Annotated in this window: 775 protein-coding genes, 6 tRNA genes, 2 pseudogenes and 2 riboswitches (1 of these 785 running past the window's edge); of the genes and pseudogenes, 442 read left to right on the top strand and 341 right to left on the bottom strand. The window is 66.5% G+C overall.

The window, feature by feature from the left end; translation table 11 throughout:
• Window positions 1-84: 84 nt before the first annotated feature.
• The 5 genes from ASC94_RS33510 to tssK all read right to left on the bottom strand — a co-directional run bounded on the left by ASC94_RS33510 (window position 85) and on the right by tssK (window position 5,084).
• Window positions 85-318 carry a DUF2345 domain-containing protein gene (locus tag ASC94_RS33510; RefSeq protein WP_267875087.1) on the bottom strand — a complete coding sequence of 78 codons (234 nt, stop codon included), beginning with the start codon at window positions 316-318 and terminating at the stop codon, window positions 85-87.
• 50 nt (window positions 319-368) lie between these two features.
• The coding region (locus ASC94_RS33505; protein WP_267875086.1) for a DUF2345 domain-containing protein at window positions 369-628 on the bottom strand (260 nt) is incomplete at its 3' end.
• 55 nt (window positions 629-683) lie between these two features.
• Window positions 684-2,945: type VI secretion system Vgr family protein (locus ASC94_RS05725; RefSeq protein WP_229417169.1), on the bottom strand; the 2,262-nt coding region annotated here is incomplete at its 3' end.
• The gene (gene icmH / locus ASC94_RS05720; protein ID WP_056391923.1) at window positions 2,945-3,718 is read right to left on the bottom strand and encodes a type IVB secretion system protein IcmH/DotU; all 774 of its coding nucleotides are present in this window, start codon (window positions 3,716-3,718) and stop codon (window positions 2,945-2,947) included. The genes ASC94_RS05725 and icmH, both read right to left, overlap by 1 nt.
• Before the next feature lie 16 nt (window positions 3,719-3,734).
• Window positions 3,735-5,084, bottom strand: coding sequence for a type VI secretion system baseplate subunit TssK (gene tssK, locus ASC94_RS05715; protein ID WP_056391921.1), 1,350 nt, complete (start codon window positions 5,082-5,084; stop codon window positions 3,735-3,737).
• Between the two features lie 218 nt (window positions 5,085-5,302).
• Between tssK and ASC94_RS05710 the strand changes: the two genes are divergently transcribed.
• From ASC94_RS05710 to tssH, 8 genes are read left to right on the top strand one after another with little or no spacing between them, the layout of a single operon-like run.
• Window positions 5,303-5,896, top strand: coding sequence for a M48 family metallopeptidase (locus ASC94_RS05710; RefSeq protein WP_056391919.1), 594 nt, complete (start codon window positions 5,303-5,305; stop codon window positions 5,894-5,896).
• Between the two features lie 30 nt (window positions 5,897-5,926).
• Window positions 5,927-6,436 (top strand): type VI secretion system contractile sheath small subunit, encoded by a 510-nt coding sequence (tssB, locus tag ASC94_RS05705; RefSeq protein WP_056391917.1) that lies wholly within the window; start codon window positions 5,927-5,929, stop codon window positions 6,434-6,436.
• A gap of 3 nt (window positions 6,437-6,439) precedes the next feature.
• Window positions 6,440-7,930, top strand: a complete 1,491-nt coding sequence (tssC, locus tag ASC94_RS05700) for a type VI secretion system contractile sheath large subunit (protein ID WP_056391916.1) — start codon at window positions 6,440-6,442, stop codon at window positions 7,928-7,930.
• A 35-nt stretch (window positions 7,931-7,965) separates the two neighbouring features.
• Window positions 7,966-8,457 (top strand): type VI secretion system tube protein Hcp, encoded by a 492-nt coding sequence (locus tag ASC94_RS05695; protein ID WP_056391891.1) that lies wholly within the window; start codon window positions 7,966-7,968, stop codon window positions 8,455-8,457.
• 40 nt (window positions 8,458-8,497) lie between these two features.
• On the top strand, window positions 8,498-9,001 hold the full coding sequence (gene tssE, locus ASC94_RS05690; RefSeq protein ID WP_056391888.1) for a type VI secretion system baseplate subunit TssE: 504 nt from the start codon (window positions 8,498-8,500) through the stop codon (window positions 8,999-9,001).
• Window position 9,002: 1 nt separating this feature from the next.
• Complete coding sequence (gene tssF, locus ASC94_RS05685) at window positions 9,003-10,847, top strand: type VI secretion system baseplate subunit TssF (protein WP_056391886.1); 1,845 nt, start codon at window positions 9,003-9,005, stop codon at window positions 10,845-10,847.
• Complete coding sequence (tssG, locus tag ASC94_RS05680; RefSeq protein ID WP_056391883.1) at window positions 10,811-11,893, top strand: type VI secretion system baseplate subunit TssG; 1,083 nt, start codon at window positions 10,811-10,813, stop codon at window positions 11,891-11,893. Before tssF ends, tssG begins: the two co-directional genes overlap by 37 nt.
• Before the next feature lie 16 nt (window positions 11,894-11,909).
• Window positions 11,910-14,576 carry a type VI secretion system ATPase TssH gene (gene tssH, locus ASC94_RS05675; RefSeq protein WP_056391881.1) on the top strand — a complete coding sequence of 889 codons (2,667 nt, stop codon included), beginning with the start codon at window positions 11,910-11,912 and terminating at the stop codon, window positions 14,574-14,576.
• Here tssH and ASC94_RS05670 read toward each other — a convergent pair.
• From ASC94_RS05670 to ASC94_RS05630, 9 genes are all read right to left on the bottom strand, one after another.
• On the bottom strand, window positions 14,573-14,995 hold the full coding sequence (locus ASC94_RS05670; RefSeq protein WP_056391879.1) for a hypothetical protein: 423 nt from the start codon (window positions 14,993-14,995) through the stop codon (window positions 14,573-14,575). The two genes, tssH and ASC94_RS05670, sit on opposite strands and share 4 nt — an antisense overlap.
• A gap of 10 nt (window positions 14,996-15,005) precedes the next feature.
• The gene (locus ASC94_RS05665; RefSeq protein ID WP_162251394.1) at window positions 15,006-15,338 is read right to left on the bottom strand and encodes a GFA family protein; all 333 of its coding nucleotides are present in this window, start codon (window positions 15,336-15,338) and stop codon (window positions 15,006-15,008) included.
• Between the two features lie 118 nt (window positions 15,339-15,456).
• On the bottom strand, window positions 15,457-16,542 hold the full coding sequence (gene tssA / locus ASC94_RS05660; protein WP_056391875.1) for a type VI secretion system protein TssA: 1,086 nt from the start codon (window positions 16,540-16,542) through the stop codon (window positions 15,457-15,459).
• 10 nt (window positions 16,543-16,552) lie between these two features.
• Window positions 16,553-17,332, bottom strand: a complete 780-nt coding sequence (locus ASC94_RS05655; protein ID WP_056391873.1) for an OmpA family protein — start codon at window positions 17,330-17,332, stop codon at window positions 16,553-16,555.
• Between the two features lie 2 nt (window positions 17,333-17,334).
• Window positions 17,335-18,321 carry a type VI secretion system-associated protein TagF gene (gene tagF / locus ASC94_RS05650; RefSeq protein WP_056391870.1) on the bottom strand — a complete coding sequence of 329 codons (987 nt, stop codon included), beginning with the start codon at window positions 18,319-18,321 and terminating at the stop codon, window positions 17,335-17,337.
• Complete coding sequence (gene tssM, locus ASC94_RS05645; RefSeq protein ID WP_082616192.1) at window positions 18,318-22,403, bottom strand: type VI secretion system membrane subunit TssM; 4,086 nt, start codon at window positions 22,401-22,403, stop codon at window positions 18,318-18,320. The genes tagF and tssM overlap by 4 nt, the downstream gene beginning before the upstream one ends.
• Window positions 22,404-22,420: 17 nt before the next feature.
• The gene (locus ASC94_RS05640; protein ID WP_056391867.1) at window positions 22,421-23,884 is read right to left on the bottom strand and encodes a hypothetical protein; all 1,464 of its coding nucleotides are present in this window, start codon (window positions 23,882-23,884) and stop codon (window positions 22,421-22,423) included.
• Window positions 23,885-23,889: 5 nt separating this feature from the next.
• Window positions 23,890-24,153 (bottom strand): PAAR domain-containing protein, encoded by a 264-nt coding sequence (locus ASC94_RS05635; protein ID WP_056391866.1) that lies wholly within the window; start codon window positions 24,151-24,153, stop codon window positions 23,890-23,892.
• A 13-nt stretch (window positions 24,154-24,166) separates the two neighbouring features.
• Window positions 24,167-25,006, bottom strand: a complete 840-nt coding sequence (locus ASC94_RS05630) for a M15 family metallopeptidase (RefSeq protein ID WP_056391864.1) — start codon at window positions 25,004-25,006, stop codon at window positions 24,167-24,169.
• A gap of 234 nt (window positions 25,007-25,240) precedes the next feature.
• Here ASC94_RS05630 and ASC94_RS05625 point away from each other — a divergent pair, with 234 nt between their 5' ends.
• Complete coding sequence (locus ASC94_RS05625) at window positions 25,241-26,170, top strand: hypothetical protein (protein ID WP_056391862.1); 930 nt, start codon at window positions 25,241-25,243, stop codon at window positions 26,168-26,170.
• Complete coding sequence (locus tag ASC94_RS05620) at window positions 26,167-29,154, top strand: type VI secretion system Vgr family protein (protein ID WP_082616191.1); 2,988 nt, start codon at window positions 26,167-26,169, stop codon at window positions 29,152-29,154. The genes ASC94_RS05625 and ASC94_RS05620 overlap by 4 nt, the downstream gene beginning before the upstream one ends.
• A 5-nt stretch (window positions 29,155-29,159) precedes the next feature.
• Here ASC94_RS05620 and ASC94_RS05615 read toward each other — a convergent pair whose 3' ends face one another.
• A complete protein-coding gene (locus ASC94_RS05615; RefSeq protein ID WP_056391856.1) occupies window positions 29,160-29,669 on the bottom strand; it encodes a hypothetical protein in 510 nt (169 codons plus the stop codon).
• A gap of 15 nt (window positions 29,670-29,684) precedes the next feature.
• Window positions 29,685-30,512 carry a hypothetical protein gene (locus ASC94_RS05610; protein WP_056391853.1) on the bottom strand — a complete coding sequence of 276 codons (828 nt, stop codon included), beginning with the start codon at window positions 30,510-30,512 and terminating at the stop codon, window positions 29,685-29,687.
• A gap of 284 nt (window positions 30,513-30,796) precedes the next feature.
• On the opposite strand from ASC94_RS05610, the gene ASC94_RS05605 reads away from it, so the two are divergent.
• From ASC94_RS05605 to nagZ, 11 genes are all read left to right on the top strand, one after another.
• Window positions 30,797-31,249: a hypothetical protein gene (locus ASC94_RS05605; RefSeq protein WP_056391850.1), complete on the top strand. Its 453-nt coding sequence runs from the start codon at window positions 30,797-30,799 to the stop codon at window positions 31,247-31,249.
• Window positions 31,249-33,903, top strand: coding sequence for an EAL domain-containing protein (locus tag ASC94_RS05600; RefSeq protein ID WP_056391848.1), 2,655 nt, complete (start codon window positions 31,249-31,251; stop codon window positions 33,901-33,903). The genes ASC94_RS05605 and ASC94_RS05600 overlap by 1 nt, the downstream gene beginning before the upstream one ends.
• A gap of 69 nt (window positions 33,904-33,972) precedes the next feature.
• Window positions 33,973-34,620: an FABP family protein gene (locus ASC94_RS05595; RefSeq protein WP_056391842.1), complete on the top strand. Its 648-nt coding sequence runs from the start codon at window positions 33,973-33,975 to the stop codon at window positions 34,618-34,620.
• A gap of 158 nt (window positions 34,621-34,778) precedes the next feature.
• Window positions 34,779-35,051: an acylphosphatase gene (locus tag ASC94_RS05590; protein WP_056391835.1), complete on the top strand. Its 273-nt coding sequence runs from the start codon at window positions 34,779-34,781 to the stop codon at window positions 35,049-35,051.
• A 20-nt stretch (window positions 35,052-35,071) separates the two neighbouring features.
• On the top strand, window positions 35,072-35,629 hold the full coding sequence (locus tag ASC94_RS05585; RefSeq protein ID WP_056391833.1) for a dihydrofolate reductase family protein: 558 nt from the start codon (window positions 35,072-35,074) through the stop codon (window positions 35,627-35,629).
• Between the two features lie 65 nt (window positions 35,630-35,694).
• Complete coding sequence (locus tag ASC94_RS05580) at window positions 35,695-35,931, top strand: hypothetical protein (protein WP_056391831.1); 237 nt, start codon at window positions 35,695-35,697, stop codon at window positions 35,929-35,931.
• Between the two features lie 116 nt (window positions 35,932-36,047).
• Window positions 36,048-37,304 (top strand): MFS transporter, encoded by a 1,257-nt coding sequence (locus ASC94_RS05575; RefSeq protein ID WP_056391827.1) that lies wholly within the window; start codon window positions 36,048-36,050, stop codon window positions 37,302-37,304.
• A gap of 40 nt (window positions 37,305-37,344) precedes the next feature.
• Window positions 37,345-38,808 (top strand): glycosyltransferase, encoded by a 1,464-nt coding sequence (locus tag ASC94_RS05570; RefSeq protein ID WP_056391826.1) that lies wholly within the window; start codon window positions 37,345-37,347, stop codon window positions 38,806-38,808.
• A complete protein-coding gene (locus ASC94_RS32305; RefSeq protein WP_157201287.1) occupies window positions 38,805-39,551 on the top strand; it encodes an N-acetyltransferase in 747 nt (248 codons plus the stop codon). Before ASC94_RS05570 ends, ASC94_RS32305 begins: the two co-directional genes overlap by 4 nt.
• A 1-nt stretch (window position 39,552) precedes the next feature.
• Window positions 39,553-40,515 carry a phytanoyl-CoA dioxygenase family protein gene (locus tag ASC94_RS05560; RefSeq protein ID WP_056391813.1) on the top strand — a complete coding sequence of 321 codons (963 nt, stop codon included), beginning with the start codon at window positions 39,553-39,555 and terminating at the stop codon, window positions 40,513-40,515.
• A gap of 24 nt (window positions 40,516-40,539) precedes the next feature.
• A complete protein-coding gene (gene nagZ / locus ASC94_RS05555; protein WP_056391810.1) occupies window positions 40,540-42,108 on the top strand; it encodes a beta-N-acetylhexosaminidase in 1,569 nt (522 codons plus the stop codon).
• A 40-nt stretch (window positions 42,109-42,148) separates the two neighbouring features.
• On the opposite strand, the gene ASC94_RS05550 is transcribed toward nagZ, so the two are convergent.
• Both ASC94_RS05550 and ASC94_RS05545 read right to left on the bottom strand, forming a co-directional pair.
• Window positions 42,149-43,174 carry a transporter gene (locus ASC94_RS05550; RefSeq protein ID WP_200955554.1) on the bottom strand — a complete coding sequence of 342 codons (1,026 nt, stop codon included), beginning with the start codon at window positions 43,172-43,174 and terminating at the stop codon, window positions 42,149-42,151.
• A 43-nt stretch (window positions 43,175-43,217) separates the two neighbouring features.
• Complete coding sequence (locus tag ASC94_RS05545; protein ID WP_056391807.1) at window positions 43,218-44,204, bottom strand: aldo/keto reductase; 987 nt, start codon at window positions 44,202-44,204, stop codon at window positions 43,218-43,220.
• 105 nt (window positions 44,205-44,309) lie between these two features.
• Between ASC94_RS05545 and ASC94_RS05540 the strand changes: the two genes are divergently transcribed.
• A complete protein-coding gene (locus ASC94_RS05540; RefSeq protein ID WP_056391804.1) occupies window positions 44,310-45,227 on the top strand; it encodes a LysR family transcriptional regulator in 918 nt (305 codons plus the stop codon).
• A gap of 3 nt (window positions 45,228-45,230) precedes the next feature.
• Here the strand turns inward: ASC94_RS05540 and ASC94_RS05535 are convergent, their stop codons facing one another.
• The 3 genes from ASC94_RS05535 to ASC94_RS05525 are packed head-to-tail and all read right to left on the bottom strand — an operon-like array spanning window position 45,231 to window position 46,990.
• A complete protein-coding gene (locus ASC94_RS05535) occupies window positions 45,231-45,608 on the bottom strand; it encodes a group III truncated hemoglobin (protein WP_056391802.1) in 378 nt (125 codons plus the stop codon).
• 3 nt (window positions 45,609-45,611) lie between these two features.
• Window positions 45,612-46,286: a hypothetical protein gene (locus ASC94_RS05530; protein ID WP_056391799.1), complete on the bottom strand. Its 675-nt coding sequence runs from the start codon at window positions 46,284-46,286 to the stop codon at window positions 45,612-45,614.
• Window positions 46,283-46,990, bottom strand: coding sequence for an SCO family protein (locus ASC94_RS05525; RefSeq protein ID WP_082616189.1), 708 nt, complete (start codon window positions 46,988-46,990; stop codon window positions 46,283-46,285). The genes ASC94_RS05530 and ASC94_RS05525 overlap by 4 nt, the downstream gene beginning before the upstream one ends.
• A gap of 144 nt (window positions 46,991-47,134) precedes the next feature.
• Here ASC94_RS05525 and ASC94_RS05520 point away from each other — a divergent pair, with 144 nt between their 5' ends.
• Window positions 47,135-47,593, top strand: coding sequence for an Rrf2 family transcriptional regulator (locus ASC94_RS05520; RefSeq protein ID WP_056391796.1), 459 nt, complete (start codon window positions 47,135-47,137; stop codon window positions 47,591-47,593).
• A gap of 22 nt (window positions 47,594-47,615) precedes the next feature.
• Here ASC94_RS05520 and ASC94_RS05515 read toward each other — a convergent pair whose 3' ends face one another.
• Window positions 47,616-48,455, bottom strand: a complete 840-nt coding sequence (locus ASC94_RS05515) for an HDOD domain-containing protein (protein WP_056391792.1) — start codon at window positions 48,453-48,455, stop codon at window positions 47,616-47,618.
• A gap of 165 nt (window positions 48,456-48,620) precedes the next feature.
• Complete coding sequence (locus ASC94_RS05510) at window positions 48,621-49,904, bottom strand: D-amino acid dehydrogenase (RefSeq protein WP_056391789.1); 1,284 nt, start codon at window positions 49,902-49,904, stop codon at window positions 48,621-48,623.
• A 106-nt stretch (window positions 49,905-50,010) separates the two neighbouring features.
• Between ASC94_RS05510 and ASC94_RS05505 the strand changes: the two genes are divergently transcribed.
• The 6 genes from ASC94_RS05505 (at window position 50,011) to ASC94_RS05480 (ending at window position 55,466) form a co-directional block, all read left to right on the top strand.
• Complete coding sequence (locus tag ASC94_RS05505; protein ID WP_056391786.1) at window positions 50,011-50,502, top strand: Lrp/AsnC ligand binding domain-containing protein; 492 nt, start codon at window positions 50,011-50,013, stop codon at window positions 50,500-50,502.
• 72 nt (window positions 50,503-50,574) lie between these two features.
• On the top strand, window positions 50,575-50,925 hold the full coding sequence (locus ASC94_RS05500) for a hypothetical protein (protein WP_056391783.1): 351 nt from the start codon (window positions 50,575-50,577) through the stop codon (window positions 50,923-50,925).
• A gap of 7 nt (window positions 50,926-50,932) precedes the next feature.
• Window positions 50,933-52,474 carry a hypothetical protein gene (locus ASC94_RS05495; protein ID WP_056391780.1) on the top strand — a complete coding sequence of 514 codons (1,542 nt, stop codon included), beginning with the start codon at window positions 50,933-50,935 and terminating at the stop codon, window positions 52,472-52,474.
• Window positions 52,475-52,509: 35 nt separating this feature from the next.
• Window positions 52,510-53,457: a transporter gene (locus tag ASC94_RS05490; RefSeq protein WP_229417168.1), complete on the top strand. Its 948-nt coding sequence runs from the start codon at window positions 52,510-52,512 to the stop codon at window positions 53,455-53,457.
• An 84-nt stretch (window positions 53,458-53,541) separates the two neighbouring features.
• Window positions 53,542-54,012, top strand: a complete 471-nt coding sequence (locus ASC94_RS05485; RefSeq protein WP_056391777.1) for a hypothetical protein — start codon at window positions 53,542-53,544, stop codon at window positions 54,010-54,012.
• 23 nt (window positions 54,013-54,035) lie between these two features.
• A complete protein-coding gene (locus tag ASC94_RS05480) occupies window positions 54,036-55,466 on the top strand; it encodes an NAD(P)/FAD-dependent oxidoreductase (RefSeq protein WP_056391774.1) in 1,431 nt (476 codons plus the stop codon).
• Window positions 55,467-55,469: 3 nt separating this feature from the next.
• On the opposite strand, the gene ASC94_RS05475 is transcribed toward ASC94_RS05480, so the two are convergent.
• Both ASC94_RS05475 and ASC94_RS05470 read right to left on the bottom strand, forming a co-directional pair.
• A complete protein-coding gene (locus tag ASC94_RS05475; protein WP_056391772.1) occupies window positions 55,470-56,174 on the bottom strand; it encodes a sensor histidine kinase in 705 nt (234 codons plus the stop codon).
• 95 nt (window positions 56,175-56,269) lie between these two features.
• Window positions 56,270-57,907 carry a response regulator gene (locus ASC94_RS05470; protein ID WP_056392193.1) on the bottom strand — a complete coding sequence of 546 codons (1,638 nt, stop codon included), beginning with the start codon at window positions 57,905-57,907 and terminating at the stop codon, window positions 56,270-56,272.
• 243 nt (window positions 57,908-58,150) lie between these two features.
• On the opposite strand from ASC94_RS05470, the gene ASC94_RS05465 reads away from it, so the two are divergent.
• A complete protein-coding gene (locus ASC94_RS05465; protein ID WP_056391769.1) occupies window positions 58,151-58,573 on the top strand; it encodes a hypothetical protein in 423 nt (140 codons plus the stop codon).
• Between the two features lie 80 nt (window positions 58,574-58,653).
• Here ASC94_RS05465 and ASC94_RS05460 read toward each other — a convergent pair whose 3' ends face one another.
• From ASC94_RS05460 to ASC94_RS05450, 3 genes are all read right to left on the bottom strand, one after another.
• Window positions 58,654-59,646 (bottom strand): diguanylate cyclase domain-containing protein, encoded by a 993-nt coding sequence (locus tag ASC94_RS05460; protein WP_082616188.1) that lies wholly within the window; start codon window positions 59,644-59,646, stop codon window positions 58,654-58,656.
• A 151-nt stretch (window positions 59,647-59,797) separates the two neighbouring features.
• Window positions 59,798-62,791: an ATP-binding protein gene (locus ASC94_RS05455; protein WP_056391762.1), complete on the bottom strand. Its 2,994-nt coding sequence runs from the start codon at window positions 62,789-62,791 to the stop codon at window positions 59,798-59,800.
• Between the two features lie 123 nt (window positions 62,792-62,914).
• Window positions 62,915-63,775 carry a response regulator gene (locus tag ASC94_RS05450; RefSeq protein WP_056391759.1) on the bottom strand — a complete coding sequence of 287 codons (861 nt, stop codon included), beginning with the start codon at window positions 63,773-63,775 and terminating at the stop codon, window positions 62,915-62,917.
• Window positions 63,776-64,087: 312 nt separating this feature from the next.
• On the opposite strand from ASC94_RS05450, the gene ASC94_RS05445 reads away from it, so the two are divergent.
• The 7 genes from ASC94_RS05445 to ASC94_RS05415 all read left to right on the top strand — a co-directional run bounded on the left by ASC94_RS05445 (window position 64,088) and on the right by ASC94_RS05415 (window position 66,794).
• A tRNA-Arg gene (locus ASC94_RS05445) sits at window positions 64,088-64,164 on the top strand.
• 65 nt (window positions 64,165-64,229) lie between these two features.
• Window positions 64,230-64,306, top strand: a tRNA-Arg gene (locus ASC94_RS05440).
• 56 nt (window positions 64,307-64,362) lie between these two features.
• A tRNA-Arg gene (locus ASC94_RS05435) sits at window positions 64,363-64,439 on the top strand.
• A gap of 42 nt (window positions 64,440-64,481) precedes the next feature.
• Window positions 64,482-64,558 (top strand) — tRNA-Arg (locus ASC94_RS05430).
• 87 nt (window positions 64,559-64,645) lie between these two features.
• Window positions 64,646-65,800, top strand: coding sequence for an alpha-hydroxy acid oxidase (locus tag ASC94_RS05425; RefSeq protein WP_056391758.1), 1,155 nt, complete (start codon window positions 64,646-64,648; stop codon window positions 65,798-65,800).
• A gap of 10 nt (window positions 65,801-65,810) precedes the next feature.
• Window positions 65,811-66,287, top strand: coding sequence for a cupin domain-containing protein (locus ASC94_RS05420; protein ID WP_056391757.1), 477 nt, complete (start codon window positions 65,811-65,813; stop codon window positions 66,285-66,287).
• 18 nt (window positions 66,288-66,305) lie between these two features.
• Window positions 66,306-66,794, top strand: a complete 489-nt coding sequence (locus tag ASC94_RS05415) for a VOC family protein (RefSeq protein WP_082616184.1) — start codon at window positions 66,306-66,308, stop codon at window positions 66,792-66,794.
• 1 nt (window position 66,795) lies between these two features.
• Here the strand turns inward: ASC94_RS05415 and ASC94_RS05410 are convergent, their stop codons facing one another.
• Window positions 66,796-67,782, bottom strand: a complete 987-nt coding sequence (locus tag ASC94_RS05410) for a hypothetical protein (protein ID WP_157201286.1) — start codon at window positions 67,780-67,782, stop codon at window positions 66,796-66,798.
• A 127-nt stretch (window positions 67,783-67,909) separates the two neighbouring features.
• Here ASC94_RS05410 and ASC94_RS05405 point away from each other — a divergent pair, with 127 nt between their 5' ends.
• The 3 genes from ASC94_RS05405 to ASC94_RS05395 are packed head-to-tail and all read left to right on the top strand — an operon-like array spanning window position 67,910 to window position 69,245.
• A complete protein-coding gene (locus tag ASC94_RS05405; protein WP_056391751.1) occupies window positions 67,910-68,353 on the top strand; it encodes a YciI family protein in 444 nt (147 codons plus the stop codon).
• Window positions 68,350-68,847, top strand: coding sequence for a hypothetical protein (locus ASC94_RS05400; RefSeq protein ID WP_056391749.1), 498 nt, complete (start codon window positions 68,350-68,352; stop codon window positions 68,845-68,847). Before ASC94_RS05405 ends, ASC94_RS05400 begins: the two co-directional genes overlap by 4 nt.
• Before the next feature lie 8 nt (window positions 68,848-68,855).
• Entirely contained in the window at window positions 68,856-69,245 is a 390-nt protein-coding gene (locus ASC94_RS05395; RefSeq protein WP_157201285.1) for a hypothetical protein, read from the top strand.
• Here the strand turns inward: ASC94_RS05395 and ASC94_RS05390 are convergent.
• Both ASC94_RS05390 and ASC94_RS05385 read right to left on the bottom strand, forming a co-directional pair.
• Window positions 69,242-70,195 carry a D-2-hydroxyacid dehydrogenase gene (locus tag ASC94_RS05390; RefSeq protein WP_056391742.1) on the bottom strand — a complete coding sequence of 318 codons (954 nt, stop codon included), beginning with the start codon at window positions 70,193-70,195 and terminating at the stop codon, window positions 69,242-69,244. The genes ASC94_RS05395 and ASC94_RS05390 overlap by 4 nt on opposite strands.
• Complete coding sequence (locus tag ASC94_RS05385; protein ID WP_056391740.1) at window positions 70,195-71,142, bottom strand: LysR family transcriptional regulator; 948 nt, start codon at window positions 71,140-71,142, stop codon at window positions 70,195-70,197. The genes ASC94_RS05390 and ASC94_RS05385 overlap by 1 nt, the downstream gene beginning before the upstream one ends.
• A gap of 123 nt (window positions 71,143-71,265) precedes the next feature.
• Here ASC94_RS05385 and ASC94_RS31540 point away from each other — a divergent pair, with 123 nt between their 5' ends.
• The 7 genes from ASC94_RS31540 to ASC94_RS05355 all read left to right on the top strand — a co-directional run bounded on the left by ASC94_RS31540 (window position 71,266) and on the right by ASC94_RS05355 (window position 83,018).
• A complete protein-coding gene (locus ASC94_RS31540) occupies window positions 71,266-71,475 on the top strand; it encodes a hypothetical protein (protein WP_082616182.1) in 210 nt (69 codons plus the stop codon).
• Complete coding sequence (locus tag ASC94_RS05380; RefSeq protein ID WP_373888095.1) at window positions 71,472-72,326, top strand: alpha/beta hydrolase; 855 nt, start codon at window positions 71,472-71,474, stop codon at window positions 72,324-72,326. Before ASC94_RS31540 ends, ASC94_RS05380 begins: the two co-directional genes overlap by 4 nt.
• A gap of 181 nt (window positions 72,327-72,507) precedes the next feature.
• The gene (locus tag ASC94_RS05375; protein WP_056391734.1) at window positions 72,508-73,752 is read left to right on the top strand and encodes an efflux RND transporter periplasmic adaptor subunit; all 1,245 of its coding nucleotides are present in this window, start codon (window positions 72,508-72,510) and stop codon (window positions 73,750-73,752) included.
• A 27-nt stretch (window positions 73,753-73,779) separates the two neighbouring features.
• Window positions 73,780-76,962 (top strand): efflux RND transporter permease subunit, encoded by a 3,183-nt coding sequence (locus ASC94_RS05370; RefSeq protein ID WP_056391731.1) that lies wholly within the window; start codon window positions 73,780-73,782, stop codon window positions 76,960-76,962.
• Window positions 76,962-78,443, top strand: a complete 1,482-nt coding sequence (locus ASC94_RS05365) for an efflux transporter outer membrane subunit (protein ID WP_056391728.1) — start codon at window positions 76,962-76,964, stop codon at window positions 78,441-78,443. The genes ASC94_RS05370 and ASC94_RS05365 overlap by 1 nt, the downstream gene beginning before the upstream one ends.
• A 163-nt stretch (window positions 78,444-78,606) precedes the next feature.
• Window positions 78,607-79,821, top strand: coding sequence for an efflux RND transporter periplasmic adaptor subunit (locus tag ASC94_RS05360; protein ID WP_056391726.1), 1,215 nt, complete (start codon window positions 78,607-78,609; stop codon window positions 79,819-79,821).
• Window positions 79,818-83,018, top strand: coding sequence for an efflux RND transporter permease subunit (locus tag ASC94_RS05355; RefSeq protein WP_056391725.1), 3,201 nt, complete (start codon window positions 79,818-79,820; stop codon window positions 83,016-83,018). Before ASC94_RS05360 ends, ASC94_RS05355 begins: the two co-directional genes overlap by 4 nt.
• 3 nt (window positions 83,019-83,021) lie before the next feature.
• On the opposite strand, the gene ASC94_RS05350 is transcribed toward ASC94_RS05355, so the two are convergent.
• Window positions 83,022-83,834 carry an ABC transporter substrate-binding protein gene (locus tag ASC94_RS05350; RefSeq protein WP_082616180.1) on the bottom strand — a complete coding sequence of 271 codons (813 nt, stop codon included), beginning with the start codon at window positions 83,832-83,834 and terminating at the stop codon, window positions 83,022-83,024.
• Between the two features lie 128 nt (window positions 83,835-83,962).
• Between ASC94_RS05350 and ASC94_RS05345 the strand changes: the two genes are divergently transcribed.
• The 4 genes from ASC94_RS05345 (at window position 83,963) to ASC94_RS05330 (ending at window position 88,314) form a co-directional block, all read left to right on the top strand.
• Window positions 83,963-84,628: a polyphenol oxidase family protein gene (locus ASC94_RS05345; protein ID WP_157201284.1), complete on the top strand. Its 666-nt coding sequence runs from the start codon at window positions 83,963-83,965 to the stop codon at window positions 84,626-84,628.
• 78 nt (window positions 84,629-84,706) lie between these two features.
• A complete protein-coding gene (locus ASC94_RS05340; RefSeq protein ID WP_056391715.1) occupies window positions 84,707-85,183 on the top strand; it encodes a cache domain-containing protein in 477 nt (158 codons plus the stop codon).
• Window positions 85,184-85,241: 58 nt separating this feature from the next.
• Window positions 85,242-87,914, top strand: a complete 2,673-nt coding sequence (ligD, locus tag ASC94_RS05335; protein ID WP_056391713.1) for a DNA ligase D — start codon at window positions 85,242-85,244, stop codon at window positions 87,912-87,914.
• Between the two features lie 43 nt (window positions 87,915-87,957).
• Complete coding sequence (locus ASC94_RS05330; protein ID WP_056391710.1) at window positions 87,958-88,314, top strand: ribonuclease E inhibitor RraB; 357 nt, start codon at window positions 87,958-87,960, stop codon at window positions 88,312-88,314.
• Window positions 88,315-88,327: 13 nt separating this feature from the next.
• On the opposite strand, the gene ASC94_RS05325 is transcribed toward ASC94_RS05330, so the two are convergent.
• Window positions 88,328-89,377: a Ku protein gene (locus ASC94_RS05325; protein WP_056391707.1), complete on the bottom strand. Its 1,050-nt coding sequence runs from the start codon at window positions 89,375-89,377 to the stop codon at window positions 88,328-88,330.
• 14 nt (window positions 89,378-89,391) lie between these two features.
• The gene (locus ASC94_RS05320; protein ID WP_056391703.1) at window positions 89,392-90,378 is read right to left on the bottom strand and encodes an SDR family oxidoreductase; all 987 of its coding nucleotides are present in this window, start codon (window positions 90,376-90,378) and stop codon (window positions 89,392-89,394) included.
• A gap of 171 nt (window positions 90,379-90,549) precedes the next feature.
• Between ASC94_RS05320 and ASC94_RS05315 the strand changes: the two genes are divergently transcribed.
• Window positions 90,550-92,034, top strand: a complete 1,485-nt coding sequence (locus ASC94_RS05315) for a GGDEF domain-containing protein (protein WP_056391700.1) — start codon at window positions 90,550-90,552, stop codon at window positions 92,032-92,034.
• A 239-nt stretch (window positions 92,035-92,273) separates the two neighbouring features.
• Here the strand turns inward: ASC94_RS05315 and ASC94_RS05310 are convergent, their stop codons facing one another.
• Window positions 92,274-93,407: a thiolase family protein gene (locus ASC94_RS05310; RefSeq protein ID WP_056391696.1), complete on the bottom strand. Its 1,134-nt coding sequence runs from the start codon at window positions 93,405-93,407 to the stop codon at window positions 92,274-92,276.
• A gap of 148 nt (window positions 93,408-93,555) precedes the next feature.
• On the opposite strand from ASC94_RS05310, the gene ASC94_RS05305 reads away from it, so the two are divergent.
• Window positions 93,556-94,128, top strand: a complete 573-nt coding sequence (locus ASC94_RS05305; protein WP_056391693.1) for a TetR/AcrR family transcriptional regulator — start codon at window positions 93,556-93,558, stop codon at window positions 94,126-94,128.
• A 17-nt stretch (window positions 94,129-94,145) separates the two neighbouring features.
• Here ASC94_RS05305 and ASC94_RS05300 read toward each other — a convergent pair whose 3' ends face one another.
• Window positions 94,146-94,664 carry a DUF6622 family protein gene (locus ASC94_RS05300; RefSeq protein ID WP_056391689.1) on the bottom strand — a complete coding sequence of 173 codons (519 nt, stop codon included), beginning with the start codon at window positions 94,662-94,664 and terminating at the stop codon, window positions 94,146-94,148.
• A 214-nt stretch (window positions 94,665-94,878) separates the two neighbouring features.
• On the opposite strand from ASC94_RS05300, the gene ASC94_RS05295 reads away from it, so the two are divergent.
• From ASC94_RS05295 to ASC94_RS05280, 4 genes are all read left to right on the top strand, one after another.
• Complete coding sequence (locus ASC94_RS05295; protein ID WP_056391685.1) at window positions 94,879-96,540, top strand: SulP family inorganic anion transporter; 1,662 nt, start codon at window positions 94,879-94,881, stop codon at window positions 96,538-96,540.
• 16 nt (window positions 96,541-96,556) lie between these two features.
• Window positions 96,557-97,090, top strand: a complete 534-nt coding sequence (locus tag ASC94_RS05290; RefSeq protein WP_056391681.1) for a sugar O-acetyltransferase — start codon at window positions 96,557-96,559, stop codon at window positions 97,088-97,090.
• 95 nt (window positions 97,091-97,185) lie between these two features.
• On the top strand, window positions 97,186-97,614 hold the full coding sequence (locus ASC94_RS05285; protein ID WP_056391678.1) for a DUF2061 domain-containing protein: 429 nt from the start codon (window positions 97,186-97,188) through the stop codon (window positions 97,612-97,614).
• 102 nt (window positions 97,615-97,716) lie between these two features.
• Window positions 97,717-98,529: a ferritin-like domain-containing protein gene (locus ASC94_RS05280; RefSeq protein WP_056391675.1), complete on the top strand. Its 813-nt coding sequence runs from the start codon at window positions 97,717-97,719 to the stop codon at window positions 98,527-98,529.
• Here ASC94_RS05280 and ASC94_RS05275 read toward each other — a convergent pair.
• The gene (locus tag ASC94_RS05275) at window positions 98,526-98,951 is read right to left on the bottom strand and encodes an Rrf2 family transcriptional regulator (protein ID WP_056391672.1); all 426 of its coding nucleotides are present in this window, start codon (window positions 98,949-98,951) and stop codon (window positions 98,526-98,528) included. The two genes, ASC94_RS05280 and ASC94_RS05275, sit on opposite strands and share 4 nt — an antisense overlap.
• A gap of 117 nt (window positions 98,952-99,068) precedes the next feature.
• Between ASC94_RS05275 and ASC94_RS05270 the strand changes: the two genes are divergently transcribed.
• From ASC94_RS05270 to ASC94_RS05235, 8 genes are all read left to right on the top strand, one after another.
• Window positions 99,069-100,034, top strand: a complete 966-nt coding sequence (locus ASC94_RS05270) for an NAD(P)/FAD-dependent oxidoreductase (protein ID WP_056391669.1) — start codon at window positions 99,069-99,071, stop codon at window positions 100,032-100,034.
• 95 nt (window positions 100,035-100,129) lie between these two features.
• Window positions 100,130-101,455 (top strand): sensor histidine kinase, encoded by a 1,326-nt coding sequence (locus ASC94_RS05265; protein ID WP_082616178.1) that lies wholly within the window; start codon window positions 100,130-100,132, stop codon window positions 101,453-101,455.
• Window positions 101,452-102,057, top strand: coding sequence for a response regulator transcription factor (locus ASC94_RS05260; protein WP_056391665.1), 606 nt, complete (start codon window positions 101,452-101,454; stop codon window positions 102,055-102,057). Before ASC94_RS05265 ends, ASC94_RS05260 begins: the two co-directional genes overlap by 4 nt.
• Window positions 102,058-102,193: 136 nt before the next feature.
• Window positions 102,194-102,568: a response regulator transcription factor gene (locus ASC94_RS05255; protein ID WP_056391662.1), complete on the top strand. Its 375-nt coding sequence runs from the start codon at window positions 102,194-102,196 to the stop codon at window positions 102,566-102,568.
• Window positions 102,569-102,602: 34 nt separating this feature from the next.
• Window positions 102,603-104,384, top strand: coding sequence for a methyl-accepting chemotaxis protein (locus ASC94_RS34140; RefSeq protein WP_056391660.1), 1,782 nt, complete (start codon window positions 102,603-102,605; stop codon window positions 104,382-104,384).
• Between the two features lie 112 nt (window positions 104,385-104,496).
• Window positions 104,497-106,806, top strand: a complete 2,310-nt coding sequence (locus ASC94_RS33490) for a GGDEF domain-containing response regulator (RefSeq protein WP_056391657.1) — start codon at window positions 104,497-104,499, stop codon at window positions 106,804-106,806.
• A gap of 8 nt (window positions 106,807-106,814) precedes the next feature.
• Entirely contained in the window at window positions 106,815-108,587 is a 1,773-nt protein-coding gene (locus tag ASC94_RS05240; RefSeq protein ID WP_056391654.1) for a DUF885 family protein, read from the top strand.
• 80 nt (window positions 108,588-108,667) lie between these two features.
• A complete protein-coding gene (locus ASC94_RS05235) occupies window positions 108,668-108,895 on the top strand; it encodes a hypothetical protein (RefSeq protein WP_056391649.1) in 228 nt (75 codons plus the stop codon).
• Here ASC94_RS05235 and ASC94_RS05230 read toward each other — a convergent pair.
• From ASC94_RS05230 to ASC94_RS33485, 3 genes are all read right to left on the bottom strand, one after another.
• Window positions 108,892-109,980, bottom strand: coding sequence for a hypothetical protein (locus ASC94_RS05230; protein ID WP_056391646.1), 1,089 nt, complete (start codon window positions 109,978-109,980; stop codon window positions 108,892-108,894). The genes ASC94_RS05235 and ASC94_RS05230 overlap by 4 nt on opposite strands.
• Before the next feature lie 102 nt (window positions 109,981-110,082).
• Entirely contained in the window at window positions 110,083-111,714 is a 1,632-nt protein-coding gene (locus ASC94_RS05225) for a hypothetical protein (protein ID WP_056391643.1), read from the bottom strand.
• A gap of 65 nt (window positions 111,715-111,779) precedes the next feature.
• Window positions 111,780-113,237 (bottom strand): sodium:proton antiporter, encoded by a 1,458-nt coding sequence (locus ASC94_RS33485; RefSeq protein ID WP_056391639.1) that lies wholly within the window; start codon window positions 113,235-113,237, stop codon window positions 111,780-111,782.
• Window positions 113,238-113,501: 264 nt separating this feature from the next.
• On the opposite strand from ASC94_RS33485, the gene ASC94_RS05215 reads away from it, so the two are divergent.
• The 8 genes from ASC94_RS05215 (at window position 113,502) to ASC94_RS05180 (ending at window position 119,437) form a co-directional block, all read left to right on the top strand.
• Window positions 113,502-114,362 carry an urease accessory protein UreD gene (locus ASC94_RS05215; RefSeq protein ID WP_056392183.1) on the top strand — a complete coding sequence of 287 codons (861 nt, stop codon included), beginning with the start codon at window positions 113,502-113,504 and terminating at the stop codon, window positions 114,360-114,362.
• A gap of 8 nt (window positions 114,363-114,370) precedes the next feature.
• Entirely contained in the window at window positions 114,371-114,673 is a 303-nt protein-coding gene (locus ASC94_RS05210; protein ID WP_056391637.1) for an urease subunit gamma, read from the top strand.
• An 18-nt stretch (window positions 114,674-114,691) separates the two neighbouring features.
• Window positions 114,692-115,018, top strand: a complete 327-nt coding sequence (locus ASC94_RS05205; RefSeq protein WP_056391633.1) for an urease subunit beta — start codon at window positions 114,692-114,694, stop codon at window positions 115,016-115,018.
• Window positions 115,019-115,020: 2 nt separating this feature from the next.
• The gene (ureC, locus tag ASC94_RS05200) at window positions 115,021-116,721 is read left to right on the top strand and encodes an urease subunit alpha (RefSeq protein WP_056391630.1); all 1,701 of its coding nucleotides are present in this window, start codon (window positions 115,021-115,023) and stop codon (window positions 116,719-116,721) included.
• A 10-nt stretch (window positions 116,722-116,731) separates the two neighbouring features.
• On the top strand, window positions 116,732-117,265 hold the full coding sequence (gene ureE, locus ASC94_RS05195; RefSeq protein WP_056391628.1) for an urease accessory protein UreE: 534 nt from the start codon (window positions 116,732-116,734) through the stop codon (window positions 117,263-117,265).
• Between the two features lie 157 nt (window positions 117,266-117,422).
• A complete protein-coding gene (locus ASC94_RS05190; RefSeq protein ID WP_056392180.1) occupies window positions 117,423-118,103 on the top strand; it encodes an urease accessory protein UreF in 681 nt (226 codons plus the stop codon).
• An 18-nt stretch (window positions 118,104-118,121) separates the two neighbouring features.
• The gene (gene ureG / locus ASC94_RS05185) at window positions 118,122-118,754 is read left to right on the top strand and encodes an urease accessory protein UreG (RefSeq protein WP_056391625.1); all 633 of its coding nucleotides are present in this window, start codon (window positions 118,122-118,124) and stop codon (window positions 118,752-118,754) included.
• Window positions 118,751-119,437 (top strand): HupE/UreJ family protein, encoded by a 687-nt coding sequence (locus ASC94_RS05180; RefSeq protein WP_229417167.1) that lies wholly within the window; start codon window positions 118,751-118,753, stop codon window positions 119,435-119,437. The genes ureG and ASC94_RS05180 overlap by 4 nt, the downstream gene beginning before the upstream one ends.
• On the opposite strand, the gene ASC94_RS05175 is transcribed toward ASC94_RS05180, so the two are convergent.
• On the bottom strand, window positions 119,434-120,045 hold the full coding sequence (locus ASC94_RS05175; protein ID WP_056391622.1) for a 1-acyl-sn-glycerol-3-phosphate acyltransferase: 612 nt from the start codon (window positions 120,043-120,045) through the stop codon (window positions 119,434-119,436). The genes ASC94_RS05180 and ASC94_RS05175 overlap by 4 nt on opposite strands.
• A 185-nt stretch (window positions 120,046-120,230) precedes the next feature.
• Between ASC94_RS05175 and ASC94_RS05170 the strand changes: the two genes are divergently transcribed.
• The 7 genes from ASC94_RS05170 (at window position 120,231) to ASC94_RS05140 (ending at window position 127,710) form a co-directional block, all read left to right on the top strand.
• Window positions 120,231-121,616, top strand: coding sequence for a sigma-54 dependent transcriptional regulator (locus tag ASC94_RS05170; RefSeq protein ID WP_056391619.1), 1,386 nt, complete (start codon window positions 120,231-120,233; stop codon window positions 121,614-121,616).
• Between the two features lie 295 nt (window positions 121,617-121,911).
• On the top strand, window positions 121,912-123,594 hold the full coding sequence (locus ASC94_RS32290; RefSeq protein WP_200955552.1) for a hypothetical protein: 1,683 nt from the start codon (window positions 121,912-121,914) through the stop codon (window positions 123,592-123,594).
• 2 nt (window positions 123,595-123,596) lie between these two features.
• Window positions 123,597-124,139 carry a hypothetical protein gene (locus ASC94_RS05160; RefSeq protein WP_157201283.1) on the top strand — a complete coding sequence of 181 codons (543 nt, stop codon included), beginning with the start codon at window positions 123,597-123,599 and terminating at the stop codon, window positions 124,137-124,139.
• A complete protein-coding gene (locus tag ASC94_RS05155) occupies window positions 124,136-124,828 on the top strand; it encodes a C39 family peptidase (protein WP_056391613.1) in 693 nt (230 codons plus the stop codon). Before ASC94_RS05160 ends, ASC94_RS05155 begins: the two co-directional genes overlap by 4 nt.
• Before the next feature lie 9 nt (window positions 124,829-124,837).
• Window positions 124,838-125,308 carry a hypothetical protein gene (locus ASC94_RS05150; protein WP_056391609.1) on the top strand — a complete coding sequence of 157 codons (471 nt, stop codon included), beginning with the start codon at window positions 124,838-124,840 and terminating at the stop codon, window positions 125,306-125,308.
• 10 nt (window positions 125,309-125,318) lie between these two features.
• Window positions 125,319-126,668 carry an acetate kinase gene (locus ASC94_RS05145; RefSeq protein WP_056391606.1) on the top strand — a complete coding sequence of 450 codons (1,350 nt, stop codon included), beginning with the start codon at window positions 125,319-125,321 and terminating at the stop codon, window positions 126,666-126,668.
• A gap of 82 nt (window positions 126,669-126,750) precedes the next feature.
• Window positions 126,751-127,710, top strand: coding sequence for an MBL fold metallo-hydrolase (locus tag ASC94_RS05140; protein ID WP_056391604.1), 960 nt, complete (start codon window positions 126,751-126,753; stop codon window positions 127,708-127,710).
• A 44-nt stretch (window positions 127,711-127,754) separates the two neighbouring features.
• Here the strand turns inward: ASC94_RS05140 and ASC94_RS05135 are convergent, their stop codons facing one another.
• A complete protein-coding gene (locus tag ASC94_RS05135) occupies window positions 127,755-128,339 on the bottom strand; it encodes a chromate transporter (protein ID WP_056391601.1) in 585 nt (194 codons plus the stop codon).
• On the bottom strand, window positions 128,336-128,929 hold the full coding sequence (locus tag ASC94_RS05130; RefSeq protein WP_056391600.1) for a chromate transporter: 594 nt from the start codon (window positions 128,927-128,929) through the stop codon (window positions 128,336-128,338). Before ASC94_RS05130 ends, ASC94_RS05135 begins: the two co-directional genes overlap by 4 nt.
• Window positions 128,930-129,017: 88 nt before the next feature.
• Between ASC94_RS05130 and ASC94_RS05125 the strand changes: the two genes are divergently transcribed.
• A complete protein-coding gene (locus tag ASC94_RS05125) occupies window positions 129,018-129,236 on the top strand; it encodes a hypothetical protein (protein WP_056391597.1) in 219 nt (72 codons plus the stop codon).
• 376 nt (window positions 129,237-129,612) lie between these two features.
• Here ASC94_RS05125 and ASC94_RS05120 read toward each other — a convergent pair whose 3' ends face one another.
• The 3 genes from ASC94_RS05120 to ASC94_RS05115 all read right to left on the bottom strand — a co-directional run bounded on the left by ASC94_RS05120 (window position 129,613) and on the right by ASC94_RS05115 (window position 131,318).
• A complete protein-coding gene (locus tag ASC94_RS05120; RefSeq protein ID WP_082616176.1) occupies window positions 129,613-130,284 on the bottom strand; it encodes a PAS domain-containing protein in 672 nt (223 codons plus the stop codon).
• Between the two features lie 52 nt (window positions 130,285-130,336).
• Window positions 130,337-130,561, bottom strand: coding sequence for a hypothetical protein (locus ASC94_RS32285; RefSeq protein ID WP_157201282.1), 225 nt, complete (start codon window positions 130,559-130,561; stop codon window positions 130,337-130,339).
• A 109-nt stretch (window positions 130,562-130,670) separates the two neighbouring features.
• Window positions 130,671-131,318, bottom strand: coding sequence for a hypothetical protein (locus ASC94_RS05115; protein WP_056391594.1), 648 nt, complete (start codon window positions 131,316-131,318; stop codon window positions 130,671-130,673).
• 110 nt (window positions 131,319-131,428) lie between these two features.
• Between ASC94_RS05115 and ASC94_RS05110 the strand changes: the two genes are divergently transcribed.
• The gene (locus tag ASC94_RS05110) at window positions 131,429-134,539 is read left to right on the top strand and encodes an NAD(P)-binding protein (protein ID WP_056391588.1); all 3,111 of its coding nucleotides are present in this window, start codon (window positions 131,429-131,431) and stop codon (window positions 134,537-134,539) included.
• Between the two features lie 138 nt (window positions 134,540-134,677).
• Here ASC94_RS05110 and ASC94_RS05105 read toward each other — a convergent pair whose 3' ends face one another.
• Both ASC94_RS05105 and ASC94_RS05100 read right to left on the bottom strand, forming a co-directional pair.
• Window positions 134,678-135,763: a DNA topoisomerase IB gene (locus tag ASC94_RS05105; RefSeq protein ID WP_056391585.1), complete on the bottom strand. Its 1,086-nt coding sequence runs from the start codon at window positions 135,761-135,763 to the stop codon at window positions 134,678-134,680.
• Window positions 135,764-135,815: 52 nt separating this feature from the next.
• Entirely contained in the window at window positions 135,816-138,881 is a 3,066-nt protein-coding gene (locus tag ASC94_RS05100) for a hybrid sensor histidine kinase/response regulator (RefSeq protein ID WP_056392176.1), read from the bottom strand.
• Between the two features lie 85 nt (window positions 138,882-138,966).
• Between ASC94_RS05100 and ASC94_RS05095 the strand changes: the two genes are divergently transcribed.
• The gene (locus ASC94_RS05095) at window positions 138,967-139,596 is read left to right on the top strand and encodes a LysE family translocator (protein WP_056391582.1); all 630 of its coding nucleotides are present in this window, start codon (window positions 138,967-138,969) and stop codon (window positions 139,594-139,596) included.
• Here ASC94_RS05095 and ASC94_RS05090 read toward each other — a convergent pair.
• On the bottom strand, window positions 139,580-140,380 hold the full coding sequence (locus ASC94_RS05090) for a YceI family protein (protein ID WP_082616172.1): 801 nt from the start codon (window positions 140,378-140,380) through the stop codon (window positions 139,580-139,582). The two genes, ASC94_RS05095 and ASC94_RS05090, sit on opposite strands and share 17 nt — an antisense overlap.
• 19 nt (window positions 140,381-140,399) lie before the next feature.
• Between ASC94_RS05090 and ASC94_RS05085 the strand changes: the two genes are divergently transcribed.
• Entirely contained in the window at window positions 140,400-141,608 is a 1,209-nt protein-coding gene (locus tag ASC94_RS05085) for a hypothetical protein (protein WP_157201281.1), read from the top strand.
• Between the two features lie 8 nt (window positions 141,609-141,616).
• Window positions 141,617-143,017: a trypsin-like serine protease gene (locus ASC94_RS05080; protein WP_157201280.1), complete on the top strand. Its 1,401-nt coding sequence runs from the start codon at window positions 141,617-141,619 to the stop codon at window positions 143,015-143,017.
• A 194-nt stretch (window positions 143,018-143,211) separates the two neighbouring features.
• On the opposite strand, the gene ASC94_RS05075 is transcribed toward ASC94_RS05080, so the two are convergent.
• The gene (locus ASC94_RS05075) at window positions 143,212-145,179 is read right to left on the bottom strand and encodes a methyl-accepting chemotaxis protein (RefSeq protein ID WP_056391573.1); all 1,968 of its coding nucleotides are present in this window, start codon (window positions 145,177-145,179) and stop codon (window positions 143,212-143,214) included.
• A gap of 300 nt (window positions 145,180-145,479) precedes the next feature.
• Here ASC94_RS05075 and ASC94_RS05070 point away from each other — a divergent pair, with 300 nt between their 5' ends.
• Window positions 145,480-146,187, top strand: a complete 708-nt coding sequence (locus tag ASC94_RS05070; protein WP_056391570.1) for a glutathione S-transferase family protein — start codon at window positions 145,480-145,482, stop codon at window positions 146,185-146,187.
• Window positions 146,188-146,190: 3 nt separating this feature from the next.
• A complete protein-coding gene (locus ASC94_RS05065) occupies window positions 146,191-146,811 on the top strand; it encodes a glutathione S-transferase family protein (RefSeq protein WP_056391567.1) in 621 nt (206 codons plus the stop codon).
• 20 nt (window positions 146,812-146,831) lie between these two features.
• Here the strand turns inward: ASC94_RS05065 and ASC94_RS05060 are convergent, their stop codons facing one another.
• A complete protein-coding gene (locus ASC94_RS05060) occupies window positions 146,832-149,552 on the bottom strand; it encodes a M1 family metallopeptidase (RefSeq protein WP_056391565.1) in 2,721 nt (906 codons plus the stop codon).
• 73 nt (window positions 149,553-149,625) lie between these two features.
• Entirely contained in the window at window positions 149,626-150,435 is an 810-nt protein-coding gene (locus tag ASC94_RS05055) for a helix-turn-helix transcriptional regulator (protein WP_229417166.1), read from the bottom strand.
• A 90-nt stretch (window positions 150,436-150,525) separates the two neighbouring features.
• Here ASC94_RS05055 and ASC94_RS05050 point away from each other — a divergent pair, with 90 nt between their 5' ends.
• Window positions 150,526-151,299: a class I SAM-dependent methyltransferase gene (locus ASC94_RS05050; RefSeq protein ID WP_056391559.1), complete on the top strand. Its 774-nt coding sequence runs from the start codon at window positions 150,526-150,528 to the stop codon at window positions 151,297-151,299.
• A gap of 19 nt (window positions 151,300-151,318) precedes the next feature.
• On the opposite strand, the gene ASC94_RS05045 is transcribed toward ASC94_RS05050, so the two are convergent.
• From ASC94_RS05045 to ASC94_RS05030, 4 genes are all read right to left on the bottom strand, one after another.
• Window positions 151,319-152,170 (bottom strand): CheR family methyltransferase, encoded by an 852-nt coding sequence (locus ASC94_RS05045; protein ID WP_056391556.1) that lies wholly within the window; start codon window positions 152,168-152,170, stop codon window positions 151,319-151,321.
• Between the two features lie 11 nt (window positions 152,171-152,181).
• Window positions 152,182-157,062 carry a HAMP domain-containing protein gene (locus ASC94_RS05040; RefSeq protein ID WP_056391553.1) on the bottom strand — a complete coding sequence of 1,627 codons (4,881 nt, stop codon included), beginning with the start codon at window positions 157,060-157,062 and terminating at the stop codon, window positions 152,182-152,184.
• A gap of 396 nt (window positions 157,063-157,458) precedes the next feature.
• Entirely contained in the window at window positions 157,459-159,501 is a 2,043-nt protein-coding gene (locus ASC94_RS05035; protein ID WP_056391548.1) for a prolyl oligopeptidase family protein, read from the bottom strand.
• Between the two features lie 69 nt (window positions 159,502-159,570).
• Window positions 159,571-161,298, bottom strand: a complete 1,728-nt coding sequence (locus ASC94_RS05030) for a CehA/McbA family metallohydrolase (RefSeq protein ID WP_229417165.1) — start codon at window positions 161,296-161,298, stop codon at window positions 159,571-159,573.
• A 206-nt stretch (window positions 161,299-161,504) separates the two neighbouring features.
• Between ASC94_RS05030 and ASC94_RS05025 the strand changes: the two genes are divergently transcribed.
• Window positions 161,505-164,642, top strand: a complete 3,138-nt coding sequence (locus tag ASC94_RS05025; RefSeq protein WP_056391546.1) for a CHASE domain-containing protein — start codon at window positions 161,505-161,507, stop codon at window positions 164,640-164,642.
• A 20-nt stretch (window positions 164,643-164,662) separates the two neighbouring features.
• On the opposite strand, the gene ASC94_RS05020 is transcribed toward ASC94_RS05025, so the two are convergent.
• The 3 genes from ASC94_RS05020 to ASC94_RS05010 form a co-directional block, all read right to left on the bottom strand.
• Entirely contained in the window at window positions 164,663-167,737 is a 3,075-nt protein-coding gene (locus tag ASC94_RS05020; RefSeq protein ID WP_056391541.1) for an efflux RND transporter permease subunit, read from the bottom strand.
• The gene (locus ASC94_RS05015) at window positions 167,734-168,924 is read right to left on the bottom strand and encodes an efflux RND transporter periplasmic adaptor subunit (RefSeq protein ID WP_082616170.1); all 1,191 of its coding nucleotides are present in this window, start codon (window positions 168,922-168,924) and stop codon (window positions 167,734-167,736) included. The genes ASC94_RS05020 and ASC94_RS05015 overlap by 4 nt, the downstream gene beginning before the upstream one ends.
• A 98-nt stretch (window positions 168,925-169,022) precedes the next feature.
• Window positions 169,023-169,640: a TetR/AcrR family transcriptional regulator gene (locus ASC94_RS05010; RefSeq protein WP_056391538.1), complete on the bottom strand. Its 618-nt coding sequence runs from the start codon at window positions 169,638-169,640 to the stop codon at window positions 169,023-169,025.
• Between the two features lie 94 nt (window positions 169,641-169,734).
• Between ASC94_RS05010 and ASC94_RS05005 the strand changes: the two genes are divergently transcribed.
• Window positions 169,735-171,240 carry an efflux transporter outer membrane subunit gene (locus ASC94_RS05005; protein ID WP_056392169.1) on the top strand — a complete coding sequence of 502 codons (1,506 nt, stop codon included), beginning with the start codon at window positions 169,735-169,737 and terminating at the stop codon, window positions 171,238-171,240.
• 87 nt (window positions 171,241-171,327) lie between these two features.
• On the opposite strand, the gene adhP is transcribed toward ASC94_RS05005, so the two are convergent.
• Window positions 171,328-172,356, bottom strand: a complete 1,029-nt coding sequence (adhP, locus tag ASC94_RS05000; protein ID WP_056391536.1) for an alcohol dehydrogenase AdhP — start codon at window positions 172,354-172,356, stop codon at window positions 171,328-171,330.
• A 181-nt stretch (window positions 172,357-172,537) separates the two neighbouring features.
• On the opposite strand from adhP, the gene paoA reads away from it, so the two are divergent.
• The 7 genes from paoA to ASC94_RS04965 are packed head-to-tail and all read left to right on the top strand — an operon-like array spanning window position 172,538 to window position 186,264.
• Window positions 172,538-173,197 carry an aldehyde dehydrogenase iron-sulfur subunit PaoA gene (gene paoA / locus ASC94_RS04995; protein WP_056391533.1) on the top strand — a complete coding sequence of 220 codons (660 nt, stop codon included), beginning with the start codon at window positions 172,538-172,540 and terminating at the stop codon, window positions 173,195-173,197.
• Complete coding sequence (locus ASC94_RS04990) at window positions 173,194-174,147, top strand: xanthine dehydrogenase family protein subunit M (protein ID WP_056391530.1); 954 nt, start codon at window positions 173,194-173,196, stop codon at window positions 174,145-174,147. Before paoA ends, ASC94_RS04990 begins: the two co-directional genes overlap by 4 nt.
• A 3-nt stretch (window positions 174,148-174,150) precedes the next feature.
• Window positions 174,151-176,358, top strand: coding sequence for an aldehyde oxidoreductase molybdenum-binding subunit PaoC (gene paoC, locus ASC94_RS04985; RefSeq protein WP_056391527.1), 2,208 nt, complete (start codon window positions 174,151-174,153; stop codon window positions 176,356-176,358).
• 52 nt (window positions 176,359-176,410) lie between these two features.
• Complete coding sequence (gene recC, locus ASC94_RS04980; RefSeq protein ID WP_056391524.1) at window positions 176,411-179,875, top strand: exodeoxyribonuclease V subunit gamma; 3,465 nt, start codon at window positions 176,411-176,413, stop codon at window positions 179,873-179,875.
• A complete protein-coding gene (gene recB / locus ASC94_RS04975) occupies window positions 179,875-183,723 on the top strand; it encodes an exodeoxyribonuclease V subunit beta (RefSeq protein WP_056391522.1) in 3,849 nt (1,282 codons plus the stop codon). Before recC ends, recB begins: the two co-directional genes overlap by 1 nt.
• Window positions 183,713-185,803, top strand: coding sequence for an exodeoxyribonuclease V subunit alpha (recD, locus tag ASC94_RS04970; RefSeq protein ID WP_056391519.1), 2,091 nt, complete (start codon window positions 183,713-183,715; stop codon window positions 185,801-185,803). The genes recB and recD overlap by 11 nt, the downstream gene beginning before the upstream one ends.
• Complete coding sequence (locus tag ASC94_RS04965) at window positions 185,800-186,264, top strand: group II truncated hemoglobin (RefSeq protein WP_056391515.1); 465 nt, start codon at window positions 185,800-185,802, stop codon at window positions 186,262-186,264. The genes recD and ASC94_RS04965 overlap by 4 nt, the downstream gene beginning before the upstream one ends.
• Before the next feature lie 39 nt (window positions 186,265-186,303).
• Here the strand turns inward: ASC94_RS04965 and ASC94_RS04960 are convergent, their stop codons facing one another.
• Both ASC94_RS04960 and ASC94_RS04955 read right to left on the bottom strand, forming a co-directional pair.
• Window positions 186,304-187,179, bottom strand: coding sequence for a serine hydrolase (locus ASC94_RS04960; RefSeq protein ID WP_056391512.1), 876 nt, complete (start codon window positions 187,177-187,179; stop codon window positions 186,304-186,306).
• Between the two features lie 195 nt (window positions 187,180-187,374).
• Window positions 187,375-188,412 carry a sulfate ABC transporter substrate-binding protein gene (locus ASC94_RS04955; RefSeq protein WP_056391509.1) on the bottom strand — a complete coding sequence of 346 codons (1,038 nt, stop codon included), beginning with the start codon at window positions 188,410-188,412 and terminating at the stop codon, window positions 187,375-187,377.
• A 186-nt stretch (window positions 188,413-188,598) separates the two neighbouring features.
• Here ASC94_RS04955 and ASC94_RS04950 point away from each other — a divergent pair, with 186 nt between their 5' ends.
• Window positions 188,599-189,126 (top strand): GNAT family N-acetyltransferase, encoded by a 528-nt coding sequence (locus tag ASC94_RS04950; protein ID WP_056391506.1) that lies wholly within the window; start codon window positions 188,599-188,601, stop codon window positions 189,124-189,126.
• A 33-nt stretch (window positions 189,127-189,159) separates the two neighbouring features.
• Here the strand turns inward: ASC94_RS04950 and ASC94_RS04945 are convergent, their stop codons facing one another.
• Complete coding sequence (locus ASC94_RS04945; RefSeq protein ID WP_082616168.1) at window positions 189,160-190,014, bottom strand: class II glutamine amidotransferase; 855 nt, start codon at window positions 190,012-190,014, stop codon at window positions 189,160-189,162.
• Between the two features lie 210 nt (window positions 190,015-190,224).
• Between ASC94_RS04945 and ASC94_RS04940 the strand changes: the two genes are divergently transcribed.
• From ASC94_RS04940 to ASC94_RS04920, 5 genes are all read left to right on the top strand, one after another.
• On the top strand, window positions 190,225-191,064 hold the full coding sequence (locus tag ASC94_RS04940; RefSeq protein ID WP_056391503.1) for an EAL domain-containing protein: 840 nt from the start codon (window positions 190,225-190,227) through the stop codon (window positions 191,062-191,064).
• 187 nt (window positions 191,065-191,251) lie between these two features.
• Complete coding sequence (locus ASC94_RS04935; protein ID WP_082616166.1) at window positions 191,252-191,974, top strand: DUF882 domain-containing protein; 723 nt, start codon at window positions 191,252-191,254, stop codon at window positions 191,972-191,974.
• A 59-nt stretch (window positions 191,975-192,033) separates the two neighbouring features.
• A complete protein-coding gene (locus ASC94_RS04930) occupies window positions 192,034-192,462 on the top strand; it encodes a hypothetical protein (protein ID WP_056391500.1) in 429 nt (142 codons plus the stop codon).
• 20 nt (window positions 192,463-192,482) lie between these two features.
• Window positions 192,483-193,271 (top strand): transporter substrate-binding domain-containing protein, encoded by a 789-nt coding sequence (locus ASC94_RS04925; protein WP_056391497.1) that lies wholly within the window; start codon window positions 192,483-192,485, stop codon window positions 193,269-193,271.
• Window positions 193,272-193,274: 3 nt separating this feature from the next.
• Entirely contained in the window at window positions 193,275-193,943 is a 669-nt protein-coding gene (locus ASC94_RS04920) for an amino acid ABC transporter permease (protein ID WP_056391494.1), read from the top strand.
• Between the two features lie 18 nt (window positions 193,944-193,961).
• Here the strand turns inward: ASC94_RS04920 and ASC94_RS04915 are convergent, their stop codons facing one another.
• Window positions 193,962-197,327 (bottom strand): EAL domain-containing protein, encoded by a 3,366-nt coding sequence (locus ASC94_RS04915; protein WP_157201279.1) that lies wholly within the window; start codon window positions 197,325-197,327, stop codon window positions 193,962-193,964.
• A 2-nt stretch (window positions 197,328-197,329) separates the two neighbouring features.
• Window positions 197,330-198,199 (bottom strand): phosphate ABC transporter substrate-binding protein, encoded by an 870-nt coding sequence (locus ASC94_RS04910; protein WP_056391488.1) that lies wholly within the window; start codon window positions 198,197-198,199, stop codon window positions 197,330-197,332.
• Between the two features lie 264 nt (window positions 198,200-198,463).
• Between ASC94_RS04910 and ASC94_RS04905 the strand changes: the two genes are divergently transcribed.
• Window positions 198,464-200,692, top strand: a complete 2,229-nt coding sequence (locus ASC94_RS04905; protein ID WP_082616247.1) for a bifunctional diguanylate cyclase/phosphodiesterase — start codon at window positions 198,464-198,466, stop codon at window positions 200,690-200,692.
• A gap of 32 nt (window positions 200,693-200,724) precedes the next feature.
• Here the strand turns inward: ASC94_RS04905 and ASC94_RS04900 are convergent, their stop codons facing one another.
• From ASC94_RS04900 to flgB, 12 genes are all read right to left on the bottom strand, one after another.
• Complete coding sequence (locus ASC94_RS04900) at window positions 200,725-201,756, bottom strand: hypothetical protein (RefSeq protein ID WP_056391485.1); 1,032 nt, start codon at window positions 201,754-201,756, stop codon at window positions 200,725-200,727.
• Window positions 201,757-201,761: 5 nt separating this feature from the next.
• A complete protein-coding gene (gene flgL, locus ASC94_RS04895; protein WP_056391482.1) occupies window positions 201,762-202,676 on the bottom strand; it encodes a flagellar hook-associated protein FlgL in 915 nt (304 codons plus the stop codon).
• Window positions 202,677-202,685: 9 nt separating this feature from the next.
• Window positions 202,686-204,056 carry a flagellar hook-associated protein FlgK gene (gene flgK / locus ASC94_RS04890; RefSeq protein ID WP_056391479.1) on the bottom strand — a complete coding sequence of 457 codons (1,371 nt, stop codon included), beginning with the start codon at window positions 204,054-204,056 and terminating at the stop codon, window positions 202,686-202,688.
• 97 nt (window positions 204,057-204,153) lie between these two features.
• Window positions 204,154-204,582, bottom strand: a complete 429-nt coding sequence (locus ASC94_RS04885) for a hypothetical protein (RefSeq protein ID WP_056391476.1) — start codon at window positions 204,580-204,582, stop codon at window positions 204,154-204,156.
• 14 nt (window positions 204,583-204,596) lie between these two features.
• On the bottom strand, window positions 204,597-205,718 hold the full coding sequence (locus ASC94_RS04880; RefSeq protein WP_056391472.1) for a flagellar basal body P-ring protein FlgI: 1,122 nt from the start codon (window positions 205,716-205,718) through the stop codon (window positions 204,597-204,599).
• A gap of 9 nt (window positions 205,719-205,727) precedes the next feature.
• Entirely contained in the window at window positions 205,728-206,390 is a 663-nt protein-coding gene (flgH, locus tag ASC94_RS04875; protein ID WP_056391469.1) for a flagellar basal body L-ring protein FlgH, read from the bottom strand.
• On the bottom strand, window positions 206,390-207,181 hold the full coding sequence (gene flgG / locus ASC94_RS04870; protein ID WP_200955550.1) for a flagellar basal-body rod protein FlgG: 792 nt from the start codon (window positions 207,179-207,181) through the stop codon (window positions 206,390-206,392). Before flgG ends, flgH begins: the two co-directional genes overlap by 1 nt.
• A 23-nt stretch (window positions 207,182-207,204) precedes the next feature.
• Window positions 207,205-207,930, bottom strand: a complete 726-nt coding sequence (flgF, locus tag ASC94_RS04865; protein ID WP_056391464.1) for a flagellar basal-body rod protein FlgF — start codon at window positions 207,928-207,930, stop codon at window positions 207,205-207,207.
• Window positions 207,931-207,946: 16 nt separating this feature from the next.
• Window positions 207,947-209,206 (bottom strand): flagellar hook protein FlgE, encoded by a 1,260-nt coding sequence (locus ASC94_RS04860; RefSeq protein ID WP_056391462.1) that lies wholly within the window; start codon window positions 209,204-209,206, stop codon window positions 207,947-207,949.
• 90 nt (window positions 209,207-209,296) lie between these two features.
• Entirely contained in the window at window positions 209,297-209,965 is a 669-nt protein-coding gene (locus tag ASC94_RS04855; protein ID WP_056391458.1) for a flagellar hook capping FlgD N-terminal domain-containing protein, read from the bottom strand.
• Window positions 209,966-209,968: 3 nt separating this feature from the next.
• On the bottom strand, window positions 209,969-210,385 hold the full coding sequence (flgC, locus tag ASC94_RS04850; protein WP_056391455.1) for a flagellar basal body rod protein FlgC: 417 nt from the start codon (window positions 210,383-210,385) through the stop codon (window positions 209,969-209,971).
• A gap of 11 nt (window positions 210,386-210,396) precedes the next feature.
• A complete protein-coding gene (gene flgB, locus ASC94_RS04845; protein WP_056391451.1) occupies window positions 210,397-210,759 on the bottom strand; it encodes a flagellar basal body rod protein FlgB in 363 nt (120 codons plus the stop codon).
• 140 nt (window positions 210,760-210,899) lie between these two features.
• On the opposite strand from flgB, the gene flgA reads away from it, so the two are divergent.
• Window positions 210,900-211,589 carry a flagellar basal body P-ring formation chaperone FlgA gene (flgA, locus tag ASC94_RS04840; RefSeq protein WP_229417163.1) on the top strand — a complete coding sequence of 230 codons (690 nt, stop codon included), beginning with the start codon at window positions 210,900-210,902 and terminating at the stop codon, window positions 211,587-211,589.
• On the opposite strand, the gene ASC94_RS04835 is transcribed toward flgA, so the two are convergent.
• From ASC94_RS04835 to ASC94_RS04755, 17 genes are all read right to left on the bottom strand, one after another.
• The gene (locus ASC94_RS04835; protein ID WP_056391449.1) at window positions 211,574-212,371 is read right to left on the bottom strand and encodes a glycoside hydrolase family 73 protein; all 798 of its coding nucleotides are present in this window, start codon (window positions 212,369-212,371) and stop codon (window positions 211,574-211,576) included. The genes flgA and ASC94_RS04835 overlap by 16 nt on opposite strands.
• Window positions 212,358-212,837 carry a flagellar export chaperone FlgN gene (gene flgN, locus ASC94_RS04830; RefSeq protein ID WP_229417162.1) on the bottom strand — a complete coding sequence of 160 codons (480 nt, stop codon included), beginning with the start codon at window positions 212,835-212,837 and terminating at the stop codon, window positions 212,358-212,360. The genes ASC94_RS04835 and flgN overlap by 14 nt, the downstream gene beginning before the upstream one ends.
• Complete coding sequence (locus ASC94_RS04825) at window positions 212,834-213,109, bottom strand: flagellar biosynthesis anti-sigma factor FlgM (protein ID WP_056391446.1); 276 nt, start codon at window positions 213,107-213,109, stop codon at window positions 212,834-212,836. Before ASC94_RS04825 ends, flgN begins: the two co-directional genes overlap by 4 nt.
• Window positions 213,110-213,175: 66 nt before the next feature.
• Window positions 213,176-214,168 (bottom strand): flagellar motor protein MotB, encoded by a 993-nt coding sequence (locus ASC94_RS04820; protein WP_056392154.1) that lies wholly within the window; start codon window positions 214,166-214,168, stop codon window positions 213,176-213,178.
• The gene (motA, locus tag ASC94_RS04815; RefSeq protein WP_056391444.1) at window positions 214,152-215,069 is read right to left on the bottom strand and encodes a flagellar motor stator protein MotA; all 918 of its coding nucleotides are present in this window, start codon (window positions 215,067-215,069) and stop codon (window positions 214,152-214,154) included. Before motA ends, ASC94_RS04820 begins: the two co-directional genes overlap by 17 nt.
• 30 nt (window positions 215,070-215,099) lie before the next feature.
• Window positions 215,100-215,843: a FliA/WhiG family RNA polymerase sigma factor gene (locus ASC94_RS04810; protein ID WP_056391442.1), complete on the bottom strand. Its 744-nt coding sequence runs from the start codon at window positions 215,841-215,843 to the stop codon at window positions 215,100-215,102.
• Window positions 215,844-215,867: 24 nt separating this feature from the next.
• Window positions 215,868-216,338, bottom strand: coding sequence for a flagellar basal body-associated FliL family protein (locus ASC94_RS04805; protein WP_056391440.1), 471 nt, complete (start codon window positions 216,336-216,338; stop codon window positions 215,868-215,870).
• A gap of 7 nt (window positions 216,339-216,345) precedes the next feature.
• Window positions 216,346-217,806, bottom strand: a complete 1,461-nt coding sequence (locus ASC94_RS04800) for a flagellar hook-length control protein FliK (RefSeq protein WP_157201278.1) — start codon at window positions 217,804-217,806, stop codon at window positions 216,346-216,348.
• Window positions 217,803-218,195 (bottom strand): hypothetical protein, encoded by a 393-nt coding sequence (locus ASC94_RS04795; RefSeq protein WP_200955548.1) that lies wholly within the window; start codon window positions 218,193-218,195, stop codon window positions 217,803-217,805. The genes ASC94_RS04800 and ASC94_RS04795 overlap by 4 nt, the downstream gene beginning before the upstream one ends.
• Window positions 218,188-218,577 carry a flagellar export chaperone FliS gene (gene fliS / locus ASC94_RS04790; RefSeq protein WP_056391434.1) on the bottom strand — a complete coding sequence of 130 codons (390 nt, stop codon included), beginning with the start codon at window positions 218,575-218,577 and terminating at the stop codon, window positions 218,188-218,190. The genes ASC94_RS04795 and fliS overlap by 8 nt, the downstream gene beginning before the upstream one ends.
• Window positions 218,578-218,602: 25 nt before the next feature.
• The gene (fliD, locus tag ASC94_RS04785) at window positions 218,603-220,021 is read right to left on the bottom strand and encodes a flagellar filament capping protein FliD (protein WP_056391431.1); all 1,419 of its coding nucleotides are present in this window, start codon (window positions 220,019-220,021) and stop codon (window positions 218,603-218,605) included.
• An 84-nt stretch (window positions 220,022-220,105) separates the two neighbouring features.
• Entirely contained in the window at window positions 220,106-220,558 is a 453-nt protein-coding gene (fliJ, locus tag ASC94_RS04780) for a flagellar export protein FliJ (protein ID WP_307718829.1), read from the bottom strand.
• Window positions 220,555-221,865, bottom strand: a complete 1,311-nt coding sequence (fliI, locus tag ASC94_RS04775; RefSeq protein WP_056391427.1) for a flagellar protein export ATPase FliI — start codon at window positions 221,863-221,865, stop codon at window positions 220,555-220,557. The genes fliJ and fliI overlap by 4 nt, the downstream gene beginning before the upstream one ends.
• Entirely contained in the window at window positions 221,862-222,560 is a 699-nt protein-coding gene (fliH, locus tag ASC94_RS04770; RefSeq protein WP_056391423.1) for a flagellar assembly protein FliH, read from the bottom strand. Before fliH ends, fliI begins: the two co-directional genes overlap by 4 nt.
• Window positions 222,560-223,582: a flagellar motor switch protein FliG gene (locus ASC94_RS04765; protein WP_056391420.1), complete on the bottom strand. Its 1,023-nt coding sequence runs from the start codon at window positions 223,580-223,582 to the stop codon at window positions 222,560-222,562. Before ASC94_RS04765 ends, fliH begins: the two co-directional genes overlap by 1 nt.
• Window positions 223,566-225,329: a flagellar basal-body MS-ring/collar protein FliF gene (fliF, locus tag ASC94_RS04760; protein WP_056391417.1), complete on the bottom strand. Its 1,764-nt coding sequence runs from the start codon at window positions 225,327-225,329 to the stop codon at window positions 223,566-223,568. The genes ASC94_RS04765 and fliF overlap by 17 nt, the downstream gene beginning before the upstream one ends.
• 136 nt (window positions 225,330-225,465) lie before the next feature.
• Complete coding sequence (locus ASC94_RS04755; RefSeq protein ID WP_056391413.1) at window positions 225,466-225,819, bottom strand: flagellar hook-basal body complex protein FliE; 354 nt, start codon at window positions 225,817-225,819, stop codon at window positions 225,466-225,468.
• Between the two features lie 528 nt (window positions 225,820-226,347).
• Here ASC94_RS04755 and ASC94_RS04750 point away from each other — a divergent pair.
• From ASC94_RS04750 to ASC94_RS04720, 7 genes are read left to right on the top strand one after another with little or no spacing between them, the layout of a single operon-like run.
• Window positions 226,348-227,223 (top strand): FliM/FliN family flagellar motor switch protein, encoded by an 876-nt coding sequence (locus ASC94_RS04750; protein ID WP_229417161.1) that lies wholly within the window; start codon window positions 226,348-226,350, stop codon window positions 227,221-227,223.
• 3 nt (window positions 227,224-227,226) lie between these two features.
• Window positions 227,227-227,607, top strand: a complete 381-nt coding sequence (locus ASC94_RS04745) for a FliM/FliN family flagellar motor switch protein (protein ID WP_056391410.1) — start codon at window positions 227,227-227,229, stop codon at window positions 227,605-227,607.
• Window positions 227,604-228,362, top strand: a complete 759-nt coding sequence (fliP, locus tag ASC94_RS04740; RefSeq protein WP_056391407.1) for a flagellar type III secretion system pore protein FliP — start codon at window positions 227,604-227,606, stop codon at window positions 228,360-228,362. Before ASC94_RS04745 ends, fliP begins: the two co-directional genes overlap by 4 nt.
• Window positions 228,363-228,389: 27 nt before the next feature.
• Window positions 228,390-228,662 (top strand): flagellar biosynthetic protein FliQ, encoded by a 273-nt coding sequence (locus tag ASC94_RS04735; protein WP_056391404.1) that lies wholly within the window; start codon window positions 228,390-228,392, stop codon window positions 228,660-228,662.
• 10 nt (window positions 228,663-228,672) lie between these two features.
• Window positions 228,673-229,452, top strand: coding sequence for a flagellar biosynthetic protein FliR (locus ASC94_RS04730; RefSeq protein ID WP_056391401.1), 780 nt, complete (start codon window positions 228,673-228,675; stop codon window positions 229,450-229,452).
• Complete coding sequence (locus tag ASC94_RS04725; RefSeq protein ID WP_056391398.1) at window positions 229,445-230,581, top strand: flagellar biosynthesis protein FlhB; 1,137 nt, start codon at window positions 229,445-229,447, stop codon at window positions 230,579-230,581. Before ASC94_RS04730 ends, ASC94_RS04725 begins: the two co-directional genes overlap by 8 nt.
• Window positions 230,581-232,668, top strand: a complete 2,088-nt coding sequence (locus ASC94_RS04720) for a flagellar biosynthesis protein FlhA (protein WP_056391395.1) — start codon at window positions 230,581-230,583, stop codon at window positions 232,666-232,668. Before ASC94_RS04725 ends, ASC94_RS04720 begins: the two co-directional genes overlap by 1 nt.
• Window positions 232,669-232,713: 45 nt before the next feature.
• Here ASC94_RS04720 and ASC94_RS04715 read toward each other — a convergent pair whose 3' ends face one another.
• From ASC94_RS04715 to ASC94_RS04705, 3 genes are all read right to left on the bottom strand, one after another.
• The gene (locus ASC94_RS04715; protein WP_056391391.1) at window positions 232,714-233,661 is read right to left on the bottom strand and encodes a flagellar hook-length control protein FliK; all 948 of its coding nucleotides are present in this window, start codon (window positions 233,659-233,661) and stop codon (window positions 232,714-232,716) included.
• Window positions 233,662-233,757: 96 nt separating this feature from the next.
• Window positions 233,758-234,651, bottom strand: coding sequence for a flagellin (locus tag ASC94_RS04710; RefSeq protein WP_056391388.1), 894 nt, complete (start codon window positions 234,649-234,651; stop codon window positions 233,758-233,760).
• 229 nt (window positions 234,652-234,880) lie between these two features.
• Entirely contained in the window at window positions 234,881-236,557 is a 1,677-nt protein-coding gene (locus tag ASC94_RS04705; protein ID WP_200955546.1) for an electron transfer flavoprotein-ubiquinone oxidoreductase, read from the bottom strand.
• Window positions 236,558-236,730: 173 nt separating this feature from the next.
• Between ASC94_RS04705 and ASC94_RS04700 the strand changes: the two genes are divergently transcribed.
• Window positions 236,731-237,507, top strand: a complete 777-nt coding sequence (locus ASC94_RS04700) for an SDR family oxidoreductase (RefSeq protein ID WP_056391382.1) — start codon at window positions 236,731-236,733, stop codon at window positions 237,505-237,507.
• Window positions 237,508-237,558: 51 nt separating this feature from the next.
• Window positions 237,559-240,060 carry a tetratricopeptide repeat protein gene (locus tag ASC94_RS04695; protein ID WP_056391378.1) on the top strand — a complete coding sequence of 834 codons (2,502 nt, stop codon included), beginning with the start codon at window positions 237,559-237,561 and terminating at the stop codon, window positions 240,058-240,060.
• A 20-nt stretch (window positions 240,061-240,080) separates the two neighbouring features.
• Here the strand turns inward: ASC94_RS04695 and ASC94_RS04690 are convergent, their stop codons facing one another.
• On the bottom strand, window positions 240,081-240,641 hold the full coding sequence (locus ASC94_RS04690; RefSeq protein ID WP_056391375.1) for a LuxR C-terminal-related transcriptional regulator: 561 nt from the start codon (window positions 240,639-240,641) through the stop codon (window positions 240,081-240,083).
• 106 nt (window positions 240,642-240,747) lie between these two features.
• Between ASC94_RS04690 and ASC94_RS04685 the strand changes: the two genes are divergently transcribed.
• A complete protein-coding gene (locus ASC94_RS04685) occupies window positions 240,748-241,446 on the top strand; it encodes a CoA transferase subunit A (protein WP_056391373.1) in 699 nt (232 codons plus the stop codon).
• A 9-nt stretch (window positions 241,447-241,455) separates the two neighbouring features.
• Window positions 241,456-242,106 carry a CoA transferase subunit B gene (locus tag ASC94_RS04680; protein WP_082616162.1) on the top strand — a complete coding sequence of 217 codons (651 nt, stop codon included), beginning with the start codon at window positions 241,456-241,458 and terminating at the stop codon, window positions 242,104-242,106.
• Window positions 242,107-242,147: 41 nt separating this feature from the next.
• Here the strand turns inward: ASC94_RS04680 and ASC94_RS04675 are convergent, their stop codons facing one another.
• Entirely contained in the window at window positions 242,148-242,615 is a 468-nt protein-coding gene (locus tag ASC94_RS04675) for a GNAT family N-acetyltransferase (protein WP_056392147.1), read from the bottom strand.
• 188 nt (window positions 242,616-242,803) lie between these two features.
• Between ASC94_RS04675 and ASC94_RS04670 the strand changes: the two genes are divergently transcribed.
• A complete protein-coding gene (locus ASC94_RS04670; RefSeq protein WP_082616161.1) occupies window positions 242,804-244,537 on the top strand; it encodes a rhamnogalacturonan lyase B N-terminal domain-containing protein in 1,734 nt (577 codons plus the stop codon).
• Window positions 244,538-244,548: 11 nt separating this feature from the next.
• Window positions 244,549-245,217 carry a VPLPA-CTERM sorting domain-containing protein gene (locus ASC94_RS04665; protein ID WP_056391368.1) on the top strand — a complete coding sequence of 223 codons (669 nt, stop codon included), beginning with the start codon at window positions 244,549-244,551 and terminating at the stop codon, window positions 245,215-245,217.
• 7 nt (window positions 245,218-245,224) lie between these two features.
• Here the strand turns inward: ASC94_RS04665 and ASC94_RS04660 are convergent, their stop codons facing one another.
• Together ASC94_RS04660 and ASC94_RS04655 are read right to left on the bottom strand one after the other, a co-directional pair.
• The gene (locus ASC94_RS04660; RefSeq protein ID WP_056391365.1) at window positions 245,225-246,547 is read right to left on the bottom strand and encodes a dicarboxylate/amino acid:cation symporter; all 1,323 of its coding nucleotides are present in this window, start codon (window positions 246,545-246,547) and stop codon (window positions 245,225-245,227) included.
• Window positions 246,548-246,709: 162 nt separating this feature from the next.
• Entirely contained in the window at window positions 246,710-247,504 is a 795-nt protein-coding gene (locus ASC94_RS04655; protein ID WP_056391362.1) for a 3-hydroxybutyrate dehydrogenase, read from the bottom strand.
• Window positions 247,505-247,617: 113 nt separating this feature from the next.
• On the opposite strand from ASC94_RS04655, the gene ASC94_RS04650 reads away from it, so the two are divergent.
• The 3 genes from ASC94_RS04650 (at window position 247,618) to ASC94_RS04640 (ending at window position 251,191) form a co-directional block, all read left to right on the top strand.
• Window positions 247,618-248,499: an alpha/beta fold hydrolase gene (locus ASC94_RS04650; protein ID WP_056391359.1), complete on the top strand. Its 882-nt coding sequence runs from the start codon at window positions 247,618-247,620 to the stop codon at window positions 248,497-248,499.
• 24 nt (window positions 248,500-248,523) lie between these two features.
• On the top strand, window positions 248,524-248,874 hold the full coding sequence (locus tag ASC94_RS04645; RefSeq protein WP_056391356.1) for a RidA family protein: 351 nt from the start codon (window positions 248,524-248,526) through the stop codon (window positions 248,872-248,874).
• A 67-nt stretch (window positions 248,875-248,941) separates the two neighbouring features.
• The gene (locus ASC94_RS04640; protein ID WP_056391353.1) at window positions 248,942-251,191 is read left to right on the top strand and encodes a bifunctional (p)ppGpp synthetase/guanosine-3',5'-bis(diphosphate) 3'-pyrophosphohydrolase; all 2,250 of its coding nucleotides are present in this window, start codon (window positions 248,942-248,944) and stop codon (window positions 251,189-251,191) included.
• 111 nt (window positions 251,192-251,302) lie between these two features.
• Here ASC94_RS04640 and ASC94_RS04635 read toward each other — a convergent pair whose 3' ends face one another.
• Window positions 251,303-252,211: a cation diffusion facilitator family transporter gene (locus ASC94_RS04635; protein WP_056391350.1), complete on the bottom strand. Its 909-nt coding sequence runs from the start codon at window positions 252,209-252,211 to the stop codon at window positions 251,303-251,305.
• Between the two features lie 6 nt (window positions 252,212-252,217).
• Complete coding sequence (locus tag ASC94_RS04630) at window positions 252,218-252,664, bottom strand: cache domain-containing protein (protein ID WP_162251393.1); 447 nt, start codon at window positions 252,662-252,664, stop codon at window positions 252,218-252,220.
• Between the two features lie 108 nt (window positions 252,665-252,772).
• Between ASC94_RS04630 and ASC94_RS04625 the strand changes: the two genes are divergently transcribed.
• The 12 genes from ASC94_RS04625 (at window position 252,773) to ASC94_RS04570 (ending at window position 263,443) form a co-directional block, all read left to right on the top strand.
• Window positions 252,773-252,849: transfer RNA gene (locus ASC94_RS04625), tRNA-Val, on the top strand.
• Between the two features lie 61 nt (window positions 252,850-252,910).
• Window positions 252,911-252,987 (top strand) — tRNA-Val (locus ASC94_RS04620).
• A 202-nt stretch (window positions 252,988-253,189) separates the two neighbouring features.
• Window positions 253,190-255,097: a threonine--tRNA ligase gene (gene thrS / locus ASC94_RS04615; protein WP_056391344.1), complete on the top strand. Its 1,908-nt coding sequence runs from the start codon at window positions 253,190-253,192 to the stop codon at window positions 255,095-255,097.
• 29 nt (window positions 255,098-255,126) lie between these two features.
• Window positions 255,127-255,672 (top strand): translation initiation factor IF-3, encoded by a 546-nt coding sequence (gene infC / locus ASC94_RS04610; protein ID WP_082616157.1) that lies wholly within the window; start codon window positions 255,127-255,129, stop codon window positions 255,670-255,672.
• 177 nt (window positions 255,673-255,849) lie between these two features.
• Window positions 255,850-256,047, top strand: a complete 198-nt coding sequence (gene rpmI / locus ASC94_RS04605) for a 50S ribosomal protein L35 (RefSeq protein WP_008449407.1) — start codon at window positions 255,850-255,852, stop codon at window positions 256,045-256,047.
• Between the two features lie 25 nt (window positions 256,048-256,072).
• Window positions 256,073-256,432: a 50S ribosomal protein L20 gene (gene rplT, locus ASC94_RS04600; protein WP_028833836.1), complete on the top strand. Its 360-nt coding sequence runs from the start codon at window positions 256,073-256,075 to the stop codon at window positions 256,430-256,432.
• A gap of 99 nt (window positions 256,433-256,531) precedes the next feature.
• Window positions 256,532-257,548, top strand: a complete 1,017-nt coding sequence (pheS, locus tag ASC94_RS04595; protein ID WP_056391338.1) for a phenylalanine--tRNA ligase subunit alpha — start codon at window positions 256,532-256,534, stop codon at window positions 257,546-257,548.
• A 133-nt stretch (window positions 257,549-257,681) separates the two neighbouring features.
• Window positions 257,682-260,108 carry a phenylalanine--tRNA ligase subunit beta gene (pheT, locus tag ASC94_RS04590; RefSeq protein ID WP_056391335.1) on the top strand — a complete coding sequence of 809 codons (2,427 nt, stop codon included), beginning with the start codon at window positions 257,682-257,684 and terminating at the stop codon, window positions 260,106-260,108.
• Window positions 260,109-260,261: 153 nt separating this feature from the next.
• Window positions 260,262-260,609 carry an integration host factor subunit alpha gene (locus ASC94_RS04585; protein ID WP_056391332.1) on the top strand — a complete coding sequence of 116 codons (348 nt, stop codon included), beginning with the start codon at window positions 260,262-260,264 and terminating at the stop codon, window positions 260,607-260,609.
• 13 nt (window positions 260,610-260,622) lie between these two features.
• Window positions 260,623-261,030 (top strand): MerR family transcriptional regulator, encoded by a 408-nt coding sequence (locus ASC94_RS04580; protein WP_056391329.1) that lies wholly within the window; start codon window positions 260,623-260,625, stop codon window positions 261,028-261,030.
• Between the two features lie 151 nt (window positions 261,031-261,181).
• The gene (locus ASC94_RS04575; RefSeq protein WP_056391326.1) at window positions 261,182-261,814 is read left to right on the top strand and encodes a response regulator transcription factor; all 633 of its coding nucleotides are present in this window, start codon (window positions 261,182-261,184) and stop codon (window positions 261,812-261,814) included.
• Between the two features lie 117 nt (window positions 261,815-261,931).
• A complete protein-coding gene (locus ASC94_RS04570; protein ID WP_056391323.1) occupies window positions 261,932-263,443 on the top strand; it encodes a CHASE3 domain-containing protein in 1,512 nt (503 codons plus the stop codon).
• On the opposite strand, the gene ASC94_RS04565 is transcribed toward ASC94_RS04570, so the two are convergent.
• Window positions 263,346-264,158, bottom strand: a complete 813-nt coding sequence (locus ASC94_RS04565) for a Crp/Fnr family transcriptional regulator (protein WP_056391320.1) — start codon at window positions 264,156-264,158, stop codon at window positions 263,346-263,348. The two genes, ASC94_RS04570 and ASC94_RS04565, sit on opposite strands and share 98 nt — an antisense overlap.
• A 288-nt stretch (window positions 264,159-264,446) precedes the next feature.
• Here ASC94_RS04565 and ASC94_RS04560 point away from each other — a divergent pair, with 288 nt between their 5' ends.
• Window positions 264,447-264,773 (top strand): hypothetical protein, encoded by a 327-nt coding sequence (locus ASC94_RS04560; protein ID WP_200955542.1) that lies wholly within the window; start codon window positions 264,447-264,449, stop codon window positions 264,771-264,773.
• Here ASC94_RS04560 and ASC94_RS04555 read toward each other — a convergent pair.
• Complete coding sequence (locus ASC94_RS04555) at window positions 264,770-266,827, bottom strand: methyl-accepting chemotaxis protein (RefSeq protein ID WP_056391313.1); 2,058 nt, start codon at window positions 266,825-266,827, stop codon at window positions 264,770-264,772. The two genes, ASC94_RS04560 and ASC94_RS04555, sit on opposite strands and share 4 nt — an antisense overlap.
• 187 nt (window positions 266,828-267,014) lie before the next feature.
• On the opposite strand from ASC94_RS04555, the gene ASC94_RS04550 reads away from it, so the two are divergent.
• The 10 genes from ASC94_RS04550 to ASC94_RS04505 all read left to right on the top strand — a co-directional run bounded on the left by ASC94_RS04550 (window position 267,015) and on the right by ASC94_RS04505 (window position 279,376).
• Window positions 267,015-267,374 (top strand): hypothetical protein, encoded by a 360-nt coding sequence (locus ASC94_RS04550; protein ID WP_056391310.1) that lies wholly within the window; start codon window positions 267,015-267,017, stop codon window positions 267,372-267,374.
• A 96-nt stretch (window positions 267,375-267,470) separates the two neighbouring features.
• Entirely contained in the window at window positions 267,471-268,178 is a 708-nt protein-coding gene (locus ASC94_RS04545) for a response regulator transcription factor (RefSeq protein WP_056391307.1), read from the top strand.
• A complete protein-coding gene (locus tag ASC94_RS04540; RefSeq protein WP_082616156.1) occupies window positions 268,171-269,541 on the top strand; it encodes a sensor histidine kinase in 1,371 nt (456 codons plus the stop codon). Before ASC94_RS04545 ends, ASC94_RS04540 begins: the two co-directional genes overlap by 8 nt.
• A 112-nt stretch (window positions 269,542-269,653) precedes the next feature.
• Window positions 269,654-270,079, top strand: a complete 426-nt coding sequence (locus ASC94_RS04535; RefSeq protein ID WP_056391301.1) for a type IV pilin protein — start codon at window positions 269,654-269,656, stop codon at window positions 270,077-270,079.
• On the top strand, window positions 270,067-270,714 hold the full coding sequence (locus ASC94_RS04530) for a Tfp pilus assembly protein FimT/FimU (protein WP_056391298.1): 648 nt from the start codon (window positions 270,067-270,069) through the stop codon (window positions 270,712-270,714). The genes ASC94_RS04535 and ASC94_RS04530 overlap by 13 nt, the downstream gene beginning before the upstream one ends.
• A 7-nt stretch (window positions 270,715-270,721) precedes the next feature.
• Entirely contained in the window at window positions 270,722-271,165 is a 444-nt protein-coding gene (locus ASC94_RS04525) for a hypothetical protein (protein ID WP_056391296.1), read from the top strand.
• Window positions 271,165-272,355: a PilW family protein gene (locus ASC94_RS04520; RefSeq protein WP_056391293.1), complete on the top strand. Its 1,191-nt coding sequence runs from the start codon at window positions 271,165-271,167 to the stop codon at window positions 272,353-272,355. The genes ASC94_RS04525 and ASC94_RS04520 overlap by 1 nt, the downstream gene beginning before the upstream one ends.
• Window positions 272,343-272,954, top strand: coding sequence for a hypothetical protein (locus ASC94_RS04515; protein ID WP_056391291.1), 612 nt, complete (start codon window positions 272,343-272,345; stop codon window positions 272,952-272,954). Before ASC94_RS04520 ends, ASC94_RS04515 begins: the two co-directional genes overlap by 13 nt.
• Before the next feature lie 24 nt (window positions 272,955-272,978).
• Window positions 272,979-277,631: a pilus assembly protein gene (locus tag ASC94_RS04510; protein ID WP_056391288.1), complete on the top strand. Its 4,653-nt coding sequence runs from the start codon at window positions 272,979-272,981 to the stop codon at window positions 277,629-277,631.
• Window positions 277,632-277,708: 77 nt separating this feature from the next.
• Window positions 277,709-279,376 carry a peptide chain release factor 3 gene (locus ASC94_RS04505; protein ID WP_056392144.1) on the top strand — a complete coding sequence of 556 codons (1,668 nt, stop codon included), beginning with the start codon at window positions 277,709-277,711 and terminating at the stop codon, window positions 279,374-279,376.
• Window positions 279,377-279,408: 32 nt separating this feature from the next.
• On the opposite strand, the gene ASC94_RS04500 is transcribed toward ASC94_RS04505, so the two are convergent.
• Together ASC94_RS04500 and ASC94_RS04495 are read right to left on the bottom strand one after the other, a co-directional pair.
• Window positions 279,409-279,798: a cupin domain-containing protein gene (locus ASC94_RS04500; RefSeq protein ID WP_056391285.1), complete on the bottom strand. Its 390-nt coding sequence runs from the start codon at window positions 279,796-279,798 to the stop codon at window positions 279,409-279,411.
• Window positions 279,795-280,163, bottom strand: a complete 369-nt coding sequence (locus tag ASC94_RS04495; protein ID WP_056391282.1) for a hypothetical protein — start codon at window positions 280,161-280,163, stop codon at window positions 279,795-279,797. The genes ASC94_RS04500 and ASC94_RS04495 overlap by 4 nt, the downstream gene beginning before the upstream one ends.
• A 242-nt stretch (window positions 280,164-280,405) precedes the next feature.
• Between ASC94_RS04495 and ASC94_RS32280 the strand changes: the two genes are divergently transcribed.
• Window positions 280,406-280,861, top strand: coding sequence for a CCXG family PEP-CTERM protein (locus ASC94_RS32280; RefSeq protein ID WP_157201276.1), 456 nt, complete (start codon window positions 280,406-280,408; stop codon window positions 280,859-280,861).
• Window positions 280,862-280,863: 2 nt separating this feature from the next.
• Here ASC94_RS32280 and ASC94_RS04485 read toward each other — a convergent pair whose 3' ends face one another.
• The 4 genes from ASC94_RS04485 to ASC94_RS04475 form a co-directional block, all read right to left on the bottom strand.
• Window positions 280,864-282,984, bottom strand: a complete 2,121-nt coding sequence (locus tag ASC94_RS04485) for a peptidase domain-containing ABC transporter (RefSeq protein WP_056391275.1) — start codon at window positions 282,982-282,984, stop codon at window positions 280,864-280,866.
• 14 nt (window positions 282,985-282,998) lie between these two features.
• Window positions 282,999-284,285, bottom strand: coding sequence for an HlyD family secretion protein (locus ASC94_RS04480; protein WP_056391272.1), 1,287 nt, complete (start codon window positions 284,283-284,285; stop codon window positions 282,999-283,001).
• 89 nt (window positions 284,286-284,374) lie between these two features.
• Window positions 284,375-284,542, bottom strand: coding sequence for a hypothetical protein (locus ASC94_RS32275; protein ID WP_157201275.1), 168 nt, complete (start codon window positions 284,540-284,542; stop codon window positions 284,375-284,377).
• Between the two features lie 131 nt (window positions 284,543-284,673).
• Window positions 284,674-287,961: a winged helix-turn-helix domain-containing protein gene (locus ASC94_RS04475; protein ID WP_082616154.1), complete on the bottom strand. Its 3,288-nt coding sequence runs from the start codon at window positions 287,959-287,961 to the stop codon at window positions 284,674-284,676.
• A 149-nt stretch (window positions 287,962-288,110) separates the two neighbouring features.
• Here ASC94_RS04475 and ASC94_RS04470 point away from each other — a divergent pair, with 149 nt between their 5' ends.
• Window positions 288,111-289,811, top strand: a complete 1,701-nt coding sequence (locus tag ASC94_RS04470; RefSeq protein WP_157201274.1) for a hypothetical protein — start codon at window positions 288,111-288,113, stop codon at window positions 289,809-289,811.
• A 103-nt stretch (window positions 289,812-289,914) separates the two neighbouring features.
• Here ASC94_RS04470 and gcvP read toward each other — a convergent pair whose 3' ends face one another.
• From gcvP to gcvT, 3 genes are all read right to left on the bottom strand, one after another.
• The gene (gcvP, locus tag ASC94_RS04465) at window positions 289,915-292,815 is read right to left on the bottom strand and encodes an aminomethyl-transferring glycine dehydrogenase (RefSeq protein WP_056391265.1); all 2,901 of its coding nucleotides are present in this window, start codon (window positions 292,813-292,815) and stop codon (window positions 289,915-289,917) included.
• Window positions 292,816-292,917: 102 nt separating this feature from the next.
• Complete coding sequence (gene gcvH / locus ASC94_RS04460; RefSeq protein ID WP_056391263.1) at window positions 292,918-293,301, bottom strand: glycine cleavage system protein GcvH; 384 nt, start codon at window positions 293,299-293,301, stop codon at window positions 292,918-292,920.
• Between the two features lie 44 nt (window positions 293,302-293,345).
• Window positions 293,346-294,467 (bottom strand): glycine cleavage system aminomethyltransferase GcvT, encoded by a 1,122-nt coding sequence (gcvT, locus tag ASC94_RS04455; RefSeq protein WP_056391260.1) that lies wholly within the window; start codon window positions 294,465-294,467, stop codon window positions 293,346-293,348.
• 54 nt (window positions 294,468-294,521) lie between these two features.
• Window positions 294,522-294,627: riboswitch (glycine riboswitch) on the bottom strand.
• A gap of 19 nt (window positions 294,628-294,646) precedes the next feature.
• Window positions 294,647-294,733: riboswitch (glycine riboswitch) on the bottom strand.
• Between the two features lie 188 nt (window positions 294,734-294,921).
• Here gcvT and ASC94_RS04450 point away from each other — a divergent pair.
• Entirely contained in the window at window positions 294,922-295,722 is an 801-nt protein-coding gene (locus tag ASC94_RS04450) for an ABC transporter substrate-binding protein (protein ID WP_162251392.1), read from the top strand.
• Between the two features lie 8 nt (window positions 295,723-295,730).
• Here the strand turns inward: ASC94_RS04450 and ASC94_RS04445 are convergent, their stop codons facing one another.
• Window positions 295,731-296,495: a hypothetical protein gene (locus ASC94_RS04445; protein ID WP_056391254.1), complete on the bottom strand. Its 765-nt coding sequence runs from the start codon at window positions 296,493-296,495 to the stop codon at window positions 295,731-295,733.
• A gap of 147 nt (window positions 296,496-296,642) precedes the next feature.
• Here ASC94_RS04445 and ASC94_RS04440 point away from each other — a divergent pair, with 147 nt between their 5' ends.
• Entirely contained in the window at window positions 296,643-297,200 is a 558-nt protein-coding gene (locus tag ASC94_RS04440) for an ATP-dependent Clp protease proteolytic subunit (protein ID WP_056391251.1), read from the top strand.
• A gap of 84 nt (window positions 297,201-297,284) precedes the next feature.
• Here ASC94_RS04440 and ASC94_RS04435 read toward each other — a convergent pair whose 3' ends face one another.
• Window positions 297,285-297,500, bottom strand: a complete 216-nt coding sequence (locus ASC94_RS04435; RefSeq protein ID WP_056391246.1) for a hypothetical protein — start codon at window positions 297,498-297,500, stop codon at window positions 297,285-297,287.
• A gap of 160 nt (window positions 297,501-297,660) precedes the next feature.
• Between ASC94_RS04435 and ASC94_RS04430 the strand changes: the two genes are divergently transcribed.
• The gene (locus tag ASC94_RS04430) at window positions 297,661-300,396 is read left to right on the top strand and encodes a DUF1631 family protein (RefSeq protein WP_056391244.1); all 2,736 of its coding nucleotides are present in this window, start codon (window positions 297,661-297,663) and stop codon (window positions 300,394-300,396) included.
• 8 nt (window positions 300,397-300,404) lie between these two features.
• On the opposite strand, the gene ASC94_RS04425 is transcribed toward ASC94_RS04430, so the two are convergent.
• A complete protein-coding gene (locus ASC94_RS04425; protein WP_056391240.1) occupies window positions 300,405-300,899 on the bottom strand; it encodes a low molecular weight protein-tyrosine-phosphatase in 495 nt (164 codons plus the stop codon).
• Window positions 300,886-301,227 carry a FlxA-like family protein gene (locus ASC94_RS04420; protein WP_267875084.1) on the bottom strand — a complete coding sequence of 114 codons (342 nt, stop codon included), beginning with the start codon at window positions 301,225-301,227 and terminating at the stop codon, window positions 300,886-300,888. Before ASC94_RS04420 ends, ASC94_RS04425 begins: the two co-directional genes overlap by 14 nt.
• A 179-nt stretch (window positions 301,228-301,406) precedes the next feature.
• Here ASC94_RS04420 and smc point away from each other — a divergent pair, with 179 nt between their 5' ends.
• Genes smc through def form a run of 5 tightly spaced genes read left to right on the top strand, consistent with a single transcriptional unit; the run spans window position 301,407 to window position 309,887 of the window.
• The gene (smc, locus tag ASC94_RS04415) at window positions 301,407-304,934 is read left to right on the top strand and encodes a chromosome segregation protein SMC (RefSeq protein WP_082616150.1); all 3,528 of its coding nucleotides are present in this window, start codon (window positions 301,407-301,409) and stop codon (window positions 304,932-304,934) included.
• Window positions 304,931-306,106: a cell division protein ZipA C-terminal FtsZ-binding domain-containing protein gene (locus ASC94_RS04410; RefSeq protein WP_056391234.1), complete on the top strand. Its 1,176-nt coding sequence runs from the start codon at window positions 304,931-304,933 to the stop codon at window positions 306,104-306,106. Before smc ends, ASC94_RS04410 begins: the two co-directional genes overlap by 4 nt.
• Before the next feature lie 9 nt (window positions 306,107-306,115).
• Complete coding sequence (gene ligA, locus ASC94_RS04405) at window positions 306,116-308,464, top strand: NAD-dependent DNA ligase LigA (RefSeq protein ID WP_056391231.1); 2,349 nt, start codon at window positions 306,116-306,118, stop codon at window positions 308,462-308,464.
• Window positions 308,461-309,354 carry a UTP--glucose-1-phosphate uridylyltransferase GalU gene (gene galU / locus ASC94_RS04400; protein WP_056391228.1) on the top strand — a complete coding sequence of 298 codons (894 nt, stop codon included), beginning with the start codon at window positions 308,461-308,463 and terminating at the stop codon, window positions 309,352-309,354. The genes ligA and galU overlap by 4 nt, the downstream gene beginning before the upstream one ends.
• A complete protein-coding gene (gene def / locus ASC94_RS04395) occupies window positions 309,351-309,887 on the top strand; it encodes a peptide deformylase (protein WP_056391225.1) in 537 nt (178 codons plus the stop codon). The genes galU and def overlap by 4 nt, the downstream gene beginning before the upstream one ends.
• A 147-nt stretch (window positions 309,888-310,034) precedes the next feature.
• On the opposite strand, the gene ASC94_RS04390 is transcribed toward def, so the two are convergent.
• The 5 genes from ASC94_RS04390 to ASC94_RS04370 form a co-directional block, all read right to left on the bottom strand.
• Entirely contained in the window at window positions 310,035-311,456 is a 1,422-nt protein-coding gene (locus ASC94_RS04390; RefSeq protein ID WP_082616148.1) for a serine hydrolase, read from the bottom strand.
• A gap of 63 nt (window positions 311,457-311,519) precedes the next feature.
• Window positions 311,520-312,266, bottom strand: coding sequence for a LytTR family DNA-binding domain-containing protein (locus ASC94_RS04385; RefSeq protein ID WP_056391219.1), 747 nt, complete (start codon window positions 312,264-312,266; stop codon window positions 311,520-311,522).
• Window positions 312,263-313,297, bottom strand: coding sequence for a sensor histidine kinase (locus ASC94_RS04380; RefSeq protein ID WP_229417160.1), 1,035 nt, complete (start codon window positions 313,295-313,297; stop codon window positions 312,263-312,265). Before ASC94_RS04380 ends, ASC94_RS04385 begins: the two co-directional genes overlap by 4 nt.
• A 107-nt stretch (window positions 313,298-313,404) precedes the next feature.
• Window positions 313,405-315,099: a single-stranded-DNA-specific exonuclease RecJ gene (recJ, locus tag ASC94_RS04375; RefSeq protein WP_056391216.1), complete on the bottom strand. Its 1,695-nt coding sequence runs from the start codon at window positions 315,097-315,099 to the stop codon at window positions 313,405-313,407.
• On the bottom strand, window positions 315,096-316,193 hold the full coding sequence (locus ASC94_RS04370) for a hypothetical protein (protein ID WP_056391213.1): 1,098 nt from the start codon (window positions 316,191-316,193) through the stop codon (window positions 315,096-315,098). Before ASC94_RS04370 ends, recJ begins: the two co-directional genes overlap by 4 nt.
• A 133-nt stretch (window positions 316,194-316,326) precedes the next feature.
• Here ASC94_RS04370 and ASC94_RS04365 point away from each other — a divergent pair, with 133 nt between their 5' ends.
• Genes ASC94_RS04365 through ASC94_RS04350 form a run of 4 tightly spaced genes read left to right on the top strand, consistent with a single transcriptional unit; the run spans window position 316,327 to window position 320,363 of the window.
• Window positions 316,327-317,601 carry a lipoprotein-releasing ABC transporter permease subunit gene (locus ASC94_RS04365; RefSeq protein ID WP_056391210.1) on the top strand — a complete coding sequence of 425 codons (1,275 nt, stop codon included), beginning with the start codon at window positions 316,327-316,329 and terminating at the stop codon, window positions 317,599-317,601.
• A gap of 8 nt (window positions 317,602-317,609) precedes the next feature.
• A complete protein-coding gene (locus ASC94_RS04360; RefSeq protein ID WP_056391207.1) occupies window positions 317,610-318,875 on the top strand; it encodes a lipoprotein-releasing ABC transporter permease subunit in 1,266 nt (421 codons plus the stop codon).
• On the top strand, window positions 318,868-319,557 hold the full coding sequence (gene lolD, locus ASC94_RS04355; RefSeq protein WP_056391204.1) for a lipoprotein-releasing ABC transporter ATP-binding protein LolD: 690 nt from the start codon (window positions 318,868-318,870) through the stop codon (window positions 319,555-319,557). Before ASC94_RS04360 ends, lolD begins: the two co-directional genes overlap by 8 nt.
• A gap of 2 nt (window positions 319,558-319,559) precedes the next feature.
• Window positions 319,560-320,363, top strand: coding sequence for a TatD family hydrolase (locus ASC94_RS04350; RefSeq protein ID WP_056391201.1), 804 nt, complete (start codon window positions 319,560-319,562; stop codon window positions 320,361-320,363).
• Window positions 320,364-320,383: 20 nt separating this feature from the next.
• On the opposite strand, the gene ASC94_RS04345 is transcribed toward ASC94_RS04350, so the two are convergent.
• Entirely contained in the window at window positions 320,384-320,698 is a 315-nt protein-coding gene (locus tag ASC94_RS04345) for a hypothetical protein (protein ID WP_056391198.1), read from the bottom strand.
• 150 nt (window positions 320,699-320,848) lie between these two features.
• On the opposite strand from ASC94_RS04345, the gene ASC94_RS04340 reads away from it, so the two are divergent.
• On the top strand, window positions 320,849-323,434 hold the full coding sequence (locus ASC94_RS04340; protein WP_056391195.1) for a DNA internalization-related competence protein ComEC/Rec2: 2,586 nt from the start codon (window positions 320,849-320,851) through the stop codon (window positions 323,432-323,434).
• Between the two features lie 24 nt (window positions 323,435-323,458).
• On the opposite strand, the gene ASC94_RS04335 is transcribed toward ASC94_RS04340, so the two are convergent.
• Window positions 323,459-323,809: a hypothetical protein gene (locus ASC94_RS04335; RefSeq protein WP_157201273.1), complete on the bottom strand. Its 351-nt coding sequence runs from the start codon at window positions 323,807-323,809 to the stop codon at window positions 323,459-323,461.
• Between the two features lie 939 nt (window positions 323,810-324,748).
• Between ASC94_RS04335 and ASC94_RS32270 the strand changes: the two genes are divergently transcribed.
• Window positions 324,749-324,970 (top strand): hypothetical protein, encoded by a 222-nt coding sequence (locus ASC94_RS32270; RefSeq protein WP_157201272.1) that lies wholly within the window; start codon window positions 324,749-324,751, stop codon window positions 324,968-324,970.
• Between the two features lie 158 nt (window positions 324,971-325,128).
• A complete protein-coding gene (locus tag ASC94_RS04330; protein ID WP_056391188.1) occupies window positions 325,129-325,455 on the top strand; it encodes an NIPSNAP family protein in 327 nt (108 codons plus the stop codon).
• A 95-nt stretch (window positions 325,456-325,550) separates the two neighbouring features.
• Here the strand turns inward: ASC94_RS04330 and ASC94_RS04325 are convergent, their stop codons facing one another.
• Window positions 325,551-326,045 carry an OsmC family protein gene (locus ASC94_RS04325; RefSeq protein ID WP_056391186.1) on the bottom strand — a complete coding sequence of 165 codons (495 nt, stop codon included), beginning with the start codon at window positions 326,043-326,045 and terminating at the stop codon, window positions 325,551-325,553.
• An 8-nt stretch (window positions 326,046-326,053) separates the two neighbouring features.
• Window positions 326,054-326,716, bottom strand: coding sequence for a GntR family transcriptional regulator (locus ASC94_RS04320; RefSeq protein ID WP_056391183.1), 663 nt, complete (start codon window positions 326,714-326,716; stop codon window positions 326,054-326,056).
• A 189-nt stretch (window positions 326,717-326,905) separates the two neighbouring features.
• Between ASC94_RS04320 and ASC94_RS04315 the strand changes: the two genes are divergently transcribed.
• From ASC94_RS04315 to ASC94_RS04305, 3 genes are all read left to right on the top strand, one after another.
• Window positions 326,906-327,742 (top strand): alpha/beta fold hydrolase, encoded by an 837-nt coding sequence (locus tag ASC94_RS04315; RefSeq protein WP_056391179.1) that lies wholly within the window; start codon window positions 326,906-326,908, stop codon window positions 327,740-327,742.
• Window positions 327,743-327,847: 105 nt separating this feature from the next.
• The gene (gene dcd, locus ASC94_RS04310) at window positions 327,848-328,414 is read left to right on the top strand and encodes a dCTP deaminase (RefSeq protein WP_056391177.1); all 567 of its coding nucleotides are present in this window, start codon (window positions 327,848-327,850) and stop codon (window positions 328,412-328,414) included.
• A gap of 96 nt (window positions 328,415-328,510) precedes the next feature.
• Complete coding sequence (locus ASC94_RS04305) at window positions 328,511-329,092, top strand: YSC84-related protein (RefSeq protein ID WP_056391174.1); 582 nt, start codon at window positions 328,511-328,513, stop codon at window positions 329,090-329,092.
• A gap of 9 nt (window positions 329,093-329,101) precedes the next feature.
• On the opposite strand, the gene ASC94_RS04300 is transcribed toward ASC94_RS04305, so the two are convergent.
• Complete coding sequence (locus ASC94_RS04300; RefSeq protein ID WP_056391170.1) at window positions 329,102-330,844, bottom strand: ATP-binding protein; 1,743 nt, start codon at window positions 330,842-330,844, stop codon at window positions 329,102-329,104.
• A gap of 2 nt (window positions 330,845-330,846) precedes the next feature.
• Window positions 330,847-331,536: a response regulator transcription factor gene (locus ASC94_RS04295; RefSeq protein WP_056391167.1), complete on the bottom strand. Its 690-nt coding sequence runs from the start codon at window positions 331,534-331,536 to the stop codon at window positions 330,847-330,849.
• A gap of 175 nt (window positions 331,537-331,711) precedes the next feature.
• On the opposite strand from ASC94_RS04295, the gene ASC94_RS04290 reads away from it, so the two are divergent.
• The 11 genes from ASC94_RS04290 to ASC94_RS04240 all read left to right on the top strand — a co-directional run bounded on the left by ASC94_RS04290 (window position 331,712) and on the right by ASC94_RS04240 (window position 342,426).
• Window positions 331,712-332,224 carry a Spy/CpxP family protein refolding chaperone gene (locus ASC94_RS04290; RefSeq protein WP_056391164.1) on the top strand — a complete coding sequence of 171 codons (513 nt, stop codon included), beginning with the start codon at window positions 331,712-331,714 and terminating at the stop codon, window positions 332,222-332,224.
• 13 nt (window positions 332,225-332,237) lie between these two features.
• A complete protein-coding gene (locus tag ASC94_RS04285; protein ID WP_082616146.1) occupies window positions 332,238-332,918 on the top strand; it encodes a hypothetical protein in 681 nt (226 codons plus the stop codon).
• Between the two features lie 12 nt (window positions 332,919-332,930).
• Window positions 332,931-333,824 carry an intradiol ring-cleavage dioxygenase gene (locus ASC94_RS04280; protein ID WP_056391158.1) on the top strand — a complete coding sequence of 298 codons (894 nt, stop codon included), beginning with the start codon at window positions 332,931-332,933 and terminating at the stop codon, window positions 333,822-333,824.
• Window positions 333,825-334,008: 184 nt separating this feature from the next.
• Window positions 334,009-334,608 carry a hypothetical protein gene (locus ASC94_RS04275; RefSeq protein WP_056391155.1) on the top strand — a complete coding sequence of 200 codons (600 nt, stop codon included), beginning with the start codon at window positions 334,009-334,011 and terminating at the stop codon, window positions 334,606-334,608.
• 19 nt (window positions 334,609-334,627) lie between these two features.
• Window positions 334,628-335,416 carry a hypothetical protein gene (locus ASC94_RS04270; RefSeq protein ID WP_157201271.1) on the top strand — a complete coding sequence of 263 codons (789 nt, stop codon included), beginning with the start codon at window positions 334,628-334,630 and terminating at the stop codon, window positions 335,414-335,416.
• Window positions 335,417-335,422: 6 nt separating this feature from the next.
• The gene (locus ASC94_RS04265) at window positions 335,423-336,754 is read left to right on the top strand and encodes a hypothetical protein (protein WP_056391152.1); all 1,332 of its coding nucleotides are present in this window, start codon (window positions 335,423-335,425) and stop codon (window positions 336,752-336,754) included.
• 10 nt (window positions 336,755-336,764) lie between these two features.
• A complete protein-coding gene (locus ASC94_RS04260; RefSeq protein WP_056391147.1) occupies window positions 336,765-338,999 on the top strand; it encodes a hypothetical protein in 2,235 nt (744 codons plus the stop codon).
• A gap of 9 nt (window positions 339,000-339,008) precedes the next feature.
• Window positions 339,009-340,166: a pyridoxal phosphate-dependent aminotransferase family protein gene (locus tag ASC94_RS04255; protein WP_157201270.1), complete on the top strand. Its 1,158-nt coding sequence runs from the start codon at window positions 339,009-339,011 to the stop codon at window positions 340,164-340,166.
• Entirely contained in the window at window positions 340,163-340,984 is an 822-nt protein-coding gene (locus ASC94_RS04250; protein WP_157201269.1) for a hypothetical protein, read from the top strand. The genes ASC94_RS04255 and ASC94_RS04250 overlap by 4 nt, the downstream gene beginning before the upstream one ends.
• A 28-nt stretch (window positions 340,985-341,012) precedes the next feature.
• On the top strand, window positions 341,013-341,666 hold the full coding sequence (locus ASC94_RS04245; protein ID WP_157201268.1) for a hypothetical protein: 654 nt from the start codon (window positions 341,013-341,015) through the stop codon (window positions 341,664-341,666).
• On the top strand, window positions 341,641-342,426 hold the full coding sequence (locus ASC94_RS04240; RefSeq protein WP_229417159.1) for an amidohydrolase family protein: 786 nt from the start codon (window positions 341,641-341,643) through the stop codon (window positions 342,424-342,426). Before ASC94_RS04245 ends, ASC94_RS04240 begins: the two co-directional genes overlap by 26 nt.
• Here ASC94_RS04240 and ASC94_RS04235 read toward each other — a convergent pair.
• The 4 genes from ASC94_RS04235 to ASC94_RS04220 all read right to left on the bottom strand — a co-directional run bounded on the left by ASC94_RS04235 (window position 342,416) and on the right by ASC94_RS04220 (window position 347,680).
• Window positions 342,416-343,930 carry a sigma 54-interacting transcriptional regulator gene (locus tag ASC94_RS04235; RefSeq protein WP_056392136.1) on the bottom strand — a complete coding sequence of 505 codons (1,515 nt, stop codon included), beginning with the start codon at window positions 343,928-343,930 and terminating at the stop codon, window positions 342,416-342,418. The two genes, ASC94_RS04240 and ASC94_RS04235, sit on opposite strands and share 11 nt — an antisense overlap.
• Window positions 343,931-344,111: 181 nt before the next feature.
• Window positions 344,112-346,367 carry an arginine/lysine/ornithine decarboxylase gene (locus ASC94_RS04230; RefSeq protein WP_056391131.1) on the bottom strand — a complete coding sequence of 752 codons (2,256 nt, stop codon included), beginning with the start codon at window positions 346,365-346,367 and terminating at the stop codon, window positions 344,112-344,114.
• A gap of 157 nt (window positions 346,368-346,524) precedes the next feature.
• Window positions 346,525-347,142: a DUF4337 domain-containing protein gene (locus ASC94_RS04225; RefSeq protein WP_056391130.1), complete on the bottom strand. Its 618-nt coding sequence runs from the start codon at window positions 347,140-347,142 to the stop codon at window positions 346,525-346,527.
• A gap of 46 nt (window positions 347,143-347,188) precedes the next feature.
• Window positions 347,189-347,680 (bottom strand): dihydrofolate reductase, encoded by a 492-nt coding sequence (locus ASC94_RS04220; protein WP_056391128.1) that lies wholly within the window; start codon window positions 347,678-347,680, stop codon window positions 347,189-347,191.
• A gap of 166 nt (window positions 347,681-347,846) precedes the next feature.
• Between ASC94_RS04220 and ASC94_RS04215 the strand changes: the two genes are divergently transcribed.
• The 4 genes from ASC94_RS04215 (at window position 347,847) to ASC94_RS34135 (ending at window position 355,687) form a co-directional block, all read left to right on the top strand.
• Window positions 347,847-348,587, top strand: a complete 741-nt coding sequence (locus ASC94_RS04215) for a PEP-CTERM sorting domain-containing protein (protein ID WP_162251391.1) — start codon at window positions 347,847-347,849, stop codon at window positions 348,585-348,587.
• A gap of 293 nt (window positions 348,588-348,880) precedes the next feature.
• Window positions 348,881-350,050: a glutamine-hydrolyzing carbamoyl-phosphate synthase small subunit gene (gene carA, locus ASC94_RS04210; RefSeq protein ID WP_056391122.1), complete on the top strand. Its 1,170-nt coding sequence runs from the start codon at window positions 348,881-348,883 to the stop codon at window positions 350,048-350,050.
• A complete protein-coding gene (gene carB, locus ASC94_RS04205; protein ID WP_056391121.1) occupies window positions 350,043-353,912 on the top strand; it encodes a carbamoyl-phosphate synthase large subunit in 3,870 nt (1,289 codons plus the stop codon). Before carA ends, carB begins: the two co-directional genes overlap by 8 nt.
• A gap of 14 nt (window positions 353,913-353,926) precedes the next feature.
• On the top strand, window positions 353,927-355,687 hold the full coding sequence (locus tag ASC94_RS34135; RefSeq protein ID WP_056391117.1) for a methyl-accepting chemotaxis protein: 1,761 nt from the start codon (window positions 353,927-353,929) through the stop codon (window positions 355,685-355,687).
• 8 nt (window positions 355,688-355,695) lie between these two features.
• On the opposite strand, the gene ASC94_RS04195 is transcribed toward ASC94_RS34135, so the two are convergent.
• Window positions 355,696-356,775 carry a porin gene (locus tag ASC94_RS04195; protein WP_082616144.1) on the bottom strand — a complete coding sequence of 360 codons (1,080 nt, stop codon included), beginning with the start codon at window positions 356,773-356,775 and terminating at the stop codon, window positions 355,696-355,698.
• Window positions 356,776-356,923: 148 nt separating this feature from the next.
• On the opposite strand from ASC94_RS04195, the gene ASC94_RS04190 reads away from it, so the two are divergent.
• Complete coding sequence (locus tag ASC94_RS04190) at window positions 356,924-357,415, top strand: VOC family protein (protein ID WP_056391112.1); 492 nt, start codon at window positions 356,924-356,926, stop codon at window positions 357,413-357,415.
• Here the strand turns inward: ASC94_RS04190 and ASC94_RS04185 are convergent.
• The gene (locus tag ASC94_RS04185; RefSeq protein WP_229417158.1) at window positions 357,408-358,364 is read right to left on the bottom strand and encodes a 2-hydroxyacid dehydrogenase; all 957 of its coding nucleotides are present in this window, start codon (window positions 358,362-358,364) and stop codon (window positions 357,408-357,410) included. The two genes, ASC94_RS04190 and ASC94_RS04185, sit on opposite strands and share 8 nt — an antisense overlap.
• Window positions 358,365-358,468: 104 nt before the next feature.
• Between ASC94_RS04185 and ASC94_RS04180 the strand changes: the two genes are divergently transcribed.
• The 29 genes from ASC94_RS04180 to ASC94_RS04040 all read left to right on the top strand — a co-directional run bounded on the left by ASC94_RS04180 (window position 358,469) and on the right by ASC94_RS04040 (window position 386,906).
• Window positions 358,469-359,434 (top strand): fumarylacetoacetate hydrolase family protein, encoded by a 966-nt coding sequence (locus tag ASC94_RS04180; RefSeq protein ID WP_056391109.1) that lies wholly within the window; start codon window positions 358,469-358,471, stop codon window positions 359,432-359,434.
• A complete protein-coding gene (locus ASC94_RS04175) occupies window positions 359,431-360,438 on the top strand; it encodes an ABC transporter substrate-binding protein (RefSeq protein ID WP_056391107.1) in 1,008 nt (335 codons plus the stop codon). Before ASC94_RS04180 ends, ASC94_RS04175 begins: the two co-directional genes overlap by 4 nt.
• 1 nt (window position 360,439) lies before the next feature.
• Window positions 360,440-360,982, top strand: a complete 543-nt coding sequence (locus ASC94_RS04170; protein WP_056391105.1) for a VOC family protein — start codon at window positions 360,440-360,442, stop codon at window positions 360,980-360,982.
• A 9-nt stretch (window positions 360,983-360,991) separates the two neighbouring features.
• Entirely contained in the window at window positions 360,992-361,735 is a 744-nt protein-coding gene (locus ASC94_RS04165; protein ID WP_056391102.1) for an ABC transporter permease, read from the top strand.
• A gap of 11 nt (window positions 361,736-361,746) precedes the next feature.
• Window positions 361,747-362,553, top strand: coding sequence for an ABC transporter ATP-binding protein (locus ASC94_RS04160; RefSeq protein WP_082616237.1), 807 nt, complete (start codon window positions 361,747-361,749; stop codon window positions 362,551-362,553).
• A complete protein-coding gene (locus ASC94_RS04155) occupies window positions 362,553-363,497 on the top strand; it encodes an alpha/beta hydrolase (RefSeq protein WP_056391099.1) in 945 nt (314 codons plus the stop codon). Before ASC94_RS04160 ends, ASC94_RS04155 begins: the two co-directional genes overlap by 1 nt.
• Before the next feature lie 15 nt (window positions 363,498-363,512).
• Window positions 363,513-364,430, top strand: coding sequence for a dihydrodipicolinate synthase family protein (locus ASC94_RS04150; protein WP_056391095.1), 918 nt, complete (start codon window positions 363,513-363,515; stop codon window positions 364,428-364,430).
• Complete coding sequence (locus ASC94_RS04145; RefSeq protein WP_056391091.1) at window positions 364,427-364,843, top strand: RidA family protein; 417 nt, start codon at window positions 364,427-364,429, stop codon at window positions 364,841-364,843. The genes ASC94_RS04150 and ASC94_RS04145 overlap by 4 nt, the downstream gene beginning before the upstream one ends.
• The gene (locus ASC94_RS04140) at window positions 364,840-365,442 is read left to right on the top strand and encodes a malonic semialdehyde reductase (RefSeq protein WP_056391088.1); all 603 of its coding nucleotides are present in this window, start codon (window positions 364,840-364,842) and stop codon (window positions 365,440-365,442) included. Before ASC94_RS04145 ends, ASC94_RS04140 begins: the two co-directional genes overlap by 4 nt.
• 5 nt (window positions 365,443-365,447) lie before the next feature.
• Window positions 365,448-366,239 (top strand): sulfite exporter TauE/SafE family protein, encoded by a 792-nt coding sequence (locus ASC94_RS04135; RefSeq protein ID WP_056391085.1) that lies wholly within the window; start codon window positions 365,448-365,450, stop codon window positions 366,237-366,239.
• 10 nt (window positions 366,240-366,249) lie between these two features.
• The gene (locus ASC94_RS04130; protein WP_056392128.1) at window positions 366,250-366,672 is read left to right on the top strand and encodes a VOC family protein; all 423 of its coding nucleotides are present in this window, start codon (window positions 366,250-366,252) and stop codon (window positions 366,670-366,672) included.
• Between the two features lie 44 nt (window positions 366,673-366,716).
• Window positions 366,717-367,373 carry a GntR family transcriptional regulator gene (locus ASC94_RS04125; protein WP_056391081.1) on the top strand — a complete coding sequence of 219 codons (657 nt, stop codon included), beginning with the start codon at window positions 366,717-366,719 and terminating at the stop codon, window positions 367,371-367,373.
• Entirely contained in the window at window positions 367,363-368,355 is a 993-nt protein-coding gene (locus ASC94_RS04120) for a LysR substrate-binding domain-containing protein (protein WP_056391078.1), read from the top strand. Before ASC94_RS04125 ends, ASC94_RS04120 begins: the two co-directional genes overlap by 11 nt.
• Before the next feature lie 168 nt (window positions 368,356-368,523).
• Window positions 368,524-369,993: a 2-hydroxymuconic semialdehyde dehydrogenase gene (locus ASC94_RS04115; RefSeq protein ID WP_056391075.1), complete on the top strand. Its 1,470-nt coding sequence runs from the start codon at window positions 368,524-368,526 to the stop codon at window positions 369,991-369,993.
• Window positions 369,994-370,001: 8 nt separating this feature from the next.
• Window positions 370,002-370,400: a RidA family protein gene (locus ASC94_RS04110; RefSeq protein ID WP_056391072.1), complete on the top strand. Its 399-nt coding sequence runs from the start codon at window positions 370,002-370,004 to the stop codon at window positions 370,398-370,400.
• Window positions 370,397-371,194 carry a 2-keto-4-pentenoate hydratase gene (locus ASC94_RS04105; RefSeq protein WP_056391070.1) on the top strand — a complete coding sequence of 266 codons (798 nt, stop codon included), beginning with the start codon at window positions 370,397-370,399 and terminating at the stop codon, window positions 371,192-371,194. Before ASC94_RS04110 ends, ASC94_RS04105 begins: the two co-directional genes overlap by 4 nt.
• A 98-nt stretch (window positions 371,195-371,292) precedes the next feature.
• Window positions 371,293-372,246, top strand: a complete 954-nt coding sequence (locus ASC94_RS04100) for an acetaldehyde dehydrogenase (acetylating) (protein WP_056391067.1) — start codon at window positions 371,293-371,295, stop codon at window positions 372,244-372,246.
• A gap of 10 nt (window positions 372,247-372,256) precedes the next feature.
• Window positions 372,257-373,303 (top strand): 4-hydroxy-2-oxovalerate aldolase, encoded by a 1,047-nt coding sequence (gene dmpG, locus ASC94_RS04095; RefSeq protein WP_056391062.1) that lies wholly within the window; start codon window positions 372,257-372,259, stop codon window positions 373,301-373,303.
• Window positions 373,304-373,317: 14 nt separating this feature from the next.
• A complete protein-coding gene (locus ASC94_RS04090) occupies window positions 373,318-374,124 on the top strand; it encodes a 2-keto-4-pentenoate hydratase (protein WP_056392126.1) in 807 nt (268 codons plus the stop codon).
• Window positions 374,121-374,561 carry a RidA family protein gene (locus ASC94_RS04085; RefSeq protein WP_056391059.1) on the top strand — a complete coding sequence of 147 codons (441 nt, stop codon included), beginning with the start codon at window positions 374,121-374,123 and terminating at the stop codon, window positions 374,559-374,561. Before ASC94_RS04090 ends, ASC94_RS04085 begins: the two co-directional genes overlap by 4 nt.
• Window positions 374,562-374,572: 11 nt before the next feature.
• Complete coding sequence (locus ASC94_RS04080) at window positions 374,573-375,103, top strand: 3-hydroxyanthranilate 3,4-dioxygenase (protein WP_056392124.1); 531 nt, start codon at window positions 374,573-374,575, stop codon at window positions 375,101-375,103.
• Window positions 375,100-376,104 carry an amidohydrolase family protein gene (locus ASC94_RS04075; RefSeq protein ID WP_056391057.1) on the top strand — a complete coding sequence of 335 codons (1,005 nt, stop codon included), beginning with the start codon at window positions 375,100-375,102 and terminating at the stop codon, window positions 376,102-376,104. Before ASC94_RS04080 ends, ASC94_RS04075 begins: the two co-directional genes overlap by 4 nt.
• A gap of 59 nt (window positions 376,105-376,163) precedes the next feature.
• On the top strand, window positions 376,164-377,543 hold the full coding sequence (locus tag ASC94_RS04070; RefSeq protein ID WP_056391054.1) for an amino acid permease: 1,380 nt from the start codon (window positions 376,164-376,166) through the stop codon (window positions 377,541-377,543).
• 210 nt (window positions 377,544-377,753) lie between these two features.
• The gene (kynU, locus tag ASC94_RS04065) at window positions 377,754-378,986 is read left to right on the top strand and encodes a kynureninase (protein WP_056391051.1); all 1,233 of its coding nucleotides are present in this window, start codon (window positions 377,754-377,756) and stop codon (window positions 378,984-378,986) included.
• A gap of 47 nt (window positions 378,987-379,033) precedes the next feature.
• Window positions 379,034-380,074: a porin gene (locus tag ASC94_RS04060; RefSeq protein ID WP_056391048.1), complete on the top strand. Its 1,041-nt coding sequence runs from the start codon at window positions 379,034-379,036 to the stop codon at window positions 380,072-380,074.
• Window positions 380,075-380,106: 32 nt separating this feature from the next.
• A complete protein-coding gene (locus ASC94_RS04055; protein WP_157201266.1) occupies window positions 380,107-381,813 on the top strand; it encodes an LVIVD repeat-containing protein in 1,707 nt (568 codons plus the stop codon).
• A 74-nt stretch (window positions 381,814-381,887) separates the two neighbouring features.
• Window positions 381,888-383,717: a methyl-accepting chemotaxis protein gene (locus ASC94_RS04050; RefSeq protein ID WP_056391041.1), complete on the top strand. Its 1,830-nt coding sequence runs from the start codon at window positions 381,888-381,890 to the stop codon at window positions 383,715-383,717.
• A gap of 78 nt (window positions 383,718-383,795) precedes the next feature.
• Complete coding sequence (locus tag ASC94_RS04045; protein WP_056391038.1) at window positions 383,796-385,241, top strand: PEP-CTERM sorting domain-containing protein; 1,446 nt, start codon at window positions 383,796-383,798, stop codon at window positions 385,239-385,241.
• Between the two features lie 192 nt (window positions 385,242-385,433).
• Entirely contained in the window at window positions 385,434-386,906 is a 1,473-nt protein-coding gene (locus ASC94_RS04040) for a PEP-CTERM sorting domain-containing protein (protein ID WP_200955538.1), read from the top strand.
• Here ASC94_RS04040 and ASC94_RS04035 read toward each other — a convergent pair.
• Both ASC94_RS04035 and ASC94_RS04030 read right to left on the bottom strand, forming a co-directional pair.
• Window positions 386,896-387,969, bottom strand: a complete 1,074-nt coding sequence (locus tag ASC94_RS04035; RefSeq protein WP_229417156.1) for an ABC transporter substrate-binding protein — start codon at window positions 387,967-387,969, stop codon at window positions 386,896-386,898. The genes ASC94_RS04040 and ASC94_RS04035 overlap by 11 nt on opposite strands.
• A 136-nt stretch (window positions 387,970-388,105) precedes the next feature.
• Window positions 388,106-388,996, bottom strand: a complete 891-nt coding sequence (locus ASC94_RS04030; protein WP_056391026.1) for a LysR family transcriptional regulator — start codon at window positions 388,994-388,996, stop codon at window positions 388,106-388,108.
• Between the two features lie 95 nt (window positions 388,997-389,091).
• On the opposite strand from ASC94_RS04030, the gene ASC94_RS04025 reads away from it, so the two are divergent.
• The 14 genes from ASC94_RS04025 to ASC94_RS03960 all read left to right on the top strand — a co-directional run bounded on the left by ASC94_RS04025 (window position 389,092) and on the right by ASC94_RS03960 (window position 404,739).
• Window positions 389,092-389,574 (top strand): (2Fe-2S)-binding protein, encoded by a 483-nt coding sequence (locus tag ASC94_RS04025; RefSeq protein WP_056391023.1) that lies wholly within the window; start codon window positions 389,092-389,094, stop codon window positions 389,572-389,574.
• Window positions 389,571-391,799, top strand: coding sequence for a xanthine dehydrogenase family protein molybdopterin-binding subunit (locus ASC94_RS04020; RefSeq protein ID WP_056391020.1), 2,229 nt, complete (start codon window positions 389,571-389,573; stop codon window positions 391,797-391,799). The genes ASC94_RS04025 and ASC94_RS04020 overlap by 4 nt, the downstream gene beginning before the upstream one ends.
• An 11-nt stretch (window positions 391,800-391,810) precedes the next feature.
• Window positions 391,811-392,386 carry a UbiX family flavin prenyltransferase gene (locus tag ASC94_RS04015; protein ID WP_056391017.1) on the top strand — a complete coding sequence of 192 codons (576 nt, stop codon included), beginning with the start codon at window positions 391,811-391,813 and terminating at the stop codon, window positions 392,384-392,386.
• Window positions 392,387-392,401: 15 nt separating this feature from the next.
• Window positions 392,402-393,550, top strand: coding sequence for a GTP-binding protein (locus ASC94_RS04010; RefSeq protein WP_056391014.1), 1,149 nt, complete (start codon window positions 392,402-392,404; stop codon window positions 393,548-393,550).
• Window position 393,551: 1 nt separating this feature from the next.
• Complete coding sequence (locus tag ASC94_RS04005) at window positions 393,552-395,357, top strand: ABC transporter ATP-binding protein (protein WP_229417155.1); 1,806 nt, start codon at window positions 393,552-393,554, stop codon at window positions 395,355-395,357.
• Window positions 395,350-396,438 carry an ABC transporter permease gene (locus ASC94_RS04000; RefSeq protein WP_056392123.1) on the top strand — a complete coding sequence of 363 codons (1,089 nt, stop codon included), beginning with the start codon at window positions 395,350-395,352 and terminating at the stop codon, window positions 396,436-396,438. The genes ASC94_RS04005 and ASC94_RS04000 overlap by 8 nt, the downstream gene beginning before the upstream one ends.
• On the top strand, window positions 396,423-397,355 hold the full coding sequence (locus tag ASC94_RS03995) for an ABC transporter permease (protein WP_056391011.1): 933 nt from the start codon (window positions 396,423-396,425) through the stop codon (window positions 397,353-397,355). Before ASC94_RS04000 ends, ASC94_RS03995 begins: the two co-directional genes overlap by 16 nt.
• Before the next feature lie 22 nt (window positions 397,356-397,377).
• The gene (locus ASC94_RS03990; RefSeq protein WP_056391008.1) at window positions 397,378-398,457 is read left to right on the top strand and encodes a BMP family ABC transporter substrate-binding protein; all 1,080 of its coding nucleotides are present in this window, start codon (window positions 397,378-397,380) and stop codon (window positions 398,455-398,457) included.
• A gap of 10 nt (window positions 398,458-398,467) precedes the next feature.
• Window positions 398,468-399,886 (top strand): amidohydrolase family protein, encoded by a 1,419-nt coding sequence (locus ASC94_RS03985; RefSeq protein ID WP_056391006.1) that lies wholly within the window; start codon window positions 398,468-398,470, stop codon window positions 399,884-399,886.
• 252 nt (window positions 399,887-400,138) lie between these two features.
• Window positions 400,139-401,059 (top strand): amidohydrolase family protein, encoded by a 921-nt coding sequence (locus ASC94_RS03980; RefSeq protein WP_056391003.1) that lies wholly within the window; start codon window positions 400,139-400,141, stop codon window positions 401,057-401,059.
• Between the two features lie 12 nt (window positions 401,060-401,071).
• Complete coding sequence (locus tag ASC94_RS03975; protein WP_056391000.1) at window positions 401,072-401,986, top strand: amidohydrolase family protein; 915 nt, start codon at window positions 401,072-401,074, stop codon at window positions 401,984-401,986.
• A gap of 75 nt (window positions 401,987-402,061) precedes the next feature.
• Window positions 402,062-403,441, top strand: coding sequence for a UbiD family decarboxylase (locus ASC94_RS03970; protein WP_056390997.1), 1,380 nt, complete (start codon window positions 402,062-402,064; stop codon window positions 403,439-403,441).
• Window positions 403,442-403,498: 57 nt separating this feature from the next.
• A complete protein-coding gene (locus ASC94_RS03965) occupies window positions 403,499-404,041 on the top strand; it encodes a hypothetical protein (RefSeq protein ID WP_056390994.1) in 543 nt (180 codons plus the stop codon).
• 77 nt (window positions 404,042-404,118) lie between these two features.
• Complete coding sequence (locus tag ASC94_RS03960) at window positions 404,119-404,739, top strand: type 1 glutamine amidotransferase family protein (protein ID WP_056390991.1); 621 nt, start codon at window positions 404,119-404,121, stop codon at window positions 404,737-404,739.
• 24 nt (window positions 404,740-404,763) lie between these two features.
• Here the strand turns inward: ASC94_RS03960 and ASC94_RS03955 are convergent, their stop codons facing one another.
• From ASC94_RS03955 to mrtJ, 8 genes are read right to left on the bottom strand one after another with little or no spacing between them, the layout of a single operon-like run.
• Window positions 404,764-405,549, bottom strand: coding sequence for an enoyl-CoA hydratase (locus ASC94_RS03955; protein ID WP_056390988.1), 786 nt, complete (start codon window positions 405,547-405,549; stop codon window positions 404,764-404,766).
• A gap of 50 nt (window positions 405,550-405,599) precedes the next feature.
• Complete coding sequence (gene trxB / locus ASC94_RS03950; protein WP_056390985.1) at window positions 405,600-406,553, bottom strand: thioredoxin-disulfide reductase; 954 nt, start codon at window positions 406,551-406,553, stop codon at window positions 405,600-405,602.
• A 25-nt stretch (window positions 406,554-406,578) separates the two neighbouring features.
• Complete coding sequence (dsbD, locus tag ASC94_RS03945) at window positions 406,579-408,498, bottom strand: protein-disulfide reductase DsbD (protein ID WP_082616140.1); 1,920 nt, start codon at window positions 408,496-408,498, stop codon at window positions 406,579-406,581.
• Window positions 408,499-408,516: 18 nt separating this feature from the next.
• Complete coding sequence (locus tag ASC94_RS03940) at window positions 408,517-409,659, bottom strand: DUF3570 domain-containing protein (protein WP_056390982.1); 1,143 nt, start codon at window positions 409,657-409,659, stop codon at window positions 408,517-408,519.
• Window positions 409,660-409,688: 29 nt separating this feature from the next.
• Window positions 409,689-409,961 carry a DUF4266 domain-containing protein gene (locus ASC94_RS03935; RefSeq protein WP_082616138.1) on the bottom strand — a complete coding sequence of 91 codons (273 nt, stop codon included), beginning with the start codon at window positions 409,959-409,961 and terminating at the stop codon, window positions 409,689-409,691.
• Window positions 409,958-410,593: a TlpA disulfide reductase family protein gene (locus ASC94_RS03930; RefSeq protein ID WP_307718828.1), complete on the bottom strand. Its 636-nt coding sequence runs from the start codon at window positions 410,591-410,593 to the stop codon at window positions 409,958-409,960. The genes ASC94_RS03935 and ASC94_RS03930 overlap by 4 nt, the downstream gene beginning before the upstream one ends.
• The gene (locus ASC94_RS03925) at window positions 410,590-412,791 is read right to left on the bottom strand and encodes a choice-of-anchor D domain-containing protein (RefSeq protein ID WP_082616136.1); all 2,202 of its coding nucleotides are present in this window, start codon (window positions 412,789-412,791) and stop codon (window positions 410,590-410,592) included. Before ASC94_RS03925 ends, ASC94_RS03930 begins: the two co-directional genes overlap by 4 nt.
• A 36-nt stretch (window positions 412,792-412,827) precedes the next feature.
• Window positions 412,828-413,223 (bottom strand): JDVT-CTERM system glutamic-type intramembrane protease, encoded by a 396-nt coding sequence (gene mrtJ / locus ASC94_RS03920; protein ID WP_082616134.1) that lies wholly within the window; start codon window positions 413,221-413,223, stop codon window positions 412,828-412,830.
• Between the two features lie 155 nt (window positions 413,224-413,378).
• Here mrtJ and ASC94_RS03915 point away from each other — a divergent pair, with 155 nt between their 5' ends.
• The 3 genes from ASC94_RS03915 to ASC94_RS03905 are packed head-to-tail and all read left to right on the top strand — an operon-like array spanning window position 413,379 to window position 415,992.
• Window positions 413,379-413,954 carry an RNA polymerase sigma factor gene (locus tag ASC94_RS03915; RefSeq protein ID WP_056390979.1) on the top strand — a complete coding sequence of 192 codons (576 nt, stop codon included), beginning with the start codon at window positions 413,379-413,381 and terminating at the stop codon, window positions 413,952-413,954.
• Window positions 413,951-414,664, top strand: coding sequence for a zf-HC2 domain-containing protein (locus tag ASC94_RS03910; RefSeq protein WP_056390976.1), 714 nt, complete (start codon window positions 413,951-413,953; stop codon window positions 414,662-414,664). The genes ASC94_RS03915 and ASC94_RS03910 overlap by 4 nt, the downstream gene beginning before the upstream one ends.
• A complete protein-coding gene (locus tag ASC94_RS03905; protein WP_056390973.1) occupies window positions 414,661-415,992 on the top strand; it encodes a S8 family serine peptidase in 1,332 nt (443 codons plus the stop codon). Before ASC94_RS03910 ends, ASC94_RS03905 begins: the two co-directional genes overlap by 4 nt.
• Window positions 415,993-416,009: 17 nt before the next feature.
• Here ASC94_RS03905 and ASC94_RS34130 read toward each other — a convergent pair whose 3' ends face one another.
• On the bottom strand, window positions 416,010-417,635 hold the full coding sequence (locus ASC94_RS34130) for a methyl-accepting chemotaxis protein (protein ID WP_056390971.1): 1,626 nt from the start codon (window positions 417,633-417,635) through the stop codon (window positions 416,010-416,012).
• Between the two features lie 320 nt (window positions 417,636-417,955).
• Here ASC94_RS34130 and ASC94_RS03895 point away from each other — a divergent pair, with 320 nt between their 5' ends.
• A complete protein-coding gene (locus tag ASC94_RS03895) occupies window positions 417,956-418,699 on the top strand; it encodes a TorF family putative porin (RefSeq protein ID WP_056390968.1) in 744 nt (247 codons plus the stop codon).
• A 2-nt stretch (window positions 418,700-418,701) separates the two neighbouring features.
• On the opposite strand, the gene ASC94_RS03890 is transcribed toward ASC94_RS03895, so the two are convergent.
• From ASC94_RS03890 to ASC94_RS03880, 3 genes are read right to left on the bottom strand one after another with little or no spacing between them, the layout of a single operon-like run.
• Complete coding sequence (locus tag ASC94_RS03890) at window positions 418,702-419,676, bottom strand: thymidylate synthase (RefSeq protein ID WP_056390965.1); 975 nt, start codon at window positions 419,674-419,676, stop codon at window positions 418,702-418,704.
• Between the two features lie 53 nt (window positions 419,677-419,729).
• A complete protein-coding gene (locus tag ASC94_RS03885) occupies window positions 419,730-421,292 on the bottom strand; it encodes a DEAD/DEAH box helicase (protein WP_056390962.1) in 1,563 nt (520 codons plus the stop codon).
• A 14-nt stretch (window positions 421,293-421,306) separates the two neighbouring features.
• Complete coding sequence (locus ASC94_RS03880; protein WP_082616132.1) at window positions 421,307-422,401, bottom strand: low specificity L-threonine aldolase; 1,095 nt, start codon at window positions 422,399-422,401, stop codon at window positions 421,307-421,309.
• Window positions 422,402-422,562: 161 nt separating this feature from the next.
• Between ASC94_RS03880 and ASC94_RS03875 the strand changes: the two genes are divergently transcribed.
• Window positions 422,563-423,231: a discoidin domain-containing protein gene (locus ASC94_RS03875; protein ID WP_200955536.1), complete on the top strand. Its 669-nt coding sequence runs from the start codon at window positions 422,563-422,565 to the stop codon at window positions 423,229-423,231.
• Window positions 423,232-423,300: 69 nt separating this feature from the next.
• Here ASC94_RS03875 and ASC94_RS03870 read toward each other — a convergent pair whose 3' ends face one another.
• From ASC94_RS03870 to wrbA, 7 genes are read right to left on the bottom strand one after another with little or no spacing between them, the layout of a single operon-like run.
• Window positions 423,301-425,148 (bottom strand): ABC transporter transmembrane domain-containing protein, encoded by a 1,848-nt coding sequence (locus tag ASC94_RS03870; protein ID WP_056390956.1) that lies wholly within the window; start codon window positions 425,146-425,148, stop codon window positions 423,301-423,303.
• A 23-nt stretch (window positions 425,149-425,171) separates the two neighbouring features.
• Window positions 425,172-426,290 carry a lipocalin-like domain-containing protein gene (locus tag ASC94_RS03865; RefSeq protein WP_082616130.1) on the bottom strand — a complete coding sequence of 373 codons (1,119 nt, stop codon included), beginning with the start codon at window positions 426,288-426,290 and terminating at the stop codon, window positions 425,172-425,174.
• The gene (locus tag ASC94_RS03860; RefSeq protein WP_229417154.1) at window positions 426,290-428,893 is read right to left on the bottom strand and encodes an FtsX-like permease family protein; all 2,604 of its coding nucleotides are present in this window, start codon (window positions 428,891-428,893) and stop codon (window positions 426,290-426,292) included. Before ASC94_RS03860 ends, ASC94_RS03865 begins: the two co-directional genes overlap by 1 nt.
• Complete coding sequence (locus ASC94_RS03855) at window positions 428,890-429,330, bottom strand: DUF4124 domain-containing protein (protein WP_082616128.1); 441 nt, start codon at window positions 429,328-429,330, stop codon at window positions 428,890-428,892. Before ASC94_RS03855 ends, ASC94_RS03860 begins: the two co-directional genes overlap by 4 nt.
• Window positions 429,327-430,757, bottom strand: coding sequence for an FAD-binding oxidoreductase (locus tag ASC94_RS03850; RefSeq protein ID WP_229417153.1), 1,431 nt, complete (start codon window positions 430,755-430,757; stop codon window positions 429,327-429,329). The genes ASC94_RS03855 and ASC94_RS03850 overlap by 4 nt, the downstream gene beginning before the upstream one ends.
• A gap of 38 nt (window positions 430,758-430,795) precedes the next feature.
• Window positions 430,796-431,206, bottom strand: coding sequence for a DUF2069 domain-containing protein (locus ASC94_RS03845; protein ID WP_056392101.1), 411 nt, complete (start codon window positions 431,204-431,206; stop codon window positions 430,796-430,798).
• Window positions 431,206-431,814, bottom strand: coding sequence for an NAD(P)H:quinone oxidoreductase (gene wrbA / locus ASC94_RS03840; protein WP_056390950.1), 609 nt, complete (start codon window positions 431,812-431,814; stop codon window positions 431,206-431,208). The genes ASC94_RS03845 and wrbA overlap by 1 nt, the downstream gene beginning before the upstream one ends.
• Before the next feature lie 78 nt (window positions 431,815-431,892).
• Here wrbA and ASC94_RS03835 point away from each other — a divergent pair, with 78 nt between their 5' ends.
• On the top strand, window positions 431,893-433,236 hold the full coding sequence (locus ASC94_RS03835; protein ID WP_056390948.1) for a YihY family inner membrane protein: 1,344 nt from the start codon (window positions 431,893-431,895) through the stop codon (window positions 433,234-433,236).
• 27 nt (window positions 433,237-433,263) lie between these two features.
• Here ASC94_RS03835 and ASC94_RS03830 read toward each other — a convergent pair whose 3' ends face one another.
• Genes ASC94_RS03830 through ASC94_RS03820 form a run of 3 tightly spaced genes read right to left on the bottom strand, consistent with a single transcriptional unit; the run spans window position 433,264 to window position 434,716 of the window.
• On the bottom strand, window positions 433,264-433,584 hold the full coding sequence (locus tag ASC94_RS03830; RefSeq protein WP_056390944.1) for a DUF2288 domain-containing protein: 321 nt from the start codon (window positions 433,582-433,584) through the stop codon (window positions 433,264-433,266).
• A gap of 8 nt (window positions 433,585-433,592) precedes the next feature.
• Window positions 433,593-434,279 (bottom strand): RES family NAD+ phosphorylase, encoded by a 687-nt coding sequence (locus tag ASC94_RS03825; protein ID WP_056390941.1) that lies wholly within the window; start codon window positions 434,277-434,279, stop codon window positions 433,593-433,595.
• Window positions 434,279-434,716, bottom strand: a complete 438-nt coding sequence (locus ASC94_RS03820; RefSeq protein WP_056390938.1) for an antitoxin Xre/MbcA/ParS toxin-binding domain-containing protein — start codon at window positions 434,714-434,716, stop codon at window positions 434,279-434,281. Before ASC94_RS03820 ends, ASC94_RS03825 begins: the two co-directional genes overlap by 1 nt.
• Before the next feature lie 197 nt (window positions 434,717-434,913).
• Between ASC94_RS03820 and ASC94_RS03815 the strand changes: the two genes are divergently transcribed.
• The 3 genes from ASC94_RS03815 (at window position 434,914) to ASC94_RS03805 (ending at window position 436,561) form a co-directional block, all read left to right on the top strand.
• Window positions 434,914-435,567, top strand: a complete 654-nt coding sequence (locus ASC94_RS03815) for a hydrolase (RefSeq protein ID WP_056390935.1) — start codon at window positions 434,914-434,916, stop codon at window positions 435,565-435,567.
• 51 nt (window positions 435,568-435,618) lie between these two features.
• A complete protein-coding gene (locus ASC94_RS03810; protein ID WP_056390932.1) occupies window positions 435,619-436,068 on the top strand; it encodes a DUF4440 domain-containing protein in 450 nt (149 codons plus the stop codon).
• A gap of 109 nt (window positions 436,069-436,177) precedes the next feature.
• Window positions 436,178-436,561, top strand: a complete 384-nt coding sequence (locus tag ASC94_RS03805) for a hypothetical protein (RefSeq protein ID WP_056390930.1) — start codon at window positions 436,178-436,180, stop codon at window positions 436,559-436,561.
• A gap of 65 nt (window positions 436,562-436,626) precedes the next feature.
• Here the strand turns inward: ASC94_RS03805 and ASC94_RS03800 are convergent, their stop codons facing one another.
• Window positions 436,627-437,406: a MipA/OmpV family protein gene (locus tag ASC94_RS03800; protein ID WP_056390928.1), complete on the bottom strand. Its 780-nt coding sequence runs from the start codon at window positions 437,404-437,406 to the stop codon at window positions 436,627-436,629.
• Between the two features lie 141 nt (window positions 437,407-437,547).
• On the opposite strand from ASC94_RS03800, the gene ASC94_RS03795 reads away from it, so the two are divergent.
• Complete coding sequence (locus ASC94_RS03795) at window positions 437,548-438,231, top strand: response regulator (protein WP_056390925.1); 684 nt, start codon at window positions 437,548-437,550, stop codon at window positions 438,229-438,231.
• Complete coding sequence (locus tag ASC94_RS03790; protein ID WP_056390922.1) at window positions 438,228-439,679, top strand: ATP-binding protein; 1,452 nt, start codon at window positions 438,228-438,230, stop codon at window positions 439,677-439,679. Before ASC94_RS03795 ends, ASC94_RS03790 begins: the two co-directional genes overlap by 4 nt.
• Window positions 439,680-439,701: 22 nt before the next feature.
• On the opposite strand, the gene ASC94_RS03785 is transcribed toward ASC94_RS03790, so the two are convergent.
• From ASC94_RS03785 to ASC94_RS03765, 5 genes are all read right to left on the bottom strand, one after another.
• Window positions 439,702-440,466 carry a flagellar brake protein gene (locus ASC94_RS03785; RefSeq protein WP_307718827.1) on the bottom strand — a complete coding sequence of 255 codons (765 nt, stop codon included), beginning with the start codon at window positions 440,464-440,466 and terminating at the stop codon, window positions 439,702-439,704.
• Window positions 440,467-440,582: 116 nt separating this feature from the next.
• The gene (locus ASC94_RS03780; RefSeq protein WP_200955534.1) at window positions 440,583-441,332 is read right to left on the bottom strand and encodes a pseudouridine synthase; all 750 of its coding nucleotides are present in this window, start codon (window positions 441,330-441,332) and stop codon (window positions 440,583-440,585) included.
• Window positions 441,333-441,443: 111 nt separating this feature from the next.
• Window positions 441,444-444,026, bottom strand: a complete 2,583-nt coding sequence (locus ASC94_RS03775; RefSeq protein WP_056390916.1) for a [protein-PII] uridylyltransferase — start codon at window positions 444,024-444,026, stop codon at window positions 441,444-441,446.
• Window positions 444,027-444,033: 7 nt separating this feature from the next.
• Window positions 444,034-444,873, bottom strand: coding sequence for a type I methionyl aminopeptidase (gene map / locus ASC94_RS03770; RefSeq protein WP_056390914.1), 840 nt, complete (start codon window positions 444,871-444,873; stop codon window positions 444,034-444,036).
• A 294-nt stretch (window positions 444,874-445,167) separates the two neighbouring features.
• The gene (locus ASC94_RS03765) at window positions 445,168-445,587 is read right to left on the bottom strand and encodes a DUF4019 domain-containing protein (RefSeq protein WP_056390911.1); all 420 of its coding nucleotides are present in this window, start codon (window positions 445,585-445,587) and stop codon (window positions 445,168-445,170) included.
• A 128-nt stretch (window positions 445,588-445,715) separates the two neighbouring features.
• Here ASC94_RS03765 and ASC94_RS03760 point away from each other — a divergent pair, with 128 nt between their 5' ends.
• The 14 genes from ASC94_RS03760 (at window position 445,716) to ASC94_RS03695 (ending at window position 456,710) form a co-directional block, all read left to right on the top strand.
• Window positions 445,716-446,702 (top strand): MBL fold metallo-hydrolase, encoded by a 987-nt coding sequence (locus tag ASC94_RS03760; RefSeq protein ID WP_229417152.1) that lies wholly within the window; start codon window positions 445,716-445,718, stop codon window positions 446,700-446,702.
• A gap of 26 nt (window positions 446,703-446,728) precedes the next feature.
• A complete protein-coding gene (locus tag ASC94_RS03755; RefSeq protein ID WP_373888099.1) occupies window positions 446,729-447,142 on the top strand; it encodes a DsrE family protein in 414 nt (137 codons plus the stop codon).
• A 53-nt stretch (window positions 447,143-447,195) separates the two neighbouring features.
• Window positions 447,196-447,564, top strand: a complete 369-nt coding sequence (locus tag ASC94_RS03750; protein WP_229417151.1) for a helix-turn-helix transcriptional regulator — start codon at window positions 447,196-447,198, stop codon at window positions 447,562-447,564.
• Window positions 447,565-447,664: 100 nt separating this feature from the next.
• Window positions 447,665-449,017, top strand: a complete 1,353-nt coding sequence (soxC, locus tag ASC94_RS03745; RefSeq protein WP_056390901.1) for a sulfite dehydrogenase — start codon at window positions 447,665-447,667, stop codon at window positions 449,015-449,017.
• Entirely contained in the window at window positions 449,001-450,113 is a 1,113-nt protein-coding gene (locus ASC94_RS03740; RefSeq protein ID WP_056390898.1) for a c-type cytochrome, read from the top strand. The genes soxC and ASC94_RS03740 overlap by 17 nt, the downstream gene beginning before the upstream one ends.
• A gap of 39 nt (window positions 450,114-450,152) precedes the next feature.
• Window positions 450,153-450,614, top strand: coding sequence for a thiosulfate oxidation carrier protein SoxY (gene soxY, locus ASC94_RS03735; RefSeq protein WP_056390895.1), 462 nt, complete (start codon window positions 450,153-450,155; stop codon window positions 450,612-450,614).
• A 22-nt stretch (window positions 450,615-450,636) separates the two neighbouring features.
• A complete protein-coding gene (gene soxZ, locus ASC94_RS03730; RefSeq protein ID WP_056390892.1) occupies window positions 450,637-450,948 on the top strand; it encodes a thiosulfate oxidation carrier complex protein SoxZ in 312 nt (103 codons plus the stop codon).
• 94 nt (window positions 450,949-451,042) lie between these two features.
• Entirely contained in the window at window positions 451,043-451,825 is a 783-nt protein-coding gene (gene soxA / locus ASC94_RS03725) for a sulfur oxidation c-type cytochrome SoxA (RefSeq protein ID WP_229417180.1), read from the top strand.
• A 10-nt stretch (window positions 451,826-451,835) separates the two neighbouring features.
• Window positions 451,836-452,459, top strand: coding sequence for a sulfur oxidation c-type cytochrome SoxX (soxX, locus tag ASC94_RS03720; protein WP_157201265.1), 624 nt, complete (start codon window positions 451,836-451,838; stop codon window positions 452,457-452,459).
• 5 nt (window positions 452,460-452,464) lie between these two features.
• Complete coding sequence (soxB, locus tag ASC94_RS03715) at window positions 452,465-454,183, top strand: thiosulfohydrolase SoxB (RefSeq protein ID WP_056390887.1); 1,719 nt, start codon at window positions 452,465-452,467, stop codon at window positions 454,181-454,183.
• Window positions 454,180-454,815, top strand: a complete 636-nt coding sequence (locus ASC94_RS03710) for a TlpA disulfide reductase family protein (RefSeq protein WP_056390884.1) — start codon at window positions 454,180-454,182, stop codon at window positions 454,813-454,815. The genes soxB and ASC94_RS03710 overlap by 4 nt, the downstream gene beginning before the upstream one ends.
• Before the next feature lie 98 nt (window positions 454,816-454,913).
• Window positions 454,914-455,561, top strand: coding sequence for a thioredoxin fold domain-containing protein (locus ASC94_RS03705; protein ID WP_056390881.1), 648 nt, complete (start codon window positions 454,914-454,916; stop codon window positions 455,559-455,561).
• Complete coding sequence (locus tag ASC94_RS03700; RefSeq protein WP_056390879.1) at window positions 455,558-456,058, top strand: heme-binding protein; 501 nt, start codon at window positions 455,558-455,560, stop codon at window positions 456,056-456,058. The genes ASC94_RS03705 and ASC94_RS03700 overlap by 4 nt, the downstream gene beginning before the upstream one ends.
• A gap of 76 nt (window positions 456,059-456,134) precedes the next feature.
• Entirely contained in the window at window positions 456,135-456,710 is a 576-nt protein-coding gene (locus ASC94_RS03695; protein ID WP_056390875.1) for a DUF302 domain-containing protein, read from the top strand.
• On the opposite strand, the gene ASC94_RS03690 is transcribed toward ASC94_RS03695, so the two are convergent.
• Window positions 456,711-457,076: a hypothetical protein gene (locus ASC94_RS03690; protein ID WP_056390871.1), complete on the bottom strand. Its 366-nt coding sequence runs from the start codon at window positions 457,074-457,076 to the stop codon at window positions 456,711-456,713. It abuts the gene before it with no gap.
• 304 nt (window positions 457,077-457,380) lie between these two features.
• Between ASC94_RS03690 and rpsB the strand changes: the two genes are divergently transcribed.
• From rpsB to ASC94_RS03605, 17 genes are all read left to right on the top strand, one after another.
• Window positions 457,381-458,133, top strand: a complete 753-nt coding sequence (gene rpsB, locus ASC94_RS03685) for a 30S ribosomal protein S2 (RefSeq protein ID WP_056390868.1) — start codon at window positions 457,381-457,383, stop codon at window positions 458,131-458,133.
• A 150-nt stretch (window positions 458,134-458,283) separates the two neighbouring features.
• Window positions 458,284-459,198: a translation elongation factor Ts gene (gene tsf, locus ASC94_RS03680; protein ID WP_056390866.1), complete on the top strand. Its 915-nt coding sequence runs from the start codon at window positions 458,284-458,286 to the stop codon at window positions 459,196-459,198.
• Between the two features lie 151 nt (window positions 459,199-459,349).
• Window positions 459,350-460,066 (top strand): UMP kinase, encoded by a 717-nt coding sequence (gene pyrH / locus ASC94_RS03675; protein WP_056390864.1) that lies wholly within the window; start codon window positions 459,350-459,352, stop codon window positions 460,064-460,066.
• Between the two features lie 41 nt (window positions 460,067-460,107).
• Window positions 460,108-460,668 (top strand): ribosome recycling factor, encoded by a 561-nt coding sequence (frr, locus tag ASC94_RS03670; protein ID WP_056390860.1) that lies wholly within the window; start codon window positions 460,108-460,110, stop codon window positions 460,666-460,668.
• An 86-nt stretch (window positions 460,669-460,754) separates the two neighbouring features.
• Window positions 460,755-461,507 carry a polyprenyl diphosphate synthase gene (uppS, locus tag ASC94_RS03665; protein WP_056390858.1) on the top strand — a complete coding sequence of 251 codons (753 nt, stop codon included), beginning with the start codon at window positions 460,755-460,757 and terminating at the stop codon, window positions 461,505-461,507.
• Complete coding sequence (locus tag ASC94_RS03660) at window positions 461,507-462,340, top strand: phosphatidate cytidylyltransferase (RefSeq protein WP_056390856.1); 834 nt, start codon at window positions 461,507-461,509, stop codon at window positions 462,338-462,340. Before uppS ends, ASC94_RS03660 begins: the two co-directional genes overlap by 1 nt.
• Window positions 462,341-462,460: 120 nt before the next feature.
• On the top strand, window positions 462,461-463,657 hold the full coding sequence (gene ispC / locus ASC94_RS03655; RefSeq protein WP_056390853.1) for a 1-deoxy-D-xylulose-5-phosphate reductoisomerase: 1,197 nt from the start codon (window positions 462,461-462,463) through the stop codon (window positions 463,655-463,657).
• Complete coding sequence (gene rseP, locus ASC94_RS03650; RefSeq protein ID WP_056390850.1) at window positions 463,654-465,012, top strand: RIP metalloprotease RseP; 1,359 nt, start codon at window positions 463,654-463,656, stop codon at window positions 465,010-465,012. Before ispC ends, rseP begins: the two co-directional genes overlap by 4 nt.
• 56 nt (window positions 465,013-465,068) lie before the next feature.
• On the top strand, window positions 465,069-467,399 hold the full coding sequence (gene bamA / locus ASC94_RS03645) for an outer membrane protein assembly factor BamA (RefSeq protein WP_056390839.1): 2,331 nt from the start codon (window positions 465,069-465,071) through the stop codon (window positions 467,397-467,399).
• 29 nt (window positions 467,400-467,428) lie between these two features.
• On the top strand, window positions 467,429-467,959 hold the full coding sequence (locus tag ASC94_RS03640; RefSeq protein ID WP_082616125.1) for an OmpH family outer membrane protein: 531 nt from the start codon (window positions 467,429-467,431) through the stop codon (window positions 467,957-467,959).
• Window positions 467,960-467,996: 37 nt separating this feature from the next.
• Window positions 467,997-469,043: a UDP-3-O-(3-hydroxymyristoyl)glucosamine N-acyltransferase gene (gene lpxD, locus ASC94_RS03635; RefSeq protein ID WP_056390838.1), complete on the top strand. Its 1,047-nt coding sequence runs from the start codon at window positions 467,997-467,999 to the stop codon at window positions 469,041-469,043.
• Window positions 469,040-469,546, top strand: a complete 507-nt coding sequence (gene fabZ / locus ASC94_RS03630) for a 3-hydroxyacyl-ACP dehydratase FabZ (RefSeq protein ID WP_056390837.1) — start codon at window positions 469,040-469,042, stop codon at window positions 469,544-469,546. The genes lpxD and fabZ overlap by 4 nt, the downstream gene beginning before the upstream one ends.
• Window positions 469,547-469,557: 11 nt before the next feature.
• Entirely contained in the window at window positions 469,558-470,349 is a 792-nt protein-coding gene (gene lpxA / locus ASC94_RS03625; protein ID WP_157201304.1) for an acyl-ACP--UDP-N-acetylglucosamine O-acyltransferase, read from the top strand.
• Window positions 470,333-471,487 carry a lipid-A-disaccharide synthase gene (lpxB, locus tag ASC94_RS03620; protein WP_056390835.1) on the top strand — a complete coding sequence of 385 codons (1,155 nt, stop codon included), beginning with the start codon at window positions 470,333-470,335 and terminating at the stop codon, window positions 471,485-471,487. The genes lpxA and lpxB overlap by 17 nt, the downstream gene beginning before the upstream one ends.
• Window positions 471,484-472,110 (top strand): ribonuclease HII, encoded by a 627-nt coding sequence (gene rnhB / locus ASC94_RS03615; protein WP_056390834.1) that lies wholly within the window; start codon window positions 471,484-471,486, stop codon window positions 472,108-472,110. Before lpxB ends, rnhB begins: the two co-directional genes overlap by 4 nt.
• Window positions 472,107-472,892, top strand: a complete 786-nt coding sequence (locus tag ASC94_RS03610; protein WP_056390833.1) for an RNA methyltransferase — start codon at window positions 472,107-472,109, stop codon at window positions 472,890-472,892. Before rnhB ends, ASC94_RS03610 begins: the two co-directional genes overlap by 4 nt.
• A gap of 21 nt (window positions 472,893-472,913) precedes the next feature.
• Entirely contained in the window at window positions 472,914-474,110 is a 1,197-nt protein-coding gene (locus tag ASC94_RS03605) for an EAL domain-containing protein (protein WP_056390832.1), read from the top strand.
• Window positions 474,111-474,356: 246 nt separating this feature from the next.
• Here the strand turns inward: ASC94_RS03605 and ASC94_RS03600 are convergent, their stop codons facing one another.
• Complete coding sequence (locus tag ASC94_RS03600) at window positions 474,357-475,205, bottom strand: pyruvate, water dikinase regulatory protein (RefSeq protein WP_056390823.1); 849 nt, start codon at window positions 475,203-475,205, stop codon at window positions 474,357-474,359.
• A 157-nt stretch (window positions 475,206-475,362) separates the two neighbouring features.
• On the opposite strand from ASC94_RS03600, the gene ppsA reads away from it, so the two are divergent.
• From ppsA to ASC94_RS03585, 3 genes are all read left to right on the top strand, one after another.
• A complete protein-coding gene (ppsA, locus tag ASC94_RS03595) occupies window positions 475,363-477,792 on the top strand; it encodes a phosphoenolpyruvate synthase (protein ID WP_056390819.1) in 2,430 nt (809 codons plus the stop codon).
• Window positions 477,793-477,940: 148 nt separating this feature from the next.
• Window positions 477,941-478,360, top strand: coding sequence for an NfeD family protein (locus ASC94_RS03590; protein ID WP_056390816.1), 420 nt, complete (start codon window positions 477,941-477,943; stop codon window positions 478,358-478,360).
• A 34-nt stretch (window positions 478,361-478,394) separates the two neighbouring features.
• Window positions 478,395-479,318 (top strand): SPFH domain-containing protein, encoded by a 924-nt coding sequence (locus ASC94_RS03585; protein ID WP_056390813.1) that lies wholly within the window; start codon window positions 478,395-478,397, stop codon window positions 479,316-479,318.
• 45 nt (window positions 479,319-479,363) lie between these two features.
• Here the strand turns inward: ASC94_RS03585 and ASC94_RS03580 are convergent, their stop codons facing one another.
• From ASC94_RS03580 to ASC94_RS33080, 3 genes are all read right to left on the bottom strand, one after another.
• Window positions 479,364-479,789, bottom strand: coding sequence for an STY0301 family protein (locus ASC94_RS03580; protein ID WP_157201263.1), 426 nt, complete (start codon window positions 479,787-479,789; stop codon window positions 479,364-479,366).
• A complete protein-coding gene (locus ASC94_RS31515) occupies window positions 479,786-480,172 on the bottom strand; it encodes a BPSL0067 family protein (RefSeq protein ID WP_082616124.1) in 387 nt (128 codons plus the stop codon). The genes ASC94_RS03580 and ASC94_RS31515 overlap by 4 nt, the downstream gene beginning before the upstream one ends.
• Window positions 480,173-480,293: 121 nt before the next feature.
• Entirely contained in the window at window positions 480,294-480,539 is a 246-nt protein-coding gene (locus ASC94_RS33080; RefSeq protein ID WP_056390807.1) for a hypothetical protein, read from the bottom strand.
• 28 nt (window positions 480,540-480,567) lie between these two features.
• Between ASC94_RS33080 and ASC94_RS03570 the strand changes: the two genes are divergently transcribed.
• Window positions 480,568-481,311, top strand: a complete 744-nt coding sequence (locus tag ASC94_RS03570) for a M48 family metallopeptidase (RefSeq protein WP_200955532.1) — start codon at window positions 480,568-480,570, stop codon at window positions 481,309-481,311.
• A gap of 25 nt (window positions 481,312-481,336) precedes the next feature.
• On the opposite strand, the gene ASC94_RS03565 is transcribed toward ASC94_RS03570, so the two are convergent.
• The 3 genes from ASC94_RS03565 to ASC94_RS03555 all read right to left on the bottom strand — a co-directional run bounded on the left by ASC94_RS03565 (window position 481,337) and on the right by ASC94_RS03555 (window position 483,681).
• Entirely contained in the window at window positions 481,337-481,639 is a 303-nt protein-coding gene (locus tag ASC94_RS03565; protein ID WP_056390804.1) for a DUF1330 domain-containing protein, read from the bottom strand.
• A gap of 13 nt (window positions 481,640-481,652) precedes the next feature.
• Complete coding sequence (locus ASC94_RS03560; protein ID WP_056390801.1) at window positions 481,653-482,381, bottom strand: SDR family NAD(P)-dependent oxidoreductase; 729 nt, start codon at window positions 482,379-482,381, stop codon at window positions 481,653-481,655.
• 82 nt (window positions 482,382-482,463) lie between these two features.
• On the bottom strand, window positions 482,464-483,681 hold the full coding sequence (locus tag ASC94_RS03555; RefSeq protein WP_056390796.1) for an MFS transporter: 1,218 nt from the start codon (window positions 483,679-483,681) through the stop codon (window positions 482,464-482,466).
• A 126-nt stretch (window positions 483,682-483,807) separates the two neighbouring features.
• On the opposite strand from ASC94_RS03555, the gene ASC94_RS03550 reads away from it, so the two are divergent.
• From ASC94_RS03550 to ASC94_RS03535, 4 genes are all read left to right on the top strand, one after another.
• Window positions 483,808-484,722: a LysR family transcriptional regulator gene (locus ASC94_RS03550; RefSeq protein ID WP_056390793.1), complete on the top strand. Its 915-nt coding sequence runs from the start codon at window positions 483,808-483,810 to the stop codon at window positions 484,720-484,722.
• 46 nt (window positions 484,723-484,768) lie between these two features.
• Window positions 484,769-485,203 (top strand): DUF4259 domain-containing protein, encoded by a 435-nt coding sequence (locus ASC94_RS03545; RefSeq protein WP_056390791.1) that lies wholly within the window; start codon window positions 484,769-484,771, stop codon window positions 485,201-485,203.
• 103 nt (window positions 485,204-485,306) lie between these two features.
• Window positions 485,307-485,840 (top strand): DUF1993 family protein, encoded by a 534-nt coding sequence (locus tag ASC94_RS03540; protein ID WP_157201262.1) that lies wholly within the window; start codon window positions 485,307-485,309, stop codon window positions 485,838-485,840.
• 24 nt (window positions 485,841-485,864) lie between these two features.
• Entirely contained in the window at window positions 485,865-486,710 is an 846-nt protein-coding gene (locus ASC94_RS03535; protein ID WP_056390785.1) for an NAD-dependent protein deacetylase, read from the top strand.
• 24 nt (window positions 486,711-486,734) lie between these two features.
• Here the strand turns inward: ASC94_RS03535 and ASC94_RS03530 are convergent, their stop codons facing one another.
• From ASC94_RS03530 to smpB, 3 genes are all read right to left on the bottom strand, one after another.
• Complete coding sequence (locus ASC94_RS03530) at window positions 486,735-487,295, bottom strand: FlgO family outer membrane protein (RefSeq protein ID WP_056390782.1); 561 nt, start codon at window positions 487,293-487,295, stop codon at window positions 486,735-486,737.
• Window positions 487,295-488,002 (bottom strand): hypothetical protein, encoded by a 708-nt coding sequence (locus ASC94_RS03525; protein ID WP_056390779.1) that lies wholly within the window; start codon window positions 488,000-488,002, stop codon window positions 487,295-487,297. Before ASC94_RS03525 ends, ASC94_RS03530 begins: the two co-directional genes overlap by 1 nt.
• A gap of 111 nt (window positions 488,003-488,113) precedes the next feature.
• Window positions 488,114-488,563, bottom strand: coding sequence for an SsrA-binding protein SmpB (gene smpB / locus ASC94_RS03520; protein WP_056390776.1), 450 nt, complete (start codon window positions 488,561-488,563; stop codon window positions 488,114-488,116).
• A gap of 92 nt (window positions 488,564-488,655) precedes the next feature.
• On the opposite strand from smpB, the gene ASC94_RS03515 reads away from it, so the two are divergent.
• The gene (locus tag ASC94_RS03515) at window positions 488,656-489,090 is read left to right on the top strand and encodes a type II toxin-antitoxin system RatA family toxin (protein ID WP_056390772.1); all 435 of its coding nucleotides are present in this window, start codon (window positions 488,656-488,658) and stop codon (window positions 489,088-489,090) included.
• The gene (locus tag ASC94_RS03510) at window positions 489,080-489,367 is read left to right on the top strand and encodes an RnfH family protein (protein WP_056390769.1); all 288 of its coding nucleotides are present in this window, start codon (window positions 489,080-489,082) and stop codon (window positions 489,365-489,367) included. The genes ASC94_RS03515 and ASC94_RS03510 overlap by 11 nt, the downstream gene beginning before the upstream one ends.
• A 19-nt stretch (window positions 489,368-489,386) precedes the next feature.
• Here ASC94_RS03510 and ASC94_RS03505 read toward each other — a convergent pair whose 3' ends face one another.
• Window positions 489,387-490,511, bottom strand: a complete 1,125-nt coding sequence (locus tag ASC94_RS03505) for a sensor histidine kinase KdpD (protein WP_056390766.1) — start codon at window positions 490,509-490,511, stop codon at window positions 489,387-489,389.
• 140 nt (window positions 490,512-490,651) lie between these two features.
• Between ASC94_RS03505 and ASC94_RS03500 the strand changes: the two genes are divergently transcribed.
• On the top strand, window positions 490,652-491,347 hold the full coding sequence (locus tag ASC94_RS03500; protein WP_056390761.1) for a DUF899 family protein: 696 nt from the start codon (window positions 490,652-490,654) through the stop codon (window positions 491,345-491,347).
• A gap of 42 nt (window positions 491,348-491,389) precedes the next feature.
• Here ASC94_RS03500 and ASC94_RS03495 read toward each other — a convergent pair whose 3' ends face one another.
• The 7 genes from ASC94_RS03495 to ASC94_RS03465 all read right to left on the bottom strand — a co-directional run bounded on the left by ASC94_RS03495 (window position 491,390) and on the right by ASC94_RS03465 (window position 502,352).
• On the bottom strand, window positions 491,390-493,588 hold the full coding sequence (locus tag ASC94_RS03495; protein ID WP_056390759.1) for a glycoside hydrolase family 3 protein: 2,199 nt from the start codon (window positions 493,586-493,588) through the stop codon (window positions 491,390-491,392).
• Window positions 493,585-495,939 (bottom strand): GH36-type glycosyl hydrolase domain-containing protein, encoded by a 2,355-nt coding sequence (locus ASC94_RS03490; protein ID WP_056390758.1) that lies wholly within the window; start codon window positions 495,937-495,939, stop codon window positions 493,585-493,587. Before ASC94_RS03490 ends, ASC94_RS03495 begins: the two co-directional genes overlap by 4 nt.
• A 24-nt stretch (window positions 495,940-495,963) precedes the next feature.
• Window positions 495,964-497,319 carry an MFS transporter gene (locus tag ASC94_RS03485; RefSeq protein ID WP_056390757.1) on the bottom strand — a complete coding sequence of 452 codons (1,356 nt, stop codon included), beginning with the start codon at window positions 497,317-497,319 and terminating at the stop codon, window positions 495,964-495,966.
• A gap of 224 nt (window positions 497,320-497,543) precedes the next feature.
• Window positions 497,544-499,979 carry a TonB-dependent receptor gene (locus ASC94_RS03480; protein WP_056390756.1) on the bottom strand — a complete coding sequence of 812 codons (2,436 nt, stop codon included), beginning with the start codon at window positions 499,977-499,979 and terminating at the stop codon, window positions 497,544-497,546.
• A 22-nt stretch (window positions 499,980-500,001) separates the two neighbouring features.
• Complete coding sequence (locus ASC94_RS03475) at window positions 500,002-500,481, bottom strand: gluconokinase (protein WP_082616122.1); 480 nt, start codon at window positions 500,479-500,481, stop codon at window positions 500,002-500,004.
• 242 nt (window positions 500,482-500,723) lie between these two features.
• Window positions 500,724-501,752 carry a LacI family DNA-binding transcriptional regulator gene (locus tag ASC94_RS03470; protein ID WP_056390750.1) on the bottom strand — a complete coding sequence of 343 codons (1,029 nt, stop codon included), beginning with the start codon at window positions 501,750-501,752 and terminating at the stop codon, window positions 500,724-500,726.
• Window positions 501,753-501,809: 57 nt separating this feature from the next.
• Window positions 501,810-502,352 (bottom strand): DUF4124 domain-containing protein, encoded by a 543-nt coding sequence (locus ASC94_RS03465; protein WP_056390747.1) that lies wholly within the window; start codon window positions 502,350-502,352, stop codon window positions 501,810-501,812.
• 143 nt (window positions 502,353-502,495) lie between these two features.
• On the opposite strand from ASC94_RS03465, the gene guaB reads away from it, so the two are divergent.
• The 5 genes from guaB (at window position 502,496) to ASC94_RS03440 (ending at window position 509,859) form a co-directional block, all read left to right on the top strand.
• Window positions 502,496-503,959: an IMP dehydrogenase gene (guaB, locus tag ASC94_RS03460; protein WP_056390746.1), complete on the top strand. Its 1,464-nt coding sequence runs from the start codon at window positions 502,496-502,498 to the stop codon at window positions 503,957-503,959.
• 71 nt (window positions 503,960-504,030) lie between these two features.
• Window positions 504,031-505,641 carry a glutamine-hydrolyzing GMP synthase gene (guaA, locus tag ASC94_RS03455; protein ID WP_056390742.1) on the top strand — a complete coding sequence of 537 codons (1,611 nt, stop codon included), beginning with the start codon at window positions 504,031-504,033 and terminating at the stop codon, window positions 505,639-505,641.
• A gap of 529 nt (window positions 505,642-506,170) precedes the next feature.
• The gene (locus ASC94_RS03450; protein ID WP_056390740.1) at window positions 506,171-506,536 is read left to right on the top strand and encodes a DoxX family protein; all 366 of its coding nucleotides are present in this window, start codon (window positions 506,171-506,173) and stop codon (window positions 506,534-506,536) included.
• Window positions 506,533-507,153, top strand: a complete 621-nt coding sequence (locus ASC94_RS03445) for a TetR/AcrR family transcriptional regulator (RefSeq protein WP_082616121.1) — start codon at window positions 506,533-506,535, stop codon at window positions 507,151-507,153. The genes ASC94_RS03450 and ASC94_RS03445 overlap by 4 nt, the downstream gene beginning before the upstream one ends.
• 372 nt (window positions 507,154-507,525) lie before the next feature.
• Entirely contained in the window at window positions 507,526-509,859 is a 2,334-nt protein-coding gene (locus ASC94_RS03440; RefSeq protein WP_056390733.1) for a glycoside hydrolase family 127 protein, read from the top strand.
• A 40-nt stretch (window positions 509,860-509,899) separates the two neighbouring features.
• On the opposite strand, the gene trpC is transcribed toward ASC94_RS03440, so the two are convergent.
• From trpC to ASC94_RS03415, 5 genes are all read right to left on the bottom strand, one after another.
• Window positions 509,900-510,700 carry an indole-3-glycerol phosphate synthase TrpC gene (trpC, locus tag ASC94_RS03435; protein ID WP_056390730.1) on the bottom strand — a complete coding sequence of 267 codons (801 nt, stop codon included), beginning with the start codon at window positions 510,698-510,700 and terminating at the stop codon, window positions 509,900-509,902.
• Between the two features lie 67 nt (window positions 510,701-510,767).
• Window positions 510,768-511,922 (bottom strand): ABC transporter substrate-binding protein, encoded by a 1,155-nt coding sequence (locus ASC94_RS03430; protein WP_056390727.1) that lies wholly within the window; start codon window positions 511,920-511,922, stop codon window positions 510,768-510,770.
• A gap of 71 nt (window positions 511,923-511,993) precedes the next feature.
• Window positions 511,994-512,545 carry a 4-hydroxyphenylacetate 3-monooxygenase, reductase component gene (gene hpaC / locus ASC94_RS03425; RefSeq protein ID WP_082616119.1) on the bottom strand — a complete coding sequence of 184 codons (552 nt, stop codon included), beginning with the start codon at window positions 512,543-512,545 and terminating at the stop codon, window positions 511,994-511,996.
• A gap of 7 nt (window positions 512,546-512,552) precedes the next feature.
• The gene (locus ASC94_RS03420) at window positions 512,553-513,737 is read right to left on the bottom strand and encodes an acyl-CoA dehydrogenase family protein (protein WP_082616117.1); all 1,185 of its coding nucleotides are present in this window, start codon (window positions 513,735-513,737) and stop codon (window positions 512,553-512,555) included.
• Between the two features lie 58 nt (window positions 513,738-513,795).
• Window positions 513,796-514,308, bottom strand: coding sequence for a V4R domain-containing protein (locus tag ASC94_RS03415; RefSeq protein ID WP_056390722.1), 513 nt, complete (start codon window positions 514,306-514,308; stop codon window positions 513,796-513,798).
• A gap of 151 nt (window positions 514,309-514,459) precedes the next feature.
• Between ASC94_RS03415 and ASC94_RS03410 the strand changes: the two genes are divergently transcribed.
• Window positions 514,460-515,383 (top strand): LysR family transcriptional regulator, encoded by a 924-nt coding sequence (locus ASC94_RS03410; protein WP_056392089.1) that lies wholly within the window; start codon window positions 514,460-514,462, stop codon window positions 515,381-515,383.
• A gap of 81 nt (window positions 515,384-515,464) precedes the next feature.
• On the opposite strand, the gene ASC94_RS03405 is transcribed toward ASC94_RS03410, so the two are convergent.
• The 10 genes from ASC94_RS03405 to ASC94_RS03360 form a co-directional block, all read right to left on the bottom strand.
• Window positions 515,465-517,045 carry a carboxylesterase/lipase family protein gene (locus ASC94_RS03405; RefSeq protein ID WP_056390719.1) on the bottom strand — a complete coding sequence of 527 codons (1,581 nt, stop codon included), beginning with the start codon at window positions 517,043-517,045 and terminating at the stop codon, window positions 515,465-515,467.
• 172 nt (window positions 517,046-517,217) lie between these two features.
• Window positions 517,218-517,721: an aromatic-ring-hydroxylating dioxygenase subunit beta gene (locus tag ASC94_RS03400; RefSeq protein ID WP_056390714.1), complete on the bottom strand. Its 504-nt coding sequence runs from the start codon at window positions 517,719-517,721 to the stop codon at window positions 517,218-517,220.
• A complete protein-coding gene (locus ASC94_RS03395) occupies window positions 517,714-519,003 on the bottom strand; it encodes a Rieske 2Fe-2S domain-containing protein (protein ID WP_056390712.1) in 1,290 nt (429 codons plus the stop codon). Before ASC94_RS03395 ends, ASC94_RS03400 begins: the two co-directional genes overlap by 8 nt.
• 22 nt (window positions 519,004-519,025) lie before the next feature.
• A complete protein-coding gene (locus tag ASC94_RS03390) occupies window positions 519,026-520,183 on the bottom strand; it encodes an amidase (protein WP_056390709.1) in 1,158 nt (385 codons plus the stop codon).
• Entirely contained in the window at window positions 520,180-520,701 is a 522-nt protein-coding gene (locus ASC94_RS03385) for a nuclear transport factor 2 family protein (protein ID WP_056390706.1), read from the bottom strand. The genes ASC94_RS03390 and ASC94_RS03385 overlap by 4 nt, the downstream gene beginning before the upstream one ends.
• Before the next feature lie 99 nt (window positions 520,702-520,800).
• A complete protein-coding gene (gene pcaD / locus ASC94_RS03380) occupies window positions 520,801-521,625 on the bottom strand; it encodes a 3-oxoadipate enol-lactonase (protein WP_373888094.1) in 825 nt (274 codons plus the stop codon).
• Window positions 521,615-522,526: a catechol 1,2-dioxygenase gene (catA, locus tag ASC94_RS03375; RefSeq protein ID WP_056390704.1), complete on the bottom strand. Its 912-nt coding sequence runs from the start codon at window positions 522,524-522,526 to the stop codon at window positions 521,615-521,617. Before catA ends, pcaD (ASC94_RS03380) begins: the two co-directional genes overlap by 11 nt.
• 43 nt (window positions 522,527-522,569) lie before the next feature.
• Window positions 522,570-522,860, bottom strand: a complete 291-nt coding sequence (gene catC / locus ASC94_RS03370) for a muconolactone Delta-isomerase (RefSeq protein ID WP_056390701.1) — start codon at window positions 522,858-522,860, stop codon at window positions 522,570-522,572.
• 27 nt (window positions 522,861-522,887) lie between these two features.
• Window positions 522,888-524,030, bottom strand: coding sequence for a muconate/chloromuconate family cycloisomerase (locus tag ASC94_RS03365; protein ID WP_056390699.1), 1,143 nt, complete (start codon window positions 524,028-524,030; stop codon window positions 522,888-522,890).
• Window positions 524,031-524,061: 31 nt separating this feature from the next.
• The gene (locus tag ASC94_RS03360) at window positions 524,062-525,021 is read right to left on the bottom strand and encodes a PDR/VanB family oxidoreductase (RefSeq protein WP_056390697.1); all 960 of its coding nucleotides are present in this window, start codon (window positions 525,019-525,021) and stop codon (window positions 524,062-524,064) included.
• Between the two features lie 126 nt (window positions 525,022-525,147).
• Between ASC94_RS03360 and ASC94_RS03355 the strand changes: the two genes are divergently transcribed.
• Window positions 525,148-526,071, top strand: coding sequence for a LysR family transcriptional regulator (locus ASC94_RS03355; RefSeq protein WP_056390694.1), 924 nt, complete (start codon window positions 525,148-525,150; stop codon window positions 526,069-526,071).
• Window positions 526,072-526,092: 21 nt separating this feature from the next.
• Here ASC94_RS03355 and ASC94_RS03350 read toward each other — a convergent pair whose 3' ends face one another.
• Complete coding sequence (locus ASC94_RS03350; RefSeq protein ID WP_056390691.1) at window positions 526,093-527,148, bottom strand: porin; 1,056 nt, start codon at window positions 527,146-527,148, stop codon at window positions 526,093-526,095.
• 345 nt (window positions 527,149-527,493) lie between these two features.
• On the opposite strand from ASC94_RS03350, the gene ASC94_RS03345 reads away from it, so the two are divergent.
• The 8 genes from ASC94_RS03345 (at window position 527,494) to ASC94_RS03310 (ending at window position 540,109) form a co-directional block, all read left to right on the top strand.
• Window positions 527,494-527,904: a tautomerase family protein gene (locus ASC94_RS03345; RefSeq protein WP_056390689.1), complete on the top strand. Its 411-nt coding sequence runs from the start codon at window positions 527,494-527,496 to the stop codon at window positions 527,902-527,904.
• An 86-nt stretch (window positions 527,905-527,990) separates the two neighbouring features.
• The gene (locus ASC94_RS03340; protein WP_229417150.1) at window positions 527,991-529,049 is read left to right on the top strand and encodes a branched-chain amino acid ABC transporter permease; all 1,059 of its coding nucleotides are present in this window, start codon (window positions 527,991-527,993) and stop codon (window positions 529,047-529,049) included.
• Window positions 529,046-530,890: an ATP-binding cassette domain-containing protein gene (locus ASC94_RS03335; protein WP_056390683.1), complete on the top strand. Its 1,845-nt coding sequence runs from the start codon at window positions 529,046-529,048 to the stop codon at window positions 530,888-530,890. The genes ASC94_RS03340 and ASC94_RS03335 overlap by 4 nt, the downstream gene beginning before the upstream one ends.
• Complete coding sequence (locus tag ASC94_RS03330) at window positions 530,887-531,612, top strand: ABC transporter ATP-binding protein (RefSeq protein WP_157201260.1); 726 nt, start codon at window positions 530,887-530,889, stop codon at window positions 531,610-531,612. Before ASC94_RS03335 ends, ASC94_RS03330 begins: the two co-directional genes overlap by 4 nt.
• A gap of 401 nt (window positions 531,613-532,013) precedes the next feature.
• A complete protein-coding gene (locus tag ASC94_RS03325; protein WP_200955531.1) occupies window positions 532,014-533,432 on the top strand; it encodes a DUF1593 domain-containing protein in 1,419 nt (472 codons plus the stop codon).
• Between the two features lie 108 nt (window positions 533,433-533,540).
• Window positions 533,541-534,800 (top strand): AraC family transcriptional regulator, encoded by a 1,260-nt coding sequence (locus tag ASC94_RS03320; RefSeq protein ID WP_162251390.1) that lies wholly within the window; start codon window positions 533,541-533,543, stop codon window positions 534,798-534,800.
• A gap of 787 nt (window positions 534,801-535,587) precedes the next feature.
• Window positions 535,588-536,865: a hypothetical protein gene (locus ASC94_RS03315; protein ID WP_157201259.1), complete on the top strand. Its 1,278-nt coding sequence runs from the start codon at window positions 535,588-535,590 to the stop codon at window positions 536,863-536,865.
• 115 nt (window positions 536,866-536,980) lie between these two features.
• Complete coding sequence (locus tag ASC94_RS03310) at window positions 536,981-540,109, top strand: TonB-dependent receptor (RefSeq protein WP_162251389.1); 3,129 nt, start codon at window positions 536,981-536,983, stop codon at window positions 540,107-540,109.
• 181 nt (window positions 540,110-540,290) lie between these two features.
• Here ASC94_RS03310 and ASC94_RS03305 read toward each other — a convergent pair whose 3' ends face one another.
• From ASC94_RS03305 to ASC94_RS03275, 7 genes are all read right to left on the bottom strand, one after another.
• Window positions 540,291-541,775, bottom strand: a complete 1,485-nt coding sequence (locus tag ASC94_RS03305) for a tryptophan halogenase family protein (protein WP_056390667.1) — start codon at window positions 541,773-541,775, stop codon at window positions 540,291-540,293.
• Between the two features lie 45 nt (window positions 541,776-541,820).
• Window positions 541,821-542,663 (bottom strand): PA14 domain-containing protein, encoded by an 843-nt coding sequence (locus ASC94_RS03300; RefSeq protein ID WP_056390663.1) that lies wholly within the window; start codon window positions 542,661-542,663, stop codon window positions 541,821-541,823.
• 240 nt (window positions 542,664-542,903) lie between these two features.
• On the bottom strand, window positions 542,904-544,772 hold the full coding sequence (locus ASC94_RS32945; protein ID WP_162251388.1) for a cellulase family glycosylhydrolase: 1,869 nt from the start codon (window positions 544,770-544,772) through the stop codon (window positions 542,904-542,906).
• A 97-nt stretch (window positions 544,773-544,869) separates the two neighbouring features.
• Entirely contained in the window at window positions 544,870-547,875 is a 3,006-nt protein-coding gene (locus tag ASC94_RS33075; RefSeq protein ID WP_082616109.1) for a family 43 glycosylhydrolase, read from the bottom strand.
• A 4-nt stretch (window positions 547,876-547,879) separates the two neighbouring features.
• A complete protein-coding gene (locus ASC94_RS03285) occupies window positions 547,880-549,403 on the bottom strand; it encodes an alpha-N-arabinofuranosidase (RefSeq protein WP_056390660.1) in 1,524 nt (507 codons plus the stop codon).
• A 57-nt stretch (window positions 549,404-549,460) separates the two neighbouring features.
• On the bottom strand, window positions 549,461-550,534 hold the full coding sequence (locus ASC94_RS03280) for a non-reducing end alpha-L-arabinofuranosidase family hydrolase (RefSeq protein ID WP_200955530.1): 1,074 nt from the start codon (window positions 550,532-550,534) through the stop codon (window positions 549,461-549,463).
• A gap of 588 nt (window positions 550,535-551,122) precedes the next feature.
• On the bottom strand, window positions 551,123-553,798 hold the full coding sequence (locus ASC94_RS03275; protein ID WP_162251387.1) for a TonB-dependent receptor: 2,676 nt from the start codon (window positions 553,796-553,798) through the stop codon (window positions 551,123-551,125).
• Window positions 553,799-554,206: 408 nt separating this feature from the next.
• Here ASC94_RS03275 and ASC94_RS03270 point away from each other — a divergent pair, with 408 nt between their 5' ends.
• From ASC94_RS03270 to ASC94_RS03255, 4 genes are read left to right on the top strand one after another with little or no spacing between them, the layout of a single operon-like run.
• Window positions 554,207-555,490, top strand: coding sequence for a cyanophycinase (locus tag ASC94_RS03270; RefSeq protein WP_162251386.1), 1,284 nt, complete (start codon window positions 554,207-554,209; stop codon window positions 555,488-555,490).
• Window positions 555,487-556,797: a M20 family metallopeptidase gene (locus ASC94_RS03265; RefSeq protein ID WP_056390648.1), complete on the top strand. Its 1,311-nt coding sequence runs from the start codon at window positions 555,487-555,489 to the stop codon at window positions 556,795-556,797. The genes ASC94_RS03270 and ASC94_RS03265 overlap by 4 nt, the downstream gene beginning before the upstream one ends.
• 34 nt (window positions 556,798-556,831) lie before the next feature.
• Window positions 556,832-557,812, top strand: coding sequence for a GlxA family transcriptional regulator (locus tag ASC94_RS03260; RefSeq protein ID WP_162251385.1), 981 nt, complete (start codon window positions 556,832-556,834; stop codon window positions 557,810-557,812).
• A complete protein-coding gene (locus ASC94_RS03255) occupies window positions 557,809-558,834 on the top strand; it encodes an arginine N-succinyltransferase (protein ID WP_056390643.1) in 1,026 nt (341 codons plus the stop codon). Before ASC94_RS03260 ends, ASC94_RS03255 begins: the two co-directional genes overlap by 4 nt.
• Here the strand turns inward: ASC94_RS03255 and ASC94_RS03250 are convergent.
• On the bottom strand, window positions 558,831-559,367 hold the full coding sequence (locus tag ASC94_RS03250) for a TetR/AcrR family transcriptional regulator (protein ID WP_056390639.1): 537 nt from the start codon (window positions 559,365-559,367) through the stop codon (window positions 558,831-558,833). The two genes, ASC94_RS03255 and ASC94_RS03250, sit on opposite strands and share 4 nt — an antisense overlap.
• Before the next feature lie 127 nt (window positions 559,368-559,494).
• Between ASC94_RS03250 and ASC94_RS03245 the strand changes: the two genes are divergently transcribed.
• Window positions 559,495-560,226: a hypothetical protein gene (locus ASC94_RS03245; RefSeq protein WP_056390636.1), complete on the top strand. Its 732-nt coding sequence runs from the start codon at window positions 559,495-559,497 to the stop codon at window positions 560,224-560,226.
• Window positions 560,227-560,276: 50 nt separating this feature from the next.
• Here the strand turns inward: ASC94_RS03245 and ASC94_RS03240 are convergent, their stop codons facing one another.
• Complete coding sequence (locus ASC94_RS03240) at window positions 560,277-560,543, bottom strand: hypothetical protein (protein ID WP_056390634.1); 267 nt, start codon at window positions 560,541-560,543, stop codon at window positions 560,277-560,279.
• Between the two features lie 221 nt (window positions 560,544-560,764).
• Window positions 560,765-560,938, bottom strand: coding sequence for a hypothetical protein (locus tag ASC94_RS32255; RefSeq protein ID WP_157201258.1), 174 nt, complete (start codon window positions 560,936-560,938; stop codon window positions 560,765-560,767).
• 344 nt (window positions 560,939-561,282) lie between these two features.
• Here ASC94_RS32255 and ASC94_RS03235 point away from each other — a divergent pair, with 344 nt between their 5' ends.
• Window positions 561,283-561,597, top strand: coding sequence for a hypothetical protein (locus ASC94_RS03235; protein WP_056392082.1), 315 nt, complete (start codon window positions 561,283-561,285; stop codon window positions 561,595-561,597).
• A gap of 394 nt (window positions 561,598-561,991) precedes the next feature.
• Here the strand turns inward: ASC94_RS03235 and ASC94_RS03225 are convergent, their stop codons facing one another.
• The gene (locus ASC94_RS03225; protein WP_056390627.1) at window positions 561,992-564,907 is read right to left on the bottom strand and encodes a TIM-barrel domain-containing protein; all 2,916 of its coding nucleotides are present in this window, start codon (window positions 564,905-564,907) and stop codon (window positions 561,992-561,994) included.
• 276 nt (window positions 564,908-565,183) lie between these two features.
• Here ASC94_RS03225 and ASC94_RS03220 point away from each other — a divergent pair, with 276 nt between their 5' ends.
• From ASC94_RS03220 to ASC94_RS03185, 9 genes are all read left to right on the top strand, one after another.
• The gene (locus tag ASC94_RS03220) at window positions 565,184-566,563 is read left to right on the top strand and encodes a glycoside hydrolase family 27 protein (RefSeq protein ID WP_056390625.1); all 1,380 of its coding nucleotides are present in this window, start codon (window positions 565,184-565,186) and stop codon (window positions 566,561-566,563) included.
• Window positions 566,564-566,695: 132 nt separating this feature from the next.
• A complete protein-coding gene (locus tag ASC94_RS03215; protein ID WP_200955529.1) occupies window positions 566,696-568,474 on the top strand; it encodes an alpha-L-fucosidase in 1,779 nt (592 codons plus the stop codon).
• 108 nt (window positions 568,475-568,582) lie between these two features.
• Window positions 568,583-570,559, top strand: a complete 1,977-nt coding sequence (locus tag ASC94_RS03210) for a sialate O-acetylesterase (RefSeq protein ID WP_056390618.1) — start codon at window positions 568,583-568,585, stop codon at window positions 570,557-570,559.
• 171 nt (window positions 570,560-570,730) lie between these two features.
• Window positions 570,731-571,531, top strand: a complete 801-nt coding sequence (locus ASC94_RS03205; RefSeq protein WP_056390612.1) for an SDR family oxidoreductase — start codon at window positions 570,731-570,733, stop codon at window positions 571,529-571,531.
• 33 nt (window positions 571,532-571,564) lie between these two features.
• Window positions 571,565-572,635: an alkene reductase gene (locus ASC94_RS03200; protein WP_056392080.1), complete on the top strand. Its 1,071-nt coding sequence runs from the start codon at window positions 571,565-571,567 to the stop codon at window positions 572,633-572,635.
• A complete protein-coding gene (locus ASC94_RS03195) occupies window positions 572,632-573,639 on the top strand; it encodes an NADP-dependent oxidoreductase (RefSeq protein WP_056390610.1) in 1,008 nt (335 codons plus the stop codon). The genes ASC94_RS03200 and ASC94_RS03195 overlap by 4 nt, the downstream gene beginning before the upstream one ends.
• Before the next feature lie 177 nt (window positions 573,640-573,816).
• Window positions 573,817-574,734, top strand: coding sequence for an MBL fold metallo-hydrolase (locus ASC94_RS03190; RefSeq protein WP_056390608.1), 918 nt, complete (start codon window positions 573,817-573,819; stop codon window positions 574,732-574,734).
• 139 nt (window positions 574,735-574,873) lie between these two features.
• Window positions 574,874-575,050, top strand: a complete 177-nt coding sequence (locus ASC94_RS31505; RefSeq protein ID WP_082616101.1) for a DUF3606 domain-containing protein — start codon at window positions 574,874-574,876, stop codon at window positions 575,048-575,050.
• A gap of 54 nt (window positions 575,051-575,104) precedes the next feature.
• Window positions 575,105-575,359 (top strand): hypothetical protein, encoded by a 255-nt coding sequence (locus ASC94_RS03185; RefSeq protein ID WP_056390605.1) that lies wholly within the window; start codon window positions 575,105-575,107, stop codon window positions 575,357-575,359.
• 17 nt (window positions 575,360-575,376) lie between these two features.
• Here the strand turns inward: ASC94_RS03185 and ASC94_RS03180 are convergent, their stop codons facing one another.
• The gene (locus tag ASC94_RS03180) at window positions 575,377-575,739 is read right to left on the bottom strand and encodes a cupin domain-containing protein (RefSeq protein WP_056390600.1); all 363 of its coding nucleotides are present in this window, start codon (window positions 575,737-575,739) and stop codon (window positions 575,377-575,379) included.
• A 120-nt stretch (window positions 575,740-575,859) separates the two neighbouring features.
• On the opposite strand from ASC94_RS03180, the gene ASC94_RS03175 reads away from it, so the two are divergent.
• The 3 genes from ASC94_RS03175 (at window position 575,860) to ASC94_RS03165 (ending at window position 579,429) form a co-directional block, all read left to right on the top strand.
• Window positions 575,860-578,589: an AAA domain-containing protein gene (locus ASC94_RS03175; protein ID WP_056390597.1), complete on the top strand. Its 2,730-nt coding sequence runs from the start codon at window positions 575,860-575,862 to the stop codon at window positions 578,587-578,589.
• A gap of 109 nt (window positions 578,590-578,698) precedes the next feature.
• A complete protein-coding gene (locus tag ASC94_RS03170; RefSeq protein ID WP_056390594.1) occupies window positions 578,699-578,965 on the top strand; it encodes a hypothetical protein in 267 nt (88 codons plus the stop codon).
• A gap of 35 nt (window positions 578,966-579,000) precedes the next feature.
• A complete protein-coding gene (locus ASC94_RS03165; protein ID WP_056390590.1) occupies window positions 579,001-579,429 on the top strand; it encodes a hypothetical protein in 429 nt (142 codons plus the stop codon).
• An 86-nt stretch (window positions 579,430-579,515) separates the two neighbouring features.
• Here the strand turns inward: ASC94_RS03165 and ASC94_RS03160 are convergent, their stop codons facing one another.
• Genes ASC94_RS03160 through pelA form a run of 4 tightly spaced genes read right to left on the bottom strand, consistent with a single transcriptional unit; the run spans window position 579,516 to window position 588,113 of the window.
• Entirely contained in the window at window positions 579,516-582,527 is a 3,012-nt protein-coding gene (locus ASC94_RS03160) for a TonB-dependent receptor (RefSeq protein ID WP_056390587.1), read from the bottom strand.
• A gap of 36 nt (window positions 582,528-582,563) precedes the next feature.
• Window positions 582,564-583,952, bottom strand: a complete 1,389-nt coding sequence (locus tag ASC94_RS03155; RefSeq protein WP_082616099.1) for an oligogalacturonate lyase family protein — start codon at window positions 583,950-583,952, stop codon at window positions 582,564-582,566.
• Complete coding sequence (locus ASC94_RS03150; RefSeq protein WP_082616097.1) at window positions 583,949-585,376, bottom strand: glycoside hydrolase family 105 protein; 1,428 nt, start codon at window positions 585,374-585,376, stop codon at window positions 583,949-583,951. The genes ASC94_RS03155 and ASC94_RS03150 overlap by 4 nt, the downstream gene beginning before the upstream one ends.
• A 34-nt stretch (window positions 585,377-585,410) precedes the next feature.
• A complete protein-coding gene (gene pelA, locus ASC94_RS33070) occupies window positions 585,411-588,113 on the bottom strand; it encodes a pectate lyase (protein ID WP_082616095.1) in 2,703 nt (900 codons plus the stop codon).
• A 199-nt stretch (window positions 588,114-588,312) separates the two neighbouring features.
• Here pelA and ASC94_RS03135 point away from each other — a divergent pair, with 199 nt between their 5' ends.
• Window positions 588,313-590,694, top strand: coding sequence for a hypothetical protein (locus ASC94_RS03135; protein ID WP_200955528.1), 2,382 nt, complete (start codon window positions 588,313-588,315; stop codon window positions 590,692-590,694).
• Here the strand turns inward: ASC94_RS03135 and ASC94_RS03130 are convergent.
• The 4 genes from ASC94_RS03130 to ASC94_RS03115 form a co-directional block, all read right to left on the bottom strand.
• Window positions 590,686-592,485, bottom strand: coding sequence for a glycoside hydrolase family 28 protein (locus ASC94_RS03130; RefSeq protein WP_056390584.1), 1,800 nt, complete (start codon window positions 592,483-592,485; stop codon window positions 590,686-590,688). The genes ASC94_RS03135 and ASC94_RS03130 overlap by 9 nt on opposite strands.
• A gap of 11 nt (window positions 592,486-592,496) precedes the next feature.
• A complete protein-coding gene (locus ASC94_RS03125) occupies window positions 592,497-596,066 on the bottom strand; it encodes a TonB-dependent receptor (protein WP_082616229.1) in 3,570 nt (1,189 codons plus the stop codon).
• Window positions 596,067-596,565: 499 nt separating this feature from the next.
• Window positions 596,566-597,528, bottom strand: coding sequence for a FecR domain-containing protein (locus ASC94_RS03120; protein WP_056390579.1), 963 nt, complete (start codon window positions 597,526-597,528; stop codon window positions 596,566-596,568).
• Window positions 597,515-598,111 carry an RNA polymerase sigma factor gene (locus ASC94_RS03115; protein WP_082616093.1) on the bottom strand — a complete coding sequence of 199 codons (597 nt, stop codon included), beginning with the start codon at window positions 598,109-598,111 and terminating at the stop codon, window positions 597,515-597,517. The genes ASC94_RS03120 and ASC94_RS03115 overlap by 14 nt, the downstream gene beginning before the upstream one ends.
• Window positions 598,112-598,301: 190 nt before the next feature.
• On the opposite strand from ASC94_RS03115, the gene ASC94_RS03110 reads away from it, so the two are divergent.
• Window positions 598,302-598,877 carry a TetR/AcrR family transcriptional regulator gene (locus tag ASC94_RS03110; protein ID WP_056390576.1) on the top strand — a complete coding sequence of 192 codons (576 nt, stop codon included), beginning with the start codon at window positions 598,302-598,304 and terminating at the stop codon, window positions 598,875-598,877.
• Window positions 598,865-599,164 (top strand): YciI family protein, encoded by a 300-nt coding sequence (locus tag ASC94_RS03105; protein WP_056390573.1) that lies wholly within the window; start codon window positions 598,865-598,867, stop codon window positions 599,162-599,164. The genes ASC94_RS03110 and ASC94_RS03105 overlap by 13 nt, the downstream gene beginning before the upstream one ends.
• 56 nt (window positions 599,165-599,220) lie before the next feature.
• On the opposite strand, the gene ASC94_RS03100 is transcribed toward ASC94_RS03105, so the two are convergent.
• On the bottom strand, window positions 599,221-600,810 hold the full coding sequence (locus ASC94_RS03100) for an FAD-dependent oxidoreductase (protein ID WP_082616091.1): 1,590 nt from the start codon (window positions 600,808-600,810) through the stop codon (window positions 599,221-599,223).
• A gap of 154 nt (window positions 600,811-600,964) precedes the next feature.
• Between ASC94_RS03100 and ASC94_RS03095 the strand changes: the two genes are divergently transcribed.
• From ASC94_RS03095 to lnt, 7 genes are all read left to right on the top strand, one after another.
• Entirely contained in the window at window positions 600,965-601,420 is a 456-nt protein-coding gene (locus tag ASC94_RS03095) for a cache domain-containing protein (RefSeq protein ID WP_056390570.1), read from the top strand.
• 89 nt (window positions 601,421-601,509) lie between these two features.
• Window positions 601,510-601,956, top strand: a complete 447-nt coding sequence (locus ASC94_RS03090) for a hypothetical protein (RefSeq protein ID WP_056390569.1) — start codon at window positions 601,510-601,512, stop codon at window positions 601,954-601,956.
• A gap of 75 nt (window positions 601,957-602,031) precedes the next feature.
• Window positions 602,032-602,796, top strand: a complete 765-nt coding sequence (locus ASC94_RS03085) for a ThuA domain-containing protein (protein ID WP_056390566.1) — start codon at window positions 602,032-602,034, stop codon at window positions 602,794-602,796.
• A gap of 154 nt (window positions 602,797-602,950) precedes the next feature.
• Complete coding sequence (locus ASC94_RS03080; RefSeq protein WP_056390562.1) at window positions 602,951-605,158, top strand: bifunctional diguanylate cyclase/phosphodiesterase; 2,208 nt, start codon at window positions 602,951-602,953, stop codon at window positions 605,156-605,158.
• A gap of 211 nt (window positions 605,159-605,369) precedes the next feature.
• Window positions 605,370-606,446 carry a hypothetical protein gene (locus tag ASC94_RS03075; RefSeq protein WP_056390560.1) on the top strand — a complete coding sequence of 359 codons (1,077 nt, stop codon included), beginning with the start codon at window positions 605,370-605,372 and terminating at the stop codon, window positions 606,444-606,446.
• Window positions 606,447-606,455: 9 nt separating this feature from the next.
• Window positions 606,456-607,079 carry a hypothetical protein gene (locus ASC94_RS03070; protein ID WP_056390556.1) on the top strand — a complete coding sequence of 208 codons (624 nt, stop codon included), beginning with the start codon at window positions 606,456-606,458 and terminating at the stop codon, window positions 607,077-607,079.
• Window positions 607,080-607,084: 5 nt separating this feature from the next.
• Window positions 607,085-609,688 (top strand): apolipoprotein N-acyltransferase, encoded by a 2,604-nt coding sequence (lnt, locus tag ASC94_RS03065; protein ID WP_082616089.1) that lies wholly within the window; start codon window positions 607,085-607,087, stop codon window positions 609,686-609,688.
• On the opposite strand, the gene ASC94_RS03060 is transcribed toward lnt, so the two are convergent.
• Both ASC94_RS03060 and ASC94_RS03055 read right to left on the bottom strand, forming a co-directional pair.
• Window positions 609,676-610,290, bottom strand: coding sequence for an NF038129 family PEP-CTERM protein (locus tag ASC94_RS03060; protein ID WP_056390554.1), 615 nt, complete (start codon window positions 610,288-610,290; stop codon window positions 609,676-609,678). The two genes, lnt and ASC94_RS03060, sit on opposite strands and share 13 nt — an antisense overlap.
• A 10-nt stretch (window positions 610,291-610,300) precedes the next feature.
• On the bottom strand, window positions 610,301-613,318 hold the full coding sequence (locus ASC94_RS03055) for a putative Ig domain-containing protein (RefSeq protein WP_056390551.1): 3,018 nt from the start codon (window positions 613,316-613,318) through the stop codon (window positions 610,301-610,303).
• A gap of 315 nt (window positions 613,319-613,633) precedes the next feature.
• Here ASC94_RS03055 and ASC94_RS03050 point away from each other — a divergent pair, with 315 nt between their 5' ends.
• Window positions 613,634-616,516: a diguanylate cyclase gene (locus tag ASC94_RS03050; protein ID WP_056390548.1), complete on the top strand. Its 2,883-nt coding sequence runs from the start codon at window positions 613,634-613,636 to the stop codon at window positions 616,514-616,516.
• 33 nt (window positions 616,517-616,549) lie between these two features.
• On the opposite strand, the gene ASC94_RS03045 is transcribed toward ASC94_RS03050, so the two are convergent.
• From ASC94_RS03045 to ASC94_RS03035, 3 genes are read right to left on the bottom strand one after another with little or no spacing between them, the layout of a single operon-like run.
• The gene (locus ASC94_RS03045) at window positions 616,550-617,023 is read right to left on the bottom strand and encodes a response regulator (protein ID WP_056390545.1); all 474 of its coding nucleotides are present in this window, start codon (window positions 617,021-617,023) and stop codon (window positions 616,550-616,552) included.
• On the bottom strand, window positions 617,020-618,882 hold the full coding sequence (locus ASC94_RS03040) for an ATP-binding protein (RefSeq protein WP_056390542.1): 1,863 nt from the start codon (window positions 618,880-618,882) through the stop codon (window positions 617,020-617,022). Before ASC94_RS03040 ends, ASC94_RS03045 begins: the two co-directional genes overlap by 4 nt.
• Window positions 618,879-619,664, bottom strand: a complete 786-nt coding sequence (locus ASC94_RS03035) for a LuxR C-terminal-related transcriptional regulator (RefSeq protein ID WP_056390540.1) — start codon at window positions 619,662-619,664, stop codon at window positions 618,879-618,881. The genes ASC94_RS03040 and ASC94_RS03035 overlap by 4 nt, the downstream gene beginning before the upstream one ends.
• 180 nt (window positions 619,665-619,844) lie before the next feature.
• On the opposite strand from ASC94_RS03035, the gene ASC94_RS03030 reads away from it, so the two are divergent.
• A complete protein-coding gene (locus ASC94_RS03030) occupies window positions 619,845-620,297 on the top strand; it encodes a hypothetical protein (RefSeq protein ID WP_056390538.1) in 453 nt (150 codons plus the stop codon).
• On the opposite strand, the gene ASC94_RS03025 is transcribed toward ASC94_RS03030, so the two are convergent.
• Window positions 620,294-621,106 carry an aspartate/glutamate racemase family protein gene (locus tag ASC94_RS03025; protein ID WP_082616085.1) on the bottom strand — a complete coding sequence of 271 codons (813 nt, stop codon included), beginning with the start codon at window positions 621,104-621,106 and terminating at the stop codon, window positions 620,294-620,296. The two genes, ASC94_RS03030 and ASC94_RS03025, sit on opposite strands and share 4 nt — an antisense overlap.
• A gap of 108 nt (window positions 621,107-621,214) precedes the next feature.
• Between ASC94_RS03025 and ASC94_RS03020 the strand changes: the two genes are divergently transcribed.
• Together ASC94_RS03020 and ASC94_RS03015 are read left to right on the top strand one after the other, a co-directional pair.
• A complete protein-coding gene (locus ASC94_RS03020) occupies window positions 621,215-622,111 on the top strand; it encodes a LysR substrate-binding domain-containing protein (RefSeq protein ID WP_056390526.1) in 897 nt (298 codons plus the stop codon).
• An 87-nt stretch (window positions 622,112-622,198) separates the two neighbouring features.
• Window positions 622,199-623,944 (top strand): cation:proton antiporter, encoded by a 1,746-nt coding sequence (locus ASC94_RS03015; RefSeq protein WP_056390524.1) that lies wholly within the window; start codon window positions 622,199-622,201, stop codon window positions 623,942-623,944.
• Window positions 623,945-623,977: 33 nt separating this feature from the next.
• Here ASC94_RS03015 and ASC94_RS03010 read toward each other — a convergent pair whose 3' ends face one another.
• Window positions 623,978-624,409 (bottom strand): universal stress protein, encoded by a 432-nt coding sequence (locus tag ASC94_RS03010; protein WP_056390521.1) that lies wholly within the window; start codon window positions 624,407-624,409, stop codon window positions 623,978-623,980.
• Window positions 624,410-624,660: 251 nt separating this feature from the next.
• On the opposite strand from ASC94_RS03010, the gene ASC94_RS31495 reads away from it, so the two are divergent.
• Window positions 624,661-625,767, top strand: coding sequence for a CBS domain-containing protein (locus tag ASC94_RS31495; protein WP_162251384.1), 1,107 nt, complete (start codon window positions 624,661-624,663; stop codon window positions 625,765-625,767).
• A gap of 69 nt (window positions 625,768-625,836) precedes the next feature.
• Here ASC94_RS31495 and ASC94_RS03000 read toward each other — a convergent pair whose 3' ends face one another.
• The 3 genes from ASC94_RS03000 to ASC94_RS02990 form a co-directional block, all read right to left on the bottom strand.
• Window positions 625,837-627,714, bottom strand: coding sequence for a feruloyl-CoA synthase (locus ASC94_RS03000; RefSeq protein WP_056392065.1), 1,878 nt, complete (start codon window positions 627,712-627,714; stop codon window positions 625,837-625,839).
• A gap of 14 nt (window positions 627,715-627,728) precedes the next feature.
• Window positions 627,729-629,183, bottom strand: a complete 1,455-nt coding sequence (locus ASC94_RS02995) for an aldehyde dehydrogenase (RefSeq protein WP_056390518.1) — start codon at window positions 629,181-629,183, stop codon at window positions 627,729-627,731.
• 83 nt (window positions 629,184-629,266) lie between these two features.
• Window positions 629,267-630,100 carry a p-hydroxycinnamoyl CoA hydratase/lyase gene (locus ASC94_RS02990; protein ID WP_056390515.1) on the bottom strand — a complete coding sequence of 278 codons (834 nt, stop codon included), beginning with the start codon at window positions 630,098-630,100 and terminating at the stop codon, window positions 629,267-629,269.
• A gap of 116 nt (window positions 630,101-630,216) precedes the next feature.
• Between ASC94_RS02990 and ASC94_RS02985 the strand changes: the two genes are divergently transcribed.
• Entirely contained in the window at window positions 630,217-630,672 is a 456-nt protein-coding gene (locus tag ASC94_RS02985; protein ID WP_056390512.1) for a MarR family winged helix-turn-helix transcriptional regulator, read from the top strand.
• Here ASC94_RS02985 and ASC94_RS02980 read toward each other — a convergent pair.
• From ASC94_RS02980 to ASC94_RS02945, 8 genes are all read right to left on the bottom strand, one after another.
• Window positions 630,649-631,932 (bottom strand): thiolase family protein, encoded by a 1,284-nt coding sequence (locus tag ASC94_RS02980; protein ID WP_056390509.1) that lies wholly within the window; start codon window positions 631,930-631,932, stop codon window positions 630,649-630,651. The two genes, ASC94_RS02985 and ASC94_RS02980, sit on opposite strands and share 24 nt — an antisense overlap.
• On the bottom strand, window positions 631,929-633,731 hold the full coding sequence (locus ASC94_RS02975) for a carboxylesterase/lipase family protein (protein ID WP_162251383.1): 1,803 nt from the start codon (window positions 633,729-633,731) through the stop codon (window positions 631,929-631,931). Before ASC94_RS02975 ends, ASC94_RS02980 begins: the two co-directional genes overlap by 4 nt.
• Window positions 633,724-636,171 carry an RND family transporter gene (locus tag ASC94_RS02970; RefSeq protein WP_056390503.1) on the bottom strand — a complete coding sequence of 816 codons (2,448 nt, stop codon included), beginning with the start codon at window positions 636,169-636,171 and terminating at the stop codon, window positions 633,724-633,726. Before ASC94_RS02970 ends, ASC94_RS02975 begins: the two co-directional genes overlap by 8 nt.
• Window positions 636,172-636,202: 31 nt before the next feature.
• Window positions 636,203-637,525, bottom strand: coding sequence for a YCF48-related protein (locus tag ASC94_RS02965; RefSeq protein WP_082616079.1), 1,323 nt, complete (start codon window positions 637,523-637,525; stop codon window positions 636,203-636,205).
• Between the two features lie 15 nt (window positions 637,526-637,540).
• Window positions 637,541-638,899 (bottom strand): DUF1329 domain-containing protein, encoded by a 1,359-nt coding sequence (locus ASC94_RS02960; protein ID WP_056390500.1) that lies wholly within the window; start codon window positions 638,897-638,899, stop codon window positions 637,541-637,543.
• 10 nt (window positions 638,900-638,909) lie between these two features.
• Window positions 638,910-640,613 (bottom strand): DUF1302 domain-containing protein, encoded by a 1,704-nt coding sequence (locus tag ASC94_RS02955; RefSeq protein ID WP_056390497.1) that lies wholly within the window; start codon window positions 640,611-640,613, stop codon window positions 638,910-638,912.
• 68 nt (window positions 640,614-640,681) lie between these two features.
• Window positions 640,682-641,449, bottom strand: coding sequence for a coniferyl-alcohol dehydrogenase (locus ASC94_RS02950; protein WP_056390494.1), 768 nt, complete (start codon window positions 641,447-641,449; stop codon window positions 640,682-640,684).
• A gap of 28 nt (window positions 641,450-641,477) precedes the next feature.
• Entirely contained in the window at window positions 641,478-642,947 is a 1,470-nt protein-coding gene (locus ASC94_RS02945) for a benzaldehyde dehydrogenase (RefSeq protein WP_056390491.1), read from the bottom strand.
• A gap of 268 nt (window positions 642,948-643,215) precedes the next feature.
• Between ASC94_RS02945 and ASC94_RS02940 the strand changes: the two genes are divergently transcribed.
• Window positions 643,216-645,072, top strand: coding sequence for a sigma-54-dependent Fis family transcriptional regulator (locus ASC94_RS02940; protein WP_056390486.1), 1,857 nt, complete (start codon window positions 643,216-643,218; stop codon window positions 645,070-645,072).
• A gap of 7 nt (window positions 645,073-645,079) precedes the next feature.
• Here ASC94_RS02940 and ASC94_RS02935 read toward each other — a convergent pair whose 3' ends face one another.
• Window positions 645,080-645,568 carry a MarR family winged helix-turn-helix transcriptional regulator gene (locus ASC94_RS02935; RefSeq protein ID WP_056390483.1) on the bottom strand — a complete coding sequence of 163 codons (489 nt, stop codon included), beginning with the start codon at window positions 645,566-645,568 and terminating at the stop codon, window positions 645,080-645,082.
• Window positions 645,569-645,699: 131 nt separating this feature from the next.
• Here ASC94_RS02935 and ASC94_RS02930 point away from each other — a divergent pair, with 131 nt between their 5' ends.
• Together ASC94_RS02930 and ASC94_RS02925 are read left to right on the top strand one after the other, a co-directional pair.
• Entirely contained in the window at window positions 645,700-646,860 is a 1,161-nt protein-coding gene (locus ASC94_RS02930; RefSeq protein ID WP_056390480.1) for an ABC transporter substrate-binding protein, read from the top strand.
• An 11-nt stretch (window positions 646,861-646,871) separates the two neighbouring features.
• Complete coding sequence (locus ASC94_RS02925) at window positions 646,872-648,614, top strand: tannase/feruloyl esterase family alpha/beta hydrolase (protein WP_157201257.1); 1,743 nt, start codon at window positions 646,872-646,874, stop codon at window positions 648,612-648,614.
• A 19-nt stretch (window positions 648,615-648,633) separates the two neighbouring features.
• On the opposite strand, the gene ASC94_RS02920 is transcribed toward ASC94_RS02925, so the two are convergent.
• Complete coding sequence (locus ASC94_RS02920; protein WP_056390478.1) at window positions 648,634-649,818, bottom strand: ABC transporter substrate-binding protein; 1,185 nt, start codon at window positions 649,816-649,818, stop codon at window positions 648,634-648,636.
• 137 nt (window positions 649,819-649,955) lie between these two features.
• Here ASC94_RS02920 and ASC94_RS02915 point away from each other — a divergent pair, with 137 nt between their 5' ends.
• A complete protein-coding gene (locus tag ASC94_RS02915) occupies window positions 649,956-651,047 on the top strand; it encodes a porin (protein WP_056390476.1) in 1,092 nt (363 codons plus the stop codon).
• A 5-nt stretch (window positions 651,048-651,052) separates the two neighbouring features.
• On the opposite strand, the gene ASC94_RS02910 is transcribed toward ASC94_RS02915, so the two are convergent.
• Window positions 651,053-651,904 carry an IclR family transcriptional regulator C-terminal domain-containing protein gene (locus tag ASC94_RS02910; protein WP_056390473.1) on the bottom strand — a complete coding sequence of 284 codons (852 nt, stop codon included), beginning with the start codon at window positions 651,902-651,904 and terminating at the stop codon, window positions 651,053-651,055.
• 173 nt (window positions 651,905-652,077) lie between these two features.
• Here ASC94_RS02910 and ASC94_RS02905 point away from each other — a divergent pair, with 173 nt between their 5' ends.
• From ASC94_RS02905 to ASC94_RS02890, 4 genes are read left to right on the top strand one after another with little or no spacing between them, the layout of a single operon-like run.
• On the top strand, window positions 652,078-652,944 hold the full coding sequence (locus ASC94_RS02905) for a branched-chain amino acid ABC transporter permease (RefSeq protein WP_056390469.1): 867 nt from the start codon (window positions 652,078-652,080) through the stop codon (window positions 652,942-652,944).
• A complete protein-coding gene (locus tag ASC94_RS02900; RefSeq protein WP_157201256.1) occupies window positions 652,941-653,990 on the top strand; it encodes a branched-chain amino acid ABC transporter permease in 1,050 nt (349 codons plus the stop codon). The genes ASC94_RS02905 and ASC94_RS02900 overlap by 4 nt, the downstream gene beginning before the upstream one ends.
• Before the next feature lie 2 nt (window positions 653,991-653,992).
• Complete coding sequence (locus tag ASC94_RS02895; protein WP_373888093.1) at window positions 653,993-654,757, top strand: ABC transporter ATP-binding protein; 765 nt, start codon at window positions 653,993-653,995, stop codon at window positions 654,755-654,757.
• Window positions 654,750-655,451 (top strand): ABC transporter ATP-binding protein, encoded by a 702-nt coding sequence (locus ASC94_RS02890; protein WP_056390462.1) that lies wholly within the window; start codon window positions 654,750-654,752, stop codon window positions 655,449-655,451. The genes ASC94_RS02895 and ASC94_RS02890 overlap by 8 nt, the downstream gene beginning before the upstream one ends.
• Window positions 655,452-655,476: 25 nt before the next feature.
• Here the strand turns inward: ASC94_RS02890 and ASC94_RS02885 are convergent, their stop codons facing one another.
• The gene (locus tag ASC94_RS02885; RefSeq protein ID WP_056390460.1) at window positions 655,477-655,941 is read right to left on the bottom strand and encodes a cache domain-containing protein; all 465 of its coding nucleotides are present in this window, start codon (window positions 655,939-655,941) and stop codon (window positions 655,477-655,479) included.
• A gap of 70 nt (window positions 655,942-656,011) precedes the next feature.
• Complete coding sequence (locus tag ASC94_RS02880) at window positions 656,012-656,488, bottom strand: MarR family winged helix-turn-helix transcriptional regulator (protein WP_056390457.1); 477 nt, start codon at window positions 656,486-656,488, stop codon at window positions 656,012-656,014.
• Window positions 656,489-656,595: 107 nt separating this feature from the next.
• On the opposite strand from ASC94_RS02880, the gene ASC94_RS02875 reads away from it, so the two are divergent.
• Genes ASC94_RS02875 through ASC94_RS02865 form a run of 3 tightly spaced genes read left to right on the top strand, consistent with a single transcriptional unit; the run spans window position 656,596 to window position 659,852 of the window.
• Window positions 656,596-657,648, top strand: a complete 1,053-nt coding sequence (locus ASC94_RS02875) for an aromatic ring-hydroxylating dioxygenase subunit alpha (protein WP_056390454.1) — start codon at window positions 656,596-656,598, stop codon at window positions 657,646-657,648.
• Window positions 657,645-658,622 carry a PDR/VanB family oxidoreductase gene (locus ASC94_RS02870; protein WP_056390451.1) on the top strand — a complete coding sequence of 326 codons (978 nt, stop codon included), beginning with the start codon at window positions 657,645-657,647 and terminating at the stop codon, window positions 658,620-658,622. Before ASC94_RS02875 ends, ASC94_RS02870 begins: the two co-directional genes overlap by 4 nt.
• 36 nt (window positions 658,623-658,658) lie before the next feature.
• Window positions 658,659-659,852, top strand: coding sequence for an ABC transporter substrate-binding protein (locus tag ASC94_RS02865; RefSeq protein ID WP_056390446.1), 1,194 nt, complete (start codon window positions 658,659-658,661; stop codon window positions 659,850-659,852).
• Between the two features lie 10 nt (window positions 659,853-659,862).
• Here the strand turns inward: ASC94_RS02865 and pcaD (ASC94_RS02860) are convergent, their stop codons facing one another.
• From pcaD (ASC94_RS02860) to pcaH, 4 genes are read right to left on the bottom strand one after another with little or no spacing between them, the layout of a single operon-like run.
• A complete protein-coding gene (pcaD, locus tag ASC94_RS02860; protein ID WP_056390443.1) occupies window positions 659,863-661,125 on the bottom strand; it encodes a 3-oxoadipate enol-lactonase in 1,263 nt (420 codons plus the stop codon).
• Window positions 661,122-662,525 carry a 3-carboxy-cis,cis-muconate cycloisomerase gene (gene pcaB / locus ASC94_RS02855; RefSeq protein WP_056390440.1) on the bottom strand — a complete coding sequence of 468 codons (1,404 nt, stop codon included), beginning with the start codon at window positions 662,523-662,525 and terminating at the stop codon, window positions 661,122-661,124. Before pcaB ends, pcaD (ASC94_RS02860) begins: the two co-directional genes overlap by 4 nt.
• An 18-nt stretch (window positions 662,526-662,543) precedes the next feature.
• Window positions 662,544-663,065, bottom strand: a complete 522-nt coding sequence (locus ASC94_RS02850) for a protocatechuate 3,4-dioxygenase (protein WP_056390437.1) — start codon at window positions 663,063-663,065, stop codon at window positions 662,544-662,546.
• A 10-nt stretch (window positions 663,066-663,075) separates the two neighbouring features.
• Complete coding sequence (gene pcaH / locus ASC94_RS02845) at window positions 663,076-663,768, bottom strand: protocatechuate 3,4-dioxygenase subunit beta (protein WP_056390434.1); 693 nt, start codon at window positions 663,766-663,768, stop codon at window positions 663,076-663,078.
• A 134-nt stretch (window positions 663,769-663,902) separates the two neighbouring features.
• On the opposite strand from pcaH, the gene ASC94_RS02840 reads away from it, so the two are divergent.
• Window positions 663,903-664,676 (top strand): IclR family transcriptional regulator C-terminal domain-containing protein, encoded by a 774-nt coding sequence (locus tag ASC94_RS02840; protein ID WP_056390431.1) that lies wholly within the window; start codon window positions 663,903-663,905, stop codon window positions 664,674-664,676.
• A gap of 6 nt (window positions 664,677-664,682) precedes the next feature.
• Here ASC94_RS02840 and ASC94_RS02835 read toward each other — a convergent pair whose 3' ends face one another.
• Window positions 664,683-665,570 (bottom strand): helix-turn-helix domain-containing protein, encoded by an 888-nt coding sequence (locus ASC94_RS02835; protein ID WP_056390429.1) that lies wholly within the window; start codon window positions 665,568-665,570, stop codon window positions 664,683-664,685.
• 124 nt (window positions 665,571-665,694) lie between these two features.
• Here ASC94_RS02835 and ASC94_RS02830 point away from each other — a divergent pair, with 124 nt between their 5' ends.
• Window positions 665,695-666,861, top strand: coding sequence for a 4-hydroxybenzoate 3-monooxygenase (locus ASC94_RS02830; RefSeq protein ID WP_056390426.1), 1,167 nt, complete (start codon window positions 665,695-665,697; stop codon window positions 666,859-666,861).
• Window positions 666,862-666,873: 12 nt separating this feature from the next.
• Here ASC94_RS02830 and ASC94_RS02825 read toward each other — a convergent pair whose 3' ends face one another.
• Genes ASC94_RS02825 through ASC94_RS02790 form a run of 8 tightly spaced genes read right to left on the bottom strand, consistent with a single transcriptional unit; the run spans window position 666,874 to window position 677,654 of the window.
• Window positions 666,874-667,596, bottom strand: a complete 723-nt coding sequence (locus tag ASC94_RS02825) for a ribonuclease activity regulator RraA (RefSeq protein WP_056390424.1) — start codon at window positions 667,594-667,596, stop codon at window positions 666,874-666,876.
• 5 nt (window positions 667,597-667,601) lie between these two features.
• Window positions 667,602-669,104 carry a GDSL-type esterase/lipase family protein gene (locus ASC94_RS02820; RefSeq protein WP_082616077.1) on the bottom strand — a complete coding sequence of 501 codons (1,503 nt, stop codon included), beginning with the start codon at window positions 669,102-669,104 and terminating at the stop codon, window positions 667,602-667,604.
• The gene (locus ASC94_RS02815) at window positions 669,101-670,378 is read right to left on the bottom strand and encodes an MFS transporter (protein WP_056390418.1); all 1,278 of its coding nucleotides are present in this window, start codon (window positions 670,376-670,378) and stop codon (window positions 669,101-669,103) included. Before ASC94_RS02815 ends, ASC94_RS02820 begins: the two co-directional genes overlap by 4 nt.
• 28 nt (window positions 670,379-670,406) lie before the next feature.
• Window positions 670,407-671,351, bottom strand: coding sequence for a sugar kinase (locus ASC94_RS02810; RefSeq protein ID WP_056390415.1), 945 nt, complete (start codon window positions 671,349-671,351; stop codon window positions 670,407-670,409).
• A gap of 11 nt (window positions 671,352-671,362) precedes the next feature.
• Window positions 671,363-673,366 (bottom strand): DUF4962 domain-containing protein, encoded by a 2,004-nt coding sequence (locus tag ASC94_RS02805; protein WP_056390412.1) that lies wholly within the window; start codon window positions 673,364-673,366, stop codon window positions 671,363-671,365.
• A 17-nt stretch (window positions 673,367-673,383) separates the two neighbouring features.
• Window positions 673,384-674,157 carry an SDR family NAD(P)-dependent oxidoreductase gene (locus tag ASC94_RS02800; RefSeq protein ID WP_157201255.1) on the bottom strand — a complete coding sequence of 258 codons (774 nt, stop codon included), beginning with the start codon at window positions 674,155-674,157 and terminating at the stop codon, window positions 673,384-673,386.
• A gap of 22 nt (window positions 674,158-674,179) precedes the next feature.
• Window positions 674,180-675,214, bottom strand: a complete 1,035-nt coding sequence (locus tag ASC94_RS02795) for a LacI family DNA-binding transcriptional regulator (protein ID WP_056390410.1) — start codon at window positions 675,212-675,214, stop codon at window positions 674,180-674,182.
• 16 nt (window positions 675,215-675,230) lie between these two features.
• Window positions 675,231-677,654: a TonB-dependent receptor gene (locus ASC94_RS02790; protein WP_056390407.1), complete on the bottom strand. Its 2,424-nt coding sequence runs from the start codon at window positions 677,652-677,654 to the stop codon at window positions 675,231-675,233.
• A 281-nt stretch (window positions 677,655-677,935) separates the two neighbouring features.
• Here ASC94_RS02790 and ASC94_RS02785 point away from each other — a divergent pair, with 281 nt between their 5' ends.
• Complete coding sequence (locus tag ASC94_RS02785; RefSeq protein ID WP_082616075.1) at window positions 677,936-679,750, top strand: DUF885 family protein; 1,815 nt, start codon at window positions 677,936-677,938, stop codon at window positions 679,748-679,750.
• Here ASC94_RS02785 and ASC94_RS02780 read toward each other — a convergent pair.
• Together ASC94_RS02780 and ASC94_RS02775 are read right to left on the bottom strand one after the other, a co-directional pair.
• Entirely contained in the window at window positions 679,734-679,916 is a 183-nt protein-coding gene (locus tag ASC94_RS02780) for a DUF3606 domain-containing protein (RefSeq protein ID WP_056390400.1), read from the bottom strand. The two genes, ASC94_RS02785 and ASC94_RS02780, sit on opposite strands and share 17 nt — an antisense overlap.
• Window positions 679,917-680,013: 97 nt before the next feature.
• Window positions 680,014-681,006, bottom strand: a complete 993-nt coding sequence (locus ASC94_RS02775) for an SDR family oxidoreductase (RefSeq protein ID WP_056390396.1) — start codon at window positions 681,004-681,006, stop codon at window positions 680,014-680,016.
• Between the two features lie 220 nt (window positions 681,007-681,226).
• Here ASC94_RS02775 and ASC94_RS02770 point away from each other — a divergent pair, with 220 nt between their 5' ends.
• Both ASC94_RS02770 and ASC94_RS02765 read left to right on the top strand, forming a co-directional pair.
• Entirely contained in the window at window positions 681,227-681,550 is a 324-nt protein-coding gene (locus ASC94_RS02770; protein WP_056390394.1) for a hypothetical protein, read from the top strand.
• A gap of 78 nt (window positions 681,551-681,628) precedes the next feature.
• Window positions 681,629-683,614: a TonB-dependent receptor gene (locus tag ASC94_RS02765; protein WP_056390392.1), complete on the top strand. Its 1,986-nt coding sequence runs from the start codon at window positions 681,629-681,631 to the stop codon at window positions 683,612-683,614.
• An 82-nt stretch (window positions 683,615-683,696) separates the two neighbouring features.
• Here the strand turns inward: ASC94_RS02765 and ASC94_RS02760 are convergent, their stop codons facing one another.
• Window positions 683,697-685,361 (bottom strand): glycoside hydrolase family 43 protein, encoded by a 1,665-nt coding sequence (locus ASC94_RS02760; protein ID WP_056390389.1) that lies wholly within the window; start codon window positions 685,359-685,361, stop codon window positions 683,697-683,699.
• An 88-nt stretch (window positions 685,362-685,449) separates the two neighbouring features.
• Between ASC94_RS02760 and ASC94_RS02755 the strand changes: the two genes are divergently transcribed.
• Complete coding sequence (locus ASC94_RS02755; RefSeq protein WP_200955527.1) at window positions 685,450-687,024, top strand: glycoside hydrolase 43 family protein; 1,575 nt, start codon at window positions 685,450-685,452, stop codon at window positions 687,022-687,024.
• 2 nt (window positions 687,025-687,026) lie between these two features.
• On the opposite strand, the gene ASC94_RS02750 is transcribed toward ASC94_RS02755, so the two are convergent.
• Window positions 687,027-688,151: an endo-1,4-beta-xylanase gene (locus tag ASC94_RS02750; RefSeq protein ID WP_056390384.1), complete on the bottom strand. Its 1,125-nt coding sequence runs from the start codon at window positions 688,149-688,151 to the stop codon at window positions 687,027-687,029.
• A gap of 148 nt (window positions 688,152-688,299) precedes the next feature.
• Between ASC94_RS02750 and ASC94_RS02745 the strand changes: the two genes are divergently transcribed.
• The 3 genes from ASC94_RS02745 (at window position 688,300) to ASC94_RS02735 (ending at window position 695,655) form a co-directional block, all read left to right on the top strand.
• Window positions 688,300-689,328, top strand: coding sequence for a LacI family DNA-binding transcriptional regulator (locus ASC94_RS02745; protein WP_229417148.1), 1,029 nt, complete (start codon window positions 688,300-688,302; stop codon window positions 689,326-689,328).
• A 168-nt stretch (window positions 689,329-689,496) separates the two neighbouring features.
• Window positions 689,497-692,193 carry a beta-galactosidase GalB gene (galB, locus tag ASC94_RS02740; RefSeq protein ID WP_200955526.1) on the top strand — a complete coding sequence of 899 codons (2,697 nt, stop codon included), beginning with the start codon at window positions 689,497-689,499 and terminating at the stop codon, window positions 692,191-692,193.
• A 315-nt stretch (window positions 692,194-692,508) separates the two neighbouring features.
• Complete coding sequence (locus tag ASC94_RS02735; RefSeq protein WP_056390374.1) at window positions 692,509-695,655, top strand: TonB-dependent receptor; 3,147 nt, start codon at window positions 692,509-692,511, stop codon at window positions 695,653-695,655.
• A gap of 182 nt (window positions 695,656-695,837) precedes the next feature.
• Here the strand turns inward: ASC94_RS02735 and ASC94_RS02730 are convergent, their stop codons facing one another.
• The 3 genes from ASC94_RS02730 to ASC94_RS32240 form a co-directional block, all read right to left on the bottom strand.
• Window positions 695,838-696,860, bottom strand: coding sequence for a glycoside hydrolase family 43 protein (locus tag ASC94_RS02730; RefSeq protein ID WP_056390371.1), 1,023 nt, complete (start codon window positions 696,858-696,860; stop codon window positions 695,838-695,840).
• A 25-nt stretch (window positions 696,861-696,885) separates the two neighbouring features.
• A complete protein-coding gene (locus ASC94_RS02725; protein WP_056390363.1) occupies window positions 696,886-698,373 on the bottom strand; it encodes an MFS transporter in 1,488 nt (495 codons plus the stop codon).
• Window positions 698,374-698,645: 272 nt separating this feature from the next.
• Window positions 698,646-698,801, bottom strand: a complete 156-nt coding sequence (locus tag ASC94_RS32240) for a hypothetical protein (protein ID WP_157201254.1) — start codon at window positions 698,799-698,801, stop codon at window positions 698,646-698,648.
• Between the two features lie 210 nt (window positions 698,802-699,011).
• Between ASC94_RS32240 and ASC94_RS02720 the strand changes: the two genes are divergently transcribed.
• From ASC94_RS02720 to ASC94_RS02705, 4 genes are all read left to right on the top strand, one after another.
• Window positions 699,012-700,670 carry a hypothetical protein gene (locus ASC94_RS02720; RefSeq protein WP_157201253.1) on the top strand — a complete coding sequence of 553 codons (1,659 nt, stop codon included), beginning with the start codon at window positions 699,012-699,014 and terminating at the stop codon, window positions 700,668-700,670.
• Window positions 700,671-700,773: 103 nt separating this feature from the next.
• Complete coding sequence (locus ASC94_RS02715; RefSeq protein ID WP_056390358.1) at window positions 700,774-700,953, top strand: hypothetical protein; 180 nt, start codon at window positions 700,774-700,776, stop codon at window positions 700,951-700,953.
• Between the two features lie 84 nt (window positions 700,954-701,037).
• Window positions 701,038-701,631, top strand: coding sequence for a LysE family translocator (locus ASC94_RS02710; RefSeq protein ID WP_056392056.1), 594 nt, complete (start codon window positions 701,038-701,040; stop codon window positions 701,629-701,631).
• An 87-nt stretch (window positions 701,632-701,718) separates the two neighbouring features.
• Window positions 701,719-702,129 carry a hypothetical protein gene (locus tag ASC94_RS02705; protein WP_056390355.1) on the top strand — a complete coding sequence of 137 codons (411 nt, stop codon included), beginning with the start codon at window positions 701,719-701,721 and terminating at the stop codon, window positions 702,127-702,129.
• 58 nt (window positions 702,130-702,187) lie between these two features.
• Here the strand turns inward: ASC94_RS02705 and ASC94_RS02700 are convergent, their stop codons facing one another.
• The 3 genes from ASC94_RS02700 to ASC94_RS02690 form a co-directional block, all read right to left on the bottom strand.
• Window positions 702,188-702,595, bottom strand: coding sequence for a hypothetical protein (locus ASC94_RS02700; RefSeq protein ID WP_056390352.1), 408 nt, complete (start codon window positions 702,593-702,595; stop codon window positions 702,188-702,190).
• 67 nt (window positions 702,596-702,662) lie between these two features.
• The gene (locus ASC94_RS02695; protein ID WP_056390348.1) at window positions 702,663-704,081 is read right to left on the bottom strand and encodes an amino acid permease; all 1,419 of its coding nucleotides are present in this window, start codon (window positions 704,079-704,081) and stop codon (window positions 702,663-702,665) included.
• A 149-nt stretch (window positions 704,082-704,230) separates the two neighbouring features.
• Window positions 704,231-704,446, bottom strand: a complete 216-nt coding sequence (locus ASC94_RS02690) for a hypothetical protein (RefSeq protein ID WP_056390345.1) — start codon at window positions 704,444-704,446, stop codon at window positions 704,231-704,233.
• 218 nt (window positions 704,447-704,664) lie between these two features.
• Here ASC94_RS02690 and ASC94_RS02685 point away from each other — a divergent pair, with 218 nt between their 5' ends.
• On the top strand, window positions 704,665-705,423 hold the full coding sequence (locus ASC94_RS02685) for a Crp/Fnr family transcriptional regulator (protein ID WP_056390342.1): 759 nt from the start codon (window positions 704,665-704,667) through the stop codon (window positions 705,421-705,423).
• 13 nt (window positions 705,424-705,436) lie between these two features.
• Window positions 705,437-707,653 (top strand): ATP-binding protein, encoded by a 2,217-nt coding sequence (locus ASC94_RS02680; protein ID WP_056390338.1) that lies wholly within the window; start codon window positions 705,437-705,439, stop codon window positions 707,651-707,653.
• Between the two features lie 77 nt (window positions 707,654-707,730).
• On the opposite strand, the gene ASC94_RS02675 is transcribed toward ASC94_RS02680, so the two are convergent.
• The 3 genes from ASC94_RS02675 to ASC94_RS02665 form a co-directional block, all read right to left on the bottom strand.
• Complete coding sequence (locus ASC94_RS02675; protein ID WP_056390335.1) at window positions 707,731-708,504, bottom strand: ferredoxin--NADP reductase; 774 nt, start codon at window positions 708,502-708,504, stop codon at window positions 707,731-707,733.
• A gap of 220 nt (window positions 708,505-708,724) precedes the next feature.
• Window positions 708,725-710,089 (bottom strand): amino acid permease, encoded by a 1,365-nt coding sequence (locus ASC94_RS02670; RefSeq protein WP_056390332.1) that lies wholly within the window; start codon window positions 710,087-710,089, stop codon window positions 708,725-708,727.
• Window positions 710,090-710,233: 144 nt separating this feature from the next.
• The gene (locus ASC94_RS02665; RefSeq protein WP_056390329.1) at window positions 710,234-711,160 is read right to left on the bottom strand and encodes a LysR family transcriptional regulator; all 927 of its coding nucleotides are present in this window, start codon (window positions 711,158-711,160) and stop codon (window positions 710,234-710,236) included.
• Window positions 711,161-711,262: 102 nt separating this feature from the next.
• On the opposite strand from ASC94_RS02665, the gene ASC94_RS02660 reads away from it, so the two are divergent.
• Together ASC94_RS02660 and ASC94_RS02655 are read left to right on the top strand one after the other, a co-directional pair.
• Window positions 711,263-712,120, top strand: a complete 858-nt coding sequence (locus ASC94_RS02660; RefSeq protein WP_056390327.1) for a type 1 glutamine amidotransferase domain-containing protein — start codon at window positions 711,263-711,265, stop codon at window positions 712,118-712,120.
• Window positions 712,121-712,273: 153 nt separating this feature from the next.
• Complete coding sequence (locus ASC94_RS02655) at window positions 712,274-712,456, top strand: hypothetical protein (protein WP_056390325.1); 183 nt, start codon at window positions 712,274-712,276, stop codon at window positions 712,454-712,456.
• Here the strand turns inward: ASC94_RS02655 and ASC94_RS02650 are convergent.
• Together ASC94_RS02650 and ASC94_RS02645 are read right to left on the bottom strand one after the other, a co-directional pair.
• The gene (locus tag ASC94_RS02650; protein WP_229417147.1) at window positions 712,453-713,052 is read right to left on the bottom strand and encodes a YdcF family protein; all 600 of its coding nucleotides are present in this window, start codon (window positions 713,050-713,052) and stop codon (window positions 712,453-712,455) included. The genes ASC94_RS02655 and ASC94_RS02650 overlap by 4 nt on opposite strands.
• Before the next feature lie 81 nt (window positions 713,053-713,133).
• Entirely contained in the window at window positions 713,134-714,483 is a 1,350-nt protein-coding gene (locus ASC94_RS02645; protein WP_056390320.1) for an MFS transporter, read from the bottom strand.
• Between the two features lie 127 nt (window positions 714,484-714,610).
• Here ASC94_RS02645 and cyoA point away from each other — a divergent pair, with 127 nt between their 5' ends.
• The 10 genes from cyoA to ASC94_RS02595 all read left to right on the top strand — a co-directional run bounded on the left by cyoA (window position 714,611) and on the right by ASC94_RS02595 (window position 724,152).
• Window positions 714,611-715,612, top strand: a complete 1,002-nt coding sequence (gene cyoA, locus ASC94_RS02640) for a ubiquinol oxidase subunit II (protein ID WP_082616069.1) — start codon at window positions 714,611-714,613, stop codon at window positions 715,610-715,612.
• The gene (gene cyoB / locus ASC94_RS02635) at window positions 715,596-717,590 is read left to right on the top strand and encodes a cytochrome o ubiquinol oxidase subunit I (RefSeq protein ID WP_056390317.1); all 1,995 of its coding nucleotides are present in this window, start codon (window positions 715,596-715,598) and stop codon (window positions 717,588-717,590) included. Before cyoA ends, cyoB begins: the two co-directional genes overlap by 17 nt.
• Complete coding sequence (gene cyoC / locus ASC94_RS02630; RefSeq protein WP_056390314.1) at window positions 717,583-718,194, top strand: cytochrome o ubiquinol oxidase subunit III; 612 nt, start codon at window positions 717,583-717,585, stop codon at window positions 718,192-718,194. Before cyoB ends, cyoC begins: the two co-directional genes overlap by 8 nt.
• The gene (gene cyoD, locus ASC94_RS02625) at window positions 718,191-718,595 is read left to right on the top strand and encodes a cytochrome o ubiquinol oxidase subunit IV (RefSeq protein ID WP_056390311.1); all 405 of its coding nucleotides are present in this window, start codon (window positions 718,191-718,193) and stop codon (window positions 718,593-718,595) included. Before cyoC ends, cyoD begins: the two co-directional genes overlap by 4 nt.
• Complete coding sequence (locus tag ASC94_RS02620) at window positions 718,592-719,443, top strand: SURF1 family protein (RefSeq protein ID WP_157201251.1); 852 nt, start codon at window positions 718,592-718,594, stop codon at window positions 719,441-719,443. Before cyoD ends, ASC94_RS02620 begins: the two co-directional genes overlap by 4 nt.
• A 99-nt stretch (window positions 719,444-719,542) precedes the next feature.
• Window positions 719,543-720,778 carry an ATP-binding protein gene (locus ASC94_RS02615; protein WP_229417175.1) on the top strand — a complete coding sequence of 412 codons (1,236 nt, stop codon included), beginning with the start codon at window positions 719,543-719,545 and terminating at the stop codon, window positions 720,776-720,778.
• Window positions 720,779-720,816: 38 nt separating this feature from the next.
• Entirely contained in the window at window positions 720,817-721,353 is a 537-nt protein-coding gene (locus tag ASC94_RS02610; RefSeq protein WP_056392050.1) for a response regulator transcription factor, read from the top strand.
• 132 nt (window positions 721,354-721,485) lie between these two features.
• Complete coding sequence (locus ASC94_RS02605; RefSeq protein ID WP_056390308.1) at window positions 721,486-722,787, top strand: TonB family protein; 1,302 nt, start codon at window positions 721,486-721,488, stop codon at window positions 722,785-722,787.
• Window positions 722,788-722,898: 111 nt separating this feature from the next.
• A complete protein-coding gene (locus tag ASC94_RS02600; protein ID WP_056390305.1) occupies window positions 722,899-723,264 on the top strand; it encodes a glutaredoxin family protein in 366 nt (121 codons plus the stop codon).
• Window positions 723,265-723,312: 48 nt separating this feature from the next.
• The gene (locus tag ASC94_RS02595; RefSeq protein ID WP_082616061.1) at window positions 723,313-724,152 is read left to right on the top strand and encodes an arylamine N-acetyltransferase; all 840 of its coding nucleotides are present in this window, start codon (window positions 723,313-723,315) and stop codon (window positions 724,150-724,152) included.
• Between the two features lie 44 nt (window positions 724,153-724,196).
• On the opposite strand, the gene ASC94_RS02590 is transcribed toward ASC94_RS02595, so the two are convergent.
• The 21 genes from ASC94_RS02590 to ASC94_RS02490 form a co-directional block, all read right to left on the bottom strand.
• Complete coding sequence (locus tag ASC94_RS02590; protein WP_056390299.1) at window positions 724,197-724,964, bottom strand: serine protease; 768 nt, start codon at window positions 724,962-724,964, stop codon at window positions 724,197-724,199.
• A 25-nt stretch (window positions 724,965-724,989) separates the two neighbouring features.
• On the bottom strand, window positions 724,990-725,340 hold the full coding sequence (locus ASC94_RS02585) for a hypothetical protein (RefSeq protein WP_157201249.1): 351 nt from the start codon (window positions 725,338-725,340) through the stop codon (window positions 724,990-724,992).
• Between the two features lie 107 nt (window positions 725,341-725,447).
• Entirely contained in the window at window positions 725,448-726,977 is a 1,530-nt protein-coding gene (locus ASC94_RS02580) for a response regulator (RefSeq protein WP_056390292.1), read from the bottom strand.
• Window positions 726,974-728,812: an ATP-binding protein gene (locus ASC94_RS02575; protein WP_056390290.1), complete on the bottom strand. Its 1,839-nt coding sequence runs from the start codon at window positions 728,810-728,812 to the stop codon at window positions 726,974-726,976. Before ASC94_RS02575 ends, ASC94_RS02580 begins: the two co-directional genes overlap by 4 nt.
• Window positions 728,809-729,942 carry an ATP-binding SpoIIE family protein phosphatase gene (locus tag ASC94_RS02570; RefSeq protein ID WP_056390287.1) on the bottom strand — a complete coding sequence of 378 codons (1,134 nt, stop codon included), beginning with the start codon at window positions 729,940-729,942 and terminating at the stop codon, window positions 728,809-728,811. The genes ASC94_RS02575 and ASC94_RS02570 overlap by 4 nt, the downstream gene beginning before the upstream one ends.
• The gene (locus ASC94_RS02565; protein ID WP_056390284.1) at window positions 729,927-730,343 is read right to left on the bottom strand and encodes an ATP-binding protein; all 417 of its coding nucleotides are present in this window, start codon (window positions 730,341-730,343) and stop codon (window positions 729,927-729,929) included. The genes ASC94_RS02570 and ASC94_RS02565 overlap by 16 nt, the downstream gene beginning before the upstream one ends.
• On the bottom strand, window positions 730,340-730,696 hold the full coding sequence (locus ASC94_RS02560; RefSeq protein WP_056390281.1) for an STAS domain-containing protein: 357 nt from the start codon (window positions 730,694-730,696) through the stop codon (window positions 730,340-730,342). The genes ASC94_RS02565 and ASC94_RS02560 overlap by 4 nt, the downstream gene beginning before the upstream one ends.
• Window positions 730,697-730,703: 7 nt before the next feature.
• Window positions 730,704-731,567 carry an STAS domain-containing protein gene (locus ASC94_RS02555; RefSeq protein ID WP_056390278.1) on the bottom strand — a complete coding sequence of 288 codons (864 nt, stop codon included), beginning with the start codon at window positions 731,565-731,567 and terminating at the stop codon, window positions 730,704-730,706.
• A 138-nt stretch (window positions 731,568-731,705) separates the two neighbouring features.
• On the bottom strand, window positions 731,706-733,832 hold the full coding sequence (locus ASC94_RS02550; protein ID WP_056390275.1) for a TonB-dependent siderophore receptor: 2,127 nt from the start codon (window positions 733,830-733,832) through the stop codon (window positions 731,706-731,708).
• A gap of 106 nt (window positions 733,833-733,938) precedes the next feature.
• Window positions 733,939-734,796: a hypothetical protein gene (locus ASC94_RS02545; RefSeq protein WP_056390272.1), complete on the bottom strand. Its 858-nt coding sequence runs from the start codon at window positions 734,794-734,796 to the stop codon at window positions 733,939-733,941.
• The gene (locus tag ASC94_RS02540) at window positions 734,793-735,638 is read right to left on the bottom strand and encodes a hypothetical protein (protein WP_056390269.1); all 846 of its coding nucleotides are present in this window, start codon (window positions 735,636-735,638) and stop codon (window positions 734,793-734,795) included. The genes ASC94_RS02545 and ASC94_RS02540 overlap by 4 nt, the downstream gene beginning before the upstream one ends.
• 9 nt (window positions 735,639-735,647) lie before the next feature.
• Window positions 735,648-737,513 (bottom strand): thiamine pyrophosphate-binding protein, encoded by a 1,866-nt coding sequence (locus ASC94_RS02535; RefSeq protein ID WP_229417146.1) that lies wholly within the window; start codon window positions 737,511-737,513, stop codon window positions 735,648-735,650.
• A gap of 198 nt (window positions 737,514-737,711) precedes the next feature.
• On the bottom strand, window positions 737,712-739,841 hold the full coding sequence (locus tag ASC94_RS02530) for a TonB-dependent siderophore receptor (protein ID WP_056390262.1): 2,130 nt from the start codon (window positions 739,839-739,841) through the stop codon (window positions 737,712-737,714).
• A gap of 26 nt (window positions 739,842-739,867) precedes the next feature.
• Window positions 739,868-744,376, bottom strand: a complete 4,509-nt coding sequence (locus ASC94_RS02525; RefSeq protein ID WP_056390258.1) for an EAL domain-containing protein — start codon at window positions 744,374-744,376, stop codon at window positions 739,868-739,870.
• Between the two features lie 33 nt (window positions 744,377-744,409).
• Window positions 744,410-745,612, bottom strand: a complete 1,203-nt coding sequence (locus tag ASC94_RS02520; RefSeq protein WP_056390255.1) for an ABC transporter substrate-binding protein — start codon at window positions 745,610-745,612, stop codon at window positions 744,410-744,412.
• A gap of 182 nt (window positions 745,613-745,794) precedes the next feature.
• Window positions 745,795-746,760: an ABC transporter substrate-binding protein gene (locus tag ASC94_RS02515; RefSeq protein ID WP_056390252.1), complete on the bottom strand. Its 966-nt coding sequence runs from the start codon at window positions 746,758-746,760 to the stop codon at window positions 745,795-745,797.
• Between the two features lie 105 nt (window positions 746,761-746,865).
• Window positions 746,866-747,540, bottom strand: a complete 675-nt coding sequence (locus tag ASC94_RS32235; protein WP_157201248.1) for a hypothetical protein — start codon at window positions 747,538-747,540, stop codon at window positions 746,866-746,868.
• A 40-nt stretch (window positions 747,541-747,580) separates the two neighbouring features.
• Entirely contained in the window at window positions 747,581-748,441 is an 861-nt protein-coding gene (locus tag ASC94_RS02505) for a DMT family transporter (RefSeq protein ID WP_056390247.1), read from the bottom strand.
• A 58-nt stretch (window positions 748,442-748,499) separates the two neighbouring features.
• Window positions 748,500-749,972 carry a PA domain-containing protein gene (locus tag ASC94_RS02500; protein ID WP_082616059.1) on the bottom strand — a complete coding sequence of 491 codons (1,473 nt, stop codon included), beginning with the start codon at window positions 749,970-749,972 and terminating at the stop codon, window positions 748,500-748,502.
• Window positions 749,959-751,065, bottom strand: a complete 1,107-nt coding sequence (locus tag ASC94_RS02495; RefSeq protein WP_056390243.1) for a choice-of-anchor J family PEP-CTERM protein — start codon at window positions 751,063-751,065, stop codon at window positions 749,959-749,961. Before ASC94_RS02495 ends, ASC94_RS02500 begins: the two co-directional genes overlap by 14 nt.
• A 122-nt stretch (window positions 751,066-751,187) precedes the next feature.
• Window positions 751,188-752,000: a crotonase/enoyl-CoA hydratase family protein gene (locus tag ASC94_RS02490; protein ID WP_056390240.1), complete on the bottom strand. Its 813-nt coding sequence runs from the start codon at window positions 751,998-752,000 to the stop codon at window positions 751,188-751,190.
• Between the two features lie 87 nt (window positions 752,001-752,087).
• Here ASC94_RS02490 and msbA point away from each other — a divergent pair, with 87 nt between their 5' ends.
• Complete coding sequence (msbA, locus tag ASC94_RS02485; RefSeq protein ID WP_056390237.1) at window positions 752,088-753,932, top strand: lipid A export permease/ATP-binding protein MsbA; 1,845 nt, start codon at window positions 752,088-752,090, stop codon at window positions 753,930-753,932.
• Here msbA and ASC94_RS02480 read toward each other — a convergent pair.
• Together ASC94_RS02480 and ASC94_RS02475 are read right to left on the bottom strand one after the other, a co-directional pair.
• The gene (locus ASC94_RS02480) at window positions 753,929-755,017 is read right to left on the bottom strand and encodes an AI-2E family transporter (protein ID WP_162251382.1); all 1,089 of its coding nucleotides are present in this window, start codon (window positions 755,015-755,017) and stop codon (window positions 753,929-753,931) included. The genes msbA and ASC94_RS02480 overlap by 4 nt on opposite strands.
• 67 nt (window positions 755,018-755,084) lie before the next feature.
• Window positions 755,085-755,945 (bottom strand): c-type cytochrome, encoded by an 861-nt coding sequence (locus ASC94_RS02475; RefSeq protein WP_229417144.1) that lies wholly within the window; start codon window positions 755,943-755,945, stop codon window positions 755,085-755,087.
• 130 nt (window positions 755,946-756,075) lie between these two features.
• On the opposite strand from ASC94_RS02475, the gene ASC94_RS02470 reads away from it, so the two are divergent.
• The 3 genes from ASC94_RS02470 to ASC94_RS02460 are packed head-to-tail and all read left to right on the top strand — an operon-like array spanning window position 756,076 to window position 760,131.
• The gene (locus ASC94_RS02470) at window positions 756,076-756,423 is read left to right on the top strand and encodes a cytochrome c family protein (protein ID WP_229417143.1); all 348 of its coding nucleotides are present in this window, start codon (window positions 756,076-756,078) and stop codon (window positions 756,421-756,423) included.
• A 1-nt stretch (window position 756,424) separates the two neighbouring features.
• Window positions 756,425-757,606 carry a c-type cytochrome gene (locus ASC94_RS02465; RefSeq protein WP_056390227.1) on the top strand — a complete coding sequence of 394 codons (1,182 nt, stop codon included), beginning with the start codon at window positions 756,425-756,427 and terminating at the stop codon, window positions 757,604-757,606.
• Window positions 757,603-760,131 (top strand): cbb3-type cytochrome c oxidase subunit I, encoded by a 2,529-nt coding sequence (locus ASC94_RS02460; RefSeq protein WP_056390224.1) that lies wholly within the window; start codon window positions 757,603-757,605, stop codon window positions 760,129-760,131. The genes ASC94_RS02465 and ASC94_RS02460 overlap by 4 nt, the downstream gene beginning before the upstream one ends.
• On the opposite strand, the gene ASC94_RS02455 is transcribed toward ASC94_RS02460, so the two are convergent.
• The gene (locus ASC94_RS02455) at window positions 760,128-760,871 is read right to left on the bottom strand and encodes a YdiY family protein (protein WP_056392047.1); all 744 of its coding nucleotides are present in this window, start codon (window positions 760,869-760,871) and stop codon (window positions 760,128-760,130) included. The two genes, ASC94_RS02460 and ASC94_RS02455, sit on opposite strands and share 4 nt — an antisense overlap.
• A 134-nt stretch (window positions 760,872-761,005) precedes the next feature.
• Entirely contained in the window at window positions 761,006-761,770 is a 765-nt protein-coding gene (locus tag ASC94_RS02450) for an SDR family oxidoreductase (protein WP_056390222.1), read from the bottom strand.
• A 108-nt stretch (window positions 761,771-761,878) separates the two neighbouring features.
• Between ASC94_RS02450 and ASC94_RS02445 the strand changes: the two genes are divergently transcribed.
• On the top strand, window positions 761,879-762,811 hold the full coding sequence (locus ASC94_RS02445; protein WP_056390219.1) for a LysR family transcriptional regulator: 933 nt from the start codon (window positions 761,879-761,881) through the stop codon (window positions 762,809-762,811).
• On the opposite strand, the gene ASC94_RS02440 is transcribed toward ASC94_RS02445, so the two are convergent.
• The 5 genes from ASC94_RS02440 to ASC94_RS02420 form a co-directional block, all read right to left on the bottom strand.
• The gene (locus ASC94_RS02440; protein WP_056390217.1) at window positions 762,808-763,278 is read right to left on the bottom strand and encodes an Lrp/AsnC family transcriptional regulator; all 471 of its coding nucleotides are present in this window, start codon (window positions 763,276-763,278) and stop codon (window positions 762,808-762,810) included. The genes ASC94_RS02445 and ASC94_RS02440 overlap by 4 nt on opposite strands.
• 363 nt (window positions 763,279-763,641) lie before the next feature.
• Window positions 763,642-764,940, bottom strand: coding sequence for an NCS2 family permease (locus ASC94_RS02435; protein ID WP_082616057.1), 1,299 nt, complete (start codon window positions 764,938-764,940; stop codon window positions 763,642-763,644).
• 33 nt (window positions 764,941-764,973) lie between these two features.
• Complete coding sequence (locus ASC94_RS02430; RefSeq protein WP_373888098.1) at window positions 764,974-766,719, bottom strand: ABC-F family ATP-binding cassette domain-containing protein; 1,746 nt, start codon at window positions 766,717-766,719, stop codon at window positions 764,974-764,976.
• A 176-nt stretch (window positions 766,720-766,895) separates the two neighbouring features.
• The gene (locus ASC94_RS02425; RefSeq protein ID WP_082616053.1) at window positions 766,896-768,845 is read right to left on the bottom strand and encodes a phytase; all 1,950 of its coding nucleotides are present in this window, start codon (window positions 768,843-768,845) and stop codon (window positions 766,896-766,898) included.
• Window position 768,846: 1 nt separating this feature from the next.
• Window positions 768,847-771,384 carry a TonB-dependent receptor gene (locus ASC94_RS02420; protein ID WP_056390210.1) on the bottom strand — a complete coding sequence of 846 codons (2,538 nt, stop codon included), beginning with the start codon at window positions 771,382-771,384 and terminating at the stop codon, window positions 768,847-768,849.
• Window positions 771,385-771,548: 164 nt separating this feature from the next.
• Between ASC94_RS02420 and ASC94_RS02415 the strand changes: the two genes are divergently transcribed.
• Genes ASC94_RS02415 through ASC94_RS02405 form a run of 3 tightly spaced genes read left to right on the top strand, consistent with a single transcriptional unit; the run spans window position 771,549 to window position 775,503 of the window.
• Entirely contained in the window at window positions 771,549-772,490 is a 942-nt protein-coding gene (locus ASC94_RS02415; protein ID WP_056390207.1) for a GGDEF domain-containing protein, read from the top strand.
• Window positions 772,487-773,593 (top strand): AraC family transcriptional regulator ligand-binding domain-containing protein, encoded by a 1,107-nt coding sequence (locus ASC94_RS02410; RefSeq protein ID WP_056390205.1) that lies wholly within the window; start codon window positions 772,487-772,489, stop codon window positions 773,591-773,593. Before ASC94_RS02415 ends, ASC94_RS02410 begins: the two co-directional genes overlap by 4 nt.
• A gap of 50 nt (window positions 773,594-773,643) precedes the next feature.
• A complete protein-coding gene (locus tag ASC94_RS02405; protein ID WP_082616051.1) occupies window positions 773,644-775,503 on the top strand; it encodes a sensor histidine kinase in 1,860 nt (619 codons plus the stop codon).
• Here ASC94_RS02405 and ASC94_RS02400 read toward each other — a convergent pair.
• Window positions 775,493-776,845, bottom strand: a complete 1,353-nt coding sequence (locus ASC94_RS02400; protein ID WP_056390197.1) for an iron-containing redox enzyme family protein — start codon at window positions 776,843-776,845, stop codon at window positions 775,493-775,495. The two genes, ASC94_RS02405 and ASC94_RS02400, sit on opposite strands and share 11 nt — an antisense overlap.
• A 200-nt stretch (window positions 776,846-777,045) precedes the next feature.
• Here ASC94_RS02400 and ASC94_RS02395 point away from each other — a divergent pair, with 200 nt between their 5' ends.
• Window positions 777,046-778,713, top strand: a complete 1,668-nt coding sequence (locus ASC94_RS02395; protein ID WP_056390195.1) for an alkaline phosphatase family protein — start codon at window positions 777,046-777,048, stop codon at window positions 778,711-778,713.
• A 34-nt stretch (window positions 778,714-778,747) separates the two neighbouring features.
• Here the strand turns inward: ASC94_RS02395 and ASC94_RS02390 are convergent, their stop codons facing one another.
• Both ASC94_RS02390 and ASC94_RS02385 read right to left on the bottom strand, forming a co-directional pair.
• The gene (locus tag ASC94_RS02390) at window positions 778,748-780,232 is read right to left on the bottom strand and encodes a methyl-accepting chemotaxis protein (protein WP_056390192.1); all 1,485 of its coding nucleotides are present in this window, start codon (window positions 780,230-780,232) and stop codon (window positions 778,748-778,750) included.
• A 95-nt stretch (window positions 780,233-780,327) separates the two neighbouring features.
• On the bottom strand, window positions 780,328-783,045 hold the full coding sequence (locus tag ASC94_RS02385; RefSeq protein ID WP_056390188.1) for a diguanylate cyclase domain-containing protein: 2,718 nt from the start codon (window positions 783,043-783,045) through the stop codon (window positions 780,328-780,330).
• A 174-nt stretch (window positions 783,046-783,219) separates the two neighbouring features.
• Here ASC94_RS02385 and ASC94_RS02380 point away from each other — a divergent pair, with 174 nt between their 5' ends.
• Genes ASC94_RS02380 through ASC94_RS02370 form a run of 3 tightly spaced genes read left to right on the top strand, consistent with a single transcriptional unit; the run spans window position 783,220 to window position 787,820 of the window.
• Window positions 783,220-785,916 (top strand): polysaccharide deacetylase family protein, encoded by a 2,697-nt coding sequence (locus ASC94_RS02380; RefSeq protein ID WP_056390185.1) that lies wholly within the window; start codon window positions 783,220-783,222, stop codon window positions 785,914-785,916.
• Window positions 785,913-786,578, top strand: coding sequence for an HAD family phosphatase (locus ASC94_RS02375; RefSeq protein ID WP_082616047.1), 666 nt, complete (start codon window positions 785,913-785,915; stop codon window positions 786,576-786,578). The genes ASC94_RS02380 and ASC94_RS02375 overlap by 4 nt, the downstream gene beginning before the upstream one ends.
• Before the next feature lie 3 nt (window positions 786,579-786,581).
• Complete coding sequence (locus tag ASC94_RS02370) at window positions 786,582-787,820, top strand: nucleotide disphospho-sugar-binding domain-containing protein (RefSeq protein ID WP_056390182.1); 1,239 nt, start codon at window positions 786,582-786,584, stop codon at window positions 787,818-787,820.
• On the opposite strand, the gene ASC94_RS02365 is transcribed toward ASC94_RS02370, so the two are convergent.
• The 3 genes from ASC94_RS02365 to ASC94_RS34125 all read right to left on the bottom strand — a co-directional run bounded on the left by ASC94_RS02365 (window position 787,817) and on the right by ASC94_RS34125 (window position 791,854).
• The gene (locus ASC94_RS02365; RefSeq protein WP_157201244.1) at window positions 787,817-788,905 is read right to left on the bottom strand and encodes a hypothetical protein; all 1,089 of its coding nucleotides are present in this window, start codon (window positions 788,903-788,905) and stop codon (window positions 787,817-787,819) included. The two genes, ASC94_RS02370 and ASC94_RS02365, sit on opposite strands and share 4 nt — an antisense overlap.
• Window positions 788,906-788,982: 77 nt before the next feature.
• Window positions 788,983-790,053, bottom strand: coding sequence for a flavodoxin family protein (locus tag ASC94_RS02360; RefSeq protein ID WP_056390177.1), 1,071 nt, complete (start codon window positions 790,051-790,053; stop codon window positions 788,983-788,985).
• Window positions 790,054-790,120: 67 nt separating this feature from the next.
• On the bottom strand, window positions 790,121-791,854 hold the full coding sequence (locus ASC94_RS34125; RefSeq protein WP_056390175.1) for a methyl-accepting chemotaxis protein: 1,734 nt from the start codon (window positions 791,852-791,854) through the stop codon (window positions 790,121-790,123).
• A gap of 228 nt (window positions 791,855-792,082) precedes the next feature.
• Here ASC94_RS34125 and ASC94_RS02350 point away from each other — a divergent pair, with 228 nt between their 5' ends.
• From ASC94_RS02350 to ASC94_RS02325, 6 genes are all read left to right on the top strand, one after another.
• Complete coding sequence (locus ASC94_RS02350) at window positions 792,083-793,486, top strand: class I SAM-dependent methyltransferase (RefSeq protein WP_056392041.1); 1,404 nt, start codon at window positions 792,083-792,085, stop codon at window positions 793,484-793,486.
• 18 nt (window positions 793,487-793,504) lie between these two features.
• The gene (locus tag ASC94_RS02345) at window positions 793,505-794,851 is read left to right on the top strand and encodes a sensor histidine kinase (RefSeq protein ID WP_056390172.1); all 1,347 of its coding nucleotides are present in this window, start codon (window positions 793,505-793,507) and stop codon (window positions 794,849-794,851) included.
• A gap of 34 nt (window positions 794,852-794,885) precedes the next feature.
• On the top strand, window positions 794,886-795,884 hold the full coding sequence (locus tag ASC94_RS02340) for a response regulator (RefSeq protein WP_056390170.1): 999 nt from the start codon (window positions 794,886-794,888) through the stop codon (window positions 795,882-795,884).
• A 93-nt stretch (window positions 795,885-795,977) separates the two neighbouring features.
• Complete coding sequence (locus ASC94_RS02335; RefSeq protein ID WP_229417142.1) at window positions 795,978-797,366, top strand: GAF domain-containing sensor histidine kinase; 1,389 nt, start codon at window positions 795,978-795,980, stop codon at window positions 797,364-797,366.
• A gap of 34 nt (window positions 797,367-797,400) precedes the next feature.
• Window positions 797,401-797,742 carry a hypothetical protein gene (locus ASC94_RS02330; RefSeq protein WP_056390167.1) on the top strand — a complete coding sequence of 114 codons (342 nt, stop codon included), beginning with the start codon at window positions 797,401-797,403 and terminating at the stop codon, window positions 797,740-797,742.
• 38 nt (window positions 797,743-797,780) lie between these two features.
• The gene (locus ASC94_RS02325) at window positions 797,781-798,128 is read left to right on the top strand and encodes a GFA family protein (protein ID WP_056390164.1); all 348 of its coding nucleotides are present in this window, start codon (window positions 797,781-797,783) and stop codon (window positions 798,126-798,128) included.
• A 16-nt stretch (window positions 798,129-798,144) separates the two neighbouring features.
• Here ASC94_RS02325 and ASC94_RS02320 read toward each other — a convergent pair whose 3' ends face one another.
• Window positions 798,145-798,837, bottom strand: coding sequence for a LysE family translocator (locus ASC94_RS02320; protein ID WP_056390161.1), 693 nt, complete (start codon window positions 798,835-798,837; stop codon window positions 798,145-798,147).
• A 101-nt stretch (window positions 798,838-798,938) separates the two neighbouring features.
• Here ASC94_RS02320 and ASC94_RS02315 point away from each other — a divergent pair, with 101 nt between their 5' ends.
• The 10 genes and pseudogenes from ASC94_RS02315 (at window position 798,939) to ASC94_RS34120 (ending at window position 805,295) form a co-directional block, all read left to right on the top strand.
• Complete coding sequence (locus ASC94_RS02315) at window positions 798,939-799,892, top strand: YafY family protein (RefSeq protein ID WP_056390158.1); 954 nt, start codon at window positions 798,939-798,941, stop codon at window positions 799,890-799,892.
• A gap of 41 nt (window positions 799,893-799,933) precedes the next feature.
• Window positions 799,934-800,695 (top strand): DNA/RNA non-specific endonuclease, encoded by a 762-nt coding sequence (locus ASC94_RS02310; RefSeq protein ID WP_056390156.1) that lies wholly within the window; start codon window positions 799,934-799,936, stop codon window positions 800,693-800,695.
• Between the two features lie 18 nt (window positions 800,696-800,713).
• Window positions 800,714-800,965 (top strand): hypothetical protein, encoded by a 252-nt coding sequence (locus ASC94_RS02305; protein ID WP_056390154.1) that lies wholly within the window; start codon window positions 800,714-800,716, stop codon window positions 800,963-800,965.
• A gap of 55 nt (window positions 800,966-801,020) precedes the next feature.
• Window positions 801,021-801,491, top strand: coding sequence for an Lrp/AsnC family transcriptional regulator (locus ASC94_RS02300; RefSeq protein WP_056390151.1), 471 nt, complete (start codon window positions 801,021-801,023; stop codon window positions 801,489-801,491).
• Window positions 801,488-802,198, top strand: coding sequence for a LysE family translocator (locus ASC94_RS02295; protein ID WP_056390149.1), 711 nt, complete (start codon window positions 801,488-801,490; stop codon window positions 802,196-802,198). The genes ASC94_RS02300 and ASC94_RS02295 overlap by 4 nt, the downstream gene beginning before the upstream one ends.
• A complete protein-coding gene (locus ASC94_RS02290) occupies window positions 802,195-802,641 on the top strand; it encodes a hypothetical protein (RefSeq protein WP_056390146.1) in 447 nt (148 codons plus the stop codon). The genes ASC94_RS02295 and ASC94_RS02290 overlap by 4 nt, the downstream gene beginning before the upstream one ends.
• 35 nt (window positions 802,642-802,676) lie before the next feature.
• A pseudogene (locus ASC94_RS02285) lies at window positions 802,677-803,414 on the top strand (YoaK family protein); the annotation flags it as partial.
• A 59-nt stretch (window positions 803,415-803,473) separates the two neighbouring features.
• Window positions 803,474-804,064 carry a helix-turn-helix domain-containing protein gene (locus tag ASC94_RS02280; RefSeq protein ID WP_229417141.1) on the top strand — a complete coding sequence of 197 codons (591 nt, stop codon included), beginning with the start codon at window positions 803,474-803,476 and terminating at the stop codon, window positions 804,062-804,064.
• A 1-nt stretch (window position 804,065) separates the two neighbouring features.
• Window positions 804,066-804,578 (top strand): annotated as a pseudogene (locus ASC94_RS33450) (N-acetyltransferase family protein); the annotation flags it as partial.
• 75 nt (window positions 804,579-804,653) lie between these two features.
• Window positions 804,654-805,295, top strand: a complete 642-nt coding sequence (locus tag ASC94_RS34120; protein ID WP_307718830.1) for a GNAT family N-acetyltransferase — start codon at window positions 804,654-804,656, stop codon at window positions 805,293-805,295.
• On the opposite strand, the gene ASC94_RS02270 is transcribed toward ASC94_RS34120, so the two are convergent.
• On the bottom strand, window positions 805,296-808,130 hold the full coding sequence (locus ASC94_RS02270; protein ID WP_056390137.1) for a pitrilysin family protein: 2,835 nt from the start codon (window positions 808,128-808,130) through the stop codon (window positions 805,296-805,298).
• Between the two features lie 143 nt (window positions 808,131-808,273).
• Here ASC94_RS02270 and ASC94_RS02265 point away from each other — a divergent pair, with 143 nt between their 5' ends.
• Window positions 808,274-809,980 carry a DUF4214 domain-containing protein gene (locus tag ASC94_RS02265; RefSeq protein WP_056390134.1) on the top strand — a complete coding sequence of 569 codons (1,707 nt, stop codon included), beginning with the start codon at window positions 808,274-808,276 and terminating at the stop codon, window positions 809,978-809,980.
• Here ASC94_RS02265 and ASC94_RS02260 read toward each other — a convergent pair.
• The gene (locus ASC94_RS02260) at window positions 809,977-810,963 is read right to left on the bottom strand and encodes a diguanylate cyclase (protein ID WP_056390131.1); all 987 of its coding nucleotides are present in this window, start codon (window positions 810,961-810,963) and stop codon (window positions 809,977-809,979) included. The two genes, ASC94_RS02265 and ASC94_RS02260, sit on opposite strands and share 4 nt — an antisense overlap.
• A 72-nt stretch (window positions 810,964-811,035) precedes the next feature.
• Complete coding sequence (locus ASC94_RS02255) at window positions 811,036-811,812, bottom strand: sensor histidine kinase (RefSeq protein WP_056390128.1); 777 nt, start codon at window positions 811,810-811,812, stop codon at window positions 811,036-811,038.
• A 170-nt stretch (window positions 811,813-811,982) separates the two neighbouring features.
• Between ASC94_RS02255 and queE the strand changes: the two genes are divergently transcribed.
• The 12 genes from queE (at window position 811,983) to ASC94_RS02195 (ending at window position 826,850) form a co-directional block, all read left to right on the top strand.
• Window positions 811,983-812,618 (top strand): 7-carboxy-7-deazaguanine synthase, encoded by a 636-nt coding sequence (gene queE / locus ASC94_RS02250; RefSeq protein WP_056390123.1) that lies wholly within the window; start codon window positions 811,983-811,985, stop codon window positions 812,616-812,618.
• Between the two features lie 15 nt (window positions 812,619-812,633).
• Window positions 812,634-813,080: a 6-carboxytetrahydropterin synthase QueD gene (gene queD / locus ASC94_RS02245; protein WP_056390122.1), complete on the top strand. Its 447-nt coding sequence runs from the start codon at window positions 812,634-812,636 to the stop codon at window positions 813,078-813,080.
• The gene (gene tadA / locus ASC94_RS02240; protein WP_056390119.1) at window positions 813,073-813,588 is read left to right on the top strand and encodes a tRNA adenosine(34) deaminase TadA; all 516 of its coding nucleotides are present in this window, start codon (window positions 813,073-813,075) and stop codon (window positions 813,586-813,588) included. Before queD ends, tadA begins: the two co-directional genes overlap by 8 nt.
• Window positions 813,589-813,704: 116 nt before the next feature.
• The gene (locus ASC94_RS02235) at window positions 813,705-814,517 is read left to right on the top strand and encodes a triacylglycerol lipase (protein WP_056390117.1); all 813 of its coding nucleotides are present in this window, start codon (window positions 813,705-813,707) and stop codon (window positions 814,515-814,517) included.
• 2 nt (window positions 814,518-814,519) lie between these two features.
• Window positions 814,520-815,431: an alpha/beta fold hydrolase gene (locus tag ASC94_RS02230; RefSeq protein WP_056392036.1), complete on the top strand. Its 912-nt coding sequence runs from the start codon at window positions 814,520-814,522 to the stop codon at window positions 815,429-815,431.
• A gap of 32 nt (window positions 815,432-815,463) precedes the next feature.
• Window positions 815,464-816,390, top strand: coding sequence for a muramoyltetrapeptide carboxypeptidase (gene ldcA / locus ASC94_RS02225; RefSeq protein ID WP_056390107.1), 927 nt, complete (start codon window positions 815,464-815,466; stop codon window positions 816,388-816,390).
• An 82-nt stretch (window positions 816,391-816,472) separates the two neighbouring features.
• Window positions 816,473-816,763, top strand: a complete 291-nt coding sequence (locus ASC94_RS02220; protein ID WP_056390103.1) for a hypothetical protein — start codon at window positions 816,473-816,475, stop codon at window positions 816,761-816,763.
• A 74-nt stretch (window positions 816,764-816,837) separates the two neighbouring features.
• Complete coding sequence (locus ASC94_RS02215) at window positions 816,838-818,439, top strand: ABC-F family ATPase (RefSeq protein WP_082616041.1); 1,602 nt, start codon at window positions 816,838-816,840, stop codon at window positions 818,437-818,439.
• 12 nt (window positions 818,440-818,451) lie between these two features.
• Window positions 818,452-819,588, top strand: coding sequence for a quinolinate synthase NadA (gene nadA, locus ASC94_RS02210; protein ID WP_056390090.1), 1,137 nt, complete (start codon window positions 818,452-818,454; stop codon window positions 819,586-819,588).
• Window positions 819,585-820,463: a carboxylating nicotinate-nucleotide diphosphorylase gene (nadC, locus tag ASC94_RS02205; RefSeq protein ID WP_056390087.1), complete on the top strand. Its 879-nt coding sequence runs from the start codon at window positions 819,585-819,587 to the stop codon at window positions 820,461-820,463. The genes nadA and nadC overlap by 4 nt, the downstream gene beginning before the upstream one ends.
• 150 nt (window positions 820,464-820,613) lie before the next feature.
• Entirely contained in the window at window positions 820,614-823,640 is a 3,027-nt protein-coding gene (locus ASC94_RS02200) for an EAL domain-containing protein (protein WP_056390085.1), read from the top strand.
• A gap of 114 nt (window positions 823,641-823,754) precedes the next feature.
• Window positions 823,755-826,850 carry an EAL domain-containing protein gene (locus tag ASC94_RS02195; protein ID WP_056390082.1) on the top strand — a complete coding sequence of 1,032 codons (3,096 nt, stop codon included), beginning with the start codon at window positions 823,755-823,757 and terminating at the stop codon, window positions 826,848-826,850.
• A gap of 1 nt (window position 826,851) precedes the next feature.
• Here ASC94_RS02195 and ASC94_RS02190 read toward each other — a convergent pair whose 3' ends face one another.
• Both ASC94_RS02190 and ASC94_RS02185 read right to left on the bottom strand, forming a co-directional pair.
• Window positions 826,852-827,502: a TetR/AcrR family transcriptional regulator gene (locus tag ASC94_RS02190; RefSeq protein WP_229417140.1), complete on the bottom strand. Its 651-nt coding sequence runs from the start codon at window positions 827,500-827,502 to the stop codon at window positions 826,852-826,854.
• A gap of 17 nt (window positions 827,503-827,519) precedes the next feature.
• Window positions 827,520-829,220 (bottom strand): MFS transporter, encoded by a 1,701-nt coding sequence (locus ASC94_RS02185; RefSeq protein WP_056390074.1) that lies wholly within the window; start codon window positions 829,218-829,220, stop codon window positions 827,520-827,522.
• 235 nt (window positions 829,221-829,455) lie between these two features.
• On the opposite strand from ASC94_RS02185, the gene ASC94_RS02180 reads away from it, so the two are divergent.
• The 6 genes from ASC94_RS02180 (at window position 829,456) to ASC94_RS02155 (ending at window position 835,629) form a co-directional block, all read left to right on the top strand.
• A complete protein-coding gene (locus ASC94_RS02180; RefSeq protein WP_056390072.1) occupies window positions 829,456-830,634 on the top strand; it encodes an acetyl-CoA C-acyltransferase in 1,179 nt (392 codons plus the stop codon).
• Between the two features lie 61 nt (window positions 830,635-830,695).
• The gene (locus tag ASC94_RS02175) at window positions 830,696-832,585 is read left to right on the top strand and encodes an acyl-CoA dehydrogenase (RefSeq protein ID WP_056390070.1); all 1,890 of its coding nucleotides are present in this window, start codon (window positions 830,696-830,698) and stop codon (window positions 832,583-832,585) included.
• Between the two features lie 13 nt (window positions 832,586-832,598).
• On the top strand, window positions 832,599-832,901 hold the full coding sequence (locus ASC94_RS02170) for a Dabb family protein (RefSeq protein WP_056390068.1): 303 nt from the start codon (window positions 832,599-832,601) through the stop codon (window positions 832,899-832,901).
• Between the two features lie 23 nt (window positions 832,902-832,924).
• Window positions 832,925-833,707 carry an SDR family oxidoreductase gene (locus ASC94_RS02165; protein ID WP_056390065.1) on the top strand — a complete coding sequence of 261 codons (783 nt, stop codon included), beginning with the start codon at window positions 832,925-832,927 and terminating at the stop codon, window positions 833,705-833,707.
• A gap of 10 nt (window positions 833,708-833,717) precedes the next feature.
• Window positions 833,718-834,713, top strand: a complete 996-nt coding sequence (locus ASC94_RS02160) for an NADP-dependent oxidoreductase (protein WP_056390063.1) — start codon at window positions 833,718-833,720, stop codon at window positions 834,711-834,713.
• 4 nt (window positions 834,714-834,717) lie between these two features.
• Window positions 834,718-835,629, top strand: coding sequence for an SDR family oxidoreductase (locus tag ASC94_RS02155; RefSeq protein WP_056390061.1), 912 nt, complete (start codon window positions 834,718-834,720; stop codon window positions 835,627-835,629).
• Between the two features lies 1 nt (window position 835,630).
• Here ASC94_RS02155 and ASC94_RS02150 read toward each other — a convergent pair whose 3' ends face one another.
• Complete coding sequence (locus ASC94_RS02150) at window positions 835,631-837,010, bottom strand: hypothetical protein (RefSeq protein ID WP_157201243.1); 1,380 nt, start codon at window positions 837,008-837,010, stop codon at window positions 835,631-835,633.
• 150 nt (window positions 837,011-837,160) lie between these two features.
• Here ASC94_RS02150 and ASC94_RS02145 point away from each other — a divergent pair, with 150 nt between their 5' ends.
• Window positions 837,161-837,589, top strand: coding sequence for a GNAT family N-acetyltransferase (locus tag ASC94_RS02145; RefSeq protein WP_056390045.1), 429 nt, complete (start codon window positions 837,161-837,163; stop codon window positions 837,587-837,589).
• Window positions 837,590-837,607: 18 nt separating this feature from the next.
• Here the strand turns inward: ASC94_RS02145 and ASC94_RS02140 are convergent, their stop codons facing one another.
• Both ASC94_RS02140 and ASC94_RS02135 read right to left on the bottom strand, forming a co-directional pair.
• Window positions 837,608-838,876 (bottom strand): alginate export family protein, encoded by a 1,269-nt coding sequence (locus ASC94_RS02140; protein WP_157201242.1) that lies wholly within the window; start codon window positions 838,874-838,876, stop codon window positions 837,608-837,610.
• Window positions 838,866-840,323 carry an MFS transporter gene (locus ASC94_RS02135; RefSeq protein ID WP_056390038.1) on the bottom strand — a complete coding sequence of 486 codons (1,458 nt, stop codon included), beginning with the start codon at window positions 840,321-840,323 and terminating at the stop codon, window positions 838,866-838,868. The genes ASC94_RS02140 and ASC94_RS02135 overlap by 11 nt, the downstream gene beginning before the upstream one ends.
• Window positions 840,324-840,451: 128 nt before the next feature.
• Here ASC94_RS02135 and ASC94_RS02130 point away from each other — a divergent pair, with 128 nt between their 5' ends.
• Window positions 840,452-841,342: a LysR family transcriptional regulator gene (locus ASC94_RS02130; RefSeq protein WP_056390036.1), complete on the top strand. Its 891-nt coding sequence runs from the start codon at window positions 840,452-840,454 to the stop codon at window positions 841,340-841,342.
• 6 nt (window positions 841,343-841,348) lie between these two features.
• Here ASC94_RS02130 and ASC94_RS02125 read toward each other — a convergent pair whose 3' ends face one another.
• Genes ASC94_RS02125 through ASC94_RS02115 form a run of 3 tightly spaced genes read right to left on the bottom strand, consistent with a single transcriptional unit; the run spans window position 841,349 to window position 843,412 of the window.
• Entirely contained in the window at window positions 841,349-842,098 is a 750-nt protein-coding gene (locus ASC94_RS02125; RefSeq protein WP_056390034.1) for an NRDE family protein, read from the bottom strand.
• A complete protein-coding gene (locus ASC94_RS02120; RefSeq protein WP_056390031.1) occupies window positions 842,089-842,379 on the bottom strand; it encodes a DUF4936 family protein in 291 nt (96 codons plus the stop codon). Before ASC94_RS02120 ends, ASC94_RS02125 begins: the two co-directional genes overlap by 10 nt.
• Window position 842,380: 1 nt before the next feature.
• Window positions 842,381-843,412: a folate-binding protein YgfZ gene (locus ASC94_RS02115; protein ID WP_056390029.1), complete on the bottom strand. Its 1,032-nt coding sequence runs from the start codon at window positions 843,410-843,412 to the stop codon at window positions 842,381-842,383.
• 152 nt (window positions 843,413-843,564) lie between these two features.
• On the opposite strand from ASC94_RS02115, the gene mltG reads away from it, so the two are divergent.
• From mltG to ASC94_RS02065, 10 genes are all read left to right on the top strand, one after another.
• A complete protein-coding gene (gene mltG / locus ASC94_RS02110) occupies window positions 843,565-844,551 on the top strand; it encodes an endolytic transglycosylase MltG (RefSeq protein ID WP_056390027.1) in 987 nt (328 codons plus the stop codon).
• A 14-nt stretch (window positions 844,552-844,565) separates the two neighbouring features.
• Complete coding sequence (tmk, locus tag ASC94_RS02105) at window positions 844,566-845,186, top strand: dTMP kinase (protein ID WP_056390025.1); 621 nt, start codon at window positions 844,566-844,568, stop codon at window positions 845,184-845,186.
• Window positions 845,183-846,208 (top strand): DNA polymerase III subunit delta', encoded by a 1,026-nt coding sequence (locus tag ASC94_RS02100; protein ID WP_056390022.1) that lies wholly within the window; start codon window positions 845,183-845,185, stop codon window positions 846,206-846,208. The genes tmk and ASC94_RS02100 overlap by 4 nt, the downstream gene beginning before the upstream one ends.
• Before the next feature lie 11 nt (window positions 846,209-846,219).
• Window positions 846,220-846,597, top strand: coding sequence for a PilZ domain-containing protein (locus ASC94_RS02095; RefSeq protein ID WP_056390019.1), 378 nt, complete (start codon window positions 846,220-846,222; stop codon window positions 846,595-846,597).
• Between the two features lie 18 nt (window positions 846,598-846,615).
• Window positions 846,616-847,140 carry a GNAT family N-acetyltransferase gene (locus tag ASC94_RS02090; protein WP_056390016.1) on the top strand — a complete coding sequence of 175 codons (525 nt, stop codon included), beginning with the start codon at window positions 846,616-846,618 and terminating at the stop codon, window positions 847,138-847,140.
• A gap of 13 nt (window positions 847,141-847,153) precedes the next feature.
• Window positions 847,154-848,347 carry a tetratricopeptide repeat protein gene (locus tag ASC94_RS02085; RefSeq protein WP_056390014.1) on the top strand — a complete coding sequence of 398 codons (1,194 nt, stop codon included), beginning with the start codon at window positions 847,154-847,156 and terminating at the stop codon, window positions 848,345-848,347.
• 68 nt (window positions 848,348-848,415) lie between these two features.
• A complete protein-coding gene (locus ASC94_RS02080) occupies window positions 848,416-849,195 on the top strand; it encodes a TatD family hydrolase (RefSeq protein WP_056390010.1) in 780 nt (259 codons plus the stop codon).
• Window positions 849,196-849,211: 16 nt separating this feature from the next.
• Window positions 849,212-849,874, top strand: coding sequence for an ankyrin repeat domain-containing protein (locus tag ASC94_RS02075; protein WP_056390006.1), 663 nt, complete (start codon window positions 849,212-849,214; stop codon window positions 849,872-849,874).
• An 83-nt stretch (window positions 849,875-849,957) separates the two neighbouring features.
• The gene (locus ASC94_RS02070; RefSeq protein WP_056390003.1) at window positions 849,958-850,881 is read left to right on the top strand and encodes a methyltransferase domain-containing protein; all 924 of its coding nucleotides are present in this window, start codon (window positions 849,958-849,960) and stop codon (window positions 850,879-850,881) included.
• A gap of 47 nt (window positions 850,882-850,928) precedes the next feature.
• A complete protein-coding gene (locus tag ASC94_RS02065; RefSeq protein ID WP_056389999.1) occupies window positions 850,929-851,174 on the top strand; it encodes a hypothetical protein in 246 nt (81 codons plus the stop codon).
• 7 nt (window positions 851,175-851,181) lie between these two features.
• On the opposite strand, the gene ASC94_RS02060 is transcribed toward ASC94_RS02065, so the two are convergent.
• Window positions 851,182-852,165, bottom strand: coding sequence for a nitronate monooxygenase family protein (locus ASC94_RS02060; protein ID WP_056389997.1), 984 nt, complete (start codon window positions 852,163-852,165; stop codon window positions 851,182-851,184).
• Between the two features lie 88 nt (window positions 852,166-852,253).
• Between ASC94_RS02060 and ASC94_RS02055 the strand changes: the two genes are divergently transcribed.
• Together ASC94_RS02055 and ASC94_RS02050 are read left to right on the top strand one after the other, a co-directional pair.
• On the top strand, window positions 852,254-852,889 hold the full coding sequence (locus ASC94_RS02055) for a TetR/AcrR family transcriptional regulator (RefSeq protein WP_082616039.1): 636 nt from the start codon (window positions 852,254-852,256) through the stop codon (window positions 852,887-852,889).
• Window positions 852,890-853,062: 173 nt separating this feature from the next.
• A complete protein-coding gene (locus ASC94_RS02050) occupies window positions 853,063-853,263 on the top strand; it encodes a hypothetical protein (RefSeq protein ID WP_056389993.1) in 201 nt (66 codons plus the stop codon).
• Here ASC94_RS02050 and ASC94_RS02045 read toward each other — a convergent pair.
• Window positions 853,260-854,393, bottom strand: a complete 1,134-nt coding sequence (locus ASC94_RS02045; protein ID WP_082616037.1) for a phospholipase A — start codon at window positions 854,391-854,393, stop codon at window positions 853,260-853,262. The genes ASC94_RS02050 and ASC94_RS02045 overlap by 4 nt on opposite strands.
• A 206-nt stretch (window positions 854,394-854,599) precedes the next feature.
• Between ASC94_RS02045 and fusA the strand changes: the two genes are divergently transcribed.
• Window positions 854,600-856,714 carry an elongation factor G gene (gene fusA / locus ASC94_RS02040; protein ID WP_056389988.1) on the top strand — a complete coding sequence of 705 codons (2,115 nt, stop codon included), beginning with the start codon at window positions 854,600-854,602 and terminating at the stop codon, window positions 856,712-856,714.
• Window positions 856,715-856,841: 127 nt separating this feature from the next.
• Here fusA and ASC94_RS02035 read toward each other — a convergent pair whose 3' ends face one another.
• The gene (locus ASC94_RS02035) at window positions 856,842-858,758 is read right to left on the bottom strand and encodes a bifunctional diguanylate cyclase/phosphodiesterase (protein ID WP_056389984.1); all 1,917 of its coding nucleotides are present in this window, start codon (window positions 858,756-858,758) and stop codon (window positions 856,842-856,844) included.
• Window position 858,759: 1 nt separating this feature from the next.
• Window positions 858,760-859,209 carry a hypothetical protein gene (locus ASC94_RS02030; protein ID WP_082616035.1) on the bottom strand — a complete coding sequence of 150 codons (450 nt, stop codon included), beginning with the start codon at window positions 859,207-859,209 and terminating at the stop codon, window positions 858,760-858,762.
• A 229-nt stretch (window positions 859,210-859,438) separates the two neighbouring features.
• Here ASC94_RS02030 and ASC94_RS02025 point away from each other — a divergent pair, with 229 nt between their 5' ends.
• The 3 genes from ASC94_RS02025 (at window position 859,439) to ASC94_RS02015 (ending at window position 863,938) form a co-directional block, all read left to right on the top strand.
• A complete protein-coding gene (locus tag ASC94_RS02025; protein ID WP_056389979.1) occupies window positions 859,439-861,187 on the top strand; it encodes a methyl-accepting chemotaxis protein in 1,749 nt (582 codons plus the stop codon).
• A gap of 194 nt (window positions 861,188-861,381) precedes the next feature.
• Window positions 861,382-863,343: a family 43 glycosylhydrolase gene (locus ASC94_RS33975; RefSeq protein WP_082616033.1), complete on the top strand. Its 1,962-nt coding sequence runs from the start codon at window positions 861,382-861,384 to the stop codon at window positions 863,341-863,343.
• 115 nt (window positions 863,344-863,458) lie between these two features.
• On the top strand, window positions 863,459-863,938 hold the full coding sequence (locus ASC94_RS02015; protein ID WP_056389977.1) for a VOC family protein: 480 nt from the start codon (window positions 863,459-863,461) through the stop codon (window positions 863,936-863,938).
• A gap of 34 nt (window positions 863,939-863,972) precedes the next feature.
• Here ASC94_RS02015 and ASC94_RS02010 read toward each other — a convergent pair whose 3' ends face one another.
• The 7 genes from ASC94_RS02010 to ASC94_RS01980 form a co-directional block, all read right to left on the bottom strand.
• Window positions 863,973-865,028 carry an NAD(P)-dependent alcohol dehydrogenase gene (locus ASC94_RS02010; protein ID WP_056389974.1) on the bottom strand — a complete coding sequence of 352 codons (1,056 nt, stop codon included), beginning with the start codon at window positions 865,026-865,028 and terminating at the stop codon, window positions 863,973-863,975.
• 106 nt (window positions 865,029-865,134) lie between these two features.
• Complete coding sequence (locus tag ASC94_RS02005; protein ID WP_056389972.1) at window positions 865,135-866,598, bottom strand: FGGY-family carbohydrate kinase; 1,464 nt, start codon at window positions 866,596-866,598, stop codon at window positions 865,135-865,137.
• A complete protein-coding gene (locus ASC94_RS02000; protein ID WP_056389969.1) occupies window positions 866,595-867,635 on the bottom strand; it encodes an ABC transporter permease in 1,041 nt (346 codons plus the stop codon). Before ASC94_RS02000 ends, ASC94_RS02005 begins: the two co-directional genes overlap by 4 nt.
• Window positions 867,636-867,664: 29 nt before the next feature.
• Window positions 867,665-868,678, bottom strand: a complete 1,014-nt coding sequence (locus ASC94_RS01995; RefSeq protein WP_056389966.1) for an ABC transporter permease — start codon at window positions 868,676-868,678, stop codon at window positions 867,665-867,667.
• Entirely contained in the window at window positions 868,675-870,285 is a 1,611-nt protein-coding gene (locus ASC94_RS01990) for a sugar ABC transporter ATP-binding protein (RefSeq protein ID WP_082616032.1), read from the bottom strand. The genes ASC94_RS01995 and ASC94_RS01990 overlap by 4 nt, the downstream gene beginning before the upstream one ends.
• A 12-nt stretch (window positions 870,286-870,297) precedes the next feature.
• Complete coding sequence (gene rhaS / locus ASC94_RS01985) at window positions 870,298-871,302, bottom strand: rhamnose ABC transporter substrate-binding protein (protein WP_229417139.1); 1,005 nt, start codon at window positions 871,300-871,302, stop codon at window positions 870,298-870,300.
• Window positions 871,299-872,102: a DeoR/GlpR family DNA-binding transcription regulator gene (locus ASC94_RS01980; RefSeq protein ID WP_229417138.1), complete on the bottom strand. Its 804-nt coding sequence runs from the start codon at window positions 872,100-872,102 to the stop codon at window positions 871,299-871,301. Before ASC94_RS01980 ends, rhaS begins: the two co-directional genes overlap by 4 nt.
• A gap of 379 nt (window positions 872,103-872,481) precedes the next feature.
• Between ASC94_RS01980 and ASC94_RS01975 the strand changes: the two genes are divergently transcribed.
• Genes ASC94_RS01975 through ASC94_RS01950 form a run of 6 tightly spaced genes read left to right on the top strand, consistent with a single transcriptional unit; the run spans window position 872,482 to window position 881,843 of the window.
• Window positions 872,482-874,581 carry a bifunctional rhamnulose-1-phosphate aldolase/short-chain dehydrogenase gene (locus ASC94_RS01975; protein ID WP_056389957.1) on the top strand — a complete coding sequence of 700 codons (2,100 nt, stop codon included), beginning with the start codon at window positions 872,482-872,484 and terminating at the stop codon, window positions 874,579-874,581.
• 57 nt (window positions 874,582-874,638) lie between these two features.
• Window positions 874,639-875,934: an L-rhamnose catabolism isomerase gene (rhaI, locus tag ASC94_RS01970; RefSeq protein ID WP_056389954.1), complete on the top strand. Its 1,296-nt coding sequence runs from the start codon at window positions 874,639-874,641 to the stop codon at window positions 875,932-875,934.
• 20 nt (window positions 875,935-875,954) lie between these two features.
• A complete protein-coding gene (locus ASC94_RS01965; RefSeq protein WP_229417137.1) occupies window positions 875,955-878,888 on the top strand; it encodes a glycosyl hydrolase in 2,934 nt (977 codons plus the stop codon).
• An 8-nt stretch (window positions 878,889-878,896) separates the two neighbouring features.
• On the top strand, window positions 878,897-880,333 hold the full coding sequence (locus tag ASC94_RS01960) for a glycoside hydrolase family 28 protein (RefSeq protein WP_056392028.1): 1,437 nt from the start codon (window positions 878,897-878,899) through the stop codon (window positions 880,331-880,333).
• A complete protein-coding gene (locus ASC94_RS01955; RefSeq protein ID WP_056389951.1) occupies window positions 880,333-881,532 on the top strand; it encodes a glycoside hydrolase family 105 protein in 1,200 nt (399 codons plus the stop codon). Before ASC94_RS01960 ends, ASC94_RS01955 begins: the two co-directional genes overlap by 1 nt.
• Before the next feature lie 17 nt (window positions 881,533-881,549).
• Window positions 881,550-881,843 (top strand): L-rhamnose mutarotase, encoded by a 294-nt coding sequence (locus ASC94_RS01950; RefSeq protein ID WP_373888090.1) that lies wholly within the window; start codon window positions 881,550-881,552, stop codon window positions 881,841-881,843.
• Window positions 881,844-881,882: 39 nt separating this feature from the next.
• Here the strand turns inward: ASC94_RS01950 and ASC94_RS01945 are convergent, their stop codons facing one another.
• Entirely contained in the window at window positions 881,883-882,785 is a 903-nt protein-coding gene (locus ASC94_RS01945; protein ID WP_056389944.1) for an alpha/beta hydrolase, read from the bottom strand.
• Window positions 882,786-882,804: 19 nt separating this feature from the next.
• Between ASC94_RS01945 and ASC94_RS01940 the strand changes: the two genes are divergently transcribed.
• Window positions 882,805-883,470, top strand: a complete 666-nt coding sequence (locus ASC94_RS01940; protein ID WP_162251381.1) for a DUF1080 domain-containing protein — start codon at window positions 882,805-882,807, stop codon at window positions 883,468-883,470.
• A gap of 17 nt (window positions 883,471-883,487) precedes the next feature.
• Here ASC94_RS01940 and ASC94_RS01935 read toward each other — a convergent pair whose 3' ends face one another.
• A complete protein-coding gene (locus tag ASC94_RS01935) occupies window positions 883,488-884,837 on the bottom strand; it encodes a hypothetical protein (RefSeq protein WP_229417136.1) in 1,350 nt (449 codons plus the stop codon).
• Between the two features lie 124 nt (window positions 884,838-884,961).
• Between ASC94_RS01935 and ASC94_RS01930 the strand changes: the two genes are divergently transcribed.
• Genes ASC94_RS01930 through ASC94_RS01920 form a run of 3 tightly spaced genes read left to right on the top strand, consistent with a single transcriptional unit; the run spans window position 884,962 to window position 887,856 of the window.
• Entirely contained in the window at window positions 884,962-886,677 is a 1,716-nt protein-coding gene (locus ASC94_RS01930; protein WP_056389933.1) for a rhamnogalacturonan acetylesterase, read from the top strand.
• Window positions 886,674-887,384, top strand: a complete 711-nt coding sequence (locus ASC94_RS01925; protein WP_056389930.1) for a DUF6250 domain-containing protein — start codon at window positions 886,674-886,676, stop codon at window positions 887,382-887,384. Before ASC94_RS01930 ends, ASC94_RS01925 begins: the two co-directional genes overlap by 4 nt.
• Before the next feature lie 4 nt (window positions 887,385-887,388).
• Window positions 887,389-887,856, top strand: a complete 468-nt coding sequence (locus tag ASC94_RS01920; RefSeq protein WP_056389928.1) for a nuclear transport factor 2 family protein — start codon at window positions 887,389-887,391, stop codon at window positions 887,854-887,856.
• 20 nt (window positions 887,857-887,876) lie between these two features.
• On the opposite strand, the gene ASC94_RS01915 is transcribed toward ASC94_RS01920, so the two are convergent.
• The 6 genes from ASC94_RS01915 to ASC94_RS01885 form a co-directional block, all read right to left on the bottom strand.
• On the bottom strand, window positions 887,877-890,210 hold the full coding sequence (locus ASC94_RS01915; RefSeq protein ID WP_082616030.1) for an outer membrane beta-barrel family protein: 2,334 nt from the start codon (window positions 890,208-890,210) through the stop codon (window positions 887,877-887,879).
• Between the two features lies 1 nt (window position 890,211).
• Window positions 890,212-890,913: a GDSL-type esterase/lipase family protein gene (locus ASC94_RS01910; protein WP_056389926.1), complete on the bottom strand. Its 702-nt coding sequence runs from the start codon at window positions 890,911-890,913 to the stop codon at window positions 890,212-890,214.
• 28 nt (window positions 890,914-890,941) lie between these two features.
• Complete coding sequence (locus ASC94_RS33430) at window positions 890,942-893,158, bottom strand: GDSL-type esterase/lipase family protein (RefSeq protein ID WP_229417135.1); 2,217 nt, start codon at window positions 893,156-893,158, stop codon at window positions 890,942-890,944.
• 13 nt (window positions 893,159-893,171) lie between these two features.
• The gene (locus ASC94_RS01895; RefSeq protein ID WP_082616028.1) at window positions 893,172-895,916 is read right to left on the bottom strand and encodes a Tat pathway signal sequence domain protein; all 2,745 of its coding nucleotides are present in this window, start codon (window positions 895,914-895,916) and stop codon (window positions 893,172-893,174) included.
• Between the two features lie 10 nt (window positions 895,917-895,926).
• Complete coding sequence (locus ASC94_RS01890; RefSeq protein ID WP_157201240.1) at window positions 895,927-897,135, bottom strand: hypothetical protein; 1,209 nt, start codon at window positions 897,133-897,135, stop codon at window positions 895,927-895,929.
• Between the two features lie 293 nt (window positions 897,136-897,428).
• Window positions 897,429-897,920, bottom strand: coding sequence for a pyridoxamine 5'-phosphate oxidase family protein (locus ASC94_RS01885; protein ID WP_056389920.1), 492 nt, complete (start codon window positions 897,918-897,920; stop codon window positions 897,429-897,431).
• Between the two features lie 206 nt (window positions 897,921-898,126).
• Here ASC94_RS01885 and fnr point away from each other — a divergent pair, with 206 nt between their 5' ends.
• Window positions 898,127-898,888, top strand: a complete 762-nt coding sequence (gene fnr, locus ASC94_RS01880) for a fumarate/nitrate reduction transcriptional regulator Fnr (RefSeq protein ID WP_056389917.1) — start codon at window positions 898,127-898,129, stop codon at window positions 898,886-898,888.
• A 34-nt stretch (window positions 898,889-898,922) separates the two neighbouring features.
• Here fnr and ASC94_RS01875 read toward each other — a convergent pair whose 3' ends face one another.
• Both ASC94_RS01875 and ASC94_RS01870 read right to left on the bottom strand, forming a co-directional pair.
• The gene (locus tag ASC94_RS01875) at window positions 898,923-899,759 is read right to left on the bottom strand and encodes a universal stress protein (protein ID WP_056389915.1); all 837 of its coding nucleotides are present in this window, start codon (window positions 899,757-899,759) and stop codon (window positions 898,923-898,925) included.
• Window positions 899,760-899,809: 50 nt separating this feature from the next.
• Window positions 899,810-900,115, bottom strand: a complete 306-nt coding sequence (locus ASC94_RS01870; protein ID WP_082616026.1) for a TraR/DksA C4-type zinc finger protein — start codon at window positions 900,113-900,115, stop codon at window positions 899,810-899,812.
• A 182-nt stretch (window positions 900,116-900,297) separates the two neighbouring features.
• On the opposite strand from ASC94_RS01870, the gene ASC94_RS01865 reads away from it, so the two are divergent.
• The 3 genes in view from ASC94_RS01865 to ASC94_RS01855 are tightly spaced (at most 3 nt apart) and all read left to right on the top strand, a layout consistent with a single transcriptional unit that may run on beyond the window.
• Window positions 900,298-901,782 carry a PAS domain S-box protein gene (locus ASC94_RS01865; protein WP_229417134.1) on the top strand — a complete coding sequence of 495 codons (1,485 nt, stop codon included), beginning with the start codon at window positions 900,298-900,300 and terminating at the stop codon, window positions 901,780-901,782.
• Entirely contained in the window at window positions 901,779-902,192 is a 414-nt protein-coding gene (locus tag ASC94_RS01860; RefSeq protein ID WP_056389910.1) for a response regulator, read from the top strand. The genes ASC94_RS01865 and ASC94_RS01860 overlap by 4 nt, the downstream gene beginning before the upstream one ends.
• A 3-nt stretch (window positions 902,193-902,195) precedes the next feature.
• On the top strand, window positions 902,196-902,773 hold the start of the coding sequence (locus ASC94_RS01855; RefSeq protein WP_056389907.1) for a response regulator. 949 nt of this gene lie beyond the right edge of the window; the window shows 578 of its 1,527 coding nt (coding positions 1-578); it begins with the start codon at window positions 902,196-902,198; its stop codon lies off the right edge, out of view.

Raw genomic sequence — 902,773 nt, 5'->3', positions numbered from 1 at the left:
CAGTTCGCGCCATGCGTGGTCGTGCTGGGAGCAGTCGAGCAGGGCGTAGGTGTGGGTTGGGTTGTCCATGTTTTTTCTTGTCGCTTAGCGGACCAGGAAACTGCTGGCCTTGGCCGCCGCGTTTTTAAGGCATTCGATGCAGATGGCGCTGCCGGTGGGCAGGGCGGGCAAGGCCGCCGCGCCGCTACCGCCGCCGTCGAAGATGTGCTGGCCGCCCTTGACGGTGAAGTTGCCGGGGCAGGCGAAGGTGATGTCGCCGCCGTCGAGCGTGATGCTGGATTGGCCGGCCTGCAGCACGATCTTTTTGCTGGCCTTGATTTCGATGCTGTCGTTGACGGAGATGACGGTGATCTCTTTGTCGGCCAGGNGTGATGCTGGATTGGCCGGCCTGCAGCACGATCTTTTTGCTGGCCTTGATTTCGATGCTGTCGTTGACGGAGATGACGGTGATCTCTTTGTCGGCCAGGATCTCCAGCTCGCCGGTGTGCGCCTGTAGCGACACGGGGCCGTTGCCGGCGAAGGCCTGGATGCCGCCAGCATGGCTGAAGAAGCTGGCCGCGTTGCCTGCCACCGAGGACACGGTATGTGCCGCCGCCAGGTGCAAATCGCCCTGCGAAGTCCATTGCAGCTGCTTGCCCGCGAAGAGGACGGTGGAGGCGGGCGTGGCCCAATTGATGCTGGCNATGTGCCGCCGCCAGGTGCAAATCGCCCTGCGAAGTCCATTGCAGCTGCTTGCCCGCGAAGAGGACGGTGGAGGCGGGCGTGGCCCAATTGATGCTGGCCGGGGCGTCCATCAGCACCAGCGGGGCGCCGAATTTTTCCACCGGCTTGGCGCTGTCGGCTTCGCGCGAACCGGCTTGCGCCTTGACGGCCTGCTGGCCGTTGACCGCGCCGGCGTGCTTGCCGCTTTGCTGCGGATCGACCTGGGTGATGAAGTCCTTGTGCGCGGCGGCGGCGTCCTTGCTGGTGAGGGCGTGCTGCGCGGTCGCGGCGTCGCCCAGTTGCTTGGCCAGTTCTTGGGCGGCTTTCAGCTGCGCCAGCGCTTCGGCGGTGTCGAGCTGCGTGGACGTGATGCCGCTGCCTTGCGCGTTGCGCGCGCTGGTGGTGAGCAGCACGCCTTCGGCGCCGCGCACCACGGCCCAGGCGTCGGTGCGCAGTTCGAAGCCCGCGCCGCGGTAGCTGCCGCGTTGCGCGGAACCGGGCGCTTGCTGAATCAGGTAACCCAGGTTGAGCTGCGTGGCGGCGCTGCTGCTGGCCAGGCGTGTGCGCACTTGTCCGGGGGTGTCGTCCAGCTGCCATTGGCCGTAGCCGCTGCGGTCGAAGTTGTGGCTGTGGATGCCGCTGATGGTGCCGGCGTGGTTGACGCCCGCGTCCACGCCCGCCGCGAAGGGCGGGACGTCGCTGCCGGTGTAGAGCTGGGCCACGACAACCGGACGGTCCATGTCGCCTTCGATGAAGTCGACCAGCACTTCGGTGCCGATGCGCGGCGTGAACTGGGTGCCCCAGTTGGGGCCGGCCAACGCTTCGGCCACGCGCACCCAGGTGCCGCTGCGCTCGTCGCCGGGGGCGCTGCCTTTGGCGTCGGTGTTGTGGGCCATGCCGCCGGCATTGGCGCCTTCGCCGCGCTGCCAGGCGAATTGCACGCGCACCTGGTGGTCGCGCGTGGTGGTGGAGATGGCGTCCGCCAGGCCGACCACAATGGCGGTTTGCGGGCCGAGCGCGGTGCTGGCGTGCGGCGCGGCCGTGGCTGCGGGGACGATGGCGACGGCTTCGCGCACGCAGCCAAAGCTGTTGCGGTAGGTGCCGGCTTCCACGCCGAACGCAGGGCCGCCCTTGATCGATGCGTCGAAGTTGTTGCGCGCTTCGTGTTCCACCCACAGCACCTTGAAGCCGTTGGCGCCGTCGGCATAGCGTTCGTGCTGGATGAGCTGGAAGCTGTGGCCGTGGGCCAGGCGGCGCACCGCGCCGCTGCCTTCAAAGACCTTGTTGTTCAGTTCCAGGGCCTGCAGCATCAGCAGGCTGTGCGGATCGGCGGCGCCGTGGCCGGTCTCTTTGCCGCTGGCGATGCGTTCGCCGCTGCCGTCGTAGATGGCCAGCGCCGGCAGCTCGCCGGCTTCCAGGCTCGATTGCTGCTCGGCCGATGGGGCCAGCAGCTGCGCGGGGTCCCAGCTGGCGATGCTCACCGCGTTGGGCTGCACCTGGCGGCGCGCGGCGAAGCGGTCGATGGCGTCATCGGTGTCGGTGGCGCGCACGCCGTGGAAGCGCAGTTCGGCGCCGCCGGGCATGGCGGGCGCTTGCGCCTTGCTGTCGAAGATCACCAGCTTGTGCTTGGACTGGCCATCGCCCTTGCCGCTGTCCGCACCGGGCGGGTCGTGCTCGAAGCGCCAGCTCAGGCCTTCGGAGGCGAGCAGGCGCTCGAAGAATTCGAAGTCGCTTTCGCGGTATTGCGTGCAGATGGGGCGCGGCGCCAGTTCCTGCGTCACGTCGAAAGAGAAGCGCACCTGCGGGTAGTCTTCCAGCAGCTCGGTGATGATGTCCTGCGCGTTCTTGTCCTGGTAGATGTAGCTGTCGCGGCGCAGGCGCAGCAGCGCGAGCGCCGGTTCCAGCAGCAGGCGGTAGCGCGCCACGCCGCCATCCGCGCCCAGCCAGGCCGCTTCGGTGCACAGGCCGTGCCAGGCGCGCTGGCTGCCGTCCGGCTGCAGCAGGGTGAGGGTGAGCTCTTCTCCGATGAACTGGTCGAGTTCCAGGTCGGTGGAGGTGCTGAGCGCGTGCACTTCAAAGGCGTACAGTTCGTTCACGCCTTCGCGGGCCGTGAAGTGCTCGGCCATCAGCGATTCGGGCAGGGCGCGGTCCTGCGCGCTGGCCAGCGTGAGCAGGCGGGCGTGCTGGCTCAGGCCCGTGCCGAATACGCCGAGCGGGGAGGTGAGCGAGGATGCCGAAACCATCAGGGCAGGGTGATGGTGAGGTTGGCCACGCGCGGCGCCATTTTCACGACGTCGTTATAGGCATGCAGGCGTTCGTCGGTGTGGCGGCCGAGCGAGGTGCGCAAGCCGATGTAGCCCAGCACGCAGATCAGCCCGAACACGGAGCACAGCACCCACAGAGGCAGGTCGCTGCGCAATTTGTGCGCCACCTGGTCGGGACGCTCGGCGTGCGGCGCGAAGCCGCCGCGCTTGCCCTTCATCTGGGCGATCTCGTCGCCCAGGCGGCTGGTCAGGTAGGCCAGCTTTTCCGAGCCTTCCAGGATGTAGCGGCCCTGGAAACCGAGCAGCAAACACATATGGAACACTTCCAGCGCCTGCACGTGGGCCGCGCCGCGCGCGCGCAGCGCTTCCAGGCGGATGTAGAAATTCTCGCCCGCCAGCTGGTCGCCGAACAGCTGCAGCTGCAGCGGGCGCCGTTCCCACGCGTCGCGGATGGGGTAGGGCGAGCGCAGGATGATCTCGTCGACAGCGGCGCAGAAGGCGTATTTGGCGGCGTCGATGTCGTCCGGCGAGGCGTTCTGCTTGCGCGCGTTGCGGCCGAATTCGTCCAGGAATTGCGTCATCTTCGCCGCGAAATCGGCGTTGTCCTGCGGGCCGCTGCCGTTCTTCAGCATGAACAGGGCGTAGAAGCCGTCATACATCAGGTCTTGCAGCGTTTGCGGTTTGTTCGACGCCGGCGCCGGGGCGGATCCGGCGCCGGGGGAAAACAGGGAAGGTGCGGCCATGGTGTTCATTGTGTTCTGTCTCCGCTCAGGAAGTAACGGCCAGCAGGTCCAGCTTCAGGTCGCGTAAGCCGGATGGCACATAGATGGAAATCGATTGGGCTTGCAGCATGCGTTCGTACATCTGGCCCTTGCCTTCGATGGCGAAGTAGCAGGCGTCCGGCCGCACAGGGATGGCGGCGGGCACCTGCGGCGCGTGCTGGATGCGCACGCCCGGCATGGCCGACAGCACGAATTTTTCCACGTCGTCCGGCGCGCCGATCTTGAAGCGCAGCGGCACCACGTCCACCAGCTCCACCGCCGGCAGGTCGGCCGAGACGGCCAGGTAGAAGGTGGTTTTCTCGTCGATCTTGCCGCTGTCGAGCATGCCGTGGTGGTAGGACGGCTTGTTCTCGTTGAGCGCAATGGCGAAGTATTTGGACGAGATCACCGTGTCCAGCAGTTCGCGGATGATCTGGTGCAGGCGCGCGAACGCGGGGCCGGGATCGGCGTGCTGGTAGGGCGGCAGGTCGGACAGGGTCCAGCTCTTGGAAAAGGTCATCAGCGCACCGGCCAGCGACAGCAGCTGCTCGTACAGGCGTTCCGGGTGCAGCGCCGGGTGGTGGAAGTAATGCGTGAGGCCGGCGAAGGCGGTGCTGGCCGTGTGCAGCAGCCAGAACGAGGACATGTCGCCGGAACGGAATTCGATCACGTGGCGGCTCGGTTCGCGGTGGTGGCCCTGCAGCGCGCTGACCTTGGCCTGCAGCGCGTCGATCAGGCGGCGCAGCTGCAAAAACAGCAGCGGCGCGCTGCGGATGGACAGCGAGGGCGGCACGAAGGACGGGTCCAGCTCGAAACCGCCGCTGGCGGCGCGGCGCAGGCGCAGCAGCGGGAAGTGGGTGTAGGAATCGCGCGGCTCGTGGTCGGGCACCAGGCGCACGGCTTTTTTCAGGTAGCTCAGCTGGGCTTGCGCGGCCTGCGTGTACAGGTCGGGCGTGTCGGCATTCGATTGCACGAAGCGCACGCCGTTGCTGCCCGGGCCGGTCTGGCCGGCCATGCCGAAGTTGCCGCCGAAGGGCTTGAAGGCGGGCAGGGCGGCGTAGAAGGTCACGCTTTGCTGGCTGTGCGGGATCTGGCTCAGGTCCACGGTGTCCGGCAGTTCGTCCGCGCCGGGGGCGTCGTACAGCTCGCCGTCCTGGAAGCGCAGCGACAGTTCCAGCAGGCGCAGCGCGTTGTTGGCCAGCGCTTCGCGGTCGATCTCGATCTGGTTCACGCCCCAGGCGTAGGGGTGCAGCACCTTCACGCTCTCGTGCAGCCGGTGCTCGTGATAGCGGTCCTGCTGCTGAAAATGCTGCGGCCGCAGGAACAATCCCTCACCCCAAAGTACCTTGTTTGTCATGTTATCAAAACGGAAATTTAATAAGTAGCAGAACACTAACATTTCTTTAGGAAACATGTCGCAAGCGAGCGCGGCAATCGTGCGCAGCCTAAAAAATCGGCAGGTTTCCAGGTGAAATTCAATTGAACGCGCCCAACAATAAATTTCTGATAATGTGTCGCCGAAGTAACAAGTTAGCAATTGAATATCTCTTTTTTGCAAGTCAGTCCGAGGAAAGCATGAAACCTGTACATACCCTGCGCCGCCTGGCCGGCGCTACCAGCTGCGCGGTCATCCTGAGCGCGTGCAACACGGTGCCGCAAGTGCCGGAGATTCCGAAGCCGACCGTCAGCGCCCTGATGGAAAAGGCCAGCCAGGCAGCCTCGTCCGGCCAAAAGGAGCAGGCCGTGACGTTGTGGAAGCAGACCGCCGCCGCTTTCCCGGCTGAAAAAGCCCCCTGGGTCAGCATCGCCCAGACCCGCTACGACGCCGGCCAGTACGGCGAAGCCATCGTGAGCGCGCAGGAAATCCTGGTGCGCGATCCGAACGACCAGCTGGCCAACAGCATCATCGCCATCAGCGGCCTGCGCCTGTCCACGCGCGCGCTGGCCGACCTGAGCCGCCAGAACAATCTGAGCGGCCCGCTGCGCACCGAGTCGCAAGACCTGGCCAAGCTGCTGCGCGAAAGCCTGGGCGAAACCGTGCTGGTACCGCCGCAGCCGGTGCAGGCGTCCGCCGTGAAACCGCCGCCGGCGCGCGGCGGCACGCCCGCCAAGAAGGGCGCCAAGGCGCGCCAGGAATCCAGCGCCGATCCGTTCAGCGGCCTGAAATAACCCGTAACCAGTCGATAACAGGGGAAAACCATGTCTAAAAGTGAAAGTGTCCAGAAGCGCCTGACCAAGGTGCGTCCGCCGCGCGTGCAGATGAGCTACGACGTTGAAATCGGCGACGCCATCGAAAGCAAGGAACTGCCCTTCGTGATGGGCGTCGTCGGCGATTTCGGCGGCAACTCCGAGGTGGAGCAGAAGCGCCTGAAGGAACGCAAATTCGTCGGCATCGACCGCGACAACTTCGACGAAGTGATGAAGGGCGTGGAGCCGCGCGCCGCTTACCGCGTGGCCAATGAGCTGGGCGAAGACGGCGGCCAGTTCGCGGTGGACCTGAAGTTCAAGTCCATGGACGATTTCCGCCCCGAGTCCGTGGTGCAGCAGGTGGAGCCGCTGCGCAAGCTGCTGGAGGCGCGCACCAAGCTGGCCGACCTGCGCAACAAGCTGGCCGGCAACGACAAGCTGGAAGACATCCTGAACGATGTGTTGAGCAGCACCGAAAAACTGGCGCAGCTGAGCGGCGCCAAGCCTGAAGCAAAGGAATAAGCCATGTCCGCCCAATTGAGCCCTGAAGCCGCCGCAGCGCCGGCGCACAGCAGCGAATCGGCCCTGCTGGACCAGATCGTCGAGCAGAGCAAGGTGGCCAAGTCCAGCGTGGAGCACGCGCGCGCCAAGGACCTGATCTCGGAGCTGGTGAACCAGGTGATGGAGGGCACGGTCGTCGTGTCCGATAACCTGGCCGCCACCATCGACGCCCGCGTGGCCGAGCTGGACCGGGTGATCTCGGCGCAGCTGTCGGCCGTGATGCACGCCCCGGAGTTCCAGAAGCTGGAAAGCAGCTGGACCGGCCTGCACTACCTGGTGAAGAACAGCGCCACCGGCACCAACATGAAGATCAAGCTGCTCAACGCGACCAAGAAGGAACTGGTGAAGGACTTCCAGAGCGCCCTCGAATTCGACCAGAGCACCATGTTCAAGAAGGTCTACGAGGAGGAATTCGGCACCTTCGGCGGCGCCCCCTTCGGCGCACTGCTGGGCGACTTCGAGATCACCCGCCAGCCGGAAGACATGTACTTCATCGAGCAGATGTCGCACGTGGCGGCCGCCGCGCACGCGCCCTTCATCAGCGCTGCCTCGCCGGAGCTGTTCGGCCTGGACAGCTACAGCGACCTGGGCAAGCCGCGTGACCTGTCGAAAGTGTTCGACACCGTGGAGTACACCAAGTGGAAGTCCTTCCGCGAATCGGAAGACTCGCGCTATGTCGGCCTGACCCTGCCGCGCTTCCTGGGCCGGCTGCCGTTCAACCCGGCCGACGGCGCCACCACGGAAGGCTTCAACTTCGTGGAAGACGTGGACGGCACCGACCACCAGAAATACCTGTGGTGCAACGCGGCCTACGCCTTCGGCACCAAGCTCACCGCGGCCTTCGAGGACTTCGGCTGGTGCGCGGCGATCCGCGGCGTGGAAGGCGGCGGCCTGGTGGAAGACCTGCCGACCCACACCTTCAAGACCGATGAAGGCGAAGTGGCGCTCAAGTGCCCGACCGAGATCGCCATCACCGACCGCCGCGAGAAGGAGCTGAGCGACCTCGGTTTCATCTCGCTGGTGCACTGCAAGAACACGGACTACGCGGCCTTTTTCGGCGCGCAGTCGGCCCAAAAGGCCAAGAAATACAACACCGACTCGGCTAACGCCAACGCGGTGCTGTCGGCGCAGCTGCAGTACATCTTCGCCGTGTCGCGCATTGCGCACTACATGAAAGCCATGATGCGGGACAAGATCGGCAGCTTTGCTGCCGCCTCCAACGTGGAGGACTTCCTGAACCGCTGGCTGACGCAGTACGTGCTGCTCGACGATAACGCAACGCAGGAACAGAAGGCCCAGTTCCCGCTGCGGGAAGCGTCGGTGCAGGTGGCGGAGGTGCCGGGACGGCCAGGCGTTTACCGCGCCGTGTCGTTCCTGCGCCCCCACTTCCAGCTCGACGAGCTTTCTGTTTCGCTCCGATTGGTCGCGGAGCTGCCTGCTTCGACCAAATCCTGATTTTTTAAAGTCCATCACCAACTGAAAGGAATACCATGGCAATCGACGTCTACCTGCAAATCGACGGTATCAAAGGCGAGTCCACCGACAACGCCCACAAAGACTGGATCGAAGTCAAGTCCGTCCAGTTCGAGGTGCTGCAGCCTAAGTCGGCCACCGCGTCGACCGGCGGCGGCCACACCGCCGAGCGCACCGAACACAAGGACATCGTCGTGCACAAGCTGGCCGACCTGGCCACGCCTATCCTGCTGCAGACCTGCTCTTCCGGCAAAACCATTCCAAAGGCGAAGCTGGAGTTCCTGCGCGCCGACGGCCAGGGCGAGCGCATCAAGTACTTCGAAATCGAACTGGAAAATGTGCTGATCGGCTCCGTGGCGCCAGCCATCGCCGAAGGCAACATCTTGAGCGAAGACGTGTCGATCAAGTACTCGAAAGTGAAGTGGAAGTACACCCAGCAAAAAGTGGGCGGCGGCTCCGGTGGCAACACCTCGGGCGGCTGGGATCTGTCGGCCAATAAGACGGCCTAAGCATGTGCAGTATGGTCGGACAACTTAGCCAGGAACCGTCATGCCAGTAAAGGGTTACACGCCAGGGTTGTTCGACCGGCTCCTTGACGAGCCGACGCACGGTGCCGGAGGCAGCTCGGGCACCGTTGCGCGCCTGTCCATCGAGGAGATGAAGGATGCCGTGGCACGCGACCTGGAAGCGCTGCTCAACACCCGCGCCGTGGTGCGCGAAGACCTGCTGAAACGCTTCCCCGAATGCGGCCGCTCCATCGCCAGTTACGGCCTGAGCGACTTCGCCGGCCTGTCGCTGTCGAGTACGGACGACCGGGCCTACATCTGCCGCGCGCTGGAACGCGCCATCCTGCGCCACGAGCCGCGCCTGCGCAACGTGCAGGCCTCGCTGGAAGTGCGGGAGGGCGCCATCAACCGCCTCGGCTTCAACATCACCGCGCTGCTGGTTGCCAGCGCCACCCAGGAACCCGTCAATTTCGACGCAGTGCTGCAACCATCGAGCCTGCATTACACCATCAGCAAGGCACGCCGCACGGCGCAGCCAGGAGCCTGACTTGGAACAGCTGTTACCTTATTACGAACGGGAGCTCGGCTTCCTGCGCCGCTATTCGCGCGAATTCGCCGAGCGCTACCCGAAAATCGCCGGCCGGCTCCTGGTCGGCGGCGAGGTCTGCGAAGACCCGCACATCGAACGCATGATCGAATCGTTCGCGCTGCTCAACTCGCGCGTGGCCAAGCGCCTGGACGACGACTACCCTGAATTCACCGAAGCGATGTTCGAGGTGATGTACCCGCACTACCTGCGGCCATTTCCTTCCTGTTCCATCGCCCGCATGGACTACAGCGGCGCCGCCGCGCAGCTCACCGCCGCCAGCGACATCCCGCGCGGCACGCAGCTCACCTCGCGCCCGGTGCGCGGCGCGGCCTGCACCTTCCGCACCGCCTACCCGGTGACGGTGGCGCCGCTGGCGCTCACGCAGGCCTCGTTCGACGCCATTATTTCGCTGCCGGAAGCGCTGCGCGCGCCGGCCGGCGCCACCTCCAGCATCAGCATCACGCTGGCGGCCACGTCCGAGCAGGCCGGCCCGCTGCAGCTGGGACTGGGCAAGCTGCGCTTCTTCATCGACGGCGAGCCGTCCTTCTGCGCGGCCCTGCGCGACGCGCTGTTCATGCGCACCGTGGCGGCCTATGCTGAAGCGGACGGCAATGGCCGCTGGGTGCAGCTGCAGGCGTCGCCGCTCACCCCCGCCGGCTTCGAGGAAGATGAATCGCTGATCGACTTCTCGGCCCGCTCGCACGCGGCCTACCGCCTGCTGACCGAATACTTCTGCTTCCCGGAGAAGTTCAACTTCTTCGACATCGATATGGCCAGGCTGGCGGCGGCACTGCCGTCCGGCGCGCGCAGCGTCACGCTGCACCTGGCGCTGTCCGGCCTGCGCACCGATTCGAACGTGGCGCGCATGCTCGGCACGCTGAACCCGAACAACGTGCTGCTGGGCTGCACGCCGGTGGTGAACTTGTTCCGCCAGCGCGGCGAACCGATCCGCCTGACCCACACCACCGCCAGCTATCCGGTGCTGGCCGACGCGCGCCGCGCCTTCGCCTACGAGGTGCAGGCCATCGACTCGGTGCGCCTGGTGCGGCAGACGCCGCAGGGCGAATCCATCACCACCTTCCGCCCGTTCTATTCGCTCAAGCACGGCCAGGCGCCGGAGAAGAGCGGCCATTACTGGGTCGCGCGCCGCAACGAGACCGTCGCCGAGAAGAGTCCGGGCTTCGAAACCGAGATCACCATCGTCGACATCGACTTCGATCCGGCCGAGGTGGAAACGGACACCCTCAGCCTGGAGCTGAGCTGCACCAACCGCGACCTGCCGTCCATGCTGTCCTACGGCATGCGCGGGGGCGACCTGTTCATGGAAGGCGGCTCCAGCGTGCGCTCCATTAGCCTGCTGCGCAAGCCGACCGCCTCGCAGCGCTTCGAGCGGGGGCGCGGCGCGCACTGGCGCCTGATCTCGCACCTGTCGCTGAACCACCTGTCGCTGGACGAGGACGGGCTGGATGCTTTCCGCGAAATGCTCACCTTGTACGACTTGCCGCGTTCCCCGGCCACGCAGCGCCAGATCGGCGGCGTGCTCGGTATCGCCCACAAGGCGGCCAACACATGGCTGCCGGGGAACCCCTTTGCCTGCCTGGTGCGCGGGGTGGAAGTGCGGCTGACCATCGACGAGGAAGCCTTCGTCGGCAGCGGCATCCACGCCTTCGCCCACGTGATAGAGCGCTTCCTCGGCCTCTATGTGCACGCCAACAGCTTCACGCAGCTGGTCGTGCTGTCCCATAAAACCGGAGAGGAACTGCTGCGATGCTTGCCACGAAGCGGCGATTTGAGCCTGCTGTAATCGAGCGCCTGTTCGCCGAGCCTTACCGTTTCGAGTACTTCCAGGCGGTGCGCATGCTGGAGCTGTGGCTCAAGAAGCGCGGCGTGCCGCAGGAGGGCGCGGTGGCGAACTTCCTGCGCTTCCAGAATTCCACCTCGCTGTCCTTCCCGGCCAGCGAGCTGGAATCGCTGCACCCCGAGCCGCGCGAGATGCCGCGCGACGCGCGCGGGCTGGGCGAGGCGCTGCAGGCGTCCGAGCTGAAATACGTGCGCATGACGCCCACCTTCATGGGCTTCCTCGGCAGCAGCGGCACGCTGCCGGCGCACTATACGGAACGCATCGCCGCGCACGCGCTGTACCAGCGCGACGATGGCCCGCGCGCCTTCCTGGACACCTTCTCCAGCCGGGCGCTGGCCCTGTTCTACGAGGCCTGGCGCAAATACCGGCTGGAGCTGAAGTACCAGGGCAGCGGCAAGGACGGCTTCCTGCCTTTGCTGCTGTCGCTGGCGGGACTGGGCAACGCTTCCTTGCGGCGCCGCATGTCGGACCACGGCGACGGGGTGCTGGACGAGTCGCTGGGTTATTTCGCCAGCGCGATACGGCAAAAGCCGGCGTCGGCTTCGCAGGTGGCGCGCGTGCTGTCGGAATACTTCAACCAGCAAGTGCGCATCACCCAGTTCATCGGCTGCTGGTACGACGTGCCGCCCACCCAGCAAAGCACGCTGGGCGGCAGCAACGCGGTACTGGGCGGCGGCGCCATGGCCGGGGCGCGCGTGTGGCAGCGCGACCTGCGCATGCGCCTGGTGATCGGGCCGCTGGACCGCGCCAGTTTCGAATCCTTCCTGCCGGGCGGGAAGGCGGCCAGGGCGCTGGCCAGCATGCTGGCCATGTTTACCGGCCTGACCCTGGAGTACGAAGTGCAGCTGGTGCTGCGCGCGGCGGACGTGCAGGGCACCAGCCTGAGTGACGAGCGCAGCGGCGGGCGCCTGGGCTGGGACAGCTTCGTGCTGACCGGCGGCCAGGCGCAGGACCGCAGCGACGTGCGGTATGAAATACACACATTATAAAAAGGAGTAGGGCACCATGAGCATCAACCTGAAAACGCTGATCGGCAAATTGAACGATACCTGCCGCGTGGCCGCCACGCGCGCCGCCGGTATCTGCGTGTCGTTGGGCCAGTTCGAAGTGGACGTCGAGCATTTGTTCCTGGCCCTGCTGGAACAGCCGAAGAGCGACCTGGTGGTGATCGCGCGCCGCAGCGGCATCAGCGTGAGCATGCTGGAAGCGGATTTGCAGGCGGAGCTAAGCCGCTTCAAGAACGGCAACACGCGCACGCCGGTGTTCTCGGCGCGCCTGCCCAAGCTGATGGAAAACGCGTGGCTGATCGCCTCGCTGGACATCCAGTCCGGCCGCGCGGTGCAGATCCGCAGCGCCCACCTGCTGCAGGCGCTGCTGACCGACTCCGAACTGTCGCAGCTGGCGCAGCGCAGTTCCAAGCTGTTCGCCAAGTTCGAACTGGAACAGATCCGCCATAAGCTGGACGAGATCACGGACGGTTCGCAGGAAGCCGTGCCGGCCTCGCAGGGCGGCGGCGTGGAAGAGGGCGGCGATCCGGTGGGCGACATCGCCGCCAGTGCGCCGGGCAAGACGCCCGCGCTGGACCAGTACACCACCAACCTCACGCAGCGCGCCGCAGACGGCAAGGTCGATCCCGTGATCGGGCGCGACGACGAGATCCGCCAGGCCATCGACATCCTGATGCGCCGCCGCCAGAACAATCCCATCCTCACCGGCGAGGCCGGCGTGGGCAAGACCGCCGTGGTGGAAGGCCTGGCGCTGCGCATTGCCGAAGGCGACGTGCCGGACGTGCTGAAGGGCGTGCAGATCCACACGCTGGACATGGGCCTGCTGCAAGCCGGCGCCAGCGTGAAGGGCGAGTTCGAGAACCGCCTGAAGAACGTGATCGACGAAGTGCGCAAGAGCCCGCACGCCATCATCCTGTTCATCGACGAAGCCCACACCATGATAGGCGCCGGCGGCCAGGCTGGCCAGAACGATGCGGCCAACCTGCTCAAGCCGGCGCTGGCGCGCGGCGAACTGCGCACCATCGCCGCCACCACCTGGGGCGAGTACAAGAAGTACTTCGAGAAGGACGCCGCACTGGCGCGCCGCTTCCAGGTGGTGAAAGTGGAGGAGCCGAGCGAGGAGCTGGCCTGCGCCATGCTGCGCGGGATGGCGCCGCTGATGGAGAAGCATTTCAACGTGCGCGTGTATGACGAGGCGATTACCGAGGCGGTGCGCCTGTCGCACCGCTACATCATGGGCCGCCAGCTGCCGGACAAGGCCATCAGCGTGCTCGATACCGCCTGCGCCAAGGTGGCGCTGGGCCAGAACGCCACGCCGGCCTTGCTGGAGAACCTGGCGCGCAAGCAGGAGCGCATGAACGCGGAAATCGCGTCGCTGGAGCGCGAGCAGGCTGCGGGCGGCGGCGTGGTGCACGGCGAGCGCCTGAAGCAGCTGCGCGAGGACAATGCGGCGGCCGCGCAGCAGCATGCCGAACTGGCGGCGCGCTGGGAGCAGGAAAAGCACTTGACGGAGCAGATCAAGGCGGCGCGCGTGGTGCTGGAAGCGGGTGGCGAAGGCGGCCAGGCCGATGCCAGCCAGGGCAAGGACGTGCAGGCGCTGCTGGCCGAGCTGAAGGCGCTGCAGGGCGAAACGCCGATGGTGCCGGTGCAGGTGGACGGCAACGTGGTGGCCGGCATCGTGGCCGGCTGGACCGGCATCCCGCTCGGCAAAATGGTGAAGGACGAGATCAAGACCGTGCTCAAGCTGAAGGACATGCTGGAAGAGCGCGTGCTGGGTCAGCCGCATGCGCTGGAGGCGGTGGCGCAGCGGGTGCGCACCTCGCGCGCCAACCTGGACGATCCGAACAAGCCGAAGGGCGTGTTCCTGTTTGTCGGCCCCTCCGGCGTGGGCAAGACCGAGACCGCGCTGGCGCTGGCGGACGTGCTGTACGGCGGCGAGCGCAAGCTGGTCACCATCAACATGAGCGAGTACCAGGAAGCGCACAGCGTGTCGGGCCTGAAAGGCTCGCCGCCGGGCTACGTGGGCTATGGCGAAGGCGGCGTGCTGACCGAGGCGGTGCGCCGCAACCCCTACAGCGTGGTGCTGCTGGATGAAGTGGAGAAGGCGCACCCGGACGTGCTGGAGCTGTTCTTCCAGGTGTTCGACAAGGGCGTGATGGACGACGCCGAAGGCCGCGAGATCGACTTCCGCAACACCATCATCATCCTGACGTCGAACGTGGCCTCGTCCACCTTGATGCAGGCTTGCCTGAACAAGACGGCGGAGGAACTGCCGACAGCCGATGCGCTGGAGGAGATGATACGTCCGCAGCTGAGCAAGCAGTTCAAGCCGGCCTTCCTGGGCCGCTTGAAAGTGATCCCGTTCTATCCGATTCCGGACGACGTGCTGGCCGAGATCATCGAGCTGAAGCTGGGCCGCATCGGCCAGCGCATCGGCGCCAACCACAAGGCGGAGTTCAGCTGGGACGAGGCGCTGGTGGATGCCGTGCTGGCGCGCTGCACCGAAGTGGACTCCGGCGCGCGCAACGTCGATCACATCTTGAACGGCACCTTGCTGCCAGAAATCGCCGAATCCGTGCTGGCCAAGATGGCGGAAGGGGCGGCGATAGCCAAGATCAAGGTCGGCGCCAACAAGGACGGCAAGTTCAAGTACACCATCCGCTAAACGGCTTTTCCCTTGAGCGTGGCAAGCTTCCAGCCCAGCCACGCCATCGGAATATAGGCGCCCGCCAGGTCCAGCACGTTGAACCACATGGGCGCGGGCAGCATCGTCACGGCGCCAATGCCGCCGGCCAGGAACACCACGCCTGTCAGCATCGCCAGATGGAACTTGCGGCTGGCCGCCAGCAGGGCTGCCGCTGCGGCGCCGGCGAACGTGCCGAGGGCGTGCGCCAGGAAGGGGAACAGGAAGTGCCTGGCCTCGAACAGGGGCATGGCCGCCTTCAGGCCTTCCATGGTTTTCACATCGGTGCCGGCGGGCGGCGGAATGACGCCGCCGCCGATGCTGATGAGGGTGCCGTTGACGGCGCTGCCGATCAGCACACCGGCGACCGCCGCAAGGATGTTACGCAGTGTCGGGTTCATGGGGGGCTTCTCAGGCGGGCAGCCAGCGCGGCTTGGTTTCGGTGTGCCACTCGCGTTCCACCGGGCCGTCGAATTCGGGCTCCAGCGTGCCGAGGGTGACGGCGATGCGGTCGGGCGCCTGCGTGCTGCGCCAGTACAGGTTGGAGCCGCATACGCTGCAGAAGCCGCGCCGGCCATGGTCGGACGATGCGTATTCCGTCACCAGATCGGCGCCGCGTTCGAAGGCGAAACCGGCGCTGGCCACGTTGGCATACGACCCCGCCGCCGCGCCATGCTGTTTCTGGCACATGGTGCAATAGCAATGGCTGGCATGCTTGACCGGCCCCTCGGCCCGGTAAGCCACGCCGCCGCATAAGCAACTGCCGTGTAGCATGGGCATTCCACACCTCCATTGAAGGATTCAGTGTGCTGCAACTTGCACGGTTTTGCAACCGGAACCGCACATGGACGGCGGGCTGAAATCAGTCCTGCGGACGGCCCTTCACGCCCAGGAGCTCTTCGATGTGGTCCATCGAGGCCTGGTCCTTGACGACGGAGCGCAGCCAGCTGTGGAGGTCCTGCTCTGCTGCGTCGGCGGCCTTGTCGGCGAAGTAGGAGACGGGGCTGTGCGGCTCGGTGCGGCGGAAGAACTGGGCCACGGTGCGCAGCTGGGCCACGGCCTGGCTGCGGCTGTGGATGGCGCCGGGCGCGCCGGACGGGGCCAGCTGCATTGGCGCGCCGGGTGCTGCCTGGCCGTTCTGCGCGTGGCCGTTGGCGAGCCCGTCGTCGTAACCCGCCTGGCCTGCATCGTTCATGGTGTCTCCTTCGCTGGCTTGGGCTGCTGCGATGGCGGCGCTGGGCGGCAGCACGTGGATCAGGGCTTGCAGCGCTTCGCGCGCGGCGGAAAAACCGGGGCTGTCGTCGCCCAGGCGGGCGTCGGCGGCCTGCTCGAAGGCGCGCAGCGCTTCCTGGCAGGCGGCGGCATCGGCCGCCAGCGCTTCGCGGAATTGCGGGGAACTGTTGCGGCGCGCCGCCTCCAGGTCCGCCAGTTTCAGGCCGCCCGGCGGCGGGCCGCCGTTGCTGGCCTGCTTGCGCGCGGTCTCGAAATCGACCATGGAGTAGGCGCTGCCGCGTCCCTCTGTGAGCGGGATGGCGCGCAGCAGCGCGGGCGTGCGCGCCAGTATCCAGCTCAGGTTGCCGATGCGCTGTTCGTTGTCGCCGTCCGCTTCCGGAAACAGGCCGTTGTACCAGTATTGTTCGCACAGGCCGGCCAGCACGCGGAAGCCTTCCGCCAGTCCGCGCAGGCCGTGCTTCTTGGCGCCGGCTTCGGCGAGCCACACGGCCAGGCGCAAGTCCTTGCTGCGCGTTTCGAGCAGCACGGCGCAACGCTGCACCACAAAGCCCCAGTCGGCCTCTTTCAGGTCGGTGACCCATTCGCCCTGGTCAAGCGAGGGATCGTCGAAGGTGCGCGCTTCGCTGATCGCGTCCAGTTCGGGCGAAAAGGCCAGGTCGTAGCCGCCGGGCTGGGCGTCGCTCACCGGCTTGAGGATCTGTTCTGCTGAAAACATGAGAGCTTCCTTATTGCTGCGCCATGCGGAATTCGATGCGGCGGTTGCGTGCGCGGCCTTCGGCGGTGTCGTTGGTGGCGACCGGACGGTCCGGACCCTGGCCCGAGGCGGTCAGCAGGTCGCCGTTGATGCCGTGGCTGGCCAGGTAGGCTTTCACCGCCTCGGCGCGCGCCTGGCTCAGGCCCTGGTTGGTGGCGCGCAGGCCCACGCTGTCGGTATGGCCGATGATGTCGACCTTGCGGCCCTTGAGCTTCTGCAGCGCGGCCACCATTTCGTCCAGCACCTTGCGGCCGGACGGCGTGAGGCTGGCCTGGCCGCTCTCGAATTCGACGATGCGGTTGTTCAGCGCGCTGTCCAGGATGCCCTGGTCGCTGGCCGACACGCGCAGGCCGTTGTTCACGGTGTAGGTAGGGTTCAGGCTGAGCGCGGCCGCGCTGGCCAGCGCCTGGCGCTGCGCTTCATTGGCCACCTCGCCGCGCAGGGTGACGGTGCTGCCGTCGATTTTCAGCTGTCCCCGGCTGATCTGCTTCAGGTCCGGTGTAATGAGCTTTTGCACATAGGCGTTCCAGTTGGCCGGGGTGACCACCTGGCCGACCGAGATCTGGTCCACCACCTTGTCGGCGCCGTAGACTTCGCGCAGCTTGGCCAGCACGCTGGCCTTGCTGGCCTCGTCGGCCACGGTGCCGCTGGCCAGTACCTGGCCGGGTTGCGGGGCGGCGGGCGCTTGGGCCTGGGCAGGTGCTTGGAGCGCGCCGGCCAGTGCGAGTAATAGGAGAGCGGTGTAGCGCATGGTCAGGTTCCGATAAATGCCGCGTGCAGCGAGTCCAGCGCGGATTTGAGTGACAGATTGGGTTGCGACAGATAGGTGGAGGCCTTCTTGCTGGCGTAGTCGGAGTCCACGTGGTCCTCCACCCAGTCCAGCTGGTCGAAGGCGATGTGGTGTTCCAGGCCTACCTGCGGGTCCATGATGGCTTGCAGCGTTTGCGCCGAGGCGCCGCTGAAGCCCAGCACCAGCGCGGGACGCTGCGCCACGCGGGTGAGGAAGATGGCCAGCTCGAAGTCGGCGCGCGCCAGGAAGGGCGTGATCAGGTGCATCCAGTAGGCGGCCACCAGGTTGCGGTACATGGGGTCGTTCGGCAGCGGCAGCAGCAGGCTCTTTTCGAGGCGGCTGGAACTGCTGGCCAGCACCGGCTGCAGCAGCATGCCCAGCGCGAGCAGCATCTGGCGCACCGAGCCCTGGAAACCGGCCTGCGACAGCATGGCGTCCAGGCCGCCGATGGTCTGCATCTCCATGAAGTCGTTGAAGGCGGCGTCGTAGGCGGCGGGGCGCAGGTCCAGCTCCACCACGTGGGCGGCAGCGGCCTGCAGCGCGGACGTGGGCTCGGACGCCTGCAGCACGCCGGCGGTGAGGCTTTCCAGGCGGGTCCACAGTCGGCTCAGCACCAGGGGCGCGTTCGGCACGAAGCCGGCCGGTTCCGGCGCTTCCATGCTGCTCATCATGAGGAAGGGGAAGCGGCGGCTGGACTGGTCGCTGCTGGCGACGATGTGGCCGCCGATGGCGTGCCGGCGGCGCGGGCCGACAAAGGCGAAGTGCAGCGGCGCCAGCGCGTCGTAGGTGAGCTTCCAGCGCGCGTCAGCGCTGAGCAGGTCCATGGCCTGGGCCAGCCAGTCGTCCAGCACTTTGATCAGGGCGGGGTTGTCGCTGCCCTTGACGAAGTCGCCACGGCTGGGGATCTTGCCGAAATAGCCCACTGCTGCGGGAGTGACGTTGCGGCTCATTGCTGCACCTCCGCGACGCGCGCGCCGGTGGCGGCCATGGTGGTCTGGGGCGGTGCCTGCGGCGCCGTCATGCGTGGGCGGATGGCCGGCGCAGGCTGGGCCGGCGTGGCAGGGACCGTGCCCGGAGCGTTGGCTGGAGCGTTGGCTGGAGCGTTGCCGGGCGTGTTGCCGGGCGCGTTGGCAGGGGAGGGCGCGGGGGCTGCGGCCGGGCCGGCACGCAGGGGGCCTCCCTGGGCCGCGCCAGCCGGCGCCTGGCCTGCGGCGGCTGCGCTGGCCGGGGCCGCAGGCGCAGGGGCTTCGGCCACGGCCGGGATCACCACGGCATCCGGCAGGCGCAGGCGGCGGAAGCCGGAGGCTTGCTGGGGCACAGGCGCCGGCGGCGGGGCCGGCGTGGCGTTGATTTTCAGGTTGGCGGTAACGGTGACGCCGGCATTCATCCAGGTCAGCTCGAACACGCCGCCGTCTTTTTTCTTGCGGGTGGAGGCGTCGATCATTTTCTTCAGGCCGAAGTGGCCGGTTTCGTTCAGGAGGACCACCGAGCGGCCCTCCGGGGTAATGGCGGTGATGCGCGCGCCGGGCACGCCTTGCGGGTTGGGCCAGACCATGTGCACCCATGGCTGCGGCTGGCCGCGCCAGCGCAGCGCCTGGCCGTCGATCTCGATGGTGAATTCGGTGGCGCCCACGGTGCTCAGCGCCTGCAGGTCGAAGCGGGTCTGCGCGTCGCCTTCACTGGAGGCTGCGGCGTTGGCCACGCCGCCCGCGTTCAGCGGCGCCACCCAGGCCGGGAAGCTGGCCGCCACGGTGGGCGCCAGGTTGATGCCCATGTTGGCCCAGGTGCGGCTGCTCAGGGTGTCGCCACGGCGCACCACCAGCGGGCCGACGGTGGTGTTGAAGAACTTGGCGATGGCGCCGTCCGGTCCGAAAATCTCGCCGATTTCAGCGTTGCTGGCCTCGGCCTTCGACTCGGTGGCGAAAGGGTATTTCAGCGCCAGGTTCTGGCGGAACGGGGTCAGCACCTGCGCCGCCCACACCTTGTTGATCTCCTGCTCGGCGGGGCGCACGATGACGGCGAAGGTCTGCATCAGCGGCCGCACGAGGATGGGGCGCAGCGACTGCTTCTGCGCATCCGTCATCCCGGTCAGCATCTGCTCGTCCACGTAGCGCAGCGCGTCGGCCAGCTCGGAGCCGCTGCCGTCCAGGGTCTGCTGCATCAGCTGCTTGGCGCCGGGACCGGGGTCGCCCTGGTTCTTGATGTTGTTGAAGCGGCCGCGCAGCTTGGCCAGCTGCTCCATGTAGCCGCGCATCAGGGAGGCGTCATTGTCCTTGGCCACCACCAGGCGCGCCACGCCGGCGAACTCGCGGCCCACGGGGCCCAGCGGCAGGGCGGCGTTCTGCGCCGACGCGGCGGGCAGGTTCACGTTGATCTGCGAGGGCTTCTGGCGCAGGATGGTTTCGCGGAACCAGCCCGACACGCCGCGCTGCGCGCGCTGCATGCCGGCGTCCAGCAGCGAGGGATTGTCCCACGAGGTCTGCTGGTAGACGGTGGAAATCAGCTTGTTCAGCGGCGACAGCTGCGGATCGCCCAGGCGGTTCATGGCCGAGGCGGCGGTGTCGAAGCCGTCCAGGTCGCGGATGGTCACGCCCTGCACGAATTTCTGCCATTCCTTGGCGTAGTCGTTCTTGTACAGGTCCACCAGCGATTTCTGGATCTGCTCCGGGCTGCCTTCCAGGGTCAGGTCGTCCTTGGAGGCGGTCTTCAGCACCCAGTCGGCGCTTTGCAGTTCGCGGTTGGCCGCTTCGCGGAAGGCGTCCTGCACATAGCCTTCCCAGGCTTCGCGGGTGAAGCTGCCGGGGATGGCGTAGCTGCCCAACATCAGTTCCTTGTCCTGTTCGCCGACGATGCGCGCCACCGTCATGGACGGGTAGCGGGTGGCGGCGCGCGCCTTCACGTCGGCGTACACGCGTTCGCGCGCCGGCATGCCGCGCACCACGCGGCGCAGCTTGTCGCGGTTCTGGTCCACCAGGGCCAGCTTGTTGTCCAGCGTGGGCCAGGAGGTGTCGTTGATCTGCGCCAGATGGAAGGAGATCATGCGCTCGGCGCTGCGTATCATCTGCTCGCGCGGCATGGCGCCACGGTTGGCGTCCAGCCATACGCGCCAGAAGCGGGTCAACTGGTCGCTCAGGTGGCCGGCTTCGGCGCGCGATTTATCGCCCAGCATGAGGTAGGTTTTCAGCGCGTTGTAGGCGTCTTCCGCGTTGTTCGGCGAGGCGTCCTTGAATTGCTGGGAGCCGTTCGCCACGGCGGCGGCTGTACTTGCGGCTGTAGTGGCGCCTGCCCCGGCGGCGGTGGCGGTGGCGCCGTCGCCGGCCGCCGCAGCGCGCACCGAGGGCTGCATCGGTTCGGTGCTGTTGTTTACTTCCGCCAGGAAGGCTTCCAGCGACTGGCCCACGGGGGTGAGCATCACTTCGCGCACGCCGTGGAAGTATTCTTCCTTGAGCTTGCGTTCCAGCGTCTGGCCCTGGTACAGGCCCAGGCTGAGCGAGAGCGGGCGGCTTTTCTTGTAGTTGTCCAGCTGCTCGATGCGGTCCTGCAGCACTTCCAGCGCCTGGAAGCGCGATTGCAGGTCGAAGCGCTTGTCCTGCAGGCGCACGGCTTGCTGCAGGTCCGCTTCCACGTTGGCCACCAGCTGGCGGTTGTTCATGTAGGACCAGCTCCAGCCGCCCAGCGCCAGGCCGACAAAGGCGGTGGCGGCGAAGAAGGCGGCGTAGCGCATGCGGGTCTGCGCCGGGCTGGCGTATTGCGCCACCAGGTTCTTATCCGCGAAGATCACGGTGCGGAACAGGTTGAGCAGGAAGTAGCCCTTTTGCTGGTAGGCGCCGTCCGCGTGGTGCGGCTGCAGCTTGAGGTCGAATCGCTGCGCCACGCGCTGCGACGAGGCCGACACGGCTTCGCCTTCCTGCAGCGCGCTGGTAAAGTAAAAGCCGCGGAACACGGGCTTGAACTGGAACGGGTTTTCCTCGAACAGCGTGGCGATGAAGGTGCGCAGCGGGCCCTTGATGGAGGCGAATTCCAGCGGGAAGGTGAACACGCCCGGCGGCATGCGTTCGCGCCATTGCAGCGCCATGCTGGCGCGGCTCATGTCCTTCAGGCCGTCGTGCAGCTCGTCGAAGCGGGCGTCGAACTGGTCCAGCACCTGGGTGCTGGTGGTGTGCTGGCTGTAGGGCAGGGTGGCGCCCCATACGCGGTCGCGCTCACCGAGCTCGCTGTCCTGGAAGAATTCGTTGAAGCCATTGATCAGGTCGGCCTTGGTGAACACCACGTACACGGGCGCGTGCACCGCCAGGCGTTCCGTCACCTCCTGCACGCGCTGGCGCAGGTTCTTGGCCAGGTTGATGGCGAATTCGGGCCGGTTGCCGGCCAGTTCTGCCACGCTCACGGCGATGATGACGCCGTTGATGGGCGCTTTCTTGCGGTATTTTTTCAGCAGGTCGAGGAAGCCGAACCATTCCGCGCGGTCCTCGTCGGCCACCGAGTAGCGGCCGGCGGTGTCGAGCAGGATGCCGTCGGTGGTGAAGAACCAGTCGCAGTTGCGGGTGCCGCCCACGCCCTGCACGATCTTGCTGTCGGCGAAGGGGAACTGCAGGCCGGAGCTGGCGATGGCGGTGCTCTTGCCGGCCGCCGGGTTGCCGATCACCATATACCACGGCAGCTCGTACAGCGCCGCGTTGCCGGAGAACTGGCCCAGCTTGGACTGCTTGATGGTGGCGATGGCGTCCAGCATGCGCTTGCGCAGTGCATCGGTTTCCTGGCGCTGCAGGGCGTCGGCCTTGGGCGACGCCTGGTTGACTTGCTGCTCCAGCATGTCGCCCAGCTGGCGCGACTTGCGCTGGTGGCGCTGGCGCCTGAGCAGCCAGCCCACGGCGCCGATGGCCAGCGCCACCGCGAAGATGGTCCAGGCCAGCGAGGCGGGCTGCTGCAGCAGGGCGGCGCCGATCAGCAGGAAGGCGGCCAGCGCGATCCAGCCGACCAGCAGCAGGAAGGCGCGCGAGGTGAAGAATTGCCGGAGTGTTTGGGTAGTCATATTGGTCTTGGTTGAGGTCAAGCGGGTGTTGCATTCGGTGTTGCTGGCGGCTGGATCAGGGCCGCGCAGCGCAGGACGGGGTCTTCGTTGGCCATGCACAGCACGGGCGCGCCGCGCTCCTGCGCTTCGTGCCAGCCCAATGCCAGCGCGGCCAGGAAGCCGGCGCTGCCGGCCTGGCCGGTGGCATTGCCCAGCGCGAGAATGTCCTGCACCGGGTCGAGCTTGGGCTGGGCGGCATGGGCGGCCGCCATCAATTCCATCACGCGGGTGCTGCGGTGGCCGGTGTCGGCCACCACCAGCGGGACTTCCGCGCCTGCCGGCAGCGGCTTCAGGACCTGCTGCGCCAGATCCTTCAGCACGGTGCAATCGCCGTTGCGCGCCTGCGCCACGTCTTTCGACCGCTGGCCAGCGGCGACTGCGGCCAGCAGCGGATACGGCCCGCCGTCCAGCAGCGCGGCTTGCTCGGCGTCCGCCAGCAGCAGGCCGGCGGCGGCCTCGCCCGGCATGGCGCCTTGCGGACGGGCGGCGGTAAACAGCAGGCCGTTCGCGGCCCAGGCGTCCACCGTGGCGTCGCCGATGTGGGAGGTGCAGGCCAGCAGCACGGTCAGGCACGGCTCGCCACCGTGCTGGAGCGCCGCCAGCACCGGGCCGGGCGATTGGCCGGGCCGGGTGTTGACGGCAATGCGCTGCTGCGGCCAGCCGGCCTGCGCCACCTGGTGGCTCAGCCAGCGGCCGGCTACGTCGCGCCATTGGCTGTTCCAGTCCGGCGGCAGCAGGGCGATCAGCTGCAGCATGGGCACGGCGTTCAGGGCGCGCGCGGCCTGCGCCGCGGTGCCGCGGCCGTTTTCGGCGTTGTCGCCGGCTTCGGCTGCCTCGGCCACGCGCGGATGCGCGGCAGCGGCGGCGGCCAGGTGTTCGATGGCGGGCCTGGCCAGCGCCATGGCGCGCCAGAACTCGTCGTGCGCATACAGCGCGGGCAGGCCTTGCGCGGCCAGCCACTCGGTGATTTGCTGCTGCGCGCCTTGCTGGTCGATGCCGCCGGCCCGTGCGCACATGACGGGGTAGCCGTCGTCGTCGTACAGTTCCTTGTCCAGGTCGGGGCGGGCCTTGTGGTCCGCCATGGCGCCGGCCAGGGCGGCAGCGCAGTCGCCGTGCGGCGCGTGCAGCGTGGCGGCGGCGATGGCCAGCACGGCCGGCGGGGGCGGGGCGCTGCCGGCTGCGCCGGCGGCGGCTGTGCCGTCCGGGCCGGCGCCGCCCGCCGCCGGGGCGGACGGCTGCCCGGCGCGCGCGCTCCAGGCGGCTGCGCCTTTGCGCACCAGCCAGTAGCCCAGCAGCAGCGACAGCGGCAGCGCCACCAGGTAAACCGCCAGGTCGGCGGTGTCGGGCAGGCGGTTGGTGCTGCGCCAGTACCAGACCGCGCCGGACCAGCTGCCGCCGAAGGCCAGCGCCGACAGCAGTATCCCTTTGAGCCAGACGTTCATGCGCGCTATACCTTGTCGGTGGTGGCTTGCTGGCTGGCGATCAGCGTGGCGCCGCAGCTGGTCAGGTCGCCCTGGCGCGCGGCCGGCTTGCCGTCCACCAGCATGGTGGCGTCGCCGGTGGCAATGACCATGGAGCCGTGCAGCGGGCACACCACCTTGTCGCCCAGGCGCGCGATGCCGATGCCGCCGCTGTCGCTGTGCGGCGAGGCTTCCACCACGGCGCCGCCGTGCGTGTGCTTGTCTCCCAACCTGATGAATGGCCCGGCCATATCGTTCTCCTGTCTATCGTTTCATCACGCCGGCCACGCGCAGTTCCGTGTGGCCGAAGTCGCGCATCTTCCAGCGGCCGCCCCAGGTCATGCCCAGCGATTCGGCCACTTCTCCATATAGTTCATACCCGCGCATGGCCCACGGGTCCTGCTCGCTGATCACCAGCTTGCCGTCGCGGACAAAGGCGCAGTCGGCCGCCAGGCCATACTGGTGCCAGCTCTGGAAGGCGGCGGCGTTGGTCACGCCCGGCCCCAGGGCGGCCAGGGTGTTCTGGCGCTCGGGGCTGCGGTAGCCTTCCAGCAGCGCCATCTCGTAGCCGTGGCGCTCCTTCATGATGCGGAAGGCCATCAGCAGGCGCTGCGCGTACGCCTTGTCCAGCATGGCCCAGTCGCGGCTGGCGCTGGCAATCATCGGCCGCGCCAGCTGCACTTCGGCGGTGGTGAAGGCCAGCGGCGGCAACGCTGGCGGCGGCACCAGCTGCTCGCCTTCCAGCAGGCCCGCCACCTGCGGGTTGATTTCCCGCGTGGACGCTTCGAAGCCGCGCAAGCTGGGCTTGGACCCCACCAGCAGCGCCACCAGCGGCGGCAGGCACACCAGGGCCAGCCCGGCGCCGCACAGCAGATAGTGGCGGCGCAGGAAGGCGCCCCATTCGGCCAGCTGCGCGCGGCCACTGCGCTGCAGCTCCAGCGCGCCGTTTTCCTGGCGCTGCGCCATCGCCGCGAAGCGCCGGCGCCAGCGCAATCCGGCCCGTTCCAGCGTGCTCATAAGTAATTCCCGGCCGGCTGGAAACAGCACCAGCCAGCTCAGCAGGCATGCCAGTAGGAAATACACCGCCACCGCCAAAAGAAACACGCTGAACCTCGCCGTCCGGTCAAAAATTATCTTAAAAGCATTGCCGTGAGTATATATTTAGTTTCTGACAATCCCGCGCACGATTGAAATTACATAGTGTGGACGCGTGTGTTCCGTTGCCGTTCTGCTATGCGCCACGATTTTCTTGTTTCAGGTAAAGTCGCGAAAATTACTAAGGAGGCAACTTTGCAACACGACGAGCCGCGTCGGCCGGGAGCAGCCCGGCCCAGCCTTTTGTCTGCCGAACCAGCGCAGGCCGAAGCAGCCAGGACCAATATCCTGGGCAATCTGGAGGGCGGGAAGAAGCCCGTGCCTGTTGCCGCGTCCACATCGCAGGCAAAGCCGGCCGGCAAGGGCATGCTGTGGGGCGGCGCCGCGTTGATGGTGGCGCTGCTGGGCGGTGGCGCCGCCTGGCTGGCCTCCGAACCGGGCAGCGGCACCGACCAGGCCTTGGCCGAGGCCGTGCCACCGGCTACCGCACTACCGCCGGCGCCCGCTGCGCCGCCGGCATCCGCTGCGCCGCAAGCGCCGGCCGCGCCAGGCTCCGCCGAGCCACCGGCTGCCGTTGGGAGTGCGCTGGCCGCGGCAGGTGTGGCCGTAGCCGGCAGCGCAGCTGTGGCAACGACCGCCGCCGCGCCGGGCAACAGCGCCGACCTGGTAGCCGCACTGGCGGCGCCCTCCAAGCCGAGCACCGCCGCTACCATTCAGGACGACGGGGCCGCGCAACAGCAATCGCTGCGCGACATGCTGAACGCTCCGCCGCCGGCCAAGGCCACGCCCTCGGCGCCCAAGCTGGCGAAGCATGACGGCAAGGCGCATTCCAGGCCGGACAAGGCGGAGAAGCCCGCGCGGACGGCCGACAAGTCCTCCTCCAGAAGCGCCGCCAGGACCGCAGCCCGCAGCGGCAAGGCCGCTCCGCCCGCCAAGGCCCAGCCGGCGCCCGCGCCCGACAGCGACGTGGCGCTGCTGGCCGCGCTGGTCGCCCACACGCATGCGACGCGGCCGGCGAAACAGCCCGAGCCGCTGTCGGCCAAGCTGAAGCAGTGCCGCCAGCTGAACGCCAAGGGCGCCGAGCAGTGCCGCGTGCGCACCTGCGCCAGCGCCAAGGATGATCCGCTGTGCAAACCTGTGGTGACGGCGGCCGTGGACGGAGCCTTCCCATGACATTGGCCGCCGTGGCGCAAGTCGCTGCGGGGCTGGCGCAGTTTTCCAGCGCCACGCGGCTGTACGCACTGCGCCTGCCGGAAGGCGCGGTGCCGCCGGAGGCCGGGGAGCTGATGGTGGAAGCCTTTGTGGCCGATGAGCGCATGCAGGACACCGGGGCGCGCGACATCATTGTGCTCTCCACCAGCGCCTTCGTGGACTTGCGCAAGCTGCTGGGCCGGCAGGCCGCGCTGGAGGTCACGCTGGCCGACGGCAGCCGCACCGCGTTTGGCGGCGAGATCACGCAGGCGGCCATGCTGGGCAGCGAAGGCGGCATGGCGCGCTACCGCCTGCGCCTGACACCCTGGGTGTGGCGCCTGAGCCAGGCGCGCAACAGCCGTGTATGGCAGGACAAGCCGGTGCTCGACGTCATCGGCAGCGTGTTTGAAAGCTATGGCGGCGCGCGCTGGCGCGTGAGCAGCGACGTGGCGTCTTTCATGGAAGGTGTGCCGCCGCGCAGCTACTGCTGCCAGTACCGTGAAACAGACCTGGACTTCGTGCAACGCCTGCTGGCCGAGGAAGGGCTGGGCTGGCGTTTCGAAGATGGCGAGGAAGGCCAGTGCCTGGTCATCCACGCCGATACGCTGCAGCGCAGCGCCATCCCGGAAGACGCCAGCAGCGCCGCCGGTGAAGGCGTGCGCTTCCACGGCGTGCGGCCCGGCGAGCAGCAGGATACGGTGCAGGCGCTGCAAAAGCAGCGCAAGGTGGCGTCCTCGCTGGCCACCTTGCTGAGCTACGACTACAAGGGCAAGCGCGCCGTGGGCGCCGCCGCGCCGTCCACGCTGCCGGCCGGCGCCAGCCTGCCGCCGCTGGAGGACTACGATTTTCCGGGCCAGTACGCCTGGGCCAATGCCGGCCTGGCGCAGCGCTACGCGGAGATCCAGATGCAGGGCCGCGAAGCGCGCAGCCAGCTGTGGCAAGGCCGGTCCACGGTGCGCACGCTGCGTGCCGGCACCATGCTGCGCGTGGCGCAGTCCCCCCTGGCCGGCGCGCCGGACGGCTACACGGTGCTGCGCGTGCTCAGCGTGGGCGTGAACAACCTGCCCGCGCCGGTGCAGCAGGGCCTGGCTGAACTGTTCGGCCCCATCCCCGAGCTGCTGCAGGAGCTTGCGGCCGGGGACTGGCCGGACGGCTTTGCGCTCACGGTGGCGCAGGCGCGCCAGGGCGGCTACGCCAATCACTTCGAGGCGGTGGCGGCACAGGTGCCGTGGCGCCCGCAATTGCCGGGCAGCGGCGGGCGCAGCCACCCCAAGCCCACCGCCATGGGAGCGCAAAGCGCCATCGTGGTCGGCGCGGACGGCGGCGACACGGTGCAGGGCGCGGACGAAGTCTATTGCGACCGCCTGGGCCGCGTGCGCATCCGCTTCCACTGGCAGGCCGGCGGCGGGGCCACCTGCTGGGTGCGGGTGGCGCAGCGCGCAGCCGGCGGCGGCATGGGCAGCCAGTTCCTGCCGCGCATCGGCCAGGAAGTGCTGGTGCAGTTCCTGGACAACGATATCGACCGCCCCATCATCGTCGGGGCGCTGTACAACGGGCAGGGCGAGGGCGGGCAAGCACCCACCCCTGGCGGCAGGGCCGCTGCCGGCGCGGATGGCCTGTTCGGCCGCGCGCACGACCACGCGCCGTCCGCGCAGGGCAACCTGGCCAACGGCCACGCGCCCTTGTGGCACGGCGCGGCCTCCGGCAGCGCGGACCACCGCAGCGCCGCTGCCCAGTGGGGCGTGCGCAGCAAGGAGTTCGGCGGCGCCGGCTACTCCCAGCTGCTGTTCGACGATACCGACGCCCAGGGCCGCGTGCAGCTGCGCTGCAGCCATGCCGCCAGCGAATTGAACCTGGGCCACCTGGTGCATGGCGCCGACAACTTCCGCGGCAGCCTGCGCGGCCTGGGCGCCGAACTGCGCACCGAGGCTTATGGCGCGGTGCGCGGCGGCGCAGGGCTGCTGGTGACCAGTTACGCCATCGCGCACGCGGCCGGTGCCCGTGAAGCGGCGGGCGACAACGCGGCCGGCATCGCGTTGATGAAACAGGCGGCGCAGCTGGGCGAGTCCTTCAGCAAGGCGGCCGGCACGCACCAGACGGTGGCGTACGCCAGCCACGCCGGCGCGGCGCGTGCCGGCGCCAGCCGCCTGGACGCGGCGGCGGCGCCGCTGAAGGCCGTGCAGGCCGCCTTGTCCGGCATGGTGGGCGACGCCAGCCTGGAAGCGGCGCAGGCCGATGCGGAAGCGCGCAGCACGGCGGCGGGCGAGGGCAAGCTGCCGCACAGCAGCGCGGCGCTGCTGGCCATCAGCGCCAGGGCGGGCCTGGGCGTGACGGCCGGCCAGGGTGTGCAGCTGGCCAGCGGCGAAACGGCCACGGTCATGAGCGGGGGCGATACGCAATTCGCCAGCGGCGGCCAGTTGCGCGTGCACAGCGGCCAGGCGTTGGGCGTACTGGGCGGCGCAGTGAAGGCCGGAGAGGGCGGCATAGGGCTGCAGCTGGTGGCGGCGGCGGCCGCGATCGACGTGCAAGCCCAGGCCGACACGCTGGCGCTGCAGGCCAGCGGCGACGTGCAGGTGGTGAGCGCCAATGCGCACCTGGACTGGTCGGCCGCGAAGAGCATCAAGCTGGCCACGGCGGGCGGTGCCAGCATTGTCATCGATGGCGGCAACATCACGGTGGCCTGCCCCGGCAAGCTGACGGTCCACGCCGGCAAGAAGAGCTTCTCCGGCCCGGCCAGCATGGGCGCGGAGATGCCGCAGCTGCCGCGCGGCGCCATGCGCTTCGACGAGAAGTTCCAGCTGCTCGATCCGGCCGGCGAGCCGGTCAAGAATATGCGCTACGCCATCACCAAGGCGAACGGCGCCCGCATCGAGGGCGTGACCGATGCCTCGGGCATGATCCCTTTGCAGCAGGGCTTTAGCCCGGAAGACCTGAAGATCCAGATCCTGGGAAAATTGAAGGACTGAACGCGCTAGCCGGGCAGGCGGTCCGCCAGGTCTTCAATGGCGTCCTTCAGACCCTCGAAGAAGTCCCAGTCCGCCAGGATGCGGTCGTTGTAGCTGAAGTCGGCGCCGTACAGCAGCGCGTAGGGCAGCGCGTGGTAGGTCAGCTGGTGGATGGCGTGGCCGTCCGCGCCGCTGATGCGCAGGGTGTTGTAGCCGCTGCGCCCCGGCGTGGCGGCCAGTTCCACCCGCAAGCCCTGGCGCAGGTCCTGCAGTTCCTCGTCTGCGCCGCGCCGGAACAGCGCGTGCCGGCGCTGGTCCGGCATGTGCAGCACCAGCACATTTTCCGGCGTCCAGTACATGCAGTACATGCGCTGGTCTTCCACCGTGTACGTGCCGGGAATCGGATCGCCGCGCCGGTAAGCGACCGACAGCGCAGAGACCGACGGATGCCGGTCTTCTTCAACGTAGCGCCAATGGCCACTGGCCTGCGCGAAGTCGATCACGTCGCCCGAGGTGTGATGCCGGTACAGCAGCACTGGGCCGCGATCCGTTCAGGCCTGGCTGGCGGCGTGCAGCGGCTGCGCGGCGGGGGCCTGGTCCAGGTGCAGGGCGTCGGCGGCGGTGGCGGCCATGGGCACGGCCACCGGCAGCGGCTTGATGGCTTGCTGGGCCAGCGTGCGCAGCAGGGCGCAGCCCGGGGCCGGGGTGTGCGGCGCCGGATCGGCGCGGCCTTCGGCCACCGATTGCAGCAGCGGATAAGGGCCCGGGCCCAGCAGGGCGGCTTGTTCGCTGTCGGCCAGCAGCAGGGCGGCGGCGCCTTCGTCGGCTTGCGCGCCGCAGGCCAGCAGCACGGCCAGGCAGGGCTCGGTGCTGTGCTTGAGCGCCGTCAGCACCTGGGTCGGATGCTGGTTGCGGCGCGCGTTGCGCTCAATGCGTTCCAAGGGCCAGCCCGCGCTCACCAGCTGGTGCTGCAGCCAGCGGCCGGCGGCGTCGCGCCAGGGACCTTTCCATTCCGCCGGCAGCAGCGCAATCAATTGCAGCTTGGGCAGCGCGGCTTCGGACGGCTGTGCCAGGCCGCCGTGGGCGCCGACGCTGGCCGCCAGTTCGCGGGTGGCGGACGTGGCCTGCGCCAGCGTGCGCCAGAATTCGGGGCTGGCGTCCAGCTTGCCCTGGCCGCTGGCTTTCATCCAGGCCGACATCTCCGCCTTGACCGCCGCCTCCTGCGCATGCTCGCCCATGGCGGCGCCGATCAGGCGCAGCGGAATGGCCGGCGGCTTGGCTGCGGCAGCGGGCTGGGCGGGTTTGCCGGCCGCCGCGCCTTTGCGGCGTGGCCAGAATTTCAGCACCGATAAGAATATGTCTTTCAGTGAGGCTTGCATAGTGTCGTCCCTGTAGGCGTTTCCCTTAGTATAACTTAGGATTCTGATAAGAGGCAGCCTAAACAAGCCATGGTATTTTGCAGCAATCTATTATTTGCATAATGCACATAAGTAGTTCTACGGAGAAAGTGATCGACAGTTACTAGCAACTACGCTAAAGTGCCGCTATTACGCTCTATTCCCCCCGGCAGGCCTGTTGTGCCTGTTCTCATCCGGTTACCTTTGGTTAGCCGCCGCTCTGGCGGCTGGCATGTTGCTCTGTCGCAGAAATACAAAAATACGCAATGCTGAACGTCCCGTCCGCCCGCCGCCTGGCTACCAGGTCGCTATGCAGCCTGCTGTGCGCATGCGCATGGACGGCGCCGGGATGGGCGCGCGAGCTGGTGGTGATCGTGTCCGCCAGGAGCCCGGTGACCGTGCTGCAGCCGCAGCAAGTGGCCGGCATCTTCCTGGCGGAGGCGGCGCGCCAGGCGGACTGCGCCGGCATGGCGGCAGTGGACCAGAAGCTGGGATCGCCCACGCGCAATGAGTTCTACCGCAAGGTGGCGGGGCGCACGCCCGAGCTGATGAAGGCGCACTGGACCAAGATGATGTTCACCGGACGCGGCCAGCCGCCGCGCGAAGCGGCCGGCAACGCCGCCGTGCGCCGCCTGGTGGCCGCAGACCCGGCGCTGATCGGCTATATCGAGCGCACGGCGCTGGATGCCAGCGTGCGTGCGGTGCTGGTGGTGCAGTGATGCTGAAGCTGCACGACAGGAGCGGCGCCGCCAAGCCCGCCCGCTGGCTGCGCCTCGGGCTGGAAACCTATGTCACGCTGCCGCTGTTTACCGTGCTGCTGCTGGGCGCCATCTGGGCGTTTACTTTCCACTTTATCGGCATCGAGCGTGAGCTGGCCGCCAAGGGCGCCGCCGATTCCGTGCGCGAACTGGTGGATACCTACGAAGCGCAGGTGGCGCGCAACCTGGGCGGCATCGACCAGAGCCTGAAGGTGATCGCCTACGCGGCCGAGCGCAAGGGCGCGGCCGACGCGCTGGCGGAGCTGAACGAGCATGGCTTGCTCCCTTCCGCGCTGGTGTTCGCCATCAGCATCGCCGATGCGCAAGGTCGCGTGGTGGCGCGCAGCCCGGTGGCGCGGCCGGTGTCGGTGGCGGGCCAGCCCTATTTCAAGCAGCACCAGGACACGCCGGGACAATCCATCCTGGTTGGCGCAACCATGCGCGACGCGGCCAGCGGAGACGCCCGCCTGCATTTCTCACGCCGCCTGGAAGACGGCGCCGGCCAGTTCGCCGGCGTGGCCGTGATCGAAGTGGACCCGGCTTATTTCACCAGCGGCTATGAGCGCCGGCGCCAGGGCGAGCAGGGCGTGCTGGCGCTGGTGGGCAACGACGGCGTGGTGCGCGCGCTGCGCGTGGGCGACAAGGTGAGCTGGGGCCAGCAGCTGGACCTGCGCGCCGAGGTGGGCGCCAGCCTGGCCAATTCCTGGGACGGCGTGGCGCGCTACACCATGGCGCGGCCGCTGCACGGGTTCGCGCTCACGGCGCTGGCCGGCTTGTCCGAGCGCGAGCAGCTGGCCGTGTTCGAGCGGCGCCGCGTGGCCAGCCTGTGGGAGGCCGCCGTGGCCAGCACCGTGCTGCTGCTGCTGGCCGGGCTGCTGTGGGTGTGGATCTGGCAGGGCGCCATGGCGCGCCGCCGCATCCGCAACGCGCAGGAAACCTACGCCGCCGCCTCCGAGGCCAGCATGGACGCCTTCTTCGTGCTGCGCGCGGTGCGCGACCGGCGCGGCATGGTGACCGATTTCGACATCGCCGACGCCAACGGCCGCGCCGAGGCGCTGTCCGGCCTGACGCGCGAACAGCTCAAGGCCATGACCTTGTGCGGCTGGCTGCCGCAGGTGCGCGTGAGCGGAAAATTCGAAACGCTGGCCCACATTGCCCAGGTGGGCGGCGTGTATCAGGAAGAGCAGCGCAACGGCATGCCGCAGCTGCACGCCAACTGGCTGCACTGGCAGGTGGTGGGCGTGGACGGCGGCGTGGTGGCCATCGTGCGCGACATCAGCGAGCGCAAGCTGGCCGAAGAGCGCATCGTCCACATGGCGCACCACGACAGCCTGACCGGCCTGCCCAACCGCAGCCTGATCGCCGACCGCCTGCAGCAGGCCATCCTGCACGGCGAGCGCAATGGCCTGGAGGTGGCGGTGGCCTTCATCGACCTGGACAGCTTCAAGGTGGTGAACGATGGCCTCGGCCACACTGCCGGCGACCAGTTGCTGACCGAAGTGGCGGGGCGCATGGTGGGCTGCGTGCGCCGCCACGACACGGTCGGCCGCTTCGGCGGCGACGAGTTCGTGCTGGTGCTGCCCGAGCAGCGCGACAGCGCCGGCGCACTGATGCTGCTGCTGGAGAAAATCCGCGAGGCGGTGATACGCCCGGTGGTGCTGGGCGGCCAGCCGGTGCAGGTGAGCTGCAGTATCGGCGTGGCCATCTATCCGCGCGACGGCCGCGACGCCGACACGCTGCTGATGAACGCGGATGCCGCCATGTACCGCGCCAAGGACACCGGCAAGAACAATGTGCAGTTCTACACGCAGGAAATGAACGCCACGCTGGAGGACAAGCTGGACCTGATGGACGGCCTGCGCACCGCGCTGGCCCAGGAGCAGTTCCGGCTGCAGTACCAGCCCAAGGTGAACCTGGACACGGGCCTGGTATTCGGCGTGGAAGCGCTGCTGCGCTGGCAGCATCCGGTGCGGGGCATGATCGCGCCGGACCAGTTCATCCCGCTGGCCGAGGAGAGCGGCGCCATCGTCTCCATCGGCGAGTGGGTGCTGCTGACGGCATGCCGCCAGGCGCGCGCCTGGCAGCTGGCCGGGCTGACGCCGGTGACGGTGTCGGTCAACGTGTCGGCCCGCCAGTTCGACGACGCGCGCCTGGTGATGCGCGTGCAGCGCGCGCTGGAGCGGAGCGGCCTGGCGGCGCGCTGGCTGGAGCTGGAAGTGACGGAAAGCCTCATCATGCGCGACATGCAGCAGGCCATCGACAAGATGCGCGAGCTGAAAGCGATGGGCATTTCGCTGTCCATCGACGATTTCGGCACAGGCTATTCCAGCCTGGCCGCGCTCAAGACCTTCCCGATCAGCAGCCTGAAGATCGACAAGTCCTTCGTGCGCGACCTGGACGTGAACAGCGACGACCAGGCCATCGCGCGCGCCATCATCTCGCTGTCGCACCAGTTGCAGCTGCGCGTGATCGCCGAAGGCGTGGAGACCGTGCAGCAGCGCAGCTTCCTGCAGCAGAGCGGCTGCGACGACATGCAGGGCTACCTGTTCAGCCGCCCGGTGGCGCCGGAGCTGATCCGGGCCATGCTGGAAGCCCAGGCCGAGGCGGCAGGCTGACTTCGCCGCAGCAGCGCCTTAGGCCCATGCGCTACAATTGCTGAATTGCATCTTCAAACATCAGCAGCCATGAGCCAAGAATTCTCCAACGATATCTACACCGAACCGTCCAACGTGGACGTCAACACGCTGGCCAACCTGGGGCCGCTGGCCGCGATGGCCGGCATCTTCGAAGGCGAACGCGGGCTGGACATCAAGCCCAAGGCGGACGGCCCGCGCAAGCAGGCCTACGTGGAGCGCATCGAGCTGCAGCCGATCGACCCGGTGACCAATGGCCCGCAGCTGTTCTACGGCCTGCGCTACGTCATCCTGATCACCAAGCCGGACCAGGTGAAGACCTACCACGAGCAGGTGGGCTACTGGCTGTGGGAACCGGCCACCAATACCGTGATCCAGACCCTGGCCATCCCGCGCGGCCAGATCGCCATGGCGTCGGGCAGCGCCGCGCCGGATGCGAAGACCTTCGAGCTGGTGGCCTACCGCGAGTCCGATACCTACGGCATTCGCTCCAATCCCTTCCTCGAATTCGGCTTCAAGACGGTGGAGTACCGCATCAAGGTCACCATCAACGAGGACGGCACCTGGGGTTACGAGGAAGACACCGTGATGCTCATCCGCGGCAAGGAAGATGAACCTTTCCACCACATCGACCGCAACCTGCTGCGCAAGGTGGCCGAGCCGACCCCCAACCCGCTCGCGCGCCAGAACGCGCGCTAATCCCGGCTAGCCGGCATACCGGCCAGGCCTCATTCCCCAAGGCGCAGGCAGTTGAGTACGAAGCCGTAGCTGTACTGGCCATTGCCGGCCGGGTGAACGGAGCCGCGATTCGCACGATATTGTTAAGATAACCGTTTTGGCGAGACGAGGAGAGACGGATGGCGAACCGGCTGATCATCGAAGGACGCGTGCAGGGCGTGGGCTACCGTGCGACGCTGGCCCGCGAGGCGGGGGCGCTGGGATTGCGGGGCTGGGTGCGCAACCGCAGGGATGGTTCAGTGGAAGCGCTGGTGGACGGCGATGCGCACGCGGTGGAAGCGATCATCCGCTGGGCCAGGCGCGGCCCGCCTGCCGCCGTGGTATCGAACGTCATTATCGAAGATGCGGAACCCCCGCCGGATGCGGCCTTCCACATCGCGCCGGCACAATGACACGCAGGAGCCAACCGTATATGAAAACGCAATTCTTCTCCGCCACCAGCCTCGATGGCTTCATCGCCACCGAGGACGACTCGCTCGACTGGCTGTTCCCGCTTGGCGACGTGAACGATTCCAGCTATCCGGCATTCATTGCCGAAGTGGGCGCGCTGGCCATGGGGTCCGCCACGTATGAATGGATGCTGCATAACGCCGACAAAGTAGCCGCCGAAGTGGGCTCTGCCTGGCCCTACACGCAGCCGGCATGGGTATTCACCAGCCGCAAGCTGCCGTTGATCGAAGGCGCGGATGTGCGTTTCGTCAGCGGTGACGTGGCGAGCGTGCACGCCGGCATGCGGGCCGCAGCCGGCGGGAAAAACATCTGGATTGTCGGCGGGGGAGGACTGGCCGGCCAATTTTATGACGCCGGCCTGCTGGATGAATTGATCCTGCAGGTCGGTTCGGTCACCCTCGGCCAAGGCAAGCCGCTATTCCCGCGCCGCGTGCTCAGCCCCGTGCTGCGCCTGATCTCCGTGCGCCAGATCGGCACCACCATGGCCGAACTGCGCTACGAAGTACACAAGGCCGCCTGAATTCGCGGCGCAGGCCCGGCCCAAGCTGCGCGCCGTCCCGGCGCGCGGCGCGCTACATTGGTTCCATGCAGCGCTATCGTGATCTCAGCGGCCATTCCGGCGTCATCGCCTATGCCATCAAGCCCGACGCCATCGACGTGCAATTCGCCGGCGGCGCGGTCTACACCTACACCGTCGCCAGCGCGGGGCGCGTCCATATCCAGCAAATGAAGCGCCTGGCGCGCAGCGGCAGCGGCCTTGCCACCTACATTTCCCAGCACGTCCGTGACGCTTACGCTGCCCGCAGCGAGCCCAACGATTGATACAAAAGAAATACCAATGCATTACCAATTGCGTTAGTATACAGTCCAGTTAGATACCAGATTGCAAAGTTGTAGTGACTTGGTGTTGTCCGATGCTGACTTGTGGAGGGAACGCAATGGTGCAAACGAAGAAGCGCTTGCTATATTTCTGCCTGTTTTTCCTGCTGTACGAAATGGCGGTCTACCTGTCGAACGACATGATCATGCCCGCCATGCCGCAAGTGGTGCGCGAGTTTCATTCATCCAGCCACGCGATCGGGCTGTCGCTCAGCCTCTACATCCTGGGGGGCAGCACGCTGCAGATTTTCCTGGGGCCGGTGGCGGACCGCATCGGCAAGCGCAAGGTCATGTTGGCCGGGAACGCGCTGTTCCTCGCCGCCACGCTGCTGGTGCCGTTCGCGCAGACCATTACGCAATTCCTGGCCATTCGCTTCTCCCAGGGCATGGGCTCGTGCTTTATTTTTATCGGCTACGCAGCCGTGCACGAACTGCTGGACGACGAGCGGGCCGTCAAGATGACTTCCCTGATGGGCAATACCACCGTGTTCGCACCGCTGATCGGCCCGGTGATCGGCAGCGCAGTCATCACCGTCATGGACTGGCGCGCCGTTTTCGGCATCGCGTTCGCGCTCGGCGCGGTGGCGTGGGTGGGCCTGTTCCGGACCATGCCGGGGCCCGCCGCCGCGCCGTCCGCCGGAGCGCCGTCCGCCGTGCAGGTGTCTCCGGCCGCGCGGCCCGGCCTGGCCGCCAGCTATCGCGCCATTTTCACCAACCGCACCTTCATGTTCGGCATTTTCACCGCCGCCTGCGCCATCGCGCCGCTGACCGCCTGGATAGGACTGTCGCCAGCGATTGTCCTGCAGCGCATGGGCGCCTCGTACGGCACTTACATCGCCTGGCAGTGCGCCATCTTCTGCGGCTTTGTGTGCAGTACCCTGGCCATCCAGCGCCTGGGCGAAGGCTTCTCGCTGGTGCGCCTGCTGCGGCAGGGCGGGGCGCTGGCGCTGGCGGGCATGGCCGGCGCGGCGCTGCTGCACCGCCAGGGCCACCTGTTCGTGCTTTGCATGTTCGTGTACTCGGCGGGCTTCGGCCTGTTCAACGGCGCCCTGATCCGCATCGCACTCACGTCCACCGGTATCTCCATGAGCCTCACATCGAGCGCCATGAGCTTGTTGTACTGCCTTTACCTGGCGGGCGGCCTGGAGCTGTACAACGCGGTTTGCGCGCGCTTCGATTATGCGCTCGGCGCTTATGCGCTGATGAATGCGCCGCTGGGCGTCTTCCTGTTCCTGGCGCTGCGCCGCATCGCCGGCCGGGCCGCGTCTTCGGCACCTTCCGCACCCTCCGCGCTACCGGTGGCGGACACCGCGTAACGCCGCCTTCTTTTGTCACCGACTGCCTGGAGAGAATCTGATGAGTTTCGATCTTGAGTATGAAGTTCTGATCAAAGATTTAAAGTCCGCCTTCGTCACGTGCAAGCAATGGGAGGCATTCTGCCGCCAGGACCCCAGCGCCCAGTGCGAGCACAGCGCCCGCCTGCACCTGCTGGAGGAGGGCTACCGGCGGCAGCTGGAACAGCTGCGCCAGCTGGTGCGCGAGCAGTTCGCGCGGTTCGATGCCCGCCGCGTGTCGTCGCTGATCGGCATTCCGACCCAGACGCTGGCGCCGGAGGAACTGCTGATGCACCGCATCTGGATGGGCGGTCCCTTGCCGGATGCCGCGCGGCAGGCGGTCTGCCAGTGGGAGTCGGCCATCGCCGAGGTGCAGGCGCCGGACGATCCCGAGTACGAGCTGGTGCTGTGGGTGTGGGACGCGGCGCAGTTGCGCGGCGATCCGGCCTTCCGTGCCGGGCGCGACGTCGGCGGCTGGGCCATCGGTTCCTATGTGGTGGGCCGCGAGGTGCTCGCCGTGCACGCGCTGCGCAAGCTGGCCCTGGCACGCGCCCCGCAGCGCCTGGCGCTGTTCGACGCGCTGCACGCCGCGCGCTGCTACGTGAACCTGGCGGACTATTTCCGCCTGCTCATCCTGTACGAGGCCGGCGGCATCTACCTGGACGCGGACACCATGCCCTACCGCGCCGCCACCGCCTTCCTGGCCAAGCCGGAAGTGCCGGACTACGTGAACTTTGCCTTCGATCCGCACACGCAGCAGATCAACGCCACCTTTGTCTCCTGGCTCAATCTGGTCAAGGACGAAAACGGCATGCTGGTGGCGCGGCGCGGCAACGGCGCGCTGCGCCAGATACTCACCGCCATGGACCGCAACCTGGGCGGCATGCCCCACCCGCCTCAAGGCCGGGATGCCGGCGCGGCGCAGGACTATGCGGCGCTGCTGCACCAGGCCACTTACGGCGAATGGCACCGCCACATCGGCCACACCTTCCTGGCCTACAGCGACATGACGCGGCGCCACGCCGTGCTGTACGACGGCCAGCCCGAAGCGGTGGTGGGGGGATTGCGTGGCATGCGCTTGCGGGTGGACGCGATCACCGGCGCCGACATGCCGCTCAGCGAGGACGAGGAGCGCAGCTATGCGGACTGCGTGGCGGCCCTGGAACGGCGAGGCTGGCGGCTGGAGCGCGCGCAGGAGCTGGAGCAGGTGGCCGAACTGGCCTGGTTCCGGGAGGTGCCGCGCATGGCCTACGCGCCACAGCTGCGCGCCCAGCCGGAGAGCTGCAACTACTACTCCTTCCTGTCGCAGGACCATCTGCTGGACCGCGTGAACACGCTGTTTGCGGCCTATCTGCTGGCGCGCAACGCGGACCGCATTCTGGACGGAGATTATTGGTGCCCCACGCGCGGCAGCGGCCAGCGCGAACAGGTGGTGCTGCGCCTGGCGCGCCACGGCGCGGCGGACGCACGGCGGGGCGCGCAATGAGCGCAATGAATACCGTGAGCACGGTTGCCACGACGGGCAAGATGAGCGGCACCGGCGGCACCGGCGGCACCAGCGGCACCAGCGGCACCAGCGCAGCCCGCCCTGGCAGCGCGGCCGGCGCCCTGCTGCGGCCCAGGCCGTCGCCGCCGGCCGAGGCGCCAGTCCACTTCCTGCCGGGCGCCGTGCTGGACGACGCGGCGCGCGACCGCATGGCGGCGCTGCTGTTCTCCACCAGCTACCTGGAATACTGCTCCGCCGGGAACAAGCTGCGACTGCCGTTGCGCGCACTGCAGCGCCTGCAGAACATCGATCCCTATATCGCCCACGTGTACGCCATGGTGGAGTGCGGCGGCGGCATGGCCGGCTTCTTCACGGCGGCCACCGTGGGCGAGTTCAACGCCGTGCAAGCCGTGTCCCACTACCGTGAAGAAGTGCGGGCCATGGACGCGGCCTATGACGCCTTCATCGCCCGCAACACGCGGGAAGACGACTTCCTGGTCGGCAGCCTGGCCATAGAAGGCCGCTGCCAGGGGCGCGGCTGGTTCGCGCACATGCTGGCGGAGATTGAACGGCTGGCGCGTGCGCGCGGCTGCCCCCGCATCGTGCTCACCGTGTGGGAAAGCAGCGCCGCCATGCCGCTCTACCTGCGCCGCGGCTTCAGGCGGTGCGACAGCTTCGGCTACGCCTACGAATTGTTTTTCGACCGGCTGCACTTCCTTGACTACCCGTTGCGCGGAGACTGACATGCAAAGCATCGAATCCATCGGAAAAACCAGTATCGCGCGCCGCAACCTGTCCACGGTGGGCACCGGCGCGGCGCGCCTGAACGAGCGCAAGGACGGCGCCCCTCTGCGGGTGCTGTCCGAGCAGGACTGGGCCTGCTGGACCCACAACGGCTACGTGGTGATCGAACAGGCGGTCGACGCCGCCAAGATTGCGGACATCGAGCGTCTCATCTGGGACTTCGAAGAGATGGACCCGCAGGATCCGGCAACCTGGTATCCGCCCGGGAAATCCCTGCTGCGCAGGACCGAGCTCAGTTTCAACGCCGGCATGGTGGAACTCTACAATCACCAGCACCTGTGGGACGCGCGGCAGGCGCCGCGCGTGTACGACGCCTTCGTGGACCTGTGGGGCCGGGAAGACCTGTGGGTGTCGATAGACCGCGTGAACCTGAACCTGCCGCCCGAGCCGGGCTTCGAGTTCAAGGGCTTCATGCACTGGGACTACGACCCCGACACGGACCCGCAAAACGTGCAGGGCGTGCTGTCCATCAGCGACCAGGTGGATGAGGAGGTGGGCGGCTTCGTCTGCATCCCCGAACTGTTCCGAAACTATGCTTCCTGGCGCGCCGACCAGCCGGATGACTGGGACTGGTATCGGCCCAGGGTGGCGGACTGGCCGCACGTGCGCGTGCTGCTGAAGAAGGGCGACCTGCTGATCTTCAACAGCAAGCTGTGTCACGGCATCCGCCAGAACCGCTCCGCGCGCAAGGTGCGCATGGCACAGTACATCTCGATGATGCCGGCCCAGGAGGACAACGCCGACCTGCGCGCATGGCGCATCCGCTCCTGGCGCGAGTGCCTGGCACCGGAGGGGTACAGCCTGCACGGCGACCCGCGCCGCAAGGAGCAAACCTGTTACGCCACCGCGCAACTGAGCGAACTGGGCGAGCGCCTGCTCGGCCTGCGCACCTGGCAAGAATAACTTTAACAAGAGAGAGGAATAAAAATGGCAGACGAACTTGCGCAAAAAATCGGACAACTGTTCATGGTCGGCTTCGATGGGTTGGAGCCGGACGCCGCCATCGCGCGGCTGATACGCGAGCAGCGTGTGGGCGGCGTGATCCTGTTCCGGCGCAATGTGCACACGCCGCAGCAGGTGTCGGCCTTGTGCCGCAGCCTGCAGGAGATCAATGCGGAAGTGAGCGCGGAGCCGCTGCTGATCGCGCTGGACCAGGAAGGCGGCATGGTGATGCGTATCGAGCAGGGCGTGACGCCGATCCCGCCGGCGATGGCTTTCCAGGCCGCCGGCTCGGTGCCGGACTGCGAGCAGATGAACTTCGTCAATGGCGACGAGATGCGCCAGATCGGCGTCAACATGCTGCTCGCGCCGGTGCTGGACGTGAACAACAATCCGCTCAACCCGGTGATCGGCGTGCGCGCCTACGGCGAGGACGCGGACACGGTGATCCGCTACGGCATCGCCGCCATGCGCGGCCAGCAGCGCGCCGGTGCCATCGTCACCGCCAAGCACTTCCCCGGCCACGGCGACACGGCAGTCGATTCGCACTACGCCATGGCTTCCGTGCTGCATGGCCAGGAGCGCCTGCGCGCGGTGGAGCTGGCGCCGTTCCTCGCCGCCATCGAAGCGGGCGTGGACGCCATCATGACGGCGCACGTGGCCTTCCCGGCCTTCGAGCCGGACGCCAGCCTGCCTGCAACGCTGTCGCACAAGGTGCTCACAGGCCTGCTGCGCGAGGAGATGGGCTATGACGGCGCGGTGATTTCCGACTGCCTGGAGATGGGCGCGATCTCGGAAGGCGTGGGCGTGGCGGCGGGCGCCGTGGCCACGCTGCTGGCCGGGACCGACATCGTGCTGGTGTCGCACCGCGAGGACCGCCAGCAGGACGCCATTGCGGCGGTGCTGCGCGCGGTGGAGCAGGGCGTGATTCCCCAGCAGCGCATCGAGGAAGCGCTGCGCCGCGTGCGCAAGCTGAAACGGGCGCGCGCGGTGGCAGGCTGGCGCGAGCGGCCTGCCACGCCGCCGGCGCTGATGACGGCGCAGGCGGTGGCGCTGTCGCGCAAGGTGCAATATGCGGCCCTGACGCAGGCGGGCGGGTTCCGGCCGCTGGACCTGTCGCTGCCGGTGGTGCTGCTGACCTTCGAGGTGCGCGACCGTACCGAAATCGACGAGGTGGCAACGGGGCGCAACAAGGAAGCGCGCAGCTCCCTGCTGCCGGCGCTGCGCCGGGCCGGCGCGGCGGTGCAGGAATATGCCATGGCGGCGGATGCGCCGGACGATGAAGTGGCGCAGGCGCTGGCCTTTGCCGAGAGCGCGCAGCAGATCGTGGTGCAGACCTATAACGCCATGCTGGTGTCCGGCCAGCGCCGCCTGCTGGATGCGCTGCCGGCGGAGCGCCTGTGGGTGGTGGCGGGACGCATGCCTTATGACCTGGACCTGGTGCCCGGCGCGCAGGGCCGGCTGGCGTCTTACGGCTGCCGCCCCGCAGCGCTTGAGCCGGTGGCCGACCGCCTGCTGGGCGCCAGCCTGGCCATGGCGCCCGGCGCCGCCGCCTAGCAGGGCGGTCCGCAAGCCCGCTGGGCCGCAGGCCGGCGGGCTACTCCTGGTCCTGCTGCTTGCGGTAGACCAGCCAGCCGGCTACCGCGGTGAACACGGCGACGATGGTGGCGACGATCCAGAATCCTTCCGGGTCCTGCGCCATCGGCACGCCGCCCACGTTCATGCCCAGCAGGCCGGCGATGATGTTGATGGGCAGGGCCAGTACGGTGACGATGGTCAGCACGTACAGGCTCTGGTTGTTGCTCTCGTTGACCTGCGCGGCGATTTCCTCCTGCAGCAGCTTGATGCGCTCCTGCAGCGAGGCCATGTCGTTCAGCACCACCGCGAATTCCTCGGTGGCCGCGCGCAGTTCTTCGCTGTCCACGTCGGCCACCCAGGAGGGCGGTTTTTGCAGCAGGCGGAACAGCGCCGCCGGTTCCGGCGCGAGCAGGCGGCGCAGGCGCACCAGCACGCGGCGCAGCGCGCCCAGGTCGGTGCGCTTGCGCTTCAGCTTCCCTTGCAGCAGATTGTCCTCGATGCTGTCCACGCGGCTGATGGCGTCGCGCACGATTTTCACCAGCGCGTCCGCCTGGTCCCGCAGCAGGTGGGTGAGCAGTTCCACCGGCGAGCGTATCGGCTCGCCGCCGCGCACCGCCTGGCGCAGGCCCTCGATGGCTTTCAGCGGCTGGCGCCGCGCGCTGATCACCACCTGCCGGTCCACGCTGAGCCACAGCGTGGCGATGTCGGACGGGTCGAACGAGAAATCGTGCACCACGTCGTTGACGACGGCGATCAGGGCGTTGTCGGCCAGCTCGATGCGGGTCGAGCGCTGCCCTTCGTGCAGGCTTTCGTAAAACTCCTCGGCCAGCACCACGTGCTCTTTCATCCACTTCTCACTGGCGGTGTTGGCCAGGTTGAAGTGCAGCCAGATGAATTCCCCCTCGTGGTGCCCTGGCTGGTCCAGCCACTCCTGGGCGGCGCCCGCCTCGATCGGCATGGGCTGATGGTCGCGGCCGAACAGATAGCCGCAGACCAGGCCGGACAGGTCCGATCCATAGGCAGGCGCGTTGATCAGCATGGGCATCTCCGAAGTTGAGTGCCGCAAGCATAGCAAACTGCCGTTGACGTTACCAGAGCTGGTGCACGTGGGGCGCGATGCGCTCGGCATACAGGCGGCGCAGTGCCGACATGGTGTCGCCGCTCAGGGCCGGCAGCGTGCCGGCGCGGGCGTTGGCCTGGGCCTGGGCGGCGTTCCTCGCGCCCGGGATCACGGTGCTGACCGCGTCTTCCATCAGTATCCAGCGCAGCGCGAATTGGGCCATGGCGGTGTCGCCCGGCACCAGGCGGCGGATCTCCTCCACGGCGGTCAGCGCCACTTCGTAGGGCACGCCGGAAAAGGTTTCGCCCTTGTCGAAGGCTTCGCCGTTGCGGTTGAAGGCGCGGTGGTCGTCGGCGGCGAACGCGCTGGCGGCGTGCATCTTCCCGGTCAGCAGGCCGGACGCGAGCGGCACGCGCGCGATCACCCCAACCTGGCGCCTCTTCGCTTCGGCGAAAAACAGACCGGCCGGGCGCTGGCGGAAGATGTTGTAGATGATCTGGACCGACTGCACGTTCGGGTATTCGATCGCTTTCAGTCCCTCTTCCACCTTTTCCACGGACACGCCGTAGTGCCGGATCTTGCCGTCTGCCGCCAGCTGGTCCAGGTAGCCGAACACCTCGGGCTGGTAATAGACCGCCGGCGGAGGGCAGTGCAGCTGCACCAGGTCCAGGCAGTCCGTCTGCAGATTGCGCAGCGAGCGCTCGACGTAGGCGGTGAGGTTCTCCTTGCTGTAGGCCTCCGCCACGTGGGGCGAGGCGCGCCGGCCCAGTTTCGTGGCCACGAAGGGCCTGGCGCCGCCGCGTTCCTTCAGCACCTCGGCGATGAGCTGTTCCGAGCGGCCGTCGCCATACACGTCCGCAGTGTCGATGAAGGTCATGCCTTCATCCAGCGCCGCGTGCAGCGCCGCCTTCGCGTCCTGCGGGGAGACGTCGCCCCAGGCGCCGCCGATGGCCCATGCGCCGAATCCGATTTCCGACACGCTGCGGCCCGTGCGTCCAAATACTCTCTGTTTCATCCAGTGCTCCTTTGTGCGAGGCAGTAGTTATAGCGCGGTTTGCCGCCGCCATGATAGGATTTCCAGCTGAAGCCGATTCATCCTGAGAGTGAAACCATTTCATCCATGTCCGTATTCGACCGCATAGAGCTGCCCGACCTGCGGGTATTCCTGACCATTACGCGCACCGGCAGCTTCAAGGGCGCGGCGATCCAGCTGGGCTTGACGCCGTCGGCGGTGAGCCACGCCATGCGCAGGCTGGAGGAGCGGCTGGGGGCCAAGCTGCTCAACCGTTCCAGCCGAGCGCTTGCGCCGACCGATACCGGCCGCGCGCTGGCGCTGCGCCTGGAGGAAGGCTTCGACAAGATCGGGCTGGCGCTGGCCGAACTCGATGCGCCCGGCGCGGGGCGCTACGGCGAATTGCGCATCAATGTGTTCGCCGATGCGGCGCACCTGCTCATCAACCCGGCGATCCCGGAATTTGCCACGCTGTGCCCGGAGGTCCGGCTGACGGTGGTGGTCGAGGACAGGCCGATCGATATCGTGGCGGAAGGATACGACGCGGGCATCCGCTACGGCCACTACGTGCCGGAGGACATGATATCGGTGCCGCTCAGCGGTCCGCAGCGGTGGGTGGTTGCGGCGGCCCCGTCCTATCTGGCGCAGCGCGGTGCGCCGCTGCATCCGGACGACCTGGCCGGGCATACCTGCCTGCAGCTGCTATTGGGGGACAATTCAAGCTATAAATGGGAGCTGGGCCGGGGACGGTCCAGGTGCCGCGTCCGCGTGCCGGGCGCCATCACGATCAACGACACCGCCACCTCCATCGCCGCAGCGAAGGCCGGCGTGGGGCTGGGATATTTCCTGGAGCGGCGCATCGGCGGCGAACTGGAAGAGGGCAGCCTGCGGCTGGTGCTGGATGACCACGCAGCGAAGGGCGAGCCGTTCCACATGTATTACAGCAGCCGGCGCCACAACCACCCGGCGCTGCGCACGCTGGTGAACATCATCCGCGTGCAGCAGGGCCTGGCGAAGCTGCGCTGAGGCCTACTGTTCCACCACTTTGCCGAAAAAGCCGTACTGCAGGCTGGCGGCGATACGCCGCGCGACGACAAGGAATTCGGCGGCCAGCGCGGGAGTGAACAGGCGCGCGGCGGTTGTTTCGAACAGCGCCAGCCAGCGGCGGAAGTGCTGCGGCTCGATGCCGCTCAGCTGCATGTGGGTGCCGAACACATTGCCCTGGAACTCCTTGGTGCCCAGCATGACGGTGCTCCAGAAGTCCACCATGCGCGCCAGGTGCGGGTCCCAGTTGTCGCCGATGGCGGCGTCGAAGACGGGGCCCAGTTCCGGCTCGGCGCGCACGGCGTCATAGAATTCGTGGACCAGGGCGGTGATGCTGGCGGTGTTCAGTTCTTGGTACGGCATGGCTTACTCCCGGACGGGGGCGGAGGGTGTGGGCGTGTTCAGCGCCGGGAAGCGGTAGATGCACCAGCCGACGGCGGCGGCCACGGCGAGGATGATGAGGAAGGCCCCGGTGAGCGCCTGGTCGTCTTTCAGGTAGGCGTTGCAGAGCTGTTCGGGCACTTCCTGGTACAGCATGCCGCCGAGCGTGGCCATGGCGCAGAAACTGCCGAGGCAGAGCAGCTGGATGGCCATGTTGGCGCGCGCGATGGACGAGGGCAGCACGGCGCCCAGCAGTGCCCAGCTGGCGAACTTGGCCAGTTCGTGCAGCGGCTGGGTGAGCGCGGCTTCGAGGACGCGCGGAATCATCCAGTAGCTGCTGAGGATGAGCAGGGCGGTGAGGCCGGTCAGGCCGTGGCGGTCGAAGCTGGCCAGCGTGGCGCTGCGGCGGGCGGTGCGGCTGCCGAGCAGCAGGCCGCCGAAGAAGATCATGGGCAGCTGCGCCACCATGTGGCCCAGCATGGTCGCTTCCAGCGGTCCACGCAGCAGCCAGGCGCCCGCCAGCAGCAGTCCGCCGCAGATGCGGGCGAACAGGCGCAGGCGGGGACGGTCGGGCGCGGGCGCGGCACTGGACGGAGCGCGACGGAAGGCGCCGGCCGGAATGCTCGGCGCGCCGGCGCTGCCGGGTGTGCTGCGGTTCATGGCGCGCCTCCTGCTGCGGGGCCGCGCGGCGCGGCAGAGGCGGCCGTTGGGACGGGCGCGCTGCCTGCCATGGCGAGGGCGGCGTTGAGGGCGCCCGGGCCGTCGGTGAAGTCCATCACGCGCGCCAGGCGGCCCTGCTTGTCCACCAGGTGGAAAGCGGCGTTGTGTTCGAACTCGCCCAGCGGTGCCGGCAGCACGACAACGCCGAAGGTGTCCAGTACCTGCTGGCGCTGCCTGGCGTCCGGCACGGCAAGAAATTGCCAGCTGGCCGGCAGCGCCTTCTGCTTGCCGGCGTAGCTGGCGAGCAGCTGCGGCGTGTCGCGCGGATCGAAACTGATGCTGATCAGGCGTACCTTGTCCTGCAGGCCGCGCTGGCGCAGGGCGTCCTGCATCTGCTGCAGTTCGGAGCCCAGGATGGAGCACATGGCGTTACACTGGGTGTAGATGAAGGTGACGATGGCCACGCGGGGATCGCCGCGCAAGGCCTGTTCCAGCGTGGCCGGCTGCGGCTGGCCGGCCGCGGCCACCACGTGCGCCACGGGCAGCGCGCGCGGGTTTTCCGCGATGTCCAGCCGCCTCCCGGCTTCGGTCGAGATGACGCGGAAGCCGGACGTCCCTGAGTACAAGGCCGCCGCGCCGAGCGTGGCCAGCAGCACCAGGGCGGCTGCGGTGCGGTACTTGCCTGAATGTGTCCAGCTCTTCATCACTCTCCTTCGGTCCAGGCGCCATTATATGCCGCCTCCGCCATCCCTTCCTGAAAGCTATATAATGAATACCTCATTAAGCATGGTACAGTAGAGCTTGCTGTTAAGCAATATGCAAGATGTATGTTAAACCGGACCGCCACTATGAGACTGACTTCGTTCACCGACTACACGCTGCGCTCGCTGATCTTCCTGGGCATGAACCGCGACAATCTGGTCACGATTCAGGACATCGCGGACCTGCACAGCATTTCCAAGAACCACCTGACCAAGGTGATACACCAGCTGGGCGTGAACGGCCTGGTGGAGACGGTGCGCGGCCGCAACGGCGGCCTGCGCCTCAAGCGCGAGCCGGCCGACATCAATATCGGCGCCGTGGTGCGCGGCAGCGAGAGCGATTTTTACATGGCGGAGTGCTTCGATGGCGAGCACAACACGTGCGCCTTCAACGGCGCCTGCTTCCTGAAGACCAAGCTGGAAGAGGCGACCGACGCCTACCTGAAGGTGCTGGACGGGGTGACGCTGGCGGACCTGCTGCCCAAGCGCGGCGGCTCCATGGCGCAGCAGCTGCACCCGGTGCAGCTGCATCTGGCGAAGGCCTGAGCGGAACGCCAGGCCGGCAGCCTTACACCAGCAAGGCCGCGTTCATGGCCTCGGCGTCCTTGCCGGCCTGGGCCAGCAATTCCGCCATCATTTCCTCGTCGATGAACAGGTCGATCACGGATTCCGAGTGCGGCGGCAGCTCGCGCGGCGCGGCCTGCAAAGGCGACGCCACCGGCGACAGGTGATTGGCCAGCAGCAGCGTGTCGAGCAGCGACTCCGGCGGAATCTGCAGGAAGCTGTCGCGCATGCCCTGGATGGCGGTGCTCACCGGTTCCGGGATATTGAGCTTGTTCAGCACTTCGCGCGTGATGATTTCTTCGCTGGCGGGCTGCCAGTTTTCGGGGTCGTCTTCCAGCAGGCCGGGGAATTCGTCTGCCCGCGAGAGCAAGTAGAAATTGCCGACTTCATGCACGATGGCGGCGAACAGCGCCGTGTCCGGATTGGTGTACGTGACGTCGCGCGCGATAATGCGCGCCAGGCAGGCCACGTGCACCGTGTGCTGCCACAGCTGCTCGGCCTTGGCGCGCAGGGCCGGGTCGGCGATCTTGCTGCCGAACTGGCGCACCACCATGGCGGCGGCCAGCGCAAACAGGTTGTGGTAGCCGATGCGCATGATGGCGGCGCGCACATTGGTCACTTCCGGGCCGCCGGTGCGGTTGAACATGGCCGAGTTGGCCAGCGCGACCGTGCGCGCAGCGAGCTGGGGCTCGGCCAGCACCAGGCGGATCGCTTCATCGATGGGGCATTCGGGGTCGTCCAGCGCGAGTTGCACGCGCAGCGCCGCGTTGACGCTGGTGGGGAAAACCAGGTCGCCGCGTATCGCCAGAGCGGCGATGTGGCCATAAGCTTCAAGTTTATTCATGCAAAAATTATACGCAGTGCGCGCATGGCGCACAACGGCCAATCGCATGGCATGGCGGCCGGTGGTGCGGGCACAACGCCGGGCGGGGCCGTAGGGCGGCTCAGCGCGGCACGCCTGCAACCCGCGACACCAGCGATGCCCGCGATCCCCGCCGCAGCGCGTGGATCAGGCGTTCACCAGCTGCGGCGCGCGCTGGCCGGGCTGCTTGCTGTAGCGGCTGACGGACAGGTCGTCGGCCAGGATGGCGGGGCGCTTGGCGGAGATGATGTCGGCCAGCAGTTGGGCCGAGCCGCAGGACATGGTCCAGCCCAGGGTGCCATGGCCGGTGTTGATGAACAGGTTGCGCACGGCAGTGCGGCCCACCACGGGCGTGCCGTCCGGCGTCATGGGACGCAGGCCGGTCCAGAAGCTGGCGCTGGCGGTATCGCCGGCGCCCGGGAACAGGTCGTTGACCACCATTTCCAGCGTTTCGCGGCGGCGCGGGTTCAGCTGCGTGTTGAAGCCGGCAATCTCGGCCATGCCGCCGACGCGGATACGGTCGTCGAAGCGGGTGACGGCGATCTTGTAGGTTTCGTCCAGGATGGTCGAGGTGGGGGCGCGCGCCGCGTCCACGATGGGCACGGTGATCGAATAGCCCTTCAGCGGGTAGACCGGGATCTTGACGATGTCCTGCAGCAGCTGGGTGGAGTAGGAGCCCATGGCCACCACATAGCTGTCCGCGTGCACCAGGCCGCTGGCGGTGACGACGCCTTTGATCTCGCCGCCGTCCATCACCAGGCTGCGCACCTCGGTGTTGTAGCGGAACTTCACGCCCAGCTCTTCAGCCATGGCGGTCAGGCGGGTGGTAAACAGCTGGCAGTCGCCGGTTTCATCGTTGGGCAGCCGGAGGCCGCCCACCAGCTTGTCCTTGTCCAGGCCGGGTTCGGCGCTCACCAGCTGATCGCGCGTCAGCAGTTCATAGGGCACGCCGGTATCCTTCAGCACTTCGATGTCCTTGGCGGCACCGTCCAGCTGCTGCTGGGTACGGAACAGCTGGGTGGTGCCTTGCTGGCGGCCCTGGTATTCAATGCCGGTGGCGGCGCGCAGCGCCTTGAAGCAGTCGCGGCTGTATTCGGCCAGGCGCACCATGCGCTCCTTGTTCACCGCGTAGCGCTCGGCATTGCAGTTCTGCAGCATCTGCCACATCCATTGCAGCTGGAACAGGGTGCCGTCGGGCGTGATGGACAGCGGCGCGTGGCGCTGCAGCATCCATTTCATGGCTTTCAGGGGAATGCCGGGCGCGGCCCACGGGGACGCGTAGCCGGGGGAGATCTGGCCGGCGTTGGCGAAGCTGGTTTCCTGGGCGGACGCGGGCTGGCGGTCCAGCACCGTGACGTCGTGGCCGGCCTGGGCCAGGTAGTACGCGGTGGTGACGCCGATGACGCCGCTGCCAAGAATCACGATACGCATAACGCTCCCTTATAGGTTTTAATGGCTTGCGCCAGATATAACGCTATGATAAGTTGCTTCAGCCAGCATTAGTTACTATATAAAAGCGGATATTCAGTAAAAAATCATGCGAACACAGAAGGATTCGGTCCGTACCCTGGACAAGCTCGACCGCAAGATCCTGCGCATCCTGCAGGAGGATGGGCGGATTTCCATGAAGGATTTGAGCGAGCAGGTGGGGCTGTCGATTACCCCGGCCATTGAGCGCGTCAAGCGCATGGAGCGCGACGGCGTGATCACCGGCTACCATGCGCGCATCGACCCGCCGGCGCTGGGCGCCAAGCTGCTGGTGTTCGTGGAAATTACGCTCAACACCAAGTCGGCCTCGATGTTCGAGCAGTTCCGGCGCGAAGTGCTGCGCATTCCGGAGGTGCAGGAGTGCCACCTGGTGTCGGGCGATTTCGATTACCTGATCAAGGCGCGCATCCATGAAATGGCCGAGTACCGCAAGTTGCTCGGCGAGATGCTGCTCCAGTTGCCGGGCGCAGCGCAAAGCAAGAGCTACGTGGTGATGGAAGAGATCAAGGAAACGCTGTTCCTGTCTACCGAAGCCATCTAGCACACGGTTGAGCGTTATCAAGGTTGCCACATCCTGTAAGATCACTATAATGATTTCGGCTAGGGAGACGTCATGTCAGCCTACGAATTCAATCTGAGCCGGTACGCCGAACGCCTGGAAGCAGCCGGCGTGCCGAGGGAGCAAGCCTTGGTGCATGCGGAACTGACCGCTGATACGCTGCAGCAGCTGGTCACGAAAGAACATCTGCACAGCGAACTGCTTGCGCTGGAAGCGCGCATGGAGACGCGCACGGGCAGCCGCTTCGAGGTATTCGAGGCACGCCTGGAGGCCCGCTTTGCTGCTTTCGAAGCGCGTATCGAGACGCGGCTGGCGAAAATGCAAGCCGATCTGTTCCGCTGGCTCTTTATCGCAGTCTTCGTTCAGGGCGGCTTCATACTCGCCTGCCTGAAACTATTAGCTTGAGTACTGGATGGATGCCGACAAACCGATAGAAATCCGCACGCTGGACGAGCACCTGTCCTCCGATCAAAGCTTCGCCTCCGCGCTGGCGCGCACCGTGGGTGCGCTGGCGGCCGCCGACGGCACCGTCACCCTGGGCCAGTTCGCCGCCGTCACCGACCTGGCCGGCGAAGGCAAGGCGTCCGCCGTGTTCACCGCCCTGGTATTGAACGCCATCGAGTCCGGCGTGAGCGTGGACTGGGCGCTCAATGCCCTGGCGCGCTGCTCGCCCGCCGTGGACCAGCCGACCCGCGACAGCGCTTTCGCCATGCTGCGCCCCCTGGTGGCGCTGCAGGGGCAGAAATCGCGCGCGCTGGCGCAGCGCGTGGCCAAGGCGCTTGGCGTGCGCCTGCTGACCGACGAACTGGCCATGCTGCCGCCCGAGGATGAGCGCGGCTTGCTCAGCAACATCGGCCAACAGGCGCGCAAGCTGGTCAAGGGCCGTAGCCTGGCCGACGTGGTGGCCGACTTCGGCCGCAGCACCGGCCACACCGAGCTGCTGGAGGGCGCGCGCCGCTTCCAGGGCGGCAAACTGGACCAGGAGGAGCTGCGCGGCATGGTGCGCCAGGCCGCCGCCAGCATCGCGCAGGGCATCGGCGCCTACCAGGAGGTGGCCGCCAGCATGGCCGCCTCGGCTTCCAACGCGGAACGCATGATGGCGGCGGCGCTGGAGCTGCGCGACCAGGTGCAGCAGCGCCTGGCGCTGGTGGATGCGCGCGTGGCCTACGAGCGCAGCACGCTGTTCCAGGACATCGACGACGCCGTGCACGACGCAGGCAATGCCATCGAACTGGCCATCGCAGACCGCCTTGCCACCGACAAGTGGAAGGACGAGGACGTGTGGGCCAGCATCGGCCGCAACCAGTTCGGGCAGGAGATGGAGCGCCGCCTGGACCGGGTGGTGCGGCGCAAGGAGGAGGCGCTGAACCTGATGCAGCATGATTTGCGGCTGTTCCAGTCCGGCATGCGCCTGGGGCAGACCAATGTGTTCCAGCGCGAGCACCACGCCACGCTGGCGCGGCTGATGCCCAGCCTGCGCATCGGCACGCGCCTGGTGAACACGGTCGACACCGCCGCCAGCCTCACGCTGATGGGCGGCGCGGTGGCGGCGGCCGGCACCGGCACGGTGGCCTACCTGTTCGGCGTGGCGGTGGTGATGCCGGTGCTGGCGCCGGCCGCGCCCTTTGTCGGCGGCGCGGTGCTGCTGGCGGGCGCCTTCAAGTGGTTCACCGATGGCGGCAAGCGCAAGCGTTCGGAGATCCGCGACAAGCGCCGCGCTTTTGAAGAGGAATTGCGCACACGGCTCAAGGAAGCGGAACACACTTATCTGGCCCGGCTGGACGAGGTGGCGCGCGGCTTCCACGAGTCGGCGCGGCAGATGCTGACCCCGCTGCTGCTGGAAGCCGAGGCTGCCGGGAGGGTGCAGGGCATGCGTGAACGCATCGCCGGCAAGGTGATCGCCCAGTCGCAGGCCGCGCTTGAGCAGCTTGAACACCAGCTGCGGCAGGACTGAACAGTATTCAATGCAATGCCCGACCTGGAGGGTACATGGGGCTGAGATTGCCGATGGTGCTGCCGAGCGGGCTGTGGGCGGCGACGCGTCGCCTGGACAGGCTGGCGGCGGGCGCCTTACTGGGGGCAGCGATGGCGATGGCGGCGCCGGCGGCGGCGCAAAGCGGGGCGCGCGGCGCTCCGGCGGAGTCAACCGCTTCGGCCAACTCGGCCAGCCAGGCCGACCCGGCCAGCCCGGCTGATTCGGCTGATTCCGCCGATTCGGCTGATTCCGCCGATTCGGCGGCCGGCCCGCCGGTGCTGCCTTACCGGCCTTCTGTCTCCAGCCCGGCGCAGCTGCCGGCGCCTGGCCAGCTGGAGCTGGAGCTGGGCGGACTGGCCAGCTGCGGCGGCGGCGAGCGCCGCGCCAGCCTGCCTTACACCCTCAAGCTGGCTTTCAACGAAGAATGGGGCGTGCTGCTGGGCGGCGAGGCCTGGGTGTCGGACCGCGAACCGGGCGCACCCCGGCTGCGCGGTGCGGGCGACACCTTGCTGGTGCTAAAACGCGCATGGAACATGGGCGAGGGCAGCGCGCTGGGGCTGGAACTGGGCGCCAAGGTTCCCACCGCCAGGGACGGCATCGGCAGCGGCCGCGCCGACTACAGCGCGAACGGCATTGTCAGCCGCGATTTCGGCAGCGTGCACATGGACGCCAACCTGAACCTGACGCGCCTGGGCGGCACCGAACCGGGCATGGGCCGCATGCAGACCGGCGCCTCGGCCTCGTTTTCGCTGCCCCTGGACGGCAAATGGGGCGTGACCGCCGAACTGGCCGGTACGCGCCGCAGCGGGGCGGGGCGCAGCGCGCAACTGCTGCTGGCGGCGGCCTACAGCCCGGACCCGCGCATGACGATAGACTTCGGCCTGGCGCGAGGCCTCACCGGCGCTGCGCCGGATTGGCAGTTTTTCAGCGGCATAGTGTTGCCTTTAGCCAAAATTTGGTAGCGTATGTGCGCAAGCGTACATACACTTGGTCAACTATCCGCTTAGAATCAAGGTGTAGTAAACCCATAACCATAAGATGACACCATGAAAAAACTCCTCATCGCCGCCAGCCTGCTGGCAATTTCCCTGTCCGCCGCTGCGCAGAACGTTTCCATCAGCGTGGGACAGCCCGGCTTTTACGGCCGTATCGATCTGGGTAACATGGCGCCGCCGCCGGTCATCTATGCGGAACCCATCATCGTGCACCGCCCGGTGCGCGTGATCGAAGAACCGCTGTACCTGCGTGTGCCGCCTGGCCATGCCAAGAAGTGGTCGAAGCACTGCGGCGCCTACAATGCCTGCGGCCGCCGCGTCTATTTCGTGCGTGACGAGTGGTACACCAATGACTATGCGCCGCGCTACCGCTCGGAACATGGCCGTGGCGGCCATCATGAGGACCGCCGTGACGACCGGCGCGATGATTACCGCGACGACCACCGCGACAAGCATGACAAGCATGATAAGCATGACAAGGGTCACGGTAACGGCCACGGCAAGGGGCACGGCAAAGACTGACTTTTACCCACCACAGGAGCGCCATGCATAGCAAAATCGTGATTGTTGGAGGAGGGGCAGGCGGCTTGGAACTGGCCTGCAAACTGGGCCGCAAGCTGGGGCCGCAGCAAGTGATGCTGGTCGATAGCCGGCTGTATCACGTGTGGAAACCCTCGCTGCACGAGGTGGCGGCGGGCACCCTGGATATCCACCAGGAAGGCCTGTCCTACCAGATGCTGGCCCACGACAATGGTTTTACCTATGTCTATGGCGCCCTGCAGGCGCTCGACGCGCCGGGCAATGCGCTCACGGTGGCGGCCATCGCCACCGCCGAGCACGAGGAAGTGCTGCCCGAGCGCCGCATCGGCTACGATACGCTGGTGCTGGCCATCGGCAGCACCTCCAATTACTTCGGCGTCCCCGGCGCCGCCGAACACACCATTTCCCTGAACGCCACCGAAGACGCCGAACGTTTCCGGCTGACCCTGCTCAAGCTGCTGGCCAAGGCCGCGCTGAAGAAGGGGGCGCCCGGCACCACCGAGGTGCTGGAACCGGCTGCGGCAAGCGCGGCCGGGACCGGGGTGGACATCGTCATCATTGGCGGCGGCGCCACCGGCGTGGAGCTGGCGGCCGAGCTGCGCGAGGCCAGCGGCGTGTATGCCGCCTACGGCTTTGGCCACCTGGACCCCAGGCGCGACGTGCGCATCACCCTGCTGGAAGGGGCGCCGCGCATCCTGGCGCCGCTGCCGGAGCGGGTGTCGGCCGCCGCGCTCAAGCTGCTGGAGGAGCGCGCCATCAAGGTGGTGACCGCCACCCGCGTGACCGCCATCGACGCCGATCGGGTGACCACCGGCGAGGCCGGGCAGGCGCAGCAACCACAGCAACCGCAGCAACCGCAGCAACCGCAGCAACCGCAGCAACCGCAGCAACCGCAGCAACCGCAGCAACCGCAGCAACACTACCCGGCCGACATCGTGGTGTGGGCGGCGGGCATCAAGGCGCCGGCGCTGCTGGCCACGCTGGGCCTGCCCACCGCCAAGGGCGGCCAGCTGGAAGTGGAGGGCACCCTGGCAGTCAAGGGCCACGCCAATATCTACGCGCTGGGCGACTGCGCGCTGTGCATGGGGGCCGACGGCAAACCGGTGCCGCCGCGCGCGCAGGCTGCGCACCAGCAGGCCGATTACCTGGCCAGCGCCTTCCTGCGCCAGGCGCAGGGCAAGCCGCCGCACGCCTCGCCGTATGTCTACAAGGACTATGGCTCGCTGGTATCGTTTGGCCAGACTTCCTCGGTCGGCAGCCTGATGGGCTCGCTAAAAGGGCTGAGCTGGTTTGTGGATGGCTTCGTGGCGCGCCTGATGTACACCAGCTTGCACCTGATGCACCACCAGGCCGTGCTGGGCACGGTGCGCACCGCCGTGCTGGCGCTGGCGCGCTTCCTGATCAAGCGCAGCACGCCGCTGGTGAAACTGCATTGAGCGCTACGGCGCGGGCTTGGGCAGGGTGACGGTCAGGATGGCGCCGCCGCCGCTGCCGGGCACCAGGGTCAGCGTGCCGCCCAGGTAGGCGGCCCGTTCGCGCAGCACGCGCAGGCCGTGCTTGGCGCTGTCGGCGCCGATCACGTCGGCCTGGACCGCCAGGCCCAGCCCGTTGTCCTTCACCGTCAGCATGATTTCGTCGTCGTTGTCGTCCACGGTCACTTCCACGGCGCTGGCCTGGGCGTGGCTGATGATGTTGCGCAAGCCTTCCTCCAGCGCGCGCAGCAGCACCACGTTATGGCTGCGCGGGCTGCGTGGCTCCTCTTCGGGCAGGCTGCAGCTGGCCACCAGGCCGTGCTGTTCACCGAACTGCGTCACCAGCTCGCCCAGGGCCACGCGCACGCCCAGGAATTCCAGCTTGTCGTTCCACAGCCGGTGCTGCATCTGGCGGTTGGTTTCGATGATGTTGTGCAGCAGATTTTTCATCTGCGTGGCGCGCTCAAGCAGCGCCGGGTCGGGCGGCATTTTCTGCGTGAGCAGGCCGAGGTGCATGGTCAGCGCGGTCAGCGAGGAGCCCATGCTGTCGTGCAGCTGGCGCGACAGCGAGCGGCGCTCGTTGTCCCAGCAGGCGTTGACGTGGCCGAGCAGTTCGCTCAGCTCGGCGGCGCGCTGGCTGTCGTAGGGGGCGGGTTGTGCCTGTGCGGACATAATTAGGGTCTCAGAGTAAGATGATCTGTTTTTATGCGGCGATCATACCTGAGGTTATCGTTCAATGTCGCACTGCCGCATCGGGTGCGCCGGCGTCACGGCCGCGCGGCTGCGGAGTCGGCAGTGGTGCCGGCCGTGCAGCTGCCGATGGCTTTCATCAGGTTGTCGATGTCGACCGGCTTGACCAGGTGCAGGTCGAAGCCGGCTTCCAGTACGCGGCGCTGGTCTTCCGCCAGGCCGTAGCCGGTCAGCGCGATCAGCTTCATGCCGCGCGTTTCTTCGCTGGCGCGCAGGCGGCGCGCCACTTCGTAGCCGTCGATCCCGGGCAGGCCGATATCGACCAGCGCCAGGTCGGGGTGGAAGGCCGCCGCCAGTTCCAGGCCCTGCAGGCCGTCGGCCGCGTGCCGCACTTCATAGCCGTAGCAGCTCAGCATCATCGACATCATTTCACGGCCGTCGTCATTGTCTTCGATCAGCAGCACGGTGGGCTTGGCGGAATCTGTGGTGTCCATAATCTCTTGCCTCGGTTCAGATGGCCGCTCGCTGCGCGGCAGCCGGATAGTAAAGATGCTGCCTTCGCCGCTGCCGCCGCTGTAGGCGGCCGCGCTGCCCCCGTGCAGCTCGGTTAGGCGCCGCACCAGCGCCAGGCCGATGCCTAGCCCGCCCTGCGCGCGGTCCAGGGTGCTGGAGCCTTGCACGAAAACATCGAACACATGGGGCAGCAGGCTGGCGGGAATGCCGACGCCGCTGTCTTCCACCGACAGCTGCACGTCGTCGCCGTCGGTGTCGCAGCAGACGGTGATGCTACCGCCCGGCGGCGTGTATTTCAGCGCATTGTCCATCAAATTGCAGAATAGCTGTTCCAGCCGCGTGGCGTCGCCATGCACCCAGCCCGGGCCGGCTTCCAGCGTGACGGCATAGCCGGCGGTGCGGCCCGTGGTGCGGTAGGTGTCCAGGCAGGCGCTCAGCAGCGCGGACAGCTCCAGCGGCGCGCGGTTGAGCAGGATCTTGCCCGACATCGCGCGGCCCAGGTCCAGCAGGTCGTCCACGATGCGGCCCAGGTGGCGGCTCTGGCGCTGGATGATGTGCTTGGCGCGCGCCACGGCGTCGGCCCCCACGCCGGGCAGGGCGATGAGGGAGGCGGCGCTGCTGATGGCGCTCAGCGGATTGCGCAGTTCATGGCCCAGCATGGCCAGGAACTCGTCCTTGGCATGGTTTTGCTGCTCGGCCGCCTTGCGCTCTTCGATCTCGCGCGTGAGCCGCTTGTTGGTGGCGGTCAATTCCGTGGTGCGCAGGCTGAGCTGGCGCGCCTGCCGCTTGAGTTCCTCGTTTTTCACGGCCAGCGCCACGAACACGGAAATCTTGGCGTGCAGGATTTGCGGAATGATGGGGGTAAACAGGAAGTCCACCGCGCCGCGCTGGTAGGCCTTCAGCCGGTCCAGTTCATCGGCCACGAAGGCGGTGACGAAAATGATGGGGATGTCGGCCGAGCGGGCGCGCTGGTGGATGGCTTCGGCGGTTTCAAAGCCGTCCATGCCGGGCATGTTGACGTCCAGCAGGATCACGGCGAAATCGTGCATCAGCACCTGGCGCAAGCCTTCCTCGCCGGAGCGTGCTGCCAGGACGTCATAGCCGTCCTGGTCCGACCATTGGGCCAGCAAACTGGTCAGGGCGAACAGGCTGTTGGCGTCGTCGTTGACCACCAGGACTTTGGGTTTGTCTACTTTAGGCACGTTGATGTTGGGGCTACGGAAGGAAAAAATTTCGCCAGACAAACTATTGGTCGATCATAACAACGTGATAAGTGAAAGTCAAAAGCGTGCGCGGCTATCGCGCGCTGCGGCAGTGCTGCTAGCGCCGCTGCCGCGCCTGCCGCCCCTGCCGCTCCGGGCTTCCAGTGTTCGGCTGCGCACATACAGTAGCGGCCGCGCATGCCATAGTCGGTCCGTGCCGACCAACCCTGGAAAGGATGCATCATGAATATCGATACCGTTGTGGACAAGGAATACGTGGGTAAGTGCTTCCGCGAGCTGGCGGATGCGCCGGTGAGCGCACTGAAGGGCGTGAGCGCCAACGATGCCAAGGCGCTGGCCAAGGCGTTCAATATCAGCACGGTGCGCCAGCTGGCGCAGCTGGATTTCGTCAAGTGGGCGCAGGCCATCACCATCCTGGCCGACCACGAGCAGGAGACGCCGGCCCAGATTGCCAAGGAAACCTTGCTCGACGACGCCGTGGAAATGACGTTCCCGGCCAGCGACCCGATTTCCGTCGACGCCGGCATCACCCGCATCGAAGTGGCGCCGGAGAAGGTGGACGCGCATAGCGACCACCAGCACGCGGCCAAGGTGGAACAGTCGACCGAGGAAGGCGCCGCCAAGGAGTCCGCCGCCGCGCACTAAACGCGCGCGGCAGGGCCGCGCAGTACGGGACCTTGCAGCACGGGACCGCGCTGCCAGCCCGGGCAGGCTGCGCGCGGCGCTCACGCTGCCGTCGCGCTGTGGATGGCGGGGCGGCTGGGAACGAACGTGTCGGTGGCGGCAGATTCCGGCTGTGCCGCGCAATGGCGGTTCTTGCCGCCGCGCTTGGCGTCGTACAGGGCCTGGTCGGCCTTCTCTATCRGCGCCTGCACATTGTCGGCGTGTTCGGGGTAGAGCGCGATGCCGATGCTGGTGGACAGCTGGAGCGTCAGCGGGCCCACCTGGTACGGTTCCGACACCACTTCAATCAGCTTGGAAGCCGGCTCCTGGGCGTCGGCCAGGCTGCCCACTTCGCCCAGCACGATGACGAACTCGTCGCCGCCGACGCGGGCCACGGTATCTTCCTTGCGCGAGGAACCGACCAGGCGGCCGGCCACCAGCTTCAGGATCTCGTCGCCGCAGGCGTGGCCATGGGTGTCGTTGATGGCCTTGAAGCCGTCCAGGTCCAGATACATCACGGCGGCCTTGTGCTGGTGGCGCGCGGCATGCTGCAGGGTGGTGGCGATGCGGTCTTCCAGCAGGCGGCGGTTGGGCAGCCCGGTCAGCGGGTCGTGCAGCGCCAGTTCCTGCTGCTGCTTGCTGTATTGGGCCAGTTCCTTGTACAGCAGGCGCACTTCCAGCATGTTGTGGATACGCTTGTGCACTTCCAGCAGGTCGAAGGGCTTGCTGATGAAGTCGCGGGCGCCCGCTTCCAATGCGGCAATCTTGAAGCTGGGCTGGGCGGTCAGCGCCAGCACCGGCAGATAGCCGTCCTGTTCAATTTCCTTCAGGCCTTTCATGACCTGGAAGCCGTTCAATTCCGGCATCTGCAGGTCGAGCAGGATCAGGTCGTAGCAGTGCTGGCGGTGCAGCCCGCAGACCTGTTCCGGCAGCATGGTGGACGAGACATTGCTATAGCCGGCATCGCGAAGGATTTCGAGCATCAGGTCGATATTGTCGGCGCAGTCGTCCACCACCAGTATCTTGGCGTTCAAAATCTCGTCCGGGCTAGGCATAGTAATGTCTCTTGAAAACAGTTGGGGCGGTCATGATCTTATGCTCTGAGTTTAACAAAGGATAGCAGCGTTGCTTGTAGGACAGCGCCGCGTCGTCAGGTAGGAGCGCAAGTTATTCCCTATGGAAAATATAGTTTCTCCTTAGAAAAAATTACCGCTTTTGTGCCGCCAACGCAACAGCGCGCACCAGTTCCGCCGGTTCCACCGGCTTGGACACGTGGTCGCGGAAGCCGCATTCCAGCGCCCGCAGCCGGTCTTCCGAGCGGGCGAAGGCGGTCAGCGCGATGGCCGGCACCGCGCCGCCGCGCGCCGCGCCCAGTGCCCGCACCTGGGCCAGCAGCTCGAAGCCGTCCACGTCCGGCATGCCGATGTCGCTTACCAGCAGGCCGGGCCGTTCCCGTTCGACCAGCCGCAGCGCTTCGGCCGCATTCGCGGCCGTCATGACGGTCGCGTTGCAGTCACTTAGTATGCGCTTGATCAGGTCTCTTGCGTCAATTTCGTCGTCCACCACCAGCACGCGCATGCCGCCCAGGTCGCGCAAGCCGCCTTCGGCCGGCGCCGGCGGCAGCGTGGGCAGCTGGGCCGCCTGGGCGCGGCTCTGGCGCGCGCCGCCGCTGGGCGCGGTGGCCAGCGGCAGGCTGACCGTGAAGCTGGCGCCGTGCCCTTCGCCCTTGCTGCTGACCGAGACCGTGCCGCCATGCTGCTCCACCAGGTGCTTGACAATGGACAGGCCCAGCCCCAGGCCGCCGTGGCGGCGCGTGGTGGTCGAGTCGGCTTGACGGAAGCGCTCGAACACGTGGGCCAGGAATTCCGGCCGGATGCCGATGCCGGTGTCGGCCACCGTGATGGCCACGTGGCCCTCGGCCTCGCTGACGGCCACCCGCAGCGCGCCGCCTTTTGGGGTGAACTTGATGGCATTGGTCAGCAGGTTCCAGATCACCTGCTGCAGCCGGCTCGGGTCGGCCGCCACCTGCCCGGTGCTGTGGAAGTCGCGCTCGATCTGGATGCTCTTGGCGTCAGCCGCCGGGCGCACCGTCTCGATGGCGGCGTCGACCACCGTCAGCGGCGACAGGGTTTGCATATCCAGCAACACCTTGCCGGAGGTGATGCGGCTCATGTCCAGCAAGTCCTCGATCAGCTGGGCCTGGGCGCGCGCGTTGCGCTCGATGGTCTGCAGGCCGCGGTGCAAGTCGGCTTCGTCGCGGCTGCCGCGCCGCAGCACTTGCGCCCAGCCCAGGATGGCGGTGAGCGGGGTGCGCAGCTCGTGCGACAGGGTGGCCAGGAATTCGTCCTTCATCTGGCTGGTGCGCTCGGCCTCGGCGCGCGCGCTGCGCTCGCTGTCCAGCAGGATCTTGCGCTCCTCGGCCGCCTGCTGGGCAGCCTCGTACAGGCGCGCGTTGTCGATCGCCACGGCAGCCTGGGCCGCGATGCCGCCCACGATGCGCTCGGTGCGCTCGTTGAACATGCGCGGCTCGGGGTGGCCGAAGAACAGCGAGCCGATCACTTCGCCCGAGCGCGACACCACCGGCACCGCCAGGTAGCTGCGCACGGCCGGGTGGCCGTTCGGTACGCCCCGGTGCGGCGCGTTCTGGCCGTAGCGCGGGTCGCGCAGCAGGTCGTCGCTGCGCAAGGTGCCTTCGCCGCGCATGCTGGGGCCGAACAGCGCGGTGGCGCGCGGGTGCGGAAAGTGGGCGAACGCTTCCGGCGGCAGGCCGGACAGGCTGTACAGGGTGAGCACGCCGCCGTCGGCGCTGGTGCTGTTGTAGAAAAAGGCGCCGAAGCGCGCGCCGCTGATGCGGGTGGCGGCGTCCGTCACTTCCTGCAGCAGCGAGCGCAGGTTGCGCTGGGATGCCAGGGCGTTGCCAGTGGCGTTCAGCAGTTCCAGGATGGCGCTCTCGTCGCGCAGCGCTTCCTGCACCCGCTTGACCTGGTCTACGTCGGTACTGGTGCCGAACCAGCGCACCAGCCGGCCGGTGCTGTCACGCACCGGATTGGCGCGCGACAGGAACCAGCGGTAGTGGCCGTCCGCGCCGCGGATCGGAAATTCCATCTCGAACGGGCTGCCGGTGCGCAGCGCTTCCTGCCAGTGCTGGCGGATCAGCGGCAGGGTGTCGGGGTCGTAGACTTCGTCCCAGCCGCTGGCCGGCGCCTGGTCGCGCGGCAGCCCGGTGTATTCGTACCAGCGCTCGTTGTACCACGCCACGGTGCCGTCGAAACGGGCGATCCAGGCCAGCTGCGGGATGGAGTTGGCCATGGCCTGCAATTCTTCCTGGCTCTGGCGCAGGGTGTTTTCAGCGGCCTTGCGGTCCGAAATGTCCTGCACCATGCCGGTCATGCCCAGCACGGCGCCATCCTCGCCGTAGTTGCCGTGGCCGACCACGGACAGCCAGCGCCGTTCGCCGCCGGCGCGCTCGATGCGGCATTCGACGCTGAAGTCGGTGCGCTGTTCGAAGGCCTCCAGGAAGGCGGCGCGGGCCGGGGCGCGGTCTTCTTCAAAGATGTGCTCGCTCAACGCCTCCCAGGTCAGGCAGGTCTCGTCCGGCAGGCCGAGCAGTTCGGCGGCGCGCCGGCCCAGGGTCACCCGGTTGCTGCCGGCGTCCCACAGCCAGTCGCCCAGCTTGCCGGCCGCCAGCGCCACCTGCAGGCGGTTGGCGCTTTCGCGCAGGGCGCGCTCGTCGAGCTTGCGCTTGGTGATGTTCTGGATGGAGCTGGTCAGCCCCTCGGCGGACGGATAGGCGCGCACGTCCAGCCACATCTTGCGCGGCAGGTAGTACAGTTCGAAACTGGCGGTCTGCTGGGTTTCCATGGCGCGCCGGAACTGCGCTTCCATCACCGTGCCGCACAGTTCGGGATAGGCCTCCCACAGGTTGTTGCCCAGCGCGTGCTGGCCGCCGCTTTCCTGCGGGTGGATGATGTTGGCGGCCTGCGGGTTGATGTAGGTGACGGTCCAGTCATGGTCGAGCACGATGAAGCCGTCGGTAATGCTTTCCAGGACGGTTTTCAGGCGCTCGTTCGAGCGGCGCAACTGTTCGCGCGCCTCCTGCATCTCGTGCTCGGCGCGCTGGCGTGCCAGCAGTACGCTGTTGGCGCTGCGCATGGCGCCCGAGTGCATGCGCGCTTCCTCTTCTTTGTCGAGCTTGGCCACTCAGGCTCTCCCGGAAGTCGGCGCCTGTGCCGCGCAATGGTGGGATTCACAGTAAATCATCGGTATCTGCATCAAGGGACGGCCGAACCGGGCCGTGTCCTCATTGTAGCCGTCTTGTGCGCTTTACAACCGCACCGTTGGGAGGCGCGCAGCAGCGCTGGCCAGCACCTGGCGCAGCTGATCGATCTCGTAGGGCTTTTGCATGGACACGGCGGGGAAGTCGAGCTGGCTGGTAAAGCTGCTGCCGTAGCCTGAGGCGAACACAACCTGCAGCTGCGGCTGGCTGCGCAGCGCGCTGCGCGCCAGCTCCACGCCGGACATGCCGGGCAGGCTGACGTCGCTGAACAGGATGCCGTAGCGGCTTTCCCGCAGCATGGCCAGGGCCCGCTCGCCGTCGCCGGCAGCGTCCACCTCATAGCCCAGCGCGCGCAGCATTTCGCACACCAGGTAGCGCGCGTCGCCATTGTCTTCCACCACCAGGATGCGGGCCGGGGCGGACTGGGGCGCCTGCTCTTGCCGGCTGTCCAGCGTCTCCGCCGGGGCCGCTGCCAGCTGCATGGCGCACAGCACCCCGCGCACCGCGCCGGCTTCGTCGCGCAGCGGGGTGTAGTGCAGGTCCAGCAGCAGTTCGGTGGCCGCGCCGTCGCGCCACACGGGCAGCTTCTGGCCTGGATAGGCCAGCGCCGCACCGCCCCAGGCCGCTTCCATTGCGGCATGGTTCCAGCCGAACACGGGCGGCTGCATGGTGGGCACGGCGCCGCCCGGCACCGATTCGGCGCGCACGCCCATCAGCGCGGCGTAGGCCTTGTTATATAAGAGGATTTTCTCCGGCCCCCACGCGATGGCCATGGCCAGTGGGCAGTTAAGCAGAATGTCCACCGAAAGCCGGAGGCAGGCCGGCCAGGCTGCAGGCAGGCCCAGCGCGGTACGGGACCAGTCCAGGGGCGGCAGGGTATGCAGGCTAATGCTGTCTTGTTGTGTCATCCGGGGCGCCCGTCGTTGCGAATTTGACTATTGAGCTGATGCTACACTAGCGCAGGGCGAAAAAAAAGCCCGCTGCGGGAGCGGGCTGAATCTATTTCCGGTGAGGAGAATAGAGGAGACAGGTGCAACTATGCAACATGCCGTACGGGAAATCCAATTGCCGTTCATGATGAACACTATCAGCTTCATGAATGAAAGTCCGGCAGCGATTTCCCTCTGGACAAGCAGAATGGATATGCCTATAATCTTGCTTCTTTCGACGGGGAACCAGAGAAAGAAAGCGAAAACTGCAAGTTATCAGCGGTTTGCGATGCGGCTGTAGCTCAGCTGGATAGAGTACTTGGCTACGAACCAAGGGGTCGTGGGTTCGATTCCTGCCAGCCGCACCAGTTTGTTGTAGTAAAATGCGCTGATCGTAAAGCGCGTTGCAGTAAGCAGTATCTGTAATGACAATGCGGCTGTAGCTCAGCTGGATAGAGTACTTGGCTACGAACCAAGGGGTCGTGGGTTCGATTCCTGCCAGCCGCACCAGTCTTGCCGATGTGTTTATTGATGTGTTGTATCGTTGTATTGATGTGATGTAGTTTGCGGCTGTAGCTCAGCTGGATAGAGTACTTGGCTACGAACCAAGGGGTCGTGGGTTCGATTCCTGCCAGCCGCACCAGTTTGTCAGTTGTACCGTTGTGAGATGTACCAGCAGTAAGACGCGGCTGTAGCTCAGCTGGATAGAGTACTTGGCTACGAACCAAGGGGTCGTGGGTTCGATTCCTGCCAGCCGCACCAGAATACGAGGGCCAGATCGGAAGATCTGGCCCTTTTCGTTTTGCGCTCCTGTTATGATTTGCTGAAATGGCAATCCCGGGAGCCTGCATGACCATCATCACCTGCATCGAAGACTTGCGCGTACTGGCGCGCAAGCGCGTGCCGCGCATGTTTTACGACTACGCGGACGCCGGTTCGTGGACCGAGTCGACCTACCGCGCCAACAGCAGCGACTTCCAGGCCATCAAATTCCGCCAGCGGGTTGCCGTCAACCTGGAAAACCGCAGCCTGGCCAGCAGCATGGCGGGGCAGGCCGTGTCCATGCCGGTGGCGCTGGCGCCGACCGGGCTGACCGGCATGCAGCATGCCGACGGCGAAATCCTCGCCGCGCGCGCCGCCGAAGCCTTCGGCGTGCCGTTCACGCTGTCCACCATGAGCATCTGCTCGATCGAGGACGTGGCCGCGCACACCAGCAAGCCGTTCTGGTTCCAGCTGTACGTGATGAAGGACCGTGAATTCATCAACCGCCTGATCGACCGGGCCAAGGCCGCGCGCTGCTCGGCGCTGGTGCTGACGCTGGATCTGCAGGTGCTGGGGCAGCGGCACAAGGATCTGCGCAACGGCCTGTCGGCGCCGCCCAAGCCCACGCTGGCCAATCTGATCAACCTGGCCGGCAAGCCGCGCTGGTGCCTGGGCATGCTGGGCACCAAGCGGCGCGGCTTCGGCAACATCGTCGGCCACGCCACGTCGGTGTCGGACCTGTCCTCGCTGTCGGCCTGGACCAGCCAGCAGTTCGACCTCAGCCTGTCCTGGAAAGACGTGGAGTGGATCAAGCAGCGCTGGGGCGGCAAGCTCATCATCAAAGGCATCATGGATGCGGAGGACGCGCGCCACTGCGTGGAGGCGGGCGCCGATGCGCTGATCGTGTCCAACCATGGCGGGCGCCAGCTGGACGGCGCGCAGTCCTCGATCGGGGCGCTGCCCGCCATTGCCGAGGCGGTCGGCAAGCAGATCGAAGTGCACATGGATGGCGGCATCCGCTCGGGGCAGGACGTGATCAAGGCGCTGGCGCTGGGTGCCAAGGGCGTCTACATCGGGCGGCCTTTCCTGTACGGGCTGGGCGCGATGGGCGAGCAAGGCGTGACGCGCTGCCTGGACATCATCCGCAATGAACTGGACCTGACGATGGCATTCTGCGGCCTGCGCGACGTGGCGCGGGTGGACCAGAACATCCTGCTGCCAGGCAGCTATCCCACGCCGTGAAAGGTGAGCCATGACCCCTCCCGCTGAACTTCTCACCGCCGCGGCGATCGCGGCCATGCCGGGCAATGCCAAGGCGCATTTGCTGAACCCGGAGGCGACCAGGGTGTCCAAGTCCCTGGGCGCCGCCACCGGCTTGAGCGCGCTGGGCTTTCATCTGATGACGGTGCCGCCCGGACGCGCGTACTCGGAATACCACCGCCACCTGTACGAGGAGCAGTGTTTCTACATCCTGTCCGGCAGCGGCGCCGCGGTAATCGACGAGCGGCGCTGCGCCATCGGGCCGGGGGATTTCCTCGGTTTTCCCCGCAACGGCGCCGCGCATACCATCGAAAACACCGGCAGCGAGCCGCTGGTGATGCTGTCGGCGCGCACCAACCTGGAGCAGGACGTGTGCGATTACCCGCGCCTGCGGAAACGCCTGTATATGAACGGCACCGACGAAGCCGTGGTCGACTACGCCGACATCCTGTCCATTTCCCCCAACTGAGCCACCACTGAGGAACGCATGCTAGACCACGCCCCCGGCCATATTTTTCCATCCGAAGACGCGCTGCCGCTGGCGCCCAGCCAGCGCCTGCACCTGATCCTGCTGGGCGTAGACAGCGTGGCGCGCTCGGCGGCGTTTTATGAGGCGCTGGGCTGGCGCAGATCGCCCACCGGCAATGACGGTTTCGTGAAATTCGACCTGGGCGGCTACGCGCTGTGCCTGATCAGCCGCACCGACCTGGCCAGGGATGCGCTGGAGCCGGCGCCGCAGCAGTCCGGCTTTTCGGGCATGGCGCTGATCCACCTGGCGCCCAGCGCCGAAGACGTGCCGCGTATCCTGGCGCAGGCGGCTGCGGCCGGCGGCAGCATCGTCAAGCCGGCCACGCGCACGCACTGGGGCATCGCCGGCTACTTCAAGGACCCGGACGGGCATTTGTTCGAGGTGGACTATGAGACGGTGTGGGCGTTCGACGAGCAGCACCGGCTGATCGTCGACAAGGTGAACTGATCTAGCGCAGCGCGCCGCCTCCGCCTTTGCAGGCCAGCCCGTATTGGGTGGCGGTGCAGCCGAGCTGGACACATTTGGCGGCGTGATAGCCGGCGGCGCGGCACTGCCGCAGCGTTTCCTTGAGCGGGTCGTTGCGGTCGGCCTTTTCGCTGGCGTACCGGGCCTGGGCAGCGGCGGCGGCTGCCTTAGCCTGCGCGGGCGCTGTGGCTACCCTGGCCGCCCTGGCTGCCCTGGCTGCCCTGTCTGCCTTGGTTGCTTTGGCTGCCGCCGTGCGCTGGCGCTCGCGCAGCGTGCCGCCGGCCGGCTTGTCTGCCGCATCCGCTGTCTCGGCCACCGGATTTTCCGCCGGAAGCGGCGCCGGCGCAGGGGAGGGACCGGCGGCTGACGATGGGGCCGGAACTGCAGTCATGGCCGGAGCCGAAGCCAGGGTGGGGGCAGCGGCTGCGGCGGGAGCGGCAGGTATCGCGGGGGCCGGGACCGGAGCGGCGGCGACAGGCGCGGCCTGCGCCGGGGCTGCTTGCGCTGCCGGCAGCGGGGCGGGCCTGGCCTGCCGGGCCGGGATGGGCGCCTTGGCCAGCACGGACAACGTCTTGTCGTCCTTGTTCTCGTTGTACAGCCACAAGCCGGCGCCCGCAATGGCGAGCATGGCAAGGATCGCGGTTGTGCCGGTGGCTGCGCGGCGGCCCCAGCGTTCGAACCAGTCCGGCTCGTCCTCCTGCGCCGCATAGGCAGGTTCGCTCGGGATCTTCCATTCCGGCAGCGGGACGGAAGACCATGGATCGGGCGGCGGGGGCGCGGCCTGCGCCGTCCACGCGTCGGCCGCCGGCTCGGCGCGCCCGTGGGGCTGCTGCGTCGGCTGCGGCGGCAGTTCCTGCTGCGCGAACTCGGGCGGCGGCGGGGGAGTGGCACGCGCGGGCTGCGGCGGCCGGGGCGGCAGCGGGGGGCGCGGGTGGCTATCGCCTATGTCTTCCAACAGCTGAGCTTTCATCAATCAGGCCTGCAAATCTCTTGTCAATCAAAGATACTAGCGGATCTGAATCGGCAGCGGTGCGCGCTTGCGCGGCGAACTGCTGTGTTAGTCTGCTGAAATATTCTTATAAGAATGGACCTAAACCATGTGGAAACAAACCTCGGCCATACTGGCGGGCTGCCTGGTGCTGTGCGCGCTGCCGGCTGCCGCGCAAAGCGACCCCGAACTCGCCAAATCGCTGGGCGGCAACGAGATGGGAATGAAAAAGTACGTGCTGGTCATCCTGAAGACCGGCCCCAGGAAAATGCCCGCCGGCGCCGAGCGTGACGCCATGTTCAAAGGCCACTTCGCCAATATGCAGCGGCTGTCGGACGACAAAAAACTGGCGGTGGCCGGTCCCTTGGATGGCGTCGACGGCTGGCGCGGCGTGTTCGTGATGGCGACGGCCGACATCGAGGAAGCAAAGCAGCTCGTGGCCACCGACCCGGTTATCATCAACGGCGAGATGGTCGCCGAGTATCACGTCTTTTTCTCATCGGCAGCCTTGATGGCCGTGGGCGACATCCATAAGAAGATTTCCAGGCAATGAGCGTCGCCAGTGTGCTGGGCGGCGCGCTGATGTGTGCCGCGGGCGCGGCGCAAGGCGCGCTGCCTGATCTGAAAAACATGCATGACGCCGAGGTGATGCAGAACGCCTGCAAGCCCGCCGAGCAGCGCCGCCTGCAGCGAGAAGCTGCAGCGCTGGCGGGCAGCGAGGCGCCCGCCCAGGCGGCGCGGCTGGTGCGGGAAGTGCTTTGCGGCACAACGCCGCAGTCGCGCGCCTATGTGATGGCGCACACGGCGGCAAAGGTGGCCAGCACGGACGAGGCCACCGGCGACACCGAACCGGCGCGTCCGCGCATGCTCCCCGCGCGCTCGGTGCAGCCGGCGCAGATGCGGGCCTGGAGCGCAACGGTCGAGCAGGGCGACGTCGGTATCCGCGTGGTGTTTTATCCTGACGAAGGCGCTTGCATTCAGAGCTTCTCCATGGCCTGCCGCCGCAGCGAGTGGAAGATTACTGCCATCAGCCAGGCCTGCGACTGAGCTACGGCTTGACGCTGATCAAACTTGCAGGCGGCTTCCAGGCGCATAGTGGCTGGAGCTTGCTTGACAGGGAGACGCGCATGTCCGATGCTGAAACGCCCGATGATCGCGCACGCGATTTGGAGAGACGCATGCACTCCGCCGAAACCGAGCTTGCCCTGATCCGCGCCACCATGGCGACCAAGCAGGATATTGCCGAGCTGCGCGGCGCGATGAATGCACGTTTCGCCAGCATCGAGGCACAGCTCCCGCACTTCGCCACCAAAGCCGAGCTCAAGGATGAAATCGACAAGCTGCGGACCTGGATGATAGGCGTTGCCATTGGCCTGTTTTTCTCGCAGGCCGGCATGAGCATCACCTTGTTCTTCCTCTTGAAGGAAGCAATCCGGGGGCACTAACCCACGACGTTTGCCGGCTTGCCCGCCGCGAAGGCCTCGATGTTGTCGATCAGCTGGTCGGCCAGGATCTGCATGGCTTGCGTGCTGGCCCAGGCGATGTGCGGGGTCAGGATGAAGTTGGGCAGGTGCAGGTTGAGCAGGATGTTGTCGTCCGGCGGCGGCTCTTTCACCAGCACGTCGAAGCCCGCGCCGGCAATCACGCCGGTGGTCAGCGCCTTGGCCAGGGCAGCCTCGTCCACCAGCCCGCCGCGTGCGGTGTTGATCAGCAGCGCGGAACGCTTCATGCGTTCCAGCTCGGCGGCGCCGATGAGGTTGCGGGTCTGCTCGTTCAGCGGCGCATGCAGGCTGAGCACGTCCGAGGTTTCCAGCAGCTCGTCCCAGGACACGTTGCGCACGCCGTCCTCCTGCACCGGCGTGCGCTTGTGCACCAGGATCTCCATCCCGAACGCGCGCCCCAGCCGCGCGACCGCCTGTCCCAGCGCGCCATAGCCCAGCAGGCCCAGCTTGCTGCCGGCCAGGTCGGTAATGGGATAGTCGAACAGGCAGAACTTGTCGGACTTTTGCCATTTGCCGGCCTGCACGTCGGCGCGGTAGGCCAGCAGGTTGCGGCGCAGCGCCAGGATCATGGCGAAGGTGTGCTCGGGCAAGGTGGCGTAGGCGTAATTGCGGATGTTCGAGACCACGATGCCGCGCCCGCGGCAGGCGGCAAGGTCGATGATGTCGGTGCCGGTGGCAGCCACCGCGATCATCTTCAGTTCCGGCAGCTGCGCCAGTGTGTCGGCGCGCAGCGGCACCTTGTTGGTGATGGCAATGCTGGCCCCGGCCAGGCGGCTGGCCGCGTCCGCCGCGGTGGTGGCCGCGTATTCGGTCCAGCTGTGGCTGAAGCCGGGGCGGCGCACATTGGCGATCAGGCTTTCGCGGTCGAGGAAGACGATGTTGTGATTGTTCATCAGGCGGCCTGCTGGGTGAGGGAAGTGGGGGGCGTGGTGCGGATGCGCATGCCGGGATGGGCGGCGAAGTGCTCGGCCACCCACTCGACAAATACGCGCACCTTGGCCGACAGGTGGCGGTTCTGCGGATACACCACGTGGATCGGTATCGGGTCGGTGAGCCACTCGGCCAGCACCTGCACCAGGCGGCCGTCGTGCAGGTATTCTTCCAGCGCGAAGTCGGTCATCTGCACGATGCCCAACCCGGCCAGGCCGGCCGCCACATAGGCATTGCTGTCGTTGAGCGCGATCACGCCGGGCAGCGGCATCTGGATGCGCTCGCCGTTCAGGGTGAAGTCCCAGTCGAAGATCTTGCCGGTCTTGGCGGAAAAGTAATTCACGCAGCGGTGGCGCAGCAGCTCGCGCGGGTGGCGCGGCACGCCGTAGCGCGCCAGATAGGAAGGCGCGGCGCAGGTGACGAAGCTGAGCACGCCGATCCGGCGCGCGATGAGGGCTGAGTCGCTCAGGATGCCGCCGCGCACGGCGCAGTCCACGCCTTCCTCGATCAGGTCCACCGGGCGGTCGCTGCAGCCCAGCTCCAGCGTGATGTCCGGGTAGCGCTCGAAAAAGTCGGGCAGGGCCGGCACCAGCACTTCGCTGGCCAGGCCGGTGGGCGCGTCCACCCGCAAGCGTCCGCTCGGGCTGAGCTTGGTGCGCGAAAGCGACTCCTCGGCCTCGCGCACGTCCGACAGGATGCGCAGGCAGCGCTCGTAATAAGCAGCGCCGTCGGCCGTCACGCTGATCTGGCGCGTGGTGCGGTGCAGCAGCTTGACCGCGAGCGCGCTTTCCAGCGCTTGCACCAGCGTCGAGACGGTGGCTTTGGGCAGCTGCATGTTCTCCGCCGCGCGCGTGAAGCCTCCGGCATCGACCACCTGCACGAACACTTCCATTGCTAGCAGTTTGTTCATCTATTTCCTTATTGTTCCAGATCCTGAACAATCAATTCGACTTCGACCCATTTATCGGATTGTAGATCAAGACTATAGTTCATGCATGCAGAAATGTAACGCAGTGCCACTAGGAGTCAGATCATGAAACATCGGGATGGAATCTTTGCAACGATCGCGTTAGCGCTGAGCTCGTTCGCCTTGGCCGGAATGATGTATACCGACGTCTACCTGGCGGCGGCCGGCACGGAAGCCCGTGGCGTGAACGCGCTGACCCACGAGGTCATCGGCGGCGGCATGGTGGCCAGCGCGGACGCCTTGGCCAAGACTAATTCTGCGGCGGTGCAGCAATGATGGATCCGGTGCCAGCACAGTTGAAGATGCGCGATATCGAAGTGGTCGGGGCCCATGGCCCGCTGGCCGCCCGGCTGTACAGCGGCGCCTTTTCGGGGGCGCCCACGGGCAAGCGCGACACGCTGATCGTCTTCTTCCCTGGCGGCGGCTTTGTCAGCGGCGACCTGGAAGAGGCCGACGAGTTCCTGCGCGGCCTGGTCAGCTGCAACTCCGGCTACCTCGTGCTGGCCAGTAATTACACCCTCGCCACCACCAGCCCCTTCCCGGCGGCGGTGGAGGATGCCCACGCCGTGCTGCTGTGGGCGAAGAAGAATAAAACCAAGCTGGGCTGGAGTGGCAAGCGCCTGCTGGTGGCCGGCATTGAAGCCGGCGCCAACCTGGCCGCCGTCAGTTCGCTGATGTCGCGCGACCGCGGCGGCCCTGCGCTGTCCGGCCAGATCCTCATCATGCCCATGCTGGACCCGGGCCTGTCGAGCAGCTCCATGCGGGAGCTGCCGACATGCACCGACAAGGCCAAGGCGGCCGACGTATGCGCCGCCGGCTACCGCGGCTACCTGCCCAATGTGGCGGACCGCACCCATCCTTACGCCTCGCCGCTGCAGTCGAGCCGGCTGAAGAACCTGCCGCCGGCGCTGATCCTGTCGGGCGAGGACGACCCATTACGCGACGAAGCTGAACAATACGGCACCAAGCTGATTTCCTGCGGGATCAAGACCACGGTGCGGCGCTTGCCCGCCGCGCCCGTCTCGGACGTCGAGGCGCGCAACGAATGCGCGTGCAAAGTGTTTGCCTTGAGTGAAATCGCCTGCTTCATTGCCGGCCTGGATGGGACGGAGCCGCCGGTGTCATGAATAACTAAACTAAAACGTTTACATATTATCTGGCTGCCAGTATATTTGTAGACGGGAGACTTTTCAACTAGTAACAAATTTCCGTGCCTTGTGCGCGGTAGGGCCGTCTTGTCCCAAGGTATTGCAGCGACAAGCGGTATCGCCGTATCTATTAAAAATTTTCATACAAAAAGGGATTAATATGAAAAACGAGAAAAATTTCAGCACCTTGCTGCGCCCTCTGGCCGCCGCAATGGTTGTAGCAGGGTTGGCAGCCATCAGCCTTGCAGGATGCGATACCGCTAACGGCAAGACCGCCGAGGCGCCTGCCGCCGGCGGCCCGCCAATCTCCGCCGCCGCCGTGGTGGAAAAAAACATCACCGAAACCCAGGAGTTCTCGGGCCGCCTGGAAGCCATCGAGCGCGTGGAAATCCGTTCCCGCGTGAGCGGCTTCATCACCGCGGTGAACTTCAAGCCGGGCAGCGAAGTCAAGAAAGGCGACGTGCTGTTCCAGATCGACGCCCGTCCTTACCAGGCTGAACTGAGCCGCGCCGAAGCGGCCGCCAACTCGGCGCGCGCCAAGGCCGACCTGGCCAAGCTGGAACTGGCCCGCGCCGAGAAGTTGCTGGCCGACAAGGCCATCGCGCAGCGCGAATACGACGAGAAAGCCTCCGGCCTGAAAGAGCTGGACGCCAACGCCCGCGCCGCCGCCGCGCAAGCCGACGCGGCGCGCCTGAACGTGGCCTACACCCAGGTGGTGTCGCCCATCAACGGCCGCGTGTCGAAAGCCGAAATCACGCTGGGCAACCTGGTGGACGCTTCCGCCGTGCTGACCTCGGTGGTCTCGCTGGAGAAAATCTACGCCAGCTTCGACGGCGACGAGGACACCTATCTGCGCGTGGGCACCGCCGCCACCAAGGGCCAGCCGGTCACCGTCAAAGTGGGCCTGGCCAACGAAACCGGCTTCCCGCACGAGGGCAAGCTCGAATTCGTGGACAACCAGCTCGACCCGCGCAGCGGCTCGGTGCGCATGCGCGCCACCTTCGCCAACGCCGACAACGCCCTGGTTCCCGGCCTGTTCGCCCGCGTGCAGCTGGAAGGCGCCGGCGCCGGCAAGCCTGCGCTGCTGATCAACGACCGCGCCGTGGGCACGGACCAGAACCGCAAGTTCGTGTTCGTGGTCGGTGCCGACAGCAAGGCCGAATACCGTCCTGTCACCCTGGGCCCGCAGATCGACGGCCTGCGCGTGGTGCGCGACGGCCTGAAGCCGGGCGAGAAGATCGTGGTCAACGGCCTGCAGCGCGTGCGTCCCGGCTCCCCGGTGACGGCGGAAATCGTGAAGATGGACTTCGATCCGCTGGCCCCGGCCCCGGCCAAGCCTGAAGCTAAAAAAGAAGAAAAAGTCGCTGCCGCCGCCGCCAAGGCCGGCAGCACTTCGAAGCAGTAACTTCGAAAGAATAAGAAGGAATAATCTATGAACTTTTCACGCTTCTTTGTCGATAAACCGATCTTCGCGGCGGTGCTATCGATCATCATTTTCGTCGGTGGATTGATCTCCATCTTCAAGCTGCCCATATCCGAGTATCCGGACGTGGTGCCGCCCTCCGTGGTGGTGCGTGCCCAGTATCCGGGCGCCAATCCGAAGATCATTGCCGAAACCGTGGCCGCGCCGCTGGAAGAGCAGATCAACGGCGTTGAAAACATGCTCTACATGTCGTCCCAGAACACCTCGGACGGCGCCCTGGCGCTGACCGTGACGTTCAAGATCGGCACCAATGTGGAACAGGCCGAAACCCAGGTGCAGAACCGCGTCCAGCGCGCGCTGCCGCGCCTGCCGGAAGAGGTGCGCCAGATCGGCGTGACGACCGTCAAGTCCTCGCCCAACCTGACCATGGTGGTGCACTTGCAGTCGCCCGACGGCCGCTATGACGACTTGTACCTGCGCAACTACGCGGTGCTGAACGTGAAGGACCAGCTGGCCCGCATCAATGGCATGGGCGAAGTCCAGCTGTTCGGTTCCGGCGACTACGCCATGCGCGTCTGGCTCGATCCGCAGAAAGTCGCGGCGCGCAACCTGACCGCCGGCGACGTGGTGGCGTCCATCCGCGAGCAGAACGTGCAGGTGGCAGCCGGCGTGATCGGCCAGGGCCCGTCCAAGGACGCGGACTTCCAGCTGACCGTGAACACGCAAGGCCGCCTGCAGACCGTCGAGGAATTCGGCAACATCATCGTCAAGACCAACGCCGACGGCGCTGTCACCTTGCTAAAGGATGTGGCGCGCCTGGAAATGGGCTCGAACTCCTACGCGCTGCGCTCCCTGCTGAACAACAAGTCCGCCGTGGCCATCCCGATTTTCGAAGCACCGAACGCCAACGCGCTGCAGCTGTCCTCGGACGTGCGCGCCAAGATGGCGGAGCTGTCGAAAGATTTCCCGGAAGGCGTCGAATACAGCATTGTGTACGACCCGACCCAATTCGTGCGCGAGTCGATCGACTCCGTGATCCACACCCTGATCGAAGCGATCGTGCTGGTGGCGCTGGTGGTGATCATCTTCCTGCAGACCTGGCGCGCATCGGTGATTCCGCTGCTGGCCGTGCCGGTGTCGGTGGTGGGCACCTTCGCCGTGATGATAGGCTTCGGCTTCTCGATCAACACGCTGTCGCTGTTCGGCCTGGTGCTGGCCATCGGTATCGTGGTGGACGATGCCATCGTGGTGGTGGAGAACGTCGAGCGTAACATCGCCAACGGCCTGAGCCCGCGCGACGCGACTATCCAGGCCATGAAAGAGGTGAGCGGCCCGATTATCGCCATCGCCCTGGTGCTGTGCGCCGTGTTCGTGCCGATCGCCTTCGTGGCGGGCCTGACCGGCCAGTTCTACCGCCAGTTCGCGCTCACCATCGCCATCTCGACCGTGATCTCGGCATTCAGCTCGCTGACCCTGGCCCCGGCCCTGTCGGCAGCCCTGCTGAAACCGCACGACGCGCCGAAAGACGCGCTGACCCGCGGCATGGACAAGATCTTCGGCCGCTTCTTCGCCTGGTTCAACCGCTTCTTCGGCCGCGCGTCGGACAAGTATGAAGTGGGCGTGAAGGGCGTGCTGCGCCGCAAATCGGCTGCCGTGGGCGTGTACGCGCTGCTGGCCATCGCCGCCGTGTTCATGTTCAAGGCCGTGCCGTCGGGCTTCGTTCCCGCGCAGGACAAGCAGTACCTGGTGGGCTTCGCCCAGCTGCCGGACGCCGCCTCGCTGGACCGCACCGACGCCGTGATCAAGAAGATGTCCGCCATCGCCAAGGAAATCCCCGGCGTGGAAGCCAGCGTGGCGTTCCCCGGCCTGTCGATCAACGGCTTCACCAATGCGCCCAACTCGGGTATCGTGTTCACCACGCTCAAGCCCTTCCACGAGCGCAAGGACAAGAGCCAGTCGGCCGAAGCCATCGCCGCTGAAATCAACAAGCGCATGGGCGCCGTGCAGGACGCGTTCGTGATGGTGTTCCCGCCGCCGCCGGTCAATGGCCTGGGCACCATCGGCGGCTTCAAGATGATGCTGGAAGACCGCGGCAACGTGGGCTACGACGAGCTGTATAAAGCCAGCCAGGCGATGCAGATGAAAGCATGGGGCAATCCGCAGCTGCAAGGCGTGTTCTCCAGCTTCCAGATCAACGTGCCGCAGCTGTTCGCGGACGTGGACCGCACCAAGGCCAAGCAGCTGGGCGTGCCGCTGGCGACCATCTACCAGACCTTGCAGATCAACCTGGGTTCGCTGTACGTGAACGACTTCAACCAGTTCGGCCGCACCTACCAGGTGCGCGTACAGGCTGACGCCCCGTTCCGTTCGCAGGCCGAGCAGATCGCCCAGCTGAAAGTGCGCAACGACAAAGGCGAGATGATCCCGCTGTCGTCGCTGATGCGCGTGAAGGACAGCTATGGCCCGGACCGCGTGCAGCGCTACAACGCCTACGTGTCGGCCGACATGAACGGCGGCCCGGCGCCCGGTGTATCGTCCGGCACGGCGCAAGCCATCTTCGAGCAGATCGCCAAGGAAACTCTGCCAAAAGGGATAGCCTACGAGTGGACCGATTTGACTTACCAGGAGATCCTGTCCGGTAATACCATGATCTACGTGTTCCCGCTGTGCGTGCTGCTGGTGTTCCTGGTGCTGGCCGCGCAATACGAGAGCTGGACCCTGCCGCTGGCGGTGATCCTGATCGTGCCGATGTCCATCCTGTGCGCCCTGATCGGCGTGAAGGTCACCGGCGGCGACAACAACATCTTCACCCAGATCGCGCTGTTCGTGCTGGTGGGCCTGGCGTCCAAGAATGCCATTCTGATCGTGGAATTCGCCCGTGAACTGGAAGACCATGGCCGTACCGTGCTGCAGGCCGCCCTGGAAGCCTGCCGCCTGCGTCTGCGTCCGATCCTGATGACGTCGATCGCCTTCATCATGGGTGTCGTGCCCCTGGTGTTTTCGAGCGGCGCCGGTTCGGAAATGCGCCACGCCATGGGTGTGGCGGTGTTTGCCGGCATGCTGGGCGTGACTTTCTTCGGCCTGTTCCTCACGCCGGTGTTCTACGTCCTGCTGCGTACCCTGGCCCAGCGCCTGGAGAAAAAATCCACCGTCGCTGAAACCGCGACCGTGAAACTGGAAGGGACTCACTAATGAATATGATCGCAAAGGGTGTGGCTCCGCTGGTTGCAGCTCTGCTGCTGACAGCCTGCGCCGCGCCGCAATTCAAACAGCCCGACATCGCCGTGCCGACGGCGTTCAAGGAAGGCCAGGCCTCGGCCAACGCGGTGCAGACCGCCCCCGACGGCACCCGCTGGAAGCAGGCGCAGCCCGCTGAACAGCAGCCGCGCGGCGAGTGGTGGCTGGCGTTCAACGATCCGGCCCTGAACCAGCTGATCGCCGAAGCCACCAAGGCCAACGCCAACCTGGCCGTGGCGGCCGCCCGCGTGAAGCAGGCGCGCGCCATCGCCGGCATCGCCGAAGCGGACCGCATTCCGCAAATCGGCGTGGGCGTGGGCGCCCAGCGCGCCCGCTCCTCGGCGCAGTCGCTCGGCCTGCCGCAAGGCACGCCGGTGGCGCCGCAGACCAGTTACACGGCCAGCCTCACGGCCAGCTATGAAGTGGACCTGTTCGGCCGCGTTTCCTCCGGCGTGGACGCCGCCCGCAGCGACGCCGCTTCCGTGGAAGCGACCTACCGCTCGGTGCTGCTGTCGGTGCAGGCCGACGTGGCGCAGACTTACTTCCGCCTGCGTGCCACGGACGCCGAACTGGCCACCCTGGCGCAAACCGTGCGCCTGCGCGAAGAAAACGTGAAGGTCAACCAGCGCCGCTTCGACCTGGGCGACATTGGCGAATTCGACCTGTCGCGCGCCAAGACCGAACTGGCCACCTCGCGCGCCGAAGCCATCGGCCTGCAGCGCACCCGTGTCACCACCGAGCACGCGCTGGCCGTACTGCTGGGCAAACCGGCGGCCGACTTCACGGCCGGCGTGAGCCCGCTGCTGGATTCGTCGCTGCTGCCCGCCATCCCGGCCGGCCTGCCGTCGGCGCTGCTGGAACGCCGCCCGGACATCGCCGCCGCGCAGCGCGCCATGGAAGCGTCCAACGCCCGCATCGGCGTGGCCCGCGCGGCCATGTTCCCGGCGCTGAACATCAACGCCAGCGGCGGCGGCGCCGCCGGCACGTTCTCGGAAGTGTTCAAGTGGAGCAGCCGCTCGTGGCTACTGGGCGCGCTGATGTCCATGCCGCTGATCGACGGCGGCCGCAACAAGAACAACGTGGTGCGCAGCGAAGCGGCGCTGGAAGAATCGGTTGCCGGCTACCGCCAGAGCGTGCTGACCGCGTTCGCCGAGGTGGAAGACAACCTGGCCGGCCTGCGCATCCTGTCCGGCCAGACCCAGGAAATCGACGACGCGCTGGTCTCGGCGCGCCGCTCGGCCGACCTGGCGCAGAAGCTCTACACGGCCGGCCGCTCCAGCTACCTGGACCTGCTGGACGCGCAGCGCAACCTGGCCAGCGTGGAACGCAGCGCGGTGCAGCTGCGCGGCAACCGCGCCGTCACCACCGTGGCGCTGATCCGCGCCCTGGGCGGCGGCTGGGATGCCGCTGCACCGCTGGCGGTTGCCTCCAAGTAATTTGAGTTAGTCCTATACCGGTAGTTCTCGTTTTGCCCTTGACGGCGCCAGTGATGGCGCCGTTTTTTTTATGCGAATTTTTAACATTGATTTACTCGCCATGCGCGGCCAGGCCCGGTAGACTCCCGGTAGGATCCAGATCCACTTTCAGCGAGGGATAGCCATGCGCCAGCTTGCTCTGCCGTTCGTGATGTCAGTCGTGTTGCCAGCCGTCTTGTCAACCGTCCTCCTTGCCGCCTGCGGCGAAAAGCCGAAGGAAGCACTGCCGCAGGGCGGGGCGCCGGTGTCCGCCGCCGTGGTGGTGGAAAAGGAAATCACCGAGACCCAGGAATTCTCCGGCCGCCTGGAAGCCATCGAGCGGGTGCAAGTGCGCCCCCGCGTAGGCGGCTACATCACCGCCGTCAACTTCACGCCGGGCAGCATCGTGCGCAAGGGCGACGTGCTGTTCGTGATCGATCCGCGCCCCTACCAGGCCGCGCTGAACGGGGCCGAAGCGGCGGTGGCCGCCAACCGCGCCAAGGCCGAACTGGCCAAGCTGGAACTGTCCCGCGCCGAGCGCCTGTACGCGGACCGCGCCATCGCCCAGCGTGAACTGGACGAGCGCGCCGCCGGCCTGAAAGAGCTGGACGCCGACCTGCGCGGCGCCCAGGCAGCGCTGGAAACGGCGCGCCTGAACATGGGCTACACGCGGGTGCAGTCGCCGATTGCCGGCCGCGTGAGCAAGGCTGAAATCACCGTCGGCAACCTGGTCGACACCACGGCGGTGCTGACGTCGGTGGTGTCCGTCGACCGCATCTACGCCAGCTTCGACGGCGACGAGGAGACTTATCTGCGCGTGGGGCCGCTGGCTCACAAAGGCACTGCAGTGCCGGTGCGGGTGGGCCTGGCCAACGAACAGGGCTTCCCGCATGAAGGCAAGCTGGAATTCGTCGACAACCGCCTCGATCCGCAATCCGGCAGCGTGCGCATGCGCGCCACCTTCGCCAATGCGGACGATACCCTGGTGCCCGGCCTGTTCGCGCGGGTGCAGGTGAGCGGCGGCAAGGATGGCAAGGCCACCCAGGCGCTGCTGATCAACGAGCGCGCCGTGGGCACGGACCAGAACCGCAAATTCGTTTTCGTGGTGGGCAAGGACAGCAAGGCCGAGTACCGGCCGGTATCGCTGGGCCCCACGGTCGACGGCTTGCGCGTGGTGCGTTCCGGGCTGGCGAAAGGCGAGAAGATCGTGGTCGGCGGCCTGCAGCGCGTGCGGCCCGGCGCGCCGATCTCGCCGCAGACCGTCGGCATGGATTACGACCCGGCCGCGCCGCCCAGGCCGGCCAAGGAAACCAAGGTGGCCGGGGTGGCCAAGGCGGCTGGCGGGGAGGGCGCGAAATGAATTTCTCCCGCTTCTTCGTCGACAAGCCCATCTTCGCCGCCGTCCTGTCCATCATTATCTTCGTGGCGGGGCTGATCGCCATCATCGAGCTGCCCATCTCCGAGTACCCGGACGTGGTGCCGCCCTCGGTGGTGGTGCGCGCGCAGTACCCCGGCGCCAATCCCAAGATCATTGCCGAAACCGTGGCCGCGCCGCTGGAGGAGCAGATCAACGGCGTCGAGAACATGCTCTACATGGATTCGAAGAACACCTCGGACGGTTCGCTGGCGCTGACGGTGACGTTCAAGATCGGCACCAATGTGGAGCAGGCCGAAACCCAGGTGCAGAACCGCGTGCAGCGCGCCTTGCCGCGCCTGCCCGAGGAAGTGCGCCAGATCGGCGTGACCACGGTGAAGTCCTCGCCCAACCTGACCATGGTGGCCCACCTGGTGTCCCCGAATGGCCGCTATGACGACGTCTACCTGCGCAATTACGCGGTGCTGAACGTGAAGGACCAGCTGGCGCGCATCCCCGGCATGGGCGAGGTGCAGCTGTTCGGCGCCGGCGACTACGCCATGCGCGTGTGGCTGGACCCGCAGAAGGTGGCTGCGCGCAACCTCACCGCCGCCGACGTGGTGCAGGCTGTCCGCGAGCAGAACGTGCAGGTTGCCGCCGGCGTGATCGGTGCGGCGCCCTCGCGCGGCTCCGAGTTCCAGCTCACGGTGAACACGCAGGGCCGATTGAAAACGCTGGAGGACTTCGGCGCCATCGTGGTCAAGACCAGCGGCGACGGCGCCACCACCTTGCTGCGCGACGTGGCGCGGGTGGAGCTGGGCGCCAATTCCTATTCGCTGCGCTCGCTGCTGAACAACAAGTCCGCTGCCGCCATCGGTATTTTCGAAGCGCCCGGCGCCAACGCGCTGCAGCTGTCCACCGACGTGCGCAAGACGCTGGCGGAGCTGAAGAAGGACTTTCCCGAGGGCGTGGACTTCGACGTGGTCTACGATCCCACCCAGTTCGTGCGCGAATCCATCAAGGCGGTGATCCACACGCTGCTCGAAGCGGTGGCGCTGGTGGTGCTGGTGGTGATCGTGTTCCTGCAAACCTGGCGCGCCTCAATCATCCCGCTGCTGGCGGTGCCGGTGTCCATCGTCGGCACCTTCGCGGTGATGCTGATGTTCGGCTTTTCCATCAACACGCTGTCGCTGTTCGGGCTGGTGCTGGCCATCGGCATCGTGGTGGACGACGCCATCGTGGTGGTGGAGAACGTGGAGCGCAACATCGCCAACGGCCTCACGCCGCACGACGCCACCATCCAGGCCATGAAGGAGGTGAGCGGGCCTATCATCGCCATCGCGCTGGTGCTGTGCGCCGTGTTCGTGCCGATCGCCTTCGTGTCCGGCCTGTCCGGCCAGTTCTACCGCCAGTTCGCGCTCACCATCGCGATCTCGACCGTGATCTCGGCATTCAGCTCGCTCACGCTGGCGCCCGCCCTGGCGGCGTCCCTGCTGCAGCCGCACGACGCGCCCAGGGACCAGTTGACGCGGCTGATGGACAAGGTCTTCGGGCGCTTCTTCCACTGGTTTAACAGGGTGTTCGGCCGCGCCTCGGCGCGCTACGAGGACGGCGTGGGCGGGGTGCTGAAACGCAAAGCCGGCGCGGTGGGCGTCTACCTGCTGCTGGTGGTGGCCGCCGGCTTCATGTTCCGCGCCGTGCCGGAAGGCTTCGTGCCGGGGCAGGACAAGCAGTACCTGGTCGGCTTCGCGCAGCTGCCCGACGCCGCCTCGCTGGACCGCACCGACGCCGTGATCCGCCGCATGTCCGACGTGGCCACCGGCGTGCCCGGGGTGCAGGATTCGATTGCCTTCCCCGGCCTGTCGATCAACGGCTTCACCAACGCGCCGAACGCAGGCATCGTCTTCATCGGCCTGAAACCCTTCCACGAGCGGCACGGCCAGGCTGAATCGGGCCTGGGCATCGCGGCCGAAGTGAACAAGCGCATGGGCGCGATCCAGGACGCCTTCATCATGGTGTTTCCGCCGCCGCCGGTGAACGGCCTGGGCACCATAGGCGGCTTCAAGATGATGATAGAGGACCGGGGCAACCTGGGCTACGACGAGTTGTACAAGGCGGTGCAGGCGCTGCAGATGAAGGCCTGGCAGGAACCCAGGCTGGCGGGCGTGTTCTCCAGCTACCAGATCAACGTGCCGCAGCTGTTCGCCGACATCGACCGCACGCGCGCCAAGCAGCTCGGCGTGGCGCTGCCCACCATTTACCAGACCTTGCAGATCAACCTCGGTTCGCTGTACGTGAACGACTTCAACCAGTTCGGCCGCACCTACCAGGTGCGGGTGCAGGCGGACGCGCAGTTCCGTTCGCGGGTGGAGCAGATCGCCCAGCTCAAGGTGCGCAGCGAGCAGGGCGAGATGATCCCGCTGTCTTCGCTGATGCGGATCACCGACACCTACGGGCCGGACATGGTGCAGCGCTATAACGCCTACGTGGCGGCGGACCTGAACGGCGGCCCTGCGCCGGGCGTGTCGTCCGGCCAGGCGCAGGAGGCGCTGGAAAAGCTGGCGCGCGAAGTGCTGCCCAAGGGGATCACCTATGAATGGACCGAGCTGACCTACCAGGACATCCTGTCCGGGAATACCATGATCTATGTGTTCCCGCTGTGCGTGCTGCTGGTGTTCCTGGTGCTGGCGGCGCAGTATGAAAGCTGGACCCTGCCGCTGGCGGTGATCCTGATCGTGCCCATGTCCATCCTGTGCGCACTGGCCGGCGTGAAGCTCACGGGCGGCGACAACAACGTGTTCACGCAGATCGCGCTGTTCGTGCTGGTGGGGCTGGCGTCCAAGAACGCCATCCTGATCGTGGAGTTCGCGCGCGAGCTGGAGGAACATGGCCGCACCATCGTGCAGGCGGCGCTGGAAGCGTGCCGCCTGCGGCTGCGGCCCATCCTGATGACGTCCATCGCCTTCATCATGGGTGTGCTGCCGCTGGTGTTCTCCAGCGGCGCCGGTTCGGAGATGCGGCATGCCATGGGCGTGGCGGTGTTCGCCGGCATGCTGGGCGTGACTTTCTTCGGGCTGTTCCTCACGCCGGTGTTTTACGTCATCCTGCGCACCTTCGCGCGCCGGTTCGAGCGCAAACCGCATGCCGGGGCGCCCGCGCCGGTGCCTGCCCCTGTCCCTCCGACGCACGGCGGAGAGGGCTGAGCGTCATTGCGGCGGCGCGGGCTTCAGCCCGTGCCGATGGGCGATGGCGGCCACGGTGCCGTCGCGCTGCAGCTGGCGCAAGGTGGCGTGGAACAGGTCGGCCTGCTGCTCGGGCATCTTCTTGCGCGACAGGCCGATGTAATACTCCACCTTCTGCACCTCGCCCACCTGTTTCAGGCCCGCGTCGCCTTCCTGCTTCATCAGGTGCTGCGCCAGGTCCTGGTTGATGAACACCGCACCCTTGGGACCGTAGCGTCCCAGGCGCAGCTTGCGCAGCGCGGTCGGGTTATCCATTTCCACCTCCAGCCGCGCGCCGGGGGCCTGCCGCAGCAAGTCGCCGGCCGCGTAGGACGTGCCGGAAGGCCCGTAGGCGCCTATCGTATAGCCCGCCAGGTCGGCCGGCGCGGTGTAGCGCACCGGATCGTGCTGCTGGGCGTAGAGCACGTAGGCCGACTGGATAACCGGTGAACCCAGATGGAAAATCTCCTCGCGCTCCGGGGTCTTGAGCAGCAGCAGGATGCCGTCCACCTTGCCGCCCTGTGCCAGCGCGTAAGCGCGCCGCCAAGGATAGACGTCCAGCTTGCATTCCGTCTGCATGGCCGCACAGACCGCGCGCAGGATGTCGGGAAACACGCCCACCGGCTGGCCATCCTTCACGTCGTTAAAGGGCGGGAAGACCTGCATCACGAAGGTCAGGGGCGGGGCAAGGGGCGTGGCTGGCGCGGCGGCCGGCAGAAGAGCGGATAACAAGGCGGCCAGCAAGGCCAGCGGGGCCAGCGGGGCCAGCGTTGGTGGCCGCAAGCGTGTCCTGGTCATGGCTCATCCTTTTGAAGGGGGATGGCTTCAGACTATAGGCGCATTTGGCATGGCAATCAACCCGCTCCGGACGGGATGGCCGCGGTTCGTTTATCATGCCGGCTGGCTGATTTGATAATGAGGGTAGCTTGATAACGAGTGCGTTGCTGGCGGCGGTGCCGGGGATACAACATGGTTTTGGTACGGCGTCCATGCTGGTGCCGCAGGCGCTGCAGCCGGCATGGGAACAACGGCCGGAAAAGCGCCAGGTGCACGGCACGCGCGCGGTGCATATTGCGGAAGCGTTGCAGCCCGCAGGCGATGCCGATGCGTTCTACACCTCGGCCAGCGGCATACCCGTCAGCGTCATCACCGCCGATTGCGTGCCGCTGCTGATGGCGCGGCGCGACGGCGCCATGGTGGCAGCCTTGCACGCAGGCTGGCGCGGCCTGTATGCGGGCATCATCGGGCGTTTCTGGGAGGCGCTGCGCGAACAAGGCGAGCGGCCATCGGAGTGGGTGGCCGCCATCGGCCCCACCATATGCGCGCCGTGCTACGAAGTGAGCGAGGAACTGGCGCAGGATTTCATGCGCCACTACGCGGCGCTGCCGGCGCACGCGGTCGTACCCAGCCATCGCCACCTGGACTTGCGCGCCGTGGCGCAATACGAGCTGGAACGGGCCGGCCTGGCCGCGTTCGAGCACGTGGGCGGCTGCACCTGCTGCGCTCGCAACGCTGACGGCACGCACACTTTCCGCAGCTACCGGCGGGGCGACCGCAATTCCCAGCAGCACGCCGGTCTGTTGCGCTTGTGAAACGCGGCTGAGAATCCGCTTGATGCCGCTTCGGGGCGGGCATAGGATGGTTCCAAACAACCACACCTGGAGACGGCAATGATGAAATTTCTGCAATCCATCGCGATGGCGCTGCTGCTGGCAGCCACTTCCGTGGCAGGCGCCGCGGACGACGCCGAGCGCGGCACGGCCGACGAAGCGGTGGCGCTAGTGAAGAAGGCCATTGCCTACTATAAGGCGAACGGGCGCGAGAAGCTGGCGGCGGAAATCAATAACCGCACGCCGCAGTTCCGCGAGAAGGATCTGTACCTGTTCATGTCGCCCTATGGCGGCGGGGCCGTTATCGCGCATGGGGCGAACGCCAAGCTGGTGGGCAAGTCGCTGGGCGACCTGCGCGATGTGGACGGCGTGAACTTCGTGCAGAAGTTCCGCGAACTGGCGGCCAGCAAGGAGGGCAAGGGCTGGGTGGACTATAAATGGCCCAACTCCAAGACGGGCGCGCTGGAATCGAAGAGCACCTACGTGGAGCGGGTGGACGACCTGTATATCGCCTGCGGCATCTACAAGGGCAAATAGCCGCGCTTTGTTAGCTGGCTAACCGTGCCGCCGGGCCGCCGGGCGTAGAGTCTGCGCTATGAGCGACTCACTGAAAACCTACAAGGCCAAGCGCAATTTCGACGTGACGCCCGAACCGGCCGAAGGCGGCGAGGAGGGCGGCGAGAACCTGTCGTTCGTCATCCAGAAGCACTGGGCTTCGCGCCTGCACTATGACTTCCGGCTGGAGCTGGACGGCACCATGAAAAGCTGGGCGGTGCCGAAAGGCCCCAGCTACGACACGCATGACAAGCGCATGGCCGTGCACGTGGAAGACCATCCGATTTCCTACAACGCATTCGAGGGCACCATACCGGAAAAACAGTACGGTGCGGGCAAGGTCATCATCTGGGACAAGGGCACCTGGCACCCGCTGGACGATGCGCGCAAGGGCTACCAGGCCGGCAATCTCAAGTTCGAGCTGCGCGGCCACAAGATGCATGGGCGCTGGGCGCTGGTGCGCATGAAGGGGCGCGGCGAAAAGCAGGAGCCTTGGCTGCTGATCAAGGAGAAGGACGAGTACGCGCGTCCGGCCGCCGAATTCAGCGTGGTCGACGAGCTGCCCGACAGTGTGAAAAAGCTGGGCATGCCGAAGGCCGAGAAGAAGGGGCGCGGCGCGGCCGCCACGCCAGCGGCGCCCGCCGCAGCCGCGCCGTCCGCAGTGGCGCCGGCGGAAAAGACCGCGCTGCCCGCCACGCTGGCTCCCGAGCTGGCCACGCTGGTGGATAAGCCGCCGGCCAATCCGGAGGACTGGCTGTTCGAAATCAAGTTCGACGGCTACCGCATCCTGGCCCGGGTGGACGGCAAGGACATCAAGCTGTTCACCCGCAACGGCAACGACTGGACCCACAAGCTCAAGCCGCTGCACGCCGCGCTGGCCAAGATGAAGCTGCCGCGCGGCTGGTATGACGGCGAAATCGTGGTGCACGACGAAAATGGACGGCCGGACTTCGGCCTGCTGCAGCAATCGTTCGACAACGAGCGGACCAACGATATCGTCTACTTCGTTTTTGACGCCCCCTACCTGGATGGCTACGATTTGCGCAGCGTGCCGCTGGTGCAGCGGCGCGAGCTGCTGGCCGCCGTCATGGCCAGCCACGAAGCCGGCACGGTGCGCCTGAGCGCACAGCTGGAGGCCCTGCCGGAGGAGATGGTGGCTGCTGCGTGCAAGATGGGGCTGGAGGGCATCATCGGCAAACGGCGCGATTCGGGCTACACCTCGCGCCGTTCGGGCGACTGGATCAAGCTCAAATGCGGGCAACGGCAGGAGTTCGTCATCGGCGGCTACACCGATCCGCAAGGCGCCCGCACCGGCATCGGCTCGCTATTGCTGGGCACTTACGACAAAGGCAGCAAGGACGGCAAGCTGCACTACGCGGGCAATGTAGGCAGCGGCTTCAACGAGGCCAGCCTGAGCGCGCTGAAGGCCAAGCTGGACAAGCTGGCCGCCGACGAGAGTCCCTTCGCGCCCACGCGGGCGATCGCCAAGAAGGCGCACTGGGTCAAGCCCACGCTGGTGGCGGAAGTCAGCTTCGGCGAATGGACGCGCAGCGGTTCGGTGCGGCACGCCGTGTTCCAGGGCCTGCGCAAGGACAAGCCACCCAGGATGATCACGCGCGAACAGCCCGCGCACGTGGAAGACCTAGCCTACGCGGAACCGGAAAAGCCCGCGCGCAAGCGCGCCAAGGCGAGCGCGGATGGTAGAGCGAATAGCAGCGCGGATGGTAGCGCGATTAGTAGCGCCAAGGGGAGCGGCGGGGGCAGCGCCAAGGGTGGCACGCCAGGCGGCGGCCCCGGCGGCGCCCCGGCGGCGCTGCACGGCACGCTGCCGGACACCCTGAAGGTCACCAACCCCGACCGCGTGATCGACGCGGAAAGCGGCACCACCAAGATCGCCCTGGTGCGCTACTACGCCCTGGTGGGCGAACTGATGATGGCGCATCTCAAGGCGCGCCCGGTGTCGCTGGTGCGCGCGCCGGCCGGCGTAGGCGGGGAGCTGTTCTTCCAGAAGCACGCCGACGTGAGCAAGATGCCCGGCCTGATGCACCTCGGCCAGGACCTGGACCCCGAGCATCCGCCCATGCTGGCGGTGAAAAGCGTGGAAGGCCTGCTATCGGCCGCGCAATGGAACGTGGTCGAGATCCACACCCAGAACGCGGTGGCGCGCAGCTACGAAAAACCCAACCGCATGATCTTCGACCTCGACCCAGGCAAGGGCGTGGATTGGCCGGCCATCCAGGAAGCGGCGGAACTGATGCGCGCTTTCCTGGACCAGCTCGGCCTGCCCGCCTTCCTCAAGACCAGCGGCGGCAAGGGATTGCACGTGGTGGTGCCGATCAAGCCGGCCTACGACTGGGACACGGTAAAGTCCTTCTCCAAGGCCGTGGTGGAGCACATGGCCGCCACGCTGCCGGACCGGTTCGCGCTCAAGAGCGGGCCGAAAAACCGTGTCGGCAAGATCTTCATCGACTACCTGCGCAACGGGCGCGGCGCCACCACGGTTTGCGCCTGGTCTGCGCGCACCCGTCCCGGCCTCGGCATTTCGGTGCCGGTGCGCTGGGACGAGCTGTCCCATCTGAAAGGCGGCGACCACTGGACCGTGGCCACGGTCCACTCCCGCCTGGATGAAGGCAACGCGCCGTGGGATGGGTATGACGGCGCCGCCAAGAGCATCGGCGCGGCCATGAAAGAACTGGGTTTTGTGGCAGACTAGCAGCTGGCTGGTATTCAGTTTGTCTTACCCTGCGGAGGAAAAAATGTTACGCGACTATTCCCAATTTCCGGACGATGAAAACGGCGGCGTGCTCTGGGGCATGGACCAGGACGGAGACGACCTTGAAATTCCCAGGGAAATGGATTTCTCGGTCATTTTTCCATCCGAAGAGGGCGCCCTGAAATTCGCCACCCAGCTCCTGCGCGACGGGCAGAAAGTCTCCTTTGCGCCCTACGAGGGCAACGCGGAACTGCCGTGGCAGGTGCAAGCGCATCCCTTCATGGTGCCCACCCACGAAAACATCACGGGCTACGAGGAAGAGCTGGCCAAGGCCGCCAAGCTGTTCGGCGGCCGCAACGACGGCTGGGGCTGCGTGTCGCAGTGCGCCTTGCCGGAATAGGCCGTTACGCGTTTCAGGCGGCCTTGCGGCGCGCAGGCGTGGCGGTGCTGCGCGGTTTCGCTTTCTCTGCGGTCTTGGCGGCAGTCTTGGAGGCGGTTTTGGCCGCCGGTTTGGCTGCGGCCCTGGCGGGCCGGGCCTTGCTGGCGCCGGCCTTGCTTGCTGCCGGTTTGCGCGCGCGTGGAGCGGCTTCTTCTTCGTCCTCGGATTCCTCCGCCTCCTGCGGCTCCTGCGCCTCCTCCGGCTCGGCTGCCTTGCCTTTTCCCTTGCCCGCCCCGCCCAGGCTTTGCTTGAGCAGCGCCACCAGGTCCACCACATTGCTGCTGGCCGCTTCCTTCTTCTCGGGCGCCGCCACCGTGATCGACTTGGTCTGCCTGGCCTTGACCTTCTTCTCCACCAGGGCCAGCACATCGTTCTTGTAAGTGTCGTGGTACTGCTCCGGATGCCATTCCTCGGTCATGCCCTCCACCAGCGACAAGGCCATCTGCAGCTCCTTGTCCGAGATGCCGGCCGACTTCATCGACTTGGGCGGCAGCTTCAGGTCTTCCGTGCTGCGGATCTCCTCCGCGAAGCGCAGGGTGTTGAGGATGATGCTGTCGTCCACGCACACCAGCGCGCACAAGTGCTGGCGCACGCGTATCACCACGGTGGCAATGGCGATGCGTCCGGCCTTGCGCAGGGTCTCGCGCAGCAGCGCATACACCTTGTCGCCGCCGCGCCCGGGCGCGAGATAGTAGGGCGTTTCGTAGTAGGTCAGCGGCACGTCGGCGGCGTCCACGAAGGCCAGGATATCGATGGTCTGGGTGGCCTCCACGTTGGCCTGGCGCAGGTCCTCGTCCGACAGCACCACGTACTCGCCGTCCTTGTACTCGTAGCCCTTGATGATGTTGTCCCAGGTGACGTCCTTGCCGGTGCTCTTGTTGTAGCGCTTGAAACCGATGGGGGAAAAGTCGCGCTTGTCGAGCATGGTCAGGTCCAGGTCGTGCGACTGCACGGCCGTGTGCATTTCAACCGGGATATGCACCAGGCCGAAGCTGATGGCGCCTTTCCACAATGAGCGTGCCATGGCGCCATCCTCCCTTATCCGCCGACGCTGCCGGTCACCGGCAGCACGATGCCCGTGATGTAGCTGGAGCAGCTGGGCGCGGCCAGGAACACGTAGGCCGGCGACAGCTCTTCAGGCTGCGCGGGCCGCTTCATGTCGGTGGAGGCGCCGAATTGCGCGATCTTCTCGGGCGGCTGATCGGCCGGGTTGAGCGGCGTCCACACCGGCCCCGGCGCCACCGCGTTCACGCGGATGCCCTTGTCCAGCAGATTGGACGCCAGCGACATCGTGAAGGCGTGGATGGCGCCCTTGGTGGTGGAATAGTCCAGCAGGTGGGCCGAGCCTTGCAGGCCGGTCACCGAGCCGGTATTGATGATGGACCCGCCGCGCTGCAGGTGCGGCTCCACCGCCTTGGCCATGTGGAAGTAGCCGTAGATATTGGTCTTCATGGTGAGGTCGAAGCGCTCTTCGGACAGCTCGCTGAGCGAACCGGCGTGCTCCTGGAAGGCCGCGTTGTTGACCAGGATGTCAATGTGGCCGAACTGCTGGATGGTCTGTTCCACGGCGCGGCGGCAGAACTCTGGATCGCGCACGTCGCCCGGCAGCAGCAGGCAGCTCTGGCCTTCGGCTTCCACGTAGCGCTTGGTTTCTGCGGCGTCCTCGTGTTCGTCGAGATAGACGATGGCCACGTCCGCGCCCTCGCGCGCATACAGCACCGCCACCGAGCGGCCGATGCCGGAGTCGCCGCCGGTGATGATGGCCGCCATACCGCTCAGCTTGCCGCTGCCGCAATAGTCCGGCGCCAGGAAGCGCGGCTTCAGTTCCATGTCCGCTTCGCTGCCGGGTTTTTCCAGATGCTGTTTCGGCAGGGGCGGGCTGGGCTGGTCATGGCGCCCGGTCTGCACCGCGTCCTTGCTTTCCTTTTGTTGGCCTTGAGCCTGGTCGCGCTGATCCTGTTCCTGCTGCACCTCGCGCTGCATGCTGGCGGCGGATTCCGCCGATTGGTTTCCTGAATTTGGCATAACGCTCTCCTTCAATCACAAGCCGCCAGTATTCAAGCCGCGTGCGCTGATGACAGTGCGGTTTCACACATAAATCCGGATTTTTAAGCCCTGGGGCCAGCTATTACGTTGCTAATTGTGAACTTTATGGCAAACTGTATGAGGACCTATAAGAATAATCGGGGATATCTCATGACCGCAGACATCGACAGCCACGCCCGGCGGGTAGGGCTATTTCTCAACCTGGCCGGTGAAAGGCGGGGCGAGTTCCAGGCCAGCTGCGGCGAGCTGTTCAACCGGCTGCTGCTGACGGACACCTTCGACGGCGCCACCGCCATGCTGGCACGCCACCCGGTCGACCTACTGGTGCTGGACCTGGACGGCTTCGACGACCACGGCGACTTGGCTGCGGCCAGTGCCATGATCCGCGCCCGCCAGGGGGCGCCGGTGCTGGTGTTATGCCCCTACGGCAACACGTCCTGGCTGCCCGAGCTGATGGGCGCGGGGCCGCTGGCGTATCGCATCAGCCCGCTGTTAAGCGTAGACCTGCAGCAATCCGTCAGCCAATCGCTGACCGCGCCGCTGGACGCGGCGGCTGCGGCGCAGCAGACCCTGCTGGACAAAGAGAAAGAGCTGCGCGACCTGCTGGCCATCCAGCGCGCCGTGCAGCGGGCCCTGATCAGCATGGACGAGTTGGGCCAGATGGCGGCGCGCGTCTGCAGCGCGCTGTGCAGCTTCCCCGGCGTGCGGCACGCGGCGTTGTTCCACATGCAGGAGCGCGGCAACCTGGTGCTCACGGCGCAGGAATCGCGCAACGGGCTGGACATGGCCAGGCTGCTGCAGCGTAGCGAGCGGCTGCTGCAGTCGCCGCTGTTCGACAGCTTCCCGCCGCTGATGGCGGTAGGCAGTGGCGACATGGTGCTGCTGGACGCCCCCGAGAAAGCCGGCGACCCCGAACTGGCGATGGGCTTGCACGACAAGGGCGTGCGCATGGTGCTGGCGCTGCCGCTGCGCAGCGAAGCGGGCGGGCCGGTGCAGGGCGCGGTCAGCCTGATGTTCGACCGCCACGTCTGTTTCTCGCGCGAGCAGTTTGCGGGCCTGGGCAGCCTGGCGCAATTCATCAGCTTCGGCATCGCGATGAGCGAGCTCAAGCACCAGAACGATGCCCTGGCCGGCAAGCTGACCCAGATCACCACGGTCGACGCGCTGACCGGCGCCTTCAACCGGCGCCACGGCGAGGCCGAGCTGGACAACGAAATGCGCCGCGCGCGGCGCTACGGCATGCCGCTGGGCGTGATCGCTTTCGACATCGACAACTTCCGTTCCGTCAACGACATCTACGGCTACCCCTGCGGCGACCAGGCCCTGCGGACGGTCGCGCAGACCGTGCAAGCGCGGCTGCGCACATCCGACATTCTGGTGCGCATGCGGGGCGAAGAATTCCTCATCATCGCCACCCATACGGCCGCCATCGATGCGCTAAAGCTGGCCGAAAAGCTGCGCGAGACCATTGCCGGCACCGAACTGCCGGGCTGCGACACGGTAACCATCAGTTTAGGCGTAGCGCAAGCCGGTCCGGAAGAAGGCGCCGCCACGCTGCTCGAACGCCTGGACGCCGCGCTGCACCGCGCCAAGCGCGCCGGCCGCAACTGCGTCGAACTCGCCATGGCCTCCTAAGCTTAAGCAGCCTCTGCCGCATTTCCCCCACTTCGGGGTCAGACCCCGAAGTGGGGGAAATGCGGCTCAGCTCGCATGCCGCCCCTGGGAGAGGGGCGACCGGTTGGGAAAGCGCCTACCGGTCCGGCAGCCATGTCTGACCCCGCCTCCGGTATTCCTATAAGCAGCCTGAGCCGCATTTAGCCCTACTTCGGGGTCTGACCCCGAAGTAGGGCTAAATGCGGCTCAGGCTGGCTTGCTTAGAGCGCTTCGAGGACGGTGGCGACGCCTTGGCCGCCGCCGACGCATTGGGTGGCCAGCGCGTAGCGGCCTCGCTGGCGCGCCAGCAGCGCCGCGGCCTTGCCGGTGATGCGCGCGCCGGTGGCGCCCAGCGGGTGGCCGATGGCCATGCCGCCGCCGTCGATATTGACGATCGCCGGATCGATCCCGAGTTCGCGCACGCTGGCCAGGGCCTGCGAGGCGAACGCTTCGTTAATTTCCGCCACGTCCAGCTGCCCGGCCGTGATGCCGGCCTGCGCCAGGGCCTTGCGCGTGGCCGGTACGGGCCCGATGCCCATCACCGCCGGGTCCACGCCCGCCGACGCCATGCCGATAATGCGTGCGCTCGGCTTGAGCCCGTGCTTGCGCGCGAACGCTTCGCTGGTCACCAGCACGGCCGAGGCACCGTCCGTCAGCGGCGAGGAGGTGCCCGCCGTCACCACGCCGTCCTCGCGGAACACCGGCTTCAGCCCGGCCAGCGCCTCCAGCGAGGTGCCGGGCCGGATGCAGCCGTCTTCGCTGACCAGCTCGCCGCCGGCCGTGCGCGCCGGCACGATCTCGTCGGCCAGCAGGCCGGATTCGCGTGCCGTGGCTGCCTTGCGGTGCGATTCGTAGGCCATGCGTTCCTGGTCCGCGCGCGTCACACCGTAGCGGCTGGCCACATTCTCTGCAGTGTTGCCCATGCTGATGTAGGTGTCGCTGTGCGCCAGCAACTGTGGGTTGGGCGAGAAGTTGAAGCCGCCCTGCGGCACCATGGTCATCGATTCCACCCCCACGCACAGGTAGGCTTCGCCCAGCCCCGCTTCGATTTGCGCGGCGGCGATGTGAATGGCGGACATGGATGAGCCGCAGAAGCGGTTCACCGTCATGCCCGGCACCTCGAACGGGAAGCCCGCCAGCAGGGACACCACGCGCGCCAGGTTGTTGCCTTGCGACGATTCGGGGTAGGCGCAGCCGAGTATCACATCGTCCAGCAGCGCGGGATCGAGCCCGGTGCGCTGCATCAGGCCCCGGACCACTTGGGCGGCGAGATCGTCGGGCCGGGTGTCGGCCAGTTTGCCTTTCCTGGCGAAATGGAAGGGGGAGCGCGCATACGCGCTGATGACGGCTTTCATGTGATTCCTTTCACGCGGTGGGGATGTGGCGCACAGCAGCCCGGCCGGCGCAGCGCCTCGGTAACTTAAATGACAGTCGTCATCAATGTCGAATATATTACGTCCATAATGTATAATGTCAAGCAGAACTTTGCGGAAGGAGAGCGGCATGAAGGTGAGCAGGGAACAGGCGGCATTGAACCGCGAACGGATAGTCGAGACGGCAGCCAAGCTGTTCCGTGAGAAGGGCTTCGACGGTATCGGCGTGGCGGATTTGATGAAGGGGGCGGGGCTGACCCATGGCGGCTTTTACGGGCATTTCGCGTCCAAGGAGCTGCTGCTGGCCGAGGCGACTGGCAAGGCGCTGGAAAAGTCGGTGATGAAGTGGCGCAAGCTGGCTGACAGTGCGCCGGCACGGCCGGTGGCGGCCATTGCCGAGTCCTACCTGTCGGCGGCGCACCGCGACGGTCCGGGCAGGGGCTGCGCGGTCAGCACCCTGGGTACGGACGTGGCGCGCGCCGGGCCGGAAGTGCGCAAGGCAATGTCGGACGGCGTGCAGGCCCAGCTGAAGCTGCTGGCCGAACTGGAGCCGGGTGCCGACGCTGCCGCCAAACGCCAGCAGGCAATCGCCGATTACGCCAGCATGGTGGGCGGACTGCTGTTGTCCCGGGTGATGGCGGACCCGGCGCAGTCCGAGGAGGTGCTGGCGGCGGTGGTCGCCGCGCTGGAACGGGGCCGCTAGAGGCTGGCCGCCTGGTGTCAGGCAGCGCTCGCCGCCACCGGGCGCAGCGCCTGCCATGCCGCTGCGGTGCGCAGCAGGCGGCCCAGGAAGATGCCATTGAACAGGCCGAACGCGACACAGGCCGGCACGGCAAAGCGCATGTCGCCGCTCAGCGCAGGCTGCACCGCCAGTGCTGCGCCAACGACATATTTGCAGCAGAACACGGCCATCATCAGCGCCAGCGGCAACCAGCTGCCGCGCTGCGTGACGGTGCCGGCGGCGTGGTCAACGGCGCGCGTGCCGTTGCCGCCCGCCCAGGTCCAGGCCAGCGCGACGCCCGCCAATGCGCCGGCCAGCCAGGCGGCCCCGGCCGGCGTGGCGAGACCAAAACCGTTCGCCACGCTGTTCAGTCCCAGCGCCAGCATCACCGCCGGGATAATGAACACGCTGCGGTAAGTGACCACCCGGTCCTTGCTGGCCGCTACGCCGCGATAGGCCAGGAAGGCGAGGATGGCCCAGACGTAGGTCGGTGTATGTGACAGTACTTGTTGCAGCATGATGTGCTCCCGTTGTTTGCTTGAATGAAGCCATCGTGCCGCCCCGCCGCACTCGGGGCCAGCCGTTTGCGACGAAACCGCGATCGAGTGGAGTGAAATCGGGGCAAGCCCGACCGGGGCAGGCCCCAGCGTACAGCTGTCATATCTGTTTTCCTTATATCCATATACGCTAGCCGTATGGTAGGCTGCGCATATTTTCAAGACGGACAGAGCAATGCTGCATTGGCTAAGGCAATACCGGCGCGCCATGCTGCCGGGCGACATCAGCGCCGGCATCGTGGTGGCGATGATGATGATCCCGCAGGGCATGGCCTACGCGCTGGTGGCCGGGTTGCCGCCGGTGGCCGGGATCTACGCCAGCATCCTGCCGCCCCTGGTCTACGCCCTGTTCGGCAGCAGCATGACGCAGTCCGTCGGCCCCATGGCTATCGTGTCGCTGATGACGGCAGCGGTGATCGCGCCGCTGGCGCCCGCTGGCTCCGCGCTGTACGGCGTGCTGGCGGCGCAGCTGGCGCTGGTGGCCGGCGTGGTGCTGCTGGTGTGCGGCGCGCTGCGCATGGGCTTCCTGGCCAACTTCTTCTCGCGCCCCGTGATGAGCGGCTTCACCGTCGGTTCGGCCATCGTCATCGCCGGCGGCCAGGTCAAGCCGCTGCTGGGCGCCGCTTTCCCCGCATTCCATGCGCCCAGCGCTGCGCTGGGCGGCGTGTCGCTGTTGCTGCTGATACTGGGCAAGCGCTACCTGGCGGTGCTGCTGCGGCGCTGCGGCCTGTCCGCTGCGCACGCCGACCTGGGCGGCCGCCTGGCGCCCATGCTGGTGGTGCTGGCCGCCACCGCCGCAGTGCCGCTGCTGGGCCTGGAGGCGCTGGGCATCCGCACCACCGGCGCCGTGCCGGCCGGCTTGCCTGGCCTGAATTTGGCGACCTCCAGCAGCCATTGGCGCGCGCTGGTTCAGCCGGGCCTGCTGATCGGCTTCATCGTTTTCCTGATGAGCATGTCCGCCGCGCAAACGCTGGCGCTCAAGCGTAACGAGAAGCTGGTCAGCAACCAGGAGCTGTTCGGGCTGGGGGCGGCGAATGTGGCCAGTATGGTGTCCGGCGGCTTCCCGGTGACGGGCAGCATCTCGCGTTCTGCGGTCAATTTCTCGGCCGGGGCGAACACGCCGCTGGCCAGCGTGATCACCGCCTGCCTGCTGGCAGCGGCGCTGGTGGCCCCAACCGGCTGGCTGGCACTGCTGCCGCTGCCCACCCTGGCCGCCACCATCATCGTGGCGGTCCTGGGCATGCTGGAATTCGATACACTGCGCCTGGCCTGGCGTTATGACCGGGGCGACGCCGCCGCCTGGGCCGCCACCGCCGCCGGCGTGCTGGCGCTGGGCGTGGAGGCGGGCGTGGTGCTGGGCGTGCTGCTCTCGATGGGGACGCTGATCTGGCGCGCCAGCCGGCCGCACATCGCGGTACTGGGCCGTATCGCCGGCAGCGAGCATTTCCGCAATATCGAACGCTATCCGGCCGAGACCCAGGCCGACGTGCTGGTGCTGCGCATCGACGCCAACCTGTTCTTCGGCAACGTGGAGGCGGTGGGCGAGCGCATCGAGGAAGAGCTGCGCTCGCATCCGTCCGCGCGCCACCTGGTGCTGGTGATGACGGCGGTCAGCTCGATCGACACCACGGCGCTGTTCGCGCTGTCGGAATGGAATGCCAGCATGCGCCTTCGCGGCGTGACGATGCATTTGGCCGAGGTGAAGGGGCCGGTGATGGACCGCTTGCGCGAGAGCGATCTGCTGCGGCAGTTGAGCGGCCCCATCTTCCTCAGCACGGCCATGGCGTGCAACAAATTGCAGGAAGGCCGCGAGGGCGGCGTAGCCGAATACATTTAGCACTTGAGGAGAAAGCATGCAGGACAAACCTTACCGCCCCGGGGAATCGCCTGGCAGCGTGGAGCGCCGGGCAGCAAAGCTGCTGTGCGCAGCCTTCAACCGCGAGGACGACGTGGCCAAACGCGCCGAAATCCTTGAGCAATTGCTGCGCAAGCCGAACAACGCGCACTTCGAAGCGCCGTTCTTCTGCGACTACGGCTACAACATCACGGTGGGCGACCATTGTTTCGCCAACCACAACCTGGTGATCCTGGACTGCGCGCCCGTGACCCTGGGCAGCCATGTGCTGATCGGCCCGAATACCGTGATCTCGGCGGCCAGCCACCCGGTGGACCCGGTGGCGCGCGCGGCCGGCGTGTTCGAAGCGCTGCCCATCACCATCGGCAACCATGTGTGGATCGGCGCCAACGTGACCATCCTGCACGGCGTTACCATCGGCGATAACTGCACCATCGGCGCGGGCAGCGTGGTGAGCAAGTCGATTCCGGCCAACAGCCTGGCGGTCGGCAACCCGTGCCGCGTGGTGCGCGAGATTCCGCCAGCGTCTTAGGCAAAATCTATCGCAACGGTAAAAACAATTGTCTTTCCGAGTTAAATGAGAATCGTTATTATTTGCTGACCAGATCAGCACATAACGAGGTTCCCATGTTCACCGCAGCGAAAAAAGTCAGCCAGGTAGCCGCCCATACGGGCATCGCGTTCAGCCTGATGTATGTGATGACCGGTTCGGTCGTCTTCGGCGGACTGGCTGCGGTGCTGGAGCCGGTGGTGAACGTGCTGCTGCTGCCGTTCCACGAGCGGGCGTGGCACCAGTTGCGCGCGCGTGCCGTCGAGGCCCGCGCCCGGTACGCGGCGCTGGCCGGCGAGAAGATCAGCCAGACCCTGATGCATGCGGCCGTGGCATTCCTGATGCTGTGGTGGGCCACCGGTTCGATGGCGCTGGGCGGCCTGGCGGCGGTGCTGGAACCCATCCTGAACGTGATCGCCTTGCCTTACCACGACCGCCTGTGGGACAGATTCGAAGCCCGGGTGGCGCTGCGCCCGGCCCCGGCCGGCGCCGCTTTCTCCTCCTGATGCCGCCTGATGCCGCCTGATGCCCCAGCAAGCGGCGGCAAGGCCCGCCGGGCACGGCAGTTTGGTACACTGCGTCCTTTTCTTCGCCCTAGGTTAAGTCCCATGCCGCACCCACCGGAGCTGCGCGCGTATGCGCTGCGATGCTTGCTTGAAATCGATCCCGCCGCCAAAGCGCAGGCCGTGGCCGCCATGGCGCAGGCTTGGGCGGACGGCGCCCTGGCGCTGGACGCGGCCGCCGCGCCGCGGCCCGACCGAGCCATCCCCGGCCGGCCGCAGAAACCGGAGCTGGTGCCGCCGCGCCTGGTGGGACGGCGCTCCATGGCCACGCTGGAGGGCAGGGCGATGCTGGTGCATGCGCTGTCACATATCGAATTCAACGCGGTCAACCTGGCGCTGGACGCGCTGTGGCGCTTCCCCGGCATGCCGGCCGCGTATTACACGGACTGGCTGCGGGTGGCCAGGGAAGAGGCTTACCACTTCTCCATGCTGTCGGCGCATCTGCAGGGCCTGGGCTACCGCTACGGCGATTTCACCGCGCATGACAGCCTGTGGGAGATGGTGGAGCGCACCCGCGAGGACATCACGGCGCGCATGGCGCTGGTGCCGCGTACCCTGGAGGCGCGCGGGCTGGATGCGATCCCGCCGCTGCGCGCCAAGATCGCGCAGGCCGGCGACCTGGAGGCGGCTGCCATCCTGGATATCATCCTGCGCGACGAGATCGGCCACGTGGAGATCGGCAACCGCTGGTATCGCCACATGTGCGAGCTGCGCGGCCTGGAACCGCGCGCCACATACGACGAGCTGGCCGCGCGCTACCGTGCCCCGGTGCTGAAAGGCCCGTTCAACTTTGAAGCGCGCCGGCAGGCGGGCTTTACCGAGGCCGAACTGGGCCAGCTGGCCGGTCCATCGGCCTAGGAACAGAAACGGCGGTCCACGTCGGTGGCCAGGTCGGCCAGGGTGACGCTGCCAAGCCGGTCCAGCAAAATCTGCTCCGCCTGCCGCATGGCGTCCGCCAGCGCGGCGTTCACCGCTTGCTCCACCAGGCAGACCGGGTTTTCCTGCTCCACACCCATGGCGAACACGGATGGGTTGCCGAGGGCGCGGTGCACGTCCAGCAGGGTGATGTCCTTGAGCGGACGGGCCAGCGCCCAGCCGCCGCCATGGCCTTTGCCTGACGTGACGTAGCCTTCGTTGCGCAGCCCCGCCATGGTGCGGCGCACGACCACGGGATTGGTGCCCAGCATCCGGGCAATGTCTTCGGAAGTGGCGGGTTCGCCACGGCGCTCCATGTGGATCAGCACGTGGAGCATGCGGGACAGGCGGCTGTCTTGTCTCATGATGTTTGTCTCATGCTGCCTATCTTATCGCTTTCCAATTCGCGTAACAAGAAAAGTTACGTTAGCGGCGTTTGCTGCTATCATGTAACTTTGAATGATACGTAAACGGAGGCCGGTATGAAGCATTACGACGTCATTGTGGTGGGTGGGAGCTTCGCGGGGCTGTCTGCGGCCATGCAGCTGGTGCGGGCGCGGCGCAAGGTGCTCTTGATCGATGCCGGGCAGCCGCGCAACCGGTGGTCGCCGGCGGTGCACGGTTTCCTGGCGCTGGACGGCATGGCGCCGGCGGAGATCAACGCGCAGGCATTGCGGCAGTTGCAGGCGTATCCGAGCTTCGAGCTTGTGCGCGGCGTCGCGCACAGCGCGCGCAAGGAGGGGGACGGTTTCGCCGTCGAGTGGACGGCGGGCGCGTCAGGGGCCCTCGCGCAGGCGGGCGCGGCAACAGCGGCGGCACCGGCAACGGCGGCGCTATCGGCATCGGCGGCCCGGCTGGTCCTGGCCACCGGCGTGAAAGACACGCTGCCGGCCATTCCCGGCCTTGCCGAACGCTGGGGAAGAACGGTGTTGCATTGCCCCTATTGCCACGGCTTCGAGGTGAGCGGCGGGGCGCTGGGAGTGCTGGCGGCCGCGCCGCAGTCGGTGCACCAGGGCTTGCTGCTGCCTGACTGGGGCGACACCACGTATTTCACGCAGGGCTTGCACGAGCCGTCCGCCGAAGAGGCGGCGCAGTTGCAGGCGCGCGGCGCGCGGGTGGAGCGCGTGCCGGTGGTGGAGCTGCTGGGCAGCGCGCCGCAACTGGACGCGGTGCGGCTGGCGGACGGCCGCGTGCTGCCCCTGCACGCGGTGTTCACCGCCCCGGTGACCAGCATGGCTTCGCCGCTGGCCGGGCAGCTGGGCTGCGCCTTCGACGCCGGCGCCACCGGTCCGCACATCCAGGTCGATGCCGGCCAGCAGACCAGTGTGCCCGGCGTGTTCGCGGCAGGCGACGCGGCCAGCGCGCGCCACAACGGCACGCTGGCGTCGGCGGCCGGCGTGCTGGCGGGAGTGTCGGCGCACGCGTCCATGATCATGGGCCCAATGTAGCGCTGCGGCCACAACCGCTTGCAATATACTGGCGTGGCCGATATCGTCTGGGCACCGCGCAGTGCGGACAACGGGTGGCGGACACGGGAGCGTGAATGGAAGCAGCAGGGCGGCAGGAAGCAGCCACGGTCGGCGAACAGCAAGGACCAGCGCACACGGCGGCCGGGCGTATACCGGCGCAGCCGGCGGGTTTGCCTGAAACGTTGCCTGAGTCGCAGCGCAATCCGCTGCCGCCCGGACCGGCCGAGATTCGCGGCGATATCCTGGTGGTGGAGGACACGCCCGCTTCGCTGCAGCTGCTGTCCAAGCTGCTCACCGACGCCGGTTACCGCGTGCGCGAGGCGCCCAACGGCGAGCTGGCGCTGTGGAGCGCCCAGGCCCAGGCGCCCGAACTGGTGCTGCTCGACATCCGCATGCCGGGCATTGACGGCTACGAAGTGTGCAGCCGCCTGAAGCAGATGCCCGGCCTGGACGAGGTGCCGGTGATTTTCCTGTCCGCCCACAGCGACACCGACGACAAGCTGCGCGGCTTCCGGGTGGGCGGCGTCGATTTCATTTCCAAGCCCTTCCAGTTCGAGGAAGTAAACGCGCGCGTGATGGCGCACCTGAAGATCCGCCGCCTGCAGCAGCAGCTGGCCGCCCACAACGACCAGCTGCAGCGCGAGTCGCGCCAGCGCCTGGCCGAGATCGCCCATATGAACCGCAACGCCAGCGCCACGGTGTACTGCGCGGCGCTGGTGCATGAGCTGAACCAGCCGCTGGCGGCCATCATGAGCAACGCCGAGGCCGCCGAGCTGTTCCTGAAAATGACACCGCCGGCGCTGGGCGACGTGGAGGAGATCCTGGGCGACATCCGGCGCGACGACCGCCGCGCCAGCGAACTGATACAGCGTATGCGCGAGCTGCTGAAGAAATCCGATCCGGTGGCCCAGCGCCTGGACCTGAACGACGCCATGGCCCAGGTGACGGCCCTGCTGGGCAGCGAGGCCCGCATGCGGCGCGTGCAGCTGTGCACCGAGCCGGCGCCGGGACCGCTGATGGTGTCGGCCGACCCGGTGCAGCTGCAGCAGATCCTGATCAACCTGCTGTTGAACGGCATGGACGCCATGGGGCCGGCGCCCGAGGCCATCGGCGCCGCAGGCACTGCCGCGCCGCGCCGCATCACCCTGTGCGCCCGCCGCCGTGACGGCGCCATGGCCGAAGTGCAGGTGAGCGACCATGGCTGCGGCTTCGGCGCCAACCAGGAGCGCCTGTTCGAGTCCTTCTTCACCACCAAGGCGCACGGCATGGGGCTGGGCCTGTCGATTGCGGCGGCCATCGTGCAGGCGCACGGCGGCCGCATCTGGGCCGCCAACAATCCCGGCGGAGGCGCCACGGTGGGCTTTGCCTTGCCGCTGGCAGCGGCCGGGGAGGCAGCATGAAAATCCACATCATCGACGACGACGAGCCGCTGCGCACCGCGCTCTCGCGCCTGCTGGGCGCCTGCGGCTACCGCGTCAGCGCCTACGAATCCGGCGACGCCTTCGTGCGCGCCGAAACCGGCGACGAAGCCGGCTGCATCCTGCTGGACGTGGACATGCCGGGCCTGACCGGCTTGCAGCTGCAGGAACATCTGCGTGCGCGCAACAGCATCCTGCCCATCGTCTTCCTGACCGGGAACGGCGACATCGCCATGAGCGTGCGCGCCATCAAGGCCGGGGCCGAGGATTTCCTGTCCAAACCCATCGCCAAGGAACCGCTGCTGGACGCCATTGGCCGCGCCATGCAGCGCTACGAGGCGGCCGCGCTGCACAACAGCCAGCTCAGCGCGCTGCGCCAGCGCGCCGCCACGCTCACCGCGCGCGAGCGGGAGGTGTTTGTGCTGGTGGTGCAGGGCATGCTGAACAAGCAGATCGCCTTCGAACTGGGCAACACCGAGCGCACCGTCAAGGCGCACCGCCACAGCCTGATGGAAAAGATGGGCGCCGGCTCGCTGGCCGAACTGGTGCAGATGGCCAACCGCCTCGGCCTGAGCGGCGGCTGAGCGACGGCTGGGCGACGGCTCGCCAACCCCGCACGCCTGCCGGCACGCCGGCTACCTGTACCAAAGGACACGTTACAGCGGCGCAAAATCTCCCTACAGTCATCCCTATCGGTGCTTGCACCTCAGGGATGGCGTCATGGACACAGGAAAACTCGTCGTTGCGGTGGTCGAAAACGACCCCGGCATGCTCAAGGCGCTGGGCAGGCTGCTGCGCGCGGCCGGCTACCTGGCCCAGCTCTACGCCTCGGCCGAGCTGTACCTGCAGCGCGAGGAGCGCGGCGACGTCAGCTGCCTGATCCTCGACATTGACCTGGGCGGCCTGTCCGGCATCGAATTGCAGCAGATGCTGGTGGGCGCCGGCAATGCCCCACCCATCGTGTTCGTCACCAGCCAGATCGACGGCGGCTTCGAGGCGGCGGCCCAGCGGCTGGGCTGCCTGGCCTACTTGCGCAAGCCCTTCGCCTCTGAAGACCTGCTGGCCGCCTTGCAGCGCGCCGCGCAGCAGCAATAACCCAACAACAAGACTAAGCAAAGGGGCGTACACCATGAAAAACCTCACCATCAAGACTCGCCTGATTGCCGCCATGGCCTTCCTCACGGTGCTGCTGACCGGTATCGGCGCGGCAGGACTGAACAGCTTGAGCCGCACCAACGCCTCGCTGCAGACGGTGTATGACGACCGCCTGGTGGCCATGGGCATGCTGAACCAGATCGGCACCGGCCTGCTGTACCAGCAGGTCGTGCTGGGCAACGCGGTGGACGCCGAGGGCGGCGCGCATACCGCGCTGCTGGCCGATGCGCAGCGGCGCAGCGGCGAGATCGACAAAGTGTGGGCCGCATACATGGCCACCTATCTCACCCCGGATGAGTCGGTGCTGGCCAAGGCCTTCGCCGCAACGCATGCTGCCTTGCGCGAGCAGGCCATGCAGCCGCTGGCGGCGGCGCTGGCTGCGGGCGAGCGCGAACAGGCCGCGGCCCTGCAGCACAAGAAGCTGGACCCGGCAATGGAGGCGGCCGACAAGGCGCTCGACGCGCTGGTGGCGCTGCAGCTGGAGGTGGGCAAGCAGGAATACGTGGCCTCGCAGGCGCGCTACGAGATCTTCCGCGCGATCTCCATCGCTTCCATCGTAGTTGGCGTGGTGGTGGGCGCGGGCATGGCCTACTGGCTGCTGCGCGCCATCCTCACGCCCCTGCGCGGCGCCATCGCGGTGGCCGAGGCGGTCGCGGCGGGCGATCTGACGCAGCGCATCGAAGTGACTTCGAATGATGAAATGGGCCAGCTCACGGCTGCCCTCAAGCGCATGAACGGCAGCCTGGTGGCCATCGTGGCGCAGGTGCGGCAGGGCACGGAGACCATTACCGTCGCTTCCGGCGAAATCGCCACCGGCAATGCGGACCTGTCGGCGCGTACCGAGACCCAGGCCTCCAGCCTGGAGGAAACCGCCAGTTCGATGGAGGAACTGACCTCCACCGTGCAGCACAATACCGAGAGCGCGCGTGCGGCCGACACGCTGGCGCACGAGGCGGCGGCCGTGGCCCAGCGCGGCGGCGCGGTGGTGGCGCAGGTGGTGGCCACCATGGGCGCCATCAACCAGTCCTCCGGCAAGATCGCCGACATTATCGGCACCATAGACGGCATCGCCTTCCAGACCAATATCCTGGCGCTGAACGCGGCAGTGGAGGCGGCGCGGGCCGGCGAACAGGGACGCGGCTTTGCCGTGGTGGCGTCCGAGGTGCGCAACCTGGCGCAGCGCTCGGCGGCGGCGGCCAAGGAAATCAAGGAGCTGATCGGCGATTCGGTGGCCCACGTGGGCGAGGGCAGCAAGCTGGTCGACCAGGCCGGCGCCACCATGCAGGAAGTGGTGGTCAGCGTGGAGCGCGTGACGGGCATGATGTCGGCCATCCTCACGGCCAGCGTGGAGCAGAGCGCGGGCATTGAGCAGATCAACCAGGCCGTGGCTGAGATGGACACCGTCACCCAGCAGAACGCGGCACTGGTGGAGCAGGCTGCGGCCGCCGCCGAATCGTTGCAGGACCAGGCGCGCGCGCTGGAGCAGGCGGTCAGTGTGTTCCGCCTGGATGCCGGTGCTGCCGGACACGCCGCTGTTACGAAGCCGCAGCCGGCGCGTGGTGCGCCGGCCCGTGCCGGCCAGGGCGCCGCCCGCGAGCTTGCCCGCCCGGCTGCCAGTCCGGCTGCCAGCCCGGCTTCCCGGCCGGCGGCCAGGCAGGCAGCGGTGCCTGCCCCGGCGCCTGCCCCGGCGCGGCCGGCGGCCCGGCACCTGAGGGCAGTGCCGGCATCGTCCGAGGGGGACTGGGAAGAATTCTGAAGCAAGGCGGAACCACCCTGCGCCAGCCTATCCTGGCCTACCGGCCCCTTGGGCGGACGGCCATTCTATGGTAGGGTGGCGAGGCAACCGAACCAGGAGAGGACGCAAGGCGATGCATCGGGATTTGTCGGAACAAGGCAGCAAGGGAGAAGTGCTGATCGTGGAGGACACGCCGGCATCCCTCAAGCTGCTCAGCGACCTGCTGACGGAGGCCGGCTACTACGTGCGCCAGGCGCCCAACGGCGAGCTGGCGCTGTGGACGGTGCAGTCGCGCCCGCCCGAGCTGATCCTGCTTGACGTGCGCATGCCCGGCATCGACGGCTTTGAAGTGTGCCGCCGCCTGAAAGCCTCGCCCGCCACGGCCCATGTGCCGGTCATCTTCCTGTCGGCCCAGCATGACACCGATGACAAGGTGCGCGGCTTCGCGCTGGGCGGCGCCGACTTCATCGCCAAGCCTTTCCAGGCCGAGGAAATCCTGGCCCGCACCGACGCCCAGGTGCGCCTGGGACGCGCCCAGCTGGCGCTGGCCGCCGAGCGTGCCAACCTGGAGCAGCGCGTGTGCGAGCGCACCGCCGAACTGGCCGAACTGGCGGCTTCGCTGGAACGCGAAGTGGAGCGCCGCCGCGCCAACGAGGACACCCTGCGCCTGGCCGCGCGCGTGTTCGCGGCCACCCAGGACGCCATCGTCATCGCCGACGCCGGCGGCACCATCGTCGCCACCAATCCCGCGTTCACCGCCATCTCCGGTTTCGAAAGCGAGGAAATGGTGGGGCGCCACGTCAGCACGCTGCAGACCGTGCAGCATAATTCCAGCGCCTACCACGCCATGATGGCGGCGCTGGCCGGGCATGGCCACTGGTCCGGCGAAATGCTGGCGCGGCGCAAGAACGGCGCCACCTTCCCAGGTTTGCTCAGCGTGTCCACCGTGGCCGGCGCCGAGGGCGAGGTGGAAAACTACATCGTGGTGTTCATGGACATCACGGAGCGCAAGGCCGAGCAGCACATGATCGACTTCCTGTCGTATCACGACGCGCTCACCGGCCTGCCCAACCGCCTGCTGGCGCGCCAGTGCTTCGAGGAGGCGCAGGCGGCCGCGCAGCGCAACGGCCAGTGCGTGGCGGTGATGTGCCTGGACCTGGACCGCTTCAAGAGCGTGAACGACTCCTACGGTGCGCCGGTGGGCGACCAGGCCTTGCAGGCGGTGGCGCGCTTCCTGCGCCGCTGCGTGCCGGACGGCGCCACCGTGTCGCGCCAGGGCGGCGACGAATTCCAGATCATCGTGCCCGATGACGCGCAACTGGGCGCGACCGTGGCGGCCGCCCAGGCCATCCTGTCCGGGCTGCGCGACGGCCTGCCGGTGGCGGCGCCGCCGGCACCGCCGGCGCTGCACGGGCAAAACGTCCAGCCAGGGCAGCCGGGGCTGGATGCGCAGGGCGCGCAGCTGCTGCCTGTGCCGGAATCGACCGCGCAACTGGCGCTGACCACCAGTATCGGCATTGCCGTCTGTCCTGCCGACGGCAGCACGCTAGACGAGCTGCTGCGCAACGCCGACACCGCGCTGTACCGTGCCAAGGAAGTGGGGCGCGACAATTACGCCTTCTTCACCGAGCGCATGGACGCCGACATCCGCGCCAAGCTGGCCATCCAGGCGCAGCTGCGCGGCGCGATTGCGCGCGGCGAGTTCGAAGTGCACTACCAGCCGCAGATGTGCTTGCGCACCGGCGCCATGCTGGGGGCCGAGGCGCTGCTGCGCTGGCATAACCCGGTGCTGGGCCATGTGCCGCCGAACCGCTTCATTCCACTGGCCGAGGAATACGGCCTGATCGCCGCCATCGGCGTGTGGGTGATGGATAGCGTCTGCGCGCAGATCGCCGCCTGGCAGGCGCAGGGCCTGGGCACCCTCAAGGTGGCGGTGAACCTGGCCGGCAGCCAGTTCGCGCACGACGGCACCGTGGCCAGCGTGGAGCAGGCGTTGCGCCGCCACGGCGTGGCGCCGGCTTCGCTGGGACTGGAGATCACGGAAGGCACGGTGATGGGCGACCCCGAAAAGGCGGTGGCCGCGCTGAGCCGCCTGAAGGATATCGGCGTGGCCATTTCGCTGGACGATTTCGGCACCGGCTACTCCTCGCTGGCCTATCTGAAGCGCTTCCCGATCGACGTGCTGAAGATCGACAAGTCCTTCGTCGACGACGTCAGCACCAAGGCCAGCGACGCGGCCATTGCGCTGTCGGTGATCTCGCTGGCGCACAACCTGAACATGCGCGTGATCGCGGAAGGCGTGGAAACGCGCGAACAGGCCGAGTTCCTGGCCGCGCACGGCTGCGACGAAATGCAGGGCTATTACTTCAGCCGGCCGTTGGCCGCCACCGCCTTCACCACGCTGCTGCGCGACAAGCGTCTGCTCAATCTGTCATCCGAATAAGGAGCTTCATGAACAAAACCGCTGCCTCCCTGGCCGCCGGCCTGCTGTTTGCACTGGCCGGCTGCGTGCTGCCCGCCCACGCCGACACCGTGGCGGATGCCGCCAGCGGCGCGGCCTTCAAGGCGCTGTACACCGAGGAATGGCAGTGGCGCATGGGCCAGCGCCTGGAGGACGAGGAGGACGACGTCAACGGCATCCGGCCCGACCTGCCGCGCATCGACGCCGCCACCCAGCAGGCGCGCCTGGTGTACTGGCAGCGCGTGCTGGCGCGGCTGGACGCCATCCCTGCTGCGGAGCTGGCGCCGGCCCAGCGCATCGATTACGCCGTCTACCGTGCCCAGATCGCCGCGCTGATCGAGAACCAGCGCTTCCGCGAATACGAAAAGCCGCTCAATTCCGATTCCGCCTTCTGGTCCAATATCGCCGGCGAGGCCGACAAGACCTTCCGAACCGAGGCCGAGTACGCGGCTTATGTGCAGCAGCTGAACGACATGCCGCGCTACTTCGCCGAGGCTACCGCGAATATGCGCGCGGGCCTGCAGCGCGGCTTCACGCCGCCGCGCGTGACATTGCAGGGGCGCGACAAGTCGGTGGCCGCCGTGGCCGGGGAAACCCAGCTGGAGAAGCTGGCCTTCTACCGTCCGTTCAAGGAGATGCCGTCCGCCATTCCGGCGGCACGCCAGGCCGAGCTGCGCGCTGCCGCGCTGAAGGCGCTGCGCGAGTCCGTGGTGCCGGCGCACCAGCGCCTGCTGGCCTTCCTGCGCAACGAGTACCTGCCCGGCGCCGCGCAGGCGCTGGCGGCCGAGCGCCTGCCGGACGGCAAGGCGTATTACCAGTCCAAGATCACCGAGTACACCACCACCGCGCTGAGTGCCGAGCAGATCCACCAGACCGGCCTGGCCGAGATGGCCAAGATCCGCGCCGAGATGCTGGAAGTGATCAAGCAGGTGGGCTTCCAGGGCGGCCTGCCGGAATTCCTGCGGTTCCTGCGCACCGACCCGCGCTTCTACGCGCGCACGCCGGAGGAACTGTTGATGCGCGCGGCCTACATCGCCAAGCGCTTCGACGGCAAGGTGGCCAACTACTTCGGCTACCTGCCGCGCAGCCGCTTCGCCATCACGCCGGTGGCGCCGGACATCGCGCCGTACTACACCTCCGGCCGGGGCGGCCCCGGCGTCTACATGGTCAACACCTATAACCTGCCGGCCCGTCCGCTGTATAGCCTGCCCGCGCTGACCTTGCACGAGTCGGCCCCCGGCCATGCTTTCCAGATGCCGATCGCGCTGGAGCAGAAGGGCCGTCCGGCTTTCCGCAACGCCTATATTTCCGCCTACGGCGAAGGCTGGGCGCTGTACACGGAACGCCTGGGCGTGGAGATGGGCATCTACGAAACGCCGTACGAGATTTTCGGCATGCTGAGCTACCAGGCCTGGCGCGCTTCGCGCCTGGTGGTGGACACCGGCGTGCACGCCAAGGGCTGGAGCCGCGAGCAGGCGCAGGCTTACCTGCGCGAGAACACGGCGCTGTCCGAACACGAGATCGCCACCGAGGTGGACCGCTACATTTCGTGGCCGGGCCAGGCGCTGTCCTACTACCTGGGGCAGATGGCCATCCTGGAGGCGCGCAGGAAGGCTGAAGCGGCGCTGGGGCCGCAGTTCGACATCCGCGCCTTCCACGACACCGTGCTCAATCTCGGTTCGGTGCCGCTGCCGGTGCTGCACGCGCGCATCGACGCTTTCATCGCGGAAGGCGGCAAAAGCCCGTATCCAAAGGACGACTGAGCACGCCACGTTCTTTTTGCGGCCGGGCGCGGTGCGGGCTACACTGTAGGGACGATTGACAGGCTCTCCTGAGGCATCCCATGGCGAACAAGATCACACACCGCGGCGTGGCTATCGTGACGCTGGAGGACGGCGAGGCCGTACTGGAACATTGCAAGCCGAATTGCATTGCCATTCGGCATGATGATGCGGGCTGGTGGACCTGCTTTGTCGGCCCGAACGGCGAAGTGGACGATTACGACCAGCCTTTCCCCAGCCGCGACCAGGCGGTGTGGGCCGCCAAGGCCGCCGCCGAATACGGCATTTAGGGCGCCTGGCGGGCCGGCTCCGCTTCCAGCGCCTTGCCGATCAGAATCGCGAAGCCGACAAACATCAGGCTCAGGTTGCGCAGCTCGCCCGCCGCGGCGAACAGCGCGAACAGGGGCAGGTTGATGGCGGCCGCCAGCAGGATATGCTGGCGCACCTCTTGCGGGCTGGCACGCCAGCCGCGCACAAACACCGTGGCAATCAGCACCAGCGTCAGCGCGAAGGCCTGGCGCGGCCCCATGATGCCGTAGGTCAGTTCCATCTGCCCGTAGGTCTGCGCCGACAGGTAGCCGGCCAGGTTGTCGGCCAGGTGAACCTCCACCGGGCTGCCGCCGGCATGGGCGAACTGCAGCTTGACGGCCACATTCACCAGCCCGGACACCAGCACCGCCGCCGCCGCGATGCCGACGGCTTTCCTGCGCGGATAGCCGGCCAGCAGCAGCGGCAGCAGCGTAACGATGAAGAACAGGAAGGACTCCTTGTTCAGCGTGGCCGGCACCAGGATGGCGAAGAACCAGGCGATGTGCTTGCGCGACACCAGCCAGTAGGCCAGGCAGAAGAACATCAGCTCGGCGGTATCGTAAAAATAGCCGCCCAGGGTTTGCATGTAGGGAAAAGCCAGCGACAGCACGGTGGGAGCGATGATGGCGGCCAGGCGGCCCATGCCGGCATCCAGCGCGATCCGGTGCAGCAGCAGCAGGCTGGCCAGCAGCGACAGAAAGGACAGGTAGTACACCACCACGTAGCGGAAGCTGACCGCCGGCTTGGCGGCGCCGTAGGTCTTGACGTAGACCTTGCTGGGATTGAGCTTGGCGGCAACTTGGAATTTCAGGCGCCCGGGCAGCGCGCGGTCGGCGGCGTTGGCGATCAGCGGCAGCAGCTGGCGGTAGACGAAGGGCCGGTCGGCGGTGGCGTCCAGCATGGCTTCGAGGTTGAAGCGGGCGGTGTTGTCACGCAGGCCCCATTTGCCGATGTAGCCGGAAAAGCTGGCGGCCGCCACCATCCAGAAGAAGGTGCAGTGCAAGAGTAGTGACAGCCCGCTGGACCAGGCGGCCTTGTGCCAGGCTTGATTCAGGGAGGAAATCATGGCGGACTCCCGGAAGTAAGGGAGTCACCAATATTCCACGCCACCCGCCGGCGGGACTACGAATGCATCAAAAGTTGGGCGGATAGCCTGCGGCGGGCAGCCTCAGCGCGCGCGCAGCGCCGCCAGCACCTTGCCGATGTCGGCCTGGTAGAACTGCTGGCGCATGCGGTAAGGCTGGGCGCACGGCACGGCCAGCGTGCCGCCGTCCTTCAGGCCCAGCAGCACCTCGCGGCGGGCAGTGCAGGCCGCCGCCATGGCTTCGCCGGTGGCGGCATGGCCGAACACGGGCAAGCCTTCGATGGCGGTGACGTAGGCGTCCCGCAGGAAGGTTTTGCAGGCTTTCATGCCGTCCGTGAGGATGCCGTCCGGCGCTTCCGTGGTGCCGCTGCGGCCGCCGCAATCGTCCGCCATCAGCTTGATCACGGCGCGCAGCACCATGGCGTCGCGCATGGCTTGCGTGGGCGCTTGCGGCGCGGCGAGGCCGCTGCCGTCCAGGAATTGCTGCCATTGGCTTTCCATGGGGCCGGCGGCGTTGAGCAGCTGCGGCAGCCAGCGCGGCTGGCAGCCGGCCGCCGCGCCGCACTCCATGGCCTGCGCGAAATCGGGCTGGCCGCCTTGCCGCAAGGCGCGGTAGAAGTCGTTGACGCGCGCCATGGCGCTGGCGCTGCCCTGGCGCGCCGCCAGCCCGTACACGTAGGCGGGCAGGCCGCACTGGTATTCCAGGCGGTTGCCGCCGATCTGGGGCGGCGTGAGCTCGCGCCAGCTTTTCGGCTCGCTGTACAGGATGCAGCCGGCCAGCGCCTCGTCCAGCTGGCGTGCCGCCTGCGCCGGCGTGAGCCAGCCGTTGTGGATGGACGCCATCCAGCGCAGGAACTCGCCGCCGCCTTCGTGGATCAGGCGCGCGTCGGGGTAGTTGTCGACGGCGTCGCGCAGCTGGAAGCGGTGGCTGAATTCATGCGACACCAGCAGCGTGGCCTTGGCCTGCTCGGCGGCGCCGGGCGCTTGCGGCCAGTTGTACAGGACCAGGCGCAGCACGTCGCTGGCGTCGCCGCCGATGTAGGGGCCGCCCGGCGCTGCGGCGCGCACGGCGGCCACGATGGGGCGCCTGAAGCTGGCGTCCGGCAGCGCCTCCCGCAGAAAGGCCACGGTGCCGTCCGCCACCGTCTTGATGTGCTCGATGGTGGCCGGGGACAGGCGGGGGTCGAAGAAGTCCGGCGCTGCGCTGCCGTGCTGTTGCAGCGGCGCGTTCAGGAGCAGGGCGGCGCTGTCGCCGTGCAGCGGCACGGCGGGCGGGCCGGCCTTGCCGGCATAGGCCTGGCCGTTCACAACGATGCCGGGCGCGGCCAGGCTGTAGCGCACCGCGCCGCAGCTGTCGGCCACGGCGTAGTTCGACAAGTGCGTGTACACGCCCTGGCCGAGCGGGAAGGCGGCAGGGTAGCCGGCCTGGCGCGTGGCGGCGGGAACGCGGAAGCGCAGGCTGGGGCAGGCCTGGGCGCTGCGTCCCAGCTGGTCGGCGCCGGCGCTGCCGCAATCGTCCAGCGGCTGCCAGGCGGCGCGCGTGCTGCGCCCGGCTTCGCCGTTCTTGCTGAATGCCAGGGTGCGGCAGGCTGGCGGCAGGGTGTAGCTGACTTCGACGCTGTCGTCCGTCAGCAGTGTCACATGCACGCCGACTTCGGCGGCTTGGGCGGCGGGCGCCAGGACCAGAAGCAGTAGCACGGCACGCAGATACGTCATGGTTTTCGTCCGGTTGATCGGGCTGCAAATAGTATCATATTTGCAACTGCCATTACCCGGCCGGCCTAGTCTTTCCAGAAGCGGTCGAACAGTGGCTTGACGCTGATGCCGTGCACGGCGATGGAGAGCATGATGACCACCAGGGTGATGTCGATCAGGTCGCGCGCCAGCGGCTGCGGCAGGCCGTGGTTGATGGCGTACATCAGGTAGTACACGGAGCCGATGCCGCGCACGCCGAACCAGGCGCTGATGCCGCGCACCCGGCCGCGCACGGTGGAGCGCGCCAATCCCAGGTAGACGCTGAGTGGCCGCGCCACCGCGAACAGGAACAGCGCCGTGCTCCAGGCCCGCCAGTCCCAGGCCTGCGCCGTCACCGCGCCGCCCAGCAGCAGCACCAGCGTCAGCTCGGACAGGCGCTCCAGATGCTCCTTGAAGATCAGCGATTCGCCGCTGACGGTCAGCGGCGCATCGGCCGGCGCCGTCGCCGGCGCCGCTGGCTCGTCCGCCGCCGCCGGCTGGCCTGCCGCTGTTGTGCAGGCACTGTGCATTGGCGGCACTGGCGGCTTGGCCGCTGCCTGGGCCCCGGCGCCCGCCGCGCCGTGGCCTGCGCCGTGGCCTGCGGCATCGCCCGCGGCGTGGCCTGCGCCGTGGCTTGTTCCATTCGCGGCGCCGGGCGCCTTCAGCAAACCGTGCCTGTCCTTGGGCGCACCCGCCAGCACCAGTTCGCGCTGGCGCAGCGCCACGCCGGCGAAGAACACCGCCAGGAAGCCCCAGGCGTGCAGCCACACGCTGACGCCGTACACCACCGCAATCAGCCCCAGCCCCACCAGGTCGTCCAGCACCTCATGCTTGGGATCGGTGCCCCGCAAGGCCCAGCCCAGCTGGGCCAGCGCGGCGCCGCCCGCAATGCCGATCAGCACCGCGCCGGCCGTCCCCCAGAGCACGTCCATCGCCAGCCAACGCCAGCCGAAATCGCCCAGTTCGTGCAGGCCCAGCAAGCCCAGGCCCAGCATCACGAAGGGAAAGGCGCTGCCGTCGTTCATGCCGGCCTCGCACGTCAGGGCGAAGCGCAGCTTGTCACGGTCGCCCGCATGGCGCACCTGCACGTCGGTGGCCAGCACCGGGTCGGTGGGCGCGAGAATGGCTCCCAGCAGCACCGCCGCGCCCAGCGGCAGGCCCAGCACCAGCGTGCCGAAGGCCGCCATCAGTCCCACGGAGATGCTCATGGACAGCCAGGCCAGCCGCAGCGACGGCGCCCAGCGCGCCAGCGAAAACGGCACCGGCATTTTTACCCCTGCGGAGAACAGCGAGATCAGCACCGCCAGTTCCGTCATCACCTCCAGCGTACCGGCCTCGGCAAAGGGATCGACTGCGAACACGCCGAAGAACGCCGGCCCCAGCGCCAGGCCAACGCCCAGGTAGACGATGGCCGACGTCACGGGCAGCCGCGCCAGCGTGGTGGCGGCCAGCCCGCGCGCCAGCATCAGGCAGCCGATCAGGATGAACCAAAGGGTGGTACTCATGCTTGTGCACTATACGCCGTGCCTTAATGCAATGGCGCGGCGTTGCCGCAGCGGTTCCGCCAGCAGTGTGCTGCGCCAATTTGGTGCGCGCAGCCCGATTTGGTGCGCCGTGGGGCCGCCCCGGGGCGGGATTCTCACCCTGCCGCTGGCACGCTACTTGCGTAGTGCATGTCCAGTACATAACGAGATGCCAACCGCCACATGCCCGACACCGCCGCCAGCGCAAGCGCGCTGTATAGCGCTACCAGTCCCCCTCCGGCCGCCATGCCGGAGGAAGCGGTCGCGCGCGCGCCCGCGCATCCGGTCTGGCGCGCCAGCCTGTCGCTCGGCTTCGCCAACGACGGCGGCACCACGCGCCTGGTCGAGCGCCGCCACAGCGGCCCGCTGCGCGTGCAGAAGCCGCTGTACCCGGAAGGCGGCGCCGTGTGCCACGCCATCATCGTGCACCCGCCGGGCGGCGTGGTCGGCGGCGACCAGCTGGAACTGAGCGCCACCGTGGGCGAGGGCGCGCGCGCCTTCCTCACCACGCCGGGCGCGGCCAAGTGGTACAAGGCCAACGGCAAGGTGTCGCGCCAGAGCGTGCGCCTGCACGCCGCCGCCGGCGCTGCCATCGAATGGCTGCCGCAGGAAACCATCTTCTTCGACCACGCGCACGTGGAACTGGAACAGGACATCACCCTGGCCCCCGGTGCCAGCTATATCGGCTGCGACATCCTGTGCATGGGCCGCAGCGCATCGGGAGAGCGTTTCCGCAGCGGCCGCGTAGTGCAGCGCACCCGCATCCGCCAGGGCGAGCGCCTGCTGTGGTGGGAGCAGGGGGCGCTCACGCCGGACGGCATGGCCAGCCCGCTGGGCATGGACGGGCACACCGTGTGCGCCACCCTGCTGGCCGTGGGCGCACCGCTGCCCGCCGCCGTGCTGGCGCAGCTGCGCAGCGACGCCGCCGCAGCCGGCGCGCACGTCGGTGCGCATGTCGGCGCAACCCAAATGAAAGGCCTGCTGGTGGTGCGCCATCTTGGCGGCGACAGCGAGGCCGCCCGCGAAATCATGCTGGCAGCCTGGCGCACCGTGCGCCCGCACCTGCTGGGCCGCGCACCCTTCGACCCGCGCAGCTGGCGCACCTAGGAAAAAACATGGACCTGACCCCACGCGAAAAAGACAAGCTGCTCATCTTCACTGCCGCCCTGCTGGCCGAGCGACGCCGCGCGCGCGGCCTGAAACTGAATTATCCGGAAGCGGTGGCCCTGATCAGCGCGGCCATCATGGAAGGCGCGCGCGATGGACGCAGCGTGGCCGAACTCATGTCCGACGGCGCCAGTATCCTTACGCGCGCCGACGTGATGGAGGGCGTGCCCGAGATGATTCCGGACATCCAGGTCGAAGCGACGTTCCCCGACGGCTCCAAGCTCGTCACCGTACATCACCCCATCCCTTAATCCCTCAAGGAGCACATCATGATCCCTGGTGAAATCATGCTCGAAGAAGGCGAAATCGGCCTCAACCAAGGCCGCGAAACCGTCACCGTCGTCGTTGCCAACCGGGGCGACCGGCCGATCCAGGTCGGCTCGCATTTCCACTTTTTTGAAGTCAATCCCGCGCTGTCGTTCGAGCGCTGGAAAGCCTACGGCATGCGGTTGAACATCGCCGCCGGCACCGCCGTGCGCTTCGAGCCCGGGCAGACCCGCACCGTGGAACTGGTGAAGCTGGCCGGCGAGCGCGTGGTGCACGGCTTTAACGGCGCCGTCAACGGCAAGCTGTCCGACACCCCGCCGAAAGCGTAAGCATGGCCACGATACCGCGCGCCGCCTATGCCGAAATGTACGGCCCCACCACCGGGGACCGCATCCGCCTGGCCGACACCGAACTGTTCATCGAGATCGAGCACGACTACGCCATCTACGGCGAGGAAGTGAAATTCGGCGGCGGCAAAGTGATCCGCGACGGCATGGGCCAGTCGCAGCGGCCGCACGCCGAGGTGATGGATACGGTTATCACCAATGCCGTCATCCTCGACCACTGGGGCATTGTCAAGGCCGACATCGGCCTGAAGAACGGCTTGATCGCCGCCATCGGCAAGGCCGGCAATCCCGACATCCAGCCCGGCGTCACCATGGCCATCGGCGCGGCCACCGAGATCATCGCCGGCGAAGGGCTGATCGTCACGGCCGGCGGCATCGACTCGCACATCCACTTCATCTGCCCGCAGCAGATCGAGGAAGCGCTGATGAGCGGCGTGACCACCATGCTGGGCGGCGGCACCGGCCCAGCGGTGGGCACCGCAGCCACCACCTGCACCCCCGGCCCCTGGCATCTGCACGCCATGCTGAGCGCGGCCGACGCCTTCCCCATGAACCTGGGCTTCCTCGGCAAGGGCAATGCCAGCCAGCCGGTGCCGCTGGAAGAGCAGATCCGCGCCGGCGCCATCGGCCTGAAGCTGCACGAGGACTGGGGCACCACGCCGGCCGCCATCGACAACTGCCTGTCCGTGGCCGACCGCCTGGACGTGCAGGTGGCCATCCACAGCGACACGCTCAACGAGGGCGGCTTCCTGGAGCACACGCTGGCCGCGTTCAAGGACCGCACCATCCACACCTTCCACACCGAAGGCGCGGGCGGCGGCCACGCGCCCGACATCATCGCGGCGGTGGGGCAGGGCAATGTGCTGCCCTCGTCGACCAACCCGACCCGGCCCTACACCGTCAACACGCTGGACGAGCACCTGGACATGCTGATGGTGTGCCACCACCTGGACCCGGCCATCGCCGAGGACGTGGCTTTCGCCGAGTCGCGCATCCGGCGCGAGACCATCGCCGCCGAGGACATCCTGCACGACATCGGCGCGATCTCCATGATGTCGTCCGACTCGCAGGCCATGGGCCGGGTGGGCGAGGTCATCATGCGCACCTGGCAGACCGCGCACAAGATGAAGGTGCAGCGCGGTTCCCTGGCCGAGGACGGCGCGCGGCACGACAACTTCCGCGCCAGGCGCTACATCGCCAAGTACACCATCAACCCGGCCATCACGCACGGCATCTCGCACGTGGTGGGTTCGCTGGAGGTGGGCAAGATCGCCGACATCGTGCTGTGGAAGCCGGCCTTCTTCGGCGTCAAGCCGTCCATGATACTGAAGGGCGGCATGATCGCCGCCGCGCAGATGGGCGACCCCAACGCCTCCATCCCCACGCCGCAGCCGGTGCACTACCGCATGATGTTCGGTGCCTACGGCGGCGGGTTGCGCAAGTCCTTCACCTTTGTCTCGCAGGCCGCGTTCGACGCCGATATCGGCGGCCAGCTGCGGCTGCAGAAGCAGACCATCGCGGTGAAGAACATGCGCACCTTGCGCAAGCGCGACATGATCCACAACGGCGCCACGCCGCACATGGAAGTCGATCCCGAAACCTATGAAGTGCGCGCCGACGGCCAGCTGCTGGTCTGCGAAGCGGCCGCCGTGCTGCCGATGGCGCAGCGCTATTTCCTGTTCTGACGAGGCCCGCATGCTTACCCTACACACCAAACTGCCCGCCAGCGCCGGTCCCGGCGCGGTGCAGCCGTCGGCGCGCCTGGTGCTGCCCTACGAACTGCGCGAAAAATGCCGCCTGCGCGCGGTGCTCAGCAGCGGCGAAGAAGTGGGCGTATTCACCGTGCGCGGCACCGTGCTGCGCGACGGTGACCTGCTGGTGGGCGAAGACCGCAGCAAGGTGGTGCAGGTGGTGGCCGCGCGCGAGCCCACCTACAAGGTCACCTGCGCGGACGCGCACACGCTGCTGCGCTGCGCTTTCCACCTCGGCAACCGGCATACCCAGGCGCAGGTCGGCGACGGCTTCCTGCGCATACGCGCCGACGCCGTGCTGAAGGAGATGCTGGCCGGCCTGGGCGCCATCGTGGTGGCCGAGGACGCGGCGTTCGAGCCCGAATCGGGCGCCTACGGCGGCGGCCATGGCCACAGCCACGACAGCCACGGCGGGCATCCCCTGGCGCCGATCCCGCTGCGCCAGAAGATCCACCGCCCCGGAGACAGCGCGCCATGATCCGCGGTTGCGACCTTGCGGCACGGCGGGTTACGCCGTTCCGGCTAACCCGCCCTACGAACGGCAACCGCCCGCGCGATACGCCGAACCGCAAGTGTCCACCCGTAGGGCGGGTTAGCGCGCAGCGCGTAACCCGCCAGGCCGGAGCCACCGGATGATGCAAGCCACCGCATTGCTGCACCTGCTGCAATTTGCCAGCCCCGCGTTGCCGATCGGCGCCTACAGCTACTCGCAAGGCCTGGAGGCGGCGCTGGAGTCCGGCGCCGTGCACAACCCGGACACGGCGCGCGCCTGGATCGCGCGCCAGCTGCACGAGGTGATGGCGCGGTGGGAAGCGCCGGTCTGCTGGCGCCTGATGCGCGCTTTCAGCCGGCGCGACGCGCAAGCCGTGGCGCAGTGGAGCGAGCGTTTCCTGGCCTCGCGCGACACCGCCGAATTCCGCGCCGAGACCCTGCAGATGGGCTACTCGCTGGCGCGCCTGACGGCCGAACTGGGCATCGCCGATGCCGGCATTACCGCCATGCTGCCGCCGGAAACCGAGCTGGCCCTGCCGGTGGCCTACGCCTGCGCCGTGGCCGCGCTCGACATTCCCCACGAGGAAGCCCTGCTGGCCATGCTGTTCGCCTGGGCCGAGAACCAGGTGCTGGTGTGCGTCAAGTCCGTACCGCTGGGCCAGGTGGCGGGGCAGCGCATGCTGCTGTCGCTGCGTCCCGAACTGGAACAGGCCGCGCTGCGCGCGCGGGAACTGGCCGACGAAGACCTGAGCAACTGGGCGCCCTGCCTGTCACTGCTGTCGATGCGGCACGAAGTGCAGTACAGCCGTTTATACCGATCTTAAGTAAGAAAGGAAGCATCCATGAACCCATCCAACCCGCTGCGCGTCGGCATCGGCGGCCCGGTCGGCTCCGGCAAGACCGCGCTGTGCGAAATGCTGTGCAAGGGCATGCGCGACCATTACGACATGGCCGTCATCACCAACGACATCTACACCAAGGAGGACATGGAGATCCTGCTGCGCGCGGACGCCTTGCCGGCCGAGCGCCTGATGGGGGTGGAGACCGGCGGCTGCCCGCATACCGCCATCCGCGAGGACGCCTCCATCAACCTGGAAGCCATCGCCCGCATGCAGGCCGACTTCCCGGACCTCGACCTGATCCTGGTGGAGTCGGGCGGCGACAACCTGGCCGCCACCTTCAGCCCCGAGCTGTCCGACCTCACCATCTACGTGATCGACGTGGCCGGCGGCGAGAAGATCCCGCGCAAGGGCGGTCCCGGCATCACCCGCTCGGACCTTCTCATCATCAACAAGACCGACCTGGCGCCCCACGTGGGCGCCGACCTGGCCGTGATGGCGCGCGACGCCAAACAGCAGCGCGGCACCCGGCCCTTCCTGTTTACCAATTTGCGCAGCGGCGAAGGGGTGGCCGCCGTGATCGACTTTATCCGCGAACAAGGCCTGCTGGAACAGGCGCACAAGGAGCAAGCATGAAAGCCAGGATGACACCGCAAACCCGCCGCACGGCGCCGATACTGCTCTCGCTGCTCGCCGCCAGCCTGTGCCTGCCGGCGCTGGCCCACCCCGAGGCGGCCCATGCCGCCGCCATGGCGGCATCCTCGCTCGGTGCGGGCGCCGGGGCGGCCCATGTCGCTTCCGTTGCTGGCGCCGCCGGGGTTGCCGCCCCCGCAGCCGCCCCCGCCGGCTGGCTGGCCATGTTCCAAACCGGCTTCGCCCATCCCTTCAGCGGTTTCGACCACTTGCTGGCCATGCTCTCGGTGGGCATCTGGAGTGCGCGCCAGCAGCAGGGCGGCACGTTGCCGCTGGTGTTCCTGGGCGCGATGCTGCTGGGCGCCTTGAGCGGCGTGGCGGGCGCCACCATCCCCGGCCTGGAAGCCGGGATGGCCGCCACCGTGGTGCTGGCGGGAGCGCTGGTTGCCGTGGCGGCGCGGCTGCCGCTGGCGGCCGGCGCCGCGCTGATCGCCGTCTTTGCTGTCCTGCACGGCAATGCGCACGGGCACGAACTGCCTGCGGCGGGCAGCGCCTTCGGTTTCCTGGCGGCGAGCGGCTTGCTGATGCTGGCGGGGCGCTGGTTCGGCCGGGCGGCAGAGGGCGGGCTGGTGCGCATCACCGGCGCCGGCATTGCCGCCACCGGCGTGCTGATGCTGGCCGCCTAGTCCGGCTTGCGCTCGGACAGCACGATAGGCGCGGCGTTTTCCGGATGCAGGCCCTGGTGGCCTGCGTACGCCGCGCGGATGGCGGCCATGTCGGCCTCCTGGTCGCCGCTCAGGAACAGGTGGTCCTTCACGCCCAGGGTCTTGTTCGGATAATCGATGTACACCAGGCACAGCGGCACCCTGGCCGCCAGCGCCAGGTGGTAAAAGCCGCTTTTCCAGCTGTCGCGGTAGCCGCGCGTGGCTTCCGGCGTAATGCCCAGCCAGTACCAGTCGGCCGCATTCATGCGCTCGGCCTGGCGCTGTATCATGCCGGTCTTGGCGCTGCGGTCCACCGGTTCGCCGCCCATGGCGCGGAACCAGTTGCCCAGCAGCGGAATCTTGAACAGCGAATCCTTGGCCAGCCAGCGGAACGGCAGGTCCAGCGCCCATTTGGCGAAGATGCCGACCATGAAATCCCAGTTCGAGGTGTGCGGATACACCACGCAAATGCCGCGCGGCCCCGGCAGGGGGCGGTACAGCACGCGCCAGCCGAACAGCGTCAACACGCGCAGCGCGACGCGCTGTCCCAGCTTGGGCAGGTCTGCCGCATTCAGTTGATCTTTGTTCATGTTGGTGTGCTTGCCTGTCAGAAAAAGTGCGCCGACATTCTATCCGGGCGGCAAGGCCCCGGCAAGCACGGCGGCCCGCCGCAGTGCGGCCGAACCGGAAAACAACGCTCAGCAGTTTCAGCTCTGATACAGTCTTGATTGCAGTTTTGTCATCATTGCAAAATAGACTAGCCGGAGACTGCCTGATGCCAACAAAAAACCTCTTATGCCTCACCCTGGGCGCCGCCGGCGCTTCCCGCACTGCGACGCAGCTGGACGCCTTGCTGCCCGGCTGGGAACTGTGCAAGGCCGCCAGCCTGCGCGACGCCAGCCGCGTGCTGCGCAGCCGTGCTCTCAGTGTAGGCTTGCTGCTGCTGGAATGCGAGGAGGCGGCCGGTGCGGCGGCCGCGCTGGCCGGCCTGGACGCGTTCCTGCGCCAGCATCACCAGTTGCACTGGATCGCCGTGTGCCACCGCGCGCTGCTGCAGAGCGAAGCCTGGCGCGTACTGGTGCGCGAACATTGCAGCGATTTCCACACCTGGCCACTGGACGGCGGGCGCCTGCTGCACACTGTGGGCCACGCGCTTGGCCTGGCCGCCTTGCGCGCCGCGCCTGTGCCCGCGCCGGCTCCCGCGCTGCCGCAGCAAAGCCCCCTGATCGGCCAGACGCCCGCCCTGCGCCGCCTGCACGGCCAGATCGCGCGCGTGGCGCCGGCCGACGCGGCCGTGCTGATCTGGGGCGAGAGCGGCACCGGCAAGGAATTGGTGGCGCAGGCCATCCACGCCCGCTCGGGCGCCGCCGGCGGGCCCTTCGTGGCCGTCAACTGTGCCGCCATCGCACCCAGCCTGGCCCAGTCGGAACTGTTCGGCTATGTGCGCGGCGCCTTCACCGGCGCCGCCCAGGACCGGCGCGGCCTGCTCGAATCGGCCGACGGCGGCACCATCTTCCTCGATGAAATCGGCGACCTGCCGCTGGAACTGCAGGCCAACCTGCTGCGTTTCCTGCAGGAGAAGTGCGTGCTGCGCGTGGGCGGCACCCGCAGCGTGCCGGTGAACGCGCGCGTGATCGCGGCCTCCCATGTGGACCTGGAGGCGGCGGTGGCGCGCGGCGCCTTCCGCCAGGACTTGTATTACCGGCTGAACGTGCTGTCGCTGCAGGTGCCGGCGCTGCGCGAGCGCAAGGACGACCTGCCGCTGCTGGCCGACCACTTCTTCGTGCAGTTCGCCGCCGAACGCGCGCCGCGCATCCGCGGCTACAGCGGCGCGGCGCTGGCGGCCATGCGCCGCTATCACTGGCCCGGCAATGTGCGCGAGCTGATCAACCGCGTCCGGCGCGCCCTCATCATGGCCGAGGGCCGCCTGATCCAGCCGGCCGACCTGGGCCTGGACGGCGAAGCGGCGCCGGACGGCTGCGAACCGCTGGGCGGGGTGCGCGTGCGCGCCGAGCGGCAAGCCATCGAGGTCGGCCTGGGGCTGGGCAAAAGCATGACCCAGGTGGCCGAGGACCTGGGCGTGTCGCGCATGACGCTGTACCGCCTGATGGCCAAGCACGGCATCAGCCATCCGGCCCGCGCACGCGGCGCGGGATCTTAACGCCGCGTTCGCCACAGCGGCGTTACACGCGCGGTCCGCAAATTGTCCAGCCAAATCAGGCATGGGCGTGCGTGCGCAGCGGCTGAGCACGTCACGAAAGCGTGACCAAGAGCACGGCCGGGCCCTGGGCGGTTCACCGTCCGGAAAAAATCTTCAGTCATATCAATGGCTTGCCGCGTTCCGGCGGGCTGGCACCAAGCTTGCGATCCTGCTTCAGACCGGGCACGCCCGGCCACCCATTACACCCTTTAACTCCGAACATTTAACCTGGTGAGGCATGGAAATGAAGAAAACAATGCTGGCAACAACCATTGCGATGCTGTGCTGCGCAAGCGCATACGCCCAAAGCGATCCTGAAACGAACGCCGACGCCATGGCGCGCGCCCTGTCCGACGCCAAGGCGGCGGCGGACCGCGGCGCGACCGCGACCTCGAATTTAAGCAATGCCTTCAACCGTTCTTCCGCCACCGCGATCAGCCGCCTGAACGGCTCGGTCAGCGGCAATGCGGTGCATCACATCGGCAACACCGCCGGCAACTGGGGCGGCAGCAACGGCGGCACCGGGCAGGGCGGCTACGGCGGCACCGCCTACGCCGGCTCGAATAGCGGCGCCAACGGCGGCAGCGGGGCCGACGCCTATGGCGGCAACGGCGGCCGCGGCGCCAGCGCCTACGGCGGCAACGGCGGCGACGGCGCTTCCGGCGGCTATGCCCGCAACGGCAGCGCCCGCACCGGCGCCGCACAGGGCGGCGACGCCTACGGGGCCAACGGTGGCAGCGGCGGCAGCGCCATGAATGCAGCCAGCGGCCGCGCCGGCGAGGGCGGCGTGGGCGGCAACGGCGGCAATGGCGGCATGGCCGGCGGGAGTTACGGCGGCAGCGGCGGCAACGGCGGCGACAGTGGCATGGCCTGGGGCGGCAATGGCGGCATCACCGGCAATGCGCGCGGCGGTGCCGGCGGCGGTTCGGGCAATGCGTCGGGCGCCGGCGGCGGCGACGGCGGGAGCACGGGCGCGGCCCATGGCGGGGCCGGCGGCGGCAGCGGGGCCGGCGGCTACGGCGGCGCGGGCGGCATCAGCGGCAGCGCCTACAGCGGCAATGCATCGGCCCAGCAGTACGCCAACGGCGGCAACGCGCAGAACGGCGGCGCCAGCAGCAGCGCATCGGCCAGCGGCGGCACGCCTGACGGCAGCGGTGCCGGCGGCGGCCAGACTGCCACCGCCACCTCTGGCACGGCCACCGGCGGTGCGGCCACGGCGGGTACCAACAGCGCCACGTCCGGCGCGCCCAGCTCGGGTGCGGGCGGGGCGGGAGCGGCGGGCGGCGCGTCCGGTAACGGCGGCGCGGGCGCGGCAGCCAGCAACACCGGCGGCGCCGGCGCGGCGGGCGGCAGCAACACCAGCGGCGCGGGCGGCGCAGGTGCGGCGGCCAGCAATACCGCCGGCGCCGGCGCGGCAGCCACCAGCGGCGGCGGCGGGGCGGGCGCGGCCGGCGGCAACGGCTCCAGCACCGGCGGCGCCGGTGCGGCAGGGGCGTCGGGCGGCGCGGGCGGCACCAGCGGCATGGCTTCGAACACCGGCGGCGCCGGGGCGGCCGGCGGCAGCGCCACCGGCGGCAGCGGCACCAGCGGCGCGGCCAGCAATGGCAGCGCCTCGGCAGGTGACGGCGGCAGCGGCGGGGCCGGCGGCGGCGGCAACAGCGGCGGCGCGGGCGCGGCGGGCGGCGCGGCCACGGCGGGCGCGGGCGGCGCGGGCGGCACGCAGACGGCCGGCAACGCGGCTGGCGGCGCTGGCTCGGGCGGCACCGGCGGTGCGGGCGGCAGCAACACGGTCAACGCCGGCACCTTTGACATGTCCAACACCATGTCCAGCGTGGGGCAGTCCGCTGCGGGCATCATGACGGTGAGCCAGAACAATGGCTTCTCGTCGCTGATCCAGCAGAGCGTCAACGTGCAGGCCAATCTGGCCGTGGGCAGGTAGCGATGCGCAGCGCTGCCAAGCTGGCGATGGCACCGGCCCTCGCGCTGGCGCTGGCGGCGCCTGTCCTGCCCGTGGCGGGGCAGGACGGCGCGCCCGGCCGCGCTGCGGGGCCGGCGTCGGCGGCCGTTGCCGCTGCAAGCGCGACCGCGGCCAGCGCGATACCCGCAGCGGCTGCCGCAGCCGCTGCCGACTCCGCAGCCGCAGCCGCAGCCGAGAGCGCTGCCGCAAGCGGCTCGACAGCCGGCGACGCAGCCGCTCCCGCACCTGCTGGACCGGCAGTACTGCCTGCGCCGGCGGTGCTGTTCGGCGCGCCGCTGGATGAGCGGCGGCTGGCCGGACTGCGCGGCGGCAGCGACACGCCCTGGAGCGACATGAAGCTGCAGGGCGCGGTCAGCGGCAACAGCGCAGCAGCGGTCGCCACTGGCGCCAACCTGATCACCCAAGGCGCGTTCAGCAACGCGGCCGGCCTGCCGATGGTGATACAGAACTCCGGCGCCAACGTGCTGATCCAGAACGCCACCATCGTGAATGTTCAGTTCAGATGAAGCCGCTGCGCCTCGCTAACGTGTGCGCCGCGCTGCTGGCGCCGTGCGTCGCGGGAACGGCGGCCTGCGCTGCCGACTTGCCTGCTGCGGACGGCGCCAGCTTCGCGCTGCGCATCACCAGCCTGAAGGAGCTCCGTTTCCGCTCGACCGTGCGCCAGCAGTTCGACTACAGCTGCGGTTCGGCGGCCGTGGCCACCTTGCTGACCTACCATTTCGGCCATGCAGTGAGCGAGCAGGCCGCCTTCCAGCAGATGTATCTGCACGGCGACCAGCAGCGCATCCAGCGCGACGGTTTCTCGCTGCTGGACATCAAGCGCTACCTGGCCAGCCTGGGCTACGCGGCGGACGGTTTCGAGCTGCCGCTGGACAAGCTGGCCGAGGCCGGCTTCCCGGCCATCGTGCTGGTGGCGGAGCGGGGCTATCACCATTTCGTTGTCGTCAAGGGGCTGGCCGGTGGGCGGGTGCTGCTGGGCGACCCGGCCGGCGGCACCCGGGCCATGCCGCGCGCGCAGTTCGAGGCCATCTGGCAGAACGGCCTGCTGTTTGTCGTGCATGGCGGCCCCGGCAAGCCGCGCTTCAATGCCGCCGCCGACTGGCGCGCCGCGCCCCAGGCGGCGCTGGCGGGCGGCATCGAGCGCGACAGCCTGCTGCGCCAAACCCTGCCCAAGCTGGGCGACGGCAATTTCTGAGGAGAACCCATGTCACATCTGCGCTGCATCGCCGCCGTGTTGGGCGGCCTGGTCTTTTCGGCCGCCGCCGACGGCTTGCCGCCTGGCTGGACGCCGGTGCCGGAGCCGGCGCTGGCGGAGCAGCGGGGCGGTTTCGACAGCGGCGGCCTGCAGGTGTCGCTGGGCGTGGAGCGCCTGGTGGCCATCAATGGCGGCGTGGTCGCCAGCAGCCGTTTCCAGATTGCCGACCTGTCGCGCGTGACGCCGGACGAGGCGCTGCTGGCCCAGGCCGCCATCCAGCCCCTGCTGGTGCAGAACGGCCTGGGCAACGCGGCGCCGCCGGGCGTGCCGGCGTTGCTAATTCAAAACACCGTGAACGACCAACTGATACAGAGCCAGACAACCATCAATGCGGCCGTTTCCAGCTTATCTATGCTCACCAGTACCCATTTTGAAAGCAGCATGCGGGCCGCGCTTTCCAGTGCGCTCGCGCCCAGATAAGGAGGAGTGCATGCGATTTGCGAACGTCCTGCGCGCCGGCTCGGCCGGCGTTTCCCTGGCGGTCTGCACCGCCCTGGCTCACGGCCAGGCCGTCCCGGCCGCCACGCCAGGCACTGCCGAGCTGGCGCTGGAAATCGAGGCGCTGAAGCGGCAGCTGGCCGAACAGCGTGCGTTGCTGCAGCAGTTGCGACAGCAGATGGCTGACCAGCACGGCCAGCAGCCGGGGCCGCAGCAGGGCGCTCCCCAGCAGGCTCAGCAGGCCCAGCAGGCCTCAACCCAGCGCGCTGCAGCGCAGCCGCCGCTGGCGCAGCAGCCCGCGCCGCAGCCCGGCCCGCAGCGGGACCAGCCCCCGCGCGCAGCTGCCGCGCCGGTGGTGGGCCAGGCACCGCAGCGCGACGGCCGCCCGCCCGAGGTGGCGCCGCTGTTCGAGTCGCCGGGCGTGCTCACCCCCAAGGGCCGCTACGTGCTGGAGCCTTCCTACCAGTTCGGCTACTCGTCCAGCAACCGCGTGGTTCTGGTGGGCTACACCATCATCCCCGCCTTGCTGATCGGCCTGGTGGACGTGCGCGAGGTCAAGCGCAACACCATGACTGCCGCCCTGACCGGACGCTACGGCCTCACCCCGCGCACCGAACTGGAACTGCGCATCCCCTACGTCTACCGCTCCGACTCCACCGTCAGCCGGGAAATCTTCACCGGCACGGCGGTGGAAAACGTGTTCGCCACCAGCGGGCGCGGCGCGGGCGACGCCGAATTGTCGGTGCGTCATCAACTGACGGCGGGCGGCCCCGACAGTGCCTACTACGTGGCTGGGCTGCGCCTGAAAACACGCACCGGGCGCGACCCCTTCGACGTGGTCACCGACTGCATGCAGCGCTGCGTCGGCCCCAACGCCACCGGCACTGGCCTGCCGCTCGACCTGCCCACCGGTTCTGGCTTCTATGGCCTGCAGCCCAGCGTCACCTGGCTGTACCCGTCCGACCCGGCAGTCTTGTTCGGCAGCGTGAGCTACCTGCACAACTTCCAGCGCAGCGGCGTGCGCCGCATGATACGCAACGGCGAATTCGAGCAGCTCGGCACGCTCAAGCCGGGCGGCGTCATCGGTTTCAACTTCGGCATGGGCCTGGCGCTGAACGAAAAAGCAACATTAAGCCTCGGCTACAGCCACGACTCGATCGGCCGGACCAAGCAGAACGGCACGCCGGTGCCCGGCTCGGTACGCACCCAGCTTGGCACCTTGCTGATGGGCTTCTCCTACCGCCTGGACCAGCGGCGTTCGCTCAACGTTTCTGTGGGGGCCGGACTGACGCGCGACACGCCCGATGTGACGCTCTCGGTGCGCTTGCCAGTCAGTTTTTGATGCCCGCTGGACGCGCATCGTATTTTTACGATATATTCTCTGTCTGGCTATATTTTCCGACAACCACTTAACAAAGGGAAACATGATCTCTCGTCGCATCCCGGCCGCAGGACTGGCCGTCGCCATCGCCGCTATCCTGGGCCAGGCCCCCGCATTTGCTGCCGCCCCGCTGGCCAAGACCCAGGCCCCCGGCTACTTCCGCATGATGCTGGGCGATTTCGAAGTGACCGCGCTGAACGACGGCACGGTGGACCTGCCGGTCGACAAGCTGTTGCACGAAAAGCCGGCCAAGACCAACCAGGCCCTGAGCAAGTCCTTCCTGAAAGCACCGCTGGAAACCTCGGTCAACGGCTACCTGGTCAATACCGGCAGCAAGCTGGTGCTGATCGACACCGGCGCCGCCGGCCTGTTCGGCCCGACCCTGGGCAAACTGGTGGCCAACCTGAAGGCGTCCGGCTACCAGCCGGAACAGGTGGATGAAGTCTACATCACCCATTTGCACCCGGACCACGTGGGCGGGGCGGCCGCTGCCGGCAAAGCCGCGTTCCCGAACGCCGTGCTGCGTGCCGACAAGCACGACACCGATTTCTGGCTGAGCAAGGTGAACCTGGAGCAGGCCCCGGCCGACAAGAAGGGCTTCTTCCAGGGAGCGATGGCGGCGGTGTCGCCGTACAGCGATGCGGGCAAGCTGAGCCCGTTTGAAGGCAACACCGAGCTGGTGCCCGGCATCAAGGCCGAAACCCGCTACGGCCACACGCCCGGCCACACCACTTATGTGGTGGAAAGCAAGGGCCAGAAACTGGTGCTGCTGGGCGACCTGCTGCACGTGCAGGCGGTGCAGTTCGACGACCCGTCCGTGACCATTGACTTCGACAGCGACAGCAAGGCCGCGCTGGCCCAGCGCAAGGCGGTGTTCGCCGACGCGGCCAAGCAAGGCTACCTGGTTGGCGCAGCCCACCTGCAATTCCCGGGCCTGGGCCACATCCGCAGCCAGGGCAAGGGCTACCAGTTCGTGCCGGTGAACTACACCATCCCGCGCTAAGCCGGGCAGCCGGGCAACCGGAAACCGGCTAGCGTCCCAGCAGCTCACACCAGCCGGAACCACCCCAGCGCCGCACCTGCAGCCAGCAGCCACAGCAAATGGATGCGGGTGCGCCAGATCACCAGCCCGGCGGCAGCCGACAGGGCCCACAGCGGCCAGTCGCTGGCGCTCTGGGCGTTGGCGGTGGCCAGGATGATGCCGGTCGACACCAACAATCCCACCACCACCGGCGCCATACCCTGCTTGAAGGCGCGCACACCGCGCCGTTCCCGGTTGCGGTGCAGCCATTGCGAGGCGAGATAGGTCAGCGTGGTGCTTGGCAGCATGATGCCGGTCATTGTCACCAGTACGCCCATCACGGCGGCCAGCCAGCTGCCCGCGTTCAAGCCCACGTTCCAGCCCATCAGCGCCACGAACAGCACGTTCGGTCCCGGCGCGGCCTGGGCAATGGCGACGGCGTCGTTGAACTGCGCCGGCGTGAGCCACTGGTGCTGCTCCACCAGGTAGCGGTGCATTTCCGCCGTGGTGGAAATGGCGCCGCCGATGGACATCAGCGACAGCAGCAGGTAGTGGCCGAACAGGCTGAGCCAGTCGGCCGCGCTCAGCACAATGTGGAGAGGGGGATTCATGGCTTGATCCTGCGATAGGTGAGGGCGCAGCACAGGCCACCCAGGCCCAGCAGCACATAGGCCAGCGGCACGCGCAGGACGGCCACCAGGGCGACCCCCAGCAAAGCGGCCGGCAGGCTCCAGAACAGCGGCAGCGGGTGCTTGCGCAAGGCGGCGGCCAGCTTGAAGCCGGTTGCGCCTATCATGCCGGCCGACACCGCCGCCATGCCGCGCAGTGCGCCCTGTACGCCCGGGTGGTCCGCGTAGTGCGCGTGCAGCACGGCCAGCAGCAGCACCACCAGCAGCGGCACCGCCAGCATGCCGGCCAGCGCCGCCATGGCGCCGCGCAGGCCGAAATAGCGGGCCCCGATCACCAGCGAGAGGTTGACCACATTCGGGCCGGGCATGATTTGCGCCACCGCCCATTCCTCCATGAACTCTTCCTGTGTCAGCCATCGCTTGCGCTCGACCAGCTCGCGCTGGACCACGGCCAGCACGCCGCCAAAGCCTTGCAGGGCAAGCAGGGTGAAGGAAAAAAACAGGTCGCCGAGCGAGGTGGGCCGTGGACGCTGCGCATCCGCTTCGTGGGGGAAATTATTGCTGGATATCATGCTGCCATTATCCTTGACTTTGGGATTTATTGTTCGATACTCCTCTTCACCGGGCTTTACCGGCCCGCCGACCTGTGAAGGATGATTGATGGATGCAATGACACTTCCTGCCCAGTCCGCAAGGCTGGCGCCACCTCAACAGCGCTCGGATGAGCGCTGTAGCGCGATCGTAAACAAGGGCATCGCGGTGCAGAACTGCTTCAGCACCTTGTGCGCGATAGAGTATCTCAAGTCCAACAATGTTCGGCCGGACGTCATCGAACGCGTGCTGCTCCACCCGGATCTGCGCCGTAAGTTCCCGCATTAAGCCCCGTTTCCCGTCAATTTCGCCCGGTGCCGCAAGCTTGCCGCACCGGGTACACTTATGCACAAAAATTGGTAATAAGAAAATGCGCAAAAATATTTTAACGGCGCTTTGCATGTAGCGCCAAGTGCTTGATTTATAAGGGGATAAAATCTGCCTTTTGAATGGGCAGTTTGTAGAAAAGCCCATAGATACGGGCCGTATGCACTGTCAAGTGGCCCTTATCCACAAAGATATCCACATTCGCTGTGGATATCGGAAAAAGCGCTTGAGAATCCGCTACTTAGCGTGCGCAACCGGTGAGATGCGGGCGTTTAGGCGGCAAGTTGGCAGGAGTTCCGGGGGAGATAACTACTGTGCGGCCATACAGTAGTCTAGGCTATTCCGGGGCGGTGCCCAGCACCAGCTTGCGTCCCAGCAGCTCCTCTTCGGGCGCACCCAGCAGGGCGGCGGCTTTGCCGTTCAGTTCCAGGATGGTGCGCTGTTCGTCCAGCACGAAGCGCACGCTGTCGTCGAGCTTGGCCTGCACGGCGGCCAGGTGGCGATCCGCTTCCACCAGGTTGGCATAACTGCGCAGCGACGCGATGACGGTGGTAAACAGTTTGCGCGTCGTCAAGTCGCTCTTACACCAGAAATCGTTGATGTCGTAATCCAGGATGATGCTGTGCTCCAGCGCCTGGCCGGGCTGGCCCGTGCGCAGCACGATGCGGACCAGCTTGTTGTGCAGCTCGTCGCGTATCTGGCGCGCCACCTTCAGGCCCGCCTCGCTGGTTTCCATGATCACGTCGAGCAGCACCAGCGCCACGTCCGGCGTGGTGCGCAGGATGTGCAGCGCCTCGTCGCCGCTATAGGCGTGCAGGAAGCTGAGGCGGCGGCCCTGGAAACAGGCATTGCTGAGGGAGAATTTGGTGACCACGTGAACGTCCACGTCGTCGTCGACAATCAGGACGCGCCAGGGCGCAAGGACGGGCGCGGCGCCGGACTGGTCCGCATTGGCAGGCATATCTTCTTCTATCATCCAGTCAGCGCTGGTATCTTCTTTCACGTCCATGCACAATCCCGTGGGCTATTCAGACTTGTGAGTGCATCTGCTTCCGTCAACACTATTCCTCGCCTGCATTTTTGTCAAAGGATTCTATCGGGCGCGATAAAACGCCCCGTGAAGGCTTGACTATGCGGTCGGAAAATATTTTTTCAACTGGCAAAAAGCCAGCGTTTGGCGGGTTCAGATGCCTTTCCAAGTCCTTGATTTTATTGGTTAAAAAAACTGCCTGCCAAATTGGCATTTTATTGAAACCCGCGCCGTTGCTGGCTTTGCGGGCTGTCAAGTGGCACTTTTCCACATCGTTATCCACAGTTGGTGTGGATAAGCTGAAAAAGCGCTTTAAAAACGGCTCCTTACGGCGGCTTCCTCAGGAATCGGCGAGCTTGTGGTTTTTAGAGCCTGGCCTTCAAGCTCTCCAGCTCCGCCATGAAGCGCTCGCACGCCAGCGCCGGTGGCCAGGGCTCCCACGGCGCGCCGCCGTAGGCAGCGTGCAGCGGGTCCGTGTCCAGCACGTCCGCGCGTATCTTCAGGGTGCGCCTTACCTCGTCGCGCGACCAGCCCACCACGTGCACAGCCTCGCTGGCGGCAGCCAGGCGGTCGGCCTTCTTGTGGCGGCGGTGCTCGGCGGGCGTCCAGGCCGGCACCCCGTAGCGCAGGAAGACCGCGCTCTCCAGGCGCTGGCTCAGCGCACGGAAACTGTCACCCAGGAAGGGCTTCAGCACCGAGATGCAATCGAAGCCCAGCAAGCCTTCCTCGGCGTCGTGCAGCAGTTCGCGCAATTCCAGCACCGGCGCCAGCGGCTTGCCGCCCGCAGCCCATGCCCGACGCAGCTGCATCACAGTGAGCGAATGCTGCGCCACCGACAGCGGCAGCGGCCACGCGGAGTGCCCGCCCCAGCGGTAAGTGCGCGCCAGGCCCAGGGCCAGGTCGCCATCGTCCCAGTCGAAGGGCGTGGGGTCGAGTAAATCCAGTCTTTTTCCCGAGGGCATGCGCACCCAGGCGCGGGTGTCGTGACGGGCGTGTTGCGTAGCGCGGCTCATCCCGCATTGTAATCCCGCCACGCCTATTATGGAAATTCGTATGCTTTAGAGCAATACTGTGCATTTTTGCAATACACTGGCGGCTTCCCATAAAAACTCCCGGAGACACCATGGCGGCACGTCCTTCCTACCTCTATCCCGGCGGCTCGGTGATGATGCATGCGCCGCTGCAGCTCAAGCAGTCCGAGATGTACGGCTTCTTCGTCAAGGGCGACCTGGCCAAGCTGCAGCGCACGCTGGACACCAGCCTGAACGCGGTGGCTAACGGCCGCATGCGATTCAAGGCGCTGTCGCCCTATGTCATGCTGACCTTTACCCGGGTCAACCATGCGGACTCGGCGGTGAGCGTGGACCAGGCCAAGGGCTGGATCACGGAAATCGACATCGTCACCTGGATCATGACGGGCGCGATGGACGCGCAAGGCAAGCTCGACCATATCTACTGGTATCCGTGCCACATCTTCGTGGACGACGCCATGGCGCTGATCAACGGCCGCGAACTGTTCGGCTACCCCAAATACCTGTGCGAATACGACATCCCCGAAGCCGGCACGCCGCCGCTGCGCTGCTCGGTGTCGGCCAAGGGTTTCCACCCGTTCTCGCCCGAGACGCGCATCGCCATGCACCCCCTGCTGGAAGTCAATGCCACCGAAAAGACCGGGCTGGACAAGCCGATCGGCAGCATGGCCGACCTGCTGGAAGAAGCCATCACCCTGTTTCTCTCAATGCCGGACTTCTTCAATATGGACCAGGACGGCTGGGACGACGTGCTCTCGTTGCTGCGCAATCCCCGCATCGACCAGATCTTCCTCAAGCAATTTCCCGACAGCGCGGGTGTGAAGGCGGTCTACCAGGCCATCGTGGCGGCCCCGGCCGAGATTGAAACCCTGCACAGCGCCCGCTTGCTGGGCTACGAATACCAATGCGTGCTGCATGCTTTCGACAGCTTCCCGCTGCACGACACCCTGGGCCTGCAGCTGGGGCCGCAGCAAGCCATCCTGCCCTTCAACGTCAACTTCGACTTCACCGCCATGCCGGGCGAAGAACTGGTGGACAACTCCGCCATCGCGCCGGAAAAGATCGCCATCCTGGGCGGCGGCGTGGGCTCGATGACAGCCGCCTATTACCTGACCGACCAGCCAGGCTGGCAGAACAACTATGAGATCACCGTCTACCAGCAAGGCTGGCGCCTGGGCGGCAAGGGCGCCAGCGGACGCAACCCGGCGCTGGGCGAACGCATCGAAGAGCACGGCCTGCACATCTGGTTTGGCTTCTACGCCAACGCCTTCCAGATGATCAAGGCCGCCTACGCCGACCCCGGCCGCACGCCCGGCCAGGCGCTCGCCACCTGGCAGGACGCCTTCAAGCAGCACGACTACGTGGCCCTGTCCGAACAGGTGGGCGAGGAATGGCGCAACTGGTCCATCGTGTTCCCCACCTTGCCGGGCGAGCCGGGCGAGGGCGGCGAAGACGTCACGCTGTGGCAGATGGCGGTGGCCATGGTGGGCTGGATCGACCAGTGGCTGCGCCAGGTGCGCAGCGTGACCGCGGAGATCGAGCACGAGCGCGCGCTGCCGCGCGCAGACGGTCTGCCGGACTGGCTCTACCACATGGCCGACGCCGCGCGCACCGAAGCGCTGGAACTGGCCGACGACGTGGTGGCCTCGGCCGGCGCGCTGCTGGCGCTGGTGAGCAACCTGTCGCCGGACGCCACGCAGCACGAGCGCCACCAGCACAAGCTGCTGTCCAATTCGCTGGGCGGCATCCGCGCCTGGCTGCATGCGCGCTACCGCAAGCTGATCGACGGCAACGACGACCTGCGCCGCATTTTCATCTGCCTGGACCTCGGCATCACCGTCATGAAAGGCATGTTCGAGGACGACGTGTTCTCCGAAGGATTCGACGTCATCAACGACATCGACTTCCGCGAGTGGCTGCGCAAGCACGGCGGCGACGAAGAATACAGCGTCAACTCGGCCCCGGTGCGCGGCTTCTACGACCTGGTGTTCGCCTACGAACAGGGCGAGTTCGGCAAGCCCAACGTGGAAGCCGGCACGATCTTGCGCTCGATGGCCCGCATCGGCCTGGCCTACAAGGGCGGCATCATGTTCAAGATGCAGGCCGGCATGGGCGACACCATCTTCACGCCGCTGTACGAAGTGCTCAAGTCGCGCGGCGTGAAGTTTGAATTCTTCCACAAGGTCGAAGAGCTGGTGCCGGACGGCGACACCGTGGGCAGCATCCGCATGACGCAGCAGGTCAAGCTGGCAGGGCCGGCGTACGACCCGCTGGTGACGGTGAAAAACCTCGGCTGCTGGCCGTCCGTGCCCAACTACAGGCAGCTCGACCCCGAGCAGGCCGAACTGCTGCAAACCCGGGACATCAACCTCGAGTCGCACTGGACCGATTGGCCGGCGGTGTACCAGGAAGCATTCGGCCGGCCGCTGCCGCAGCGCGTGCTGCGGCGCGGCGTCGACTTCGACAAAGTCGTGTTCGGCATCTCGGTCGGCTCCTTGCCGCTGCTGTGCCCGCAGTTGCTGGAACGCAGCCCCAAGCTGCGCCTGGCCGCCGAGAAGGTGCAAACCGTCGCCACCCAGGCCTATCAGGTCTGGCTCGACAAAGACCTGGCGCAGATGGGCTGGACCCACCAGCCCGGCGGCCAGCAGCCCGTGCTGAGCGGCTTCACCGAACCGTACGACACCTGGGCGCCGATGGACCAGCTGCTGTGCCGCGAGCAATGGCCGGCCGGCAGCGAGCCAAAGAATGTCTCCTACTTCTGCAGCGCCTTGCCGGTGGCGGACTACCCGCCTGCCAGCGAGCATGGCTTCCCCGCGCTCATGGCGGCGCGGGCCAAGGAAGGCGCGCTGAACCAGGTCGGCAAGGAAATCTGCGCGCTGTGGTCGGCGGCCGGCCCCGCCGGCGCCTTCCCGTGGCACTGGCTGATCGACCCGGCGGGCGGCACCGGCCCGGCGCGTTTTGACAGCCAATACTGGCGCGCCAACATCGACCCCTCCGAGCGCTACGTCATGTCGGTTGTCGGCAGCACCAAATACCGCCTGGCCACCGACGAATCCGGCTTCAGCAACCTCTACCTGACTGGGGACTGGATCAAGACCGGCCTCAACGCCGGCTGCGTCGAAGCCGCCGTCATGGCCGGCATGCAAACCTCGCGCGCCATGACCGGCCACCCCGCCACCATCCACGGCGAAACCGACTTCTAACCCACCGAAAATGGGGGGCGAAAATGGGGTCAGGGTTAATTTTTCGGGAAATATTTCCTGATTAATTAACCCTGACCCCATTTTCAAGGTTAGATATTCTTGGAAATATTTCCAAATTAATTAACCCTGACCCCATTTTCAGGGGGGGAGGCGGCGTTGGAGGAGGGCGAGGACGGCGGCTTCTTCGGGGCTGAGCTCGTGCAGGTCGGCGCTGAATTCGCGCTCGGTGCTGGCGCGCAGGGCGTCGAGCTGGCTGCCGTCCAGGTAGGCTTCGATCACGGCGGGGTGGATGTAGCATTTGCGGCAGATGGTGGGCGTGTTGCCGAGCTTTTGCGCGACCGCTTCGATGGCGCGCACGATGTTTTTCCTGGCCTGGGTTTCGCTGTCGAAGCGCTCGAACTCTTGCAGCGCGAGCGCGGCCAGCACGGTGCCGTACCAGGTGCGGAAATCCTTGGCCGTGTAGTCTTCTCCGCTGATGCTGCGCAGGTAGTCGTTCACGTCGGCCGAGCCGATGCTGTGCGTGGCGCCGTCGTCGTCCACGTATTGAAACAGGTCTTGCCCGGGCAGCTCGCGCGTGCGCCGGATGATGCGCGCCAGCCGCCGGTCGTTGACGGTGACGCGGTGCTGCACGCCGCTCTTTCCCCGGAAGTGGAATTCGACTTCGCTGCCGTCTATCCGCACGTGGCGGTTGCGCAAGGTGGTGAGGCCGAACGATTTGTTTTCGCGCGCGTATTCTTCGTTCCCCACCCGCATCATGGTGACCTGCAGCAGGTGCACCACCGTGGCCAGCACTTTTTCGCGCGGCAGGCCGGGCAGGTCTAGCGCGGCATCCACCGCCGCGCGGATGCCGGGCAGGGCACGGCCGAAGGCCAGCATGCGTTCGTATTTCACTTCGTCGCGCACGCTGCGCCAGCGCGCATGGTAGCGGTATTGCTTGCGCCCGCGCGCGTCGCGCCCGGTCGCTTGCAGGTGGCCGTTGGCGTGCGCGCAGATCCAGACCTGTTCCCACGCCGGCGGGATGGCCAGGCTGCGGATGCGGGCCAAGGTGTCCTGGTCGCGCACCGGCCGCCCGTCGGCGTCGACGTAGCGGAAGCCTTTGCTGGTGCGCTTGCGGGCGATGCCGGGCTGATGGTCGCCCACATAGCGCAGGCCGGCGGCCTTGGCGGCTGCGGGGGCGTCGGCCGGCGGCAGGGGGCTGGTGGCGGAGGGCGTGTCGCGTTTCATGCAGGCATGGTAGGCCTTTCCCGGCCGCCATTCCGTTCCCTGCCGCACATAGTCACTCGGCGGTGACGCCCGCCTCGGCCGCGCTGCGGGTGGAGGCGCGCAGGTCGGCACAGGCCTGGTCCAGGGCGGCGGCCACTTCCGGCAGGGAGTCGACCACCAGCTGCAGCTCGCCGGCGGCGGACAGTTTTTCCAGGTCGTGGCACAGGCTGTGCAGGCCGGTGTCGCTCAGGTAGCCTGCGCTGCCCTTGAGCGCGTGGAAGGCGGCCGACGCGGCGTGGCTCTTGCCGCCGAGGGCGGCGTTGCGCGCCACTTCCAGGCGGCGCGGCGCTTCTTCCAGGAAGGCCTGGGTGATGCGCTGCATGTGCTTGGGCGACAGGCCGGCCAGCGGCATGATGCTGATCCTGCCGGGCGCGGGGCCGCCGTTCTCGCCGCCGGCGGTGGCTGCACCGGCCTCGCCGCCGCCACTGTTGATGCTGCCGCACGGCGGTTCGACGCCGAACTGCGCCGCCAGTTCGGCTTCGGACGGCGCACCAGCGGGCTGGGCGCCGCTGCGGGCCGGGCCGGGCGCGGCCAGGGTGTAGCCGGAGTTCCATTGGCTGCCGCCGTCCGGTGCGGCGTCCGCGGCGGGCGCGGGCCCGAGCGGCGGCAGGTTGCGGCCCCGGCTGAGCAGCTGGGCGATGGTTTTTTCAATCTGGTCGTACAGCAGCCGTTCGTCCACCGGCTTGCTGAGGAAGCCGTCCATGCCCACCGCCAGGTAGCGCGCGCGGTCGTGGTCGCTGGCGTTGGCGGTCAGCGCGATGATGGGCACGCTGGTGTCGCGCACGCGGTAGTCCTCGCTGCCGCCGCGCCGCACCAGGCGCGCTGCCTGTTCGCCGTCCATGGCCGGCATGCGGCCGTCCATCAGCACCAGGTCGAAGTCGCCGGCGCTGAGCGCTTCCAGCGCTTCGATGCCGTTTTCCACCAGCACCACCTCGTGCCCCATGGTTTCCAGCAGGGTGCTGATGATGATCTGGTTGGTGCGCACGTCTTCCGCGCACAGGATGCGCAGGCGGTAGGCGTGGCGCTGTTCGCGCGGCGCGGCCAGCACGTCCGTTTCCGGCGGCACGCCCAGGGTCAGCGGCAGCGTGAAGAAGAAGGTGGAGCCGACCCCGGGCTGGCTGGCCACGCCGATGTCGCCGCCCATCAGTTCCACCAGCTCCTTGCAGATGGCCAGGCCCAGCCCGGTGCCGCCGTAGCGTCGCGTGGTGGACATGTCGGCCTGCTCGAACTTCTGGAACAGGCGCTCCATGGTGGTTTCGCTGATGCCGGGGCCGGTGTCGCTGATGCTGAAGTGCAGCATGGTGGCGCCGCGCTGGTCCTTGCCGGCAGCCGCTTCCAGGCGCACTTCGCCGCGGTCGGTAAACTTGATGGCGTTGCCCAGCAGGTTGAGCAGGATCTGGCGGATGCGGGTGGGGTCGCCCAGCACGTAGCGCGGCAGGTCCAGCGCCAGTTCACGCCGCAGCAGCAGGCTCTTGGCATCGGCCTGGGCTTGCAGGATGCCGATCGCTTCGTCGATCAGCGTGCGCAGGTCCACGTTGATGGTTTCGATCGAAAGCTTGCCGGCGTCGATCTTGGAGAAGTCCAGGATGTCGTTGAGGATGGCCAGCAGCGCCTCGCTGTTCTGCAGGCCGATGCGCAGGTATTCCTCGGTGCGCCCCTGCACGGTGTGGTCGCGCAGCGCGAACTTGAGCATGCCGATCACGCCCGCCAGCGGGGTGCGGATGTCGTGGCTCATGGCGGACAGGAAGTCGATGCGGTGGCGGCTGACGATCTCGGCGTGCTCCTTGGCCTCGGTCAGCTCGGCAGTGCGCTCGTTCACGCGCTGCTCCAGGTGGTTGCGCAGCAGGCGGATCTGGTCGGCCAGCGCGAAGGCCAGCAGGATGCCGTCCAGCGTGCCGCCCAGCAGGGTGAATAGCTGGGCGTTTTCCACCGCGGCCGGGATCAGGCCGACATTGGCGGGCAGGATCAGCAGGCCCGGCAGCATCAGGGCGATAAAGCCCAGCACGAAAAAGCGCGCCGGCTGGTAGCCGTTGCGCCACACGATGATGCCGCTGGCCAGGGCCATGGTCATCCAGATCATGATGGCGACGGTGGCCAGCGTGTGGGCCCAGTTGAGCGCGATGAAGCAGCTCGGCAGCAGCGCCAGCGGCAGCACGATGTTGATGGTGCTCAGCTTGTACAGCGTGGGCGAGGTGTCGCGCAGCTGCAGGAAGGTGCGGTAGAACAGCGTGCTCAGCACAGGCAGCAGGAAGAAGGGAATGTAGTGCACGTGCAGGTTGTGCCAGTCGAACAGGTCGGCCGGCAGGTGGAAGGTCAGGCCCCAGCCGGCCGCGTAGCACAGCACGTACAGCGAGTAGTACAGCGGCGAGCGCTCGCGCGTGTAGCTGTAGATGAAGAAGTTGAACACGGCCAGCGCGAGCAGGGCGCCGATGGAGCCGATGATGAGGAAGTTTTCGCGCGCCACCAGCTGGCGGTAGGCGCTGCGCTCGGTCACCGCGAACACCGGCGTGCGCGCGTAGAAGGGGCTGCTGAAGCGTATCAGCACTTCGTAGCTTTCTCCAGGCTGCAGTTCGATGTCCTTGCCGTAGTGCAGCAGGTATTCGTGGGGGGCGCGGTAGCCGGACACCCGCTGCTGCACCGCGCCGTCCGGACCGTAGATGCGGGTTTCGACCGCGTCGATCAGGGTGTCGTTGGGATCGATCACCCAGGCAGTCTGGCGCGTGTCGTTGCGCAGGCGCGCGTGCAGCCAGTAGCCGCCGCCCAGCAGGTCGACCTGCTTGGCGGGCTGGAGCGCTGCCAGGAAGGCCGGCAGGCCGGCGGCGTCGGCGGGGAAGGGGGAAGCCGGGGCAACCGCCTTGCCGGCATGGTACAGGCGGGCGCTGCGCATCAGGTCGAGCGAGCCGGTGCCTGTCAGCACGGCCTGGCCAAGGCGGGTGTCGGCCGCGCCGGCGTCCGGCGCTGCCTGTGCGCGCGCCTCCGAGGGCGCGGCCAGGCTGGTCAGCACGGCCAGCGTGACTATCATCAGCATGCAGGCGAACAGTGCCGCTAAGCGGATGGAGATCTTGCTGGCTGTACTCATGTTGTTGGCCAAGGGCATCGCGCTGGGATAGTAAAATGGCGTAAATCTTGCCTTATTCTAATCGACTATTCGGGGGAAACCTATTTTGCTGATCACGCCGGAACAAATCGTTGCCTTTCTTGCAGCAGCAGTGGTGATCACTGTATCGCCGGGCCCGGACAACCTCATGGTGCTGGGCGTGGGCATGTCGCGCGGGCGCACCAAGGGCATCGTTTTCGGCCTGGGCTGCGCGCTCGGCTGCCTGAGCCATACCGTGCTGGCCACGCTCGGCGTGAGCGCGCTGATCGCGGCCTCGCCGCTGGCCTTTACTGCCCTCAAGGTGCTGGGCGGGATGTACCTGATCTGGCTGGGCTGGGGTGCGCTGCGCAGCCCTGGCGGCGCGCGCGTGGAGGGCGGCGGGGTGCCGGACGAATCGCTGCTGCGCCTGTTCGGCAAGGGGCTGTTTGCCAACAGTATCAACCCGAAAGTCGTGCTGTTCTTCCTGTCCTTCCTGCCCCAGTTCGTGGTGGCGGGCAACGGGCCGGTGAGCTGGCAGACCGCCCAGCTCGGCTTGCTGTTCACCTTGCAGGCCTGCGTGCTGTTCGGCCTGCTGGGCTATTTCTCCGGCGCCATCGGCAAGTGGCTCAACCGCAGCCCGCGCGCCGGCTTGTGGATGGACCGCGTGGCCGGCACCATTTTCGTGGGCCTGGGCATCCGGCTCATCGTTTCGCGCTGATCGCGAAGCGCAGCTCCAGCTCGTCCTGCACCGCGAGCGCGCCGCCCATGACGGCGAACGGCTTGATGCCGAAGTCGCTCTGCTTGAGCATGAGCGTGCCGCTGGCGCTGATGCCGTCCGGACGCGCCGTCAGCACCGCCGGGATCGCGTAGCGGCGCGTGACCCCGTGCAGCGTGATGTCGGCCTGCAAGGGGCCTTGCGGCGTGGTCACTGCCGCCACCTCGACGTAGGGATATTTGTCCGCGTCGAGTACCTTGGTCAGCATATTGTTGCGGGTGCCGGCGATGGCGTCCGCCGCCGGCGTGCTCTCCATGCCTGCCTCGGCCCGCAGCGCGCTTTCATCGACTGTCATCTGATCCAGGCGGAAGCGGAAGCGCGTGCTGCCGGGCTTGCCTTGCGCGGGCGCGCTGGCCTGGCCCTCGATGTGGCGGCTGGCCACCACGTGGTCGTGGCCCAGCCTGGCAAACAGGCCGCCGCGCCGCACCACGGCCACGATGCGGGAAGCACCGCTATCGATCTTCAGCGGCGCCCCTTCCGCCTGGGAGCCGGGGGCGGACGCAGGTGCAGGCGTTGCTGCAGGCTGCGCCTGGCTGGGGCGGCTGGCCGGGGGCTTGGCGACAGCCGGGGCCGCCGCACGCGCGGCTGGCTGCGCCTGCGGCGGCGCGCTGGCGATGGGCGCGCAGGCGGCCAGCGCAAACGCCGCAGCGGGCCATGCCGGCCGCGCGAAATATAGATGATATTTTGATAATTCCCGTGTAGTATGTTTGTTCTTTTGAGTAGTCATTGGCGACATGGGAGGATGTATGGGACTTGTGAAGGGAGGGGTGCTGGCGCTTGCCGTCCTGGCCGCTCCGGTGGCTTGGGCGCAGCAGAGTTTGCAGCTGTCCGATTGTAGTCCAGCTGCGCTGGACGTGCTGCACCAGCGCATCTACGAGACGGAGGGCAAGCTGCGCCCGCTGGTCATGTCGCGCGACGTGCTGCACGTGACCATGTGCGACGATCCCGGTCCCCGCATCCAGCTGCGCGCCCTGGCCAGGGCGCTGAAGAATGACAGCATCATCGAAGGCAGGGAAATCTTCAACAAGCCCGCGCCCGACCCGATACTGGACGGCGCGCTGAACGACGCGTGCGGCGGCAAGCGTCCCTGCACGGCGCAGGTGTACCGCCGCAAGGATTACGATCCCGGCACCCAGGTTCCCTATGCCAAGAGCGGCGGCCTGCCGCTGGCGCGCTTCCTGGGCCACATGGGCGTGGACGGGCACTTCGAGATCACCGGCCGCGCGGCGGCGCAGGTGGGCGGCTGGTCCACGGATGCGCTGGACATCCTGCAGGCGGCGTCCCAGGACGCCGACCTGTACGAGTGGGGCAACCCCGCCGCCCACGCCCAGACCGTCAACGATGCCGGCAGCGGCCGCATCGTCCGCGACCAGGAAGCCGCCGCCTCGGCCACCTTCGAACGCTGGAGCAGCGCCTATTTCACCAAGGCCGCGCAGCTGTGCGCGCAGCAGCGCCCGCGCGAGGCGCTGTACCTGATCGGTTACGGCCTGCATGGCGTACAGGACCTGGCCTTCCATGAAGGCATCACGAATGCCGAGCACGCCTACCGCGATTTCCGCCTGAATGAACAGATCGACGCGGACGACCACGGCCAGTACCAGGAAAAGCTGGGCGCCGCCGTGCTGGGCACCAGGCTGGTGCTGTCGGGCTTGAAGCAAAAGCTGCAGGCTGCCGTGCCGGGGTGCTGGGCGTCGCTGACAGGCTACACCGGCAAGACCGCGCTGTCCGGCGCGGAACGGGAAGCGCTGCTCATACGGCCGGGCCAGCCGTCCGGCAAGGACTTCGGCATAACGGCTTACTGGGAATACCATCGCCTGAGCGGCACCGTGTACCGCCAGCTGATGGCGGGCGCCGGCGAGGCTGATTTCTACATTGCGCAGCGCTGGCTGCGCGGCCGCAATCCAGTGCTGCTGCGCGGGTATGCGGACCGCATAGTCGGCGCCGTCCAGTTCTAGGAGCAGGCATGCGCCATCTACCGATGCTGTGCCTATGGGCCGCGCTGGCCTTGCCGGGCGCGCCCGCGCGGGCGCAAGCCATGGCCGCGCCGGCCGACCTCACGGCGCTGGACGCGCAAGGGCTGGAGCAGCTGCGTGCGCTGACCCGCGAATTGCAGGCGCGCGGCCTCGCCTTCCAGCCGGTGTCCGCGCTGACCTGGTCGCAGCTCGACGCCAGGTCGCGTGACGAGCTGCTGGCCTTGTACCAAAAGGCGCGCGACGGCAAGCTGGGCCAGCCGGCCGGCACGCTGGATGCGCGCACCGATGCGGCCGACGCCCAGGCGCTGAAGGCGCTGGCGGACAAGAAGATCGTCGACAAGGGCTTGATAGGGCGCCTGACCCAGCTGGCCGGCAATAAGAAGCGCGCGCTGGCGGACTGGTACCGCAGCCTGCTGCCGCGCCTGGACCTGGGCAACCTGGCGGACCCGGCGCAGCTGACACGCGCCTGCCAGCTGCTGGGACGGGCGGCGCCCGACGTGTGCGGCCAGCTGGTGCCGCCGCCCAGCCCGGTGATCGCGCCGGGCCGGCCGCTGGCGCTGATGCCGGGCGGAACCGCCGCGCAGGACGTCGCCGGGCAGACGCCGCCGCTGGGACGCAGCGACCGGCCTTTCAACCCGCTCGGTTTCATGGAGGTGGTCAAGATCGATTTCATGGATACCGGCGCGCGCTGCAGCGGCACGCTGATCGCCGCCGGCGTCGTGCTCACCGCCGCGCATTGCGTGGACGGCCGCGCGCCCGGTGACGTGAGCGTATGGCTGCCGGCCTTCTCGGCGCCCAGGCTGGCCCAATGCGCCAAGGCGTGGCAGGAGCGCCAGGTCTACGAGCAGTGCGTCGAATTCAGGGAGGCGCGCGTGCGCAGCGTGCAAGTCCACCCTGGCTACGACGCGGAGGGCAAGACCAACGACGTGGCGCTGCTGATGCTGGAAGAGGCGGGCGGCGCTGCGCGGGCGGAACTGGCCTTCCACGCCGAAGCGCCGGAGGGCGTGACGCTGGCTGGCTACGGCGAAAACGGCATCGCCGGCACGGCTACGCTGGCCACGCAGAATGCCGTGGAAGTGGGCTGGTACAACGGCAAGCTGGCCTACGAGAACGGCCGCATCGGCTGGCTGCACCAGGGGCCGGCCAGCGGCAGCGCCACCTGCAGCGGCGATTCCGGCGGTCCGATCTACGCGCAGCGCTACGACGGCCTGGCCGAGAAGGCGCCGCACCGCGTCCATGCCGTCACCTCCACCGGCTCCAGCAGTACCTGCCAGAACTTCTCGGTGCAGCAGACCAGCCTGGCAGCGCCGCCGGTGAAAGCCTGGCTGTGCGCTTTCCCGGAAGTGGCAGGCCGGACGCCGGGCTGTGCCGAAACCATTGTTGCGAATTAGCCCGTTGTGACTATTCGAGAGTTTTGCGGGTGTTTCTTTGTACTAATCTATGACTGTGAGTTTGAACACCGGCGCCGTGTCATGGCCCTGTCATACCGGTGTGCGATGATGGTTCCGCTCTCAAATCTCTCCCGATTTGGATCCCTTGGCCCGCAATGCAATCCATTGCGGGTTTTTTTTTGCCCGTCCGCGCGCTAACGCAGCTGGAACACCCGCACCACCTGCGCCAGCGCCGCCGCTTCCTGCTGCAGCGAGGCGGCAGCCGCGGCGGCCTGTTCCACCAGGGCTGCGTTCTGCTGCGTCACCTCGTCCATGCGGGTGATGGCGGTGCTCACCTGCGCAATGCCCGCGTTCTGTTCCTGGCTGGCGGCCGAGATCTCGGTCATGATGCCGGTCACGTGGGCCACGCTGGAGACCACCTCGTCCATGGTGGAGCCGGCCTGCTGCACCAGCCTGCTGCCGGCCTCGACCTGCTCGACCGACGCGTTGATGAGCTCCTTGATTTCCCTCGCGGCCGCCGCGCTGCGCTGCGCCAGGTTGCGCACCTCGGAAGCCACCACGGCAAAGCCGCGCCCCTGTTCGCCGGCCCGCGCCGCTTCCACGGCCGCGTTCAGCGCCAGGATATTGGTCTGGAAGGCGATGCCGTCAATCACGCTGATGATGTCGACGATCTTGCGCGAGGACTGGTTGATCGAGCCCATGGTGTCCACCACCTGCGACACCACCTGGCCGCCGCGCGCGGCCGTGTCGGACGCGGCCAGCGCCAGGCGGTTGGCTTGCTGCGCGTTGTCGGCGTTCTGGCGCACGGTGGAGGTCAGCTGCTCCATGGCGGCGGCGGTTTCCTCCAGGTTGGAGGCTTGCTGCTCGGTGCGCTGACACAGGTCCTGGTTGCCGCTGGCGATCTCGGTGCTGGCGGTGGCAATGTGCTCGGCGCCTTCGCGCACCTGGCCCACCACGCGCGACAGGTTGCCGCTGATGCCGTTCATGGCGCCGCACAGCTTGCCGATCTCATCCTTGCTGCCGGTCTGGAGGTTCACCGTCAGGTCGCCCTCGGCGATGCGGCCGGCCGCGCGCTCGGCCTCGGCCAGCGGCCGCGTCACATGCGTGCGCACCACCAGCATCAGCGCGGCGGCGAAGGCGCCCAGCGCGATAAAGCCGAACAGCACGTAGCGGTTGCGCAGGCGCACCGCGTCCATGGTGATTTCTTCCGTATAGGCGCCGCCGGCGATGACCCAGTTCCAGTCGGGGAAGGCGGTGTAGGCCACCACCTTCTCGCGCGCGGCCGATTCGCCGGGATTCAGCCAGGGGTAGCGGATCACGCCTTCCTTCTTGCTCAGGATTTCCTTGATGAACTCGCGGCCGCCGGCGTCCTTGCTCTCCAGGATGTTGGCGCCTTCCTTGGCGGGGTGCACCACCAGGCTGCCATAGTTCTTGCCGGGGCTGGAATCGAGCACGTAGAAGTAGCCGGTCTGGCCCACCTTGATGGCCTTGACCTTGTCCTTGAGCGCCTGCAGCCCCGCGCCCACGTCGACGCCGACAAACAGGATGCCGATCACCTTGCCGCCGGCGTCGCGGATCGGGTCGTAGCGCGTCATATAGGTCTTGCCGAACAGCTTGGCCAGGCCGGTGTAGTTCTCGCCGGCGCGCAGCCTGGCGTAGCCGGGGTGGGCACGGTCCAGCACGGTGCCGATGGCGCGCTCGCCGTTTTCCTTCTTCAGCGAGGTCGACACGCGGATGAAGTCCTCGCCGCTGGCGGCGAAGATGGTGGCCACGCTGCCGCTGTGGCGCTGGAATTTGTCGGGAATGGTGAAGTCCATATTGATCACCTGTTCGCCGTTCTTCAGCGTCGGCGCGGGCTTGCCGGCCACCGGGCTGCTGGTGGCTTCGTCCAGCGTGAACTTGCCGTCGAAGGAGGCGGCCAGCATGCCGGCATAGCCGGCGGTCTGCGTCTTCAGGGTGGCGTTGAAGATGTCCACCATGTCCACCACGCCCTTGAGCTCCTGGCGCACGCTGTGGGTGCTGTTTTCTTCCAGCAGGTTGGTGGTCGCATTGCTGATCATGAGTATCAGCATGGCGATGATGGCGCTCACCAGGCCGAAGGTAAAGACGGTGATCTTGGCGCCTACACCCCATTGCCGGGGATCGAACGTGATGTTTTTCATGATGGGGTCCCTGGTGAATTGTTGTTTTTATAAATGTATTGATTTAATGAAGTTCTAAGCCTTGGCCAGCCGATTGCTGGCAAAGTGACACCTGTAGCGCGCGGCCTCCTCCGCGCGCCAGGTTGCCGTATCCCTTAGATGCGGCACGATATCCCCGCGCTCTAAAAAGCGTTTTGACCGGCTCCCTCCAAAGATCGCCGGTCTTTTTTTGCCTGCCGCTTCGGCTGCGTGGGCGTTGCGTACAGGAACCGTCAGTTTCGCCTACACTGGGTACACACTGCAACCCTGAAAGGCGTTTCGATGATAGACCTGTACACCGCAGCAACACCCAACGGCCACAAAGTATCCATCGCCCTGGAAGAACTGGCGCTTCCTTATGAAATGCACATACTGGACCTGGCGGCAAATGTGCAAAAAGAACCATGGTTCCTGGCCATCAATCCGAACGGGCGCATCCCCGCCATCGTCGACCGCGCGGCCGGCGATTTCGCCGTGTTCGAGTCCGGCGCCATCCTGATCTATCTGGCTGAAAAGACCGGCATGCTGATGCCGTCCGACCCCAAGGGCCGCTCGCAGGTGCTGCAGTGGCTGATGTTCCAGATGGGCGGGGTGGGGCCGATGATGGGGCAGGCCAATGTGTTCTACCGCTATTTCCCGGAAAAGATCCAGCCCGCCATCGACCGCTACCAGGGCGAGAGCAAGCGCCTGTTCCGCGTGCTGGACGGCCACCTGGCGCGGCACGAATACCTGGCCGGGGACTACTCCATTGCCGACATCGCCAACTGGGCCTGGGTGCGCACGCACAGCTGGTCCGGGGTGGAGGTGGACGGCCTGCCGCACCTGCAGCGCTGGCTGGCGCTGGTGGGCGAGCGGCCCGCCGTGCGGCGCGGCATCCAGCTGCCGCCCTCCAGGCTGGACCGCAGCGCCAGCGCTGAAAAAGCTGAGCAGTTCGCGGCCGAAGCGCGCAAAATGCTGGAGACCGGTCAATCACGCGAGAAAGGCGTCTGAAGCATGAAACTGTACACGAGTGCGCGCGCACCCAATCCCCGCCGGGTGGCGATGTTCATGGCCGAGAAGGGCATCAGCCTGGAAACGGAACTGCTGGACCTGAACAAGCTGGAGAACCGCAGTCCGGCCTTCCTGGCCAAGAATCCTTTCGGCCGGGTGCCTGTGCTGGAGCTGGACGACGGCCGCGTGCTGTGCGAAACGCGCGCCATCTGCTCTTACCTGGAGGGCGCTTACCCCCAGCCCAACCTGATGGGCGAGGGCTTCGAGGAGCACGCCTTCATCGAGATGGCGGACCGCCGTGTGGAGCTGCACGTGTTTGCCGGCATCGCCAACTGCGTGCGCCACACGCATCCCGGCCTGGCGCTGCTGGAGCAGCCGCAGTTCCCGGAATTCGGCGCGGCGCAGGGCGAGAAAATGCGCGAGTGGGCGCGCTGGCTGGACCGGACCCTGGCCAGCCAGCCTTACGTGGCAGGCCAGCGCTTCACCATTGCCGACATCACAGCCTTCTGCGCCATGGAGTTCGCGCGCGGCCTGATGAAGTTCCGGCCCGGCGCGGAAGACATGCCGCACCTGCAGGCCTGGCGCGACCGCATCGCCGAGCGTCCCAGCGCGGCGGCGGGCTGACCCGGCCGCGGCAGCGGGCCTTACAGCGCCTGGCGGTCCAGCCAGGCGTCGATTTCCGGCATGCGGTCGCGGATCACGGTGGCGCGGTACTGCATGCGCGAGACCGCCGTGTTGGTCTGGCTGCGCGCGCTGGCGGGCAGGTTGGCGTCGGCGTAGGCCTTCAGCTTGTCCACCATGGCCGCGCTGGCCGAGCCGCCGGCCAGGCCGGGGAAATAGGCTGCGCGCGAGCTGCTTTCCACCAGGCCGTTCACCTTGGGCAGGTTGGCCAGCGCGAAATCGAAGGCCCGTTCGGCATGCTCCTGCGCCACCGACGAAATGATGCCTGCGCCGATGGTGGCATCCGGTTCGCCGCTCACCGCCAGCTCCAGCGCGCGCTGCGCCAGCGCCGGGTCCAGGGTCTGGCCCAACAGGCTGTACAGCTCGGACTTGACGATGGCGGACTGCTCGGCCTTGGCGGCCGCATGCAGCTGTTCCCACACGCGGGCGTCCGCGTTGCGGGCCACCACGCCCAGCACCACGCGGCGCAGCGCCGGCGGCAGGGCCGCCTTGTCGCCGGCCAGCGCAGCGTCGTAGCGGCGGCGCGCTTCCACCATCACGTCGTCGTCGCCCAGCGTGCCGAGCGTGTAGATCAGCTGTTCGCGCAGGATGGCGGTGGGCGCCGTTTCGTCGCTGCGCGCGTCCCAGCCCACGCGCGCCAGCACCGGCGCCAGGCGCGCAACGGCGAAGGACGACAGCCTGGCGCGGGTGGCTTCGTTGTCGCGCGCGTAGATGCGGATTTCGTCGAACATGCGGGCGATGCGGCCCCACACCTGCGGCGCGGCGTCCACCGGGGTGGCGCGCGCCAGGCTCAGGGCGTCGGACGGGGACTGCCGGCCGGCCATGCCCAGCGCCCAGCTCTCCGTCATCAGGCCGAGCTGGTCCACCGTGTCCAGCTTGCCGAAGCTGGCCGCCAGGGCGGCGTAGGCCTTGGGCGTGTACACCGTGCGGTAGTAGCCGGCCTGGCCCGCGTTCACCAGCACCGGGCCGCAGCCCGGCAGGGACACGCTGGCCTTGCCGCCGCTGACCAGGATGCGGCTGGCCTGCTCCGCGCCTACCGTCTTGGCCAGCACCGGCACGCGCCACGACAGCGGCTTCTTGTTCGGCTGGTCCTTGCTGTACTCGCCCTGGGTCAGGGTGACGCTGGTCTTGCCGGCGCGGCAGCTGTAGTCGGACACGCGTATCAGCGGCACGCCAGGCTGCAGGGTGAAGTCGTGCGCGATGGCGGTCACCGGCTTGCCGGCGGCGCGCTCGATGTGCTGCCACAACTGGTCCGACACGGCGTTGCCGTAGGCGTGGGCCTTGACGTAGCTGCGCACGCCGTCGCGCCAGGCCGCCTCGCCCACGTAGTTTTCCAGCATGTTGATGATGGCGCCGCCCTTGGCGTAGGTGATTTCGTCGAAGGCCGCATGCGCTTCCTCCACGGTGGCCACGCGCTGCACCACCGGGTGCGTGGTGGCCAGCGCGTCGCGCTCGATGGCGCCGTTGCGGCCGGCCACGCGGTTCAGCGCGGTCTGCCATTCCGGATGCTGCAGCGCGGTGGTGCGGCCGGCCATCCAGGTGGCGAAGCCTTCGTTCAGCCACAGGTCGTCCCACCAGCGCATGGTGACCAGGTTGCCGAACCACTGGTGCGCGGTTTCGTGCGCGGCGATGCTGTAGGCGGACTGCTTGTCGGCCTGGGTGGACATGGCCGGGTCGAGCAGCATGGCGGCTTCGAAGCTCATGATGGCGCCCCAGTTTTCCATGGCGCCGAAGAACTGGCTGCGGCCGGGCGCGGCCACGTTGTCCAGCTTGGGCAGCGGGTAGGGGAAGGCGAAGTAGTCGTTGTACTCGCGCAGCACGGCTTTGGACGAATCGAGCACGAACTGCGCCTGCGGCAGGCGGCCCTTGACGGTGACCACGCCCAGTTCGGTGCCGCCCTCGGTGGCGGTGGCGCGCTCGAAGTCGCCCAGGCCGAAGAACAGCAGATAGGTGGACATTTTCGGCGTGGTGGCGAAGCGCACCAGCTTGCGGCCGCCGTCCACGTCGCTGGTGCTGGCCACCGGCATGTTGGATACCGCCATCTGGCCGGCCGGCACGGTGGCTTCCAGTGCGAAGGTGGCGCGGAAGGCCGGCTCGTCCCAGGATGGCACCATGCGGCGCGCGTCGGCCGCTTCGAACTGGGTGTACAGCGCGCGCTTCTTGCCGGCCGGGGTGTCGTAGTCGAGCGAGAACAGGCCGGCGGCCTGGTTGCCGATCTTGCCGCTGTAGTCGATGGCCAGCTGGTAGCTGCCTTTGGGCAGCGGGCGCGCAAAGGTGAGCGTGGCGGTCTGCTTGTCCGCGTTCAGCGCGATATTGCTGGCCTGCTGCACCGGCTGGCCCGGGCCGGCGGCAATGCTGGCCGCGGCAAGGACCAGGTCCAGTGCGTGCAGCGTGACGGTGGCGGTGGGCTCCAGCACGTCGATGGCGATCACCGCGCGTGCGCTGAAGGTGGACGCCTGGGCGTCCGGCGTGAGGGAAATGCTGTAATGGCTGGGGCGGACATTGCGCGGCAGCTGGGTAGTGGCCAGGCGCCCGGCGGCGGCCGTGGCGCCCTGACTGGCCTTGCCGGCCTTGGCAGGTTTGGCCTTGCCTGCGGCTTGCGCGGCTTGCGTGGCTTGTGCGGCCGGGACGGCGGCGAGGGCGGTCAGGGACAGGATGGCTGCGGAAATCAGGCTGCGCTGCATGCAATGCTCCAGGGAATTTTTGTTAAGGGAGCAATGTAGCCCCATTGGCCAGCGCGGTCAATGCGCGCCTGCTTCAGCCATGCAGCGGCAGCAGCATGATCAGCTTCAGGTCGTGGCGGCGGGCCAGGTGCAGCGTGGCCTGCCGGAACGCCAGCGCTCCGCGCGCCGGATGGCGGAAGCGGCGCACGCCGCCTTCGCGCTCCAGCACGTCCTGCAGCGTCCACAGTTCGCCGAACTCGGCGCTCGCGGCGCTGAGTTCCGCGATCAGCGCCGCCAGCGGCTCCTGGCCGGCCAGCTTGCCCGCGTCGGCGCGGAATTCCGCCACCAGCCGGCGCGCCCGGTGAGGCCAGTCCACGATCAGGCTGCGCGCAGCGGGCTGCAGGAACATGAACCGCAGCAGATTGGGCGCGCGGCCGGCGACGTCGGCGTCCCCGTCCAGCCAGCCGGCGAACAGGGCGGCCGCGTCCGGATTCCAGGCGACGGCGTCCCACTGCAGATCCAGCACGTAGGCCGGCGCCTGCACTGCCGCCACCAAGGCGTGCAATTCGCTGGCTGTGCCGCTGTCGTCGTCATGCGCGCCATGGGGGGCGCGCTGCGGATCCAGCCGTTCGGCCAGGCTGAACAGGTAGGCGCGTTCGGCCGCGCTCAGCTGCAGAACATCGGCCAGCCTGGCCAGCATGGCGGCGGACGCGGCCACCGGCCGGCCCTGTTCCAGCCAGGTCAGCCAGGTGGGGCTGACTTCGCACAGCTGGGCCAGCTCCTCGCGCCGCAAGCCCGGTGTGCGGCGGCGCCCGCCGCCGGGCAAGCCCACGCTTTGCGGGCTGACGCGTTCGCGGTGGAGGCGGATGAATTCACCGAGCTTGCCATTCATGGTCGCTTGCATGGGATTCTTTATACCAGGATAAGTTGTGGTCTTGTTACAGGATAACAGCCCGCTTATTCTGCAACATCCCGAACCGTCCAGGAGAACTAAATGAAACAGCAGACTTACGTGGCCCAGCAATTCGGCGAAACCGCCAGCAGTTACCTGAGCAGCAGCGTGCACGCCCAGGGGGCGGACCTGGCGGCGCTGCACGCGATCGCGCAGAGCATGCAAGGGCCGCGCGTGCTGGACCTCGGCTGCGGCGCCGGCCACGCCAGTTTTGCCGTGGCGAGCGCCGCGCAGTCGGTGGTGGCCTACGACTTATCCGCGCAGATGCTGGAGGTGGTGGCCGGCGCCAGCGGTGAACGCGGGCTGCACAATATCAGCACGCGCCAGGGCGACGCGGGGCGGCTGCCTTTCGCCAACGCCAGCTTCGACCTGGTGCTGACGCGCTTTTCGGCCCACCACTGGCCCGACGTCCAGGGGGCGCTGCATGAAGTGCGGCGCGTGCTGCGCGCGGGCGGGCGCTTTGTCGCGATCGACATTACCGCACCGCAAGCCGCGCTGTGCGACACCACGCTGCAGGCGGTGGAGCTGCTGCGCGACGGCTCCCATGTGCGCGACTACCGGCTGTGCGAATGGGAGGCGAAATTGAAAAACGCGGGCTTTGCGCACCACGTGTCCAGCCAGTGGAAACTGACAATGCGCTTCGACGAGTGGGTGGCACGCATGCGCACGCCGGCGCTGCGTGTGCAGGCGATCCGCAGCCTGTTCGACACGGCGCCGGACGAGGCGCGCGCCTATTTTAATCTCCAGGACGACTACTCCTTCGACATCGACGCGGCCATGTTCGAGGCCGTTTGCACCGGGCAGGAAATCTCCTGACGGCGCCCGGCGCGCCGAGTCAGGCAATGCGCTTGTACCAGGGCTGCATGGGCTGCAAGGGCCGGTAGCAGGCGGCCAGCGGTTCGCCTTCGTCGAACTGCCGGTCCAGGGCCAGCACGCCGAACGGCGCCAGGCTGGCGTGGAACAGGTGCAGCACGCGCTGGCGTAGCAGCGGACCGAAGTCGGGCAGGGCGCGGCGGCAGACGATCAGGTTGAATTCGTTGAAGGAGGCGTCCGTCACCAGGTTGTACTGCGCCCAGGTGATACGGCTGCGCAGCGCAGGCAGTAGCACGGCGCGGTTGCCGGCGATGTGGAAGTAGTCCGCAAGCCTGCCGGGGCCGGGGCCGGCGCGGGTGTAACTGGCCTCGTACTCCGCCAGGCGTTCCAGCGGAATGGCGGCGTCCTGCGCGTCGGCCAGCAGCTCGTCGCTGGCCACGGTGCAGTGCAGTTCCGTGTGCGCCAGCAGGCCCTGCTCGGCCAGCAGCACGGCCAGCGTCCAGGCCTGCCCGGCGCCCGCGCAGTCGGCCAGCCACACCTTGGGCAGCGCCACGCCGCGCAGGCAGGCCGCGCCGGCCTGGCGCAGCAGGCGCGCTTCCTCAGGGTCCTCGAACATGGCGGCGGGCTGCACGTGCAGCGCGCGCAGCACGGCGCTGGCCGCGCCCTGGTCGTGCAGCACCTGGCCCTGCAGCGCGGACAGCGTGCGCAGGCTGCGCTGCTGCATCACGCCGCGCAGCTTGCGCCGCAGCACGGCGCGCTCGTGGCCGCGGAAGTCGTAGCCGTAGCGCTGGAACAGGGCTTCGACCAGCAAGTCCAGTTCCAGCTCCTCCACTTCAGGCGGCGCGTCGCGCCGCATCGGGGATACGTTGTTCATCAATGCAGCGATCAGTGCAGCCAGACGCGCATCAGCGACAGCAGCTGCGCCACGTCCACCGGCTTGGTGATGTAGTCGGAAGCGCCGGCGGCAATGCACTTGTCGCGGTCGCCCTTCATGGCTTTCGCGGTCAGCGTGATGATGGGCAGCGACTTGAATTTCGGTATGCGCCGGATGGCGCGCATGGTGTCGTAGCCGTCCATCTCCGGCATCATGATGTCCATCAGGACGATCTCGATACCGGGATCGCGCTCCAGCACCTCGATGCCGTCGCGCCCGTTCTCGGCAAAGGATACCTGCATCTGCTGGCGCTCCAGCAGCGAGGACAGGGCGAAGATGTTGCGCAAGTCATCGTCGACGATCAGTACCTTGCGCCCGGCCAAACCGCTGTCGGCCGCGTGGATCTCTTCCAGCATGCGGCGCTGCAGCTCCGGCAGGCTGGCCTGCGAACGGTGCAGGAACAGCGCCGTCTCGTCCAGCAGGCGCTCCGGCGAACGCGCATCCTTGATGACAATGGTCTTGGCGTAGCGCTTCAGCTTGGCCACTTCCTTGCGGTCCAGCTCCTTGGCCGTGTTGATAACGATGGGCAGGTCCCGCAGCGAGGAATCCTTGCCGATGATGTCGAGCAGGTCGAAGCCGCTGATGTCGGGCAGGGTCAGGTCCAGCACCATGCAGTCGAAGTGGTTGTCGCGCAGCGCCTGCAGCGCCTTCTCGCCGGTGTCCACCGCCACGATGCGCAGGTCCGAATCACCGATCAGGTTGACGATGGCCTCGCGCTGGTGCTGCTCGTCGTCCACCACCAGCAGGCTGCGTTTGCCGCCCAGCAGGAACTTCTGGATGCGCGTGAATTCCTCGTGCAGCGCGTCCTTGCTGACCGGCTTGTTCAGGTAGGAGATGGCGCCCTGGCGCAGTGCGCGCTCGCGCTCGCGCAGGCTGGACATCACGTGCACCGGGATGTGGCGCGTACTCGGATCGCGTTTCAGGCGGTCCAGCACCGTGAAGCCGTCGATGTCCGGCAGGTCGATATCGAGCAGGATGGCGGACGGCAGGTAGTCGCGCGCCAGCGACAGCGCCGAGTCGCCCTGGTGGGTGACGATGCCCTTGAAATTCTTCTCGCGCGCATAGTCCAGCACCACCTTGGCGAAGCGCTCGTCGTCCTCGATGATGAGCACAGACGGGTCGCCCGGGGCCACCAGGCCGCGGTCGTCGATGGTGGAGTAGTACACCGTGACGTCGCTTTCCTGCTCGGCCAGCGCTTCGGCTTCCTGCGCCGGCGGCACGTACACCACCTTGGGCGGCTGCACCGGGGCGCGGGTGGGCGGCTGGCGGGACAGGTCGTAGTTGACGAAGCCGGCCCGGTTGTAAGGCAGGAACAGGGTAAAGGTGGAGCCGCTGCCGACCACCGATTCCACCCGGATCTCGCCACCCAGCAGGCGCGCCAGCTCGCGCGAGATCGACAGGCCCAGGCCGGTGCCGCCGTATTTGCGGGCGGTGGAGCCGTCGGCCTGCTGGAACGCTTCGAAGATCAGCTGCAGCTTGTCGGAGGCGATGCCGACACCGGTGTCGGTGACGGCGAAGGCCAGCACCGCGTCCGCGTGCAGCAGGTTGGGGTGGTCGCTGCTGAAGCCGCTGGTCACCAGGCCGATGGCCAGCGATACCTGGCCGTGGTTGGTGAACTTGAAGGCGTTCGACAGCAGGTTTTTCAGCACCTGCTGCAGGCGCGTGGTGTCGGTCATCACGGCGGTCGGCAGGTTGTCCGCCAGCTCCACCGTGAAGCCGAGGTGCTTGGCTTCTGCCATGTGGCGGAAGGTGCGGTCCACGTAGTTGCGCAGATTGGCGAAGCGGTATTCGGACACGTCCAGCGTAACCGTGCCGGACTCGATTTTCGAGAGGTCCAGGATGTCGTTAATCAGCGTCAGCAAGTCCGAGCCGGAGCCGTGGATGGTTTTCGCAAACTCCACCTGCTTGCCCGACAGGTTGCCCTCCGGGTTGTCGCCCAGCTGCTGCGCCAGGATCAGCAGCGAATTCAATGGCGTGCGCAGCTCGTGCGACATATTGGCCAGGAACTCGGACTTGTACTTGGACGACAGCGCCAGCTGGGTGGCTTTCTCTTCCAGCGCCAGCTTGGCCTGCTCCACCTCGCGGTTCTTGCGTTCCACCTCGATGTTCTGCTCGGAAAGCAGGCGCGCCTTCTCGGCCAGTTCCTGGTTGGTCTGCTGCAGTTCCTGCGCCAGCGACTGCGACTGCGTCAGCAGCGATTCGGTACGGCTGTTGGCCTCGATGGTGTTCAGCACCACGCCGATCGATTCCATCAGCTGGTCCAGGAAGGACAAGTGGGTTTCGGTGAAGCGGTCCAGCGAGGCGATCTCGATCACCGCCTTCACCTGCTGTTCGAACAGGATAGGCAGCACCACGATATTGGTGGGCGGCGCGGCGCCCAGGCCGGAGCTGACCACGATGTAATCGCGCGGCACGTCGGTCAGCCAGATCCTGACTTTCTCCAGTGCGCACTGGCCCACCAGGCCTTCGCCCGGCAGGAAGGAGGTGGGCAGCTTGCGGCTGGAACGGTAGCCGTAGCTGGCGATCATGCGCAGGCGCGCGTCGGACTCCTGCGAGTCCATCATGTAGAACACGCCGTGGTGCGCCGACACCAGCGGCGCCAGCTCGGACAGAATCAGCTTGGTCACCGCCTGCAAGTCGCGCTGGCCTTGCAGCAAGCGGGTGAAGCGCGCCAGGTTGGTCTTCAGCCAGTCCTGCTGCGCGTTCTTCTGCGTGGTTTCCTTCAGGTTGCGGATCATCTCGTTGATGTTGTCCTTCAGGTAGGACACCTCGCCGCGCGCTTCCACCTGGATGGAACGGGACAAGTCGCCGCGCGTCACGGCGGTCGCCACCTCGGCAATCGCGCGCACCTGATTGGTCAGGTTGGCGGCCAGCTGGTTCACGTTCTCGGTCAAGTCCTTCCAGGTGCCGGCCACGCCGGACACATTGGCCTGGCCGCCCAGCTTACCCTCGGTGCCCACCTCGCGCGCCACCCGCGTCACTTCGGAGGCGAAGGAGGACAATTGGTCCACCATCACGTTGATGGTGTCCTTCAGTTCCAGGATCTCGCCCTTCACGTCCACCGTGATCTTCTTGGACAAGTCGCCGCGCGCCACGGCGGTGGTCACCGCCGCGATGTTACGCACCTGGCCCGTGAGGTTGGACGCCATGAAATTCACGTTGTCGGTCAAGTCTTTCCAGGTGCCGCCCACGCCGGGCACGTAAGCCTGGCCGCCCAGCTTGCCCTCGGTGCCCACTTCGCGCGCCACGCGTGTTACCTCGGAGGCGAAGGAGGACAATTGGTCCACCATCACGTTAATGGTGTTCTTCAGTTCCAGGATCTCGCCCTTCACGTCCACCGTGATCTTTTTCGACAGATCGCCGTTGGCCACGGCGGTGGTCACCTCCGCGATGTTACGCACCTGGCCGGTCAGGTTACCCGCCATGGAGTTCACGCCGTCGGTCAAGTCCTTCCACGTGCCGGCCACGCCGGGCACGTTGGCCTGGCCGCCCAGCTTGCCCTCCGTGCCCACCTCGCGCGCCACCCGTGTCACCTCGGAGGCGAAGGAGTTCAATTGGTCCACCATCACGTTAATGGTGTTTTTCAGTTCCAGGATCTCGCCCTTCACGTCCACCGTGATCTTTTTCGACAAGTCGCCGTTCGCCACGGCCGTGGTCACGTCCGCGATATTGCGCACCTGGCCGGTCAGGTTACCCGCCATGGAGTTCACCGAGTCGGTCAAGTCTTTCCAGGTGCCGGCCACGCCCTTCACCTGCGCCTGGCCGCCCAGCTTGCCCTCGGTGCCCACCTCGCGCGCCACGCGGGTCACCTCGGAGGCGAATGAAGATAATTGGTCCACCATCACGTTGATGGTGTTCTTCAGTTCCAGGATCTCGCCCTTCACGTCCACCGTGATCTTCTTGGACAAGTCGCCGTTCGCCACGGCGGTGGTCACCGCCGCGATGTTACGCACCTGGCCGGTCAGGTTGGACGCCATGAAGTTCACGTTGTCGGTCAAGTCCTTCCAGGTGCCGCCCACGCCGGGCACATAAGCCTGGCCGCCCAGCTTGCCCTCGGTGCCCACCTCGCGCGCCACCCGCGTCACTTCCGAGGCGAAGGAGCGCAGCTGGTCCACCATCACGTTGATGGTGTCCTTCAGCTGCAGGATCTCGCCGCGCACGTCCACCGTGATTTTCTTGGACAAGTCGCCGTTGGCCACGGCCGTGGTCACCTCGGCGATGTTGCGCACCTGCGACGTCAGGTTACCCGCCATGGAGTTCACCGAGTCGGTCAAGTCCTTCCATGTGCCGGCCACGCCTTTCACCTGCGCCTGGCCGCCCAGCTTGCCCTCGGTGCCCACTTCGCGCGCCACGCGCGTCACTTCCGACGAGAAGGAGGACAGCTGCTCCACCATGGTGTTGGCGGTGGTGGCCGCGCGCAGGTACTGGCCTTTCAGCGGGTGGCCATCCACTTCCAGCGCCATGGTCTGCGACAGGTCGCCCTTTGCCACGGCGCCGATCACGCGCGCCATTTCGGTGGTGGGACGCACCAGGTCGTCGATCAGGGTGTTGACCGAGCTGATGATGGTTTGCCAGCCGCCGGCCACGTTGGGCACGGACGCGCGCTGCGTCAAACGGCCTTCGCGGCCCACCACGCGGCTCACTTCGGTCACCACCTTGACCATTTTTTCCTTGGTCTCGATGATTTCATTCATGGTATCGGCGATCTTGCCCGGCATGCCGGTCCAGTCGGACGGCATGCGTACCGAGAAATCGCCTTTTTTCAGCGCCATCAAGGTCTGCAGCAGCAGCTTGATGTCCATTTGCTCGGCAAGGTCGGTCATATTGTTCATCGGCGGAATTCCTCGGCAGGTGGCGGACTATGGACGTAAAAGATACTCCGCTCAATAGCGGAGTCAAGCAGATGTTGCCAGAAGCAACACGCTATAAAAATGACTAGTTTAGCAATAACGCAATGTCAAAGGAAACTATTTTCCAAGATAAAACTTTTTGAGTTTCCAGCGCGCACGATAGGCCTTTGGCTCCGTCTGCATGGCGCGGACCGGTGGCTGGCTGAAGTGCTGCAGCGCAGCCTACAGCTTGCGCTAGGGGGATTCAGTTGGATGTGGTCGGCTAGACGGCTGCCCGGGCCGATAGAATTTTCCCCGGACAGCGGTTAGACATTGTGATACGTGTCAGCGTTACAATGCACTTCCCGGCGGCCAGCAGGGTTGAGGCTGGTCATACTCCTATCCCAGTTGCTTGAGCAGGAAAGCGTAGGTCAGCGCCCACATCCTGGCTTGCTGGTCGTTGTTGGCGGCGCCGGCGTGGCCGCCTTCGGTGTTTTCCCAGTACAGCACGTCGTGCCCCTGTTCCTGCATCAGGGCCGCCATCTTGCGCGCGTGGCCGGGGTGGACGCGGTCATCGCGGGTGGAGGTGGTGAACAGCACGCGCGGGTAGCGCTTGCCGGCGTGGACGTTCTGGTAGGGCGAGTAGCGCGCCAGGTAGGCCCATTGGACCGGGTCGTCCGGGTCGCCGTATTCGCCCATCCACGAGGCGCCCGCCAGCAGCTGGTGGTAGCGCTTCATGTCCAGCAGCGGCACCTGGCACACCACGGCGCTGAACAGCTCCGGACGCTGGGTCATGACGGCGCCCACCAGCAGCCCGCCGTTGCTGCCGCCCATGATGCCGAGCCGTCGCGGGCTGCTCAGGCCGCGCGCGATCAGGTCTTCGGCCACGGCGATGAAGTCGTCGAAGGCGCGCTGGCGGTGCTCCTTCAATGCCGCCTGGTGCCAGCGGGGACCGAACTCGCCGCCGCCCCGGATGTTGGCCAGCACGTACATGCCGCCTTGCTCCAGCCAGGCCGAGCCGGTCACCGCGCTGTAGAAAGGCTTGAGCGACACTTCAAAGCCGCCGTAGCCGTACAGCAGGGCCGGCCGTTCGGCGCCGGGCGGCAGATCCTTGCCGCTGACCACGAAGTAGGGCACGGCCGTGCCGTCGCGCGAGGTGGCCTGGAATTGCTGCACGCGGCAGGGCGCGGCGTCGAAAAAGGCGGGCAGGGATTTCAGCTGCACCCGTTCGTCGCTGCCGGCCTGCGCCAGGTACAGCGTGGTGGGCGTGAGGAAGTCGGTGACGGAGAGGAAGTACTGGTCGCTGTCGATGCTGTCGAGGGCGCTGGCGTCCAGCGTGCCGAAGGCCGGCGCGTCCACGACGCGGCGCTGCCAGGCGCCGTCCACGTGGCGCAGTTCCACGATGCGGTTCTTCACGTTGTCCAGCTCGTTGAGCAGCAGCGCCGAGCGCGTGGCGCTCACGCCGTCGAGCGAGCTGGTGGGCGTGGGCACGAACAGCACGGCAAGCTCCCGTTCGCCCTGCATGTAGCGGCGGAAGTCGGCGGCCAGCAGCGCGCCTTGCGGATAGACCGCCCCGTTCACCGTCCATTCCGAGCGCAATTCGATGATGAGCTGGTCGCGCACGGTGTAGGCGGTGGCGTCGTCCGGCTTGTCTACCTTGGACAGGCTGGCGCCGTCGCGCAGGTAGAGTTCGTTGGTATAGAAGCTCATGGAGCGCCAGATCAGCTCGAACTCGTAGCCGGGCGTGAAATCCTTGCCCGCGCCCACGGCCAGGTCGTCCGGCGCCCCTTCGAACACCGTGACCGCCTGCGCCAGCGGCGTGCCGCGCCGCCATTCCTTCACAATGCGCGGGTAGCCCGAGCTGGTCATGGAGCCGGGGCCGAAATCGGTGGCGATGAACAGCGTGTCGCGGTTGATCCACGCCGAGCGGGTCTTGGCTTCGGGCAGGGTGAAGCCGCCGTCCACGAACGTCCGCGTGGCCACGTCGAACTCGCGCAGCACGCAGGCGTCGCCGCCGCCGCGCGACAGTTCCAGCAGGCAGCGCGTGTCGCGGTGCAGGAAGTCGGCGCCGGCCCAGACCCAGTTTTCGTCTTCCTCGGCGGCCAGCTGGTCGAGGTCGAGCACGGTGTCCCACGCCGGTTCGGCCAGCAGGAACTGGTCGGGCGTGGTGCGGCGCCAGATGCCGCGCACGTGGACAGCGTCGCGCCAGAAGTTGTAATAGTAGCCTTCGTGCAGGCTGACGTAAGGGATGCGGTCCTGCGAATTAAGGATGGTCTTGAGGCGCGCGTGCAGCGCCGCGAACGGCGGCGTAGCTTCCAGTTCGGCGGTGGCCACGTCGTTCTGCCGGCGCACCCAGGCCAGCGGCGCTTCGCCCGCCACGTCCTCCAGCCACAGGTGGGGATCGGCGGCGCCGGGCGCGGCGGGGTTCAGGTCAGCAGGCATGCAAGTCTCCGTCAGCGGTTGTTGGGCCGGATAGTTGGCTCATCCGCTTATTGTGACATGCCTGGCGGGCTAGGGTGGCGCGGGCTGCTGGCTGACCCAGACCGGGGCGGACCAGAGCAGGGTGCCGTCGTCCTGGGTGATGCGCGCGTAGTAGTAGTGCTCGCCGGGCGAGGGCGTGATGGTGGTGCTGCTGGCGGCACCCGGCAGCGGGGCGGTGGAATTGCGCCGGCCCGGCTGGCCTTCGATGATGGCAAGCGCGGCCACCTGCTTGCCTGTGGCGCTGGCGTGCCGCACCTCCAGGGTCAGCGGGCCGCTGTTGCTGAAGCGTTCGCCCATCAGGCGGCCGTTCGCAGTGAGCACGACCTGGGCCTGCTTGTCCATGGTGGCGAACACGCGCCGCGCACGGATGGCGTCCAGGAAGTTGCTGGACGAGAGCGCGCTGTCCTGCGGAATCAGCACCGCCGTGCGGTTGGGGTAGGACATGCCCCAGTTGGCGCAATGGTTGTCCTGGTTGCTGGCAAAGGCCACGTGGTAGCCCGCTTCCAGGATGCGCCGGCAGGGCTCTTCATAGTTGCTGCGGCGGCTTTCCGTCTCCGTGGTGTTGACGGAAAATGCATTGGTGTTCATGACTTCGCACAGGGCCATGACGGCGTCGCCGTCTTCCGTGTAGCCCAGGCTCCTGCCGCCGGCGTTGAACTGCTTGTCCTTCGGGTGGTTGAACTGGCCCAGCCAGCCGCGCTCGCGCATCAGCGTGTACAGCGCGCCGTAATCGCCCTTGGCCGTGGCGGTGTCGGCCAGCAGGGCGCCGCCCGCGTTGCGCTCCCAGCCCAGCAGCTCCGGGCTGTTCAGGATGTTCAGGTGGCCGCCGCCGCTGATCACGCCCCATTCCATGCCGTAAATGGCCAGGAAGCCCGGATGCGCTGCGGTGTAGGCCGCCGCCGCCGAAATGCCGCTGCGGTACAAGCCGGTGGCCCGGGCCGGGTCGGCCGAGGTGTTGGTGCCGTCGGACCCGTCGTACATGTGGTTGTGCTCGGACGTCATGAGGAAATCCAGGCCGTGCCGGCGTGCGTAGTCGTAAGCGTCCTCCGGACCGAAGGGGGCGCTTTGCGGCTCTTGCGCGCCCTCGCAGTGGTCGAGCGCGCCGCCGCCGTCGCTGTGGCTGGTCTGGCTGTGCAGGTTGCCGTAATAGACGGTGTAGGGCAGGTCGCCGGCTGCCGCAGCCCCGCCCGTGCTGCTGCGCCGGAGCGCGCGCGCAGTGGAAAGCGGGCTGAAAGGGGCCATGGCCAGCGGCGCCGGGCTGCCCAGCGGGATGTCCCAGCGTTGTTCGATCACTTCGCGCCGGGCGCCGCTGCCGGCTTCGGCGCGCAGGCGCAGCTGGTAGACCCCGTCGGCCAGCCTGGCGGCCGTGGCCGCCCCTTGCCGTGGCGGCGCGCAGCAGTGCACTGCCACTGTCACGCCGCTGGCAGGCGCGCGCAGCGTGGCGGCCGCGCCACGCCATTGCCGCACGGTCTTGCCGGCAGGATCCACCAGCGCCAGGCGCCAGACCACCTTGCGCCCGAGCGCCGGCGGCAAGGTGAAATGCATGCGCAGCGGCACGGTTGCCTGTACGGTTGTGGCCGCGTTCGCCGGCCTGCCCAGCGGCGTTGCCCCCGCCGCCGGGCCCGCGCCAGGCAGCCTGGCTGGCGCCTCCAGCACGGCGTCGAATTCATTGTGCTCGCGCTCTGCGGCCAGGCCGTGGCCATGCCATGCGAGCGCGGCGGCGGCTACCATGGCGGACGTGCGTGACATAGCGGACATAATCCCCTCCTGCTCAGCAGTTGGAGCGCAAAATGGCAAATTGGTTCCCCAGCTTGCCATAGTGCTAATTCACGTGTCGCTAGCCTGTCGCTAGCCTGTCGTCAGCCTGTTGCTGGAGGCAATTTCGGTCAGTTAACGCTGGGTGAGAAGGGTGTTTAATAGTATGCTGCTCTAATGCAAAACAACTTGGCACGAAGTGACTGTGAATGCGAAAACTGGGTACGCTGCTTAAAGGCCTGATCAATATAAGGACTGTGCTCTGGGGCATAGGGCTGTCGCTGGCTTTGTCTATCGGCATGGTGCTGTATTCGAACGCGGCGCGGGCCGTGGAGGACGACGACCGCCAGCGTTTCGACAACCTGGCGCGCAGCACGCAATACAGCATCTCGGCGCGCGTCAAATCGTATTCGGACGTGGTGCGCGCCCTGGTGGCGCTGTTCCAGACCAGCGACGCGCTCACCCGCGAGCAGTTCCACCAGTACGTGTCCAGCCTGAACCTGCCGCAGCATTTCCCCGCCATCGAAGCGCTGAACTACGCCGTGCCGGTAACCGACGCCCAGCGCGACGCCTTCGTGGCCAGCGTGCGCAACGACCGCAGCCTGACGCCGGGCGGCTACCCGAATTTCGACATCAAGCCGCCCGGCCGGCGCGACCAGTACACCGTGCTGCTCTACCTGGAGCCGATGGACAAGGTGATGGAGCGCTTCGGCGTGGACATCGGCGTCAACCCGGCCATCGCGCGCGCCATGGACCTGTCGCGCGACACCGGCCAGATCAGCGCCTCAGGCCAGCCGGTGCTGGTGAAAAAGCCGGTGCCGCACATCGGCCTGGGCATGCGGCTGCCGGTGTACAAGCGCGGTATGCCGATCCACGACGTGGCCAGCCGCCGCGCCGCCTACGTGGGCTCGGTCGGCATCGGCTTTTCAGTGGCCAAGCTGGTGCAGGGCGCCATCGACGAGATGGCGATCCGCCAGGTGCACATGCTGCTCTACGCGGACAGCTCCACCGACGTGGAGAAGCGCCGCCTGGCCATCGAAAAGACCGACCGCCTGCTGTACAACGACAACGGCTCCATCGAAGCGGTGCCGATCGCCCCCGCCAATCCGGACGAATACATGGAAACGGTGCTGCCGATCGATTTCAACGGCACGCTGTGGAAGGCGCTGTTCCGCGTCAAGCGCGCCGACATGCACACCGGCCTGGACGCCTATTTCCCCTGGATCGCGCTGGCCACCGGTTTCACGCTCACCATGCTGATCTACAGCTACCTGCTGACGATGTACTTCTCGCGCCGCAGCGCCGTGGAGCAGCGCCTGCTGCTCGATAGCGTGCTCAACAACGTTGACGCGCGCGTGTTCATGAAGGACCAGCAGCGCCGCTACATCTACGCCAACGCCAAGACCGCCGAGGCGATGGGCCTGCCGGTGGAAGACATCATCGGCAAGAGCGACCGCGAACTGATGCCGGCCGCCCAGGCCGACGCCGCCTGGGCCGAGGAGCGCGAAGTGTTCCTGGACGGCGTCAAGCGCGCCGGCGAGGAGCGCTACGTGGGCCGCGATGGCGCCGTGCAGCACCTGTGGACGGTGAAGGCGCCGGTGCGCATCGACGGCGACGTGGCGGCCGTGATCGGCCTGGCCACCGACATCACCGAGCTGCACAACCTGAAGGAGCAGGCGCAGGCCGCCAACCAGGCCAAGAGCGACTTCCTGTCCAATATGAGCCACGAGATCCGCACGCCGATGAACAGCATCATCGGCATGGCGCACCTGGCGCTGAAATCGGTCACCCATCCCAAGCAGCGCGACTACCTGCAAAAGATCTACCACTCCGGCCAGCACCTGCTGGGCATCATCAACGACATCCTGGACTTTTCCAAGATCGAAGCGGGCAAGCTGGAGCTGGAAGTGCTGGACTTCGCGCTGGAGACCTTGCTGGGCAATGTGTCCAGCCAGCTGGGCGAGAGCGCCGCGCGCAAGGACCTGGAACTGATCTTCGAAATCTGGCCCGGCCTGTCGCACCAGCTGCGCGGCGACCCGCTGCGGCTGGAGCAGGTGCTGCTCAATTTCACCAGCAACGCCATCAAGTTCTCGGAAAACGGCAAGATCTACATCCGCGCCCGCCCGGTGGAAGACCGCGATACCCACACCGTGGTGCGCTTCGAGGTGCAGGACCAGGGCATCGGCATGAGCAAGGAGCAGATGGACAAGCTGTTCCAGTCCTTCCACCAGGCCGACACGTCCACCACGCGCAAATACGGCGGCACCGGGCTGGGGCTGGTGATCAGCAAGCAGCTCGCCGAGCTGATGGGCGGCACGGTCGGCGTGGACAGCCTGCGCGGCCACGGCAGCACTTTCTGGTTTACCGCACGCCTGGCCAAGGGCACCAATTTCCTGGAGCAGAGCCACCGCGACGCGTTGCAGAGCGACGTTATGGCCACCATCCAGGGCGCCAAGATCCTGCTGGTGGAAGACAATATCTTCAGCCAGCAGGTAGGCCAGGAATTGCTGGAGGACGCAGGCGCCACGGTGTGCATTGCCAACAATGGCAAGGAAGCCATCGACCTGCTGCTCAAGGAGCATTTCGACTGCGTGCTGATGGATGTGCAGATGCCGGTGATGGACGGCTATGAAGCCACGCGCCTGATCCGCTCGCATCCCAAGCTTACCGGCACGCTGGTAATTGCCATGACCGCCAACGCCGGGCGCGACGACCAGGCGCGCTGCATCGCGGCCGGCATGGACGAATTCATCACCAAGCCGATCGCGCCCAACTTGCTGTTTACGGTGCTGTCGCGCTGGATGATGCAGCGGGCGGGCGAGCGGCCGCCGCGCCTGGACAGCCGTCCGGCCGTGTCGGCTGCGGCCGGCGTCGAGACCCCGCCGCCGGACAGTCCGGCGGCGCTGGATGCCGCTGCCGCACCGGCCGCCGCGCCCTTGTCCGGCCTGTCGTCCGGGACGGAGGCGGGTGCCTCCGCAGCCGCGCCGGCGGCGGACGCCGACCTGTTCGACATCGCCGCGCTGGCGCAAACGTTCGGCAACAAGCACGACAAGATGCGCAAGTACGCGCTGATGTTCCTGGACGCCGCGCGCGACGGCATGGCCGAAGTGAACCAGGCCATGTCGGAAGGCGACATGAGGCGCCTGGCAGAACTGGGCCACCGCATCAAGTCCTCGGCCCGCGCCGTGGGCGCCATGCGTTTCGCCGAGCTGTGCCTGGCCCTGGAGCACCTGCCGCCCGACGCCGCCCCCGCGCAGGCCCAGCACATCGTCGGCCAGATGCAGCCCCTGCTCGACCTGCTGAAAGACCACATCGCCCAGGAACTGATGGCGCACGCAGCGGGCTAGCTGCGACGCGGCGCCGTGCCTCAATGCCCGGTTGCGGCGGGCGCCGGCTGGATCCGGAACCAGATCGCATACATCGCAGGCAGGAACACCAGGGTCAGCACGGTGCCGGCGAAGGTGCCGCCGATCAGTGTGTAGGCCAGCGTGCCCCAGAATACCGAATGGGTGAGCGGAATGAAGGCGAAGATCGCCGCCAGCGCGGTCAGCACCACCGGCCGGGCGCGCTGCACGGTGGCTTCCAGCACCGCCTGGAAGGGCGCCATGCCGGCTTCTTCGTTGTGGCGGATCTGCCCGATCAGGATCAGGGTGTTGCGCATCAGGATGCCCGACAGCGCAATCAGGCCCACCAGCGCGTTGATGCCGAAGGGCTGCTGGAACAGGATCAGGGTGGGCACCACGCCGATCAGGCCCAGCGGGCTGGTGAGGAAGACCATCACCATGGCCGAGATCGACCGCACCTGGAAGATGATGATGAGCAGCGTCACCGCCAGCATGATGGGGAACAGCGGCAGCATGGCGGTGGTGGCCTTGCCCGATTCTTCGATGGAGCCGGCCTGGTCAATGCGGTAGCCCTCCGGCAGCTTGTCCATGATGGGCTGCAGCTGCGCGGTGATGGCGGCGGACACGTCCGGCGGCTGCAGGCCGTCGGCGGTATCGGCGCGCACGGTGATGGTGGGCACGCGGTCGCGCCGGCGCATCACCGGCTCCTCCGCGCGCACCTCGACCTGGCCCAGCTGGGACAGCGGGATGCGCTGGCCGCCCGCGCCGGCCAGCGTGAAGTCCGCGATGCGGGCCGGGTCGAGCCGGATGGCGCCGGCCGCGCGCGCCACCACCTGCACCGTGCGGATGTCTTCGCGCAGCGTGGTCAGCGGCACGCCGCTCAGCAGGAATTGCAGCTGCTGCGCCACCGCGCTGGACGTCAGCCCCACGGCCTGCAAGCGGTCCTGCTGCAGGGTGAAGTGCAGGGTGGGGGCGCGCACGCCCCAATCGCTGTTCACGGTGCGCAGCATGGGGCTGGCGTCCATCGAGCGCTGCACTTCGGCCGCGATGGCGCGCAGCTTGTCCGGCTCCGGCCCGCTGACGCGGTAGGCCACCGGGTAGGGCGAATACGGACCGAACACCAGCTGGGTCACGCGCACCCGGGCCTCCGGCGCCAGGCCTGCCGCGATGGCTTGCCGCAGCCGCGCCTTCAGGGCGTCGCGCTGCTCCTGGCTGTCGGTGCGGACCACGATCTTGGCAAAGGAAGGGTCCGGCAGCTCCGGCCCCATCGCCAGGTAGAAGCGCGGCGCGCCCTGGCCCACGTAGGCGGTCACGATCTGCGCTTCCTTCTGTCGGGCCAGCCAGGCCTCGACTTTCGCCGCGGCGGCGCTGGTCTGCGCGATGGCGGTGCCGTACGGCATCTGCACCTCGACCAGTACCTCGGGCCGGTCGGAGATGGGGAAAAATTGCTTCTTCACCACCGCCATGCCCAGCACGGCTGCCGCGAACAGCCCGGCCACGGCGCCGGCCACCAGCCACTTGCGCGCGATCACGCGCCCCAGCACGCGGCGGAACCGGTTGTAGCGCGGCGTATCGTACAGCGCTTCATGGCCGCCCTCGACCTGCTTCAGCTCGGGCAGCAGCTTCACGCCAAGGTAGGGCGTAAATACCACCGCCACCACCCAGGAGGCGATCAGCGCGATGCCGACGATCCAGAACATATTGCTGGTGTATTCGCCCGCCGTGGAGCGCGCGAAGCCGTTCGGCATGAAGCCGACCGCCGTCACCAGCGTGCCCGAGAGCATGGGCGCGGCGGTGTGGCTCCACGCGTAGGCGGACGCGGCGATGCGGCTATAGCCTTCCTCCATCTTCACCACCATCATTTCGATGGCGATGATGGCGTCGTCCACCAGCAGTCCCAGCCCCAGGATCAGGGAGCCGAGCGTGATGCGGTCGAAGTTCTTGCCGGTGGCCGCCATCACGATGAACACGGCCGCCAGCGTCAGCGGCACGGCAGCGGCCACCACCACGCCCACGCGCCAGCCCATGCTCAGGAAGCACACCACCATCACCACCAGCAGCGCGGCGAAGAACTTGACCATGAACTCGTCCACCGACGAGCTGATGTTCACCGCCTGGTCCGTCACTTTGCTCAGGGCCATGCCCAGCGGCAGGCCGGCGTTGATGGCGCCCACTTCCCGGTCCAGCGCCTGGCCCAGGTCCAGTCCATTCCAGCCGTCGCGCATCACGATGCCGAGCAGCAGGGCTGGTTCGCTGCCGTTGCGTATCATGAAGGTGGCCGGGTCTTCATAGCCGCGCCGGACCGTGGCGATATCCGACAGCTTCACGCTGCGGCCCTGCGCCTGCACCGGCGTGTCGCGGATCTTCTGCAATTCGTCGAAGGCGCCGTCCAGGCGGATGAAGACTTGCTGGCCCCTGGTTTCCACGGCGCCGGCCGGGGTCAGCGCGTTCTGGCTGTTGAGCGCGGCAAACACGTCCTGCGGCGCGATGCCCAGCGTTGCCAGGCGCTCATGCGCGAACTCCACGTAGATGCGCTCGGACTGCTCGCCGATGATGTTGACCTTCTTCACGCCCGGCACGTGCAGCAGGCGCTGGCGCAGGGATTCCGCGTCGCGCGCCAGCACGCGCTGCGGCTCGCCCCTGGCCTTGAGCGCGAACAGCGCGAACGTGACGTCGGCGTATTCGTCGTTGACCATGGGCCCGATCACGCCGGACGGCAGATTGGCCGCCTCGTCGCCGACCTTTTTGCGGGCCTGGTAGAACTGCTCCTGCACCTCGGCAGGCGGCGTGCTGTCGAGCAGGGTGAGGGTGGTGAAGGCCAGGCCGGGCCGCGTGTAGGTTTCGCTGCGGTCGTACCAGCGCAGTTCCTGCAGCCGCTTTTCCAGCTTTTCTGCCACCTGGTCCTGCATTTCCTGGGCGGTGGCGCCGGGCCAGGCGGTAATCACCGTCATCACCTTGACGGTAAAGGCGGGGTCTTCCGCCCGCCCCAGCTTGAAGAAGGCAATCACGCCGGCCAGCGAAATCAGGCAGATCAGGAACAGGGTGACGGAGCGCTCGCGCACGGCAAGCGCCGACAGGTTGAAACGGCTTGCGCTCATGGCTGCGCTCCGGCGGCAGTGAGGGCTGGGGCGGGGGCCGGGACCGGGGTGGGGGCAGGCGCGGGCGCGAGGCCGGCGGCTGCAGCGGGTTCGGCCGCCGTGCCTGCCAGGCGCACGCGCTCGCCTTCGCGCAGCAGGTGCGTGCCCAGCGCGACGATGCGGTCGCCCTGCTTGATCTGCCCGGCAGTCCGGCCAGTAATCTGCGCGTTGTCCTCACCCAGCCGCTGCACCGTCACCGGCCGCCACGACACCTTGGCCGGCTCGCCCTGGATGAGCCAGACGCCCGGCCCCTTGCCCGCGTCGTACAGGGCGCCGATCGGCACCGACATGCCGCCTTGCGCGGCGCTCCCCGAGCCGGGAATGCGGATCGTGACCGTGGCGCCCAGCGGCGCCCTGGCCAGTTCGCCCTCCAGCACGTAGCGTGCTTCAAACGTGCGGGTCTGCTTGTCCGCCGTGTCCGATAGCTGCCTGAGCCTGGCCGGCGTGGCCAGCTCTTCCTTGCCGTAGAGGGTGGCCAGCGCTGGCGAGGCGACGGCCGGGCGCAAGGTTTCCGGCAGCTGGATGACGGCTTCACGCTGCCCGGCGCGGGCCAGGCGCGCTACCGGCTGGCCGGCGCTGACCACCTGGCCGGGCTCGGCCAGTATGTCCATCACCACGCCGTCCGCGTCCGCCACCAGCGCCGTGTAGCGGCTGGCGTTGCGGGCCACCTCGGCCTGCGCTTCCGCCGCGCTGAGCTGGGCGCGGGCGGCGTCGGCGGCAGCCTTGGCCTGGTCGTAGGCGGAGGCGGAGATGGCGCCGGTGCCGCGCAGGCTGCCGTAGCGGGCTTCGTCCTCCGCCGTCTGTACGGCCCGTGCGCGCGCGGCGGCAGCGGCTTCCTGCAGGGCGCGTGCGGCGAGTTTCAGGTCGGCCGGGTCGAGGCGCATCAACACCTGGCCGCGCTTCACGGCCTGGCCGGTGTCGGCCAGCCGTTCCAGCACCTTGCCGGAAACACGGAAGCCGAGGTCGCTTTGCACGCGCGCGGCGACCGTTCCCGTAAAAGTGCGCGCGGCAGCTTCGGCGCCCTGGACGGTGGCGTCGCGCACCAGCGGCGCCTCGGTACGGGGATCGGGAGGCGTGTTACTGCCGCAGGCGGCCAGTGCGAGCGGCAAGGCGGGGAGGACGGTGGCGAGAACGAGGCGGCGCAGCATGGCTATCCCATAAGAAACTGTACAGGACGCCATTTTGAGACTAGTGACTAATTAAGTCAATAGTCACTTTCCGTTTTTAGCGGCGAAGCGGGCGCGCTTTACGGCGACAGGCTGCGCAAAACCAGGCTGGACAGCTGCGCCGGCGCCTCCTCGGCGTAGTCCAGGCTGCATTGCAGCAGCAGCGGATTCAGGTAGGGGCGCATCACCAGGTAGATGGCGTTCGCGGTTTCATCGACCGGCGTCTTGCGCTCGAATTCCTCGCGCTCGCGGCCCTGCCGCAGGATATCCAGCAGCACGGCTTTGATGTTTTCCTCAAAGGCACGCACCGCCTGCCAGTTGCCGGTTGCGGCGGACGCTGCGATGTCATGTAGTTTGCGGTCTTCGAAAAACAGCCGGAGGCTGGCGTCGACCACCGCCTTGAACATGCGCCGCAGCTTTTCGGGCGCGCGTTCGGCACCGGCGACGGCCGTCCGGACGTCGGTCTCGATCTGGTGCAGGCAGTTGGCACAGATCAGTTCGCCGATCGCCTGCTTGGAATCGAAGAACTTATAGATATAGGCCTTGGAAAAGCCGATGGCCTTGGCCAGGTCGGACACGGTGGTTTTTTCATAGCCGTACAGGCGGAAATGTTCCGTCGCTGCGGTGACGATTTGTGCCCGTACCTCGTGGTCGGCAGGGCCGCGGGTGGAACCCGGAGTGGTGGTTGTTGTGTTCATGGCTGGCAGCTTACCGCGTGTCAGCCATTCGCACAACGAGTGACCAAATCATGATATAGTCACTCTATCACCACTCTTCGCGCGGAACATGTCCATGCCTATCAAACACACTTCCTTGCTGCTGGCCGTCGCCGGCCTGCTGTCCGCTTGTGCAGCCGGGCCGGATTACGTCCGGCCAGCGGCGGAGCTGCCGCAGCGCTATATGGGACAGGCCGCTGTCGAACAGCGCCAGGCCCAGTCCAGCGCGGACAGCGCCGTGTGGTGGGAAGCCTTCGGCGATCCTCAGCTCAGCCGCTATGTGACCCTGGCCCTGGCGCAGAACCTGGATCTGGCGCAGGCGGCCGCCCGTGTCGCCCAGGCGCGCGCGGGACTGGGCGCGGCCAACGCGGCGCTGCTGCCGTCGGCCAGCGTGGGCGCGCAGGCCGCGCGGGCTTACCAGTCGGTGGAAACGCCCTTGGGGCAGGTGCTGAACGCGCAGCCCGGCTTCGAGCGCTACGGCAACGCCTACGAGGCCAGCCTGAGCGCGGGATGGGAGCTGGACTTGTTCGGCGGGCTGCGGCGGAGCCGGGAAGCGGCGCTGGCGGACTATCAGGCCGCCCAAGCCGGCGCGGCGGCTGTGCGGCTGGCGGTGGCGGCGCAGACGGCCGATATTTACCTCGGCCTGCGCGGCCTGCAGAGCCGGCTCGACATCGCCCGCAAGCAAGTGCACACCCGGCAGGCGCTGCTGGACCGTATCAATCTGCTGTACGGCAAGGGCCTGGCGGCAGAGCTGCAAGTGCAGCAGGCCGAGGGGGCGCTGGCCCAGGCGCAGGCTTCGGTGCCGGCGCTGGAAACCGGCCTGGAGGCATCCATGAACGCGCTGGACGTGATGCTCGGCAAGCCGCCCGGCACGCACCGGCCCGAGCTGCTGGCCGCCCGCGCGCTGCCGTCCGCGCCGGGGATTGCGTCCAGCGGCACGCCGGGCGATTTGCTGCGGCGCCGGCCCGACCTGGTGGTGGCCGAACGCCGCCTGGCAGCCTCGCACGCCCGCATCGGCGCGGCGATGGCCGAGTATTACCCGAAGCTGACGCTGGGCGGCATGCTGGGCAGCGCGACGTCGCTTGCCGGCGGCCATCTCTTCAGCGGCGCCGCCAGCCAGGCCGCCGGCGTGCTGGGTTTGCGCTGGCGCTTGTTCGATTTCGGCCGCATCGACGCGCAGATCGGCGCGGCCAAAGGGCAGGAGGCCGAGGCCCTGGCGGCGTACCGTCAGGCCGTGCTGCGCGCCGCCGAGGATGTGGAAAACGCGTTCTCGGCCCTGGTCAAGCGCGAGCAGCAGGCCGGCGTGCTGGGCCGGGGCGAGGAAGCGCTTGGGCGCGCGCGGGCGGCGGCGTTCGCGGCGTATGAAAAGGGAGCGGTCAGCCTGATCGAAGTGCTGCAGGCCGACGAGAGCCTGCTGCGCGCCGCCGACATGCGGGCGCAGGCGCAGACCGAAGCCGCGCGCGCGGCGGTAGGGGCGTTCAAGGCCCTGGGCGGCGGCTGGCTGGATGGGGAAGCCGTCGCGCGGCACGCTGCGGTGACCACAGCGCTCACTACGGCGGTGGCCGGGACCGTGGCACGGTAAGCGCCGTACCGGCTGCGCCACCCGCGCCACCTGCGCCACACGTGCCACCCGCGCCGCCCTTGCCACCCGCGCCACCCCAGCGGCGGCCTACGCGCCCAGGTCCAGCACGACGCGGCCTTCAATGTCGCCCTGGCGCATGCGGTTGAAGACCTGGTTGATGTTGTCCAGCCGGTCGGTCGAGACGGTCGCCTTGACCTTGCCCTCCTCGGCGAACGCCAGCGATTCCTGCAGGTCCAGCCGGGTGCCGACGATGGAGCCGCGCACCGTGATGCCATTCAGCACCATGTCGAAGATCGGCAGCGGAAAGTCGCCCGGCGGCAGGCCGTTCAGCGACACCGTGCCGCCCCGGTGCACCATGCCCAAGGCCTGCGAAAAGGCCTTGGGCGAGACCGCCGTCACCAGCACGCCGTGGGCGCCGCCGATCTCCTTCCTGATCACGGCTGCAGGGTCCGCGCTGGCGGCGTTGACGGTGAGGGCGGCCCCCAGGCGCCGCGCCAGCGCCAGCTTGCGCTCGTCGATATCGACCGCCGCCACGTTCAAGCCCATGGCCCTGGCATATTGCACCGCCATGTGGCCCAGCCCGCCGATGCCGGAAATGACCACCCAGTCGCCCGGCTTGGTGCCGGTCATCTTCAAGCCCTTGTACACGGTCACGCCGGCGCACAGGATGGGGGCGATGTCGACAAAGGAAACGCCTTTGGGCAGGTGGCCAACGTAATCGGCGTCGGCCAGCGCGTATTCGGCAAAGCCGCCGTTGACGGAGTAGCCGGTGTTCTGCTGCGACTCGCACAGCGTTTCCCAGCCGCCCAGGCAGTGCGGGCAATGTCCGCAGGCCGAATACAGCCACGGGATGCCGACCCGGTCGCCGGCCTTGACGTGCTTCACGCCCGCGCCCACCTCGGCCACGTAGCCCACGCCCTCGTGCCCGGGAATGAAGGGCGGATCGGGCTTCACCGGCCAGTCGCCGCAGGCGGCGTGCAGGTCCGTGTGGCACACGCCGCAGGCCGCGATTTTCACCAGCACCTGGCCGGGCCCCGGCGTGGGCACCGCTACGTCCTCGATCTGCAGCGGCTGGTTAAACGCGCGCACCACGGCGGCTTTCATCATCTTGCTCATCATTTTCTCCTGTCCAATTTGGATGAGTGTGACGGCGCAAACGTCAAAAACCTTTGATGTGGATCAAAAACGCCAGTGACGAGGCGTACCGTGCACAGTGAGTCCCATGGGCAACAGTGCAGGTCGTGTCCGCTACTTGCCCTAGAATGGTTCGCGTCACCAGCCCCGGAGGAAGCGAACCATGGACGAATTGCCTGGCACTAAAATCTCCCGCCGCGACCTGCTGATTGCGGGAGCGCTGTCGGCCACGGCGGCGGCCATGCCGCCGGTGGCGCTGGCCAAGGCGCAGGACGGCGCCGCGCCGCCGGCCAGCCTGCCGCCCGTGAAGTGCGCGTTCACCGTGAACGGCGCGCGGCATGAACTGGAGCTGGACGTGCGCACCTCGCTGCTGGATGCGCTGCGCGAGCACCTGCACCTGACCGGCACCAAGAAGGGCTGCGACCACGGCCAGTGCGGCGCCTGCACGGTGCTGCTGGACGGGCGCCGCATCAACTCCTGCCTCACCCTGGCGGTGATGCACCAGGGCGCGCAGGTCACCACCATCGAAGGCCTCGGCACCCCGGACAAGCTGCATCCCATGCAGGCCGCGTTCGTGCGGCACGACGGCTACCAATGCGGTTACTGTACCCCCGGGCAGATCTGTTCGGCGGTGGCGGTGCTGGAGGAGATCAGCCAGGGCAAGCCCAGCCACGTGACGGCGGACCTGACCGCCAGTCCCATGCTCAGCGTGGAAGAGATCCGCGAGCGCATGAGCGGCAACATCTGCCGCTGCGGCGCCTACTCCAACATCGTGGACGCGATCACCGACGTCGGCGGCGGCGCAGCGGGGAGGGCGGCATGAGGGCCTTCACCTATCAGCGCGCGCAATCGCCGGCCGAGGCGGCTGCGGCCGCGCAGCGCGCCCCGGGCAGCCGCTTCATCGCCGGCGGCACCAATCTGCTGGACCTGATGAAGCTGGAAATCGAAACCCCGGCTCACCTGATCGATGTGAACGGCCTGGCGCTGGACCGGATCGAGGCCCTGCCGGACGGCGGCCTGCGGGTGGGTGCCCTGGTGCGCAACACCGACCTGGCTTCCGACGAGCGCGTGCGGCGCGACTACGGCGTGCTGGCGCGGGCCCTGCTGGCCGGCGCGTCGATGCAGCTGCGCAACCGCGCCACCACGGCCGGCAACCTGCTGCAGCGCACCCGCTGCCCCTATTTCTACGATACCAACCTGCCCTGCAACAAGCGCCAGCCGGGCAGCGGCTGCTCGGCCATCGGCGGCTACACGCGCCACCACGCCGTGCTCGGCAGCAGCGACGCCTGCATCGCCACCCATCCCAGCGACATGGCCGTGGCCATGCGCCTGCTGGATGCGGAAGTGGAGACCGTGAAGCCGGACGGCGCCGCGCGCACCATCCCCATCGTGTCGCTGCACCGCCTGCCAGGCAATACGCCGCACATCGAAACGGTGCTGGAACCTGGCGAGCTGATCACCGCCGTGAAGCTGCCCAAGCCGGTAGGCGGCAAGCATCTGTACCGCAAGGTGCGCGACCGTTCCTCGTACGCCTTCGCGCTGGTGTCGGTGGCCGCCATCGTCCAGCCGGACGGCAGCGGCAGGGTGGCGCTGGGCGGCGTGGCGCACAAGCCCTGGCGCATCGAGGCCGCCGAGCAGAACCTGGCGCGCGGCGCGGGCCCCGTGGCCGAGCAGCTGCTGGCCGGCGCCCGCACCACGCCGGACAACGCCTTCAAACTCCAGCTGGTGCAGCGCACCCTGGCCTCCGTGCTGGCCGACGCGAAGAAAGGTTAAGCGATGAAATTCACCACTCCAGCAGGCACCAATCCCATCGACCAGCTCAAGGTGGTGGGCCGCGCCACCGACCGCATCGACGGCCCGCTCAAGACCAGCGGCACCGCGCCCTACGCCTACGAGCAGCACGGCGCCGCGCCCGACGCGGCCTACGGCTACGTGCTCGGCTCGGCCATTGCCAAAGGCCGCATTGCCGCCATGGACACCAGCGCCGCGCAGCGCGCGCCCGGCGTGCTGGCAGTGGTTACCGCAGCCAACGCGGGCAAGCTGGGCAAGGGCAAGTTCAATACCGCCACCTTGCTGGGCGGGCCGGAAATCCAGCATTACCACCAGGCCATTGCGCTGGTGGTGGCCGAGACGTTCGAGCAGGCGCGCGCGGCGGCGCAACTGGTGAAGGTGAAGTACCAGCGCGAGCAGGGCGCCTACGACCTGGCGAAAGCCAAGGACAAGGCGAAAAAGCCCAAGCCCGACCAGCCCGACTCGCCGCCCGATACCAAGGCCGGCAACTTCGAGGCCGGCTTCGCGGCGGCGCCGGTGAAGCTGGACCTGCATTACAGCACGCCCGACCAGTCGCATGCCATGATGGAGCCGCACGCCTCGGTGGCGGCGTGGCAGGGCGACCGGGTGACGGTCTGGACCGCGAACCAGATGATCGCCTGGACCAAGGGCGACCTCGCCAAGACGCTGGGCATCCCGAAAGAACAGGTGCGGCTGGTGTCGCCCTACATCGGCGGCGGTTTCGGTGGCAAGCTGTTCCTGCGCTGCGAGGCCCTGCTGGCGGCGCTGGGCGCGCGCGCGGCCGGGCGGCCGGTGAAGGTGGCGCTGCAGCGCCCGCTGATGATGAACAACACCACCCACCGCCCCGCCACCATACAGCGCATCCGCATCGGCGCCACGCGCGACGGCAAGATCACCGCCATCGGCCATGAATCCTGGTCCGGCGACCTGCCGGACGGCCAGCCGGAAATGGCGGTGCAGCAGACCCGCCTGCTGTACGCGGGCGCCAACCGCATGACGAAAACCCGCCTGGCCGTGCTCGATCTGCCGGAAGGCAACGCCATGCGCGCGCCCGGCGAGGCGCCCGGCCTGATGGCGCTGGAAATCGCCATCGACGAGATGGCGGAAAAGCTGCAAATGGACCCGGTGCGCTTCCGCATCCTGAACGACACCAAGGTCGATCCCGAAAAGCCCAGCCGCCCGTTCTCGCAGCGGCGCCTGATCGACTGCCTGCGCGGCGGCGCCGAGCGCTTCGGCTGGAACGCGCGCAACCCGGTGCCGGCCAGCGTGCGCGACGGCCGCTGGCTGGTGGGCATGGGGGTGGCGGCGGCGTTCCGCAACAACCTGGTGATGAAGTCCGCCGCGCGCGTGCGGCTGGAGCGCGACGGCAGCGTGAGCGTGGAAACCGACATGACCGACATCGGCACCGGCACCTACACCATCATCGCGCAGACCGCCGCCGAAATGCTGGGCGTGCCGCTGGCCAGCGTGGCGGTGCGCCTGGGCGACTCGGACTTCCCGGTCTCGGCCGGCTCCGGCGGGCAGTGGGGCGGCAACAGCTCGGCTTCCGGCGTGTACGCCGCCTGCGTCAAGCTGCGCGAGGAAGTGGCGCGCCGCCTGGATTTTCCGGCCGACGCCGTGTTCGCGGACGGCCAGGTGAGCGCGGGCGGGCGCTCCACGCCGCTGGCCAAGGTGGCCGAGAACGGTCCCATCACCGCCGAGGACGCCATCGAGTTTGGCAAGCTGGACAAGGAATTCCAGCAATCGACCTTCGGCGCGCATTTCGTGGAAGTGGGCGTGGACGCGGCCACCGGCGAGACCCGGGTGCGGCGCATGCTGGCCGTGTGCGCGGCCGGGCGCATTCTCAACCCCAAGTCGGCGCGCAGCCAGGTGATCGGCGCCATGACCATGGGCGTGGGCGCGGCGCTGATGGAGCACCTGGTGGTGGACAAGCGCCACGGCTTCTTCGTCAACCACGACCTGGCCGGCTACGAAGTGCCGGTGCACGCCGACATTCCGCACCAGGACGTGATCTTCCTGGACGAAACCGACCCGGTTTCCTCGCCGCTGAAAGCCAAGGGCGTGGGCGAACTGGGCATCTGCGGGGTGGGCGCGGCGGTGGCCAATGCCATCTACAACGCCACCGGGGTGCGGGTGCGGGATTACCCGATCACATTGGACAAGCTGCTGGCGCGGATGCCGGCCTACACTTAATGCCGCTCTGGGGTGATAATGGCGGTTCCGGCGCCGCCTTTACACTTCATCTATGGAATCTAGCATCACCCCAGGCCTGTTGATCCTGCATGGCAACCAGATGGAATTGCTGCGCGCGGCCGTGTTCCAGTGGCTGCGTAACCATCCGCTGGCGCCGCTGGAATCGGACATTTTCCTGGTGCAGTCGAACGGCGTGGCGGAATGGCTGAAGATCGCGCTGGCCGAGGAGATGGGCGTGTGCGCCGCCAGCCGCGTGGCGCTGCCGGCGCGCTTCCTGTGGGAGACCTACCGCGGCATGCTGGGGCGCGACCGCGTGCCGCGCATTTCCGCCTTCGACAAGGGACCGCTCACCTGGCGCCTGATGCGATTGCTGCCCACGCTGCTGGCCGGCGAGGTGTTCGCGCCGCTGCGCCACTTCCTGGGCGACGGCGACCCGGAGCGCCGCCTGCAGCTGGCCGAGCGCCTGGCCGACCTGTTCGACCAGTACCAGGTCTACCGCGCCGACTGGCTCACCGACTGGGCCGAAGGGCGCGACGCGTTGCGCACCGCGCGCGGCGAGAGCATCGCGCTGGCGCCGGACCAGAAATGGCAGGGTGCCCTGTGGCGCGCAGTGATCGCCAGCGTGCCGGAAGAGGAGCGCGGGCTGGGGCGCGCCACGGTGCACACCGAATTCGTGCAGGCCGCCGAACGCGGCGAACAGCCGCAGGGCAGGCTGCCGCGCCGCATCGTGCTGTTCGGCGTGTCGGCGCTGCCCTACCAGACCTTGCAGGCGCTGGCCTCGCTGGCGCGCTACACCCAGGTGGTGCTGGCCGTGCCCAATCCCTGCCAGTTCTACTGGGGCGACATCATCGAAGGGCGCGACCTGCTGCGCTCCGCGCACCGCCGCCAGCAGCTGCGCAACGGCGTCGACCTGGGCCTGATCCCGCTGGAGGAACTGCATGCGCACAGCCACCCGCTGCTGGCAAGCTGGGGCCGCCAGGGCCGCGACTTCGTGCGCATGCTGGACGAATTCGATTCGGCAGCCAACGAGGCCGCGCAGCTGGCGCAGCAACGGGGAGAAGACGGGGCGGTGGCGCCGCTGCGCGTGGACCTGTTCAGCGACGGCGACGGCGACACCATGCTGGCGCAGTTGCAGGCCGCCGTGCGCGACCTGCTGCCGCTGTCCGAGCACCACTATCCCCAGCCGCCCGACGAGGACCGTTCCATCGAGCTGCATGTGGCGCACAGCGTGCAGCGCGAGGTGGAAGTGCTGCACGACCAGCTGCTGGCCATGTTCGCCGCCGCGCAGCACACGGGCCGGCCGCTGCGCCCGCGCGACGTGGTGGTGATGGTGCCGGACATCGACGTCTTCAGCGCCGCCATCCACGCGGTCTTCGCGCAGCACAAGCGCAGCGACCCGCGCTACATCCCCTTTGAGATCGGCGACGTGAACGACCGCAGCGTCAATCCGCTGCTGGTGGCGCTGGAATGGCTGCTGCGCCTGCCGCAGCAGCGCTGCCGCCAGAGCGAGGTGCGCGACCTGCTGGACGTGCCGGCGCTGGCCGCGCGTTTCGGCCTGGCGGAGGACGACCTGCCCACGCTGGGCCTGTGGATCGAGGGCGCCGGCGTGCGCTGGGGCCTGGACCAGCAGCACCGCTCCGGCCTTGGGCTGGCCCCGGCCGGCGAGCAGAACGCGTGGATCTTCGGCGTGCGCCGCATGCTGCTGGGCTATGCCAGCGGGCGGGACACGGCGTTCAGCGGCATCGAGTCCTATGGCGAAGTGGGCGGGCTGGATGCGGCCCTGGCCGGCTCGCTGGCGCAGCTGGTGGAAGCGCTGCTGCACTGGCGCGCCTTGCTGGCGCAGCCGCGCTCGCCGGCCGAGTGGGGCGTGCAGGCGCGCGCGCTGCTGGCCGCCTTCTTCAACGCGCGCGAGGAGGGCGACCGCCTCACCTTGGCGCTGCTGGACGACACCCTGAACCGCTGGCTGGAGACCTGCGAGGGCGCGGGCTTCGAGGAGGCCGTGCCGCTGGCGGTGCTGCGCGAGTCCTGGCTGGGGGCGCTGGACGAGCCCACGCTGGACCACCAGTTCGTGTCCGGCGGCGTGACCTTCTGCACCCTGATGCCGATGCGCGCGGTGCCGTTCCGCGTGGTCTGCCTGCTGGGCATGAATGACGGCGACTTCCCGCGCCGCGCCCGCAAGGCCGATTTCGACCTGCTGGCCCTGCCCGGCATGGCCCGCCCCGGCGACCGCTCGCGCCGCGACGACGACCGCTACCTGATGCTGGAAGCGGTGCTGGCCGCGCGCGACAAGCTTTACATCAGCTGGGTGGGCCGCCACGTGCGCGACAACAGCGAACAGCCGCCGTCGGTGCTGGTGGCGCAGCTGTGCGACTACCTGAAGGCCGGCTGGAACGTCGACCTGGCCGCGCGCACCACCGAGCACGCGCTGCAGCCTTTCAGCCGCCGCTACTTCGAAGCCGGCGGCCTGCTGACCTACGCCGGCGAATGGCGCACCGCGCACGGCGCCGCCGGGGACGGGCCGGCGGACGAGGACGCGCCCGCCGAGATTCCGCCCTACGAGCTGGACCCCGCCTTCCGCCTGCGCCTGAACAACCTGGCCAGCTTCATGCGCCAGCCGGTGCGCTACTTCTTCCGCCAGCGCCTGGGCGTGATGTTCGCCGAAGCGGCCGTGGTGGGCGAGGACGAGGAACCCTTTGCGCTGAACGCGCTGCAGCGCTACCAGCTCGAAGACATGATGCTCGATGACAGCGGCGAACCGGAACCCATGGCCGACGTGCGCGCCAACCTGACCGAGCGCGCCGAACAGCTGGGCCGCGAAGGCCGGCTGCCGATCGGCCTGATCGGCAAGCAGGAGCAGGCGAAACTGGTCGACGCCCTGGTCCCGGTGCGCACCGCCTGGCTGCAGCTGTGCGCCCGCTACCCGCTACCCGCGCCCAAGCTGCCCGTCAGCCTGGCGTTCGGCGCTGCAGGGGACAGCATCGTCCTGGAGGACTGGGTCGACCAGCTGCGCAGCAACGGCACCGACAAGGTCTGGCTGGCCCAGATCTCGTCCAAGGCCGCCACCAAAGTCAAGGACGAATACAAGGGCCGTGGCGACAAGCTGATCCTCATGTGGCTGCGCCAGCTGGCCGCCGCCGCGCAGGGCGAATCGGTCACCGGCTACCTGGCCGCGCGCGACGTGATCGTCAGGATGGAACCGCTGGCACCGGAGCCTGCGCGCGAAGCGCTGGCGCGCCTGGTGGCCATCTGGCGCGACGGCATGAACCGCCCGCTGCCTACCGCCTGCAAGACCGGCCTGGCGCTGGTGCAGGGCGGCGATCCGCGCGCCACCTACGACGGCGGCTTCGAGGTCAACGGCGAAAACGAAGACCTGTGCCTGGCCCGCCTGTGGCCGGACTTCGCCGCGCTGGCGGCCGAAGCCGAATGGGCCGACGTAGCGCAGGAGCTGTACGGCCCGCTGGCCGAATGGATGGCGCAGCAGATCACCATCACCCCCATTGCCGGCGAGGACGAATAATGAGCTTGCTCGCCCCATTGACTTTCCCGCTGCACGGCTCGCGCCTGATCGAGGCCAGCGCCGGCACCGGCAAAACCTGGACCATCGCCGCGCTCTACGTGCGCCTGGTGCTGGGCCACGGCGGCGAGCAGGCCTACCGCCGCCCGCTGCTGCCGGCCGACATCCTGGTGATGACGTTTACCCGCGCCGCCACGCGCGAGCTGTCCAACCGCGTGCGCGAGCGGCTGATCGAGGCGGCGGCCTACTTCCGCGGCCAGGCCGGCACCGAGGACGGCTACCTGGACGCGCTGCTGGAATCGTACCCCTCGCACGAGGAACGCCAGCAGGCGGCGCACCGGCTGATGCTGGCCGCCGAAACCATGGACGAAGCGGCCATCTTCACCATCGACGCCTGGTGCCAGCGCATGCTGCGCGAGCACGCCTTCGACAGCGGCAGCCTGTTCGACGAAGAGCTGGTGAGCGACGAGGGCGCGCTGTTCGAGGACGCCGCGCACGACTACTGGCGCCAGCACGTGTACCCGCTCAAGGAGGCCGCGCTGGAGCAGCTGCTGGGATGCTGGGCGGACGTGGAGGCGCTCAAGCGCAGCGTGCGCGAGCTGTCGCGGCGCAGTGAATTCATCGCCGAAGCGGACGGCGGCGCCGGTGCTGCGCCCGAGCCGCTCGATGCGCTGATTACCCGCGTGCTGCGCTTCCAGCGTTCGCAGCTGCTGGAGTTGAAGGAAGGCTGGAGCGAACGCGCCAACCGCATGGAGCAGTGGATCGCGCAGCAGCGCGAAGCCGCGCCCAAATGCTTCAACGGCACCAAGATGAAGCCTGAGAACGTGGCCAAATGGTTCGAGGGCCTGCGCGCCTGGGCCCAGGATGACTACAAGGTATTCCCGGACATCGCGGACACCGCCTGGCGGCGCCTCACGCCGGACGGCATCGCGGACGCCTGCTCGAAAGGCTACAGCCCCGCGATTCCGGATGACTTCGACGCCACCGCGCTGCTGGCCGCAGGCCTGAAAACCATCGAGCCGCTGGAACACCCGCTGTACCGCCACGCCGCGGCTGCCATCGCGCGCCGCATGGCGGAGCTGAAACGCCGCACGCGCCAGTTCGGCTTTGCCGACATGCTGGAGCGCCTGCGCGCCGCGCTGCTGGGCGAGAACGGTGCCGCGCTGCGCAAGCGCATCACCGAGCAGTACCCGGTGGCCATGGTGGACGAATTCCAGGATACCGCGCCGATCCAGTACCAGATCTTCGACCTGCTGTACCGCGTGGCGGCGAACGATCCCGGCACGGGCCTGTTCCTGATCGGCGATCCCAAGCAGTCCATCTACGGCTTCCGGGGCGCGGATATCCACAGCTACCTGTCGGCGCGGCTGGCCACCGCAGGGCGGCACTACCAGCTGGGCACCAATTTCCGCTCCACGCAGGCGCTGGTGGCGGCCGTCAACCAGGTGTTCCTGCACGCGGAAGGCGCAGCCCCGGGCGAAGGCCTGGCGCGCGGCGCCTTCCGTTTCCGCAAGGCGGACGGCAGCAATCCGCTGCCGTTCGACGCGGTGGGCGCCAACGGGCGCAAGGAGCGCCTGGTCGGCGCCGTGGGACAGCTGGAAGCGCTGACGGTGTCCTGCAGCGTGGCCGACGACATGAAGGCGGACGCCTACCGCGAGTTCTTCGCCTGGCATTGCGCCGAGCACATTACCGCCATGCTGAACGACCCGCGCGCCGGCTTCGAGGGGCCGGACGGCTTCAAGCGCCTGCAGCCGGCCGACATTGCGGTGCTGGTGCGGGACGGCAAGGAGGCGGCCGCCATCCGGCGTGCGCTGCAGCGGCGCAAGGTGATCAGCGTCTACCTGTCCGACAAGGACTCGGTGCTGGAGAGCGAGGAGGCGGGCGACGTGCTGCGCTGGCTGTCGGCCCTGGCCAATCCGCTGGACGGCGGACTGGCGCGCGCCGCCTTCGCCACCCGCACGGCCGGCTTGCCGCTGGCCGAACTGGCGCGCCTGTCGGCCGACGAGCTGGCGTGGGAAGGGCGCGTGGAGCAGCTCAAGGCGCTGCACGTGGTATGGCAGCGGCAGGGCGTGCTGGCCATGCTGCGCCGCTTCATCCATGAACTGAACCTGCCCGCCACCTTGCTGGCGCAGGCCGGCGGCGAGCGCAGGCTCACCAACCTGCTGCACCTGGCCGAGCTGCTGCAGTCCGCCAGCCGCCAGCTGGACGGCGAGCAGGCGCTGATACGCTGGCTGGCCGAGCAGGTCGAGGGCGGCGGCGAGGGCGGGGACGAGCGCGTGCTGCGCCTGGAGAGCGATGCGGAACTGGTGCAGGTGGTCACCGTGCACAAGTCCAAGGGCCTGGAGTATCCGCTGGTGTACCTGCCTTTCGCCACCACGGCGCGCAAGGTGGACCGGCGCAACCGCAGCTTCTTCGAATACACCGGGGTGGACGGCAAGCGCAGGATAGACATGTCGCTGTCGGACGAGGCGCTGGCGGCGGCCGAGGCGGCGCGACTGGAGGAGGACTTGCGTCTGCTATACGTGGCGCTCACTCGGCCGCGCCATTTCCTCTGGCTGGGCGTGGCAGCGCGCGGCGCCAGCGCCCTGCACGATTCGGCACTCGGTTATCTGCTCACCGGCGGCGAGCCCTTGCCGGGCGCCGAACTGCTGGCGCGCTGGGAGCAGGTGAAGGGCGGCTGCGAGGCGATCTCGGTGCGTGCGCTGGAGCAGGCTGGCGCACTGACTGTGCTCAACCGCGTGGAGCAGCGCCCGGAGCTGGTCGATGCCCAGCGTTTCGAGGGCGACTTCGAGCGCGACTGGTCGGTCGGCAGCTTCACGTCGCTGGCCCGGCGCGGCAACGCTCCCGGCGCGGCCTACAGTGGCGGGCCGGCTTCCGACCATGGCGCGCCCCCTTCAGCGGCCGCGCGCCATGGCGCCGCCGATGCGGCAATTGCAACCGCCGCAGCCGCCGCAACCGCAGCGGCGGGAGCGCTGCCGGATGTGCCGGATGCGCTGGAGGCGGCGGGCGCCGCCGGCCTGCCGGGCAGCCGCCACGTGCCGCGCAGCTCGGGCGAGGAAAAGCTGCTGGAGGGCCTGGACGCACCGCCCGTGCTGCGTCCCGAGGACGCGCCCTGGCACCGCTTCCCGCGCGGTTCCGTGCCCGGCAACTTCCTGCACGAGCAGCTGGAGTGGATGGGCCAGGAGGGGTTCGCCGAAGTGCACGACCCGCATTTCGACCAGCGCCTGTTGCGCCGCATCGAGCGCGCCGGCTGGTCCAACCGCCAGGACGACACGCTGGCCTGGCTGCGCGCCATCGCCACCACCGCGCTGCCGCAGCTGGGCGCGTCGCTGTCCGAGCTCGATGGCGTGCTGCCCGAGATGGAATTCTGGTTCCCCAGCGAGCGCCTGAGCACCGGCGCGCTGGACCGCCTGTGCCGCCGCCACCTGATGCGCGGCGTGCCGCGTCCCGCGCTGCCGGAACGCCAGCTGCACGGCATGCTGAAAGGCTTCACCGACCTGGTGTTCGAACACCAGGGCCGCTATTGGGTGCTGGACTACAAGTCCAACGCGCTGGGCGCGGGCGACGCCGCCTACCAGACGCCGTCGCTGGCGGCGGGCATGGCCGAGCACCGCTACGATATCCAGGGCGCCATCTACATGCAGGCGCTGCACCGCCTGCTGCGCAACCGCATGGGCGGGGCTTACGATCCGGCGCAGCATCTCGGAGGCGCCATCTTCTTCTTCCTGCGCGGCGTGGGCAGCGCGCACACGCGCGGCTGCTACCTGCTGGAGCCGGAACCCGGGCTGCTGGACGGCCTGGACGTACTACTGAACGAGGCGGCACCGCTTGAATACCCTTATGAAAACTGATGAGCATACTGACGGCAGGCAGGCCGCCTTGCTGGCCCAGATCGACGCGCTGACCGAGGCGGGCCAGCTGCGCCGCCTGAGCGGCGCCTTCGCGCGCTTCGTCGGCTCGCTGGGCCACAGCTCGCCGGCGCTGACGCTGGCCTGCGTGCTGCTGTCCGAGCTGGAAGGGCGCGGCCACAGCTGCCTGCTGCTGTCCGAACTGGCGGGCGATCCGCGCGCCCTGCTGGGCTGGAACGAGGAGGACTGGAGCGCCCTGCGCAGCGCCGCCGGGCCGCTGCCCAAGTCCGCCGCCGCCTGGCGCGCCATGCTGTACCAGTGCGAGCAGGTATGGCCGGTGCACGACCTGGACTTCCAGCAGCCGCTGGTGCTGGACGGCGAACGCCTCTACCTGCGCCGCTACTGGCGCGACGAAACCAGCGTGGCGCGCGCCGTGCGCGAACGCGCCGCCACGCCGCGCCTGGTGGACGTGGGCCGCGTGCGCCACTGGCTGGACATCCTGTTCGACCACGCGCCGCGCGAGGGCGGGCCGGACTGGCAGAAGATCGCCTGCGCGGCCGCCTTGCGCAGCAACCTGGGCATCATCACGGGCGGCCCCGGCACCGGCAAGACGTACACCGTGGCGCGCCTGCTGGCACTGCTGTTCGCCACGGCGGGCGGCAGCGGGGCGCATGCCGCGCGCGGCGCCGACGCTGGCGCGGACGCCGGCGCCTCGGCGGCGGGCCTGCGCATTGCGCTGGCCGCGCCCACCGGCAAGGCCGCCGCGCGCCTGAAGCAGTCCATCGACAATGCGCTGGAAGACCTGGCCAAGCGGGTGCCCGAGCTGCACTTGCCGGAGCTGGCGGCGCGCATGGGCGCCGCGCGCACCCTGCATAGCCTGCTGGGCGCACGCCCCGATACGCGCAGCTTCGTCCACCACCGCGGCAACCCGCTGGACGTGGACGTGCTGATCGTCGACGAAGCCTCCATGGTGCACCTGGAGATGATGGCGGTGCTGCTGGACGCGCTGCCGCCCGACGCCCGCCTGATCCTGCTGGGCGACAAGGACCAGCTGGCCTCGGTGGAAGCGGGCGCCGTGCTGGGCGACTTGTGCCACGATGCGCAGGCCGGCGGCTACGGCCCCGCCACCGTGGACTACATCCGCGCCGCCACCGGCCAGGAAATCCCGCCCGGCTTCCAGGGCAGCGCCGGCCCGCTGGCGCAGCAGACAGTGATGCTGCGCGAGAGCCGCCGCTTCGGCGGCCCTATCGGGCAGCTGGCGCTGGCCGTCAATGCCGGCGACGCGGCGGCCGCGCGCGCCGTGCTGGGCGCCGGCAGCGGCGGCAAGCTGGCCTGGATCGACCCGGCGCAGCAGCAGGACGTGCTGCAGCTGGCCCTGTCCGGCCGGCCCGGCGTGGGCGGCGGCTACCAGCACTATCTTCGCATGATCAAGTCGGGCGAGGCGGACGTGGTCAATACGGCCGGCCCGGCGCACGACGCCTGGGTGCTGGACGTGCTGCGCAGCTTCGAAGCGTTCCGCATCCTGTGCGCGGTGCGGGAGGGGGAATGGGGCGTGACGGGACTGAACGAGGCCATCGAGCAGCGGCTGGAAGCGGCCGGGCTGCTGCGCAAGCGCGGCGAATGGTATGTGGGGCGGCCGGTCATGGTCACCCGCAACGACTACGGCACCGGCGTATTCAATGGCGACATCGGGCTGACCCTGCCCGACCCGGCGCGTCCCGGCTCGCTGCGCGTCTACTTCAGCGAGGGCGCCAGCATCCGCAGCGTGCTGGCCACGCGGCTGCGCCAGGTGGAGACGGCGTTCGCGATGACGGTGCATAAATCGCAGGGGTCGGAGTTCGCCCACACGGTGGTGGTGCTGCCGCGCGAGGGTGCTGCCGGCGCGGTATTGGCGCGCGAGCTGGTCTACACCGGCATCACGCGCGCCAAGGAATACTTCACACTCTGCACGCCGTCGGCGGCGGTGCTGGACACCGCGATAGCGCAGCGCACCCAGCGCGCCAGCGGCCTGAGGGCCTTGGTTGGGGACACGCGAGTTGGGGACACACGAGTTGGGGACACACGACTAGGAGCAACGCCATGACAGCATTGCCAACATTGTACGAGTGGGTGGGCGGTATCGGGGCGCTGGAGCGCCTCACGGAACGCTTCTATCAGCGCGTGGCGGACGACGCTGTCCTGGCGCCAGTGTTCCAGCACATGGGCAGCGGCCATCCGGCGCACGTGGCGGCCTTCCTGGCCGAAGTGCTGGGCGGACCGGCCGAGTATTCGGCGCGCCACGGCGGGCACGCGCACATGATACGCCAGCACCTGAACCGCCATTTGAACCAGGAGCAGCGCCGCGCCTGGGTGGCGCTGCTGCTCGACACGGCGGACCAGCTGGACATGCCGGACGACCCGGAATTCCGTTCCGCGCTGGTGGGCTACCTGGAGTGGGGTTCCAGGCTGGCCGTCATCAATTCGCAGCCCGGCGCCACGGTGGAGGAGGCGGCCCCGATGCCGCGCTGGGGCTGGGGCGAGACCAAGGGGCCGTACATCCCCTGAGCTTCACCCGCACCCCGGCCTTGGACCAGGGACCGCGTATCAGGAAGCGCGGCGGCGGCGCGGGTTCTTGGCGGCGGGCGCCTTCTTGCGGCTGGAGGCGCGCATCACGCGCGGCTTGCTTTCTTCTTCCGCGCCCGAGATGAAGCGGCGGATGTTGAAGGCGTCCATCAGGCGCGCCGAGTTGGCCTTGGCGTTGAGCAGCACCACGGTGGCGTTCTTGCCGGCCGATTTGATGCGCATGATCAGACAGCGGCCCGCTTCCTCGGTGTAGCCGGTCTTGGACATGCCGATGTCCCAGCCCTTGGCGCCCACCAGGCGGTTGGTGTTGTGGTACTCCACCTGGCGGCCCTTGATGGTGATGATGTCCTTCTTGTCCGTGGTGATGCGGCGGATGTCTTCGTACTTGGCGGCGGCGGCGGCCATCTTCACCAGGTCGGCGGCGGTGGACTTGTTGTTCGGCGACAGGCCGGTCGGCTCTTCGATCACGGTCTGGGTCAGGCCCAGGGCGCGGATCTTAGCGTTGACGGCGGCCTTGAAGGCGGCCGTGCCGCCCGGGTAGGTGCGGCCCAGCGAGGCGGCGGCGCGGTTGTCCGAGGACATCAGCGCCAGCTGCAGCACGTCGCCGCGCGAAATGGAGGCGCCCACCGGCACGCGCGAGGTGCTGTGCTTGAGCGTATCGACGTCCACCTGGTCGATCTCGATTTCCTCGTTCATGTCCTGTTTCGCGTCCAGCACCACCATGGCGGTCATCAGCTTGGTCAGCGAGGCGATGGGCACCACGGCGTTGGCGTTCTTTTCAACCAGGATTTTGCCGGTGTCGTCTTCGACCACCAGCACGGACTGCGAGCCGAGCGGCAACGCCATAGCGGCGGCGCTCAAGGACATCAGCAGGGCGGCTACTGTTTTCTTGATCATTTTTTGTCTTCGGAATGAGGTGTCTGGGGCGGGAACGGCGGGATAGAATTTTACTATCTATGCGGCAACGTTTCCCCAGAATCGACAATACAGGAATTCCGGTAACTCGTCTATTGAATGTGAGGCGCACGCCCCTGCAGGACGAAAAAAAAGCCCCGCAGCGCAACTGCGGGGCCTTCTTTGGGGACGATGCGCTTATTTGGTGGCGTAGATCTTGTCGAATTCGCCGCCGTCGTCGAAGTGCTTCTTCTGCGCGGCGCGCCAGCCGCCAAACACCGTGTCCACGCTCAGCAGCGTGATGGGCTTGAAGGTCGCGGCGTATTTCTTGGCCACCGCTTCCGAGGTCGGGCGCAGGTAGTGCTTGGCCAGGATTTCCTGGCCGGCGTCCGAGTACAGGAAGTTCAGGTAGGCGGTGGCTTCCTTGCGCAGGCCGCGCTTGTCGACCACCTTGTCCACCACCGCCACCGGCGACTCGGCCAGGATGGAGACGGCGGGGTAGACCACTTCGAAGTTGTCGCCGAACTCGCTGCGCACCAGCTGCACTTCGTTCTCGAAGGTCACCAGTACGTCGCCGATCTGGCGCTGGGTGAAGGTGGTGGTGGCGGCGCGGCCGCCGGTGTCCATCACGGGCACGTTCTTGAAGATCTTGCCCACCAGCTCGCGCGCCTGGGCTTCGCTGCCGCCCTTTTTCAGCACCGAGCCCCATGCGGCCAGGTAGGTGTAGCGGCCGTTGCCGGAGGTTTTCGGATTCGGGATCACCACCTTCACGTCCGGCTTGGCCAGGTCGGCCCAGTCCTTGATCTGCTTCGGGTTACCCTTGCGCACCAGGTAGACCACGGTGGAGTAGAACGGCGCGGCATTGTGCGGGAACTTGGCTTTCCAGTCCGCCGCCACCAGGCCGCGGTCGGCCAGCAGGTCCACGTCGTTGGCCTGGTTCATGGTCACCACGGACGCTTCCAGGCCGTCGGCCACCGAGCGCGCCTGCTTGGACGAGCCGCCGTGCGACTGGTTCACCGTGAGGGATACGCCGGTCTTGGCCTTGTAGTCGGCGATAAAGGCCGGGTTGATGTCCTTGAACACTTCGCGCATCACGTCGTAGGACACGTTGAGCAGCACTGGATCGGCGGCCCAGGCGCTGCCGGCCAGCGGCAGCGTGCCGGCTGCCACCACGGCGGCGAGGAACAGGCGGCGCGGCAGCTTGCCTGCGCCTAATACGGAAATTTTCTTAGACATTCTTGCCTCTCGTAAAAAACATATATGCATGGTCTATAATTTGCGCCCGAAAAGATACGAATTTTTCGTTATATGCTTAGACCGGGGTAGCCCTCATAGGGGCGGTCCTGCGGCCCGACGAGTTTCTTTCCGCTGGTGTATAGTCGGCCTGTGACGCCGTGCGGCGGGTAATATTTTTGAACACACATGAGTCTTGAAATTCGTATTGCTGCACCGGATGACGCTACTGCGGCGTGCAATGTGCTGCGCCGCTCCATCACCGAGTGCTGCGTGCGCGACCATCAGAACGATCCGGCCATCCTGGGCGCATGGCTGGGCAACAAGACGCCGCAAACCGTGGCGAGCTGGTTCGAATCCCCGACAAATTATTCCGTGGTGGCGCTGAAGGACGGCGAAGTGATCGGCGTGGCGCTGCTCACCGGCGCCGGCAAACTGGCGCTGTGCTACCTGCTGCCCGAGGCGCGCGGCCAGGGCGCCGGCAAGGCCATGCTGGCCAAGGTGGAGGAAACCGCCTGCAACTGGGGCGTGAAGGCGCTGCAGCTGCACAGCACGGCCAGCGGCGAGGAATTCTTCGCCAGCCAGGGCTATATCCGTTCCGGCCACGTGCGCTCGCCGTACGGCGTGGACACCATCTTCTTCTGGAAACAGCTTGACCGCAGCGCCGGCCCGGACGGCAGCCAGCGCAAGCGCTTCTGCAACTGCAATTCCGCCTGAGCCGCAGCCGTCCTCGCCGCGCCTGCGGCCGCGCTAGCACATTGCGCAGAGCTGGCCATGGACAGCGGCCTGGCCGGCGCTGCGCTCCCGGCCCAGGCTGGCGTGCGCAGTGAGCGCCGCTCCGTCCTGCACCTTCCCATCGACGAACATCTTCAGCTCGCCCGGCACGAAAGCCACCCAGCGCTCATTGGACGTGAGCGGCTCGGTGGCGATCACCGCCATGCGGTCGTCGATGCCGTTGTGGTTGCTGAAGTCGATGCTGCGCTCGCAGTCCACCAGGCTGGCCACCGAGAACGGCCAGGTGCGCGCCACGTAATGCAGCTGGGTGGAGCAATGGGCGAACAGGGTTTCGCCGTTGGAGAGCAAGAAGTTGAAGGTGCCGTGCACGGCGATCTCCGCGCTCAGCTCGGACACCGCCACGTACAGCGCGCGCCGGCTGGGCGCCGTCCGGAAGCGGTCGGCCAGGCCGGACAGCAGGTGACAGAAGGCGCGCTCGCTGTCGGTGTCGCCGGCCGGCGCAAAGGCGCCGGCGCCGGCGTCCGGGAAGAAGCCCTTCAGGTCGCCGTTGTGCGCGAAGGACCAGGTCCTGCCCCACAGTTCGCGGGTGAAGGGATGGCTGTTCTCCAGCGCCACGCGGCCCTGCGTGGCCTTGCGGATGTGGGCCACCACATTGCTGGCCTTGATGCGGCGGCGCTTGATCTGCTCGGCCAGCGGCGACTCGATGCTGGCGCGCTGTTCGGCGAACAGGCGGCAGCCGCGCGCCGTATGGAAGGCAATGCCCCAGCCGTCGCGGTGCTCGCCGGTGCGGCCGCCGCGCTCGGCAAAGCCGGCGAAGGAGAAGCGCAGGTCGGCGGGTTTGCTGCTGTTCATTCCGAGTAGCTGGCACATGGCGGCGGCGCCTGGAGGGCGGTGGTTGCGGATGAGCTTACGATACGGGGCCGGCGCCGGGACGGGAACGAATGTTTCGGCATATGCATATACGCAGCTTGTGCGCAACGCATCATGCAAAATCCGAATAAGGAATGGCGAAACGATTCGTTCGGGCCGCGTGCCCGTTCGGCTAGTCTGCGGCCTATACCAAGCAGCCTGGAGCATCGAATGACTTACCCCGTACTCAAGCAATACCTGGCCCGCCTGTCCGGCCAGGACAGCACCACCACCAGCATCTGGCTGGACCCGGAGGGCCGCGCCCAGGGCCGTTTCTTCAACTGCACCATGACCAGCGCCTTCCAGCCGGTGCGCGAACTGGGGCAGGGCGGGGTGGTGGCCTACGAGGGCCTGGCGCGCAGCGTGTCGGCCGCCGACCAGGGCCTGTCACTGTGGAAGCTGCTGGACCACGCCGCCAGCGACGACGAGTCGATCGAACTGGACCGCCTGTGCCGCATGCTGCACGCGATTAACTTCTTCCGCCAGGAGGATAACGGCAGTGCCGACCTGTACCTGAACGTGCACGACCGCCTGCTGAGCGCGGTCAGCAGCAACCACGGCTACGCCTTCCAGCGCATCCTGGACGCGCTGGATTTGCCAATCGGGCGCATCGTGCTGCTGCTGCCGCCGGTGACGGCGCAGCAGGGCTGGCTGCTCAATTATGTGGCGGATAATTACCGCCGTAATGGCTTCCGTTTTGCCGTCAGCGCCGCCAGCCCGCGCGAGGGCTTGCATCTGCTGGAGCGGGTGCGGCCGGATGTGATCCGGCTGGATGCTAGCAGCCGGGTTGACGAGGGCGCGGTGCTGGGCTTGCTGGAACAGGCCCGCCTGGCCGGCGCGCGCGTGGTGTTCAAGCGGGTGGAGACGCAGGAGGCCTTGCTGGCGCTGCAGCGCATCGGTGCGGCGTCGGGGCAGGTGCTGCTGGCGCAGGGGTATTTGCTGGATGCGCCGCGGACGGCGCTGGCGGGTTACGCTGCGCTAACCCGCCCTACGGAGTCTGCGAAGGCGTAATCCAACCGGGGTGTTTGCGAAGGCGTGACCCATCCGCGGGGCGTCTTGCGTAGGGCGGGTTAGCGCAGCGTAACCCGCCGCAGCGGCGGCTTAATTTTTTCTTAAAGATGCGTCACACTCTTAAAGAGGTTTCTCAACTCCCCCTGCTATACGCTATAGTAATCAATATCGTTACACTGGAATTGCTATGGCTACCCGCAGGGATTTTTTACAGACAGGATTCGGCCTGACGGCCGCAAGTTTCATCGGCGTGCCGCTGCTTGGCTGCGCTTCGGCGCCGGCCAAGGCGGTGGCCAAGGCCAGGCCGCACAGTGTGCCGGCCCAGCCGACGCAGCTGTCCCAGCCCGCCGTGCAGCTGGCCTCGGCCGCGCCGCAGGCGGATCTGGATCCGCCGCCGGACATTTTCGATGCCCAGCTGCTGGACATGGAATTCTGGCTCAAGCCGCGCACCATCAGCGTCACCCGCCCGGCCAGCGGCGAGAAGGCGCGCCTGCTGTACTGGAAGGATGGCGAGATGATCGATGCGGCTTACCAGGAGCTGTGCCACCTGCTGCGCGACGTGAACGGCAAGGAAACCGCGCCCATCGATCCCAAACTGCTGGAAACGCTGTGGGGCACGCAGGCGTTCGTGGCGCGCTACGGCATCGAGAGCCCGGTCGAGATCCTGTCCGGCTACCGCACGCCGAATTCGAACAAGAAACTGATCGAGCAGGGCGTGCCCGCTGCGCGCCAGTCGCTGCACATCCTGGGCCGCGCGGCCGACATCCGCATCGCCAACCTGAACGCCGAGGTGCTGGGCGGCCTGGTGCGCAGCTTCCGCCAGGGCGGGGTCGGCTATTACTACCGCAACACCCCGCAGGGCGGCTGGATCCACGCCGACACCGGCTTGAAGCGGACCTGGAAAGGCTGACGTTTCAGCGCCATCGGGTTACACTGCCGGATTCGATTAGTTTTACCGACAGGAAATCCATGCAGGACGCAGCAGACCAGCTTCAAGACCCAGGCGGCGCCAAGCCGCGCTTCCGCCCGGTGCCCTGGACCGCGCTCGACAGCCCCAGCGACGTCGAGCTGTGGATCGAGGAGCACAACCTGGCGCTGAAGGAACACATCGGTGCCCATGAAACCGGCTATGGGGTGTGCTTCACGCTAGCCGCGGGCGGGAGCATCCACATGCAGACCAGCGCCGACGGCGCCATCATCCTCGACGTGGACGCCGAGGCCGAATGGGTGTCGCCGCTGATCGTGGCCATTGCCCAGGCCGAGCCGCCGCAAGGATCGATGTGGGTGCTGCCGGACGACAAGCTGATCCAGCTGATCATGGGCTTGAGCAGCCTGATCGCCACCTCCACCCTGGTGGTGGGCCACAATTTCGGACGCGGCCAGCGCCGCCGCTACTAAACCACACAACAAGGAACACCATGCGAGCTTCCCGATTCTCTTTGACCCTGGCTGCCGCAGCGCTGCTGCTGGCCGGCGCCGCCGCGCAGGCGGCCGACCTGCTGGAAACCGTCAAGGCGCGCGGCGCCATCAAAGTGGCGCTGGAAGGCACGTATCCCCCGTTTAACTACAAGGACCAGAAGAGCGGCGAGCTGGCCGGCTTCGACGTGGACGTGGCCAAGTTGCTGGCGGCCAAGCTGGGCGTGAAGACCGAATTCGTCACCTCCGAGTGGGCCAGCATCCTGGCCGGGCTGCAGGCCGGCAAGTACGACGTGATCGTGTCCCAAGTGACGGTGAACCCCAAGCGCGAACAGGCGTTCGACTTCTCCGTGCCGTATGGTTACTCGATGCCGCAGCTGGTGGTGCGCAAGGACGAGAAGGCGCAGTACGCCAGCCTGGCCGACCTGAAGGGCAAGCGCCTGGGCGTGGGGCAGGGCAGCGTGTACGAGCAGCAGGCCAAGGCCGTGCCCGGCATCGAGGTGCGCAGCTACCCTGCCGCGCCGGAAAACCTGCGCGACCTGGCCGTGGGCCGCGTGGACGCCGCCCTGAACGACAGCCTGATGACGGCCTACCTGCTGAAGACTTCCGACCTGCCGATCAAGGCCGGCGCCAAGGTCGGCAAGGTGGAGAAGGTGGCGGCCGCCTTCAAGAAAGGCAATCCGCAGCTCAAGGCGGCGCTCGACAAGGCGCTGGCCGAGGCGGCTGCGGACGGCAGCCTGAAGGCCATCTCCGTGAAATGGTTCGGCGTGGACGTGAGCAAGGCGCCGTAAGCGATGGGGCTGCTGGAATTGCAGGAGCTCTTCAAGGAAGCCGCGCCGGTGATGCTGACCGGCGCCGGCTACACCCTGGTGTACGCGGTGGCCTCCATGCTGGGCGGCCTGCTGCTGGGCTTTCCCACCGCCGTGGCGCGCATCCTGCCGTGGCGGCTGCTGGCCTGGCCTGCCGGGCTGTACGTGAGCGTGATGCGCGGCACGCCGCTGCTGGTGCAGATGTTCGTCATCTATTACGGCCTGCCCAGCATCGGTATCGAATTCACGCCGGTGACGGCCGGTATCCTGGCGCTGAGCCTGAACGCGGGCGCCTACCTGTCGGAAAGCCTGCGCGGGGCCATCCAGAGCGTGGCGCGCGGGCAGTGGTGGGCCAGCTACAGCCTGGGCCTGGGCTACTGGCAGACCCTGTACCACGTGGTGCTGCCGCAGGCGCTGCGGGTGGCGGTGCCGTCCATGAGCAATACCTTGATCAGCCTGATCAAGGACACTTCGCTGGTGTCCGTCATCACCATGACGGAATTGATGCTCACCACCAAGGAGCTGATCGCCACCACCTTCCAGCCGCTGCCGCTGTACCTGGGCGCGGCCGCCATCTACTGGGTGCTGAGCCTGGCGTTTGAAACCCTGCAGCGGCGCGCCGAGCGCCACCTGAACCGGGCCCACGCGCGCTAGGCCGTGCGCCGGCCGGCGCTACGCGCTGCGGCGTGCCGCCGTTTCGTGGCGCTGGAAGGCGGCCCGCACGTCGGCGCGCAAATCGTCGTCTTCCCACGGCTTGGTGAGGAATTTATAGATCGCGCCGCGGTTCACCGACTCGGTCACGCAGCGCAGGTCGGTATAGCCGGACAGCATGATGCGCACCGTGTCCGGGTACAGCTCGCCCGCCCGCCCGAGGAATTCCGAGCCGCTCATGCCCGGCATGCGCTGGTCCGACAGGATCACCTGCACCCGGTGCAGCGACAGCAGTTCCAGGCCCTCGGCGCCGCTGCCGGCCGTGAGGATGCGGTAGCCGTCGCGGCGCAGCAGGCGCTGCAGCGAGGACAGGATGTTGGGCTCGTCGTCCACCAGCAGCACCGTGCGGCCATGCGCATCGCCCTGCGGCGCGGGCAGCGTCCGCTTGCGCTGCAGCAGCGCGGCGAACTCGGCGGCCGGCAGCGGCCGCGCATAGTAATAGCCCTGCATCTCGTCGCAGCGCGCCTTGCGCAGGTAGTTGGCCTGGCCCTCGGTTTCCACCCCTTCCGCAATCACCGTCATGTGCAGGTTGTGCGCCAGGTCGATGATGGCGTGGCACACTGCCGCGTCGCCGGGCTCGGTGGTCAGGTTGCGCACGAAGGACTGGTCGATCTTCAGGTGGTCGATGGGCAGGTGGCGCAGCCGGCTCAGCGAGGAGTGGCCGGTGCCGAAGTCGTCCAGTGAGATGCGGATGCCGGTGTCCTTCAGCGCGCGCAGCATGGCTTGCGCCTGCCCGATGTCCTCCAGCAGGGCCGATTCGGTGATTTCCATTTCCAGGTAGCGCGCCGGCAGGCCGTGCTCGGCCAGCGCCTGTTCGATGAACTGCACCAGGCCGGCGTGGCGCAACTGGCGCGCCGACAGGTTGACCGCCACCGGCGCGGCCGGCAGGCCGGCGTCCAGCCAGGCGCGCTGCTGGCGGCAGACTTCGCGTATCACCCAGGCGCCCAGCGGCACGATCAGGCCGGTGCTCTCGGCCACCGCGATGAAGTCGTTGGGCGGCACCAGGCCGCGCTGCGGATGCTGCCAGCGCACCAGCGCCTCGGCCGCGCACAGCTCGCCGCTGGCCAGGTGCACGCGCGGCTGGTAGTGCAGGCGCAGCTCGTCCTGCTCCAGCGCGCGGCGCAGTTCGGCCTCCAGGGCGAACAGGCGGGCGGCGCGCGCGTTCATTTCGGGCGCGAAGAAGTGCGACTGGTTGCCGCCCATGGCCTGCGCGCTGGACATGGCGGCGCTGGCGCCGCGCAGCAGGGTGCCGGCGTCGCTGCCGTCGCGCGGATGCAGGCAGATGCCCACGCTGATGGTGGTGTACAGCTCGCCGTGCGCGGTCGGCAGCGGCTGCTGCACGGCGCGCAGCAGTGCATGCGCGATGGCGGCCAGCTCGTCGGCGCTGCGCGCCTCGCCGATGGCCACCGCCAGCTCTTCGCCGGACAGGCGCGCCAGCGTGTCGCCCTCGCGCAGTTCGTGCGACAGCACCGCCGCCACGTGCTGCAGCATGAGGTTGGCCGCGTCCAGTCCCAGGCCGTCCTTGACGGCGCGGTAGCGGTCCAGGCCCAGCACCAGCACCGCCACTTCGCCGCCGGTGCGCGCCGCGTGCAGCAGGGCTTGCTGCACCCGGTCGCAAAACAGGTTGCCGTTCGCCAGGCCGGTCACCGGGTCGTGGTTGGCCTGGTAGTCCAGCGCCTGCTCGGCGGCGGCGCGCTTGAGGCCGTCGCGCAGGCTGACCAGGCCGAAGGCAAGTTCATCGGCCAGCTCCTGCAGCATGCGCATCTCGTCGAAGTCGAAGGGCTGGGCCGCGGCCGAGTGCACCCCCAGCACGCCCAGCAGCGTGCCGCGCGCCAGCAGCGGCACCGCCATGGTCCAGGGCGCGCCGGGCAGCCGGGGCACGTCCGCCAGTCCCGGGCGCAGCTGGTGCGCGGCAATCGCGCGGCGCGCATTGATGGCGCCCGCGCACAAGTCTTCCAGGCCGCAGCCGGCCTGCCATTCGCGCGCCAGCTGCGCCACGCTGCCGGCGTCGCGCCCGGCGCTGGCGGCCGGCGCGGTGATGGCCGCCTCGCCGCCGTGCGCCAGGCCCACCCAGGCCAGCGCGTAGCCGCCGGTGTCGACGACGGATTGGCAGACGGTGTCCAGCAGCTGGTCTTCGTTCTCGGCGCTGACCAGGGCGTCCTTGCACTGCGAGAGCATGCGCAGGGTGCGGTTCAAGCGCTCCAGTTCGGCCGCGTGCAGCTGGGCGCGCTGGTGGCCTTGCTGCATGGCGTCTGCCATGCTGTTGAGTGCGCCGGACAGCATGGCGAATTCGTTGCGCCCTGCCGGCGGCGGCAGGCGCGCGCTCCAGTCGCCGCCGGCCAGGCTGCGCGCGAAGTCCATGCAGGCGCCGACCGAGCGGTTGGCCTTGTGCACGATGTAGCGCGCCAGCCCCAGGCCCAGCAGCATGGCCAGCAGGCTGAAGCCGGCAATGCTCCAGGTCAGGCGCTGGTTTTGGCGGTGGATGGTGCGGCGCGTGGCGGCCATGGCCTGGTCGGCCTGGTCACGCAATTCCATCATGCGCGGTTCGATCTGGTGCACCGCGCCCAGATAGTCCTGCATGCTGGCTTCGGCGTCGGCTGCGACGGCCGTGTATTGCCGGAACCGGCCCTGGTATTGTTCCAGCAGGCCGGCCAGGCTGGCGCCGCGCGCAGGCGGCAGGCCGGCCTGCGCCAGCGCGCTGCGCAGGCGCGCGGCTTCGGTATGGAAAGCCGCCGCATCGCGCGGGCCGGCGTGCAGCAGGAAATTCTTTTCGTGCCGGCGCAGGCGCAGCAGGCTGCTGCGCAACTGCTCCGGCGCGTCCGCTGCCAGCAGCGCTTCGATGGCGCGCGCGCTCGCTTGCAGTTCGCCCTCCAGGCCGGTGCCGGCGCTGCCCAGCCGGCCGTACAGCGCCACCACGCGCAGGAAGCCGGCCTCGTACTGCTGCGTGGCCAGTTCGATGGATTGCACCGCCGCCGCCTCGGCGGGCGCGCTGCTCAGGCGGCGGATGGCGGCCAGGTTGGCGCGCACGTCGGCCAGGTGGCCGGTCACCAGCGTGGCGTAGCGTGAACGCGCTTCCTGGAAGCTGTAGACTTTGACCTTGAGCAGGAATTCCTTTTCGTAGCGCCGCGCGCGCGACATGCTGGCCTGGCTGGACAGGCTCAGCGTGCTGATCTGGTTGTCGCGGTCGAGGAAACTGTCGATCGCCTGGATGCTGCTGTGGTGGCTGAACAGGGCCACGGCGCCCACGCAGAGCAGCAGCGTCAGCACGGTGCTGAAGCCGAAGGCCAGCTTGAGGCGCAGGCTGAGCTGTTCGAAGCGGGCCAGCACGCTCAATCCAGGTAGGGCACGAAGCCGTGCGCCAGCACCAGGTCCGAGATCTGGGAGGTGGCGCAGTACTGCGTGAAGATGCGCGCGGCGCCGGCCGGCGTGCCGCGGCTGACCAGGGTGAGCGGGCGCGACATGGGGTAGCGGGCGTTGCGGATATTGGCACTGGTGGCCGGCACGCCATCCAGCGCCAACAGCTTGATGGGCGCGCCGGCGCGGGCCTGCCGCTCCGCTTCGCCCAGCGACAAATAGGCGATGGCCAGCGGGTCGGCTGCCACGGCCCGCACGCGGTCAGCGAGGCTGGCATGGCTGTCATGGCTGGCCGCGTGCGGCCCGGCCAGGGCGGCTGCCGGCAGGCCCAGGTAGTGCGCCAGCAGCTCGGCCTCGCCGCTGCCGGGAACGCCGGACAGCAGGTGCAGCGCGGCGTCGGCGCCGCCGAGCTGGCGCCAGTTAACGGTTTTGCCGCTGTAGATGGCGGCCAATTGTGCGGCGTCCAGGCCGGCCAGCGGGTTGTCGCGGTGCACGACGATGGCCACGCCGTCGCGCGCGATGGGAATACCGTACAGCTTGCTTTCCGTCCCCGACAGCGCGCGCGACACCATGCCGATCGCTGCGCGCTCCTGGCGCACCGCCTCCAGGCCGCTGGCGGAGCCGCCGGTGTCGATCTCGATGCGGATGCCGGGGTGGTAGCGCTGGAAGCGCCGCGCCACGTCGGCCATCAGCGGCGCCATGGTGTAGGAGCCGGCCACGCGCAGGCGCTGCGGCGGCGCGGCGGCCGCAGGTGCAGCGGCATGGTACTGCGCCGCCGCCGCCAGCAGCAGCGCGGCGGCTGCCGCCAGTGTACAACGCAACAGGGTGGCGTATCGTTTGGTCATGCCGCGCTCCGGGTCGAAGGGCACGGGGCAGGGGTGCGGTGGGAAATCGGGAAGGGCGTGCCGCGGGGCTGGGGAGGCACGCCGCTATTGTAGAATACTTTGCCGTGCGGCAACGCCAGTTCATGGCGGAACGGCCGCTGCTGTGGCGTTTCTCCCACGCCGCAGCGGGCGAGGGCGCGCTCGACATTGTCATACAGACATGTTAGGCTAAGATGGCGTTCAGCCACCGCCCAGCCACAGACCAAGGGTCACATGGATAAGGAAATGCAAGCTTCCGTCGCCGCCGCGCCGGTGAACGGCCCCCTCCCGGGCGGCCTGCAAGGATTGCACGCGCTGGCGGCCCTGCCGGCCGTGGCCTTGCCTGCCGACGGGGCTGGCGGCGGGACTGCGGACGGCGCGCTGGACGAGCTGGCGCTGACGCCGGAACGCCTGCGCTACGAGCAGGAGCAGGGCTATTTCAACGACATCTACCTGCTGGCCCCGGTAGGCTATTTCGTGCTGGCCTTCGACACCACGGTACTGCAGATGAACCTGGTCGGCGCCGACTTGCTGGGCCTGGCGCGCGGCAATCCCGGGCACGCCAAGTTCCGCGACTTCGTGGCGCCGCGCTTCCTGGCCGATTTCGACGCCTTCGTGCAGGCCGCGCTCAACACCAGCAAGGCCCAGCGCTGCGACCTGCAGATGACGCGCGGCCGCCCCGGCGAGCAGGGCTACCCGGTCACCCTGCGCGCCAGCGCCGACGGCAGCGGGCAGGCCTTGCGCGTGGTGCTGGAGCTGGCCGAGGGCAAGCTGGCCGCGCTGGAGCGCAGCGAGGAGCGCTTCCGGCGCATCGTGCACAGCGCCGACGAGGGCATCTGGGAAATCGACGCCCAGTCGCGCACCTCCTTCGTCAATCCGCGCATGGCCGCCATGCTGGGCTACGCCATCGAGGAGATGGTCGACCAGCCGCTGCTGGCCTTCATGGACGACGAGGGCCGCATTCTGCTGGAGCGCAATATCGCGCGGCGCCAGCAGGGCGCGCGCGAGCGCCACGAGTTCAAGTTCATCCGCAAGGACGGCACGCCGCTGTGGGCCACGCTGGCCACCAATCCCATCTTCGACGCCGAGGGCGCCTACCTGGGCGCGCTGGCGCTGGTCAACGATATTTCAGAGCGCAAGGCCTCGTCCGACCTGATCTGGCAGCAGGCCAACTTCGACGCGCTCACGGCCCTGCCCAACCGCCACATGTTCTCCGACCGCCTGGGGCAGGACATGAAAAAAGCCAAGCGCGAAGGCACGCTGCTGGCGCTGCTGTTCATCGACCTGGACGAGTTCAAGGCCGTCAACGACCGCCTCGGCCACGAGCAGGGCGATGCGCTGCTGGTGCAGGCGGCCGCCCGCATCGCCGGTTGCGTGCGGGCCTCGGACACCCTGGCGCGCCTGGGCGGCGACGAATTCACCGTCATCCTGGCCGGCCTGGAGCAGGCCGGCCATGCCGAGCGCGTGGCGCAGGACATCGTGGCGGCGCTGGCGCAGCCCTTCGAACTGGACGGCGACAGCGGCGCGGTGTCGGCCAGCATCGGCATTGCCTTCTACCCGGCCGACGCGCAGCTGCCCGACGAGCTGCTGCGGCATGCCGACCAGGCCATGTACGCGGCCAAGCAGGGCGGCCGCAACGGCTACCACTATTTCACCCAGGACTTGCAGCAGGCGGCGCAGCTGCGCCAGCGCCTGGCGGCCGACCTGCGCGGCGCGCTGGCCTCGGAGCAGTTCGAGCTGGTCTACCAGCCCATCGTCAACCTTGCCAGCGGCGCCATCGAGCGCGCCGAGGCGCTGCTGCGCTGGCGCCATCCGCAGCGCGGCCTGCTGCAGCCGGACGCCTTCATCGCGCAAGCCGAACAGAGCGGCCTGATGGGCGAAATCGGCGACTGGGTGTTCCGCCGCGCGGCCGACCAGGCGCGCCAGTGGCAGGACCAGCTGGGGCGGCCGTTCCAGATCAGCGTGAACCAGTCGCCGGGGCAGCTGCGCGGCGACCCCGGCTGGTCCGAGGGCTGGCCGGCCTACGTGGCCGGGCTGCAGCTGGCGCCGCGCAGCATCGTCATCGACGTCACCGAGGGCATCCTGCTGGACGGCGCGGCCGACGTGCTGCAGCGCCTGCGCAGCTACCGCGCCATGGGCCTGCAGGTGGCGCTGGACGACTTTGGCACCGGCTACGCCTCGCTCAGCCACCTGAAAAAGTTCGACATCGATTTCCTCAAGCTGGACCGGGTCTTTCTGAAGGACATGGCGGGCGACTCGGGCGACCTGGCGCTGTGCGAAGCCATCATCGTGATGGCGCACAAGCTGGGGCTGCAGGTGGTGGCCGAAGGGGTGGAGACGGCGGCCCAGCACGCGCTGCTGGTGCAGGCCGGCTGCGACTATGCGCAAGGCTACGCGTTCGCCGAGGCGGTGCCGCCGGCGCAGTTCGCGCTGCTGGCGCAGCGGGGCGTGCCGCTGCCGGCACCGGCGCCGTAACGAGCGAAGAGGGAAGAGGGAAGAAGCGGCGCTTAGCGCAGGCCCAGCAGGGCCATCACGCGTTCGCGGTTGATGCCGGTCAGTGCCGAGGTCAGGCTCAGCAGGGAGGCATAGCTGGGCTCGTTGGCAGCCACCACGAAGTTCTGGGCCGCCTGGTCCATGCCGGCCGCGCTCACCTGCGGCATGGCGGACGTGGCGCGCGCGCTGGCGTCGCTCAGGGCCAGGTTCACCTTGGCCAGCGCCGCTTCCACGTGGTTCAGCGCCTGGATCACTTGCGACAGGGTCTGGCGGATGGCCTCGGCGTCGCTGGTGCTCCAGGTTTCCGGGGCGATGGCGGGCGCTTCCGGCTCGGTGCGCACGCGGTGCAGCTGGCCGGTGGGGAAGCGGATGCCGCCGCCCTGGATGGCCATGGTGTCGCGCACGCTGGCCCAGGCCGATTCCGGCACGGCAAATTCCAGGTCACCGTGCTCGCCCAGGCCGACCGAGATATTGGCCGGCACCAGCGCCTGGCTGAAGCGCTGCACGATTTCATCGTCCGACAGGCCCGGTTCCAGCGCCACCGAACGCAGCCCGGCCGCGCCGCCGCCGACCGCGATGGCCAGGGTTTCGCGCGCGCCGTTGCGCAGGTTGGCCAGGTTCATGCCGCGCACCTTGAAGCGCTGCAGGGACTGGTTGGTGTTGTAGTCGAGCTGGCTGTCCAGGGTGCCGCCCGAGGCGTCCTGGCGGTTGCGCCAGGTATCGCTGAACTGGCGCACGCGCGCCTCCACCTGGCCGTCGCGGCCGGCGCGGCTGGCCAGCCGTGCGCTCAGTTCGGACTTCAGCATGCGCAGCTGGGCCGCGCTCTGTTCCAGGAAATCGACCGCCTGCTGGGCGCCCGAGATGTCGCTTTGCAGCGGCTGGTCCCAGTTGCTCACGCCGCGCCGCGGCGCCGGGGCGGCAGTGCCGTTGGCGACGGGTTCGGGCGTGCCTACCGGCGCCGCCAGCTTGGTCTCGTCGACTTTGCTGGTGGAGCTGGTATTGCCGGCGGCAAGGCCGCTGGAACTGGGGCGCGGAGCGATTTGCATGCGAATTAGAGGACGTTAAACAGGGACAGGTTGCTTACCTTGGCGTAGGCCTTGTAAGTGGATTGTAACGCAACAGTGTAGCCATTGAGCTCGGTTGCCGCGAGACCATAGTCCAGCTTGCCGATATCGAGCAGCGCCTGCTGGTTCGACAGGCTGACATTGGTGTGGTTGTCCTGCAGCGTGGCCAGGATGTTCTGGGCGCCGCCGAAGGCCGCGATCTTGCTCGATACCAGGGTCATGGTGTCGTCCGAGCCGCCCAGCGCATCGGTCAGCAGGGCACGGAAGGTGGGATCGTTGGGCGACACGCCCGGCACGGTCAGGCCGTCCAGCACCAGGTCGATCTGGTTCAGATAGCTTTCCAGCCCTTGCGCGTCCACGTTGGCGGTCTGCGCGATGCCGTTGCCCACCACCACCTCCTGCTTGCCGTTGTTGCCGGTGTAGCTGTAGCGCGCACCGGCGGCCGCGCCGGCGTCGAAGGTGATGGCCTGGGTGCTGGTCAGCGTGCCGGAAAAGATGTACTTGCCTTCCTGGTCCTTCACGTTGGCGCTGTAGAGCATGCTCTCGCGCAGCGACTGCAGCGACGTCACCATGGACTGCAGGTCGTCCGGCGTGGTGCTGCCGCCGTCCAGCGCCCACACGAACAGGTCGCGCGCCTCGTTGATGTCGCGCACCACGCTGCTCAGGTAGGTTTCATTCTTTTGCAGGCGGATCTGCACCGCGTCGATATTCTCGCGGTACTGGCCGACAATGGCTTCCTCGCGGTTCAGGCGCGAAATGCGCACGTTCGAGACCGGGTCGTCGGACGGCACCTGGATGCGGGAGCCGGAAGCCATCTGCTCGGACAGACGGGTCAGGGCATCCTGATTCATCGTCAGCGAGCGGTTCATCGTGGCCTGGGATTGGGAAGTAGCGATGCGCATGGCGGCCTCTTAGTTGAACATTGCCAGGGTGGCGTCGAACAGGCTGTTGGCCACGGCGATCACCTTCATGTTGGCCTGGTACATATTCTGGAATTCCATCAGGTTGATGGCTTCCTCGTCCTGGTTGACGCCGCTGGTCGATTTCCAGTCATCCTCGGACTGCTGGCGGATGGTGGTGGCGGTCTTCAGCAGCGCCTGGTTCTGCTGGCTGTCGATGCCCAGCTTGCCCACCAGCTGGGTGTCGGCGTCGCCCAGCAGTACGGAGCCGATCGAGGTCAGCGTGACGGGCTGGTTCTTGATGTCGATCAGCAGCTGCAGGTTGGCGCTGTCGCCGGGCGTGCCGTCGGCCGAGAAGGCCAGGTCGGAAGCCAGGAAGGCCGGGTCGATCTGCAGCATGCCGGTGGTGCTGGTGGCGTTGAAGGCGAACAGCGGCTTGCCGGGGTTGCCGGCGGTGTCGAAGCCGGCGGCCAGCTGCGTGTTGAGCTTGTCGGCCATCTGCTCGGCCATGTCGCGGATCGAGGTCTGCAGTGGCAGCAGCACATTCTTGTCGTAGTCCGACAGGCCGCCCATCTGGCCGCCCACCTTGGTGTCGTCCAGCGCGAACTTGCTCTGGCCGAAGGTCAGCGACAGCACCGGCGCACCGCTGGTGCCGTCGATGCCGATATTGCCGTACAGGTTGCCCACCACCAGCGGCTGGCCGCTGCGCAGCGATACGCTGCGCGAGCCGTCCGGCTGGTCGATCACCTCGATCGCCACCATGGAGGCCAGCGTGTCGATGGCCATGTCGCGCTCGTCGACCAGGGCCGAGGTGTTGGTGCCGACCGCCGAGGCGCCGGCGATGCGCTCGTTCAGGCTGGCGATATTGGCCATGTTCTGGTTCATCGCCGGCAGCAGGGCGTCGCGCTGCTGGCGCACGGACAGGCGCTGGTTGGCCGTCACGTTGTAGATGCTGTTGAAGTGCTGCGACATGGAGTTGGCCGCCGTCACCACCTGCTGGCGCAGCGGGGTCGAGGTGGGGTCCACGCCGGCTGCGTTGAGCGCCTTGAAGAACTGGTCCACGCCGTTGCTCAGGCTGGACTTGTCGTCGCCCATCACGCGTTCCATCTGCGACAGGTAGGGCTGGGTCTGGCTATGGGAGCCGAGGTCGGACGCCGCACGCCACATCTGCTGGTTCTTGTAAGCGTCGGAAAAACGCAGCAGGCCGCCGATTTCCACGCCCATGCCGGCGGTTTTCATGCCGATGCCGGGCGCCACCGCGTTGAGCAGCACGCCCTGGCGGGTATAGCCTTTCGTTTGCAGATTGGCAATATTCTGGCTGGTGGTGTTCAGGGCCGCCTGGGCGGCATTCGAACCGGACAGCGCGTTGCTCAGTATGCTCATTGGTGCTGGTCTTTCCTGGTGAAGGCATGGACCAGTTGCCAAAAAGCATCTATCACTGGTCCGTTAACTGATAAAGGCGACCACTTTCCGCGCCCGATTAAATGTTTGTTCCGCTTTTTGTGGCGGGGGCCAGCGGCATGGGGCTGCCGGGCAGGTGCGGCGCCACCGGCGCGGCCGGCGGCAGCAGCTGGCGCAGGATGGCATCGGCCACGCCGAAGGCGCGCTGGCCGGCCATCTGGTCGGCCACCAGGTTGTCGGCCATGTCCAGCATGTCGCGGTTGATGCTGTCCTTGCGGTCGTCGTCCTTGAGTGCCTCGGTCGAGGTGCGCATGCGGTGCAGCATGTCGCCGATGAAGAAGGATTCGAACTTGACGGCTGCCTCGGTGGCCTTGGCGCGGTATTGCGCCGCGGCCGGATCGGACGGCTCGGCAGCGGCGCTGGCCGGGTTGGCCAGCGGCGCCAGCGCCGGCTGGGCCGTGGGGCCGATGTCGAGCTGGCGCGGCAAAATGGGGGCGAATCGGTCCATGGCGGTGCTTTCCTTCAGATGACGACCAGTTCGCCTTCGATGGCGCCGGCCTGGTCGAGGGCTTGCAGGATGGCCATGATGTCGTCGGGCGAGGCGCCCAGCGAATTGACGGTGTCGATAATGGTTTGCAGCTTGGCGCCGGCCGGCCACTTGAACATCTGGCCCGAGCCCTGGTCCACGCTCACGGCCGACTGCGGCGTGACCTGGGTGCTGCCCTGGGCGAAGGCGTTCGGCTGGCTGACCTTGCTGCTTTCGGAAATCACCACTTTCAGCGAGCCGTGGGTGACGGCGGCGGCGCGCACGCGCAGGCCGTCTGCAATCACCACGGTGCCGGTGCGCGAATTGAACACCACTTTCGGGTTGTCGGCGCCCACTTCGATCGGCAAGCTTTCCAGCTTGGCCATGAAGGCCACGCGCTGGGTCGGATTCTCGGGCGCCACCACGTCCACGCTGGTGGCGTCGGTGGTGCTGGCGACGTCGCCGAATTTCTTGTTGATGGACTCCACGATATTGGTGGCGGTCTGGAAGTGCGGGTGGCGCAGCGACAGGCGGATGCTGGGCTTGGTGGCGAAGTCGGTGGCGATCTCGCGCTCGATGGTGGCGCCGTTCGGGATGCGGCCCGAGGTCGGCGTGTTGACCGTCACCGAGGAGCCGCTCTTGCCGGCCGCCGACAGGCCGCCCACCACCACATTGCCCTGGGCCAGGGCGTAGACTTCATTGTCGGCCGCGCGCAGCGGCGTGAGCAGCAGGGCGCCGCCGCGCAGGCTCTTGGCGTCGCCCAGCGAGGACACCGTGATGTCGATGGCCTGGCCGCGCCGGTAGCCGGGCGGGAACACCGCGCTGACCATGACGGTGGCCACGTTCTTGCTCTTGGCGTCGGTGCCGTCGGGCACTTTGACGCCGAACTGCTTGAGCATATTGATCACCGACTGGCTGGAAAACTTGACCTGGGTCGAGTCGCCGCTGCCGTTCAGGCCCACCACCAGGCCGTAGCCCACCAGCGGGTTGTCGCGCACGCCTTCGATGCTGACCAGGTTGCGCAGGGTTTGCGCGGCCTGGGCAGCTTGCATGGGAAGCGCGCTCAGCAGCGCGGTGCAGACCAGCGCGGCGGCGGAAAAGAAAGAATTGGGGCGCATGTTGCCACCTTAGAAGGGCATGTAGGGGCTGGTGAAGAAGCGGGTCAGCCAGCCGGGGGAATTGGCGTCGGCCAGGCTGCCCTGGCCCGAATAGGCGATGCGGGCGTTGGCGATGCGCAGCGAGGAGACGCGGTTGTCGGCGTCGATGTCGGCCGCGCGCACGTAGCCGCGCAGGCGCACGAATTCCTCGCCCTGGTTCAGGGTCAGCATTTTTTCGCCGGCCAGGCGCAGCAGGCCGTTCGGCATGACTTCCTGCACGATCACGGTAATGGCGCCGGACAGCGCGTTCTGCTGGGTGCTGGTGGCGTCGCCCTCGAAAGTGCGGCCGGCGCTCAGGTCAATGCCTGCTTTCGGGTAGGTCTTGCCCAGCAGGCTGGGAGCGGCCACGTTGATCCCGGAATCCTTCTTGAAGGAGGTGCCGGCGCTCTTCGAGGCCTGGGTGGTTTCCTGCAGCAGCACGGTGACCACGTCGCCGACGCGGAAGGCGCGGCTGTCCGAGGTCAGCGACAGGCCGGCGTCGGCGGCGTAGACGCCGCCCGAGGTGCCGCGCGGCGCGGTCGAGCGCGCCATGGTGGGCGCCTCGTCGAAGGGGCCCGGCCTGACCACGGGCGGCTGGATGGCGGCGCAGCCGCCAAGCAGCAGCGCCAGGACGGCGGGCAGGGCGGTTTTCATCAGCGTGCCGCCTGCGACAGGTATTGCAGCATGTTGTCGGCCGCGGTCAGCACCTTGGTGTTCATCTCGTAGGTGCGCTGGGCAGCGATCATGTCCACCATTTCTTCCACCACCTGCACGTTGGAGCCTTCCAGCGCGCCCTGCTTGAGCTTGCCGAACTGGTCGGTGCCGGGATTGCCCTCGGTGGGGGCGCCGCTGGCGGCCGTTTCCGCGAACAGGTTCTCGCCCAGCGCCTGCAGGCCGGTCGGGTTGATGAAGGAGGTCAGCGTCAGCTGGCCCAGCACGGCAGGCGTGGCGCTGCCGGCCACCACGGCCGAGACCACGCCGTTTTCCGCGATGGTGACAGCGGTGGCGTTGGCCGGCACGGTGATCTGGGGCACCAGCGGCAGGCCGCTGCTGTTGACCAGGATGCCGTTCTGGTCCAGCTGCAGCTGGCCGGCGCGGGTGTAGGCCGCTTCGCCGTCCGGGCGGCGCACCTGGAAGAAGCCGTTGCCGTTGATGGCCACGTCCAGCGCGTTGGTGGTGTTCTGGATATTACCGTTGGTGAAAATCTTTTGCGTGCCCACCAGCTGCACGCCGTTGCCAAGCTGCACGCCGGACGGCGCCAGCGTGTTGTTGTCGGCGCGCTGCGCGCCCGGCTGCTGCTCGATCGAATAGAACAGGTCCTGGAAGGCCACGCGGTCGCGCTTGAAGCCCACCGTGTTGGCGTTGGCCAGGTTGTTGGCGATGGTTTGCAGTTTCGCGTCCTGCGCCTGCACGCCGGTCTTGCTGATCCACATTGCTGGATTCATGGTTACTCCTTGTAGGTTGGGGCTCAGCCGCCGATCAGGCGGTTGCCGGCTTCGGCCATGCTGTCGCTGGCCTTGAACAGCTTCATCTGCATCTCGAAGGTGCGGTTCAAGCTCATGGTGGCGACCATTTCCTCGACCGCCGACACATTGCTGCCTTCCAGGTGGCCGGCGCTGACCTTGACGGTGGCGTCGGTGGCCAGCAGCTGGCCGTCGCGCGCCACCAGCAGGCCCGCTTCGTTCTTGGTCAGTTCGGACGCCTCGGCGTTGACCAGCTTGAGCTTGTCGACCACCTGCATCTGGGTGGTGCCGGGCGACTGGATCGAGACCGTGCCGTCCTGGCCGATCTGCACCTTGGTGTGGATCGGCAGGGTGATCGGGCCGCCTTCGCCCAGGATGGGCATGCCGCCCACCGTCATGGCGCCGTCGGCGTCCAGCGTGATGGCGCCGGCACGGGTGTAACCCTCGCCGGTGGGGCCCTGCACGGCAAAGAAGCCGTTGCCGGCGATGGCCACGTCCAGCTCGCGCCCGGTGGACTTGAGCGTGCCGCTGCGGGTGTTCACCGCGTTGGCCTGCATGTCGGCCATGTGGCGGTCGTCGTAGCCGTAGCCGCTCAGCGGACGGGCGGTCGACAGTTCCAGGTTGGCCCGGAAGCCGGTGGTGTCCATGTTTGCCAGGTTGTTGGCGTGGACCTGTTGCCCGCGCAGCGCCCGTTCGGCGCCGCTCATGGCGGTATAGATCAGTGCGTCCATATGTCAGGCGGTCCGGTTACAGCGCTTGCATCAGCGCTTGCATCATGGCGTTCTCGGTCTGCAGGACCTTGGAGTTAGCCTGGTAGTTGCGCTGCGAGGTCATCAGGCCCACCAGCTCCGAGGTGATGTCCACGTTCGAGCCTTCCAGCGCGGCCACGCTCAGCGCGCCGGCCATGCCGGTGCCCGGCGTGCCGTACAGCGGCGTGCCCGATTCGTTCGAGGCCAGCCAGCTGGTGTCGCTGATCGGGGTCAGCGAGCCCTCGTCGGGGAAGGTGGCCACGGCCAGCTTGCCCACTGCCTGGCGCTGGTCGTTGCTGTACTTGGCCACCACCGAGCCATCCTTGGCCAGTTCCACGCCGATGAAGCTGCCGGCCTTGTAGCCGTTGGCCTTGTTGGTCGAGTTGGTGGCTTCGCCGAACGCGTGGGTGGTGCCGGTGTAGTCGATCTCCATCACGATGTCGGAGGCGCCGTTGGGCACGATAGTTTGAGTGGCGTCGTCCAGCATCATCGGCGACAGGGTCAGCGCGTGGGTTTCCGGCGCCGGCGCCGCGGTCAGCACCAGCTGGCCATTGGCGTCGAAGGTCAGCGCCTTTTCCTGGGCCACGTCGGTGCCATCCAGCGCGAACTTGACGGTCACGGTATTGACGTCGGCCTTGATGAAGTACTGGGTCAGCGTGTGCTGGTTGCCGCGCGAGTCGAACACCACGGAGACGCGCGACATGTTGTAGGACTGCGGGTCGGGCGTCACCGGTGCTGCCGGGTCGGCGCTGGGCGCGTCGAAGGTGGTGGTCGGCACCTTCCAGTCGGCCGACAGGTTGCTCACGTAGTCCAGCTCGGTGGTGGGCACCGGTGCGATCTGGCCGGTCGGCACCTTCACGTCGCCCATCGGGCCCAGGGTGGTGGCAGGCGGGGTGATCGAGAAGCCCTGCACGCGGCGGCCGGCCGAGTCGACCAGGTAGCCGTCGGTGTTGGCGTCGAAAATGCCGACGCGGCTGTAGTTGTTCTGGCCCTGCATGTCCTTGGTGACGAAGAAGCCGCGGCCGTTGATGGCCGCGTCCATGCCGCGCCCGGTGGCCACGACACCGCCGTTCAGGCCGATGCTCTGGGTCACGGAACCGATCTGTACACCGGCCGCCTGGGTGCCCGCGTATTGCGAGGCGAAGTTGGCGCGGCTCGACTTGAAGCCGTAGGTGCCCGCGTTGGCGATGTTGTTGGAGATGGTGCCCAGTTGCTCGTTGATGGCCTGGATGCCGGACAGTGCGATATCGAAACTCATGGCGGATACCTTTCGTGGTGTACTGCGTTAATTTGGTGTGTCGGGGAAGCGCTGCGGCGGCAGCGCGGTTTGTGTCGCTGGCTGCTGCGCTCAGTTGCTGGCGAGCTTGGCTGTTGCGCCGCCGTTGAAGGCGGTGATCTTGGCCGGCGACGTCTCGCCGACATTGGCCACATTCAAGACCACGGCGCCGCCCGAACCCAGGCGCACGCTGTTCAGGCGGCCCACCAGGTCGACCGGCGGGTCTTCCTTGGTGCTGGTTTCCACCCGCATCTTGTAGGTGCCTGCGGGCAGGCCCAGGGCCTGCGGGTCCAGCGCGAAAGGCACCGCGCCGCTCGACTGCGAACCCAGTTCCACCTTGTGCTCGCGGCCGTCCTGGCCGATCAGCACCAGCGTGGTCTTGCTGCTGCTGGCCGCCAGGGTGATTTCGCCCTTGACCTTGGTGCTGTCGAGCTGGACTTCGGTAGCGGTAACTTGCACTTCCGAACCGACCTGCGCGCCCAGGGCCAGCACTTGCATGCTCGACAGGATGCTGGCGTTGGCGCTGGTCAGGTTGCCCACGTTTTGCAGCGCCTCGGTCTGCGACAGCTGGGTCAGCTGGTTGATGAACTGGCTGGGGTCGGTCGGCGACAGCGGATCCTGGTTCTGGATCTGGGCCACCAGCAGCTTGGTGAACATCTGCGTGGTTTCACTGCCGTTGGCCAGCGGATTGCTGCCGGCCGTGCTGGCTACAGGCGTGTTCGAGAAGAAATTGGTTTGCATGGCTTAACCTTCACCGAGTTTGAGCAGCGACTGCTGCATGGAGCGGATGCGACCCAGCACTTCCACGTTGGTTTCAAAGGCGCGCGAGGCCGACATCATGTCGGTCATCTCGGCCACCTGGTTGACGTTGGGGTAGTACACCATGCCCTCGGCATTGGCCAGCGGGTTGCCCGGCTCGTACACCTTGCGCAGCGGCTCGCTGCTCTCGACCACGTCCAGCACCTGCACGCGGCCGCCGCTGTCGGCGTTGGGGCCTTCGTTCATCACGGCCGCGAACACCGGCTTGCGGGCGCGGTAGGTCTCGTTCTCGTTGCCGGCCACGGAATCGGCGTTGGCCAGGTTGCTGGCCACGGTGTTCAGGCGCACGGTCTGCGCCGCCATCGCCGAGCCGGCGATCTGGGAAATATCCTTGAAGCTCATGAGAGGCGCCTTTATTGGCCGTTGATGGCTTTGGCCAGCCCCTTGAGCTTCATATTGATGAAGGTCAAGCTGGTCTGGAAATCGCTGGCATTCTGCGAGAAGGCGGCCTGTTCGACGCCGATCTCGACGGTGTTGCCGTCGCGGGTAGGGTGGAAGGGCACGCGGTACAGCGCGTTGCCGTCCGAGTCGAGCTCGGGTTCGCCCGTTTGCAGTGCCTGGGACTGCGCCAGGGTGGCCGCGAAGTCCATGTCCTGCGCCTGGTAGCCGGGCGTGTTTTCGTTGGCGATGTTGGACGCCAGGATGCGCGTGCGCTCGGCCCGCAAATGGAGCGCGTCGCCGTGCAAGCCGAGTGCGTCTTTGAAGTTGATGCCCATTTGTTTCCCCCTGTCGTAAGTACGTTGCCCATGTAAAATGGCGACCGGACGCACCGCGCGCCGCAGCCTACATAGTAAAGGTATTGCCCATGTTCAACAATCCCATTCTACATCCGTTTTTTGCCGCGTTGGCGATCGTCGTGCCAATTGTTGGCGAAGCGGCCACGACTGCGGAGCAGACTGTGGCGCTGGTGGAACAAACCGCGCGCGAGGCCCTGTTGCGCCAGGCCGAGGGCAATGGCCTGGCCGAGCCGCAGTTCGAGCTGGCGGCGGTGCGCACCAGCCGCGTGCTGCCCGCTTGCGCGGCGGCGGCGCCGGTGGCGGTGGGCGTGCTGGACGCGCGGCAGGTGACGCGCATGCGCCTGGTGGCCAGCTGCCCGGGCGAGGGCGGCTGGAAATACGAGTTCGTGGTGCGCGCCAAGGTGACCGCGCGGGTGGCCGTGATGGCGGCCGACGTGGCCAGCGGCCGGACGGTGGAAGCGGCCGACGTGGCGCTGGAGCGGCGCGACGTGAGCCTGGTGGCGGACGTGGTGTCCGACCTGGCGCTGCTGGAGGGCATGGCGGCGCGGCGCGCGCTGCGCAGCGGCGAACTGCTGCGCCAGAACATGCTCACGGCCCAGGTGCTGGTCAAGCGCGGCGAGGCGGTGCGCATCGTGGCGCGCAACGAACAGATCGAGGTGAGCATGGCGGGCGAGGCGCTGGACCCGGGCGCGCGCGGCGCGCTGGTACGGGTGCGCAACAGCAATGGCAATGTCATCAAGGCTAGGGTGACAGGGGCTGGAACGGTGGAACCTGCCGATCTGCCGGTGTCCATTCAGTCGCCCAAATGATTTTTCATCTGTTGGACTTTGCCGGCTAGCTTGCTGAGCTTGTCGGCATAGGCCGGGTCGGTGGCGTAGCCGCCGCGCGCCAGCCCGCTGGCGAAGGCGCGCGCGTCGTTGCCGGTGTTGAGCGCCTGCTGGTAGCGGGGATTGTCGATCAGCAAATTGGCATAATCGTGGAACGCCGCCGCCTGGTCGGGATAGCTGCGGAAGCGCTCGACTTTCTTCAGCGCCACGCCTTGTTCATACTCGGTGGTGGTGGCGGCCGCGACTGCGCCCTGCCACTGGCCGCCGGCCTTGATGCCGAACAGGTTGTTGCTGTTGCCCACTGGGCGCTGGCCCCAGCCCGATTCCAGTGCCGCGTGCGCGGACACCAGCGCCGGCGCCACGCCCAGGCGCTTGGCGGCGTCGGCCGCCCAGGGTTCGATGGTGGCCAGGAATTCCTGCTGTTCGGCGGTGGTGGTGCCGTCGCTATTGGCCGGGCCGTCGATCACGCCGGCGGCGCGCGCGCGCAGTGCCGCAGCGGCCGTGCCCAGCGCCTGCGAGGGCAGGGCGTCGCCGCTGCCGGCGCCATCGCCCCAGCCGCTGTTGATCAGGGCCGTCACGTCGCCCTGCACCTGGCGGAAGGCGGCGCCGAAGCCGCCCGCCGCGCCCGCGCCTGTGCTGGAAGCGAAGCCGGCCGTGGCCAGGCCTGCGGCGGGCCGCATATTGCTAGTGGTGGCGGTCGTGGCGGCGGTGGCCGCGGTAGCCATGGTGGCTTGCGTGGGGCGCAGCAGGTCAGGCCGGCTCATAAATCTGGTCCTCGCCGTGCAGCACGCGCTGCATGATGGTGTATTGTTCAACCAGCAAGTCGCTATTGCGCTTGCTCAGGCGTTTGCATTCCAGCACGCGCAGCTCCAGCGCCTGCCATTGCTGCTGCAGGCGTTCGCGCGGTTCCGGTTTGAGCAGGGCAAACACTTGCGCCATGGCGGGCGCTGGGCCCAGCAGGTGTACGGCGCAGGCGACACGCTGCGCGCGCCGCGTTTCCATGGCGTCCACCAGCACCGACACGGCCTCGGCGACCTGCTCCAGGCGGGCGCGCTGATGGCGCAGCGCCGCATCGAATTGCTGTTCCAGCAAGTCCTGCAGCTCGGCGTAGGCTGCCATGTCGGCGCTGATGCCTTCCAACAACAACTGCATGGCGTGCTGGCGCGAGCCGGGCTGCGGCTGCGCCTGGGCTGGCGCAGCCGCAGGCGGCGCCGATACGGCCGATGTCACTTGTCGCTCCCGTGGAAACGCTGGATCAGGCCGGCCAGTTTGTCCGGGTCGAACGGCAGCTCGCCCTTGGCCAGCGCGTCGCGCAGCATGGCCACGCGCTCGTAGTCCACCTCCGGCATGTCCTTGAGCGCGGCCAGGGCCGGCTGCAGCACGGCCGATTGCAATTCTGGGGTGGCCGGCGCCGCGGCGGGCGCGTGCGCGCCGTCCGCCGGCGCACTGTCGGCGACCCGCTGGACGGCCAGGCCGTCCACGCTGCCAGTCGAAATTCTCATACGTTGACCTCTGGTCTTGGAAGTGTGCATAGTAACCCGCCTTACGCCCGCGCGCGAAGTAAAAGTTCAGTTGCCATTGCGCCCGGTCCCGTACTTGCCTTCCGGCCCCAGCTTGTTGCGCAGCTTCTGCAGCGACTCGGCGTCCGGCAGCGCGGTGTCGATTTCCCCGCCCAGTGCGTTCTTGCTGCCGGGCATGCCGAACATGCCGGACACCGCCTTGGCCTGGGCTGTGGTCAGTATCAGCAGCTCGATGCGGCGGTTCACGCCGGCGTCCACCTTGCCGGTATCGATCGGGGCGCGGTCCGCCATGCCTACCACCTGCAGCACGCTGTCCTTGCGCATGCCGCCCGAGAGCAGCATGGAGCGCGCCGCCATGGCGCGGTTGGACGACAGGGTCCAGTTCGAGTAAGCAAAATAGCCGGTGTCGGAGTACTGGGTGGCGTCGGTATGGCCGACCACCAGCATCTGGTTTTCCATGCGCTCGAACAGCGGACCCATGCTGCGCAGCAGGGCGCGGAAGCGGTCGGTCGGCACGGCCGAGCCGCGCACGAACATGCCTTGTTTGTCGGTATCGTGCAACATCACGCGCAAGCCGTAGGGCGTGATCACCGATTCCAGGTTGGCCGCCAGGCCGGTTTCCGCGCTCAGCTTGGCCAGCGCCTTGGCCAGCTTGTGCAGCTCGCCCGGTGTTTCATAGCTGACCTTGTCCTGCACTTCGGACGCGCTCTCGCCGCTGGCCAGGGCCTGGCCGGGCGAATCATTCTTGCCGCTGCGCGGCATGGGGAAGCGCTCGATCAGGCTGCCGCGCGGGCCGCCCACCTGCTCGGGCATGACGCCCTTGCCCTGGTCGGTCTTGTTGCCATCCTGCTCAGTAAGGATGTGCTGCAGGCTTTCGGTGTTGCGCGCCGCCATCAGCCACAGCACCAGGAACAAGCACATCAGCGCCAGGCAGAAGTCCGCGAAGGCGACCTTCCAGGCGCCGCCGTGGTCGTCGTGCGCGTGCTTGCCGCCGCCGCGCTTGACGATGGTTTCCTCATGTTTCTCATGCGGCTTTAGCACGGCCACCTCCACGGCGCGATCCGGATTCAGGCTCGCTGTCGCGGCCTTCCAGCTCGTTGATCCAGCGTTCCAGCTGGGCGAAGCTCGGCTTGACGTTCAGCGCCACCAGGCGGCGCCCGGCGTCGATCGCCAGCAGCGGCGGCTTGCCGGCCACGTGGGTCACCAGCACCACCTTCACGCATTCCTTGTTCGAGCCTTCCTGGTTGACCAGCTGCTTCATCACGTTGGCGATCGGGTCGAGCAGGCCGTAGCACAGGAAAATGCCGATGAAGGTACCCACCATGGCCGCGCCCACGTGCTCGGCGATTTCGCCCGAGGTGGCGCCTTCGGACACGGTGTTCATGGTGATCACGATGCCCAGCACGGCGGCCAGGATACCGAAGCCCGGCATGGCTTCGCCGATCTTGCCGATCGACTTGGCCGGCTGGTTCAGTTCCTCGTGGATGGCTTCCAGTTCCTGCTCCAGCACGCCTTCCAGCTCGTGCGCGTTGATCTTGCCCATGGCCATCAGGCGGAAGTTGTCGACAATGAAAGCGAGCAGCTTGGGCTCTTCCAGCACCAGCGGGTAGCGCTGGAACAGCGGGCTGTCCTTGGGCGCCTCGACGTGGGCGTCAAGCGCCTTCAGGCCGCCGGCGGCCAGCTGCAGCAGTTCATACATGAGCAGCAGCAACTGGCGCTGGAATTCCGAGTCGTATTTCTTGCGCGTGATGATTTTCTTGAGCTGGGTGCCCATTTCCTTCAGCACGTGGGTCGGGTTGCCGATCACCAGCGCGCCCAGGCCGGCGCCGGCAATGACGAACAATTCGATCGGCTGCCAGATCTGGTGGAACACGCCCCCCATCATGAAGAAGCCGCCGAACACACTGCCCAGGACGATCAAGATACCGATTATTTGCTGCATGATGGTGCGCCTTTCTGCGTCATTGTCTTATCAGGCGCTTTGCAGCACCGCTTTCATTTTGTTCAGGGCTGCCTTGTTGAGCTGGCAGACGCGGGCGTCGGTCAGGTCCAGCACGGCGGCGATTTCCTTGTAGCTCAGCTCGAACTCGTAGTACATCTGCACCACGCGCTGCTCGCGCTCGTCCAGGCCGCCCAGCGCCTGCGCCAGCGAGCGGCGCACCATGAGCTGGTCTTCCGGGCTGGGCGCCACGTCGCTGCCGGAGCTGACGGTGTCTTGCAGCACTTCATCGAAGCTGGCCATCAGTTCGGCGCTTTCGTCGAGCTGGTAAGCCTGGTAGGCCTCGGCAGTGATGCCCAGGCCGCTGATGATTTCGCGCTCGTCCGGCTCGCGCCCCAGCTTGCGGGTCAGCTCGCGCACCGCGTCGCGCAGCTTGTGGCTGTGCTGGCGCACTGCGCGCGGGCGCCAGTCCTGGCGGCGCAGTTCGTCCAGGATGGCGCCGCGGATGCGCAGGCTGGCGTAGCTGCCGAAGGCGGCGTCGGGCACGCCGTAGCGGCGCAGCGCCTCAAGCAGGCCCATCAGGCCGATCTGCTCCATGTCGTCGCGGTCGATGGCGCCGGCAATCTGCGAATTGAGCTGGCGCACGATACGCTTGACCAGCGGCGCGTACGACAGCAGGTGTTTCTGCTCGTCGGCCACGCTGTGCGCGCCCGGCGCGCTGCCGGCCGCGCCGTAATTGTCGGCGTAGCTGTCCGCGTAGTGCTCTGTATATGCCATGCCCGCCCCACTCATGTCCACGATTTACTCCAGGATCAGTTTTCCGATCATGACTTCCGAGAAGGGGCGTTCCCGCTTGTCCTTCGCATAAGTCTCGTCGAAAGCCTTGTTCAGTTCGTCGGCGAACTGGTCGATCGACATGGTGGCCGCCTTCGACATCGGCAGCCCCGACAGTGCCTTCACGGCCACGCTGCGCAGCAGCGGCAAGTGTTCCTTGCATTCCTTTTCCTGCTTGGCCGTGGTGGCCACCACCAGGTCGGCCGACAAGTAATGGGTAACGGCTTCGCCTTCGCCGCGCTTGAGCATGACGATCACTTTTTCCACGGTGATGTACTTGGGCGGCTCGGTTTCCGCCTTCGGTTCCTCGTGCTTGACGGCCTTGCCTTCGGCGCCGGTGGCGGCCGCTTGCTTGCCCATGTACCATACCGCGCCGCCGGCCACGCCGCCGCCCAGCAACAGTACGCCCACCATGGCGATCACCAATTTCTTATTCATCTAGTACTTACTCCCGTTCGGTCGTCATGGCAAAGGTGGCGGCGGCCTGCTCGTCGTCGCCCAGGGCGCGGCCCGGGGCGCGCTGCTGCTGTTCCTGGCCCTGCTGGCGGCCGGAGCCGCCGTCGGCCAGCGAGGGGTTGCCGCCGCGCGGCGAGGCCGACACGGTGACCGCCACGTCGCCCAGGCTGCGCTGCGACAGGTCCTGGCGCACGCTGTCGCCGATATTGTTGAGCTGGCGCAGCACTTCGCTGTTGCTGGCCGACAGGTTCACCTGCAGCGCGCCGGCGCTGTGGCGGATGGAAATCTCGACCGTGCCCATATTGGGCGGTTCCAGGCGGATCATGGCGTGGTCGTTATTGCGCTGCAGGCTGAGCTGGAGGCGGTCGCCCAGGGCGTCGCGCAGCGGCTGCTGCCATTGTTCGGGCGTGCCGGCCAGGCGCACGGCGTCGCCGCCCGCTGCCGGGGCAGGCTGGGCGGCCGGGGCCGCTGCGGCGTTCAGGTTCAGCTGGTTGACCGCGCTGTAGCTGGCGCTGTCGCCGCCGTTCGCGGCCGAGGCGGCGAGGGCGGCAGCCGGTGCGGCGCCGGCCGCCAGGGCCGCGCCGCTGATGGTGCCCAGTTCGGCGCGCTGGCCGCCGGCGTGGCGCTGGCCTTGCAGCAACTGGTCGGCTGCCTGCTGCAGGGCGCTCGGCACGGCAGGCTGCGGCGCGCTGCCGGCTACGGGGGCGGGCGCACTGGTGGGGGCGGCCGCTGCAGCGTAGGCTGCGCGTTCTTCGCGCGCGGCTTGCTGGGCTGCCATCTGCACGGCGGCGGCAGGGGCTGCGGTCGGCGCGGCAGTGGCTGCGGCGCCGTAGGCAGCCTGGCCGGCTGTAACTTGACGGGCGGACGCGGCGGCGGCTTCTGCGGCATAGGTAGCGGCGGTGGCCGGGCTACCCGGGGCTGCGGGGGCGGCGCTCGGCGCGGCGGTGCTCGCCTGCGGTGCGCCGTTTTGCAAGCTGGCCGGCAGCCCGGCGTGCAGGCCGGCCTGCACGCCGTTGGGCGCGGCGGCAGTGCCGGCGGTGCCGTATGCACCATACGCACCATTCGCACCATAGGCGCCATAGGCCGGGGCCATGGCGGCGCCACCCAGCGCGGCCACGCCGGTGCTGCCGGCAGGGGCGGCGCCGGCAGCGGCGGGTGCTGAGGCGGGCGCGGCAGCCGGCGCGGCGGTTGGCAGCAGCAGGGCCAGCAGCGGATTGGCGGCGCTGGCGGCGCCGGCGTCGAGGGCAGCGTCCGGGCCGGCTTCGCCGTCCCTGGTCAGGTCATCGGCGCCGGCGTCCATGGCCGTGGCCGGCTCGGCCTGGCCGAACAGCTGGGCGAACAGCGGCAGCGCGGCAGCCGGGGCGCCGGGCGTGGCGGCAGCCGATGGGGCACCGTCAAGCAAGGGGCCGGGCGTGGACGCGGCGGGCGCGGAAGAGGAAATCATCGTCATGCAGTAGTTCCGGTGTCGGCAGCTTCGCTGCGGTTGCGTATCGGGTCGGGGGCGGCGACGGGGCCGGCGGAAACGGCCTGTGCCCCGGTATCGTTGTCGGCGCTGGTCATGGCATAGGCCATCCAGCCTTCTTTGCGGGATTGCAGTTCGCTCAGCTTGGCGGCCAGGTCGTCGCTGGCCAGCTTGGCGCAATGCTCGGCCTGGCGGTGCAGCTGGCGCAGCGCGGCCAGCGCCGCGCGCTCGGCCGGGCTCCACGGGCCTTGCGCCGCCAGGGTGGGCAGCGCGGCAGCCATCAGGGTGTTGATCGCCGACAGCGCCGTCCAGTCCGAAGCGGCGGTGGCAGCGCTCATTTTCTGCGCCATCTGCAGCAGGTGCTGTTGCCTATCCATTCTTGGCCTGCACGCCGAGCCAGCCTTGCTTGATGGTGGTCAGCAAGCCGACCACCTCGTCCAGGATGGCGGGGTCCATGTCCACGCCGGCGCGGTACAGGCGCGCCACGCAATAGTCATACAGGCGGCCCAGGTTGGCCACGACTTCCCCGCCCTGGTCGTAGTCGAGCGAGCTCGACAAGCCGTTGATGATCTCGGTGCACTTGTTCAGGCTGGCGGCCTTGAGCTCGTAGCGCTTGCCCACCACGTGGCCGCGCGCGCGCGCCAGCTCCTCCAGCAAGCCGTCGGTCAGCACCAGCACCAGCTCGATCGGCGAGGCGCGCGCCGTCTGCGCGTCCAGATTGACGGAGTGATAACTGCTATAGGCTTCCTGGTTCATCATGATCTCGGAGTGGGTTACGTGCGGGTTACGCGTCTTTGCTGTTGCTGAACAGGGCGTCGAACATGCTGGTGTTCTGCGCCATCTGGTCGCGCAGCTGCTGCAGGGTGGTGAACTGCTGCAGGTAGCGCTTGTAGGAATTGTTGAACAGGTTGTCCAGCGCGCTCTGGCGGTCGACCAGCGAGGTTTGCAGGCGCTCGTTGGCTTCGCGGCGCACGCCGATGAAACCGTCCACGCTGTTGGTCCAGGTCTTGAGCAGCTTGTCCAGCCCGCCCAGCAGCGCGGACGTGTCGTTCAGGCTGGCGGTGCCGAAAATCTTGTCCAGCGTATCCGGACTGGTGGCGATGCCCTTGGCCAGGCGGTCGGCGTTGACCGCCAGGGTGCCGTCGCGCTGGGCGGTAATGCCGAACACCGGCAGGCTGACGCCGGCCGTTTCCTTGCGCAGCAGGTCCTGCATGCGGCTGCGCAGCGCTTTCAGGCCGGCATCGTTGGCAAACGGGCCGGGCGCCTTGTTGTTGGGCGTGTCGCCCACAAAGGTTAGTTCGTCGAGCACCTTGGTCAGCTGGTTGTAGGCATCGACGAAGGCTTGCACATTGGCTTTGGTGCCGGCGTTGTCGGCCTTGACCGTCAGGGTCACCGGCGCGTCGCCCACGCCCTGGGCCTTGGTGAAGGTCATCTTGACGTCGTTGACCACGGCGAAGGTGTTGGAGGCCTGCTGCATGCGGTTGGGGCTGGCGGGGTTGCCGTCCGGCGCGCCCAGCCACACCACGGCGTCCTGCGCCGTCACCAGCTGGGTTTGCGTGCCGGCGTTTTGCAGCTGGGCCTTGAGCGAGGCGCTGGTCACGCCGCTGGCGTCGATGGTGGCGGCATTGTCCACGCCGGTGCCGTTCGAGGTCAGCACCAGGGTGGTGGAGCCGTTGACCGTCATGGTGGAGGCGGTGACGGTGGAATTGTTGTCCGCCGCCAGGTTAATGGCGGTGGCCACTTCCTGCGCCGTCAGATTGCCGTCCAGGTTCTTGTCGGCGTTGACCAGGTTGACGTTGAAATTGGTGCCGTCGGCCAGCACCACGTTCAGGCTGCCGCTGCCGGCCGCTGCCGTGTCGGTGATGCCGCCGTAGGCGATCTGGCCGGCCGTGGCCAGCTGTTCGACGTAGAAGTTGTAGGTACCGGCAACGGCGGCCGGGCCGGCCGTGGCGGTGCCGAGGTCGCTGCTGAAGGTGGCCGCATTGGCCAGCACGCTTTTCTTGGTGGTCATGGCCAGCATGGCGCTGCTGAAGGTGCTCATCGCCGAGCTCAGCTTGCTGATGCCGCTGGCGCCGCTGCTGGCAGCCTTGGTCTTGTCGTCCAGCAGGGCTTGCGAGGCTTCCGTGTAACGGGTCGCCAGCTGCGTTGCCATATACGCCGGGTAGTCGGGGCTGCTGCTGCCGGGGACTGAGGTGGTGGCCATGATGTGTGCTCCAGGGAAATTATAGAGGGAAGTGTACAGTGCTAACAGGCGACCGAAAATGTTTCCCTATGAAATTTTTGTGGATTAACCCGGTTTTTGACTGCGCAACCACAGTTGCGTTGCCAGTTCGTCATGCTGCTTGCGTTCCTTGGCCTGTTCCTGGTGCACTTCAGCCAACTGTTTCTTCTGCAGCACCTGGTCCAGCACTTCGCGCTTGACGTAGGCGGCGGTGAGGGCGCGCTGCGACACGGCCATGTCGGCCTCGTGCATGGACAGGTCGAGCCGGTGGCTGTCGGCCATCTGCATCACGGCCTGCTTGTAGTCGCCGCAGTTGGAAGCCAGCGCCATCGGCAGCTTGCCGCTGGCGCCGCTGTTCTGGTACAAGCCGGTCAGGCGCTCCAGGTTTTTCTGGTAGCGCTCGCGCACGCTTTCCTTGGCGGCCATCTCGGTCTGCAGCCGCGTCACTTCGTTGCTGCGCAGGTCCACCAGCGTGGACAGGTTGCGCACCATGTGGGACGGATTTTTCGTTTTCATCATGCCATCAGCCTTTCAAGGGTTGCCACGCACGCGGGGTAGGGCGCCGCTTCCTTGGTGCCCTGGCACAGGAATTCTTCGACATGGGGATGCAGGTTCACCGCCTTGTCGGTGACCGGGTCGGCACCGGGCACGTAAGCGCCCAGCGGGATCAGGTCGCGCACCCGGTCGTGGCGCGCCATGGAGGCCTTGAGCGCGCGCGCGGCCAGCACGTGTTCCTTGCTGATGACCTGGTTCATGCAGCGGCTGATCGAGGCGCCGATGTTGATGGCCGGATAATGGCCGCGCTCGGCCAGCTCGCGCGTGAGCACGATGTGGCCGTCCAGGATGGCGCGCGCGGTGTCGACCACCGGATCCTGCTGGTCGTCGCCCTCGGCCAGCACGGTGTAGATGGCGCTCATGCTGCCGATCGGATTCTCGCCGTTGCCGGCCGATTCCACCAGCTGCGGCAGGTTGGAGAACACCGACGGCGGATAGCCCTTGGTGGCCGGCGGTTCGCCCAGCGCCAGGGCCTGCTCGCGCAGCGCCATGGCGTAGCGGGTCAGCGAATCGACCAGCAGCAGCACGTTCTTGCCCTGGTCGCGGTAGTGCGCCGCGATTGAATGGCACAGTTCGGTGGCCATGATGCGCATCAGCGGCGACTCGTCGGCCGGTGCAATCACCAGCACGGCCTTGCGCAAGCCCTCCGGGCCCAGCGACATGTCGACAAATTCGCGCACCTCGCGCGAGCGCTCGCCGATCAGTCCCACCACCACCACGTCGGCCACGGTCTGGCGCGTGAGCATGCCCAGCAGCACGGACTTGCCGACGCCGGAGCCGGCCATCAGGCCGACGCGCTGGCCCTTGCCCAGGGTGAGCATGGAATTGATGGCGCGCACGCCCACGTCCAGCGGTTCGGTGACGGGCTTCTTGCGCAGCGGATGCACGCGCGGCGGCGTGTAGTCGAGCGGGAAATCGCCGCCCAGCTTGCCCAGTCCGTCGATCGGCTCGCCCAGCCCGTTGACCATGCGGCCCAGCCAGCCGGGGCCGATGGTCAGGCTGACTTTTTCCGGCGAGGGCATCACGCGCGCGCCGGTGGTCAGGCCGATGGCCTTCTTGAACGGCATCAGGTACGACAGCTTGTCGCGGAAACCGACCACCTGGGCGTCCAGCCATTCGCCGCTGACCGTTTCGATCTGGCAACGCTGGCCCGTGTGCAAGGGGCAGCCCATGGCTTCGAGCAGCAGGCCGGACGCGCCCACCAGGCGCCCGGTCGGGGTGGCCATGGGGACTGCGTCCAGCTCCAGCTTGCGCAAGGCATCAGCTATCATTCTTCGCTCTCGGACTCGTCGCCGCTATCAGCGGCCTGCAGTTGATTATCGACCTGTTCCATGACGGCAGCAAGACGTTGATGGCAGCCGGCATCGACTTCGTTGTCGCCGGCGCGGATGCGGCACTCGCCGATGTCCAGGCGCGGGTCGGGGATCAGGTTCCAGCGCTTGGTGCGCTTCGGATCGAGGTCGGCGATGCGCTTGAGTTCTTCCGGGTTCAGGTAGACGTCGATGTCTTCGCGGGTCGGCGGCATCGAGGCCAGGGTCTCGTCGACCAGGGCCATGATCTGCACCGGCTGCAGCGCCAGCTCGGCGCGGATCACCGAGCGCGCCACCTTGGCCACCAGGTCCACCACTTCCTTGCGCTGCGCCGCGCGGTAGTCGGCGCGCAGTTTTTTCAGGCCCTTGAGCATGGCTTCCACCGGGCGCGCCATGGTGTCGAAGCCGACCAGGGTTTCATTGCGGCCTTCCTCGCGGCCCTGCTCGAAGCCGGCGTTGCGGCCGGCCTCGAAGCCGTCCTCCTGGCCGCGCTGCAGGCCGATCTCGTAGCCGTCGCGCTGGCCCTGTTCAAAGCCCTCGCTGACCGAGGCTTGCCACTGGGCGCTGTCGGTGGCCATGCCGGTGCCGCCGTTGCGGGTGGGCGGCGGCGCGAACTGCGACAGGGGCGGGAAGCGGTAGGGACGGAACTGCTTCATTATTCCACCACCGTTTCGGCAAACAGCTGCACTTCGACTTCGCCGGCATCGGCCAGCGCCTTGACGGTGGCCATGATTTCCTGGCGGGTCTGCTCGATGCGCGACATCGGCACCGGACCGGCGCGGCGCATCATGTCCTCGAAGGCTTGCGCCTGGCGTTTCGGCATGGTCTTCAGGATGGCATCGCGGATGGCCAGCTCGGCGCCCTTGAGCGCAATGGCCCACTGCTCCAGCGGCACTTCCTCGATCAGGCGCGACAGGGTCGCTTCGGTCTGGGTCGACAGGATCAGGAAGTCGTACATCGACAGTTCGATCTGGTTCACCACTTCCGGGTCGTGCGCGCGCAGCAGTTCGACGATCTGGGCCCGGTTGCCGGGCAGGCGGTTGAGGATCTCGGCGGTCTGGCGGATCCCTTCCACGCTGGTGCTTTGCGAGTCGAAGTTGCCCAGGCAGCGGTCCACCAGCTCGTCCAGCTCCTGCAGCAGGTCGCGGTCGATCTCGTCCAGGCGCGCCAGGTTCAGCAGCACCAGGTCGCGCCCTTCCAGCGGCAGCGCGTCGATGATCTGGCCGGCCAGCGCGGGCGGCAGGAAGGCCAGGAACACGGCCTGCATCTGCACGTGCTCGTTGGCGATGTACTCGGCCAGCCACTTCGGCGAGGCCCACTGCAGGCGCGCCATTTTCGGGCGCAGCTCGTCGCCGTAGATATTGTTGAGCACGGTGTTCGCGATATCGTTGCCCAGCGCCAGGTCCAGCGAGCGCTTCAGGTAGGCGCGCGAGGCGCCGTGCACGCCGGACTGTTCGCGGTAATCGTCGAAGAAGGACTGCATGGCGGTCTTCACGGCTTCCACCTTGATGCCGCTCATGCGCGACATCACTTGCGTCACTTCCAGCAGCTCCTCGCGCGACAGGCAGCGCAGCACGGCGGCAGCCGGCTCCTCGCCTATGCTCAGCAGCACGATGGCGGCCTGTTCGACCGGGGTCAGGCCCGCAGTATCGGGCAGTTCGTTATTGAGTTCGGCCATTTTTCTGCATCCATTGTTTGACGACTTCGGCTACGCGTTCCGGCTCTTTTTCCGCCAGGATCTTCAGGTGGTCCACCATCACGTCGACCGAGGAACCGGTCGGCGGCAGGTCGTAGTTCTCCAGCAGCGGCACGACCGGCATGCCAGGCTTGGCAGCCTGTTCCGCCTGCTGGTCGGCCTTGCCTTCGTGGCCCGCCTCCGGCGAGCCCAGGGCAGGGGCGCCCGGCGCCGGCTGGGCGCCGGCCTGGCCGCCCACCACGGTGGCTTCGGCGCTGCCGGCGGCGCGCGCTGCGGCGCCGCGGCCCTGCAGGGCCACTGCCTGCGGCTGGGCCGGCGCGAAGCGCGCCGTGACCAGGCGCAGCATGGGGCGCAGCAGCAGGAAGTAGGCCAGGATGGCGCCTACCGCGTAGCTCAGCCAGGAACCGAAGTCGACCACGGTGTCGCGCTCCTGCCACCATGGCGTGACGGCGGCCTTGGCCGGGAAATTCATGGCGGTGACGATCAGGGTGTCGCCGCGCTCGGCGTTGATGCCCAGGCCGTTGCGCAGCACCTTGTCGATATTGGCCAGTTCGGCGGCGGTCCAGCCGGTTTTCGGGAACGGTGCGGCAGCCTGCGCCAGCACCACGGCCACGCTCTGCTTTTCCAGCGTGCCGCGCGCATGCTTGGTTTGCACGATGCTGCGGTCGTAGGCGTACTGGCGGGTGGTGGCGTTCTTCTTGGCGGTGCCGTCCGGCTGCTGGTTGGGGTCGGCCGGATTGGTCTTGGGCGCGTCGGCCGCGGGCGGGCGGTTCGACAGGGTGCCGGGCACGCCCATCACCAGGCGGTTGCGGTCCTGCTCTTCGCGCATGGCTTCGCTGGTCACTTTCGGGGTTTCGCCGTATTTCTCGACCGTTTCCTCGACCTTGTCGTTGTTCACGGCTGCCGTCACGCTGAGGCGGAAGTTGTCTTCGCCGACGATGGGACCCAGCAGGCCGCGGATGTTGTTGCGGATCTCATCCTGCAGGCGCTTGCCGTTTTCATTGGTGGCGGCCGAGGAGTCGAAGCCGTCGGCCAGGTCCACGTGGGACGACAGCAGGTTGCCGGCCTGGTCCACCAGGCTCACGCGCGCCGGGCTCAGGCTGGCCACGCTGCCGGCCACCATGTTGACCACGGCAGCGATGGTTTCCGGCGACAGCTTCTGGCCCGGCTTGGTGGCGATCACCACCGAGGCCGACGACTTGTCGCCGTCGCTGCTGACAAAGGAGGTCGACTTGGCGATCGACAGGTGCACGCGCGCCGAGGCGATCGCGTCCAGCGTCATGATCGATTGCGCCAGTTCGCCTTCCAGGCCGCGCCGGAAGCGCACGTCCTGCACGAACTGCGACACGCCCAGCGGGTCGTTCTTGTCCATCAGTTCCAGGCCGGCCGGCAGCTGGGCCGTCACGCCCTTCGAGGCCAGCAGCATGCGCACCTTGCCCAGCATGGATTCGGGCACCAGCACCTGGCCGCTGTCCGGGTGCACGCGGTAGGGGATGTGTTCGCCGTCCAGCACCGTCATCATGTCGGCCGCCACCACTTTTTCGCGCGCGCCGAAGACCGGCTTGTAGGCCGCTTGGTCCTTCCACAGCACCATCAGCACCAGGGCCGTGACGCCGACCGCGAGTAGCAAGATGGGAGTGAGATTTTTGAGCAAGGCAGGCGGTAGGGCGGGAGTTGCGCCGTCGCCTGAGCGCCAGCGCCCGAAGGCGGACTTGATGGTGTTGATCACTGTGGTCTTTCGCGTGGAAAGGTTAAAGCCGGAACGGGAAACGACGGCCGGCGCGGGCCGGCGTGGGTACGCTGCAGGTCAGCGTGCAGTACTGCGGTAGTCAGGGCCGGCAACCTGGCCGGCAATGCTGCTGCGATCAAAGCGGCAGTTTGATCAGTTCGTCGACGGCGCCCATGACCTTGTTGCGCACTTGCATCAGCATCGAGAAGGACAGGCTGGCTTCCTGGCTGGACAGCATGGCGCCCACCAGGTCGTCGCTGCGGCCGGCGTCCACGTCGGCCATTTTCTGGGCCGCCATGGCGTCGTCATTGTTGACGCGGGTCACCGCGTCGCGCATGGACTGGGAAAACGAGAACGAGGGATTGCCCCCGTGGCCGGCCACGGCGCCGAACTGGGCCGCCGGGGCGATGGCGTTGACCGACAGGTCGGCCGCCGCATTCGTCAGGGATGCCAGATCCGCCTGGATCAGGCTGGCAAATTCATTAGCCATGAAACCTCCACTTAATTGCAACGTTGCTTACACATGGCTACATAGCCCCATGTTGGCCATATCCGGACTGTGCCCGGGGATCACCGCCGGCTGCGACGCGTCTCAAAGCGGACTCAGGGGAATGATACATGCTGGAAATTAGTTCGGCGTATCGGCGTGCATCGAAACAACAAAAAAGCCGTTCCCAAGCCGCCGAGTGGCGCAGGAAAACGACAGAATTTCCTTTTTAATCATGCACTAAGCATCACTTTCGCGGTTTTTTGTTGCGTTGCGGCTGCATCGCCGTCATGCTACGAATAAGCTTACCCGCTGGCAACTTCCCTGTAAAGCCCCTAGAGGGAGAAAACGTTTTATTCGCCCTCTATTGATCCATAGCAATAATAGGGGAATTGTTGTAAGCTTCGGCTCCGCTGCGCGGACAGAACACCCTAGCTTCGCAGGCGCTTTTTAAGCTAGGATATGGCATGCGGTTGTGCAACAATCGGCGTATCGCCAGCGCGCTCACAGCGTACCGACCAGATCACTGAAATGACCATCATAAAACAGACTGAGCAACACCAAGTTCTGGACCCCTGCCTGCTGGGCAGGCCGGTGCACAGGCTGCCGGCCTTTGCCGCCCAGCTCAAGGAAGACCTGGCCCAGGCCATGCGGCTGAATGTGAACCGCCGCTACTGGGGCAGTTTCCAGGTCGACAGTGTGGCGTTTTCGCGCCTGGACGGCGAAGAAACCGCGCTGCGCTGGACCAATTTCTCGGCCCCTGCCGGGCAGATCGCGTTCTCGCTGGAGCGCAAGGTGCTGCTGGCGGTGCTGAACTACCGCTACGGCCGCGCCAAGAGCAATGCGGCTGCCGACGATACCGCCGTGAAAGTAACCGCCACCGAAGAGCGCCTGGCCGTGGTGCTGGGCCAGCAGCTGGCCGGGACCCTGGCCGGCCGCATCGAATCGAACTTGCCGGCGCCCGCGTTGGCTGCCAAGCCGGGCGAGGACGCGGGCTTCAAGCCGGCCGGCGGCGCGCTGCCGGCCAGGGGCGGCTGGGTGATCGGTGTCACGGTGAGCGACCCCGACAGTGAAGGCGGACAGCCGCTCAGCGGCCGTTTCCTGTTTGCCCTCGACAAGAATCTGATGGCCAGCGTGCTGCGCGGCCTGCAGCCCGAGCGCGACACCGCGCGCCGCGCCGGGCGCAACCAGGCGCCGCTGGGCGCGCGCCTGCAGGTGGGCCTGCAGGGCCGCCTGGTCAGCAAGGAAATGGAACTGGGCAACCTGTTCGACTTGCGCATCGGCGACGTGATCCCGATCAGCATGCACCGGGCAGAAGTCCTGCTCGACGATTCGCGCCTGTTTACGGCCGCCGTGAGCGAGCACAAGGGCAAGCTCTGTTTAACCTCTTTTGAAGATGTCGAATAATCCATGATGAACATTAACGCAAACAGCACCAGCGATGCGCTGCTGGAGGACCTGTCGGAAGAAATGATCATCGACCAGGTCAGCAACGACCTGGCCGACGTGGCGCCGGCCCGCAGCGGCGGCCGCCGCGACCTGCCGCAGATGATGCGCAAGATTCCCGTCACGCTGACCCTGGAAGTGGGCTCGGCGCGCATTTCGCTGCAAGACCTGATGGCCATCGGCCCGGACAGCGTGGTGGAGCTGGACGTGCTGGCCGGCGAACCGCTGATCATCAAGGTCAACGGCACCGCCATCGGCCGCGCCGAAGTGGTGGTGGCGGGCGAAAACTATGGTTTGAAGGTGATCGACCTGGACGGCTTGAACCTCGACATGATGACGCCATGACCCTGGCTGCCCGCAGGACGCTCGCTGCCGCCGGCGCGGCGGCCCTGTTCCTGTGCCTGCTGGCGAGCGCGCCGGCGCACGCGGTCGACCTGCTGGCCGACGTGGTGCCGGGCGCCAAGACGGAACTGACGGTCAAGACCCAGATCCTGATCATCATGACCTTGCTGGGCTTGCTGCCCATCATGGTCATGATGATGACCAGCTTTACCCGCTTCGTGATCGTGCTGTCGCTGCTGCGCCAGGCCCTGGGCCTGCAGCAGGGCTTGCCCAACCGGGTGGTCACCGGCGTGGCCCTGATCCTGACCCTGCTGGTGATGCGGCCGATCGGCGACCAGGTGTGGAAGGATGCCTTCGTGCCCTACGACCAGGACAAGATCGGCCTGCAGGAAGCGCTGCAGATCGCCGAACGCCCGGTGTCGCGCTTCATGCTGGCCCAGACCAGCAAGGCCGCGCTCAAGCAGATCGCCCACCTGGCCGGCGAGGACAACGTGGCCAAGCCGTCCGACCATGCTTTCACCGTGAAGCTGGCCGCCTTCGTGCTGTCCGAATTGAAAACCGCGTTCCAGATCGGCTGCCTGCTGTTCATTCCCTTCCTGATCATCGACCTGGTGGTGTCCTCGGTGCTGATGGCGATGGGCATGATGATGCTCTCGCCGCTGGTCATCTCGCTGCCGTTCAAGCTGCTGCTGTTCGTGCTGGTGGACGGCTGGACCCTGACGGTGAACACGCTCGTGACGAGCATCCAGGCGTATTAGCGCCGCCCACTACGCTGCAAACACGCTATGCTGACTCCCGATATCGCGGTCGACCTGATAGTCGAATCGCTGCACATGGTGATGCTGCTGGTCCTGGTGCTGGTGGTGCCGGGCCTGATCACGGGCCTGCTGGTGGCCCTGGTGCAGGCGGCCACCCAGATCAACGAACAAACCCTGAGCTTCCTGCCGCGCCTGCTGGTCACCCTGCTGGCGCTGATCGTGGCGGGGCGCTGGATGGCCGGCTACCTGATGGACTATTGCGTGTCCATCTTTACCCGCGCCGCGACACTGGTAGGGTAGGCGCGCGGCCATGGAATCGGTACTGGCCCAGTTGCTGCCGCTGCTTAACGCCTGGTGGTGGCCCTTCGTGCGCGTGCTGGCCATGCTGAGCGCGGCGCCGGTGCTGGGCGAGGCCATGGTGCCGGTGACGGTGCGCATCCTGACCGCGCTGGTGCTGTCCATCCTGATGCTGCCGCTGACCAGCAACGCGCTGGCCATCGACCCGATTTCCCTGCACGGCGCGGTGGCCACGCTGGAGCAGGCGGTGATCGGCGGGGTGCTGGGCCTGGCCTTCCATTTCAGCGTCTCGGTGATGATGGTGCTGGGCTACGTGGTGTCGAGCCAGATCGGCTTTTCCATGGCGGTGATGAACGACCCGGTCAACGGCCAGTCCTCGGACGTGGTGTCGGCGCTGCTGTCGATGCTGGTGATCATCGTGTTCTTCGCCATCGACGGCCACCTGGTGATTGCCGGCGTGATCGGCGGCAGCTTCCAGGCCTGGCCGCTGGGCGGCGGCTACCATCCGCTGCTGCTGCAGACCATCGCCTGGAACGTGGCCTGGATCTTCGCCGCCGCCATGCTGCTGGCCATCCCCATCGTGTTCGCCACCATGGTGGTGCAGATCGGCTTCGGCTTCCTGAACCGGGTCGCGCCCACCCTGAACCTGTTCGCGCTGGGCTTTTCCGTGATCACCATTTTCGGCCTGCTGATGCTGGGCCAGGTGGTGCGCTTCATCCCCGAGCACTATATCCGCATGACCGGCCGCGTGCTGGAAATGATACGCCAGCAGATGCAGGTGGCCCATGGCTGAGAGCAGCACAGGCGACAAGTCAGAAAAGGCTTCACAGCAGAAGCTGAAGAAGGCACGCGAGGAGGGCCAGGTGGTGCGCTCGCGCGACCTGGCCACCGCGCTCGGCATCCTGGTCACGCTCAAGCTGTTCATCTGGCTGCTGCCGTCCTACCTGATGGACTTCCGCGAGCTGTTCCACCAGAGCTTTGCCCAGTACGACAGCCAGGGCGCGCTGGAGAACACCCTGTCCGCCATCTTCATGACCTCCATGATGCTGCTGATCAAGATGCTGCTGCCGCTGTTCGTGGTGCCGATGGCCATCGTGCTGGGCAGCATGATCCCGGGCGGCTGGGTGTTTTCCGGCAAGCACTGGGAACCCAAGCTTGAGCGCTTCAGCCCGGTGGCCAACCTGGGACGGCTGTTTTCCGGCAAGCACGCTTTCGAGTTCGGCCTGTCGCTGGCCAAGTCCAGCGTGCTGATCTGGGTGCTGGTGCACGTGGGCACGTCCAGCGTGCGCGACTATACGCGGCTGCAGGGCATGCCGCTCAACGAGGCGCTGCTGAACGGCTCGGCGCTGATGCTGGACGGGCTGATGGCGCTGATATCGGTGTTCGTGCTGTTCGCCATCGTCGACGTGCCGGCGCAGGCCTTTTTCTACGCCAAGAACCAGCGCATGAGCAAGCAGGATTTGAAAGAGGAATACAAGAGCAGCGAAGGGCGGCCCGAAGTGCGCCAGCGCGTGCGCCAGCTGCAGCGCGCGCTGGCCCAGCGCGCCGCGCGCAAGACCGTGCCCAACGCCGACGTGGTGATCGTCAACCCCGAGCACTACGCGGTGGCGCTCAAGTACGACGAGCAGCGCGCCGAAGCCCCCTTTGTGCTGGCCAAGGGCGTGGACGAGATGGCGCTGTTCATCCGCCAGATCGCCCAGGAACACCGGATCGAAATCCTGCCCCTGCCGCCGCTGGCGCGGGCCATTTACAATACCAGCCAGGTCAACCAGCAGATCCCGGTACAGCTGTACCAGGCCGTGTCGCAGGTGCTCAACTACGTGCTGCAGATCAAGGCGTTCCGCGCCGGACGCCGCAGCGCCGAGCCCGGACTGCCGGTGGACGTCGACGTGCCATCTTCCATGAGTGAGGTAAGACCCTGATGAATTTCCTGAACCGACTCGTCGCCGAAATGCGCCGCCATAAGTTCGCCACGCCGCTGTTCGTGATGGCCATCCTCGGGATGATCATCCTGCCGCTGCCGCCTATCCTGCTGGACGTGCTGTTCACCTTCAACATCGTGCTGGCGCTGATCGTGATCCTGGTCAGCGTGTCGGCCAAGCGGCCGCTGGACTTCTCGGTGTTCCCGACGGTGATCCTGGCCACCACCCTGATGCGGCTGACCCTGAACGTGGCCTCGACCCGGGTGGTGCTGCTCAAGGGCCATGAGGGCACGGGGGCGGCCGGCCGGGTGATCGAGGCCTTCGGCAATGTCGTCATCGGCGGCAATTTCGTGGTCGGCCTGGTGGTGTTCGTGATCCTGATGATCATCAACTTCATCGTGGTCACCAAGGGTGCCGAGCGGATTTCCGAGGTGTCGGCGCGCTTCACCCTGGATGCGCTGCCGGGCAAGCAAATGGCGATCGACGCCGACCTGAACGCCGGCCTGATCAACCAGGAGCAGGCGCAGGTGCGCCGCCGCGACGTGGCCATGGAGGCCGATTTCTACGGCGCCATGGACGGCGCCTCCAAGTTCGTGCGCGGCGACGCGGTCGCCTCCATCCTGATCCTGATCATCAACATGGTGGGCGGCGTGGCGATCGGCGCGCTGATGCAGAACATGTCGTTCGGCGACGCCTTCCGCCAGTACGCGCTGCTGACCATCGGCGACGGCCTGGTGGCGCAGATCCCGGCGCTGCTGCTGTCGGCCGCCTCGGCCATCCTGGTGACCCGCATCAGCGATGCGGGCGATTTCGAGGACACCGTCAAGAACCAGCTGCTGACCTCGCCAAGCGTGATCGGCGGCGCGGCCGGCCTGATGGCCATCCTGGCCGTGGTGCCGGGCATGCCGTGGCTGATGTTCCTGACCTTTGCCGGCGTGCTGGGCTATGTGGCCTGGCGCCTGGGCACCAAGGTCAAGGCGCCGGACACCAGCGCGATCCAGGCCATCGAGGCCGCGCTGCGCGAAGAGAAGGCGCCCGAGCTGGAATGGCAGAGCCTGCCGGCCGTGCAGCCGCTGCAGCTGACCCTGGGCTACAAGCTGGTGAGCCTGATCGACAAGGCGCACGGCGAGCCGCTGACCAAGCGCATCCGCGGCGTGCGCCAGAGCCTGTCCGAGTCCATGGGCATGGTGCTGCCGCCGGTGGCGGTGCGCGACGACCTCGGCCTGAAGCCCTCGCAATACGCGGTGGTGCTCAGCGGCAGCGTGGTGGCGCAGGCCGAAGTGTTTGCCGACCGCCTGATGGCCATCCCGTCGCCCACCGTGTACGGCAAGCTGGACGGCATCCCCGGCGTGGAGCCGGCCTACGGCATGCCGGTGATCTGGATAGAATCGTCGGAAAAAGCCCACGCCCTCGGCCTGGGCTACCAGGTGGTGGAGGCGCCCAGCGCGATCGCCACCCACGTCTCCAAGCTGATCCGCGAATACCTGCCGGAGCTGTTCCGCCACGAGGACGTGCCGGCCATCCTGGAGCGGCTGGGCGCGCTGTCGCCCAAGCTGGCCGCCTCGCTGGACAAGGCGCTCACGCACACCCAGCTGCTGCGGGTGTTCCGCGTGCTGCTGGCCGAGAACGTGTCGCTCAAGGACATCGTGCCGATCGCCACCACCTTGCTTGACAGCTCGGAAACCACCAAGGACCCCATCTTGCTGGCGGCCGAGGTGCGCTGCGCGCTGCGGCGCCAGATCGTCACCGGCCTGTTTGGCCAGAAGTCGGAGATGCTGGCCTTCAACCTGGGCGGCGAGCTGGAAAACATGCTGCTTGGTTCGCTGAACCAGGCGCGCCAGAGCGGCAAGGTGGTGCTGGACAATTATCCTATCGATCCGCACCTGCTGGCCCAGTTGCAGGTCAACATGCCGGTGGCGCGCGAGCAGATGAAGCAGCAGGCCACGCCGCCGCTGCTGCTGGTGCTGCCGCAGATCCGCCCGCTGCTGGCGCGCTACGCGCGCCTGTTCGCGCCGGGCCTGCATGTGCTGTCCTACAATGAAGTGCCGGAAAACCGTGAAGTGAGCATTATTGGTACGGTGGGCTAGCGCCCAGGCCGCAGTCGCGGCGGCGGGGGGCGGTCCGGTCCAGGCCTAGGCCGAGGCCGAGAACAGGTCCTTGGGCTGCTGCGGCATCGACAGCAGCACGGCGGTCTCCGCCATGGCCTTGAAGATGGCCTGGGTCAGCATGGCGGTTTGCACCCGGGTGGGGTTGTTGTATTCCTCGCGCACCGGCGCCAGCTCGCGCATCAGGTGGCAGCGCACCAGCGACAGGCCGTTGCGGCTGACGATGGCGGCCAGTTCCGGCAGCATGTCGCGCATGAACTGCATGGTGGCGTTCTGGTTGGCGCCGATCTCCAGCACCACGCCGTCGCCGGCCGGCTCCATCTGCACCAGCACCTTGCCCATGCCTTCGATGTGCAGCTCCAGGCGGATCGCCACGCGCGCGCGGCGGCGGCGCGGCTCGTCCTGCTGGCCGGGGTCGCGCGAGACCACGCGCAGCACCAGCTTTTCCGCGCCCCAGGCATAGACGGCGAAGCGCCACGATTCCATTTCACTGAGCATCTGCGGCGTCACGCGGCCTTCGCGCATGGCGGACTGGCCGTGCTCGGTCATGAACAGGCCGGAGGGCAGGTGGCGGCCGTGGGCCTGTTCCATCAGCGCGGCGCGCTGTTCGCCGTAGGTGCGCACCATCACCGCCCACGACATGGCCATGGTGTTGGCGTCCGGCTGCTGCCATACCAGCTGGCGCGACATCTGCAATTGATCGGGGCGCAGCGCGGCCGGGTCGGCCAGGTGGGCTACCTGCGCCTGCACCCCATTGGCGAGCGACTTCAGGCCTTGCTGGGACAGCAAGGCCTCCTGCGCGTCGGCCACGCCGTTCAGCGCCTGCGACAGGCCGGGCGGCAGCGAGAAGCTGGCCTCCTCGCCGGGGACCTGGACCACGGGCGGGATGGGCTGGGGCTGGCCGGGCTGTTCGCGCACCACCCGGTCGGGGATGTTGAGCGAGGAGCTGATCGGTGAGAGTCGGTCTATTGCCATAGAAGAAGCATACTGCTCTTAAACAAAAAAAGCCAACCGGAAGTCCGGTTGGCTCTTGTGCTCCCGGGCGCGCGGGCGCCCGGAACACCCTGGCTATTATTGCAGCAGGGACAGAACCAGCGAGGACTGGCTGTTGCTTTGCTTCAGCATCGCGGTGCCGGCTTGCAGCAGCATCTGGCTCGAGGTCATCGAAGCCGATTCGGAAGCGAAGTCCACGTCCATGATACGGCCGGTTGCGTTTTTGGTGTTGGTCGAGACGTTCGACAGGTTGTTGTACACGTGGTCCAGGCGGTTCGAAGCAGCACCCAGGGCCGAACGGGTCTTGGCAACCGAGTCGATCGCGGTTTTCAGCGTGTCGATGTTGGTGTTGGCGGCGGTCGAGGTAGCGATCTCGGAGCCAGCGGTGGCGGTGGCGGTGCCGTCCGACTTGTAGTTGGTTGCTGCAGCAACGATGTCGGCGTGCATGTCGGTCAGCGAGCTGTCGCCGGTGGCGGTCAGGTCGACGTCCATGGTTTCGCCTTTCGACGAACCGATCTGGAAGGTCACTTTGGCGTTGAACTTGGAGTCGGCCTTGGTGCTCAGCAGGGTGGTGCCGCCGAACGAGGTGTTCGACAGAATGTTGCTCAGTTCCATGGTCAGCGCGTCGTATTCCGACTGCATCGCGGTGCGGTCGTCGTCGGTCGAGGAACCGTCGGCGGACTGGGTAGCCAGGTCTTTCATGCGGACCAGGATGTTGGTGGTCTCGTCCAGAGCGCCTTCAGCGGTCTGCATCATGGAGATGGAATTCTGGGTGTTGCGCATTGCAACTGCCATGCCGCTGGTCTGGGCTTTCAGGCGGGTTGCGATCTGCAGGCCGGCGGCGTCGTCCATTGCCGAGTTGATGCGGTAGCCGGTGCTCAGGCGAGTCATCGACGTGGACAGGCTGTTCTGCGTGCGGGAGATCGAATTTTGTGCGGAAAGGGCCGCAGCGTTGGTGTGAAGACTCAGCATGAATAACTCCTGGTAGGTGGGTTCGATTCAGAGCAGCGGTACTTTTCTGCGCTCTCCCAAGTACAAGACGACCGTTTGGAAGCGGGCATTAAGTGCTTTGAAGAAATTTCGTAAAAAAAATTGCTTACCTTAAAAATCGACTGGCGGCGGCCTCCGGGTATGGTTCCAAAAGCACAACAGCGCAGGGCCCGGGGGCGCTGCGCTGTTGTTTTATTGCCAGTTGGCGGGCTTACATGTTGGGATAGTTGGGACCGCCGCCGCCTTCCGGCGTCACCCAGACGATGTTCTGGGTTGGGTCCTTGATATCGCAGGTCTTGCAGTGCACGCAGTTCTGGGCGTTGATCTGCAGGCGGTCCTGGCCTTCGTCGGTCTTGACGAATTCATACACCCCTGCAGGGCAGTAGCGCGCCTCCGGGCCGGCGTACTTGGCCAGGTTCACGTCCACCGGCACGCTGGCGTTCTTCAAGGTCAGGTGGATAGGCTGGTCCTCGGCATGGTTGGTGTTCGAGATGAACACCGACGACAGGCGGTCAAAGGTCAGCTTGCCGTCCGGCTTGGGATAGGCGATGGGCTGGAAGTTGGCGGCCGGCTTCAGGCATTCGTGGTCGCCGTGGCTGTGGTGCAGGGTCCAGGGCGCCTTGCCGCGCAGGATCAGCTGGTCGATGCCGGTCATCACCGCGCCCAGGTACAGGCCCTTGCTCAGCCATGGCTTGACGTTGCGCGCCACGTGCAGCTCCTCGTGCAGCCAGGACTGTTCGAACGCCTGCGGGTAGGCAGCCAGTTCGTCGTGCTGGCGGCCGGCGGCCAGGGCGTCGAAGGCCGCCTGCGCCGCCTGCATGCCGGTCTTGATGGCAGCGTGCGAGCCCTTGATGCGGCTCATGTTCAGGAAGCCGGCATCGCAGCCGATCAGCGCGCCGCCCGGGAACACCAGCTTGGGCAGCGATTGCAGGCCGCCGGCGGTGATGGCGCGGGCGCCGTAGGAAATGCGCTTGCCGCCTTCGAAGAAGGTGCGGATGGCCGGATGGGTCTTGTAGCGCTGGAATTCCTCGTACGGCGACAGGTAAGGATTCTCATAGTTCAGGCCCACCACGTAGCCCACCATGACCTGGTTGTTTTCCAGGTGGTACAGGAAGGAACCGCCGTAGGTCTTGGCGTCCAGCGGCCAGCCGGCGGTGTGGATCACCAGGCCGGGCTTGTGCTTGGCCGGGTCGATTTCCCACAGTTCCTTGATGCCGATGCCATAGGATTGCGGATCCTTGCCCTTGTTCAGGTCGAATTTGGCCATCAGCTGCTTGCCCAGGTGGCCGCGCGCACCTTCGGCGAACAGGGTGTACTTGCCGTGCAGTTCCATGCCCAGCTGGAAGTCGGGACCGGCCTCGCCGTCGCGCTTGACGCCCATATTGCCGGTGGCGATGCCCTTGACCGAGCCGTCGTCGTTGTACAGCACCTCGGCGGCGGCAAAACCGGGGAAGATTTCCACGCCCAGCGCTTCGGCCTGCTGGCCCAGCCAGCGCACCACGTTGCCCAGCGAGATGACATAGTTGCCATGGTTCTGGAAGCAGGCCGGCAGCAGCATGTTGGGAGCCTGGTAAGCCTTGCTTTCGGTCATGAACAGGAAGCGGTCTTCGGTCACTTCCGTGTTCAGCGGCGCGCCCAGTTCCTTCCAGTTGGGAATCAGCTCGGTCAGCGCCTTCGGATCCATCACGGCGCCGGACAGGATGTGGGCGCCCAGTTCGCCGCCTTTTTCCAGCACGACGACCGACACCTCCTGGCATTTTTCCGCAGCCAGCTGCTTGATCTTGATGGCCGCAGCCAGGCCGGCGGGGCCGCCGCCGACGATCACGACGTCATATTCCATTGCGTCGCGCGGGCCGTATTGTTCCAGCAGGGAGTTTGCTTGTGTCATGGTCTGTAACTTTTTATAAGAATGAGGCAAGAAATTAGCACGAGTGTGCTTCTTTTCCGCCAGTTTAGCAAGATGGGCGCCATTTTGCGGGACAATCTTAGACGCCGCAATCTAATACTGGCATTTTGTGTAATGATTACGTACATGCCAATAACCGATACAGGAGCCGCGCCGTGGGTATAGAAGTGAACTTTGAAGGCAAGATTGCGCTGGTGACCGGCGCTTCCAGCGGACTCGGCGCCCGCTTCGCCAAGGTGCTGGCGCAGGCCGGCGCCCAGGTGGTGCTGGCGTCGCGCCGCATCGAGCGCCTGAAGGAACTGCGCGCCGAGATCGAAGCGGACGGCGGGGCGGCCCACGTGGTGGCGCTGGACGTGACCGACTACGCCAGCATCAAGTCCGCCATTGCGCATGCCGAGACCGAAGCGGGCCAGATCGACATCCTGGTCAATAATTCGGGTGTCTCCACCACGCAACGGCTGGTGGACGTCACGCCCGAGGATTATGCCTTTGTGATGGATACCAACCTGCGCGGCGCCTTCTTCGTGGCGCAGGAAACCGCCAAGCGCATGATCGCGCGCGCCAAGGGCGACCCGAAAAAGCAGCACCGCATCATCAACATCGCCTCCGTGGCGGGCTTGCGCGTGCTGCCGCAGATCGGCGTGTACTGCATGAGCAAGGCGGGCGTGGTGCAGATGACCAAGGCCATGGCGGTGGAGTGGGGCAAATACGGCATCAACACCAACGCCATCTGCCCCGGCTATATATCCACCGAGATCAACGAAGACTATTTTGCCAGCGAGCAGGGCCGCAAACTGATCGACATGCTGCCGCGCCGCCGGCCCGGCAAGCCGGAAGACCTGGACGGCCTGCTGCTCTTGCTGGCCGGCGACGACTCGCACTTCATCAACGGCGCCGTGATTTCCGCCGACGATGGCATGACCGCCATGTAACGGCGCGGCCCGGGCGTGGGTAACCGCAGTTTTCTCTACACCTGCAGCGGCATGCCGGACGTCGCTGGCGAGCCGGCGCTGCTGGACGCCGTGGCCGAAGCCAACAACTGGATCCCGCCCTTGTGGCGGGTGCTGCTGAGCGCCGGCGCCACCGGTCCGGCGCAGGACGCGCAGCAAGTATTCCTGCCCTCGGTGAGCGCGGGCCTGTACGCCGTGCGTACCGAAGCCGAGCGCCGCATCGGCCTGCTGCTGGACTTCGCCGCCGGCCACCCGCTGCTGGCGCAGCCGGCGCGCTACGCCGACGCGGCAGGCGCGGCCCGGCAGTTCCTGGGCGGCTGCGATGGCGCCGCCTATACGGCCGACCTGAACGAATACTTCATGCTGGACGGCGCCGATGCGGAGTCCTTCCTGGACCAGTGCACCCAGCTGTGGCAAGCGCTGCAGGCGGCCATGGCGGACGGCGACCATGCCGCCCTGGGCGGGCTGCTGCAGTTCGATCCCGCGAACGCCGCCTTGTCACTGGGCCTGGACACGCTGCACCTGCCGGCCGCCGGCGCGGACGAAGTGCAAATCTTCCAGCGCAAGGGCAAGTTCGGGCTGAAACGCCCGGACGGCACGGTGCTGCTGGCGCCCTGCGCGGACGAGCTGTTCGACTTCGACGGCACCGGCCTGGCCGTGGCGCGCGTCGGCGATCGCTTCGGCTACCTGCGCCAGGACGGCAGCTGGGCCGTCGCGCCGCGTTTCAGCGATGCCTACGGCCACGAGCACGGCATGGCCGTCGCGGCGCTGGACGGCTTGTACGGCTACCTCGATGAAGACTGTGCCATGGCGATCGCGCCGCGCTACCTGGAAGCGGGCGAGTTCGCAGCCTGCGGCGTGGCTTGGGTGCGCACCAGCGAGGGGCAGGGGCTGATCGACCGGCGCGGCCACTTCGTGCTGGCGCCCGCGTTCTCCGAACTGGAATACCGCGACACGCTGCAAGCCTGGATCGGCCAGCGCGCGGCAGGCGACCCGTTCGAGCTGTTCTTCGAAGATGGCCGCCCCTGGTTCACATCCGATTGCGACGAACTCGAAGAACTCCGGTTCGGCGGCGACGCACTGCTGCGCCGGGACGGCCTGGTCGGCACCTGGCAGCGCAGCGGCGGGCCCGGTTTGCCGGTGGCGTTCGAAAAGCTGAGTGTGCTGGCCGAACCGGACGCGTCCTCGCCCGGCTTTAGCCGCACGGTCTACCTGGCCGTGCCCAGCAAGAAGGCAAGGCTGGCCGGCGCCTTCCTGGCGGACGGCAGCGTGCTGATACCGGCCCAGTACACGAAGATCGAAGCCTGGCGGGTGGACGCCGGCAGCGGCCAGCCCACCGTGGAAGGCCAGTACGACGGCGTGCCGCAGTTCTTCAAGGTGCGGCGCGGCGCCAGGCTGTTCGGCGTCTGGTCGGGCGGGGCGGGGCGCGAAATCCTGCCGTGCGAATTCGAGAAGGCGTGGCTGCTGTACGACGGCAAGCGCGTGCACATGCTGCTGCGCCGCCCCGGCGAAGGCTACCACCTGTACGACGAGCAGGGCCGGCAGCTTTCCGCCACCGCCTATGAGGGCCTCGGCCCCGATCCGGCGTTGGAAGACGACCAGTACAGCGCCATCATGCTGGCGGTGCAGGCGGCCAAGGATTGGGCCGAGGAGCGCGGCGCGCTCATGTGGCGCGGTGGCGAGGGCTGGCGCCTGCATGCCGATGGCCGCGAAGAAGCCGACTTCGACTATCAGATGCGGCTCGCCCTGGCAGGTGACGCCAAGGCTTGCGTGATGATGGCGGCGCTCTTCGAAGGCGGACGCGGCGTGCCGGCCGACCCCGTCCAGGTGTTCTACTGGATCAGCCGCGCAGCCGCCGCCGGCGATGAGGATGCGCGCTTGATGCACGCCGAATTCCTGGAAGACGGCACCGGCTGCAGGCAAGACCTGGCTGCCGCCCGCGCGCTGTACGAATCGCTGGCGCCGGAGAAGTGGCGCGCCGCGCACAGCTTTGCCTGCATGCTGCTCAACGGCCAGGGCGGTCCCCAGGACCAGCCGCGCGCCCGCGCCATGCTGATCGAGCTGGCCGACCGGGGCGAATACTGCGACGCGCTGCCGCAGCGCAACGCCGGCCTGTGCTGGCTCAACGGCTGGGGCGGCCCGGCCGACCGCCAGGCAGCGCTGGACTATTTCGAGAAGTCGGCGCGCAGCAACAGCTACCGGGAAGCGGATGGCGTGGGCTGCCTGCTGGCGGGCGATTTGCACGGCGAACTGGCGCTGGAAGCGTCGCAGGCGGGCGAGCGCGGCGCGCACGCGGCCGCCATCAGGCGCAGCAGCAAGTACTATGCGCTGGCCGTCGAAAACGGCTGCGCCGACGGCCACCTGGGCCTGGCGCGCCTGCACCTGGGCGAATACGGCGGCGCGCGCGACGACGCGGCAGCCCTGGCGTGCCTGCGCGCCGCGCTTGCCGAGCAGAATGATGAGGGGGATGGGGACGCGGAAGCGGTGCGCGAAGGCGCGCGGGCACTGCTGCGGGAATATGGGCTGCGGGCCTGAACTGGCCTGCGGGGGCCGCGCTACAGCTGCACGCCCACCAGCTTGTGCACCAGCTCGGACGAGGTGGCCGCCTCGAACTTGCGCATCAGGCGCGCGCGGTGCATTTCCACCGTGCGCGGGCTGAGGTCGATCTGGCGCGCGATCACCTTGCTGGTCTTGCCCTCCACCAGCAGCGCGGCGATCTCGCGTTCGCGCGGGGTCAGCTCGGCCGTCACGGGGCGTTTTTCGCTCACGTCCTCGAAGGTCCAGATACCGGGCCCGAGCGGCTCGCGCGCCCTGAGCGCGTGGCCGGTCACGTGGCACCAGAACAGCTCGCCGTTCGCGCGGCGCATGATGCGCTCGTCCGAATAGCGGCCCTTGGCGTTCATGATGGGGATGATGCGGTCGCCGGTGCGGATGAACTCGTCCGGCGAGGGGTAGAGCAGGCAGAACGATTTGCCCACCAGCGCTTCGCGCGGATAGCCGAACATGGCGGCCAGCGCCTCGTTGCAGGACTGGATGGTGCGGTTCTCCGAGATGCACATTCCTACCGGCGCATGCAGGAAGATGGTTTCGTAGTCGATTGCGAGCGGTGCGTTCATCGTTGCGGGCCGGTAGTTCTACGGTATTGTGGTTTCACTAGGCGTATTCTATGCTGATACCCCATGTGAACAACAGTGCAAGCTTATCAAAACATAAGGGAGATGTATGAATAAAGTGTATCCCGATGCCGCCGCCGCCCTGGCCGGTATTGTGCAGGATGGGCAAACCATTGCCGTCGGCGGCTTCGGCCTGTGCGGCATTCCCGAGGCGCTGATCGGCGCCCTGCGCGACAGCGGCGTCAAGCAACTGACCGCCATTTCGAACAACGCCGGGGTGGACGGCTTCGGCCTGGGCCAGCTGCTGGAAACGCGCCAGATCCGCAAGATGATCGCCTCCTACGTGGGCGAAAACAAGGAATTCGCGCGCCAGTACCTGGCCGGCGAGCTGGAACTGGAGTTCACGCCGCAAGGCACCCTGGCCGAGAAGCTGCGCGCCGGCGGCGCCGGCATCCCGGCCTTCTTCACCAAGACCGGCGTGGGCACCATCGTTGCCGACGGCAAGGAAATCCGCGAATTCGACGGCGAGCAGTACGTGATGGAGCGCTCGCTGGTGGCCGACGTGTCGCTGGTGAAAGCGTGGAAGGCCGACAAGGCCGGTAACCTGGTGTTCCGCAAGACGGCCCGCAACTTCAACCCGAACGTGGCCGCCGCGGGCAAGATCACCATCGTGGAAGTCGAGCAGCTGGTGGAAGTGGGCGAGATCGATCCGGACGCCGTGCATACCCCGGGCATTTTCGTGCATCGCATCGTAGTGAACGCGACGCCGGAAAAACGTATCGAACAGCGCACCGTGCGCGCCAACTAGGAGACAGACATGGCATGGACTCGTGATGAAATGGCCGCGCGCGCGGCAAAGGAACTGCAGGACGGCTTTTACGTGAACCTCGGCATCGGCCTGCCCACGCTGGTGGCCAACTATGTGCCGGACGACATCGAAGTGTATCTGCAGTCGGAAAACGGCCTGCTCGGCATCGGCCCCTTCCCGACCGAAGAGGAAATCGACGCCGACCTGATCAACGCCGGCAAGCAGACCGTGACGGCGCTGCCCGGTTCGGCCTACTTCAGCTCGGCCGATTCCTTTGGCATGATCCGCGGCGGCAAGATCAACCTGGCCATCCTGGGCGCGATGCAGGTGTCCGAGCAGGGCGACCTGGCCAACTGGATGATCCCCGGCAAAATGGTGAAGGGCATGGGCGGCGCCATGGACCTGGTGGCCGGCGTGAAAAAAGTGGTGGTGCTGATGGAGCACGTGGCCACCGCCAAGGACGGCAGCACTTCGCACAAGCTGCTCAAGAAATGCGACCTGCCGCTGACCGGCGTGGGCGTGGTGGACCTGGTGATTACCGACCTGGGCGTAATGGAAGTGACCCCGGCCGGCCTGAAGGTGACAGAACTGGCGCCGGGCGTGAGCAAAGAGCAGATCGCCGCCGCCACCGGCGCCGGGCTGGACTTCTCCGCGCTGTAAGCCGGCGCGGCCCCTGGAAAGCACGCTGCGGCGTGCTTTTTTTACGCCTGCGCCAGCGCCTTGCGCATGAAGATGGTGGCTTGCGGGTTGTCGTTGTAGCGGGCGCAGGGCTGGTAGCCGCGGCGCTGGTACTGGCGCAGCGCTTCGGCCAGGTCGTCCTTGCTGTCGAGGTAGATCCAGGCGGCGCCGCTGGCGACGGCGTGCGTTTCCATCGCCTCCAGCAGCGCAGCGGCAATGCCGCGGCCCCGGAACGCGGGCTTTACATACAGGCGCTTGCACTCGGTGGCGCGCGCCGTGTCCGGCAGCGGCAGGGCGCGCAGGGCGACGCAGCCGGCCGCCTGGCCGTCTTCGTAAGCCAGCCAAAGCGCCGAGTGCGGTTCGGACAGGAAGGCGATGATGTCTTCAGGCGCGTCGCGCACCACCACGCCGATGGCGTCGAAGTACTCGTAGAGCAGGGCTTGGGTATCTTGCAGGTCGGCGAGGGTGGCGCGGGTAATGGTGGTTGTCATGGCCATACTCTACCGCATCCCGCCCTGGCCCGCAAAATGTGGCTTTTCAGCCGCTTTCGCGCCGCCAAAGCGGTCCGGCCAATCAACACGGTGATTCTTTGGCGCCACGCCGGCATGCGCTGTTGACCTCCTGAAGAAGAGAAATTGATACTTGGTTCTCCTACAAAAAATTAACAATTGGAGACACCATGCAAATCCTGAAGACCCCGGCGGCCGGCCTCGCCGTGCTGATGCTGGCAGCCGGCTGCGGCGGCAGCGACCCCGTCGAGTCCAGCCAGGCCAAGGCCCCGCTGCGCCTCGCGCTGAGCGGCAGCTCGGCGCTGGCCGAGGCTGCCAGCTTCGGCCTGAGCTCGGACGCCAACTTCTACACCGTCGATACCGGCGCCGGCCTGGTGTTCAAGATCCGCCGCACCGACAACGGGGTGAGCACCCAGTCGGCCGGCGACATCGCCTCCATGGTCTACAACGGCGTGCAGTACCAGGACCAGTCGCGCGGCAGCCAGGTCAATTCGGGTTTCGACTACCTGTACACCGGCATATCCGCCGTCAGCGTGAATGCTGAAACGGTGGGCACGGACACCATCAAGGTGACGGTCGTGGCGGGCAACCTGACTCACTATTACATTGTCAGGAAGGGCATCAACAACATCTACATGGGTACCTACTTCACCAGCGAGCCCAACACGCTGAACCTGGCGCGCTTCATCCTGCGTGTGCCGATCGGCGCACTGCCCAACGGCCCGGTGCCGTCCGACCTGCGCGGCACCACCAGCACGGTGGAGTCGGGCGATGTGTTTGGCCTGCCGAACGGCGAAACCCGCTCCAAGCACTATTCCAATATGCGCCTGAAGGACTGGCAGTACATCGGCGCCACCAGCGCCACGGCCGGCATGTGGGTGGTGCGCGATAACAACGAGGGCAATTCCGGCGGACCGTTCTACCGCAGCCTGCTGAACCAGGCCACCGCCACCAACCAGGAGCTGACCTACATCGTCAACTACGGCGAGGCGCAGACCGAGGCCTTGCGCACCAATATCCTCAACAGCTACACCCTGGTGTTCAACGACGGCAGCGCCCCCGGCGCGGTGGATACCTCCTTCTTCAGCGGCCTGGGCTTGACGGGCTACGTGGGCCCGGCGGGGCGCGGCCGCGTGGCGGGCGTGGGGATCACGGGGCGCGATCCCGGCTACGAGTACACGGTGGGCTTCGCCAACGCCACCGCGCAATACTGGGCCAAGGCCGACGCGGCCACCGGCCACTTCGACAGCGCCGGCATGCTGCCTGGCACGTACACCATGAAAGTCTACAAGAACGAGTATGCGGTCGATACCCGCAGCGTGACCGTGACAGCGGGCGGCACGGTGGCGCTGAACACCATCGCCATCACGGGCGACCCCAGCGCGGCGGCGCCGCTGTGGCGCATCGGCGACTGGGACGGTACGCCGGCCGAGTTCATCAATGGCGGCAAGCTCACCACCATGCACCCGTCGGACGTGCGCATGGCGTCCTGGGCGCCGGGCGAGTACCAGGTTGGCAGCGCGAATGCCGCCACCGGCTTTCCGGCCTACCAGTGGAAGGACGTGAACGGCACCCTGACCATCAAGTTCAACCTCACGCAGAGCCAGATCGCCGACTACCAGCTGCGCCTGGGCATTACCGCCGCTTTCGCGGGCGGCCGGCCCAAGCCCCAGATCAACGGCTGGATACCGGCCAATCCTGCGCCGTCCACGCAGCCGTCCACCCGCACGCTCACGGTGGGCACCTATCGCGGCAACAACACTATGTACACCTTTAGCGTGCCAGCCTCGGAACTGCAGGTGGGACAAAACGTGCTGACATTGACCGCCATCAGCGGCTCCAGCGGCGTCACCTATTTGAGCCCGGGCTATGCCTGGGATGCCGTGGACATGGTGCGGCAATGAGGCGCGCGACGATGAAGAAGCGTACCCTGTGCTGCGTGCTGGCAGCCGCCTGCGCCCCCATGCTGCTGCCGGGCGGCGCGGCCGCTGCCGTGCTGGCCACCCTGGGCAGCGGCTCGGCGGTGAAGACCGTCACCAACGCCGCCCACTTCGAGCTCAACACCGGCATGGCCAGCGGCTATGTGGAGGACGGCCTGCTGTTTGCCTACAACGGTTCGGCCAACAACAACGGCTGCGGCTACGCGGGCGTGAACTGCTACCACGCGCCCGCCGACCTGAGCCCGGCCTTCAGCGGCAACTACATGGCCTCGTCCGGCAACAACGTCTACATCAGCATCCGCCTGGCGAGCGGGCTGGACTTCTACAAGGTGGAGTTTGCGGCGGACAGCAGCTACCTGAACCTGAACGGCTACTGGAAGACGTTCAACGATAGCGTGCAGACCGGGGCGGGCAATTTCAGCCAGCCGCACGGCGCGGTGCTGGGCCTGGCCGACGCGGGCGGTTTCGACGAAGTGCGCTATTACGCCTTTTCCACCGCCAACCGGCAAAGCGGTTTCAGCGGCAGCGCGATCGATGAGGTGAGGGTGGGGGTGCCGGAACCGGCGTCGGCGCTGCTGCTGGCTGGAGGGCTGCTGGGACTGGCGGCGGTGCGCAGGAAGCGCACCGCCGCAGGGGGAGGCTAGCGGGGAATTACGCCGCCTTGGCCGGTGCCGGTGCCGGGACGGCCGCCGGCTCGGCGGCGTAGCTGTCGCCCATGGCCGAAGGGTTGGCCAGTTCGCGCTGCATGGTGTCCATGTCCAGCTCGTTTTCCCACTTCGACACCACCACGGCGGCCACGCCGTTGCCGATGAAGTTGGTCAGCGCGCGGGCCTCGCTCATGAAGCGGTCGATACCCAGGATCAGCGCCATGCCCGCCACCGGGATGGTCGGCACCACGGCCAGGGTGGCGGCCAGGGTGATGAAGCCGGCGCCGGTGATGCCGGACGCCCCCTTGGAGGTCAGCATCGCCACCGCCAGGATGGTCAGTTCCTGGCCCAGGGTCAGGTCGGTGTTGGTGGCCTGGGCCACGAACAGGGCCGCCATGGTCATGTAGATGTTGGTGCCGTCCAGGTTGAAGGAGTAGCCGGTCGGGACCACCAGGCCCACCACGGGCTTGGCGCAGCCCAGTTTTTCCAGCTTGCGCATCAGCGAAGGCAGGGCGCTTTCCGACGAGCTGGTGCCCAGCACGATCAGCAGTTCTTCCTTGATGTAGTTGATGAAGCGGGTGATCGAGAAGCCGGTGAACTTGGCGATCGAGCCGAGCACGATGAAGATGAACAGCAAGCAGGTCAGGTAGAACGAACCCATCAGCTTGGCCAGCGGCAGCAGCGAATCGATGCCGTATTTGCCGATGGTGAAGGCCATGGCGCCGAACGCGCCGATCGGTGCCACTTTCATGACGATGTTGACGATGCCGAAGATGGCGTGCGCCAGGTCGTCGATCAGCTTGGCCAGCGGACGGCCTTTTTCACCCAGCAGCGACAGCGCGAAGCCGAACAGCACGGAAATCAGCAGCACTTGCAGGATGTCGCCCTTGGCGAAGGCGTCCACCACGGTGTTCGGGATGATGTTCATCACGAAGTCTGTGGTGGTCTGGTGCTTGGCCTTCTCGGTGTACTGGGCGATGGCCTTGGTGTCCAGGGTGGCTGGATCGACGTTGAAGCCGTCGCCCGGGCGCAGCAGGTTGGCCACGAACAGGCCGATCACCAGCGCGAAGGTGGACACCACTTCAAAGTACAGCAGGGCCTTGCCGCCGACGCGGCCGATTTTCTTGACGTCCTGCATGCCGGCAATGCCGGAAACCACGGTGCAGAAGATCACCGGGGCGATGATCATCTTGATCAGCTTGATGAAGCCGTCGCCGAGCGGCTTCATGGCCACGGCGTCGGTGGGCAGGTAAATGCCCATCAGCACGCCGCACGCAATCGCGAACAAGACCTGTACGTACAGGACTTTGTAGAATGGTTTTTTCATGCTCGTCTCCCCATTGATAAATCGAATGAGGCCGATCATGAGGGAAAATAACTGTGTGGACTATTGTGGCAATCACTATTGCGGTTAACCACATTGCGGACATCCACAATGGCCACCATGGCGCGGGCAGCGCCCGCGCCTGGCCATGCCGAGTGCCCCGCCTTACTGCGCCACCCAGCCGCCGTCCATATTCCAGGCCACGCCGCGCACCTGCTTGGCCGCGTCGCTGCACAGGAACACGGCCAGCGCGCCCAGTTCCTCGGGCGTGACGAATTCGCCCGAGGGCTGCTTGTCGGCCAGCAGCGCCTGCTTGGCTTCCTCGTTGCTCAGGCCGTCCTTCAGGGCGCGCGCATCCACCTGCTTCTGCACCAGCGGGGTCAGCACGAAGCCGGGGCAGATGGCGTTGGCGGTTACCCCGGTCTGCGCCGTTTCCAGCGCGGTGACCTTGGTCAGGCCCACCAGGCCGTGCTTGGCGGCCACGTATGCCGATTTGCCGGCCGAACCCACCAGGCCGTGGGCCGAGGCCAGGTTGATGATGCGGCCCCAGTTCTGCGCGCGCATGTGCGGCAGCGCCAGGCGCGAGGTGTGGAAGGCCGACGTCAGGTTGATGGCGATGATGGAGTCCCATTTCTCGACCGGGAAGTCTTCCACGTTGGCCACGTGCTGGATGCCGGCATTGTTGACCAGCACGTCGATGCCGCCGAACTTGTCGGCCGCGAAGGCGAACAGGGAGGCGATGTCGGCGGCTTTCGACATGTCGGCGTTGTGATAGGCCGCCTGCACGCCGAACTCGCGCGCCGTGTCGCTCTGCAATTGGGCGATTTCGGCGGCGTCGCCGAAGCCGTTGAAGACGATGTTGGCGCCTTCGGCCGCCAGCGCGCGCGCCATGCCCAGGCCGATGCCGGAGGTGGAGCCGGTGACAAGTGCGGTCTTGCCGCGGAGGAGGGTGCTGGCCATGGTGGTCCTTTATGCAGGGTTGTTTGTCGATGGGAAATGCGTGCGCTACACTTCTTCAAGATTTTAAGCGCAACGCCGGGTAAAATGTCGTACGTTGAAAAAAAGGAATCAGCATGATCGAGGCAAAAATAAAGTCTGTACAGTGCATTTCGCCCAGCGGCTTGCACCAGATGGCCTACAAGGAATGGGGCGACGAAGACAACCCCAACGTGCTGGTGTGCGTGCACGGCGTGACCCGCGTGTCCGACGATTTCGACAACATGGCGCGCGCCCTGGCGGACCACTACCGCGTGGTGGCGCCCGACGTGGTGGGCCGCGGCCGCTCCGGCCGCCTGCGCAACCCCGAGCTGTACCGCCTGCCGCAGTACGTGGCCGACATGGTGACCCTGGTGGCGCGCGTGACCGCGCGCGGTCCGCGCCAGAGCGTGGACTGGTTCGGCACCTCGATGGGCGGCCTGATCGGCATGGGCCTGGCCTCGCTGCCGGACAGCCCGGTCAGCAAGCTGGTGCTCAACGACATCGGCCCGGTGCTGGACCCGGACGCGCTGCAGCGCATCGGCGACTACATCGGCCAGGACCTGCGCTTCCCGAGCTTCGAGCTGGGCGCCAAATTCGTGCGCGACGTGTCGGTGCCCTTCGGCCGGCACAGCGACGCGGAGTGGCACAAGCTGGCCGCCGATGTATTGCGCCAGGACAAAGACGGCCAGTGGGTGCGCCATTACGATATGGGGCTGGCCCAGCCGTTCCGCTCGGCCACGCCGGAATCGGCGCGCGCCGACGAGGCCATGCTGTGGGCCGCCTATGACGCGATCCGCTGTCCGACCCTGCTGGTGCGCGGCGCGCAATCCGATCTGCTGTCGCCCGCGACCGCTTTGAGCATGACGCAGCGTGGGCCAAAAGCCACGCTGGTGGAGATACCGGACGTCGGTCACGCTCCCACCTTCCTGCATGACGACCAGATCGCCATCGCCAGGAAGTTTTTACTTGACCTGTAATCTTATCTATAAAGAAAGAAAAGTATGGAAATTACCCGCCTGCACGTTGGCAAACGCCTGTCCGAAGTCGCCATCCACAACGGCACCGTCTACCTGGCCGGCCAGATTGCCGAAGACCCCAGCAAGGACATCACCGGCCAGACCCAGGAAGTGCTGGCTGCCGTCGACCGCCTGCTGGCCGAAGCCGGCAGCGACAAGACCTGCATCCTGAGCACCGCCATCTACATCAAGGACATGGCGCTGTTCCCGGCCATGAACGAAGTGTGGGACAGCTGGGTGGCCCAGGGCCACACCCCGCCGCGCGCCACCGTGGAAGCCAAGCTGGCCAACCCGGCCTGCCTGGTGGAAGTGGTGGTGGTCGCAGCACAGCGTTAATGGCAATGGCCGCTCCCCCGGGAGCGGCACCGGTTTTAACTGAAGTAAGCGGTAACTGAGAGGTAACATGGTTTCTATCGCAGCGCTCAACAGCGCAACGTCGGACCAGCTGGTCCAGGGCCTGTCGGCCGAAGACGGCGCGCGGGTGCTGGCCGCGCTAGACTTGGCCAGCGCAGCGTATGGCGACAAGATGTGCAGCAGCGGCCAGAGCGCGTTCGACTTCGCCGTCGGCGTGGCGAGCACGCTGGCCTTCCTGCGCATCGATGCGGAAACCCGCATTGCCGGCCTGATGTTCGAAGCCACCCTGCTCGATCCATCCCAGGCCCCGCAGATCGAACCCCGGTTCGGGCCCGCCGTGGCCGAGCTGGTCAGCGGCGTGCGCCAGCTGATCCGCCTGCGCGAGCTGACCCAGACCCACCCGGCCAGCGCGCCGGGACGCGGCAAGAACGCCGCCCAGCAGGCGGTGGCGCAGGTGGAAACGCTGCGCAAGATGCTGCTGGCCATGGCCAGCGACATGCGCGTGGTGCTGGTGCGCCTGGCCTCCTGCGTGACCACCTTGCGCTACTTCGCCGACATCAAGCGCTTCGACGAGGTGACGCACGCCTACGGCCGCGAAACGCTGGACCTGTACGCGCCGCTGGCCAACCGCCTCGGCATCTGGCAGCTCAAGTGGGAGCTGGAGGACTTGTCGTTCCGCTTCATCGAGCCCGAGACGTACAAGCGCATCGCCAAGATGCTGGAAGAAAAGCGCATGATGCGCGAGGGCTTCGTGTCGTCCTCCATCACGCGCCTGCAAAATGAACTCAACGGCGCCGGCATCAAGGCCGAAGTGTTCGGCCGGCCCAAGCACATCTACTCGATCTGGAGCAAGATGCGCGGCAAGGAGCTCGATTTCACGGAACTGTACGACGTACGCGCCTTCCGCGTCATCGTCGACGACGTGAAAACCTGCTACACCGTGCTGGGCGTGGTGCACAACATCTGGACCCCGATCCCGAAAGAATTCGACGACTATATTTCGCGTCCCAAGCCGAACGGCTACCGCTCGCTGCACACGGTGGTGACGGCCGACGACGGCCGCCCCCTGGAGGTGCAGATCCGGACCCAGGAAATGCACAACTTCGCCGAGTACGGCGTGGCGGCGCACTGGCGCTACAAGGAAGAGGGCGGCTCCAACTTCCAGGGCCAGAAATACGATGAGAAAATCGCCTGGCTGCGCCAGCTGCTGGCCTGGAAATCCGACGTGGCCGACACCGTGGTGGGCCAGGAAGACGTGCAGCGCGAATGGGTGGAAAAGCTCAAGTCGGCCTCGCTGGACGACCGCATCTTCGTGCTCACGCCGCAGGCGCGGGTGCTGGAGCTGCCGGTGGGCGCCACGCCGATCGACTTCGCCTACCACCTGCACAGCGACGTGGGCCACCGCTGCCGCGGCGCGCGCGTGGACGGCATCATGGTGCCGCTCAATACGCCGCTGAAGAACGGCCAGACCTGCGAAATCATCACCGCCAAGGGCGCGCCCGGCACGGCCGGACCGTCGCGCGACTGGCTCAATCCGGAATACACGGTAGCGACCCGCACGCGTTCCAAGATCCGGGCCTGGTTCCACGCCATCGACCAGCAGGAAACGCTGTCGCACGGCCGCGCCATGGTGGAAAAATCGCTGCAGCGCGAAGGCAAGACCGCCGTCAACCTGGAGGCGCTGGCCAACAAGCTGGGCTTCGCCAAGGTGGATGATTTGTTCATCTCGGTGGGCAAGGAAGAATTCAGCCTGCGCCACGTGGAGCAGGCACTGCACGACACGGGCGAGCCGGCCGAAGTGGAAGACGCGGTAGTGCTGGGCAAGAGCCGCGCCTCCAGCGTGGAGCAGGGCGCCAAGTCCGGCGTGCTGGTGGTGGGCACGGACGGCTTGATGACGCAGCTGGCCAAGTGCTGCAAGCCGGCGCCGCCGGACAGCATCGTCGGCTTCGTCACGCGCGGCAAGGGCGTGTCCATCCACCGCGCCACGTGCAAGAACTTCGCCGAAATGCGCGCCAAGGCGCCGGAGCGGGTGATCGTCACCGAGTGGGGGCGCGGGGTCAATGAAACGGTGTACCCGGTCGGCATCTTTGTGCTGGCGGGCGACCGCCAGGGCCTGCTGCGCGACATTTCCGAGATCTTCTCGCGCGAAAAGCTCAATGTGATCGGCGTGAACACGCAGAGCGCGAAAGGGCAGGCGCGCATGACCTTCACGGCCGAAATCGGCTCCACCGCGCAGCTGCAGAAGGCCTTGTCGGCGATCGCCGAAGTCAGCGGCGTGCTGGAGGCGCGCCGGTCCTGACGCAATGGCGGATTACGGCGCCCGGCGCCTGATCCGCCCTGCGGGCGGCGGTCCTGCCCCGAGGGCGGCGATTCGTAGGGCGGATTAGGCGCGCAGCGCCGTAATCCGCCGCTACTGCGCCAGCTCCGCCTGCAGCGTCACATGGTCGATGCCATGCCGCGCCAGCAGCATGGCCTTGATGGCGGCCAGGATGGCCGGCCAGTCTTGCAGGTCGCGCACTTCGATATGCCCGATCAGCGCCGGCTGGCCGGGCGACATCGACCACACGTGCAGGTCATGCACCGATTCCACGCCGGCCACCTGTTCCAGGTCCGCGCCCACCTGCAGGTAGTCGATCTGCCCCGGTACGCCTTCCATCAGGTGGTGGTAGGACTCGCGCAGGATTTCCACCGTCGATTTCAGTATCAGCAGCGACACCAGGATGGACAGCAGCGGATCGATCTGCATCCAGCCGGTGTACCAGATCACCGCGCCGGCCACCAGCGCTGCGACCGATCCCAGCAAGTCGCCCATCACATGCACCAGCGCGGCGCGCGTGTTCATGCTTTTCTTGTCGTGCGACAGCACCCACGCCACCGCCAGGTTCACGCACAGGCCGATGCCGGCCACCACGAACACCATGCCGCCCTGCACCCGCTGCGGCGCGCCGAAGCGCTGCACGGCTTCGACCACGATCCAGCCCACCACGCCCAGCATCAGCAAGCCGTTGACGAAGGCGGCCAGCGCCTCGGCGCGGCCGTAGCCGAAGGAGTAGCGCGCCGACGGCGGCCGCTTGGCGATCAGCTGCGCCAGCAGGGCCAGGCCCAGCGCGGCGGCGTCCGTCACCATGTGGCCGGCGTCCGAGATCAGCGCCAGCGAATTGGCCAGGAAGCCGGACACCGCTTCCACGCCCGCGAAGCCCAGCGTCAGCGCCACCGCCCAGCCCAGCACTTTCAGGCTGCGGTCTCCGGTGTAGTGTTTGTGTTTGGCGTCGCCGGCGCGGTGCGCGTGCAGGTGGGCGGTGTCGGTGTCGATGTGCATGGTCTGTTATTTATACGTGCCGCAGGTGATGACGTACTGGCCCACCTGGCGGAACCAGGCCGATTTGGCCTGCATCTGCCGCGTCAGCGGGTGGACCCATTTGTAGTCGACCGGACCTTGCTGGCCTTTGCTGGCTTTGTCCAGGATCTCGCGCACGAAGTACTTGTCGTCCTCGTCGCGGTAGTCGTACACATTGAGGCCCACCAGGCGCGGTATGGCCCCATGCGCCATCACCTTACCATGCCTGTCGTAAATAACGATGTAGAGGTCGCGGTAGATGAAGCGGCCTTTCGGATTGCTGGCTTCGAAGAAGGTTTTTTCCGCGCCCTGGTCCACCATGTGGGCGGCAGTCTTGTTGATGAGGGTGAGGGCGTCGGCCGGGGTGCCGTGGCCGCTGGCGGCGGCGCCCAGGCTGAACAGCGCGGCGGCCAGGAAGATTAACAACTGTTTCATGTTCTCGGTGTTCTGCTTAACAACTAAATATAGCATAGTGGGCTGGAGCAATGTTTTCACGTTTGCCCCTTGCGGAGACCATTTTCACTCTCTATAATGCTGGTCTTCGGGCGGTTAGTTCAGCTGGTTAGAATACTTGGTCGACATCCAAGGGGTCGGGGATTCGAATTCCTCACCGCCCACCAGAACATGTAGTAAGATGGTTTTCAGTAGTAAGTAGTGCCAGGCAGTACGAGGTAGTACAAAGGGCGGTTAGTTCAGCTGGTTAGAATACTTGGTCGACATCCAAGGGGTCGGGGATTCGAATTCCTCACCGCCCACCACCAACATTATGTAAGAGCGAGAAAGGCAATCCGGTTATGACACCGCGAACTACTACCAAGGTTAGTAAGTAACGCTAGTCTCCGGCTTTCTCACGCTATCACATGGAAGAAAACGCGGCTAGCCCGCGTTTTTTTTCGTCCGCAGTTTCCCAAAAAATCCGTTTCACCCACTATCCGGCATTTGTGCCGACTGGAGAGCATGATGGTTGCAGTCCGACTTCCCGATGGTTCCGTGCGTCAGTTCGACGCGCCAGTAACGGTGGCCCAGGTGGCCTCCAATATCAGCACCAGCCTGGGCAAAGCCGCGCTGGCTGGCAAGGTTGACGGCAAGGTGGTCGATACTTCCTTCCTGATCGAGCAGGATGCCGACGTCGCCATCGTCACCGACCGCGACCCCGAAGGCCTGGACGTGATCCGCCACTCCACCGCCCACTTGCTGGCCTACGCCGTCAAGGAGCTGTTCCCGGACGCGCAGGTGACCATCGGCCCGGTGATTGAAAACGGCTTCTACTACGACTTCTCGTACAAGCGCCCGTTCACGCCGGAAGACCTGGTGGCGATTGAAAAGAAAATGGCCGAGCTGGCCAAGAAGGACGAGCCGGTCACCCGCAAGGTGCTGCCGCGCGACGAGGCCGTGGCCTACTTCAAGTCGATCAACGAGCACTACAAGGCCGAGATCATCTCGTCCATTCCGGCCGACCAGGATGTGTCGCTTTACTCGGAAGGCAAGTTCACCGACTTGTGCCGCGGTCCGCACGTGCCGTCCACCGGCAAGCTGAAAGTGTTCAAGCTGATGAAGCTGGCCGGCGCCTACTGGCGCGGCGACTCGAAAAACGAGATGCTGCAGCGCGTCTACGGCACCGCCTGGACCAAGAAGGAAGACCAGGAACAGTACCTGTTCCAGCTGGAAGAGGCGGAAAAGCGCGACCACAGGAAGCTCGGCAAGCAATTGGACTTCTTCCACTTCCAGGACGAAGCGCCGGGCCTGGTGTTCTGGCATCCGAAAGGCTGGACCATCTGGCAACAGGTTGAGCAGTACATGCGCAACAAATACCAGGTGAACGGCTACCAGGAAGTGAAGGCGCCGCAGATCCTGGACGCCAGCCTCTGGGGCAAGACCGGCCACTGGGACAACTACCGCGAAAACATGTTCGTGACGGAATCGGAAAACCGTTCCTACGCACTGAAGCCGATGAACTGCCCGGGCCACGTGCAGATCTTCAACAGCAATATGCGCTCTTACCGCGACCTGCCGCTGCGCTACGGCGAGTTCGGCCAGTGCCACCGCAACGAGCCGTCCGGCGCGCTGCACGGCATCATGCGCGTGCGCGGCTTCACCCAGGACGACGGCCACATCTTCTGCATGCACGAGCAGATCGAGCCGGAAGTGGTGGCCTTCCACACCCAGGCCATGGAAGTGTATGCCGACTTCGACTTCACCAATATCGACGTCAAGCTGGCCCTGCGTCCGGACAACCGCATCGGCACCGACGAGGTGTGGGATGAGGCGGAAGAGGCGCTGCGCTCCGGCCTGCGCGCCTGCGGCGTGGAATGGACCGAGCTGCCGGGCGAGGGCGCCTTCTACGGCCCGAAGATCGAATACCACCTGAAGGATTCGCTGGGCCGCCCTTGGCAGGTCGGCACCATGCAGGTCGACTTCTTCATGCCGCAGCGCCTGGGCGCTGAATACGTGGCGGCCGACAACTCGCGCCAGGTGCCTGTGATGCTGCACCGCGCGATCGTCGGTTCGCTGGAGCGCTTCATCGGCATCCTGATTGAAAACTACGCCGGCGCGCTGCCGATGTGGCTGGCGCCGGTGCAAGTGTCGGTGCTGAACATCTCCGATGCGCAGGCCGATTACGTGAACGATGTGGCTGCAAAGCTGCGCAAACAGGGCTTCCGCGTACAGACCGATTTGCGCAACGAGAAGATAACGTATAAAATACGCGAACATTCCGTCCAAAAACTGCCGTACATCCTTGTTGTCGGCGACAAAGAGCGGGATGCCAATACTGTGGCCGTGCGGGCACGTGGGAATGTCGATCTGGGCGTAATGTCCCTCGACGCCCTGGTTGAGCGACTCCAGCAGGACGTTGCCAACAAAGCCTGACCCCGAGGAAACTCGCATACCGGCCATTCATCGAATTTTTAAAGGAAACTACAATAGCTACTGACAAGTCGCATCGCATCAATGGCGAAATCACCGCTCCCGAAATGCGTCTGAGCGGGGTTGAAAACGAACCGCTCGGTATCGTGAGCCTGGCCGAAGCCTTCCGCCTGGCGGAAGAAGCGAACGTCGACCTGGTGGAAATCGCCCCAACGGCGAATCCACCAGTCTGCCGTCTGATGGACTACGGCAAGTTCAAGTATTCGGAGCAGAAGAAAGCCCACGAAGCGAAGCTCAAGCAGAAAGTCATCTCGGTCAAGGAAGTCAAATTCCGTCCCGGCACCGATGACGGCGATTACAATATCAAGCTGCGCAACCTCATCAAGTTCCTTGATGAAGGTGACAAGACCAAGATCACGCTGCGCTTCCGCGGCCGTGAGATGGCGCACCAGGATATCGGTTTCCGCATGCTGGAGCGTCTGAAAGCTGACCTGGAGCCGTATGGCCAGGTTGAGCAGTTCCCGAAGATGGAAGGCCGCCAGATGATCATGGTCCTGGCGCCGAAAAAGAAGAAGTAAACAAGAATTTGCGGAATGGCGAACACCTTAGGGTATAATCGCGTTCCGCAAAATGTAGTGGCCAACAGCAGGACGGACCGCTGCATCAACAAGTGAAAGCAGGCCTCTAAGCGCAGCGTAGTGCTGCCACCTGCAATCCTGTTAATTTGGAGCTGCCCGTAAGAGGGCAGATGTGTTATGCCAAAAATGAAGACCAAAAGCTCCGCGAAAAAGCGTTTTCGCGTGCGTCCAGGTGGTACTGTTAAATCGGGTATGGCTTTCAAGCGCCACATCCTGACCAAGAAGACCACCAAAAACAAGCGTCAGCTGCGTGGTACCCGTAACATCAACGCATCGGATGTCACGTCCGTCATGCGCATGATGCCTACCGCTTAATCTCACACTCATTTAAGGAGCTAATATGCCTCGAGTAAAACGTGGGGTTACTGCGCGTGCCCGTCATAAAAAAGTATTAAACCTGGCCAAGGGTTACCGTGGTCGTCGTAGCAAGGTATACCGTATTGCCAAGCAAGCAGTCATGCGCGCTGGCCAGTACGCTTACCGCGACCGCCGTAACAAGAAGCGCGTCTTCCGCCGCCTGTGGATCGCCCGTATCAACGCCGCTTCCCGTGAGCATGGCGTGACGTACAGCGTATTCATGAACGGTCTGAAGAAGGCGAACATCGAGCTGGACCGTAAGGTTCTGGCCGATATGGCAGTGATGGACAAGCCGGCCTTCGCCGCGATTGTCAACACCGTCAAAGCACAAATCGCTGCCTAATATCAGCGTTTGATGCGTAGCGCTGCTTCCGGCAGCGCATGAGAGCGGGGCAAGGTGTGAACCTGTGCCCCGTTTTTAATTTCCACGACAGGATATTGCATGAACTCCCTGGAAGAACTGGTCGTCTCGGCACGTGCTGACTTTATCGCCGCCGCGGACGCCGCCGCACTTGAAAACGCCAAAGCCAAGTATCTGGGCAAGACCGGCCAGATCACCGACATGATGAAGGGCCTGGGCAAGCTCGACCCGGACGCGAAAAAAGCGCAGGGCGCGCTGATCAATGCCGCCAAAGTGCAGATCGAAGCCGCGCTGACCGCGCGCCGCGACGCCATGGCCGAAGCCCAGCTGCAAGCCCGCCTGAACGGGGAAGAGATCGACGTCACTTTGCCAGGCCGCGGCCGCGCCGGCGGTGGCATCCATCCCGTAATGCGCACCTGGGAGCGCGTGGAGGAAATCTTCCGCTCGATCGGCTTCGACGTGGCCGGCGGCCCCGAGATCGAAACCGACTGGACCAATTTCACCGCACTGAACAGCCCGGAAAACCACCCGGCCCGTTCGATGCAGGACACCTTCTACGTGGACGGCAACGACAGCACCGGCAAGCCGCTGCTGCTGCGCACCCATACCAGCCCGATGCAGGTGCGCTACGCGCGCAGCCATACGCCGCCGATCAAGGTGATCGCGCCGGGCCGCACCTACCGCGTCGACAGCGATGCTACCCATTCGCCGATGTTCCACCAGGTCGAAGGCCTGTGGATCGCCGAGGACATCAGCTTCGCCGACCTGAAGGGCGTGTACCTGAACTTCGTCAAGGCCTTCTTCGAGACCGACGACCTGCAGGTGCGCTTCCGTCCCTCGTATTTCCCGTTTACGGAACCGTCGGCCGAGATCGACATTGCGTTCGGCAGCGGTCCATTGAAGGGCCGCTGGCTGGAAGTGTCCGGCTCGGGCCAGGTGCACCCGACGGTGGTGCGCAACTTCGGGCTCGATCCCGAGCGCTACATCGGTTTCGCGTTCGGCTCCGGCCTGGAGCGCCTGACCATGCTGCGTTACGGCATCAACGACCTGCGCCTGTTCTACGAAGGCGACCTGCGTTTCCTGAAACAGTTCAACTGAGCTGGCGGGTGACGGCCTTCGGCCCAACCCGCCCTACGGATGTGACCGCGCTACTGCAGGGCGGGTTGGGCTGCAAGCCGTAACCCGCCGGGCGCGCCGAAACGCCGAACAAACGAATAAACGAAAGTCGACTATGCAATTCTCTGAAAATTGGCTGCGTACCCTGGTTGATCCGAAGATGACTTCGGACGAGTTGGCCCACATGCTCACCATGTCCGGCCTGGAAGTGGAAGAAGTCGAACCGGTGGCACCGCCGTTCTCCAATGTGGTCGTGGGCCACGTGCGCGAAATGGCCAAGCACCCGGACGCCGACCGCCTCAACGTGTGCCAGGTGGACGTGGGCACCGGCACCTTGCTCAACATCGTGTGCGGCGCGCCCAATGTGCGCCCGGGCCTGAAGGTGGTGTGCGCCATGGCCGGCGCGGTGCTGCCGCCCGGCGCTGACGGCAAGCCGTTTGAAATCAAGGTGGGCAAGCTGCGCGGCGTGGAGTCGCAAGGCATGCTGTGCTCTGCCAAGGAACTGAAGCTGTCGGAAGAGGGCTCGGGCCTGCTGGAACTGCCGGACGACGCGCCGGTGGGCCAGAACTTCCGCGACTACTACGCGCTGAACGACCTGAAATTCACCATCAAGCTGACCCCGAACAAGGCGGACTGCCTGTCGGTGCTGGGCGTGGCGCGCGAAGTGTCCGCGCTGACCGGCGTGCCGCTGACCATGCCGGCTTTCCGCAGCGTGCCGGTGAACTCGCAGGAAGTGCTGCCGGTGAAGATCTCGGCGCCGGACCTGTGCGGCCGCTTCTCCGGCCGCGTGATCCGCAATCTGAACGCCAAAGCCGCCACCCCGGAGTGGATGAAGCAGCGCCTGGAGCGCAGCGGCCAGCGCTCGGTGTCGGCCCTGGTGGACATCTCCAACTATGTGATGCTGGAGCTGGGCCGTCCGTCGCACGTGTTCGACCTGGCCAAGATCCATGGCGGGCTGGACGTGCGCTGGGGTAAAGCCGGCGAAACGCTCAAGCTCCTGAACGGCAACACCGTCCCGGTGGACGAGTGGGTGGGCGTGATCGCCGACGACAAGGAACTCGAATCGCTGGCCGGCATCATGGGCGGCGACGCCACCGCCGTCTCGCTGGACACCGAATCGGTGTACCTGGAAGCGGCGTTCTGGTGGCCGAACGCCATCCAGGGCCGGGCCCGCAAGTACAATTTCTCGACCGACGCGGCGCACCGCTTCGAGCGCGGCGTGGACTACGCCACCACGGTCGAGCACATCGAGCGCATCACCTCGCTGCTGGTGGAAATCTGCGGCACGCCGGCCACCCAGGTGGGGCCGGTGGACGACCAGATCGTCAACGTGCCGCAGCCCAAGGCGGTGCAGATGCGCACGGCGCGCGCGCAGAAGGTGATCGGCGTGCCGCTGACCGACGCGCTGGTGGCCGACATCTTCACCCGCCTGGGCCTGCGCTTCACGCTGGATAACGGCATCTTCTCCGTGACCGCGCCGTCCTACCGTTTCGACATCGAAATCGAGGAAGACCTGATCGAGGAAGTGGCGCGCGTGTACGGCTTCGAGAACATCCCGGCGGTGGCGCCTGTGGCCCCGAACACCATGCGCATCGCCCCCGAGAACACCCGTTCGCTGTTCGCCGTGCGCCACCAGCTGGCCGATCTCGGCTATCAGGAAGTGGTGAACATGAGCTTTGTGGAAGCCCAGTGGGAACTGGACTTCAGCGGCAATGACAACCCGATCAAGCTGCAGAATCCGATCGCCAGCCAGCTGAGCGTGATGCGCTCCTCGCTGATCGGCAGCCTGGTGGCCAATGTGCGCTACAACCTGAACCGCAAAGCCAGCCGCGTGCGCGTGTTCGAGCTGGGCGCCATCTACCAGCGCGACGCCTCGGTGCAGGACGGCCCGCTGAGCGTGGCCGGCTACAGCCAGCCGCAGCGCGTGGCCGCGCTGGCCTACGGTCCGGTGGCCGACGAGCAGTGGGGCCAGGACAGCCGTCTGGTCGACTACTTCGACGTGAAGGCCGACCTGGAACAGCTGTTCGCGCCGCAGACGCTGCGCTTCAGCAAGGCTGTGCACCCGGCGCTGCACCCCGGCCGCTCGGCGAATATCGAGCTGGACGGCAAAGTGATCGGCTTCATCGGCGAGCTGCATCCGCGCTGGCTGCAGAAATACGATCTGCCGCAGGCGCCGGTGTTGTTCGAAGTGGATGCAGTTGCTCTGCAGCAACGCAATGTGCCAAAATACAGCGAGATCTCCAAGTTCCCTGGCGCCACGCGCGATCTGGCGCTGGTGGTCAAGCAAGCCGTGCCGGCGCAGGATCTGCTGGACGCATTTGCCGCTGCGCAGGCCGGCCACGCGCACGGCAAGCTGGTGCAAGCCATTGTTTTGTTTGATGAATATCGCGGCAAAGGGCTGGACGCGGACGAGAAATCGCTTGCTTTCCGCTTTAGCTTGCAAGATACTCAAAATACCCTGCAGGACGATGTGGTGGACGCTGTGATGAGTGCGCTGGCCGAGTCGGCGGTGCAAAAACACGGCGCCAAACTGCGTTCTTAAGCGGGCCGTAAGCCACAGCGGGCAATATGCCACCCCGGAATCCGGCGCTCGCCGGATTCCTGTTCTTTTTATAGGCAGGGCAGCAAAATTAATAACAACGACGTTGATACCGCCGTACTCGAATCCGCCCTGGACGCCGAGCTGCACAGCGCGATGCTGGTGGCCAAGGTGCGCCAGGAAGCGGAAAAGGACATGCCGACGCTGACCAAGGCGGAGCTGGCAGAGTTGCTGTTCGAGCAGGTTGGACTGAACAAGCGTGAAGCCAAAGACATGGTGGAAACCTTCTTTGACGAAATCCGCAATGCGCTCGAGCGCGGCGAGGCCGTCAAGTTGTCCGGCTTCGGCAATTTCCAGCTGCGCGACAAGCCGCAGCGTCCGGGCCGCAATCCGAAGACGGGCGAAGAAATCCCCATCACGGCGCGCCGCGTGGTCACCTTCCATGCCAGCCAGAAGCTGAAAAGCATGGTCGAGGAAAGCAGTCCCATGGCGCGTGCCGCCTGAGTGAGGCAGCAGCATGAACGATAGGCCAGGCAAGTCCGAACTGGTGGTGTTGCCGCCGATTCCAGCCAAGCGCTATTTCACGATAGGCGAGGTGAGTGAGCTGTGCGGCGTGAAGCCGCATGTGCTGCGCTACTGGGAACAGGAGTTCACCCAGCTCAAGCCGGTCAAGCGCCGCGGCAACCGGCGCTATTACCAGCACCATGAAGTGCTGCTGATACGCCGTATACGGGAATTGTTATACGAACAGGGCTTCACCATCAGCGGTGCGCGCAACAAACTCGATAGCCGCAGCGCCGATCCTGCGCAGGCAGGGTATGATGGTGGCTATGAGCGCGAGGCGCCGGCTGTCACGGCGCCGCCGCCGCTGGACCGGGACATGATACGCAGCGAACTGCTTGCCATCCTCGGCCTGCTTGGCTGACCAGCCGGGCGGCTCGGTGGCGGGCGGCAGCAGAGGCGCGCCGCAAGCGCCTTTTTTTTCGCGTAGAATAGCAGTGCTACAATAATAAGATTATTATTTTGTTAGCGGAAGCGCGGGGACTTTCCCATGCAAGGAAGACACGAGGGAACACATGATACGCGTTGCCATATGTGACGATCATCAAATAGTTAGAGCCGGCTTCAAGCAGATTTTTTCGTCTGCGGACGATTTCAGTGTAGTAGCGGAAGGCAGCACCGGGCGCGAAGCCCTGGACATTGCCCGCCGCGAGATTTGCGACGTGCTGTTGCTGGACATCGCCATGCCGGACCAGTCCGGCATTGACACGTTGCGCACCATACGCCAGGGTCAGCCGGACCTGCCGGTGCTGATCCTGTCGGGCTATCCGGCCCAGCAGTACGCCCTGAACCTGTTCAAGATGGGCGCCAACGGCTATCTGAACAAGGAATGCGAGGCGGACGAGCTGATCACGGCCGTGCGCACCGTGCACCAGGGCCGCCGCTACGTGAGCTCGCAAGTGGGCGAGCTGCTGGCGCAAAGCTTCGACCGCGACCCCAACACGGCGCTGCACACGGAGCTGTCGGACCGCGAGTTCCAGGTGTTCCTGCGCCTGGCGCGCGGCGCCACCGTCAGCGACATCGGCGTGGCGCTCTCGCTCAGCATCAAGACCGTGAGTACCTACCGTACCCGCATCATGGAAAAAATGGGGCTGCAATCGAACAGCGATCTGACCTATTACGCCATGAAAAACAACCTGCTGGACTGAAGCTAGGCGCCGTTCCGGCGCGCACGTTAGGAAACTGATGCGGCGCAGCAAAAAACGGCAGGGTCTATAATGGCCCTGCCATAACGGCTGCTCATCTAGCGAAGGATGCCTATCAGGATGTATTTCACCGTCGACGCGGCGCCCCACCACAGACTGCCCCTGTACAAGACCGTATTGTGCGTGACCTGCGCGCTGATACTGATCGTGAACGGATTCAGCCTGTTTCACAACCTGCAGTCGCTAAAGGGCGCCAACTTCCTGTTAAGCCAGTCTTCCCGTGTGGCTGAGCGGCTGCAGTACCTGAACGTGCTGGTGCTCGACGCCGAGAGCAGCATGCGCGGCTACTTTGTGTCCGGCAAGGAATCCTATCTGGGCCCGACCCGCACCGTCACGGTGGAAACAGAAACCGAATTCAAGGAACTGGAGCTGCTGCTGGCCGACAGCCCCTCGCAGCTGAAAAACCTGGCCCAGCTGCACAACGTGGTGCGGCGCAAGCTGGCCCTGATGAGCGAGTCGATCGAAGTCTACCGCCACGGCGGCCTGGAAGAGATCGTCAACATCGCCAAGGTCAGCGACGACCGGGCTTCGATGGACGAGCTGCGCCTGCTGGTCGTCATCATGGTGCAGGAGCAGAACGAAACGCTGGCCGCGCGCAGCGCCAGCTTCTACCAGCAATACCAGAAAGCCGTGCTGCTGGGCACCGGCATCAATGCGGTCGCCATTTTTGTACTGATCATGTTCTACCAGCTGGTGCGGCGCAGTTTCCGCAACCAGGCGGCGGTGGAGCACGCGCTGCAACAGTCCAACGACAACCTCGAATCCATGGTGGCGCAGCGTACCGAGCAGCTGTCGGTGCTGTCGCGCCACCTGATCAGCATCAGCGAAGAGGAAAAAGTGCGCCTGTCGCGCGAGCTGCATGATGAAATGGGCGCCCACCTGACCTCCATCAGCATGGACCTGGGCGCTGTCATGCACCAGCTGCAAAAGACCAATCCGGAGCTGGCTTCCCAGCTCAAGCGCGCCCGCGCCACCTTGCTGGAAGCGGTGGAGATGAAGCGCCGCATCATTGAAAACCTGCGCCCCAGCCTGCTGGACAACCTGGGCTTGTGCGCCGCCATCGAAAGCTATTGCGAGGAATTCAGCCGCATGTCTTCGTTGCCGTGCGAGACCGATATCGCCAGCCATATCGACAGCGTGGCCAAGGGCCGCGATTCCAGCCTGGCCATTGCCCTGTTCCGCATCGTGCAGGAATCGCTGACCAACATCCGCAAATATGCGCGCGCCACCAAGGTGATCGTGACGCTGCAGTGCAGTGAGGAGCTGCTGGTGCTGCGCGTGATCGACGACGGGGTGGGCATCGAATCGAACACGCTGGTGAAGCCGATGTCGCATGGCTTGCTTGGCATGCGCGAGCGGGCACTGCTTCTGGGCGGAACCCTGACGATACGGCGCGGCCGCAGCGACAAGGGGACCTGTATCGAAGTGCATATTCCGCTGCGCGCCGAGGTCGATGTGACGGTGCGCCGCGGGCCTAGCAGCCCGCCACGTCCACCAGCAGGCGATCGTACTCCGTCTTCGCCACCTTATAGCACTCGCCCGCATAACGTTCCAAGCCTGAACGATCAATAACGGTGATGTTGCCGCGGCGGTAGGTGATCAGGCCGTCTTCCTGCAGCTTGCCGGCGGCGGCGGTGATGCTTTCGCGGCGCACGCCCAGCATGATGGAAATCATTTCCTGGGTCACCTTCAGTTCATTGCTCAGCGAACGGTCCAGGCGGTCCAGCAGCCAGCGGCACAGCTTTTGTTCGATCGAGCTGTGGCGGCCGCCGACGGCGTTTTGCGCCATCTGGGCAAACAGCGCGTGGTTGTAGCGCATCAGCAACTGGGGCAGGGCGCCGCCCTGGTTGAAGGCTTCGCGCAGGTGCTGCGCTTTCAGGCGGTAGCCGTAGCCGGCGCTTTGCACCACCGCGCTGCACATGGCGCGTTCGCCGGGGAACATCGAGACGCCCACCACGCCTTCATGGCCCACCACGGCAATCTCGGTGGTGGCGCCATCCTCCATCACGTACAGGAGGGAAACAATGGCGGTGGTCGGGAAATACACGTTTTCCAGCTTGCTGCCAAACTCGAACAGCTCCTTGCCGAACGGCAAGGTCACCAGTTCCAGGTGTTCAAACAGGGATTCCAGGACTTCACGAGGCAAGGCGGCCAGCAGTTCATTCTGCTGTGTACCGCTATAGCTGACAACCGGCCGGGACGCAACTTTGTATTCCCGCGAGCCGACTGGCATCGTCTGGGAGAGCGACTGTTTTGCGGTATCGCTGCTAAGTTGAGTGTTGTTCATTTTATTCCTCACAGGCTAAGTACGGGGCAGCGGTGGATGCCGGTTTGCCATTTCCAGGTGGGCTTCTGTTCTCGCTCCACTTTATCCATCGCGTTGTTAGCACTTTAGGTCCGTATGTGCTTTACGAACATAAGACGGGGCACCGCCCCTGTGTAGGCTCGATGCATGGCGCCTTGTCAGCCTAGTCCTACGGAAATAAATAGCGGGCCTGCAGGGACTTCACAGGAAACGCACGCCGGCTTCACATGGCGGCGCTAGGATGGCCGGATTCAACCAGGGGAGGGCAAGATGGGATCACTGAACGAACGAGGCAGGCGTGGCGGCGGGGCACCGCTGGGGCGGCAAATGCTGGCGGTGGCGCTGGGTACGGGGCTGTTGTTGCTGGTGCCGCTGGTGGCAATGCGCTTCACTGCGGAAGTGGACTGGAGCGGGGGCGATTTCGCCGTCGCCGGGCTGCTGCTGGCAGGCACCGGGATGGCTTATGTGCTGGCGGCGCGGATGGTGCGCAGCGCGCCGCGCCGGCTGGCCGTCGGCCTGGCGCTGGCGCTGCTGCTGGCCGTGGTGTGGGCGGAACTGGCGGTCGGCGTGTTCGGCACGCCGTTCGCGGGAAGCTAGCCCAGCAGGCGCTCGCGCTTGCGCGAGACGATGCTGGGCTTGTTGGCGCTGCGTGCGTGCGGCGGGGCGACGGTGTCCAGCAGCGCGCCGCGCGGCGCCGCCGTGGCGCCCTGGCCGTCGAGCCGGAAGCGGCTGACCGCCTGGCCAAGCTGGGCCGCTTCCTGGTGCAGGCAGTCCGCGCCGACCGACGCTTGCCGCACCAGAGCGCCGTTCTGGCGCGTCATGTCGTCGATGCGGGCCAGCGCGTGGTCGACCTGCTCGATCTGGCCGCGCTGCGCCGCTTCGGCGGCACTGATCTGCTCGATGATGGCGGCGGTCTGCTGCACCGATTGCACCACCTGGCGCATGGTGGCGCCGGCCGAGTCTACCAGCGCGCTGCCGGCTTCCACTTCCTTGACCGAATCGACTATCAGCTTTTTGATTTCCAGCGCGGCGGCAGCCGAGCGCTGCGCCAGGCTGCGCACTTCGCCGGCCACCACGGCAAAGCCGCGCCCCTGCTCGCCGGCGCGTGCCGCTTCCACCGCCGCGTTCAGCGCCAGGATGTTGGTCTGGAAGGCGATGCCGTCGATCACGCCGATGATGTCGCTGATCTTGTCGGAGCTGGCGCGGATGCCGGCCATGGTGTCGACCACGGCCGCCACGCTGCGCCCGCCTTGCTGGGCGATGTCGGAGGCGCTCTGCACCAGCAGGCGGCCGCGTTCGGCGTGCGCGGCGTTGCGCTGCACGGTGGCGGTCAGCGCGCGCATCGAGGCCACCGTGGCCGACAGGTCGCCCGCCTGCGCTTCGGTGTGGCCGGACAGGGCGGTGTTGCCGCCGGCCAGCTGATCGGCGCCGTCGGCAATCCGGCCGGCGCCGCTGCGGATGTCTTCCACCAGCAATGCCAGCGATTGCGTCATGGTGCCGAAGGCGTTGACCAGGCTGCCGATCTCGTCGCGGGCAGGCGAGCTGATGTCCAGCGTCAGGTCGCCGGCCGCCGCTGCCCGCACGGCGCGGTTCAGGCTGCCCACGTCGCGCGCAAAGGACAGGTAGAAGCCGGCAAACAGCACGGCCGCCACGGCCAGCGTGGCCCCCAGCGCCGCCAGCATCAGGTTGCGGCGCAGCAGGTCGCGCGCCCTGCGCTCGGCCAGCAGCTGGTCCAGCGCCCTGGCCGAGGCGGCCGCGAAGCCGTACAGCTGGCCGATCGCCTGGTTGCCGGCGGCGCTGAATTCCTTGCCGCTGGTCTGGTTGTAGGAGTTGCTGACTTCATTCTTGTTGCGTTCCAAAAAGGCCAGCGCGGCGGGCACGGCCGCCAGGTGCGGCTGCAGCGCCGGCTTCAGCTGCGGGTTGTGCTGCAGGATGGCGTCGGCCTGCGCCGGCAGGCGTTCCAGCTGGTGGCGCGCCAGCATGGCCGTGGCGTTCACCAGCTGGTCCTCATTGCCTTCGAACAGGCCGCTGTCGATGTAGGCGGCGCCGCGCGCGGTCAGCACGGACAGGTCTTCCGCCACGTCCGGCAGCGCTTTCTGGAACGCGCCTATCAGGTAATGGGTCTGTACTTCGGGGTCCAGGCTCAGGCTGGAACGGTCGGCTACCGACGCGTTCAGCCTGGTCACGCGCGCCAGCAGCGCCCCGTGCAGCGCCATGCTGTCCCTGGCGTCCAGCGTGGCCTGGCGCTCGGCCAGCGCCTTCCAGGCCTGGCGCACCGCCGTCCATTCCGGCAGGCCGGCCATGCCGGCCGCAGCCAGCCCGCCGTCTTGCTGCCAGCTGTCCAGCCGCTTCAGGCGGGCCTCGATGGCGGCCCGCAGCGCGGCACCGTCCAGCGGCTGGCGCGCGGCCAGGCGCAGGCGCTCCAGGGTGCGGTGCTGCTGGGCCAGCTCGCTGAGCTGCTGCAACTGGCCGATGTAGGCTACGCCCAGCTGTTCGCGCTCGGTCACTTCCAGGGACTTGTGCAGCTCGCGCATCAGCAGGGTGGCCACCAGCAGCAGCGGCAACAGGAAGACCAGGGTCACCAGCATGAACTTGGGAAACAGGCGCAGGCGCTGCATCAGCGCGATGGCGGGGCGGAGTAGGGTATTCATCAATGTTTCGCTGTCTATAAATTGCCGTGACGCAATGGTGCGCGCCAAATGTGACAGCGTCGTGAATTAAATCCACGCTGGCGTGACGATTTGTAAGATTTTCTGACGCGAAATCTGTCATTCTTGGTAGAATTTTCCACGTGGGAAGTTTTGTTGCTTTTGATGTGAATATGTTATTGGAGAGAGCGTGGAGAACGCGGTCGTCGACGTCAAACTGTATTTTTACCTGGGCAGCGTGCTGCTGCTGCTGATCCATTGCATCAGCGCGGCGTACTTCGTCGCCTCGGGAAAACGCAAATCGAAGCTGGTGAAAGCCGCCTGCTTCCTGTCGCTGGCCGCCTGTACTTGCGTGATGGTCGCCTTGCTGTTCTTCGAAGTGTGTTTTGCCGCCAGCCTGGAGCGCATCGACGCGGCCATGCTGATGGTGCCGCTGCTGGCGTGCGTGGCGGGCGACGTGCTGATGTACCGCCTGTCCATCACCAAGCCCTACACCATGGCCGACGGCAGCGGCGCCCGCGTGCGCACCCGCCGCCGGCCGCTCGGCTGAGCGGGCCTTGCTCCCCCGGCACGGCTGTACATCGGCCGTGCTTGCCCTTATAGTGCCTGCAGGCGCAGTTGACTGCGCGAAATCATGAGGCAGGCTATGCACGTATTACTGGTGGAAGACGACGCAGTGCTGGCCGACGGCCTGCAGCGCGTGCTGAGCGGCCACGGCATGGCGGTGGACGTGCTGCATAGCGGCGCCGAGGCCGACGCGCGGCTGCAGCGCGCCGGATCGGCCCACGCCGCCCATGCTGCCGGTCCGGCCGAGCCGGCCGTGGTGGTGCTCGATATCGGCCTGCCCGGCATCGACGGCTTCGAAGTCGTGCGCCGCCTGCGCGCGCGCGGCAGCGCCATCCCGGTGCTGCTGCTGACCGCGCGCGACGCCATCGAAGACCGGGTGCGCGGCCTGGAACTGGGCGCGGACGACTACCTCGTGAAGCCTTTCGCCACCCCGGAACTGGTGGCGCGCCTGCGCGCGCTGGCGCGCCGCAATGCGCCCAAGGCCGCCGCGCTGGCCATGGGCGACCTGGCGCTGGACAGCGACACCAAGCGCGCCCGCGTCAAGGACCGCTTCATCGAGCTGTCCGCACGCGAATGGGCGGTGCTGGAATACCTGCTGCAGCACGGTGCGCGGGTGGTGTCCAAACAGCAGATCATCGACGCCATCCTGCCCTGGGGCGAGGACATGACCCAGAACGCGGTGGAAGTCTACATTTCCCGCCTGCGCCTGAAGATCGCCGACGCCGGCGTCAGCATCCGCACCATACGCGGCTTTGGCTACATGCTGGAGCTGGCGCCGCATGCCTAGCATCCGGCTGCGCCTGCTCAAATGGCTGATCGCGCCCATCCTGCTGATCAACCTGGCCGGCGGCGCGCTGACCTATATGCTGGCCTGGCTGCCGGCGCAGACCGCTTTCGACCAGAGCCTGTCGGACGCCGCCGGCGCCTTGGGCGCGCGCCTGTCGGTGGTGGGCGGCGCCTGGCGCATCGACCTGCCGCCGCAGGCCGAGCGCGTGCTGCGCAACGGCGAGGCCGACCCGGTCTATTTCGTGGTGCGCGACAGCGCCGGCCGCCTGGTGGCCGGCGACAGCGATTTTCCGGCCTTGTCCGCCGCGCCGGCTTATGACAGCGCCATGCGCGGCGAGCCGGTGCGTATAGCCACGCTGCGGGTCGCCGCGCCGCCGGCTGCCGGCATGCCCGGCGCCGTCCATGTCGGCGTGGCGCGCACGCTGCGCCAGCGCAGCCAGGTGAGGCAGGCGATCTTCCGCGCGCTGGTGCTGCTGGACGGCTTGTTCACCGTGGCGTGCGTCGGCCTGATCTGGTTCTCGGTCACCAATGCCCTGCGCCCGCTGGACCGCATGCGCGCCGGCCTGAACGCGCGCGCCGGCGACCAGCTGGCCCCGATCCAGCAGGCGGACGTGCCCTACGAACTGGCGCCGGTGGTGACCGCCTTCAATGGCCTGCTGGCGCGCGTCAGCGAGGGCGCGCAGGCGCAGCAGGACTTCCTGGCCAATGTGGCGCACCAGCTGCGCACGCCGCTGGCCGGCTTGCAGACCCAGCTCGAATGGCTGGGCAACCGCCACGCCGAGCCGGATACCGCGCACTCCATCGGCCTGATGCTGCTCTCCACCGAGCGCATGATACGGCAGACCAACCAGCTGCTGGCGCTGGCGCGCGCCGAACCCAGCCACTTCGAGAAGACCCGGCTGGAGCCGCTGGCGCTGAACGCCCTGGTGGAGGAGACGGTGCAGCATTTCGTCGAGCAGGCGGCGCGCAAATCCATCGACCTGGGCTTCGAACTGCAGCCGGCCGCAGTCCTGGGCGACCGCTTCCTGCTGCGCGACCTGATCGACAACCTGATCGACAACGCCATCCGCTACACCCCCGCGTACGGGACGGTCACGGTGCGCTGCCTGGCGGGCGAGCAGGGCGGCGGCGCGCGCACCGGCGGCACCGTGCTGGAGGTGGAGGATTCCGGCCCCGGCATTGCGCCGGCGCTGCGCGACGCGGTGTTCCGGCGTTACGTACGGCTGGACGACAAGGTGGCCGGCAGCGGCCTGGGCCTGGCCATCGTGCGCGACATCGCGGCCGCCCACGGTGCCCGCATCGCCATCGACACGGCGGCGGGCGGGCAGGGGGCGCTGTTTTCGGTCAGATTTCCGCCGCGCTGAGCGCGACTGTGCGCTTGTCAGGAATTTGTCAGTATTTCTTCAGGGAAATGCAAGCTAGGGGCGCTACCATGCGGTCATGACTCATGACAACATAACCCGGGAGCACACCACCATGAAACGCACGCAGAAAGGCTTTACGCTGATCGAGGTCATGATTGCGGTGGCCGTGGTGGGCATCCTGGCGGCGGTGGCGCTGCCGGCCTACACCAAGTACGTGGTGCGCGCGCGGCTGACCGAGGCCTTCACCGCGCTGGGCGGCGCGCAGCCGGCGGCCGAGCAGTACTGGGCCAACACCCGCAGCTATGCGGGCTTCCAGAACGCCAGCAACTTCCCGGCCTCCAGCGCCAACTTCGACTATTCGCTGTCCGACAATGCCAGCGCCTCGGCCTACGTGATCACGGCCACCGGCAAGGGCAAGGCGGCCGGCTTTTCCTACACGGTGGACCAGAACGGCGGCCGCGCCACCACCGCCACGCCGGAGTGGGGCACCAGCAGCAACTGCTGGATCGACCGCGCGGGTGGCTTATGCAGCAACTGAGACAGCACGCCGGCGCCCCGGCCGGCCAGCGCGGCACTACCCTGATCGAGCTGATGGTGGGGCTGGTGATCCTGGCGGTGCTGGCGGCGATCGGCATCCCCAGCATGGCCACCTGGATCAGCGGCAACAAGGTGGTGTCAGCGGGAGAATTCTATGCCGACGGCTTCGCCATGGCGCGGCGCCAGGCGGTGCTGCACAACGCGGCCAGCCGCATCGTGCTGACCCCCAACGTAAACAACGGCCAGATGGACTGGCAGGTCGACCTGTGCTTCCCTTCGCCCGGCGTGCCGTGCAACGACAGCAGCGGCACCTGGTCCACCACCACCGAGGTGGCGGCTTTCGATCCGCAGGGCGCGAACGGCTACAAGTCGGTGCTGCGCCCGGCCGACGCCTTGCCGCAGACCGACCAGCTGGCGCCCCGGCTGGAGCCGGAAGGCAGCTCGGCCGTGTACTTCACCTCGCTGGGCTGGGTCGATACCGGCTATGCCGACCGGCTGAGCCGGATCCGGCTCGATCCGGCCGGGCAGCACGCCGGCGAAATCCCCCCGGTGGCGGTGGCCGTGTCGCTGGCGGGCATGGCCATCAAGTGCAACCCCGTCCTGCTGGCGCCCGACTCGCGCGCCTGCCCACCCTGAGGATGCCATGACTCCCTCCCGACAGCGCGCCCGGCGCGCACGCGGCCAGCAGCGCGGCATCGCCATGCTGGAAGCCATTATCGCCATTCTCATCCTGGCCATTGGCCTGCTGGGCACCGTGGGCTTGCAGGCGCGCTCGTATTCGGCGCTGTCGGATGCCAGCATGCGCGCCGAGGCCACCATCGCCGGCGAGCGCCTGTTCGGCATCATGAGCAACGACCTGCCCAACCTGGCCAGCTACGCGCTGGCGGAAAACGGCACCGCCGGTCCGGCGGTCGCGCCCTGGCTTGCCGACACCCGGGCCCAGATCCCCGGCGCCATCGTGTCGGTGCGGCTAGTGCCGCAGAACGCCACCACCACCATGGTGGAGATCAGCATCCGCTGGACGCGCAAGACGGGCGGCGCCGAGAACCGCCACGTGCTCACTTCCTATATTGCGAGGGCGAGCTGATGAAGCGGAAATTCCATCGCACGCCGCATCGTCCCGCCGCGCTGGCGGCGCGCGGCTTTTCCATCGTCGAGCTGATGGTGGCCGTCACGGTCGGCATGCTGGCCATCATGTTCGCCACGCGCCTGATCGTGGGCTCCGAGCAGAACAAATCCGTGTCCCTGGGCGGCTCGGACCAGATGCAGAACGGCATGCTGGCGCTGTTTTCCATCACCGAGGACGCCGCCCAGGCCGGCTGGGGCATGAATGATGACCTGATTGCCGGCTGCAACACCGTCTTTTCCGACACGGCCGGCTACGCGCTGCCTGCGGCGGACCGGGGCGGGGTGGCCATCTCGCCGATGGCCGCAGTCGTGATCCGCAACAACGCCAACGGTTCTGACGAGCTGAGCCTCAATGCCGGCAGCTCGCCTTCCGGCATCGGTTCGGTCAAGGTCAGTGACGTCTACGGCGGCGCCGATACGCTCAGCATTTCCACCGCCGCGCCGTTCGGCTTCCTGAGCGGCGACGCGGTCATCGTGGTGCCCGAGCCGCGCGGCGGCGACTGCGCGCTGGCCCAGCTGACCGCCACGCCGCTCGGCACCGTGCTCACCTTCACGGCCTCGCCCGAGGCGCGCTACAACCGCAACGGCCTGGGCGCGGCATTTGCCGCCAACCTGGCGCGCGTCTACAACCTGGGGCCGGCGCGCAACCTGGCGCTGCACACCTGGTCGGTGCAGAACAGCGTGCTGATGCTGCGCGCCTCCAACCTGGCCGGCGCGGCGGCGGCGCGTTCGACGGTGGTGGAGGGCATCGTCGCGCTCAAGGCCCAGTATGGCTTTGCGACCGGCCCCCTGAATGCGGCCACCGGCCTGCAGGTGGCGCAATGGTCGAACACCATGATCAACGCCGACGGCGACGCCGTCACCGGCAGTCCCGGCGACTACCAGCGCGTGGCCGCCGTGCGGGTGGCGGTGGTGGCACGCAGCAAGGTGCCGGAGAAGCCGTCCGCCGCCACCGGCCAGTGCAGCGCCACCACCGAGAAGCCGGTGGTGTTCGCCAGCGCCAGTCCGGCCAGCGTGACGGCCGTGCCGGTGACGGTGGAGGTGGCGCAGGCCAACGACAGCATCAGCTGGAAGTGCTACCGCTACCGCGCGTTCGAAACCATCATCCCTATCCGCAACGCGGGCTGGAGGCCATCATGGGACAACTGAGCAATGCGGGGCGTCTGCACCCGGTACGCTTGGCGCGGCAGCGCGGCATCGCGCTGCCGGTGATGCTGATCATGCTGGCCGTGATGATGCTGAGCAGCATATACCTGCTGCGCTCGACCAATTCCACCACCATGACCACCAGCAACCTGGCGTACGACTCGGCGCTGGCCAAGGCGGCCGACCTGGGCCTGCACACGGCATTCCAGTTCCTCGCTTCGCAGCCCAAGACGGCGCTGGTGGCGGACATTCCGGCGGCCGGCTACGTGGCCAGCATGGCGCCCAACCGGGGCGTGAACCATCCCGACTTCTGGGCCGGCTCGGCCACCGTGCAGGACGGCGCCAACAACACCGTGCAGTATGTGATCCACCGCATGTGCATGCTGCCGGGCGCCTACAATTCCACCGCCCCGGCCAACAACTGCACGCTGTCGGCCGCCAAGCAAAAGGTGGCCAGCCCGGCCGGCCTGGGCGCCAGCCTGTCGACCGACCGCTCGGAATACGCCACCATGCCCGAGCTGCACTACGTGATCACGGCGCGCATCTACGGCGCGCGCGGCGGCAACGTGGTCACGCAATCCGTGGTGATGATGGGGCCGTAAGGCCCGTAGAGACAGGACCCAATCATGAACAAGCTCACTTTCCCCCTGGCCTGCCGGCTGGCCCTCCTGGCCCTCCTGGCGCCGTCCGCCTGGGCCGGTACCACGCAGATCGCCCAGGTGCCGCTGCTGAACATCGCCGGCACCGGCACCGTCAAGCCCAACCTAATGCTGCTGTTCGATAATTCCGGCTCGATGGAGCAGCACTACACGCCCGATTATGTGAACGACAACCTGTGCCGTTCGGGCGCCAAGCTGTCGAACGGCACCATGTCCTGCAACGTCGGCCATCCACCCTTCATGGCCGCCGATTTCAACCGCCAGTACTACAACCCCAAGATCCGCTACCAGCCGCCGATCAGGGCCGACGGCACCTATTACAACGAGCAGACCTCGGCCAACACCAGCGGCTGGACCCGGGTGGTCAGTGACGGCTTCGGCGTCTACAACCGCAACCTGTACGCCGGCACCGATACCGAGATCAACCTGCTGACCGAGTTTCCCGACCTGAAGTGGTGCGACCCGGACAACACCAGCGACTGCCGCGTCAACACGGCCACCTACACCTACCCGAACGCCACCTACCGCAGCGCCGTGGCGATTTCGACCAGTCCATACTATTTCAACATCGGCGTGGCGGAGTTCTGCACCGACGATACCGGGACCAATTGCAAGTCCACCGCGGCGGGCGCCACGGCCCCGGCCGGCTATCCGGTGCCGGTCAAGGTGCGCTGGTGCAGGGAGACCACGCTGATCAACTGCCAGACCAAGCGCGTGGGCAACTACATCTACCCGCGCTACTCCACCGCCAGCGGTGGCACGGCCGCATTCGGCACCATCGCCGTCGGCGCCTCGTCCAGCAGCGCGTCCATGACCATCAGCAGCGTGACGATACCGGACCCGAGCACGGCGCGCACCATCACCAGCGGCACGGTGACCGCGCCGAACGGCACCAACACCATGCTCAAGCAGCAAACCATGGCCAGCGCGCTGGCGGCCAGCATCATCGCGCGCACCGGCCTGACCAACCAGTACTACGCCTGCGTGAAAACGCCGATCGGCCAGAGCACCGTGCCGGCCTGTTCCAGCTACGGCATCACCCTCACGGCCGAGAACGTGGTGGCGGTGATTGCCGTGGTGTGCAGCGGCACCAAGTCGCAAGCGACCTGCCTGCCCATTTCCGACAACAGCCGCGCCGGCTGGGGCATTACCGTGAACGCGCCCAGCGTGACGGTGACCCCGGCCGTGGTGCGCGTGTCGCCCACCGCCGTGGTCACCGTGTCCGGCAGCACCGCCAATTCCGGCTCGCCCAGCCTGTCCAGCCTGAGCTGGGGCGGCAACACCCTGGTGAGCAGCCTGTCGCTGGGCCGTAACCGCACTGCGGCCCAGGTGGCCGCCTCCATCATCGCCGACATCGGCACCAGCGGTACCATCCGCGCCTACGCGGCCGGCAACGGTGTCACCCCGACTTGCGCGGCGCAAAGCGGCACCAACCGGATCTGCCTGGTCGACACTGCGGTCAACGGCAATTCCAACACGCCGTCGGCAGGCTCGGTCAGCGGCATCACCTTTGCCTTCGCCGCCGGCACCGGCTACGTGGCCGGCGCCAGCGCCGTCAGCGAGGCCGTGCCCACCACCACCGCCGCCATCTCGTCCGGCACCGAACCGCCCAGCACCTTCGTGCGCGTGAACCTGACCAGCGGCGCCAGCTATCCCAAGAGCGCCGACCGGGTGGACTGTGCCGGCGCCAGCAGCTGTACCTACGAAGAGGAAATGACCAACTTCGCCAACTGGTACAGCTACTACAAGAGCCGGCTGCAGATGATGAAGACCTCGGTCGGCATCGCTTTTGCCGCCCTCAACAGCAACTACCGCGCGGGCTTCGTGCGCCTGTCGGGGGCCGCCGTGGGCAGCGCCATCGACATGAAACCGGCCGATTTCGCCGGCACTGCGCGCACCACCTGGTATGCCACCTTGTACAACACCACCACCAGCGGCTCCACGCCGATCCGCGCGGCAATGGACAACGTGGGACGCATGTACGCCAACCTCAGCCCCTACGAGTACCCGGCCGGCCAGGAAGTAGTGCAGTTCCCCTGCCAGCCCAATTTCCTGATACTGACCACCGACGGCTACTGGAACGGCAGCACCACCGCCAACGTGGTCAACAACGACAACGTGGAAAGCCCGTCGCGCTTCTGCACCCAGGCGCGCGGCTGCGTGGACCGCCGCGACCAGGCCCAGCCGTCGATCTCGGACGTGGCGCTGCACTGGTACAACGGCGGCTCCAGCACCGGCACCGTGTCGCTGCGGCCCGCGCTGGAGCCGGACATGAGCAAGCCCGGCCAGGTGCCGGCGGCCGGCGGCGAGAACACCCACCTGCACATGAACACCTACACGCTGGGCCTGGGCATGGACGGCGTGATGACGTACGAGCCGAACTACGACACCGCGCCCAAGCCGGGCGGCGACTTCTACAACCTGATCACCGCCGCCGCCTCGGGCTGCCCGTGGAACAACAACGGCGCCTACGTGTGGCCGGACCCGCAGACCAGCAGCACCGCCAGCACCGTGCAGGAGCGGGTGGACGACCTGTGGCACGCGGCCATTGCCGGCCACGGCAAGTACTTCAGCGCCAATGAGCCCAAGGAAGTCGTGGAAGGCCTGGCCTCGGCGCTGGCCAATATGCAGGTGTCGGTGGGCGCTGCGGCTGCAGCGGCCACGTCGACCCCCAATATTTCGCTGCAGGACAACGACATCTTCTCCGATACGTTCACCACCGTGAAATGGTATGGCGAGCTGTCGGACAAGAAGATCGACCCGTCGACCGGCATCGTCGGCACCACGCCGGTCTGGATCAGCTCGGACACCGTGGGCCCGCAGGCGATTGCCGGCACCGGCGGCACCCCGGCCGCCTCGGGCGGGCGCAGCATCTACATGCTGGACCCGGCCGGGACCACCACGCTGACCGAGTTCCGCTATGCCAATATGGGCGCCTCGGCGCTGATGCAGGGCTGGTTCAGCAACAAGTGCATCGCGCTGGCGCAGTGCACCTTGCTGTCCACGGCCGAGCGCGCCACGGTCAACGACGGCGCCAACCTGGTCAACTGGCTGCGCGGCGAGCAGACCTATGCCAACGACGAGATTTTCCGCGCCTACAGCCTCACCGGCCACACCCCGGCCGGCCAGGCCGGCCCGGTGCCCATTGTGCTGGGCGACATTGCCTCGTCCAAGCCTGCCTACCTGCGCGAGCCGCGCAAAGGCTACCCCTCGGCCACCTACCAGGCCTACCGCACCAAGTGGACCGCCGAGCGCGTGCCCACCGTGTTTACCGCCGCCAACGACGGCATGCTGCACGCCTTCCGCGCCTCGGACGGGCACGAGCTGTGGGCCTACGTGCCGCGCATCACCATGAAGAAACTGCACGCGCTGGCCAGCACGACCTACGGCACCAACCACCAGTTCACCACCGACGGCTCGCCCGAAGTGGCGGACGTGGAAATCGGCGGCGCCTGGAAAACCGTGCTGGTGGCCGGCCTGAACGGCGGCGGACGCGGCTACTACGCGCTGGACGTGACCGATCCCACCGCGCCGCGCGCGCTGTGGGAAACCTGCGCCGACAGCACGGTCTGCGCGCACGCCGACCCCGACCTCGGCCTGACCTTCGGCAATCCGCAGTTCGGCACCTGGCGCGGCCAGTGGGTGGTGTTCGTCACCTCCGGCTACAACAACGTGCCCGGCATCGACGGCGTGGCCGGCGGCACCGGCAGGGGTTTCCTGTTCATCATCGACGTGGCCACCGGCGCCATCCTGCAAAAGATCGATACCGGCGCGGGCAGCACCACCACCCCGTCCGGCCTGGCCAAGATCACCGCCATCACCAACAATCCGGCCACCGACCCGGCCGTGACCTATGTGTACGGCGGCGACAACCAGGGCCAGCTGTGGCGCTTCGACGTGGCCGCGCTGACCGTGCGCATGATGTCCGACGCCGGGCCGCTGCAGCCCATCACCACCCGGCCCGAGGTCACGCTGTGCGCGGCCACCCGGACCGACCCGGACACCGGCCTCAGCAGCGATTTCGCGCAGCGTGTGGTGCTGTTCGGCACCGGCCGCCTGCTGGACGTGCCCGACACCGTCAACATCGACCTGCAAAGCCTGTACCTGGTGAAGGACGCCGACACCTGCAGCAGCACGCCCTGCATCGCAGCGCGCGGCACCGGCATGGTCCAGCAGACCTTGTCGCTGCAGGGGGCGAGCAGCAACACCAATACCTACAGCATCACCAGCAACCCGGTGAACCTGGTGACGCAGAACGGCTGGTATTTCGACTGGTCGCTGAACCAGGGCGAGCGCATGAACCTGGACCCGAAAGTGGTGAGCGGCGTGGCCAATGTGGTCACCAATCTGCCCACCTCGTCCTCGTCGTGCTCGGTGGGCGGCACCAGCAACGCCTACGCGGTGAATGTCTGCAACGGCAACGCGGCGCTGGGCACCATAGCCGGCAGCACGCTGTCGAACACCTCGGCGGCGGTGGGCTTCATCATCGTGCGCCTGCCGAAGGGCGAGCTGAAGATGATTACCACCACCGCCAAGGGCGAAACCCTGACCCGGCCGCTGGTGGAGCTGGAATCGACTGCCGCGCACCGCGCCGGCTGGCGCAGGATCAAGATCGATTGAGCAAGATCGATTGAGCCGATGCCCGGCCCCGTGTAAAATAGCGGGTTTTACGCGGGGCCATTGTGATGGTCGCGAACATGGCCAACGACATCGACAACAGCATTCCTGACACTAAAGACGACGCCCCGGCAGCCGCCAGCGGCAAGACGCCGGCGCTGATCGCGCGCGAAACCCAGCGCCGCCGCACCTTCGGCATCATTTCCCACCCGGATGCGGGTAAAACCACGCTGACCGAGAAGCTGCTGCTGTTCTCGGGCGCGATCCAGATGGCGGGCACGGTCAAGGCGCGCAAATCGGGCCGCCACGCCACCTCGGACTGGATGGAAATCGAGAAGCAGCGCGGCATTTCCGTGGCCTCCTCGGTGATGCAGTTCGAATTCCGCGACCACATCATCAACCTGCTCGACACCCCCGGCCACCAGGACTTCTCGGAAGATACCTACCGCGTGCTGACTGCGGTGGACTCGGCGCTGATGGTGATTGACGCGGCCAAGGGCGTGGAAGCGCAGACCATCAAGCTGCTGGACGTGTGCCGCATGCGCAATACGCCCATCGTCACCTTCATGAACAAGCTGGACCGCGAATGCCGCGACCCGCTGGAGCTGCTTGACGAGCTGGAATCGGTGCTGAAGATCCAGTGCGCGCCGGTGACCTGGCCTATCGGCATGGGCAAGAACTTCCGCGGCGTGTACCATCTGCTGAACGACGAGATCCTGCTGTTCCGCGCCGGTTCGGAAAGCGCCGACCAGACGGTGGAGATCATCAAGGGCATCGACAACCCGCGCCTGCAGGAAATGTTCCCCCTGGAAATGGATCAGCTGCGCATGGAAGTCGAACTGGTCAACGGCGCCTCGCACCCCTTCGACCTGGAACAGTTCCTGGCCGGCGTGCAGACCCCGGTATTCTTCGGTTCGGCCATCAACAACTTCGGCGTGCGCGAGATCCTGTCGGCGCTGGTCGACTGGGCCCCGGCGCCGCGCGGCCGCGACGCCACCGTGCGCGTGGTCGAGCCGACCGAACAGCCGTTTACCGGCTTCGTGTTCAAGATCCAGGCAAATATGGACCCGGCGCACCGCGACCGCATCGCCTTCTTGCGCGTATGCTCGGGCCGCTTCGAGCGCGGCATGAAGGTCAAGCACCTGCGCCTGGGACGGGAAGTGAAAGTATCGTCGGTGGTGACCTTCATGGCCTCATCCCGCGAACAGGTGGAAGAGGCGTACGCGGGCGACATCATCGGCCTGCCCAACCACGGCAATATGCAGATCGGCGACTCCTTCTCGGAAGGCGAACTGCTGACGTTCACCGGCATTCCCTACTTTGCGCCGGATTTCTTCCGCCAGGTGCGCATCCGCAACCCGCTGAAGATCAAGCAGTTGCACAAGGGCTTGCAGCAGCTGGGCGAGGAGGGCGCGGTGCAGGTGTTCAAGCCGGTGCAGGGCGGCGAGCTGGTATTGGGCGCGGTCGGCGTGCTGCAGTTCGAGGTGGTGGCCAGCCGCCTGATGAACGAATACGGCGTGGATGCCGTGTTCGAAGGCACCAGCATCAGCAGCGCGCGCTGGGTGTCGTCGGACGACAAGAAGGCGCTGGCTGACTTCGAAGCGGCGCTGGGCCACAACGTGGCGTACGACGCGGCCGGCAATATGGCTTATCTGGCAACGTCCAGCGTCAACCTGCGCCTGACGCAGGAGCGCTGGCCCAAGCTGCAGTTCCACGCCACGCGCGAGCACGCGGCCAAGCTGAGCTGAGCCGGGCAGGGCTGGACTAAAGCCGGCCCGGCTTACTTGGCGGGGGAGGCCAGCGGCTTCCCTTTCTCCACCACGTAGACGCCCACCAGCTTCATCGGCACGGTGCCGGTGTTGCGGGCGTCGTGGATCACGCCGGCCTTGATCACGAAGGCTTCGCCCGCTTTCACGCGGCGCGGGTCTTCGCCGTCGATCAGCAATTCCCCTTCGCCTTCCGTCACATAGCTGATTTCGTCGCCCGGATGGGTGTGGCGTCCTGCCACCACGCCCGGCGCGATCTCGACGTTGGCCACCACCGCCTCCCGGCCGGGCTGCGCCACGTCGGCCTTGGTCACCACGCTGCGCTTGATGCCTTGGGCTTGGGCGCCTGTAGCCAATATGGCCAGCAAGGCCAGCAGGATGGGCGCGGTTCGGGCCTGGTTCATGATTGTCCTTGCTGCGGGTGGGGATGGTGGTAGTGGTGGTCGTTGCCGAACAAAATCGCGTCGAGTATGCTGGCCGACCAGCACAGCACGCAGGCCAGCGTGGCGGCCGTCATGGCCGGGCCTTCGGTGCGGGATGCGGCGATTTGCTGGGCGATCATGGTGACATCGAAAGGCAGGGTGCCGTTGGCCAGCTGCCCGGCCAGGGTATGCACCTGCACCATGACCACGCGCAAGATATACAGCGCCCCCGCCAGCGTGGGCAGCAGGAATATGCAGCCCCGCGCGAAGCGCTTGAGCACCAATATCTGCCCCAGGCCCGGAAACAGCAGGGCCGAAATCAAAGCCGCCTTGATGGAACTCTTCATGGCCGTCCTCCTGAACAGTGATTCCTTATCTTACTCTTTTTGCAAAATCTAGGGAATGGCTTGTATGTTGCGCAGCACAAAAAGCGCCGGGCTTGGCCTCCGGCGCTGGCCGCCGCCTCCAGCCAGGCCAGCGTCATCAAGATCGCAACCGCCGCCTCAACCGCCGGCATCCAGTCCAGTGCACTGGCGTATCAGCGCGCGGTGGACAATGCGCTCAAAGCGCCAGTTAATACCAGCGCACCATGGCTTCTTATAACAGCCTGACGCACGCGGGTTTATTCGGCGGCGCCGGAAATTTCGCCGGGAAAGTAATTATTACGTTCGACGCTGCCACTGCCGGAAGCTGGCCGTTCCGCGCATCGCCGGATTTTGGCGGGGCCGGTGCGGCTTTCCTCGATGGCATAGCCCATGATGTGGCCATTTATAATATCCGGGATGCGTCCAGTTCCGATGCGGCGAATTCCCTGGATTTCAGCATGAACCAGCCGGCAAAAGGAAAGCATACACTGACCATTTGCGGTTTTGAGGATGGCTGCGACGGCGTCCAGCAGGCGCAATTCAAATTCGCCAATGGCCAGCTCACTTCGTTCAGCAATGTGGACGGGCACAACCCGGTTCCCGTGCCCGGCACGCTGGCGCTGGCGGGCGTCGCCCCGGCGGTGACGGGCGCTGCCCGCCGCCGCCGCAGACACGCCTGAAATCAGCACGATTCAGCCAGAATCTGGCATGGTTCCGCTTCGATACGCCCGTTTTTGATCACAATCACGCGCTCCGCCATGGCAATGGTCTCCGGGCGGTGGGCAACGATGATGCGGGTCAGCCCCATGGCCTGGATGGTGGCGTTGACGCTCTTCTCGTTGGCAATATCGAGTTCGCTGGTGGCTTCGTCGAGCACCAGGATTTTCGGCTGGCGGTATAAGGCGCGGGCCAATAAGATGCGCTGCTTCTGCCCCCCGCTGATGCCGATGCCGTTATCGCCGGTAATGGTGTTATAAGCCATCGGCATGCTTTCGATTTCCTGGTGCACCGCCGCCTGTTTCGCACAGGCGCGGATGCGCTGCCAGTCCGGTTCCGGATCGAAGAAACTGATGTTCTCCGCCACCGACCCGGAAAACATCCGGTCCTCCTGCATTACCGTGCCTATCATCTGGCGGTAATTGGTTAGGCCAAGCCGTTTAATTGGCACGCCGTCCACAAATACTTCGCCGTGCTCCGGCGTTAATAATCCCAGCAATATCTTGATCAGCGTGGTTTTGCCGCAGCCGGAAGCGCCGGTAATGGCCACGCATTCGCCGGGCTGAATTTTTAAATCGACCTGTTCGAATACCAGCGGCTCGGTGGGCGAATAGCGGAACCCGACGCCGCGCAGTTCAAGGCTGGGGGCGCCCGCCGGCAAGTCCGGCTCGTCGGCATCGTGCGGGCCTTCCGCTTCGGTGTCGGTCAGCACGATATCGGCCACGCGCTCGCCGTGCAGGCGCAGCATGCGGAACTCCACCAGCCTGTCGATCAGCGCGCCGAGACGCTGCGAGAACTGGTCCTGGTAAGCGATAAAGGCGAACAGCATGCCGACCGTGAACTCGTGGTCCAGCACGGCGCGTGCCGCCAGCCACACCACCAGCACCCGCTCGGCGCCGAACAGCAGGGTGCGCGCGGTGTCGTGGCTGATGGTCAGGCGCTGGATGCGCAGCTCGGCATTGAACTGCTCGGCCAGGATGTTGAGCCAGCCGGCCCGTCGCTGCTCGCCTTTGCCGAACAGGCGCACGCTCTGGACGCCGTTGACGGTTTCGAAAAAATGCGTGGTCTGGCGCGCCGCATGGATGATTTGCTCGGCGGTGGCGTCGCGCAGCGCATGCACCAGGCTCCAGCGCAGCAGCGCGTACAGCGCCACCGCGCCCGCCGCCACCGCCGCCAGGGTGCGGCTGTACAGCATCATCATGGTCAGCGTGCCGAGCACCATCACCCCGTCCACCAGCGCCTGGACAAAGCCGGTGGTGAGGGTCTTCTGGATGGCGGCGATCGAGCCGAAGCTGGCGATGATGCGGCCGACGTGGCGTTTCTCATAATATTCCAGCGGCAGGCGCATCATGTGCGAGAACACATTGCCGAACCATTGGAAGTTCATGCTGGCGCTGAGCGCCACCACGAACCAGCCGCGCACGGCCGTGATGGCGGCCTGCATCACGACCAGCAGGCCGAAGCCGAGCGCCAGCGTGGCCAGCAGGTCGCGGTCGGCCGACAGCAGTGCCTGGTCGACCACCCATTGCAGGAAGAAGGGCAGGCCGATGGCGATGCATTCCAGGGCCAGCGTCAGCAGCAGGATCTGGCCCAGGCCGCGCCGCAGGCCGGTGACATGGCCCATCAAGCCGCGCAGCGTGAACTGCAGTTCCTGGCGCGCCGGGCGGAAGTCGGTGGCCGGGCGCAGTTCCAGCGCCACGCCGGTGAAGTGTTTGCCGAACTCGGCCAGGGTCAAGCTGCGCCGGCCCACGGCCGGGTCGTGGATGACCACGTGGCGCGCCGACACCGACACCAGCACCACGAAATGGTCCATGTCCCAGTGCAGGATACAGGGCAGGGCGAGTTCCGGCAGGTTGGCCGGCTCCAGCCGCAGCGGCCGGCTCTCCAGCTTGAGCGCGCGCGCGATGCGCATCAGGCTCTCCAGCGTGGCGCCCTTGCGCGAGATGGGAAAGCGCAGCCGCAGCGCAGCCAGGCCGGTGCGGTAGCCGTGGTAATCGGCCACCATGGCCAGGCTGGCCAGGCCGCATTCAGTCGCTTCCGTTTGCAGGAAGACCGGCGCCTTGCGGCGCCATCCCAGGTTGATCATCAGCTAACTTTCTCTTATAACCGGCCGCGTATGCCCAGCAGCGGTTCCAGCGCCCATTCGGCCAGGGTGCGCTGCTCCAGCACCAGGGTGGCGCCCAGCTGCATGCCGGGCATCAGGGCGCGCTGCTGGCCGGCTGCGGCGATGTGTTGCGCGTCGAGCCGGACGCGGATGCGGTACACGGGTTCGGCGGCGGCCAGCGCGGGCGCGCCCGAGGAGCCCGAGGCCGAGGGCGCATAGCCGCCGGCGCGCTGCAGTTCGCCGAACGGTGCCGTCGCTTGCGAGATTTCCCGCACGCTGCCCTTGAACTGCCCAAATTTCTGGTAGGGGAAGGCGTCGTAGCGCAGCAGCACTTCGGTGCCGGGGCGGACGAAGCCGGCCGCGCGGGTGGGCACGTACAGTTCGGCTTCCAGCACGCTGTCCTGCGGCAGCAGGCTCGCGACGCGCTGGTCGGCTGCCACAGCCTGGCCTTCGTCCAGCACGATGGCGGCCACGCGGCCGGGCTGTTCGGCGCGTACCAGGAGTTCGCGCCGCGCTTCGCTTTCGCTGGCGGCCTGCTTCAGCGCCTCGATGTCGCGCTGCAGCTGCGACGCCTCGCGCCCGCTTTGCAGCGGCAGGTCGGCCCGGCTGGCGGCCAGCGCGCCGAGGTCGCGCTGGGTGGCCAGACGGGTGACCTCCAGCGCGGCAATGCGCGCTTCCTGCTCCACCAGCTCGGCCGCCTTGTCGCTGGCGGCGTTGCGCGAGACGGCGCCGCTGCGCGCCAGGTCGGCGACGTTGCGGCTTACTTCGCGCATGATCTGGACTTTTTGGCGGCGCAGCGCCAGTTCGCCGTCGATCTGGCGCAAGCTGGCCTGCAGGTTCGCCAGGCGCTGCGCCAGCTCCGCGTCCTTGTTGCCGCGCTGGCGGCCCTGCTGTTCGAGTTCATGTTGCAGATGGGCGATGCGGGCCTGCAGCGACTGGTTGACGGCGGCCTGGGTGGCGCCGCTGGCGCTGGTGCGCTCGCTGGAGAGCAGGTAGAGCGGGTCGCCCGTGCGCACGGTCTGGCCTTCGCGCACGTACAGGCGGTTGATCACGCCGGCCTGCGGCGTGGCCAGGCGCACGCTGCCGCGTTCGGGCACCAGCATGCCGCTGACGGTCTCCTTGCGGGTAAAGCCGAAGTGGAGGGCGAACGCGACGATGGCGGCGATCAGCGCGCAGAAAAACAGCGTCAGCGCGGGATAGCTCCAGGTGCGGGCCAGGATGACGGCGCCATGTAATCGGTGCGATTTGTGCTGGATGGCCTGTTCGCGGAACAGGGCGTTCATGCGGGGAATGTCATATCGGAAACGGGTAAACGCCGGACCGGCTCGCGGCCGGTCCGGCTTGCTTCAGTGGCGTGTGCCCGGAGGCGTGCTTAGACGGCCGGTGCCGGCGGGACGATCAGCGCGTTAGGCTTGACGTCGTGGCCCAGCTCGGGACCGCCTGCCACAGCGGCGACTTCGCCTGCCGACAGCACGCGGATTGCAGGTGCGGCCGGAGCAGCGTTGGTTTGGGTCAGGTTGGCGAAGATAGCTTTCAGCATGATAAAACTCCTAGATAGACTTCAATGAGAACTACTTGGTTAATGGATACGGGTCTGCGTATCCGCTTTGCTACAACGTTGCTACAACTTTGCTACAACTACAGTGAAACAGGTAAGGGTGCCGGTGCGGGTCACGGGCGGCCGGGGCGCGCCGCAGCGGCGCCCAGCGCCTGCACGTAAGACGTCTCCTTGTAGGCCATGCGTTCCAGCCGGCTCTGCTGCATGGCCACGCGGGCCTGGTCGCCGGTGCACAGATGGGCCCGCACGTGCGGGGCCAGCAGCGCAAAGTCGTCACTCTGCTCGGCGCGGCCGGCCAGCACCTGCTGGGCCTGTACGCAAGCGCGTTGCGCGGCCTCAGCATTGCCGGTGGCGCGTTCGAGCTGTGCCTGGATCAGCAGCCCGCTGGCCAGCCGGGGCGCAGCCAGCGCGGCGCTCTTGCTGGTGGCGTACAGCCTCTCCAGCACGGCCGTGCTGTCGGCCAGCTGGCGCCGCGCATCGTCCCAGTGGCCCAGCTTGAGCTGGGTGGTGGCCAGCGATTGCTGCGCCGCGGCGATCAGCTGCTGCAGGCTGGCGGGCGCCGGTTTGCCGTCGGCGCTGCGCAAGCCGGCCAGCTTGTCCAGCAGCGCCTGTTGCCGGGGCAGGGCCTCGGCCGGTTTGCCCAGTTCGCTGTCCAGGTCGAACAGCTTCGACTGCACCGTGTACAGGCCGGTTTGCCACTGCCGGTTGCTGGGGTCCTGCTTGACGACTTCGAACAGCAGGCTTTCCGCCTTCAGCAGATTGCCGCGCGCTTCGGCCGGGCTGCCCAGCGCCAGTTTCAGCTCGCCCTGGTAGGTCAGCGCGTTGGCCAGGCGGTAAGTCCACAGCGCGTCGTTGGGGGCGGCCGCGTGCAGGGGGCGCAGCAGTTCTTCCTCGCGCTGGTACAGGGCCATGGCCTCGCCCAGCAAGCCCTGCTTGGCCTTGGCCTCGGCCAGCCACGACAGCGTGTTGGACAGGTCGGCCGACAGCTTGGTGTTGCCCGGCCGCGCGCTAAGGGCGCGCTGCTTGAGCTGCACCGAGGCCGCGAAGGCGTCGGCCGCCGCCGCGTAGCGTCCGCCCGACAGCGCCACCGCGCCGAGATTGCTGTTGGCGTAGGACTGCTCCATCCAGCCGTCGCTGTCGTCGGGATCGGCCGCCGCCAGGCTGTCGCTGTGCACGCGGTACTCGGTGAATTGCTGCTTGGCCAGCTCCAGTTCGCCTCTCAGGATGTGGATCTGGCCCTGGTAGAAGGCGTTCGCGCCCAGCGTCTTGTACAGCACCTTGCGGTCGCTATTCGTGTGTTCGAGCTGCAGCAGGATGGTGTGGGCGGCCTGCAGCGCCTCGGTGGCCTTGGCGAAATTGGAGCGCGCGATATTCACTTCGGCGATCACGTGCAGCGCCTTGGCGCGCTGCGACAGGGTGGTCGGGCTGACGTCCGTGCTCTGCGCCGACGACAGATAGGCCAGCGCCCTGCCGCTGATGCCGTCGAGCAGGTCGAGCCGGCCCAGCGGGCGCAGCTTTTCCACGAATTCGCCCAGCATGTAGCTCATCAGGCCCTCGGCCTCGGTGCGTTGCTGTTCGGCGTCCCGCTCGGCGTTGCGCGCGGCCAGGCCGAGGATCACGGCCAGCACCGCCAGCATGGTGACGCCAGCCGTCATGGCCACCTTGATGCGCTCGGCCAGCTTGACACGCTGCACCGACATGCGCACGTATTCCTGTTCCAGCGGCGCCAGGGTGAAGCCATCCAGGTCCAGCAGCGCGCGCGCCTGGTTGACCTGGCTGCCGCGCGGCAGCAGCAGGTCGCGTGGGCGGCCGGCCGCGGCCCAGCGCTCGGCGTCGTAGCCGATGCGGGTGCGCACCTGCAGCGCATTACGGTGCTGCTCGATCCATTCGGCCACGCGCGGCCAGCGCCGCAGCAGGGCTTCGTGGGTGACGCCGAAACTGGCCACGTCGCTGGCCAGTTCGCTGACAAACAGGCGCGCTTCCACCAGCGCGCGCACCAGCGCCTGCGCTTCGGCGCCGTGCAGCGAGGACCAGGCGGCGCGCCGCGCCGTGACAGCGCCTTGCTCTTCCGATAAGTCCACCAGCAGCGACAGCACGTGCGGCAGCGCAGCGCGCTGCGACGGTTCCAGCGCCTCCACCACTTGTTCGGCGCGCGCGGCGATGGCGCCGTCGATGCCGCCCAGCTGCTCGAAAACAGCGAAACGCAAGGTGCCGTCTTCGCTGCGCTGGCGGTACAGTTCGTTCAGGCAGTATTGCAGCAGCGGCAAGGTGTCCGGGCTGCCGCGCGCAGCGTCGCACAGCACGTCGTCCAGGCTGGCGCCGCTGACCGGGTCTTGCTCGAAACGCAACTGGGCTGCGCGCGCGGGCTGGCGCACGATCTGGGCGATGTCCGCGCCTTCCGGCGGACTCAGGTCGAAGTGGCCGCCGCGCGCCTTGAGCGCCATCAGCGCGGGCAGGGCGATCACGTCGGGATAGAAGTCGTTGCGGCAGGCCAGCATCACCAGCACGCCGCTGGAGCGCGCCAGCTGTTCCAGCAGGGCGATAAAGCGAGCGCGGATCTCGTCGTTCATGCCGGGCGCGCGGAATATCGCTTCCAGGCGGTCCACGAACAGGCCCACGCGCGGACGGCGGCTGCCCACCCGCAAGCGCTCCACCACGGCTTCGCTGTGGGCGCCTTCCAGGCGCTTGGCCAGGGCTTCGGCATTTTCACCGCTGAACACCAGCTTGCCGTCCAGCTCGGTATCCAGCAGCACGGCGGCCAGCGCCTGGAACAGGCCGCCTTCGGCCAGGTCCGCGCAATCCATGTACAGGGTGCATTCCAGCGCCACCGGTTCGGCCACGCTGCTCAGGGTTTTCATCAGCTGCGGCAGCAGGCCGGCCCGCACCAGCGAGGTCTTGCCGGAGCCGGACGGTCCCAGCACCAGGGCCATGGCACAGCCGGCGGTGGTCTGCTTGCGCACCACGTCGCGCAGCTGGGCAATGGCCTGCATGCGGCCGAAAAACACGGCGGCGTGGTTTTCCTGGAACGCTTCCAGGCCGCGGAAGGGCGACCCCTGCAGCCAGCCGCCTTCATCGGCCGCCACGTTGGCGGTCACTGCGGCGATGGCGCGGTAGCCGCGCTTGCGGATGGTTTCGATAAAACGCGGTTCCGTGCTCGAATCGCCAAGCGCGCGGCGCAGCTGGGTGATGGCTTTGTGCACCGGATTGTCGCCCAGTTCGATGTTGCCCCAACAGGCTTGCAGCAGCTCTTCTGCCGGGATAACGGCACCGGCGTGTCGGCACAAATAGCGCAAAACATCCATTGCACGTGGTTCCAGCTGACTACTTTCGTTTCCATTATGCAACGTATTGCTATCTGGATTGATTTGCCATTCGCCGAAACGAAAGCCCCTGTCGCTCATTCTGCTGCCTATGATCAAATTAAATCTTGATAAAAATCAAAGCCTTGCGCTACCGGAAGATTTCAGGAAGGCGCCGGAAGGTAATCAACATTACAGTAGATTCATGCCATTAGGCTAGATATTAGCATTTCCTCAAGAAAGAATATAAGATGTCAAATGTATCCATGTTTACCTTTAGCAACGCGGTCGAAGCAGGCGGCATGCGCACCATGAGTTTGCCGCCGCACGGCTCGGCGCTGCACGCGCCGGCTGCGCTGGGCGGCTACGATCTGGTCTGGGCGCTGGCGCCGGAAACGCTGCGCGCCCAACTGGCAGGCCTGCAAAAAGCCGGCAAGCTGCCGTCCGAAGTTCTGGTGGGTAACCTGGAAGAAGCCGGCATGATGGTCGGCGGTCCGGACGCGGATCGCGTCCGCCTGGCCGCGCCCCACCTGACCCTGGACGCCCACACGCCACGCAGTGCCAGCCTGGAACTGCTGTTCACCAGTGGCAACATCAGTTTTTACGATGCGCCGGGCCAGCGCAACAATGTGCGCAAGCAATCCGTTGCTGGATGGAAACTCGCGTTCAACGTCAAGCTGCAGCTGGAGCCGGTGGCGCTGACCGGCGCGATGCGGGACGCCAGCCCGGATTGCGCGCGCGCGCTGATGCGGTTTGACGAAACGCGCTACCGCCTGCACGCGCTGGCGCTGGACTTCGACCATAGCGACCTGCTGCACGCCGATCCGGCCCGCACCCAGCTGGGCACCGGCGACGCGGCGCTGGCTGGCAATTTCGTCAACTTCATCGGTGCCTGGCTGAAAGGGCTGGCTGAAGCGGGCACGCCCTTCGTGCTGGGTTACGCGGCCGTGCGCGCCATGCCGGGTGACGATGCGCTGAGCAAGCTGCAGCCCGGCAGCGTGAGCGTGGCGGCGGCCGGCACCTTGAACCTGCTCCACATGCTGGGCCGCAAAGCCAGTTCGGACGGGCGCGGCGCGGCCGGCGGCCCCGGGCTGGCGGCGGTGCGGCCCGGTTACGCGCCCGGCTGCGCGGCGCGCGCCGTGCTGTCGCGCGAGGTGTTCTTCAAGCGCTTCCTGAAGCCGCTGCTGATCGATCCCATCCAGCAGCGCCTGACCCAGCTGCCCGACTACCGCAACCTGCGCGTGGCGCCGGACGGCGGGCTGAACCGCGAAGAGTCGTTCAACGAGAAATCCGGCGTCTCGGCCACCATGGACAACGGCGCGCGCGCCGTGTTCGTGCCGAACGCCAGCGGCTGGGGTTACCGCGACCACGTGCTGCTGCACTGGCGCGAGGGCAACCGCCTGTCGCATGTGCGCGAGTCGGAACAGGACTTGCAGTTCAGCGTGACGGTGTCCAGCCAGCCGGACGGCATGGGCGTGCCGCGCCTGACCATAGACCTGTACAGCTCGCTGATGCGCTATGAGTGGGACCGTGCCAGCCAGAAGATGGCGCTGTTCAACCGCAAGGTGAACCTGGGTAAAGGCTGGGCGCGCAGCACCATGCATTGGGCCATGCGGCTGCAGTTCGTGGCAGACGACCATGGCGCTATCCGGGTGGTGGCGACGCCCAAGCGCTCGCCGGCGGCCACGGATTCGGGCGTGGTGGGCATGTATATGGTGTCGGACGCGCTGGGGCACTTGCTCAATATGAACAAGTTGAGCAACGAGTGGGAAGGCAATGCAGCCAGCTTGAGCGCGGTGCAGCAGGAAGTGGTGGCCGGTTTCGGCGTGGCGGCCACGGAACTGTTCAGCCAGATGGCCGGGCAGATGGTGCTGCCGGCCGGTCCGCAGCCGGGCTGCCGCGGCGTGCAGCTCAATGAGGACGGGAATATCGAGCTGGACCTGGGGTGGTAAAGACCGGCGGGTTACGGCGCCTTGCGGCGCCTAACCCGCCCTACACAGCGCCCGTAGGGCGGGTTAGGCGCGTGGCGCCGTAACCCGCCGGCCGTACTGCGTACTACTCGTAGTCGCTGATCGGTGCGCAGCCGCACATCAGGTTACGGTCGCCGTAGACGTTGTCGGCGCGGCCCACGGTCGGCCAGTACTTCTGCTTGCGCAGCGCCGGCACCGGGAAGGCTGCCGTTTCGCGGCTGTACTTGCGGTCCCAGTTGTCGGACGTCAGTACTTCGGCGGTGTGCGGCGCAAACTTCAGCGGGTTGTTCAGCTTGTCGAACTCGCCGCTTTCCACCTTGGCGATTTCAGCGCGGATCACGATCATGGCGTCGATGAAGCGGTCCAGCTCGGCCTTTGCTTCGGATTCGGTCGGCTCGATCATCAGCGTTCCCGGCACCGGGAAGCTCATGGTCGGGGCATGGAAGCCGAAGTCCATCAGGCGCTTGGCCACGTCTTCGTTGCTGATGCCGGTGGCATCGGTCAGCGGACGCAGGTCCAGGATGCACTCGTGCGCCACCAGGCCGTCGTGGCCCGAATACAGCACAGGGTAGTGCGGCGCCAGGCGGCGCGCGATGTAGTTGGCGTTCAGGATCGCGGTTTCGGTGGCAGCGGTCAGGCCTTCGCCGCCCATCATGGCGATGTACATCCACGAGATCGGCAGGATCGATGCGGAGCCGAACGGCGCTGCCGAGATCGAGCCGATGCCGTCTTCGCTGCGCACGTAGCCGTTCGAGCGCTGGTTGGGCAGGAACCTGGCCAGGTGCGCGCCCACGCCGATCGGGCCGACGCCGGGGCCGCCGCCGCCGTGCGGGATGCAGAAGGTTTTGTGCAGGTTCAGGTGCGACACGTCGCCGCCGAACGCGCCCGGCGCCGCCACGCCCACCAGTGCATTCATGTTGGCGCCGTCGATGTAGACCTGGCCGCCGTGCGCGTGGATGATCTCGCACAGTTCCTGGATGCCGTCTTCGAACACGCCGTGGGTGGAAGGGTAGGTGACCATCACGCAGGCCAGGTTCTTCGAGTGCTGCTCGGCCTTGGCTTTCAGGTCGGCCAGGTCCACGTTGCCGCGCTCATCGCACGCGGTGACCACCACCTGCATGCCGACCATATTGGCCGACGCGGGGTTGGTGCCGTGCGCCGACGATGGGATCAGGCAGATATTGCGGTGGCCTTCGCCGCGCGACTGGTGGTACTTCTGGATCACCAGCAGGCCGGCGTATTCGCCTTGCGAGCCGGCGTTGGGCTGCAGCGACACGGCGGCGTAGCCGGTGACGGCGCACAGCATGTCTTCCAGCTGGGCGATCATTTCGCGGTAGCCCACGGTCTGCTCGTTCGGCGCAAACGGGTGGATGGCCGAGAACTCGGGCCAGGTGACCGGGATCATTTCGCTGGTGGCGTTCAGCTTCATGGTGCACGAGCCGAGCGGGATCATGGTGCGGTCCAGCGCCAGGTCCTTGTCCGCCAGGCTGCGCAGGTAGCGCAGCATTTCGGTTTCGGAGTGGTAGCGGTTGAACACCGGGTGCGTCAGGTAGGCCGAGCTGCGGGCCAGCGCTTCAGGGAAGCTGTCGTCCACGCCCGCTTCCACGCTGTCGAAGTCCGGCGCGGCGGCGGCCGCATTGGCACCCTCGATGCCGGTGGCGAACACGGTCCACAGGGTGGCGATGTCGTCGCGGGTGATGGTCTCGTCCAGCGAAACGCCGACGTGGTTGGCGTCGATCTTGCGCAGGTTCACGCCGTTCGCTTCAGCGGCGGCGTGCAGCGCGGCGGCGTTGGCGGTCTTGACGGTCAGCGTGTCGAAGAAAGTGTCGTTGATGCTGTAGCCCAGCGTGCGCAGGTTGGCGGCCAGGATGCCGGTGTAGCGGTGCACGCGCTTGGCGATCTGCAGCAGGCCGGCAGGACCGTGGTAGACGGCGTACATCGAGGCGATCACCGCCAGCAGCACCTGCGCGGTGCAGATGTTGGAGGTGGCTTTTTCGCGGCGGATGTGCTGCTCGCGGGTCTGCAGGGCCAGGCGGTAGGCCTTGTTGCCTTGCTGGTCGATGGTCACGCCGACCAGGCGGCCCGGCATCGAGCGCTTGAAGTCGTCGCGGGTGGACAGGTAGCCGGCGTGCGGGCCGCCAAAGCCCAGCGGTACGCCGAAGCGCTGCGAGTTACCGACCACCACGTCCGCGCCCCATTCGCCCGGCGGCGTGAGCATGGTCAGGGCCAGCAGGTCGGCAGCCACCACCACCATGGCGCCGGCCGCTTTCACGGTTTCCACGTCGGCGCGGTAGTCGCGCACCACGCCGTTGACGCCCGGGTACTGCAGCAGCACGCCGAACGCGTCCGTCACGCCGGCCAGTTCGGCCGGGTCGAAGGTCTTCACGGTAATGCCTAGCGGCAGGGCGCGGGTCTGCACCACTTCCAGCGTTTGCGGCAGCACGTCGGAGGCGACGTAGAAGGTGTTCGACTTGGACTTGCCCACGCGCTGGATCAGCGTCATGGCTTCAGCGGCGGCCGTGCCTTCGTCCAGCATGGATGCGTTGGCGATGCCCATGCCGGTCAGGTCGGTGATCACCTGCTGGAAGTTCAGGATGGCTTCCAGGCGGCCCTGGGAAATCTCGGGCTGGTATGGGGTGTAGGCGGTGTACCAGGCTGGGTTCTCGAAGATGTTGCGCAGCACCACGCCAGGCGTGTGGGTGTTGTAGTAACCCTGGCCGATCAGCGACTTGAGCACCTTGTTCTGCGAGGCGATGCCTTTCAGCTTGGCCAGCGCGGCGGTTTCCGGCATCGGCTCGTAGAACTGGCCGAGCGGCAGGGCGCTCTTGTTGCGGATGGACGGCGGCACGATCGCATCGATCAGCGCGGAGCGGGTGGCGTAGCCGAGCACGTCGAGCATTTGCTGCTGCTCGTTGGCGTCCGGGCCGATGTGGCGGGCGATGAAAGCATCGCGGGCTTCGAGTTGGGTCAGGCTGGTACGGGTCATGATGGCGGGGGGCGAGATGAAGTATTCGAGGGCGGGTAGGGCGGGTAGGGCGGGTTAGCGTGCAACGCGTAACCCGCCATGCGCGAAGCGCGAACGCTTGATTTAAGCGTCGGTGCTCTTGCCGTAGGCGGCGGCGTCCAGCAGGCCGTTGATGGCGCCGGCGTCGGCTGGCTTGATCTTGAACAGCCACGCGGCGTAGGCGTCGGTGTTGATCGACTCGGGCGCATCGACCACGGCGTCGTTTACGGCAACCACTTCGCCGGCGATCGGCGCGTAGATGTCGGAGGCGGCTTTCACCGACTCCACCACGGCTGCGTCGTCGCCGGCGCCATAGGCGGTGCCGACTTTTGGCAGCTCGACGAACACGATATCGCCCAGTGCGTCCTGCGCGAACTCGGTGATGCCGACGGTCACGGTGCCGTCAGCTTCAGCGCGTACCCACTCGTGGGATTCGGTGTACTTCAGGTCTGCAGGAATATTGCTCATGTGTGGCTCCAGTTGGTGATTGGTGATGTTCTTAAGGATGGGGGTCAAGCTACCAGGATTTTACCGTTACGCACGAACGGCAGTTTTACCACGGTGGCGGCCAGTTTTTTGTCGCGGATTTCCACGTGCACGGTGTCGCCCACGTTCACGCCGTTCGGCACGCGCGCCAGTGCAATGGCTTGCTGCATGGTCGGGCTGAAAGTGCCGCTGGTGATCTCGCCGGTCTGCTCGGAGCCGGCCACGATGACTTTCTGGTGCGCGCGCAGCACGCCGCCTTTTTCTCGCAGGATCAGGCCCACGAACTGGGCGTTCGATCCCATGGCTTGCAGCGCGGCCTTGCCGACGAAGTCGCGCTCCGACACCAGGTCGATGGTCCAGGCCAGGCCTGCGTCCAGCGGGTTCACGGTTTCGTCCATGTCCTGGCCGTACAGGTTCATGCCCGCTTCCAGGCGCAGCGTGTCGCGCGCGCCCAGGCCGGCGGGCTTCACGCCAGCCGCGTGCAGTGCGTTCCACAGCGCTTCGGCCTGGTCGGCGGCAACGCCGATCTCGAAGCCGTCTTCGCCGGTGTAGCCGGTGCGGGCGATCATCGCCTCGCCGAACGGGGTGTCCTGCACGAAGGCCACGTTGAAGGGTTTCATGTCGGCGGTGGCCGCTTGCGAACCGGCGATCACTTCCCATACCTTGGCGCGGGCGTTCGGGCCTTGCACGGCGATCAGGGCCATGGCGTTGGCGCCGTCGCGGCGCTGGGTGATGGTCACGCCCGAGCCGGTGGCCTGGTTCTGGGCCTGCATCCATGCCACGTCTTTTTCGGCGGTGCCGGCATTCACGACCAGGCGGAACCAGCCTTCGTTGATGAAGTAGACGATCAGGTCGTCGATCACGAAGCCTTGCGGGTTCAGCATGCACGAGTACAGCGCCTTGCCGGACACCTGCAGCTTGTCGACGTTGTTGGCCAGCAGGCCGCGCAGGAAGGCGCGGGTGTTGTCGCCCTTGATGTCGACCACGCACATGTGCGCCACGTCGAACATGCCGACGTCGGTGCGCACCGCGTGGTGTTCTTCGATTTGCGAACCGTAGTTGACTGGCATGTCCCAGCCGCCGAAATCGACCATGCGAGCGTTCAGGGCGCGGTGAGCGTTATTGAGTGGGGTCGCTTTGAGCGTCATGGGGCAGTCCAATAGATAAGAGGTTTACGGAAGCAGAATGCACAGCACAATGCGACGAACCCCTCTGTCCTTGGTACCTGAGAGATAGCGGACGATCATCCGCACGCCCCTTCGGTGGGCTGCTGGCGTGGTGCCGCAGCCGCTCTCCAGAGTTTGACCCAGCTGCGCAGTGCGCCGCTGGCCCTTGACCGGTCCTTTTGCCTGAGAGTTTTTGGGTAGTGCCCCTTCGGCGGCAACGCAAGTTTGCCCTCTCCCGATCAAGACTGAGGAATATATGACAGAAGGGGCTTTATGTCAATCTTGCAGGGTGCGCGGCAACTGCGCAGCACTGGCTCTTCGGCAACATGCTGGTAGAGTAGGGAACAGTCCTGTCAAGTTGCCCCTGCTGTGGCTAAAATTAAGCGTGGAGCAGAGACTGCTCCTATCCCAGCCACTTGACGATCGGACGCCCACGATGCTCCCCAATCCAAAGTCCAGCCACAGGCTCGCCCCGCCACGGGGCTTGCGCCGGCTGGTCGCTTTGGTGGCGTTGATTTCCTGGCTTGGTACAATTTCTGTTAATGCACAGCAAGTTGTGAAGGTCGGCGGATACGATTTTCCGCCTTTCGTCGACAAGACACCGGGCGCCACCAGCCTGACGCTGGATCTGATTGCGGCCCTGAACGCGTTCCAGAAAAAATACGTTTTTGAGTTCGTTCATACCTCTTCCAAGCGCCGTTTCATCAATTTTGATGAGGGAAAGTACGATCTGATGTTTTTCGAGGCTCTCGACTGGGGCTGGCAGGGGAGGGAAATGGCGGCCTCGGAAGTGATTATGCACGGCGGCACGGTCTATATTACCCGGATGGAGAAATACAAGGATCAGCGATATTTCGACGATCTGCGTGGAAAGACTATCTGGGGCATCCTCGGTTACCACTACGGCTTCGCCAACTTTAACGCCGACTACGACTTCCTGAAGAAGAACTACAACGCCCACATGACCACCTCGCAGGACGGTCTGATCGAAGCCGCAGTCACCGGGCGTGCCGACATTTCGGTGGTGGTGAGGGAGTACCTGCAAATCTACCTTCTCAAGCATCCCGAGGTGCAAAACAAGATCCTGGTCTCTACGAAATTTGATGCCGTGAACGCGTACACTATTCTCGTGCGCAAAGGCATCAGCCCGAGCGTTGCCGAAATCAACAAGCTGCTGCTGGAGATGGAAAACGCCGGGATCCTCAAGAAACTCTGGGGGAAATACAACCTGAAATAGCCGAAACGCTATGGCCGGATCAGATGCCTGAAGGTCGGTTCAATGTTCTTCGCATGGAGGAACGCAACGATGTCTTCCAGCGTGGCGTCCTTCAGCAGCAGGCCGTCCGCTAGGGCGGGGGCTGCCGGCGCGGGGGCTGGCGTGGGCCCGGGTCCGGGGCCTGGCGCTGCGGCTGGCTGCCCGGCTGCCGGCGCAGGCTGGAGCAGCGTCAGCGCCTGCGTAAACTGGGCCTCGCCGATGCTGTGCAGGCCGTCCAGCAGCGCCGCCTGTCCGGCGTGCGGCGGCGGCAATTCCAGCCCGGATTCTTCCGCGAAGGAGGCGCCCAGGCCGGGATTGATAAAGGCTGCCCATTTGCCTGTGCCTTGATGCAGGCAGGGCGGCAGGTCCATAACGTAGCTGTCCGGAGCGGGCGCGTCCGGCACGTATCTGGCCCACAGCAGCGCGGCGAACCGCTGCGCCAGCGCTTCCGGCACCGCCTTGGCCAGCGACAGCCACAGGCCGTAACCCCGGTCGCCGGCGATGCTCACCGCCGGGGCGGGCAGGCCCAGCTCGGCCTGCAAGGCGTTCGCCATGTCGCATAGCTGGGTCCAGTGCTGGGCTTCCAGCCCGCCCGGAACGGGGCGGAACGGGATGGCGACGGCGCGCGTGCGGCCGTCCGCCACCAGGCGGGCGAGCACGCCGGTCTGGCCTTGGGCACGCTGGGCCAGCAGGTTGGTTTGCGCCGCGCCCTCGGGCAGGTAGAGGCGGGTTAATGCCGAAGTGAGGTTGTCCATCTGTGTCCTTGAAGTCTGGACCAGATTGTAGCGCGGCCGGCCGCGGGGCGGCAGTGTGCTGCCGCCGCGCACGAATGACGCAGCGTCCCGCTATGAAGGCCCGTGTTTTGTTAGAATCATTGCATGCATAAAAGTGAGGACACATTCATGGAAGACCAGGACAAACTGCAGGGCCATTCGTGGTTTACCCTGTCCGGCGACGTCAACAGCGACATGGTGCACCGCATGTTCGATGCGGCGGCGGACATGAGCGAGGACATGGTGACCGATGCGCACGTGCTGCTGCAGTCCAATGGCGGCTACGTGAGCGATGGCATCTGCCTGTACAACTACATGAGCAACCTGCCGGTCCGCTTCCATATGTACAACGCCGGCGCGGTGGCTTCCATCGCGGTGATCGTGTTCATGGCCGGCTACAAGCGCTACGCCAGCAGCACCGCGCGCTTCATGGTGCACAAATCGCACGCCAGCGCGCCGTCGGGCGCCCGTCCCGACGCCCTGCGCATCATTGTCGAGGGGCTGCAGGCAGACGATGCCCGCACCGAGGAAATCCTGCGCAGCCACGTGAAGTTCAGCGAGGACCACTGGCGCATCCATGCGTATTCGGACCTGCACCTGACCGCCTCGGAGGCCGTGAAGGTGAATATGATCGACAAGGTAAGCGACTTCCGCCCGCCGCCTGGCCGGCGCATCACCAATATCTGATTGCCGCGCGCCTGCCACGCGCCTGCCACGTGAAACGCCCGGCTCGAAGGCCGGGCGGCGGGTGATTGCGGACAGGGACGCAGCCTAGCGGTTGCGCGAGCCGCTGCGGCTGCTGCTGCGGCTGACCTCGTTGCGCGCGTCGTCGCTGCGCGAGCGGCGGCTTTCTTCCTTGCGGTCGAGGGCGCCGCCCTGGGCGTCCGACCGGCCTAGCGAGGCCGAGCCGGGGGCGCCGGATTGACGGCTGGCGCTGTTGGCATCACTATCTTTGCTCTGCCGGTCGCTTCTTTGCTTCGATTTCATGTCGCTGTCCTTTATACAGTGAGGGAAAAATCAAACAAAATCACTATTTCTTTCTTGCGAGCTATTGCCTATCGGCAAGAATGTGCAAGAATGTGGTATCGCGGCTGTTAACATGAAATCGACAGGCCGGCCGCGCAGCCTGTCGCCATCAGGTTAGACCATGCTTTCACATCCGACAACTCCGTCAGCGCCAAAAAAAGCGGTCACCCCGCGCCATGCGCTATTGGAGAACCTGATCGAGGTGGTGAAGCGGCACGTGGGCGACCAGTTCCTCGATTTCACCACCCGCATCGCCGGGGCACTGGTCGATGGCGTGGACACCGGCGGCGACGTGCGCGAGCTGCAGGCCCGCATCCGCGCCGGCAACCTGTTGCGCAATGATCACTACCGCTACCTGAACCTGACGCTCAGGGAGCTGGAACGGTCGCTGAGGCATGAGATTGCCGAGCTGGCGCCCGGCGCCAAGACCAAGCCGCGCGTGCTGGACCAGCCGCTGTCGCTGGTGTCGCTGGAGGAGATGGACAGCAAGGTGACGCTGGGCGGGATCAGCAAGCCCTTCGAGGCACAGTATTCCGATGCGCTGGCCACGCTGAACGTGCGCCTGGCCTTCCTGCTGGACCGCGACATCCTGCGCGTGAACCAGAATCCCTTCCGTCCCGAAGTCTTTTTGAACGCATTGCAGAGCGCGTGGCTGGAGTTCAACGCGGACGAGGCGGCGGCCGGGCTGCTGCTCGGCCTGCTCAAGCCGGGTATGTTCATGGAATTGTCCGGCATGCTCGAGGAGCTGAGCCTGACCATGCAGCGCAAGGGTGTGCTGCCGGGCTCGGTGGACAGCTACAAGGCGCGCAAGGCGGACTCGCACGACGCCAGCAGCGCCAGTCCCGCGCGCAAGCGCAAGCAGCAGGCGGAACTGGCGCAGCAGCTGCGCCAGTTCTTCTCGGCCTCGCAGGATGCGCCGCTGGATCCGGACCTGGTCATTCCCGATCTGCCCGACATCGCCAACCTGAAGGCTGGCGCGTGGGCGCAGGGCGCCGCGCAAGGTCCGCTGGGCGGGGTGGCCAATGAGGTGGCGCAGCGCGCGGCCCAGGTGGCGTCCAAGCAGCCTTTGATGAATTATCTGGCGCAGGTGCAGCAGAGCGCCATGCCGGGCGCCGGTTTCATGATGGCTGGCGGTCAGGGCGGCGGTGCGGCCGTGCCGCATCCCGGCTTTGTCACCGGCTTCATCCCTGGCGGTGCCGCGGCGGCCGGCGGCGCGCTTGCCGGGGGCGGATTCCCGGCGCCGGGCGTGGCCGGGATCCCCGCGATGGCCGGTATGGCAGGTATGGCCGGCGGGGCGGGAGCGGGGCCGGGCGTGCTTGCGGGTGCGCCCCATGCGGGCTTCTTTGCCCCTGCCGGCGGCTTTGTGCCGCCCGATGGGCTGGCCGTGCTGCCTGCGGGCGGTTTTGCCGTGCCGGCCGGAGCCGGGCAGGGCGGCAACCCGCAAGGGCTGCTTGGCCTGCTCAATGCGGCTGCCGGCGCGGCGGGCATGCAGGGCATCGCGAGCCTGGGCGCCGCCCCTAACGCGGCAGGCAACCCAGCAGCCAATGTCGCAGCCAATGCAGCCACCGATGCCGCGTCGGCCGGCGCCGCGCCCAATGTGTTCTACCTGCCCAACATCAAGAAGAACGCCCCGCAAGGCAGCCTGACCCGCTCGGATGAAAGCACCATCGACCTGCTGTCGGCCATCTTCGACACGGTCTTCCGCGACCAGAACATCTCGCAAGAGATCCGCGACCTGATCCGCTTCCTGCAGATCCCGGTGCTGAAGGCTGCCCTGGTCGACAAGGACTTCTTCTTCCAGGACAGCCACCCTGCACGGCGCATGATAGACCTGCTGTCCAGGATGGGCTGGGAGCAGCGCAAGAGCCCGGAAGATCCGCTGTTCCAGGCCATGCAGCGCAGCGTCGAGCGCGTGGGCCGCGACCATGACCAGGAGGTGTCCGCCTTCAGCGAGGCCGTGCAGGAGCTGGAAGCGTCCATCAAGGCCGAGGAGGCTGCGTCCGCCGCCGCCATCGCCGAGCCGATCGCCGCTGCGCTCAAGCAGGAAAAGATGGCCGTGGCCGCCAAGTCGGCGAAAAGCGCGGTCGCGCTGCGCATCGGCAGCGGCGAAGTGATCGCGATGGTGGAAGCCTTCCTGGAGAACAAATGGGTGTCCGTGCTGACCATTGCCTACAACGTGGAAGAGAGCAAGCCGGGCGCCGTGCAGAACGCCACCCAGACCATGGATGACCTGATCTGGAGCGTGAAGCCCAAGATCACCGCCGACGAGCGCAAGCAGCTGATCTCCAAGCTGCCCAAGCTGCTCTCCACGCTCAACAAGTGGCTGGACGTCATCAAATGGCAGGATGCCGACCGCCTGCAATTCTTCGCCGAACTGGCCGAGTGCCACGCCTCCATCGTGCGCGCGCCGCTGGAGCTGTCGCCTGAACGCCAGATCGAGATCGCCATGGAAGTGGCGCAGAAAGCCGCCGAGCGCCGCCTGGAACTGGAAGCCAGGGCGGCCGAAGCCGCCGCCAGGACGCGGCCCGACCCGGCGCTACCGCTGGACGACGACGCCGCCATCGAAGCCGACAGCCTGGCGCGCGGCATGTGGCTGGAGTTCGACCAGCAGGACGGCAGCACGCGCAAGGTCAAGCTTGCCTGGATCAGCCCGCTGCGCACGCTCTACATCTTCTCCACCAGCGCGCGCCAGGAGGCGTTTTCCCTGTCGGGCGAGGCGCTGGTGCAGAAGTTCCGCGAGCGCAGCGTGCGCGCCGTGCGCACCGAAGGCGTGGTGGCGCGTGCGCTGTCGGCCGCCATGGGCGGCCTGGCCGTCAACGACGACCACCTCGATCCGCCCGCCAACGTCGCCGCCTGAGCGGCCTGTCAGCCCTGCTTCAGGGCGGCGATCAGGCCGTCGGACGCATCCTCGATATAGTCCAGCACCTGGTCGAAGCCATTCGGGCCGCCGTAGTAGGGGTCGGGCACCACGTCCGAATCCGAATGGGTGGCATACTGCATGAACAGGGACAGCTTGTGGCGGTGCTGCGGCGGGCAGGCTGCCTGCAGGCGCGCTTGGTTGTCGCGGTCCATCGCCAGCACGTGGTCGTAGCGCTCGAAATCGGCCGGGCAGACCTGCCGTGCGCGCTGCGCGCTCAGGTCGTAGCCGCGCTGCAGGGCATGGCGCGCCGAGCGCGCGTCCGGCGGCTTGCCGACGTGGTAGGCGTGGGTGCCGGCCGAATCGATCTCCAGGTCCAGCCCGGCCGCCAGGGCACGCTGCCGGAACACGCCTTCGGCGGTCGGCGAGCGGCAGATATTGCCCATGCAGACGAACAGCACCGCCGGCCTGCCGGCGCCGGCAGGCTGGCTAGGCCGGGCCATATGCGTCTTCCCACTTGTCCTTCTTTTCCCTGGCTTCGGCAGCCGTGGCCGGCGCCGCAGGCGCGGGCTGCGCACGGCGCTTGGCGCGCAGCTGCAGCTCGCTGATCTGGGCCTCGGCCATGCGCACCTGGTCTTGCAGGTCGACGATCTGCTTCATGATGGCCAGGCGTTCTTTCGGATCGGTTGCCTCCATCAGCGCCTTGCGCAAGGTCTGTATCTTCTTCAGCAAGCCTTTGATTTGCGACCGCAGCATGGCGATGCGCGCCGGCGAGTCCATGCTGGCGGCGGTCCTGTTCGAGCCGGCTCCGGCTCCCGCTTGTATCTGCAAAATGTTCTCCCAATGAGGCGGGCGGACCTGCCCGGCGGCGCCGGCCCGGCAAGGCGCCCTGTGCGCCGGGCGTTAGAGGCCGGCCTCGCCCGGCAGCACACGCGTTTTTAGCCTGAATCCGGCGTTGAAATGGTATGATAAGCCACTTTTCATTGTGGCAATTCAATTCGTCCTAAAACGTGCGTTTATCTTCCATCAAATTGTCGGGATTTAAGTCGTTTGTCGATCCCACCAATTTCCAGGTGCCTGGTCAACTGGTCGGCGTGGTAGGTCCCAACGGCTGCGGCAAATCGAACATCATCGATGCCGTGCGATGGGTGCTGGGCGAATCGAAAGCGTCCGAACTGCGCGGCGAATCCATGCAGGACGTGATCTTCAACGGCTCCACCAACCGCAAGCCGGCCGGCCGCGCTTCGGTGGAACTGGTGTTCGACAACAATGACGGCAAGGCTGCCGGCCAGTGGGGCCAGTACGCCGAGATCGCGGTCAAGCGCACGCTCACGCGCGACGGCACCTCCACCTACTACATCAACGGCCAGCCGGTGCGCCGGCGCGACATCCAGGACATCTTCCTGGGCACCGGGCTCGGCCCGCGCGCCTACGCCATCATCGGCCAGGGCATGATCTCGCGCATCATCGAATCGCGCCCGGAAGAGCTGCGCGTGTTCCTGGAAGAGGCGGCCGGCGTGTCGAAGTACAAGGAGCGCCGCCGTGAAACCGAGAACCGCCTGCACGACACCCGCGAAAACCTGCTGCGGGTGGAAGACATCCTGCGCGAGCTCAATGCCAACCTGGAAAAACTGGAAGCGCAGGCCGCCGTGGCGCACCGCTTCCACCAGCTGCAGGCCGACCAGGACGAAAAGCAGAAATTGCTTTGGCTGCTGCGCAAGAACGAGGCGCAGGTCGAGCAGGCCAGGTACTTCCGCGAAGTGGAGCAGGCGCAGAACGACCTGGAAGAGCAGACCGCCAAGCTGCGCAACGTGGAGCTGACGCTGGAGCAGATGCGCCAGTCGCACTTTGCCGTCGGCGACCGCCTGCACACGGCGCAAGGCCATCTGTACCAGACCAATTCCGAGATCGGCAGCCTGGAGGCGCAGATCAAGTTCGTGGTCGAGTCGCGCACCCGCCTGCAGAACCAGCTCGGCACCCTGGCCGCGCAGCGCGACCAGTGGCAAAGCCAGGCGGCCGAGTACAGCGAGCAGATCGAGGAAGCGGAATTCAACCTGGAAGAGCTGTCCGCCAAGGTGGAGCAGGCGCGCATGATGGCCGAGCAGAAGGCAGAGTCGCTGCCGGTGCTGGAAGCGGCATGGCGCGCGGCGCAGGACAAGAGCAGCGAATCGCGCGCCCGCATCATGCAGGCGCAGCAGCAGCTGGAACTGGAATCCGCGCATCAGCGCAACGCCAGCAACATCCTGAACGGCCTGGCCGTGCGGCGCGAACGCCTGCAGCAGGAAAAGAATGGTCTCAGCCTGCCGGATTCCGCGCACCTGGCCAACCTGAAACTGCAGCTGGAGGAAAAGCAGCAGGCGCTGGAAGAGCAGACCTACCACCTTGAGGAGGCGCTGGAGCAGCAGCCCAGGCTGGAAGCCGAGCGCCAGGACGCGCAACTGCAGGTGAACGCCGAGGCGGCCGCGAATGCGCAGCTGGAAGCGCGCCTGAATGCGCTGCGCCAGTTGCAGGAGCGCGTACAGACCCAGGGCAAGGTCACGCCGTGGCTGCAGAAGCACGAGCTGGATGCGCTGCCGCGCCTGTGGCAAAAGCTGCAGATCGAGGCGGGCTGGGAAACGGCGATGGAAGCCATCCTGCGCGAGCGCACGTCGGCGCTGCAGGTGTCCAACATCGAATGGGCCAGGCACTTCTTCAGCGACGCGCCGCCGGCCAAGCTGGCGCTGTTCGCGCCCGGCGCCAGCGCACCCGCCATGCAGCAGGAGCAGCCGGGCCTGAAGCCCTTCATTTCGCTGCTCAAGCTGAACGACCCCGGCTTGCGCGCCGTGCTGCAGGACTGGCTGCACAATGTCTTCGTCGCGGCCGACGCGGACGCCGCCTTCAAGGCGCGCGCCACGCTGCCTGCGGGCGGCAAGTTCGTGACCGCGCAGGGCCACGTGGTCACCCAGTCCAGCGTGCGCTTCTACGCCGCCGACGCGGAGCAGGACGGCATGCTGGCGCGCCAGCAGGAGATCGACAACATCGGCAAGCAGCTGCGTGCCCAGACCATGCTGGCCGACGAGGCGCGCGCCCGTTCGGTGCGCGCCGATGCCGCGGTGGCCGCGCACGCGCGCAACCTGGCCGAACTGCGCCAGAAGGTGCAGCAGCTGCAGCAGACGGTGCACGCGCTGCAGATCGAGGTGGTGAAGCTGTCCGAAATCGAAGCACGCTTCAACCAGCGCAGCACCCAGATCGAGGCCGACCTGGCCGAAATCGCGGCGCAGGAAGCGGAGCAGATGCAGGCCAAGATGGAGTCCGAGGAAAAGTTCGAGCAGCTCGACATGGAGCTGGGCAACCTGCAGGGAGAGCACGAGGACGGCCAGACCGTCTTCATGGAAAAGGAACAGAAGCTGGCCGACGCGCGCCAGGCCCTGCGCGACCTGGAACGCGGCGCGCAGGAAGCGGAATTCGCGGAGAAGTCCCAGCGCAGCAAGATCGAGGAACTGCGCCGCAGCATCGCCACCGCCACCACCCAGGCGGCGCAGGTGGCCGAGAGCCTGGGCGCGGGCCAGCGCGAGCTGGAAAGCCTGGAGGCCGGCACCGCCAGCGAAGGCTTGCAGGAGCTGCTGGACCGCCGTACGCAGCAGGAGCGCGCGCTGTCGGACGCGCGCCATGAGCTGGACCAGATCACGCAGCAGCTGCGCAGCTTCGAGGACGCGCGCATGAACAACGAGCGCAGCCTGCAGCCGCAGCGCGACAAGATCATGGAGATGCAGCTCAAGGAGCAGGCCGCGCGCCTGAACCAGGAGCAGTTCGCCGCCCAGCTGGCCGAAGCGGGCGCCGACGAGGCGGCGCTGAGCGAGAAGCTCAATCCGGACATGAAGCCGTCCTACCTGCAGGGCGAGGTCACGCGCCTGACCAATGCCATCGCCATGCTGGGCGCCGTGAACCTGGCCGCGCTGGACGAGCTGGCGCAGGCTTCCGAGCGCAAGAATTTCCTCGATTCGCAGAACGCGGACCTGACCGAAGCGATCAACACGCTGGAAGACGCGATCGCCCGCATCGACAAGGAAACCCGCGAACTGCTGCAGGACACCTTCGACCGCGTGAACGGCCACTTCTCCGAACTGTTCCCCATCCTGTTCGGCGGCGGCCAGGCCAAGCTGATCATGACGGGCGATGAAATCCTGGACTCCGGCGTGCAAGTCATGGCGCAGCCGCCGGGCAAGAAGAATGCCACCATCCACCTGCTGTCCGGCGGCGAAAAAGCGCTGACGGCCACCGCGCTGGTGTTCTCCATGTTCCGCCTGAACCCGGCGCCGTTCTGCCTGCTCGACGAGGTCGACGCGCCGCTGGACGACGCCAATACGGAACGTTTCTGCCGCATGGTGAAACGGATGTCCGACCAGACCCAATTCCTCTTCATTTCGCACAACAAGATTGCGATGGAGATGGCCAATCAACTGATCGGTGTGACGATGCAGGAGCAGGGCGTATCGCGCATCGTGGCGGTGGATATGGAAGCCGCCGCCCACTACGCTACCGAGGCACAAGCAGCATGACAGATCTTCAAATGAGTTTGATCGCAGCCGGCGGCGTCTTTATCGTCGGCGTTTTCTCGTACAACAAATGGCAGGAGTACAAGGCCAAGAAGACCGTGGAGCGGGCCTTCTCGTCCGACCATGACGACGTGTTGATGCGTCCCGACGGCGAGCCCGCCGTACCGCGCCATGAGCCCAGCTTCTCGCTGGACGACAGCGGCGGCAGCGCCGACGCTGCCGTAGCGGCCGGCCGCGCCCATAGCCACGACGCTGCGGGTGCGGGCGCGGGTGCGGGCGCGGGTGCGGGTGCCGTTGCCGGCGCCGGCAGCGACGCCGGCGGCGAGGCCTACGCGCCGCCAGCGCAGGAAGCGGGCACGCTCACGCCCGCCGCCGAACAGGCCACCGCCCTGGTGGACCCGCTGATCGATTGCCTGCTGCCGCTGGCGCTGGAAGCCCCGGTGCGCGGCGACAAGATCCTGCCGGTGCTGCAGAAGCTGCGCCTGGTGGGCAACAAGCCGGTGCACTACATCGGCCTGCACGTGAACGGCGACTGGGAACCCATCGTCCACGGCGGGGTGTACACCGAACTGCAGGGCGGCGTGCAGCTGGCCAGCCGCAGCACTGCGCTGAATGAACTTGAATACTCCGAACTGGTGACGCGCCTGCGCGCGGTGGCAGACGAAATCGGCGCCGAACCGGCCATCCCGGACATGATGGAAGTGATGGCCGAGGCCAAGACGCTGCACCGCTTCGTTTCCAGCCACGACGCCCAGCTGGGCGTCAACCTGCACACCAACGGCGCGCCGTGGGCCATCAGCACCTTGCTGGGCGCCCTGGAAAAGCAGGGCTTCGACGTGCGGCCGGACGGCCGCTACGTGATGCCGGACGGCGAAGGCGGCCACCTGTTCTCGCTCTCGACCAATGTCACGCTGGCCGAAGAGACCACGCCGCGCCTGACGCTGCTGCTCGACGTGCCCTGCGTGGCGCCAGCGCGCGACGGCTTCGGCGCCATGATCGCCTGCGCCAAATCGCTGGCGGGCCGCCTGGACGGCACCATCGTGGACGATTACAGCCAGCCGCTGTCCGACGAGGCGCTGGCCGAGATCGCGGGCCAGGTGCGCGACTTCTACGCCGACATGGAATCGTCCGACATTCCAGCCGGCTCCACCCGCGCGCTGCGCCTGTTCTGCTAAGGGTGCGCAATGAGTGACAAGGAATACCAGGCCAAGGTTGAACGCGCGGCCTGGCTGACGGCCGAATTGAACCGCCACCTGCACGCCTACCACGTGCTCGATGCGCCCACCATTCTGGACGCCGAATACGACCAGCTCTACCTGGAGCTGCAAAAGCTGGAAGTGGAACACCCCGAGCTGCAAAAGCAGGACTCGCCCACTTTGCGCGTGGGCGCGGCGCCGCTGCCGCAGTTCGCGCAGGTGACGCACACCGTTCCCATGCTCTCGCTGAACAACGGCTTCAGCGACGAGGACGTGGAAAACTTTGACCGCCGCGTGCGCGAGGGGCTGGATGTGCTGCAGGTGGAGTACGCCGCCGAAGTGAAGTTCGACGGCCTGGCCATCAACCTGCGCTACGAGAACGGGCTGTTCGTGCAGGCCGCCACCCGTGGCGACGGCTACACCGGCGAGGACGTCACCGCCAATATCCGCACCATCAAGGGCATCCCGCTGCGCCTGCACGGCGCCAAGGTGCCCGCGCTGCTGGACGTGCGCGGCGAGGTGCTGATGTTCAAACGCGACTTCGAAAAGATGAACGAGCGCCAGCGTGAAGCCGGCCAGAGGGAATTCGTCAATCCGCGCAACGCGGCGGCGGGCAGCCTGCGCCAGCTCGACTCGCGCATCACCGCGCAGCGCGCGCTGAGCTTCTTCGCCTACGGCATTGGCGCGCTGGAAGGCGCAGACATGCCGCCCTCGCACTCGGCGCTGCTGGACTGGTACCAGACGCTTGGCCTGCCCGTGGCCAAAGAGCGCGCCGTGGTGCGCGGCGCCGCCGGCCTGCTGGAGTATTACCGCAAGATAGGCCAGGACCGCCCCGGCATGCCGTACGAGATCGACGGCGTTGTGTACAAGGCCAACCGCCTGGAAGACCAGCGGCAGCTTGGCTTCGTTTCGCGCGCGCCGCGTTTCGCCATCGCGCATAAGTTCCCGGCCGAGGAAGCCACCACCATCGTGCACGACATTGAAGTGCAGGTGGGCCGCACCGGCGCCATCACGCCGGTGGCGCGGCTGGAGCCGGTGTTCGTGGGCGGGGTGAACGTCACCAACGCCACCCTGCACAACGAAGGGGAAGTACAGCGCAAGGACGTGCGCGTGGGCGACACCGTCATCGTGCGCCGCGCCGGCGACGTGATTCCCGAAGTGCTGGCGGTGGTGCTGGGAAAACGCCCGCAGCCGGAACCGCCGCGCTATGTGCTGCCCAAGGTATGCCCGGTGTGCGGCTCGCACGTGGTGCGCGAAGAGGGCGAGGCCATCGCGCGCTGCTCCGGCGGCCTGTTTTGCCGCGCGCAGCGCAAGGAAGCCATCCGCCACTTCTCCGGCCGCCGCATGATGGACATCGAAGGCCTGGGCGACCGCTACATCGACAACCTGGTCGAATGCGAGCTGGTGACGCGCGTGGCCGACCTGTACAAGCTGACGCTGGACGACCTGCTGAAGATGAAGCGCCTGGCCGATGAGCGTGACGGCACGACGCCGGAGACCGTCCAGCAAGGCAAGATCGCCACCAAGTGGGCAGACAACCTGCTGGAAGCCATCGCCGCCAGCAAGAAGCCGCCGCTGGAGCGCCTGCTGTTCGCGCTCGGCATCCGCCACGTGGGCGAGTCGACCGGCAAGACGCTGGCCGAGTGGCTGGGCCGTTTCGACTTGATCCGCCGCGCCCCGGTGGCGCTGCTGCGCGTGCTGCCCGACATCGGCGGCACCGTGGCCGAAGCCATCGCGGAGTTCTTCGCCGAGCCGAAGAACCAGGAGGCCATCGACGCCTTGCTGGCCGCCGGCGTGACGCCGCAAGGCGAGCATCCGCCCAGCGCCAAATTGCGCGAGAAGCTGGACACCGTCAAGCTGATGGCAGCCCTTGGCATTCCCAAGATGACCGAGCCGCGCTGCCGGCAGCTGGTGGAGCAGGAGGTGACGCTGGAAGTGCTGGCCCACCTGGGCGTGTTCACGGTCTTCGGCCTGCCTGCCGCCACCGCCGCCGCGCTGGCAGAATGGATGGCGCAGCCGGGCAACCGCGAGCAGCTGCTGGCGCTGGACGCATTGCGAAAGGACTTGCTGGCGCAGCTGCCGGAAGTGGTGGAAGTGGCGGGCGCGCTCAGCGGAAAAACCTTTGTATTGACAGGCACGCTGCCCAACCTGAGCCGCGACCAGGCCGGCGCCATGATCGAGGCGGCCGGCGGCAAAGTGGTCGGCTCCGTGTCGAAAAAGACCGGTTACGTAGTGGCAGGCGCCGAGGCGGGCAGCAAGCTGGCCAAAGCGGAAGAACTTGAGATCCCCATCCTTGACGAAGCAGGCTTGCTGGCCCTGCTGGAGAATAATAAATGACGCAGATCCGCAAAGCCGTATTCCCTGTCGCAGGCCTGGGCAGCCGCTTCCTTCCCGCCACCAAGGCGCAGCCCAAGGAAATGCTGCCCATCGTCGACAAGCCGTTGATCCAGTACGCGGTGGAGGAGGCTGTCGCCGCCGGCATCACCGACATGATCTTCATCACCGGCCGCAACAAGCGCGCCATTGAAGACCATTTCGACAAGGCTTACGAACTGGAAGCCGAGCTGGAAGCGGCGCAGAAGACCGCGCTGCTGGAGCAGGTGCGCAACATCATCCCCAAGCACATCAACTGCATTTTCATCCGCCAGTCCGAGCCGCTGGGCCTGGGCCATGCGGTGCTGTGCGCCCGCCCGGTGGTGGGCGACGAGCCGTTTGCCGTGCTGCTGGCCGACGACTTCATGGACACCGACAACGGCACCCGTCCGGTGCTGGCGCAGATGACCGAAGTCTATTCTTACGAGCGCGCCAGCGTGCTGGCGGTGCAGGAGGTGGCGCGCGCCAATACGCGCCAGTACGGCATCGTCAGCGCCACGCCTTACCAGAGCCGGCTGGAACTGGTGTCCGGCATCGTCGAGAAGCCGAAGCCGGAAGAGGCGCCGTCCACGCTGGCCGTGGTGGGCCGCTACGTGCTGTCCGGCCGTATCTTCGAGCACCTGGAGCACCTGGGCGCCGGCACCGGCGGCGAGATCCAGCTCACCGACGGCATCGCCGCGCTGATGAAGCACGAGCGCGTGCTGGCCTACCGCTACGACGGCACCCGCTACGACTGCGGCTCCAAACTTGGCTACCTGAAAGCCACCACCGCGATGGGCCTGAAGCATCCGGAGATGGGCGAAGAATTCCGCCAGTATCTGCAAGAGCTGCAACTGGAGCAGGGGGCCAAATGACCGTACGTGAAATTCTGAAGATGGGCGATCCGCGCCTGCTGCGCGTGGCCGAGCCGGTGCGCGAGTTCGACACGCCCGAGCTGCATGCGCTGATCGCGGACATGTTCGACACCATGCACGCGGCCAACGGCGCAGGCCTGGCGGCGCCGCAGATCGGCGTCAACCTGCAGCTGGTGATCTACGGTTTCAAGAACAACGCCCGCTATCCGGACGCACCGCAAGTGCCAGAGACGGTGCTGATCAATCCCGTGCTCACGCCGATCACCGGCGAGAAGGAAGATGGCTTCGAAGGCTGCCTGTCCGTGCCCGGCCTGCGCGGCAGCGTGCCGCGCTACAAGAAGCTGCACTACGAAGGCGTGGACCAGTACGGCAAGCCCATCGTGCGCGACGCCGACGATTTCCACGCCCGCGTGGTGCAGCATGAAGTCGACCACCTGCACGGCATCCTGTACCCCATGCGCATCACCGACTTCAGCAAATTCGGCTACACCTCGGTGATGTTCCCCGATCTCGATCCCAACGACGACGATTGAGCGGCAAAGGCGGGCCGGCTGTAAAAAGTTGGACGCATATGGGGAGATGGCGTCCCTTTTTTTGTGGCCGGTCTAATTTGCTCTAAACGGTGAGAATCCGGTCTAAATGGCGGCACAATGGCGGGCGAGTGACGGCTTCTGGCCTCATCAGGTCTTTGGCGTATCGAGCTTCGCCAGCGACTGCTTAGCCTTGTCGAACGAAGGGTCGAGCGCCAGCGACTGCACATAGCTCGCGCGTGCCTTGGCCTTGTCGCCCAGCTGCTCGTAAGCCATCCCTTTGCGCCACCAGGCAGCAGCGGGAGGCGGCAACTGGACTGCGGCGTCGAAGCGTAGGTAGCGGTCCAGCAGTGCGATCGCCTCGGTGGTTTCAAAGCCGCCATCGATGCGGGTTCTTGCAGCCTGGTACACCGACGGTGCGTGGCCAGTATTGCGGTCGTACAGCTTGGCGGCGCCGCGCAGGTCGCCGCGCATCACCAGATCAAGAGCCAGCATCATGTCGGAATCGGCCTGCACGGCCAGTTGCACCGGTTTGCCGTACAGGCGTGCCTCGATCTTTTCGGCTACGTCGATTGCTCCCATGCCCGCGTTGGAAAGGACGATGACCGTATAGCCGCTGCCCTGGTAACGGCTGAACACCGCATTGATGCCGGGCGCGCCGCCATTATGACCGGTGACGATGTCGCCGAAAGCGCTCTTGCGCTGCCAGCCGAAGGCATATTCCTTGTCCGGTCCCACAGGGGTTAACATGGTCGCCATGCTCGCTTCGGACAACAGCGCCATTCGCTTGAGCGCCTGATCGTAGCGCAGCATATCGCGAGTGGTTGTGCGCATGCCGCCATCGGACGACGGCGGCGGTACAGAGTCCACGTTGGAGCTTATGCTGCCGTCGCCGTTGCGGGTGTAGCCGATAGAGCGGTTAGGCAGTGGCTCGTCTTCGAGGGTGAGCGAACTCTCAGTCATGCCGGCAGGGTTAAAAATGTGATCGCGTAGGTAGTCGCGGTAGGACTGCCCGCTGGCTTTTTCGACGACGGCGCCGAGCAGCACCATGCCCGAATTCGAATACTGGAAACGGCTGCCGGCCGCAAAGCTGGGCGGCTGGTCGTAAATCAAGGGCAGGAAGGCGTCAATGGTGCGCAGCTTGCCCCTGTTCGCGGCAAAGTCCTTGTGCGCCATGTAGTTGCCGGTGCCGGCCGAGTGGTTCAGCAAGTGGGCGATGGTGATGGTGTCCTTCTCCGCGTAAGGGATATCGGGCAGGAAGCGGGAGATCGGGTCGCTCAGTTTGAGCTTGCCCGCTTCGGCCAGCTGCAGGATGGACACCGCCGTGAAGGTCTTGCCGATAGAGCCGATGTTAAAGCGCGTGTTGGTGCGGTTTGGCACATTGGTCTCGCGGTTGGCCAACCCCACGGCCGCTTCATAGACGGTCTTGCCGTCACGCGCCACCAGCACCGTGCCGGCGAATATGCCGACCTTACCGTAACTTTGTACGATGGCATCGAGGTCGCGCTCGATATTGTCCGCCTTCGCAGCGGTACCGGCCATCAAGAGACAGGCAAGCAAAACTCGAAACATGTTGTTCTCCGTTGTTTAGCCCATGGGGCGTATGTGTAAAACGATGCTCTTCGCCGGTAGCGGTCAGGCCTTCTCGTCAAGGTGTTGCAGTGCCTCCGCCAAGGCGGGCATATAGGTACGGCTGGCGCGCAGTACACTGCCGTCGCGCAGGCGCAGCAGGGCGTCCCGGTTGGTGAGCGAGTGCACCTCGGTGATCATGTCCAGCCGCACGATGGACGAGCGGTGAACCCGGTGGAACTGGCGCGCATCGAGCTGCATGGCCAGGTTGTGCAGGCGTTCGCGGACCAGCCAGGTCTTGCCTTGTGCATGCAGGGTGGCATAGTCTCCGTCAGCTTCGATGCGCTCGACTTCTGCGACCGGCACCAGCACCGTGCGCGATCCGGCGCGTACGCTGAACGAGGGCCTCTTCGGCGCCATCGAGGTTGCCGCGCGGTGCTGGCCGCGGTAGGGAAATGCCTGCTGTGCGCGGTCAAGGGCTTCGTCCATGCGTTCGTCATCGACGGGTTTGAGCAGGTAATCGAGGGCTGCCAATTCGAACGCCTGCACGGCGAAACCGTCGTGGGCCGTCAGCAGGATGGCCATGGGCCGTTGCGCCGGCGGCAGTGCGGCTAACACCTCCAGCCCGGTCTTGCCCGGCATCTCGACGTCGACGAATACCAGGTCGGGCCTGAGCGCCATAACCCCTTCGTAAGCGCTGGTCCCGTCGCCGAACTCGCCAACCAGCGTAAACCCTTCCCGCCGCGACAGCCGCACCTTGACCGCCAATCTGGCCAGCGGCTCGTCGTCGATGATGACGACCCGGATGTTCATGCTGCCGCCTCCATACTGCGCAGCGGCATGGCAATGCGGACGTGGAAGCGGCCATCCGTCTTCCAGCCTGCGTCCAGCTGCTGATCCTCGCCGTACAGATGGAGCAAGCGCTCCCGTACGTTGGCCAGGCCGATGCCGCTGTCCGCAGGCGCCCGTTGCCGGCCGTCGTTCTGGACGTCGATGAGCAGGCGCGCGCCGTCGCGCTCGACAAGAATCTCGAGCCGCCCTGGATCAGCCAGTGTTGCGATGCCGTGGCGGATGGCATTCTCGGCCAGCGGCTGCAGCACGAGGTAGGGCACGACGCTGGACAACAGGTCAGGGCCGGTCTTCATAGTCAGACACAAGCGCTCGCCGAGCCGCGCCTTTTCGACCGCAAGGTAGGCGTCGAGCAGGGCCAGTTCATCGGCAAGCGAATGCTCGTGGCGGCCGTCGTGAGCGAGAGTGGTGCGCAGGAAGTCCGCCAGGCACCTGATCATGCGGTTCGCTTCACGGTTGGACTGGGCCGACACCAGCGCGGAAATCGCGTTCAGGGAGTTGAACAGGAAATGTGGATTGACCTGCAGCCGCAGCGCGCGCAGCTCGGCGTCGCGCGCTGCGCCTTGCGCCTGGGCGAGATGCAAATGAAGCCGCTGCAGCGACAGGTAATAGCCCGCCACCGCATGGGCCGCGCAGAACGCGATCAGCGCCAGCCAGCAGCCATCCAGTCCCCTGGCGAGATCGGTCCAGCGGTAGCCGGTTTCCAGCCCGAGCGAAATCGCGAGGCGCTGCCCCAGCACGGCGTTCAGGATGGACATCAGATAGCTGCTTGCCAGCAGCACCAGCGCCATCCGCAGCCAGGGCCATTCACGGCGCCACATCGCCCGCTGCAGCAGGGTCAGCGGAAGCAGCCATGCCAGGCAGGTGACAAAGAAGAGCGTACGAAAGGCAACGATATTTCCATGCCCCAGGGAGGGCAGGCCGAGGATGATCATGCAGGCGCATACCGGCAGTCCGGCAAGCACGGGAACGAGCAAGGGCGTTTCGATCTTCACGTCAGATTCCTGTCCTTTTGCAAGGTACGAAAGCTGTCACCTTAAGCGCTGGCAGGATCGCGGTCCAGTAAAATTCGCCGAGCCGTGCATGCCCTGCGACGAGCCGGTTACGCGGGTTCGGCGTGTTCGACCATCAGCTGGACTTTGGTAGTGCCGTTGTATTCGTTGGCGTCGAGGCGGAAGGCGACGCGGGCACGCTCGCCGATGGAGTCGGTGTGGCCGAACCAGATGGCGTCATACCGCGTGCCGTTCTTTTCCAGCAGCAGCTTGAGGTGGCGCTCTTTCAGGATGCGCTGGCTGACGACGCGGAATTCGTCGCAGAAGACCGGGGGCGCGAAGCCCTGGCCCCACACTTGTCCGTCCATCAGTTCGATGAATTGGGTGGTGTAGTAGGCGTCTTCGAGAGGGCCGTCGGTTTCGATCACGCGTTCCAGCTGCTGCTCCGTCAGCCATGCGCGGCCGACGGCTTCAAACGCTTCCGAGAAGGCGTCGAAGGCCTCCGCGCGCAGGCTCAGGCCGGCCGCCATCGCGTGGCCGCCGAACTTGTCGATCAGGCTGGGGGCCCGCTTTGATACCAGGTCCAGTGCGTCGCGCATGTGGAAGCCGGGGATGGAGCGGCCGGAACCCTTGATCCAGCCGTCGCCTGCCGGCGCGAAGGTGATCGTGGGGCGGAAGAATTTCTCCTTCAGGCGCGAGGCGACAATGCCGATCACACCCTGGTGCCATGTCTCGTCGAACACGCTGATGGTGCTGCTGGCGGCCGGCTCGAAGCGGTCCAGGTGCAGCAAAGCCGCGTCCTGCATCTCGGCTTCGATCTCGCGCCGCTTCAGGTTGATCTCGTTAAGCTGCTGCGCCAGCTGCCAGGCGCGGTCCTCGTCGTCCGTGAGCAGGCACTCGATGCCGAGCGACATATCCTCCAGGCGCCCGGCCGCGTTCAGGCGCGGGCCGAGCGCGAAGCCGAGGTCGAACGGGCTGGCGGTGCGCGCCTGGCGGCCCGCCACGCGGAACAGCGCGGCCACGCCGGGATGCATGCGGCCTGCGCGCATGCGCTTCAGGCCTTGCGCCACCAGGATGCGGTTGTTCGGGTCCAGTTTCACCACGTCGGCCACGGTGCCCAGGGCCACCAGGTCCAGCAGGCTGTCCAGCTTGGGCTGGGTCGCGGCGTCGAACACGCCGCGGCGGCGCAGTTCTGCGCGCAGCGCGAGCAGCACGTAGAACACCACGCCCACGCCCGCCAGGTTCTTGCTGGGGAAGCCGCAGGCCGGCTGGTTGGGGTTGACGATGACGCGCGCGTCCGGCAGCACGTCCGCCGGCAGGTGGTGGTCGGTGACCACGACTTCGATGCCGCGCCGGTTCGCTTCGGCCACGCCGTCGATGCTGGCGATGCCGTTGTCCACGGTGATGATGATGTCCGGCTGCTTTTCGCGCGCCGTCAGTGCCACGATTTCTGGCGTCAGGCCGTAGCCGTACTCGAAGCGGTTGGGCACGATGAAGTCGACATTGGCGCCCATTGCGCGCAGGCCGCGCAGCGCGGTGGCGCAGGCGGTGGCGCCGTCGCAGTCGTAGTCGGCCACGATGACCATGCGCTTTTGCGCGGCGATGGAGTCGGCCAGGAACACGGCGGCGGCGTCGATGTGCAGCAGGCCCGATGGCGCGATCAGCGCGGCCAGTTCGCTGGACAGTTCTTTCGGGTCGCTCAGGCCGCGCGCGGCGAACAGGCGGGCCAGGACGGGATGGATGCCGCCCTGGCGCAGCATTTCCGAGGTACGGAAGGGGCAGGGGCGGGTGGCGATACGGGTCATGGCGTCAACTTGGTGAGGGCGGGTTTGCGCCAGAATTTGCGCAATGAACCCTTGGTGATGGTGAATTCGGCCAGTTTCAAATGGCTGCTGAAGACCAGCTTCAGGCTGGCCAGGCGGCCGGTTTTCAGCGCCGCCAGCAGGGGCGCGAACCATTGCTGCTCGATCTGCTGCATGTGGGCCAGCCAGGGCGACCAGTCGCCCGCCTTGCCGACCGGGATCAGTTCGCCCAGCACCACCGTGACGGCGGCATCCGCGTTGGCGCCGGCAGGCAGGGCGAGCACCTGTTCCACGTTGGCCGCGCGCAGGGACGGATCGGCCAGCAGCGTGAGCCATGCGGGGCAGTTGGCCACAGCCAGCGTGCCGCCAGCCCCAAAGGCGCCGGTGTTGCCGCCGCTGCCGGCGGAGCCGCTGCCGCCGCCGGCCGCGCCCGGACCGGCCGGCGCGCCTGCCCACAGCCAGAAGGAATTCACCGGCTGCAGGCCGCGCTGCTGGCGCGCTTCGTTGATCGGATGCTCGTGCCACAGCATCTGCACCTCGTTCTGCAGCTTGCGGAAGGCGCGCTTGGCGTCGCCCTCGGGCATCCAGTCGGCCAGGTTGTCGTTCACGGCGGCGTCGGGCGAGGCGGTGCGCAGGCCGCTCCAGTCGTCCGCGCGCATGAACCACATGTCCGGCGCCGCGTAGATAAGGGGCTTGCCCACTTCGTCGAAGTAGGGCTGCACCAGCGCGAACAGGGCGCGCGAGTCGGCTTCGCTCAGGTTCAGCGAGCGCGGATCGCCCAGTACCATGTGGGTACGGGTCAGCTGCAAATGCACCGGCTGCACGGCGAACCAATAGCCGTCCGGTTGGGCCACGCCGAGCGCCCGCATCATGGCGGGGGCAAACGGCGCGGTGTCGGAAGCGCCCGCGCTGAAAGCGCGCGACAGCCAGCTTTCGTGCGGCAGCAGGCGGTTGCTGCCGTCCTCCTCCGTCACGCGATGCGAACTGTTTCGTTCAAGCAATATCTCCAGCGAGGGCACTTGCAGCGCGCGGGCCAGGTCGGAAGCGAGTTCGGGCGGGGTGAGGGCGAAGGGCAGGACGAGGGTAAGCTGATTCATAACCCGCGATTGTATCAGCCCGCCGCCTTCCGCTCCTTGTCTGGGTGCGGTGTTTCACTCACGAAATGTGATTTGTATGGCACACTTCGGGCTCGGAACGTATTTCACCTATGGCACATCAATTACAAGGCCCATGAGCATCATCAAGAATCTGCCTTTCGAATGGCTGGTCGGCCTGCGCTACACGCGCGCGGGCAAGCGCAGCGGGCGTAACAGCTTTATCTCGTTTATCTCGGCCATCTCCATGCTGGGCATCGGCCTCGGCGTGGCGGCGCTGATCGTGGTGCTGTCGGTCTACAACGGCTTCCAGAAGGAAGTGACCGAGCGCATGGTGTCGGTGCTGGGCCATATCGAGATGTACGACCTGCGCGGCGGCGGCTTGCGGGACTGGAAGGCCACCGCGAAGGAAGCCTTCAAGAACCCGCAAGTGCGCGGCGCCGCGCCCTTTGTTGAAACCCAGGCCATGCTGATCCACGGCAGCGACAAACTGCGGCCCGCCATCGTGCGCGGCATCTTGCCGCAGGCTGAAGCCACGGTGTCCGACGTGCACAAGCAGTTCAAGCAGGGCAGCTTCGACGCCCTGGCGCCGGGCTCCTTCAATATTGTGCTGGGCGTGGGCCTGGCCAAGGCGCTGGACGTGGAAGTGGGCGGCAAGGTGGCCATGGCGCTGGCGCAGCGCGGCCAGGACATGATGAGCGGCGGCACGCCGGCCATGCGCTACTTCACCGTCACCGGCATTTTCGAGGCCGGCCATAACGAGTTCGACTCCGGCCTGGCTTACGTGCATCTGGGCGACGGCATGGAACTGCTGCACCTGGACCTGCCGTTCGCGCTGCGCCTGCGGGTGGGGGACGTGCAGCGCGCGCCGGAAGTGGCGCACGAGCTGAAGCTGTCGGTGCCGGGCGAATTGCTGGTGCGCGACTGGTCCAAGCAGAACGCCAACTGGTTCGCCGCCGTGCAGACCCAGAAGAACATGATGTTCATTATCCTCACGCTGATTATCGCGGTGGCCGCCTTCAACCTGGTGGCCACGCTGGTGATGACGGTGACCGACAAGCAGGCCGACATCGCCATCCTGCGCACGCTGGGCGCGTCGCCGCGCTCGGTGATGTTTGTGTTCATGGTGCAGGGCGCGCTGGTGGGCATCATCGGTACTGCGCTGGGCGTGGCGGGCGGGGTGCTACTGGCGATGAACGTGGACGTGATCGTGCCGGCCATCGAGCGCATGCTGGGCATGAAATTCCTGGCCAAGGACATCTACTTCATCAGCGCCGTGCCGTCCGACTTGCGCTGGCACGACGTGGCCGTGATCGCCGCCACGGCGGTGGCGCTGGCCTTCGTCGCCACCCTGTACCCGAGCTGGCGCGCCGCGCGCGTGAAGCCGGCCGACGCCTTGCGCTATGAGTGAACCGGAACATGTTTAAGAACCTACCTTACGAATGGCTGGTTGGCTTGCGCTACACGCGCGCCGGCAAGCGCAGCTCGCGCAACAGCTTCATTTCCTTCATCTCGCTGATCTCCATGGGGGGCATCGCGCTCGGCGTGGCGGCGCTGATCATTGTGCTGTCCGTGATGAACGGCTTCCAGAAGGAAGTCACCGGCCGCATGCTGTCCGTGCTGGCGCACGTGGAAGTGTTCAATGCCGAAGGCGAGGGCATGCCGGACTGGGAGCAGCAAGCCAAAAACGCCTTCCGCAACCCGGAAGTGAAGGGTGCCGCGCCGTTCGTGGAAACCCAGGCCATGCTGCAGCATGGGGGCGACAACCTGCGTCCCGCCATCGTGCGCGGCGTCCTGCCGGAGCAGGAACCGAATGTATCCGACGTGGCCAAGCACACCAAATACGGCGACTTCAATGCGCTGCGCCAGGGTGAATTCAATATCGTGCTGGGCATCGACCTGGCGCGCGCGCTGCAGGTGAACCTGGGCGACAAGGTCACCATGGCGCTGGCGCAGGGCACCGTGACGCCGGCCGGCATCGTGCCGCGCATGCGCTCCTTCACCGTCACGGGCATCTTCCAGGCCGGCCACGCGGAGTTCGACGGCGGCCTGGCCTTCATCCACATCGTGGACGCGGAAAAGATGCTGCGCCTGTCCGCGCCGGCAGGCCTGCGCCTGCGCCTGGCGGACATGCACCGCGCGCCGCAAGTGGCGGAAGAGCTGAAGAAGATCATGCCCGCCGGGCTGGAGATGCGCGACTGGTCCAAGCTGAACGCGAACTGGTTCGCGGCGGTGCAGACTGAAAAGCGCATGATGTTCATTATCCTGGCGCTGATCGTGGCGGTGGCCGCGTTCAACCTGGTCTCCACGCTGGTGATGACGGTGACCGACAAGCAGCCGGACATCGCCATCCTGCGCACCCTGGGCGCCTCGCCGCAGTCCATCATGCGCATTTTCGTCATCCAGGGCGCGCTGGTGGGCATCATGGGCGCCGCGCTGGGCGTGGCCGGCGGCGTGCTGGTGGCCCTGAATATCGATGTGATCGTGCCGTTTATTGAATCAACTTTGGGAGTGCAGTTCTTGTCTAAGGATATCTACTACATCAGCACCGTGCCTTCGGACATGCGCTGGCCGGACGTGACCAAGATCGGCGTGGTGGCGGTGGCGCTGGCCTTCCTGGCCACCATCTATCCCAGCTGGTGGGCTGCCCGTGTAAAACCTGCGGAGGCGCTGCGCTATGAATGACCAATCCATCGTCCTCTCCTGCCGCGGCCTGGGCAAGACCTTCACCCAGGGCAGCTACTCGGTGCAGGTGCTGAACGGCATCGACATCGACGTGCGGCGCGGCGAGCGCGTGGCCATCGTCGGCGCCTCCGGCTCCGGCAAGTCCACGCTGCTGCACCTGCTGGGCGGGCTGGATACGCCGAGCACGGGCAACGTGACCTTGCTGGACAAGGACTTCGCCAACCTGGGCGAGCGCGAACGGGGCGACCTGCGCAACCAGTCGCTCGGCTTTGTCTACCAGTTCCACCACCTGCTGCCGGAGTTCTCGGCGCTCGACAACGTGGCCATGCCGCTGATGATACGGCGCGTAAAGCGTTCGCAGGCGCAGGAAGAGGCGCAAAAAGTGCTGACCCGCGTGAACCTGGCCAAGCGCGTCACGCACGTGCCGGGCGAGCTGTCGGGCGGTGAACGCCAGCGCGTGGCCCTTGCGCGCGCGCTGGTGACGCAACCGGCTTGCGTTCTGGCCGACGAGCCGACCGGCAACCTGGATCACAGCACGGCGGAACAGATCTTCGATCTGATGCTGGAGCTGTCTCGCACGCTGGGCACGGCCTTCGTCATCGTCACGCACGACCCCGAACTGGCGCGCCGCTGCGACCGCGTGCTGCGCCTGACCGACCAAGGCCTGCACCCGGAGGAATAATCATGTGGATCGATACGCACTGCCACCTGGACGCGCGCGAATACGGCGGCGCATCGCTGGACGTGGCGCGCCAGGCGCAGGAGCAGGGCGTGTCCATGATTGTGATCCCGGCGATCGACCGCCATAACCTGGACATCGTGGCCGGGCTGGGCGCGCGGGCGCCGAATGCCTGCTACGGGCTGGGCATCCATCCCATCTGCGTGCCCAAGTCCACCGACGACGATTTGGCCGCGCTGCGCGCCAGCGTCGAAGCAGCCATGGCCGACCCGCGCTTCGTGGCGATAGGCGAGATTGGACTGGACTTCTTCCTCCCCGAACTGGCCGAACCGGCCATGCGTGAGAAGCAGGTGCACTTCCTGCGCGAGCAGCTTCGCATAGCGCGCGACTTCGGGCTGCCGGTGCTCACCCACGTGCGCAAGTCGCAGGACCAGGTGCTCAAGCACGTGCGGCAGATCCCGCCCAACGGCGGCATCGCGCACGCCTTCAACGGCAGCTTCCAGCAGGCGCAGGGCTACATCGACGCCGGCTTCAAGCTGGGCTTCGGCGGCAACATGACCTTTACGCGCGCCCTGCAGATCCGCCGCCTGGCGGCCGAGCTGCCGCTGTCGTCCATCGTGCTGGAGACGGACGCGCCCGATATCTCGCCCGCCTGGGTCCATCCCGGCGTGAACACCCCCCAACAAATTCCCCGCATCGGCGAAGTCCTGGCCGAGCTGCGCGGCATCGCCGTGGACGAGGTCCGCACCGCCACCGGCGCCAACGCGCGCACCATACTTCCCCGGATGTCCAGCCTTCTGGATGCCTGAGCGGGTCTGCGCCAGCAGGCTTAACGTCCCACAACCGCCTCCGTCACCTCCCTGGCCGCGATCGCCGTCGCCTCTTGCTGGGCGTCGATCAGTCTCGCGAAGGCGCGTTGCTGGATCGCGGCGGCGTTTTCAGAGAGCGCCGCCATGCACGATTGCGATGCCTCTATCCAGGCGCGCGCCGCATGCTCCTGGATGATGCGCATTGAACTGGTCCACAATTCCTGGTTGGTGTGCTCGAATGCGCGCTGGTAGACGGAAAAGACAGGCTCCCAGAGATTGGCGAACGGGTTCGAAGACAAGGTTTGCGGAGCGAAATTCGGGAAGTAGGCAAGCATGGCGTTCCTTAGCGGATGAAAGGGACAAGCTGGTCGTGCGGTGCACAAACCTGTATAGCACGATGGGATTGTCCGTGGCGTTCGTTTCAGCGCGAAGGATGTTTGACGGCGCGTAGTACGCCCTGGCTGCGGCACCGCAATAATCGCAGGATGCGATGCGCGATCCTTGGCTTTGTTGGCGGTGCGGCGTGGCTGCAGATGCAGGCAGCGTTGCCCGCGCACGCGCCCGCCGCGCTGGCCGCGAGCGTGGCCGCTGGGGTGGGCGCTGCGGTGGTGCTGGCGCAAGTGCAGCGCTGGCTGAACCGGCGCACAGGTTGGCTGCGGCACGGCCTGGCGCTGTGCGCGGGTGCGGCGATCGGATTCTACTGGGCCGCGCTGCTGGCGCAGTCCGCCCTGGCCCCGAAACTGGCCAAGGCGGACGAGGGGCGCGACGTCACCCTCATCGGCACCATCGACAATCTGCCCAACCGCTTCGATGGCGGCGTGCGCTTCAACTTCGCGGTGGAGGAAGTGGAGCGGCGCGCCATGCGGGTGCCGGCGCTCGTGGCGCTGTCCTGGTACGCTGGCTACCGGGGCGAGGCGGCGCCGATAGGCGACGTGCAGCCGGGCGAACGCTGGCGCCTGACGGTGCGCTTGCAGCGCCCCCACGGCAATGCCAATCCCTATGGCTTCGATTATGAACTTTGGCTGCTGGAGCAGGGCGTGCGCGCCACCGGGTATGTGCGGCAGGACGGGCGCAACCAGCGTCTGGCTTCATTCGTGGTCAGCTTTGGCAACATGGTCGAGCGCTGCCGCGCGGTGCTGCGCGACCGCATCCTGCGCGCGCTGGAGGGCAAGGAGTACGCGGGCGTGATCGTGGCGCTGGTGGTGGGCGACCAGCGCGGCATACCGCAGTCGGACTGGCAGGTATTCAACCGCACCGGCATCAGCCATTTGATCAGCATCTCCGGCCTGCACATCACCATGATTGCCGGGCTGTTCGCGCTGGCCGCGTCGGCGCTGTGGCGGCGTTCATTCTTCACGCATGCGCAGCTGCCGCTGCTGCTGCCGGCGCAGAAGGTGGCTGCGCTGGCTGGCTTGACGGCCGCGCTGTGCTACGTGCTGCTGGCCGGTTTCGGCGTGCCGGCGCAGCGCACGCTGTACATGCTGGCGGTGGTCGCCGTGGCGTTGTGGACCGACCGGCTCACCGGCGTCACCCATGTGCTATGCCTGGCTGCGGGCGTGGTCGTATTGCTCGATCCCTGGGCGGTGATGTGGCCGGGGTTCTGGCTTTCGTTCGGTGCCGTGGCGACCATCCTGTATGCCACGGTGGGCCGCGCGGAGGTGCGCCACCGCAGCGGTGAGCTGGCGGCGCTGGGCGCCGGCGCGGCCATTGCCGGCGCGGCCGCCGTGTCTGCGGAGGGCTGGCCCGGGGTGGCCAAGCCTGCGGAAAGCGAGGCTGCGGTGGCCGGGCCTGTTGCGGGCGCGACGTCGCCCGCGCTGCGCCATCCGCCGCGCCAGCCATTGACGCGCCACCAGCGCTGGATGGCGGATCTGAAGACGGCGGCGCGCGTGCAGTACGCCGTGACCGTCGGCCTGGTGCCGCTGACCATGCTGCTGTTTGCGCAAGTGTCCATCGTGAGCCCGCTGGCCAATGCCGTGGCCATCCCCGTGGTCAGCCTGTTGGTGACGCCGCTGGCACTGGCCGGCGCCGTGCTGCCGGACTTCCTGGCCCTGCCGCTGCTGCAGCTGGCGCACGCCATCATCTGGCTGCTCGCGCAGGCGCTGGAGTGGCTCAGCGCGAGCCGCATCGCCGTGTGGACCGCGCCCACGCCGCCGCCCTGGGTGTTCTGCTGGGCGCTGTTCGGCACCACGTGGATGCTGGCGCCGCGCGGCTGGCCGGTGCGCTGGCTGGGCCTTGTCACCTGGGCGCCGCTGCTTGCGGCCGTGCCCAGTCACCCGTCCGCCGGTGCCTTCCGGGTGGTGGCGTTCGACGTGGGGCAGGGCATGGCGCTGCTGGTCGAGACCAGCGGCCATCGCCTGCTGTACGACACCGGCCCGGCCTACTCGCCCGAGTCGAACGGCGGCAACCGGGTCATCGCGCCGTACTTGAAGGCGCGCGGCATCACAGCGCTGGACGCCATGGTCGTCAGTCATGCCGATGCCGATCACATCGGCGGCGCGCTGGCCGTGATGGACAGCGTGCGGACTGCGTGGACACTCAGCTCCCTCCCGTCCACGCATCCGGTCGTGCGCGCGTCGGCGCTGCATACGCCTTGTGCCGCCGGCCAGCACTGGACGTGGGACGGCGTGCGTTTCGATGTGCTGCATCCGGCCGCCGGCAGCTACCGCAATCCAGTGCTGAAGAACAATGCCCGCAGCTGCGTGCTCAGGATCAGCGCCGGCGGGAGGGCCATGCTGCTGGCGGGGGACATCGAGGCCGCGCAGGAAACCGAACTGCTGGCCCGCGCGCCGGGCGCACTCGCGTCGGACGTGCTGCTTGCGCCGCACCACGGCAGCGGCACATCCTCCACGCAGGCATTCCTGGCGGCGGTGCAGCCCGGCTATGCGGTGTTCCAGGTCGGCTACCGTAATCGCTACCATCATCCGCAAAAGCAGGTGTACCAGCGCTACGGCGGCATCGGGGCAGTGCGTTTGCGCACCGATGAATCGGGCGCGTTGACGCTGGAGTTCAATGGCCAGCTGGCCGTGGAACGCTACCGCGAGTCGCATCCGCGCTACTGGCGCCAGCCTTAAGGCGCCAGCGGCCGGGCGGGGCAGTCACAGGCAGCCCTCGGTGTACTGGACTTGCTCCCACGCCCCGCCGTAGTAAGACTTAATCTTGCCGTTGGCCGTTTCATAGCGGATGCCGAACCTGCCGTCACGTGATGGAACGGTGAGGTACTGCTCCCGGGGATCGTACGCGTCCGTTTCGGCCCGCACGCTGCGGCCGTAGGCGCGCCATACTTTGGCCACTGGATCGCCCACTGCAATGCCGTGGTCGGAGCGTATGCCTGCTTGCCTCACATCGATGCGTTTTAGTACGCCGGCCACGAACATGTAGGACACCGACGGCGTTGACTCGGTGGAGACGATATAGCAGTCGGGGCTGGGGCGAAGTTCCGCAGGCACTTCTCGCATGCCTCCACCGATTGCCGCGTTGACCCGATCCAACGGCATGCCGACTTTGATGGGGCCCAGGCTATCCGGCTTCAGCCGCCACGCGGACGGCTCGCTTTGCGCTGGTGATGGCTGTATGACCGCTCCTACGAGCAGAACAGCGCAACTACGGGGAACGGAGTGCATCCTGAGCTTGCGGTTGAGCTTTCCCATTGTTTGGCTCGCTATGTCGGTTGAAGTGTTAAGGCTCGTAGCGCCTGAACGTGCTGATGTGCACGTGATTGTCCATATTTGGCAGGTCGGGACTGCGAGACCACGGTGCTCCAACGCTCGTTCGCAACCAATTGCCTCCGGGGCCTTCGACATACCTGGCAGTCGGGTCCGCGAGCGCTTGCGCCTGCAACCCCAATGCTAATGTGGTGCCGTACGAGTCTCCACGGAGGGTGTGGTTGTTGATGCGATTGATATCCACCGCATTTCCACTGTAGTGATCACTGTTGACTGTGTGCACCCCGTTAGTCGTAGCATTGATATTAATTGAACTAATTGCTGCATAGTCGGCAACAGCGCGTGCAACCGCATCCGCTAGCTGCGGAGTTACAGCAACATCAGAAGGCTTTCCGTCTCTTGTTGTGCTCTGAAAATCTATGATCGCCACAGTGCTGTAAGGAGGGAATTACTGGATCGTATACGTCAATTTGCTGCATAGCATTTCCCTTAGTTGACTGACCGGTGAATGGGTTTGGATAACAGCACCACAAGTATTGCCGGGTCACTCAGAGTGGGCATTTGAGATTCGTCAAACGAACGCGCCTCTCTGCTGGCGCCGAAGCCCGGCCATGCGGTGTTCCAGGTCGGCTACCGCAATCGCTACCATCATCCGTAAAAGCAGGTGTATCAACGCTACGGCGGCATCGGGGCGGAGCGTCTGCGCGCCGATGAATCGGGCGCGTGACACTGGAGTTCAATGGCCAACTGGCCGTGGAACGCTACCGCGAATCGCATCCGAGCTACTGGCAGCAGGGAGGGGCTGCCACCGGCGCCCCTTGGTGTGCTGGATTTGCGCTCACCTACAACCCAGCCACCGTTGCCTCCAACGCGTCGGTGAATACGCAAAGCTCGCTGCTGGGCGAGCAGGGCGTGACATACTGCGAGCGGCAGCATCCTGCTTGAACAAAACGACGAGTCCACAGCGGTGCTTCGTCTACCGATTGGGAGACCGCGCAATCACGGCGCGGCGCGCGACGGCGACGTTGACCGGCCGGGGAACGGATAGAATCGAGCTACGGCGAACTGACTGCCGTGCCACCAATGACCCAAGGAGAGAACCGATGATGTATGAAATGCGCGTCTACCATTGCGCTCCCGGCCGGCTGCCGGCGTTGAACCAGCGCTTCACCGATGTGACACTGGCGCTGTTCCGGAAGCATGGCATCGAGCAGGCCGGCTTTTTCACCACCGTGGTCGGTGCCAGCAACCAGGCGCTCACTTATCTGCTCAAGTGGGAGAACATGGCCGAGCGTGAGGCCAAGTGGAACGCCTTTGCCAGCGATCCGGAATGGCTGGCGGCGCGCGCGGCGTCGGAGGCCGACGGCGTTATCGTCGAGCGCATCGAAAACAGCTTCCTGGCGCCGACCGCGTATTCGGCGGTGCGCTGATCGGGCAGGCGCCGTCGGGGGCCCGCGGCTGATGGCGGCGTGCCGCCCGATCTGCCATCGGGAACAGCTGACCACATTTCTTTGGAGGCGCTGCGCTAGCGTCCCGCCATCGCCGACGCCTCGTAGCTCCAGCTACCTTGTACAAGGATCTCCGTCTTGACTGAACTGGCCAGGAAGCAGCTTTCATGCGCCTCATGGTGCAGGCGCTGTAACGTGTCATCGGTTGGAACTTTAGCGCCGGAGAAGGCGACTGCGGGCTGCAGCGTCACACAGGTCACGGCGTCTTTGCCTTCGGCATTCCTTTGCATTTCGCCTCGTGCCATGTCCTGGTATCGATCGACTACATAACCGTCGCGCGCTGCCAGGCCGAGAAACCAGAGCATATGGCAGCTCGACAAAGCCGCCACATAGGCTTCTTCAGGGTCGACGCAACTCGGATCTGAAAATGGCACGCGCACCACATGGGGCGAGCTGGACGCTGGCACTACTGTTCCACCGTCAAAGCGCCAGTGGTGCGCCCGGCTGTAGCGGTTGTCGATGAAACGGCTGTCGTGGCGCTCCCAGCAGATTTCGGCGGTATGTGTGGACATGGATTCTCTCAGGCTTGGGTTGAAGGAGAGTTGAGCGAGGCCAGCGCGCTTTGCTGGGTCTGTCGCAGATGTAAAGTCAGAATAGCGCTGGCAGCAGCAGTGTCACGGGCCCGCACGGCGGCGATTAGTTGCTGGTGCTCGTCGTTCCATCCTGTGCGGCGCGTGTCTGGTCCCAGGTGCGAGAGGCTGAAGCGCTCGACGGAACCACGCAGGCCGGCGATTAGCTGCAGGGTGCGGGCGCGTGCAGAAGGGCCGTACAGTTCGTCGTGAAAAGCCCGGTCCAGGCGAACCCACTCGGCCGGCTGATCCTCGTAGTCCAACTCGCGCTGCAGCGCTTCGATCCGGCGTAGGGAACGCTCCGTATGCTGCGGGATGGCGTGTTGCAGGGCGTCGACTTCCAGCATTACGCGTAGGTCAAACATTTCGCTGAGCTGTTCCGCGGTGTAGCTGGCAACAAAGGCGCCGCGATTGGGTTCTATGAGGACAAGCCCTTCGGACTGGAGCGCCTGCAGCGCCTCGCGCACGGGAATCCGGCTCACGCCGAACTCCTCGGCTAACTCCACCTGACGCAAGACGGTTCCCGGGGGCAAGCTGCCGGACGTGATGGATGTGCGTAGCGCGGCCAGAATTGCGTGGCCGGTGCTTTGTTTATTGTCGGATTCGGGGGGCATGACTGGAGTGTATACATGTATCCAATCTGTGGCAAGGGGCGGCGGCTATGACAATTGTTCCTGCCCGGCCTACGGCGGGCGCGCCTCAGCCCTTGCGGCCACCACAGCCAGCCGGCGAAGATTAGAGCAACCGTTCTATTTTTTTCGTCGGCTCTCTCCTTACAATGGGCCCAAGGAGACATTACAAAAATGAACAAACCCAAGCTGCACTTCTCGCATGCCAACAGCTATCCGGCGGGCACTTACCGCCGCCTGTTCGAGTTGCTGGGCCAGCACTACGACATTTCGGCGCTGGACATGCACGCCCACAATCCCGCTTATCCCGTCGCGACCGGCTGGCCGCATCTGGTGCAGGAGCTGATCGCGGAGCTGGAAAGCCGGCATAGGGAGCCGGTGGTGCTGCTGGGGCACTCGCTGGGGGGCATGCTGAGCGTGATGGTGGCTGCCATGCGGCCGGACCTGGTGCGCTGCCTGGTGATGCTGGATTCGCCCGTGGTGGCCGGCTGGCGCGCGCTGCTGCTGCGCGTCACGCGCAACTGGTCGCTGGCCAACAAGTTCTCGCCGGCGCGCTTCTCCGAAAAGCGCCGCAACGTCTGGCCGGACGCGGCCGCCGCCTACCAGCACTTCGCCAGCAAGGACATGTTTGCCGCCTGGGCGCCCGGTGTGCTGGAAGACTACATCGCCGCCGGCCTGAAGCCGCATCCGGAGGGTGTGCAGCTGCGCTTTACGCGCGAGAACGAAACCGCCGTCTACCGCAGCCTGCCGCACCACATCGGCGCGCTGGTCAAGCCCGGCCTGCAGGTGCCGGCGGGCTTCATCGGCGGCGACCAGTCGGTCGAGAACCGCCAGGCCGGGCTGGACGCCACCCGCCGCCTGGTTGGCGAGAACTTCCGCATCATTCCGGGCGGCCATCTGTTCCCCATGGAGTCGCCCGAGCTGACCGCCACCGTGACCCACGAGATGATCTCGCAATTGCTTGCCCAGCAGGGCGCGCAGCGCCAGGCACAGCCGCGCAAGCGGGCTTGAGCTTGCAAAATTGTTCTTGAAAGCAGGTCTTTCGCGTAAAATCGCGGGTGAAATGGCGCTGGCGCGAGCCTGGGCCTCCCTGCAATCTTGAGAAATGGTTTTGCGATGGCAATTAAGAGCGATAAATGGATACGCCGCATGGCGGAGCAGCACGGCATGATCGAACCCTTCGAGCCGGGCCAGGTGCGGGAGGAAAGCGGCCGCAAGGTGATTTCCTACGGCACTTCTTCTTACGGCTACGACATCCGCTGCGCGGACGAGTTCAAGATCTTCACCAACATCAACAGCACCATCGTCGATCCGAAGAACTTCGATTCCAACTCCTTCGTCGATATCAAGAGCGACGTCTGCATCATTCCCCCTAACTCGTTCGCGCTGGCCCGCACCATCGAGTATTTCCGCATCCCGCGCAATGTGCTGACGGTGTGCCTGGGTAAATCGACCTACGCGCGTTGCGGCATCATCGTCAACGTCACGCCGTTCGAACCGGAATGGGAAGGCTACGTGACCCTGGAGTTCTCCAACACCACGCCGCTGCCGGCCAAGATCTACGCCGGCGAGGGCTGCGCGCAGGTGCTGTTCTTCGAGAGCGATGAAGTGTGCGAAACGTCGTACAAGGACCGCAACGGCAAGTACCAGGGCCAGCACGGCGTCACCCTGCCGAAAGCCTGATTTTCCTCAAGCCTGCTTCGGAAGGGAGAGGTTGACCAGGGCGTAAAGTGTCAGAATCACAAAGATTCGCTGACCCCTTGACGACTGGAGACCTCCATGCATAAGCGTACCTTCCTGTTCACCTCCGCAGCGGCGCTGGCCCTGGCCGGCGCTGCGCTGTCCGGCTGCACCACCACCACCACGTCCGGCAAGGCGGAGCCCTCTGCGGTCCGCACGGAAATCGACAACGGCGTCGACAGCACCCTGAACCGCCTGTACGCGGAAGTGAAGGGCTCGCGCGAGCTGGTGGCCAAGTCCAATGCGGTGCTGGTGTTCCCGCGTGTGCTGGCGGCCGGCCTGGTGGTGGGCGGCGAGTACGGCAAGGGCGCGCTGCGCGTGCGGGGCGAGCCTGGCGGCTATTACAGCATGGCTTCCGCCTCGGTGGGCCTGCAGGCCGGTGCCCAGTCCAAGGCCGTGGTGCTGCTGTTCATGACACAGGAGGCCTTCAGCAAGTTCGGCCAGAGCAAGGGCTGGACGGCGGGCGTGGATGCTTCGGTGGCGATCATCAAGGTGGGCGTGAACGGCGAGATCGACACGGCTACCGCCAACAATCCGGTGCAGGCGCTGGTGCTGACCAACGCAGGCCTGATGGCCAATCTGACGCTGGAAGGAACAAAAATCTCCCGCCTGGACCTGTAGCCGCGCGCTTTATGCCGCGCTGTCGTGCTGCGCAATCGGCAGCGCGATCTCGACAGCCAGCCCGCCGTGCTCGCGGTTGCGGGCGGCAATGCTGCCGCCGTGGGCCAGCACCACCTGCTGCGCAATCGCCAGCCCCAGGCCGTGGCCTTCCACGTCCTTGAGCGTGTCGCTGCTGCGGAAGAAGGGCTCGAAGATGGCTTGCAGGTCGGCCTGCGCCACGCCGGGGCCACGGTCCAGCACGCGGATGCGCAGGCGGTCGGTGGCCTCGTCGGTTTCCAGTTCCACGCGCACGGTGCCGCCTGCGGGGCTGTGCTTGATGGCATTGCGCACGATGTTTTCAATTGCGCGCGCCAGCAAATCGGCCTGGCCGCTGACCGCCACGTCGGCGCTGCCGCGCAGTTCGATGGCGCGGTCGTGCGAAGCGGCTTCGAATTCCGCGTCCGCCACGATTTCTTCCAGCAGCTCGGCCATGCTGATCTGCTCGTGGGCGGGGTTGATGGGACTCGTTTCCAGGCGCGCCAGGGTGAGCAGCTCGCCCACCAGCTTGTCCATGCGCACGCTTTCGCGCTCGATGCGTTCCATGGTGGCGTGGGCTTTGTCGGGCTGCTGGTGCGCCAGGCCGATAGCGGCCTGCAGGCGCGCCAGCGGTGAGCGCAGTTCATGCGATACATCGTGCAGCAAGCGGGTTTGCGCGTCCATCAGGCTGCGCAGACGGGCGGTCATGCGGTCGAAGTCGCGCCCCAGGTCGCTCAGCTCGTCGCCGCGCTTGCCGCCGGCGCGCGCGAAGCGGGGCGCCAGGTCGCCGTGCGATGCGGCTTCGAATGCCTGCCGCAGCGAGCGGATAGGGCGCGAAAAGTACCAGGCCAGCAGGGCGGCAAACAGCAGGCTGGCCAGCACGGCGGCGGCAATCGGGATGAAGGGCGTCAGCGGTTGGAAGCGCGGCGGCGGGCCTTGCGGGCCGGGACCGAAGCCTGGGCCGGGGCCGTTGCCTGTGCCGGGGCCGAAACCTGGGCCGGGACCGTAGCCTTGGCCGGGGCCAGGGCCGGCAACGGAACCGTAGCCTTGACCGGGGCCCGCGCCGGCGCCGGAACCCGGACCGTAGCCCGGCCCGGAACCGGAACCGGGGCCGGCGCTGGTCCCGGTGCTGGTGCCGGAATCGGCGGCTGGACCTGCGCTGGTTGCGGGGACAGGAGCGGCGGCACCCGGGGCGGGGCCCATGCCGGGACCGTGGCCGCGCCAGTCGCCGTGGCCGCGTTGATAGCCGGGGTGGCCGCCGTCGAGCGGCACGCTGGCGATGCTGGCCAGGCTGCGCAGCAGCGGCGCGCCGCCGGCCTGCATGCCGCCCAGGTTTTCGCGTGACGGCAGAAATAGCGCATACCGGTGGCCGTCGGCGGCTTTCACTTCGCGCACCACGCGCTGCGAACCGTCCTGCTTCAGCAGGCGGCGCGCTTCCAGTATCATGGCCGGCTTCACGATGCGTCCCAGCAGCTCGCGTCCCTGCTCGTTGACCGCATACACGCGGTGCCGGTTCATGTTTTCCAGCAGGCTTTGCAGCGCATTCACGCCACCGAATTCCAGCGTGGCGGCGGCCGACTCGATGGCGTCCTCCGCGCGCGGCCCGGTGTCGATATCCTGCTGGCGCGGCATGGCGGCATCGCGGTTCCTGAGCCAGATCGCGCCACCGATGCCCACCGCCGCCACCACCTGCGCCAGCAGGATGGAGAGGAAGAATTTCCAGAACAGGCGGCCCACGCTCACTCCTTGATCAGCTGGTAACCCAGCCGGTACACCGTCTGCAGGCAGGAGCGGCCGTCGGCAATGGTGCCGAGCTTGTGCCGCAAGCTGCTCAGGTGGACGTCGATATTGCGGTCGAAGCGCGCCATCGGCCGGCCCAGCCCCTGCTCAGACAAGGTGTTCTTGCTCACCGGCTTGCCCGCGTTGCGCGCCAGGACTTCCAGCAGATTGAACTCCGTGCTGGTCAGCTCCAGCGCCGTACCGGCCCAGGTGGCGCGGCGCTGCTCAGGCCACATGGTGAGCTGGCCCACGCTCAGGGGCTGCGCGCCGCCGGCATCCATGGGCGTGCCCAGCGTGCGGCGCAGGATGGCGCGGATGCGCGCGGTCAGCTCGCGCGGGGTGCAGGGCTTGGCCACGTAGTCGTCCGCGCCCAGTTCCAGGCCGACGATGCGGTCCGTGTCGTCGCCGCGCGCGGTCAGCATCAGGATGGGCATGCGGCTGTGGGCGCGGATGCGGCGCAGGGTTTCCAGGCCGTTCATGCGCGGCATCATCACGTCCAGCACCGCGATGGCGTACAGGCCCGACAAGGCGGCGGCGGCGCCGGCTTCGCCGTCGTGCGCGGTGCGCACTTCGAAGCCTTCCTGTTCAAGGTATTCCTGGAACATGCCCACCAGTTCTATGTCGTCGTCTATTAACAGTACCTTGCTCATTGCAGCGCGATTCGTGATTGTCGATTGGCCCATCATAGCAAACAAGATGGGCCAGGAAGCACGCTTTTACCCCGATTTACACCCGCCGTCTTTACACCGTTTTACGTCGCGCTAACCGCGCTTTACATGCCCCGGCAAGACAATGGCTGCTCATCACGAACCAACCGGAGCAGACATGAAAACCAAGAAGATCCCCCTGCAACATCTCTTGCTGGCGGCGCTGCTGGCGCTGCCGCTGGCGTCGCATGCCGGCAACGGCGCGGCCGCCATGGAAGCGCCGGAGTCCGCCGGCGCACAGGACGCGCCGCCGTTCGGCCCGGGCCACGGTCCCCATGGCGAACGCGGTCCGCGCGGCTTCGGCGGTCCCGGGCCGATGCGCGGCTGGATGCACGGCCTGGACCTGGACGAGGCGCAAGAGGACAAGGTATTCGCCATCCTGCATGCCCAGGAGCCGTATGTCCGTGAGCAGTCCAGGGCATTGCGCAAGGCGCAGCAGGCGCTGGACGGCCTGGGCAAGGCCGACAAGTACGACGACGCCAGCGCCGCTTCGCTGGCGAAGGCCGCGGCGCAGGCCATGTCCAACCTGGAACTGCAGCGCGTGCGCACCGAACAGAAGCTGCTGGGCGTATTGACGGCCGAGCAGCGCAAGCAGCTGGACCAGCGCAAGCCACCGCGCCTTCAACCTTAACAAGGAGTACAGCATGACGATCAGTTCTCTCACCTCCAGCAGCGCGGCGAGCCAGTTGAGCTACGTGAGCAAGCTCAATGCCACCAGCGGCAACGCCAGCGGCGAGGGCAGCCAGGTAGGCAGCCGCCCGCCGCCTCCCGATGACGGCGGTTTTATCGATGCCATCGCGAGTGCGCTGCAGTCGCTTGGGCTTTCCAGCAGTGACGGCGCGACTGCCGACAGCACCGGCACCAGCAGCACCGGCGCGGACACCGGCGAGGCCGCCGGCAGCGGCAATGCCGCGCAGGCGCTGGGCAGTTTCCTGCATGAGCTGATGGGCGCATTGCATGAGCAGGGAACGTCTTCGAGTGCATCGCCACCGCCCGGCGGCGGGCAGGCGTATGGCCCGCCGGGCGGAGGCGGCCCCGGCGGTCCCGGCGGTCCGGGCAAGCTGGAAGCGGATTTGCAAAGCCTGGTGGCCAAGCTCACTTCGGGCAGCGACACGGCCACCAGCGAGGCCGACGAAGCCGCCGAAGCCACCAACGGCGCCGGCACCGGCGCAACCGCGCTGGAAACCTCGTTCCAAAGCCTGCTCGAGGCGCTCGGCAGCGACACGTCCGACGCCAGCGGCAAGCTGGCCAGCTTCCTGCAAGCGCTGTCGGACATATTGCCCAATGCCGGCAGCAGCGGCAACCTGATCAACACCTCGGTATGAATGGAGTGAACCATGGAAGCACACGGCCACAGCCTGGCGGACGACCTGAAGAAGATGATGCAAGTGGCGGCCGGACGCCGCAAATCCCTGCGCTGGATGATGGCCAGCGCAGCAGCCCTGCCTATACTCGGCTGCGGCGGATCAAGCGGCGACACCACGTCCAGCACCAGCACGGCGACCACTAGCACCGGCAGCACGGGATCCACAGGGACCACCGGCACCACCGGCACCACCGGCAGTACCAGCACCACCAGCGGCTCCTGCAGCGTGATCCCGGAGGAAACCGGCGGGCCGTATCCAGCCGACGGCACCAACAGCAACAGCGCCGGCATCGCCAACGTGCTCACGCAAAGCGGCGTGGTGCGCCAGGACATCCGCAGCAGTTTCGGCGGCATGAGCGGCACCGCCGCCGGCGTACCGCTGACCATCAAGCTGAAGATCATCAACGCCAACGCCAGCTGCGGTGCCGCTGGCGGCATGGCGGTCTACCTGTGGCACTGCGACCGGACCGGCAACTACTCTCTGTACTCCAGCGGCGTCACCAGCCAGAACTACCTGCGCGGCGTGCAGGAGGCCGACGCCACCGGCGAGGTCACGTTCACCACCATCTTCCCCGGCTGCTACGACGGGCGCATGCCGCACGTGCATTTCGAGGTCTACCCGACGCTGGCCAAGAGCACCAACGCCAGCAACCGCATCAAGACTTCGCAGTTCACCTTCCCCATGGCCACGCTGAACGAGGTGTACGCCAGCAGCGGCTACAGCGCCAGCGTGACGAATCTGGCGCGCATCAGCTACGCGTCCGACAACGTGTTCGGCGACGGCTATTCGCTGCAGATGGCAGCCATGAGCGGCAATGCCACCGACGGCTACGTCGCCACGCTGACGCTGGCCGTGATCGGCTAAATGCCGGGCTGAAGGCAGGGCCAGGCCCGCCGGTTTCCCTCCGCGCGAAGTCGGCTTCGCGCAAATCCCTCCCCACGGCGGCCGCCGCGAAGCCATCTTCGGCAGCGCGGCGGCCGTTCCGCCTTCGGCGCGCAGGCACGGCGCTTGCAATGGCAGGTGTACATACGCCTGACCGGAGCCTTGTATGAACCGCCTGCTCGACTACATACCTGAAATTGACATTACGTTCCCGCCCGGCGCCGGCATTGCTGCGGGACCGGCTCTTGCGCCGGCGCTCGAAACAGAGGCGGAGATGGCCTATGGCGCGGAACTGCTGGAGGCGGCGCTGGGCAACGGCGCCGGGCTGGCGCCGTTCCTGGCCGGGCTGGTGGCGCGCAGCGGTGCTGCCGGGCGCGCCGTACTGCGCCTGCCGCTAGGCCGTGCGCTCATGTCGGCACTGCTGCGCGCTGCCACGGCGGTCATGCCTTTCCGCAGCAAGGCGGTGCAACCCAGGGCGGCGGCCATCTTCGGCCTGGAACTGGAAGGGCTCAGCCCCGAAGACAGGGAGTACACACTGGCGCGCCACTTCATTCGCCTGGCGCGGGAACTGATAAACGGCACCCTGGCGTCCGGCCCGGCAGGGCCGCAAGTGGGCATGGCGGACGCCGAGAGCAGGGTGCAGGCGGCGCTGGTGCAGGCGGCGCGCAAGCACGCGCCAGGCCTGCTGCACCGCGCGGCACAGCAGGAGCCGGCAGGAGGACGCTGGCAGCGCAGCGGCAAGCGCATCGTGGTCCTCAATTGTTAACCACCATCGGGAGCTAATCATGCATGACATCGATCGTACCACCCTGGAATTCGGCCAGGAGATGGGTTATGAAGGCGAGCAGTACGAGTTTGGCCAGGGCGAATGGAGCGGCGAGGGCGGCTTGCTGTCTGAAGCGGACGAGATGGAACTGGCCAACGAACTGCTGTCGGTCACCAACGAGGCCGAGCTGGAGCAATTCCTCGGCAACTTCCTGAAGAAAGCCGCCTCGGTGGCCGGTTCGGTAATCAAGTCGCCCATAGGCCAGGCGGTAGGGGGTGTGCTGAAGGGCGTGGCCAAGAAGGCGCTGCCGCTGGCCGGCGGCGCTATCGGCGGCTACTTCGGCGGACCGCTGGGCGCCAAGATCGGCAGCGGGCTGGCGTCGGCGGCGGGCGGCGCGCTGGGACTGGAGGGCGAGGGCGAAATGATGGGCGAGGACCGCGAGTTCGAAGGCGCCAAGACCTTCGTGCGGCTGGCGGCGGACACGGTGAACCGCGCCGCCCAGGCGCGCGGCGGCGACCCGCGCGCGGTGGCGCAGGCCGCTGCCACGGCGGCGGCGCGCCAGCATGCGCCGGGGCTGCTGGCCAGGGCCGGCGCGCAGCAGGGACGCGGCATGCAGGGCAGCCAGGGGGGCGCGCAGCGCGGCATGGGCGGCAGCTGCGGCGGTAGCGCCATGGGCGGCAGCGGCAGTGGAGGCGGCATGGGCGGAATGGGCAGCATGGGCGGTGGCGCGGGCGGTGCGGGCGGCGCGGCAGGCTCCTCGGGCCGCTGGGCGCGCCAGGGCCGCAAGATCGTCCTGTACGGAGCCTGATGCGCCATGGCCATCAGCTCCTATGCCCGGTGGATGCTGGCGCAGGAGGCGCGCTCGCTGCTCACGCGCCTGCGGCGCGTGCGTCCCTTCGTGCTGATCGAACCCATGGTGCCGGCGGCGGCCTTGCTGCCATCGGCGCAGACGGCGATCGAAGCGCACCTGGCGCAGGGGCGGCGCGGGCTGCATGGCATGGTGATGGCTTTCCTCGCGTGGCTGCACGGGCCGGCGGCGCGCCGCGCAACGGCTGCCGAAGCGCAGCGGCGCTTCACCTTCCTGCGCCTGCAATTCAACGCGGCGCTGACCCAGTTCGACCTGTTCAACGACGTCATCACCCAGCGCAGTGAACACAAGAACGGCCCCTGGCTGTCGGGGCTGGACGTGGCGTCGGCCGATGCGCTGGCGCTGCCCGGCAGCTATTACCGGGCACCGCCCGTGATCTGCTACCTGGACCGCGGCCCCGGCGCGGCTATCCGCCGTGCGCGCACCCGGCTGCCCGGCGGCGGCGACAATCCGGTGGCCATCGTGCGGGTGCCGCGCGAGCGCATGGTGGGCAGCAGTATTGCATCGTCGCTGTTCCACGAGGTGGGACACCAGGGCGCGGCGCTGCTGGATCTGGTGAATTCGCTGCGTCCGGTGCTGCAGTCCATGCAGCGCGGCGGCGCCAGCCAGGGTGTGCCGGCCCATGTGTGGCGGCTGTGGGAGCGCTGGATCTCCGAAGTGGTGGCCGACCTGTGGTCGCTGGCGCGGCTCGGCATTACCGCCACCATGGGGCTGATCGGCGTGGTCAGCCTGCCGCGCGTGTTCGTGTTCCGCGTGAATCCGGACGACCCGCACCCGGCGCCGTGGATACGGGTCAAGCTCAGTTGCGCGCTGGGCGAACAGCTGTTCCCGCATCCGCAATGGCGGCGCGTGGCGGCGCTGTGGGAATCGTTCTACCCGCTCACCGGGCTGCCGCCCGGGCAGCGCCGCCTGCTGCTGCAGCTGGAAGACAGCCTGCCGGCGCTGGCGGCGCTGCTGGTGCGGCACCGGCCGGCGCTGCTGCGCGGGCGCACGCTGCCGCAGGTGATGGCGGTGCGCGCGCGGCAGCCGCGGCGGCTGGCCTGCCTGTTCCGGCAGTGGAGCGCCGCGCCGCAGCAGATGTACGACGCCGCGCCCTCGCTGGTGTTCGCCGTGCTGGGGCAGGCGCGCGCCGGCGGCAGCCTCAGTCCCGAGCACGAGAGCGTGCTGCTGGGCAGGCTGCTGACCCATTGGGCCTTGCGCAGCACGCTGGACCTGAACGCGCTGTGCGGCGACGCCGCCCAGTACCGGCGCCTTGAATACGGAAGCACCATCCTTTAAGGAGATAGACATGGCAAACATCAAGAACGCGGCGGCCAAGGCGGATCTGCGCGGGGCGATCCAGGTGACGGTGCACGACAGCGCCACCGGCGCGCCGCTGGTCAACGCCGCCATCAAGCTGTACAAGGCGCAGACGCAGCAGGGCGCGCCCATGGCGGAATGCGACGTGGAGGAAGTGAAGCGGTGGCTGCCGGACGAGGCGCTGCTGGTGACCACCCGCTTCACCGGCGCGGACGGCGCGGTGCTCTTCTCGCCGCTGGACGCGGGCGCCTACATCGCCGCCTTCGACAACATCGTGCCGATGCGCATGGGCGCGCTGTTCTACCAGTGCGCGGTGGTGCGCAACGGCTGCACCGAAAACGTGTGCTTCGACTTCGCCTTCAATCCCGAGGTGAAGATGACCTTCGAGTCGAACTGCCGCGAAGTGGACCAGAACTGCGCTTTCGTCGGCGACAAGGCCATCGCGGAGGTGCACGTGGACGGCGACCGGGACCTGGCCGAGGGGGCGCTGCGCATCGTGCCGCGCTCGCCGTGGCAGGCGCGCAACGGCGAGCCGCACCGCTTCAGTGCCATCATGCGCCGCGCCGGGCCGCAGCACTTCGAGGCGCAAGTGCTGTTCGCGCGGCGCGGCCGTCCGGACGGTGCCGCTCCGCAGGGCGGGGCGGGCACGCCCATGGTGCGCAGCGGCGGCCCTGGCTCCTCGCTGACGGCGGACCAGCTGGCCGGCGTGAGCGGGCCCGGCTCGATGGCCTCGCTGGGCGTGGCGGCCGACTTCGAGGCCGACCAGCGCGTGCCCCAGCCCATCAGCGGCAACGTCGGCGTGTCGCTCACGCGCACCGAAACCGAGCCGACCGAGGACCTGCCCCTGTGGACCCTGATCCGCAACAGCACCGAGGCGCTGTCCTTCACCAATTACCTGGCCTTCCTGGACCAGCTGTTCTGCGACCCCAACGTGGCGATGTCGGACCTGGAGCGCCTGCGCTTCGCCGGCAAGAACGCCGCCGTCAACGCCATCAAGCCGCGCCGCGCGCTGCCCTTCAACGACTCGGATTCCTACCGCGTGCTGAAGGCGGCGACCGAGGCCTTCGTCATGGTCAATTGCGGGGTCCTGAGCCTGCCGCTGGCCTTCAACCCGGCCGAGGACGCGGCCTACCTGGACCGGCGCGACATCCCCAACGGCGGCAGCCTGGCCGACGTGCTGGCCAACGAATACCTGGAGACGGTGGACGGCAACACGCTGGCCTTGCCCTACCTGGCGGTGATCCGCCGCAAGCTGCCCGACATCCCGATCAATATCCCGGCCAGCGGCAGCGAGGCGGACCTGTGCTTCGGCATTATCCAGGAACGGCTGTCCAATCCCTGCCTGATCGAGTTGATCTGGTCTTACTGGCTGGAGGAGGGCATGCTGGTGCAGACCATGAACGCCATCACCCAGCGCTTCCAGAACCTGCGCCCGCCCAGCAGCGGCCATGGCCTCGACCCGCTGGCCAATACCGAGATCGACATGCTGCGCCCGCTGAACAACCTGCTGTGGGGCTACACCCAGGACGAGCAGCACCGGCTCACCGTGGTGCGCCGCAACTACGAGTACGACCACCACTACGGCGTGCGCCTGGACGGCAAGGCGGTGCAGCATTTCCGGCCGGCGGACAGCCGCTCGAAGTTCCTGGAAGCGTTCCACCACTTGCTGCGCCTGCTCACCTCCTTCTACCGGCAGGACGACGACACCACCGTCAAGGCGGATGCCTTCCCGGTGCTGAATGCGCTCAAGGAAGTGCACCTGATCCTGTCGCAGGGAGCGCATAACCAGTTCGGCGACCTGCCATCCACCGCGCGCATCGAAATGCTGATGCAGCAATGGCTGCTGGGACGGCCCGAGTTCCGCGAGTTCCTGCCCACGCGCGTGATGGTGGCCTACCCGGAACCGTGGATGGACCGGGTGGACGCGATGAAGAAGCTGCAGGGCTGGACCGACACCAGCGTGATGCATTTCCGTTCGCTGGCCATGTTCGGCGAGCAGCTGCTGCTGTCCATCCGCTACGGCAACTGGAGCGACATCTACGAATCGACCCAGGCTTTCAACTGGGCGCGCTTCTGGCGGCCGCAGGCGCAGGGCTACATCCATGCCTACCGCGCGGCCACCGGGGTCGATTTGTCGGTTGACGGTGCGGACGTGGCGACCGACGCCACCTTGCCGTCGGTGCTGCTGCGCCAGCGCCTGGCGGCCCAACAGGCCCGCGCCTGAGCCGGCGCGATGGCTGGCACGATGGCAGGCGTGATGGCGAACGATGCCGCGCATGCCGGCACCGGTACGCTGGACTTCACCAGCGCGCTGTACCTGGACATGCGCCATCCGTGCGGCGCGCTGGAGCCGTGGCAGGCGCTCACGCTGGGCAAGCCGGCCGCGTTGGAACAGCCGCCCGGCACGGCCGGCCTGGTGCGCGGCCTGGCGGCGCTGATGGGCTGCCAGGCCGCGCTGGTCATGCCGTCCACGCTGCATTTGTACTGGGATTTGTTCGCCATGCTGGCGCAGGAGACGGTGGCGCTGCTGGTCGATGGCGGCACTTACCCGATCGCGCGCTGGGGCGCCCAGCAGGCGGTGGCACGCGGCGCACCGCTGCAAGTGTTCCACCACGGCGACGCCGCAGGACTGGCAAGGTTGGCGCGGGGCTGGCGGACGCAGGGCCGGCGGCCGGTGGTGCTGGCCGATGGCTACACCCCCGGCGGCGCGTGTCCATCGCCATTGTCGGCCTACGCGGAAATCGCGGCGCAGGGCGGGGGCTGGCTGGTGCTGGACGATACCCAGCCGCTCGGCCTGCTGGGCCGCGGCGGGGGCGGCTCCGTTCCGCTGCACGGCCTGACCGGCCTTTGCGGTGCGGGCGGCCAGGCTGGCGCCAGGCAGCGGCAAGGCCACGGCGACGCGGCCTGGCGCGGCATGCCGGTGCTGGTGGGGGCGTCGCTGGCGAAGGCGTTCGGTGCGCCGCTTGCGGTGCTGGCCGGCAGTGCGCCGATGCTGCACATGTTCGAGCAGCGCAGCCTCGCGCGCGTGCACGCCAGCCCGCCCAGCGTTGCCAGTGTCGCGGCGGCGCGGCGGGCGCTGCGCCTCAACGCTGCCTGCGGCGGCGTGCTGCGGCTGGCGTTGTGGCGGCGCGTGCGGCAGTTCCGGGCCGGCCTGGCGGCGGCCGGCATCGCCTGCCGGGGCGGCATGTTCCCGGTGCAGGTGGTGCCGTTGCCTGCCGGGGCAGACGGCGCGGCGCTGCAGGCCGCGCTGCGCTCGGATGGCGTGCTGGCGCTGCTGCAAAGCCATCGCGGCGGTGCCAGCCTGACTTTCCTGTTGCGCGCCGGGCATAGCGCGCATGACGTGGCGCGCGCGGTGGCGGCGCTTGAACATCATTTGGAGGAGCTGGCATGAATCAGCAATTCGAAGCCCTGCCTTTCGAGCTGGAAGGAGAAATGGAATATGAGCGCGGCGCGCCCCGGATGGCGCCCGCGCGCGGAGGCGTCCGCGGCGGCGGCCGCATGGCGCCGGCCCGGCCACCCACGATTGGACGTGGCGCTGGGCGCGGCCCCGGCGGCGGCGCCGGACGGGGAGGGCGCCCTGGCCCCGGCAGGCCAGCTGCCCTCCCGCGCGTGCTGCGTCCCAGGCCGTGGCCGGCGTGGCCCTACTACTACGGCCCGCGCTACGGCGGTACGTGGCCGTACACCCAGGTCACCGTGTTGCCACCGGGGCCGGATGGCTGGTCCGACGCGCCCCCGCCGCCGGACGACGCACCGGCCTTCGACGATGGCAACGGCAGCGTGCAGGCGTACGCGGCGCAGGAGCACGCCGAAGTCCCGCCCACCATTGCGGCCGCCATCGCGCGCCTGCCTGCCGCCCAGCGGCCTGCCTACGTGGCGCTGGGCCCGCTCACCGGCGCCTTGCGCGATCCGCGCGCCACCGGACCGGGTTTCTACCTGATCGAGTTCACCGTCAACGGCGCGCGGCGCGCCTACAGCGGACAGACCGGCAACCTGCGACGCCGCCTGCAGCAGCACGCGCTGTGCGGCCAGATGATGGGACTGCCGCTGGCGGCGCACTCGGTCTACGTGGCCCAGTCCAGCCTGCCCGAACCGCAGCGCCGCGCCGTCGAATACCGTATCCACGACGACATGTTCCGCACCGGCGCCGGCGTGCTGACCAACCAGCGCCGCGAGCTGGAGGCCGAGCTGTTCGGCCATGAATGGCGATGAAGAACACGATGAATCCAAGGAGAGCACCATGTACTGCAAACAATGCAGCTGTACCTCCTGCCGCGCCACGTCGGACGGCGGCTTCGAGGTGATGGAATTCGGCGGCGCCGGGGAAGGCCCGTTCAGTGCAGCGCAGGAGATGGAGCTGGCGCTGGAGCTGCTGTCGGTGAGCAGCGAGGCGGAGCTGGACCAGTTCCTCGGCGGCCTGTTCAAAGGCGCCTTGAAGGGCCTGAAGAAGGTCGGCTCGGCGCTCGGCAAGGTCGCCAAGCCCCTGGGCGGAGCGCTGAAGGGCATCGCCAAGCAGGCCCTGCCCATGGTGGGCGGCGCGCTGGGTTCCTTTATCCCGATACCGGGCGTCGGCACGGCGCTTGGTTCCGCGCTGGGCGGCGCAGTGGCCAAGGCGCTGGAGCTGGAGTTCGGCGGCCTGGAATACGAGCAGCAGGAATTCGAAATCGCGCGCCGATTTGTGCGCATCGCCGGCACGGCCGCGCAACTGGCGGCGGCCAGCGACGGCAGTCCGCGCGCCGTGCGCCGGGCCCTTAGCGAATCTCTGGTGCAGCATGTGCCGCATTACGAACTGTCCGGCCGGATGGAAGGCGAACAGGAAGGCGAGGCCTATCGCGGCCGCTGGCGCCAGCGCCGGGCGCAGCGGGGCTATGGCTACGACTGCGGCGGATGGTGAGGCGGCGATGATCATCGACTGCCATTGCCACGCGGGTCCCGGCGACGGCTTGAGCGGGCCGTGGGACAGCAACGCCGGGCTGGCGCGCTACCTGCGCCGCGCACGCGCAGCCGGCATAGACCGCAGCGCGCTGATGGCAGCCTTTCACAGCGACTACGCGCGAGCCAACGCCGAGGTGGCGCGCATGGCCGCGTCCAGGCCGGGCCGGTTCTACGCCTATGCCTTCGTGCACGCGGCGCGGGACCGTGGACGCATTGCCGCCATGGTGCGAGAGGCAGTGCAGGACTACGGCTGCATCGGCATCAAGGTGCACCGGCACGACGCGCGCATCAGCGGCGAAGTGTGCGACGCCGCGCGCGTCTTCGGCGTGCCGGTGCTGTACGATCCGATGGGCGACGTGGCGGTGGCCGAGCTGCTGGCTGCGCAGTACCCCGACGTCAATTTCATCATTCCCCACCTGGGCAGCTTCGGCGACGACTGGGCAGCGCAGCTGGCCTTGATCGACCACCTGGTGCGGCACAAGAACATCTACGCCGACAGCTCCGGCGTGCGGCGCTTCGACCTGCTGGCGCAAGCCGTGCGGCGCGCGGGGCCGCACAAGATGCTGTTTGGCTCGGACGGGCCGTGGCTGCATCCCGGGTTGGAGCTGGAAAAAATCCGCCTGCTGCATTTGCCCGAGCGTGAGGAGCGCCTCGTGCTGGGCGAGAATTTTCTGCGCCTGATCGGGCACCCCGCAAGCGGCGGTCCTGCTACGGCGTAGGCCGGGTCAGGTGCGGCGCACCGTTACCGGCCTCGCCCCATGCCTTGCGCCGCAGCTGCAGCGCGCGGTCGGTGACGCCTAGACGCGCCGCCGCGCGCTGGTTATTGTCGTCCTCCTGCTCCAGCACCAGCTGGATCGCCATGTCGCCGGCTGCCTGCGTGATGCGCCCCAGGCCCATGCCCAGGTCCACCGCGTGGCGGATGGCGTTGGCGAAGCAGCTGTCCGGCCACACGGGCGCGCCGGCGGGGCGTTCGTCCGGCGGCACGTCGCCTATGGTCACCGGGCCCGGGCCGCAATGGCGGTGCCAGATGCGCGCTACGGTCTGGCGCAGGTCGCGCACATTGCCGGGATAGTCGCGCGTGAGCAGGTAAGCCTGCACGGCCGGGTCCAGCGCGCAGTGGGCACCGTCCGGCGCCAGCTGGCGGATAAAGTGCTCGGCCAGCGGCAGAATATCGCTTTGCCGCTCGCGCAGCGGCGGCGGGCGGCAGCGCCAGCCCGCGATGCGGTAATACAGGTCGGCGCGGAAGCTGCCGTCCGCCACGCCAGCCTCCAGGTCGCGGTTGGTGGCGCACACCAGGCGGAAGCGGGTCGGCTGCCAGGTATTGCTGCCGATGCGCTTGTACTTCTGCTCCTGGATCACGCGCAGCAATTGCGCCTGCATCGGCAGGGGCAGTTCGCCCACCTCGTCGAGAAAGAGAATGCCGCCGTCGGCCAGCGCGAAGGCGCCGTCGCGCGCGTTGGCCGCGCCGGTGAAGGCGCCGCGCTCGTGGCCGAAGAATTCGCTGCCGGCCAGGTCGGACGACAGCGTGGTGCAATCGAGGACCACCAGCTCGCCCGCCGGCCTGCCGCCGCTGCCGCCACTGCCGCCACTGCCGCCACTGCCGCCACCGGCGCTGCCGCGCGCATTGCCGAGCCGGTGAATCAGCTGCGCAATCTGCTCCTTGCCGGTGCCGGTCTCGCCCGTGATCAGCACGGACGACTGCGAGAACGCCGCCACCTCCACCACATTGCGCACGAGCGCGCGCCAGGCAGGACTGTCGCCGACCAGGCTGGCCTGCACGGCGCTGGACTCCATCAGCCGCTGCACCGCCTGCCAGCGCCGCAGCCGCGCCGCCGCCTGCGCCGCCAGGGCCACAGCCAGGTCCGCGCCCCGGTCCGCCGCCCCCGCACCCGGCAGCCCCGCCGTACCGGTGCGGGGCGCAGCGGGCCAGTGCAGCAAATCGGCCGCCCCTGCCGCCAGCGCGGCCCACATGGCATCGGTTGCCAGCGGCGCCCCGCCGCAGGCGATGGCCAGCACGGTTGCGCGCGCGGACAGCAGCGCCAACTGGGCCGCCACGGCCTCATCCCAGCGCTGGAACAGCAGCAGGCCCAGGCTTCCTGCCGCCGCAGGTGCCTGCAGCGGGCGCGCGCCGATGCCCAGCTTGTCAAGCTCATCAACCAGGCGCTGGCCGATGTCCTGCTGTGCCGGTTCGACCACCAGCAGCCACACAGCAAGCGCGTCCATGCTTTCCATCGCGGTATTGAGCGGTATTGAGCGGGGAGAGGGCAGCACTATATGCCCGTCCCCGCGCGCCCGGTTTGACCCGCGCCAAAGGTGCGCGCATCAGCGCGGGCCGCAACGAAAAATGGGGTCAGGGTTAATTATTTAATTAACCCTGACCCCATTTGTTTTTACTGCAACGTTTTTATTGCTTGACGCAGTCCACGAAGTAGTCGCGCTTGCCGTTCACTTCGCGCTTGACCAGGCCGTGCACGTCGGTCTCGAAGCCGGGGAAGCGCTCGTTGAAGTCGCGCGCGAAGCGCAGGTAGTCGACGATGGTCTTGTTGAAGCGCTCGCCCGGGATCAGCAGCGGAATGCCCGGCGGGTAGGGCGTCAGCAGGATGGAGGTGATGCGGCCTTCCAGCTCGTCGATCGCCACGCGCTCGATCTCGCGGTGCGCCATCTTGGCGAAGGCGTCCGACGGTTTCATGGCCGGGATCATGTCCGACAGATACATCTCCGTCGTCAGGCGCGCCACGTCGTAGGCTTTGTAGAAGTCGTGGATCTGCTGGCACAGGTCGCGCAGGCCCATCTGCTCGTAGCGCGGGTTCGCTTGCGAGAACTCCGGCAGGATGCGCCACAGCGGCATGTTCTTGTCGTAGTCGTCCTTGAACTGCTGCAGCGCGGTCAGCAGCGTGTTCCAGCGGCCTTTCGTGATGCCGATGGTGAACATGATGAAGAAGGAGTACAGGCCGCACTTCTCCACGATCACGCCGTGCTCGGCCAGGTACTTGGTCACGATGGACGCGGGAATGCCGGTCTCGCCGAACTGGCCGTCCAGCGACAGGCCGGGGTTGACGATGGTGGCCTTGATCGGGTCCAGCATGTTGAAGCCCGGCGCCAGCTTGCCGAAGCCGTGCCATTCCTGGCTTTCTTCGGTGAAGATCCAGTCGGCCTGCGAGCCGATACCTTCTTCGGCGAACTCGTTCGGGCCCCACACCTTGAACCACCAGTCCTTGCCCCACTCCTCGTCGATCTTGCGCATGGCGCGGCGGAAGTCCAGCGCTTCCAGGATCGATTCTTCCACCAGCGCGGTGCCGCCCGGCGCTTCCATCATGGCCGCTGCCACGTCGCAGGAGGCGATGATGGAGTATTGCGGCGAGGTGGAGGTGTGCATCAGGTAGGCCTCGTTGAAGGCGTCCTTGTCCAGCTTGACCGACTCCGATTCGCGCACCAGCACCTGCGAGGCCTGCGACAGGCCCGCCAGCAGCTTGTGCGTGGACTGGGTGGAGAAGATCATCGATTCCTTGGCGCGCGGACGGTCCTTGCCGATGGCGTGCATGTTCTTGTAGAAATCGTGGAAGGTGGCGTGCGGCAGCCATGCTTCGTCGAAGTGCAGGGTGTCGATTTTACCGTCCAGCATTTCGCGCAGGGTCTCGACGTTGTACACCACGCCGTCGTAGGTCGACTGGGTGATGGTCAGGATGCGCGGCTTCTTGTTCTTGGCGTCGCGCGCGAACGGGTTGGCGTCGATCTTGCGTTGGATGCTCTCCATCGAGAACTCTTCCAGCGGGATCGGGCCGATGATGCCGAGGTGGTTACGGGTCGGCATCAGGAACACGGGAATCGCGCCGCACATGATGATGGAGTGCAGGATCGATTTGTGGCAGTTGCGGTCCACCACCACGATGTCGCCCGGGGCGACCGTGGAGTGCCACACCATCTTGTTGGAGGTGGACGTGCCGTTGGTGACGAAGTAGCAGTGGTCGGCGTTGTAGATGCGGGCGGCGTTGCGCTCGGAGGCTGCTACCGGGCCGGTATGGTCCAGCAGCTGGCCCAGTTCCTCCACCGCGTTGCAGACGTCGGCGCGCAGCATGTTCTCGCCGAAGAACTGGTGGAACATCTGGCCGATGGGCGACTTCAGGAACGCCACGCCGCCGGAGTGGCCGGGGCAGTGCCAGGAGTAGGAGCCGTCGTTCGCGTAGTGCACCAGCGCGCGGAAGAAGGGCGGCGACAGGCCGTCCAGATAGCTTTTCGCCTCGCGGATGATGTGGCGCGCCACGAATTCGGGGGTGTCCTCGAACATGTGGATGAAGCCGTGCAGTTCGCGCAGGATGTCGTTCGGGATGTGGCGCGAGGTGCGCGTTTCGCCGTACAGGTAGATCGGGATGTCCGAGTTCTTGTAGCGGATCTCTTCCACGAAGGCGCGCAGCGACTTCAGGGCGTGGTCGGTTTCTTCCACCGTGCCGCCGCCGAATTCCTCGTCGTCGATGGACAGCACGAAGGCCGAGGCGCGCGACTGCTGCTGCGCGAACTGGGACAGGTCGCCGTAGCTGGTTACGCCCAGCACTTCCATGCCTTCTTTTTCCATCGCCGCGGCCAGGGCGCGGATGCCTAAACCAGACGTGTTCTCGGAACGGAAATCCTCGTCAATGATGACGATGGGGAAACGAAATTTCATTACTTGTCTCCAAAAAGAAGAACCGCCCCGGGCGATCTGTGGCCGGAGCGGGCTGGGCGAAAAAAATAAGAACGGGATTCTCGCAGAAAATACCGCCAACGGGGAAAAAAGTTACGCAGTTGGCAGCATGGTTCCGCATATCGGTGCCTGGCGGTGCTCAGTGGTGGCCGACGGCTGCACCGCCGCCGGTCAGTGCACCGATAGGATCGATGTGCAGGGCTGCGAACAGCCCCAGCGCGATCCCGGCGCCGGCCACCGCGTACGCAGTGTACAGCAGCCAGCGGCGGTGCGTGAGCAGCGTGATGGCCGCCAGCGAGATGGCAATCTGTTCGGCCGTGGTGGCCAGCGCCCACTGGTGATGCTGGTGCAGCGCGGCGTCGGACTTCTTGTTCCATTCCGAGGAGGACGCTTCCCACTTCTCGGCTTCCTTCTTGATGTCTTCCTTCTCGGAGCGGTAGCGCGCCACTTCGGCCTTGTATTTTTCCGGGTCCACATTGGGCAGCGTCATGGCCAGCTCGGCCAGGTTCTGCTTGTTGGACTTGGCCTGGTAGTAGTTCCAGCTGTTGGCGGCCTGGGTCTTGTCGATGGCGGCGTTGTTCTTGTACAGGGCCGCCTCGTTCTGCGTGGCGCCGCCCTGGTAGCCGAACAGCGCGCCCACGGTCGCCAGGATGGCCGTGGTGACGGCGATGTTGCCGGAGAATTTATCAGCGCTGTGGGCGGCGTGCTCCACGGCGTGGTCGTGCGGGCCGTGGACGTGAAAACCGTGTCCTGACATGGTTGATTCCTTTGTTTCTGTTGCTGGTTGGTTGACGATGGACAGCTTAGCGCGGCCGCCGGCGCAAGGTGACGAAGGCGTAGGGCAGGCCGCTGGCCGCAGTGTACTGCTGGCGCTCCAGTTCCTCCCATTCTGCGCCTAGCGGCGGGAAATGGGCGTCGCATTGGAATGCCTGGCCGATTTCGGTCTGGATCACCTGGTCCGCCAGGCCTGCGGCCAGCGCTTCTGCGTAGATCTGGCCGCCGCCGATGATGAAGGCCTCCGCCGCGTCCTGCACCAGCGCGCGCGCCTGTTCCAGCGACTGCGCCGTCTCCACGCCGTCGGCGCGCCAGGCGGCGCTGCGGGTGACGACGATGTTGCGGCGGTTGGGCAGCGGGCGGCCGATGGACTCGTAGGTCTTGCGGCCCATGATGACGGGGTGGCCCGTGGTCACGCGCTTGAAGTGCGCCATGTCTTCCGGCAGTTTCCACGGCAGCGTGTTGTTGATGCCGATGCCGCGCTGGGCGTCGGTGGCAACGATGATGGTCAAAAGTGTCATGTGCGCTCGCGGACAATGTTGCTGGGCCCGACATTATAGCCGCGCGCAGCCCCGACCGCAGCGCGCCTGTGGAATATTGTCAAATAAGTTATTTATCTCTCGCTATTGGCCTTATTCCAGCCTAAATTGAAATACGCGGTTAACCCGATAATTAATGGAGGGGATTATGTTTAATACGAAATGCATCGGCATGGCGGCATTAATTCTCGGCTTGTCCGCAGGAGCGGGTGCAAATGCCGCAGGCGCGTCCAGGGCGGAGATTAAGACTTTCAACGTGCAATTAATCGATCTGGATCCGGCGGACGGCATCACCCCTGCTATTTCCTACGATAGCCAAACCTGGGTGGAGGCTTTTGTCGGTGTCTATACGCGCACCGAGTATCACGAGGATTTTCGTATCAGTTACGGCACGTTGATCGGTGCTTATGATAGCGGGGGGGCCGTCACCACGGTGGAGCCCGGCAGCATGTCCAGCGAGGCGCAATCCTGGGGCATCGATACGCTGGCCTACAGCCGCGGCGCGCAAGGCCTGTCGTTCTGGCTGACGCCGAATACAGCGGCGGTTTTCACGGCGGAGGTGGCGCTCGCGCTGGAACGGGAAAGCGGGGACACCGCGCTTGCCTGGCTGGGCATGAGCGGCAACGTCTGGGAAGGGCCATCCTTTACCAGCGAACTGCACGCGCCTGCTACACCGCTGTCCTACGCGGCAAGCAGCACCTTGAACGGCACGCTGGAGAGCGGCGGCAGCCTCGCCATGGGCCAACTGAACTTGTGGACGCAGGCGTCCCTGCTCACGGCCGCGCCGGTGCCCGAGCCGGCCAGCTGGGCCATGCTGCTGGCGGGCCTGGGGCTGGGCGCGGCGACAGCGGCAGGCCGGGGCGCGCGCGGCAGGCGCCGAACGGTTTAATCTATCAATAATATGGTGCAATCTTCATTATTCTCCTGCTTATTAATTCTGTCCATGACACGGATGCGTGGATCTTGTGCCCAAGTTAATATTAACTCAATAGCTGTTGTTGAATTGCGTCGCGGAAATAGTTAAATGTCAAGCGGCCCCGGCTATATTTACTTTGATGTGATTATTGGAGAGATTTAACCCCGTTTTTTTCTCGTATCGTGGCATCCACACACGGACTTTATTTCTTTCTGAGAATGAAGTCTGGTCAACATGTTCAATCGGTACCACGAAGGAGACGGGGAATGAAGCATCCACTCAGGCATGCCTTGGGCGAAATTCAGCATGCAGTGCTGGCGCTGGCGGACGGCACGCTGTTCCATGGCGCCGCCATCGGCGCCGCAGGCCAGACCAGCGGCGAAGTCGTGTTCAACACGGCCATGACCGGCTATCAGGAAATCCTGAGCGACCCCAGCTATAGCCGTCAGATCGTCACGCTGACCTATCCCCACATCGGCAACACCGGAGTGAATGGCGAGGACGGCGAGTCGCCGCGTATCCACGCCGCCGGCCTGGTGATCAAGGATCTGCCGCTGCTGGCCTCCAACTTCCGCTCCTCGCAAAGCCTGTCCGACTGGCTGCGGGTGCAGAATATTGTTGCCATTGCCGGCATCGACACGCGCAAACTGACCCGCATCCTGCGCCAGGGCGGCGCCCAGAACGGCGCCATCGTCACCGGCGTGGCGGACGGCCCGCTGGCCCGGCAGGCGCTGGAACTGGCGCGCGCTTTCCCCGGCCTGAACGGCATGGACCTGGCGCGCACCGTCAGCACGGACAGCGCCTACGAATGGCACGCCACTGAATGGCGCCTGGGCAGGGGCTTCGGCCGGGTGGACAGTCCGCGCTTCCACGTGGTGGCCTATGACTACGGCGTGAAGACCAATATCCTGCGCATGCTGGCCGAGCGCGGCTGCCGCGTCACCGTGCTGCCGGCAGAGGCGGGCGCACAGGCCGCGCTGGCGCTGAACCCGGACGGCATCTTCCTGTCCAACGGCCCCGGCGACCCGCAGCCTTGCGCCTACGCCATCGAGGCGGCGCGCGAGCTGATCGAGCGCGGCATCCCCACGTTCGGCATCTGCCTGGGGCACCAGATCATGGCCCTGGCGTCCGGCGCGCGCACCCTGAAGATGAAGTTCGGCCACCACGGCGCCAACCATCCGGTGCAGGAACTCTCCAGCGGCAAGGTGATGATCACGTCCCAGAACCACGGCTTTGCGGTGGATCCGGAATCCTTGCCTGCCAATTGCCGCGTCACCCATATCTCGCTGTTCGACGGCTCGCTGCAAGGCTTCATGCGCACCGACCGTCCAGCTTTCTGCTTCCAGGGCCACCCGGAAGCGTCGCCGGGTCCGCACGACCTGGCGCCTTTGTTCGACCGTTTCGTTAATCTGATGGGAGGCCAGCAGCATGCCTAAGCGTACCGACATCAACAGCATCCTCATTATCGGCGCCGGCCCCATCGTCATCGGCCAGGCCTGCGAGTTCGATTATTCCGGCGCCCAGGCGTGCAAGGCGCTGCGCGAGGAAGGCTACAAGGTCATCCTGGTCAACAGCAATCCGGCCACCATCATGACCGATCCGGACATGGCGGACGTCACCTATATCGAACCGATCACCTGGGAAGTGGTGGCGCGCATCATCGAGCAGGAACGGCCGCAGGCCGTGCTGCCGACCATGGGCGGGCAGACCGCACTCAATTGCGCGCTCGACCTGCACCGCCACGGCGTGCTGGAACAGTACGGCGTGGAGCTGATCGGCGCGACGCCGGAAGCCATCGACAAGGCCGAGGACCGCGCCAAGTTCAAGGCTTGCATGAGCAAGATCGGCCTGGAGTCGGCGCGCTCGGGCATCGCCCACAGCATGGCCGAAGCCTGGACCGCGCAGGAGGAGCTGGGCTTCCCGGTCATCATCCGTCCCTCGTTCACCATGGGCGGCAGCGGCGGCGGCATTGCGCACGACGCGGCGCAGTTCAGCGAAATCTGCCTGCGCGGGCTGGAGCTGTCGCCCACCTCCGAACTGCTGATCGAGGAATCGCTGATCGGCTGGAAGGAATTCGAGATGGAAGTGGTGCGCGACAAGGCGGACAACTGCATCATCGTCTGCTCGATTGAGAACCTGGACCCGATGGGCGTGCACACCGGCGACTCCATCACCGTGGCCCCGGCGCAAACGCTCACCGACAAGGAATACCAGATCATGCGCAACGCCTCGCTGGCGGTACTGCGCAAGATCGGCGTGGACACCGGCGGCTCCAACGTGCAGTTCGCGCTGAACCCGGCCGACGGCCGCATGATCGTCATCGAGATGAACCCGCGCGTGTCGCGCTCCTCTGCGCTGGCCTCGAAAGCCACCGGCTTCCCGATCGCGCGCGTGGCGGCCAAGCTGGCTGTAGGTTTTACCCTCGATGAGCTGCAGAACGACATCACCGGCGGCGCCACCCCGGCCTCGTTCGAGCCTTCCATCGATTACGTGGTGACCAAGGTGCCGCGCTTTGCCTTCGAGAAGTTCCCCGGCGCCGATGAGCGCCTGACCACGCAGATGAAATCCGTGGGCGAGGTGATGGCCATGGGCCGCACCTTCCAGGAGTCGTTCCAGAAAGCCTTGCGCGGCCTCGACATCGGCCTGGACGGCCTGCGCCGCCCCAGCACCGGTACGGCCGTGATTGCGGAGCAGCTGTCCTCGCCGGGCCCGCAGCGCATCTGGTACGTGGGCGAAGCCTTCGCCCAGGGCATGACACAGGACGAGGTGCACCGCCTGTCCGGCATCGACCCCTGGTTCCTGGCCCAGATCCACGACCTGGTGGAAGTGGAGCAGTGGGTGCAGACACAAACCCTCGAGGGGCTGGACAAGCCGGTGCTGTTCCGCCTGAAGCAGCAGGGCTTCGGCGACCGCCGCCTGGCTGCGCTGATGGGCGTGGCCGAGCAGGCCGTGCGCACCCACCGCCAACTGCTGGGCGTGCGTCCGGTGTATAAGCGCGTGGACACCTGCGCCGCTGAATTCGCCACCCGCACCGCCTATATGTACTCGACCTATGACGAGGAATGCGAGTCCCTGCCCACCAGCGCGCGCAAGATCATGGTGCTGGGCGGTGGTCCAAACCGCATCGGCCAGGGCATCGAATTCGACTACTGCTGCGTGCACGCGGCGCTGGCCATGCGCGAAGACGGCTACGAGACCATCATGGTCAACTGCAATCCTGAAACCGTGTCCACCGATTACGATACCTCCGACCGCCTGTACTTTGAATCGCTGACGCTGGAAGACGTGCTGGAGATCGTGGCCATCGAAAAACCGGTGGGCGTGATCGTGCAGTACGGCGGCCAGACTCCGCTGAAGCTGGCGCTGGAGCTGGAGGCCAACGGGGTGCCCATTATCGGCACTTCGCCGGACATGATCGATGCGGCCGAGGACCGCGAGCGCTTCCAGCAGCTGCTGCACCAGCTGGACATGCGCCAACCGCCCAACCGCACCGCGCGCACCGAAGAGGACGCGGTGATGCTGGCCGAGGAGATCGGCTACCCGCTGGTGGTGCGCCCGTCCTACGTGCTGGGCGGCCGGGCCATGGAAATCGTCCATGAGCGCGCCGACCTGGAACGCTACATGCGCGAAGCGGTGAAGGTGTCGCACGATTCCCCGGTGCTGCTGGACCGTTTCCTGAACGACGCCATCGAGGTGGACGTGGACTGCGTGTCCGACGGCGCCCAGGTGGTCATCGGCGGCGTGATGGAGCACATCGAACAGGCCGGCATCCATTCCGGCGACTCGGCCTGCTCGTTGCCGCCGTATTCGCTGGCGCACGATACCGTGGCCGAGATCAAGCGCCAGACCGAGCGCCTGGCGCGCGGCCTGCAAGTGGTGGGGCTGATGAACGTGCAGTTCGCGGTCCAGCGCAACAAGGTGGACGGCCGCGTGCGCGACCAGATCTTCGTGCTGGAAGTGAACCCGCGCGCTTCGCGCACCGTGCCCTTCGTGTCCAAGGCCACCGGCCTGCCGCTGGCCAAGGTCGCGGCGCGCTGCATGGCCGGCCAGTCCCTGGCGTCGCAGGGCGTGGTTGCGGAAATCGTGCCGCCATACTTCAGCGTGAAGGAAGCGGTGCTGCCGTTCGCCAAATTCCTGGGCGTGGACACTGTCCTCGGACCTGAAATGAAATCGACCGGCGAAGTGATGGGCTGCGGCCCCACTTTCGGCGAAGCCTACTTCAAGGCGCTGCTGGGCGCCAGCGTGCGCCTGCCGCGCGGCGGCCGGGCCTACCTGCGCGTGCGCAAGGGCGACCAGGCCCGCGCGGTGGCGGTGGCGCGCGAATTGTCGGGCCTGGGTTTCGAGGTGCTGGCCAGCCATGTCACGGCACTGGTGATCGGCGCGGCGGACATTCCGGTGCGTGAACTCCAAGACGATGAAGCCATGGCCATGCTGGCCAACAAGGAAATCGGCCTGGTGGTGGTGACGGTGGACGAGAAGCGCAGCGCCATCGGCGCCTCGCGCGCGCTGCGGGTTGCCACGCTGGCTTCCGGCGCGGCCTACTTCACCACCATCGCGGCTGCCGAAGCCGCGGTGGAGGCCATGCGCCACGCGGACGACACCACGCTGCTGCCCTTGCAGGCGCTGCACCAGCAGGCCGCCAAGGCCCACCTGGAAGCGTCCGTGGCGCAGGCCGCGCGGGAAGCGATCGCCGTGGCCAGTTCTGCGGCGCGGGCGCGCCGCGAGCCGGGCGCCGCCGACCTGGCCGCCGCAGCCGCCGAGCTGCCCGAGCGCCGCCGCAGCGCGCGCGAGCGCAGCGTGGGCGTGCCGCCGCTGCGCCTGTTCATCCGCCAGCCCTTCACGGAATCGGACCAGCGGCAGCAGCGCATGATCGCCGACATCCTGCAGCTGATCGACAGCGCCAACGGCTTGCCGCATCCTTTCCAGTACCTGACCGGTACCGAGGCCGAGAGCGCGGATACCTTCCGCGTGTCGTTCGAGCGCCAGCAGCAGGTGCCGTTCACGCCCAAGAATTTCCGCCGCCACCGGCTGCAGATGCTGCAGCAGGCGGACGTGATGATCAATATCCGCGTCGGCATGAGCGAGAGCAGCGCCTTCGAGCTGGCCTACCACATCTTCCAGGGCCGCCGCACGCCGGTGCTGTTCCTGGTGTGGAAGGGCGCGCCGATCAAGACCACGCTGCTGCGCGAGCTGGACGACTTGTGCGACATCACCTATATCGAGTTTGACGAAGTGGAAGAACTGCGGAGCGGCTTGCACCGCTTCTTCGGCAATACGGCACTAAAAATCCAGGACTAAGCAAGGAGTATCACATGTTGGCTAATATGAAAATCAAGAACCTGGTCGTAATCGCGCTGGCCATCCTGATCTCACTGATCATGGCGATCGGCGCGATGGGGATCTACAGCGCCAATCGCTCGGTCAGCCTGCTCAAGGATGTCACGCTGAGCGACCAGGCCAACACCAATGAGCGCAACGCCATCCGGCTCGATATGGAAACCAGCCGCAGCCAGATCCTGCAGGCGCTGCAGCACAACACCGCTTTCGAGTGGTCCAAGCTGCACGATCACGCGCTGACGGTCCACTGGGGCATCATCGATGACGCCTCGGCGCGCGCGGCCAGGCGCTGGGAGCACTACCTGGGCGGCATCCAGTCGCCCGAGGAGAAGAAGCTGGCGCAGGACTGGTACGAGAAGAGCGCGGGCCTCGGCCTGGAGCATATCAAGGCCGCCGCCGCCGCCATCAAGGCCGACAAGTGGGACGACGCGGAGATGGTCCTGATCAAGAACATCAATCCGTCCTACCGCGTGGGCGACGTGGCCCTGAAAGCGCTGGCCGAACACAGCGAGCAGCGCGGCAAGGCCAACGACGTGGCGGTGCAGTCCGGGCTCGATAGCGCCCGCAATACCACCATCGTGGTGCTGCTGGCCGGCGTGTCGCTGTCGGTGTTTGTCGGCATGCTGCTGGTGAAGGCCATTTCCGGCCCGCTGCAGCAAGCCATGGAGATTGCCATCCAGGTGGCCGAGGGCGACCTGACCGGCAAGGTCGAAGAACGCAGCAACAGCGAAATCGGCCTGCTGCTGGCGGCGCTGGACAAGATGAAGACCAACCTGGCGGCCATCGTGGCCGAGGTGCGCGGCAGTACCGACACCATCTCCAGCGCGTCCGGCCAGATCGCCGCCGGTAATATGGACCTGTCGGACCGCACCGGCCAGCAGGCCGGCTCGCTGGAGGAAACCGCGTCCTCGATGGAGGAACTGACCGGCACCGTCAAGCAGAACGCCGAGAACTCGCGCCAGGCCAACCAGCTGGCGCAGTCCGCGTCCGAGGTGGCGATCAAGGGCGGCGTGGTGGTGGCGCAGGTGGTGGACACCATGGGGTCGATCAACGATTCGTCCAAGAAGATCGTGGACATCATCGGCGTGATCGACGGTATCGCCTTCCAGACCAATATCCTGGCCCTGAACGCGGCGGTGGAAGCGGCGCGCGCGGGCGAGCAGGGCAGGGGCTTTGCGGTGGTGGCGTCCGAGGTGCGCAACCTGGCGCAACGTTCGGCGGCGGCGGCCAAGGAAATCAAGGCCCTGATCGACGATTCGGTGGACAAGGTGGGCAGCGGCGCCAAGCTGGTGGATCAGGCCGGCGCCACGATGCAGGAGATCGTGACCAGCATCCAGCGCGTCACCAGCATCATGAGCGAGATCACGCAGGCCAGCCAGGAGCAGACCATGGGACTGGACCAGATCCATGCCGCCATCACGCAGATGGATGGCTTGACGCAGCAAAACGTGGCGCTGGTTGAGGAAGCCGCCGCAGCAGCCGATTCCTTGAACGAGCGTGCCCAGGGCCTGACCCGCGTGGTCAGCGTGTTCAAGCTCGATGGCAAGCTGGCCGCATCCGCGTACGCGCCGGCCGCCCGTCCGGCGCGCGCCGCCAGCAGCCCGGCCCAGCCCGCCAAGCCTTCCAGGCCGGCGGCGCCTGTGCACCGGCTGCCGTCCAAGCCCAAGGCCACGCAGAAGTCCGCGTCCAAGCCGCGCGTGGCCAACGGCGCGGACAGCGACTGGGAAGAGTTCTGACGCCCGGTTCAGAACTTGTGCGTAATACCCACGCCGAAGCCTGACGGGTCCTGCCCGGCAGCCAAGCCCGGTATCGGGTTGGCGGACAGGTTATACATGGCACGGGCTTCGTTGCGCGTGCGCGTGTAGGCCGCCCAGAGCTCGCTGCGCCTGGACAGGGCATAGCCGTAGCCTGCGGTGTACTGCGCCGCGCCCGTCTCCGGCCCTGGCTTGCCGGCGCCGCCCACACCCGTGGCGGCGTTGCCCTTGGTGTCCAGCGCGCGGGTCAGCGAGGCGCGCCAGATGTGCGGGCCGCTGTTGTGCGTGGCGGCCAGTTGCCATGCGTTGCGGCTCAGGTGCTGGCCCGGCGCGGGCGCGTAGCGCAGCCGTTCGAAGGCGGCGCGCAGGCGGGTGCCGCCCAGGCTGTAGGCCAGGCCCAGCTTGTGGCCGGTGTCCTTGCCCCTGGTGGCGAAGTAGTCGCGGTGGCGTTCCGCGCCATAGGCCAGGTAAAGTTTCTCATCCTCATACGTCACCAGGGCGGCCTCCATGCCGGGATTGGCGGCACCGTTCTTTTCTTCGCGCGCGCTGGCCGCCACGCGCGCATTCCATCCGCGGTAGGACGGCGTCGAATACTGCACCAGGTTTTTCTGGCGGCGGTCGAATGAGGCCGGCGCCACGGCGTTAGCCGCCGTGGCAAAGCCATTTCCCATGATGGCGTTGGAGGCGAAGATACCCGCCGCAAAAGGGTCTATCGCATACACCGACACATAGCGGTAGGGCGATTCCCATATCCCCAGCAGCACCTGGCCGAAGCTGCCGCGCAGGCCGACGGCGGTGTTGCGCGTGAAGTCCCCGCCGCCGCCGGTATCGACGGCCACCGGCATTTCTATCTGGAAGAACCCTTGCAGACCGCCGCCCAGGTCTTCCGTACCCCGCAAGCCGAGCACGGACAAGTCGTTCGATATCCGCTGCTGGCGGATGCCGCCCGCAGCCACGCTTTCCACGTTGACTTTCAGGAAGCCGTAGATGCTCACGTTGTCCGCGGCGTGCGCGCCGCAGCCTGCGGATGCCGTTGCGCCTGCCAGCGCCGCGATGGCCCATCTCTTCATGTTGTCCCTCCATTGATGTTGGTGAACCCGATCTTATACCCCTGCTTTCCATCTGTATACCGATGTGTGCCAGTGTATTTAAATGTATACATATAAATTTCACCTCGTTAGAATGGAGCGGCAGATCAACCACAACACTGGAGAAACCATGAGCACCAAGCTGCGCCATATCGCCATTTCCGTTCCCGATCCATGGAAGACGGCCGAGTTCTACGTCAACGCTTTCGGCTTCCGCAAGGTGGGCGAAACCGATTCCTCGCTTGCGCGCGGGGTGTACCTGAGCGACGGCGTGATGTCGATCGCGCTGCTGAACTACAAGACCGACGAGGCGGCGGGGGAGCGCGGCCGCGACTTCGTCGGCCTGCACCACATCGGCATGTGGGTCGATGAAATCGGCGCTGCGCGCGCCAGCGCGGAAGCGGCCGGCGGCACCTACTACATGGGCGAAGTACCGGTGAAGGGCAATATCTTCTATGAAGTGAAATACCGCGATCCGAACGGCGTGATCGTCGACCTGACCGACCATGGCTGGGGCGGCGCCGTGAAGGACGTGGGCGCCGATGCGAGCAGCGCCGGCCCCGCCTTGCGCAATCCGGACCTGGTTGCGGACCGCGCCGGGATCGTTGGCGGCGCTACCTAAGCGCGTGCAGCAAAGCGCCGCCGGCGAAGTGTGCGGCGAGGTTGGCCAGCAGGACTTCATGCTGCGCCAGCTGCGCTTCCGGCGAGCGGCCTGAGATGTGCGGCGTCAGGATCAGCGTATCCAGCAGGGCTGCTCCCGGGGGCAGCGCCGGTTCGTTCTCGATCACGTCCAGCGCCGCGCCGGCGATGGTTCCCCGCTCCAGCGCCTGCACCAGGGCCGCCGTGTCCACCACGCTGCCGCGCGCGATATTGACCAGGAAGCCCTGCGGCCCGAGCGCCTTCAGGACGTCGGCGTTTACCAGGTGCCGCGTGGCCGCGCCGCCGGGGCAGGCCAGCACCAGGTAGTCGCTCGCGCGCGCCAGTTCGAGCACGCTGGCCACGTGCCGGTAAGGCAGCTCCGGCCTGGCGCTGCGCGTGGTGTAGGCGATCTCCATGTCGAATGCCGCAGCCCGCCGCGCAATCAACGCGCCGATATTTCCCATGCCGACAATGCCCAGCCGCTTGCCATGCACGGCGGGCCTCGCCATGCGGTGCGCCAGCCAATGGCCTGCCTTCACGGCCCGGTCCAGGCCCGGCAAGCCGCGCGCGCTGGCGAGCATCAGCGCCAGCGCATGGTCCGCCACGGTGGCGTTGTTCACGCCCGGCGCGTGCGTCACCGCGATGCCGCGCGCACCGGCCGCCGCCAGGTCGATGTTCTCGTAGCCGGCGCCGTAGCTGCACACCAGGCGCAGCGCCGGCAGCGCGTCCATCTGCGCCGCCTGCAGGCCGGTGCTGCCGTTGGTGATGGCCACGCGCACGCCCGCCAGCTGCGCGGGAGCGTTACGCGCCAGCCGCTCCAGCGCGGCCGCATCCGGCAACGCGGCCAAGGGCCAGCGGCTCTGTATTTCTGCCACAAACGGCGCCGCCATGCTGATCAGCAGGAGCACCTGCGGCTTCATCGAAAAGTCCATTTTTCATCCCCCGTATTTTAAGTGAGGAAAATTTTCACACATTTACCTTGCTATGTATACGGATAGACATTATCGTATTCCTATCAACAACAAGGAGACAAACGATGTGGCATGCAATCGCAAGATATGAACTGAAGCAGGGCGGAGCGGGCGCGAAACTGGCGCTGGTGGTGGGCGAGGCGCTGTACGACATCGGCCAGCTGGTGGAGGCGGGGGCGCTGGGCGTGGCCGGCAACCAGCCGCGCGTGGCGGCGGACTTGAACGCCGCGCTAGCCGACTGGGGCGCAGCGGCGCCGCTGTTCAGCCAGATGGCGCATGCGTTGCCCGGGCTGCTGCGCGCGGGCCGCGTGGCGGCGCTGCCGCCGCAGTCCTACCGCGTTGGCGTGCCGTACACGCCGGGCCGCATCTTCGGCGCGGCGTCCAACTTCTACGAGCACGCCCGCGAAATGGGCACCGAACTGGCGCCGCGCGAGGAAAGCGCGCCGTTCTGCTTCATGAAGGCGGAAACCAGCGTCACCGCCACCGATACCGACGTGGTCATGCCGGCCGATACGGAGAAGCTGGACTGGGAAGTGGAGCTGGGCGTCATCATCGGCAAAACCTGCCGCAATGTCAGCGTGGAAGAGGCATACGACTACATCGCCGGCTACACGGTGTTCAACGACGTCACTGCACGCGACCTGAACCGCCGCAGCGACTACCCCTTCAAGCATGATTGGTTCCGCGGCAAAAGCCACGACACTTTCGGCCCCATCGGCCCCTGGGTGGTGCCGCGCGCCTGCATCGAACGCCCGCAAGGCCTGCGCCTGCAGCTTTCGGTGAACGGCGAGATGATGCAGGACGATACCGCCGACGCCATGATCTTCAACATCGCCGAGCAGATTGCCTACCTGTCCGGCATGCTGACGCTGAAGCCGGGCGACCTGCTGGCCACCGGCACGCCGAACGGCGTGGGCATGGGGCGCGGCGTCTACCTGAAGCCCGGCGACGAGATGGTGGCGACCATCGAAAGCATAGGCAGCATCCGCAACCGGGTGGTTGCAGCGCCTGCGCGCAAGGAGGCCGCATGAGGTCCCGGCGCCTGCTGCGCCGCGCCGTCACGGCCACGGCCGCCGCTGCCGCCATGGCCGGCGCCGCGCCCGCGCTGGCGGCGGAGACGGTGCGCTTCAACCTGGCCTGGCTACCGCAGGGCAGCACCAGCGGCGTGCTGGTGGCCATCGCCAAGGGCTATTACGCCGAGGCAGGGCTGGACGTGAGCGCCACGCGAGGCTATGGCGGGCAGCGCACCGTGAACGAAGTGGACCAGGGCCTGTTCGAGTTCGGCTACGGCGACCCGATCAGCGTGATGCTGAACCGCGCGCAGGGCGGCAAGACCGTCATGGTAGGCGCCATCAACACGCGCTGGCCGGCGGCCCTGTGCTACGTCGAAAAACCGAACCGCAAGATCAAGACCATCGCCGACCTGAAAGGCCTGGTCATCGGCGGCGGCGCCGCATCGCCGCTGCACAACGTGATCCCGGCCTGGCTGGCGGCCAATAACCTTCCGCCGGACCACGTGAAGCTGCTGCGCCTTGATCCCGCCGTCATCAACACTGCTTTCCTGGACGGATCGATCGACCTGGCCGAATGCTGGGAGGGCGCCAACAAGCCGGTGCTGGAGCGGATGGCGCAGAAGAACGACATCAAGCTCGGCGCGCTGCGCTACCGCGACTTCAAACTGAACTTGTACGGCAATGGCATCGTCACCAGCGAAAAGCTGATCGCCTCCAATCCGGACCTGGTCAAGCGCTTCGTGGCGGCCACTTACCGGGGCTACGAATACCAGGCGAAGAACCCGGCCGACGCAGTGGAGTTGATCGCCCGCCAGCAGAAGCTGATCGACAAGTCGGTGCTGCGCCAGCAGATCGAGGAGACCAGCGAATTGATGCATGCGCCGGAAGCGGGCGCGAAGAAGACCGGCTGGATGCACGACGAGCGCATGCAGGCCACCGCCGACTTCGTGAAGAAAGCTTTCAGCGTGACCGCACCGGTGAAGACGTCCGAAATCTATACCAACCGTTTTGTAGGAGAGTGAGATGGAAAAGCTGCGACCCAAAAAACTCGGGCACCTGGTGCTGATGGTGCGCGACATCCACAAGTCTGCGCGCTTTTATACGGAAGTGGTGGGCCTGACCGTGTCCGACTGGATCGGCGACCAGATGGTGTTCCTGCGCGCCGGCCAGGACCACCACGACCTGGCACTGTCGCAAATCCCGCCCGGTTCGCCCGGCATGGACGACCTGCCGCACTACGGCCGTCCCGGGGTGGAGCATTTTTCCTACCTGGTGGAAGACCGCGCCGAGATCGACCGCACGGTGGAAGTGCTGAAGGCGCACGGCGTGGAGATCGTGCGCGGCATCGGCAAGCACGGCCCGGGCGAGAACCTGTTCCTGGTCTTCAAGGACCCGGACGGCAACAACGTGGAAGTGTATTGCGAGATGACGCAGATACCGCCGGGCAGCGGGTACCAAGCCAAGGTCTGGGAGCGCAACATCGAGTCCTTCGACCAGTACCGTTTCAAGCATTTCGTGGTGCCGCCGCCGCAGGCGGTGGTGGATGCGAAGTCCGGCAAGAGCTGAGGAGGGCACATGAAACGGACCATGGAAACGGTGCTGTTCTGGGGCGCGTTCGCGCTCCTGTGGGAGTACGGCGTGGCGCTGAGCGGCGTGCGCAGCTACCTGATGCCGCCGCTGAGCAAGGTATTGGCGGCGGGCTGGGAGCAGCGCGAGCTGCTGCTGGCCGAATGCTGGGTCACGCTGCTGGAAGTGCTGGCCGGCTTCGCGCTGGCCGTGGTGGGCGGCGTGGTGCTGGGCGTGGCGATCCATTTCAACGGCTTCGCGCGGCGCACGCTGTACCCCTTCATCACGGCGCTGCAAAGCATGCCGAAGATCGCGCTGGCCCCGCTGATGATCGTGTGGTTCGGCTACGGCTTCGCGTCAAAGCTGGCATCCACCTTCCTGTTCGCTTTCTTCCCGCTGGTGATTGCCACCCTGGGCGGACTGTCGGGCATTGCCGCCAACCTGGACGAGCACTTCCGGGCACTGGGCGCGTCGCGCTGGGACACCTTGCTGCGCCTGCAGCTGCCGTCCGCGCTGCCCAGCTTCGTGGACGGCGTGAAGATTGCCATGCCGCTGGCGGTGATCGGCGCCATCGTCGGTGAGTTCATCGGCGCGGAAAAGGGACTGGGACACTTGATGACGCTGGCCACGGCCAACGCCCAGACGGATCTGATGTTTGCCGCCATCCTGGCGATCACGCTGCTGGCCAGTTTGCTGTACTGGGCGGTGGAAGTGGCGTCGCGCGCGGTGTGGTGGAGGGGGAAGGCGGTATGAACCTGAAGATAATGAACAAGCCGGATGACGCCGCGCAGGCGGCGGCCGGCGCCGCCGGCCAGCCGGAAGTCATACGCGTGGCCAACGTGGTGAAGCGCTTTCCGGGCAAGCAGCCGGTCAACGCGCTGGAGGACGTGTCGCTGGCGGTACGCGACCGCGAGTTTGTCTCCATCCTCGGCCCCAGCGGCTGCGGCAAAAGCACCTTGCTGCGCATCGTGGCGGGACTGGTGCCGCACAGCGAAGGGCTGGTGCAAGTGTGCAACCGCGCCATGGTGCAGCCGGTGCCGGAGATCGGCGTGGTTTTCCAGGCCAGCAATATGCTGCCGTGGCTGACCGTGGAGCAGAACATGCTGCTCGGCGCGGAACTGCGCAAGCTGCCGCGCGAGGCGCTGGCGGCCAGGGTGCGCGAGCTGGTGCGCACGCTGGGCCTGTCCGGTTTCGAAAACAGCTATCCGCACCAGCTGTCGGGCGGCATGCGGCAGCGCGCCTCCATCGGCCAGATCCTGGCGCTGGACCCGAAAATCCTGCTGATGGACGAACCGTTCGGCGCGCTGGACGCCTTGACGCGCGACCTGCTCAACGTGGAGCTGCTGCGCATCTGGCAGGAGCACATGAAGACGGTGCTGCTGGTCACGCACAGCATCCAGGAGGCGGTGTTCCTGTCGGACCGGGTGCTGGTGATGTCCGGCCGTCCGGGCCGCATCATCCACGACATCTGCATCGACCTGCCGCGCCCGCGCAGGCCCGAGCACGTGAAGACCAATCCGCGCTACGGCGAATATATCGCGCAGCTGAGCCATATCATGGGGGTGTATTGATGCGGCCATTCGAAGGCCTGCCGGCTGCGGACGCGGCGGCGCTACGGGCCCTGGGGCCGGTGTGGGCGCATGACATCAACCAGCACCGCAAACAGGTGGTGGAGATCTATACGCCGCTGCTGTCCGCTGCAGACCGTTCCGGCATCGCCGTCGATGCGGGGCTCGCTTATGGTGGCCACGCCCGGCAGCGGCTGGACATCTACCGCAGCGCAGCCACGCCGCTGAGCGGCGCGCCGGTAGCGGTATTCGTGCACGGCGGCGCGTTCATGCGGGGCGAGATGAACAGCAATGCCGAAATCTACGGCAACGTTACGCGCTACCTGGCGCGCCATGGCTATGTGGCGGTGAACCTGGAATACCGGCTGGCGCCCGAAGCGCCTTTCCCCGGCGGCGCGGATGACGTGGCCCTGGCGCTGGCCTGGCTGCGCGCCCATATCGGCGGCTATGGCGGCAATCCCCGCCACATCGTGCTGATCGGGCATTCGGCCGGCGGCGCCCACGCGGCCAGCTACGCGCTGGATATTGGCGGCACCGGCGGCAGCGGCGGCACCGGCGGCCCAGGCGCGGGCCACGGGCTGGCCGGCCTGGTGCTGGTCAGCGCGCGGCTGCGGGCGGATGCGTTGCCGAGCAACCCGAATGCGGCGGGCGTGCGCGCCTACTGGGGGAACGACGAGTCGCTTTACGAGCAGCGTTCACCCGTCACCCATGCCCGGCGCCTGGACCTGCCCACGCTGGTCGCCATCGCCGAGTATGAGAACCCGCACCTGGACGCTTACGGCGCCGAGTTCTTCCACCGCGCGCTGCAAGCCGGCGCGCAGGGACTGCGGTTCCTGCAAGTCCCCGGCCACAACCATACCTCCATCGTCGCCCACCTGGACACGGCGGACCGCAGCTTCGGCCCCGCGCTGATCGATTTCCTCGACAGCACGCGCCCGACAATATAAACAGGAGAGATCACCATGGCAGCACCACGGCTGAGCGGCGCCTTTGCGCCCGCCGTCACCCCTTTCACACCCGGCCTGGACGTCGACTTCGACGCCTACGCCGCGCACTGCCTCTGGCTGCAGCGGCACGGCGCGGGACTGGCCATCTTCGGCACCAACAGCGAGGCCAACTCGCTGTCGCTGGCAGAACGCATGATGCTGCTGGACCGCCTGAGCGGGCGCGGCATCGACTTCTCCCGTACGTTGCCCGGCACCGGCGGCTGCGCGCTGCCGGATACCGTGGCGCTCAGCCGCCACGCGCTGCTGCACGGCTGCGCCGGCGTGCTGGTGCTGCCGCCATTTTTCTACAAAGGCGTGAGCGACGACGGCTTGTTCGCCTACTACTCGGAACTGATCGAGCGGGTGGCCGATGCGAACCTGCGCCTGTTCCTGTACCACATTCCGGCATTCTCGGGTGTGCCGATCAGCCTGGGCCTGATCGAGCGCCTGGCCAGGCGTTACCCGGACCAGATCGCGGGTGTGAAAGACAGCAATGGGGACTGGGCCAACATCGAAGCCATGCTGCGCAATTTCCCGCATCTGGCCATCTTTCCCGCTTCCGAGAGCTTCCTCACCCGCGCCATGCCGCTGGGTGCGGCCGGCTGCATTTCCGCCACCATCAACGTCAATCCGGCCGCCATCTCGGCGCTTTGCGCCAATTGGGCGGCGCCGGGCGCCGCGGCGGCGCAGCAGCAGGTGGACCGCATCCGGCGGATCTTCCAGAAGTACCCGATGATCGCCGCGCTGAAATGGGCCATTGGCCATGCGCGCGGCCAGCAGCAGTGGCAGGTGCAGCGTCCGCCGCTGTCGCCGCTGAGTGCGCAGCAGCAGGCGTCGCTGCTGGCCGAGCTGGCGGCCGCCGGCTTCGCCATGGCCGCGCTGGAGCAGCCATGAGCGCGGCCGTGCAGCGCGTCGCCGCGCTGGGACGCTACCCGGCATACTGCCGCGCGGGAGACTTCATCCATGTCTCGGGCATGAGCGCGCGCCAGGCCGATGGCAGCATTGCCGGCGTGCGCCATCTGCCGCAGGGCGGCGTGGTGTTCGACGCGGCACACCAGACCCGCATCGCGATCGCCAAGGTGGAGGCGGCGCTGGCGCAGGCGGGCGCCCGCCTGTCCGATTGCGTGGCGGTGACCGCCTACCTGACCGACATGGCGGACTTCCAGGCCTATAACGCCATCTACGGCGAACACTTCAACGGCCGCGCCGCGCGCACCACGGTGGCCGTGCACCAGCTGCCGCATCCGCACATGGTGGTGGAGTTGACGGTGGTGGCCTACCAGCCGCAAGCCGCGGAGGGTGCATGACCGCCGCGCCAAACCGGGTGGCGGACGACGCGCTGGACCTGCTGTTCCGCCACGCCCGCTCCCACAACGCCTGGCTGCCGCGCGCGGTGGACGACGCGCTGCTGGTGCAGCTGTACCAGCTGGCCAAGCTCTGTCCCACCAGCGTGAACGGTTGTCCGGCGCGCTTCCTGTTCCTGCGCACGGACGAGGCCAAGGCGCGCCTGCTGCCGGCACTTAGTCCCGGCAACGTGGAAAAGGTGCGCAGCGCGCCCGTGGCGGCGGTGATTGCCTACGACACGCGCTTCCACGAACACCTGCCGCAGCTGTTCCCGCACAGCCCCGGCGCAGGCGCCATGTTCGAAGCCAGTGCGGCGCTGGCCGAAGCCACTGCCTTCCGCAACAGCAGCCTGCAGGGGGCCTGGCTGATGCTGGCCGCGCGCGCGCTCGGCCTGGACTGCGGTCCGCTATCCGGCTTCGATGCGGCGGCCGTCAACCGCGAGTTCTTCCCGGACGGCCGCATCAAGGTCAATTTTCTTTCCAACCTGGGCTACGGCGACCCCGCCGGGCTGTTCCCCCGCAGCCCACGGCTCGATATCAGCCAGGCCTGCACCTTTCTATAGAAACCATGGACATCCTCTTATATATCGCGCTCGGCGCCTGCGCCGGCGTACTGGCGGGGCTGCTCGGGGTGGGCGGCGGCACGGTCATCGTGCCGGTACTAACCTTCGTCTACACCGCCCATCATTTTCCGCCCGAGTACACGCTGCACCTGGCGCTGGGCACCTCGATGGCGTCCATCCTGTTTACCTCGGTGGCCAGCCTGCGCTCGCACCACAAGCGCGGCGCGGTGGACTGGACGGTGGTGCGGCGGCTCACGCCCGGCATCGTCGCCGGCACGCTGGCGGGCGTCTGGCTCGCGGCCGGCATGTCCACCAAGGTGCTGAAGCTGATCTTCGTTTGCTTCGCCTACTTCGTCGCGGTGCAGATGCTGCTGAATATCAGGCCCAAACCCAGCCGGCAGCTGCCTGCAACGGGCGGCATGCTGGCCTCGGGCGGCGCCATCGGCGTGGTGTCGAGCTTTGTCGGCATCGGCGGCGGCACCTTGTCCGTGCCCTTCATGACATGGTGTAATGTACCGCTGCATACCGTGATCGGCACGTCGGCCGCGCTGGGCTTCCCCATCGCCGCCGCCGGCGTGGCGGGTTATGTGCTCAACGGCTGGCGCGTGGCGGCGCTGCCCGAGCACAGCCTGGGCTTTGTCTACCTGCCCGCGCTGGCCGCCATCGCCGCCGCCAGCATGCTGACCGCGCCGCTGGGCGCGCGCATGGCGCACGCGCTGCCGGTGGCCAAGCTGAAGAAACTGTTCGCATGCCTGTTGCTGCTGGTCGGCACCCGGATGCTGCTATCGTTGTTTTGAAAGGATGACCATGCAAGCCCTGTTTCCCTTCCACCTAGCCTTCTTCGTGCGCGACCTGGACGAGGCGCGCGCCTTCTACGGCGGCGTACTCGGTTTTACCGAAGGCCGCAGCACCGAACGCTGGGTCGATTTCGACTGCATGGGCCACCAGCTTTCGCTGCACCTGAAGCCGGACCTGCAGCCGGCCGCCGGCAGCGGCCTGGTGGACGGCGATGCCGTGCCGGTTCCGCACTTCGGCATCGTACTCGACATGCCGCACTGGACCGCGCTGGCCGAGCGCGCCCGCGCCGCAAGCCTGAGCTTCGTGGTGGCGCCGCACGTGCGCTTTGCCGGCCAGCCCGGCGAACAGTCCACCATGTTCTTCTGCGACCCGTCCGGCAACGCGCTCGAGTTCAAAGGACTGGCTGCCCTGAACCGCCTGTTCGCGATATAGTGTGGGGCGGACGATATTCACCAAAACAACAAGATCAGATAACCATGGAAACCATTTCGATGCGGCTTTATCGCATCCTTGCAGACGAAATCATCAACGGCGCCGTGGAACCTGGTGCGAGCCTGGAGGAAAACGCCATTGCCGAACGCTTCAAGGTCTCGCGCACGCCGGTGCGGCAGGCATTCCGCGAACTGGCCAACGCCGGCCTGCTTGAACTGCGGCCGCGCAAGGGCGGCATCGTGGTCAGCATCAGCCTGGAGGAGCTGGCCGATACGCTGGAGGCGCTCGGCGAGCTGGAGGCGCTGTGCTGCCGCATCAGCGCCGAGCGCATGAGCGCGGTGCAGAAAAAGCAGCTGGAGCTGTTCCATTTGCAGGGCGTGGAGTGCATGGAGCACGGCGACGAGGACGGCTACCTGGAGATCAACGCCAAGTTCCACCAGCTGATCTGCACCGGCGCGCACAACCGCAGCCTGGCCGAGAGCATCGACAAGCTGCGCGCCAGGCTGAACCAGTTCCGCGCCGCGCAGGGCGGGGTGGAGCGGCGCCTGGCGCAGTCGCACGATGAGCACGAAGCCATCGTCAATGCGATCCTGGCCTCGGATGCGGAGCGCGCCTACCTCGCCATGCGCAACCACGCCAACCGCCTCAGCGTGCACGTGCTGGAAGTGCTACGCGAGCGCCAGGCCGGCCATGGAAGCTGACGACCGCCAGCCGCCGGCAACGGACTCGCCGCGGCCGAACATGCCGCTGGCCGACGGCATGCTGCGCCGCCTGAAGCTCAAGCCCTTGCTGATCTTTGACCGCGTCCTGGCCTCGCACTCGATTGCGCGCGCGGCCAAGGAGCTGAACCTCACCCAGCCCGCCGTCACCAAGGCCATCCAGGAACTGGAAGGGGACCTGGGCGTGGAGCTGTTCGAGCGCACCAACCGCGGCGTGGTGCCGACTTGCTACGCCACCTTGCTGGGCGCGCGCGTGAAGTCCGTGATCGCCGAGCTGCGCTACCTGACCGACGAATTGAATGCCTTCCGCAGCGGCGACTCCGGCCACGTGGTGGTCGGCACGCTGATCTCCGCCTCCGCGCGGCTGCTGCCGCTGGCCATCTCAAAGCTGAAGGCCGAGCGGCCGGGCATCCTGGTGACGGTGCGCGAAGGCCCGCTGGACCGCCTGTTCCCGGCGCTGGCCACCGGGGAGCTGGACCTGGTGGTCGGCCGGCTGCCGGAAGCGGACTTGCCGCTGGCGCGCATGTACAGCTTCCACCACGCGGAACTGTTCAAGGAAGCGCTGTGCGCGGTGGTGTGGAGCGAGCACCCGCTGGCGCAGCGCACCAGCATCGACCTGCGCGAGCTGATGGCCTGGCCCTGGCTGCTGCCGCCGATGGAATCGCCGGCGCGCATCACCGCCGAGCGCCTGTTTTCGGACGCCGGACTGGCCATGCCGGGCAATATCGTGGAGTCGCTGTCGCTGTTGACCAATATCGGCCTGATGCAGGCCATGCAGGCCATCAACCTGATGCCGCGCGCCGTGGCGCAGCACTTCGCGCAACTGAAGCTGCTGTCGATCCTGGAGATGGGGGACATCGGCGCCTTCGGCCGCATCGGCTACTCGGTGCGCGAAGACCGCGCCAGCACGCCGGCCGCCGCGCGCTTCATCGCCTGCCTGACGCAGGCCGCCGCAGAGCTTTAAGCAGACCCCTCGCCACGCGCGTTTGGTCAGCCGCGCTCACATGCAGGACCAGTCACCGGCTCTGATATCAAAATTAGGCATGTCCAGAGCCTAAATATTCATTATATTTTATTGCCAGGTCTTTCTATACTCGTTTCCAGGTTGTACACGAGAACATAGGAGACCGACTTGAAACCTGCATCGCCAGCACTGCTGCGCCACTACGTCGACGGTGAATTCGCCGGCAGCGCGGCCACCTTCGACAACATCAATCCGGTCGACGGCAGCCTGATCAACCGGGTCTGCGAGGCAGACCATGCCACCGTGGAGGCGGCTGTCGCTGCCGCGCGCCGCGCCCTGCAAGGGCCCTGGGGCGCCATGGGCGTGCAGCAGCGCGCCGCCATGCTGCACAAGGTGGCCGACGGCATCGCCGCCCGGTTCGACGAATTCGTGGCCGCCGAAGTGGCCGACACCGGCCGCCCGGTCGAGCAGGCGCGCCAGCTCGACATCCCGCGCGCCATCGCCAACTTCCGCACCTTCGCCGACCTGGCCGCCGGCGCCAGCACGGACGCCTTCGAGATGGCCACCGCAGACGGTACCGGCGCGCTGAACTACACGGTGCGCAAGCCGCTCGGCGTGGTCGGCATCATCTCGCCATGGAACCTGCCGCTGCTGCTGCTGACCTGGAAAGTGGCGCCGGCGCTCGCCTGCGGCAACGCGGTGGTGGCCAAGCCGTCCGAAGAGTCGCCGTCCACCGCGACGCTGCTGGCCGAGGTGATGCACGACGCCGGCGTGCCGCGCGGCGTATTCAACCTGGTGCACGGCTTCGGCGCCGATTCGGCCGGCCAGTTCCTCACGCAGAGCGCGGGTATCGACGCCATCACCTTTACCGGCGAGTCGCGCACCGGCAGCACCATCATGAAGGCGGTGGCGGACGGCGTGAAAGAGGTATCGTTTGAGCTGGGCGGCAAGAACGCCGCCGTGGTGTTTGCCGACGCCGACTTCGACGCGGCCGTGGCGGGCGTGATGCGCTCCTCCTTCACCAATTCCGGCCAGGTGTGCCTGTGCTCGGAGCGCGTCTACGTCCAGCGTCCCATCTTCGAGCGCTTCGTCGCCGCCGTCAAGGCCCGGGTGGAGGCGCTGAAGACCGGCTATCCAGGCGACCAAGGCGTGGACATGGGCCCGCTGATCTCGCACGGGCACCGCGACAAGGTGCTGGGCTACTACCGCCTGGCGCTGCAGGAAGGCGCCACCGTGGTGGCGGGCGGCGGTGTGCCGCATTTCGGCGACGCGCGCGACCAGGGCGCCTACGTGCAGCCTACCGTCTGGACCGGCCTGCCTGATAGCGCACGCTGCGTGACGGAAGAGATTTTCGGCCCGGTGTGCCACATCGCTCCGTTCGACACGGAGGATGAAGTGGTGCAGCGCGTGAACGCCAGCGACTACGGCCTGGCCTGCGCGCTATGGACCACCAGCCTGTCGCGCGCGCACCGCGCGGCGCGCCGCATCCACGTCGGGCTGGTGTGGGTCAACACTTGGTACCTGCGCGATCTGCGCACGCCGTTCGGCGGCGTCAAGCTTTCAGGCCTGGGCCGCGAGGGTGGCCGCTATTCGCTTGATTTCTATTCGGATGTTGCCAACATCTGCATCAAACTGTGAGGTCCCACATGAATCGCATCACCGTGCAATCGCCCGCCATCGCGGCGCCTCGCTTCCGCTACAGCCCTTGCGTGCGCATCGGCGGCACCGTCCAGCTGTCCGGCATGATCGCGCTGGACGCGGCCAGCGGCGAGCTGGTGTCCGGCGGGCCGGGCGCCGAAACCGCCGCCATCCTGCGCAGCCTGCAGCGCGCGCTGCCGGACTATGGCGTGTCGCTGGACGAGCTGCTCATCGCCCGCATCTACACCACCCGGCTGGACCTGTTCGGCGAGATCAACGCCGCCTGGGAGGCCGTGTTCACTGCCGGCACCATTCCGCCGGCGCGCACTTCCATCGGTGTGAGCGCGCTGCCGCTGGGCGCCTCGGTGGAAATCGAGTTCACTTTCGTGCAGGCGGAGCGGGCATGAGCACGAACATACAACAGGCGGCGGACCTGCTCTGGGACGCGCAGCAGCACGGCGAGCCATGCCAGCCGGTGCGCGGGCTGCTCGGCGACGGTGGCGTGGAAGCGGCGTACGCGGTGCAGAAACTGAACACGGAGCGCTGGCTGGTGCGCGGCCGGCGCCTGGTGGGACGCAAGATCGGCCTGACCTCGCTGGCGGTGCAAAAGCAGCTGGGCGTCGACCAGCCGGATTTCGGCATGCTGTTCGCCGACATGGCGCTTTGCGACGGCGAGGAGGTGGCCCCGGGGCGCGTGCTGCAGCCCAAGGTGGAAGCGGAAATCGCGCTGGTGCTGGAGCGCTCGCTGCCGCATGAGCGCAATACGGTGGCCGACATCCTGCGCGCCACGGCCTATGCCTTGCCGTCGATCGAAATCGTCGGCAGCCGCATCGCCAACTGGGACATCAAGCTGGCCGACACCATCGCCGACAACGCCTCCAGCGGCTTGTTCGTACTGGGTTCCCGGCCGGTGAAGCTGGACGCCTTTGACATTGCCGGCTGCGGCATGGTGATGGAGCGGCGCGGCGAGCAGGTGTCGGTCGGTGCGGGCGCCGCCTGCCTGGGCAACCCCTTGCGCGCCGCCATCTGGCTGGCCGATACCATGGCCCGCCTCGGGAGCCCGCTGCAGGCCGGCGACATCGTCATGACCGGCGCGCTGGGGCCGATGTGCGCGGCGCTGCCGGGGGACGTGTTCGAAGCGAATATCGAAGGACTGGGCAGCGTGCGCGCCGCGTTCGGCGGCTTGAGCCCTGCGGGCTGACCCGCCCCGCGTGGCACGGACGGGGTTCGCGCAGGGCGGGTCAGGCGCAGCCGTATCCCGCCGCGGAGCCGCCAACAGCATCAAAAACAGGAGACAAAATGGAACACACAACACAAGACGACCAGCGCTGGCCGGTCGCCATCATCGGTTCGGGCAACATCGGCACCGATCTGATGATCAAGGTAATGCGCAACGCCAAGCACTTGAAAATGGGCGCCATGGCCGGCATCGACCCCGAATCGGACGGCCTGGCCCGCGCGGCGCGCCTGGGCGTGCCCATCACCCACGAGGGCGTGGCGGGCCTGGCCGCGCTGCCCGGCTTCGACAAGATCAAGCTGGCCTTCGACGCCACGTCGGCCGGCGCCCACGCGGAGCACAACCGCCTGCTGCAATGGCACGGCGTGCGCGTGATCGACCTGACGCCCGCCGCCATCGGCCCCTACGTGGTGCCGGTGGTGAACCTGGAAGAGCACCTGCACAGTCCCAACCTGAACATGGTCACCTGCGGCGGCCAGGCCACCATCCCCATCGTGCGCGCCGTGTCGCAGGTGGCGAAGGTGCACTATGCCGAGATCGTGGCGTCCATTGCCAGCAAATCGGCCGGTCCGGGCACGCGCGCCAATATCGACGAGTTCACGGAAACTACTTCCCGCGCCATCGTCTCGGTGGGCGGCGCGGAACAGGGCAAGGCCATCATCGTGCTCAATCCGGCCGAGCCGCCGCTGATGATGCGCGACACCGTATTCTGCCTGGCCGACGCCGCCGCCAGCGAGGACGGCGTGCGGGCCTCGGTGGAGGCCATGGTGCGGCGCGTGAATGCCTACGTGCCCGGCTACCGCCTGAAGCAGCAGGTGCAGTTCGAGCGCATTCCGGCCGGGCGCCCGCTGAATATCCCCGGCATCGGCATGATGCATGGCTTGAAGGTGTCGGTATTTATCGAAGTGGAAGGCGCGGCGCACTACCTGCCGGCCTACGCGGGCAACCTGGACATCATGACGTCGGCGGCGCTGGCCACGGCCGAGCAGATTGCCGCCAGCGCGCTGGCGCAGTAAAGGAGCAGACATGAGCAATAACAACCGCAAAGACGGCAAGATCTACGTCTCCGACGTGACCCTGCGCGACGGCATGCACGCCATCCGCCACCAGTATTCGCTGGAGCAGGCGGTCGCCATCGCCAGGGCGCTGGACGCGGCCAGGGTGGACAGCATAGAAATCGCCCACGGCGACGGCCTGCGCGGCTCCAGCTTCAACTACGGCTTCGGCGCCCACACCGACCTGGAATGGATAGAAGCGGTGGCCGATGTGCTGCAGCACGCCCGCATCGCCACGCTGCTGCTGCCCGGCATCGGCACCGTGCACGACCTGGACGCTGCCTACAGCGCCGGCGCGCGCATCGTGCGCATTGCCACCCACTGCACCGAGGCCGACATCTCGCGCCAGCACATCGAGCATGCGCGCAAGCTGGGCATGGATACCGTGGGCTTCCTGATGATGTCCCACATGACCACGCCGCAGGCGCTGGCGCGCCAGGCCAAGCTGATGGAATCTTACGGCGCGCAGTGCGTGTACGTGGTCGATTCCGGCGGCGCGCTGTCGATGACCGACGTGGCAGAGCGCTTCTGGGCCTTCAAGGACACGCTGCGCCCCGAAACCCAGACCGGCATGCACGCCCACCACAACCTGTCGCTGGGCGTGGCCAACTCCATCGTGGCACTGGAAAACGGCTGCGACCGGATCGACGCCTCGCTGGCCGGCATGGGCGCGGGCGCCGGCAACGCGCCGCTGGAAGTGTTCATCGCCGCCGTGGACCGCATGGGCTGGCAGCATGGCACCGACTTGTTCGCGCTGATGAACGCGGCCGACGACCTGGTGCGTCCGCTGCAGGACCGCCCGGTGCGGGTGGACCGCGAAACCCTGGCGCTGGGCTATGCCGGCGTGTATTCGAGTTTCCTGCGCCACGCCGAGGCGGCTGCCGCGCGCTACGGCGTACCGGCCATCGACATCCTGGTGGAGCTGGGCAAGCGGCGCATGGTGGGCGGGCAGGAGGACATGATCGTGGATGTCGCGCTGGACCTGCTGCGCCGCGGCGGCCAAGAGGTGGCGGCATGAGCGGCGCGGCCGACATGCTGCGCGGCGCGGACTGGCAGGGCGTGCGCGCCGGCCTGGTCGCCGGGCTGGCTGCCACGCTGGACGATGCCGCCCGCCTGCGCCGGGAGACCGATCCGCTGGCGCCGGTGCACGGCTTCACGCTGGCCCAGGCTTACGAGATCCAGCGCGCCTCCATCGCGCTGCGCCACGGGCGTGGCGAACGGCCGGTGGGCGTGAAGCTGGGCTTTACCAGCCGCGCGAAGATGGTGCAGATGGGGGTCGACAGCCTGATCTGGGGCCTGCTGACGGACGCCATGCTGTACGAGGAGGGTGCCACGCTGCCACTGGAGCACTTCATCCATCCGCGCGTGGAGCCGGAGCTATGTTTCCTCACCAGCCGCGCCATCGACCGGCCGCTGACCCTGCTGGAGGCCGCAGGCTATCTGGCCGGCGTGGCGCCTGCCATGGAAATCATCGATTCGCGCTTCCGCAATTTCAAGTTCAACCTGGAAGACGTGGTCGCGGACAACTGCTCGTCGGCCGGCGTGGTGGTGGGCGAGTTCTCGCCGGACGTGGGCAACCTGGCCAACCGGGGCGTCACCGTGCGCTTTAACGGCCGTCCGGTGGCCATGGGAAGCACCGGCGCCATCCTGGGCAACCCGCTGCGCAGCGTGGTGCAGGCCAGCCGCCTGGCCTGCGCCGCTGGCTTGACGCTGCCCGCCGGTTCGCTGATCATGGCAGGCGCAGCCACGGCGGCCGAGGCGCTGGCGCCCGCGCTGCACGTGAGCGTGGAGATTGGCGGCCTGGGCCGCGCGGAATTCTCGACCGGAGGCGCAGCATGAGCCATGGCACGAAACACGGCGCCGCCACCCAGGCACACCTGGTCGAGGGCAAGGCGCGCCCGCGCGGCAAGTTCCCGCACCTGAAGCGCGCAGGCGATTTCCTGTTCGTGTCCGGCACCAGTTCGCGCCGGCCCGACAATAGCCTGGCCGGCGTGGAAGTGGACGCCATGGGCACCACCCGGCTCGACATCCGCGTGCAGACCCGCGCGGTGATCGAGAACATGCGCGACATCCTGGCCAGCGCCGGGGCAGGGCTGGAGGACGTCGTCGAAATCAGCACCTTCCTGGTCAACATGAACGATTTCGGCGGCTATAACGATATCTACGGCGAGTACTTCGACTACGACGGCCCCACCCGCACCACGGTGGCGGTGCACCAGCTGCCGCACCCGCATCTGCTGATCGAAATCAAAGCCATCGCCTACAAGCCTGCATAATGGACGCAACCATGTACAAATACGGCAAACCATTCAATTTCCAGAAGTGGATCGCGGAGCACGCGCACCTGCTCAAGCCCCCCGTCGGCAACCAGCAAGTGTGGCAGGACGCGGACTTCATCGTCACCGTGGTCGGCGGCCCCAACCAGCGCACCGACTACCATGACGATCCGCTGGAGGAGTTCTTCTACCAGTTCAAGGGCAACGCCTACCTGAATATCATGAACGGCGGCCGGGTCGAGCGCATCGACCTGAAGGAAGGCGACATCTTCCTGCTGCCGCCGCACGTGCGTCATTCGCCGCAGCGGCCGGAGGCGGGCAGCCTGTGCCTGGTCATCGAACGCCAGCGGCCCCAGGGCATGCTGGACGCCTTCGAGTGGTACTGCCTGTCCTGCAGCCACCTGGTGCATCGCGTGGAGACGCAGCTGCAGAGCATCGTCAAGGACCTGCCGCCGCTGTTCGAGCGCTTCTACGGCGACGCCAGCCTGCGGGTTTGCCCGCAATGCGGCGAAGTCCACCCCGGCAAGCTGGGGGCCAAATGACGCAAGCGGACCAGGTAATCGACATCCACAGCCACTTCTTCCCGCCCATCACGCAAGCCGAAGCGGCTGCGCTGGACAAGCACAAGGCCCCCTGGCTGCGCGTGGAGGACAACGGCCACGGCATGATCATGACCGGCGACCAGCCCTTCCGGCCGGTGTATTCTGCGCTGTGGGATCCGGCGCGCCGGGTCGAGGAAATGGACCGCTCCGGCGTGGACGTCCAGCTGATGTGCGCCACGCCCGTGATGTTCGGCTACAGCTACCCGATCGGCCTGGCGCTGCCGTGGGCCGAGCGCATGAACGACTACGCGCTGGAACTGTGTGCGCACAATCCGCAGCGGCTCAAGGCGCTGGCGCAGGTGCCGCTGCAGGACATCGACGCAGCCTGCCGCGAAGTGAGCCGCGCCAAGGCCAACGGCCATGTGGGCGTCCAGATCGGCAACCACCTGGGCAACCTGGACCTGGACGACGAGGGCTTGCTGCGCTTCCTCGCCCACTGTGCGCACGACGGCATTCCGCTGCTGGTGCACCCGTGGGACATGATGGGCGGCGACGCGCGCATGAAGAAATGGATGCTGCCCTGGCTGGTGGCCATGCCGGCCGAGACCCAGCTGGGCATCCTGTCGCTGATCATGTCCGGCGCCTTCGAGCGCTTGCCCGAGTCGCTGAAGATCTGCTTCGCCCACGGCGGCGGCAGCTTCGCCTTCCTGCTGGGCCGCGTGGAAAACGCCTGGCACCAGCGCGACATTGTGCGCGAAAACTGCCCGCAGCCGCCGTCGTCCTACGTCAAGCGCTTCCACGTGGACTCGGCCGTGTTCGACCAGCGCGCCCTCGGCCTGCTGGTGGACGTGATGGGCGAGGAGCGCGTGATGCTTGGCTCGGACTACCCTTATCCCTTGGGCGAACAGGAGGTCGGCAAGCTGATACGCGATGCCGATTTCAGCGCGCAGCGCACGTCCAGGCTCCTGGGCGGCAACGCCGGCGAGTTCTTCGGCATCTGACCCTACACCCCACAAGAGCCGCGCGCATCCTTGCGCCAAGCGGCCAACTGGAGACACACATGACCCACCCTGACAGCGGCTTCGCCGCGATCGCCGCGCGCGAGGACGGTTTGCAGCGCGGCCTGACCAGCGGCCAGATGTCGATGATCGCCATCGGCGGCGCCATCGGCACCGGCCTGTTCCTCGGCAGCGGTTTCGCCATCGGCTTTGCCGGTCCCAGTGTGCTGGTCAGCTACGCCATCGGCGCGCTGATCGCCATCCTGCTGATCGGCTGCCTGGCCGAGATGACCGTGGCCCACCCCACCGCCGGCTCCTTCGGCGCCTACGCCGAGCACTATGTCAGCCCCTGGGCCGGCTTCGCGGTGCGCTACGCCTACTGGGCATCCATCGTGCTGGCGGTGGGCACGGAGGTCACGGCGGTGGCGCTGTACATGCAGTATTGGTTCCCCGGCACGCCGGCGTGGATGTGGATCGCGCTGTTCTCGGCCGCGCTGGTGTTCGTCAACGCCATGAGCGTGGACGTGTTCGGCAACGTCGAATACCTGTTCTCGACCATCAAGATCGCCGCCATCGTCGCCTTCATCGTCATCGGCTCCTGGCTGGTGTATGCGGCGCCGGCGGCGGGGCCGATCGGCTTCAAGAACTACCTGCAGCACCAGGGCTTCTTCCCCAACGGCGGCGCCGGCATGTGGACCGGGGTGATCGTCTCCATCTTCAGCTACCTCGGCATCGAGATGGTGGCGGTGGCGGCCGGCGAGGCGAAGGACCCGCAGCGCGCCATCACCGGGGCGTTCAAGGCGGCCATGCTGCGGCTGGTGGTGTTCTATATGCTCACGCTGGGCCTGATGCTGGCCATCGTGCCGTGGACGGCGGCGGGCAACGGCCATAGTCCCTTCGTGATGGCGATGGAAGCGCTGCACGTGCCCGGCGCGGCGGGACTGATCAACTTCGTGATCCTGGTGGCGGCGCTGTCGGCCATGAACAGCCAGCTGTACATCACCACCCGCACCATGTTCAGCCTGTCGCGCGCGGGGCAGGCGCCGGAGCGCTTCGGGCGCCTGAGCAAGCGCGGCGTGCCGGTGGCCGCGCTGTCGCTGTCGTGCGCCGGCATTGCCATCGCGGCCGCGCTCAGCGTGCTGTATCCGAAGGGCTCCTTCATGCTGATGATGGCCATCTCCATGTTCGGCGCCATGTTCACCTGGCTGATGATCTTCGTCACCCACTACTGCTTCCGGCGCCGCTGGGGCAGGGAAGGGCAGCCCAGGCTGGCCTTCCGCATGTGGGCCTTCCCGTGGCTCACCTTGCTGGGTGCGGCACTGATGCTGGCCATTATGGCCACCACCGCCTTCACCCGCGAGTTTGAAATGACCTTGCTCACCGGCGTGCCCTTCATGCTGGCGCTGAGCGCCCTGTATTTCTGGCGCTACCGCAAGCGCTGATGTCCGGCGGGTTACGGCGTGCCGCCTAACCCGCCCTACAACACTGCATGACTGGCGATCCGTAGGGCGGGTTAGCGCTGCGCGCGTAACCCGCCAGGCTCCGCCACGCCCAATTCTGGAATAAAGAACTGGAATATCTGGAGCCGAACAATTCATTTTCGCTTATTGCAACACCTCTGCATACTAGATTCATCGATAGGAGCAACTGGAATGAAATTGACCAAGCAAGACTGCATCGACCTCGATGCCCGCGACCAGCTGGCCGTGTACCGCAGCAAGTTCACCCTGCCGGAAGGCGAGGTTTACCTGGACGGCAATTCCCTGGGCGCCATGCCCGCCAGCCTGCCGGCCCGCATGCAGGAAGCCGTGGCCAGGGAATGGGGCCAGGGCCTGATCCGCTCCTGGAACGACGCCGGCTGGATTGACCTGCCGCAGCGCGTGGCGGCCAAGGTGGCGCCGCTGATCGGCGCCGGCGCCGACGAAGTGATGGTGGGCGACTCCACCTCCGTGAACCTGTTCAAGGCGCTGGCCGCCGCGCTGCGCATCAACAGCGGCCGCAAGGTGATCCTGACCGAAAAGGGCAACTTCCCCACCGACCTGTATATCGCCCAGGGCGTGGCGGAGCTGTTCGGCAGCGAGATCCGCTACGTGGACTCGGACGCGTCGGCTGTCGCCGACGCGCTGGACGACAGCGTGGCCGTGCTGATGCTGACCCACGTGAACTACCGCAGCGGCGCCGTCTACGACATGGCCGCGCTGACCCGCAAGGCGCAGGCCGTGGGCGCGCTGGTGATCTGGGACCTGGCGCACAGCGCCGGCGCGCTGCACGTGGAGCTGGACGAGGTCAACGCCGACTTCGCGGTCGGCTGCGGCTACAAATACCTGAACGGCGGCCCCGGCGCGCCAGCCTTCGTGTACGCCGCGCGGCGCCATCTGGAGCAGGTGCGTCAGCCGCTGTCGGGCTGGCACGGCCACCAGAAGCCGTTCGATTTCGTGCAGCAGTACCAGCCCGCGCCCGGCATCAACCGCATGCAGTGCGGCACGCCGCCGCTGTTGTCCATGCTGGCGCTGGATGCGGCGCTGGATGTCTTCAACGGCATCGACATGCAGCAGCTGCGCAACAAGAGCAAGGCGCTGGGCGACCTGTTCATCCGCCTGGTGGACGAGCAGCTGTCCGGCTTCGGCATCGGCTCGCCGCGCGACTGCAACCAGCGCGGCAGCCAGGTGGCGCTCACCCATCCGCAAGGCTATGCCATCGTGCAGGCGCTGATCGCGCGCGGCATCACCGGCGACTTCCGCATGCCGGACATCCTGCGCTTCGGCTTCGCGCCGCTGTATGTGCGCTATATCGACGTTCATCACACGGTGGACACCCTGAAACAGATCATGGCCAGTGGAGAGTGGAACCAGGAGAAATTCTTGACCAGAAAAGCAGTGACTTGAGTTTTTTAGCTTGCCCTTGATACAAAATATAAAACGAGGAGACAAAGATGCAACTGAAGGCAACGGGAGTGGCAGTACTGGCGGCGCTGGCCGCCATGGCGGCCGGCGCGCAGCGGGCCGAGGCCAGCAACGTGACGATATCGGGCGTCATCGACATCAACCTGGAGCGGCTGTCCACGCCGAAGGAAAGCGTGACGCGCGTTTCCAGCGGCGGCTTGAGCAACTCGCGCCTGGAGTTCAGCGCGACGGAAGACCTGGGGGATGGCAACCAGGCCTTCTTCCTGCACCAGATGCAGCTGGCGGCCGACACCGGCGGCGGCCCGACCCCGCGCGAAACCTACGTGGGCATGCGCGGCGGCTGGGGCCAGTTTGCGCTGGGCCGCCAGAACACGCCGTCCTACTGGATCGTCGGCTACGCGGACCCCAGCTGGTCGGGCGACTACAGCCGGGTAAGCAACAACCAGTACTTCTACGCTCCGTGGCGCGAAAGCAATGCCATCTCCTACAACACGCCGGTACTCGGCGGTTTCAAGGGCCGCTTCATGGTCACCACCGGGCAGGAAACGGCGGACCACAACGGCCGTGTCATCAGCACCGGCGTGGAGTACCGCAGCGGTCCGCTGTACCTGGGCTTCGTGTCCGACCACAAGGACATCAAGAACATCGCCAGCCCGAAGATGGAAAGCTCGCGCGACAACTACCTTTCCGCCACTTACCGCTTCGGCAGCGTGGAGCCGACCTTCATTTACCACACCTACAACGGCTACTACGCCTATCCGCCGTACGTGGGCTTCCAGACCAGGGGCTGGGACATGCAAGTGGGCGCGCGCTGGAAGATCGGCGGCCCGCACGGCGCCTACATCAGCGTGGTGCGCCGCCACGACGACGTTGGCAGGGACCTGACCGACGCCAACAGCTTCCTGGCCGGCTACAACTACCGCTTCTCCAAGCGCACCGACGTTTATATCAACCATGGCCGCGTCATCACCAGGGGCAATCCGAAAGTGCCGTACCCGCTCACCTTCAACTACAACGGCAGCGCCAACCCCGAACGCGGTACGCAAGTGGGCCTGCGCCACGCGTTCTGACCTCCGACTAACCTGAATAGAAAGCCCACGCTATGAAGACGAAGTTATTGCCCCGCCTGACCTTCACCCTGTGCGCCGCCGCCGTTGCCGGCAGCGTACTGGCCCAGCAGCCGCGCAGCGGCGCCAACCTGAACGCGCCGGACGCACCCGGCCCGAACACCAAGGAGGTCAAGCTGCTGCCCGGCGAACCGCCGCTGCCGGCGCCCGGGTCATGGGGCTACGATGAAAAGACCGGCAAATTCAAGAGCCCGGACATGACGCCGGACGTGTACGGCGCGCACCCGGTGGCCGGCAGCCTGAGCTACCTGGACCAGAACCAGTACGCCAGGAACGTGAAGCTGGAAGGCTTCATTCCCGAGGTGGCCGGCGCGGGCCACAGCTGGCAGGCCACACTGGACTGGGAAGGCCGCCGCTACCTGTACGACTACGAAACCTGGATGTACAACCTGTTCGACATCACCGATCCGAAGAACGTGAAAGTGGTGCAGAAGAAGACCTTCAAGACCAAGGAAGGCGAGCACCAGTTCGGCCCCTTCAACGTGAAGTTCAACAAGAAACTGAACAAGATGATCGCGGTGCAGTGCTATGAGATTTCGCGCTACGGCCTGATCTGGAACAAGTACACCAATCCCGAGCAGGTGGAGAACGCGCGCAAGAAGCCGATGCTGCGCGGCTTCCGCATCTATGAGGTGACCAGCCCGCAGTGGACCGACTGGAAGCTGCTGTCCGAGACCGCGCTGGACGAAAGCCACTCGGCCAGGGACCCGGTGCAGGAAGGCTCCGGCTGCCAGGACGTGCCGGTGTATAACGGCGACCAGTACCTGTTCGTGGCCGGCGCGCCGGACAACAGCTTCGCCAACACCGAGTACAAGACTTATCTGCACGCCGGTGCGCAGCTGGTGTACGACGTGTCCGACCCCGCCAATCCGAAACGCCTTTCGATGTGGTGGGCGCCGGGTTCCCGCGTGGGCGAGGAAGAGGAATACAAGAAGAATCCGCGCGCCGGCAACAAGACTTCGTGGATGGGCGCGCGCATGCCGCTGTTCATTCCCAAGCCGGTGGAGCAGGGCGGCAAGTACGGTTACGCGGCAATGGGCGGCTTCGGTTTCTACGTGATCGACATTTCCGATCCGAAGAACATGAAGCAGGTGGCGCACATCGACATGCCGGTGAGCGTGACCGGCACCGAGGGCGACAACATCGACGTCACCAAGGTGGAATCGACCGGCATGGTCTACTACAGCGGCTACCCGATGTCCGAGGACTGCTACGAACCGCTGAAGGCGATCTACTCGATCGACGTGCGCGATCCGCTGCGGCCGAAGATCGTCAACGTGCTGCCGACGCCGACCCCGCCGAAGGAAGCGCCGTTCACCGACTACTGCCAGCGGCGCGGCAGCTTCGGTCCGAAGCGCAGCGGCTACGCGGCGATCCAGCCGGGCACGCCGAGCCCGCGCTACATGCCGTACTCGTACTACAACGCCGGCCTGCAGATCTTTGACGTGAAAGACCCGCTGAAACCGGTCATTGCGGGCTATTTCGTGCCGAAGATGGTCGATGCCGGGAAGAAGACCACCGACGGCCAGACGCTCTCCATCCGCGCGCTGCCCAACCCGGTGCACAGCATCTTCGTGGAGTGGGACCGCAACCTGGTGTGGGTGTTCTCGAACCACGGCATCTATACGGTGTCCACTGAACTGCTGGGCAAGCCGGTATTCGGCATGCCGCCCAAGAAGTAATCCACCCTGCGCGCTGCCCCTGCCTCCGTTGCCGACAGCAGCAGGGGCGGCGCTCAACTTTCCCCCCATTCCCCATGTTCGCTACCCTGCGCGGCCGGCTGATCGGCCTGTGCGTGTCCATCGTCGTGCTGGCCATGCTGGCCGTGGTGGCCGCCAACTATCTCACTACCCGCAGCCGCATGGCTGCGTCGCTGGACAATCAGCTGCGCCAGCTGGCTGCAAGCCAGGCGGCCGGCATCGGCGAATGGGTCGGCTCGCGCCGCGCCATCGTGGCATCCCTGCGCCCCGCTGCCGCGAGCGCGGACCCTGTGCCGGTGCTGAAGGCCGCCGCGCTGGCCGGCGGTTTTGACAACGCCTACATAGGCTACGCGGACAAGCGTCTGGCTTCGTCGCGCGATGAAGCCGCGCCGCCCGGCTACGATCCCACCGCGCGGCCCTGGTACCAGCTGCCTGTGGCGGCGGGCGCGCCCATCGTCACCGCGCCCTACGTGGACGCGGGACGCGGCCAGCTGGTGGTCACTTTCGCCGAAGCGGCGCTGTTGCGTGGCGGCGGCGATGCGCGCGGCCGGGCCTTGCAAGCCGTACTGGCGGCGGACGTGGCGCTGACGGCAGTGGTGCGCCAGGTGCGCGCGCTCCATCCCACACCCAACAGCTATGCCTTCCTGGCCGACAGTGACGGCCGCCTGATCGCCCATCCGGACGCCAGCCTGGCCATGCGCCCGCTGGCGGAACTGGGCGCCGGCCTGGAACCCGGCATGCTGGGGCGCGCCGGCGGCGTGACCGCCCGCCTTGGCGGACGCGATACGCTGCTGTACGCCGCCGCCATTCCCGGCACCGGCTGGACCCTGGTGCTGGTGCTGGACCGCGCGGACGCCGCGCAGGATCTCAACGCGCTGCTGCGCAGCTCCGCCGCCGCCTCGCTGCTCGCTGCCGCCGCCGCGTCCGTGCTGCTGCCGCTGCTCATCAGCCGTATGCTGCGCCGCCTGCAGCAAGTGCGCGACGCGCTGGCCGGCATTGCCGACGGCGAAGGCGACGTGACGCGCCGGCTGGATGAAAGCGGCAGCGACGAGCTGGCTGCGATCGCGCGCGCCTTTAACCGTTTCGCCGGCAAGATCGGCAGCGTGCTGCTGCAAATTCGCGGCGCCAGCGAGGAGGTGCGGCGGGCCGCCGCCGAAATCGCCAGCGGCAACAACGACCTGTCCTCGCGCACCGAAGTGCAGGCGGCCTCGCTGCAGCAAACCGCCGGCGCCATGCAGACGCTTGCCGGCGCCGTGCGGCAAAACACGGAAAACGCGCGCCAGGCCGACCAGCTGGCGCGCCGCGCCTCCGAGGTGGCGGCGCGGGGCGGCGAGGCGGTAGCCCAGGTGGTCGATACCATGGGCTCGATCAACGCGTCCTCGCGCAGGATCGTGGACATTATCGCCGTCATTGACGGCATCGCCTTCCAGACCAATATCCTGGCGCTGAACGCAGCCGTGGAAGCGGCGCGGGCCGGCGAGGACGGGCGGGGCTTCGCGGTGGTGGCGGCCGAAGTGCGCAATTTGGCCCAGCGCTCCGCAGCCGCCGCGCAGGAGATCAAGACCCTGATCGGCGACTCGGTCGGCAAGGTCGGCAGCGGCGCCAGGCTGGTGGACCAGGCGGGCGCCACGATGCAGGACATCGTCGCCAGCATCCAGCGTGTGGCCGGCATCATGAGCGAAATTACACAGGCCAGCCTGGAGCAGAGCACGGGCCTGGAGCAGATCCATGCCGCCATTGCGCAGATCGATGGCCTGACGCAGCAGAACGTGGCGCTGGTGGAGGAAGCCGCCGCCGCCGCCGATGCGTTGAGCGACCGCGCCCAAGGCCTGGCCCGCGCGGTCAGCGTGTTCAAGCTCGATGGCCAGCGCGCCACGCACGGTTGAGCTGGCTGCCAGCGCATTGAATTCCGCTTTATGATTTAATTAATTTTATTTTAATAAATTAATCATAAGGATAGTAATATGAAAGCGAAGAAGCTGGCTGGATTAATGCTGATATTAGGATTTTCCTGGTTGTCAGTTGTAAATGTTCATGCTGCTACGGCAAAATCCGAATTAAACAAATTCAAAGTCGAAATCATCGATTTGAATTTGTCGGACGGCATCGTTCCCTCTATTACGTTCAGTCAATCGCAAGGGGATTTCGCCCAGGCTGGCTATGCTGTGGCAGGCAGGGGAGCCGATGCGACCGAGTTAATCTCCGGATTCGGCTCCGTTGGACGGGAATATGGTGGCGGCAGCGTCAGCAGCACCGTATCCGCCGCCGGTTTGGCCACCCAAGCGTATGCGCCGGGCGCCAATTTACGTTTCGAGGCAATCAGCAGCTGGCGCGGCGATTTCATACTGTCGCCGAACACCGCAGTCATTTTTACGGCGTGGGCAGAGGTAGGCTCGGCATTGGACGGCGGCCATATTGCGCAAGGACAGGCCAGCATGGAGGGCCGGTTTACCGAGGGGCAAGGCTTCGGCGATGGGCTTTCGACCAATTTTGCGCTGCCAAGCGATTACGCCGAAGGCGTTTTGTTCGGGGAGTTGCGTAGCGGCGCCACCGAGGCGGCGGGCTCGGTGTCCCTCTGGTCGGCAGCGTACGCGTCGGTCGAGGCCATGCCGCCGGTGCCTGAGCCTGGCACCGGCGCGATGCTGGCGGGAGGGCTGGCGCTTTTGGCTGCAGTTGCGCTGCGGCAGCGCCGCGCAAGGCGGGCGGGCGGGGTAGCGCTGCTGGCCACCATGACCTTGGTAGGCGGAAACGCAACGGCGGCAGGAAGCGGGATGGTGGATTTGTCAGCATGGCGCTATGCGCTGATTGACTTGGCGCCGCAGGATGGCATTTCACCCAGCGTCGTGATTTCCGAACTGAGCAATGGGCTCACTTATCGCAGCAACCTCCTGTATCAAACCGGCTCCGAGCAGACCTGGGGTTCGCAGCCATTGAGCTGGACGGGACCGGGCGGCAGTGCCTCGGCGGTCAGTTCCGCCTCCGGCATGGCGGTGGCGGTGCAGACCACGGGCCCGCTCGCCATTGCAAGCGGCGAGCGCAACTATGAATTCAGTTTGTCGCCGAATACAGCGCTCCAGCTGTATCTGGACGGCCGCGCCAGCGCGGATTGGGACGACGCAACCACGGTGCGGGTCTCCGCCTCCATGCGGGCCTGGCTGGATTCCACGCATGCCGACGGTTTCACGGTCAATAGCATGACGCTGACCGTGCCTGGCAGCCGGGACTTTGTGTTGTTCGGCTCGCTCGCCTCGAAGGGCGAGCAGGCAAGCGGCAGCATCTCGCTGGATGCAGTCGTTTTCGCCTTTCCCAATCCTTTGCCGGCAGTGCCTGAGCCTGGAAGCTATGCGATGCTGCTGGCAGGGCTGGGCATAGTGGGGGCGAGCTACCGGCGCAAGCGGCATCCTGGCTAGCCGCAATCCAATCGAGACGCTGTCCGAGCCAGCTGAGCGGTCCCTAATTTAAGATCGTGATTTAATTGACGTCCACGTTTTGCGGGTCAATTTGTTGCGTTCATAAATGATTTATCAGGGGACATCATGATTAATCTGAAATGCATTAAGACACTATTCGTTGGCGCCTCACTGGCCGTTACCAGCCTTTCCATGACTCAAGCCAGGGCCGACAGCGCCAGGGCCGAGATCAGCGGTTTTACGATAGAGTTGATCGACCTGGACCTGGCCGACGGCGTTAGCCCGGGCTTCGCTATCGTGTCCCAGTCCCAGCACGCCTATTACAGCCTGGTACGGGACGGCATAATCGACTCCGATGAAATATACGGCCATGGCAGCGTGGGCCGTAACGACGCCGGCGCAGTCCTTTCCAGCTCCGTCAGCGGCGACGCCCTGGCCAGCACGGTCAATGCCACCGTGGGCGGCACCTCGTTCCTTGCGAGCAGTGACTGGTCCGCCCGGTTTCACCTTTCGCCTGCCACCGCCGTCATCTTCCGCGCAATGACGCGGGTCGATGCGGTGCTGGGGCTAGGGGGAGAGGCGCTGTCCCAGGCGGGCATGAGCGGCGATCTTGAAGACTTGGGCGTTCCCGGCAGCAGCGGCGGTTTCTACAGCTGGCTGGTGGGCAATGCCGGTGCGCCGCCAGCCGCCAACGACGGCATCCTGTACGGCGAACTGCGCTCCGGCAGCGAAGGGGCCAACGGTTATCTGTCCCTCTACACCAGCGCGCGGGTCGTCACGTCGCCGGTGCCCGAACCCGGCAGCTGGGCCATGCTGCTGGCTGGACTGGGCGTTGCCGCCGGGCTGGCGCTGCGCTCGCGCGGGCGCGGCATCGGCCGGCGGCCGAGACCCCGCCCGGCACGCGGCCTTGCCTCAGGCCTTGGGCGCGGCCTTGCCCCCAGCCTCCGGCGCGGCCTTGCACCCGGCCTTGCAGCCATGCTCGCCCTCGCGGCCGGCGGCGCTGCGGCGCAGAGCAGCGCGTCGGTCAGCATGGGAACCTGGCGCTACACGCTGACCGACCTGGCGCCGCTGGACGGCATCGCGCCCCGCATCACGCTGGCGCCGCAGTCCTCTTCGCCCGCATACCGCAGCATTGCATGGCATGGCCGCCCGATGGAGGAGGGCCAGGACTGGCAGGGAGAAACCAGCGATACCGGCGCGCCGCTCTACTGGGAGCGTGACGGCAACACGGCTTCCTCGTGGAGCCTGCCGTCCGGCATCGAGACCGCCGTGCACAGCGTAGGTACGCCGGTGCTGGCCTACGGCATGCGGGAGTTCAGCTTCACCCTGACGCCGTTCACGCAGGTGTCGTTCTTCCAGGATGGCCACCAGGCCAGTTCCGGGACGGTCGGCGTGCCGGGTGCGCGCGCCCGCCTGGCGGTCACCCTGAACAACTACCCCGCCGGCGCCGCGGGCTGGGACGAGTCCGAACTGGTGGGGGACGGCGAGCGCGATTTCACCTTGTTCGCCGCCGCCGCATCGCAAGGGGAGAGCGCCGCCGGCACCGTCAATCTCCAGGCCACCAGCTACGTGCTGGTGGCGGTTCCCGAGCCGGCGCAATACGCCATGTGGCTGGCCGGCATGGGGCTGTTGTTTGCCTACCGCAGGCGCTGGCCTAGGGCGTAGGCGTCCATTCGAGCTGCCAGAAGCCGTTGCCGGCCTGCGTCTTGCCGGCTGCGACGGTTGCCGGCAGCGTGACGTTCAGCGCCGCCAGCCTGGCAGGATCGGCCAGCACGGTGGGCTTGTCCTGGCGCAGGACCGGCAGTACGTCCGGCTTGACGTGGTGCTTCAATATCTTGGCGGCCTGTATCCCGGCCATGGCGCCCACCTTGCCGAACTCCGCCCCGATGTACAGCGCCGCGCCGGGCACGCGCACCATGGCCAGCGTCACCACCGGCACCTGGTTTTCCACGCTGAAGTCGCCCAGGTCGTTGGCGGCCTCGTAGCGGTGCAGGCCGTAGTAGGTGTCCAGCGGCACGGCGAACAGCTGTACGCCTTGTCCCTGCTGGTGTAGTGCCTTCAGCGAGGGCACGATGCTGTCGGTCTTCGCTACCTGGCGCGCGGTCACCGCCATGCCCAGCGACGGGGCGCTGCCGGCCGCCGCAGCCACGTTGGCCACGCCGTTTTCATCGTCGGTATGGACCATGCCGATGCGGCGCGCATCCGGAAACACGCGCCGCACCATGGCCAGCGCGTCGCCCATATTGGTGTACAGCGTGGAGCCCGTCACGCCGGGGCCGCAGTCGGCCAGCGAGGCGCAGCCCGCATCGAGCGGATTGGCCACGGCGGTGAACACCAGCGGCACCTTCGCATCCTCCAGGATGCCGCGCGCATACTTGGTGGCCGGCGTGCCGATGGCCAGCACCAGGTCCGGCTTGGCGGCGGCGATGCGCTGCGCTTCCTGGCGTATCCGCATCACCACCCCCAGCTTGCTCCAGAAGCCGCCGCGCTCGACGTCGAAGTCCACCTTCACGCGGTTCACGCGCAGGTTGCGGCCGGTCTCGATCTGCTGGGCGCGCAGCGCGCCGATAAAGCCGGCGTAGGCTTCCTGGTAGGGTTCGATGTCGGTTACCTGCAGCACTTCCACTTTGAATTCGGGCTGCTGCTCCATGGTCTCCTGCGGCAGCGGTTCAATGGCGTAAGCGGGCAGGCAGCACAGCAATGCGGCGGCGGGGGCGAGTCGTTTCATTTGCATCCTGGGGCTTGATTGTCGATGGCCCCAATTTAAGCAGGAATCCAGCGCTCTCCGGGGCCTATCGACAGACCGTGCGAGCCAATCTGCATGCCGCGTCGGGCCCGCGCAACGCTAGGGCCGGGGCCAGGGGCTAGGGCTGCGGCGTCTCGATCAGTTCGCGCATGATGTTGAGGAACACCTGCAGCACCGGCGAAGGATCGTCCTTGCGGTAGGTGGCATACAGCGTGGTGCCTGGCGCCGGCTGGGCCAGCGTGCGGTACACCACGCCCGCGTGCCCGAACTGTCCGGTCGATGCCGGCAGCAGGCCGATGCCCAGGCCGGCGCGCACAAGGCTGAGCAGCGTCTGCACTTCCACCACCTGCTGATACACATTGGGCGTGAAGCCCGCTTCGATGCAGCTCTGGTACAGATAGGCGGCGAAACGCGACTGGTCGAGCTTGAAGGAGATGAAGCGCTCCTCGGCCAGGTCCTTCAGCGCCACGCGGGTGCGCTTGGCCAGCCGGTGCTGCTGCGGCAGCACCACGGCGATCTCTTCGCTCGACAGCGGCTCGCTGGTCAGCTCCGGATCGTTCGGCCCCATGCGGTAGAAGCACAGGTCCAGCCTGCGCTCCTTGAGCGCGGCTTGCTGGGCGGCGGGCTGCAGCTCGTGCAGCGTCCACTTCACGTCCGGGTAGCGGTCCTGGAAGATGCGCAGCGCCTGCGGCAGCAGGCCCACCATCAAAGAGCTGATCATCCCGATCTCCAGCGTGCCCCAGTGGCCGCGTCCCGCCTGCCGCGTCAGATCCACCGCGCGCTCCATCTGCGCAAACACCAGCGCCGCCTGGCCCTTTAGTGCCACACCCGCCGCCGTCAGTTCCACGCGCCGTTGCGTGCGGGTGAACAGCGGCGTGCCCAGCTCCGTCTCGAGCAGTTTGATTTGCTGGCTGAGCGGCGGCTGCGACATGTGCAGCCGCGTGGCGGCGCGGCCGAAATGCAATTCCTCGGCCAGGACGGTGAAGTAGCGGAGCAGGCGCAGATCCATATTCCCTCGATATCAATCGGTACTCAAGAATATATTGTACAAATAATTCGCTGCTCACCATACTCATTTCAACAACAAGACTTTGGGAGACGGAGATGCAACTGAATGTCAACGACGAAGTGCACAACGTGCGGGTCACGCCGGACACGCCGCTGTTGTGGGTGCTGCGTGACCAGCTGGAGCTGACCGGCACAAAGTTCGGCTGCGGCGCGGCGCTGTGCGGCGCCTGCACCGTGCACCTGGACGGCGAGCCGGTGCGCTCGTGCAGCACGCCGGTGTCCGCCGCCGTGGGCCGCAAGGTCACCACGATTGAAGGGCTGTCGGAAAAGGGCGACCACCCGCTGCAGCAGGCCTGGCTGCAGGAGGACGTTCCACAATGCGGCTACTGCCAGTCCGGCCAGCTGATGTCGGCCGCTGCGCTGCTCAGGCGTAGTCCGAAGCCCAGCGACGACGAGATCACCAACGCCATGTCCGGCAACATCTGCCGCTGCGGCACCTATGAGCGCATCCGCCGCGCCATCCACGTGGCGGCCGCCATGCCGGCTGCCACCGCGCCCGCCGCGAGGGAGCAGCCATGAGCACTTCCCGCAACGCCAATCGCGCCGGCAGCGCAGGCAGCACCGTACCATCGCGCCGCGCCTTCCTTAAATCGGCCGCCGCGCTCAGCGCCGGGCTGGCTGTGGGTTTCGTGGTGCCTGGCGCGGGCGCCGCGCAGGCCGGCGCCGCCGGGCCGCTGTCGCCGAACGCCTTCGTACGCGTGTTCCCGGACGACACCATCAAGCTGGTGGTGCACAAGCATGATTCCGGCACAGGCACGCGCACGGCCCTCGGGCTGGTGCTGGCCGAAGAGCTGGAAGTGGACCTGGAGCAGGTGGAAATCATCACGCCCGAGCATCCCTTCTTCAAGGACTACATGCATCCGCAGTGGCATGTGTTCTCCACCGGCGGCAGCACCAGCGTCATGCTGGAATACGAAACGCTGCGCAAAGCCGGTGCCAGCGCACGCATGATGCTGGTGCAGGCAGCGGCGGACCGTTGGCAGGTGCCGCTGGCCGAATGCCGTGCGCTGGGCGGCAAGGTGCAGCACGCGCCCACGCGCCGCCAGCTCACCTACGGCGCGCTGGCCGGCGACGCGGCGCGGCTGCAGCCGCCCAAGGAACCGGTGCTGAAGGCGCCGCAAGACTTCCGCCTGATCGGAAAACTCAGCCGCAAGCTCGACGCGCGCGCCAAGGTGACCGGCAAGCAGGTGTACGGCATCGACGTGAAGCTGCCGGGCATGCTGGTGGCAGTCATCCTGCGCTCGCCGGTGATCGGCGGGCGCGTCAGGCGCATCGACGCGAAGAAGGCCTTGGCCGTGGCCGGCGTTCGGCAGGTGCTGAAGGTGCCGGCGTCGCCAGCCGCGCTGCTGGGCGGGAACCAGGAGGGCGTTGCCGTGCTGGCGGACAGCTACTGGGCCGCCAAGCAGGGACGCGACGCGCTGAAGGTGACGTGGAACGATGGCGAGTTTGTGCGCTTCAACAGCAAGGACATGCCTGCCAGGCAGCGCGCCCACCTGGCGCGGGCCGACGCGCAGCTGGTGCGCACCGTCACCAAGGGCGATGCGCCGCAGGCGCTGAAGCAGGGCGCCAAAGTACTGAGCGCCGAATACACCATGCCGTACAAGGTGCCCAATCCGCTGGAGCCCGAATGCGTGGTGGTGGAGATCACGGACGGCGCCATCACCTACTGGGGCGGCCTGCAAGTACCCAGCAATGCGCAGCTGGCTGCGAGGGAGGTGGCCGGCATCGGCGAAGACAAGGTGGTGCTCAAGGAGCTCACCGGCGGCGGCAGCTTCGGTGCGCGCGAATCACGCCACTGGCTGCTGGAGGCAACCTGGCTGGCCAAGGCAACCGGCAAGCCGGTCAAGCTGATGTACAGCCGCGAGGACGAAGTGCGCGCGCTGTTTTACCACGCCGCCAGCTACACCAGGGTGTCCGGCGCGCTGGACTCGGAGGGCAGGCTGACCGCCCTGCAGCTGCGCGCGGTGTCGCCCGCCTCGCCGGAGGAATGGGAGCCGGGCTACGACGAGCGCAAGGACAAGATGGACTACAGCACCACGGAGGCGATCAGCAAATGGGACTTCGCCTACCAGCCGGAGCATCTGGACCTGGGCTGGGTGCGGCATGAAACCGGCATGCCCACCGGCTGGTATCGCGCGGTGAGCTTCATCCCGAACGTGTTTGCCACCGAGAGCTTCATGGACGAACTGGCGCATGCGGCCGGCAAGGACAGGCTGGCCTTCCGCAAGGAGTACATGAAGGACCGGCCGCGCCACGTGGCGGTGCTGGAGCAGGCCGCCGCCAGGGCCGGCTGGGGCAAGCCGCTGGCGGCCAACCGTGCGCTCGGGCTGTCCACCAACCAGGCCTACAACAGCTACATCGCCATCGTGGCGGAGGTGGAGAAGGTGGACGGTACGGTGAAGGTGCGCCGCATCACCTGCGTGGCCGATTGCGGGCTGGCGGTCCATCCGGGCAGCGTCCAGGAACAGCTGTACGGCGGCATCATGTGGGGCCTGGGCCATGCACTGTACGACAAGCTCGATATCGTGAAGGGCCGCGTGCTGCAGTCGAACTTCCACGACTACCCGGTGATGCGCATGGCCGACATGCCTGAGGTGGACATCACCATCATCCAGGGCGACGTGAACAAGCCGAGCGGAGTGGGCGAGCTGTCCAACCCGGGCGTGGCGCCGGCCATCGCCAACGCGCTGTTTGCGCTCACCGGCAAGCGGCAGCGCAGCACGCCGCTGGATTTCTCGGCGTAGGGGAGGCGGCCATGAAAAAGCGCCTGGTCATCGCCATCACCGGCGCCAGCGGCGCCATTTACGGCGTGCGCATGCTGGAGGCTCTGGCGCGGCTGGACGAATGGGAGAGCCATCTGGTCCTGTCCGCATCCGGTGCGCTCACGGCCATGCACGAGCTGGACATGGGCAAGGCGCGCATCGAGGCGCTGGCGGACGTGGTGCACAGCGTAAAGGACATCGGCGCCAGCATCGCCAGCGGCTCCTTCCTGTGCGAGGGCATGGTGATCGCGCCGTGCTCAATGCGCACCCTGGCCGCCGTGGCCCACGGCCTGGCGGACAACTTGGTGACGCGGGCGGCGGACGTGATGCTGAAGGAGCGCCGCAGGCTGGTGCTGCTGGCGCGCGAAACGCCGCTCAACCTGGCGCACCTGCGCAACATGACGGCGGTGACGGAACTGGGCGGCATCATCTGTCCCCCGGTGCCCGCGTTCTACAACCGTCCGGTATCGATAGAAGACATTGTGGCCCATACCGTGGGCCGCACGCTGGATCTGTTTGGCGTACCGCACGAAGGGATGGTGCAGCGCTGGCAGGGTATCACTGCATAACAACTCGGAGACAATATGAATCACAATAATATGATGCATAGCACCGGCGCGGCAGGCTTGATCCCGGTGACGATACTGACGGGCTTTCTCGGCTCGGGCAAGACCACGCTGTTGAACTATATCCTGACGGAGAAGCACGGTATGCGCATCGCCGTCATCGAGAACGAGTTCGGTGAGGTGGATGTGGATTCGGATCTGGTGCTGGCCTCGGACGAGGAGATCTTCCAGATGACGAATGGCTGCATCTGCTGCGTGGTGGACGTGCGCAAGGACCTGGTGCGCATCCTGCAGGCGCTGCTGGCGCGGCCGGAACAGTTCGACCACATCATCGTGGAAACCAGCGGGCTGGCCGATCCTACCCCGGTGGCGGCGACCTTCTTCATGGACAACGACGTGGCGCACCGGCTGCGGCTGGACGGCGTGGTGACGCTGGTCGATGCGCTGCACATCGAGCGCCACCTGGACGACCCGGAACTGGAGGGCGTCGACAACCAGGCGGTGGACCAGATCGTGGCGGCCGACCGCATCATCATCAACAAGACCGACCTGGTGGGGGCGCACGCTTTGCCTGCGCTGGAACTGCGGATGCGCCGCATCAACCAGGGCGCGCAGGTATTGCGCTCCAGCCACGCGCAGGTGGACCTGAACCTGATACTCGGTATCGGCGGCTTCGATTCCGGCGCAGCGCTGATCGATCCGCACTTCCTCGACGAGCACCGTGGCCATGACGAGGACGGCCATGTATGCGGCGACCATTGCGGCCACGAAGACGCCGGCGAAGGCGTACCCGAAGGCGTGTGCGGGCTGCCCGAAAACGTCGGCGACGCACGCGGCCACGCGCATGACCCGTCGGTGGAATCGGTGTCTCTGACGTTCTCCGCCCCCTTTGACAAGGCCCAGCTGGATAGCTGGCTGGTGCAGCTGCTGGCTGCGCAAGGCGACGATTTGTTCCGCCTGAAGGGCATCCTCGCCATTGCGGGCGATGGGCGCCGCTATGTGCTCCAGGGCGTGCACCGCGTGCTCGACCTGCGCCCGGCCGACGCCTGGCCCTATGGCGAGCCGCACCTGAGCAAGCTGGTATTCATCGGCCGCAACCTGGACCGCGATACGCTGAAATCGGGGCTGGACTGGTGCCTGGCGCTGCCTCAGTTGCAGGAGGCCTGACATGAGCGCTATCAACAACACACCGCGCCTCGCGCTGCGCGGTATCAGCAAGGTCTATCCCTCCGTGGTGGCCAACGACGGTGTGGACCTGCGCGTCATGCCGGGCGAAATCCACGCGGTGCTGGGCGAGAACGGCGCAGGAAAATCCACGCTGATGAAGATCATTTACGGCGTGACCCAGCCCACCTCCGGCGAGATGCATTGGGAGGGCGAAGCGGTGCGCGTGGCCAGCCCGGCCCACGCGCGCAGCCTGGGCATCGGCATGGTGTTCCAGCACTTCTCGCTGTTCGAAACGCTGACGGTGGTGGAAAACGTGGCCCTTTCCTTGCCGGGCAAGCCGGACCTGGGCGACCTGGCGAGCCGCATCCGCGCCGTATCACAGCGCTACGGCCTGCCGGTCGATCCTTGCCGCCTGGCGCACGGCTTGTCGGTCGGCGAGCGGCAGCGGGTGGAGATCATCCGCTGCCTGCTGCAGAATCCCAAGCTGCTCATCATGGACGAGCCGACCTCGGTGCTCACGCCGCAGGCAGTGCGCACGCTGTTCACCACCTTGCGCCAGCTGGCGGCAGAGGGCTGCAGCATTCTGTACATCAGCCACAAGCTCGACGAAATCAAGGAGCTGTGCCACCGCGCCACGGTGCTCAGGGCCGGCAAGGTCAGCGGCGGCTGCGTGCCGGCGCAGGAGTCGCTGGCGTCCCTGGCGCGCCTGATGATAGGCAAGGAGCTGCCGAAATGTGCGCGCGGCTCTGCCACCGAGGACGGCGAGGTGCGCCTGAGTGTGCGCGCGCTGTCGCAGGATGCGCTCGATCCGTTCGGCGTGCAGCTGAAAGACATCGCGCTGGAGGTGAGGGCGGGTGAAATCGTCGGTATTGCGGGGGTGTCCGGCAATGGCCAGCAGGAGCTGCTGTATGCGCTGTCCGGCGAGGCGCCGCTGAAGGACGCGCAGGCAATCCGCATCTGCGGCATTGCGGCCGGGCGCCTGCCGCCTGGGCGGCGGCGCGCGCTCGGCCTGTGCTTCGTGCCTGAGGAGCGGCTGGGACGGGGCGCTGTGCCGCGCATGTCGCTGGCGCGAAACGGCCTGCTTACCGCGTATGGCAGCGGCCTGCTGAAGTACGGGCTGATACGGTTCGACGCCATGCGCAAGCTGGCGGAAAACTGCATCGAGAAGTACAACGTGAAATGCGGCGGTCCGGACGCGCAGGCGCGCTCGCTGTCGGGCGGGAATTTGCAGAAGTTCATCGTGGGACGGGAAATCATGCAGTGTCCCAAGCTGCTGATTGTCGCGCAGCCCACCTGGGGCGTTGACGTGGGCGCGGCAGCCTTCATCCGCCAGGCGCTGCTGGACTTGCGCAGCGCAGGGACGGCGGTGCTGGTGATTTCGGAGGAACTGGACGAACTCTTTGAAATCGCCGACCGCATTGCCGTTATCGCTGGCGGACGCCTGTCGCCGGCCACGCCGGTGCGGGATACCACCGTGCAGGAGGTGGGCATGCGCATGAGCGGCGTATGGGCCGAAGCCAGCGCCGACGCTGCCGCCGCTGCCGCCGTTGATGCGGATGCCGATGCGGATGTGGATGGCGCATCCCATGCGGCCCATGCGGGTGCCGTCCCGGGCGGTTCATTGCCCGGCGAATTGATGGCGCGCGGTGCTGTGGCTGGCGACGCGATGGCAGACGATGCGTTGCCTGGCGAGCTGTCGCCGTGGTCGCACAGGGTGCACGGAGCACACGGAGCACACGGAGCACATGCGACGCAAGGGGCAAACTCGGCGCGGCCGGCCGGGAAGGAGCGCATCCATGCTGCTTAAACTCGAAGCGCGGCCCACCGCGTCGGCCCGCATGCGCTACCTGTCGCCGCTGGCTGCGGTGGCGCTCACACTGCTGGCGAGCCTGTTGCTGTTCGCCGCCCTGGGCAAGGACCCGTTCACCGGCTTCAAGGTGTTCTTCCTGAACCCGTTGCGCGACACCTACGCGCTCACCGAACTGCTGCTCAAGGCGACCCCGCTGATGCTGATCGGGATCGGCCTGGCCGTGGGCTACCGCGCCAATGTATGGAACATCGGCGCCGAGGGCCAGTTCATCATGGGCGCAGTCGCCGCTACCGGCGTGGCCTTGCAGGCTGGCGAAGGCGGCCCCCGGACCTGGGTCCTGATGCTGGCCGCCGGCGCGATCGGCGGCGCCATGTGGGCTGCGGTGCCGGCGCTGTTGCGCACCCGCTGGCGCGCCAACGAAATCCTCGTCACGCTGATGATGGTCTACATCGCGCAGTTTGCCGCGTCCTGGCTGGTGCACGGCCCGTGGAAGAATCCGGAGGGCTTCAATTTTCCGCAAACCCGCATGTTCGCGGACGGCGCGCTGCTGCCCATCCTTGTCGAAGGCACGCGCCTGAACGCCGCCTTCCTCATGGCCCTGAGCGCGCTGGCGGTGGGCTACGTCTTCCTGGAGCGCAGCTTCTACGGCTACCAGATGCAGGTGGCCGGCGAGGCCGATGCGGCGGCGCGCTATGCGGGCTACTCGGCCAGCCGCGCCATCTGGATCGGCATGCTGGCCGGCGGGGGCATGGCCGGCCTGGCCGGTGTGGCGGAGGTGGCGGGCCCCATGGGCCAGCTCACCGAATCCATCTCGAGCGGCTACGGCTTCGCCGCCATCATCGTGGCCTTCGTGGGCCGGCTGCACCCGGTGGGCATTTGCTTTGCCAGCCTGTTGATGGCGCTGCTGTTCCTGGGCGGCGAACAGGCGCAGCAGTTCATCAACCTGCCTTCGTCCATCTCCAAGGTGTTCCAGGGGATGCTGTTGTTCTTCCTGCTCGGGGCGGACCTGTTCATCGGCTACCGCCTCCGTATCGACCGCAACGCCAGCCTGGGGAAACTGCTATGGAAAACAACCTGATCGCTTCCATGCTTGCCGCCACCATCATCTCCGGCACGCCGCTGATCCTGACCGCCATGGGCGAACTGGTAACGGAGAAGGCCGGCGTGCTCAATCTGGGCGCGGAAGGCATGATGTCCATCGGCGCGGTCACCGCCTTCGCGGTGGCGTTCTCCGGCGGCAGTCCGGCGCTGGCCGTGCTTGCCGGCATGGCCGCCGCCTGCCTGATGGCGCTGGCCTTCGGCTTCCTCACGCTGACGATGATGGCCAACCAGGTGGCGTCCGGCCTCGCGCTGGCGCTGTTCGGCGTCGGCCTGGCAGCCTTCATCGGCAAGCCCTTCGAGTCCACGCCGCTGCCGATGATCGCGCCGCTGCCCATCCCGCTGCTGTCCGGCATACCGCTGATCGGCCCGGCGCTGTTCAGCCATCAGCTCATGGTCTACCTGTCCTGGCTGGTTGTGGCGGCGGTGCTGTACTTCCTGTACCGCAGCCGCTGGGGGCTGGTGCTGCGGGCGGTGGGCGAGTCGCCGTCGTCGGCGCACGCGGTGGGTTATCGCGTGGTCGCGCTGCGCTATGCGGCGGTGGCCTTCGGCGGCGCCATGGCCGGCATGGGCGGTGCTTTCATGTCGGTGTTCTACACGCCGCTGTGGGCCGAGGGCATGGTGGCGGGACGCGGCTGGATCGCCCTGGCGCTGGTGGTGTTCGCCACTTGGCGGCCCATGCGCGTGGTGCTCGGCGCCTACCTGTTCGGCGGCGTGATGATCTCGCAGCTGTTCGTGCAGGGCTCCGGCATGCGGCTGGACCTGGCGCCCCAGCTCATGTCCTCGCTGCCTTACCTCGCCACCATCGCCGTACTGGTACTGATTTCACGCAACGCGCACACCATCAGGCTGCATTCGCCCGCTTCGCTGGGGCAGCCATTCCGGCCGGACGCCTGAACAATACTAAAGGAGACGCATCATGCCGTACAAACTTAACCGGTCCAGCGCTGCGGTGCCGGTACTGCTGGCAGGCCTGTCGCTGCCGGCCCAGGGCGCCGAGCCCTTGAAGACCTGCTTCCTGTACTCCAACCCCATCGGCGAGAGCGGATGGACCTACCAGCACGAACTGGCGCGCCGCGCGCTGGCCAGCAGCATGGCCGACAGGATCACCACCAAGTACGTGGAGAACGTGGCCGAGGGGCCGGATGCGGAGCGCGTGATCCGCAACTTCGTGCAGGAAGGCTGCAAGCTGATTTTCACGCCCTCGTTCGGCTTCATGGAGCCGACCATCAAGGTGGCCCGCCAGGCGCCAAAGGTGATTTTCATGAACGGCACCGGCTACAAGACGGCGCCCAACGTGGGCGCCTACAATGCGCGCTACTACGAGGGCCGCTACCTGGAGGGCGTGCTGGCCGGGCATGTCAGCAAGAAGGGGCTGGCCGGCTATGTCAGCGCCTTCCCCATCCCCGAAGTGCTGCAGGGACTGAACGCTTTCACGCTGGGCATGCGCAGCGTGAATCCGAACGCGCAGGTCAAGCTGATATGGGTGAACGCATGGTACGACCCCGGCAAGGAGCGCGAGGCGGCCAACACCCTGGCGACGCTGGGCGTGGACCTGCTCACCTACGACACATCCTCGGTGGCGGTGGTCACGGCGGGCGAGGAGAAGGGCATCCCCACCGTGGGCTACTACTCGGACATGTCGCGCTTCGGCCCCAAGACCAACCTGACGTCGGTGGTGCAGACCTGGACCGGCTACTACGGCAAGGTGATCGAGGATGTGCTGGCCGGGCGCTGGAAGTCCGGGCAGACCGTGGGCGGCCTCAAGGAAGGCGTGATCAGGATGGCGCCCCTGAACGCCGCCGTGCCGCCCGAGGTGCGCGACAAGTTCGCCGCCACCGAGAAGGAGATCGCGGAGGGCCGGCTGCATCCCTTCGCCGGCCCCATTTTCGACCAGGCGGGCAAGCAGCGGGTGGCGGCGGGCCAGGTGCTCGGCGCGGCCGAGCTGGACAAGATGAACTTCCTGGTCAACGGCGTGGACGGCACGCCGCCCAAATAGGAATGCACCCATGACCAATCTGATTCTCATCAAGGACGCGCACAGCATCCTCACCGGCGCGCGCGGCGACGCGGCGCGCAGCACCGCCAGCGACGTGCGCATCGCCGACGGCGTGATCACGCAGATGGGCAAGGGGCTGCGGCCCTTGCCCGGGGAGCGCGTGCTGAACGCGCGCGACTGCGTGATCTATCCGGGCTGGGTGAACACCCACCACCACCTGTTCCAGTCGCTGCTGAAGGGCGTCCCGGCCGGCATCAACCTCACGCTCAGCCCCTGGCTGCAGGCGGTGCCCTTCATCTACCGGCGCGCCTTCAACGAAGACAGGCTGCGGCTGGCCGCGCGCATCGGTATCGTGGAGCTGATGCTGTCCGGCTGCACCACCATCGCCGACCACCACTACATCTATTATCCGAACATGGGCTACGACGCGTCTGCCGCGCTGTTCGAGGAGGCCGACAAGCTGGGCGTGCGCTTCATGCTGCAGCGCGGCGGCGGCACCGTCACGCGCAAGCTGGAGGCCGACCGCAGCACCTACGTCGAGCCGGAAACGCTGGACGGCATGCTGGCCGACGTGCAGCGCCTCGCCAGCCGCTACCACCAGGGCGGACCCAGGCCGCGCACCCGGGTGGCGCTGGCGCCCACCACGGCCACCGTGTCGGTGGCGCGCGGCGAGTTGCGCGAAGTGGCGCGCGCGGCGCGCGCCATGAACGTGCCGCTGCACACCCATATGTCCGAGACGGTGAGTTTCATGGAACACTGCCGGGCGGAATTCGGCTGCCTGCCGATCGAATTCCTGGCCGAGCATGAGTGGCTGGGACCGGACGTTTCGCTGGCTCACCTTACGCACCTGACCGACGCCGAACTGCGTCTGCTGGCCCATTCGGGCACCGGCATGGCGCACTGCCCGCAGAGCAACGCCCGCCTGGCGGACGGCGTGGCGCGCGCGCCGGACCTGCACCGCCTGGGCGGGGCCGTGTCCATCGGCGTGGACGGTGCGGCGTCGAACGAGGCGGCCGACATGCTGAGCGAGGTGCACTTCTGCTGGCTGATGCACCGCGCCCACGCCGGGGCGGCCACCCGGCCCAGGCCGGACGGCGACGGTGAGGCCGGTGCCGACAGCGTCTCGGTGGAGCAGGTGGTGAACTGGGCCAGCGAAGGCGGGGCGCGCGTGCTGGGCTTCGACGGCGTGGGGACGCTGCAGGTGGGGCAAGCCGCCGACCTGGCCGTGTACGATCTCGACTCGCCCCGCTATTTCGGTTTGCACGACATGGCCATCGGCCCGGTGGTGGCGGCGGGCAGGCCGCGCCTGAAGTGGCTGCTGGCCGGCGGCCGCGTGCTGGTGGAGGACGATGCGATCCCGGGCGTGGACATGGCGGCGCTGCGCGCCGAAGCCAGCGCGGACGTGCAGCGCCTGATGCAACAGGTTTGATACGTACAGAAATCCGTTGACAGCGGAAAGCGAATAACGGTATAAATAGTTTTAGTAAGTGGGTAGAAGCGTTCAACTGGATTTCGCAGCGGTGCAATGCCGGCGCGGGGCCCAGTGGGAGATTGCCTGCTGGCGGAGTACCCGTCAGTGGCCATTTGTCCTTCGCAAACGCGCCCCTGACAGTCCTCCAGATAAGCGAGGCGCACGGCTAGTGCGCTATCCCAACCTGAAGTATTGTGAGGAGAAAACCCCATGATCATCGACACCAGCTGCTACCCGACCAACCTGGTCGACCTGGCCTGGCGCCACGATGGCGACCCATTCACCGGCGAACGCCTGATCCAGATGATGGACGGACCGTATATGGTGAACGGCAAGCCGCGCCGTATCGACAAGGCCTTTATCCAGCCGCCGCAAGGCAATACCATCTACACCTACACCGATGGCGAGAAGAGCGGCACCGAATCCATCGACGCCTACATGGCCTACACGCTGGAGATGGTGCGCAAGTACCCGGACCGCCTGATCGGCTGCTTCGTCTACAACCCGCGCTGCGGCGTGCAGAACGGCGTGGACGCCATCGAGCGTTACGTGACCGAATACGGTTTCAAGATGGTGCAGTTCCAGGCCAATATGCACGCCTACCGTCCCGACCGCGCGCTGGACTGGCTGCGTCCCGCGCTGGCCAAGTGCGCCGAGCTGGGCGTGCTGGTCAAGCTGCACACCGGCGACGGCCCGTACAGCATCCCCACCGAATGGGTGCCGATGATGAAGGAGTTCCCGACCGTGAACTTCATCATGGCGCACTTCGGCGTGCAGACCGGCGGCGTGTACTGCTTCGAGCCCTTCCAGCTGGCCATGGACATGCCCAACGTGTACTGCGAATCCGGCTGGTGCCTGCAGTCGCGCATCGTCGAGTTTTCCAAGGTCCTGCCCAAGCACAAGATCCTGTACGGCTCGGACACCCCGCCGAACGAACCGGGCATGTGGCTGCGGCTGCTGGAAGTGCTGTGCTTCGAGCCGCCACAGGGCCTGAACCTCGACGAAGACACGCTGGAAGACTACCTGGGCAACAACGTGGCCCGCATGGTGGGCCTGGAAACCAGCCCGCCGCCGCGCACCGTGGCCGAAGCCGAAGCGCGCTTGGGCCTGAACCGTATTAACGACCGCTAACCGGAGCCCCACATGATTATCGATACCCATCTGCACCCGACCAACCTGGTAGACGAAGCGTGGCGCCACACCGGCGAGCCGTTCAACGGCGAACGCATGCTCAAGATGATGGACGGCCCCTACATGATCAACGGGAAGCCGCGCCGCATCGACATGGGCTTCATCCAGCCGCCGCCGGGCAACACCGGCTACCGCGACGGCAACCGCCGTGGCCGCGAAGGCATCCGCGACTATATGACCTATATCGCTGAGCTGTGCCACAAATATCCGGACCGCTTCATCGGCAACTTCACCTTCAACCCGCGCTGGGGCCCGGAGGAGGGCGCGCTGGAACTGGAGTATCACGTGAAGGAGTACGGCTTCAAGATGCTCAAGCTGCACGCCAATATGCACGGTTACCGCCCGGACCGCGCGCTGGACTGGCTGCGTCCCGCCATGAAGATGTGCGCCAAGTACAACGTGGTGGTGCTGATCCACACCGGCGACGGGCCTTACACGATACCGACGATGTTCTACCCCATCATCCGCGAGTTCCCGATGGTGAACTTCATCATCGGCCACTTCGGCATCCAGACCGGCGGCAACTACTCCTTCGAGGCGTTCTGGATGGCGATGGACACGCCCAACGTGGTGTGCGAGTCCGGCTGGTGCTTCCAGTCGCGCATCGTGGAGTTCGCCAAGCAGCTCCCGCGCAACAAGATCGTGTTCGGCACGGATACGCCGCCGAATGAGCCGGGCATGTGGCTGCGCGAGCTGGAAGTCCTGTGCTCGCAGCCGCCGCACGGCATGGGGCTGGACGAGGACGGTCTGGAAGACTACATGGGCAACAACATCGCCCGTCTTTGCGGCATCAAGACCACGCCGCCGCCGCGCACCCTGGAGGAAGCGCAGCTGCGCCTGACCGACACCTACGCCGGCGTGAAGTAGGCCGGCGCAGGCGGCAACCAGCGGCGGCGCGCGCAGGCCAGGGCGCGCCGCCGCATCAACCGAAAGAAGACAGACATGATCCCGCAAGACTTCCATCAATTCCTGCGCCGGTACCGCGAACAGTATCCGGAAGACGTGTTCACTGTGCGTGAAGCGCTCGAAGACGGGCAGGACGCCGCCGCGCTGGTGTGGCGGCTGGCCGCGCAGAACCGCCATCCGCTGCTGGTCTGCGAAAGCGTGCGCGGCCTGGACACCCGGCTGGTGACGAACATCTTCGCCTCGCGCGAACGCGTGGGGCGCATGCTGGGTGTCGCCGCTGCCGGCATCCATGCCGAATACCAGGCGCGCAGCCACAAGCTGGTGGCGCCGCGCCTGGTGGAGCGCGGCCCGGTGCTCGACAGCGTGGTCCGGCACGGCGTGGGCCAGGACAGGGTGGACCTGCGCACGCTGCCCATCATCCAGCATTTCGCCACCGACCGCGGGCCCTACATCACCAACGCCATCCTGCTTGCCGAGCATCCGGACACCGGCGTGGGCAACCTGAGCTTCCACCGCTCCACGCTGCATTCGCCGACGGAGATCGCCACCAGCCTGCATTCGCGCGGCCACCTGTGGCGGCTGCTTCAGATCGCGCGCGAGCGCGGCCAGCCGCTGCCGGTGGCCATGGTGATCGGTGCCCATCCGCTGTTCATGCTGGCCGGCGCCGCGCGCCTGCCGTTCGGCGTGGACGAGCGCCATGTGGCAGGCGGCCTGCTGGGCGCGCCGCTGGACGTGGTGCGCACGCCGAAGTACGGGCTGGCGGTTCCGGCCTGCGCAGAATTCGTGCTGGAGGGCGTGATCGATCCCGATGCGCAGGTGCCGGAAGGCCCGTTCGGGGAATTCAGCGGCTATTCCTCCGACCGCTCCACCAACAATCTGCTGCGCGTGGAGTCGGTGCTGCGGCGGCGCGACGCCATCCTGGTCGATGTCGTGGGCGGCAATTCGGCCGAGCACCTGAACCTGGGCCGCATCCCGCGCGAATCCGAAATGGTGGAGAAGCTGCGCGAGCGCTTCCCGAGCGTTACCGCCGTGCATTACCCGAGTTCGGGCACCCATTTCCACGCCTACGTGGCGGTGAAGCAGATGCGGCCCGGCGAAGCGCGCCAGATCATGCTCGGCCTGCTGGGCTGGGACCCCTACCTGAAAACCGTGGTGGCGGTGGACGAGGACGTGGACGTGACGCGCGACGAGGAGGTGCTGTGGGCCATGGCCACGCACGTGCAGCCGCACCGGGACGTGCTGGTGATCGACGGCCTGCCGGGCAGCGCGCTCGATCCGTCCGCTTCCGGCATCGGCACCACGTCGCGCATGGGCGTCGACGCCACGCGCGGGCCGGATTTCGACGGCGTGCGCGCCCTCATTGCGCCGGAAGCGATGGCGCGGGCCGACGCCATCCTGGCGCGCGCAATGGTGTAGGCAAAACAGCAAGTGCTGAGGTAGGATGCTGCCAACCAAACTATTTTGAGGAACAGCGTGATTTCAGTGAAACTGCTGGCCGCCGCCGGCCTGATAGGCATCTCCACCCTGGCGCTGGCCGCCGCTCCGGCCGCCCCCGCTCCCGCCGCCGCAAACACCGCCGCGCCCAGCGCCATGCAGGTGAAGGCCGCGTACGACCTGCTGGCCGCCATGCAGGCCGAAAAACTGACCCGCACCGTGGCCGGCGGCAGCCGCTTCGCCAACGAACAGCAGCGCCAGGCTTTCATGGCCAAGCTGGACAAAGTGCCGGCCGCCGAGGTCTACCAGCGCCTGGCCGCGCCGGTGGCCAAGCTGGTGTCGGCAGAGACGGCCGTGGAAATGGCGCGTTTCTACCAGTCCAGCTACGGCCAGAAGGTGCTGCAGAAGGCCTATAACGGCGGTCCCAGCATGTATGACGACGCGCCCAAGCCCACGCCGGCCGAAAAGGCCGAACTGGCCAAGCCGGCCTACGTCAAGGCCGACAAGGAATTCCAGGCCGCCAGGCCGGCCATCCGCCACGAAGTGTTCGTGCTGGTGAGCGAGCTGGCAAAAGCGAAGTAAGCCTCAAAAAACGTTAGCATATCGGCCAGATTGACAATAAGATGTGTCTTCGACTTTCCTGAATTGCGGAGACTGCGATGAAGATCTATCTGGTTGTGATGAATACCCTGGCCGATTGGGAGATCGCCTACCTGACGGCGGAGCTGCACAGCAAGCGCATGATGGCCGACCCGGCCGCGCCATGCGAGATCGTGAAGGTGGGCCTGACGCCCGAGCCTATCGCCACCATGGGCGGCATCGCCATCACGCCCGACGTCACCTTCGATGCGGTGCGGATGCAGGCCGACGACCTGCTGCTTCTGCCGGGCTCGGACCTGTGGCAGACGCCGGAGGCAGCGGCACTGCTGGCCTTCGCCAAGGACATGGTGGTGCAGGGCTACCGGGTGGCGGCCATCTGCGGCGCCACCATCGGCCTGGCACAAGCGGGCGCGTTGGACGACAGGCAGCACACCAGCAACGACAAGGGCTACCTGAAGACCGTCTGTCCCGGCTATACCGGCGAACAGCGCTACGTGGAAGCGCCTGCGGTGCGCGACGGCAACCTGATCACCGCGTCCGGCCTGGCGCCGCTGGAATTTTCGTACGAAGTGATGAAGATGCTGGGCCTGTTCCGGCCCGAGACGGTGGACGCCTGGTTCAAGCTGTATTCCACGCGCGAGCCGAAGTATTACGACGCCCTGGTGGCGTCGATGAGCTGAATTTCAGCTGGAACCCGGTTGAAATCAGCTGCGCCAGATGGGCGGGCGCTTTTCCAGGAAAGCGTCTATGCCTTCGCCGGCGTCCTCCTCCATCATGTTGCGCGCCATGACGTCGCCGGCGTAGCAGTAGGCCTCGCCCAGCGCCAGTTGCTGCTGGCGGTAGAACATGGCCTTGCCGTGGCGGATGGCCGCCGGGCTCTTGCCGACGATGTCGGCTGCCTTGCGGGCCACCGCCGCGTCCAGCTCCGCATCCGGCACGGCCTCGTTGACCAGGCCGAAGTCCGCCGCCGTGGCGGCGTCGATGAAGCGGCCCGTCACCAGCATGTCGAAGGCGCGCTTGGATGACACATTGCGCGACAGGGCCACCGCCGGCGTGGCGCAGAACAGTCCCACGTTGATGCCGGAGACGGCAAAGCGCGCGCTCTCGCCCGCAATCGCCAGGTCGCAGCTGGCCACCAGCTGGCAGCCGGCCGCCGTGGCGATGCCGTGTACCCGTGCGATGACCGGCACCGGCAAGGCCTGGATAGCCTGCATCACCCCTGCACAGCGCGCGAACAGCGCCTGATAGTACGCCAGGCCGGGCTGGGCGCGCATCTCGCGCAAGTCATGTCCGGCGCAGAAGGCCTTGCCGGCGCCGGCAAGGACCACGCAGCGCACCGCCGGATCGGCGGCCACCGCGTCCAGCGCGCGCTGGAGCGCGTCCAGCATGGCTTCGGAGAGCGCATTGAACTGCAAGGGGCGGTTCATGCGCAAGGTTACAACGCCATCGAGATCTTCCCGCAGCAGCAGGGGAGCCGGTTCGGTCTGCATAGTCATCCTCCATGTGGGCCATGGTGTCAAATTGTACAGACATTGCGGGCTTACTGCTCCAGAAAGCGCTGCGCGTCCAGCGCCGCCATGCAGCCGGTGCCGGCGCTGGTGATGGCCTGGCGGTAGACATGGTCCTGCACGTCGCCGGCGGCGAACACGCCGGGGGCGGAGGTGGCGGTGGCCATCCCTTCGCTGCCGCTGCGGGTCTTGATGTAACCGTTGTGCATGTCCAGCTGGCCTTCGAAAATGCCGGTGTTCGGCTTGTGGCCGATGGCCACGAACAGCCCGTGCACCTTGATCATGGTTTGCGCGCCGCCGGCGGTGGCGGCCAGGGTCAGGCCGGTCACGCCGCCCTGGTCGCCGGTCACTTCCTGCAGCGTGTGGTTCAGTTTCAGCGCGATCCTGCCTTCGGCAACCTTGGCCATCAGGCGGTCGATCAGGATGGCTTCGGCGCGGAATTTGTCGCGGCGGTGCACCACGGTCACCCTGGAGGCGATGTTGGACAGGTACAGCGCTTCCTCGACTGCCGTGTTGCCGCCGCCGACGACCGCCACTTCCTTGCCGCGGTAGAAAAAGCCGTCGCAGGTGGCGCAGGCCGATACACCGCGTCCCATGAAGGCTTGCTCCGACGGCAGGCCGAGGTACTGGGCGGAAGCGCCGGTGGCAATGATCAGCGCATCGCAGGTGTACTCCGCGCTGTCGCCAATCAGGCGGATCGGCTTTTCGCTCAGCTTGGCCGTGTGGATGTGGTCGAACACGATTTCTGTCTTGAAGCGCTCGGCGTGCTGCAGGAAGCGCTGCATCAGGTCCGGACCCTGCACGCCCATCGGGTCTGCCGGCCAGTTTTCCACGTCGGTGGTGGTCATCAGCTGGCCGCCTTGTTCCACGCCGGTTACCAGCATGGGGTTCAGGTTGGCGCGCGCGGCGTAGATGGCGGCGCTGTAGCCGGCCGGGCCGGAGCCGAGTATCAGCACGCGGGCGTGCTTCTTGATCTGGTTGATCATGGTTTTCCGTTTGGTGATGGTGGAGTCAGCCCGGCTGCTGCGCGGCGCGCTGCAGGTGCTGGACGAAGGGCTCAGGCGGTATGAAGCCGATCAGGCGCCCCTGCGGTATCTCCTTGCCGCTGGCGTCGAACAGGATCATGCCGGGAGGGCCGAACAGGCTGAACTTCTTCATCAGCGCACGGTCGTCGGCATTGTTGGCGGTAACGTCGACCTGGATCAGGCGCATCTTCTTCATCTGCGCGCTGACGGCGGCCTTGGAGAAGGTCATGCGTTCCATCTCCTTGCAGGCCACGCACCAGTCGGCGTAGAAGTCGAGCAGCACCGGCTCCCTGGCGGTGGCCAGCACGCTTTCCAGTTCGGCCACCGTGCGGATGCGGGTGAAGCGCGGTTCGCTGTGGTTTTCCGCCGCCTGCGCGGCCGCGTTGGCGCTGCCGCCGCGCAGGTGCGCCAGCGGCTGCAGCACATCGCGCCCTGCGCTGGCCGCGCCCACCAGCTCGAACAGGCCGCCCACCAGGAACAGCAGGCCCAGTGCCTTGGCCGCGTAGGCGCCAGGCTTGCTGCCGGCCGGCAGGGCCTGGCCGACGTGCAGGAATACCGCGCACAGGACCGCCAGGGCGCCCCACAGCATCATCGTTACCGGCACCGGGAACACTGGCGACACCATCCATACGGCCACGGCGATCAGCAGCAGGCCGAATACCTTTTTCACGCCGTTCATCCAGGCACCGGCGCGCGGCAGCAGGCTGCCGGCAGAGAGGCCGGTCAGCAGCAGCGGCACGCTCATGCCGCAGGCCATGGAGAACAGGGCCCAGCCTCCCACCCAGGCGTTGCCGGTCTGGCTGATGTAGAGCAGCGCGCCGGCCAGCGGGCCCGCCACACAGGGGCCCACGATCAGTGCGGACAGGGCGCCCATGGCGAACACGCCGACGAAGCGTCCGCCGCGCAGCCTGCCGCCGGTTTCGCTCAGGCGCGACTGCAAGCCGCTGGGCAGCTGCAGCTGGTAGATGTCGAACATGGACAGGGCCAGGCCCACCAGCAGCGCGCCGAAGGTGAGCAGCACCCAGGGCTTTTGCAGCGCCCCGGCGAGGCCTTCGCCGGCCAGGCCGGCGCCCACGCCCAGCGCCGTGTACACCAGCGCCATGCCGAGGCAGTAGGCTGCCGCCAGCATCAAGCCCCGCCCGCGCGACACGCTGCCTTCGCCCACGATGATGGACGACAGGATGGGCACCATGGGCAGCACGCACGGCGTGAACGAGAGCAGCAGGCCGAACACGAGGAAGGCGCCGCCGATGCGCCACAGGCTGCCGCTGCGAAGCGTGCGCTGGGCCAGGGTGCTGTCGTCCTCGGGCAGGGCGGCCGGGGCGGCTGCACTGGCCGCGGTGCCCGGCGGCGTGGCGGCTGGGCTGGCCGTGCCGGCGCCGGCAAGGGGCGCGCCCGGCGCGGCCGTTGCCGGCGCCGCCTCAGTGATGCCGCCCGTGGCGACGCCCGCTGGGGACAGCGCCGCCAGTGGGCCTGGCTGCGCGGGACTGACCTTGAACGCCACTTCCTGCGGCGGATAGCACAGGCCCGCGTCCGCGCAGCCCTGGTAGCCGACAGTCAGCGTGAACGGCGCGGCGCCGCCTGTCACCGGCAGCGTGACCACCAGCTGGCGCTGATAGGTCTCCATCTCCTTGTTGAAGTTTTCGTCGAAGGTGCGGACGCCGGCCGGCAGCTCGGGCTGCGCCAGTGCCGAGCTGCCCTTGAAGGCCAGCCGCTCGCGGTACAGGTGGTAGCCGGGGGCGACATCCCAGCGCAGCACCAGCTTGCCGCCGTCGCGCAGTTCGCCGTGCAGCTTGAACGCCTGCTCTGGCGCGAGAAAATCGTCGGCCGCCGCCGCTGCGCCGGGCAGGCCGGCGAAGGCCAGCATGGCGCACAGCGCCAGCAGCCAGTTAAGAATGCGTTGCATCTGTTCCTCCAATATGATTTACCACTGGCGTGTGAGGCCCAGCTGGATGCTGCGCGCGCGCATCGTGTCCAGCCCCGGGCTGGCGCTGTCGAAGGCGCGCCAGGCGCCGCGCTGCTGGTAGGCTTCCACTTTCACGTCCACCGTCCAGTAACGGCTGATCTCCCTGGCCACCTTCAGGCCCAGCGTGACAGCGCCAAAGCCGGACAGGCGCTGGTCCGCCGACGAGAAGCGCGGGCTGCCGAACACATAGCCCGGCGGGAACGGGGCGCCCAGGGCGGCGTCGTACACCGGATCGAAGTAGAAGCTGGCCGCGCGCTGCGTGTGGTAGCGGGCGGACGGCGTCAGCTTCCAGCCATCGGCCAGCGGCAGCACGTACTCGGCGCCCAGCGTGTGCGCGCGAATGCCGTAGCTGTCGTTGTAGTAGCGGTAGCTCAGGCGCGTGGCGGCGCCGTTGCCATCGTGGTAGTGGTTCCAGCGCGCCAGCAGGGTGTTCTGGTTGCGCTCGCGCGGCCGGTTGTCGAAGGCCTTGTAGGGATCGGAGAAGTAGCCGTGGCCCTGGGTGCGCGTCAGCGTCAGCTGGGCGATGTCGCGCGGCGTGAGCACCTGGGTGACGCCCGCCATCACGTTCACGGTCTGGCGCGTCTGGCCGGTAACGATGTTGTTCACCGGGTCGATCGCGTCGTCCGAGCCGCCCACGCCGAACGACCAGGTGGTGTTCTTGTCGGCGCTGGAGACGGTGCCCGTCAGCGACAGGGCGCGCGACACGTAGTCGTGCTCGGTGGAGTAGGCCGCGCCCACGGTGACGCTGCCGCCGGGCAGATAGCGGGTGACGGCAATGTCGCCAGCGCGCCGCGTGTCCTTCATGCGCGAGGCGCCCGACACTGCCGTGTGGTAGCGCGGCGATGCGCCGGATACGTGGTCCGAGGTGAGCGAACCGGCCAGCGACCAATGGCTCGCGATCGGCGTCACCAGCGACACGGACGGCGCGCTGACTTTCACCCTGTCCAGGCCCGACTGGCTCTCTTCGTAGTTCAGGTATTTGAAACTGAGGGTGCTGCGTTCGGGCGGCTCTTCCGCCTGCGCGGTCAGGCCCGGCAGCAGCAGGGCCGCCGCCAGCAGCGCGTTGCCCAACGGCGGGCGGTCCGGATTTTGTAATTTCATGCTTGTCCTTATAGCTTCCTGGTTTGGGCTTAGTTGCAGCCGCAGCCGCCACCACCGACGCCGCTGCCGCCGGAGGCGCCTTCCTTGCTGGTGTAGATATGTTCGTTGAAGCGCGCCTCCAGCGGATCGCCCTCGATCAGCATTTCCGGCTTGGCCAGCGCGCCTTTCTCCCAGGGTTGCACGGGTTTGATGGCACTGCAGCCGGCGCTGGCGGCGAGCACGCCGGCAAGGGCCGCCAGCGCCCCCGCGCGGCGGAGTGCGCGCGCCGCCGAGCGCAGCTCGGAAGACAGGCGCGGCCTCATTTCTTCACCCCCAGCGCGGCGCGGATGCGGCTTTCCAGTTCGGCGCGGTCGGCTTCGCGGAAGCCGCTATGCTCGAACAGCACCTTGCCATCCGGCCCGATCAGCACACTGCTGGGCATGCCTTTGATGCCGTACTGGCGCGGCGCCGCCCCGGCCGGGTCGAAGGCCACCACGAAGCGCGCCGGGGTGGCGGCCAGGAAGCTGCGCGCGTCGTCGGTCTTGGCGTCGACATTGATGCCGACCACCTGCAGCCCCTGCGCGCCGTATTTGGCCTGCATGTCGTTCATCCACGGGAAGGAGTGGCGGCAGGGACCGCACCACGATGCCCAGAAGTCCAGGTACACCAGCTTGCCCTGGTACTGTTCCAGGCGCACCGCGCCCGCGGTGCCCGGCAGCTCGAAGACGGGCGCCGGCTGGCCCGGCACCACCGCTGCGCAGACTGGCTGCGCCAGCAGCAGCGCTGCCGCCGCTGCTGCCGCCGCTGCTGCCGCTGTTGCTACGGCTCCTGCCGCTGCCGCACCGCCCAGGCCGGCCAGGGCAGCGAATGCGCGCCTGGCGTGGCCGGCGGCCATGCCGTGCGCCGCAGCGCGCGGCTGGATCGGGCATTGCCCCATGCTTGTGCTGAGATTCATGCTGCCTCCTTGTTCATGGGTTGGTCCTTGCCGGGCTGGCGCGCCAGGCGGCGCCAGCCAATCACGCCCAGCGCCAGCAGCACCAGGAATGGCAGCATCGGGTCGCTGCCGTCTTGCGCGGCGGAGCAACCGCCGCCGCCGCTGTTCTGGGGCTGCGCTGCGGTGGTTGTGGCGGCACTGGCCTGGCCGCTCAATGCAATGGTCCAGCTGGCGGCGCCGTCGCCTTGCAGCTTGACGTCGCCGGTGCTGGCGCCGGCTGCGGTGGGCGCATAGCGCACCACCAGTTCGCACGACGCGCCCGGCTGCAGCGTGAATGGCGCGGCGGCGCAGCTGGTGCTGTCGGTCACGGCCGAGAACGGGCCGGTGAAGGCGGTGCTGGCCAGGTTGAGCGCCGCGCTGCCGGAGTTGGTGAGCGTGAAGCGCTTGGTGGGCGCAGTACCGCCGACTGTGGCGGCGCCGAAGTCGAAGGTCTGCGGTGACACGGTCAGTGCGGCGCCGGCGGGAATGGCCACGCCATTGCCGGCCAGGTTCAGCGTGAGCTGCACGCCGCCGTCCGTCAGCAGCACCAGGCTGGCGCTGCGCGCGCCGGCTGCACCGGGCTTGAAGCTGCTGTCGATGGTGCAGCTGGCCGCAGGGCTCAGCGTGGCGTTCACGGCGCAGCTGCCGCCCAGCGTAAAGTCGCCCGCGTTGGCGCCGCCCAGCACCAGGCTGGCGATCTTGAGCGCCGCGCTGCCGTCGTTGCGCAGCACGGTGCTGTGCACGGCCGAGGTCTTGCCGACCTGGGTGTCGGCGAAGGCCAGCGGGCTCGTGTCGGACAGGACCGGCTTGGCCACGGCCGCCGTGGTGCCGGCGCCTGTGATGGCGACCTGCAGGTCCGGCGCGTTCGAGCGCACCAGCAGCGTGGCGGCCACGTTGCCCGCGGCGGACGGGGCGAAGCTCACCGGCACCACGCAGCTGGCGCCGATAGCCAGCGTGGCGCCACAGGTGCCCGCGCCAACGGTCACGCTGGCGGCGCCGGTGGCGGCGATGGACGTAATGTCGAGGGCGACGTTGCCATTGTTGGTGAGGGTGACGTTCTGCGTGACGGCGGCACCGCCCACGGTCTGTGTACCGAAGGCCAGGGCGCTGGGGTTGACCGCCAGTGCGGGCGCCGCTGCCGCGCCGCTGCCGGACAGGCCGATGGAGGCGTTGCGATTGGATGCGTTGGAGACCAGGCTGACGTTGCCGGAGAAGGCGCCCGCTGCGGTGGGGCGCGCCTGCACGGTGAGCGTGCAGCTGCCGCCGGCGGCGACCGGGGTGGCGGTCGAGCAGCTGCCACCCAAGGTGAAGTAGCCGCTGTTGGCGCCGCCCAGTGCGATGCCGGTGAAGCTCAGGGTGGACTGGCCGCTGTTGCTGACGGTGATGGTTTGCGTGGCTGAGGCGGTGTTCACCACCAGCGCGCCGAAGTTGACGCTGGTGGCCGACAGGGCGATGGTGGGCTGCGCCACAGCGCTGCCGGCGCCGCTCAGGGCGACAGTGCTGGCGCCGCCGGTGGCGTTGTGGCCGATGGTGAGTGTGGCCGAGCGCGTGCCTGCCGCCGTGGGCGTGAAGCTGACCACCAGGGCGCAGCTGGCGCCTGCGGCCACCGCGCCGCCTGCGCTGCAGCTGCCGCCGGTGACGGCGTAGTCGCCCGCGGCGGCGCCGCCCAGCGCGATGCTGCTGATGTTGAGCGCGGCCGAACCGGTGTTGGCCAGCGTGGCGGACAGGCCCGTGCTGGTCTGGCCCACGGCGGTGCTGCTGAAGGTGAGGCTGGCCGGGGCAAGCGAGGCGACCGGCGCGGCCGTCACGCCCGGGTCGCCGATGAACGCGGCCAGGTCGGCCAGTTCGGCGGCGCTGAAGCGGCCGCTGTACAGCGTGCCCATGCCGCCCCGGTTGGCCGCGATGGCGGCGCTGATCACGGACGGCGCATTGGCCCCGCGCAGGATGCCGCTGACGTTGCTGGCCGGGGAGGGCCCGTGGCAGGTGGCGCAACTCGCGCCGCCCCCCACCGGGCCGTTCAGGTACAGGCTTTTACCGTTAAGGGCGCTCTGGGCCGACGCCGTGCCGAGGCCGGCGCCGAGCAGCAGCAGCGTGGCAAGGCCGGTGCGGCGCAAGTGTCGCAGCCTGCCCCGCAGCTTGCCACGCAGTGTGCCTGCTTGATGCGGTGTGATTCTGGTCATCGTTGCTCCTGGTCGGTTCGTTATTAAAATGCTTCGTTAAAAATTCATATGGCAGACAGCCAGGGCGTAGCCGTTGCACAGGGCATGCGCTGCGGCGCACAGCCGCCAGTCCCGCCGGCGCCAGTACAGCAGGCTCAGTGCCAGCCCCGGCGGGAAGACGGCCGCTGCCGCGAACCAGCCGGCACCCATATGCAGCAGGCTGAAAACAGCCGCCGGTGCCAGGATGGCCAGCGCGGCAGCCGCCGGCGCCTGCACCCGCGCCGCCGCGCCATGTGCCGCGCAGTAGCGGCGCATCAGCCATTCCTGCAGGCCGGCGCGCACAATCCATTCCTCCAGCAGCGGCGCCAGCACCAGCAGGCGCAGCAGCGTGGCCGGGTCGGACTTCAGCAGCGAGGGACCGCACAGGGCGGGCAGCAGTAGCAGAGTGGTCATGTCACCCGGTCAATACTGGCAACGGGTAAAAAGGTTCAAGTGCGGGCGAAATATTTTTCGCCGTGGCGCCGTGTAAAATAAATTGCGGACTTAATGAACCTTTTCTGTGCGCGCGCGTATAAACCGCAAACAGTAGAAGCGGGCAGATGGGGCAAATGCGGCAGATGGAGAACTCGGCGAGGGCGGAAGGGGGCGAGCCGCTATTGGTGCGGCAGATCGCGGCAGGGGACCGGACAGCGTTCCAGGCCCTGTATCGCCTGTACTTTCCCAGGCTGGCCAGGTTTTTGGACCGCATGGTGCGCAACGCGCCGCTGCTGGAGGAAATCATCAACGACACCATGCTGGTTGTGTGGCAGAAGGCGCAGACCTATGATCACAGCTGCAAGGTGTCCACCTGGATTTTCGCGATTGCCTACCGCCAGGGGCTGAAGGCGGTGAATCTGCTGGACGAGCCGGTGGAATCGGACTTCGAGCTGCAGCCCGGCTGCGCCAGCCAGGAACCGGAACAGGCGGCCTTGCAGCAGCAGTTGCAGCAGGATGTGGGACGCGCGCTCGACGCGCTGCCCATGGAGCAAAGGGTGGTGGTGAGCCTGGCTTATTATCACGACATGGCTTACCAGGAGATCGCGCAGACGATGAATTGCCCGGTCAATACGGTGAAGACGCGGATGTTTCACGCTCGCCAGCGCTTGCGCGGCATGCTGTCCGCCCATATGGAAGAAATCTCATGAGTACCAATCAACAAGCGGACACGCATGGCGCGGTGCAGGCTTTGCTGCCGTGGTTCGCCAACGAAACCCTGCCGGCCGACGAGATGGCGCTGGTGCGCGGCCACCTGCGCGAGTGCCCGCAATGCCGCGAGGACGCGGCCTGGCAAGAGCGCCTGCGTGCGGCCGGACCGGCCATGCCGGCCGGGCTGGATCCCGAGCGTGCACTGGCGCGGCTGATGCCGCAGCTTGGGCCGCAGGCGGATGCGCAGGCGGATGCACAGGCGGATACGCAGCCTGCGCTGCAGACGGCCCCGCAGCCGGCAGCCCGGCCCGTGCTGCGGGCTCCGTCGCTGGCGGAGCGCTGGCGTGCGCTCTGGTCCGGCGGCGGCTGGATGCCGTGGGCGCTGGCGGGGCAGGGTGTGCTGATCGCGGGGCTGCTGTTCCAGCTGCTGCCCGGCGGGACGCAAGACTACCGGGCGCTGAGCAATGGAGGCAAGGCGCCGCCGCCGCCAGCCGGCAATGTGGTGGTGGTGTTCCGGCCCGACGCGCAGCTCGGCCAGGTGCAGCAGATGCTGCAAGCGCAGGGTGCCCGCGTGGTCGACGGCCCGACCGTGACTGGCGCCTATGTGCTGGACGTGCCGGACGCCGCCGAGGCGCAGGTGCTGGCTGCACTGAAGGCCTATCCCCTGGTGCAATTGGCGGAGCCGCTCAACGCACGGCGCGCGCCATGAAGCGCGCGTTGACGCGGCTGCTGTGCCGCGCGCTGCTGGCCGCCACCGCTGCTGCTGGCGCCATGGCCGCCGTCCCGGCCGCAGCATCCGCAGCCGCAGGACCTGCACCTGCAGCGGGCGCAGCGCAGCCGCAGCAAGCCGGTGCCGCCCAGCCCGAACGCCCGGCCGTGCAGTCTCCCGCTGCGCAGCCTGCGCGCGAGATCCTGGTCATGCTTCGCCTGCCCGCGCCGCACTACCGGCCGGACGCCTACTATCCGCCCAACTACCGCGACGACGCCGGCGCCGCCGCGCGCCGCCGCACCGCCGAGGCGCTGGCGCGCGAATACGGCCTGCGCCTGCTGGAAGACTGGGCCATGCCGATACTGAACGTGGACTGCTACCGCATGGCCGAGCCGGAGGGCGCAGAACCTGGCAAGATCGTCGAGGCGCTCTCGCGCGACCCGCGCGTGAAGTGGGCGCAGGCAATCGAGACCTTTACCGCGCAGGGCGGCAGCGACCCCTTGTTCCCGGTGCAGCCGGCGGCGCAGCAGTGGCAGCTGGCCGACATGCGCAAGGCCGCCACCGGCCGCAACGTGACGGTGGCGGTGATCGACAGCGGGGTGGAGGCAGCGCACCCGGACCTGGCCGGGCAACTGGCATTCCAGGAGAACTTCGTGGAGGGCCAGCCCTACGTCGCCGAGAGCCATGGGACCGGCGTGGCCGGCGTGATCGCGGCGCGGGCCGGCAACGGGGTGGGCATCGAGGGCGTGGCGCCGGAAGCGCGCCTGATGGCGCTGCGCGCTTGCTGGGAGCAGGCCGACGGCGCCACGCGCTGCAACAGCTTCACGCTGGGCAAGGCGTTGAATTTCGCACTGATGCACGGGGCCCAGGTGATCAACCTCAGCCTCTCAGGCCCGCCGGACCGGCTGCTGCGGGAACTGATCGACGTGGCCTGCGCGCGCGGCGTGCGCGTGGTGAGCGCGGTCGATCCGGCCAGCGCCGGCGGCGGCTTCCCGGCTTCGCATCCCGGCGTATTTGCCGCCACCGCCCTGGTGGCGCAGATGGTGGCAGGGCGCGTGCTGCTGGCGCCGGGGCGCGATATCCCCACGTCCGCGCCGGGCGCCCGCTGGGGCATGGTGTCCGGCTCGTCGTTCTCCGCGGCGCACATTTCCGGCATGATGGCTTTGCTGAGCGAGCTGCGGCCCGCCATGGCGCTGCCGAAGCTGCGCGCCAGCATCGTCTCTCAGCCCGCCGGCATCGACCTGTGCGCCACAGTGGCGATCGTCACCGGGAAATGCAGCTGCTTGTGCGGCAGCACCGCCCAGTTGAAGGACGTCCGCTCACCGTAAGCGGCGGACTGCGGCGCTCATGCGGCCATACGGCCGCCCGGCACCAGGCGCAGCACGGGACCGGCGGCACGCTGCGGAGCCGCTTGCGACGACGGTGCGGCGGTGCCGGTGCTGAAGGCTGCCACCACTTGCGTCAGGCACGCGGCCTGCTCCTGCAGCGAAACCGCCGCCGCAGCCGCTTCTTCCACCAGGGCCGCATTGCGCTGGGTGACTTCATCCAGCTGGCAGATGGCCTGGTTGATCTGGTCCAGGCCTGTGCTCTGTTCCTGGCTGCTGCTGGCGATGTCGGCCATCACCCCGGCCACGCTGCCGATGCCCTGGACCACCGATTCCATGGTGGCGCCGGCCTTGCCCACCAGTTGCACGCCCTGTTCGACCTGCTGCACCGAGTTGCCGATCAGGGTCTTGATTTCCTTGGCGGCTGCGGCCGAGCGGTGCGCCAGATTGCGCACTTCGCCGGCCACGACCGCGAAGCCGCGCCCCTGCTCGCCGGCCCGCGCCGCTTCCACGGCGGCGTTCAGCGCCAGGATATTGGTCTGGAAAGCGATGCCGTCGATGACGCCGATGATGTCGGCGATCTGCCGCGAGGAGGCGTTGATCGCGTCCATGGTCAGCACCACCTGGGCAACGGCCTCGCCGCCCTCGGCCGCCACGGCCGACGCCGACGCCGCCAGCTGGTTGCCGCGCCGCGCGTTGTCGGCGTTCTGTTTGACGATGCAGGTCAATTCCTCCATCGACGAGGCGGTTTCTTCCAGCGCTCCGGCTTGCTGCTCGGTGCGGCTGGAGAGGTCCGCGTTGCCGTTGGCGATTTCGCGCGAGGCGGTGGCGATGGCATCCGCGCCGCCGCGCACCTGGTCGACAATGCCGGCCAGGTTGCCGTTCATGTCCTTGAGGGCCAGCAGCAGCTGGCCGGTTTCGTCGGTGCTGCTGGCGTCGATCACGCTGCCCAGGTCGCCCGAGGCCACGGTCTGCGCAATCTGCACCGCCTGGTTGATGGGACGCGTGATCGAGCGGCCCACTGCCCACGCCGTCAGGCCGCCCAGCAGCAGGGCCAGCCCGGCCGCGCCCAGCATCAGCGCCATCGCGCGGCTGTTGCTGGCGTCGGCCGATTGCTCGTCCTGGCGGCTCTTGGCCAGCTGGACCTCCACATATTTCTGGATCGCCTCTTGCCAGGCGCTGGTTGCAGGCCCCGCCTGGCGCAGCAGGTAGGTGACGGCGGCGTCGCGGTCGGTCTTGCTCAATTTGAGGAACTGGTCGTAGGTGGGCAGGGCGGCGTCGTGGCCGGCCTTGATTTCCGCCATCAGCGTGCGGCCGGTCTGGTCCAGCGGCATCTGGTCCAGGGTGGCGTATGCCTTGTCGTAGCGCGCCTTGGCGTCGGTGATCTTTTGCGATTCGGCGTGCGCGGACGCCTCGTCCGATTGCAGGGCGACGGTACGGATGACACGCGCGACCACGTGGGTGGACTGCGACATTTCCTCCAGCAGGAGTATCTTTTCAAGGTTGACGTCGACGATGTGGTGCAGCGCATTGCCGGCGCTGTTCATGCCGCTGATACCGGCCAGGGCCACGCCCGCCAGCAGCGCCAGTACCACGGCAAAGCCGGCCGCCAGCCGCTTGCCGATGCTCAGGTTACTCAGTTTCATGATTGCCTCCAGTATGGAAATACACACGATGCGGCGTACGGCGCTCTAGATGGCGCGGGGTGCGGCATGTCCAGGCGAGGGCGTGGCCTGAAGGAAATGATTGTTGCAGTTCGTTACAATTGGTGAGATTCGAGGATAGCGCAGGCGATGGGATTTGTGTAGCAATAGATGACTTTGTGTGTCTTTGTTGCGGATTTGGTCGCGCGCCGGTGCGCCCCCGCATCCTGTTCAGCGGCTTATATCTCTGGCATCATGGCATGAAGCGCAATTGTTAAACGTACTTCACCGGAAAGCGTACACACTCATGCAGCCGCACGATCATGCTGAAAACCGCCGGCCCGGCCCGAACTGGCCTGGGGGAGGCGCCGTTGCGTAAAGCGTGGGCGGTCCTGCTGCTGTGCTGCTGGCAGGCACCCGCCGCGCATGCACAGCTGAGCGGCAGCGCGGCGCTGGTGTCCGACCATGTGTACCGGGGCGTCAGCCTGAGCGACGGCGGCCCGGCGCCGCAGCTCAACCTGAACTATGACGGCGCCGGCGGCTGGTACGTGGGCGGTTTTGCATCGCGTTTCAAGCTGCAGGGCGATGCGCGCAGCGGCGGGCAGTACATCGTCTACGCCGGCCACGCGCAGCGCCTGCCGTCCGGACTCACGCTGGACGCGGGCGTGTCGCGCTACGGCTACTCGCCGGGGGCAAACCTGAATTACAGTGAAGTGTATGCCAGCCTGGCGGCGGACAGCGTCAATGCGCGGTTGTCCTATTCGCCCGGCTATCTGGGCATGAACGCGCGCAGCGCCTATTTTGAAGTCAACGGCAGCTATCCGCTGGGGGGCGACGTCAGCCTCTATCTGCACGCCGGCTACCTGGGCTACCTGTCGGACGTGGGACCGTACACCCGGCGCCGCACCCTGGACGGGCGCGTGGGGCTGGGCACGGCGTGGGCGGGATGGCGCTGGCAGGTGGCCTGGGCAGCGACGCAAAACCAGCGCAACGGCTATGCCGCCTGGTACGGCGCGGCGTCCAGTTCGCGCGGCAGCCTGATACTGAGCGCCACGCGGCCTTTCTGAGCTTACACCGCCATGGGCGCGGTCAGCGGGGCGTGGTGCTGGTAGCCTTCCAGCGCAAAGTCGGACGGTTCAATCTTCTCCAGCCACTCCGGCTCGTACTTGCCGGTGCGGGCGTAGTCCGGCACGCGGTCCGAGATCACCAGCTTGGGCGCGGGGAAGGGCTCGCGCTTGAGCTGTTCCTGCACCATGTCCATGTGGTTTTCATAGATGTGGGCGTCGCCGATGAAGTAGGTGAACCAGCGCGGCGTGTAGCCGGTGAGGCGGCCCACCAGTGCCAGCAGGGCGGCGCCTTCGGCCAGGTTGAAGGGCGTGCCCAGGCCGATATCATTGCTGCGCACGTAGAGGCACAGCGAAATTTCCCTGGTCGTGGCGTTCGGGATGAACTGGTAGAGCAGGTGGCAGGCGGGCAGCGCCACCTGGTCCAGCACGGACGGGTTCCAGCCGTGGAACAGGATGCGGCGGCTGCCGGGATTGTTGACGATGGTGTCCAGGCATTCGCGCAGCTGGTCGATGGCTTTGTACATCAGCACCTTCTGCACGCCGCCTTCTTCCAGCGGCGCCACCTGGCGGTAGCCGTTCTTTTCCGCGTCGGCGATCTGCGCGGCGGCGGCGGCGTCCAGCAGCTTGTAGCCGGGCCATTCGCGCCACTGCACGCCGTACACGGGGCCCAGGTCGTCGGTGCCGGTGCGGTAGGGGTTGTCCAGCCATTGCTGGTTTTCGTTGGCGTTCTGGTCCCACACCTTGCAGCCCAGGGCGCGGAAGTCGGCGGCGCTGCGCGAGGCGCGCAGGAAGGCGCACAGTTCGCCCACCACGGATTTGAATGCGAGCTTCTTGGTCGTCACCGCCGGGAAACCGTCCTTGAGCAGGTCGAAGCGCATCATGGCGCCCGGCACGCTGAGCGTGCGGATGCCGGTGCGGTTGTCCTGCCAGCTGCCGGTTTCGAGGACGGTTCGGATCAGATCAAGGTATTGCTGCATAAGTTCTCCAACGGTGCGTGTTCTTCGGGGCGCTGCATTGTAGCAAAGGCGGCTTAGCGTTTGACGCTGCCACGGCCGGTCTTGCGGCTCGGCGCAATGGCCTGCGCGCGGCCTTCTGCGCGGGCAGCCGATTTGGCGCCGCGTCCGCCAGCCACGATGACTTTGCCCTGGCCCTGGCCTGCACTGCGGCCGCCGGCCGCTTCGGCCATGGCGCGCAGGGCGGCGGCGTTGCTGCCGCGGCTGCCGGGCGCCGGCACTTTGGCTGCCGGCGCACCGCCTTTGCCGGCTTTGCCGGCGGGGCCGCTGCGCGTAGCACCCGCCGCGCCGCCCGCGCCGTGCGGCTTGCCGCCTGACGGCGCCGCCTGTGTCATTTTCGGTCCCTGCGCCGCCTTGCCGCCCGGCGGGCCGGTGAACGGACGCTTCTTCTTGCCGCCGGCCGCTTCCTTGGCGGGCGGTTTCGGCGTGCCGGTTTCCGGCACGCGGTGGTCGGCCTCGAAGCCGGGTTCTTCCTCGCGGCGCAGCACCTGCCTGGTGAGCTTCTCGATGGCCGACAGCAGGTCCACCTCATCGGCGCACACCAGCGAGATCGCCACGCCCTCGGCGCCCGCGCGGCCGGTGCGGCCGATGCGGTGCACATAGTCCTCCGCCACGGTGGGCAGGTCGAAATTCACCACCAGCGGCAGCGCTTCGATGTCCAGGCCGCGCGCGGCCACGTCGGTGGCCACCAGCACCTGGACTTCGCTGGCCTTGAAGCGCGCCAGCGCGCGCAGGCGGGCCGGCTGCGGCTTGTCGCCGTGGATGGAGTCCGTGCTGACGCCATGCCCGGCCAGCGTCTTCACCAGCGCGTCCACGCCCTTGCGCGTCTTGACGAACACCAGCACCTGGCCCCAGCGCTGCTTCTTCAGCAGGTGCAGGAACAGCTCCGGCTTGTGCGCCTTGTCGGTGGTGACGATCCACTGCTTGACCGATTTGGCGGCGGCGTTGCGCGGGCTCACGGAGATCGATACCGGATCGTTCAGCAGGATCTCCGCCAGGCTGCGCACGTCGTCGGAGTAGGTGGCCGAGAACATCAGCGTCTGGTGCTCGTCGGGCAGCGCGAGCAGGATGGCTTCCAGGTCCGCCGCGAAGCCCAGGTCCAGCATGCGGTCCGCCTCGTCCAGCACCACCGACTCCAGCTGCTCGAACTGCACCGCGCCCTGGCGGTACAGGTCCAGCAGGCGGCCGGGGGTGGCCACCATCACGTCCAGGCCCTTGTTCAGTTTGGCGATCTGCGGTTCGATCGGCACGCCGCCGTAGGCCACGTGGCAGCGCATCGGCACATTGCGGCCGTAGCTGCGGAAGCTTTCGTACACCTGCTCGGCCAGCTCGCGCGTGGGCACCAGCACCAGGCAGCGCACCTGGTTCGGTTCGGCGCGTTCGCCCTCCATCAGGCGCTGCAGCAGCGGAATGGCGAAGCCGCCGGTTTTGCCGGTGCCGGTCTGCGCGGCGGCCATCAGGTCGCGGCCCGCCAGCACGGCGGGGATGGCTTGCTTCTGGACCGGGGTGGGCGTGGTGTAGCCTACCGTGTCGAGCATGCGCAGCAGGGGATCGATGAGGCCTAGGGATGCGAAAGTCATGGGGATCTTTATTGTTATTGGTCGGGTGCGGCCAGCTCGGCGCTCCACAGGGTGAGGATGTCGTGCAGGCGCTGGTCGCTGATGGCGAGCAGATTGTCGCCCACATACCATTCGGTAGTGCTGTGGCCGGGCAGCTGCGCATGGCTCACGCGGTTGAACAGCCAGACGCCGTGCCGTTCCGCAAAGGCGTTGCGGATGGCGACGGCGCGTTCGCGGCAGACCGGCATGTGCAGGTGCAGCAGGTTGGCCTGCGGCCGGGCCGGATTGGGCACCAGCAGCGGATGGCTGCGCAGCGTGTCGAACAGCGCTTCGGTGCGCCGGAAGTATTGCGGCATGGCGGCCAGGCGCGCATCGAACTGCATGGCGGCGGCCACCACGTAGGGTGTGCGGTGGATGACGTTGCCGCCCTGGCGGCGGAACCATTCCTGCGCCTTGGCGACGAAGCCGACGCCGCCCAGCAGCATGGCGCCGCCCAGGCCGCCGATGCCCTTGTAGAGCGATACGTACACGCTGTCGAACCCCGCGCAGATTTCGTGCAGCGGCTTGCCGTAGGCCGCGGCGGTTTCCCACAGGCGCGCCCCGTCCATGTGCAGGTGGATGCGGCGCGTGCGGCAGTAGTCCTTGATGGCCTGCAGCTCGTCCCAGCTGGGGCACTGGCCGCCGATTTCACGCGCGGGCAGCTCCAGCGACACGGCGCCCAGGTGGTCTGGCAGGGCTTTGAGCTCGTCCAGCGTCCAGGGGCGGTGCGGGTCGCCGATCTGCAGTGCCTGGAAGTGGCCCAGCAGCTGGTGGTTGCCGCGTTCGTGCTTGAAGATGTGGGCGCTGGGATGCAGCGCCGCCAGCGGACTGCCGCGCTCCACGCAGGCCAGGCGCAGCGCCGTTACCTGCGTCATGGTGCCGGTGATGCAGAAGGCGGCCGCCTCGAAGCCCAGCAGGTCCGCCACCTTGCGCTCGAAGGACTGGATCAGCGCGCCTTCGCCGTACACGTCATGGGCCACGTCGTTGGCGGCGCACCACGCGGCCATGGCGGCAAACGTCTCGGCCGGCGCGGGCTGGCGATGGCCGGGCAATACGGTGTGGCACATCTGGCGCAGTTCGGCGTCGGTCACGGGCGGTCTCCTGAAAGAACGTGATTTTACAGGACTGGCGCGACAGGAGGGGGCGGCAGCGCGCGGAAAAGGGGAGCTTGCAAAGGAATAGTATATAATTGCCGAAAGCAAAACAAAGTTGTCAATAAGTATTTAAAACAAGGCCCCCAATGAACAAACTGATGAAGGCACTTTTTGTTGCCGCCCTGCTGGTCTCCAGCGTATCCCACGCCGTGGTGGTGCGCGGCACCGGCACCGCCGCCCTGATCGGCGGCGACCTGACCGACCCTGAAAACAATGGCAATCCCGAAGCCGACAGCGGCTACAACGCTACCTTCCGTTCATCGGTGGAGCCGGGCTTTGGCGGCGGCGAGTATGCGTTCAACGTGTTCGACAACCGCGTCGGCGGCGGCAACGACAAGTGGTGCTGCGACGGCGCCACGGTCTGGGTCGAGGCCAACTTCGGCAAGCGGTACAACCTGACCAGATTCACCGCCACCTCCGGCAACGACGGTCCGGAGCGCGATGCGGACAAGTGGCAGATCCTGGGCTCGAACGATGGCATCAATTACACGGCCATCTTCAGCTACAACAACAACGGCGTATCGGCATGGGGCAGCACCCGCAACCAGGTCCTGGAATTCAGCAAGGCCGGCGGCGACTTCAGCTCGAACGCAGGCTACAGCATCTTCCGCTACCAGGCCACGTCCACCGTGTATGAAGGCGGCATGCACCAGCTGAACGAGCTGGAATTCTTCGGCACCGCCGTGCCGGAACCGGGCACGCTGGCGCTGGGCGGCCTGGGGCTGCTGGCGCTGGCACTCAGCCGCCGCAAGAAGCGCGCTGCCTGATCCCACTGTTCGCCATGAAAAAGGCCGCTGATCCAGCGGCCTTTTTGTTTGTACGCGCTCAGTGTGCAATCAATGTGCGATATGTACGTTGTGGAACTGCAGCGCCGCCAGATTGGCGTAGATGCCGCCCAGCGCCACCAGCGAGGCGTGCGTACCGGTCTCGACGATCTTGCCGTCTTCCATGACGATGATGCGGTCGGCGCGCTGCACGGTGGCCAGGCGGTGCGCGATGATGACGGTGGTGCGGCCCTGCATGGCCGCTTCCAGCGCGCCCTGCACCAGGCGTTCCGATTCCGCGTCCAGCGCGCTGGTGGCTTCGTCCAGCAGCAGCAACGGGGGATTCTTCAGCAGCGCGCGCGCGATGGCGATGCGCTGGCGCTGCCCGCCGGACAGGCGCACGCCGCGCTCGCCCAGGAAGGACTGGTAGCCGTTCGGCAGGCGTTCGATGAATTCGTGCGCCGCCGCCAGTTTGGCGGCCTGGATCACTTCGGCGTCGGTGGCGCCGGCGCGGCCGTAGCGGATGTTTTCCATGGCGTCGGTCGAGAAGATCACCGTGTCCTGTGGCACGATGCCGATGGCGTCGCGCAGGGTGTGCAGGTCGAGCTGGCGGATGTCCACGCCGTCAAGCTTGATGGCGCCCGCCTGCGGATCGTAGAAGCGCAGGAACAGCTGGAACAGCGTGGTCTTGCCGGCGCCGGACGGGCCCACCACGGCCACGGTTTCGCCGGGCTTGATGTCCAGCGACAGGTGCGCCAGCGCGGCCGTCTCGGGGCGCGAAGGGTAGTTGAAGGTGACGTCGGACAGTGTCAGGGAGGCGCCGTTGGCGGCGCGCGGCGGCAGCGCCAGCGGATGGGCCGGCGACTGGATCTCGGAACGGACCGACATCAATTCCAGCAGGCGCTCGGTGGCGCCGGCCGCGCGCTGGGCTTCGCCCATCACTTCGGACAGCGCGCCGATGGCGCCTGCCACGATGGAGGCGTACAGGATGAACTGGCCCAGGTCGCCGCCGGTCATGCTCCCTTCCAGCACGGCGTGCGCGCCCAGCCACAGCACGAACACGATGGTGCCAAACACCAGCACAATGGCCAGCGCGGTCAGCATGGCGCGCGCGCGGATGCGCTTCATGGCGGTAACGAAGGCGCCCTCCACCGAGGCGCCGAAGCGGTCGGTCTCGATCTTTTCATGGGTGAAGGCCTGCACCGTGGGCATGGCGTTCAGGATCTCGCCTGCCACGGCGGAGGCGTCGGCGATGCGGTCCTGCGAGTCGCGCGAGAGCTTGCGCACGCGGCGGCCGAACATCACGATGGGCAGCACGGTGAGGATCAGCAGGCCGATGATGATGGACGAGAGCTTCACGCTGGTGACGAACAGCATGGCCAGGCCGCCGATAAACAGCAGCACGTTGCGCAGCGCCATGGAGATGCTGGTGCCCACCACGGCCTGGATCAGGGTGGTGTCGGTGGTGATGCGCGAGAGCACCTCGCCGGTCTGCGTGGTCTCGAAGAATTCCGGGCTTTGCGTGACCACGTGGCGGTACACAGCGCTGCGGATGTCGGCCGTGACGCGCTCGCCCAGCCAGGACACGGTGTAGAAGCGCGCCGCCGTGGCCAGGGCCAGGACGGTGGCCACGCCGAACAGCGCCAGGAACACCAGGTTCACGTGCTCGATGCTGCGCACGCCGGCCGAGGCGCCGAAGCCCAAGTCTATCATCTGCTTGAAGGCGGCCGGAATGGCCAGCGTGGCGCCGGCGGCGACCACCAGCGCCACGCCCGCCATGGCGAACTGCTTGCGGTAGGGACGCAGGAAGGGCAGCAGGCCCTTGAAAGCGGCCAGGCTGCCTTTTTTCAGTTCGCGGGATTCGCTGGGAGTAGACGGCGCGGCGGCTGCACTGGCATTGCTGTTGATACTGTCGGTCATCGTATTGTTATTCGTAAGCGTATTCATAATTTCATGGGACTGGCATAGCCGGTCAGTTCCAGGTAGCCGCGCCCGGCGCGCGCGCCGTCACGGCTGACCGTGACCGCGCCTTCCCAGTACACCGCGCCCGTGCTGCGGCGCGAATCGAGCTCCTGGTCTTCCTGCAGGGGCGCAATGTGCCACAGCGTGCTGCCTGTGGCGAGCTGGGTGGCGACGGGATACTCGGCATTGGTGCGGGGCGAACGCCACCGCCGTTGCGGGGTAAAACTGACCTGGTCCGGCGGGTAATGCGTGATCTTACCGGATGCATCGCGCCATGTCGCGTGCGCCCATAGTTTAGCACCTGTTTTGCTGCGGATCTGGAATGCCATCAGGGCGCCGCCGTCGTCCAGGTTGGCGCTGGTCCAGTCCCAGCCCGCCGCGTCGCTGCCCAGCACCTGCTGCGACCATTCGTGGTCCAGCCAGGTGGCGCCGGTCACGGCTTGCGGCTTGCCGCCGGCGCGGGTGACGGTGCCGCTGGTTTTCAGGTGCGGCTCGCTGTAGTAGTAGCTGGCCTGCTGCGGGTCCGGGCCCTTGCGGGAGTAGCCGCCGTCGCCTTGCAGCAGCACCGGCTGGGTGGGAGCAAGCGTGAGCTTGAGCGTGAAGCTGGCGGCGGCCAGGGTGACCAGGTAGCTGCCGTCGGGCCGGCGCGCCATGCGCCAGTCGTCCAGCTTGACGTCGGTGTCGCCCGCCTTGGCGTAGGCCAGGCCGAAGCCGGCGCGGGCGCTGCGCTGGTCGTGCAGCAGCTTGCCCTGGGCCGGGTCGGACAGCGCGGCGTGGCCGATGATGAGCTGCTGCGGCGCGAACTTGCTGGGGTTGGCGCGGTCGAAGTCCGTGGCGCGGCGGAAGAAAGTGACCTGGTAGCCGAGGTCCTTGCCGTCGGGCGTTTTCAGCCAGCCGGTGGCGTACCACCACTCGGTCTTGTAGTCCGGGTGGGCGCCGAAGTCCTGCGGGAAGGCCAGCGCCTGGCCTGCCGGCAGCGGCGTGACGGGCGCGAACTGCGGCGCTGCCGCCGGCGCAGGGACGGGGGCGGTGAGCGCGGCGGCCAGGGCAGCCAGGGCGGCCAGCGTGGCGCAGGCGCGGCGGGCCAGGGCGCGCAGCATCACCAGTCCTCCCGAACCGCGCGGATGGGCGCGCCGGACAAGGCCTGGCGGCCGGACAGCAGTGCCGTCAGCGCGGCCGCCGCCAGCAGCGCGGAGGCCACGCTGCCCAGCAGCGGCCATGGCAGGTGCATCTGCATGGTCCAGTGGAAGGACTGCGGATTGACCACGAACACCAGCACCAGGCTGATGACCCAGCCCAGCACCGCGCCGGTGGCGATGCCCAGGCCCGTGAGCGCGCCCCCTTCCAGCGCCAGGATGGCCAGGATCTGCCGGCGGGTCACGCCGATATGGCGCAGCATGCCGAATTCCTTGGAGCGCGCCAGCGTCTGCGCCGAGAAGGTGGCGGCAACGCCGAACAGCCCGATAATAATCGCTATGGCCTCCAGCAGATAAGTCACCGCGAAGCTGCGGTCGAAAATCTTCAGGCTCATGGCGCGCAGTTCCGACAGCGCGCTCAGTTCCAGGGAAGCGCCGAAGGGCAGCGCCTTCAGGGCCGCTTTGACCTTTTCCATGTTGTCTTCCCCATCGCCATCCTTGGCCAGCCAGATGGCCGTGCTGTTGATATCCATGTCGCCCGTGATGGCGCGGTAGTCCGCCAGCCGCATCTGCACCGAGCCCGAGGCCCGGGCATAGTCGCGCCACACGCCGGCCACGAAGAATTCATGCTGCCCGCCCTGCAGCGGCAGTTTCAGGATGTTGCCGGCCCTGACGCCGTACAGGTCCGACATCGGCTCGGACACCCACACCGGGCGCATTCCCTCGGGCACCGGCAAGGTGGGACCGGCCATGGCCAGCACCTTGTCCGCGTTGGCCGGTTCGATCCCGCGCGCCATCAGCAGCACGGGCGGGCGCTCGGGTGCCAGGCTCACACCGCGCAGGCGCAGGAAATCGACGCGGGCCACGCCGGGCAGGGCGCGTACCTGCTCCTGTTCGCGCGGGTTCAGGCCCGCCGTGCCGCCGCCGCTGGCGCTGCTGGCGTACAGGTCGGCGGGGAGGATCTGCAGCAGCCAGTCGTCCAGCGACACGCGGAAGCTGGACACCATGATGGCCATGGCCACCATCAGGCTGAAGCTGGACAGCACCCCGCCCAGCGCGATGCCGGCCTGGCCGGAGGCGTTGGCCAGCCGCGCCAGCGTGAGCGCCAGCACGGGCGAGCTGTCCGCGCGGCCCGCCGCGGCGGCGCTCCAGCGCGCGTGCAGGAAACGGAACACGGTGGACGACAGGCGCGGCATCAGCGCGATGGCGCCCACCAGCATCAGCGCGATCGACAGATAGCCGAACACCGGCAGCTCCCACACCGGCGGCAGCTGCGACAGCACGGCCGCCACGGACAGGCAAGCCACGCCGGGCCAGGCCCGCGCCAGGCGCGCCATGGCGGTTTCCTCGCTGCCGGACTTGAGGGCTACGGCGGGCGTGGCGCGCGCCGCTTCCAGGGCCGGCGCCGCGCAGCCCAGCATGGCCACGCCGACGCCCAGGGCGAAATACACCAGTGCGGCCACCGGCGTGAACTGCACCTGCGGCTGCACGCCGGCGAAATAGCCGGCGCCCAGGTCGCCGCCGAACAGGCTGAGCGCGGCGGCGGCCAGGCCGTAGCCGGCCGCGATGCCGATCAGTGAACCGGCCACGCCCAGCGCCCAGCCCTCCAGCAGGATCTGGCGCAGCAGGCGCCCGCGCTCCATGCCCAGCACGCGCAGCAGCGCGAACTGGCTGCGGCGCCGCATCACCGACAGCGCCTGCGTGGAGAACACCAGGAAGGCGCCCGTGAACAGGGCCACCAGCGCGAGCACGCTCAGGTTCACGCGGTAGGCGCGGCTCATATTGTTGTTGCGGCTGTTCTGGTCTTCGTCGTTCGGGCTGCCGACGTGGAAGCGGCCCGGATGCGCGCGTTCCAGGTCGCGCGCGAGCTGGGCCTTGAACGCTTCGCGGTCCACGCCGCTGCGCAGTTTCAGGTCCACGCGTGAGAGCTGGCCCAGCCGGCTCAATCGCCATTGCAGCGCGCCGATGTCCATCACGGCCAGGCGCTGGCCGGCGCGCACGCGCTGCAGCGGCCCGGCCACCCGCAGCCTCACTTCCCGCGTGCCCGATTGCAGCGCCAGCACGCCGTCCTGCGGCTTGAGCCAGGCTTGCGCGGCAGGCGACAGGAAGATGGCGTCGTCGGCGAAGGCATCGGCCACCTGCTCGCCGGCGGGTGCGCCCAGCAGGTCGGGCGTGACGTAGCCGGCGCGGAACGGGTCCAGGCCGATGACTTGCAAGGCCGAACGCTGGCCCGGCACCGAGGCCTGCACATCCAGGATGGGCGAGGCCACCGCCACGCCGGCGCGTTCGGCCAGGAAAGGATAAATCTGTTCGTCGAAGGTGGCTTCCGCGCCCGTGACCTGCACGTCGGCCTGGCCGGACAGGCTCTTGATGGCCGACGAGAATTCGTTGAAGGCGGCCGCATTGATCAGGTGGATGGCGAAGCCGAGCGAGACGCCGATGGCGATGGCGGCAATGGCCGTGATGGCGCGCACCGGGTGCGCGCGCCATTCGCCCAGCAGCAGCCAGCGAGAAAGCTTGCGCAGGGACGCTGCGGCAGACAGGGTGGTGGATTTGGAACGGCTCAACTGGCGCACGACAAATTGAGTTTCTCGGCTGCGCGCTGCGCCTTGATGCGGGCGCGCTCCTCATGCTGGGGCTGGGCGCGGCGCAGGTCCTCGTCGGCCCATTTCTTGTCGAGCCGGAGTTTGTCGCATTTCTGGTGGCGCGCCGCCGCCGCGCGGTTCGCTGCCGCGTCTTCCCGCTCGCTGGCCGCTTCGCGCTTGTGGCGGTCCTTCTCCAGCGCGTCGGCCTGTTTTTTCGCGCTTTTCAGTTCTGCGGCGGCAGACTTGTCGGACGCAGGCGCCGGCGCGTTTGGTACGGCGATCACCGTGCCGCCCGCGCAAGGCTGTTCGGTGTAGGTGACCTTGCCGTCCAGCGTGCACTTGTGTATCGTCTGCGCGCCCGCCTGGGGAGTAGCGGCGCAGAGCATGAGCAGGGCGGTGAGAGCGCGTGGTGTTGTCATAGGATTTTCCCGGGGTTCATTATGCCCTGCGGGTCCAATGCCGTTTTGACGGCGCGCATCAGGTTCAGCTCCAGCGGCGACTTGTAGCGCACCAGCTCCTCCCGTTTCAGCGCGCCGATGCCGTGTTCTGCCGAGATCGAGCCGCCAAAGCCGGCCACGCTGTCGTGCACCACCCGGTTTACGGCGTCCTGGTTGGCCAGGAAGGCTTCGTTGGCGATGCCGTGCGGCGGCGCCACGTTGAAGTGCAGGTTGCCGTCGCCGAGGTGGCCGAAGCACACCAGCTGGCAGCCGGGGAAGGCTTGCTGCAGCTGCGGCGCGGTTTTGGCGATAAAGTCGGGAATGCTGGAGACGGGCAGCGAAATGTCGTGCTTGATGTTCTTGCCGGCCTTGGCCTGCGCCAGCGGGATGTGCTCGCGCAGCTGCCACAGGCCGCGCGACTGCGCGACGGAAGTGGCCACCACCGCGTCTTCAATGACGGCGCCTTCCAGGGCAGCGTCGATGGCGCGTTCCAGCAGGCCCACCGCGTGCTGCTCCGATTCGCTGCTGGACAGTTCCAGCAGCACGTACTGCGCGTGCTCGCTGCTGAAGGGGCGCGGCAGCTGCGGGAACTGCGCGGCCACCAGTTCCAGGCAGAAGGCGGACATCAGTTCAAAGCCGGTCAGGCTGGGGCCGCAATAGTCCTGCATCAGCGCCAGCAGGCGCAGCGCGGCGGCGGGCGAGGGAAGGGCCGCCAGCGCCGTGATGCAGGCTTTCGGTTGCGGATACAGTTTCAGCACGGCGCCGGTGATGATGCCCAGCGTGCCCTCGGCGCCGATGTAGAGGTCGCGCAGGTCGTAGCCGGTATTGTCCTTGCGCAGGCCGCGCAGGCCGTTCCAGATGTCGCCCTGCGGCGTCACCACTTCCAGGCCCAGGCACAGTTCGCGCGCGTTGCCGTAGCGGAGCACGGCGGTGCCGCCCGCGTTGCTGGACAGGTTGCCGCCTATGGTGCAGCTGCCCTCGGCCGCCAGCGACAGCGGGAACAGGCAGTCGTGGGCCGCCGCCTCTTCCTGTACCTGCTGCAGGATGCAGCCGGCGTCCACGGTCATGGTGCGGTTCAGGGCGTCGGTGCCGCGGATGCTGTTCAGGCGCGCCAGCGACAGCACCACCGCGTCGCCGCTGGCATCGGGCACGCCGCCCAGCACCAGGCCGGTGTTGCCGCCCTGCGGCACCACGGGTATGCCCCATTGCGCGCAGGCGCGCACCACGTCCGCCACCTGCTGCACGCTGCCCGGCCGCACCACCGCCAGCGCCAGGCCGGTGTGGCGGCCGCGCCAGTCGGTGAGGAAGGGGGCCATGTCGGCCGCACCGGTGTACACATGGGCACCGCCCAGCAGGGTGCGGCAATGGGCCAGGAAGGCGTGCCGCATGGCGATGGAGGCCGGACTCATTGGGCTGAACTCATTGGGCTGAACTCATTGGGCTGAACTCATTTGGCGGAATTCACCCGGTTGACCTTGTCCAGCAAGTCCTTGGTCAGCTGCTTGGCCGCCTTCTTGTAGGGCCGCACGTACATCACGGCGCAGATGAAGTAGACCGCCACGATCAGCGCCTCGCCCCAGCCCAGCCACGCGGACAGGTGGCCGATGTCGCTCCAGCCGCGCACCACGCCTTCGGTGAAGTACAGCAGGATCACCATGGAAGTCCACTGCAGGGTGTACACGTCGCGCTTGATGATGCCGGCCAGCGGGAACAGCAGCGGCGCGGCCTTGAGCGCCATCCAGGAACCGCCCGGCTTGAGCGGCGCCAGCCACACTTCCCAGGCCACGCACCAGAGGATGAGCAGCACCATGCTGGCGATCGCGCCCCGGTGGAAGAACTTTTGCGATGTGGTTTCCATCATGCCCCCTGCAGCTTGCGCGCCGTCTCGGCCAGGCGCCGGCCCTGCGCCGTGGCCAGGCGTTTTTCATCTTCGGTCAAGGGCTTGTTGCCGTCAAGGCCGGACCAGTGGCTGGCGCCGTAGGGCGTGCCGCCGCTGGCGGTGGTCATCAGTTCGGCCTGGGTGTAGGGCAGGCCCATCACCAGCATGCCATGGTGCAGCAGCGGGATCATCATGGTCAGCAGCGTGGACTCCTGGCCGCCGTGCAGGCTGCCGGTGGAGGTAAAAACGCACGCCGGCTTGCCGGCCAGGGAGCCGGACAGCCACTCGGCCGAGGTGCCGTCCCAAAAGTACTTCATGGCCGAGGCCATGTTGCCGAAGCGGGTGGGCGAGCCCAGTGCCAGCGCCGCGCACTCGCGCAGGTCGTCCAGTTCCACGTAAGGCGCGCCGTCCGGCGGCACGTCCGGCGCGGTGGCTTCGGCCACGGTGGACACGGCCGGCACGGTGCGCAGCCGCGCTTCGCAGCCCGGCACCGCGTCGATGCCCTGGGCAATCAGCTCGGCCAGCTTGCGGGTTGCGCCATGGCGCGAATAGTACAGGACAAGAATTATCAGATCAGGTGTGGTCATCTTGGTATTATAGGGCGCTTTGGAGTCGGGCAGGCATGCCGGGCTCTCGCAATCACAAGGCTTTTGATACAGGATTCAATGTTTTCCAAGTTTATTCATCCAATTTCCGCGGTGCTGCGCGAGTTGTCGTGGCACGAGATCCGCGACATGTTCCTGTTTGCGCGCCGCCGGCTGAAGGAGGAGAGCCTGCCGCAGGTCGCCGGCAGCCTGACCTTTACCACGGTGTTCGCGCTGGTGCCGTTGCTCACCATCGCACTGGCCATTTTCACCACCTTCCCCATGTTCGCCGCGCTGCGCAAGGCGCTGGAAGTGTACTTCGCGCAGAGCGTGATGCCGAAGCAGATCGCCACGCCCATCCTGAACAACCTCACCATGTTCGCGGCCAAGGCCACGCGGCTGTCGGCGGTGGGCGCAGTGGCGCTGGTGCTGACGTCGGTGGCCATGATGGGCATGATAGAGCGCGTCTTCAACCGCATCTGGCGCGTGAAGGCAGAACGCAGCTGGACCCGCCGCATCCTGGTGTACTGGGCCATCCTGACCCTGGGGCCGGTGCTGGTGGGCGTGTCGCTCAGCATGTCCACCCATGTATATATCGCCACCAGCGACCTGGTGGGCAATGTGCCGGTGCTCGGCGCGCTGCTCTACACCGTGCTGTCCATCGCCGCCACCACGGCCGGCTTCACGCTGATGTATGTGGTGGTGCCGAACCGCCAGGTGGACTGGCGCGACGCGCTGTGGGGCGGGCTGATGGCCGCGCTGTTCTTCGAGCTGGCCAAGCGCGGCTTCGCGGTCTTCATCACGCAGTTCCCGACCTATTCGCGCATCTACGGCGCGCTTGCGGCGCTGCCGCTGTTCCTGCTGTGGATCTACCTGTCCTGGCTGATTACGCTGGTGGGCGCGCTGTTTACGGCGGCGCTGCCGGTGGTGAAGTACGAGCGCTGGTGGCATGAGGCGATGCCAGGCGGCGAGTTCGTGGACGCCATGGCGATCCTGAAGGTGCTGCACGTGGCGGGCCATTGCGGCGACACGGCCCTGGTCAATTCGGCCGCCATCCGCCAGGCCACGCGCATGGGCTACGACGAGATGGATGCGCTGCTGGAACGCATGCAGGCGCAGGGCTGGGTGGGCAAGGTGAAGGCGGAGGCGCCGCCGCGCGTCCAGTGGGGCAAGCGCGTGAGCGAGGGGGCCGACAACTGGGTGTTGCTGGCCAATTCGGAGAAGCTGACGCTGGCCGATGTGTACCGCGAGTTCGTGTTCGGCGGCGTGGCCGTCAACAGCGGCATGCCGGACGACGAGGAAGACGAGCGCGACCGCCAGGCCGCGCGCGAGGCGGCCAGCCTGGCGCGCCAGGTGGAGGATTCCGTCGAAAGGGGACTGGGGCGCACGCTGGCCGAACACTTCGGCCCGCTGGACTGCCGCTGAGGCGGCGGTCCCGGTTTCGGTGCTGCCTTAGTGCGTTTTGCCTTTTTCCTGCTGCACCAGGATGAAGGGGCTGACCACGCTGGCCCACAGGCTGGCGTTGCTGTCGTTCCAGCGCTGGGCTTGATCGTCGGAGACCTTGGCGATCTGGCCGGCGGCCATCCATTGGGTGATGCTGGCCTTGTCGTCGTGCGAGATGCGCACAGCCACGTCCACCAGGTCCAGTTCGTCGGCGATCCAGACCACGGTGCCGGAGGCGAAGTGTTTGACCAGCTCGCTCCACGGCAGGCGGGCCGTTTCGCGGTTGATCTTGGCGTGCAGTTCGAGGTCTTTTTCAGGTTTGGTTTGCATGGTAAAGCTCATAGTAGGGAAATGCGCGGTTCGGGCGCTCCCTCCCATGTTAACCGATAGGCCGCCCCTTTGCGAACATTGCCCACCAGCGCGGGGCGGAAGCAGGCCAGGTTGGTGCCGCCGGGCCGCCGCACGCTGGGGAAAATCGCGCCGGTGGAGCCTTCCTCCAGCAGCCGTTCGGCCAGCCGCTGCGACTGCACGTAGCTGGCCGGGTCCAGGCATTCCGGATAGTCCTCGCTGCGGCGCAGGTCGTGGAACTGGGCGGTGAAGTCGGCCAGCATGCACTGGTAGCTTACGCTGTCGTGGAAGTAGTCGATTTCGGCGTATTCCACGGTCTTGTGGAAGGTGATTTCGGCCAGCGCCGTGTCGATGTCGAAGGCGCAGTACCACGCCCCGCGTTCACCGTCGTTGAAGCGGCTGCCTTCCGGACGGGCGTAGGTAAAGGCGGCGTTGATGATGCGGTAGTTCGGCACGCGGAACACCAGTTCGTCGATGCCGATACCGGGCGCGCCGCCGTGTTCGGCGATCAGGCGCGCATTGGTGGCGTTGTCAAGGTCGAACAGGTCGTGCAGTTCGTCTTCGCTGCCGGCCAGCGGGGCCAGCACGGAATCTTCCACGTCGGCGAAGCGCGACTGGATCAGGCGGCAGGTGTCGAATTGCCGCAGCAGGGTGAGGGGAGGCAGCGGTGGCGCCATCAAAGCCCGCCGCGCCGCGCATCGACCAGCTTGCGCACCGTTTGCATGGCCAGCAGGCCGCCGCCCAGCATATAGGCCAGCGGCGTGCGGCCGCCGAAGATGATGTTCTTGTTGGGGAGCGTGACCCAGCGGTCGGCCAGCTGGTCGCCGTACAGGATGTGCAGCGACTTGTAGATGCCCACCAGGTAGGAAATGCGCGTGATGCGGTCCACTTCCAGCACCCGGTCAGGGTTCTTCTTCCAGTCGTAGTAGCTGCTGCTGGACAGGCCGCCCAGCAGTTCGCGGGCGTCGCTCTCGCGCACGGACCAGGCCTCGACCAGGCGGAAGAAGGCGGTCAGCGCCGATTTGGACAGGCGCTCGCGCTCTTCCCGGGCATTCAGGTCCACCGGGATGACCGGTTCAAAGCGGCTTCTTGGATAGGCATAGGCGGCTTGCATAAATCCTCCGTTTCTGGATTCTTTATACTCCGATTCCGGATGAAAGGCAAATTCGAAAAATTCGATAATAGGGCGGCATTTTTTCCGTTTTTATTTTCCTTTGCACAGGTTCATACTTCACTTCATCGGCACTGCACACAGAGGAAGACGCAGAAAGCCTTCGAAAAAATCGATGTACAACCTAAAGGAGAACTACCATGCCATTCGCAAAAGCCCAACCAGGTAAAGAACTGCTGAACGCCAACGATCACACCCTGATCATGATCGACCACCAGTCCCAGATGTCTTTCGCCACCAAATCCATCGACATCAACGTGCTGCGCAATAATGCGGCGCTGGTGGCCAAGGCGGCGCGCGAATTCAAGGTGCCCACCATTCTCACCACGGTGGCGGCGAAAAGCTTCTCCGGCCCGATCTTCGACGAGATCCAGTCCGTGTTCCCCGAGCAGCAGCCGATCGACCGCACCAGCATGAACACCTGGGAAGACCAGCGCATCGCCGACCGCGTCAACGAAATCGGCCGTGGCCGTATCGTGCTGGCAGGGCTGTGGACTTCGGTATGCATTGTCGGCCCGGCGTTGTCGGCACTGGACCAGGGCTTTGAAGTGTACGTGATTGCCGACGCTTCCGGCGACGTCACCGACGAAGCGCACGAGCGCGCCATGCAGCGCATGATACAGGCTGGCGCCAGGCCCATCACCTCGCTGCAATACCTGCTGGAACTGCAGCGCGACTGGGCACGCGGCGAGACCTACGATGAAACCGTGGCCACCTCCATCGCACACGGCGGCGGCTATGGCCTGGGCCTGATCTACGCCAAGTCCATGTTCAACGCGTCCGAGGGCCACTAAGCCGGCAAAACGGCGTAGTATCGGAGGCTCGCCGACCCCAGGGGAATATCGATGAGCCTTGCCCGATTTGCCTTCACAACCGCGCTCGCGCTGGCTTCGGCCGCCGCGGGCGCGGCGCCGTCCAACGCCGAGCTGAAACAGCAGGTGGCCGACACCGAGCGCGCCTTCGCCGCCACCATGCAGCAGCGCGACCTGGCCGCCTTCAGCACTTTCCTGTCCGATGAAACCGTGTTCTATTCAGGTCCTGTGCCCTTGCGCGGCAAAGAGCAGGTGACGGCTTTCTGGAAGAAGTTTTATGAAGGCAGGGAAGCGCCGTTTTCGTGGGAGCCGGACCAGGTGGATGTGATCGACTCGGGCACGCTGGCCCATTCTTCCGGCCCGGTGTATGACCCGAAGGGCAAGCTGATCGCGCGTTTCAACTCAGTGTGGCGCCAGGAAGCCCCCGGTAAGTGGCGCATAGTGTTCGATAAAGGGCAGGATGTGTGCGATTGTAAAAAATAAGCACCGTCCCCTGTAGGACTGCGTCCCGCTGCCGCCCGGTCCGTGCGCCCACGCACAGAAGCGGGCCCGGCGGCGCGCAATCATGGAGCCATTCCATCAGGAGGCAGCCATGAACCCATCCATACCAAGCCCGATCCGTGCGCTGCTGAGCGCCGCGCTCATCATGGCCATTGCTCCCGCCATGCCTGCCGGTGCCGCAGGCCAGCAGGACAGCGCTTCCCTGGCCGATACCGTGCCCATGGCCGTGAATGTGCCCGCTGCGGAGCCGCGCCCCGCGCAGCCGGTGCGCGCCATCACGCGCATTGTGCTCACTGCGGACGAGCTGCCGTCGGCAGTCCGCGCGCAATCCGCCTATGCCGCGCAGCCAGCGGGCTTGCAGCGGGCCCCGGTGCGCCAGCTGGAGCGCGACGCCATCACGCTGCGCGCGGCGCGCGCCGCCATGCTGCAGAACGACGCCAGCCATCAGCAGCAAAGGCTGGCCGCCCTGCGCTAGCGCAGGGATAGCCCGGCCTTTTCGGAAGTGCCGGCAGCGCCCGCATTACCGGTACGGCCGGCCGCTCAAAACGCATAGCTGGCGTACACCGCCGCCGTGGGCGAGGTGGTGCGCCGCGCCAGCGGGCTGTTGGCTGCGTCGCGCAGCAGGCTGCTCGCGCCCACCATGCCCGTCACGCCCCAGCGCTCGTTCAGCTTGTGCTGCCAGCTCATCGTCACGTCCGCCTGGTACATGCCGGCCTTCGGCTTGTACACCTTGTAGCCCGATTTCAGCGCCTGCTGCGCGGTGACACCGTAATACGCCTGCGCATACTTCTTGTCCGCCACTTCGAAGCCCAGGCTCAACGTGACCGTGTCGTTTTCTCCCTTGAACAGCGTGCCGCTCAGGCCGGCGCCGTAGGTACTGCCGGTTTCCCGCGCGCTCAGCGTCTGGGCGGTATGCAGATTGATGTCCAGGCCGTCGAACAGGGCGTAGCCCAGGCTCAGGTTGGCGGTGGCGCTGCCTTTCACGTCGCCCATGCCGCGCAGGTATTTGCTGGCCTTGCCGCCGAAGGGCAGTTTGCCGTCCTCCTTGCGCGGTGCGCGGTAGCCCAGCGCCGCGCTGTAGCTGAACGGGCCGGCCGCGCCGCCGTAGCCCAGGCCGCGCATGGTGCTGGCGTAGAAACCGTTGGCCATGGAATAGTCCACCGCCAGCAGGGGCACGGCCATGTTCTCGTCCGAGCCGGAGTAGCGCGGCGCCAGCGCCACGCCGGCGCCCACGGTGAGCGCGTTGCGGTCCTCGGCAAAGGCGCCGCCGCTCAGCAGGGTAAACAGCACGGGGATCAGTTTCAGATTGCAGGTCTTCATCAGGGTTTCCAATTGTCGTTAATGAGTTGGGAAGGCCTGCAGTGTGATGACGTGGCATGAAGCCAACCTGAACCGTTTGTGAAGATTCCATGAAGACAAGGCTTTAGCTGATCTTCAGTTTGCCGTGCTCTAATGTAGGGCATGAAGATACTGCTGATAGAAGACGACCTGGACCTGGGCAACGGCGTGCGCATCGCGCTGGCCGACCAGGGCATGGAGGTGGTTTGGACCCGCCAGCTGGACGACGCGGCGCGTCACCTGGAGAGCGGCGGCTGCGACCTGGTGCTGCTGGACCTGGGCCTGCCGGACGGCGACGGCATGTCCTTGCTGACCCGCCTGCGGCGCGAGCGGCGCGACTTGCCGGTGCTGATACTGAGCGCGCGCGACGCCCTTGGCGACCGCCTGCGCGGCCTCGATTCGGGCGCCGATGACTACCTGGTCAAGCCTTTCGAGCTGGCCGAGCTGCTGTCCCGGGTGCGTGCGCTGGCGCGCCGCAGCTACGGCTTCGATGGCGAAACGCTGGAGCTGCGCGGACTGGAACTGCACGCGCCCACGCGCCGCGTGAGTGCGGGCGGCAAGCCGGTCGACCTCACCGCCAGCGAATACGAGCTGCTGAAAATGCTGATGATGCGCGCCGACCGCGTGGTGACGCGCCGCATGCTGGAAGAGCAGGCCTTGCCCGGTGCGCAGGCCAACGCCAGCAATTCGCTGGACGTGCACATGGCCAACCTGCGCCGCAAGATAGGCGAGGGCTATGTGCGCACCGTGCGCGGCGTGGGCTATGTGATCGACGCCCGGGCGCCTGGCGGCGCGGAGCGCGCATGAGCTGGCCGCTGCGCGGCCTGTGGCGCCGCATCGCCCGGCCCAGCCTGGTGCGCCGCCTGCTGCTGGCGCAACTGGTGCTGCTCACGCTGCTGTGGACCATGTTCACCGGCTACATCACCTACGAGACCGGCAACGACCAGGCCGCCATGCATGAGGACAATCTGTACCGCACCGTGCTGGCCGTGGCCGACAATCTGGCCGGCCAGCCCGATCGCCAGCGCGAGACGCTTGCCCTGCTGGACGCCGCCACCACGGCCGGCTACGGCATGGGCGATCCCATCCTGGCGGTCAGCATGCTGGTGAGCCAGGGTGGGCGCGAAGTGTTCCGTTCGCCCAAAGCGCCCGAGGGCGCGCGCCACGCGGAAGTCTTGAACAAGGTGGTGATGATGGCCAGTGGCGAGCGCCGCTGGCGCGCCCGCACCATGCGCGCGCCCGGCACCGGCACGCTGGTCACGGTGATGATGCCGGCCGGCGGCTGGTTCGTGTTCGTGACGCTCAATTCGCGCGGCTTCTACCTGCTGCCGCTGGTGCTCAGCTTGCCGGTGCTGCTGCTGCCGGCCTGGCTGTCGATCCGCCTGGCGCTGCGGCCCTGGAGCAAGGTGGCGCGCGAAGTGGCGGGGCGCGGCCCGCACAACCTGGCCGCGCTGGGCTATAGCGACCGGCACCAGGAACTGTCGGACATGGTGGATAGCATCAACACGCTGATGCGAAGCGTGGCCGAGAGCCAGGCCCGCGAGCGCAGCTTCATTGCGGACGCGGCGCACGAACTGCGCACGCCTTTGGCGGCCATGCGGGTGAACGTGGAAGCCTTGCTGGGCCAGGCCGAGGAGGGACGCGACAAGCAGCTGCTGACCGGGATCGTCAGCAGCGTACGGCGCGCCACCCGGCTGGTGAGCCAGCTGCTCACGCTGATGCGCAGCGATGCCACCGCCGGCGAGGCGGTAGAGCGCGTGGCGCTGGACGCGCTGCTGCAGGACCGCCTGGCTGTGCTGTCCGCCCTGGCGGCCGCGCGCGGAGTGGAGCTGGAACTGGCGGCCGAGCCGGACGTGGCCGTGCAAGGGCAGCGCGAAAGCATGATTTCGCTGGTGGACAACCTGGTGGAGAACGCCATCAAGTACGGGCCGGCCGGCGGCGTGGTGCGGGTGGGATTGCGGCGCCTGGACGCCGCCGGCACGGGCGCCAACGCCATCGCCAACGCCAACGCCAACGCCAACGCAACCGCGCTACTGACGGTGGAAGACCAAGGGCCCGGCATCGCGCCGGCCTTGCGCCAGCGCGTGTTCGACCGTTTCTTCCGCGACCCCGCGCAAACCCAGAGCGGCAGCGGCCTGGGCCTGGCCATCGCGCAGGCGGCGGCAGTGCGCCATGGCGGCCGGATTGGCTTGCTGGATGGGGAAGGGGGCGGCTTGCTGGTGCAAGTGGCGCTGCCGCTGGCGCGCCTGGTTTAGCGCTCGTGTTTAACGTTTGTGTTTAACGTTTATGGCGGCTGTTCATCTTGTCGATCAGCTTGGCCAGGTCGTCCTTCATGCTCTCGGACATATTCAGGAACTGGCAGCCGATCTGCACCTGCTCGCCGAGCAGGAAGGAGCGGTAGGTGCGCGACAGGCGGATCTCCAGGTCGGCGATGATTACCGCGTCCGGTCCCAGTTCCAGGCGCACGCGCTGCAGCTTGCGCCCCACGTGCAAACCCTGCGCGTCGCGCGGCGCGCAGCGCATGCCCACGCCGCCCTGCGAAAAGTCGTACAGCTGCAATTCGTAAGGCTTGCCGTTCAGGACAAACGAGGCGGTGAAATACACGCCCAGCGGCGTTTCCAGGCGCGCCGTGGCGCGCCGGTTCAGCACCTGGCAGCGCTCGGGGAATTCCAGCGGGATCAGCTGCGGCTGTTCCGGCATGCCATTCCAGGCCGGATCGGACAAGGTGAACTGCAGCTTGGCGCTGCGCAGCCAGGCCACGAAGGTGGCTTCGCCCGGCGGCAGTTTCTCGCCTTCGTTCAGCTCCAGCACAAAGCGCGGCTGGTCGTCCGACACCGACTGGATGCGCCCCAGCACCACGTCCGTGCTGGTCGAAGGATAGATCGACACCGCGTCGCCGTTTTCCGCCAGGATAGCCAGCGAATCGCCGATATCATCCACATCCGTAATCTCGTGCGGTTTGGAACCCGCCGCAATGGGTTCCACGGCGTCTTGCAGCCGGGGGGGACCTTTGCGGAATTCGTTAGGGATTGGATCGTTCACAGCTGGTGTCTCTTTGATAAGGGGCGGTAACAGACCGGTCCGGGTAGTTTACAAGCATATCAGGACTTTGGCTTGCCACATAGCAAGGAAAACCCATTTTGCATGCAAGTGTGTGGCTAAAACTGCTCATCCGCACGCAGGTAGCGCCACTGGCCTTCCGGCAGGTTGCCTAGTTTCACCTTGCCGATGCGCACGCGCTTGAGGCCGACCACCCTCAGGCCCACCATCTCGCACATGCGCCGGATCTGGCGTTTCTTGCCTTCGCGCAGCGTGAAGCTGAGCTGGTCGTCGTTCTGCCAGCGCACTTTGGCCGGCAACAGCGGCTTGCCGTCCATCCACAGGCCGTGGTTGAGCTTTTTCAGGTCCGCGTCCGGCAGCTTGCCGTCCTTGGTGTACTGTACCCGCACCAGGTATTCCTTGTCGATGTTGGTGTGCTCGCCGATCAGGGTCTTGGCGACGCGGCCGTCCTGGGTCAGCACCAGCAGGCCGACCGAATCGATGTCCAGGCGGCCGGCGGGCACCAGGCTGCGCAGCTGGGTGGGGTGGAAATTCTCGGGCGCGTCGTCCTCGGCCCAGCGGTTTTCCGGCTTGATCAGGGCGATGGCGGGCGTGTAGCCGTCCTCGGCCTGGCCGCTGACGAAGCCGACCGGCTTGTTGATCAGGATGGTGACGCGCTTGGACTGCTCGGCAGCGGCCTGGCGCTCGACGGTGACGCGCTGGCTCGGGTAAATCTTGGTGCCCAGTTCGGACACCACCTGGCCGTCCACGCGCACCCAGCCGCGGGCGATCCATTCATCGGCTTCGCGGCGGGAGCACAAGCCCAGTTCGGACATGCGTTTGGACAGGCGTAAGAGTTCTTCAGACATTTTTTTCGTTCGTTGTTGGCGGGTTACGCTACGCTAACCCGCCCTACGGCCATGGCAAAGGACCATGGTGCCCGTAGGGCGGGTTAGGCGCAGCCGTAACCCGCCGTGGGGTTAAACCTTCAGCGCTTCCAGCAGGTCGGTTTCCAGCTGGAGCTGGTTGCGCGCGTTGTTGAGCGCGGCGCCGTCGACGAGGAACACGTCCTCGACCCGCTCGCCCAGGGTCATCACCTTGGCCGTGTGCAGGTTGATGCGGTATTTGGTCAGCACGTTGGCGATCGAATACAGCAAGCCGGTGCGGTCGTTGGCCGCCACCGACAGCAGGTAGTACTGGCCCCGTTCATCCGGCCGCAAGTCGACGGTCGGCTGGATCGGGAAGGTGCGCGACAGGCGCGACAAGCGGCCCTTGGTCGGCGCCGGCAGCTCGGCCTGCGACTGCAGCAGCTCGCACAGCTCGTGCTCGATCAGGCTGATGATGTCGCGGTAGCTCTTGGCGAAATTCTGCTCCGTCACCAGGAAGGTGTCCAGCGCGTAGCCGTGGCGCGTGGTGTGGATTTTTGCGTCCAGGATGCTGAAGTTCTTGCGGTCGAAATAGCTGCAGATGCGCGCGAACAGGTCCGGCTGGTCCTGTACGTAGACCGCCACCTGCAAGCCTTCGCCGATGGGCGCCAGGCGGCACTTTACCACCGGCTTGGCGCTGTCCATGCGGTCATACAGCGCGCGGGTCTGCCAGGCGATGTCGGAGGCGTCATGGCGCAGGAAGTAGGCCATGTCGAGCTGCTTCCACAGCGGCTCGTGCGCGTCCGGCGGCAGGCCGTACAGGCGCAGCGTGGCCAGCGCCTCCTCCTGGCGGTTCTTCAGTTCGCGGTCGGCCGAATGCGGCTCGCCGCCCAGCACGCGCAGGGTGATGCGGTACAGGTCTTCCAGCAGCTTGGCCTTCCAGGCGTTCCATACCTTGGGGCTGGTGCCGCGGATGTCGGACACCGTCAGCAGGTACAGCGCGGTCAGGTGGCGTTCGTCCTTCACCAGCTTGGCGAAGGCTTCGATCACGTCCGGGTCCGACAGGTCCTGCTTCTGCGCCACTTGCGACATGGTCAGGTGCTGCTCGACCAGGAAGGTCACCAGTTCGGTGTCGGTCTCGTTCATGCCGTGGTCCTGGCAGAACTGCGCCGCGTCCGCCACGCCCAGCTTGGAATGGTCGCCGCCCCGGCCCTTGGCGATGTCGTGGAACAGCGCAGCCACGTACAGCAGCCAGTGGTTGGGGAAGTTCGCCATCAGCTGGCTGCAGAACGGGTATTCGTGCGCGTGCTCGGTCATCGTGAAGCGGCGCATATTGCGCACCACCATCAGGATGTGCTGGTCCACCGTGTAGACGTGGAACAGGTCGTGCTGCATCTGGCCGACGATCTTGCGGAAGTTGGGCAGGTAGCGGCCCAGCAGCGACAGCTCGTTCATGCGCCGCAGCGCGTGCAGCATGCCTACCGGCGCCTGCAGGATGCGCAGGAAATAGGCGCGGTTCACCGGATCGTGGCGGAAGGCCGCGTCGATCTTGAAGCGCTCGTGCCACAGCGCGCGCGTGGTGCGGGCCGTCATGCCTTTCAGGGCGGGGCGCTCGGTCATCAGCACGAACACTTCCAGCATGGCCGACGGCGTCTGCACGAAAGTGTCGTCCGCTGCAATGTCGATAAAGCCGTTCACTTCATTGAAGCGGGCGTTGATCGGGGTCTGCTCGCAAGGCTGCGGGAACAGCTGCGCTTCGATGTTCTGCAGCAGGATGGTGTTCAGCTGGGTCACCGTCTTGGCGGCCCAGTAGTAGCGCTGCATCAGGAACTCGCTGGCGCGGCGCATGTGGGCGCCGCTGCCTTGCGCGGTCAGGCCCAGCGTTTCGGCGATGGCGGTCTGCACGTCGAACACCAGGCGGTCCTCGCGGCGGCCGGCGTGCAGGTGCAGGCGCACGCGGATGTCCTTGAAGGCGCGCTCCTTCTCCATCAGCTGCTTCGCTTCGGTCTGCGTAATCAGGCCGCTGGTGGCCAGGGTGCGCCAGGAACTGGCCAGGCCGGCCGCCTTCACCATCCACAGGATCACCTGCAGGTCGCGCAGGCCGCCGGGGCTTTCCTTGCAGTTGGGTTCCAGGCTGAAGGGGGTGTCCTCGTATTTCGCGTGGCGCTGCCGCATCTCCAGCATTTTCGCGTGGAAGAAGGCTTGCGGGTCCATCTGCGCGTTGTAGCGCGTCTGCATCTCGTCGAACAAGGCCTGGTTGCCGCACACCAGGCGCGCTTCCAGCAGGCTGGTTTGCACCGTGATGTCGGCCTGCGACTCGCTCATGCACTCGTCCACCGTGCGGATGCTGGAGCCGATCTCCAGGCCCAGGTCCCACAGCAGTTGCACCAGCTCTTCCAGGCGCGCGCGCGTGTCCGCGTCCGGCGTTTCGTGCAGCAGGATCAGCAGGTCGACGTCGGAATAGGGGAACAGCTCGCCGCGTCCGAAGCCGCCCACCGCCACCAGCGCGGTTTCGGGCGGCAGCGCCGCCTCCTGCCAGGCGGTGCACAGCACGCCGTCCACTACTTGGCGCAGGTTGCGCAGCAGCTTTTCGGGCATGCCGTCTTCCCGGAACCCGGCGATGACGGTCTGGCGGCCGGCTTTGAGCTGGCTTTTCAGCTGCTCACGCAGCTCCTTCTTCATGGCGGCAGCTGGCATGCGCAGATCAGGCGGCGGCGGGCGTGGCGGCCGGGGCTGCGGCTTGTGCCGAGATGATGGCCGGCGGCGGCGGGGTGCCGGCCGACATGGTCAGCACTTCGTAGCCGGTTTCGGTCACCAGCACCGTGTGTTCCCATTGCGCGGACAGGCTGCGGTCCTTGGTCTTGATGGTCCAGCCGTCGTTCATTTCGCGGATTTCGCGGCGGCCGGCGTTGATCATCGGCTCGATGGTGAAGATCATGCCGGGTTTCAGCTCGTCCAGGGTGCCGGGGCGGCCGTAGTGCAGCACTTGCGGCTCTTCGTGGAACACCTTGCCGATGCCGTGGCCGCAGAACTCGCGCACCACGCTGTAGCCCGCTTTCTCGGCGTGCTGCTGGATTACGTGGCCGATGTCGCCCAGGTGCGCGCCCGGCTTGACCTTGGAAATGCCCAGCCACATGCACTCGTAGGTGATGTCGGACAGGCGCTTGGCCAGGATGGACGGTTCGCCGACGAAGAACATGCGGCTGTTGTCGCCATGGTAGCCGTCCTTGATGACGGTGATGTCCAGGTTCACCACGTCGCCGTTTTTCAGTACCTTGTCGCCCGGGATGCCGTGGCAGATCACGTCGTTGACGGAGGTGCAGATGGCTTTCGGGTAGGGCGTGTAGCCGGGCGGGCAATAGTTCAGCGGCGCCGGGATGGTGCCCTGCACGTTGACCATGTACTCGTGGCACAGGCGGTCCAGCTCGCCGGTGGTGACGCCCGGTTTGACGAAGGGAGTGATGTAATCCAGCACTTCGGAGCCGAGGCGGCCGGCAACGCGCATGCCTTCGATGTCTTCGGCGGTATGGATGGTAATAGCCATGGGGTAGGTAATCTGTGAGAAGTGTATAGGTGAAATTATAAACGACCCACTCCCTTCTCGCGGGATTCATGTCGTTGCGGTATAGGCAACTTGCCGCAGGGAGCCGATTTACTGGCCGCGCACGTTCCCGCCTGCCGGCATGCCGCTGCCTCGGCCGGGGAGCGCGCGCCCCTGGCAGGCGTAGGCCAAGGCGGCGCCAAACAGGATTGTGTTGTCAACGAGATACTATTGCATCTCGGCACGCGCCCGCGCCAGAGTGAAGACGCAGAGGCGTGCCTGCTCGCCGGAAGCTGGCTATCGGATGTAGTAGCCGGACACCTTCCAGCTGCCGTCTTTGGTGCGCGCGGGCGTCACGGTTTCCACGGTGTCCGCCTTGTTGGCGTACACGCTGGCGAAAGTGATCACGACATAATCCCCCTCCGGCCCGCCGGGCAGATTTTTGGCAAACGTGGCGGATTTCACCGACCTGCTTTTCAGTGCTCCGAGGGGCGTCCTGATGGCTTGCAGGGTCTGCGTCCAATCCGACTGGCTCACCGCTTTCCGGAACGGCTCGGCCGCTTCGGTCCAGGTGGATGCATGCCGGTTGCTGTCCGCCAAAGCAAGCCAGCTCGTGGCGGCAGCCTTGGCCTGCTCGATATCTTGCGCGCTTTGCGCCTGCGCCGACATACAGACGGCCAAGCTCACGCACGCGAGAAATTTGGAAATGCGCTTCATGGAAGTCCTTTTCATCTATGAGGACTTCCGAGAATAGCATCCCGCCGGCAGCCCGAAATGCGCAGATTCTCACTGAGCTCGCCCATTTGTGGCAAGATGCAAAGCATCTAACTTGCGAGGATAGTCATATGCGCATATATGCCGCTGCGGCGGGCATGGTGACGCTGTTGCTCCTGTTGCTGTCGTTGCTGCCGGGGCGCGCGCAGGCCGCCGAATCAGTGCCGCCGGTCGAGCTGACGCCGATCCAGGTGGCGCCGCAGGTCTATTACTTCCAGGGGCAGGCCGGCATGGCCAGCGCGCAGAACAAGGGCTTCATGTCCAACGCCGGTTTTGTGGTCACGCGCGATGGCGTGGTGGTGTTCGATGCGCTGGCCACGCCCGCGCTGGGCGCTGCCATGGTCCGCGCGATCGCGCGCGTGACCGCGCAGCCGGTGCGCCGCGTGGTGCTGAGCCACTACCATGCCGACCACTTCTACGGCCTGCAGGCACTCAAGCAGCAGGGCGCGGAAATATGGGCGCATGGCGCCGGCAAGGCCACGCTGGCATCCGAGTTCACACAAACCCGCCTGGCCGAGCGCCGCGTCTCGCTGGCGCCGTGGGTGGACGGCGCCACCCGCCTGCTTCCGGCCGACCGCTGGCTGGAATTCGGCAAGGACAAGCAGCTCAAGTTCGAACTGGGCGGCATGCATTTCACTCTGCTGGACGTGGGCGGCGCGCATTCGCCGGAGGACTTGATGCTGTATGTCGAGGAGGCGCAGGTGCTGTTCGCGGGCGACCTGTTCTTCACCGGCCGCATTCCTTTTGTGGGCGACGCCGACAGCAAGGCGTGGCTGCAGGCGCTGGCGCGCTTTCCCACCGGGCCGAAGGTGGTAATCCCCGGCCACGGCCCGGCGTCCACCACGCCCCAGGCCGACCTGGCGCTCACCACCAGCTATCTGCTCTACCTGCGAGAGCAAATGGGCAAGGCGGTGGCCGACATGCAAACTTTCGACGAGGCTTACCAGCAAGTGGACTGGAGCCGCTTTGCGCAGTATCCTGCGTTCAAGGAAGCCAACCGCATCAATGCTTACGGCAGCTATCTGCTGCTTGAGCGCGAGAGCCTGGGCAAACAATAAGATCAACCAAGGAGAATGAAATGAAGATGCTGCGCTCATTTGCGGCCGTGCTGCTGGCGCTGTTTGCCGTGGCCTGCATGGCTGCCACGCCGGTTAAGGTGGTCTACCATATCAGCAACAGCGACGTGGCCACGGGCGCGTTGAACAATATCCGCAATCACCTGAACGCCAGCCCCTCGGCCAAGATCGTGGTCGTAACGCATGGCCCCGGCATCGACTTCCTGCTTGACGGCGCGAAGAACGCCAACGGCAATCCCTACGACATTCCGGTGCAGGAACTGGCCGACCGCGGGGTGGAGTTCCGCGTCTGCAAAAACACGCTCGATGCGCGCAAGCTGGACAAGTCCAGGCTGCTGCCCGAAGCGAAGATTGTGCCGTCCGGCGTGGCGGAAGTGGCGCGGTTGCAGGCGGAAGAGGGCTTTGTCTACCTCAAGCCCTGAGGCGGCAAGGCGCCCGGTATATAATTGTCCTTCTTTTCGTTGATGAGAATTCCGTGGATAACCGCTTAAGCAAAGAGCAGATGGCCGAATTGTTCGAAGAAGTGTCGAACGTCTTCTTTTTGCTGTCTGAACCCACGCGCCTGAAGATCCTGCACAGCCTGTGCCACGGCGAGCGCGCCGTGAACGAGATCGTGGCCGAGATCGAGGCCAGCCAGGCCAACGTGTCGCGCCAGATCAATATGCTGTACCGCGCCCGCATCCTGGCGCGCCGCAAAGAAGGCACGCAGGTCTACTATCGCATCGACGACCCCGCCACGCTGGGCATCTGCCAGAGCGTGTGCGCGCGTGTCAGTGCCGACATCCTGGCCCGCAGCGGTGAGCGCCCCGAGCCCCAATCCATCCTGGTCGCAGCCGGCGCCTGAGTCCGGTGTTTTTCTGCCACATGCCGAAATTTCGTTTCACAAATATGCGTGATTAGTCATATACTCCAGTTCAAGCAGTTGATAAGAACAAGGAGACGGCATGGCGGGCGAAGCACCGAAGGCAGGGCGCATCTTGCGCGCCCCCGAGAATTTCGTGGACAGCCAGCTGGCGCTGGATATCACCAGCCACGGCTTGAACGATCAGCGGCGCAGCTTCCTGCGCAAGAGCTTCCTGGCCGCCGGCGCGGCCATGGCCAGCGGCACGGCCCTGGCCCAGGCTGCGGCGGGCGGCGATCCGGCCATCCTCAAGCTGCCGGAGCATTCCACTTCGCTGGGCAAGCCGGTGGCAAGCACGCCTTACGGCCTGCCGTCGCGCTTTGAAGGCGCGCTGCAGCGGCGCGAGTCGCCGGGGCTGACGCGGGTGAACGCGGCCTCGGTCTCGTTCACCCCGCTGCAAAGCCTGTTCGGCATCATCACCCCCAGCGGCCTGCATTTCGAGCGCCATCACCAGGGCTGGCACGATATCGACCCGAGCCAGCACCGCCTCATGGTGAACGGCCTGGTGCGCCAGCAGAAGATCTACACCATGGACGATTTGATGCGCCTGCCGTCGGTGTCGCGCATGCACTTCATCGAATGCGGCGCGAACACTGCCATGGAGTGGGGCAATGTGGCGGTGCCCTCGGTGCAGTATTCACACGGCATGCTGAGCTGCAGCGAATTTACCGGCGTGCCGCTGTCGGTGCTGCTGGAGGACTGCGGCTACGACAAGAAGACGGCCCGCTTCGTGCTGGCCGAGGGCGCGGACGGTTCCGGCATGACGCGAACCATCTCCATCGAGCGCGCGCTGGACGACGTGATCGTGGCCTGGGCCATGAACGGCGAAATGCTGCGCCCGGAGAACGGCTACCCGCTGCGCCTGGTGGTGCCGGGCGTGCAGGGCGTGTCGTGGGTGAAGTGGCTGCGCCGCATTGAGGTGGGCGACCAGCCCTATGCGACCAAGGACGAAGCCATCCACTATATCGACGCCATGCCGGACGGGATGTACCGCCAGTACACCTCGGTCCAGGAGTGCAAATCCGTGATCACCACGCCGTCGGCCGGCCAGCGCCTGCTCGATACGGGCTTCTACAACATCACCGGCCTGGCCTGGTCCGGGCGCGGCAAGATCAAGCGCGTGGATGTGTCCACGGACGGCGGCCGCAACTGGCGCACCGCGCGGCTGGAGTCGCCGCTGCTGCCCAAGTGCCTCACGCGCTTCAATATCGACTGGACCTGGGACGGCGCGCCGGCCGTGCTGCAAGCCCGCGCCATCGACGAAACCGGCTATGTGCAGCCGAAGATCAACGAGCTACGTGCCGTGCGCGGCACGCGCTCCATTTATCACAACAATGCCATCCAGTCTTGGCAGGTGGCGGCGTCCGGGGAGGTGTCGAATGTCCAGGTTTATTAAGGCCGCCGTGGCGCTGCTGTGCGCCGCCGCTTCTTGCACGCTGCTGGCCGCGCCGCCCTATGCCAACGTGGGCCGGACCGCAACGCCGCAGGAAGTGGCCGCGTGGGATATCGACGTGCGGCCCGACTTCAAGGGGCTGCCCAAGGGTTCGGGCAGCGTGGTCAAGGGCATGGAGGTGTGGGAAGGGAAGTGCGCTTCCTGCCACGGCACGTTTGGCGAGTCCAACGAGGTGTTTACGCCGATAGTCGGGGGCACAACGAAGGAAGATGTCAAGTCCGGCCGCGTGGCGTCGCTGCGGGACAACAAACAACCGCAGCGCACCACCATGATGAAGGTGGCCACGGTGTCCACGCTGTGGGACTATATCAACCGCGCCATGCCGTGGACCGCGCCCAAGAGCCTGACCACGGAGGAGGTGTATGCAGTGACCGCGTACATCCTGAACATGGCGGAAGTGGTGCCGGACGACTTCGTGCTGTCGGACCGGAATATCGCCGAGGTGCAGGCGCGCATGCCGAACCGGAATGGCATGACCCAGGCGCACGGCATGTGGGATGCGAAGGGCAAAGCGGACGTGCGCAGCACGGCTTGCATGAGCAATTGCGGCGACGTGAAGCTGCGCTCCGAGCTGCCGGCGGCGGCGCGCAATGTGCACGGGGATTTATCGGCGCAGAACCGCAGCGTCGGCGCGGTGCGCGGGGTGGATACGACGCAGCCGGCGTCCCAGCTGGCGCTGGTGGGTCAGGCGCAGGCGGGAAGCGGCGGTGCGGCGGTGGCCTCAGTTGCCCCGGCGTCCCCTGCGGTGTCCCCTGCCGCATCGCCTGCTGCGTCCAAGGCGCCGGCCGGAGGCCAGGCGCTGGCGAAACAGAACGCCTGCATGGCTTGCCACGGCGTGGGCAACAAGATCGTCGGCCCGGCGTTGCGGGACATCGCGGCCAAGTACAAGGGCGACACGGCGGCGGCACAGCGCCTGGCTGCCAAGGTGAAGGCGGGCAGCGCAGGCGCCTGGGGCCCGGTTCCCATGCCGGCCCAGGCGCACCTGAAGGACGAAGACGTAGCAGTGATGGTCGGCTGGATACTGGACGGCGCCAAATAGGCGGCGTCAGGGACAGCCAAATTACAAAAGGAGACTTCAATGTATCAGAAACGACGGGATGCGCTGCGCATCGGTTCCATCCTCGGCCTGGCCATCACCGCAGGGCTGATCAAGCCAGGCGACGTGTTCGCGGCCGATTGGCAGTCCGGCATGTTCGACGCGAAAACGCTGCAGGACGCGCTGAAAGCCATGGGCGGCGACGCCTTCACCATCAGCAAGGACGTCGCCGTCACCGGCCCGGACATCGCTGAAAACGGCGCCGTGGTGCCGGTATCGGTCACCAGCAGCGTGCCGAACACCGAATTGATCGCCATCCTGGTGGAGAAGAATCCCAGCCCGCTGTCGGCCAGCTTCAAGATCCCGGCCGGCACCGAGGCGGCGGTGAGCACCCGCGTGAAGATGGGCGGCACCTCGAACGTGCACGCGCTGGTGAAGGCGGACGGCAAGTGGTACGCCGCCAGCAAGGAAATCAAGGTCACCCTCGGCGGCTGCGGCGGCTGATCAACCAATAAAGGAATTCATCATGGGCAATCCGATGCGCATCCGCGCCAACGCCACCGGCGACACCGTTGAAGTCAAGGTCCTGATCCGCCACGACATGGAAACCGGCCAGCGCAAGGACGCTGCCGGCCAGCCGGTGCCGGCGCACTTCATCCAGACCCTGGTCGCCACCTGCAAGGACAAGGTGGTGCTGGACGCGCAATTCGGCACCTCGGTGTCGAAAGACCCCTTCCTGTCCTTCAAGTTCAAGGGCGGCGCCAAGGGCGACAAGGTCACAGTGAAATGGACCGACAACAAGGGCGACAGCCGCAGCGACGAGGTTATCGTCGCCTGAAGACTGCAGCACCCGCAGCACCCGGCAGCAAGTGGCGCAGACCACCCACCCGACAAGAAACGGAGACGTAATGAAACGGACTAGCTCCTACCTGATGGCCGCCCTGGCCGTGTCCGCGCTGGGCACGGCGCTGGCGCAGACCTCGGCCACCGATGAAATCGCGAAGTACCGCCAGCTGCTAGCCGACGGCAATCCCGCCGAGCTGTGGGAAATGCGCGGCGAAGAGCTGTGGAAGAAGAAGGACGGCCCGCGCGAGGCCACGCTGGAGCAGTGCGACCTGGGCAAGGGCCCGGGCGTGCTGAAGGGCGCGTACGTTGAGCTGCCGCGCTACTTCAAGGACGTGAACAAGGTGATGGACCTGGAGCAGCGCCTGGTGCACTGCCGCACCACCTTGCAGGGCCTGACGCTGGAGCAGGCCACCAAGACGCCGTTCGGTTCCACCGCCAACCAGTCAGACATCGAAGCGCTGGTGTCCTACATCACGGCGCAATCGAAGGGCATGAAGATGGCGGTATCGACCCGCCACCCGCAGGAAAAGGCGGCCTACGAGATCGGCAAGCAGATGTTCTTTTACCGTGGCGGCGCGCACGATTTCGCCTGCGCCACCTGCCACTCGGCCAACGGCCAGCGCATCCGCCTGCAGGAACTGCCCAACATCCTGAACAAGGCCAACGCGCAGGCGGCCTACACCACCTGGCCCGCCTACCGCGTGTCGCAAGGCGAAGTGCGCACCATGCAGCACCGCCTGAACGACTGCTTCCGCCAGCAGCGCTTCCCCGAGCCGGTGTACGGCTCGGACCTCATCACCGCGCTGACCATGTTCCTGGCCAAGAACGCCGACGGCGGCACCTACAACGCACCGGCGCTCAAGCGCTAAGGAGATCGGCATGAAACATAATGTACTGATGTTGGCCTCCTTCGCAGCCTTCGGACTGACTGCGCAGCCGCTCCTGGCGGCCGACTACGCAAAGCAGGCGCAGGATATGATGAAGGCGGATTTTCGCTCCAAGGGCCCGGCCACGGTGGAAGGCGTGCTGCAGCAGGACGAGGCGCAGAAGCTGTGCAGCGCTTATCCGGCGCCGGAGAAGCGGCCCAAGCAGCTGGCCGCCAAGCTGGAAGCCGAGCAGCTCAAGCTGGTGAAATATCCATCTGACGGCCAGTACATGGGCCGCTGGCAGGAAGGCGAGAAGATCGCCCAGAACGGGCGCGGCATGCAATCGTCCGACAAGCCGGGCGCGCCGAACGGCGGCAACTGCTACGCCTGCCATCAGCTGAGCAAGGCCGAGATCTCGTTCGGGAATATCGGCCCCTCGCTGTACCAGTACGGCAAGCTGCGCGGGGACAGCGAGGCGATACTGAAATACACCTGGGCCAAACTGTACAACTCGCAGGCCTTCAGCGCGTGTTCCAATATGCCGCGCTTCGGCCACAAGGGCATTCTGGATGAGCAGCAGCTGAAGGACGTGCTGGCGCTGCTGCTGGACCCCGCTTCCCCCGTCAATAAGGACTGAGTTCCATGGGCCTGAATCGACGCGAATTTATCCAGGTGCTGGGCATCGCCGCCGCCGGCGGCATGGCGCTCAACTCCAGGGGCGCGCTGGCCGCGCAATCGGCGGACGCGCTGTACACCTTGCCGCGTTTCGGCAACGTCCACTTCCTGCACTTCACCGACTGCCACGCGCAGCTCAAGCCGGTGTACTTCCGTGAGCCCAGCGTGAACATCGGGCTATTTGAAGCGGAGGGAAGGATGCCGCACCTGGTGGGCGAGCACTTGCTGCGCGCGGCAGGCCTGAAGCCGAACACGCTGCAGGCATACGCCTTCACCAGCCTCGATTTCGAAAGCGCCGCCGCAACATACGGCAAGGTGGGCGGCTTTGCGCACCTGGCCACGCTGGTCAAGCGCATGAAGGCGTCCCGTCCCGGCGCCTTGCTGCTGGACGGCGGCGACACCTGGCAGGGATCGGCCACCGCGCTGTGGACCAAGGGCCAGGACATGGTGGACGCCTGCCTGGCGCTGGGAGTCGACGTGATGACCGCGCACTGGGAAATGACGCTGGGCGACAAGCGGGTGCAGGAAATCGTCGACAAGGACTTCAAGGGCAAGGTCGATTTCGTGGCGCAGAACATCAAGACCAACGACTTCGGCGACCCTGTGTTCAGCCCCTACACCATGAAGGTGATGAACGGCGTGCAGGTGGCGGTGATCGGACAGGCCTTCCCGTACACGCCCATCGCCAACCCGCGCCACTTCGTTCCCGACTGGAGTTTCGGCATCCAGGAAGAGAACATGCAGAAGACGGTGGACGAGGCGCGCGCGAAGGGCGCCAAGGTGGTGGTGCTGCTGTCGCATAACGGCATGGATGTGGACTTGAAGATGGCGTCGCGGGTGCGCGGCATCGACGCCATCATGGGCGGGCACACGCACGACGGCATGCCGGCGCCGGTCATTGTCAGCAACGGCGGCGGCAAGACGCTGGTCACCAACGCGGGCAGCAACAGCAAATTCCTCGGCGTGCTCGATTTCGACGTGCGGGGCGGGCAGGTGCAGGGCTTCCAGTATCGCCTGCTGCCGGTGTTCTCCAATTTGCTGCCGGCGGACCGCGAAATGGACGCGCTGATTACCCGCATCCGGGCGCCGTACGAAGGTAAGCTGAATGAGCGGCTTGCGGTCACCGAGGGCACGCTGTACCGGCGCGGCAATTTCAACGGCAGCTTCGACCAGCTGATCGTGGATGCGCTGATGGACGTGAAGCAGGCAGAAATCGCGTTCTCGCCGGGCTTCCGGTGGGGCACGTCGCTGCTGCCGAACAGTCCCATCCTGATGGAGCACTTGATGGACCAGACGGCTACCACGTACTCGCACACTACCGTGTCCCAACTGAGCGGCGCCACCATCAAGACCATCATGGAGGACGTGGCCGACAACCTGTTCAACCCGGACCCGTACTACCAGCAGGGCGGCGACATGGTGAGGGTAGGGGGCATGACGTACGCCATCGACCCGAAGGCCAAGATGGGGGCGCGCGTGCAGGACATGCGCCTGAACGGCAAGCCGCTGGACGCGGACAAGGTCTACAAGGTGGCCGGCTGGGCGCCGGTGGCCGAGGGTGCGAGCGGCGAGCCGGTATGGGACGTGGTGGGGACGTGGCTGCGCAACCAGAAGACGGTGAAGCCGCGCAAGCTGAACGCACCGCGCATGATAGGCGTGCAGGGCAATCCGGGCGTGCTGGCATGAAGCGCTGGGCGCTGGCGTGGCTCGCGGCGGGATTGATGGCGGCCGCGCCAGGCGCGGCTACCGCAGCCGCTAATGCGGACATCAATGCAGCGGCCAACGCAGCAGTTATCACAGCGACCAACGCAGCGACCAACGCAGCAGCTATCGCAGCGGCCAGTGCAGTCCCTATCGCAGCGGCCAACGCGGGCCTCGCGCCCGCTTCGGCGAGCGCCGCCGTTCCGCGCCTGCCCGCCTTTACGGCGCTGGACGGCACGGCGATAGCGCCCGCGCGGCTGGCCGGTAAGACGACCGTGGTGGCGTTCTTTTCCAGCACCTGCCCGTTTTGCATGAACGAAGCGCCCAAGCTTCAAAAGCTCTACCGCGAGAACCGGCAGGTGCTCAACGTGGTGTCGGTGAACATCGAGGCGGGCGATCCCGCGCAAGCGTCCAAGACCGTCGCCTGGGTGCGCAGGTATGGCTTGACCCACCCGGTCACGGTGGACTACCGCGCCTTTGAAGCGGTGCTCGGCAAGCCCAAGGGCATTCCAGCGCTGTACGTGTTTGACCGGCACGGCACGCTGACCCGGTCTGAAATCGGCGAGATGCTCGACGAAGACTTCGACGACATCGCCCGCGAGGCGCGCAAGCCATGAGGACTGCGGCCGCCACGCTGGCAAGGCTGGCCACTGTGGCAGCATTGGGAGCTTTGACAGCTTTGGCGGCGCCGGCAGCGCCGGCAGCACCGGCTGCCATGGCAGCCATCGCAGCCATGGCAGAGCCGGCCGGGCTGGCTGCAGGTGCTACTGCGAGCCCGCTGCCCAGCGGGGCCTCTGCTGCGCCCGTGCCGCTGGCGTCCGACCTGCAAAACGACAGTCGCCAAGCCGCGCGGGCCGGGGAGCCGTTGGTGCTGTTCTTCTCGTTGCCCGACTGCAGGTACTGTCACACCGTCCGCCACAACTACCTCGCGCCACTGCTGCGCAGTCTGGGCGCGCCCGTGATCCGCGAAATAGAAATCGCAAGCAGCCGTCCCGTCGCGGGGCAGGGCGGCGCTGCCACAACGCATGCCGCGCTGGCGCAACGGTTCGGAGTGCGCTTTGCGCCAACCGTCCTGTTCGTGGGCCCGTCCGGCGAGCCGCTTGCACCCCCGCTGCTGGGCGGCGACACCGCCGGCATGTACGGCGCCTACCTCGACGCCCGCCTCGCCACCGCCCGCCAGGCCGCCTCCAGCCATGCAGCTTCAGGCCACGCCGCCTCCCGTCAAACCGCCGCCAGCCAAGCCGCCGCCACCCAGACCGCCCCGGGTCAAGCCGCCTCCGGCCACGCCGCCTCCGGCCGAGCCGCCGTGCGCCTTGCCGCGCCTCGCCTCGCCGCACCCGATCCCGAAAGGACCACCCGATGAAGAACGTCTTTGCCTGCTTGCTGGCCGCCGCTTCTCTGGCCTCGCCCCCATCCACCCTTGCCGCCGACGCCAGCTACGCCATCCGCCTGATGACGCCCGAAACCGCGCTTAAAGCCGCGTCGGCTGCGCTGGCCGCCTGCCGCAGCGGCGGCTTCCAGGTGGCGGTGGCCGTGGTGGACCGCAGCGGCCAGATCCAGGTGGTCCTGCGTGACCGCTACGCCGGCGCCCACACGCCGGACACCGCCATCAACAAAGCCTGGACCGCCGCCAGTTTCAAGACCAACACCACCGACCTGGCCAAGGCCACGCAGGCCGGCACGCCCTCCAGCGGCATCCGCGAAATCCCGCGCGTGGCGGCCATCGGCGGCGGCCTGCTGATCGAAGCGGCCGGCGCGCCCTATGGCGCCATCGGCATCTCCGGCGCCCCGTCCGGCGACCTGGACGACAAATGCGCCCGCGCCGGCGTGGACGCCATCCTGGACGACCTGAATCTCTGAGTGCCCGCAGCGCCCCTTGCGCACTTCCCGCCCAGCCACTATCCTCGCGTTTTGCATGCCAGATAGGGGCGCGACCATGCGCAGCACCATCCGACTCCACGCCATCGTCATCGCGGCCGCCTGCTGCCTGGCCACCGCCTGCGGCGCCGGCGGCGGGACGCGCTCCGCAACGGAGGCGGCGCCCGCGCCGCAGCTGCCAGTCAAGGCCGGGGAGCCGGCTGTCAGCCAGGGAAATCCCAGCGCCAGCCTGACCTGGGCGCGCAAGGTGCAGCCCGGCGTATCGGTGAAGGAAATCGAAGAAGCCTTCGCCAGCGTGGCGGCGGAGGACAACATCCGCGCCGTGGGCGAGCTGCCGCTGTCAAGGGAATTGGAACTGCGCTCCGGCCAGCCCGTCAAATTCCTCAAGGTGTACTCGTACTGCGACCCGGCCGCAGCCCGCACCATGGTTGACTTCAATCCCGGCATGTCCGCGCTGCTGCCATGCCGTATCTCCGTGGTCGAGCAGCCAGACGGCCTCTGGATCTACACAATGAACATGGATATGTTGATCAACATGCAAGGCGAGCTGCCGCCCCACGTGGGCGACACCGTGCGCCGGGTGCGCGCCACCATCGTGAAAATGCTGGACCGTGGCGCGCGCGGCGAGTTCTGATCAGGAGAAGCGTCCGAAGGTCAGGAACAGCCAGGCGGCCGTTATGACCACCATGCCGGATATCGTGACGCAGGACCAGGTGAAGAACCAGGCCGACAGCAGGGTAGCCTGCAGCGCGCGCTCGAACAGGAAGCCCAGCGCGAAATCGAGCGCGGCCACCACCGACCAGCGCCGCAGGTAGACCGGCAGATAGCGGCTCATGATGCGGTTGTGCGCCAGCGCCGCGTGCCGCTCGAACAGGTCGCGCGCCGCGCTCACGTCCCGAAACAGCCAGTCGAAGAACATGAAGCGGTACAGCAGGGTGCGGAACGGCATGGCCGGAACGGGCTCGTCCTGAAGCTCGGGCTGCGGTGCGTCCTTGTCCATGGGCTCTCCAAGTTGAGTTGAAGATAACTTGAGTTGAAGATAACAATTGCGGGGCCGTTTCTTCCATCATACGCTTCCCGCGCAACACGGCGCGCGCGAAATTGCATCCTATGCAAGCTTATTACCCCGAAACCCGTCGCTGCGCTTGCCTAAAACGGCGTTTTCAGAGTAGAATTTCGGGTTGCTTGAATTCGTTTTTGAGCAACGTAGTAAATCCTTAAATTTTTTAAACGCGAATCCGGTCGCCAAGGGTGCCTGTCAAAGGGTGACTGATCGGATTCCAGACCCAAACCCTGGAGCTAATATGTCCGTAACTATGCGTGAAATGCTGGAAGCCGGTGTCCACTTCGGTCACCAAACCCGTTTCTGGAACCCAAAGATGGCTCCGTTCATCTTCGGCCACCGCAACAAAATCCACATCATCAACCTGGAAAAAACCATGGGCATGTACCAGGAGGCGATGAAGCACGTTCGCCAACTGGCATCGAGCCGTGGCACCATCCTGATGGTGGGCACCAAGCGTCAAGCGCGCGAAATCATCGCTGCTGAAGCGCAACGTGCTGGCGTTCCTTACGTTGACCAGCGTTGGCTGGGCGGCATGCTGACCAACTTCAAAACGATCAAGACCTCGATCAAGCGCCTGAAAGACATGGAAGCGCAAGTCGAAGACGGTTCCGTTGAGAAGCTGTCGAAAAAAGAAGCGCTGATGTTCCAACGCGAGATGGTCAAGCTGCAAAAGTCCATCGGCGGTATCAAGGATATGGGCGGCGTTCCTGACGCAATCTTCGTCGTGGACGTTGGCTACCACAAAGGCGCCATCACCGAAGCCGCTAAACTGGGCATCCCAGTCATCGGCGTGGTCGATACCAACCACTCCCCAGAAGGCGTAACCTACGTCATTCCAGGCAACGACGACTCCTCGAAAGCGATCACGCTGTACGCTCGTGGTGTGGCCGACGCCATCATCGAAGGCCGTGCAAACTCGACCGCCGACGTGCTGGAAACGATCAAGACCGCCGCTGGCGACGAGTTCGTAGAAGTCAGCGAACAAGCCTAATGGGCTGCCTGCCGCAAGGCAGGCTTCCAAGCAGCAAATCAGCAGTTTAAAAGGGGTGGCATCTGCTCCCCCTTTTTTTTAACGACAGCGTATGGGCGTGCAGGCTTGCGAGCCACCCCATACCACTCATCGAATACACAGGAGAATTACATGGCAGCTATTACTGCAGCGATGGTAGGCGAACTGCGCGCGAAAACCGATGCGCCTATGATGGAATGCAAAAAAGCCCTGACCGAAGCCGAAGGCAATATGGACAAGGCTGAAGAACTGCTGCGCGTTAAGCTGGGCGGCAAGGCTTCCAAGGCTTCCTCGCGCATCACCGCCGAAGGCGTGGTGGCGACTTACATCGCCAACGGCGTTGGCGCCCTGATCGAAGTCAACTCGGAAACCGACTTCGTCGCGAAAAACGATGACTTCCTGAACCTGGCCAACACCGCGGCCCGCCTGGTTGCTGAAAACAACCCGGCCACCGTGGAAGCCCTGCTGGCCCTGCCAGCCGGCGAAGGCAAGACCCTGGACGAAGTGCGTACCGCCCTGATCGGCAAAATCGGCGAAAACATGTCGATCCGCCGCTTCCAGCGTTTCGAAACCAGCGCCAAGCTGGCTTCCTACCTGCACGGCACCCGCATCGGCGTGATGGTCGAGTTCGAAGGCGCGGACGACCAGGTTGGCAAAGACGTGGCCATGCACATCGCGGCCATGAAGCCAGTGTCGCTGTCGGCTGACCAGGTTCCTGCCGAACTGATCGAAAAAGAGCGCTCGGTTGCCCAGGCTAAAGCGGACGAAGACGCAGCCCAGGCTGCCGCTGCCGGCAAGCCAGCCCAGTCGCCAGAGATCGTGGCAAAACGCCTGGAAGGCTCGGTGCAGAAGTTCCTGAAAGAAGTGTCCCTGCTGAACCAGGCCTTCGTCAAGAACGACAAGCAGACCATCGAAGCCATGCTGAAAGCAAACAACGCCTCCGTGAAAGCATTCACGATGTACGTTGTTGGCGAAGGCATCGAGAAAAAGGTAGACGATTTCGCTGCTGAAGTTGCAGCGCAAATGGCTGCCTCCAAAGGCGCATAATTAAAAGCGGGCCGCAAGGCCCGTTTTTTTAAGCCCAAACCACTTGTGCTTGCCTGGTTGCAAGCGAGTGGTGCAGTAAGCGGAGGTACGGTTATCATAATGCCTCCGCCAGCCTTACCCGAATAAAACCCCAACTAAGGAGCCCCAGCTCATGTCAAAACCAGCCTACAAGCGCGTCCTCCTCAAATTGTCCGGTGAAGCCCTGATGGGCGACGATGCCTACGGCATCAACCGCGGCACCATCGAGCGCATGGTGGCCGATGTGGCCGAGGTCGCGAAAATGGGCGTGGAACTGGCGGTAGTGATCGGCGGCGGCAATATCTTCCGCGGCGTGGCGCCCGGCGCCCAGGGCATGGACCGCGCCACCGCGGACTACATGGGCATGCTGGCCACCGTGATGAACGCGCTGGCCCTGGCCGATGCCATGAAGCACGCCGGCGTGACCGCGCGCGTGATGTCGGCGATCGGCATCGACCAGGTGGTCGAGCCCTATGTGCGCCCGAAAGCGCTGCAATACCTGGAAGAGGGCAAGGTGGTCGTGTTCGCCGCAGGCACCGGCAACCCCTTCTTCACCACCGACACGGCCGCCGCCCTGCGCGGCTCGGAAGTCAGCGCGGAAATCGTGTTGAAAGCCACCAAGGTGGACGGCGTGTACACCGCCGACCCGAAAAAAGACCCGAACGCGACCCTGTTCCACTCGATCACGTTCGATGAAGCCATCGCCAAACACCTGCAAGTGATGGATGCCACCGCATTCGCGCTGTGCCGCGACCAGAAACTGCCGATCAAAGTGTTCTCCATCACCAAGCCGGGCGCGCTGATGCGCGTGATTATGGGCGAGGATGAGGGTACACTGGTTCACGTTTAATTATTTACCAAGATACTTTTCAAGATATACAGGAGCACAGCATGTCCGTAGCTGACGTTAAAAAGAATGCGCAAGACCGCATGGCCAAGTCGATCGAGACCCTGAAGGGCGATCTGGCCAAGGTGCGTACCGGCCGCGCCCACACCGGCATCCTCGACCATGTGATGGTGGAGTACTATGGCAACCCGACCCCGCTGAGCCAGGTGGCCAACCTGACCCTGGTGGACGCCCGCACCATCGGCGTGACGCCCTTCGAGAAGAAGATGGGCGCCACCATCGAGAAGGCCATCCGCGACGCCGACCTGGGCCTGAACCCGTCCTCGCAGGGCGACCAGATCCGCGTGCCGACCCCGGCCCTGACCGAAGAGCGCCGCAAGGAAATGGTCAAGCTGGTCAAGAGCGAAGGCGAAGACGCCAAGATCGCCGTGCGCAACATCCGCCGCGACGCCAACGAATCGCTGAAGAAACTGGTGAAGGACAAGGCCATTTCCGAAGACGACGAACGCCGCGGTTCGGACGACATCCAGAAGCTGACCGACAAGGCCATCGTCGACATCGACAAGCTGCTGGCTGAAAAAGAGAAGGAAGTGCTGACCGTTTAAGGTCCAGCGCATTTCTGGTATAAGGGACGGGCCGCACCAGGCGGCCTGTCCCCATTGTGGCGACACCTTTTTTGGCTTTAGAGTTCATGAAATATTCGAGTTCGACGACTGCGGTTCCGGATGCGCCCAAGGTGCCCCGCCACGTGGCCATCATCATGGATGGCAACGGACGCTGGGCGACCAAGCGTTTCCTGCCGCGTGTCGCCGGCCACGTCAAAGGCGTGGAAGCGGTGCGCAAAGTAGTGGAAGGCTGCGCGCTGCGCGGCGTGGAGTACGTCACCCTGTTCGCCTTCAGTTCCGAGAACTGGCGCCGGCCGGAAGAGGAAGTGTCGCTGCTGATGCGCCTGTTCGTCACCGCGCTGGAGCGCGAAGTGTCGAAGCTGCACGCCAACAACATCCGCCTCAAGGTGGTGGGCGACCTGAGCCGCTTCGACGACAAGCTGCGCGGCATGATTGCCGCCGCCGAGCGCAAGACCGCCAACAACACCCGCCTCACCGTCACCATCTGCGCCAATTACGGCGGCCGCTGGGACATCATGCAGGCGGTGGGCAAGATGGTGGCGGCCCATCCGGGCGCGACCGACTTCAGCGAGGAACAGCTGGCGCCGCACCTGGCCATGGCCTACGCGCCCGAGCCGGACCTGTTCATCCGCACCGGCGGCGAAGAGCGCATCTCCAACTTCCTGCTGTGGCAGCTGGCGTACACCGAGCTGTTCTTTACCGACACCTACTGGCCCGATTTCACCATCGAGAGCCTGGACGCGGCCATCGCGTCTTACCAGAACCGGGAGCGCCGCTTCGGGCGCACCGGCGACCAACTGGCTGAGAAAACCACCTGATGCTCAAAACCCGGATTATCACCGCAGTGGCGCTGCTGGCGGTCCTGCTGCCCGTGCTGTTCTTTAACTACTATCCGGCCGTGGCCGTGGTGGTGCTGGCCTTTTTCGGCGCGGCGGTCTGGGAAAGTTTCAGGCTCTCCAAGACCCCCCGGCCAGCGCTGGCTGCGGCGGTGTGGGCGGCGGCGTTTGCCTACACCTTCCTGCTGAACGGCCTGAGCGGCCCGACCACCATCTGGCTGGCCATTGGCTTTGCCATCTGGCTGCTGCGCTTCACCCCCACGCTCTACACCGGCCTGCCGCCGATTGAAAGCCTGGGCAGCAAGATGCTCAGCGTGGTGTACGCCATCACTCTGGTGAGCTGCTTCGTGGCCATCCTGGCGCTGTACCTGAAGTCGCCGCTGTTCCTGATTTCCGTGATGGCCCTGGTGTGGGTCGCCGATATCGGTGCCTACTTCAGTGGCAAGGCCTTCGGCAAACGCAAGCTGGCGCCCGCCATTTCGCCGGGCAAATCCTGGGAAGGCGCCATCGGCGGCTGCATTGCCGTGGTGCTGCTGTCGGCCGTCACGGTGCTGCTGGCGCCGTCCGTGCCCTGGCTGCAGGATACCTTTGCCGTCACGCTGCAGGCCAAGCGCGGCTGGGGGCTGACCATCGTTATCCTGGTGGTGATCTGCGCCTTCAGCGTGATCGGCGACCTGTTTGAATCCATGCTCAAGCGCCGCGTTGGCGCCAAGGACAGCAGCAACCTGCTGCCCGGCCATGGCGGCGTGCTGGACCGTATTGATGCCCTGGTGCCGGTGCTGCCGCTGGCCGCGCTGATCGCCGGCTGGGCTTGATGGGCCCGGCGGGTTACGGCTATGCCTAACCCGCCCTACGAAGGACAATGACCCGCGGCCCGTAGGGCGGGTTAGCGCATCGCGCGTAACCCGCCGAGACTGGCCGCAGAAGGAAGAAGCATGCAACGCATCACCATACTAGGCGCCACCGGCTCCATCGGGGTCTCCACGCTGGACGTGCTGGCGCGCCACCCAGACCGTTACTCGGTTTATGCGCTGAGCGCGCACAGCCGCGTGGAAGAACTGGCCGCGCAGTGCGCCCAGTTCAAGCCCGCGCGCGCCGTGGTCGGCACCGCCGAGGCCGCCGCCCGCCTGCAAGCCCTGCTGCAAGCCCAAGGCCTGCGCACCGAAGTCGAATACGGCGAACAGGCCCTGTGCGCCATCGCCAGTTCCGCCGAGACCGACACCGTGATGGCCGCCATTGTCGGCGCCGCCGGCCTGGCGCCCACCCTGGCCGCCGCCCGCGCCGGCAAGAAGGTCCTGCTGGCCAACAAGGAAGCGCTGGTCATGTCCGGCCAGCTGTTCATGGACGCCGTGCAGGACAGCGGAGCGGTGCTGCTGCCCATCGACAGCGAGCACAACGCCATTTTCCAGTGCCTGCCGCAGCACTACAGCCGCGTGCCCGGCGCCTCCGGCGTCACCAAGATCCTGCTGACCGCCTCCGGCGGCCCCTTCCTCAAGCGCGCCGTGGAAACGCTGGACAGCGTCACCCCGGACGAAGCCTGCAAGCATCCCAAATGGTCCATGGGCCGCAAGATCTCGGTCGACTCGGCCACCATGATGAACAAGGGCCTGGAAGTGATCGAGGCGCACTGGCTGTTCGGCGCCACCGCCGAGCAGATCGAAGTGGTGATCCACCCGCAGTCGGTGGTGCACTCCATGGTGTCCTACAACGACGGCTCCGTGCTGGCCGAACTGGGCAACCCGGACATGCGCACCCCGATCGCGCACGCGCTGGCCTACCCGGAGCGCATGGCTTCCGGCGTGGCGCAGCTGGACCTGGCGCAAGTCGGCACGCTGCAGTTCGAGCGCCCGGACTTCGTGCAGTTCCCCTGCCTGGCGCTGGCTTTCGAGGCGCTGAAGGCGGGCGGCACCGCGCCGGCGCTGCTGAACGCGGCCAATGAGGTGGCGGTGGCCGCCTTCCTCGACAGCCGCATCGGCTTCCGCCAGATCGACCGCGTGATCGCGCAGGTGATGGACGAACTGCCGCACGGCGCCGCCGCCAGCATTGCCGCCGTGATGGAGCAGGACGGCCTGGCCCGCGCCGCCGCGGAGCGTATCATCAGCAACATTACCAGCGGCTTGCGCACACCATGAACCTGCTCACGACCCTGCTGGCTTTCGCGGTCGCGCTGGGATCGCTGATCATCTTCCACGAGCTGGGCCACTACTGGGTGGCGCGCTGGTGCGGCGTGAAAGTGCTGCGCTTCTCGGTCGGCATGGGCAAGGTGGTGTGGTCGCGCCGCGTCGGCCCGGACCAGACCGAATGGGCCGTGTCCGCGCTGCCGCTGGGCGGCTACGTCAAGATGCTGGACAGCCGCGAAACCGACATCGGCCCGCTGTCCGAGGCCGACAAGGCGCGCGAGTTCACGCGCCAGAACGTCTGGAAGCGCATCGCCATCGTGGCCGCCGGCCCGATTGCTAACTTCCTGCTGGCCATCATCCTGTTCGCCGGCCTGTACATGGCCGGCATCGCCGAGCCTTCCTCCAAGGTGGCGCCGCCGGCCACCGACAGCGCGGCCTTCGCCGCCGGGCTGAAAGGCGGCGACATCGTCACCGCCGTGAACGGCGAGCGCGTGCGCGTGTGGTCCGAACTGCGCTGGGCCGTGATCCAGGCTGCCATCGACAAGCAGGGAATGGCGCTGGAAGTGGACCGCCCCGGCAGCGGGCGCCACACCCTGAACCTGCCGGCCAGCGCCCTGGGCGGCATGGACCTGGAATCCGACGTGGCCGGCAAGCTTGGCTTCGGCCTGGCGCGCCCGCCCGCGCTGCTGGGCGAGATCGTGCCGGGCAGCGCCGCCGAGCGCGCCGGCCTGCGCAGCGGCGACCTGATTGAAACCGTGGACGGCAAGCCGGTGGAAGACTGGATCGCCTTCCTCACCATCGTGCGCGGCTCGAACGGCAAGCCGCTGCAGCTGCAGGGGCTGCGCGGCGGCCAGCGCGGCGGCGAGCGTTTTCAAGCTACCGTCACGCCCGAGGTGGAACGTAAAGGATCTGTAACAGTCAGTAAGATCGGCGCTTACGCCGGACAGGGCCCGGATATGATCGAAGTGACCGCCGGTCCGGTGGAAGCGGTGGGCAAGGGCGCCGTCAAGGTGTGGGACACCAGCGTGCTGACCCTGAAAATGATAGGAAAAATGGTAGTGGGCGAGGTCTCGTGGAAGAACGTGACCGGCCCCATCACCATAGCGGACTACGCCGGACAGACCGCGCGGATAGGCGCGGCCAGCTATCTGAGCTTCATAGCCTTCATCAGCATCAGTCTCGGGGTGATGAATTTGCTACCGATTCCCGTTCTTGATGGGGGACTTTTACTGTATTATTCGCTGGAAGTTTTAACCGGGCGTCCAGTGCCGGAGCGTTTTGGTGAGATAGCGCAGCGCCTGGGAGTTGGTCTGCTGGTGACTTTAATGGCACTGGCTGTATTTAACGACGTGGCGCGCCTGCTTTAATTAGTTTATGTAGTTCTGTAATTTGAGCCATTGATTTGAGCCTTCGAATACCACCAATGAAATTATATTCTGACCGTATTGCCTTGCCTTCCTTTCGCCGCAGCCTGATCGGCGCCGCCGCCCTGGCTCTCTGCTCCGGCAGCGCGTTCGCCATCAATCCCTTTGTCGTCAAGGACATCCGTGTCGAAGGCATCCAGCGTACGGAGGCCGGCACGGTCTTCAGCTACCTGCCGGTGCGCGTGGGCGAGACCTTCGACGACAAGAAGAGCGTGGCGGCCATCAAGGGCCTGTACGGTTCGGGGATCTTCAAGGACGTGCGCCTGGAGCAGGACGGCGACGTGCTGGTGGTGATCGTGGAGGAACGCCCGGCCATCGCCAAGGTGGACTTCACCGGCACCAAGGAATTCGAGAAGGACATGCTGGTCAAGGCGCTGAAGGACATCGGCGTGGGCGAGACCAAGACCTTCGACAAGGCGTCGGTGGACCGCGCCGAGCAGGAATTGAAGCGCCAGTACCTGTCGCGCGGCCTGTACGGCGTGAAGGTCACCACCACGGTCACGCCCATCGAGCGTAACCGCGTGAACATCGTGTTCGCGGTGGACGAGGGCGAAATCGCCAAGATCAAGCAGATCAACCTGGTGGGCAACAAGGCTTTCTCGGACAAGGAACTGCGCGAGAACCTGGCGCTGAACACCGGCGGCTGGTTCAGCTGGTACACCAAGGCCAACCAGTATTCCAAGACCAAGCTGACGGGCGACCTGGAATCGCTCAAGTCTTTCTATCTGAACCGCGGCTACATCGAGATGCAGGTCGAATCGACCCAGGTGTCGATCACCCCGGACAAGAAGGACATCTACATCACCATCAACATCAGCGAAGGCGAGAAGTACAAGGTCGCCGACTACAAGTTTGAAGGCGAGATGTTCGGCCGCGAGGAAGAACTGCGCCAGCTGGTGCTGCTGCGCAAAGGCGAAGTCTATTCGGGCGAGCGCCTGACCGCCACCAACAAGCTGATTACCGACCGCCTGGGCACCTTCGGCTACGCCTTTGCCAACGTCAACGTCGATCCGCAGATCGACCGCGAAAAGCGCGAAGTGAGCTTCACCTTCCTGATCGACCCGGGCAAGCGCGCTTACGTGCGCCACATGAACATCGCCGGCAACACCAGCACCCGCGACGAAGTGATCCGCCGCGAGTTCCGCCAGTTCGAATCGTCCTGGTACGACGCCAACAAGATCAAGCTGACCCGCGACCGCGTGGACCGCCTGGGCTACTTCAAGGACGTGACCATCGACACGCCGGAAGCGCAAGGCACCTCGGACCAGGTGGACGTGCAGCTGACGGTGGTTGAAAAACCGACCGGTAACTTCCAGATCGGCGGCGCGTTCTCGCAGGCCGAGAAGTTCACCTTCTCGGCGTCGATCCAGCAGGCCAACTTTGCCGGCTCGGGCAATACCGTCGGCATCAACCTGAACACCAGCAAGTACAGCCGCACCATCGAGTTCTCGAACACCAATCCGTACTACACGGATGATGGCGTGAGCCGCTCGTTCGACCTGTACATCCGCACCCTGAACCCGCCCGCGCTGAACATCGGTTCCTACACCATCAAGCAGCACGGCGGCCGTATCAGCTGGGGTGTGCCGTTCTCCGAAGTGGACACCGTGTTCTTCGGCGCGGGCCTGGAACGCTCGTCCATCACCACCGACGAGACCAGCCCGGTGCGCTACCAGGACTATGTGCGCGACATTACCGGCAGCCCGGTGGGCACCGCCAAGACCATCGCCGTGCCGCTGACCGCCGCCTGGGCGCGCGACAGCCGCGACAGCGCTTTGACCCCGACCGTGGGCCAGTACCAGCGCATCAACCTGGAACTGGACGTGGTGGGCGAGTCGAAATACTTCCGTGCCGTGTACGAACACCAGCTGTTCAAGCCGCTGCACCCGAAAGTCACGCTGGCCCTGAAGGGCGAGATCGACTATGGTCACGGCATCGGCGACAAGCCGTATCCGGTGTTCAAGAACTTCTACGGCGGCGGCATCGGTTCGGTGCGCGGCTACCTGAGCTCCTCGCTTGGTATCGTCGACACCCGCTACGGCGATGCCCTGGGCGGCGCCTCGCGCCTGATCGGTAACGCCGAACTGCAGATGCCGTTCCCCGGTTCCGGCCAGGACCGCAGCCTGCGCTGGTTCGGCTTCCTCGACGGCGGCCAGGTTTACCAGGAAGGCCAGAAGATGCGCTTCTCGGAGCTGCGCTTCTCCACCGGCCTGGGCGTAAACTGGATTTCCCCGGTTGGTCCGCTGAAGTTGAGTTATGCTAAGCCTTTGAACGCCAAACCTGGCGACCGCCTGGAGCGCTTCCAGTTCCAGATGGGTAATGGATTCTAAGGGTACTAACTTTGATTCGGAGAAACACGTTGAAGACTGCTTCCGCTACCGCATCGGCTAAGGCCGCCAAGTATCTGGCCGTGCTTGCACTGGGCTTGAGCGCTTTGGGGCCGGCGCAAGCGCAGTCGTCCAAGATTGCGTGGCTCAGCACCGAGCGGATTTATAACGAATCGCGCCTGGCCAAGCTGGCCGGCGACAAGCTGGCCGAGGAATTCAGGGCGCGCGAGAAGGCCATGCAAGACCTGGCCTCGCGCCTGAAGACCGCCTCCGAAAAGCTGGAGAAGGAACTGCCGGCGCTGGGCGAGGCCGACCGCGTGAAGCGCCAGCGCGAGTACTTCGAGCTGGACAAGGAATTCCAGCGCCGCCAGCGCGAGTTCCGCGAAGACCTGAACCAGCGCACCAATGAAGAGCGCGCCGTCATTTCCGACAAAGCCACCCTGATCATCAAGCAGCTGGCGCAAACCGAAGGCTTCGACATCGTGCTGCAGGACGCCGTGTGGGCCAGCCCGCGCATCGACATCACCGACAAGGTGCTGGCGGCGCTCGACAAAAACAAATAGTCACATAATTAGTCACATATAGATTGGAATACCCCCGATGGGCACTCGACTAGGAGAATTGGTCGAACGCTTGGGCGGGCAGCTGGTAGGCGATGCGGCACTGGAAGTGTCCGGCATCGCGCCACTGGCGGACGCCGGCGTTTCGCACATCAGCTTTCTCAGCAATAGCAAATTCCGCGCGCAGGCCGGCCAGAGCAAGGCCGCCGCGCTGATCGTCTCCGCACAGGAAGACGAGACCGTGGCCGCGACCTACCAGGGCGCGCGCATCATCGTCAAAAACCCCTATGTGTATTTTGCCCGCGCGGCGCAATATTTCGAATCGCTGACGGCCATCGTGCCGGAGCCGGGCGTGCACGCCATGGCGGCGGTGCATGCCACGGCCAAGGTGGATCCCACCGCGCACATCGGCCCCTTCGTGACGGTGGAGGCGGGCGCGGTGATCGGCCCCGGCGCCGTCATCGACCATGGCTGCTTCGTCGGCCGCGACGCCCAGGTGGGCGAGGGCACGCACTTCTTCGCCAACGTCACTTTCCATGCGCGCTGCATCATCGGCAAGCGCGGCATCATCCATTCCGGCGCCGTGATCGGCACCGACGGTTTCGGCTTTGCCAACGAGGGCGGCGTCTACATCAAGATCCCGCAGACCGGCCGCGTGGTCATCGGCGACGACGTGGACATAGGCGCCAACACCACCGTGGACCGCGGCGCGCTGGCCGACACCATCATTGAAGACGGGGTGAAGCTGGACAACCAGATCCAGATCGGCCACAACTGCGTGATCGGCGCGCACACGGCGATGGCGGGCTGCGTCGGCGTGGCGGGCAGCGCCATCATCGGCAAGTACTGCACCTTCGGCGGCGCCGCCATGGTGCTGGGCCACCTGAAAATCGTGGACGGCGTGCACGTCTCGTCCGGCAGCATGGTATCGCGCTCGATACTGGAGCCGGGCCAGTACACCGGCTTCTATCCCCTGGCGAAAAACGCCGATTGGGAAAAATCGGCGGCCATTGTTCGCAATTTGCCGGGGATGCGCGATAAAATCCGCGCGCTGGAAAAAAACATTAAAACCAAAGAAGAATCATGACCACTACCGAATCGAGCAACACCGCGACCACCCCGAAGACGATGGACATCTGCGAGATCAAGGCCTACCTGCCGCACCGCTATCCGCTGCTGCTGGTTGACCGCGTGCTGAACTACGAAGAGAACAAGTCCATCACCGCTATCAAGAACGTCACCGTCAACGAAGAGTTCTTCAACGGCCACTTCCCGCACAAGCCGGTCATGCCGGGCGTGCTGATGATCGAAGCGATGGCGCAAACCGCCGCGCTGCTGTCGTTCAAATCGATGGGCATCAAGCCGGACGAAAACTCGGTGGTCTACTTCGTGGGCATCGACGGCGCGCGCTTCAAGCGCCCCGTGGGCCCCGGCGACCAGCTGAAAATGGACGTGGAAATCCTGCGCGTGGCGCGCGGCATCTGGAAGTACAAGGCAGTCGGCACCGTCGACGGCCAGACCGCCGTGGAAGCGGAACTGATGTGCACCATCCGCAGCACCACCGACGCGAGCCAGCCAGCGGGGCAGTAATGAGCAACGAACTGCCGAACATTCATCCCACCGCCATCGTCGACCCGAAAGCGCAGCTCGACAGCAGCGTGACGGTCGGCCCGTACTCGGTGATCGGCCCCAACGTGTCGATTGCCGCCGGCACCAGGGTGGGCCCGCACGTGGTCATCGAAGGCCACACCAGCATCGGGCGCGACAATGTGTTCTTCCAGTTCTCGTCCATCGGCGCCGCGCCGCAGGACAAGAAATGGTCCGGCGAGCCGACCCGCCTGGAGATCGGCGACCGCAACACCATCCGCGAATTCTGCACCTTCAACACCGGCACCGTGCAGGACAAGGGTGTGACCAGGCTCGGCAACGACAACTGGATCTCGGCCTACGTCCACCTGGCGCACGACTGCATCGTGGGCAACAACACCATTTTCTCCAACAACGCGCAGATCGCGGGCCACGTGGAGATCGGCGACTGGGTCATCATGAGCGGCTTCGCCAATGTGCACCAGTTCTGCAAGATCGGCGCGCACGCCTTCGTCGGCATGAGCACCAGCCTGACCCAGGACGTGCCGCCCTTCGTGCTGCTGAACGGAAATCCGGCGGCGGCGCACGGCGTGAACATCGAAGGCTTGAAGCGCCGCGGCTTCACGCGCGAGCAGATCAACGCCATCCGCGCCGCCTACAAGACGCTGTATCGCTCCGGCCTCACGCTGGAAGAGGCCAAGGCGGCCATGATCGAACAGGAAGCCGCCCTGTCTGAAGACGTGGCCGTGCATGCGCGCGCCATGCGCGAGTTCCTCGATACGGCGAATCGTGGCATCGTCCGCTGACATTTCGGTCGCGGTCGTCGCCGGCGAGCCGTCCGGCGACGTGCTGGCGGCGCGCCTGCTGTCCGGGCTGCGCCCGCAGCTGCCGCAAGCGCGCTTCCATGGCATCGGCGGCCCGGCGATGATGGAGCACGGCTTCGAATCGCAGTGGCCGATGGACAAGCTGACCGTGCGCGGCCTGCTGGCGGTGATTCCCCGCTACCGTGAAATCAAGGGCATCCAGAATACACTGCGCGACCAGCTGCTGGCCAAGCGGCCGGACGTGTTCATCGGGGCGGACTACCCCGGTTTCAACCTGGGGCTGGAAGAACAGCTGAAGGCTGCCGGCATTCCCACCGTGCATTACATCGGCCCGCAGATCTGGGCCTGGCGCGGCGGACGCATCAAGAAAATCATCCGGGCCGTCTCGCACATGCTGGTGGTATTCCCCTTCGAGGAGGAAATCTACCGCAAGGCCGGCGTGCCGTGCAGCTACGTGGGCCATCCGCTCGCCGAGCTGGTGCCGTTGGCGCCGGACGAGGCGGGCGCGCGCCGCCAGCTGGGTTTGCCGGAGGACGCCAACGTCGTCACCATCATGCCGGGCAGCCGCATGTCCGAGATCAAGTACAACACGGTTGCCTTCATGAAGGCGGCGCGTTTGCTGAAGAAGCGCGACCGTTCGCTGCATTTCGTGGCGCCGATGGCGGGTGAGAAACAGCGCCAGTACTTCCTCCAGCTGGTGGCGGAAGCCGGCCTGCAGGACGTGGAAATCAAGCTGCTGGACGGCCAGTCGCACACCGCCATCGCGGCGGCGGACGCGGTGCTGGTCGCCTCCGGCACCGCATCGCTGGAGGTCGCGCTGTTCAAGAAGCCGATGGTGATCGCTTACAAGATGATGGCGATGGAATGGCAGATTTTGCGGCATTTTGGCTACCAGCCCTGGATCGGCCTGCCGAACATCCTGGCGCGCGACTTCCTGGTGCCGGAGTTGCTGCAGGATTCAGCCAGCCCGGAAAACCTGGCCGAAGCCATGTGGCGCCAGCTGAGCGACGCGCCGCACCGCCTGCACCTGGCGGAACGATTTACAGAAATGCACCACAGCCTGCTGCGCAATAGTGCGCAGGAAAGCGCGGCGGCAGTGATGAAAGTATTGAAGAAATGAAAACCCCACAACCCGGCCTGTTCGACGACCTGCCGCGCTCGCTGGATGAAATCATCTGCGGCGTGGACGAGGCCGGGCGCGGCCCGCTGGCCGGGCCGGTCTTTGCCGCAGCCGTCATCCTGCATCCCGAGCGGCCCATCGACGGCCTGCGCGACTCGAAAAAGCTCACCGAAGCCAAGCGCGACATGCTGGCACCGCTGATCAAGAGCCACGCGCTGGCCTGGGCCATCGCCGAGGCGTCCGAAGCGGAAATCGACAAGTTCAACATCCTGCAGGCCAGCCTGCTGGCCATGAAGCGCGCGGTGGAAGCGCTCAGCACCAAGCCCACCCTGGCGCTGATCGACGGCAACCATTGCCCGCGCATGCGCATCCAGACCATCGCCATCATCGGCGGCGACGACAAGGAAGACGCCATCTCGGCCGCCTCCATTCTCGCCAAGACCGCGCGCGACGCCGCGCTGGTGCAGCTGCACGCCGCCTATCCGCAATATGCTTTCGATCAGCACAAGGGCTACGGCACCGCGCTGCACCTGGAGCGCCTGCGCGAGCACGGCCCGTCGCCGGTGCACCGCCGCTCCTTCGCGCCCGTGCGCGAGCTGCTGTTCATTAATAATCTTCTATGAAAACCATCACCTCGCGCGACAACGCGCAGTACAAAGACCTGAAACACCTCGCCACCAGCTCGCAGGCCCGCAAGAAGGCCGGCCAGACGCTGCTGGACGGGGTGCACCTCTGCGAGGCCTACCTGGAGCTGCGCGGCTTGCCGGTGCAGTGCATCGTCAGCGAAAGCGCGCTGTCCAACCCGGAAGTGGCCGGCATCGTCGGCAAAGTCGAGCACCAGCACGGCCACACCCTGGCGCTGCCGGACGCACTCTACAATGCCGTGAGCCAGGTCGAGCATGGCGTCGGCGTGATGTTCCTGATCGATACCCCCGAGCGTGCCGTGCCGGACGCCATGACGGTTTCCGCCGTCCTGCTTGACAATGTGCAGGACCCGGGCAACGTCGGCTCCATTTTGCGCAGCGCCGCCGCGGCGGGCATCAAGCAGGTATATTGCAGCGGCGGCACGGCTTTCTGCTGGTCGCCGAAAGTGCTGCGCGCCGCCATGGGCGCCCATTTCGTGCTCGACATCTTCGAAAACGTGGACCTCGCGCCGCTGATGGCGGCGTCGAAAATCCCCACGCTGGCCACCAGCGGCTACGCCACCACGCGCCTGTACGACGCCGACCTGAGCAAGCCGGTGGCCTGGGTCTTCGGCCACGAAGGGCAGGGCGTGGCGGACGATCTGCTGTCGTTGGCTACGCAAACCGTGGTCATTCCCCATCTCGGCCAGGTCGAGTCCCTGAACGTGGCCGCGTGTGCGGCGGTATGCTTTTTCGAGCAAGTCAGGCAGAATCAGCAGTAGATTAGTTTCTCTGGAGCAGGCATGGACATCGCGCAGTTGCAGTTTCTGGTAGCGGAAGGGGATCCTGGCCAGCGCCAGGCGCTGGTGGATATGCTGCGCCGCCTCGGCGCCGCACAGGTAGCCGACGCTCCCGACGGCCATGGTGTGCTGCGCCATCTCAGCGCCGACTTCGTTCCTGCGGTAAATATCGCGATCCTGGACCTGGGCCTGCCGGGCATAGACGCGCTGGAGTTAATCCGCCGCCTGGCCGAGGCCGGCAGCCGCGCCGGCATTATCGTGGCGGGCGCGCAGAAATCCGACGTGCTGTTCTCCGTCGAAACCATGGCCCAGGCTTATGGCGTCGATTTGCTGGGCGCCATTGCCAAACCGGTCGGCGAACAACGCCTCCAGACGCTGATCAGCAATTACCAGGGCGCGCGCGCTGTTCCGAGCGGCCATCCCGGTCCGGTATTCGGCTTTGCGGAAGTTGGGCGCGGTTTGCAGGCGCGTGAATTCGATCCATTCTTCCAGCCCAAAATCGAACTGGAAACCGGCCTGGTAAAAGGGCTGGAAATGTTCGCCCGCTGGCGCCACCCAGAGCATGGGATATTGGGCCCGGCCGCATTCATGCGCGCGCTCGAAGAAAATAAGCGTATTGATTTTCTCGACTGGAGCATGATAGAGAAATCGGTTGCGGCTTGCCGCACATTGCACGATAAGGGCATTCCGATTTCGGTATCGATTAATGTGGACCAGGCCACGCTGGCGCATCCGCAATTCATGGCGCAAATTTCGGCTTGCCTGGACCGTCATCGCATTTTGGCCGACTATATTACTTTCGAGATGACTGAATCGGCGGTATTGTCCGCTGAACCGCATTTCCTTGAGCGCCTGCTGCGTTTGCGCATGCAGGGATTTGGATTGGCGATCGACGATTATGGCACCGGCCGTTCCAATCTCCAATTGCTTGCTGCGGTGCCATTCACCGAATTGAAAATCGACCGGAGTTTTGTCGATGGCGCCTCGCGCCGCCGCGCCATCAGCACGGTATTAAAATCCTGCCTCGGCCTTGCGCGCAGCCTGGATCGCCGTTCGGTTGCCGTGGGTGTGGAGACCAAGCAGGATTGGGATTTCCTCCAGGGCCTGGGCTGCACTTATGCGCAGGGCTATTACATCGCCAAGCCGATGCCGGTTGAAGAGTTCCCCGATTGGCTGAACGACTGGCGCCAGTTCTTCTAACGCCGGCGGGTTACGGCTACGCCTAACCCGCCCTACGGTCCACCGTTCTTCCGCAACTGGCGGGTTACGGCTGTGCCTTCCCCGCCCCGCGCATCCTCCGTTTTTCCGTAGGGCGGGTTAGGCGAAGCCGTAACCCGCCGGCCTTTTGCCGCAGTATTATGCCAAATATTGGTGCAATCATGCTAGATTAGAGCTCGCCTGGCGAAAAAAAACCCGCATTGCTGCGGGCTGTGGCGATCCGGGGACTTAGTATTCGCGCCGGTTCGGTTTGATCTCTTGCAGGATGGTGGTCGAAATCTCCTCAATCGACTTGGTGGTCGACGACAGCCAGCGAATGCCTTCGCGCTTCATCATCATTTCCGCCTCATTCACTTCGTAGCGGCAGTTCTCAATCGATGCGTATTTGCTCCCGGCGCGGCGCTCGTTGCGGATCTCGGCCAGCCGCTCCGGGGTAATGGTCAGCCCGAAAATCTTCGATTTGAATTGATAGAGTGAACTGGGCAGTTTGCCGCGCTCGAAATCGTCCGGGATCAACGGGTAATTGGCCGCCTTGATACCGTACTGCATCGCCAGGTACAAGCTGGTGGGGGTTTTGCCGGAGCGCGATACGCCCACCAGGATCACATCGGCCGACGACAGGTTTTTATGCGACTGGCCATCGTCATGCGCCAGCGAGAAGTTAATCGCCTCGATGCGGTTCTTATATTCTTCGCTATCAACGATATTATGCGAGCGGCCGATGGTATGGGTCGACATCACGCCCAATTCCTGCTCCAGCGGTGCCACGAAAGTCTGGATCAGGTCCATATGCATGCCATTGCATTTGCGGATCACTTCCGACAGTTCGCTCTTCACCAGCGTGGAAAAGATAATCGGTCGCTGGCCGTCGCTGGCCGCCGCTTCATTAATCTTGCGGGCCGCGTCATAAGCCTTGTCCAGCGTGTCGATAAACGGTAAGCGGATCTGGCGGAAGCGTAACTCGAACTGCGTCAGCACGGAATGGCCAAAAGTTTCCGCAGTGATACCCGTGCCGTCGGAGACGAAAAACACGGTGCGCGATGCGGCGGGGAGGGGCTGGCGTTGTTCTTGTGTCATGGGGAAGTGCTCAGAGCTATGTTGTGAATCGTCAATTTGCGCCGCAGGCTGTAGAATGCACAGCAACGGTAAGATTGTGCTGCACGATGCTAAGAATAACAAGAAACAATATCGGCCAGCCTGCGCAAAGATTTCTATCATCAGTAAAGGTGTCACTATGACTAACGCAGCACTGAAGGAGCAGCAGAACGGCGATGCCGTGTATGTCGCCTCGTTTGAGAACTTGCGCATGACGGATGTCGAATCCGTCGGCGGCAAGAACGCCTCCCTGGGCGAGATGATCAGCCAGCTGGCTGGCGCCGGCGTCCGGGTTCCGGGCGGCTTCGCCACCACGGCCCAGGCTTTCCGCGACTTCCTGTCGCACAGCGTTGCCGGCGGCAAGCCGCTGGCCCAGCGCATCGCCGACCGCCTGGAAGGCTTGAACATCGACGACGTACGCTCGCTGGCGGCAGCCGGCGCCGAAATCCGTCAATGGATAGTCGAAACCCCGTTCCAGCCTCGCCTGCAGGCTGAAATCGAAGAGTTCTACGCACGCCTGGTAGCCGACTCCGAAACCGAAATGTCCTTCGCCGTGCGCTCCTCGGCCACCGCCGAAGACTTGCCGGACGCGTCCTTCGCCGGCCAGCAGGAATCCTTCCTGAACGTGGTCGGCATCGAAAACGTGCTGGACGCCATGAAGCACGTGTTCGCTTCCCTGTACAACGACCGCGCCATTTCCTACCGCGTGCACAAAGGCTTCACGCACGCCGAAGTGGCGCTGTCGGCCGGCGTGCAGCGCATGGTGCGCTCCGACGTGGGCGCGGCAGGCGTGATGTTCACCATCGACACCGAATCCGGCTTCAAGGACGTGGTCTTCATCACCTCCAGCTATGGCCTGGGCGAAACGGTGGTGCAGGGCGCGGTCAACCCGGACGAGTTCTACGTGCACAAGCCGATGCTGGAGCAGGGCAAGTCGCCCGTGATCCGCCGCAATATCGGCTCCAAGCTGATCAAGATGGAATTCACCAGCGAGGCGAAAGCCGGCCGTTCCGTGAAGACCGTGGACGTGCCGATCGAAATGCGCAACCGCTACTCGCTGAACGACGAAGAAATCGTCGAGCTGGCCAAGTACGCCGTCATCATCGAGAACCACTACCAGCGCCCGATGGACATCGAGTGGGGCAAGGACGGCCGCGACGGCAAGCTGTACATCCTGCAAGCGCGTCCGGAAACCGTGAAGTCGCAGCAGAAATCCACCGACGCGCAGCAGCGCTTCAAGCTGAAGTCGACTGGCACCGTGCTGACCTCCGGCCGCGCCATTGGCCAGAAGATCGGCGCCGGCCCGGTCCGCGTGATCACCGATCCGTCTGAAATGGAACGCGTGCAGCCGGGCGACGTACTGGTGGCCGACATGACCGACCCGAACTGGGAACCGGTCATGAAGCGCGCTTCCGCCATCGTCACCAACCGTGGGGGCCGTACCTGCCACGCGGCGATTATCGCCCGTGAACTGGGCGTGCCGGCGGTGGTGGGCTGCGGCGACGCGACCGAGATCCTGAAAGACGGCACTTTCGTCACCGTGTCCTGCGCCGAAGGCGACGAGGGCAAGATCTACGACGGCCTGCTGGAAACCGAGGTGTCGGAAGTGGCGCGCGGCGAGCTGCCGCCGCTGAAGACGAAGATCATGCTGAACGTGGGCAACCCGCAGCTGGCCTTCGACTTCCAGTCGGTGCCGAACGCCGGCGTGGGCCTGGCCCGCCTGGAGTTCATCATCAACAACAACATCGGCGTGCACCCGAAAGCCATCCTGGAATACCCGAACATCGACGCCGACCTGAAGAAGGCCGTGGAGTCGGTGGCGCGCGGCCACGCTTCGCCGAAGGCGTTCTACGTGGACAAGCTGGCCGAAGGCATCGCCACCATCGCCGCCGCGTTCTGGCCGAAGAAAGTGATCGTGCGCATGTCCGACTTCAAGTCGAACGAGTACAAGAAGCTGATCGGCGGTTCGCGCTACGAGCCGGACGAGGAAAACCCGATGCTGGGCTTCCGCGGTGCGGCGCGCTACTTGTCGGCCGACTTCGCCGGCGCATTCGAAATGGAATGCCTGGCCATGAAGCGCGTGCGTAACGACATGGGCCTGACCAACGTCGAGATCATGGTGCCCTTCGTGCGCACCCTGGGCCAGGCCGAGAAAGTGGTCAACCTGCTGGCCAAGAACGGCCTGAAGCGCGGCGAAAACGGTCTGCGCCTGATCATGATGTGCGAAGTACCCTCGAACGCCGTGCTGGCCGACCGCTTCCTGGAGTTCTTCGACGGCTTCTCCATCGGTTCCAACGACCTGACCCAGCTGACCCTGGGCCTGGACCGCGATTCCGGCATGGAACTGCTGGCGGCCGACTTCGACGAGCGCGACCCTGCCGTGCAGGCGCTGCTGCAGATGGCCATCCAGGCCTGCCTGAGGCAGGGCAAGTACATCGGCATCTGCGGCCAGGGCCCTTCGGACCACCCCGAGCTGGCAGTGTGGCTGATGGAGCAGGGCATCGAGTCGATGTCGCTGAACCCGGACTCGGTAATCGATACCTGGCAGAAACTGGCAGCATTGCAATAAAACAAGTTGACGTAAGGGGGATTTGAGTTAGACTGGAGTTATTGAAACGTTTAGCAAAAAATCATCAACACCTTACACATTGCAGCAAGAACCCTCGTCGCCTTCGCAGGCAACGGGGGTTTTTTATTTTTCACAACGAGGAGGCATCATGTCTGACTGGAGCATGTGGCTGTTGGCCGCAGGCGTGCTGGTGGTACTGGAGCTGCTCACCGGCACCTTCTACCTGCTGATGATCGCGGTCGGGCTGGCGGCGGGCGCAGCGGTGGCGTTCGCCGGCGCGTCCGGACCACTGCAGACGGTGACGGCGGCCGTAGTGGGCGTGCTGGCCACCGGGCTGCTGTACCGCAGCAAGTACGGCAGGCACAGCGGCGTGGACGCGGCCGTGGACCCGAACGTGAACATGGACATCGGCCAGACCGTCAGCGTACCGGCCTGGCAGGACGGCATGGCGCGCGTGATGTACCGCGGCGCGCTGTGGGACGTGGAACTGGCGCCGGGCGCTTCGCCGGCGCCGGGCTTGTACACCATCCGTGAAGTACGCGGCAGCCGGCTGATCGTCGGCGCCTGAACCCTGAAAGAACAGACAAAACATGGAGAACTTTATGGAAATCGGCATCGGCAACGTCAGCTTCGTCATCTTCATCCTGGCGCTGGTATTCGTCTTCAAGACCATCAACGTGGTGCCGCAGCAGCACGCCTGGGTGGTGGAGCGGCTGGGCAAATACCACGCCACGCTCGGGCCGGGCCTCAACATCGTGGTGCCCTTCGTGGACCGCATCGCCTACAAGCACGTGCTCAAGGAAATCCCGCTCGACGTGCCGCCGCAGGTCTGCATCACAAAGGACAACACGCAGCTGCAAGTGGACGGCATCCTGTACTTCCAGATCACCGACGCCATGCGCGCGTCCTACGGCTCGTCCAACTACATCGCCGCGATTACCCAGCTGGCGCAGACCACCTTGCGCTCGGTGATCGGCCGTATGGAGCTGGACAAGACTTTCGAGGAGCGCGAGCACATCAACACCGCCATCGTCAACGCCATCGACGAGTCGGCCGCCAACTGGGGCGTGAAAGTGCTGCGCTACGAGATCAAGGATCTGACGCCGCCGACCGAGATCCTGCACGCCATGCAGGCGCAGATCACCGCCGAGCGCAGCAAACGGGCACTGATCGCCGCCTCCGAGGGCCGCAAGCAGGAGCAGATCAACATCGCCACCGGCGAGCGGGAAGCGTCGATCGCGCGTTCCGAAGGCGAGAAGCAGGCCGCCATCAACCGCGCCCAGGGCGAGGCAGCCGCCATCACGGCGATTGCCGACGCCACCGCCGGCGCGCTGCGCGAAGTCGGCGCCGCCATCCAGTCGCCCGGCGGCTCGGACGCGGTGAACCTGAAAGTGGCTGAGAAATACGTTGAAGCCTTCGCCGAACTGGCCAAGACCAACAACTCGCTCATCGTGCCCGCCAACCTGGGCGACATGAGCGGCCTGATCGCCACTGCGATGCAGGTGGTGAAAACGCAAAAGAGCTGATTGCCGCGCATGCCCATCTCCCTCCGGGCGGCGCCCCTGCCCGCCTTAGATGCAGGAAATCTTGATCGCATGCTGGCCTGCCTTGGCGCCCTTGCCATACGTAAATGAGCACGATTTCAGCTTTTCAGGGAGCGGCCTCGCGAGCGTGACTTCATTGTGGGCGCCGTAGCCGCACTCTAGCCACTTCCCGTTTGGAAAGGGTCTGTCAAGGTCATACGTATATGACCATTCCAGTTTGCCGGGCTTGCTGGCAAATTCCGCGAGGTCTCCGCGCATTTCGGGCGGGCCGCTGATCGGGGCTGCAGAGTTCAGAAAAAGCTCGGATGCTACGGTTGCGGTCCAGCCGGGGACCTGCACTGTAGAAACGGGAACGGATGACGGACAGCTGAACTGTACCGGTGCCGCGATGGCAGCGTGAGCCGTTGCGGCAATCAGGAGGCAGAAGATGGGCGGCGTGTTCATATCGCTCATTCAATTACAAAGAAGGCGTCGGCATTATCGCTTGGGGAGACAAATTTTCCATTTTTGTCCTTTCCGAGAGATGGGATGAATCGAGACGTTATCATTTGATCCTTCTTGTTTTTCCACTGGTCCATGACGTAAATGCCGTTGATTCCTTGCCGCAGGTACAGCGCGGCATGGTTGCCATGGCTAAGGTTTTGGTATCGGCCATTGACGAAAGTGGCTATTGCCGTTCCCTTTCTCAGCAGAGTGTTGCCCAGAACTGCCTTTCCCTGCTTCCAGCTTAATGCTCGAGGCGCACCAGCATATAGCTGTACGAGTGCGACACATTGATGTGAGCCCACTAGCTCATGTTTTTCCAAGTCATCGACTTTTCTATACTCATAGGCCATTTGAATTCCCTTTTCCGTGCCGGTTCAAAGCGAACCAAGGTCCACTGTAGGACTCGGCCGGGGGATGAGATTTGGGAGAAGTCAAAGGAGACGGTTAGTCGCCAGCATGGATTGATAAGCGTCATGCTTTAAACGTGCTTTTCGCTGTGCCCAGAGCAGACGCGTATTCGGCAACCCTGTGCAGCAGCGTCAGGCCGGGGAAGTCGGTGCTGGTCAGCTGGACGGCGTGCCAGCCGCAGCTGGCGTAGAGCCAGCCGCCGACAGCCGCGACCAGCGCGCCGCCGGCGAAGAACAGCGCGAAGTGCAGGCCTTTCAGGCGGCTGCGCACCTCGGCGCCCAGGCTGAAGATGGCGCACTGGCCCGGCACAGGCTAGCGGCCACGCCCATGGCGCGCTGTGGGACGTGGAGTTGGCACCGAGCGCATCCGCGCTGCACGCGCCGGGCCTGTACACCATACGCGAACCAGCTTCAACCAGCAGAACCAGAAAGCCAAGGCTGCGGGCGAGCGGGTGGTGGCCGGGCCAGAGTACGACCGCCTGAACCGCATTTCGAAACGCCTGCAGGCGCAGGTGCCGGCCTTCCGCGAGGACGCCGCGAAGTGGACCTGGCGCCTGGCGCTGATCGACGCCCCGGTGCTGAACGCCACCTGCGCGCCGGGCGGCCTGGTGACCATGTACAGTGGCCTGATCCGGCAGCTCAAGCTGACCGACGATAAGATCGCCATGGTGATGGGCCACGAGATCGCGCATGCCTTGCGCGAGCACGGCCGGGAGCGCCTGTCGCAAGCGCGTGCCAAGGGCAAGGCGGGACAGATCGCCTTGGCGCTGGCGCCCGGAAAGTCCGCCCAGATCGATCTCGCCGACGAGGTGAGCCACTACCTGTTCACTTTGCCCAACTCGCGCGAACACGAATCCGAGGCCGACCGCATGGGGATGGAACTTGGCGCGCGCGCGGGGTTCAACCCGCGCGCGGCGGTGTCAGTGTGGGAAAAGATGGCGAAGCTGTCCAAAGGCAGCGGACCGGCGGAGTTCCTGTCCACCCATCCTTCCGACCAGACCCGCATCGCCGACCTGACCGCCATGCTGCCCAAAGTGGCGCAGCTGCAGCCGGACGGCAAGCAGGGCAAGGCCGCGAAATAGCCGGCCCGAGGCCGCCGCCGCCGCGTCAGCCTTGTTGCGGCAGGCCTTCCACGATACGGAAGTCGCGCTCCGCGCCGTCGCCCAGCGCCTCCAGCGAGACCGCGTAAGCCGGGCTGTCGTAGGCCTGGCGCGCCGCCTCGACGGAGGGGAACTCGATCACCACCGTCAGTTGCTGCACGCCTGCTTCCTCCACCGTGGGCCGTGTGTTGAATACCAGGGCGCGGCCGCCGGCTGCTTCAATCGGAGCCCGCGCCAGTTCCGCGTAGGCCTTCACTTTCGCCTGGTCCGAAATCGACCGGTAGGCGACTACCCAGTATCCCTTGTTCATATTGCCTCCTCGATTACCATTTACCGTTATGGGCGCCGCCATCAACGCGCAGCACTTCGCCGCTGACTTGTTTGGCTTCCGTCAGATATACCACAGCGTTGGCGATATCCTCAACGCTGGCGGTGGAATTGTTCGGCGCCAGCGACTTCAGGAAGTCGGACGGAATGCCGTTGGTCAGCGGGGTGTCGACGATGCCGGGCGCCACCGCGTTCACGCGGATGCCCTGCGGCGCGAACTCGGAGGCCAGGCTGCGCGTGAGGGCTTCAATACCGCCCTTGGTAATCATGGGCACGGCGGCGGTCAGTGCGCGGTTCGGGCTGCCAACCAGGGTGCTGGAAATGCCGACGATGCTGCCGCCGCATTCCTGCGCCAGCATCTGCTTCACCACCAGCTGGCTGATGTAGAGGTAGCCTTCCAGGTTGGTGTGCGACAGCGCGGCGAAGTCCTCCGCCGTGTAGTCCAGGAAGGGCTTGGCGATGAAGATGCCGGCATTGTTGACCAGGCCGTCTATGCCGCCGAAACGCTCCACGGCGGCGGCGGTCACCCTGGCTGCGGTGGCCGCGTCGCCGATGTCGCCATCGACCAGCGCCAACTGCCCGGACGGCTGGAAGGTGCCGGACTTGCTGATGCTGCGCGAGGTGGCGACCACGTTGTAGCCGCGCGCCAGGAACGCTTCAACGATGCCTGCGCCTATGCCTTGCGAGGCGCCGGTGACGATGATGGTTTTTTGCTGCTGGGCCATGATGAACTCCTGAGGTTGTTGGTGTGAAGGACTTTACTTCCAACAACCTTGCCGATAAAGACAGCGTCAGGCCCTACTGTTGTTACATCGTGTAATCAATGCTGCTGGCACTGCCGTGGCTGGCCAGGTACTCGGACATCCAGTACAGCAGCGCAAGGGCAGGGAAGGCCGCGCCGGCCAGCAGGGCCGCATGCCAGCCGTAACTGGCGTAGATCCAGCCGCCCACCGCCGAACCCAGCGCGCCGCCGGCGAAGAACAGGGCGAAGTACAGGCCGTTCAGGCGGCTGCGCACTTCGGCGCCCAGGCTGAAGATGGCGCGCTGGCCCAGCACCAGGTTGGCCGCCACGCCCATGTCCAGCACGATGGACGCCACGGTCAGGATGGCCAGCGCCGCATTGCGCATGGCGGGCGAGTCCGGCGCGAGCAGCGGCAGCAGGAAGCTCACCACGCCCAGCGCCAGTGCGGCGGCGGTGGCCATCAGCGTGTGGCCGGCATCCGCCAGCTTGCCGGCAATGGGGGAGGCGACGGCGCCCGCCATGCCGACCAGGGCAAACACCGCCACGCCGGTCTGCGACAGGTGGAAGGCAGGCGAGGCCAGCATCATGGGCGTGACGGTCCAGAACAGGCTGAAGGCACCGAACAGGCCGGCGTGGTAGGCGGCGCGGCGGCGCAGCACCGGCTGGCTCAGGAACAGATGCCACAAGGACGCCATCAGCTTGGTGTAAGGCACAGGCGATGCGGGCACACGCTCCGGCAGCTTGCGGCGCAGCACGGCCGCGAGTGCCACGATGGCGACCGCGGCGCCGCCGAACACCACGTGCCAGCTGGACGCGTCCGCCACCAGGCTGGCCACCGGACGCGCCAGCATGATGCCCATCAGCAGGCCGCTGACCACCTTGCCCACCGTCTGGCCGCGCGTGGCTTCATGCGACAGGTGCGCCGCGAAGGGTACCAGCACTTGCGCGGCGACGGAGCCCAGGCCGATGGCCAGCGCCGCGGCCAGGAAAGTCCAGGCGCTGGTGCTGGTGGCGGCGGCCGCCAGCGCGACGGCGGTGAACAGCAGGGCGCCGACCACCAGCTTGCGGTTCTCCAGCAGGTCGCCCAGCGGCACCACGAACAGCAGCCCCACCGTATAACCCGCCTGGGTGAGCGTGACGATCAGGCCGGCGGCCTGCGGCGACAGCCCGGTGGCGGCGCTGATCGGCCCCACCAGCGTTTGCGCGTAGTACAGATTGGCCACGATCAGGCCGCAGGCAATGGCCAGCAGCCAGACCATGCCCTTGGAAATGTCCTTGTTCATATTTGCCTCTCGGATTTGAATGCGATAAGGCCATTCTAGGGAGAAGCCATCAGAAGATAATTAGGGCATAATCTACACACACTTTTCGTTTTATATGAACAATGCGAATGCAGGATGTGAACGAACATGGATAGACTGAAGGCCATGCAGACCTTCGTCCGCATCGTGGAAGCGAACAGCTTCACCAAGGCGGCCGAGACGCTGAACCTGCCGCGCGCCGCGCTGACGGCCACCATGCAGAACCTGGAAGCCTTCCTCGGCACCAAGCTCCTGCAGCGCACCACGCGCCGCCTGTCGCTCACGCCGGACGGGGCCGATTACTTCCGCCAGTGTGTCGAGATCCTGGGCGCGGTGGAGGCTGCCGAAGCCGGCTTTCGCGGCGCCAGCGCAGGAAAGCCGAGGGGCAAGCTGCGCATCGACCTGCCGGGCACCCTGGGACGCCGCCTGGTCATGCCGCGCGTGGCCGAGTTCACCGCCGCCTATCCCGAAGTGGAGCTGGTGCTCAGCCTCACCGACCGCATCGTCGACGTGGTACAGGAAGGCATAGACTGCGCGCTGCGCGTCGGCCAGCTGCAGGACTCCTCGCTGGTGGGACGCCAGATCGGCAGTATGCGCTTTCTCACCTGTGCCTCACCCGCCTACCTGGCGCGGCACGGCATTCCCGCCGAGCTGGAGGAACTGCGCGCGCACAAGGGCGTGATCCACTTCTCCGGCCGCACCGGCCGCGCTTTCGATTGGGATTTCCAGGTGGACGGCAAGGTGGTGAAGGTGGACATGGCCGGCGCCATCTCCGTCAACGACGCGGATGCCTACCTGACCTGCGCTTTGCAGGGCCTGGGCCTGGCGCAGGTCGGCGCCTACCAGGCGCGTCCCCATCTGCAGGCCGGCGAGCTGGTGGAAGTGCTTTCCGCGTGGCCGCCCACGCCCATGCCGATTTCGCTGCTGTATCCGCAGGGCCGCATGGCTGCGCCCAAGCTGCGCGTTTTTGCCGGATGGCTCACCGAGATCTTCCAGCAAGAGCCGGATTGCAAGTTGGCGTAGCGCCGGTTCCCGGCGTATGATCTCGTGAAATTTACTAAGGAATATCATGGGCACATGGGCGGTGGACGCATTCGGCAATGACTTCGCGCTGGATTGGGCGCAGGATCTGCAGGAATCGAAGGATCTGTTCTTCATCGAGGACACGCTGAACAACGTGCTGTCCCCCGACAGCGCGGACTACCTGGAGGCGCCATTCGCAGCCGAAGGGCTGGCGGCCATCGAGGTGCTGGCGCGCCTGTACGGCAAGCCGGGCGCGGAAGACGAGAACACGAAAGACGTGGATGCGTGGGTGGAAGAGGTGAGCAAGAAGGCCACCAAGCGCCGCGCGGACCTGATCGAGAAATCGCAGCGCGCCATCGGGCACATTTTGTCCGAGCGCTCCGAGCTGCGCGAATTGTGGCAGGACAGCGAGCACTATGAAGACTGGCGCGCTTCCGTTGACGAACTGAAGCAGCGCATCAGCGCATCAGCGGGTGAGTGAACGCATTGATAACACTGTAAAACGACGCTTGTCGTCACGGACATTGCTATTGCCTGTCCACAATGGCAGAGTGTAGCTTGTCGTCAATAAAACAGAGATTATCGTGGGGACCACGCTCTATACGGCCAGCGTGCCGGTGCTAATTCATTATTTGCAGCAGATGCATGCAACGCTGCGCGTGGCGGAAAACCACGAGCGGCGCACCGGCAGGCAGCTGGTGCGCGCGGCGCTGGCGGAAGGGATGTTTCCCTTCGCGCAGCAGGTGACGACCGCGTGCAGCTTCGCCGTGCGCGCCTGCTGCCCCTTGCTGTCGGCTGATCTGCCGGTGCTGGGCGGGGGCGACCAGGACTGGGACCAGCTGCGCGCCCGCATCGCCGCCACCGTGGACTTCCTGGAGGAAGTGCCGGAAGAGCGCATCGACGCTGCTGAGAACATGCAGGTAGTGACCACCGCCGGCCTGGTGTCGCCGGTCTTTTCCGGGCGCGACTATGTAGTCTCCTATGCGCTGCCCAACTTCTTCTTCCACCTCGTTACCGCGCACGCCATCCTGCGCAGCCACGGCGTCCCCGTGGGCAAAGAGGATTTCGACGGCTACCACCAGTACCAGGCAGGCTTCAGCTTCCCGCAGGCGAAGTAAAGCGCTTTCGGTTAGCATGGCGGCATGCAGATTTTTTCCGAACACGAAGCAGGCAGCGGCGCCGCGGCCCTGGATGATTTTCTGGGCCGCCACGGTCAGGTCCTGGTGCTCACCGGCGCCGGCCTGAGTACCGCCTCCGGCATTCCCGATTACCGCGACAAGGACGGCGTGCGGCGCGGCCGCGCTCCCGTGCAAGGGCCGGAGTTCCGCCGTTCGGACGCGGTGCGCCGCCGCTACTGGGCGCGCAGCATGGTCGGCTATCCCACCCTGGCGCAGGCCGCGCCCAACGAGGGCCACCACGCGCTGGCGGTGCTGGAGCAGGGCGGCCGCGTGGCGACCGTCATCACGCAGAACGTGGACGGGCTGCACCAGCGCGCCGGCACCCGCGAGCTGATTGAACTGCACGGGAATATCCACGGCGTGGTGTGCCTGGCGTGCCGCACGCAGTATGCCCGCGCCGACATCCAGCAGCAGCTGCTGCGTGAAAATCCCCGACTGGCCGGCAGCGACGCCCAGCCGCTGCCGGACGGCGATGCCCAGCTGGAGCCCGAGGAGCTGGAGCATTTTCACGTGCCGCACTGCGCGCGCTGCGAGGGCGTGCTGCAGCCGGACGTGGTGTTCTTTGGCGACACCATCCCCAAGCCGCGAACGGAAGCGGCCCTGCAAGCCATGGCGGACGCGGACGCGCTACTGGTGGTGGGGTCGTCGCTGATGGTGTTTTCCGGCTACCGCTTCTGCAAGCTGGCAGCGGAAACGGGTAAGCCGATCGCCGCCATCAATGCCGGCGTGACGCGGGCGGACGATCTGCTGTCGCTGAAGGTTACGGCGTCCGCCGGGCAGGTGCTGGCGCTGCTGGCCAGCCGGACTTAGGGCGGTTGCGGCGCGGCGAGGGGCTTAATGCTGCATCAGCATGGAACGCACGATGCCTTCCTTGGCCAGCGCGAAGTCATGCGCGGCCAGCACGAAGTTGGTGTTCGGCTGGATCACTTTCACGTTCACGAACACCATGTCGCTCGTCTCCGCGTAAGAACCGACCACGATGGCCTGTGCATTGTGGGTCTGCGCCACCTGGCCGATTTCGCGGGTGAGCATCAGCTCGCCCTGGCCGCGCTTCAGGTAGACGTTGTTACGCAGCTTCATCTCGACCATGTTCAGGTTGCCCTGTGCCAGGCGGGTGGAAATCTGTTCGGACACCAGGCGGCCCAGCGTGGTGGTCTGCTCCAGCGCGTCGATATTGACCACGGTGGCCATGATCAGCGGCTTGTCCGCCAGCAGCTTGCCGTTCAGCTGCGACAGCAGCACGTCCGCCGCCTTGTAGTTCGAGGCGATGAACTGGTTGGACGAGACGGTGGCGTAGTTGGTTTCTTCCTTGGCGGGCGTGCTGGAGCAGGCGCCCAGCAGCAGCGGCAGCGAAGTGGCAGCCAGCAAGGCGCACAGCGGCGCGAGTTTGCGCATTATCGGTCACCCCGGACTTGGTACGTTTTGATCAATTTGGCTTCGGCCGGCACATCTGCCGCAATGCCGTACAGCGTGCGGTCGCCGTCGGCCACGTAATAGGCCGTGCTGTTGCGCGCGTAATAGCGGTATTGGTCGGACACCGACACCGTCACCAGCAACTCGGTCTGCGGCGTGGCGCCGGAGGCAAACTTGGCATGCTGGTACTGGTAGGCGTCGAAAGCGGCCACGCCGGCAAGCACGCCAGCCACCGGCTCCAGCACGGTCAGCGCCAGCACGCCTGCGGTGATGGCGGTCGGCTCGCCCGGGTAGCGGAACTGCGCGCGGCCGGGCGCAAAGGTGTAGGCCTGCACGTCGATGTCCACTTTCAGCGAACCGGCCGGCGTGCGCGAGACGATATGGCCGTCACGCACCAGCGCGGACACCAGCTGCGCGGCGAGCGCGCGCTGGAACGGCGAGGCTTGCGGCGACGGTTCGGCGATGTAGAACGGCCGCGGCGGGCTCTTTTTCAAGTCCGCTGCCAGGCCTTTTTCAATGTGCTGGGCAATGGCGCCCCAATGCGCCGCAGCCTGCAGCGTGTACTGGCTGGAGGTGGGGAAATTGCTGGCGACCGGCACCGGGCTGTATGGCGTCTGGGGGATCTGCTGCCCCGCGCAGCCGGCCAGCAGCGCGCCGGAAATCAGGATTGCTGCGGTTTTCGTCACCATGTTCTTCCTCGCCGTCGTTAAAGAGTCTTGCCACGGCAGTTTACCATGGCAGTTTCTAGATAGAAACTAGATCGAGGCGCCGGCGGAAGGAAGTGGCGCCGGCGTGGCACATTAACGACGGTGCTGTTTCATGGCGGAAGCCACTTCGCGCGAGGCGTCGCGGTCCTTCTCGGTGGCGCGCTTGTCGTGCTGCTTCTTGCCCTTGGCCAAGCCGATCTCGCATTTCACGCGGCCGCCCTTGTAGTGCAGGTTGAGCGGCACCAGGGTGTAGCCGGAACGGGTTGCCTTGCCGATCAGCTTGTCGATCTCGTTACGGTGCAGCAGCAGCTTGCGGGTGCGCACGGCTTCCGGGCTGATGTGGGTGGACGCCGTGGGCAGGGCGCTGATGTGGGCGCCGAACAGGAACAGCTCGTCGCCCTTGATGGTGACGTAGGCTTCCTTGATCTGCACGCGCGCGTCGCGGATTGCCTTCACTTCCCAGCCTTCGAGCACCAGGCCCGCTTCATAGCGGTCCTCGATGAAGAAATCGTGAAAGGCTTTTTTGTTATCGGCAATAGTCATGGGTGGTGGGTAAAACAGTGCGGGTCGGTTAAACTACGGTTTCGCCGCGCGCGGAGCGCGGATAAACCAACATCATAGCAAACGGTAACACAATGGCAGTAGTGCACAAGTCGGTTATCCTGGGCTACAGCGCGGAACAGATGTTCGAGCTGGTGGCCAAGGTCGAAGATTATCCCAAATTTCTGCCATGGTGTGGCGGCGTCGAGGTACGCGAGCGCGGCGAAAACACCGTGGTGGCCAGCCTGGCCATCCATTATCACGGCATCCACCAGAGTTTTACCACGGCCAACGTGAATACGCCGCCGCACAGCATGAAGATGAAGCTGGTGGACGGCCCTTTCAAGACCCTGGACGGCACCTGGACCTTCAAGCCGCTGCGCGAGGACGCCTGCAAGGTCGAGCTGGACCTGCACTATGAATTCTCCAGCCGCCTGCTGGAGCAGGTGGTGGGCCCGGTGTTCGGCATCATCGCCAACAGCATGGTGGACTCTTTCTGCAAGCGGGCTGACACGGTCTATGGCGGCTGAACAAATCAACGTCCAGGTGTGCTACGCCACCGACACGCTGCAGTTCCTGCGCGAACTGCGGCTGGAGAGCGGCGCCACCATCCAGCAGGCGCTGGACGTGAGCGGCCTGGCGCTGGAAGTGCCCGGCATCGACCTGGCCGCCATGGCGGTCGGCATCTACGGCAAGAAAAAGACGCTAGACACCGTGCTGCGCGAGCACGACAGGGTGGAAGTCTACCGCCCCCTGATCGCCGATCCGAAAAACGCCCGCCGCCGCAGGGTACGCAAGGCCGAATAGCCGCCGCACCTGGCGCGGATCAGCGCGGAATGCGCACGGTGAACACCGTGCCGCGTTGCGCATCCGACTCCACTTCCAGCGTCCCGCCGTGGCCGGCCGTGATTTCACGCGCGATGAACAAGCCCAGGCCGATGCTGCGCAGCGAGCGTCCGTTGCCCCCGTCGTCGTCCGGCAGGCGCACCATGGGATCGAAAATGGCCTGGCGCGCGTCCGGCGGAATCAGCTGGCCGTAGTTCTGCACCGTGACCACCACCGCGTCCGCTTCGCCCGCCGCCGTCATCCTGACCGGCGCGCTCTGGTCGCGGTACTGGGCTGCGTTGTTCAGCAGGTTGGACAGCACCTGCTGCATGCGGTGCCGGTCGAAGCGCGCCCGCAGGTCGCCTGTGGCGGCGAACTCGAACGGACAGGCCGGGTGCACCGCGCGCGCATTCTCCAGCGCTGGCTGGCATATCTCCATCAAATCCATCATCTCGGCGGCGATCGGTATCTCGCCGTCGAGCTGCACGCGCGCATATTCAAGCAGATCGTTGACCATGGAGGTCATGGACGCCGCGCCGCGCTGCACTTTTTTGCCGATTTCGCGGATTTTATCGGGGTCCGGCGGCGCGGCCACCAGGTAGGCCCCCGCCAGGGCCACCGTGGCGAGCGGGCTGCGCAAATCGTGGCCGAGGATGGCCAGGAAGGTGTCGCGCGCGGCCCCCGCGCGGCGGGTGTAGGTGACCACGGATTCGGCCAGGGCCTGGTCGATGGCTTCGTTGAAGCGCACCATGTCGCTGGCGGTGGTGGCCGTGACGGCCGACAGCCTGGGCAGCCAGAGCCGCAGCACGGTGGCGCGCAGGGCGCGGAACTCGGCCGTCAGCTGGATCAGCGAGAAGCCGCTCAGTTGCCGCAGGGTGCCGTGGGTGGCTGCCGCGCTTTCCTCCCCGGGCGCGTCCGGTGCCAGGCCGCGCGACTTTTCCTGCTGCTGGTGCGGTGTCTGGGCCATATCGATTTCGGTGGCGATGGTGGTCAGGATCAGTTTGGCGTGGTCGCGCAAGGCCAGCGACGACATATGGGTGGCCGACGGCAGCTGGGTGCCGGCAAACGCTTCCCACTCGGCGAGGATGCTCTCGAGGTGCTGCGTAATGAACAGGGAGAGTCTCATGGCGGGGCTGGAACTGCGTGAATGAGGGGAAACTTGCTTGTTGCAAACCCATCATACCTCAGATATGTGGGGCCGCGCACAGTGAACTGGCTTCGGCCCGGATACCGTGGCGCGATCCACTACTTCGTCCGGAGTCCGCGATGAACCAGCTCAAACCCGCCTCGGAACTCGCCGCCGCCGCGAGCAAGCCTTATCCCAACGACGGCGCCGCATACCGCGCCGCGCGCACCGCGCTGCTGGCGGAAGAAGTCGAACTGCGCCGCCATATAGAACGCGTGGCCGAGCAGCGCCGCGCCTTGCCGCCCGGCGGCGAGGCGCGCGAATACCTGTTCAAGGACGAAAATGGGGCCACCGTGCCGCTGGCCGCGCTGTTCGGCAAGCACGACACGCTGGTGACCTACTTCTGGATGTACGGCCCGCAGCGCGAGCGGCCGTGCCCCATGTGTACGGCCTTCCTCGGCTCGCTGGACATTCCGGCGCGCGACATCACCCAGAAGGTGGCGCTGGCGGTGCTGGGCCGCTCCCCGGTGGAGCGGCAACTGGCGTTTGCGCGCGAGCGCGGCTGGCGCAACCTGAAGTTCTATGCCACCGTGGGCGACGATTTCGCGCGCGATTATCGCGGCCTGGCGCCGGACGGTAGCGAGTGGCCGGCGTTCGACGTGTGGGTGAAAGATGGTGACAAGGTGCGTCACTTCTGGGGTGCTGAGGCGGGCGGCACGCAGGACCCCGGCCAGGATCCGCGCCTGGCGCCCGACCCCACGCCGCTGTGGAACATCCTCGACCTCACCCCGGCAGGGCGGGGCAAGGACTGGTATCCCCAGCTTGACTACGACTGAGGTGGCGGACGCGCCGCCGGGTGGCTGCTTGCCACGCGGCGGCTAGCGGGGCGCCAGCCGGCGGCCGCGGACGTCCAGGGTGATGGCGGGCAGACGCACGTGCACCGTGGCGGCCGGTGCGTCGGCGGCGCTGGCCAGGGTGATCACATACTCGCCGTCGGCGATCCGCCAGGTCTTGCTGGCGCTGTGGTACACGCCCAGCAGGCGCGGGTCCACCGTCAGCGTCGTGCTGGCGCTGGCGCCCGGCTGCAGGGCCAGCTTGTCCCATCCGCCCAGGCGCTTAGGCGCCTCCCAGCCGCCGGCCGCCGGCGCGAGGTAGACCTGCGGCACAGCCTTGCCGGCGCGCGGCCCGGTATTCTTCACCATGAAAGAGACCGACAGCGCGCCGTCCCTGAACTGCGCCGCCAGGCCGCCGTAGGCGAAACTGGTGTACGACAAGCCATGGCCGAAGGCGAACAGCGGCTTGCGGCCCGTGAGATCGTGCCACTTGTAGCCGACCGCCGCGCCTTCGATGTTGTAGTCGGCGCGCTGCTGGTCCGGGTGGATGGCGGGGCGCGGCAGCTGCGCCTCGGCGGCAGGGAAGGTGGCGGGCAGGCGGCCGGAGGGGTTCACTTCGCCCGTCAGCACGCGCGCAATCGCCACGCCGCCGCGCGTGCCCGGATACCAGGCCTGCAGCACGGCGCCCGCGCTGTCCAGCCAGGGCATGGTGACAGGGCCGCCGGTTTCCAGCACCACCACCGTGCGCGGATTGGCGCGCGCCACGGCAGCAATCAATTCGTCCTGCGCACCCGGCAGCGACAGCGAGGCGGCGTCCACGCTCTCGGCGGTCCACTGCGTGGCGAACACAATGGCCACGTCGCTGGCGGCGGCCAGCGTGGCGGCAGCGGCGATGTCCTTGCCGTCCAGGTAAGTGAGGCGCGCCTTGCTGCGCGCGGCCAGCGCCTGCATGGGCGAGGACGGGTGGTACACCATGGGGCCGGGGAAATGCGCCGGGCCCTCGTTCGGCACCGCCATGCCGCCGTGCGCATGCACCTGCGACGAGCCGCCGCCCGACAGCACGCCCTTGTCCGCATGGCCGCCGATGATGGCGATGGCGCGCGTGCCGGCTGCGAGCGGCAGCAGGGCGCCGCTGTTCTTCAGCAGCACGATGGACTCTTCGCTGGCGGCCTGCGTCGCGGCGGCGTGCGCTTCGAAGTCGATGCCGCCGGCCGGTTCGGCCGCCACCGGGTGGTCCATCACGCCGTGCTTGAACATGGCGCGCACGATGCGGTGCGCCATGTCGTCCAGCCGCGCTTCCGGCACGTGCCGGTTGGCGACGGCTTCGCCCAGCGCCTCGCCGAAATACGCGGACTTGTCGAAGGGCCAGCCGGACTGCTGGTCCAGCCCCGCGTTGGCGGCGGGGATGGTGGAGTGCACGGCGCCCCAGTCCGACATCACGTAGCCCTGGAAGTTCCAGTCCTGCTTCAGCACCTCCTTGAGCAGGTAGGGGCTTTCGCAGGCGTACACGCCGTTCACGCGGTTGTAGGCGCACATGACGGCGCCCGGGTCGCCGCGCTCGATAGCGATCTGGAAGGCCAGCAGGTCGGACACGCGCGCCGCCGCGTCGTCCAGCTCCGAACTCACCGTGAAGCGGTTGGTTTCCTGGCCGTTGTAGGCGAAGTGCTTGACCGTGGCGATGAGGTGGTTGGACTGGATGCCGCGTATCTGCTCGCCCGCCATCACGCCCGCCAGCAGCGGGTCTTCCCCCGCGTACTCGAAATTGCGGCCGTTGCGCGGATCGCGCATCAGGTTTACGCCGCCCGCCAGCATCACGTTGTAGCCGGACAGGCGCGCCTCCTTGCCTATCATGGCGCCGGCCGCGTAAGCCAGCGCGGGGTTCCAGGTGGCGGCGGTGGCCAGGCCGGACGGCAGCGACGTGCGTTCATACGGCCGGGTGGAGCTGCTCTGCGTGGCCACGCCGATGCCCGCGTCCGCCTGCCATTGCGGCGGCAGGCCGGCGCGCGGCACGCCCGGCACATAGCCGGCCGAGTCGCGCCGCGCCTCCTTGGGCGCCAGGTGCTTCTTCGGCGGGAAATCGGTGGCGAAGTAGCCGAAGACGAGGCGCAGCTTCTCTTCCTGCGTCATGTCCGCCACCACGCGCGCGGCGCGCTCATCGGCGCTTGGCGCGGCCTGCACGGGGCAGGCCAGCGCCACTGCGGCGATCCATCCGGCGCCGGAGCGCGCTGCGCGGCGGGCCGTCATGCCGGCACGAACACGCTGAGGTTGTAGGTGGCACCCGGTGCGATGTTGGCGATGTGGGCGGACGGCAGGAACTGGCCGGCGTGCATCACCATCACTTCCTTCACGTCGGTGCGGCGGATGTTCAGCACGAACTTCGCGCCGCGGAACAGCCGCGTGACCTTGATGCCGTCCCAGCCTGCCGGCAGCTGCGGGTTGATGCGCAAGCCGTCCGCGTCGCCCTGCAGGCCGCACAGGCCTTCTATGAAGCAGCGGTAGGCCCAGGACACGGTGCCCGTGTTGAACAGCTGACTGGAGCGGCCCGCCTGCTTGGGGTACTGGTGGTAAGCGCCCCGGTAATAGTTGGGGATGAATACCGGCAGCTGGCCGCGCTGCAGGTAGTCCGCCTCGGTAGGGCCGGGGATCATCTGGCGCAGCAGCTTATAGGCGCGGTCCTTTTCGCCAACGGTGTACAGGCTGTAGATGTAGAACACGGAAGCGTGGTTGTACACGGCGCCGTTTTCCGCCGAGCCGGGATGCTTCTGCGTGACGCGGCCCACGTCTTCGCGCATGGCGCTGAACGGCGGCGCGAACATGGCCACGCCGTAGGGGGTGCCGAGCTGCTCGTCCACCTGCACAAGCATTTTGGCGCGCTGCTCCGCGCTGGCGGCGCCGCCGAGAATGGACCAGGCTTGCGGATTGAGCCAGATGCGGCCTTCCTTGTCCTTTTTCGTGCCGAAGGTGACGCCATCGTCCGTAATGCCGCGCGAGAACCAGTCCCCGTCCCAGAAGTGGGTGTTGGCAGCGGCGTTCACTTCCGCCGCGCCGGCGCGATAGTGCTCCGCGCGCTCGTCCCGGCCCACCTGGGCGCACATGTCCGCCCACAGGTTCAGCGCGTAGGCCGTGGCCACCGTCAGCCAGCCGGACACGCCTTTGCCCTTGTAGCCCACCATATTCATCGGGTCGCACCAGTCGCCCTGGGCGATGTAGCTCAGGCCGCGCTCGTCGCGCGCCTCCAGCAGCCAGTCCATGGCGCGCGAGATGCGCTCGAACACGGTCTGCTGCGTGCCGTCCTCGCCGCGTACGGTTTCGCGCAGCAGCGCGTAGTCAGCGGTTTCGTCCAGGTAGGTCTTCAGGCAGACCGGCAGCCACACGCAATGGTCGGTATGCGGCACCTGGTTGATGTACTTCAGCTCCGCGCCTTCGACCAGCAGGATCCCGTCCGGCATGGCGCCGTTGGCCTCCTGCTGCGACAGCGCGTGCACAAAGGCCGCCCGCGTCACCTGGGGCTTGATGAAGCTCATGCCCATATTGTCCTGCAGGTAGTTGCGGGTCTGCGGATCGGTGGTGAGGCGGTTTACGTCGCCGTGGTAGTACACCTGGCGCGGCAGCCAGTTGTTGACGAAATTGTCCAGTTCCGCATCCGGCGTTTCAATTTGCAGCACGCCGCGGCCCTGCTCGATGTACCACGCGTAGTCGCGCCGGGCTTCCGCAAAGCCGGCTTGGCTCAGGTACTTGCCGCGCATGGCGCGGATCTCGGCGTCGTCGAAGGCCGGGCCAAAGATGAAGCGCAGCTCGCGCGCCGCGCCGCCGTCCAGCGTCAGGCGGTACTGCACGGCGGCGGCGGGCGTCTCGTAGCGCGCGTCGCTGCGGGACAGTTCGTCTTGCTGCACGGCGGAGGGCGCATGCAGGCCGCCTTCGCCCTCAAAGGCCTGCTGCATGGTTTCCCAGGAATCGGGTGGGCTCTCGCACAGGAAGTAGGTGCGGTCCTTGAAGAACTTGTTCTTGAAGTAGTCCGCCACCTTCTGGTACGGCGTGACGCAGCTGGCCACCACGCCGCCCAGGTCCACGCGGTACTCGGCGGACTGGTTCATCCACGACATATAGCCGATGGGGAAATAGGGATAGACGCTGATCTTGCGCTGGCGGCCGGACAGGTTCACCACCTTGACGGACCACAGCTCCACCACGTCCTGGGTGGGCAGGCTCAGGGTCAGCTCGACGCGGATGCCGAGGTGCTCGACGGTCCATTCGATGTCGCTCTTGCCGACCGAGAAACGGAAGCTGTCCACCGGCGCGCGCACCGGCTCGTAGGGCGCGGAGAAGAATTCGCCGGTCTCCTCGTCCTTGACGTAGACGAAGCGGCCCGGGTGGTGGGCGTAGTAATTCTGCTCCGGCTGCATGAAGGTCTTGGCCTCCAAATTGGGCGCGTAGGCATACTTGGCAGGCTCGGGCTGCATGAACTGCGCGGTGGCGTAGCCCCGGCAGGTCACTTGTATCATCATTTTCTGGTTCCACAGGAAGCCGCCCGCCTTCGGCATGGCCGTGGGGCTGGTCAGTTCGTAGCGGTCGCCATCGTGGGTAGGGCGTAGCATGGGTATCTCCGGAATAGCTTGGGCTTACAGCGCGGCCTTGCGGACGGCCAGTTCGGACTGGATCAGCGCCAGTTTTTGTTTGTCGAGGTTGTAGAAGAACATCACGGCCACCGCCAGCCCGGCGAAGAACGCCGGGATCAGCGACATCAGCCATACGATGCCCGCCTGCGAGCCGGTGCTCTGGGCCGCGTTGGGCACATAGCCCAGCGCCGTGAACAGGGAACCGATCACCGCCACCGCCAGCGCCGTGCCGAGCTTTTGCGAGAAGGTGGCGGCGGCGAAGGTCATGGCGGTGGCCCGGCGGCCGGTGCGCCACTCGTTGTAGTCGGCGGTGTCCGCATACATGGAGAAGGCCAGCGGCGACTTGGGGCCGAGCACAAAGCCCAGCGCGATCTGCAGCGCATACATCAGCCACACCTGGTCCTTGCCGACGAAGAAGAAGGCGCTCGACAGCACGGTGGTGCAGCCCATCAGGATGATGAGCAGCTTCTTCTTGTCCACGTGGCGCGTCATCAGCGGCGTGAGCGAGGCGCCTGCCGCTGCGGCCATCATGTAGGCCGGCACGAAGGTCGCCATCAGCTCGGGGCGGCCCACGTAGTACTTGAAGTAGTAAACGGCGGTGGAGGTGCGCAGCGTGATGGTGATCATGATGATCAGCGCCAGGAAGAACAGCACCAGCCAGGGGCCGTTGCGGGCCAGGTCGCGGATGTCCTGCGCCACGTTGCTCTTTTGCGTGGCGGCGGGAGCGATGCGCTCGCGCGTGTTGAAGAAGGTGAGCGCGAACAGCGCGGAGGCGGCCAGGCCCCAGGCCAGCATGGTCAGCTGCCAGCCCCGTTCATCGTCGCCGCCGCCCAGCAGGCGCACCAGGAAGGGCGTGGCGGCGGTCACCAGGGTGCTGCCGGCGAAGGCGAAGATGAAGCGCAGGCCGTTGATGGTGGAGCGCTCCTGCGGGTCGCCGGACATGACGCCGGACAGCGCGTTGTAGGGGATGTTGATGGCGGTGTAGCAGACCATCATCAGCAGATAAGTGCCGTAGGCCCAGGCGATCTTGCCGTCGTGGTCCAGGTCCGGGGTGGTGTAGGTGAGCACGGCGGCGGTGCCCAGCGGCAGCGCCATCCACACCAGGTAGGGACGGAATTTGCCGAAACGCGTGGTGGTGCGGTCCGCCAGCGCGCCGATCAGCGGGTCAGTGAAGGCGTTGACGATCTTGATCATGAACAGCATGGAGGCTGCCGCGGCTGCCGAGATGCCGAAGACGTCGGTGTAGAAGAACAGCAGGAAGGTGGCGATATTGGTCCAATAGAAATTGAAACCCATATCGGCAATGCCGTAGCTGAACTTCTCGCGCCACGACAAGGGAGTGTTGAGTACTGCAGCCACGGAGTGCTTTCGGTGATAGGGGACGATGGCGAGTTTAATGTATTGGCGGAGCGCGGCGGGTTACGCTTCGCTAACCCGCCCTACAGCCCCACGACACGGTAATGCCGCCGGGGTTTCATACCGCCACGGTAATTCCGTTGGGGGTTCGTACCGCCACGGTCCTGCCGTTGGCGGTTCGTAGGGCGGGTTAGCGGGAACCGCGTAACCCGCCGTTGCTGAGCCGATCAGAAATCAGCCGTCAACCGCACGCCATAGGTGCGCGGCGCCAGGTACATCGCCTGCCACACCGGACGGTCGCTTGCTGCCGGCGGCAGGTTCACGATATTGACCGTGGTCTTGATGTCCTTGTTCTCCAGGTTCTGCACGAAAGCCTCCACCTGCCAATGCTTGTCGCCGGCCGGCTTGTAGCGCACGGTGAAGTCGCTGCGAGTGTATGCCTTCTGGCGGTCCGGCGCGCCGTCGTTGAACACGTCCAGCCAGCTCGCGGTCTCGTAGTGCGTATTGATGCGCGGCGAGATGCGTGCGCCGCTATCCAGGTTGAAATGGTGCTGATAACCCACGTTCAGCGAGAAGTGCGGCGCGTGCGGCAGCTCGTTGCCCTTCAGGTCGCGCACCTTGCCGCCGTTCGGGCCGGGCAGGGTGTTGTAGCTGGAGTTGTTCGGGTCCGCCGTCAGCAGCGTATCCATCTCGGTGCGCTGGATGGACATGGCCACGTTCAGCGTGTCCACCGGCGTCACGCGCGCGGTCAGTTCACCCTCGAAGCCCTTGGCGGTGGCGCCTTTCGCGTTGGCCGTCAGCAGGAAGCTGGCGCCGTTCGGGAAGGTGGTCGGCACCGAGATCTGGTAGCCCTTGAAGTCCGCATAATAGAGCGAGGTGGCCCAGGTGACTTTGCCGCCCATCAGCTTGCCCTTCGCACCCAGCTCGTAGCTGGTGAGCGTTTCAGGCGCCGTGTGCACGCCGCCGTCGGTCAGCACGCCGGACTTGTAGCCGGTGCTCACGCTGGCGTAGGCCATGATGTCCTTGGTCACGTCATAGTCGGCCTTCAGCAGCCAGGTCGGCTTGCTCCACTTGTGCTGGCCCTCGTTGTTCAGCGCCGGCTTGCCGTCCGGCCCGATCACCGACGGATTGGGCACGAAGCCCACGGTGCGCGGATCGTCCTGCGCCGTGATCGGCAGGCAGGGCTTGGTGGTGCCGGGCTGCGTGGTCGGGCAATAGAAATTGGTGCCGCCGCGATTGTGCTTCTCGTCCCAGGTCTTGCGCAAGCCGCCGGTGATACGGAAGTTGTCCGCCACGTTCCAGGTATCCTGGGTGAACAAGGCGTGCGACTTGGTATCCTGGTTAGGCTGCACGAAGCTGTTCTGGGTCAGGGCCGGCCAGCCGCAGGTGGTGCAGCCATAGCCGGCCTGGGTGCCGGACCATGCCGGCTGGTCCAGGCGGATGCCGGCCTTCTCGTGGAAGACGTAGGCGCCCACCAGCCAGTCCACCGTCTTCTTGCCGGCGGATTTCAGGTTCAGCTCAGCGCTGGCGTTGGTGTAGTGCTCCCAGTTGATGCGAGTGTTGCGCAGCACGCCGCCGGTGGTATTGCTGGTGGGGACGGTATAGCCGCCGCGTGCGTCGAACTGCATGGCGCCGTCGGTGCGCTGGGCGCCGGCGATGAAGGCCAGGTCGATATCCTGGTTCACGTTCCAGTCGGTGCGGGTGCGAATGGTGTCCACCTTGCGGTGCAGGTAAGGCGCGATCTGGATCAGCGCCGACCACAGCTTCTCGCCTGGACGCGGCTCCTGGTTCAGGTTCATGGACGGCGTGCCGTCGTCGCGGAAGGTCTCGAAGGACAGGTCGGTGCGCAGGCTGGCCGTCGGCTGCCAGGCGGCCGACAGGCGCAGCGCCTTCTGGTCCTGCGCGTTGTACTTATCGCCGCTGGTGACGAAGGCGTTCTTGTCCAGGCCCGGGATATTCGGCGGCTGCTGATAATCCACATAGCCGTCGTGCGACTCGCCGGCGTAGGCTACGCGCAGCGCGAAGGTATCCGACAGCGGCAGGTTGTACATGAAGCGCGTGCCGGTGCGGTTGTAATTGCCCACGGTGAGCTCGGCGCTGCCCTCGGTCATGCCGAACTTCGGCTTGGCGGTCACCATGTTCACCGCGCCGGCGGTGGAATTGCGGCCCCACAGCGTGCCTTGCGGGCCGCGCATCACTTCCACACGGTCCATATCGTAGAGCAGGGCGGTGGCGCCCTCGGCGCGCGGCGAATAGACGCCGTCCACGTAGACCGACACTTCGGGGTCGGCCTGCTCGGTCTTGGCGCCGTCGTTGCCGATGCCGCGCATGGTCAGCAGCAGCACCGCGTGGTCGCCCTGGCTGGTGGCCTGGAAGCTCGGCGACAGGTGGGTCAGGTCCTCCAGGTTCTTCACGTGCGCATCGTCCAGCGCGGCGCCGCTCAGGGCCGTGATCGCCAGCGGGGTTTTCAGCAGCGAAGTCGAGCGCTTGGTGGCGGTGACGATCACCTCGGCCACGTTGCCGTTGTCGGCCGCCTTCGCTGCGCCTTGCGCAGACTGCGCGGCTGGCGCGGCTTGCGGCTCATCGGCCGCGTAAGCGCTGGAAATATGGGCGGCCATGGCCACCAGCGAGGTGGTGAGAATCTTGTTACGGGTAGTAAGCATCTTGTCTCCGTGAAGGCTTTAGTTATTGATTGTTGTTGCTAAGGATGTCGCTGATCAGCTGCGCCGGCTCTTTGCGGATGTCCAGCGTGATACCGGCCTCGTCCGCCTGCAGCGGCTCCAGCACGTTCAGCTGGCTGTCCAGCAGGGACAGCGGCATGTAATGGTTGATACGGGCCAGCATGCGGGTAGCGATAAGTTCCCGGTCCCCGTTCAGGTGGGCAAAGCGCAGTTCCGGGTCGCCCTCGCGCAGCAGGTCGCGGTAACGGCGCTTCAGTGCCGAGCAGGACAGCACCAGGCTCTCGCCGCGTTCGCGCGCGTTGCGGATCTCCGCCATCAGCTGCAGCAGCCACTGCGCGCGGTCGGCATCGTTCAGCGGCGTGCCGGCCGACATCTTGGCGACGTTCGCCGGCGAGTGAAAGGCGTCGCCCTCCAGGAATCTCGCGCCGATCGCTTCGGCCAGCCGGCCGCCCACCGAGCTCTTGCCGCAGCCACACACGCCCATCACAACCCAACGGCTGGTTTTCGTTTTACCTGTCATATTTCGCCCGGTTTGGTAGCGCTAACTGTTAGCGCTATCAGTGGCCGAAGTTTAACGCGGCCCGAAAAAATGTAAAGCGATTTCGATGCTGCGCCGCACAAATATCCAGCCGAACTGAGCCGCATGTCCTACAAAATCGGGGTCTGACCCCGAATTTGTAGGACATGCGGCTCAGCTTGCTGTTGCCTGGGAAGGCGGGGATGGGGTCAGGCGCTTTCGCGGGCCATGAGGGTGAAGCCGAGGTCGATCTGCTGGGCGGGCGGCTGTTCGCCGCGGATGACGCTGCGCAGCAGAGTGGCCGCTTCGAAGCCGACGCGGTAGCGCGGCGTGCCAATGGTGGTCACCGAGGGATTCATCCAGGCCGAGGCGGGCAGGTCGTTGAAGCCGCAGATGGCCAGCTGCTCTGGCACGCTGATGCCGCGCCGCTGGCATTGGTAGATGGCGCCGTGCGCCAGGTCGTCATTGCAGCAGAAAATGGCGTCCAGGTCCGGCACGACCGCCAGCATCCGGCCCACCAGCTCGGCGCCCAGGGCAATCGTGGACGGGTCCGCCACCATCAGTTCCAGCCTGGGGTCGGCCAGGCCGGCTTCTTCCATGGCCTTGCGGTAGCCCTCGGCGCGCTTGATGGTGCGCTCGTCGAGCTGCGCGCCCATGAAGCCGATGCGCTTGTAGCCCTTGTCGATCAGGTAGCGCGCCATGGTGTAGCCGGCTTGCACTTGCGAGAAGCCGACCGACAGCTGGGCCGGATCGGCCGACAGGTCCATCATCGACACCACCGGCGTGCGCGAGGTTTCCAGCATCTTTTGCACGCCCTTGCTGTGCGACATGCCCGACAGCAGGATGCCGTCCGGATTCGATTGCATGTAGACGTTGAGCAGCTTTTCCTCTTCGGCATCCGAATAACGTGTGTTGCCGATGAGGATCTGGTAGCCGTAGGGATCGAGCGCGTCCTGGATGCCTTGCAGCACGGCCGTAAACACGGCGTTCGACAGGGACGGCACCAGCACCACGATCACGTTCGAGCGCGAGGAGGCGAGGGCGCGCGCGGCGCGGTTGGGCACGTAGCCCAGTTCCTCCACCGCCAGTTCGACGCGCGAACGCAGCATGGGCGAGACGAGTTCGGGCTGGCTGATGGCACGCGAGGCGGTCATCGTCGCCACGCCTGCGCGTGCTGCAACTGCAGCCAGGGTTACGCGGCCGCTGGCGCGGCTCTTGCCATTATATGGTTTGGTCATCCGGTATTTTTCTTGGTGTTTGGTAGCGGTAACATCATTCTATACTGCCGCGGCGCCTTATTTCGCGCAATTGGCGAGTGTCTTTTGCGTCCGCCTGGCGCGCTCGGCGCGCTGCTCGTCGGTGAGGAAGCCGCGCTGGCCGTCCTTGTCGTATTCGGTGATGCGGATGCCCGAGTCAAGCGCGGCCTGGTTGCTGCGCGCGGCGTCGCAATTGGCGGCGCGCTCGGCCAGCTGCGCCGCTTCCTGCGCGGCCTTCTGCTCGGCCGCTTGGCTTTCGGCTTTGCGCTTCGCGAAGTCTGCGTTGCGCTCGGCCAGCGTGGGCGGGCGCTTCACCTTGGCCTCGGTGCCCTCCGGCGCGGTGCCCTCGGCGGCAGCGCTAGCCGCGACGCCGGCTGCCGGCGCGGCCATGCCTTGCCCGCGCGGCTGCTTGAGGATGCGGCTTTGCGGCACCGACGGCGGCGGCGGCTGGTCGGAGAGCTGCTTCATGCCTTTTTCATCCAGCCACATATACTGGGCGTGGGACAGCATCGGCAGCGCAGCGAGCGCCAGCAGGAGCGGCAGCAGCAGTGGCAACCTCTGGGCCGTTCGGTAAAGTTTCATGGTGGATAGATCCCTTTATTCCTTGCGGCAGATTTCCATGCTTTGCCAGTGCTGTCAACCCGCCCGGCCATTTTTCCCCGGGGTAAAGACGTAGGACGTGACTTACTGTATAATCGACTTTTGCGCCTATAGGAAATCGTACTATGCGTTTACTTCAAAAAGCACTCACCTTCGATGACGTGCTCCTCGTCCCTGCGTACTCCAATATTCTGCCTGCGGATACGTCTCTGAAAACTCGCCTGACCCGCAATATCTCGCTGAATATTCCGCTGCTGTCGGCTGCGATGGATACCGTGACCGAAGCCCGCCTGGCGATCGCCATGGCACAGGAAGGCGGCATCGGCATCATCCACAAGAATCTGAAGCCGAAAGACCAGGCCCGCGAAGTGGCGCGCGTAAAACGATTCGAAGCAGGCGTGCTGCGCGATCCGATCACGATCCCGCCGGACATGAAGATCCGCGAAGTCATCAAGCTGACCGAGCAGTATGGCATTTCCGGTTTCCCGGTGGTAGAGGATAAACAAGTAGTTGGTATCATCACCAACCGCGATTTGCGCTTCGAGCAGGAGCTGGACGCTGAAGTACGCGCCAAGATGACCCCACGCGACAAGCTGGTGTACGTGAAAGAGGGCGCAGACACGACCGAAGCCAAGCGCCTGATGAACAAGCACCGCCTGGAGCGCGTGCTGGTGGTGGACGACGCCTTCAACCTGCGCGGCCTGATCACCGTCAAAGACATCCAGAAGTCCACCGAGCACCCGAACGCATCCAAAGACCAGCACGGCAAGCTGCTGGTGGGCGCGGCCGTGGGCGTGGGCGCGAAAGACGAGGAACGCATCGAGCTGCTGGTTGCGGCCGGCGTGGACGTGCTGGTGGTGGACACCGCCCACGGCCACTCGCAAGGCATCCTGGACCGCGTGAAGTGGATCAAGACCCGCTTCCCGCACGTGGACGTCATCGGCGGCAACATCGCCACCGCAGCGGCCGCCAAGGCGCTGGTGGAATACGGCGCGGACGCGGTCAAGGTCGGCATCGGCCCTGGCTCCATCTGCACCACCCGTATCGTGGCAGGCGTGGGCGTACCGCAGATCACCGCGATCTCCAACGTGGCCGAAGCGCTGGCCGGCACCGGCGTGCCGTGTATCGCCGACGGCGGCATCCGCTTCTCGGGCGACATCTCGAAAGCACTGGCGGCAGGCGCATCGACCGTGATGATGGGCTCCATGTTCGCCGGCACCGAAGAAGCGCCGGGCGAAGTGATCCTGTACCAGGGCCGCTCCTACAAGTCCTACCGCGGCATGGGTTCGCTGGGCGCGATGTCGGACGGCTCGGCCGACCGCTACTTCCAGGACGCCACCATGAAGGCCGACAAGTTCGTGCCAGAAGGTATCGAAGGCCGCGTCGCCTACAAGGGCAGCGTGCTGGCGATCATCTTCCAGCTGGTGGGCGGCGTGCGCCAGTCCATGGGCTACTGCGGCTGCGCCACCATCGACGAGCTGCGCGAGAAAGCGGAATTCGTCGAGATCACCTCGGCCGGCATGCGCGAATCGCACGTGCACGACGTCCAGATCACCAAGGAAGCGCCGAACTACCGTTCCGGCGACTAACTTCCCCCAAACGCCGGCGGCATGCTCCGCCGGCGTTTTCATATCTTCCCCTTAAGTTCTAGCGCTCATCCATGCACTCTAAAATCCTCATTCTCGATTTCGGTTCCCAGGTTACCCAGCTGATCGCCCGCCGCGTGCGCGACTCCGGCGTGTTCTCCGAAGTCTATCCCTACGATATCGGTGACGACTTCGTGCGCAATTACGGCGCCTCCGGCGTGATCCTGTCGGGCAGCCACAACTCCACCCTGGAAGGCGACTCGCCGCGCGCGCCGCAAGCGGTGTTCGAGCTGGGCGTGCCGGTGCTGGGCATCTGCTACGGCATGCAGACCATGGCGGCCCAGCTGGGCGGCAAGGTCGAGAACGGCCTGGTGCGCGAATTCGGCTACGCCGAAGTGCGCGCCCGCAACCACACCAAGCTGCTGGACGGCATCAACGACTTCGTCACGCCGGAAGGCCACGGCATGCTGAAAGTGTGGATGAGCCACGGCGACAAGGTGCTGGACATGCCGCCGGGCTTCAAGCTGATGGGCGACACGCCCAGCTGCCCGATCGCCGCCATGGCGGACGAAGAGCGCAACTTCTACGGCGTGCAATTCCACCCGGAAGTGACGCACACCGAGCAGGGCAAGGCCATGCTGGGCCGCTTCGTGCACGAAATCTGCGGCTGCAAATCCGACTGGAACATGCCCGACTACATTTCCGAAGCCGTGGAGAAGATCCGCGCGCAAGTGGGCAGCGATGAAGTGATCCTGGGCCTGTCGGGCGGCGTGGACTCGTCCGTGGCTGCCGCGCTGATCCACCGCGCCATCGGCGACCAGCTGACCTGCGTCTTCGTGGACCACGGTCTGCTGCGCCTGAACGAAGGCGAAATGGTGATGAATATGTTCGCCAAGAACCTGGGCGTGAAGGTGATCCGCGTGGATGCCACCGACCAGTTCATGGGCCACCTGGCCGGCGTGACCGATCCCGAGCAGAAGCGCAAGATCATCGGCCGCGAGTTCGTGGAAGTGTTCCAGGTGGAGTCGGGCAAGCTGGTGAACGCCAAGTGGCTGGCGCAGGGCACCATCTACCCGGACGTGATCGAATCGGCCGGCAAGGGCAAGAAGGGCCAGACCATCAAGTCGCACCACAACGTGGGCGGCCTGCCGGACACCATGAAGCTCAAGCTGCTCGAACCGCTGCGCGAACTGTTCAAGGACGAAGTACGCAAGCTGGGCGTGGCGCTGGGCCTGCCGCATGACATGGTCTACCGCCATCCATTCCCGGGTCCAGGCCTGGGCGTGCGCATCCTGGGTGAAGTGAAGAAGGAATACGCCGACCTGCTGCGCCAGGCCGACGCCATCTTCATCGAAGAACTGCGCAACACCCCGTACGAGTTCGTGGCCGGCCAGGCCGTGAATACGGAAGAGCTGCCTAAGAACTGGTACGAGGCGACGTCGCAGGCGTTCGCCGTGTTCCTGCCGGTGAAGTCGGTGGGCGTGATGGGCGACGGCCGCACCTACGAATACGTGGTGGCGCTGCGCGCCGTGCAGACGCAGGACTTCATGACCGCGCACTGGGCGCACCTGCCGCATGCGCTGCTGGGCAAGGTGTCCAACCGCATCATCAATGAAGTGCGCGGCCTGAACCGCGTGGTGTACGACATCAGCGGCAAGCCGCCAGCGACCATCGAGTGGGAATGACAGAATACAAAAATTGTGGTTTTTAATTAATATCGGCTCCGTTTGGAGCCGATTTTTTTTGTGCGTCAGGTATATCCACTTAGTATATTTACGGCGAATTGACAGACGCTCTGGCCGGTATCGCGCCACAAAAGAGCGCGCTGGCGCTGGCCATCGCCGCGCCGTTCTACGACCACTAGCTGGCGTTTTACAGCGTGTGGGGCCGAGGCGCGCGCCTTGGCCTGGACCATGTTCTGGCATGCAGGCGGGGATCGCAAGCACGAAGACGCCGGTCGTGCTGAACGTGGTGCCCGCTGAAATGGCATTATTGGAGCACGATCACGGTCATCTCCTTCCATCAAAACAACCTGTTGCTGTTCCAGGCCGACGGGCGCGCATCCGCTGCCTATGTGTTCCCGCTCGCCATCAATGGCCAGCACGCGCGCGTGGCCGATCCCTATGCGAACGACCAGGACTGGGCACTCCATGACGCGATTTTTCCTACTGGGAAGTACGATATATTGACCTCTTTCAGTTAAAAGGAGTTGTCATGGATATGGGATTGCGCGCCGTGTTGACGGTGTTGTTTTGGAGCGCAGGCATCTTTGGTTTGTTTAATTTTTCCGCCGTAGCCGCAGAGGCGCAGGCGATAGGGCTGCCAAATGAGCGCCTGCTGGCCGCCGCGACTATTGCGCTTCAATTGGGAGGGTCACTGCTTGTCATTTCAAATTTTGCCGGCTTTGGCTGGTGCGGCGCCATCGCGCTGGCCCTGTTTACGTTGCTGACCATTCCATTTGGGCATGCGTTTTGGACATTCGCTGAACCGCGCCGTACAGCCGAACTCCATATCGCTCTGGAGCACTTGACCGTGGTGGGGGGCCTATTGCTATGCGCTTACTATCTTAAAAGCCGATGAATGATATCAAGCGTAAGCGTGGCCGTCCGAGAAAGCTCGAATGCAGAGAAACGTTAATGGACGTCGGCAGGGAATTACTCTTGAGTTACGGCATCCGCGTAACCGTGGATGCAGTCGTTGCACAAGCCGGCATAGCCAAGACGACGTTTTACACATATTTCCGCGACAAGGAAACATTCATTGAAATGGTTTTGTTGCGGGAGTCAGCGCGCACGATTTCAGAGGAAGACTTGCTGCAAGCTGAAACCGACGACTTGGGTGCAACCTTGCTTGCGTTTGGCATTCGCTACCTGCGATTTGCAAACGAACAGCGCTTGATGGGCTGGGACCGCCTGATCGCATCGGCATACGATATCTATCCCGAACTTGCCCTTCGTTTGTATGACGCCGGGCCAGGCCGGGGCTATTCCCTGCTAACGCAGATCTTAAGCCGCGCCGCGGACGACGGAGTCCTCAAGATCGATGATCCCGCAGCTGCGGCGGAGGACCTCACTGCCCTGTGGTATGGGAACAGGGTGCTCAGAATTAACCTGAGAGTTGCCCTGGCGATGACGGAGCAGGAGATAGAGTCGCGCGCCAGGCGCGGCGTGGACATGCTGTTCCGGCTCTACAGTTGACGATTGCCTGAAATCCAGGCAAGGCCAAATCGACATGGCTGCCAGCAAAATGAGAATGGGTCTGGTTATTACTACACTTCCTCCGTTTGGGATCCCGCCCGGTAGCGAGCCGGTTGTGGGCTTCGCTGAGCTGTGCGGTTCAGGCGGTTGATGGCAGGTGCGTCAAAATCGTTCGCATAGTTGGTGATTTCAGGTATTGCACGCGCCGTGCATTCGATGAGAACCTTGCCGGCCCAAGAATTTTAACTGAACTGGCAGCAGTGCGAGCTGAACTTGGCGCTGGGACGGCACGGCATGAAAAAACGGGGCGGAAGGCCGCTGGTCGTCCCAAAAGAATTGGACCGCTTTCAAAGTAAAGGTAAAAGAACTTCCATGAGCAAACTCCTCGCCGGTTTTCTGCTGGCAGCAACGGCATTGACGGCGTCGGCCGCGGATCGCTTTCCGCTGGCCGACGTTCGTCTTGGCGCCGGTCCCTTCCTCGATGCCCAGAACCGCAATCTGCATTACCTGATGTCGCTCGATCAGGACAAACTGCTCGCGCCTTTCCAGCGAGAAGCCGGTTTGCCGCTGAAAGCGCCGAGCTATGGCAACTGGGAATCGCACGGCCTGGACGGTCACATCGGCGGCCACTATCTGTCGGCGCTGGCGCTGCTGTATGCGTCGACCGGCGACGCCATGGTCAAGGAACGCCTCGACTACTTCGTCAATGAACTCAAGAAGTGCCAGCAGGCCAACGGCAACGGCTACATCGGCGGCGTCCCGGAAGGCAGCAAGGCGTGGCAGGACATCGCCAAAGGCGAGATCAGGGCCGACAACTTTGGCGTTAACGGCAAGTGGGTCCCCTGGTACAACCTGCACAAGACCTACGCCGGCCTGCGCGACGCCTATCGCTATGGCGGCAGCCAGGACGCGCGCGCCATGTTGGTCGGGATGGCCGACTGGGCGCTCAAGCTGACGGCGGCGCTGAGCGATGAGCAGATGCAGTCCATGCTGCGCGCCGAACATGGCGGCATGAACGAAGTGCTGGCCGATGTATACGAACTGACCGGCGATAAAAAATACCTGGCGCTGGCGCAGCGCTTCTCGCATCAGGTTTTGCTGCAGCCTCTGCAAGAGGGCAAGGACAAGCTGACCGGCATGCACGCCAACACGCAGATTCCGAAAGTGATCGGCTTCGAGCGCATCGCCGCGCTGGGCGGCGACCAGAAGCTGCACAAGGCCGCGGAATTTTTCTGGCGCACGGTACACGATCACCGCACCGTGGCCATCGGTGGTAACAGCGTCCGCGAGCACTTCCACGACGACAAAGACTTCTCGTCGATGATCAGCGCCGTCGAAGGCCCCGAGACCTGCAACACCTACAACATGTTGCGCCTGTCGGAAATGCTGTTCCGCCGCGACCCGGACGTGCGCTACGCCGATTACATGGAGCGTGCGCTTTTCAATCACATCCTGTCATCGCAGCACCCGGAAACCGGCGGCCTGGTGTACTTCACGCCGATGCGGCCGAACCACTACCGCGTGTATTCGCAGGCTGACAACTCCATGTGGTGCTGCGTCGGCTCGGGGATCGAGAGCCAATCCAAGTATGGCGAATTTATCTACGCCCATGAGAAGGATGCTCTGTTCGTCAACCTGTACACGTCCTCAACGTTGGAGTGGCGCGAGAAGGGTGTGCGCATTACACAGAAGACGCGCTTTCCGGATGCCGACACCAGCCGCCTGGAGGTCGACGGCGATGGCGTATTTACCGTCAAGCTGCGCTATCCGGGCTGGACTGCGCGCGCAGCCATGCAGGTGAAGGTCAATGGCAAGCCGGTCAAGGTCAATGGCGAGCCAGGCAGCTATGTCAGCGTCAAGCGCCACTGGCGCAAGGGCGACCGCATCGACGTGACCGTGCCGATGCAAACGACCCTGGAGCGCATGCCGGACCGGTCGGACTATTATGCGGTGCTGCGCGGGCCGATCGTGTTGGCGGCCAAGACGCAGCTGCACGCCAATGAGAAGCTCAACGTGTTCGCGGGCGATTCGGGCTCGCATGTCGCCCATGGGGCTGTGTGTCCGGCGGCGGCGGCGCCGATGTTCGTGAGCGACACACGTGACTTTGTGAAGAAGTTCAAGGCGGTCAAGGGCGAGCCGATGACGTTCACGGCGCCGGGGCTGATCCAGGGCGTCGGCGCGCTGGACATGAAACTCGTTCCGTTCTTCCGGCTGCACGATTCGCGCTATACGATCTACTGGCCGTATTCGACCCCGGCCGGCGAGAAGGCCACACGCGACGCAGCGGCCAAGGCCGAAGCCGAGCGCCTCGCCCTCGACGCGCAGACCATCGATCAGGTGGCGCCGGGCGAGCAGCAGCCGGAGTCCGATCACGCGTTTGCGGCCGAGGGCGCCGATGCTGGCGTCGCCAAGGACAGGCATTGGCGCCGTGCAAGCGGATGGTTCAGCTATGTGCTGAAGGACCCAAAACTGGAAGCGAAGAGCCTGAGGCTGACCTTCAGCGGCGATGATTCCGGCCCTGTTTTCGATGTGCTGGTCAATGGCCGGCAGATCGCCACGGTCACACTGGAGAAGAACACGCAGGCGTTTTACGGCACGGATGTGGCGATTCCGTCTGAACTGCTCAACGGGTCGCTGACGGTGAAGTTCGTTGCCAGGCCGGGGGCGATGACGGGCGCATTGTACGGGCTGCGTTTGCTGCGTTAGCCTGGCATTGCGCGGACGCGCGCCAGGATGGGGCCGCGCCTCATCCGAAAAGCCGGGCCATTTCCGCACCCGGATCCGGGGTGCGCAGGAAGGCCTCACCCACCAGGTAGGCGTGAACGCCTGCGTCGCGCAGCAGCGAAACGTCGCCGGGCGTGCGGATACCCGATTCGGTGACCAGCAACCTGTCCGGTGGAATGCTGGAGCGCAGGTCGATGGTCGTTTGCACGCTGGTGGCGAGTGTGCGCAGGTTGCGGTTATTGATACCGATCAGCCGTGTGCGGAGCCGCAGGGCCGCATCGAGTTCCTGCCGGTCATGCGCCTCGACCAGCACGTCCATTCCCAGCGCGTGGGCCAGGCACTCCAGGTCGGCCATCAGTGCCGGATCGAGCGCGGCCACGATCAGCAGAATGCAATCGGCGCCCCATGCGCGCGCCTGGTACACCTGATATGGACTGATGATGAAGTCCTTGCGTAGTACGGGCAGCGCACAGGCCGTGCGCGCCTTGCGCAGGTCGCCCGGCGTGCCGCCGAAGAATTGTGCATCGGTGAGCACCGAGAGGCAGGCGGCGCCGTGGCCGGCGTAACTGGCGGCGAGCGCATCCGGCTGAAAATCGGGCTGCAGCAGGCCGGCCGATGGGGCGGCTCGCTTGATCTCGGCGATCACGCCGGATTGGCCGGCTGCGATTTTCCGGCGCAGGCTGTCGTGGAAGCCGCGGGTCCGGCGCTCTGCTGCGGGTGCGGATTCCACCTCGCTGCGCAAGCTGGCCAAATCTTGCAGCCGGCACGCGGCTGAGATTTCGGCGCGCTTGACGGCGAGGATTCGATTCAATAGATCGGGCATGGTGATTGGTCTCACAAAAGTGCGGACGGCCGCTTGCGCGGCCGGGCTTTGGAACGCTGCGCGTGGATCAGGGCAGGTATTGCCACTTGCCTTTTTCGAGCCTGACCATGACGACCGAACGCGGATCGGTACTGAAGATATTTTCTGGGCGGAAGTTGTACACCCCTTGCGTGCCGACCAGCTCATTGGTGGACAGGAGTGCATTGAGCAGCGCCGCACGGAACTCCGGCGTGCCGGGCTGCTTCTGTGCCATCGTGCGCTGCGCGGCATCCAGGAAGATCAGCCAGGCATCGAACGCGTAGGGTGCGAACGCATCGGTCGCATCGGCCTGGAATGTCTTCTTGTACGCGCTGCGGAAATCGAGCGAGATTTTACGCGATGGATGAGTGGCGGGTAGCTGGTCGGCCACCACCACCGGTCCGGTGGGCGCATACAGGTTGTCCAGCGCAGCCCCCCCGACACGGATGAAGTCGGGATTGATGATGCCATGGGTGCCGTAGATCTTGCCGCGGTATCCGCGCGCGGCCAGTCCGAGGTAGGCCAGCGCGCCGGGGGTGCCGGAGGTGCCGCTCAGTACCGCATCCGGCTTGGCAGCGACGATTTTCAGTGCCTGGCCGGTCACCGAGCTGTCGTTGCGTGCATAGCGTTCATTGGTCACGACCTTGATGTTGTTCTTCTTCGCGGCGGCGAGCAGGGCGTCGTAGACGATATCGCCCCACGCATCGGAGAAACCGATGTAGGCGACGGTCTTGACGCCGGAGCGCTGCATGTGCGCGACGAGCGTCTCGACCATCAGCGGCGTGGCCTGCGGTACGTTGACCATCCAGCCGCCCGCACCGGCGTCGGGCTTGACCTGGGCGACCGAGATGAAGGGCACCTTCAGTTCGCGGGCGACGCCGGCGATCGCGATGCCCGATGGCGTGCCCGCGGTGCCGATCAGCGCGTCGACATTGTCCTCCACGATCAGCTTGCGGGCATTGCGCGCCGCCGTGGTCGGATCGGAAGCATCGTCGAGCTGCACGACCTGCACCTTCTTGCCGTCGATATCGGGCCGGAACGTTACGCCGGCCTGCAAGCCCTTCGAGTAGGGAATCCCCAGCGAGGACGAGGGACCCGACAGCGAGGTGATGAAACCCAGTTTGAGGTCGGAGGCCCAGCCCAGCAATGGCGAGGACAATACCGCGGCCAGCGCGGCGATTCGGATGAGAGAGCGGTTTTTCATGGTGCGGACTCCTGAAGTAAGTGAATCTTATCGTTATGATGCCGGCGATTGCCGCGGTGCTGCCGGGGGCGTCACGCCGGTTGTGCTTCTGCTTGCCGCGTAACACGGCGGAAAGTGCGGTCGAAATACACCAGCGCGTCGGCCTGCTGGCGGATGGCGATGTCGTCGATCTGGGCGAAAATGACCGCATGCGTGCCAACCTGCGCCACGTCGACCACGCGGCCGGCGAGACTGACCAGAGCGTGTTCCAGCCGTGGCACGGCGGCGCCGCCGGCGATCCAGTTCGCGGCCTGGAACCGCTCTTCCATCGACAGGCCGCTCATGCCCGCGAAGTGCCTGGCCAGTTCGTCGCATTCGGCCGGCAGCACGTTGATGCACAGCTGCCGGTTTTGCTCGAATGCCGAGAGCGTGGTGCTGTTGCGGTTGATGCAGAACAGCAGCGTGGGCGGCGTGTCGCTGACCGAACAGACTGCCGTGGCGGTGATGCCGCAGCGGCCGGCCGGGCCGGCCGTGGTGACGATATTGACGGCCGCCGGCAGATTGGCCATCGCTTCGCGGAAGCGCAGGCGCAGCGCCTCGGGGCCGGCGTCGTGCGCAGCAGTTGGTGCGGTATCGGCGTTCATGGCTGCCTCACAGGAAACCGGGGAAGGGTGGAACACCGACCAGTACCGCGCCGGCGCCGTCGTAGTTGCCGCTGCTGAGGAAGGCGTGCTGTGTCACGACCATCGAATCGCGCACGATCCGCTGCAGGGGATGCTTGCTGTAGATGGAAGCCATACCGCCCAGGCGGTAGGCGTCCCGCACCACGTCGGCGGCGGTTTGTGCGGCATGCGTGGCACTCAATTTCAAGGTGGCCACCTGCTCCGGCGAGGCGTCATTGCCGGCGACGATGGCGTCGTAGACCGCCTCGGCGGATTCGTAGAAGTACGCCCGCGCGCTGTCGAACTGCGCCTGCGCCCTGGCCAGTTCAATACGGAAGTAGGCCCGGTCGGCCATGCGCGGCGCGCCGGTGGTGGTGACTTTGCCGGCCGACATATCGTTGACGATTGCCAGCGCCGCGCGCGCCAGGCCGATATTGACTGCCGCGTGGACCTGCGCCTGGTAACAGGTGGCGGGATAGCGGTACAGCGGTTCATCGATGACGGCGCCGCTGCCGCGCTGGAACGTCCAGTCGTCCGCCACGAACTGGCCGCTGACGCGCAGGTCGTGGCTGCCGGTGCCTTCCAGCCCCACCACATCCCAGTTCTCGACGATTTCGACCCGCTCCGCCGGCAGGATCGCGGCCAGCGGTTTGGCGCCGGGGCCGCCGCCGATGCCCACGCCAAGCCAGCTGGCGCCCATGCAGCCGCTGGCGAACTTCCACTGGCCGGTGACTTGCCAGCCGTCGGGCATGCGCACCGCCGGCTGCGGCGGATACAGTGCGCCGGCGAACACCTGGTCCGGGCCGCTCGCATAGATCAACGCCTGGGTTGCCTTCGGAAGCGCGGCCAGGTAGGTGTTTGCCGAACCGAAGCTGGCGACCCAGGCGGCCGAGCCGTCAACGGCCGCGATGCGCTCGACGATGCGCAGGAACTGTGCCGGCGGCATGGCGTCGCCGCCGAAGCAGCGCGGCGTGCCGGCGCGGTAGATGCCGGCTTGCTTGAAGCTGTCGACCACCTCGCGCGGCACATGGCCGAGCGCGGTGAATTCTTCCCGGCGCTGGGCCACTTCGAGCAATACCTTGTCAAGCGCCGCCGGCGCCGCGCCGGACATAGGCTGCACTAAGGGGACCGGTGGGGTGGGTGTGGCGGGATGGTACAGGGTGGATGCGGACATGATGTCTCCTTCGTCGTTCTGCGGTTTTCGTGGATTGAAAGGCTGCGCCGGGTAGGGGTCAGGAAAGCGGCGCGTTGATGTGATCGGTACGCCGTGCAACGAAGCGGCAGCGGCCGCCGTGCTGCGCGGCGCAGTGTGTTTCGGCCACCTCCACGTCGCTGCCCAGCACAGTCTGTGCAAGGCTGTGGAAGATGCCGCGTATCGGTGCGCAAACGGGTATCTCGGACGGGCCGTATCCGGCCGCAAACGGGCTGTTCTCGACTTCGAGTTCTGCCTGCAGCCGGCCTGCGGTGAAGTGCCAGGTGCCCCAGCCGAATGCGGCGGCGCCTTCGATCACCGTAGGCGCGAGGCCGTCAAGGCTGCCGGCCTCGCGGTAGGCACGCACGCTCTGGCCACCGTGCCGGTACGCCGATGCTGCCAGCGCATCGAGGGCTTGGGCGCGCAGCGCGGCTGGCATTTCCTGCACCATGCCCATCAGGACGTCGGTGCGCATCATCAGGTAGCGGCGATCGCCATCGAAGATGCTGCCGGCTGGATCGCCAATGCGGATGCGGTCCCAAAATGCGCTCATGTTGTGCTCCCGGTCGATTAAAATTATCTGGTTTGTCTGCGGGTCAGGCAGTCCGATAGCCGGCCCGTTTTTTGTGACAGGACGGTGACTCGATAAGGAACGATAGGCGTTCCGGTAATTTATCGTCAACTGAAGATCGGGAATGGGCACTATGCAGAAAATGAATACTGGTACCGTGGACCTGAACCTGATGCGGGTTTTTCTGGCGGTGTGGGAGACGCACAGCCTGACGCTCGCTGCGGACCGTCTTGCGTTGTCCCAGCCGGCTGTCAGCCACGGCTTGCGGCGTTTGCGCGATGCCTTCGGCGACCCGCTCTTCGTGCGCACCGCGGAGGGCATGCAGCCGACGGAAGCGGCCATGCGCCTGCATGGTCCGATCGACCGTGCGCTCGATATGCTGTATGGGGCGATGCAGCGCCATGCCGGCTTCGACGCCGCGACGTCGACCCGGCGGTTCCGCATTTCGATGTCGGACATGTCCGCTTTCTACTTCCTGCCGCCGCTGCTGTCTGCGTTCCAGGAAAACGCGCCGGGCATCGCGATCGAGATCGTGCCGATCCCTTTGGCAAACGTCGAAAGCGGGATGCGTTCGGGCGAGATCGACCTAGCGCTGGGCTATGTCCCAGGCCTGTCCGGCGACTGTCAGTCGCAGACTTTGTTCCATGATGAGTATGTGTGCATGCTGCGTGCGGGGCATCCGCTCGGCAAGCGCGCGTTGACCCGCGAGGCGCTGGGGCGCTTGCGGTACGTGGTAACCGACAGTGGCGCGACCGGCCATGGCCTGACCGAGAAATGGCTGGGCCAGTTGAATATCGAACGCAGTGTGGTGCTCAAGCTACCGCATTTCATTGCCGCGCCGGAGACTGTGCGCAGCACCGATCTGGCCTTGATGTTCCCTCGCAGCATAGCGGAGCGCTTCAACCGGGGACGCGCCTATCGATTGCTCGCGCTCCCGTTCGACCTGCCGCCGATCGAAGTCAAGCTGCACGTGCACCAGCGGTTCGCGGCGGATGCAGGCATAGCATGGCTGCGAGCGACGATTGCGGAGATGTTCTGCGCAGGGGGTTCGCGCTGATTTCTTTGCCCTCGGCGCGCCGCACTCTGCGTACGGGGAGCCCGCGCGCCAACTTGCGCGGGTCTTTTGCAGGGCACCGCGCTATTGCGCGGCTTTCCGGTCGCTGACCGCCTGTACGAGATCAAGCTGGGCTTTCAGCGGATCGGCTTCAAACGGCTTGGCGGTGCCGGCTGCAGTGAACTCCATCAGGCCGTTCTTTTCGCCCGCATAGGCTGGCCAGCCGGCGAGCCCGGCGCCGTTTGGATTGCCCGACTTGACAAACTGCGCCCAGTAGCTCGTGGTCAGCCTTGACAGCGTCGTGTCCTGGCTGGTCACGGCGGCGCCGTACGTGACCGGCAGGGTGCCGAACACGTACGGCATTTCGGCCGCATGCACCGCGCCCGGCACCTTGTCGCGGATCGACTGCGCCACGTAGGAGAAGCGATAGACGTAGGCTGGCAGTCCCTGGGCAGCGAAGGTCCGTGCCACGAAACGCGCAGGCTCGTCCATCAGCTGCACGCGCGCGATCTGGCCCCGCACCGCATCGACGCTTGCCGTACCCAGAGGATCGAAAGCGGCCCGTGCGGCCTGCAGGTTTTGCGCGCCGAAGACCGCGTACGCTTCATCCTTGGTCGCGGCCGGTGCGGGAAAGCCGAGATCCAGGTCGTTGCTGCCGATTAGGATCGCAGCGGGGTTGAACTGTCCCCTGGCATACAGCACGCCGGGTTCGTCGACCACCATCCTGCCCTCGATCATGGGGCCGCCGGCGTAGTTGTAGCCGAGGTAGAGGTTGGCCTGGACCTGGTCTGCGGACAGCGCGCGCAACGCGGCCAGGCCGGCGGCGCCGGTATCGTTAATTCCCATGGTCTTTGCAAACGTTACCCCGATTTCTTCGCCGGAGGCGCCGATGCCCTTGGGGTCGCGGTGCAGGTACAGCCGGTACACCTGGTTCTCGCGGCCATTGCCCGATTGGACGATCGCTTTGCGGAACAGTCCTTTGGCCAGCGGAGTTGTCAGCAGCGAGTGCACCGACTCGCCGCCGGCCGACTCTCCGGACACGGTGACATTGGCCGGATCGCCGCCAAAGGCGGCAATATTGCGTTGTATCCATTTCAGCGCAGCGACCTGATCCATGTAGGCGTAGTTGCCCTGCAGTTCATTCGGCTGCTCGGCGGTCAGGGCCGGGTGGGCGAAAAAGCCGAAGCGGCCCAGCCGGTAATTGAAGGTCACCAGCATCACGCCTTCCTTGGCGAACTGCTTGCCGTCAACCACAGGCGACGAGCTGCCGCCGGTCGTATAGGCGCCACCGTGGATGTAGACCAGCACGGGCAGCTTGTCGCGCGCGGGCACCTCGCTGGTGGGGCGCCACACGTTCACGAACAGGCAATCTTCAGATGGCGTGGTCGCGATCATCAGGGCATCTCCCGGATAGACCTGCTGCATGCAGTCGCGGCCGAAGCTGGTGGCCGGACGGGTCCCGGTCCAGGCCGTGGCCGGCTGGGTGGCGCGCCAGCGCAGGTTGCCCACCGGTGCCGCCGCGTAGGGAATGCCCTTGAACGACAGTACGCCATCAGCCTCCGCGCCCTGGACGACACCGCTTTCAACGGTCACGAGCGTGCGGTCGCCGGCCGGGCTGCCGCAGCCGGCCATCAGCGCGGTTGACCCGGCCAGCCACAGCGACATGGGCCAGCGCCTCAACGTGGATCCGATACCAGCGCAGTGCCGTTTCATTGTTCTGCTCGTGCTCGTGCTCATGCTCATTTCTAACCCTTCGATTGTTATAGTGATGAGAGGTCCAGGTGCAGGGCCTTGTTGGAACAACGGGCGGCCCTTGCGAGGGCTGCCCGGGCGGGTACTACAGCAGGAAACCCAGCGCGTTCAGCGCCTCCTGTGAATTGATCAGCCGGACCACTTTCCGGTCCAGCAGGGCGCCGTCTGGCAGCAGGCGCACCCGGTGCGTCAGGTTCGCCGCGAACAGCGTGGTCGCGCCGCGCTTGTGCGCCGCCAGCAACTGGGCCGACCGCACTTCGACGATGTCGTTGTCGATCCCCACCAGCGAAAAGCGCGACACCGTCCTGACCGTCCTGGCCGAGTCGGCGGCCGACATCGAATAGCCGGACGTGAAGCGCTCGATGCGCAGCCGGCGCATGCGGGCATCGTCGTAGGCGTAGTTCAGCTGGCTCTCGAAGTCGTCCGTGTCGGGATCGATCGGCACCACGTAGCGGCCGTCCTCGGCCCACAGGGCGCCCCAGGCGTCGTAGTCCTTGTTATCCAGCAGCTCGGCTTCGCGCCAGATGAACGCGATCGCGCGGCCCAGCGGCGTTGTCAGGTCGGCGACGGGGAGTGTCGATTCAGTCATTGCTCATCATCCTTTTCCACATGGCATAGGCTTCACGCATGCCGGTTTCATCTGTCGAATGCGACACCTTGTCGCCGTTGCTGTCCGTCCACTCACGGTTCAGGCCGCGATTGACCAGAATGGGGACATCCCGTCCGGCGCGCGCGCCGCTTTGCACCCGTTCCCACGCTTCCGCGTCGTCGGGGCTGCCGAAGCCGAACGGTCCCTGGAAGTGTTCATGGATGCGCAAGCGCTCGCGGTTGGCAATCTCGGGGCCGCCGTCCATGCCCAGCGCGATGTGGCGGATCTCGGTCTCGTCGACCGCGACCGGGCGCAGCACGCGGAAGAACGACATCGACATTGCCACGTTGGGGAACAGGTTCAGGTTGAAGCCGGCGCCGTGCAGCGAGCGGACGATGCGGCGCACCTGTTCGGCCGGATAGTCTTTCGACAATGCCTCGATCACATGCTGGAAGCGCTCCTGCAGCTGTTCGGTGCCGTCGTCGACATCCAGGTCCACGTGTTCCGGCACCATCACCATCACGCTGTGGCCGTTGCCCAGGGAACGGGTGATCGCTTCCTCGTCCGTCATGAAGGACAGCATCTCCGACGTTTCGGCATCGACCGATTGCAGGAACGTTTTATGTACTACCGGGAAATGGTAGCCGTCGGTGGTGTTCTCGAGCTGGATTTTCCAGTTGCCCTTGAACGTGAACTTGTGTTCGCCCTGCGTCCTGACGGGGAAGCCGGCGCCCTGTTTCATGAACAGGTCGATCCAGTGGCGCGCGTTGCCGAGAAAGTCCTCGAGCGGCTCGATGTCCTGGTTGTAGCTGGCGAAGATCATGCCGGCGTACACGCCTACGCGCAGACTCCGGAGCGGCAGGTCGGCCTTGTCGATCACGTCTTCGTAGCCGTCCGAGTAGGGCAGGCCGCGCAGCTTGCCATCCAGCCCGTACGACCAGCTGTGGTAAGGGCAGGTGAAGCCCGTGGCGTTGCCCCTGGTCTTTTCGCAGACCGTGGCGCCGCGGTGCCGGCAGCGGTTCTCCAGGACATGGATGGTGTCCTGGCGGTCGCGCACGACAATCACCGGGTTGCGGCCCACGAAGGTGGCGCGGAAGTCGCCGGGTTTGGGCAGTTCGCTGACGTGGGCCACCCACACCCAGGTGCGGGCAAAGATCCGTTCCATTTCAGCGTCGAAGATCTTCGCGTCGGTGTACAAGGCAGGGTCGACGGCGCCATCCTGCACCAGGCTGCCGTAGGGGGAATCCGCAGTGCGCGGATAAAAGCGTAAGGGGGCGTTCATGTGATGCTCCAGTTGGAAGAAGTTATCGGTCCGATGCGCACAGCGCGTGTTCCAGGTGCAGCGCCAGGGCGCAGAGGCGCTCGTCGTCGCCGTGCCGGCCGACGAGTTGCAGTCCCGCCTTGACCAGGCTGCTCGCCGGGACGGCCGCGGCTGCGGCGGGTACGGGTATCGGGTAGCTCAGCGCGGGATGTCCGCTGAGATTGAAAGGCCGGATCAGTGCGCTCAATGCGACCACCGGCTTGCCGGCGGCCACCTCGGCCAGCGTGGGCGGCAGCGCGGGCAGGGTCGGCAGCAGCAGGGCGTCCACACCGTCCAGTGCCCGCTCGACTTCGGCGGCGAAGCGTTCGCGCACCTGTTCCGCGTGAACAAGTTCGCGCTGCGTCGTCGCGCCGGCTGCGGCCAGGCGCTGCGCGACGTCCGCGCCGAGCCGGCTGTCGCCGGCCAGGCTGCCGAATGCATCCCAGGTTTCCTTGTTGATGACGGCAATCGCGGCGTCGAAGGCCGCTTGCATGCCGGGCAGCGCACGTGGCAGCGCGGACCAGCCGCTCGCCTGCAGCGCCGCCGCCAGCGCCGCCTGCACGGCGTCGTCGCTCGCGGTGGCGACCAGGCCGACCCGCGCACCGGCCATGGACGCCGTGGCGGCTGCGGTATCGAAGCCTCCGGCGATGGCGGCCATGGCACGAATCAGGATCGGCACGTCGCGCGCGAACGGCCCGACGCAATCGAGGCTGCTGGTGCGTGGCCAGGCGCCGCGCCTGCTGACCCGGCCGAAGGTCGGCTTCAGGCCGATCACGCCGCAGCAGGCCGCCGGCAGCCGGATCGAGCCGCCGGTATCGCTGCCCAGCGCGGCGTCGGCCTCGCCATTGCCGACCACGGCGGCCGAACCGCTCGACGAGCCGCCGGGAATGCGCAGCGGATCCTGCGGATTGAGCGGCGTGCCGCCCCAGGCGTTGATGCCGCTCATGCCGTACGCCAGTTCATGCATGGCGGTCTTGCCCGTAATATGCCAGCCCGCCTGCAGCAGCGCGGTTACCACGTCCGCATCGCGTTCGGCCGGCGGCGCATCGGCGAGCGCGGCGCAGCCGGCGCGCGTGGGCACGCCGGCGATGTCGATGCAGTCCTTGATGGCGATCGTCGGGCCACCCGCGCCGCGATCGAGCCGTTCTACCCAGGCGCTCATGCGGAGGCCTCTTTGCCCACGCCCCACGGCATGCATTCGAGCCGCTCCGTGCGGAAATGCGCGATGCGCCAGCTGCCGTCGCCGGCGCGCTGGAAGTCCACGTCCAGCCGCGCCGTGATCGCTTCCGATCCGCCGCCGCCGTACGTGGACAGCTGCAGCATCAGCCATTGCCCGCGCGCCGTGGCGCCATCGTCGGCCACGCTCACCTGGTCGGATGTGAGGAAATGCAGATTGCGCGCGAAGTGGGGCGACGGCGCCAGATAGCTGGCGACGAAGGCGACGATGGCCGCGCGCCCCTGGTGGCGCCCGAAGGAGCCCTCGTAGTGCCGGCCCACGCCCTCCCACACTGCACCGTCTGCAAACAGGTCGGGCAGCTGCGGAAAATTCCGGTCGGCGCAGGGCTGGTCGCACAGCAGCATGTAGCGGGCCAGGACGGTGCGGACGGCCTGGGCACTCTCCAGCCTGTCGAGCCGGCTGGCCAGGGCGCTGGCTGTGGCAGTTGTTTCAGCGGATGTCATGCGGATCTTTCAAGTGATTGCAGGGTGTGGATGATTCTAGAATTGCGGGTTGTATTCATCAAATTGATGGTTTGGATGCCGTGCATGAATTTCACGGATTCACGTCGCCGGTGGGCAGCCAAGGAAAGCGCGCAGCTGTCCGGTGAAAGCGGCGGCCGCTTCGATGTTCGACAGGTGGGAAGCGTCGAGGATCGTGCTGGCGGCGCCGGCAATCCGTTCGCGCATGAAATTGGTGTCCGCGACGGTGGTGACGGCATCGTGTGCGCCCGCCAGCAGCAGCGTGGGAATGCCGATTGTTCCCAGCGATTCGCGAACGTCCGCCTCGGCCAGCGCCAGGCAGCAGGCGGCGTAGCCGGCGGGCGGGGTGCGCCGCAAGCCGTGGATCATGCTGCCGGCCAGCGCCGGTTCGCGGTGCACGAAGCCGGATGTGAACCAGCGCCCCGCGGCACTCTCGGCGACCGTGTCCATGCCGCGCGAGGCGACGTGCGCAGCGCGCTCGCGCCAGCCAGCCGCGGTGCCGATGCGCGCCGCGCTGTTGGCGACCACCAGGCGCTCGAAGCGGCCGGGCGCGTGGATGGCCAGCCACAGTCCTGTGATGCCGCCCATGGAGATGCCGCAAAAGGCAGCCCTGGCGATCCCGAGGCCGTCCATCAGGCGCAGCACGTCATTGCCGAGCTGGTCCAGCGCGTAGCCCGACGCCGGATCCGTGCCGGCACCGGAGCCGCCGTGGCCACGGGTGTCGTAGCGCAGCACGCGGAAATGGCGGGACAGCGCGTCGGCCTGGGCATCCCACATGGACATCGTGGTGCCCAGTGAGTTCGATAGCACCAGCACGGGCGCGCCCGTCGGCCCCTGCAGGCGGTATGCGATCTGTTCCGGGCCCGGTGCCAGGATGCGCGCAGCTGGCAGGCAATCAGGCGACAAAGTGCGCTCGCTCGATCTGGTCGGCCGGCAGGCCTACGCGCTGGGCATGCAGGTCGAAATCGAAGTCGATCGAATAGAACGGCGCGTCCACTTCGCTCGCTTGCAGTGCGGCCGGGTCGGTGACCTTGGTCATCGCCGGGACCAGGCCGTCGCGGGTGGCAAACGCAAAGTCGTCCCACAGGTATGGGTCGCCTTCGATGTTGATCTGCGTGGTCAGCTTGCGGTGCCCCGGCGCCGTCACGAAGAAGTGGATATGGGCCGGGCGGGTGCCGTGGCGGCCCAGCTGGGTGAGCAGCTTGTCGGTGGCGCCGCCCGGCGGCACGCTATAGCCGACCGGCACCCTGCTGCGGAAGCGGTAGCGGCCGTGCGCATCGGTGCGGATGGTGCGCCGCAGGTTGTAGGGGCTCTGGGCCGGGTCGAAGAACGAATAGCCGCCCAGGTGGTTGGCGTGCCACACCTCCACCAGCGCGCCCGGCAGCGGCTGGCCGCCGGCGCCGCGCACGGTGCCCTGCATGAACAGCACCTCGCCCGGCTGCGGATCCTGGTCCAGGCGTGCGCTGCCCAGCGACTCCGGCGCGCCTGCCACGTACAGCGGCCCCTCGATGGTGCGCGGCGTGCCGCCGCTGATGCCCTGGCGGGCTTCTTCCTCGTCGATGCGCAGGTCGAGGAAATGTTCGAAGCCCAGGCCGGCTGCAATCAGGCCGTACTCGCCGGAGCGGCCAGCCTCGGTCAGGTAGCTGACGGCACTCCAGAATTCGTGCGGCTGGATGTCCAGCTCTTCGATCGTGACGAACAGGTCGCGCACGATGCGGTTGACGGCGGCCTGCACGCGGGGATTGCCTTTGCCGGTCTCGGTGCTCTCGATCTTGCGCAGCAGTGCGTCAATGGCATGATGGTCCATGGGTTGTCTCCTTTGGTCTGGGTTGTCGTGCGGGGTGGTGTAATCAGCGGTCGTCGTCATGGATCGACGACGGGTGGCGGCACAGCGCTTGCACCTCGATGTCCATGTACGGGAAGAGCGGCAGCGTCAGCAGCAGGTCGTGCAGCTCGGCGTTGCCGGCGACGTCGAAGATGCTGACGTTGGCGTAGCGGCCGGCCACGCGCCACAGGTGGCGCCACTTGCCGCTGCGCTGCAGCGCTTCGGCGACGGCCCGCTCGCTGGCTTTCAGGCGGTCGGCTTCGTCGGCCGGCATGGTGTGCGGCAGGCGGACGGTCATGCTCACTTTGAATAACATCGGCTTGTCCTTTGTTGTGGTATTTGATCAGGCGCCACGGCCGGAACGGCGCTGCAGGAAGGCGACCTTTTCTTCATCGATGTCGATGCCCAGGCCGGGGCCGGAAGGCAGGTGCAGCGAGAAATCGCGGTAGTCCAGCGGCGTGCGCAGAATGTCCTCGGTCAGCAGCAGCGGTCCGAACAGCTCGGTGCCCCAGGCCAGTTCCGTGAACGTGGAGAACAGCTGGGCCGAGGCGATCGTGCCGACCGCGCCTTCCAGCATGGTGCCGCCATACAGGCCGACATTGGCCGCCTCGGCGATCGCGGCCACCTGCTGGGCGCCGCGCAGGCCGCCGGACTGGGTGATCTTGATCGCAAACACATCGCTGGCGCGGCATTCGGCGAGCCGGAAGGCGTCGGTCGGTCCGTGCAGGGCTTCGTCCGCCATCAGGGGGATGCGGTTCATGCGGCGCAGGCGGCGCATGCCTTCGTCGTTGCCGGCGGCGATGGGCTGTTCGACGAGATCCACCCCGGCCTGTTCCAGCATGCCCATGCCCAGCATGGCGTCGGTTTCGGACCAGGCCTGGTTGACGTCGACGCGCACGCTGGCATGGTCGCCTAGCGCGCGCTTGATGGCCGCCACGTGTGCCACGTCGGCAAGCACGTCGCGCGCGCCGATCTTCAGCTTGAAGATGCGGTGGCGCTTTTGTTCCAGCATGCGTTCGGCTTCGGCGATGTCGCGCTCGGTGTCGCCGCTGGCCAGTGTCCAGGCGACCGGCAGGCTGTCGCGTACGCGGCCGCCGAACAAGCTGCTCAGGGGCACGCCCAGCCGGCGCGCCTGCGCGTCGTACAGCGCGGTTTCGATGGCGCACAGCGAAAACCGGTTGCCTTGCAGGTGGGTGCGTAAGTCCCGCATGCGCGCGCCCGGGCTGGTGGCGTCCGCGCCAAGCAGCAATGGCGCCATATAGGCGTCGATATTGACGCGCATGCTCTCCGGGCTTTCCTCGCCATAGGCAAGTCCGCCGATCGTGGTCGCTTCGCCCCAGCCGGTCACGCCGTCGGCGGCCCGTACGCGCACCAGCACAAGCTTTTGCCGGCGCATCGTGGTGACCGACAACTGGTGCGGCCGGATCGTAGGCAGGTCGAGCAGCAGGACGTCGACGCTGTCGATAGGAATAGGTGTATGGCTCATGGGTTCTTTCGTGGTGGGGGGAGGGCGCCGGCTAGAGATCGAGCACCAGCCTTGGCGAGCAGGCGCGGGAAACGCACAGGCAGATCTGGTCGTTGGCGGCCTTCTCCTTTTTCGACAGGCAGTTGTCGCGATGGTCGGGCGTGCCGCCGAGCAGCGGGACCACGCAGGTTCCGCAGATGCCTTCGCGACAGGAGGTATCGATCACGATGCCTGCGCCTGCCAGCACATCGACTATCGTGCTGCCGGCCGGCACCGGCAGGACTTGGCCGGAACTGGCGATCGCCACTTCGAAGGCGGCGTCGCCGGTGGCGGACGCGTTCGCGGCCGGCGCGGCGGCCTGGAAATGCTCGAGGTGCACCGCTTCCTCGCCGCGCGAGCGGACCGCACAGGCAACCACGGCGTCCATGAACGGGCCCGGGCCGCACGTATAGACGTGGGCCTGCGGGCTGGCCGCGTTCATGCACGCGTCGATGTAACGGGGCATGTCCGCGCGCGCCACGCCATAGTGGAAGCGCACGTGGTGGGCGAATGGCGGCGCGGCGAGCAGGTCGGCGAACGCCGCGTACTCGGGGCTGCGCACGAAGTAGTGCAGCGTGAATGCGTGGCTGCGCTCGACCAGCCGGTACGCCATCGCCAGCAGCGGCGTGATGCCGATGCCCGCCGCGAAGAGCACGTGCTCGGTAGCGGCCGGGTCGAGCGCGAACAGGTTGCGCGCCGTGCCCACTTCCAGTTCACTGCCGACCGTGACCGCCTCGTGCAATGCGCGCGAGCCGCCGCGCGATTGCGGCTCCTTTTTGACCGCGATGGTGTAGGCGCGATCGTCGCCGGGCGCGCCGCAGAGCGAATATTGCCGCGTGACGCCGCCGGGCGCTGTCACATCGACGTGCGCCCCCGGCTCATACGCTTCCAGCCGCGCGCCATCTGCCCGCACCAGGCGAAACGAGCGTACTTCCGCTGTTTCATCCACGATTTTTTCAACAATCATTTTCATGCCATCACCTACGGTAGAAAGCCGGCGCCGCCAGCCTGTTGCAACGATGAATTCATTTTATGGACCGGGTGAAGATTTATCAAATTGATGTAAAATATTATTCGCATAAACGGCATGGATTTTGGTATGACGACCTTCAACAACATGGATCTGAATTTGCTGCGCGTATTCCAGGCGATTTCGGATGAGCGCAGCCTGACGCTGGCGGGCGACCGCTTGCACCTGTCCCAGCCAGCGGTCAGCTATGCGCTGCGGCGCCTGCGCACGATCTTCAACGACCCGCTGTTTATCCGCACCAAGACCGGCATGCAGCCCACGCCCGCGGCGCTGGAACTGGCCAAGCCGATCACCCGCGCGCTGCAGGCGGTGCAAGATGCGCTCAGCTATGCCGAGCAGTTCGTGCCGGCGCTGAGCACGCGTACATTCACGCTGTCGATGACCGATGCTGCCGAGATGTTCTTTCTGCCGCCGCTGTGCGAATACATGCGGGCACACGCGCCGTTGGCGCGCATCCATGTCGAGCAGGTGCGCAAGAGTGCAATCGAGGAATCGTTGCGCACGGGACAGCTCGACTTCGCCATCGGCAACCTGCCGCTGCTCAAATCGATGACGCGCCATACGCTGCTGTTCAGGGAAACCTATGTTTGCCTGACGCGCAGGCGGCCGGGCCTGCCGGCCGGGCCGGCGCTCGGGGTGGAGGAATTCCTTGGCCTGTCCCACGTGCAGGTGCAATCGGCCGAGAGCAGCCACCACCAGCTGGAGGAGGTGTTCCGTGCCAACGGCATCGACCGTCCCATCGCGCTCGATATTCCCCATTTCTCCGTCCTGCCCAGCATCCTGGCCCGTTCCGACCTGGCGGTGACCCTGCCGTACCGGATCGCGCGGCTGTTCAATGCGCAGGAACAGTTTTCGCTGTACGGGTTGCCGGTTGCGATTCCGGAAGTCGAGGTGACGCTGCACTGGCACCAGGACTTCGAAGGCGACGCCGGCAACCGCTGGATGCGGCAGGCCATTGTCGACCTGCTGCAGGAATACGGCCGCCAGGGCTGACAGGGCGGGGCGGCCGCGCGCTCAGAACAAGTGGCGCACGCCGATGCGCAGGGCGTTCTGGGTGCCGTCCGCATCCGGTACGCCGACCGCCGCAGTGGTCTGGGCGGGGAAGCCGCGGTCGCGCAGGAATGCGCCTACGGCGTACACGTTGGTGCGGGTCGACAGCTTGTAGTTCGCAACCAGGGTGAGCTGGTTTGCGCTGCGGATGGCGTTGTTGCGCGATTGACGCTGCACGCCGGCGGAAAGGTCGACCGTGGGCGAGGTGGACCAGGTGGCGCCGATCTCCGCATTGTTCGCTTCGAGCTGGCGGCCGCTATTATTGGTAACCCGCGTCAGCAGGCTGAAGGCGCGCACGCTGCCCAGTTTGTAGCTGCCGCCCAGGCCGTAGATGCGCGTTGTATAGACGCCCGCCGCGTCGCGCAGGTCCGTGACCGCAAAGCCGGCGCTGGCCGGGCCGGCGTCATAAGCGAGGCGCATGCTCCAGGTGCGTCCCGCCGCGCTGTTGCCCGGCACTTCACCCAGGCCATACAGCGCGCCGACGCTCCAGCCGCCGAAGCTCTGGCTCTGGAATTTGACCGAATTGTTGACCCGGTCCCCCGCGTAGATGCGGTCGTTCAGCACCCCGGCCGTGCGCGGGCTCGCGTGCAGGCCAAAAGCGAGCAGTCCGGCCACTGTCGCCGCGCCGGTGGAGTAGGCGTTCTGGTTGATCATGAAGTCGTAGTGGCGCCCCACACTGACACTGCCGACCTTGTTGGCGATGCCGACGAATGCCTGGCGGCCGAAGATCAGTCCGCCCTGGCCCAGCGCGCCGTCGTCCAGCGTGTAGCCGGTCTCCAGCGTGAAGAACGCGCTCACGCCATCGCCCAGCTGTTCCGTGCCCTTGAAGCCGATGCGGTTCGCGTTGGCGACACCGGTATCCATCTTGGTCAGCGGGCGCGGTCCGCCGGTGCCGACAGCACTGTCCGAATAGCGGGTCAGGCCCGCATCGATGAGGCCGTAGATCGTAACCGGGTCCGCATGGGCCATCGCGGCCGTGCAAAGCGGGGCGGCGCACAGCGCGCGCAAAGTCTTATTCATGTTCAGCTATCTCCTGACACAACTAACAATGGGGGCCGCCCGCGGCATGGCACGGGCGTATGAATGTTGAAGCAAGGGAATGGTAAGAGTGATAAGCGGATTAATCCAATCGATGGGGAATATGATTCCCATCCATGGAACTCATGCACCAAAGCGTTGCTGCAAGGTGGAATCCGGTGCATTGCCGCGCCTGACGCACCATTACGGTGAATAAGCCAAGCTAATGAATATCATCAACGGTATAAATTTGATTTATCCGCATGCCCCGCATAGTATTCCTCAGATGCCGCAGGTTCAACGGCCGTTTGCGCCCGCTGGCATGTCTGTTTTTAACTCCAGGAATACATGATGCCGACCATAGAAGCATTTATCGCCGAGGGATACAGCCACCGGCAAAAGCACGACCTTATCGAGGCCATGACTCACGCAGTCGTGGACGCGATCGACGCTCCCATCGATTCGATCAGGGTCATCCTGAACGAAGTGGCAACCCATGACGCGGGCATCGGCGGCAAGACGGGCGCGGCGATCAGCGTCGCCCAGGCTTTCCTGATCGCAGGCCGCAGTATTGAGCAGAAGCGCCGCCTGATAGCGGGGCTCACCGTTGTGATGGCGGCACTGCCCGGCGTCGACAGCGGCGGCGTCCGCATCATCATCAAGGACATCCCCAATACGGATTTCGGCATCGCCGGCCAGACGGCCCAATCGCTAGGCAGGGGCATCGACCGCAGCGCCATGGCGGCCGCAGCGCGTTGACAGGCGCGCGGGCAGGCCTGCAGCTTGCAACCCGGACCGACCTTAACAACAATTAAGAGCAGAGAGCAGAGAGCAGATGTGGAGACATGATGGATAGCGATGTGATATTGATACTTTTAACGGATGGCGTCGCCAATGGCGCGATCTACCTGCTGGCCGGCATCGGCATGGTGCTGGTGTTTTCCGTGACCCGGGTTGTGTTCGTGCCGTTCGGTGACGTGGCCGTGTTCGCCGCGCTGAGCCTGGCGGCTTTTGAAAGCGGCCACCTCCCGCCCACGGTGTGGATGGTGGCGCTGCTGGCCGCCATCGCGGTGGGGCTGGAAGTGCTGCGGCTGATCAGGGCGCACGATTATGGCAAAATCCCGGCTGCCGTGCTTGGCTGGGGCATCCTGCCCGCCTTGCCTTGTGTGGCCGCTTGGTCGTTGGCGGGGACCCAGGCGCCCGCAGCATTGAAGGTGCTGTGCGCCATCCTGCTGGTGGTGCCGATCGCTCCGCTGGCGGCGCGCATCCTGCTGCAGCCGATCGCCGATGCCTCGTCGCTGGTGCTGCTGATGGCCGCGCTGGTCATGCATTTCCTGTTCGCCGGCCTGGGCCTGATGTTCTTTGGTCCCGAAGGCCACCGCACGCAGGTGCTGCTGGACGGCAGCTGTGACCTGGGCGCGACCTTCGCCGTGTCCATGCAAACCGTCCTGATGGTGGGCGCCGCCGGCTTGCTGGGGCTGATGTTCTTCCTGTTCTTCGAATACACCCTTGTCGGCAAGGCATTGCGGGCTACCGCCGTCAACCGCGTTGGCGCCCGCCTGGTCGGCGTGCGCCCGGCGCGCACGGCACTGATGGCCTACCTGTGCGCTTCGCTGCTTGCCGGTCTGATCGGCGTGCTGATCGCACCCATCACGACCCTGTACTACGACTCGGGCTTCACCATAGGCCTGAAAGCCTTTGTCGCGGCCATCATCGGCGGCCTGACGAGCTACCCGCTGACCGCGCTGGGCGCGGTCGCAGTCGGCATCCTGGAGAGCTTCGGGGCCTTCTGGAGCGGCGCCCTGAAGGACGTGATCGTGTTCAGCGTCCTGATTCCAGTGCTGCTGGTGCGCTCGTACTACGCCGTCCATTCCGAAGATGAAGTCGAGGAGATCAACCAATGAGCAGCATTTTCCTTCACCGCCACGCGCCGCTGGCGGTCGTCGCCGCGCTGTTGCTGCTGCCGCTGGCACTTGGCAATTTCGGCATCGGCCTGATGAACGATATCGGCATCGGCGCCATGGTCGCCCTGGGCCTGGTGATGCTGACCGGCGTCGGCGGCGTGACCTCGTTCGGCCAGGCAGCCTTTGTCGGCATCGCCGCCTATTCGACCGCGTGGCTGACCTCGGCGCACGCCCTGTCGCCCTGGCTGGGCCTGTTGTTCGCGTTGCTCATGACGGGCGGCGCGGCATTGGTCATCGGCATGCTGACCTTGCGGCTCGGCAGCCACTACCTGCCGATCAGCACGATTGCCTGGGGCCTGTCGGTTCCGCTCGTCCTGAGCAATATCGAGGCGCTGGGCAGCCATACCGGCATGAGCGACATCGCCCCGATCCAGGTCGCCGGCTTTTCGCTCGCGTCGTCGGGTGCCATGTACTACCTGATCTGGGGCATGCTGGGCCTGGTGTACCTGTTCAGCAGCAATCTGCTGCGCTCGCGCCAGGGCCGCGCCATGCGCAGCCTGCGGGGAGGCAACAGCCTGTTGGCAAGCGTGGGGGCGGACGGCTACCGCCTGCGCCTGACCCTGTTCGTCTATTCGGCGCTGGTGGCTGGCCTGGCAGGCTGGCTCTATGCGCACAACAGCCGCTACATCAGCCCGTCGACGTTCGATGTCCACGGCAGCATCAATTACCTGCTGATGGCGGTGGTCGGCGGTCTGCTGCAACTGCCGGGAGCGATTGTCGGCTCGGCCATCGTCATCCTGCTGCGCAATACCCTGCAGGATGTGCTGCCGCTGCTGTCAAGCCGCGGCACCCAGCTGGAAGTCATCGCCTTCAGCCTGCTTTTCCTGTTGCTGCTGCACCATGCCCGGGCCGGCGTGTGCGGCTATGCGGTGAAACTGGCCGCCAGGTACCGCCGGGCGCCGCTTGCCGCGAGCGCGGCTGGGGGCGCCGATCTGCCGCCGCTGCCCCGGCGCAGCCAGCCGGCCGCCGGCAAGACCATCCTCAGTGCCCGCAAGGTGACCAGGCGCTTCGGCGGCCTGGTGGCCGTCAACGACGTCAGCTTCGACATCGCTGCCGGCGAGATCGTGGGCCTGATCGGGCCGAACGGCGCGGGCAAGTCGACCATGTTCAACCTGCTGACCGGCGCCATCGGGCTCAGCTCCGGCGCGGTGTCCTTCATGGGCCGCGACGTGACTAAACTGTCCCAGCGCGACATCGCCCAGCTCGGCATGGGACGCACCTTCCAGCACGTCAAGCTGCGCCCCCAGATGAGTCTGCTCGACAACGTCGCGCTGGGCGCCCATGGGCGTACCCGCAGCGGCGTGCTCGCTGCGGGCCTGGGCCTGGACCAGCGCGAGGAAGCGCAGATCTTCGTCGAGGCGCGCACGCAGCTGGCGCGCATCGGCTTGGCCGGTCGCGAGCATGAACTGGCGGGCGCGCTGCCGCTCGGCACGCAGCGCCTGCTAGAAATCGCCCGCGCGCTGATGGCCGACCCGGTGATGCTGGTGCTGGACGAGCCGGCCGCTGGCCTGCGCCATGGCGAAAAGCAGGAACTGGCCGAACTGCTGAAGCAACTGCGCCGCCAGGGCGTGACGATCATGATCGTCGAACACGACATGGACTTTGTGATGAAGCTGGTTGATCGCCTGGTCGTGATGAACTTCGGCAGCAAACTGATGGAGGGCGCTCCCGCCGCGGTGCGGCGCGACGCCAGCGTGCAGGCGGCCTACCTGGGCGGCGACCTGGCCGACGAACAATGCGACGACAAGAAGCAGGCAGCGTACATGGGAGATGCAGCGTGAACCCGATTCTGGAAATAGAGAACTTGCAGGTGAACTATGGGCAGGTCGAGGCGGTGCGCGGCATCTCGCTGAAGCTGATGCCCAGGGAAATCGTGTCCGTCATCGGACCGAACGGCGCCGGCAAGACATCGCTGCTGGCGGCCGCCATCGGCCTGCTGCCCGCGCGCGGCGCCGTGCGGATGGACGGCGAGTCGCTGGACGGCGTTGACGTCGAAGAGCGCGTCCGCCGCGGCCTGTGCCTGGTGCCGGAACAGCGCGAACTGTTCGGCGACATGTCGGTGCTGGACAACCTGCTGCTGGGCAGCTACAGCAAACGGGATTCCTCGGCGGCACGCCGGCGCAAGCTCGACGGCGTCTACCACCGCTTCCCGCGCCTGGCCGAGCGGCGCACCCAGCGCTCCAACACGCTGTCCGGCGGCGAACGCCAGATGCTGGCGCTGGGCCGCGCGCTGATGGCGGAGCCGCGCGTGCTGATGCTCGATGAACCGAGCCTCGGCCTGGCGCCGAAGATCGTCACGGAAATCCTGGCCATCGTGCGCGCGCTGCGGGACGACGGCATCTCTATCATCCTGGTCGAGCAGAATGCGCTGGCAGCGCTGCGCAGCTCCGACCGGGGCGTGGTGCTGGAGCTGGGGCAGGTGTCGCTGGCCGGCGCGTCCCCCGAGCTGGCCCGGGACGCGCGGGTGCATGCCACTTACCTTGGCGGCGGCACGGACGACTGAAGCAGTGGGCCAGCGGCGTTGGCCCACCCGCCACGACCAGCTCAGGAGAACCTCATGCGCAATCGAATTTGCGAGGCACCCGCAGGGCTATGTAGCCGGCAGCGGGACGTGTTGTATCGGCCCGCTGTTGCGGCATCCGGCACGCCGGCGGAACATGCGGCCGCGCCTGCCGCTGTGCCGGCCAGCAAAGCCATGAAGCCGGACTGGCTTGCCGAAGCACTGTCGGGTCAGTGCGGGCGCTACGGCCGGCGCTGACCGGCGGCGCCTGCCCCGAGAGCAAATCGTTGCAGCCGTTGGCGGATTTCATAATTGTCTTCCCGCTTCTTGTGAATCACAATCCCTGCTTGCGAGCTACCGATTAATTCACCAGAGACATGATGCGACTATTCCCAATCACTGCCATGTTGACGGCGTTTCTGATCTTCGCGCCTGCCGTTAGCCTCGCCGAGCCGAAACAGCGCCTGATTGTCCTTAGCGATATCGAGGCCGATCCCGATGACAGCCAGTCGCTGGTGCGCTTGCTGCTGTACGCGAACCAGATCGATATCGAAGGCATTGTCGCCACCACCTCCACGCATCAGAAGTCGCGCATCGCACCGGCATCCATGCATGCGATCATCGACGCCTACGGCCGCGTGCAACCCAACCTGCTGAAGCACGAACCGGGTTTTCCGAAGGCGGCGGCGCTCAAAGCGCTGGTGCGTTCTGGCTCCCAACGCTACGGCATGCAAGGTGTCGGCGACGGCAAGGACTCGCCGGGATCGGACGCCATCATCCGGGCCCTGGAAAAAAATGACACGCGTCCCCTGTGGGTTGCCGTGTGGGGTGGTGCCAATACGCTTGCCCAGGCGTTGTACCGCATCGACCGCGACAGGACGCCGGAGCAGGCCGCGCGCCTGAGGAACAAGCTGCGCGTCTACACGATCTCCGATCAGGACGACACCGGTATCTGGATGCGCACCAGGTTCCCCGATCTGTTCTACATCGTCAGCCCCGGCGGGTACGGCAATGGCACCTGGACCGGCATGCACTCGACCGAGCCGGGCTTCGACAGCACGGAGGTGAGCAACAACTGGCTCGCGGCCCATATCCAGCAGGGGCATGGCCCGCTGGGCGCGGTGTATCCGGATGTCTCGTTTGGCGTGGAGGGCGATACGCCATCCTTCCTGTCCCTGATACCGAACGGCCTGAACGCGCCCGAGCACCCGGACTGGGGCGGCTGGGGAGGGCGCTACGCGTTGTACACGCCAGCGCTGGCGGCCACCAATCCGGAGGGCTTCACCGGCAACGTCCCGGTATTGCAAGAGCCGCGCCCCATCTGGACCAACGCCGTGGACAGTTACCGGCCCGTGGTCTACAACGAGTATGGCCGCAACGTGCAAGCCCACGACAAGGTCTCCACCGGGTACAGGACCACCATCTGGCGCTGGCGCAAGGACTTCCAGAACGATTTCGCTGCGCGCATGGACTGGAGCACCAAGCCGTACAAGGAGGCGAATCATCCGCCAGTGGTCAAGCTCGGCCACGGCGACCGGCTGACCGTCAAATCCGGCGAGAATTTCATGATGACCGCCGCCGGCAGCTCCGACCCCGATGGAGACAGCTTGAGCTACCTGTGGTTCCAGTATCCCGAAGCCGGCAGCTGCAAGGAGCTGATCAAGCTGGGGTACGCGGACAATCACCATACCGTCTGGGGGCAGGCGCCCGTGGTCAGCAAGCCGCAGACCGCCCACTTCATCGTCAAGGTTATCGATAAAGGCAGCCCGGCGCTGACGCGTTACCGGCGCGTTGTCGTCACTTTCGTGCCGTCTACTCCCTGAACCGCCAGGAACGCCGCGTGCCCGGCGTCCAGAAGTACATGATGGTGCCGCTGCGAGGGCTGGCGGAAGTCAATGCTTGCATGCCCTGTGGTATGCGGGAGTCCCGCAGTGACAGGCGGCATGACATGCTGTACATTGCCAGACCTGACGACTGCCTCCGCACCGGCGTGCGGGCTTGCCGTTGTCCGACCATCAACTTTTATTTATATGCACGCGTTATATTCAAAGGCACTGCTTCGGCTGGTCCTGCTTCTCGGGATCAGTATTCTGATCGGGTATCTGTGCGTCAGCCGCAGCTATCACCGCGCCCCCTTGTTTGAGCAAGAGAATTTTTCCTGGGAGTTGCGCACGCACAGCACCAACGACGGAGCGACCAACCTGAGCGCGAAAGTCGATGCCGCGCGCCTGATCATGGAATTCGTCCTGTCGGGCAGCAATCCGCATTCCTATGTATCCAGCGCCTTGTTCTTCAGAGACAGCAAAGGCAAACCGGCATTGTTCGACTGGTCCGGGTTCGACAAGATCAGTTTCGAAGCGCGCTGCTTCCCCGCCGGTACCATCCGGATCGGCCTGAACACCTTCGATGACAAGCTGTCCAAACCGAACGACCTGATGACCTACCGCGCGCCATCGGCATACATCAACTGCAATCCGGATGGGACCCGGGCCGAACTCGATCTGGCGCATTTGGCCATTCCGGAGTGGTGGGTCGGCATGAACAAACTCAATCCAGCCGATCTGGGCTACTCGCTTGCCAAGGTTGCGCAGTTCGAAGTGGGCACCAGCAATGCCAGCCGCGTCAGCACCCCGTCGCGTATTGAAATCGCGCGAATCGAAATGCACGAGCGGAAATACGGCTACCTGTATTTTCTCGCCGCGTTCCTGTTACTGGCCTGGGCTGGTTTCGGGTTCTGGTTCGTCAAGCAGTACGCGCTGGCCCTGGCCAAGGACCTGCAAGCGCGGATGCAGAAAGACCTGCCGCTGGTGGCATACCAGCAGCTGACGCTGGAACCCCACCGCGAAAGGGAAAAATCCGCCATTTTGAAATTGCTGGCGACACGCTATGCGGATTCGGAACTGGACCTGGAAACCGTGGTGTCGGAAACCGGCGTTAACCGCAACAAGGTCAACGACATATTGAAGGCGGAAATGGGGTATACCTTTATCGGTTACCTGAACAAGCTCAGATTGACCGAAGCATCGCGCCTGCTGGCGGAGAAGACCAGCGCCAGTATCGCGGAAATCGCTTATTCAGTCGGGTATAAGAATTCCTCGTATTTCAATAAGCTGTTCAAGGAAGAATACGAATGCACCCCCAAGGCATTCCGCGAGATATGCAAAAAGGAGCCGCGGAAGCCGGCGGCATAAAGCCGATAGCTCGCCGGTAGCTCGCTGGCGGCGCTGCGCGCTGCCATGTTCATCGATGTACCTGCCGGCGCCGCGACGCGCGCCGGGTTCAGCAAGCGTCCGCATCTGCCTGCCCCTGCCAGGCCACGCGCAGTCCGCACCGTAGGCCTGAAACTCCATTCCCCCCTTTGAACCTGATGCCTCGCCGGCGCTCACGCTGCAGGCCGCGCCTGATGGTGGGCGCAGGCGTAGCGCGAATGGTGAAGATATTGAAGCGTGCAGATAATCGCATTGATAGTGCACTTCCTTTCACTTCCTTGCCCCCGATTTGCGGCGACGGCGCCGCAGCCACGGGCCTCCAATGGCGGCCAGCGCACGCTGCGGGCGTCTACTCCGGGCAATTAGCAAAATTTGCACTAGCGCCCATGCCGGTTGTGCAGAATTTTTGCACTCGGCCGCCAAGGCCTGCGGCGGGGCATTTTGGCACGTATTTTTGCCGATTTATTTGGGATAGACTCGGCCCGTTTGCCGGGTTGCGGTCTGCTCGCCGTCCTGCAAGCACAAGCCAAACTGTCAATGAACAGCGCGCCCAAAAATAAAATGGAGAAGACATGAGTGAAGTGCAGAACAGCGTCCTGGCGCCTGCGATGCCGGCAACCGCGCCGGCATTCGCAGCCACGGCCATCAACATCGATCCAGCCAGGCTGGACCCGTCACCAGCAAGAACGTCTCAGTGCAGGCATCAGGTTTCCGGCCTCGTCCGTGGCGCAAGCAACGTGAAGGAGGCATAAACATGAGGGGACAAGAAATGAGATTCCAGCTGACGGCTGTAGCACTGGCATGCGGCACGCTGCTGGCTGCCTGCGGAGGCAGTGGCGGCGGTGGTGGCGGCGGCGGCGCAGGCGGGATGGCGCAATCGGTATCCTTCCCGTTCCCGGGCGGCGAGACGGTAGCTGTGCCGCCGACCATCGCGACCATCACGCTGAAGGCCACGGCCAGTTCCGGTGGGCCGATTACCTACGTGTCGAACACGCCGGCCACGTGCAGCGTCAGTGGCGCCACGCTATCGCTGCTGAAAGCGGGCGAGTGCTCGGTGAACGCCAACCAGGCCGGCGGGGATGGCTACGCGGCAGCCACGCAACGCCAACTGTTTGTCATTCCCAAGCGGCCGGCGGCCATCTTCTTCCGCAACCCGGGGCCGCAGCCATTGGACGCGCAGCCCTTGCAGCTGGTGGCGGAGTCCTCCGTGGCCGGCTCCCCCCCGGTCTTTACCACCAGCACGCCCGCAGTGTGCGCGGTGAGCGGAACCGCGCTGCAAAAACTCGCCGATGGGCTATGCACTGTCACCGCCTCGATGGACGGCGGCGATATCTACGAGTCGGTGAAAGTGGTCAAGACCCTGCCGATCGGTAACGCGCTGTCGCCCGAGATCAAGTTCTTGAGCGGCTACAAGAATACGACGACCACCAGCGAGGATGGGAAAGTGGACCCGCGCGGCGGCAGCAGCGAGACCGACTGGTGGTGCAAGGGCTGGTGCGATGTCAGCGTTGCCGCGGACGGCAGCAGCATCACCAATACCTACACCTACAAGAACCAGCCCTACACGGACGGACGCTGGTGGCGGGTGTGGTCGGAAATCGACGTGTACGCGCCCCACGTGACGCAGATCTCGAACAGCAAGGATACCCAGGAAGGCGTGCGGATCGACGCCCAGGCGGCGCTGAAGTTCAACTTCTCGCAGAACCAGGAATGGTTCGCCACGGGGGACAACCAGGTCGAAGTCGACCTGATCCTCGGCCACTTCAACCGCAAAAAGAACAACGACGAGTGCAATGTGCACTTGCGGGCGACCTTCAAGCCAAGCTCGCCGGCGCCAGCGAACTACAGTCTCAAGCTCAGGGACTTCACAGTCGGGGAGTCGTGCGAACTGACCGGTCTGAACCCCTGGTTCGAGCTGCAAGACTATTCGGTCGTCGCGGTCAGGTTCGCCTCACCGGTCGGCAACTTCAAGGTGCCGAGTCCGACTGCGCCGCCGCCGAATTACCCGACCACGATCACGCTGACCGGGCCGATCACTTTCCAGTGACGGCGCACCGCCATTTACTGCCTCCGCGCGGCGCGGCGGGCAGCGAAAAGAAAAATATGATTTCAAGAGGATGGAGATAATGAGGACAATCGTAGCAATGAGCAAGCGGAAACCCATGAGGATGACCGCGATGGCGTTCGCGGCGGCGCAGCTCGCAGCGCTGTATAGCGGCGCCGTGCAGGCGCAGACGGCGCCTTCGGCGCCGGTCGCCAAGGACGGGGAGTCCGTGAGTGTGGTTGTGACGGGCCAGCGCGCGGCGATGCAGTCGGCCGCCAAGCTCAAGCAGAATTCCGAGGAGGTGGTCGACGGCGTTGTCGCCGAAGAGGCCGGCAAGCTGCCCGACAAGTCGATTACCGAGGTGCTGCAGCGCGTCGTCGGCGTGACCATGGACCGCAACCGCTCGCGCGGCGACCCGGAACACTTCTCGGTCGAGGGTTCCGGCATTTCGGTGCGCGGTTTGACCTGGGGTTCGTCCACCCTGAACGGCCGCGAATCGTTCTCGGCCGGCTGGCCGGGGCGTGAATTGAGCTGGGGCGACATTCCGGCGGAACTGATGTCCGCAGTGGTCGTGCACAAGAATCCGCCGGCCGAGTTGATCGAAGGCGGCGTCAGCGGCCAGGTCGACTTGCGCACCGCGCTGCCGTTTGATTACAAGGGCGACAAATTCGCAGCCTCGACCTACCTGAACTACAACCAGCTCGGACGGCAAAAATCGCCCGCTGTCTCCGGCCTGGTCTCGAAACGCTGGGACAACGACTTCGGGCAATGGGGTGCGCTGCTCAACCTGTCCGCCAACCAGAGCAATTCCCACAACGATACGGTGCAAGTTGACGCCTACTTTCCGCGCACCGATATCGTCGCCGGACAAACCGTGTGGGTGCCCAAATCGGCCTCGTGGCGCACCAACCTCAGCGAGACGGACCGCGTCGGCGCATATGCCGCGCTGCAGTGGAAGAAGGGCGGGCTGGCGTCCGCGCTCACCTATTTCCACTCCGGCTACAAGGAAACCGGCACCGAGAACGCCCTGTTCACCGGTGTGGAGGACCCCTACAAGGTGACGCTCACCAACCCGGTGTTCAACAGCAAGGGCGTGCTGCAGTCGGCCAGGTACACCTTTCCGATCGGCGGCCGGGGCGCGAACAATTTCGTCGATGGCGGACTGGGTTTCAACTCCAACCAGACCTATAACGACCGGCGCTCGCAAACCCGCGAGATTGCCTGGAACGCCAAGTGGAACATCAACGAACGCTGGTCGCTCCAGAACGACCTGCAGTGGGTGCATGCCACCAACAAGAATACCGGCAACAACATGACCCTGGCCACGTTCGTGCCGAGCATGAATATCGACCTGAGCAAGAATATCGGGGAGATCACCTTCGACGACAAGGCGAAGGATTTCCTGCGCACGCCGGCCAACTACTACCTGGAGATGTTCGCGCCGCAAAGGGAGAAGGCGGACGCCGACCTGTATGCGTGGAAGACCGACGTGCGCTTCAATTTCGACCATCCGGTCATGCGCGATGTGCGCTTCGGCGTGCGCGCCACCAAGCGCACGGCGAACCGCGTCCAGGGAACCGGCTCGGAATGGTACAGCATCTCTAGGCCATGGGAAGTCAGGAATTCCTCCACGCCGGGGCAGCCGGCGGCCACGACGGACCTGCCGACCTGGGCCTCGCGCGCCAACTTCACCTACCTGAGCGATCCGAGGGTCGCGGCGCTGGTGCCGACCAGCCTGTACACCTTCGACAACTTCTTTAACGGCAAGATCCCCAACCCGGGCGCCCTGGTGGTGCCTAGCCTGGCTGCGGTCAAGGACTACCCCAACGCCTACATAGCGGCGGCGAATCCGATCATGAAGATTCAATGCGAGCAGGGCAACGCTCAATCGAACACCAACAACGACTGCTCGAACATCACCGACCCGTGGACGCCGCTGGTCTTCGACGGCAACCCGGCCAAGACCTCCCGCCAGTCGGAGCGCACGGAGGCTGCCTACCTGATGACGCGCTTCGGCTTCGAGGACCTGCGCTTCCCGGTCGAGGGCAGCGCTGGCGTGCGCGTGGTCCACACCGACACGCGGGCCCGTGGCTACACCGTGTTCAAGCCGGTCTACGGCAACGGCTCCGTGCCGTCGGTGCCGAGGTTCGGACCGATCGACGAGCCGATCGTGGAAGGCCGCAGCGCTGTCGACGTGTTGCCGAGTCTGAACCTGAAGATGGAAATCACCCCCAAGCTGCAATCGCGCTTCGCGTTCGCGAAGTCGATGTATCGGCCCAGCTTTGGCGACCTGAACGAGTACGTCAAGCTGGAGCAGCAGGTCATTATCGACCAGGACACCAAGGCTGTGACGGGCGTCAACTACAGGGGTGAAAACAAGGGCAACGTCCACATGAAGCCCACCAAGGCCGACAGCTTCGACGCGACGCTCGAATGGTATCCGGGCAATGGCTCGTCGCTGACGGGCGCGCTGTTCCACAAACGCGTGACGGACATCATCATGCGCTCGGCCTATACCCGGGACTACAACGACCTGGCCGGCAACCCGCAGACCTTCATGATCACCGCGCCGGACAATGCAGCGGACGGCAAGGTGACCGGCCTGGAGCTCGCTGGCCAGACCTACTTCAACAATGTGCCGGTGCTGGCGGACATCCTGCCGGAGTGGACCAGGGGATTCGGCGTCTCGGCGAACTACACCTACATCAAGAGCAAGCAGACGCTGCACCATCCGTACAACCTGAAGTACTGCCCGGCCGCCACATCGTTCAACAACAGTTCCCTGAACTTGCTGGGCTGCGACACCAATGGCCTGCCGTTCACCGATATGCCCTTGCAGTATTTGTCGAAGAACGCGTACAACGTCATGTTCATGTACGACCAGGGCCCGATGTCGATGCGCCTGGCCTACAGCTGGCGCAGCCGTTTCCTGCAGGGCGTCTCCGTCAACGGCACGCAGGGCGACACCGCCACCAGTGCCGATCCGACCCGGGCGACGATAGTCGATGGCAAGACGGTCTATCCGCGGGACGTGGGCTGGGGCTTGCCGACCTGGCAGGAAGCGGCCGGACAGCTGGACTTTGGATTCGACTACCGGTTCAACGATCATCTCCAGGCCAGTTTCAACGCAAGCAATCTGCTGGATACCGTCGTTAAGCAGACCCAACAGCAGGGTATCGGCAATATGATGCGTTCCTGGTTCGAGCCTGGCCGCAGTTATCGCCTGGCGCTGCGCTACACGTACTAAGTTCCCTTCCCGTCGTCCGCTGCCGCTTTGGCGGCAGTTTCAGAGGTGGCCCTGGCCGCCTCTTTTTTTGCCTGGTGCGCAGGATGTTGGGGGCGCTGAGCCCGTCGGCGGGTGTTACTGCATGCGGGCCCGGCGTCGGCCAGGCCCGGCATTGTCAGGGGCGCAGCGAGGCGTAGCCGGCTCAGCGCCCAAGCACGTGGCGCAGGAAGGCTTCGTGGGTAGGCATGCCCGCCACGACAGCGGCGAAATGGTCGCGCCGCTGGTGCAGCGCTTGCAAGGCTTCCGCGCGCGGCACCTCGGCCAGCACAGGGTCTGCGCGTAAGGGCCAGTTCCCCATGCCGGCGTGGATCGCCAGCCAGCTGGTGGCCTCGAAACCTTCTTCCCCGTACATATTCAGTGAGCCGGTCTGGCGCCACGCGTGCAGCTTGAAGTCCAGCGTCTCCGGCAGTTCCATGCTGGCCATGTCGCGCCACAGCGCGCTGTCGCGGCGCTCGGTGAGGCAATAGTGCAGGATGATGAAGTCGCGAATGCGCTCGAACACCCTCGCCATGCCCCGGTTATAGCTGGCCACGACGGCCGCGGCGGGCCGCGCACCCGGCAGCAGCAGTTCGATCACCTTGCCCAGGCCGCGCTGGATCAGGAGGATGCTGGTCGATTCGAGCGGTTCCAAAAATCCGGACGATAAGCCCAGCCCGACCACGTTGTGGACCCAGAAGCGCTCGCGGTGGCCGGTGGTGAAACGCAGCAGGCGCGGTTCGGCCAGGGCAGGGCCGTCCAGCTGGTCGAGCAATTGGGTGCGGGCGCGGTCCTCGTCGATGTAACGGGAAGAGAACACGTGACCGTTGCCAACGCGGCTACTGAGCGGAATCCGCCACGACCAGCCCGCTTCGAGCGCAGTGGCGACGGTGTGCGGGGCAAGCCCGGGGCCGCTCGGCTTGCTGGGCACGGCCCAGGCACGGTCGACCGGCAGCCAGCGGCTGAAATCGACGAAAGGCTCTTCCAGGGCACGGCCCAGCAGCAGCGACGCGAAGCCGGAGCAGTCGATGTACAGGTCGCCGGCCACCACGCGGCCGTCTTCGAGCTTGAGGTGGTCGACGCTGCCGTCGGCGCGCCGCCTGACTTCGACGATGCGCCCTTCGGTACGCCCCGCGCCCCTGCTGAGCGCGATGCCGCGCAGGAAGCCGGCGTACAGGCTCGCATCGAAATGGTAAGCATAGTTGAACAATCCGGCCTGATCCGCTGGCGGGGTGACGAAGCGGCCCTGGCTCGCCATCACGCTGGGCAGGCATTGTTCGCCGAGCGCGCCCAGCGCGGGGTCGTCTACCCGGCGGTACTGGCCCCACAGGCAAGCGGGGCCGGCCAGGTCGTCGAAATTGCCGAAGGTATGGAAGAAGCGGTGGCCCTTGGCGCGCCAGTCGCGGAACTCGATGCCGAGCTTGAACGTGCCGTTGGTGGCGCGCAGGAAATCGGCCTCGGCTATGCGGTTCAGCTTGTGAAAGTCGCGCAGCATGGGGAAGGTGGCTTCGCCCACGCCGACAATGCCGATCGCTTCCGATTCGACCAGTTCCACAGTGCTGCCCGGTAGCGCCGTCGCCAGTGACGTGGCAGCCATCCAGCCGGCGGTGCCGCCGCCAACGACGACGATGCGTTTGTATGCGGTGTTCATGTAGTGTCCTTGTCTCGCACGACTGGGGCAGGGGGCAGTCTTTGCTTATTCCTTGGGCTGGAGCTGCGCCAGCATGGAGGCCGGCGGCCGCCCTATCAGGCTGCGCGGCAGGTAGCTGTAGTCGGCCGCGCCCGGCTTTTTCCACGCAAGCATCAACGCGAGATCCGGGCCTGGTCCCTGGAAGTAGCGCACGCGGAAATTGCGCAAGCCTTTCTCCAGCTTGATGCTGGTCGCCACGGGTGTTGGGGCATGGATGCCGTCGTTGTCGATCACGTTTTCGTCGTCGATGCTGAGAACGGCGCCATCGTCGGCAAGCAGCATCACTTCCCAGGTGGCGGTTTCCGCAATATTGACCGTGAAGCGGATATCCAGGCCGAACCATTCGACCGTCGAGCCCAGGCCGGGAAAGCCTTCGCGGAAGGGGCGCGGGGCGATATCGAGTTGGGCCAGGCAAACGCGCTTGATCGGTTTGCGCCGGCGCATGTCGAACACTGATTGGTTGCCGGCAGTGAGGCGATAGACGTCGGCGATCATATGCCGATCCGAGTCCTCGGCGCATTCCTCGAACAGCTTGGGCGGCGTGCTGGGCGCCGCTTTGGCCAGTGGCGTCGGAGGGGGCGGAGGCGGGGACGCTGCGGCTGCCGGCGCCGAGGCAGCGGCCGGCGCCGGGGTCGCATCGGCCGCCGGTGGCGCGGCCACTGGGCTGTCGGCTAGCTTGACGGGAGGCAGATCGGGCATTGGCGGAATCTCCACCAGCGGAGGTTCGGCTTTGCTTGGCTCGGGCTGGGCGTCGGGAAGCTTCGTTTCCGGCGCTTTCGTGTCAAAGAGCACGACATCGACAGTGCGCGGCGCCGGTTCAGGCGAGGGCAGCCGCGCGCTCCACAGCATGACGGATGTCCCCAGTGCCAGATGGATCAGAATCACAAGGCCTATGGCGTAGCGATTGTACTGGCGCCGCCGGCGCGGCTCACGCTCAGGTTCAGGGGGAGGCAAACTGGTTTCGGGTGGAATTGGGCACATACGTTCGGCAGGCAATTTGGATCGGCCACGCCGCGCACCGGCGCCTTCGGTGGGACCGAGGCGCCGGTGCGCGGAGCGCGCTAGTGATGGTGGTGTGGGGCGGAAGTACTACTGAGCCAGTTTGATGGTCGCTCTTTTAATGGCGACGGAACCTTCTGTTCCTGGGAACTGGATGCCGACCCCCACTGCATTCGGAATGCTGAAAGCGGAACATGTGAATTCCGTATCCTGGCCTGCAACCAGCACCTTATTGTCAGTCCAGCACTTGAACTCGGAGGCAGCCCAGTTGGCGGAGTAGGTATAGAACTGCAACAAGGCGTCCGTTCCGCCATTTCGATCGGAGATAAACGTTTGATCGAAATTCAGGACAACCTTCAAGGTAGCGCCAGCCCAATTGACCGGATTGGCAAAGCTGTAGCCAGCAGCAGCGCCGGCCTGGCTGAGCGAAAATTTCATGCCCAAAGCTGATGCGTCGCCTGTCGCGCCACTACTCAAGGTCCAGCTATTGGGGCCGGTATCCAAAGCGATGGCTTTTCCAGCGCCTGCCAAAAGGGCATCCAGTGTCTGTTGATCGCCCACGGCCGGAGTCCTACGGTCAAACACCATGCCGGGATCAACGCCGATTTCCCACATGAACGGCAACATGCCGTTCTCAAGTGCCTTGCGGGTGACATACCGGTGGTAGTACGCGCGCGACGCGCGATGCAGCGCAAGGTCGCCCCCAGTAAGCTGCGTTCGCAACATGGCCGCGAACTCCCCCAGTACAACCGGGATCCCATGGTCTGCGAACTTTGCTTTCATTTTCGAAAATTGTTCGTCAACGTGATCCTCTTCCTCTCGCGTCGCGTTGCGATACGTATCGGTAGTCGAATGGAAGCCGTTACCCCAGTAGTAGAACATTTGCGACCACGGTTCATCCTTGTCCTGGAGCGTAAAGCTGAAGGGGTAAAAATGCACTTCAGCCATTTGGCGGCCCGCAACCGTGTCGGACGGCATGGTATTCCAGTTATCGGCGGCCAGATTGATGTCGGTCCTTGGAGCTTGGATCACCAGCACGCGATAGGCGTTTTTGCCTCCCGTCGAACGCACCGCATCGACAAACGTTTGATGATAGCTGTCAAGCACGGCTATTTGTTCCGCAGTCTCAGCATTGGGTTCGTTGGCGCTGGCGAACAAGACATGCTCGTCAAAGTCGCGCAGCTGCGTAGCAATCTGCTCCCAGTAGGCTTTCTGTTTGGCGTTGACGGCGGCCTTCTTTTCTCCGGTAATATTCCTCTCCAGCCAGCCGCCATCCCAGTGGATATTGACGATGACATAGAGCCCGTTGTCCACTGCGTACTGCACCACCTGCTTCACGCGGTTGAGCCAGGCATCGCTGATCTTGCCGGTTGCCTGGTCGGCATACTGATCCCAGGACAGGGGGATGCGGATCGCATCGAAACCGCTGTCCTTCACCAGCTTGACATATGCGGCGGAAACCATCGGCTGCCCCCAGCAGGTTTCTGCCGCCGGGCTGCAACCCCATGCCTCCATGGTGTTTCCAATATTGGTTCCCAGCTTTATCTTTGCAGCCAGCTGTGTCGCGTTACTGCTCATGCCGGCCGCATCCGGGGCAATCGGATTGGTGTTGTAGCTGGGATAAGCCGTGATTGCAAAAGATTGCGTGGTCTTCGCGCCGCAGCTATTGGTATAAACAGTTGTTGCAGTACAGCTGGCACCAGGGCTTACAAACTGTTCGCGCGCCGAACCTGCTGTCCCGCAACCACTCCATGACCAGGATCCGCCGGCTATCGGTTGCGGTCCGAATGCGATCTGGCTGCCTGCATTAATCGTTGCAGATGCTGTGACATTCCAAGCGCCAGCCGAATAGATATAGGGCGTTACCGCAGTTGGCGTGCAGGTCTGAGCCTGCACGGTTGTGACGCTTGCCAACAGAGCCATTAGAAGGGATTGAATGACCAAACACTGTTTACTCATTTTGGTTATCTCCTGATTATTAATATAGTGACTTGCCGTGGTTCAGTCCTGCGTGCTGCGTGCTGCGTGCTGCAAAGAGGCGGGTGGCGTGTGGCGGTCAGCGGGGGCCGCGGCTTTGCCCGATCCGGTAGTAGTCAAAGTCGACACGGCCGCCGGCGGTCTTGGTCGAATAGAAGAAGAGGGCGTAGCGGTAACCCATGAAGTGCGGGAAGGTGTAGGCCAGGCGCGAGGGACGGCCGATAGGCGTCCAGGATTTGCCGTCGAGGCTGTAGGAGAAGCGGGCCACTTCAGGCGCAGGCTCAAATTCGGCTTCGACCTTGAGATGGACGGTATTGCCGGAGAGCGGGATGGAGGCCACCTCCTCGGGCTGGCCGGAGTCCGCGCTCACCATGACGAGCGATCGCGCGCCACCGCTCATCTTTACGCCGACAAAGCCGTACTTCGCCTGGAAGGCGGCGATGCCGGTGTAGTCGCCGTCTTTCATGCCGCTCACGTCTATGCTGGTGGTGGCGACACTGTGGGGGCCAAAGGTGCGCTGGGTGAGGGTATTCCTGGCCTCGGTCAGGCTGGAATCGACCCTGCTGGTGACGAAGCTCATGTAGCCGGGGCGCTTGGTGAGCGACCAGTTGCGCGGTTCGGGATTGTGATTCCATTGCCAGGCGAGCGGCAGGTCGGCGGCGCCGGGCTTGCGGTTGAATTCGTCGGACGCGACGATGCCCGAGGCACCGGAGGCGCCCTGTGCGCCGGCGGGAATGTCTAGCGTCATCGGCACTTCGCCGTCTTCGCCGAGCACGGGCCAGCCGTCCTTCCAGGTCACGGGCACGAGGTAGGGGATGCGGCCGACTGCACCGTTGTCCTTGAACAGATAGGCATACCATTTGCCTTCCGGTGTGTCGATGAGGCCGCCCTGCGCAATACCGCGGTCATCGAGCGCGATGCGGCCCTCGTAGGGACCGTCGATTGCATCGGCGCGGTGGACGATGACGGTGCGCGCCCAGCGGGTCCCTGGCGAGGCGATGTTGAAGAGGTAGTAGCGGCCGTTGATCTTGGAGAGCTGCGAGCCTTCGCCTTTGAGCCCGCCCTGGTCGGCGCCGAAGAGGGCGTTGGTGCTGTCGACAATGACCTTGTTCACGCCGCCGGGCTTGATGCCGGAGAGATCGGACTGCAGCTCGGTGAGCCATATCTGGCTGCCCCCGTGAACCATGTAAACGCGGCCGTCATCGTCGAAGAACAGGCTATGGTCACCGATCGCAGGCTCGAAACTCGTCTCTTTCCACGGTCCCCGGTCCGGGGCGCGCGTGGTGTAGATATGCGTGCGTCCTCCGGCAGTGGCGGAGAAAGTCGAGGCATGGAACACGCCGTTGTGGTAGCGCAGGCTGCTGGCCCAGGAGCCTGCGCCGTAGGCGTTCTTGCCGTTTTCGAGGCGGTAGGTTTCGCTGTCGGCCAGGGTGTCATAAGCGTAGGAGGCCATGCTCCAGTTGACCAGGTCGGTCGACTTCATGATCGGAAGGCCCGGGCTCATGTGCATTGTGGTGCTGCTCATGTAGTAGGTCTTTCCTACACGGATGACGGCAATGTCCGGGACGTCGGCCCAGATAAGGGGATTGTGGGCGGGATGGGCCACTGCCTTTGGCAGGGGCCGGGACGCGTCGGCACCCCGGGCGAATTTCCAGTAATCGAACTTGAACAGTTCTTCGCCGGCCGCACCGCGGAACACGAAGAAGACATCCTGGACGCCAAGGGCTCCCGAGACCGGCGCAGACTGCAGCTGCCATTCGCCGCCGGTTCCCGCGACCGGCAGCGTGCCGATCAACCGGCCGTCGAGCTTACCCAGGCGAATCTCGATCTTCGCCCCGGTGGCCTGCTTTGCCTTGGCGGTACTGGAGAGGCTGGCCTTGAAGGCGCGCGCGCCGATCGCGCCGAAATCGACGTTGCGCACCTGGATGTAATCACCGTCGTGTATGTCCCGCACATTCTGGCCGCCGGCGCTGCTGGGCTCGATTTTGACACCGGAAGACCAGGCAATGGTCTCGGCTTCCACGCGCCTGTAGGGATCGAGGGTGGCGACCGGCGGAGGCCCTTCCCTGGTCGGCTGCACCAGGGGGACCGAGCCATCCGGGTTGAACTTCAATTCGTCCACGGCGACGGAACGTTTGAAGCCGTCGCCTCCCGGCAGCGCGGCGTTGTGATAGAAGAGGTAGGTCTTGCCCTTGTAATCCACCACGCCAGGGTGGTTGGTGAAGGCGCTTTGCGGTGTCATCACGACGCCGCCGTAGGTCCATGGGCCTTCGGGCGTAGGGCCGGTGGAGTAGGCGAGATGCTCAGGGATGGGACCGCCGGCAAAGAACAGGTAACTGAGATTCTTGCGCTGATAGAGCCAGGGGCCCTCTTCGTAGGATGTGCCGCGCAGGGCACGCTTCGGAAGCGTGACGCCTTGTGTGTCCGGCGGGGTGCGCTCGCCCAGGGCCTTGACGGTCATCGGATGGCCAATGATGCCATTTTCGCCTACGCTGGTGTCGTAGGAAACCATGTCCTTGTTCAGCTTCACCGACCACAGGTTGGGATTGCCCCAGGCGAGATAGGCCTGGCCTTTGTCGTCGATGAAAACGGTCGGATCGATGCTGTCGTACAGTCCGCCAGCGTGGCCGGCGATCAGCGGTTTCTTGAGGGGATCGGTGTAGGGCCCCAGGGGACTATCGGCCACCAGCACGCCGATGCCCCGGCCATGCACCGGGGCATAGAGATACCATTTCCCATCCCGCTCGATCGCCTGGGGAGCCCAAGCGCCGTTGTCAAAACCGTCCCAGCCGGAGATTTCCTTGGCAGCCCAGGGGAAATCCCGGAGGGAGGCGATCACGCCATGCTGGGTCCAGTTCACCATGTCGGTCGTCGTGGCGAGCACCCAGTTCTTCATCCGGAAATTGTTCTTTTCGCCGATGTCTTCGTCGTGGCTGGAAAACAGGTAGAGCGTGCCCTTATGGACCATGGGCGCCGGATCGGCGGTGTACATGGTTTGGATAACCGGGTTGAGCGCGAACGACGCGCTGGGCAACCCGGTCAACAGCGACAAGAGAACGGCAGCGGAGCAGGCTGTCTTTTTCATGAGCTTACTCCTCCAAAGAGACCACGATCACGGCCTTGGCAGGCACTTTGATCGCCAGCTTGCCGCCTGCGGCTCGCGCGCTGAACGCCGCCGGCTTGACGGCTTGCGGTTGCTCGAACGTGTTGTGCGCGTCCATCGCGGCTGAGGTCAGCACCTTGCCTGCCGCACCTTTTACCTTCGTGCCGGCGACGTTGACGGCGACTTCCACCGGCTTGGACGGATCGGTGTTGACCAGCGCCAGGTAGAGCTTGCCGTCCTTGGCGCGTGCCGCCGACGCGCTTACGCCGGGAATGGTCGTTGAACCGAGGGTGTAACTGGTGTTGTCCTTGATGGCCAGCGGCAGCGTCTTGGCATCCTGGAACGGCACATACATCTGGAACGTGTAGTAGGTCGGGGTCAGGACCATCTTCTCCTTGTCCGTCAGGATCATCGCCTGCAGGACGTTGACCATCTGGGCGATGGTGGTCATGGGGACCCGCTCGGCGTGCTCATGGAAGATATGGAAGCTCAGCGCCGCCACGAGCGCGTCGCGCAGGGAGTTCTGCTGGTACAGCCCGCTTCTGCCTTCCTCGTCATACCAGGTGCCCCACTCGTCGATCATGAGCCCGATCTTCTTCTCTGGATCGTTCTTGTCCAGCACGGCCAAGTGATCTTTGATGATCTGATCCATTTTTGAAGCAGCGGCGAGGGTCGAGATCCACTCGTCTTCCTTGAAGCCGAGGGTCTTGCCCTTGACTTCCCAGATCCCGCTCGGGATGGTGTACTGGTGGATGCTGATGCCGCTCGTGCGGTCCTTCAGTTCCTTGCTCAGGACTTCGGTCCACGAGGTGTCGCCGCCGGCGGCGATCATTTTCGGCCTGGCCTTCTCGGGCGCCCTCAGGAAATGCTCGTAATTGCTGTACAGGTTGGCGTAGTACCCGGGCTTCATGTTGCCGCCGCAGCCCCACAACTCATTGCCGATACCGAAATAGGCGACCTTGAACGGCTTGTCGCGCCCGTTCTGGGCGCGCAGGCGGGCCAGGGGCGAGCCGCCGTCCGACGTCATGTACTCGACCCAGTCGGACATCTCCTGCACGCTGCCGGTGCCGACGTTGCCGTTGATGTAGGCCTCGGTGCCCAGCATGTCGATCAGGTCGAAGAATTCGTGGGTGCCGACGGCGTTGATCTCGTCTACGCGGCCGCCGTTGACGTTGCTCGGACGCTTGTCCTGTGGGCCGATGCCGTCGCGCCAGTGGTAGCTGTCGGCGAAGCAGCCGCCCGGCCAGCGTACCAGCGGCACATGCAGCTCCTTGAGCGCGCCGACGACGTCATTGCGCCAGCCCCTGGTGTTGGGGATGTTCGAGTTCGTGCCGACGTACATGCCTTCGTAGACGCCGGTGCCGAGGTGTTCGGCGAACTGGCCGTATACATTTTTATTGATGACCGGGCCGGGTTTGCCGGCGTCGATGCTGATGCTGACCTGGCCGGCGGCAAAGACCGGTGCCGCGATGATGCCAAGCACGGCGAGGCTGTGTTTGATGAAGTTCATACAGAGGTTTTCCAGACAGTTGGTATTTGAAGAATGCAGCAAAGCCGGCGCGCTGGATCAGCGGCAGAGTGCGCTCACTGGGTTTTTGCCCTTCGTCGTGATCACGCCCAGGCGGTACGGAACCTTGATGTAGTCGTCCACATGCACTGCAGGGTCATTGCCCTGGAAGAGGTATTCGAGCGGCCGGCAAGGATCGATGGTCATCGTTTGATCGGTATTCGTCCGCACCAGCTCACCGTGGGAAATCCCTTCCGACCAGATCTGTTCAACATTGTCGCGCGTCGCGAAAGCGTTCATTGGCGCGGAGGAGAATGGCTCCCATTTTCCGTCCAGGCCATCGCTCTTCCAAATCCGGAAATAGCGTCCTTGCGGCGAAATTGCCTCCACCAGCGTAATGTAGGTATTGGTGTTGGCGATTTTGTAGGTATTGCTCGCCTCGAAGACGTCTTCCTTTTTTTCGGTCATGACAGCGACCGTGTTATGGAAGCCATTCGGAAATTGCGCTAGTTCGGTTTCGGACCGGAGCAGGCGTCCGTTATCATCTGTACCGAACATATAGCATTTTTTATCGTCGCAGATGACCCAGAAATCCAGCCAGCCAACGCCTAGCGGGGCTTTGACGATGTCGGGCACGACCGGGAAGAACGGTTTCGGCGCGCTCCACGACATGGGATCGCTGATGTCTTTCGTGGTCGAATAAAGCGGATCGGCGCCCTGATATACGAGATACCACGTTTTCTGCGGAGCGAAATAAAACACCTGCGGCGCTGCGCGATAACCTGGCCCCATGGGGGACTTGTCAAGCGGGACGATTTTCGCGGCTGACGCGTTCGACCAGTTGTCAAAACTGGTGTACCCAAGGCCCCAGCCAGCCGTCCCGGCCGTTGTGAGAAATACGTGATACTTTCCGTTCGCGTAAACGATCGAAGGATCTTTGACGGCGTAAATTGTCTGGTTCGGGTCTGGCTGAGGCGCAATAAGCGGCGGGCTCGAAGTCCAGTTAAACGCCAGTTTGGCAGGCTGCGCGGCAGACTCGGCTGGGCTGCTGGCAACGGCTTTATCCCCGCCACAACCCCATACTGCCAGGACAACCCAGAGGGTTGCCGTCATACTGCGTTTTTTTAAATTCATTTAGTCTCCCTTTTTTTGCGCGGCCGACCGGATACACCCGGGCCGGGTAGCTTGCGCTGGCCGGCTTAGCCAAGTCGATGGGGGTGGGGCGCTACAAATTGGGGGCATTCCGGTTTCCACTTGCGGGACCGGAATCGGCCCCATCTGTGCCGCGATCCGGCGGAGTCTATCCGAAATACTGCGGCAAAAATACGGGCTGAAAAGGGCCGGCGCATGCCATGACGGCCTTAAGAAAAGAATCTGCACGGCCGATACAGGGGCGCGTGCAGATTTTGCTATTGATCGCTTTAACCGGCCGCTCTCCGGGCCAGCCGGCGCCTGCATTCCAGCGGCCGAGGTGCTATCGCCGCGCGGCGGATGTAAGGAAGTGCAGTATCAATACGATTTTCTGCATGCTTGTAATATCCCCATCATTCGCGCTAGTTCGGCGCCGATCTGCTCGCGCGAGGACGGCCCGGATGACGGCCCGGTCGTTGGGGGAAACGCGGATGAAGGGTTCCAGAAAGCCGGGGGAATTAAGGCAGAGTGCGCGCTGGTGGCGAGACGGCCCCGCCTGCCGTATGGCAGGCAAGGGCGCCTGAGGGGAGATTAGAACTTGTACTGCAGGTTGGCAAACATCGAGCGGCCGCGCGGGTCACCGTAAGTCGGGTCCCACGTCACTTCGAAATAGCGCGACTGGTTGGTGAATGGCGGCGCCGTATCGAACATATTGATCACGCCGGCGCGCAGCTTGAGGTTCTTGCTGAACGCATAGCTACCCGTCAAATCCCACAACGAGTAGGCTTTCACGTCGCGGTCGTTCCAGCCAGGATCCGCCAGGCCCGGGATGTTCTGGTCGCGATAGCTGGAGAAGAAGGTGTTGCCCAGGCTCAGACTGACCGGACCCTCAGTCCAGTCAAGATTGAGCTTGTGGCGCCAGCGCTGCACGGCCTTGTCGTCGCGGAACACGCCCAGGCCGTCCGTCATCGGCGAATTCGGATCGGACTGGAACTTGTACTCGGTGATCAGCGTTCCGTTCAGGCTGGCGCTGAAGCGGCCCAGCGAGGTGGCGTCGCTGCGCCAGTTCAGCGCAATATCGAACCCTGAAGTATTGAGCTTGCCACGGTTCTCCTTCTTGAACTGCAGGTAGGACACGGCGCCATCTTCGTCCCGCACCACGATCTGCGGATCGTTGTAGTAGATCGGGTTGTCGAACACCGTCTGTTCGCCAATTTCCGAAATAATGTCGGTCTTGCGGATGATCCAGTAGTCGAGGCTGGCGTTCCAGTTCCTGTTCGGCTCCAGCACCAGGCCAGCGGAGAACTGCTTGGATTTCTCCGGTTTCAGCTGCGGGTTGCCGTAACGGTCCAGGTCGAACTGGGCAATCTCGCCCGATACCGGGTCACTGACAAAGCTGGCCGTAGTGCCGGAACGCACCGGCAGGAACAGTTCCGCGATCGACGGGGCACGGAAGCCGGTGCCGTAGGAAGCGCGGGCCAGCACTTCCTTGTTCGGGCGGTAGCTGACGGCCACCTTCGGATTGGTGGTGGTCAGCTTTGGCGTGGTGACGTTGGTGAGCGGATCGTGCACGCCTTTGTAGCGGTCGTGCCGGATGGCGAACTGGCCTTCCCATTCCTTGCTGAAGGGGGCATTGATCTCCGTGTAGATGCCGGCGATGTCGCGCGAATTGGACGTGTCGGCCAGCAATTCGTCCGAGCTTGCCCGGTCGCCCTGCACGTCGTTGGTGCGCAGCGCATCGGTGGAGCTGAACGCCGTTTTCTCGCGCCGCAGTTCGGCGCCCACCGCCAGCATCACGTCGCCGCCGGCCAGCGCCATCAGCGAGCGGGTCAGCTTGCCATCGAAGCTGTCGCTGGTGCCTTTGGAGATACGCGCCGCGCCATTGATCTTGATCGAGTCCATGAACTTGCGGCCGGCGTCATCGGTGGCCGGGACAAACGGATTGTACTTGCCGCTGGCCATGCCGGCCAGCAGTTTGCTGCGCGATACCCAGCCATCGATATCGAGGTCGGTAGCCTTGTTCACGCTGTGGTTGTAAGCCGTATCGTATTCCCAGTCGCCCACCTTGCCGGTCGCACCCAGCACGAAGCGTGACCCTTTACTGGTTACTTCCGAGGTACGGCGGCCCGCATCGGTGAGCCGGAAGCGGAAGTTGATGGGGGTAGTGATGCCGGTCTTTGCCTGCAGATCGGCTGGCAGGGAGATGCCGTTGTCGGTGCCGTTGATGCTGCCCGAGGTGGCGGGCGAGGCGGCGTAGCTGGTTTCGGCTTTGCTCAGCAGGACTTCCGCAAATACTTGATGGGCGTCTCCCACCAGGAAGGTGCCGCGGCCGATAAAGCTTTGTTTTTTGGATTCCGGATAGACTTCCGAGTCGCCCATGTAGTTGAAGGAGCAGCCTTCCGTGCCGCCGGGGCCGAGCGGCCGTACCACGTTCGGGCTGCCGTTCACGCAGGAATCCTTGCCGAAGTTGACGCGCCGGCCCGGCGATGGCACCCAGGTGCCGCCGGGGCCGGAGCCTTTCAGGTAGCCCGATCTGTTCAAGGTTGCCAGCTGGGCGGAGGTGAGGTCCACGTTGGCCGGGAAAGTGTAGCTCGACAGCTGCGGCGACAGGCGGTCGGGCAGGCTGTATTCCTGCATGAATTTGCGCTGCGAGCTGGCCAGGCGGTCCGTTTGCTGCACGTCCAGTGCGCCGAACACGTTGAAGCGGTCGGTACTGAGATTGCCGATGCCGCCGGACAGCGAGGCCGATTTCTTGCCGCCGCCGCCTTCGTCCGTACCCAGCGCATACACGCTGGCATCGCCACCCTGGTAATCCTTGCGGGTGATGAAGTTGATCACGCCGCCCATGGCATCGGTGCCGTAAATCGCCGATGCGCCATCCTTGAGCACTTCCACGCGCTGGATGGCGCCGGCCGGGATGTTGTTCAGGTCGACACCGGAATTGTCGCCGGGGCTGGCGAAGTTGGCCATGCGGCGGCCGTTCAGCAGCACCAGCGTGCTCGACACGCCCAGGCCGCGCAGGTTGGCACCGTTAAAGCCGCGCTGGCCGCCCATGACGTCGCTGACGCTGGCGCCATCGGTCAGGCCGCCCACGTTCGAGGAAATCTTCTGCAGCAGCTCGGCAGCAGTGGTCACCCCGGACTTGTCGATATCTTCCCGCTTGATGATCTCGACCGGCAGCGCTGCCTCGCCCTCGATGCGCTTGATACTGGAGCCGGTGATTTCCACGCGCGGCATGGCTTGCGCGTAAGCGATGTTCGTGCCCATGCCCATGCTGCCTAGCGCGAGCAATACAGCATGGGTGCAGCGGGAGCGGCGGAATACAGACGCCTTGTGCGTGCCAGGTATTTTCATGCGATCAGTCCTCGTCAGTGGGTAGTAATACGCAAGCAACATGCTTGTGCCGCCCCGGGGGGTGATGAAACAGTTTCATAGTATGCAACGTTGAGCACCTTGCGCGCACGTTAAACCGCGTGGGTCGCTCTGTGTGAAAGCGGTGTCGCATTTGCAATGAAAGTTAGCTATCATCTGTTGCGGACTTTCCACAGCGCGACATGCAATTGCCAATGTGCGCAAACAGGGGAGCGTGTTAGGCCACAGCGTGGCTACGGCGGCCAGATCAATGGCAACATGGCGGAAATGCAAATCTGGCGAAGGAGCTTGTTGGTGAAATCCGTGTCGAGACTGCTGTTATGTGCGGCGCAGCTGAGCGCTTTATGGGCGGGTTCCGCCGTCCACGCCGCGGAGACGCCGCCGGCGCTGGCGTTCCGGCCTGTTGCCGGCACGGTGATACCGATGGGCGGTGCCGTGCGCTCCGATAACGAGGCGGTACGCCAGCGGCTGGTGCAACTGGCCGGTGGCGCCGCCGCACGGTTCGTGGTGATCCCCAGCGCGTCCGCACGCCCTGAAACGTCGGGTGCGGATGCGGTAGAACAACTTCGGCGCCGCGGCGCGCAGGCGGAATTGCTGAAGATCGCACCGCGCTGGGCAGGCGAGACGCTGGAGTCCGCACGCCGGGCAGCGGCCGACCCTGCCAATGTGGCGCAGATCCGCGCCGCCACGGGCGTGTTCTTTACCGGCGGTGCGCAGGAGCGCACGGCGGACGTGCTGAATCCGGAAGGGGTGGCGTCGCCCGTGCTGCAGGCCGTGCGCGAATTGCAGGCGCGCGGCGGCGTGATTGCCGGCAGCAGCGCCGGTGCCGCCATCATGAGCAGCACCATGTTCCGCGATGCGCTGAATCCCGTGCAGGTGATGAAGGGCGTGATGCGCGATGGCAAGGAGATCGATCGCGGCCTGGGCTTTGTTGGCGACCAGCTGTTCATAGACCAGCACTTCCTCAAGCGGGGCAGGGTGGGGCGGATGCTGGCACTGATGCTGGCCAAAGGCTACAAGGTGGGGCTCGGGGTGGACGAGAATACCGCAGCCATTATCCACGGCAGTGAAATCGAAATTGTCGGCGGCAGCGGCGCGCTCCTGCTGGACTTGCGCCAGGCCACGCAGGAAGCGGGGCCGGTGAACGTGCGCAACGTGAGGATTTCCTATCTCGATAATGGCGACCGTTACGACCTGGCCACGTTGAAGGGCCAGGTGCTGGCGGCCAAACAGGCCAGGGGCGAGATCAAGTTTCTCCAGCCGGGCTTTGTTTCGGACCTGGAATACATGCGTCCCGCCTACACCGACATCCTCGGCGAAAACACCATCCTGCGCGCGCTGACGCAGCTGGTGGAGGGCCCGCGCGATCATGTTCGCGGCATCGCCTTCGACCTGGAGCAGTTCCCCGATTCGCCAGTGGCCGATCCTGCTCCCGAGCTGGGTTTCGAGTTCATACTGCGGCGCGACCAACAGACGCATGGCTGGGACAACGCCGGGCTGGACAACAATGATTATTCGATCTTCGATGCGCGGCTCGATGTGCGGCCGGTGCGGCTGAAAACGCCTTTCTATCAGGCGTGGCAATGAAGCCGGGACGCTGGATCGCCGCTCTGCTGCTGTGCAGCCTGCCCGCCGCTGCGGTGGCGCAGCCTGCACCGGCCCGCTACCACGCGCAGATCGATGCCGAGGCAGCGAAAGTGCTGCCGGAAGTGGTGAACTGGCGGCGCGACCTGCACGCCCATCCCGAACTGGCATTTCAGGAGCGCCGCACGGCGGATCTGGTGGCGCAAGAACTGGGCCGCATGGGCTACGAAGTGACGCGGGGCCTGGCAGAGACGGCTGTGATCGGCTTGCTGAAAACCGGGCGTCCCGGCCCGGTGGTAGCCCTACGGGCCGATATGGATGGCTTGCCTGTGACGGAAGACACCGGCCTGGCGTTTGCTTCTCGCGAGCGGGTGCAGGCGGGCGGCAAGGAAGTCGGCGTGATGCACGCCTGTGGCCATGACATGCACGTGGCCATGCTGCTGGGGGTGGCGCGCGTGCTGGCCGCGATGCGCGGGCAATTGCCGGGCACCGTCAAGCTGGTGTTCCAGCCTGCCGAGGAGGGCGTGGCCAATGAACCGAATGGCGCGGAACGGCTGGTCAAGGCGGGTGTGCTGGAAAACCCCAAGGTATCGGCCATGTTTGGCCTGCACGTCGGCATTACGCCGCAGCCTACGGGAACCATCTCCACCCGTGCACGCGGGCTGATGGCCGGCGGCGACACCTTCGAGATCGTGGTGCGGGGCCGCCAGACCCACGGTGCCCTGCCGTGGAATGGGGTGGACCCGGTCGTGGTGGCGGCGCAGATTGTGCTGGGGCTGCAAACCATCGTCAGTCGCCAGACCGATTTGACGGTGGCGCCGGCCGTGATCACGGTCGGCACACTGCACGCTGGCGAGCGCCCGAACATCGTGCCCGGTGAAGTCAGAATGAGCGGCACGATACGCAGTTTCGATCCGGCGGTGCGCGAGCAGCTGCTGTTGCAGGTCAGGCGCACGGCAGAACATCTGGCGCTGTCGGCCGGTGCCACGGCCGGTGTGAGTTTTGATGCCGGTTATCCCGTGACATGGAACGATCCGGCGCTGACGGCGAAAATGCTGCCTAGCCTGCGCCGCGTGGCGGGCGCCCGGTTGCTGGGCGACGTGGCGCCGAGTACCACGGCGGAGGATTTTTCCTATTACGGCCGGCACGTGCCGTCCATGCTGTTTTTCCTCGGCGTGAATCCGCCCGGGGCAGATCCGGCACAGTGGGCCGCCAACCATTCACCGCGTTTCAATCCCGATGAGGCGGCCTTGCTGACTGGCGTGCGCGCGCTCGCCAGCCTGGCGGCCGACTATTTGACTGGCAACTGACAGCATGGGGAATCCCTGTTCCGTTTCATTGATCTTGCTGCCCGGCTTCTCGCTGTTCACGCTGGGGGCGGTGCGTGCTGCGTTCACCATAGCCAATGAGGTGGAAGGGGAGACCTTGTACCGGCTGCGCCAGTATAGTCCGGAAGGCGAAGCGGCCTTGTCCCAGTGCGGCCTGACGCTGGCGGCGGAACCGTTGGGCAGGTTGAATGTCGAGCAGCCCGGCCTGCTGTTGCTGATCGCGGACGAACGCATTGACGAGCGCCTGGACGAAGAGGCCAGCCACCACCTGGGCCAGCAGCTACGCCATCTGGGCCGGGACAGTAGCTGGGTCCTGGGCGCTTGCGGTACGGGCGCGCAAGTGCTGGCGCAACACGGCCTGCTCAACGGCTACCGCGCCGCGATTGACTGGCAATTGCAAGCGGAGGCAGCGCAGCGCTACCCCGATACGGTATTCACGCAGGGGCTGTACGAGCTTGACCGCAACCGCATCAGTGCCGGCGCCGGCGCTGCGGTGATCGATTTGCTCCTGCACTGGCTGGGCAAGCGCCACGGCAGCATGTTTGCCGCCGAAGTGGCGGTCGCGCTGGGCCTGGAAAGGCTGCGTGGCGGAGATGAGCGCCAACCCGTGCCCGCATCGGCGCAGCCGGCGGTGGGCTCGACACGGCTCAGGGATGCGCTGGAACTGATGGCGGCCAACCTGGCCGAACCGTTGCCGGCGGAAGATATAGCGCAATTGGTTGGCGTGTCGCGCCGCCAGCTTGAGCGGCTGTTCCGCCAGCACCTGGATACCTTCCCATCTCGCTACTACCTGGAGCTGCGGCTCAAGCATGCCCGCCGCCAGTTAAAACAGACCACGCTCTCGATCCAGCAAGTTGGCCTGGCTTGCGGGTTTTCCTCGGGCTCGCATTTTTCCACCACCTACCGCAACTATTTTGCCTGCACTCCGCGGGAGGAACGTGCCCGGCATACCATGCCGCTGGTCGAGGCCGACAACGCCGGAGAGGAGATGAAATGAATCACCTGGACTACCTGTTGCGCCCGGCAACCCTGGATGATCTCGACGCCATCGAGACATTTTCCAAGGCGGCGACATTCGGCATCCGTACCTTGAAACCCGACCGTGCCCGGCTGGCGGCGCGTATCGAACGTTCGCTGCTCGCCTTTGCCGGCAGCGAAGCGTTGAACGGCGATGAAATTTACCACTTTGTGCTGGAGGATCTGCGGGCCGGGCGCGTGGTGGGCACCAGCGGCATCGTTGCCAGCGCCGCCTCGGATGGCCGCTTCTACTGCTACCGGAACGAGTTTCTCGCACACGCGAGCGAGGAGCTGGGCATCACCAATCGCGAGCACACCTTGCGCCTGTGTGAAGACCTGTCCGGCCACACCTTGCTCAGTTCCTTCTACATCGAGCCCGCGTACAGCGGCACGCTGGCGCCGCAGCTGCTGTCGCGCGGCCGCCTGGTGTTCATCCGCAACTACCCGCACCTGTTCGCGGAACGGATAGGCGCGGAAAATCCCGGCCTGTGCGACGACGAGGGGAACAGCCCGGTGTGGGACGCGCTGGGCCACCGCTTCTTCAAGATGCCGTTTCCCGAGGCCGAGCAGCGCACGGGCGGGCGTTCCAAGAGTTTCATTGCCGAGCTGATGCCGCGCATGCCTGTGTATGTGTCGCTGCTGTCCAATGACGCCCAATGGGCCATGGGGCAGTTGCATCCGGATGGCGAACTGCCGTTCGGCATGCTGGTAGCGGAAGGGTTCGACGTGGATTCCTACGTGGACATCTTCGATGGCGGCCCCATCGCGGAGGCGCGTGTCGCCATGCTGCGCTCCGTGGTGTCGGCGCTCAATGTGGCGCTGCGCGGCGATGCGGGCAGCGAGGGCGAGGCCTGCCTGGTCGCCAACATGGCCCGCGCAGATTTCCGCGCCACCCTGGCGCACGGCAAATTCCTCGACGATACCTTGCAGATCACGCGTCCGGCGATGCAACGGCTCGGGCTGGCCGAGGGCGCACGCGCCTGTGCTGTGCGGGTGAGCTAATGCTGTGCCAGCGCCCGGGTACTTAGCCTGAGCGCGTTGGCCGCCACGTCCAGCTCAAACCGCTGGCGCCCGGTGAGCCAGCTGTCGAGCAGCGAGAGCTGGGCATCCGCAATCTGGCGCGCGAGCACCACAATGGGCAGGCTGAGCAGGGTGGGGGGATGGCGTTCGAGGCGCAGCGCGATCGCGGCTGCCAATGTGTCGCCGAGCAGGGGCCTGGTCGGCCAGGCGAGCAGGACGCGCGCCACGTGCTGGTTGTCGCGGAAATGGCGAAGCAAGACACTAACGTTCTCGTCCTGCGCGGAGTCGCCGGCCAAGTCGGCCAGGGTGGAAAACGGCGCGGCGATACTGGCCTTCAATAAGTCGTGCTTGGTCCGATAGTGTTCATAGCATGTTGAGCGGCCCACGTTCGCGCGCTGCGCAACGGCAGAGAGCTTGAGCGCCTCATAGCCCTGCTCCATCAGCAATTCCAGAAACGCGGTGTTGAGCGCCGCACGGGTGCGCTGGCTGCGGCGGTCCTGCAGATGATCAAGCACTTGGGCCTCTCAATGACGGATATTGCGGTGGTTTTGTCCGCTATCGGATGAGCAGGGAAAACGCTCCGCCATCTGATGCGATGCCAATGATATTACTGGGGCTCCAATCATAAAGCAAAGGAACCCCATGCGTACTCATACTACCCCTCCGCTCGCGTCAACCCGCCGGCGCGCGGCGAGTGCTATCGCCTGCACCACCGCGCTTGCGCTGGTCGCCTTGTTTCATCACCCCGTCGTGAGCAGAACCGTTCCGGTCCAGGAAAGCATCGCGCAAATCGCGTCGGTGCAAATGGCGGACGGCCTGGTGCACGGCGCGCTGATTGTGATGCTGGCGTTGTTGGCGGCAGGGTTTGCGGTTTTCGGCGCGCTGTTGGGGAGCGGACGCCCGTCCGTGATTGCCGCGATCGCGGCATATGCGTGCGGCTGTGTCCTCGTTGTTGGTGCCATGTTGCTGGACGGTTTTGTCGTGCCCCAACTGGCGCGCCAGTTCATCGCTTCGCCTCAAGGCGATATCGAGGTTGTCCACATCGTGCTACGCGTCATCGGCACGGTGATTCAGGTGCTGACCAAGGCCGGCTTGTTGTCGATGTGCGCGGCATTGTTGATGTGGTCATACGCTTTGTTGTCCGCCTCCGTTTTGCCTTGGTCGCGCTGGTGCGCCTCGGTGGGGCTGGTTGCAGGCGTGCTGCCCGCCCTCATTATCCTGTTGGTGGAGATGCGCCTCACCCCAGCCAGCCTGATGGCGATTTTTGGCGTGCACGCCGCATGGAACTTCTCGGTCGCCGCCATGCTGCTACGAACAAGCGTCAGCAGTCGGGCAATCGTCGACCGCGAAAACGGCGGCCGGCTTTGGGGGTAGGGCGATGGCTGGCGCGCCACGGCGCGCAAGACCCGCCGGCTGCAAGGCCGTCAATTCGCGCTGGCACTACCCGGGGCGAGCTGCCTGCGGTCGGTCTCCACCACGCCCAAACCAACGTTGTGTGCCATGGTTTGCGCCAGAACTGGGCCGCCGCACGGGGTGTTCAGGGTGGCGCAGGCAATCTCGACGCCACCTTTCCAGACGCGGAAGCTGCCGTACCATTCGCCCGGCTTCGGTCCGGCGTGGGAGGCATACTCCAGGCGGTAGTCACCGGCGAAATGCCGCTGGGTGGAGGTTGCGTACTTGGGTTCGGTCATGTGTGCTTCGCTGAAGTGGTTGCAATCGTGGCCTGATGCACGGGCAGGCGGCATCATGAATGCGGCGGCCGGTAAGGAGCCGCCGCCTGCCTGGGCTTGACGCTGGCTCGGGCCATGGCCCGAGGCGCTTCGACATTTCCGCAACGGACAGGCAAGCGCTCTGCCACGCAGCCATACGCGCGTTTGTGAGGCCAATCGCGCCCAGCGGAGGCGTAATCGCGCTACAAGGGGCTGCTCGAAGGTTTGGGAATGGAAATTGCCACTGGATCGCTGGCCGGGAAAGTCTCGTCCAGGCCCTCGTCGAGCGCCGCATCTTGATGGCCTTCCGGCTTGGAAGACGCTACGCTGCCTGGCGGCAGTTTCGGTGCAGCGGCGTTGCTGGCAGCCTTGTTCATGGTATACCTCGTATGGCTAGCGGTCTGGGATGCATGCGGCAGGACGCAATATGGCCTTCTGACGAAATCGCACAAGGCCGATTGCACACGCAGCATGCGCCGATTTTGTCCAACTGTATAGCGCGGCAGCCATCGCCAACGCCGGCATGTTCCTGCTCGGCATTCATAATGTGACGCTAGCAAGAAACCGACAGGGCGCGCCTGCCATGGCCGGGTGCGGCTGTCGCGCGAATCCTTGCCAGGCAAGGCGGGGGCAGGGCGGCGCGCCATACGTTTGCCCCGGCAGCACAAGCTTGTCACGATAGGGGTACACTGGCGCCATGTCATTGGTGGAGGACGTCACCATGAAAGAGATCGACCCCGGCCAGACGTTTGGCGGCCTGCCCCTCACCGAGGGACAGGATGCCGCCGTCCGGCATTACATCAAGCAACGCAAGCAGAATCGTGAACCCATCGATGCGAAAGAATTGACCGCGATGCTCAAGGATATGCTGGACCCGCCAACCGAAGCCGAGCAAGACGAGTTTTTCACCAGCGCGGTCGAGCACATCGTGGCCGCTGAGCGCGCCGCGGCCTCGGTGGACGACGCCATGAATCCCATCGAAGCGAGCGAGGAGCGCAATGCCTCCATGGAATTTGAGGTGATGAAGGGAAGCTAGGTCCGTCGGCGTACAGGGCCGGGGGCCGCGCCTGGCAGCGGATCGCTTGGCGGCCTGCAGACTGGCGGAAACATGCTAATCTTGATGATGACAACTGCATTTGGATGGGGCGGAGGAGGCTGTGGAACGACGCGATTTCGCCGTGCGCGAGCATAGAGTCGATACCAGGACTGCGGCCATAGTGCAGCATGCGCTGGCGCTGCAGGTTGTGGCAGGCTTTGACGAGGCCCAACGGTATCTTCGGCAACGGGCGGTTCCGGCAAGCGTGGTCGAGCGTGTGCTCACCTCCGGCGGACGCAGAGTGCAGCCGCACGCCGGATGAGCACGCCCGCCATTGGCCGGCCAGTGTTTGTTCAGCAAGACCGGCACGCGACGCGTGGACGCTGGCGGCCGATCACGGCTGGAACGTCACCGACACCGGTTTGCCCGTATAGGTGATCGACTTCGTCGCGCCTGCCGGTTCGATCGCCGTGGCGTTCGCGGGGCTGACCAGGACCACGTTCAATGTGCGCGTCTTGAGCAGGCCAGGATAAGCGCCTTTGCGGGCGCCGACGGAAAGGGATTTGGCGGCGTCGTTCCAGGTCAGTTCGTAGGTGGCGTAGCGGCCCTTTTCGTAGTCGTAGGTTTCGTTGTCATCTTCGTAGACGGTGAACTTGCCGTCGGCGCCGGGATAGACGCGGATCTCGTACGGCGCGTCGGGACGCTCGGTGGCGTATTGGACGACAGGCCCCATCGGCACGATGGCGCCGGCGCGCACGTACAGCGGGAACACGTCGAGCGGGACCTGCTTGCTCACCGTCTGGCTGCCGCTGAAGCGCTCATGGGTCCAGAAGTCGTACCAGTCCGTGCCGGCGGGCAGGTAGGTCTGCATGGTGGTGTCGGGCACGCCCGCAGCCTTCGCCGCGCTGGCGATCTGCGACGGCGTGCGCCAGGCCAGGCGCAGGTTGCGGTCCGACAGGCCCTGGTAGTATTCCAGCTTGACCGGCAGGCTCTGGCCCTGCTTCAGGGTGACCTTTGCGCCGGCATAGCGCCTGCCGCCTGTTTTCCAGTCCTCGACGGCCAGCTTGCCGTCGATGAACAGGCGATAGCCATCGTCGCCTTCCACCCCCAGCTCATATTCGCCGCTTTCAGGCGCCACGATGGACCCGGTCCAGCGCGCGGAGAAGTTCTCCAGGCTGGCCAGTCCGGCCGGAATGTCCGCCAGCGGCGGGCCTGGCCACTGGAAGTCGATGGTGGCGTCCACGGTCCGGCCCTTCGGCGTTTCAAAGCTGCGGCCGTCGAAGAACTGGCCGGCCAGCCCCGGCTTGCCGTCCGGCGTGCGCAGCGCCGTCGCCGGGATGGTGGTGGCGGGCGGCGGCGGCATGCGGTACATCTGCCGCGTTACCGGATGGACCAGGAAGGAGGGCCCGAACTGGAAAGCGTCGTCGATGTTGTGGACTTTGCGGTCGTCCGGGAAATCCATCGGCAGGGCGCGCATCATCGTGTAGCCGTCGTGGGTGACCTTCCAGCCCAGGCTGTAGATATAGGGCAGCAGCCGGTAGCGCAGGTGGACGGCGTCCCGCAGCGCTTTGTACATGTCGGGATCGGACTGCTTGAAGATGTAGGGTTCGCGCTCGACGTTGGTGCCGTGGATGCGCATGAGCGGATTGAAGGCGGCGTATTGCAGCCAGCGCGCATACAGCTCGCGGTAGGAGGCGTTCTTCTCGCCGCCGGGGAAATCGCTGACGAAGAAGCCGGCGGTATCCTGGGTCCAGTACGGGTTGCCGGTGATGGTGACGTTGACGCCGCCGTTGATCTGCTCCTGCAGGGTCTTCCAGCTGGCGCGCGTATCGCCGGACCACGAAGTGGCGGCCGTCCTTTGCGCGCCGGCCCAGGCCGAGCGCGTCAGGGTCAGGGCGCGCCGGTTGCTGGTGCCGCGTTGCCCTTCGTACGTGCCCAGGGTGGTCATCAGGGAGTAGGGGTTGAGGTAGCGGGTGAAGTCGCCCAGGGCATTGGTGCCGAGGCCTTTGATGTCGCGCTCGTTGTCTGCGGCGCTATGGGCCGCCGTGCCGACTTCCACTTCGGTGCCGTCCATCCACAGCGCGTCCACGCCGGCGTCAAGCAGGCCCTGTTTCACGTGCTTGAAGTAGATCTTGCGGCCTTCTGGGCTGAACGCGTCGTAGATGCGGGCTTTCTTCGAGATCCAGTGCAGCGGTTCGAAGCGCAGGCCCTGTTGATCGAGCTCCTTGGCCAGCGCCGTATCGTTGCCGATCGAAGGCCAGATGGACACCATGAGCTTCAAATGCATGTCGTGCAGGGCCTTGGTCATGCCTTTGGGATCGGGGAAGCGTTCGCTGTTCCAGGTCATGCCGCTCCAGCTGCCATCCTTATCGCTGCCCCAGTACTGCCAGTCCTGCACGATGTAGTCGAGCGGGAACTGCTCCTTGCGGAAGGTTTGTGCCACTTCCAGCAGGCGTGCCTGCGTCTCGTAGCGCTCCTTGCTCATGAACAGGCCGAAGGCCTGCTTCGGATACATCGGCGCCGCGCCGGTGAGGCCGCGGTAGGCAGCCACCACCTGGTCCAGCGTGTCGCCGGCCATGAAGTAGTAGTCCACGCCGCCCGGCGCGCTTTCCGCCCACAGGGAGGCGCCTTCGGCCGAGTCCTTGAAGCGCATCTTTGAATACGTGTCCCACAGGATGCCGTAGCGTTCCGAGGACATCATGACCGGGATGACGATACCGATATTGGTCTGCACCAGCTGCAGTTCCTTGTTGCGGCGATTCAGTTCGCCTTCGCCGACGAAGCCGAAGCCGTAGATGCCTTCATCGGGCTTGAGCGTGAATGTGTTCTGCGCTTCGTAAGTCGGCGCGCCGGCCACCTCGATCTTTTTCAGGGTCTGCGGCACCGCCTGGTTTTCGCGCGTGTAGACCTTGCCTTTCGCATCCTTGAAGGTGATGGCGCCGGTCGATTTGTCGATGACGATGTGCAGCGCTTTGCTTTCCAGCGTCAGGTTGTCGGCGCTGTCGCGCGTCCTGAAAGCGATGGCGGCGGGCTTGCCCGTCACAACGATGCTGGGATGGCGCCAGTAGTTTTCGGCGAGCGCCGTATTCACGCGGACCGTGGTGGGACCGTAGAAGATCACGTTCTTGGTCATCCCGGCCACCCGGACCTGCACGCCGTGCTCGATCGGCGAGTAGGAAAACGGAGTGGCCGGGGCCGCGAGCTGCACCAGGTGGCCGTTGGGGTCGAGGCCTGCAGGCGGTTTCGCGTTGGCGACTGCCGCGAAGACGGCCAGCAGCGCGAAGGCTGGTAGCGCGGTGTGATTTCCCATTTATCTCCCCAGTGAGGTAGCAATGTTTTTGTATGAATTGGGCTGCTGATGCGAGCTGTGCGCTAGGCTGAACCGGAACTTAGCAGGATATCCCTTTCCCCGCCAATTCCAAATTTTCCATTATCGATATCGAAAACAGCATCGCAGCGTGGGACGGGCATTGAGCGTTTTTGTCGCCGGCTTGGTGAAATTCGCAATCGATCGGGATCGCCGGCCGCGCTATCCTGTCCGGCACCGGAATACCCCCCTTGAATCCTGATCACCAATAGACACTTCATGATAAACCTGCCTCGCCGTCAACTCCTCGCCGCCGCAGCGGCTGCCGCCGCCTTGCCCGTCGCGGCGCGCGGCGCAACGTCCGCCGCAACGTCCGCGGCAACGTCAAAATCCGCCGGCAAGCGGCCGCTGGCGCCCACGCCGCCGATGGGCTGGAACAGCTGGAACTCCTTCGCCACCACCATCACCGAGGCGCAGGTGCTTGAGAATGCGCGCATCATGGCGCACAAGCTGCTGCCGTCGGGCTACGACATATTCACGGTCGACATCCAGTGGTATGAGCCCAATGCGACCGGCTACGAGTACCGCAAGGACGCCGAATTGACGATGGACGAATACGGCCGCCTGATGCCGGCGCCGAACCGGTTTCCGTCCGCCGGCACGGGCGGGGGATTCAAGGCCCTGGCCGGCCAGATCCACCGCATGGGAATGAAATTCGGCATCCACGTCATGCGCGGCATACCGCGCCAGGCGGTGCGGATGAACACGGCCATCCTGGGCACCGGCCTGCGCGCCCGGGATATTGCCGACACCAGCTCCACCTGCGACTGGAATGGGGACATGTACGGCATCGACATGACCAAGCCCGGCGCGCAGGAATACTACAATTCGATTTTCAAGCTGTACGCGTCCTGGGGCGTCGACTTCGTCAAGATGGACGACATGTCGCGCCCGTATGACAAGAACTGGCGCCAGATCGAAGCGGCGCACAAAGCCATCCTGGCATCGGGCCGCGCCATGACGCTCAGCCTCTCGCCCGGCGAGACCGATCTGAAATGGGCCAGCCACGTGCCGCACTACGCGCAGCTGTGGCGCATCTCGGACGACTTTTGGGACGAATGGAAACTGCTGAAGGAGCAGTTCCAGCGCCTCGAAAACTGGAACCCCTACATGGCGGAAAACGCCTGGCCGGACGCCGACATGCTGCCCCTGGGCCGCCTGGCGATGGGCGAGCGGGACACCAAGTTCACGCCGGACGAGCAGCAGACGCTGATGACCTTATGGAGCATCGCGCGCTCGCCGCTCATCATGGGTGGCGACCTGCGCAAGCTGGACGCCGCCACGCTCGCCTTGCTGACCAATCCGGAAGTCATCGCTGTCAACCAGAAGAGCCGGCAGAATCATCCGCACCGCGCCGATCCGGGCACGCGCATCTGGAGCGCCCGTGCGGACGGCGTCCAGCCCGTCCACTACCTGGCGCTGTTTAACACGGAGGATGCGCCGGCCGAGATTGCGTTCGACCTGTCGCGCCTGAATCTGGGAGACAAGACGGTGGCGCTGCGCGACCTGTGGCTGCGCCGGGATCTCGCGCCGGTGCGCGGCGTTGTGCGGCAGGCGCTGGCGCCGCATGCGTCGGTGCTGTTGCGCGTGGCGGCGTGACCGTGCGCCCGCGCGGCCAGCGCCATGCTCGGCTGGTCCGTCCGCGAGGTTCGATTGTTCTGAATATTTACAGAACAATTGGTTGGCGACGTGGTACCATATAAATCACGTACAACCCCAATGCGGACCAGCATGACAAGAACAATTTCCACTTCAATGGCGGGCATGGCGGCGGTGCTGGGAGCGCTCGCCTTGTATGGCGCGTTCGCGGCCGGCGCCTGCGCGCAAGCCTTGCCAACGGCCGTCCCTCCCATCCCGCCGAAAATGCCGGCCGACAGCGTGCCGATGGGAGACGCGGACGCGGCGCCCGAAGTCAAGCTCGACCTGCCGGTCACGCCCGGTCCGTTCCAGCCTACCTGGCAGTCGATCGAACAGCATTATCCGGGCACGCCGTCCTGGCTGCGCGACGCCAAGTTCGGCATCTGGGTGCATTTCGGTCCCCAGGCGGCGGGAATGAGCGGGGACTGGTACGCGCGCAGGATGTACGCCCCCGGCACGCCCGCGTACAACAACCACCTGAAGCAGTATGGGCATCCCTCGGTGGCCGGCTACAAGGAAGTGCTGCGGGACTGGAATCCGGCCAAGCTGGATCCGGCTAAACTGACTGCGCTCTACAAGGATGCCGGGGCGCGTTTCCTGATCGTCCAGGGCGTCCATCACGACAATTTCGACTTGTGGAATTCGCGTTACCACCCCTGGAACTCGACCCGCATGGGCGCCCGGCGCGACCTGGTCGGCGAATGGTCGAAGGCGGCCAGGGCGGCCGGCATGCGCTACGGCGTCGCTTTTCACCATGAATACTCCTGGTGGTGGTGGCAGACCGCGTTCGGCAGCGACAAGGAAGGCCCGCTGGCGGGCGTGCCCTACGACGGCAACCTGACCGTGGCGGACGGCAAGGGCAAGTGGTGGGAAGGCCTGGACCCGCGCCTGCTGTACAACGCCGACCTGCGCGAATACAAGGGCGTGGACGCGGCGGCTCATTCAAACTGGAGCCCGCCGCCGGCCGGCCTGTTCAGCCGCCACGGCGACTATGCCACGTGGTACGCCACCCAATGGGCGCGCCGCATCATGGACGTGGTGGAACACTACGATCCGGATTTCATCTATACCGACGGCACCGGGGCGCAGCCTTTCAGCGGCAGCCACACGGGCACCGGCTTCAAGGCGGACGCCACCCAGCGCGTGATTGCGGACTTCTACAACCAGACGCTGAAACGGCGGGGCAAGGTCGACACCTTCAGCATCATCAAGTTCAGGCCCACGACCAACGGCACCGTCAACACGGAAGAAGGGACCATCCCGGCCGGCATCAAGTCCGACCAGGCGTGGATTGCCGAAACCCCGGTGGGCGACTGGTACTACGGGCCCAACTTCAGCTACGACCCGGGCGCCGTGATCCGCTACGTCCTTGAACAGGTGGCGCGCGACGGCAACGCCGCCATTTGCATTTCGCCCCTGCCGGACGGTTCCCTCGACGAAGGCAGCACCCGCATGCTCAAGGAGATCGGCGCCTGGATGCGGATCAACGGGCAGGGCATCTACGGCAGCAAGGCCTGGCGCGTGCTGGGTGAAGGGGAGAGCGACGCCAATGGCAAGCTGCGCACGCTGCCCGGCGGTTCGATCGGCAAGCGGCAGGCGGAATTCCAGTTCGGCCCCAAGGACTTCCGCTTCACGGTCGGCAAGGACGGGACGCTGTACGCGTTCAGCCTGGCGGTCCCTGCGCCCGGCAGCGAAATCCGTATCCGTTCGCTCGGCGCTGCCGCCAATTTGCTGGGCAAAGCCGTCAGCGCGGTGTCGCTGCTCGGGCACCAGGGGGCAGCCTTGCGCTGGCGCCAGGATGCGGACGCGCTCGTCATTACCGCTCCGGCGGCAATGCCCTTCGCCACCGCCGTGGCCTTCAACATCCAGTAATCGGCGGCAAAGCATGGGGCGTGCCTTTGTTACCGGGAGGGGGCTATCCTTGAGATGGAAATACGGCCACACTTCATCTTGCGAAAAACTCTGCCCATCCGGTCCAACATGACAAATCATTCCCGCAGCCGCCTTGCCTCCGCCTCCGCCTTCGTGCTTGCCCTGCTGCAGTCCGCGCCTGTCCTGGCGCAGACGGCGGCGCCCGAGTTTGCCGCCATATTCAGCGACCACGCCGTGCTGCAGCGCGGCGAACCCCTGGCAGTGTGGGGCAGGGCGGGTCCCGGCCAGCGCGTGACGGTGAGCCTCGGTGGCGCGAGCGCCGAGGCCAGCGCGGACCCGGACGGCCGCTGGCGTGCCAGCCTGCCCGCCATGCCCGCCGGCGGACCGCATACCCTGTCCGTTACCGGCGGCGGGAGCGGCGCCGGCGGCAGCACGCTCAAGGACATCATGATCGGCGACGTCTACCTGTGCGGCGGCCAGTCCAACATGGCTTTCCCGGCGCGGCTCTCCACCGGCGCGTGGTCGGACTTTCCGGCCAATCCCGATCTGCGCTTTGTCAATATACACATGGTCAGCGAACCCGGCCCGCAGCCAGACCTGAAGCGGCCCCTGGAATGGAAAGCGGTGTCGGCCAGGACCGCCGGCGACGCCTCTGCGGCCTGCTACTACATGGCGCGTACGCTGCAGCAGCGCCAGAAGGTGCCGGTCGGCTTTATCGGCTCCACCTGGGGCGGCACCACCATACAAAGCTGGATCGGCGCGGCCTCGCTGAAAACGCTCCCTGCCTACGCCAGGGGAATCGGGGCGCTGGCCGACATGGCAGCCAATCCCGCCAAGGCAATGGCCGACGAAGCGCGCCGCCACCAGCAATGGTGGGACGAGCACGACCCGCAGGCCAAGGCGCAGCGCGCGTGGAGCTCGCCGGCGTTCGACGATACGGCATGGCCCAGCATCGTGCCGAAGGGATCGTGGAAGGACGCAGGCATCGCCGCCCTGGCGGACTTCGACGGCGCGGCCTGGTTCCGCACTACCGTCACGCTGGACGCGGCGCAGGCGCAAGCGGCCAACGCGATCCAGCTCGGCCCCATCGACACGTACGACAGCACCTGGGTCAACGGCGTGCGCGTCGGCGGCGGCAGTACCGCCTGGGTGTGGCGCGACTATGCCGTGCCCAAGGGCGTGTTCAAGGCGGGGCGCAACGTCATCGCAGTGCATGTGCTCAGCGGCGGATCGGGCGGCGGCTTGAGCGGCCAGCCGGAGCAGCGCGGCATCAAGACCGCCGGCGGGCAGCTGATTGCGTTGTCCGGGCCTTGGAAATATCAAGTGGGTATGCGCGCCAGGGGCCTGTCGATTCCGCCCTCGCCGTGGGACGTTCCCACCAGTCTTTCGACCCTCCACAACGCGATGATCGCCCCCCTGGCTGGCTACAAGTTCAAGCTGGCGGCGTGGTATCAGGGCGAGTCCAACACCGGCGCGCCGGCGGAGTACGAAACGCTGCTGCCGCTGCTGATGGCCGACTGGCGCAAGACCTTGGCCCAGCCTGAGCTGCCCTTCCTTGTGGTCCAGCTGTCCGCGTTCGGCGCGGTGGCCACCAAGCCCGGGCCGTCGAACTGGGCCGAGCTTCGGGAAGCCCAGGCCCGGAGCGTGCGCAATGACAGTCATGCGGGACTGGTGGTATCCATCGACGTGGGCGACCGTACCGACATTCATCCAGCCCAGAAAGCGGTGATCGGTGAGCGGTTGGCACGCGCGGCGCGCGCAGTGGCATACGGCGAAGCGATCGCGCCCGGCGGCCCGGAAGCGGCCGCAGTAACGCGGGCAGGGGAGGACCTGGTGGTCAGCTTCAGGAACACCGGCGGCGGCTTGCGCACTTACAGCGCAGGCCACGCCATCGGCTTCGAGGCGTGCGCAGGCAGCGCATGCCGGTTCGCGCTGGCGGTGGCGCAGGGCGACGCCGTCACGCTGAAAGGCGCCAATTTGCCCGGCACCACGCATGTGCGTTATGCCTGGGCGGACTCGCCTTATGTGAACTTGTACAGCGCCGACGACCTGCCGGCGGCACCGTTCGAGATGGCGATCAAGTAGGCATTCCAGCCATTTTTTTGCGCCGGCGTGCACGTTGCAAAAATTCAGTATATGATGAGCGTCATGTTCTGAATCGCGGCCCGGACTGGAAACCGCGATTCTTTTTAGTCTGCGAATATGATGATCGTCATATTGCATCGTGGCAGCGCAACTCTCAATGAAAAGGAATCAATGATGTCTACTTCTTCCCGCAAAATCGCAGTGGTGACCGGTGCCTCGTCGGGCATTGGCGCCGTGTACGCCGACCGCCTGGCCAAGCGCGGCTACGACCTGGTGCTGGTGGCGCGCCGCGCGGATCGGTTGCAGGCGCTGGCCGCCGGCATCACCTCGGCGCACGGCGTGCGGGTCGAAACGCTGGCCGCAGACCTGGAAACCGACGCCGGGCTGGCCAGCGTCGAGCATGTCCTGGCCAACAACCCGGCCGTTGCCGTGCTGGTGAACAACGCGGGCCTGGCGCGCCTGGCACCGGTCGCCGTCAGTCCTGTGCAGGACTCGCTGTCCCAGATCGCGCTCAACATCACCGCGCTCACGCGCCTGACGCATGCGGCGCTGCCCGCCATGAAGGCGCGCAACGAAGGCTTGATCATCAATATCGCGTCCGTGCTGGGCCTGCATACGCTGCCTTTCAGCGCCGTGTACAGCGGCAGCAAGGCCTACGTTGTGGCCTTCAGCCGCGGCCTGCAGCAAGAGCTGGCCGAGAGCGGCGTGAAGGTGCAGCTGGTGCTGCCCGCGGCCACCGCCACCGAGGTATGGGACAAGTCCGGCGTGCCGCTGTCCGCGCTCGATCCGGCCACCGTGATGCCGACCGATGCGATGGTGGATGCGGCCCTGGTGGCGCTGGACCAGGGCGAGCAGCTCACCATGCCGTCCGTGGCCGACGCGGACGCCATTGTGCGCTACGAAGCGCTGCGCCAGGAACTGTTTGGCATGTCCCAGACCGGCAAAGTAGCGCCGCGTCTGCTGGCAGTCTGATTTCCGCCACCCGGATTCTGAAAGATGCCCGCCATGCTATTTGAACCGTTCTCCCTGCGCGCCGTCAGGCTCGCGAACCGCGCGGTGATGTCGCCGCTGACGCGCAGCCGCGCCGTCGAGAGCAACACCCCCAACAGCCTGATGGCCACGTACTACGGCCAGCGCGCCACTGCGGGCCTGATCATCACAGAAGGCACGTCGCCGTCTCCCAACGGCCTCGGTTACGCCCGAATTCCCGGCCTGTTCAACCAGAACCACGTGGCACGCTGGAAGGCCGTCACGGAGGCCGTGCACGCCAAGGGCGGCAAGATCGTGGTGCAGCTGATGCATACGGGCCGCGTAAGCCACCAGGCCAACCTGCCGGCCGGCGCGGAAGTGCTGGGCCCCACGTCCGTGGCGTGTCCGGGCGAGATGTGGACCGACAGCCAGGGCAGCCAGCCGCACACGCCGCCGCGCGCCATGACCGGGGCCGATATCGCGGCAGCCATCGACGAGTATGCGGTCGCCGCGCGCCTGGCCATCCAGGCCGGCTTCGACGGCGTGGAACTGCACGCCGCGAACGGCTACCTGCTGGAGCAGTTCCTGAACGCCAACGTCAACACGCGTACCGACGCCTACGGCGGCACGCCGGAAGCGCGCAACCGCCTCACGCTGGAAGTGGCGCGCGCCGTGGCGCAGGAAATCGGCGCCGGGCGCGCCGGCATCCGGCTGTCGCCCTATGGCGTGTTCAACGCCACCGGCGGCTTCGCGGAAACGGACCAGCAATACATCGCGCTGGTGAAGGAGCTCTCGGCGCTTGGCCTCATGTACGTGCACGTGCTGGACCACTCGCCGCTGGGCGCGCCGCCGGTGCCGGCCCAATTGAAAGCGGACCTGCGCGCGGCCTTCAGCGGCCCCTTCATCCTGGCAGGCGGCTACAACAAGGACAGCGCGCAGCAGGCGCTGGACGCGGGCCGGGCCGACCTGATCGCGATGGGCCGGCCATTCCTGGCCAACCCGGACCTGGTGGCGCGCATGCGCCGCGACCAGCCGCTGAATGCGCCCGATCCGGGCACGTTCTATACGCCCGGCGAGCAAGGCTACACGGACTATCCCGCCCTATGAAAGCGCTAGTCCTGAACAGCTACGGCGGCGCCGATGCCATGGCCATCACCGATGTGGCCCGGCCCATCATCAAGCCCGATGAAATCCTGGTGCGGGTGCATGCCGCCGGCCTCAACCCGGTCGACAACATGATCGCCAAGGGCATGTTCAAGCCCATCATCAAACTGAGCCTGCCTGCCACCATGGGCAGCGACCTGGCCGGCGTAGTGGTGGAAACGGGCAGCCGCGTGACCCGCTTCAAGACGGGCGACGCGGTGTTCGCCAGCGTGTTCGACATGGCGGCCGGCTCGCTGGCCGAATTCGTCGCGGTGCCCGAGCAGGCGGCCGCGTTCAAGCCGGCCAACCTGGACTTCGTGCAGGCCGCCTCTGTGCCCATGGTCGGGCTAACGTCCTGGCAGGCGCTGACCGAACGCATGCAGCTCAAGCCCGGACAGAAGGTGTTCGTGCCTGCCGGTTCGGGCGGCATCGGCACCTTCGCCATCCAGCTGGCCAAGCAGCTTGGCGCGAAGGTGGGCACCACCACCAGCACCGCCAACGTGGAACTGGTGCGCAGCCTGGGGGCGGACGAAATCATCGACTACAAGAAGGAAGACTTCGCGCAGGCGCTGCGTGGCTACGACGCCGTGCTGGCAACCGTCAAGGGCGACGGGCTGGAGAAGTCCCTGGGCATCGTCAACCCCGGCAGCGCGGTGGTGTCGCTGGTTGGCCCGCCAGACGCCGCCTTCGCCCGCGCGCGCGGCATGAACTGGCTGATGCGTTTCGTCTTCGGCCTGTTGAGCCGCAAGATCATCGGCCTGGCGGACAAGCGCGGCGCCAGCTATTCCTTCATGTTCGTGCGCCCGGACGGCAGCCAGCTTGCAAGGATCGGCGAGCTGCTGGAAAGCGGGCGCATCAGGCCGGTGGTCGACAGGGTGTTCCCCTTCAGCCAGGCCAGGGAAGGCCTGGTCTACCTGGAGCAGGGCAGGGCCAGGGGCAAGGTGGTTGTGCAGATGGTCGAGGCATAACCGCCGCCCGCCCCAGCCCGTGCTGCGGCCGTTGGTGCATATCGCGCACCACAGTGATCCCCTCGGCGTGCCTACCGCGCCGCGCCCTGCCTGTCTACGATGAAGACCTGCCACTTGCTGCCAGTCGCCCGACTGGCCCGGCCCGCGCGTGCGGGCCTTTTTAATGGAGGTTTCATCATGTTTGCTGTAGATAACACCACGCACCCGGCCGGCCAGCAGCCGGAGGAACTGGTTCCGTCCCGTTACGCCCTGCAGGTCGGCGAGATCGACGTGCTGGTGGTCAGCGACGGCGTGCTGCCGCTGCCCACCGCGACCATGGCCACCAACGTGGCCCCGGCCGACCTGTCGGCCTGGCTGGACCGCATGTACATGCCGCAGGAGGCGTTCGACTGGCCGCTGAACGTGATGGTGGTGCGCAGCGGCGAGCAGCTCATCCTGGTGGACGCGGGCTTGGGCGGCCAGTACGCCGGCTTCCCCCGCGCCGGGCTATTCCCGCAGCGCCTGAAGGCAGCCGGCATCGACCTGGCCTCCGTGACCGACATCATCATCACCCACATGCACATGGACCACGTGGGCGGGCTGCTGGTGGACGACGTCAAGCAGCGCCTGAATCCGGACGTGCGCATCCACGTGGCCGGCGCCGAAGTGGAGTTCTGGGGCACGCCCGACTTCACCCAGACCGCCATGCCCGCGCCGGTGCCCAACGTGCTGCGCGTCACCGCCGCGCGCTTCATGGAAGAGTACCGCGACTGCCTGCGCATATTCAAGGACCGCCACGAGGTTGCACCCGGGGTGGTGGTTCGCCTCACCGGCGGCCACACGCCTGGCCATAGCGTGGTCGACCTGGCCTCGGGAGGCGAGCGCCTGACCTTCGCCGGCGACGCCATGTTCCCGGTCGCCTTCGACCATCCGGACTGGCACAACGGCTTCGAACACGATCCCGCGAAGGCGGAAAGCGTGCGCATCGGGCTGTTCCGCGAGCTGGCCGAGACCGGCGGCCTGCTGGTGGCCAGTCACCTGCCGTTCCCTTCGGTCGGCCACGTGGCGATCGAAGGCAAGGCCTTCCGCTGGGTGCCGGTGATCTGGGATTTCTAAGCCCCTCGGCATCCGGACCCAGCCAGGCCGCCTGCGGGCGGCCTGCCGCATTGCACGAATTTCTCACGGCTAATGTGCGTATGCCTGCGCGCAGGTATCGCTATAGTGACCAGTAAGTTATGCAATCAGGGGGACGATTATGTCTGACAGCTTGAAAGACCGCGGCCCGCAGGACCGCACCCGCATCAATGTGCAGGAGGACTGGGAAGTGGCTTACTGGACCAGGGAGCTGGGCGTGGACAAGGCGCGCCTGCAGCAGGCGGTGCAAGCCGTGGGCCCCGCGGTGAGCGCCGTGAAAAAATACCTGGGCATCTGAGGCGCCGGCCGCCCGGCGCGCCTCGGGCGGGAAACGTTGCAGGAGGAAATCGTCATGCTCGACCTGAATCCATCTTTTACCTATGACGACGTCACGCGCAGCCTGAACGAGCACATTGAATTCACGGCCAGCCTGGTCCGCGACTACCGTACCCAGGGCAAGCCCGGGGAGGCGCGCTTGCTGGCGAATTCGCTCAGCGGTGCGTTCGCGCTGTGGGAGCGCATCACACGCGGGCAGCAGCGGAAAGACGATGCGCTGCGCCTGGAACAGGCCATCGGGCGCCTCCAGGCGGAGGCGACGCCCGGGTAACCCCCAGCAAGGCGCGGTCAAGCCTTGCGTTCAACGATCACGTAGTGCTTCCTGATGGGCTCGACCACCTCGAACACGCCCCGGAAGCCGGCCGGTATCACCAGCGCCGAGCCGGGGCCTGCCTCGACGGCATGGCCGCTCTCGTCGACCAGGCGGCAGCGGCCCTCGGTGACGAAAAAGAACTCGTCCTTGCCCTCGGCGAAGGCGATGCGCCAGCTGCCCACTTCGCACGCCCATATTCCCGCCGCCATCTCGCCGCTTGCGCTGGTGAAATGGTTCCAGGTGGTGCGCGTCGGGTTGCCGTCCAGGCGGCGCTCTTCGCGCGGATGATCGTATTCGGGCAGCGGCGCCTGGGCGCTGAAATCGGTAATGGCTGGCATGTCGGGAACGAGGGACGGTGGAAAGACTGCGATTGTACTGCCGCCTTGCGCGGGCATTGCATCCGCCTGTGAGAAAGTGCGCATTTTCGGCGTGGGCGCGGATGCTAACATGCGCGGCATATGGCTTCGATCTATGTAAACGGGCAGGACAAGACCAGGCAAATCAGCGACTGGAAAATCTGGTGGTGCACCAAACGGGAAGAGTTGCGGCTCACTTGCTATTTCCCGTCCGGTAAATCCTTTCATAGCCCGCTCGGCGACTGCCGGGTTGAACCGACCGACGTTGTGGAGGGAGCGCTGCTGTCCAGGCGGGGCAGCGCCGTGTTCAGCGCGGTCGACAGGGCGGTGATCTACGGCAAAAAGCACGCGGTCATTCATTACCGTGGCAGTTCCAAGGCCTACGTCATGAACGCCGCCGATCTGGTGTTCAGCCCCGAGACGGATATCAAGCAGGGAGCGGTCTTCAGCTATTTCCGCGACGTCGCCCAGGCGCGCCTGGCCAGCGCGGCCGAGCAGGACAAACCGATGCATGAAAACGTGCTGGCGCAGCTGGGCAAGCTGCCGGCACTCGCGCATACCGCGCTGCACGCCTATTGCACCGGCGCGCAGCGGGCGCGGCAGCCTGCGCACGACTGCATTTATCCGTTTGGCGTCAACCAGAGCCAGCTGAAGGCGGTGGAGCAAGCCTTCAGCGCACAGGTCAGCGTGATCGAGGGGCCTCCCGGCACCGGCAAGACGCAAACGATCTTGAACATCATCGCCAATATCGTTTTGCGCGGAAACACTGTCGCCATCCTGTCCAACAACAATCCTGCGGTGGAGAACGTCTACGAAAAGCTGGCGAAGGCGGGACTGGACCATATGGTGGCCAGGCTGGGCAGCAAACAGAACCGGACCGGCTTCTTCGATGCGCTGCCTGTTGGGCCCGCGGAGGGGCCCGCGGAGGCGCCAGCGCCGGCGCCCTCCATGGATGAGGTGCAGGCTGGCTTGCGGCAGTTGAAGCTGCTGCTGCATGCCCAGGAGACGGAGGCGCGGCTGCAGGCCGAGATCGATGAACTCGGCATCGAGCAGCGCTATCTGCGCCAGTGGCAGCGTGACAATGTGGCGGTGGAACCGGTTCCGGTGGAAAAATACGGACTGTCGCCGCGACAAGCAACGGACTTGATGGCCTATCTGTCCCGTCTGGCGGGAAATCGTATCCGCCTCAAGGACCGGATCGAGCTGTTGTTCAGGTTCGGCATCGTGCGGATGAAGCCCTTCGGCGATGGTGAAAGGCGCAAGGCGATGACCTACGCCTTGCAGCTTCATTTCTATGAAAAGGCGCTGCAGGAGAAACAGCTGGCCCTGGCGTCTTGCCGGCAGGCGCTGGAGCAGGGCAGCTTCAAGGCGTTGCAGGAGGCGCTGACCGCCGGGTCGATGGCGCGCCTGAAGCAGCATCTGCATTCGCATGCAGGCCCGGACCAGGCGTTTACAGAGCAGACGTATCAAGGCGATTTCGACGCCTTCGTCAAGCGCTTCCCGGTCATCGGCAGCAGTACGCACTCCATCGTCAACTCCATCGCGCCCGGCGCCATCCTGGACTATGTCATCATCGACGAGGCGTCGCAGCAGGATCTGGTCCCGGGCATACTCGCGCTGGGCTGCGCCAGGAACCTGATCGTGGTCGGCGACAGGAAACAGCTGCCGCACATTCCCGCCAAGCTGGGCATCGCCGCCCCCGCTGAATGCTACGACTGCGACAAATACAGCCTGCTCGACTCCTGCCTGCGCGCCTTCCGCGAGCCGGTGCCGGCCACGCTGCTGAAGGAGCACTACCGCTGCCATCCAAGGATCATCCAGTTCTGCAACCAGCAGTTTTACGGCAATCAGCTGCTGCCCATGACGCGCGACAGTGGCGAACAGCCCTTGAAACTTGTCGTCACCGCCAAGGGAAACCACACCCGCCGGAACGCCAACCTGCGCGAGCTCGATTCGCTGCTCGAAACGCTCAAATGGGACGGCGAGTCGGACTGGGATCAGGACGTCGACAAGAGCAGTGACAGGGGCTTCATCGCTCCCTACAATGCGCAGGTCGCGCTGTCCCGGACCCATTTGCCGGCGGATTTCGTCAAGGAGACCGTACACAAGTTCCAGGGCCGGGAATGCAGGGAGATCGTGTTTTCCACGGTGCTGGACAAATCGCGCGGCAGCCAGCGCAGCCTGGCCTTTGTGGACGATCCGCACCTGGTCAACGTGGCGGTATCGCGGGCGAAGGACAAGTTCACCCTGGTGACGGGGGACGAGGTGTTTGCCGCCAACAATGGCCACATTGCCGCGCTGGTGCGCCACATCGAGTACTACGCGGAGGACAGCCAGATTCACCGCGCCCCTGTCGTGTCGGCGTTCGACCTGCTCTACAAGGAGTACGACCAATCGCTGGAACGGCTGAACGCGAGGCTGAATCCAGGCGATTCGCAGTTCAAGTCCGAGCAGATCGTGGCCCGGATACTGCGCGACGCCTTGGCCGGCGGGGCGCACGGGGCAATGCACTTCCACACCCAGGTCGCGCTGATCCAGCTGGTATCGCCGGCCAGCGTGGCGTTGACGGCGCGCGAGATTGAATTCATGGACAACCGCGCCAGCTGCGATTTTGTCCTTTACCTCACGGTGGGGAAGACGCCGGTGGGCGTGATCGAGGTGGACGGCGGAACGCACAGCGTGACAAGGCAGGCGGAACGGGATGCGCTGAAAGACGGCATCCTGCAAAAGTGCGGGATCCCCTTGCTTCGGCTGCGAACCGTCGAGAGCCGCATCGAAGAGCGGGTAGGGGACTTCCTGGCGCAATGGGCAGGCGCCGAGGCGAGGTTGTAGGGCCACACCTTGTCTTGCACATTGTTCAGAAAGATTGGAAGATGGCATCGTACCGGGACGCAGGCCCCGGTATCGGAAATCTTATCAGAACAATACCGGAGCACGACGCGTGAACAAGAACAAAGAACAGCTGCTGGCAATCATGGCCGACAACAGCATCTCCTACGTCATCGAGGGGAAAGAGGCCTACATCAAACTGGCCAATCAGCAGTACAACACCATCCAGACCACGGTGGTGGAAGGCGTGGAGGAGCTCGACATCGAGGGCGACAAGAAACGCACCCTGTGGTGGGTGGACCTCAACATGTGCGGCCACCAGCAGGTGGTTGAGCGTGCCGAGCAGGGAGCCGAAATACGCGCCGCGGGCCGCACCTGAACAACGGCATCCTCCAGCAGCTGACGGCCGAGCCCATGGCCAAGCCCGATGTGACCATGCTGTGGAACCCCCGCAGTTCCGTGAACCACAAGCAGATTGACGATGGCAAGCAGTCGGCCAAGCTGCAGTCGATGACGGTGATGGGCGGCCGCGTGCTGTCCCTGGAAACGAATATGACGGTGGGCGGCGCCAGCGGCGGGATCCAGAAGCTGGCCACTGCCATCTACGCGGAATTCGCCGGTTCCTACGAGCTGACGCAAGCCGACCCGCGCCACATCGGCACCCACCGCGACCAGACGCTCCCTCCGCAGCACAAGCACATCGTCAAGCGCGGCGGCGGCGAATGGAGCGAAGATGATGTCGATACCGTGTACGCGCTGGCGATGAGCCTGGGCCTGACGGCGTGGGACCCGGTGTTCGGCGCGAAGAACAAGAAAGTGCGTGACCTGTCCAGGAAGGCGTAAAAAAAGACGCGGGCAATGGCCCGCGTCCAAGAACGCCGGGACAGGCCCGGCGCGGAGGGAAGGATAGCTGCGGCTGACGGCGCGCGTCAGAACTTGTAGTTCGCTCCCAGCACGTAGGAACGGCCCGATTTACCGTACAGCAGCGTGTCGTCGCGCTCGGTGTCCTTGCCGTAGCGCAGCGGCTCGTCGGTCAGGTTCTGCGCCTCGAACGACACGCGCAGCTGCGGCGTGACGTTGTACGACATCGACAGCCCCACCTTGGTGGACGGATCGGCGAAGGAATGGTCGCTGCCGTTGGCGTTGCGCAGCACGTCGCGGATGAAGCTGGAGCGGTGCGTGGCCGACACGCGCGCGCTGAACTTCTTGTCCTCGTAGTACACCGTCAGGTTGTAGGCGTTCGGCGACAGACCGATGAAGTTGGCTTCCTCGGTCAGCTGCTCGTTGGCCGGCGTGCGCGGATTGTCCACCCGGGTGATGTAGGTGATCTTCGATTTGACCTTGGTGTAGTTGGCCAGCGCGCCGAAATTGCTCCAGGCGCCGGGCAGGAAGGTGAACGGCACCTGCCAGTTCACTTCCAGGCCGTCCAGCGGGCCGCCCTTGGTGTTGACCATCTGGCTCACGCTGACCTGCGTATTGGGCTGGATCTGGCAGGCCGGCTGGCCGCCGGTGATGGAGCAGCCCGTGGCCGTGAGGTAGGAATTGGACAGGCCGGTCTCCGCATACGTCATCAGCTCATTGGTGCGCTGGATGAAGGTCTTGATGTTCTTGTGGAAGGCGCCCACCGAAATCATCGCATTCTTCGCGTAGTACCACTCGGCCTGCAGGTCGAAGGTGTTGGCGCGGATCGGATCGAGGGAGGGGTTGCCGATCGAGACCGACTGGCCGGTGAGGTTGATCGAGGCTGAAGGCGCCAGGTCTACATATTCGGCGCGCGACAGGGTCTTGCCGGCCGAGAAGCGCACCAGCAGGTCTTTCGGCAGCGTGGCCGTGATGTTAAAGGCCGGCAGCCAGTCGCGGTAGCTGTGCTCCACCACGCGCGGCACCAGCTGGCCGGCGGGGTCCTTGATCAGCTGCATGGCGGTGGTGGAGGTGTCGGCGGCGCGCACGCCCAGGTTGCCGCGCAGCGGCAGGCCCCAGGCGTTGACCTTGAAGTCGCCCGACAGGTAGAGCGCATCGATTTTCTCGTCCACCTGGCGCTTCACCTGGTTGGCCAGCACATATTCGGACAGCGGCACGGCCGAGCAGTGGCACTCGGTGTTGTAGACGGACTGGAACTTGTCCATGTCCACCGCCGCCCACGACGAGGGCACGCCGCTTCCCAGGCCGCTGCCGAAGCCGGAGAGCTGGCGCGTGAGGCTGGCCAGCGACACGCCGGCCGGCAGGCCCTGGGTCGGAATGCCGCCGGAGGCGACTTCGTAGTTGAACCAGCTGTTCCGGCGCGCGGACAGGCCGGTGCGGATGGTGAGGTTGTCGGTCAGCTCGTAGCTGGCGTTGAGGGAGTTGGTCTTGAGCCGGTTGGAGGTGCGCAGGTAGCGGCCGACGAAGTTGCCGTGCACCGTGCCGTTCGCTTCCTGCGGGCCGAAGGAGAAGTTGTTCGGGTTCGTGATGTCCATGCCGAAGCCCAGGGCCGGCACGCCGCCTTTGGAGAAGTCCCAGGTGAAGCCGTTCACGTTGGGGGCATCGATCTGCACCGTGGCGCGGTGCGGGTTGCTCAGGCGGGAGTCGGACACGCCCAGCATCAGGTCCACGGTGAGCTTGTCCGTCACGTCGCGCTTGGCCGACAGCACGCCCTGCTTGAACAGCGTGGTGTATTCGTCCACCAGGCCTTCGCTGCGGATGTCCACGCCGTTGAATTTGCCGTAGGTCCAGCTGCCCTTGTCGTCGAATTTCGCATCCACGATGGAGGTCTGGCCCTTGCCGTTTTCCGTCATGTCGCGGCCGAAGGAGATGGCCTGGATATAGTTGTCGTAGCGCTTGTTGCTATAGCGGCCGCCCATCAGGTCCAGATTCAGTTCGGTGGCGCGGTCCGGGCGCCATTGCAAGGTGCCGGTCAGGCCGGTGCGGTCGTATTCGGTCTGCGAGCGGCGGTAGCGCGGAATGCGTGGGTGGAAGGCGCCCGAGCTGCCGGGCGGGCTGGCCACGGTGCCGCCGAAATCGTCCTTGCGGTTCATGATGTCGTTGTACACGGCCAGGTTGCCCGAGCGCGGCACGCCGACGCCGCAGTTCTGCGCATCGATGCCCTTGGCCGGGTTGCTGAGCGGGTATTGCGCGGCCGCGCCGATGGGCGAGCAGAAGCCGCCGTTGACGGAGCCTGCCACGATGTCCACCGCTTCGTAGCCTTCCTCGATGGCGCTGCGCTTGGCGTAGGCCAGGGCCACCAGGGCGCCCACCTTGCCGATAGGGGTCTCCCAGCGGTTCGAGTACAGGGCGGTGAGGCGGGGCTGGGTCTTCTTCGAGACGGTGTTGTACAGGCCCTGGCCGCCGATGCTGGCGGTTTCGACCTTGAAGTCGAAGGGGCGCGCGGTGCGCAGGTCCACGGTGGCGCCCAGCGAACCTTCTTCCACGCCCGCTTCGGAGGTCTTGCGCACGGCCAGGCTGTTGAACAGCTCCGCCGCGAAGACGCTGAAGTCGAAGGCGCGGCCGCGGTTGGTGCTGCCGTTGATGTCGGACGCGCCGGTGGCGGTGGTGCCCTCGATGCCGTTGATGCGCACGCGCGTGAAGCCGGCGTTCAGGCCGCGCACGGTGATCTGCTTGCCTTCGCCGCCGTCGCCCTGGGCCACGGACACGCCGGGCACGCGCTGCATGGATTCGGCCAGGTTGGCGTCCGGGAATTTGGAGATGTCCTCGGCCTTGATCACGTCGATGATGCCGTCCGAGTTCTTCTTGATGTTGAGCGCATTGTTCAGGCTTTCGCGGAAGCCTGTGACGACCACGGTGTTTTCCGCAGCGGCGGGTGCGGCGCCTGTGTTCTCGCGCTGGGTTTGGGCCTGTGTTTGTGCTTGCACTTGCACCGCTCCCACCAGGGCGACCACGCCCAGCGCGATGTGGCGCAGGCGGGTGTGGGGAATGGCGGTCCTCGGGTATATTGCTTGGTCCATCTTGTCTCCTCTTGTTTAAACTTTTTTACTTGCGATTCAGACGCCGGCTTCCACGGCATAGACGTGGTTCGCGCCATGCATGTTCGACGCGAACACCAGCCATTTGCCGTCCGGCGTGAAGCGCAGGTTGGGCTCCAGGCGGTAGTCGTGCGCGGACATATCGACCAGCCGCGTCGATGTGAATTTTTCGGTGGTGATGAGCTTTTCGTCGTAGGACGCCAGGTCGGCGTCGGCGATGGTGTCCGCCCGCAGCAGCGAGATCCACTTGCCGTCCGGCGCGTGGGCTACCATGTCGGCGTCGCCGCCGTCGCTGGCGAAGGTCCGGTTGTCCGGGGCGATGTTGAAGTGCACGCCCCAGTCGTTCTGCTCCACGCGTTTCCACACGCGCTTGCCGGTGGCCAGCTCCAGGCCCGCTACCCAGAACACCTGGCCGCGCGGGGTTTGCAGGTCGTACCACAGCCATTTGCCGTCGTGGCTGAAGAATTCGTGACCCCAGATTTCCATGTTCATGGTGCGGGTGTGGGCGCTGCGCAGGCCGGAGCCGTCGGCCTTGATCAGCTTGATGCGGTCCACGCGGTGCCACGGGCCTTCCATGCAGAAGCGGATCAGCTGCGGATCGGTGGGCGAAAACTGCGCGTGGCCAATCCAGTCTTCGGTCTTGTACAGCACCGTGCGCGCGCCGGTCCTGATGTCGATGGTGAACAGCTCGGCCGGCACGCGCGCTGCCCAGCGTTCCAGCATGCGCACGCCCTTGGCCTTGGCGAAGTTGAGCGGCTTGCCGTCCGGGCCGAGGGCGGCGTATTCGGCCTGGCCGAATTGCTGCACGCTGGCGGCGTCCTTGGGCTGGAGCGGCTTGGCCCCGTAGGAGACGGTGCCGAGCAGCAGGGTGTCGTCGGCATTGGCGCCGTTGATGCCGCCGGCTTGGATGCGCGCCAGCTTGCGCACCTTCTTCGTGTCCACGTGGATCGCGTAGATGGTCTTGGGGCGCTGGGCGGCTTCGCCTTCGCCAGGCTCGGTGACCGAATAGACGGCTTCGCGCGTGGTGCGCAGCATGAACAGGAGCTCGTTCTCCTTGCCCTTGATGAGCAGCGAGGACTGCCAGTCCTTCAGGCGCACGGCGGCGATGCCGGAGGGGGACTTGATGACCATCACGTCGCCTTCGGGCGTGTAGGCGTGGCGGTAGAAGTACAGCACGCCGGATGCGTCTTCCTCGGATACGCGGATGATGCGGCGGCCGGTTTTCGGGTCGGTCCAGGATTTGGGGATGGGGGCATGGGGCGGCAGCGGCTGCGGCTGCGGCTGCGCTGCCTGGGCGGGCTGCGCAGCGTGGGCTGCCTGCGCGCCGGCGCGCGGCGTCAGCATCGGCAGCAGCGAGGCGGCGCCGAGGACGCCCTTCAATACGGTACGGCGGCTTGCCTGAGTCATTGGGACTTCCTTGAATTTGTATGCAGCGTGGCCGGGTCGTAGGAGAGGGCGCGGGTGGCGCGCATTTCCTGTTCGCGGCGGGCCTTTTCCGCTTCGCCCACCACGGTTTTAGGCGCGACGGGCTGCGGCGTGGTGGCGAGGATGGTGGCCTCGTCGTCGCGCGGGAGCGCGGGTTCGGGCAGGGCTTGCGCGGGTCCGTGCAGGCCGATCACCTCCAGCCCGGCCAGCAGATAGGCACCGGTGGCGTAAGGCCCGACGTCGTCCGCGGCGGTCGGCACGGGACGGTCGCCGGTCTTTTGCGCGGCGCCGATCAAGCCATTGGGCAGCACGTGGCGGTTGAGGGCGGCCCAGCCTTTTGTGACGGCCGGCTGGTACACCTGGCGGTCCAGCAGGCCGTGGTTGATGCCCCAGGCCAGTGCGTAGACGAAGAAGGCCGAACCGGAGGTTTCCGCTTCCGGAAAACCCTGCGGGTCGTTCAGGTCGCTGCGCCACAGGCCGTCCGCCTGCTGCAGTTCCGCGACGCGGCTGGCCATTTTTTTGAAGATGCCGGTGTAGAAATCCCGTCCCGCGAAATCGGCGGGCATGGCTTCCAGCGTGCGCGCCAGGCCGCCCATCACCCAGCCGTTGCCGCGCGCCCAGTAGATGGCCTTGCCGGCCGCGCCCCTGTGGTCCGCATCCTTGAAGCGCTCATCGCGCAGGAACAGGCGGTCCTGTTCCACCCACAGCCGCGCGGCGGTGCGGCGCCATTCCTTGTCCATGGCTTGCACGTATCCGGGATCGCCCGTCAGCGCGGACTGGCGCGCCAGCACGGGCGGCGCCATGAACAGGGCGTCGCACCACCACCAGATCAGGGCGGGGGTTTCACGCGGGCGGTTGAGGTGGGGCAGCATGAAGTCGAGCCGCTGCTGCAGCGGCATGATCACACCTTGCTGGCCACGGCGGGCGTACAGCTCCTGGTACAGGTCGCCGATGGCCAGTTCGTCGGCGTTGAGCAGCAGGCGGTCGGCGCGCGCGCCGCGCATGGCGTAGTTGTAGTGCTCTGCGGTGGCGGTGAGAAAGCGCAGCGTGTTGCGGTTGCCGGACACGCGCGCCAGGCGCGCCGCGCCAACGTAGAAGGTGGCGGCCACCCAGTTGGAAGAGATCTCGGCCAGGTTGGAGCCGGTGGAGAGCTGGATCGGATGCCGGCTCATGTCGGCGATCTGCGAGGCGGCCACGTAGTCGAGCACCGGCAGCACGGCCGCGCGGGCGGGCAGCTGGTCGGGCGCGAAACGGAGGTCCGGCCGTGGCGGCGGCGTAAGCCAGCCCGCTTCGATGCCGGCCACGGGATCGGCGGCGCGGCTGGCCAGGGGCGAGGCCAGCAGGCCGACGATGGCGGCCGCCAGTGCGCTTTTTCTCAAGGCGGAGGGAGTGTGGCGCGAGGTCATGGTTGTCTATGCTGAGTGTGTGAGGAAAGCGGGATCAGGGCAGGCCGGCGATGGACTGGGCGTTTTCCATGGTGGCGGCGGCGCCGTTGCTGGCGGCGATGCGGCTGCGCGTGAACTGCACGTTGCGCGCATGGCGGATCGCACCCACGGCTTCGGCTTCCAGGTCCACGTCCTCGATGCGGATATCGTTGAGCGGCGCGTCCGGGTAGCCTTCCAACTCCAGCGCCGTCTTCAAGCCCCTGGCGGTGACGCGGCTGATGCGGATGTCGCGCACCTGCGGCAGGCCTTTGTCGCGCGGCACCTGGGCCGTCAGGGTTTTCCAGTAGTCCGGAGCGTTCTTTACGTTGTCGGGGATTTTCGCGTAGCTGTAGGCCGGGAACCAGTTCAGGTTGATGCGGATGCCGGTCTCGGCCTGCTGCACGTCGATGTCGCGGATGTCGATGCTGGAGGCGCCGCCGCCGCGCGTGGCGGCGGATTTGAACAGGATGCCGTAGCGCACCGGACCCACCACCTTCAGGCCGTGCACGCGCACGTTGCGGATGCCGCCCGAGGTTTCGGAGCCGAAGGTCACGCCCGCGTAGGCTGCGCGCACGGTGGAGTTGCGGATGACGACGTTCTCGGTGGGGCGGTTCACGCGCAGGCCGTCCGCGTCGCGCCCCGCCTTCAGGCACAAGGCGTCGTCGTTGGCGTCGATGTCGGCGTTCTCCACCAGGACCGTGTGCGAGGAGTCGATGTCCACGCCGTCGGTCGAAGGGCCTTTGCCGTCCACGTTGTTGCGCACCGTGATGCCGGACACTTTCACGTCGTGCGAGTACACCACCTGCACGGTCCAGAAGCCGGAGCGCATCAGTTGCAGGGGCGCGCCCTGCGGGCCGTTGCCAAGCTCGATGCGGCTGGAATTGTAGATCTGGATCAGGCGAGGACGCTGGGCATCGTAGTCCGCGGCCCAGCGCAGGCCGCGCGCTTCGTAGTCGTGCCGGATGGACTGGAAGCGGTCCCAGAACACCTTGCCGTTGCCGTCTATGGCGCCTTGGCCGAAGATCCGGATGTCGCTCTGCTCGTAGACGTTGAGCAGCGCAGAGGGCCAGGACAGCTCGATGCCGGCTATGCGCGTGGGCATGACGGGATAGGCTTTGATGTCCTGCGCGCCTGCCAGCGTGACGCCTTTGTCCAGGCGCAGCGCCATGCCGGACTTCAGGAACAGTGAGCCGGTGAGGTAGGTGCCGGGCTTGAGCACCAGCGTGGCCTTGCGCGCGGCCGTGGCGTCGATGGCTTTTTGCAGCGCGGCCGTGTCGTTGGTCGCGCCGTCGCCCCTGGCGCCGAAATCTTCCGCATGGACGATGACGCTGCCCACGGCGTGCGGCGCAGCGATGGCGATGTCCGCAAGGGCAGAGGCGGTGCCGCCGGTGGCTCCGGTGGCGACGGTGGCTACGGTTGCTGTGGCGCCTGCCTTGCTGACCATCCCGGCGTACGTGTCGATGGCCTTTTGCGGCGCCGAGTTGTACCAGGAGTAGCCGTTGCGGCGGCCCTTGGAGATGTTGTTGACATCATCCTGGATCGATTTGTCCCAGTCGCCGAAGATGGGCTTGGCGGTCTGGATGTCGTAGTTGCGCGACCAGATCGGGCCTGCGCCCGGCTTGTCGACCAGCTTGCGGCCTTCCTCGTCGCTCACCTTGGTGAAGGCCTTGCCGTAGATGGCGTGCGCCTTCAGCCAGCCGATGCCAGCCTCGATGGCGGCCTTGATCTCCGGCGATGGGTTCGGCTGTCGCATCAGGAACAGCAGCACTTCGCTGCTCTCCGCGCTGGCCAGCGAGCGCATCTCATAGTTGCGCGCCGAGATGGGCTGCAGGGTGATGGCGTCCACCTGCTGCGGCCAGATGGTCTTCTTGCCGTCCACAACCACCTGCGCGTCCAGAATAGGCTTGATGGCGCGGGCGCTGGCGGCGCCGGCCTGGCGGCGCAGCTCCGCCGGTACGAAGGCAAAGTCCGCGTGGCCCTCGGCGATGTCTTCCAGGATCATGGCCGCTTCGGCCACCGCGTTGTCGTTGAAGGTAATGCCGTCATGGAAGCCGCCTTCCAGCGGATAGTTCTGCGGCCAGCCGCCGTTGGGATACTGCGCCATCAGCAGGTAGTTGATGGCCTTGGCGATGCTGGCGCGGTAGATATCGCCGTCCTTGCCGGGCAGTTGCGCCTGTACGCGGCCCAGGAAGCGCATCTCCGTGGTGGTGGCGCCGTTGTCCAGGGTGCCCACGAAGGTCCAGAAGCGGTCGCGCGGGGCGTCGAAGCTGCCGGTGTTGAGCTGCATGGTTTCGGCGTCGTTGGCATAGCGCTGCCCACGCAGGCGCGGCGGCTTGGTGCGGTCCTGGTTCTTGCTCCAGCCGCCGGACGGGGTCTGGAAGCTGACGATGGTGGCGGCGATGGCGCGCGCTTCGGCCGAGCCGTACCAGGCGGCGTCCTTATTCAGCGGCATCTTGCCGCTGCCCGCCACCGGGGGCGGTGGCGCGGTCTCGCCGGGCTGGAGCTCGGCGGCCAGGGTATCGCGGTCCAGCCGCTCCTGCTTCTGCGAGCGGGCGATGTAGTCGGCCCAGGCCGCGCGCTGCGCGGCGGGCAGCTCGCCCAGCCGCGCAGCGCTCACTTCGGGGGCCGGTGTGTTGGCGCCGATGACCGCGCTGAAGGCCGGCGCGGCGAACGCCATGCAGATGGCGGTCATGACGGCCGTGCTGCTGCTCAATCTCATACTGTCTCCCTCGTCTTGTTTTGCCGGGCGCGTGCTGCCCCGTTACTATTAAGACTAGCGAAGACGAAGCTTCCTCAAGCAAAAGCGCAAACACGCAAGAACATGATTAATTGGGCGGGTTGGGCGTATAAATCTTCACTTTGTGCTGCCCGCTATGGTTGAATGGCCAGCTCTGATCCGTTGAGAAGGAAGGCTTGCCGTGATGCGTCCGATTCTGTTTTCCCGCCGCCGCCTGATGCTTACCGCTGCGGCGGCGGGCGTGTCGATGGCATTGCCGGCGGCCGGTCTGGCTGCGGGCGCTGCTCCGGGCCCAACTGCCGGCACCCGCATCGACCGCCGGGCGCTGGTGGGCCGCCACAATCCGGTGCTGACGCGGCCCGACCCGTCCGCGCCGCTCATGCTGGGCAACGGCAGCATCGGCTTCACGGCGGACATTACCGGCCTGCAGACCTTCACCGAGCCATACAGCAAAATCGCCCCGCTGCTGACCGAGGCGCAGTGGGCCTGGCACAGCTTTCCGAACCCGGAGGGCTACACGGTGCGCGACACGCAGGTCGATATCGCGGTGCGCGGCCACACGCGGCGCTATGGCTATATCAAGGACTGGGCGGACGCCGCGAAGAATCCGGCGGTGGCATGGATACGCGAGAATCCGCACCGCTACTCGCTGGGCCGCGTGTCGCTGGACCTGCGCGCCGGCGACGGCTCGCCGGCGCGCTTTGCCGATATCCGGGACACGCAGCAGACGCTGGACCTGTGGACCGGCACGCTGACCAGCCGCTTTGTGTTCGACGGCGAAGCGGTCACCGTTATCACCCGCGTGCTGCCGGGGCAGGACACCATCATGACCGAGGTGACGTCCGCGCTGGTGGCGCAAGGGCGGCTCGGCGTTGCCGTGCGCTTCCCCGGCGTGGCAAGGACGCTCAACCCCGATCCGTCGGACTGGGGCAACCCCGGCGCGCACAGCACCACGGAAGTCTCGCGCAAGACCGGCGATGTGCGGCTGCTGCGGCGCATCGACGGCGCCACCTGCCACGCGGCGATTGCCGCGCCGGGCGCGGACATCGCGCCGCTGGACGCGCATGGCTATCGCGCCGGGAGCAAAGACCGTACGCTGACCGTGATGGTGCAGTTCTCGCCCGGGCCCGGCGCGGCGCTGCCCAGCCCCAGGGCGGCAACGCTCGCGGCGCGCAGGAGCTGGATGGGCTACTGGCTCAACGGCGGCATGGTCGACTTTTCGGGCTCCACGGACCCGCGCGCGCAGGAACTGGAGCGCCGCGTCATCCTGTCGCAATACCTGATGGCGGTGAACGCTGCCGGCAGCTTCCCGCCGCAGGAGGAAGGCCTGTTTTCGAACAGCTGGAACGGCAAGTCGCACCTGGAGATGCACCCCTGGCACGCCGCGCATTTCGCCCTGTGGGGGCGGCCCAAGCTGCTGGAGCGGAGTTTGGGCTGGTATGTCGGCTTCCTGCCCAGGGCGAAAGCGCGCGCGGCGGAGCAGGGCCTGGAAGGGGCATGGTGGCCGAAGATGGTGGGCCCCGACGGCGCGGACAGCCCGTCCAAGGTGTCGCCCTTCATCATGTGGCAGCAGCCGCACCCGATCTATATGAGCGAACTGCTGTACCGCGCCGGCGGGGCCGATGGCCGCGCCCGCGTGCTGAAGGAATACGGCGGCCTGGTGGAGGAAAGCGCGGCCTTGCTGGCGTCGTATGCGCACCTGGATGAGCAAAGCGGCAAGTACCGCCTGGGCCCGCCCATCATCCCGGTTCAGGAGAACTTCCCACCGATGGAGACGTTCGACCCGGCATTCGAGCTGGCTTATTTCCGCTGGGGCATCGAGACGGCGCAGGCCTGGCGCGAGCGCGCCGGCCAGGGCCGCCGTGCGGACTGGGACGCGGTGCTGGCGAAGTGGCCGGACCTGCCGCAGAAGGATGGCCTCTACCTCCCGGTGCGCTCCGAGCCAGGCTTCTGGGACAAGGCGGCAGGCACGTGCAGGTCGAACGCGCTGGACGAACACTGCCAGAACCGCGACCATATGTCCTTCCTGATGGCGCTGGGCTGGCTGCCCGGGCGCGGCGTGGACAGGGCGGTCATGCGCAAGACTTTCGACCGCATGAAGCGCGACTGGGATTTGCGCCAGACCTGGGGTTGGGATTATCCGATGATGGCCATGACGGCCACGCGCCTGGACGCGCCGGAGGAAGCGGTGAATTGGCTGTTCTTCGACGCGAAGAATAACAAGTACGGCAGCAGCGGCATGACGCCGCGCGTACACCTGGACGCGCACGCCGCCGCTTTCGTGCCGGCGGCGACCGGCGCCGGGGCAAGCTCAAACACTTCCGCTGCGCCGGGATCGGCATCCGGGTCCGCAGCCGTGCCGGCGCCCGCGCATGCGTCGCCTGAGGGGCCGGACGGCCCCGGCTACCAGCGCGCGGCGGAAACCTATTTCCCCTCAAACGGTGGCCTGCTGCTGGCAGTCGCCCTGATGGCGTGCGGCTGGGACGGGCAGGGCGGCGCCGCCCCCGGCTTCCCGAAAAACGGCTGGAAAGTCAGGGTGGAAGGGATACTGCCGTCACTTTGACAGCGTTTCGGTGACGGTCCTGCCATTGATCGTCACATTTCTCAGCACGACATTGCGGGCATTGTGCAGGAACACCGGCTGGCCGGCGTTGCGCACCTTGCCAAAGTCGCAGTCGGTGAAAGACACGTTCGTCACCGGCAGGATGGGCGTGCCGGCCGGGCCGTTGAAGCTGGCCGCTACCGGGCCGAGTATCACCACCGCCTGGTAGCAGGAATAGTCGCCATCGGGCATCCGCACGGCGCCGGCGCGCAGGTTCGAGATGTGCACGTCCGATACGCTGGGCGGCCGGGTACGCACGGCGTCGTCCCCCGCGGCGTAGTTGCAGTCTATTGTGACGATGGCGCCGCCCCCGGTGGCCTGCCCCTTGAGCGGATTGGCCGGGTCCTGCTTGCCGCTGCGGTCGCGCGCGTCCACACCGTTGGGCAGCACCACGTCGCGCACGTACAGGTGGCGCAGGTAGCCGCCCCGGTTCATATTTGTCTTGAGCCGTATGGCGGTGCCGAGCGGATCGCTGGCCCAGTGCGCGTTGCGGAATTCGATCTTCTGCGCGTAGACGTGCTCGATCCCGCCCGCCATTTCGCTGCCCAGTGTCACGCCGCCATGGCCGCTGTTCATGATGCAGTTCTGGATCACCACGTTGCGGGTCGGGCCGAACTGCGTGTCGCGGTTCTTGCCGGACTTGATGGCGATGCAGTCGTCGCCGGTGTTGAAAGTGCAGCCGTCCACCAGCACCGTGTCGCACGATTCCGGATCGAAACCGTCGTTGTTGGGCCCCACGCTTTCCATGTTCACCTTGCTGAAGCGGACGTTGCGGCAGTTGACGGGATGGTGCAGCCAGAACGGCGAGGCGACCGCCTGGTAGCCCTCCAGCACCACGCCGCTGCAGCCGATGAACTCCACCAGGCAGGGCCGCAGGTGATGGCCGATGCCGAACACGCGCCGCGCCAGCGGCACCCCGGCTTCGGATAGCGCCGGCAGGTAGCGCGTGTCGCCGTTCCAGCGCGGGTGCTCGCCCTGTATCAGCTTGCGCTGCGCGGGGCTGAGGTCCGGCGCGACCGCGTCTAGCGGCAGGTTGAGCGGATTGACGGTGGCGGCGTTCACCTGGTCGCCCCTGCGGTCCACCCAGCCCCACCATGAGCCGTCGCCGGACTCGAACGGCACGCCGGCCTGGCCATTAAGTACGCTGGTCCAGTCCGCGCCGGTGAGGGCGATGTTGGTCTGGTTGTACGCGTACACCAGCGGCGAATAGTTCAGCACGTCGTTGCCTTGCCAGCGCGAGACCACCAGCTTGCCGCGCTCGCCGCAATCGATGTCGCCGTATTTTGCGTAGTCGCCCGGGTTGGCGCTGAAGTAGACCTGGGCGCCGGAGGCGAGGTGCACGTGCACGTTGGAGCGCAGCACGATGGGGCCTTTGCAGTACCAGCTGCCGGCCGGGATCAGCACCCGCCCGCCGCCGGCCTGGTGGCAGGCTGTGATGGCCGCCGCGATGGCCGGGTAGCAGTCGGGCGAACCCGGCGCGGGCGTCTGCACGGTCCACTGTTCCTTGCGCCAGGTCGAGAGCGCCTCCACCAGGCGGCTGGACTGCGCGCCGTAGGTGGTGATGGGGAAGTCTTCCTTTCGGAAGTTCATCGGCCTGGTGCAGCGGGCCGCGATGTCCCGCGCGCGCTGCCAGGGATCGGTTCCGCCCTGCGCCCGGGCGAAAGGCGGCGCGGATGCGGCGGCGGCGGCGGCCGACAGCGCGCCGGCGCGGCGCAGGAAGGAGCGGCGGTGGGGATGGATGGCGTGGTTCATATTTTGCTGGCTCACATGGTGCGGAAGCTGGCGCCGACCATGATGCGGCGGCCGGAGTAGTTCAGGTCGAGCAGGTTGGGCGTGCCGTCCGCGAAGGGCGAGAACTGGCCCTGGCTGTTGGACGTGGTGGCGTTGGTCAGGTTGCGGCCTTCGATGAAGAACTCGATGTTGGGCCGCCATTTGTAGGACAGCTTGGCGTCCACGAAGCGGGTGGCGTCCTTGAAATTGGGCGAGCCCGGGTTGTAGGGGAAGCCCACCCGCACCGGTGCCGCGTTGGGATAGTTGTTCACGCCCGCCGCGTTGCAGGAGGCGATGCAGTTGAAGTACGATGCCACCGCTTGCACCGCCACGCGCGCCGCCAGCTTGCCGTCGTCGTACCAGATGGCCCAGTTGTAGGTGTACTTCGATTCGCGCGCCGGCGGCAGCGGGGTGCCGGTCAGCAGGTCCACGATGTATTCATTGCTCGCCTTGGAGCGCTGCTTGCTGTAGTTGCCGTCAAAGCCGGTGTAGCGCAGCAGCGAGGGCAGGAAGGTGAACGCCGTCTTGGTGCTCAGTTCCAGGCCGGTTCGGCTGGTTGCGGTGCCGTTCATCCAGGTGGAATAATCGAACAGCACATCGGACAACGGAATGCCGGTGGCCGGATCGACCATATTGGTGCCGGCGAACAGCGGCACCTGCGAAACGCCCTGCGAGATCGCCGGGCCCACCTTGCCGCGCTGCCGGAACGCAGCCACGCTGAACATGGTGTCGCGGTTGGGATAGTATTCGAGCGCGAAGTTCTGGTTCACGTTCTGCTGCGCTTTCAGCAGCGGATTGCCGATGGTGCCGGAGCAGCGCTGGAACACTTCGTTCTCATCCTCGCGGCGCTCGTCGAAGGTGCAGGTGCCCGAGGGCAGCAGGCGGGAAACCGGTGGCCGGGCCACGGTCTTGGCGGCGCTGTAGCGCGCCACCAGCTGGTCCGGCAGCAGCCACATGGCCAGGTTCAGGCTGGGCAGGATATCGTTGGCGGTGGCTTCGGTCTGGGTGGCTTGCGACACGCGCGTGGTGACCGTGCCGCCTGGCGCGTCCGGGTTGAAGGGATCGTAGCTGTCGGTCTTGGTGATGGCGACGAATGTCATCATGCCGGTGCCTTCGACCCGGGTGCGCACGTAGCGCACGCCGACGTTGCCGTCCAGTTCCACGCCGAAGGGCAGGGCGCGGTTGGTGAAGGGCACGCGGTCCAGGCTGAAATCGCCCATCAGGTAGAAGGCGGAGGTGCGTTCCTTGAGCTGGGCGTAGGGCTGGTCGTAGACCTTGCCGTCGCTGGCCTTGCAGCGCTTCACGCAATCGAAATTCGCGTTCGGGATGCCGGTCAGGGCGAACACCTTTTCCACGTCGATCTGGGTCCAGTTGTCGATCAGGCCCTCCGGGCGGTCCTTGGCGCCGTGGAAGAACTGGGTGGGCGTGGCCTTGAGTACCATGGTCTGCTGCAGCAGGTCCAGGAACTGCGGCATGGTCATGATGGCCGAGCTGTCGAAGGCCTGGCGCGTGTTGTCCTTCATGACCAGGCCGTACTGGCACTTGTTGCCGCCGGGTGCCAGCGAGCCGGGCGTGTCCTGGCAGCCATACAGGGTGCTGCGCAAGGTGGGCGAGGGCAGCACCAGCGGCGCCTGGTAGCCCGGCTGGCCGAAGGTGCCCACCGGATCGCGCAGGATGTAGCCGCCGTTGTTGATGGTCCAGCTGTTGCTGCCGGTGTCGCGCAGGTTGAAGCCGGACTTGATGCGGGTGAAGAAGGGCACCGAGTCCGGCGTGGAGTAGGTCAGGTCGAGCTTGGCGGTGCGTTCGCTGCTCTCGCGGATCTGCGGCTCCCACGTGACGTTCGGCGACGAGGTCACCGCCTGCTGCTGCGCCGCCGTGTAGGCCGGCACCGCGATGGCATTGTAGGGACCGGGCTTGACCGCCGCGCTGGCGCCGTTCGGATACAGCTTGGCGAAGCGGTCGAAGCTTTGCTCGCGGATCGGATCGATTTCCGGGAAGGTGTAGCCCCACAGGCCATTCGAGAGCCTGCTGGCGGTGGCGGAGCCGTAGTAGTCGATGAAGGAGAGCCGCTTGGCGCCGCGCTGGAAGTCGGAGCCGGCGTCGCCGACGAAGAACTCGGCCAGCAAGCCGCCGCGCTTGAAGGTGCCGCCCAGCTGCAGGTATTTCGCGGTGGTGAGGCCGATGTCGTGCAGCTGGTCGGTCCGGGCGGCGCCGTTCTGGAAGGTGTATTGCGTCAGGTGGTGGGCCGCATCGACGGTGACCGAACCGGGCACGGTGTTCGGTACGCCGTTGGTCACGGCCAGGTTGCCCAGGCTGTAGGCCAGCTGGTTGATGTCGTTGTGGCGCTTGTTGTAGCTGCCCTTGGCGTACACGGTGAGCTCGTCGTTCACCTTGAAGTCGGCACGCAGGTCCAGGTTCTTGCGGCGGTCGATCTCGCGCTTGACCAGGTAACGCGGCCCGGACGGGGTGTAGTCGTTCCACTGGTTCAGGCAGGTGGTGAGCTCGTTGGCGCGCTGGTTCTGGGCGGCGGTGCGGGCGGTAGACGATATCGCGTTCAGCTGGGCGGCGCTCAGGGCGGGGAAGGCGGTGGCGCAGTCGGCCTTGGTCTTGGCGGCGGCGGAGCGGGTGACGATGTCGATCGGGCTGCCGGAGTTGAAGAAGCCGCCCCCGGCCAGCGGCGACTGCAGCAGGGGATTGACGGCGGCCATGTCGGCCGTGTTCACGGTCCCGGGCTGGAAGGTGAAGGTTTTCTCGGGCGAGTTGTCGAAGTCGGCCAGCCGGAAGTAGCCCTGGTTGCCGTTGCCGGCCGCCTGGGCCGAATGGCCTTCGTTGAGCAGGGTGGTGGTGGAAGCGTTGAGCAGCAGGCCGAGCCGGCCGTCCAGGTATTTGTTGGACAGGATCAGGTTGGCATCCGGTTCCCACTTCTTGTTCAGCGAGTGCTGCGTGCCGCCGATGCGCAGGGAGGCGAAGGGCTTCTTGAAATCCAGGCCGGTGCGCGTCTTGATGATGATGCCGCCGCCCAGCGAGCCTTCGGTCATGTCGGCGGTGGAGCCCTTTACCACGTCCACGCTCTTGATCAGGTCGGAGGAAAGCTGGCGGAACTCGATGGCGCGGCCGTCGCCGCCGCCGTTCATGTCGGCGCCGCCGGCCGACTGCACGCCTTGCCCGTCCAGTTCCACGCGCGTCAGTTCCGGGCCGTTGCCGCGCACGGCCACGCTGACGCCTTCGCCGAACTCGCCCCGGTCGAGCGCAATGCCGGCCATGCGCGAGATGGCCTCGCCGATGTTACGGTCCGGCAGAGAGCCCACGTCTTCTGCCACGATGGAATCGATGGCGGTGGCGGCGTTCTTCTTGCGTTCAATGCTGGACTGCTGCGAGGCGCGGGTGCCCACCACCAGCACCTGCTTCACCGGGTCGGCGGCGGGGGCTGCCGGTGCGGGCGCGCTGCCTTGCGCCGCAGCCTGCGCCTGCGCGTCGGGCAGCGGTGCGCCCATCATCAGTACGGCTGCCGACACGGCGGCGCAGGTGGCCTTGCGCTGGCTGGGAGGAGTATTTTTCGTCATGGTCTGATCCGATGCTTTCGAGTCGCTGGTTAGGTTTCCAGATGACATAGGCGTACGCCTTAAGATCACCACGGTGCCGCTTGTCCCAACCCTGCCGACCAGATCAGTGCACATCAGCAGCCTGTCGACTGCTTCGGAAATGCCATACGCGCCTGCCAGCGCATTGGTGTTCACGCCCGCGAGAATATCGGCCGAGGTCAATATATTGATGCCGGCCTGGCGCGCGAATTCCGGGATGGAATCCGTGGCCACGCCGGCCGGTATATTGAACGGCCGTGCCGATTCCTGCGCAGTGGACGTGCCCGCATGGGCTGCCATGCTCACGGCCAGTACAACCCCGGCCGCGTGAGCGCATTGGTGCATGGATAACATGCACATCTCCTCTATCTGATTGGCGGAACTATGCTGCCCCGTTATGAATAAAGACTGCCGGCGCAGGCATTTCCTCGCGCTGCCTGCCTGGAAAAGCTAAACAGTCAGCGATATGATCGGACCGGGTTCACAAGGCGCTGTCATCGGCGCGGCCGATGAAGATGGTGTCTGCGGTGATGGTGACCGGCACGGCCAGCACCGTGCTCACGTCCTTGGCGAACAGCTCGGGCGCATCGAGCTTGTACTGGCCGAACAGGCGCTTGCTGCCCAGGGCAGCGTCGGTGATGACGATGGTCTTGGGGCTGTAGCGGTTGAAATCGGCGACGGCGTCGCTCAAGGTTTGGTTCTTCAGGATCAAATTACCCTCTCTCCATGCCAGTTTGCGGTTCACTTCCGCCGGCTGGCGGCTCACGGAAATGGCGTTCGCCCGGCGCGCCAGGAAGGCGCGTTCTCCGGCCGCCAGCTGGCGCCGTTGCGCGCTGCCTTCGCTCCAGACTTCGACCGTGCCCTCCGTGACCAGCACTTCCGTGCCGCCTTCAAAGCGGCGCACGGCGAAGGCGGTGCCCACGGCGCGCACGCGCGCATCGCCGGCCTGCACGATGAAGGGTTTGGTTTTGTCCTTGGCCACTTCAAACCAGGCTTCGCCCTGCTGCAAATCGATTTTGCGCTGCTTGCTGGTGAATTCCACCGCCATCCGGCTGCCGCTGTTGATGGTGGCGACCGACTTGTCCTGCAGCGGCACTTTGCGGAACTCGCCTTTGGCCGTGGCCAGCACCTGGTCTTCATGCAGCGTGGAGAAGGCCAGCGCGCCCACCGTGGCGGCGAGGCAGGCCGCAAGCGCGCCATGCATGAACGCGCGCCGCCGCGAGCCTGCCGGCCGTTGCGCCGGCGCCATGGCGGCGGTTTCCGGCGGCTGGGGCACGGTGGCGAGATTGATCGCGTTGTAGATCGCCATGGCGCGCGCATACGCGCCCTGGTGCCGCGTGTCGGCCGCGTACCACGCGTCGAACGCGGCGCGGCCGGCACCGCCCAGGCCGCGCGCCATGTTGCGCGCCACCCATTCGAAGGCCTGGTCGTCAATCTTGGACATTGTTTCTCTTGACTGCGCGTTTTTTTGCGATGTATCCGGCATCCCCGTTTTCCTGGGTCACGCCGTGCCTGGCGATCATGTCGGACATCAGGCGCATCCCCTTCATCATTTCGTGTTCCACCACGCCGTCGCTCAGGCCCAGCGTTTCCGCCGTCTCCTGCTGCGACAGGCCGTGTATCCTGCGCGCCCGGAACACGTTCTTGCAGCGGTCCGGCATATTGGCCACCAGCCCGATCACCCATTTGAGCTCCGAGCGCGCAAACACCACGCGCTCGGGCGACGGCGCCGTGTCGGCGATATCGAGTTCGTCGAGGTTGGCGATGGTTTCGATCTGCACCACCGAGTCGCGCTTGATGCGGTCGAGGACGATGTTCTTCGCGGCCCGGAACACGAAAGGCTTGGGGTCGCGCACGTGGTCCAGGCTGGGCATGGAAAGGATGCGGTAGCAGGTTTCCTGCACCACGTCGTCAATTTCGGCCGGCCCGCTGCAGACGCGGCGCAGCATCCTGCGCAATTCGGCTTCGTGGGGCAGAAAGTTTATTGTCAACCAGTCAACTACATCGCTATGCGTAAGCTCGCTCATTCATGCGCCCCCTATTGCTTAAGACGAGCACGTAAGATTACTCCTCAATAATTCTTGGTTGAGCCTTGATTCAATCAATCGGATGAGCGTTTCACCAGGTCCGCAGCGGCAGGCCGCGTTGTTGACATGGCTGGGACAGTTGTCCTAATATGCGGACTAGGACTGCCGTCCTAACCGATGGGCAAGGGCAATGAGCGACAAATCGACACGCGATCGCATTATCGAAGCAAGCGACCGGCTGTTTTATCAACAGGGGTTTGAAGAGACGTCGTTCGCGCATATCGCGGACGCGGTGGGTCTGTCGCGCGGCAACTTTTACCATCACTTCAAATCGAAGGACCAGATTCTCGACGCGGTGATCTGCGCGCGCATGGACGCGACGCGGCAGATGCTGGCGCGCTGGGAGCTGGACGGCGCTGGCCCGGAGGAGCGCATCCTCTGTTTCATCCACATCCTGTTGGTGAACCAGGCCAAGATCATGGATTTCGGCTGTCCGGCCGGTACGCTCTGCACGGAGCTGGCCAAGTTGAGTCACCCGGCGCGGGAAGACGCATCCCGGGTGTTGTCACTTTTCCGGGCGTGGTTGCGCGGGCAGTTTGAACTGCTCGGACATGGCAAGGATGCCGATGGCCTGGCCATGCACGTGCTGGCCCGCAGCCAGGGCGTTGCCACGCTGGCCAATGCATTCCGTGATGAAGCGTTTGTTCGCAATGAAGTCGCCACCCTGCGCGACTGGCTAAAAGGAGTCAACAATTGTTTGTCATAACACTGCGCTTTTCACACAACAAGCATCTGGCACCCCAGCACATGGACGGGCACAAGGCCTGGCTCGGCAAGGGCTTGGCGGATGGGGTATTCCTGCTGGCGGGCAGCCTGCAGCCCAGTGCCGGCGGGGCCATCATCGCGCACAACACGTCGCTCACGGCGCTGCGGGAGCGGGTGGCGCTGGACCCGTTCGTGGCGGAAGGCGTGGCCGGCGCCGAGATTCTGGAGATCACGCCGTCGTTGACCGATGAACGGCTGGCGTTCCTCAAGGCCGCGCCGGGGGCGTGACGCAGCCTGCGGGGGCCGGCAAGGTACGGCCGGACCCGGCGCATGCGGAAGGCCGCTCAATGGCGCGGCGATGCCGGCCTTGGCTGGCCGGCGGCCCTGCCTGGCTCTTCCTGGGCTGCAGGCAGCTCGGCCGCCGCCAGCGGGGTGTGCGCCGGTCCGTGCAGCACCGCGCCGTCCGTGCCGAAGCGGGAGCCGTGGCAGGGGCAATCCCATGAGCGCTCCACGGAATTCCAGTGCACCTGGCAACCCAGGTGGGTGCACGCGGCCGAGACGGCGTGCAGGCCGCCGCCGTCATCGCGGTACACCGCCAGCTTGGACGTACCGTCGCGCACGATGGCGCCTTGCCCCGGCGCGATCTCGGCGGCCGATTCGGCCTCGCCGCCCTTTACCCAGTCCGTGTACTGCGACAGGGTGTTGGCCTGTTCCCTGGCGAATTCGCCCAGTCCGTGGGTGGCTTTGCGGGCCGGGTCGAACAGCGTGATCCACGGGTTCGGGCGCTTCATCAGCTGGTCGCGGATGATCATGGCGCCAATGGTGGTGTGCGTCATGCCGTTGCCGGAATCGCCGGTGATGACGTAGACGCTGTCGCTGTCGAGCGGGTTGCGGCCCAGGTAGGCCAGGCCGTCGGCCGGTTCCATCACCTCGCCGGACCACTGGTACTCCACCGATTGCGCCATGGGGAAATGGCCGCGCGTCCATTGCTCCAGTTCCTGGAAGCGGTGCTCGGGGTGGACGTCCTGGCCCACCTTGTGGTCCAGGCCGCCCACGATCAGCAGCTCATGGTTGGGGTGGTGCCATAGCGGCTGCAGGCGGACGTAGTAGTAAGGGTCGCCGGTGTCCCACAGCAGGATGCGCGGCACGCTGCCTTTGGGGACCAGCACCCCGATCACGTAGGTGCGGTAGCCGGCCTGCTTGGTGTGCATCACCACGCGGTTGTTGAACGGCGTATTGGTGGCCACCACGACGGTTTCCGCCCGGATCTGCCCGTGCGCGGTGCTCACGCACTCGCCCTGGCTGGTCTGGGTCACTTGCGACGCTGGCGTCTGGCCGTAGATGGCGACGCCGTTGCGGACCAGGCAATCGGCCAGGCCGACCAGGTATTGCACCGGGTGGAACTGGGCCTGGTTCCGATAGCGCACGCACGGCCCGGTGTCGAAGCTCAGGCCGGGCACGCGGTCGCAGAAGTCGACGTGCACGCCGGCCCGCTTGGCGGCCAGGAATTCTTCGGACAGGTCTGTGGCGCTGCCCGGGAGGTTGTACAGATAGCCGTCCAGGCGCTCGAAGGAACAAGGTATCGCTTCCCACGCGACGATGTCCTCGACCAGCTGGGTGGCCGACGCGTAGGCGCCAGCCACCAGCCGGGCCTTGTCGGTGCCGAACTTGTGTTCAAGGCCCGCGTACCATTCGTCGGGCGGGAAGAAGTGCGCCGTAGTGCGGCCGGTTTCGCCGGCGGCCACGCCCAGCGCGTCGATCACGGTGACGCGCTTGCCTTCCTTCATCAGCAGGTAGGCCGTGGTCAGGCCGGCTATGCCCGCGCCGATAATGCACACCTCGGTGTCCAGGTCGCCGGGCAGGGGCGGAAAATTGAGTTCGGACGCGTCGTCCATCCAGACCGATGACGAGCGTCCATTGGTGGGAAAAGTCATGATGGCTCCTTTCAATGGTTGGCGGGGCTTGCCACTAGTGTGCGCGCACTGCGGAAATTACGTAGCATGCTTGCCACCATTCAACGGCCCGGCGCTGCTATAGTGGACTGCCGCCATCGCAGCGGTCACGCCACACTATGGAGACCATGACATCATGAAAAACACAATCATGTCGGTGCTGTTCGCAACAACCGCCTTGTCCGCCGTTCCTGTGCTAGCAGCCGACTCTGCCGCCGCAGCCGTGGCGATGGTGGACAAGGGCGCCGCCTACGCGCAAAAGCACGGCAAGGATGCGCTGATCAAGGAAGTCAACGATAAGAACCCCGAGTTCGTCAACGATACCACTTACCTTACAGTCCGGGCGCTGGACGGCACCCAGCTGGCGCATCCGACCAACCCCAAGCTGGTCGGCAAGAACATGGTGGTGCTGCCCGACGCGGACGGCAAGCTGTTCCGCAAGGAGATCATCGAGCAGGCCAAGGCAAAAGGCAAAGGCTGGGTGGACTACCGCTACAACAACCCGACCAACGGCCAGATCGAGAAGAAGTCCACCTACTTCCTCAAGCAGGGCGACGTCATCCTGGAAGCGGGCATTTACAAAGGGAAGTAGGCGCCTGGCACCTGAAGCGTCTTTGTGCGCGCGCAAAGACGCTGGCCTGGAATGGAATCCTGACGGGATTGACACGACAGGAGCGGAACATGAACTCACCAGCGCCGCTTGACAGGCCAACGGCTTCCGACCACCATGATCACGAGGTGCGCATCACTCGGCTGGAGGTCACTGTGGAGAATCTCGCCAATACTGTCAGATTGCTTCAGGAGCACATGGACGAGGGGTTTAAAACCCTGACCGCACTTATCCATGATGTCGAGAAAAGGCTGCGTGCGGAAATGCAGCAACTGGCGGCGGCTCAGCAGACGGCGCTTGAAACAATGCGAGCCGAGCTGAGGACCGAATTTCGTGAGGAAATTCGGCGTGTCGATGCCAGGATAGACCGGCTCGACGACAAAATCGAGCGGCTTGGCGACAAGATCGATAGGTTGAACGGCCGGATCGATTTGATGAACCGCTGGGCTATCGGCCTGTTCGTTACCTATCTCTTCGGCACGGTCACGCTTCTGGCGCGGCCGTATTTCGGCGCTTGAGGCGGTGGCTGTAACGTTGACAAAGCGGCGGTCCTCCGTTACGTTGGGGAATTCCCAACCTTCCATTCCCTGCCGATGAAGCGTCTCTTCGCCATCCTCCTGGCCAGCTGCATGGCCGCCACCTGCGCCCACGCCGAACAATTCAATGTGCTGGTGTTTTCCAAGACCGCCGGCTGGCATCACGATGCCATCCCCGCCGGCGTCGCTGCGGTCCAGAACCTGGGCAAGCTGCACGACTTCAAGGTGTTCTGGACCGAGGACGCAAACCGCGTCTTCAACGACAAGGAACTGCCCAAGTACCAGGCAGTCATCTTCCTGCTGACCACGGGCGACGTGCTGGACGACAAACAGCAGGCCGCCTTCGAGCGCTATATCCAGGCGGGTGGCGGCTACGTGGGCGTGCACAGCGCTTCGGACACCGAGCACGGCTGGCCTTGGTACACCAGGCTGGTTGGCCGGATGTTCCAGATGCACCCGGCCGTGCAGACTGCCGTGCTGAAGGTGGAGGACCGCAATTTCCCCGGCATGGAGCGCTTCGCCAGGCGCTCGCTCGCCACCGAAGAGTGGTACGAGTTCGGCCCGGCGCTCACCGGGCAGCTCAACTACCTGCTGACGGTTGACGAAAGCACCTACAAGCCGGAGGCTTCGTCGGGCGAGCGCCGCAGCAAGGGCATGGGCGCTTTCCACCCGGTCAGCTGGTATCAGAACTACGACCAGGGGCGCTCGTTCTATACCGCGCTCGGCCACCTGCCGGCGACGTATGGCGATCCGGTCTTCCTGCACCACCTGTACGGCGGCATCTACTGGGCAGCTACCGGACGCAGCTTCCAGGCGGACTAGCGGGCGGGCCCTGGCACGGAACGTGCATCCCGGCAGGACGCAAGCGGCATAACGCACTGTTTCCGGCGTCCGCGCTTCAGCGCGGTGCGGAAAGGCCTCGCTTCGGTGCGGGGAACGCAGGCGCGGCGATGCCCCAACTCCTTTCAGGGACACCATGGTCAACAATGTTTTAGCGCTACGCCCCGCTGTGCCGGCGGATCCGATCGATGAACTGGCCGGGCTGGGCCGCTGGTCCATGGTGCGCGCCGGCGCCCACATGAGCTTGTCCACGGTCGCCTTGCGCCTGCTGGGCGCCGAGGATGCGCCGGCCGGGCATTGGGCCAGGGCGGTGGTGGCGGAGGACGCGGCCGTGCTGGCGGCGGTGCTGTCGGAGCTCAGCGGGCAGGCCGCAGCGACGGACTGCGAGTTCCGCGTCATCGCGCCCGAGCAGGGCTTGCGCTGGCTGCGCCTGCAGTCGCTGGCGGCGCCGGGCCAGCCCGTGGTCAGCGGGCTGCTGACTGATGTCACGGCGGTCAAGCGCGCCGCCATGCGCGAGCGCTTCAATTTTGCGCTGACGCGCTACCTGATCGGCACCGATACCTTCGACGAGGCGGTCTACAAAATCATCCACCTGGTGTGCGAGGAGCTGGGTTGGGACTGGGGCGCATTCTGGGCCCGCGAACATGGCGCCGCCGGCGAAACGCTGGGCTGCCGCCACGTCTGGCACACGGCCGACCGCGACTATTCGGCATTCCGCAGCGCGGCTGCCGGGCTGGCGATCAAGCCCGGCGAAGGGCCGGTGGGCCAGACCTGGCTGACCGGCCAGGCGCAGTGGGTAGACACCGGCGCCGCCCCTGCTGGCATGACGCGGGCACATGCCGCGCAGCGCTGCGGGCTGCAGTCCGGCTTCTTCTTCCCGGTGACCTATGTCGCCGCCGACGGCGGCCTGCACTGCGCCGGCGTGCTGGAGTTTTTCAGCGCCGCGCCGCGCCAGCGCGAAGCGCAGTTGCCGGGCCTGGCGGAATCGATCAGCGCGCTCATCGCGCAGACCGCCCAGCGCATGGTGCAGCAGGAGCGGGTGAGGGTGCTGGCCCAGACCGACGAGCTGACCGGCCTGTTCAACCGCGCCCACTTCCACGCGCTGCTGGACGATGCCTGCGCGGCGGGCGGCCAGTTCGCGCTGCTGTACATCGACCTGGACCAGTTCAAGCCCATCAATGACGGCTTCGGCCATGCCGCCGGCAATGAGGTGCTGCGCCAGTTCGCCGGCCGCTTGCGCCAGTTGGCACCCGCCGGCGCGGTGGCGGCGCGCCTGGGCGGCGACGAGTTTGCGCTGATGGCGCCGCAAGGCATGGGCGAGGCTGCCGTGGACACGCTGGCCGGCACGGTGCTGGAGGCGGCGCGCACCCGCTTCAACTACATGGGCCACGAGCTGTCGGTGTCGGCCAGCATCGGTGTCGGCTTGTTCCCGCGCCACGGCGCCGACACCGCGCAACTGCTGCACGCGGCGGACGCGGCGATGTACCTCAGCAAGCGCAGCGGCCGCAACCTGGTCAGCTATTTTCGCCCCGACGGCGACACGCAGCAATGCGAAGTGGCGGCCCAGCTGCTGATGCTCTCGGCACTGCAGGACGCGCTGGCGCGCAATGAATTCTTCCTGGCTTACCAGCCGATCTGCGACGCGCAAACGCTGCGGGTGGAGGCGCTGGAGGCGCTGATACGGTGGCGCAAGGCCGACGGCAGCGTGGTACCGCCGGACCAGTTCATTCCGCTTGCCGAGCAAAGCCGGCTGATCGTGCTGATCGGACGCTGGGTCATCGAGCAGGTGTGCCGCGACCTGCCCCTGCTGCGGAGCGGCCTGCCGGGCGTGCGGGTGCACGTCAACATGGCCGCGCCGGAGTTTCTCGACAGTGACTTGCCGCGCGAGCTGATGGCCATCACCTCGGCCGCCGGCATCGATCCCGGGCAGATCTGCCTGGAGCTGACCGAAGGGGTGGTCATGCAGCGCATCGAGAAGGCCTTGCCCATCATGACGGAGCTGGTGCGCCTGGGCTTCGAGATCGGGCTGGATGACTTCGGCATGGGCTACTCCTCGCTGTCGCTGCTCAAGGCCCTGCCGGTCAGCTCCCTGAAGATCGACCGCTATTTCCTGCAGGGCGTGCCGCACCAGCGCGACGACTGCGCCGTGGTGCGCTCGATTATCGACCTGGGCCGCAACATGAAACTGAGGGTGATCGCGGAAGGCGTGGAGACCGATGCCCACCTGGGCTTCCTGCGACAATTCGGCTGCGCGCTGATCCAGGGCTATCTGCCGGGGCGGCCGCTGGAGTTGGCCGGGCTCTTGGCCGGTGTGTTGCCTGGGCCGAAGATGCTAAGTAACTGATTTAAGAGGATTTTGTTCCTGAAGTCTGGCGCCGGCTGTGATCGCGGCGCGACAGCAGGCATGGCCTGGCGAGCCATTATATTGGCCTGGCGAGCCAACGCGTGGGTAATGCAATTTGGAATTTGTCATCTGGTTAAGATGAATCGTTTGCCAGCTTCGCCAAGAAGAGCTGCAAGCATCCATCTCTCAGACCACAGACAGGAGACATTCCATGCATGCTCGCTTTTCCAGTTCCTTGCTCACTGCGATACTGCTCGCGGCGGGCGCGCAGGCCGCCGCCAGTACCCTGAACCAAAACGTTTCCTGGACCATAGACCGGGCTGGCACGGCGACCAAATACCGCGTGGTGGCGTACGGCGATTCCATCTACGCCGGCTACAACGGTTCGACCACCAGCGCGGCCAAGTATTCGGCGCCGACGGTGGACGCGGAGTACTTGTCGGCGCAGTGGAACGCGGATATCGAGAGCGTGCGCCGCACCAAGTCCGGCGCGGTGGCGGAGGACGTGTACAACAACAAGATCGTTGCCGAGCGCTCCTACATGCAAGCGAGCAGCACCCGCGTGGTGACGTTTGAAATGTGCGGCAATGACGGCTTGCAGGCGCGCACCGCCTACAAGAGCCAGACCGGCACCTGCGACGACGCCGTGCTGACGGCGGCGGAAAACAGCTGCAAGACCTTTGTGACCGCCGCCATGGATTACATCAACGCCAATGCCTACGCGGGCGTGAAGCTGAAAGTGATCTCCAACCTCCACTATCCCGGCTACGCGGCGGACAGCGCGCAGAGCTCCTGCAAAGACCCCAACACCGGCGCGACCGTGCGGATGCAGGACAAGTTCCTGCCGTCGCTGGCCCGCATCAACCACATGATGTGCGACGTGGCACGCCAGAAGGGCTTCATGTGCGCGGACAACTTCGCGCAGTACATGGGCGCGGACCACGACAGCAATGGCGACGGCCAGATCGATTCGGAGGCCCTGCGCTATGTGCCGGGCGAGAGCCAGGCCAGCTACGTGAACCGCATTACGGCCACCTTGCGCTCCACCATCCGCGACGCCAACACCCACTTCGTCTCCAGTAGCAGCAGCTACGACTATATCCAGTCCGACGACACCCATCCGACCTACACCGGCAGCACCGTGACCGCCGGCCTGTTCGGCGGCACCACCGGCACCGGCGCGCCGCGCTATACCTCGTTCTCGGGCGGGAAGAATCCGATCTGGAACCAGTATGGCCACGAGCGCATGGGCTGGGCGGTCTCGGTGTTCAACCTCCCCACGCCCTGACGGCACGGCATGCGGCCCAGCCGAGGCTACCTGCTTGCCGCGCTGATGCTCGCCGCCGGCGCGGCCAGCCTGGCATTTTTCCTGTGGCTGTGGTCCGGGGACGACGCCGGCGGCGGGGCCGGCCGAACGGGCGCCGCGCCGGTGCCGCAGTCCGCTGCGGCCGTGCAGGCGCCTGCCGCCGGGAACGCGGCGCCGGCCAGCCCGCAGGGCAGTGCCTACAGGGCCGATCCCGAGGGCGATGCGGACCCGACGCGCGACCTGAAAAGCTACGTGGTGCGCGGCGAGCATCCGGGCATGGGCGAGGTGATCAAGCGCCTGCACGAACGCGGCATCCACACGGGCCTGGGGGCGTTTTCGCCGCCGGGCACCAGCCCGCCGCTGGCAGGCCTGGCGGTGCCCGAGGATTTCAAGCTGCCCGAAGGTTACGTGCGCCACCACCAGTCCACCGATGACGGCAAGCCCATCGAGGCGATCCTGATGTTTGCCCCCGGCTTCCAGCCGCTGGACGCCGCCGGCAAGCCGGTGCCCGTGCCGCAGGACCGCGTGGTGCCGGCGGAGCTGGCGCCGGCGGGGCTGCCGGTGCGGCGCATCGTCATTCCACCACCTTCCGATCCGGCCGCTCTGGGCCGCTGAACACGATGAAACGAACTGTCTCTTCCGCCCAACCCGCCCAACCCGGCCAAACCGGCAATCCCGGCCCGCCCGGCAATTCCGGCAATCGCGGCAATGCCGCGCTGCGTGCTGCTGCCTGCATACTGGCCAGCGCAGGCCTGTCGGCCCTGTACGCCCGTGGCGGCGCAGGCTGGCTGCTGGGCTTTGTGATCCTGGTTCCCTGGCTGCGCACACTGGATGGGCGCCGCACGCTGGCCGGCACCTTGGCAAGCGCCTACGCCATGACAGTGGCGTACACGGCGGCCGTCTTCCATTGGTTCGGCAGCGCGCTCGGGCAGTATGCGGGCGTGGGCGAGGCTGCCGGGCTGGCCGCGCTGCTGCTGGCGGCACCCTTGTTCCAGCCGCAGTTCCTGGCGTTTGCGCTGGTGCGCCGCTGGAGCGGCGGCCGGCACAGTGCGGGGCTGCGCGCGCTGTCGGCCGCGTCGGCCTGGGTGGCGGCGGAGTGGATGCTGCCACGGCTGCTGGGCGACACGCTGGGCTATGGCTTGTATCCGTCCGCGCTGCTGCGCCAGGCGGCGGACCTGGGCGGCGCGGCGGGGCTCACGCTGCTGCTGTTGCTGGCTAACGAAGGCATCGCCGCTGCTTACGTGCGCCGGGGCGAAGGATGGCGTGCCGCCGCCAGGCCATTGGCACTGGCGGCGCTGGTGCCGGTGCTGCTGGCTGGCTACGGCATGGCCGCGTTGTCCGGCCTGCCCGAACCGGCCGGCAAGCCGCTGCGCATGGGGTTGATCCAGGCGAATCTCGTCGACTACGAAGGCGAGCGCCAGCGCAAGGGCGCGTACGCGGTGGTACGCGGCGTGCTCGATACGCATTTCGCGATGAGCTACGACGCCGTGGTGCGGCAGGGCGCGGAGGCGGTGCTGTGGTCTGAGACGGCTTATCCCACCACGTTCGGGCAGCCCAAGAGCGAGGCCGGTGCGGAGTTCGACCGTGAAATCCTGGCCAACGTGAACGCCGCCGGCGCGCCCTTCGTGTTTGGCACGTATGAGCGGGACAGCGCGGGCGAGTACAACGCGGCGGCCTTCGTGCAGCCTGGCGCCGGCTTGCTGGGCTTTTACCGCAAGACGCGGCTGTTCCCGTTCACCGAGCATTTGCCGGCCTGGCTGGACGGCCCTGCGTTGCGGCGCCTGCTGCCGTGGACCGGTGGCTGGCTGCCCGGCAGCGGCGCGCGCGTGTTCCCGCTGCGGCTTGCGGACGGCCGCGAGGTTCCCGTGCTGCCGCTGATATGCCTGGACGACGTGGATTCCGGCCTTGCGATCGGCGGCGCGCGGCTGGGGGCGCAGGCCATCCTCACCATGTCGAACGATTCCTGGTTCAGCGCGAACCGGCAGGGGGCGCAGCTGCACCAGGCGGTGGCGACCTTCCGCAGCATTGAGACGCGGCTGCCGCAGTATCGCGTTACGACCAATGGCTACAGTGCGGTGATCGATCCGGCCGGCAGCGTGCTGGCCGGCACGCGCATGGGCGAACCGGCGCGGCTGATCGCGGACGTGCCCCTGCGGCGGCCGGCGCCGACCTTGATGGTGCTGTGGGGCGACTGGGTGGGCATGGCCGCCAGCGCCTTCTTGCTTGTCCTCGCGGCGGGAGATGCGCAGCGGACGTGGCGGCGCCGGTGGACGCCCACCGGGGAGGCGGCACCGGCGCCGGCGGCCATGGGGGCTGCACCTGTGCGGGTGGCCTTGTTGCCGCCGGCGGCGCGTTTCCTTGCCGGCCTGCTGCGCGCGCTGGCCAAGCTTGGGCTGCTGGGCATGTGCGTGGCGCTGCTGCTCAACGACCCCCTGCGCACTAATACGCTGGCGCAGATCCGCCTGTTCTCCATTGTGTTCCTGCTGCCCGAGGCCGTGGCGTGGTGCCTGCTGCGCGCTTTTGCCGCGCAAGCCGCGCTGGTGCAGTTGGCGCCAGGGCGGCCTGCATTGGTGTTCTCGCGCGGCGCGCAGCGCATGGCGCTGCCGCTGGGCGAGATCGCAGCGGTCGAGTTGTGGCGGGTGCCTATTCCCGGACCCGGCGCCAATCTACGGCTCGCGTCCGGCAAGCGGTGGCGCTACGGGCTGGCGCTGGCCGACCCGGCCGCGCTGGTGCTGACGCTGGCCCTGGCGGGCGCTGATGCTGGCGCTGGCGTCGTGGCAGGTGCGGGTGCGGGTGCTGGCGGCGTGCGGCCTGCAGAGCGTCCGCGCGCTGTGCTGGGAACATATGCGCAGGCACGCGCGGCGCTGCGGCGCTGGAGGCTTGACCATCCAATATGCAAATTCCTGCTGCTGCCGCTGGCGCTGGCGGTGCCGGCGTTCCACCTGCACCAGCATATCGCCTACGGCAGCGCTTTCGGCGAGTACTACACCTTCGGCCTGAAGGCCTATCTCAGCGCCTTCGCACTCTGGTGGGCGGCGTGGTCGATTGGCGTGGTGCTATGCGCGGCGCTGCTGCGCGCAGCCATCGAGGCGGCGGCGCTGCTGGCTGCGGCGGTGCATCCCTCGAAGGCCGCTGCGGTCCGGCGCAGGCTGGAGCGCGCCGGACACGCGTTGCTGTATGCCGGCCTTCCGGCCTGGCTGCTGCTGAACCTCTACGGGAGGTGACGCATGCGCCGGCGGCGCGCCAGCATGGCCAGCGGGATGGCCGCCAGCATCAGCCACATGGTGGCCGGTTCAGGCACCACCTGCACGCTGCTGGCCGCGCTGGCGTTGGTGAGCAGGTAGGCGCCGCCCGGCGCAGCGCCAGGCTGCAGCGACACCATGCCCAGGTTGCCGTCCGCGCCCAGGTAGGCCGTTTCGTTGAACAGCGCCCAGCTGAAGGTGCTGCCAACCTCGCCCGCCGTCATCAGGAAGGTCAGGTCGAAGGAGAACACGCCACCCAATGTGATGCCCTGCACCAGTTCGCTGCCACCGTTGGCGTTGCTGAACACCAGCGGGCCGGGCAGGGCGCCGGCTATGGTGCCGGTCACGTCGGCCGTGCCGTCCAGTGCGCCGGCCAGGTTGCTTACCGTGGCGCTGGCCGGCGCCGCGTCGGCCAGGCCCAGGAAGTACAGGCCCAGGTAAGCCGGGCCGCTGCCCAGGGTGGCGGTGTCGATGCGGACGCTGTACAGCGGCCCTGCCGCTGCCGTGCCCATGCCGGCACCGGCGCAGCACGACAGGAAAGCGGCCAGCATCAGCCGGGCCAGAATGTCTTTCAGATTGCTCATGTCGGTTTCCTTAGTATTTGACGCTGATGAGTTTGCGGACGTAGCTGATGGCTGCCTTGGCCGGATTGCTGAAGATGGTGGTCACGGTGGCGGTCTGGCCCGGCGCCAGCTCGCTCACGGGCAAGGTGATGTAGGGCACGCCGTCCTTCACGCCGGTGGCGTTGTCCACGGTGACGCCGGCGGTCAGCCCCTGCAGGTGCAGGTGCAGCGGCCCGGTAAGCGTGGTCTGGGTGGTGTTGGTGAAAGCCACCGTGCCGGTGTACTTCTGCGTGAATCGATTCACCGCCAAGCCGGATTGCAGCATGCGCACGCTGGCGCTCACGTCCACGGGCTGCAGCAGGTCGTAGCGGTTGCCGTGGAAGCGGAACTCGCTGTACGAGGAAATGCCGGGGTAGGCCGGGTCGGTGGGCGGACCGGGATGGTCCACGCGCACCAGGAAGTAGCGGTAGCGCTCGTCCTCCATGCCGGCGATCACGGGGATCACTTCCATCTCGAAGTTGCGGTTGGCCGTGTCGGTGGTTTCGCGGCTGGTGAGCAGGGTCCAGCTGGCATTGTCGTTCGAGCCGTACACATTGATGCCCTGCGAGCGGTTGCCGAACATGAAGCGGGCCTGGATGCCGAAGGCGCTCACCGACACGCGGTAGTTCTCGCCAAAGTCGATGGTGACCGGGTTGCGCAAGTCGCCCGAGGTGCTGTTGTAGTCGCCGTCCACCAGCAGGGCAGCGCGCGCGGCGTCCAGCACGGTAGTGGTGACCATGTTCTTGCTCCAGTCCAGGCTGCCGTCCGAAGCCACGCGCGGATTGAGCAGCTGCAGCTTGGCCGCCACTGCCTTCACCGCGTTGAGCAGCGCGCCGAATTCGGCGTCGGACACCGTCAGCATGGCGGCCTGCAGCGGCGCCAGTTCGGACTGGAACGCGGCCAGCGAGGTGGTGGTGTAGACGGCGGCGGGATCGTAGGCGCCCATGGCCGAGGCGAAAGCGGCCGCGCGGTCCGGCTGCACGCTCAGTTTGGTGGTCATGGTGCTGATCGATACGCCGTCGGTGGCGCTGATGATCACCTCGTGCACGCCAGCCTGCGCGGCCGTGGGGGTCCAGCTGAAGGCGCCGGTGGCCGTGTCCAGCGTGGCGCCGGGCGGCAGGCTGATGGCCTGGTAGACCACGCTGTCGCCCGCTTGCGCGTCGGTGGCGGTGTAGGCCGCCTGGTAGGGCACGCCCTGCACGATCAGCTCCGTGGCCGGGAAGGCCGGCATGGCGAAGCGCGGCGGCGTGAGCTGGGTGGGCGCCGCCATGTTCACGAAGTCCACGTCCACCGTGGCGCCCTCGGCGCCGGTGAACTTGAAATAGATGATGTTGTCGCCGAAGCCGCGCCCGGCGGCGGCGGTCCAGGAGGAATCGGGAACGATGTAGCGCCACTGACCCCCGGTGTCCGGCACCGTCATTTCGCTCCAGGGCAGGCCGGTGGCGGAGCCGCTGGCGGCCAGCCTGGTCACTGCGTTGGTGCGCACCATCAGGCCCACGGGGGCGTACTTGGCGCGGTCCGCGTAGCGCACGTCGTGGAACACCACGGTGGCGCCGGCCGGCGTCACCCTGGCGTGGCCGTAGGTGCGTTCGGCTTCCGTTTCCGTGCTCCAGTCGCCGTCCAGGAAGACCGCCTTGCGCTCCGTCTCCAGCATGCCGGTGTTGGGCGGCAGCGGCACGCCTGTCAGCGGCAGGGGCAGGGTGAGGAAGGCTTCCGCGCCCATGTCCTTGTTGGCGGGCGATGCCTGGCCCCAGGCCGTGACCGGGCCGTCCGCATGCGCGGCGGCGGTGGCCAGGTAGGGCGCCACGGCTTCCACGTCCACGCCCTGTTCGTGCTTGTAGACGTTGTATAGCTCGGGGATGCCGCCCACTTCGTACAGGCGGCCGCGGTAGGCGCCGGAGATGTAGGAGGTGCCGCCGCTCAGGTCTGCCCAGGGCGCGTTATACCCCAGCATGTACTGGGCGTAGGCGTTGGCGCCCATCAGCACGCGGTTGCCGCCGAAGTGGTAGACGCTGACCGCGTCGCCCGAAGTGGACGGCACGCCGGTGTAGGGATCGACCTTGGTGCCCTGGGCAGTCACCATGCGCAGCAGCCCGGTGAGGTTGTCCACGTTGTCGCCGCCGTGGGCCTGGTCGCGCTGCATTTCCTGGATCTGGTAGAAGGCGTAGCCGGCCTTGTTGTAGGGATTGTCCGCCTCGACCAGGGGGATCAGGGGCAGGATGGCGCCGTTGATGTCCTGCCGCGTGGAGCTGGCGTTGACGGTCATCCATTCCACTGTCTCGTCGTAGCGGGCGCGGTTGTCGGTGAAGATGGCGCCGGCCATGCGGCCGATCAGCGAGTACAGGTGCTGGTTCATGAAGCGCTCCTTGCTGGCGAAGAAGGTGCGCTCCATGGGGTCGATCAGGTTGTCCTTGAGTTTCTGGGTATCGGTGTCGGTCCACACCAGCGGATAGTCCGTGTGGGCGGGGTCGCCCGGCGTGTAGCGCATGATTTCGGCGGCGGCCAGCATGCGGAACAGCGGCACGCCGTTATGGATGTGCGCGTCCGGGAAATAGGCATAGCCGGCCGGGTTCATATTGCTCCAGGTGCGCAGGATGCGCATGGCATTGCGGCGGTACTCGTTGCGGCCGGTCACGTAGTACAGGATGGCCTGCGTCAGCGCGCCCTGCGAATCGTTGATCATGCGGGTCTGCGCCGTGCTGCCGTTGTAATTGGGGGTGTTCGGCGTGTCGACCTTGGTGGCGTCGCGGTTGGTGGGCAGCAGGTTGATGTTGGCGTAGTTGCAGCACACCGTGGCCAGGATGTTGTAGTAGGTCTTGTACGGTTCGACGTCGGCGCGGGTCTGCAAGCGGGCGTAGTCCAGCTGTTGCAGCGTAAAGCCCAGGGCGGGGTGCTTGAAGCCTGCCGGGCTGACCGCAGGCTGCGCCGCCGGGGTGGCCACGTAGCTCACGGCCTGCGCACTGCCGCCGGCCAGCACCAGGAACGCCGACGCGACTGATAGCGCTATCATCTTAAGTCTGGCGCTGCCGGGCGCACAAGCGCCTTGCCGCTCCGAATGGAATTGCTTTTGCATAATTTTTCCTTATAGTTGTCAATCACGCTGTGTTGCTTACCGATCACCGGCGTCTCCTTCCGGCGTTGTGTTATCGATAGCAGTGCCAATATAGCACGACATTTTGGCCACGGTGCGCACATTTGTTATCGATATCTCGCGCCGTTGCGGCGGTGCCGCGTTTGCCGGCCAAATATGTCTTGGCAAAAGGCGGCAGCGCGCCGTAAGCTTGTTCTACGGCAATTTCGCCGGTGAAAACAACGAGACCGCGCTGTGCTGGGACGGACACTAATCAGCCTGCTGGCGCTGCTGCCGGCCTGGGTGGCGGCGCAGCAGATGCCGCTGCGCTACTTTGGCCAGCAGGAAGGGCTGGGCAACCTGGCCGTGAGCGCCATGGTGCGCGACCGCGCCGGCTATCTGTGGGTGGGCACCGAGAATGGCGTGTTCCGCTATGACGGCGCCGGTTTCCAGCGCTATGGGCAGGACGCGGGCCTGGACGAGACCCTGATCACCGGGCTGCTGCTGGACCGTGAGGACCATCTCTGGGTCGGCAATTACAACGGCCTGTTCCTGAAAGTGGGCGAGCGCCTGCAGCCGGTCCTGCGGGACGACGGCCGCAAGCTTGGCATCTGGCCTTCGCAAAGCCTGGCGCTTGGCCCAGGCGGCAGCCGCTACGTGGTCAGCGGCCAGCGCCTCTACACACTTACGCTGAACGGCGGGCAGGCCCGGGTGGCAGCGGTCTTTTCCGAACAGCAGATCGCGCAGCAGGGCGCGCTGGGCGAAATAGCCAGCGTCCACGCCGACCCGGATGCGTCGCTGTGGCTGGGCTGCGGCCAGTCGCTGTGCCAGACAGGCCGCGCCGGCGTGACCGTGTGGGGTGCCGGGCAGGGCGTGCCGGCCGATGCCTGGCGCGCTATCCTGCGCGACCGTGCCGGCCAGCTGTGGGCGCGCGGCGAACACCATATCGTGGCCTTGCCGGCCGGCGCGCAGCGTTTTTGCGACCGTACCCCGCCCGGCGACCTGCTGCGCAAGGCCAGCCTGCGGCCCATGCTGGCCGAGGACGCCCAGGGCCGCGTGCTGAGCAATGTCGACGATGGCCTGGTGCGCTGGGACGCTGCACGCTGGGAGCACTATGGCCCGGAGAATGGCTTGCGCGCGGCAGGCGGCGTGAACGCCCTGCAATTCGACCAGGGCGGCGGGCTGTGGCTGGGGTCGCTTGGCCTGGGCCTGATCAACTGGCCGGGCTACGGCAATTGGGAGAACTGGACCGCCGCCCAGGGCTTGCCGAGCGACGTGCTGCTGTCGTTTGTGCGCGACGCGTCCGGCGTGCTGGTGGCCGGCACCCGGTCCGGTCCCGCCAGGCTGCTGCCGGGCGCCCGGCGCTTCGTGCCGGCGGCCTCCGCGGCGCAAGCCGACCAATGGTCCAGCCTGGCGATTGACGGCAGCGGCCAGGTGTGGGGCGGTTCCTATTCCGGCGCGCTGCGGCGGCTGGCCAAGGATGGCCAGGCCACCGCGCACGGCGCACGCCTGCCTGCGGTGCGCCGCATGATGGTGGACAAGCAGCAGCGCCTGTGGCTGGCCACGGCGGACGGCATTGCCGTCGCCGACACCAGCGGCGGCGCGCGGCAGGTGCTGCCTCCCGAGGGCCTGGTCCAGCCCACCGGCGCCAATGCCGTGAGCTACCACGACCTGTGCCAGTCGCCCGGCGGCACGATCTGGTTCCTGAGCGCGGCCGGCGTGCTCCGGCTGGACGGCGCGGCCTGGCGCAAGCACAACGTGGCGTCGCCGAACGGCGCGGAGCTGTACAGCATGGCCTGCTCGGCGGATGGCTCCTTGTGGCTCAGCGATTCTGCGGGCAAGCTGTGGCGCGCGGAGGGCGGGGGCGACACGACTCTACGGCTTCGGCCTGTGGACAGCAGCCTGCTTAACGGCGCCAGCATCCTCGGGCTGTACGAGGACAGGCGCGGCTGGCTGTGGGTGGGCACCGATGCCGGCATCGCCATCTGGAACGGCGCGCAGTGGCGCTTCTTCAACCAGAACGATGGCCTGGTCTGGAACGACACCAACGGCAGCGTGTTTTACGAAGACGGCGACGGCTCGATGTGGGTCGCCACCAGCAACGGCGCCAGCCACGTGCGGCGGCCGGAACTGCTGTTCGCGCCATCGCCGCTGGCGGTGCGCCTGGAGGCGGCACGCGGCGAGGGCCAAGCGCTGCCGCTGGACCAGCCGTGGAAAATGGCCTGGTCCAACGCGCCGTTGGAGCTGGCCCTGAGCAGTTCCTACTACCAGAACCGCAGTATGCTGCGCTTCCATTACCGCATGGCGGGGCTGGAGAGCCGCTGGGCCGAATCGGCCACGCCGCAGCTGCGCTACGCGGCCCTGCCGCCGGGCGAGTACCAGTTCGAGTTTTACGCCACCAATGCATATAGCCAGAGCGTGTCGCCGCTGCACCGGCACGCGGTAACAGTGCTGCCGCCGTGGTGGCGCACCACGCCGTTCTATCTGCTGTGCGCCCTGGCCACGGCGCTGGCGCTGGCGGCGGCATACCGGCTGCGCGTGCGCCACCTGCTGCTGCGCCAGCTGCATACCGAGCGGCTGGTGCGCGAGCGCACGCGGGAACTGGAGCTGTCGCGCGAGCAGCTGCGCGAACGCGCCCTGCGCGACAGCCTCACCGGCGCCTGGAACCGGGGCGCCATCATGGAGATTGTCGAGCGCGCGCTGGAACAGGCGCTGGCGCTGCAGCGGCCCCTGTTACTGATTCTCCTGGACCTGGACCACTTCAAGCGCGTCAACGACACCCATGGCCACGCGGCCGGCGACGCGGTGCTGCGTGAAGCGGTAACGCGCCTGGGCGCTGCCGTGCGGCAGAGCGACGCGGTGGGGCGCTACGGGGGCGAGGAATTCCTGGTGTTGCTGCCCGGGCTGGACGAAGCCAGCGGCCATGCGCGCGTGGAGCAGCTGCGCAACGCTATCCGCTGCCAGCCGATCGGCATCGGCGCCGGCGAAGCCATTACGGTGACGGGCAGTTTCGGCGTGATCGCCTTCGACCCGCGCCGCCCGCTGCCTGTGCCGGCACTGATCGAGCTGGCCGACCAGGCGCTTTACCGCTGCAAGGAAAATGGGCGCGACCGCATCGAGTACGCGCCCGCCCCCTGAAGCGAGGCCAGGGCGGCCGGGCTGGCCCGCCGCTCAGCGCCCCCGCGCCGAGGGCGGCCAGCGGGCAATCGGCGGTTCGCTGGGGGAGAGCGCCTGCAGGCGCTTGTAGAGCGCGCGCGTTTCCAGCAGGTTCCAGACGCGCAGCATGGCCTCGATGGTGTCGAAGGGCTTGGTGAGGAAGTCCTTGGCGCCCAGCGAGAGCGCGCGGCGCTTGGCCTCGCCGGTGGCGTCGGCGGTCACCACCAGCACAGGGCGGAAGTCATAGGGATCGCCGCGCCGCTTCAGGTGTTCCAGCACCGCGTAGCCGTCCAGGTCCGGCATCATGAGGTCGAGCACGATCAGGTCCGGATCGAAGGCGGCGTACAGTTCCAGCGCCTTCCGGGCATCGGTGGTGCCCACCACATGGGTCAGGCCTTCGCGCGCCAGCAGCTCTTCCAGCAGGCGCAGATTGGCGGGCTGGTCGTCGATGATCAGCACGCGCGAGGCCAGCATGTCTTCTTCATTCATTGCAGTATCCTATCGAGCAGCGCAAAAAATTCCGGCAGGTCCAGGGGCTTTTTCAGGTGGCCGGCCGTGCCGGATGCAGCCGCCGCGCCGACCGTGACCACGGGAAGTGCCGCCAGCGCCGGGTCGCTGCGCCAGCGGGCCAGCAAGCCCTGAGCGTCGGGCAGCGCCAGGTCCAGCAGCAGCACGGCAGGTGCGCGCCGCGCGGCCAGCTGCCATCCCTCGGCGGTGGTGCGGGCGCCGGCAAGCTCCCAGCCGGGCCGCCGCGCCATCAGCGTGTCGATCAGCGCCAGGCTGGAGGCGTCGCCGTCCACGCACAGCAGCAGGGGCTTGCGTGCGGCCGGCGCCGGGCCCGTGGGCGAAGGCAGCGCTGCCGCCTGCCGGCCCGGCGGCGTGGCACGTGGCAGGCGCACCGTGAACACGCTGCCCTTGCCGGGCAGGTTGTCTGCGGCGATGCTGCCGCCCATGGCTTCGGCCAGCGAACGCGAGACAGCCAGGCCAAGGCCGATGCCGTCGGTGCCACTGCGCTCTGCGCCCAGCCGGTCGAACGGCGTAAACAGACGCTGCTGCATCCCGGCGGCGATGCCGGCACCGTCGTCTTCGATGGCGATGGCCACCGCCTCCGCTTCCGCGCGGGCCGCAATGCGCACCTCCCCGTGCAAGGCGTTGTACTTGATGGCGTTGGACAGCAGGTTCAGCATCACCTGCATCAGGCGCTGGCGGTCGGCCAGTACCGCCAGGCCGCCGCAGTAGCCCGGTTCCGGCAGCTGCACCCGGTACTGGGCTGCCAGGGGCTTGAGCAGGGTAAGAGCTTCGCGCAGCACGGGGCCCAGCGGCACCGGCGCGGCCGCCAGCGGCAGCTTGCCGGTTTCGATGCGGCCGACGTCGAGAACGTCGTCGATGAGGGACAGCAGGTGCTGGCCGGCGCGGGTGATGTGCGCGGCATGCTGCCGGTCCTGGCTGCGCGCGGCGCCGTCCTCCAGAAGCTGCGCAAAGCCCAGGATGGCGTTGAGCGGGGTGCGCAGCTCGTGGCTGGTGCGCGACAGGAACTCGGTCTTGGCCAGGCTGGCGGCCTGCGCGGCGGTGGCGCGGTTGGCCAGCAACAGGCTGGTACGGTGCAGGCGTTCGGCCAGGCGTCCCAGCTCATCGCTGGCCGCGCCGGTGGCGACCAGGGGCTGGTCGTTCGCCAGCCGCTCCGCGTTTTCCGCCGCCAGCCGCACCCGCCGCACCACACGGATGGTGAACAGCAGCATGGCGAGGGCGCCGGCCAGTCCCACCAGGATGGTGGCCGCGTTCATCAGGAAGTGGCGCCGCAGCGCTTCCTGGACGGCGGCGGTGCGGGCCTCCAGCAGCACCGACTCGCGGGCATTCATGGCGCCGATGCCGTCGCGCAGCTGGTTCAGGATCTCCCGGCCGGCCACCAGGCTGGCGCGCAGGTCGCCGGTCTGGCTGTGGTACTGGCTGCGCAGGGCGTTCAGGCCGGCCAGCTTGTGCTGCACCAGCGGCGCCAGCTGGTTCAGGCGCGCCAGCTGCTCGGGGTCGCGCACGTTCTCGCGCAGGCTGGCCAGCGCGTCGGGCAGGCGCGCCTCGGCGATGCGGTACGGCCTGAGGAAATCGTCGACGCCGGTGAGCAGGTAGCCTCGTACGCCGGTGGCCGCTTCGGCGATCAGGGTATGCAGCAGCTGGATGTCGCGCTGGACCTTCAGGGTGCGCAGCATTTCGGCGGTGGCGTCGGCGGTCTGGCGCTCCAGCTTATGGCTGGTGGCTACGGAGCCGAGCAGCATGGCCAGCGAGGCCGCGATCACGGCGCCGCCCTTGGCCGCCAAGGACCAGTTGCGCCAGGGCGGGGCGAGGCGCTTCATGCGCCGTACCCGTGTTCCACCGCACACACGGCAGCCTGGGTACGGTCGCGCAGGCCGAGCTTGTGCAGGATGCGCTCGATGTGCACCTTGACGGTGCCGGCGGCAATACCCAGTTCGGCAGCCATGGCGGCATTGGTGAGCCCGCGCGGCATCAGCGCAAACACCTGCAGCTCGCGGGTGGTGAGCTGCGCGAGGCGGGGCGCGGCATTCCCGCCAGCCCCGCCGGCCCCGCCGGTGCGCAAGGCCTGCTTGCCGGAGCGGGGCTGGGCCGCCGCCAGCATGGTGGCGAGCACCTGCAGTGCCTCCAGGTCGTCCGCGTTGGGCGGCGGCGCGCGGCGGGTGCCGATGAGGGCGAGCACGCCGGTGTTCCGGCCGCCGAACAGCATCGGCAGCAGCACTTCCAGGCCACTGGCGCAGGCGCGGCCGATGCGCAGCCGGCTCTGCACGTCCTGCCCGACCTGCGGCAGCGCGTTCTCCAGCGAGGCGGCGTGCAGTGCGCCGGCCAGCGGCAGGCAGGCGCCGACCGGATACACGGCGCCCTGGGCCGCGTGCACGTGCAGGCCGTCGTCTTGCCGGTACAGCAGCAAGCCTTCGTCCATGGACAGGAATGCGAGCGCCCTGGCCAGGATGGCCGCGCCGGCGCCACTGCCGCCGGCGGCCAGGGCCAGGCCGGCATCGGTGAGCAGGCGCAGCCGCGAGGCGCTGCCTTCGGTATGGCGGTAGCGGTGGCGGGCAGTGCGGGCGCTGGGCGGCGCGTCGGTGGTGTCGGCAGAGGGATTCATCGGGCGGCTCGTTTTGAGGTTGGCGAAATTATATGCCAATCGGCATAGAAGACATCCGCCGCCCGGCTGATTCAGGACGCGGCGTGCGGGCAGATACTGCGCATGTCGGCTCCCGTTTTTCCGCAACTGATTTTCCCAGCTATGTTTCAACTAACTTTCAATTAACAACCAAGGAACTCTATGCGCTACCTGACCCTCATTCCGTTTGCCTGCGTCCTGCTGGCCTCCAACGCCCACGCGGCCACCGAAACCTGCCATGCGGCGTCGGAAAAGGACATCGCCGGCCTGTTCGACCGCTGGAATGCCTCGCTGCAGACCGGCAGTCCGGACAAGGTGGTAGCCAACTACGCCGGCAAGTCCGTGCTGCTGCCGACCCTGTCGAACAAGCCGCGCCTGACGGCGGACGAGAAGGCGGACTACTTCGTGCACTTCCTGGAAGGCAAGCCGGTGGGCAGCATCGACAGCCGCAGCATCGAGATCGACTGCAACAGCGCGGTCGACGCGGGCCTGTACACCTTCAAATTCGCCGACGGCAAGCAGGTGAAGGCGCGCTACACCTTTACCTATAAGTGGAGCAAGGGCCAGTGGCTGATCACCAGCCACCACTCGTCCGCCATGCCGGAGAAGAGCTAAGCGGCCAGGCGTTCCTGCGCCGCGCGGGCCAGGGCGATGCAGCGCCTGGCCATGACGAGGGTGGGATCGACCAGGTCAACGGCGATGCCGCCCGCGTCATAACCCTGCTGCTGGCCCAGCAGCAGCGGCAGCTCGGTGCAGCCCAGGATCATGACGGTGGCGCCGCGCGCGGCCAGGTGGGCGATCGCGGCGTGCAGCTCGTCCACGCAGGCGCCGGCAGTGTGGCCGGCCTTGACGCCGTGCGGGCCGTAGATGGCCGACATGACGCGCGCCTGCCAGTGCGCTTCGGGCGCTATCAGCTCAAAAGGCGCGTGCCGCGCCGCCTCGTGGTAGATGCCGGTCGCGATGGTGCCGGAGGTGGCCAGCAGCCCAACCTTGCCGCAGGCGGGATGGGCGGACGCGATATGGGCCACGGTTTCGGCCAGCATGTCCAGCACCGGGATGGCCAGCCCTGGCCGGATGCGGCCCAGGTAGGCGTGCGCCGTGTTGCACGGCATGGCGATCAGTGCCGCGCCGCCTGCCTGCAGGCGCAGGCAGGCGTCGGCCAGCGCTGCGGTCGGATCCGCACCCCGGCCGAGCAGGTGGGCGGTGCGGTCCGGGATGGCAGGGTTGTGCTCGACCAGCAGGCGCAGATGGTCCTGGTCGCAGCGCGCATCCGTGTGGCGGATGATCTTGTCCATGAAGTCCACCGTGGCGGCAGGGCCGATGCCGCCCACTATGCCTATCGTGAATTGCGCCAGCGGCGCCTGATCGTTGAAGTATGATGCGGGCTGCGGCCGGCGGCTTGTCATGCCAGTCTCGGTTGTCATGTTGCGTTCCTTGAAGGAGGGTACAGGCCTCCAGCATAGGGCGGCGGCCGCTACTCGTGATGAAAGTTGGGACTGGCGTCATGCCGGCCCGGAATAGCAGAGGCATGCATGGACACCCGTTGGATAGAAGATTTCCAGAGTCTTGCGCACACGCGCAGCTTTTCGCGCTCCGCCGATGAGCGGGGCGTGACCCAGTCCGCCCTGAGCAAGCGTATCCGCGCGCTGGAACAGTGGGTGGGCGCGGACCTGATCGACCGGCGCGGCTTCCCCATGGCGCTCACGCCCGCCGGCGTGGTGTTCAGCAGCGCCGCCGCCACCGCCATGAAAGCCCTGAACGACGCCCGCGCGGTGCTCAGCAGGCAAGACGGCGAGCGCGGCATGCTGCGCATCGCGGCCGGCCACACGCTGGCGCATGCCTTCCTGCCGCGCTGGCTGCAGGCGGCAGGCGCGGGCAGGGTGCCGCTGCCGGCCAGCATCAAGGCGGCCAATGTGCACGACTCTGTGCTGGCCCTGACGGAAGGCGCTTGCGACCTGCTGGTGTGCTACCACCATCCGGACCTGCCGGTGCTGGTGGACCCGCGCCAGTTCGACAGCCTGGTGGTGGGCACGGACGTGCTGTTGCCCGCCTGCGCACCGGGGCGTTCCGGCGGTCCGGCCTTCGCCCTGCCGGGTGCGCAGGCCGCGCCGTTGCCGCTGCTGGCCTACGGGCGCGACTCGTATTTCGGCCGCGTGGTGGACTATCTCACCGCGCGCGCCGGGCCTTGCGCGCTGAGCGCGGCCTGCGAGTCGGACATGGCCGAAGTGCTCAAGGGCTTGGCCGTCGCCGGCATGGGTGTGGCCTGGCTACCCGAGAGCAGCATCCTGCCGGATCTGCAGGCCGGGCGACTGGTCGCCGCCGGTGGTCCGGCGTGGGCGCTGCAGCTGCAGGTCATCGTGGTGCGCGCCAGGGACAACGGCAATGCCGCGCTGGCGGCGCTGTGGGAAAACTGGGCCGCCGGGAACTGATTGGGGCAAGTTTGATCTGGATGCCTTGTGCGGGCGGCCGCGCGCCCCTAGACTCCAGCAGTTCAGTATCAACATTCACCACCCGCCATGTCCGCACACCACCTCCGAGAAACCCTGCTTTTCCTGGCCCTGGCCGGCATCCTGGTGCCGGTGCTGCAGCGGCTGCGCATCAACCAGGTGCTGGGCTTTCTGGTGGCGGGCGTGGCGTTCGGGCCGCACGGCCTGGGGCAATGGGCCGGCGCGGCGCCCTGGCTGGCGATGGCGACGTTCCAGGACGTCGAGCGCATCAAGTCGCTGGCCGAGCTGGGCATTGTGTTCCTGATGTTTATGATAGGCCTGGAACTGTCGCCCTCGCGCTTGTGGTCCATGCGCCGCGACGTGTTCGGCACCGGCGCGGCGCAGGTGCTCATCACGGCCTGCGTGATCGGCCTGTTTGCTTACCTGTTCGGCAATGCGCCGCCTGCCGCCATGGCCATCGGCCTCACGCTGGCCATGTCCAGCACCGCCGTGGCCATTGAACTGATGAACAAGCAGAACGCGCTGAAGACCGCGGTCGGCCAGAAATGCTTCGCCATCCTCATGCTGCAGGACCTGGCCGTGGTGCCAGTGCTGATCCTGGTCGAGGGCCTGGCGGGCAGCGGCAGCGAGGGCATGGGCTGGACGCTGCTGGTCGCGGTGGCGAAAGCCGCCGCCACCATCGCGCTGCTGTATGTGGTGGGGCGGCGCGTGGCCAAGCCCCTGTTCTCGTCGGCCGCCGTGCAGCGGCAGCCGGACGTGTTCGTGGCGCTGATCCTGCTGCTCACCCTGGGCATCGCCACGGTGACGGCGGCCAGCGGGCTGTCGCTGGCGCTGGGCGCCCTGCTGGCGGGCCTGCTGCTGGCCGACACCGAGTTCCAGTACGAGGTGGAGATCATCGTGGAGCCGTTCAAGGGACTGCTGATGGGCCTGTTCTTCCTGGCGGTGGGCATGGAAGTGGACCTGCGCCTGGTGGCGCAGTACCCGCTGCTGCTGCCGGCCTCGGTGCTCGGGCTGCTGGCCGTGAAGGCGTCGGTGGTGGCGCTGCTGCTGCGGCGGCAGGGCTGGGCCGGCGCGCTGCACGGCGGCCTGCTGCTGGGGCAGGGCGGCGAGTTCGCCTTCATCATCCTGGCGTACGCGGTGAGCACGCGCCTGCTGACGCCCGAGGCCAGCCAGTTCCTGCTGCTGGTGGTGAGCATGAGCATGCTGCTGGCGCCGGGAGCTGCTGCCGCCGGCCGCGCGCTGGCGCGGCGCGGGAAGGCCGGCCGGGAAGCCGGCGTGCCGCCCGGCGGGCAGGCCCGGGCGGGGACGCGGCTGCATGGCCACATCATCATCGGCGGCTTCGGCCGGGTCGGCCAGTTGATCGCGGACGTGCTGGCCAGGCAGGGCATCCGCTACGTCGCGGTGGAGCGCGACCGGGGCCTGGTGGACGAGGCCAGGAAGCAGCGGCAGGACGACGCGGTGTTCTCGGGCGACGCCTCGCTGCCCGAGCTGCTGCGGCGCCTGGGCATAGACGACGCGGCCTGCGTGGTGTTGACCATGGACGACCCGCGCGCAGCGCTGCATGCGGTGAGCGCCCTGCGCCGTCATTACCCGGGACTTTGCCTGCTGGCGCGTGCGCGTGACGAGAAGCACGCGCTTGCGCTGAAGCGGGCCGGCGCCACCGAGGTGGTGTCCGAGGCGGTGGAGTCCGGGCTGCAGCTGGCCTGCTTCGCTCTGGGCGCGGCCGGCGTGCCGATGGCAGCCGCCGGCTTCCAGGTGGCACAGGAGCGGGCCGGCCTGCTGGCGCGGATCGGCGAGGCTCCCGTGGGGCCGTGATGCCGCGGGCCCGTCTGCCGGCCGCGCAAAGTATCAGCTTTCCTGCCTGCTGACCGTGGCGCCGGCCAGTTCGAGGCCGGATTGTTCCAGCGCGGCCAGTTCGCCGCCGTCGGGCGCGCGCTCCATGGCGTCCAGGAAGATCAGGTCGCACTGCCGTTCCAGCGCGGCTGAAATGGCGGCGTCGTAGGGGGAGGCGCCGCAGCGCGTGAGTACCACGCAGGGCACGCCCGCCTGCGCCGCCGCAGCCTTGACGGCGCACAGTTCGTCGCGGGCGCGGATGATGCTGGCCGGCCGCTCGCGCTCGGGCAGGTAGCTGTGGTCTTCCGGTGTGGACAGGTCCTCGCACGGCAGCAGGTACAGGCCGATCACCGTAGCCGCGTGCGCGCGTGCCAGCCGCATGCAGCGTTCGATGGCGGGCGCCGCGCGGGGATTGCCGTCGGTGGGCAGCAGGATGGCGTTGGGCATGGGGTCTCCTTTTGCGGTGCGATCGTGGGGCGATGGTGCGTCGGCAGGAGGAACGCGGCGATGCACCGGTCGTCTGCCATGCGTCCAGTGTGCGGCAGATCGTTGGGCGCGAACAGGGCGCCAGATCAAGTTTTCGGCAAAATGGCCGCACCCGTGACCATTTGATCTGGATCAAGGATTCCGGCTGCGCAACCCTGCATAGTAGCGGCGCCGGGACGGACTCCGGCAACCGTCAATTTCAGGAGCAATGCATGCGCAATACACAACCGGGGCCTGCGGCCACGACCGCCGCCGAAGTCATGGCCCGCCTGCTGATCACCGTGGCGCCGGAAGCGGGCGTGCAGCAGGCCACCAGCCTGATGCTCAAGCACAGGCTGGGCGCCCTGCCGGTGGTGGATGCGGGCGGCCGCCTGGTCGGCATGCTGAGCGAGGGTGACCTGCTGCGCGGCGCCGCGCTGGGCGGCAATGCCGCTGCGCCGCCGTGGCTGGCCATGCTGCGCGCGCGCGGCGGCGGCAAGCGCGGCGCCTTGGTGGGCGAAGTGATGAGCGCGGCCGTGGTCAGCGTGGCGCCCGATACGCCGCTGGAGCAGGTGGTGGCGCTGATGGAGGAGCACCGCATCAAGCGGGTGCCGGTGCTGCGCGAGGGCCGCCTGGAGGGCATGGTCAGCCGCGCCAACCTGGTGCAGGCCTTGCTGCGGCTGGTGCCCGCGCCCGGCCAGGTGCCGCGCGCGGCCGAGGAAGAGGACCAGCAGGTGCCGGACGGCGGCGTGCTGCCGCTGGTGGAAGCGGCGGCGCTGGAGCTGGATTCGGACATCGGCGCGCTGGGCCTGGGCCTGGTGGACACGCTCAGGCAGCGCCGCTCGCAGCGCGCCTTCAGCCCGAGGGAGCTGCCGCGCTACCGCCTGTCCCGGCTGCTGTGGGCCGCGTACGGGATCAACCGGGCGTCGGAACACGGGCGCACCGCGCCGTCGGTATCGAACGCGCAGGAGATCGACATCTACGTGGCCATGGCCGACGGCTGGTACCGCTACGATCCCGAGGCGCCAGCACTGGTGCTGTGCGGACGGGCCGACATCCGCGCGGCCACCGGCAAGCAGGATTACCCGGCCACGGCGCCGGTCAACCTGCTGTACGTGGCCAACCTGGCACGCCTGCCGGCCGAAGACCACGCCGAACGGCTGCTGCATGCAGCCTTCGATGCGGGCCACATCAGCCAGAACGTGTACTTGTTCTGTGCCGCTGAAGGCATGGCCACCGTGGCGCGCGCCTGGTTCGACCAGGCCGGCCTGGCCCGCCTGATGGGCCTGGACGCCGGCCAGCGCGTGATGCTGGCGCAAACGGTCGGCTACCCGGCTTGACGGCCCGGCAGCCGATCCGCCGGCAGGTCCGCGGGCAGCTTCGTCGGCACCTTCGCCCGCAGGTCCGGCTCAGCCGGCCGTCAGCACCGTGTCGCCAGTGCCGGCATACAGCGCTTCCACCAGAGCGGCGCGGCGCGCCAGCACCACGCGCTGGTTGATGGAGCCTTTGTCGGTCTGCTCGCCGGCCGCGACGGACGGCGCTTCCTCCAAGAGCATCAGGCGCTCGATGCGGGACGCCGATCCGGTGGCCCTGGTGTTCAGTTCCGCCAGCAGCTGGCGGAAGTGGCTGCGCACCGTGGGGCTGGACAGGATGGCGGCGGCGTCGGCGCCGGCGCCCAGGCCGGACAGCGCCAGGCACTGGTCCATGCGCGGGAACACCAGCAAGCCTATGCTGTCGCGGTTGATGCCGGCCACCACCACGTCCTGGATATAGGGCGCACCGGCGCTGATGACGCGCGCGCGCAGCGGACCGACGCTGACGAAGGTGCCGGTGCTCAGCTTGAAGTCCTCGGCGATGCGGCCGTCGAACATCAGCCCCACTTCCGGGCGCGCCGGGTCCACGAAGCGCACCGCGTCGCCGCTGCAGTAGTAGCCTTCCTCGTCGAAGGCGGCCGCAGTGGCTTCGGGTGCGCGCCAGTAGCCCGGCATCACGTGCGGGCCGCGGAAGCGCGCCTCGTACTTGCCCTCCACCGGCGCCAGTTTCACTTCGCAGCCCGGCGCGGGCAGGCCGACGTAGCCCGCCATCATCACCGGGCCGGTGGTGAAGGTGCAGGAGGGCGCTGTCTCCGTCATGCCCAGGCCGGCCATGATGCGGATGCGCTGGCCGCAATGCCGTTCGCTTACCTTTTCGAGGGCGTCCCACGCCGCCTGCGACAGGCCGGCGCCGGCGAAGAAGAACAGCTCCATCTGCGAAAAGAAGTGCCGGCAGAGGTCCGGGTCGGCCTCCAGCGCTGCGGTGAGCAGCTCCCAGCCCTTGGGAACGTTGAAGAACACCGTCGGGGCGATCTCTTTCAGGTTGCGCACCGTGACGGCGAAGTCGCGCGCGGTGGGCTTGCCGTCATCGATGTAATAGCTGCCGCCGTTGTACAGCGCGATGCCGACATTGTGGCTGCCGCCGAAGGTGTGGCTCCAGGGCAGCCAGTCCAGCAGCACCGGCGGCTTCTCGCCGAAGGCCGGGAAGGTCTGCAGCAGCATCTGCTGGTTGGCGCACAGCATGCGCTGGGTGGTCACCACGGCCTTGGGCAGCTTGGTGGAGCCGGACGTGAACAGGAACTTGGCGATGGTGTCCGGGCCGCTGGCGGCGTTGGCCGCGTCCACCGAGCCGGGAACGGCAGCGAGCAGGCTGGCCAGCGGCGTGCAGGCGCGGCCTGCGTCGCCGTGGACGGTGACGATTTCCACGCCGTCCGGCACAGCAGCCGCCAATGCGGCGGCGCAGGCCGCACCGTCGGTAGCGTAGACCATGCCGGGCGTCAGGTGGCGCACGAAGTGGGCCAGCTTGGCGTAATCGCCTTCCCTGTCGATGGCGGCGGAAGCGGCGGGCGACACGGGGCAGTACGGTATGCCTGCGTACAGCGCGCCCAGCGCCAGCTGCAAATGCGGCAGGTCGTTGCCGGACAAGATCATCAGTGGGCGCTCTTCCGACAGGCCCCGGTCGAGCAGGGCCTGGCCGACCGCGCGCGCCTGCGCCAGCATCTCGCGGTAGCTGATGCGCAGCCAGGCGCCGTCCGGCCCGCGCTGGGCGGCCAGCGTGCGCTCCGGGTGGCGCTCGGCGCCGCGCACCAGGCAGTCGGTGATGCGGTCCGGGTAGGCGCCCAGCGGTTCCTGCGAAACCAGGCGCCAGCCGCCTTGGGCGTCGGCTTGCGCCAGCACCGGCGCGCTGCCGATGCGCACCGGGCGGTAGCGCGACAGGTCCAGCCCGGCGTGGCTGGTGGTGGAGAGTTGCGTCATGGCGTGCACCACCGTCACACCGGGTAGTGGCGGTGGCCGCTCTGGATGGTGATCCAGCGCAGGTCGGTGAATTCGGCGATGCCGGCCTTGCCGCCGAAGCGCCCGTAGCCGCTGGCCTTCACGCCGCCGAAGGGCATCTGCGCCTCGTCCGCCACGGTGGAGCTGTTGATGTGGCAGATGCCCGATTCCACGCGCCGCGCCAGGGCCAGCGCGCGCGGGATGTCGCGGCTGAAGATGGCGGCCGACAGGCCGTATTCGCTGGCGTTGGCCTCGGCCAGCGCCGCCTCGTCGCCGTCCACGCGGATAATGCCGACGATGGGGCCGAAGGATTCCTCCTGGTGCACCAGCATGTCCGGCGTGATGCGGTCGATGATCGCCGGCTGCAGCACGTTGCCGTCCGCATCCGCGCTGCCGCACACCAGCGCGGCGCCCTTGGCGGCGGCGTCGGCCACCATGGCCGCCACGCGCGCCGCCGCCTGCGCGTCCACCATGCCGCCCAGTACCGCGCCTTCCTGGCCCGGTTTGCCGGCGCGCAGGGTGGCGGTCTTGGCGCGCAGCTTCTCGACGAAGGCGTCCGCCACCTTGTTGTCGACGATGATGCGGTCGGTGGACATGCAGATCTGGCCCTGGTTGAAGAAGGAGCCGAAGGCGGCCGCCTGCACTGCTTCATCCAGGTCGGCGTCGTCCAGCACCAGCAGCGGGTTCTTGCCGCCCAGTTCCAGCACCACCGGCTTCAGGTGCTGCGCTGCCTGCTGGGCGATGATGCGGCCCACCTTGGTGGAGCCGGTGAAGTTGACGCGCTTGACGGCCGGATGGGCGATCAGGCGCGCCACCACGGCGGCGGCGTCCTGCGGCGCGTTGCTGACGACATTGACCACACCTGGCGGGAAACCGGCGTCCTCGAACACGGCGCCGATCAGGCGGTGCAGCGCCGGGCAGATTTCCGACGATTTGAGCACCACCGTATTGCCGCAGGCGAGCGGGGTGGCGATGGCGCGCGTGCCCAGGATGACGGGTGCGTTCCACGGTGCGATGCCCAGCACCACGCCGCAGGCCTGGCGCACGCCCATGGCCATCAGGCCCGGCACGTCCGACGGGATCACTTCGCCGGCGATCTGGGTGGTGAGCGCGGCCGCTTCGCGCAGCATGCCGGCCGCCAGCATCACGTTGAAGCCGTACCAGCCGGCCACGCCGCCCGCTTCGGCCACGCCGGCGGCGATGAACTCGGGGGCGCGCGCCTGCAGGCAGTCGGCGGCCTTGAGCAGCAGGCGGCGCCGCTCGCCGGGCGCGGTGGCGGACCAGGCGGGGAAGGCCGCCTGCGCGGCCGCCACGGCGGCGTCGGCGTCCTCCAGGGTGGCGGCGGCGGCCACCGAGGCGGTGTCGCCGGTGGCGGGGTTGAGGCGCTGGTAGGTGGCGCCGTTGGACGCGGCCTGGTCCAGGCCTCCGATCAGCAAGCGTGCTTCAAGCATGGCGTGTCTCCTTTGATGCGTTGTTATTGGGCTGGCGGCTCGCTGGCGGCGGTTGGCCATGGCGAGCCTGCGGTCGGCGCGTCTTATGCGCGCTTGTAGGTCTGCAGGCCGGGCTTGATGGTCTTATCGTCCAGGAACTGCTTGAGGCCCTGGGCGCGGCCTTTTTCCGGATCGCGGTAGTTCGACTGGTCCACTTTGGCATACAGGTAATCCTCGTTCTGTTCCCAGGTCAGTTCGCGGCAGCGCTTGAAGCCGTTCTTGGCGATGCGCAGCACTGTGGGCGACTTGGCCAGCAGCTTTTCTGCCAGCTCCACGGTGGCGGCGCGCAGCTCGGCCAGCGGCACGCTCTTGTTGACCAGGCCCATGGCGGCGGCTTCCTTGCCGGTGAAGGTGTCGCCGGTCATGATGTAGTGTAGCGCCTGGCGGTGGCCCATGGTGTCGGCCACGGCCTTGCTTACCAGGTTGCCCGGCGGGATACCCCAGTTGATCTCGGACAGGCCGTACACCGCGTCGTCAGCCGTGATGGCCAGGTCGCAGGCCACCAGCGGCGAGAAGGCGCCGCCGAAGCACCAGCCGTTGACCATGGCGATGGTGGGCTTGCTGTACATGCGCAGCAGCTTCCATTGCCATTGCGAGCAGTCGCGGCGCAGCTTCTCCTGGAAGATCTCCGGCTTGCCGTCGTTCTCGCGGAAGTACTCTTTCAGGTCCATGCCGGCGGTCCAGCTGTCGCCGGCGCCGGTGAGCACCAGCACCTGCGCTTCCGGATCCAGCTCCAGCGTTTCGAGCACGTCGATCATTTCGCGGTTCAGGGTGGGGCTCATGGCGTTGCGCTTTTCGGGGCGGTTCAGTGTCACCCAGGCGATGCCGCCCGTGACTTCAACCAGGACGGTACTCCAGCGCTTGTCGTATTGGCTCATCTCATTCTCTCTTTTGGTAGGTTAATATCAGGTTGCCTGATACATGGCTTATAATATATTCTGCTTGGCCTTGAATGCAAGCGCTTTCTTGAACGCTTTCGAACTCTGTTGAAACCATGAAAAAAGACCAGCCCGCCGCGCACGACAAGCCCACCGGCATCGCCTACCTGATCGGGCGCATCGACCACGTGCTGAGCCGCCGCCTGCGCGACAGTCTCGGTGTGCTGGGCCTGACCGCCGCCCAGTACACGGCGCTGTCCGTGCTGGACACGCAGCAGCAGCTGTCCAACGCGCAGCTGGCCGAACGCTCCATGATCTCGCCCCAGTCGGCCAATGAAATGGTAAAGGCGATGGAAGCGCGCGGCTGGATCGAGCGCCAGGCGGATGTGAATCATGGCCGCATCATCCACTTGCGCCTGAGCGCCGAAGGCAGCGCCTTGCTGCGCCAGGGGCACGCTGCGGTGGCGCAGCTGGAGCAGGCCATGCTGGCAGAACTGGGCGTGGACCAGCGCAGCGAGCTGCATGGCCAGCTGCGGGTGCTGTTGCGCTCACTGAGCGCCATGGTGCTGTAAGCGCTGCCAGTCCGGATTTTCCAGCAGCAGGGCGATGCCCTGGCCGCCGCCGATGCAGGCCGCCGCCACGCCGTAGCGTTCGCGCCGCAGGTCCAGCGCGCGCGCCAGCGTCACGGCCAGGCGCACGCCGGTGGCCGCCAGCGGGTGGCCCAGCGCGATGGCGCCGCCGTGTACGTTCAGGCGCGCCCGCTCCAGCCCCAGCTCGCGCTCCACCGCGAGGATCTGCGCGCCCTGCGCTTCATTGATCTCGAACAGCCCGATCTGCTCCAGGCGCAAGCCGCAGCGTTGCAGCAACAGCCGGATGGCGGGCGCCGGGCCGATGCCCATGATCTTGGGCGGCACGCCGACCACCGCCGCCGCCGCGATGCGCGCCTGCGGGCGGTGCTGGCCGGACCTGGCGTAGGCGCCCGAGGCCACGATGGCGGCGGCCGCGCCGTCGGCCAGCGCGCAGCTGTTGCCGCCGGTTTGCACGCCGTCCGGGTACAGCGGGCGCAGCGTGGCCAGCACGGACGGCGGCGAAATGCGCGGGTGCGTGTCCTGCGCCAGCTCCGCCACTGGCCCGTGCAGGCGGATGGCGCGGTCGGCGTAGCCCTCCAGGGTGAAAGTCTCGTTGGCGACGGCCGCAATCTCCCCGGCGTGGAAGCCGCTGGCGCGCGCCTCCAGCGCGCGGGCATGCGACTGGGCAGCGTAGCGGTCCACCTCTGCGCGTGTGATGCCGTAGCTGCGCGCCAGGTTTTCCGCCGTCTGCGGCATGGTGACGGCGGCGGCCGGATCGGTCAGCGCCTCCCACAGGAAGTCCTGGAAGCCCACCGGCGCGCCCAGCTTGAAGCCGGCGCGGTGGCCGAAGGCGGCGATGGGATTGCGCGTCATCGATTCGGTGCCCACCACCAGTACGGCGTCCGCATAGCCCAGCGCGATCTGGTCGCCCGCCTGGCGGAACAGTTCGAAGCCCGTGCCGCACACGCGCTGCACGTTCAGGGCCGGCACCGCCAGCGGCACGCCGGCGTACAGGCCGACATGGCGCGGCAGCATGTACTGGTAGCAGTCGCCCGGTGCCATGCTGCCGGTGATGACGGAGCCGATGTCCGTGGCCGGCACGCCGCTGCGCCGCAGTACCGCGCGCGCCGCCTTGATGCCGAGGTCCGTGGGCGATACCTGGCTGAAGGCACCGCAGTAGTCGGCCATGGGCGTGCGCAGCCCATCGATCAGCCACAAGTCCTCGTAGCTGCGGAAAAATCCCCGGTCGGCGCGCATGCTCATGGCCAGTAGCTGGGGCGTAGCTGGTCGGTGCGGCCGGTGTAGCCGTGGGCCTGGGCATAGGCCGCCAGCGCCTGCGGCGCCTCCCGGCTGCCGAAGATGGACCACAGGAACATGCGGCCGTACAGCTCGCAGCGCTCGCGCGGCTTGCCGCGCAGCGCGGGGTCCTGCGCCAGCGCCGCCTTGAGCGTGGCCAGGCTGTTCTCGTGCGCGACCATGCGGGTGCCGCCGCCGGCGCTGGTATCGAACAGCATCAGGCGCGGCTGGGCGGCGTCGGCGCTCCAGCGCCACCAGTCGGGCAGCGTGCCGCCTGGGCCCCGTCCGGGCTGGCCGTGGCGCGCGAAATGGGTCCAGTAGCCCGCCATGGCGTCCGAGACTTCCTTGCGGCCGAGGAGGTTGGCGGCGGTGAAGGAGCGGAAGGGATCGAACTCGCCGTCCAGGTCGCGGAACACGAAGGCGACGTCCAGCACGTGGGCCGCGCCCAGCAGCACGCGCGGCGCGATGAAGGGCACGGCGGGCTGCTCGTCCCAGTCGAAGCGGTAGACCCAGACGTCGGGATGGCCGGAGGCCACCATGGCGCTGGCCGGCTCCAGCGCGCCGGAGGCCTGCCACAGGGCCGACATATAGGCCGCGTGGCGCTGGTAGCGGGCGCGGTTGCGCATCAGCGGGATGCTGCCGAACAGCATGCGCACATAGTCCGGGTTGTTGGACATGAACAGCTTGTACTCGTCGCGGTTGGTGCCGATGATGACCGGCACCGCGTTGTAGCGGCGGCGGTCGGTGAACACCTGGGGCAGCGGCATGGCGGGCAGCACGTGGCCGTCCTGCAGCACGCAGGGCGCGTCGTAGAAGCTGAGGGCCCCCGGCGTGATGGGCGCCAGCAGCGCGGCCGGCGGCAGGCTGCGCACGTAGGCGGCGATGCTGGCCGGCGGCATGGAGGCGACCAGCGACTTGGCCGCTGCGCGGTCGGCTGCGCGGCCGTCACGCTGCAGCCAGGCGCACAGCAGCTCGCGCGAGCTGAGGGCATGGCCCGGGACAGCTTCGTCGTCCGCGTAGTTGCGCGCCTGTTCCATGGTGTAGCTGGCCGTGAGCGGCGACTGCAGGATGGCACGGTGGAACAGGCCCTTGGCCAGCGGGCTGGCAAGCAGGGTGTAGGTATTCAGGCCTCCGGCGGACTCGCCGAACACAGTGACATTGCCGGGATCGCCGCCGAATGCCGTGATGTGGCGGCCAACCCATTGCAGCGCCGCCACCAGGTCCAGCGTGCCGAAATTGCCGGAGCGGTCAGCCGGGGTGTCGTCATCCTGTGCCAGTTCATCCAGGCTGAACCAGCCGAGGATGCCGAGCCGGTAGTTGGCGGACACCACGACCACGCGGTCCTGGCCGGCCAGGTTGCGCAAGGTGGTGTAGGTGGCGGCCGTGCCGGCGGTATTGGCGCCGCCGTGGATCCAGAACATGACCGGCAGGGCGGCGGCCTGCGCCTCTTCGGCGGTCATCTCCGGGGCGAACACGTTCAGGGTCAGGCAGTCTTCGGAGCCGGCCGGCTGTCCCCATTGCTTGGGCGGCAGCTCCAGCGTGAGGCCGCCAAGCTGCAGGGCGGGCGCTCCGCAGGCTAGGGCCTGGCGCACGCCGCTCCAGGGCTGCGGCGCACGCGGCGCCTTCCAGCGCAAGGCGCCGACCGGCGGCTGAGCATACGGCAGTCCCAGCCAGGCGTGGGTGTGGTGGCGGTCCGCGCGGCCGACCACGTCGCCAAGTGCTGTGCGCCGCAGGGAGCCTGAGGCGTGGGGAACGAAGTCAGGCATGGTGGGCTTGCTCCTGTCGGGTGAGGGAGGGGGCATGCGCCGGCTGCGCCCGGGCCGGCGCCGGCTGCGGCATCAGGAAGTAGGCCAGCGCCGGCACCAGCACCAGCGCGCCAACCATATTCCAAAGGAACATGAAGGCCAGCAGGATGCCCATGTCGGCCTGGAATTTGATCGGCGAGAATAGCCAGGTTGCCACCGCCACGGCCAGCGTCACGCCGGTGAGTATCACCACGCGGCCGGTGAACTGCAGCGCGTGCAGGTAGGCGGCGGACAGGCTGGCGCCGGCGCGCATGCGGGTCAGCATCACGCTCAACACATAGAGCGCGTAATCGACGCCGATGCCCACGCCCAGCGCGATCACCGGCAGCGTGGCCACCTTCACGCCCATGCCCAGCACCACCATCAGCACCTCGCACAGGATCGAGGTGAGCACCAGCGGCAGGATGGCGACCGCCACCGCGCGCCAGCTGCGGAAGGTGGCGTAGCACAGCAGGATCACCGCGCCATAGACCCAGAACAGCATGTCGCGCATGGCCTGCTTGACCACGATGTTGGTGGCGGCCTCGATGCCGGCGCTGCCGGCGGCCAGCTGGAACTGCACTTCCGGCGTGTTGTTGGCGGCGGCGTAGGCTTCCACCGCGTCCACCACCCGCGTCAGCGTGGCGGCCTTGTGGTCCTTCAGGTAGACGTAGAGCGACAGCAGCGAGCAGCCCTGGTTGAATAGCTCGCGCGGCGCCCTTGTCTGTACCGCGCCCAGCGCGCCGGCGTTGGGGATCAGGTCATACCATTTGAAGCTGCCCTCGTTGTAGCCGGTGGTGGCCAGCTTGCTCAGCGCCGCCATGGAGTTGGTGGAGTCCACGCCCGGCAGCTGCTCCAGCTGCCACGCCAGGGCGTCCACGCTGGCCAGGGTGGCGTACCGGGTGCACTGGTCGGGCGCGGTCTTGATCATCACCACCAGGATGTCCGAGCTGGCAGCATAGTTGGCCACCATGAAGCCGTTGTCGCGGTTGTAGCGCGAGTCGGCGCGCAGTTCTGGCGCGCCGGGATCGAGGTCGCCCACCTGCAGTTTCAGGCTGTACAAATAGCCCATGCCGCCCAGCAGCACGCTGGCGGCCACCGTAGCGGCGGCCCAGCCGCGCCGGGTGAAGCGGTCGAGGAAGGTCCACAGCCAGGGCTGCGGCCCGCCGCCGGCGCCACCGGCGTGGTCGGCCTGCAGGCTGCGCCCGGCGGCACTGGCGCTCACGCCGGTGTAGGACAGCAGCACGGGCAGCAGCACCAGGTTCGTGAAGATCAGCACCGCCACTCCGATGCTGGCGACGATGGCCAGGTCCTGGATCACCTTGATCTGGATGCTGACCAGCACCGCGAAGCCTACGGCGTCGCACAGCAGCGCGGTGAGGCCGGCGGCGAACAGGCGGCGGAAGGTGTAGCGCGCGGCCACCACGCGGTGCGTGCCGCGTCCCACGTCCTGCATGATGCCGTTCATCTTCTGCGCGCCGTGGCTCATGCCGATGGCGAACACCAGGAAGGGCACCAGCACCGAATAGGGATCGAGCTCGTAGTCCAGGGTGGCCAGTAGGCCGCATTGCCACAGCACCGCCACCAGCGAGCACAGGATCACCAGCGTGGTGCTGCGCAAGCAGCGCGTGTACCAGAACAGCACCGCGCCGGCGATGGCGATGGCCAGCAGGAAGAACAGCAGCACCTGCTGCAGGCCGTTGATCAGGTCGCCGACGATCTTGGCGAAGCCGGTGATGTGGATGCGCGCACCTTCCTTCTCGTATTTGGCGCGGATCTGCTCCAGCCGCTCGGACAGGGCGCCGTAGTCGAGCGCCTGGCCGGTCTGGGGATTGCGGTCCAGCAGCGGCACGAAGACGATGCTGGACTTGAAGTCCGCCGCCACCAGCTGGCCGATTTCGCCGGAGCGTGCCACGTTGGCGCGCAGCTGCGCCAGGCTGGCGGGCGAGCCGTCGTAGCCGTCGGGGATGACCGTGCCGCCGTCCAGGCCTTCCTCAGTGACGGAGGCCCAGCGCGTGCTGGGCGTCCACAGCGATTTCATGAAGGGACGGTCCACGCCGGGCAGCAGGAACAGTTCATCGTTCAGGCGTTGCAGGGTATCGAGGTAGTTGCGGTCATAGATGCTGCCGCCGCCCGCTTCGACCGCGATGCGCACCGAGTTGCCAAGCCCGTTCAGGTCCGCCTTGTTGGCCAGGTAGTTGGCCACGTAGGGGTGGGCGGTGGGGATCATCTTCTCGAAGCTGGCGTTGAGCTTGATGCGCGTGGCCTGGTAGCCCAGTACGATGGTCGCCAGCAGGCATAGCAGGATGACCAGCGGGCGGTAGTTGAACAGTGCGCGCTCGCCCAGGTTGCCCGATGCGGTGTCGAAGTCCTGCAGCCGTTTCACCACCGGCTGTTGTTCCAAATCTTGGTCTGTATGCATGATGTTTCAACCGTGTGTGTGGAGGGGGGCGCTATTGCGCGGGCGCCGGCGGCGCCGGTGCGGGTGCGGGTGGGCCGGGCGGCGGCACGCGGCGCAGGCCGCGCAGCCCGGCCAGCACGAGCGCGCCGTCCCGCGCCTGGGCGACGGCGGCAAGCGGCAAGGCGGCTGGCATCGCGGGTCCGGCCTGGATGGCGAAGCTGCGGCCCTGGTCGCGGCTGAGCAGCACGTCGCCGGCCTGGCTGACCAGCACCAGGGTGCCGTCGGGCAGCTCCGTGCCGCCGGCCAGCGCGGCCTGCACGCCGGTGTCGACCTTGCTCCAGCTGTCGCCCCGGTCGGCCGAGCGCCAGGCGTTGCCGCGCAGGCCGAAGGCAAGCAGTGCGCCGCCGCGCGCGGCCAGCAGCCCGAAGTAGCTGCCTTTGTACGGCGGGGCGAGTGCGGTGAAGCTTTCGCCCTGGTCGGTGGAACGCAGCAGCAGGCCCTGTTCGCCGGCCAGGTACAGTGCCCCGCCCGCGCCGCGCATGGCGTACAGGTGCAGGCCCTTGGGATTGGCCGCGCGGTCCTGCCATGGTTGCCAGCTGGCGCCGCCGTCTGCGGTCTTGAACAGCAGGTTGTAGGCGCCCAGCACGTAGCCATTGCGCGGGCTGTCGAACCAGACGTCCAGGAAGGGCTTGTCCGGACCGTCGTCCACCAGGCGCCGGGCGTCTGCCAGGGCGCGCTCCTGTTGCGGGCCGGGGGCGGCTTCCGCTGCCTGGAGCGCAAGCTGGGCGGCGCGGATGCCGTCCAGCTGCTTGCTCCAGGTGGCGCCGCCGTCGGCGCTGTGCAGCACGACACCCTGGTGGCCGACTGCCCAGCCCTGTTTGGCGTCGATAAACTGCAGCGCCGTGAGGCTGACGCTGACCGGCACGTTCGCCTGCCGCCAGGTGGCGCCCGCATCGTCCGAGTACAGTATGGTGCCGCGTTCGCCGGCGGCCACCAGCCGCTGGCCGGCGCTGGCCACCGCCAGCATGGCGGCGTGCAGCGCCTTGGGCGTCACCAGCGCGGGCTGCCGCAATGCCGCCGGGCCGGCCGAAGCAGTCACGCCGGACGCGCCAGCCGATGCCGCCGCGCCGGACGGGCCAGCCGATTTGGCCCCGCCAGCCGCTGCGGGCGCAGTTGCCACGGCGGGCACGCCGCCTGCGCTGGCGTCGTGCGCGTCGCCGGCCCATGCGCCGGGCGGCGCCCACAGCGTGCCGCATGCGGCAAGGGCTGCCAGCAGCCACTCCGCCGCCGCCCGTGCCCGCGCCGGCGCCGTTGACAGTGCCGGTGCAGCTTGCGCTGCCGGCTGCGAGCCCGCGCCAGGATTCAGTCTGCTCATCGCAAGCCCCTTCACTTAGCGCGACCCCTGGTTGGCCAGTTCCTCGGGCCCGAAGTAGCTGGCCGGCAGGCGCGGAATCATCTTGTACTGCGACTGCAGCTCATTGGAGGCTTCGTTCAGCAGATAGGCGCCGGTCTGCACGTTGTAGGTGCCCCACATGACGTTGCCCACCACGGCCGGTACGTCCGGCGCCAGCAGCGTCAGGGTGTAGTTGCCGCGCCAGATCTGGCCCTGCGCGTCGTAGCCGTCCACCAGGATGATCTGCCAGGTATCCTCGTCCAGGTAGTAGCGGCGCTTGGCCACCACGTGGCGCTTGCCCGGCACCAGGCTCGCTTCCACTTCCCACACACGGTGCAGTTCCCAGCGCACCAGGTCCGGATTGAGGAACTGCGGGCCAACCAGGTCGCTGATCCTGGCCGAGGCGGCGCGGTTGTTGTTATACGGGATGTACATCTCCTTCTTGCCGATCAGCTTGAGCTCATGGTGGTCCACAGGCCCGAACAGCATGAAGGCCTCATCGAACAGGCCGATGCCCGAGGTAACCGAATCCGGCGTGTCGTAGGACACCGAAGGCGCGCGGCGCACGCGGCGCTGGCCGACCAGGTACTGCCAGATGGCGCGCGGCTGCGCTTCGCTGATGCCGTCATGGACCAGGATGCCTTCGCCTGCCTTGGAGGCGGGCGCGCGCGTGATCAGGCGCCCGAACTGGTACACGCCGTCGAACTTTTCCAGGCTGCCTTCCTTGAAGTAGTAGGGCCGCATGATGGTCTGCTCGGCTTCGGTGGCGGTGGCGCGCTTGCCGTCCGGCGTGACGATGACGGTGCGCAGCGGGAACACGGCGGTCTCGCCGGTCCAGGCCAGGCGGTGGTTCATCAGCGCTTCGTAGCCGGTCTTCGGAATCGGGAAGGGAATGCCGCCGAACGCGCCCTCCACGCCGAAGCCGCCGTCGATGGACTTGGCGCGGGTGGCGTTCTTGAAGGTGTTGTCGTACACCCAGCCCGGCGCGCCGCCGGTGCGGTGGGTGGGATAGACGTCCAGCCGGTAGTCGGGATACTTCTTCAGCAGCGCCACGGTGGCGGCGGACAGCTTGGCGGCGTGCTGGTCCACGTTCTTGCCGGTGATGGCCAGTACCGGCTTCTCGCCGGCGAAAGGATCGGCGCGGAAGTCGCCGGCCTTGAAACCGGCCGGCACCTTGGCGTAAGCGCCTTCCCAGGCCGGGATGGTGCCCTCCTTGTTGCCGGCCTTTTCGGCGCCCAGCGGCGTCAGGGCGGAGCGCAGCCTGGCCGCTTCGTCGGGCGTGACGGCGGCGCCGGCGTGCGGCAGGGCGAAGGCCAGCGACAGGGCGGCAGCGGCGAAAGTCAGGGTTGTCTTCATGGTCTTGTCCTCAGAATGCGCGTTTGATGTTGAAGGAGATGTAGTTGCGGTCGGCCAGCGACTGCGCGTAGCTCAGCATGGGCATATTGGTGGCCGGATTGTTCTTCAGGAAGGTGCCGCTGGAGCCCAGGAAGCGCACGTAGCTGATGCCGAACTTCCAGTCCTGGTGGTAGGTGGCGTTGACGCCGATATTGAAGTCGCCGCCGTGTGAGCTGCCGCCGTTGAAGTTGAACACCGCGCGCGAGCGGCCGTCGATGTTGTAGCCGACGCCGATGGGAATGGAGATGTCCAGGCCATCCATCACCTGGTAGTAGGCCGGCTCAAAAATCACGCGGGCCGAGGTGGCGTCGCGCGTGGTGTTGGGGTCGAGCGAGCCCTGGAAAGCCACGCTGGTGGCGCGGTTCCAGGCCAGCTCGCCCAGCAGCGATGCGCCCTGGAAGAAGGGATTGGTCGGCATGACGTAGATGGCCGACAGGTTCACGTGCGCCGTATTGCCCACTGCGTAAGCCGGATTGCCGCTGTTGTTGGCGAAGCTGCCCACGCCGGCGCGCGACAGGAAATTGGGCGTGGGGTCGCTCACCAGCGGCGTATTGCGGCGGACGGACACTTCCGCCGCCACGTTCGCGCCCAGCAGCACGGTGCTGGCGCTGGCGCCGAAGGTGCGCACGCCCTCGGCGTACACGGCCTGCACGGTGGACGGCGCGCCGGGCGGGAACGAAGGCGCGAAGCCCAGGTAGAAGTAGGGCGTCTTGTCGTGGTAGCGCGCTGCGTAGAAGCCGTATTCCACGTCCGAACCGGTGGGCGTGTATTTGAGCTGCAGGCCGCCCTGGCCCGAGTTCTTCGCCTTCATGTGCGGGATGGTGAGGAAGGCAGGTGCGCCGCTGTTGGTGGGGGCCACCAGGAAGGCGGTGGCGCCGGCGCCCGCCGCGTCGTAGGAACTGAGGTAGCTGCCCGCGCCCGGGATCCGGGTGGGGCGCCATTCGAACTGGTAGTAGCCACCGATGGATACATTGGGCAGCACCTGCAGCTGGCCCGACACTTGGTTCACCGGACGCAGGATCTCCTTGAACTGCGCGCCCGGGACACTGAGCAGCTTGACCAGGTCCACCGGACCCTGCGCGTTGGCGATGCCGTTGGCGCCGAAGAACAGGCTTTCGCCGTACTGCAGGGTGTGGCGGCCCACGCGCACGGTGCCCGGCAGTTCGCCCAGGCTGCCCTTGGCGAAGACGAAGGCGTCCAGCAGTTCGGCGTCGCGGCCGTGCAGCAGGCGCGTGCCCTTGGGGAAGCTGTTGCCGGCCTGGCCTGCCAGGGTGACGGCGTTGCTGGTGAAGGAGCCGTTGTCGTTGCTGCGGTTGTAGACGCTGTCGTACCAGCCGGCGGCACTGATGCGCAAGCCCAGGGTGCGGGTGCCGGCGTCGAACTCGGAGAGCCAGTCGATGCGGCTGGAGACGATGCCCTTGTTGCGGAAGTTCTGGTTGCCGTCGTCCAGGTTATAGCCGGTGAAGTCGCCCGGGCCGGCCGAGGGATAGCCGCCGGCCAGCAGGCCCGCATCGGCGTCCTTGAGGCGGTAGGCCGCGCTGTACTTGAAGGTGTTGTTCCAGCTGATCTTGAGTTCGGGGTTCTCGGTCTGGAACTCGTGGGCGTGGACGGCGGGCAGGGCGGCCGCCACGGCCAGGGCCAGCAGGGTCGGGCTCAGGCGCTTGTTCGCTTGCATGGTGTCTCCTCGTTTTAGTTATATGGCCGCTGACGCGCGGCTGGGCGGATCCTCGGCAGACCGAAAAATCAAATAAAGGTGGACGCCAGCCCCCCGTCGACCGGCAGGTTGACGCCGCTGATCCAGCGCGCGTCGTCGCTGCACAGGAAGGCGATGGCGGCTGCCACTTCGTCGGCATAAGCCGGGCGCTTCATGCGGTGGGCGTCGCGCTGCACGCGTTCCTGCCCCAGCATGGAGACGAAGTCGCCCAGGATGGGCGTGAACACCGGGCCCGGCGCCACGCAGTTCATGCGCACCGAATGGGCCAGGAACCATTTCTGCGACTGCGCGGCGGTCCAGACGATCAGCGCTTCCTTGAAGTACTGGTAGCAGGTGTCGGCTGGCACCGGGTGCGCGTCCAGCCAGGCCTGGCCCTCGGCAAAGCCGTTCACCGCGGCAAGCTGCTTGTGCAGCGCCACGCGCTGCGGCCAGTCGGCGCCCAGGATGGAGGAGACGTTGACGATGGCGGCGCCGGCCGGCATGCGCGGCAGCACGGCTTCGGTCAGGTGGCGCAGGCCCAGGTAGTTCACCTTGGCCAGCAGTGCCGGGTCGGCGGTGCCGGGTACGCCGGCGATATTGCACAGCGCGTCCACCCGCTGCGGCAGCTGGCCGATGGCGGCGTCGATGCTGGCGGTGGAGGCCATGTCCACGGCGATGAAGGCGTCCAGCGTCAGCCCCGCTTCGTTGCGGTCCATGCCGATGACGGTGGCGCCCTCGAAGCGCGCCAGGCGCGCCACTTCTGCGCCGATGCCGGATGCGGCGCCGGTAACGACGACGGTCTTGTTCTGCAATCTCATGTGTTCTCCTGGTGGGTGTGGTCTGTTCTCAGAACGGGTAGCGCGGCGCCTCGGTTTTCACCGTCATCCATTGCCACTGGGTGAACTCGTCCCAGTCGGCAGTGCCACCGTGTCGGCCTCCGTTGCCCGATGTGCCGCCGCCGCCGAAGGGCGCATGCGCTTCGGCCAGGACGGTCTGGTCGTTGATGTGGACGTGGCCGGCCGGTACGCGGTCGGCGATGTGCATGGCGCGCGCCAGTGACGGCGAAATGACGCCCAGGGCCAGGCAGCCGGTGGTGGCCGAGGCCAGTGCGATGGCTTCCTGGTCGGTGTCGAACACGGTGACCGATGCCACGGGGCCGAACAGCTCTTCCTCGAAGCAACGCATGCCGGGCCGTACGCCGGCCAGTACGGTGGGCTGATAGTACTGGCGGTCATAGGTGCCGCCGGCCAGCAGCGTGGCGCCGGCGGCTATGCTGTCCTCGACGATGGCGTGCAGGCGCTGCACCTGGCGCGCGCTGATCAGCGGGCCGAGCGCCACCTTGCCGCTCATCGGATCGCCCACCGGCAGCGCCCTGGCCTTGGCCACCACGCGCTCGATCACGGCGTCCGCGATGCCGCGCTGGAGCAGGATGCGGCCGGCGGCCATGCAGATCTGGCCCTGGTGCAGATAGGCGCCCCAGGCCACGTTGGCGGCGGCCACGTCGGGATCGGCGTCGTCCAGTACGATCAGGGAGTTTTTGCCGCCCAGTTCCAGCGACATCTTCTTCAGGTTGCGGCCCGCGAGTTCGCCGATGCTGCGGCCCACGGCGGTGGACCCGGTGAAGGCGATCATGGCGATGCCGGGATGGCTGCACATGGCCTGGCCCGCCTCGGCGGCGCCGGGCAGTACGTGCAGCACGCCCTCGGGCAGGCCGGCTGCCTCGAAGATGCGGGCGATCAGCACGCCGCCGCTGATGGGAGTCTGCAGGTCCGGCTTGTGGACCACGGCGTTGCCGGTGGCGAGTGCCGGTGCGATCGAGCGGATGGAAAGGATGAGCGGGAAGTTGAAGGGTGAGATCACGCCCACTACCCCGTGCGGTACGCGCCGCGCTATGCTCATCTGGCCGCTGGGCGAAGCGAGCAGCTGGCCCTTGGGCTGGGTCAGCATGGCGGCGGCTTCCTGCAGGTGGGCGGTGGCCTCGCGCAGTTCCAGGTCCGCCTTGGGCCGGATGGCGCCGGTCTCGCGCACGATCCAGGTGGCCAGTTCGTCGTGGTGTTCCGCGATGACGGCGGCGGCGCGGCGGAAGATGGCGGCGCGTTCCTTGTAGTCGCTGGCGGCCCATGCCGGCTGGGCGGCGCGCGCTTCGGCGGCTGCGCGCGCTACGTCGTCCGCGTTGGCCAGGCCGACGCGGCCCAGCTGCTCGCCGGTGGCCGGTTCGGTGAAGATATGGGTGCCGCCGTGGGCGCTGATCCAGCCGCCGTTGAAGATGCGGTCCTGCCAGACCGCAGGGCGCAAAAGCGCAGTTGCGTCAGTCATGCTGTCTCCTGTCGTTGAAAGGTGGTGGGGAAGTCGGTTCGTCACACCGCTTGCCGTTCTTGCCTTAGCTATTACAAGTTGCGTGCCAGCTCGGCGCGGGAGCGCGCCGCTGCGGCGCAGCACATGGTGTCTTTGCTATGAGGACGCCGCTGTTTCGCGGCCAGCGTGGCGCGGCGCACCAAACAAAAGGACGGGCCGCCGATTGATGAAATGATCAAATGCTGTGATTACCGATGTATGATTTGGTAAAACACAAAGAGGCGGAGACATGAGCAAACCCCATCGCGTATCGCTGGCGGAGATGTCGCGCGCGAGCGGCAGGATGCTGCAGCATGGCGACAGTGAGCACCTCAATGCCGGCGCCGCGCCCTCGCTGGAAGACCTGACGCAAAGCCTGCACTTTGCCCCGGGCGACGGGCGCATCTGGCTCAATGGCCAGCGCATGCAGCTGCTGCATACCACCTCGCTGGGCGCGCTGCGGCGCGAGCTGCTGGAGAGCATAGGCGCCGAGCGCACGCGCGGCCTGCTGACGCGGGTCGGCTATTCGGCCGGCGCGCGCGACGCGCAGCTGCTGCGCGAGCGCTGGCCGGACGCTGAACCAGGGTCCCTGTTCGCCGCCGGGCCGCGCATGCATTCTCTGGAGGGCGCGGTGAAGGTGGAGCCGCTGCACTTCGAATTCGACTTCGAGCGCGGCACCTACCACGGCGAGTTCCTGTGGCACCACTCCAGCGAGGCTGAAGTGCACACCGCCGATTTCGGCATCGGCACCGAGCCCGCGTGCTGGATGCAGACCGGCTACGCCATCGGCTACACCAGCGCCATGATAGGGCGGCTGACCATCTACCGCGAAGTGGAGTGCACCTCCATGGGCCACACGCATTGCCGCCTGATCGGCAAGCCGGCCGACGAGTGGGACAACGTGGAGGAAGACCTGCGCTTCCTGAACGCGGAGTCGTTTGTCAGCACCACGGCATATGGCGGCCCGGGCCAGCACCAGCAGGCGGCGGAGCTGCCGGGCGACGACGGGCGTACTTATGGCGAGAAGGAGATGGTGGGCGTGTCGTCGGCTTTCAACGCGGCCTGCCACATGCTCAAGCGCGTGGCGCCCACCGCTGCCACGGTACTGTTCACGGGCGAATCGGGCGTCGGCAAGGAGCTGTTTGCCTACATGCTGCACCAGATCGGCGCGCGCAAGGAGCAGCCCTTCGTGGCCGTCAATTGCGCGGCGATTCCGGAAACGCTGATCGAGTCCGAGCTGTTCGGCGTGGAGCGCGGCGCCTTCACCGGCGCCAGCCAATCGCGGCCCGGCCGCTTCGAGCGCGCCTCGGGCGGCACGCTGTTCCTGGACGAAATCGGCACGCTCAGCCTGGTGGCGCAGGGCAAGCTGCTGCGCGCGCTGCAGGAGGGCGAGATCGAGCGGGTGGGCGGCGTGCGCAGCGTGAAGGTTGACGTGCGCCTGGTGGCGGCCACCAATGTGGACTTGCGCGAAGAGGTGCGCATGGGACGCTTCCGGGAGGATCTGTTCTTCCGCCTGAACGTGTTCCCGATCCGCCTGCCGCCTCTGCGCGAAAGGCGCGACGACATCCCGCTGCTGATGGGCTACTTCATGCGCCACTACGGACAGAAGCACCAGCGCCGCGTCACCGGCTTCACGGCGCGCGCGGTCGATGCGCTGCTCAACTACCAGTTCCCGGGCAACATCCGCGAACTGCAAAACCTGGTGGAGCGCGGCGTCATCTACGCCGACGAGGACGGCCCCATCGACCTGCCGCACCTGTTCACCAGCGGCGAGGAAGCGCAGGCGTCCTACTTCTCGCTGGCGCAGACCGGGCGCCTGACCAGCCATGGCGGCGCTGCCGCCGCGCCTGGGCACGCCGCGCACCCGCACCCGCCGGGCGCACCGGGCAGCGGCGCGCTGCTGGACGTGCTGCCTGCCATGCTGCGGGAGCACGCGCAGGGACAAGGACAGGAGCAAGGCCAGGGCTGGTCGCTCGACCACCTGGAGAGCACGCTGATACTGGCAGCGGTGAAGCGGGCCGACGGCAACCTGTCGGCTGCGGCGCGCATGCTGGGCATTACGCGGCCGCAGCTGTCCTACCGCATGAAGAAGCTGCAGCAGGGTTGAAACAGCCTCACGGCATGTAGATCTTCTGCAGCAGCTTGATGAGCTGTTCGCGCTCGGCGTCGTTGAGCGCGGCGGTGGCGTCCACTTCCAGGTCGCTGGCGGTTTTCTCCGCCTTGGTGCACATGCTCAGCCCTGCGGGCGTGAGCACCAGCGTCTGCGAGCGCCGGTCCAGCGGGCTGCGCTGCCGCAGCAGCAGCCCGCGCTCCTGCAGCTTGTCCAGCAGGATGGCCAGGTTGGGCGGCGACACGTTGACCGCATCCGACAGTCGCTTCTGGTTGATGTTGGGATTGGCCTTGAGCAGGCTCAGGACACTGAAGTCCACCGGCCGCAGCTGGTACTTCGCCATGCGCTTCTCGAACAGCGGCATGATGTTGATGTAGGCCCGCCGGCAGTTGTAGCCCACCAGGCCCAGTAGCGTGCTCTGGTCCAGCGGCTGTTCAGCCGCCTCCTGGACGGCGTCGATCAAATCGAGTTTCTTCTTGGGCTGCTTGGTCATGCCCCGATTCTAGCAAAGATGCGGCGCACAGGCCACGACGAATGCTTGCAATGTGGCGAAAATACGTATAGCCTATAATCATTATAAAACATAACTAAATTCCTAAAAAACCCGCCCACCGAGGAGACAAGATGAAATCCGCAGTATTCACGACTGTACTCACCGCATTGCTCATGGCCGGCCCCGCCCAGGCCCAGGACACCATCCGCATCGGCGTCATTGCGGCGCTTACCGGCCCGTTCGCCAACACCGGCAAGCCGTTCGAGGACGGCATCAAGACCTATATGCAGCAGTACGGCGACAAGGTGGCAGGCAAGAAGATTGAAATCATCTACCGCGACGATGGCGGCACCAATGTCGATCATTCAAAGCGCGCGGCGCAGGAGCTCATCACGCGCGACAAGGTCAGCTTCCTGATCGGCTTCTCGCTTACGCCCAGCGCCCTGGCCGTGGCTCCCATCGCCACCCAGGCCAAGATGCCGATGATCGTGATGAACGCCGTCACCAATGGCATCACGGCCAAGTCCCCCTATATGCTGCGCACCAGCATGACCATGCACCAGATGACCGGCCCCTTCGGCGACTGGACCGCCAAGAACAAGATCGGCAAGGTCTACACCTTGGTCAGCGACTACAGCACCGGGCTGGACGCCGAGGCGCGCTTCAGCAAGACCTTCAGCGCGGGCGGCGGCAAGGTGGTGGGCTCGGCCCGCGTGCCGTTGGCCAATCCCGACTATTCGCCCTTCATCCAACGCATCAAGGATGAAAAGCCGGACGCGCTGTTCTTCTTCGCGCCCGGTGTGGAGGATGGCATCGGCCTGCTGAAGGCCTTCAGCGACAAGGGCCTGGACAAGGCCGGGGTGAAATTTCTGGGCGTGGGCGACATGACCAGTGAAACGCCGACCCTGGATGCGCTGGGCGACCGCGCGCTGGGCGCGGTGACGGTACTCAATTACGCGCCCACGCTGGACAACGAGGCCAACAAGGCCTTCCTGAAAGCCTACGCCGCTGCCAACCCGGGCCGTCCGCCAGCCACCTTCGTCACCGTGGCGGCCTATGACACCATGGGCATGATCTACGAGGCCGTGCGTTTGCTGAACGGCGCCGTTACGGGCGACAAGGCCATGCAAGTGCTGTCCGGGATGAAGCGCGATAGTCCGCGCGGCCCGATCAGCATCGATCCCGCCACCCGCGACATTGTGCAGAACATGTATATCCGCGAGGTGAAGAAGGTCAACGGCAAGCTGGTGAACGAACCCATCGCCGTACTGCGCGACGTCAGCCCGAACTAAGGAGATCCGCCATGACGATCGAACGACGTGTCTTGAAGGGCGCGCCGCTGGCGGCGCTCGGCCTGGCCTCACTGGCCACCTTATCCACCCTGGCCGCCTGCGGCAGCAATAGCGGCGGCTCCGCCCCTGTCGGGGCGGTCACGCTGCCGCAGCTGGCTGCTGCCAGCGGTGCCAAGCTGGCCTCCTGCGCCGACCTGGCCGCCAGGATCACCTATCCGAACACTGCCATCGCCAGCGCCGCGCCGGTGGCGGCAGGGGTGCTGACAGTGGCGGGCAAACCGGTGCAGGCGCACTGCCTGGTGAAAGGCGCGATGCACCAGCGCGTCAGCCCGGTGGACGGCAAGAGCTACGCCATCGGTTTCGAGATGCGCTTGCCGGTGGACTGGAACGGCCGCTTCTTCTACCAGGCCAACGGCGGCCTTGACGGCGCCGTGGTTCCCGCCACCGGCGAAGTGGGCGGCGGCGGCCAGCTGGACAACGCGTTGAACCAGGGCTTCGCCGTCATCAGTTCGGACGCCGGCCACGGCGCGGCCACGCCCCTGTTCGGACTCGACCCGCAGGCGCGCCTGGACTACGGCTACCAGGCCTCCGGCAAGCTGGCACCCATGGCCAAGAGCGTGATCCAGGCCGCCTACGGGAAAGGCCCGGACCGCACCTACTTCGGCGGCTGCTCCAACGGCGGCCGCCACACCATGGTGGCGGCGGCGCGCTACGGCGAACAGTTCGACGGCTACCTGGTGGGCAATCCCGGCTTCCGCCTGCCGCTGGCGGCTATCGCCAATATCGCGGGCGGCCAGGCCTACGCTGCGCTGGCCACCACGCCGGGCGACCTGGCCACCGGCTTCACGCAGGCCGAGCGCACGCTGGTGTCGAACGCCGTGCTGGGCAAGTGCGATGCGCTTGACGGCGCCAAGGACGGGCTGGTGCAGGATACGGCCGCCTGCCAGGCCGCGTTCAGCCTGGAGCGCGACGTGCCGGTGTGCGGCGCACAGGGGCGCGACGGCAGCTGCCTGAGCGCGGCGCAGAAGACGGCGATAGGACGGCTGTTCTCGGGCGCCGTCACCAGCACCGGAGCCAGGTTCTATTCCAGCTTCCCCTACGATGCCGGCCTGGGCGCGCCCAATTGGGCGTTCTGGAAGTTCTTCAGCCCATTGCAGCTCGATTCCGGCGCCGTGGCCATGATATGGAAAGTGCCGCCGGTGGACCCGGCCAGCTTCAACGGCGCCAGCTTCGCACTGGGCGCCAACATCGACACGCTGCTGGCGCAGGTCGCCGCTACCGACGCCACCTACACCGAGAGCGCGCTGTCGTTCATGCTGCCGCCGCACCTGGCCGACTACAGCACGGTCAAGAACCGCGGCGCCAAGATGATGGTGTACCACGGCACCAGCGACGCGATCTTCTCCAGCGACGACACCACGGCCTGGTACGACAATCTGCGCGCCGCGAACGGCGGCGACGCATCCGGATTCGCGCGCTTCTTCCGGGTGCCGGGCATGAACCACTGTTCCGGCGGCCCCGCAGCCGACCAGTTCGACATGCTCACGCCGCTGGTCAACTGGGTGGAGAAGGGCCAGGCGCCGGCCAGCGTGGTGGCCAGCGTGCGCGGTCCGGGCAATGCCGGCGGCGCCAATGCCGACGTGCCGGCCGCGTGGTCGCCCACGCGCACCCGGCCGCTGTGCCCTTATCCGCAGGTGGCGCAGTATGCGGGCAGCGGCAGCATCGAGGACGCCGCCAGCTTCGTCTGCAAATAGATACGGCAGGCCAGGCCGCCTATTTACCGGGATCCTTCTGATGATCGAACTGCTCGAACTCCACGTTGTAGGGTTCATTTCCCACCATCTCGACCTTGCGCACGTAGACAGTCTGCACGATGTCGCGCGTGACCGGGTCGATGGAAATCGGGCCGCGCGGGCTGGTCATGCGCAGGTTCTTCAGGATGGCCATGGCCTGGTCGCCGTCGATCTTGCCGTTCAGTTTGCGCGACACTTCGTAGATGGCGGCCATGCCGTCGTATGCCGCCACGGCCATGAAGTTGGGCCGTCCGGCGCCGGGATTGGCGGCCGCAAAGCTCTTCAGGAAGGCCGCATTCTCGGGCGATTTGTGCGCCGCCGAGTAGTGGAAGGTGGTGATCACGCCCAGCGTGGCGTCGCCCATGGCGGGCAGCACGTGGTCGTCCGTCAGGTCGCCGGTGGCGATGACCTTGATGCCGGCTGCGGCCAGGCCGCGCTCGCGGTAGCCCTTCATGAAAGCGATGCTTTGCTCGCCGGCCGGCACGAAGATGAACACCGCGTCCGGCTTGGCGTCCTTGATGCGCTGGATGTAGGGCGCGAATTCCGGATTGCGCAGCGGGACGCGGATCGCTTCGGTCACCGTACCGCCGCCCTTCACCAGTTCCGCCTTGAAGGCCGCTTCGGCGTCGATGCCGGGGCCGTAGTCCGCCACCAGCGTCACCACCTTCTTGATGCTGTTCCTGGCCGCCCAGGTAGCCATGGGCGCCGACACCTGCGGCAGCGTCATGGAAAAGCGCGCGATGTAGTTGGACTTGGTGGTGATGACCGAGGTGGCCGCGTTCATGATGATCATGGGCTTCTTCGCCTGCTCGGCGACGGGCGCGACGGCCAGCGCTTCGGGCGTGAGGCCGAAGCCGGCCAGGAAGTCCACCTTGTCGCGCACCACCAGTTCCTGCGCCAGCCGCTTGGCGATTTCCGGCGCGGGGCCGGTAGTGTCCTTGAGGATGATCTCGACCTTCTTGCCAGCCACCGTGGCGCCGTTCTGCGCCATCCAGGCCTTGATGCCGCCTTCCATCTGCTTGCCGTATTCGGCGAACGGTCCGGAAAAGGCGGCGATCACGCCGACCTTGATGGTGTCCTGTGCCAGCGCGGGCATCGGCACACCCGTTGCGCCCAGCGCAATGAGGGCAAGTGTGGCAGCGGGTACGAGTTTTTTGATGGTCATGCCGGTCTCCTTGGTGGTAGTTGTTGACAGCGTATCGCCTGATCCATAGTATCGACTTTGTGTGCGATTAACAAGCGAATGTTCGGTGATCGCACAGCACATAATAACAACCGCAACACCAAACCTGGAGACTGTAAATGAAAAAAGCAATCCGTTGCGCCGCGGCGCTGCTGGCCGGCGCGGGCGCATCCGCAGCCATGGCGCAGAGTAACGTCACCGTATACGGCCTGGTCGATACCGGCCTGGTGTACACCACCAATGTCAACGCCGCCGGCGGCAACATGACCAAGATGCCGTCGCTGACGGGCTCCTTCCCGTCGCGGCTGGGCTTTCGCGGCACGGAAGACCTGGGCGGTGGCTTGCAGGCGGTGTTCACGCTGGAGAGCGGGCTGTCGCTGGACACCGGCGCCATGGGGCAGGGCAACCGCCTCTTCGGCCGCCAGGCATCGGTGGGCCTGAAGGGCGCTTTCGGCACGGTGACGCTGGGCCGCCAGATCAACATGACCTATATCGCCATGCTCAAGGCGGACGTGCTGGGTCCGAACCTGTTCGCCATCGGCAGCATTGACGCCTACCTGCCGAACGCGCGCAGCGACAACTCGGTGGGCTACCTGGGCAACTTCAACAACTTCGTGGTGGGCGCCACCTACAGCACCGGGCGCGACGCGTCGGCGGCGGGCGGTCCGGCCGCCACCAACTGCCCCGGCGAGACACCCGGCAATTCGAAGGCCTGCCGCCAGGTGACGGGCCTGTTCGGCTACGAGACGGCGGAGTATGGCCTGAATACCTCGTACGACATCCTGTACGGGAACACCGGCGCGGCCGGCGGGCTGACCAGCAGCGCCAACAGCGACAGGCGCGTCACCTTGAACGGCTATGTGAAAGTGGGGCAGGCCAAGATCGGCGCCGGCGTGGTGGACCGCACCACGCGCGCGGCCACGGGCCTGAGCGAATCCGACCTGTATTACCTGGGCGTGAGCTACCCGGTTACGCCGCTGACCACCTTCGACGTGCAGGTGGCCCGCCGCGACACCAAGAACAGCGCCTCGGACGTGAGCATGCTGGTGGGCCGCCTGACTTATTTCCTGTCCAAGCGCACCGCCGTGTATGGGGCGCTGGGCCGCATGAAGAATTCCGGCGCCTCCGCCGTGGCGCTGGATGCCGGCGGCACGGTGGGCGTGGGGATGACGCAGAACGGCGTGATGGCCGGCCTGCGCCACCACTTCTGACCGGCCTAAGGCAGCAGGATGGAGAGTTCCTGGGCGCCGCGCAGCAGCACCGGCAGGAACTCCGTTTCCAGCTGCCGCACGCTGACGCGCGAAGCCTGGGCGCCGACGTTGAGCGCCGCCAGCACCGTGCCCGAGGCGCCGCGCACCGGCACGGCGATGGAGCGCAGGCCCAGTTCCAGCTCCTCGTCGTTGATGGCGTAGCCGGCCTGGCGCACCCCGGCCAGGATGTCGCGCAGGCGCTTCTGGTTGACCACGGTGTTTTCCGTCATCGGGCGCAAGCGCGTGGTGGCAAGATACTGGTCCAGCTCCTTGGCCGGCAGGTAGGCCAGCATCACGCGGCCCAGCGAGGTGCAGTAGGCGGGCAGGCGGCTGCCGGTGTTGAGCGCCACCGACATCACGCGCGAGGTGGCCGCGCGGGCCACGTAGAGCACTTCGCCTTCGTCCAGCACCGCCAGCGAGCTCGATTCGTTCAGCGCGCGGCTGATGCTGTTCAAATAGGGCTGGGCCGATACCGTGAGCGGCGTGGACGACAGGTAGGAGTAGCCCAGCGTGAGCACCTTGGGCCGCAGCGAGAAGTTGTTCAGCTCCGCGTCCACGTAGCCAAGTTCGCGCAGCGTGTGCAGGCAGCGGCGCACGGCCGCGCGCGGTATGCCGGTCTTCTGGCTGATGTTGGCGATGGTTTGCGGCTTGCGCGAATCGCTGAAGGCCTGCAGCACGGCCAGGCCGCGCGCCAGCGAGGTCATGAAACTGGGATCGGTCAGCGCATCGATCTGCTCGGAGATGGTGGGTTCGCGCTCTTGCGCGTCCTCCTTCTCGTGCTGCACCTGTGCTTCGTTGGATTTGGTAGTCTTGGGCATGCCATGATTTTAATGCAGGCCGCGTGTTCGATAGGCGTTTTTTTGTTGACCGGTGCAAGACCGCATTGCTACACTCGGTGTGCGATAAACAATCATCAGTGCGATTACCGCACATCGCATCAAGAAATGGATGGAGACAAAATGAAACAAGTAAAACCGGACCGGAGGCGCATATGCTAGCCAATTTCGCCGGCGTGCTGTTCGACGGCATCGCCTATGGCAGCCTGCTCTTCCTGATCAGCGTCGGCCTGTCGGTCACGATGGGCATGATGAACTTCATTAACCTGGCACACGGCGCCTTTGCCATGCTGGGCGGCTATGTCAGCGTGACGGTGCTGTCGCGCCTGGGCGTGCCTTTCCTGGCCTCGCTGCCGCTGGCCTTCCTGGCCGCCGCCGTGGCCGGGCTGGTGCTGGAGCGGCTGCTGTACCGCCGCCTGTACCGCGCCAGCCACCTGGACCAGGTGCTGTTCTCCATCGGCCTCACCTTCATGTCGGTGGCAGGCGCCACCTGGCTGTTCGGGCCCACCCAGCAGCCGGTGACCTTGCCGGACTGGCTGCGCGGCCAGGTGCCGCTGCTCGGGCTGGAAGTAGGCAGCTACCGCCTGTTCCTGATCGCGGTGGTGGTGCTGATCACCGTGGCGCTGGGACTGCTGATCGAGCGCACCCGCTTCGGCGCCCAGATCCGCGCCTCGGTGGACAACCAGACCGCATCGGCCGGCCTGGGCATCAACGTCGGCCGCGTGTTCAGCCTCACCTTTGCGCTGGGCTCCGGGCTGGCGGGCCTGGGCGGCGGGCTCGGTATCGACGTGCTGGGGCTGGACCCCACATTCCCGCTCAAATACATGGTCTACTTCCTGCTGGTGGTGGCCGTGGGCGGCGCAGGCACGATCAAGGGCCCGCTGCTGGCAGCGCTGATACTGGGCGTGTTCGACGTAGCCGGTAAATACTATGTGCCGCAAGTGGGCGCCTTCGTCATCTACGGCCTGATGGTAGTGCTGCTGATCCTGTTCCCCGCAGGCCTGATCCGGAGGAAAGCATGAACGCCTTCACCGCAGCCGCCGTCAAGCCGGCGCCCGCCGTCAACCAACCAGCGCAGAACATGACCCAGCAGACCAACAACCCGCTCCGCCTGCCCAACGACCGCTGGTCGGCGCTGGAAATCGCCTTCTGGCTGCTGCCGGTGGCGGCCTACTTTGCCTTCCCCGGCTACCTGGTGCTGATCAGCCAGATCATGATCGTCGGCCTGTTCGCGCTGTCGCTGGACCTGCTGCTGGGCTATGCCGGCATCGTCTCGCTGGGCCATGCCGCCTTCTTCGGGCTGGGCGCCTACACCGCCGGCCTGCTCTCGGTGCACGGCTGGAGCGAGCCGCTCAGCGGCCTGCTGGCCGGCGCCGCGGTAGCCGGCCTGGCAGGTTTCATCATGTCCTTCCTGGTGGTGCGCGGCCAGGACCTGACGCGGCTCATGGTCACGCTGGGCATAGGGCTGATGCTGTTCGAGGCCGCCAACAAGGCTTCCTTCCTGACGGGCGGCGTGGACGGCTTGTCCGGCATGGCGGTCGGCAAACTGTTCGGCGCCTTCGAGTTCGACCTGAACGGCAACGTGGCTTATTGCTACAGCCTGGCCGTGCTGTTCATCGTCTTCGTGCTGCTGCGGCGGGTGGTGAAGTCGCCCTTCGGCCTGAGCCTGATCGGCATCCGCGAGGGCGCGCGCCGCATGCCTGCGCTGGGCGTGAACGTCAACCGCCGCCTGGCAGCGGCGTTCACGCTGGCCGCCACGGTGGCCGGCCTGGCGGGCGCGCTGCTGGCCCAGACCACGCAGTTCGTGGGGCTGGACTCGCTGGGCTTCCCGCGCTCGGCCGAGCTGCTCATCATGCTGGTGCTGGGCGGGACGGGGCGCCTGTACGGCGCGCTGATCGGCGCCGCCGTGTTCATGCTGGCACAAGACTATATTTCCGGCCTCAATCCGGCCTACTGGCAGTTCTATATCGGCTTGCTGCTGGTGGCCATCGTGCTGTTCGCGCGCGGCGGTATCCTGGGCGGGCTGGAAAAGCTGGCCGCCCGTTTCACCCGCAAGGAGCAGGCATGACCATGACGACCAATGCAGACATCACCCTGCGCACCGAAGGCCTGGGCAAGCGCTGGGGCGCTTTCGCCGCCAACAGCGACGTGAGCCTGACCTTTGCGCCGGGCGCGCGCCACGCGCTGATCGGCCCCAACGGCGCCGGCAAGACCACCTTCATCAACCTGCTGACGGGCGGCCTGATGCCGAGCGCCGGCAAGGTCTTCCTCGGCGGCGAGGACATCACCCAGCTGCCGCAGCACCAGCGGGTGCAGCGCGGCATGACGCGTACCTTCCAGCTCAACACCCTGTTCGCCGGCATGACGGTGCTGGAATCGGTGGCGCTGGCCATCTGTGAGCGGCGCGGCATGCAGTCGGTCTGGTACAAGACCGTGTCCAGCCTCACCGACGTGATCGACGAGGCCATGGCCTTGCTGGCCACGCTCAAGCTGGCCGACCAGGCCAACAGCGTCACGCGCAGCATGGCCTACGGCAAACAGCGGCTGGTGGAAATTGCCCTGGCGCTGGCCACCAGGCCGCGCATCCTGCTGCTGGACGAACCGGCCGCCGGCATACCGCAGGCCGAAAGCAAGGAGCTGTTCGAGGTGCTGGCCCAGCTGCCGCGCGACGTGACGGTGCTGTTCATCGAACACGACATGGGGCTGGTGTTCCGCTTTGCCGACCGCATTACGGTCATGGTGGGCGGCAAGGTGCTCACCGAGGGCACGCCGGCGGAGATCGCGGCCGACCCGCGCGTGAAGGAAGTGTATCTGGGGGAGGCCGAACATGGCTGAATTGCTGGCGCTTGACAAGGTCACTGCCGGTTACGGCGAGTCCATCGTGCTGGAAGACGTATCGTTCGCGCTGAACGAAGGCGACAGCCTGGCGCTCCTGGGCCGCAACGGTGTCGGCAAGACCAGCCTGCTGGTGACGCTGATGGGATTGACGCGGCTGCACGGCGGCGCCATCCGCTGGGCCGGCGGCGATATCGGGCGCATGCCCACCTACCGCCGCGCGCGCGCCGGCCTGGGCTGGGTGCCGCAGGAGCGCCATATGTTCCCCTCCCTGACGGTGGAGGAGCACCTGACCGTGGTGGCGCGCCCCGGCCCGTGGAACCTGCAGAAGATCTACCAGCTGTTCCCGCGCCTGGCGGAACGCCGCAGCAACATGGGCAACCAGCTGTCCGGCGGCGAGCAGCAGATGGTGGCGATTGCGCGCGCGCTGATGACCAATCCGCGCATCCTGCTGCTGGACGAACCGATGGAGGGCCTGGCCCCCATCATCGTGCAGGAGCTGGTGCGCGCCATCCGCCTGCTGGTGCGGGAGGAGGGCATGTCGGTGATCGTGGTGGAACAGCACGCGCGGCTGGCGCTGTCGCTCACGCAGCGCGCCATTGTGCTGGACCGGGGCCGCATCGTGCATGACTCGGACAGCGCCAGCCTGCTGGCCGAGGGGGACAAGCTGGACCGCCTGGTGGCGGTGGCCTGAGTTAGTTGGGCTGTTACTTCGGCTGCTACTTCGGCTTATAAATGCCGGCGCCGACGGTGTACTTGTCCTCGGCCTGGCGGATGTACGAGGTCTTGTTTTCCAGCGCCTTGGTGACGGGATTGACCCAGACATAGTCGACCCAGCCGGGTTTCTTCGACTGGGCCACTTCCCGCATCTGCTGCACGAACTGCTTGCCGTCGGCGTCCTTCAGCTGCGACATGTCCTTGCCGTTCATGCGCGGCGTGGTGGCGTGGCACACCATCATCATCTGCGCGTCCTGCACGAACACGTACAGGTCGCCCTGGATGTAGCCGCCTTTGGGATCGGCGAAGTCCTTGCAGGCTTCCTCGATGCCTTTCTTCTGGATGTTGGCCACGGCCTTGTCGACCAGGGCGATGGCGTCGGCCTTGGTGGCGTTTTGCGCGGATGCGGGCAGCACGGCGGCCAGCAGCAGGGCGCCGGCCAGGACGGGGAGGGTGGAACGGTCCATGGTGTCTCCTTCTTATGATGGGAATGGTGCCGAGGCCTACCTATATTGCACCAGAATCGGTGCCCCGGAGTCAGCCCTCGCGGCTTGCCAGCGGTGCGCGGCTTTGTTCGTTGTTTTCCTGCACCAGCTTGGTCAGCAGTTCCATGAACTGCAGCTGCTCCGGGCCGGTGAGGGGCGCCAGCAGGCGGCGGCGCAGGCGCTGCGAGGCGGGGATCAGGTCGGCCAGCAGCTGCTCGCCGGCCGCCGTGATGGTCAGCGCGCGCTGGCGGCGGTTGGTGGGGATCACGGTGCGCGTCAGCAGGCCTTTTTCCGCCAGGCGCGCGCAGACGGTGGCGCCGGTGGAGGTGTCGATGCCGCTCACCGCGGACAGCGATACCTGGTCGATGCCGGGATGGCGCTCCAGGTTGCGCAGCATGGCGTACTGCACCGGCGTCAGTTCGTCTCCCATTTCGTCGTAAAAAATCGACACCGAAATTTGCTGCGCGCGGCGCAGCAAGTGGCCCGGGTGTTCGTACAGGTCCGTCAGTTTGCTTTCGGTTTCTGGCATGTCGTACCGTAAAAAGAATGTGGGCCGGGTGGTTTACTTCTCAGGTTTCCAGTCTATACTTTACAACATTCAGTGCACTGAATATAAAAAACAAACAAGGAGACGAGATGTACCCAAAAAATACCTGGTACGTGGCCTGCACCCCGGACGAAATCGAAGGCAAGCCGCTGGGGCGCCAGATCTGCGGCGAGAAGATCGTGTTCTACCGGGGCGCGCAGGGCAAGGTGGCGGCGGTGGAGGACTTCTGCCCGCACCGCGGCGCGCCGCTGTCGCTCGGCTTCGTGCGCGACGGCCAGCTGGTGTGCGGCTACCACGGCCTGGAGATGGGCTGCGACGGCAAGGTGGCCGCCATGCCGGGCCAGCGCGTGCGCGGCTTTCCCTGCATCCGCAGCTATCCTGTGGAGGAGCGCTACGGCTTTATCTGGGTCTGGACCGGCGAGCGCGAACTGGCCGACCCGGCGCTGATCCACCACCTGGAGTGGGCGGACAATCCCGAGTGGGCGTATGGCGGCGGCCTGTATCACATCAACTGCGAATACCGGCTCATGATCGACAACCTGATGGACCTCACGCACGAGACCTATGTGCATGCGTCGAGCATCGGCCAGAAGGAGATCGACGAGGCACCCGTCAGCACCCGCGTCGAGGGCGAGCAGGTGATCACCAGCCGCTACATGGAAAACATCATGGCGCCGCCGTTCTGGCGCGCCGCGCTGCGCGGCAACGGCCTGGCGGACGACGTGCCGGTGGACCGCTGGCAGATCTGCCGCTTCACGCCGCCCAGCCATGTGATGATCGAGGTGGGCGTGGCGCACGCGGGCAAGGGCGGCTACGACGCGGCGCCGGAGCATAAGGCGTCCAGCATCGTGGTGGACTTCATTACCCCGGAAAGCGAAACCTCGCACTGGTACTTCTGGGGCATGGCGCGCAACTTCAAGCCCGGCGACCAGGAGCTCACCGCCACCATCCGCGAAGGCCAGGGCAAGATCTTTGGCGAGGACCGGGAGATGCTGGAGCGTCAGCAGGCCAATATCCTGCGCCATCCGGAGCGCAAGCTGCTGATGCTGAATATCGACGCCGGAGGCGTGCAGTCGCGCCGGGTGCTGGACCAATGGATGGAAAAGGAGAAGCAGGGCAGCAAGCAGGAGCAAGCCGCATGAGCGGCGGACTTCTGCAGGTGCGCGTGGAGCGCAAGCAGCTGGAGGCCGAAGACATCTGTAGCTACGAGCTGGTGAGCGCCGACGGCGCGCCGCTGCCACCGTTTGCCGCTGGCGCCCACATCGATGTGCATCTCGGCGCAGGCGCCGGCCTGGTGCGGCAGTATTCGCTCTGCAACCCGCCGCAAGAGCGGCACCGCTATGTTATCGGCGTGCTGCGCGACCCGGCCTCGCGCGGCGGCTCGCGTGCCATGCACGAGGAAGTGCGGGCCGGCGCCACACTGCAAATCAGCGCGCCGAAGAACCACTTCGCGCTGGCGGAAGCGCCATACAGCCTGCTGCTGGCCGGCGGCATCGGTGTGACGCCCATCCTGGCGATGGCGGAAGCGTTGTCGGCGCAGGGTGCCGCCTTCGAGATGCATTACTGCGCGCGCTCGCCCGGGCGCACGGCATTCCGCGATCGCATTGCCGCCGCGCCCTATGCGCCGCAGGTGCACTTCCACTATGACAGCGGCGAACCGGCCCAGAAGCTGAACCTCCCTGCGCTGCTGGCGCAGCTGGACCGCAGCGCGCGTATCTATCTGTGCGGCCCGGCTGGTTTCATTGACCACGTGAAGGCAAGCGCCGCTGCCGCTGGCTGGCCGCACGACCGGCTGCACCTGGAGTACTTCGGCGCGCCTGCTGCGGACGCAGACGCTGCGGCCGGAGACCAACCCTTCGAAGTGCAGCTGGCCTCCAGCGGCAAGGTCTACGCCATTGCTGCAGGCGACACCGTGCTGCGCGTGCTGAGCGATGCCGGCGTGTTCATTCCCGCCTCCTGCGAACAGGGCGTGTGCGGCACCTGCCTGACGCGCGTGCTGGACGGCGTGCCGGACCACCGCGACCTGTACCTGGACGAAGCCGAGCAGGCCGCCAACGACCAGTTCACCCCTTGCTGTTCCCGTTCCAAGACCGCCAGGCTGTTGCTGGACCTGTAGTGAACCGATAGTCCACCCATAAAAAGAGGAGACACCATGCCAGGAAAAATCAACCACCAGCGCCGCCAGCTCATGCTGGGCGCCGCAGCGCTGTCCGCCGGCGTGCTGCCGGCCGCGCCATCCGTCGCCGCCGCGGCCGATCCGCTGAAGGTCGGCCTGATCGTGCCGATGTCCGGCCCGTTTGCGTCCACCGGCCGCCAGATCGAGGCCGCCGTCAAACTCTACCGGCAGCAGAACGGCGCCAGCGTGGCCGGGCGCCAGGTCGAGATCATCCTGAAGGACGACGGCGGCGTGGCGCCGGACGTGACCAAGCGCCTGGCGCAGGAGCTGGTATCGCGCGAGAAGGTGCAGGTGCTGGCCGGCTTCGGCCTCACGCCGTTGGCCTTCGCCGCCGCGCCCGTGGCCACCCAGGCCAAGGTGCCGATGATCGTGATGGCAGCCGCCACTTCCGTGATACCGCAGCGTTCCCCCTACATTGTGCGCACCGGCTTCACGCTGGCACAGGTAACCGCGCCCATGGCGCAGTGGGCCGCCAGGAACAAGATCAGGAACGTGGTCACGCTGGTGAGCGACTACGGGCCGGGGCTGGACGCCGAAAAGGTGTTCGTGAAGGACTTCGGCGAAGGCGGCGGCAAGGTGGCCGACAGCCTGCGCGCGCCGTTGCGCAACCCGGACTATGCGCCTTTCCTGGCGCGCGTGAAGGACCTGAAGCCGGACGCGCTGTTTGTATTCGTGCCGTCCGGCGAAGGCGCCGCCGTGCTCAAGCAGTTCACCGAGCGCGGGCTGGCGGCCGCGGGCATCCGCCTGATCTGCACCGGCGACGTGCTGGACGACGACCTGATGGCCAGCATCGGCCCGGCCGCCGCCGGCGTGGTGAGCAGCCACCACTACTCGGCGGCCCACCCGTCGCCTGAAAACAAGGCCTACGTGGAAGCGTTCAGCAAGGCGAACCAGGGCATGCGGCCCAACTTCCATTCGGTGGGCGCCTACGACGGCATGCACCTGCTGTACCAGGCGCTCAGGCAGACCAAGGGCGACAGCAACGGCGACAAGCTGCTGGCGGCCATGAAGGGCATGGCCTGGACCAGCGTGCGCGGCCCGGTCAGCATCGATGCCGCCAGCCGCGACATCGTGCAGACGGTGTACATCCGCAAGGCCGAGGCCAGCGGCGGCTCGTTCTACAACATCGAGTTCGACCAGGTGGACAAGGTGCGCGACCCGGGCGCGTAATCCATAAACCTCAGAGGCCAGCGAGGAAGCTGGACACGGCTTCCTCGAAGGCTTGCGGCTGTTCCACACAAGCCAGGTGGGATGCCTCCGGCAGCACCAGCAGCTGTGCTCCCGGCACCGCGTCCGCCAGCGTGCGCGCCATTTCCGGCGGCGTGCCCTGATCCAGTTCGCCCGCGATAACCAGCACCGGCACGGCAACGCCGCCCAGCCGCGCTGTGGTGTCCACCGTGCCGACCGCGTGGCAGCAGCCGATATAGCCTTGCACGTCCGTGCTCACCACGCGGCGCCGGAATCGCGCCACGGTGGCGGCGTGGCCGGCGCGGAAAGCGTCGTGGAAGTAGCGGCCCATGACCGCATCGGCGATGGCTTCGATGCCTTGCGCGCGCACCGTGGCGATGCGCTGCCGCCATAGCTCGCGCGCCGCGTCGGGATAACCGGAGGTCGTGTTGGCCAGTACCAGCGCGCGCACCAGCGCTGGATGGCGCAGCGCCAGCTCCTGGCCCACCATGCCGCCCATGGACACGCCTATCCATACCACTGGCCCGGTATCGAGTTCGCGCAGCAGGGCAGCGGCATCGTCCGCCATGGCGGCCATGGTGTAGGTGCCCTCCGGCGCTTCCGAGCTGCCGTGGCCGCGATGATCGTAGGCGATGACGCGGCAGTCCGCTGCCAGCGTGTTGGCCAGCGCGTCCCACATGGTGAGGTCGCAGCCCAGCGCGTGGCTCAGCACCACGGTGTGGCGCGGGGCCTTGCCGCTGCGCGGTTCCCGCACCGTGTAGTGCAGGGCGGGCCGGCCGGCGCTGCGGCCTTCCCGGCCCGCGCCGGGATGGCAGGCTGCGGCCGGCGCGGCGGGTTCCAGCGCGTAGCCGATCTGCGGGCCCACCTCGCGCAGGATGGCCTGCGCATGGGCGAACGCGGTGTTGGCGGCCGGGACGCCGGCGTAGATGGCCGACTGCATCAGCACTTCCTTCAGCTCGTCCGGCGTGAGCCGGTTGCCGGCTTCGCCCAGCAGCGCGGCGCGCACGTGGAGCTCGAATTCTTCCCAGCGGCCCAGCGTGATGGTGATGGCGAGCACGATGGCGCGGCGGGTTTTCTGTTCCAGGCCGGGGCGGCCCCAGATCTCGTTCCACGCGAAGCGCGTGATGAGATTCTGGAAGTCCGCATTGAAGCTGTTGGCATTGGCCAGCGAGCGCTCCACCCAGGCGTCGCCGAGGATGGCGCGGCGGTTGTTCAGTCCACGTTCAAAATCGTGGTCGATGGGATCGAAGCTCATGCGGGTGTCCTGTGAGGGTAAGGGGTGGCGTTCAGGCCGGCGATATCGCCGCGCAGGCTGTCCAACTGCTGCAGGGCCAGGCGCTTCGCGGGTTCGGCGGCGGTGGCCGGGTCAAACAGCGCCGCCAGCGCGGCCGGATCGGTTTTGCCGCGCAGGGCATCGTCGGCCTGGATCGCCTCCGCCAACTCGTCGGCCAGGTGACGTCCGCTTGCCACCGCCCGGGCGCTGAGCGTTTCCAGCAGGGCGTGGGCGGCGGGACGGCCAATGGCGGGCGCCAGCTCGGCCGATGCCGCCTCGGCAAAGACCAGGCCTTGCAGGGCGCCGATATTGCGCAGCATGCGCGCCGGATCGACCTGCAGGCCCGCGAAGGCGTCGTTCAGCGCCTGCAGTGCACCGTGCGCGCTGAGGAACAGGCCGGGCCATTCCGCGAGTTCGGCCTGCCAGTTGCCCAGGCCGCGCTCGTGCTCCTGGCCCATGCTGGCCAGCAGGGCGGCGCCGCGCTGCGGTGTGCGGGTGGCGGCCGCCAACGCAATCATGGCGGAGACCGGGTTGCGCTTGTGCGGCATGGCGGAAGAACCGCCCCGGCCATTGCCGGACGGTTCGGCAAGTTCGCCGATCTCGCCTTGCGCCATCAGGCTCACGTCGGTGGCGATCTTGCCCAGGCTGCCGGTGAGCACGGCCACCTCCAGTCCCAGGCGCACCCATTCGTCGCGCTGCGTGTGCCAGGCGGCGCCGGCCAGCTTCAGGCCCAGGCTGGCGGCCATCCGTGCTGCCACGGCCGCGCCTTGTTCGCCCATGACGGACAAGGTGCCGACTGCGCCGCCCAGCTGCAGCTGCAGCGCGCGCGCGGCGCATTCGCGCAGGCGGCTGCGTGCGCGCACCAGCGGCGCCAGCCAGCCGGCGGCCTTAAAGCCGAAACTGCTCACCTGCGCCGGCTGCATCAGCGTGCGCGCCAGCACCGGCGTGCCGGCATGCTGCTCCGCCAGTTGCAGCAGGTGGCCGCACAGGTTGTGAAGGCCGTCGTCCAGCAGTTGCAGCGCGTCGCGCGTGGCCAGCACCATGGCGGTGTCGATCACGTCCTGGCTGGTGCTGCCCCAGTGGACCCGCGTGGCCGCCTCCGCGTCATACAGGGCCACGGTGCGGGTCAGTTCGCGCACCAGCGGAATGGCCAGGCTGCCCGCGCGGCGGCCGGCGCTGACGATGGCCGGAATGTCGTACAGCTGCGCGCTGCATACGCCGGCGATGGCGCGCGCCGTTTCCGGCGCCAGCAGGCCCGCTTCGGCCTGGGCCTGCGCCAGCGCCTGTTCGAAGCGCAGCATGGCCTGGACGATGGCCGCGTCGTCGAAGACGGCGATCATGTCCTGCGTGGTGAGAAAACTATCGAATATGGATACGCTCAAGGGAACCCCGCTGCCAGGTCAGACATAGTCGAAGAATGCGGTTTCCTTATCGGACTGCATCCAGATGTCCCAATGATAGACCCCGGGCGCGGTCTTGCGGGCGATCAGCGTGGCGCGGCGTTCGGCCGGCACCTGCTGCAGTATCTCCGATTGCGCCAGGCCGCTGTCGTCCTCCAGGAAGACGGCGCTGAACTGGTGCTTCACCAGGCCGCGCGCGAACACCGTGATGAAGGTGGCCGGCGCGCCGCTGGAAGGCGGCGCGGGCTGCGACAGGCGCAGGCTGAATTCGCCCTGTTCGCCGCTGGGCACGCGGCGGAAGCCGGGCAGGGCTTGCGCCGCTTCGGCGCCGGCTGCCGACGGCTGCCAGGCTTCGATCTGCGCGTCGTTCACCGGCACGCCGTCGCCGTCGTAGATTGCGCCGCTGATGGTGATGGTGGGGGCCGAGGTCTCCAGCTGACCGGGCGCACTGGCGTCAACCGCCCACTGCCAGGCTTCGTGCGAGAAGGGACCGATAGTCTGCGAGGTGGTAATCTTGCTCATCCGCTGCTCCTTAAATGCCCATGGGCGTGGCGTTGCGGCCGCGCAGGACGATATCGAATTCATAGCCCAGCATCTTGTCGCTGTCGGTATGTTCCAGGCTGTAGCGGGAAATCAGGCGCCGGCGGGCGTCCAGGTCCGGGATGCTCTGGAAGATTGGGTCGTAGTCGAACAGCGGGTCGCTGGGGAAGTACATCTGCGTCACCAGGCGCTGCGCGTACACGTTGCCGAACAGGGAAAAATGGATGTGCGCCGGGCGCCACGCCTTGTCGTGATTACCCCACGGGTAAGGGCCGGGCTTGATGGTGATGAAGCGGTAGCGGCCATCGTCATCGGTCATCATCTTGCCCCAGCCGTGGAAATTGGGGTCCAGCGGCGCATTGTGCTGGTCGCGCTTGTGGCGGTAGCGGCCGGCGGCATTGCATTGCCAGACTTCCAGCAGCGAATTGCGCACCGGTTTGCCGTCTTCGTCCACCACGCGGCCGGTGACCACGATCTTCTCGCCCAGCGGTTCGCCGTCGCCGTGCGCCGTCAGGTCCATATCGTTGGGCAGCAGGATGCGCGGTGCAGGCTGCAGATTGTCCTGCACCGGCTCCGTTGCGCGGATGCGCAGCAGCGGCTGCGTGGGGCCGCGCTTCAGGGTGGACTTGTAGGGCGGGTAAATCAGCTCCGGATACACGCCGGGCGCGATGGCATCGAATTTCAAGACGGGCCTCCTGTGGTTTTCTGTGCTGCCATGGTATGAAAGGCGGCACGCCTCCACAATAAGGCGGCAGCGGTTGTGATCTGCTATGCGCACGGAATGTGCGATACTCGCACAAATCATCGATTTTCTTCATCATGGACACAGTTGACGAATTACCGGCCAAGCGCGACCTGGTGGCCGGGCTGGAAAAAGGCTTGCAAGTGATCGCCGCCTTCGACCAGGAGCGCAGCCGCCTGAGCATCGCCGAGGTAGCAGAACGCACCGGCTTGACGCGGGCGGCGGCGCGCCGCTACCTGATCACGCTGACCCACCTGGGCTATATGCGGCACGAGAACAAGCTGTTCGCGCTCACGCCCATGGTGCTGCGGCTGGGGCAGTCCTACCTGCATTCGGCGCGCCTGCCGCGCATCGTGCAGCCCTTGCTATACCGGCTGGCCTATTCGCTGGGCGAGGCGGCATCGGCCGGCGTGCTCGATCACGACCAGCTGGTCTGCGTGGCCGCTGTCAGCGCCGGGCAGCTGGTGTCGGTCACGCTGCAGCCGGGCACGCGGGTGCCGGCCTACTGCACCGCCAACGGACGCATCCTGCTGGCGCACCTGCCGCAGGAACAGATCGACGCATTCCTGGCGCGCGCCCGGCCCGAGCGCATCACCGAGCACACCATCGTGGACAAGGAGCGCCTGGCGGTGGAGATTGCGCGTGCGCGGGCGCAGGGCTACGCGCTGGTGGACCAGGAACTGGAACTGGGCTTGCGCACCATTGCCGTGCCGCTGAAGAATTTCCGGGGCGAGATCGTGGCGGCGATGAACATCAGCGTGCATGCCGGGCGCATGCCGCGCGAGCAGATGGTGGAGCGCTGCCTGCCGGCGCTGATCAAGATCCAGGTGGAGCTGAACGCCCTGCTGTAGTCCTGGTCAGCCGGCCCGGAATGCCTTGGGCGTGAGTCCCATGCGCTTCTTGAACAGGCGGCTGAAGTAGGCCGGGTCCTGGAAGCCCAGTTCATAGGCGATGCTGGCGATGCTCGCCGGGAGGTAGGTGAGCTTGCGGCAGGCTTCCAGCATCAGCCGGTCCTGGGTGATGTCGAACGCGGACTTACCGGACAGTTTCAGGCACAGGCGGTTGAGCCGCGTGGGCGTGGCGCGCAGCGCTTCGGCATACTGGCCCACCTGCCACTGCTCCTTGTAGTGCTGCTCCACCTCGGCGCGAAAACGGCTGAACAGCTCAAAGTCGCTGCGGCCGGACTGGTCGGCGAAGCGGCGCTCCGCGTGCAGGCGCACCAGCAGCAGCAGGGCGCTGCGCGCCAGCCAGTCCAGCATCAGGGTATGGCCGTACTGCGGCCATGCGGCCTCCTCCAGCAACTGCCGCAGCAGCGCTTCCAGCCGCGCGCACTCGGGCGCCTCCGCCAGGGTGATCGCCAGCGGCTTCACGAACAGCGGCGAGAACAGGTCGCCATGGCTTTCCCCCGCTGCGAACACCACGTTCTGGTCCACCGTCAGCACATAGCCGTGTGCCTCGGCCGAGAAGTCGAAACCGTGCACTACCGAGGGATGGATGGTGATGGCGGCCGGTGCCACGCAATCCCAGGCGGCGCCGTTGATGCTGGCACGGACTTCGCCGCCAAACAGGAAAAGTACCTGAAACAGGCCGCTGTGGGTGTGGTTCTCGATGTGCCAGTGATGCACCCGGCTGCGGGTTTCGATCAGTTCGATATGCACGAATTCGGCGTTGTCGCCCCGTGTTTGCTCGCCGTACAGGGCGAACTGGGGGATATCCGGCCGGGCCGGTTTGACGCTGCGTGACATGGATGGGAGTGGCCGGGAAAGTGGATGGGTGTCGAAATAGTACAAGTTTTATGCGGTTTCCTCCATTTTTATTCGCCGCCTGCGGCGCTACGATGGCTGCATACAACAACACAACGGAGACACCATGCGTACCCAGGTAGCCATCATCGGCGCCGGCCCGGCGGGCCTGCTGCTATCCCATCTGCTGCATTTGAACGGCATCGAGTCCATCGTGCTGGAGTCGCGCAGCCAGGCTGAAATCGAAGCGACGATACGCGCCGGGGTGCTGGAACAAGGCACCATGGACATCCTCAACAACGCCGGCGTGGGCGCGCGCATGCTGGCCGAAGGGGCGCTGCACCACGGCATAGAACTGGCCTTCGGCGGCCGCCGCCACCGCATCGACCTGACCGGGCTGACCGGCAAATCCATCACCGTCTATCCGCAGCACGAGGTGATCAAGGACCTGGTGGCGGCGCGCCAGGCGGCGCAGGGCCAGCTGCTGTTTGAAGTGAGCGGCGTCGCGCTGCACGGCGTCGACACGACCGCGCCGTCGGTCAGTTTCAGCCACGCCGGCGCGGCGGCATGCATCGATGCCGACTTTGTGATCGGCTGCGACGGCTACCACGGCGCGACGCGGCCTGCCATGCCTGCGCAGGGACGGCAGGATTACCAGCGGGCGTATGGCTTTGGCTGGTTCGGCATCCTGGTTGAATCGGCGCCGTCGTCCGATGAACTGATCTATGCGCGCCACCAGCGCGGTTTCGCGCTGGTCAGCACCCGTTCACCCACGGTGCAGCGGCTGTACTTCCAGTGCGATCCGGCCGACCACGTCGACAACTGGTCGGACGACCGCATCTGGGCCGAGCTGCATGCGCGGCTGGAGAACAAGGACGGCTGGCGTGTGAAGGAAGGCCGCATCTTCCAGAAGAACATCATCGGCATGCGCAGCTTCGTGTCGACGCCGATGCAGGCGGGCCGGCTGTTCCTGGCCGGCGACGCGGCCCACATTGTGCCGCCCACCGGTGCCAAGGGCATGAACCTGGCCGTGTCCGACGTGCACCTGCTAGCGCAAGGCCTGGAACAGTTCTACCGCAAGGGCAGTGAAGAGCGCCTGCAGGGCTATACGGCGGGGGCCCTGAAGCGCATCTGGCGCGCCGAGTATTTTTCGTGGTGGATGACCAACCTGCTGCATACCTTCCCGGACGCTACCCCGTTCAAGCAGGAGGTGCAGCGCGCGGAACTGGAGTGCGTGGTCAGCTCGCGCGCGATGGCGACCGCGCTGGCCGAGAACTACGTCGGGGCCTTCTGACCCGAACGCCGTCTATTCCGCAGCGCGGCGCGCCAGCCAGGCCTCGTAGCGCAGGCGGGTATCCGGCGCGGTAGGCGGATACAGGCCGATAATGGTTGCGCCGCGCCGTACTTCGTCCAGCACGAAGTCCTCGAAGCGCTCCATTTCCACCGCGTCCCGCGCGACGTCGTCCGCCAGGTGGCGCGGGATGCAGACGACGCCGTCGCCGTCGCCCACCATGATGTCGCCGGGGTACACCGGCACGCCGCCGCAGCCGATGGGCGCGTTGATATCCAGCGCGTGGTGGCGCAGCAGATTGGTGGGGGCCGATGGCCCGGAGCACCAGGCAGGCATGTCCAGGGCCGCGATGCCGGCCGCGTCGCGCAGTCCGCCGTCCGTTACAATGCCTGCCACGCCGCGCACCTGCATGCGCGTGGCCAGGATGCTGCCGGCCGAGGCCACGGAGACGTCGCCCCGGCAATCCATTACCAGCACGGCGCCGGCCGGGATCTCCTCGACCGCCACGCGCTGCGGATGGCGTGGATCGAGAAAGGCGTCAACGCCGTCCAGGTCTTCGCGCGAGGGGATATAGCGCAGCGTGAACGCCGGCCCGGCAATGCGCTGGCCCGGCTTCAAGGGCCGCGCACCCTGGATGAATACATTTCGAAAACCGCGCTTGAACAGCAACGTGGTAAGGGTGGAGGTGCTGACGGTCTTCAGCGTGGCCAGTGTGCCGGCTTGCAGGGCTTGATCCATGGTTTCTATCCGCGTGTGAATTGAATGCCGTTGAAGCGCACCTCGCTGCTGCCGATGCCCTTTTGCCGGAAGTACTCGTCCCATTTCGCGCTGCTGCTGGTGTGGGCCTGGGTTGCAGGGTCGCGCGCCTGCAGGTAGTCGCCGAACTTGAAATAGATCTTGCCGCTGTCGGCCTTGATCGGCGTACGCCCGGTATCGATGGCGCCGTGCGTCGCGGTGGTGGCTGCCACGATCGCAGAGCCGCCGTCGAAACGGATGTCCAGGCCGAAGCGCTCGCCGGATCGCACGGTGCCCAGCGCAGTGGTGACCTCCTTGCCGTCCGTGCCCTTCAGGCGGGCCAGCACGTCGAACACGCCGTTGTCGGCCCTGCCGTCGATGCCGCCCGGGTCGGCCGTGTCCTGCACGTAGACCTTCACCAGCGTATCCAGGCCTTCCGCGTGGTACTGGGCGACGATGGTCTTGGCGCCTGCGGGCAGCGTCGGCGTCACGCTCGCGGAAAAATGTTCGCGTGTGGCCGCAACGGTCTGCCTGTACCGCGCTACGGTCTTCAGCTCGTGGCGGTACCCGTGGCCGTTGCCGGAAACGTATTTGGCTTTCAATGCGCTGAACGTCAGCGTGCCGGCGTAGGGGGAGGGGAAGGGCGCTTCGCCTTCTGCCTCGAACAGCGCGCCTAGTTCCTCCCTGGACGTGAAGCCGCCTTTCATCATGCTGTCCAGCAGCGGCTGCATGGCGTCGGCCCACAGCTGGTAGCCGGCGGGGCCGGGGTGCAGCTGGTCCGGCATGATGGATTTGGGTATGCGGCCGTCCTGGCCCAGGAAGACCGCGCCGATGTCGAGGAAGCGCACCATGCCGCCGTCGTCCAGCGTGGCCAGGTCGCGGTTCACCGCTTCGATGGTGGCCATGCGTTTCGCGGCTTCGTCCACTGCGGCCGGAGTGACGGGGCCACCCTTGGGATCGCGCGGGCCGCGCGGGAAGATGCCCAGCACCAGTATCCGCGTCTCGGGCAGGCGGGCGCGTATCATGGATACGATTTTGCGGTTGGCTGCGGCGATTTCGCTGGCGTCGTACTCAAGGCTATTGTTCGTGCCCATCATCAGCACGGTCACCTTGGGTGCGATGCCTGCGAGTTCACCGTGTTCGATCTGCCAGATCAGGTTCTGGGTGCGCGCGCCGCCAATGCCGAAGTTGGCCGGCTGGTATTTGCCGTAGTAGGCCTCCCAGATATGCGGCGCGCGTTGCCAGCCAGCCGTGATGGAGTCGCCCAGGAACAGCAGGCCGACCGGGCCGCTTTTCGCCCGCGCCAGGAAGCGGGCGTGCAGTTCGAGGAAGGTCCCGTTGTCCTGCTTCTGGAATGCCTCCGAGGCGCTGGGCTTGGGTTTCGGGGCGGCTTGCGCTGCGGTTTGGGCGGCGGCTTGCGCCACGGCGGGCGGCTGCGCCAGCGGGCCGGCGAGCGCTGCCAGCAGGGCTGCGGCACGCAGCATGCGATTGCGGAATGCGGCGGCCATCATGCTTGCTCCCCGTGCGGTTTGACCTGCGCCACGGGACCGCCGAGCCAGATGGACACGAACACCAGCGGCACCAGCAAAGCGCCCAGCACGAAGAACGGCGTGTAGTTCCCGCCTGCGGTCAGTCCGGGGACAAGCTGCATGCAGATGATCACGCCCAGCACGGCCGAGGTGCCGCTCAGGCCTGCAAGCGAGCCCACCGTGCGGCCTGAGAAGAAGTCGCTCGGCAGGGTCTGGATATTGGTGATGGCGGCCTGGAAGCCGAACAGGATCACGGCGATCGACAGCACTGCCAGCAGCGGCGTGGCGGCCATGGCACTGAACAGCAGCGCCGGCATCATCAGCGCCAGTCCGAGGCCGATGACCAGCTTGCGGGCCCGGTTGACGCTCCAGCCGCGCTGCAGCAGCCGTCCGCACAGCCAGCCGCCCGACAGCGCGCCGATGGCGGCGCCCACATAGGGCACCCAGGCGAAGATGCCGATCTGCTTCACGTCGAAGTGGAACTTCTCGTTCAGGTACAGCGGCAGCCACGCGACGAACAGCCACCACACCGGATCGATGAAGAAGCGCGCGGCGATCACGCCCCAGCTCTGCCGGTGGCGCAGCAGCTGGCCCAGCGTGGGCACGTACTCGGCGGCGCGTGCCGCTTCACTGCGCTGGCCGACCAGGATGTAGCTGCGCTCTTCTTGGGTGATCCAGGGATGTGCGTCGGGGCCGGACTTGTAGATGATCAGCCAGGGCACGACCCAGATGAAGCCCAGCACCGCGATCAGCAGGAAGGTGGTCTTCCAGCCAAAGTAAGCATACAGGATGGCGATCAGCGGGGGCGCGATGATGGAGCCGAGCGAGGCGCCGGCACCGAAGATGCCCTGCGCCAGCGCGCGCTCGCGGATGGGGAACCATTCCGCCACCGCCTTGGTGGCGCCCGGCCAGTTGCCTGCCTCACCTACCCCCAGCAGCACGCGGAACATGCCGAAGGACAGCGCCGAACGGGCCACGAAATGCAGGCCGATGGAAACCGACCATACGATGATGGACAAGATGAAGCCGATGCGCGTGCCGAGCGCGTCGAACAGCTTGCCGAACAGCGTCTGCCCGACGGCGTAGCCGATCAGGAACACGGTGACGATGTTGGCGTAGTCCCGCTTGTCCATGCCCAGTTCGGCCGCGATGCCCGGCCACATGACGGCCAGGGCGGAGCGGTCGATGTAGTTGATGATGGTTGCGATGGCCACCAGTGTGATGACCAGCCAGCGCAAACCTGCCATTGTCTTCATGCGCAATTCTCCAGGATGTCGTTTATTGTCATTGCGGGTTCAACTGGGCGCGCGTCGGCAGCCCTTCGCAGTCGCCACGGAAGCGCACCACGCGCGCCCCGATGGCGTTGCCGCGCGCCGCCGCCGTCGCCAGCGGCAGGTTTTCCAGCAGCGCGCTGATGACGCCCACCGCAAAGCCGTCCCCGGCGCCCACGGTGTCGACCACGTCCTGCACCGGCACGCCGGGCGCGATGCCGCGTCCCTCGGCGCTGGCGTAGTACGCGCCCTGCGGACCCAGCTTCACCACCACCTGCCGCGCGCCGCGCGCCAGGTAGAAGTCGGCGATGCCGGCCGCGTCGCCGCAGCCGGTGAGCAGTTCGCCTTCTGCCAGGCCGGGCATCACCACGTCGGCCAGGCTGGCGACGGCGTTCACCGTATCCACCATGGCCGCCTGCGAGGGCCACAGGCGCGGGCGCAGGTTGGGATCGAAGGTAACGATGCGGCCGGCGCCGCGCGCCTGCGCAGCCATGGTCAGCACCATGTCGCGGCAGGTGTCCGACAGCGCGGGCGTGATGCCGGTCAGGTGCAGCAGGCGCGCCAGCCTGCAGGCGCCGGCCGGGATGTCGGCCCGGGACAGGTTGCTGGCGGCCGAGCCGCGCCGGAAGTACTCCACCTGTGGGTCGCCGCCGTCCAGCGCCATGGACTTGAGCATGAAGCCGGTGGGATAGCGCTGGTCCACGCGCACGTGGCGCAGGTCGATGCCTTCAGCCGCCATGAAGGCGAGCAGGTTGCGGCCCAGGCTATCGTCGCCCAGGCTGCTCACGTAGCCGACGCGGTAGCCCAGCCGGCTCAGGCCCACCGCCACATTCAGTTCGGCGCCCGCCGTGGCGCGTTCGAACTCGCGCACGGCGTCCAGGGGGCCGGGCTGGCGCGCCATCAGCAGGGCCATGGCCTCGCCGGCGGTAAGGACATCGGGGATCATATTGTCGTCCATGGCGCGCCCGATCAGAACTTCATGCCGGTGACCAGCGTGGCCTGCCTGCCGGCAGGGAGCGACATGCGCAGCACGTTGCCGCGTTGCTGCCTGGGCCCCTTGTCCACATTGCCCGGCGGCCCGGCGGAGACCACCATGCCGGGTTCCACCACGGCCTTGACGGCCCTGGTGCGCGCCTCCACGGTCAGCGCCGCCGGCTGGCCTTCGACGAGGAAACTGCGCTCGCCCAGCTGCTTGATGTCGCGGTCGCCGTGCACCTGGGCGGTCAGCACCACGGGTTTGCTGGCGCGCAGTGTGTCGCTGGTGGTCCAGGCGCCGCGCGCGAAACTGAAGCGGCGCTCCAGTTTTTCAACGCCCAGCTCGGGGCGGTAGGCGCCGGTCAGGTCGGCCACGATGTCGGCATGGTCGCGCCCCAGCGTCAGCTTGGTGATGCGGATGCTGTCCAGCCGCGCATACGGATAGCCGGCAAAGGCGTCATGCCCGCCGCCCTCGTTGGCCTGGCCCTGGCCGTCCACCAGCAGGGTGTTGCTGATCTTGCTGCTCGGGATGCCGGCATAGCCTTTCGGCCCGGTGAGATAGCTGCCGCCGCCGTACAGGATGAAGCTGCCCGCGTCCGGATGCGAGTGGCCCATGGACAGGTGCCAGTCCGGCATCTGCCTGATCAGCGTGGCCGCGTGGTGGCCCTCGGGCGGGCCAGCGCGGAAGGCGAAGGCTGTGGCCTTGCCGCTCCAGTCGCTGCGCCAGTAGACCGTGCCCAGGTCGTCGAAGTGGTGGTGCGGCGCGATGGCGGCCATCGGCGCGGCGGCCAGCTTGTCGTCGTACCATTGCAGGGACCAGAAGTCTTCCGCGCACACGTGGCCGAGCGACTGCATCCACGCCGCCACGCCCTGAGCCTCGGCGTTGCCGAAGCGCTGCGCCAGGCGGTACAGGAGGTTGTAGTTCGAGTGCAGCTTGCCGCCCGGGTGGGTGCGGTCCGGCTCGTGGCCGACGCGCGAACGCGTGACCGGGCCTTCGAAGGCGTCGCCGAAGTCGAAGATGTCCTGGCCGTTGGGCGTGATGGAGTGCGCCATGTAGAGGTGCGACTTGCGCAGTGCGGGCAGGTCGTACATATCGTCGCCCGCGGCGTGGGCGAAGGCGTCGAGCGCGTGGATAATCCACGGCATGGAGAAGATCCAGTACTCCACCCCTTCGTAGAAATAGCCGTCCGGCGAGGCCACCGCCAGCACGCGGGTGAAGATGGCGCGCGACAGGGCGGCCCAGCTGGCAGCTTCCGGCACTTCGTCGAACACCGCGTAAGCTGCAACGGCCAGGCCGGCGATTGGGATGAAGCAGTGGTTCTGGCTGTACGAATAGGACTTGCCCGGCGCGGGCATGAAGTGCGCCGCCAGGATGCGCGCCTGCCGCACCAGCTTTTCGCGGTAGCGCGTACGTTCCTCCACGGTCAGCGCGTCGAACAGTAGGTCGTAGGCCGTACCGAGGCCGTACAGCAGGTGGCCTGCCGCCAGGTCGATGTCCGGCTTGCTGTAGGTGTAGCCCCATACGGGATAGCTGACGGCGGCGTCCATATAGACCCTGGCCCGTTCCAGGTAGCGCCGGTCGCCTTCGATCCGGTAGGCCAGCGCGGCGCCCACCATGCCGATGCCGACGGTGTTCTGGGCGCGGCGCGTCTGCGCCGGCGAGGCTTCCGGTTCGTCGCGCATGGCCACCAGGCCGGCCAGTGCCTTCTGCCAGATGGCGCGGTGGCTGCCGCGCGCGCGGCCGCGCAGCTGCTCCAGGCCCGCCGCCGTGGTGAACACGCGCGGGTGCACGCCGTGCAGCTCGGGGCGCAGCGGCGCCGGATGCTGTTCCATCAGCGTTTGCAAGGGGTGCATGCCGCCGAAGCTGGCCGGGCCCTGCCTGGTGCCGAGGGCTTCGCGCGCATCCTGGGCGGACGCCGGCGGGGTCGTTACGCCGAGCGCGGGCAAGGCCAGGGCGGCGGTGCCGAGGAAACGGCGCCGTGTGTAGTGCATTTTCATGGAGTCTCCCTGGCGGATCAGTAGAGGCCGAGGCCGCCGTTGACCTGAATGATCTCGCCGGCCAGGAAGGCGGCGCGTTCGGATGCGAGGAATACCACCACGTTGGCCACGTCCTCCGGTTCGCCCTCGCGGCGGGCCGGCGTGCGCTCGGCGATGGCCTGGCGGTTGGCCGGCGTATTGAAGGTGTCGTGGAAACGGGTGGCGATCAGCCCGGGCGAGACCCCGTTGACCCGGATGCCGAGCGGGCCGACTTCCTTGGCCAGCGCGCGCGTGAAAGTGGCCACCGCCGCCTTGGACGCGGCGTAGTGCGCCGAGCCCGGACCGCCGCCGTCGAAGGCGGCCAGCGAGGACATGGTGACAATCACGCCCTGCTTGCGCGGCTCCATGCGCTTGAGCGCGGCCTGGCAGATCAGGAAGGTGCTGGTGAGGTTGAGGTCCATGGCCTCGTTCCACAGCGACAGCGGCATGTCCACCACGCGGCAGCGCTGGATCAGGCCGCCGATGTTTGCAAACAGCACGTCGATCTCGCCGATAGCGCCTTCGGCTTCCGCGTACACCTGCTCGGCCACGGCCGCATCGGTCAGGTCTGCCTTGATGGCCTGGGCGCGGCGGCCCATGGCGCGGATCTGCGCCACCACGTCATTGGCTTCGCCGGCGCTGCTCCAATAGGTCAGCACCACGTCCGCGCCGGCTTGCGCCAGCGCCAGCGAGGTGGCCTTGCCGATGCCCGATGCGCCGCCCATGACCAGGGCGCGCTTGCCGTTCAGTTCTTTTGCATTCAGTTCCGTCATGTGTGTCTCCAGTTGGATGATGTTATTTTTTCGGCGCCGCGGTGGACGCCCTGACGATCAGTTCCGGCGCGAACAGCTGTCCGTCCGGCGCGGCGGACGGCGCCAGGATGCGCTGCACCGCCGCATCGGCCATGGCCTGGATGGGCTGGCGCAAGGTGGTCAGCGGCGGGTCGTGCGCGGCCGAGAAGAAGATGTCGTCGATGCCGATCAGTGAAAAGTCTTCCGGTATGCGCTTGCCCAGCTGCTTCAGGCCGATGCCGATGCCGATGGCCATCATGTCGTTGATGGCGATGGCCGCCGTCGGCTTGCCGGGCGCCGCCAGCAGGCGCGCCGCCGCGCTGCGGCCCAGCTCGAACAGCTGGGTGTCGCCGTGCGGATCGCTGGGGGCGTCGGTGGCGTCGGCGATCACCAGCCCGCCGCTGATACCGGCCTGCGCCACTGCCTGCTCAAAGCCGCTCACGCGTTCCTGGCGGTTCAGCGTGTACGGCGGCGGCGTCACCAGCGCGATGGAGCGGTGCCCCAGCGCCGCCAGGTGCGCCACCGCCATCGCCGTGGCGGCCGCATTGTCCACCGAGATGGTGGTGATGCGGTCGTGCCGCTCGTCCGAGCGCTTGATGTCGAACGCCACCACCGGGCAGCGCGCCGTCATGGCCGCCAGGTGGTCGGTGTCGCTCAGGGCCGAGCCGGTGATGATGCCCTGCACGCCGTAGGACAGCAGGTCCGCCATCACCGCGCGTTCCCGGGCCGGGTCGCGGAAGGTGCTGAAGGTCATCACGTGGCAATGGTGGCGGGCCGCCGCCGCTTCCACGGCGCAGGCGAGCGAACCGAAAAACTGGTTGGCCAGCGAGGGCACCAGCAGGCCGACCATGGCTGCCACGCCGGTCTTGAGCTGGCGCGCCGCGCTGTTGGGCCGGTAGCCCAGCTGCTCGATCGCCTGCTGGATCTTGCGCTGGGTGTCCGGCCGCATCTGGCCCATCCGGTTGTTCAGAAAATTCGAGATGCTGGAGGTGGAGACGCCGGCGAGGCGGGCCACGTCCTGAATTTTGGGTTCGCTCATGGTTTCCTTGGTGTTTTTAGAATGCCGCGTCCAGGCGGATGGTCGCGTAGCGGAACGCGTCGCGGGCCGGCTGCCAGCCCAGGGACTTGATGTCCGGACCGGATGCGCGCTTGAAGTTCAGGAAGGAACCGACGTTGCCCGACGCGTAGTGATGGTCGGCCACGTTCTTGATGCCTATCGAGAGCTTGTACTTGCCTTTGTCGTCCGACATGGATGCTCCCAGGTCAACGATACCATAGCCGGGACGGTTCAAACTCGGGTCCTGGCTGATCGCGCCCTGCACGCGGGACTGGGTGCGCCATTGCACGTTGAAGGAGGTCTTGAACGGCAGCCAGCCCTGCGGCACGCGGTAGTCCGCGCCCATGCTCAGCTTCCACTTCGGCGCGTTGGGCATGGTGCCGCCGCTGGCGTCGCGCAGGAAGGCGCCCGGCACCAGTTCGTTGGGCACGGTGCAGTCCTTGGCGCCGCTGTAGCATGGGCCCTGGCGCCAGTCCAGGATGGTGGCGCGGGTGAAGGCCAGGCTGGCGTTCAGCTGCAGCTCGCGCGTGAGCAACAGCGTGGTATCGGCTTCGATGCCCCTGGTCTGCAGCGCCGGTATGCTGTACAGCACACTGGCCTGGCTGCCGTCCGAGAAGCGCTCGGTGGCCGAGGTCTGGTAGTCGTGGAAGCGGGTGCGGAAGGCGGCAGCGTTGAAGGTGGCGCGGTTGTTCCACAGGTTGGCCTTGAAGCCCAGCTCGAAACTGTCCGCCGTCTCCGCCGCCAGCGGCAGGCGCTTGAACACGTTGACGTTGTTGGCGCCGCTGGTCATGTCGTAAGCCACGCCCTTGCGGCCGGTGGCGGCCGAGCCGTAGGCCATGACGTCCGGCGTGAAGTGGAAGCTGTAGGCCAGCTTGCCGGTCACGCCGGTTTCGTCGTGCTGCGGCGCGCGGTAGAAGTTTTCCCCGGTGTGCACATTGTTCGGCGCGCTCGACGACAGGCTGTCGATGGTGTGGAAGGTATAGTTGTTCGATTCGCGGTTCACGCGCAAGCCGGTGGTGAGCTTCTGGCGCGGCGCAAAGTCCCAGGTGCTGTTGCCGTAGATGGCGCGGTTCAGGTTGGACGAGGTGGTTTCGTAGTTGGTGAAGTTGGTCTCCTTCACGAACGGGTTGCCGCGATAGTAGGTGCGGTCCAGGCTGTTGCGCGCGATCCAGAGGCCGGCGATATAGCGGAACGTACCCTCGTCCGGCGACGTCAGGCGGAACTCCTGGGTGGAGGTCTTGCTGTCGCTGGTGCCGTTGATCTCCGGCGGATCGGCGATGCCGGAAGGCTTGCCCTGGTGGTTCACCTGGTAAAAGGTGGAGATCAGGTCGATGTTGTCGTTGTCGCGAAAGTCGTTGGACAGGTTCTTGACCACCGAGGAAATCGACGTCAGCGCATGGCCGCGTAGCGGCGAGCTGTCGGCGAACTGGTAGTTGATGCGCACGCCCAGGCCGCGGTTGGTGGACTCCAGGCCGGTGGGCGAGTCGTTGCGGATGTCGCGGTTGAAGGGGCTTACGTTGATGCCGCGCAGGACCTCGGTGTTCGACAGTGCCGTGTAGTTCTTGTTGTACAGGTAGCCCACGCCGGGATCGATAGAGGTGATGGCGGCGGTGTTGCCGGTGGAGAGCGAGTGGTCGTAGTGCGGCGTGACCAGCACGTCCAGGTCGCGGTTCACCTTCCACATGAATTTCGTGACGAAGCTTTTGCCGCCGGAGCCGTTCTGCTTACGGCCCGTGGTCAGGTTGTTGAGCAGGCCGGGGAAGTTGGTCTTGCTGGCGAACAGGCGCATGGCCACGTCGTCGGACAGGCGGCCGCTGAGGGCGGCCGAGGCGCGGTACTCGTCGTCGCTGGACTTGAACAGGCTGACATTGGTTTTCATCGGCCCCGCGCCTATCGGCTTGGTGGTCACCACCACGGCGCCGGCGATGGCGCTCTTGCCGAACATGGTGCTTTGCGGGCCTTTCAGCACTTCCACCCGCGCCACGTCGGCCTGGTCCTTGAACGCCTGCTGGGCCAGTGCGTAGGGCAGGTCGTCGATGATGATGGCGATGTCGCCCTCGATGCCCAGGTTGTTGGAGGTGGTGCCGATGCCGCGCATATTGATGCTGTTGGTGCCCACCTGGGTGCCGACCGAAATCGACAGGGCGGGCGACAGGTTGACGATGTCGTTAAACTCGCGCACGTTATTGCGCTGCATGTACTCCTCGCCCAGCACCGTGATGGACTGCGGCACGTCCTCCAGCTTTTCGATGCGGCGGTTGGCCGACACCACCACGGTTTCCAGTTTCAGTTCGCCGGCAGGCGGGGCTGCCGGGGCTTGCTGCGCTTGCGCCGGGGCCAGCCCCAGCATCAGCAGCGCGACCGCGGCGGCGATCGGGGTGGGGCGGGGCCGCCTGGCGGCCTGCCACTCTTTACCAGTCATCTTTTGTCTCCGTTATCGGTTTTATAAGTCAGAACTGTATCGATTTACTGTAACGTTACAGTAGCGCCGCAAAAAAATATACGTCAAGTTTGTAACTGTGCCGGTTCTTGCTGCCCGCATCAGGTAAAACGTTTTACTGTAACGATTTAGCGATGATAAATGAACGCCGCGTAAAGTCAACCGAAATAGTGGCAGCTGCGCGCGTGCAGGTTGTTGGGAGGTGACAGAACCATGTCAACGTGCAAATATAGACGGCTCAGCTACTTCTATATGCCGATCCTATGAAAACTTCGCTCTCCCGTCTCGTCTTCAGCCTGGGCATGCTGGCCTTCGCCCCGGGCGCCGCACATGCTGTGTCTCCCGCCAAGCCGGCCACGCCGGAACAGATGAACAAGCTCTACGCGGAATACTGGGAAGAGTATTCAAAGGCCAATCCGATTTCCGCCACCTTCAACGGCGACAACCGCTTCAACGATCGCTTCGGGCCAGTCACGTCGAAAGAGTCGCTGGCCGAGCGCAAGCGCCTGGCGGACAAATATCTGGCCCGCACCTCCGAGTACGATCCGTCCAAACTGGGCGAGGAAGACCGCATCAGCTACGACCTCCTGCGCTACAAGCTGCAGCAGTCGCTGGACGAGATGCGCTTCCCGTCGCAGCTCATCCCCATCAACCAGACCTTCAGCCTGCACCTGCTGTTTGCGCAGCTGGGTTCCGGCAAGCTGGCGCAGCCCTTCGCCACGGTCAAGGATTATGAAAACTGGCTGGCGCGCGCCGCCAGCTTCGCGCCGGCGGTGGACGCCATGATCGCGGACATGCGCGCCGGCATGGCGCGCGGCGTGGTGCAGCCCAAGATCGTCACCAAACAGATCTTGCCGCAGCTGGAGAACCTCGGCACCTCCGACCTGGACAAGAGCGTCTACATGGCGCCGGCGCGCCAGTACCCGCAAGACTTCAGCGAGGCCGACAAGGCCCGCCTGACAGCCGCCTATTCGAAACTGGTGGGCGAGCAGATCGCGCCTGCCTACCAGCGCTTGCTGGCCTTCATGCGCGACACCTACCTGCCGGCCAGCCGCGAGACGGTCGGCCTGGGCGCGCTGCCGGAAGGGAAGGCATGGTACGACGCCAAGGTGCGCAGCTCCACCACCACGGCCCTGAGCGCGGACGAGATCCACACCATCGGCCTGAACGAAGTGGCGCGCATTCGCGCGCTGTTCGAGCAGGCCAAGGAGCGCGTGGGCTTCAAGGGCACGCTGAAGGAGTTCTTCGTGCACCTGAACACGGCGCCGGAGCAGCGCTTCGGCACCCGCGAACAGATCCAGGCCGCCTACGAAAGCCTGCGTCCGCGCGTGGAAGCGAAGACGCCGCAGTTCTTCGGCAAGATTCCCAAGACGCCGTTCGAAGTGCGCCCGGTGGAATCATTCCGCGAGGTGAGCGCGGCGCCGGCGCAGTACTACCCGGGCCTGCCGGACGGCTCCCGTCCCGGCATCTTCTACTACAACGCCTACAAGCCTGAAACGCGCACCCGCTTCACCACCGTGGCCTTCTTCCTGCACGAGGCGATTCCGGGGCACCACTTCGAGATCAGCCTGGCCAAGGAGCAGACCGGCTTCCCGGCCTTCCGCCGCAACGAGGGCACCGGCGCGTTCAGCGAAGGCTGGGGCCTGTACAGCGAGATGCTGGGCCAGGAAATGGGCTTGTACGACGATCCATGGCAGTGGTGCGGCCGTCTGTCGGCCGAGATCTGGCGCGCGGTGCGCCTGGTGGTCGACACCGGCATCCACGCCAAGGGCTGGACGCGCGAGCAGGCCATCGCCTACTTCATCGAGAACGTGCCGCAGAACGAAGTGGTGGCGGTGCAGGAAGTGGAGCGCTATATCGCCGCGCCGGGCCAGGCGCTGAGCTACAAGATCGGCGAACTGAAGCTGCGCGAACTGCGCGCGCGCGCGGAAAAGCAGCTGGGCGCGAAGTTCGACCTGCGCGCCTTCCACGACGAAGTGCTGTCGCACGGCTCCGTGCCGCTCAGCGTACTGGAAGCGGCGGTGGAGCGCTGGCTGGCGCGCCAGGGCGCCGCTGCCAGCGCTAGTGCAGGCTCTTGATCTTTTTCACCACGTTTTCGACCACCGGGCCAACCTCGTTGACGATCTCGACGAGGGTTTCCTTCGGCACGCCGAGTTTTTTGCTCCAGTAGGCGACTTCCCACTCTTTGTCCACGTGGATACGAGAGCGGTCCCGCTGAAACAAATCGACTAAATTTTCCGCCATGTGTGCTCCATATTTTAGGGGCATCACTATAGCCGGGCCGGCACCGGTGTTCTGTGCGATAACGCACATAGGTGGACAGTTCCAGGCTTTGCGGCCTTCACGGCCCGCCGCGCCCGCCGACGGCGGCGAACACCTGGCCGGTGGAATAGCTCGCTTCGTTCGACGCCAGCAGCACATAGATGCCCGCCAGTTCGGCCGGCTGGCCCGGGCGGCCCATCGGCGTGTCCTTGCCGAATTCGGGCAGCTTGTCGGGCGGCTGGCCGCCCGTCACCTGCAGCGCCGTCCAGAACGGCCCCGGCGCCACCGCGTTCACGCGGATACCCTTGGGCGCCAGCTGCTTGGCCAGCCCCTTGGTGAAGACCATAATGGCGCCCTTGGTGGCGGAATAGTCGACCAGGTTTTCGCCGGGATCGTAGGCTGTCACCGAAGCGGTGTTGATGATGGCGGCGCCGCGCTTGAGCAGGGGCAGGGCCGCCTTCGTGATCCAGAACATGGCGTAGACATTGGTCTTGAAGGTTTCGTCGAACTGCGCGGTGCTGATGTCGAGCAGCGAAGCGGCGGAAATCTGGCGCGCCGCGTTGTTGACCAGGATGTCCAGCCCGCCGAGCTCGCGCGCCGCGTCCGCCACCAGCTTTTTGCAGAACGCCTCGTCCTTGATGTCGCCCGGGATGGCGACCGCCTTGCGGCCCTCGGCGCGGATCAATTGCACCACCTCGCGCGCATCGGGCTCCTCGGCCGGCAAGTAATTGATGGCCACGTCCGCACCCTCGCGCGCGTAGGCGATGGCTGCCGCGCGGCCGATGCCGGAGTCGCCGCCGGTGATCAATGCCTTGCGGCCCTTGAGGCGCCCGGAACCCCGGTAGCTGGTCTCGCCATGGTCGGGGCGGGGCGTCATCTTGCTGGCCAGGCCGGGCCAGGGTTGCTGCTGCTTGGGGAATGGCGGTTCGGGATACACGGGGACGGCCATCGGCGCCTGGCCGGCCGCGCCGGCCGGTTGCGCCGCTGCCGGCGCCATGGCCGCGCCCAGCAGTCCGGCAGCCGCGCCGCCGAGCACGACGCGCCGCGCTTTGTCGGGTTGTTCCTTGTCCATATCGCTTCCTTTCCTAGTCCAGCGGTGGAAAGGTGCCATGGTGCGGTTTGCCCGCGAGGCGTTCTGTGCGCTATTCCACAAAGTTCGTGTTTGGCGGCCCGGCGCGGCGGGAAATTGCGGCGGCGGCAGGAAGGCAGCCGGAAGGCAGTAGGAAGAATGGAAAATCGCGGTTAGAATACGTCGTTTTCATCCCCACAAGATTCCAGACGTGTTACGCCGCATGCTGCCCCTGCTGATTGCCTACCTGTTGCTGATGTCGCAACAGGTGGCGCTGTCGCACGGCTATACGCATTGGGCGCCGATGCAAAAGGCGCTCAGCGGCGAGGTGCGCACGCAGACCGGCGCTGCGCCGGAAACCACGCTGGTCGATCACATCTGCCTGCAGTGCGTGAGCGCCGCGGAACTGGCTTTCGCCGTTTCCAGCCCGCCGCTGCGTTTCGAAGCGCCCGACAGCCGGGCCGTGCTGGCCGCGCTGCTGTTCCTGCAGGTGCGCGAGCGCTTCGCCACGGTGGTATTCCAATCCCGGGCACCCCCGGTCCTCTGACAAAAAAACCGATCCAGCCAGGCATGCGCGCCAGGAAGGCGCGCATCCGTGTTACGTCTTTTTTGTTTTGAGGTTCATATGATTTTCACCCGTACCCTGATCGCTGCGGCGGTCCTGTCCGCCGTTTCGTCCGCCGCTTTTGCCCAGTCCAGCGATGCCGCCATTCCCAAAGTGCTGGTGACCGCCAGCCCGTTCAAGACCGCCGAGGGCGACCAGATCCTGACCCCCGCCAAAGTGCTGGCCGGCGACGAGCTGCGCGACAAGATGGGCAGCTCGCTGGGCGATACGCTGTCGCAGGAACTGGGCGTATCCGCCTCGGCCTTCGGCGCCGGCGCTTCGCGCCCCATCATCCGTGGGCTGGAAGGTGCCCGCGTCAAGATGCTGGAGAACGGCATGGCCGTGTCCGACGTCTCCGGCCTGTCGAACGACCACGCGGTGGCGGCCGAAGGCGCGGTGGCGCGCCAGGTCGAAATCCTGCGCGGACCGGCGGCGCTGCTGTACGGCTCCGGCGCCATCGGCGGCCTGGTGAACGTGGTCAACGAACGCATCCCGACCGCGCTCGAGAAGAAGCCCACCGGCCAGGTGGAGGCGCGCTACAGCAGCGTGGACAGCGGCAAGAACCTGTCCGGCACCGTGGACGGGGCGGTAGGCCAGTTCGCCCTGCACGTGGACGGCAACCTGCGTAATGCGGACGACTACAAGATTCCGGAAAACCGCGTGGTCAACGACCCCGATTCGGCTTCCGGCCGCCTGCCGCATTCGGGCACGCGCGAACGCAACGCCGGCCTGGGCGGCTCCTATATCGCCGACTGGGGCTTCGTGGGCGCGTCCGTGTCGCACCTGGACAATGTGTACGGCATCCCGAGCGACGAGGGCTCGAAGATCGACCAGAAGCAGACCCGCTACGACATCGACAGCCTGGTGCGCAAGCCCTTCGACGGTTTCGAGAGCTTCAAGTTCAAGGCCGGCTACACCTCGTACGAGCACGCGGAGCTGGATGAAGAGAACGCGCCTGTCGTGATCTTCAACAACCGCTCGCTGGAAACGCGCGCCGAACTGGCGCACAACCCCATCGCCGGCATGCGCGGCACCTTCGGCGTCCAGACCGAGAATACGCACTTCTCGGCGCTCAGCCCGGAAGGCGCGGCGGACACCGTGCCGGTGACGCACTCCACCTCCCGCGCCGCCTTCCTGGTGGAGGAAGCCAAGGTGGGCGACTTCCTGCTCAGCGGCGGCGCGCGCGTGGAATCGGTGAAGCGCAAGCCGGTCACGGGACTGGACCGCTCCTTCAACCTGGCTTCCGGCTCGGTCGGCACGCTGTGGACCTTCATGCCGGGCTACGGCGCGGGCGCCACCTTCTCGTACGCCGAGCGGGCGCCTGCCACCGAAGAGCTGTACTCCGGCGGCCCGCACGATGCCACCGTCACGTTCGACGTCGGCAATCCTGACTTCAAGAAGGAAGCCTCGCGCAATATTGAACTGAGCGTGCAGAAGACCACGGGGCTGGTGCGCTGGAAGGCCAATGTCTACCGCAACAAGGTGCGCGATTTCATCTACGGCCATATCACGGGCAATCTGCTGGACGAGGAAGGCAACCCGGGCGACGAACTGCGCGAGCGCATCTTCGAGCAGGCCAACGCCACCATCAAGGGCGCGGAGGCCGAGATCACCTACAACGCGCAAGGCGCGGGCTGGTCGGGGCGCTTGTTCGCGGACACGTCGAAGGGCACGCTGGACAATGCCGGCAGCCTGCCGCTGCAGCCGGCCACCCGTGTCGGCGCCAGCGTGGGATACCGCGAAGGCGCCTGGCGCGGCGGGCTGTCGCTGGTGCATGCGAACGGCCAGGACCGCCTGGCGTCGTTCGAGACTACGCCTACTTCGTCCTACAACCAGCTGAACGCCAACTTTTCCTACACCCGGAAGCTGGGCGGCCAGGACGTGACGTGGTTCGTGCTGGCGAAGAACCTGCTGAACAACGACATCCGCATGTCCACCTCGGTGCTGAAGGATATTGCGCCTCTGCCGGGCCGCAATATCGTGCTGGGCGTGCGCACCAAGTTCTGAGCGGCGCATGGCCGCCCGTGAGGGCGGCCATGGCGGTGCGGTTTGCGGCTTTGATGCCGCAGCCGCTTGCTGACGCTCTTTCTCAGTTGCCCTTTGCCTGCCAGGTATAAGGGCCGATCACGGTGCCCACGAAACCGCCTGCCTTCCGGGTGGACAGCAGGGTGGCGTCCACCTTGTCCGCCAGCGTTGCGGTCTTGCCTTGCACCGTGTAGCTGAAGGCCATGGTCGCGCCGTCCGCCTGCATGGTCAGTGTCGCGGTGTCGCCCGCGAGCGGCGCGCTGGCCACCAGCACATCCTCTTTCGATTTGGCCCGCGTGTACAGGGCCACCACGTTCTTGCCCGCGATCCTGCTGATGCCGTAGAACAGGTGCGACTCGTCGCTCTGGTAGGCCAGCAGGCCGGCGCGGTCGCCGTCATGCTCGGGGCGGTAGCTCACCGTGGTGGAGATGCGGGCGTTGTGGTGCTGCTGCCGGCGGCCGATGAAGGACGGCGTGCTTGCCAGGTCGCCCAGTTGTCCGCCTGGCGCCAGCACCAGCTGGCCTTTTTCCAGTCTGTAGAACGGTACGGCGGGCGTGCGCACGCCTATCCATTGGTCGGATAAGGCGCTGCCGGTGAACTCGTCGGTGTAGCGGATGTCGCCCGTGAAGGCCTGCACCGGGCTGGTCCCGGCAGGCGGGCCGGGGATATTCGGCCTGGGCGCGGTGAACGGAATGCGCTTGCCGGCTTCCAGTATCGTCGGCCAGCCGTCCTGCCACGTCACCGGCAGCAAAAAGGTTTCGCGGCCGATGTTGTACAGGTCCGGGCCGTAAGGGCGGGTGGCCAGGAAGGTGGCCCACCAGTCGCCGTTCTGAGTCTGCACGAACTTCGCGTGGCCGGCCGACGTGACCGGGTTGGTGCGCTTGCCGTCCAGCGTACGCTGGCTGAGGATGGGATTGTGCTCGAACGGCACGAAGGGGCCGCGCACGCTGGTGGAACGGAACACCACCTGCGAATGCTGGTCCCCGGTGCCGCCTTCGGCAGCAATGAGGTAGTAGTACTCGCCGCGCTTGAGCAGGTGCGGGCCTTCGATCCAGATCGGCTTGGCCGAGATGTCGACGCCGCCGTTCACAAGGAGGGTGCGCTCGCCCACCATGGATAGCGTTTTCGGATCGAACTCCTGCACCCAGATGGCGCGGTGGCCGTCGTAGCGCGGCTTCTCGATCGGGTCGCCATTGTTCACCATATAGGCCTTGCCGTCCGTGTCCCAGAAGATGGACGGGTCGATGCCGCCGAATTTCACGGGCTTGGGATCGGACCATGGGCCGGCCGGGTCGGTGGCCGTCATCACCACATTGCCGCCGCAGTCCACGCAGGTAGTGACGATGTAGAACACGCCGTTGTTGTACGAGATGTCCGGCGCGTAGATGCCGCGCGAGGAGCGCAGGCCCTGGAAGCTGAACTGGCCGGGCCGGCTGATAGCGTTGCCGATCTGCTTCCAGCTCACCAGGTCGCGCGAATGGAACACCGGCAGGCCGGGGTAGTGCGTGAAGCTGGAGTTGATCAGGTAATAGTCCTCGCCCACGCGGGTGACCGAAGGGTCCGGGTAGTAGCCGGACAGGATGGGGTTGCGGAATTCGTTGGCCGCGGGCTGCGCCGTCTCCTGCGCGTGGCCCTCGTAGCTGAAGCGCTCAAAGCGGGCTTCCGCTGCGCCGGCAGAGGTGCCCGTCAGCGCGGCGGCTACGATGGCCGCCAGGTATTGTTGTCTCATTTGTTGATATCTACCATGTCGTGTTGCATAATGAATAGCGCTACCATAAGCATCCTGCCGCAATCGGCACAAGACGTCAACAGGAGACATGATGAATCGACTTTGCCGCAGCGCCGCTGCCGCATGGCTGGCAGTGCTGTATGCGGCGGGCGCCGGCTGCGCGCCGGCAGCCGCCGCCGATCTGGGCAATGGCAGTTACGCCAATCCGCCGCTGTATGCCGACTATCCGGACCCGGACATCATCCGCGTGGGCGAGGATTTCTACTTCATCAGCACCACCTTCGCCAACAGCCCGGGCCTGACGCTGCTGCATTCGAAAGACCTGGTGAACTGGTCTTTCGTCTCGCACCTGGTGCCGCGCCTGGACGGCGACGAGCGTTTCGACTTGAAACAGGGCGGCGCCTACCGCCACGGCATGTTCGCGGCCAGCCTGCGCCATCATGCCGGCATGTTCTATGTGGCCGTCACCCCCGTGAACCAGAACACGCGCATCTACTACAGCAAGGACATCAAGGGTCCGTGGGCTTACCACACGCTGGACCGCCCGGCTTTCGACCCGGCGCTGTTCTTCGAGCCGGACGGCAAGGCGTACATCGCCACCTCCGGCGGCTGGGACGGCACGGTGACCCTGCTGGCGCTGAGCGCGGATTATTCCAGGGTGGCGGATGCGCGCAAGATCCATTACTACAAGGGCGCCGAGGGCTCGAAGCTGGTCAAGCGCGGCGGCTACTACTACCTGTTCAACGCGCTGCCGGGCAAACTGGCGCTGGTCGTCTCGCGCGCGAAGAGCCTGTACGGCCCATGGGAAACGCGGCCGCAGATCGACGACCGCAGCGGCGGCCACCAGGGCGCCATCGTGGACCTGCCGGACGGCGGCTGGTACGGCTTCGTGATGGTGGACGCGGGGCCGGTCGGGCGCATGACCAATATCAGCCCGGTGTTCTGGGAGGATGATTGGCCGGTGTGGGGCACGAAGGAAGCGCCGGGGCGCGTGCCTGCGGTGGCGGTCAAGCCGATACAGGGCAAGCCGGCGGCGGCGCTGGCGGCGTCGGACGATTTCAGCGTGCCTGCGCTGGGGCTGCAGTGGCAGTGGAACCACAATCCTGTCGACAGCCGCTGGTCGCTAACGGAGCGGCCGGGCTTCCTGCGCCTGAAGCCAACCGAGGCCGCCGAGTTCTGGACGGCGCGTAATACGCTGACGCAGAAAGGGCAGGGCCCATGGAGCCGTGGCGTGGCGGCGCTGGACCTGGCCAACGTGAAGGAGGGCGACGTGTGCGGCTTTGGCACGCTGGGCAAATACAACGGGCATATCGCCGTGGTGGGCGGCGCGGCCGGCGCACTGTCGCTGCGCATGGAAGTGATCGAGGATACGGTGGACGGCAGGAAGGCCGAGGTACGCGTCCCGTCGCTGCCCATCACCGCGCGCAAGATCTTCCTGCGCACGGACATGGACTTCAAGACGAATCTGGCGGAACTGGCTTACAGCGTGGACGGCATGCAGTGGCAGGGACTGGGCGGCAGCTTCAAGCTGGGCTACGACTGGCGCACCGGGACTTTCCAGGGACAGCAGTTCGCGCTGTTCTGCTACAACCCCCGGCCCGGCGCGGGCTACCTCGACGTGGACAGCTTCGAGTTCACCCGCGCAGAGGCGCCGCCCGGCTAGCGTCAGGCCGCGCGCTGCGGCATGTCGCGCAGCGACTTGGCGATGGCTTCGCGCAGCGGCTTGGGGCGCAGCTGGCTGTCGAAGGGCGCGGGGCGCTGCGGCTTGCCGTCGGGGCGCGCGGCTTCCTTCCAGGTCTGCAGCCAGTTTACATGGTCCGCCATGCCCCACAACAGGAAGTCGCGGCAGCGCGGATAGCTCAGCGTCAGGTCCAGGTAGTCGCGTGCCAGTGCCGCCACGCCGGCGTCGCGCTGGGCGAAATCGAGCGGCAGCTTGCGGTCGTTCACATCGAACTCCGTGATCAGCAGGTCGTAGCCCATCCCCGTCACTTCATCGAGGAACTTGCGCCATTCGCTGCTGGCGGCTGTGTCGGCAGGCGGCAGCGCGTCGCCGATGTGGCTCTGCAAGCCGAGCGCGTGCACCGGCGTGCCGCGCTTGCGCAAGTCGGCCAGCAGCTTGAGCACGCCCGCGCGGTGCTTTGCGCTGCCGGCGCCGGGATTCATGTAGTCGTTGTAGACCAGTTGCGCATGCGGCGCGTGCTCGTGCGCCAGGCGGAAGGCCAGGTCGATTTCGTCGAGCGCGCCCAGGCGCTGGCTCAACACGTTCTCGATCAAGGCCCCGGTGGCGGGATCGACTGCTTCGTTCACCACGTCGTAGCTGATGATGTCCTTGCCGAAGTGGCTGCACACGGCCTTCACGTGCTCGCCCAGCAGCCGTTCGGCGGCCTGCCTGGGCTGGGCGCCGAAGTCGTAGGCGTTCACCCAGTCCGGCAGCCATTTCGGCGACTGCCAGACCAGCGTATGGCCGCGTATCGCCATGCCTTCCTTTTTGGCCCAGGCGAACATCTCGTCCGGCACCGCGAACTGGTGCGCGCCCGGGCGCGGCTGCAAAGCTGGCCATTTGGTCTCGTTCTCGGCTACGATCATATTGCATTCGCGGGCCATGAGTTCGCGGTAGGCGGGGCCGCCCACCTTGCCCAGCGCATTCCCGAAGCGCATGCCTTTTTTAGCGGCGATGGTTTTCAGCGGTTCCTGGGCAGGCGATGCAACGGCGGACCGCGCTGCGGAAGGCAGCAGCAGGGCGCCGGCGGCGGCGCCGAGCAGGTGCAGGGTGTGGCGTCGGGTAGTCATGTGTCTCCTCGTTGGTGTTTTTGTTGGTTTATGTGGGTTTATGTTGGTTATGGTAGCGCAATCTATTTTATTTCGGCTTATCATGTTGTATCAACCATTTTCGCGAGTATCAGTCTGAATGCACCCGGATTCCAAACGCAGCCCCAATATGATCGACGTTGCCAAGCTGGCCGGCGTGTCGCCTATGACAGTATCGCGGGTCATGAACGGCAAAGACATCGTGCGCAACAGCACGCGCAAGAAAGTCGCCGAGGCGGTGGCGGCGCTGAACTACGCGCCCAACCCCGAGGCCCGCACCATCGCCGGCCTGAAGCCGATACGTCTCGGTTTCCTGTACAGCAAACCGAGCGGCGCCTACCTGGCGGAGTTCCTGCTTGGCCTGCTCAGCCAGGCCAGCCTGAATAATGTGCAGCTGCTGGTGGAACAGTGCGGGGAGGGCGAGCAGTCGCTGGTGCAAGCGCAGCGCCTGGTGGACTGCAACCTGGATGGCATCATCCTGCCGCCGCCGCTGTGTGACCGGTCGCCGATCGTGGACCTGCTGGTCAAGTCCGGCGTGCCGCTGGTGGTGGTGGCCTGCGGCCAGCCGGACAGCCGGGTGAGCGCCATCGGCATAGACGAGCATGCGGCGGCGTATGAGATGACGCGCCACCTGATCGAACTGGGCCACGAGCGTATCGGTTTTGTGATGGGCAATCCGGCCCAGTCCTGCAGCGCGCTGCGCCTGGCCGGCTACCAGGCCGCGCTGCGCGATTTCGGCGGGCAGCCGGCGCCGGAGCTGGTGGTGCCCGGCCTGTTCAACTACCGTTCCGGCCTGGACGCGGCCGAACAGCTGCTCGCGCTGCGTGACAGGCCGACCGCCATCTTCGCCAGCAATGACGACATGGCGGCAGCGGCGGTGGCGGTGGCGCACCGGCTGCGGCTGGACGTGCCAGGCGACCTGACCGTCACCGGCTTCGATGATACCGCGCTGGCCATGACCATCTGGCCGGCCCTGACCACCGTGCGCCAGCCCACGGCGGCCATGGCCGAAGCGGCGGTGCAGTGCCTGGTGCGCCAGGTGCAGGCCCTGCGCAGCAACCTGCCCAGCCCCGCCGAGCAGCTGTCGATCGGCTTCACACTGGTCCGCCGCCAGTCGGATGCGCCGCCGCGTGTCCGGCCGCCTGCACGCGCATATTGAACAATCCGCCTTGACAAGCTGCCTTGCAAAGGAATAGACTGAAATGGTTGCGCTATCTTTTTCCTGTTATCCCATTCATTTGGGTGGTCGCGTAACTCATAAGGTCTTTTCGCCGGGGTGCCGTTTCGTGGCCCCGGCGATTTTTTTTATCCCGGACTGACCGAAAACATGAAACCAATTCCCGATTACAGAGCGCTCGGCATGCTGCTGTGCGCAGGCCTCGCCGCCTTCTCCACAGCCGCAGCCGCAGCCGCAACCCCGCGCGAGCGCGTGCTGATCAACGCCGAATGGCGCTTCCAGATGGGTGACCCCGCGGGCACCTCCGACTCCCTGCGCTACGACGTGCGTCCGGAGGTGAAGGCCAGCGAAGACGGCAAGGCGGCGGACGCGGTGCCGGATGCCGCCGTCAAGGCCGGCGCCGCGCAGGCGGCGGTACTCAAGCCATGGATACTCCCCACCGGCAATGCCTTCATCCGCGACCCGGCGCGTCGCCACCAGCGTCCTGCGGAGGAACCCAGGCTGGACGTGCCCTACCTGAAGGCCGGCTACGACGACAGCGCCTGGAAGCGCGTCAACCTGCCGCACGACTGGGCCATCGCCGGCCCCTTCCTGGAGCAGGGGCCGTACGGCGGCGTGGGCCGCCTGCCCAGCTGGGGCATAGGCTGGTATCGCAAGCAGCTGGCCATACCCGCTACCGACAAGGGGCGCTCCATCTTCCTGGACGTGGAAGGCGCCATGTCCTATGCGTCGGTCTGGCTGAACGGCAAACTGGTGGGCGGCTGGCCTTACGGCTACAACTCGTGGCGCGTGGACCTCACGCCTTATGTGGTGCCGGGCGGTGCCAACACGCTGGCGATCCGCCTCGACAATCCGCCGGAATCATCGCGCTGGTACCCCGGCGGCGGCATCTACCGCAACGTATGGCTGACCAAGACCGATCCGGTGCACGTGGGCCAGTGGGGCACGCACGTGAAGACCCCCAGGGTCGGCAAGGCCTCCGCCGACGTGGTCCTGGACGTGACGGTCGATAACGACTCGGGCGCCGCCGCCAGCGTCGAAGTGGCCACCGCCATCTACAGCCTGGACGAGAAGGGCGCCAGGAGCGGCGGCGCGGTCGCCTCGATTGCGCCCGCGCGCATCGAGCTGGCCGCCGGCGCGAGCGGCAAAGCCAGCGGTTCGGTGGCGATTGCCAACCCGCGCCTCTGGGGACCGCCGCCCACCCAGCGCCCGAACCGCTATGTGGCCGTGACCACGGTCAAGCGCGGCGGTACGGTAGTGGACAGCTACGAAACCCGGTTCGGCGTGCGCGAGGTGCGCATGGACCCCGACAAGGGCATGTTCGTCAACGGCGAGCATATCCCGTTCAAGGGTGTGAACAACCACCACGACCTGGGCGCGCTGGGCGCCGCCTTCAATGTGCGCGCCGCCGAGCGGCAGCTGGAGATCCTGGCCGAGATGGGCACCAACGCGCTGCGCATGAGCCATAACCCGCCCGCGCCGGAGCTGCTGGAGCTGACCGACCGCATGGGCATCGTGGTCATCGACGAAGTGTTCGACGTATGGGAACGCAAGAAGACCGCGCTCGACACCCACCTGATCTTCCCCGACTGGCACGAGCAGGACCTGCGCGCCATGCTGCGCCGCGACCGCAACCATCCCTCGGTGGTGATCTGGAGCATAGGGAACGAAGTGGGCGAGCAGTACTCGGGCGAGGCGGGCGCCGCCATCGGCCGCCGCCTGACCGCCATCGCGCACGAGGAGGACCCCAGCCGGCCCACCATGACGGCCATGAACTTCGCCCGCGCCGACATGCCGCTGCCCGCCACGGTGGACATGATCAGCGTGAACTACCAGGGTGCCGGCATCCGCACCAACCCGGGCCGCTTCCCCGAATTCCGCGCGCGCTTCCCGGACAAGGTGATCTTCAGCAGCGAGAGCGCGTCCGCGCTGAGCAGCCGGGGCGAGTACCAGTTCCCCGTCACCGGCGCGCTGACGTCGCCGGTGCGGCCCGACGCGGGCGGCGACTGCGCCACGCGCCAGGTCAGCGCCTACGAACTGTACGCGGCCGATTTCGGCACCTCGGCGGACCGCTCCTGGGCCGCGCAGGACCAGTATCCCTTCGTGGCGGGCGAATTCGTCTGGTCCGGCTGGGACTACCTGGGCGAACCCACGCCGTTCTATTCCTCCCGCAGTTCCTACTCCGGCATGATAGACCTGGCGGGCTTCAAGAAGGACCGCTACTACCTGTACCAGGCGCGCTGGCGGCCCGAGCTGCCGCTGGCGCACATCCTGCCGCACTGGACCTGGCCCGGCCGCGAAGGCAAGGTGACGCCGGTGCACGTGTTCACCTCCGGCGACGAGGCCGAGCTGTTCGTGAACGGCAAAAGCCAGGGCCGCAAGAAGCGCAGCGAGTTTGAATACCGCCTGCGCTGGGACCTGGTGACCTACGAGCCGGGCGAGCTGAAAGTGGTGGCCTACAAGCAGGGAAAGGAGTGGGCTGCCTCCACCGTGCGCACCGTGGGCGCCGCGGCCAGGCTGGACCTGGCGCCGGACCGCAGGCAGATCCGCGCCGATGGCCTGGACCTGTCCTTCGTGACGCTGCGCGTGGCCGACAAGGACGGCAACACGGTGCCGATGGCAAAGAACCAGGTGACGTTCAGCATCGAGGGGCCGGGCGAAATCGTGGCCACCGATAACGGCGACCCAACCAGCTTCGTGCCTTTTCCCTCGGCCCAGCGGCCGGCCTTCAACGGCCTGGCGCTGGCCATCATCCGCGGCAAGCCGGGACAGGCCGGCGCCATCACCGTGCGCGCCGAGTCGGCATCGCTGCAGGGCGCTTCGGTGACGCTGCAAGCAGTTAATTAAGTGTTTTCGTGTCCATGTAACAACGCATGGACACGATGTTGTTGACGCAGCGTTGCTGAAAAGGTCACAATCAAATGGTAGCGCTATTCATTTGAATATCCCTACCATTGCAATTTAACGAAGGAGGGCTCAGACACCACACGGCGCAAAGAGCGTTTGCGCAACCAACAATTTGCTTTTCCTGACATAAGAAGATTGATGTGCCGCCAGGCGCAGACAACCAAGGCACAAGAGGCCACAACAGAGGAGACAGGTATGACCAAGCAATCGGGAGGCGCCGTCCGGCGCTTTGGCTCGGGGGGAGAGGTGTTTGTAATGACCATCCTCGCGGGTTTGATTTCCACAGCCTACGCACAAACGGAGCCGGCACCGGCTCCTGCCAGCACACAAAGCAGCACGCAAAGCAGCACGCAAGCCACCACGCAATCCGCCAATCCTGAAGCCGTCGCCAAATCGCCGGGCGACAAGGCTGTCGTCACCGTCAGCGGCTACCGCAGCTCGCTGGGCCTGTCCGCGATGGAAAAGCGCGACAACATCGGCCTGAGCGACACCGTGTTCTCCGAGGACATGGGCAAATTCCCCGACCCTAACATCGCCGACGCCCTGGCGCGCGTGCCCGGCGTGACCGTGCGCCGCGCCGAGATCGACGGCGAGGGCCTGAACATCTCCATCCGCGGCATGGGCCCGGCCTTCACGCGCGTGCTGCTGAATAACGCGCCGATGGCGTCTGCGTCGGCCGGCAGCTGGGGTGGCTCCATCAGCGCCAACCGCGAAGTGGACATGGACTTCCTGCCGTCGGAGCTGTTCCGCAGCGCCAGCGTGTACAAGAGCCAGCAGGCCAGCCTGATCGAAGGCGGCATCGCCGGCACGGTCAACATGCGCAGCGTGCGCCCCTTCGACAAATCCGGCTTCCGCTCCGCCTTCACCCTGAGCGGCAACTACCGCGAGCAAAACAGCAAGACCGGCCACACCGGCTCGGCCCTGGTCAGCAACACCTGGAACGACAGCCGCTTCGGCAAGTTCGGCGCGCTGGCCGGTATCGCCTGGGGCAACACCGAATACAAGACCGACGGCTTCCAGACCGTGGACATGCGCAACCTGCAGCTGAAAAGCTTCCAGGCCACCGCCGCGGACAATCCGAACAGCACCGGCGGCGGCTCGCAGTCCACCCCGGACACCGTGCCGTCCGGCCTGGCGCTGGACGCCTTGCCGGCCTACGCGCGCTCCATCCTGGTGCCCGGCAAGCAGATCGACCGCGCCATGCTGCTGGCGCTGAACCCCGGTGCCACCATCCAGCAAATCGACAACGGCCTGATGGGCCGCCTGGGCCGCCACCTGGTGTACGAGGGCGAGCGCAAGCGCGCCGGTGAAGTCATCAGCCTGCAATGGCAGCCGAACGACAAGTGGGACATCTACCTGGACACGCTGTTCGCCCAGAAGAACAACAAGATGACCTACCAGGCCATGAACGCCGGCACCCGCGCCAACACGGTAATCCCGATCGGCATGGAATTCGACCGCACCGACTGCACCATCGGCTGCACCATCACCAAGGCCACTTTCGCCAACACCTTCTGGTCGCTGGAATACCGGCCGATGGAAGAGAAGACCAAGTTCCGCAGCATTAACCCGGGCTTCGAATTCCGTCCGGCCGACAAGTGGCTGATCGACGCCCACTTCAACGCCACCAACAGCACCTTCTTCCGCGACATGCCGACCGTGCTTCTGGCCACCAAATCGCCCAACTCGGTCATCAACTACGACAACACCGAGCCCGGCCGCGCGCCGGTCTACACCGGAAACCTGGACGTGAACGACCCGGCCAACTTCGGCTGGTACCAGGCCGGCCAGGGCCTGTCCGGCCTGCGCATGGACCTGTACGAGCGCAACAACAAGACCAAGGGCTCGCGCCTGAACGTCAACTGGGGCGACTCCGACTTCAGCGTGAAGGTGGGCGGTTCGTGGGACGACATCGAACGCCGCTACCGCAGCTACTCGGTGGCCGACGCGTGGATGAACGTCACCTGCGGCAACAACATGAGCTACCGCTTCTTCCAGCCGAACACGCAGATCCGCACGCCGGGCTGCGACGGCCGCAGCACGCCGGGCGCCGTCGCCGACGTGGCCACCGCCTATCCGGGCTACGGCACCGGCTCCACCGCCGGCGCCGCGCCGCTGACCTACCTCGGTTCGGTGGTGCCCAACGCCGCCGTCACCGGCTACGCCAAGCCCTCCGGCAACGGATTCATCACTTTGGACTGGCCGAAGTTCGCGCAGGCGACGGACTACCAGTACTTCCGCGACAACATCAAGAAGGGCTTCCAGAACGGCAGCGGCGGCTACATCCGCGAAGTGGTCAGCGCCGCCTACGTGGAAACCACCGGCCGCACCGAGCTGTTCGGCGGCACCCTGCGCTACAACGCCGGCGTGCGCTACGCGGAGACCAAGCAGACCATCGGCGCGCTTAGCGTGGGCGCCGACCCGCGCAACGCCACCCTGCAGAACGGCGGCCTGTACGACAACATCGGCGTCTGGGCCTACGAGTCCACCAAGTACGGCAACACGCTGCCATCGGCCACGCTGGCCTACAACATCACGCCCAAGCTGATCCTGCGCGCCTCCGGCTCCAAGTCGATGACGCGCGCCAGCCCGGCCGACCTGCGCCAGACCCAGCTCACGCTGGGCGACCAGGGCGCGCGCCAGGGCAGCGTCACCAATCCCAAGCTCAAGCCGTTCGAAGCGGAGAACCTGGACGTGGGGCTGGAATACTACATGACGCGCGAATCCTACGTGTCGGCCAGCGGCTTCGCCAAGGACATCATCAGCCGTCCGGGCCAGCGCATCACCACCTACTCGCTGGCGCAGCTGGACCAGATGTTCGGCACCATCGGCCTGACGGACGCGCAGCAGCAATCGGTGACCGCCAGCGGCGGGCGCGACAAGCACCTGGTGGAAATCACCGAGCCGTTCAACATCGACACCAAGCTCAAGGTGCGCGGCGTCGAGCTGACCTGGCAGCAGCCGCTGGACATGCTGCCGGTGAAAGGCTTCGGGCTGACGGCCAACTTCACCTACGCCAAGCAGACCGACTCCGCCAAGAACGCGCCGCCGGTGGCCGGCGTGCCGCCGCGCACCAACAACCTCACGCTGTACTACGAGCGTAACGGCTTGAACGTGCGGGTGGCGCGCCAGTACACGGCGGCGCACGTGGTCAACACCAGCACCGGCCTGAACGTGCCGGGCGGCGCTTACGCCTACACCACCGAGCGCGCGCAGGTGGACGCCTCGGTCGGCGTGAACCTGAAGCAGATGTTCAACTTCCGCTACAACACCGACCTCACGTTCAGCGTCTGGAACGCCAACAAGGCCATCAGCCAGACCTACACGCAGTTCAGCAACGCCATCTTCGACGAGTACAAGCCGGGCGCCAGCTACACCATGTCCCTGCGCACCTCGTTCTAAGCGCGCATCCCCATCCCCGCCCGGCCGGCTCCCGCCCGCCGGGCTTTTCTTTCCCCCAAAATGGGGTCAGGGTTAATTATTTTGTCCGGGACAAAATAATTAACCCTGACCCCATTTTCGCATTTCGAAAAAAAACCCAGCGGGCGCGGGGCCGGCTGGGCGGAAGCTACGGTGGTCCGGGGTTAGGCGGAGGCGCCGTAGGGAGAGATGGGGATGATCTTGCCGTCGGCGTCGTAGTGCAGCTCGGTCATCTTGACCGAGCGCAGGTGGGTGACGCCGCCGGACAGGCTGCTGTCGTGGTAGAACAAGTACCAGCGGCCTTCGAATTCGCAGATGGAGTGATGCGTGGTCCAGCCGATCACCGGCGCCAGGATGCGGCCCTGGTAGGTGAAGGGGCCGTATGGGCTGTCGCCGGTGGCGTAGCACAGGTAGTGGGTGTCGCCGGTGGAGTAGGAGAAGTAGTACTTGCCCTTGTACTTGTGCATCCACGGGCCTTCGAAGTAGCGGCGCTCGTGGTCGTCCGCCAGCAGCTCGTTGCCGTGTTCGTCGAGGATGACGACCGCGCGCGGGGCTTCGGCGAATTGTTTCATGCCGGTGCTCAGGCGGGCCACGCGCGCTTGCAGCGCGGGCTGGCCGTCGGCCGGTTCTTCGTTGGCGGCGCCGTAGACGTTGTCGCGGTATTTCTGCAGCTGGCCGCCCCAGATGCCGCCGAAGTACATATAGTGCTCGCCGCCGTCTTCAAACACGGCGGGGTCGATGGAGTAGCTGCCTTCGATCGGCGCGGCTTCGGGCACGAAGGGACCGGCCGGGTCATCGCCCACGGCGACGCCGATCTGGAAGATGCCGTCGGCCTTCTTGGCCGGGAAGTAGAGGTAGTATTTGCCGTCCTTGAAGGCGGCGTCCGGGGCCCACATCTGGCGCTCTGCCCACGGCACGTCTTTCACGTGCAGGGCCACGCCGTGGTCCACCGTCGCGGCGCCGGGCCGGTCCATCGACAGGACGCGGTAGTCTTCCATGGCGAAGTGGTCGCCGTTGTCGTTGAAGGCGATGCCGGCTTCCACGTCGTGCGAGGGGTAGACGTAGAGGCGGCCGTTGAATACGTGGGCCGATGGGTCGGCCGTGTAGATGTGCTCAACCAGCGGCTGCGAGATGGCGCGCGCTTTCAGTTGCTGGAGCTCGTCCTGCTTCATTTCTTGTTCTGGCATTCTGTTACCTGGTCCGTGGTGGATGTTAGCGCTGGGCGGCTGCGCGGCGCAGGCCCAGTTCTTGTTCGATGGTGCGCTCGGTGGATTTCCTGATGTCGTAGAACACCAGGCTGGCCACGCCGAGCAGGAAGGGAATGGAGGCGTAAATGCTGACGGAGAGCTTGATGCCGACCGCCACCGATTCCGGCTGCACCGCCTGCATCGCGTCGTAGCCGATCATGGACAGCAGTGCCGCCACCAGCGCGCCGCCGATGCTGAGGCCTGCTTTCAGGCCGAAGATCATGGCCGAGAACAGCAGCGCGGTGGCGCGGCGGTTGTTTTTCCATTCGGAGTAGTCGGCCACGTCGGCGATCATGGCCCACAGCAGGGGAATGGTGATGCCGTAGAAGAAGCCGTGCAGGGTTTGCGAGATGAACACCAGGCCGATGGAGCTGGGCGCGTAGAAGTAGAAGGCCAGCATGAACAGCGTGGACACCAGCAGCGCGGCGCCGAACACGTCGCGCTTGCCGTAGCGGTCGGCCAGCGGCTTGGAGAAGCCGATACCGATGATCATCATGAGGATGCCGGCGGCGTTGAACAGGCTGAAGCCGGAGGTGGCGGCGTCTTCCGGCCACTGGAACTTGGTCAGGCCGACGCTGGTGAGCACGGAGTTGAGGCCGTTGATGAAGCCGATGAAGCCGACGTCGCGCAGGAAGGCCGCCAGCGAGGCTTCATCCAGGTAGGTCTTGAAGTAGAAGATGTACATGCCGCCCTTGAGCGCCAGCGTGATGAACACCAGGATGGTCAGCACCAGCATGACCACCCATGGACGGTTGCCGAGCAGGTCGACGATGTCCTGGCGGATGCTGGAGCGCTGCTCGGCAGTGGGCACGATGCGCTCGCGGGTGGTGAAAAAGGTCACCAGGAAGCACAGGGTGCCGGCCACTGCGAAGATGATCATGGTGTTCTGGAAGCCTTGCACCTTGTCGCCGCCGCCCAGGATGAGCACCAGCGGCAGCAACAGCACCTGGATGATGAACTGCGCCACCATCACGGCCACGAAGCGGTAGGCGGACAGGCTGTTGCGCTGCTCCATGCTGCCGGTGAGCACGCCGCTCAGGGCGGAGTAGGGCAGGTTGTTGGCGGAGTAGATCAGCATCAGGAGCACGTAGGTGAGCGTGGCATAGATGACTTTGCCCTGGTGGCCGAGGTCGGGCACGCTGAAGGCGAGGATGGCGACCAGGCCGAAGGGGATGGAGGTCCACAGTATCCACGGGCGGAACTTGCCCCAGCGCGTGACGGTGCGGTCGGCGATCAGGCCCATGATGGGGTTGAAACAGGCGCCCACCAGGCCGCCGATGAAGATGATGCTGGCAGCGGCGTTGGGGGCGATTTTCGCCACGTCCGTGTAGAAGAAGGCGATGAAGGTGAGCAGGGTCTGGAAGATCAGGTTGGCAGCCAGGTCGCCCAGGCTATAGCCGATTTTCTCCATCGTCCCCAGCTTGGCGGTGGCGCTGTCTGCGGTGCTTGTCATGTCGTCTCGTATTATCGTTATCAGTGCGCCACCCGAAATGAATAGCGCTACCATTTTGCGATGTTGAACCATTTGGCGCTGGTCGTCAACTGTGGCGATGCATGATTTCTGCGCGGGACGGGGCGATGGCTAATTACTGGACGGGAAATGCGGCGGGGCGAGGCGGGACTGAAGCGGAGAACTGAGGCGGGAAGGTCAGGCGGGCAGCGTGGGCGGCCCGCCTGGGCACGGCATTGATGCGGCTTCGTTGCAGCTTCGTTGCAGCTTGACGCTTAGGCCGGCGGGTAGCCGTCCATGTAGGGCTTGCCCATGTGCTCGATAATCTTGCGCAGCTTGGCTTTGAGGAAGCGGGTCCAGCGGCGAACTTCGGCGCGCGATGGGCTGGTGGTCGGGCTGATGCCGTATGGGGTGTAGGGCGAGAAATTCATGGTGGTTTCTCCTGCTTGAGTGTCGATGTAGTCATGATAGTGCGGTGCAACATATAAATCCAATTGCAAATCTCGATGCCTGTTATTACTAAGGTGAATGAGTAATCAAATATTAACCATGTTAGATTAGCCATATCGCGCCGTTGGCGAGTGCGTACTGCACGGGAGGCTGCTATGCTGGCAAGGCAGTGGATGTCTTTGCGCTGGGTGATGGCATTGCTGAGCCTGGTCTACGCAGGCGCGGTGCTGTATGTGCTGCCCTTCGCCACCAACGACGGTCCGGTCCACATGAGCTTCGGCCGCATGCTGGGCGCCTTGCCGGAAGCGGGCACGCTGCAGGCGCAGCACTATGAGCGCAACGGCGCGCTTCATCCCAACCTGGCGGTGTACGGGCTGATCGCGGTGCTGCTGAGAGCCATGGGGCCGGAAGCAGCGGAGGCGGTGGTCCAGCTCGTTTGCCTGCTGGGGCCGGTTGGCGGCATGGCGGCGCTGGTATGGCAATTCCAGCGGCGCCATGCCTGGGTTGCACTGTTCGCTTTTCCGCTGGGCCTGCACCAGCTGTTTTTCCTGGGGCTGTACAACTATTGCCTGTCGGTGGCGGGATTTCTGCTAAGCATGGCCGCGCTGCTGTGGATGCAGAAGCGGCCCGGCGCGTGGCGCACAGCAGCGCCCATCTCGGCCTTGTATGTCACCTACTTTTCGCACGCCGCCGGCTTCCTGGCGGCCGTGCTGGCGTTGGCCGCGATGACTGCGCTGTCCCTTGCCGCCGCCTGGCGCACGGGACGGACGGGGCTGGGCCAAGCCTTGCACTCCCATGCCCGGCACGTCGCGGTGCTGCTGTCGCCACTGCCGCTGGTGGTATTGGGGGCGCTGACCTCCAGCGGCGCGTCCGTGGCTGGGCTTGCCTTCGGTGCGCCGCTGGGGCAGCGGCTCAAGAGCTTTGCCACCTTGTCGCCGCTGAATCTGCAGCACACGCCGATGGACCGCTATCTGGCCCCGGCGCTGGCCGCCGCCATCCTGGCCAGCGTGGGCTTGCTGGCCTTGCGCTGCGTCCGCGCCTGGCCTGCAAGGCGCGTGACGGGGCCGGCCGCGAAGCGCGGCGTGCCCCGCAGTCAATCAGCGCTGACGCTGTTTGTGGCGCTGCTGGCGCTGGCCCTGGCATTCCCGGACACCATGGGCGGTGGCTGGACGCATTTCCGCCGCATGCAGATGTTCCCCTATTTTGCGGGCTTGCTGTGCATGGCTTGCCTGCGCCCGCCTTCCCGCGTGCGGCGCGCGCTGGCCGGGCTGGCGGTGGCTGCGTCGCTGGCGCTCATCGCCGGCGGCACGTGGCGCCAGCATCGGATCAAGCAGCAGCTGGCGCCGATGGCGGAGGTGGAGCGCCTGGTGGGGCGCCATTGCACGGTGCTGCCGCTGGTGTTGGACGAGGCAGGCGCGTGGGCCGACGGCATGGCCTCGCCGCCCAAATATCACCCGTTTTTTCAGGCGGCCACCCGTTTGGAACTGGGCGGCGACAGAGTGGTGCTGTTCAACTATTTGGCGCGCCTGAAGGTCTATCCTGTGCAGTTCAGGCCTGGGAAGGATACGCAGGCGCTGCTGTTTCACTGGCTGCCGCAGCAGCAGGCCATGGCTGTGGAGCGTGTCGATATCGCGGGCTATGAGCAGGTCAGCGGACAGGCGGTGGATTACGTGCTGCAGTGGGGCCCGCTGACCTCCGCCACCGCCACTCTGCGCGCAGAAGTGCGGCGCGCCACGGCGGGGTACGTGCCTGTTTATGCGGCGCCCGGCGCAGCGGTAACGCTGTACCGGCGGGCCGCGCGGCCTGGCGCCGAGCCGCGTACACGCTGCACGGTAGCAGCGGCGCTTTAATAGATATCCATATCGATATCGCTTATAAGAAATTAAGAATTGGTAAGATATGCGCCGGGCTCCTAAGATGAAATCTGCAGTTTATGTGGATCAGGAGACAGTGATGGCACAGCAGCAACAGCCGAGCAAGGAACAGATTCGGCAGTACATGGAAGCCCGGCAGGCGCAGCAGTGCCCGCCGCCGTCGATGCCGGAAATCCGGCGCCAGCTCGGCTGGGGTTTGATCGCGTCCAACGAAGAAGACGAGCCGCCTTGTACCGGCAGGGAGGCCAGCACAGTTTAGTTACCTTTCAGGAGAAGTGTATCGGTACTGTATTGGATCTTTGCGTTAGCATGGGGGCAACTTCATAAGGAGCACCCCATGGACATGCTGCTGCCGCTGGCCCCGCTGATGACGTTCGCCTTTGTTGCGTCCATCACGCCTGGTCCCAACAACATCATGCTGGCCTCGTCCGGCATCTGGTTCGGCTTCCGCCGTTCCATCCCGCACATGCTGGGCATTACCATCGGTTTTGGCGTGCTGCTGGCGATTTGCGCGGCGGGCATCGGCACGCTGGTGATGGCGCTGCCGGCCATGCAGGCGCTGCTGAAGGTGGGCGGTTCGGCTTATCTGCTGTACCTGGCCTGGCAGATGCGCGCCATGCGTTTTGACCGCGAGGCCGAGCAGGCGCACCGGCCCATGGGCTTCGTGGGCGCGGCCGTGTTCCAGTTCGCCAACCCGAAAGCCTGGTTCATGGCCATCACAGGCGGCGCGGCCTTCCTGCCGCAGCTGACGCCGGTGTCGCTGGCAATCGGCGTGTACTGCCTGGTGTTCTGCGCGGTGAACCTGCCTTGCATTTCAGCCTGGGCCGGGGCGGGCGCCTTGCTGCGCCGCTTCCTGGCCGATGCGTTCTGGCAAAAAGTCTTCTGCATCACCATGATTGCGTTGACTGTCTATTCAGCCTTGGCGATCTGGCTGTGAGGCGGGCACGCGCCTCTGAGGGCTAGCGTACAGAAAGCCTGCTGCCCAGGCGCTACCCTGAGCCATCCATATGGCAAGGAGGACGCGATGAATTCCTACACTTATCGGTATGCAGCGCGCGCTGCGCTGGCAGCTGTGCTCACGCTCAGCAGCGCCTTGGCCTCTGCGCAGGAGGCAGAGTACCTTACGGGCGGCGTAGGCTCGGAACAGCGCGAGGAAATGAAGACGCAGCGCGACCAGTACAACCTGCTGCTGACGTTTGCGGACCGCGACGGCGAGTTGCGGGCCGGCGTGGCGCTGACCGTGCGCGACCGCCAGGGCCGCACCGTGCTGGAAGTGCCCGATGCCGGCCCCCTGGTCTATGCGAAGCTGCCGCCGGGCAGCTACCGCATCGTGGCCAGCGTGGACGGCCGGCAGCAGGTACGGTCCGCGAACGTGGGGCGCGGCCCACGGGAGGTGTCCTTCCACTGGGCGCCGGAGATGGCCAGCGCGCGCTGAGCCGGAGGGCGGACGGGGGGCGCGGCGCTGGGCCGCGCTTATCCGCGCTCAGTCGCGCTCAGTCGCGCGGGGCGGCTGGGAGTTGCGCCAGCACCTTGCGCAGTGCGCCGTGCGCCATGGCGACTTCCGGGGAGTCGTGCAGCATGGCGTTGTAGCGCTGGCGGAAGTCGTCGTCGGTGGCCGGCAGGGGGCCGACCAGGCCTTCAACCTCGGCGCGGAAACGGCATTCCAGGTCCACCACCAGGGCTTCTTCGTCGTCCAGGCATTCGTCCAGCGAGCTGATGACGCCGGATAGTTTCTGCAGCCAGGCGAAATGCGGGTGGCTGGTGACGAGCTGCAGGTGCTCCAGGGCACTGCCGACGTTGCCGAAGTATTGCGTTTCCACGTCGAGCAGGGCTTTGTGCAGCGTCCTGAGCGCGCGCGACAGGTGTTGCAGGTCGCTGCGCAGGGTTTTTCCTTCTATCATGTCCGGCTCCGGCTTATGGGTTAACTAAAACGCCATCATAAGCCATCGCCGGATTTGCGGCGCTCTGCTATTTGGCAGGGACGCCGGCAGGCGGCGCCTTGTTCAGCACGGAATGGTGGCGCGCGTAGCCGAAGTACACCACCAGCCCGATTGCCAGCCATACCAGGAAGGCCATCCAGGTGAACCAGGCCAGGAAGCTCATCAGCGCCAGGCACATCACCACGGCCAGCGCGGGGATCACCGGCACGCCGGGGCAGCGGAAGGCGCGGTGCAGGTCCGGGCGCTTCTTGCGCAGCACGATCACGGCCACGGACACCAGGCAGAAGGCGGCCAGCGTGCCGATGTTGATCAGCTCGGTCAGCACGTTCAGCGGCACCAGTGCGGCGATGCCGCCAAAGATCAGGCCCACCATCCACGTGGCGAAGAAGGGCGTGTGGTGCTTTGGGTGCACTTCGGACAGTTTTTTCGGCAGCAGGCCGTCGCGCGACATGGCGAAGATGATGCGGGTCTGGCCGTAGGCCATCACCAGGATCACGGTGGTCATGCCGAGGATGGCGCCCAGGTTGACGAAGCGCGCCACCCAGTTTTCGCCTGCGTATTCCAGCGCCAGCGTGACCGGATGGTCGACGCCGAGGAATTTCTGGTAAGGCACGATGCCGGTCATGATGGCCGACACCACCACGTACAGCACGGCGCAGGCGGCCAGGGAACCGATAATGCCGATAGGCAAGTCGCGCTCGGGGCGCTTGACTTCCTCGGCGGCAGAGGTCACCGCGTCGAAGCCGATGAAGGCGAAGAACACCAGCGCGGCCGCGCTCATGATGCCGGTGGCGCCGAAGGGGGCGTAGGGGCGCCAGTTGCTTGGCTCCACGTGGCCTACGCCGACCGCGATGAACAGCAGCACCACGCCGATCTTGATGGCCACCATGATGTTGTTGACCCGCGCCGATTCGCGCACGCCCAGCGACAGCATGGCCGTCAGCACCAGCATGATGAGCAGCGCGGGCAGGTTGAACCAGGTGCTGACGCCGGGCACGGCGCCAGGCGCGGCGGTCAGCTCGACCGGCAGGCGGTAGCCGACGCTGGCCACCAGCGACTGCAGGTAGCCGGACCAGCCGACCGACACGGCGGACGTGGCCAGGCCGTATTCGAGCAGCAAGTCCCAGCCTATCATCCAGGCCACCACTTCGCCCAGCGTGGCGTAGCTGTAGGTGTAGATGGAGCCGGCCACCGGCACCGAGGAAGCAAATTCAGCGTAACAGAGGGCGGCGAAGCCGCAGGCAATGGCGGCAATCACGAAGGAGATGGTCAGGGCCGGTCCGGCGGTCAGGGCGCCGGTGCCGGTCAGCACGAAGATGCCGGTGCCGACGATGGCGCCGATGCCCATCAGGATGAGGTCGAAGGGGCCGAGTACTTTGGCCAGGCCACCCGGCTTGCGGCTGGCGGCGACCATGTCGTCTAGATTCTTGGTTCGAAAGATGCTCACTATCGTGTTTCTCCAATGGGTCTCTGTCTTGAGATTTTTTTAAGTATGGCGGCCTGGCCAGATCATGGCTGGACGCTGCCGCATACTAGCACACGGTGCCTTGTTGGCACCATGGCAATGACAGGGAGTTGGAGCGGGGGAGTGGCGAGTCAGTGCAGCAGGCGGCCGGCGCGGTCCACATAGCGGCTGGGGGCGGCTGCCGGGGCGGCCGGGGTGCGGTCCAGCCTGGCCTGGACCAGCTTCTGCCATGCGCTGACCCAGCGCGACGCAACTACGCATTCTTCATTCGACCTGGCGCCGAGCGTGCGCTCGACAGCGAGTTTCTGGCGTTTCAGGGCGTACAGGGCTTGGGAGTAGTTGTCCATCTGGAGTCGTCGAACAGTAGTTGGGCGGTGCGCTGCCATGGGTCCATTATCGGCGAGCCCGAAAGCGCTGAATGTGCGTTACCTCGCATTACGTAGGAATAAGATGACATTTTCGCCTGCTGATGTACTACACGCGGCGATCTTCTACTCCGATACTGCTGAGTTGTCATAACTTTTAAAGTAGAGCCTGAAGAAAACAACAACAGATCAGGTGTCCCATGTTTGCAACTGCCCCCAACCTCATTCCCGCCACCCCGGCGCCGCGCCGCACCACCGCCGCGCCCGCCATGTCGCTGGCCGGCGCCCGCCAGAACGAGCTGCTGCGCGCGCTGCCGGAAGCGGACCTGGAACGCCTGTTTGCGCACATGGACCTGGTGCCGCTCAAGCCCGGCCAGTGCCTGTACGACTTCGGCGACGAGCTGGAGTACTGCTACTTCCCGACCAATGCCATCGTTTCTTTGCAATATATTAACGAGGAAGGCGCCACCACCGAGATCGCCGTGGTGGGCCGCGAAGGCGTGGCCGGGGTGGCGGTCTACCGCGGCGAGCGCGCCAGCAACACCGCCGTGGTGACGGGCGCGGGCTACGGCTACCGCCTGCACGCCGAGGCGCTGCGCGGCATGTTCTCCGAGGGCGGCATGCTGGCCCAGCAGCTGATGCGCTACACCAGCAGCATGTTTACCCAGCTGGCCCAGAACGTGGTCAGCAGCCGCCACAGCAGCATCGACCAGAAACTGTGCCGCTGGCTGCTGGAGCGCCTGGACCGTTCCATCGGCAGCGAGTTGAAGGCCACCCAGGAAAACATCGCCAACCTGCTGGGCGTGCGCCGCGAGAGCATCACCGCCAGCGCCGCCAAGCTGCAGGCCGAGGGCGCCATCCAGTGCCGCCGCGGCGTGATCGACGTGCTGGACCGTACCATCCTGGAGCGCAACGCGGGTGCCTGCTACTTCGCGCCGCGCCTGGCCATGCCGGAGTAGTCCCACTCGTGAAATGTTAGTCCAGCCCCGCGTCCCGGTCCGGCTGCGCCACTTGCTGGTGCTGCTGACCGCGATCGGCTTCCTGCCTTTGATCCTGATTGGCGCCTGGGGCGTCAAGATGACGGCCGACCACCAGCGGCGCGAGCTGGAACGCTCGATGCTGGACTTGTCGCGCGCGCTCTCCAGCGCGGTGGACGCGGAACTGGACGGCTGGGTCGGCACGCTGCGCACCATGGCGCGCACGCCCGCGCTGGGCAGCGGCGACATGCGCACTTTCTATGAATTCGCCAAGGAGCAGGTACGCACCCAGCCCGACTGGACCAGCGTGGTGCTCACCGACGCCAACGGCGCCGTCGTGTTCAAGACCTTGCTGCCTTTCGGCTCGCAGGACGGCCTGGTGATCGATCCGGACAGCCTGCAGCGCGCCATGGCGCTGCGCCAGCCGGTGATCGGCCGCATTGCGCAGGGCCAGGCGCCGGCGCCCGCCTTCCCGGTGCGGGTACCGGTCACCGACGACGAGAACAATCTCTATGTGCTGACCGCAGCCATCCAGCCCAGCCGCATCCTCAGGCTGGTGCAGCGCCAGCGCAACCCGGAAGGCTGGGTGATTTCGGTACACGACAGCAGCGGCCTGCGGGTGGCCAGATCGCTGGACCATGAGCGCACCATCGGCACCAACGCCAGTCCCAGCTTGCAGCAGCTCATGCTGAGCGGCCAGATAGAGGGCGTGGGCGTCACGCGCACCCTGGAAAACGTGGAAGTGGTCTCGGCCTATACGCGCGTGTCGCGCTATGGCTGGACGGTGGCGGTAGGCGCGCCGACCCGGGCGCTGAACGGGATGCTGGCGCAAAGCGTGGCGGTATACGCCGGCGCCATCATCGCGTCGCTGCTGCTATGTACCGGCCTGGCGGCGCTGATCGCGCGGCGCGTGGTGAGCGCGATGGTGGCGATGCAGGAGCAGGCCGTGCGCCTGGGGCGCGGCGAGCCGGTGCAGCTGGCGCCGTCCGGTATCTATGAAGTGAACCTGATGGGGCTGGCGCTGGAAGCGGCAGCCCACCAGCGCACCGTGCACGAACAGGAGCGCGGCCGGCTGCTGGAGTCGCTCGAACAAGCCCTGAAGTCGCAGGAAGAGGCGCTGGCGCGCGCGGAAAGCGCCAGCCGCGCCAAGGATGATTTCCTGGCCGTGCTGGGCCATGAGTTGCGCAATCCGCTCAGCCCCATTGTCAGTGCGCTGGACCTGATGTCTGCGCGCGAGCAGGGCGTGTACCAGCGCGAGCGCGACGTAATGCGGCGCCAGGTGGTACACCTGAAACGGCTGGTGGACGACCTGCTGGACGTGTCGCGCATCACGCGCGGCAAGCTGGAGCTGGTGCTGGCGCCGGTCAACCTGTGCCAGGTGGTGGCGCAGGCGGTGGACGCCGCCAACGCCGCCAAGCAGCGCGGCCCCGCCATTGCCGTGCGCATGCCGGACAGCGTGTGGGTGATGGGGGACGAGAGCCGGCTGGTGCAGGTGGTGACCAATCTGCTGTCGAACGCGGTGCGCTTCGGCGGCGACGGCGCCATCCTGGTGACGCTGGAAGAGCAGGGCGGACGCGCGCGCCTGCAGGTGCGCGACCACGGCATGGGCATGCTGCCGGACATGCTGGAACATATTTTCGAGCCCTTCTACCAGGCGCCGCAGCCGCTGGCGCGGGCTGCAGGCGGGCTGGGCCTGGGCCTGGCCATTGCGCGCAACATCGTGGAGCGCCACGGCGGGCGCATCGGCGCCAGCAGCGCAGGGCGGGAGCGGGGCAGCACCTTTGAAGTGCTGCTGCCGGCCATGGCCGCGCCTGCGGAGGAGACGGCAGCCGACGATGAGCTGGACGCGCCCGCGCGCCGCAAGATCCTGGTGGTGGACGACAACCAGGACGCCGCCAGGGGCTTGCAGGATCTGCTGGAATTGAGCGGGCACGCGGTGGCGGCGGTGCACAGCGCCTGCGCGGCGCTGGACAGCTTCGCGGCGGACCAGCCGGAAGTGGCCATCATCGACATCGGCCTGCCGGACATGAGCGGTTACCAGCTGGCCGCTGCGCTGCGGTCACGCAGCCGGCATCCGTTGCGGCTGATCGCGCTCACCGGCTACGGCCAGGCGGACGACAAGCGGCGCGCCGAGTCCGCCGGCTTCGACCTGCACCTGACCAAGCCGGCCGGCATCGCCGAACTGCAGCGCGCCATCGCCGGCGCTGCATGACAAAAGCCCCTGCGGCGCGAGGGCGGCAGGGGCTGGCGGCAGCGTGCAGGCAGGCCTGCAATGCAGGCTGCTACGGATTACTTCTCTGCGAAGGCGCGTTCGATGACGAAGTCGCCCGGCGTGGAGGTGTTGCCTTCCTTGAAGCCGCGCGCTTCCAGCATTTCCTTCAGGTCGCGCAGCATGTCCGAACTACCGCAGATCATCACGCGGTCTTCTTCCGGATTCAGCTGCGGCACGCCTAGGTCTTCGAACAGCTTGCCGCTCTCGATCAGCGCGGTGACGCGGCCCATGTTCTTGTACTCTTCACGGGTAACGGTCGGGTAGTAGCGCAGCTTGCTGGTCACCAGCTCGCCCAGGAACTCGTGGTTGGGCAGGTGCTCCACCAGCATATCGTGGTAGGCCAGTTCGTCCACTTGGCGCACGCCGTGCACCAGGATCAGCTGGTCGAACTTTTCGTAGATCTCGGGATCGCGCACGATGCTCAGGAACGGCGCCAGGCCGGTGCCGGTCGACAGCATGTACAGGCGCTTGCCAGGCAGCAGATAGTCCGACACCAGGGTGCCGGTCGGCTTGCGGCCGACGATCACGGTGTCGCCTACTTGCAGGTGCTGCAGGCGCGAAGTCAGCGGGCCGCCGGGGACCTTGATGCTGAAGAATTCCAGGTGATCTTCATAATTGGCGCTGGCGATGCTGTAGGCGCGCAGCAGCGGCTTGCCGTCGACGCGCAGGCCGATCATGGTGAAGTGGCCGTTGGAGAAGCGCAGAGCCGGGTCACGCGTGGTGGTAAAGGAGAACAGGGTGTCCGTCCAGTGGTGCACGCTTAAAACCTTCTCCTCGTTCATGTTGCTCATTGTCTGATCCCGATTGACTAAAAAGTGAAAGCACCAGGCCCCGAGCAGATGGGCGTTTGCTTGGCAATCGGCTGAGCAGGGGGACGGCGCCGTATAAAATTAGTAGCGTAGGCGGCATTGTAACGGATGGCGGGTCATCCTGTCTTCTAAGGCTAGCGACAGCTTAATCATATGCTTATGCCGCCAGCCCCGTTGCCCGCCGCGCGCCTTGCGGCAGCGATCAGGCGTTCACTGCCTGCGTGCCGCGCTGCTTGCTCCAGTAACCCACGCCCAGCACCAGCAGCCAGGCCGGAATCAGGTAGACCGACAGGCGCAGGTCCGGCGTCAGGTACATCACCACCAGGATGGCGGCCAGGAAGGCAAGGCACAGGTAGTTGGTGAGCGGGTAGCCCAGGCTGCGGAAGCCGGTGACTTTGCCTTCCAGCTGTTTCTGCGCGCGGAAGCGCAGGTGAATCCAGCTGATCATGCCCCAGTTGATGATCAGTGCCGAGACTACCAGGCCCATCAGCATACCGAAGGCTTTACCCGGCAGGAAGTAGTTCACCACCACGCAAATGCCGGTGGCCAGGGCCGACACGCCCAGCGCCGCCAGCGGCACGCCGCGCTTGTTGACGGTGAGCAGCGAGCGCGGCGCGTTGCCTTGTTTGGCCAGGCCGAACAGCATGCGGCTGTTGCAGTAGACGCAGCTGTTATACACCGACAGCGCCGCCGTGAGCACCACGATATTGAGCACGTTGGCCACCACGTCGCTGTTCAGCGCGTGGAAGATCAGCACGAAGGGGCTGCCGCCGGTCACCACCTTGGTCCATGGGTACAGCGACAGCAGCACGCCCAGTGCGCCGATGTAGAAGATGAGGATGCGGTAGATGGCCTGGTTGGTGGCCTTCGGAATGGTGTCGGACGGATTGGCGGCCTCGGCGGCAGTGATGCCCACCAGTTCCAGCCCGCCGAAGGAGAACATGATCACCGCCATGGCCATCACCAGGCCGGAAATCCCGTTCGGGAAGAAGCCGCCGTGCTGCCACAGGTTGGCCACCGTGGCCTCCGGGCCTGCCGTGCCGGACACTAGCAGGTAGACGCCGAAGCCGATCATGGCGACGATGGCCACCACCTTGATGATGGCGAACCAGAACTCCATCTCGCCGAATGCTTTCACGTTGGCCAGGCTGATGCTGTTGATGATGACGAAGAAGGCCAGTGCCGACACCCAGGTCGGAATGGCGGGCCACCAGTACTGCACGTAGATGCCGACCGCCGTCAGCTCGGCCATGCTGACCAGCACATACAGCACCCAGTAGTTCCAGCCAGCGACGAAGCCGGCCATGTTGCCGCAGTATTTGTCGGCGAAGTAGGCGAAGGAGCCGGCCACCGGCTCGTCCACTACCATCTCGCCCAGCTGGCGCATGATCAGGAAGGCGATAAAGCCCGCCACTGCGTAGCCCAGCAGCACCGAGGGGCCTGCCATCTGGATGGTTTGCGCAATGCCCAGGAACAGCCCGGTGCCGATGGCGCCGCCCAGCGCGATCAGCTGGATGTGCCGGCTCTTCAGGCCGCGCTTCAGTTCATTCTTCCCGTCGTCAATCATGTCTCATGGTCCCTGATCGTTTTATAGGGCGTGCAGATGTGGATATTCATGCAACACGCGGAAGCCAGTGATTCTAAAGCATAGCCGTGCCGTGCGGTGGACAGAAATGTGCCGCTGTAGACCGCTGGCAACATGGCTTTTCTGCTAAGTTACAACGGCTTCTCGAGATGGAACTGCTTGCCCCGTGATGGCGTCGATCAGCGCGCGGCAGGCGGCGGACAGGCTGCGGTGCGGCGAATAGATCAGCGAGAACGGCCGGCTGCGGCCCCAGTGCTGCGGCAGCACCGGGGCCAGCTGGCCGCTGCGCAGGCGTTCCTCGGCGATGAAACGGTAAGTCTGGCAGATGCCGAACCCCTGCTGCGCCAGCGTGACCACACCCAGCACGTCGTCCATGATGCGCATGCGCGCGGCGGGTACCCAGTCCACGTCCTGGCCGCCGTCGCGCAGCTGCCATGGGGCGGTCTTGCCAGTGCTGGGCATGGTGAACGGCAGGCAGGCGTGCCCGGCCAGGTCGGCAATCGTGGCCGGCGCGCCGGCGCGGGCCAGGTAGGCCGGTGCCGCCACCAGGCACAGCTGCGCGTCTTCCAGCGGGCGGGCTATCAGGCCGCTGTCGGGCAGGGCGCCCTGGCGGATCGCCATGTCGTAGCCCTCCTGCACCAGGTCCACGTTGCGGTTGGCGATGCTCAACTCCACCATCACCCCGGGATGCTGCTCCATGAATGCCTGCAGCAGGCGCGGCAGGCGGTAGTGGCCGTAGGTGGTGGGCGCGCTCAGGCGCACGGTCCCGGACAGTTCGCCGCCCTGGTCGCGCATGGAGCGCTCGGCGTCGGCCATCATGGCGAAGGCGTGGCGCGACTGGTCCAGGTAGGACCTGCCCGCGTCAGTGAGGCTCAGGCGGCGGGTGGTGCGGCGCATCAGCTGCACGCCGAGACGCGCTTCCAGGCGCGCCACGGCCCGGCTCAGCACGGACGCAGTGGTGCCCAGCGCGACGGCTGCGGCGCTGATGGTGCCCTTGTCGGCAATGGCGAGGAAGACTTCCACGTCGCCCAGATAGTCGAATTGGCGTGGCATTGTGCTCTTTCGCGAACAAATGAAATGCAGTTCTGGTTGTTTAATGTCTGCATCGATCGGAATAGAGTAGCGGCTATCAACCACGCATACAAGGAGTACCGCATGAAACCGTTCGTCCGCACCGCTGCCGCCGCCGCTGTGTTCGCCCTTTCCGCCGCCGGCGCGCATGCCGCCAACGTGCTGGTGGTGTTGTCCGATGCGGCCCAACTGGAGTTGCGCGACCAGCGCGTCTATGACACCGGCTTCTACGCCAACGAGCTGATGCAGCCCGTGAAGAAGTTGCTGGACGCCGGCCACAGCATCACTTTCGCCACGCCGTTGGGCAAGGCGCCCACCGTGGACCGCAATTCACTGGATGCCGCGCTGTTCGGCGGCGACGCAGCCATGCAGGAACACCTGGCGCTGCTGGAAAAACTGAAACTCACCTCGCCGGCCGCCTCGCCGGTAGTGAGCCTGGCGCGCGTGGAGCAGGGCGGCTATGCGCAGTACGATGCGGTCTACATTCCCGGCGGGCATGCGCCCATGCAGGACCTGATCCGCAGCCCGGCCGTGGGCCGCGTGCTGGCCTACTTCCACGATGCTGGCAAGCCGACTGCGCTGGTCTGCCACGGTCCGGCCGCGCTGGTGGCGGCGCTGGCGCAGCCGGAGACCTTCGTGGCCAGGCTGGAATCGGGCGCCAGGGCGGCTGGCACGGGCTGGATTTACGCGGGCTACCGCATGACCGTGATCAGCAACGCGGAAGAGGAAGCCGGCAAGGGCTATCTGAAGGGTGGCGTGATGAAACTCACGCCGCAGACCGCGCTGGAGGGGGCCGGCGGCAGGTACAGCAGCGGCCCGAATTGGGCCCCGCACGTGGTGGCCGACCGTGAATTGATCACCGGCCAGAACCCGGCGTCGGCCGTGGGTGTGGCGGATTTGCTGCTGGCGCGGCTGCCAGCCGCACTGAGCAATACTAAATAGCCAAATGGTACTAACACCTTCGATGGGCGCGTGCTACTATTTCCAGCATTGTTCAAAGCAGTGCAGAAAGCGCCCAAACCGCAGCGCGTCCTCCGTGCCGAACACGCACATGCCTACCCAGCTCCGTAGGCAGCCCGAGGGAGTTAGTCCAAAATGAGCAGCTGCAAAAGAAACAACCACGACCTGGCAAAGGTGATCGAGGAAGCCCGGCGGATCGATGCCGCCCAGGGCGCCGCGAATGCCTGGGCCTATCTGTTGGCGCATTCCGTCGACCCGCAGACCATTCTGCGCGTGCTCAGCGGGAACGCCGTGCGCCGCAACGCCCACCTGCACTAAATCCCGGGCGGCGCGCTGCCGTCTATCTCTTCAAGAAAGCCTGCCGCCAGGTAGCGCGGAATCTTGTCGAACTCGCCGAGCACCCGGGCGCGGAATTCGTCGTGCTCGTGCCAGCGTTCGGCAGGCACGCCGAAGTAATTGACGGGGGAAATCGACAGGGTCGGTCCAGGCCAGTGGCGCCGCATGGTCATCAGATAGCGCCGTGCCGAGCAGATTTTCCCGATCACCAGCACGCTGCGGACCGCTGCCAGGTCCGTCGTCTCGGCCACCCGCGCGCGGCCGAAGCGGACGTTCTCCCCGGTATTCATCGCGGCAGTCTCCAGGATGAGGGCGGATGCAGGCATCCCCAGCCGCACCAGTTGCTCGGCGATCAGGTCCGCCTCGGCCAGCGGCGACGAGCCGGTCCGCCCGCCGGAGATCAGCAGGCGGCCGAACATGCCGCGCGCCCACAACCCGTGCGCCGCCTGGCAAAACTCGGGCACGCCGTGGCGGGTGCCGAAGAGAAAGCCGAGATCGGACGGCCGCACGGCCATGGCCGGCATGACGTAGTCGGCAATGCGCCGCAAGTCGTCGGATGACATGGCAGTTTGTGACATGGCTGTTCCTAATGCAAAGCGGGCCCGCAGCTTGCGCCGGGGGCCCGCCGATGTGCCAGCCGATGTGCTGGCCTAGCGCGCTTAGTCGCGGATTTCCAGCGCGCGGTTCAGGCTCAGGGCGGCAAGGGAGCCGACCGCGCCGGACAGCAGGTACAGGCTGACGTAGGCCAGGCCGAAGTTGGCCGACAGGCCCAGCGCCACCAGCGGGGCGAAGCCGGCGCCCACCAGCCAGGCCAGGTCGGACGTCAGCGCGGCGCCGGTGTAGCGGTACTTGGTCTGGAAATTGGCCGTCACGGCGCCGGCGGCCTGGCCGTAGGACAGGCCCAGCAGCAGGAAGCCCACCATCAGGAAGATGTTCTGGCCGGTTTCGCCGCCGTCCATCAGCATCGGCACGAAGCCGCTGAACACGGCGATCAGCGCCGCCAGGGTGCCCAGCGTGGTGCGGCGGCCGAAGCGGTCCGCCAGCAGGCCGGAGGCGACGATGCCGCCGGCGGCGAGCAGCGCGCCCACCATCTGCAACCCCAGGAAGTCGGGCAGCGAGCGGGTCGAGTAAAGGTTGATCCAGGACAGCGGGAACACCGTCACCAGGTGGAACAGCGCGTAGCTGGCCAGCGCAGCCAGCGCGCCGATCAGCACGTTGCGGCCTTGCGAGCGGGCCAGTTCCATCACCGGGGTCGGGTCCAGCTCGTGCTCGTCAAGCAGCTTGGTGTACTCGGTGGTGGATACCAGGCGCAGGCGGGCGAACAGGGCCACCACGTTGATGGCGAAAGCCACGTAGAAGGGGTAGCGCCAACCCCAGTCCAGGAATTCCAGCGTGCTCAGCGCGGACAGCAGGAAGGAGAACAGGCCGGCCGCCAGGATGAAGCCGACCGGGGCGCCCAGCTGGCCCAGCATGGCGTACCAGCCGCGCTTGTTCTGCGGCGCGCTCAGCGCCAGCAGCGAGGGCAGGCCGTCCCAGGAGCCGCCCTGGGCGATGCCCTGCCCGATGCGCAGCACGGCCAGCATGACCAGCGCGGTCATGCCCCAGTCCGCGTATTCGGGCAGGAAGGCGATGCCGGCGGTGGAGCTGCCTAATAAGAACAGGGCGGCGGTCAGCTTGGCTTCGCGGCCGAAATGCCGCTGCAGCGCCATAAACAACACCGAACCGAGCGGACGGGCGATAAACGCGAACGAGAAAATGACAAAGGAGTAGAGTGTGCCGTCGAGGCGGCTTTCGAAGGGGAAGAAGACCTGCGGGAAGACCAGCACCGAGGCAATGGCGTAGACGAAGAAGTCGAAGTATTCGGATGCCCGGCCTATCACCACCCCGATTGCGATCTCTCCGGGTTCGATATGGCCATCCCTGGCATTGATGTTGCGCGCCCCTTGACTGGTTTGACGCGATGGATGTTCGGCGGGAAGATCGCCGTTGAATGTTGTCGTCGTGGCCATATTCCTTGTCTCGCTTATTAGTTGTACAACGGTCCGCCCCGTGGGTAGGACAAAGTGTCCAATGTCCAAGGAGAGCCGTTGTGGTTACAGTACCATGTTATTCATTTTATGTAACGTACATTACCGCATGAAATCTCCCCTGAACCATCGTGGATTGGCTCTTTTGCCGCTGATGTTGCTCGCAGGCTGCAACACCGTGGTGATGAATCCGTCCGGCGATATCGCCGCGCAGCAGGCCCGCCTCGTGGTGGTGTCCACCTTGCTGATGCTGCTGATTGTCGTCCCAGTCATCGCACTGACCCTGTTCTTTGCGTGGAAGTATCGCCAAAGCAACACTACCGCCAAATATGAACCCGATTGGGATCATTCCACCAAGCTCGAACTGGTGATCTGGGGCGCGCCGCTGCTGATCATCATCGTGCTGGGCCTGCTGACCTGGATCAGCACCCACCAGCTGGACCCGTACCGTCCGCTGTCGCGCATCGACGACAAGCGTCCGCTGGCCGCCGGCGTCAAGCCGCTGGAAGTGCAAGTGGTGGCGCTGGACTGGAAATGGCTGTTCATCTATCCGGAGCAGGGCATCGCCACCGTCAATGAACTGGTCACGCCGGTTGACGTGCCTGTACGTTACAAGATCACCGCCTCGACCGTGATGAATGCCTTCTACGTGCCAGCCCTGGCCGGCATGATCTACGCGATGCCGAGCATGGAGACGCAGCTGAACGCGGTCATCAACAAGCCGGGCGTGTACGACGGCTTCTCGGCCAACTTCAGCGGCGCGGGCTTCTCGCACATGCGCTTCAAGTACCACGGCGTGAGCAATGCGGACTTCGACGCCTGGGTAGCCAAGGTCAAGGCTTCCGGTGCCACCGGCGCCGTGGCGCTGGACCGCGCCACCTACCAGGTGCTGGAAAAGCCGAGCGAAAAAGAGCCGGTGCGCTACTACCCGACCGTTTCTGCAGACCTGTACGACGCGATCCTGAACCGCTGCGTCGGCGACGGCACCACCTGCATGAACAAGATGATGGCGGATGACATCGTGCGCGCGAAAACCGCGGCCGAGCTGTGCAATACGCCGACTCCCGTGCCTAATCTTTCCATGAAGAGCAACAATGCAACACAATACTGACCTCATCTTCGGACGGCTGAGCTGGGAAGCGATTCCCTTCCATGAGCCTATCCTGCTGGCGACCTTCGCCGGCGTCGTGCTGGGCGGCATCGGCCTGCTTGGCGCCATCTCCTACTTCCGCCTGTGGGGCAACCTGTGGACGAACTGGATCACCAGCATCGACCACAAGAAGATCGGCATCATGTACATGATCCTGGGCCTGATCATGCTGCTGCGCGGCTTTGCCGACGCGCTGATGATGCGCGCCCAGCAAGCGATCTCCTTCGGCGACTCGGCCGGCTTCCTGCCGCCGCACCACTACGACCAGGTCTTCACCGCCCACGGCGTGATCATGATCTTCTTCGTGGCCATGCCCTTCGTGACCGGGCTGATGAACTACGTGGTGCCGCTGCAGATCGGCGCGCGCGACGTGGCCTTCCCGTTCCTGAACAACTTCTCCTTCTGGATGACCGCCTTCGGCGCCATCCTGGTGATGGCTTCGCTGTTCGTGGGCGAATTCGCCCGCACCGGCTGGCTGGCCTATCCGCCGCTGTCCGGCATCCTCGCCTCGCCCGACGTGGGGGTGGACTACTACATCTGGTCATTACAGGTGGCCGGGGTGGGCACGCTGCTGTCCGGCGTGAACCTGGTGGTCACCATCGTGAAAATGCGCGCGCCCGGCATGGACATGATGAAGATGCCGGTCTTCACCTGGACCGCCCTGTGCACCAACGCGCTGATCGTGGCCGTGTTCCCTGTGCTGACCGCCGTGCTGGCCATGCTGTCGCTGGACCGTACCTTCGGCACCAACTTCTTCACCAACGAGCTGGGCGGCAACCCCATGCTGTACGTGAACCTGATCTGGATCTGGGGCCACCCCGAGGTCTACATCCTGGTGCTGCCGGTGTTCGGCGTGTTCTCGGAAATCGTCTCGACCTACTGCGGCAAGCGCCTGTTCGGCTACACCTCGATGGTGTACGCCACCGTCGTGATCACCATCCTGTCCTACCTGGTCTGGCTGCACCACTTCTTCACCATGGGCTCCGGCGCCAGCGTGAACTCGTTCTTCGGCATCACCACGATGATTATCTCGATCCCGACCGGGGCCAAGATCTTCAACTGGCTGTTTACCATGTACCGCGGCCGCATCCGCTTTGAAGTGCCGATGCTGTGGACCATCGGTTTCATCATCACCTTCGTTATCGGCGGCATGACCGGCGTGCTGCTGGCTGTTCCTCCGGCCGACTTCGTGCTGCACAACTCGCTGTTCCTGATCGCGCACTTCCACAACGTCATCATCGGCGGCGTGGTGTTCGGCGTGTTCGCGGCAATCAACTACTGGTTCCCGAAAGCCTTCGGCTACAAGCTCAACGCTTACTGGGGCAAGTGGTCGTTCTGGCTGTGGTTCGTGGGCTTCTACTTCGCCTTCATGCCGCTGTACGTGCTGGGCCTGATGGGCGTGACCCGCCGCATGAGCCACTTCGACGATCCATCGCTGCAGATCTGGTTCCAGATCGCCGCGCTGGGCGCGGTCATGATCGCCGGCGGTATCGGCGCCATGCTGATGCAGTTCTGGGTCTCGTTCCGCGACCGCAAGCAAAACATGGACGTCACCGGCGATCCGTGGAACGGCCGCACGCTGGAATGGTCGACCTCGTCGCCACCGCCTGACTACAACTTCGCGTTCACCCCGCGCGTGCACGACAACGACACCTGGGCCGACATGAAGAAGAACGGCTACCAGCGTCCGCTGCAGGACTACGTGGCGATCCACATGCCCAAGAACACCTGGGCCGGCTTCGTGATTGCCGCGATCAGCGGCCTGGTGGGCTTCGCCCTGATCTGGCAGATGTGGATCCTGGCCGGCGTTGCCTTCGTTGCCATGATGGCCGCCATCATTGTTCACACGTTTAATTACAAACGCGATTACTACATTCCTGCGGACGAAGTGGTCCGCACCGAAAATGCTCGCACCCAACTGCTGAATGCCCATGTCTGACGCTACTTTGAACCCAAGCTCGCGCTACTTCGTGCGCGAGCACCATCCGGAAAACGGCACCTTGCTCGGTTTCTGGATCTACCTGATGAGCGATTGCCTGATCTTCGCCGTCCTGTTCGCAACCTACGCCGTGCTGGGCCGCAACTACGCGGGCGGCCCGACCGGCGCCGAGCTGTTCGACCTGAAGCTGGTGGCATTGAACACCTCGATGCTGCTGCTGTCGTCGATCACCTACGGCTTCGCCATGCTGGAAGCAGGCCGCAAGCGCCTGGGCGCCACCATGGGCTGGCTGATCGTCACCGGCCTGTTCGGCGCAGCCTTCATCTCGCTGGAACTGTACGAGTTCGTGCACCTGCTGCACGAAAACGCCGGTCCGCAGCGCAGCGCCTTCCTGACCTCGTTCTGGTCGCTGGTGGCCACCCACGGCCTGCACGTGACCTTCGGCATCGTCTGGCTGATCACGCTGCTGTTCCAGCTGAAGAAGCACGGCCTGACGCATGAAAACATGCGCCGCCTGACCTGCCTGTCGATGTTCTGGCACTTCCTGGACGTGGTCTGGATCGGCGTGTTCACCTTTGTTTACCTGATGGGAGTTCTGCCATGAGCGATCACAACCACGAGCACCATGGCCATGACGATCACGGCCACGGCCACCACGGCCACGACGACCACAACCATGGCAGCCTGAAGTCCTACACCATCGGCTTCATCCTGTCGGTAATCCTGACCGCCATTCCGTTCTGGCTGGTGATGGGCAATGTGTTCGCCAATCCGGCTACCACCGCCTTCACCATCCTCGGCTTCGCGGCCGTGCAGATCGTGGTCCACATGGTCTACTTCCTGCACATGAACGCGAAAGTGGAGGGCGGCTGGTCCATGCTGGCCATGATGTTCACGCTGATCCTGGTGGTCATCGTGCTGTCGGGCTCGATCTGGGTCATGTACCACATGAATGCCAACATGATGCCGGGCATGGACGCTCACCAGATGCGCAACATGCCATGATGTCCGCACCGCGCTCCGCCGCAGCCTCCGTACCGCGCCTGCGCTCCGCAGGCCTGCGCTACACGCTGGCGGCGTGCGCGGTGCTGGTCATTGCAGTACTGCTCGCGCTGGGCACGTGGCAAGTCCAGCGCCTGCAATGGAAACTGGCGCTGATTGCACGCGTCGACGCGCGCGTGCACGCCGAGCCGGTTTCCGCCCCCGGGCCGCAGGACTGGGCCAGGGTCTCCGCCGAGACCGATGAATACAAGCACGTCTTCCTGACGGGCCGATTGCTCCCCGAATACTCCACCAAAGCGCAGGCGACCACCGAACGTGGCCCTGGCTATTGGCTGCTCACGCCGCTGTGCCAGGCGGACGGCAGCATGGTCATTATCAACCGCGGCTTCGTGCCGCTGGACGCGGCCGCCGCCCTCGGCGCCAGCCTGTCCAACACGGTGCCGGCCGGCACCGATGCCTGTGCCGCCGCCGCGCTCGCCGGGCGCGCGCCGGTGCGCATCAACGGCCTGCTGCGCATCAGCGAGACCAAGCCCGGCCCGCTGGGCCTGCGCGTGAACGAGCCGGCGCAAAACCGCTGGTACGCGCGCGACGTGCACGCCATGGCCACCGCGCGCGGCCTACAGGCGGCGCGCGTGGCGCCATATTTTGTCGACGCCGACGCCGGCCAGTACGTGGCCGACCTGGACCCGGCCGTGCGCCCCTACGGCGGCATGACAGTGATCTCCTTCCCGAACAATCACCTGGTTTATGCGCTCACCTGGTACGCGCTGGCTGTTATGATGGCGGCCGCGCTGGCGTGGGTGATCCGCGACGAGCGCCGCCGTGCGCGCAAGGGCAGCGCGCACGCATAAACCGGGCGAGGGACCATGTCGGGCCAAATACTTTCCATAGCAAAATTGCCGTCTTTCCTGGCGGCCGCCAAGGCCGGCCAGGCCGCCGGGCACCAGAACATGCAGCAGCTGATCCAGCTGCGCTGGATCGCCGTGGTCGGCCAGGTGACCACCATCGCCGTGGTGGCATGGGGCTTCGGCATCAAGCTGCCGCTGGTCTACATGCTCGAAGTGCTGGCCTGCCTGATCGCCTTCAACGTGGCCAGCCAGCTGCGCTGGCATGAAAAGTGGGCGGTGTCGAACGCCGAACTGTTCATCGCCATGCTGGTGGACGTGGCCAGCCTTACCGCCCAGCTCTACCTGAGCGGCGGCACCTCCAATCCCTTTGTCTACCTGTACCTGCTGCAAGTAATTCTCAGCGCGGTGCTGCTGGAGGCGTGGTCCACCTGGACCATCGTGGCCATTGCCAGCGCCTGCCTTGCCGGCCTGTCGGTGTGGTCCAAGCCGATCGCGCTGCCGCTGTTCCACGAGCGCGGCTATTTCAGCCTGTACATCCAGGGCATGCTGATCTGCTTTGCGCTCAACGCCGCGCTGCTGGTGGTGTTCATCACGCGCATCATGAGCAATCTGCGCGCCGGCGACGCCATGCTGGCCAGCATGCGCCAGCGCGCGGCCGAAGAGGAGCACATCGTGCGCATGGGCTTGCTCGCCTCGGGCGCCGCGCACGAACTCGGCACGCCGCTGGCCACCTTGTCGGTGATCCTGGGCGACTGGCGCCGCATGCCGGAATTCAGCAGGAACCCGGAACTGCTGGAGGAAATCGGCGAAATGCAGGCCCAGCTGGCGCGCTGCAAGTCCATCGTCAGCGGCATCCTGCTGTCGGCCGGCGAGGCGCGCGGCGAGTCGTCCACGCGCACCACCATCAATACCTTCCTCGACGAGCTGGTGCAGGAGTGGCGCGAAAGCCGGCCGGTGGCTGCCTTCGAGTACGATAACCGCATTGCGGACCTGCCGGTGGTGTTCGATTCGGCGCTGAAGCAAATGATCTGCAATGTGCTGGATAATGCACTGGAAGCGTCGCCCGAATGGGTCAGGCTGGAGGCGCGCTGCGAAGACGGCGCGCTCAGGCTGGTCGTCAGCGACAGCGGGCCCGGTTTCGCGCCCGAGATCCTGGAACAGTTCGGCAAGCCCTACAATTCCAGCAAGGCCAAGCCGGGCCGGGGCCTGGGCCTGTTCCTGACCGTGAACGTGGCGCGCACCCTGGGCGGCACCGTCACGGCCAGCAACCGGCCCGAAGGCGGCGCGGCGGTGCAGCTGAGCCTGCCGCTTGCGGCCATTGCAGTGGAAGAGGAATAGGAATGCCGGAACACGCAGCACAAGAAGACATGCCGGGCATGCAGGAAGTCCGCCAGCTCATCATCATTGAAGACGATGCCGCCTTCGCGCGCACGCTCGGCCGCTCGTTCGAGCGGCGCGGCTACGAGGTGCTGCTGGCCGCCAGCCTCGAAGAGGCCGAAGCGCTGCTGGAGCAGCATACGCCGGGCTACGCCGTGGTGGACCTGAAGCTGAAAAACAACACGTCCGGCCTGCTGTGCGTGCAAATGCTGCACGCGCACGACCCGGACATGCTGATCGTGGTGCTGACCGGCTTTGCCAGCATCAACACGGCGGTCGAGGCCATCAAGCTGGGCGCCTGCCAATACCTGGCCAAGCCGTCCAACACGGACGACATCGAGGCCGCCTTCGCCCACGTGGCCGGCAGCGCCGAGGTGGAAATGACCAACCGCTCCACCTCCATCAAGACGCTGGAGTGGGAGCGCATCCACGAGGTGCTGGCCGAGACCGACTTCAACATCTCCGAAGCGGCCCGCCGCCTGGGCATGCACCGCCGCACGCTGGCGCGCAAGCTGGAAAAGCAGCGCGTGAAATAGGCTGCAGGGCTGGCACCAGCCCATCATTTTTGATCGCCATTGCTAGCGCTTTGCAAGCCGATCGCGGCTGATGGACAATCGTCGGCGAGTAACTGTAAGATGGTATTTTTGCTAATCTCGCAGGATGACAGCATGATCACCCAAGCAATGGCGCGCCAGGCAGCCGCAGCGGTATTGGCCCTGGCCGGCTGGCATGGCGCGGCGCAGGCGGCGGGGCCGGCGCCCACGCCCGCCGTGGCCGATTTCAACCGCTGCGAGAAGCCGGTCTGGCCGCAGGATGCGTTGCGCCGCGAGCAGCAGGGCACTGTCACGATGGCCTTCAGGATAGGCGCGGATGGCAGCGTCGTGGAGTCCAAGGTCACCAAGTCCAGCGGCTATCCCCTGCTGGATGAGGCTGCGCGCTTCGGCATTGCCAAGTGCAAGTTCAAGCCCGCCACCCTGAACGGCAAGCCGCAGTCGTCATGGATGCGGATGCAGTACGTGTGGACGCTGGACCACAGCGCCAATGATCCCGCCTTGCAAGCCGCGTTCGCCAGCACGCTTGAGGCGGCCGAGGCCGGGGACGTCGCGGCGCAGCGTAAATTGGGCGAGCTGTACCGGAGCGGCAAGGGCGTGCAGCCGGACAATGCGCAAGCCCTGCAGTGGCTGAGCAAGGCGGCGGACGCCGGTGACGCCGAGGCGCAATACCTGGCCGCTCTGCTCTTGCTGCCGCCGCAAGGCGGGCCGGCCGATGCCGTTCAAGCGCACCAGTGGCTGCTGAAGGCGGCCGTGCAGGGGCACGCGATGGCCATGGTGCTGCTGGCGGCGCAATACAGCAACGGCAACGGCGTGGACAAGGATAGCGAGCAGGCGTACGCCTGGCTGCGCAAGGCGGCCGACGCCGGCACGCCGCGCGCCTATGTCGGCCTGGCGTGGATGTACCAGACCGGCCAGGGCGTGGACCGCAATCCCGACGAAGCGCTGCGCATGCTGCGCCAGGGGGCGGAACTGGGCGATGCGCACGCGATCCTGGGGCTGGGCGCGGAGCTGTTCCGTTCCCAGTCGCCGCGCGACCACGCCGAAGCCGTGCCGCTGCTGGCACAGGCGGCCGGAAAAGGCAATCCCCATGCCCAGGCCTTGCTGGGCCAGGCGTACCGCGAAGGACGCGGCGTGCCGGCCGACGTGGCTGCGGCGGCCGAGTGGTTCCGCAAGGCGGCCGCCCAGAGCCATGTCGAGGCGCAGTTCGCGCTGGCTGAAATGCTGGAACAGGGCAGCGGTGTGCGCAAGGACGAGGCCGAGGCGCTGCGCTTGTACGAGCTGGCCGCCGGCCGCGGCTGGGCCCCGGCGCTGCGGCGCCTGATCACGGTGTCCGAGCGCGGCGAACTGGGCCGGCCGGTGGATGTGGCGGCGGCGGCGCACTGGCGCGCGCGCCTGCCCGCCACCAGCGCCAGGTAAGCGGCCAGCATGGCTGCGGGGCTGACTGGACGATGGACTGCGCGGTGGGCAGCATGGCGGACTGCCTGCCGGAGCGCATGCGGGACCGCGTGGCAGACGGGCTGGCTGGCGGTGGCACTGCTGGCGGTCGGTGTGGCGGCCTTCCTCGCGCTGAGCGGCGCCGGCCAGCTGCGCGGGCTGCTGGACGAGGACATGACACCGGCCCAGGTGGCGGCACTGGCCGCGCAGGTGGGCCCCGGCGAGGTGACGCTGTACACCGCCGATGGCTGCCTGTACTGCAACCTGGCCAAGGAATGGCTGAACCAGCGCGGCTTCGCCTACACCGAGTGCAATATGAGCGCCAGCAGCGCCTGCGCCAAGGGCTTCCATGCCTACAGCGCCAGGGGCACGCCCTTCCTGGTGGTGCGCGGTGAACAAATGCGCGAAGGCTTCCAGCCCGAGGTATTCCTGAATATCCTGAGGCGCCGCCGGGCCTGACGGGAAAATGTTATCCTTTCCGCCAACATGTTACATGGAGCGGATTCGATGACACAAGCCACGCCACACTTTCTGGACGCGTATTGCGCGCGCGTCGGCTATACCGGCGAGCGTGCGCCGACGCTGGGCACGCTGCTCGCCTTGCAGCAACTGCACCCGGCCGCCATTCCTTTCGAGGCCATGGATGCGCTGTTGCACCAGCCGGTGGACCTGGCGCCGCAGGCGGTGGATGCCAAGCTGATCGCGGCGCGCCGCGGCGGCTATTGCTTCGAGCAGAACAGCCTGTTCAAGCGCGTGCTGGAGGCGCTGGGTTTCACGGTGGAGGGACTGATCGCCCAGGTGCGCTGGCAGCTCGGGCCGGAGGCGGCGCTGCGCCCGCGTACGCACATGGTCCTGCGGGTGACGATAGACGGCACGCCCTGGCTGGCGGACGTCGGTTTCGGCAGCTGCGTGCTGACCGCGCCGCTGCGCTTCGGCCTGGCGGGCCCGCAGGCCACGCCGCACGAGCGCTTCCGATTGGTCCCCGTCGGCAACGAGCAGTTGCTGGAGGTGGAAATCGGCGGCGCCTGGCAGCCGGTCTACCAGATTTCGCCCGCCCTGCAGACCGTGGGCGATTACGAGATGGCCAATTATTTCACGTCCACCCACCCGGACTCGCACTTCCGGCACAAGCTCATCGTGGCGCGCACCACGCCAGAGGCGCGCCATGCGCTGCTGCAGAACCGGCTGACCATACGCGGCGCCGACGGCAGCCTCGCGCGCAGCTACCTGGACGCGGACGAGCTGGAAAAGGCGCTGCGGGAGGTATTCCTGTTGCCGGTGGCGCCGGCGTGGCGGCCGGTGCTGGAAGCGGCTGCCGCCACGCTGTGGGAGGAGGCGGCGCGCTGAGCAGCACCGCCTTGTTTCAGCCGCCTTGTTTCAACAGCCCTGTTTCAGCAACCCTGCGCGGTGCACAGCGCGGCGATATTGCCGCTGGTGAAGCGCGGGCCGTTGAAGGTCTGGCCGAAGGTGCCGGTGCAGCTGCTGCTGTCGTAGCCGTGCACCACGGAGTCGACATGGTTGCCGCCCCGGTAGTCGCGCAGCCAGGGGCCGCCGCTGGAGCCGAAAGTCATGGAGCAGCCGGTATTGAGCACCGAGCTGCCGCCGCAGCTGCCGCTGGGGCTGAAGCTCTCGGACGCGCACAGCTGCAGCGTGTTGCCGCCGCCCAGGTTGCCCGGGTAGCCCAGCGCGTGCTGGCTGAGCATGCTGCCGTAGTTCCAGGAACGGCCCAGCCAGCCCGTGTAGAAAGTCACGCCCCTGCCGGCCGAGTCCGGCTGCAAGGCGATCAGGCACACGTCCGATGCCACGTCGCCGTTGCTGATCCAGCTGTTGAGTATGCGCGCCTGCGACCAGGTGAACACGCCGAACGGCGCGTTGCCGCTGTTGTAGGCGGGCGCGAAGGACCAGCCGCCGATCCAGGCGTTGCTGTTGCGGTTGTAGCAGCAGTGCGCCGCCGTGACGATGATGTTGTTGCCGCTGATGACGGAGGCCGAGCAGGTGCCGGCGTTGGTGAACAGCTTGCCGATCGCGCGCGGGGTGTTGCCGTTATTGGTTTCCTGGTATTGCGTGAAGATGTCGGCCGTGGCGTGCGCCGGACCGGCGCGCCCCAGCGCAGCCGCGCCGGCCAGCGCCGCCAGCGCCATGATGGTGTACTTGTCCATGTCAGTTCTCCCTGTCGAGTTTGGCCTAGCGTTGTTGCCCGGGCGCTTTCCAGTCATCGGGATGCAGGCGCCGCGCTTCCTCGTCTGCCTTGGGATCGGGCGCGCCGCCTTCGGCATGCTCGGCCTTGGCGTCGGCCAGCGACTTCTTCTCGGCCGCCGTCTGGGCCTTGCGCCTGGGCTTGCCCTTGGTGGCGTTCCAGTCCAGCGGCTTGGCGTTCAGGCGTTCTTCGCGGGTCTGGTAGGACGGCTCGGCCTGGGAGCGGGCCGGGTCGCTGTCGCGCTTGATGCTGGTGGTGGGGTCTTGCGGCGCCGCCGTGGCGGGCCCTGCCATGAGCAGGACCGCCAGGGCAGCCAGGGATGTGGATGTAGTCGACATGTGCGCCTCCTTTAAGTGAAGCGGGCAGACCGGCCCCGCTTGCTAAAGTTCAGCGTACGCCGCCGTAGCGGATATTCAATCTTTAGTGCCGGTCACATTGACGCAGGTCATGGCGCGTCCAGTTCGCGCACGGCCGCCTCCAGCGCTTCGAAAGTGGCCGGCTTGGTGAGGTGCTGGTCGAAGCCGGCTGCCAGTGCGTCGTTGCGGTCGCGCTCCTGCCCGTAGCCGCTCAGCGCCACCAGGCGGATGCCGGCCAGCTCGGGCAGCTTGCGCATGGCGCTGGCCACCTCGGTGCCGGGCATGTCGGGCAGGCCGATGTCGAGGAACACCAGCTGCGGCCGGAATGCCAGCGCCAGGCGGACCGCGTCCCCTCCGGTGTGGGCCGTGCGCACGTCGTGGCCGCAGTAGCCCAGCAGCGAGGCCACCATGTCGGCCGAATCGACACTGTCGTCCACCACCAGCACGCGGCGCGGCGCGACCGCAGGGCCGGGCTCGGCGGCCGGGGCGGCGGGCGGCACGCCGCTCCCGGCGCCGCATTCGGGCGCGGCGCTCAGCGGCAGGCGGATCTCGAAGGTGCTGCCATGGCCGGTGCCGTCGCTGCGCGCGGCCACGCTGCCGCCGTGCAGATCCACCAGCGTCTTGACCAGGGACAGGCCAATGCCGAGGCCGTCCTGCACCCGGTCGGCGCTGTGGCCGGCCTGGGCGAACAGCGTGAAGATGCTGTCGATCTGCCCGGGCGGAATGCCGATCCCGTTGTCGCTGATGCGTATCAGCGCCTCGCCGCCGTCGCGCGCCAGGCTGACGTCGATGGCGCCGCCCAGCGGGGTGAACTTGCACGCATTGTTGAGCAGGTTGCCGGTGATCTGCGCCAGCCGCACCGCGTCGCCGGCCACCCACAGCGGGGTGTCCGCCAGCTGCGCCGACAGCGTGTGCCGGCGCCGCGCGGCGGTGTCGGCTGCCGTGTCAAGTACCGAGCGCAGCAGCTCGCCCAGCTCCACCGGCGCCACCCGCAGCGCGATCTTGCCCTGGGAAATACGCGACACATCCAGCAGGTCGTCCACCAGGCGCACCATGTGGTCGGTCTGGCGGATGATCATCTGGCGCGCGCTTTCCTGCGGCTGGGGCGCATAGGGGTCGAGGTTGCGCAGCAGTTCCACCGCGTTGCGGATCGGGCCCAGCGGGTTGCGCAGCTCGTGCGCCAGGATGGCCAGGAACTCGTCCTTCAGGCGGTTCACCTCGCGCAGCTCGCGCTCGGCCTTGGCCAGGCGCAGCAGGGCGCGCACATTGGCCACCAGCTCTTCCGGTTCGATCGGCTCGATCAGGTAGTTGTCGGCGCCGCTGTCCAGCGCACGCACGCGGTCCGGCGAGGCCACGTAGGACGCCGAAGTTTGCAGCACCAGCACCATGGCGGTGTGGGGATTTTGCTTGAGGCGGCGGCACACGTCGAAGCCGCTCAGGTCGGGCAGCTTGGTGTCGAGCAGCACCAGGGCCGGGTTTTCGCTGGCGGCCTTGGCCAGGGCTTCGCCGCCGCTGGCCGCCTCGATCACCTGGAAGCCGGCGCGCTGCAGGATGCGCGACTTGGCGTAGCGCGCCGCTTCGGTGTCGTCCACATTGAGGATCAGGTCGTGCGCCATCATGGGGCCTCGGGCAGGTTGGAGAGTGGTATGCCGCTGCCGGAGGCGGACAGGTAGAGCGCGTTGAGCTGCGCCAGCAATTCGGTGCGCGGCACCGGCTTGACGAAATAGGCGTCCGCGCCCAGCGAGTAGGCCTTCTGGCGGTCCGCCACCTCGGACGCGATGATCACCGGCACGTGCCGGCGCCGCTCGTCGTTCTTGGTTTGCGTCAGCCAGCGCCAGGCGTCGGTGCCGTTCAGGTACAGGTCGAGGATGACGGCGGCCGGCGCTTCGCTGTCCCAGATCTGCTCCGCCTCCCACAGGCTGCGCGCCCATACGGCGCGGTAGGGCGTGTTGCGGAAGAAGCTGCGGTACAGCAGCATGGCGGTGCGGTCATCCTCGATCACCAGCACCGGGATGCCGCCGTCGCCGGCTTGGCCCGCTGCCGCCAGCGCTGCTGCCGGGGCGCCGGCCGGCGCCGGGCCGTCGGCGCCGGTGCCGCCGGCTGCGCCGGACTGCCGCAGCCGCAGCGGCAGCGCGGCGAAGAAGGTCGAGCCTTCGCCTGGCGTGCTGCTCAGGCCCACCCTGCCGCCCAGCAGCGCCGCCAGCTTGCGGCACAGCGGCAGGCCCAGCCCGGTGCCTTTGGCGCTGCGCTGCAGGTGGCTGGGCACCTGGCTGAACTCCTCGAAGATCAGTTGCTGGTCCTCGGCCGCGATGCCGATGCCGGTATCCTGCACCGCGAAGCGCACCCCGGCGCCGTCCGGCAGCAGCTCGGCCGACACGCGCACCTCGCCGGCCTCGGTGAATTTCAAGGCGTTGGAGATGAAGTTGCGCAGGATTTGCGAGACCTTGCCCTCGTCGCTGACCATGAGCAGGGGCTGCTCCGGCATGTCGAACACCAGCTCGACCTTGGCGCTCACCAGCAGCGGGCGCAGCATGCCGCGCAGGGCGCTGAACATGTCGGCCACGTCGAAGGGCTCGGCGCGGACATCGATCTTGCCCGCCTCGATCTTGGCCAGATCCAGCAGGTCGTCCACCAGCTCGGCCAGCGCATCGGCGCTTTTCAGGATGTAGCCGACCTGCTTTTCCTGCTCGCCGCCGAGCTCGCCGTCGGTGCGGTCCAGCAGCAGCTTGGACAGCGCGCGGATCGAGTTCAGCGGGGTGCGGAATTCGTGGCTCATATTGGACAGGAAGCGCGTCTTCATCTCGTCGGCGCCGCGCAGGTGCTCGGCTTGCTGGTCCAGCTCGGCGTACAGGGCCACCACGCCGCGGTTGGTGTCCTCCAGCTCGCGCGTGAGCTTGAGCAGTTCCTCCTGCCGCACGTTCAGTTCGGCCAGGGTGGCCAGCAGTTCCTTGTTTTGCTGCTGCATTTCCGACAGCGCAGCGCCGGGAGGCAGGGCGTGCAGCTCGGCACCGAGCGCGCCGACCGCGGCTGCCGTGAGCACGGGCGCGTCGGTCGGCATCAGCTTCTTGAGCAGGATCACGGTGCCCTTGCCGGGCGCGGTGCTCACGTCGCACTGGTCCATCAGGCGGCGCGCGCCCAGGATGCCCATGCCCATGCCGGTCCTGGACTGGTAGCGCCCGGACAGCACCAGCGGCAGGTCGGGGATGCCCGGCCCCTGGTCTTCCACGCGGATCACCAGCAACTGCGGGGCGGTGGCGCCTTCCACGCTGAATTCAATGCGCCCGCTGCCGGCGTAGCTGTAGACGTTGCGCGCCAGTTCCGACACGGCGGTGGCGATGCGGGTCTGGTCCTGGCTGCCGAAGCCGCACAGCGCGCCGATCTGGCGCGCGCGCTGGCGCGACGCCACCACGTCCACTTCGGCCACGATGGCCAGGCTGAGGATGCGCAGGCTCACGGCCGGCCTCCCTGCCGGTCGCGCAGCACCAGCACGGTGACATCGTCGCGGCCGCGCGAGAAATCGCGATACAGCACGCCGGCGATCAGCGCCGGATGGCGCGCGGCCAGGCCCGGATACTCGTCCAGGTTCCAGCGCGAACCCAGGCCGTCACTGTGCAGGATCAGCATGCCGTCGTGGTCCCACGGCGCGCCGAATTCCTGCACCTTGCGCATATTGCTGCCCACGATGCCGTTGTGCGACACCAGCTGGCGCCGCGCGCCATCGCTCCAGACGTGGCAGGCGATGTTGCCCACCCCGGCCAGCTGCAGCTGCCCGGCCAGCATGTCGATGCGCACCACGGCGGCAGCGGCGCCGCGCGTGGCGCGCAGCGCGCCATGCACATCCTGCAGCAGCACCGCAGCGGGCTGGTTCGGCTTGGCCAGCACGGTGTGCGAGGCCAGGCGCGCCGCGTCGGCCGCCAGCGGACCGTGGCCCAGGCCGTCGGCCACCAGCACGGTGGCGCTAGTGGCGTCGCAGGCCAGGGCCCAGCCGTCGCCGCAGATGGTTTCGCCGTGCATGGGCTGGCACACCACGCCCACGTCCAGCGCCATGCCGGCCTGCGCGCCGTCGCCCTGGCGGGCAGAGGGAAGGGCGGCGGATGGCTGGCTTGGCTGGCTCGACTGGCTTGGCTGGGATGATGGGGATAGCTGGGCCGCCTGCGTCGCCGGCGCCGGCTGCCATACCGTCAGCCAGACCGCCGTGCCCTTGCCTGGCGCGCTGTAGGCGTCAAAGCTGGCCGACAGGCGCCGCATCGCGCCCAGTCCCACGCCGTAGCTGCCGGCGGTGGTGCTGCCGTCCTGCAGGCTTGCGGCCAGGCTGGCCATGCCGGGGCCGCTGTCCAGCGCCAGTACTTCCACGCCGGCGTCGCCCTGTTCGGCGTACAGTGGCCGCAGCAGGATTTCGCCGTGCCCGGCGTGCTTCAGGATGTTGCTGGCCGCCTCGGTCACCACGATGGCCAGCTCGCCGGCGCGCACCGGGTCCAGGCCGGCGCGCGCGCCCAGCTCGGCGGCGGCGCGGCGCACGGCCGCCACGTGGGTGGGGTCGGAGACAGGGCAGCACAGCTGCAGCGGATTCAGTATGGTTTCCATTTGGTGATGCTAACGGTGGTGCCGGCGCCGGGCGCCGAGATGATGTTGAATTCGTCGGCCAGGCGCTTGGCGCCGGACAGTCCCAGGCCCATGCCGCCGCCGCTGGTGTAGCCATCGGTGAGGGCGCGGGGAATGTCGTCGATGCCGGGGCCATCGTCGGTAAATACCAGGTGCAGCCCGCGCCGCATGCCATTGTTGACCTGCACCAGGTGCGCTTCGCCGCCGCCGCCGTAGCGCAGCGTGTTGCGCGCCAGTTCGCTGGCCGCCGTCACCATCTTGGTCTGGTCGATCAGGCTGAAGCCCTGCGCCACCAGCTGCTCGCGCACCTGCTGGCGCAGGCGCACCATGTCCTCGTCCAACCGCAGCGGCACCACGATGGCGCCGGGAGCGGGGGCGTTCATGCGATCTGGCGTTGAAGCAGCAGCACGCCCTTTTCCACGTTGAGCGCGGTCTGCACGCCCTCCAGCTTCAGTCCCAGTTCCACCAGCGTGATGGCCACGGCCGGCTGCATGCCCACCAGCACGGTGTGCGCGTCCAGCACGCGCGCCATGGCGGCGGTGTTGCTGATCATGCGGCCGATGAAGGAATCGACGATGTCCAGCGTGGAAATGTCGATCAGCACGCCGCGCGCGCGGTCCTGCACGATGCGCGAGGTCAGGTCGTCCTGCAAGGTCATGGCCAGCCTGTCGTGCATGTCGACCTGGATGGTGACCAGCAGCAGCTGGCCCATCTTGAGTATCGGGATGCGTTCCATTCCGGCCTCAGGCGCCCGGGCCGTAGGTGACCGAGGCACCCAGGCGCTTCATGGCGGTCTGGAAGGCGTCGGCCAGGGTGGCCTTGGTGGTCACGTCCTCCAGGTTCACGCCCAGGTGCACGATGGTTTGCGCGATCTGCGGGCGGATGCCGCTGATGATGCAGTCTGCGCCCATCAGGCGTGCGGCCGCCACGGTCTTGAGCAAGTGCTGCGCCACCAGCGTGTCCACGGTGGGCACGCCGGTGATGTCGATGATGGCGATCGAGGCGCCGGTGTCGATGATCTTTTGCAGCAGGTTTTCCATCACCACCTGGGTGCGGGCGCTGTCCAGGGTGCCGATCAGCGGCAGGGCCAGCACGTCGCGCCACAGCTGCACCACGGGGGTGGACAGCTCCAGCAGTTCCTGCTGCTGGCGCAGGATCACGCCTTCGCGGTTGCGCTGGTATTCCTCCACGGTGTACAGCCCCAGGCGGTCGAACAGGGCGCCGGTATCGGCCAGCTCCGCGCCCAGCGCGGCGCCGTCGTGCGCCAGCTCGGCGCGCAGGCCGGCAAACAGCGGCTCCTTGAGGGCGAACACGAAGGTGGCCGTCTCGGTGGGGGTGTAGCCCTGGCGCACGCGGGCGGCCGAAATCTCGCTGAGCAGCTGGCGCACTTCAGCCCAGGCTGCGCCGTCGATCTCATAGCTGGCGCCGGCCGGCGTGGCCTGGATCAGCAGCGGCAGCAGGCGCGCGGCCTGTTGCCGCATCTCGCCCTCGGCGCTCTTGTCGCGGCGTACCGTGCGCGACAGCATAGCGCTGAGCCAGCTCTCCAGCAGCGCCTCCTGGTTGTTGCTGAGGATCTTGGCAAGATGCCCGCTGCTCTGCTTGCTCATACATGCTCCACATCGTGAAATTAGGGAGGAGCCAGTCTAACAGGTATAGCTTGTAAAGCTTGGTTAAATTGAAAGCGCCCGCATTGCGGGCGCGGGCGGCCGTACGGCAGGCGATGGCGGCGCGGCCGCGCCTGGCGTTTACAGCTTGTAGCTGGCCTGGATGGAGAACGCGCGGCCGGCCAGCGGCAGGTCGAACGGCAGCGCCAGTCCCGGCGCCAGCGACGGTTCGCGGGCGTCGGCGTCGAACAGGTTGCGCAGCGCGGCCGAGAAATTCCACTGGTTCTTGCCGCGCCGGGTGGACAGGGTCAGGTCCACGGTGTGGTAGTCGGCGATGGGCTTGCGCAGGTCGCCGGCGGCGCGCTTGCGGTCGGCTACCCAGTTCAGCTGCGGCGACAGCGTGTAATTGCTGGCCAGCTGCCAGTCGGCGCGCGCGAACACGTGGTGGTGCGGCGCATAGCCGGCGTCGGTGTTGGTGGCCTTGTCCACCGAGCGCTGCCAGGCGTAATTGCCGACCAGGCGCAGGTCGCGGTTCACGTTCCAGTTGCCTTCGAGCTCCATACCGTGGCCGACCTGGCTGCCGGTGTTGGCGAAGGTGGAGCCGGTGCCGGCCACCGCGTTGGGCACCAGGCGAATGATGTTGCCCATCGAGTAGCGGTACAGCGTGAGGTTGACCTGGGCGTCTGCGTTGGCCTGCCAGGCAAACGCTGCTTCCACGGTGCTGTCGGTTTCCGGCTTCAGGTCCGGATTGCCGCGCGCCACAGGGTTGGACTCGCCGTAGGCCTCGATGAAGGCAGGCGCGCGGAAGGCGCGGCCGTACAGCAGCTTGGCGGTCAGGTCGAAGCTGGCGTCCCACACCAGCGCCACGCGCGGGTTGGTGGTACCGCCGAAATCGGAATAGCGGTCATGCCGTACGCCGGCCGTCAGGGTCCAGTCGGTGGCGACGCGCCACTCGTCCTGCGCATAGATGTAGTCGATGCGGCGCTGGTGCGGGCGCAGGAAGGGCGCGGTGTCGCTGAAGTCGACCAGGCCGGGCAGGGGAATCGGCGTGCCATTGGGTGCGTAGCTGAAGTTGCGCACTTCGTGCGTGCGGTACATGTCCAGGTCGTCGTGTCCCACGCCCAGGCGCACGTGGTGGCCGTCGAAGCCATTGTAGTCGGCGTAGGCGGTGAGGCGGGTGTTGCGCTCCGAGGTTTCCGGCGCGCCTATCATCCCGTTCGGGAAAATCCCGGTGGGGAAGCGCGCGCCGGCCGGCAGCAGCACGTAGCCGGGCAGGTGCTGCACATAGGACTGGGTGTTGATGCTCACGCCCAGGCCCCAGTCGCGGGTGAACTGTGGATCGGCCCAGGCCAGGGTGGAGTTGATGCGGTCGCTGCGCCCGGTGCCGACCGGATCAAGCGCGGAGGCAATGCCGGCGCCGGTGCCCTGCTTGTCGCGCAGCTTGTAGCCCAGGCGCGCGCGCCATTTGCCGTACACCGCCTCCAGGTTCAGGTCGACCGCGTCGCCGCCGGTGTTCACGCCGCCCGGCGCCAGGCTGGCGCGGGTGCCGAACAAGGTGTCGTTGCGGGTCTGGGCGTCCGCTTCCAGCGTACTGTGCTGGCCGTCGGTGCTGCCGACACGCAGAAAGGCCGCGATTTCCACCGGGCCGAGCTTGCCGCCGTGCTGCACCCAGGCGTCGCGCGCATGGTAGGAGCCCAGGCGTGCGCCTACCTCGGTGCCGGCAGCCTCGGCCGGCCCCTTGGTGATGATGTTGATCACGCCCGCGAACGCGTCCGAGCCGTACAGCGCCGAACCGGGGCCACGGATGATTTCAATGCGCGAGATGTGCTCGACCGGGAAGGTGCCCCAGATATTGCCCTTGTTGCCGGTGTAAAGCGTGGTCACCGGCACGCCGTTCTGCAGCACCAGCACCTGCGGCGCATACTGGCTGAAGACGCCGCGCACGATGTACAGCGGCGAATAGCTGTTGGGACTGCGCGCGATATGGATGCCCGCCACGGTTTCCAGCACCTGGTCCAGATCGGTGGCGCCCATGGCGGCAATGTCGGCCGCCGTCACTACCGAAGCCACGGCCGGCGCGCGCCGCAGCGACTGCAAGTTACCGGTCGCGATGCTGACGCTGTCGGCATCGCCGTACACCATGGTCAGTTCGTCTTCTTCGCTGCTGGGGCCTGCCTTGGTCTGGGCGTGGGCCTGCGATTGTGCCACCAGGGCGGGCAGGGCCAGGGCCACGGCCAGCCAGATACGGGATGCGCGGGAAGACTTCAAATCCGATCTCCAGATAGTGATATTTGGCCCATTGTAGCGTGGCACACTTTCTCCATGGGACAAAACAGCAACAACTGTTGCAAGCTTGCAGCTTGATAGCAAATAGCTATGCTGCCTCTTGCATTTCCGTGCAGGGTTGTGCGCCTTTCCAGGCGCGCGGCGCCGGGCCCGAATAGTCCACTGCGCTGCACGGCGTGGCGAACAGCACGCGCTCCGGCTTTTCCGCCGCCTCCACCACGCACGGCGCCATGCCGGCGATGAAGATCGGCATGCGCAGCAGCTGCAGCTCGCGCACCGACATACCCATGTCGGCGATGATGGCCGCGTGCAGGCCCGAATAGTTCATGTGCAGCTGCGCGTAGCGGCTCAGCAGCACCTGCTCCACCTGCCAGGCCAGCGCCAGGTGCGGACCGTTGTGCAGACCAAGGCGCTCGGCCAGCGCCATGATGAAGGGAATGCGCTCATCGTGCGAATTGATCGGGCGCCCAAAGCCGTAGATCTTGCTACGCGCAGTCTCGGCCCACACCACATCGGCCAGATCCGCGCCGGCCTGCACCTGGCGCAGCGCATGCTGCAGGAAAGTCATGCACAGCATGGTGGCCTGGCCGCCGTAGGTGGTGGCCTCGGACACCGCCATGCCGGCCACGATGCCCAGCGACGCGCTGCTGCGCGCGCTGCCGGCCAGGGCCGCCACGCGGTTGTTCCACAGGCGCGCGTCCGGGTAGGAAGTGTGGGTCCACATGGCCTGCACCAGCTCGGCCTGCGCCTCGCTCAGGTGGCGGCCGGTGATGCCGTAGGCGTACAGCTGCACCCACTGCAGGTTGCCCAGGTCGCGGTGCAGGTCGTGGCCGCGGAACACCGCGTGGCTGCCGGGGAAGGCGGCGCCCACGCTGGTGTGCAGGCGGCCGGCGTGGTGCTGCAGCAGCTCGGGGCCGCTCAGGACTTGGTGCAATGGCGCGCTCATGCTGCTTCCTTTTCAGCGATCAGGGGGGCGGGAACCGGCGGCGTGGCGGCCGGGTCCAGTTCCAGTTTATAGAAGGGGAACTGCTTGAAGCCGACTGCCTTCTGTTCCAGCGCGTGCGCGGCGGCGCCGGGTAGGCGCAGCAGCAGGTACAGCATCTCGCCCTCGTCCGGGCTGAAGCCCAGGTCGCCGAACACGCACGCGGCCACGCCGCACATGGCCAGCGGCAAGCCGGCGGCAGCACGGGCCTGCTCCACGCTGGCATGCAGCCAGGCCGTTTGCGGCCCGGCGCCCAAGCGGTCCAGCGCAGCCAGCAACTGGCGCACCGGCAGCGGCGTGGACACGCCGTGCGGATCGAAGCCCGGTATATGGGCCTGCTCAGGCCAGACGTCGACCGGCTCGTCGGCGGCGGCTGCGTGATGGGCGCGCCAGGCATCCAGGTCCGCGCCGCAGCGGCGCCACATCGCCATCGCGTCGTGCACTTCGCGTGCGCCGCCGGAGCGGCCTGCGCCCACGGCCAGCGCGGCCATCAGCGATGATGCGGCGGTGGAGCCGCCCACGCCGCCGCACATGGCGGCATGCACCGCGCCATCGCGCGGCCCGGGATTGGCCAGCGCCACGGCCAGCGCTTCCAGCACGTCCAGTTCAGGCCCGGCCGGCAGCTCGCTGCGCAGCAGCAGCCACAGCATCTCTATCCAGCGCGCGTGGCCCGCCATGGCGCCGTACACGTCATAACCCCGGCAATAGGCAGCGCGGGCGGCAAACGGATTATCCGGCTCCGGCACTTCGTGCCAGATGGCGGTGTGGATCAGGTCTTTTGGCGACGGGGTGGCACGGGTACTCATGGGCGCTCCTTATTGGCCATCGTTCATCAGCACGCGCAGGCGGCTGCCCATGGGCGGCACTTCCTCGGGGTCGATGTAGACGTCCAGCAGGGTGGGGCCGGGGTAGTTGCAGATGGCCTTGATGTCCAGCGCCTGCATGTCCTTGGCCGAGCGGATGGTGTGGCCGCGGCCGCCCAGCGCGCGCGACAGCGCGGCGAAGTCGGTGGCCGGCAGCTCGTAGCCGATCTGCTCGGCGCCACCCAGGCGCTGGCCGTGCTTGACCATGCCCAGTGCGCGGTCGTTGAGCACCACGAATATCACGCACTGCTGCTCGGCCACCGCCACCGACAGCTCCTGGCCGCTCATCAGCATGCTGCCGTCGCCGGTGATGCACACCACCGGGGCGTGCGGGTTGCCGGCCGCCGTGCCGATGGCCGCGCCGATGGCCCAGCCCATGGGCGCGAAGTGGCTGGTCAGGCGCAGCCAGCCGCCGGTGCTGCGGCGCTTGCCCAGGTCGCGCGGGCGCGCGCCGTCGGCGCTGCGGCGCTCGCCCATGCGGCGGTCGCGCGGCTGCAGGTAGTGCGCAGCCCAGGCGATGCTGTTGCCGGCGTCGGCCAGGTAGCGGGTGCTGTGCGGCATCAGCTCGCCCAGTTCCTTCATCAGGCGCTGCGGCTTGATCGGGGTGGCGTCGCTGAAGTAGGCGTGCGGCGCTTCCAGCATGTCGGACGTGCGCCAGGCCTTGAAGGACAGCTCGCGCATGGCGCGGCGGTGCGCGGTGGCTTGCTCGTCCTGCGGGTTCTCCTGCTGGATATGGGACACCAGGCGGTCGAAGATCACGTTCAGGCTGCCGCGCAGGTGCATGCGCGCCATCGGCGTGCGCGCCAGGTGCTCTTCGGATTCGTCGATGTGCACCATGCGGTTGTTCAGCAGGCTGTCGCACCAGCCGCCGGTGTTCCATTCGCCCATGCTGGTGCCGACCGCCAGGATCAGGTCGGCCGACGGATCGCGCAGCGCCGCCTCGGCGGTGCCGTGGCCGCCGAATCCGAACACGCCGCGGTACAGCGGGTGCTGCGGGCTGACCAGGCCCTTGGCGTCCGGCGTGGTGACGAAGGTGGCGCCTTTCAGGGTGGCGAACTGCAGGATGGAGTGAATCGACTCGCCGCAACCGGAGCCGACCAGCACCACCACGTTGCGGGCGCGGGCCAGCAGGGCGCGCAGGCGCTCGATGCCGTTGTCGTCCACCAGCGCGACCGGCTGCAGCAGGCTGTTCATGTCATAGCTGGGCGCGCGCACATTGCTGGGGGCGCGGAACACGTCCACCGGCACGCTCAGGTGCACCGGGCCGGCCGGGGTGCGGCTTGCATGCTGCAATGCGGTAATCAGCTTCCATTCCAGCTGCATGGGATGGGAGACCAGCGAGTTGTAGCGGGTGCAGTGGCGGAACATGCCCAGCACGTCGATGCCGGTGCAGGAGGATTCTTGCAGGGTGTGCTTGCCGAAGGAAGGCAGGGCCGGCTGGCCGGAAATGACCAGCATGGGCACGCCGTTGGCGTAGGCGGTGGCCACCGCCGTCAGCATATTGGTGGCGCCCGGGCCCGAGGTGGCCACGCACACGCCCATCTTGCCGGTTTCGCGCGCATAGCCGTCGGCCATGAAGGCGGCGCCGGCTTCGTGGCGCGCCACGATGTGGCTCAGGTTGCCGCCCCTGCGCAGGTTGCGGGCGATTGCATCGTACAGCGGCTCGATGGCGCCGCCGGGCACGCCGAACACGTAATCGACGCCCATTTGCTCCAGGTAGGCGACCAGCAGGTCGGCCATGTCCATGGTGTGGGCGGTTGGGGTGGTGGCGGCAGGACGTGACTTCTCCTGTCGTTCAAACTCGACATTGTCAAACATATAAGCTCCTAATATGGGCGAAATCGGCTTGTCCGATAAGCCGATATTAACTAGCAGTTTTGCAACATTGCGTTCCAAAAGGCAATAAATGTTGCAGCGCGAGATAATAGCTTAAAAATCAGGCAATGTGTGAGTTTTGGTGAGAATTAGTGAAAATATTCTATTGCCCCTTTCGTAATAGGGGTTGCTGTAATGTAATTACAGCGTGACCACGGCCCGCAGGGACACGGCGCGCGGCGCCATCGGCAGGTCGTTCGGAATCAGGCCGGGCGCCAGGCTGGGCTCGCGCACGTCGGCGTTGAAGACATTGCGCAGCGCCAGCGACAGTTCGCAGCGCCGCAGCACGCGGCCGCTGCTGAAGGCCAGGTCGAAGGTGGTGTAGTCCGGCACCTTGGGACGCGCGTCGCCGCGCGCGCGGCGCCGGTCGGCCACCCGGTTCAGCTGCGGGCTGAGGGTGCCGATGCCGTCCAGGCGCCACTCCAGGCGGCCGTAGAAGTGGTGGCGCGGCGCGTAGCCGGCGTCCTGCCCGGTGGCCGTGTCGATGGAGCGCTGGTAGGCGTAGCTGCCGGTGAGCTGCAGCGCGCGGGCCGCGTCCCAGACCGCCTCCAGCTCCAGACCCTTGCCGTGCTGGTTGCCGATGTTCTGGAAGGTGGCGCCGGTGCCGGCCTGCGCGTTGGGCACGCCCCGGATGATGTCCTGCATCGCGTGGCGGTACAGGTTCAGGTTCAGTTGCAGCGGCGGCGCGGCCTGCCATGCCAGCGCCGCTTCCACGGTGCCGATGCGCTCCGGCTGCAGCGCCGGATTGCCGCGCTGGACCGGATTGTTGATGCCGAATTCCTCGTTGAAGGAGGGCGCACGGAAGGCGCGGCCGTACAGCAGCTTGGCGGTCAGGTCCAGCGCCGCGTCCCACACCACGGCCAGGCGCGGATTGGTGGTGCCGCCGAAGTCGGAATAGCGGTCGTGGCGCACGCCCGCGGTGAGGGTCCAGTCGCGCGCGAACTGCCATTCGTCCTGCGCCGTGAGGTAGCTCACGGTGCGCCGCTGCGGCAGCAGGAAGGGCTGGATCTGCGAGTAGTCGGTCACCGGGCCGGTGGGCACCGGCACGCCGGCCCGGTTGAAGATGTAGTTCTTGAAGGTGGCCGTGTGGTACATGTCCAGGTCGTCGTGCCCCAGGCCGAGGCGCAGCTTGTGGCCGTTCCAGCCATGGTACAGCGCGTAGGCCGAGAGGCGGATCTGGCGCTCGGAAGTGTCGGGGTGGCCGATGAAGCCGTCCGGGAACAGGCCGGTGGCGAAGCGCGTGCCGGGGGGCGACAGGCGCAGATCGGTGGTGATGCGCTGGGTGAACTGCAGCACGCTGGCGGTGGCGCCCAAGCTCCAGTCGGTGCCGAAGTCGGCCTCGGTCCAGCCCAGGTCGGCGTGGATGCGCTCGCCGCGCTCCTTGCCAACCGGGTCCAGCGCCGAGGCCACGCCGGCGCCGGTGCCCAGGTTGTTGCGCAGCTGGTAGCCGGCGCGCAGGCGCCACTGTGGCCACTGCGGCAGGGCCAGGTCGAGCAGGGCGTCGACGGCGTCGTAGCCGGTGTTGACCGGCCCGGGGGCCAGCGAAGCATGGGTTCCGAAAAGCTTGTCGCGCGCGCTTTGGGCGTCGGCCGTGATCAGTGAGCGGAAGCCGTCCGTGCCGCCTATGCGCAGATAGGCCCCCACTTCCAGCGGCCCCGTTCTGCCGCCGTGCTGCACCCAGGCTTCGCGCGTTCGGAACGAGCCGGCGGCAACGCCGGCCTGTGTGCCGGGGCTGTCGGCGGCGTTCTTCGTGACGATGTTGATCACGCCGCTGTAGGCGTCGGCGCCATACAGCGCCGAGCCGGGGCCGCGGATGATTTCGATGCGGGCAATGTGCGCCACCGGGTAGCCGCCCCACAGCGTGCCGCGGCTGCCGGTGAGCAGGGTGGTCATGGGCACGCCGTTCTGCAGCATCAGCATCTGCGGATTGTTCACGCTGTAGATGCCGCGCGCGATGTACAGCGGCTCGTAGTTGATGGCGGAGCGCGATACGTGCATGCCGGGCACCGTTTCCAGCACCTGGTCCAGGTCGTGCGCGCCGATGGCCGCAATGTCCTCGGCGGTGATGACGGTGGCCACGGCCGGCGCGCGGCGCAGCGGCTGCGCGCTGCCGGTGGCGATGCTGACCGAGGCCTTGCCGCCGTAGACCAGGGCCAGTTCTTCTTCCTCGCTCAGGTCCGTGGCAGCGCGGGCGGCCGGGCCGGCGGCCATGGCGTGGGCGGCCAGCACGGCAGTGGACAGGACAGCGGTCAGGCAGGTCAACAAGCGCATGGCGGGCCCTTTTTCTATTTGTGGTCTCAGCGCAGCGCGGCGCCTTCCCGCTGCCGGATCAGGGCGGCGAACTGGTCGTGCGGGATGGCGGGGCTGAGATGGTAGCCTTGCATCAGGTCGCAGTTGCGGCCTTTCAGGAAGTTCAGCTGGGCCTCGGTTTCCACACCCTCGGCCACCACCTCCAGCCGCAGGCTGTGGGCCAGGGCGATGATGGCGGTGACGATGGCCACGTCGTCTGCGTCCATCGGCACGTCGCGCACGAAGGAGCGGTCGATCTTGATGATGTCGACCGGGAAGCGCTTGAGGTAGGACAGCGAGGAGTAGCCGGTGCCGAAGTCGTCGATCGAGAGGCGCACGCCCAGGCCGCGCAGGCGGTGCAGGGCCTTCAGCGTGTCCTGCGCGTTTTCCATCAGCGTGCTTTCGGTGATCTCCAGCTCCAGCAGGTGCGGCGGCAGGCCGGTGTCGGCCAGCACCGCTTCCACCGAGGCGGCGAATTCCTTCTGCAGCAGCTGGCGCACCGACAGGTTGACCGCCACCCGCAGCGGCGGCAGGCCCTGTTCGATCCAGCTGCGCAGCTGGGCGCAGGCGGTGCGCAGCACCCAGTCGCCGAGCGGGTTGATCAAGCCGGTTTCCTCGGCCAGCGGAATGAATTCGTTGGGAGGCACCATGCCGCGCGTCGGATGGCGCCAGCGCACCAGCGCCTCCATGGCGATGATCTGGCCGTCTTCCAGGCTGGCCTGCGGCTGGTAATACACTTCCAGCTGCTCCTGCTCCAGCGCGCGCCGCAGGTCGCTCTCCAGGCGCACGTGCTCGGAGATCGACTGCTCCATGGACGCTTCGTAGAACTGGAAGCCGGTGTTGGTCTTCTTGGCGCGGTACATGGCGCTGTCGGCGTGCTTGACCAGGGTGGCCACGTCGCTGCCGTCATGCGGGTACATGGCGATGCCGACGCTGCTGGTGACGAAGATGTCGTGGCCGTCGATCTGGAACGGCGCGGCCAGCACGCGGCAGATGTTGTGCGCGGCGGTGGCGGCGGCGGCCGGGCCGTCCAGGTCGCTCAGCACCACGGTGAATTCGTCGCCGCCCAGGCGGGCCACGGTGTCCACCGTGCGCACGCTGTGGCGCACGCGCTGGGCCACCGCCACCAGCAGGCGGTCGCCCACGTCGTGGCCAAGGTTGTCGTTTACGTACTTGAAGCGGTCCAGGTCCATGAACAGCACGCCGAGCAGCTTGGCGTCGTTCTTGGCCTGCTGGATGCCTTGCGCCAGCAGCTCGAAGAACAGGGTGCGGTTGGGCAGGCCGGTGAGCAGGTCGTTGTAGGCCAGGTGGCGGATGCGCTTCTCGGCGCGGTTCGCCTCGATGATGCGGCGCACGCGCTGGGACAGCACGGCGTAGTGGATCGGTTTCGGGATGTAGTCGCTGGCGCCGGCGGCAAAGGCACGCTCGACCGAGGAGTTGTCCTGCAGGGCGGTGATCATCAGCACCGGGATGGCGCTGCCGCCGGGCAATTCCTGCAGGCGTGCGCAGGCGGTGAAGCCGTCCATCACCGGCATCACGGCGTCCATCAGGATCACGTCCGGGTGGAAGCGCTTCAGCATGGCCAGCGCTTGCACGCCGTCGGCCGCTTCCTCCACCTGGAAGCCGTCGCGCTGCAGGGTGTAGCGCAGGGTGCTGCGGGTGCTGCGGTCGTCGTCGACGATCAGCACGGAGGCCAGTTCCTCGCGGGGCGCGTCGGCTTCCTGGCCCTCGCCGCTCATTTCGGCGCTCAGGAAGGCGGCCACGCTGCCGTATTCTGCGCGCAGTGCAGGCAGCAGCGGCGCGATCTGCGCCAGGCGGCGCTCGATGGCCAGCGCCTCGATCTGCTGCGCCAGCAGCGCCAGCGCGTTGGCGCCCAGGTTGCCGGACGAGCCTTTCAGTGCGTGGGCGCGGGCGCGCGCGGTGTCGCTGTCGCCGGTCAGTACGGCTTGTTCCAGTTCGTTCAGGTAGACCGGCGAGTCCTCCAGGAAGGGCGAAACGGCGTGCGGCAGCGCCGCGCCCAGGATCTCGCGCAGCTTCTCGAACACTTCCATGTCGATCGGCGCGGCGTCCAGGGTGCCGGGCAGCAGGGCCAGCGCGCCCGTGCCGGCCTGCGTGCCCTGTGCTCCCTGACCGCCCGGCGCGGACGGGCTGCCATGCAGGTCGGCGTGCGGCAGCCATTTCTGCAGCTTGTGGCGCAGCTCGACCAGCGTGATCGGCTTGGCCAGGTAGTCGTCCATGCCGGCCGCCATGCACTTCTCGGCGTCGCCGCGCTGGGTGTTGGCGGTCATCGCCACCAGCGGAGTGCGCAGGCCCTGGGCCTGTTCGGCCACGCGGATGTGGGCGGTGGCTTCGTAGCCGTCCATCTCCGGCATGCTGCAGTCCATCAGGATCAGGTCGAACTGGCTGCGCTTGGCCGCTTCCACGGCTTCGCGGCCGTTGGCGGCGAATTCGCACACGCAGTTGTTCATCGCCAGCATGCCGGCGGCCACCATCTGGTTGGTGCGGTTATCCTCGGCCACCAGCACGCGGAACTGGCGCGCGGGCGGGGCGTCGCCCGGCTGCGCGTGCTGCGGTTCGCTGTGGCTGCGGCCGGCCAGCAGGTCGTGCAGGGCGCCCAGCAGGCGCGAGCGGCGCAGCGGCTTGGCCAGGACGGCATGGCTGGCATGCGCGCCGGGCGGCGAGCCGGTGCCGCCGTGGCGGTCCATCAGCAGCAGGTGCGGCGACAGGCCGGCTGCGGCGATGCGCGCGGCGATGTCGCTGCCCTGGTCGTCCGTGGCGCCGATGTTCATGATGGCCACGTGATAGGGCTGGCCGGCCTCCGCGGCTTCCTTCATTTCCACCATGGCTTCGCGGCCGCAGCTGCTCAGGTAGCAGGTCATGCCGTGGCGGGTGAGGGCGTCCTTGATGAAGGCCAGCACGGTGCCGCTTTCGTCCAGCGCGAGCACGCGCACATTGGCCAGCGCGGGATCGGCCTCGAACACGGGCTGCGACTGCGCCGCCTGGCAGCGCACGGTGACCACGAAGGCGGTGCCGCTGCCCAGCGTGCTGTCGACCCGGATGTCGCCGCCCATCAGGTTGACCAGCTGGCGGCAGATGGCCAGCCCCAGGCCGGTGCCGCCGTAGCGGCGCGTGGTGGACGGGTCGGGCTGCACGTAGGATTCGAACAGGTGCTGCTGCACTTCCCGGGTCATGCCGATGCCGGTGTCGCGCACCTCGAATTCCAGGCCGTAGCCGGCGTCCGCGCCGGCGGTTTCGCCGGCTGTGTCGCCGGCCGTCCCAGCGGCCAGCGACACGCGCAGCGTTACCTCGCCTTTTTCCGTGAACTTGACGGCGTTGCCCATCAGGTTGATCAGGATCTGGCGCAGGCGCAGCGCGTCGCCGGTGATGCGTTCGGGCACCCCGGGCGCCACCAGGTAGGCCAGCTCCAGGCCTTTCTGCTGCGCCGGGCGGGCCACCAGTTCGATCACTTCCTCCAGCAGCCGGCGCAGATCGAAGTCGGTTTCTTCCAGGGTCAGCTTGCCGGCGTCCATCTTGGAAAAATCCAGCACATTGTTGATCAGGTCGATCAGTGTGCGCGAGGAATTCCAGGCCACGTCCACGCATTCCTGCTGGCGCTGCGTGAGCCGCATTTCCTTGAGCATGTCCAGCATGCCGACCACGCCGTTGAGCGGGGTGCGCACTTCGTGGCTGACGGTGGCGGCAAACTGCGCCTTCATTTCCGCCATGTTCACGGCGGCGTCGCGCGATTCCTTCAGCTCGGCCTCGCGCTGCTCCAGCACGTTCATCATCTTGTTGAAGGCCTGCGCCATGTCGATCAGGTCGCGCGGACCGGCCGGCGCGGCGCGCATGCCCGATTCACCCGCCTCGGCGCGGCGCATCAGGTTGGACAGGGCGTTGAGGGGATTGATCATGTGGCGCGTCAGCAGGCGCACCAGGGCCAGCAGGATGGCAGCGAAGGACAGGGTCAGCGCCATATTGCCCACCAAGAGGGACCAGGTCAGGCGGTTCAGGGTGTCCTTGCCCACTTGCACGTGCACGTAACCCAGCAGCTGCGGCTTCTGGTCCTGCATGTCGAACGGCGAGGCTTCGCTCTGGCCGCCGTACACCGGTGCGCCGAACAGCCATGCCTCCGAGGTTTCGCCCACCAGGCTGGCGCTGGCCGGGCCGGCCTGGGCCGCGTTCATGGCGCCCAGCTTGGCGCTCAGCGGGCCTTGCGACAGCAGCGGCTTGTGCTTGGCGTCGCTGATCTGCACGCCCACCACGTCCGGGAAGGCCAGCGTGGTGCTGACCACGTCGCGCGCGTTCTCGGCCGAGTGGAACAGCAGCGCCAGGGTGCTTTGGCGCGCCAGGTTGTCGGCGATGCGCTGGCCTTGCTCGGTGAAGTGCTCGCGCATGCGGCCGCGCGCTTCCCAGGAATTCATCAGCGACGAGAACAGCGCCAGGCCGAGAATGGCGGCCGAGACGATGACGGTCAGCTGGCGGCGGAATCCTGTACGGCGCAAATAATTATGAAACATAGTCCACCGGAGTAAGGCTGCAAAAAAACATCGTCAAGGCTGCGGGAATACGAAATCGAAATTGCGCTGCTGCTGGTGGCCCAGGTTCAGGCCCATGTGGCTGGCGGTGCGCAAGTTGATGGCGGCCTGCAGCTCGCGCAGCGGCGTCAGGCTGCGGCGCTTGCCGTCGCCCGCAATCACGCCCAGCGCGGAGCTGGCCAGCGTGCGGCCCAGTTCCACATTGTTCGGCGCCATGGCGAACAGCGCGCCTTTTTTCACGTGCAGCATATTCGACGAGAACACCGGCACGCCGCTGTTCCAGGATTCGCGCAGCACCAGCGGCAGGATGGTGCTTTCCTCCACGGTGGTGCTGTCGTGCGGCAGCCACAGCGCGTCGCGCCGGTTGTCGGCCGCGCCGATCACTTGCGGATACAGTTGCGCCGCCTTGGCCAGGTCGGTGGCCACGTGCGCCACCAGCTCCAGGCCCTGGGCGCGGGCGGCGTCGCGCGCCAGCCGGATCAGCCAGTCGCTCTTGGCGGGGTCGTACACCACCACCACGCGGCGCAGGTCCGGCAGCAGCGAGCGCAAGCGGGCGAACAGCACGGCCGGATCGGGCGTGAGACTGATGCCGGCCACGTTTTCCGCGTCCGACAGCAGCAGTACGCCGCCGACCAGCACGGTGATCTCCCGGTCCAGGCCGGCAGTCGCATTCAGGCCCTGGCGGCCCAGCGCGATCACCACCTTGGTGCCGTTGTGCTTGAGCGTGGCATTCAGTTCGGCCACGTCCACCTTGGGATCGACCGGGTAGCTGCGCACGCGCAGCTTGGTGCGCTCCTCGATGCCCTGGATGATGCTGGTGAAGGCGTGGCGGAACTGCGCCTCCACGTTGGGGTAAAGCACGGCGATGGTGCCCTTGCCGATGGACGCCTGGACTTCGGGCCGGCGCAGCTGGTCTTCCAGCTGGGCCAGGGTGACAGGGCGGATGTAGCCGCGCTGGATGTCCCGTTGCAGGTCGCGCGGGAGCTCGCGCTGCGGGTCGCGCTGGCCCTGGGGCGGCGTGCTGCCCGACTCGATGCGCGCCATCACCTCGCTCACGGTGCTGCGCGCGTCGGCGCCGGCGCCCGGGAGTTCGATGTAGCTGTCGGCCTCGTCCCGCGCGGCGTTGGCGGCCGGCGCGGCAAGGCAACTGCCGAGCGCCAGCAGCAGCGCAGCGCTGGCGCGCAGGCGGCGGCTGGCGTGAATTGTCAATTTAATCATTATGCTATCCGGTGCGGCCCCGGCGCAGATCTCAAACAGCCAGCGCCATGCAACGGCCAAATTACTGCCGGTAGTATATTCCACTTACTTGGTGGATTAGAAAGAAATTTAATTTCTCAAGGAAACAATTTACATCTCGAAAACATTAATTTGCGCTGGCTGGGCAGCGGGCCCTGTAGCTATCACGGTTCCGGGAAAATCGCGTCATAAGTGCGCTGTTGTCCGAGGGCAACGGACAGGCCGAAGTGGCTGGCCGAGCGCCAGTTGAAGGCGGTACGCACGGCGCGCAGCGGGGCCATGCCGAGGCGCGGATTGTCGCCGTTGAGCACGCCGATCGCCAGGGTGGCCAAGTCCCGCCCCAGCTCGAAATTGTTGGGGTAGAGCGCGAACAGCGCGCCTTTCTTCACATGCAGGATGCTGCTGGAGAAGATCGGCACGTTGCGGTTCCACGACTCCTTCAGCACCAGCGGCACGATGGTCTGCTCGTCCACGGTGACCGGGTCGGGCGGCAGCCATAGCGCGTCGGAGCGGCCGTCCGCCGACGCCAAGGCGCTTTCATAGCGGCGCGCGGCGGCGGCCAGGTCGGGCGCCTCCAGGGCCACCAGTTCCAGCGCATGGCTGCGCGCGGCGTCCCTGGCCAGCCGTATCATGCCGGCGCTGGCCTGCGGGCTATAGACCACGATCACGCGCCGCACGTGCGGCATCATGCTTTTCAGGTAGCTGAACAGCAGGGCCGGGTCGGGCAGCAGGGTGATGCCGCGCAGGCGCTCGCCGTCCGGCGCCGAACTCACGCCGCCCACCACCACCCCGGTGGAACCGTCGAAGGCGCTGGCGGCCTGCAGGCCCTGGCGGCCCAGTGCGATCACCACTTTGCCGCCGTTGCGCTTGAGCGTGGCTTGCAGTTCGGCGAAGTCGGCGTTGGCGGCCACCGGGTAGCCGCGCACGCGCAGCTTGGCCTGCTCCTCGATGCCTTCGATGATTTCGGTAAAGATCTTGCGGTGCGGCTGGCCGATGTCCGGATAGATGACCGCGATCGCGTCCGGCGCCGGCGCCGGTGCGGCCAGCGCGCGTTCGCACAGCAGCGCGGCGGAGAGGGCCGGCAGCAGGGAGATCAGCGTACGTCGGTGTCTGGAGTACAGGTCAGGCAAGGGGTGGTCGTACCGGCGAGTGGATTGTTCTGAACAAAAATGTACCACGGCAGAGGCTATTGCTCAAAATCATCTTGTTGCCGCCGTTGTATAGACCACCGTAGCTTACCATTTGCAGCCGGAGTCTTTTTTGTCGGTCAGTATCATCACCGGCAAGATCACCAGCGCCAGCAGGCCGGTGCCGGCGGCCACGTTCTTGCAGTCGGCGCGGGCGGTATTGGCCACGGATTTCCCCAGCGGGGTGTCCGACGGCGGGCCGTACAGCGGCTTGTCGTAAATCTGCGCTACGGCGGGATCGTCCTTGGTGGACTTTGCGGTGGCCAGCTTGCGCGCCGACTTCATGGCGGCGTTCACGTCGAACTTGCCCGGGGCCGGGGCAGGGGCGGCGGCGAAGGGATCGGCCGGCAGCGCCGCCTGCGCGGCGGCGGGCGCGGAAGCCGGGGCTGGCAGGGCGGCGCTCATACTTGCCGGCTCCGCTACGGCAGGCGGCGTGTCCTGGACAGGCTGCCGGGCCAGGCCCGCCGGCCGTTCGGGGTGCACCGGCGGCCGGATCTGGCGCGGGCGTGTGAGCGCCGTGTCCGGCGGAGACGGGACTGGCGCCGGCATTGGCGCAAGCCCGGCAGGCGAGGCCGGTGGCGAGGCTGGCGTGAGCCAGACCATCATGCGGCGGCCCTCGGGCTGCGGCGCGGGCCGCTTCGGCGCCGACCACAGGGCGATCAGCCCCGCGTGCAGGAGCAGCGAGACAGCAATGCCGGGCAGCAGCGTCCGATTTTTAGCCATGGTCCGAAGGAGTCGTAGTGAATAAACAATATTTTATCACTCAGGCCGCCTTCCCAGTCTGCAATGTTGACAGCATCACCGCGCCGATCACCAGAGACCCGCCCAGCAGCACGGTGGCGCCCGGCGCGGTGCCGAACACCAGCCAGGCCAGGGCGATCGCATATACCGGCTCCATGCAGATGACGATGGCGGCCGTCTGCGCCTTTACCTGTTCCAGCGCATGGATCAGCATGGTGTAGGCCAGCCCGGTGCATACCGCGCCCAGGCAGGCCAGCAGCAGCCATTCGCCGGCAGGCAGCGCGGCCGCTTCGCGCCAGCCGAAGGGCGCCAGCACGCAGGCCGCCGCCAGGCATTGCCACCAGCAGGATTGCGTGCTGCTGGCCGCATTGGACAGGTAGCGGTTGAACACGGCAATGGCGGCGTAGATGGCGCCGGACAGGATGCCCCACAGCAGGCCGGCCGTGGAGGCGTTGCGCAGATCGAATGCGGGCGTGATCAGCACCAGCCCCGCCAGCACCAGGACCAGCACGGCGCCGTCCTTGCGCCGCATGCGTTCGCCGAGCACGGCCAGTTCCAGCAGCGCCACGAATACCGGGAAGGAGGCAAAGCCCAGCGTGGCCAGCGCCACGCCACCGCTGCGTACGGCCAGGAAGAAGGTAACCCAGTGCAGCGCCAGCACTACGCCGGCCGCCATCAGCCTGGCTATATCGCGCGGCGCCAGGCCCTGCCACGGCGCGCGCCGGCTGTAGCACGCGAACAGGCCGAGCGCCAGCACGGCAAAGCCGGTGCGGCCCAGCACGATCATGACCGGGCTGGCGCGCATGGCGTGGCCAAACAGTGCGGTGCTGCCGAACAGCAGGGCAGCGGCGTGCAGTTTGAACAGGGCGCTGGGCAAGGACATGGAAGCCGGGAAATAAAACTGCCATTAGAACCGATGGCGCCCGGCTTGCCTACCATTTTTACCAGCCGATGTCCTTCAGCAGCGGCAAGGTGAGGTCGCGCGGCGGCGCCACGTCATGCGTGAGGTCGCCGTTGATGGCCGGTTCCATCAGCTGGTTGGGCTTGGCCGCCGTGCTGTAGTGCGACACGGACGAGCCGGACTGCAGCGGATCGGGCGCGTACATGAGGATGCGCCGTTCGGCGTCCGTCCCGGCCAGCTTCTGCGGGTCCACGCCCAGGCTGGCCGTCACGCCGGAGCGGGTGCGCGAGCGGCGCTGGAGCTGGGCGCGGATGGCGTTGCCGTCGTCCTGCGTCACGCGTACGGCCGGGATGGTGATGAGGGGATCGGCGCCGCCCAGTCCGGTCAGCGGTCCGGGCGTGTTGTCCACCACGATCATGGCGATGGCGCCGGCGTACTGCACGTTGAGCGCCTTCTGGACAAAGGTGCAGTCACCCCGGTCCACCAGCGCCACGTTGCCGTACACCGCCAGCGCATTGAGCGGGGCCAGCGGATCGCAGGCCAGGCCCCGTCCGTCCGGCTGGTCCACCACCGGCATGATCTGGCCCGTCAGCGGCGGGTTGGCCAGGGGCGGGCCGAACGAGGCGTCGCCCACCGGGTACTCGCGCGCGGCCGGTCCGGCGGCCGGGCCGCCAACGATGAGGCGGGACACCGGGTCCAGTACGCTGGGCACGGCCGCGGTGACCAGCGGGCCGTTCCACGACAGGCCGTTGTTGCTGATGGCCGAGGCGGCGCGCTGGGCCGGCGTCAGCTCCACCCATTCATGTTCCAGGCGGTTGTCCAGCAGGTAGTGGTCCCAGATCGACGGCACGCCGGCGTAATACTGGCCGTTGGCCTCGTCGGTGAAGGTCTGGAAGCCCAGGCCATGCGCCATTTCGTGCAGCAGCACGGTGACGAGGTCGGTGCCGCTGCCGAAGTTGCGGTCCAGGCCAAGGTAGAAGCCGCCGCCGGGCAGGCAGTCCGGCGCCAGGCCCAGGCGCGAATTGAAGGTGGCGCCGATATGCGGGTCCGACGGTGCCGACAGGTCGGCGCCGCGCAGCTTGTTGGCCAGCGCGGCCGGATACCAGGTGTTCGGCCTGGGCGCGCCTGGGAAGTCTGAAAACACGTCCCAGGCGCCCGCCGAACCCAGCACACCGCTGTTGGCGCTGCACGGCAGCGGGTCGAAGGCGGCCAGGATGCGGATCGGCACCGTGCTGTCGAGTTTGCTGCCCCACAGGTTGGCGGCGTAGGCAAAGGCGATCAGGCGCTGTTCGCCCAGCGTGGTGCCGGCGTTGCCGCCCACCGGCGCTGCCGGCGTGGGGTCGTTGAAGCCTTCGCCGGGGCCGTCGCCGACAATGATGACGATGGGCACGGAGGCCCAGGCATCGCCCAGGCCAGCGCAGGCCAGCAGGAGGGCGGCCATGGCCGAACGGAGGGCACGTCCGGTGCAGCGGCCGATGGCAGCGGTGGCGTTAGTGGCGTTAGTGGCGTTCATGGCTGTGCTCCTCGCTGGCGGCGCCCACCTGGGTGCGGAAGCGTTCCTGGCGCAGGGCGGCTTCGGCAGCCTGCTCGCCCTGCACGCAGGTGCTGGCCAGCGTGCCGTCCGCGCCGCGCGTGGCCACGGCGTAGATCTGGCGGCTGTTCACACGCGACTGGCGTGTACCGTCCGGGCGCTGGTAGACCTGCGGCGCCACCGTGGGCGGGCGCCCCTGTTGCGACCGCAGGGCCGCGTGTTCGGCGGCGGTTGGCGGACGCAGGGTGCCGGTTTCGGCATCGCGCACCAGTATCATGCCGTCCTGTCCTGCCGCCGCGGCCCCCTGCGCGCAGGCAAGCATGGCTGCGGCGGCGAGCCAGCCGCCGTTGCGCATCCCTGCGCCATGTCTTGCGGGGCCACCCGGGGCGGCGCAGTACGCCCCGGCCGCCGGCCGCGCCGGACCGGGACGGCGCCGGGCGCGCCACAGCACCAGCAGCAGGCCGGCCGCCACCATCAGCCATGCCGACGGCTCCGGCACGGCATTGACCACTACCGTGTCCAGCCCGATGTATTCGGCGTTGGCCGCCGGGCCGGTGTAGCGGAAGGCAAAGCGGACGGTGGAGCCGGGGTCGGCGGTCAGGGTGTATTGCCGCCAGTCGGCCGGGTAGGGCCCGCCGCCGCCCACGGTCAGCAGCACGTTGCTGAAGTCGCTGATGGACGAGCCGCCGGTGGAGTAGCGTACCTCCAGGTGGTCGCTGAAGCCTGGTGTGGCGGCGCTGCGGGTATAGAAGCTGAGGGTGGCCGTTCCCGGCAGGCTCAGTTCCGGCGTGATCAGCCAGTTATCGATGGTCCCGTTGCCCTGGGCCGCACTGAGGTAGTTGGCTGCTATATAGGCGTCGGCACCGCCGGCCTGCGCGGGGAAGATGCCGGCGTTGCCCTGGAACCAGAGCGAACCGGGCGGTGTGCTCTGGTTGACGAACAGCCAGCCGCCCAGCGCGCCGACATCGTCAAACCCGGCGTTGAGGACGGTGACGTCCGCCCGCGCCTGCGGAGCGGCGGAGGCGAGCAGCGCCGCGGCCAGGACCGCGTGCCAAGCTCTTGTTGGAGTTTTCATGGTGCACTCTCCTTTTCACTGAGAAAGTCAGCGCAGCGCAAAGCGCGCCACGCTGTTTCAGTGTATTGAAAGGCAATATTAAGATATTGATATTTGTTCCATATCAAGCGATTATCGGTAAACTAATCTTTGAACTCTGGTAGCTGCTTGCTCATATTGGCCATCATGGCCGCCTGCAGGTCGTTCGACATGAGCATCGCCGCGTTCCAAGTGGCAATGTAGTTCAGGCCGTCTGCCACGCTGTGGTCGCGCGCGTAGCTGATCATTTCCTTGGTGCCGCGCACCGCCAGCGGCGACTTGGCCGCGATCGTGGCGGCCAGCTCTCGCACGCCCGCCGCCAGCGCCTCGGGCGTGGCGAACACGCGGTTCACCAGGCGGATCTCGCGCGCTTCGGCCGCGTCCACCTTGCGGGCCGTGTAGGCCAGTTCGCGCGCCATGCCTTCGCCGATCAGGCGCGGCAGGCGCTGCAGGGTGCCTACGTCCGCCGTCATGCCGATGTCGATCTCCTTCACGCAGAACCAGGCATCTTCCGAGCAATAGCGCATGTCCGCGCACGTGATGAGGTCGATGCCGCCGCCGATGCAGGCCCCGTGGATGGCCGCCAGCACCGGCTTGCGGCAGCGCTCCAGGCTGCTCAGGCAATCCTGCAGGTCCAGGATGGTGCGGCGCAGGTTCTCCCGGGTGCGGCCGTCGCAGTCGTTGCGGATGGTGGACGCCAGGCCCATCATCATTTGCAGGTCGATGCCGGAGGTGAACAGCTTGCCTCCGCCCTCCAGCACCACGGCGCGCACTTCCGGCGTGCTGTCGGCCCACTCGAAGGCGGTGCGGATCTCGTGCCACATGGCCAGGTTCATGGCGTTGGCCTTGTCCGGGCGGTTCAGGCGGATCACCGCCACATGGGCTTCCAGGCTCACTTGCAAGGTTTCGTAACTCATGGTGGTCTCTTTTATTAGGATGATGGGGTGCCGTGGGCATTTTATGCGATTACAATGCAGGCTCCCGTAATTAGAAACAGTGTTCTAGTGCAAAGCCGCCAACTCTATTTCCGCCTGCTCAGGCAGTTCCGTCCCTACCTCGGCGCCGTGCTGGCGACGCTCTTTGCCATTGGCGTGGCGGCGGCCACCGACGTCATGCTGATCCGCCAGCTGCAGAACGTGGTGGATGCCTTGCAGCCGGCCGGCTCGGCTGCCGGCGCCCTGGGCGGCATCCAGGGCGCGACCGGCGGCATGATGGTGACGGTGCAGGGCTGGCTCGATTCGCTGCTGCCTGGCAATCCGGCGGAAGCCGCACTGTGGAGCATTCCGTTGGTCATCACGAGCCTGGCGCTGCTGCGCATGGTGAGCAGTTTTTCCGGCGATTACGGCTCCGCCTGGCTGACCAGCCGCGTGCAGGCCAACCTGCGCGAGGACATGTTCGCGCGCCTGCTGCGCCTGCCCAACAAGTATTACGACCAGACCTCCACCGGCGCAACCTTGTCGCGCGTCGCGTACGACGCGGCCCAGGTCGCCCAGGCCGGCCTAAACGTGCTGAACGTGTTCGTGCGCGATTCGGTGGCGACGGTAGGCTACCTGATCCTCCTGATTACCATCGACTGGCAGCTGGCCTGCTTCTGCTTCGGCCTGCTCCCGCTAGTGGCGGTGGTGGTGACTGTTGCGGGGCGCCGCATGCGCCGCCTGGCGGAGGATGCGCAGGCAGCCATGGGTGAATTGAGCAGTGTGCTGGACGAAAGCATCGGCGGCCAGCGCGTGGTGAAGATTTTCGGCGGCGAGCGGTATGAGCAGCGGCGCTTCCATGACGTGGTCAAGCATAACCGCCACCTCGCTGTCAAACATGCCGCCACAGCCGCTATCAACTCTGGCGCCATCATGATGCTGGTGGGGATAACCCTGTCGGCGGTGATCTACTTCGCCTTGCTGCGGGCGCGTGCCGGCCATCTGTCGCCGGGCGCCTTCGTCGCTTTCATGGTGTCGCTGATGGCGATGCAGTCGCCGATCAAGAACCTCACCAAGATCAACGAGCCGCTGCAGCGCGGACTGGCCGCCGCCAAGTCGGTGTTCGGCCTGATCGACGCGCCGGCCGAAGTGGACGAGGGCACGCAGGAGCTCAAACGCGCGACCGGCAGCATCTCGCTGCAGCACGTGGGCTTCCAGTACAACCCGGCCGACCCGGACGCGGCGCCGGCCCTGCGCGACGTATCGCTGGACATCGCCGCCGGCGAAACCGTGGCCCTGGTGGGCGGCTCCGGCAGCGGCAAGACCACGCTGGCCGGCCTGCTGCCGCGCTTCTACGACGTGGGCCAGGGCCGCATCCTGCTCGACGGCCACGACCTGCGCGACTACCGCCTGGCCGAACTGCGCTCGCAGATCGCCCTGGTCAGCCAGGACGTGGTGCTGTTCAACGACACGCTGGCGTCCAACATCGCCTACGGCGACCCGGCGCCGGACCAGGCCCGCATCGAAGCGGCGGCCCGTGCGGCCTATGCGCACGACTTCATCATGAAACAGCCGCAGGGCTACCAGACGCAGGTGGGCGAGAACGGTTCGCGCCTGTCCGGGGGCCAGCGCCAGCGCCTGGCGATCGCCCGCGCGTTGTACAAGGACGCGCCCATCCTGATCCTGGACGAAGCCACCAGCGCGCTGGACACCGAGTCCGAACGCCAGGTGCAGGCAGCGCTCGAAGTGCTGATGCGGGGGCGTACCACCGTGGTCATCGCGCACCGCCTGTCCACCATCGAGAAGGCCGACCGTATCGTGGTGATGGAGTCGGGCCGCATCGCCGAATCGGGCAGCCACGACGCGCTGCTGGCGCGCGGCGGCCACTATGCCCGCCTGTATCAGACCCAGAAGCAGGCACCGGTGCCCGGCTAATCCTTGATCTGCGCGGGCGTGCGGGCGTCGTCGCCCAGCACGTCCTGCACGTAGAGCATCACCACCAGCACGATCAGCACCGCCGTCAGCGGCGTGGCCAGCGCCACGCCTGCCATGCCAAATACCGCGCCGAACGTGACCTGCATGGCGATGGTCAGCGCGGGCGGCAGCGCCACCGTGCGCTGGTCGATCAACGGTTCCATCAGGTAGCCCTGCACCAGCTGGATGCCGCCGAACAGCAGCAGCACATATAGCGCCTGCGCCGGACTATCGGCGAAGGCGATCAGCAGGGCGGGCACACCCGCCATCAGCGGTCCCACGTAGGGGATGAAGTCCAGCAGCCCGGCAATGAGCCCCAGCAGCAGCGCCATCGGCACACCCAGCAGGCTCAGGCCGACGGCGGTCATCACGCCCGCCGCCACCATCGAGCAGGCTTTTCCCACCAGCCACTTGGACAGCGTTTCGCCAATCTCCGCAATGACCTCCCGGGCCCGCGGACGGCGCCTGGGCGGCACCAGGGTCACCAGGCCGTTGATGTAGAGCTGCGGGCGGATGGCGAAGTAGATGCCCACCGCGAGAATGATGACGGCATTGCCCAGCGCGCCGAACACGCCTGAGAAGAACAGGCCGGCGTTGGGCACCATGGCGGACAGCTGCCGGCCCAGTTCCTTGTTGCTGGGCAGTTCGTCGATCAGGCTGCGCAGCCGGGGATAGCGTCCCAGCTCGGCGCGCACCTGGTCCAGGGATGTGGGCACTACCTGCGCCAGGTGGCTGGCCTGTTCCGACAACTGCGGCGCCATCAGCCAGCCGCCCACGCCGAACAGCGCCACCAGCAGGGCCAGCACCAGCGCCAGTCCCACGCGGCGGGAAGGCAGGTGCAGGCGGCGGTGGGCGATCCGTGCCAGGGCGCTGAGCAGGATGGCGAACAGGATGCAGGCGAAGATGAGCAGCAGCGCGTCCGCCGCGAACCACAGGGCGGCCAGCGCTAGCAGGAAGAGGGCGGCGATGCCGTCCATTAGCACAACGCGGTGCAGGAAACCGCGCTGGCCGTGGTCGGCCGCCTGCGGGGTATGGTCGTCGCTCATCGTTATATGATTGCGCATTTTTCGGATGCGTGACGCACGCGCCGCTGCACGGTGCCAGTGCAGCTTTTTAATGCAGCGTTTGCAGGTAGGCAGCGATGTCCAGCGCGTCCTGTTCGGACACGCCCAGCACGGGCATCGCGGTGGAGGGCTCCGCGTGGCGCGGGTCGCGCACCCACAGGGACATATTCGCGCTGGTGTTGGGCAGCCGGCCGGCGATCAGCGCGCGGTTCGCGATGCCGCCCAGCGGCGGGCCGACGTAGACCTGTGAGCCGGTCACGCCGGGGATCATGTGGCAGGCGTGGCAGGCATACTGCGTGAGCGCCACGCGGCCGCGCTCGGGCCGGCCGGGACGCGTGCCCGGCGCGCCGTCGGCGGGCGCCGCGGAAGCGCTGCCGCGCGCTTCCGCCAGGCTGGCGGCGTCCGCTTCGGCCATCCAGTCCTGGTAGGCGCGCGGCGTCATTCTCGGCAGCTCGGCCAGGAAGGCCACCGTGGCCCACAGGTCCTGCTCGGGCATGTGGTATTCCCAGGCCGGCATGCCGCTCATCTTGATGCCGTGCCGGATGATCCAGTACATCTCGGATGGACTCCAGCGGCGCGCGGCATCGACCAGCGGGCCGGGCACGGGCTGCATGCTTTGCCCGAATTTTTCCTGTGCCACGCCGGGGCCACCGTGGCACACCACGCAATGGCTGCGGTACAGGGCCGCGCCTTGCCGCACCAGCGCCGGCTCGTCCAGCGGAGGGGCGGTAATGCCGCTCGCGCGGCGCCGTACCGAGGCGTGCATGGCGCGTTCCAGCATGGTGTGCACGGGCTGCAGATGCTGGCGGTTGGCGGCCACGTTGTACCAGCCTCCCTCGACCACCACGTAGGCGCCGAGCGCGCCGAGCGCAGCCAGCCCGGCCGCAGTCGCAGCCACAGTCTTGAGCATCAGCCGGCGCCGGTTGGATGGCATTGTTCGCGGTCAATAGAAATGAGCCGATTTTGGCATGCTTGTATTATAGCTATGACCTCATCAGCACAGGAGTTCAGCGGTGCGCACCTATTGGACAGTTAGCTGCTTGGCTTTGCCCCTGGCTTTGCTGGCCGGGTGCGGCGACGACGGGCCGATGCCGATTCCTGTCCCTGGCGGCCACGCCGGCGCGGGCAGGGCGCTGCTGGAACGCTACCACTGCGCGGCGTGCCACAGCATTCCGGGCGTCGAGGGGCAGCAGGGCAGGATAGGACCGGCGCTCGACACGTTCGGGCGCGCCAGCTATATCGCAGGGCACCTGCCCAACTCGCCGGACGTGCTGCAGCGCTGGATCGTGGACCCGCCTGCCATCAAGCCCGGCACGCCGATGCCTGCCATGGGCGTGTCGCCCGCCGACGCGCGCGACATGGCGGCCTACCTGTACACCTTGCGCTGAAATGGACGCCGTCTTCGCCCCCGCCAGCGCCGATGCGGCCATCATCTCGCAGATGGCCTGGGCGCTAATCGCGGGCGCCGCGCTGATTTTTGGCGGCGTGATGCTGCTCATGGCACTGGGGCTGCGGCGGCGCGGCGGATCTGGCGGCGAAGGCGGTGAAGGAGGCCAGGGCGGGCAGGCGCGGAGGCGGCTGCGGCCAGGCCTGTGGATACTCGGCGGCGGCTTGCTGCTGCCGGCCGCGGTGCTGTCTGCGCTCATGGCCTACAACGTGCGGCGCAGCACCCAGCTGGATCCGCAAACGTCGCGCGGCGCGCTGGTGGTGGCGGTGACGGCCAAGATGTGGTGGTGGGAGGTGCGCTACCGCGATCCGGCCGGCGGGCAGGACATCGTGCTGGCCAATGAAATCCATTTGCCGGTGGGCCGCCCGGTCTATCTGGCGCTCACCAGCGCGGACGTGATCCACAGCTTCTGGGTGCCCGCACTGGGTGGCAAGATGGACATGGTGCCGGGCCGTATGACGGGGCTGTCGCTGCGGCCGCTGAAGCCCGGCGTGTATCGCGGCCAGTGCGCCGAATACTGCGGCCTGCAACATGCCAGGATGGCGCTCCACGTGGTCGTCGAGCCGGCGGCCGGCTTCGACGCGTGGCTGGCGCAGCAGGCGCGCCCGGAGCCGCTGCCCGCAGCCGCGCCGGACGCGCGCCTGGCAGCTGGCCGCCGGGTGTTCGAGCAGCACTGCGCCGCCTGTCACGCGGTCCGGACCACCGCTGCCCCCGTTGCCGCCGCCGCGATCTCCCCCCCTGCTGCCGCACCCGCCGCCACCGCCGAGCCTACCGCCACCGGCGGACCGCCCGCCACCGCTGCACCGGCCGCCCCCGCCGCCCCCGTCGCACCGCCCGCCACCGCCGCACCGGCCGCCACCGCCGCGTCCGACGCTGCCGCCGCCACTGCGGCCGGCGCCCCGCTTGCCGCGCCGCTGAAGCTCACCAGCGTCGGCCCGGACCTGACGCACGTTGCCAGCCGCCTGTACCTGGCCGCCGGGACACTGCGCAACCAGCCCGGCGCGCTGGCGGCCTGGGTCGCCGATCCGCACGCCCACAAGCCCGGGGTGCGCATGCCCGCCGCGTCGGCCCTCAGCCCGGACGAGCTGCAAGCGCTGTCCGCATACCTGGAGAACTTGAAATGAACCAGCTCCCCAGCAGCCTTCCCCGACCTCCGGGTGAGCTGGAGGAGCTTGAACGCGTGTGGCGCACGCCCACCGGCTGGCGCCATCTCAGCACCGTCAACAATACCAATATCGGCCGCCTGTACCTGGCCACCGCGCTGCTGTTCTTCCTGTTGGCCGGTGTGCTCGGCCTGCTGATCCGCCTCCAGCTCGCGGTGCCCGGCAACACCTTGCTGGACGCCGCCACGTACAACCAGGTCTTCACCATGCACGGCACGGTCATGATGTTCCTGTTCGCCATTCCCGTGGTGGAGGCGTTCGCGGTCTATCTGCTGCCCAACATGCTGGGCGCGCGCGACCTGCCGTTCCCGCGCTTGTCGGCCTATGCCTACTGGGCCTACGCCATCGGCGGGCTGGCCTTCTTCTGCACCCTGTTCGCCGGCCTCGCCCCGGACGGTGGCTGGTTCATGTACCCGCCGCTCACCAGCAAAGCCTGGTCGCCCGGGCTGGGTGCGGACTTCTGGCTGCTGGGAATAGGCTTCATTGAAATCTCCGCCATCGCCGGCGCCATCGAACTGGTGGTCGGCATCCTGTTCACCCGCGCGCCGGGCATGACGCTGGCGCGCATGCCGGTCTTCGCCTGGGCCATGCTGATCGTCGGCCTGATGATCGTGTTCGCCTTCCCGGCGGTAATCGCGGGCACCGCACTGCTGGAACTGGAGCGCGCCTGGGACTGGCCATTCTTCATTCCCGGGCGCGGCGGCGATCCCGCCTTGTGGCAGCACCTGTTCTGGTTCTTCGGGCACCCGGAGGTCTACATCATCTTCCTGCCCGCCGCCGGGCTGGTGTCCACCATGCTGCCCGCCATCGCCGGCACGCCGCTGGTGGGGCGCCGCGCAGTGATCTGGTCCATGGCGGCCACCGGGATTGTCAGCTTCGCGCTCTGGGCGCACCATATGTTTACCGGCGGGCTGACCCTGTTCTCGGCCAGCCTGGTATCGGCCGCCAGCATGGTGGTGGCCGTGCCGGCCTCGGTGCAGGTGTTCGCCTGGCTCGCCACCATCTGGCGCGGCGGCGTGCGGCGGGATGCGCACAGCGGCCGCATGAACGGGTCCACCTTGTTCATGCTGGGCTTCCTGTGCATCTTCGCGCTCGGCGGGCTGACCGGGGTGATGGTGGCGGTGCTGCCGTTCGATTGGCAGGCGCACGACAGCTACTTCGTCGTGGCCCACCTCCATTACGTGCTGGTGGGCGGAATGCTGTTTCCGGTCTTTGCCGGCATCTGCTACTGGCTGCCGCTGCTGAACGGGCACACCATGCGCGAGCGCTGGACGCGCTGGTCGTTCTGGCTCATGTTCGGCGGCTTCAACCTGGGCTTCTTCACCATGCACATCACCGGCCTGCAGGGCATGCCGCGCCGGGTCTACACCTACGCCCCGGACCTGGGCTGGAATGGCTTGAACATGGTGTCCACCATCGGCGCGTTTATTTTCGCCGCCGGCGTGCTGCTGTTCACGGTGGAGGTGGCGCGCGCCTTGTGCCGCCCGAAGCAGGACAAGGGCAACCCCTGGGGCGCCGCCACCCTGGAATGGCTGCCGGACGAAGACTACGGGGCGCGCAGCCTGCCGCATGTGACGTCCGAGGAGCCGCTGTGGGAGCAGGAAGGGCTGGCGGAACAGGTTGAGCGCGGCGCGCACTACCTGCCCGGCACCGCCACCGGCCGGCGCGAGACCATTTTCACCAGTCTGGTGGACGCCAGGCCGCGCTACCTGCTGGTGCTGGCGGGCGACAGCTGGTGGCCGCTCGTGGCGGCGGCCGGCACCGCCGGCTACTTCCTGCTGCTGACCGTGCAGTGGACAGTCTCGGCCTGGCTGTGCGGGCTGCTGGCGGTGGGCGCCGTCATCGCCTGGCTATGGCAGACAGACCGCGTTCCGCCCGCCGCCAGCGCCAAGGTGTCCGACCAGCTGATACTGCCGGTCGGCGAGCGCGGCAGCAGGGGCCACTCATGGTGGGCCTGCGTGATCATGCTGGTGGTGGACGGCTGCATCTTCGCCTCGTTCGGTTTCGCCCACATTCATTTGTCCATGCAGCTGGCCATGTGCCCGCCGCCGGGTGCCAGCCTGCCCGGGGCCGGGTGGACGTGGCTCTCCAGCGTCTTGTGGATCGGCCTTGCCGGCTTGATGGCGCTGGCCTGCCGCCCGGCGCGGCTGATGGACGGCGCGCCGCAGCGCGGCCTGCGCTGGCTGGTGATGGGGGCGCTGGCCTGCGCGCTGCTGGCCATGGGCTGCGATATCGCGAGCCAGGTCCTGGCTGGCTTGTCGCCGAAAAGGGATGCCTGGAGTGCTTCGGTGGCGGTGCTGGCGGCCTATCAGGCCTTGCACGCAGTGCTGCTGGCGCTGGCCATGCCCTACCTGTGCGCGCGCTCCTGGCGGCGCCATCTCACCACCGCCAGCCGCGCTACGCTCAACAACGTGGCGCTGATCTGCTACTACACGGCGGCGCAGGGCGTGCTGGCCGCCTGGCTGCCGCGCGTGCTGGCCGCTTAGAAGGAATACACCAGCGTCAGCGAGGTCTGGGTGTCGGTGTTCTTCTTGTCTTCGGGGACGTTGGTGTCGCTGCGGGCGCTGAAGGCGGCCTTCATCTGCATGGTGCCGTTGATCTTGGTGCTGAGCGCCGTTTCCGCCTGCGAGTGCAGGTTCGAGGTGCCGCGCTCCATGCTCACGGTTTGCGTGAACAGCGCCGACGGGCTGACCTGCCAGCGCATCGATGCCGCGCCGCGGACGGTAACGCCGTTCTCGGACTCGCCGGTGGCGCGCGTACCGGTGAAGTAGCCCGGGCCCAGTTCCACGTCCAGCGTCTTGTCGCGCGACTTGTACCAGCGCGAGCTGTGACCGACGGACAGCGAACTGTAAGCGGTATAGGCGCCGAACTTGTCGTCCACGTGGGAACCGAGCACGAACAGCTTTTCGTTATCGTTCAGCAGTTTGTAGGCGGCCTTGGCGGAGAATGCGAAACGTTCCGCCGAGCGCTCGCGCACCTTGTCGCCGGCATCGGTGTGGGTTTCGTCTTCCTTGAAGTAGCCGCTCAGGATGTACTCGTTGCTCCAGTCGTCCAGTTCCTGGCGCGCGTCGATCTTGCCGGTGACGGAAGTGCCGACGGTATTGCCGGTGGTGGTGATGGCGCCCAGTTCGGCCGACGTCGACCAGGTGCGTTCAGGGATATCTTGCGCGGCCGCGCCGCCGTGCGCCACGGCCAGCGTCAGCGCGAGTAGTGAAAACAGTTTCATGTGCGAGGTGCCGCGCCGTCCGCCCGAAGGGAATTCCGCGCTGGGCGGCAGGCCGGTCTGAATACGGTGAGCCAGCATTGTACCTGATAGATACCGGCCCAGCCGCACGTGTCACAATTCTTACAATTTGCACATCACGCCGCGAAGCCGCCGTCGATATGCAGGCTGGAGCCGGTGACGAAGGCCGCTTCAGGACTGGCCACGTAAGCCACCATGCCGGCGATTTCTTCCGGACGGCCGTGGCGCGGGATGGCCATCAGGCCGTGCAGCGAAGTGGCGAAGTCGCTGGTCTCCGGGTTCATGTCGGTGTTCACCGGGCCGGGCTGAACGTTGTTGATGGTGATGCCGCGCGGCGCCAGGTCGCGCGACAGGCCTTGCACGAGGCCGAGCAGGGCAGACTTGCTCATGGCGTAGGCGGCACCGCCGGCGAAAGGCATGCGTACGGCGTTGGTGCTGCCGATGTTGATGATGCGGCCGCCCTTGTCCATGAACGGCAGCACCGCTTGCGCCGCCACGAAGACGGCGCGGATGTTCACGGCCACGGTGTCGTCGAAGTCCTTCAGCGTGAACTCGCCCACGTCGCCCATGCGCAGCACACCAGCGTTGTTGACCAGGATGTCGATCTTGCCGAATTGCGCGGCGGTCTTGCCGATGGCGGCAGTCACCGCGTCCGCGTCGGCGGCGTCGGCCTTGATGGCCAGGGCGCGGCCGCCGGCCGAAATGATCTCCGCTGCCAGCGCGTCGGCCACCTCGGCCGAGGACTGGTAGGTGAAGGCGACGGTGGCGCCGTCGGCTGCCAGGCGGCGTACCACTGCCGCGCCGATGCCGCGTGCGCCGCCGGTGACGAAGGCGACTTTGCCGGCGAAGGTGGTGGCGTTGGTGACGTTGGTGGTGTTCATGTTGTTTCTCCTTGGGTTGGTTGATGAGTCCAGTATGTCCCAGGCATTCAATGCCCGCTAGACGGTAATCAGTCTTATCAGTTTCAGCCGTTGGTATAAGATGGCGGCATGGAACCGCTCAACTACCTTGAATCCTTCATCCACGCTGCCGAAACCGGCAGCTTTTCGGCGGCGGCACGCAGGCTGGGGCTCACGCCCGCGGCCGTGAGCAAGAACGTGGCACGGCTGGAAGCGAGCCTGGGCTTGCGGCTGTTCCAGCGCAGCACGCGCAGCCTCACGCTGACCGGCGGCGGCGAGCGCTTTCTGCACCAGGTGGGCGGCGCCTTCTCCACTGTGCAGGAGGCCATCGCCAATGCGGCGGCCGAGGAGGGCCAGCCATCGGGCGTGCTGAAGGTGGGCATGGCGCTGGCGTTTGGCCGCGAATACCTGCTGCCGCTGCTGGGCGGCTTCCTGGAGCGCTATCCTGCGGTGCTGCCCGACTGGCATTTCGACAACCGCCAGGTGGACCTGGTGGGCGGCGGCTTCGATGCGGCCATCGGCGGCGGCATCGAACTGGCGCAAGGCGTGGTGGCGCGCGAGCTGACCAAGGTGGACATGGTGGCGGTGGCGTCGCCGGCCTACATGGCGAACCGCGAGTGGCCGCGCCGTCCGGCCGACCTGGCGCAGCTTGACGGCATCGTCCGGCGTTCAGCGGGCACCGGCCGCGCCAAGGTGTGGACGCTGGCGCATGCGAGCGGAGACGAAGGCCTGGCGGCCAGCCGCCCGCGCATGATTTTCGACGACCCCGAAGCAATGGCGCATGCAGCCATGCGTGGCCTGGGCGTGGCGCTGCTGCCCATGCCGCACGCTGCACGCTGGCTCACCAGCGGCGCGCTGGCGCGGCTGCTGCCCGGGTGGCATGCGGACGCGGGGCCGGTATCGATCTACTATCCCAGCAAGAAGCTGCTGCCGGCGAAGACGCGGGTGTTCGTCGAGCACGTGGTGGAGCACTTCCGGCGCCCGGAGATCGCGGCCATCTTCGACAGCCGCAACTACGATTAGGGTTCCACCGAATGCGCGCGCTTCAGGCAGCGCAGCACGAAGGTGGAGCGGCTGTGGCGCAGGCCGGGCAGTTTGTACAGTTTGCGGCGCAGGAATTCTTCGTAGCCGGCGGTGCCCGCCACGGCCACTTTGATCAGATAGTCGTACTCGCCGGTGAGCAGGTAGGCTTCGATCACCTCCGGCAGCTCGGCCAGCGCCTGTCCGAATTTTTCGAAGATCTCATCGTCGTGCCGGTCCAGCGTGACCTCGATGATGACCGTATCCGGCAGGCCAAGCGCCTGCTGGTTCAGCACCGCCGTGTAGCTCTCGATCACGCCGCTGTCCTCCAGCGCCCGCACGCGGTTCCAGCACGGCGTGGTGGACAGGCCCACCTGCTCCGCGAGTTTGGTGTTGCTCAGGCGGCCGTCGCGGCGCAGGGCGCGCAGGATGCGGCGGTCGGTTTCATCGATGTTTGGTGGGATATTCATGAAATTGGCTAAGGAGAGGAAGACTATTCTCCATTTTAGCGAATTCCGGGTAAAACGAGGAAGCCTATTTTCCGCGCCCGCCCGTATAGTTCTTGCATGGACACTTATACCTCTCCCTTGCGAAAAAGCCTGCGCTTCACCATCGAAGCCGATGCAGCCCTGTCAACGCTGGAAAACGCGCTTGCGGTCGTGCGGCGGGCCGGCATTACGCTGGAGGCGCTGCGGATCAGCCAGTGCCCCCAAGGCATGGAGGTGTGGATGCGGCTGGAGGCGCCGCAGGAGGATCTTCTGACGTTGTGCCGCATGCGGCTGCACAACGTCGTCGGCATCCTGGCGATCAAGGAATCGCCGGCGGTAGTGCCCTCAGCCCGGAAGGTAGGCGTACTTGAACGTGAACACGGCGGCGATAATCCAGACGATAGGCTTCACTTCGCGCGCGCGGCCCGTGAGCAGCTTGAGCACCGCGTAGGTGATGAAGCCGAAGGCGATGCCGTGCGCAATCGAGTACGTGAACGGAATCATCATGGCGGTGATACCGGCCGGTACGCTTTCCGTGGTGTCGCTCCAGTCAATGTCCGCCAGGTCGCGCAGCATCAGGCAGGCCACGAATAGCAAGGCTGGCGCGGTGGCGTAGGCCGGCACGGCGCCGGCCAGCGGCGCGATGAACAGGCAGGCCAGGAACAGTACCGCGACCACCAGGGCGGTGAGGCCGGTACGGCCGCCGGCCTGCACGCCCGACGCGCTTTCCACGTAGGCGGTGGTGCTGGAGGTGCCCAGCAGCGAACCGGCCACGATGGCGGCGCTGTCGGCCAGCAGGGCCTTGTTCATGCGTTCCATCTTGCCCGGCACCAGCAGGCCGGCGCGGTTGGCCACGCCCATCAGGGTGCCGGTGGCGTCGAACAGCTCGACCAGGAAAAACACCAGCACCACATTGATGATGCCGACCGAGAGCGCGCCCTTGATGTCCAGCTTCAGCAGGGTGGGGTCGAGCGACGGCGGCGCGGAGAACACGCCGTGGAAGGTATTGCCGCCGAAGACAAAGCTGAGCAGGGTCACCGCGACGATGCCGATCAGGATGGCGCCGCGCACTTTCAGCTTGTCCAGCGCCACGATCAGCATGAAGCCGAAGATGGCCATCAGCGCGGGCGGCTTGTGCAGGTCGCCGGCGGCGACCATGGTGGCTGGATTGGCCGTGACGATGCCGGCGCTCTTGAGCGCAATCAGCGCCAGGAACAGGCCCAGGCCGACCGTGATGGCGGTGCGCAGCGCGTGCGGGATGCCGTTGATGATCAGCCCGCGCAGCCCGAGCAGGCTGACGATCACGAACAGGCAGCCGGAAATGAATACGGCGCCCAGCGCGGATTGCCACGGCACGCCCATGCCCAGCACCACGGCGTAGGCGAAGTAGGCGTTCAGGCCCATGCCGGGCGCCATGCCGATGGGGTAGTTGGCGTACAGCGCCATGATGGCCGTGCCGAGCGCGGCCGCCAGGCAAGTGGCCACGAACACGGCTTCCTTGGGCACGCCCGCGTCGCCAAGTATGGATGGGTTGACGAAGATGATGTAGGCCATCGTGAGGAAGGTGGTGATCCCCGCCACGGTTTCGGTCCGCACGTCCGAGCCGGCTTCCTTTAGCTTGAATAGTTTTTCAGCGATGGACATTGGCGCTCCCGTGATAGTGTGAGAAGGAGCATATCATTTCTCGCTCAGCTGCCAAAAGCCGTTTTGGGCACCATGTGGCGACGCCGGTATATTGGTCAGCATATGCGTCAAGCCCAGTTCGTCCAGGAAGCGCGCGTCGTGCGAGACCACGGCCAGCGCGCCGGTATAGCCTTGCAGCGCCTGCTCCAGCGCCCGCACGGAGCCCAGGTCGAGGTGGTTGGTGGGTTCGTCCAGGAGCAGGAGCTGGGCCGGATGCTTGCGCCACAGCGCGCAGGCAAGGGCGGCCTTCAGGCGCTCGCCGCCGCTCAGGCGGGCCGCCGGCGTCTGCACCTGCCCGGCATGCAGGCCAAGCAGCGCAAGGCGGCTGCGCAATTCACCTTCCGGCAGCGGGCTGTCCAGCTGGCGCAGGCGTTCCAGTACGGTGTGCGAGGGCGGCAGCAGGGCAGCGGCATGCTGGTCCAGCCAGGCGTGGGGCACGCAGGTGCAGCACGCACCGGACAGGGGCGGCAGCAAGCCCGCCATCATTTTCAGCAGCGTGGTCTTGCCGCAGCCGTTGGGGCCTGTAATGGCCAGCCGCACCGGCCCGGCCAGCGTGAAGTCCAGCGGGGGCGGACCTGGCGCACGAGGGGCTGGCGTTGCGGGCCTTGCCTGCTGCGCTACTGTTGCCGGCATTGCTGGTGCCGCTATCGATGCCTGCATGGGATAGGGCGGCACGGCGCGGTCGAACTGCATCACGCGCTTGCCCGGCGGGACGGCGCTGGCGGGCAGCAGCAGCGCCACCGGGGCCGGCGCATGCAGGCGCGCGGCGGCCTCTCGCACGGCCTCGTCGTGCGCGGCGGCGGTGTCGGCCCGGCGCTGGACGTCCCGCCCGGCGGTCGCTTCGGCCTGCCGTTTCAGCTTGCCGCGCAGGATGGGCGCAATGTTGGCCTCCTTGCCCACCCTGGCGTTGCGGGCGGCGCGGGCCTGCTGGTTGTCGTGCTGCTTGCGCAGCGCACGCTGCGATGCCTCGCGTTCGTTGCGCGCGTGCTCCAGCGCGCCGCGCGCGGCGTTGTCGGCCGCTTCGCGCTGTGCAGCGTAATGGCCGTAGTTGCCGCCGTAGCTGTGCAAGCCCGCCGGGTCCAGCTCCACGATACGGTCCATGGCGTCCAGCAGTTCGCGGTCATGGCTGATGACCACGGCGCCGCCGCGCCAGGCCAGCAGGCGCCCATGCAGCCATGCGCGGCCCGTACGGTCCAGGTGATTGGTGGGCTCGTCCAGCACCAGGCCGTCCGCCTGGGACAGGAAGGCGCCAGCCAGCGCAAGCCGCATCAATTCGCCGCCGCTCAGGCCCTCGGCGCTGTCGCACGGCCGCAAGTGCGGCATGCCGCAATCGGCCAACGCTTGCGCGAATTCGGCGGCCACGTGCCAGCGGCCTTCCAGCAGCTCCAGGTCATCGCTGCGCATTTCGCCCGCATCCATACGCGCCAGCGCGTCGAACAACGGCGACAGCCCGGCGACGGCGGCTACCGTGCCGCCCGCAGCGGGCCGGACCTCTTGCGGTACATAGGCCACGCCGCCTTCGCGCAGCACCGAACCTGCGTCGGGTGCAATCAAGCCGGCCATGACTTGGGCCAGCACGCTCTTGCCGGTGCCGTTCTCCCCGACCAGGCCGGTGCGCTCCGCGTGGAAGACCGCATCCAGCCGGTCGAACAGCACGCGGCCGGACGGCAGGGCGAGGGACAGCTGGCGCAGGGTAATCGAGAATGCGCCGGAAGGCGCGGGCGCGTTGGACGGCGCCATGGCCACCATGGCGGTGGCGTTGACAAGTACTGCCATATAAGTAAGCTCCAGACGAAACGACAACGTCATACGCAGGCCGCGCGGCGGTCTTGCGTTCTCTTGCAGAGGGGCCTTACTTGGTCATGGGCGCATACTCCTGAATGGGCGCTGCCTGCAATTTAGGCAGCGCCCGCATTTTAGCGCAGCTTCAGGGCGGTGGCAATATCGGACCAGGCCACGTACTTGAAGTTCTGCGGGCCGTCGGGCAGGCGCTTGTAGCCGTCCTGCACCACCAGCATGCCTTCGCCATAGGCGCCGCCCAGGTTGGCGGAGCTGACATCCAGCCCGTCGGTCTCGGACGCGCCGTCTATGCCTGCCGCCACGTTCAAGCCGATGCGGAAGCTGCCGCGCACCTTGTACGGTGCGGCCGCATCCAGCACCACGTAGCTGTTGCTGCCCTGGCTGGAGACCACCAGGTAGCTCGATTGCGCGCCATGGTAGAGCGACATGCCTTCCACGTCGGCGGTCAGCACCGCACCCACGGGCAGCACCATGCTCATGGCCGAGCCTTTGTCGGCTGCTGCAGGCAAGGTCCATACACCGCGCTTTTCTTCGCCCACGAAAAGTCGGCCCGTGCGGTCGTCGGCGACGCAGCCTTCCGGTTGCGTGGCAACCTTGAAGCTGCGCAGCAGGGTGCTGGTGAAAGCGCCATCCTTGCGGCCGATGCGGTAATGCTGGAAGGTGCCGTCCTTGTCGTTGACGAAGGCTTCCAGGCCGCCGCCGGCGGGCTGGTAGACGCAGATGCCGTAGATCTTTTCCAGTCCCGTCGGGAAGCGCACGGTTTCCGCCACGGCGCCGTTGCCGTCGATGGTGAACAGCACCATGGTGTTGTCGTCGCGCTGGGTCGCCAGGGCCAGGTCGTGGCGGCTGCCGTCGAGCAGCACGTTCTGGCGCACGTCCACATTGTTCAGTCGCCCGGATTCAAGCAACTGGGTCTGCCGTCCCTGCATGTCGTAGACCAGCAAGCCCTGCTTCTTGTTGGTGCCCAGCACGCGCGAGGCCGATGGATCGGATGGATGGACCCAGATGGCCGGGTCGTCCGCAGCGTCGCCGAGGCGGGCCATGGGTTCGGTCTGGGCGCGCGGCAGCACGATGGCGGGTGCGCCGGCCGGCGTTGCGGCCGCCGTGTTGGCTGAAGCGGTGGCAGCCGTCCCGGCGTGCGGGCCGGCGGTCATCGTGCGCCACTGCTTCGTCTCGTCGTCGTTCAGCAGCAGTTCGGCACCCGAGGCAGTGCTGCGGCTGGCCAGGGTGCGGCTGTTGGCGGTAGCCTTGAGCGCGCGCGGTGCCTGCGCCAGCCAGGCACCGTTGCGCCGGCTGAACAGGTTCAGAGATTTGCCCTTGGCATCCAGCATGGCGACCCCGCCCGGCAGCAGCGCCAGCGCGCCTGCGCCGCCGGCCAGCTTGCCGAACGGCTGGCGCAGTGCCAGCGCATGGCGTTCGCCGGCGCCTTCGGCGTCCGCGCTGTAGGCCCACAAGCCCATGCCGGACTCGCTGACGAACAGTGTGCCGGTGGCGTCGTCCACGCGGCAATGGCGTACGTGCGCCGGCAGTGCGAGCTTGCGTACCAGCTTGCGCTCGGCGCCGTCCAGCAGCCATTGCTCGCCCTGGCCGTCCTTTGCGATCAGGAATTGATAGCTGAGTTGCTGTGCGTCGCGGTACAGGCAGGCCGCTTCCGGCGCGAAGGACGGCGCCGGGAAGGGCGCCTGCACGCGCAGCGTGCCTGCCTTCAGGTCGGCATCGATGGCGACCGTGCGCTCGGTGTTCGAGTCCACCAGCGTGGCAAGCACGCCGCCGGCCTGGCTGCGGGTGTCCAGCTGCTTGCCGCGCACCGCGTGGCGGGTGCGCTCGGCGCCGCTGGCGTCCAGCAGGCGCAGGCCATTCTTGTCCAGCGCCAGCCAGCCGCCGTCCGGCAGCGCTGCCAGTTCGGTGGCGGTGGCGAGGCTGGCTGCCACGCCGGCCGGCAGTGCCGCCCCTGCCGTACCGGAAGCGGCGGCGAGCGGCGCGGACGTGGCGGCCAGGGCGGCAAAGGCGGCGCTGATGATTGCTTGCGTCCTGATTGCTTGGGTCTTGGTTGCGTGCGTCTTCATATCAGAACAGGCTGGCTTTCAGGGTGATCTTATAGGTGCGGCCATACTGCTCGTACTGCGCGTTATGGTTCTTCACGCCTTGGTAGACGTAGTACTTTTCGTTGTTCAGGTTGGAGGCCTCGAACTGCACTTGCAGCTGCTTGCTGATCTGGTAGGCAAAGGACAGGTCCAGCTGCTTCTGGCTGTCGACAATGCGGTCCTGCGCCGGGTTCAGGATGTCGCCGCCCATTTCGAGCAGGTATTCGGACTTGTAGTTCAGTGCCAGGCGGGTGCTCACCGGGCCTTGTTCGTAGCCCAGCATCACATTCATCACGCGGTCCGACTGGCCCGGCATGGAGATGCTGCGCGACAGGACCTTGCCCGCCTTCGTATCGAAGCGCGCCACGTTGGCCTTGGAGTCGCTCAGGGTGGCGTTGACGCCGGCCAGCAGGCTGTTGAAAGGCGCGGGCAGCATGCGCAGCGGCTGCTGCCACGCCAGTTCGATGCCCTTCACGGTGGCCTTGTCGCCGTTGGCGTAGGAGGTGGCGGTGGTGTAGTTCGCCCACTGGCCGGTGCCTGCGAGATTCGTGGTATAGGTGAAGTTCTTGATGTCCTTGTGGAAGGCGTAGGCCGACACGGTGCCGTCCGTGCCGAGGATGCGCTCCACGCCCAGGTCCAGGTTGCGCGCCTGCAGCGGCGCCAGGTCCGGGTTGCCGATGGTGGCTTCGGTGGCGCTGGACAAGCTCACGCCCGGCGCCAGCTGGCTGAAGTTGGCGCGCACCACGGCCTTGGTGACGGCGGCGCGGATGCTGGTGTGTTCGTCGGCGTCGTAGCGCGCCTGCAGTGTGGGCAGCCAGTTGGTGTAGGAGCGTTCGCGCCGCAGCGGCGATATGACGGTGCCGCTGATCTGCGATCCGGCCGCGTCGAAGCTGGTGTGCTCGGCCCGCACACCTGCCAGCACGCGCCATGCGTCCCAGGCCAGGGTGTTCTGCACATAGCCCGAGTCGATGTCCTCGTTCATGCTGAAGTCATTGATCGCGGATTCGGACGCCAGCCGCGCGCCGTTGCGGTCCAGGCCCGCGACGCGTGCGCGCACCACGGCCGGATCGATGGCGGCGCCGATGCGGCCCAGCTTGTAGTCCAGCTCACCGGCACCTACAAAGGCGGCCATGGCGGCAGGGCCGGCGCCCCAGTAGTTGCCGCTGCTGGTCTTGCTGCTGTTGTAGGCCCACTGGTTGGTGTCGTTGGCCTTCTCGCGGCGGCTGGTCTTGGCGCCGAACTTTAGCGTTGAACGCATTTCTCCCACGGGGAAAGTGTGCGACAGGTCGATGCGGGCGTGGCGTTCCTTGTCTTCCGAGTAGCGCTGCTGCAGCGTGATGGCGTTCAGGCTGTAGTTGGCAGCGTCGTAGATGCCGGCCGGCGCTACCAGCTGCGGCTGGGCGCCATTGGTAAAGCCCACGCCGGCAAAGTTGGCGTTGCCGCGGAAGCGCGCGTCGTTGATCGCTTCAGGCGTATCCTCGTTGGCGCGGCTCGTGCCGCCCACCAGGTTCAGCTGCCAGCCGCCGAATTTCTGTTCGGTGCCCAGCACGGTGGAGCGGATCTCCTGCGTGTATTTGCGCTGGCGCAGGCGGCGCTCGGCGCGTGCGCTGGCCGTGGCGCCTTCGGCGATGCTGCCGCCGGAGATATTGCTGATGGTCAGGCGGTCGCGTACTTCATCGTCGCTGAAGCGGCTCAGCAGGTTGCGCATGAACCAGTTGCTGCCTGCGGCCGGACGGTAGTCGAAGTTGATGGCGGCGGCGCGGCGGTCGCGCACAGGCAGGTAGTCGCGGAATTCGAAACTGCCCAGCTTTTCACCGTCCCAGGCGCCGCCGGTCTCCACGTTGTCGGAGCCGAACTTGCGCTTCTCGCCGCTCAGGCCAACCGCCACGCCCAGGCGGCCGTCCATGAAGCGCTGGGCCCACAACAGACTGGCGCTCGGGCTGGTCTGTCCGGTGTTCTGGTCGCGGCTGGCCGCTGCCGTCACGGACAGTACTTTGCCCGGCAGGTCGAAGGCGGACAGCGATTTCACCTCCACGGTGGCGCCCAGCGAGCTGGCGTCCATGTCCGGCGTCAGGGTCTTGCTCACTTCCAGGGAACGGATCAGGCCCGCCGGCAGCACGTCCAGCGCCACCGCGCGGCGGCCGGCTTCGGGCGAGGGCACCAGTGCGCCGTTGATGGTGACGGCGTTCAGGTCCGGGCCCAGTCCGCGCACGGTGATATAGCGGCCCTCGCCCTGGTCGCGCTGCACCGAGACGCCGGGCAGGCGGGCCAGCGCTTCGGCGGCGTTCTTGTCCGGCAGGCCGCCGATATCGTCGCTGCTGACGACACTGACGATGTTATCGGCCTTGTCCTGTGCGGCGATGGATTTGCGCAGGCTGGCCTGCTGGCCGGTGATGACGACGACGCCGGCCAAGGATGAGGACTCGGCAACCTGGGCGTGCACGCCCAGGGAGGTCAGCATGGCGAGTACGCCCAGGCTGAGGGCGGACAGTCGGAAGGTTGGCGGGGTGGGCTTGTGCATGGTTTTATTCGTTAGTTGAAATGTTGTAGGAACGCCGGGCATTCTAGGAACTGAATATGTCGCTTCTATTACAAAGCAGGTGCGGCGGGTGAGCTGTTTGCACCTCCCTGCTTGCACCTCCTTGTTGTCATGCGGACGTCACAAAGCGCCGCTATGCTGCCGCCATGCTAAAACTGCACCGTCCCTATCTGATGCTGTCGGCCTGCGGGCTGCTGCTGTTCCCCTTGCTGTATGCGGGCATGGGCCAGGCCAAGCCGCTGGCGCACTGGAAGTGGCTGGATATCCTGTGCGAGGGCGGTACCGCCGCCATGGCGGGCATCTGGCTGCTGATCACCCTGAGCAGCCGGCCCGGCGGCCTGGTGACGCGCCTGCTGGCGCTGGGGCTGGCGGCCATCATGCTTGGCTCCTGGGCCGATTGCCTGGACGAGTTCTTCCATGTGGCCAAGGACCAGGTGTGGGACAACTGGCTGGAAGCGCTCATGCCGCTGGGGATGCTGACGCTCACGGCCGGCATGTACTACTGGCGCCAGGAGCAGTTCAGCCTGAACGAACATTTGCAAAAGCGCGAGCGGCTGTTCCGCGACCACCGCGCCTTTGACCGCGTCACGCAGCTGGCGGGTGCGGACTACCTGCGCGCGCAGATCCGGCTGGAGCACGCGCGCGCGCCTGGCATGCCATGCGCGCTGGTGCTGCTGGACATAGATGGCTTCCACAGGATCAACCGCGAGCACGGCCAGCGCGAGGGCGACCGGGTGCTGCAGGCGGTCGGCCATATGCTGCTGCTTAACCTGCGCAATGAGGACCTGCTGTGCCGCTATGCGGGCGACCGTTATGCGGTGCTGCTGCCCGGCATGGGGCAGGAACAGGCGCAGGAACTGGCCGGGCACTTGTGCTCCATGGTGGGCCGCATGCGCCACGCGGCGCCTGCAGGACCGCTGGCGGTGGGACTGCGGCACGCCTGCACGCTGGCCGAGGGGAATCCCGAAGCGCTGCTGGCGGAACTGGGCAAGGCGGTCGATCTGGCGCCCCCCAGCGGCGGGGCCGAAGCCGGCGTCGCGCAGTCCGGCGGGGCGGACGACGGGCAGCGCCGGCTGGCTGCGGCGTGATCGCCTACCACGGCGCGGCGGATGCAGTGATCCCGGCGCGGCACCAGCCATGGCAGGTGCTGGACTACGCCGCCAGCCGGGACGCGGCCTTGCCCGCGCTGTGGCGCGGCACGGGCCTGGACGGGCCGGAGCTGCCGCCTGCGGACCTGCGCCTGGCGCCGCAGCAGTACCTGCAATTGCTGCAAAACGCCGCGCGCATGCTGGACAGCGCGGATACCGCCTTCATGCTGGGCCAGCAGATGCTGCCGGGCGACTGCGGCGCGGCGAGCGCAGAGCTGCTGCGGGCGCCGAGCCTGCGCGCAGCCCTGCACATCCTGGTGGAGCACGGCTGCCTGCTGTCGCCGCTGCTGTGTCCACGCTTCCGCACCGAGGGTGGCCTGGCCGCGCTGTACTGGACCGATAGCTACGGCGCGCCCGGCCAGCTGCCTTTCCTGGCCGAGATGCACATGACGGCGCTGGCGGCCATGTGCCGCTGGCTGAGCGGCGAGCGCCTGCCGTGGCGCTTCTGCTTCAACCGCACCCGCCCGCGCCACACCGAACAGCACGAGGTCCACCTGGGCACCGACTTGCGCTTCGACTGCCACCTGGACGCCATGCTGATCGACGCCGCCTGGCTGGACCGGCCGTGGCCCGCAGCGCAGGCGCGGACGCAGGCGATGGAGCAGGCAATGGAGCAGGCAACCGCGCAGCCAACCGGGCAGCCATCCGCGCAGGCAAGCGCGCCAGCCGGCGCGCCGCCCATCACGCCGGCTCCCAGCGCTTGGCAGTCCGCCACTCCCAGCCTGCTGAGCGCACTGTACGACTATCTGCTGGCCCGCGTGCGCGCGGCGCCGTCCCTGGAGCAGACGGCAGCGGACTTCGCCGTCAGCCCGGCCACGCTGAAGCGGCACCTGGCGCGCCACAACACCCACTTCCAGGCAGAGCTGGACCAGGTGCGCACCCACGTTGCGCTGTATCTGTTCCAGACCCGCCGCGCCGACAACGACGCCGTGGCCGAGCACCTGGGCTTCCACGACGCCACCAACTTCCGCCGCTCCTTCAAGCGCTGGACCGGCCAGACCCCCGGGCTGCTGCGGGAAACCCTGCTGGCGGGCGCGAACTGAAACGCTCATTGCCGTTGTACAATTGGTGTCCACAAGAACCATGTGCATCGATGCGTCTACGTACCCATTACTGGCTGCTGGCTTTTTCCATCGTGTTGCCGGTGGCGGTGTTCTGCAGCATCGCGCTGGACATGCTGCTGACCGCGCAGCGCGCGTCGGCCATGCGCCATATCGAGGAAAGCGCGCGTTCGGCCACGCTGGAGATCGACGCCGAGATCCGCCGCGCGCAGTCGGTGCTGCGGGTGCTGGCCAATTCGCACTCGCTGGCATCGGGCGACGTGGAACGCTTCCACCAGGAGGCCAGCGCCGCCAACGCCGGCCATGGCGGCTGGATCATCCTGTACGAGCGCAGCGGCCAGCAGCTGGTCAACACCCGCCTGCCGTACGGCGCCGCGCTGCCGATACGGCCAGATCCCGAGGTGACGGCGCGCCAGCTCGACAGCGGTACCGGCGCCGTCTCCGGCGTGAAATGGGGCCTGGACCTGAAGCGGCCGTTCGTGACGGTCGAAATGCCCATCACGACGGCGGCGGGCGACCGGCGCGTGATCGCCCAGGCTTTCACCCCATCCTATTTCTCGCGCAGCTTCGACGCGCGCACCATTCCCGCCAGCTGGCAAGTCAGCCTGGTTGACGGCACCGGCGTCATCATCACGCAGCGCGGCCAGGCCGATGATCCGGCGCGCAGGCGCATTGCCGGCGACGTACTGGCGGGCATGCAGGCGGCACCGGACGGCGCGCTGCGGCATGCCGGCGCGGACGGCACCAGGTTCCATTCCTATTTCGTGCGCTCGGCGCTGTCCGGCTGGGCGGTGCTGGTGTCGGCGCCGGCGGCCGAGATCAATGCGGCGGTGCTGCGCGGGATGTCGGTGGCCATTGGCGGCTTTGTCATCGCCATCGGCTCTGCGCTGGTGCTGGGCATCCACACCGGGCGCAGGCTGGTGCGCTTCGTGTCGAGCGCCTCCAATGCCGCACGCTCGCTGGGCGGCGCCATGCCCGTGTCCGGGCTGCGGCAGTCCAGCATCGGTGAAATGGAAGCATTGAATGACGCCATCCGCGACGCCGACACGCGCTTGCGGGCCGAGATGGTGACGCGCGCCAGCGTGGAGGCCGAGCGCAACGAACTGCTGGTGCGCGAGCGTGCCGCGCGCGAGCATGCGGAGCGGCAGAATGCGGCCAAGGACGAATTCCTGGCCATGCTGGGCCATGAGCTGCGCAACCCGCTGGGCGCGATCACCAGCGCGGTCACCTTGCTGGAACTGGCCGGCCGGCAGGGCGCGCCGCCCGAGGCCGGCCAGCGCGCGCGTGAAGTGCTGCGCCGCCAGACCGCGCATCTGACTTCGCTGGTCGACGATCTGCTGGAAGTGAACCGCGCGCTGATGGGCAAGCTGGCCCTGAGCAAGCAGCCGCTGGACCTGGCCGAGGCGGCGAGCGGCTGCCTGGAAACGCTAAAGGCCGGCGGAAGGCTGGAGCAGCACCGCATCGAGTTGCGCGCCGAGCCGGCGCCGGTGCTGGCCGATGCCACGCGGCTGTCTCAGGTGATCGACAATATCCTGGACAATGCACTTAAATACAGCCCGCCCGGTTCGGCGATTCGCATCCAGGTGGCGAGGGACGGCGGCATGGCCGAATTGACAGTGAGCGACGAGGGCGTGGGCATCACGCCGGAGCTGCTGCCGCGCGTGTTCAACGTGTTCGTGCAAGGGGAGCAGACCTTGCAGCGCGCGCAGGGCGGCCTGGGCATAGGGTTGACGCTGGTGCGGCGGCTGGTTGAGATGCATGGCGGGACCATCGCCATCGCCAGCCCGGGCGTGGGGCAGGGCACGCGCGTGACCGTGCGGCTGCCCGCCGCGCCAGCCGGCGGTGCGGACCCTGCCGCCCCACCGGGTTCCTCAAGCCAGGCTACAGGTTGAACAGCTGCGTGTAGATGCGCGCGGCCATCAGGCCGGCCGGCGTGTGCTGCAGCGCGGGTGCCAGCAGCCGCGAAAGCGTGGCCATCGCTTCTTCCTTGCTGTCCGACGAGGCCAGCCGCGCTTCCAGCAGGCGCAGTTCGCAGCCTATCGATTCCCAGGCGTGTTCGTCGGCGGGGAAGTGGTGGCGGATCACCGGCCGCTCCGCGCGTACGCGCCTTGGCGCGTCGGCAGTGGCAAGCTGGCTGCCCTGGTGTTTCGGGCCGCCGGCGTCGGCGGGGCCGTCCGGGACCGGGAGCGGTGCCGGCACGGCCTGGGCGGACCTGCCGGGCGCACGGTTGGCCACGGTGTCGGGCGGCAGTACCGGGGCTGGCTGGCTGCCTGCTTGTCTGGCTGCCGTGGCGGCAGTGGCAGCATTGGCGGCAGCGGCAGCCGGCCGGCCGGCTGGCGCACCAGCGGGCGCGGCGGCCGAAGATTCGGCCGGCAGCGGCGCGGCGGCATCGCCGGCGGAGGGCAGCGGCAGGTGGGCGGCTTGCGCGTGCAGGCGGAAACCATCGGCCACGCGGCGGTAGAACGCAGCCGGATCGCCCACCCGCGCCATCACGCCACGCAGGCTGAGCAGGGCCGACGGCCCGCTGCCGGCCGCCACGCCAGCGCCGGCGAACGCGTCGGCGTGCAAGCCCAGCTCCGTCAATTCGTGGCGCGCCACCAACAGTTCAGCCGAGGGCTGCTGGCGCGCCAGGTTGTAGCCGATCAGTTCAGGGAGGAAATCATCCCCGTTGTGCGCCAGCGACAGTTCCAGTGCCGCGCTGCGGTAGCTGGCAAGCGGCAGGCCCACCGACAGGCCGCCTGCGCCCGCATCCGCGCTGGCCGAGCCCGCGCCCGATGCCAGCAAGTCGCGGTACAGCAGGTAGCGGTTGCGGTCCGGCACGCCGTTGCCCAATTGCTCCAGGTAGCTGGCGATCATGGGCTGGAAATCGACGTCGTCCCAGCGCTCCACCACGCCGTACAGCGAGGCGCCGTCCGCCAGCCGGGCCGGCGCAGCTTCGCGCAAGAACTGGCGCGCCTGCGCCAAGGTGGCGAAATGGCGGCGCGGCGCGCCGAATTCGCGCACCACCTGGTAGCGGTGATAGGCATCCGTTGCGGTCTGGGCATGGTGGGCGATCCAGCCTGCCAGCTCGTCATAACGGACTGGCAGGCAGGGCGGCTGGGCGGCGGCCGCATCCAGTTGTGTGCGCAGGAAGGCGGCGGCGTCGGCGGCGCGCGACGGTTCCGCGGTGTCGGACAGGGCGGCATAGATGCGCATGGGCGCTTCGGGAACGGCAGTTGCGGCGGGGGTCAGCATGACTTGTCTCACTCTGGCTAGCATTTTTTCCAGTATGCAAAAATGTTGCTTGCATGCGTAGCGGTGATGTTCCCGCCGCTCTGTAAGACTAGACTGACACCGGAAAAATGCCATGTAAATGTTGCTGTCCTGTGGCACAAGGTCATCAGCCTGACACATGCCGGTGCTAGCATGGCGCGCGCTACCAACCACGAGCCATCATGATCAAGCATTTTTCCCTATCCGTTTTCGCCGCCGCCGTGCTGGCGTCCGGCCCGGCACATCCTGCCCCTGCCGCCCCCGCCGCCGCCAGCCAGCCGAGATTGCTGGTGGTCCTGGTGGTGGACGGTTTGCCCAACGAACAGGTGCAGCGCTACCGCGCCCAGTTCGGCCAGGGCGGCTTCCGCCGCCTGCTGGAGCAGGGCGCAAGTTTCAGCAATGCGCACCAGGCGCACGGCATCACGGTCACGGCGGTCGGCCACGCGGCCATCCTGTCGGGCGCCTATCCCTACCAGCACGGCGTGGTCGCCAACAACTGGATCGACCCGGTGACCCACGTGTCAACCTACTGCACCGAGGACACCGCCTACACCTATCTCGGCGAGGAAACCAAGTCTTCCGACGGCACCTCGCCAGCGCGACTGCGGGTGAGCACGCTGGGCGACGAGCTGCGCTATGCCAGCGGCGGGCGGGCCAAGGTGCTTACCGTGTCCGGCAAGGACAGGGGCGCCATCCTGCTGGCGGGGAAGACCGGCACCGCCTATATGTACATGGACAAGAGCGGCAACTTCGCCAGCAGCAGCTACTACATGGCGGCGCATCCGGCGTGGGTGCAGCGCTTCCAGGCGGCCAGGCCGCAGGACCGCTACTACGGCAAGTCATGGACGCCGCTCCTGCCGGCCGAGGCCTACGCGGGCGACGCGGAAGATCCGCCTGCCGCCGCGAACGGCGGGCGCAACCGCTTCCCGTTCTCCTACTATAGCGAAAGCGGCGCCCTGGACGCCTCCTATTACGCGCGCCTGCGCGTGGGTCCCTACCTGGACGAGCTGACGCTGGAATTCGCCCGCGCCGCCATCGAGGGCGAGAACCTGGGCCGCAACCCGGCGGGTGTGCCGGACGTGCTGGGCGTGAGCCTGTCCAGCCACGATTATGTGAACCACGCTTTCGGCCCCGAGAGCAAAATGTCGCACGACCACCTGCAGCGGCTGGACCGTATGCTGGCCGGCTTTTTCTCCTACCTGGACCTGCGCGTGGGCCGCGACAACGTGATGGTGGTGCTGACCGCCGACCACGGCTTTGCCAATGTGCCGGAGTTCGCCAGGGCGCACAAGCACGACGCCGGCCGCATCCGGGGCGACAATATGGTCGCCGCGCTGGAACAGCATCTGGCGGCCCGGTTCTCCGTGCCCGGGCTGGTGCTGGCCAGCACCGCGCCGAATGTGCTGCCCAACATCTACCTGGACCATGAACTGATGGAAAAGCACGGCCTGGACAGCGCTGACGTGGAGCAGGCCGCGTCGCGCTTCCTGCTGCGGCAACCCGGCGTGAACGAAGTGTTCACCCGTAGCCAGTTCGAGCGCGGCGCCGCCGCGCCGACCCGGATCGCCGTGCTGATGCGGCGCGCCTGGAACCGCCAGGTGTCCGGCGACCTGATGGTGGTCAACAAGCCGAACTGGTTCCCCGGCAGCGGCACCGGTACCACCCACGGCTCGCCGTACAACTACGACACCAACGTGCCGCTGATGATGATGGGCAGGCAATGGATCAAGCCCGGCGTCTACGGCCAGTACGCGGAAGTGGTGGACATTGCGCCCACGCTGGCCCACCTGCTGCGCCTGCGGCCGCCCTCCGGCGCCGAAGGGCGGGTGCTGACGGAGACGCTGCGCTAGACTTCCGTGCCCGCCGGCCCTCGGCCCCGCGCCGTCAGAATTTAGTGAACTGGCTTTCGTCCAGTCCGCCTGCTGCGGGCGCCAGGCTGGAACCCGATGCCGTCCCTGCGCGTTGCGCGCGCGGCTTGACGGACTTGAGCTGGCGCACTTCGGAGCGGGCCGGCTGCCCGTCGGCGGCGTAGCGCTTGAACATGGCCATCAGGTGCGCCAGGTGGTCGGCTTGGGAATTCATCTCTTCCGACGTGGCGGCCAGTTCCTCGGAGCTGGCCGCATTGGTCTGGGTAGCCTGGCTGAGCTGCACCACGGCGGAATTGATCTGGCCCACGCCGGCTGATTGTTCCTCGGACGCGGCGGCGATTTCCTGCACCAGGTCCGAGGTGCGGCGGATGTTCGGCACCATGGCGTCCAGCAGCACGCCAGCCTGTTCCGCCAGTTCCACGCTGTTGGCCGCCACTTCGCCGATCTCCTGCGCCGCCACCTGGCTGCGCTCGGCCAGCTTGCGCACTTCGGCCGCCACCACCGCGAAGCCCTTGCCGTGCTCGTGCGCGCGGGCCGCCTCGATGGCCGCATTCAGGGCCAGCAGGTTGGTCTGGTAGGCGATGTCGTCGATGATGCTGACCTTCTTGGCGATCTGGCGCATGGCCGCCGCCGTGGCCTTCACCACCTCGCCGCCCTTGGCCGCTTCCTGCGCTGCCTTGGTGGCGATGCCGTCGGTGACGCGGGCGTTTTCCGCGTTCTGCGTGATGGAGGCCGTCATCTGCTCGATGGAAGCGCTGGTTTCCTCCACGCTGGCGGCCTGCTCGCTGGACGCCTGCGACAGCGACTGCGCCGTGGCGCTGACCTCGGTCGAGGCGCTGGCCAGCGCACCGGTCACGTGCTGGATGTCGCGCACGATGGCGCTCAGGCTGCGCGAAATCCACACCGCCAGCACGCAGCCGAGCAGGGCGATCACCACGGCGAAGGTCAGGATCCAGCGCTTGGCCTGCTGCGCGATCTCGCTCATTTCCGCCGACTCGCTCCGCGTTTCAGCCGCATTGACTTCGCGCAGCCGGGCGCTGGCGCTGGCGATGCCGGCGTCCGCACCCTTCACGGCCTTGTCCAGCTCGGGGACGGTGGCGCCTTTTTCACGCAGCGCCTCCAGGTGCGACATCTGCTGGCCGTATTCCTTGGTGGCGGCCAGGATCTCATTGAGCAAGCCCTGTTCTTCGCGCGAGACGTCGCCGCCGGCCAGGTAGCTGTTGGCAGCCTTGTCGATTTCGGCGATCTCGGTGCGGAATTTGGCGGCGTAGTCGCCGCCGCGCAGCACATAATTCTTGAAGCTGTGGGTGGCGCGCCCATGCGCACCGACAATGGACATGACGGCATCCTTGCGCGCCAGCGTCACGGTTTCGATGGCGTTCCAGCGCCCCAGCAGCGTGCTCAGGCTGGCAAACGCCGTCAAACCCAGCAGCACGACCAGGATGACGATACTGCCCAGCCCCACGTGCAGCCGGGTCTCCATTTTCATGTGTTTCAGCATGGTTCTTCCTCCTGGCGGCGGGCGCCGCTTAGCAGGACATTGTGACGGAATTGACCGGCACAAATATCACCAAATCTCACATCGGCGCGTTTACTTCAATTTTGTTCCGCATCCACCACATAGCAGTCGCGGCCGTTGCGCTTGGCCTGGTACAGCGCCCGGTCCGCGCGCGCGATCAGGCTGGACTGGGAGTCGCCTTCGCCCTGGTACAGCGCCACGCCGATGCTGGTGGTCACTTGCATCGGTGAACCGGCCACCGAGAACGGGGTACGCACCGCCGCCACGATCTTGGCCGCCAGCAGGGCCGCTTCGCCGCCCCGGTCCACGTTCTCCAGCACGATGATGAATTCGTCGCCGGCCAGGCGCGCCACCAGGTCCACCGCGCGTACCGCCTGGATCAGGCGGCTGGCGAACTCCTTCAACACCTCGTCGCCGGCGCCGTGGCCCAGGCTGTCGTTGATGGACTTGAAATTGTCGATGTCCAGGTAAGCCAGCGCCATGGGGCGCGCCAGTCGCTGGCTGCGCGCCATGGCTTGCTGCAGCACTTCCTCGAACTTGCGGCGGTTGGCAATGCCGGTGAGCGCATCGAGGCGGGCCAGTTCGATCAGCTGGCGCTCCACCGCCTTGATGCGGCTCATGTCCTGCGTCAGCGCGTAGACGCCGGCCACGGTGCCGTCGGGACGCAGGTCCGGCACGAAGGTGGTTTCCAGCGTGCGCTGGTCGCCGTACAGCCTGGCCCGGTGTTCGAAGGACACATGCACGCCGGTGAACGCGCGTTCCAGGTGGGGCCGCGTCTTGGCGTAGGCGGCCGCGCCCATCACGTCCTGCAGCGGGCGCGCGGCGAGCGTGGCCGGGTCCAGCCCCAGCCAGTGGCGGAAGGTGGCGTTGCCGAAGCGCAGCACGTGGTCGCGGTCGATATAGGACACCAGGGCGGGCAGGTGGTCGGTGATCAGCTGCAGGCGCTGCTCGCTGGCGGCCTGGGTCAGCTCGGCGTTGCGGCGCTGGGTGATGTCCATCGACATCAGGTAGATGCCCTGCACCGTGCCGGCCGCATCGACGTCGGGCACCAGATCCGTCATCAGGTGCAGCGGTCGGCCCAGCTGCACACTGTCGCGCTCCTCGTGTACCCGCTCGCCGCGCAGGGCGGCGTCGATCTTGTCCTTCCACGCCAAATAGACTTCCATGCCGAATACTTCGGTGATGGTCTTGCCCAGCATGCCGGCCGGCGCCACGCCCAGCAGCTGCTGGTAGTAATCGTTGGTGAAACGGTAGCGCAGGCTGCGGTCCACATAGGCCACCAGGGCCGGCATACTGTCGGCGATCATGCGCGCGCGGTGCTCGCTGGCGGCGATCTGTTCTTCGTGCGCCACGCGCTCCGAAATATCGTGCAGGAAGGCGGTGGCGATCACGCCGCTGTCGTGGCGCAGGGTACCCACCGACAGCTCGACCGGAATTTCGCGGCCGTCCCGGTGCAGCGCCGCGATGCGGGTGCGCTGCAGGCGGCGCTGGCTGTCGGCCGAGCCGTCTACAGCGCGGCCGCCGCCCATGCGCATGATGCCCAGGGCGTGCGCACTGCGCAGGCGGGGCGGCACGATCAGCTCGGCCACATTGCGGCCCAGCGCCTCGTCCCGGTGCCAGCCGAAGGTGCGCTCGGCCTGCGCGTTCCATTCGGTGATGGTGCCGTCGGCCCGGGTACTGACGAAGGCGTCCGGCGCGTGCTCCAGGATGTTGCGCACCAGCGTTTCGCTGGCCAGGACCTTTTCCTGGGTGGCGGCGCGCTCGGCGGTCAGCTGGTAGAACGCTTCGCCCAGTTCGCCGATCTCGTCCTGCCGGCCCGAGCGCAGCGCGGCAATGTCGGTGCCGCCATGGCGCAGCAGCGCCACCCGCTGGCGCAGCTTTTCCAGCGGCCCGAGCAGGCGGTGGATGGCCAGCCACGCCACCAGGCCGGCCACCGCCGCGAACAGGCTGGCCGCCAGGATGGCCTGCTTGCGCAGGCCGATCAGCGGCGCGAATGCCTCGGCGGTGGGATAGCGCGCGGCCACGATCCAGTTGGTGCTCTTCAGGCGCTTATACGAATAGATGCCCTCGTTGCCGTCCTTGTTCTTGGCCTCGGTCCAGCCCTCGAAGCCTTTCAGGGCCATCTCGGTGGCGCGGTTGTAGCCGGGCCGGTCGTTAATGTGGCGCAGCAGGCGTTCCGGGGTGGGATGGTGGATCAGGATGCCACCGGTGGTCATGATGAACATGAAGCCGGTCTTGCCCGGCTTGAGCGCATTGATGGGGCCGAAAAAGTCGGACTGCTGCAGGTCGATGCCGGCGGCGATCACGTAGGCCACGTCGCCTTGCGGGTCCAGCACGGGCTGGGTCATCAGCACCACGGGCCGGCCCGACAGGCGGCTGAGGAAGGGCGCCGAAATCAGGCCGCTGCGTGTGCTGACCGTATTGTCGAAATAGGGCCGGCCGACGGCCTCCACGCTGGCCTCCTTCAAATCCGGGCGTGAGGTGGCCACCATCTTGCCAGCCCGGTCGAACACCACCACGTTGAAGAACTCGGCGCCCACCGCCGACCGGGACTGCAGCAGCGCCTGCAGCGCGGCCGGGTCGCTGTGGATGCCCGGCGGCAGGCCTTCCGGCAGGGTGGAGAGCAGGGCGCGCTTGGCTTCGAGCTGCTCGTCGACATAGGCGGCGGCACTGGACAGCACCGCGTACTGCTGGGCGCCGATGACGGCCTTCATGTCGTGCTCGGCCAGCATGAGGGCCAGGGTGGTAACGATGGTGGTGGCGGCCAGCACCAGCAGGATGACGACCGTGGTCATCCGTGATTTGAGGGTGCGTGGCAGGAAGCCGGCAGTGGCCATGTCTATAAGCAAGTCGTTCGGTAGCGTGGAGTATTGCACACCCGGCCCCGGCTAGCCATGGATTTAGATCGTTGGCATAGCAAGCTGACATGCCCTACAATTGCTGCACCGCATCTATAACAGGCTCATACAGTGATTTCCAAGCCCGTCCTGCTGGCCGCCGTCGCGGCCGCTGTCTTGTCCGCCGCCGGCGCCGGCTACTATTACACCCACCGCGGCGCGCCGGCAGGCGTGCCCCCGGCAGGCACCGCAGGGCAAGGCGGGGGCGCCGCAACGCTGCCCGGGCCGCAGCAGGCCATCGTGGCGCAGCTCAAGGACGTGCTGGCGGCCTACCGCAAGACCATCGTGCTGCTTGCAGATGAACAGTCGCTGGGCGAGGCGGAGCAAGCCCAGGCCAACCAGGTGGGCCAGGGCCTGTTCCATGACAACCAGCTGCGCATTGCGCGCGTGGACGAGGCCCTGGCCGCGCTGGCGGCCTCGCCGGACGCAGGCCGCTTTGCCGGCATGGGCGCGCTGCTGGACTATATCGAAGCCGATCCCGGCATGTACGACGCCGACCGGCTGGCCTTCCGCGAGCTGCTGCAAGCGCTGCGCGGCTACGTGGCCAAGGACGGTTCGCTGCCTGCCATCAAGCTGCACAAGCGCATTTCCGAGGATATGGACGCGCTGGCCGAGATCGAGCGCTATTACGACCAGGAGATCAAGCAGATCTTCGGCCGCTTTGAAACGCGCGGCATCGAACTCAAGCGCGAGCGCTGGGACGATTACGTGGCGCAGCTGAAGAAGATGTACAAGCGCGAGCAGATCCTGAAAGAATACGGCGTGGTGATGCCGTACCCGCAGCCGCCCGCCGGCGCCGGCGCGGGCACGCCTGCCGCCGCCAAGCCCGAGGATGGCGAAATTTTCGGCAAGTCGCTGCCCAGGAAGACCGTGGTGCTGACCTTCGACGACGGCCCGCACAAGCGCTACAGCGAGGAAATCGCTGCCATCCTGAAGCAATACGGCGTGCCGGCCGTGTTCTTTTCCGTGGGCCGCAACATCGGCAGCGTGGACGCGGCGCAGCACACCAAGCTGAATGGCGGCGCCGAAGTGAGCCGCAAGCTGAAGGCGGCCGGCTACACCCTGGCCAACCACAGCTACAGCCACGCCCAGCTGTCCAAGGAAAGCGGCGACAAGCTGCAGGCGGAAATCCTGGATACGGACCTGCTGCTGAAGGCGGTCGACGCCGACCGTTCGCCGCTGTTCCGCTTCCCCTACGGCGCCCGCAACAGCGAAGGCATGGCGCTGCTGCACAAGGCCAGGCTGCAATCGGTGATGTGGAATATCGACTCGCTGGACTGGGCCGATCCGGTGCCCAGTTCCATCGCCGCACGCGTGCTGCAGGGAGTGGAGAAGGAGGGGCGCGGCATCATCCTGTTCCATGACATCCACGAACGCACCGTGAAGGCGCTGCCCGCCATCCTGGACCGGCTGGTGGCCGAGGGCTACCAGTTCGCCGGCTGGGACGGCAGCGGCTTCAAGGTGGCGCAGGGCGCGGCGGCGCAAGGGGCGGCGCCGGCAGCGCCGGTGTCGGCCGGCTACGGCAACTCCTGGGCCATCGTGATCGGCATCGACGACTACGCGAAATGGCCCAAGCTGCAGTACGCCGTGCGCGACGCGCAGGGCGTGCGGCAAACGCTGATCGACAAGTTCGGCTTCCCGGCCGAACGCGTGGTCACGCTGAAGAACGCCGAGGCCACGCGCGCCGGCATCCTGAGTGCCTTCCACGACAGGCTGGCGCACGGCGGGGTGCAGAAGAACGACCGCATCTTCGTCTTCTTCGCCGGCCATGGCGCCACGCGCAAGCTCAGCTCCGGGCGCGACCTGGGCTACATCGTGCCGGCCGACGCCGACCCGAACCAGCTGGCCACCGACGCGATTCCCATGACGGAAATCCAGAACATCGCCGAGAGCCTGAGCGCCAAGCACGTGCTGTTCGTGATGGACGCCTGCTACAGCGGCCTGGGGCTCACGCGTGGCGGCTCCTCGTCGTCCTTCCTGCGCGACAACGCCAAGCGCATCGGACGCCAGATGCTGACGGCGGGCGGCGGCGACCAGCTGGTGGCGGACGGCGGCCCGAACGGCCATTCGGTGTTCACCTGGACCCTGCTGCAAGGCCTGGGCGGCAAGGCCGACCTGAACGGCGACGGCCTGATCACGGCCACCGAACTGGCGGCCTATGTGGCGCCGGCGGTGGCGGGCGTGTCCAGCCAGACCCCGGCCTTCGGCAGCCTGCCGGGTTCCGAAGGCGGCGACTTCGTGTTCGAACTGCCGGGCGAGACCGAGTTCCTGGGGGCGGCCACGGCGCAGCTGTCGAGCGACGCCATCGCGCTCAACTCCAAGCTGGACGCGGCGCCGCCTGCCGCCACGGTGAAGGACCTGCAGGGCAAGGAGCAGGCCATCACGCCGCCGCCGGCGGTGCCTGTGTCCGCGCGCCAGCTGGCGCAGCGCGCCAACGACCGCGGCCTGCAGTTGTATAAGGAGAAGCAGTACGCGGCGGCGGAGGCGCAGTTCACCGAGGCGCTCAAGCTGCGCGCGGACTTTGCGCTGGCGGCCAACAACCTGGGCTTCGTGTTCTACAAGCAGGAGCGCTACCCGGAGGCGGCGCGCTGGTTCGAGAACACCATCAGGATGGATCCCTCGCGTGCCATCGCCTACCTGAACCTGGGCGACGCTTCCACGCGTGCGGGTGACGGCAAGCGCGCGAAGAGCGCTTACAAGACTTACCTGGAACTGGCGCCGGGCGGCGGCGCAGCGGCGTACGCGCGCCAGCAGCTGGAGAAGCTGTGAGGCAAGTCGACGGCATCCTGTGGGACAACGATGGCGTGCTGGTGGATACGGAGCGCCTGTTCTACCAGTCCAACCGCGAATTGTTCCTGCCATTCGGTATCGACCTGTCCGAGCTGGATTTCTTCAACTGGTATCTGTCCGATAACTGCGGCGCCTGGCACTTGCTGGAACACCTGGGCCTGGATGAGGCGCGCGTGGTGCAACTGCGCGAAGGGCGCAACCGGCGCTATGCGGAATTGCTGCTGGGCGCGGCCGTCGAACCGATCGCCGGCGTCGGCGAGCTGCTGTCCGCGCTCGCCGCGCGGGTGCCGATGTGCGTAGTGACCAGTTCCACGGGCAGCCACTTTGCGCTGATCCACTCGCGCCTGGACCTGCTGCGCCACTTCCGTTTCGTGCTCACGGCCGAGCACTACACGAACAGCAAGCCTTCGCCGGAGCCGTATCTGCTGGGGCTGGAAAAGCTGGGGCTGGCGGCGGAGCGGTGCGTGGTGGTGGAAGACTCCCCGCGCGGCTTGCAGGCGGCCACTGCGGCAGGGATACGCTGTATCGTGCTGCGCAACGAACTGACGCGCCATTACGACTTTCCCGGCGCCTGGCGTATCGCAGACAATGTGGCCGGGCTGCACGCCGAACTCGCCGCGCTGACCGGCGCGGCCCACTGAGCCATGGCGCGTTTCCACCTGTGCTGGGAATTGGGCGGGGGCCTGGGCCACGCGGGACGCCTGAGGCTGCTCGCCGACGCCTTGCTGGCGCGCGGCCACGAAGTGACCATCAGCCTGCGCGACCTCGCGCAGACCGCCGGGCTATTCGCTGCCGGCCCTGGCCAGGCGGCGCGGCCCTTGTTGCTGCAGGCCCCGGTCTGGCTGCACCGCACGGAAGGCATGCCGCCCAATCACGCCAGCCACGCCGAAATCCTGCTGACCGCCGGCTTCCTGCAGGCCGGGCCGCTGGCCAGCATGGTGGCAGGCTGGCGCTCCATGTTCAGTTTGCTCCATCCCGACGTGCTGGTAGCCGACTACGCGCCCACAGCCATCCTGGCTGCGCGCAGTATGGGCTTGCGCAGCGCCTCGGTCGGCTCCGCGTTCGCCATGCCGCCCGCCGGCCAGCCGCTCCCATGCCTGCGCGAATGGGAAAATATCCCGCCGCAGCGGCTGGCGGCAGCCGAAGAACGCGTGCTGCAAACGGCCAACGCCGTGCTGGCGCACCACACCGCGCGGCCGCTGAACCACGCCGTTGACCTCTTGCTAGGCGATACGCCGCTGATGACGACCTGGCCCGAACTCGACCAGTTCGGCCGTGGCGACGCATTCGCCACCGGCGCAGCGCAGCCATCCCCGCACTGGTACGGGCCGGCGTTCCTGGCCGCCGGCGGCGAGGCCCCCGCATGGCCGCCCGGCGCCGGGCCGAAAGTGTTCGCCTATCTGCGGGCGGGCCACGCCAGCCACGGCGACGTGCTGGCTGCGCTGGCCGAAGAAGGCTGCCGCGTCCTGTGCTATCTGCCCGAGGTCGCCGGCGGGAAAACGCCGCCGGTCACCGCGCCCAATCTGGCCTATGCGAGCCGGCCGGTGGCGTTGCAAGCCGCGCTGGCCGAGGCGCAGCTGTGCGTCACGCACGGCGGCGAAGCCACGCTCGCGCAGTCCATGCTGGCGGGCGTTCCAGTGCTGATGCTCCCGCTGCAGCTGGAACAATTCCTTACCGCCCGCCGTATCGCCGCCTCCGGCATGGGCGTCAACGCCGCCATGCTGCCCAAACCGCAGGACTGGCGGGCAGTGGTGCGGCACATCCTGGCCACACCCGGCTACGCCCAAGCCGCGCAGTCGTTTGCCCAGCGCATGCATGGCTACAAGGTGGAGGACATGGCGGCGCGCGTCGCCATCGCGCTGGAAGGGTTGGCTGGCACTTAATAGAGGTTGAACACCCGGCCCAGCATGCCGACGGCGGTCAGCGCCAAACTGGCCATGATGCCGATCATCCAGCGGATGCTGGTACGGAACTCAGCCTCCTTGATGTTGCGCTGCTCGATTTCCTTGTTCCAGCGGCGCTCCAGCATATCCTGGTTTCGTTCCCACTTTTGCTCGGCCCATTCGCGCTCGTTGCGTTGTTGCTGTTCCATCTTTTCCAGCCGATGCTGCCTGTCGGCATCGGCCTTCTTGTGATACTCCCGCCATTCAGCATCGCTCCTGCTCTGGGATTCCTTCCACTCGGCATCAGCCTTGTTCTGGCGTTCCTTCCATTCTGCGTCCGTTCTGATCTGGCACTGCCTCCATTCCTTCCATTCAGCGTCGGATTTGCTCCGGTACTCTGTGCGCTCGGCAGCGGTCTTGGTCTGGTACTCCTTCCACTCCGCATCCGCTTTGCTTTGGCGTTCCTTCCACTCAGCGTCGGCCTGGTTCTGGCGCTCTCTCGATTCGGCGTCGGTTTTAGCCTGGAACGCCTTCCACTCCGCGTCGGCTTTGCTTTGGCGTTCTTGCAGTTCGGAGTGGGTCTTGCTCTGGCACGCCTTCCATTCGGCATCGGCTTTGCTTTGGCGCTCGCGCCGTTCGGCATCCGCCTTCCTTTGGTTCTGCCGCCAATCCTTGATTTTGGCCGCGAGCTCCCGGCGCGCGGCTTGGTCCCTGCGGTCAGCATCGGCTCTGCTCGCGTCGAACTCTTCGCGCCAGCGGGCTTCGCTTTGCCGCTGCTCTTCGCGCCAGCGGGCTTCGTTTTGCCGTTGCTCCTCACGCCATCGCCCTTCCCAGCGTGATGTTTCCGCCGAGAATTCCTTGCGCCATTCCTGGCGGTAGGCTTCAAGCTGGGCCTGTAGCGCGCGCAGGCGCTCGTCGATATGCAAAAATCCGTCATCCACGCGCAGGAAGCCTTCATCCACCCGCGCCTGCAGTGCATGTATCAGGGAAACGACGTTCTCCATATTGACCTCTAGCCGCACAATCCGCGCTTCATGGCCATCTTCGTTATTGGAATTGCGACTGTCAAGCGGGGCATTGCTCATCTTGGGCTCCACGCGAGGATAACTTCCTCACTGTCGTCCATTCAAGCAACGCTACTTTGCGCGCGCGCAAAGCGCCGTCATTTGGGCCGGGGCGTCGGTATGCCTGCGTCGGGGCGCACGGGGTCGCCGGTGCGCAGGCGGGTGATGCAAACGGCCAGCGCGAGCGCGGCCACGCGGACCTCCTGCTGGAACTTGTCGGCCTGGTCCAGCACCTCGTGGCTTTCCGCATACGACTCGTAATAGCCCAGATAGCGGTCCAGCTCGGCCTGGCCGCCGGCGCTGACCAGACCCATCCAGCTGAGCCAGTCCGACAGGTTGCGCCGCAGGCTTTCCACGCCCGCCACGTCGCCGTGTACCACCAGGCTGTAGGCGCGGCCGGCCAGGTGTTTCGGATAGTCCCAGCCAGCCAGCTCCAGCGCCTTCGCTTCCGCCGCCTTCTTGCCGTGCGTGCTGGTGGGGTCCGGATTGCCGCCGTCGGCGCAGACCAGCCGGTCTATCATCAGCTTGAGCGGGCTGGGCGCCTGATACCAGTACACCGGTGTGAGTATCATCACGCCGTGCGCCGCCACCCATTTCTCGTAGATCTCCGCCATCCAGTCGTTGGTCTGCCGCTCGGCGTGGTTGGGGTAGCAGCTGCATGGCCAGTGGCACAAGGGCATGGCGGTGGAGACGCAGCCCTTGCAGGGATGGATGTGCAGGTCATAGCTGGAAGTGAGCAGGCTCAGGTCCAGTATGTCCGTCTCGATGCGCTGCGCGGCCAGCGTTTCCCGCGCCAGCTGCGCCATGCGCCAGGTCTTGGAAGCTTCGCCGGGACAGGTGCCGTCGTTGCGCGCGGAGGCGATGATGAGCAGGGCACGCGACGGCGTGGCACGATCTTTCTGCCGCTGCTCGGCGGCGCGCAAGCGCTCCCGCGTGGCCACCCATTCGGTGGACAGCTTGTACTCAGGGTCGGCGTAGCCTTCGCCCGCCGGCTGCGTGACGGGCGCCTTGCGCCCTGTATGGTAGTTGTTCCAGGCGACTTCCTCGACCTGCGCCAGCGCGCCGCGCACGGCGTCGAAAGCGGGGTCCAGGAAGGAACGCTGGAACTGCAGGCGGAACTCCTGGCGCGCGAGCGGTGCGGGCGCCTGGCCCTTGCGTATCTCTGTCATGGAAGCCTCCGATGGTAGCCTCCAGCTTGCCACCGCCTGCGCGGGCGCTCTGTACGCTAGCGTACCGTCAGAACTCCTGCCATTCTCCGTCCGCGTCGTTCACGCGGCCGGCGCCGTTGGCCACCTTGGCAGGCTTGCGCGCCGCTGGGGCTGCGGCGGGGGCGGGCAGGCGCGCGGCGGCCTTGGCGGCCGGGCGCCGCCCGCCCAAGCTGCTGACCGTGGCCGACCGGGTGGCGTGCACGGAGGGCGCGTCCCCGGCGCCCAGCGTGAACACGCCCACCGTCGCCGAGAGCGCGCTGGCCTGCTCGCGCATGGCCGTGGCAGCAGCGGAAGCCTGTTCCACCAGCGCCGCGTTGCGCTGCGTGGTTTCGTCCATTTCGCAGATCGCGGTATTGATTTGTTCGATGCCGTCCAGCTGCTCCTGGCTGGCCGAAGCGATTTCGCCGATGATGTCCGTCACGCGCCGCACGCTGGTCACGATTTCCTCCATCGTATGCCCGGCCTGGTCCACCAGCCGGGCGCCGCCGTCCACCTTGTCGACCGAGTCGGCGATCAGCGCCTTGATTTCGCGCGCAGCGGCGGCCGAGCGCTGCGCGAGGTTGCGTACCTCGCCTGCCACCACGGCAAAGCCGCGCCCTTGCTCGCCGGCCCGCGCTGCTTCCACGGCCGCGTTCAGGGCCAGGATATTGGTCTGGAAAGCGATGCCGTCGATGACGCCGATAATGTCGACGATCTTGCGGGACGAGGCATTGATGGCTGCCATGGTGTCCACCACCTGCGCCACCACCGCGCCGCCTTTGCCCGCCACGTCCGAGGCGGACAGCGCCAGCTGGTTGGCCTGGCGCGCGTTGTCCGCGTTCTGCTTGACGGTGGAGGTCAGCTCCTCGATGGAGGACGCGGTTTCTTCCAGCGAGCCGGCCTGCTGTTCTGTGCGCGACGACAGGTCGGCGTTGCCGGCCGCGATTTCGGCCGAGGCGGTGGCGATGGTGTCCGTGCCGGCCCGCACCTGCGTGACGATGCGCACCAGGCTGTCGTTCATGTCGCGCAGCGCCGCCGTGAGCTGGCCCGCCTCGTCGCTGGAACGCACCTGGATGGCCGAGCTCAGGTCGCCACCGGCGACCGTGCGCGCGACCTTCACCGCGTGCCCGATCGGCCGCACGATGCCGCGCGTGATGTACCAGGCGGTCGCGAGGCTGAGCAGCGCGCCTGCCACGCCGAGCAGCAGCATGACCAGGCGCGCATTGGCCGCCACGTCCTGCGCGTTGCGGCCCGACGCCTGCATCAGGGCTACCTGGAAGTCGATCAGTTTGTCCACCGCGGCGAAATAGGCCAGCTGTTCGCCGCGCACGCGCTGGTACAGGGTGGCGATGGCGGCCTCGCGCCCGCCCGCCTTGAACTGCTGCACCAGCAGCGCCGTGCCGGCGGCATAGGCGGCCCGGGTGGCGGCAATGCGGCCGAGCAGGGCGCGTGCATCCGGCAGCGTCACCAGGCTATCCAGGCGCGCCAGGTCTGCGTCGGCCTGCCGGATGCTTTGTTCCACCTGCGCCAGTTCCGTGTCTGCCTGCGCTGCGTCCTGTATCAGCAGCATGTTGCGCAGGCTGCGCGCCTGCTGGTTGGAGGCGTGCTTGATGTCATTGAGCAGGCTGATCTTGGTGTAGCGGTCACCCACAGTCAGGCCGATCTCGGCGCTGACAGCCTGAAGGCGGCTCACGCCGACAGCCACCACCACCGCCATCAGCACGACGGTGAGCGAAAACGCAATGGTGAGGCGGGGGCCGATTCTGATATTAGCGATATTCATGTGTGGCGTTGGAAGGTGACGTGGGGAAAATAGTGTAGCAGTGCTTTTTTTATTTTTAAAGAAATATTTCTTGGCAAGAATTTATGATCTTTTTTGCTACAGAATGTGAAACTGTTAGAGTGGAAATGTTGCGATTTTCGCTAAGCGCGGTGTACACTCGATTGCAAGTTGCAGCGGCGCAAGCACGGGCCGCCGTGGAAATCGCCTAACCGTGGAGTGCCTTCCAACGTGTATTCACAAACGCAAATCGATCCGGTGGTGAGTTTTCAGAATGCGCAGGGCGAAACGGTGCGGGCGACCATTGTCAACCTGCAGCGCCGCTCGCTGGTAATGGAGGTGTACAACCCGTATTCCATCGTCCAGGCCAGCGAGGTGTTGAGCGAACTGACGGTGCGTATCGGTGGCCGCAGCGGGTACGCGGGCAAGGCCGTGGTGGTCAGCATTGTCAACACCGGCCTGACCGCCGTGGTATCGGCGACCTTGATCGACGAGTGGCGCGAACTGGGCGTGTCGGGCGGCGCGGCCGGCCTGGCGCTGGCGCCGGGCGCGGTGGCGCGCGAGGCCAGCCGCTTCGTGGCGGAGTGGGACGAACGCTTCCGCATCCGGCGCGACTACCAGATCGCCATCAACGAAACGCGGGCCTACCTGGCCGAAGTGGCGCGCTGGGTGGAGCAGGTCGACCTGTCGTCCGCGCTGCCGCGCGAACAGGGCAGATTGCGGGCCGACGTGTTCGCCGAGCTGGCCGAACCGCTGGTGCTGCGCACCAAGCGCTGCTTCAACGGCATCAATGCCGAAGCGGCCCGGGTGGAGGACGAGCTGGCCGCGTCGCACCGGGCCTTCGCGCAGGCCGCGCTGCATCCGCTGATCCTGCGCGCGCCCTTCGTGTTCCGCACCTACACCAAGCCGCTCGGCTATGCGGGCGACTACCACATGGTGAACCAGATCCTGGACGATCCGCGCCAGGGGCCGAGCACCTACTTCCAGATCGTCAACGCGGCCTTCCTGCAGACGGCGGTGGCCGTGGCGCACCGCAATCGCATCGACATCCTCACCGCCTTCCTCAAGCGCATGGCCGACGCGGCGCGCGCGCTGGGACGGCCGTTCCGCGTGCTCAATGTGGGCTGCGGCCCGGCGGCCGAAGTGCAGCGCTTCCTGAACGAATACGACGCGCCGCACTGGCTCGCCTTCGAACTGGTGGACTTCAACGGCGAGACCCTGGAATGGACCAGCCACCGCCTGGGCGCCATCAACGGCGGCCTGGCGCGCCAGGTGGCGATCCGCTTCATGCAGGATTCGGTGCAGCAGCTGCTCAAGCGGCGCGTGGAGCCCGAACCGGCTGGCGAGTTCGACGTGGTCTATTGCGCCGGCCTGTTCGACTACCTTTCCGACAAGGTGTGCGCGCGCCTGGTGTCGCACTTCGTGGGCCGGATGCGGTCCGGCGGCCGCCTGCTGCTGACCAACGTCCACGCCAGCAATCCCGAGCGCCCGGGCATGGAGCACTTGCTGGAGTGGTACCTGATCCACCGCGACGAGCTGAAGATGCAGCAGCTGCTGCCCTCCGAGGCGCAGCAGCGCAGCGTGTACGTGGATGCGACCGGCGTGAACGTGTTCGCGGAAGCCTGCATCCCATGACCGCGCCGGGCGGTGGCCTTGATTAAGGACCAGCAATCGAGCTACGCGTCCGTGCTGCGCGCCTATCGCCTGCGGTTCAGCCGGGGCGGCGCGCTGACCGCCATCGTGCTGATACTGCTGGGCACCGGCCTCGATGTCAGCCTGTACCCCAACCACCAGCTGGCCTTTTTCGCCGCCCGCGTGCTGACCGCCGCCGCGCTGGCCGGCGTGCTGTTCGCCATGCGCAGCGCCTGGGGCGAACGCAACGTGCAGGCGCTCACCTTCTGCTGGCTGCTGGCGCCGCAGCTGATGATCGCCTGGATGATCCAGCAGACCGAGGGCGCCCATTCCATCTACTATGCGGGCCTGAACCTGGCCGTGTTCGCGTCCGGCATCGCGCTGCCGTTCAGCCTTTGGCAAAACCTGTCGCTGGGCGGGCTCACTTACCTGAGCTATGTTGCGGCCTGCTACCTGCATCCGGGCGGGGTGCAGTGGAACGGCGCCTTCGCCGTCAATTCCATGTTCCTGGTGTTTACCGCCATCGCCAGCGCGGTCTGCACCTTCTACAACGAACAGGCGCGCTTCATGCTGTACCAGCTGAAGGCGGAGCTGGCCGACAACAACGCCCAGCTGGAAGCCACCAACCGCGACCTGGCCGAGATCAAGGGGCAGATGCTGCAGCAGGAGAAAATGGCCGCGCTGGGCACGCTGGCGGCCGGCCTGCTGCACGAGGTGAACAACCCCGTGAACTACTGCATGATGGCGATCGACGTCGCCATCGAGGAGCCGGCCGCGCGGGACAGCGAACTGCTGAGCGAATGCCTGGCCGACGCCAAGCGCGGCATGCAGCGCGTGCAGCACATCGTCTCCGACCTGAAGACCTTCGCCTACCGCAAGCAGGATGCCGACCACTACAGCGCGCGCTTCATGTTCGAGCGCGCGCTCGATTCCGCAGTGCGCCTGGTGAGCCACGAGACCAAGGGCATCACCATCCGCCGCGAGCTGCGCGGCGACACCATGGTGCGCGGCGACGAGGCGGCCATTATCGGCGTGCTGATTAACCTGATCAGCAACGCGGCGCTGGCCATGCGCAAGCACGGCACCGTCAACCCGGCCATCGACATCGCGGCCGGCGCCGGCGGCGCCCACGGCCAGCGCCTGCAAGTGAGCGTGCGCGACAACGGCCCGGGCATCTTGCCCGAGCACCTGGGCCGCGTCTTCGAGCCGTTTTTCACCACGCGTGAAGTGGGCCAGGGCCTCGGCCTGGGCCTGAGCATCAGCTACAGCGTGGTGCAGCGCCATGGCGGCACCCTGGTGGCCGACAGCGCCGCCGGGTTCTGGACCCAGTTTACTTTCGACCTGCCATGTGCAGCCCATCCACCGTGACCATGAAATTCCCGCGTTCAGAGAAGGAAAAAGCATGAGCGACACCAGCAAGCCCGGTATGCCCGTTCCGGCCATACTGTATGTAGACGACGAGGTCACTGCCCTCAAATACTTCCAGCGCGCGCTCGGCACGCTGGCGCCCATCTTCACCGCTGCCTCGGTGGAGGAGGGCAAGCGCCTGCTCGACCAGCATGCCGACAGCATCGCCGTACTGGTGTCCGACCAGCGCATGCCGGGCGCCTACGGCAACGAGCTGCTGGTCTACGCCTGGGACAAGTACCCGCACATCATCCGCATCCTGACCACCGCCTACGCGGAGCTGGAGCACACGGTGGAAGCGGTGAACCAGGGCCAGATCCACCGCTATATGCAAAAGCCGTGGGATATTTCGGGGCTGCGCATGGAGATGAAGCAGGCGCTGGACCTGGCGCGGTTGCGCAAGGAGCACGCCCAGCTGCTGCGCGAAAAACTGCTGGTGCGCCAGCAGCAAACCGTGGCCGCGCGCATCGGCATGATTTACACGCTGAGCGCCAGCCTGGCCGGCCAGGTGTCCTGCCTGCCGGTGGACGCCTACCTGTCGGCCGCGCTGGTGGCCGGCATGACGCCGCCGGAACCGGACTGGCTGCTGATGGACTATGCCGACCTGACCGCGTCCGAAGCGTTCCGCAGCGCCGCCTTCGGCCTGGCCGTGCGCGAGCAGCTGGCCGGGATCGAACAGCGCCACCCGCAGGCCGAGCCGGCGCGGGCGCTGGACATGCTGGCCGAGGTGTTCAGCGACAGCTGCGTTGCGCCAAACGGCGACGGGGTGCTGTTCCAGCCCGGCGCGGGGCTGGCCGAATTCCTGGAAACGCCCACCGGGAACCTGCCATCGACCCGGCACGCGTTCTGGCTGGCGGCGCTGCTGTGGCTGGGCAGGCGCGGCTGGTCGCTGCAGATCTGCGCGGGCGAGGGCGGCACTGTCCAGGGCAAGCTGGCGCAGGCCGATTCCATGCTCACGCCGGCGCAGCTGGCGGCCTGGGTGGAGCAGTTTTAAGCGCAAATCCGGCCGGGGCGGCGGCGGAGCTTGCTAGTGGACAATGGGCGGAGTATATTGATTCGGCAACTTCCACTGTCGGAGGACCGGTCTGTGACTCACCACGCTAGCGCAATTCCCGATGCCTTCCTGTCCAAGTGGCAGAACACCGCTGACGTCATGGCCGGCATCTTCGATGTGCCGGCCGGCTTGATCATGCGCGTGCTGCCGGAGCAGATCTCGGTGCTGGTGTCCAGCCACAGCGAGGGCAACCCCTACGAGGCCGACGAGAAGGCCAACCTGAACACCGGCTTGTACTGCGAGACAGTGATGGCCACGCGCGGCCTGCTGCACGTGCCGGACGCGCTGGAGGACGACCACTGGCGCTGCAATCCGGACGTGGCGCTGAACATGATCTCCTATCTGGGCGTGCCGCTGCTGTGGCCCGACAACGAGGTCTTCGGCACGATCTGCGTGCTCGATAACAAGAAGCGCAACTACCAGCACAAGTACGTCGAGCTGCTGTGGGAGATCAAGAAGAGCATCGAACGCGACTTCGTGGTGATGCAGCAGCAGGAGCAGCTGGAGGCCAGCAACGCGGAGCTGCGGCTGGCGATGCGCCAGCAGGAAGCGTTTTCGCTCAAGCTGGCGCAGTCCAACCAGGACCTGCACGCGGCGCTGATGCGGCTCACGTCCCTGCAGGACGAGCTGCTGCGCTCGGAGAAGCTGGCGGCGCTGGGCGCCGTGGTGGCCGGCATCTCGCATGAACTGAATACCCCGATCGGCAACAGCCTGCTGGCAGCCAGCACGCTGCAATCGCGCACCGCCGACTTCACGCAGGAGATGGCGCGCGGCCTCACGCGCAGCCGCATGCAGGATTTCGTCGGCACGGTGGAGCAGGGCGCCGCCATCCTGATGCGCAGCCTGAACCAGGCAGCCCAGCTGGTGGGCAGCTTCAAGCAGGTGGCGTCCGAGCAGGCCGCGGACGGCCGGCGCAGCTTCGACCTGGGCGAGGCGGTGCGCCATGCGCTGGCGGGGCTGGACCAGGCCATCATGGACAGCGGCCACCGCGTGCTCTGCACCATCGGCCCAGGCATACGGATGGACAGTTACCCCGACCAGCTGGGACAGGTGATGGTGCAGCTGATCGCCAACGCCGTGCAGCACGCCTTCCTGCCAGGACTGGCCGGCACCATCACCATCGCTGCCGGGCAGGATGGCGCGGACAGGGTGGCCATCACCGTGCGCGACGACGGCCTCGGCATCCCGCCCGACAACCTGGCCCGCGTGTTCGATCCCTTCTTCACCACGCGCATGGGCAAGGGCGGCAGCGGCCTCGGACTGCACATCGTCTATAAACTGGTCACGTCCACCTTGCGTGGCAGCGTGGAAGCCAGCAGCACGGAAGGCGAAGGCGCCTGTTTTACAGTTACGCTGCCGCTGTGCGTCCCGGCCACCATGCGCAAGCCCGATCGTGCGCCGCCGGCGCTGCCGATTTTGTAGTATCGGCGGTATATTCACTGCCGGGAGTAGTGTCATGCCACGAGGAGCCAGTCCCAAACGGGAGCGCGAGTACAACGAGCTGGAAGAGAAATTCGAGAAGGAAGGCCGCTACAAGGGACGCGAGGAAGAGGTGGCGGCGCGCATCGTCAACAAGCAGCGCAAGGAAAGCGGCGAAACCAAGGAGCAGAAGGGCAAGCAGGGCAAGCAGGCGGATGCCGGCCTGCCCATCCATAACTACCAGCAGCTCACGGTGACCCAGATCCGCAGCCGCCTGGATGAGCTGACTGCCGCCCAGGTGCGCAAGATCCGCAGCTTCGAGACGTCGCATAAAAATCGCAAAGGCGTGCTGCAGGCGCTGGAACGGCGCAGCAAATAGCGCTACACTGCCTCCACAAAAAACTTTATGGAGGCGCCATGCACTACACCGGGAGCTGCCACTGCGGCAATGTGAAATTCGAAGTAGAGGGCGAGATCGGCGGAGCGATGGTGTGCAATTGCTCGATCTGCCAGCGCAAGGGCGCGCGCATGGCCTTTTTCCCGCGCAGCGCGCTGACGCTGCTGACCCCCGAAGAGAAGCTGGCCAGCTACACTTTCAACAAGCACGTCATCCACCACCGCTTCTGCCCTGCCTGCGGCATCCATACCTACGGCGAAGGTGTCGACCCGAAAGGCAACGCCATGGCCGCAGTGAACATCAACTGCATCGAAAACATCGACATTGACGCGCTGCCCGTGCAGCACTACGACGGCCGCGCCATCTAGGCGCTGGCCGTGCGGCTCAGCGCATCGAGCGGCCGCCCACCACCAGGGTGAGGTCGCTGGGTGCCCACTGCGGCGCAAGCCGGTGCAGGGCCTCGCTGGCGCTCAGCAGGGCAGTAAAGATCAGCAGCACGCCCATGGCGCGCGCCGTCACGGTGGCGGCGCGCGGGTGGGCGCCGAACCAGCCGCTGGCCTGGCTGGAGGCAAAGGCCAGCGCGCCGTAGACGCCGGCCTGCGTGGCCGCCGTGATGGCGCCCAGCACACCCGATTGCATCCACAGCGGACCGTGGCCGATCTTCAGGAACTGCGGGAAGATCGCCAGCATGAAGATGTAGGCCTTGGGATTGAGCAGGCTGGTCATCATCGCGCGGCGGAAGATGAGGGGCGGCGCCAGCACGCCGCGCCCGGCCGCCGGCCGGAACACGCTGTCGCTGCGCAGGAAGACGATGCCCATCCACGCGATGTAGGCCGCGCCGGCCAGCAGCACCAGGTTAAATAGCCCCGGCCACAGTTTCAGCACCACGGCGATGCCGGCCGTCGCCATCAGCAAATGGCAAATGCCGCCCGCCACGATGCCGCCCACCGCCGCAAGGCCGGCGCGCCGTCCGCCCAGGATGGCGCTGGCCATCACATACGCCATGTCCAGTCCCGGCAGCACGATGATGCCGAATACCACGATGAAGTACAGCCACAGATTGGTGCCTTGTTCCATTTGAGTCCCCTTGCGCGGTTGGCGTGCCTGGCACGCGATGAACGCAGGATAAAACCAAAATAGGACAGATTCGGCCCTGATTCTCTGCTATCTTTAGCGCCATGTACCATCCCACCACCCGCGTTCTGGCCGTGCTGGAACTGCTGCAAACACACGGCCGCCTGAGCGGCGCAGAGATGTCCCGCCGGCTGGCGGTGGACGGCCGCACGCTGCGCCGCTATATCGTGATGCTGGAGCAGATCGGCATTCCCATCATGAGCGAGCGCGGACGCCACGGCGGCTACGCGCTGATGCCGGGCTTTAAACTGCCGCCCATGATGTTCACGGACGATGAGGCGCTGGCGCTGTCCCTCGGCCTGCTGGCTGCGCGCAGCCTCGGGCTGGCCGACGCGGCGCCGGCGGTGGCCAGTGCGCAGGCCAAGCTGGAGCGCATCATGCCGGCCGGCCTGAAGCAGCGCGTGGGCGCCATCGACGCCACCGTGCGGCTGGACCTGGCGCGCGCCACCGCGCCGCAAGACAATGCCGCGCTGGTGACGCTAAGCTCCGCCGCCCAGGCGCGCATGCGCGTGCAGCTGCGCTACAAGCCGCCCGGCGCGCCGGAGAGCGAACGCGGGTTCGATCCCTATGGCCTGGCCTTCTACGACGGCTGCTGGTATGCAGTCGGCTACTGCCACCTGCGGCACGACATGCGCACCTTCCGGCTGGACCGCATCGTGGACGCGTCGCCGCTGCCGCAGGGCTTTGACCGGCCCGAGGGCTTCGATGCGCTGGCGCACCTGCGCACGTCGCTGGCCGCCATGCCGCGCGCCTACGCCGCCACCGTGCTGCTGCATACCGACCTGCACACCGCGCGGCGCTACCTGATGGACGCGATCGGGCTGTTCGAGCAGACCAGCGACGGCGTGCTGCTGCATAACCAGTCCGACGACCTGGCCTGGTTCGCGCGCGAACTGGCCAGCCTGCCGTTCGGCTTCCGCGTCATCGCGCCGGACGCGCTGCGCGAGGAGCTCGACACGGTAGCGCGCCGGTTGTCGGAGATTGCCCGCGTCCGCTAGAATGCGGCGGCATTTTGCATTCCGCATTTTTATAGGGCTCTATGATTCAGAAGTTGATTGCCGCCGGCGCCTTGGCGCTGGCGTCGGGCTGGGCGTTTGCCGGCGCCTGTCCGTCTCACTATGTCGATGGCCGCGCGCCGGAGATCCGCAACGGTAAGCTGGCCTCGGCCACCAGGGAATTGTGCTACGGCGTGTTCGGCGTCATGCATTCGGGGATCACGCGCACGCCGTTGTGGTCGGCCGAGCACCTCACGTCGGGCAATGTCGAGCAGGCGCGCGAGCTGGACCGCGAAAACTCCTTCCACCCCGAGCCGCGCCTGCCGCGCAGCGAGCGCGCCGAGCTCTCGGACTACGCGCGCAGCGGCTACGACCGCGGGCACATGGCGCCGAACGGCGACATGCCGGACCGCGCCACCCAGCGCGACAGCTTCACCCTGGCCAACATGGTGCCGCAGGACGCCGACAACAACCGGCAGGTATGGGCCGGCATCGAACAGGCCGTGCGCAAGCTGGCCAAGAAGGAGGGCGACCTGTACGTGATCACGGGCCCGGCCTTCCTCGGCAGCGACTTGCGCAAGGTGGGCAATGTGCTGGTGCCTACGCACTTGTACAAGGTGGTGTACAGCCCGCGCCAACGCGCCGGCGCGGCCTATTTTGTCGAGAACAAGGCGGACGTCAACTATGTCACCATGAGCGTGGCGCAGCTGGAAGCGAAGATCGGCATCGACCTGCTGCCGTCGCTGTCGGCGCGCCAGAAGGAAACGCTGCTGCGCCTGCCCAGCCCTAAAACGCGTCACCGCTAACCGCATCGAGGAACCACCATGACCAAGAAATTCATCCCTTACGCTAACGAGGCGGACGTGCTGCACATCGGCGGCCTGATGATAGAGAACCGCCTGGACCGCATCACCATCGCAGGCGATATCGACCTGACCCTGGACCAGGCCGGGCAGGCCGACGCGCGCGCCTTGCACGCGCTGTTGGGCGATGTGCTGGCCAAACTCGAGGCGCAAGCCCTGCCGGAAAAACTGCCGGCGGCCGAAGTGAGTACCGTCAAAAATCCATTTGAATGACATTACTGCAGCGATTTTGCTTGCAACGTGAGTAAATTTCAGGCAGATTCGCTCCATGGATACTCATGACCTGCAAATTCTCCAGCTGATCCAATCCGACAACCGGCGCCCGGCAGCCGAGATCGGGCAGGAGATCGGCTTGTCCGTCTCTGCCGTCAGCGACCGGCTGCGGCGCCTCAATGCTTCCGGCGCCGTAGCAGCCAACCGCGCGGTGCTCGATCCGGCGCGGGTCGGCATCACAGTCTGCGCCTTTATTTTTATCGACCTGGAACCGCGCGCCGACGAGGCGCTGTTCGCCGCCGCGCTGCGTTCGTTTGCCGAAGTGCAGGAGGCGCATCACGTCACCGGACCGCATTCCTGGCTGGTGAAAGTGCGCGTGCGCGACACCGCCGCGTTGCAGCGCTTCCTGGCCACGCAGCTCAAGCCGGTGCCCGGCGTGCTGCGCACCGAAACCATCATTGCGCTGGACACCGCCAAGGAAAGCACCGAGCTGGCGTTCAGCAGCGCGCAAGGGGAGGCGCCATGATCGAGATGGGGCCAACGCTGATGCGCGGCGCGCTGATCGGCTTTGCCATCGCCGCGCCGGTAGGGCCGGTTGGCCTGCTGTGCATCCGCCGCACCTTCGCGCACGGCGCCCGCACCGGCCTGGCCTCGGGCCTGGGCGCAGCCACGGCGGACGCCATGTACGGCCTGGTTGCCGCGCTGGGCGTGAGCGCGGTGGCCGCGCTGCTGCTGGAGCACGCCGCCATGCTGCGAGTCGTCGGCGGCTTGCTGATGGCCTGCCTCGGCATCGCCTCGCTGCGCCGCGCCCGCGCCATGCAGGCGCCGGGAGTCCCGCGCGCCACCGCGCAGCCGGCCGCCGGCGAGGCGCTGCGCGATGCGGCCCCTCTGCCGGCCGGTGCCGGGGTGCGCGGCCTGCCCGGCGTGCCCGGACTGTTCGGCGCCTTCGGAACCACCTTCGCGCTGACCGCTTCCAGCCCCATGACCATCCTGTCCTTTGCCGGCCTGCTGGCCGCCCTGGCGCCGCCGGACGGCAGCGTGAGCGGCGGCCTGATACTGGTGGCAGGCGTGTTCGCCGGCTCCATCGCCTGGTGGGCGCTGCTGGTGGGCGGCGTAGCGGCAAGCCGCAAGGCCGTCTCGCCCAGGCTGCTGCGCATGATCGAAGCGGTGTCCGGCGTGGCCTTGCTGGCGTTCGCGGCCTGGTCGCTCTTCACCGGCATGGCCATGGCATGAGCGCCGCCCACTTCAGCAGCGACGCACAGGTCGAAGCCATCGGCCTCCGGGTGCTGGCCTGCACGCTGCCGAAAGCCGAATGGACGCACGCCGCCCACCTGGCCGCTGCCGCCTGGGTGATCGCGGCGCGCAAGGACCTGGACCCGGCGCGCGACATGCCCGGCATCATCAGCGCCTACAACGTGGCCAGCGGCATCGCCAACACCGACACCGGCGGCTACCACGAAACCATCACGCAGGCGTCCTTGCGCGCCGTCGCGGCTTTCCTGGCATCCCAGCCGGCACATACGCCGCTGCACGTGGCCTGCAACGCCTTGCTTGCCTCGCCTTACGGCAGCAGGGACTGGCTGCTGCGGCATTGGTCGCAGGCGCTGCTGTTTTCGGCCGCCGCGCGCCGCCGCTGGATCGAACCGGATCTGGGGCCGCTGCCTTTTGCTGGCTGAGCTCCGCCAATCGGTGCTACAGTATCAGGCAGACCATGCCTATCCATTACGCCCGCAAACTCACCGGCAGCAAGCGTAGCCCCGACGGTAACCGCCACCTCGGCGTGCTGCTGTGCTTTGTCGCCGGGGCCATCAATGCAGGCGGTTTCCTCGCCGTGCGGCAGTACACCTCGCACCTGACCGGCATCATCTCCGCCATGGCCGATAACCTGGCGCTCAGCGCGTACAGCCTGGTGCTGCCCGGACTGGGCGCCTTGCTGTCCTTCCTGGCCGGCGCGGCCTGTTCTGCCATCATGGTCAACTACGCGCGCAGGCACAGGATGCACGGGGAATACGCGCTGCCGCTGCTGCTGGAAGCCTTGCTGCTGCTGGCCTTCGGCGTCATGGGTGCGCGGCTGGCCGGCATTCCCGGGCTGTTTGTGCCGCTCACCGTGATGGTGCTGTGTTTCATCATGGGGCTGCAGAACGCCCTGATCACCAAGGTGTCCAAGGCCGAGATCCGCACCACGCACGTAACCGGCATTGTCACCGACATCGGCATTGAAGTGGGCAAGCTGCTGTACTGGAACGGCGTGCTGGCGCCTGGCCAGCACCGGGTGGAAGCCAACCCGGAACGGCTGCGGCTGCTGGTGGCGCTGGTGTCTGCCTTCTTCGCCGGCGGCGTGTCCGGCGCGCTGGGCTTCCAGGCCCTGGGGTACTCGGCGACGGTGCCCCTGGCCCTGCTGCTGGTGGCCATGGCCATCGTGCCCGCCCTGGACGATTTGCTCGCCCGCGCACCCGCCAAATAAACCGGCTTGCACAATAATCCAATATGGTGGATACTTTATCCATCATGACGGATTCCTCCCTACATTTACTGATTGCCCAGCGCGTGCGCGAGCTGCGGGCGGCGCGCGGCCAGTCGCTGGAAGCGCTGGCCAACCACTGCGGCGTGAGCCGCTCCATGCTATCCCTGATCGAGCGCGGCGAAAGCAGCCCCACCGCCGTGGTGCTGGAGAAGCTGGCCACGGGCCTGGGCGTAACGCTGGCCTCGCTGTTCGAAGCGCCGGCGGCGCCGGGCGATCCGGTGTCGCGCCGCGCGCAGCAGCAGTCCTGGCGCGACCCGCATTCCGGCTACGTGCGGCGCAACCTATCGCCCACGGGCGTCGCTTCTCCCATCCAGCTGGTGGAAGTGGAGTTTCCGCCCGGAGGCCGCGTGGCCTACGACACGGCGGCGCGCGAGCCGCAGGTGCACCAGCAATTCTGGGTGCTGGACGGCGTCATCGACATCACCTACGGCGAGGAGCTGTTCCGGCTGGAGGCGGGCGACTGCTTTGCAATGGTGCTGGACCGCCCCATGGCCTTCCACAATCCCACCGGCAGCGTCACGCGCTACGCGGTTGCCATCACTACCACCACTACCACCACCCATTTCAGGAGTTGAGATGCAGGACTATGTCGTGCGCCGGCTGACGTGCGTCAGCGAGGCCCAAATTGAAGAACTGGCCGGCTTGCTGGCCGACTGCGTCGAGGGCGGCGCCTCGGTGAGCTTCATGCTGCCGCTGGGGATGGACAAGGCGCTGGCCTTCTGGCGCGGCGTGGCCGAAGGCGTGGCGCGCGGTGAACGCGCATTGCTGGTGGCGCAGGACGACAGCGGCATCCTGGGCACGGTGCAGCTGGTGCTGGCCCAGCCCGACAACCAGCCGCACCGCGCGGATGTGTCGAAGATGCTGGTGCGGCGCCGCGCGCGCCGGCGCGGCCTCGGCGAAGCACTGATGCGGCAGGCGGAGCAGTTGGCGCGCGACTGCGGCAAATGGCTGCTGGTGCTGGACACCGCCAGCCCGGACGCCGAACGTCTGTACGAGCGCCAGGGCTGGCAGCGGGTCGGCGTGGTGCCGGACTACGCGCTGATGCCGGACGGCGCACTGTGCGATACCGCCTTCTACTACCGCAAGCTGGAACCGCTGGCGCTGGACAATCCGGTCTGGGGCGCCCTGGTTGGCGCGCCGGACGGGCAGGGCGGCCATGCTGCGATGGCCCAGCGCAACGGCCTGGCGGTGCGTTATCCACGCGACGTGTCGCCCCTGGCGGGACTGCGCGAGCCGTCGCCGCAAGCGTTCAGCGACCTGCGGGCGCTGGTGGATATGGGCGAGGAAGTATGGCTGCTGACGCCCAATCCGCTGGCGCTGCCGCCCGAATGGGAAGTGGTGCGCGCGCGCTACATCGACCAGATGGTCTGCGCCGGCGCGCAGCCTGTGCCAGCTGTGCAGCCCATAGCGCATGCGTGGCCGCTGCTGGAGATGGGGGCTGACGACGTGCCGGACATGATCGCGCTGGCCGCCGAGACCAAGCCTGGGCCCTTCGTGCAAAAGACCATCACCATGGGCCGCTATCTCGGCGTGCGCACGGCGGACGGCCGCCTGGCGGCGATGTCGGGCACCCGCATGGCATTGGGGGAGTATACGGAGATCAGCGCCGTCTGCACCAGCCCGGACGCGCGCGGCGCGGGCCACGCGCGGGCCTTGATGCAGACGCTGATAGCGCAGATCCAGGCGTCCGGGAAAACGCCTTTCCTGCACGTGAAAACGGAAAACGGCGCCAAGCAAGTCTATGAAAAACTGGGCTTTGCCGTGCGCCGCGAAATCTGCTTCAGTGTGATCAGGCGCGTGGCCTGATCATTCCGCGAACACCTGGGCCGCAGGCGTGATCTTCACCGCCTCCGGCCTGATGTTCAGCTTCAGGTTGCCGATCACCTGGTCTTCGTCCAGCACTTCCTTCGGCTTGTTGCCGTCGTACTTGATGGGCGAAGGCGCGTCGCTGACCAGTTTCTCTTTCAAGCCAGCGGCATCCTTGGTGATCATCACTACCGACAGGTTCTTCGCCGACAGGTGCTTCTTCATCGCGGCGTTCACGTCCTCCACCGTCAGTTTCGACAGCCCGTCGCGCATCAGCCTGGTGAACTCGGGCGTGTTGTACCACTGCGAGTCGAGCGCGTAGCCCAGCTGCTGGTCCTGCGTGGAGGTCATGACGAAGACGTTCTTCATCAAGTAGCCGCGCGTGGTCTCAAACTGCTCCTTGCTCATGCCCTGGCTGAGCGCCTTGTCCAGCTCCGACAGCGCGATGCGCAGCGCAAAGTGGCCGTTTTCCGGCGCCACGGGGCGGATCCACACCTCGAACAGCTGCGCCTTGCGGCCCAGGTTGGGGTTGGGGAAGAACTGGAACATCCCGCGCGGGAAGGCCTCGGTGTAAGCGTAGTCGCCATAGTTCATGCCGCGCAGTTCGCGGATGCGCTGGTACAGCAGCGCGCTGGATGAACGGTGTTCGCCCAGCCAGGTCTTCACCATCCACAGCGCGGGGAAGTCGGGGTGCGAACGGGTGACGCTCAGCGGCAGGCCGAAGGAGATCGCGGTGGCGCGGGTGTTCTTCTCGATGATTTCCACTTCCAGGCCGTTCGGCATCTTGCCAACCGGCGCCGCGGTGGCGGGCAGGCCGGCGCCGTCAGGGAGCTTGGCCAGCGCCTGCTTCAGCGTGGCGGTCATCTCGTCGGACACGTCGCCGGAGATGCCGACGCGCACCGCGCCCCGGGTGTAGGCGCTCTTCCAGAAATTCTTCACGTCGTCCAGGGTGATGCTGTCCAGGCCCTTGCTGGTGCCCAGCACGGCGTGGCCGTAGCCGCTGCCGGCAAACACGTTGGTTTGCAGGCGTTCCTTGCCCAGCTCTTCCTCGTTGTTGTCCTTCAGGTCCGTTTGCAGCGCGTTCTTCTGCGCGTCCTTCAGGCGGCGGAAGTCTTCCTGGCGGAAGCCGGGCGACAGCAGCATGGGCAGCGCGATTTCGTTGAAGGCGGTCCAGTTGTCCTTGTGGATGGACCCGGTGAAGGTGGTCATTTCCTTGTCGGTCTGTTCGCTGAAGCTGCCGGCCATCGGGAAGAAGGCCTTGGCGATTTCATCGATCTTGCGGTCGGTGGAGCCGGCCGAGGCCACCATGGCGGCGGTCAGCGCCGCCAGGCCTTCCTTGCCGGCCGGGTCGTGCGCGGAACCGGCCGAGAACAGCAGCTTGTAGCGGATCTGCGGCAGGGCGGACTTCTGCACCAGCACGTCGATCTTGCCGTTGCCCGGCTTCGGCTCGAAGCTGGCCAGTTTCGGCAGCGTGGCGATGTCGGCCGGCAGCGTGGAATGCGACAGCGTGGTGACCACCATGGCGTCGTCCGTCAGGTACTTGCTGCCGGCGGCCAGCAGGTCGGCCGGGGTCAGCGAGTCCAGCACGCGGTAGTAGTTGTTGATGGTGCCGTAGGAGCGGTTGAAGTGCACGAAGGAAGCCAGCGTACCGGCGATCTGCTCGGTGTTGTCCAGCGAGCGGATCACGCCGTATTTCAGCGCGGACTTGGCTTCGGCCAGCGTCTTTTCGCTGACGGCCTCGGTGCGCGCCTTGGCGATGGTCTGCAGGATGGCGTCGCGCACGTAGATGGCGTCGTCGCCTTTTTTCACGCGGGCGCCGACCATGGCCAGGGTCGGATCGACGCGGTTGGGCGTGCTGTCGAACAGCTGGTCCACCTTTTGTTCGTCCTGCACCAGGCGCTTGAACAGCGGCGAGGTGCGGCCGAAGGACAGCGACAGCAGCATGGATAGCGCGGCCTGCTCCTTGGTCTTGTCCGAGAAGGCCGGGGCGCGGAAGGCCACGGTGACCAGCGGCAGGGTCGGCGTGGCCCACGGCACGTGCTTGTAGATGGCGCCTTTCGGAGCCGGCTCCACCGGCACCTCGGCCTTGTAGCTGCCGCGCTGCCATTTGCTCCAGTATTTTTCCACCATGGCGATGGCTTTGTCGGGCTCCACGTCGCCGGCCACGATGATGGTGGTGCGCTCGGGGCGGTACCAGCGGTCGAAGAACACCTTGGAGTAGGCGTACTGGTTGGGCATGTCCTCGATGTCCTTGATGAAGCCCATCGTGGTGTGCTTATAGGTGTGCTTCTCGAAGGCGGCGTCGCGCATCACCTCGAACAGCTTGGACATGGGGTTGGCGCTGTTCTTGTTGTATTCGCCCAGCACGGCGCGCGATTCGGTCTTGAACACGTCCTCGCCGTACGACAGGTGCTGGAAGCGGTCCGCCTCGACTTTGAGCACGGTGTCCAGGTCTTCCTTGGCGAACGTGGTGTAGTAGTTGGTCAGGTCGTCGCTGGTGTAGGCATTCTGGCGGGCGCCGGCCCTGGTGATGATGTCCTGGTATTTTTCAGGCGGGTAGTCCTTGGTGCCCCGGAACATCATGTGCTCGAAGAAGTGGGCGAAGCCGGACTTGCCTGGCTCTACTTCGTTGCGCGAGCCGGTCTGCACCGGGATCTGCAGCGAGACGATGTTGGGGAAGCCGGTAGGCACGACGATCACTTTCAAGCCATTGGCGAGGGTTTTCTCGGTGGCTTTGAAGGGCAGCAGATCGGCCTTGGCGGCGGTAGCCGCCGCAGGCGCGGCCATCGCGGGCGCGGCCAGTGCCAGGGTAAGGACTGGTATCAGCTTGGACACATGTTTCTCCTGTTTGTTTTAAAAAGCCACGCTTCCGTGTAGAGAGTGGCAACGCGGAAGAATAAAATATCCGGGCCCGGATGCATAGGCATTTCGGCGTGCTAACATGAAAGTAAAACGGCCCATCCCGAACAAGTAACAATATGAGCGCAACCACCGGTATCAATAGCATCGATGCACTGGCTTACAGCAGCTGGAGCCAGGTTCCCGGCACGGCTGCAACGCTGACTTACCGCTTTCTCGGCAGCGTGCCCGATGGCGCCACCGCGGACGATGCCAAGGGCTTCCAGATGATGACCTTTGCGCAGCAGCAGGCCACCCGGGCCGCGCTGGGCGCCTGGGCCGCCGTGGCCAAGCTGGACTTCGTGGAAGTGAGCAACGGCGGCCAGCTGCGCTTCGGCACCAACGACCAGAGCGTGGACAACAGCAGCGGCTACGCCTACCTGCCGGAACCGGGCGTGGCCTCGGTGGACCTGTACCTGAACAACCGCGGCTATTACAACAGCGTGTTCACGCCCGGCAGCTTCGGCCCGTCCGTGCTGCTGCACGAAATCGGCCATACGCTGGGCCTGAAGCATCCGGGCGATTATGACTCCGCCGGCGGCAGCGTGGATGGCCCATTCCTGCCATCCGCCACCGACAATACGGATTACTCGGTGATGTCCTACCACCAGTCCGGCAGCTTCAACGGCCGCTACGACGTGACGCCAATGCTGTACGACATCCAGGCCATCCAGTACCTGTACGGCGCGAACACCAGCTACCACGCCGGCGACGACGTGTATGCCTTTGGCAGCAGCCAGGCACCGGTCTGCATATGGGATGGCGGCGGCAACAACACCTTCGACTTTTCGGCCTGCTTCGGCGCCACCGAGATCGACCTGCACGCGGGTGCGTTCAGCGGCACCTCCACCGGCTTGACCAATGTGTCGATTGCCTACAACGTGGTGATACGCACGGTGCTGACCGGCGCCGGCGGCTCCAGCGTCACGCTGAACGACGCCGGCGACGTAATGAAGGGCGGCAGCGGCGCGGACGTGGTGCGGGTAGGCGCGGGCGACGATATCATCAACACGGGCGAGGGCGCCGATACGGTGGTGTTTAGCGGCCGCTTCGCCGACTATTCCATCGTCCGGACGGTGGACGAGGTGCGCGTGGCGGGGCAGGGGCTGGACGTGCTGTCGGGCGTGGAGCAGCTGCAGTTTGCGGACCTGCGCGTGAACGTGGTAGACCTCGCGATGAGCGGACCGGCCGGCGGCACCAGCGGCAACGATACGCTGCTGGCGGTGCCGGGCAATGAATTCATCGACGGCGGCCTGGGCCTCGATACGCTGGTCTACGCCAGCGCGCGCGGGCCCTACCTGGTGCGCGCGTCCGGCAAGGGCTACACCGTCACCGATGGCGGCGGCAGCGTGGACGTGCTGTCCGGCGTGGAGCGCATCGTCTTCAGCGATGGCGGCGTGGCGCTGGACGCGGACGGCGCGGCGGGCCAAGCTTACCGGCTGTACCGTGCGGGGCTGGACCGCGCGCCGGACAACGCGGGTCTGGGTTTCTGGATGTCGGCCATGGACAAGGGCCTGGACCTGAGCGAGGTGGCACGGGCCTTCCTGGGCAGTGCGGAGTTCAGCGGCCGCTACGGCAGCATGGACAACACACAATTCGTCACTCAGCTCTACAGCAGCGCGCTGCACCGTGCGCCGGACGAGGCCGGGCTGGCTTGGCATGTGGCAAACCTGAACAATGGACTGTCCCGCGAGACAGTGCTGATTGGCTTTGCGGAATCCTCCGAATGCCGCGATGCGGTGGCGGCCCTGATCGGCAACGGCATGGAATACACGCCGTTCGGCTAGGCATCCCCTTCTTGCGTGAGACTGATGCGGTTGCGGCCCATGTGCTTGGCGCGGTACAGCGCCGCGTCGGCGGTGGCAACCAGCTGGGAGGTTTCGTTCTCCGGCGCCGGCAGGGCGGTGGCGGCGCCTATGCTCACCGTGACGAACTGCTTGCCCGCGCCCAGGTTGGGCAGCTGCAGCTGCTCCACGCGGCAGCGGATGCGCTCCGCCACGATGGCCGCGCCTTTGAGGGACTGGTTGGGCAGGATCACCGCGAATTCCTCGCCGCCGTAGCGTGCCACCAGGTCGTTGGCGCGCATCTCGCTGGCCACCGCCGTGGCGATGCGTTTCAGGCATTCGTCGCCGCCCAGGTGGCCGTAGGCGTCGTTGTATTGCTTGAAGTTGTCGACATCGACCATCAGCAGCGACAGCGGCTGCTGCTGGCGCAGGGCGCGCTGCCACTCGGCGTGCAGGGTGCCGTCGAAGCAGCGCCGGTTGGCCAGGCCGGTGAGGCCGTCGCGCGTGGCCAGCTGCTCCAGCGCGATCTGGGCCTTCTTTTCGTCGGTCAGGTCGCGCAGGGTTTCCACCACGGCCACGATGGTGCCGTCCGTGTCGCGGATGGGGCTGGCGTCCACCGCCAGGTAGCGGCTGCGCCCAAGGCGGGGCATGTCGCACCAGTTCTCGGCGGTCAGGCTTTCTTCCTCCTCGGCGCGGCGCACGTGGCGGTCGTAGAGCTGGCCGGCATCGCCGCTGCGGCCCTGCACCACCAGATCGGCCAGCGTGGGGCGTGGCTGGTGGTAGAAGCAGCGCCAGTGGTCGGCGGTGCCCAGCACTTCGGCAGCTTTCACGCCGGTCAGCCGTTCGCAGGCACGGTTCCAGATCAGCACCCGCCCATGCAGGTCGAGTACGAAAGTGGGGATCACCAGCAGCTCCATGAGCCTGAGCGCCAGGCCTTGCTGCGGGCCGGTCTCCGCCGGGTCGAACAGATGCAGAACCTGTGGCATACGATTCCTTTTTTTATTTGTGCTGCGCGTTTTACTGCGATCCGTTGCTTCAATTCATTGTGCTGCGGCAATTCAACGGCTGGCTTGATGCGGAACAAAAGACGGTTGATTGGCCGCCCTGGCGGCGGTGGGAATGGAAATGGTGAGCGCGGTACCCTGGCCTGGCGTGCTGGCCAGCACGAAGCAGCCGCCGGCGGCTGCCACGCGGTGCTCGATGCCCAGCAGGCCGCAACCCTGGCGCGGCGGGCCTTCGCTCATGCCGACGCCGTTGTCGCGCACCGTCATGCTCAGTTCGTGCGCGTTGCGGCAGAGGGCGATGCGTACTTCGGTGGCGCCGGCGTGGCGCGCGATGTTGGACAGCGATTCCTGCAGCACGCGGAACACGGTGGCGTCGGCCGGGCAGGCGGCGTCGCTGCCGTATTGCGCTGATTCGAGCTGGTAATGGATGCCGTTGATGCGGGAGAATTCCGTCAGTTGCCGCTCCACCGCGCAGCGCAGGCCCTGTTCCAGCCCCACCGGCCTCAGGCCGTTGATGACGCCGCGCAGCGAGCGTACGGCGGCGTCGGTGTGCGCCAGCAGCGTGGCCAGGTGGCGGCGCGCGGCCGCCGGCAGGCCGGGCTGGTTCTGCAGCGCCGCCAGTTCCATTTTCAGCGTGAGCAGGTTTTGCCCCAGGTCGTCGTGGATGTCGCTGGCGATGCGCAGGCGTTCCTCGTGCAGCAGGCCAGCGCCGGCCGCGCCGGCGGCGTGCAGCGCACGTTCCAGCCGGCGGCAGCGCCACAGCAGTGCCAGCGAAAGGGCTGCCAGCAGCGCTGCGCACGCGGACAGGATTTCAACATGGAATGCGGTCATGGCAGGCTCCAGCTGTCGGGACAGCTATGAAAATATCCTGAACGCAATTAGTGCACTTTGTTAAATATCAAACTGTCAATCGGCTGTGCCTTATGGCTAACATCATTGCAACAGTTTATGGCTAGCCCGCTTTCGGCTATAATTGAAGGTTGACTATCGGGTTAATCATCGTGACTTACAGCATCAAAGAGATTTTCTACACCTTGCAAGGCGAGGGTGCCCACGCCGGCCGTCCGGCCGTGTTCTGCCGTTTCGCCGGTTGCAACCTGTGGACCGGCCGCGAAAGCGACCGCGCCACGGCGGTCTGCCAGTTCTGCGACACCGACTTTGTCGGCACGGACGGCGAGCGCGGCGGCAAGTTCGCCACCCCGCAGGTCCTGGCAGAGGTGATCAACAGCCTGTGGCCGGAAACCTATCCGGCCAGTAAGTACGTGGTGTTCACCGGCGGTGAGCCGCTGTTGCAGCTGGACGCGGCGCTGATCGCCGCCATGCACGCGGCGGGCTTTGAAATCGCGATCGAAACCAACGGTACCTTGCCGGTGCCCGAAGGCGTGGACTGGATCTGCGTGAGCCCGAAGATGGGTTCCAAGCTGGTTGTCCAAAAAGGCAATGAAATCAAGGTGGTGATCCCGCAAAAGGATCAGGACCTGGCGGCCTACGAGGGGCTGGACTTCGAGAACTTCTTCGTGCAGCCGATGGACGGCCCGCTGGCCGAATTCAATACCACGCTGGCGATCGAAACCTGCAAGCGCAATCCGAAATGGAAGCTGAGCCTGCAAACCCATAAACTGCTGCAAATACCTTAAGACTCAAGAATCAATATGCTGACCATCACCCGCAAGCTGGAATTCGACGCCGGCCACCGCATTCCCGACCACAAAAGCCAGTGCCGCAACCTGCACGGCCACCGCTACACCCTCGAAATCACGCTGACCGGCCAGGTCATCAACGCCGAAGGCAATTCCGACAACGGCATGATCATGGACTTCTCGGACGTGAAGACCATCGCCAAGGAGCACCTGGTGGACGTGTGGGACCACGCCTTCCTGGTCTACGAGAAGGACAGCGCGGTCAAGGAATTCCTGGCGTCGCTGCCGAACCATAAAACCGTGGTGATCGACCGCATTCCGACCGTGGAAAACCTGGCCGCGGTGGCGTGGGACATCCTGAAGGCCGCCTTCAAGGACCGCTACGGCACCGGCCTGCACCTGCACAAGCTGGTGCTGCACGAAACCCCTAACTGCTGGGCCGAGATCACCGATGCCTGATCCATCGCTGTCCACGGCGGGCGACGAGGCCTTCATGCGCGCCGCGCTGGAACAGGCGCAGTGCGCCTGGAACCAAGGCGAAGTGCCGGTGGGCGCCGTGGTCGTCAAGGACGGCGTGGTGATCGCACGCGGGTATAACCAGCCGATCGGCAAGCACGACCCCACCGCGCACGCCGAAATCGTGGCGCTGCGCGCCGCAGCCGAGGCGCTGGGCAACTACCGCCTGCCGGGCTGCGAACTGTACGTGACGCTGGAGCCGTGCGTGATGTGCTCCGGCGCCATGATGCATGCGCGCCTGGCGCGCATCGTCTACGGCGCGCCCGATCCCAAGACCGGCGCCTGCGGCTCGGTGGTCAACCTGTTCGAACAGGAGCAGCTCAACCACCACGCCCAGACCGTGGGCGGCGTGCTGGCCGACGATTGCGCCGGCCTGCTGAAAAGCTTTTTCGCTGCGCGCCGTGCCGAATCGGCACGCGCGGCAGCGGCGCGCAAGGCGGCTGTGGAGTAAAAGCCACTGCGGGCGCCGCCGCCCGCATTCGTGTTCCCCCTGCTCAGCGGTTGGTGCTATTCTGGTGCTGTGCTGGTGCAAACGGCAAGAAGCATTACCCGTGTGCAGGAGATTCAATGCGGTCCCCCAAACAGATAGCAGACGAGAGCGCACCTGGCGTGGTGCGCCTTGCCCTGGAGTTGCGTGCGCCCTGGGAACTGGGCGCAGCTTTCGCGGCTTACCCTTTCGCCCGCCTGGCGCCCGCCGGCGACGGCCATCCTGTCATGGTGTTTCCCGGCCTGGCGGCAGGCGACACCACCACCATCGTCTTGCGGCGCTTCCTCAGCGTCCGGGGCTACGACACCTATGCGTGGGAGCAGGGGCTGAATTTCGGCCCGCGGCCCGGCGTGCTGGAGGCGTGCAGGGACCGCATCGAGGAGATCCACCGGCGCACGGGACGCAAAGTCAGCCTGGTGGGCTGGAGCCTGGGAGGCGTGTACGCGCGCGAGATCGCCAAACTGATGCCCGATAAGGTACGCGTGGTGGTCACCCTAGGCTCGCCGTTTGCCTGCCATCCGAAGGCGACCAACGCCTGGCGCGTGTACCAGCTGGTGTCGGGCGAAAAGGAGATCGATGCGGCGCGCTTTGCCGCCCTGAAGCAGCGCCCGCCCGTGCCAACCACTTCCATCTTCAGCCGTACCGACGGCGTGGTGGCCTGGCAGTGCAGCATGGAGGAGGAGACGGCCGGCTCCGAAAACATCGAAGTGCATGCGAGCCATCTCGGCATGGGCGCCAACCCCACCGCGCTGTTTGCCGTGGCGGACCGGCTGGCGCAGCCCGAAGGCCAGTGGCGCCGTTTCGACCATGTGGCGCACACCGGCATCAAGAAGCTGCTGTACCGCGATCCCCGGCGCACGCCGCTGTTCCAAAACCTTTTTGGATGGTACTGATCATGCCTACTGCCCTCGCCAACGGTGTCACCATCGCTTACGAAACCAGTGGCGATCCTGCCGGGGCGCCGGTGCTGCTGATCATGGGACTGGGCATGCAGCTGATCTCGTGGCCGCAGGCATTCGTCGACGGCCTGGTGCAGCGCGGCTGCCACGTGATCCGCTACGACAACCGCGACAGCGGCCTGTCCACCAAGTTCGACGGCGCGGGCGTGCCCAACTTGCCGCTGTCCTATCTGAAGAATATCGTCGGCTGGCCGCTGCGCCCGGCCTATACGCTGGAAGACATGGCGGACGACGCGCACGGCCTGCTGGAGCACCTGCAGATACCGGAGGCGCATGTGATCGGCGTGTCCATGGGCGGCATGATCGCGCAGGTGTTCGCGGCGCGCCACGCGCGGCGCACGCGCAGCCTGACCTCCATCATGTCCAGCAGCGGCAGGCGCGGCTTGCCGGGGCCGACCCGCGCGGCGCGCAATTCGCTGCTCAGGCCAGCGCCGTCTGGCGCCACGCGCGAGCAGCTGATCGGGCATATGGTGGAGACTTTCCGCGTGATCGGCAGCCCGGATTTTCCGATGCCCGAGCATGAGCTGCGCGCCAACATCGGCCGCACGCTGGACCGCAGCCTGTGCCCGGCGGGCGTGGCGCGCCAGCTGGTGGCGATCGCTGCGAACGGCGACCGCAGCCGGCTGCTGAAGCAAATCCGCAAGCCCACGCTGGTGATCCACGGCGCCAACGATCCGCTGGTGCCGGTGGCTTGCGGGATCGACACCGCCAGCCAGATCGAGGGGGCCGCCTTGCACATCATCGAAGGCATGGGGCACGACATGCCGCCGCAGCTGATCGGCCGGCTGCTCGCCTTGATCGATCCGCACGTGCAGGGTAAGATGGCCCGGCATTCCCAGGCTGCCTGAACGCCCGGGTGCATACCTGGGATCGGACGAATTTGAGTACGCAAAAAATCGGGATAGCCATTGCCGCGCCAGGCGGCTACGCACTGGACGAGGCAGCGCTGGCGCGCGGTATCGCGCGCATGGAGGCGCAAGGCTGCGTGGTGCACAATTACTACGAGCCCGAACGCAAGTTCCAGCGTTTCGGCGGCACCGACGAGGCGCGCCTGGCGCAGCTGAATGCAGCGGCGGCCGATCCGGCCGTGCAGGTGGTGATGGCGTTGCGCGGTTCCTACGGCATCAGCCGCATCCTGCCCCAGATCGATTTCCGCGCCATGGCCGACAGCGGCAAGCTGTTCGTCGGCTACAGCGACTTCACCGCCTTCCACATGGGCTTGATGCAGGCCACGGGCGCCATCAGCTTTGCCGGCCCGATGGTCTGCGATGATTTCATCCGCGACGAGCCGGTGGACTACACGCTGAACCAGTTCTGGGACTGCCTGCGCGGCCCGGCGCACACGGTGCGCGGCACCGGCGCCGGCAACCCGGTGGTGGACGTGCAGGGCACGCTTTGGGGCGGCAACCTGGCCATGCTGGTGCATCTGCTGGGCACGCCGTATTTCGCCCGGATGGACGATGGCATCCTGTTCGTGGAAGACATCAACGAGCATCCGTACCGCATCGAACGCATGCTGCTGCAGCTGCTGCACGCGGGTGTTCTGGACAAGCAGAAGGCGCTGGTGCTGGGCGACGTATCAGGCTACAGGCTGGCGGCCTTCGACAACGGCTACGACTTCGACGCCATGCTGGCCTACATCCGTTCGCGCCTGGCGATACCGGTGCTGACCGGGCTGCCGTTCGGCCACATCAAGGAGCGCTGCACCTTGCCGTTCGGCGCCCAGGCGCGGCTGCTGTCCGACCCTTCCGGCGCCTTCGAGCTGACCGCCAGTGGCTACCCCACACTGGGGCATGGCTCGCGCTGATAGCGCGTCCGTTTGACCCGGCGCAAACCACGTCCGGATCGCCAGGCGGACAATGGATCTTCCCCATCCTCAGCCTGGAGCGATGATGAACTCCAACGACCAGCCGCCGGCCTCGCTTGACTTCCTGCCGCGCCGTGCCAATGATAGAGCTATGCTCTCCCGTATTATCAACTTGGAAAAGGAAATGGTGGCCGTGAGGACTACCGTGGAGGTTATTCGTTCAAATTATGTGACCAAGGAAGACCTGGTGCGGGCAGAAGGGGCCTTGCGTGTGGAGATCCACAAGGAGTTGCAACTGATGACTTGGCGCATCATTGGCGTCGCAGGCGCGCTGGTAGGAGCGGTTTATTTCATCGCCCGTTATGTTCACTGAGCCCGGCTGACGCCCCGCCCGTAGAGTGGTAGAATGTCAGGTTGTGAAATTTACCGCTTTAAGGGCCTCCAGTCGTGCTATCCACCGCAAACATTACCATGCAGTTCGGCGCCAAGCCGCTGTTCGAAAATATTTCCGTCAAGTTCGGCGACGGCAACCGCTATGGCCTGATCGGCGCCAACGGCTGCGGCAAGTCGACCTTCATGAAAATCCTGGGCGGCGACCTGGAACCGTCGGCCGGCAACGTGGCGCTGGACGTCAACGAGCGCCTCGGCAAGCTGCGCCAGGACCAGTTCGCCTATGAGGAAATGCGCGTGCTGGACGTGGTCATGATGGGCCACACCGAGATGTGGGCCGCCATGCAGGAACGCGACGCCATCTACGCCAACCCGGACGCCACCGACGACGACTACATGCGCGCGGCCGACCTGGAAGGCAAAGTCTCCGAATACGACGGCTACACCGCCGAATCGCGCGCGGGCGAACTGCTGCTGGGCGCCGGCGTCGATATCTCGCTGCACCAGGGACCGATGAGCAACGTCTCGCCGGGCTGGAAGCTGCGCGTGCTGCTGGCCCAGGCCCTGTTCTCGAACCCGGACATCCTGCTGCTCGACGAGCCGACCAACAACCTGGACATCAACACCATCCGCTGGCTGGAAGACGTGCTGAACGAGCGCAACTCCACCATGATCATCATTTCCCACGACCGCCACTTCCTGAACCAGGTGTGCACCCACGTGGCCGACATGGATTACGGCACACTGAAGATCTATCCGGGCAATTACGACGAATACATGCTGGCCTCGACTCAGGCCCGCAACCAGCAACTGGCCAACAACGCCAAGGCGAAAGAAAAAGTCGCCGAGCTGCAGGACTTCGTGCGCCGCTTCTCGGCCAATAAATCCAAGGCCCGCCAGGCTACCTCGCGCGCCAAGATGATCGACAAGATCAAGGTCGAGGACATGAAACCGTCCTCGCGCGCCTATCCCTTCGTGCGCTTCGACGGCGAGAAGAAACTGCACCGCCTGGCCGTGGAAACCGAAAACATCTCCAAGGCCTACGACCGCCAGCTGTTCAAGAACTTCAGCATCATGGTGGAAGCTGGCGAGCGCATTGCGATCATCGGCGCCAACGGTGCCGGTAAAACCACGCTGCTGCGCTGCATCGGCGGCGAAGAGATCACGGGCCTGAACGCTGACACCGGCCGCATCAAGTGGGCGGAAAACGCCAACGTGGGCTACATGCCGCAGGATCCGACCGAGGAATTCGCCACCGACCTGACGCTGACCGACTGGATGGGCCGCTGGACCAAGGAAGGCGACGACGACCAGGCCGTCCGTTCCATCCTGGGCCGCCTGCTGTTCGGCGGCGACGAAGTGAAGAAGTCCGTGCGCGTGCTGTCGGGCGGTGAAAAGGGCCGCATGATGTACGGCAAGCTGATGCTGGGCCGCCACAACGTGCTGCTGCTGGACGAACCGACCAACCACATGGACATGGAATCGATCGAGTCGCTGAACATCGCGCTGGACAAGTATGCCGGCACCCTGATCTTCGTCTCCCATGACCGCGAGTTCGTTTCCTCGCTGGCCAACCGCATCCTGGAAGTCAAGGAAAATGAAATCGTCGACTTCCGCGGCAACTACGAAGAATATCTGACCAGCCAGGGCATCAACTAACCTCAGAGCACCATGCAACAGACTCTCGCCATCAAGCCAGTCGAGTACGAGCATCCGCAACAAGGAACCAGCTGCGTTGCGCATGCCTGGGCTCGTACGCCAGCCACTCCCAGCGCGGAAGAACGCGTTGCCCTCAAGGAGCGCATCAAGCGCCTGCTGAAAGAAAAAGAAGCAGTGCTGGTTGCGCACTACTACGTCGACGCCGACTTGCAGGACCTGGCCGAGGAAACCGGCGGCTGCGTGTCGGACTCGCTGGAGATGGCGCGTTTCGGCCGTGACCACCCCGCCAAGACCCTGGTCGTGGCGGGCGTGCGCTTCATGGGCGAGACGGCCAAGATCCTCAGTCCCGAGAAGACCATCCTGATGCCGGACCTGGATGCGACCTGCTCGCTGGACCTGGGCTGCCCGGCCGACGAGTTCACAGCGTTCTGCGACCAGCATCCGGACCGCACCGTGGTGGTGTACGCCAACACCAGCGCCGCCGTGAAGGCGCGCGCCGACTGGATGGTGACCTCGTCGATCGGCCTGGACATCGTCAAGCACCTGCACGAGCAGGGCAAGAAGATCCTGTGGGCACCGGACAAACACCTGGGTTCCTACATCCAGAAGCAGACCGGCGCCGACATGCTGCTGTGGCAGGGCTCCTGCCTGGTGCACGATGAATTCAAGGGCGTGGAACTGGACCTGCTGAAGGCCGAATACCCGAACGCCAAGGTGTTGGTGCACCCCGAGTCGCCGGCCAACGTGGTGGAGCAGGCCGACGTGGTGGGCTCCACGTCGCAGATGATCGCGGCCGCCGCCAACATGGACGCGGACACCTTCATCGTCGCCACCGACAACGGCATCCTGCACAAGATGCGCGCCGCCGCGCCGGGCAAGACCTTCATTGAAGCGCCCACCGCCGGCAACAGCGCCACCTGCAAGAGCTGCGCGCACTGCCCGTGGATGGCCATGAACGGCCTGCAGAACCTGGCCGATGTGCTGGAGAACATGAAGAACGAAATCCACGTCGACCCCGCGGTCGGCGTGCTGGCCAAGCGCTCCATCGACCGCATGCTGGACTTCGCGGCCGCCAGGAAGGCCAAGGTGGCCCCAGGTGCCGATCTGGCGCAGGAAGCCAAACTTTTCCAGGGAATCGGACCCGCATGAGCACCTTGCGCAACCCCCATGCCCCATTTGACGCACCCCTGAAGGCGGCGTTTGAAGCGAACCTGCTGGCCGCGCTGCTGGAAGACGTCGGCACCGGCGACCTGACCGGGCAGCTGGTGCCTGCGGATGGCCGCAGCACCGCCCGTGTGATCGTGCGCGAAGATGCCGTGCTGTGCGGCGCGCCGTGGTTTGAGGGTGTGATGCTGGCCGTCGACGGCAGCATCAGCGTCACCTGGCATTACGCTGAAGGCGACATGATGAAGGCTGACAGCGCGGTCTGCACGCTGGAAGGCCCGTCGCGCGCGCTGCTCACCGGCGAACGCGCGGCGCTCAACTTCATGCAGCTGCTGTCCGGCGTGGCGACCGCCACGCGGCGCTACGTGCAGGTCGTGGAGGGCACCAATGCCCGCATACTGGACACCCGCAAAACCCTGCCAGGCCTGCGCCTGGCGCAGAAGTATGCGGTGCGCGTGGGCGGCGGCGCCAACCAGCGCATGGCGCTGTACGACGGCATCCTGATCAAGGAAAACCACATCGCGGCCGCTGGCGGCATTACCGCCGCGCTGGTGGCGGCCAAGCGCGTCGGCGCGGCTGCGGGCGAAGGCGTGACCATCCAGGTGGAAGTGGAGAACCTGGCGGAGCTGGAGGAAGCGCTGGCTGCCGGCGCCACTTCGGTCCTGCTGGACAACTTCGACCTCGGCATGATGCGCCAGGCAGTGCAGCTCAATGCCGGGCGCGCGCTGCTGGAAGGCTCGGGCGGCGTCAACCTGGACACCGTGCGCGGCATCGCCGAGACCGGCGTAGACCGCATTTCCATCGGCAGCCTGACCAAGGACATCCGCGCCACGGATTTTTCCCTGCGCATTATCGGCTGAGATTCTGCTTGCCCTGCGCTTCTTCCGCGTGCGCGGAAAAAGCGGTACTATCGTTCCGCAGCCCGCCTGAACCACACAGGAGTATGCGCATGAGGAATCGCAGCAGTATGCGGAACGATAGTCTTCATCCCGGCCCCGCGAGCGCCATCCATGGCTTTGCTGGCTAAGCTCCACGCCCGCCTCGCACGACTGAGCCTGCGCGCCCGGCTGCGCACCGTCATCACCTGCATCGCTATTCCCATGCTAGCCTCGGCGCTGCTGGTGCTACTCGTGCACGCCTATGCCGCATCGGCCTGGCACGCCTACGCCGAGCAGGACGAGCGCGCGCTGCAACTGGCCCTGAAAGGCAGTGCCTCATTGGCCGGCGTAGAATCGCCCGCCACTCGGCGCGCCACGCTGAGCGGCCTGCGCAGCCAGATGCGCGACATCGCTGCACTCAGCGAGGACCCAGGGGTGCGCGCCGCCGCGCAAGCCGTCACCTTGCGCACTTACGAATACGAAACCGCCAAGGCGGCCCCGCCGGCACCACTGTCGCCGCTGCTCGACGAGCTGGCCGCGCAGGCCTCGGGCGCGGCCGCCAGAGCGCAGGCGCACGCCGTGCTGCTGGGGCGCATGGCGATGCTCGCCATGGTGCTCCTGCCAGCCCTGGCGCTGGCCGGGGCGGTAGCGCTGGCGAGCAGCATCACGCGCAGCATCGACGGTACGCTGCGCGACTGTATCGCCTTTGCCGGCGATATCGCCGCCGGCAATTTCAGCCATGGCAGCAGTGCGGCGCGCCCGGCCGCGCGTGCGCGCCGCATCGACGCCGATCCTGACAGCGCCAGCGAATTCGACATCCTGGTACGCTCCATGAACCGCATCGCCGATGAAACCATCACCGCCGCCGAGCGCGAAGTGGAGCAGACCTCGCGGCTGGAGCGGGTGGAGCGCGCCTGGGCGCTGCGCTCGGCCTGCAGCAAATCGCTGGTGCAGGCGGAAGGCGAGGCCGAGCTGGTGGGCGCCATCTGCTCCCACCTGGTGGAGCTGGGCGGCTACCGCGTGGCCTGGGTGGGCTATGCGCGCGACGACGAGGCGCAAAGCGTGGAAGTGGCGGCGCACGCCGGCACCGACGCCGCTTATGTGCACGGCCTGCACCTGAGCTGGGGCGCGGACGTGCACAAGCAGGGCGGCTTCGGCACCACCATCCACCAGAACCGCATGCTGACCACCAGCCAGCTTGCTTCGGACCTCGTGTTCACCTGCTGGCGCGAACTGACGCCGCCGCACGGCCTGTCGTCGGCGCTGGCGCTGCCGCTTGGCGACGGCGGCGGCAAGCCTTTCGGTGTGCTCGGCATCTACTCCGAACGGACCCGCGCGTTCGAAGACGAGGAGCTGCAGCTGCTGCGCGACCTGGCCGACGACCTGGCGTTCGGCATCGCCAGCCGGCGCCAGTCCGGCCAGCGCCGGCGCGCCGAGGAGCAGCTGGCGCACCACGTCAACTACGACAGCCTGACCGGGCTGGCCCGCATGGAAACGCTGCAGGCGCAGCTGCCGGCGCTGGCGGAGCAGGCCCGTTCGGGCAACCGGAAGCTGGCCGCGCTGCACGTCAACCTGGACCATTTCAAGGACGTCAACAACACGCTGGGCCGCGCCGGTGGCGACCAAGTGCTGCAGCAGGCTGCGCAACGGCTCTCGCAAAGCGCGGGCGAGGGCGCGCTGCTGGCGCGGACCGGGGCCGACGAATTCATCGTCCTGCTGCCCTTGCAGGCAGCGGCCGACGCCGCGCAGGCCGCCGCGCGCATGGTGTCCCGGCTGGCCGAAGCCGTGCCGGAGGGCGTGCTGCCGGCAGGGGCACCCGCCATCCGGCCGGCCGGCTCGGTCGGCATCAGCGTGTACCCGGACGACAGCGCGCAGCCCGGCGACCTGCTGCGCAACGCCGGCCTGGCCATGCAGGAAGCCAAGCGGCAGGGCGGCAATACCTACCGCTACTACGCGCCCGAGCTGAACGCCCGCATGGCGTCGCGCTTCGTGATGGAGTCCGAGCTGAGCCGCGCGCTGGAGCGGAATGAGCTCGCCATGCACTACCAGCCGCAGTGCAATCTGCAAACCGGCGTGGTCATCGGCGCCGAGGCGCTGATGCGCTGGAAGCACCCCACGCGCGGCATGGTGGCGCCGGGTGAATTCATCAAGCTGGCCGAGGAAACCGGCCTGGTTCTGCCGCTCGGTGCGTGGGCAATCGACAATGTGTGCGCCCAGCTCAAGGCCTGGCGCGAAAGCGGCGTCAAGGCGCCGCCGGTGGCGGTGAACCTGTCGGCCAGGCAGTTCCAGCAGAAGGACCTGGTGCAGACCGTGCGCCGCGCGCTGGAAAGCACCGGCACGCCGGCGCGCCAGCTGGTGCTGGAGCTGACCGAAAGCGCCGTGATGCACGACGTGGAAGGCGCCATCCGCACGCTCAATGAGCTCAAGGAGGTGGGCGTCGGCATCTCGCTGGACGATTTCGGCACCGGCTATTCCTCGCTGAGCCATCTGCGGCGCTTCCCGATCGACCACCTCAAGATCGACCAGTCCTTCGTGCGCGACATCACCACCTCGCCCGACGATGCCGCCATCTGCAATGCGGTGATCGGTCTGGCGCACAATCTGCGCGTGGGCGTGGTGGCCGAGGGCGTGGAGACGGACGAGCAGATGAACTATCTGCGGCGGCGCTTCTGCGACAGCATGCAGGGCTTCCTGTTCAGCAAAGCGGTGCCGCCCGAAGCCTTCGCCCAGCTGCTTGCCAGCGGCAAGAAGCTGGTCCTGCCCGACGCGGCCGAGGCGCCGCGCACCCTGCTGCTGCTGGACGACGAGCCCAACATCATCCGCGCGCTGAACCGCGCGCTGCGCCTGGACGGCTACAAGATCCTGGCTGCCACCAGTGCAGCCGACGCGCTCAAGCTGCTGGCCATGAATCCGGTGCAGGTGGTGCTATCGGACCAGCGCATGCCGGAAATGAGCGGCATCGAGTTCCTCAGCCGCGTCAAGGAGCTGTATCCGGACACGGTACGCATCATCCTGTCCGGTTACGCGGACCTGGATTCCGTCATCGACGCCATCAACCGCGGCGCCGTGTACCGTTATTTCACCAAGCCCTGGGACGACGAGCAGCTGCGCGAATGCGTACAGGAAGCGTTCCGCCACCAGCAACTGGTCGCCATTTGATCTGCGTCAACTCCTGTTTAGCATTAAAACTTTCCTAACGGCAAATAAAGTACTAACATGTACTTGTAGCAGCCGGTCTATACCGCTGCCGTTGTGAACAGGAGATGCCGCTTCATGCGTTTGCTTGCCGAGTTCGATAACCGCCTGGCGCGCCTCAGCCTGCACGGAAGGCTGTGGGGCGTGGTGGCCAGCCTGGCCCTGCCGATGCTGCTGGCGGCGCTGGTGGCAGCGATGTTTCACCTATATGCCGTCCAGGCCTGGCGCGTTTACAGCGGGCAGGAGCAGTACGCCCTGGAGCTGGCGCTGACGGCGGGCGCGGACCTCCGCCAGCTGGAAGCGCCCGCCACCCGCCAGGCGGCGCTGCAGACGCTGCGCGAGCGCATGCGTACCGTCGCGGCGCTGAGCGGCGAAGCCAGCGTACGGCGCGCCGCGCAGGCGGCGACGACCCTCAGTTACGAATTCGATGCCGGCACCGGCGCCCAGGCAGGCAGCGGCGCGTCCCCCGGTGCTGCGCTGGCGCCGCTGCTGGAAACCCTGCGCGCACGGGCTGCGGAAGCGTCCGCAAAAGGGCGGGCGCGCGCGTCCGGCATGGGCATGACCGCGCTGGTGGCCATATTGCTGCTGCCGGCGCTGGCCGTGGCGGCCGGGGTCGCGCTGGCGCGCCGCCTCACCCACAGCATAGACGGCACGCTGCGCGACTGCATTGCCTTCGCCGGTGCCATTGCCTCGGACAACTTCAGCCACGGCGGCAGCCAGGCCCGCGCCTCCGTGCGCGCCACGCGCATGAATGTGGACGCCGACAGCGCCAGCGAGTTCGACATCCTGGTGCGCTCCATGAACCGCATTGCCGACGAAACCACGATTGCCGCCAAGCGTGGCGCCGCCCAGAGCGCGCGCCTGCTGCACCTGGAACGGTCCTGGGCGCTGTTTTCTGCGTGCGCGCAGTCGCAGCTGCGGGCGGCGGACGACAAGGAGTTGATGACTGCCGTGTGCGCCCACCTGTGCGAGCACGGCGGCTATCGCGCGGCCTGGGTCGGCTATGCGCTCGACGACGAAGCGCGCAGCATCGAGGTGGCAGCCCATGCGGGGACGGACGCCAGCTACATCCACAAGCTGGCCCTGTCCTGGGGCGACGACGCGCACCAGCAGGGCGGTTTCGGCACCGCCATCCACCAGGACCGCACCATGACGACAGGCGAACTGGCGGAGGACCTGGTGTTCAATGCGGAGGGCCGTCCGGCCGTGCCGCATGGCCTGCTGGCGGCCGCAGCGCTGCCGCTGCGCACCGATCCCGACGCCGCGCCATTCGCCGTGCTGGGGCTGTATTCGGCCAAGGCGGATGTGTTCACCAGCCAGGAACTGGCGCTGCTGCAGCAAGTGGCGGACGACCTGGTGCTGGGCATTGCCCGCTGCCGCCTGCACGCGCAGTGCGTGCAGCAGGCCGAGGCCGCCGCAGTGCATCCGGTCTATTACGACAACCTGACCGGCCTGGCTACGCTGGAAACCGCGCAGCGCCAGCTGGCCCCCTTGGCAGAACAGGCTGCCGCAGCGCACCGGAAGCTGGGCTGCCTGCACATCAACCTGGACAGTTTCGAGATCATCAACGAGAAGCTGGGTTACGCCGTCGCCGACCAGTTGCTGGTGCAGGCGGCGCTGCGGCTGGCGCAGGCAGCGGGCGACAAGGCCGTGCTGGCCCGGCCCGGGGCGGACGAGTTCATCGTACTGCTGCCAGGCCTGGCGTCCGCCGCGCACGCAGGCAAAATCGCCGCGCGCGTGGCCGCCACGCTGGGACAGGAAATCGACGCCAGCCTGCTGCCGCCCGGCACCCCGCAGCTCAAGCTGATGTGTTCGACCGGCATCGCGGTCTATCCCGACGATTGCGAGGACGCCGCCGGCCTGTTGCCGCACGCGTTGCAGGCCATGCAGCAAGCCAAGGAGCGGGGCGGCAATATGCACCGCTACTATGCGGAGTCCCTGAACGCGCAGGTGGCGCAGCGCAGCGCCATGGAACTGGCCTTGCGCCGTGCGCTGGACCGGGGCGAATTGCTGCTGTTCTACCAACCGCAAAACAGCCTGGCCCACGGCGGTGTGGTCGGTTGCGAGGCGCTGATGCGCTGGCAGCACCCGCAGCGCGGCCTGCTGGCGCCGCTGGAGTTCATCCGGCAGGCCGAAGAAACCGGGCTGGTGATGCCGGTGGGCGCCTGGGCTATCGAACGCGCCTGCCGCCAGATCAAGGAATGGACGGGGCTGGGCTTGCAGGTGCCGCCGGTGGCGGTGAACCTGTCGCCCAGCCAGTTCCGGCTGCCCGGCCTGGCGGACAGCGTGCGGCACGCGCTGGCTGGACATGGCGTGCCGGGCGCGGCCCTCATGATCGAAGTGAACGAAGCGGCCCTGATGCAGGACGCTGATGCTTCCGCCGCCGTGCTGGCCGAACTCAAGGCGTTGGGCGTGGGCATCACACTGGACGATTTCGGCAACGGCCAGGCATCGCTGGCCTGCCTGCAGCGCTTCCCGGTGGACCGCCTGAAGATCGACCCAGCGCTGGTGCACGAACTGGCCACCTCGCAAGCCGCTGCCGTGCTGTGCGGCGCCATCATTTCGCTGGCCCATACGCTGGGCATCAAGGTGGTTGCCGACGGCGTGGACAGCGAAGCACAGTTGAACGGCCTGCGCAATCAGCGCTGCGACGTCATGCAAGGGGCGCTGTTCAGCAAGCCGCTGCCGGCGGACAGCTTCGCCACCTTGCTTGCGGCCGGCAAGAAGCTGACGCTGTCGGCCAGGTCCGTCCAGGGGCAGTCCGGGCAAGCCGTGGCGCAAGGCGAACATCATGCTCAGCCCCAGGCCCAGCGCTGCATGCTGCTGGTTGACGCGGAGGCGGCCACACTGCGCGCCCTGAACCGCGTGCTGAAAAGCGAAGGCTGCAAGATCCTCGCTGCCGCCAGCGGCGAGGATGCCCTGGCGCTGCTGGAAGCGAACGCGGTGCACGTCGTGGTGTGCGGCGACCAGTTGCCGGACATGGCCGGTGCCGGCTTCCTTGCCCAGGTGGCGCAGCAGCATCCAGCTTCGGAGCGCATCCTGCTGACTGGCGACGCGGGCTTCGCGCAAGCATTGGAGGCCCTCAACAGCGGCGCGGCCAACCGCATCTTCCCCAAGCCCTGGAGCGACGCCCAGCTGCGCGACTGCGTCCACCCGCCGCTACGCGCCGCGTAACTCAGCCTGCCAGGTTCTCCAGCCCCTCCGCCAGCGTGCTCAAGGCAGCTTCCAAGGGGGCGGGCCCCACCTTCTCTGGCGCCAGGAGCCCGTCGATCCCCAGCATGGTCATGCCGTGGACGAGGCCCCAGCAGGCTGCAGCCTGGCCCTGTATCGGCCGCGTGCGTATGCTCCCTGCCGCCTGGCCCCGGCCGAGCAGCTGCAGGACCACGCCGAACACCGCCAGCGCCCGCCCGTTCAGGTGCATCCCCGCCGCTTTGACTTCCTCCGCGCTGAACATCAGGCGGTAGAGTGCCGGATTGTCCGTTCCGAACGAGACATAGGCACGCGCCAATACGGCAAGCTCGTCGCGCAGCGACAGCGGCGGGCCGGACCTTGCTGCCGCCAGGGCCTCACGCAAGCGGTCAAAGCCCATCATCGCGAGCTCGACAAGCAGCGCGGCCTTGTCGGGAAAGTGCTTGTAGGGCGCCGCATGGCTGACGCCTGCCCGGCGGGCCACTTCCCGCAGCGTGAACTGCCAGCCCTTGTCCTCCTGCAGCACATCCATTGCCGTTTCAATAGGCGCGCGGCGCAGGTCGCCGCGGTGATCATGGGCGGCTTGTGAGCTTGCCGCCGAAAGCGGCATAAAAAAACCGCCCGAAGGCGGTTTCAAGGGACGCAGGCGGAGTATCAGTCCGCAGCGTAGATGTCGTTGTGGATGGTTTCTTTCACGAACAGGGTACCGATCACGGCGGTGATCAGGGCGATCACGATCGGATACCACAGGCCGTAGTAGATGTCGCCCTTGAAGGCCACCAGCGCGAAGGCGGTGGTTGGCAGCAGGCCGCCGAACCAGCCGTTACCGATGTGATACGGCAGCGACATGGAGGTGTAGCGGATGCGGGTCGGGAACATTTCCACCAGCATGGCGGCGATCGGGCCGTACACCATGGTCACGTACAGCACCAGGATGAACAGCAGCACGACCATCATCGGCTTGTTGATCTGGTCCGGATCAGCCTTGGCTGGGTAGCCTGCGGCCTTGATCGCTGCGCCGGCTTCCTTCTTGAACGCGGCTTCCTGCTTCTTGCTCTCGTCGTTGAAGTTCAGGCCGTCCGGGGTCATGACGGCGTTGAAGGAGCTGACTTCCTTGTCGCCGATCTTGATGGTGGCAACGCTGCCTGGCGCGGCATCCTGGCGGGTGTAAGCCACCGAGTTAGCCGACAGCATGGCGGTGGCGATGTCGCAAGAAGAAGGGAACTTCTTGGTGCCCGTCATGTTGAACTGGAAGTGGCAGGAAGCCGGATCGGCCACCACCACCACTGGCGAGTTCTTCAGCGCGGTTTCCAGGGCTGGGTTGCCGAAGTGGGTCAGGCCGTTGAACAGCGGGAAGTAGGTCGCGGCGGCAATCACGCAGCCGCCCAGGATGATGTACTTGCGGCCGATGCGGTCCGACAGGCTGCCGAAGAAGATGAAGAACGGCGTGGCCAGCAGCAGGGCGATGGCGATCAGCACGTTGGCGGTGGCGATGTCGATCTTCAGGGTCTGCAGCATGAAGAACAGGGCATAGAACTGGCCGGTGTACCACACCACGGCCTGGCCCATGGTCAGGCCGATCAGCGCCAGGATCACGATCTTGGCATTTTTCCACTGGCCGAAGGCTTCGCTCAGCGGCGCCTTGGACACTTTGCCTTCCGCTTTCATCTTGGCGAACGCAGGCGATTCATTCATCGACAGGCGGATCCACACGGAGATGCCCAGCAGCAGCACGGACACCAGGAAGGGAATGCGCCAGCCCCAGGCATTGAACGCTTCCTCGCCGGTGGCCAGGCGGGTGCCCAGGATCACCATCAGCGACAGGAAGAAGCCCAGCGTCGCGGTGGTCTGGATCCACGCGGTGAACAGGCCGCGCTTGCCGTGCGGCGCGTGTTCGGCCACATAGGTTGCCGCGCCGCCGTATTCGCCGCCCAGCGCCAGGCCCTGCAGGATGCGCAAGGTGACCAGGATGATGGGAGCGGCAATGCCGATCGCTGCGTAACCGGGGAGCAGGCCCACGATAAAGGTCGACAAGCCCATGATCAGGATGGTGATCAGGAAAGTGTATTTACGGCCGATCATGTCGCCGAGGCGGCCGAACACCAGCGCGCCGAACGGACGGACAATGAAGCCGGCGGCAAAGGCCAGCAGCGCGAAAATGAAAGTGGTGGTAGGGTCGCCGATAAAGAACTGCTTGGCGATGATGGATGCGAGCGAGCCGTACAGATAGAAGTCGTACCACTCGAATACCGTGCCGAGCGAGGAAGCGAAGATGACCTTCTTTTCCTCGGCCGTCATGGGCGCTGCTTTCCCCATGTTGCGGGCGCCGTTGGCGGTGCCGGATGCTGTTGCCATGATTGTCTCCATATAATTATTAATTCCAAAAGCTAACGAGTTGTTACTTTATTAGCCTGAATGCACTATGGACGTGAAACCTTACGTCAGGCTTGCTCCAAACTTACGCGGAACTTACAGGGAGCATTCGCTCCATGTTGTTTCAATAAATTTGCGAACGACCGTACTAAAATATGCTATTCTCGATCCATCGATTACCCCACCGACTACAACACTTCCAACCTGGAGACAGAAAATGACTGATGCCGTGATCGTTTCGACCGCCCGTACCGGCCTGGCCAAATCGTGGAAAGGCGCTTTCAACATGACCCATGGCGCCACCCTGGGCGGCCACGCGCTGCAGGCGGCGATTGCGCGCGCCAACATCGAGGCTGGCGAAGTGGAGGACGTGCTGATCGGCTGCGCCAATCCCGAAGGCGCCACCGGAGGCAATATCGCGCGCCAGATCGCGCTGCGCGCCGGCTGCCCGGTTACCACCGCCGGCATGACCATCAACCGTTTCTGCTCGTCCGGCCTGCAAACCATTGCCACCGCTGCGCAGGCCATCATTGCCGGCCAGGGCGACATCTTCGCCGCCGGCGGCGTGGAATCCATCTCCTGCGTGCAGCAGGAAATGAACCTGCATATGTATAAGGAAGTCTGGCTGTCGCAGAACAAGCCGGAAATCTACTGGAGCATGCTGCAGACCGCCGAGAACGTGGCCAAGCGTTACGGCATCAGCAAGGAACGCCAGGACGAATACGGCGTGCAGAGCCAGCAGCGCGCCGCCGCAGCCCAGGCAGCAGGCTTGTTCAACGCCGAAATCGTGCCGATGACCACCGTGATGGGCGTGGCCGACAAGGCCACGGGCATGCTGGTGAGCCGGGAAGTGACCATTGCCGCCGACGAGGGCATCCGCGCCGACACCACGCTGGAAGCGGTGTCCAAGATCCGCACCGCCATGCCGGGCGGCGTGGTCACCGCCGGCAACGCCAGCCAGTTCTCGGACGGCGCCTCGGTCGCCATCGTGATGAATGCGAAAGTGGCCGAAGCCAAGGGCCTAAAGCCGCTGGGCATTTTCCGTGGCTTCGCGGTCGCCGGCTGCGAACCGGACGAAATGGGTATCGGCCCCGTGTTCGCCATCCCCAAGCTGCTCAAGCAGGCCGGCCTGAAAGTGGAAGACATCGGCCTGTGGGAACTGAATGAGGCGTTCGCGGTGCAGGTGCTGTACTGCGCCGACAAGCTGGGCATTCCGATGGACCGCCTGAACGTGAACGGCGGCGCCATCGCGGTGGGCCACCCGTACGGCGTGTCGGGCGCGCGCCTGACCGGCCATGCGCTGATCGAAGGCAAGCGCCGTGGCGTGAAGTACGTGGTGGTGACCATGTGCATCGGCGGCGGCCAGGGCGCGGCGGGCCTGTTCGAAGTCGTCTAAAAGCAGTCACCACGGGCGCTCGCAGAAGCGCCCGTTTCACAACAATATCCCGGAGACTATTATGCAATCCAAGCTCCTGTCGCGGCGCGACATCGATTTCCTATTGTACGAGTGGCTGGACGTGGAAGCGCTGAACCAGCGCCCGCGCTTCCAGGACCACAGCCGCGAGACCTTCAACGCCGCCATCGACACCGCCGAGCAGATCGCCACCGACCTGTTCGCGCCCCATAACAAGAAGAGCGACCAGGAAGAGCCGCACGCCGTGCCGGGCCAGCACTGCCTGGAAGTGAAGATCATCCCCGAGGTGAAGGCCGCGCTGGACGCCTACGTCGGCGCCGGCCTGATGGCGGCCAGCCAGGACTATGAACTGGGCGGCATGCAGCTGCCGGTCACGGTGGAGAAGGTGCTGGCGGCTTATTTCACGGCGGCCAACGTGTCCACCACATCCTACCTGTTCCTCACCATCGGCAACGCCAACACCCTGCTCAAGACCGGCACGCCCGAGCAGGTGCGCCGTTTCGTGCAGCCGATGTTCGAGGGGCGCTATTTCGGCACCATGTGCCTGTCCGAGCCGCAGGCCGGTTCCAGCCTGTCCGACATCACCACCCGCGCCGAACCTGATCCAGGCGAGGGCCTGGAAGGCGAGCGCCAATACCGCCTGACCGGCAACAAGATGTGGATCTCGGCCGGCGAGCACGATTTGGCCGGCAATATCGTGCACCTGGTGCTGGCCAAGATCCCCGGCCCGGACGGCAAGCTGATCCCCGGCGTAAAAGGCATTTCGCTGTTCATCGTACCCAAGTTCCTGGTCAATGACGACGGCACCCCGGGCGAGCGCAACGACGTGGTGCTGGCGGGCCTGAACCACAAGATGGGCAACCGCGGCACCAGCAACTGCCTGCTCAACTTCGGCGAAGGCAAGTTCAAACCGCAGGGCAAGGGCGGCGCCATCGGCTACCTGGTCGGCAAGCCGCACCAGGGCCTGGCCAATATGTTCCACATGATGAACGAGGCACGCATCGGCGTGGGCGCGGGCGCTGCGGTGCTGGGCTACACCGGCTACCTGCACTCGCTGGACTATGCGCGCAACCGCCCGCAAGGCCGCCATCCGGCCGCCAAGGACCCGGCGCTGCCGCAGCTGCCCATCATCGCGCACACCGACGTGCGCCGCATGCTGCTGGCGCAGAAGGCTTACAGCGAAGGCGCGCTGGCGCTGGTGCTGTACAGCTCCCGCCTGGTGGACGAGCAGCACACGGCCGCCACGGACGAAGCGCGCGAGCACGCCGGCCGGCTGCTGGACTTCCTCACGCCTATCACCAAATCCTGGCCGTCGCAATGGTGCGTTGAGGCCAACAGCCTGGCGATCCAGGTGCACGGCGGCTATGGCTACACCCGCGAATACAATGTGGAGCAGTTCTACCGCGACAACCGCCTGAACGCCATCCACGAAGGCACGCACGGCATCCACGGGCTGGACCTGCTGGGCCGCAAGGTGTCCATGCAGGACGGCGCGCTGTTCAAGGCCTTTGCGGGCGAAGTGCGCAAGACGGTGGAGCGCGCCGCGTCGGCCAATCCGCAGCACGCGCTGTCGGCCGAACTGAAGGTGCAGGCCGACGCACTGGCCGCGGCGCTGCGCCGCACCAGCCACGTGACGCAAGCGCTGTACGCGGCCGGCGACATGAACAAGACCCTGGCCAACGCCAGCACCTACCTGGAAGCCGTGGGCCACATCGTGGTGGCATGGATGTGGCTGGAGCAGGCCATCGTGGCCGCGCGCAGCCTGGCGGAAGGCCAGGACGCCATACCCGGCGACGACGCCAACTTCTACCACGGCAAGCTGCAAGCCTGCCGCTATTTCTTCCGCTGGGAGCTGCCCAAGGTGCAGCAGCAGCTCGATTTGCTGGAAAGTATAGACACAACCACGCTGGACATGCAGGATGCGTGGTTTTAACCAGGGAGCTGCAATGATCAAGCACATCGTCATGTGGAAACTCAAGGACCACGCCGAAGGCGCCGACCGCGCCGCGAACGCGCAGAAGATGAAAGAACTGCTGGACGCATGCCAGGGCATCGTCCCCGGCATGCTGAAGCTGGAGGCGGTAGTCGCCCAGCCCGGCCTGGAAGCGACCTACGACGTAATCCTGTATTCCGAATTTACCGACAAGGCCGCGCTAGACGGCTACCTGGAACATCCTCAGCACCAGGCCCTCAAACCATTCTTTGGCGCGGTGCGCGACGCCCGCCAATGCATGGACTACGAAATCTAAGCTAATTAGTGGAGACCAACGATATGCGTACTACCCAAGAACTATTCAGCCTGCAAGGCAAAACCGCACTGGTAACGGGCGGCTCGCGCGGCCTGGGCCTGCAAATGGCGCTGGCGCTGGGCGAGCAGGGCGCCAAGGTGGTGCTGTCCTCGCGCAAGCAGGCCGACCTGGACGACGCGGTCGCCATCCTGGCCAGCCACGGTGTCACCGCCTACGCCATCGCGGCGGACCTGGGCAAGGAGGCGGCCGTCGGCCCGCTGGTGGACGCTGCCATGGAAAAGCTGGGCGGCCATATCGACATCCTGGTGAATAACGCGGGCGCCACCTGGGGCGCGCCGGCCGAGGACTACCCGCTGGAAGCGTGGGACAAGGTGATGAACCTGAACATCCGCAGCATCTTCCTGGTATCGCAGGCGGTGGGCAAGCGCTCGATGATCCCGCGCAAATACGGCCGCATCATCAACATCGCCTCCATCGCGGGCCTGGCCGGTAATCCCCCGGGCATGCAGACCATCGCCTACAACACCTCCAAGGCGGCCGTGATCAACTTCACGCGCACGCTGGCGGCGGAATGGGGCGTGCACGGCATCACGGTGAACGCGATTGCGCCGGGCTTCTTCCCGTCCAAGATGACGGCGGGCCTGCTGGCCGCGCTGGGCGAAGAGCAGATGGCCGCCGAAGCGCCGCTGCGCCGCCTGGGCGACGACGAGGACCTCAAAGGCCCCGTTGTGCTGCTGGCGTCCGACGCGGGCAAGCACATCACCGGCCAGACCCTGCCGGTGGACGGCGGCGTGTCGGCGCTGTAAGGAGAAGCGGATGAGTACCTATCAGCGCATCGTGCTGGCTTCGCGCCCGAGCGGCGAAGTCGAAGCCGCCAACTTCCGCCTGGAGACGGCCGAGATCCCGGCCATCGCCGACGGCCAGATCCTGGTCCGCAACCATTACCTGTCGCTCGACCCCTACATGCGGGGACGCATGAGCGACGCCAAGAGCTACGCCGAGCCGCAGCCGCTGGACGCCACCATGATAGGCGGCACGGTGGGCCAGGTGGTCGAATCGAAGCATCCCAAGTTCGCAGCGGGCGATTTCGTGGCGGGCATGTTCGGCTGGTCCGAGATCGGCGTGTCGGACGGCGCGCTGCTGCGCAAGCTGGACACCACGCATATTCCGCTGTCGGCCTACCTCGGCCCGGTAGGCATGCCGGGCATGACGGCGTGGTTCGGCTTTAACCAGATCATGCAGCCCAAGGCCGGCGAGACGGTGGTGGTGTCCGCAGCCAGCGGCGCGGTGGGCAGCGTGGTGGGCCAGCTGGCCAAGCTGCGCGGCTGCCGCGCGGTCGGCATCGCCGGCGGCAAGGACAAGTGCGACTACGTGGTCAATGAACTGGGCTTCGACGCCTGCATCGACTACAAGGCCGGCAATCTGGAAGGCGACCTGGCAGCCGCTACGCCGGACGGCGTGGACGCCATCTTTGAAAACGTGGGCGGCGCCGTGTTCGACGCCGCGCTGGCGCGCACCAATGCCTTCGCCCGCGTGGCCCTGTGCGGCATGATCGCCGGCTACAACGGCGAGGACGTCCCGATCCGCAACGCGCGCGTGCTGCTGACCAACCGCCTCACGGTGCGCGGCTTCATCGTCTCCGAGCATATCGAATTGTGGCCGCAGGGCCTGGGCGAACTGGGCGGGCTGGTCGCCACCGGCAAGCTCAAATACCGCGAATCGGTCGTGGATGGCCTGGCCGCCGCTCCGGAAGCGTTCATGGGCCTCCTCAAAGGCAAAAACTTCGGCAAACAACTGGTGAAACTCATCTAATCCAATGAAAAATTTCCAAGACAAAGTGGCCGTCATTACCGGCGGTGCAGCGGGCCTGGGCCGTGAATTCGCCATCAAGGCGCACAAGCTGGGCATGAAACTGGTACTGGCCGACGTGCAGCAGGACACGCTGGACAAGACCGTGGCCGAACTGAAGGGGCAGGGCGCGCAGGTGATTGGCATGATCTGCGATGTGCGCAAGGGCGAGCAGGTGCAGGCGCTGGCCGACGCCACCATGAAGGAATTCGGCGCCGTGCACCTGGTGTTCAACAACGCCGGCGTGGGCTCCGGTGGCCTGATCTGGGAAAACACGGTGGCCGACTGGGAGTGGGTGCTGGGCGTGAACGTGTGGGGCGTGATCCACGGCGTGCGCATCTTCACCAAGCTGATGCTCGAATGCGCGAAGCAGGAAGCAGGCTACGAAGGCCACATCGTCAACACCTCGTCGATGGCCGGCGTGGTGAACCCGACCGCGATGGGCGTCTACAACGTGTCCAAGCACGCGGTGGTGTCGCTGTCGGAAACGCTGTACCACGACCTGAACCTGGTGGACGCGCCCATCGGCGCCTCGGTGCTGTGCCCGTTCTTCGTCCCGACCGGCATCAATCAGTCGCACCGCAACCGTCCGGACGACGTGAAGATGGACGCCAAGCCCACCCGCAGCCAGCTGGCCTCGCAGGCCATGACGGACAAGGCGGTCACGTCCGGCAAGGTGACGGCCGAGGACGTGGCCAACATCACCTTCAAGGCGATCGAGGACGGCCAGTTCTACATCTACACGCATCCGCAGGCGCTGGGCGGCCTGAAGACGCGCATGGAAGACATGACCACCGGCCGCAACCCGACCGACCCCAACGACGCCACCCCGCACATCCGCCAGATGCTGAAGGACATGGTCCAGGGCGGCGCGGCCTGAGTCATTTTGCCAGGGTGCACGGCGCGGTAACCGTGGGGGCGTAGGCCACCAGGTCGGCCAGGGCCGCGTTCAGCTCGGGCACCTTGGCGGGATTGACGGGGGAGCCTAGATTGGAAATCGCAGTCTCCACGCGGCTGGCCCGCGTGGAGTAGTTCGAGGCCAGGAATTCGACGGTCGAGGCCAGTATCATGGCCGACTGGCTTTCCTGTTTCAATTGCAGCGCCAACCGCTCCGCATCGTCACCCTTGGCATTCTTCTGCTGCGCGCTGTAGTCCAGTATGGTCTTCGATTTTTCAAGGAAGGCCGGCTTGCAGATGGCCACTGCCGCCTGCACGCTGCCGGCTACTTTGTTCGCCTTGTCGGCCAGGGCCGCAGGGACTGACGCCGGCGTCACTTTCTTGACCGCGCTCGCAAGGTCGGCGGCGCTGGTCTTGATGTAGCTGAGATTGCCTTCGTAGCGATCCAGTATCTCGAGCGCCTCCGGCACGTAAGGCGCGACCTTGTTATTGAGCGGGTTGCCCGCAAGGTAGCGCTCAACCGGCAGCGCACTTTGCCACTTTTCGATCTTGGCCGGCACATCTTCAGGTTTCGCCTGCATGATGTCGTCCATCATCTTGCTGCGCGCCAGCGTCCTGGTGGCGGCGGCGATGCCGGGTTCGTTGTAGTACTTCACCGCTTCCCCGGCTTCCTGCAAGCCGCTGACTGCCGAACACAGGCCGTGGTAGCGGATGCCGTCCTTCACTGCAGCTTCCAGAGGGTAGACGGTGAGCGGATCCTTGCGCGCCTGCAGTATCTGCTCATACGCCGTTCGGCGGCGGGAATCAATGCCGGCGGCCACGACCTCCACGGCGGCATTGGCGAAGAACGCCTGGTTGTACTCCGCCCGGTAGCCGCTCGCCATGCCCGCCACGCCCGAGAGGATTTGCGAGGTATGCAGATTGCCCACGATAGTGGCCGCCAGCGAGGCGCCGGTGGCCGTCAATCCCGAATAGAAGTTCACTTTGGAGAACTTCTTCCGCAGCAGATTTTTGAAGTCATTGCAGCGCTGGTCCGATGCGGCAAGGATGCGTTCCTGGATCTCGTTCCGACGCGAGGTGCCGAGCTGGCCAGAGTGGCGGTGCAGGTTCGCGAACTGGTAAAAGGCTTGATCGATCAGCTGTCCTTCCTCCTTCGGCGAGGCCGGCGTTGTCTTGTTCGCCTCGGCTTCCGGCATGATAAGGACGCGCAGGTTGATCGGCTCGAACGCATCGCGCTCGATCAACTGATAAGCCGAGTGCTTGTCGGCGTAATCGTCATATTTGCTGTCGCTCTCAAGCGTGCTGCAGCCTGTCATCGCCACGGCCATGATAGGCAGAAGCACTTTTGCCGACGGTCTCGTCACAATACCCTCCAGTTTGTTGTCGAATTGTCAGCACATTGTATTGATTGATTTCAAAAATGCAACGTAATATTTGAACTGTGGCAATTATGCATATGGCACGTGTCCTTGGCCGCGTGCGACAATCACGCTTTTCCTACGAGTTCGCGCAACATGACTAGCGTTTACGAGATTCGCTTCGGCGACTGGACCACCCTGCAGCAGGACGCGAAGGCCATCCGCATGGAGGTCTTCGTGGTGGAGCAGAACGTTCCCGCCGAGCTGGAAATGGATGACAACGATGCGGCCTGCCTGCACGCGGTGGCCTACGATGCGGCTGGAACGCCTGTCGGCACGGGCCGCCTGCTGCCGGACGGCCATATTGGCCGCATGGCGGTGCGCAAGGCGGCGCGCGGCATGGGTATCGGCGGCGCCCTGCTGCAAGGCCTGATGGCGCAGGCCAAGCTGCGCGGGCACAAGACCGTGGTGCTGGGTGCCCAGACGCATGCGGCGCCGTTCTATGAAAAGCACGGCTTCGCCGTCGTGGGCCAGGAGTTCCTGGAAGCCGGCATTCCGCATGTGGAAATGGCGCACACGTTCTGATCGCCCCGCAGCGGTCCTTCAGTAGCGCATAGTCGCCCCGATGTAGACGTAGCTGCCCGACGGCAGCTTCGCACGCTTGAGCACATCGCCTGCGGCCAGCCGTTCCACGTTCAGGTTCACCGTCAGATGTTCGCTGGCCGTCCACGTCCCGGACAGCCGGAACAGGCTGCCGATCGCGCGGCCCGGCACGTTCTGCGTGCCGGCATAGGCGCGCATGCCCCCGGCATAGGCCGCCTCGTTCTCCTTGAGCCGGCGCGCCAGGCCCAATTCCGCCGAGAGTGCGACGTCCCGCGCCGGCGCGAGCGATAGGCCGGGCGACACCATCAGCAGGTTGCTCAAACCGAGGAACTGGCCTTCGCCCAGATAGGCTGAGCTGGCATAGAGCTGGTTGAAGGCACGCAGCGTGCCGCTCTGGTAGGTGCCGCCGCCGCTGGCCACGTCAATGCGGGCGGTCATGCGCGGTTTCCAGCCGCTTCCGGACAGCTCCAGGCTTTGGACGGCAAACAGGGCCCAGGCGCTCACTTCCCGGTTCTGATAATGTCCGCCCTGGTGCGCGACGGTCCAGTCGTATCGCAACCGGCCGCGCTTGCCGGACCGGCGCAAGCCGGCGGTATCCCGTTCGTCCACGCCGCTGCCTCGCCCGGAGCGGAGCGCCGGGTTGCGGCTGTGGATCCAGAACGCATCCAGCGCACCGTCCGCCTTTTCGGCAGCTGTCGTGAGGCTGACGTTCAGGCCACGCAGCCGCTCACCGTGGTTGACCTCTTCATCGAGAGCGCCGCGCGCCAGCTTGGTCGCCCGCAGCCCGTAAGCTCCGATGCGCCAGCGTTCGCCCTTGAGTGACATGCGCACGCCATTCCAGCTGCGGTGCAGGTTCGGCCCGTCGCCGGGGCTGAGCAACTGACGGGGGCCGTCGGCAAATTCCTGCCTGCCGGCCTGCACGCCGAACGTGGCGCCGCCAATATTCCCGCAGCCCTTGACGTAGAGTTGCTGCAGCGAGGCGGCGTTCTGAAAATTGGCGGACGCCGTGGTGCGCCGCCCGGCGACCTGCCCGGTGCCCACTTCAGCGTAGGCGCCGAAACCTGGGCTGAACTGCAGATTCGCACCGAGGACGCCGCGGAACAGGCCTTGCCGGTAATCGTTGCCGGGCGTGAGCTGGGCGTTGTTGTGGGAATCGTAGCGCAGGCGCGTCTGGGTGTTGAGCTCCAGAACAGGCTCGGCGGCCGCAGTGCCCGGATTGGCCAGCAGGCAGGCCATGGCCATGCAGTAGCGGTGTAGTTCAATCGGCACGCTGGCGCTCCTCCGGTTCCGCTTGTTGCCTGGGCCTTTCCCGGATGCGCGCAGTGCGAGCGATGGCGAGCGCAGAAAGCACCAGGCCCGCAGCGACGGCGAAGGTAAGGCGCATGCCGCTGGCGACCGCGTCCGGGCGGGCCGACGCCATGTCTGCCGCGTGGGCGCCGAACGAGAAGATGGCGCCCATGACCGAAGCCCCCGTCACCAGGCCAAGATTGCGCGACAGGTTCAGCAAGCCGGATACCACGCCGCGCCGGTCGGCGGCGACATCCGCCATCACGGAGGTGTTGTTCGCGGCCTGGAACAGGGCGTAACCCGCTGTGATGGCGCCAAGCGGCACCACGTAGCCGGGGACCGCCCAGCGCGCAGCAGCGTAGGGCAGCAGCGACGCGCCAAGCGCCATGGCGGCCAGCCCCGCGATGGTCGTGGCATACGGACCGTAGCGGTCCACCAGCCCCCCGGCGGGCACGCCGGCGAGGGCCGCAACTGCCGGACCGCAGGACATGGCCAGGCCCGCTTGTGCAGGGCTCAGGGCCAGGGCGCCCGACAAATAGAACGGCCCTACCACCAGGGTAGCCATCATGACTGTCGTGACCAGCGCGCTCATGGCGAAGCCTGCGGAGAGGGCGGGACTGCGGAACAATGCCAGCCGGACCAGGGGAGAGGCGGCCTTTTTCTCGGCCAGTAGGAAGAGGGCGCCGCCGCTGGCCGATGCGCAGAGCAGTGCCGCATTGAGCGGGCCGAAATGTCCGCGACCCAGTGTCATGGCCAGCGCATAAGTCACCAGCGTCAGCCCGAGCAGCAGGGTGCCAAGGTGGTCGAACGCGGGCGCGACGGTGCGCGGCGAACAGCAATCGGGCGGCAGGAAGCGCAGGGCGAGGAACAGTCCCAGCAGGCCGACGGGCACGCAGGCGAGAAAAATCGCCTGCCAGCCAAAGGCCGCGATGAGCGCCCCGCCCAGGGTAGGCCCAAGCGCGGTGCCGACGGCGGACATGGTGCCGAGCAGGCCCATGGCGCTGCCAGTGCGGGCCTTGGGCACCGTGTCGGCGACGAAGGCCATGGCCAGGGCCATCATCACGGCGGCGCCTATGCCTTGCGCGGCGCGGGCACCAATCAGCGCCGGCAGCGACGGCGCGGCGCCGCACAGGGCGGATGCGGCCGTAAACAGCATGATGCCACCCAGCAGCAACCGGCGCCGCCCCAGCAGGTCGCCCAGCCGGCCGACGCTGACCACGGCGGTGGTGATCGCCAGCAGATAGGCCAGCACCACCCATTGAACGCTTTGGAAAGTGGCGCCAAAGGCGTTCGCGAGCGTCGGCAGGCCGACGTTGGCGATGCTGGTGCCGAGCGATGCCAGCAGGGTAGTCAGGGAGAGGCTGGCCAGTGCCCATTTTGCGGCCGGCGCCATGGGAGGCCGGGCGATGGCGGCCGAGGTAGTGTCCATGCGGGTTTCCGATCAAAGTTGTCTTCAACCATGGTATCCACAGCCATGGCATGGCGGAAGGGGCAGCGTTTGCAGTTTATTAGTGCATGGGACGCCATATATGGATCGGACCGTGCTATGGTTTCGGCATGACTGACTTCAACTTGCTGATGACGCTGGACGTGCTGCTGTCGGAGGGGAGCGTAGCGCGTGCCGCGCGGCGGCTGCGGCTGAGCCCGTCGGCCATGAGCCGGGCACTGGCGCGCCTGCGGGAAACGACCGGCGATCCCTTGCTGGTCCGTGCCGGACGCGGACTGGTGCCCACGCCGCGCGCGCTGGAGCTGCGCGAGCGTGTCAGCCAACTGGTGCTGGACGCGGAGTCGGTATTGCGGCCGGCGGAGCGGCTGGATCTGGCGGGCCTGCAGCGCACGTTCACGATCCGCGCCCGCGAAGGCTTCATCGACAATTTCGGCGCCGAACTCATCTCGCGGGTCGCCGCCGAGGCGCCCGGCGTGCGGCTGTGTTTCATGGACAAGCTGGACAAGGAAAGCACCGCGCTGCGCGACGGCACGGTGGACCTGGAAACCGGCGTGATAGGCAAGGCGACCGGCCCCGAGGTGCGCACGCGCGCGCTGTTCCGGGACTGGTTCGTCGGCGTGGTGCGGCCCGGGCACCCGCTAAGCGGGCGCGCCGTGAGCGCGGCCCGCTACGCGCAGGGACGCCATATCGCGGTATCGCGGCAGGGGCTGGAAAGAGGGCCGATAGACGAGGCCTTGCGGCAGGCAGGCCACGAGCGGACGGTGGCGACCATCGTCGGGAGTTTTTCAGCAGCGCTGGCGCTGGCGCGCGGCTCCGATCTCATTGCCAGCGTACCGGAACGCCAGACCGGCAAGCTGCGCGACGGTCTGCATACCTTCGCCTTGCCGCTGGCGGCGCCCCAGGTCACCGTCTGCATGCTGTGGCACCCGCGCATGGACGCCGACCCCGCCCACCGCTGGCTGCGCAGCCTGATCCACGGGCTGTGCGCGGTACGCGGCTAGTTTGCTCTACTGGATCAGCATTTCGTGCAGCACTGCTGGGGCGTCGGCGTAGAGTTTGACGACGGTCGAGCTGCGGGTGCCGTAGCCGGGCGATTCGATGCGCACGGCGGACAGCAGGCGCTCCACCTCGATCGGCACGCCGGTCTCCGGCAGGCGCTGGTCGGGCGCGCGGGTTGTATCGGCCAGCATTTCGAAGTAGGCGTCGTCCGGTGCGCCCAGGCACAGCAGGCTGGCGAACTGGGCTTTCGTCTTCAGCACTTTGGGCCACGGCGCGTCCAGCGTGGCGTTCGACAGGCCGTAGATCCCCGGCGTGAGCGGCTGGCCGTTGCGCGGATCATCGCCGCCCTTGTTGGAGTACCAGATCAGCGTGTCGCGGTCGCCGACGACAAGGTTGAAGCCGTTGTAGGCGTGCGCGCCAGCGCGGATCTGCTCGATGTATTCGGCCGGCGACATGCTGCCGGCCAGGAAGTCCGACACCAGCTGCCCGCGCGAAGGCGCATCTGCCTTGTGCTCCTGCGGCGCCCGGATGTTGGTGATGGCGGCAAAGCGCGGCGAGCCGGAACCCGCCTGGGCATCGGCCTGGCTGATTCCCATCCAGCTGCCGCCGGCCTTCAAATCGCGCCCGGCGTAGATGCGCGGCTGATCCGGCCAGGGCGCGGCCGGGGCGGCCTCGCGCGCATAGTATTCGTCGCGGTTGGCGGCGGCGATCAGCGGCACGGCCGGAACCACCTGCCAGGCGAAAACAATCAAACACATGAGGACAGATCCGTAAAAACTTCGGTGTGGCGGGGGCCGGCCGTGAGCGGCAGCAGCCCGGACTGCTGGACGGCGGCCGACAGCGCGGCCTCGAAACCGTCCGGCACCGCCGGATAAACTTCCATCCAGGTCTGCAAGCCATCCCTGGCCTGGGGACGGCGTTTCAGCTGCGGCGCACTGCCGCAAGCGCCGGCCAGGCTCGCCTGCATGGCCGTGACCGCGCCGTGCAGGGCGGCTGTGTCGGCCTCCCGCACCTGGTAGTAAATGTACAAATCGGTCATGCTAGACGTCGAGCTTGTCCAGCACGTAGGGCATGGGCAGGAATTCCAGCGCCACGCCGTCCGCCGCGCCCAGGCGCACCGTGCCCGCTTGCGCGGTGCCCTGTTCCAGCGCGTCCAGCTTCATTTCCACCAGCGCGTCCACGCCGCCGAGGCCGTTCGGCGCGGCGTTCACCACCATGCCGCAAGGCTGGGAAGGATCGGACTCGGCAAAGACTTCGGCGCCTGCGGCAGCGGATGCGTCCGCGATGCGTACCAGGGCCGTGCGGCGCTTGAGCTTGCCCAGGTACTGGCTGCGCGCCACGATTTCCTGGCCTGGATAGCAGCCTTTCTTGAAGTTGACGCCGCCCAGCAGCTCGTAATTGATCATCTGCGGCACGAACTGTTCCTGCGTGGCGGCGCCGATCTGCGGCACGCCGGCATGGATTTCGGCCAGGCGCCAGGCCTCATTGCCGCCCACGTTCAGCTTGTCCGCCAGCACGGGCGCGACCGTGGCCGCGATGTCGGCCGAGGTCAGCCACAAGTAGCGCGGCGCGCCAAAGGCGTCGGCCACGCGCAGCAGGGTGCCCAGCGCATGCTCGACCTTGCTGTACGGCTTTTCCGGCAGCGGCTCGAACCAGGTCTGTAGCACTGCCTCGGCCATGCCGCCGCCCAGGCCCAGTAGCACCTGCGTGGCAGGCGCATCGGTGGCGTCGGCCAGCTTGGTCTTGGCGCGCAGCACGAACATGCTCAGGCGCTTCTGCAGTGCGGGCTGGATTTCGCGCGGCAATTGCAGGAAGATGGCTTCCTCGCTGCGCCACAGGAGGAAAGTGGCTTGCAGCCGGCCTTTCGGGGTGCAGTAGCCGGCCAGGCGCACGTCGTCCAGGCCCAGATGCTCCACGTCGTTGGTCAACTGATTGTGCAGGAAACCGGCCGAGTCTTCGCCGGTCAATGCGATCAGGCCCTGGTCGGTGATGGCGGCGACAAAGCCCACGGCCAGTTCGGTCGGGGTCAGCGGCTTGCCCTGCGGCGCGAGAAGTTGATTCCAGTTACTCATAAATTCCAATAGATTGACGATTAAAGCATTATCATTACGGCCTAATTATAGTGATGTAGAAGAATTCGCGCCGGACGCTGCGAAAAAGCGCCCGTCAGCGTAACTGCCGGCCTGACAGCCGGCCTTAACTCCAAGCCTTGTGGCTAGCAAAGATGTCATTCATAAAAAAGACGATAGTGTTGGGTATCCTGGCTGCCGCAGCAGCCGGCGGCGGGTTTGCCTGGTGGGCGCAGCAGCCGATTATTACGGAAGAGCCACCGATTGATTTCACCATCGTGCCCGGCAGCGGCGCCCACGCCGCAGGGCAGCAGATCGCCGAGGCCGGCATCCCCATCCAGCCGCTGCTGTTCAACCTGCTGGCGCGGTTCACGCAAAAGTCGTCCCGGCTCAAGGCCGGCGCCTATGAGCTGAAACCCGGCACCACGCCGCTGCGCCTGATCGACCAGCTGGTGCGCGGCGAGTTCGCCCAGGAGCAGCTCACCATCATCGAGGGCTGGACTTTCCGCCAGATGCGCCAGGCCGTGGCGGCCCACAAGGGCTTGAAGCACGACACCATCGCCATGTCGGACAGCGAGCTGATGGCGCTGGTGTCCCCGGAGTTCAAGGCGCCCGAAGGGCTGTTCTTCCCGGACACCTACCTGTTCGCCAAGGGATCGAGCGAGCTGGCCATCTTCCGCCAGGCGCACGCCATGCTGATCGCCAAGCTCAGCGAAGCGTGGGAGAAGCGCGATCCCAACCTGCCGTACAAGAACCCGTACGAGGCGCTGACCATGGCCTCCATCGTGGAAAAGGAAACCGGCCAGAAATCCGAGCGCAACATGATTGCGGGCGTGTTCGTGAACCGTTTGCGCCTCGGCATGCTGCTGCAGACCGATCCCACCGTGATCTACGGCATGGGCGCCAAGTACGACGGGAAGATCCGCAAAAAAGACCTGGAGACGGACACCCCGTACAATACCTATACCCGGGCCGGCCTGCCGCCGACCCCGATCGCGCTGCCAGGCGTGCAGTCGCTCACGGCGGCGCTGGCGCCGGCCAAGACCGGGGCGCTGTATTTCGTCTCGCGCGGCAACGGCACCAGCCAGTTTTCCGATAACCTGACCGACCACAACCGGGCAGTGAATCAGTATCAACGTTAAACACTCAGAGTTACATGAAACAACATAGCGGCAAGTTCATCAGTTTCGAAGGCATAGACGGCGCCGGCAAATCGACCCACATCAGCTTTGTGACCGACTACATCCGCGCGCGCGGCATCCCGCTGGTCAGTACCCGCGAGCCGGGCGGCACGCCGCTGGGCGAGAAGATCCGCGAACTGTTCCTGCACGAAAAAATGCACCTGGAGACGGAAACCCTGCTGGTGTTCGCCAGCCGGCGCGAGCACCTGGCGCAGGTGATCGCGCCCGCCCTGGCGCGCGGCGACTGGGTGCTGACCGACCGCTTCACCGACGCCAGCTTCGCCTACCAGGGCGCGGGACGCGGCCTGGACCGCGCCAAGCTGGAAACGCTGGCGCACTGGGTGCACGCCGACCTGGAACCGGACCTGACTTTCCTGTTCGACGTGCCGCTGGAAGTGGCGCGCGCGCGGCTCGATTCGACCCGCGACCTGGACAAGTTCGAGCGCGAAAAGGAACACTTTTTCCACGCCACCCGCAGTGAATACCTGCGCCGCGCGGCCGAGGCGCCGCAGCGCTTCCGCGTGATCGATTCCACCCGCAGCATTGCCGACATCCAGCTGGAACTGGCGGCCATCCTGGACGGCGTGCTGGCATGAGCGCGGCCATCTACCCCTGGCAGGAGCCGGCCTGGGCCCAGCTGCAAACGCTGCGCGCCCGCATGCCGCACGCCATCCTGTTCCACGGCGCGGCCGGCACCGGCAAAGCGGACTTCATCGAGCACTTCGCCCAGTCGCTGCTGTGCGAGAACGCCGGGCCCGGCGGCCACGCCTGCGGCCAGTGCGTGTCCTGCGGCTGGTTCGGCCAGCAAAACCACCCCGATTTCCGGCGCGTGCGCCCGGAATCGTTCGAGGACGAGCTGAGCGGCGAAGGCGAGGAGGGCGAGGAAAAGAAGGCCGCCAAGACCAAGACCCCGTCCAAAGAGATCAAGATCGAACAGATCCGGCAGCTGGCCGACTTCATGAACATCTCCACCCACCGCCAGGGCTTGCGCGTGGTGGTGCTGTATCCGGCCGAGGCGCTGAATATGCCGGCCTCGAACGCGCTGCTGAAAACGCTGGAAGAGCCGCCGCCGGGCACGGTGTTCCTGCTGTCGTCGAACAGCCTCGACCGGCTGCTGCCCACCATCCTGTCGCGCTGCCGCAAGTTCGCGCTGCCGATGCCTGGGCACGATGAAGCGCTGGCCTGGCTCAAGGCGCAGGGCGTGGCGGACGCCGACAGCTGGCTGCGCGAGCAGGGCGGCGCACCCCTGGCCGCGCTGGCACAGTCCGAGTCCGGCAGCCGCGAAGAAATGGACATGCTGCTGCAGATGCTGGCCCACCCCAGCGTGGAAGCGGCGCTGCGCGCGGCCGACAAAATGCAGAAAGTGCCGCTGGCCGCGCTGGTCTCTTGGCTGCAGCGCTGGCTTTACGACATGTTTTCCTACAAATTGTCCGGCAACATCCGTTATTATCCTCGTTACCGCAAGGAGTTGGCGGGACTGGCGGACAAGGTCCACACCGCCAGGCTGATGGCGGCGATCAAGAGCGTGAACGAGCGCCGCGCGATTGCCGACCACCCGCTGTCGCCCAAGCTGTTTATTGAGGATATGCTGCTGGACTACGCGGCAAGCTGCGCTTGAAAGGAAACGAATTGACCGGCAGCACCATCGATCCGAACGCCGTCCCGATCGCGCGGCCCTCCGTGCTGTCGCTGGCCATCAAGGAAAAGGCTGCGCTGTACGCGGCCTATATGCCGTTCCTGAAGCATGGCGGCATCTTCGTGCCAACCCAGAAGCCCTACAAGATCGGCGACGAGATCTACCTGATCCTGGCCCTGATGGACGACGCCACCAAATACCCGATCGCCGGCAAGGTTGCCTGGATCACGCCGCCGTCCGCCGCCCACAACAAGGCGCAGGGCATTGGCCTGCATTTCCCCGACGACGAAACCGGCCAGCGCGTGCGCGCCCGCATCGAGGAAATCCTCGGCGCCGCGCTGCGCTCCTCGCGCGCCACGCACACCCTTTAATCCTCTACCTGACGACCCATGTCTTTCCGCCATCGCATTGCCACCCTCGACGACCTGCCCGCCATCGTGGCCATCTACAACAGCACAGTCGCTTCCCGTGAAGTCACCGCCGACACCGAGCCGGTATCGGTCGGGTCGCGCCTGGCCTGGTTCCACGAGCATACGCCCGAACGCCGCCCGCTATGGGTGATTGAGCGGGCTGCCGCCACGGGCACGGACAACGCCGCGCCGGCGATCCTGGGCTGGATTTCCTACTCCAATTTCTACGGCCGTCCCGCGTACTCGGGCACGGCCGAAGTGTCGATCTATATCGACGAGGCGGCGCGCGGCAAGGGCATCGGCCGCTACGCCTTGCAGGAAGCAATCGACTTCGCACCCAGCATCAAGGTGCACACGCTGCTGGGCTTCATCTTCGGCCACAACCAGCCCAGCCTCGGCCTGTTCTCCAAGTTCGGTTTTGAAACCTGGGCCAATCTGCCCAGGGTTGCCAATCTGGACGGCGTCGAGCGCGACCTGATCATTCTTGGCAAGCGCGTTGCCTGAACCCGGAGCCGGCATGCTGCGTCAACTCATCCTCGCCCTGGTCCTTGGCATTTGCGCGGCACAGCCGGCGCGGGCCGATCTGTTCGGCAGCTCGGAAAGCCAGAAACTGGTGTCCGAAGGGCACGCGCTGCAGGCGGCAGGCAAATACAAGGAGGCGCTGGACAAGTTCGAGGCGGCGCGTAACTTGTCGCCGGATGCCGCCAGTCCGCTGTCCGCAGCGGCCTACCTGCTGCAAACCCTGGTCCCCGGACTGCCCGAGGACGCGGCGGCCAAGGCTCGCCAGCAAGCCGAAGGCCTGGCGCGGGCGGCGCTGAAACTGGCCACCAACGACCCCCTGGCCGCCGAAGTGCTGCGCATGCAGGCCGATCCGGCCGGGGTGCCGGACTACAAGCCGAGCGAGGCGGCGGCCAAAGCGTATGCCGAAGGCGAAGTGCTGTTCCACAAGGGCGAGTACGATGCCGCACGGGCCAAGTACCGCGAAGCCCAGCTGGCCGATCCCAGGTTCGCGTCCGCTTTCCTGATGGAGGGCGACACCTATTTCATGGAGAAGAACTGGGCGGCGGCTGAAATGCTGTTCCATAAAGCCACCCAGGTCGATCCCCAAAGCGCCCAGGCCTGGCGTTTCCTGGCCGACACCCAGGCGCGCCTGGGCAACCGCGCCGGCCTGGAGCAGGCCGCTTTGCAGGCCGTCGCCGTCCAGCCCAGCCAGATTCCGAGCTGGGAACGGCTGGCGGCCGTGGCCAAGATCGACGGCAAGCCGCTCACGCGCTTGCAGCTGGTGCGGCTGGCGTCCGTCTCGCTGGACCCCAAGACCGGCAAGGCCGTGGTCACCCTGGCCGAGCAGTTCAAGGGCGCCAAGGTCGAGGACAATAGCGACTATGCGGTGTGGCTGGCGTATGCGCTGGCCCAGGCCAATGCCATGACCACTGCAGCGAAGGAGGGCCGCACGCTGTCGCCGTTCGCCCAGGAGCTGGCCGGCTGGAACATCGCCATGAAAGTGGCGGCCGAACTGGCCGAGAAGGGCGCGCCGCCGCTGTCGTCGCCCGTGCTGCTGGCGCTGCGCGGCCTGAAGTCCGCGGACGACCTGGAAGCCGCCGTCCTGCTGCTGATGTACCGTGAAGCCTACCGGCCCGAGCTCGAAGCCTGGAAGAAGGCGCATCCAGACGGCATCCGCAAGTTCGTGGCCGCCTACCAGCTGATGCCCTAGGCTGGTCCAGCCGCCTTGCCGCCTTGCCTCGTTTGGCGCGGCCGGGCAGGCTCGCGTACAATCACGCCATGTTTATCGATTCCCACTGCCACATCAATTTCCCCGAGCTGGCTGCTCGCATGCCCGAGATTCTCGGCAAAATGGCCGAGAACAAGGTGACGCACGCGCTTTGCGTCTCGGTCGACCTGCCGGACTTCCCGCAAGTCCTGGCGCTGGCCGAACAGTACCCGCACATCTACGCCTCGGTCGGCGTCCACCCGGATTATGAAGACACGCCGGAGCCCAGCGTCGAACAGCTGGTGCAGCTGGCCGACAACCCGCGCATCATCGCCATCGGTGAAACCGGGCTGGACTACTACCGCCTGGAAGGCGACCTGGAATGGCAGCGCGAGCGCTTCCGCACCCACATCAAAGCTTCAAGAATCACGCGCAAGCCCTTGATTATCCACACCAGATCGGCCAGCGCGGACACCATCCGCATCATGCAGGAAGAGGGCGCGGGCACGGACCAGGGCGGCGTGGCCGGCGTGATGCACTGCTTCACGGAATCGCTGGAAGTGGCGCGCGCGGCCATGGCCATGGGTTTTTACATCTCCTTCTCCGGCATCGTCACCTTCAAGAGCGCCAAGGAATTGCAGGCGGTGGCCATGGAAGTGCCGCTGGAACAGATGCTGATCGAAACCGATTCGCCCTACCTGGCGCCCATGCCGCACCGGGGCAAGATGAATGAGCCTGGCTTCGTGGCCCACGTGGGTGAGTACATCGCCAAGCTCAAGGGCGTGTCCGTGGAGCAGGTTGCGCAGCAGACCAGCGACAATTTCTTCAAATTATTCAACGTGGTACGTTAACTTCTTGAGGAAGCACATGATCGTAAAACGCCGGTTGCTGCTTGCCGCCTTCGCTCTCGCGCTGGCTGCGCCGGCGTTCTCCGAGACCGAAGACGAGGTCGACTTCTTCCGCGCCGCCCAGGTGGACAACACCGTGGTGGTGCGCGACGTGCTTAAGCGCGGCCTGGACCCCAACCTGCACGAACCCGAACGCGGCGAGACCGGCCTCATCATCGCCATGCGTCACGACGGCAACCGCGTCTTCAAGCTGCTGCTGGACCACCCGAAAATCGACCTGGAAGCGCAGTCCGCCAACGGCACCACCGCGCTCATGATGGCGGCGTTCAAGCGCAACAAGCCCGCCGTGCTGGCCCTGATCGCCAAAGGCGCGCAAGTGAACCGCAAAGGCTGGACCCCACTGCACTTCGCCGCGGCTGCTGGCGACCTGGACATCATGAACATCCTGCTGGAGCACCACGCTTACATTGACGCCGGCTCGCCGTCCGGCCTCACGCCGCTGATGCTGGCCGCGCGCGAGGGCATGGAAGACGCGGTGAAGCTGCTGCTGGACCAGGGCGCGGACGCCACACTGAAAGACGACGCCTTCCGCATCGACGCCGCCGAATTCGCCACGCGCGCGGACAAACCCTGGATCACCAAGGCCATCCGCGCGCACCTGGCCGCGAAAGCACCAAAGTAGACGGTTTTTCCACGCCAACTCGCCGCTTAGTTTTGCCCGCTGCGCAAAGATAATGGCCATGTTGCGCTAACAAGGGAAAAACCATGCTGAACGAACGAGAAATAGAAAGCTGCTACCTGGGACAATTCATCCCGGTCCATTACCATCACAACATGCTGATGGACCAGAACCGCATGCACAGCTTCAAGTCCGCTATCGACTACGCGGTCAAGCCGGGGATGAAAGTGCTGGAACTCGGGGGCGGCACCGGCGTGCTTTCCTTCTTCGCGGCAGCCAAGGCCAGCAAGGTCTACTGCGTGGAATTCAACCCGGACATGGTCAAGGAAGCGCGCAAATTCCTCGCCATCAACCCGAACGGGGAAAAAGTCGAAGTGATCCACGCGGACGCCTTCGAATACCTGCCGCCCGAACCTGTTGACGTGGTGATCTGCGAAATGATCCACGTCGGCATGCTGCGCGAGAAGCAGGTGGAAGTGATTGAATCGTTCAAGCGCCGCTACCTGGAGCGCTTCGGCGGCCCGCTGCCCGTGTTCATGCCGGAAGCGGTCATCATGGCGGTGCAGCCGCTGCAGCAGGAATACGACTTCGAAGGCTTTTTCGCCCCCATCGTGCAATTCCAGGAAACGCAGGTTATCTATCCGGGCACCGTGGAATTGGCCCAGCCGGCCGTGTACAGCGTGCTCGACTTTACCCAGCCGAACGACTTGCTGATCGGCTGGGAGGGCAAATTCGTGGTCGAGCGCGCAGGTTGCGTGAACGCCATGCGTTTCGTCACCAAGAACATCCTGTCCGTGGTCCAGGAGCGCAACAGCACCATCGACTGGCTCAACCATTACATGACCCTGCCGCTGGCCAAGCCCGTGCAGGCCAAGGAAGGCGACGTGCTGGCGGTCAGCTTCCAATACCGCGCAGGCGGCTCGCTGCCGTCGCTGCAGGCTTCGCTGCAAGTGGAGGTGCTGTACGAATCCGCGCTCCAGCCGCATCACCACGCGCCGGCCTTCGCCTGAGGGCGCCATGGCGGTATACTCCGGGTTTTGATGAAAGAGTATTCGCCATGGAACAAGAAGACCGCCGCTACATCGTGCAACAGAAGAAGCTTTCGGAAGGCGACAAGCCGCCCGTGTTCGCGAAGGTGATGCGCAGCAAGGAGGGCGCCTTCGAAGGCGTATCCTTCATCAAGTCGAAGGAAAAGGCTACCATCCTGACCGTGCCCGAGGCGGAACAGGCCATCGCCTGGGCTCAGAAGAAGAAGCCGAACGCAAAAGAGTACGAAACCAAGATCATTTGCGTCGGCCAGTAATGCAGCCTTACGCCGCGCGCTTGTCCAGCAGGCGGGCGCGGGCGCTGTCGTATTCCGCTGCCAGGCGGCTGACCAGCTCGGCCACTGTCGGCGCGTCTTCCATCAGGCCTACACCCTGGCCAGCACCCCAGATATCGCGCCAGGCCTTGGCTTTGGCGCTGCTGCCGGAGCCGAAGTCCATGGCCGTCTTGTCGGCCTGCGGCAGGGCTTCCGGGTCCAGGCCGGCGGCGACAATGGACTTCTTCAGGTAGTTGCCGTGCACGCCAGTGAACAGGTTGGTATAGACGATATCCGCCGCCGTCGATTCGATAATGGCCTGGCGGTAGCCGTCGTCCACGTTCGATTCCTGCGTGGCCAGCCAGCGCGAGCCGATGTAGGCGAAATCGGCGCCCATGGCTTGGGCGGCCAGGATGGCGTCGCCAGTGGCGATGGAGCCGGACAGGGCGATCGGACCCTTGAAGAATTTGCGCACTTCCCCCACCAGCGCGAACGGCGACAAGGTGCCCGCGTGTCCGCCGGCGCCGCTGGCTACCAGGATCAGGCCGTCCACGCCCGCTTCCAGCGCCTTCTGCGCGTGGCGGATCGAAATCACGTCGTGCAGCACAATGCCGCCGTAGCTGTGGATGGCGTCCAGCATCTCCTTGGGCGGCGCGCGCAGCGAGGAGATGATGATGGGCACCTGGTGCTTGACGCACATGGCCACATCGTCCGCCAGGCGCGTATTGGACTGGTGCACGATCTGGTTGACGGCGATGGGGCCGATAATGGCGTCGGGATGGGCTTCCTTGTAGGCGGCCAGTTCGGCTTTCAGTTCGGTGAGCCAGGTGTCCAGCAGCTCGGCCGGACGGGCGTTTAGCGCCGGGAAGGAGCCCACGATGCCGGCCTTGCACTGCGCAGCCACCAGTTTCGGGCCACTGGCGATGAACAGCGGCGAGCCGATCACGGGCAAGGCCAGGTTGCGCAATACCTCAGGGATGTGATTCGATGTCATGATATGCTCCTCGGATTAGGTTTGAGACGATGTTATCAGAAAAAACGTTGTTATTTCCAGTGAATTTTAGAGTGGGACTTCTTGCGTCATGAGTAAAGCCAGGGTTGTCGATTTTCGCCAGGAACAGGAAGATTTGCGAGGCGCGCTGCGCCAGGGCATGCTGGACGCCGCCAGCCGCTTGCTGGTGGAGGAGGGGCCGGCCGCGCTGACCGTGCGCAAGGTGGCCGAGGCCGTCAACTGTTCGACCACGCTGCTGTATTCCATCTTCGGCGGCAAGGACGGCCTGAGCAACGCGCTCTACCTGGAAGGCTGCGAGCGGTTGAAGCGGGACTTCGCCGCCACCGAGCCTGAACTGGCTCGCACGGACGCGCTGCAAGGCGTGTGGGTCTGCGCGCGCGCCTACCTGGACTATGCACGCCGCAATCCCGCCTATTACCAGGTGATGTTCGGCGATGCCATTGCCGGCTTCATTCCGCCGCTGGCGTCGCGCGTATCCGCCTGGGAGACGTTCACGCCGCTGATCCGCCAGTTCGAGCGCTGCATGGAGCAGGGCCTGCTGCCGCAGTCGAGCCCCACCGCGGCCGCGCGCCTGCTGTGGGCTGCCTTGCACGGCATTGCCAGCCTGGATCTGAAAGGCTTCTACTTCAAGAAGGAGCACCCGGATGCACTGTTCAAGTCGGCCGTGCGCGCTGTCCTGCTTTCCCTGAAGAGCACGGACGAGTAGCCGCTGCCGCGCGCCATCTGCGGCACGGCGGGCGCGGCGGTCGGTTCAGCTCAGTTCAACCCCGGATTTTCACAATTGGTCGGCGCCGGCTGCAGCTTGTCGCATCGGCACAATGGGTGCGCGCGGTTCGGCTACATTAACGCTATCCGAATCGTCCTGTCCTGGAGCGCATCATGCTGAGTTTTGTGTTGTGGCTGGTTCTGCTGTTTCTGTGCTGGCCGCTGGCCCTGCTGGCCTTGCTGCTTTATCCGCTGGTCTGGCTGGTGCTGCTGCCGTTCCGGCTGATCGGCGTTGGCGTGGAAGCCGTGTTCGAGCTGCTGCGGGCCGTGGTCATGCTGCCGGCCCGCGTGCTGCGCGGCTCGCCGGGGCGTTAAAACTCCACCAGCACGCCTGCGCCCACCGACAGCTGGGCGTAGTTGTAGTCGATCAGGCTCTGGCCATAGCCGCTGCTGCCTTGCAGGTAACCTTTCAGGTTGTCGCGCAGCGGGAAATTCCAGCCCAGCTGCAGGAAGCCGTGGTTGGTGCTGAAGTTGCGGCGCGCCAGCAGCGAGTACTCGTGGCCCGCGTTGCGGTAGGCCAGGCGCAGGTCGCCCCGTCCCATGTAGTCGCTGATGTCGATGTTGTCGTTGTCCGATTTGGCATTGTCCAGCCGGCGCCAGTAGCGCAGCGAGCCGCTGAAATGCTTGCCCCATTCGCCGCCCACCTCGGCATACAGCCGGTTCCAGCTGCGCGACAGCGTGGAAGTCTGGCCGTTGGACTGGTGCACCAGGCCGAAATTCACATAGCGCAGGCGGGCCTCGCCGATGCCGGCGGTGAGCGGCGCCACCGCCATCAGCTCGGGCTGGTAATTGGTTTCGCGGAAGGGGCTGGACGCCGAGCGGTTGTAAGCCTGCCAGAAACTTTGCTGGGTGTAGGCGAACCACAGGTCGAAGGGGCTGTTGGCGATGCCCTCCATCATCTTCATCTTGAAACTGAGCTGGTAGCTCAGCTCCACGTGCTGGCTTTTCAGGCCGGCCGGCGTGAATTCCTTGAACGGGCCGTCGTTGGTGCCGTTGCTGTAGTTCGCCAGCAGCAGATAGGTGTCGCGGTGCGGGCTGAACGAGAACACGCCGCGCTTGGACGGCTGGTCCAGTTCCCAGCGCTGCACCATGCGCGACAGTTCCTTTTCCGGCTCGGCGGCAGCAACCGCCGCCATGGCGGTAGGCGCAGCCTCGGCCCTGGCGGCGGCCACGGCGGGAGCGATGACCGCTTGCGCTTCGGTTTCAGGCACAGCCTTGGTACCGGGCGCGGCGCCGTTGGCAGGCGGCGTGGACGCCAGCGGACCTTTCTTGGCCAGCGCGTCGAAGCAGGCCAGGCGAGCGCTGGGGTCGCCCAGCACGGAGCAGCGCTGCACCAGGATCTCAAGTTCGGAGGCGCCCTGCGCCTGCGCGGCCACCGGCGTCGCGGCTGCCACCGCAGCCACGGCGATCAGGGACGGGATCGTATATTGCGTTTTGGTCTTCATGGGCAAATGAAATGAGGTCGTTGGCGGGCAGTCTATATTGATTCCTGGCAAATGCGGCGCACACTAGGCAATGCCTCTGCAATACCCCTCTTTTGGGTGGGCTTGAATTTGGTAAAGCACGCCATACTTCAGTGATCCCTCAGTTGCCATTACTGATAGAATCAACGACGACCCAATGCAGGGCCCTCGTTATAAGGAGAATTGTGATGACCCGCAAGACACCTATCGAGCGTTACCGCAACATCGGCATCAGCGCTCACATCGACGCCGGTAAAACCACCACCACCGAGCGCATCCTGTTTTACACCGGCGTCAATCACAAGATAGGCGAGGTGCACAATGGCGCCGCCACCATGGACTGGATGGAGCAGGAGCAGGAGCGCGGCATCACCATCACGTCGGCCGCCACCACTGCCTTCTGGAAGGGCATGGCGGGCAACTTCCCCGAGCACCGCATCAACATCATCGACACCCCCGGCCACGTGGACTTCACCATCGAGGTGGAACGTTCCATGCGCGTGCTGGACGGCGCCGTAATGGTGTACGACTCGGTGGGCGGCGTGCAGCCGCAATCCGAGACTGTCTGGCGCCAGGCCAACAAGTACAAGGTGCCGCGCATCGCCTTCATCAACAAGATGGACCGCGTAGGCGCGGACTTCTTCCGCGTGCAGCAGCAGATCAAGGACCGCCTGAAGGGCACCGCCGTGCCGATCCAGATTCCGCTTGGCGCCGAGGACAACTTCCATGGCGTGGTGGACCTGGTGAAGATGCGCGCCATCAACTGGGACGACGCCAGCCTGGGCGTGAAGTTCAGCTACGAGGACATTCCCGCCGACTTGAAAGAGCTGGCGCAAAAGTGGCACGACAACATGGTGGAAGCGGCCGCCGAGGGTTCGCCCGAGCTGCTGGACAAATACCTGAACGGCGAAGCCTTGACCGAGGCCGAGATCAAGCAGGGCCTGCGCGCGCGCACCATCCGCAACGAGATCGTGCCGATGCTGGCCGGCAGCGCCTTCAAGAACCGGGGCGTGCAGGCCATGCTGGACGCGGTCATCGAGTACCTGCCGTCGCCGGTCGACGTGCCGGCCATTGCGGGCCACGACGAGCAGGACAACCCGATCGAGCGCCACCCGACCGACGACGAGCCGTTCGCTGCGCTGGCCTTCAAGATCATGACCGACCCCTTCGTGGGCCAGCTGACCTTCTTCCGCGTCTATTCCGGCGTGGTGAATTCGGGCGACACGGTGTACAACCCGACCAAGAGCCAGAAGGAGCGCCTGGGCCGCATCCTCCAGATGCACGCCAACGAGCGCAAGGAGATCAAGGAGGTGTACGCGGGCGACATCGCGGCGGCGGTGGGCCTGAAAGCGGTCACCACGGGCGACACGCTGAGCAATCCGGACCATGTGATCGTGCTGGAGAAGATGATCTTCCCCGAGCCGGTGATTTCGCAGGCGGTGGAACCGAAGACCAAGGCCGACCAGGAGAAGATGGGCATCGCCCTGAACCGCCTGGCGCAGGAGGACCCGTCGTTCAAGGTGCACACGGACCAGGAATCGGGCCAGACCATCATGTCCGGCATGGGCGAGCTGCACCTGGAGATTCTGGTGGACCGCATGCGGCGCGAGTTCGGGGTGGAGGCGACCGTGGGCAAGCCGCAGGTGGCTTACCGCGAGACCATCACCAAGACCGCCAGCGACGTGGAGGGCAAGTTCGTCAAGCAGTCCGGCGGACGCGGCCAGTACGGCCATGCGGTGCTGACGGTGGAGCCGGCCGCGCCGGGCAAGGGCTACGAGTTCGTGGACGCCATCAAGGGCGGCGTGATCCCGCGCGAGTTCATCCCGGCGGTGGACAAGGGCATCCAGGAGACCTTGCAGACCGGCGTGCTGGCGGGCTATCCGGTGGTGGACGTGAAGGTGACCTTGACGTTTGGCTCTTACCATGACGTGGACTCGAACGAGAATGCCTTCCGCATGGCTGGTTCAATGGCCTTCAAGGAAGGCATGCGGCGCGCCTCGCCGGTGCTGCTGGAGCCGATGATGCACGTGGAGGTGGAGACGCCGGAGGAGTTCATGGGCAACGCCATGGGCGATTTGACGTCGCGGCGCGGCATGGTGCAGGGCATGGACGAGATTCCTGGCGGCGGCGGGAAGATCATCCGTGCGCTGGTGCCGCTGGCCGAGATGTTCGGCTACTCGACCACCTTGCGCTCGCTGACGCAGGGCAGGGCGACGTACACCATGGAGTTCAAGCATTATGCCGAGGTGCCCAAGCATATCCTTGACCAGATTGCGGTGTCGTCGCGCGGCAAGGCGCATTGACGGCGGATTCGGCGGCGGATTCGGCGGGTTACGCGCTTCGCGCTAACCCGCCCTACAAACCCACGGTGGTGGTGGTGGTGGCGTAGGGCGGGTTAGGCGCGACGCGCCGTAACCCGCCATTGCTCGCTCACCCCAACATCGCCGCGAAATCCGCAGCCGGTACCGGCCTGCTGTACAAATACCCCTGTCCCTGCTCGCAGCGCAGCAAGCGCAGCAGCTTGGCTTCTTCCTCGGTTTCTATCCCCTCGGCCACCACCTTCAAGTCCAGGTTGTGCGCCAGCGACACGATGGTACTCACCAGGCCCATATAGCCGGCGTCGTGCGCCATCTGCATGACGAAGGAGCGGTCCACCTTGAGCACGTCCACCGGCAGCGTCACCAGGTAGGCCAGCGACGAGTAGCCGGTGCCGAAGTCGTCTATCGCAATCGGCACGCCGTGGCTGCGGATGCGGGTCAGGATGTCCACCACCCGCGCATGGTCGGCCACCAGGCTGCTTTCCGTGATCTCGATCGACAGCGGATGCAGCTGCGCGCCGGCCTTCCTGAGCACCCGTTCGATATCGCCGATCAGCGTATCGCAGCGGAACTGCGCCGGCGCCACATTGACGGCGATCTGCGGCGGCTGCAGGCCGGCGTCGTGCCAGGCGCGCCAGTCGGCCATGGCCTGTTCCATCACCTGCCGCCCGGCGGCGATCACCAGGCCGCTGCGCTCCAGCACCGGTACGAATTCGGCCGGCTCGACGATGCCGCGCTGGGGGTGGTTCCAGCGTATCAGCGCTTCCGCGCCGGACAGCTTGCCGCTCTTCAGGTCGATCTTGGGCTGGTAATAGTTGAGGAACTCGCGCCGCGCGATGGCGTCGCGCAATTCCGATTCCAGGCTCAGCTCGCGCGCCAGGGCCTGATCCGCGTGCCGGTCGTAATAGCCGAAGCGCTCCTCCTTGAGCCGCGCGCCGGCCAGCGCATCCCAGGCTTTCACCAGCAGCGCATCCGCCGAGGTGCCGTCTTCCGGCAGTGCAGCCGCGCCGGCGTTGATGGTGCACCAGATGCGGTGGTCGTCCACGTGGTAGGAACCCTGCAGCAGCGGCACGATGGTGTCGCGCACATAGGTCAGCGGCGAGCCAGGTTCGTCGGCGGGATAGAACAGCGCAAAGCGGCCGATGCCGATGTGCGACAGCAGCATGCGCGGCGCCACCTCCATGTTGAGCCGCTGGGCGATGGCGCGCATCAGGCCGATGGCGGCCGTGTTGCCGTAGGCCGAGCTGATTTCGTCGAAGCGGTTGATGTTAATCAGCAGCACCGTGCCGCGCTGTTCGGCGGCGGCCAGCGCGGCGATCTGTTCTTCAAAATGGGTGCGGCTGGGCAGGCCGGTGAGAGGGTTGGTGCGCGCCAGCCGGAACAGCTCCTGTGCGTTGACCAGGCGCTCCAGGCCGAAACTGAGCTCGGAACCGATTTCGCCGGCGCGTTCGAGGTAGAAGGCGTCAAACAGGTCGCTGTGCAGCGAATACAGGGACAGCACGCCCCAGCGCCGGTTGTTGGCGAACAGGGGAATGGCCATGCAGGAGGCGATGCAGCGCCGCTCGCAGCCGGTGTTCAGGTTGTTGGAGAAGCGCACCTCGCCCGCTTCCAGCGCGCTGCCCGCCAGTTCCGGCGCGAACCAGTCGGCGGCGGCGGTGTCGTCGCCGCTGCGCCATTCGCGTTCCTCGCCGTCGCGCTCCACCGAGGCGAGCAGGCGCAGCTGGCCGGTGGTTTCGTCGCAGTAGCTGACATCGACAATCTGGATGCCGGGCTGCGCGGCGATGATGCGGCAAGCGCCCATGCACAGGCTTTCCAGCGAGCGGGCGCGCGACACCACTGGCGTCAGGCGCGAGAGCAGCACATAAAAACTGTCATGGCGCACCAGCTTTTCCTGCAGGGCCGCCTGCGATGCCTGCAAGCGCTCCAGCGCAGCCAGCGCGGCTTGCTGCGCGCAGGGATCGGCCAGCGGCGTGCTCTGTATATAGGCAGCCAGCCTGGCGGTATCGTCCTGTGGTGCGGTGAGGTCCATGTCAGTCTGTCAGTTTAAACTTCAGCTGCACTGATAGTGCGCCATACAGCCTGTCCTTGTAGCGCGGGATGACGGCGATGTTGGCGCCCACGCGCTGGTATTCGAAGCTCATGACGGGGATGGCGGCCAGGAACCAGCCGCCGTCGCGCATTTTAGGGTAGCCGTTGAAGCCGCCAACCACCGCGCCGAAGCGCACCGGACCGATGGCGAAGGGCTGGTAGTACACGCCCGCGTAATTGGAATATTTCCGGTCGCTATTGTAAAAACGGCCCGCCGTCGCCGCCGCGACAGTGGAAAAGCGGTACTCGGCGCCGATGCCCGGGTTGCGGTCATTCAAGTTCTTTTCTCGGTCAAAATGGTAGGAATAAAAGCCCGGGTTGATCCACAGTTCGCTGAGCGGCTTGTCCTCGACCAGCTCGAAAGGGTTCGCGTCGGCGGCGGTGGCTAGCATAGGGATAGCCGCAAGGGCTGCAACGGTGAAATACGCGGCTACGTGATGTGTCATGCCAACAGTCCTTGATAAATGCCGGTCCGGCAGTCCCGGCATTATAGCCAAGAGCAGGCACGCTAGTTACAATGGGAATGAAGGTAGTTGCCTTGTAACAAGATAGTCACAAACGATCCACATGGCGATGCTTCGCCAGCCCGTTCCAGTCCAAATCCATTAAGAGAAGAATCACATGACCATTACCAAGCGCCTGATGTTGACCCTGTCCGTGGCGTTATTGGCGCTGCTGTTTGTCGGCGCAAACGGCGTGTTGCAGCTGCAGCGCGCGCAAGCCCGCCTTGACACCGTGCAGACCGAGCTGATTCCCAGCATCGCCGGCTTGAACATGGCGAAGAATGCCGTCTCCGACAGCCGCCTGGCCGGCTACCGCCTGTCGGTGTTTTCCGCGCCGGCCCCGGCCGAGTGCCCGGACCCGTGCAAGATGCCGGACAAGGCATCGCTGCTAAAGGCCTACAACGATGCGCACGCCAAGTTCGACGAGATCCTGGCCAAGTATGAAAAAGAGAACGCCACCGACGAAACCGACCGCAAGATGGTGGAAGCGGACCGCGAAGCCATGGCCACCTACCGCAAGGCGCTGGTGCCTTTCCTGGCTGCGTCCCACGCGGGCGATATGGACGGCGTGCGCGCCACGCTGGTGGGCGGTTCGCCGCTGGCGATCGGCGCGGCCGGCGTCAAGAAGGCGCTGGACGACCACATCGCGTACAACAACACCCTGATCGACAAGGTGCGTGCCGAATCCATCGCGGCCTACAAATCGGCCTTCACCCTGCTGGTGGGCGTGATCGTGGCGGCGCTGGTGGTGACCGGTTTCCTCGGATTCCAGCTGTACCGCATCATCAGCGTCAGCCTGAGCAACATCCAGGGCACGCTGGAAGATGTCAGCCAGTCGCTGGACCTGACGCACCAGGTGCGGGTGGAACGCATGGACGAGGTGGGCCACACGGCAGTCGCCTTCAACAAGCTGCTCACCGATATCGGCAACGTGGTGGGCAAGGTGCGCGCCTCGACCGAGACCGTGAGCTCGGCTTCGCAGCAGATCGCGGCCGGCACCGGCGACCTGTCCTCGCGTACCGCCTCGCAGGCTGCGGCGCTGGAGCAGACCGCGTCCAGCATGGAAGAACTGAGTTCCACCGTCGGCCAGAACGCGGACAACGCGCGCCAGGCCAACCAGCTGGCGCTGTCCGCGTCCGACGTGGCGGTGCAGGGCGGCAGCGTGGTCGACCAGGTGACGCAGACCATGTCGTCGATTAACGAATCGTCGCGCAAGATCGTGGACATCATCAGCGTGATTGACGGTATCGCCTTCCAGACCAATATCCTGGCGCTGAACGCGGCCGTGGAAGCGGCGCGCGCAGGTGAGCAGGGCCGCGGCTTCGCCGTCGTGGCAACCGAAGTGCGCAACCTGGCGCAGCGTTCGGCTGCTGCGGCCAAGGAAATCAAGGTGCTGATCGAGGACTCGGTGGACAAGGTCGGTTCCGGCACCAAGCTGGTCGAGCAGGCTGGCGCCACCATGAGCCAGGTGGTGACCAGCGTGCGCCAGGTGACCGACATCGTGGCCGCCATCAGCGCCGCAACCGACGAGCAGAACGCCGGCATCGCCCAGGTACACCAGGCCATCACGCAGATGGACCAGGTCACCCAGGAGAACGCATCGCTGGTGGAAGAAACCGCCGCCGCCGCGCAGCTGATGCGCGACCAGGCCGAGGAACTGTCGCAGGCGGTGGCCGCCTTCAAGATCAGCGCCGCGCAGACCTCCACGGCGCCCAAGGCTGCACCAAGGCCAGCCGCCAGCCGCGCCAAGGTAGCGCCTATCGGCAAGGCCGTGGCGCGCGCCCCGCAGGCGCCAGCGGCCAAGCGCGCCGCGCCGGCCAAGCTGGCCAACGCCAAACCGGCCAGCGACGACTGGGAAGAGTTCTGATCCCGGCCTCCGGCCAATACACTGCGGCGATTGCCGACAAGACCGCGTCCGGGAGGCGCGGTTTTTTTTCGCGCGCGCATGCGCTCATCCCGGTGATTGTTTCCGTACGCGTGCAGGCCTTGCCGCCGGGCTCACTTAAAATGCCACGGCAAGCGCCCGGCTTCTCCGGGACACAGCGTACCTGACCACCACCTATGCACTCAAAACCCTTGCTTTCCGCCGCCGCCATACTGGCGGCGTTGTTCGCCGTGCCGCCGGCGCCGGCCGCCGACCCCGTATTCGCCAACCCGCTGGTACGCCAGCGCGCCGATCCCCACGTTACGCTGCACAGTGACGGCTACTACTACTTCACCGCCACGGTGCCGGAGTACGACCGCATCGAGCTGCGCCGCGCGCGCACGCTCGATGACCTGGGCAGCGCACAGGCGCAGGTGGTGTGGCGCAAGCACGCCAGCGGTCCGATGAGCTACCACATCTGGGCGCCCGAGCTGCACCGCATCGACGGCAAGTGGTACATCTATTTCACCGCCGGCCGCGCCGACGCGCATTGGGAGATCCGCCTGTACGTGCTGGAGAACAGTGCCGCCGATCCGCTGCAGGGCAAATGGATAGAGCGCGGCCAGCTCAAGACCGGCTGGGAAAGCTTCGCGCTGGACGCCACCACGTTCGCGCTGGACGGCAAGCGCTACCTGGCCTGGACCCAGCGTGGCGCGGAACCGGCCTACCAGGGCACCAATATCTACCTGGCCGAGATGGACACGCCGCTGTCCATCAAGGGCCCGGCCACGATGCTGTCCCATCCCGAATTTGCATGGGAAAAGGTGAAGCATGATGTGAACGAAGCGCCGTCCGCGCTGGTGCGCAATGGCCGCGTGTTTCTCACCTATTCGGCCAGCGCCACGGACGCCAACTACGCCATGGGCTTGCTGAGCGCGCCGGCCGACGCCAGGCTGCTGGACCCGTCATCCTGGCGCAAGTCGCCTGTGCCGGTGTTCAAGAGCGCCAACGGCCAGTACGGTCCCGGCCACAATTCCTTCACCACCACGCCGGACGGCAAGACCGACGTGCTGGTCTACCATGCGCGCGACTACCGCGACATCAAGGGCGATCCGCTGCGCGACCCGAACCGCCACACCCGCGCGCAAGCACTGCACTGGCATGCCGACGGCACGCCGGCATTCGGCGAGCCCGTGCCCGACCAGCCACGGGTGGCCGCCAAGCCGCTGTTCCGCGACCCGGTGGAAGACGGTGCCGCCGACCCGGTGGTGGTGTGGAACGCGGCGCGCGGCAAATGGTGGATGTACTACACCAACCGCCGCGCCAGTTCGGCCGGCTTATCCGGCGTGGAGTGGGTGCACGGCACCCGCATCGGCATTGCCGAATCGGACGACAGCGGCGCCACGTGGACCTATTCGGGAACGGCGGACGTCGAGCTGCCGTCCGCCATGGGCGGCAAGGATGCCACGCACTGGGCACCCGAGATCGTGCAGGGCGACGACGGCGTCTACCATATGTATCTGACCGTGGTGCCGGGCGTATTCCAGGACTGGAAGCACCCGCGCCACATGGTGCACCTGACCAGTACCGACATGCGCAACTGGCGCAATCCGGAGCCGCTCAAGCTGGCGTCCGACCGCATCATCGACGCCTGCGTGGCCCGGCTGCCTGGCGGCGGCTGGCGCATGTGGTACAACAACGAAGCCGACAAGAAATCCATCTACTACGCCGACAGCGCGGACCTGAAGACCTGGACCGACCGTGGCCGCGCCGTGTCCGACCAGGCGGGCGAAGGCCCGAAAGTGTTCCAGTGGCGCGGCGCGTGGTGGATGATCACCGACGTATGGCGCGGGCTGGGCGTGTACCGTTCAAGCGATGCCGTGAGCTGGACCCGCCAGCCGGACAACCTGCTGCAGGCGCCCGGCCAGGGCGTCGACGACCAGGTGCAGGGCGGCCACGCCGACGTGGTGGTGAGCGGCGGCCGTGCCTACCTGTTCTATTTCACGCATCCCGGCCGGCGCGGTGCGGACGCCAAGCTGGACGGCACGGAGCAGCGCCGCAGCGCGATCCAGGTCGTTGAGCTGATGGAATCCGGCGGCGTCCTCCGCGCCGACCGCGACCGGCCCACGGATATCCTTTTGAAAGCCCCTGCGCCGTAGCTGCGCCCGGCTAGTGGCGCCGAACCGATAGACGTGCGCTGCGCGGCAAAGCAGGCTAGTATGCTGGTGGGCCGAATCCCGGACTGCCAACAGCGAGACTGAAAGGAGACTGTACATGAACAAAAATACGATTTGCCTTTGGTATGACAGTGAAGCGGAAGAGGCGGCGCAGTTTTACGCCCGCACCTTTCCGGACAGTGCAGTGGGCGCCGTGCATCGCGCGCCGGGTGATTTCCCAGGCGGTAAGGCAGGGCAGGTGCTGACGGTGGAGTTCACCGTCTGCGGTATTCCGTGCATCGGCCTGAACGGCGGCAAGGCCTTCACGCATAGCGAGGCCTTCTCCTTCCAGATCGCCACCGACGACCAGGCCGAGACCGACCGTTACTGGAACGCCATCGTGGAAAACGGCGGCCAGGAAAGCGCCTGCGGCTGGTGCAAGGACAAATGGGGCCTCTCCTGGCAAATCACGCCGCGCGTGCTGACCAAGGCCATGTCGCAGGGCGGCGAGGTGGCGCAGCGCGCTTTCGCGGCGATGATGGAGATGCGCAAGATCGACGTCTCCAGGATCGAGGCGGCGGTTCGTGGCGCCGCCTGAGCGCTGCCCACGACCGCTGACTAGTGACCGCTGATCAGGCGGGCACGGACAGGGTGGCGTTGTCGATCACGAAGCGGTAGTTGACGTCACCCTTGAGCATGCGTTCATAGGCCGAATTGATCTCGCCGGCCGGGATCAGTTCGATATCCGCCACGATGCCGTGTGCGGCGCAGAAGTCCAGCATTTCCTGGGTCTCGGGGATGCCGCCTATCATGGAGCCGGCAATGCTGCGGCGCTGCATGAGCAGGTTGAACACATTGGGCGAAGGATGCGGGCTGGCGGGCGCACCCACCAGCGTCATGGTCCCGTCGCGCTTGAGCAGCACGAGGAAGGCGTCCAGGTCGTGCGGCGCGGCGACCGTGTTGACGATCAGGTCGAAGCTCTTGGCGTGCGCCGCCATCTCGTCCGCGTTACGCGACACCACCACCTCGTCGGCGCCCAGCTCCAGTGCCGCCGCCCGCTTGGCGTCGGATGTGGTGAACGCCACCACGTGCGCGCCCATGGCGTGCGCCAGCTTGATGCCCATGTGACCCAGGCCGCCGATGCCGACCACGCCCACCTTTTTGCCCGGGCCCGCCTGCCAGTGGCGCAGCGGCGAATACGTGGTAATGCCAGCGCAAAGCAACGGCGCGACTGCGGCAAGCGCCGCTTCAGGATGGCGGATGCGCAGTACATAGCGCTCGTGCACCACGATGGCCTGGGAATAGCCGCCCTGCGTCCAGCCCGGCGCGTCCGGCGTGGGGAAGTTGTAGGTGCCCACCATGCCGTCGCAGTAGTTTTCCAGCCCCTCGCCGCATTCGGCACAGTGCCGGCAGCTGTCCACCAGGCAGCCTACGCCGACCAGGTCTCCCGGCTGGAACCCAGCCACGTGCACACCGACAGCCGAGACGCGGCCGACGATTTCGTGCCCAGGTACGCAAGGGAACTGCGTGCCCGCCCACTCGGCGCGCACCTGGTGTAAATCGGAATGGCAGATGCCGCAGTATGCGATATCGATCTGCACATCGTGCGGTCCCGGCGCGCGGCGGGTGATCGCCATCGGGACCAGCGGGGTGTCGCCGCTGTGGGCGCCGTAAGCGTGTACTTGCATGGGGATTGTCCTTAAGCTGAGAAAGTATCAGCAATTTTCCCCCGGCAGCACCGCCCAGCGGTAGACCGATCCGACGCGTTTCTTGCCTGATCCGGCGGCGGCTGGCCTAGAGCGCAGCCAGCCAGCGTTCGCGATAGGCGGCCCAGCCGGGCAGCGCCAAGGGGGCAGTGCCACGGGCAGCGGTGCCACCGGCAGCAGTGGCAGCATCCGCAGCATCCGCAGCATCCGCAACGGCGGCAGCATCGGCTGGCGCGCCGCCCGTCGCGCGGCCGATCGCCGCGCCCCCTGTAGCCGGCCAATGCGCCAGCATCCAGGCGCCGCAGGTGGTGCCGCTCGCGTCGTCCGAGCTGAGGACCGCCTGCCCGGGCCGCAGCGCGGCCAGCAGCGGCGCGAAATAGGGATTACCGGTATAGCTGCCTTCCACCACGATCTCGCCTTGGCAGGCGCCCAGCGCCGTCAAGCAATAGTCGCTCATCAGCACGCAATACAGCGTGGCCAGCGCATAGCGCTCCTTCGCCGTCTGCGGCGCCGGTCCTGCCACCGATCCGGCGCGCCCGCCGAACGGGCCGCCGGCCGAGGCAAAGCATGGCAGGGCCATGGTCTGCCGCGCGATCAGGCGCTGCAAGTCGTCGGCACTGCACTGGACCGGTTCGGCACCGGCCAGTTCGCCGAACTCGCGGCCGCCCATGAACCGCATGCACGCCACCGGTTCGCCCAGCGCGTTGCTGTTGGCCAGCATGTCGCCCGCTTCGCGCAGGCCATCCAGCGGCATGCCGATGGCGGCGGCGATCACCCAGGTGCCGGTGGACAGCACGGTGCGCGGCGCGCCCTGCAGGTGCCGCAGCAGCGAGGCGTTGCTGTCGTGGATGCCGCATACCACCTTGCAGTCTGCCGGCAAGCCGGTTTGCGCCGCCAGTTCGGGTTTCAGTGGACCCAGCGGGGCCCAGGCCGGCCGCAGCGGCGGAAACAGCGCGCTCCAGCCCATGCGTTCCACCATCGACGAATACTGCTGCCGGGCCGGCTGCCAGAGATCGGTATGGCAGCCGAGCGAAGTCACTTCGCTGGCGGCCACGCCGCTCAGGCGCCAGGCCCAGTACTGCGGATACATCAGGATGTGGCGCGCGCGCCCGAACTGCCCGGGGTAGGCATGCGCCTGCCAGGCCAGCTGGCGGCCCAAATTCAGGCCGGCGGGCAGCAGCGGCGAATAGCTGGACGAGTAGGGCGGCCGCAGCGCGCGGTACGCCGCATCCTGTGAAGGCGGCAGCTCGTCTTCGTAATCCAGCACCGGCAGCACCAGGCCTTCCTCGTCCACCAGCGCGGCGGTGGCGCCGTGCGTGACGGGCACGATGGCGCCCACGTGTGCCAGCTGCGCGAAGCCGCGCATGGCGTCCAGCATCCAGGACCAGATCCGCTCCGTGTCGTGGTGCGGGTACAAACCATCCGGCACCACCGCGTTCGGGCTGCGGCGCTCGGCCAGCGTATGGCCGTCCGCATCGATCAGGGCCAGCTTGACGTTGGTCTTGCCGATGTCGAGGACGATGGTGGCGGGGGCTGGGGAGGACGGCGTCATTTGGCCACCTTGCGCCCGCGCAGCAGGCGTGGGAGCGCAATGGTCACCAGCAGCAGCACGCCCACCACGATGGTCATGTAGATGCCCGGGATGTTCGCCAGCGACAGGCCATACGTGACAGTGCCCAGCGTGAGCACGGCCAGCAGCACGCCGCCGATGGTGCCCGCGCCGCCGGCGATGCTGACGCCACCCAGGATCACCATGGTGATCACCTCGAGCTCCCAGCCCATGGCGATGTTGGGTCGCGTGCTGCCGATGCGGCCGGTCAACAGGTAGGCGGCCAGGCCGGCCATGGCGCCCGCCACCATGAACAGCACCAGGCGGTAGCGCTCAACCGGAATGCCGGAGAAGCGCGCGGCCACGGGGTTGTTGCCGATGGCGTAGATGCGGCGGCCCCAGGCCGTGGCGTGCAGCACCACCGCAAAAATGGCGGCGAACACCAGCAGCACCACGAACTCGCGCGGGATGAAGTCGAAGAAGTAGCCCTGGCCCCAGTCCATCATCAGCTGCGGATAGCCGGTGTAGGCCTGGTCGCCCAGCACCACGCTGGCCAGGCCCCGGAACAGCGACACGGTGCCGATGGTAACAACGATGGACGGCAGCGCCCAGCGCGTCACCAGCCAGCCGTTCAGCCAGCCGCAGGCAGTGCCGGTGGCCAGCGCCACGAACAGCAGGCTTTCCGGCGGCAGGCCGATGGATTTGGCGTAACCCATGGCCACCGACGACAGCGCCAGCGTGCCGGCCACGGAAATGTCGATCTCGCGGCAGATGATCAACAGCGCCATCGGCAGCGCGATCAGCGCCTTTTCGCTAAAGTTGAAGGTGCCGTCGGCCAGGTTATTCAGGTCCAGGAAATTCGGCAGCAGGACGCCGCACACAACGAAGGCCGCCACCAGCAGCAGCGCCAGCAGGCTTTCCCAGCGGCCCAGCGCGGCACCCAGGCGGAAGCCAGGACGGTCCTGGATGATGTAGCGCGAACTGCTTGCCGGCGCCGCGGCTGCGGGGGCAGCGGCAGCGGGAACGGACGGTCCGGACAAAGCGGTCGGAGACGAAACAGGCGCAGAATTCACGCGGCACTCCCAATGGCAGGTTGAGCAGGTTGATCAGGTTTAACGAGATGCAGCGGCAGGATCTGGCGCCCGGCGCTCTTGTTGCCGCGCGCATTGATCATCACGGCGGTCAGGATCACCAGGCCGGTCAGCGCGCTTTGCCAGAACGGCGACACCTTCAGCACCGGCAGCGCGTTGCCGATCACGGCCAGGAACATGGCGCCCAGCACTGCGCCGGCCACCGTGCCGGTGCCGCCGGCGATGCTGATGCCGCCGATCACGCAGGCGGCGATCACGGTGAACTCGAAACCGTAGGCGATTTCGGTGTAGGCCACGGCGTAGCGCGCCACCCACAGGTAGCCGCACAGGCCAGCCATCAGGCCCGACAGGCCGTATGTCCACAGCAGGCGGCGCGCGATCGGGATGCCGACATAGCGCGCCGACGCGGGCTCGTTGCCGACCGCGTACAGGTCGCGCCCGAAGCGGCTGTGGCGTGCGATGAACACCGCCGCCAGCACGGCCGCCGCGGCGATCCACACCAGGTGGCTGATGCCGAACAGGCGCGCCAGCGGGAAGGCGATGAAGTCCTGCGGCATCTGGTGCGAGGACACCCAGGCGCCGCCGGACAGCACGAACACCATGCCCCGGTAGACGCTCATGGTGCCCAGCGTGACCACGATGGGCGGCAGTTCCAGATAGCCGATCAGCCAGCCGTTGACGAGGCCAAGCGCCAGCCCGATGGCGGCGGCGGCCAGCACCACCAGCACCAGCGGCAGCTCCGGGTGCCGCGCCGCCAGCAGCGCCGACATCATGCCCGACAGCGCCAGGTTGGACGCCACCGACAAGTCCACGCCGCGCGTGACGATCACCAGCATCTGGGTCAGCGCCAGCATGATCAGCAGGGTGCTGTCGGTGAGCAGGCCGGCCAGGCTGGCGCCGCTCAGGAACACCGGCGCGCGCAGGCCCACCAGCAGGATCAGGCCCACGATCATCAGCGCCAGCAGCGCCTCCCTCTGTTTCAAAGCTTTCATGCGCATTCCTCTACCGGCAGCGCGCAGCCGGAAGCCGCCGCCACCACTTTTTCGGGCGTGGCCTCGGCCCGCTCGAATACATTCGTAATATGCCCCTGGTGCATGACCACCACCCGGTCCGCCAGGCCCAGCACTTCCGGCAGCTCGGATGACACCAGGATCACCGACAGCCCCTTGCCAACCAGTTCGCTGACGAATTTATGCACGGCCGCCTTGGAGCCGATGTCGATGCCCTTGGTCGGCTCGTCCAGGATGATCACGCGCGGATTGGTCGCCAGCCATTTGCCCAGCACCACCTTCTGCTGGTTGCCGCCGGAAAGCTCGGAGACCAGCTGCGTCAGGTGGCTGGCCTTCAGCTCCAGCTGCTCGCTGAAATGGCGGGCGATGGTATTCTCCTGGGCGCGGCGGCTGCGCAGCAAAAAGCCCACCTTGTCCAGGATGGGCAAGGTGATGTTCTGCAGGATGGGCAGCGACAGGTGCGCGCCCTGGTGCTGGCGGTCCTCCGGCACATAGGCGATGCCGTTGGCGATGGCGTCGGCGGGGCAGGTGATGCGCACCTGCCGTCCGCCCAGGCGCACCGCGCCGCGCACGCCGGTGCTCAGGCCGAACAGCGCTTGCATCACTTCCGAGCGGCCGGCGCCAACCAGGCCGTAGAAGCCCAGGATCTCGCCCTGGCGCAGCTTGAAGCTCACATTCTCGAATTCGGTGGGATGGCAGAAGCCTTCCACTTCCAGCAGCACCGGGCCGGGCGTCACCTCGGCCTTGGGATAGGCCTGGTGCACGGCGCGGCCCACCATCAGGGCCACCAGTTCCGGCTCGGTGATGTCGCACAGCGCGCCCTCGGCGATGAACTGGCCGTCGCGCAGCACGGTGTAGCGGTCCGCCACGGCGAAGATCTCGTCGAACTTGTGCGAAATGAAGATGACGGCGGTGCCCGCCGCGCGCAGCTGGGCGATGATCCGGTACAGCTCCTGGATTTCGCGCTGCGACAGCGAGGCGGTCGGCTCGTCCATGATGACCACGCGCGCATCCTGCGACAGGGCGCGGGCGATCTCCACGAAATGGCGCTGCGCCACGCTCAGGTCTTTCACCTTGGCGCGTACCGGCAGCGACACTTCCAGCCGCGCGAACAGCTTTTCGGCTTCCGCCTCGATCAGGCGCCAGTCCACGCGGCCCAGCGCGCCCTTGCAGGGCTGGCGGCCGACGTAGATGTTCTCGGCCACGGTAAGCTCGTCGAACATCACGGTTTCCTGGTGCACGGCCGTGATCCCGGCGCGCATGGCTTCCTGCGCGCTGGCGAAGGCCACCTGCTTGCCGCACAGTTCCATGGTGCCTTCGTCCGGACGGTAGATGCCGGTCAGGGTCTTCACCAGCGTGGATTTGCCCGCGCCGTTCTCGCCGATCAGCGCCATCACTTCGCCGGGGCGCACGGATAGCGCTACCTTGTTCAGTGCCACGATGCCGGCGAAGCGCTTGCTGATGCCGGACAAGGCCAGCACCGGCGCGGGCAGGGCGGCGGCGGTGCCAGCTGATGTGGTAGCTGAGGTGGCAGCTGAGGCGGTGGCTGCGGCTTGCGCCGCGCCGCCAACTAACAGATTGAGTTGCATGCTGCGTCCGCGTCAGAAGATTTTGGAGAACTTGTCGACGTTCTCTTTGTTGTAAGTAAACGGTGCACCCATGGCCGCCTCGCCGCTGGCGTCGATGGCGATGGTGCCCATGCGGCCGGCCGACACCGCGCCGCCCGGCTTCGCGTTCGGCGCGCCCTTGACGAAGTCATACGCCGCATACGTGGCCGCGTAGCCCAGGTCGATCGGGTTCCAGATCGCGAACTCGCGCACCGCGCCGCTCTTCACGTGGCCCGCCATTTCCGAAGGCAGGCCCAGGCCGGTGACGAATACCTTGCCCACCAGGTGCTCGTCCACCACAGCCTTGCTGGCCGCGTTGATGCCCACGGTGGTCGGCGCGATGATGGCTTTCAGGTTGGGGTTACTGCGCAGCAGGCCGATCGCTTCGCGGTAGCTCTTGTCCGACTGGTCGTCGCCATACACGGTGGCCACCAGTTTCAGCTTGGCGAATTCCGGCTTGGCCAGCTCGCTCTTCATCACATTGATCCAGATGTTCTGGTTGGTGGCTTGGGCCGACGCCGACAGGATGGCGATTTCGCCCGCGCCGCCAATCGCGTCGGAAGCCATCTGGATCTGCTTCTGGCCGATCAGGTTGGCGTTCGACGGGTTGAGCTGCATCAGGCGGCCCTCCTGCGCCAGTCCGCTGTCAAAGGAAATCACCTTGATGCCGCGTCCCATGGCCTTCTTTGCGATCGGTACCAGCGCGTCCGGGTCGTTGGCCGAGATCACGATGGCGCTCACCTTCTGGCTGATGAGGGAGTTGATGATCTCGATCTGCCCCTCGGCGCTGGGTGTGGTGGGGCCGGTGTAGATGATCTCCACGTCCTTCAGCTGGGCGGCCGCCTCCTTGGCGCCGGTGTGGGCGGCGTCGAAGAAGCCGTTGCCCAGGCTTTTCACCACCATGGCGATGCGCACCTTTTCGGGCTTCTTTTCGCAGCCGGCCAGGGCGACGAGCATGCTGGCGGCCAGCGCCGCGATTGCGAGTTTCTTGAGCTTCAATGCGAGGTCTCCGATTGGTACATGGACGCGGTCTGGTAGTCGAACGCCGGGTTGTAGTTAGGGGCGATGATCTGCGGCGGCAGGGCCTCCGGCTCCACCGTCACCACGCGGATGCCCGACTGCTCCATCAGCTGCACCGCCGAATCGGACGCGTGGGTGTCGGTGATGACCGTGGCCACGCGGTTCAGGCCGCACAGGATCAGGCCGGCCTTCTTCTGGAACTTGGAGCTGTCGGCCAACACGATCAACTCCTCGGCCTGGCTGATCAAGCGCTTCTCGGCCTGGATCAGCAGCGGGTCCGCCTCCATCAGCCCGAGCAGCGACAGGCCGTACACGCTCATGAACATCTTGGCCGCGTAGTGGTGCTGGGTGATGTCGTTGTCGAAGGGGCTCAGGATCACGTTCTGCTCGCGGTACACCTTGCCGCCGGGGAGGATGATCTCGTTTTCGCTCGATACCAGCAGGCGCTCGGCCATGAGGAAGGAGTTGGTGAGGATCTTCAGGTGCTGGTCCACCAGGAACTCGGCCATCATGAAGGTGGTGGTGCCACCGTTGATGATGATGGTTTCGCCCTCGGTGCACATGCCGGCCGCGTAGCGCGCAATGGCGCGCTTGCGTTCGGCGTAGCACTGGATATTGTTCTGGAAGGTTTCGCTGGTGAGCGGGAAACCGCGCTTCTTCTGTTGCAGATTGGTTGCGCCACCCCGGGTGCGGGTGAGCAGATTGCGGCCGGCCAGCCAGCTGATGTCCCTGCGGACGGTTGCAGGCGAGGCGTTGAGCCACTCGACCAGTTGAGGCACGCTAGCCGTATTATGTTCGGCGAGCAGCTTCAACAAACGTTTACGGCGCTTGTGATTTACCATTTCTGTCTCCTCTTATTTTGTGTCTACTCAAGTTCGCCCGCCGGTTTTATCCGCCGGCGGTGCCAGGTGATCACTTTATTAACGATAGAGACTAATCATTTTGGCCTGACCAGTCAATCAGGCTTCGCTCAACTACTTGATTATTTCCGCCGCGTTGCAGCATAAACTGCGCGTTCCAATCATCGATATGATTATTTCGTTCTTAGTCATCATGTTGATTGCTTCCGCATTGACACCCCATACCCCACTGATTTCTACTGATTGCAGTTGCCCCGACGGCAAAAAGTCACACATACCCCACAACGGAGATCAGCAAATGAAAGACCCGAAGCAGAAAGAACCGATCGCTTCCCTATGGAACGACATCACAGCCGCCGCCATGAGCGAGCCGGAGCTGCTGCTGTACCGCTCCAACCTGTTGGGTTCGGACCTGCGCATTACCAATTTCGGCGGCGGCAACACCTCCGCCAAGGTCATGATGGCCGACCCGCTCAGCGGCGAGCAGGTGGAAGTGCTGTGGGTGAAAGGTTCCGGCGGCGATTTGGGCAGCATCAAGATCGACGGCTTCTCCACGCTGTACATGGACAAGCTGCAGGCGCTCAAGCAGCGCTACCGCGGCCTGGCGTTCGAGGACGAGATGGTGGCTTACCTGCCGCACTGCACCTTCAACCTCAACCCGCGCGCCGCCAGTATCGACACCCCGCTGCACGCCTACATCGACCGCAAGCACGTCGACCATATGCACCCGGATTCCTGCATCGCTATCGCCGCGTGCAAGAACAGCGAAGCGCTGACCGCCAAGATCTTCGAAGGTGAACTGGGCTGGCTGCCATGGCAGCGTCCCGGCTACGACCTGGGCCTGAAGCTGGAAGCGCTGTCGAAATCGCAGCCGCAGCTGAAGGGCATCATCCTGGAAGGCCATGGCCTGTTCACCTGGGGCGACACCGCCAAGGGCTGCTACGAAACCACGCTGAACATCATCAAGCGCGCCGAGGAATGGCTGGCTGCGAACGTGAAGCAGCCGGTGTTCGGCGGCGCCGGCACCACGCCGCTGGCGCCGGAGGCGCGCTCCGCGCTGGCCGCCAAACTGATGCCTGTCCTGCGCGGCAAGATCAGCCAGGACGAATACAAGCTGGGCCACTTTGACGACAGCGACGCCGTGCTGGAATTCGTCTGCAGCAAGGACCTGGCGCCGCTGGCCGCGCTGGGCACTTCCTGCCCGGACCACTTCCTGCGCACCAAGATCCGTCCTTTCGTGATCGATTTCGATCCGGCCAAGCCGGACTTCGACGGCCTCGTGGCCGGCCTGGACGCGCAGCTGGAAGCCTACCGCGCAGACTACCGCGCCTACCACGAGCGCTGCAAGCATGACAACAGCCCGGCCGTGCGCGACGCCAATCCCATCATCTACCTGATTCCCGGCGTGGGCATGCTGTCCTTCGCCAAGGACAAGGCCACCGCGCGCATCGCCGGCGAGTTCTACGTCAACGCCATCAACGTGATGCGCGGCGCGAACGGCGTGGACACCTACGTTGGCCTGCCGGAGCAGGAAGCGTTCGACATCGAATACTGGCTGCTGGAGGAAGCGAAACTGCAGCGCATGCCCAAGCCGAAAAGCCTGGCCGGCCGCATCGCGCTGGTCACCGGCGGCGCCGGCGGCATCGGCCAGGCGGTTGCCCGCCAGCTGCTGCAGGAGGGCGCATGCGTGATGCTGACCGATATCGACGCGGAAGCACTGGAGCAGGCGCACAAGGAACTGGCCAAGGCCGCCGGCAAGGACAGCGTGGGCAGCATCGTCGCCAACATCACCAGCGAGCAGGCGGTGGAAGACGTGATCAACGCATCGGCGCTGCGCTTCGGCGGCATCGACCTGCTGATCTCCAACGCCGGCATCGCCTCCTCGGCGCCGCTGGACGAGACCACGCTGGAAATCTGGAACCGCAACCAGGACATCCTGGTCACCGGCTACTTCCTGGCCAGCCGTGCCGCCTTCCGCATCATGAAGCAGCAGAAGCTGGGCGGCAGCATGGTGTTCGTGGCGTCCAAGAACGGCCTGGTGGCCTCGGCCGGCGCATCGGCCTACTGCACCGCCAAGGCCGCGGAAATCCACCTGGCGCGCTGCATTGCGCTGGAAGGCGCACCGCACGGCATCCGCGTCAACGTGGTCAATCCGGACGCGGTCATCCGCGGTTCGCGCATCTGGGACGGAAAATGGAAGCAGGAACGCGCCCAGTCGAATAAAATCGGCACGGACGACGTGGAAGACTTCTACCGCCAGCGCAGCATGCTGAAACTGAGCGTGCTGCCGGAGGATATCGCCGAGGCGGTGTACTTCCTGGCCAGCGACAAGGCGGGCAAGAGCACCGGCAATATCCTGAACGTGGACGCCGGCAACGCAGCAGCATTCACGCGCTAAAAAAAGCAGGCGGCGGGCTCCGGCCCGCCTCGTAGAAATAGAAAGATGGAGACTGGGATGAGTACTTTGATCGACGCCGGCCGCGTGGCCGAACACAACGCAAAACTGGAAGCGAACCTGCAGGCCGACTATGACGCGCTGGCAGGCGTGCTGGCCCGCCGCGGCCAGGACATCGAGAAGCTGACCGCCGTCGCGCAGCGCTTCGCGGTAGCGCTCCCAAGCTGGGGCGTGGGCACCGGCGGCACCCGTTTCGCGCGCTTCCCGGGCAAGGGCGAGCCGCGCAACGTGTTTGAAAAAATGGAAGACTGCGGCGTGATCCACCAGCTCACGCGCGCCACGCCCAGCGTGTCGCTGCACTTCCCGTGGGATAAAACCACCGATCCGAACGCGCTGCGCCAGCAGGCTGAAGGCTATGGCCTGGGCTTCGACGCGGTGAACTCGAACACCTTCCAGGACCAGCAGGGCCAGGAACACAGCTACAAGTACGGCAGCCTGACGTCGCAGGACGCAGCCACCCGCGCACAAGCGGTTGCGCACAATATCGAATGCATTGAACTGGGCAAGGCGCTCGGCTCGAAAGGCCTGACCGTGTGGGTGGGCGACGGCGCCAACTTCCCGGGCCAGCACAACCTGCGCGGCGCGCTGGAACGCTACCTGGACAGCGCGCGCGGCATCTACGCTGCGCTGCCGGACGACTGGCAGATGTACATCGAACACAAGCTGTTCGAGCCGGCGTTCTACGCCACCACCATTGCCGACTGGGGCACCAGCTTCGCCTGCGCGCAGCAGCTCGGACCGAAAGCGAAATGCCTGGTCGACCTGGGCCACCACGCGCCCAACACCAACATCGAAATGATCGTGGCGCGCCTGGCGCAGTTCGGCAAACTGGGCGGATTCCACTTCAACGACAGCAAATACGGCGACGACGACCTGGATTCTGGCAGTATCAATCCGTTCCAGCTGTTCCTGGTCTTCAATGAACTGGCCGACGCCGAGCAGCGCGACGGCGCCAGTTTCAATCCGGCCTATATGCTGGACCAGTCGCACAACGTGACCGATCCGATCGAGAGCCTGATGAACAGCGCCGCCGAAGTACAGCGCGCCGCCGTGCAGGCAGCGCTGGTGGACCGCGCCGCGCTCAAGCAGTACCAGGAGAGCAACGACGCGCTGCAGTCGGCGCAGGCGCTCAAGCAGGCCTACCGTACTGACGTCAGCGCCATCCTGGCCATGGCGCGCGTGCGTTCGGGCGGCGCCATCGATCCGGTCGCATGCTACCGCGCGTCCGGCTACCGCGAGAAGGCGGCTGAAGCGCGTCCAGCGAAGGCAGGCGCCAGCAGCAGCGGCATCGTTTAAACGCCTGCCGGAGCTTATCGATGAGCAAGCGCACCATGCGCAGGACGGCGGCTACGCGTAACATTTCCTCAACATGGCTCGCTGCGGCGGCGGCGGCGCTGGCGGCTGGCGGGGCGCTTGCCCCGGCGGGCGCCGGTGCCGCCCCGGCCGCCTCGGCCGCAGCCGCCGCAGCAGCAGCCTACCTGCCGCCGGCGCCGGTGCGCTCCGACCGGCTGGCGGACGTGGCGGCCCGTCTGGCCGTGCCGCCGGACGACGCCAGGGCCATGGTGCGCTGGTGGTGGTTCGGCCCCAACGTGGTCAAACCGCAGCTGGAGCGCGAAATGCTGGCCATGAAGGCGGGCGGTTTCGGCGGCTTTGAAATCCAGCCCGTCTATCCCATGGAACTTGACGACCCGGCACGCGGCATCCGCAACGTTCCCTATCTTTCCCCCGAATTCCTGGACGCCGTCAGCTTCGTCAACACGAAAGCCCATGAGCAGAAACTGCGCGTGGACATGACGCTCGCCAGCGGCTGGCCTTACGGCGGCCCGAACGTGCCCGTTACCGAAGCGGCCAGCCGCATGCGCGTGGTCCCGGTCGCCATTCCCCCTAACGCGGCATCCTATGCGCTGCCGCCGGTGATGAGCGGCGAGAAGCTGGTTGCCGCTTTCGTCGGCGAAGGCAGCGAAAAACAATATGACGCCGCCGGCCTGCGCCTCATCGCCGCCGCTGGCAGCAATGCCGCCGGCGTTGGCCGCGCCGCCATCGCGCCGTCCGCCCAGGCGCGCGTGGCCGTGCACTACATCGCCAGCCGCACCGGCCAGCAAGTCAAGCGCGCCGCACTGGGAGCGGAAGGCTTTGTGCTGGACCACCTGAGCCGCACCGCCATCGACCACCACCTGAACACGGTCGCCGAACCGCTGCTGAAAGCCTTCGGCGACAAGCCGCCGTACGCCGTGTTCTCGGACAGCCTGGAAGTCTACGGCACCGACTGGACCGACGATTTCCTGGCCGAGTTCCAGCGCCGGCGCGGCTACGACCTGAAACCGCACCTGCCGGCCGTCTACAGCGGCCAGGGCCCGGACGCCGCCGCGCTGCGCCGCGACTGGGCGCTGACGCAGACGGAGCTGGTCAACGAGCGCTACCTGACGCCGGTGAATGACTGGGCCACCGCGCACCGCACCCAGTTCCGTTCCCAGACCTACGGCGAGCCGGCCGTTTCCCTGTCCAGCAACCGCCTGGTGGCGCTGCCGGAAGGCGAGGGGCCGCAGTTCCGCAGCTTCTCCTTCACGCGCCTGGCCACGTCGGCCGGCCATTTGTACAACCGCCCCGTGGTATCCGCAGAAACCTGGACCTGGCTCAATTCGCCCGCCTTCAGCGCCACGCCGCTGGACATGAAGGTGGAAGCGGACCGCATGCTGCTGCAGGGCGTGAACCAGTTCGTCGGCCACGGCTGGCCGTACACGCCGCCGGGTGCGCAAGAACCGGGCTACGCCTTCTACGCGGCGGCGGTGTTCAACGACCACCAGCCCTGGTGGAACGTCATGCCGGACGTGAACGCCTACCTGCAGCGCATTAGCTACCTCCTGCGCCAGGGCCAGCCCGCCAACCAGGTGGCCGTGCTGCTGCCGAACGACGATGTCTATTCGGTGCTCACGCCGGGCAAGGTGTCGCTGTCGGCCGAGATGCACAAGCACGTTACGCCGCTGCTCACCGAGCAGATCCTGGATGCCGGCCACAATATCGATTACGTGGATGCAGAGTCCATCCTGGCGCTGGGCGTGAAGCACCCGGTGCTGGTGATGCCGCACGTGAAACGGCTGGCGCCCGAGGTGCTGGCCAGGCTCCAGGCCTACGTGCGCGGGGGAGGCAAGATTATTGCCGTCGGCGGCACGCCGTCGCTGGCGCCGGGCTATGCCGATGGCGCGCGCATAGGCGCGCAGGTTGCCGCCGCTGCCAAAACACTGTTCGCTTCCGGCGCCCAGGTGCAGCTCGTGGCGGACGACGCGGCGCTTGGCTCGGCGCTGAAGAAGGCGCTGCCGGGCGACCTGCAGCTGGCTTCCAGCCAGTCCGATGTCGGCTTCATCCGCCGCAAGCTGGCCGACGGCGACATCTACTTCATCGCCAACACCAGCAACCGCGAAGTGCGCACCACCGCAACCCTGCGCGCCACGCGCCGCTCGGCTGCCTGGTGGAACCCACAGGACGGCAAGGCCACGCCCGCCAGCGTCAAGCCAGGCTTCTCGCTCACCCTGGCGCCATACGAATCGCGCGTGCTGGTGCTGTCCGACGCAGCGCAAGCACCAGCACCGGCTGGCAATGCGGACGCTGTGGCCCCCGCAGGCCTGGCAGGTGCCACGCCCGGCGGCGCAGGTCCGGCTGCGGATGGCACACGCGCTGGTTCTGCGCTCGGCGGCACGGGGCTCGCCTCAGTGCTGGCAGACCTGAGCCGCGACTGGCAGCTGGTCTTCCCCGGTGCCCAGCCGCAGCCCATGGCCGAGCTGCGGTCCTGGACCGACCTGCCTGCCAGACGCTTCTATTCCGGCGAAGGCGTCTATACGAAGGACGTCAACCTGCCCGCCGCGCCGCAGCCCGGCGCGCGCGTCACGCTGGACTTCGGCCCCGGCGCGCCCCTGGAGAGCACGCCGAAAGTCCCCGCCGGCATGCGCGCCATGCTGGAAAGCCCGGTGCGCGAAGCCGCCGTGGTCTATATCAACGGCCAGCGTGCCGGCTCGGTGTGGAAACCGCCTTACCAGATCGACGTCACGCCGTGGCTGAAGGCAGGCAGCAACCGCATCGAAGTGCGCGTCGCCAATCTCGCCCTGAACGGCCTGGCCGGCCAGGAACGACCCGACTACCGATTGCTGTCCGCCCGCTACGGCCAGCGCTTCGTCCCGCAGGACACGCACCTGATCGAGCCCAAGCCGTCCGGCATGCTCGGCCCCGTGCGGCTGCTGCAGGAGCAGATCAAATGAGGAACACCATGCAAGCAAGATGGATGCAGGCCGCGCTGGCCGCAGTCCTGGCCCTGGCCATGACCGTGGCGGGCGCCAAGGACTACAGCGTGGACAAGTACGGCGCCAAAGGCGACGGCACCACCACGGACACCAAGGCAATCCAGGCCGCGATCGATGCCGCAGCCAAAGACGGCGGCCGCGTCGTGTTCCCCGCCGGGACTTACCTGAGCGGCTCCATCTTCGTGAAGAGCGGCGTTACGCTCAACGTGGGGAAGGGCGCTACCATACTGGGCTCTCAAAACATCAAGGACTACCCCGTCATGCCCACGCGCATCGCGGGCATCGAGATGAGCTGGCCTGCCGCGCTGGTCAATGTATACGAGCAGAAGAACGCCGCCATTGAAGGCGAAGGCACCATCGACGGCGACGGCAAGGTGTTCTGGGACAGCTACTGGACCCTGCGCAAGGAGTACGAACCGCGCGGCCTGCGCTGGGCCTCGGACTATGACGCGCAGCGTCCGCGCCTGGTCCAGGTCTTCAACTCGTCCAACGTCAAGGTCGGCGGCGGGCTGCTGCTGCGCCGTTCCGGCTTCTGGACCCTGCACATCTGCTATTCCACCGACGTGACGGTGGACGGCGTCGTCATCCGCAACAACGAAGGCGGCCGCGGCCCCTCCACCGACGGCATCGACATCGATTCCTCCAAACGCATCCTGGTGCAGAACGCCGACATCGCCGTGAACGACGACGCGCTGTGCCTGAAAGCCGGGCGCGATTCGGACGGCCAGCGCGTGGCCCGTACCACGGAAGACGTGGTGATACGCGACTCCATCGTGCGCGACGGCGCTGCCGGCGTCACCTTCGGCAGCGAAACGGCGGGCGGCTTCCGCAATATCGAAGCCTACAACATCACCGTGGTTGGCAACGTGCCGGTTGGTATCCTGTTCAAGTCCGCCCACACCCGCGGCGGATTCGGCGAAAACCTGCGCCTGCACGACTTCAAGATGACCGACATTCCCGTGGTCATGCGCATCACCATGAACTGGAATCCCAGCTACAGCTACGCCACCATTCCGCCTGAGATCAAGGACTATCCGCCGTACTGGAAGGTGCTCGCCACGCCGGTGCCGAAGGAGAAGGGACGCGCCTTCTTCCATGACGTGAGTATCTGGAACATCAAGGCCACCGGCGCCACCACGGCGTTCGAGGTGAGCGGCTACAAGGAAGTGCCGCTGGAGCGCTTCAGCCTGAAGAACATCGACATCCAGGCGAAGCAGGGCGGCCATATCTACGACGTGAAGGACTGGCAGTTCACCGACGTGAAACTGGCGCTGGCCGCGCCGGTGGAAGTGGAAGACGCCGCCGCTGTGCGCGGCCTGCCCGCCGGGACCACGGTGGTGCGTCCCGCCGCGCCGCGCGCCGATCCATCGAAGAAGAGCTTTGAAGAACAGGACAAGACCTAATGGCCAAGAAGACCAACCTTTTCATCGCGCTGGCACTGGCGTTCGGCGCAGCATCCGGCATTGCCGCCGCCCAGCAGAACTACCCGCTGCCTACGCCTGCCCAGCAAGCCATCGTGGACAAGGACACCAGCCGCAAGTTCGGCGATGCGCCGGCCGACGGCGGTCCGCTCGCCACCGGGCTGTCGCCAGCGTTGCAGCCGGCCGCCATCGACAAGGCCTTGCGCAAGGTGGCGGACTGGCAGCTGGAGCGCACCATGCGCCACCTGGACAAGATCTGGACTTCGGCCGTGCTCTTCACCGGCTTCATGGCCGCCTCGGAAGCGACCGGCGATCCCAAATACCGCGACGCCATGCTGGCCATGGCAAAGGGCTTCAATTGGGAGCTGCGCACGCCGTACCCCAATGCGGACGACATCAGCGTGGCGCAGACCTACCTGGAGCTGTACGCGCTCGACCCGTCGCCGGAGAAGCTGGCCGCCACCCGCACCCAGCTGGACACCCTGATTAACCTGAAAACATTGAAGCCCGGCGATGACCGCCTGCCGTGGTGGTGGTGCGACGCGCTGTTCATGGCGCCGCCGGTGTGGCTGAAGATGTACAAGGCCACCGGCGAGCGCAAGTACCTGGACTACGTACATGAGCAATGGCAGAAGACTTACGACGCGCTGTACGACAAGCAGGAGCACCTGTACGCGCGCGACGTGAGCTACATCGGCAAGACCGAACCGAACGGCAAGAAGATCTTCTGGTCGCGCGGCGAAGGCTGGGTGCTGGGCGGCCTTGCGCGCAGCATCGACCTGATTCCGGCGGACGATCCGAAGCGGCCGTTCTACATCCAGCAGTTGCGCGAGATGTCCGCGGCGCTGGCCAGGATCCAGGGCCCGGACGGCCTGTGGCATGCAGGCCTGCTGGACCCGGCCACCTATCCGCTGCCGGAGATCTCTGGCTCGGCGCTGTTCGTGTACGGCATGGCGTACGGCGTGAACCGGGGCTATCTGGACGAGAAGACCTACCGCCCCGTGATCGAACGCGCGTGGGCGGGCATCCTGAAGAACGTGTACGCGGACGGGCGCCTCGGCGGCATCCAGCAGACCGGCGCAGAGCCGGCCTTCTACAGGCCCGCATCGAGCTACAACTACGGCGTGGGCGGCTTCCTGCTGGCCGCGGCCGAACTGAAGAAAATGGCGGAAAAAAAATGACGATACGCGCTTTTCGCATGAAACTGAAACCCGGCACGGTGGCGGAATACCGCCGCCGCCATGACGAACTGTGGCCCGACCTGGGCCGCGCGCTGCGCGACGCGGGCATCTACGACTACTCGATTTTCCTGGACGAAGAAACGCTGCACCTGTTCGCCGTGCTGAAGCTCTGGCCGGACAACAAGATCGCCGAGCTGCCCCGGAAGGAAGTGATGCAGCGCTGGTGGGACTACATGGCGGACCTGATGGAAGTGGAACCCGGCAACCGGCCACGCGAATGGCCGTTGGAGCAAATGTTCCATTTTGCGTGACGTAGGGCGGGTTAGCGCAGCGTAACCCGCCAAGAGCCGTCAGCGCCGCGTCAACAACCCCCGCGCCCGCAGCCATTCCTCCGCGCGGCGCGGCCAGTCCGACGCAGTGCCCAGGCCATCCTTCATGCCCATCCCATGGCTGCCATGCTCGAACAGATACATCTCGGCCGGCACGCGCGCCCTGGTCAGCGCCCGGTAGAACAGAATGCTGTTCTCAACCGGCACCGACTGATCCTCCTGCGTGTGGACCAGCAGCGTGGGCGGGGTACTGGCGGTCACCTGTTTTTCCAGCGACATCTGCGCCACCAGTTCCGGCGAAGGCGACTTGCCCAGCAGCGCATTGCGCGAACCCATATGCGCCGCCGGCGGCTCCATGGTAATAACCGGATACATCAGCATCAGGAAGTCCGGCCGGCCACTGATGGAATCGAGCGCCGCGCCGGTGCGGCCCGCCGGCAGGTCGAACAAGGTGCCGGCACTGGCCGCGAGGTGGCCGCCCGCCGAGCTGCCCATGACGCCGATGCGCGCCGGGTCGATGCCGTACTCCTTCGCGCGCGACCGCACCAGGCGCACAGCGCGCAGCACGTCCTGCAGCGGCGCCGGATGGCCGAATTCCTGCATGCGGTATTTGAGCACGAATGCGGTAACGCCCAGGCCGGACAGCCAGTTGGCGTACTGCGTACCTTCGCGGTCGGCGGAAAGCCGCACATAACCGCCGCCTGGGCATATGATGACGGCAGTGCCGTTGGGCCGGTCCACCGCGGGGCCGATCAGTGTCAGCGTCGGTTCGCTGACGCTGGAAATGCGTCCGTCCTTGTCCTGTTCCGCGCCGATATTGGCGCGGGCGCCTGGCACGCCCTCGGGCCAAAGGGGAATGACGGAATTGGCGTGGGCCAGGGCGGCGGCGCAGCCGAACATCGTAGCAAGTATGAATTTTTTCATGGTGGAGAGAATATCAGATATGGGTAATCGTAAAATCAGGTTCCGCGCGCTGTGTACGGCCGCGATGCTGGCCGGCGGTGCCGCCTCAGCTGCATCCGGTGCTGCCGGTGCGGTGGATCTTTTCAACGGCAAGGACTTTGCCGGCTGGGAGCTGCAAACCTCGCCGGCCGCGCCGCTGGAGAGCGTGTTCAGCATGCTGCCCGGCGGCGTGATCGCGTCCACCGGGCAGCCCTCGGGCTTCCTGGCTACCACGGCCGGCTACCGCAACTACCGGCTGCACGTCGAGTGGCGCTGGAGCGGCAAGCCGGGTAACGGCGGCGTACTGCTGCACATCAGCCCCGGCGCCATGGACCGCGTGTGGCCCGTCAGCCTGCAAGTGCAGACCAAAAAGGGCAGCGTGGGCGACCTGCTGCCCATGTCCAGCTATGCTTTCGCCGAGCCGCCCACCAGCGCTCCGGGCGCCGCGCCTGTCATCAAAGCCCATACCGCTGCCGACAGCGAGCTGCCGCCGGGCGAATGGAACAGCGCGGACATCGTCAGCCGCGACGGCACCGTGGAGGTGAGCATTAACGGCGTGGCACAGAACAAGGTGACCCATGCCACGCCCGCTTCCGGGCGCATCGGCTTCCAGCTGGAAGGCGCACCGTACGAGCTGCGCCGCGTGGTGCTCACGCCGCTGGACTGAGACTGGTACCAGGCAGCTTACTTGCGCTTCAGCCATGCTGCCGGCACCGGCACGATACAGATGTTCATGGTCCGGCCGTCTTCGGAAAGCATGGCGGACTGGATCTCGATTTTCGTGCCGTCCGCATTGAAGGTCGGGTGCGGATGGTCGGCGGCGGTTTCCTTGTGGCCGGTGGTGAGCATGACCATTTCGCGCGTCTTGCGGTCGATCAGGTAGACGCTGCGGCTGAAGTCGTCGCCCACCGCCCAGCGGCCGTCCGACGATCCGTGCACGTGCCACAGGCCGCTGCCGGAGGGCGTCTGTCCGGCGATCGTCATTTCCCGCGTGCGCAGGTTGACGATAGCCAGGCCGCTCGGCTTCTCGCGTGTGCCGCTCGGCCCCCAGGCCGCGTCCTGGCCGGGATTGGCGCCACCCACGTCCGTGGCCGGCCCGCCCACGCCGCCTGCGCCGCCCTCGATCTTGCGGTGTCCCATGATGGCCATCGCCACTTCGTCCTTCGAGATCACCGCCTCGTGCGTCACCCATTCATACGGTGCTTCCGGGTACAGCGGGCGCAGGCCGCTGCCGTCCGATTTCACGGTCCAGGTGCGCTGCGGCGACTTGCCGCCGGTCTCCCAGCAGAACACGATTTCGCCGGGATTGAACAGATTGGCCTGGATATGCCCGATCTGGAAGGGCACCGATACCACGTGCCGGATTTCTCCGGTCCTCACGTTCATGCGCGCGATGCCGTTCGGGCCAGCTCCCATGCCGCGCGGACCGAACGGCGCCTCCGGCTTCACATCCGGCGCGAGGTGCTTGCCTGCTTCCTCTTTCCCCACGCGGAAGTAGGCCCATTCCTCGTCCGCATCCAGCGCCATGTCGCCGCCGGCCTCCATGCCCAGCGGTGTGGTGCCGGCCACGCGCTGGTACTCTCCGGAGGGCTTCATCTTGCCCGCAGCGCTGTCGGCGAACACGCGCGCCAGGTCCACTTCCACGATCTGCAGCTGGCCTTTGGTACTGTCCGGGCGCATGAAGTAGAGCTTCATGGCCTTGCGCGCCAGGTTCAGCATGCCGGTGTAGCCGCCTTCGCTCACCTGGACGATGTCGCCCGTCTTTTCGTTAACGGCCAGCGCTTCGCCGCCCGCCAGGCGCGAACGGAACACCACCCACTTGCCATCCGCCGTCCATTGCGGGTGGGTCGGATAGATCTTCGAGTCCCCGTGCGGCTTGCTGGTCAGGAAAGTGAGCATGGTGCCGGTCACAGGGTCTTTCACCACTTTGCGCTCGGAAGGAAAGCGTTTGCCGATCTGAGCGTGCGCAGTGCCGCTGAAGGCGCATGCCATCAGGATCGCGGCGGCGGCTGGCATGAGGAATCTGGTTTTCATGGATAACTGATTTCAGGTTACGGGATTTCGATTGTGTGCGCATTTTTGCAGTCCGATTGCTCATCTTCCTGATTCTTTGCAAGCCGGGCACGGACCGGCAATTCGATCGCATAAAATTGTCGTCATGAATAAGATCCTGAAGGCGCTGGGCCACGCCGCATCCATCCTGGCCTGCTGTATCGCATGGTCGGCATCGGCGCAGAACGCCTTGCCCGCCGCCGTCAACACCGACCCGGCGCAGGCCCGCCCGCAGCTGCCGGAGCCGGCCAACCCGGCCCTTCCAACGCTGCTCCTGATAGGCGACTCCACCGTGCGCAATGGCAGGGACGACGGCCAGGGCAAGGGCGAGGAAGGCCAGTGGGGCTGGGGCAATCCGATCGCCGCCTATTTCGACCCCGCCAAAATCAATGTGGTGAACCGCGCCATCGGCGGCTTGAGCAGCCGGACGTACATCAGCGGCGGCCATTGGGAACGCACGCTGCCGTTCATCAAGGCGGGCGACGTGGTCATCATGCAGTTCGGGCACAACGACTCCAGCGCCATCAACGACGCCAGCCGCGCGCGCGGCACCATCCGGGGCGTGGGCGAGGAGAGCCAGGAAATCGACAATCAGCTCACCGGCAAGCAGGAAACGGTGCGCAGCTACGGCTGGTATCTGCGCCGCTACGTCGCCGAAATTCGCGCAAAAGGCGCCACGCCCATCATCTGCTCGCCGATTCCGCGCAAGATGTGGGACGCGGACGGCAAGGTCGGACGCGGCAAGGCCGATTACGCCGGCTGGGCCGCCGAAGTGGCGCGCCAGGAAGGCGTTGGCTTCATCGACCTGAACGACATGGCGGCCCGCAAATACGATGAGTTGGGCCGCGAAGCGGTAATGAAGCTGTTCCCGCTGGTGACGCCGGATGAAAGGGTACACACCAACTGGGCCGGCGCGGAATTGAATGCGCGCCTCGTGGTGGCCGGCCTGAAGGCTTTGCGCCTTCCTGTGGTGCAGGCGGCATTCAGTGCGAAGGCGGCCGGGATTGCCCCTGCGGAGGACGAGCGGCCGGTGGTGGACGGCGCCAAGGTGCGCGGCGACGTGCCGCGCGATCCTGCGCTGCCGAACGTCTTCATCGTCGGCGATTCCACGGTGCGCAGCGGCGGATCGAACGGCATGTTCGGCTGGGGCGAACGCATCGCGCCGTACTTCGACACCACCAGGGTGAACGTGGTCAATCACGCCATCGGCGGCCGCAGCAGCCGCACCTTCCTGACCGAGGGCCGCTGGGACAAGGTGCTGGCGCAGATGAAGGCCGGGGACGTGGTGCTGATTCAGTTCGGCCACAACGACGGCGGCCGGATCGGCGACCCGGCCATGAAGGGCAGGGCATCCGGCAAAGGCACCGGGCCTGAGACCGTGGAGGACGTCAAACCGGACGGCAGCAAGGAGCAGGTGCATACCTTTGGCTGGTACATGGCCAAGTACGTGGCGGACGCGAAGGCGAAGGGCGCTTCCGTGGTTTTGCTCTCGCCCGTGCCGCACAAGGACGCATGGGAGCAGGGGCGGGACTTTGCGGCGTTTGCCCAGTGGGACGCCGAGGTGGCGGCGGCTGGCGGCGCGCAGTTCGCCGACTTGACCATGGTCGTCAGCGATGGCTATCGCCAGCTTGGGGCGCCCGCCGTGGCCGGGCTGTTTGCGGATGCGCGCACCCACACCAACGACGCCGGCGCGCAGTTCAACGCGCGCAGCGTGATCTCGGCGTCGAATGGCCTGCCGCGCAATCCGGTAGCGCCGTTCCTGTCTTCACAGGGTAAGGCCGTGCCGCCTGCGGCTGCACCGGCCGGGCAGGCTCGGCAATGAACGCCGCCCGGGCCGCTGCCACCGCCGTGACCTTGGCGCTTGGCGTGCTGACTTCCTGTGCCGCGCTGGCGCAGGACTGCGCCAGTTGGGGGAAGCAGGGAGCACTGCTGCATGCGGACGGGTTTGAGCAAGGGCTGGCCAGCTGGGTGCCCGAGTACCGGGCCGGCGCCGCTTCCAGGGTGGCTGCAGCACAGGGCAAGCTGACGATAGACGTGGCGGGGGACGCTACCGTGTGGTTCAAGCCCGAGCTGTCCGGCGACGTCCACATCAGCTACCGCCGCACGATGCTGATGCGCGGCGGCCAGAACGACCGCCTGTCCGACCTGAACCAGTTCTGGATGGCCAGCGATCCGCGCAACGCCAACCTGTTCACCCGGGACGGCACGTTCGCGCAGTACGATGCACTGAGCTTGTACTACATGGGCATGGGCGGCAACAGCAATACCACCACGCGCTTCCGCAAATACGACGGCAAGGGCCAGCGTGTTCTGCTTGGCGACATGGCGGACAGCGACCATCTGCTGCTGCCCAATCGCGAGTACCAGATCGATATCTCGGTCTACCAGGGCTGCACGCGTATCGCGGTGGACGGCGAAACCTTCTTCACCTACCGCGATCCCGAGCCGCTGCGCAAGGGCTATTTCGGCTTCCGCACCACACACTCGCGCCAGGAAATCACCGATTTCAAGGTCTACCGACTAGAATAGCTGCATGAAACCGACACTATTGCTACTGCTCGCAGCCTTGCCGGCCTTGGCACAGGCCGCACCCTGCCTGCCCGTTGCTGACCTGATCGCGCGCGACGCGCAGTATGAAGAGGCGACTCGCGTTGGCGACGCCTCTTTCCTTGAGAACCTGCTGGCCGAAGAATTTGTCTGGGTCCACAATCTGGTCTCGTCCATTGACGACAAGGCCGCAGTGGTGGCCCGGGCGCGTAAGCCCGCCAGCATACCCAAGTCCCGCACCACCAGCGGCGTGCAGGCGCAGGTGCTGGGGGACACGGTGGTGCTGCGCGGCCAAAGCACGGTAGAGGCATGGAACGCCGACGGCAAAACCTGGCGCAGCAACCGCTACCAGTTCATGCGCACTTACGTGAACACGGCCGCCGGCTGCAAGCTGCTGGCGGTGCAAACCATGAAGGTCTGGTCCAGTGAGGCCGAGCGGCCGACTGCGAAGTAGCGCGGCAAAGTGCGGCCTGCCTAACGCGGCCCGCCGCTGCTGCGCTGTCCTTGGCCTTGTCCCTGGCCTTGGCCTTGGCCTTGACCTTGGACCCCGGCCGGCCTCGGCCCGGCGCCCGTTCCCGGCGTGAAGCCGCCCAGCCGGTAGGATAAGCCCACGTAGACGATCCTCCCGTCCGAGCGCCGGATGCTGGTCTCCTTCAGCGTCGCCGTGTTGGTGACGGTTTCAATCCGGTTCGCGTCGAACACGTCCGTGACGTTCAGCACCAGGCTCAATTTCGGCGTGATCGCGTGGCGCATGCTGAAGTTGACCGTGGTGTTGGGCTGCCGCACGCCTTGGCCGTAAAGAGCTTTACCCTGGGTCTGCACCATGGCCTGCAGCTGGTCGTCAGGCGTGGCCTGGTAGTTCACCCGCAGGCGCCCGCTCAGCGAAGACGTGGTGCGCGTGCTGGTGAAGCCGTACAAGTCCTCCGTCAACTGTTCCGTGTGCCCCAGGTTGCCGCTGGCGTTCACCGACAGGCCGGGCATGACCTTGCCGTGCACTGTGAATTCCAGTCCGCTCGCGTTGTTGCGGCCACCGTTGGCGGGCGTCGTCAGCAGCACTGTGTCGCTGATGAAGTAGCGCCGGATCAGGATCGAGTCCCGGTCCCTGCGATGGTAGGCGCGCAGATTGGTCTCCATGCCGGCGATGCGGCTCTCGTAGCCGATCTCGAACGAATCTGTCCTGGTGGGATTGAGCTGCGGATTGCCGGCCGAGACGTTCAATTCGTCGCGGTAGATGACGAAGGGATTGAGCTCGTAGGCGTTAGGACGGCGCAGGCGGTGCGCGTAGCTGAAGCGCAGGTTGGTGTCGTCCGACCATTTATAAGTCGCATAGGCGCTCGGAATGTAGCTGATGTAGCTGTTCGATGCGTTCACGTGCGTGGTCAGCTGCTCGACGTCGAGACCGGTGTGCTCCACGCGCATGCCGCCCAGCACGCCCCATTTTTCATTCAGGCGCGTCTGGTAAGAGCCATACAGCGCCGTGTTCTTCTCGTCCATGCGGAAGCGGTTGCTGCGCTGCGTGTTCACGTGGGGCAGCTGCGAAACCGGGTCCGTATCGGTGTAGAGGATGTCGAAATCGCTGCGGTTGTCTGCGATCTTGTAGCCCAGCTTGAGCATGGCGCGGCCAATCGGCAGCTCGTAGTCGCCGGTGAAGTCGACAATGCGGTTGCTGGTGACGTTATCCTGGAAGCTCTTCTGGTCCAGCGCGCCGCGCGGCGCAACAGCGTAGACGTTCTGGTAAGCGTTGTTGACGGTGTTATCGGCCGACGTGACGCGCAGATCCATCTTCATGGTTTCGCCATCGGCCGTGCCTTTGTGCTCCCAGCGCGCGCCCCAGCCGTAATTGCGGGCGTCGCCGCCGCGCCGGGTGCTGCGGGTGTAGTCGCTGTCCAACGCGCCGCCGGCCGCGGCGTAGCGCAGGTAGCGGTCCTGCGAGCGCTGTGCGTTGTCGCGGCCCTGGTAGGAGACGCTGGCGGCCAGGGTGTCCTTGGCACCGGCGTTGTAGTTCAGCGTGGCGTTGGCGCCCACGTTGTCGTTCAGGCCGGAGGAGCTGGCGAATTGCGTGCTGTGTACCATGGCGCCGGTGAGCGGGTCGATGCGGTCGCGCACCGTTTCGCCACTGCCGGCGCGGCCGTCGTGGCGGACGTTCAGTCCGCCCTGGATGCCGAACACGCCCGAGTTGTAGGTGCCGCTGAGTGCCGCGTTGTAGCGGCCTGCCGTGCCGCCGTTGGCGTTGACCACGCCAAAGCCGCCCGGCCGGCGCGTGCGCCGCATCACCAGGTTGATGATAGGGCCGCCGCCGGCGTCGTTGCCGAACTGTGCGCCCGGGTTGTTGATCACCTCCACCGATTCGATGTCCTCGGCGGGGATGGCGTTCAGCGAGGCGCCCCGGTTCTCGCCCTGCAGCATGGCGGACGGTTTGCCGTCGATCAGGATCTGGACGTTGGGGCTGCCGCGCAGGGTGACGGAGCCGTCGGGGTCGACCGCCACCGAGGGGACGCTGTTGAGGGCGTCCGCTGCGGATCCGTTGCTGGCGCCGACGTCGGACTTGACGTCGTAGACCTGGCGGTCGATGCGGTTGGTGGGGCGTTCTGCGGAGACGACCACGCTGGGCGGTTCAGCTGCGTCGCCGCTGGTGGGCGTGGCGGGAGGTTCCGGCGGTTTTGGGGGCGTTTTTTTGATGGTGACCGTGGGCGGCGGGGCGGTTTGGGCCTGGCCCGGTGGTGCGAATGCGAGGATGATGCATGCGGCGATGGCACGCGGCGGGTTACGCCTGCGGCTAACCCGCCCTACGGTGTGCCGGTTGGTCATGCTATTTCGGAATGGTGGCGAGGAGGGCTTCGAGGTCGTCGGCCCACATGTTGTAGCCGGCGGTGGTGAGGTGCAGCTTGTCGCCGGTCAGGCCTTTCCAGTTGTCGCCTTCGGGCGTGAAGCGGGCCGCGAGGTTCAGATACCAGATGGACTTGCCATCGGCCAGGGGCGCGATCAGCTTGTTCACTTCTTCCATGCGCTGGGTGGCGCGGGCGTTCGGGAGGATGCTGACCACGACCACTTTCACGCCGGCGAATTTCTTCTGGGTGGCGGCCACCACGGCCTTGATACCCGAGGCGATGTCTTCGGGCTCGTTGCTGACGTTGTTGGTGCCGATCATGATGACCGCTACCTTCGGCTTCAGGAAGGACAGGTCGAAATTGTCCAGCCGCCACAGCACGTGTTGCGTCCGGTCCGCGCCCAGGCCGAAATCGAAGGCGCGGTTCTCGAAACGCGTGTTCCAGACCGATGCGCCCAAGCCCCAGCGGAACTGCTCGGTGATGGAGTCGCCGATGAAGATGATGTCGGCCTGGCGGCCTTTGCGCAGCGCGAGATAGTCCGCGAAATAGGTCTGGTAAGGCACGCGTGCGAGGTAGTTCTGGTCGCTGGCGGTGGTGGTGGCAGGATCGAGGGCGGCCGCGGGCAGCGACAAACCGAGATTCAGTGCGGCGGCGGTGGCAAAGGCAAGCAGCAGTCGTTTCATGCAGGGTCTCCGAAAGTTGACGGTTAGTTTATGGTTTGATTGTCGTCGATTGCGTGCGCAGCTGCTCGACCAGCGCTGCGGGTACGGCGATGGCGGTGCCGTGGCGCATGCGCACCGGCGTGCCTTCGTCGGGGAAGCGCATTTTTGCGGTCACGTCTTCCCACGTCACCAGGTCGCGCGAGCGGATGGCGCCGTAGTGCTTGTCGCGGTAGGCGTCATAGTAGACGATGATGTCCTCACCGGCCTGGATGGCGGTCGGGCCTTCCACCCACATGCCTTCGGGCGTGATGGGCGCGCTCAGCTTTCCGAACGGGCCGCTCAATGCCGGCGCATCCGCCACTTGCAGGTATTTGCGCGGCGGCTTCACGGTTTCGTCCTTGACCAGCAAGTGGTTCTTGCCGTTGGCGCGCACGAAGGTGGCGTCGATGACGCTGAAGCCGGGATCGTAGAACAGCCTGGTGGGCGTGAACGTCTTGAAATCCCTGGTGGTGGTGGCGTACAGGCGGTGGTTGTACTTTTCCTCGGACGAACCGGCGGTTTCCGTGAACTTGCCCGGCACGGTGGAAGCCCAGAAGATCAGGTATTCCGCGCGCTGCTCGTCGTACACGATCTCCGGCGCCCAGGCATTGAGCACGCCCTTTTCGTGCGCCATCACCGGCAGTTCCTGCTGCTCGGACCAGTTGACCAGGTCTTTCGAGGACGCGTAGCCGATGTTGTTTTCCTTCCAGCCCGAGGTCCAGACCATGTGGTAAGTGCCGTCCGGGCCGCGCACGATGCACGGGTCGCGCATCAGCTTGGAGATGCCGACCTTGGGCGCGAGATAGCTGCGGCCGCCGCCCAGCTTCTCCCAGCGGTAGCCGTCTGCGCTGGCGGCAAGGTGCAGGCCGTCCTCACCGTTCTTCGTGAAGTAGGCAAAGACAAAGGCGTTGGCATTTGCTTTGGTGTCGGCTTCCGCGCCGGTATTGGCCTCGTCGCCCAGCGGCCGTTCATTGGTGAACGTGGGACTGGCCGGCACGGCGAATTTGGCTACCGGGTCCGGCTTGGACGGATCGAAGGCGCCGTAGCCGTCGGCGATGAAGGATGCGGCTGGCACGCCGGCCTGGCGCATGCCGGTCAGCACCGCTTGCGCCAGCTCGTAGGCGCCGTAGTTGTTGTGGTGCGTGTTGTCGATGCGGCCGGGCTGCGGTTCAGCAAACGCCGCCTTGGACGCCTCCGTGCCGAGCGCCTCATACAGCGGCTTGCTCATGGCATTCAGGTCGATGAAGGCCACGCCCAGCTCCTGCGCCGACTGGCGGGCGGCGGTGGCGTAGTCAATCAGCGAAGGAATGACCTTGCCGCTGGCGTCGAAGGCGCGGCGCTCCATGGACGAGATAATCACCGGCACGCCGCCCCGGGCGCGCACGCGGTCCACGTGCTCCTTGATCTCGGCCTTGTAGGTGGTGAACGGGCCGCCTTTGCCTTCCTTGATCTGCTTCTGGTCGTTGTGCCCGAACTGCATCATCACGGTGTCGCCGGGACGCAGGGCGCTCAAGACCTTGTCCAGGCGGCGGCGGGCCAGGGAGTCGCGGTAGGTTTCGCCGGATTCGCCGTGGTTGGCGACGGCGATGCCGGGCTTCAGGAAGCGCGGCAGCATCTGGCCCCAACTGGCGTAGGGCTCGCCCGGCTGGTCGCACACGGTGGAATCGCCCAGCAGGAAGATGGTCGGCGCCTGGACCGGCGTGATCTCGATGGCGCGCACCGCCGGATTGGCGCCGTTGAATTCCAGCGTCAGGCGGCGGTCCCAGTTCCAGGCTTCCTGCACGGTTTCACGCGGCGCCTTGAGCTTGACCACGCCGGCGGCCAGCCCTTCGCGGGCGGGGATTTGCGGCGTGCGGATGTTGACGGTGAAGGCGCGCACTTCGGTTTTCCCGGCTGCCGTGTGCACGTTTTCCAGCATCAGCCGGCGCAGCTCGGACTTGATGGTGGTGACGGCTTCCTGCGGGCCGCCCAGCGTGACGGTGACGTTGTAATTGCCTTCCGGGAGGTCCACCGAGAAGAAGGAGGGCTTTCCGGCTGCGGCACCGGGCTCGAAGCCATAGCCCCGGCCGGGCGTGTATTCGGCCGTTGCCGGCACGGCGGTGTAGCCAGCCTTAGGCAGCGCCCCGAAGTCGAATTTGCGTGGGCCGGCGGTTTGCGCCGAGGCGGAGAAGCTGGCGGAGAATGCGCCGGCCAGCGTCAGGGCGATCAAGGTAGTCTTCATATTCATGTGTAATGGCTTCTCAGGGAATGTAGTCGCCGATCAGCGCCAGGTTCTGGATCGCGGCCAGGCCCCATTGCGCTGTGTCGTTGGTGCTGATCCAGTCCACTTCCTGTACCGGATTGAGCACGGCCGGGCCGCGCAGCTCAACCGGGCGCACCAGCGGGGCGGGGCGCTCGTTGAATTCGCGCCATGCCCGGCGCGCCAGCTCGGCGTTCCTGGTGCGCCAGGCGGCATAGGCCGTGAGCCGTGAATGGCCCACGCGCAGCGCGTTGGTGCCGCCGTGCGGCATGCCCAGTGCCTTGATCTGTTCTTCCCGGCTGGCGTTGTACAGCGTGCAGTACTGTACCCAGGCGCGCTCGAAATCCTTGTCGCCGGTGACGGCAATCAGCTCGGCGAACACCTCCACCGCGCCGAAGACCGCGTTGAGGTGGCTGGCGGCCACCTTGTCGCCGATCATATTGGCCATGTGGCCGTCTTTCGGCTCGTAGCCGGCACGATCGGCGCTGAAGAAGCCGTGCGGCATGGCCGCGATGTCGCGCATGCCGGCCAGCAGCTTGTTCTTGTACAGCGGCTTGCCGCCGCGTTCCCACTCGGTGAGCCAGTTCCCCGCCAGCGAGCCCCAGTCCGTGCCGAAGCTGGCGCGGGCCGGATGCACCGACTTGTCCAGTGGTGCGGCGCGCTTGCGCACCGGGTCCACGTCGGCCAGCTTGGCGTCCGCATCGAGCAGCTCCTGCATGATGTCGCCGATGCGCTCGTCTGCGGTCAGGTAGTAATAGAAGCGCCGGTACACGGCGGCGCTGATGCGCACCTGCTTGGCGCTGCAGCCCCAGTGCTGCACGTTGTGGCGCGTGCCCAGGCCGGCGAAGCGGCCCAGGTGGTAGATGTCCACCTCGCTGGTGTGGCGCACCATGGCTTCGGCCAGGCGGAAGATGTCGGCGCGGCCGCTGCGCAGGAAGGAATACCACAGCCACAGGTCTGGCGAGAGCTCCGAATTGTCCCAGGCGTAGCCGCCCACGTCGTAGCGCCACACGTGGCGGTCCGCGTCGTAGGTGTGCATCACGTCGCCGTAGTTCCAGAAGCCGTACCAGTGGCGCTGCTCCACCTGGCCCCGGTAGTAGTCGAAGCGGCGGTCCAGCTCATCCTCGATCAGCGCCTTGGACGGATGCGAACGGTCCGGCAGGCTCCACATGCCGCCGAACACGCCGCAAGCCAGGAAGTGCGCGGGCTGCGCCACCAGCTGCGGCGGCGACTGCACCGCCTGCGCAATGGCGGCCATGGCCTCGCGCGACGGGGTGGCAGCCAGCGCCCACAAGGTGATCTCGCTGCTGCGCGCCACGCCGTGCGGGCTGCCGTAGCCTTTTTCGTAGTCTTCGTAGGTGATCTCCAGGCCATCCAGTTCGTCGGCGTGGGTCTCCATGCCCATGCCATCGTGGTAGAAGCGCATATCCATCGTCTGCGCGTCCGGGGACCACATCCACAGCGTCACCTCGGCGTCGTCCGTGTGGGCGTTGCGGATGTCGAGCTGGGTGGGGTGGCGCTGCCAGAAGTCGCGCAGGCCGAAGGCCACGCCGCCGGACGCGCCGCCAATATAGCCCGCGCCCGGCGCGCGGCGGCCCCAGGCGGCGTCGATCCAGCCGTGGCGAGGCTTGGTGCGCTTGCGGATCTGGAAGCCGTCCGCCGACAGCTGCGACAGCGTATAGTCGCCCCAGGCCGGGATCAGGTGCATCAGCTTGCGCACGTTGGGCGCCATGGCTTCCAGCGGCGGGCAGGCCTGCCCCGCCACCTGGGCCGAACGAAAGGCCGTGCCGGGATCGCGCCGCAGGCCCGTCAGGCCGCGCACGGCCTCGGCCCACAGGCCTTTGTCCTCGCCGGCAAAACGCACGTGGCGGTCGTGCAGCGGGTCGCGCATCGGCACGTTGAAGCGCAGGCCGATGCCGCGTATGAATTCCTTGTGCTCGTCGCCGTCGAACACGAAGGTGTGCATGATGCGGACCGATTCGGCACCTGCGTAAAAGTACAGCCGCACCGAGAACGGCAGCCAGGCGCGCTGGCCGCTGCGGTGCATGCCGTCGATCTTGACGACGGCGCGGACCGGGCCGCGCTGCTCCACCGTGACCGTCTTGACGTCGCTTTCAAACGCCGTGTGGCGCGTGGCCCCGCTGCTGCCGTCGGGCTGGTCGTCGCTCAGCGCCACCAGTTTTCCGGCACGGGCAATTTCCCGGCCTCCGCGCGAGATCGCGGCGATCAGGTGCGGGCCGCGTTTCGGGACGCTGCATGAGATCACGCCGGTGGAGATCTCGATCGCGGCGCCGGTGTCGCGCAACGCCACCTGGGCACCAGCACCGGCGGAAGCCGGCGCCGTGCGCGCCTTGACAGGCTTGATCAGCAGTTTGCCGGCAGCAGCCTGGCCAGCGGCCAGGGCGTGGGCGGTCCATTTCAGGGAGCCATCCGGCCAGTAGGCCAGCGGCCAGCTCTGGACGGTCATGGCGGAGCCGGGGGCGCCGGCGGCGGATAATGCGAACGCCTGGTTGCGCGGCAGTTTGCCCTGCGGCCAGGGCACGCCCAGCGTGACGCCGGCGTGCGCGGAAGGGGCGCCTTCCAGCCAGCTCAGCTCCGCGCTGGTCTCGGGTGGCGCGGCCAGCGGCGCGGGTTTCGTCTGCGGCGAGGCGGCCGGACCCGCGCCCTGCGCGGCGGTAATGGATGCCAGGGGCATGGCGCCCAGCGCGGAAATCTGGAGGAATGCGCGGCGGTTGAATGTGTTCACTATGCGTCTCTCAATCCTGGAAGCTGTATCGGAATTTCCCGGGCGGCAGCATGAAGCTGGGGACCGGCTTGCCCGCTTCGACCAGCACGACATCGGCGGGCACGGCATCGGCCGGATCGGCCTCGAAGTGGGCCTGTATCAACCTGCGGCCCGTGGCCGGCAGCAGCCCGGCAGGAATCGGCTGCGCATGGCGCAGTGCCAGCGTCTGCAGCCACGCAGGGCGGCCGGATGCCGCATCGGCGCCGTAGGCTGGGAAGACTACCTGCATGTCGGCACGGCCTTCCATGCCATTGAACAGGATGTCCTTGCCTGCGGCGGATTTCAGCACATAGGGCGCAGACTGGGGAAACCGGGCTTGAATGGCGTTGTAGGTGGCGCTGTTGTCCGCCGGGTCGGGGTGCGCAAAGAAGCGCTGCTGTTCAACATGCAGGGTATCGAGCCCGGTCAGGCGCCGCAGGTACTCGCCCATCATGACCATGCCGCCTTCCTGGCCGGCAGGCGTTTTAAGCAGATGGCCGTAGCCCACGTAGACGAATACTTTCGCGTCCTTGTCCCTGGCGAAGATCTTTTCCACCAGGTTCCGCGCCTGTCCCATTTCCCGCGCCTTGATCCGTTCCGCCGGCAGCTGCGCCGGATCGGACGGCGACTCGTAGGGCACCAGCTTCCAGTTGTCAGCCACGGCGGAGCGGATGAACTGGGCAAACACAGGGTCGCGCAGGTAGTAGCCGTCGGCCATGGTGACGACGGGCCCGGGTCCGGTGCCGGTAGCGTCATTGCTGAACGCCTCGCAGGCAAGGTAGGTGTAGCCGATCTTGCGCAGCTCCGAAGCGAGCCGCATGGCGAAGGCGCGGTGCATGGGCACGTGGTGCGCCTCGTTCAGCAGCACCACGCGTTTGCCGCGCGCCTGTTCCACGATGGCCTCGATGGCGTCCTTTGCGACAGCGCCGTCCAGTTTTCCGGCGTTCCGTGGGTCGTCCCCGCCCGGCGTCTTGCGCTGGACCTGGTCAAACGCCGCCATGGCGCCTGCGTAGTCGCCGACAAAGCTGCGCACAGTGCCCAGCGCCTGCAGATTGACGGGCTCACCTTCGGCGCGGCGTAGCTGGTCCATATAGCTGGCAGGCAGGGGAGGGGCAGCGGCGGCGGCGCACGAAGCCAGGACGAGCGACAGCGCAGCTGCGTTGCCGGCGGTGCGCCGCCTGATATGTCGGAGGACTGGCATAAGACCTTGTCAAGCTGGAAATATGGATGGCTACCGAGTATCGAGAGTCCCCCCGGCAGTGTCAACGGCTGGCGCAATCTAATCATGTTTATGAGTGATACAAAGCGATACGTGCGCGAAACGTGAGGGCGCGCTACGCTATTAAATGGGTGCGCCCGGCCCGGACGGCGCGATGCCGTTTCGCTAGATGCAGGAAGGGTTGACGGTGTAAGGCAAAAACAGTGCGCAAAGCGGCCTGCCGCCGGCGCAGCAGATTAGCTTGCAGTAGCGCAGGCTGACGCCGCCCGGGCGTTTTAGTCGCCTGCGCAGGCGTCCGGCGGCACCGCGAACAGTTCGGTGTGCCCGAAGCCCCGGGTGTAGTCCAGCAGCGAAATCACCTGCGGCTCTATGCGCAGCACCAGCACGCTGCCCCAGTCCGGCGCCTTGCCGGCGTCCTGCATGCGCCGGATTTCCGGGAATTTGCGCACCATGAGGGCCGCCACGCTCGCCAGTCCGGCTGCGCCGTTGATAATCGTGGCGGTGGCCCCGGCCGAGATACCGCGAATTTCACCCCAGTGCGCGTAGGGCAGGGTCAGCGTTAGGGACACCCGGGGATTTGCCTCGATGTTGTGGGCCTTCTGGCTGTCAAGCCCGATCCCGGCGTACAGCACCAGTCCCTGGTTGACGTAGCTGACGGTGGTGGCCTGCGGATAGCCGTCCGGGCGCAGCGTGGCTAGCGCCAGGTCGGCGCCGGCAGAGAGGATGGCCAGTATCCGGCCGCGCGCTTCGGCATGCAATGTGTCCATCTCGGCCTCCGTTCAGGTATGGCGCCACTGTAGCCCTTCGGGGCAGGCATCATCCTTGATCCAGGTCAAATTGGCCCGCCTTGGCTGCGTGTAGGGGATCCCCTACGGCATGTAGCCGGGATACCCGATACCGCTGCACGCACGGGTGCACGATACTGGCACCATCGACAGCGCAACCACGCGCGCACACCATCGCGGAGCCAACCATGAACGCCATCATTCCCATCGCATCCGCCAGCCGCGCGCCCGCCCAGCCGCGTTGCGGCTTGTGCAGCTTCAACCGCTTTTGCCTGCCACAGGGCCTGGGCGAGGACACGATGCGCCGTCTGGACCAGATTATTTCGCGCCGCCGCAAGGTCCAGCGCGACGAGCAGCTGTTCAGCATGGGCCAGTCGTTCGGCAGCCTGTACGCGGTGCGCCTGGGGCACTTCAAGACCGCCCAGGTGAACCAGCGTGGCGAGCAGCAGATCACGGGCTTCCACATGGCCGGCGACCTGCTGGGCATGGAAGCCATCGGCGCCGGCCAGCACAGCTGCAGCGCGGTGGCGCTGGAGGACAGCGAAGTGTGCGAGATCCCATTCGCCCGGCTGCAGGAACTGGTGGCCCAGGTGCCCGAGCTGATGCAGCAGTTCCACCGCACCATGGCGCGCGAGATCCAGCGCGAGCAGGCGGTGGCTTTATTCCTTGGCAACATGCGCGCCGAACAGCGCCTGGCGCTGCTGCTCACGCAACTGGGCGCACGCTATGCCGCGCGCGGATTCTCGCAGTCCAGCTTCCAGCTGCGCATGTCGCGCGAGGACATCGGCGGCTACCTGGGCCTGACCATCGAGAGCATCAGCCGCCTGCTGGCGCGGTTCCGCAAGGCCGGCTGGATCGACCTGCACAACCGCGACCTGCGCATCCTCGACCTGGCCGGCCTGCAGGACCTGGCCGCCGGCCGCATGGAACCGGAGTGCGAAGCCGCCTGACGCGGCCAGCGGGCGCCCGGTCCGCGGCGCGCGCTCAGTGCGCCATCAGCACCGGCAAGGTCATATCCCTCAGGATGGTGGCAGTCACGCCGCCCAGCAGCATCTCCCGCAGCCGGGCGTGGCCGTAGCCGCCCATCACCAGCAAGTCAGCCCCCGTGTCCGCCGCCAGCGACAGCAGGGCGTTGCCCGCGTCCAGCGCGGTGGGCTGGGCGCTCACTTCCACCCGTACCCCGTGCCGGCTCAGGTACAGCGCCAGGTCGGCGCCCGGCTGCTGGCCGTGCACGCCGTAGCGCGACTGCGGATTGAACACCACCACCGTCACGCGTGGCGCCTGCTTGAGCAGCGGCAGGGCGGCCGTGACGGCACGCGTGGCTTCCATGCTGCCGTCCCAGGCCACCAGCACCTCGCTGCCGACGTGCTCCCAGGTCCCGGCGTACGGCACCAGCAGCACCGGGCGCACCGCGTTCAGCAACACATACTCGGGCAGGTCATTCCAGGCGCCGGGGACGTTTTCCTCGGGGTCGGTCTGGCTCAGCACCACCAGGTCCGCGTAGCGCGCCTGCAGTGCCATGCCGCCGTCGAAGTCGTCCTGCACCAGGCGGCGCTCGTAGGACGCGACGCCCATCTGGCCGGCCAGCGTGTCGAATTCCACCAGCGCGCGCTCGGCGTTACCGCGCATCAGCTCGACCTGGTCGGCGATCATCGGACCGCCCATGGCGACGCTGGCCGGCAGCAGGAAACGGGAAACGCCCGTCATCGCGCCGCCCACCAGGTGGGCATCGAAGGTGCGCGCCAGGGTGGCGGCGAGGCGGATGCGCTGCGGCGCGTGGCGCGACAGGTCGGCGTGAACCAGGATGGTACGGTATGTCATGGCGTGCTCCTTCTTTGTGGAAAATATTCCCCGGCTACGCAGCGGCCGGGCTAGACGTGGTAGCGCCGCTCGCTCTCTTGCTGGCAGTCCAGGCACAGTGCGGCGGACGGCTGCGCCAAGAGGCGCGCCGGGGCGATCGCCCGTCCGCAGCCGTGACACAGGCCGTAGCTGCCGTCGGCCATCCCGGCCAGCGCCCGTTCCACCGCTTCCAGCTCGCGGCATTCCGGGTGCAACAGGGCCAGTTCGTCCTTGCCGTCGACATGCAGGCGCGCCAGCACCGCGTCGGCCAGCGCCGCGCGCCGCTCCAGCAGGCTGTGTTCCAGGGCCGCCATTGTCTGTCCATCCTTCGCTTGCATCACGCTCTCCGCTGTCTCATGGCTACCACTGTAGGGGAATCGCCGCGCGGCCGGCAGGGGGCTGTTTGATCCATGTCAAATCGCACCGAAATTTGCCTGCCGGGCACGGGGACCGCGCAGCCCTTTACCGGCAGGGCGCATCAATCGTATGATGTCGGCTACTTTCCTCATCAGGACCATGCGTGCAGACACCTCCCATTGCCGACCAGAGCCTGGCCTGGCTGCTGGCCGCGGCCACGGACCCGGTCATCATCGTTGACCGCGCAGGCACCATCGCGCTGGCCAACCCCGCGCTGGAAGCGCTGTTCGGCTACACCCAGCAGCAGCTGCAAGGTTTGCCGGTGGAAACACTGATCCCGGAACGCTACCGGCGCGGCCACGAAGCGCTGCGCGAGAACTACAGCGCCCAGCCCCATCCGCGCGTGATGGGGGCCGGCGCCGCGCTGTTCGGGCGCCACCGGGACGGGCGCGAATTCCCGGTCGAGGTCAGCCTGTCGCCGCTGCGCAGCCCGGACGGGCAGGACATGGTGATGGCCACCGTGCACGACATCAGCGTGCGCAAGGCCGCCGAGCGCGCGCTGGAAGAGAGCGAGGCGCGCATGCGCGCCGTGTTCGAAACCGCCGTGGACGCCATCATCACCATAGACGAGCACGGTGCGCTGGAACGCCTGAACCCGGCGGCCGAGCGCATGTTCGGCTACCGCGAGGACGAAGTGGCCGGGCGCAACATTTCCATGCTGATGCCCGAACCACACCGCAGCGCGCACGACGGCTACCTGGCGCACTACCTGGCCACGGGCGAGAAGCGCATCATCGGCAAGGGCCGCGAAGTGCAGGGCATGCGCCGCGACGGCAGCGTGTTCCCCATGGATCTGTCGGTAGCGGAAATGACCCTGGGCGGCAAGCGCATGTTTACCGGCCTGGTGCGCGACATCACCGAGCGCAAGCAGGCCGAACAGAAAACCCAGCAGCTGCTGCAGGAACTGAGCAGCGCGAACGAGGAACTGACCAATTTCGCTTACGTGGTGTCGCACGACCTGAAGGCGCCGCTGCGCGGCATCGGTTCGCTGGCCGACTGGCTGGCCACCGACTACGCCGAGCAGTTCAACGACGAGGGCAAGGAGCACATGCGCCTGCTGATCAACCGCGTGCACCGCATGGGCGCGCTGATCGACGGCATCCTGCAGTACTCGCGCGTGGGCCGGGTACGGGAAGCGGTGGCCGCCGTGGACCTGAACCGCGTGCTGGCAGAAGTGGTGGACCTGCTGGCGCCGCCGCCCGGCATCGCGGTGACCGTGCAGCCCGGCCTGCCCACGGTGGCCGGCGAGCCGACCCGGCTGCAGCAGGTGTTCCATAACCTGATCTCGAATGCCATCAAATACATGGACCGGCCCGAGGGCGGGCAGGTCACCGTGCGCTGCACCGACGACGGCAGCCAGTGGCGCTTCGCGGTGGCCGACAACGGTCCCGGCATCGAACCGCGCCATTTCGAGCGCATCTTCCAGCTGTTCCAGACCCTGGCCCCGCGCGACCGTGTGGAGAGCACCGGCGTCGGCCTGGCGCTGGTAAAAAAGATCGTGGAAATGTACCGCGGCCGGGTCTGGGTCGAGTCCGCGCCCGGCGCCGGCGCCACCTTCTATTTCACCTGGCCCAAGGATAGCCGATGAAGAACGCAAGCAAGCCCATACTCCTGATTGAAGACGACAGCGTGGACGTGATGACCGTCAAGCGCGCCCTGAAGGAGATCGGCGTGAGCAACCCGGTGGTAGCGGTGGAGCACGGCGAAGCCGCGCTGGACTACCTGCGCACGCCCGGCAGCGAACGCCCCTGCATCATCCTGCTGGACCTGAACATGCCCATCATGAGCGGCATCGAGTTCCTGCGCGAAGCCAAGAACGATGCCGCGCTGCGCCCCATCCCGGTGGTGGTGCTGACCACCTCGGCAGAGCAGCAAGACAAGGTCAGCAGCTTCGACCTGGGCGTGGCCGGCTACATGGCCAAGCCGGTCGATTACCGCGCCTTCGTGGAAGTGATGCGCTCCATCGACCGCTACTGGACCATGAGCGAGATGCCCTGAACCATGGATAGCCAGACCCTGTCGGCGCCGCCGGTGCGCGTCCTGATCGTCGAAGATGACCTGGTCGACCGCATGGCCTGCCGGCGCGCCTTCCGCGCCGCCGGCACCTACCAGCTGCTGGAAGCGGAGACCGGCCAGCAGGGGCTGGCCATGGCGCTGGCCGGCGAGGCCGACTGCGTGTTGCTGGACTACAACCTGCCGGACCTGACCGGGCTGGAGTTCCTGGCCGGCCTGGCCGCCAGCCGCCCGGGCGGGGACGCGCCGCCGGTCATGATGCTGACCGGCGCCGACAGCGCCACCGTGGCCGCCGAAGCCATGCGGCGCGGCGCGCGCGACTACCTGGTCAAGGACGCCGAAGGGCGCTACCTGGAGCTGCTGCCGGCCGGCATCGAGCGCATGCTGCGCGAGCAGCGCCTGCGCGCCGACAAGCAGCAGGCCGAAGCGCGCTTCCGCACCCTGGTCGAGCAGATCCACGCGGTGAGCTACGTGGCCGGCACGGGGCCGGATGCGGTGCTGGAGTATGTCAGCCCGCAGATCCGCCTGCTGGGCTACACGCCGGAGGAATGGCTGGCCGACCCCAG

Origin of the sequence: Massilia sp. Root418 (assembly GCF_001425265.1) — a bacterium.
In the GTDB taxonomy this organism is placed as follows: Bacteria; Pseudomonadota; Gammaproteobacteria; order Burkholderiales; family Burkholderiaceae_D; genus Rugamonas.
This window is presented reverse-complemented; position numbering and strand designations above follow the sequence as displayed.

Coding starts and splice junctions, on each gene's coding strand:
- tssB (WP_056391917.1), top strand. CDS start 5,927: ATGTCTAAAAGTGAAAGTGTCCAGAAGCGCCTGACCAAGGTGCGTCCG.
- ASC94_RS33485 (WP_056391639.1), bottom strand. CDS start 113,237: ATGAGTACCACCCTTTGGTTCATCCTGATCGGCTGCCTGATGCTGGCG.
- nadC (WP_056390087.1), top strand. CDS start 819,585: ATGAGCACCTTGCGCAACCCCCATGCCCCATTTGACGCACCCCTGAAG.
- ASC94_RS04680 (WP_082616162.1), top strand. CDS start 241,456: ATGGCATGGACTCGTGATGAAATGGCCGCGCGCGCGGCAAAGGAACTG.
- ASC94_RS05310 (WP_056391696.1), bottom strand. CDS start 93,407: ATGAAAGCCGTCATCAGCGCGTATGCGCGCTCCCCCTTCCATTTCGCC.
- ASC94_RS03280 (WP_200955530.1), bottom strand. CDS start 550,534: ATGAATTTAAAAAAACGCAGTATGACGGCAACCCTCTGGGTTGTCCTG.
- ASC94_RS04930 (WP_056391500.1), top strand. CDS start 192,034: ATGCAGGACGCAGCAGACCAGCTTCAAGACCCAGGCGGCGCCAAGCCG.
- ASC94_RS04030 (WP_056391026.1), bottom strand. CDS start 388,996: ATGGATCTGCGCCTGCTCCGCTACTTCACCGTCCTGGCCGAGGAATTG.
- rpmI (WP_008449407.1), top strand. CDS start 255,850: ATGCCAAAAATGAAGACCAAAAGCTCCGCGAAAAAGCGTTTTCGCGTG.
- ASC94_RS04730 (WP_056391401.1), top strand. CDS start 228,673: ATGGAATCGGTACTGGCCCAGTTGCTGCCGCTGCTTAACGCCTGGTGG.
- ASC94_RS04735 (WP_056391404.1), top strand. CDS start 228,390: ATGCTGACTCCCGATATCGCGGTCGACCTGATAGTCGAATCGCTGCAC.
- flgC (WP_056391455.1), bottom strand. CDS start 210,385: ATGAGCTTCAAGGATATTTCCCAGATCGCCGGCTCGGCGATGGCGGCG.
- ASC94_RS04135 (WP_056391085.1), top strand. CDS start 365,448: ATGGACATCCTCTTATATATCGCGCTCGGCGCCTGCGCCGGCGTACTG.
- ASC94_RS02665 (WP_056390329.1), bottom strand. CDS start 711,160: ATGCCACGCCAATTCGACTATCTGGGCGACGTGGAAGTCTTCCTCGCC.
- catC (WP_056390701.1), bottom strand. CDS start 522,860: ATGTTATTCAAAGTGAGCATGACCGTCCGCCTGCCGCACACCATGCCG.
- ASC94_RS04725 (WP_056391398.1), top strand. CDS start 229,445: ATGGCTGAGAGCAGCACAGGCGACAAGTCAGAAAAGGCTTCACAGCAG.
- ASC94_RS03125 (WP_082616229.1), bottom strand. CDS start 596,066: ATGACGAAAAATACTCCTCCCAGCCAGCGCAAGGCCACCTGCGCCGCC.
- ASC94_RS02560 (WP_056390281.1), bottom strand. CDS start 730,696: ATGGAACGCATCCCGATACTCAAGATGGGCCAGCTGCTGCTGGTCACC.
- ASC94_RS02255 (WP_056390128.1), bottom strand. CDS start 811,812: ATGACCGCATTCCATGTTGAAATCCTGTCCGCGTGCGCAGCGCTGCTG.
- ASC94_RS03705 (WP_056390881.1), top strand. CDS start 454,914: ATGGCAGCCATCGCAGCCATGGCAGAGCCGGCCGGGCTGGCTGCAGGT.
- ASC94_RS05620 (WP_082616191.1), top strand. CDS start 26,167: ATGACATTGGCCGCCGTGGCGCAAGTCGCTGCGGGGCTGGCGCAGTTT.
- ASC94_RS04120 (WP_056391078.1), top strand. CDS start 367,363: ATGGAAGCTGACGACCGCCAGCCGCCGGCAACGGACTCGCCGCGGCCG.
- ASC94_RS02130 (WP_056390036.1), top strand. CDS start 840,452: ATGACTGACTTCAACTTGCTGATGACGCTGGACGTGCTGCTGTCGGAG.
- ASC94_RS04045 (WP_056391038.1), top strand. CDS start 383,796: ATGAAAGCGAAGAAGCTGGCTGGATTAATGCTGATATTAGGATTTTCC.
- ASC94_RS03975 (WP_056391000.1), top strand. CDS start 401,072: ATGATTATCGATACCCATCTGCACCCGACCAACCTGGTAGACGAAGCG.
- ASC94_RS05450 (WP_056391759.1), bottom strand. CDS start 63,775: ATGACACAACAAGACAGCATTAGCCTGCATACCCTGCCGCCCCTGGAC.
- ASC94_RS05055 (WP_229417166.1), bottom strand. CDS start 150,435: ATGCAAGCGACCATGAATGGCAAGCTCGGTGAATTCATCCGCCTCCAC.
- ASC94_RS32275 (WP_157201275.1), bottom strand. CDS start 284,542: ATGCTGAAAGCTATCTTCGCCAACCTGACCCAAACCAACGCTGCTCCG.
- ASC94_RS05340 (WP_056391715.1), top strand. CDS start 84,707: ATGATGAAATTTCTGCAATCCATCGCGATGGCGCTGCTGCTGGCAGCC.
- ASC94_RS32280 (WP_157201276.1), top strand. CDS start 280,406: ATGGCTTCTTATAACAGCCTGACGCACGCGGGTTTATTCGGCGGCGCC.
- ASC94_RS02690 (WP_056390345.1), bottom strand. CDS start 704,446: ATGGACAACTACTCCCAAGCCCTGTACGCCCTGAAACGCCAGAAACTC.
- ASC94_RS31515 (WP_082616124.1), bottom strand. CDS start 480,172: ATGGCCTATGAGTATAGAAAAGTCGATGACTTGGAAAAACATGAGCTA.
- ASC94_RS04050 (WP_056391041.1), top strand. CDS start 381,888: ATGTTCGCTACCCTGCGCGGCCGGCTGATCGGCCTGTGCGTGTCCATC.
- ASC94_RS04340 (WP_056391195.1), top strand. CDS start 320,849: ATGCGATGCGCGATCCTTGGCTTTGTTGGCGGTGCGGCGTGGCTGCAG.
- ASC94_RS03515 (WP_056390772.1), top strand. CDS start 488,656: ATGGCAGTAGTGCACAAGTCGGTTATCCTGGGCTACAGCGCGGAACAG.
- ASC94_RS02405 (WP_082616051.1), top strand. CDS start 773,644: ATGCGTCTACGTACCCATTACTGGCTGCTGGCTTTTTCCATCGTGTTG.
- ASC94_RS04240 (WP_229417159.1), top strand. CDS start 341,641: ATGGCTACGACTGCGGCGGATGGTGAGGCGGCGATGATCATCGACTGC.
- guaA (WP_056390742.1), top strand. CDS start 504,031: ATGCACTCTAAAATCCTCATTCTCGATTTCGGTTCCCAGGTTACCCAG.
- ASC94_RS03765 (WP_056390911.1), bottom strand. CDS start 445,587: ATGAAGCGCATTTCCAAATTTCTCGCGTGCGTGAGCTTGGCCGTCTGT.
- ASC94_RS04060 (WP_056391048.1), top strand. CDS start 379,034: ATGCAACTGAAGGCAACGGGAGTGGCAGTACTGGCGGCGCTGGCCGCC.
- ASC94_RS01890 (WP_157201240.1), bottom strand. CDS start 897,135: ATGCCAGTCCTCCGACATATCAGGCGGCGCACCGCCGGCAACGCAGCT.
- ASC94_RS04085 (WP_056391059.1), top strand. CDS start 374,121: ATGAGCCATGGCACGAAACACGGCGCCGCCACCCAGGCACACCTGGTC.
- ASC94_RS04630 (WP_162251393.1), bottom strand. CDS start 252,664: ATGAAACAGTTGTTAATCTTCCTGGCCGCCGCGCTGTTCAGCCTGGGC.
- ASC94_RS03405 (WP_056390719.1), bottom strand. CDS start 517,045: ATGTCGCTGTGGCTGGCCGGGTCAACCGCGCTGATGGCCGGCTGCGGC.
- ASC94_RS02985 (WP_056390512.1), top strand. CDS start 630,217: ATGAAAAAAGACCAGCCCGCCGCGCACGACAAGCCCACCGGCATCGCC.
- ASC94_RS05040 (WP_056391553.1), bottom strand. CDS start 157,062: ATGAACAATATGACCGACCTTGCCGAGCAAATGGACATCAAGCTGCTG.
- ASC94_RS05090 (WP_082616172.1), bottom strand. CDS start 140,380: ATGACTACTCAAAAGAACAAACATACTACACGGGAATTATCAAAATAT.
- ASC94_RS03580 (WP_157201263.1), bottom strand. CDS start 479,789: ATGAGCGATATGAACACGCCGCCCATCTTCTGCCTCCTGATTGCCGCA.
- ASC94_RS03695 (WP_056390875.1), top strand. CDS start 456,135: ATGCGCAGCACCATCCGACTCCACGCCATCGTCATCGCGGCCGCCTGC.
- ASC94_RS03890 (WP_056390965.1), bottom strand. CDS start 419,676: ATGCAGCAATACCTTGATCTGATCCGAACCGTCCTCGAAACCGGCAGC.
- ASC94_RS32240 (WP_157201254.1), bottom strand. CDS start 698,801: ATGAATTTCTCGCCCTACACCCCATACGGCATCAGCCCGACCACCAGC.
- ASC94_RS02340 (WP_056390170.1), top strand. CDS start 794,886: ATGAGCGACACCAGCAAGCCCGGTATGCCCGTTCCGGCCATACTGTAT.
- tssK (WP_056391921.1), bottom strand. CDS start 5,084: ATGACAAACAAGGTACTTTGGGGTGAGGGATTGTTCCTGCGGCCGCAG.
- ASC94_RS04485 (WP_056391275.1), bottom strand. CDS start 282,984: ATGATCAACCTGGGATGGCGCCGCAAGGCGCCGGTCTTCCTGCAAACG.
- ASC94_RS05035 (WP_056391548.1), bottom strand. CDS start 159,501: ATGCCTGCTGACCTGAACCCCGCCGCGCCCGGCGCCGCCGATCCCCAC.
- ASC94_RS33430 (WP_229417135.1), bottom strand. CDS start 893,158: ATGAATATGAAGACTACCTTGATCGCCCTGACGCTGGCCGGCGCATTC.
- ASC94_RS03120 (WP_056390579.1), bottom strand. CDS start 597,528: ATGTCCAAGATTGACGACCAGGCCTTCGAATGGGTGGCGCGCAACATG.
- ASC94_RS02900 (WP_157201256.1), top strand. CDS start 652,941: ATGAACGCCTTCACCGCAGCCGCCGTCAAGCCGGCGCCCGCCGTCAAC.
- ASC94_RS32305 (WP_157201287.1), top strand. CDS start 38,805: ATGAGCGCAATGAATACCGTGAGCACGGTTGCCACGACGGGCAAGATG.
- ASC94_RS03035 (WP_056390540.1), bottom strand. CDS start 619,664: ATGAATCCCTCTGCCGACACCACCGACGCGCCGCCCAGCGCCCGCACT.
- soxB (WP_056390887.1), top strand. CDS start 452,465: ATGGGCCTGAATCGACGCGAATTTATCCAGGTGCTGGGCATCGCCGCC.
- ASC94_RS03470 (WP_056390750.1), bottom strand. CDS start 501,752: ATGACCAAACCATATAATGGCAAGAGCCGCGCCAGCGGCCGCGTAACC.
- ASC94_RS04105 (WP_056391070.1), top strand. CDS start 370,397: ATGAGCACGAACATACAACAGGCGGCGGACCTGCTCTGGGACGCGCAG.
- ASC94_RS02325 (WP_056390164.1), top strand. CDS start 797,781: ATGCACTACACCGGGAGCTGCCACTGCGGCAATGTGAAATTCGAAGTA.
- ASC94_RS03560 (WP_056390801.1), bottom strand. CDS start 482,381: ATGGCCCAGCAGCAAAAAACCATCATCGTCACCGGCGCCTCGCAAGGC.
- ASC94_RS04020 (WP_056391020.1), top strand. CDS start 389,571: ATGAGCACTTCCCGCAACGCCAATCGCGCCGGCAGCGCAGGCAGCACC.
- ASC94_RS03850 (WP_229417153.1), bottom strand. CDS start 430,757: ATGAGTCCGGCCTCCATCGCCATGCGGCACGCCTTCCTGGCCCATTGC.
- ASC94_RS05030 (WP_229417165.1), bottom strand. CDS start 161,298: ATGTCCGCTATGTCACGCACGTCCGCCATGGTAGCCGCCGCCGCGCTC.
- tssC (WP_056391916.1), top strand. CDS start 6,440: ATGTCCGCCCAATTGAGCCCTGAAGCCGCCGCAGCGCCGGCGCACAGC.
- ASC94_RS02790 (WP_056390407.1), bottom strand. CDS start 677,654: ATGACTGGTAAAGAGTGGCAGGCCGCCAGGCGGCCCCGCCCCACCCCG.
- ASC94_RS02710 (WP_056392056.1), top strand. CDS start 701,038: ATGCTGCTGCCGCTGGCCCCGCTGATGACGTTCGCCTTTGTTGCGTCC.
- ASC94_RS02800 (WP_157201255.1), bottom strand. CDS start 674,157: ATGACGGAACTGAATGCAAAAGAACTGAACGGCAAGCGCGCCCTGGTC.
- ASC94_RS05575 (WP_056391827.1), top strand. CDS start 36,048: ATGGTGCAAACGAAGAAGCGCTTGCTATATTTCTGCCTGTTTTTCCTG.
- ASC94_RS02160 (WP_056390063.1), top strand. CDS start 833,718: ATGAGTACCTATCAGCGCATCGTGCTGGCTTCGCGCCCGAGCGGCGAA.
- ASC94_RS04320 (WP_056391183.1), bottom strand. CDS start 326,716: ATGCCCCCCGAATCCGACAATAAACAAAGCACCGGCCACGCAATTCTG.
- ligD (WP_056391713.1), top strand. CDS start 85,242: ATGAGCGACTCACTGAAAACCTACAAGGCCAAGCGCAATTTCGACGTG.
- ASC94_RS03795 (WP_056390925.1), top strand. CDS start 437,548: ATGAAGATACTGCTGATAGAAGACGACCTGGACCTGGGCAACGGCGTG.
- ASC94_RS03500 (WP_056390761.1), top strand. CDS start 490,652: ATGAACCAGCTCAAACCCGCCTCGGAACTCGCCGCCGCCGCGAGCAAG.
- ASC94_RS02660 (WP_056390327.1), top strand. CDS start 711,263: ATGAAACCGTTCGTCCGCACCGCTGCCGCCGCCGCTGTGTTCGCCCTT.
- ASC94_RS04570 (WP_056391323.1), top strand. CDS start 261,932: ATGTATTTCACCGTCGACGCGGCGCCCCACCACAGACTGCCCCTGTAC.
- ASC94_RS03155 (WP_082616099.1), bottom strand. CDS start 583,952: ATGACTCAGGCAAGCCGCCGTACCGTATTGAAGGGCGTCCTCGGCGCC.
- ASC94_RS04910 (WP_056391488.1), bottom strand. CDS start 198,199: ATGACCAAACGATACGCCACCCTGTTGCGTTGTACACTGGCGGCAGCC.
- ASC94_RS03325 (WP_200955531.1), top strand. CDS start 532,014: ATGTTGACGGCGTTTCTGATCTTCGCGCCTGCCGTTAGCCTCGCCGAG.
- ASC94_RS02235 (WP_056390117.1), top strand. CDS start 813,705: ATGCGGTCCCCCAAACAGATAGCAGACGAGAGCGCACCTGGCGTGGTG.
- ASC94_RS04495 (WP_056391282.1), bottom strand. CDS start 280,163: ATGAAGAGTTCCATCAAGGCGGCTTTGATTTCGGCCCTGCTGTTTCCG.
- ASC94_RS02035 (WP_056389984.1), bottom strand. CDS start 858,758: ATGGACCTCACCGCACCACAGGACGATACCGCCAGGCTGGCTGCCTAT.
- ASC94_RS03895 (WP_056390968.1), top strand. CDS start 417,956: ATGCTGAAAACCGCCGGCCCGGCCCGAACTGGCCTGGGGGAGGCGCCG.
- ASC94_RS04675 (WP_056392147.1), bottom strand. CDS start 242,615: ATGACAACCACCATTACCCGCGCCACCCTCGCCGACCTGCAAGATACC.
- ASC94_RS02365 (WP_157201244.1), bottom strand. CDS start 788,905: ATGAGCAATGCCCCGCTTGACAGTCGCAATTCCAATAACGAAGATGGC.
- ASC94_RS02840 (WP_056390431.1), top strand. CDS start 663,903: ATGGACACAGTTGACGAATTACCGGCCAAGCGCGACCTGGTGGCCGGG.
- ASC94_RS05360 (WP_056391726.1), top strand. CDS start 78,607: ATGCGCCAGCTTGCTCTGCCGTTCGTGATGTCAGTCGTGTTGCCAGCC.
- ASC94_RS04520 (WP_056391293.1), top strand. CDS start 271,165: ATGAAGCGGAAATTCCATCGCACGCCGCATCGTCCCGCCGCGCTGGCG.
- ASC94_RS02165 (WP_056390065.1), top strand. CDS start 832,925: ATGCGTACTACCCAAGAACTATTCAGCCTGCAAGGCAAAACCGCACTG.
- ASC94_RS02420 (WP_056390210.1), bottom strand. CDS start 771,384: ATGCACAAGCCCACCCCGCCAACCTTCCGACTGTCCGCCCTCAGCCTG.
- ASC94_RS04660 (WP_056391365.1), bottom strand. CDS start 246,547: ATGAAAAAACCATTCTACAAAGTCCTGTACGTACAGGTCTTGTTCGCG.
- paoC (WP_056391527.1), top strand. CDS start 174,151: ATGAAATTCACCACTCCAGCAGGCACCAATCCCATCGACCAGCTCAAG.
- ASC94_RS05255 (WP_056391662.1), top strand. CDS start 102,194: ATGGACACAGGAAAACTCGTCGTTGCGGTGGTCGAAAACGACCCCGGC.
- ASC94_RS05050 (WP_056391559.1), top strand. CDS start 150,526: ATGAAACAGCAGACTTACGTGGCCCAGCAATTCGGCGAAACCGCCAGC.
- ASC94_RS03245 (WP_056390636.1), top strand. CDS start 559,495: ATGCGTACTCATACTACCCCTCCGCTCGCGTCAACCCGCCGGCGCGCG.
- ASC94_RS33975 (WP_082616033.1), top strand. CDS start 861,382: ATGCACTCAAAACCCTTGCTTTCCGCCGCCGCCATACTGGCGGCGTTG.
- ASC94_RS05465 (WP_056391769.1), top strand. CDS start 58,151: ATGAATATCGATACCGTTGTGGACAAGGAATACGTGGGTAAGTGCTTC.
- ASC94_RS02700 (WP_056390352.1), bottom strand. CDS start 702,595: ATGATAGAAGGAAAAACCCTGCGCAGCGACCTGCAACACCTGTCGCGC.
- ASC94_RS05235 (WP_056391649.1), top strand. CDS start 108,668: ATGGCGAACAAGATCACACACCGCGGCGTGGCTATCGTGACGCTGGAG.
- ASC94_RS02280 (WP_229417141.1), top strand. CDS start 803,474: ATGACGGATTCCTCCCTACATTTACTGATTGCCCAGCGCGTGCGCGAG.
- ASC94_RS04175 (WP_056391107.1), top strand. CDS start 359,431: ATGAGGTCCCGGCGCCTGCTGCGCCGCGCCGTCACGGCCACGGCCGCC.
- ASC94_RS02385 (WP_056390188.1), bottom strand. CDS start 783,045: ATGACCACGGTCGTCATCCTGCTGGTGCTGGCCGCCACCACCATCGTT.
- ASC94_RS02555 (WP_056390278.1), bottom strand. CDS start 731,567: ATGAGCAAGCAGAGCAGCGGGCATCTTGCCAAGATCCTCAGCAACAAC.
- ASC94_RS03555 (WP_056390796.1), bottom strand. CDS start 483,681: ATGAACAAGGACATTTCCAAGGGCATGGTCTGGCTGCTGGCCATTGCC.
- ASC94_RS03095 (WP_056390570.1), top strand. CDS start 600,965: ATGAAAAACACAATCATGTCGGTGCTGTTCGCAACAACCGCCTTGTCC.
- ASC94_RS05640 (WP_056391867.1), bottom strand. CDS start 23,884: ATGAACGTCTGGCTCAAAGGGATACTGCTGTCGGCGCTGGCCTTCGGC.
- ASC94_RS04990 (WP_056391530.1), top strand. CDS start 173,194: ATGAGGGCCTTCACCTATCAGCGCGCGCAATCGCCGGCCGAGGCGGCT.
- ASC94_RS34140 (WP_056391660.1), top strand. CDS start 102,603: ATGAAAAACCTCACCATCAAGACTCGCCTGATTGCCGCCATGGCCTTC.
- ASC94_RS02795 (WP_056390410.1), bottom strand. CDS start 675,214: ATGAGCGAACCCAAAATTCAGGACGTGGCCCGCCTCGCCGGCGTCTCC.
- ASC94_RS04160 (WP_082616237.1), top strand. CDS start 361,747: ATGAACAAGCCGGATGACGCCGCGCAGGCGGCGGCCGGCGCCGCCGGC.
- ASC94_RS04640 (WP_056391353.1), top strand. CDS start 248,942: ATGGTTTCTATCGCAGCGCTCAACAGCGCAACGTCGGACCAGCTGGTC.
- ASC94_RS04765 (WP_056391420.1), bottom strand. CDS start 223,582: ATGGCCGAACTCAATAACGAACTGCCCGATACTGCGGGCCTGACCCCG.
- ASC94_RS02570 (WP_056390287.1), bottom strand. CDS start 729,942: ATGGAAACCATACTGAATCCGCTGCAGCTGTGCTGCCCTGTCTCCGAC.
- ASC94_RS34125 (WP_056390175.1), bottom strand. CDS start 791,854: ATGAATATCGCTAATATCAGAATCGGCCCCCGCCTCACCATTGCGTTT.
- ASC94_RS03960 (WP_056390991.1), top strand. CDS start 404,119: ATGAAGATCTATCTGGTTGTGATGAATACCCTGGCCGATTGGGAGATC.
- ASC94_RS03845 (WP_056392101.1), bottom strand. CDS start 431,206: ATGGAAACCACATCGCAAAAGTTCTTCCACCGGGGCGCGATCGCCAGC.
- ASC94_RS05380 (WP_373888095.1), top strand. CDS start 71,472: ATGATGGATCCGGTGCCAGCACAGTTGAAGATGCGCGATATCGAAGTG.
- ASC94_RS05180 (WP_229417167.1), top strand. CDS start 118,751: ATGAAAGCCAGGATGACACCGCAAACCCGCCGCACGGCGCCGATACTG.
- ASC94_RS03780 (WP_200955534.1), bottom strand. CDS start 441,332: ATGTCTGAAGAACTCTTACGCCTGTCCAAACGCATGTCCGAACTGGGC.
- ASC94_RS02810 (WP_056390415.1), bottom strand. CDS start 671,351: ATGGACGACAATATGATCCCCGATGTCCTTACCGCCGGCGAGGCCATG.
- ASC94_RS04690 (WP_056391375.1), bottom strand. CDS start 240,641: ATGAACGCACCGCTCGCAATCGACTACGAAACCATCTTCCTGCATGCG.
- ASC94_RS05020 (WP_056391541.1), bottom strand. CDS start 167,737: ATGAGCGCAAGCCGTTTCAACCTGTCGGCGCTTGCCGTGCGCGAGCGC.
- ASC94_RS03110 (WP_056390576.1), top strand. CDS start 598,302: ATGAGCGACAAATCGACACGCGATCGCATTATCGAAGCAAGCGACCGG.
- ASC94_RS05410 (WP_157201286.1), bottom strand. CDS start 67,782: ATGAAAGCTCAGCTGTTGGAAGACATAGGCGATAGCCACCCGCGCCCC.
- ASC94_RS05605 (WP_056391850.1), top strand. CDS start 30,797: ATGCTGAACGTCCCGTCCGCCCGCCGCCTGGCTACCAGGTCGCTATGC.
- ASC94_RS04920 (WP_056391494.1), top strand. CDS start 193,275: ATGGGGCTGCTGGAATTGCAGGAGCTCTTCAAGGAAGCCGCGCCGGTG.
- ASC94_RS05100 (WP_056392176.1), bottom strand. CDS start 138,881: ATGAGTACAGCCAGCAAGATCTCCATCCGCTTAGCGGCACTGTTCGCC.
- ASC94_RS04650 (WP_056391359.1), top strand. CDS start 247,618: ATGATCGAGGCAAAAATAAAGTCTGTACAGTGCATTTCGCCCAGCGGC.
- ASC94_RS04250 (WP_157201269.1), top strand. CDS start 340,163: ATGAATCAGCAATTCGAAGCCCTGCCTTTCGAGCTGGAAGGAGAAATG.
- ASC94_RS05290 (WP_056391681.1), top strand. CDS start 96,557: ATGCAGGACAAACCTTACCGCCCCGGGGAATCGCCTGGCAGCGTGGAG.
- ASC94_RS03200 (WP_056392080.1), top strand. CDS start 571,565: ATGCTATTTGAACCGTTCTCCCTGCGCGCCGTCAGGCTCGCGAACCGC.
- ASC94_RS02400 (WP_056390197.1), bottom strand. CDS start 776,845: ATGCTGACCCCCGCCGCAACTGCCGTTCCCGAAGCGCCCATGCGCATC.
- fliD (WP_056391431.1), bottom strand. CDS start 220,021: ATGGCCACCACCTCAGTCCCCGGCAGCAGCAGCCCCGACTACCCGGCG.
- ASC94_RS05065 (WP_056391567.1), top strand. CDS start 146,191: ATGAAACTGTACACGAGTGCGCGCGCACCCAATCCCCGCCGGGTGGCG.
- ASC94_RS03040 (WP_056390542.1), bottom strand. CDS start 618,882: ATGAAGCGCCTCGCCCCGCCCTGGCGCAACTGGTCCTTGGCGGCCAAG.
- rpsB (WP_056390868.1), top strand. CDS start 457,381: ATGTCCGTAACTATGCGTGAAATGCTGGAAGCCGGTGTCCACTTCGGT.
- tadA (WP_056390119.1), top strand. CDS start 813,073: ATGCCTGATCCATCGCTGTCCACGGCGGGCGACGAGGCCTTCATGCGC.
- ASC94_RS03210 (WP_056390618.1), top strand. CDS start 568,583: ATGACAAATCATTCCCGCAGCCGCCTTGCCTCCGCCTCCGCCTTCGTG.
- ASC94_RS05535 (WP_056391802.1), bottom strand. CDS start 45,608: ATGCCGTACCAAGAACTGAACACCGCCAGCATCACCGCCCTGGTCCAC.
- ASC94_RS05015 (WP_082616170.1), bottom strand. CDS start 168,924: ATGCTGCGCCGCCTCGTTCTCGCCACCGTCCTCCCCGCCTTGCCGCTC.
- ASC94_RS05570 (WP_056391826.1), top strand. CDS start 37,345: ATGAGTTTCGATCTTGAGTATGAAGTTCTGATCAAAGATTTAAAGTCC.
- recC (WP_056391524.1), top strand. CDS start 176,411: ATGGAATCTAGCATCACCCCAGGCCTGTTGATCCTGCATGGCAACCAG.
- ASC94_RS02590 (WP_056390299.1), bottom strand. CDS start 724,964: ATGGACAAGTACACCATCATGGCGCTGGCGGCGCTGGCCGGCGCGGCT.
- ASC94_RS05265 (WP_082616178.1), top strand. CDS start 100,130: ATGGAAGCAGCAGGGCGGCAGGAAGCAGCCACGGTCGGCGAACAGCAA.
- ASC94_RS03385 (WP_056390706.1), bottom strand. CDS start 520,701: ATGACATCCGCTGAAACAACTGCCACAGCCAGCGCCCTGGCCAGCCGG.
- ASC94_RS03505 (WP_056390766.1), bottom strand. CDS start 490,511: ATGAGACTCTCCCTGTTCATTACGCAGCACCTCGAGAGCATCCTCGCC.
- ASC94_RS04130 (WP_056392128.1), top strand. CDS start 366,250: ATGCAAGCCCTGTTTCCCTTCCACCTAGCCTTCTTCGTGCGCGACCTG.
- ASC94_RS03235 (WP_056392082.1), top strand. CDS start 561,283: ATGAAAGAGATCGACCCCGGCCAGACGTTTGGCGGCCTGCCCCTCACC.
- ASC94_RS02650 (WP_229417147.1), bottom strand. CDS start 713,052: ATGTCACAAACTGCCATGTCATCCGACGACTTGCGGCGCATTGCCGAC.
- ASC94_RS02770 (WP_056390394.1), top strand. CDS start 681,227: ATGCTGCCCCTGCTGATTGCCTACCTGTTGCTGATGTCGCAACAGGTG.
- ASC94_RS02755 (WP_200955527.1), top strand. CDS start 685,450: ATGATGAATCGACTTTGCCGCAGCGCCGCTGCCGCATGGCTGGCAGTG.
- ASC94_RS01945 (WP_056389944.1), bottom strand. CDS start 882,785: ATGAAAAAATTCATACTTGCTACGATGTTCGGCTGCGCCGCCGCCCTG.
- ASC94_RS03875 (WP_200955536.1), top strand. CDS start 422,563: ATGAAGGCACTTTTTGTTGCCGCCCTGCTGGTCTCCAGCGTATCCCAC.
- ASC94_RS05330 (WP_056391710.1), top strand. CDS start 87,958: ATGTTACGCGACTATTCCCAATTTCCGGACGATGAAAACGGCGGCGTG.
- ASC94_RS04655 (WP_056391362.1), bottom strand. CDS start 247,504: ATGGCCAGCACCCTCCTCCGCGGCAAGACCGCACTTGTCACCGGCTCC.
- ASC94_RS02475 (WP_229417144.1), bottom strand. CDS start 755,945: ATGCTCAAGACTGTGGCTGCGACTGCGGCCGGGCTGGCTGCGCTCGGC.
- ASC94_RS02995 (WP_056390518.1), bottom strand. CDS start 629,183: ATGCTTGAAGCACGCTTGCTGATCGGAGGCCTGGACCAGGCCGCGTCC.
- ASC94_RS04080 (WP_056392124.1), top strand. CDS start 374,573: ATGTACAAATACGGCAAACCATTCAATTTCCAGAAGTGGATCGCGGAG.
- ASC94_RS05370 (WP_056391731.1), top strand. CDS start 73,780: ATGAACTTTTCACGCTTCTTTGTCGATAAACCGATCTTCGCGGCGGTG.
- tssA (WP_056391875.1), bottom strand. CDS start 16,542: ATGTTTTCAGCAGAACAGATCCTCAAGCCGGTGAGCGACGCCCAGCCC.
- ASC94_RS05510 (WP_056391789.1), bottom strand. CDS start 49,904: ATGCGTATCGTGATTCTTGGCAGCGGCGTCATCGGCGTCACCACCGCG.
- ASC94_RS04270 (WP_157201271.1), top strand. CDS start 334,628: ATGCATGACATCGATCGTACCACCCTGGAATTCGGCCAGGAGATGGGT.
- ASC94_RS01935 (WP_229417136.1), bottom strand. CDS start 884,837: ATGAAAACCAGATTCCTCATGCCAGCCGCCGCCGCGATCCTGATGGCA.
- ASC94_RS05315 (WP_056391700.1), top strand. CDS start 90,550: ATGACCGCAGACATCGACAGCCACGCCCGGCGGGTAGGGCTATTTCTC.
- ASC94_RS02805 (WP_056390412.1), bottom strand. CDS start 673,366: ATGAAAATGCACTACACACGGCGCCGTTTCCTCGGCACCGCCGCCCTG.
- ASC94_RS04585 (WP_056391332.1), top strand. CDS start 260,262: ATGCTGGTGGCCAAGGTGCGCCAGGAAGCGGAAAAGGACATGCCGACG.
- ASC94_RS03980 (WP_056391003.1), top strand. CDS start 400,139: ATGATCATCGACACCAGCTGCTACCCGACCAACCTGGTCGACCTGGCC.
- ASC94_RS05160 (WP_157201283.1), top strand. CDS start 123,597: ATGCGCAGCGCTGCCAAGCTGGCGATGGCACCGGCCCTCGCGCTGGCG.
- ASC94_RS02075 (WP_056390006.1), top strand. CDS start 849,212: ATGATCGTAAAACGCCGGTTGCTGCTTGCCGCCTTCGCTCTCGCGCTG.
- ASC94_RS05385 (WP_056391740.1), bottom strand. CDS start 71,142: ATGAACAAACTGCTAGCAATGGAAGTGTTCGTGCAGGTGGTCGATGCC.
- ASC94_RS05280 (WP_056391675.1), top strand. CDS start 97,717: ATGCCGCACCCACCGGAGCTGCGCGCGTATGCGCTGCGATGCTTGCTT.
- ASC94_RS04055 (WP_157201266.1), top strand. CDS start 380,107: ATGAAGACGAAGTTATTGCCCCGCCTGACCTTCACCCTGTGCGCCGCC.
- ASC94_RS02480 (WP_162251382.1), bottom strand. CDS start 755,017: ATGAGCGACGACCATACCCCGCAGGCGGCCGACCACGGCCAGCGCGGT.
- ASC94_RS02010 (WP_056389974.1), bottom strand. CDS start 865,028: ATGCAAGTACACGCTTACGGCGCCCACAGCGGCGACACCCCGCTGGTC.
- ureC (WP_056391630.1), top strand. CDS start 115,021: ATGGCCACGATACCGCGCGCCGCCTATGCCGAAATGTACGGCCCCACC.
- ASC94_RS02100 (WP_056390022.1), top strand. CDS start 845,183: ATGAGCGCGGCCATCTACCCCTGGCAGGAGCCGGCCTGGGCCCAGCTG.
- ASC94_RS04560 (WP_200955542.1), top strand. CDS start 264,447: ATGGGATCACTGAACGAACGAGGCAGGCGTGGCGGCGGGGCACCGCTG.
- lolD (WP_056391204.1), top strand. CDS start 318,868: ATGAATGACCAATCCATCGTCCTCTCCTGCCGCGGCCTGGGCAAGACC.
- ASC94_RS03345 (WP_056390689.1), top strand. CDS start 527,494: ATGATGCCGACCATAGAAGCATTTATCGCCGAGGGATACAGCCACCGG.
- ASC94_RS04180 (WP_056391109.1), top strand. CDS start 358,469: ATGTGGCATGCAATCGCAAGATATGAACTGAAGCAGGGCGGAGCGGGC.
- ASC94_RS05215 (WP_056392183.1), top strand. CDS start 113,502: ATGCCGGAGGAAGCGGTCGCGCGCGCGCCCGCGCATCCGGTCTGGCGC.
- ASC94_RS04235 (WP_056392136.1), bottom strand. CDS start 343,930: ATGGACGCGCTTGCTGTGTGGCTGCTGGTGGTCGAACCGGCACAGCAG.
- ASC94_RS05230 (WP_056391646.1), bottom strand. CDS start 109,980: ATGATTTCCTCCCTGAATCAAGCCTGGCACAAGGCCGCCTGGTCCAGC.
- flgB (WP_056391451.1), bottom strand. CDS start 210,759: ATGGGCATCAACTTCAAAGACGCACTCGGCTTGCACGGCGACGCGCTC.
- fliH (WP_056391423.1), bottom strand. CDS start 222,560: ATGAAGCAGTTCCGTCCCTACCGCTTCCCGCCCCTGTCGCAGTTCGCG.
- ASC94_RS04110 (WP_056391072.1), top strand. CDS start 370,002: ATGAATCGCATCACCGTGCAATCGCCCGCCATCGCGGCGCCTCGCTTC.
- ASC94_RS02065 (WP_056389999.1), top strand. CDS start 850,929: ATGGAACAAGAAGACCGCCGCTACATCGTGCAACAGAAGAAGCTTTCG.
- flgL (WP_056391482.1), bottom strand. CDS start 202,676: ATGCGCATCGCTACTTCCCAATCCCAGGCCACGATGAACCGCTCGCTG.
- ASC94_RS02680 (WP_056390338.1), top strand. CDS start 705,437: ATGTTAGTCCAGCCCCGCGTCCCGGTCCGGCTGCGCCACTTGCTGGTG.
- ASC94_RS03310 (WP_162251389.1), top strand. CDS start 536,981: ATGAGGATGACCGCGATGGCGTTCGCGGCGGCGCAGCTCGCAGCGCTG.
- ASC94_RS05530 (WP_056391799.1), bottom strand. CDS start 46,286: ATGAACCGCAGCACACCCGGCAGCGCCGGCGCGCCGAGCATTCCGGCC.
- ASC94_RS03995 (WP_056391011.1), top strand. CDS start 396,423: ATGGAAAACAACCTGATCGCTTCCATGCTTGCCGCCACCATCATCTCC.
- ASC94_RS01925 (WP_056389930.1), top strand. CDS start 886,674: ATGAACGCCGCCCGGGCCGCTGCCACCGCCGTGACCTTGGCGCTTGGC.
- ASC94_RS02260 (WP_056390131.1), bottom strand. CDS start 810,963: ATGCCACAGGTTCTGCATCTGTTCGACCCGGCGGAGACCGGCCCGCAG.
- ASC94_RS05150 (WP_056391609.1), top strand. CDS start 124,838: ATGTCACATCTGCGCTGCATCGCCGCCGTGTTGGGCGGCCTGGTCTTT.
- ASC94_RS01960 (WP_056392028.1), top strand. CDS start 878,897: ATGCAAGCAAGATGGATGCAGGCCGCGCTGGCCGCAGTCCTGGCCCTG.
- ASC94_RS04435 (WP_056391246.1), bottom strand. CDS start 297,500: ATGAAATCGAAGCAAAGAAGCGACCGGCAGAGCAAAGATAGTGATGCC.
- ASC94_RS03315 (WP_157201259.1), top strand. CDS start 535,588: ATGAGATTCCAGCTGACGGCTGTAGCACTGGCATGCGGCACGCTGCTG.
- ASC94_RS05085 (WP_157201281.1), top strand. CDS start 140,400: ATGGGACTTGTGAAGGGAGGGGTGCTGGCGCTTGCCGTCCTGGCCGCT.
- ASC94_RS04360 (WP_056391207.1), top strand. CDS start 317,610: ATGTTTAAGAACCTACCTTACGAATGGCTGGTTGGCTTGCGCTACACG.
- ASC94_RS05135 (WP_056391601.1), bottom strand. CDS start 128,339: ATGAATCCCCCTCTCCACATTGTGCTGAGCGCGGCCGACTGGCTCAGC.
- ppsA (WP_056390819.1), top strand. CDS start 475,363: ATGACTAACGCAGCACTGAAGGAGCAGCAGAACGGCGATGCCGTGTAT.
- ASC94_RS03410 (WP_056392089.1), top strand. CDS start 514,460: ATGCAGAAAATGAATACTGGTACCGTGGACCTGAACCTGATGCGGGTT.
- ASC94_RS02070 (WP_056390003.1), top strand. CDS start 849,958: ATGCTGAACGAACGAGAAATAGAAAGCTGCTACCTGGGACAATTCATC.
- ASC94_RS01910 (WP_056389926.1), bottom strand. CDS start 890,913: ATGAAACGACTGCTGCTTGCCTTTGCCACCGCCGCCGCACTGAATCTC.
- ASC94_RS02730 (WP_056390371.1), bottom strand. CDS start 696,860: ATGCCAGAACAAGAAATGAAGCAGGACGAGCTCCAGCAACTGAAAGCG.
- ASC94_RS05485 (WP_056391777.1), top strand. CDS start 53,542: ATGAAAAAACTCCTCATCGCCGCCAGCCTGCTGGCAATTTCCCTGTCC.
- ASC94_RS05375 (WP_056391734.1), top strand. CDS start 72,508: ATGAAAAACGAGAAAAATTTCAGCACCTTGCTGCGCCCTCTGGCCGCC.
- ASC94_RS05325 (WP_056391707.1), bottom strand. CDS start 89,377: ATGGCACGCTCATTGTGGAAAGGCGCCATCAGCTTCGGCCTGGTGCAT.
- ASC94_RS05175 (WP_056391622.1), bottom strand. CDS start 120,045: ATGAACAAAGATCAACTGAATGCGGCAGACCTGCCCAAGCTGGGACAG.
- flgF (WP_056391464.1), bottom strand. CDS start 207,930: ATGGACGCACTGATCTATACCGCCATGAGCGGCGCCGAACGGGCGCTG.
- tssG (WP_056391883.1), top strand. CDS start 10,811: ATGCTTGCCACGAAGCGGCGATTTGAGCCTGCTGTAATCGAGCGCCTG.
- ASC94_RS02390 (WP_056390192.1), bottom strand. CDS start 780,232: ATGCTGAAACACATGAAAATGGAGACCCGGCTGCACGTGGGGCTGGGC.
- ASC94_RS04005 (WP_229417155.1), top strand. CDS start 393,552: ATGAGCGCTATCAACAACACACCGCGCCTCGCGCTGCGCGGTATCAGC.
- ASC94_RS04805 (WP_056391440.1), bottom strand. CDS start 216,338: ATGAATAAGAAATTGGTGATCGCCATGGTGGGCGTACTGTTGCTGGGC.
- ASC94_RS03160 (WP_056390587.1), bottom strand. CDS start 582,527: ATGGACCAAGCAATATACCCGAGGACCGCCATTCCCCACACCCGCCTG.
- ligA (WP_056391231.1), top strand. CDS start 306,116: ATGAGTGACAAGGAATACCAGGCCAAGGTTGAACGCGCGGCCTGGCTG.
- ASC94_RS04185 (WP_229417158.1), bottom strand. CDS start 358,364: ATGGACTTTTCGATGAAGCCGCAGGTGCTCCTGCTGATCAGCATGGCG.
- ASC94_RS04290 (WP_056391164.1), top strand. CDS start 331,712: ATGAAAACCAAGAAGATCCCCCTGCAACATCTCTTGCTGGCGGCGCTG.
- ASC94_RS04900 (WP_056391485.1), bottom strand. CDS start 201,756: ATGCAAATCGCTCCGCGCCCCAGTTCCAGCGGCCTTGCCGCCGGCAAT.
- uppS (WP_056390858.1), top strand. CDS start 460,755: ATGAAATATTCGAGTTCGACGACTGCGGTTCCGGATGCGCCCAAGGTG.
- ASC94_RS03480 (WP_056390756.1), bottom strand. CDS start 499,979: ATGCTTACTACCCGTAACAAGATTCTCACCACCTCGCTGGTGGCCATG.
- mrtJ (WP_082616134.1), bottom strand. CDS start 413,223: ATGACCACTCTGCTACTGCTGCCCGCCCTGTGCGGTCCCTCGCTGCTG.
- ASC94_RS03205 (WP_056390612.1), top strand. CDS start 570,731: ATGATGTCTACTTCTTCCCGCAAAATCGCAGTGGTGACCGGTGCCTCG.
- ASC94_RS02925 (WP_157201257.1), top strand. CDS start 646,872: ATGACGATCGAACGACGTGTCTTGAAGGGCGCGCCGCTGGCGGCGCTC.
- ASC94_RS04245 (WP_157201268.1), top strand. CDS start 341,013: ATGTACTGCAAACAATGCAGCTGTACCTCCTGCCGCGCCACGTCGGAC.
- ASC94_RS34120 (WP_307718830.1), top strand. CDS start 804,654: ATGGCCCAGCGCAACGGCCTGGCGGTGCGTTATCCACGCGACGTGTCG.
- ASC94_RS04825 (WP_056391446.1), bottom strand. CDS start 213,109: ATGAGAATTTCGACTGGCAGCGTGGACGGCCTGGCCGTCCAGCGGGTC.
- rseP (WP_056390850.1), top strand. CDS start 463,654: ATGAACCTGCTCACGACCCTGCTGGCTTTCGCGGTCGCGCTGGGATCG.
- ASC94_RS02720 (WP_157201253.1), top strand. CDS start 699,012: ATGGCATTGCTGAGCCTGGTCTACGCAGGCGCGGTGCTGTATGTGCTG.
- ASC94_RS04040 (WP_200955538.1), top strand. CDS start 385,434: ATGACTCAAGCCAGGGCCGACAGCGCCAGGGCCGAGATCAGCGGTTTT.
- ASC94_RS03300 (WP_056390663.1), bottom strand. CDS start 542,663: ATGCTGTGGAGCGCGCGGCTGCCCTCGCCTGAACCGGCGCCGCGCACT.
- ASC94_RS04955 (WP_056391509.1), bottom strand. CDS start 188,412: ATGTCTAAGAAAATTTCCGTATTAGGCGCAGGCAAGCTGCCGCGCCGC.
- ASC94_RS04685 (WP_056391373.1), top strand. CDS start 240,748: ATGAATAAAGTGTATCCCGATGCCGCCGCCGCCCTGGCCGGTATTGTG.
- pheS (WP_056391338.1), top strand. CDS start 256,532: ATGAACTCCCTGGAAGAACTGGTCGTCTCGGCACGTGCTGACTTTATC.
- ASC94_RS04475 (WP_082616154.1), bottom strand. CDS start 287,961: ATGAGCGACAGGGGCTTTCGTTTCGGCGAATGGCAAATCAATCCAGAT.
- rhaI (WP_056389954.1), top strand. CDS start 874,639: ATGAGTACTTTGATCGACGCCGGCCGCGTGGCCGAACACAACGCAAAA.
- ASC94_RS04950 (WP_056391506.1), top strand. CDS start 188,599: ATGAGTCTTGAAATTCGTATTGCTGCACCGGATGACGCTACTGCGGCG.
- ASC94_RS03885 (WP_056390962.1), bottom strand. CDS start 421,292: ATGACTTTCGCATCCCTAGGCCTCATCGATCCCCTGCTGCGCATGCTC.
- rplT (WP_028833836.1), top strand. CDS start 256,073: ATGCCTCGAGTAAAACGTGGGGTTACTGCGCGTGCCCGTCATAAAAAA.
- frr (WP_056390860.1), top strand. CDS start 460,108: ATGTCCGTAGCTGACGTTAAAAAGAATGCGCAAGACCGCATGGCCAAG.
- ASC94_RS05540 (WP_056391804.1), top strand. CDS start 44,310: ATGTCCGTATTCGACCGCATAGAGCTGCCCGACCTGCGGGTATTCCTG.
- dcd (WP_056391177.1), top strand. CDS start 327,848: ATGGCAATTAAGAGCGATAAATGGATACGCCGCATGGCGGAGCAGCAC.
- motA (WP_056391444.1), bottom strand. CDS start 215,069: ATGCAGCAAATAATCGGTATCTTGATCGTCCTGGGCAGTGTGTTCGGC.
- ASC94_RS02970 (WP_056390503.1), bottom strand. CDS start 636,171: ATGCATACAGACCAAGATTTGGAACAACAGCCGGTGGTGAAACGGCTG.
- ASC94_RS04860 (WP_056391462.1), bottom strand. CDS start 209,206: ATGAGTTTCGATATCGCACTGTCCGGCATCCAGGCCATCAACGAGCAA.
- ASC94_RS05305 (WP_056391693.1), top strand. CDS start 93,556: ATGAAGGTGAGCAGGGAACAGGCGGCATTGAACCGCGAACGGATAGTC.
- tssH (WP_056391881.1), top strand. CDS start 11,910: ATGAGCATCAACCTGAAAACGCTGATCGGCAAATTGAACGATACCTGC.
- ASC94_RS02545 (WP_056390272.1), bottom strand. CDS start 734,796: ATGAGCGCGCCATTGCACCAAGTCCTGAGCGGCCCCGAGCTGCTGCAG.
- ASC94_RS04390 (WP_082616148.1), bottom strand. CDS start 311,456: ATGTTTCGAGTTTTGCTTGCCTGTCTCTTGATGGCCGGTACCGCTGCG.
- ASC94_RS02520 (WP_056390255.1), bottom strand. CDS start 745,612: ATGATTAAATTGACAATTCACGCCAGCCGCCGCCTGCGCGCCAGCGCT.
- ASC94_RS02585 (WP_157201249.1), bottom strand. CDS start 725,340: ATGTCGACTACATCCACATCCCTGGCTGCCCTGGCGGTCCTGCTCATG.
- ASC94_RS02495 (WP_056390243.1), bottom strand. CDS start 751,065: ATGAAAACTCCAACAAGAGCTTGGCACGCGGTCCTGGCCGCGGCGCTG.
- guaB (WP_056390746.1), top strand. CDS start 502,496: ATGCGTTTACTTCAAAAAGCACTCACCTTCGATGACGTGCTCCTCGTC.
- ASC94_RS04635 (WP_056391350.1), bottom strand. CDS start 252,211: ATGCACATCGACACCGACACCGCCCACCTGCACGCGCACCGCGCCGGC.
- ASC94_RS03970 (WP_056390997.1), top strand. CDS start 402,062: ATGATCCCGCAAGACTTCCATCAATTCCTGCGCCGGTACCGCGAACAG.
- ASC94_RS04140 (WP_056391088.1), top strand. CDS start 364,840: ATGACCGCCGCGCCAAACCGGGTGGCGGACGACGCGCTGGACCTGCTG.
- ASC94_RS02080 (WP_056390010.1), top strand. CDS start 848,416: ATGTTTATCGATTCCCACTGCCACATCAATTTCCCCGAGCTGGCTGCT.
- ASC94_RS04230 (WP_056391131.1), bottom strand. CDS start 346,367: ATGAAATTTCGTTTCCCCATCGTCATCATTGACGAGGATTTCCGTTCC.
- ASC94_RS03740 (WP_056390898.1), top strand. CDS start 449,001: ATGTCCAGGTTTATTAAGGCCGCCGTGGCGCTGCTGTGCGCCGCCGCT.
- soxX (WP_157201265.1), top strand. CDS start 451,836: ATGAAACATAATGTACTGATGTTGGCCTCCTTCGCAGCCTTCGGACTG.
- nadA (WP_056390090.1), top strand. CDS start 818,452: ATGCAACAGACTCTCGCCATCAAGCCAGTCGAGTACGAGCATCCGCAA.
- ASC94_RS04425 (WP_056391240.1), bottom strand. CDS start 300,899: ATGGCCCGGCCTAGCCAGCCTGCCGGCGCCGGCAGGCCGGCGGTGCTG.
- ASC94_RS02725 (WP_056390363.1), bottom strand. CDS start 698,373: ATGACAAGCACCGCAGACAGCGCCACCGCCAAGCTGGGGACGATGGAG.
- ASC94_RS03810 (WP_056390932.1), top strand. CDS start 435,619: ATGAGCCTTGCCCGATTTGCCTTCACAACCGCGCTCGCGCTGGCTTCG.
- ASC94_RS05070 (WP_056391570.1), top strand. CDS start 145,480: ATGATAGACCTGTACACCGCAGCAACACCCAACGGCCACAAAGTATCC.
- ASC94_RS02715 (WP_056390358.1), top strand. CDS start 700,774: ATGGCACAGCAGCAACAGCCGAGCAAGGAACAGATTCGGCAGTACATG.
- ASC94_RS04540 (WP_082616156.1), top strand. CDS start 268,171: ATGCCTAGCATCCGGCTGCGCCTGCTCAAATGGCTGATCGCGCCCATC.
- ASC94_RS02975 (WP_162251383.1), bottom strand. CDS start 633,731: ATGCCTGACTTCGTTCCCCACGCCTCAGGCTCCCTGCGGCGCACAGCA.
- cyoB (WP_056390317.1), top strand. CDS start 715,596: ATGCAACACAATACTGACCTCATCTTCGGACGGCTGAGCTGGGAAGCG.
- paoA (WP_056391533.1), top strand. CDS start 172,538: ATGGACGAATTGCCTGGCACTAAAATCTCCCGCCGCGACCTGCTGATT.
- ASC94_RS02670 (WP_056390332.1), bottom strand. CDS start 710,089: ATGATTGACGACGGGAAGAATGAACTGAAGCGCGGCCTGAAGAGCCGG.
- carA (WP_056391122.1), top strand. CDS start 348,881: ATGAAGCATCCACTCAGGCATGCCTTGGGCGAAATTCAGCATGCAGTG.
- ASC94_RS04195 (WP_082616144.1), bottom strand. CDS start 356,775: ATGAAGAGATGGGCCATCGCGGCGCTGGCAGGCGCAACGGCATCCGCA.
- ASC94_RS05515 (WP_056391792.1), bottom strand. CDS start 48,455: ATGAATAAACTTGAAGCTTATGGCCACATCGCCGCTCTGGCGATACGC.
- ureE (WP_056391628.1), top strand. CDS start 116,732: ATGCTTACCCTACACACCAAACTGCCCGCCAGCGCCGGTCCCGGCGCG.
- ASC94_RS02465 (WP_056390227.1), top strand. CDS start 756,425: ATGGACGCCGTCTTCGCCCCCGCCAGCGCCGATGCGGCCATCATCTCG.
- ASC94_RS03220 (WP_056390625.1), top strand. CDS start 565,184: ATGATAAACCTGCCTCGCCGTCAACTCCTCGCCGCCGCAGCGGCTGCC.
- ASC94_RS04385 (WP_056391219.1), bottom strand. CDS start 312,266: ATGAACATCCGGGTCGTCATCATCGACGACGAGCCGCTGGCCAGATTG.
- ASC94_RS05080 (WP_157201280.1), top strand. CDS start 141,617: ATGCGCCATCTACCGATGCTGTGCCTATGGGCCGCGCTGGCCTTGCCG.
- ASC94_RS02675 (WP_056390335.1), bottom strand. CDS start 708,504: ATGAGCAACATGAACGAGGAGAAGGTTTTAAGCGTGCACCACTGGACG.
- ASC94_RS02435 (WP_082616057.1), bottom strand. CDS start 764,940: ATGTCCATCGCTGAAAAACTATTCAAGCTAAAGGAAGCCGGCTCGGAC.
- tssM (WP_082616192.1), bottom strand. CDS start 22,403: ATGACTACCCAAACACTCCGGCAATTCTTCACCTCGCGCGCCTTCCTG.
- ASC94_RS04745 (WP_056391410.1), top strand. CDS start 227,227: ATGATGAACATTAACGCAAACAGCACCAGCGATGCGCTGCTGGAGGAC.
- ASC94_RS03985 (WP_056391006.1), top strand. CDS start 398,468: ATGACCAATCTGATTCTCATCAAGGACGCGCACAGCATCCTCACCGGC.
- ASC94_RS04795 (WP_200955548.1), bottom strand. CDS start 218,195: ATGGATAGGCAACAGCACCTGCTGCAGATGGCGCAGAAAATGAGCGCT.
- ASC94_RS04075 (WP_056391057.1), top strand. CDS start 375,100: ATGACGCAAGCGGACCAGGTAATCGACATCCACAGCCACTTCTTCCCG.
- ASC94_RS02115 (WP_056390029.1), bottom strand. CDS start 843,412: ATGAGTAACTGGAATCAACTTCTCGCGCCGCAGGGCAAGCCGCTGACC.
- ASC94_RS04500 (WP_056391285.1), bottom strand. CDS start 279,798: ATGAACCAGGCCCGAACCGCGCCCATCCTGCTGGCCTTGCTGGCCATA.
- ASC94_RS05420 (WP_056391757.1), top strand. CDS start 65,811: ATGACCCCTCCCGCTGAACTTCTCACCGCCGCGGCGATCGCGGCCATG.
- ASC94_RS02360 (WP_056390177.1), bottom strand. CDS start 790,053: ATGACAGAGATACGCAAGGGCCAGGCGCCCGCACCGCTCGCGCGCCAG.
- ASC94_RS03045 (WP_056390545.1), bottom strand. CDS start 617,023: ATGAATGAAGAAGACATGCTGGCCTCGCGCGTGCTGATCATCGACGAC.
- ASC94_RS02185 (WP_056390074.1), bottom strand. CDS start 829,220: ATGGCAACAGCATCCGGCACCGCCAACGGCGCCCGCAACATGGGGAAA.
- ASC94_RS04285 (WP_082616146.1), top strand. CDS start 332,238: ATGACGATCAGTTCTCTCACCTCCAGCAGCGCGGCGAGCCAGTTGAGC.
- ASC94_RS03475 (WP_082616122.1), bottom strand. CDS start 500,481: ATGGGCGTGTGTGGCTGCGGCAAGAGCTCGGTGGGCGGCCGGCTGGCC.
- ASC94_RS03000 (WP_056392065.1), bottom strand. CDS start 627,714: ATGACGCAACTCTCCACCACCAGCCACGCCGGGCTGGACCTGTCGCGC.
- ASC94_RS02155 (WP_056390061.1), top strand. CDS start 834,718: ATGAAAAATTTCCAAGACAAAGTGGCCGTCATTACCGGCGGTGCAGCG.
- ASC94_RS02055 (WP_082616039.1), top strand. CDS start 852,254: ATGAGTAAAGCCAGGGTTGTCGATTTTCGCCAGGAACAGGAAGATTTG.
- ASC94_RS03510 (WP_056390769.1), top strand. CDS start 489,080: ATGGCGGCTGAACAAATCAACGTCCAGGTGTGCTACGCCACCGACACG.
- ASC94_RS04345 (WP_056391198.1), bottom strand. CDS start 320,698: ATGCTTGCCTACTTCCCGAATTTCGCTCCGCAAACCTTGTCTTCGAAC.
- ASC94_RS03180 (WP_056390600.1), bottom strand. CDS start 575,739: ATGCCAGCCATTACCGATTTCAGCGCCCAGGCGCCGCTGCCCGAATAC.
- ASC94_RS03870 (WP_056390956.1), bottom strand. CDS start 425,148: ATGACCGACAGTATCAACAGCAATGCCAGTGCAGCCGCCGCGCCGTCT.
- ASC94_RS02735 (WP_056390374.1), top strand. CDS start 692,509: ATGACCATCCTCGCGGGTTTGATTTCCACAGCCTACGCACAAACGGAG.
- ASC94_RS04350 (WP_056391201.1), top strand. CDS start 319,560: ATGTGGATCGATACGCACTGCCACCTGGACGCGCGCGAATACGGCGGC.
- smpB (WP_056390776.1), bottom strand. CDS start 488,563: ATGACTATTGCCGATAACAAAAAAGCCTTTCACGATTTCTTCATCGAG.
- ASC94_RS02920 (WP_056390478.1), bottom strand. CDS start 649,818: ATGACCATCAAAAAACTCGTACCCGCTGCCACACTTGCCCTCATTGCG.
- ASC94_RS04960 (WP_056391512.1), bottom strand. CDS start 187,179: ATGATCAAGAAAACAGTAGCCGCCCTGCTGATGTCCTTGAGCGCCGCC.
- icmH (WP_056391923.1), bottom strand. CDS start 3,718: ATGAACACCATGGCCGCACCTTCCCTGTTTTCCCCCGGCGCCGGATCC.
- ASC94_RS03935 (WP_082616138.1), bottom strand. CDS start 409,961: ATGAGGCCGCGCCTGTCTTCCGAGCTGCGCTCGGCGGCGCGCGCACTC.
- ASC94_RS04365 (WP_056391210.1), top strand. CDS start 316,327: ATGAGCATCATCAAGAATCTGCCTTTCGAATGGCTGGTCGGCCTGCGC.
- ASC94_RS03215 (WP_200955529.1), top strand. CDS start 566,696: ATGACAAGAACAATTTCCACTTCAATGGCGGGCATGGCGGCGGTGCTG.
- ASC94_RS04555 (WP_056391313.1), bottom strand. CDS start 266,827: ATGAATACCCTACTCCGCCCCGCCATCGCGCTGATGCAGCGCCTGCGC.
- ASC94_RS03585 (WP_056390813.1), top strand. CDS start 478,395: ATGGAAATCGGCATCGGCAACGTCAGCTTCGTCATCTTCATCCTGGCG.
- ASC94_RS33490 (WP_056391657.1), top strand. CDS start 104,497: ATGCATCGGGATTTGTCGGAACAAGGCAGCAAGGGAGAAGTGCTGATC.
- ASC94_RS02655 (WP_056390325.1), top strand. CDS start 712,274: ATGAGCAGCTGCAAAAGAAACAACCACGACCTGGCAAAGGTGATCGAG.
- ASC94_RS02430 (WP_373888098.1), bottom strand. CDS start 766,719: ATGGCGCCGTCCAACGCGCCCGCGCCTTCCGGCGCATTCTCGATTACC.
- ASC94_RS04505 (WP_056392144.1), top strand. CDS start 277,709: ATGGCCAACGACATCGACAACAGCATTCCTGACACTAAAGACGACGCC.
- ASC94_RS02615 (WP_229417175.1), top strand. CDS start 719,543: ATGCAGCAGCTGATCCAGCTGCGCTGGATCGCCGTGGTCGGCCAGGTG.
- flgH (WP_056391469.1), bottom strand. CDS start 206,390: ATGAAAACCGCCCTGCCCGCCGTCCTGGCGCTGCTGCTTGGCGGCTGC.
- ASC94_RS02135 (WP_056390038.1), bottom strand. CDS start 840,323: ATGGACACTACCTCGGCCGCCATCGCCCGGCCTCCCATGGCGCCGGCC.
- ASC94_RS03030 (WP_056390538.1), top strand. CDS start 619,845: ATGCGCTACCTGACCCTCATTCCGTTTGCCTGCGTCCTGCTGGCCTCC.
- ASC94_RS04470 (WP_157201274.1), top strand. CDS start 288,111: ATGTCAAATGTATCCATGTTTACCTTTAGCAACGCGGTCGAAGCAGGC.
- pheT (WP_056391335.1), top strand. CDS start 257,682: ATGCAATTCTCTGAAAATTGGCTGCGTACCCTGGTTGATCCGAAGATG.
- ASC94_RS02980 (WP_056390509.1), bottom strand. CDS start 631,932: ATGAGCATGCGCGCCGACCGGGGATTTTTCCGCAGCTACGAGGACTTG.
- ASC94_RS01950 (WP_373888090.1), top strand. CDS start 881,550: ATGAAACTGAAACCCGGCACGGTGGCGGAATACCGCCGCCGCCATGAC.
- ASC94_RS04125 (WP_056391081.1), top strand. CDS start 366,717: ATGGAAACCATTTCGATGCGGCTTTATCGCATCCTTGCAGACGAAATC.
- ASC94_RS05145 (WP_056391606.1), top strand. CDS start 125,319: ATGCGATTTGCGAACGTCCTGCGCGCCGGCTCGGCCGGCGTTTCCCTG.
- ASC94_RS01870 (WP_082616026.1), bottom strand. CDS start 900,115: ATGCAAGCGAAGGATGGACAGACAATGGCGGCCCTGGAACACAGCCTG.
- ASC94_RS03545 (WP_056390791.1), top strand. CDS start 484,769: ATGGGCACATGGGCGGTGGACGCATTCGGCAATGACTTCGCGCTGGAT.
- ASC94_RS02085 (WP_056390014.1), top strand. CDS start 847,154: ATGCTGCGTCAACTCATCCTCGCCCTGGTCCTTGGCATTTGCGCGGCA.
- ASC94_RS04370 (WP_056391213.1), bottom strand. CDS start 316,193: ATGAATCAGCTTACCCTCGTCCTGCCCTTCGCCCTCACCCCGCCCGAA.
- ASC94_RS05295 (WP_056391685.1), top strand. CDS start 94,879: ATGCTGCATTGGCTAAGGCAATACCGGCGCGCCATGCTGCCGGGCGAC.
- ASC94_RS05475 (WP_056391772.1), bottom strand. CDS start 56,174: ATGTCCGCACAGGCACAACCCGCCCCCTACGACAGCCAGCGCGCCGCC.
- lnt (WP_082616089.1), top strand. CDS start 607,085: ATGAAACGAACTGTCTCTTCCGCCCAACCCGCCCAACCCGGCCAAACC.
- ASC94_RS05130 (WP_056391600.1), bottom strand. CDS start 128,929: ATGATATCCAGCAATAATTTCCCCCACGAAGCGGATGCGCAGCGTCCA.
- nagZ (WP_056391810.1), top strand. CDS start 40,540: ATGGCAGACGAACTTGCGCAAAAAATCGGACAACTGTTCATGGTCGGC.
- ASC94_RS05495 (WP_056391780.1), top strand. CDS start 50,933: ATGGATGCCGACAAACCGATAGAAATCCGCACGCTGGACGAGCACCTG.
- ASC94_RS05590 (WP_056391835.1), top strand. CDS start 34,779: ATGGCGAACCGGCTGATCATCGAAGGACGCGTGCAGGGCGTGGGCTAC.
- ASC94_RS01940 (WP_162251381.1), top strand. CDS start 882,805: ATGGGTAATCGTAAAATCAGGTTCCGCGCGCTGTGTACGGCCGCGATG.
- ASC94_RS05010 (WP_056391538.1), bottom strand. CDS start 169,640: ATGAACACAACAACCACCACTCCGGGTTCCACCCGCGGCCCTGCCGAC.
- ASC94_RS03240 (WP_056390634.1), bottom strand. CDS start 560,543: ATGACCGAACCCAAGTACGCAACCTCCACCCAGCGGCATTTCGCCGGT.
- ASC94_RS05285 (WP_056391678.1), top strand. CDS start 97,186: ATGTTCACCGCAGCGAAAAAAGTCAGCCAGGTAGCCGCCCATACGGGC.
- ASC94_RS01975 (WP_056389957.1), top strand. CDS start 872,482: ATGAAAGACCCGAAGCAGAAAGAACCGATCGCTTCCCTATGGAACGAC.
- tssE (WP_056391888.1), top strand. CDS start 8,498: ATGCCAGTAAAGGGTTACACGCCAGGGTTGTTCGACCGGCTCCTTGAC.
- ASC94_RS02195 (WP_056390082.1), top strand. CDS start 823,755: ATGCGTTTGCTTGCCGAGTTCGATAACCGCCTGGCGCGCCTCAGCCTG.
- ASC94_RS03775 (WP_056390916.1), bottom strand. CDS start 444,026: ATGCCAGCTGCCGCCATGAAGAAGGAGCTGCGTGAGCAGCTGAAAAGC.
- ASC94_RS04515 (WP_056391291.1), top strand. CDS start 272,343: ATGGGACAACTGAGCAATGCGGGGCGTCTGCACCCGGTACGCTTGGCG.
- ASC94_RS05155 (WP_056391613.1), top strand. CDS start 124,136: ATGAAGCCGCTGCGCCTCGCTAACGTGTGCGCCGCGCTGCTGGCGCCG.
- ASC94_RS02090 (WP_056390016.1), top strand. CDS start 846,616: ATGTCTTTCCGCCATCGCATTGCCACCCTCGACGACCTGCCCGCCATC.
- ASC94_RS04715 (WP_056391391.1), bottom strand. CDS start 233,661: ATGGCAATAGACCGACTCTCACCGATCAGCTCCTCGCTCAACATCCCC.
- ASC94_RS02750 (WP_056390384.1), bottom strand. CDS start 688,151: ATGACTACCCGACGCCACACCCTGCACCTGCTCGGCGCCGCCGCCGGC.
- ASC94_RS05545 (WP_056391807.1), bottom strand. CDS start 44,204: ATGAAACAGAGAGTATTTGGACGCACGGGCCGCAGCGTGTCGGAAATC.
- fliP (WP_056391407.1), top strand. CDS start 227,604: ATGACCCTGGCTGCCCGCAGGACGCTCGCTGCCGCCGGCGCGGCGGCC.
- ASC94_RS04810 (WP_056391442.1), bottom strand. CDS start 215,843: ATGGCATATACAGAGCACTACGCGGACAGCTACGCCGACAATTACGGC.
- ASC94_RS05505 (WP_056391786.1), top strand. CDS start 50,011: ATGCGAACACAGAAGGATTCGGTCCGTACCCTGGACAAGCTCGACCGC.
- ASC94_RS04070 (WP_056391054.1), top strand. CDS start 376,164: ATGACCCACCCTGACAGCGGCTTCGCCGCGATCGCCGCGCGCGAGGAC.
- ASC94_RS05205 (WP_056391633.1), top strand. CDS start 114,692: ATGATCCCTGGTGAAATCATGCTCGAAGAAGGCGAAATCGGCCTCAAC.
- ASC94_RS02265 (WP_056390134.1), top strand. CDS start 808,274: ATGAGCGCAACCACCGGTATCAATAGCATCGATGCACTGGCTTACAGC.
- fliI (WP_056391427.1), bottom strand. CDS start 221,865: ATGATAGCTGATGCCTTGCGCAAGCTGGAGCTGGACGCAGTCCCCATG.
- rnhB (WP_056390834.1), top strand. CDS start 471,484: ATGAAAACCCCACAACCCGGCCTGTTCGACGACCTGCCGCGCTCGCTG.
- ASC94_RS05580 (WP_056391831.1), top strand. CDS start 35,695: ATGCAGCGCTATCGTGATCTCAGCGGCCATTCCGGCGTCATCGCCTAT.
- ASC94_RS05275 (WP_056391672.1), bottom strand. CDS start 98,951: ATGAGACAAGACAGCCGCCTGTCCCGCATGCTCCACGTGCTGATCCAC.
- ASC94_RS02300 (WP_056390151.1), top strand. CDS start 801,021: ATGGATACTCATGACCTGCAAATTCTCCAGCTGATCCAATCCGACAAC.
- ASC94_RS04885 (WP_056391476.1), bottom strand. CDS start 204,582: ATGGACCGATTCGCCCCCATTTTGCCGCGCCAGCTCGACATCGGCCCC.
- ASC94_RS04445 (WP_056391254.1), bottom strand. CDS start 296,495: ATGGACAACCTCACTTCGGCATTAACCCGCCTCTACCTGCCCGAGGGC.
- ASC94_RS01920 (WP_056389928.1), top strand. CDS start 887,389: ATGAAACCGACACTATTGCTACTGCTCGCAGCCTTGCCGGCCTTGGCA.
- ASC94_RS05400 (WP_056391749.1), top strand. CDS start 68,350: ATGAGCGTCGCCAGTGTGCTGGGCGGCGCGCTGATGTGTGCCGCGGGC.
- ASC94_RS03395 (WP_056390712.1), bottom strand. CDS start 519,003: ATGAACGCCCCCTTACGCTTTTATCCGCGCACTGCGGATTCCCCCTAC.
- ASC94_RS04800 (WP_157201278.1), bottom strand. CDS start 217,806: ATGACGATGATTTCCTCTTCCGCGCCCGCCGCGTCCACGCCCGGCCCC.
- ASC94_RS04315 (WP_056391179.1), top strand. CDS start 326,906: ATGAACAAACCCAAGCTGCACTTCTCGCATGCCAACAGCTATCCGGCG.
- ASC94_RS31540 (WP_082616182.1), top strand. CDS start 71,266: ATGAAACATCGGGATGGAATCTTTGCAACGATCGCGTTAGCGCTGAGC.
- ASC94_RS02910 (WP_056390473.1), bottom strand. CDS start 651,904: ATGCCCAAGACTACCAAATCCAACGAAGCACAGGTGCAGCACGAGAAG.
- ASC94_RS02645 (WP_056390320.1), bottom strand. CDS start 714,483: ATGGCCACGACGACAACATTCAACGGCGATCTTCCCGCCGAACATCCA.
- ASC94_RS04015 (WP_056391017.1), top strand. CDS start 391,811: ATGAAAAAGCGCCTGGTCATCGCCATCACCGGCGCCAGCGGCGCCATT.
- ASC94_RS02145 (WP_056390045.1), top strand. CDS start 837,161: ATGACTAGCGTTTACGAGATTCGCTTCGGCGACTGGACCACCCTGCAG.
- ASC94_RS04525 (WP_056391296.1), top strand. CDS start 270,722: ATGACTCCCTCCCGACAGCGCGCCCGGCGCGCACGCGGCCAGCAGCGC.
- ASC94_RS05350 (WP_082616180.1), bottom strand. CDS start 83,834: ATGACCAGGACACGCTTGCGGCCACCAACGCTGGCCCCGCTGGCCCCG.
- ASC94_RS03365 (WP_056390699.1), bottom strand. CDS start 524,030: ATGAGCCATACACCTATTCCTATCGACAGCGTCGACGTCCTGCTGCTC.
- ASC94_RS05560 (WP_056391813.1), top strand. CDS start 39,553: ATGCAAAGCATCGAATCCATCGGAAAAACCAGTATCGCGCGCCGCAAC.
- ASC94_RS05405 (WP_056391751.1), top strand. CDS start 67,910: ATGTGGAAACAAACCTCGGCCATACTGGCGGGCTGCCTGGTGCTGTGC.
- carB (WP_056391121.1), top strand. CDS start 350,043: ATGCCTAAGCGTACCGACATCAACAGCATCCTCATTATCGGCGCCGGC.
- ASC94_RS04965 (WP_056391515.1), top strand. CDS start 185,800: ATGACAGCATTGCCAACATTGTACGAGTGGGTGGGCGGTATCGGGGCG.
- ASC94_RS03150 (WP_082616097.1), bottom strand. CDS start 585,376: ATGACCTCGCGCCACACTCCCTCCGCCTTGAGAAAAAGCGCACTGGCG.
- ASC94_RS34130 (WP_056390971.1), bottom strand. CDS start 417,635: ATGAAACTGAGTAACCTGAGCATCGGCAAGCGGCTGGCGGCCGGCTTT.
- catA (WP_056390704.1), bottom strand. CDS start 522,526: ATGGACCATCATGCCATTGACGCACTGCTGCGCAAGATCGAGAGCACC.
- ASC94_RS02120 (WP_056390031.1), bottom strand. CDS start 842,379: ATGACCGATTTGTACATTTACTACCAGGTGCGGGAGGCCGACACAGCC.
- ASC94_RS04225 (WP_056391130.1), bottom strand. CDS start 347,142: ATGTCAGGACACGGTTTTCACGTCCACGGCCCGCACGACCACGCCGTG.
- ASC94_RS02780 (WP_056390400.1), bottom strand. CDS start 679,916: ATGGCGGAAAATTTAGTCGATTTGTTTCAGCGGGACCGCTCTCGTATC.
- fabZ (WP_056390837.1), top strand. CDS start 469,040: ATGACCACTACCGAATCGAGCAACACCGCGACCACCCCGAAGACGATG.
- trxB (WP_056390985.1), bottom strand. CDS start 406,553: ATGATCAACCAGATCAAGAAGCACGCCCGCGTGCTGATACTCGGCTCC.
- ASC94_RS02775 (WP_056390396.1), bottom strand. CDS start 681,006: ATGGACAAGGAACAACCCGACAAAGCGCGGCGCGTCGTGCTCGGCGGC.
- ASC94_RS01955 (WP_056389951.1), top strand. CDS start 880,333: ATGGCCAAGAAGACCAACCTTTTCATCGCGCTGGCACTGGCGTTCGGC.
- ASC94_RS04440 (WP_056391251.1), top strand. CDS start 296,643: ATGGAAGACCAGGACAAACTGCAGGGCCATTCGTGGTTTACCCTGTCC.
- ASC94_RS03255 (WP_056390643.1), top strand. CDS start 557,809: ATGAATCACCTGGACTACCTGTTGCGCCCGGCAACCCTGGATGATCTC.
- ASC94_RS02490 (WP_056390240.1), bottom strand. CDS start 752,000: ATGAGTTACGAAACCTTGCAAGTGAGCCTGGAAGCCCATGTGGCGGTG.
- ASC94_RS02745 (WP_229417148.1), top strand. CDS start 688,300: ATGATCGACGTTGCCAAGCTGGCCGGCGTGTCGCCTATGACAGTATCG.
- ASC94_RS03465 (WP_056390747.1), bottom strand. CDS start 502,352: ATGAAACTTTACCGAACGGCCCAGAGGTTGCCACTGCTGCTGCCGCTC.
- ASC94_RS02525 (WP_056390258.1), bottom strand. CDS start 744,376: ATGTTTCATAATTATTTGCGCCGTACAGGATTCCGCCGCCAGCTGACC.
- ASC94_RS02875 (WP_056390454.1), top strand. CDS start 656,596: ATGTACCCAAAAAATACCTGGTACGTGGCCTGCACCCCGGACGAAATC.
- ASC94_RS02445 (WP_056390219.1), top strand. CDS start 761,879: ATGGAACCGCTCAACTACCTTGAATCCTTCATCCACGCTGCCGAAACC.
- ASC94_RS03440 (WP_056390733.1), top strand. CDS start 507,526: ATGAGCAAACTCCTCGCCGGTTTTCTGCTGGCAGCAACGGCATTGACG.
- fnr (WP_056389917.1), top strand. CDS start 898,127: ATGAACGCCATCATTCCCATCGCATCCGCCAGCCGCGCGCCCGCCCAG.
- ASC94_RS05670 (WP_056391879.1), bottom strand. CDS start 14,995: ATGAACCCGACACTGCGTAACATCCTTGCGGCGGTCGCCGGTGTGCTG.
- ASC94_RS03415 (WP_056390722.1), bottom strand. CDS start 514,308: ATGAGCGCATTTTGGGACCGCATCCGCATTGGCGATCCAGCCGGCAGC.
- ASC94_RS04165 (WP_056391102.1), top strand. CDS start 360,992: ATGAAACGGACCATGGAAACGGTGCTGTTCTGGGGCGCGTTCGCGCTC.
- ASC94_RS01995 (WP_056389966.1), bottom strand. CDS start 868,678: ATGAAAGCTTTGAAACAGAGGGAGGCGCTGCTGGCGCTGATGATCGTG.
- ASC94_RS04275 (WP_056391155.1), top strand. CDS start 334,009: ATGAACCGCCTGCTCGACTACATACCTGAAATTGACATTACGTTCCCG.
- map (WP_056390914.1), bottom strand. CDS start 444,873: ATGGCTATTACCATCCATACCGCCGAAGACATCGAAGGCATGCGCGTT.
- ASC94_RS02370 (WP_056390182.1), top strand. CDS start 786,582: ATGGCGCGTTTCCACCTGTGCTGGGAATTGGGCGGGGGCCTGGGCCAC.
- ASC94_RS05190 (WP_056392180.1), top strand. CDS start 117,423: ATGCAAGCCACCGCATTGCTGCACCTGCTGCAATTTGCCAGCCCCGCG.
- ASC94_RS03400 (WP_056390714.1), bottom strand. CDS start 517,721: ATGACTGAATCGACACTCCCCGTCGCCGACCTGACAACGCCGCTGGGC.
- ASC94_RS03195 (WP_056390610.1), top strand. CDS start 572,632: ATGAAAGCGCTAGTCCTGAACAGCTACGGCGGCGCCGATGCCATGGCC.
- ASC94_RS04580 (WP_056391329.1), top strand. CDS start 260,623: ATGAACGATAGGCCAGGCAAGTCCGAACTGGTGGTGTTGCCGCCGATT.
- gcvH (WP_056391263.1), bottom strand. CDS start 293,301: ATGAGCAATATTCCTGCAGACCTGAAGTACACCGAATCCCACGAGTGG.
- hpaC (WP_082616119.1), bottom strand. CDS start 512,545: ATGAACGCCGATACCGCACCAACTGCTGCGCACGACGCCGGCCCCGAG.
- ASC94_RS05585 (WP_056391833.1), top strand. CDS start 35,072: ATGAAAACGCAATTCTTCTCCGCCACCAGCCTCGATGGCTTCATCGCC.
- ASC94_RS04325 (WP_056391186.1), bottom strand. CDS start 326,045: ATGTCCACACATACCGCCGAAATCTGCTGGGAGCGCCACGACAGCCGT.
- ASC94_RS02125 (WP_056390034.1), bottom strand. CDS start 842,098: ATGTGTTTGATTGTTTTCGCCTGGCAGGTGGTTCCGGCCGTGCCGCTG.
- ASC94_RS02965 (WP_082616079.1), bottom strand. CDS start 637,525: ATGAGCAGACTGAATCCTGGCGCGGGCTCGCAGCCGGCAGCGCAAGCT.
- ASC94_RS03805 (WP_056390930.1), top strand. CDS start 436,178: ATGAACCCATCCATACCAAGCCCGATCCGTGCGCTGCTGAGCGCCGCG.
- ASC94_RS02530 (WP_056390262.1), bottom strand. CDS start 739,841: ATGCGCTTGTTGACCTGCCTGACCGCTGTCCTGTCCACTGCCGTGCTG.
- ASC94_RS03430 (WP_056390727.1), bottom strand. CDS start 511,922: ATGAAAAACCGCTCTCTCATCCGAATCGCCGCGCTGGCCGCGGTATTG.
- ASC94_RS02850 (WP_056390437.1), bottom strand. CDS start 663,065: ATGAGCAAGATTACCACCTCGCAGACTATCGGTCCCTTCTCGCACGAA.
- ASC94_RS03660 (WP_056390856.1), top strand. CDS start 461,507: ATGCTCAAAACCCGGATTATCACCGCAGTGGCGCTGCTGGCGGTCCTG.
- ASC94_RS02535 (WP_229417146.1), bottom strand. CDS start 737,513: ATGTTTGACAATGTCGAGTTTGAACGACAGGAGAAGTCACGTCCTGCC.
- ASC94_RS02880 (WP_056390457.1), bottom strand. CDS start 656,488: ATGCCAGAAACCGAAAGCAAACTGACGGACCTGTACGAACACCCGGGC.
- ASC94_RS03450 (WP_056390740.1), top strand. CDS start 506,171: ATGGATATGGGATTGCGCGCCGTGTTGACGGTGTTGTTTTGGAGCGCA.
- ASC94_RS05060 (WP_056391565.1), bottom strand. CDS start 149,552: ATGCAGCGCAGCCTGATTTCCGCAGCCATCCTGTCCCTGACCGCCCTC.
- ASC94_RS03565 (WP_056390804.1), bottom strand. CDS start 481,639: ATGAACAAGGGATACTGGGTAGTCGCCTACCGGTCGATTTCGGACCAG.
- thrS (WP_056391344.1), top strand. CDS start 253,190: ATGGTTGCAGTCCGACTTCCCGATGGTTCCGTGCGTCAGTTCGACGCG.
- ASC94_RS05525 (WP_082616189.1), bottom strand. CDS start 46,990: ATGAAGAGCTGGACACATTCAGGCAAGTACCGCACCGCAGCCGCCCTG.
- ASC94_RS03010 (WP_056390521.1), bottom strand. CDS start 624,409: ATGCCCAACGCCATCCTGCTGCCCACCGACGGCAATCCCCGCGCGGCG.
- ASC94_RS04145 (WP_056391091.1), top strand. CDS start 364,427: ATGAGCGCGGCCGTGCAGCGCGTCGCCGCGCTGGGACGCTACCCGGCA.
- ASC94_RS03355 (WP_056390694.1), top strand. CDS start 525,148: ATGACGACCTTCAACAACATGGATCTGAATTTGCTGCGCGTATTCCAG.
- tmk (WP_056390025.1), top strand. CDS start 844,566: ATGAAACAACATAGCGGCAAGTTCATCAGTTTCGAAGGCATAGACGGC.
- ASC94_RS04255 (WP_157201270.1), top strand. CDS start 339,009: ATGGCTGGCACGATGGCAGGCGTGATGGCGAACGATGCCGCGCATGCC.
- pelA (WP_082616095.1), bottom strand. CDS start 588,113: ATGAGATTGAGCAGCAGCACGGCCGTCATGACCGCCATCTGCATGGCG.
- ASC94_RS02015 (WP_056389977.1), top strand. CDS start 863,459: ATGAACAAAAATACGATTTGCCTTTGGTATGACAGTGAAGCGGAAGAG.
- ASC94_RS32290 (WP_200955552.1), top strand. CDS start 121,912: ATGCTGGCAACAACCATTGCGATGCTGTGCTGCGCAAGCGCATACGCC.
- ASC94_RS02580 (WP_056390292.1), bottom strand. CDS start 726,977: ATGATGGCGCACGACCTGATCCTCAATGTGGACGACACCGAAGCGGCG.
- ASC94_RS04480 (WP_056391272.1), bottom strand. CDS start 284,285: ATGAACGCCCTGTTCCGCGAACAGGCCATCCAGCACAAATCGCACCGA.
- def (WP_056391225.1), top strand. CDS start 309,351: ATGACCGTACGTGAAATTCTGAAGATGGGCGATCCGCGCCTGCTGCGC.
- ASC94_RS05120 (WP_082616176.1), bottom strand. CDS start 130,284: ATGGACGTGAAAGAAGATACCAGCGCTGACTGGATGATAGAAGAAGAT.
- ASC94_RS02565 (WP_056390284.1), bottom strand. CDS start 730,343: ATGAACGCCCCCGCTCCCGGCGCCATCGTGGTGCCGCTGCGGTTGGAC.
- ASC94_RS03955 (WP_056390988.1), bottom strand. CDS start 405,549: ATGCAGACCGAACCGGCTCCCCTGCTGCTGCGGGAAGATCTCGATGGC.
- ASC94_RS02295 (WP_056390149.1), top strand. CDS start 801,488: ATGATCGAGATGGGGCCAACGCTGATGCGCGGCGCGCTGATCGGCTTT.
- ASC94_RS02175 (WP_056390070.1), top strand. CDS start 830,696: ATGCAATCCAAGCTCCTGTCGCGGCGCGACATCGATTTCCTATTGTAC.
- ASC94_RS02820 (WP_082616077.1), bottom strand. CDS start 669,104: ATGATGGCCGCCGCATTCCGCAATCGCATGCTGCGTGCCGCAGCCCTG.
- ASC94_RS02460 (WP_056390224.1), top strand. CDS start 757,603: ATGAACCAGCTCCCCAGCAGCCTTCCCCGACCTCCGGGTGAGCTGGAG.
- kynU (WP_056391051.1), top strand. CDS start 377,754: ATGAAATTGACCAAGCAAGACTGCATCGACCTCGATGCCCGCGACCAG.
- ASC94_RS05025 (WP_056391546.1), top strand. CDS start 161,505: ATGCGAAAACTGGGTACGCTGCTTAAAGGCCTGATCAATATAAGGACT.
- ASC94_RS03990 (WP_056391008.1), top strand. CDS start 397,378: ATGCCGTACAAACTTAACCGGTCCAGCGCTGCGGTGCCGGTACTGCTG.
- ASC94_RS04565 (WP_056391320.1), bottom strand. CDS start 264,158: ATGAACAACACTCAACTTAGCAGCGATACCGCAAAACAGTCGCTCTCC.
- ASC94_RS05390 (WP_056391742.1), bottom strand. CDS start 70,195: ATGAACAATCACAACATCGTCTTCCTCGACCGCGAAAGCCTGATCGCC.
- ASC94_RS02990 (WP_056390515.1), bottom strand. CDS start 630,100: ATGAGCCAATACGACAAGCGCTGGAGTACCGTCCTGGTTGAAGTCACG.
- ASC94_RS31505 (WP_082616101.1), top strand. CDS start 574,874: ATGTCTGACAGCTTGAAAGACCGCGGCCCGCAGGACCGCACCCGCATC.
- ASC94_RS03115 (WP_082616093.1), bottom strand. CDS start 598,111: ATGAGCGAGCTTACGCATAGCGATGTAGTTGACTGGTTGACAATAAAC.
- ASC94_RS02895 (WP_373888093.1), top strand. CDS start 653,993: ATGACGACCAATGCAGACATCACCCTGCGCACCGAAGGCCTGGGCAAG.
- queD (WP_056390122.1), top strand. CDS start 812,634: ATGCTGACCATCACCCGCAAGCTGGAATTCGACGCCGGCCACCGCATT.
- ASC94_RS02835 (WP_056390429.1), bottom strand. CDS start 665,570: ATGTCACGCAGCGTCAAACCGGCCCGGCCGGATATCCCCCAGTTCGCC.
- ASC94_RS04260 (WP_056391147.1), top strand. CDS start 336,765: ATGGCAAACATCAAGAACGCGGCGGCCAAGGCGGATCTGCGCGGGGCG.
- ASC94_RS02830 (WP_056390426.1), top strand. CDS start 665,695: ATGCGTACCCAGGTAGCCATCATCGGCGCCGGCCCGGCGGGCCTGCTG.
- ASC94_RS04945 (WP_082616168.1), bottom strand. CDS start 190,014: ATGTGCCAGCTACTCGGAATGAACAGCAGCAAACCCGCCGACCTGCGC.
- ASC94_RS05425 (WP_056391758.1), top strand. CDS start 64,646: ATGACCATCATCACCTGCATCGAAGACTTGCGCGTACTGGCGCGCAAG.
- ASC94_RS32945 (WP_162251388.1), bottom strand. CDS start 544,772: ATGAGTAAACAGTGTTTGGTCATTCAATCCCTTCTAATGGCTCTGTTG.
- ASC94_RS02455 (WP_056392047.1), bottom strand. CDS start 760,871: ATGAAACTGTTTTCACTACTCGCGCTGACGCTGGCCGTGGCGCACGGC.
- ASC94_RS04155 (WP_056391099.1), top strand. CDS start 362,553: ATGCGGCCATTCGAAGGCCTGCCGGCTGCGGACGCGGCGGCGCTACGG.
- ASC94_RS02815 (WP_056390418.1), bottom strand. CDS start 670,378: ATGAAGACAATGGCAGGTTTGCGCTGGCTGGTCATCACACTGGTGGCC.
- ASC94_RS03910 (WP_056390976.1), top strand. CDS start 413,951: ATGAGTACCAATCAACAAGCGGACACGCATGGCGCGGTGCAGGCTTTG.
- ASC94_RS32255 (WP_157201258.1), bottom strand. CDS start 560,938: ATGAACAAGGCTGCCAGCAACGCCGCTGCACCGAAACTGCCGCCAGGC.
- ASC94_RS02230 (WP_056392036.1), top strand. CDS start 814,520: ATGCCTACTGCCCTCGCCAACGGTGTCACCATCGCTTACGAAACCAGT.
- ASC94_RS04695 (WP_056391378.1), top strand. CDS start 237,559: ATGCCGGACGTCGCTGGCGAGCCGGCGCTGCTGGACGCCGTGGCCGAA.
- ASC94_RS03080 (WP_056390562.1), top strand. CDS start 602,951: ATGGTCAACAATGTTTTAGCGCTACGCCCCGCTGTGCCGGCGGATCCG.
- ASC94_RS04220 (WP_056391128.1), bottom strand. CDS start 347,680: ATGACACTTTTGACCATCATCGTTGCCACCGACGCCCAGCGCGGCATC.
- ASC94_RS33075 (WP_082616109.1), bottom strand. CDS start 547,875: ATGAAAAAGACAGCCTGCTCCGCTGCCGTTCTCTTGTCGCTGTTGACC.
- ASC94_RS03590 (WP_056390816.1), top strand. CDS start 477,941: ATGTCTGACTGGAGCATGTGGCTGTTGGCCGCAGGCGTGCTGGTGGTA.
- ASC94_RS03800 (WP_056390928.1), bottom strand. CDS start 437,406: ATGAAGACCTGCAATCTGAAACTGATCCCCGTGCTGTTTACCCTGCTG.
- ASC94_RS05320 (WP_056391703.1), bottom strand. CDS start 90,378: ATGCCAAATTCAGGAAACCAATCGGCGGAATCCGCCGCCAGCATGCAG.
- ASC94_RS02915 (WP_056390476.1), top strand. CDS start 649,956: ATGAAAAAAGCAATCCGTTGCGCCGCGGCGCTGCTGGCCGGCGCGGGC.
- dmpG (WP_056391062.1), top strand. CDS start 372,257: ATGAGCAATAACAACCGCAAAGACGGCAAGATCTACGTCTCCGACGTG.
- ASC94_RS05490 (WP_229417168.1), top strand. CDS start 52,510: ATGGGGCTGAGATTGCCGATGGTGCTGCCGAGCGGGCTGTGGGCGGCG.
- pyrH (WP_056390864.1), top strand. CDS start 459,350: ATGTCAAAACCAGCCTACAAGCGCGTCCTCCTCAAATTGTCCGGTGAA.
- ASC94_RS04545 (WP_056391307.1), top strand. CDS start 267,471: ATGCACGTATTACTGGTGGAAGACGACGCAGTGCTGGCCGACGGCCTG.
- ASC94_RS05270 (WP_056391669.1), top strand. CDS start 99,069: ATGAAGCATTACGACGTCATTGTGGTGGGTGGGAGCTTCGCGGGGCTG.
- ASC94_RS03865 (WP_082616130.1), bottom strand. CDS start 426,290: ATGCTGCGCGCCCTGGCCCGCCGCGCCTGCGCCACGCTGGCCGCCCTG.
- flgK (WP_056391479.1), bottom strand. CDS start 204,056: ATGAGCATACTGAGCAACGCGCTGTCCGGTTCGAATGCCGCCCAGGCG.
- ASC94_RS03015 (WP_056390524.1), top strand. CDS start 622,199: ATGTCCGCACACCACCTCCGAGAAACCCTGCTTTTCCTGGCCCTGGCC.
- recJ (WP_056391216.1), bottom strand. CDS start 315,099: ATGACCCGTATCGCCACCCGCCCCTGCCCCTTCCGTACCTCGGAAATG.
- ASC94_RS03225 (WP_056390627.1), bottom strand. CDS start 564,907: ATGGGAAATCACACCGCGCTACCAGCCTTCGCGCTGCTGGCCGTCTTC.
- ASC94_RS01860 (WP_056389910.1), top strand. CDS start 901,779: ATGAAGAACGCAAGCAAGCCCATACTCCTGATTGAAGACGACAGCGTG.
- ASC94_RS02330 (WP_056390167.1), top strand. CDS start 797,401: ATGCCACGAGGAGCCAGTCCCAAACGGGAGCGCGAGTACAACGAGCTG.
- ASC94_RS05105 (WP_056391585.1), bottom strand. CDS start 135,763: ATGAAACGCGACACGCCCTCCGCCACCAGCCCCCTGCCGCCGGCCGAC.
- ASC94_RS04330 (WP_056391188.1), top strand. CDS start 325,129: ATGATGTATGAAATGCGCGTCTACCATTGCGCTCCCGGCCGGCTGCCG.
- ASC94_RS04305 (WP_056391174.1), top strand. CDS start 328,511: ATGCATAAGCGTACCTTCCTGTTCACCTCCGCAGCGGCGCTGGCCCTG.
- ASC94_RS02685 (WP_056390342.1), top strand. CDS start 704,665: ATGTTTGCAACTGCCCCCAACCTCATTCCCGCCACCCCGGCGCCGCGC.
- ASC94_RS04935 (WP_082616166.1), top strand. CDS start 191,252: ATGGCTACCCGCAGGGATTTTTTACAGACAGGATTCGGCCTGACGGCC.
- ASC94_RS03265 (WP_056390648.1), top strand. CDS start 555,487: ATGAAGCCGGGACGCTGGATCGCCGCTCTGCTGCTGTGCAGCCTGCCC.
- ASC94_RS05140 (WP_056391604.1), top strand. CDS start 126,751: ATGATCTCTCGTCGCATCCCGGCCGCAGGACTGGCCGTCGCCATCGCC.
- cyoA (WP_082616069.1), top strand. CDS start 714,611: ATGAAATCTCCCCTGAACCATCGTGGATTGGCTCTTTTGCCGCTGATG.
- ASC94_RS05610 (WP_056391853.1), bottom strand. CDS start 30,512: ATGCAAGCCTCACTGAAAGACATATTCTTATCGGTGCTGAAATTCTGG.
- recB (WP_056391522.1), top strand. CDS start 179,875: ATGAGCTTGCTCGCCCCATTGACTTTCCCGCTGCACGGCTCGCGCCTG.
- adhP (WP_056391536.1), bottom strand. CDS start 172,356: ATGAGCAAGATGATGAAAGCCGCCGTGGTGCGCGCGTTTAACCAGCCG.
- ASC94_RS02450 (WP_056390222.1), bottom strand. CDS start 761,770: ATGAACACCACCAACGTCACCAACGCCACCACCTTCGCCGGCAAAGTC.
- ASC94_RS02045 (WP_082616037.1), bottom strand. CDS start 854,393: ATGAAGACCAAAACGCAATATACGATCCCGTCCCTGATCGCCGTGGCT.
- ASC94_RS03690 (WP_056390871.1), bottom strand. CDS start 457,076: ATGGACAAGGACGCACCGCAGCCCGAGCTTCAGGACGAGCCCGTTCCG.
- ASC94_RS03815 (WP_056390935.1), top strand. CDS start 434,914: ATGCCATTCGCAAAAGCCCAACCAGGTAAAGAACTGCTGAACGCCAAC.
- ASC94_RS03445 (WP_082616121.1), top strand. CDS start 506,533: ATGAATGATATCAAGCGTAAGCGTGGCCGTCCGAGAAAGCTCGAATGC.
- ASC94_RS01990 (WP_082616032.1), bottom strand. CDS start 870,285: ATGCAACTCAATCTGTTAGTTGGCGGCGCGGCGCAAGCCGCAGCCACC.
- ASC94_RS04190 (WP_056391112.1), top strand. CDS start 356,924: ATGAGCACCAAGCTGCGCCATATCGCCATTTCCGTTCCCGATCCATGG.
- ASC94_RS05225 (WP_056391643.1), bottom strand. CDS start 111,714: ATGACGTATCTGCGTGCCGTGCTACTGCTTCTGGTCCTGGCGCCCGCC.
- ASC94_RS02620 (WP_157201251.1), top strand. CDS start 718,592: ATGATGTCCGCACCGCGCTCCGCCGCAGCCTCCGTACCGCGCCTGCGC.
- ASC94_RS03530 (WP_056390782.1), bottom strand. CDS start 487,295: ATGCGCAAACTCGCGCCGCTGTGCGCCTTGCTGGCTGCCACTTCGCTG.
- ASC94_RS04645 (WP_056391356.1), top strand. CDS start 248,524: ATGGAAATTACCCGCCTGCACGTTGGCAAACGCCTGTCCGAAGTCGCC.
- ASC94_RS03275 (WP_162251387.1), bottom strand. CDS start 553,798: ATGGGCACGAACATCGCTTACGCGCAAGCCATGCCGCGCGTGGAAATC.
- ASC94_RS05300 (WP_056391689.1), bottom strand. CDS start 94,664: ATGCTGCAACAAGTACTGTCACATACACCGACCTACGTCTGGGCCATC.
- ASC94_RS03925 (WP_082616136.1), bottom strand. CDS start 412,791: ATGACCAGAATCACACCGCATCAAGCAGGCACACTGCGTGGCAAGCTG.
- ASC94_RS02315 (WP_056390158.1), top strand. CDS start 798,939: ATGTACCATCCCACCACCCGCGTTCTGGCCGTGCTGGAACTGCTGCAA.
- ASC94_RS02425 (WP_082616053.1), bottom strand. CDS start 768,845: ATGAAGACGCACGCAACCAAGACCCAAGCAATCAGGACGCAAGCAATC.
- ASC94_RS02825 (WP_056390424.1), bottom strand. CDS start 667,596: ATGGATCAAGCCCTGCAAGCCGGCACACTGGCCACGCTGAAGACCGTC.
- ASC94_RS03185 (WP_056390605.1), top strand. CDS start 575,105: ATGCTCGACCTGAATCCATCTTTTACCTATGACGACGTCACGCGCAGC.
- ASC94_RS04265 (WP_056391152.1), top strand. CDS start 335,423: ATGGCCATCAGCTCCTATGCCCGGTGGATGCTGGCGCAGGAGGCGCGC.
- ASC94_RS02705 (WP_056390355.1), top strand. CDS start 701,719: ATGAATTCCTACACTTATCGGTATGCAGCGCGCGCTGCGCTGGCAGCT.
- ASC94_RS03285 (WP_056390660.1), bottom strand. CDS start 549,403: ATGAACTTCATCAAACACAGCCTCGCCGTGCTTGGCATCATCGCGGCA.
- ASC94_RS31495 (WP_162251384.1), top strand. CDS start 624,661: ATGCGCAATACACAACCGGGGCCTGCGGCCACGACCGCCGCCGAAGTC.
- ASC94_RS03905 (WP_056390973.1), top strand. CDS start 414,661: ATGAAGCGCGCGTTGACGCGGCTGCTGTGCCGCGCGCTGCTGGCCGCC.
- ASC94_RS04855 (WP_056391458.1), bottom strand. CDS start 209,965: ATGCAAACCAATTTCTTCTCGAACACGCCTGTAGCCAGCACGGCCGGC.
- ASC94_RS03130 (WP_056390584.1), bottom strand. CDS start 592,485: ATGAACCACGCCATCCATCCCCACCGCCGCTCCTTCCTGCGCCGCGCC.
- ASC94_RS04280 (WP_056391158.1), top strand. CDS start 332,931: ATGGAAGCACACGGCCACAGCCTGGCGGACGACCTGAAGAAGATGATG.
- ASC94_RS01930 (WP_056389933.1), top strand. CDS start 884,962: ATGAATAAGATCCTGAAGGCGCTGGGCCACGCCGCATCCATCCTGGCC.
- ASC94_RS02605 (WP_056390308.1), top strand. CDS start 721,486: ATGATCACCCAAGCAATGGCGCGCCAGGCAGCCGCAGCGGTATTGGCC.
- ASC94_RS05210 (WP_056391637.1), top strand. CDS start 114,371: ATGGACCTGACCCCACGCGAAAAAGACAAGCTGCTCATCTTCACTGCC.
- ASC94_RS04755 (WP_056391413.1), bottom strand. CDS start 225,819: ATGGCTAATGAATTTGCCAGCCTGATCCAGGCGGATCTGGCATCCCTG.
- galB (WP_200955526.1), top strand. CDS start 689,497: ATGAAACCAATTCCCGATTACAGAGCGCTCGGCATGCTGCTGTGCGCA.
- ASC94_RS03495 (WP_056390759.1), bottom strand. CDS start 493,588: ATGACGGCCCGCCGCGCAGCGCGCTCCGGCGCCGGATGGATCGCCGCA.
- ASC94_RS02415 (WP_056390207.1), top strand. CDS start 771,549: ATGCTAAAACTGCACCGTCCCTATCTGATGCTGTCGGCCTGCGGGCTG.
- soxY (WP_056390895.1), top strand. CDS start 450,153: ATGTATCAGAAACGACGGGATGCGCTGCGCATCGGTTCCATCCTCGGC.
- ASC94_RS03085 (WP_056390566.1), top strand. CDS start 602,032: ATGAAGCGTCTCTTCGCCATCCTCCTGGCCAGCTGCATGGCCGCCACC.
- ASC94_RS05480 (WP_056391774.1), top strand. CDS start 54,036: ATGCATAGCAAAATCGTGATTGTTGGAGGAGGGGCAGGCGGCTTGGAA.
- ASC94_RS05520 (WP_056391796.1), top strand. CDS start 47,135: ATGAGACTGACTTCGTTCACCGACTACACGCTGCGCTCGCTGATCTTC.
- ASC94_RS03610 (WP_056390833.1), top strand. CDS start 472,107: ATGAAAACCATCACCTCGCGCGACAACGCGCAGTACAAAGACCTGAAA.
- ASC94_RS02320 (WP_056390161.1), bottom strand. CDS start 798,837: ATGGAACAAGGCACCAATCTGTGGCTGTACTTCATCGTGGTATTCGGC.
- ASC94_RS03025 (WP_082616085.1), bottom strand. CDS start 621,106: ATGACAACCGAGACTGGCATGACAAGCCGCCGGCCGCAGCCCGCATCA.
- ASC94_RS02200 (WP_056390085.1), top strand. CDS start 820,614: ATGGCTTTGCTGGCTAAGCTCCACGCCCGCCTCGCACGACTGAGCCTG.
- soxA (WP_229417180.1), top strand. CDS start 451,043: ATGGCCGCCCTGGCCGTGTCCGCGCTGGGCACGGCGCTGGCGCAGACC.
- soxC (WP_056390901.1), top strand. CDS start 447,665: ATGGCGGGCGAAGCACCGAAGGCAGGGCGCATCTTGCGCGCCCCCGAG.
- ASC94_RS03550 (WP_056390793.1), top strand. CDS start 483,808: ATGGATAGACTGAAGGCCATGCAGACCTTCGTCCGCATCGTGGAAGCG.
- flgG (WP_200955550.1), bottom strand. CDS start 207,181: ATGAATCCAGCAATGTGGATCAGCAAGACCGGCGTGCAGGCGCAGGAC.
- gcvP (WP_056391265.1), bottom strand. CDS start 292,815: ATGACCCGTACCAGCCTGACCCAACTCGAAGCCCGCGATGCTTTCATC.
- ASC94_RS02180 (WP_056390072.1), top strand. CDS start 829,456: ATGACTGATGCCGTGATCGTTTCGACCGCCCGTACCGGCCTGGCCAAA.
- ASC94_RS03420 (WP_082616117.1), bottom strand. CDS start 513,737: ATGTCCGCATCCACCCTGTACCATCCCGCCACACCCACCCCACCGGTC.
- ASC94_RS03175 (WP_056390597.1), top strand. CDS start 575,860: ATGGCTTCGATCTATGTAAACGGGCAGGACAAGACCAGGCAAATCAGC.
- fusA (WP_056389988.1), top strand. CDS start 854,600: ATGACCCGCAAGACACCTATCGAGCGTTACCGCAACATCGGCATCAGC.
- tsf (WP_056390866.1), top strand. CDS start 458,284: ATGGCAGCTATTACTGCAGCGATGGTAGGCGAACTGCGCGCGAAAACC.
- ASC94_RS05355 (WP_056391725.1), top strand. CDS start 79,818: ATGAATTTCTCCCGCTTCTTCGTCGACAAGCCCATCTTCGCCGCCGTC.
- ASC94_RS02955 (WP_056390497.1), bottom strand. CDS start 640,613: ATGCAAGCGAACAAGCGCCTGAGCCCGACCCTGCTGGCCCTGGCCGTG.
- ASC94_RS05110 (WP_056391588.1), top strand. CDS start 131,429: ATGGCGGCACGTCCTTCCTACCTCTATCCCGGCGGCTCGGTGATGATG.
- ASC94_RS05365 (WP_056391728.1), top strand. CDS start 76,962: ATGAATATGATCGCAAAGGGTGTGGCTCCGCTGGTTGCAGCTCTGCTG.
- ASC94_RS02025 (WP_056389979.1), top strand. CDS start 859,439: ATGACCATTACCAAGCGCCTGATGTTGACCCTGTCCGTGGCGTTATTG.
- ASC94_RS02905 (WP_056390469.1), top strand. CDS start 652,078: ATGCTAGCCAATTTCGCCGGCGTGCTGTTCGACGGCATCGCCTATGGC.
- ASC94_RS04575 (WP_056391326.1), top strand. CDS start 261,182: ATGATACGCGTTGCCATATGTGACGATCATCAAATAGTTAGAGCCGGC.
- ASC94_RS05600 (WP_056391848.1), top strand. CDS start 31,249: ATGCTGAAGCTGCACGACAGGAGCGGCGCCGCCAAGCCCGCCCGCTGG.
- ASC94_RS34135 (WP_056391117.1), top strand. CDS start 353,927: ATGTTGGCTAATATGAAAATCAAGAACCTGGTCGTAATCGCGCTGGCC.
- ASC94_RS03360 (WP_056390697.1), bottom strand. CDS start 525,021: ATGAAAATGATTGTTGAAAAAATCGTGGATGAAACAGCGGAAGTACGC.
- wrbA (WP_056390950.1), bottom strand. CDS start 431,814: ATGACCACACCTGATCTGATAATTCTTGTCCTGTACTATTCGCGCCAT.
- ASC94_RS01875 (WP_056389915.1), bottom strand. CDS start 899,759: ATGACATACCGTACCATCCTGGTTCACGCCGACCTGTCGCGCCACGCG.
- ASC94_RS02785 (WP_082616075.1), top strand. CDS start 677,936: ATGAAAACTTCGCTCTCCCGTCTCGTCTTCAGCCTGGGCATGCTGGCC.
- recD (WP_056391519.1), top strand. CDS start 183,713: ATGAAAACTGATGAGCATACTGACGGCAGGCAGGCCGCCTTGCTGGCC.
- cyoD (WP_056390311.1), top strand. CDS start 718,191: ATGAGCGATCACAACCACGAGCACCATGGCCATGACGATCACGGCCAC.
- ASC94_RS05500 (WP_056391783.1), top strand. CDS start 50,575: ATGTCAGCCTACGAATTCAATCTGAGCCGGTACGCCGAACGCCTGGAA.
- ASC94_RS04090 (WP_056392126.1), top strand. CDS start 373,318: ATGCTGCGCGGCGCGGACTGGCAGGGCGTGCGCGCCGGCCTGGTCGCC.
- ASC94_RS02290 (WP_056390146.1), top strand. CDS start 802,195: ATGAGCGCCGCCCACTTCAGCAGCGACGCACAGGTCGAAGCCATCGGC.
- lpxD (WP_056390838.1), top strand. CDS start 467,997: ATGGGCACTCGACTAGGAGAATTGGTCGAACGCTTGGGCGGGCAGCTG.
- ASC94_RS04670 (WP_082616161.1), top strand. CDS start 242,804: ATGCAAATCCTGAAGACCCCGGCGGCCGGCCTCGCCGTGCTGATGCTG.
- ASC94_RS04705 (WP_200955546.1), bottom strand. CDS start 236,557: ATGACACAAGCAAACTCCCTGCTGGAACAATACGGCCCGCGCGACGCA.
- ASC94_RS03535 (WP_056390785.1), top strand. CDS start 485,865: ATGCAGATTTTTTCCGAACACGAAGCAGGCAGCGGCGCCGCGGCCCTG.
- ASC94_RS02930 (WP_056390480.1), top strand. CDS start 645,700: ATGAAATCCGCAGTATTCACGACTGTACTCACCGCATTGCTCATGGCC.
- soxZ (WP_056390892.1), top strand. CDS start 450,637: ATGGGCAATCCGATGCGCATCCGCGCCAACGCCACCGGCGACACCGTT.
- ASC94_RS02050 (WP_056389993.1), top strand. CDS start 853,063: ATGCTGAGTTTTGTGTTGTGGCTGGTTCTGCTGTTTCTGTGCTGGCCG.
- ASC94_RS03100 (WP_082616091.1), bottom strand. CDS start 600,810: ATGACTTTTCCCACCAATGGACGCTCGTCATCGGTCTGGATGGACGAC.
- ASC94_RS03830 (WP_056390944.1), bottom strand. CDS start 433,584: ATGCAAACCAAACCTGAAAAAGACCTCGAACTGCACGCCAAGATCAAC.
- ASC94_RS02885 (WP_056390460.1), bottom strand. CDS start 655,941: ATGGACCGTTCCACCCTCCCCGTCCTGGCCGGCGCCCTGCTGCTGGCC.
- ASC94_RS05415 (WP_082616184.1), top strand. CDS start 66,306: ATGCTAGACCACGCCCCCGGCCATATTTTTCCATCCGAAGACGCGCTG.
- ASC94_RS03525 (WP_056390779.1), bottom strand. CDS start 488,002: ATGGTGACGAAAACCGCAGCAATCCTGATTTCCGGCGCGCTGCTGGCC.
- ASC94_RS02940 (WP_056390486.1), top strand. CDS start 643,216: ATGAGCAAACCCCATCGCGTATCGCTGGCGGAGATGTCGCGCGCGAGC.
- ASC94_RS03915 (WP_056390979.1), top strand. CDS start 413,379: ATGCGGCAGATGGAGAACTCGGCGAGGGCGGAAGGGGGCGAGCCGCTA.
- ASC94_RS03820 (WP_056390938.1), bottom strand. CDS start 434,716: ATGCAAGCCGCCTATGCCTATCCAAGAAGCCGCTTTGAACCGGTCATC.
- ASC94_RS02505 (WP_056390247.1), bottom strand. CDS start 748,441: ATGTCCTTGCCCAGCGCCCTGTTCAAACTGCACGCCGCTGCCCTGCTG.
- ASC94_RS05550 (WP_200955554.1), bottom strand. CDS start 43,174: ATGCCCATGCTGATCAACGCGCCTGCCTATGGATCGGACCTGTCCGGC.
- ASC94_RS03855 (WP_082616128.1), bottom strand. CDS start 429,330: ATGACAACACCACGCGCTCTCACCGCCCTGCTCATGCTCTGCGCCGCT.
- ASC94_RS02960 (WP_056390500.1), bottom strand. CDS start 638,899: ATGAAGACAACCCTGACTTTCGCCGCTGCCGCCCTGTCGCTGGCCTTC.
- ASC94_RS05075 (WP_056391573.1), bottom strand. CDS start 145,179: ATGAAAAACATCACGTTCGATCCCCGGCAATGGGGTGTAGGCGCCAAG.
- ASC94_RS03600 (WP_056390823.1), bottom strand. CDS start 475,205: ATGACACAAGAACAACGCCAGCCCCTCCCCGCCGCATCGCGCACCGTG.
- ASC94_RS05710 (WP_056391919.1), top strand. CDS start 5,303: ATGAAACCTGTACATACCCTGCGCCGCCTGGCCGGCGCTACCAGCTGC.
- ASC94_RS04150 (WP_056391095.1), top strand. CDS start 363,513: ATGGCAGCACCACGGCTGAGCGGCGCCTTTGCGCCCGCCGTCACCCCT.
- ASC94_RS03060 (WP_056390554.1), bottom strand. CDS start 610,290: ATGAGCAATCTGAAAGACATTCTGGCCCGGCTGATGCTGGCCGCTTTC.
- ASC94_RS04215 (WP_162251391.1), top strand. CDS start 347,847: ATGTTTAATACGAAATGCATCGGCATGGCGGCATTAATTCTCGGCTTG.
- ASC94_RS04940 (WP_056391503.1), top strand. CDS start 190,225: ATGACTTACCCCGTACTCAAGCAATACCTGGCCCGCCTGTCCGGCCAG.
- bamA (WP_056390839.1), top strand. CDS start 465,069: ATGAAATTATATTCTGACCGTATTGCCTTGCCTTCCTTTCGCCGCAGC.
- ASC94_RS03755 (WP_373888099.1), top strand. CDS start 446,729: ATGCTGCGCTCATTTGCGGCCGTGCTGCTGGCGCTGTTTGCCGTGGCC.
- ASC94_RS03825 (WP_056390941.1), bottom strand. CDS start 434,279: ATGGCGCCACCGCTGCCTCCCCTCACCCTGCTGCGGCAATTCGACACC.
- ASC94_RS04720 (WP_056391395.1), top strand. CDS start 230,581: ATGAATTTCCTGAACCGACTCGTCGCCGAAATGCGCCGCCATAAGTTC.
- ASC94_RS02500 (WP_082616059.1), bottom strand. CDS start 749,972: ATGAACGCCACTAACGCCACTAACGCCACCGCTGCCATCGGCCGCTGC.
- ASC94_RS04905 (WP_082616247.1), top strand. CDS start 198,464: ATGCAAGCTTCCGTCGCCGCCGCGCCGGTGAACGGCCCCCTCCCGGGC.
- ASC94_RS04535 (WP_056391301.1), top strand. CDS start 269,654: ATGAAACGCACGCAGAAAGGCTTTACGCTGATCGAGGTCATGATTGCG.
- ASC94_RS02005 (WP_056389972.1), bottom strand. CDS start 866,598: ATGACGCCGTCCTCCCCAGCCCCCGCCACCATCGTCCTCGACATCGGC.
- ASC94_RS04450 (WP_162251392.1), top strand. CDS start 294,922: ATGCTCCCCAATCCAAAGTCCAGCCACAGGCTCGCCCCGCCACGGGGC.
- ispC (WP_056390853.1), top strand. CDS start 462,461: ATGCAACGCATCACCATACTAGGCGCCACCGGCTCCATCGGGGTCTCC.
- trpC (WP_056390730.1), bottom strand. CDS start 510,700: ATGCCCGATCTATTGAATCGAATCCTCGCCGTCAAGCGCGCCGAAATC.
- ASC94_RS05115 (WP_056391594.1), bottom strand. CDS start 131,318: ATGAGCCGCGCTACGCAACACGCCCGTCACGACACCCGCGCCTGGGTG.
- ASC94_RS02890 (WP_056390462.1), top strand. CDS start 654,750: ATGGCTGAATTGCTGGCGCTTGACAAGGTCACTGCCGGTTACGGCGAG.
- ASC94_RS03700 (WP_056390879.1), top strand. CDS start 455,558: ATGAAGAACGTCTTTGCCTGCTTGCTGGCCGCCGCTTCTCTGGCCTCG.
- ASC94_RS02310 (WP_056390156.1), top strand. CDS start 799,934: ATGATTCAGAAGTTGATTGCCGCCGGCGCCTTGGCGCTGGCGTCGGGC.
- ASC94_RS04025 (WP_056391023.1), top strand. CDS start 389,092: ATGCAACTGAATGTCAACGACGAAGTGCACAACGTGCGGGTCACGCCG.
- ASC94_RS05635 (WP_056391866.1), bottom strand. CDS start 24,153: ATGGCCGGGCCATTCATCAGGTTGGGAGACAAGCACACGCACGGCGGC.
- ASC94_RS05045 (WP_056391556.1), bottom strand. CDS start 152,170: ATGAACAACGTATCCCCGATGCGGCGCGACGCGCCGCCTGAAGTGGAG.
- ASC94_RS32235 (WP_157201248.1), bottom strand. CDS start 747,540: ATGGCTAAAAATCGGACGCTGCTGCCCGGCATTGCTGTCTCGCTGCTC.
- ASC94_RS03340 (WP_229417150.1), top strand. CDS start 527,991: ATGATGGATAGCGATGTGATATTGATACTTTTAACGGATGGCGTCGCC.
- ASC94_RS02870 (WP_056390451.1), top strand. CDS start 657,645: ATGAGCGGCGGACTTCTGCAGGTGCGCGTGGAGCGCAAGCAGCTGGAG.
- ASC94_RS03490 (WP_056390758.1), bottom strand. CDS start 495,939: ATGCTACGCCCTACCCACGATGGCGACCGCTACGAACTGACCAGCCCC.
- ASC94_RS05170 (WP_056391619.1), top strand. CDS start 120,231: ATGCCAACAAAAAACCTCTTATGCCTCACCCTGGGCGCCGCCGGCGCT.
- ASC94_RS03055 (WP_056390551.1), bottom strand. CDS start 613,318: ATGATAGCGCTATCAGTCGCGTCGGCGTTCCTGGTGCTGGCCGGCGGC.
- ASC94_RS03090 (WP_056390569.1), top strand. CDS start 601,510: ATGAACTCACCAGCGCCGCTTGACAGGCCAACGGCTTCCGACCACCAT.
- ASC94_RS02395 (WP_056390195.1), top strand. CDS start 777,046: ATGATCAAGCATTTTTCCCTATCCGTTTTCGCCGCCGCCGTGCTGGCG.
- ASC94_RS02610 (WP_056392050.1), top strand. CDS start 720,817: ATGCAGGAAGTCCGCCAGCTCATCATCATTGAAGACGATGCCGCCTTC.
- ASC94_RS04010 (WP_056391014.1), top strand. CDS start 392,402: ATGAATCACAATAATATGATGCATAGCACCGGCGCGGCAGGCTTGATC.
- ASC94_RS02950 (WP_056390494.1), bottom strand. CDS start 641,449: ATGAGATTGCAGAACAAGACCGTCGTCGTTACCGGCGCCGCATCCGGC.
- ASC94_RS02030 (WP_082616035.1), bottom strand. CDS start 859,209: ATGCTAGCCACCGCCGCCGACGCGAACCCTTTCGAGCTGGTCGAGGAC.
- ASC94_RS05695 (WP_056391891.1), top strand. CDS start 7,966: ATGGCAATCGACGTCTACCTGCAAATCGACGGTATCAAAGGCGAGTCC.
- ASC94_RS03070 (WP_056390556.1), top strand. CDS start 606,456: ATGCGGCCCAGCCGAGGCTACCTGCTTGCCGCGCTGATGCTCGCCGCC.
- ASC94_RS03930 (WP_307718828.1), bottom strand. CDS start 410,593: ATGAATCTCAGCACAAGCATGGGGCAATGCCCGATCCAGCCGCGCGCT.
- ASC94_RS04100 (WP_056391067.1), top strand. CDS start 371,293: ATGGAACACACAACACAAGACGACCAGCGCTGGCCGGTCGCCATCATC.
- ASC94_RS04170 (WP_056391105.1), top strand. CDS start 360,440: ATGGAAAAGCTGCGACCCAAAAAACTCGGGCACCTGGTGCTGATGGTG.
- ASC94_RS03190 (WP_056390608.1), top strand. CDS start 573,817: ATGTTTGCTGTAGATAACACCACGCACCCGGCCGGCCAGCAGCCGGAG.
- ASC94_RS02170 (WP_056390068.1), top strand. CDS start 832,599: ATGATCAAGCACATCGTCATGTGGAAACTCAAGGACCACGCCGAAGGC.
- ASC94_RS03940 (WP_056390982.1), bottom strand. CDS start 409,659: ATGAAATTACAAAATCCGGACCGCCCGCCGTTGGGCAACGCGCTGCTG.
- ASC94_RS02305 (WP_056390154.1), top strand. CDS start 800,714: ATGACCAAGAAATTCATCCCTTACGCTAACGAGGCGGACGTGCTGCAC.
- fliS (WP_056391434.1), bottom strand. CDS start 218,577: ATGATGAACCAGGAAGCCTATAGCAGTTATCACTCCGTCAATCTGGAC.
- ASC94_RS03165 (WP_056390590.1), top strand. CDS start 579,001: ATGGCCAAGCCCGATGTGACCATGCTGTGGAACCCCCGCAGTTCCGTG.
- ASC94_RS05595 (WP_056391842.1), top strand. CDS start 33,973: ATGAGCCAAGAATTCTCCAACGATATCTACACCGAACCGTCCAACGTG.
- galU (WP_056391228.1), top strand. CDS start 308,461: ATGACGCAGATCCGCAAAGCCGTATTCCCTGTCGCAGGCCTGGGCAGC.
- ASC94_RS02540 (WP_056390269.1), bottom strand. CDS start 735,638: ATGAGTACCCGTGCCACCCCGTCGCCAAAAGACCTGATCCACACCGCC.
- ASC94_RS04430 (WP_056391244.1), top strand. CDS start 297,661: ATGCTTTCACATCCGACAACTCCGTCAGCGCCAAAAAAAGCGGTCACC.
- ASC94_RS04410 (WP_056391234.1), top strand. CDS start 304,931: ATGACAGATCTTCAAATGAGTTTGATCGCAGCCGGCGGCGTCTTTATC.
- ASC94_RS03605 (WP_056390832.1), top strand. CDS start 472,914: ATGGACATCGCGCAGTTGCAGTTTCTGGTAGCGGAAGGGGATCCTGGC.
- pcaD (WP_056390443.1), bottom strand. CDS start 661,125: ATGAGCTTCGATCCCATCGACCACGATTTTGAACGTGGACTGAACAAC.
- ASC94_RS02935 (WP_056390483.1), bottom strand. CDS start 645,568: ATGACCAAGCAGCCCAAGAAGAAACTCGATTTGATCGACGCCGTCCAG.
- ASC94_RS03075 (WP_056390560.1), top strand. CDS start 605,370: ATGCATGCTCGCTTTTCCAGTTCCTTGCTCACTGCGATACTGCTCGCG.
- ASC94_RS03710 (WP_056390884.1), top strand. CDS start 454,180: ATGAAGCGCTGGGCGCTGGCGTGGCTCGCGGCGGGATTGATGGCGGCC.
- ASC94_RS04750 (WP_229417161.1), top strand. CDS start 226,348: ATGACCATCATAAAACAGACTGAGCAACACCAAGTTCTGGACCCCTGC.
- ASC94_RS02765 (WP_056390392.1), top strand. CDS start 681,629: ATGATTTTCACCCGTACCCTGATCGCTGCGGCGGTCCTGTCCGCCGTT.
- ASC94_RS02865 (WP_056390446.1), top strand. CDS start 658,659: ATGCCAGGAAAAATCAACCACCAGCGCCGCCAGCTCATGCTGGGCGCC.
- ASC94_RS04035 (WP_229417156.1), bottom strand. CDS start 387,969: ATGAAACGACTCGCCCCCGCCGCCGCATTGCTGTGCTGCCTGCCCGCT.
- ASC94_RS02440 (WP_056390217.1), bottom strand. CDS start 763,278: ATGAATATCCCACCAAACATCGATGAAACCGACCGCCGCATCCTGCGC.
- ureG (WP_056391625.1), top strand. CDS start 118,122: ATGAACCCATCCAACCCGCTGCGCGTCGGCATCGGCGGCCCGGTCGGC.
- ASC94_RS05240 (WP_056391654.1), top strand. CDS start 106,815: ATGAACAAAACCGCTGCCTCCCTGGCCGCCGGCCTGCTGTTTGCACTG.
- ASC94_RS01885 (WP_056389920.1), bottom strand. CDS start 897,920: ATGGACACATTGCATGCCGAAGCGCGCGGCCGGATACTGGCCATCCTC.
- ASC94_RS02595 (WP_082616061.1), top strand. CDS start 723,313: ATGACACAAGCCACGCCACACTTTCTGGACGCGTATTGCGCGCGCGTC.
- ASC94_RS02220 (WP_056390103.1), top strand. CDS start 816,473: ATGATGAACTCCAACGACCAGCCGCCGGCCTCGCTTGACTTCCTGCCG.
- ASC94_RS02760 (WP_056390389.1), bottom strand. CDS start 685,361: ATGAGACAACAATACCTGGCGGCCATCGTAGCCGCCGCGCTGACGGGC.
- ASC94_RS01915 (WP_082616030.1), bottom strand. CDS start 890,210: ATGACCAACCGGCACACCGTAGGGCGGGTTAGCCGCAGGCGTAACCCG.
- fliJ (WP_307718829.1), bottom strand. CDS start 220,558: ATGATGAAAACGAAAAATCCGTCCCACATGGTGCGCAACCTGTCCACG.
- ASC94_RS04835 (WP_056391449.1), bottom strand. CDS start 212,371: ATGAGCCGGCCTGACCTGCTGCGCCCCACGCAAGCCACCATGGCTACC.
- ASC94_RS05125 (WP_056391597.1), top strand. CDS start 129,018: ATGGATGCAATGACACTTCCTGCCCAGTCCGCAAGGCTGGCGCCACCT.
- ASC94_RS04880 (WP_056391472.1), bottom strand. CDS start 205,718: ATGCGCCCCAATTCTTTCTTTTCCGCCGCCGCGCTGGTCTGCACCGCG.
- tagF (WP_056391870.1), bottom strand. CDS start 18,321: ATGAGCCGCAACGTCACTCCCGCAGCAGTGGGCTATTTCGGCAAGATC.
- ASC94_RS04925 (WP_056391497.1), top strand. CDS start 192,483: ATGCGAGCTTCCCGATTCTCTTTGACCCTGGCTGCCGCAGCGCTGCTG.
- ASC94_RS02060 (WP_056389997.1), bottom strand. CDS start 852,165: ATGACATCGAATCACATCCCTGAGGTATTGCGCAACCTGGCCTTGCCC.
- ASC94_RS05260 (WP_056391665.1), top strand. CDS start 101,452: ATGAAAATCCACATCATCGACGACGACGAGCCGCTGCGCACCGCGCTC.
- mltG (WP_056390027.1), top strand. CDS start 843,565: ATGTCATTCATAAAAAAGACGATAGTGTTGGGTATCCTGGCTGCCGCA.
- ASC94_RS03350 (WP_056390691.1), bottom strand. CDS start 527,148: ATGAATAAGACTTTGCGCGCGCTGTGCGCCGCCCCGCTTTGCACGGCC.
- ASC94_RS05005 (WP_056392169.1), top strand. CDS start 169,735: ATGCCTATCAAACACACTTCCTTGCTGCTGGCCGTCGCCGGCCTGCTG.
- ASC94_RS02945 (WP_056390491.1), bottom strand. CDS start 642,947: ATGACTGACGCAACTGCGCTTTTGCGCCCTGCGGTCTGGCAGGACCGC.
- ASC94_RS03390 (WP_056390709.1), bottom strand. CDS start 520,183: ATGAGCGCCTGGGTAGAACGGCTCGATCGCGGCGCGGGTGGCCCGACG.
- ASC94_RS04665 (WP_056391368.1), top strand. CDS start 244,549: ATGAAGAAGCGTACCCTGTGCTGCGTGCTGGCAGCCGCCTGCGCCCCC.
- ASC94_RS01965 (WP_229417137.1), top strand. CDS start 875,955: ATGAGCAAGCGCACCATGCGCAGGACGGCGGCTACGCGTAACATTTCC.
- ASC94_RS04295 (WP_056391167.1), bottom strand. CDS start 331,536: ATGAGCAAGGTACTGTTAATAGACGACGACATAGAACTGGTGGGCATG.
- ASC94_RS03020 (WP_056390526.1), top strand. CDS start 621,215: ATGGACACCCGTTGGATAGAAGATTTCCAGAGTCTTGCGCACACGCGC.
- ASC94_RS05655 (WP_056391873.1), bottom strand. CDS start 17,332: ATGCGCTACACCGCTCTCCTATTACTCGCACTGGCCGGCGCGCTCCAA.
- ASC94_RS03835 (WP_056390948.1), top strand. CDS start 431,893: ATGTTTTCCAAGTTTATTCATCCAATTTCCGCGGTGCTGCGCGAGTTG.
- ASC94_RS03305 (WP_056390667.1), bottom strand. CDS start 541,775: ATGAACACCGCATACAAACGCATCGTCGTCGTTGGCGGCGGCACCGCC.
- ASC94_RS03335 (WP_056390683.1), top strand. CDS start 529,046: ATGAGCAGCATTTTCCTTCACCGCCACGCGCCGCTGGCGGTCGTCGCC.
- gcvT (WP_056391260.1), bottom strand. CDS start 294,467: ATGACGCTCAAAGCGACCCCACTCAATAACGCTCACCGCGCCCTGAAC.
- ASC94_RS03760 (WP_229417152.1), top strand. CDS start 445,716: ATGCGCATATATGCCGCTGCGGCGGGCATGGTGACGCTGTTGCTCCTG.
- ASC94_RS04530 (WP_056391298.1), top strand. CDS start 270,067: ATGCAGCAACTGAGACAGCACGCCGGCGCCCCGGCCGGCCAGCGCGGC.
- ASC94_RS04710 (WP_056391388.1), bottom strand. CDS start 234,651: ATGCTGAGTCTTCACACCAACGCTGCGGCCCTTTCCGCACAAAATTCG.
- ASC94_RS03790 (WP_056390922.1), top strand. CDS start 438,228: ATGAGCTGGCCGCTGCGCGGCCTGTGGCGCCGCATCGCCCGGCCCAGC.
- cyoC (WP_056390314.1), top strand. CDS start 717,583: ATGTCTGACGCTACTTTGAACCCAAGCTCGCGCTACTTCGTGCGCGAG.
- dsbD (WP_082616140.1), bottom strand. CDS start 408,498: ATGCAACGCATTCTTAACTGGCTGCTGGCGCTGTGCGCCATGCTGGCC.
- ASC94_RS04510 (WP_056391288.1), top strand. CDS start 272,979: ATGAACAAGCTCACTTTCCCCCTGGCCTGCCGGCTGGCCCTCCTGGCC.